Source organism: Streptomyces sp. TLI_053, assembly GCF_900105395.1.
In the GTDB taxonomy this organism is placed as follows: Bacteria; Actinomycetota; Actinomycetes; order Streptomycetales; family Streptomycetaceae; genus Kitasatospora.
In genome coordinates this window covers 4,461,971-5,378,210 of the sequence record NZ_LT629775.1, presented here as the reverse complement: position 1 = coordinate 5,378,210, position 916,240 = coordinate 4,461,971, and the positions used below count along the sequence as shown (strand labels likewise).

Below are 916,240 nucleotides of genomic sequence, written 5' to 3'. Positions count from 1 at the left end.
GAGCCGCCGACCAGCTCGAGGCCGCGCAGGAAGTCCCGCCCGCGGGGCGCCAGCTCGGGGGTGGCCAGCCACTGACCGGCCAGGCCGACCAGCAGCGCCTGGTAGAAGATCCCCCGGGACAGCTCCTCCTCGGTGTCCGGCACCTCCGGCAGCCCCTGGAACAGCGCCGACAGCCCGAGCCGCCCCTCCTTCTGGATCCCGGCGAGCGCCTCCCGCAGCTCGGGCACCCGGTCCGCCTGCAGCATCACCTCGAACTGGGAGGCCCAGAGGCCGCGGTGCTCGGCGATGGTCCCGAGCACACCGTCCCAGACCGCGACGAAGCGCTCCGCCGGATCCTCGGACGCTTCGCTCGCCCGCGCCACCACCGCCGCCAGCACGGCACCCCACTCCCCCGTGGCCTCGATCAGCGCCGCGTTGAGCAGCGCCTCCTTGGAGCCGAAGTGGTAGCCGATCGCCGCCAGGCTGACGCCCGAGGCGGTGGCGATGTCCCGCGCGGTACTGCGCGCGTAGCCCTTCTCGAAGAGGCATTGCTTGGCGCCGGCCATGAGGTCCTCACGATTTCCCATGCCCGCCATGCTACGTCCGATCCAGACGCTTGTCTTGCACGCCCGTCTCGCACACATGTCTAGTACGCCAGTATCGCACGATCGATTCAGACGCTCGTACTAGACAAACGTCTGACACGTCCGTACCGTCTTCCTCATGACCGCCACCACCGGCCGCGCAGGCCGTCGCGAATGGATCGGCCTCGCCGTCCTCCTGCTCCCGACCCTCGTCCTGACCATGGACATGGGCGTCCTCTTCTTCGCCGTCCCCTACATCTCCACCACGCTGGCGCCGAGCGGCACCGAGCAGCTGTGGATCATGGACATGTACTCGTTCCTGCTGGCCGGGCTGCTCATCACGATGGGCGCGCTGGGCGACCGGATCGGCCGCCGTCGGCTGCTGATGACCGGCGCGACCGGCTTCATCGGCGCCTCGCTGCTCGCCGCCTACGCGGACGGTGCCGGCCAGCTGATCGCGGCCCGCGCGGCCCTGGGCATCGCCGGGGCCACCGTGATGCCCTCGACCCTCGCGCTGATCCGCAACATGTTCCACGACCCCAAGCAGCGTCAGATCGCGCTCGGCGCCTGGGGCGGCATCCTCACCACCGGCGCCACCCTCGGCCCGGTCGCGGGCGGCCTGCTGCTCGACCACTTCTGGTGGGGCTCGGTCTTCCTGCTCGCCGTCCCGGTGATGGCCCTGGTCCTGGTCGCCGCCCCGGTCCTGCTCCCCGAGTACCGCTCCCCGCAGCGCGGCGGCTTCGACCTGCTCGGCGCCGTCCTCTCGATGAGCGCCGTGCTGCCCCTGGTCTACGGCGTCAAGACGCTCGCGGTGGAGGGCTGGGACCCGGTCGCCGCGCTCGCCGTCCCGGTCGGCCTGCTCCTGGCCGGCGCGTTCTACTGGCGTCAGCGCACCGCCGCCGACCCGCTGCTCGACCTCTCGCTGTTCCGGATCCGCGCCTTCAGCGGGGCGATCACCGTCAACACCGTGGCGATGTTCGCGATGATGGGCTTCACCCTCTTCACCTCGCAGTACCTGCAGCTGGTCAAGGGCATGAGCCCGCTCACCGCCTCGCTCTGGTCGCTCGTCCCCAGCGTGGGTGTCGGCGCGGCCGTCGGCACCAGCTCGGCGCTCGCCGGGAAGGTCCGTCCGGCGGCGATGATGGCCGGCGGCTTCCTGATCGGCGCGACCGGCTTCGCGATGATGACCCTGGTCGGCGCGGACTCGCCGCTGGCGCTCGTCCTCACCGCGGCCGGGGTGCTGGCCGCCGGCACCGTCGGCACCATGACGCTCACCGCCGAGATGGTCGTCTCCGCCGCCCCGGTCGAGCGGGCCGGCGCCGCCTCCGCCACCTCCGAGACCGCCGTCGAGCTCGGCAGCTCCCTCGGCATCGCGCTGCTGGGCGCGGCCGGCGCCGCGGTCTACCGCTCCCGGCTGGACGGCGCCCTCCCGGCCGGTCTGGACGGCGAGGCCGCCCGCACCGCGCAGGACACCCTGGGCGGCGCCGTCACCGTCGCCGCCCAGCTGCCCGGCCGGCTCGGCAGCGACCTGCTCGTCACCGCCCGGGCCGCCTTCACCGACGGCCTGCACGTCGCCGCCGTGGTCGGCCTGGTGCTGGCGGTCGGCGCCTCCCTCCTCGCCTACCGCCTGATGCGCCACCTCCCCGCCGCCGCCCCGGCGGCCGCCGAGACCCCCGAGCCCGCCACCGTCTGACCCGCCCGCTCCACCCGGTCCCCCGCACGCGCGTCATCGCAGCCCCCGCCCACCCCGGGCGGGGGCTGCCGCGTCCGGCGGCCGGCGGGCCCGTTCGGCCGCGCGGGGACGATCCGCCGCTCACCCGCGCGGGCCCGATCCGCCGTTCGCCCGCGCGGGGACGATCCGCGTGCCAGGCTGCCGGGATGAGCGACGACGGTGTGCACGGGCGGGTGCGGGCGAGCTACGACACGGTGGCGGAGGAGTACCGGAAGCGGATCGGGGGCGAGCTGGCGTTCAAGGTGATGGACCGGGCGCTGCTCGGGGTGGTGCTGGAGGAGGCCGCCGGGGGGACGGTGGCGGACCTCGGGTGCGGTCCCGGGCACATCACCGGCTGGCTGGGCGAGCGGGGGGCGGCGGTCGGGGTGGACCTGTCGCCCGCGATGGTGGCGGTGGCCCGGCGGGAGCACCCCGGGGCGGAGTTCCGGGTCGGCGACCTGCTGGCGCTGCCCGCCGCCGACGGGGAGTTCGCCGCCGCGGTGGCGCTCTACTCGGTGATCCACCTCGAACCGGCCGAACTGCGGCCCGCCTTCGAGGAGATCCGTCGGGTGCTGCGGCCGTCCGGGGTGCTGCTGGTCTCGTTCCACCGGGGCACCGAGGTGAAGACGCTGGACGAGTGGTGGGGCCACCGGGTGGACGTGGACTTCCGCTCCCTGGAGACCGACACCGTCGCCCGGCTGCTGACGGAGGCCGGTTTCACCGTCACGGCCCGGCTGGAGCGCGACCCGTACCCCGAGGAGGCGCCGACCCGCCGCGGCTATCTGCTGGCCCGTCGGACCTGACCGCCAGGGCGTCCGGCGCTGACCGCCCGGGCGTCCGGCGGACCTCCGCGCCCCCGGGCCGTCCGCCCGCGCAGCACCTGGTTTTTGACCAGCGTTTCCCGGCCGGTGTATACGTTCGCCGCCGCGGCCAGGCATACTGGCCAGGACGGGCGCTTTGCCCAACTGTGACGTATCACTCTAGACGAGAAGGGACCGGTGGCCAGGGATGCTGCGTAACGGTCTTGAGCCCTGGCACGTGCTTGTGGTGCTGGCTGTCGTGATCCTGCTGTTCGGGTCGAAGAAGCTGCCGGAGATGGCCCGCGGCCTCGGCAAGTCGATGCGGATCCTGAAGGCGGAGACGAAGGCGATGCGCGAGGACGACACTCCCGCCGCCGACGCCGCGCCGGGCACCGCACAGAGCACCGCCGCCCCGGCCCAGCCGGCCGCCGAGCAGCCCCGCCCGGCCGCCGTCAACCCGACCAACGTGACCAAGGCCACCGAGGCGCCCCGGTCCACCACCGCCTGATCCACGGCGGTCGAAGCCGGCCGAAGCCCCCGCCCCGAACGGCGGGGGCTTCGTCGTGTCCGGACCCGGCCGAACAGCCCCGACCCCACCGGCCCGAACGGCCCCGACCCGCACGGCCCCGGCGCTCGGCCCCGGCCCCGGACCACGCCCGGACGGAGCAGCCCGGGCGGCGGGCCGGGCCGCTCCGGGGCAGGCTGGCCGCGATGTCCGCGAACCAGCAGCCGCCGACGCCCCCGTCCCTGCAGCGTCCCGACCTCCGGGTCTGGGGACTGCTGCTGGGCTCGTTCGCGCTGCTGATGCTCGGCTACTTCACCCTGCCGCTGCGCACCCTGGGCGACGACCACCCGCTGGTGAGCTGGATGGTCTTCGCCGCGGTGCTGACCCTGCTGACCGGGCTGCTGCTGGCCCGGATCGTCGACAGCATGCGCGGCACCGGCCGCCATCCCGGCGTCTGGCTGGCCTTCCTGATCTGCTTCTCGCTGACCGTCTTCGCCGGCACCTACTACGTCCTGGCCGACCGTCCGGGCGAGTTCGACGGGCTGGTGACCCGTCTGGACGCGCTGTACTTCACGGTCGTCACGATGGCGACCATCGGGTACGGCGACATCACCGCGGCGGGTCAGGGGCCGCGGCTGGTGGTGCTCCTGCAGATCACCTACAACTTCGTGTTCCTGGCGGCGGCGGCCGGGGCCCTGAGCCGGACCGTCCGCTCCGGGATGGAGGTCCGCGCGCGCCGCGCCGAGGGCGACGCCGCTCCCGGCCACCGGCTCGGACACGGCCACGGCCACGGCCACGGCGGTGGACCGCGCCCCGGCCCGGGCCAGGGCCGCCGCAGCCGGGGTCTGCTGCGCGGCCGCCGGCACGACGAGGACGACAGCCAGCCCGAGGACGACGGCCGGCCCGGGGACGACGGACGCCGGAACAGCCGGCCCGAGGACGGCTAGGAGCGACCGGTGTCGATCACGCAGAACCGGTTGCCGTCCGGGTCGGCGAGCACCACGAAGTCCGGGTCCTCCGGGTAGAGGTCCCAGTCGACCCGGCTCGCGCCCAGCCCGACCAGCCGCTCCACCTCCGCCGCCTGGTCCCGCGCGTCGGTCGCGTAGAGGTCCAGATGCACCCGCGGGTGCTCCTGCGGCGGCGTCCCGCTCCGGCCGAGCGCCACCTGCACCCCGGGGGCGCCGGCCGCCGGGACGAGCACCACCCAGTCGTCCCCGGCCTCGCCGTCCCGGGGCGTGTACCCCAGGGCCTCGCCCCAGAACGCCGCCGCGCGGCCGACGTCCAGTACTCCGAGCACCACCGAACCGAGTCTCAGCATGCCGCCGATTGTGCCCGACCGGCCGACCGGAGCACCGGTCGGCCGGAACGCGGTCAGGCCGGGACGGGGGCACGGGAGACCTCCTGCAGCGGTTGCGCATCGGTGACACCACGGCCGGCAGTTCCATCGGACGGGGATGGGGATTCCCGTGAACAGCAGGCGACGACTTCGCCCTTTTCCGCTTCCCCGCAACGGAGTTGACCCGGCCACAGCGATCAGGACGGCTGCCGCTACTGACCGGCGCCCGCCGCTCCGCCGCCCTTCCGGCGCAGGGACATCAGGAGCAGGAAGACGGCCGACAGCACCGCCGCCACCCGCAGCACCCCCGGCGCGGCCTCCCACATCGCGTGCGAGCCCTGCTCGCCCGGTGCCGGGGCCGTGCCCCAACGGCCCTGCGCCCGGCCCCAGTAGAAGAGCGAGCTGCCGCTGATGACCATCAGCGGGATCCCGAACACCGCCAGCTTCCGCATGAAGTCGGACAGCTGGCGGGACAGGTAGCCGAGCGCCCAGCCGATCAGCATGGCGATCAGCTGGCCGGTGACGGCGCCGCCGACCAGCACCGCGGCGGAGAGCAGCAGCAGGGGCGAGGGTCGCCGCCCGCCCGGGGCCTTGCCCGGACCGCCCTTGGCGCCGGGGGCGCCCTCGGCGGGGCCCGACCCGGCGGGGCCGTTCTTCCCCCGGGCCGGGGCCTTCCTCCCGCCCGTCCGCTTCCCGGCCGGCTCCTTGCCGCCGCCCTTGGCCCTGCCCTTCCGGTTGCCCTTCCCGGCCGCCCCGCCGTCCGTCGGCGCCGCCGCGTCGCCCTCGGCCGCGCCCGCCGCCGGGTCGCCCTGGGCCGCGTCCTCGCCGGCGCCGGGCGCCGCACCGGCGTCGGTGGCGGTCCGCTGCTCCGGGATCGGACGGTTGGAGGCGACCGGGCCGTCCCCGAAGTCGATGGTGACGTAGTCCCAGTGGCCCGTGCTCACGGCGCGGTAGGCCGGCGGCAGCGCCTCCGGGTCCGCGGGGGCGTCATCGGCCGGCCTCGCCGACCACGGCGATCCGTCGTTCCCGTCGGTGCCCCGGGTCGCGCGCCGGTCGGCGGCCCGGTCCGTGCCCCGGTCCCGGCCGGAACGCGTGGGGGGCGGCAGGAACGCGGCGGGCGCCCCGGGGGCCCCGCCGTCCGGGTCCGATCCGCCGGACGCCCCACCCGGCGCCCCGCCGGACGGCGGCCCGGCCGGACGCGGCGGCTCCTGGGGCCGCGGCGGGACGGCCGGCGCCGGCTCCCCCGCGTACACGCTGTCGCCGTCACCGCTCCCGCCGGAGGCCCCCGCACCCCCCGGCGGCTCGCTCCAGGGTCCCTGCTTGCGCCACCACTCGCCGTCCGACATCCCCACGCACCCCGCCTAGCCCGTACCGATTGCCGCACCGATTGCCGCACCGCACCGGACCCGCCACCCGTCCGCACGCGGCGTCGTCCCCGCCGACCGTGACGCTACCCACCCGCCGCCCCGCCACGCGAGCCGGAACGCCGCCCGGCCGCACCCGGGTTCGCCCCGGCGGCACCCGGCCCGGCTCCGACGTCACCCGTACCCGCCCGGGCCCCGCGACCGCGGCCCCTTCCCCACCGCTCCCCCACCACCCCGCCGTTCCCGTCAACCCCCGTGCGCCCGCCGCCCCCGCGGAACCACGCCGACGCCCCCGGATCCACCGGCGCCGGGGCCCTCCCGCCCCGCCGCCACCCGACTAACCTAGGTCGAATGACCACACAGCAGGGCCCACAGCGCCAGGCCAAGTCCCCCGCGGGCGCCCGCACCCTCGCCGAGGAGCTGCGCGCCCGGCCCGACGACGACCTCGTCGCCCTGCTCCGGTCCCGCCCCGACCTGCTCAACCCCGTGCCCGGCGACCTCACCCAGCTCACCGCCCGGCTCTCCTCCCGTGCCTCCGCCCTGCGTGCGCTGGAACGCCTGGACCGCTTCACCCTGCAGACCGCCGAGGCCCTGGCCGCGCTCCCCGACGCCTCCTCACCGGCCGCCGTGCGCACCCTGCTGGCCGGACCGGCCAAGGTGAAGCCGCACCCCGAGGCCACTCCGCTGAGCACCGCAGACCGCGCCGCCGTCGCCGCCGCGCTGCCCCGCGCCCTGGCCACCCTGCGCGACCGGGCCCTGCTCTGGGGGCCCGACAACGGTCTGCGCCTGGTCATCGCGGCCCGCGAGGCGCTCGCGCCGACCGCCGCCAACCCCGGCCGCACCGGCCTCGGCCCGACCTTCGCCGAGGCGAGCACCGGCATGTCCCCGGCCCGGCTCCAGCAACTGCTCACCTCCGCCGGACAGCCCGCGACGCCCGACCCGGTCACCGCCGTCGCCGCGTTCACCACCCTGCTCGGCGACCGCGCCCGCTGTGAGGCCCTGCTCGCCACCGCCCCCGAGGCCGCGCTGCGACTGCTCGACCGGCTGGTCTGGGGCCCGCCCACCGGCACCGTCCCGGACGCCACCCGCCCGGTCACCGCGCAGGACGCCCAGAGCCCGGTCGAATGGCTGCTGGCCCGCGGCCTGCTGCTGCCCACCAGCCCGGGCAGCGTCGTCCTGCCCCGCGAACTCGCCCTGCACCTGCGCGGCGGACGCTCGCACCGCACCGTCGAACCGCTCCAGCCCGAACCCGCGCCCACCGCCGCACCGCGCGATCCCGCGACGGTGGACGGCGCGGCCGCCGGGCAGGCGCACACCGCCGTCCGGACCGTCGAGGAGCTGCTGGAACTCTGCGGCCTCACCCCGCCGCCCACCCTGCGCGCCGGCGGCCTCGGGGTGCGCGATCTCAAGCGCACCGCCCAGGCCCTGGAGAGCACCGAGCAGATCGCCGCGTTCTGGCTCGAACTCGCCCACACCTCGGGCCTGCTGGCCCCGGACGGCGAGGTCGACGAGCACTGGGCGCCGACCCCCGGGTACGACGAGTGGCTGCGCCTGGACACCGCCGCCCGCTGGGCCGTGCTGGCCCGCGCCTGGCTCGCCGCGACCCGCGTCCCGGCCCTGGCCGGCACCGCCGACAGCAAGGGCAAGCAGCGCGCCGTGCTCGGCCCCGAACTGGACCGCACCCTCGCCCCGCAGGTCCGCCGCGCCGCCCTCGCCCTGCTCGCCGAACTCCCGCCCGGCACCGCGGCCACCCCGGCCGATCTCCTGCCCACCCTGCGCTGGCAGCGCCCGCTGCGCGGCGGGCCGACCGACGCCGACGGCCGCGACCTGCGCGAACACCTGGTCGGCTGGACCCTGGCCGAGGCCGAACTCCTCGGCGTCACCGGCCGCGGCGCCCTCGCCGCCCCCGCCCGCGCGCTGCTCACCGCCGAGGCCGACCCCGCCACCGTGCTCGCCCCGCTGCTGCCGCAGCCGCTCGACCACGTGATCCTCCAGCCGGACCTCACCGCGATCGCGCCCGGCCCGCTGCTCACCCCGCTCGCCCAGGCGCTCGCGCTCTGCGCCGACATCGAGTCCAAGGGCGGCGCGACCGTCTACCGCTTCACCCCGGAGTCGGTCCGGCGCGCCCTCGACGCCGGGCGCAGCGCCGCCGACCTGAGGGCCTTCCTCGACCAGCACTCCCGCACGCCGCTCCCGCAGCCGCTCGGCTACCTGATCGACGACGTGGCCCGCCGGCACGGCCTGCTCCGGGTCGGCGCCGCCTCGTCCTACCTGCGCTGCGACGACCCGTCCCTGCTGAACGAGATCCTGGCCGACCGCCGCTCCGCCGACCTGCGGCTGCGGCTGCTCGCGCCGACCGTGCTGGCCGCCCAGGCCGGGCCGGACGTCCTGCTCGGCACGCTGCGCTCGATGGGGTACGCGCCGGCCGCCGAGTCCGCCGACGGCGATGTGCTGATCACCCGCCCGGACAGCCACCGCACCCCGCCCCGGGCGGCGCCGGTGCCCGTCCCGGACGGCCCGCCGACCCCGGACGACACCCTGCTCGCCGCCGCCGTCAAGGCGATCCGGGCCGGCGACCGGGCCGCCACCGCCGTCCGCCGCGAGCCCGCCGCCGCGTCCGGGCGGCAGCTGCCGCGCACCGCCGCCGCCGAGACCCTGGCGAGCCTGCAGACGGCGGTCCTGCTCGGCGAGCGGATGTGGATCGGCTACCTCAACGCGGAGGGCCTCGCCAGCCAGCGGATCATCGACCCGGTGAAGGTCGAGGGCGGCTACGTCACCGCCTTCGACCACCACGACGGCGAGCTGCGCACCTTCGCGCTGCACCGGATCACCGGGGTCGCCGAACTCGACGAGTGACCCCCGGGCTCAGTGGCCCTGCTGCTGGGCCTGCTGCTGCTGGGCCTCCTCGGCCTGCTTCTGCTTCATCGCCTTGTCGGCCATGGCCGCGAGGTCGCCCTGCCCGACCGGCATCACGGCGTTCGCCCCGGCCAGGTCCGCGAGCAGGAACCCGGGCGCCGCGAGCAGCCCGCCGGGTCCCTCGCCGACCCCCGCGACCGCGTGCGCGGAACCGGCCGAGGAAGCGGTGGCGGCGAAGGCCGTACCGGCGAGGGCGAGAGCGGTGAGGACACGCTTCGACTTGTTCATGCAGGGATCAACGAGCCACTCCCGCCACGGTCACCCCCCGCGTCCCCGGCCGCACGGCCCGTACCGGTGGTTGACGCCCCGCCGCGACCGGCGTAGTCCGGAATCACGGGGGTGACGAAGGGAGTCATCATGCTCGGCGATCTCATCGGCCGGACCGAGAACCGGGACACCGGCCGCCGCGTGCTCGACGCCGGGGACGGCCACGTCGTGGTCGAGGTCTCGTTCGAGTCCAGGGGCAGCTACTACGGCGCCGAGGTCAACGGCTTCGGCACCTACGAGTCCGAGGTGCGCGCCGACGGTGGTCTGCGCGGCGAGGGCCAGGGCGTCGACATGACGGCCGACGGCCAGAGCGTCGTCTGGCACGGCACCGCGCTCGGCCGCTTCACCGAGGGCGGCGGCACCAGCTGGCGCGGCGCGCTCTTCTTCTCCACCGCCTCCTCGGAGCTCGACCGCCTCAACCACGTCGTCGGCCTGTTCGAGTACGAGGTGGCCCCGGACGGCAAGTCCACCGGCGCGTACTACGAGTGGAAGTAGCCGCCCGCCGGGGGCGGTCCCGTCCTCCCGGCCGGATGCGCGACACTGGAGGGTCGGCGTGCCGCAGGACCCGCGGCCGCCACGGACCTGTCAGCCAGTGGAGGGCTTCCCCGCGTGAACGACGGACCGCTCATCGTCCAGAGCGACAAAACTCTTCTCCTGGAGATCGACCACCCCAGGGCCGCCGAGTGCCGGCGTGCCATCGCGCCGTTCGCCGAGCTGGAGCGGGCGCCGGAGCACGTGCACACGTACCGGGTGACGCCGCTCGGGCTGTGGAACGCGCGGGCCGCGGGCCACGACGCCGAGCAGGTCGTCGACGCCCTGGTGACGTACTCCCGCTACCCGGTGCCGCACGCGCTGCTGGTCGACGTGGCCGACACGATGGCCAGGTACGGGCGGCTGCGGCTGACCAAGCACCCCACCCACGGCCTGGTGCTGAGCACCACCGACCGCCCGGTGCTCGAGGAGGTGCTGCGTTCCAAGAAGATCGTGCCGCTGGTCGGCGAGCGGGTCGACCCGGACACCGTGGTCGTGCACCCCTCGGAGCGCGGCCAGATCAAGCAGGTGCTGCTCAAGCTCGGCTGGCCCGCCGAGGACTTCGCCGGCTACGTGGACGGCGAGGCGCACCCGATCGAGCTGGCCGAGGACGGCTGGAGCCTGCGCCCGTACCAGGCGCAGGCGGTCGAGGGCTTCTGGCACGGCGGCTCGGGCGTGGTCGTGCTGCCCTGCGGCGCCGGCAAGACCCTGGTCGGCGCGGCGGCGATGGCGCACGCCAAGTCGACCACGCTGATCCTGGTCACCAACACCGTCTCGGCCCGCCAGTGGAAGCACGAGCTGATCAAGCGGACCTCGCTGACCGAGGACGAGATCGGCGAGTACAGCGGCACCAGGAAGGAGATCCGCCCGGTCACCATCGCGACCTACCAGGTGATGACCACCAAGCGGAAGGGCGTCTACGCCCACCTGGAGCTGTTCGACGCCCGCAACTGGGGCCTGGTCGTCTACGACGAGGTCCACCTGCTGCCGGCCCCGGTGTTCAAGTTCACCGCCGACCTCCAGGCCCGCCGCCGGCTCGGCCTGACCGCCACCCTGGTGCGCGAGGACGGCCGCGAGGGCGACGTGTTCAGCCTCATCGGTCCGAAGCGCTTCGACGCGCCGTGGAAGGAGATCGAGGCGCAGGGCTACATCGCGCCGGCCGACTGCTGCGAGGTCCGGGTCACCCTGACCGACTCCGAGCGGCTCGCCTACGCCACCGCCGAGCCGGAGGAGCGCTACCGGTTCTGCGCCACCACGGCGACCAAGCGCCGGGTGGTGGAGGCGCTGGTCAAGAAGCACGAGAAGGACCAGACGCTGATCATCGGCCAGTACATCGACCAGCTGGACGAGCTCGGCGAGGTCCTGGACGCCCCGGTGATCAAGGGCGAGACCAGCAACGCCCAGCGCGAGAAGCTGTTCGACGCCTTCCGCAACAAGGAGATCGGCGTCCTGGTCGTCTCCAAGGTGGCCAACTTCTCCATCGACCTGCCGGAGGCGACCGTCGCCATCCAGGTCTCCGGGACCTTCGGCTCCCGGCAGGAGGAGGCCCAGCGCCTCGGCCGGGTCCTGCGTCCCAAGGCGGACGGCCACTCCGCCCACTTCTACTCCGTGGTCGCCCGGGACACCGTCGACCAGGACTTCGCGGCCCACCGCCAGCGCTTCCTCGCCGAACAGGGCTACGCCTACCGCATCATCGACGCGGACGACGTGCTGTAGCGGGCCGCCGGCGGGCGCGACGGGGCGGAGGGCTCAGTAGCGGAGGGCTCAGTAGCGGACGCCGTCGCGGCCCAGGAGGATCACGCGCGCGGCGGTGTCCAGGGCGATGCCGACGTTGCGGACGGTGGTGGTGAGGGGGTTGCGGCGGCGGCCGGTGGTGGCGGTGGCGCCGGACGGGGCGGTGCGGGTGCGGTGCGGTGTGCTCATGTGTTCCACGCTAGGCACCCGAACGGCCGTCGCCATCACCCCGAAGGCCGTATCCGGCGGGACGAAGGTCGTCCTCCGGGAGTACGGAGGCCCCGAGTCCGTCGGGGGTGGATCCCCGAGGCCGACGCGGCTAGGATCGTCCGTCTGCCCCCTCCCGAACCGTGGTACCCGCTGAAGTCGCGCGGGCAGCCGGGGGAGGTGCCGACCGCACGGCAACCGGTCGGCTGTATCCACCGTGAGCTCCTACGATCCGCTGCGCCCGGTCCCCGGGGCAGCCGGGAAGGTTCGCTGTGCCCGCCACCCCCACCACCGACCCCCTGCAGCGCGAGCGCGACCACCTCGCCTCGTCCCGGGCCGCGCTGCGCGCGATGCGCGAGGACGTCGAGTCCCTCGACATCAGCGACGTGACCGGCACCTGGGTCACCGCCATCGTGCTGCACAAGCAGATCGAGGCCAGGATCGCCGCCCTGGCCGACCTCTCCCACACCCCGCTGTTCTTCGGCCGGCTCGACTACCTCCACGCGATCGGCGAGGAACTGAGCGAGGGCTCCGGCGGGGACAGCTTCTACATCGGGCGCCGGCACGTGCACGACGCCCACGGCGACCCGATGGTGATCGACTGGCGTGCGCCGGTCTCCCAGCCGTTCTACCGGGCCAGCCGCACCGATCCGATGGACGTCGAGCGCCGCCGCCGCTTCGGCTACACCGGCGGCGAGCTGACCGCGTACGAGGACGAGCACCTCACCGACCCGGCCGAGGGCGACACCGCCTCCGCCCTGCTGGCCGCCGAGATCGAGAAGCCGCGCGTCGGCCCGATGCGCGACATCGTGGCCACCATCCAGCCGGAGCAGGACGAGATCGTCCGCGCCGACATCTCCGGCACCCTCTGCGTGCAGGGCGCGCCCGGCACCGGGAAGACCGCCGTCGGCCTGCACCGGGTGGCGTACCTGCTGTACGCGCACCGGGAGCGGCTGGCCCGTACCGGCACGCTGGTGATCGGCCCCAACAACGCCTTCCTCTCCTACATCGAGCAGGTGCTGCCCGCGCTCGGCGAGCTGGACGTCGCCCAGGCGACCGTGCAGCAGCTGGTCGCGCATGTCGAGGTGCGCGGCGAGGACTCCGCCGAGGCGGCCCGGCTGAAGGGCGACGCCCGGATGGCGGAGGTGCTGCGACGGGCGGTGCGCTCCGGCATCGCGCTGCCCACCGAGCCCTGCGTGGTGGTCCGCGGCTCCCGCCGCTGGCGTGTTCCGGTCCACGAACTGACCGGGATCATCGAGGAGTTGAAGAGCCGGGAGACCCGCTACGGCGCGGCCGCGGAGGCGCTGCCGCAGCGGATCGCGCACGCCGTGCTGCTGAAGATGGAGCAGTCCGGCGAGGCCCCGGACGACCGGGTGCAGGACGCGGTGGCCCGCAACGCCGCCGTGAAGGCGACGGTCAGGCAGTGCTGGCCCGCGGTCGATCCGGCCAAGCTGGTGCTGCGGCTGCTGTCCGACCGGGAGTTCCTGGCCGGGTGCGCGGAGGGCGTGCTGACCGCGGAGGAGCAGGCCGCCGTGCTGTGGCCCAGGCCCGGCCGTTCGGTGAAGACCGCCCGCTGGACCGCCGCCGACGCCGTGCTGGTCGACGAGGCGACGGACCTGGTGCGGCGCACCCCCTCGCTCGGGCACGTGGTGCTGGACGAGGCGCAGGACCTCTCCCCGATGCAGTACCGCGCGGTCGGCCGCCGCTGCAGCACCGGCTCGGCCACCGTGCTCGGCGACCTCGCCCAGGGCACCACCCCCTGGGCGACGGCGAGTTGGCCGGAGGCGCTGCACCACCTGGGCAAGCCGGCCGCGCACATCGAGGAGCTGACCAAGGGCTTCCGGGTGCCGGAGGAGGTCATCGCGTACGCCTCCCGGCTGCTGCCGTCGATCGCCCCCGGTCTGGCGCCGGCCGGTTCGGTCCGCGAGGCCCCGGGCTCGCTGACGGTCCGCCGGGTCGCCCCGGAGGAGCGGACCGACGCCGTGGTCGCCGCCTGTGTGCGGGCGCTCGGCAAGGAGGGCTCGACCGGTCTGATCGCCGCCGACGCGCGGGTGCCGCTGCTGGCCGAGGCGCTCACGGCGGCCGGGCTGCCGCACCTCGCCCCGGGCGCCGAGACCAGCGCGGAGGCCCGGCTGACCCTCGTCCCGGCCTCGCTGGCGAAGGGTCTGGAGTACGACTACGTGGTGCTGGACGAGCCGGCCGCGGTGGTCGCGGGCGAGCCGGACGAGCGGACCGGGCTGCGGCGGCTGTACGTGGCGCTGACCCGTGCGGTCTCCGGCCTGGAGGTGCTGCACGCCGAGCCGCTGCCGGCGCAGCTGGGCTGACCCCGACGGACGGCGGCGGGCGGGGGCACCGGTTCGGGGTGCCCCCGCCCGCCGTCGTACGGCTGCCGCGGTGGGGCCGCCGCGGAGCCGCGGCGGAGCCGACGCCAAGCCGACGCCAAGCCTTCGACCAGCCGTCGATCAGCCGTCGATCAGCGCCCGCCACTCGGCGACCTTGGCGACGTCCACCGGCGACTGCCAGCCGTCGACCCGCACCGCGCCGCCGACGTGGAAGGCGTCGAAGCCGGCCCCCCGCAGCCCCGGCACGTGCTCGGCCCGCAGGCCGCCGCCGATGAGGATCCGCTGGGTGTAACCGGGCTCGCCGGTCCGGGCCAGCTCGGCCAGCAGGACGTCGAGCCCGGCGTCCACGCCGCCGGCCGAGCCGGAGGTGAGGAAGGTGTCCAGCCCGGGCAGCGCGCCCACGGCGGCCCGGACGGCGGCCCGGTCGGCGCTGTGGTCGATCGCCCGGTGGAAGGTCCAGCGGCAGCCGGCGACCGCCTCGGCGACGGCCTCGGTGGCGGCCAGGTCCACCGCGCCGTCGGCGTCGAGGAAACCGAGCACGAACTCGTCGGCGCCCTCGGCCCGGAGCGCGGCGGCGCGGTCGCGCAGCTCGTCCAGGTCACCGGGGGCGAAGCCGTCCCGGATCCGGAGCATCACCCGCAGCGGGAGGTCGACGGCGGCCCGGATCTTGGCGAAGTCCTCCACCCCGGGGGTGAGGCCGTCGGCGGCCATGTCGGTGACCAGTTCGAGCCGGTCGGCGCCGCCCGACTCGGCGGCCTGGGCATCCTGGGGCGTCAGCGCGATGACTTCGAAAATTGGTCTAGACATATTAGACAGAGTGCCACATCGCCCCCGCCCCGGCGAGCCCCGTGCGGCCACTTGGCCGGACAACGCGCATGCCCCGGGAAGCACGGAACGGCACACCACCGGAGAGCGGCACACCCCGGAAAACACGGAACGGCCGGACGCTCCGGGTCCACACCCCGGCCGTCCGGCCGTTCGGAGCGGCGAGGCCCCGGCCGTCCCCGCTCAGGCGAGGCTCCGGTGACCTCCCGCCCCGGCACCGCGGCGCAGCAGCCCGCCGGCCACCACGGTCGCCACCACCACCAGGCCCACCACCGGGAGCAGCCGCCAGACCCCGCCGATCGACTGCCAGATCCGGAACAGGCTGAACGTCAGGGTCAGCGGCAGCACCGCCAGCCCCGCCGCGGCCGGAACCAGCCGGTCGCGCGCCGCGAGGAGCAGCGCCAGCAGCGGGACCAGCACCAGCGCCGCGCCCGCCTTCCAGTCCATCAGCACCCACGAGCTGTAGAAGTCCTCCGCCACCAGGACCAGCCCGCCGCCCACCGTCGCGGCCAGCACCATCGCCCGGTCGCTCCAGGTCTGGCGCCGTCGCAGCAGCTCCTGGGGCGCGAGCGCGAACAGCAGTCCGGCGAACAGCTGCGGGGTCGCCTCGCAGGACTGGTTGAACATCAGCCAGAAGTTGGGCATGGCCAGCACCGCCAGCGCCACGCCCAGCGCCCCCACCGCCGCCACGGCGACGGCCGCCGCCCGGGCGAGCCGCCACCGGCCGGCCAGCACCGCGCCGACCAGCAGCAGTGGCGCCAGCACCGAACCGAAGTACCAGGCGTGGAAGGGGACCTGGACCGCCCGGTCCGGCAGCTCCCACATCCAGCCCGGGGCCCGGCCGGTCGCGTCGTGCAGGACCCGGGTCAGCCCCAGCCCCGCGATCGCTCCGGCGATCAGCGGCGCCGCCAGCGCGAGCAGCCGCCCGGCGGTGGACGAGGAGGTCAGGCCGGTGCGCATCCGCAGCCCGTACGCCCCGAGGTCGAACGCCTCGCGCGCGGTGGCGAGCCGGCCGCCCTCGGCCGTGGAGTCGGCGAAGACGGCGGACAGTTCGTCGCCGCGCTCGCGCCGGTAGCGGGCCGGGTAGAGCCGCAGCGCGGCCCGGAACGCCACCGGCTCCGCCGACCCCGGGAAGAACTGGATCGTCATGAGAATGCCCCCCTGGCCTTGAAGAACGCGAGCTTGCCACCACCGGCCACGGGGCGGACGGCAGCCGGTCGGACGGACGGCTCACGGACGGCGGCCAGCCGCCGCCGGGCCTCCTCGGCGACGGCGCTCAGCCGCTCCGCCTCGGTGGTCAGCGCATCGCGCCCGCCGTCGGTGAGGGCGTAGGTGCGCCGGGCCCGGCCGTCGACGATCTCCTCGGCCGCGACCTCGATCAGCCCCTGCTGCAGCAGCCGGTCCAGCGCGCCGTACAGGGTGCCGGTGCGCATCTTCACCCGGCCGTCGGAGATCGCGGAGATCTCCTGGATCAGCGCGTAGCCGTGCCGCGGGGCGTCGGCCAGCGCGGTGAGCAGGAGCAGCGTCGGCTCTTGCATCGCCCGTTCAGTCATGGAGTTACATATACCTTTCATCGACATATCATGTCCAGCGGAATCTTTGGCGGTCCGGACCGGCCCAGCAGAATGGCGCCATGCCGGAAGCCGACACCCCCGCCACCCGGGCCCCGTCCCCCGCCACCGAGGACCTCCTCGCCGCCTGGACCGCCCTGCTGCGCCGCTGCGGCGCGGCCACCGATCCCGACCCGGCCGGGCGGGAGCTGCTGCGCCGCTGGTCCGAGCCGCAGCGCCGGTACCACACGGTCGACCACCTGCGCGCGGTGCTGGGTCACGTCGACGCGCTCGCCGAGCACGCCGACGACCCGGACGCCGTCCGGCTGGCCGCGTGGTTCCACGACGCCGTGTACCGGCCGGACCGCTCCGAGAACGAGGAGCGCAGCGCCGCCCTGGCCGTCCGGGCGCTCGACGGCAGCGGGCTCCCGGCGGCCCGGGTCGCGGAGGTCGCCCGGCTGGTCCGGCTCACCGTCACCCACCGTCCCGAACCCGGCGACCGCGACGGCGAGGTGCTGTGCGACGCCGACCTCGCGGTGCTGGGCGGCGACCCGGCGGCGTACGCGGCCTACGCGGCGGCCGTCCGGGAGGAGTACGCCTTCGTGCCCGAGCCGGACTTCCGCGCCGGGCGGGCGGCGGTGCTGCGCCAGTTGCTCGCCCTGCCCGCGCTCTACCGCACGACGACGGCGCACGGGCGCTTCGACGCGCCCGCCCGGGCCAACCTCGCGGCCGAGCTCGCCCGGCTCGCCGGACCGGCCGAGCCGGGCGAGCCGGCCCGACCCACCGGTCCCGGGGCGCCGGACGGGACCGGCTGACAGCACGCCCCGGACACCCGCGCGACCCGGACACCCGGTGCCGGCCGTCAGCCCGCCCGTCGCGCCAGCGGCAGCCGGCCCCGGCCGAAGGCGGCCGCCCCCAGCCCCGCCACCACCGGCAGCACCACCACGATCAGCAGCAGGAGCCCCCAGGGCGCGGTGAACGGCACCGCGGGCGCGCCGAGCTGCCCGGACGCGTGCGACCGCAGCAGCCCCAGCGCCGGGACGAACCCGCTCACCGTCCCCAGCACCGCGCCGACGCCGGCGATCAGCGTGCACTGCAGCCCGGCCTGGATCCGGTTCGTCCGCGGCGGCGCACCCACCGCGGCCAGCGTGGCCCGGTCGTTGCGCGAGTCGGCGGCCGCCAGCCCGGTGGCCACGGCCGCCGCACCGAGCACCACCACCACGGCGAACCCGCCGAGCGCCAGGGTGTTCATGTCCCCCTTCGGCCGGTATCCGCGCTCCACCGTCAGCTGGGCGTGCGGCACGAGCCGGGCCACGGCCGCCTCGGCGCGCTGCTGCGCCTTGCGGTCGGGAGCGACCTCGGGGCGCCACACCGAGCCGTTGGGCCTGGGCGTGAGTCCGGCCCGGCGCACCGCCTCCGGGCCCATCAGCACCGCCCCGTACCGGGCCGCGTCGGGGTTCTCCGCCAGGACCGCCTCGACCCGGACCTCGATCCGCTCCGTCCCCGGCACCTGTCCGGGCAGGACCGGTCCGCCGGCGGCGCCCTGCATCGTCAGTGTCGCCCGGCCGTCGTTCAGGAAGGCGCGGTCGAAGACCACCGCCCGACCTGCGGCCAGGGCCTCCTCGGCCGCCCGGTCCCGCACGCCGAACAGGTGGTGCAGGACCGTCGTGTCGCCGGACAGCACCCGGCTCCCGGCGTTGCCGAACTCCGGACGCGCCCCGGCGCCCTTGGCCTGCACCGTGCTGGAGCAGTTGTCGCAGAACACGTAGGTCACGTCCTGGACGTCGGCACGGGTGCCCAGGTCCGGCAGCGCCTGCTCGACGGCCCGGCGCAGCCGGACCGTCTCCGGGCTGCCCGGAGAGGCGGGGGCGTCCAGCACGACGGCGCCCGTCGGAGCCGTCGGCCGGTAGGAGGCGCGCTCCTGGGCCTCGGTGCCGGTGCTGTAGACGCCGACGGCGACGGCTCCGGCGACGGCGGCCATCACGGCGGCCACGGCCGGCGCGGTCCGGCCGCGGTGGCGGGCCGAGTCGCGCAGGGCCAGCCGGGGGCCGAGCGGCAGCCGGCCCGCGAGCCGGCCGAAGAGGGCGATCAGCATCGGGGTGAAGAACAGGATGCCGACCTCGGCGGTGGCCGCACCGGCGAGCACCGAGAGCGCCCGCTTGTTGAGCCCGCCGAGCACCGGCATGGTGCCGCTCTGGTACGTCCCGGCGCCGTACAACGCCAACGCCGCACCGGCGCCGACCAGCAGCAGGCCGACGACCGGCAGCAGGCGGCCGGGCGTGGCGACGGAGTCGCGGCCGGTGAGGCCGGCCACCACGTCCCGGCGGGCCGCCTGCACCGCGGGCAGCACGGCGGCGGCGAGCGCGGTCAGCACGCCCACCGCGGCGATCGCCAGCAGGTCGAGCGGTGCGATCGCGAAGTGTCCGAAGCGGCTGCCGCCCGCCCCCTCCAGCCAGGGCCGCAGCGCGGCGACCAGGCCGGTGCCGAGCGCCACCCCGAGGGCGGCCCCGGCCAGTCCGAGCACCAGTCCGCCGCCGAGCACGATGGCGCGGATGTGACCCCGGTGGCCGCCGGCGGCGCCGACCAGGGCCAGCTGCCGCCGGGAGCGCCGGGCGCCGACCGCGAAGGCCGGGCCGGCCAGCAGGGTGACCTCCAGAAGCGCCATGCCGATCACGGTGACCAGGACGACGGTCCGGTTGTCGCTCCCGGGGGAGACCCACCGGTCGGCGTCGTAGGGGACGGCCGAGGCCGGCGGCGGGTCGAGGGCGACCGCCCGGGAGGTCACGGTGAAGCCGTACCGGTTGAGCTTCTGGACGGCGGTCCAGTCGAGCCCGGCGCCGACGGGCAGCCGGACCAGCCACTGCTCGGCGCGGACGCCCTCGTCCCGGCCCGCGGCGACCGGTCCGCCGGGAGCGTCCGGAGCGGCGGCGGCCGCCGCGGCCAGCGGGGAGATCAGCCGGCCGGGCCGGGCGACCAGTTCCACCTTCCCGAGGTCCCCCGGGTGCTCGACCACACCGGTGAGCCGGAACGGCGTCCGCTCCAGCCCCTTGACCGTGGTGGAGTCGCCGAGGCGCAGTCCGGCCTCGTCGAGGAAGGCCCGGGTGACGGCCGCCTCGTCGGGCGCGGCGGGCGCCCGGCCCTCGACCAGGTCGAGCCGTCCGGACCAGACCCGATCGGCCGGATCGGCCTCGGCGGTGGAGGTGGTGAACAGCCCCTCCCGGGTCGAGGTGCTGACCTCGGGCCCGGGCGTGGCCGGCACCAGCACCGCGGCGGACGGCAGCAGCCCGCCCAGCAGTTCGGCCGAGGTCGCCGCGCCGGCGGCCGCGGGAGCGGACGCGGGGTCGGTCCGGGCCTCCGGCAGCACCCGGACGCCGTCCTCGGCGAACGGCGCCTGCTCGACGGAGCGGCCCGGGCGGTGGGCGGTGACCAGGGCGTCCGCCCCGCCCATCAGCCGCTCGACCCGCTCGGCGGGGGTGAGCGAACCGCTCCGGTGGACGATGTCGGCGCCGGTGACACCGAGCACCGGCAGCGCGACCATGGCGATCACCAGGGCGCTGCGGCCCTTGGACCTGAGGGCGTCGCGGCGGGCGATGCGCAGCGCGACGCGCAGGGCGGAGAGCTTCATCGCCGTCCCCCGTTCCCGCCGGCGAGCAGCGGGTGCGCGGCCTGCCCGACGCCCCCGTCGACGACGGCCCCGTCGTTCAGGACGACCACGCGGTCGGCCCAGACGGCGTGGCGGGGGTCGTGGGTGACCATCATGGCGGCGGCGCCGGCGTCGCAGCGGGCCCGCAGCACGGCGAGCACGGCCTCGCCGGTCGCGGAGTCGAGCGCGCCGGTGGGCTCGTCGGCCAGGACCAGCCGGCGGTCGCCGACCAAGGCCCGGGCGATCGCGACGCGCTGCTGCTGGCCGCCGGAGAGCTGCTCGGGGAAGCGGTCGGCCAGCTCGGGGATGCCCATCTCGCGCAGGGCGGTCAGGGCCTCCCGGCGGGCGGTCCGGGCGGACACCCCGTCGAGTTCGCGCGGCAGCGCGACGTTCTCGGCCGCGGTCAGCGCCGGGACGAGGTTGTAGTCCTGGAAGACGTAGCCGACCGAGCGGCGGCGCACGGCGGCCAGCCGGGTCCGGTTCAGTCCGCCGAGCTCGACGCCCTCGACCAGCACCTGCCCGCCGCTGGGCCGGTCGAGGCCGCCGGCCAGGGTCAGCAGGGTCGACTTGCCGGAGCCGGAGGGCCCCATGACGGCGACGAACTCGCCGGGGCGCACGGCCAGGTCGACGCCGCGCAGGGCATGCACCTCGGCCTCGCCGTGCCCGTGCGTCCGGGTGACGGCGCGCAGTTCGAGGACCGGACGGGCCGGATCTGGCTGGGACATGGGTCTCCCCCACTCATTGCCGAAAGAAGGACTCGGACGGACTATATATGTCGTTGGACTGCATATGCAGTCCAGTGGTTCCCGTCGGCACGAAAAAGCCGCCGCCGCACCCGGAGGTGCGACGGCGGCCCGGAGGAGGAAGGACCGGCGGCTGAGGCCCGGCCGGCAGCCGGGACGCGCCCTACAGCTCGCCCACCGCCGCCACGACGGCGCCGCGCTTGCCGCACACCCAGTGCGGCTCCGGCCCCAGCTCGGGTTCCACGCCCAGCGCGTGCGGGTCGCCGTCGGCCGCGCAGTCCGCGCACAGCGGCCAGCGGCCGTGGCTCTCCAGCAGCGCGTCCTGGACGTCCTGGGCGACCAGGCCCAGGACGTACTCGACGCCGTCCGGCCACTGCTCCAGCCACCAGCGCCGGTGCGTCACGGCCTGCTCGACCAGGGACACCACGGCGGGGTCGGCGGCGTCCCGCGCGGTCAGGTCGGCCAGGATCAGCGCCCGCGCGGTGTGCAGCGCCGTCTCGATGTCGTCTGTCGTAGCCATCCGTCCAGTCTCCCAAGAACGCCCGGAAACCCGGGACCCCCGACCCCCGACCCCGGGAAGGCGCCCCGGGAACGCCCCGGGGAACGACCCCGGGAACGCCGCGAGGGCGGCTCCCCGTCGGGGAACCGCCCTCGCGGACGAAAGACCTGCCGATCCGATCGAAGCGATCAGGATCAGAAGTCCATGTCACCGCCCGGCATGCCGCCGCCGGCGGCCGCGGCGGCCTTCTCCGGCTTGTCGGCGATGACGGCCTCGGTGGTGAGGAACAGCGCCGCGATGGAGGCGGCGTTCTGCAGCGCGGAGCGGGTGACCTTGGCCGGGTCGATGATGCCGGCGGCGACCAGGTCGACGTACTCGTTGGTGGCGGCGTTCAGGCCGTGACCGGCGGGGAGGTTGCGCACCTTCTCCACCACGACGCCGCCCTCGAGGCCGGCGTTGGTCGCGATCTGCTTGATCGGGGCCTCGAGCGCGACCTTGACGATGTTGGCACCGGTGGCCTCGTCGCCGTCCAGCTCCAGCTTGTCGAAGGCGACCGAGGCCTGCAGCAGCGCGACGCCACCACCGGCGACGATGCCCTCCTCGACGGCGGCCTTCGCGTTGCGGACGGCGTCCTCGATGCGGTGCTTGCGCTCCTTGAGCTCCACCTCGGTGGCCGCGCCGGCCTTGATGACGGCCACGCCGCCGGCCAGCTTGGCGAGGCGCTCCTGGAGCTTCTCGCGGTCGTAGTCCGAGTCGCTGTTCTCGATCTCGGCGCGGATCTGGTTCACCCGGCCCGCGACCTGCTCGCTGTCGCCGCCACCGTCGACGATGGTGGTCTCGTCCTTGGTGATGACCACCTTGCGGGCGCTGCCCAGCAGGTCGACGCCGGCGTTCTCCAGCTTCAGGCCGACCTCCTCGGAGATCACGGTGCCGCCGGTGAGGATGGCGATGTCCTGGAGCATGGCCTTGCGGCGGTCGCCGAAGCCCGGGGCCTTGACGGCGACGGACTTGAAGGTGCCGCGGATCTTGTTCACGACCAGGGTCGACAGGGCCTCGCCCTCGACGTCCTCGGCGATGATGACGAGCGGCTTGCCGCTCTGCATGACCTTCTCCAGCAGCGGCAGCAGGTCCTTGACCGAGCCGATCTTGGAGTTGGCGATCAGGATGTAGGGGTCCTCGAACGAGGTCTCCATACGCTCCAGGTCGGTGGCGAAGTAGGCCGAGATGTAGCCCTTGTCGAAGCGCATGCCCTCGGTGAGCTCGAGCTCGAGACCGAAGGTGTTGCTCTCCTCGACGGTGATGACGCCTTCCTTGCCGACCTTGTCCATGGCCTCGGCGATGAGCTCGCCGATCTGGGTGTCGGCGGCCGAGATGGAGGCGGTGGAGGCGATCTGCTCCTTGGTCTCCACGTCCTTGGCCTGGGCCAGGAGCTGGTCGGAGACGGCGGTGACGGCCTTCTCGATGCCACGCTTCAGGGCCATCGGGTTGGCGCCGGCGGCGACGTTGCGCAGACCCTCGCGGACGAGCGCCTGGGCCAGCACGGTGGCGGTGGTGGTGCCGTCACCCGCGACGTCGTCGGTCTTCTTGGCGACCTCCTTGACGAGCTCCGCGCCGATCTTCTCGTACGGGTCCTCGAGCTCGATCTCCTTGGCGATGGAGACACCGTCGTTGGTGATCGTGGGGGCGCCCCACTTCTTCTCCAGAACGACGTTGCGGCCCTTGGGGCCGAGCGTGACCTTCACTGCGTCGGCAAGCTGGTTCATGCCACGCTCAAGGCCGCGGCGAGCTTCCTCATCAAAGGCGATGATCTTGGCCATCAGAAGTGGTCCTCCGGGACACGGTCGACTGCTCGGACCAAGGGGTGCCCGCGACGGACGGCCCTGGTGTGCGGGGGTCCATTCCCCTACCGCTCCCTGGGGCCTCACCGACCCGGTCCGCTGTCACTCTCAAGCTGTGAGTGCTAACGCCAATGATTAGCACTCCGGGTGGGTGAGTGCAAGCCCAATCGGGCAATCCGCGAGCCGCGCCACCCGCGCCGCGCACCCGCCCGGAGCCGTCCCCGACCGCCTCCGACCGGGCCGGATCCGACCGGAACGCCGCGCCCCGCGGCCGGCCCCCGGGAGCCCGGCCCCGGGCCCGACGGCGGACATCACGACGGCCGCGACGGCCGACATGACGGCGGACATGACGGCGGGCCCGTACGACCGAGGTCGCACGGGCCCGCCGTGAGAATCAAGAGGTGCGCCAGCCGATGGGCCGAGCAGAGCTCCCGGGTGTCGGAAAGGTCAGACCGCCGCGCGGACCATGTCCGCCTGCGGACCCTTCTGCCCCTGAGAGATCTCGAACTCGACCCGCTGGCCCTCCTCAAGGGTGCGGTAGCCGTCCATCTGGATCGCGCTGTAGTGGACGAAGACGTCCGCACCACCGTCGACCGCGATGAAGCCGTAACCCTTCTCCGCGTTGAACCACTTGACGGTGCCCTGAGCCATTCCGAACTCCCCTAGTGCTGTGCTGGCCCTTCACGCGCCCGCAGGTCTGCGGGCCCGGGTCTGGTTGGAGGCCGGCCCGGGGAACCCCCCCTGGGCGCAGCCGCGCACGCCACAATCCTCCCGATGACGCCGAACGGCATCCGGCGAACGGGCGATTGCGTCGACCGCGGCTGAATGTATCCGGATCGACGCCCTCTGCAACAGGGTCAATGGCGGGGAATTCACCCGCGGCGCCGTGGGACAGGACGGGCGCAATCGGGATAAAGCCCTGCATTCTCCGCCGGACATAGCGGACGTATTACCAGAAATCCCCGCCAGAATTCTGACACCGGCCTGACATGTATCCAGGTCCCGGGCCCGTCCCGGCTCCCGCCGGACGCGGGCCGGCGGTGGTGGCGGTGCGGTGGATTCGTTCCCGGACCAGGGTGACGGGCGCGCCCTGTTCCCGGTCCAGCGACACTTTACTCCGCCCGGGACCGAAGATATTCCCGCCAAAATGCGCACGGCCGTCCGCGGCACGGAATTCCGTGCCGCGGACGGCCGTCGGCGACGCGCCCGCCCCGGGGGGAACGGACCGCCCGCGGATCACCCGCCGGCGACCGCCGGGATGATCGAAATGTTCGCGCCGTCCTTGATCCCCGTTTCCAGGCCCTCGGCGAACCGCACGTCGTCGTCGTTCACGTAGACATTGACGAAACGGCGCAGCTTGCCGGTGTCGTCGAGGATCCGCGCGGCGATCCCGGCGTGGTTGCGCTCCAGGTCGGCGATCACCTCGGCCAGCGTGGCGCCCTCGGCGGGCACCTCGCTGACGCCGCCGGTGTAGGTGCGCAGGATGGTCGGGATGCGGACGTTGGCGCTCATGGGGGTCTCCTAGCTACTACGGGCGCTGGGTGGGCGGAGGGGTCAGTCGGAAGCGAGGCCGGCGCCCCGGAAGGCGTCCAGGGTCGGCCGGATGACGGCGGTCATGCCGGACTCGGCGACCGCGTCGAGGGTCTTGAGCCCGTCACCGGTGTTGATCGCGACGGTCTCCTTCGACGGGTCCAGCTGCCCGGTCTCGACCAGCTTCTTCAGCACGCCGACGGTCACGCCGCCCGCGGTCTCCGCGAAGATGCCCTCGGTCCGCGCCAGCAGCCGGATCGCCGCCACGACCTCCTCGTCGGTGACGTCCTCCACCGCGCCGCCGGTGCGCCGGGCGATGTCCAGCACGTACGGGCCGTCGGCCGGGTTGCCGATCGCCAGCGACTTGGCGATGGTGTCCGGCTTGACCGGCCGGATCACGTCGTGACCGGCCTTGAAGGCCGCCGAGACCGGCGAGCAGCCCGCCGCCTGGGCGCCGAAGATCCGGTACGGCCGGTCCTCGACCAGGCCCAGCCTGATCAGCTCCTGCAGCCCCTTGTCGATCTTGGTGAGCTGGGAGCCCGAGGCGATCGGGATCACGATCTGCTCCGGCAGCCGCCAGCCGAGCTGCTCGCAGATCTCGAAGGCCAGCGTCTTGGAGCCCTCGCCGTAGTACGGCCGCAGATTGACGTTGACGAAGCCCCAGCCCTCGCCGGCCGGGTCGCCGATCAGCTCCGAGCAGAAGCGGTTCACGTCGTCGTAGTTGCCCTCGATGCCGACCAGCTCGCCGCCGTACACCCCGGCCATCACGACCTTGCCCTGCTCCAGGTCGTGCGGGATGAACACGCAGGACCGGAAGCCCGCCCGGGCCGCCGCCGCGCCGACCGCGCCGGCCAGGTTGCCGGTCGACGAGCAGGAGAGCGTGGTGTAGCCGAACACCCGGGCCGCCTCGATGGCGCAGGCCACCACGCGGTCCTTGAAGGAGTGGGTCGGGTTCCCGGAGTCGTCCTTGATGTGCAGCTGCCCGGTGAAGCCGAGTTCGCGGCCCAGGTTGTCCGCCTTCACCAGCGGGGTCCACCCCGGGTTGAGGTTCGGCTTGGTCGCCACGTCGGCCGGCACGGGCAGCAGCGGCGCGTAGCGCCAGATCGACGCCGGACCGGCCTCGATCCGCTTGCGCAGCTCCTCGGCGCCCTCGCTGCCGAACTCGTAGGCGATCTCCAGCGGACCGAAGCACTCGAGACAGGCGAAGCTGGGACCGAGCGGGAACCGGGTGCCGCACTCGCGACAGGACAGCGCGGTGGCGGGGCCGAGGTCGACGGCGACTGGTGCGGCGGTGTCGATAGCCATGATGGGCGGAGGCCTCTCTCCTCATCTTCCCCGTGACGCGGTCGCGCCACAGGCCGGAATTGGCACCTGTCCCGCCGGGGCTCGAAGCCGACCGTGCGAGAAGGTTGCCGGGACGTCAACGGGCCGTTCCCTCAGTCCCTCTGGATGAGCTCTGTGAAGTTGTGGTTCTGCTCAGCGGCGACCCCGGCGTGCGAAGGTCCGATCGCTGTACGAAGACTGTATCCGAAGGCGTCGGTCCCGAACGGGACCGTCCGCCACGCGAGATGACCCGTCCCAACCGCCCCCGGTCGTCGGCCGGGACCCCATCCGTCGAGGAGAGCACCGTGCCCGCCGAACCGACCCCCGCGCTCCTCCCCGAGACCGCGTCCTGGCTGCGCCGGCGCTCCTGGACCGCGGCCGACCGACCGGTTCACACGCTCCCGGCCGCCAAGCGCGCCCTCGGTGCGGCGGGCACCGTCAGCGTCGTCCTGCCCGCGCTGGACGAGGAGGCCACGGTCGGCGAGATCGTCCGGGTCGTCCGGCGGGAGCTGATGGAACGACTACCGCTGGTGGACGAGGTGGTGGTGATCGACTCCGGCTCGGTCGACGCCACCGCCGAGGTCGCCGCCGAGGCTGGTGCCACCGTCGTCCACCGGGACGCCATCCTGCCCCGGCTGCCCGCCGCCCCCGGGAAGGGCGAGGTGCTGTGGCGTTCGCTGCTGGTCACCCGCGGCGAGATCGTCTGCTTCGTGGACGCCGACCTGCGCGAGTTCGACCCCGCCCTGGTCTCCGGCATCATCGGCCCACTGCTCACCGATCCGGACATCCAGCTGGTCAAGGCGATGTACGACCGGCCGCTGGAGACCGACGGCGCGGTGGTGCCAGCGGGCGGCGGCCGGGTCACCGAACTGGTCGCCCGCCCGCTGCTCAATCTGCACTGGCCGGAACTCGCCGGTTTCGTCCAGCCGCTCGGCGGCGAGTACGCGGCCCGCCGCTCCCTGCTCGAACGGCTGCCCTTCCCCACCGGCTACGGCGTCGAGCTCGGTCTGCTCGTCGACGCCCTGGAGACGGCCGGACCGGACGCGCTCGCCCAGGTGGACGTCGGCATCCGCCACCACCGGCACCAGGACGCCCAGGCACTCGGCCGGATGGCGGCCACCATCTACCGCACCGCGCTGGAGCGGCTGGACCGCACCCACCGGCTGAAGGCCTCCGCCGACCTGGTCCGCCCACTGCTCACCCAGTTCACCCGCGACCCGCTGACCCGCGCCTTCACCGCCCACACCCACCCGGTCACCGCGACCGAACGGCCGCCGATGCACACCGTGCCCGAGTACGCCACCCGGCGCCGATGACCCGTCCCGCGGGTTTGCCGCCCCGGAGCCCCGGCAACGAACCAACCATGGGTGATCTCACGACCGAGCGTTCGAATCCGACCGGCGCCGCTCCCGTCCTGGTGGCGTCCAACCGGGGGCCGGTGTCCTTCGGCACCGCGGACGACGGCACACTGACCCTCCGCAGAGGCGGCGGCGGTCTCGTCTCCGGGCTGTCCGCGATCGACGACCCGGACGCCGTCTGGGTCTGCGCCGCCCTCTCCGACGCCGACCGGCGGGCCGCCCGCGAGGCCCCGGACGGCCGGCTCGACCGGGCCGGCCACGACGTCGGCGGCCAGGCCGTCCGGATGCTGGACATCGACCCGGAGACCTTCGCCCGCGCCTACAACGGCATCGCCAACTCGACCCTCTGGTTCGTCCACCACCTGCTCTGGGACACCCCGACCGCCCCCGCCTTCGACGCCGGCTTCCGCACCGAGTGGGCGGCCTACACCGCGTACAACACGGCCTTCGCCGAGGCCCTCGCCGCCGAGGCCGCCCCCGGGGCCGCCGTCCTGGTGCAGGACTACCACCTGTCGCTCGTCCCGGAGCTGCTCCGCGCCGCCCGCCCCGACCTGCGGATCGGCCACTTCTCGCACACCCCCTGGGCGCCGCCCGAGTACCTGCGGCTGCTGCCCGACGACATCGCCGGGGCCGTCCTCACCGGCATCCTCGGCGCCGACCGGGCGGGCTTCCTGACCCGGCGCTGGGCGCTCGCCTTCGCCGACTGCTGCGAGCGGTTCCTCGGCGCGGAGGTCGACCGCGAGGCGCTCACCGTGACGTTCGCGGGCCGCACCACCGCCCTCGGCGTGCACGGCCTCGGCGCCGACGCCGACTTCCTGCGCGAGCGGGCCCACCGGCCGGACGTCGACGAGCGGCTCGCCACCCTGCGCGCGACCGTCGGCGACCGCCGCACGATCGTCCGGGTCGACCGCACCGAGCTGAGCAAGAACATCGTCCGCGGCTTCCTGGCCTACCGGCACCTGCTGCGCACCCGCCCGGAGTGGCACGACCGGGTGGTCCACATCGCCTTCGCCTACCCGTCCCGCACCGACCTCGCCGAGTACCGGGCCTACACCGACCGGGTCCGGGCACTCGCCGCGGAGATCGAGGAGGAGTTCGGCACCCCGGACTGGCGGCCGCTGGTCCTCCACGTCGACGACGACTTCCCGCGCTCGCTGGCCGCCTACCGGCTGGCCGACGTGGCCCTGGTCAACCCGATCCGGGACGGCATGAACCTCGTCGCCAAGGAGGTCCCGGTGGTCTCCGACCAGGGGTGCGCGCTGGTGCTCTCCCGGGAGGCCGGCGCGCACGCCGAACTCGGCCAGGACGCGCTGAGCGTCAACCCCTACGACGTCGTGGCCACCGCCGAGGCGCTGCACGCCGGGCTCACCATGCCGGCCGACGAGCGGGCCGACCGCTGCAAGCGGCTGGCCGCCGCGGCGACGGCGCTGCCGCCGCAGCAGTGGTTCCTGGACCAGCTCAACGCCCTGCGGCCGGGCGGCTGAGTTCCTCCCCCAGCGCGACCAGCAGGTCCACCACGCCGGCCGGGCCCGGGACCACCAGGTCCGCCCGGTCGGCGAGCTCACGCACCGGCGTGTCCCCCACCGCGCCGCTGCACACCAGCAGACCGGCCAGACCTTCCGGACGCAGCTTCTCCACCGCCGCGAAGGCCGGGACGTCGCCCAGGTCGTCGCCCGCGTAGAGCACCGAACGGGCCCCGCGCTCGCGCAGCAGCCCGGTCAGCGCCGCCCCCTTGTCCACTCCCGGCGGCCGCAGCTCCAGCACCAGCCGGCCCGGCTCCACCACCAGTCCGTGCCCGGCCGCCAGCCGCTCCATCGGCGCCCGCAGCAGTTCGAACGCGGCCGTCGGGTCCGCCGTCCGCCGGGTGTGCACGGCCACCGAGCGGCCCTTGTCCTCCACCCAGGTGCCCTCCGGCGCACCGAGCGCCGCCAGCCGCTCCGCCAGCTCGGCCCGCACCGCGGCCACACCGGGGTGCGGCGGCGGTGCGGTCAGCCGGCCGTCCTCCCAGCGCTCGGCGCCGTAGTGGCCGAGCACCACCACCCCGTCGATCCCGGCCAGCCCGCCGTACTCCACCGCCAGGGCGGCCGGCCGGCCGGTCACCACGGCGACCGCGCCGACCCTCGGCGCCAGCGCGCGCAGCGCGGGTGCCGCGCCCGGGTCCGCCCTGGCCCGGTCCGGGTCGGGGACGATCGGGGCGAGCGTCCCGTCGAAGTCGAGCGCGATCACGGCGTCACGGGGTGCGGCGAGCAGCGCCGCCAGCCCCGCGCGCCCGGCGTCCGTCAGCGGTCGAGTCATCTCGGAAAGGCCCATGCCCGGCACCGTACCCAGCCCGGGCGGGGGCCACCCGTCGGTCCTCGGCGCCGCCTCGGCGCGTCCTCGGCGCCGCCTCAGCGGGCCGCCCGACGGGCGTCGCGGACCCGGCGCAGCCGGTTGACCAGCACCGGGGCGTGCGCGAGTGCCTCCGGCCGGTCCAGCAGCCCGTTCAGCAACTGGTAGTACCGGGTGCTGGAGAGCCCCAGCTCCTCCCGGACGGCCCGCTCCTTGGCACCGGCCGTCCGCCAGCTCCGGGCCTCCAGCGCCAGCACGGCCCGGTCCCTGGCGTCCAGCCCGGTCGGCCCGGCCTGCTGCTCCGGACCGTCCTGCTGCTCCGGACCGTCCGTCCGCTCCGGTTCCGGCCGCTCCGCTTCCTCGTCCGCGCCCATCCGGGGCCACCTCCGCCCATCACTACGGAGTGTCATTCTCCCCCCCGGACCCGACACACCCTGCCCGCTGCGCCGCCCCGGTCCGCCGACTAGCGTCGCCCCCATGACCAGCATCCCGGCCGCCGCCTTCGCCCTGCACGTCCCGACCGCCGAGCTCGAACCCGACCCGCTCGACCCGGCGCAGATCGTCTCCGGCACCCCCGAGGTGTCCGGCCTGGTGCTCTCCGAGTCCGCCTCCGGCGAGTCGGGCATCTGGCAGATCACCCCGGGCGTGGTCACCGACACCGAGGCGGCGGAGGTCTTCGTGGTGCTGAGCGGCCGGGCCACCGTCGTGGTCGACGGCGGCCCGGTGCTGGAGCTCGGCCCGGGTGTCGCCGGGGTGTTCCACGAGGGCGACCGCACCACCTGGACCGTGTCGGAGACGCTCCGCAAGGTCTACGCGATCACCTACTGACACCGACGGCGGTCACCGGCCGGCGGCGGCGACCCGCCGGTCCCGACCGCCGCCGACGCGGCCCGGATCACTTGCGGATCCGGGCCGCCTCCTTCACCGCCGCCTGCTGGAGGTCCTCCAGCACCGGCTTGGGCTCGGCGGTCGCCGCCGCCCCGATACCGGCCTTGATCCGGTTGGAGACCTCGGCCCAGGCCGGGTCCCCGAAGGGGTAGAAGCTCGCGTTGCCGAGCCCGGCGGCGAACTGCTTGAGGTCCGCGTGCTTCGGATCCGCGGTCATCGCATCGAACGCGTCCTGGGTGACCGGCAGCAGGTTGTAGGTCTCGTCGAACTTGAGCTGGTTCTCCTTCGCGTAGGCGAAGGAGAGGAAGCGGCGGATCTCGTTCTTGTGGCCGTTGGCCTTGAACGCCATCATCCAGTCGGCCACCCCGAGGCTGCCGGTCTTCGCCAGGCCGTCCTTCTTGGGGATCGGGGCCGTACCGAAGTCGATCTTGCCGTTGGTGGCCATCCGCAGCAGCGTCGGGTGGCCGTTGAGCATCGCCACCTTGCCGGCCGCGAAGTCGCTGTAGACCGGGGTGCGGTTCATCTTCCCGGGCTCGGGGTACGTCAGACCGGTGGCGACCAGGTTGGTCCGCAGCCAGCTGAAGGTGGCCTGGTTCTTGTCGCTGTCGATGGTGTAGTTGCCGACGTCGTCGGAGAGGCTGCCGCCGCCGCTCAGCGTCCACAGCATCGACTCGGCCGGCGCCTCCTCGGGCCCCAGCGGCAGTCCGTACGGGGTGACGCCCGGGACCTTCGCCTTGATCTTCTCGGCGGCCGCCTTGAGCTCGTTCCAGGTGGCCGGCGGCTGGGCGATGCCCGCCTTCTGGAAGATCGCCTTGTTGTAGAAGAGCACCCGGGAGGAGGAGACGAACGGGATGCCGTACTGCGTGCCGAGCACCTGCCCGGCGTGCGAGAACGACTCCATGATGTTGGCCTGGGTCTCCAGCGAGAGCACCTCCGAGGCGTTGTACAGCCGGTCCGCGGCGGCCTGGTCGGCGAAGCCGCCGGTCTGCAGCAGGTCGGGGGACTTGCCGCTCCTGACCAGCTCGTCGACCCGCTTGCCGATGTCGGTCCAGCTCGCCACCTCGACGTCCACCTTGATGCCCGGGTTGGCGGTCTCGAAGCGGCGGGCGACGTCGTCCCAGTACAGCTTGGAGCTGGTGTCCGCGCTCTCGCCGTAGTCGGCCGCCACCAGCCGGAGGGTGACCGGACCGTTGTCCTGGCCGCCGCAGCCGGTGAGCACGAGGGCTCCGGCCAGGGCGCCGGCCATCGTGACGCCGAACAACCGGGTGGGGACCTGGGCGCGCCTGTCCAACGCGGGTACCGCCTTCGGGGGGATCCTGCTGAGGGGAATCGGACCGGATCGGGGGGAGATCCGGCCGGGGGGAGGCCGCAAGGGTGCCAAACCGGGCATGCTGTGGTCCAGACCTCCGGCCCCCGAACGCCGGGTAGTTATCGAAGTGCGGGATTTGTTGCACACTGCGCAACAAAATCCGCGAATCCGACCTCCCGGACGCCCCCGCCCGCCCGGTCGCACCCTCCCGGCGACCGACCCGGCGGCTCGCGCAAAGTGCCGCACACCGCACACTTCTGCGACAAAGCTCACCCCTTTGGACCAGACCAATGCGACAACTGGACTAGACCTCTTAGACCGGACCGAGGGAAACTGTCCCCCGTGAAGCACGTCATCGCACTCGATGTTGGCGGGACCGGCATGAAAGCCGCGTTGCTCGCCCAGGACGGCTCCGTGCTGTTCGAAGCACGCCGCCCGACCGGGCGGGAACACGGCACGGACGCCGTGGTCGCCGCCATCCTCGACTTCGCCGCCGATCTGGCGGACGAAGGCCGCGCCCGCTTCGGCGTCGCGCCCCTGGCGGCGGGCGTCGCCGTCCCGGGGACGATCGACGAACAGCGGGGCATCGCGGTCTTCTCCGCCAACCTCGGCTGGCGCGACCTGCCCCTGCGCACCCTGCTGGGCGGGCGCCTGGCCGGGCCGGACGGCGCGATGCCGGTCGCCCTCGGCCACGACGTGCGCTCCGGCGGTCTCGCCGAGGGCCGGCTCGGGGCCGGCCGGGGTGTCGACCGCTTCCTCTTCGTCGCCCTCGGCACCGGCATCGCCGGCGCCATCGGCATCGACGGCCGGATCGAGGCCGGCGCCCACGGCTACGGCGGCGAGATCGGCCATGTGGTGGTCCGCCCCGGCGGCCCCGCCTGCGGCTGCGGCGCCCGGGGCTGCCTGGAGACCCTCGCCTCCGCCTCCGCCGTCTCCCGCGCCTGGGCCGAGGCCGTGGGCGACCCCGACGCCGACGCGGCATCCTGCGCCGTCGCGGTGGACGCCGGGGACCCGCGCGCGGTCGCGGTCTGGCAACGCGCGGTGGACGCCCTGGCCGACGGCATCGTGCTCGCCCAGAGCCTGCTCGACCCGTCCCGGGTGATCGTCGGCGGCGGGCTGGCCGAGGCCGGGGACACCCTCTTCAGCCCCCTGCGGGCGGCGGTCACGGAGCGGCTGACGTTCCAGATGCCCCCCGAGGTCGTACCCGCCATGCTCAAAGACACCGCCGCGTCGCTGGGCGCCGGCCTGCTCGCCTGGGATCTGCTCTCCATGGAGGTGACCGCGTGACCGCGGACCGACTCGCACTGTCCGGCGCCCGGCTGGTCCTGCCCGGCGGCGTGGTCGAGGGCGACCGCCTCGCCGTCGAGGGCGAGCGGATCGCCGGCCTGGGCGGCACCGCCACCCCCGGCGACCTCGACCTGACCGGGTACACCGTGGTGCCCGGCTTCGTCGACCTGCACGTCCACGGCGGCGGCGGCGCCTCCTACGCCTCCGGCATCGCCGAGGAGGCCCTGCGCGCCGCCCGCACCCACCTCGAGCACGGCACCACCACCACCGTCGCCTCCACCGTCACCGGCGAGATCGACGACCTGGCCCGCCAGGCCGCCGTCCTCTCCGAACTCGCCGAGGACGGCGTGGTGGCCGGCGTCCACTTCGAGGGCCCGTTCATCTCGCACAACCGCTGCGGCGCCCACCGCCCCGACCTGCTGCGCGACCCCGACCCGGCACTGGTCCGCAAGCTCGTCGACGCCGCCCGCGGCCACGCGAGGATGGTCACCCTCGCCCCCGAACTCCCCGGCGGCCTCGACTCGGTGCGGATGCTCGCCGACCTCGGCGTCATCGCCGCCGTCGGCCACACCGACTCCGACTACGCCCGCACCCTGGAGGCGATCGGCGCCGGCGCCACCGTCGCCACCCACCTCTTCAACGCCATGCCCGGCATCGCCCACCGTGCCCCCGGCCCGATCGTGGCCCTGCTGGAGGACGAGCGGGTCACCGTCGAACTCATCAACGACGGCGTCCACCTCCACCCCTCCGTGCTCGACCTCGCCTACGGCACCGCCGGCGCCTCCCGGGTCGCCCTCATCACCGACGCCATGGGCGCCGCCGGCATGGGCGACGGCCTCTACCCCCTCGGCCCGCTCCAGGTCGAGGTCAAGGACGGCGTGGCCCGGCTGGTCGAGGGCGGCGCGATCGCGGGCTCGACGCTCACCCTGGACGTCGCCTTCAAGCGCTCGGTGACGGTCAACGGCCTCAGCCTGAACCAGGCCGTGGAGTCTCTCTGCACCGTCCCGGCCCGGCTGCTCGGCCTCGCCGACCGGGTCGGCACCCTGGAGACCGGCAAGCTCGCCGACCTCGTCGTCGTCGACTCCAACGGCTACGACCTGGTCGCCGTCATGCGCCGCGGCGAGTGGATCACCGGCGGCGACCGCTTCGCCCCGATCACCACCGCCTGACCTCCCGCCGCACCGCCCGCTCCGGCACGCCGAACGGCCGCCCGCTCCCCCGCGAGGGGAACGGGCGGCCGTTCGCATGCTCCGAAAAGGCTCCGGAAGGGCGCCGACAAGGCTCCCGAGGGGGCCCGGAAGGATCCCGGAAGACCCCCGGCCGGGCCTCAGGAGGCGGCTTCCACCAGCACCTGGTCGACCAGGATCGTGCCGCTGCCCGCCGGCACCGAGATCACCACGGTGTTCGGGCCCGCCACCATCGGCGGCGTTATGTAGGTGTTGAACCAGGACGAGGCCGGGTCCTTGCCGGGGGAGTAGTTCTTGAAGCCCAGTCCGCCCGGCCAGTCCTTGCCGTTGACCGTCGCCGCCGCCCGCACGTCGGCGGCGGCGTTGCTGTAGTGCACGGTGAACTTGTAGGTGCCCGCCGCCGCCAGGTCACCGGTCCAGGTGATGGTCCCGCCGGGGTTGAGCGTCAGGTAGCTGCCGTCCGCCGACTTGGCACCCTTGACGGTGTTGCCGGCCGGCGCGTTCTGCGCCTGCAGCTGGCTCGCGTCCACCGCGCCCAGGCCGCCGGTGCCGGAGGCGGTCGCCGCCGGCGTGGCCGACGCGGAGCCGGTCGGGTTCGCGCTTCCGGTACCGGTGCCCGGGCCCGCCGAGGCCCCGGCCGAGGCACTGGCCCTGGCGTCCTTGTCCTTGCCCTTGTCCCCGTCCGGGTCCCCGCTGGTGAGGGCCACCGCGGCACCGATCGCGATCGCCGCGACCACGGCCACCGCGCCGATGACGGCACCCTTGCCCCGGCCGCCGCCGCTCGGCCGCTCCTCGCCCGGCTGCGGGCGGGAGTGCTCGGCGTAGCGGGTCTGCTGGGTGGGGGCGGCTCCGAAGTCGCCCTGTGCCGGGTACTGCTGCTGCGGCTGGCCCTGCGGGTAGCCGGGCTGCGGCTGGTGGGACTGCTGCGGCGGGTAGGGCTGCTGCGCCCTGGGCGGCTGGCCGTACTGGGCGCGGCCGACCTCCATCGGGCGGCTGTACGGGGTGCGGGGCACGCCCTGCTGCGGTTCGGCCGGCTGCCCGGAGGCGCCGTCGGCCGGACGGTAGAGGTAGCCGAACGGATCGTCGTCCTGAGGGGCGCCGCCCTCCGGGCCCTGGGGCGCCCCGCTGCTGCCGGCGGTGGTCACGGTGGTCAACTCCCCCATCGCGGTCGCGCCGCCGCACTGCCGTGCCGTCGGACGCTGATCGTGGTCGCTCGTACCCCCGGAACACTACCTGTCGTCGGCTACGCCCCGAAAAGACCCCTTGACAACCCGCGAGTAGCCCGAGCCCGCCCCGGAGCCGGATTCAGCCCGCCCGCCGGTGCGAACGTTCGCCGCGCGCGCCGCGCACCGCGCCGCCCCGGGCCCGCTTCTCGTCGTACATCCGCTCGTCGGCGGTGTGCAGGACCTCCTCGATGCTCATCCCGCAGCCGGCCCAGCCGATGCCGAGGCTCACCCCGACCCGCATCGCCCGGCCGTCGATCCGCATCGGCGGGATGATCGCGTTGCGCAGCCGGTGGGCGAGGTCCTTCGCCTCGTCGCGGCCGATCCCGTCGGCCAGCACCACGAACTCGTCGCCACCGAACCGGGCCACCGTGTCGCCGTCCCGGACGGCCCCGCTGAGCCGGCGGGCGACCTCGACCAGAACGGCGTCGCCGGCGTTGTGCCCGAACCGGTCGTTGATCGACTTGAAGCCGTCGAGGTCGCAGAAGAGCACCGCGAGCCCCTTCTCCACGACGGGCGGCGGACTCGACCGGAACGGGCCGGTCCTGATCTCCCCGCCCGGACCGTGGTCGGGCGGCACCACGGCGTGCACATGGTCGCCGTAGCCGTTCGCCCCGTCCGGGGCGCCGGCGGCCGCGGCCGCCGGGTAGCCCTCGGGGAGGCCGTAGCCGTGCGCCGGGTCCGCGCCCTCGTACCCGCCGGGCGTGCGGTGGGAGTCGCCGAACAGGTGCTCCGGGTACCCGCCGAAGCCGTCGTCGGGCCGGAGCGCGGCCGCGTACCCGGCTCCGCCGTGACCGGCGTCCCCGGGCGGGACGGCCTGGTGCCCGGCCGCGACCGCCTGCGGCAGGGCGCAGAGCCGGCGCCCGAGCCGGGCCTTGAGCTCGGCCCCGTTCGGCAGTCCGGTGAGCGCGTCGTGGCTGGCCCGGTGGGCGAGCTGGAGCTCGTGCCGCTTGCGGTCCTCGATGTCCTCGACGTGGGTGAGCAGGAAGCTCGGACCCTCGGCGGCGTCGGCCACGATCGAGTTCCGCAGACAGACCCACTGGTACCCGCCGTCGCGGCGGGAGAGCCGCAGTTCCGCCCGGCCGCTCTCGGCACTGGTGCGCTCCAGCAGCGTCCGGTCGTCGGGGTGCACGAGATCGGCGAAGCTCTGCTGGCGCAGCACCGCCCGGGGGCGCCCGAGCAGGCGACAGAGCGCGTCGTTGACCCTGGTCAGCTGACCCCGCCCGGCGCCGTGGAGTTCGGTGATGGCCATCCCGCTGGGGGCGTACTCGAAGGCCTGGCGGAAGCTCTCCTCACTGGCCCGCAGCGCCTGCTGCTCCTTCTCCAGGCGGGCCAGCGCGCGTTGCATCTCGGCGCGCAGCCGGGCGTTGCCGATCGCGATGGAGGCCTGCAGCGAGAACATCTCCAGCGCCTCGCGGGTCCAGGCCCCGGGGCGTTTGCCGCTGCGCGGCCGGTCCACCGAGAGGACCCCCAGCAGGTCGCCGCCGGCGCTGTACATCGGGGCGAGCAGGCCGTCGGCGGGGTGCCAGTCGTTGGCGTAGACCGGCATGGGGCCGTCCCCGATCCAGCGCGGGATGTCGCTGGCCACGGCCCAGCCGCGGTCGTAGGGGAGGAAGCGCAGGGTGCCCCAGTGGTCGCTGACGCCGAGCAGCCGGTCCCAGGACTCGCGGGAGCCGACCTGGCCGAGCAGTACGGAGGGGCCGCCCATGGCGCTCTCCTCCAGCTCCCAGACGGCCGCCACCACCAGGTCGCCGTCCGGCCGGACCAGGCTGACCGCGGCGGCGTCGAATCCGAGCCCGTGCACGGCGCCCTCGACCACGGCCTGCAGCGTTCCCGCCAGGCTGCGGGCAGCGTTGAGGTCCGCCACGACCCGGTGCAAGGTGCGGAGGGTCGCGAGACGGACATAAGGCTCCGACTCGGCTTCCATGCGGGGGCTCCCCGGCTGCTTCGGATAGGTCTTGATTGGTTATCGTCCGATTGCCAGAAGAACTGAATCACAGGGAGCACAGCGTTCGGCACGCTCGGTCAGCAATAGGTCAGCACTTGTGACTTAAATCACACGACACTAATGCACCCTTAATCGGTTCATCTGCCCCATAACGGGACAAAAAGCCTCATCGGCACATTTCCGGTGGTCGGTCGCAATGGCCCCGCGCTGTAGCCGACTGACCGCCGGGCAGGCCCTCCCCTTCACTCCTGGGGGTGAGGTCGGGCGCGAACCGTAACCTTCCCGGTGCCCGGGCGGACCGAGCCACGCTGCGTCGCTGGTCCTACGACCAGGGCCCGATGTCGTTTCCCCCGGTCGCGGGCTAGCGTGCCTACGTGTACCCGTCCCCGCAGCCCGAAGCTGCCTCCCGCGCGACCCCCGACGAGTTCCGGGCGGCGCTCTCCCAGCTCGCCTCCGGTGTCAGCCTGGTGACCGTCCAGGATCCGGACGACGGCGAGGACGTCGGCATGACCGCGACGTCCTTCCTGTCCGTGTCGCTGGAGCCGCCGCTGGTCCTGATCTCCGTCCGCGAGGACTCCCGGATGGACGAGGTGCTCTCCCGGGCCGACACCTGGGCCGTCTCGCTGCTGTCCGAGGGGCAGAAGGCGCTCGGCTCGCGGTTCGCCATGAAGGGCCGGCTCAGCGACCGGCTGCTGTTCGCCGACGCCCCGCACCACCGCGGCCCCTGCAGCGGGGCCCCGCTGATCAGTGGCGCGCTCGCCACCGTGGAGTGCCGCACCGAGCAGCGGATCCCGGCCGGTGACCACACCCTGCTGCTCGGCCGGGTCCTGGAGGCCAGGGTGCCCGACCCCGGCGGCCGTCCGCTGCTGTACTTCCGCGGCGGCTACCGCTCCCTGGGCTGACCCGGCACCGCCGGTCACCGCCCGGCACACCGGGCACCGCCGGCCGTCGCCGGGTGCCGCCGGCCGGACCTGAACCTGCCGGACGGACCGGACCGGACGCCGCCGCTACTCGCCGCCGCGCGGCGAGCGCCGCCCCTGCTTCAGCTCGGAGCGGTGCCGCTTGTTGGTGAGCCGCCGCTCGACCATGCCCCGGGTGGGCCTGGTCGCCCGGCGCGCCTTCGGCGGCGGGGCGGTCGCCTCGCCGAGCAGCGAGGCCAGCCGGGCCGCGGCGACCTCCCGGTTGCGCCACTGCGAGCGGTGCTCGGAGGCCCGGACCACCAGCACCCGGCCGTCGACCAGCCGGCCGGCCAGCCGCTCCAGGGCGCGCTCCTTCCACACCTCGGGCAGCGCCGCGGAGGCGGCCAGGTCGTAGCGGAGCTCGACCTGGGTGTCGGAGGTGTTGACGTGCTGGCCACCGGGGCCGGAGGAACGGGAGAAGCGCCAGACGAGCTCGGCGTCGGGGACGACCACCGACCCCCGTACGCGAACGGGCTCAGGCATGGGTCCATCATCCCGCGCCCGACCACGCCGGGTCACCCGGTTATCCGGCCGTCCGGCGCCGACCCCGACAATGTCCTTGTGATCGAGCTCGGCTACTCCCTCTCCAACCGCTTCCCCGACCCCCCGCAGACCGACTACCGGTCGGCGGGCGCGCGCGAGCTGCGGTACGACCTGTTCTGCGGCGACGTCCACGTCGAGGACGAGGCGTCCGACCTGTCCACAGCCTGGGGATGGGTCCCGGTGCTGGACTTCGCCTGGGCCCTGTGCGACATCGTCGAGGAACTCGACCGCGACCCGGCCGGCGGCCGGGCCGCCCGGGTGCAGACCGCCGACCTCGACTTCACCCAGAACACCCATCTGCTGCGGTTCGCCCGCCGGTTCAACTGGGTGGAGGTCACCGCCACCTGGCTGCCGGACGAGCCACCGGTCGTGGTCCGCCACGGCGATCTGCGCCGCGAGGCCAGGGATTTCCTCCAGGACACTCTCGCCGACCTCTTCGACATGCACCCGGATCTCGCCGACAATCCGGTTGTCTGGGAACTCCAGGGCAGGTTCCGACGCGTCTGACGGGGAATACCCGGAACCGTGCCGGCGGGCGGAAAAGAAACCGGCCGCGCGGAACCAACCCTCGCGGTTCCCGCGTTATCCCCGGCAACAGCAATCGAAGGGACAGCACACACCATGCCAGTGAGCCTCTCCAAGGGTGGCAACGTCTCGCTGACCAAGGAGGCCCCCGGCCTGACCGCGGTCACCGTCGGCCTCGGCTGGGACGTCCGCACCACGACCGGTGCCGAGTTCGACCTGGACGCCAGCGCCATCGTGCTGAACGCGGACGGAAAGGTGCTGTCCAACAGCCACTTCGTCTTCTTCAACAACACCAGCACCCCGGACAACACCGTCGTCCACACCGGTGACAACCGCACCGGCGAGGGCGCCGGCGACGACGAGGCGATCAACGTCAACCTCGCCACGCTGCCGGCCGAGGCCACCAAGATCACCTTCCCGGTCTCGATCTACGACGCCGTCGCCCGGTCGCAGAACTTCGGCCAGGTCCGCAACGCCTACATCCGCGTGGTGAACGCGGCCGGCGGCGCCGAGATCGCCCGCTACGACCTCTCCGAGGATGCCGCGACCGAGACCGCCATGATCTTCGGCGAGCTCTACCGCAACGGCGCCGAGTGGAAGTTCCGCGCGGTCGGCCAGGGCTACGCCTCCGGCCTGGCCGGCATCGCCCAGGACTTCGGCGTGCAGCTCTGACGCTCCGCCCCGCGGTGCCTTCCGGCGCCCGTCCCGCCACCCGGCGGGGCGGGCGCCGCGTCGTTCCCGGCGCCCCGACCACCCTGCGCCCCGACCGCCCGACCGCCCTGCGCACCCGACCGCCCTGCGTGCCGGAGCCCCGGACCCGCAACGAGGAGCGGCGCGGGCGGACGGTCCTCCGTCCGCCCGCGCCGCTCGGCACCGGCCGCTCGCGCCGCCTCAGCGGGAGGCGCGGAGCTCCGGCACCTCGATCTGCTCGGTCTCGTCGTGCGGGGTGAGGTCGACCACCTCGGGGGCGGCCGTCCGGCCGACCTGGGGCAGGACCTGGGTCCGCTCCTCGGCGGCCTCCGGGGCCCCGGCGGCCGGCACCGTGCCCTGGGCCTCGACCGGTGTCCGGGCCTGGGCCTGGGCCTGGGCCTGCGCCTGGGCGGCCACCACCTCGTCCCCCACCACGTCCGCGAGGTCGGCCCGCTCGCCGAGCTCCGCGACACTGCCCACGACCGGCGTCGGCGCGGCCGGCCGGACCCCGCCCCCGGCCCCCCGCCCGAAGAAGCTGAACCCCTGCGGCCGCGCGGCCGCGGGCACCGCCGGGCGCGGCCGCTGCCGCTCGGCCGGCCGCACCGGCTGCGCGGCGGGCGCCCCGCCGAGCTGCCCCACGGTCGCCGTCAGCACCGGACGGACCGGCGCGGCGGGAACGGGCGTGGCCCCGCCGGACGCGGACGGCGCGGACGGCGCCGTGCCGGGCGCGGGCACGCCGGGAGCGACCGGAGCGGGCACCACCGGCGCCACTCCCCCGGACACCGTCCCGGGCGCCCGCGCGGGCACCGGGGCGTCCGTGGTCGCGGGCGCCGAACCGGCCCTCAGCGCGACCTCCGCACCCGCCGCGCGCTCCCGCGCGGCGGCGCGCTCCGCCTCCTGCCGGGCCTCCCGCTCCCGCTGTGCCTGCGCCTGCGCCGCCTGCCGCTCCAGCTGCCGCAGCACGGCCCCGGCGCGGACGAAGGCGGCCGGGCTGGCCGGGTACTTGGGGCGGCTCGCGGCGAGCGCCCGCTGGGTCGCCTCGGCCTCCTTGAGCGCCTGCTCGGCGACCGCCACGGCCCGCTCCTTGAGCAGCCGGGCGATCTCCGTCTCGGCCTTCGCCAACCGGGACTTCTCGGCGGTCAGCCGCCGGCCGAACCTGGTCGCCCGCTCCTCGGCCACCTCGGCCGCGTACTCCGCCTCGGCGAGCTGCTCCTCGAACCGCTCCTCGGCCCGCAGCCGCTGCGCCGCCGAGACCTCGACCGCCGCCCGGGCGGCCCGGTCGCGCTGCCGCAGCAGCACGGCGAAGCCGAGCGTCGCGAGCACCGCGGCGGCACCCACCGAGCGCACCAGCACGGTGTCCTGACTGAACAGCAGCGCTCCCAGCGCGGCGACGAGGAGCACGCCGGCGGCGGTGGGGGGGAAGACCCGGCCGAGGACGGAGGAATGACGGTGGCGTCCGCGAGACATGCTCAAGAAACTAGCGTGCGAATTGGGGCCGTGTCAGCCCAGGGTCGGCTTCGGGCCTTGACACCGCACCCGACCGACCGGAGGCGTCCGGGAATCCGCCCCGGACCGCCGGAGCGGGACCGGTCAGCGGTGGGTGGCGGCGGGCCCGTGACCACCCGGGTCGTCGTGGTTCTCCGGCAGCCGGCAGACGTGCTGCAGCCAGAGCGCCGCCGCGATCACGGCCACGCCGGCCAGCACCGCGAGCCCGGCGGTGATCGCCTGGTCCTTGCGGGCCGGCACGTCCAGTTCGCCCAGCAGCTGGATCCCGGCGCCCGCGTAGATCCCGGTGACCACCGCCGACACCAGCGCGCTGGCCTGGGCGAGCACCACCGCGCGGGCCGCGCCCAGCGGGTCCACCCGCTTCGCGCCGGGCTGCCGCTCGCGCGCCGCCTTCAGCCGCGCGCGCAGCGAGAACGCGGTCGCCAGCAGGATCGCCGCCACCGCGGCCAGCACCACCGGCGCCGCGCCCGGCACCGCTGGCAGCGTGTCCAGGGAGGCCCAGAGCTTGGCACCGGCCCAGGACAGCGCCGTCGTGACGACGGTGATGCCCACCAGCAGACGGAGGCGAAGCAGCTTCACTCGGACGGGGTCCTTTCCCGGGCGACGGGCGACAGGCGGGACGCGGCAGGCGACGACGGAGCCGCCCGCCCCGGGGGCTCCGGTGCGGCGGCGTCAGGCCACCGTACCGGGCCCGGCCCGGAGGGGTCCCCGGACCGGGGCCGACACCATGGGTACGCCCGACGGCCCCGCCCGAGTTCCCCGGCCGGCCGGGCCGGGGAGCCGCGCCCGCGGCGCGGGCCCGCCGCGGACCTACTCCGGCAGGGTCAGCCGGATGTCCTCGCGGCGCCGGACACCCTGGGCGTCCGGGCCGCCGAGGGCCGCCAGCAGCGCGCCGACCGGCCCGTGCCCGGGCACCTCGGCCTCCGGCTGGGCGTCCAGCCACGGGGCGAGCACGAAGGCGCGCTCGTGCGAGCGCGGGTGCGGGAGCAGCAGCTCCGGGTCCTCGCTGACGACGCCCTCGTAGGCCAGGATGTCGACGTCCAGGGTGCGCGGGCCCCAGTGGACGGTGCGGACCCGGCCGAAGGCGTCCTCGATCGCGTTGCCGCGCTCCAGCAGGTCGCGGGGCGGCAGGGTGGTGCGGAGCACGACCACGGCGTTGTAGTACGCGGGCTGCTCGGAGGGACCGCCCACGGCGTCCGTCTCGTACACCGCGGAGACGGCCTTGACCTTCAGCCCGGGCGTGTCCGCGAGGGCGTCCACGGCCCCCTGGAGGGTGTCCAGACGGTTGCCGAGGTTGGAGCCGAGGGCGATCACGGCGCAGCGCTGGCTGTGCAGGGTGGTGTCGGCCGAGTCGACCCGCTGCTCCAGGTCGAAGGTGCTCGGCGCGGCGGTCGGGTCACTGGTGGTCATCGCACTTCCCCTAGGGCTGAGACGGGCCGCGCTGCGGCGGGCACCGGGCACGCGGTACGGGTCACCCGCGGGCCCGGTGGATGGTCACGGTCACGTCGTCGAACGGCACGGTGATCGGCGCGTCCGGCTTGTGCACGGTCACCTCGACCTCCTGCACCGGCTCGTGCTTCAGGCACTGGTCCGCGATCCGCTGGGCCAGGGTCTCGATCAGCTCGACCGGCTCGCCCGCGATGATCGCGGTGACCTCCTCGGCCACGATGCCGTAGTGCGCCGTGCGGGTCAGGTCGTCGCCGGCGGCGGCGGGACGGGTGTCCAGGAACAGCACCAGGTCGACCACGAAGGTCTGGCCCTCGGCCCGCTCACGCTCGAAAACACCGTGGTGGCCGCGGGCACGCAGGCCCCGCAGAGTGACGCGGTCCAGCAAACGAATCACTGCTCCCAGTCGGACGGGCCCCGCCCGGTCGAGAACGGCGGGCAGGGCGGAGACGGGCGTCGCGCCCGCCGCTGACCTTTTCGAATCTACCCGCGCGCGCCGACAACACCCGACCGTCCTACCCGGCACGAACCGTCGCCACGCACGCCGCATTGGCGATTGACGTGAACGTTCGGTGACCTGCCGGGAATTCCCCGGCCACCGGCCGGGGCCGTTTCCCCGGGATTTCCGGCCCGGGCCCGGAATCAGTCCTCGTCGTCCTCGTCGGCGCTGGTCAGAACGGGTGAACCGTGGTGCGACCACAGTTTCCACCCGGCCGGAGTGCGCCGGAAGAGATTGGTCGACACGACCTTTCCGCCGACCAGCGGGCCGAGCTCGCCCTCCTCCTCCGCCTCGCCGCCGGAAAGGATGTTCTCGGTGCACGTGACAAGGGCCACATCGCCCTGCACCTCCGCCTCCTCGTCGGTGAGGATGAACTGGATGTACTCGGTGTTCGCCATGATCAGCATGTAGGAGCGGGTCACCTGGGCCCGTCCGCGCAGCACCGGCCACCCCGGGTGGACGCAGACGACGCCCCCCTTGTCGTCCGCCTCGCCCGCGCCCAGCCAGGCGTCCTCCACCGCCTCCTGGTCGCCGTTCTCCAGCGCCTCGTAGAGCGCGCGGTTGGCCTCCAGGGCCGCCTCGCGGTCCGCCTCGATGGACCGTCGGCCCGCTGTCTCCCCGCTCAACCTGCCGTCACCTGCCATGACCCTCCCGTCTTCGCCAAGCGCTCACCCCTGCCGGGCCGCGCGCTGCCAGGCCGCGACCACGCGGACGGCATCCGCCGTCCCGGACACGTCGTGCACCCGCACCGCCCAGGCACCGGCCCCCGCCGACAGCACCGACACCGCGGCAGTGGCGTCGTCGCGCTCCCGGGCCGGGCGCAGCTCCCCGGTTTCCGGGTCGGCCAGCAGCGTACCCAGGAACCGCTTGCGCGATGCGGCGACCAGGACGGGACGGCGGAGCGCGGTGAGGGCGTCGAGCCGGCCGAGCAGCGCCCAGTTGTGCTCGGCGGTCTTCGCGAAGCCGAGCCCCGGGTCGAGGATCAGCTGCCGTTCGTCGACCCCGGCGGCGACCAGCGCCTCCACCCGGGCGGTGAGCTCGGCGACCACGTCGGCGACCACGTCGCCGTAGACGGCCAGCCGGTCCATGTCGGCGGACTGCCCGCGCCAGTGCATCACCACGAAGGGCACACCGGTCGCGGCCACCACCCGGGCCATCGCGGGGTCGGCCAGGCCCCCGGAGACGTCGTTGACGAGCAGCGCGCCGGCCTCCACCGCCCGCTCGGCCACCGAGGCCCGCATGGTGTCGACGGAGACCGCGACCCCGGCCGCGGCCAGTTCCCGCACCACCGGGACGACCCGTCGCAGTTCCTCCTCCTCCGGGACCCGCTGCGATCCCGGCCGGGTGGACTCGCCGCCCACGTCGACCAGGTCGGCGCCCCGGGCGCGCAGGGCGAGGCCGTGGGCGATCGCCTTCGCGGGGTCGTGCCACAGTCCGCCGTCCGAGAAGGAGTCGGGGGTCACGTTGACCACGCCCATGACCGCGCAGCGGTCCAGCCGCGGCAGTCCGGCGGGCAGCGAGTAGGGCACCGAATTGCTCATGCCCCCATTATCCGGTGGCCCGGTCCGCGCCACCCGGGCACCCGGCCGCGCCCGTCGCCCCGAGCGGACCGCGCCCCCGGCCGTGCCCGTCGCCCGGACCGCTCCGGTCCCGGACAGCGGGCCGGCCCCCGCCGAGGAACGTCCTCGACGGGGGCCGGCGGCCGTGCGCCCGGCTCAGGCGGCCTCGGTGACCTCCGGCCTGGCCCCCGCCGGCTGCAGCCCCTGGCGGCGCGGCCTGCGGCCGAAGCGCGGCATGCCGAGGGTGATGAAGGCCTCCGCCTGCATCGCCGCGAAGCCGATCCTGGGCAGGTCCCTGGTGTTCGGGAAGACCAGGAAGCGCGGCTCCCACTCCGGCTGGAACTTCGCGTTGAACTTGTACAGCGACTCGATCTGGAACCAGCGCGACAGGAACACCAGCAGCCCGCGCCAGGCGCGCAGCACCGGTCCCGCGCCGATCCGCTCGCCACGCGCGAGCGCCGAACGGAACATCGCGAAGTTCAGCGACACCCGGCGCACCCCCATCGCCGGGACGGCCTGGAGCGCGGCGACGATCAGCAGCTCGTTCAGGCCCGGGTCGGCCGCCCGGTCACGGCGCATCAGCTCCAGCGAGATGCCGTCCTCGCCCCAGGGCACGAAGTGCAGCACCGCCTTGAGGTCGTCGCCGCTCTCGCCCTCCTCCGGCGCCTTGTGGGCGGTGACCACCACGCAGGCGTCGTCGCCCGGCTCGCCGAACCGGCCGAGCGCCATCGAGAAGCCGCGCTCGGTGTCGGTGCCGCGCCAGCGGGCCGCCGCGTCGGCGATCCGCTCCCGCTCCTCCCCGCCGAGCTCGGAGACCCGGCGGACCTGGCAGGAGTAACCGTTGCGCTCGATCCGCTTGACCATCTGACGGACGTTGCGCATGGCCCGCCCGGCGAGCGAGAAGGAGGCGGTGTCGACGATCGCCTCGTCCCCCAGCTCCAGCGCGTCCAGCCCCGCCTCCCGGGTCCAGACCTCGCCGCCGACCTCGCTGCAGCCCATCACGGCCGGCACCCAGGCGTGCTCGCGGGCCTCGGCCATGAACACCTTGATCGCGCCCGGCCAGGCCTCGACGTCGCCGACCGGGTCGCCGGAGGCCAGCATCACGCCGGACACCACCCGGTAGGAGATCGCCGCCTTGCCGGTGGGCGAGAACAGCACGCTCTTGTCCCGGCGCAGCGCGAAGTAGCCCAGCGAGTCCCGCTCGCCGTGCCGCTCCAGCAGCGCCCGGACCCTCACCTCGTCCTCGGCGGTCAGCTCCGGCTTCGGCTTCTCCGGCCGCAGCGCGAGGTAGGTGGTGGTGAAGGCGGTGATCAGACCCATCGCGCCGAGCAGGTAGCCGACCAGGTCCGCCATCCGGTCCGAGTTGTAGTGCACCGGCCCCTCGAAGCCGAACAGCCCGTAGAGGACGTGCTCCAGCCGCTGGTACAGGCCCGGGTGCCCCAGCTCGTACTTGGTCCGGGTACTGACGATCAGCAGGCCGATCAGGACGCTCACGGCGCCCAGGACGACCAGGTTCACCACCGCCCGCCAGCGGGTGCGCGGGTCGGCCTTGGCGTAGAACTCGCGCTGGTGGACCAGCATGACCACGAACAGCACCAGCGAGATGACGGCCGGGCCGAGCTGGTGCCAGCGCAGCAGGTGCAGTGCCGCGCCCACCGGCAGCAGCACGCACACCACCCGCCAGGCGCGCCGCTTGCGCCGGCGCAGCGCGTGCGCGAGCAGCACCAGGAGCAGGCCGACCATCAGGGTGCCGGCCGCGGCCAGCGTGGTGGTGCCGCCCGGCAGCTGCCCGGCGAAGGTGTGCACCTTGGTGTGCCGGAGCTTGGGGAACACCGCGCTGGCGATGTCGACCAGTCCGATCAGCAGACAGGCGTAGCCGACCGCACCCGGGAGCCAGGCCCTCGGAACGGCGGCCGCTTGGGTACGAAGCGTCTGCAGGCCGCGACGGCGCTGCGGCTGCTCGGGGCTCGGCTCAACGGACACGGGAACGCTCATGGGGGTTCAGCGTAGAGGCTGTCGCGGGGTGTCCGGTCACTCCGGGGTGGGAGCCGTGATGGACCTTCATGCGTTTTCCTTCATCTGGCAAGACGCACACCAAGGAACCGGCAACGAAGGGTAAACCGGCGCCCCGGGGGCGCTGCGAATTGAGCCGAGGGGTGGGTCCCGGGGGCCCCTCGCCGCGTGGCGCGACGAGCCCCCGCGTACGTGCTACGTACGGTGGACGCCGCATTTTAGGGCGTCGGTTGCGCGCGAGCGCCACCGGGATCCCGGGCCGTCCCGGCGTCCGGACAGCCTAGCCGCGGTGGCCGGAGCTGACGGTCCGCCAGACGATGAAACCCGCACTGCCAGTGTCCCACCGGAAGGCCGACAGCATGGAACTGACCAGCGACGCGCTGATGAACTCGCTGCTTGCCCTGGGTTCGGCCGCGCTCGTGATCACCCTGTGGCTGTGGCCGCGGCTGGCGAGGCAGCGCCCACTCCCGGTGCTCGGCCGGGTCGGCCTGTTGACGCTGACTCAGATCGTGCTGGTGTCGGTGCTGGCGCTCAGCGTCAACAACTCCTTCGGGTTCTACACCTCCTGGGACGACCTGCTCGGCTCGGGCGGCACCAAGCTCGCCCTCACCAGCAACGAGGCCCGCAAGGGCGGCGCACCGGTCGGCGACGCCCTGGTCCAGCCGACGAACGAGGGCGGCATGGAGACGGTCGGGGACCTGCCCAAGGGGCCGCCCGAGGAGGTCGGCCGGGTGGAGTCGGTCCGGATCACCGGCAAGGAGACCGGACTGTCCGACCAGATGTTCGTCTACCTGCCGCCGGAGTACTTCGACCCCAAGCTCGCCCTGACCCGGTTCCCGGTGATGCTGGCGATCGCCGGCTACCCCGGCATCACGGTCAATCTGATGAAGGAGCTGCCGGTCGTCCAGCAGGCGATCGAGCTCCAGCGGGCCGGGAAGATGCAGCCGACCGTCGTGGTGCTGTCCCGCCCGACCCTGGAACCGCCGCGGAACACCGAGTGCGTGGACGTCGCCGGCGGGCCCCGCACCGAGACCTGGTTCACCAAGGACGTCCCCGAGGCGCTGCACTCCGCCTACCGGATCGGCCGCTCCCCCGCCTCCTGGGCCGTCTTCGGCTACTCGACCGGCGGCAGCTGTGCGTTCCGGCTGGCGATGCGCTCTCCGAACGTGTTCGGCGTCACGGCCGGACTGCACGGCGACGTGAAGGTCGTCGAGGACCAGTTCACCGGCGGCAGCCTGTTCGGCGGGGACCGGACGCTGGCGGAGCAGAGCGACCTCACCTGGCGGCTGCAGAACCTGCCCGCCCCGCCGCTGTCGATGCTGGTGGTCTCCACCCGCAAGGAGGCCGACTACCCGCAGACGGTCCAGTTCGTCGAGCTGGCCCAGCAGGTGGCCGCCTCCAATCCGCAGTTCCAGGTGGAGTCGATGTACCTGGACGACGGCGGCCACAACTTCGACAGCTGGATCCGCGAGCTGCCGGCCACCCTGGAGTGGATCGGCAACCACCTCGGCTAGGGCACCTGAGTGATTACCGGCGGGTCGGGCGCGGCGGGCGCCCCCGCGGGGGGACGTATCGCGACCGCCCCGGCCGACGGCCGGGGCGGTCCCTGACCCGGGCAGGAGGCCCCATGCTCAGCACCCGATCCCTCTTCGAGGAGATCTACCGGAACGACGAGGCCTACCAGTTGTTCTGCAGCATCGCCGCCGGCGGCGAGGACCAGGGCGGCTGGGAGAACGAGCGGATCACCGAACTCACCCGTGACCCGGTCCTCGCCCCGAAGATCGCCCGGCACGGCGCCGACGAGCGCAAGCACGGGCGGATCTTCACCCAGCTGCTGCACAAGCGCGGCCTGCCCAAGGTCGACGTCCCCGCCGAGGCCGACTACTGCATGCTGCTCGAGCGGCAGGGCGTCGGCCTCGCCCACGAGCGCCTGACCACGGACATCCCGCTGACCGACCGCGAGATCATCACCTATCTGGCGCACAGCCGGGTGACCGAGCAGCGTGCGGCCGAGCAGATGCGCCAGCTGGTCAAGGCGTACGGGGACAACCCCGACCTCGGCCGGGCGATGCGGATGATCTCGGCGGACGAGGACAACCACCTCGCCTACTGCCACGAGGAACTGCTGCGGCTCTCGGCGGAGGGCCACGGGCCGTACATCCGGCACGTCCTGGAGACCTGCGCCCGGGGCGAGATCCGCACCCACCGGGACGTCGGGCTGGCGGTGACGTCCCGGATGGCCCGGATCCTCGCCTGGCCGCGCTGGCAGCTGGCCGTGGTCACGGCCGGCCTGCACGCGCTCTACCTCTACGACCTGCTGTACGGCTGGCGGCGGATGGTGCGGCTGCGGATGCCCGCCCGGCGGGACGCGCTGGGCACCCCGGCCCCGCCGCACGCCGGGCCCGAGCCGCTCTGAGCGGCCCCCGGCCGCCCGTCCGCCCGTGCGGGGCCGTCGCGACCCGGTCAGCGCCCGATGATGAGGCTCATCGCCTCGGCCCGGGTGGCCGGGTCGCGCAGCTGTCCGCGCACGCAGGAGGTGATGGTCTTGGCGCCGGGCTTGCGGATGCCGCGCATCGACATGCACATGTGCTCGCACTCGACGACCACGATCGCGCCGCGCGGTTCCAGGATCCGCATCAGCGCGTCGGCGACCTGGCTGGTGAGGCGCTCCTGCACCTGCGGCCGGCGGGCGTAGACGTCGACCAGCCGGGCCAGCTTGGACAGGCCGGTGATCTTGCCGCTGGGGGACGGGATGTACCCGACGTGCGCGACCCCGCGGAACGGCACCAGGTGGTGCTCGCAGACGGAGGTCAGCTCGATGTCCTTGACCAGCACCATCTCGTCGTGGCCGAGGTCGAAGGTGGTGGTCAGGACGTCCTCGGGCTCCTGCCAGAGGCCCGCGAATATCTCCTTGTAGGCCCGCGCCACCCGGGCCGGGGTCTCCAGCAGACCCTCGCGGTCCGGGTCCTCACCGACCGCGAGCAGGAGTTCACGGATCGCGTTCTCGGCCCGCTTCTGGTCGAACGTGCCGACGGCGGGCGGACCGTCGAGCGTCACCGGGTCGATCATGCGGGCCTCGCTAACTCGTTGGCGAACAGGGGTTGAACAGCACGGATGCCGCGCCTCCAGGGTACAAACCCCGGTGACGCGGCATCCATTCCGGCGGGTGCCGGAGGTGGTTCGTCAGCCCTCGGTGGGCGGCTCGACGGGCAGCTGCGGGAGCTTGACCACGTCGGCCGGAGCGGCCTCGGCGGCGCCGGCGCCGTTGGTGAGCGCCAGCTCCTTGGGCGACTGCACCGGCGGGCGGGTGGACGGCGTCCGACGGGCGGAGCCGGTCCAGGCCGGACGGGTCGGGCGCTTGACGATCGGCGCGAAGATCTCGGCGATCTGCTCCTTGTTGAGGGTCTCCTTCTCGAGGAGCTCCAGGACCAGGTTGTCGAGCACGTCGCGGTTCTCGACCAGGATCTCCCAGGCCTCGTTGTGCGCGCTCTCGATGAGCTTCTTGACCTCTTCGTCCACCAGCCCGGCGACCTCTTCCGAGTAGTCGCGCTGGTGGCCCATCTCGCGGCCCAGGAACGGCTCCGAGTTGTCGCTGCCGAACTTGATGGCACCGAGGCGCTCGGTCATGCCGTACTGGGTGACCATGGCCCGCGCGGTGGCGGTGGCCTTCTCGATGTCGTTGGAGGCACCGGTGGTCGGGTCGTGGAAGACCAGCTCCTCCGCCGCGCGCCCGCCCAGCATGTAGGCCAGCTGGTCGAGCATCTCGTTGCGGGTGGTGGAGTACTTGTCCTCCTCCGGCAGCACCATGGTGTAGCCGAGGGCCCGGCCGCGGGACAGGATGGTGATCTTGTGCACCGGGTCGCTGTACTGGCAGGCCGCCGCGACCAGGGCGTGGCCGCCCTCGTGGTACGCGGTGATCTTCTTCTCCTTGTCGGACATGATCCGCGTGCGCTTCTGCGGACCCGCCACGACGCGGTCGATCGCCTCGTCCAGGATGTTGTTGTCGATCAGCTTCTTGTCCGAGCGGGCGGTCAGCAGCGCCGCCTCGTTCAGGACGTTCGACAGATCGGCACCGGTGAAGCCGGGGGTGCGCTTGGCGACGGCCGAGAGGTCGACGTCGGGCGCGATCGGCTTGCCCTTCTGGTGCACCTTGAGGATGTCCAGACGGCCCTGGAGGTCGGGGCGCTCGACCGCGATCTGACGGTCGAAGCGGCCCGGACGCAGCAGCGCCGGGTCCAGGATGTCCGGGCGGTTGGTGGCGGCGATCAGGATGACGCCGCCCTTGACGTCGAAGCCGTCCATCTCGACCAGCAGCTGGTTGAGGGTCTGCTCGCGCTCGTCGTGGCCGCCGCCGAGGCCCGCACCGCGGTGCCGGCCGACGGCGTCGATCTCGTCGACGAAGACGATCGCCGGGGCGTTCGCCTTGGCCTGCTCGAAGAGGTCGCGGACCCGGCTGGCGCCGACACCGACGAACATCTCGACGAAGTCGGAACCGGAGATCGAGTAGAACGGCACCCCGGCCTCGCCCGCGACGGCACGCGCCAGCAGGGTCTTGCCGGTCCCGGGCGGGCCGTAGAGCAGCACACCCTTGGGGATCTTGGCGCCGACGGCCTGGAACTTGGCCGGCTCCTGGAGGAACTCCTTGATCTCGTGGAGCTCCTCGACCGCCTCGTCCGCGCCCGCGACGTCGGAGAAGGTGGTCTTCGGGGTGTCCTTGGTGAGCAGCTTCGCCTTGGACTTGCCGAACTGCATGACGCGCGAGCCGCCGCCCTGCATCTGGTTCATCAGGAAGAGGAAGACCAGCACGATGATCACGATCGGCAGCATCGACAGCAGCAGGCTGACGAGGGTGCTCTGCTTCTCGGGGCTGACGGTGTAGCCCTCGGTCAGCGTGCTCTGGTCGTTGTCGTTGATCTGCGCCTGCAGCTTGTCGGCGATGCCGACGCCCTGGTCCCCGATGTAGGAGGCCTGGAACTTGCTGCCGGACTGCGGCTTGCCGGTGCCCACGGCGGGCAGCTTCGCGCCGTCCTTCAGTTGGATCTTGATCGTGTTCGAGTCACCAGTGGTGATCTGCGCCGACTTGACCTGCTTCGCGTCGATCGCTGCGACGACCTGCCCGGTGTCCACCGTCTTGTAGCCGTTCGAATCCGAAACGACCTGCATCAGCACGATGACGGCGAGGACGGCCAGCACGATCCACATGATCGGCGCACGGAAGTATCGCTTGACGTCCATCCATGCGGGGCGTTGCCGCCCCGTCCCTCCTGCCACTCAACGGCGCCGCGGGGCTGTGGGCCACCGGCGCATATCGGTCAGTCAGTGCTCATGTGAAGAGCGGTTTTATTGGACCGTACCGCAGTACGCCCCCCAGGTGGCGGGAGCACGGCGATACGACGTTCTTCTATGGTCCCCCGACTCAACGGGCGGGAACAGGATCCTGTTCCCGCCCGTCGTCCGAACGGGTTCTCAGCCGCCGTAGACGTGCGGGGCGAGAGTGCCGATGAAGGGGAGGTTGCGGAGCTTCTCCGCGTAGTCGAGACCGTAGCCGACCACGAACTCGTTGGGGATGTCGAAGCCGACGTACTTGACGTCGATCTCGACCTTGGCCGCGTCGGGCTTGCGCAGCAGGGTGCAGACCTCCAGCGAGGCCGGGCCGCGCGAGCCCAGGTTGCCGAGCAGCCAGGACAGCGTCAGACCGGAGTCGATGATGTCCTCGACGATCAGCACGTCCCGGCCGGCGATGTCGGTGTCCAGGTCCTTCAGGATCCGGACCACACCGGAGGACTTGGTGCCCATCCCGTAGGAGGAGACCGCCATCCAGTCCATGGTCACCTGCGAGTGCAGGGCGCGGGCGAGGTCGGCCATGACCATCACGGCCCCCTTGAGGACGCCGACGATCAGCAGGTCCTTGCCTGCGTAGTCCCGGTCGATGCGCTCGGCCAGCTCCAGGAGCTTCGCGTCGATCTCGTCCTTGCTGATGAGCACCTTCGCGAGGTCAGCGCCCATGTCGTTCTGGTCCACCGGGGATACGTCCTCAAACGTGTCGGGGTCTGGATGGCCGGCGGCCGGCTCCCCCGGGCATGCCCGCCCGTCAGTCGCCCTGTCGCCGAAAGACCAGCGTGCCACACCGGCGGGTGGCCTCGACGCCCCCGGGTAGGTGCAGCGGCCCCTGACCACGCCATCCGGTGACCAGCAGGTCGATCGTCTCCAGGTGCCGGGCGAAGAGGTCCCCGGCCGGACAGCCCGCCCGCAGCGCGGCCCGGCGCAGCACCCGGCGGCGCACGGCGGGGGGCAGCTCGGACAGCTTCCCGGCGTCCAGGGCGCCTTCGCCCGTCCGGATGTCGCGTTCGGCGAGCGCGGCCCACTGGTCGAGCGCGTCGGCGTCGTCGCGGAACAGCCGGGCGGTCCGGGCGAGCGCCTCGACCACGCCGCCGCCCAGGTGCTTCTCCAGCACCGGCAGCACCTCGTGCCGGACCCGGGCGCGGGTGTAGGCCGGGTCGCAGTTGTGCGGGTCGTCCCAGACCTGGATCGCCTGGGCGGAGCACGCCTGCCGGGTGGCGGCCCGGTCGAGCTCCAGCAGCGGGCGCCGGTAGCGGCCCTTCTGGGCCGGCATGCCGGCCAGCGAGCGGGCGCCGGACCCCCGGGCCAGGCCCAGCAGCACGGTCTCGGCCTGGTCGTCGCGGGTGTGGCCGAGCAGCACGGCGACCGCGCGGTGCCGCTCGGCGGCCGCGTCCAGGGCCGCGTACCGGGCGTCCCTGGCGGCGGCCTCGGGGCCGCCCTCGCGGCCGACCCGGACGGCGATCGCCTCGACCGGGTCGAGGCCGAGCTCGCGCAGCCGGTCGGCGACCTGGTCGGCCCGCTCGGCGGAGCCGGACTGGAGGCCGTGGTCGACGGTGACGGCGCCGACCCGCAGACCGATCTTGGGGGCCTCGAAGGCGGCGGCGATGGCGAGCGCCATGGAGTCCGCACCGCCGCTGACGGCGACCAGGACCAGCGGCGAGCCGGGCGCGGCGGGGGTGCGGGGCAGCCCGGACGGATGGCGGTGGGCGTTGCCGATCAGCGTGGTGCCGACGGCGGCCGGCAGGGCGGCGGCGGCCACCGGCACGCCGGGGACGCGCTCGCGCGGTTCGCGGGCGGGCGCGGTGAAGGTGGAACCGGCCTCGGCGGCGAGGTCGGCGAGGGTGCGGCGTACGGCCAGGCGTATCGCGGCTACAGCGGGGTGTGGGCCCACGGCGGACGACTCCTCGGCGGAGGGGGGACAGGACTGCGGTGGGCGCGGCGGGGACCGCGCATCCATGAGCACCGTGTTACCGGGCGCTCACAGATGGTGGCAGAAAGGAGGCACCCGCTACGCCACCCGCGCCACCGGTACGACCACCGTCCCACGTTCGGGTGAATGAAGAAACGTATCTTCACCCGCCATGTGCACGACTGGACCACTCGTGCGAACGGATCCGACCGCCACCCGGTCCCGCCCCCGCGGGGCCGTCAGCGGCCCACCCGGGCGACCCAGGCGGCGGGGTCGTGGATCTCGTCCTTGGTCGGCAGGGTGTTCGGCGAGGTCCAGACCCGGTTGAAGCCCTCCATGCCGACCCGCTCGACCACACCCCGGACGAAGACCGCGCCGTCCTGGTACTGCCGGAGCTTGGCGTCCATCCCGAGCAGCCGGCGCAGCACCAGGTCCAGCCGGTTGGCACCGCGGTCCCGGCGCTGCTGGAACTTCTCCCGGATCTCGGCGACGCTCGGCACCACGGCCGGGCCCACCCCGTCCATCACCACGTCCGCGTGCCCCTCCAGCAGGGACATCACGGCGGTCAGCCGGCCGAGGATCTCCCGCTGGGCCGGCGACTGGACGATCTCCAGCAGGCCGGCCGACGGGGCGTCGCCGCCGCGGCCGCCGAGGCCGGGCAGTCCGGCGCCGAGCGAGCCGGCCGCGTCCCGCAGCCGCTCCACCAGCGCACCGGGGTCGACGTCCGTCTCGGCCAGGAAGGACTGCACCTCGGACTGGATGTGGTCGCGCAGCCAGGGCACCGCGGTGAACTGGGTGCGGTGGGTCTCCTCGTGCAGGCAGACCCAGAGCCGGAAGTCGGCCGGGTCGACGTCCAGCTCCCGCTCGACGTGCACGATGTTGGGCGCCACCAGCAGCAGGCGGCCCGGACCGGGGCCCTCGGGGCCCAGCCGGGGCTTGTCGAACAGCGCGGCCGGGCTGTCCGGCGCCTCCAGCGAGGGCTCGGCCGGGGCGAAGGTCTCGTACTGGCCGAGCACCTTGGTGGAGAGGAAGGCCAGCAGCGCGCCGACCTCGATCCCGGTGGCCTTCTCCCCCACCGTGCCGAGCACGGCGGAGGCCGAGCCGCCCGTCCGGCGCGCCTGGAGCTTCTCCACCAGCGGCTGGACGATGGTGCGGAAGCCCGCCACGTTGGCCCGCACCCAGCCGGGTCGGTCCACGATCAGCACCGGGGTCGCGGTGGCCTCGGCCAGGCTGCTGGAGCGCATGCCGGTGAACTCCCGGACGTGCTCCTCCGCCGCCAGGGCGTGCCGGCGCAGTTCGGCGACCACTGCGGCCGCCTCGGCCCGGCTCACCTCCGGCCCCGGCCGCACCAGCCTGGTCGCGGTCGCGACCGCGAGATTCCAGTCGACCATGTCGGCCCCGCCGCTCGCGCTCGTCATGCCCTCACCGTACGTGCTCCCGTGCGCCTGGGGGAGCCGGAACGGCCGGTCAATGGCGGCCCGGTGGCCGACCCGTGGCCACTCAGCGGCAGCCGCAGGCCGCCAGCCTGGCCACCACGCGGTCCATCGCGGCGCGGGCGGTGTCGACCGGGGCGCCGGTCCGGGTCATCAGGGCGAAGGCGAGCAGCCGCCCGTCGGCGTCCACCACGGTGCCCGCCAGGGTGTTGACGCCGCTGAGGCTGCCGGTCTTGGCCCGGACCAGACCGGCCGCGTCGGCCGCCCCGGACCCGGCGCCGAAGCGCTTGCCGAGGGTGCCGGTGAAACCGGCGATCGGCAGGCCCGTCAGCACCGGACGCAGCGTCGGGTGCTGCGCGGAGGCGGCCAGGCCGAGCAGTCCGACCAGGACCGCCGGCGGGATCGCGTTGCCGGGGTGCAGACCGCTGCCGTCGTTGAGCACCACACCGGTCATCGGCACGCCGAGCCGGGCGAGTTCCTGGGTGACGGCGGTGGCGGCGCCCTCGAAGGCGGCCGGCTGGTGGGCCGCGATCGCGGCCTGCCGGGCGATCGCCTCGGCGAGGGTGTTGTCGGAGGTGGTCAGCATCCGCTCGACCAGCCGGGCCATGGTCGGCGAGTCCACCCGGCCGAGCACGGGGGCGTCGGCGGCGGCCGGGGCGGCGGCGGCCTTCGCCTTGCCCTGGACGGTGACTCCCTGGGCCTTCAGCAGGTTGGCGAAGGCCTCGGCGGCCGCGCCGGCCGGGTCGGCGACCCGGGCGGGGGCGTCGGCGAGGCTCTTCGGGTCGGCCTTGCCCTCGTCCACCATCAGCGGCGTCACCGCGGCGATGTTCTCGCCGTCGTGGTTCTTGTGCAGCAGCGGGCCGGTGTAGAGCGAGACGTCGTAGTCGAGCACGACGGTGGTGGTGCCCGCGGCCTTCAGCGCGGCGGCGGTCTGCCGGGCCAGCGCGTCCAGCGAGGCGGGAGCGGTGTCCGGGTCGGCGGGGACACCGGCGATCTGCACCTGGTCGGCGGGGAGCGCGGTCAGTGTCGGGTCACCACCACCCACGAGGGTGATCCCGCCCGTCGCCGCGCTCTTGACGACCCGGGTGACCAGCCGGGTGTCCCCCGGGATCAGCGAGAGGGCCGCGACCGAGGTGGCCAGCTTGGTGGTGGAGGCGGGCGTGGCGGCGGTGTTCTCCCCCTTGCCGTACAGGAGTCGGCCGTCGGCGGCGTCCGCGACGGCGAGGCCGACGGTGCCGAGGTTCTGGTCGGTGAGCACGGTGGCCAGCGCCTGCTGGAGGCCCTGCGCGGTGGGCAGTCCGGCGCCCGGGCCGGCCTCGGCGGCGGCCAGCACGGCACCGGCCGGGGCCGGCCGGGCGACGGCGGAGGGCTTGGCGGAGGCGGTGGCCGAGGTGGGCGCCGAGGCGGTGGCCGAGGCGGACGGCGAGGCCGGTGCGGGCGGGGCGGACGCGGTGGTGGACGGCGGGGCGGTGCCGGGGCGGGCGGAGCTGCTGCCCGGGCTCCCGGGCCGGCCCGACTCCTCGCCCCGGTCGCCCCGATCGCCCTGGTCCCCCCGGTCGCCCTTTTCGCCCCGGTTCTCCTTGTCGCCCCGGTTCTCGCCCCGCCGGCCGTTGCCCTCGTCCTGGCCGCCCCGGGTGTTGCCACCGGCCCCCGGTCCGCCCGGCGAGGCCGATCCGGCCGGCGGCGCGGACGGCAGCGCGGAGGCGCCCCCCGCCCCCAGCACCGTCGCGGCGACCAGCAACGACGCCCCGAACAGCCCCGCGGCCGTACCCCCGTGCCGGCGCCCCGGCCCAGCCCCTGCTCGCACCGACCCGGCCCCTTTCCTGAGCACTCACTCCCGTAGGAGACACTTGGATTCTGTCAGTCCCTACCTTGGAGGAACCGTTGGAGTTCGACGTCCTTATCGAAATCCCTAAGGGCTCTCGTAACAAGTACGAGGTCGACCACGAGACCGGTCGCCTTCGGCTCGACCGGATGCTCTTCACCTCGACCCGCTACCCGGCCGACTACGGCTACGTCGAGGGCACCCTGGCGGACGACGGTGACCCGCTGGACGCCCTGGTCATCCTGGACGAGCCGACCTTCCCCGGTTGCCTGATCAAGTGCCGTGTCATCGGCATGTTCAAGATGACGGACGAGGCCGGCGGCGACGACAAGCTGCTCTGCGTCCCGGCGACGGACCCGCGCTGGGAGCACCTGCAGGACATCCACCACGTGTCGGAGTTCGACCGTCTGGAGATCCAGCACTTCTTCGAGGTCTACAAGGACCTGGAGCCCGGCAAGTCCGTCGAGGGTGCCAACTGGGTCGGCCGCGCCGAGGCCGAGGCCGAGGTCACCGCGTCGATCAAGCGCCTGGCGGAGCAGGGCGGCCACTGAGCCGTCCTGCCCGTCTCGTGCGTCCGGCGGTCCGTCCGCCCGGCGCTTCGAGGTAGGCGAGGCAGTCGAAGGCCGGGGTTCGCGGAGTACTTCCGCGGGCCCCGGCCTTCGCCGTTCCAGGGGCCGGGAGGCGCCAGGTTGCCGACAGGTTGCCGACACCCTGTCGGCATGACCAGGAATTAGGTTAGGCTACCCAAAGCAATCGGGGACGTAGTCGACCACTGGAGGCCCGCATGTCCACGCCCGAGCAGCCCGTCGTCCCGTTCTCCACCGTGCTGCGCACCGCGAGCAGCGCCGAGCACGAGGCCGCCGAACAGTCCTCGTTCATGAGCCGCCTGCTCGGCGGGCACCTCGGGATCGAGGCCTACGCCGACCTCACCGGCCAGCTCTGGTTCGTCTACCGCGCCCTGGAGGAGCGGGCCGAGGAGCTGGCGGAGCACCCGGTGGCCGGGCCGTTCGTGGACAGCACGATCCTGCGCACCGCCGCCATCGAGCGCGACCTCGCCCACCTGCGGGGGCCGGACTGGCGCGAGGGCCTCGTCCCACTGCCGGCCACCGCCGCGTACGTCGCCCGGCTCGAGGAGCTGGCCCGCGAGTGGCCGGCGGGCTGGATAGCGCACCACTACACCCGCTACCTGGGCGACCTGTCGGGCGGCCAGATCATCCGCGGCATCGCCGAGAAGACCTGGGGCTTCGAGCGCAAGGGCGACGGCGTGCGGTTCTACGTCTTCGAGCAGGTCGAGAACCCGGCCGCGTTCAAGCGCGACTACCGGGCCAAGCTGGACGCCGCGGGCCTGGCCCTGGACGAGGTCGAGCTCCGCCGGGTGGTCGAGGAGTGCAAGCGCGCGTTCCAGCTGAACGGCGCGCTCTTCCAGGACCTGGACACCCGGTACCCGCTGAGCGCCTGAACCTCCCGGCGCGGGAAGTCGGACCGGCCGACCTTCCCGTGCCGCGCCCGCTCCGGCCCCACGATGGCCCCCTTGCCGCCGCAAGGGGGCCATCGTGGTGTGCCGGCAGCCACTCACCGTCCGCCCTTCCCGGGGGATATCGAGGATCGAGCGGAGCACTGCCTCTCGGAGTCGGAAGTCGGCGGTTCCGACTTCCCCTCCCGGGCGCCGGGCGCCGGACCACCCCACCTCGTACCGGCTGACCTTCGCTCGGCCCGAGCGAAGGTCAGCCCCCGTACAACCTGCCGCTCCACCCGGCGAGGTCGAGGATCGGGCGGACCGGAAAGTCGATGCCACCGACTTCCTGATCCCGGGTCCCATCCCGATGCGCGGCCGGGATCGGCATGGGAAGTCGGCCTGCCCGACTTCCCGCAGCAGAGGACAACCCGTTCGAGGAGCGGTGGTGCTCGCTCGACCCGAGCGAGCACCACCCGCCAACAACCCGGCAACTCCTCCACGCAGCAGAAACGTTCATCCAAGGCACGCGACTGCGGGCCTTGCGGCTCGGCGCAGGAAGTCGAGGCGGCCGACTTTCCATTCCGCCTGCCGGTCGGCTCCTGGTCGCCCTTCCGGGCGGGAGGAATGGCCGGGGTGTGGGTTCTGCGGCGGGGTCAACGGGTCCGGAGGGTCTTGCTTCCGGTGCCCCCTTGCGGTTCGCAAGGGGGCACCGGCCTGCCGTGGTGGCGACCGGCCCCGAAGTGGGAAGTCGGCCTCACCGACTTCCCACTCCGGACTCTTGCCGCTCGCTCGGCCCGAGCAAGCAGCCCCCTTGACTCGGGTCGGCGCGGAAAGTCGGCCTGCCTGACTTCCCGGTCCAGGGGGGCAACACGTTCGAGCACCGCCGCCAACGACCCGCAACTCCCCCACGCAGCAGAAACGTTCATTCACGGCGACCGACTGTGGGCCTAGCGGCTCGGCACAGGAAGTCGAGGCGGCCGACTTGCTGCGCAGGAACGAGACGTCCGAGGGGTCGGCCTTCCACCCCGGTTGCGGGACTGGAAAGTCGAAGAGGCCGACTCCCCACTCCGCCTGCCGGTCGACTCCTGGTCACCTTCCCGGGCGGGAGGAACGGCCGGGGTGGATTCTGCGGCGGGGGTCCACGGGGCCGACTTCCTGAGGAGGGTTCTGCGTTCGGTACCCCCTTGCGGTTCGCAAGGGGGCACCGGCCTGCTGTGGTGGCGACCGGCCCCGGAGTGGGAAGTCGGTGGGGTCGACTTCCCACTCCACGCTCTGGCGGCGGGGCGTCCCACTCGATGCTTGCTGCCCCGCGCTCGAATCGAGCGAGGGGCAGCAGTCCACAGCCGACCGCTTCTCGGACCAGGTCGAGCGTGGGTCGGCGCAGGAAGTCGACGGGATGGACTTCCTGCGCCTTCCCGATGAGCCCCTTACTGGTCGCAAGGGGCCACCGCTGGGGTGCGGTTTTGGGGCCAGTGTGGCTGCGGGCTGTCGGGGTCGGCTTGGTGGGGGATCCAGGTGTGTTCGGTGGTGCCGTCGGGGTGGGTGTGGGGTTCCCAGTGGCCGTGGCGGGTGATCGGGGGTGGGGGCGGGCCGATCTTCAGGGCGGTGACGACGCCGGTGATCACGGTGGCGATGGCGAGGGCGAGGAGGACGGTGAAGGCGGCGCCGACGAGGAAGGTGCTCATTCCCGGGTCACCTCGCGCAGCAGGGTGAGGAGGTTGAGGAGGGTGGAGACGGGGGCGTCGCCGAAGTCGACGAGCAGGCGGCCGTCGATGGTGGGGTCCGAGACGGCGGCGGAGCCCCAGCGCAGGCCGAGAGGCGCGCCCCGCTCGTGGAGTTCGCGGAGGAGGGCGGTGACCTCGGGCTCGGTGTAGGTGCGCAGGATGCGGTCGTGGGGGTCGATCGGGGCGTTCACGCGGCGAAGTCCAGTTCGAACCAGACGACCTTGCCGGACTTGGTGGAGTCGGCGCCCACCCGGTCGGTGAGGGCGCGCACGAGGTGGAGGCCTCGCCCGGAGACGGCGTAGGGATCGGCGGAGACCCGGGGCGAGGGGAGGTCGGGACAGTCGTCGCACACCGAGACCCGGAGCACGGCGGGCCGGAGGCAGACGAGGACGGGCGGCGCCTGGCAGCCCCCGTGCTGCCAGGCGTTGATGTACAGCTCCTGGAAGGCGAGTTCGGCATCGTCGATGACGTCCGGCGGCCAGCCGGCAGAGGTGAGGGCGGCCCGGAGTTCGGCACGGGCGAGAGAGCAGTCGGGCGGGATGAGGGCACGCATGGCGAACCTCCAGAGGGAGGGGCAGAGAGAGGGAGCAGCGCCACGAACGAGGCCAGCCCGGACCCGGCTGATGCGCGGCGAGAAGCGAGCAGCATGCGCCTACTGCCCGAAGAAAAGGCACTGATGACGATCAGTCATGTGACCGACGCAACACTGACGGTAGGCCATTAGGTTCCACGCGTGCAACACGATCCGGGAAGATGGCCGGGCGAGGGCGAGAGCTCTCACTCTCGCGAGTGGCATCCCGGGCCTTCACAGCGAGAGACTTCCCAGACACGGAAGGACACCCCTTGGCACTCAGGACCCAGATCAGTGAGAGGCAGCGCCGCTTCGGCGCTGAGCTGAGGCGCCTGCGCGAGGGCGCCGGACTGGCGGTCAAAGACGCCGGTGCGCTCGTCGGCATGGGCGGCCCGCAACTCAGCCACATCGAGGCCGGACGCACCGGGCTGGATCCGGACCGACTCACCACCCTGCTGAACGCCTACGGTCACATGGATGAGACCTATGTGACGGCTCTCCAGGAGATGGGGCTCAGCAACGGCAAGGGGTGGTGGAGCGCCTTCAAGGGGTCGGTCAACGCCTCGGCCCTCGATCTGGCCGAGTCCGAATCGACCGCCGCTTCCCTCTCCAGTTACGAGACCCTGCTGATCCCCGGGCTGCTCCAGGTGCCTCGTTACAGCGAGGTCATCCTCAGCAGCGACGAGAAGAAGATGGAGTTCCGCCGTAGCCGCCAGCAGGTCATAGACGGGGACGGAGCCATTCCCTTCCATGCGGTGATCCATGAGGCCGCTCTGCACACCCGGTTCGGCGGCCCGGACGCCATGAGAGATCAGCTGGACCATCTGGTCGAGATCAGCGAACTCGACCACGTGACAATCCAGATCCTTCCCTTCCGTTGCACCGACTACGTCTCCACGGGCACACCGTTCATGATCGTGCATGGCGCGCACCGTGATCTGGACACAGCACTGATGGAACACCCCGGCGGTACCTCGTATTTGAGCGACCAGGCGGAGGTTGCCGCCTACCGTGCGAAGTTTGATGCGCTCAAGGCACTTGCGCTCCCGGCGCTGGACGCATCGCTCCCTCTACGATCTCGTGTCGAACACGACTCATGGGGATTGGTCCAGCACCTCCGTTACACCCTCTGAAGAAGGCGAATATGGCACAGCTCGATTGGCAGAAGTCCAGCTTCAGCGGAGACGACTCCAACTGCGTCGAGATCCGTACCGGGGACGGCCTGGTCGAACTCCGGGAGTCCGACGACGGCGACACCGTCCTCCACACAACCCCGGCCGCCTTCGCCAGCCTCCTCCGAACCATCAAGGCCGACCGACTCGACCACCCCTTCTAGCCACCACGGCGCTTCCATCGCGCAGGAAGTCGGCCGATCCGACTTCCTGCGGGCAGCACTGTGGCCCTCGGGTACCCGACAGTGTGCAGCCCGAACGATTCCTGGTACTGATGGGGCGTGCGCTTCGACACTGTCCCGATACCCCCGTCCATCGATGCCCGGCCCCGCGACGTGCGCGGCTACCCCGTTCCGGCGATCACGCCGTGGGAGGGCGAGCAACCCCAGTTCGCGTTGACGGACTACGGCCGCAGCGCCGACTGCGCGCGGGGGCGGCTCTGTTCGGTCTGCAACAAGCTGATGCCCAAGGGGCCCGTATGGCGGGTGGTCGGTGAGACGGAAAGCGCCGCGATCGCCGAGGCGCTGGCGGCCGGCCGCCCCTACCGCAATCTCTCCCCGACCCTGGAGGGCCCCGGCCACCGCGCGTGCATGCTCTACGCCTCGATGGTCTGCCCCTACCTGGCCCGGCCCAACGCACGGCGCCGGCAGTCGGCCCAGCAGCCCGACGAGATGACCGAGCACGTCGTCCGGGGCGCGGTCCGGGGCACCACCGGCGCCGTGGTGGGATTCGCCGACTACGAGTACGGGATCACCGAGACCCGGGTGCTGTTCCGCTTCGTCGACGTGGTGGAGTTCTTGCCCCACGACAACGCGGACGAGCATCTCCCGGACCTCCAAAAGGAATTGGACCGCCTGGCCGGTAGCTGACCCGGCCGGGCGGTCCAACGGTCCTCGAGCTCGTCGGTGTCAGCCGCGGTAGGCCGGCAGGCCGACCCGGCTGGTCACCACGGTGGGCTTGGCGGCACCGCTGACCGGGAGGGTCACGATGCCCTTCGGCGTGCGGGCGGCGATGGTCCGACCGTCCGGGGAGAAGGTCGGCTGGGTGTAGTCGGTGGTGGCCTTGGGGGTCAGGTCCTTGGCCGTCTTGTCGTGCACGCCCTGCACGAACAGGTGGTCGTGGCCCTGCACCGAGCGGACGAAGACGACGTCCTCACCGTCGGGCGAGAGCGCGGGCTGGGAGCCCTTGGTCAGCACGTCGCTCTGCGAACGCAGGTAGTCGTCGTGGATGTAGACGGTGCCGGTGCCGGGGTTGGCGTAGACGGCGGTGCCCTTCTTGCTGCTCGCGTTCGGCCAGATGTTGCCCGTCTCCGGCAGCTCGGGACCGTCGAAGCCACCCGAGACGGACAGGTCGGTCGGCTGACCCTGGACGGCGTTGGCCGGGATGGTCTCCAGGCGGGAGACGCCGTTCTTCCGGGCGACGAAGACGATGTTGTTCCGGGAGAGCAGGCCGCCCTCGGCGTAGCCCGGGATCGTCTGCCAGGTCGGGTGGTTCCAGTTCTGGCCACCGGGGTTCTTGGCCACGGTGACCCGGTTGCTGCCGTCCGCGTCGGAGATGACGAGGTTGCTCGCACCGTCGATGAAGACGGCCTTGTTGCCGTCCGGGGACCAGGCGAGGTCCCGCACCACGGTGCGGAAGTCGACGGTCTTGCCGTCGATCTGCACGTACCGGGTGCCGTTGCTGACGGTCAGCACGTTGTGCTTCAGCCCCTTCGGACCCGCGGCAGCGGCCGAGGCGGCCTGGGCGGCCGGGCTGACGGCGGCCACGAGGCCGACCGTGATGGCGCCGATGGCGGCGAGCTTGGCGATGCGGGACGAGGACTTGCGGAACGAAAGGGCCTTGCTCATGATCGTGTATCCCCCGAGAACGCTGTGACGGTCCGATGCTGTGCCAGAGCCGCTTCCATCGCCCCCCGGGACTGTCGTCCACTCGTTCGGCCGCTCGCTGCTCTGTGCGATGAGAGAAGCCTGTCAGCCGAGCTTCCTTGATCTGTACGGCAACCGTCACAGGCGTGAAACAGCGTCACACGATCTGCACAAACGGGACATCGAGCTCCGGCGCCGAGCACTGTGGCCCTCGCTCGGACCGAGCGAGGGCCACAGTGCACTTCGGACCGGATGTCAGACGCTGAGCGACTTCCGGTGGCGGGCCAGGGCGGTGGCGCCGCCGCCCAGGAGCAGCAGGCCGGCGGCGGTGGCCAGCAGCGGGACGACCGGGGTGTCCGAGCCGGTGGAGGCCAGCACGCCGGAGCCGCCGAGCGAGGAGGAGCTGCCGCCGGTGGTCAGCGAGGCGCCGCCGACCGTGCCCGCGCCGGAGACGCTGCCCGTTCCGGTGCCGGTGCCGGTGCCACCGACGGAGCCGCCGGCACCGCCCGCACCGCCCGTACCGCCGCCCGCCGTGCCGGTCGGCAGCTGGGCGTTCTTGTCGAAGGCCAGCGAGACGGTGACCGGGTCGAGCGCCTCGCCCGCCTTGTAGTTGGCGAAGGCCGGCACGCCCTCGGCGGTCAGCTTGGCCGGGACGGCGTTCAGCGTCACGACACCGTTGACCGGGGCGAGGCTCGCCTTGGAGAGGTCCAGCTCGGCTATCCGGGCGCCGGACAGCGTGGTGGTCTTCCCGTCCAGCGACTTGGCGTTGACGTCGGCGGTCAGGAAGGCGCCGTCCTTGTCGATGCTCAGGCCCAGCTTGGAGAAGGTGGTGTCCAGCTGGTAGCCGCCGCCCTCGCCCGGGTGGCCGAGGAAGCGCACCGAACCGGCGAAGCCCGCGGAGAGCGCGTGGGTCTTGGTGTTGTACGCGCCCTTGGCACCGCTGAACCGGTAGTCGGCCGCGCCGCCCGCGAACTCGACCTTGCCGTTGGCCACCGGGCTCTGCAGGTACTTGCGGAAGCTCTCCTTGACCTGCCAGTCCAGGGTGCCGTTGACGACGGCGAGCTCACCGTTGCTCGGCGCGGTGGACGGGCTGCCGGTCGCGGTGGGCGAGTTGGTCGCGCTCGGCGAACCGGTGGCGGTGGGCGAGGAGGTGGCGGTCGGGCTGCCGGTCGCGGTGGGCGAGGCGGTCGCCGTCGGCGAGGCCGTGACGGTGGGCGACGCCGTGGCGGTCGAGGAGGCGGTGGCCGTCGGGCTGCCGGTGGCGGTCGGCGTGGCGGTGGCCGTGGGGGTCTGCGTCGGCGTCGGCGTGGCGGTCGGGGACGGCGTGGCCGGGCTCTGCTTGAGCAGCAGCGACAGCGGGTCCATGTCCGACCCGGCGGCGTAGAAGCCGGCGAAGGCCTTGGCGCCCTCCTCGGTCAGCTTCGCCGCCGTCGGCGTGCCGTTGGTGGTGTCCCGGCCGACCGTGAAGGTCACCAGCGGGACGTCGTCGCGGCGGGTCGGCTCGGGGGCGCCCACCGTCTCCTTGGACGCGGTGTCGGCGGTGAGGGTGCCGACCGTGCCGGCGGTGGTGATCTTCAGGTCGCTCAGGCCCACGTCCAGCGCGCCGTGGTGGGCGGTGAACCGCACCCCGCCGGTGAAGGCGGAGGTCAGCACGTGGGTGCCCATGTCGTAGCTGGCGCTCGCCAGCCCGAAGTGGAAGCTGCCGTCGGCGTTGGTGGTCGCGCCGCCGCTCAGCTCCACCGCACCCTGGCCGACCGGCCCGGTGACGTAGCTCCGGAAGCTGGCCTTGACCCCCCAGTCCAGCGAGCCGGTGTCGTAGGTGACACTGCTCGGCGCGCCGGCACCGAAGGCCAGGACCGGAGCGCCGAAGGCGGTCAGGCCGAGGCCGGCGGTGACGGCGGCCAGGGCGGCCATCCGGGTGCGGTTGCGGGACATGGGGGTCTCCGTTCGTGAGCGGGGAAGTGGAAGGGGGGGTCAGGCCGCGTCGGCGGGGGTGGCGCGACGGCGGCGGAGGACGAACAGGCCGGCGGTCACGGCCAGCGCGACGGCGAGCAGGCCGCCGCCGACCAGGGCCGCGGTCGGGACGCCGCCCGAGTCGCCGGCGTCCGCGGCGACCGGCGCCGCGGCGGGCGTGGCCGGCGGGGCGGTGGTGGCCGACGGGGTCGGCGCGACCGCCGGGGCGCTGCCGAGGTCCGGCAGCGGCGGGAGCGCGGCCGCCGGGTCGAGCGCGACGGCGAAGCTCAGCGGGTCCATCGCGGTGCCCGCCGGGTAGAGGCCGCCGAAGGCCTTGCCGCCCGCCTCGGTGAGCGTGAGCGGGAGTTCGACGGCCTTGAGCAGGCCGCCCTCGGTGCTCAGCCCGGCCGGGTCGAAGGTGCCCAGCTCGACACCGGTGAGCTGCTGGGTGCCGCCGTCCGGGGTGCGGCCGGCGACGTCGGCGCGCAGCACGCCCTTGCCGTCGGCCACGGTGACGGCGGTGTTGGCCAGGGTCAGGTCCAGGCCGTAGGCGTCGCCGCTCTTCAGACCGGTGAAGCGGACGCTGCCGGTGAAGGCGGCGGTGAGCGCACCGGTGGCCTGGTCGTAGCTGCCCTTGGCGGGCGTCCAGCGGTAGAACGCGCCGCCGTCGGCCGCGCCGCCGGACAGCTCCCACCGGCCCTGGGCGACCGTGCCGGTGACGTAGTCGCGGAAGGTCCGGCGCACGCCCCAGTCGAGCGCGCCGTTGGCGAACTCGGTGGCCGGGGTGGCGGCCGGGGTGGTCGGAGCTGCGGGGCTGGCCGGAGCAGTCGGCGCGGTCGTGCTCGGCACCGGCACCGCCGGGGCCGACGCGGACGGCGACGCGACGGCGGTCGGCGAAGCGGGAGCCGTCGGCGTCGGCGTGGCCTGCGCCGCCGGGAGGTTGACCGAGAGGCTGACCGGGTCGAGGGCCGTCCCGGCGGTGTAGAAGCCGCCGAAGGCCTTGGCCCCCGCGTCGGTCAGGGTCGCCGGGACGTTGCTGAGCGACAGGGTCCCGGCCGCGCCGCGCAGGTCGACGCCGGCCAGCGAGAGCTCGGCCAGCTTGGCCTGGCTCGCGTTGCTGACCTGCCCGGTCTCCCGGGACTTGCTGCTGACGTCCGCGTAGAGCCCGGCCGCGCCGCCCGCGGCGGCCCGGAAGGTGAGCCGGCCGATGCTCAGGTCGAGCGCGTTCGTGCCGTTCTCCTCGTGCCCGGTGAACCGGACCCCGCCCGAGAACGCGGCCGTCAGCGCGCCGTTCGCCGGGTCGTACGAACCGGTGGCCGAGTGGAACCGGAAGCCGCTGCCCGACACCGTGGCCGCGCCCCCGGTGAGCGCCCAAGTGCCCTTGGCGATGGGGCCGGTGACGTAGGTCAGGAAGGACTGCTTGATCCCCCAGTCCAACCGCCCGCCGGACACCTTGCCCTCGGCCGCCACCGCCTGGCCGGGGAGGACCACAACGGTCAGCAGGGCCGCCAGGGCGGTCACCAGGGCGGCGGCCAAACGGCGGAGCCGATGGGGCAGAGGCACGCGGATCACTCCTCGGCGCGGCGGGAAGGGCAAGTGGGAATTCGGGGTCGGCGCAGCACGGACCCCCTTGCGAGCTTTAGGTAAGGCTAACCTAATATATGAGTCAAGAGCCCCGCCGGGCACCCCCCGCACCCCCGCACCCCGGCGGCGACAACTCCCACCGAAGGGAACGATCTTGAGCGGCAGTACACCCCGAACCAGGGCCGCCCGCCGGCCCGCGATCCTGCTGCTGCTCCTCGGTCTGCTGCTCGCCCTGACCGCCTGCGGCTCGGCCTCCGGCGGCGCCGGAGCGGCCGCCGGGAAGGGCGCCTCGCGCGCCCCGGACGCGGTCGAACCGCTGGCCGACGCACCGGTCCCCGCACTCCCGGCCACCGCGACCTCCGCCGACGGCCGGACCGTCACCGTCGCCAGCGCCGAGCGGATCATCCCGCTCAACGGCAGCCTGGCCGAGATCGTGTTCAGCCTCGGCCTCGGCCCCAAGGCCGTCGCCCGGGACGTCTCCACGACCTTCCAGCAGGCCGCCGCCCTGCCCGTGATCACCCAGGCCCACGACGTCTCCGCCGAGGGCGTGCTCTCGCTGCACCCGACCGTCGTCCTCGCCGACCGCTCCACCGGCCCGGCCGAGGCGATCGCCCAGATCCGCGCGGCGGGCGTCCCGCTCCTCGTCCTCGACGACGCCAAGCGGCTCGAGGACGTCGGCCCGCGCATCGACACCGTCGCCGCCGCACTCGGCGTCCCGGACGCCGGCAAGCGGTTGAAGGAACGCACCGAGCAGCGGATCACCGCCGCCAGGGCCGACCTGCCCGCCGTCGAGCGGCACCCCAAGGTCGCCTTCCTCTACCTGCGCGGCAGCGCCTCGGTCTACCTGCTCGGCGGCCCGGCCTCCGGTGCCGGCTCGCTGATCACCGCGGTCGGCGGCGAGGACGCCGGCACCGCCGCCGGTCTCACCGGCGACTTCACCCCGCTCACCAGCGAGGCCCTGGTCAAGGCCGCCCCCGACGCGATCCTGGTGATGAGCAAGGGACTCGACTCCGTCGGCGGCGTCGACGGCCTGCTCAAGCTCCCCGGCGTCGCCCAGACCCCGGCCGGCCTCGACCGCCGGATCGTCTCGATCGAGGACGGCCAGCTGCTGAGCTACGGCCCGCGCACCCCCCAGGTGATCAACGAGATCGCCGAACAGCTCTACCCCAAGGCCGCCAAGTGACCGCCGCGGCACCCGGGAAGAGCATCCCGCTGACCGCCCGGCGGCCCGGCCGGACCACCCTGCTCACCGTCGGCCTGGCCGTCGCCCTGGTGGTCTTCGCCGTGCTCGCGGCCGGGATCGGCGCCTACCGGATCCCGCTCGGCGACATCCTCGCCTCCTTCGGCCACCGGCTCGGCCTCGGCGGCCACGCCCTCGACCGGGTCCCCGAGTCGGTGCTCTGGAACGTCCGGCTGCCCCGGGTGGTGCTGGCCCTGCTGGTCGGCGGATCGCTCGGCTGCGCGGGCGCCCTGATGCAGGGTGTGTTCGGCAACCCGCTGGCCGAACCGGCCGTCATCGGCGTCTCCTCCGGCGGCGCGGTCGGCGCCGTCGGCTGCATCGTGCTCGGCCTGGACGCGCTCGGCACCTGGACGGTGACCGCCTCCGCCTTCGTCACCGGCCTGCTGACGGTCTTCGCGGTGTACGCGATGTCCCGCTCAGGCGGCCGCTCCGAGGTGGTCACCCTGATCCTCACCGGCGTCGCGGTGAACGCCTTCTGCGGGGCGCTGATCGGCCTGTTCCTGTTCACCGCCGACACCGCCGCGATCAGCCAGGTCACCTTCTGGCAGCTCGGCTCGCTCTCCCAGGCCACCTGGGGCAAGGTCCTCGGCGTGCTCCCGTTCGCCCTCGTCGGCCTCGCCGTCGCCCCCCGCTACGCCCGCTCGCTGGACCTGCTGGCGCTCGGCGAACGGCCCGCCCGGCACCTCGGCGTGGACGTCGAGCGGATGCGGCTGGTACTGATCACCCTCGTCGCCCTGCTCACCGCCGCCGCGGTCGCGGTCAGCGGCATCATCGGCTTCGTCGGCCTGGTCGTCCCGCACCTGCTGCGGATGCTCGCCGGACCGGGCCACCGCTTCCTGCTGCCCGCCTCGGCACTCACGGGCGCGCTGGTCCTGGTCGCCGCCGACCTCGCCGCCCGCACCCTGGCCGAACCGGCCGAACTCCCGCTCGGTGTCCTCACCGCGCTGATCGGCAGCCCGTTCTTCTTCTGGCTGCTGCGCCGCACCCGGACCAAGCAGGGAGGCTGGGCATGAGGCTCGGACTGCGCAACCGCCCCGAGGTGCCCGAACGCCCCTCCCCGGGCACCGAACTGCTCACCGCGAAGGCCGTCCGGCTGAGCCTCGGCGGCCGCGAACTGCTGGCCGGCGCGGACGTCCGGGTCACGGCCGGCGAGGTGGTGGCCCTGCTCGGACCGAACGGCGCCGGCAAGTCCACCCTGCTCTCCGTCCTGGCCGGCGACCTCGTCCCGACCGCGGGCGAAGTCCGGCTGGACGGCCGCCCGCTGACCGACTACCGGCCGCTCGACCTGGCCCGGCGGCGCGCGCTGCTCCCGCAGGCCGCCGCGCTGTCCTTCCCGTTCCCCGCCGACGAGGTGGTCCGGATGGGCCGCGCCCCCTGGGCCGGCACCACCGCCGCCGAGGAGGACGAACGGGTGGTCGCCGAGGCGATGGCCGTCACCGAGTCCGCCGCGTTCACCGGACGGCCGTTCACCGCCCTCTCCGGCGGCGAACGGGCCCGGGTCGCGCTGGCCCGGGTGCTCGCCCAGCGCGCGGCCCTGCTGCTGCTGGACGAACCCACCGCCGCGCTCGACCTGCGGCACCAGGAACTCGTGCTGCGCCTCGCCCGGAGCCGAGCCGCCGCCGGGGACGGCGTGGTCGTCGTCCTGCACGACCTGTCGCTGGCGGCGGCCTACGCCGACCGCGTGGTGCTGCTGGCCGACGGCGCCACCGTCGCCGACGGGCCGGTGGCGGAGGTGCTGCGGGCACCGCTGCTCAGCGAGGTGTACGGGCATCCGGTCGAGGTGCTGCCGCATCCGCGGACCGGTGTGCCGCTGGTGCTGCCGGAGCGCCGGTAGGCCCGGCGGCGCCCCGGCGCCGTCAGCTCTCCTCGTCGAGCCGGAAGCCGATCTTCAGGCCGACCTGGAAGTGCTGGATCCCGCCGTCCGCGAGATGGCCCCGGACCTGCGTGACCTCGAACCAGTCGAGGTTGCGCAGGGTCCGGGAGGCCCGCTCCACGCCGTTGCGGATCGCGGCGTCGATGCTCTCGGTCGAGGACCCGACGATCTCGGTCACCCGGTACACGTGCTCGCTCATGACGGACTCCCTCAGCTGTGCGACGGCCCCCGGTCCACCGTGCACCGGGCCCCGCCCGTCCGCACTCCGGCAACCGCCGGACGGAGAGAGGTGCCTCGGGGCGGGGCGCGACGCCCCGCCCCGGGAACCGTCCGTCAGAAGGTCGCGCGCACCTCGCCCACCGGGATCCCGCCGCCCAGCAGCGGCGCGGCGGCGATCCGGTCGATCGTGCCGTCCCCGGTGGTGACCCCGAGCCGGCGCAGGGCGGCGGCGAGCACCGGGCCGCGGGCCCGCTCCGCACCGTCCTCGATCTTGAAGGCGAGCGCCCGGCCGTCCGGCAGCGCGACCGCCTGGACCGCCTCGGCACCCATCTTGGCGAGCGCGCCCGGCACCGCGCGCATCAGCCGGGTGTCGGCGCGGCGGGTGCCGGCCACGTACTCGGGGTGCGCCCGCATCGCGTCGGCGACCCGGCGCTGCGGGGTGCCGGGCCCGGCCAGCAGCAGGGAGCGGTAGCCGCGGGCCAGGCCGGTCAGGCTGACGGCCAGCAGCGGCGCGCCGCAGCCGTCCACCCCGGCGTGCGCGGAGGTCTCGCCGACGGCCTCCTCCAGGGCCTCCTGGGCCAGCCGCTGGATCGGGTGCGCCGGGTCGAGGTAGCTGTCGGTGGGCCAGTCGTTGGCCACGCAGGCGGCCAGCCAGCCGGCGTGCTTGCCGGAGCAGTCCATCAGCACGGGCTCGTGGTCGCCGCCCCAGCGCAGGTGGAGTTCGGCCTCCGTCTCGTCCAGCGGGAGGTCGGCCGGGGTCCGCAGCGCGGTCTCGTCGAGGCCGGCATCGGCCAGTATCCGCCGCACACCGGCGAGGTGAAACGATTCTGCCGAGTGGCTGGACGCCGCCAGCGCCAGCAGCTCGCCCTCCAGCGCCAGCCCGGCCCGCAGGGTCGCCACCGCCTGGAAGGGCTTGGCGCAGGAGCGGGGGAACACCGGGGCGTCCGGCGTGCCGAGGGCGAACTCGACCGAGCCGTCGGCGGCGAGCAGGACCAGCGAGCCGTGGTGCCGGCCCTCGACGAAGCCCGAGCGGACGACCTCGGCGAGCACGGGCAGGGCGGGGTTGGACATGGCGAAGAGCCTTCCGGAGGTGAGGGTGGGCCGGGGGCGAGCCGGGCCCGTCCCCACCCCGGGTGCCTCGTCCGATCAGAGCGGGCCGCCTGCGAGCAGGTCCTCGACCCGTGCTTCCCCATCACGGTACCTGCGGGTGATTTCGGCGTTGCAGCCGTCCGCCGTCCGCAGCAGCCGCTGCCGCCGCCCGGACACCTCGCGCTCGTGCGCGCGCAGCCGTTCCAGCGCCGCCAGCAGCTCCGCCGCCGGGTGCGCCGCCAGGTCGGCCAGCTGCACGTCCCCCATCAGCGTGTCCGCCTCCAGCTGGGACTGCTGTCCCCGCGGCGGCCCCAGGGTGACATGCCGGGCCGAGCGGCGGACGGTCGGCGCCGCGTCCGTCAGGATCGCCGGCAGCCGTTCCAGCAGGGCGCCGGCCGGCTCCGCCGGGTCGGCCGGACGGGCCGCGCCGCCGTCGGGCCGGCGGTCCAGCTCGGCCAGCAGGATGTCCATCCGGCCGTGCAGCAGCCGCCGCAGGTAGGAGAGGTCCTCCTCCTGCTCCAGGGTCTCCCGGCGCAGGATCCGCAGCTGGTCCAGGCCCAGCCCTTCGAGGTCCGGTCCGGAGCCGGGCTCCTCCGGCGCCCGTCCGTACCGGTCCTGTGCCGTGCCGATCGCGTCCATCAACCAACCCACCTGCCGTCGTCCCGATCCCGCCCGCTCGCGGCACCCCGTCGCCTGCCGCCGGTCCGGCCCGTCACCGCCGCGCGCGCCGTCGGCGCGTTCCCGTCCGGAGGCACGCCCGGACGCCCGCGATGGTTCCCTCCCCCGGCCGTGGCCACCCACCGGGGCGACACGACCAGAACGCCTGACCTACCGGCTCGACCGCCCGGCCGAACCGGGCCCGGCGCGGCGGACCTTCGGCGCCCCGGACCACGGACGTGCCCGGCCTCCCCCCGCATGACGCGGCGGACGGCCGGCTCCGCCCTTGTACGGTCCCCCAGCGTGCCACCCCGCCCGCCGCCGCCGCACCGCCCGTGCACCCGAACGGCCCCCTGGCGAAGAGGGGTGGCTGATACGACCGAAGCTTTTCGCAGCAGGAGCGGCGCCAAGGAGCGCGCAGGCGCACGCTACCCGGCGCACGCCAGGCCGACAGGCGCCCCTGGGGGGCCTGCTCGCGCCCCCACCGCCTCCGGCAGAATGACCGCATGCGAGCAGTGGTGCAGCGAGTGAGCGAGGCCCGGGTGACGGTGGCCGGCGAGACCGTCGGCGCGATCGAGGGGCCCGGGCTCTGCGCCCTGGTCGGCGTCACCCACGACGACACCCCCGCCAAGGCGGCCCAGCTCGCCCGCAAGTTGTGGACCCTGCGGCTGCTGCCCGCCGACGGGGACGGGGTCGAGCGGTCCTGCTCGGACATCGCGGCGCCGCTGCTGGTCATCAGCCAGTTCACGCTCTACGGCGACGCCCGCAAGGGCCGCCGCCCCACCTGGAACGCCGCCGCGCCCGGCCCGGTCGCCGAGCCGCTGGTGGACGAGGTGGTCGCCCAGCTGCGCGCGCTCGGCGCCGAGGTCGAGACCGGCCGCTTCGGCGCCGACATGAAGGTGGCGCTGGTGAACGACGGCCCGTTCACCGTCCTCGTCGAGGTCTGATCCCCGGCCGGGTCCGGTCCCGCCGGACCCCGCCGGACTGCCGCTACTGCCGCTACTGCCGCTACTGCGGGACGATCACGTCCTGCGTCCCCGGCACCGTGCCGGCCAGCAGCACCGCGTCCACCGGCACGTTCCGCTTCACGACGGCCAGCGCGACCGGCCCGAGCTCGTGGTGGCGCGCCGAGGAGGTCACGAAGCCGAGCGACCGCCCCTGCGGGTCCGAGGCGAGCCGCACCTCGGTTCCGTGCGGGGGCAGCACCTCCTCGGTGCCGTCCAGGTGCAGGAAGACCAGCCGGCGCGGCGGCCGCCCCAGGTTGTGCACCCGGGCCACCGTCTCCTGCCCCCGGTAGCAGCCCTTCTGCAGGTGCACGGCGGTGGCCAGCCAGTCCACCTCGTGCGGGATGGTCCGGTGGTCGGTCTCGAAACCGAGCCGCGGCCGGTGGCCCTCGATCCGCAGCGCCTCGTACGCCCACACGCCCGCCGCCGGGCCGTACCCCGCGGTCAGCGCGGCGAGCTCGGCGCGCGGCAGGAAGAGGTCCCGCCCGTACGTCAGTTCGCGGACGGCGGCCGCACCCTCGGCGGAGGCGGTCGAGCCGGCCGGCAGGTGGACCACCGCGAAGTCGGCGGTCGCGTCGGTCACCTCGACCCGGTAGAAGAACTTCATGCTCTCGAGGTAGCCGATCAGCGCCTGCTGGGTGCCCGGCTCGACGTGCGCCCAGGTGGTGGTGCCGTCGTCGACCAGGTAGAGGGCGTGCTCGACGTGCCCGTTGGGCGAGAGCACCAGCGCCTCGGTGGCCTGCCCCGACGGCAGCGCGCTGACGTGCTGGGTGAGCAGCAGGTGCAGCCAGCTCAGCCGGTCGTCGCCGGTGACGGTGAGCACCCCGCGGTGCGAGAGGTCGACGAAGCCGGACCCCCGGGCGAGGCTCCGTTGCTCGCGGAAGAGGTCGCCGTAGTGGGCGGCGACGCCCTCGTCGGCGCCCTCGGCGGGGACGGCTCCGGGCAGCGCAAGCAGCGGGCTCTTCAGACCGGTCATACCGGCAAGCTTACGGCCGCTCGGCGGCGCGCTTCGCGGAGCAGTCGGCGCAGCGGCCGAAGATGGCGAAATGCTTGAGGTCGGTGTCGAAACCGTGCGCGACGCGCAGGCTGTCGATCAGCGGCTGGGCGATCTCGGTGCCGGTCTCGGTGACCTTCTCGCAGTCCCGGCAGACCAGGTGCAGATGGTGGTGGCGGCCGGCCAGGTGGTAGGTCGGGGCGCCGTGGCCGAGGTGGGCGTGCGAGACCAGGCCGAGTTCCTCCAGCAGCTCCAGGGTCCGGTAGACGGTGGAGATGTTGACGCCGCTGGCGGTCTGCCGGACGTGGCAGAGGATGTCGTCCGGGGTGGCGTGGTCGAGCGCGTCGACCGCCTCCAGGACGAGCTGGCGCTGCGGGGTGAGCCGGTAGCCGCGCTCGCGCAGGTCGGCCTTCCAGTCGCCGGAGAGCTGCCAGTCGGTGGTGCCGGTGTCCGCCACGGTCCTGTTCCCTGCCAAACGTCGGGGGTCCTGGAACAAGTGTAGGGACCGGCCGACGGGCCGGTCCCTCCACCTGTGCGCCTCGGCGGACGCCGCGTGCTTCCTACTTGAAGAACGCGATGCCGTCGTCCGGCAGGTCGTTGATGTCCTTGATCAGCTGGGCCGGCGAGAGCACCTTCTTCAGCTGGGCGGACATGTACGGGCGCAGCGGGACGTTGGGGGCGGCCTTCTCGCCGACCCAGAGCAGTTCCTCGTTGACGAAGCCGTAGAGCCGCTTGCCGCCCGAGTACTCCGGGGAGCCCTCGATCCGGGCGACCGCGTCGGTGGAGACGTCGATCTGCGGCTTGCCGTCGGCCAGCTCGCCGTACCAGATCTCCACCGTGCCGTCGTCGCGGACGGAGGAGATCTCGATCCCGCGGGCACCGCTGGCGCCGTGCTGGTTGCTGGTCACGCGCCAGAAGGCGTGCTCGTTCTCCAGCGGACGGACCTTCTCGCCCTCGTTGTCCAGCACCCAGGTGCGGGAGCGGAACTCCAGGAAGGGCCGTCCGTCGTGGCGGATGACGATCTCCTGGCCGAAGTTGCACTTCTCGGTGTCCTGGCCCTCCGAGCCCGGCAGGGGGGCGTAGACGCCCGCGCCCTCCCAGGTGCCGAGGAGGAAGGCCAGCGGGACGACGTCCTTGTGGAGGTCAGAGGGGATCTCGATCATGTTCCTGGTCGCTGTCGTCGGTGCGGGATCACTTCAACCGTACGGCAGTCGCTCAGCGCTGGCCCTGGTACAGCTTCATCACCGAGAAGACGGCGAACCAGGTGATCAGCACGGCCATGAGGGCCAGCAGACCGTCGAAGAAGATTTCCAGACCGGACACGGGGGGCTCCCAGGGCGGCGACAGTGTGTGGATTTTGCTGCCGCTCACTCTATCCGGCGGGCCCGGACGGGTCTCGGTGAGCCCCACCACGTCGGCGATCTAGTGTGTCGGGCATGTCGTCTCAGAAGAAGCTCGTCATCAAGGTCACCGCCGGAGCGGACGCGCCGGAGCGGTGCTCGCAGGCGTTCACGGTGGCGGCGGTCGCCGTCGCCAGCGGGGTCGAGGTCTCGCTCTGGCTGACCGGGGAGTCGTCCTGGTTCGCCCTTCCGGGGCGCGCGGCCGGGTTCGAGCTGCCGCACGCGGCCCCGCTGCCGGACCTGCTGGAGTCGGTCCTGGCGGCCGGCACGGTCACCCTCTGCACCCAGTGCGCGGTGCGGCGCGGGATCGAGCAGAAGGACACCGTCGAGGGCGTCCGGATCGCGGGCGCCCAGGTCTTCGTCAGCGAGATCATGGCCGACGGCGTGCAGGCGCTCGTCTACTGAGGCCGGCGCGGGTCCTCACCGCCCGTCGGGGCGGTCCCGGTCGGGGCGGTCCCGGTCGTGGCCGGGCTCGTCCCACTTCGGGTCCTCCCAGCGCGGGTCGTCCCACCAGTCGTCCTCGGGGTCCCGCCGGTTGGCGAACACCGCCGCGACCGGCGGGATCACCATCGCGACCACGCACATGCCGATCGCGGCCGGGACGGACCAGAACCGCACGACGCCCCAGGCCAGCACGAACAGCCCGAGGCAGACGCCCATCATGGCGAAGTAGTAGCGGTGTCGCCGGCGTGCCTGCACACCTCCACGGTATGCCCGAGGGCCCCCGCACGGCAGGGGCCCTCGGTGACGCCGGTCCGTCGTGGACGGTCAGACCGCGATCGCGACCTCGGTCAGGTTGCCCTGGGAGGCGACCACCTGGCGGTCCACGGTCTGGCCCGGGACGAGCGCCCGCAGGGTCCACTTGCCCGGGCGGGCGAAGAACCGGAACTGGCCGGTCGCCGAGGTGGGCACCTCCGCCGTGAACTCGCCGCCCTCGTCGAGCAGTCGGACGTAGCCGTTGACCGGCTCGCCGTCGCGGGTCACGGAACCCTGGATGATCGTCTCGTTCGCCACGTCAACTCCTGCCAGGTCCGGCCCACCGGCCTTCGCACCGCACATGTCTTGTCTTCCCTTCAGCCTTACGGGTGGAGCGGGCGGCTCAGTTGCCGAGCTCGATCGGCACGCCGACGAGGCTGCCGTACTCGGTCCAGGAACCGTCGTAGTTCTTCACGTTCTCCTGGCCGAGCAGCTCGTGCAGGACGAACCAGGTGAGCGCGGAGCGCTCGCCGATGCGGCAGTAGGCGATGGTGTCCTTCGCCAGGTCGACGCCCTCGGCCTCGTACAGGGCCTTGAGCTCGTCGTCGCTCTTGAAGGTGCCGTCGTCGTTGGCGTTCTTCGCCCACGGGATGTTGCGCGCGGAGGGCACGTGGCCGGGGCGCTGCGACTGCTCCTGCGGGAGGTGGGCCGGGGCGAGCAGCTTGCCGGAGAACTCGTCGGGCGAGCGGACGTCGACCAGGTTGAGGGTGCCGATGGCGGCGATCACGTCGTCGCGGAAGGCGCGGATCGAGGAGTCGACGGCCTGCGCCGTGTACTCGGTCGCGGCGCGCTGCGGCACCTCGGAGACCAGGTCGCGGGAATCGAGCTCCCACTTCTTGCGGCCGCCGTCGAGCAGGCGGACGTCACCGTGGCCGTACAGCTTGAAGTACCAGTAGGCGTACGAGGCGAACCAGTTGTTGTTGCCGCCGTAGAGGACGACGGTGTCGTCGTTGGCGATGCCCTTGGCGCTGAGCAGCGCCTCGAAGCCGGCCTGGTCGATGAAGTCGCGGCGGACCGGGTCCTGGAGGTCGGACTTCCAGTCGATCCGGACGGCGTTGCGGATGTGGTTCTTGTCGTAGGCGGAGGTGTCCTCGTCGACCTCGACGATGACGACCTTCGGGTCGTCCAGGCGGGCCTGGACCCAGTCGGCGTCGACCAGGACGTCGCTGCGGCTCATGGTGATGTTCTCCATCCGGGGGCGGTTTGCGGAAGGTGGTGCTGCTGGTGGCTGCTTCGGGTGCTGCGGCGCAGCGGGGGTGCGGCCGCCCGCCGGACGCCGGTCCGAATTCCTGTCCGAATACTGGGACATGCGGCGGCGTGCGGTGCGAGCGGGCGAGAGGTGCGGAGCAGGGCGGCCGCGCCCGGCCCGAGGGGCCGGCACAGGTCACCGGAGAAATCGGCGGCGGGCGGCAACTGCCCTGCCAGGACGCCGAGTCAGCGCATTCGACACAGACAGGCGGCCACGCGGCACAGGTCTACCGCCCGCCGCTTCGTGAGGTCCGTCTGTCGCTTCATGCCAACGATGCTAGGGACACCCGGCGCCCGCTGTCATCAGCGTATCGAATACCGAGATCAGATCGCTCGAATGCTGGGATTTGACCCTCTCATGGGCGTCCGGAACCGGCCACGGCCCGGACGAGGGGGCCCCGGGGGCCGGTCCCGGGGCGGGAACAGCACCGCTCCGCGACCGGCGCTGGACAGCGCGTCTCGCGGAGCGGAACGGTGGACGGCGGGGTCCGGTCAGCCGATGAGCTTGACGTCCTTGCCGTCGAAGGCCAGCCGGAAGCCCTCCTCCTGCGGTGTCACCGAGGCGAGGTTCAACCCGGCGGGCAGCGCGGAGAGGGTGAAGCTGATCGGGTCGATGGCCTGGTCGGACACCCCGGCGAGCAACGAGGCCATCGCGCTCATCCGGAAGCCGTCCACCGTCACGGTGTTCCCCTTGTTGTGCACCGAGGCCTCGCCGACCGGGAACGGCCCGAGCGAGGCCTTGACCTTGCCCGGCCCGCCGTAGGAGAGGGTCAGCCTGGTGTTGGCGCCGAGCGAGAGCCGGCCCGCGTTCGGCACCAGTTCCGAGGCCGGCGGCAGCAGCCGCGACAGGTCCGCGTAGTCGATCAGCCCCGAACCGGAACCGGTGTCCACGGTGGCGCTGCTCATGTTGTCGCTGACCTCGACACCGGAAAGTCTGGCCGAGAAGGAGTGCAGCGCGACCTTGTCCTTGCCCTCGCCGACGGTCAGCCCGTCCGCGGAGATCCGCACATCGTCCAGCTTCTGCGAGACGACCTGGGTGAGGAACGGGAAGCCCTCGATCGACACGTGCGGCTTCTGGCTCATCCGGCCGCTCTTCAGGATCTGGTCGGCCGCCTCGTCCTCGGCGACCCCCACGGCTATCCGGTCGGCGCCCACCAGCACCCCCGAGAGCACCACCAGGCCGATCGTCGCCTTCAGCCAGCCGCGCATCGCTCTCCCCCGTCGTCGCCGGTCGCCGTCGTTCGCTGTCGTTCGCTGTCGTTCGTTCCGGTGCGCTGTCCGCCACCGTCCCCGCACCGCGGTCGTACTCCGGTCGTGCCGCGGTCGGTGCTCGCGGCGGCGGATCCGGGCACTCCGGTACGACCGCTCCGCACGACCGTACGACGTCCCGCCCCGGAGCATGGTTCCGGAGCGGGACGCCGTGGGGAAGGCCGCCGCGGCGGCCGCGGTCAGCCGAGCAGGTCCGTGGCGATCCACACCAGCGGCGCCGCGACGGCGAGCGGCAGCGCCACGCCGGCCGTCATGTGCACGAACCGGGACGGGAAGTCGTACCCCGCCACCCGGCGACCGATCAGCGCGCCGAGACCGGCCGCCGCGCCCAGCGCCGGCGGGGCGCCGACCGCGAGACCCAGCCCGACCGCCGCGAGCAGCCCCAGCAGGGGTCCCAGCCACTTCGGCCCGGGCAGCGGCGCGGCCGCCAGCAGCGTCGCCAGCGCGACCGCCCCGACCGCGGCCGGCACCCAGTCGGCCAGCAGCAGCGCGGTGCAGAGCACCGTCACCACGGTGGCCGAACCGAGCACCGTGAGCGCGTAGAACCGCTCCTTCGGATCGGCCGGCCGGAACGTCTGCAGCACCAGGACCAGCAGGAAGAACCCGCCGAGCGTGCCGACCACCGCGGCGATGCCGCCGTCCCCGTCGGCCAGCAGCACCGCCGCGTCGGCCACCACGCCGGACAGCGCGGCCAGCGCGATGCCCTGCCGGGCCGGCCACATGCCGTTCAGCCGGAACCAGCCGGCCGCGGTCAGGCCCTGGAGCAGCACCAGGACCAGGGCGAGCGGGATCTGGCCGAGCGCCGCGCCACCGGCCAGCAGGGCGGCGGCGCCGGCCGTGATCAGCGCCGGCTGGAGGCCGGGGTCGTTGATCGGCGAACCGGTCCGGACGGCGGGCGCCGCCGGGGCCGCGGCCCGGACCGGGGCCGGGGCCGGGGCCGGGGCAGGCGCCGGGGCGGTGAACGGCGCGGCCGGCGCCACGGGGGCGCCGGGGCCACCGGGTGCCGCGTGCGGGTTCTGCGCGGCGCGGGCCGCCCTGGCCGCGCGGGCGGCGGCCGGGTCGGTCAGCACCGGGGCCGGCGGCTCCGGGCGCTTCAGGGTCATGGTCGGCTGGTCCAGGCCCTGCCCCTGGTCCGGCACCGGCGCCTGGGCCTGGGCCTGGGCCGGCGCCTGCATCGGGGCCTGGGGGTGGGACGGGGCGCGGTCCCGCGCCGGGCCCTGACCGTACGGGGCACCGGCCGGGGCCTGGCCCTGCGGCCGGCCGTGCCGGGCCCGGGGCTGCGGCCGGGTCTGCGGCTGCGGCTGGGCGTGGCCGGGCGGCACCGCACCGGACACCCGCACGGGCGGGAGCAGCGCCGTCGCGGTGTCGTCCAGCGGCGGCACCGGCGGGAGCAGCGCCGTCGCGGCGTCGTCCAGCGGCGGCACCGGCGGCAGCAACGCCGTCGCGGCGTCGTCCACGGCCGGACCGCCGCCCGGCCCCGCCCCGTACGGCGACTGCGCGTACGGCTGCTGACCGTAGGCCTGCTGACCGTACGGCTGCTGCTGCGGGTACCCCGCCGGCTGCGCCGACGGTCCGCCGTACGACGGTGCGCCCGCCCCGGGGGCGTGCGGCTGCGCCGCGAGCCCCTGCTGCGCATAGGGATCCGGCGCGTACCCCTGCTGGGGGGCGTACGGATACGGCGGCTGCTGCGGGTGGTACCCCTGCGCCCCCGGCTGCTGCGGCCGCGCCTGCCCCGGCCCGGACTGCCCCGGCTGCTGTTGCAGCTGCGGCGGCTGCCCGTACGGGTACTGCGGTTGCTGCGGTTGCTGCGGCGGCTGCTGGGGGTGCTGCCGCGGCCGGCCCTCGGGGGTCCCGTTCGTCCCGGTCATGCCGCTCACCCGCCCGCGAACGGCGGGAGGACCTCGACGGTGCCGCCCTCGCTGAGTGCCACCGTCGTGTGGTCACGGCCGCCCACCGGCGAACCGTCCACCAGGTAGGAGCAGTGGCCGAGCAGCAGGACCAGCTTCGGCCGGTCGGCGTGCCGCGCCTTGGCCTCCGCCAGCGCCTCGGCCAGGGTCGCCGCCAGGTACGGCTCCTCGGCCAGCCCGGCCTCCGACTTCGCCGCCGCCCAGTAGCGGATGGTTCCGCTCACCCGAACGGCGGCCGCCGGGTCGTGCCCGGTGGTCGCGCCCATGGCAACCCCTTCTCGTCGTCCTCGCCCGTTCCCGGGTACCCCGGCCGGGTCCACCACCGGAGGTGTCCGCGCCTCGCCCGAAAGGTGTACGCGCACGGTGCCGCCGATGTGCGTCCCATGATGGCGTGTTCGCCCGCACGAGCGGCAATCGCCCTGGCCCGGTCCCCGGCGGCGCCGTCGCGAAGCTGTGGCGGGACTCACCCGGGGCGGGCCCCGAAAGGGCCGAACCGCCGGGTCGGAGCCCTCCCGGCCCGGGGACCGGTCGGCTATCCTCGACCCCTGAGGGATCCGGGCAGAGTCGCCCCCGGGTCCTTTTGTGCTTTCAGGACGCCAGTACGGACGTTCTTGCGAATCGTCGGCCCACCCCCGGCGGTCCGCGGGAACCGCCCCCGCCACGCACGGCACAACGACGTGCCGGACCCGGCAGGGGCGTCGGACAACCCCGGCTCCGGGCCGCCGCCCGGGACGGGCCAGGACCGGAAGGTTCGCGGGATGAACAGGGCAGAAACGGTGCATCGCGGGTTGCGGGACCCCCGGCACGTGCCCCGTTCCGCCGTCCGCGCCGTCGGGTCCGGCGGTTCCCGCCCGGCGTCCCCCTCCTCCCCCTCACCAGCACGTGCGCCATCCGGCTGTGGCGGCAGCCGGAACGCGACCGCGACGACCCGGAAAGGGGACTACCGGGTATGAGTTCTCTGCTCCTCCTCACCAACGCGCTGCAGCCCTCCGCGGAGGTACTGCCCGCGCTCGGCCTGCTGCTGCACAGCGTCCGGGTGGCGCCCGCCGAGGGTGCCGCCCTGGTCGACACCCCCAGCGCCGACGTCATCCTGGTGGACGGCAGGCGCGACCTGCCGCAGATCCGCAGCCTCTGCCAGCTGCTGCGCTCCACCGGCATCGGCTGCCCGCTCATCCTGGTGGTGACCGAGGGCGGCCTCGCCGCCGTCACCGCGGAGTGGGGCATCGACGACGTCCTGCTCGACACCGCCGGCCCGGCCGAGGTCGAGGCCCGGCTGCGGCTGGCCCTCGGGCGGCTCCAGGTGACCACCGACGACAGCCCGATGGAGATCCGCAACGGCGACCTCTCGGTCGACGAGGCGACCTACTCGGCCAAGCTCAAGGGCCGGGTGCTCGACCTCACCTTCAAGGAGTTCGAGCTGCTCAAGTACCTCGCCCAGCACCCCGGCCGGGTCTTCACCCGGGCGCAGCTGCTGCAGGAGGTCTGGGGCTACGACTACTTCGGCGGCACCCGGACGGTCGACGTGCACGTCCGACGGCTGCGGGCCAAGCTCGGCGTCGAGCACGAGGGCCTGATCGGCACCGTCCGCAACGTCGGCTACCGCTTCGTCGTCCCGGAGAAGCCGGACAAGGGCGAGCGTCCCGACCAGGCCGCCCGGCGCCCCGCGACGGTCCTGGAAGCCTGACCGGCGGGCCGGGCGGGACCACTCCGCGCCGCCCGGCCCGGCCTGTCCGGATTCGCCCCACCCCGTCCGGCGGACGCCGCACGATCGCCCCTGGCCGGGGGCGATCCCCACTGCCCCGCCGCACGCCACACGCGTAGACTCCCCCCGTGGCCAAAGTGACGCGCGACGATGTAGCCCGACTGGCTGGTACCTCGACCGCGGTCGTCAGCTACGTGATCAACAACGGGCCGCGGCCGGTCGCGCCCGCCACCCGGGAGAAGGTGCTCGCCGCGATCGAGCAGCTCGGCTACCGGCCGAACAGCGTCGCGCAGGCGATGGCCTCCCGCCGCACCAACCTCATCGGCATGGTCGTCCCGGACGCCCGCCAGCCGTTCTTCGCCGAGATGGCGCACGCCGTGGAACGGGCCGCCTCCGAACGCGGCAAGCTGGTGCTGATCGGCAACTCCGACTACGTCGACGACCGCGAGGTCCACTACGTCCGCGCCTTCCTCGGCATGCGGGTCTCCGGCCTGATCCTGGTCAGCCAGGGCCCCTCCCAGCGGGCCGCCGAGGAGTTCGCCGCCATGGAGGGGGCCAAGGTCGTGCTGCTGCACCGCCGCCCCGAGGCGATCGACGACGTCGCGGTGGTCACCGACGACGTGGGCGGCGCCGAGACCGTCGTCCGCCACCTGCTGGAGGTGCACGGGCACCCGTACGTGGCCTGCTTCGGCGGCCCGGTCGAGTCCCCCGCCCCCGGCGACCCGGTCATCGACCACGTCGAGGGCTGGCAGCGCGCCATGGACGCGCACGGCCTGCCGACCGAACCGCACCTGATCGACGCGCCCTTCCACCGCTACGGCGCCTACGAGGTCGCCCTCGGCGTGCTGCGCTCCGGGAACCGCCCGCCGGCGATCTTCTGCTCCACCGACGACCAGGCCATCGGCGTGCTGCGGGCCGCCCGCGAGGTGGGCCTGCGGGTGCCGGAGGACCTCGCCGTGGCCGGCTTCGACGACGTGCCGGAGGCCGCGCTCGCCGACCCGCCGCTGACCACCGTCGCCTCCGACCGCGACGCGATGGCCCGGGCCGCGGTGGACCTCGTCCTGGACGACTCGCTGATGGTGCCCGGCTCGGACACCGAGCGGGTCCGCAAGTTCCCGTCGCGCCTGGTCGTACGGCGTTCCTGCGGCTGCTCCCCGGACGGCGACAACCCCTAGGCCGGGCCTGCGCCTGACCAGGCTTTATGAGAAGTCAACGGGCTTCTCGGACCCTTCTGAGCGCACTCTCACCGGATTCTCATCCACCGGGCGGACGTTGGTCGCCATGAGCGATCACCAGCAGTGGCAGCACCGCACCGACGGCCCCCACGACGGACCGTCCGAGCCCCCGGCGGGGCCCTCCCGGGACCGGATCATCCCGGGCACCGTGCTCGGCGGCAGCCGGTACGAGCGCACCGGGGACGCGAGCACCGCGTACGCGAACGCCGGGGAGCCGAGCACCGGGGACCCGAGCACCGCGTACGCGAGCACCGAACACGGCAGCGCCGGGTACGGCAGCGCCGCCCACCCCGCCGCCGGCACCCCGCCCCCTCCCCCGCTCCCGCCGTTCCCGCCCGAGCCGGCCGGCCCGGCCCCGTCCGGGGGCCCCGGCCACCGGGCCCGGCGCGGCCTGCTGCGCGGACGGCTCGCCCTGGTCACCGCCGTCGCCGCGGTCGCCGCCGTGCTCGGCGGCGTCACCGGCGGCGTCGTCGCCGCCCAGGACCACGGCTCCGTGAGCCGCACCGGCACCGTCGCCAGCCCGGTCGCCGCCCGTTCCGACGGCAGCGCCGACGTCGCGGCCGTCGCCGCCGCCGTCTCGCCCAGCGTCGTCCAGATCACCGTGCAGACCGCGAACGGCACCGCCACCGGCACCGGCGTGGTCCTCACCGCCGGCGGCCAGATCCTCACCAACTACCACGTGGTCTCCGGCGCGGCCGACGGCGGCCGGATCACCGTCACCTTCCACGACGGCTCCACCGCCGGCGCCGCCCTCACCGGCACCGACAAGAGCCTGGACGCCGCCGTGATCACCGCGAGCGGCGCCAAGCAGCTCACCCCCGCCGTGCTCGGCGACTCCTCCGCCGTCTCGGTCGGCGACCCGGTCGTCGCCATCGGCAACCCCGAGGGCCTCACCGGCACCGTCACCTCCGGCATCATCAGCGCCGAGCACCGCGAGGTCACCGTCCAGCTCGACGAGGGCACCACCAGCGGCAACGGCGGCTTCGGCCTCCCCAACCTGCCCGGCCTGCGCGGCAACGCCCCGCAGAGCGGCGGCAGCACCGCCACCTACCAGGCCTTCCAGACCGACGCCGCGCTCAACCCGGGCAACTCCGGCGGCCCGCTGATCAACGCCTCGGGGCAGGTCATCGGCATCAACTCGGCCATGTACTCGCCGAGCGGATCGAGCGCCACCGCCGGCGGCACCGGGGCCGGCAGCGTCGGCCTCGGCTTCGCCATCCCGATCGACGACATCAAGCAGGTGCTGCCCCGGCTGCAGTCCGGCCAGAACGTCTGAGCACGTCCGACAATTGACCCGAGCAGGGCCTCCCGCCACCAGAAAGGGCAACCGCCGATGACCCCGTCCGCCGACGACCGCACCCCCGCCGAGCCCGGGCAGCAGAGCACCGCCCGGCTCCTCGTGGTCGACGACGAACCCGCCCTCCGGGACGCCCTGGAGAGCAGCCTCGTCTTCGAGGGCTACGAGGTCGCCACCGCCACCGACGGCTACGAGGCCCTCGAATCCGTCGAACGCGACCGGCCGGACCTCGTCCTGCTCGACATCATGATGCCCCGGATGGACGGCCTCACCGCCGTCCGCCGGATGCGCTCCCGCGGCGACACCGTCCCGGTGCTGATGCTCACCGCCCGCGACGCCGTCGGCGACCGGGTCACCGGCCTCGACGTGGGCGCCGACGACTACCTCGCCAAGCCCTTCGAACTCGACGAGCTGCTCGCCCGGGTGCGCGCCCTGCTGCGGCGCAACGCGCTCGCCAACGAGGCCGCCGCCCGGGCGGCGGCCGTCGAGGAGGAGACCGACGTCCTGGCCTTCGCGGACCTGCGGATGAACACCGCCACCCGCGAGGTCACCCGGTCCGGCCGGCCGGTCGAACTGACCCGCACCGAGTTCATGCTGCTGGAGATGTTCCTCGCCCACCCCCGCCAGGTGCTCACCCGGGAGCAGATCCTCAAGGCGGTCTGGGGCTTCGACTTCGAGCCCTCCTCCAACTCGCTGGACGTGTACGTGATGTACCTGCGCCGCAAGACCGAGCAGGGCGGCCTGCCCCGGGTCATCCAGACCGTCCGCGGGGTCGGCTACGCACTCCGCCCGGCCGCCGGCACCGCGGCGTGAGCCCCACCGTCCCGCCGCCGCCGCTCACCCCGCCGCGCATCCCGCGCCGCGGCCGCCTCACCACCTGGTACCGCGCCCGCTCCCTGCGCAGCCGGCTCACCTTCCTCACCACGGCGGCGGTCGCGGTCGCGATCGCCGCCTCGGCACTGGCCTGCTGGTTCATCGTCGAGCAGCGGATGTACAGCGTGGTCCGCAGCGATCTGGAGGACGTGCGCGGACCGCTGCCCCGTCCCAACCTCAAGGACTGCGCCGCCACACCACAGGCAGCTCTGAAGAACGTCCAGACATCGCCCCAGCTCCCACCCACCAACATCTCGGCGCCCCGCGACACCCAATTCGTCGTCATCGTCGGCCAGTCGTCCCTGGTCTGTCTGCCCCCGATGGCCACCCGGGCCATGGTCCTCGACCCCGGTGACGTCCGCGCGCTGGATCTCGACCCGAACCACTTCCTGATCCGGGACGGCCACTACACCAACGGCGATCCAGCCATGATCAGAATCTCCGGCGCCCGGCTGGACACCGGCCAACCCACACTGGTCATGGTTGCCGCTCCCACCAAGGCCGTCGACGAATCCCTCCGCCAGCTCGCCTTCGTCCTCGGCGGCGTCGCCCTGGGCGGCATCATCCTCGCCGCCGTCGCCGGGCGACTCGTCGCCCGCTCCGCGCTCAAGCCGGTCGACCAGCTCACCGACGCCGTCGAGCACATCGCCCGCACCGAGGAGGTCGGCACCACCATCGCGGTCCAGGGCGACGACGAGATCGCCCGGCTCTCCACCTCGTTCAACTCCATGAGCACCGCGCTCGCCAACTCCCGCGAACGGCAGACCCGGCTGATCGCCGACGCGGGCCACGAGCTGCGCACCCCGCTCACCTCGCTGCGCACCAACGTCGATCTGCTGATCCGCAGCGACGACACGGGCCGGCCGCTGCCGCCCGCCACCCGCACCAAGCTGCTCGGCAACATGAAGGCCCAGATGCAGGAGCTCACCGTGCTGATCGGCGACCTGCTCCAGCTCTCCCGCCCGGACTCCCCCAAGCCGGTCCGCACGCTCTCCGTGGTGGCCCTGCACGAGATCGCCGAACGGGCCGTCGAGCGCGCGAAGCTGCGCGGCCCGGCGCTGGTCTTCGAGACCTCCACCGCGCCCTGGTTCGTGCACGCCGACGCCGCCGGACTGGAGCGGGCGGTGATCAACCTGCTGGACAACGCGGTCAAGTACAGCCCGCCCGGCGGCACCATCGCGGTCCGGCTCGACGGGGGCGTGCTGACCGTCCGCGACCACGGTCCCGGCATCCCGCAGGACGAGCTGCCGTACGTCTTCGACCGGTTCTGGCGCTCCCCGTCCTCGCGCCAGCTCCCCGGCTCCGGCCTCGGCCTGTCGATCGTCGCGCAGACCGTCCGGGAGGCCGGCGGCGAGGTGTCGCTCGGACCGGCGCAGGACGGCGGCCCGGGCGCGCTGGCCACCGTGCGGCTGCCCGGCGGCCCCTCCCCCGAGTGAGACCGGGCGCCGACCGCCGGACCTGGACGCGGGCACGAAGAGGGCACGAAAAAAGGGCGGGGCGCCCCGACAGCGCCCCGCCCCGGCCGGCTCACGGCCAGCGACCCTCGACTAGTCGAGGACGCTGCCCGGGCCGATGACCTTGATGCGGTCCTGCGCCGGCGCCTTCAGCGGCGCGGCGGCCGAGCTGTTGGCACCGAGGTAGGCGGCGAAGACGTCCAGGTCGGAGGCGCCCACGAGCTTGTCGGTACCGGCCGCGAAGGCCGGGAAGCCGTCGCCGCCGCCGGCCAGGAACTCATTGGCCGCGACCCGGTACTTGGCGGCCGGGTCGACCGGCGCGCCGTTCAGGCGGATCGAGTCGACGACGACCCGGTCGGCGCCCTTGTTGCGCATGTCCAGGGTGTAGGTGAGGCCCTTGGACGGCTGCAGGATCTTCGGCGAGGCGTCGTTGGAGCCGCTCACCTGCTGCTGCAGCAGCTGGATCAGCTGGGCCCCGGTCAGCGTCTTGACCTGCATCATGTTGGTGAACGGCTGGACGGTGAACGCCTCGCCGTAGGTCACCACGCCGTCGCCCTCGGCGCCGCTCTGCTTGTAGACCAGGTCGGAGCGGATGCCGCCGGGGTTCATGAAGGCGACCTGCGCGCCGCCCTTGTCGGCGGCCGCGAGACCGGCCTGCTGGGCGTCGGCGATGACGTCGCCGAGCGGCTTCTCCGGGTCGTTGTTGCCACGGCCGTTGATGTCCGAGGCGATGTAGCCCAGCGGACGGTTGGCGATCGGGGCGGCGAGCTTGGAGTAGTGCGAGATCAGCTCCGTCATGTCCGGAGCCTTCTCGACGGTCCGGCGCACGATGTGGTTCTCGGCCTTGACCGACGGGCGGACGATCGCGCCGGTGGTCTTGTCGAGCTTCAGGTCGATCTCGGTGTACAGCCGGCCGAACGAGGCGGCGCTGGTCACCGAACGCGGCACGCCCTGCGGGTCGGGGATGGTGCAGGAGTACGCGTTGTGGGTGTGGCCGGTGACGATGGCGCCGACCGCCGGGTCGATCTTCTTGGCGATGTCGACGATCGGGCCGGAGATGCCCTCGCCGGCCGCGCCGCAGTCGTAGTTGTAGGTGCTGCTGGCCGGCAGACCGCCCTCGTGGATCAGCGCGACGATCGAGTTGACGCCCTTGGCCTTCAGCTCGGCGGCGTACTTGTTGATCGTGCTGACCTCGTTGGCGAACTTGAGGCCCTTGACGCCCTCGGCGGTCACGATGTTCGGCGTGCCCTCCAGGGTGACGCCGATGAAGCCGACCTTCACGCCCTGCGACTTGGTCACCCAGTACGGGGCCAGCAGCGGCTTGCCGGTCTTCTCGTTGGTGACGTTGGCCGAGAGGTAGTTGAAGTTGGCGCCCTTGAACGTGCGCCCCTCCTCGTAGCAGCCGTCGGTCGGGTGGCAGCCGCCGTCCTGGAGCCGGAGCAGCTCGGCGGAGCCCTCGTCGAACTCGTGGTTGCCGACCGAGGTGACGTCCAGGCCGAGCTTGTCCAGCGCCTCGATGGTGGGCTCGTCGTGGAACAGCGCGGAGGTCAGCGGCGAGGCGCCGACCAGGTCGCCGGCGGCGACGGTGATCGAGTCGTCCGCGGGGATGCGGGCCTGGCGCAGCGCGGTGGCCAGGTACTCGATGCCGCCGGCCGGGGTGTTGACCGGCTGGCCGGTGACCGGGTCGATCTCCCGGATGGTGCCGGAGGAACCGGCCGGGGGCTCCAGGTTGCCGTGCAGGTCGTTGATGGCCAGCAACTGGAGGTTGACGGTCTTGGGCTTCTTGGCGGTCGCGGCCTGGGCCGCGGACGGCATGGCCACCGTGCCGACGAGGCCGCCGGCGGCGACGACGGCCAACGCAGACCGTCGGGTTCTGACGGAGAGCATGTAGGGGGTCCCCTGCACCTGTGAGAGCGCCCAGCTGTGGACAGGCCCGGGCGCGCGAGACGAGTGTCGTTGCGCGAGTGCAGCCTAGGGTCAACGCGCGTAGCTGTCAGGCCCCTGGACGTAACGACAGGGTTACCTACTGACGAATCGTCGTTGGATTCCGACCGCCGCGCGGCCGTGCGCACCGCCCGCCGGACCGGCGCGCCGGGGCGCGCGTCCGGGGCCCGGGAGCGCGCCCCGGGCCCGTCGGCCCCGGGCTCAGATCCCCGGCTCGGCCGCCAACTGGTGCTCGGCGCGGGCCCGTTCGGCCACCGCGTCCTCGGTCATCGCCCGGTCGGTGTAGACCAGTGGGCGCTCCGCCTCGGTGATGATGTGCTTCACCACCTGGACGTTGCCGTTGACGTCCCAGACCGCGATGCCCGGCGAAAGTGTGGGGATGATCTCCACCGCCCAGCGGGGCAGACCGAGCACCCGCCCGGTGGCCCGCGCCTCCTCGGCCTTCTGCATGTAGATCGTCCGGGTGGAGGCCATCTTGAGGATCGCCGAGGCCTCCTTGGCCGCCGCCCCGTCCACCACGTCCGACAGGTGGTGCACCACGGCCACGAAGGACAGGCCGAGCCGACGGCCGAACTTCAGCAGCCGCTGGAACAGCTGGGCGACGAAGGGGCTGTTGATGATGTGCCACGCCTCCTCGACCAGGAAGATCCGCTTCTTGCGGTCCGGCCTGATCCAGGTGTGCTCCAGCCAGACGCCGACGATCGCCATCAGGATCGGCATCGCGATCGAGTTGCGGTCGATGTGCGACAGGTCGAAGACGATCAGCGGCGCGTCCAGGTCGATGCCGTCGGTGGTCGACCCGTCGAACATGCCCCGCAGGTCACCGTCGACCAGCCGGTCCAGCACCAGCGCCACGTCCAGGCCCCAGGACTGCACCTCGTCCACGGCCACGCCCAGCGACTCCACCGAGGAGAGGTCGGGGTTGCGCAGGGTGTCGATGATGTCGTCCAGCACCGGCTGGCGGTCCCGGACCGTCGCCACCACGTGCCCGTGCGCGGCCTTCAGCGCGAAGCCGGCCCGCTCCTCCAGACCGCGCCCCATCGCCACCTCGACGATGGTCCGCAGCAGCGACAGCTGCCCGGTCTGGGTGATCGCCGGGTCCAGCGGATTGAGCTTCACCCCGCCGTCCCTGGCCGCCATCGGGTCCAGCCGGATCGACTTTATGCCCAGCGCGTTCGCGATCAGGTTCCACTCGCCGACCCCGTCCTCGCCCTGCGCGTCCAGGACCACCACCTGCCGGTCCCGGAACCGCAGCTGGCGCAGCACATAGGTCTTCTCCAGCGCCGACTTGCCGTTGCCGGACTCCCCCAGCACCAGCCAGTGCGGGGCGGGCAGCTGCTGGCCGTACAGCTGGAACGGGTCGTACACGTACCCCTTGCCGCTGTACACCTCGCGCCCGATGATCACCCCGGAGTCGCCCAGCCCGGGCGCGGCGGTCGGCAGGTACACCGCCTGCGCCTGGCCGGTCGAGGTGCGCACCGGCAGCCGGGTGGTCTCCACCTTGCCGAACGCCAGGCTGGTGAACGCTTCGGTGAGGTTGCCGATCGCCATACGGGGGCCTCCAGATCAGTCGCTCGGCCGGGACCCGCTCAGCGGCGGATACCGGTGGCGAACGGCAGGGTGTTGACGAACGCGCGGTGGTGCTCGCGGTCGCACCACTCCAGCTTCAGATAGCTCTTGCCGGCCGAGGCCCGGATCGTCCGCTTGTCCCGGGCCAGCGCGTCCGGATTGCGCGAGGAGACCGTGATGTACCCGACCAGGTTCACGCCGGCCGCGCCGGACGCCAGGTCGTCGCCCCGCTGGTCCACCCGGCCGGTGTGGGCCAGGTCGCGCGGGTCCACCGTGCGGTTCATCTTGGCGGCGCGGCTGGCCTCCGCCTCGTCGTTGGTCTTCTCGGTGAGCATCCGCTCGATGGCGACATCGGTCGGTTCCAGGTCCATCGTCACCGCCACCGTCCGGATCACGTCCGGGGTGTGCACCAGCAGCGGCGCCAGGAAGTTGACACCGACCGGGGTCAGCGGCCACTCCTTGATCCACGCGGTGGCGTGGCACCACGGCTCCCGGGTCGCCGACTCCCGGGTCTTCGCCTGGAGGAACTGCGGGTGCGTGGCGTCCAGCTCGGCCGGCCAGGCGTTGCGCCTGGACATCGCCTGGATGTGGTCGATCGGGTGGTCCGGGTCGTACATCGAGTGCAGCAGCGAGGAGAGCCGCGCCTGGCCCAGCGGCTGCCGCACCCGGATGTCCGCCTCCGCCAGCCGGGCGCAGATGTCGGTCAGCTCGCGGGCCATCACCGAGGCGAGACCCTCGTCGTCCCGGGCCCGCCGGCCGGTGGCCGTCCGCCCCATCGCGTGCGCCTCGGCGGCGAGGTCCCGGGTGTAGTGCATGCACGCCACCAGGTACGCCCGGTGCTGCTCGGACGAGGTCGACACCATCGACTGCAACTGGTCGTACGAGTCCTTCAGCCAGTTCGGCGCGCCCGGGTCGCCGCGCCGCTCCACGTCCTTGGCGTGCGCGTCCGGGTCGGCCGGCAGGGTCCGGGCCAGGATCTGCAGCCGGGTCACGAAGCCGTCCCCGTTCGCGACGTGCTTCAGCAGCGTCCCGAACCGGTCGACCAGCGCCTCCTGGTCCTCCGAGTCCCGCAGCCCGACGCCCGGGCCCTCGATCTCGATCGCCGCCGTCACCGTGCGCCGCTCCAGGTGCATCAGCACCCCGACCTCGTCCGGCCCGAACGGCGCCGACAGCCAGCGCAGCCGCCCCACCCCGGGCGGCGGGCCGATCTCCACCTCACGGCCGTCCAGGCGGGTCCCGGCGTCGACCGCGTCCGACTTCCACACCGCCCGCCCGCTGCGGACCGTCCGCCGGTAGGTGCGGTTGATCTCCACCCACTTGTAGAACGTCCGGCGCCGGTACGGCACGTACACGGCCGCGATCGCCAGCGCCGGCAGACCCACCAGACCCCCGATGCGCAACGGCAGGACCGGCATCAGCAGACCCCAGAGCATGCCGAGGAACGCGCCGAAGATGATCAGCACGATCTCCCCGGACTCCCGGTTCCGGCCGATCGGCGCGTTCGGGCGGGCCTTGCCGATCAGGTAGGTGCGGCGCTGGTGCACGTACGGCTGGGCGTACTGGGCCCCGTACTGGCCGAGCGGTTCGCTGCTCACTTACCCGTCACCCTCCCTTCGCTGGATTGCTGTCGCGGATCGGACCCGAGGCCTGGGCCGGCGGCCCGGCCTGCGGCGGCGGCGAGGGCGCCCGGGACGCGTGGGCGGCGATGCCCGGGGCGACCGAACCGCCGCCGGCGGCCCCACCGCCCCCGCCGCCCGGCGCGCCGCGCTCGCCGTGGGTGCTGATGCCCTGCCGCATGAAGTTCGCGGTCCCGTTGATCATCGCCGACCCGGCGGACACCGCGCTCGCCCGGGCGTGACGCATGTTCATGATCTCGTCGCCGAAGCCCGGCACGAAGCGGTAGACGGCGGCGCTCGCGAAGATCGACAGGAACAGGATCGCCAGCCCCGACAGCACCCGGGCGAAGTCGTCGCTCGCCCCCGCCCCGGCCGACACCGCCCCGGCCAGTCCGAGGATGATCACGATGATCGGCTTCGCCAGGTCCACCGCCAGCATCACCCCCGCCCAGCGGCGCACGTGCTTCCACAGCTGCTTGTCCACCAGCCCCGCGTACACCGCCGTCCCCAGCAGCGCGCCCACGTACAGCATCGCCGCCCGGATCAGCAGCTCGATCCAGAGCACCGCCGCGGCCAGCACGGCCACCAGCGAGGTGATGATCAGGATCAGTGGCCCGCCGCCGATGTCACCCTTCTCCAGGGTGTCCGCGAACCCGCCCAGGTACGTCCCGGTGTCCGACTTCGTCCCCACCGCGATCGCCTTGGTCAGCCCGTCGGTCGCGCTCACCACCGTGTACAGGATCAACGGCGTGAACGCCGACGCCACCACCGTCAGCCAGAGGAACCCGATCGCCTCCGAGATCGCCGTCGTCAACGGCGCCCCGCGCACCGCCCGCTTGGTCACCGCGAGCAGCCACAGCACCAGCGTGACGACCGTCGACGCGGCGAACACCACCGCGTACTGCTGCAGGAACGACGCGTTGGTGAAGTCCACCTCCGTCGTCCCGTCGATCGCCCCCGACAGCTTCCGCACCACCCACACCGCCGCCTGGGCGCACCCCTTCGCCAGCGCCCCCAACGGGTCCGTCACCGTCCCGACCGTCCCGCTCCCGGGGATCACCACGGCACCGTTCGGGGCACAACCCGCATCGCTCCCGGGGATCGGGAGGTCCACCTTCTGACAGGTGGCCGACGGAGAGGGCGACGGCGTCCCCGTCGGGGACGGCTCGGCGAAGACGCGCTGCGCCGCGAGCAGGGCCGCGAGCTGTACGGTCGCCAGCGCTCCCGCCAGCGTTCCCGCACGGCGGACGGCGGGCCGGACGGCACCGCCGTGCCCCGTTCGGCGGCCGGCCGGCCGGTCGGCGGTCAGGTCAACGGGCATAGCGGAAACCCCCGAGCTGCTGGACGGCGCCGGTGATCTCCTCGGCGGTGGCGGCCTGTTCGTCGCCCGGCATGGGCGCGGGCCCCTGCCGGCTTGCGTAGTCCGTGAGCTTCCAGTCTCCGCCCGTCCAGCGCAGATCGAGGGTGAGCGTGAACCAGCTCGCCACCACCGGCTGCACCGAGCGTTCGCCGGCCAGACCGTTCAGACCGGTGCACCAGACCTCGACCTTGGTCTCGGTGTCGGTGTAGCCGACCGCCCTGGCTCCGACCGGGACGGTGCGACTGACGAAGGTGAGGCCCTTCGGCGCGCGGCCCTGGGCGTCCAGCCCGTAGCGGGCCACCGTGTCGGCACCGAACCCCTGGTCCAGCCGGGACTGCAGGGCCTGGGCGGCGGCCGGGTCGGCGATGGTGCTGACGATGGTGCGGCGGCTGTCCGCGCGAAACATCTCGGCGGAGCCGATGGCCACGGCGTAGTTGGCGGCGGCGGACTGGGCGCCCCCGTCGGTGTGCGGGAAGCCGGTGGCGATGCCGTTGACGGTGGTGCTCACCGGCTGGTCCCCGCTGGGCGCGGGGCCCGCCCCCGACGTGGCGGTGGCCGCGGCGGCCCGGTCGGCGGAGCGTCCGGCGGCGGAACCGCCGGGGTCGGGCTTGCCCCGGTTGGCGATGGAGATCGCCAGCACGAGCAGGGTGACGACCACCAGGACGGTCAGCAGGGTCCGCAGCGGCCGCGCCTGACGGGCGCTCCCCTGCGAGGAGGGCTGTTCGCCGACCGGCAGCCGCGTACGGGTGTGCGGCTGGTCGTCGGACAACGGCACGGCGGCCCTCCTGGTGCGGGGAGCCGGGGGCGGCTCCGGGGGCCCCTCCGACCGTGGGCGGGCGGGAGGGAAGGGGTGGTGGATGGATTCCCGGCGTGACGCCGGACATGCGCGGACGCCCGGCCGGACGGTCCGGCAGTCGGACGGTCAGACGATCGGACAGGTCGACCGGCAAGGATGCCGCGCCGTCCGCCGGCGCGTCACAACGGTCCGCCCGGTGGGCGCCGTCGGCTCCGCCCCGGCTGTCCGCTCCGCCTGTCCGGCCCGCGCTGCCCGATCGTCAGATCGCCATGCCGTACACAATGGTGAACAGAGTGCCAAGTGATCCAATGATGAACACGCCGGTCAGGCCGGCGATGATCAGCCCCTTGCCCTGTTCGGCACCGAAACTGTCACGCATCGCGGTGGCGCCGATCCGCTGCTTGGCGGCACCCCAGACGGCGAGGCCGAGGCAGGCCAGGATCGCCACGGCCATGACGACCTCGACCATCACCCGGGCCTCCGAGCCGAGACTCGCGAACGGACCCCAGTCCGGGGCGATCCCGCCGATGATGGTGTCGATATTCGGCTTCTTTGGAGGGTCCTCGGCCAGGTGGCCGATCGCGATGCTGTGCACGCTGCTCTGGTTCATTTCCATCTCACCGCCCGATCAGGCAAATTCAAGGGCCCAGACCCCGCCCGCGCGAAGGGTCGGTACCTATTCTTGGCCAGATCTGATGTCGACTTGGCTGCTTCTCGCGGATTGGTCGTGAGGCATCGGACATGTACGCGAGGATGTCCACCGCACGAAGGATAGCGCTCACTCTTTGTATCTCTGATGATTGCGGTGAGCAACGCCTTCCGGGACACTTCGACTGACGATTCGTCGGGATGGTGCTGATGGTACTCCGGAAGGGCGCTACGGCCGCCGCTGCCGCAGGAGTTGTCGCGGTCGGCTTCGTCGGGCTGGTGACGTTCGGGACGTATGCGGCGAGCGGGACTCCGCAGCGCCAGGGCAATGCGGCCGGACTCTCCCCGGGAACCGTTCCGGCCGCGTACCAAGGCCCGATCGAACAGTGGGGCCGGCTCTGCCCCGATCTCTCCCCCCCGTTGCTCGCGGCGCAGTTGTACCAGGAAAGCGGTTTCGACCCACGGGCCCGTTCCGGGGTCGGGGCGGAGGGACTGGCGCAGTTCATGCCGGCCACCTGGGCGACGTACGGCACGGACGGCAACAACGACGGCCGGAAGGACCCCTGGGAGCCGCTGGACGCGATCGCCTCGGCCGCCACCTTCGACTGCGCGCTCGCCACCTACGTCGGCAAGGTCCCGGGCGACCGCCAGTCGAACATGCTGGCCGCCTACAACGCCGGGCCGGGCGCGGTGACGAAGTACCAGGGCGTGCCGCCCTACCGGGAGACCCAGGGATACGTGCGGAACATCCTGGCCACCGCCCGCAGCTTCGCCGCCCCGGACGCACCGGTGGAGGTCTCCGCGCAGTCCGCCGGGGCGATCTACTTCGCCCAGGGCAAGCTCGGCACCCCGTACCTGTGGGGCGGGGACGGGCTCGCCTGGCAGAACGGGCGGTTCGACTGCTCCGGGCTCACCAAGGCGGCGTTCGAGAGCGTCGGCATCATCCTGCCCCGGGTCGCCAACGACCAGTGGTACGCCGGCCCGCACCCGTCCCGCGACCAGCTGCGACCGGGTGACCTGGTGTTCTGGGCGACCGATCTGACCGACCCGCGCTCCATCCACCACGTCGGCATCTACGTCGGCGGCGGGTACATGATCAACGCCCCGCACACCGGTGCGGTGATCCGCTACGACAAGATCGACACCAAGGAGTACATCGGCGCCACCCGGGTGACCTCGGACGCCGCCCAGGCCCTGCCGAACCGCAACGCCGAGGGCGGGGTGATCGCCCCCAGCCGCCCCGGCGACCCGGCGGCAACCCCGGCCCCGGCCACGACCCCGGCACCCGGCACTCCGGGGCCGACCGCGCCCGGCAGCCCCGCCCCCGCGGCGCCGGCGGCCCAGGCGGCACAGGCGGCCCCGGCCGCCCGGCCCACCGCGGTCGCCGCCACCGGACCGGCCGGTTCCGGTCAAACCCCCGCAAAGAACTGATCCGCGACCGCCCGGCCGGTGTGCGCGCCGCGTGGACGCTGAGTCAAGTTTCCATAACCGCGCGTTTCCGTGGAACGCTGTCCGTCGGTTATGACGTTGTGTCCGTTGGCCTTCCGTCAGCCGCCCTGACCTGGGCGACGGCGGACGGGCCACGGCCGGAACGATCCAGGTGCAGCGGACCAGAAGGAGGTGCGGCGTGTCGACGCCGCTTGCCGACACGACCAACCCCGACCTCGGCCTGCTCTACGCCGTCAACGGCCTGGCCAAACACGCCCCGGCCCGACTGGACCACCTGGTCTCCTGGATCGGCGAGTACGGCATCCTGATCGGCCTCGCACTGCTGGGCCTGGTCGGCTGGCTGCAGGCCCGGCGGCGTCCGGACGCCCCGGTGGCGGTCGCCGGACTGCTCTGGGCCCCGCTGTCGGTCGCCATCGCCGAGCTCGCCAACCTGCCGATCGCGGCGATCGTGGACCGCCCCCGGCCCTTCGTCGACCACCCCGACCTGGAGGTGCTGGTCGAGGGCAAGGCCGGCACCTACTCCTTCGTCAGCGACCACTCCACGATGTCGATGGGCATCGCGGTGGCACTCTTCCTGGTGAACCGGCGGCTGGGCTGGATCGCCGGCGGCCTGGCCCTGCTGCAGGGCTTCTGCCGGATGTACATGGGCGTCCACTACCCCACCGACGTGATCGGCGGCTTCGCGCTGGCCGTCGCCGTGGTGCTGCTGCTGGCGCCGATCGCGATGGCCGTGCTCGTCCCGCTCTGCCACGCCCTGACCCGCACCCCGCTCGCCCCGCTGGTCCGCGCCCGACGGCGCGGCGAGTCCGGCGGCGGCGGGCGGGGACCCGGGCGCGGTGGACGGGGGCGACGCGGCGGCGGAACGCGCGGCACGGTCCGCGCCGAGGAACCGCGGCCCGAGTCCGACCTGGCCGCGTGATCCGCACGGCCCGCCCTACGCCGGGGCGGCGCCGTGACCGGCCAGGTGGTCGTCGGCCTCGCGGCGGGCGAGGTCGCGCGAGCGCCGGGCCGGGGAGAACCAGCCGCAGCTGCAGGTCGCGAAGCAGAAGGAACCGCGTTCGCTGATCGCGACACGGTGCTCGGGCATCCGGGCAGTGCCGGAAACGTCCGGCAGCTCACTGTGCACGTGGTTCACGGTAACGCGCCGGGCCACCGGCGCGCGACATCCGGAACGCGCCGGGTCCCGCGTAACCCCTCACGCCCCAACTCGTTTGCCCGGAAAGAGCTCTGCCCACCCCCTGGTGGTGGCCGGCGGGGCAGTCGGGCCCGAGGGGGTTTCGCGAGGATGAAGATGACCGACCAGCAGCGCACCGGCCGAACGGTCGGCCGGGCGGAGCGGCGGCCGCGGCCGGCGGCGGGGGCCGTGCTGCTCGCCGCCGTCCTCACCGGCGCGGCCGGACTGGCCGGCTGCTCGCCGGACAGCGCCGGGGGCGCCTCGGCCGACCAGCAGGCCAGCAGCACCCCGGACCAGCTCTCCACCGACCCGCTGACGGCGGTCCGGGGCACCGCGGACATCACCGGCCGGGCCGGTTCGGCGCACGCCGCCACCGAGCTGGTGACCGAGTCCGCCGACAAGAAGGCCGTCTTCACCGGCACCGGCGGCTACGACTACGTGAAGCGGATCGGCCGGCTGGAGGTGCAGGTGCCGCCCGGTGCGGCGACCACCGGCAAGATCGTCGAGGTGCTGCTGCCCGGCACCGTCTACCTCCAGAACAGCGGCGCCAAGGTGCCGGAGGGCAAGTGGGTCAAGCTGGACGTCCGCCAGCTGCCGGACGGCAACCTGGTCAGCGGTGGCGCCACCGACCCGGCCTCCGCCGCGGGCGCGCTGCGCGGGGCGCAGAAGGCCGAGGCGGTGGGCACCGAGACGGTCGACGGGGTGCCGCTGAAGCACTTCCGCGGCACCCTGGACCTCGCCAAGGCGGCCGACGCCACCGGCGGACGGGGTGGGGACGGCCTGCGGATGGGGGCGCAGACCTTCACCGTGAAGGACGTGCCCTACGACGCCTGGCTGGACGACCAGGGCCGGCTGCACAAGGTGGTCGAGGTCTTCACCTTCGCCGGGGTGGCCGGGTCCAAGGAGGCGAAGGACCAGGTGAAGGTGGTCTCGACCACCACACTGACGGACTTCGGCAAGCCGGTGGAGGCCGCCGAGCCCGCCGCCTCGGACATCTTCACCATGAAACCCGGTGAGAGCCCGAAGTAGCTCGGCGTGGGAGGCCGCCGGTCCGGGTGGGCCCGGGAGTCCCGGAGCCCACCCGTTTCGGCGGCGCCGAGATGGCCCGTCCGTGCCATGTGGACGGGCTCCGAAGTGCCTAGGCTGGACGTCGGGTGGCTGCCGCCCGGGCTGGTGAGGCGCTGAAGGGGTGGTGCAGGTGATGGCGTCCACGGGCGACCGCAGCGGCGGCCACGACGACGCGGCCCTCGACGAGATCGAGCTGGCCGGTGAGCTGATGATCGCCGCCACGGCCAGCAGCGGTGACCGGCTGCCGACCGAGCGGATCGACGAGGTGCTGCTCGACCGGCCCGACGTCGGCCCGGTACCCGCATCCGCGCCGGAGCCGGCGGACCCGCGGGAGCTGCCGGACCCGCGGACGTCGTCGGACCCGCAGGCGTCACCGGACCCGCGGGACCCGTAGGCCCTGCGGCACCCGGACCGCCGGCGCCGCCGGCCGCGCCGGGCTCAGCTCCGCAGCAGCCGGGCGATCGCCGCGGTGGCCTCGGCGACCTTGGCGTCCAGCTCGCTCCCGCCCTCCTCGGCGGCGGCCGCGACGCAGTGCCGCAGGTGCTCCTCGAGCAGGGAGAGGGCGAAGGACTGCAGGGCCTTGGTGCTGGCCGAGACCTGGGTCAGCACGTCGATGCAGTAGACGTCCTCGTCGACCATCCGCTGGAGGCCGCGGATCTGGCCCTCGATCCGGCGCAGCCGCTTGAGGTGCGCGTCCTTCTGGGCGCTGTACCCGTGCGGGCCGTGACCGGTGTGTGCGGACCCGGCGGTGTCCGGGGAGACCGCGTGCTCGCCCTGCGGTTCCGCCCCGGGCGCCTGCTCCGGCCCGGTACGCGCTTGCGTGGTGGTCATCGGCCCGCCTTCGTCTGGGTGCCTGGGTGGCTGCGTCGGCCTCCAGTGTCCAACACCCGGGCCCGTCGTGGTGTTCCTCCGGCAGCGTCGGCCCGGAGCCGGCCGACGAAGGCCCGACGAAGGCGCGGCGAAGGCCCGACCGCGGCTCGTCGAGCGGTCGACGCCGGACCCACGCCGGCCCCACGCCGGCCCCACGCCGGGCCGGGAGCGGCAGTGGGCCGGGAACGGCGGCGTCGGTTCCCGGCCGGAGCCGGGTTCCCCCGTCCGGGCAACACCCCGCCGTTCCGCCCGCACGGCAGGGGCAATCCGGGCGAGGTTCCGTCAGACTGGGGGCTCACGCCCGTGCCTGTGGTGCATCGGACCCACCGTTGCGGCAGCCGAACGGAAGGGGAGGTTCCGACTCCTTTTCGGCCACCCCGTTTGCGCGCCCACGCGCGGTTGCACCTAGCATCGTTCAGTCCCCTACCCCGCACATCGGAGATTTCCGTGCGTTTTAGCCTGACCCCGAAGGAGACGAGTTTCTACGACATGTTCGCCGCCGCCGCGGAGAACCTGGTCGTGGGCTCGAAGCTCCTGCTGGAACTGCTGGGATCAGACGTGTCGGCCCGCGCGGAGATCGTCGAGCGCATGCGCGCCGCCGAGCACGCCGGAGACGACACCACCCATGCGATCTTCCACCAGCTGAACTCGTCCTTCATCACGCCCTTCGACCGCGAGGACATCTACAACCTCGCCTCGTCGCTGGACGACATCATGGACTTCATGGAGGAGGCCGTCGACCTGGTCGTCCTCTATGACATCCAGACCCTGCCGAAGGGCATCGAGCAGCAGATCGAGGTCCTGGCCCGCGCCGCCGAGCTGACCGCCGGGGCGATGCCGAACCTGCGGAGCATGTCCAACCTGACCGAGTACTGGATCGAGGTCAACCGGCTGGAGAACCAGGCCGACCAGATCCACCGCAAGCTGCTCGCCCACCTCTTCTCCGGCCAGTACGAGGCGATCGAGGTGCTCAAGCTGAAGCAGGTCGTGGACGTCCTCGAACAGGCCGCGGACGCCTTCGAGCACGTCGCCAACACGGTGGAGACCATCGCGGTCAAGGAGTCCTGACCCCCGTGGACATGGCAGCACTCATCGCCGTCGTCGGCGTTGCGTTCTTCTTCACCTACACCAACGGCTTCCACGACTCGGCCAACGCGATCGCGACCTCGGTCTCCACCCGGGCGCTGACGCCCAGGGCGGCGCTGGCGATGGCCGCGGTGATGAACCTGGCCGGCGCCTTCCTGGGCAGCGGGGTGGCGCACACCGTCTCCCAGGGCATCATCGAGACCCCGACCGGCAACCAGGGGATGGCGATCCTGTTCGCCGCGCTGGTCGGTGCGATCGCCTGGAACCTCGTCACCTGGTACTTCGGCCTCCCCTCCTCCTCCTCGCACGCGCTGTTCGGCGGCATGGTCGGCGCGGCCCTGGCCGGCGGCACCGAGGTGATCTGGAGCGGCGTCGTCGACAAGATCATCATCCCGATGATCGTCTCCCCGGTGGTCGGCCTGGTCGGCGGCTTCCTGGTGATGCTGGCGATCCTCTGGCTGTTCCGCCGGGCCAACCCGCACCGGGCCAAGCGCAACTTCCGGGTCGCGCAGACCGCCTCGGCCGCCGCCATGGCGCTCGCGCACGGTCTGCAGGACGCCCAGAAGACCATGGGCATCGTGGTGATGGCCCTGGTGATCTCGGGTCACGAGAGCCCGGACGACCCGATCCCGGTCTGGGTGAAGATCTCCTGCGCGACCATGCTCTCGCTCGGCACCTACGCCGGCGGCTGGCGGATCATGCGGACCCTGGGCCGGAAGATCATCGAGCTCGACCCGCCGCAGGGCTTCGCCGCCGAGGCCACCGCCTCGACCGTCATGTACATCACCTCGTTCGTCTTCAAGGCGCCGATCTCCACCACCCACGTGATCACCTCGGCGATCATGGGTGCGGGTGCCACCAAGCGGATCCGCGCGGTGCGCTGGGGCGTCGCCAAGAACATCGTGCTCGGCTGGTTCATCACCATGCCGGCCGCCGCCCTGGTGGCGGCGCTGGTGTACTGGTTCGTCCACCTGTTCTGGGGCTGACCGGCCCGCACCCGTCCGGCCCCGGACACCGAAGCGGACACGCGGACACACAGGCACACAGGCACCAGCACGGACAGCGACGCGGACGGCGACGCGACAGGGCCCGCCCCCGGAGACCGGGGGCGGGCCCTTCTCATGCTTCGCGGCGGCACCGCCATGCAGCACCGCGAAGCAGCCTGTGACGCGCTGCCCGCGCGGTCCGGCGGTCTAGCCGAAGCGGCCGGAGATGTAGTCCTCGGTCGCCTGCACGGACGGGTTGGAGAAGATCCGCTGGGTGTCGTCCAGCTCGATCAGCTTGCCCGGCTGGCCGACGCCGGCCAGGTTGAAGAAGGCGGTGCGGTCGCTGACGCGGGCCGCCTGCTGCATGTTGTGCGTCACGATGACGATGGTGAACTGGGACTTCAGCTCGCCGATCAGGTCCTCGATGGCGAGGGTCGAGATCGGGTCGAGGGCCGAGCAGGGCTCGTCCATCAGCAGGACCTGCGGCTCGACCGCGATGGCGCGGGCGATGCAGAGGCGCTGCTGCTGACCGCCGGAGAGGCCGGCGCCCGGCTTGTTCAGCCGGTCCTTGACCTCGTTCCAGAGGTTGGCGCCCTGGAGGGACTTCTCCACCACGCCGTCCAGCACGGACTTCTTGCGGACACCCGCGAGCTTGAGACCGGCGACCACGTTGTCGTAGATCGACATGGTCGGGAACGGGTTCGGACGCTGGAAGACCATGCCGACCGAGCGGCGGACGGCGACCGGGTCGACGCTGGTGCCGTACAGGTTCTCGTCGTCCAGGAGCACCTTGCCCTCGACGCGGGCGCCCGGGATCACCTCGTGCATCCGGTTGAGGGTCCGCAGGAAGGTGGACTTGCCGCAGCCGGAGGGGCCGATGAAGGCCGTCACCGAGCGGGGTTCGATCGCCATCGAGATGTCCTCGATGGCCTTGGTGGAGCCGTAGTAGGCGGACAGTCCGCTGACGTCGATGCGCTTGGCCATGATCGTTCGTCTTCTCTCAGTCTTCGTCGTCGTACGTCAGTCGGTCGCTCAGTGCCCGGCCTTGGGCGAACGCCAGCGGGCGATGCCCCGGGCGATGAGGTTGAGCCCCATCACGAAGGCGATCAGCACGAGCGCGGCACCCCAGGCACGGGCGTAGCCGTACTGGTTGTTCACCTGGGAGTACTGCAGCCAGATGTACATCGGCAGCGACTGCTGCGGCCCGTCGAACGGGTTGTTGTTGATGTAGTCCGCGCCGAAGACCAGCAGCATCACCGGTGCGGTCTCACCCGTGATGCGGGCGACCGCGAGCATCACACCGGTGGTGATGCCGCCGATGGCGGTGGGGATGACGATCCGGAGAATCGTCTTCCACTTCGGCACGCCGAGCGCGTACGACGCCTCGCGCAGCTCGTTCGGAACGAGCTTGAGCATCTCCTCGGTGGATCGGACCACGACCGGCAGCATCAGGATGGCCAGCGCGAGGCTGCCCGAGAAGCCGGAGTAGTTGAAGCCGAGGGCGAGGTTCCAGACGGACAGGATGAACAGACCGGCGACGATCGACGGGACACCCGTCATGACGTCGACGAAGAAGGTGACCGCCTTGGCCAGCTTGCCCCGGCCGTACTCGACCAGGTAGACGGCGGTCAGCAGGCCGATCGGGGCGGCCATCAGGCTGGCCAGGAAGACCTGCTGCAGGGTGCCGATCAGCGCGTGGTAGATACCACCGCCGGGGCCGGAGGCCCGCACACCCCGCATGGAGTGGGACAGGAAGTTCCCGTCCACCACCTTGGCGCCCTGCTGGACGGTGTAGATGGTCAGGGCGAGCAGCGGGATCACGGCCAGGATGAAGGCGACCCAGACCACCGAGGTGGCGAGCCGGTCCTTGGCCTGGCGGCGGCCCTCGACCTGCGCCGAGAGCACGTAGCCGATGACCACGAAGAGGATCGCGGAGATCAGGCCCCACTGGAGCTTGCTCTCCAGACCGCCGACCGCGCCGATGCCGCAGCCGAGGGCGATGGAGCCGGCCGCCGTGGCGGCCGGGGCCCACTTGGGCAGCCGGTTGGCGGTCAGTGGACGGCCCAGCGGACGGGCGTCCGCCGGGACCGACGTCGTTGCGGCGCTCATGCGTTGGCCCCCGAGTACTCCTTGCGGCGGGCCACGATCAGGCGCGCGGCACCGTTCACCAGCAAGGTGATGACGAACAGGACGAGACCGGAGGCCATCAGCGCGTCCCGGCCGAAGGGCTGGGCCTCGCTGAACTTCAGCGCGATGTTCTGCGCGAAGGTGCCGCCGCCCGGGTCGAGCACGTGCAGCGAGAGGACGCTGCTGGAGGAGAGCACGATGGCGACCGCGATGGTCTCGCCGAGCGCGCGGCCGAGGCCGAGCATCGAGGCCGAGATGATGCCCGGGCGGCCGAACGGCAGCACCGCGGTGCGGATCATCTCCCAGCGGGTCGCGCCGAGCGCGAGCGCGGCCTCCTCGTGCATCCGCGGCACCTGCCGGAAGATCTCACGGCTGACCGCGGTGATGATCGGGAGGATCATGATCGCCAGCAGGATGCCGACGGTGAACAGGTTGCGCGGGGTGGTCGCCCGGGACTGGTCGAAGATGTACGTCCAGCCGAGGTAGTCGTCCATCCAGCTGGTCAGGCCCTCCAGGTGCGGAACCAGGAAGAGCGCGCCCCACAGGCCGTAGATGATGCTGGGCACGGCCGCCAGCAGGTCCACCAGGTAGGCGAACGGCTGGGCGATCCGGCGCGGGGCGTAGTGGGAGATGAACAGCGCGATCCCGATCGCCACCGGCACGGCGATCGCCATCGCGATCGTCGCGCTGACGATGGTGCCGAACACCAGGACGGCGATGCCGAAGACCGGCTTCGGGGCGTCCGGCGTCCACTCGAAGGTGGTGAAGAAGTTGCCCTCGTTCTTGCTCAGGGCGATGCCCGAGCGCCAGGTCAGGAAGCCCGCGATGGCGGCCATGACCACCAGCAGCAGGATGCCCGACCCGCGGGACAGGTTCATGAAGATCTTGTCGCCGACCCGGCTGTCGCGCCGGCGGCGCTCCCCGCCGGGCGGGGCGGCAGGGGTGTTTGAAGTCATTGGTCTACTCCGGTCTGGTGGTGCGGCCCCGAGGGGGCGGCACCATGGCGGCGGTGCCCCGGACGTGGTGCGTACGTCGGTACGTTCCGCTGGGGACGGCCCCGGCCCCCCTCGTTCACGGGGCCGCCCCAGCGGAGGGTGCTACTGGATCAGGCGAGGGCCTTGACCGCGGCGGTGACCTTGCCGGTCAGCTCCTTCGGCAGCGGGACGTAGCCCGCGTCGCCGATCGCCTTCTGGCCCGCGTCACTGATGGAGTAGCCCAGGAAGGCCTTCAGGGCGTCCAGCGTGTCGGCCTTGTTGCCCTTGTCGCAGACGATCTCGTAGGTGACCAGGACCAGCGGGTAGGAGCCCTCGTCCTTGGTCGCGTAGTCGAGGGTCAGCGCCAGGTCGCTGCCGGTGCCGGCGATCTGCGCCTTGGCGAAGGTGTTCGCGGCGTTGACCGCGGTGGCCTCGACCGGCTTGGCGGCACCGGTGTTGATGGCGGCGCTCTTCAGGTTGTTGGTCTGGGCGAACGACAGCTCGGCGTAGCTGACCGAGTTCTTGACCTGCTTCACCTGGGCCGAGACACCGGCCGAGCCGCTGGCGCCCTGGCCGCCCTTGCCCGCCCACGCCTTGCTGGCCGGGTAGGACCAGGCGCCGCCCGAGGTCTTGGCGAAGTACTTGGTCAGGTTCTCGGTGGTGCCCGAGTCGTCGGTGCGGTGGAACGCCTGGATGTCGGCGTCCGGCAGCTTGGCACCCGGGTTCAGGGCGACGATGGCCGGGTCGTTCCACTTGGTGATCTGCGAGTCGAAGATCTTCGCGACCGTCGGGCCGTCCAGGACGAGGTTGTCGACGCCCTCGACGTTGTAGACGATCGAGATCAGGCCCGCGACGACCGGCAGGTTGATGCCCTGGCCACCGGTGCAGACGGCCTTGCTGGCGTCGACCTCGGCCGGCTTCAGCGCCGAGTCCGAGCCGGCGAACTGGATCTTGCCCTGGTTGAACTGCTGGACACCGGCACCGGAGCCGCCGCCACCGTAGTTGATGGTGGTGTCCTTGCAGGCCGCGCCGAAGTTGTTCTTCAGGATGTCGATCGCGTTGCCCTGGGCGGTGGAGCCCGCGGCCACCAGGGGGGCCTGCTTCGGGCCGCAGTCGATCGCCGGGGCCGCGGCGGAGGAGCCGCTGGCGCCGGTGGACGCGGTGGTGTTGTTATCGTCCGAGCCGCAGGCCGCGAGCGACAGCGAGCTGACGAGCGCCATGGCACCGATCGCGAGGGCCTTGGAGCGGCCGTTCCGCTGGAGCTTCACAGGTGTCCCTTTCTGTGGCATTGCCCGACGCGCGGGTCGTGGCAAGCACGACGCAGCACGGGTTTTGCTGAGGTCCGGGGCCCGTTCGGCCCGCCGGTGATACCGAAAGTAAGCCGGGCAGGTGACGCGTCAGCCGGTCGTAAGTGAACGCAGAGTGAACCTCGGACGGATGACAGGAAACTAGGCCAGGTAGTAACGGTTGCGTCACGGCAAGAGCGCGGGAAGATCACTTCCACTCTTCCTTCACGACTCCCGGTCCCGCGACCTCACCGGCTTCGCCCCCAGCAACGCCAGCAGCGCGTCCACCAACCGCCGGTCCCGCTCATGGGTCAGCCGCGCCCGCGCCTTCCCGGCCGGCAGCCACTCCAACAGGTCCACCTCCCGGTTCGGCCGGAACGACCCTTCCGTCGGCACCGCCGCCCAGTACCGGACCTCCTTCGGCCGGCCCTGCGCCAGATAGTGCTGGGTCGGCAGCTCCGCCCCCAGCACGCAGGAGAACCCGGTCTCCTCCCGCACCTCGCGCAGCGCCGCCTCGACCACGCTCTCGCCGGGCTCCAGCTTCCCCTTCGGCAGACTCCAGTCGTCGTACTTCGGCCGGTGGATCACCGCCAGCCGCGGCCGGCCCAGCCGCCCGCTCCGCTTCGGCCGCCCCGGCAGCCAGAGCACCGCCCCCGCCGCCAGCACCACCGGCCCACGGCCGACCGGCCACCGGTCCGCCGGCACCGGCCGCCCGCCCACCTCAGGCCGTCCGCGATTCCGGCGCCGACCCCCAGCCCTCGGCCGGTGGCAGCTCCAGCCACGCCTCCGCCCCCGGCGGCAGCTCCGGCCAGCGCCGGCCGAAGGCGTACCGTGCCGCCTCCACCTCCAGCCGCTGATCGGCGTGCACCACGCCCAGCACGTACGCCGTCGCCGGAGTGATCCGCGGCGTGCGCGCCGCCGTCGCCGCCGTCACCGCCGCCTCCGACGCCTCCTGGTGCCGCAGCAGCACCTGGTCCAGGTCGTCCAGCACCGCCGACGGCCGCCCGCACACCTCCAGCGCGTACCGGGCCCGCTTCACCAGCACCCGGGTCCGGTGCCACGGCGCGTCGTCCGCGGCCAGCGCCGCGTCCGCGTCCAGCGCGCCCCGCGCACTGGGCACCGACCCCAGCCGACGCAGCCCGTCCCCGCCGTACGGCGTCGCCGCCCGCTGCAACGGCAGCAGCTGGGTGCTCGCCGCCAGCGCCCCGAACGCCGCCGCCGCCTGCGGCATCAGCACCGCCCCGGCCCGGCCCTCGGCCGGCTTCGCCAGCGGCGTGTCCGCCACCAGCAGCGTCATCCGGTCCGCCAGCGCGTGCAGCCGCGCCGACCGCAGCTCCTGCAGCACCGTCGAGTGCGCCCTCGTCCGGGCCAGGGTCAGCTGCCGGTCCAGCAGCGCCCGCGCCTTGGGCGCCCCCGCGTGACCGGCCAGCATGCCCGGCCCCTCCGTCTCGCTGCCGCTCAGCCCGTCCAGCGCGCCCAGCAGCCGGGCCGACCGCCGCACCAGCCCGGGCTCCAGCGCCAGCAGGTTCAGCAGCCAGGACAACTCGGTGCGCGACTCCTGGACCCAGCCCGGCTCGAAGGCCGCGCCGAAGGTGTGCAGCAGCCCCCCGATCCGCCGCACCGCCCGCAGCAGGTCCCCCGTGCCCGCGGAAGGGACCGGCGCCGCACCCGGTCTCGCGCCGACCTCGCCCACCGCCAGCGGCAGGGCGCGCAGGAACGCGCCCGCCAGGCCGGTGAGATGGCTGGAGAGGATGTCCCCGGCGGTCGCGGTCGAGGCCGCCTGGGCCGTCATCGGCGCTTCGGTCATGGCTAGGTAGATCCCCGTTCCCCCGGGGCCGTCCCCGGGGCTGGTGGCCGACCGCTCAGCGGGTCCCTACCGCTCAGCGGCTCGCGTCGGTGGGTCGCGCGGTCGCGTCGTCGAATCTCGTGCCGTCGTGTCCCCCGGCGGCGTGGCCCGCACCGTTCGGTCCGGTGCGGGCACGCCGCGCGGTGTCGCGGCTCACGTCGTCACGTCCGGCGTCAGCGGGGTCGTGGCGGCGACCGGCACTCATCTGGCCGCGACGGCCCGACGGCGCTGACGCGAGTCGATGAGAAGGTCCTGGACGTGCCGCAGCTGCTTGCCGTCGGCGTCCTGGGCGTGCCGGGTCCAGGACCCGTCCGCCCCGAGGTGCCAGGACTCCGTCTCGTCCGACATCCCGAGGTCCAGCAGCCCGGACAGCTCGGCCCGGTGCGCCGGGTCGGTGATCCGCAGCAGCGCCTCGATCCGGCGGTCCAGGTTGCGGTGCATCATGTCGGCGCTGCCGATCCACACCTCCGGATCGCCGTTGTTGCCGAACACGAAGACCCGCGAGTGCTCCAGGAACCGCCCCAGGATGCTGCGCACCCGGACGTTCTCGCTCAGTCCCGGCACCCCGGGCCGGATCGCGCAGATGCCGCGCACCCACACGTCCACCGGCACCCCGGCCTGCGAGGCCCGGTACAGCGCGTCGATCACGGCCTCGTCGACGATCGAGTTGACCTTGAGCTTCACGTGCGCCGGACGCCCGGCCCGGTGGTTGGCGATCTCGTTGTGGATCCGCCCCACCAGACCGTCCCGCAGCCCCCGCGGCGCGGTCAGCAGCCGGCGGTAGGACTCGCGGCGCGAATAGCCGGAGAGCCGGTTGAAGAGGTCCGAGAGGTCCGCACCGACCTGCGGGTCCGAGGTCAGCAGACCGAGGTCCTCGTAGAGCCGGGCGGTCTTCGGGTGGTAGTTGCCGGTGCCGACGTGCGAGTAGCGGCGCAGGGTGTCACCCTCCTGCCGGACCACCAGCGACAGTTTGCAGTGCGTCTTCAGCCCGACCAGGCCGTAGACCACGTGGCAGCCGGCCTCCTCCAGCTTGCGGGCCCACTTGATGTTGGCCTGCTCGTCGAAGCGCGCCTTGATCTCGACCAGGACCAGCACCTGCTTGCCGGACTCCGCCGCGTCGATCAGCGCGTCGACGATCGGCGAGTCCCCGGAGGTCCGGTACAGCGTCTGCTTGATCGCCAGCACGTCCGGGTCGGCGGCGGCCTGCTCCAGGAAGGCCTGCACCGAGGTGGAGAAGCTGTCGAACGGGTGGTGCAGCAGCACGTCCCGCTCGCGCATCGCGGCGAAGATGTCCGGCTGCGAGGCCGACTCGACATCGGTCAGGCCGCGCGCGGTGCCCGCCACGAACTTCGGGTACTTCAGCTCCTGCCGGTCCAGCCCGGCGATACCGAACAGCCCGGTCAGGTCGAGCGGGCCGGGCAGCGGGAAGACCTCCGCCTCGGTGATGTTCAGCTCCCGCACCAGCAGGTCCAGGATGTAGGGGTCGATCGACTCCTCGACCTCCAGCCGCACCGGCGGGCCGAAGCGCCGCCGCATCAGCTCCTTCTCCAGGGCCTTGAGGATGTTCTCGGTGTCGTCCTCCTCCACCTCCAGGTCCTCGTTGCGAGTGACCCGGAACGCGTGGTGGGCGAGCACCTCCATCCCCGGGAAGAGCTCCTCCAGATGCGCCCCCATGACGTCCTCCAGCGGCACGTACCGCTGCGGGGAGGCCTCCAGGAAGCGGGCGAGCGACTGCGGCACCTTCACCCGGGCGAAGTGCTTGTGCCCGGACACCGGGTTGCGCACGACGACGGCCAGATTGAGGGAGAGCCCCGATATGTAGGGGAAGGGGTGCGCCGGGTCCACCGCCAGCGGGGTGAGCACGGGGAAGATCTTCTGCCGGAACAGCGAGTGCAGCCGCGCCTGCTCCTTCTCCGCCAGCTCCGACCAGCGGACCACCTCGATGCCCTGGGCCGCGAGGTCCGGCAGCACCTCCTGCTGGAACGCGGCGGCATGGCGGGCCATCAGCTCGCGCGACCGGGTCCAGATGAGGTCCAGCACCTCGCGCGGCTGGAGGCCGGAGGCACTGCGCTGGGCCACACCCGTGGCGATCCTGCGCTTGAGGCCGGCCACCCTGACCATGAAGAACTCGTCGAGGTTGCTCGCGAAGATCGCCAGGAACTTGGTGCGTTCCAGCAGCGGGATCTCCGGGTCCTCCGCCAGTTCCAGGACCCGTTCGTTGAACGCGAGCCAGCTGCGCTCACGGTCCAGGAAGCGGCCCTGCGGCAGTTCCTCGACGTCCTGCTCGTCGGCGACGGTCGGCTCCGGCGGTATCCCCAGCGCGCTGGACAACCGCGCGGGTGGGGAGGGCGGGGCAGGGACGGGGCGGGGGATGCTCATGGGCTCCAGCTCCTCCAGCAGGACGGCGTCCGGACACGAAATGCTCTTCGAGCCGTCGCCCTCGCCCGTCACCAGCGCCCACCCACCCGGCGCGGTCGCCACAGCACCGGCCACGTGTCGGCCGACGCTGCACGAGCGAGACACTACGGACTTCATCCTGTGATCTTCGCGGCATTAATTGAATCCACGGTAAACACCGCATGGCCAGGAGGAAAGCTGAGGCGGTCAGTGCCGCGGCACCGGGTGCACAACCGTTGCCGCGGCCTCCTTCTCTCCGCTAGGCGGCGCCGGGGCGCCCTTTTTCGACCGTCACTCTCCGTTACGCGGAAAGGGGCGGCGGAACGGACCCGGACGACCCGACTCCGGCCCGGTACATCAGGTCGATCTCGTGGACGGTGAACCCGAGCCGTTCGTACACCCGCACCGCCGCCGGATTGTCCGCGTCGACGTACAGCAGCACAGTGTCCAGCCCCCGCTCCCCGGCGGCGCGGCCGGTCAGATGACGCAGGCCCGCCGCGGTCAGCGCCCGGCCCAGGCCGCTGCCCTGCTCCGCCGGGTCCACGCCGACCACGTACACCTCGCCGAGCTCGGGCTCTGTGGCGGTGGCCGGGTGCACCTTCGTCCAGTGGAAGCCGACCGGCCTGCCGTCGCGGGTGGCGAGGAAGAAGCCGGCCGGGTCGAACCAGGGCTCGGCCAGCCGGTCGGCGAGGTCCTCCGCGGTCCAGGAGCCCTGCTCCGGGTGGTGGGCGAAGGCGAGCGCGTTCAGCCGGAGCCAGTCGGCGTCGTCCTCGCCGGGGCGGAAGGTCCGCAACTCGATCCCGGCCGGGAGCGCGGCCTCCTCGGTCTGCTGCCCGGTCCGGCGCATCTGCCGCAGTTCGCGGACCAGCTCGGCACCGTAGGCATCGGCCAGGTGCCGGGCCGCCGGGTGGCCACCGTGCACCCAGAAGTCGACATGGTCCCGGCCGGCCTTGCCGGCCTCGGCCAGTACGGCGTCCACCAGCGGACGGCCGAAGCCCCGGCCCCGGTCGGTCGGAGCGACCAGGAGCTCGGCGGCCGGGCTCGCCCCGCCGTTGTCCGGCACCTCCAGCTGGCCGTAGCCGACGACACCCGCCGCGTCCGCGTCCGGGCCGGCGAGCGCGAGGAAGTGTGTCACTCCGGCCCGGGCCGTCTCCGGGGAACGCAGGCGGAGCCGTCCCTGCTCGGACACGGCCGCCCGGCCGTCCACGGCCTGGGCCTCCGCCAGAACCCGGAGGGCCGCGTCCCGCTGGGCCGGCCGCAGTACGTCGGAGGCGATGACCGTGGTCGCGTCGCCCGTTGTTGCCGTTCGCTCGTCCATGCCCTGACGATACGTCAACGGCCAACGCAAAGAACCCCCGCCGGTTTCCCGACGGGGGTTCTTCACAATGATTGTTCGGCGGCGTCCTACTCTCCCACAGGGTCCCCCCTGCAGTACCATCGGCGCTGTGAGGCTTAGCTTCCGGGTTCGGAATGTAACCGGGCGTTTCCCTCACGCTATGACCACCGAAACACTATGAAACTGTCGACCGCACCCGGTTCCTGGCCAGGAACCGGGGGTCGTTGTTTCAGAACAACACAGTGGACGCGAGCAACTGAGGACAAGCCCTCGGCCTATTAGTACCGGTCAACTCCACCCCTCACAGGGCTTCCATATCCGGCCTATCAACCCAGTCGTCTACTGGGAGCCTTACCCTCTCAAGGAGGTGGGAGTGCTCATCTCGAAGCAGGCTTCCCGCTTAGATGCTTTCAGCGGTTATCCCTCCCGAACGTAGCCAACCAGCCATGCCCTTGGCAGGACAACTGGCACACCAGAGGTTCGTCCGTCCCGGTCCTCTCGTACTAGGGACAGCCCTTCTCAACACTCCTACGCGCACAGCGGATAGGGACCGAACTGTCTCACGACGTTCTAAACCCAGCTCGCGTACCGCTTTAATGGGCGAACAGCCCAACCCTTGGGACCTACTCCAGCCCCAGGATGCGACGAGCCGACATCGAGGTGCCAAACCATCCCGTCGATATGGACTCTTGGGGAAGATCAGCCTGTTATCCCCGGGGTACCTTTTATCCGTTGAGCGACGGCGCTTCCACAAGCCACCGCCGGATCACTAGTCCCGACTTTCGTCCCTGCTCGACCCGTCAGTCTCACAGTCAAGCTCCCTTGTGCACTTACACTCAACACCTGATTGCCAACCAGGCTGAGGGAACCTTTGGGCGCCTCCGTTACTCTTTAGGAGGCAACCGCCCCAGTTAAACTACCCACCAGACACTGTCCCTGATCCGGATCACGGACCCAGGTTAGACATCCAGCACGACCAGAGTGGTATTTCAACGACGACTCCACCATGACTGGCGTCACGGCTTCAAAGTCTCCCACCTATCCTACACAAGCCGAACCGAACACCAATATCAAGCTATAGTAAAGGTCCCGGGGTCTTTCCGTCCTGCTGCGCGAAACGAGCATCTTTACTCGTAATGCAATTTCACCGGGCCTATGGTTGAGACAGTCGAGAAGTCGTTACGCCATTCGTGCAGGTCGGAACTTACCCGACAAGGAATTTCGCTACCTTAGGATGGTTATAGTTACCACCGCCGTTTACTGGCGCTTAAGTTCTCAGCTTCGCCCCGACGAATCAGAGCTAACCGGTCCCCTTAACGTTCCAGCACCGGGCAGGCGTCAGTCCGTATACATCGCCTTACGGCTTCGCACGGACCTGTGTTTTTAGTAAACAGTCGCTTCTCGCTGGTCTCTGCGGCCACCCCCAGCTCTGGCAGCAAGTGCCGTCACCAGGAATGGCCCCCCTTCTCCCGAAGTTACGGGGGCATTTTGCCGAGTTCCTTAACCATAGTTCACCCGAACGCCTCGGTATTCTCTACCTGACCACCTGAGTCGGTTTGGGGTACGGGCCGCCATGAAACTCGCTAGAGGCTTTTCTCGACAGCATAGGATCATCCACTTCACCACAATCGGCTCGGCATCAGGTCTCAGGCTATTGTTGTGCGGATTTGCCTACACAACGCCCTACACCCTTACCCCGGGACAACCACCGCCCGGGCTGGACTACCTTCCTGCGTCACCCCATCGCTCACCTAGTACAGACTTGGTTCAGCGGCTCCACCACGTCCCATTGTCCGAAGACTCCGGGCCGGCTTCACGGCTTTAGCATCACCTGGTTCAGCGTTGGCGCTTCAAAGCGGGTACGGGAATATCAACCCGTTGTCCATCGACTACGCCTGTCGGCCTCGCCTTAGGTCCCGACTTACCCTGGGCAGATCAGCTTGACCCAGGAACCCTTGGTCAATCGGCGCAAGAGTTTCCCACTCTTGTATCGCTACTCATGCCTGCATTCTCACTCGTATACCGTCCACGACTGGTTTCCACCGCCGCTTCACCCGGCACACGACGCTCCCCTACCCATCACAGCAGGCGTTGGCCCTTCATGCTGCAATGACACGACTTCGGTGATGTGCTTGAGCCCCGCTACATTGTCGGCGCGGAATCACTTGACCAGTGAGCTATTACGCACTCTTTCAAGGGTGGCTGCTTCTAAGCCAACCTCCTGGTTGTCTCTGCGACTCCACATCCTTTCCCACTTAGCACACGCTTAGGGACCTTAGTCGGTGTTCTGGGCTGTTTCCCTCTCGACCATGGAGCTTATCCCCCACAGTCTCACTGCCACGCTCTCACTTACCGGCATTCGGAGTTTGGCTAAGGTCAGTAACCCGGTGAGGCCCATCGCCTATCCAGTGCTCTACCTCCGGCAAGAAACACGTGACGCTGCACCTAAATGCATTTCGGGGAGAACCAGCTATCACGGAGTTTGATTGGCCTTTCACCCCTAACCACAGGTCATCCCCCAGGTTTTCAACCCTGGTGGGTTCGGTCCTCCACGAAGTCTTACCTCCGCTTCAACCTGCCCATGGCTAGATCACTCCGCTTCGGGTCTTGGGCATGCAACTGTATCGCCCTGTTCGGACTCGCTTTCGCTACGGCTACCCCACACGGGTTAACCTCGCTACACACCGCAAACTCGCAGGCTCATTCTTCAAAAGGCACGCAGTCACGAGACACACAGCAAGCTGCATGTCCGACGCTCCCACGGCTTGTAGGCACACGGTTTCAGGTACTATTTCACTCCGCTCCCGCGGTACTTTTCACCATTCCCTCACGGTACTATCCGCTATCGGTCACCAGGGAATATTTAGGCTTAGCGGGTGGTCCCGCCAGATTCACACGGGATTTCTCGGGCCCCGTGCTACTTGGGAGTTTCTCAAACGAGCCGTACAGATTTCGCCTACGGGGGTCTTACCCTCTACGCCGGACCTTTCGCATGTCCTTCGACTATCCATACGGTTTCTGACTCGCCGACCGGCCGGCAGACCGGTCAAGAAAAATCCCACGACCCCGTGATGGCAACCCCTGCCGGGTCTCACACCATCACGGTTTAGCCTCATCCGGTTTCGCTCGCCACTACTCCCGGAATCACGGTTGTTTTCTCTTCCTGCGGGTACTGAGATGTTTCACTTCCCCGCGTTCCCTCCACATACCCTATGTGTTCAGGTATGGGTGACAGCCCATGACGACTGCCGGGTTTCCCCATTCGGAAACCCCCGGATCAAAGCCTGGTTGACGGCTCCCCGGGGACTATCGTGGCCTCCCACGTCCTTCATCGGTTCCTGGTGCCAAGGCATCCACCGTGCGCCCTTAAAAACTTGGCCACAGATGCTCGCGTCCACTGTGCAGTTCTCAAACAACGACCAGTCCCTCATACCCGACAACCCGCAAGCAGGCTGCCGCACATGAGACCGGCATCTCTGAAGCAACGACCATGACGGCCGTTCCCTCAGGACCCAACAACGTGCCCGACACACACGATCAACAATCCGTCTTCCACGCCGAAGCAGTACTGGCGGATGCCAACCAAGTGTGCCGAATAGTCAACGTTCCACCCATGAGCGACCGTGCAGAACATTCGCCTGCAAGCGGCACATTGCTCCTTAGAAAGGAGGTGATCCAGCCGCACCTTCCGGTACGGCTACCTTGTTACGACTTCGTCCCAATCGCTGGTCCCACCTTCGACGGCTCCTCCCCTTACGGGTTAGGCCACCGGCTTCGGGTGTTACCGACTTTCGTGACGTGACGGGCGGTGTGTACAAGGCCCGGGAACGTATTCACCGCAGCATGCTGATCTGCGATTACTAGCAACTCCAACTTCATGGGGTCGAGTTGCAGACCCCAATCCGAACTGAGGCCGGCTTTTTGGGATTCGCTCCGCCTCGCGGCATCGCAGCCCTTTGTACCGACCATTGTAGCACGTGTGCAGCCCAAGACATAAGGGGCATGATGATTTGACGTCGTCCCCACCTTCCTCCGAGTTGACCCCGGCAGTCTCCTGTGAGTCCCCATCACCCCGAAAGGCATGCTGGCAACACAGAACAAGGGTTGCGCTCGTTGCGGGACTTAACCCAACATCTCACGACACGAGCTGACGACAACCATGCACCACCTGTATACCGACCACAAGGGGGCGCCCATCTCTGGACGTTTCCGGCATATGTCAAGCCTTGGTAAGGTTCTTCGCGTTGCGTCGAATTAAGCCACATGCTCCGCTGCTTGTGCGGGCCCCCGTCAATTCCTTTGAGTTTTAGCCTTGCGGCCGTACTCCCCAGGCGGGGAACTTAATGCGTTAGCTGCGGCACCGACGACGTGGAATGTCGCCAACACCTAGTTCCCAACGTTTACGGCGTGGACTACCAGGGTATCTAATCCTGTTCGCTCCCCACGCTTTCGCTCCTCAGCGTCAGTAATGGCCCAGAGATCCGCCTTCGCCACCGGTGTTCCTCCTGATATCTGCGCATTTCACCGCTACACCAGGAATTCCGATCTCCCCTACCACACTCCAGCCTGCCCGTATCGAATGCAGACCCGGGGTTGAGCCCCGGGCTTTCACATCCGACGCGACAGGCCGCCTACGAGCTCTTTACGCCCAATAATTCCGGACAACGCTCGCACCCTACGTATTACCGCGGCTGCTGGCACGTAGTTAGCCGGTGCTTCTTCTGCAGGTACCGTCACTTGCGCTTCTTCCCTGCTGAAAGAGGTTTACAACCCGAAGGCCGTCGTCCCTCACGCGGCGTCGCTGCATCAGGCTTTCGCCCATTGTGCAATATTCCCCACTGCTGCCTCCCGTAGGAGTCTGGGCCGTGTCTCAGTCCCAGTGTGGCCGGTCGCCCTCTCAGGCCGGCTACCCGTCGTCGCCTTGGTAGGCCATTACCCCACCAACAAGCTGATAGGCCGCGGGCTCATCCTGCACCGCCGGAGCTTTACACCCAGGACCATGCGGTCCCGGGTCATATCCGGTATTAGACCCCGTTTCCAGGGCTTGTCCCAGAGTGCAGGGCAGATTGCCCACGTGTTACTCACCCGTTCGCCACTGATCCACCCCGAAGGGCTTCACCGTTCGACTTGCATGTGTTAAGCACGCCGCCAGCGTTCGTCCTGAGCCAGGATCAAACTCTCCGTGAATGATTACCCGTAATCGGGTCAGCACTCGCGTCGAGCGGCACGGCAACCACCGGAATAGGGCGGCCCCGCGCACTGCGTCCTCGCTAGTGTTTTACTTCAAAAGGAATCTCCAACCCCAGGAAACCCTGAGGCCGGGGATGTCAACATATCTGGCGTTGACTTTTGGCACGCTGTTGAGTTCTCAAGGAGCGGACACTTCCTTCGGGCGGCTTTCACACCGGCCCTCCGGGCGCTTCGTTCTTTCGTGTTCCCAGCTTATCAGATGTTTTCCGTGCCGTTCCCGGCGCTTCCTACATCCAACTCGCTGGTGTCTTCTGCGGCTTGACGCCCCGTCCGACGTTTCAAACTCTAGCCGATCCCCGCTCCGAAAAGCGAATCCGGCCGCAATCCCCGAAAACAGGCACACCGAATAGACCCTGAGCCGGAACGTATCGAAAGAAATAACGACACGCCTCGGCCCGAAACGGGAAGAGGTGGTGTTTCAGAGGATTGGCTGCCCCGGGACCGTCCGCGCCGATGCGTGTCCGGTGCTCCCAGCCAGGCAGCTCGAAGAACACTAGACCTCTTGGGAGACCACGTCAAGCGCCGGTGTCCGTTCGGGGGACTCCTCCTCCGCCGGGAGCTGGAACGCGAGGACCGCGACGTCGTCGTCGTGCTCGGAGGTGACGCCCATGGCCCGGAGCAGCCGGGCGCAGACCACGTCCGGGGCGCCGACCGCGCCGGTGAGGGTGCGGGCGAGCAGGTCGAGGCCCTGGTCGATGTCCTCGTCCCGGCGTTCGACCAGACCGTCCGTATAGAGGACGCCGGTGGTGCCGGGCAGCAGGCGGAGGGTGTGCGAGAGGTGGACCCCGCCACCCGTGCCCAGCGGCGGTCCGTTCTGCTCCTCGCTGCGCAGCACGGTCCCGTCGGGACAGCGCAGCAGCATCGGGAGGTGGCCGGCGGAGGCGTAACCGAGGGTCCGGCGCTGCGGGTCCCAGACGGCGTAGGTGCAGGTGGCGATCTGGTTGGCGTCGATCTCCATGGCGAGTCCGTCGAGCAGGCTCATCACCTTGTGCGGCGGGAGGTCGAGGCGGGCGTAGGCGCGGACGGCGGTGCGCAGCTGTCCCATCACGGCGGCGGCCCGCAGGCCGCGGCCCATGACGTCGCCGATCACGAGGGCGGTGCGGCCGCCGTCGATGGCGATCACGTCGTACCAGTCGCCGCCGACCGCGGCCTCGGCCCCGCCCGGTTGGTAGGTGGCGGCGACCCGGAGGTCCGCGGGCTGGTCGAGCTTCTGCGGGAGGAGGCTGCGCTGGAGGGTGACGGCGGCCTCGCGCTGGCGGCGTTCGGACTCCCGCAGCCGGGCGGCCGCGAGGACCTGGTCGGTGACCTCGGCGGCGAAGATGAGGACGCCGGAGGTGGGGTCGTCACCCTTGGGAGTGGTGTCGACGGGGGTGGGGGCCGGGTCGGGGGCACTCGTGGGGGTGGATCCGGCCGGGTCCGGCGGCGAGGTCGGGGCCGGGTCGCGGGGGTCGCGGGTCAGCGGCACACAGGACACGTTGTAGTAGCGGTTGCCGGTGAGGCCGAGGATGCAGCGGGCCTTGACGCTGCGCGGGCTGCCGCCCCGGATCACCTGGTCCATGAGGGGCAGCACGCCGAGGGTGCCGAGTTCCGGCAGCGCGTCGCAGGCGGGCAGGCCGGTGGGGCGTTCGCCGAAGAGTTCGCGGTAGGCGCGGTTGGCGTAGCCGAGCTGGTGCAGCGGCCCGTAGGTGACGGCGACCGGCGCCGGGATGCGGTTGAGGACCTCGCGCAGGTCCTGGGGCCGGTGGGGGTCGAGCACGCCGGTGGGGTCGAGGGCGTCCGGGATGTCGACCGGGCCGGTGGGGCTGGTGGGGTCGCGGGGGCCGGGCACCACGACGGCGTCGCCGGACGGCGTGCCGCGGTCGGTGCCGGCCCCGGACGGCGGGGTGGCACGCCACGGGACTCCGGTGAGCCGGGCGCTCCAGCGCATGAGGTTCAAACGACGGCCGCTTCCTCGGGTTCCAGGCATATCATCACTTTTCGTGCACTCGTCAGCACACGGGGTAATGACTCGGTCGGGCAGATCCTGTCAGGCGGAGGCCCGATTCCGGAAGTCGTCCGCGCCCGGCGCGGTCGTCGGGTCGGCCTCGGCCCGGTGCCGGTACTCCGGGCGGGCGGCGGCGACGGGGCCGGCGGCCCGGCTCACACCGGCCGTCCGTCGGCCGGCTCCGGCCGGTCCGGCTGCTCGGGACGGCCGATCGGGACGACCTCGCGGGAGAACAGTCCGGCCATCGCCCAGTCCACCAGGATCCGGACCCGGCGCTCGCCGCTCGGCAGCCGGCGCAGATGGCGGGCCCGGTGCAGCCACCAGGCCCGGCGGCCGGTGAGCCGTCCGCCGCCCCGGGTGTGGGCGACCGCGCGGCCCAGCCCCAGCGAGGTGGAGCAGGCCGGCGGGCCCGGCAGGTACTCGGCGATGCCGGACGCGTGCGGGCCGCCGTCCAGCGCCACCAGCACATTGGCGGCCAGCAGCTCGGCCTGGGCGAAGGCGTGCTGGGCGTTCGGCGCGCACGGCGCCCCGTCCGCGTGCGGGTCCGGCACGGCCGCACCGTCCCCCGCGGCCCACGCCCCGGGCAGCGCGCGGCCGTCCGGACCGAGCACCTGAAGAGTGGGCAGGCAGCGGACCCGGCCGGCGGTGTCCAGCGGGAGGTCGGTGTCGCGCAGCAGCGGATTGGGGCGGACCCCGGCCGTCCAGACCAGGGTGCGGGCCGCGAACCGGCTGCCGTCGGAGAGCGCCATCACCCCGCCGGCGGCCGACTCCAGGGTGGTGCGCAGGCGGACGTCCACATTGCGCTCGCGCAGTTGGGCGAGGGTGTGCGCGGCGAGCTCGGGGGACTCCTCGGTGAGGATCCGGTCGGTGGCCTCGACCAGGACCCAGCGCAGGTCCTCGGGGACGGTGTGCTGGTGGCCCCGGACCGCGTACCTGGCCATGTCCTCCAGTTCGGCCAGCGCGCCGACGCCCGCGTAGCCGGCGCCGACGAAGACGAAGGTGAGCGCGGCCTGGCGGAGCGCCGGGTCGCGGGTGGTGGCGGCGAGGTCGAGCTGTTCCAGCACGTGGTTGCGCAGGCCGACGGCCTCGCCGACGGTGGAGAAGCCCCGTCCGTGCTCGGCCAGTCCGGGTACCGGGGCGGTGCGGGAGACCGATCCGGGGGCGAGCACCAGGACGTCGTAGTGGAGCTCGACCGGCGCGGGCGGTTCGCCCCGGCCGGCCGCGTCGGCCCAGGCCCGGCGGGAGGAGTGCTCGATCCGGGTGATCCGGGCGGTGAGCACCTTGCACTCGGTGAGTTCGCGCCGGAGCGGGACGACCACGTGGCGGGGGTCGATGGTGCCGGCCGCGACCTCGGCGAGCAGGGGGTGGTAGGTGAGGTAGGCCTGCGGCTCGACCAGGGTGAGGTGGACCTCGCCGCGGCGGATCCGCTCGCGCAGGCCGCGCTGGAGGTGCAGCGCGGCCGACATGCCCGCGCACCCGCCGCCGACGATCAGAATCCTGATGGCGCACCTCCTGTCGATGGGCTCCGTGGCCCGCCTTCGACCGGGCATGCCCCCATCACGCCCACCAATAAAGGACCGCCGGAGCCCTCTTGTCCACCGTCCGTGCTGTGGCGGACGGGGCGGATGGGGCCCGAAGGGGACAGAAGTACTGCCGGGGTGAGTTTCTGACGCACTTTCGGCCTCGAACGGCGGTGAACTATGGTCGGATTGTGTGGCGGCGCGGCCACTGCCATGTCAACTGGTGGCGACGCACCGTGGATCGGTCATTACGGCCAGTTCTAGTGTTGGCGGGAGAACCCGACTGCGGGACCGTGATCCGGGGAAGGGTAGTTCCCGGACAGGGCCCCGAACGGGCGCCGACGCGCCGGCCCGATCGCAGCGATCGGCCCGGCGGCGCCCTCCGGAGCGGGGTCCGGGTGGACCTGCGCGCGGCCGCACCCGCGGCCGGGCGGCACCCGGGCGGCACCAGCGGCACGAGCGATGGGTCATCGGTCATTTCTTTCAGGCGTAGCTGCACCGGGGGGTGCAGGGGCGGGCGACGACAGGGTCCGGAACCGGATGCCTGCGGGGGAGAGTTGGGATGATGGAACAGGAGCGACTGTTGGGGCGATCGGGTGCGGCACACCCCGGCCAGGGCGTGGTGCCTGAGCAACGCGGCCCGGCCGAGGCCGCCGGGTCCCCGGGGGCGGCGTACGCGGCCGTCCCGTACCGGGGCAACGAGGCGGCACAGGGCGGTGGCCCCTCCCCGGGCACCCGGCTGCGGGTCGACGCGCGGCGGAACCTCGAGAGCGTGCTGCGCGCCGCCCGTGAGGTGTTCGGCGAGTTCGGCTACGGCGCGCCGATGGAGGAGGTGGCGCGACGGGCCGGGGTCGGCGTGGGCACGGTGTACCGGCGCTTCCCCAGCAAGGAGGTGCTGGTCCAGCGGATCGCGGCCGAGGAGGTCGCCTGGCTGACCGCCCAGGCCCGCGAATCGCTGTACGGCGGCGCGGGTGCCTGGGAGGCGCTGGCCGGCTACCTGGCGCGCGCGGTGTCGACCGGTGCCGGGCGGCTGCTGCCGCCGGAGGCGTTCCGGTACGCCGAGGAGCTGGGGCGGGTGCCCGAGCAGCGTTCGCCGGACCCGGTCGGGCCGGGCAGCGCGTTCGGCTCCGCGCGGTACGAGCCGACGGCGACCGGCCTGCCCGGTGCGGCGTACGGCTCGCTGCCCGGGTCGCTCGGCGGTCCGCTGCCGGGCGAGGTGTCCGGTCAGGTGCCGGGCGAGGCGGCCGGAGGGCCCCTCGGGACCGGTACCGGTGTCGGCGCGGCGGCCGAGGGCGAGCTGGCGGCGCTGGTGGCCGACGCGGACCCGCGGCTGCTGCTGCAACTGCTCGCGGCCCTGGTGGCGCGTGCGGGTGCGGCCGGCGAGCTGCGGCCCGGGGTGACCGTCGCGGACGTGGTGCTGGTGCTGACGGCGTCGGTACCGGTGCACGCCTGGCGCGGCGCGCCACCGGCCGGTCCGGTCGTGGTGGGTGCGGCGGGCGCGGCAACCGGCGCGGCGTCGACGGTCCCCGGGGACGCCCCGCAGCCGACGGGTGGCCCGCAGGCGGACGGTCAATCCGCCGAGGGCCCCTCCGACCGGCTGCTCCAGATCCTGCTCGACGGCCTGCGGGCCCGCTGAGCCGTTCCGCACCGGGACCCACCGTCCGGCGCGGGCAAGGAGGTTGGTGAAGGGGGCGGACGGCCGCGGGCCGTTCGCCCGGGGCGGGCGACGCCGCCCGGGGTCCCGCGGGCGGGGCGAACAGATCCGCGACGGCCCCACGGAAGAGTGGGTCGCGGCCGCTCCGGCTACCGCCCAACTCTGCGCTATGCCATCCTTTGCCCGTGGTTGGAGCCAATGTCCCGATGCGCGCCGTTCGCGCGCCCTCGGCGCCGTGCGGCGGAGAATCGTGCGCCCACGCACTCCCGCGCGCCCTGCCACACTACGGGGGCTGTCGTGGAGTCTGGGGTCCGTTGTGAGCGCCGAGGAACAGAACGACTACGGCTACGGCCTCGACTTCGGGCGGTCCGCCGGGGGCGGACCCGACCGGGGTCCTGACGGTCCGGCCGCCGGCCCGGGCACGCCCGGCGGCGGGTCGGGGGCCGCTCCCGGTCCCGTGCCGACGGGCCAGGTGCCGGACCAGGCCGGAATGCCCGGCCGCGAGACCCTCTCCGCCTCCGCCGCCGCGCTCCCCCAGGGCCGGGTCCCCGGACAGGCCGCAGCCGGGCGCGGCGGAGTCATCCCGGAGGCCTTCGTCGGCATCGGGGCACCCGTGCGCCCCACGGTCCCGGCCCCGGCCGATCCCGTCGACGGCGAACGACCGCCCTCCGATGCCGAGTTGACCGCGCTCGTGCGGGCCGGCGACGACACCGCCTACGAGGAGATCTACCGACGGCACGTGGATTCGGTGCGCCGCTACGCCCGGACCTGCTGCCGGGACAGCTTCACCGCCGAGGACCTGGCGGGCGAGGTGTTCGCCCGTACCCTGCAGGCGCTGCGGGCGGGCAAGGGACCGGAGTTCGCCGTCCGCGCCTATCTGCTGACCGCGGTCCGGAACGTCGCGGCGGCCTGGACCCGCAGCGAGCGGCGCGAGCAACTCGTTGACGACTTCAGCGTGTTCGCGCAGACCTCGGCCGCCGTAGTGGACCTCGATCTGGCCGACCCGGGCGCCGACGCCTGGGCGATGGCGCTGGCCGACCAGCGCATGGTGATGCAGGCCTACGCCGAACTCCCCGAGGACGACCGGATGGTGCTCTGGCACACCGAGGTCGAACGGGAGTCCCCCAAGACGGTCGCGGTGATGCTCGGCAAGACCGCCAACGCGACCGCCGTCCAGGCCCACCGGGCCCGCGACCGGCTCGCCGCCGGCTTCCTCCAGGCGCACGTCTCGGGCAGTCAGGACCGGGACTGCGAGGCGTACGCCAACCGGCTCGGCGCGTACGCGCGCGGCTCGCTGCGCAAGCGCGCCTCGGCGGAGGTCGGCCGGCACCTCAAGGAGTGCGACCGGTGCACGGCCGCGTGCCTGGAGCTGTCCGAGATCAACCACGGGCTGCGCGCGCTGCTGCCCGGCGGGGTGCTGGTCTGGATCGGCGCGGGCGGCTTCGGTGCCGCCGCGGCCGCCGTCGGCGGAGTGGCGGCGGTGGGCGGCGCGGCCGCCGGGACCGCGGCCGCCACGGCGGGCGGCACCGCCGGAGGAGCGGCCGGTGCCGCGACCGGAACGACGGGCGGTGCCGGAGCCGCGGCCGGTGCCGGGGCCGCGGGCGGTGCGGGAGCCGGGGCCTCCGGTGGGGGCGGGGGTGCCGCGGGCGCCGCCGCGGAGGGGCTGGGCACCGCCGCGAAGGCCGGGATCGCCGCCGCGGTCGCGGTGGCGGCCGCCGCCGTCGCCGCGTACGCGCTCACCGGCGCACCCGAGCCCAGGCCCCCGGTGGCCGCTCCCCCGGTCTCCGCGCCGGCCGTTCCCGCGCCGCCGTCCGCCGAGCCCGAGCCGCCCGCCCCGGAACCGGCCCCGCCGCCCGCCCCGGAGAGCCCTGCTCCGGTACCGGTGGAGCAACCGGTCCCGGCGCCGCCCGCGCCCCGCTCGCCCGCCGCCGCGCCCCGGCCGGTGCCGACGCCCGCACCGACGCCGACCGCGGCGGCCCCCTCGCCCGCCCCCGCGCCGCCGGAACCCGCACCGACGCCGAAGCCCACGCCCACCCCGACCCCGCCCGCGACCGTCCCGGCCGTGCCGGTGCCGACCCCGCCGCCGACGCCCGAGCTGCCGCTGCCGCCCGTGCCCGAAGTGGTGGTGCCGACGCCCACCGTGACGCCGAGCCTGCCGACCACGCCGCCCACGGCGGTCCCGACCCCGCCGGCGCCGACCGACTTCTGGGCCGACGACCTGCCGGTGGTCAGGTCGTCCCCCCACCGGGTGCCGCCGCCGCGGCCGAGCATCCGGGAGAACGGCAGCGACTGGTTCTGGCAGCGGGAGAGCGTCTCCGTCGCCGGTGCCGAGCACCGCCACGGCCTCAGCGTGCACGCGCCCGCGGCCACGGTGATCGACCTCAACCGCAGCTGCACGTCCTTCGACGCGGTGGCCGGGATGGACGACCTGACCCTCGCCGTCGGCGGGGTGGTCTTCTCGGTGCAGGGCGGTGACGGGCGGACGCTGTGGAGTTCGCGCACGCTGCGGGCGGGCGACCCGGCGGTGCCGGTGCACGTGCCGCTCGGCGGTCAGACCTCGATCCGGCTGGTGGTGCTGCCGGCGCACGGCGTCCGGTCGGCGCTGAACGTCGCCGACTGGGCCGAGGCCCGCTTCAGGTGCGTCTGAAGCGGGCCCCGGGGCCGGTGCTCCGCCCGGCACGGGGCGGACCGCCGGATCAGACGGCGCAGGAGCCGTCCGCACACGCCTCGCCGGCCGGGGCGACCTGCACCGGGGCCGGGCGGCGCTCGCCGATCTCGGTGGCGACCTGCTCCAGCACCTGGCGGAAGGTCTCGGCCTCCTGGCCGCCCTGGACGGCCCACTTGCCCTCGAAGACGAAGGTCGGCACCGCGGTGATGCCGATCTCGCGGGCCTCGGCCAGCTGGGCGCGCACCTCGGCGGCGCCCTCCTCGCCGGCCAGGTAGGCCGTCACCCGGTCGCGGTCCAGGCCCGCGCCGACGGCGACCTCGGTGAGCGCGGTGCGGTCGCCGACGTCCACGCCGTCGCTGAAGTGCGCCTTGAGCAGGGCCTCCTTGAGCCGGCCCTGGGCGGCCGCGCCGTACTCGGTCTCGGCGAGGTGCAGCAGCCGGTGGCCGAGGAAGGTGTTGGCGTGCAGGGCGGCGTCGAAGTCGTAGCCGATGCCCTCCGCCCGGCCCAGCTCGGCGACCCGGGCGTCCATCGCGACGGACTGCGGTCCGTAGCGCTCGGCCAGCCACTCCCGGTGCGGACTCGCCGTGGCCGGGGCGTCCGGCACCAGCTGGTACGGCCGGTAGACCACCTCGACGTTCTCCTTGCCCGCGAAGCCCTCGAGCGCCTGCTCGAAGCGGCGCTTGCCGATGTAGCACCAGGGGCAGGCGATGTCGGAGTAGATCTCGACCTTCATGACGGGGGCTCCAGAGGGGGTGGGGACGGGTCCGAGACGGGTGAACGATGAACCATCTCGGGACATTCCCGGCGCGTGCTCAGCCCTCCGGAGGCGCGGGGACGACCAGGACCGGGCAGGCCGCGTGGTGGACCAGGGCACCACTGACCGAGCCCAGCAGGAGCCGGGCGAAGCCGCCGTTGCCCCGGGTACCGGCCACCACGGTGTGCTGCCGGGCCGAGGCGGCGAGCAGGACCTCGATCACGTTGCCGAGCACCACGTGCAGCGACATCTCGGCGGTACAGGGGTGGGCGCGGGCCCGCTGGACGGCGCCCACCGCCCGGCGCAGGCCGTCCGCCATCGACTCGACCAGGGTCTCCACGCTCTCCTGGACCAGTTCGGCCATCCCCGGCGGGTAGCCGGTGGGCGCCGGGTTGACGACGGCGAGCACGTACAGCGGCAGGTCGTGGGCCTCGGCCTCGGTCATCGCCCGGTCCAGGGCCCAGAGCGAGCCGTCCGAGCCGTCGCAGGCCGCGAGCACCCCGGGCGGACGGTTCGTCGGGAGCCGCCCGAGCACCGAGAGCACGACGGGGACGGACTGGTCGGGACCGGCACTGGTCACCACGGCCTCCGGGCGGGGGAAGGGGAAACGGGGACGGACGGGACGTCCGCCATGATCGCCGCCCGGTGCCGCCCCGTGCCCGAGCCGCGCCGGGGGCCGAGGGAGCACCGGGAGCGGGGCCGGGCGGGCGCGCGGGTCGGGCCGGCGGGCGGAAGCCCGGGCGGGGCGGGCGCGCGGTCAGGAGAAGCGGGGCGGGGACAGCGCGGGGTGTACGGGGTGCGGGAGGCCGGTCCAGCAGGCGCCGTGGCGGCGGGCCCGGACCCGGCGGAGCCAGAGCTCGGTGGCGACCAGGTCGGCGAGGCCGGCCAGGGCGGCCGGCGGCAGCGGGGCCGCGGGGTCGGCGGCGCGGTCCAGCGCGGCCCGGACGGCGGGCAGGTCGATCAGCCCGGCCTCGGCGAGCAGCGGCGCGTCGAAGAGTTCGGCCAGGCCGTCCGCGGCGAGCCGCAGACCCGCCCGGACGGTACCGGCCCGGTCGGGGCGCGGGCCGCGGCCCCAGTCGGGCGGCAGGTCGGTGCGCCCGGCACCGGCCAGCACGGCGTGCAGCAGCGCGTGCCGGGCGCCGGGCTGGAGCCGGACCTCGTCCGGGAGCAGCCGGGCGGCCCGTACCACCTGGTTGTCCAGGAAGGGCGCGTGCAGGCGCTGACCAGGTTGTTCGGTGGCGTGCACCAGCGTGCGGAAGCCGCGTGCGTGCCGGTGCAGGGCGTGCCGTGCCCGGTACGCGCCGGGGTTGTCCCCGGGCGCCGGTTCGCGCGCCGCCAGCCGCAGCCGCAGCGCGACCGCGGAGAGCGCCTCGTCGGACAGCCAGCGGGCCGCGGGCCCGGGGACCACCCAGGCGAGGTCGTCCGCCGAGCGCGCTCCGGCCGTGCCGGCGCCGTCGGGCGTCCGGCGGAGGGTCAGCCGCACGGCGGCGTCGTCGAGCGCGTCCGGGTAGCGGATCCGGGCCAGCCGGTGGGCGGCGCGCAGCACGGTGAGCGGGGTCCGCAGCGCGCCGGTCAGGACGCCGGCGGCCGCCCGGTCGGCGCCCGCCAGTGCGGCCACCGGGGAGAGCAGTTCGCGGGAGCGGCCGGCCCGGACCAGGTCGGCCAGCCGGGCCGGGTGCCCGTCCAGGACCTGCCGGGCGCCGTGGCCGGTGAGGTGGTCGGTGCCGCCCGCCCCGAACCGGGCCTCGGCCCAGGCCGCGGTGACCAGTTCGGGCCCGGGCTCGTCGGTGAGCGGACCGGCGGTCGGGTCGGCGCGCAGGTCCGCGTACGGGAGGGTGTCGGGGCCGGGGGCGAGCACGGTGTGGCGCAGGCGCGGGACGTCCGGGGCGAGCGCCGGGACGGCCGGGGCGGTCCCGGCCCCGGTGGTCTCGCCGAAGGTGACGGCGGCGACGGGTTCGGACGCGGTGCGCGGCCGGGCGGCGGTGCGGGCCCAGGAGCCCTTCACCGCCCCGGTCCGGGCGGGTCCGGCGGGCCCGGGTCCGGGTCCGGACGCGGATCCGGACGGGGGCGGGGCCTCGGGCCCGGTCGGGGCTTCGGGCCGGGACTCCTCGGGCAGCGCTCCCGTCCCCGTCGGTACGGCCCGGTACGGCCCGGACGGGTAGGGCGCCCCCGCTCCGGCCGGCCCGGCGGCGGGCGGCACCGCGGCGGCGAGCAGCGCGACCGTGGCGGAGGCCGTCCCGTAGGAGAGGTCGACCCCGAGCCTGGCCCGCCCGGACGGACCGGCCGGCAGCGCGACCGGACCGGCCGGACTGGTGCGGACCCGGAACCGGATCGACTCCAGCAGCGCCCGGGTCAGCTCCCGGACCGCCGCCGCCTCGCCGCGCCCCGGCACCCCCTCGGCACCCGGCCCGTCGTACCCGGTGAGGTACGGCCGTCCGCCGCGGACCGCGAGCGCGTGCCCGGGCGGCACCCGCCGCACCCCGAGGTACGGGGTCCCGGTGCCGAGCGCCTCGGGCGCCTCCGGGCAGGCGAGCCGGGCGGCCAGGTGGCCGGTGTCCAGCGGCGCCCCGACCAGGTCGGCGAGCGGCAGGGCCGCCGTGGCGTACGCGGTGCCGTCGCCCCACGGGGTGTGGAAAACCGGCCGGGCCCCGGCCAGGTCGGTGAGCAGCACGGTGGAACGGGTGCCGCTGCGCAGTACCGCGGTGTAGCTGCCGGGCCAGCCGGTGAGGTGGCGGACGGCTCCGCCGCGCGCGGCGGCCAGGCCGGCGGCGAGTTCGGCGTCGGTGGCGCCGCAGTGGCCGAGCACGGCGAGCCGGAGGGTGGCGGGGTTCGCCTCGAAGGGGTCGGGGGCGGTCGCTCCGGTGGTGACCACGGCGGCGGCCCCGGGCCGCAGGACGGCCAGCCGGATCTCCTCGGGCCGCCAGTCGCCGACCGCCCAGAGCGGGTCGGGACCGGTCCACAGGACGCGCGCGGCGATCGGGGCCACGGCGCCGGGCGGCTCGTGCGCCGGTGCGCCGGGCCGGGGCGCGCCCGTGCACCAGCCCGTCAGCCACCGCATCGCGCCTCCACCGGACGAGGACCTGCGCCGCTCGGCGGGTCCGGATCCGCGGCCCGCGTCCGGCGCGCCGTCAGAGGACATGGTGCCACCGGTTGTGCGTCCGGTGACCGGAGTTGTCGTTTCCGGTGCGCGCGCGGGGGGCCGTTGCCGCAGGGCCGGTCCGCGCGGGACCACCGCCGGGCGGACGGCGGTGACGGCACGGGGTTTCGAACACCCGGACGAGACCTTCCGCCGGAGCGGCCCGGGCCTTCCCCTCCCCGGCCCGGACCGCTCCGCGGGCGCCCTGTCATGGCCATCGCGAGATGGCCGAAAGGCGTCGCTCGGCCCGGGAGGGCATCCGCATGCCCTCCCGGACGTCGCCGCCGCCCGCGGGGATGAAGGCGGCGGCTTCCCCCGGCCCGCCGGGTCCTCGACGGCGGGCCGACCCACGACCACCAGCGAATCGCCGACCAGCCGGTCGGGCCAGGGGGCACGGCCGGGCGCACATCGACACGGGACCGGAGCACGGCACTCCGGCGCACCGCCGGGAGACCGCCGGGCGGCCGGATCCCGGCGGTCCCGGCCAACTTCGCGGCCGCCCCGCCGCCCGGTTCCGGGCGCGCGATCCCGCCATCCGGAATGCGGCCTCTTAACCCTCGGAACGCGTCCGACTACTCTAGGTACAGCAGCTTCGGCCCGGTGCCGCCCGGGCCCCGCGCACAAGGCCGCAGGAGGTGCCGCCGCCACCATGACCGTCAGCCCACGAGGACCGAACGAACGGCTCGGCACGCTCCTGACCCTGGCGCAGATCAGCAACGCGGGTCTGGCCCGCCGGGTCAACGACCTCGGCGCCCAGCGCGGGTTGACGCTCCGCTACGACAAGACCTCGGTGGCCCGCTGGGTCAGCAAGGGCATGGTGCCGCAGGGCCCCGTGCCGCACCTGATCGCCACCGCGATCGGCGGCAAGCTCGGCCGGCCCGTGCCGCTGGAGGAGATCGGCCTCGGCGACACCGACCCGGCGCCCGAACTCGGCCTGGCCTTCCCGCGCGAGGTCCCCGACGCCGTCCGGTCCGCCACCGACCTCTGGCGGGTCGACCTCGACCTGCGCCGCGGCCCCGGCGGCGGCCGCTGGAGCGACAGCCTGGCCGGCACCTTCTCGGTCGCCGCCTACGCGACCCCGGTCTCGCGCTGGCTGATCAACCCCGCCGACGGCTCGGTGGCCCGCGAACTGCCGCGTGCCCCGGCCGAGTCGGGCTCGTACCGGGTCGGCCACTCGGACGCCGCCAAGCTCCGCGAGGCCGCCCAGGAGGCGCGCCGCTGGGACTCCAAGTACGGCGGCGGGGACTGGCGTTCGTCGATGGTGCCGGAGTGCCTGCGGGTCGAGGCGGCGCCGCTGCTGCTCGCCTCGTACAGCGACGCGGTGGGCCGGGCGCTGTTCGGCGCCACGGCCGAACTCACCCGGCTGGCCGGGTGGATGGCCTTCGACACCGGCCAGCACGAGGCCGCCCAGCGCTACTACATCCAGGCCCTGCGGCTCGCCCGGGCCGCCGCGGACGTCCCGCTCGGGGGCTACGTGCTGGCCTCGATGAGCCTGCAGGCCGGCTACCGGGGCTTCGCCGAGGAGGCCGTCGACCTCGCCCAGGCCGCGCTGGAGCGCAACCGGGGCCTGGCCACCGCCCGGACGATGAGCTTCTTCCACCTGGTCGAGGCCCGGGCCCAGGCCAAGGCCCGGAACGCGGCGGCGTGCGCGACGGCGCTCGGGGCCGCGGAGAGCGCGCTCGAACGCGCGCGCGCCGGGGATCCCGATCCGGCGTGGATCGACTTCTACGCCTACGACCGCCTCGCCGCGGACGCCGCCGAGTGCTTCCGCGACCTCGGGGTGCCCTCCAAGGTCCGCCAGTTCACCCGGGAGGCGCTGGCCCGCCCCACCGAGGGCTTCGTGCGCTCGCACGGTCTGCGGCTGGTGGTCTCCGCGATGGCCGAGGCCGAGGCGGGCAACCTGGACGCGGCGGTCGCGGCCGGCGAGCGCGCCGTCGACGTGGCCGGGCGGATCTCCTCCCAGCGCAGCCGCGAGTACGTGGTGGAGATGCTGCGCCGGCTGGAGCCCTTCCAGGGCGAGCGCCGGGTCCGCGACCTGACCGAACGCGCCCGCGCGGTGATCGTCGCCCCGGCCTGACCGGCGGCCGCCTCCGCCAGGCCCCGGACCGCCGCCGGACCGCTGCCGGACGACTCGCCGGACGGCCCCCGGCGAAGCTCGGACGGGTGCCGCGCGGGCCCGGACGAAACGCCCCCGGCCCCCTCGACCGGCCCCCGCCGTCGTGGCAGCATCGCGGACGGACGGGGGCGGTCGGACGAGGCGAGGAGCGGGCCGTGCGGTACGACGTCGACGTGCTGGTGGTGGGGGGCGGGATCGTCGGGCTGGCCACGGCCCACGCGCTGACCGGGGCCCGCCCCGGACTCCGGCTCACCGTGCTGGAGAAGGAACCCGGCCTGGCTGCCCACCAGACCGGCCGCAACAGCGGGGTGATCCACAGCGGCGTCTACTACCGCCCCGGCTCGCTCAAGGCCCGGTACGCGGTGGCCGGCGCCGCCGAGATGGTGGAGTTCTGCCGCACCCACGGCATCCCGCACGAGGTCACCGGCAAACTGATCGTCGCCACCGGGCCGGCCGAACTCGACCGGCTGCGCGCGCTCGCCGAACGCGGCCGGGCCAACGGCATCCCGGTCACCGAGCTGGACCGCCGGGGCATCGCCGAGTACGAGCCGCAGGTCACCGGTGTCGCCGGCCTGCACATCGGGAGCACCGGCATCTGCGACTTCCCCGCCGTCGCCGCCACGTACGCACGTCTCGCCCGCGAGGCCGGGGCGGACGTCCGCACCGGCACCGAGCTGCGCGCGATCGCCCGCCGGGCCGACGGCGTCACCGTGCAGACCTCGGCCGGGGAGCTCCGCTGCCAGGTCCTGGTGAACTGCGCCGGCCTGCACAGCGACCGGATCGCCCGGCTCGCGGGCGACGACCCCGGCCTGCGGATCGTGCCGTTCCGCGGCGAGTACTACGAACTGGTCAAGGAGCGCCGGGAACTCGTCCGCGGACTGGTCTACCCCGTGCCCGACCCGGCGTTCCCGTTCCTGGGCGTCCACCTGACCCGGGGCGTGCACGGCGACGTGCACGTCGGCCCGAACGCGGTGCCCGCGCTCGCCCGCGAGGGCTACGACTGGCGGACCGTCCGCCCCCGCGACCTGGCCGGCACCGCGGCCTTCCCCGGCACCTGGCGCATCGCCCGGCGGCACTGGCGCTACGAGGTGGGCGAGCTGCACCGCTCGCTGTCCAAGCGGGCCTTCACCTCGGCCGTCCAGCGGCTGCTGCCCGCCGTCGTCCCCGCCGACCTGGTCCGGGCCACCGCCGGGGTCCGCGCCCAGGCGGTCGCCCGGGACGGCTCGCTGCTGGACGACTTCGCCTTCGCCGGCTTCGACCCCGACGACCCGCGCTCCGCCCGCCGCCTGGTGCACGTGCTGAACGCGCCCTCCCCGGCGGCGACGGCCTCGCTGCCGATCGGCCGGGAGGTGGCCCGCCGGGCGCTCGCCGCACTGGACGCGGGCGGACGGTGAGGACGGACCCCGAGGGGCCGGCCGGGGCTGCGACGGGGGCGGACGTGGGGCCCGTCACAGCCCCCTCGGCCCCCGCCCGGCGGCCCCGTAGACTCGGTTGATTGTGACTGCCACCGCCCCGATCCCCCAGCCCTCGCCCTCCGTCCGGCTCTCCGCGGCCCCCGCCGCCTACCCGGCGCCGATGTACCCGCACAAGGCCACCGAGGCCCAGCACAGCGAGCGGCGCATCCGCAGCTTCCAGCCGCGCCGGGGCCGGATGACCAACGCCCAGGCGGGCGCGCTGGACCGGAGCTGGGAGACCTACGGCATCGCGATCGACGGCACCCCGCTCGACCTGCCCGCGCTCTTCGACGGCCTGCCGGTCACCCTGGAGATCGGCTTCGGCATGGGCGAGACCACCGCCGCGATGGCCGCCGCCGACCCCGCCATGGGCATCCTGGCCGCCGACGTCCACACCCCCGGCCACGGCAACCTGCTCGGCCTGCTGGAGCGCGACGGCAGCACCAACGTCCGCCCCGCCGCCGGCGACGCCGTGATCCTGCTGCGCGACATGCTCCAGGACGCCTCGCTGGCCGGTCTGCGGGTCTACTTCGCCGACCCGTGGCCCAAGCCCAAGCACCACAAGCGGCGGCTGGTCCAGCCGTCCTTCCTGGATCTGGTCCTCCCCCGGCTGGCACCCGGCGCACTGGTGCACTGCGCCACCGACTGGGAGCCCTACGCCGAGCAGATGCTCGCCGTGCTCTCCGCCTCCCCGGAACTGGAGAACCTCCACCCCGAGGGTGACGGCACCGGCTGGACCGAACCGGCGGACCACCCGGACGGCTCCGTCCCCGGTTACGCGCCGCGACCGGACTGGCGCCCGGTCACCAAGTTCGAACGGGCCGGCATCGCCAAGGGCCACGTGGTGCACGACCTGCTGTTCCGCCGCCGCTGACGGCACGCCGGGCGTTCGACCCGGCGCGCCCGCACGGGCCCCGGCGCCGCCGCCGGGCGCGGCCGCGGCGGACGGTTCCCCCCGACTCCGCCCGGCCGCCCGGCGCCTTGGCCTACCCTGTGCCGGGTGAGCACCCCGTCCGGCGATGGGTACCACCTCACCGTGCGGGCCGCCGACGACCGAGAGACGCCCACGCCCACCGCCGACCTCCGGACCGTCCCGGGGCAGCGCAGGCGCCGGGCCCGGCTGCTCCTGCCCCGGCCCGGCCGTGCCGGCCCCCGGGACGCCGGCCCGCACCGGAACGGCCCCGCCACGCCCGGACCGGCCCCCGCCGGCCGCCGCGCGCTGCGTCCGGCCGCCTTCTCCGCGGTGACCGCGACGGCCGTGCTGACCCTGGCCGGCTGCGGGGTGCTGATCCTCCACCTGGTCCGCCGCCAGACCGGCACCGCCGGACTGCTGGTCGGCCTCGGGCTGGCGATGGTCCCGCTGCCCTTCGTGCTCGGCGGGCTCGCCTGGCTCAACCAGACCGCCCGGGTGCCGCTGCGGCACACCGTGTTCTGCCTCGGCTGGGGCGCCTGCGCCGCCACCACCGTGGCCATCCTCGCCAACGGCTGGACCAGCACCTATCTCAGCACCCACCAGGGCAGCCTCGGCGAGGCCCTGGGCGCCGACCTGGTCACCCCGGTGATCGAGGAGAGCGCCAAGGGCGCCGCCCTGCTCGTCCTGCTGCTGCCGATCGGCCGGCGGCCGCGCTGCGCCGCCGGACCGGGCGGCCGCCCCTGCGCCGACCTGCTGCGCCGGCTGCCGGGCCCCCGGCAGCCGCGCGGGTACGAGCGCCGCCCGGTCGGGCCGCACGCCCGCGGCCGGCTGCGGCTGCGCCCGCGCCCGTCGGCCGCGGCCGCCTCGGCCCCCGGCGGAAGGCCGCCGCCGGCCGGCCACCGGCGGGCCCGGTCCCGTCCGCGCACCCTGGCCGCCGGGGTGGTCCTCGGCGGGATCACCGCCTGCGGCTTCGCCTTCACCGAGAACGCGCTCTACCTGGGGCGGGCGTTCACCGACGACCAGCAGCAGCGGCTGGACAGCATCGGCCTCGGCGAGTCGCCCAGCCTGCGGGACTTCGACGGCACCGTGCAGACCTTCGTCCTGCGCGGCCTGCTCTCGCCGTTCGCCCATCCGCTGTTCACCGCGCTGACCGGGCTCGGCCTGGCGATCACCCTCACCACCGGGCGCCGCCGGCTGGCCCGGCTCGCGGCGCCGACCGGGCTGCTGCTGTCGATGGCCCTGCACGGGACCTGGAACGCCGCCGCCGACCTCGGCACCCACGGCTTCCTGCTGGTCTACGCGGTGCTGATGGTGCCCTGCTTCGCGGCGCTGGTCTGCTTCTCCGCCTGGGCCAGGGCCCGGGCCGCCCGGCACCCCGGCCGGGCGGGGCCGGCGGCCCCGCCCGGCGTGCCCACCCTCGCCCGGCTCGCGCGGCGCTTGGCGGCCCGGCTCTGCGGGTGGCCCGGGGGGCCGGCCGGGGGCCCGTGAGGAACGGATTTCCCATCCGGGCGATCTCCCCGTATTGTTGTGTTCACCGACGCGGGGTGGAGCAGCTCGGTAGCTCGCTGGGCTCATAACCCAGAGGTCGCAGGTTCAAATCCTGTCCCCGCTACTCAGTAGCACCGAAGGCCCGGAGGACTCGTCCTCCGGGCCTTCGTCGTTCCCCGGCACAGGTGCGTTCCGCCGCCCGGGCGCACGGGCGGCCCGGCGGCGGCCCGGTCCGGAGGGCGGGCGTCCGGTCCGCGCCACGGTCCTGCCACGGGGCGGTAACAGCGCCCGGGACAAGATCGGCCCGTCGGGGCCGACGATCATACTGAGCGGAAAGACGATTCAAGTGGGCGCGGACCGTCGCGCCGAGTTAGGACACACACTCATGCTGTCGAAGCGCCTTGCCAGCACCACCGCGATCGGCCTGCTGCTCGTGGCCGGGGCGACCGCCTGCGGCGACAACGACAAGCCCGCCGCCGACGGCGCCGCTGCCGGCAGGACCGCCGCCGCGCCCGGGCTGGACACCGAGAAGCTCACCGCCGAGGAGATCCAGAAGCAGGCCAAGGACGCCCTGGCCGGCGCCGGCTCGGTCAAGGTCGTGGGCACCGTCAACAAGGACGCCGAGCAGATCTCCGTCGACCTGGCGGTGGACACCAAGGGCCAGTGCAAGGGCACCCTGAGCCTGCCGGGGGCGGGCAAGTTCGAGCTCCTCGGCGACGGCAAGCAGGTCTGGCTGAAGCCCGACACGGCGTTCCTGACCAGCGCCACCGAGGGGAAGAACCCGCAGGCCGTCGAGCTCCTCAAGGGCCGCTGGATCGGCGGCGCGCAGAACGACCCGGAGATGAAGGAGCTCACCACCGCCTGCAACCTGAAGGAGCTCACCAAGACCTTCGGCGCCGGCGACGACAGCAAGGCCACCAACATCACCAAGGGCTCGGCCGGCACCGTCAACGGTGCGAAGACCTTCAGCGTCAAGTCGCAGAACAGCTCCGGCGGCGAGGTCACCCTCCACGTCGCCACCGAGGGCAAGCCGTACCCGCTGCGGATCGAGAAGAGCGGCAAGGGCGGCGGTCAGATGGACTTCACCGACATCGACAAGGCGCTGACCGTCCAGGCCCCGCCGGCCGACCAGGTGATCGACTACTCGCTGTTCAAGGACAAGGTGCAGGCCGCCTGATCCGGCGGCGATAAATCCGTTGCCCTCCCTCCGGGGCGCTGCCTAGAGTGGCGGCACACTGAAAGGAGGTGATCCTGAGTTGAGTTCCATCAGGATGTGTGAGGTGGCTGCTCGCTAGAGCCGCCCTTGCCTGTGCAGGGTGGGACCCACGGTCCCCGGCAGGCGAAATTCCCAGCAGTCACCCGGCCCGCAGGCTCACCGGTACATCCACGGTGCCTCGGCACCAGGCCCCTCGCGGGTCGGGCACCGAGGAGCAGCCTGCGGGCCGTCCGCGTTCCCGGCCCGGGTTTCCGCGACCGTCCGGCGGGCATCCCCGCTAGGAGTCGGCTGGCCCCGGCAGGGAGCCGGCGCCTAGAGTCGGCGCGCGCTCCGCAGGGGCGGGGTTGCGGGCACTGGGGGTGCGGGCGGATGGCGACACGGCGGACCGGCGGTACGGCGGCGGTGCGGACGGCTCGACGGGCCGCGGCGGGAGCGCTCCCGGGCGTGGGCCTGCTGGGGCTGGCACTGTTCTCGCTGGGGCGGCCGCATCCGTGGCAGGCCCTGGGCGGCGGACTGGTGGTGGCCTGCGCGGCGACCCTGGTCGGCGGGGCACTGGGGTTCCTGTTCGGGGTGCCCCGGGTGCGCGCCGGCGCGGCGGGCGCCGAACCGCACGGCTCCTACGCGCCCAACACCAACCTCGAACAGGTCTCGGACTGGCTCACCAAGGTGCTGCTGGGCGTGGGCCTGACCCAGCTCGGCTCGATCGGCGAACGGCTCGACCAGCTCGGCTCGACCCTCGCTCCGGTCCTGGGCGGGGGCGCGGACGCCTCGCCGTTCGCCGCCGCGCTCGTCCTCTACTTCGTGCTGCTCGGCTTCCTGGCCGGCTGGCTGCTGACCCGGCTGGCGCTGCCCCGGGTGCTCTCGGACGCGGACCGGGCGCTGGACCTCTTCCTGGCCGGGCAGGACCGGGACCGCAAGGGCGACCGGGTCGGCGCGGACGACCTGCGGATGCGGGCGATGCAGCACCTGGGCCTGGTGGGCACCAGTACCGGCAAGCCCGACGACCTGCCCGGGTCGATGCTGCCGACCGACCCCGCGGGCGGGCCGGAAGGGGTGGTGGCCGAGGTCCGGTCGACCGCCCGGCGGTCGGCGCTGACGGCCGCGCAGGTACGGGACCTGTTCGCGGACGGCTCGGAGGGGCGGCGGGTCCAGGCGCTGGCGCTGATGCAGGGCGATCCTGCGCTGGGCGACCTGCCGAGCGTGCTGGAAGCGATCGAGCACCCGCGGTCCGGCTTCGAGCAGTACCACGCGCTGCTGGCGGCGCGCGGGCTGCTGTCCCGGCTGCCGGCCGAGGAGACCCCGCGGCTGCGGGAGGCGGTGGCGGGCCGGCTGATGGCGCCGGACGGGATCCCGTACGGCTCGGACCGCAGCTGGCTGGCCGAGAAGATCCTCTCCCGGCTGGAGCCGGTGGTGTTCCTGCCGCAGCAGCAGGGCGGGCCGACCGCGGACGGGGCCGCGGCGGACGGGGCGGTCGGGGCGGTCGGGGCAGTCGGGGCGGACGCCCCTGCCGCGGCCGCTCCTGCCGCAGCCGCCTCGGAGCCCCGGGGCTGACGAGCCCCGGCCGACGGGGCCGGGTCTCAGAGCGCGAAGCGGAGTTCGGGCCGGTCCCATCCGATCGGGGGCCGGGCCGGGAAGGTACCGACCCGCTCGGCGCCCATCCGCAGGTAGAAGGCCTCGGCGGGCGGGTGCGAGACGACCTTGACGCCGCCGGTGAGACCGAGGGCGCGGGCCCGGTCGAGCATGTGGGTGATCAGCAGGCGACCGATGCCCAGGCCCTGCGCCTCGTCGGCGACGAACATCAGGTCGAGGTCCGCCGGCTCGGTGACCAGCGCGTAGAAGCCGAGCAGGTGGTCGTCGGTGGCGCGCACGGCGAGGTGGACCTCGTGCCGGGCGAGGTACTCGGGCGTCACCCGGTACCCGGCGATCATCGGCGCGTACGCCCCCCGGTAGGCGGAGCAGTGCTGGATCAGGGCGGTGAGCCGGTCGGCGTCCGTGGCCGCGGCCGGCATGATCAGGATCTCGGTCACGGGCTCCGAGTATAGGACTGAAAAGCCTTTTCAACCATTACTTAATGCTGGACCGACCGGCCGGCCCGGCGCAGCACGAGCATCCGGCGCGGGCGGGCGCCTTCGGTGGCCGGCGGGAGGATCCGGATCTCGCTGGCGATCCGGCGCTCGCCGAGCAGGTGCCGGACGGTGTCGAGGTGGCCGGTCCGGCGGCCCGTGCCGTCGAACAGCGGATGGACCCGGACCTCGCCGGCGGGCGCGGTGACCCGGACCAGCTCGGTCAGCGCGGCCAGCTGCCGCTCGGGCCCGAAGAGCGCGGGGTAGGCGAAGACCAGGTAGCCGCTGAGGGTGAGGGCGAAGGTGCCGTCCGCGAACGGGAGCCGGGGCAGCGCGGCGGCGACGTACTGCCCGGGGTGGGCCGCGCGGTCGGCCGCGAACAGCCGCCGGGCCCGGTCCCAGCTGCGCAGGTAGCGCTCGGGCGGGCGGTGGCGGCGGGGCGGGTAGAGCTCGGGACGGGCGTCCATCGCGGCGGCCATGGCCGCCCGGGCGGCCAGCGCGCGGGCGGCGATCTCGTCGGCGGGCCGGGCGTACACCGGGTCGGTGGCGATGACCCGGCAGCCGAGCGTGCGGGCCTCGGCGGCCAGGGCGGCGGCGCCGCCGGGGCAGTCGAGCAGCGGGCCCCGGAGGCCGGCGAGCGCGGCCCGGGTGAGGCCGAAGAGGCCGCAGTACTCGTCCAGCGGACGGGAGGTCACCAGGGCGGCGGCCGGGGCGGGGGAGGTTCGGTCGGCCATCGCGGCCATCCGAACACGGCCCGCCGGGGGCCGCATCCGCAGACGGCCGGCCGGGGATCGGCAGGCCGACCGGGGAGGTGTGGCACAGGAAGTCGCTCGGGGGCGCCGGTGCCCCCTTGCTGCGGTGGCGACCGGCCCCGGAGCGGGAAGTCGGCGAGGTCGACTTCCCACTCCCCGCTTCCAGAGCTGCCCCCTCGCTCCGTGCGAGCGATGGGGCAGCAGAAGCACCTGGAACGACTTCGCCCGGCATCCACTTCGGGCCTGATCAGGAACGGTGCTCCGAGACGCGGGAGCGGTTCAGCGGCCGAGCAGGCCGCGGGCGGCGAGGCGGTTGACGTTGGTCAGGCCGCGCACCAGCTGGGGGGTGACGAGGACGAACAGCAGGCCGATCAAGCTCACGCCCGCGATCTGCAGCGGCGACTGGATGTAGTACTCGTAGTGGCCGGACTCGGTGGTGAAGTCGTAGAGCCGGTAACCGGGCCAGTCCGTCCAGCGCGCGAACACCCAGTGGTAGGCGGGGTACAACGCGAGCGTCCAGCCGACACAGAGGAAGACCAGCGACAGCACCATGCTGAGGATCGCCCACGGGAACATCACCACCTGGTACAGCACGGCCTTCCAGCCGGCCCCGTCCGCCAGCCGGGCGGTGATCGCGCCCCAGGCGCCGGGCCGGACCGCCCGCACCGGCTTCGGGCCGGGGACGTCCAGGGCCAGCAGGCCGCGGACCCGGGCCCGCTCCAGCCGCCCGAAGCCCCGGGCCGCGGTGGTCAGACCGGCCAGGACCGGCAGGCCGAGCACCGTCACGAAGGTGCCGAGGCCCAGGCAGAACAGCGTCACGGCGGTGACGAAGCCGACGATCGCCACCGGCAGACCGGTCAGCGTGTAGCCGACCTCCCGGTAGAAGTAGGAGCTGAACGGGGCCCGCCAGGCGTACGGCGGCTCCTCGGTGCGGTGAGCGCCGCCGTGCCCGGTGTCGCCGTCGTACGCGTCGTACTCGCTGCGCTGCATGGTGTGGGTGCTCATGGCCGGGTCACGGTCCCTCGGGTCGGTCGCGGTTCGGGCTCGTCGGGCGTCTCCCGCCGACCTCTGAAGCCTGTCAAAACCCGCGCCCGCCGGACATCCGGCTCCCCGGCGAACCGGGGGTGGGGTTATCCCCCCTGCCCGGCGCTCCCGGCCGGCGGGTCGTCGGCGAGCAGGGCGTACTGCCGGGCGTCCCGCCAGCCGCCCGGGCCCCGGTAGTCGTGCCGGACCCGCCCCTCCAGCCGGAAGCCGGCCCGCTCCAGCACCCGGATCGAGGCGGCGTTGTCGACGTCCACCCGGGCCTCCAGCCGGTGCACGCCGAGCGGGCCGAAGGCGAAGTCGCGCAGCAGGGCGACCAGCTCGCCCGCGTAGCCGGAACCCCAGACGTCGCGGCGCAGCGCGTAGCCGATGGTGGCGGCCCCGAACGGGACGAGACCGAGCGCGGCGTTGCCGATCGGGACGGCGCGGGCCGGGTCGTCGGCGTCGGAAAGGCGGGTGACGGCGAGCCGGTAGACCTCCCGGTGGTCCTTCTCGGCCTCCTCGACGAACTGGGCGACCTGGTCGGCGCAGGTCTCGAGGTCGCGCGGGGCGAACGGGAGGTAGCGGGTGGCCTCCGGGTCGCCGAACACGGCGTGCAGCGCGGCCACGTCCTCGGGGGTGTGGTGGAACTCGCGCACGGCAAGCCGGGCACCGGTGAGTCGAACGGGGACCATGGCTCCCGACCCTACCCGCGACCAGCGGTTACGGTTCGTGGTTATGGAAGACGAAGACCTGCGGCTCGCCCCGCGCACCAAGGCCGCCGAGCTGCTCGCCTGGGCGGAGGCGGAGGGCCGCGAGCCGGTCGCCGAGAGCCCGCTGCGAGCGGTGCTGGCGCTGCTGGAGCTGGGCGAGGGCAGGATGCACGACGGCTGGCCCGAACTCACCTCCGCCGCGGTGGAGCACCTGTTGTACGAGCGCCTGTACCTGTACGTCCAGCCGGAGCCGGGGCAGGACCCGCTGGCGTACGGCGCGGCGGTGCGGCTGCTGATCGACCACCGGCGGGCGGCGAAGCGGCTGAACGCCAAGCGGCAGGAGCGGCTGCACGCGGAGGCCGAGTGGCAGGGCGAGGTGGCGGCCGGACTGCTGCGCCGGGCCGACCTGGTGACCTGGCCCCGGCTGTACACGCTGCTGCTGCGCGCGGCCGGGGTGGACACCGCCGACGGGGAGGCGGTGCGGGCCTGGCTGGAGGGGTTCCGGGAGCTGCCGGAGGAGGAGCGGCTGGCGTCGTTCGCGGCGCTGGAGGCGGACGGCGTGCTGGACCCGGTGGACGACGGGGGCTGGGAGGCCGGCGGCCGGACGCTGGCGGTCGGGATGGCCACGGACGGCGCGCGGCGGCTGCTGGAACAGGGGCTGATGCGGCGCAGCTACCGGAACCTGGCCGAGCTGACGGCCCTGGGCCGGCCGATGCCGGAGGAGCTGGCCGGGGACTTCGGGGCGTTCGAGGAGGCCGCGGCGCTGGCGGCGCTGGAGCTGGCCGGGACCTGGACGGTGCCGGGGCTGCCGGAGCTGCTGGTGGCGGAGTTCCCGGAGCTGGCGCCGGAGCCGGGGCCGGCGGAGATCGACGCCTATCTGGCCGGGCTGGACGCGGCCTGGGCGGAGGAGCGGGCGGACGGCGACGGGTTCACGGAGACGGACGGCGACGAACCGGCGGACGGCTACGCGGACACGGACGGCGACGGGTACGCGGCCCCGGACGCGGACACGGACGGCGACGAGCGGGCGCCGGAGTAGGCGCGGAACACGGCGAGGGGCCCCTGGAGCCGCCGTGCGGCCGGGGCCCCTCGTCGTGCTCGGGGGAGCCGGGTCAGGAAGACGGCGTCAGGGGGTGACGCCGCGCTGCTCGAACCAGGTCTCCGGGTCGACCGGGGCTCCGCCACCGGGGCGGACCTCGACGTGCAGGTGGGCGCCGGTGACGTTGCCGGTGGCGCCGACCTTGCCGATCTGCTGGCCGGGGAGGACCTTGCCGGAGCCCTTGATGATCGAGGAGAGGTGGCAGTACCAGATCTCGGTGCCGTCGGGCAGGGTCTCGACGATCCGGTAGCCGTAGGCGCCGGCCCAGCCGGCCGAGGTGATGGTGCCCTGGCCGACCGCGTAGACGGGTTCGCCCTGGTCGGCGGCGAAGTCGAGGCCGGTGTGCAGGTGCGCCCAGTAGCGCGCGCTCTGGCCGTAGTGGGCGGAGAGCCGGTAGTCGCGGACCGGCAGCTTGATGGCGGCGAGCTTGGCCTTCTCGGCCTCCTCGGCGGTGCGCCGGGCCTGCTCCTGCTGGGCGACCTGGGCGGCGCGCTTGGCCTCGGCCTCCTGGGCGGCCTGGACCCGGGCGGTCTCCTCGGCGGCGGTGCGCTGGCTGTCGGCCTGCTGCTGGATCCGGGCGGCGAGCGCGAGGCCGGGGTCGGCGGACAGCGCGACCGGGGTCTCGTCGGGGGTCTCCACGGCGGGCGCGGCGGCCGGGGTGGCGGAGGCGAAGCCGGTCGCGCCCAGGGTGGCGGCGACGGCGGTGACGCCGAGCAGCGGCGCGGTGCCGCGGGTCTGACGGGGCATCCGGTGCCGGCTGGTGTCGGCGGCCGGCGGGGCGCTCTCGTCGGCGGAGCCGCCGAAGGGACCGTGGCCGGCGAACGGGCCGGGGTGGTCGAGCAGCTGGGTGCCGGTGGAGGACCCGGACGGGTGTGCCTGGGTGTGCGTCGACGCCACGGAGGCGCGCTCCTTTCCTTCCTTCGCGCCTACCGGGTTAGCTGACGGGTTCGGAGCAGGAAGGTCTCCTACGGCTGGGTCCGGGCGATGCCCCGACCCTGCCGATTCACCCCAAGGAACATGGTTCCCCGGCTCCCATGGCCTGCCCGGAGGCCGGCCGGCGGGATTAGGCGACGGCGCACGGTGCCGTCTGGGTACGGCGTTGCGGTCCGCGCTGCGTTATCAAACGTTAATCCGAGAGCCCCCCGATTCCAAGCCATCCGTTGATGACGACCGGACACGGATCGGACGCTGCGCGGTCCGATGGGCGATTTGTGACGTTTGATGACACCTGACACTACCGAACGTGAGAGGACGTCAACGAACGGGCTCCCATCTGAGTACGACTACTCATGTGCGACCGGAGCCGCGCGGCCATTCTGGGCGCCATGAGCGCACCGATGCAGTCACGCACCACGGCCGCCTACTACATCCAGGCCGTCCTGTCCTTCGCCCTCTCCGGCACCGCCCTCGGCGCCGGGATCGCCTACCTGCCGGTCGAGCCGTGGACCAGGGCCTTCCTCGCCGTCGGCCTGCTCTGGACGGTCACCTCGGCGTTCACCCTGGCCAAGGTGGTCCGGGACCGGCAGGAGACCACCGATCTCGTCACCAGGGTCGACCAGGCCCGGCTGGACAAGCTGCTGACCGAGCACGACCCGTTCAAGGTGGAGGGAGTCTGACCGGCCCGGGCGCGGACCGCCGCTCGGGAGGGCTTGACGGCTAAGGCTATTAGCCTTAGCTTTATGGCTATCGGCACTCGCCGACGACCGCCCGAGGAGGCTCCCATGAACGGCACCATCGCCCCCGCCACCCGCTACCTCGACCTCCCCGGTGGCCGGATCGCCTTCGACGACACCGGGCGCGGCGACGGCACCCCCGTCGTCCTGCTCCCGGGGATGCTCGACAGCCGGGCCGCGTACCGGCACCTGCGCCCGCTGCTGACCGCCGCCGGCCGCCGGGTGATCACCATGGACCTGCGCGGCTTCGGCGACTCCTCGATCCACTGGGACGACTACTCCCCCGCCGCGATCGCCGGAGACGTGCTCGCCCTGCTGGACCACCTGGGCATCGACCGGGCCGTCCTGGCGGGCAACTCCTACACCGGCGCCAGCGTGGTCGGAGCCGCCGGGGACGCCCCGGAGCGGGTCGCCGGGATCGTCCTGATCGACGCCTTCGTCGAGAACGTGCCGCCCACCGCCCTGCAGCGGACGGTGGTCCGGGCGATGGGCGCGCTGCTGGTGCGCTCGCCCGCGTTCTGGGGGCTCTACCTGCGCAGGGCCGCCTTCCCCGGCCCCAAGCCCGCCGACCACGAGGAGTACGTGGCCGGGCTGGTCTCCGCGCTGCGCACCCCGGGCCGGCGGGCCGCCACCCGGGGCTATGTGCACGGCGACTCCTCGCCCCTCGGCTGGACCTCGGCCGTGCACTGCCCGGCGCTGGTGGTGATGGGTTCCGAGGACCCCGACTTCGGCGACCCGGAGCTGGTCGCCGACCGGCAGGCCGCCGCGCTCGGGGCACGCAAGGTGATGGTCGAGGGTGCCGGGCACTACCCGATGGCCGACCACCCGGAGGCCACCGCCGACGCCCTGCTGGGCTTCCTCGCCGAGCTCGCCTGACCGCTCGATCACTCGATCGCTCGATCGCCCGATCGCCTGGGACCGCACGCGCCGTCCGCCCGGCCGCCGCCGTCCAGCGCCGCCCCCTCCACCGATCCACCACGCCCACCACGCCCGCCGCGCCCACCAGGAGACCCCCGATGCCCCGAGTCGGACTCACCCCCGAGCAGGTCGTCGACCACGCCCTCGCCCTCATCGACGAGCAGGGTCCCGAGGCCCTCACCCTGGCCGCCGTCGCCGCCCGCGCCAAGGTCGCCACCCCCTCGCTCTACAAGCACGTCAGCGGCGGACTGGCCGAACTGCGCCGACTGGTCGCCGTCCGGGTCACCGAGGAACTGGCCGACCGGCTCGCCGGGGCGGCGCTCGGCCGGAGCGGGGACGAGGCGGTCGCCGCCGTCCTGCGGGCCTACCACGCCTACGCCACCGAGCGCCCGCACCGGTACGCCGCGCTGCCGCAGGCCCCGCGGCCGGACGAGGACCTGTCGAACGCAGCCGCCCGGCTGGTCGGGGTGATCGTCGCGGTGCTCCGCGGGTACGGGCTGGAGGGTTCCGAGGCGATCCACGCGGCGCGCACGTTCCGCTCGCTGGCCCACGGATTCGCGGCGCTGTCGACGGCTGGCGCCTTCCAGCTCGCCGAGGACCTCGGGGAGACCCAGGAGCGGATGATCACCGTACTGACCGCCGGACTGCGCGGCTGGCCCCGCTGAGCCCGGACGGGTCCGGAGCGGGCACGGAGCGACAGGGCGGTGGGGACGGCGAGGCCCCGGGGGGGTGGGGGCCAGGGGCCGTCCGGGCGGGAACGCCGAAGGGCCCGGAGCGCACCGCTCCGGGCCCTTCGGACTGGTGTGGGGCTAACAGGACTTGAACCTGTGGCCTCTTCCTTATCAGGGAAGCGCTCTAACCGTCTGAGCTATAGCCCCGCGCCGTTACGACCCACCGCCCCCAGGGCGGCACGTCGTAGGGAGAAGGGTACCGGACCCGGCGGGGCCCCACGCACACCGGGCGCCCCGGGCTCCCGGGGCACACCGTTCGACTCTCCCCTCACCCGATTAAGAAATAAGGTATTAAGAATTAACTGCCCCATAAGGCACCGGAGAGGCCGGCCATCCCCGTGGACCCGCGCAGCAGCCCCACCGCGCGCAGTGCCATGCGCTGCGTCCGCTTATTGCTGGGCTGCGCGGACGCCGCCGAACTGCTCGGCACCGTGCTCGCCGAGGGCCCGAGCTGGATCACCGGTGAGGGCTCGGCGCTCTACCTGCTGGACTCCACCGGAATGCTCCGGCTCACGGCCTCCCACGGCCTGCCCGACTGGGCCCACGAGCGCTACAGCGTGGTCGACCCGGCCGGGGACCTGCCCGCCGCGATGGCGCTGCGGCTGCGCCGTCCCTATCTGCTGAGCCCCGAACGCACCAGCGCCGACTATCCGAACCGGAACGCCGGGATGGGCACCGGGATGGTCGCCGTCGCCACCCTGCCGATGATCGTCGACGGCCGGCCGCTGGGCGTCCTCGCCCTGGCCCTCGCCCACCGGGGGACGGTCCCCCGGCGCGACCTGGACGTGCTGGAGACCCTCGCGGACGCCTGCGGGCACCGGCTCGGCCACCTGCTGGAGCACGCCAGGGCGGGCACCGGGGCGCTCGGCGGAACGGGCGGGACCGGAGGGCACCCGGGGCACGGCGAGCAGCCGGGACGCGGAGGGCACCCGGGACGCGGAGGGCACCCGGACCGGGGTGCGGCGCACGGGGTGCGCCCCGGCCCGTGCGCAGGCGCCGCCGATCCGGCCGCCGCGACCGCCCACTCGATGCTCTCGCTCGCCGTCCGGGCCTCCGGGCACGGGGCCTTCGAACGGGATCTGGTCACCGGCGAGACCCACTGGGACGCCCAGGCGCTGCGGCTGGTCGGCCGGCCGGCGCCGGAGCGCGGCGGCACCTCCCCCGCCCCCTCCCTGGACCTCGTGGTCCACCCCGAGGACCTCCCGGACGTCCAGGCCGCCATGGCCGAGGCCCTCGCCACCGGCGGCCCGTACCGGATCCGCTACCGGGTGCCGCGCCGGGGCGGCGGGGTGATCCGGATCGAGGAGACCGGCGAGGTGATGCTGGACGTGCACCGCCGCCCGGTGCGGATCGCCGGCCTGATCGCCGATCTCGACCACGGCCGGACCCCCGGCGAACGCCCGCCCGGGGACGGGGCGCCCGGCGGCCGGTCCCCGGCCCCGTCCGGCCCGGGCTCCCCGTCCGGCCCGGGGCAGGAGCCCGCCGGCACCACCGAGGGCACCTCCGCCGCCGGGGCCCGGTCGGCACTGCTGCTGGCTCTCACCCGGGCACTGTCCCGGGCGGTCACCGTCCGGGACGTCACCACGGCCGTCACCGACATCTGCCGGCCCGCCTTCGGGGCGGCCGGCATCGTGCTGGACCTGGTCGACGAGGGGCGGCTGCTGCCCGTCTCGCACACCGTCTACGGGGGCGAGCGGCGTACCGAGCTGACCCGGCTGGCCGACCTGTCGGAGGGCGTGATGCAGCGCGCCCTGGCCCGGTCGGCCCCGCTGTTCAGCGAGCCGGCCCGGCGCGGACGCGGACGCGGGGCCGACCGGACGGCCGGTCCCGCCGGCGGGACCGGCCGCGGCGAGGGCGACGGGACGGGCGGCGGGACCGGCAGCCCGCTCGCCCCGGCCGCGTGGGCGGTGCTGCCGCTGATCGCCTCCGGCCGGCAGGTCGGCTCCTGTCTGATCACCTTCGCCACCGAGCGCGCGTTCGGGCGCGAGGACCGCACCCTCTACTCCTCGTTCGCGGGCATCCTGGCCCAGTCCCTGGAGCGGGCCCGGCTCTACGACACCCACCACCACCGGGCGACCGAACTGCAGCGGGCGATGCTGCCGCGCACCCTGCCCCGGCTGCCCGGGATCGCCAGCGCCGCCCGCTACCTGCCGAGCACCGAGGGCATGCAGATCGGCGGCGACTGGTACGACCTGCTGCGGCTCCCGGACGGCCGGATCGGGCTGGTGATCGGGGACGTCCAGGGGCACAACGCCGAGGCCACGGCGGTGATGGGGCAGTTGCGCAGCGGACTGCGGGCCTACGCGACCGACGGGCACGACCCGGCCGCCACGCTCGCCCGGACCAGCCGGCTGCTGACCGAGCTGGACACCGAGCTGTTCGCCACCTGCCTGTACCTGACCCTCGACCCGGCCGACGGCACCGTGCGGGCGGCCCGCGCCGGACACCCGGCGCCGGTCCGGGTCACCGCGGACGCCAGGGCGGTGGAGCTGAACCTCCCCGGCGGACCTCCGCTGGGCGTGGCTCCCGAGCGGCCGTACCCGCTGGCGGTCGAGTACCTGCCGCCCGGCGAGACGCTGCTCGCCTACACCGACGGCCTGGTGGAGGACCGCGAGGAGGACTACGACGAGTCCGTGCACCGGATGCTCGGCGGGCTGGAGCTGTGGGCGCGCAACACCGGGCCGGTCCGGGTCGAACCGGGGCCGGACCTGGAAAAGCTGGCCGATCTGCTCACCCTGAACGTGACCGAGCGGCGTTCGCGTCCGGACGACGTCGCGTTGCTGCTGTTGCACCGTTTGTCGGCCGTGCACCAGCGGGGCTGACGGGACACCGGTCGACTGCCCACGGACAGACCGATCGCGTTCGAACCAGTGCGAACCGGCGTGGTATTGACGGGATATCGATGAGATCCGGTCACCTGGCGAGATCCGGTCGCACCTTCATAGGATGATCGCCCTAGAATTCGCCGCGTGACGATGACTCAGTGGTGCGCAACGGCAACAGGCGTGCTCGCCGCTCTCGCCCTGGTGGCCGCCGCCCGCTACCGCGCGGTCTCCGCCACCCAGCGGCGTCGGGTCACCCAGCAGCAGCACGAGATCACCCGCCTCCGGGAACAGCTCGCGGCCGAACTCTCCCGCCGCGGAACCGAACTGGCAGCCGCCCAGCAGGACCAGGAACTCAACGCCTCCACCCAGCGGGCCTTCCTCAGCGTCGCCCGCCGGATCCTCGTCATGGCGCACGACCAGCAGGCCCTGCTGGACGAGATGGAGCGCACCCACGACGACCCGACCCTGCTGGAGGGCCTGCTCAAGGCCGACCACGCGGCCGCCCAACAGGCCCGCCTCGCCCAGACCCTGGCCGTGCTCTGCGGCGCCAGGGCCGGCCGCCACTGGCCCGAGCCGGTCTCGCTGGAGGACGTCGTGCGCGGCGCCCAGTCGCGCATCCTGCCGTTCCAGCGGGTGATGATCCGCAGCCGGATCGAGACCGCCGTGGTCGGCGCGGCCGCCGAGGCGCTGATCCACGCCGTCGCCGAACTGCTGGACAACGCCACCCGCTACTCCCCGCCCAGCACCCAGGTGTACGTCACCCTGATGCCGGTCCACAACGGGGCCGTGATCGAGATCGACGACGGCGGCGTCGGGATGCCCGAACCCGCCGTCGAGAAGGCCGCCGACGCCCTCGCCGGCGGATCCACGCTGGAGGTCTCCCGCCTCGGCGAGGTGCCCCAGCTCGGCCTGGCGGCGGTCGGCCGGCTCGCCGAGCAGTACGGCTTCCGGGTCACGATCGGCTCCGCGCCCTCGCCGTACGGCGGTGTGCGGGTCGTGGTGCTGCTGCCGAACGCGCTGCTCACCGAACCGCTGCCGCCGACCGTGCCGGGCCTGGGCCGGGGCGACGCGGTGTTCGGCGGACCGGCGGCGCCCGCGCGGTCCGCGCCCCGCGGTCGGGCCGTCCCCCGGCCCGGCCCGACCTGCCCGGGCCGGCGGCCCACCCGGACGCCCACCCGGACGCCGCGACGGCGTACCCGGACGTCCCGGCCGACCACCCGCACCCGCCCCACGAGCCGCATGCGCCGCACGTGCCGCATGCACCGCACGTGCCGCACGACCCGTACCAGCCCTACCAGCCGTACACGCCGCACTCGTCGTACCCGTCGCACCCGCCCCAGGGCGTCCCGTACGACCTGGACGACCCCGCCCCGTACGACCCCGCGACGGCCACCGGCTACCCGCCCGTGTACCCCCCCGTCACCGGCTACCCGACCGCCGACGCCGCACCGGACACCGCACCGCCGCCGCTGCCCCGCCGGAGCCACCGCCGCGGCCGCGCCGCCACCCGGCACGCCGCCAATGCCGCCCCCACTCCGCCGCCGGCCCCGCCGTACCGCTCGGCGCAGCAGGCCCAGGCGTTCATGTCGATGTTCCAGGCCGGCACCGCCGGCGGCCGCTCGGCCGCCCGGTCCGGCTCCCAGGACCCGCACGAGCCTTCCCTTCCCCCTTCCCCCCAGCTTCCCCAGCGCCCCGGAGAGTTCCATGACCACCACCCCTGACCTCGGCTGGCTGCTCGCCGACATCGTCAACGTCCCGCAGGTCCAGCACGCCGTCGTGGTGTCCAACGACGGCCTGGAGATCGGACGCAGCGAGGGCATCGTGCGCGAGGACGCGGAGCGGCTCGCGGCGGCCTGCTCCGGCCTCCAGTCGCTGGCCCGCGGCGTCGCCCAGGGCTTCGGCGGCCGCGGCAGCGCGACCCGGCAGATCGTCATCGAGTACGGCGGCGGCTACCTCTTCATCGTCGCCGCCGGGGCCGGGGCGCACCTGGCGGTGGTGACCGGCGACGACGTCGACGCCGGCCTGGTGGCCTACCAGATGCAGGTCCTGGTCGAGCGGATCGGCACCCACCTCACGAGCCCGCCGCGCGCCGATCTCGCGGCGGGGGGCCAGCGGTGAGCGGCGGTCCGGTCCGCCCCTACGTCATCACCGGCGGCCGCAGCCGGCCCACCCGCACCGAGCTGGCCTTCGAGAGCCTGGTCGTCGCGTTACCCGACCGGCCCGAACTCCCCGAGCACGCCCTGCTCAACCGCGAGCACCGGCGGACCCTGGACCTCTGCCACAGCCTGCTGTCGATCGCCGAGGTGGCGGCCCACCTGGGGCTGCCGCTCGGAGTCGTCAAGGTCCTGGTCGGCGACCTCTGGGACCTCGGCGCCGTCCAGGTACTCCCGCCCGTTCCGCAGGCCGAACGCCTGCCCACCACTCTTCTGGAAGAGGTACTCGTTGGCCTCCGCCAACTCCGCTGACCCGGTCGCCGGCCCTCCCGCCGCACCGCAGTACCTGCCACCGTCCGTCCAGGGCGCGGTGAAGATCCTCGTCACCGGCCCGTTCGGCGTCGGCAAGACCACCCTGGTCGGCTCGCTGAGCGAGATCTCCCCGCTGCGCACCGAGGAGACCATGACGGCCGCCAGCAGCGGCGTGGACGACCTCACCGGGCGCGGCGGCAAGACCACCACCACGGTGGCGCTGGACTTCGGCCGGATCACCCTCAACCCCCGGCTCGCGCTGTACCTGTTCGGCACACCCGGACAGCAGCGGTTCTGGCCGCTCTGGGACGACCTGTCGCGCGGCGCGCTCGGCGCGATCGCGATGGTCGACCTGCGGCGTCCGGACGAGAGCTTCGACGTGCTCGGGCGGCTGGAGGAGCAGCAGATACCGTTCGCGGTCGCCGTCAACACCTTCCCGGACACGCCCAGTTACCCCGAGGAGGAACTGCGGTCGGCACTGGACCTGCTGCCCGGGGCGCCGATCCTGTACTGCGACGCCCGGGACCGGCGGGCCTCCTACGACCTGCTGATCGACTTCGTCGACCACCTGTACCGCACCGCCGTCCTGGAGCCGCAGCGATGACCGTTCCCGAGCCCGGCACGACGGCCGTCCCGCCGCCCGGGTGCCCCGCGCACGCGACGGGCGGCGGCCTCCCCCCGGCCGCGGCCCACGACGGCGGCCCTCCCGCCGCGGCCACCCACGGCGGCACCCTGCCCGGCGGACTGCCGGTCGGGGTGCCGCTCACCCCGCTCTACGGCTCCGCCGTCGCCGACGACCCGCACGGCCTGTACGCCCGGCTGCGCGCCCAGTACGGGCCGGTGGCACCGATCGAGCTGGAGCCCGGGGTCGAGTCCTGGCTCGTCCTCGGCTACGCCGAACTGCTCGAACTCACCCGCAACGAGGCGCTGTTCTCCAAGGACTCGCGCCGCTGGCGGGTCCCCGCCGAAGGCCGGCTGGCCGCCGACTCCCGGCTCCAGCCGATGACCTCGTGGCGCCCCACCCTGCTCAACCTCGACGGCGCCGAGCACCAGCGGCTGCGCGCCGCCGTCGCCGACACCCTCGCCCGGGTCGACCACCGGCAGCTGCGCGAGACCACCGAGGCCGCCGCCGACGCGCTGATCGACAGCTGGGGCCCCGACGGCACCGCCGACCTGGTCGCCCAGTACGCGCGCCGGCTGCCGCTGCTGGTCTTCACCCAGTTGCTCGGCCTGCCCGACGAGGCGGGCGCGCACCTCATCCGGCTGATCAGCCACATCGCCGACAGCGGCGCCGAATCGGTGCGCGCCAACCAGGAGTTCCAGACCCTCCTGGTCGACCTGGTGCGGCAGCGCCGGACCACGCCCGGCGCCGACCTGACCTCCTGGCTGCTCGCCCACCCGGCCGGGCTGACCGACGAGGAAGCGGTGCACCACCTGGTGGTGCTGATGATCGCCGGGAACGAGACCACCATCTGCTGGACCGGCAACACCCTGCGGCTGCTGCTCACCGACCGGCGCTTCCGGGCCACCCTCACCGGCGGCCGGCTGACCGTCGCCGACGCGCTGGAGGAGGTGCTCTGGCGCGACCCGCCGACGCAGAACTTCCCCGGCCGGTGGGCCACTTCGGACACCGTGCTCGGCGGCCAGTTCATCGCCCGGGGCGACATGCTCGTGCTCGGTCTGGCCGCGGCCAACGCCGACCCGGCCGCCCAGGGCCCCGGCGCCGTCGGGCACCCGTCGATCGGGCACGCCTCGATCGGCGGGAACCGGGCCCACCTCGCCTGGGGCGCGGGCAAGCACGTCTGCCCGGCCCAGCACCCGGCCCGGATCATCGTCGAGACCGCCGTCGAGACCCTGCTGCACCGGCTGCCGGACCTCCAACTCGCCGTCCCCCGCACGAGCTGGCCTGGCGCCCGTCCCCCTGGTCGCGCGCCCTGATCAGCCTGCCGGTGCTCTACAGCGCCTTCACCCCGCCCCGCCCGCCAGCTCCCGAGAGGCCCTCCGCATGGACACCGCCGCAGGTACCGCAGACTCCGCAGACACCGGGGACGGCCCCGGGCGCAGCACCGGGGGCGGCACCGGGGGCGGCCTGGGGGGCGGCCTCGGGAACGACCTCGGGGACGGCCTCGGGGGCGGAAGAGCCGAGCCCGTCGTCCTCGACGCCTTCGGACGCGACCAGCACGGGGAGAACGCCCGGCTCCGGGGAGCCGGGCCGGCGGTCCTGGTGGAACTCCCTGGCGGGGTGGTGGTCTGGGCGATAACCCACCACGACACCCTCCAGGAACTCCTCGCCGACCCCCGCGTCGGCAAGGACCCCCGGCTGTGGACGGTGTTCCGGGAAGGCCGGCTGCCCGAGGGCTGGCCACTGATCAACTTCGTCACCGTCCCCGGCATGATCACCGTCGACGGCGAGGACCACCGGCGGCTGCGCGGACTCGTCACCCAGGCCTTCACCCCGCGCCGGGTGGCCGCCCTGCAGCCCGCCGTCGAGGCCAGGACCACCGCCCTGCTCGACCGGATCTCCGAGCTGGACGGCGCGTTCGACCTGCGCGAGCACTTCGCCTACCCGCTGCCGATGCAGGTGATCGGCGAGCTGCTCGGCCTGCCGCCCAAGCAGCAGGACGAACTGCACGAGCTGTCCGACACCCTGGTCTCCAGCTCCGCCACCCCCGGGGCCGCCGCCGCCGCGCAGCAGTCGCTGTTCGCGCTGCTCGCCTCGGTGGTCGCCGCCAAGCGGGCCGAACCCGGCGACGACCTGACCACCGACCTCATCGCCGCCCGCGAGGAGGACGACCGGCTCGGCGAGCCGGAACTCGTCGGCACCCTGCTGCTGATGCTGGTGGCCGGGCACGAGACCACGCTCAACCTGATCACCAACGCGGTGCGCGCCCTGCTCGCCCACCCCGAGCAGCTGCGGTCGGTGCTGGAGGGCACGGTGCCGTGGTCGGCCGTGGTCGAGGAGACGCTGCGGTACGACTCGCCGGTCGGACAGTTCCCGCTCCGCTACGCCACCGAGGACATCCGGGTCGGCGAGGTGGTGATCCGGCGCGGCGAGGCGCTGCTCGCCTCGTACGCGGCCGCCGGACGGGACGGGGCCCACTACCCCGACGCCGACCGCTTCGACCTCGGCCGGACGCCGAACCGGCACCTGTCCTTCGGGCACGGCCCGCACTTCTGCCTGGGCTCGGGGCTGGCCCGGCTGGAGGCGGAGACGGCGCTGAGGTTCCTGTTCGAGCGCTACCCCGGGCTCGCGCTCGCGGACGGGCCGGAGCCGGAGCCGATCGCCTCGTTCGTCAGCAACAGCGTGCGCACGCTGCGGGTCACGGTCTGACCTGCCGTTCGCCGCGCGGGCCGCGGTGACCTCGGGGCGGCCGGGTCGTTGGGGGGTTCATGAAGAAACTCGCCACCCTGGCCGCCCTGACCGTGGCCGGTCTCGCCGCCGCCGTGCCGTCCGCGTCCGCCGCCACCTCGACCGCGGCGTCCCCGGACGCGCTCGGCGGCCTGTCCAACGGGATGACCCTCTCCCCCGCCGACCTCCTGCTGCACGAGGCGAAGGACCTGCCGGTGGTCGGCGGCACGGCGAGCGAGATCGAGGCCATCGGCACCAACCAGATGAGCCACCCGGGCCTCAGCGGCGAGATCGGGCACGGCCTGTGAGCGGCGTGCGGCGGCCCACCGCGCTCCTGCTGGCCGCGCTGGCGCTGGCCGCCGCACCGACCGCGGCGTTCGCCGCGGACTCCGGCTCCGGTGCCGACCCGGGCCCGGGCTCCGGCTCGGCCTCGGCCTCGGCCTCGGGCTCGGGCTCGGGCTCGGCCTCGGGCTCGGCCTCCGGTGGCGCGGCGACCGGCCCGGACTTCGCGGCCGCCGCGGCCTGTCTGCAGGAGTTCGCGGCCGTCCCCGCCCTGGGCAGCCACGGCGCCGGGCCCACCACCTGCTCCAACGGCAACATCGTCAACCACGCCATGGGCACGCTCGGCACGCTCGGCGCGCTCACCGGCTGACGAACAGCCCCTGCAACTCCCCGTAGTCGAGCCCGCCGTCGAGCGCGGAGTACGTTCCGTCCCCGTACACCTCCTCGGCGGCGCGGCGCACCGCCGCGTACGCCGCCTTCGCCAGGCCGGGTCCCAGACTGATCCTGGCCACCCCCAGTGCCGCCAGCTCCGGCACGGACCGCGCGCCCGGGCCCGCCAGTACATTGAGCGGCGCCGGGACGGCCCCGACCAGTGCGGCGATCACCGCCGGGTCGGACACCCCCGGGGCGAACACGCCGTCCGCGCCCGCCTCGACGTAGGCCCGCAGCCTGGCCACCGCCTCGTCCAGCAGCTCCGCCGGGTCCGCGGTGCCCCCGGCGTGCAGGAAGACATCGGTGCGGCCGTTGACGAACAGCGGCACTCCGGCCGCGTCCGCCGCCGCCCGGGCCGCCGCGATCCGCTCGGCCGCCTCGGCGACCGGTCGGCCCCCGTCCTCCAGGTTGACGCCGACCGCGCCGGTGGCGAGCAGGGCTTCGACCGTCCCGCCGACACCCGCCGCGGTCCCGGCGAACCCGCTCTCCAGGTCCGCCGTGACCGGCAGCGGGCCGGCCGCGCGGACGATCAGCTCCGTCTGTGCCAGCACCCGCGAGCGGTCGGCGCCCTCGCCGTCGGGGCTGCCGAGCGTCCAGCTGACGCTCGCGCTGGCCGTGGCGAGGGCCCGCGCCCCGGCCGCCGCGACCAGCCGGGCGCTCGTCGCGTCCCAGACGTTGGCGAGCACCAACGGATCGCCGGGGCGGTGGAGTTCACGCAGGGAGCGGGCCTTCTCCCGCTGCTCGACCGTCATCCTCCGCCGCCCGCTACTTCGCGGCCGGGCTGAGCCGGGTGCCGACGCCGATCCGGTTCCAAGCGTTGATGGTGATGATCAGCGCGATCAGCTGCGCCAGCTCGGCCTCCTCGAAGTGCGCGGCCGCCTCGTCGTAGACGGCGTCCGGCACATGGCCCTGGGTGAGCAGGGTGAAGGACTCGGTCAGTGCCAGGGCGGCGCGCTCCTTGGCGGTGAACCACGGGGTCTCGCGCCAGGCCGGGAGGGAGAGCAGGCGGTGGTTCTGCTCGCCCTGGCCGAGGGCGTCGGTGCTGTGCATGTCGATGCAGAAGGCGCAGCCGTTGATCATCGAGGCGTGCACCTTGACCAGCTCGGCGAGGGCCGGGTCCACGCCCTGGCGGGCCCGGCGGTCCAGGCTGATCATCGCCTTGTAGAAGTCGGGGGCGAGGTCCGGCAGCGAGATGCGCTGGGCGGGCGCGGGGACCGGGGTGTCGGCGGGGGTGACGGGGGTGTTGTTCGTGGTCGTCATAGCGCTCAGCCTAGGGGCGTGGTGGCCTGGCGGTTCGGTACGTTCGGACACGAAAATCGTGGGCCACTCCAGCGGCGGGTACTTGCCGCCGACCGCCCTCCGCCACTCTCTCCCGTCCCCCTGCTTGCGCGCTCCGCACTTTGCAAAGTGTGACTTTGCAAAGTGTGGAGAAGAGCGGGGAGGGCGGCGAGGGGTGTGAAAGGGTGGAAAATGCCCTAATCAGGGCGGCTCAAGGGGCAGGGCTCGGGTTGCGCGCACTTTGCAAAGTGGACTTTGCAAAGTGCGCGGAGCATGGGGCGCGGAGCATGGGGCGGGTCGGGGCCGGGCGAAGGGCCCGGGAGCATCCCGGGCGCCCCGAGCTTCCTGGGCCTCCTGGGCGTCCGGCGTGTCCGGACGCCCAGGAGGCTCAGGACACCGGGAACGCTCAGGACGCCCGGAGCGCCCGGAGCGCCCGGAACACCGTCGACGCCCGGGCGCCCGGCCCCCTCCCGATCGACGAACAGGCGTGCGAGGATCGCGGGGAGGGCGAGGTCAGGGGGACTGGACGTGTGTACGGCGTTCGTGAGCATCGAGCCGTCCGCGGCGGTGCCGGTACTGCTGCTGTCGGTACGGGACGAGTACACGGGACGGCGCTGGTCGCCGCCCGCCCACCACTGGCCGGCGCAGCCCTCGGCGGTCGGCGGGCTGGACCTGGTCGCGGGCGGGACGTGGCTCGCGGTGGAGCCGGGCAGCACGGACTCCGGCGCCTCCGGACCGGTCGCGGCCTGCCTGCTGAACGGATTCGGCACCTCGGCACCGGAGGCCGCCCGGCTCTCGCGCGGTGAACTGCCCCTGCTCGCCGTCCGCGGCGGCCGGATCGACGCGCTGGACCTCGACCGGTACGACCCGTTCCACCTGGTCGTCGTCCGCCCCGAAGGCGCCCGGGTGCTGAGCTGGGGCGGCGGGACCGGCGGCCGGCTCGTCGAGCTGGAGCTGCCGGCCGGGCTGAGTGTCGTCCTCAACGACGGACCGGAGGGCCTGGCCGAGAACCGCACCGCCTCCGAGCGGATCCGCGCCCTGATGGCCGCCCGCGCCGCCCACTTCCGGGCCCGGTTCGAGGCCGAGCCCCGTCCGCTCCCCCTGCTCGGCACCCCGGACACCGAGCGGGCCTGGGGCAGCTGGCTGCCTGTCGTCACCGGGGACGGTCTGCCCCTCGACGCGCCCGCCGCCCTGGTCCAGCGACGCGACTTCGGGAACGGCCGGATCTGGGGCTCCTCCTCGATCTCCCTGCTCGCCCTCGGGCCGGAGGGTGTCCGCTACGACTTCGCCCCGGCCCCGGTGGGACCGGGCGGCGACGGCTGGCGACGGGTGGAACTGTGAGCGGATCCCAGTGACAGGCGGACGGCGGGCGCCGAGTAGCGTTGACCGCCACTCGGCTCCGTTCACCGTCGCTCACGCCTCGGCGCGGGCCTCACGCCAGCGCCTCGCGACGACATCGCTGACGTAGTACACGAACTCGCTGCCCCGGCCCTCGCCCGCGGGCACCTCGGTCCACCACATGGGCCAGAACTCCCGCTCGTAGTGGGCCTTCAGGACGCGGGTGAAGCCGGACAGGGCTCCGCGCAGCCGGGTGCGGTCGAGCTTCAGCGCCCCGGCCAGGTCGCCGTAGCCGACCCGGGTACCGGGCTGCTCGGCGAGGATGTCGAGGATCGCCACGACCACCTGGACGGAGTCGCGGCGGTCGCTGATCAGCGTGCGGAGGTCCTCGACGGTCCACTCGTCGCGCCGGCGCTGCTGCTCGCCCTGCGGGGACCTGATCGCGAGGTCCCCGGCGGTGGGCGCGGCGGCGGCACCCGCGGTGACGCCGCTGCGCTCGGCGATGAAGGCGTACACGGCCGGGACGAGGTGGGCCGGCACCGGTACCGACACGTACTCCGGGTTCTCCTGGGACATGACTGGGTCCTCCCCTCCTGCGGCCGCCCCCTGCGGTCGGCCGCAGGACGATCCTGGCACATCGTCAGCGCCGACGTCCAGCCCTTAACGCCTACTAGTAGCTACTAATGGCCGCTAGGGGATGCGGAACTCCTGGGACTTGTTGCCAGGGGTGCAGGCGGTCATGGTGAGCTGGGCACCGACACCGTTGTCGGTCAGGCAGTTCTGGCCCATGTAGTCCTTCAGGTAGAAGGCCCCCGGGACGGTGGCGGCCGTGACCGTCCAGTTGGTGAGGAAGCTGAAGCCGTTGGACAGCGCCACCCGGCCGTCCATCTCCTGCACCAGGACGGGGGCGCTCAGCTTGCAGGGGTTGAACTGGTGCCAGCTGCTGGGGACGGTGTGCACCCAGCCGTAGGCGGTCGCACCGCCCATGACCACGGCCTGGCCGCCGGTGAGGCTGTCCTGGGACAGGCCCATGCGGAGACCGTCCCCGACATTGGTGATGTAACCCCAGTTGGTACCGCCGCAGCCGCTCGCCGGAGCACCGCCGGGGGCGGTGGCCGGGGGCGACGCGGTGGCCTGGGGCGCGGTGGCCGGGGCTGCGGACGGTGCGGCAGGGGCGGGCGGTTGGGTCTGGGCGGCTGTCTGCTGAGGTGCTTGCGAAGCACCGGGAGCCGACGACGGGGACCCGCCCGGCCGGGACGCGGAGGTCGACGGCGGGGCGGTGGGCGACGGAGTGGGCTTCCCAGTCGGGGCGACCGGGGCGGCCGCACCGGTCGGCACGCCGGACTGGGCACCCGGGACGGTCGGGACGGCGGGCGACGTCGGGGACGGGGACGGCGCCGGGGGCTGGCCCCCGGTCGGCGACGCACCCGCCGGCCAGGCGGTCATGGTCACCGTGACCGCGGGCGGCGAACCCGGCTCCTGGGCCTGCGAGGTGAACGGCCCGCGGTCGACGAGCAGCGCGGTGGCCGTACCGACCGAGATCACGATCGGCAGGACCACCGGCACCAGGAAGCCCCGCCTGCGCGTCCGCCCGGCCGGTTCCGTGCTCGCCACGGGGGCCACGGCGGCGACCGGTTCCGCGGCCGCCGCCTCCACCGCCGGTGGGTCCGTGGGGACCGGCTCCGCGGCCGCGGGCTCCGCGACCGCGGACGCCGGGAGCACCGGGAGCACCGGCGGACCCTCGCCGCCCGCCGCCGCCCGGGCCGCGTCCGCCATCGCCGCCGCGTCGGCGAACCGCTCGCCCGGGTCCTTCGCCAGCGCCGTCGCGACGAACGCGCGCACCGCCGCCGGGATGTCCCCCGGCAGCTCCGGCGCGGGCTCGCGCAGATGCTTGAGCGCCACCTCCAGCATGCCGCCGCCGGTGAACGGCGGCCTGCCGACGAGCAGTTCGTAGCAGACCACGCCGATCGCGTAGAGGTCGACGGCCGGGGTGACGGCCTTGCCCTCCGCCTGTTCCGGAGCCATGTAGAGCGCGGTGCCGATCACCGCGTGCGAGGCCGTGAGCCTGGTCCCGGCCATGGACCGGGCGATGCCGAAGTCCGTGACCGTCACCCGGCCGTCGGCCCGGAGCATGAGGTTGGACGGCTTGACGTCGCGGTGCACGATGCCGCGCCGGTGGGCGGCGTGCAGGGCGTCCAGGGCCTCGGCGAGCAGTCCGAGCGCCCGGGCGGGCGGGAAGGCGCCGTCCGCGGCGAGGACCCGGTCCAGCGGCCGGCCGTCGACCAGTTCCATCACCAGGTAGGCGAGACGGTCGCCGTCCGCGTCCGGCGGCTCCTCCTCGCCGTAGTCATGCACGTCGACGATGCCCTGGTGGTCCAGCAGGGCGAGCAGACGCGCCTCGCGGCGGAAGCGTTCGGCGAAGGTCACGTCGGCCAGCAGCGCCGGGTGGAGGATCTTCACCGCCACCGGCCGCCCGAGCACCGAGTCCTCGGCCCGCCAGACGGCGCCCATCCCGCCGCCGCCGATGCGCCCGGTCAGCGTGTAGCGCCCGCCGAGCACGGTCCCCCGACCGGTCATGACCGCCCCCGTGTCCTACTCGAACGAACTGTCCGTCGGCCGACCAGTCTGCCACGCGCCACTCGGGCCACGGCACCTCCATCGACCTGCGGTGCCATGGCTGTTGACCAGGCGTCGGCCGCTCCGCCGGATACGATTGCCTGATGAACGACACCATGGTCCTGCCCGTCGACGCCGACCCGTCCGCCCCCGCCCTGCTGCTCCGGCCCTGGCGGAACGAGGACGCGCCCGCGCTCGTCGAGGTGTACCGGGACCCGGTGCTGCGCCACTGGACGACCTCGGTCGTCGACGACGAGGCGGACGCGCTCCGCTGGGTCGGCACCCAGCAGGAGGCCTGGGCGGCGGGACACCGGTTCGCCTTCGCCGTCCTGGAGGCGCTGCCGGGCGCGGAGCCGGGGCCGCCGTTGGGCAACCTCGTGCTCAAGCGGGTCTCGCCCGGCGGGCACACCGCCGAGGTCGGCTACTGGACGTCCGCCCCCGCCCGGGGCCGGGGCATCGCCCCGCGCGCGCTGGAGGCGCTCACCGGCTGGGCCTTCGACACCCTCGGCCCGACCGGACTCCAGCGGCTCGAACTGTTGCACCAGGTGGACAACACCGCCTCCTGCCGGGTCGCGGAGAAGAGCCGGTACGCCTTCGACCGCGTCCTCACCGCGGCCCCGCCCGCCTACCCCCTCCAGGGCCATCTGCACGTCCGGCTGCGATCGACCCCCGAACAGGTCCGGTAGCGCAACGGCTGCCCGGCGCCCTGGGTGGCGCGAGAAGTCGGCGAGGTCGACTTCCCGCACCACCCAGGGGCACCACACCCGCACCCGCCGCGCCTCGGGGCCGGCCGGGACACGGCAGCGAGTAAGCCACACAGAAAGTCGGCGGGCCCGACTTTCCACGCCACCACACCTCACCGCACCGTGAGGAAACCTTTCCGCACGACTCCGCACGACCCGACGGCCCGAGAACCCAACGGCCGGACGGCGGCGGCGCAGGAAGTCGGCGACATCGACTTCCTGCGCCGCCCAGGGGCACCGCACCCGCACCCGCACCCGCACCCGCCGCGCCTCGGGGCCGGCCGGGACACGGCAGCGAGTAAGCCGCACAGGAAGTCGGCGCGCCCGACTTTCCACGCCACCACGACTCACCGCACCGTGAGGAAACCTTTCCGCACGACCCGGCGACCCGGCGACCCGGAGGCCCGAGGACCCAACGGCCGGACGGCGGCTGCGCAGGAAGTCGGCGACGTCGACTTCCCGCACCACCCAGGAGCACCACACCCGCACACGCCACCGCCGCACCCCGGTGCCGGCCGGGACACGGCAGCGAGTAAGCCGCGCACAGAAAGTCGGTGCGCCCGACTTTCCACGCCACCCGCACCCAGAGGAAAGCTTTCTGCACGACGCGGCGGCCCGAGAACGCAGCAACCGGGCGGCGTCCGTGCAGGAAGGCAGCAGCATCCACCTCCCGAACGGAATCGGCGCCGCACCCCCGAGGACCCGGACTCGGAACCCACGCAGGAAGTCGAGCACACCGACTTCCTGCGCCGCCCAGGGGCACCGCACCCGCACCCGTCACCGCCGCGCCCCGGGGCCGACCAAGACACGGCAGCGAGTCGGCCGCACAGAAAGTCGGCGCGCCCGACTTTCTGTGCCACCCGCACCAAGAGGAAAGCTTTCTGCACGACTCCGCACGACCCGGCGACCCGAGGACACAGCGGCCGGACGGCGGTCGCGCAGGAAGTCGAGCGCGCCGACTTCCTGCGCGGCGCGCGCGGGGAGGGCCGGTGGCGGCGGGTCAGCGGCGGGTCAGTGGCGGGGGGCTCCGGCGGCGCAGAAATCCTCGAGCAACTCCGCCAGCGCCTCCGGGCGTTCGAGGTGGAGGTCGTGGGTGGTGCCGGGGACGCTGGCCAGGACGGCGTCGGGGCGGTCGCGGTGCATGCGGTCGAGCTGCTCGGCGTCGATGATGGTGGACTGCGCGAGGACGAGCAGGGTGGGGCAGGCGATCCGGCCCCACTCGGCCCACCAGGAGCGATGGGTGTTGTCGGTCAGGGCCGCCACCATGATGTCGGGGTCGAAGCGCGGGTGCCGGCCGTCGGCGCGTTCCTCCAGCCCGGCCGCCCATGCCTCGCCGACGGGGCCGCCGCCGAGGAATTCCACGGCGGCCGACAGCGTGGCGAACGGGGCGGGCCAGGAGGCGAACCAGGCGCCGATGTCGGCGACGGTCCCGACCGGAGTGGCGGCCGGTCCGGCCTCGACCAGCACCAGGCGCTCCACGAGCTCCGGGTGCGCGGCCGCGGCCAGCATCGCGGCGTGCGCACCGTAGGACTGGCCGAGCAGGGTCACCGGGCCGAGGTCCAGTTGCCCGATCACGGCGGCCACGTCGGCGACGTGGGCCGCCCGGGAGACGTCGGCCGGGCGGCGGGTGCTCGCGCCGTGGCCGCGCTGGTCGACGGTGACCACCCGGAACCGCGTCCCGAGGTGCCGGGCGAGCGGGTCCCACTCGCCCCCGTACCCGGCGAGTCCGTGCAGCAGGAGCAGCGGCGGGCCGTCGCCGCCACGGTCGTGGCAGACGAGGGTGACGTCGTCGCGGATCACGGTGCGTTCGGTCATCGGTGGTCGGTCTCCGGTCGGTGTTCGGTCTCCGGTCGGTGTTCGGTCTCCGGTCGGTGTTCGGTCCCCGAAAGCCCCCCGGCCTCCAGCCGGCGCGCCCGCTCGGTGAGGTGCCGGCGTTCGGGGGCGCTGGTGGTGCGGCGGGCGGCCTCGCGGTAGGCGGTGGCGGCCGCCGGGTCGCCGAGCAGTTCCAGCAGGTGGGCCCGGGTGGCGAGGAGGCGGTGGTGGCGGGCGAACCTCCGGTCCTCCGCCAGCGGGGCGAGCGCGGCCAGGCCGGCCGCCGGCCCGTCCACCAGGGCGAGGGCGACGGCCCGGTTGAGGGTGACGAAGGGGTTCGGCCCGAAGCCCTCGAGCACGTCGTAGAGGGCCAGGATCTGCGGCCAGTCCGTGGAGTCCGCGTCCGGCGCCTCGTCGTGCACGGCGGCGATCGCGGCCTGGACCTGGTACGGGCCGACCGGTCCGCGCGGCAGGGTCCGGCCGATCAGGGCCACGCCCTCCTCCAGCAGGGGCCGGTTCCACCGCGAACGGTCCTGCTCCGCCAGCGGCACCAGGACCCCGCCCGGGCCGGTGCGGGCGGGCCGGCGGGCGTCCGTGAGCAGCATGAGGGCCAGCAGTCCGGCGGTCTCGGGGTCGTCCGGGACCAGCCGGAGCAGCAGCCGGGCCAGCCGGATCGCCTCGGTGGAGAGTTCCGGGGCGGTCAGGTCCTCGCCGTCGCTGGTGGTGTAGCCCTCGTTGAAGATCAGGTACAGGACCTGGCGGACCTCGGCGAGGCGCTCGGCCGGCTGCCGTGCGGGCAGGCCGGAGGAGCGGACGGTCTGCTTCGCGCGGCTGATCCGCTGCGCCATCGTCGCCTCGGGCACCAGGAACGCGGCCGCGATCCGCGCCGTCGTCAGACCGCCGACGGCGCGCAGGGTGAGGGCGATCCGGCTGGGTGCGGACAGGTCGGGGTGGCAGCAGAGGAACAGCAGGTGCAGGGAGTCGTCCCGGTCGGCGTCGGCCGCCGCGTCGGGGGCGGGGCCGAGCAGGGCGGACTGCGGGGTGGCGAGGGCGAGGGCGTCCTCGCGGCGGCGGCGGGCCGCCTCGCTGCGGACGGTGTCGACCAGCCGCCGGGAGGCGACCGTCACCAGCCAGCCGCGGGGGTTGTCCGGCACGCCCTCGGCCGGCCACTGGGTGGCGGCGGCGATCAGCGCCTCCTGCACGGCGTCCTCGCAGGCGTCGAAGAGGCCGCGGCCGTGGCGGCGCACCAGCGCCCCGAGGGCCTGCGGCGCGAGTTCGCGCAGCAGACCCCCGAGGTCGCCCGGTCCGCCCAGGCCGCCCAGGCCGTCCGGTCCGCCCGGTCCGCCCGGTCCGTCCGGCAGCCTCTCGGGGCCGTCCGGTCCGGGGAGTGGGCCGCCGCTCACACGTCCGCCGCGTCGGGGGACGGGGACTCGTGCAGGACCGGCCACAGCTCCACCGGGTCGACGTCGGCGAAGGGCATGTCGGCGGCGATCCGCTGGGCGCGTTCCAGGCTCTCGCAGTCGAGGAGGTAGAAGCTGGCCAGGTACTCCTTGGTCTCCAGGTACGGGCCGTCGGTGACGACGGGCAGGCCCTCGGCGCGGCGGACCAGCTGGGCGGCGGCCGCGTCGGCGAGGCCGTAGGCGCCGAGGAGTTCGCCGGTCTCGCGGTACCTGGTGTTGAACGCCTCCTGCTTGGCGATCGCCGCCGGCCACTCCTCGGCCGGGAACGCGTCCCACTTGGCCTGGTTGCCGTAGATCATCGCGATGTACTTCATCTCGGGTGTCCTCCCGGTCCGTGCGCTCCGTTCGGGGCGCTCTCACCCTTCGGTCGGAGCGGAGCACGCCACCTCGACATCCCGGGAGCAGGATCTTTTCGACATCCTGCCGGACGGAGCGGCGGGGAGGCAGGGGTCCGGCCCCGCGGGGAGGCAGGGGTCCGGCGCGCCGCCCCGCCGCCGGCCGGGCGGGCACCCGGTCGGCGGCGGGGGGCACCGCGTCAGCCGGCCGTCAGGCCGAGCCGCTCCAGACGCTCCGGGTCGGCGAAGATGTGCAGCGCCGTGACCTTGCCACCGCGCACGGTGAACACCGCGAGCGAGACCGGGCGGCCGTCGGTGAAGGTGGCCACCGCCGGTTCGCCGTCGACCAGCAGCAGGCGCGACTGTCCGTCGAAGCGCGAACCGAACGCGCTCGCCCCGGCCGCCACGTTCCGGGCGCCGCGCCGCAGCACCGCCGGGCGCAGCGCGCCGGCGTCGGTCCTGGCCACCACGTCGGGGTCGAGGACGGCGAGCAGCGCCTCGAAGTCCCCGCCGCGGGCGGCGGTCAGGAACGCCTGCACCACCTCGCGCCGCAGCGCCAGGTCGCTGTCCGGCGCCGGTGCGGCGCCCTGGACCCGTCGCCGGGCGCGGCTGGCGAGCTGGCGGGTGGAGGCGGAGGTGCGGTCGAGGATCGGGGCGATCTCGTCGAACGGCACCGAGAACATGTCGTGCAGGACGAAGGCGAGCCGCTCCGCCGGTGCCAGCGTCTCCAGGACGATCATCAGTGCGATGCCGACCGAGTCGGCCGTGAGTATCTCCTGTTCGGGGTCGAGGGCCCGGAGGCCGCCGATGACCGGATCGGGCAGCCTGACCTCCTGGCCGTCCTGGTGCTCCAGCGGGTCCTCGCGGCGGGCCACCCGCGAGCGCAGCAGGTCCAGGCAGACCCGTCCGACCACGGTGGTCAGCCAGCCGGCCAGGTTGGCCACCTCGCTGACGTCGGAGCGGCTCAGTTTGAACCAGGTCTCCTGTACCGCGTCCTCGGCCTCGCTCAGCGAGCCGAGCATCCGGTAGGCCACCGCCCGGAGATGGGGCCGGTGCTCCTCGAAGCGGTCCGCCAGAAAATCTTCCCCGTCCACCTGTCACATCCTCGCATCGGGATCCGTCGGTTCTTTGACGGACGTTAACCGCTCCGCGTGACGAGGACGCGGACGACCCAGACCGAGGAGCCACCGATGACCACCAACGCGACCGCCCGCGCCACCACCCACACCGCCCGTATGAAGAACCCCGCCATGGTCCTGCCGGACGCCATGAAGGGCATCCAGAGCATCTACAAGGCGATGTACCAGGGCGGGGTCCCGCACCGGATCCTGGAGCTGGTGCACCTGCGGGCCAGCCAGATCAACGGGTGCAGCGCCTGCGTGTTCGCCGGCGTCACCGGTGCCAAGAAGGCCGGTGAGACGGACGAGCGGCTGCACGCCGTCGCCGCCTGGCGGGAGGCGCCGTTCTTCGACGAGGAGGAGCGGGCCGCACTCGAACTCACCGAGGCGGCGACCCGGATCGCCGACCGTTCCGGCCAGGCGGTGCCGGACGCGGTCTGGGACGCGGCGGCGGACCACTTCGACGAGGAGCAGCTCTCGGCGATCATCCTGATGATCGGGCTGACGAACTTCTTCAACCGGATCAACGCGACGGTCCAGGAGCCCGCCGGCGCGACCTGGGGCTGATCCGGGTCAGGCGTGGGGGCCGCGGGCGGAGGTCGGGGGGCGGCGCGGGCCGCGGCCGGACGGGCCCGAGCCGCCGACCGGTCCGGTGCCGCCGACCGGACGCGGGCGCGGCGGGCGGGCGGCGCCGAGGGCGGCCTGGCGGCGCTGGATCTCCCGCCAGATCCGCGGCGGGCAGGGGCCCTGCGGGTGGTCGGAGAGGAAGCTGTCGTACGGCACCCGGCGCGGGGCCAGCCCGATCTCCACCCAGGAGGCCTTGCCGGTGCGGTCCCAGCCCTCGTTCTCCATCCGGATGTAGTCGTCCCGGTGGTCCTTGTCCTTGCTCGTGATCTGCAGCACCTCGGCGTAGCCGGACCGGGTGCCGACCACGACGCAGTAGTGCCGGGCGGCCTCCGCCCGGTCCCGGAACGGCACCATCGCCACCCACACCTCCCCCGCCGACGGCCGGGTGACGGTGGTGGTGCGCGTGGCGGAGCGCCCGGTGCCGGTGCGGGCCGGGCGGACCGGCGGCCGTTCCAGCAGGTCGCCGGCCCAGGCGCGGAGCGAGGTCCGCCAGCCCCAGGCGAAGGCGCCGACCGCGAGGCACTGCAGGGCGTAACCGTTCGCCGAGGCCGGGTCCTGGGTGCCGAGGAGCTTCGGCACCGCGTACGCGCCGACCAGGTGGGCGAGCAGCGAACAGGCGCCGGCCAGGACGGCGGCCCGGACGGGCAGCACCCAGGGCGCGACCCGGCGGCGGCGCCGGGACGCCTGCCGGTCGAGCAGCAGCGCGACCGCGTACGCGATGCCGGCCAGGACCGCGTACTGCCCCGGGGTGACGTGCTGCGGCGGGCTCTGGGCCGCCATCAGGGCCGGTATCAGGACCGGTACGGCCAGCGGGTAGCCCAGTGCCCCGCAGCACAGCAGCGCCAGGAAGGCGCCGAGGCAGCCCCCGCGACCGGGCCGGCGCCGCCGCGGCACCGCCGAACTCCCGTACTGGCCAGCCATGTTCGCCACCCCCACCGCGGTCGTGCGTCCGGCGCAATGTATCGGAGATCCGCGGGCCGCGGGGAGCGCGGGGATAATCCCGCCATGAGCCGCCCCCGAACGACCCCCGGCCCCGTGCCGAGCGCCCCCCGGAACGCTCCCGACACCCCCCGGAGCGCCCCCCGGGACAGCTCCGGGGCCTCCGGCGACGCGCCCCGCGGCGGCCGCGGCGGCCGGGTCCGCGACAACGCCCCGTGGACGGCGTTCGGCGGCGACCTGCACCTGGACCTCGGTGAACGCCGGGCCGCCGGGGCCGGGCTGCGGGCCGCCCTGGAGGACGCGCTGCGCGAGGCCGTCCAGGACGGGCGGCTCGCCCCGGGCACCCGGCTGCCGTCCTCCCGGGCGCTGGGCGAGGACCTCGGCATCGCCCGCAACACCGTCGTCGAGGTGTACGGGCAGCTGACCGCCGAGGGCTGGCTCGGTGCCCGCCCGGGTTCCGGCACCACGGTCGCCGAGCGCGCCGCGCCCCGGCCCGCCGGGCGCCCCGTCACCGTCCGCGCCGACCGCCGGCCCACCGGGCGGCACGACCTGCTCGCCGGACGGCCCGACCTCTCGCTGTTCCCGCGCAGCGCCTGGCTGGCCAGCGCCCGGCGGGCGCTGGCCGTCGCCCCGCACGACGCCTTCGACTACGGCTCGCCGCTCGGCCGGATCGAGCTGCGGCGGGCGCTCAGCGACTACCTGGCCCGGGTCCGGGGCGTGCGCACGGATCCGGACCGGCTGCTGGTGTGCGCCGGCTTCGGCCAGGGCCTCGGCCTGCTGGCCGCCGCGCTGCGCGGGCGCGGGGCGGGCCGGATCGCGGTCGAGGGCTACGGGCTGCCCCCGCAGCGCGAGGTCCTGCGGGCGGCCGGGCTCGGCCTCGTCCCGCTGCCGCTGGACCGCGACGGGGCGCGTACCGATCTGCTGGACGGCCCGGGCGGTGGCGCGGAGCCCCCGGAGGCGGTGCTGCTCACCCCGGCCCACCAGTTCCCGACCGGGGCGGCGCTGGCCGCCGACCGGCGGGCGGCGGCCGTCCGCTGGGCCCGGGAGCGGGACGGGTACGTGATCGAGGACGACTACGACGGCGAGTTCCGCTACGACCGGCAGCCGCTGGGCGCGATGCAGGCGCTCGATCCGGACCGCGTGGTATACGGCGGCACCGCCGCCAAGAGCCTGGCCCCCGGTCTGCGGCTGGCCTGGCTGGCCCTCCCGGACGAGCTGGTGGAGCCGGTCGCCCGGCTCAAGTCCCTGGCGGACACCATGAGTCCGGTGACCGACCAGCTCACCTTCGCCGAGCTGATCACCTCGGGCCGCTACGACCGGCACGTGCGGCGCTGCCGGCTGCACTACCGGCGCCGCCGGGACCTGCTGGTCGCGGCGCTCGCCGAGCGGGCGCCGCGGGTGCGGGTGACCGGGATCGCCGCCGGACTGCACGCCGTCCTGCAGCTGCCGCCGGGCTCCCGTCCGGAGGCGGAGCTGCTGGAGCGGGCCCGGGCGGCCGGCCTGGTCCTCAGCGGGCTCGACTGGTACCGGGCCGGGCCGGACGCCGAACGGGCCCCGGAGCCGCCCGCCGCGCCGGAAGCCCGGCCGGACACCGCTCCCGGGACCGCTCCGGACGCCGCCCCGGACTCCGGAGCCCCGGGGGTCGCTCCGGCCCTGGTCGTCGGCTACGCGACGCCGTCCGACCGCGCCTTCCCGGCCGCCCTGGACGCCCTCTGCGGGATCCTCCGCGAGAGCTGAACAGCCCCCGGCGGCGGGCTACTTGTTGCGGTTGCCCAGCTCGAAGAGGAGCAGGATGAAGCCGGCGAAGGCATGGGTGGCGACGGTGTAGATCACCAGGCGGACGCCGATGCGGCGGTTGGCCTGCTTGCCCGCGTCGATGGTCTTGGCCGGCTTCTCGCGCACGGCCGCGACGGCCGGAGGGGCGGGGACTGCGGCGGCGGGCACAGCGGCGGCGGGGGCGGACACGGCCCCGGTCTCGGTGGTGGTGGGATCGGCCATGGGGATCTCCTCCGGATGTCCTGACGTCGGGTCAGTGGTGCGGGGCGGCGGGGCCGCCGCCGAGACAGAGTTCGCCGCCGGGGCTCTGCAGCAGGGTGTGCATGAAGAGCAGCTCGACCCCGGACGAGGAGTCGGCGGCGATGCAGTGCGGCGTGAGCGAGTCGAAGTGCGCCGAGTCGCCCTCGTCGAGCAGGTGGACCCGCTCGCCGAGGGTCAGCCTGAGCCGGCCGCGGAGCACGTACAGCCACTCCTCGCCCGGGTGGACCCGGACCACCGCGTCCTGCACGCTCGGGGGGACGTGCACGCGCAGCGCCTGCATCGCCCGGCCGGGCGCGCCGGCCCGCCGGTAGCCCCAGCCGCCGGCCCGGCCCGGTTCGATCGCACCGCCGCGCACCACCGGGTCGGGCTCGGTGAACGCCTCGCCGAGCAGACCGGAGACGGAGGTGCCGTAGGCGCGGGCGAGGCCGAGCAGGACGGGGAGCGAGGGCTGCCGGCGCCCGGTCTCCAGCCGGGACAAGTAGGCTGGGGAGAGACCGACCCGGGCGGCGGCGACCTCGAGGGTGAGGCGGCTGCCGAGCCGGTGCTCGCGCAGCCTCGCGGCGAGGCCGGCCACCTCCGGCGTCTCGTGCTCGTCCGCGGGGGCGACCGGGACGGTGGCGGCGGGAACGCCGGGTTCGGCGGGCGGACCGGCTGGGCTGGTGGTCATGTGCCCAGTGGACACCTCTTGTGCCGCTCGGGCAAAACTTTTTGCCCATGAGGCAAATCACCCCGTGAGCCCGAACCACCCGGCGCCAGCACCTCCGACGACCGGGGCCTCCGACGACCGGCACCCCCCGACGGCCGCCCCCCGACGACCGGCGGCGGACCCCGCCGCCGGGGCGGGCCCTACGGCCGGGGGATGTTCCGCAGATTGGACCGGGCCAGGTCGATCATGCGCCCCACCCCGCCCGACAGCACCGTACGGCCGGCGGCCAGCGCGAAGCCCTTCAGCTGGGCCGCGGTGATGTGCGGCGGCACGGACAGCGCGTTCGGGTCGGTGACCACGTCCACCAGGGCCGGGCCCGGCCGTTCCAGCGCCTCCGCCAGGACCTCCCGCACCCGCGCCGGCTCGGTGACCCGCTTGGCCGGGATGCCCATCGCCCGGGCGATCCCGGCGTAGTCGACGTCCCCGTTGTCGACCTCCGACTCCGGGTAGCCGGACACCAGCATCTCCAGCTTGATCATGCCGAGCGCGCCGTTGTTGAAGACCACGGTCTTCACCGGCAGCCGGTGCCTGGCCACCGTGAGCAGCTCGCCGAGCAGCATCGACAGCCCGCCGTCGCCCGACATCGCCACCACCTGCCGCCCCGGGAAGGCGAGTTGGGCGCCGATCGCGTGCGGCAGCGCGTTGGCCATCGACCCGTGCAGGAAGGAGCCGATGACCCGGCGGCGCCCGTTGGGCCGAAGGTACCGGGCGGCCCAGACGTTGTTCATCCCGGTGTCGACGGTGAAGACCGCGTCGTCGGCGGCCACCTCGTCCAGCACCGAGGCCACGTACTCCGGGTGGATCGGCAGGTGCTTCGCGATGTCCCGGGTGTAGGCGCCGACCACGTCCTCCAGCGCCCGGCAGTGGCGGCGCAGCATGTCGTCGAGGAAGGTCCGGTCGGTCTTGCGCTCCAGCAGCGGCAGCACCGCCCGCAGGGTGGCCGGGACGTCGCCGTGCACGGCGAGGTCCAGCGCCGTCCTGCGGCCGAGCCGGGTGGCGTCGTGGTCCACCTGGACGGTGCGGGCCTGGGGCAGGAAGGAGTCGTAGGGGAAGTCGGTGCCCAGCAGCAGGACGAGGTCGGCGGAGTGCAGGGCCTCGTGGCAGGCGCCGTAGCCGAGCAGGCCGCTCATCCCGACGTCGTACGGGTTGTCGTACTGGATCCACTCCTTGCCGCGCAGGGAGTGCCCGACCGGCGCGCACAGGGTGGCCGCGAGCTCCATCACCTCGGCGTGCGCGTCGCGGACGCCCGCGCCGCAGAACAGCGCCACCCTGGGCGCGGCGTTGAGCAGCCGGGCCAGCTCCTGCACCTGGGACCAGGGCGGGGCGGCGACGGCCCGTTCGGTGAGGAAGTGGCTGCTGCCGGTCGGGGCGGCGGCGGACAGCGCCGCCACGTCGCCGGGGAAGGCCAGCACCGAGACGTCCCGGGCGCCGAGGGCGTGCTGGATCGCGATCCGCAGCAGCCGGGGCATCTGGGCGGCGGTGGAGAGCATCTCGCACCAGCCGCTGCAGTCGGTGAACACCCGCTCCGGGTGGGTCTCCTGGAAGAAGCCGGTGCCGATCTGGCCGGAGGGGATGTGGGAGGCCAGGGCGAGCACGGGGACGCCGCTGCGCTGCGCGTCGTAGAGGCCCTGGACGAGGTGGGTGTTGCCGGGTCCGCAGGAGCCGGCGCAGACCGCGAGCCGGCCGGTCAGCTCGGCCTCGGCGGCGGCGGCGAAGGCACCGGCCTCCTCGTTGCGGACGTGCACCCAGCCGATGCCCTCCGTCCGGCGGATGGCGTCCACCACGGGATTCAGGCTGTCGCCGACCACGCCGTAGACCCGCTCCACGCCGGCCTGCCGGAGCACCGCCACCATCTGCTCGGCCACACTCACCACGGGGATCTCCTGCTGCCGGGGACGCACGACACCAGCACCCTCCGCCGCCCCGCCGCCCCCCGCACCCGGGGGTGGCCCGTAGGGGTGAAGGGGGGCGGCGGCGGAGGGCGCCCGGAGAGCGCGGTCTACTCGGCGGCGAGGTGGTCCGGGCCGGAGGAGATGCGGCCGCCGGGCACGCCCGCCTGGGGCTGGCGGCGGGCCGGTTCGCGGCCGGGCGGCTGGGCGCAGCGCTCCTGGGAGGGCGGCGAGGTGGTCGGCAGCGAGACCGGTTCGCCGGCCTTCACCTGCACCGGCTCCCCGTCGTGCCGCAGGTGGATCACGTCGCCCCGGCGCAGCGTGTACGTGGTCTCGTCGTGGTCGATCCGCACCGCGAGCAGCTTCCCCCGGATCAGCAGCGAGAAGCCGATCCGGGTCAGCCCGGCCGGCAGCCTGGGCCGGAACCACAGCGCCTCGCCGTGGTCGCGCAGTCCGCCGAAGCCCGCGACCAGCGCGATGCAGGCACCGGCGAGCGAGGCCATGTGCAGGCCGTCCCGGGTGTTGCCGCCGAGGTCGTGGAGGTCCATCAGGGCAGCCTCGGCGGTGTAGTCGTAGGCGAGGTCGAGCTGGCCGACCTCGGCGGCGATCACGGCCTGGGTGCACGCGGAGAGCGAGGAGTCGCGGACGGTCAGCCGCTCGTAGTAGGCGAAGTTGCGGGCCTTCTGCTCGTCGGTGAACGCGTCGCCGCGGACCTGCATGGCGAGCACCAGGTCGGCCTGCTTGACCACCTGCTTCCGGTACAGGTCGAAGTACGGGTAGTGCAGCAGCAGCGGGTAGTTCTCCGCCGGGGTGTTCTCGAAGTCCCAGACCTGGTGGTCGGTGAAGCCGTCGGCCTGCGGGTGGACGCCGAGGTCGGCGTCGTACGGGACGAACATCGCCGCGGCGGCGTCCCGCCAGGCGGCCGTCTCCTCGGTGTCGACGCCGAGCGCGGCGGCCTCGCGCGGGTGCCGGGCGGCCGACTCGGCGGCGGCGAGCAGGTTCGTCTGCGCCATCAGGTTGGTGTAGACGTTGTTGTCGGCGACGGCGCTGTACTCGTCGGGGCCGGTCACGCCCTCGATCCGGAACCGGCCGGCGGCGTCGTGGTGGCCGAGCGAGCGCCACATCCGGGCCGTCTCGACCAGCAGTTCGAGCCCGTACTCGCGCTCGAACTCGACGTCCCCGCTGGTCCGGACGTAGCGGGCGACGGCGACCGCGATGTCCGCGCCGATGTGGAACGCGGCGGTGCCGGCCGGCCAGTAGCCGGAGCACTCCTCGCCGCGGATCGTCCGCCAGGGGAACACCGCCCCGGCCAGGCCGAGCTGGACCGCGCGCTCGCGGGCCATCGGCAGGGTGGTGTGCCGCCAGCGCAGGGCCTGGGTGACGGCGGACGGCAGGCAGTAGGTGAGCACCGGCAGGACGAAGGCCTCGGTGTCCCAGAAGCTGTGCCCGTCGTAGCCGGGGCCGGTCAGGCCCTTGGCCGGGATGGCGCGCTCCTCGCTCCGGGCCCCGGCCTGGAGGACGTGGAAGAGGGCGAACCTGACGGCCTGCTGGAGTTCGACGTCGCCCTCGATCTCGACGTCGCTGGTCTCCCAGAACTCCTCGAGGTAGGCGGCCTGTTCGGCGACCAGGTCGTCCCAGCCGGTGTACCGGGCGGCGGTCAGCGCGGCCTCCACCTGGTCCCGGACGGCGGGCAGCGAGCGGGTCCCGGACCAGCCGTAGGCCATGAACTTCACCAGTCGCAGCCGCTCGCCGGGGCGGAGCACGGTGGTGACGCTGATCCGGCAGTGGTCGTCCTCGGCCTCGGCGACGGTGTCCAGCCGGTCCGGCCCCTCGATCACGTGGTCCATGCCGGCGGCGACCCGGATGCCGCTGTAGCGGGTGCGGTGCACCAGCACCGCCTTCGTCCCGCCGGCGTGGCTGGCCTCGGCGAGCAGCGGGGCCTCGAGCACCGCGGCGGCCCTGGGGTCGCCGTCGGCGCCGCCTGGCAGTTGCTCGTTGGCCACGAGCTCGCTCTGCAGCACGATCCGCACCGGGGCGTCCACCGCCTCCACGGTGTACTCGACCGCGGCGACCGCCCGCTGGGTGAGCGAGACCAGCCGGGTGGAGTCGACCCGGACGGTCCGCCCGGCCGGGGAGGTCCACTCGGCGGAGCGCCGCAGCAGGCCGTCCCGGAAGTCCAGCCAGCGGCGGTGGGAGACCAGTTCGCCGTAGCGGAGGTCGAAGGGCTCGTCGTCGACCAGCAGCCGGACGATCTTGCCGTTGGTGACGTTGATGACGCTCTGGCTGGACTCCGGGTAGCCGTAGCCGCCCTCGCCGTAGGGCATCGGGCGCAGCTCGAAGACACCGTTGAGGTAGGTGCCGGGCAGGCCGTGCGGCTCGCCCTCGTCGAGGTTGGCGCGCAGGCCGATGTGGCCGTTGGAGAGCGCGAACACGGATTCGGCGCGGGCCATCGAGGTGAGGTCGAGGCCCGGTTCGACGACCTGCCACGGGTCGACGACGAAGGGTTGCTCCTGACCGGTCATGCCGGTGTCTCCTCGGGCTTGCCGGGGGCCTGCGGCCCGGGGTCGGGGATCAGTTCGGCGAGGTCCCGGACCACCACGGTGGCGCCGTCGCGGCGCAGTTCGGCGGCCTGGCCGACCCGGTCCACCCCGACCACCGCGCCGAAGCCGCCGGCCCGGCCGGAGGCGACCCCGGCCAGCGCGTCCTCGAACACGGCGGCGTGCGCGGGCTCGACGCCCAGGGTCCGGGCGGCGGCCAGGTAGGTGTCCGGCGCGGGCTTGCCCGGCAGTGCGTCCCGGGCGGCGACGAGACCGTCCACGATCACGTCGAAGTAGCCCTCGATGCCCGCGGCGCGCAGCACGTCCCGGCAGTTGGCGCTGGACGAGACCACGGCGGTGGGCAGGCCGAGCGCGCGCAGCCGGCGCACGTAGTCGACGGAGCCCGGGTACGGGGCGACGCCCTGCTCGCGGATCATCCGCAGCACGGTGTCGTTCTTGGCCCGGCTGACGCCCTGCACGGTGCGGGCGCCCGGCGGGTCGGCGTCGGTGCCCTCGGGCAGCTCGATGCCCCGGCTGCCGAGGAAGGCGCGGGTGCCGTCGAGTCTGGGCCGCCCGTCCACGTAGGCGTCGTAGTCGGCGACGGCGTCGAAGGGGGTGAACGGCCCGCCGGTGCGGGCGGCTTCGGCGCGCAGGAAGGCGTCGAAGGTGTCCTTCCAGGCCGCGGCGTGCACCGTGGCGGTCTGGGTGAGCACCCCGTCGAGGTCGAACAGGAAAGCGCGGATGTCGTCCGGTAGCCCCAGCATGGGTGCAGTCTTACCCGCCGGAGCGCGTTCGACCGCCCATTCCCGGCGGCGCGTCGCGGGAACGGGCGGCGCGGCGGGCCCGGCCGGGCCGCCCGGGGCCCGGGATGCGTCCGGGGCACCACGCTCCCCCCGGGCCCGGGGGGAGCGTGGGGACCGGGGGAAGTCCGGGGCGGAGGTGCGCGCGAGGACCGGGGCCGGGGCGGATCAGCCGCCGGAGCCGTAGGTGGTGTTGTCGCAGATGTTGTCGTCCGCCGAGCGGGCGTCGGCGACGATGCTGCTGGGCAGCGGCTGGGGCACGGCGGGGGCGGACGGGGCCGCCCCCGAGGCGCTGCCGGAGGCGCCCGGGGCGGTGGCGCCGTTGGCCGCCGCGAAGTCCTTGCCGACGATCACGGTGATACCGGCCGAGGTGCCGGGCTCGACCACCGCGCCGGGGAAGACCGCGGCGACCTTCTCCGCGTTCGCCTTCTGCCCGGAGCCGTACTGGACCATCGTGGTCGTGTACTTGAGGTTGTCCGCCCGGCCGACGGCGGTGGCGGTGAACTTGGCCGCCTTCAGCTGCTCGGCCGCCTTGCCGGCCATGCCGGTGGCGCTGGTGCCGGTGTAGACCGACACCTTGATGCTCTTGGTGTCGGCGAGCGGGGAGCCGGCCGCGGCGGCGTGCGCCACGGCCGCCGGGGTGGACGCGGTGGTCGCCGCCACGGCCGGCGGGGCGGTCGGGGAGGGGGCCTCCGCGGGCTGCTCGCCGGTGGCGTTCTGGCCGTCGATGGTCTGGTCGGCCTTGAGGGTGTCCCAGAGCTTCTTGGCGTCCGCCTGGACGATGTCGATGTTGGCGTCCACGGTGCGGTAGCGCCAGGGCAGGGTGACGAACTTGAGGTCGTGCAGGTCGATGTTGCGCAGCGAGAGGCCGAAGGACATCAGCTTGTCGGCGCTGTCGAGGCCGGGGTCGACGGTGAGCGAGCTGGTGGCGGCGTTGGCGAGCGGCAGCAGGGTGGTCGGGTTGAGCCCCTGCTTCTTGATCTTGGACGCCAGTGAGCTGATGAAGGCCTGCTGCCGCTTCATCCGGCCGATGTCGGAGCCGTCGCCGATGCCGTGCCGCAGCCGCACGTAGTCGAGCGCCGGCTGGCCCTCCACCTTCTGCGGGCCCTTCTTCAGGACCACGGCGCCCTTGGCGGGCAGCTTCTCGTTGAGGTCCTTCTCGTAGATGTCCTCGGGCAGGCAGACGTCCACGCCGTCGACCGCCTTGGTCATCGCCGAGAAGCCCTGGAAGTCCACCACCATGGTGTGGTCGACCCGGATCCCGGTGAGCTTCTCCACGGTGTTCTGGGTGCAGGCGGGGTTGCCCTCGTCGGTGCCGCCGGTGGAGAAGGCCGCGTTGAACAGGTCGCTGTTCGAACCCTTGGTCCACTTGCCGTTGGGCAGCTTGCAGGACGGTATGGCCACCATCGCGTTGCGCGGTATCGAAATTCCCACCGCGTGCTTGTGGTCGGCGTAGACGTGCAGCAGGATCGTGGTGTCCGAGCGGGCTCCGCCGTCCTCGCCGCCGCCGAGGTCGGAGTTGTTCTTGCCCCGGCTGTCGGAGCCGATCAGCAGCAGGTTGACGGGCTTGTTGCCGTCCGCGTCGGCCTGCGCCTCCGGCGGGCGGTCCTTGGCGATCGCGTCCGCGTCGAAGGACTTGATGTTGCCGTTCAGCTGGTAGTAGATGAGCCCGCCGGCGCCCGCCAGCAGCACCAGCACACCGGCGGCGGACCAGGCGACGATCTTCTTGACGTCCCGCTTCGGCTTGCGGGCGGCCGCCCTGGCCGCGGCCCGTCCGCCGCCACCGGCCGGGGGCGGCCCGGCCTTGGCCGGACCGGCCTTGGCGGCCTGGCCCTGTTTGCCCTGGGCGGCCCGTCGGGCCTCGGCGCGGCCACCGGCCCGGGGCCCGGGCACCGGGGCACCGGGCATACCGCCGGCGGCACCGTCGGCCGTGAGCGCACCGGGCGCGTCGTCACCGCGAGCCGGACCCTCGCCCCACTGACCTGACATGCCTGAACCTTTCACCGGCGGACGCTGCGCCCACTACGACCGGACGCACTGCACACAGAGAGACGGTCGAGACCGCTCCCGGGTTGCACGTACGACGGTCGCAATAACCGACGAACGCCCCCGGCCGCGCCGTCCACGGCCCTCCGTGCGGGTCCGATGTCCCCCAACGAACCCGGTTTGGATCATACAAACCGATCGTCAGAACGCATCGTTCGCATGCTCTGCGTCACCGGCCGCGCCCTCCGGCACCCTCGGCACCCTTCGGCGCCGGTGGAACGACGGAGGCCCGGGTCGGAGGTCTCCGGCCCGGGCCTTTCGCGTCGGTGGGGCGCCAGGGGCTCGAACCCTGAACCTACGGATTAAAAGTCCGCTGCTCTACCCATTGAGCTAGCACCCCGACACCGTGGACATCATGCCAGACCGGGCCGCCCGGTGCCGCCGAATACCGCCCCGCGTCCGGGGTCCCGGGATCGGCCGCGGGGAGCGTGACCCAGGTCACTTTCCGGGAGCCTTGGCCCCCGGGCGGACCGCGTGTCACTATTTCTGCACGCCCACCCTGCCCAAAACCCGTTCCGGGGGCGGGTGTTGAGTGCCAGAACCGCCGGTCCCCGCAGGTCGGACCAGGTCTTCGGTCGGCACGGCGGTGATTCCCCTCGGTTCGTCCGTCACCCGCGTGTGCCTCGGCGTACGCACCCGCCCCGATCCCGGCACGGGTGCCCGGCCCGCGGCTGACGGCTGTGCGACGTCGCGGCGTGCACGACCCGCGACGAACCCCCCCGCTCCACACAGACGCCACGATTGGACAGGTGGAAGAAGAATGTCGGAAAGCGCCTTCCTGGAGAACTTCTACGCGGCCGTCGAGGGAACCGCCCGCGTGGTGGACGTACCTTTCGAGCGCGAGACGGTGTGGCCGGTCCTGACCGCCTACCAGGACGTGCTGCCGGAGTCGGTGATCTCCTTCCGGGTGCAGAACAGCCCGCTCGGTGCCGATGACCTCGACTGCCGGTTCACCATGCTCCCCCGGGGGCTCGACCCCTACGCCGTCGCGCTGGCGAACGGCCTGACCGAGAAGACCGACCATCCCGTCGGCAAGCTGCTGGCCGAGGTCCACGGCGAGCTCCCGATCGACAGCTGCGGCGTCGACTTCGGCGTCCGGGCCGGGTTCACCAAGACCTGGTCCTTCCCCACCGTCGAGCGGCTGCTGACGGTCCGCGAGGTCGCCGCGCTGCCGTCGGCCCCGGCGGGCATCACCGCCAACCTCGACGTCTTCGACCGCTACGGCCTGTCGGACATCGTCAGCACCGTCGGCATCGACTACGGCAGCCGGACGGTCAACCTCTACTTCGGCGGCGGCGCCTCCGGCCGGGTGCCGCGGGAGACCTTCGCCCCCGCGGGCGTCCGCGCGATGCTCGCCGAACTGGGCCTGCCGGCCCCGAGCGAGGAGCTGCTGACGTTCAACGAGAAGGCGTTCGTCATGTACGCCACGCTGAGCTGGGACTCCCCCAAGATCTCGCGGATCACCTACTCCGTGATGACGCCCGAGCCGCTGGCGCTGCCGGTGACCGTCGCCCCGCAGATCACCCGGCTGGTCCAGGAGGCTCCGTACAGCACCGAGGGCCGCAACTTCGTCTACGGCGTGACGGTCACGCCCAAGGGCGAGTACCACAAGATCCAGTCGTACTACCAGTGGCGGCGGCCGGTCGAGAAGATGCTCGTCGCCGAGTCGTAGGCCGTCGCCGAGTCGCGACCCGCGGCATCCGCACCCCTGCGGCACCCGCACCACCCCGGGCCTGCCGGGGACCCGAACCGGGTCCCCGGCAGGCCCTTTTCGGTCCCGCCACCGGATTCCTTCCTTCCGAGAACTCTGGATGAGCGATCTCCATGCAGAAACGAAACGGGGAGCTGAGTTCGTTGTCCCTACCCGCCGCACCCGAGGGGTTGTCGGAGAACCGCGGCGCCCGGCCGGTCGGCACCGGCCGGGCCCGGGCCAAGGCGATCGTGCTGGGTGAGCACGCGGTCGTCTACGGAGCTCCGGCGCTCGCCCTCCCGCTCCCGCAGCTGGGCGTCACCGCCACCGCCGGGTACTCCGCGCAGTCCCCGGCCGACCCGGACGACTTCTCCCTCACCATGACCGGATCCGAGTCCCGGCCGGGGGCCGCCCAGGCCTCCGGCGGACTGCACCGGCTGACCGCCGAGTTCCGGGCCGCCATGGGCGTGCCCGACCGCCTGCACCTCGATGTGATCATCGACTGCGCGATCCCGGTCGGCCGCGGCCTCGGCTCCAGCGCCGCCTGCGCACGGGCCGTGGTGCACGCGCTGGCCGACCTGTTCGAGCGCGAGGTCACCCCGCAGCAGGCGTTCGACCTGGTGCAGACCGCCGAGAACGTCGCGCACGGCCGGGCCAGCGGCGTCGACGCGATGGCCGTCGGCGCGAGCGCCCCGCTGCTGTTCCGGGCAGGGCGGGCGGAGGAGCTGCCGATCGGCTGCGACGGTCTGTTCATCGTCGCCGACAGCGGCGTGGCGGGCCGCACCAAGGACGCCGTCGAACTGCTCCGCGAGGGCTTCCGGCAGCGGCCGGGGACCCAGGAGGACTTCCTGCGCCGGGCCACCGACCTGACCGCGACGGCCCGGACGGCGCTCGCCGAGGGCCGGCCCGAACAGCTCGGCGCCCAACTCACCGACTACCACGAGCTGCTCCGCGCTGGCGGCCTGAGCACCGACCGGATCGACGGGATGGTGTCGGCCGCGCTGGCCGCCGGCGGGCTCGGCGCCAAGATCACCGGCGGTGGCATGGGCGGCTGCGTGATCGCGCTGGCCACCGAGGAGTCGGCCGCGGAGGTCACCCGCGCGCTGCTCGCCGCCGGCGCCGTCCAGACCTGGTCCGTACCGCTGAGGGAGTACCCCGGCCATGGCCGCTGAGCAGCCGACCGCCACCGACCGACCGCACCCCGGCACCGGAGTCACGGCAAGCACCGGGAGCACCGCCGGGAGCACCGGGAACGCCGCCGGGGACGCCACCGCCGTCGCCCATCCGAACATCGCGCTGGTCAAGTACTGGGGCAAGCGGGACGAGCGGCTCGTCCTGCCCTGGACCGACAGCCTCTCGATGACCCTGGACGTGTTCCCGACCACCACCCGGGTCCGGCTCGACCCCGGGGCCGCCGAGGACACCGTGACGCTCGACGGCGCGCCCCTGGAGGGCGAGCCGCGCCGCCGGGTGACGGCCTTCCTCGACCTGGTCAGGGAACGCGCCGGAAGCCCGCTGCGGGCCGTCGTGGAAACCCGCAACACCGTCCCCACCGGCGCCGGACTGGCCTCCTCCGCGAGCGGCTTCGCCGCACTGGCGACCGCCGCCGGCGCCGCGTACGGACTCGGCCTGGACGCCACCGGGCTGTCCCGGCTGGCCCGGCGCGGCTCCGGATCGGCCTCGCGCTCCGTCTTCGGCGGGTTCGCGGTCTGGCACGCCGGGCAGCCGGACCGCGGCGGCGACCCCGACCTCGGCTCCTACGCCGAGCCGGTCCCGGTGCCGGTGGCCGCGCTGGACCCGGCGCTGGTGGTCGCGGTGGTCGACGCCGGCCCGAAGGCGGTGTCCAGCCGCGAGGCGATGCGGCGCACCGTCGCCACCTCGCCGCTGTACCGGCCGTGGGCCGCCTCCAGCCAGGCCGACCTGGCCGAGATGCGGGAGGCGCTGCGGCGGGCCGACCTGGACGCGGTGGGCGAGGTCGCCGAGCGCAACGCGCTCGGGATGCACGCCACCATGCTGGCGGCCCGCCCGGCGGTGCGCTACCTCTCGGCGGCCACCCTGACCGTGCTGGACGCGGTGCTGGAGCTGCGCCGCGGCGGGGTGTCGGCCTGGGCGACCATGGACGCCGGCCCCAACGTCAAGGTGCTCTGCCGGCGGTCCGAGGCGGAGCGGGTGGCCGGGGTGGTCCGCGAGGCCGTCCGCGGCGGTTCGGTGCACATCGCCGGCCCCGGACCGGGCGCCCGGCTGCGGGACGCGGACGCGTGAGCACCGGCCGCCCTCCGGTGGTCCGGCGCGCGCCGGGCAAGCTGTTCGTCGCGGGCGAGTACGCGGTGGTGGAGCCGGGCAACCCGGCGATCCTGGTGGCGGTCGACCGCCGGGTCACCGCCACCGTCACCGAGCCCGCCGGGGAGGGGACGCTGGTCTCCTCCGACCTCCTCGCGGCGCCGGTGCGCTGGCTCCGCCGGGGCGAGGGGCTCGACCCGGTCGGGGTCGAGGACGCCGACCGGGCCCGCCGGGAGCTGGCCCATGTGCTGGCCGCGCTCCGGACCGTCACCCGGCTGCTGGCCGAACACGGCCGCCCGGCACCGGAGCTGGACATCGCGATCAGCAGCGAGCTGCACCGGGACGGGGTCAAGTTCGGCCTCGGCTCGAGCGGCGCGGTGACCGTGGCGACCGTCACGGCGGTGGCCGCGCACTGCGGGCTGACGCTGTCGGCCGAGGAGCGGTACCGGCTGGCGCTGCTGGCCTCGGCCGAACTCGACCCCAAGGGCTCCGGCGGCGACCTGGCCGCCAGCACCTGGGGCGGCTGGATCGCCTACCGGGCGCCCGACCGGGGCGCCGTGCTCGACCTGGTCCGCCGGCGGGGGGTGGCCGGGGCACTGGCGGAACCCTGGCCGGGCTTCGAGGTGCGCCGGCTGCCGCCGCCCCCGGGGGTGGCGCTGGAGGTCGGCTGGACCGGCACCCCCGCCTCCACCTCGGAACTGGTGTCCGGGCTGCACCGCCGGGCCTGGCGAGGCACCCCGCCGCACCGCCGGTTCGTGGCCGCCAGCGCCGATCTGGTGCGGGCCGCCGCCGACGCGCTCGAGCACGGCGACCGGCCCGCGCTGCTGGACAGCGTCCGGCGCGCCCGCCGGGAGCTGGCCCGGCTCGACGAGGAGGCCGGGCTCGGTGTCTTCACACCCGCCCTGACGGCGCTGTGCGACATCGCCGAGGCCGTCGGCGGGGCGGCCAAGCCCTCCGGCGCGGGGGGCGGCGACTGCGGCATCGCCCTGCTGGAGGTGCCGTCCGCACCGAACACCCACGACGCGCCGAACACCCAGGACGCCCCGGCCACCCGGACCGCCCCGGGTACCGCCGCGTCCCACCACTCCCGGGCCGGGGCCACCGGAGCCCCGCCGGACATCGACCACCTACGGGAACGGTGGGCCGCGGCCGGGGTGCGACCCCTGGACCTGCGTCCCGCCACGGAAGGGAACGAGGAATGATCTCTCAACGCAAGGACGACCACGTCCGGCTCGCGGTCGAGCAGCAGCACGGCCACGTCGGGCGCAACCAGTTCGACGAGGTGTCGTTCGTCCACCACGCCCTGGCCGGGATCGACCGCCCCGAGGTGTCGCTGGCCACGGAGTTCGCCGGCTTCTCCTGGCCGGTCCCGCTGTACATCAACGCGATGACCGGCGGCAGCGAGATGACCGGCAGAATCAACCGGGACCTCGCGATCGCCGCCCGGGAGACCGGGGTGCCGATCGCGTCCGGCTCGATGAGCGCCTACTTCAAGGACGAGTCCTGCGCCGGCACCTTCAGCGTGCTGCGCGAGGAGAACCCGGACGGCTTCGTCCTGGCCAACGTCAACGCCACCGCCTCGGTCGAGAAGGCGCGCCGCGCCGTCGACCTGCTGAAGGCCGACGCGCTGCAGATCCACATCAACACCGTCCAGGAGACGGTGATGCCGGAGGGCGACCGCTCCTTCTCCGCCTGGGTGCCGCAGATCGGCCGGATCGTGGAGGGCGTGGATGTCCCCGTCATCGTCAAGGAGGTCGGCTTCGGCCTCAGCCGGGAGACCGTCCTGGTCCTGCGCGACCTCGGCGTCCGGGTGGCGGACCTCGGCGGCCGGGGCGGCACCGACTTCGCCCGGATCGAGAACGGCCGCCGCGACCTGCGCGACTACACCTTCCTGGAGGGCTGGGGCCTGTCCACCGCCGCGTGCCTGCTGGACAGCCGGGACGTGGACCTGCCGGTGCTGGCCTCCGGCGGTGTGCGCCACCCGCTCGACGTGGCCCGGGCCCTGGCGCTCGGCGCCCACGGTGTCGGGGCGTCCGGCACCTTCCTGCGCACCCTGATGGACGAGGGCGTGGAGGCGCTGGTCGCCCAGCTGTCCAGCTGGCTGGACCAGCTGGCGGCGCTGATGACCATGCTCGGCGCGGCCACCCCGGCCGCGCTGACCGGCCGGGACCTGCTGATCCAGGGCACCCTGCGCGAGTTCTGCGCCGACCGCGGTATCGACACCGCGCAGTTCGCCCGGCGTTCCGCCGCCGGGACCACCACCACCGGAGGCATCCGATGACCGAGGACCACGCCATCGCCGGCGTCCCGATGCGCTGGGTGGGTCCGCTGCGCATCTCGGGCAACGTCACCACCACCGAGACCCATGTCCCGCTGGCCACCTACGAGTCGCCGCTGTGGCCCTCGGTGGGCCGGGGCGCCAAGGTCTCGATGCTCGCCGAGCACGGCATCGTCGCCACCCTGGTGGACGAGCGGATGACCCGCTCGGTGCTGGTCGAGGCGACCGACGCGGGGACGGCGCTGGCCGCCGCCCGGAGCATCCGGGACCGCTTCGAGGAACTGCAGGAGGTGGTGCGCGGCTGCAGCCGGTTCGCCGAACTCGTCGGCGTCCGGCACGAGATCAACGCCAACCTGCTGTTCGTCCGGTTCGAGTTCACCACCGGCGACGCCTCCGGGCACAACATGGCCACCCTGGCCTCCGACGTGCTGCTGCAGCACCTGCTGCGGACCGTCCCCGGCATCTCCTACGGGTCGATCTCCGGCAACTACTGCACCGACAAGAAGGCCACCGCGGTCAACGGCATCCTGGGCCGGGGCAAGAACGTGGTGACCGAGCTGCTGGTGCCGCGCGAGGTCGTCAGCGGGGTGCTGCACACCACCGCGGCGAAGATCGTCCAGCTGAACATCCGCAAGAACATGCTCGGCACCCTGCTCGCCGGCGGCATCCGCTCGGCGAACGCCCACTTCGCGAACATGCTGCTCGGCTTCTACCTGGCGACCGGCCAGGACGCGGCCAACATCGTCGAGGGCTCGCAGGGCGTCGTGATGGCCGAGGACCGCGACGGCGACCTGTACTTCGCCTGCACCCTGCCGAACCTGATCGTCGGCACGGTCGGCAACGGCAAGGGGCTCGCCTTCGTGGAGACCAATCTGGCCCGGCTGGGCTGCCGGGCCGACCGCGGGTCCGGCGAGAACGCCCGCCGGCTCGCCGTGATCGCGGCCGCGACCGTGCTCTGCGGCGAGCTGTCGCTGCTCGCGGCGCAGACCAACCCGGGCGAGCTGATGCGCGCCCACGTCCACCTGGAACGCGGCACCACGGAGAAGGTCGGAGTTTAGGTATGTCCAACGGGGCCACTGTCGGAATCCACGATCTGTCGTTCGCGACCACCGAGTTCGTGCTGCCGCACACCGCGCTCGCGGAGTACAACGGCACCCCGGTCGGCAAGTACCACACGGGCATCGGCCAGCGGTCGATGAGCGTGCCGGCCGCCGACGAGGACATCGTCACCCTGGGCGCGGCGGCCGCCGCCCCGATCGTCGCCCGGCACGGCACGGACGGGATCCGGACCCTGGTGTTCGCCACCGAGTCCTCGATCGACCAGGCGAAGGCCGCCGGCGTGTACGTGCACTCGCTGCTCGGCCTGCCGTCGGCGACCCGGGTGGTCGAGCTCAAGCAGGCCTGCTACGGCGCCACCGCGGCCCTGCAGTTCGCCCTCGGCCTGATCCACCGCGACCCGTCCCAGAAGGTCCTGGTGGTGGCGAGCGACATCTCCAAGTACGAGCTGGACAGCCCCGGCGAGGCGACCCAGGGCGCGGCCGCCGTGGCGATGCTGGTCACCGCGGACCCGGCGCTGGTGCGGATCGAGGAACCCTCGGGCCTGTTCACCGCGGACGTGATGGACTTCTGGCGGCCGAACTACCGCGACGCGGCACTGGTCGACGGCCAGGAGTCGATCGGCGCCTACCTCCAGGCGGTGCAGGGCACCTGGAAGGACTACTCCGAGCAGGGCGGCCGGCCGCTGGAGGACTTCGGCGCCTTCTGCTACCACCAGCCGTTCACGAAGATGGCCTACAAGGCGCACCGGCACCTGCTGAACTCCGCCGGGCACGACACCGACGAGGCCGCCGTCGAGCGGGCCCTCGGGCGCACCACCGGGTACAACGCGGTGATCGGCAACAGCTACACCGCGTCGGTGTACCTGGGCCTGGCCGCGCTGCTCGACGGGGCGGAGGACCTCGACGGGCAGGCGGTGGGCTTCCTCAGCTACGGCTCGGGCAGCGTCGCGGAGTTCTTCGCCGGGACGGTGGTGCCCGGCTACCGGGAGCACCTGCGGACGGAGGCGCACCGGGAGGCGGTCGAGCGCCGGCGGCCGATCGGCTACGACCGCTACCGCGAGCTGCACGAGTGGGGCTTCCCGACCGACGGCGGCGAGCACCCGACCCCGGCCGGGACCACCGGGCCGTTCCGGCTGGCGGGCATCGGCGGGCACAAGCGGATCTACCAGAAGCGCTGACGGCGAAGGGGCCGGGGACTCTCCGTGGAGAGTCCCCGGCCCCCGGCCGGGCGCCCCGGCCGCCGTGCGCGGCCGGTCCCGGAGCACCCGCGGATCCGTTGACGGGCGGTGTTCCCGCCCGCCCGGCAATGGATCCGCGGGGTCGTCGCGCCGGTTCGGCACCCGGTGGCCGGTCAGGACCGGCGGCGCAGCGCGATCTCGGTGAGTTCCTGGATGTCGAACTCCGAGCGGCCCGGTGTGCCGTAGCGGGTGATCTTGCCGCGGCTGACCCACTTGCGGATGGTCGCCTCCGAGACGCCCGCGGCGAGCGCGGCCACGTTCGTCGGCACGAGCCGGTGTCTGGGCGGCCGGCTCAGACGGCCGCCGTCCGCCGTTGGTCCAAGAGGTGCCGTAGCGTGAGCCATTCGCGAATCCCCCATGAATGTCCGGACGAGCAGCCGACGCTGGTCCGTCCCCCGTTGTGGTGCTGCGGTGAGGCGTCGATCGTCCCGGGGCAGCCGTCCACCACGCAGGCCCGGGTGGGCACCGCGCGGTCGCCGGCCTCGGGGTCGATCGCGTCGAGCAGTTCGAGCCGCAGGTCCTCGATCTCGTCGGCGAAGTCGGCGGCCGGCGGCTGTGCGGTGAGCCAGTCCAGGTGGCGGCCGAGGAACCGGGTCAGGTGCGGCACCGAGCGGAGCACCGCGGTGGTGCCGAGCCGCTCGGCGGCGAACCGCGACCAGGACTCCAGGATCGCCACGATGTTGTTGCGGGCGTCGATCGCGGACAGGTTCAGCCGGTCCCGGCGACGGCTCCCGGAGACCCGGGTCGGGTTGCGCCGCCGGGGCTCGGTCTGGATGTGGTGCAGGCACTCCCGGTGCAGCTCCGGGAGGGCCCGCAGGGTGTGTTCCAACTGCCTGATGCACGGGCCGCAGAGGACGGACCCCGCGGCCGCGGGAACCTCCCGTCCGTGGTTCCTGGGACACGAGTGGAACTCCATCGAATCTCCTTCGTGCGCGCGTCCGGCCCCCGGACTCCCTGCCCGACGGGTCAGTCGGTGGGAATCCAGTCCCGCCTGATGTGCGGGGTCTCGATGCCGAGCGACTTCATGTGCTCGATCGGGTTGGTGTACTCGCGGCTGGCGGCGATGAGGCCGTCCCGGAGCGTGAATCCGTGGATGAAGTGGTTGCGGTAGTGGCCCTCGGGGTAGCCGGGGAAGCGGATGGTGCCCTCGCCGTCGCACTCGACCATGACCTGGCCCGGATCCTGGGTCTCGTACACGTGGACGTCGAACCACCGCCAGTCGGGCAGGACTTCGAGCGAGAGCTCGTTGTGCCGCTTGAGCTTCTCCCGGCCGGTGACGACGATCGGCCGGCCGATGTCGGTGTAGAAGAGCGCGGCGGTGCCGTCCTCGGTGTAGAGGGTGTAGCGGCGCAGCCGGGCCTCCGGGCCGGTCTCCAGGTACTGCTCGACGGCCCGGCGGTTGCGGGCGCGCAGGTCGTGGTGGTCGGTGAAGATCTGTGGCGAGGTCATGACATCTCCTCGGGAGTCGGGGCCGGTCGGGGGCCGGTCGGGGTGCGCGGCGGGCCGCGCGGGGGGTCAGGGCTGGAGCCGGCTGATCCCCCAGCCGTCGGCGGTGCGGTCGTAGCGCAGCCGCTCGTGCAGCCGGTCGGTGCCGTCGGCCCAGAACTCCAGGGCGTCGGGCACGAGTTCGAAGGCCACGTAGGACGCGGGGCGGGGCAGCGGCTGCCGCGGCCGGCCCAGTTCCAGCGCCTTCGCCCGCAGTTCCTCGAAGTGCTCGAGGTCCTCCACCGGGCGGCTCTGCCGGGACACCGTGGTCATCGGGTGGGTGAACACCGCCCTGGCCGCCCACAGTTCCTCCGCCGTGGCGTCGGGCAGCCGCCGCACCGGGCCGGCCAGCACGATCTGCTGGCTGGTCTCGCGCCAGTACAGGACACCGGACGCCCAGGGGTTCTCCGCCAGCTCCCGGCCCTTCTGGCTGTCGGCGTGGGTGGCGAAGACGAGCCCGGCCTCGGTGATCCGGTTGATCACCAGGATCCGGGACGAGCTGCGGCCCCGGGCGTCGGCGGTGGCCAGCGCGAGCGCGCGGGGCTCCCGCACGCCGTGCTCGGCCGCGGCCGCCAGCCAGGAGTTCAGCAGGCCCATCGGCTCGGCCGGCGGGGTGCGGAACTCGGGGAACTCGAGCGCGACGGTCCCGGTCAGCGACTCGGACCGCTTCCGGTCGGGCTGGGCGGCCGGCTGGGACCCGCCGGACCCACCGGACCGGACGGACTGGACGGACTGGTCAGACATGCAGCACTCCTTCGATGGTGACGACACCGTGGCCCGAGACCTCGACGCTGTCGACGCGGTCGCCCTCGCCGTGCACCAGCGCGCCCATCGGCGAAGGGCGGCCGATCTCGACGCCCTGGGTGATCTCGATGCGCCGGCCGTAGACGCCCAGGCCGTGCCGGGCCAGGTGGATGGCGATGGGCCCGGCGGCGGAGCCGGTCGCGGCGTCCTCCACGACCCCGTACGCGGGCGAGAACATGCGGTTGCGCCAGCTGGTCCCGGAGCCCGCGATGCAGTTGGTCGCCATGTCCGGGAACCGGGCCAGCGCGCGGTGGTCCGGGTCCACCTTGGACAGCGCCTCGACGCTCTCGAAGCCGACCAGGACGTGCCGCGGGCCGTTGCGGTAGATCTCCACCGGCAGCGTCGAGGAGCTCACCCCGAGCGCCCACAGCAGTTCCTCGGCCCGCTCGAACGGCTCCCAGACCGGCACCGGCTGGCGCATGCTGGTCGCGACGGTCCGACCGTCCACCCGCTCCAGGTCGAACGGGATGACGCCCATCGCGGTCTCGATCCGCAGCGTGTCGGCCTCGGTGTGCCCGCCCAGCGCGATCGCCGTGCCGAGCAGCGGGTGCCCCGCGAAGGGGAGTTCGTTGACCGGAGTGAAGATCCGCACATGGTGGTCCCCGCCCTGCTTGGGGGTGAGGACGAAGGTGCTCTCGGAGAGGTTCATCTCCCGGGCGATGCGCTGCATCTGCTCGCCGGACAGGTCGTCGGCCCCGAAGAAGACCGCCACCGGATTGCCGGTGAGGGGCCGGCGCGCGAACGCGTCGACGACGACGTACTTGTGCATGGGTCCTCCCGCTCTCGTTCTCGTCATGGGGACTGCGGGCCGCGGGCCGGCGGCGGGGGTGCGCGCACCTCCCGCACCTCGGGCGCCGGGCGCGCGGGCGCGCCCCGGGCGGGGCACACGGCTGTGCCCCGCCCGGACAGCGCGGTGCGCCGGGCCGCGCGCCGGAGCGCGACGCGGCCTCGGGCAGAGGGTGCCGGACCGGAACTCACGGGGGGAGAGCGCCGGTCCGGCGGTCCGGGGCGGCCCGGCCGCCCGGCGGCGGTGCCGGGCGGCGGGCGGCTCAGGCGGGGTCGGGGACCCGCGCCGGGCCGAGCAGCCCGGACAGGGCGGTGGCCACGATCCGCGGCCCCTCCCTGGTCAGGACCGACTCGGGGTGGAACTGGAGCGAGGCGAAGCCGGGACCGCGCAGCGCGTGGACCTCCCCGCTCTCCGGGTCCCGGCTGACCAGGACCCGGCCGACACCCTCGGCGGCGAACTCCTCCGCACCGGCGACCAGCGCGAAGGTGTTGTAGAACCCGACCCGCTCGGTCCGGCCGAACAGGTCGACCGCCTTCTGCACGCCCTGGTTGGGCACGGCGCGGCGCCGGATCGGCAGCCCGAGCCGCAGCCCGAGCAGCTGGTGGCTGAGGCACACCGCGAGGAACGGCCGGCGCTCGGCCAGCAGGGTGTCGAGCGCGCCCCGCAGATGCCGCATCTTGGGATGCGCGGCCTCCTGCGGATCGCCCGGCCCCGGCCCCATCACGACCAGGTCGTGGCCCTCGAAGGCGTACTCCTCGTCGAACCGGCGGACCGTGACCCGCAGGCCCAGGGAGCGCAGCTCCTGGTCGATCATCGAGGTGAAGGTGTCCTCGGCGTCGATCACCAGCACGCTCCGCCCGGCCAGTTCGGGCCGGGCGGAGACCCGGGAGGCGGCGTCGGCGAGCCAGAAGTCGGCGATGGAGTCGTTGCGCGACGCCAGGGCCCTGAGCACGCTCGGGTGCCCGGCGAAGCGCCGCTGCTCCCCGCCGTCGAGCGCGGCGACCAGCCCGGCCGCCTTGGCCCGGGTCTCGGCGGCCTCCGACGCCGGGTCGGAGTGCCGCACGATGGTGGAGCCCACGGCGATGCCGATCCGCCCCTGCTCGGAGATGTCCGCGGTGCGGATCAGGATCGCGGTGTCCATCACCCGCTCCCCCGCCGCGTCCCGGCCGATCAGCGCGGCCACCCCGCTGTAGTAGCCGCGGCCGCCCGGCTCGTACCGGTGGATGATCCGGCAGGCGCTCTCCACCGGGCTGCCCGTCACGGTGGGTGCGAACATCGTCTCGCGCAGGATGTCCCGCACGTCGCGATCGGTCCGGCCCTCGATCAGGTACTCGGTGTGCGCGAGGCGGGCCATCTCCTTGAGGTAGGGACCCACCGCCCGGCCGCCGCCCGGGCAGATCCGGGCCATCATCTTGAGTTCCTCGTCGAGCACCATGTAGAGCTCGTCGGTCTCCTTGCGGTCCGCCAGGAACTCCAGCACCCCGCTGAGGGTCGGCCCGGACGGCGGGTAGCGGTAGGTGCCGCTGATCGGGTTCATCACCGCGGTGCCGTCACGGAGGCTGACGTGCCGCTCCGGCGAGGCGCCGACCAGGGTCCGTTCGCCGGTGTGCACCAGGAAGGTCCAGTAGGCGCCGCTCTCGCGCTCGAGCAGCCGGCGGAACAGCGCCGGCGCGCTCAGCGGCCCGAAGTCGGTGATGTCGGCGACGAAGGTGCGCTTGATGACGAAGTTCGCGCCCTCGCCGGTACCGATCATCTCCTTGACGATGCGGCCCACGACCTCGCCGTAGGCCTCGTCGTCGACGTCGAAGGCGCCGCCGGCCAGCGGGGTCGGCACGTCCGGGATCCGGGCCAGCGCCCGCTCCAGCGGCAGCCGCTGCTGGCCGGTGACGGTCATCGCCACCAGCGGGGTCCCGTCGTCGGCGGCCTCGAAGCCGCGCTCGGCGAGCTGCCGGTAGGGGACCACCACGAGCACCTCGTGCCGGTCCCCGACGACGGGCGCCGCGGCGGCGGCCGCCTCCGCGCCGGGCAGCGGGATCCCGGCCAGTGTGGCGGGCAGCGCGACCGAGCCGGTCAGCACCTCCACCACCGGGCCGGTGCCCCCGGCCGCGCCGGGCCGGTGCAGCAGCGCGAAGGCCTCCGGCCGGCCCGCCAGCACCTCGGCGAGCAGGTCGGGACCACTGTCGGAACCGCTGTCGGGCCCGGGGTCACCGGGCAGGTCGCGGGTCATCCGAACAGTCCCTTGACGGTGGTGACCCGGGCACATCGCTCGGCGGCGTACTTCAGCGCGGACCGGTGGTACTCGGCGGAGAAGTCCGCCGTGGCGTCGGCGACGAAGAACACCTGGATGTCGTTGGTGAAGGCCTCGATCGCGGTGGCCAGCACGCCCACGTGGGCGTAGACGCCGCAGAGCACCAGCTGGTCGCGGCGGGTGTCGCGCATCCGCTCCAGCAGGTCGGTCCGGAAGAAGGCGCTGTAGCGCCATTTGGTGAGCAGCCAGTCCTGCGGGGCCGGCGCGAGCGCGTCGACCACCTGGCGGTCCTCCGGGGCCGGGCGCATGCCGGGTCCCCAGAAGTCCTTGAGGAGGCCGCGCTGTTCGTCGGACATGCCGCCCGGCTGGGCGGTGTAGGCGACCGGGACGCCCAGGTCGGCGCAGCGGTCGCGCAACAGCGCCGCGTTGCCGACGAGTTCGTTCCTGGTGCGCTCGGGGATGGACTCGAGGAAGTACCGCTGCATGTCGTGGACGAGGAGGACCGCGCGGTCCGCCTCGGCGGTCCAGGACACGGTGGCCGGAGGCAGTTCGCCCTCGGCCGGTAACGGGTACGACTGGATCGGGGGTATGCCGGTCATGGCTCCGGTTCTTTGCTTGATGCGCGGGCGTGTGGGGCGCGCAGAGCGGTGCGGAGGATGTGCCGCGAGGAGTGCGGCGCGGGGTCGGCCGACCGGTCAGACGGTCCAGGCCGACACCACGGCGACGGCCTGGGCCGGGTTGAGCCGGGGGTCGCAGCACGAGGTGTACCGGTCGCCGACGGAGCCGAGGTCGGCCTCGGTCGAGGCGCACTCGGTCACGTCGTCCGGGGTGGTCTCCAGGTGCAGGCCACCGGCCACGCCGCCCGCGCCGCGCACGGCCTCGACGAACCGCGACACCTCCAGGGCCACCGTCTCCACCAGGCGCGTCTTGTAGCCGCCGGGCGCCGTGACGGTGTTGCCGTGCACCGGGTCGCTGAGCCAGACCACGGGGTGGCCCGCGCCGCGGACCGCGTCGACGAGCTTCGGCAGCCGGTCCGCCACGTTCTCGGCGCCCATCCGCGCGATGAGCGTGAGCCGGCCCGGATCGCGCCACGGGTCGAGCTTCTCGCACAGCGCGAGCAGTTCGTCGGGCTCCATGCCGGGGCCGACCTTGCACGCCACCGGGTTGGCCACCTGCGACAGCAGCGCGACGTGGGCGCCCTCGACCTGGCGGGTGCGCTCGCCGATCCACGGCCAGTGGGTGGAGCCGAGGAACAGCCGCCCCTTGTCGTCGACGCGCAGCATCGGCGTCTCGTAGTCGAGCAGCAGTGCCTCGTGGCTGGTCCACACGAGGGGTTCGACCACGTCGCGGCCGGCCGCGCGGTCGCGCCAGCCGAGGTGCTCGACGATGTCACCGGCCGCCATGTAGCCGGTGAGGATGCGCAGCGGATCGGGCCGGCGGATCTCCGGGTCCGGCTCCGGTCCATTCACCATGTGCCCACGAAAGACCGGAAGTTCGACCCCGTCGATGACTTCGGTGGGCTTGGAACGGGGCTTGGCGAACTGCCCCGCGATACGGCCCGCGCGCAGGACCGGCTTTCCGGTCCGCAGACCGAGGGTCCCCGCGAGCAGGTCGAGCAGCGCGGACTTCCGCGCCACATGTTGACGTGTGCATTCCTGCGGATCCTCGGCGCAGTCCCCGGACTGCAGCACGAGCGCTTCTCCGAGCGCGACTTTTCCCAGCAGGGTTCGCAAGGTCGCAAGGTCGTCCGGCTGGACCAGGGCAGGGCGAGAGGCCAGTGCCTCGCCCACCCGATTGACCTGGGGTAGGTCGCTCCATTCGGGTTGTTGCAACGCCCCGCGGATACGAATCTCCCGTATAACGTCTTCCACGACGTACTCCGATCCGGCGGTCTATTTATTGATTTCTCAGGTGGGAATTCCGGTCCGCTTGATCTCGGGGACCGGAATGCCCAGGGCCCGCAGCTGCTGGAACGGATTCATGAACTCCCGCTGCAGCGTTATCCGCCCGTTCTCCAGTTCGAACGAGTGGATGAAGTGGTTCTCGTACCAGCCTTCGGGATAGTCACCGAAGAGGATCTTCCCGCGGCCGTCGCACTCGACCCAGAAGCGGTTCGGGTCCTGGGTCTCGAAGATCTCGACGTTGTACCACTCCCAGTCCGGGAAGCACTTGAGCGACCAGACGGCGTGCTCGCCGAGACGGTCCCGGCCGTGCGTGGCCACCGGGGAACCGGTGTCGGTGGTCCACAGGCCGCCCACGCCGTCCTCGGTGAAGAGCTCGTGCCGGCGCAGCCGGTCCTGGCCGAGGGTCTTCATGTACCGCTCGACGACGGCCCGGTTGAGGCGCCGCAGCTCGGCCTCGTCGGTGAATCCCTGCGGGCTGACGGATTCAGGCACGGTGGTATCCCCTGTTTGTTATTCGGACGAGTGAATGAGCAAGCAAGCGATCTTGTTTGAATCCTGCCTCACCGGCAGATGTTTCCGCAACAGCGGCTTATGAACTAACTGTGAAGGTTCGGGCCCGGCGGGCCCGCCCCGGGCATGGCCGAAAACCGTCCGGGGATAAAAAAACGGTTGTTCTTCCGCCGCACTTTTGAAAGCAGTGGGGCCAATGTTTTCGGAATCCATTGTTCCGTTGCCGGGCGCCCGCGCCCCGGTGCGGCGGCGCGGGCGCGGCGGCGGCGACGGCCGGGCCCCGCCCGGCGAGTATCGGCCAACCGGACGTCCGGTCAGCCCACGGGCACGGCGGGCTCCCCCCGGTGGCTCGTGAGGTGGCCCCGGAGCGTGAAACCGGGGGCGGCGGCCTCGGCCGGATTCAGCGGGACCCCCCGGTCCAGCAGCTGGCGGGAGGCGAGGTGGTCGGTGGGCCGGTTCACCGACTCCACCGCCTGCAGCTCACCGCCCCGGAACAGCAGCACCGAGAACGCGTCCGGGTCCTCCCCGAGCACCACCTCGGTGTCGTGGCCCTCGTCCAGGCCGGCGATCTGCACGGTCGTCGCGAACTGGTCGCTCCAGAACCACGGCAGCTCGCGGTAGCCCCGGCTGTCGCCGGTCAGCCGCGCGGCCACCAGCTCGGCGTGCCCCACCGCGTTCTGCACGGACTCCAGCCGCAGCCGGTTGCCCGAGCGCACCTGCGGGAACGCCGCACAGTCGCCGATCGCCGAGATGTGCGGATCGCTGGTCAGCAGCCGGGCGTCGACGACGATGCCGCCGCTCACCCGCAGCCCGGCAGCGGCCGCGAGACCGGTGCGCGGGATCACCCCGATCCCCGCCAGCACCAGGTCGGCCGGCAGCCGGGCGCCGTCGGCCAGCTCCACCGCCGCGACCGCGCCCCGCTCGTCGCCGTGCAGGGCGGCGACCCCCTGGCCGAAGACCAGCCGGGAGCCCTCCCGCCGGTGCAGCCGGGTGAAGTGCTCGGCCGTGCGGGCCGAGACCACCCTGGCCAGCGGGCGGTCGAGGGCCTCGACCACGGTCACCTCGCACCCGGCCCGGCGGGCCGCCGCGGCGAACTCCAGGCCGATGAAACCGGCCCCGACCACCACCGCGTGCCGGGCCGACCCGAGCGAGCGGCGCAGGGCGGCGGCGTCCTGCGCGGTGCGCAGGGTGTGCACGCCGCGCAGCCCGGCCCCCGGCACGGCGAGCGTCCGCGGGGTCGCCCCGGTGGCCAGCACCAGGTGGCCGTACTCGTACACCGAGCCGTCGGCCAGCCGGACCGTGCGGGCGGCCGGGTCGACCGCCGTCACCGAACCGGCGACCAGTTCGATCGACTGCCGCGCGTAGTAGCCGACCGGACGCAGCCAGAGCTGCGCCTCGTCCGCCTCCCCCTTGAGGTAGGCCTTGGACAGCGGTGGTTTTTCGTAGGGGAGTTCGTCCTCGGCGTCGATGAGGACGAGCCGTCCGCCGTAGCCGTGCTCACGCAGCGAGGCCGCCGTCTGGTAGCCGCCCTGGCCGGCGCCGACGACGACGACCGAGTCCGGGTGGGATCCCTCGGCCATCACTTCTGCCGCTCGGGCAGGTGCACGATCAGGCCGTCCAGCGCCTCGGTCACCGTGAGCTGGCAGCTGAGGCGGCTGTTGGGGCGGCGCGGGCAGGCGGTGAAGTCCAGCATCTCGTTCTCGTTCGGCTGGATCGGCTCCGGCTTGTCGAGCGTCGACTCGTCGACGTAGACGTGGCAGGTGGCGCACTGCAGATTCCCGCCGCACTGGGCGACGATGCCGTCGATGTCGTTGAAGACGGCCCCGCGCATGACGCTGGTACCGGTCTGGACGTCGATCGTGCGCTCGGCCGCGTCCACGGCGACATACGTGATCTTGGGCATGACGGAACTCCTCGATGGCGCCCGGGCGCGCGCACGGGGGCACGCCGACACACGGCACCGGTCAAGTGGGTGAATGGAGGAAGGACGGCGCCGCCGGTGGTTGCCGCAGGAAACGTCGATCCTGCCAACCCGCCATCTCATACCGGCCATTCGGACACGCGAAGCCCTCGGCCAGGACACGGCAGCGCTTTTGAGCGTAGCAAAGGAGTCCGGGGCACGCCAGGATCGATCTTCGGGGCGCCGACGGGGCTCAGACCGACTCCCGGCCGCTCCTCGGATCCGGCCGACGGTGCGTCATGAGCGGCCTGCTGACGGTGAATTCGCGGAACCGGCGGGCCGCCTCGGACTGGTAGGCGTCCCGGTTCCAGACCAGCGTGAGCACCCGGTAGCAGTTCGGCGCGGCCACGTGCACCCAGGCCACCGGGACGTGCGAGTCGGTGCCCGCCAGCCGGGACATCGCCGGGATCAGGCCGATGCCCAGCCCGGTGCTGATCATGTCCTGGCTGGCCCCCGGCTCGTCGCCCTCGCAGGACAGCCGCGGGGTGAGCCCCTCGGTGGCGAACAGCCGCTCCAGCAGCGCGCGTTGCCAGTTCCCCCGCCGGGTGGTGACGAACGGCTCGTCGGCGATCTCGGCGATCGTCACGCTCTCCCGGCCGTCCAGCCAGTGCCCGCGCGGGACGGCCAGCAGCACCTCCTCCCGGAGCAGCTCGACGGAGTCCAGGTTGGCGGCGGTCAGCGGCTGCGAGGCCACGCAGAAGTCCACCTCACCGGCGCGCAGTTGGCGGTCCATCTCCTCGACGTTCGACTGGAAGAGCCGCACCTCGGCCCCGGGGAAGGCGGCCCGGAAGCTGCCCATCAGATGGGCGACGGTCAGCAGCGTCTCGGAGGCGACGCCGACCCGGCCGAGCCCGGTCTCCCGGGCCTCGCGCAGCGCCCGGCGCCCGTCGTCGAGCTCGCTCAGCGCCCGGTCGACGTGCCGCAGGAACACCACGCCGTACTGGTTGAGCCGGATCCGCCGGCCCTGCCGGTCGAAGAGCGGGGAACCCAGCTCGGCCTCCAGCCGGGCGATGGTGCGGCTGAGCGAGGGCTGGGCGACGCTCAGCTCCTCGGCGGCCCGGCTGATGTGCTCGAAACGGGCGACGGCCTGGAAGTAGCGGAGTTGCAGCAAATCCACGGTTCACCTCTGCTCATGTCCGGCGAGCTATGCGTACATAGCAAAACCGGTCTTGGAAGGCATAAGCAACCCTCGCCTAACGTCATCGGCGGGGTTCGTCGCGCAGGTGGCGGGCAGAGATGCCCGCCACCTGCACACGCGAGCGGGGAACCCTTCCTTCCCCGCGTCCGCTTCCCGCGTCCGCCTCCCCGACTTCCTCATCCGTCCGCCGACCCGGAGGCCAACCGCCCCCCAGGAAGGTCGCATCATGAGCGCTGCGGATCTGGCCCGACTCCAGTTCGCGGCCACCACCAGCGTGCACTGGCTGTTCGTCATCCTCACCATGGGGCTGGTCCCCATCGTGGCGATCATGCACACCCGGGCCGCGTACACCCGCGACCTCGCCAAACGCGCGGTCCGGGAGCGCATGACTCGCTTCTGGGGCCAGCTCTACGTCATCAACTACGCGGTCGGCATCGTGACCGGCCTCGTCATGGAGTTCCAGTTCGGACTCAGCTGGAGCGGCCTGAGCAAGTTCGCGGGCAACGTCTTCGGCGCGCCACTGGCACTGGAGACCCTGATCGCCTTCTTCGCCGAGTCCACCTTCCTCGGCATGTGGATCTTCGGCTGGGGCCGGATGCGGCGCGGCATCCATGTCGCGCTGATCTGGCTGGTCGCGCTGACCGCCTACCTCTCGGCGTTCTGGATCCTGGTCGCCAACGGCTTCCTCCAGCACCCGGTGGGCTACGAGGTTCGCGACGGCGTCGCCTACCTGACCGACTTCTGGGCCCTGGTCACCAACGCCAACGCCCAGGTGGCCCTCGCCCACATCGCGCTCGCAGCGCTCACCACCGGCGGCATCTTCGTGGCCGGCATCAGCGCCTGGCACTTCGCCAAGGGCACCGAGGAGACCGAGCTGTTCCGGAGTTCGCTGCGCCTGGGCGTCTGGGTGAGCATGCTCTCCTCCTTCTTCGTCATCATCGTGGGCAACCTCCAGGTCCCGGTCATCGAGAAGACCCAGCCGGTCAAGGCCGCGATCCTGAACGGCGGCGACCTCGCCGCGGCGCAGGCCCAGGAGGTCGCCGCGCACGGCCCCGGGGACTACCTGCCCTGGACGGCCTGGGTGAAGAACTCGATGGACCTGATGACCATCCTCGGCAACACGGTCTCGACCATCACCTTCATCGCCGTCTTCCTGCTGCTGAAGGACCTGCTGGTGCGCAAGCGCTGGCTCGCCTACCTGATGACCGCGATCGTCCCGCTGCCCTTCATCGCCTCCGTCGGCGGCTGGGTGGTGCGCGAGATCGGCCGCCAGCCGTGGCTCGTCTACGGCCGGTTGACCGTCGACGACGCCGTCTCGAACGTGAGCACGGGCGCCCTGGCCGTGTCCTGCACGGTGTTCGTCGCCATCTTCCTCGCCCTCGCGGTGACCAACTGGACGCTGATCACCCGCTTCGCCCGCCGTGGCCCGGCCGGCGCCCAGCTCGGCGCCGGCGACCCGCTCCCGGACGAGCTGCCCGGTGCGGGCGGCGCCGACGAGAAGCAGCCGGTCCCGGCCTTCTGAGCGGGCCGACCGCTCCCGCACCGCGACGAACTCCTCTGATGTGACGGAAGGTTGGGCTACATGAGCCTGGAGACCCTCTGGCTGGCCCTCCTCGGCCTGCTGCTCGCCGGCTACTTCGTACTGGGCGGCTACGACTACGGCGCCCAGATGCTGTCCCCGTTCCTCGGTTCCGCCGACGCGGGGCCCCGGCCGGCGGCCGGACCGGCCGCCGGAGCACGGGCCGGTGCAGGATCCGGATCCGGCACCGGCACCGGCACCGGCACCGGCCCGGACGACCGGCGGAACGCCGCACTCGACGCGATCGCGCCGTTCTTCCTCGGCAACGAGGTCTGGCTGGTCGCCTTCGCCGGCGTGATGTTCGGCGCGTTCCCGCACCTGGAGGGCAGCCTGCTGTCCGGCCTCTACCCGCTGATCGTGGCGATCCTGGCCGGCCTGGTGCTCGGGAACGCCGCGATCCAGCTGCGCGGCCGCTCCCGCGGCCCGCGGGCGGCCAGGGTGTGGAACGCCCTGGTGGTGCTCGGCGGCGCGCTGCCCGCCGTGTGCTGGGGCATCGTGGTCGGCCTGCTGCTGCACGGCGTGCCGCGCCGGGCCGACGGTTCCTTCCACGTCGGCGCCGGCGAGGTGTTCGGACCGTTCGCGCTGACCTGCGGGGTGGCCACCGCCCTGCTCTTCGCCGGGCACGGCGCGGCCTTCGTCGCGCTCCGCTCGGAGCCCGGCACCGCCGCCGCCGCCCGACGGACGGGTGCCACCCTGCTCGCGGCGGCGGGCGCCGCCGGAGCCCTGGCGCTGCTGCTCTCGCTGTTCGGGGCCGGTGCCTCGATGACCAGGACGGGGACCTCGGTGGTCCTGTTCGCCCTGATCGTGGCCGCCCTCGCGGCCGGGTGGTGGTACCTCGGCCGGGGCCGCGACACCCTCGCCTTCACCGCCACCTGCCTGGCCACCGCGCTGCCGGTGCTGCTGATCGGGGCCGGCCAGTACCCCTACCTGCTGTCGGCCTCCGCCGGTGGCGGCATCACCGTCGACGACGCGGTCGCCGACGGCGCCACGCTGAAGGTGCTGATCGGGTTCGGCGTGGTGGTCGTCCCGCTGATCCTGCTCTACCAGGGCTGGAGCTGGTGGGCGTTCCGCGGCCGCACCGGCCGGCGGCACCCCAGCTACTTCTGACCGACCGCCGTCGGCCGGCAGCCCACCGCGGCTGCCGGCCGGCGGCGTCCGACCGCCTGGCGGACCACGGAGGGACCACGGGATGAAGCCGGCCGAACGCCGTCTGCGGCGCGAGATCCCGGCGCTCCGGCGCCACTTGACCATGTCCACCGTCCTCGCCCTGCTGGGCGCCGGACTGGTGCTCGGCCAGGCCGAACTGCTGGCCGGCCTGCTCGCCGACGGCTTCGCCGGACGCGGCCGGTGGACCGGGCCGCTGGTCGCGCTCGGCACCGTCCTCGCCCTGCGCGCCCTGCTGGCCTGGGCCCGGGGCGCCCTCGCCCAGCGGGCCGCCGCCGCGACCAAGCGGGACCTGCGCGACCGCCTCACCGCCCACCTGCGGGACACCGGTCCCCGGCGGCTGGCCGCCGGTCGGCACGGCGAGACCGCCACCCTGCTCACCCGCGGCCTCGACGCCCTGGACCCCTACCTCACCGGCTACCTGCCCACCATGGCCGCCACCGCTGTCGTCCCGCTGGTGGTGGTCGTCCGGCTCGGCCTCGCCGACTGGACCTCCGCGCTCATCGTGGTGATCACCCTTCCGCTGATCCCGGTGTTCGGCGCGCTCGTCGGCCTGCACACCGCGCAGCGCACCGCCCGGCAGTGGCGGCTGCTGGCCCGGCTGGGCGGCCACTTCCTGGACGTCGTCGCCGGGCTGCCCACCCTGCGCGCGTTCGGCCGCGAGCGGCACCAGACCCGGGTGGTGCGGGAGATGGCCGACGCGCACCGGCGGGCCACCATGCGCACCCTGCGGGTCGCCTTCCTCTCCTCCCTCGTGCTGGAGACGGTGGCCACCCTGTCGGTGGCGCTGGTCGCCGTCCCGGTCGGCCTGCGCCTGCTGGACGGCACGCTCGACCTGCGCACCGCCCTGGTCGTGCTCTTCCTCGCGCCGGAGGCCTACCTGCCGCTGCGCGCGGCGGGCGCGGCCTTCCACGACAGCGCCGAGGGCATCGCGGTGACCGAGCGGGTGTTCACGCTCCTGGACGACGCTGACGACGCCGGCGGCACGGGTGACACGGACGACACGGGCCCCGCCGGCGGGCCGACCGCCCGGCTCCTGGTCGAGGCCCGGACCGGGCCCCCGGCCCCCGTCCCCGACGCCCGCACCGCACGGCTGGTCCTCGACGGCGTCACCGTCCACCACCCCGACCGCGCCGCCCCCGCCCTCGCCGACGTCTCGCTCACCGTCCAGCCCGGCGAGCACCTGGCCCTGGTCGGCCCGAGCGGCGCCGGCAAGTCCACCCTGCTCGCCCTCCTGCTCGGCTTCGTCACCCCCGGCACCGGCCGGGTCCTGGTCGACGGCACCGACCTCGCCGCGCTCGACCCCGACGCCTGGCTGTCCCAGGTGGCGTGGGTCCCGCAGCGCCCGCACCTGTTCGCCACCTCCGTCGCCGACAACATCCGCCTCGGCCGCCCGGACGCCACCGACGCCGAGGTCCGGGCCGCCGCCCGGGCCGCCTGCGCCGACGGCTTCATAGCGGCACTGCCGCACGGGTACGACACCGTCCTCGGCGAGCACGGCGCCGGACTCTCCGCCGGCCAGCGCCAGCGCACCGCCCTGGCCCGCGCCTTCCTCAAGGACGCGCCGGTCCTGCTGCTCGACGAGCCCACCGCCCACCTCGACCCGGAGAGCGAGGCCGCCGTCACCCGGGCCACCGCCGAGCTGATGCGCGGGCGCACCGCGATCGTGGTCGCCCACCGGACCGGCCTGCTGCCGCACGCCGACCGGATCCTCACCGTCCGGGCCGGCACGGTCGAACCTTCCCCCGCCCGCCCGGCTGCCGCCGACCTCACCGGGCTGGTCCGCTCATGACCCGCCCGGCCGCCGCGGCCGCCCTCCCCCCGGGCGCCGCCCCCGCGCCCCGACCGCTCGCCCCCGGAGCTCCGATGCCCGACCGCGCCGCCAGCGGCTCCCACCCCACCCTCCGGCTGCTGAGCCTGCTGCTGCCGCACTGGCGCCGGCTGCTGCCCGCCGTGCTGGCCGCCGCCGGCAGCGAACTCAGCGGCGCCGCGCTGATGGCCACCGCCGCCTGGCTGATCACCCGCGCCGCCGAACAGCCTCCGATCGCCGCCGTCGCCGTCGCGATCGTCGCCGTCCGCGCCCTCGCCCTCGGCCGGGGCACCCTGCGCTACGCCGACCGCCTGCTCGGGCACGACGGCGTGCTGCGCGCCGTCGCCGACTTCCGCGCCCGGGTGTACGAGGCGCTCGTCCCGCTCGCCCCGGCCGGCACCCCCGCCTTCCGCGGCGGCGACCTGCTGACCCGGCTGGTCGACGACGTCGACGCCGCGCAGGACCTGCTGCTGCGGGTGCTGATCCCGGTCACCGCCGCCGTCCTGGTCGCCGCGGCCGCCACCGGTACCGCGCTGGTGCTGCTTCCGCCGGCCGGGCTGCTGCTCGCCCTGCTGCTCGCCCTCGCCGCGCTCGTGGTGCCCGCCCTGGTGCTCGCGCTGTCCCGCCGGGACGGTCGCGCCGAGAAGGCCGCGCGCGCCGAACTCGCCGCGCTCACCGTCGACCTGACCCGGGGTGCGGCCGACCTCGCCGCGTACGGTGCCCGGGGCCGCGCCCACGCCCGGACCGCGGCGGCCACCGCCCGGATCGCCGACCTGGAGGAGCGCCGGGCGCTCACCACCTCGCTCGCCTCCGCCGTGGTCCTGCTGCTCCAGGCGGCGGCCACGGTCGGGGTCACCTGGCTCGGCCTGCGCGCGCACGCCGACGGCCGGCTGCCGGCCGTACAGCTCACCGTCCTCGCGGTGCTCGCCCTGGTCTCCTTCGACGCCCTCGCCGGACTGCCCGCCGCGGCCCGCCGGCTGGCCGACGTCTGGGCCTCCGCCCGCCGCCTCGCCGACCTGATGGACACCCCGGCCCCGGTCACCGATCCGGCCGATCCGGCCCCGCTCCCCCTCGACGGCCCGCTCGGCGTGGAGATCACCGGCCTGCGGGTGCGCCACCGCCCGGACGGCCCGGCCGTCCTGGACGGGGTGAGCCTGCGGCTGCCGCCCGGCCGCCGGGTCGCGCTGGTCGGCGCCAGCGGCTCCGGCAAGTCCACCCTGATCGCGGCGCTGATGCGGTTCCTCCCGTACGAGGGCGGCAGCATCCGGATCGGCGGGCGGGAACTGCGGGACTGCGCGGGTGCCGACGTCCGCCGGGCGATCACCGGCATGACCCAGGACGCCCATGTCTTCCACACCACCGTCCGGGCCAATCTGCGGCTGGCCCGCCCCGAGGCCACCGACGAGGAGCTCCGCGACGCGGCCCGCCGGGCCCGGCTGCTCGACTGGATCGACTCCCTCCCCGAGGGCTGGGAGACGGTGCTCGGCGGGGACGGCGCCACCGTCTCCGGCGGTCAGCGCCGACGGCTGCTGCTGGCCCGCGCCCTGCTCGCGGACCCGCCGGTGCTGGTCCTGGACGAGCCGACCGAGGGCCTCGACCCGGACACCGCCGCCGCCGTCCTCGCCGACGTGCTCGACGCGACCCGCGGCCGGACCACCCTGCTGGTCACCCACGACCACGCCGCCCTGGACGCCGTCGACGAGGTGCTGACCCTCGCCGCCGGCCGGCTCGTGCCGGCCGGCGCACCGGCCGCGTCCTGACCCGCCCCGCCCGCCGGGGGCGGGTGGGGTGCCGCGGGCGGCACCCGGCTCCCGCGCGGACCCGGGCACCGCGCGCACGGGCACCGCGGACCCGGAGCGGTCGCACCCGGGCGGCCCGGGCGGCCCGGCCGGTCGCACCCGGGCCGCTCACAGGCTCCGGGCGGCGATGTCGCCGTAGGAGGTGGTGGCGCGGATGTCGAGGACCGCGGCGCCGTCGTTGCGCAGGCTGTTGCTGATCCGGCCGTGCCCGGTACCGGCGTCCAGGGCCGCGGAGACCCCGGCCGCGGCGGCCACCTCGATGTCGCCGGACTCGGTGCGGAGCACCACCGCGCCGCGAAGCGCCTCGGCGATCCGGACGGAGCCCCGGGAGGTGCTGATGTCGGCCGGGCCGTTGAGCCGGCCGACCTCGACGTCGCCGTCGACCGCGGTCAGCCGCACGCTGTCGGCCTCGTCGATCTTGATCCGGCGGTAGGCACCCTGCACGACGACGTCACCGAGGCGGCCGACGGCCCGGAGCTCGGTGCTCTCGGAGGCCACCTCGATCCGGGAGCCGACGGGCACCTGGAGGGTGATCTCCACGGCACCGGCACCGACCAGCCGGCCGCCGGGCACGGTGTCGACCCGCAGGACGCCGTCCCGGAAACCGACGACGGCCTGCTCGGCGGTGCGGATGTCGCGGGCGCGGCCGGACTCGGCGGGCCGCACCTCGACGGTGACGTCGGCCCGGTCGGCGGCGATCACCTGGACCCGGCCGGCCGGCAGGCCGACGACAGCGGTGACCGGGGCGGTGGTGGCGAACTTCTCCATGGTGCTGCTCTCCTGTTGCTCGTGGTGCTCCTGCTGCTTTCTGACATCACGAACGCTACGTTGCATTCGCATATCCATCAATAGCTTCGTTGCGAAGAACAGCCATAACTGCAGGCCAGATGTCGAATATCGTTGCAACGAATCCTCTTTCAATGCAACGTCGACGCGATCGATCGTTGCATTGACGGTGCATGAACGCTATGCTGCGGAGGTCCGGGCCGCACGAAGGGAGACCGAGGTGCCGGGAGGCCGACTCACCCAGCAGGAACGCCAGCAGATCGCACTCGGGGTGGCCGACGGGCTCGCCTACGCGGAGATCGCCAGGCGCCTCGACCGCCCCACCTCGACGGTCACCCGCGAGGTGATGCGCAACGGCGGCCCCACCGCCTACCGCGCCGACGCGGCCCACCGCGCCACCGAGCGCCGCGCCCACCGGAGCCGGCAGGCCGCCCCCCGCGGACCGCAGCCGCCCGAGCCGGCCGCGCACGGGCGCGACCCGGAGGCCGTGCGCGCGTACGAGGAGGTGTTCACCGCCCTGGTGATGCAGCAGGGCCTGCCCAGGATGATGGCCAGGGTCCTGACCTGCTTGTTCACCACCGACGAGGGGAGCGTCACCGCGGCCGAACTCGTCCGGCGGCTCCAGGTGAGCCCGGCGTCCGTCTCCAAGGCGATCGCGTTCCTGGAGGCCCACGGCCTGGTCCGGCGCGAACGCGACGAGCGCCGCCGCGAGCGCTACGTCGTCGACGGCGACGTCTGGTACCAGTCGATGATCGCCGCCGCCCAGGCCCACGCCCGGTTCGCCGGGACCGCCCGGGAGGGCGTCGGCGTGCTCGGCACCGGCACCCCGGCGGCCGTTCGTCTGGAGAACATCGCGCGGTTCATGGACTTCGTCGGCGAGAGCATCAGCCGCTCCGCCGAACAGGCCCGCGACGTCCTCCACACCGGCGCGAACCCGGCCCCGGTGCCGGCCCCGGGAGCGACGGACTCCGAGGATGGGATTTGACGCTCGTCTGACAAGGTGAAACGCCGTCACCCGCCCTCGCGTCGCCCGGGCGTGTGACGAACGGTCGGATCAACTGTCCGGTATGCGTATTCCCTTCCGGACCGGGCGGATCGCCTCGGTTCTCGCCCTCCTAGGAGGAACCCTCCTGGGCAGCGGCCTGATCGCCCCACCGGCGCAGGCCGCCATCTCCTTCACCAAGAGCGTGGACAAGGCGACCGCCTCCCCGGGGGAGAACGTCACCTACACCCTCCGGTACACGTGCTCGATCAACGAATGCACCGGCGGACACATCCTCGACACCCTGCCGTCGAACATGCAGTTCGTCGGCTGGACCCCCGACCCCTCCTCGGTCGACCAGGCCGGCTCCACCGTGCCCGCGACCGGCGCGATGGGCGGCACGATGGACATCAAGCTGCAGAACCTCAGCCCCGGCACCACCGCCACCATCACGGTGGTCATGAAGTACCCCAACTTCACCACCCCCAACGGCGCCACCTCCACCAACTCGGCCACCATGAGTGCCACCGGTGAGACCTCGCAGAACGCGAGCGCCAACACCAGGGCCGAGGTCCAGCCGCAGTACACGGTGACCAAGGGCATCCAGACCAGCAGCCAGGACGGGCGCACCGTCACCTACCAGTTCAGCCCCTGCGCCACCGACAACGTGCCCAACGTCGACCTGGACAGCAGCCGTCTGTTCGACACCCTGCCGCCGGGCGCGGTGGTGGACACCGGCCGCTCGCCGGGCTGGACCCAGGTGGCCCCCGGTCCCAACACCTGGGGCTACGACATCGGCCCGTTCGTGTCCGGCAACGGCCGCGGCGGCTGCCGCCAGCCGGGTGTCCTGGTCGTGTACTACCCGGAGAGCGACTTCCCCAGCGGCACCACCTCCACCAACAACGTGGACCTGCTGGGCGACCCGCTCGGCACCGACCCCGAGACCACGCTGGACTCCGCCTCCACCACCACCGGCCAGTTCCAGCCCCCGGCCACCGGTGTGGACGTCACCGCCAGCAAGGTGTGGCGCGACACCGTCGTCTCCGGCGACCTCAACAGCTTCAGCCTGTCGGCCACCAACACCTCCGGCCCGGCCACCAGCCTGACCATCACCGACCCCGGTACCGGCACCACCGACGGCCTCTACAACTGGATCTACCCCCAGTCCCTCCAGCTGGAGCCGTGGAACCCCACCAGCATCCAGCTCACCCTCCAGTACCGGCTCAACGGTGACCCGACCTGGCTGACCTTCAGCCCCGGAAGCCCCTTCAACGGCGCCGCCAACCGCCGGGTCACCTTCGCCGAGGGCGCCGGCGACCCGGCCAACGACGTCCTCGGCATCCCCGCCGGCCGCTGGCTCGACGGCCTCCGGTTCACCTGGAACGGCCCCATCCCCACCGGCTGGAGCCCCGGCAACGCGGTGCAGCTGGTCACCCAGGTCGCCACCCCCGGCCACGACGGGCGCGCCGCCCCCGTCCCGCTGACCAACTGTGTCGACACCTCCGCGACCGACGGCACCAACAACGCCAGTGCCAACGCCTGCGCCAGCACCACGATCACTCAGGCCACCAACCTCGGCGCGGCCAAGACCACCGTCTCCGGCGAGCTGTCCGCCCCCGGCGGCATGGCGACCTTCCAGGTCATCCCCTACAACCGCAGCGCCCGTGACCTGGACCGCCCGCTCGTCCTGCTCGACCTGCTGCCGCCCGGCGTCGTCTACATCGACGGCTCCGCCCGGCCGGACCCGAACTACCCGGACGCCAAGGCCCCCGAGTCGATCACCGTCACCCCCGGCCCCGACGGCCGCCAGCTGCTGAGGATGCAGTGGCCGGCCGGCGCGCCCGACTCCACCTACCTGCACGACCCGCTGGCCTACCGGATGCTCTTCGACGTCCAGGTCGCCAGCAGCATCCGCTCCGGTGAACTGACCAACGACGTCTACGTCACCGTCGACCAGCCGACCGACCCGGTCGCCTGCATGTTCTCCGGCTCCGACAGCGGCAGCACCCCGGACGTGCTCGACCTCAACGGCAACGGCAACACCACCGAGCTGCTCTGCCACGCCTCCTCCAAGATCCAGGTGGACGTGCCCAGCGTGCTGCGCTCGTTCAAGGAGGTGAAGGGCGACCTCGACTCCGACTACCTGAGCATCGGCACCGCTACCCCCGGCGGCCACATCTCCTACCGGATGACCGTCCGCAACGACTCGCCGGACCCGGTCACCGACTTCATCGCCTACGACAAGCTGCCCACCCCCGGCGACAACTACGTGCTCACCCAGGACGCGCAGCGCGGCAGCACCTGGACGCCCTCGCTGAGCGAGCCGATCGTCAGCAGCGACCCGACCGTGGTGATCGAGTACACCACCGACGCCAACCCCTGTGTCGAGAGCGCGCTGGTCGACCGGACCGGCTGCAACGCGAACGCGGTCTGGACCACCGCCTTCCCCGCCCCGGGGACGGCGACCTGGTTCCGCGTCCACCGCGCCGGCGCGATGGCCTCCGGGGAGTCCTTCACCCTGACCTGGCCGATGGTCACCCCGTTCGACGCTCCGGACACCGAGTACGCCTGGAACAGCTTCGCCTTCACCGCCACCGACAACGAGGGCCGGCAGCTGCTGCCCGCCGAGCCGGCCAAGGTCGGCGTCGCGGTGAAGCGGGTCACCGAGCCGAACAACGCGCTCGGTGACTTCGTCTGGGTCGACAAGGACGGCTCCGGCGTCCAGAAGCCCGGCGACACCGGCGTCCCCGGCGTCAAGGTCGACCTGCTGGACGAGAACGGCCAGCCGGTGCGCGACAAGGACGGCCGACCCGTCACCACCACCACCGACGCCAACGGCCTGTACCTCTTCGACAACCTCCCCGACGGCACCTACCAGGTGCGGTTCGACCTCACCACCCTCCCGCAGGGCGCCAAGGTCACCGTCCGGGGCGCGGGCACCGACCCCACCAAGGACTCCGACGCCGACCCCACCACCGGCCTGACCCAGACCGTCACCCTCTCCGGCGGCCAGCGCTACCTCGACCTCGACATGGGCATCGTCCAGCCCCCGCCACCGGCCGACAACGCGCTCGGTGACTTCGTCTGGGTCGACAAGGACGGCTCCGGCGTCCAGAAGCCCGGCGACACCGGCGTCCCCGGCGTCAAGGTCGACCTGCTCGACGGCAACGGACAGCCCGTCGTCGACGCCAACGGCCGACCCGTCACCACCACCACCGACGCCAACGGCCTGTACCTCTTCGACAACCTCCCCGACGGCACCTACCAGGTGCGGTTCGACCTCTCCACGCTGCCGCAGGGCGCCAAGGTCACCACCCGCGCCTCCGGCACCGACCCCACCAAGGACTCCGACGCCGACCCCACCACCGGCCTGACCCAGACCGTCACCCTCTCCGGCGGCCGGCGCTACCTCGACCTCGACATGGGCGTCGTGCTCCGGTCCTCGTCCCCGTCCCCGTCCCCGTCGCCCTCGCCGACGTCCTCGCCCTCGCCGACCTCGTCGCCGAGCCCGACGTCCTCGCCGTCGCCCACCGCCTCGCCCAGCCCGACGTCCTCGCCGTCGCCGACCGCTTCGCCCTCGCCGACCGCGTCCCCGACGTCGTCGTCCCCGTCCGCCACGACCACGACCACCGCGTCCACGGTCCCGACCCACCGGCCGACCCACCACCGGCCGACCGGCGAGCCGCTGCCGGACACCGGCAGCTCCGCCGCCGACGGCCTGATCGCGGCCCTCGGAGGCCTCGCCGTCCTCGGCGGTCTGCTCCTGTGCCTGGTCGCCTACCGCCGCCCGGGACGGCACAGCTGATCCACCGGTGAACAACTGAACAGCAAGGCCGGGACCAGTGGCGTCGCCCCCGGGCGACGCCACTGGCGTGTCCGCCCGCGACCGGAAGCGGGTGGCGGGGCACCGATCGGAAGCGGACCGGAAGCGACGGCGCCTTTCCCCGGAAGCGACCGGACTGGTGTGCTGTCACCGGAGGCGGGGCGGACCTCGACCGCACGGGGGACGGCAGGGTCCGCTCCCGCCCACCCACGGCGGGAGGAGCAGCATGCCAAGGCGCGGGCCGCGGAACGCCGCTGTACCGGCCCGGCCGTCAGTCCCGCCCGTACGGGTCCCGCAGGAAGCGCTCCAGCTCCAGCAGGTCCGTGCGGCGCAGGTCGTCCGGGTGCACGACGAGCCTCAGCTCCGGCGCGACCGGGGTGCCGTCCGCGCAGGCCAGGACGAAGGACTCCACGATCATCCTGGCGAGCCGGCCCCGGTCGAGGTCCACGATCCGCGCGAGGCCGGAGCCGAGCATCGGCACCGCGACCGGGCGGTACCGCCCGTGCAGGGCGACCGCCTCCCAGAGCCGGTCCAGGGCCGACGCGAGGTGCTCCGGACGCGACCGGGCCACCATGTCGTTGCCCAGCCGGGAGTACGCGGTCGCGAAGATCTGCCGCCGGCCGTGCGGCACCGCCACCGTCGTCCCGATCGGATAGCGCAGCCGGCGCCCGCGGGGCTTGTCCCGGCTGCGTTCCCGCTCGACCACCGCCACCGGCCGCAGCGCCCGCTCCAGCTCGGCGTCCAGCCGCTCGCTGCGGCCGCCGAACAGCCGTTCCACGAGCTGCCCCTGGATGCTCGACCGGCTGATCACGACGTCCTGGTCGATCTCGGTGTCGAAGGTGTCGGTGAAGCCCGCCACCAGGTTGGCGTCCTCCTGGTCGAAGAGGTCGCCGCAGACGACCACGACCTCGACCGCGCGGTCGGGCAGGGCGGCACGCAGCAGCTCGTCGTCCCAGCGGCCGCGCAGCCTGGTCCGCAGCCGGCCGAGTTCGGAGACCCAGGACGGGTCGTCCGGGCGTTCCCGGACCGCCGCCTCGGCGACCGGCAGCGCGAGCTCCGGCCGGCCGAGCCTGACCCGGCAGGAGATCAGCTCCCGGCGGGCGGTGTCCTGGAGGCCGGTCAGCCGGCGGATCAGCGGTTCGGCGAACTCCTCGCCGGCGGCCTCCGCCAGCGGTCTGCCCCGGACCAGGCCCAGCGCCTCCTCCAGGTGCCAGGCGGCCATCGCCGGTCCGACCCGGAAGGACTCGTTCACCAGCTCGGTGAAGCGGGCGCAGTCGAGCTCCGCGGACGCGAGGCCGAGCCGGTAGGCGGTTTCCGAGCCGCGCGCGGTCGACAGCTGCTCGGTGCGCAGGAGCCGCGCGCCGGACACCGGGTCGCCCGCGCCGAACGCGCGCCGCAGCTCGACCACCCTCTTGTGCACCTCGTTGCGGCCCCGCGCGCCCTGCCCCGGGAGGTCGGCCCGCCGGCCCCAGACGTCCCGGCGCAGCCGGGAGACCGGCACCGCCTCGCCGTCGGCCGCCACCAGCCGGACCAGCAGCCGTCTGGTCAGCGGGGTGAGCCGGACCGGCACCCCGTCGGACTCCACCCGCACCGGCCCCAGCACACTCACCCGGACACCCGTCATCGGAACCCCCACCTGCCTCGGCCCCGGCCGGGAGCGGCCGCCCTCGAAGCACCGAGCAGGATAGCAACCACCGTGCCCGGCAGGCAGGTTGATGATCGGCGTGTCGTATGATCCGCCGACTGCCGGGCACCGGCCGGGTGTCCCGGCGCACCGCGTCCGCGTTCCTGCGCCACACCGCGACCGCCTTCGGCGGGCTGGCGGTGGCGGGCCAGCTCGCCGCACCGCTGTTCCCCCACGGGCTGCCCTCGCCCGGCTGGGTGACCGCGGGCTCGGCCGGGGCCTGCGTGCTCTGGGGCGCGTACCTGAGCCGGCCGGTCCCCGTGGTGCGGCAGGAGTTCCGGCGGCCCGACACCACGGTGGTGGTGGAGGCCGGTGACCTCTTCGCCGCTCCGGGCCATCTCGTGGTCGGCTTCTGCGACACCTTCGACACCGCTCCGGAGGACGGGCGGCTGATCCACCAGGACAGCGTGCAGGCCCAGTTGCTGCGGCGGCGCTACGACGGCGACCTCGACCGGCTGGACGCCGAACTCGCCACCGCCCTGGCCCCGGTCGCCCCGCGGTCCCGCGAGCTCAGGGCGGACAAACCGCTCGGCAAGCTCGACCGCTACCCGCTGGGCACCGTGGCCGTCCTCGGCACCCCGCCCCGGCTGGTCTTCGCCACCGCCTACAGCCGGCTCGGCCGGGACCTGGTGGCCTCCTCCGGGGTGGAGGACCTCTGGTTCGGCCTCAACCGGCTCTGGGACGCCGTCGACCGGCGGGCCCGGACCGACTCCGTGGCGATGCCGCTGGTGGGGTCCGGGCTGGCGAGGATGGACTACCTGGACCAGGACAGCCTGCTGCGGCTGATCCTGATGTCGTTCGTCGCGCGGTCCCGGGAGGGCGCGGTCTGCCGGGAGCTGCGGGTCGTCCTGCGGCCGGCGGACCTGGCGAACGTCTCCGTGCCGGAGGTGCGGGCGTTCCTGCGGAGCATGGCCGAGGGCCTGGCCGGCCGGTGACGGCACCGGTGGCAGGTGGCACCACTGGTGACGGCACCGGCCGACGGCGGTCGGCACCGGTCGGCACCGGTCGGCGACGGCCCGGCCGCGGTGGTGCGCCGCGGCCGGGCCGGACCGTCCCGCGCCGGATCAGCCCGTGCGGCGGTAGGCCCCCAGGTCCAGGAACGGCCCGGTGTCCAGCCAGTCGTTGCCCCGGTCGTCCACCGGACAGCCGGCCACCTCCAGTCGTTGCGCCACCTTCCGCAGCGCGAAGACGTGGTTCCCGTCCGCGGTGAACCGGATCACGTTGCGGCCCGCCAGGTCCGAGGCCGGCCGGACGTCCCCGAACTCGACCATCACGGTCCGCTCCGGATAGGCCATCAGCACCATGCCCAGTTCGATCAGCACGTTCTGGCGCGGCTGGCCGGAGGGTGCCCGCTCGTGCGGCGGCTCGGCGGGCCCCTTCAGGTCGTCGTGGAGCACGGCGACGTCGTCCGGGGTGAGCAGGACGAGCGCGGCCCCGGCCACCGAGGGCGCGTGGGCCACCACCTCGCCGATGAACGGGGAGGGCAGGCCGGTCGCCCCGACCAGGTGCTCCCACTCCAGCGGGTTCAGTCCGAGTCTGCGCAGCAGCCCGAACATCTCCCGCCGGACCTGCTCGTCGCGGCCGTGGACCACGAACACGTTGCGGCTCCGCTCGGGACCGACCGTCGCCCGCGCACCCGTCGTCCGCGCGCCCGTCGACCCCTCGGCCTGGCGGGCACCGCCCCGGTTGACGGTCTTGCCGGTGGAGTTGTCGATGGTCCCGTTGCCGAAGATGTTGCCGTGGACGGCCGCGTCGCGGCCTGTTCCCTGGTCGGTCATGGGTCGGTTGTCCTTGTCCTCGGTGTGTTCGTGCGGCGGCCGTCGTCGCGGCCGGGCCGGTGGCGGTGGTGCGGGGATCAGTTGTGGTTGACCTGCTTGTTGTGCGAGTTGTCGATGGTCCCGTTGCCGAAGACGTTGCCGCTCAGGACGTTGGTCTGGTTGCGCCGGTGGTCCGCCAGGTCGACCTGGTGCTCGCGCAGGAAGCGCTCGACGAGGTGCAGCAGCCGACGCTCCACGATCCGGGTGTACTTGTCGGCGTCCGACTCCTGGAAGTAGTGGTGGTAGGTGTCGCTGCAGGCCAGTTCGCGGATGCTGGTGCGCGCGCCGCGATTCACCGCGAGCGTCGCGTACCGGCCGAGGCCGAACTCGCTGCTGTCGGCGACCGCGACGAGCTCGACCTCGAAGCGCCGGCCCTCCCGGTAGTGCTCGCGCAACCGGGCGTAGCCCGAGCGCAGCGGTCCGAGGGGCAGCAGGACCTGCCAGGACCGGCCCAGCACGTGCCCCAGGGAGTCCAGGGCCGCCCGCAGCAGCAGCCGCCGGTCCAGCCGCTCCGGCAGCCGGTCGACCAGGTGGAACTCGGAGATCACCGGGGTCAGCACATGGCTGTGGAACTCGGTGTGCAGGGTGTTGCCGCGGATGTCGAAGCCCACGAACAGGGAGGTGACCAACTCCTCGTCCCAGGAGCCGATCCGGGCGCACAGGTACTCGCGGGACGCGCCGTATCCCTCCGCCCAGTGCTCGCCGCCCTCCGCGCCGATCGCGGGCAGCGCGGTCCAGCCCGCTCCCACCGACCGGTCGTGCACGGTGACCGCCCGGGCGTAGCTGCGGCGTTCCACGGTGAGCGTCGCGATCCGCTCGGACTCCTTCGCCTCGTCCCGCAGTTCGGCGGCGAGGTGGTGCTGGACGAAGGCCGCCAGGTCCGCGACGTCGAACGGTACGACCGGCCGACGCCTGGTGACCACCGGACCGGCGGGCTCCTTCGGCCCGTCCGGCTCCGTCCGGCCGGCGAGCCGGGCGACCAGCTCCGCCATGTCGTCCCTGTTGTCCGGGGCGCCGAGCAGCAACTGCGCGTTCGACCACCGGCGCAGCCGCGTGCCGGCCCCGACGAACGGCCGGTAGCCGCCGAAGTAGGCGAGGCCGTCCCGGGCCGACTGCTCGCGCTCGATCTTCCCGACGAGCTCGTCGTCGAGGAGGACGGCCGACGGACGGCCGCCGTCGAACCCGCCCGGTCCGCCGCCCGGCCCGCGGTCCTTGAGCCTGGTGACCAGGGTGTGCAGGGTGGCCACCCGCCGGAGGTAGTCGGCCGACCACCACAGCCAGAGCAGGAGCAGGAGGAAGGAGAAGGCACCGATCACGCCGGTGGCGGCGAGGACGAACAGCAGGGCTGCCCCGGCCCCGAAGTACACCCAGGAGTTGCGCTGCAGCGCGCGGGCCGCGAGCGCGTGGGCGAGCACCGGGACGGCGTCGTAGCCGAACGAGGGCGCGACCGCCCGGGCCCGGTTGGTCAGCAGCTCCCTGATCACCGCGCGGCGGTAGTCCGGGGAGAGGTAGGTACCCGCCGCGAGCAGCCGGGTGGCCCGGCTGCGGGCGTCCACCCCCGGAGGTCCGGTGGGCCCGTCCTGGCCCGGGGACGGGGGTGGCGGCGCGGCGAGAGAGGCGCCGTGGATGGTCATCGGTCGTTCAGAGCTCCTGTCGTGGAGGGGTCCGGTCCTGCCGGGGCCCGGGGCGTCCTCGCGCCCGTGCCGACCCACCGTCATCCCGTCCGGGAGACGGTCGCCCTGGCGATGGCACCGTCGGTGACGGTGTAGACGCCGCGGAAGCGCCGGACCGTGCCGTCCGTCTGCCGGGCCTCCAGCGTCGCGGTGACCGCGGCACCGTCGACCGAGAGCACGGTCACCGTGGTGGAGGTGGTCTCGTCGAAGCCGGTGACGAAGGTGTCGTAGTCGCCGGCGAGGTTGCGCCCGCCGAGCTGCCAGGCCGTGCGGAAGTCCCCGGCGTTGATCGCCGCGAAGTAGTCGCTCAGCACCGCGTCGGGTCGGGCGGACCCGGTCGGGGTGGCCGTGGCCGTCGGGGTGGCCGTCTCCGTGGCCATTTCTGTGGCTGTGGCTGTCGCCGTGGTGGTCGCGGTCGCCGAACCGGACCCCGAAGGTGACGGTGACCCGCCGGACCAGGACGAGGACGACGAGGGCGTGGGCGAGAACGAGAACGAGGTTGTCCGGGTGATCGTGGGTGTGGCCGAGGCCGAGGCCGAGGGCGTGCGGGTGCGGGTGGGCGTGGGAACCGTCCGCACGGGCGTCGGCGGCGGCTCGTCCCACCCCCCGGACCCCCTGCCCAGGCCGCCGGCGAGCCCGCTCGTGTCGATGCCGCCCCCGTCGTCCGTCCCGAACGAGATGCCGCCGCCCAGCCCGAGCAGCAGCAGGAGCACCGCCAGCGAACCCCCCACGACGGCCAGCACCCCCGTACGGACGTCCCCGGGCGGGGGCAGCAGCGACGGCGGCGGGTGAACGGGCCGGGCCGCGCCCGGTGGCCGGACCCGTGCGTCCGCCGGGACCGGCGGCTCCGGGATCTTGTCGTTCAACGCGGACCTCCTGTGCGGTCACCGAGGGATCGGGGCGCGGGACCCGGCACGTCCGTCCGTGCGCCCGGCCGTGCTGCCCCGGCCCCGGGCCCGCGGACCCACCGGGGGCCACGGACCCACCGGTCACCGCCCCTCGGGTCGATCCGACCAGGCCCCCTTCTTCCGCGGCCACAACCGGGGCTCTTCCGATCCGCTTCCGATGCGCTGGTGGACCCGGTGACAGGTGCGACGGGTGCGCCGCCGCACTCCCCCGAGCGCTCCGGCGCACGACGAGGGGCCCGCGCCGGCCCGTGCCCGCCCGGGCCCCTCGGAGCGGGCCGATCGCGGTGCTACGCCGCGGAGACCGGTTCGGGTGTCCAGTGGACGGCGCGGACGCGCCGCAGCCAGGCCTCGGCGGGGCGCTCGTCGGGGTGCTCGGGGAGGACCCCGGGACGGTCGAGGCGGTCGGCGGCCGCGGCGAGCAGGCCTTCGGCGTGGGCCGGGTCGTCGGCGATCCGCTCGCCGAGGCCGCGGACCCGCTCCGGATCCGGCAGCCGGACCTGGTTGTGGCCGACCTCGTGCAGGTGAACGGCCTGTTCGAGCAGCCGGACCAGGTGCCGGGCGTGCTTGGCGGCCCGGGCCCGGGTGACCGGGTCGGCGGTGTCGCGGGTCAGCAGCTTGCGGAACTGCTGGGTGGCATAACCGAGATAGGCGTTGCGGACACCCCGGGCGCTCAGGAACGAGCGGCGGATCGCTATCAGCTCCTCGCCCAGCGGGTCCCGCACCTCGTAGAGCTCGTCGGGCAGCCAGACCAGCTCGGTGGCGGTGGGATTGCAGCCGAGCGCGAGGCGGCACCACTTGGCGGCCTCGTGCAGGGTGCGGTCCGGCCTGGTGGAGACGTGCGACTCGGCCGGGCGGTGCAGGCCGTGGAAGCCCTCGGTCGGGGCGGCGAACAGGCCCAGCCGGTCGATGTCGGAACCGGCGTGCGCCAGTCCGTACGCGGTCGAGCCGACGATGCCGGACAGCAGGACGGTGCCGGGCGGGGAACCGGGCTGGGAACTGGGCCGGGTGGTGGGCCGGGTGCTCATCGGGCTCCTCTCGTCGGCCGGTCCGCAGGAGTCTGCCGGGTCGGGCCGCGCCGGGCCATCGAATTCCGCGGCCGCGGGCGCCCGCGGGCCGATACTGGGCCGCATGGCGAGGGCGAACGGCGGTCCGGCGGCGGGGACGGGCATCGGCACGGCGAAGCTCCGGGCCTGGTGGTCGCACCGGCAGTGGCTGGACGGCGCGCACCCGGAGGCGTCGGTCGGCGAGGTGCTGGCGGCCACCGGGTGGGCCAGGTCGGTGGGAGGGGCGGCGCCCTACCTGGGCCTGTTCGCCCGGGCCGGGCTCGGCCGGGCGGCCGTGGACGCCGCGGTGGCCCGGCTGGAGGCGCACGAGCTGCCCGCCGCGCGCGGCTGCACCTACATCGTCCCGGCCGAGGACTACGCGCTCGCCCTGGCGGCCGGCGCGGCCGTGCCGGAGGGCGAGGTGGCGTCCGCCGCGAAGCACCTGGGGGTGACCGCGGGCGAGGTCGAGCGGCTCTGCCTGGCGGTGGACCGCGCGCTCGCCGAAGCACCGGGGCCGCTGGACCCGGCGGCGATCCGGGTGGCCGTCGGCGAGGCCGTCCGGTCGCTGGGCGAGCCGGGGCGCAAGCGCGGGCTGTCCACCACCCTGCCGCTGGCCCTCGGGCTGATGCAGTCGCGCGGACAGCTGCGCCGGGTGCCGGCCAACGGCCGGCTGGACCAGCAGCGGTACGGCTACGCGCGGTGGGACCAGCCGGTCGGCGGCGGCACGGCGGACCTGGCCCGGCGCTATCTGACCTGGGCCGGCCCGGCCTCGCTGAAGCACTTCCGGTGGTTCTCCGGTTTCGGCGCCGCCACCGCCCGGCAGGCGTTCGCGGAGGCGGGCGCGGTGCCGGTGGCCCCCGGTTCGGAGCTGCTGATGCTGCCCGAACTCGTGGACGCCTTCGCCGGGTTCACGGTGCCGACCGAACCGCACTACACGCTGCTGGCCGGGATCGACGGCATCCACCTGCTGCACCGCGAGCTGACCCGGCTGGTCGACCCGGCCGACGCGGTCCGTCCGGTGCCGGCCGGCCGGGCCGGGCGGAGCTTCGGCAGCGAGGCCGACCCGCAGACCCACGTCGTGCTGGACCGGGGCCGGATCGTCGGCTGCTGGGAGTACGACACCGAACGCGCCGAGATCGTCCATCTGTCCTTCGTGCCGTCGAACGCCGGGCTGCGGTCGGCGGTGGCCCGGACGGAGGAGTTCGTCCGGGCGGAGCTGGGGGACGCGCGCGGCTTCAGCCTCGACTCGCCGAAGAGCCGGGCGCCCAGGATCGAGGCCCTGCGGGCGAGTTCGGGCGAATAGGCGCTCCGGCCGACGCCATTTGGGGGTCGGCATAGAGTACGAACCATGTCGACTTCGAACGAGTTCGCCCAGCCGCACGGCTCCGACCCGGCCGGCGTGCTGCTGATCACCGGTGCCGGTCGCGGCATCGGCGCCGCGACCGCCCTGCTGGCCGGACGGCGGGGCTACCGGGTCTGCGTCAACTACCGCTCGGACGAGGCCGCCGCCGCCTCGGTGGTGGACGCCGTCCGGGCCGGGGGCGGGGAGGCGCTCGCCGTCCGCGCCGATGTCACCCGCAGTGCCGAGGTGGCCCGGCTGTTCGCCACCGTCGACGCCGAACTGGGCCCGCTCACCGGGCTGGTGAACAACGCCGGGACGCTGGAGCGGCAGAGCCGGCTGGAGGACATCGACGAGGAGCGGCTCAACCGGATCTGGGCCGCCAACATCACCGGACCGTTCCTGTGCGCCGCGCAGGCCGTCCGCCGGATGTCCACCCGGCACGGCGGGCGGGGCGGCGCGATCGTCAACGTCTCCTCCGCCGCCTCCCGGCTGGGCTCGCCCAACGAGTACGTGGACTACGCGGCGGCGAAGGGGGCCGTCGACTCGATGACCCGGGGGCTGGCCCTGGAGGTCGCCGACGAGGGCGTCCGGGTCAACTGCGTCCGCCCCGGCCTGATCCACACCGGCATCCACGCCCTGGGCGGGGAGCCAGGTCGGGTCGACCGGGTCGCGCCGAACCTGCCGATGCGGCGCGGTGGGCGGCCGGACGAGGTCGCGGAGGCGATCCTCTTCCTGCTGTCGCCGGCCTCCTCGTACACCACCGGCGCCTTCCTGGACGTCGCCGGCGGGCGCTGACGCCGACGGGGCCGGCGGGGGGCGGGGCGCGGTGGCGCGGGCAGGTCGGCGGCGCGGCGCGGGCGGTCGCGGGTCCGGCGGAATGGGGGATTCCTTCCCCTCGCGCGGTCCGCGACCTTACGGTGGGCCCATGACCGACGACCTGCCGGACCGTGAAGCCGACCTGCCGTCCTCTTTCATCGACATCCCCGGAGTGCGCAACTTCCGCGACGCGGGGGGCGTCGGCGCACTCCGCCGGGGCGTGCTGTTCCGCTCCGGCTCCTTCCACACGCTCGCCCCGGAGGGCGCGCTGCGGCTGAAGGCCCTGGGCCTGCGCACCGTGATCGACCTGCGCAGCCCGGTCGAGGCGGAGGTCTGGCCGGACCTGCGGCACGGCCTCGACCACGAGGCGCTCAGCCTTCCCACCCTGCCCGCCGACCGGGAGGACACCGACCGGCCGTGGCCGACGGGCCAGGAGGAGCTCTACCCGTTCATGGCCTCCACGGCCGGCCCGTCGCTGGTCGCCGCGATCCGCCGGCTCGGCACCCCGGGCGCCCTGCCGGCCGTCGTCCACTGCGCCGTCGGCAAGGACCGCACCGGTCTCACCGTCGCGGTCGTCCAGACCCTGCTGGGTGCCTCCGAGGACGACATCACCGCCGACTACCTGCTCTCCAACACCGGCCTGGGCCTGCTGGACGGCCCGGCCCCGTACATCGACGAGACCGGCGCCGAGCGGATCTCCCGCCCGATCTCGGAGGAACTGCTCGCCTCCTCCTTCGCCTGGATCCGGGACCACCACGGCTCCGTGCCCGCCTACCTCCGCGCCCACGGCAGCACCGACGAGGACCTCGCCGCCCTCCGGGCCAACCTCTCCGCGTAGGGCGGGTCCTCCGGCCCCGGACGGCACGCGGCGACGCGGCCGGCCGGGGCCTGCCGGGGTCTGCCGCGGCGGTCCCGACCGGCCGGGGCCGGCCGGGGTGGCCTACTGGCGTTCCAGGTGCCACCACTGGGTCGGGGAGTCGGTGTCCTCCCACTGGTGGACGGGGTCCGACGGGGCGGCCGGGGCGGTGAGGGCCTTGCCGCTGACGAAGCTGGTGAGGGTGCAGGTGCCCGGGGCGTCGAGGTGGTGCTCGACCAGCCACTCCTGCGCGCCGAAGGCGTTGGCGGACCACTGCTGGACGGGCACGCCGTTGTCGGTCGCGGCGCCGGTGACGTCCAGGCGCTTGCCGCCGGCGACGTTCTCGACGTGGAACAGCGCACCGCCCGGGTGGACGGCGGTCAGCCGCCAGAGCTGGGCGTCCGAGCCGTCCTCGGGAGCCAGCAGGACTTTGACGCCGCTGCGGCGGCTGCCGCCGGGGACCTCCAGCAGCAGGCCGGTGGCGACGTTCCGGATCCGGTAGCGGCCGTCGGTGATCTTGTGCTCGGTCACCCGTGGAGTGTCCCACCGGGCACCGACAGTCCCGCCCGCCGCGCCGGGGTCCGCTGCTCCCAGCCGAAGGCCGCGGCCAGGGCCAGCACCACCGCGGCGACCTCCGCCAGGGCCGAGACCGCGGTGCCGAGCAGCGTGCCGGCCGCGACCGCGGCGGCGGCCAGCAGCCGCGGCAGGTTCGGCCCGAGGTCGAAGGTGCGGCGGACCGCGGTGTTGACGACCAGGAAGAGCGCCACTCCCCCGGCCAGGGCGGCCGCCTGGGCGCCGGTGATCGGCGCCCCCGGGTGCGCGACCGCCGACTTCACCCCGGCGGCGAACAGCAGCACCCCGAGCAGCAGCCCGTAGTGGCCCAGGTTGTAGACGCTGACGGCGAGCCGATTGCGCCGGTCGGAGGGCAGCGCGGCCATGCGGTGCTCGGCCCGGGTGTCGTCGTCGTGCCCGAAGTACGCCCACCAGAGCCCCACGCAGACGGCCAGGCTCAGCAGGGCGACCCCGACGAGCGGGGCGCTGAGCTCGGCGGTGCCCGCGCCGACGCCGATCGCGATCACCGACTCGCCGAACGCGATGATCACCACCAGGCCGTGCCGCTCGACGAAGTGGTCCGCACGCAGTTGGAAGCTGGGCAGGTCGACCAGCCGGGGTATCGCGAACTGCAGGGCGAAGGCGGCCGCCCAGAAGGCCAGCTGGACCGAACCGGTGAGGTAACCGCCGGCCACCACCAGCCCGGTGTTGACGAGGTTGAGCCCGCCCATCCGGAGCACCGGGCCGAGCGCCACCCCGGACATCGCGAACATGCCCGTGTGCACGGCCACCACCAGCAGGTACGCCCAGCCGAAGGCGGCGCCACTGCCCTCGAAGGCGTGCGGTACGGAGAGCGAGATCACCAGGAAACCCGCCATCGCGAGCATCAGCAGGCAGCGCCGGCCGTGGGTGCTCGGCGGCATGGCGTTGGTCAGCCAGATGAAGGCGTCGTACATCCACCAGATCACCGCCAGCATCACCAGGACCTGGGCGAAGCCGCCCGGGGTGAGGTGGTGGGCCAGGCTGCCGGTCAGCTGGGTGACGGTGAAGACGAAGACGAGATCGAGGAAGAGCTCCAGCGGCGCCGCCCGGAGCGAGGGCTCGGCGGTGGCGTCGAGGAGAACGGGTGCGGGCGTGGGGGCGGTGGCTCCGCCGGCGGCGGAGGTACTGGTCGCGATCACCCGCGCGAGTATGGGGGACGGCGGACCGCCCCCGCCGGGGTTTCCGCCAGTCGGGCGGCGGCCGACGGCCCACCGACACCGGCCGGACGCCGTCCGGCCATCGGCGGACACCGGAGGGCGGGGCGGCGGGCGGACACCGGCGGGCGGGCCGCCGCAGGTGCCGGGTTATGGTCGGAGCTCCGGGGAGCCCCGGGGCCGGTCGCCCCGGAGTCCCGAGGAGTCCGCCGCGGGTCCGCACCGGATCCGCCTGGAGTCGAGGAGTGGAACCGACGATGGCGAGGATCCCGAACGCGCTCACGGCCACCGCCCCCGCCGCGCTGACGGCGGCGGGCGGTCTGGTCGGCGGCTACGGCGTCGCCCGGTGGAGCGGCAGGCGACAGCTCGGCGGTGCCGTCCTGGCCGTGGCCGGTGCGGGCGCCGCCGCACAGTGGCACCGCCGCTCGGGCGCGCCCGCCGCGGCCGCCCTGACCGGGCTCTACGTGGTGGCCTTCGGCGGCTCGCACCCGCTGGCGAAGCGGATCGGCGCCTGGCCCGCCGTCCTGGCCGTCACCGGGGTGGTCACCGCCGCCTCGGCCGCCACCACGGCGCTCGTCACCCGGAAGAGCTGAGCGGCGCCGCTCTCACGCCCGACCCCTCACGCCCGCCCCTTCACCCCGCTCCCCCGCCGCCGAACCGGGCCTCGAACGCGGCCCGGTTCGGCGACACCGGCGTCCGGTCCCAGACCGCGAAGACCACCCGGTCGAAGGCCGCCCCGTACCGGGCCAGCGCCAGTTCGAACGCCTCCGCCACCTCGGCCGGGTCGTTGCGGAACACCCCGCAGCCCCACGCCCCCAGCACCAGCGCGCGGATCCCGTGCCGGGCCGCCGCCGCGAGCACGCGCTCGGCCCGCTCGGCGAGCACACCACGGACGTCCACCCCGTCGCCCCCGGCCCGCAGGGCGAGCTGGCCGGCGTTCGGCGCGGGCGAGGTCAGGAATGTCACCGGGTACGGCCGCGCCAGCAGCCCGCCGTCCTCGCCCCGGATCACCGGCACCCCGGGCGAGACGATCACCCGGTGGCTGTACCGGAGGTCGCCGGAGGCGCGGTGCGCCGCGTAGTAGTCCGGCGCCTCCACCAGGCTGGTGTAGAGGAGGGCGCTGCGGCAGAGGTCCTCCTCCTGGGCCCGGGCCCCGCGCAGATAGCCGCCGCCCGGGTTCCGCGCGGACGCGAAGTTCAGCACCCCGACCGGGCCCGCCCCCGCCCCGAACAGCCGGCGGGCCGCCTGGACACTGCCCTCGGCCGTGACCTCGACGGTGCCGGCGTCCGCCGTCGGCCCCGGGCCGCCCGCCGAGACCAGCGCGTCGAGAGCGGCCGGGTCGTACGACACCGTCCCGGCCCTGGACGCCGTCAGGCGCTCGGCCAGATCGACGGAGTCGCCCCCGGACGCGCGGTAGCTCCCCCGCTCGGCGATGCCCTCGTTCACCGCCGCCACATCACGCAGTCTGCTGCTCATGCGACCGACCGTAGGTGACCGGGCGGGCGCCGCGCCACTGGTTATTCTCAGCAGCAGAACAACGGCCGTGGGCGACGGCGGCCCCGGGAACGCCGAACGGCCACGGGCCCGCTCCGACGATGCGGAGCGGGCCCGTGGCCGTGGTGCCGTGCGGTGCGCGGGTCAGCGCGGGCCGGCGTCAGTTCTTCCAGCGCGGCTTGCGGTCGTCGCGGTTGAAGCCGGCGTTGTAGCCACCGGAGGAGCGGCCGCCGCGCTCGTCGCCGCGGTCGCGGTTGAAGCCGCCGCCGGCCTGCGGACGGCCGCCGGAGCGGTGGTCGTCACGGCGGGCGAACGGACGGTTGTTGCTGCCGCCGCGCTCGTCGCGGTCACGGCCGAAGGCCGGACGGTCACCGAAGGAACGGGCCGGACGGTCGCCGAAGGAACGGCCGCCGCGGTCGTCACGGTCACGGTTGAAGCCACCGCCCTGGCCGCGGTCACGGTCGCCGAAGGAACGGCCGCCGCGGTCGTCACGGTCACGGTTGAAACCGCCGCCCTGGCCGCGGTCACGGTCGCCGAAGGAACGGGCCGGACGGTCGTCGCGGTTGAAGCCGCCGCCGCGGTTGAAGCCACCGCGCTCGCCGCGGTCACGGTCGCCGAAGGAACGGCCGCCGCGGTCGTCGCGGTCACGGTTGAAACCGCCGCGCTCGCCGCGGTCACGGTCGCCGAAGGAACGGCCACCACGGTCGTCACGGTCACGGTTGAAGCCACCGCGCTCGCCGCGGTCACGATCGCCGAAGGAACGGCCACCACGGTCGTCACGGTCACGGCCGGAACCGCCGCGCTCGCCGCGGTCACGGTCGCGGTTGAACGCCGGACGCTCGTTGCGCGCCTCGCGGTACGACGGCGTGCGCTCCTCGGTCGGCTCGGCGGCGGCCGGCTCGGTCACGGTCGCGACGGAGGTCTCCTCGCCCTCGGCGGCCGGGGCCTCGTCCACGATGCCCAGCTCGGCCCGCTCGCGCGCGGCCCGCGAGGCGAGCCGGTCGGCCTCCTCGCGCAGCTCGGTGGCGCGGCGCTGCGCGCGCTCCAGCTGACGGGTCATGTCGGCGATCTCGCGCTCGGCGGCACCGGCGATGTTCGCCGCGCTCTCCGCCTGGACCTCGACCAGCGAGCGGGCGCCGGTGATCCGGGCCACCTCGGCGTCGAAGGCGTGGTCCAGGATGTGGCGGCCGGCGTCGACGCCCGCGTCCTCCATCAGGCGGAAGACGCTGCGGCGCTGGTGCGGCAGCACCAGGGTGACGACGGTGCCGGAACGGCCGGCCCGGGCGGTGCGGCCGGAGCGGTGCAGGTAGTCCTTGTGGTCACCCGCCGGGTCGACGTTCAGCACCAGGTCGATGCCGTCGACGTGGATGCCGCGGGCGGCGACGTCGGTCGCGACGACAACGTTGACGTAGCCGTCCTTGAAGTCGCCGAGCACCCGGGTGCGGGCGCCCTGGGTCATGCCGCCGTGCAGCGCGTCGGCCTTCACACCGGCCTCGAGCAGCTGCTCGGCGACCCGGTCGGCGCCCATCTGGGTGCGGACGAAGATGATCGTGCGGCCCTTGCGGGCGGCGATCGCGTTGGTGATCGGCGCCTTGTCCTTGGGCTTCACCACGAGGATGTGGTGGGTCATGGTGGTCACGGCGCCGGCCGACGGGTCGACCTCGTGGGTGACCGGGTTGTTCAGGTAGCGCTTGACCAGGGTGTCGATCTCGTTCTCCAGGGTGGCGGAGAACAGCAGGCGCTGGCCGCCGGCCGGGACCTGGTCGAGGATCTCGGTGACCTCGGGCAGGAAGCCCATGTCGGCCATCTGGTCGGCCTCGTCGAGCACGGCGACCTGGACGTCGTCGAGCTTGGCGGAGCCGCGGTTGATCAGGTCGCGCAGACGGCCGGGGGTGGCCACCAGGACGTCGACGCCGCGCTCCAGCGCGTAGATCTGGTTCGACATCGAGGTACCGCCGCAGACGACCTTGAGGCGCAGGCCGAGCACCGAGCCGAAGGGCTCCAGGGCGTCGGCGACCTGCATGGCCAGCTCGCGGGTCGGGACCAGGATCAGACCGCGCGGCGACTTGGCGCGGGTGCGCTCGCCGGCGGCGAGGCGGGTCAGCAGCGGCAGGCCGAAGCTGAGGGTCTTGCCGGAGCCGGTACGGCCGCGGCCCAGCACGTCCTTGCCGGCCAGGGCGTCCGGGATGGTCGCGGCCTGGATCGGGAACGGGGTGGTGACACCGCGCTTGGCGAGGGCGCGAACGACCTCGTCCGGCAGGCCCAGGTCGCCGAAGGTGAGGGTCGGCTCGGCCTCGACGGCCTCGTCGTCGCCCTCGGCGGTGTCGGTGGCGTCGTCGGCCTCGGCGGCGTCGGCGGCGTCGTCCGCGACGGCCTCGGTGGTGTTCTCCTCGACGGCGTCGACGGCGGCGATCAGCTCGGCGTCGGCCTCGGGGGCGGTGGTGGTGACATCGGCGGCGGACTCGCTCGCGGGCATGGCGAAGCGGGCGTCGTCAACGAGAGACATGCAAAACCTTCCGGAAGTGGCACGCGCCAAAGTCCGGGGTTCTGTTTCACAACCGCCTCTATGCGGTCAGCCACGGATCGCCGGAACGCGCCAAGGGCGCCAGATGGGTGTAGGGCGCCAGACAAATGAATCAAACGAACGATCTACCACCATAGACGAGCCTGGGGATCGGAGGCAAATGCCGAGGCCAGGCTGTGATTCAAGTCCCTTCAGTGTGCGGCCGGTCCGGCGCTGGGGGCCGCCGTGGCGCTGGGGGCGACCGTCGGTTCCGGGGCCGGGGTGGCGGTCGGGGCGGGGGTGGTGCGGCCGGGCTCCGGCGAGGCCGGGTGGCCGGAGGGACTGGCCGCCGGGGCGGAGGCCGTGGCACCGCCGGTACGGCCGTCGCCGGTGCCGGTGGTGGCTCCCGTGCCGCCGGGGTGGCCGGTGCCGCCGGCGGCGGCGCCCGTGCCCGCCGTGCCGCCGGCCGCGCCGCCCGTGACGGCTCCGCCCGGACGAGGTGCGGGGCTGGCGCTCGCGCCCCCGGCGGTGCCGCTCGCGCCGGGCGCGGGCTCGCCGGGGGCCGCCGCCGGTACCGGGTCCGCGACCGCGGGCGCGCCGTTGACGCCGCCCGCGCCGTTCCCGCCCCCGGCGCCCGCCGCGCCGTTCGCGCCGACGGCCGGCTCCCCGGGGGCCGCGTTCATACCGCCGGCCGAGGCGCTCTGGGCCTGCGCGCCCCCGGCCCGCTCCGACCGCCCGACCGCGCCGCCCTGGTGTCCGCCGCCGCTGGGCGAGGCCGAGGCGGTCGGCCCCGGCCTGGTCGGCGTCCCGGCCTGGCCGACCGGCACCGTGCGGTGCTTCTCGTCCGCGCCCGGCCCGACCGACATGCACCCCGTCAGCCCCAGTCCGGCCACCGCCAGGGCCGCCACCGCCCGGACCGCCCCGGTCCGCACCGTCCGCGTCCGCTCCGGCCCGTCCCGGTCCACCGCCGTCTCCCGCTCCGCCACCGCACGCATCGCACGCATCGCCGCCACCGAGCTCCCTCTCCCGCCCCGCCCGGGCCGCCCACCACGCGCGCACGGCCACCCTTGCGGGTGCCCAACGCGCGCCCCCGGCGCACGGACACGGGTGGACGCACCGGGAGCACTCGAACGAGCGTCGGCCGGGCCCCCTTCGCCCGGGAGTGCGAACGCCCGGGCGTTCGACGGCGGGCCCGCGGACGAGGGGGTCAGCCCCAGAGGGCCCCGGCCAGCCCGGCGCCCGCGTACACCGCCGCCAGACCCGCCGCGACGCTGCCCAGGACGTTCACCAGCGCGTACCGCCCGGCCCCGCCCTCGGCCAGCCGCAGCGTCTCGTACGAGAACGTCGAGTACGTGGTCAGCGCGCCGCACAGCCCCGTCCCCAGCAGCAGCTGGACCTGCGAGGACGCGGCACCGGCCGCCACCGCCCCGGTCACCAGCCCGAGGACCAGGCAGCCGGCCACGTTCACGGTGAAGGTCCCCCAGGGGAAGACCGAGTCGTGCCGGGACTGCACGGCCCGGTCGGTCAGGTAGCGCAGCGGCGCGCCGACCGCCGCACCGAGCACCACCAGCAGCCAGTTCACGCCCCGCCCTCCCCCGCGCCGCCCGTCGAGCCCGTGCTGTCGGCCCCCGCGTACCGGAGCAGCTCGCAGCGCTCCAGGGTCACCGGCCCGGCCGGCCGCAGCTCCTCCAGCTCGGGCAGGAAGGCCCGCACCCGCTCCTCGCTGTCCACGATCACCACCGCCACCGGCAGGTCCTCGCTCAGCGACAGCAGTCGCGCCGTGTGCACCAGCGAGGACGCGCCGAAGCCCTCGATCCCCCGGAACACGCTCGCCCCGGCCAGCCCGGCGGCCCGCGCCCGGTGCACGATCTCGCTGTACAGCGGGCGGTGGTGCCGGCGGTCGTTCTCGCCGACGAGCACGGTCAGCCGCAGTGCGGGCCCGCCCTGCCGGGCGGCCTCCCCGGCCTCCCCGCGTGCTCCGGCCGTCATGCCCGCACCCCGGCCCGCCGCAGCAGTCCGCGGGTCACCGCGGCCGCCGTCCAGACCGCCGCCAGCGCCGCCAGCAGCGTCAGCGCCAGGTACCCCGCCGCCGGGCCGGGCCGCCCCTCCGCCACCAGCCGGCGGAAGTCCACCGCGTACGTCGAGAAGGTCGTGAACCCTCCCAGCACACCGGTCCCGAAGAACGGCCGCACCAGCGGGTGGACCGGCCGCCCCTCGGTGATCACCACCAGGAAGACCCCGATCACGGCGCATCCCACCACGTTCACCAGCAGCGTCGTCCACGGGAAGGCCGACGGACCGGTCGGCCACAGCAGCCCCGCCCCGTACCTGGCCGTCGCCCCCAGAACCCCGCCGGCCGCGACCACCGCCACCGCCGGCCCCTGCCCGCGCAGCACCGGCGGGCGCCCCCGCGCCGCCGGGCCGGGCCCGGCACCGTCCGCCACCAAGTCCTCCGAAGTCGCCACAGCCCCATCAAACACCGGCGATCGACGGTGCCGACCGCCTGGCACACCGTCACCCCAGACCCGACAATGATCCGGTGGAGATGACCCCGGAAGACTTCGAGGTACTGGTCGCGGACGCGCTCGACCTGATCCCGCCGCGGCTCGCCGCGATGATGGACAACGTCGCCGTCTTCGTCGAGGACGAGCCCGACCCGGCCGACCCGGAACTCCTCGGCCTCTACGAGGGCACCCCGCTCACCGAGCGGGGCGAGTGGTACGCGGGCGTCCTCCCCGACCGGATCACCGTCTACCGGGGCCCGACCCTGCGCCTGTGCGAGGACCGCGAGCAGGTCGTCGAGGAGGTCCGCACCACGGTGATCCACGAGGTCGCCCACCACTTCGGCTTCGACGACCACGAGCTCGACGAACTCGGCTGGTCCTGAGCCCCGCCCCGGAACCGCCCCCACCGGCCGGCCCCACCGCCCGGCCCCGACGACCCACCCGCCCACCTGGCCGAAACCCGTTTTGGCGATCCGCCCGACATCCCATATGCTTCTCGACGTCCCCGAGCGCCGGAAACGGCGGGACAGGCCGCAAGCCCTCATCGTCTAGTGGCCCAGGACGCCGCCCTTTCAAGGCGGTAGCACGGGTTCGAATCCCGTTGGGGGCACGCAGTACCGTAGTACAGTGCAGTGAAGCAAGACCCAGTAAGACCTGGGTGGTTCGCCACCTCGAGGTCCCGTGGAGCAGTTGGTTAGCTCGCCACCCTGTCAAGGTGGAGGTCGCGGGTTCAAGTCCCGTCGGGATCGCTCGTCTCGCAAGAGACGGTGCAGTACGGCCAGGTAGCTCAGTTGGTACGAGCGTCCGCCTGAAAAGCGGAAGGTCGCCGGTTCGACCCCGGCCCTGGCCACAGCCGCCTGAAAAGGCAAAAAGGCCCCGGAGAGGTTCTCTCCGGGGCCTTCTGCATGTTCCTGTACGCCCACCCGGGCTACGGACGGAGATCGACCTGGACGACGGCGTGGCGGCCGCTGGTGCGCCACGGCGTCCCGGCGCTGTCGAGCCGAGCGAGGACGGCCGCGTCGACGCCGACGATCACGTCCGATTTCAGCGTCCGCAGAGCCGTGACGGCCGAGGGGAAGTGGCCGGCCGCCTCGGCGAAGAGCGTCGTGGGCGGCCACAGCTGATCGCCCACCAGCCGGCGGTAGTTGAGGTCGCCCTTGAGCACCGTCATGGCTGCGTCGGCGAACTCGGAGCGAAGGTCGGCGGGCATGTCGTGGAACGGCAGCGGCGCGCAGAAGAACGGGTGCGTGCGGATCACGAGTGCTCCGCTGCTCATCGCTCCCCACAGTCGTTCGCCGATCGTCCTGGCCGCCGGTGCGATCGCGGTGCGCAAACGCTCGACGGTGGCGAGGACATCGGCCGTCGTCGCGTCCGACACGTAGTACGGCTGCGGCTTCACGTGGACGACGACCTGCGCCGCCAGGCCGGACGCCAGGAGATGGTCGACCAGCACGAGGTCCGGCAGGAGCTCACGGCCGGCGTTGTCCGCGACGATGCAGACGCGCCCGCCACGGGCCCGTTCCAGCTCGGCCCAGAGCGACTCGCTGTCGTCGGCCACCAGGTCGGACGCGATCGACGCTCCGGCCTCTGCGGTGATCCGGAAGCTCAGGTCGGCGCGGTTGCCCCAGAGCGCCGAGGAGAGCAGCGCGGCGGCTCGTTCGTGGGTGAGGTCCGAGGGCAGGTCGCCGAGGGCCGCCAGCTCGGCGTCCACGGCCGGGCCGGCGAGTTCGGCGTCCTTGAACGGTGCGAACGGGTCGATGCCCTGCCAGGCCCCCGGCCGGAAGTAGCCGGTGGCTTCGAGCAGTCTGCGGTAGAAGTAGCTCTCGGCCCACAGGAACGGCGCCTCGCCCCACGGTCGTCCGAACAGGCCCTCACCCCACTCCAGCCACTGCTGGTGGTCGTGGGCGCCGGCGCTCAGCGGTTGCAGCACACCGCTGGTGCTCTCGGCGAGGAGGTCCTCGACTGCGGCTCGCTGGCTCGGCCCGTACGGCAGTGCGTCGAGCACCTGCTGAACGAGCTTCGGGTGCCGCTCGTGGAAGACGTCCCGGGCGAACGAACCGGGAGTGCCGCTCAGGATCACACGTGCGCTGGACATGCTTGGATTCGTCCTTCTTCTCGACGGGGGAATCCGGCAGACCCGGGGGCGAGCGGAAGCGGCGCGGGAAAACCGAAGGGCCCGCACCGCGAGTGCGCGGTGCGGGCCCGGGCCGGGCGGCGGAGCCGGACGGCCGGAAGTACTACAGCGGGCGAATGTTCTCCGCCTGCGGGCCCTTCTGGCCCTGCGTGACGTCGAACTCGACCTTCTGGCCCTCGAGCAGCTCGCGGAAGCCGCTGGCGTTGATGTTCGAGTAGTGGGCGAACACGTCGGGGCCGCCACCGTCCTGCTCGATGAAGCCGAAGCCCTTTTCCGCGTTGAACCACTTCACGGTGCCGTTAGCCATGAAAAAATATCCTTCGAATGGGACGTCCGGAACTCACAGGTCGCGAGTTCCGCGTCGCCGTGATGATGACCCACCCGGAGAAATGGCCGGGTAACAAAATACGCCTGCGATCAGAATCAGCAGGCGCACACAAAGTTCATGGGAACCACAACTGCAACTACCACGACTGTAGCAGGGTCCGTACCTCAACGGGGGAGCTCTCCGCGGCCAGTTCTGGGGTGCGGCTCGGACCCGCGGGGGCGCTCGGCGCTCGCCCGGGCCGGCGGTGCCGGTGCCCCCGGCCGCGCACCGCCGTCCGCCCCCCGGCGTCCAAGATCCAAAATATCCGGCGGATCAAGCCACCCACGATGCCGAAATCAAGCGCATACTGGCCGGGATGACGAATTCAGCCGCGCCCCGGCGCCACCTCCCCACCAGCCCCTTCCGTCAGGCGGCTGCCCCGCCGCCGCCCAAGCAATTCGCCGTCGGAGACCGGGTGACGCACGACGAGTACGGTCTCGGCCGCGCCATCGGCGTCGAGGGCGAACTCGCCGTACTGGTCGACTTCGGCTCACGGACCGAGCGGATCACCGCACCCTTCGCCAAGCTCTTCCTGCTCTGACCCCCGGCGCCCGGTCGACGCGGTCGCCGACCGGCGCGAGGGGCACCGCCTCGGCTCCGCCCGTCGGAAGGCCGTCGCGTGCGGCGCCGGTCGACGCCGGTGCCGACGCCGCGCTGCCCGGAGAGCCCGCTCTTCGGGACGTCCGCGTGCGCGGGCGCGGTGGCGGAACACTTTGGGGTCGCCCGGCGACTCAGCAGACCGCGCGCATGAACCCGGAGCACTCCGCCCTTCTCGACGAAGCCTGCCGGAGCCTGCCCGACGGCTTCGAGGTGGGATCTCGGGCGACACCCGCGACTACCCGCTGATGGGCATCCCGCTCTACCTGTTGGTCGACGCCCGGCAGAAGACCGTCACCCTGTTCAGCCGGCCCGACGGGGCGAGGTACCACCGCCGCGAGGACGTCGAGTTCGGCGAGACCCTGCACATCCCCGAGCCGTTCGGCTTCGACCTGGTCACGGGCGACCTGCTGCCGTACTGACCCGAAAAGGTGCCCCTATAGCTTTCGTCAAGCAGTGGCCGTGGCCGGCGGCTGGTAGAGGGTGCCGTCGCGGAGCATGGCGAAGAGGACGTCGATGCGGCGGCGGGCAAGTGCGACGAGGGCCGCGACGTGGTGCTTGCCCTCGCGTCGTTTCCGGTCGTAGTAGGCGCGTGACTCCGGCTGGGACAGCGAGGCGAACGCGGCGAGGTAGAAGGCCCGTTTGAGCTGTTTGTTGCCGCGCCGGGACGGGTGCTCGCCCCGGACGGACGACCCGGAGGCGCGGGTGACGGGCGCCAGGCCGGCGTAGGCGGCGAGGTGGGCGGCGCTCGGGAAGGCGCGGGCGTCACCGACGTCGACGAGGATCCGGGCGGCGGTCCTGACCCCGATGCCGGGCATCGAGGTCAGGACCGGGGAAAGAGGGTGGGCCTCCAGGAGTTCCTCGATCCTCGCGGCGAGGAGTCTGCGCTGGTCGAGGACCGCGGTCAGCGAGGTGGCGAGGCTGGGGACGATCAGCGCGGCGGCCTCGGTGCCGGGCACGACGACGGTCTGCTCGTCGAGGGCTGCGAATATGTCCTCGACCAGGCGCTCGGCCATCCGCGGGGCCTTGGACCGTAGCAGTGCGGTCAGTCGCCGTCGGCCTGCCTTCCTCAACTGGGCCGGGGAACCGTGCCGTTCGAGCAATGACAGGACGGCCGGGTGGTCGAGCCGAGGCCCCAGGACCCGCTCCAAGGAGGGGTGGATCTGGGTGAGCAGGCCGCGCAGGCGGTTCTTGATCCTCGTCGACTCGCCGGCGAGGTCGTCGTCGAATCCGGCGATCATCTCCAGCTCGGCGACGGTCTCGTCGGCTGGCACCAGGTCGCGCAGGGTGTGCGGCATGGCGCGGGCGGCGTCCGCGATGACGTGCGCGTCGCGGGCGTCGGTCTTCGCCTCGCCCGGATAGAGGTCCGCGATCCGGCGCATGGTCAGGCCGGGCAGGTAGGCGGTGCGGCAGCCGGTGTCGCGGGCGACGGCCAGCGGCAGGGCGCCGATGGTGGCCGGCTGGTCGACCACCACGAGCACGGTCCCGTGCTTGGCCTGGAGTTTCGTGAACAGCTCGCGGAGCCTGGGCTCGTTGTTGGGCAGTGCCTTGTCGAAGACCTTCTTGCCGGCCGGGGTGAGCGCGGTCGCGTGGTGCTCGCCCTTGCCGACGTCCAGGCCGAGATAGACGTCAATGCTGTCGGTGCTGGTCAACTGCCCCTCCCCAGGTCTCGCTCTCCCGGCCCTGTGGCATCGGCGTGCCGGCATCCACGTTACGGAGAGCCTGCCTCGCCCGGTGTGGGATCGGCGCTCAAGCCCCTCATCAGCGGTCTGCCAACGCCTCCGAGCCCGGTGACACCACCTTTTCGATCATCCTCGACAGGGGGCGGAAGTCATGCCGGGCCGGGAGGCCGGGAACCCCGTTGCGGGGCCACGAAAACGGTAACGGGTGGGCGGAGGAAGGCGGGGCCCGCGATCATGGCGGGCATGGAGTCCAGTTTTCTCGGGATCGACGAGGTGGCCGGGGTTCCGGCGGTCGCGGTCGTGGTCGATGTCATGCGTGCGTTCACCGTGGCCGCCTGGGCGTTCGAGCGGGGGGCCGAGAGGATCGTGCTCGCCGGGTCGCTCGACGAGGCGCTGGCGCTCAAGGCCCGGCAGTCGGGGTGGGTGGCGCTCAAGGACGGGGCGGCGGCGCCCGGGTTCGACGCCGTCAACTCGCCGGGGCTGCTGCGGGACGTGGACCTCGGCGGACGGACGGTGGTGCAGAAGACCACGGCCGGGACGGTCGGCGCGCTCGCGGTGAAGGACTCCCCGCTGGTGCTGTGCGCCGCCTTCGTGGTGGCGGGGGCGACGGCGCGGCTGCTCCGGGACCGGGGGTGCGGGAGCGTCACCTACGTGGTCACCGGCGAGGACGGGCGGGCCGAGGAGGACCGGGCGTGCGCCGAGTACATCGCCGCGCGGGCCGCCGGGGACGGGACGGGCGCGGCTGCGGGGGCCGGGGCGTACCTCCGCCGGGCCGCCGGGTCGCGGGCCGCCGCCGAGTTGGCGCAGGGGGTGCGCGAGGGGGCCCATCCCGACGACGTCGCGCTCTGCCTCGAACTCGACCGGTTCTCCTTCGCCATGGTGGCGTCCCAGGAGGACTCGCTGACGGTGCTGCGGCCGGTCGCCGTGCCCGCCGTTCCCGCCGGGCTCTGACCGGCGCACCGGCGGGCCCCGGGGAGCGGACTCCCCCGGGGCCCGCCGGGTCGTACCGGGCTCAGCGGGCGGTCAGTTCTCCGCCCAGCCCTTCTTGGTGCCGATCAGGGAACCGTCCGCCGCGTAGAGGCGGAGCTCGGCGGCGATGCCGCGCTTGGCGGCGCCGATCCAGCGGGCCTCGGAGTCGCCGAGGGAGAGGATCGCGGGCTCCGCGGTGACGCCGTCGGCCCACTCGATCACGGCCCGGGCGACGCCCGGCCGCACCAGGCCGATGTCCACCTTGGGGACGGTGTACAGCGGGTCCTCGGTGCCGTTCTTGGCCTGGGCGCCGAACCAGAAGTGGGCGAAGTCGTCCCGCAGCGACGGGTCCGTGTGGAAGAAGCCCACCGGGGTCCCGGGCGGCGCGACGAAGGTCTCGTCGGAGCGCGCGAGCCGCTTGCCGTCCTGGACGTAGTAGAAGACCACGTGGTCGGCGTCCGGCGTCCCGTACTGGTTCAGGTAGTCGTCGGTGGGCGCGGGCCAGAGGTAGCCGGCGTCGGCGTCCTCCTGCCAGATCAGCCGGGCCTGCTCGCGGATCCGCTCCTTGCCGGGGGCCGGCCACAGGGCCGCCCAGACGCTCCAGGGCTTGCCGTCCTTGGTACCGGCGAGCACCTGGATCCGGGTCGGGGAGAGCGGGTCGCGGGGTGCGCCCGGGGTTGCGGCGGGCCCGCCGGCGGCCGGGGTCAGCACGGTGGACACGTCCACGCTCGACGCCACCACCGCCGTCCCGCCGGACGGTCCGCCGATCCCGCCGTTCACCGCCGCCACGCCGCCGAGGGCGGCCACCAGGGTCAGGGCCAGCGCCCCGCCCAGGGACGTGCGCCGCCGGACCAGCCGCCGCCGGCCGCCGGCCAGCACCGCCCCGTACGGCGCCGGACCGGTCTCGAACGTCTCCGCCAGCCCGGCCAGGGCCCGGGCCACCTGCTCGCCGCCCGCCGCCCCGCTCTCCTGCGCCTCGTCGCGGTTCATGCCGCACCTCCGATGCTCGTCATGGTGATGAGTGAGGAGAGCTCCCGCAGCTTGGCGATGCCCTTCGACGCCTGGCTCTTGACCGTGCCCACCGAACAGCCCATGGCGGCGGCGGCCTGGGTCTCGCTCAGGTCCTCCCAGTACCGCAGCACCACCGCCTGCCGCTGGCCCGGCGGCAGGGTGCCGAGCGCCTCCAGCAGGGCGGCCCGCTCGTCCAGGCGGGCGAAGCCGTCCGGACCGGTCCGTTCCGGCACGGCGTTGACCAGCTGCTCCGGGACCCGGCGCCGGAAGCGGCGGGCGTGCTCGTTGACGACGATCCGGCGCACGTAGGCGTACGGCTCGTCGGCCTTGGTGACCCTCCCCCAGGCGGCGTAGGTCCGCTCCAGCGCGGTCTGCACCACGTCCTCCGCCAGGTAGCGGTCCCCGGTCAGCAGGAACGCCGTCCGCATCAGACGTGGCCAGGCACCGGTCACGAACGCGTTGAAATCGGCGTCCCGCTCGGCCTTCTTGGCTCCCATGAGTACCTCCTCGCCCTCCCAGAGCCCGCTCCGGCCGCGAACCGTTGCCGCGGCGGTCCGCGGGGTGGTCCGCGAGGGCAGTCCGAACGGGCAGGGGAGGAGGTCAGCAGGGTAGAGGGCCGAGCGGGCGGGCCGGCCGACGGGTCGGCCGGCGGCCCGGCGGGCGGGTCAGCCGGCGGGCGGGATGTTGAAGTTGAGCCGGAACAGGTTCCCCGGGTCGTGGACCGCCTTGAGCTCGCTGAGCCGCCGGTGCACGGGCTCCGGGTAGGCGGTGCGCACGACGGCCGGGTCGGCGTCGTCCAGGCCGAAGAAGTTGGCGAGCGCGCCGCCGGTGGACCACGGGCGCAGCCGCTCGTGCAGCGCGGCGTGCGCGGTGCGCAGCCCGTCCAGCGGGACCGGTCCGATCATGCTGGTGGAGAAGGCCAGGTAGCCGGCGTCCCGGCCGCCGACGGCGTTCGGGACGGCGGGCTCGCGCGAGTAGGCGCCGCCCTGGAGCCGGAACTCGACGATCAGCGGGCTGTCGGCGTCCGGTCCGGCGAGGTCCAGGACGGCGTCCGCCGTCTCGCCGGTGAACTCGCGCAGGGCGGTGTTGCGGTCGTACGCGGGGTGCGCGAACGGCGGCTCGTGGTGGATCGTGCCGGCCTCGGTGAAGGGCAGTTCGCGGACGGTGTCGAGGAGCGGGGTGCCGAAGGCGCGCAGCGGCCGGACCCAGTCCTCGCCCTGCTCGGCCGGGCCGCTCCAGGCGACCCGCAGGACGACGGCGTAGCGGCCGCGGATCGGCTCCGGCACGGCGTCGATGTCGGGGTAGCGGATGAGCTGGGCGGAGGTGGCGAGCTCCTCGGGGACGGTCCGGCTCCACTCGGCCCAGCCGTGCAGCGCGGCGGCGGCGGATTCGGCGGGGTAGTAGAGGCCGCCGCCGTAGAGGCCGGTGCAGGGGACGAGGTCGATCTCCATCGCGGTGACGATGCCGAAGTTGTCCTTGCCGCCGCGCAGGGCCCAGAACAGGTCGGGTTCGGTGCCGGGGCCGGTCTCGAGCAGTCGGCCGTCGGCGGTGACGACCTCCAGCCGGCGGACGTGGTCGGCGGCGAAGCCGTACCGGCGGCCGAGCAGGCCGATGCCGCCGCCGAGGGTGTAGCCGACCGCGCCGACGTCGGGGTTGGAGCCGCTCAGCGGGGCGAGGCCGTGCGGGGCGGCGGCGTCGAGCACCTGGCGCCAGCGGACGCCGGCGCCGACGGTGGCGGTCCGGGCGGCCGGGTCGACGGTGACCTGGTCGAGCGCGGCGGTGTCGATCACCAGCTGGCCGTCGGTGGGCACGGAGATGCCGTGGCCGGTGGCGCGGACGGCGACGGCGAGTCCGTGCTCGGCGGCGTACCGGACGGCGGCGACCACATCGGCGGTGTCGGCGGCGGACACCACCAGCGCCGGGCGGTGGTCCAGCGCGAGGTTGTAGCCGGTCCGTCGGGCGTCGTACTCGTCGTCTCCCGGCCGGTGCACCGGCCCCTTGGTCTCGATCATGCGGGGAGGCTAACCCGCGCGGGGGCGGAGCAATCCCGTCCGTATCCGATCTCTGTCAGGTTTCCGGCGAACGGGTTCTGACGGACGGTCACCTGCGCGCGGCCCGGCCGCGGCCTCCCCCCGGGACCGCGGCCGGGCGGTCGCGGGCGCTACCGGCTGTCGCCGGAGGCGCGGGTCATGATCTCCAGGTTGTGGCCGTTCGGGTCCTCGAAGTAGGCGCCGCGGCCGCCGAACCAGTCGTTGACGCGGCCGGCGTGGCGGTGGAACGGGTCGGCCCAGTAGGTGATGCCGCGGTCCTGGACCCGGCCGAGGATCTCGTCGAACTCCTCGTCGCCGACCAGGAAGGCGTAGTGCCCGGTGGGGACCGGCCCGTCGATCCGCATCACGTCCATCGCGACGTCGTTGGCCAGCCGTACAACAAGGAAGGGCTCGCTGCGCACGGGGGCGGCCAGACCGAGGATCTCGGTCAGGAAGCGCGCGGTCTCCTCGTCGTCCCGTGCCGGAACGATGGTGTGGTTCAGCTGAACGGCCATGGAACGCTTCCCTCCTGGGACTTCCGGACGTACCGACGAGCGTAGGACTTGAAGTCCGCTTCACGTCAAGCATGTCGTAAACTACACGATGTAGTGCACTGCAAGGAGGTTTTCCCCGTGACCGAACAGACCGCCCCGGCCGCGAGACCCGCCGACCCGGCCGACGGCACGAACGCCGTCGTCCCGGACGCCGACCCGGACGTCACTCCGGCCACCGCGCGCCGCGGCATGCCGGAGAAGCGGGTGGCGATCGCCCGCGCGGCGCGCACCGTGTTCGGCCGCGAGGGCTTCACCCGCACCAGCGTGGACGCCATCGCCGCCGAGGCCGGCGTCTCCAAGCGGACCATCTACAACCACTTCGCCGACAAGGAGCAGCTGTTCCGGTCGGTGATCCTGGAAGGCGCCGGCACGGTGGCCGCCACCCAGGCGAAGATCGCCGACCGCCATCTGCGCAAGATCGTCGACCTGCGCACCGACCTGGTCGACTTCGGTCTGGAGCGGGTCGACTCGCTCACCACCTTCGCCGAGCACTGGGCGCTGGTGCGCACCATCGAGGCCGAGGCGCTGCACATCCGCCCGGCGGTGCTGGAGGCCTGGCAGGACGCCGGCCCCCGGGAGACCCACCGGGTGCTGACGCACTGGATGGCCGACTTCGCCGAGCGCGGGCTGCTGGTGGTGCCCGACCCGGCCGAGGCCGCTCGGATGCTCAACCTGCTGACCTTCCTCGCCGTCGCCCAGCCCACCTTCTACGGCGCGCTGCCGATGCCGGCCGAGCGGATCGCCGAGGTCGTGGAGCACGGCGTGGCGGCGTTCCTCGCGGTGTACGGCGTACCGGACCGGGGCTGATCGGCGCCGGCCGTCCGGCCGGACCGCCGCCGGCCCGCCACCGGCACCAGCACCAGCACCAGCACCAGCACCAGCACCAACCGGACCACCACCACCGACGGGGGCACGGAAAGATGGAACTCCGCTTCGTGGACGTCGGGCCGGACGGGCCCGCCCTGCTGCGGGACGTCGCGCCGCTGCTGCTGGCGCTGCGCCCGGCGCTCGGGGCGGACGGCTTCGCCGCCTTCGCGGCCGAGGCGCACGCCCAGGGCCTGGTGTTCACCGCCGCGTACGACGGCCGGGGCCGCTGCCTGGCGGTGGCCTCGCACCGGGTCCTGGCCACCAGCCGGGGGCGGCTGTTCTTCGTCGACGACCTGGTGACCGCGCCGTCGACCCGATCCGCCGGCGTCGGCGGCCGGCTGTTCGCGGTGCTCCGCGAACGGGCCGCGGCGGCCGGCTGCGTCCGGATCGAACTGGACTCCGGCACGGCCAACCACGGCGCGCACCGGTTCTACCACGCGCACCGGATGGCGGTCACGGCACTGCACTTCGGCCTCGACCTCCGGGACGTGCCGTCCGGGTCACGCCCCGGCGCACCTCTTTAGCATCCGGCCGGTGGCCCCCGAACCGGTTCCGGACGCGATGTGTCAGGTCCACGGCCGGACTTGACGGACCCGTCGGTACGCCTTTGACCCTCCCGCGGGCCGCCGCCCAGGATTCCGGCCATGGGAGAAAACACCGCAGAAAACGCCCCGCTTTTCCGTTCCCGGGCCGAGATCCGGATTTCCGCCACCCCCGACGAGATCTATTCGGTGATCAGCGACCTCCCGCGCTGCGGCGAGTGGAGCCCGGAATGCCAGGGCGGCAGCTGGGTCTCCGGCGCGCCCGCCGAGGTCGGTTCGGTGTTCCGCGGCGAGAACCTGCGCAGCCCGGACGTGGTCGCCTGGGCGCCGGTGGTCCGCGGCACCTGGTACACCCACGCCGAGGTGGTCGCGGCCGAGCCCGGCCGGACCTTCCGCTGGGCCATGCGGGACACCGGCGGCCGCGCCCAGGACAGCGTCTGGGCTTTCGACGTGGCCCCCGGCGCGGACCCGGAGGCGGACCACAGCGTGCTGGTGCACCACTTCCGGATGGGCTCCGCCACCGAGGGGATCCGGGGCATCACCGCCGGGATGGACGAGGACGCGAAGCGCCGCTTCTTCGCCGAGTGGGGCGACAAGGTCGCCGCCGACCTCGGGGTGACCCTGGAGCGGATCAAGCGGGTCGTCGAGAAGGAAAGCTGAACCGCCCCCCCCTGAAAGACATCCGGAAAAGGCTCCTGGCACGAGATCCCGGCGGCACATCCCCGGGACGACACCCCTGAAAGCACAGCGACCCTAATCCCACGAGAGGGCGGAACGGTGCTCCTTCAGCGCATTGCCAACCGGGGAATCCGACTGGGCACGCTCTTCGAGCGGGCCGCCGTCCGGAACGGCGCGAACGTGGTGATCCTCGACCACGACCTCGACATCGCCCCCGAGCTGGGCCGGCGGTCCACCGTCGCCGAGCTCGCCGACCTGGTCGACGACCACGCCTCCCGGCTGTGGGCGGCCGGGGTCCGGCCGGGCCGCCGGGTGGTGGTCCACAAGTCGAACAGCTTCGACATCACCCTGCTCGCCTGCGCCACGGCCCGGATCGGCGCCGTCCCGGTGCTGCTCTCGCCCCAGCTGGACGGGGAGACCGTCGCCGAGCTGGTCCGCCGCACCGACGAACCGTTCCTGGTCACCGACGCGGTCAAGCTCGCCAAGGAGCTGCCGGCCGAGGTCTTCGACCTGGCCGCCACCGTCCTGCTGGCCTCCGGCAGCCACCCCGGCGCGGTCGAGCTCGCCGCACTGGCCGGCTCGCCCCGGGTCGCGCCGGTCACCGCGCCGCCGGACCGCCCGACGCTGATCACCCACACCTCCGGCACCACCGGCACGCCCAAGCTGGCCGTGCACACCGGCCGCACCCTGGAGGCCCGCTACCGCCCGCAGGCGCTCGTGCTGCGCCCGGTGGTCCCGGGCCGGGAGACCATCGCCATCCACGTCTCCTTCGTCCACTCCCGGCTGATCACCGCGCTGGCGATCTCGCTGTTCCGCGGCTTCCCGATCCTGGTGCTGGCCCACTCGGAGGCCGGGCACGTGGCCGAGCTGTTCGCCCGGCTGCGCCCCGGGATCCTGGAGGCCCACCCCAACTCCTTCATGGAGTGGGAGGAACTCGCCGAGGACCCGCGCCGCCCGCTGGCCAACGTCAAGCTGTTCTCCTCCACCTTCGACGCGATCCACCCCCGCACCGTGCGGACCATGCTCGACGCCTCCGCCCGCACCGCGCCGGTCTTCGGCCAGCTGTACGGGCAGAGCGAGGTCGGCCCGGCCGTGGTGCGCTCGTTCTCCCGGCGGCGCGGCGCGGACGCGGACGGCCGCTGCGTGGGCATGCCCTTCCCCGGCTTCACCGACGTCCGGGTGGTGAGCCGCGACGGCCGGCCGCCGTCGGCGGACAACCCCGGCTACATCGAGGTCCGCAGCGACGGCCGGATCGTCACCTACCTCGGCGAGCAGGCCCGGTACGACCGGCAGGTCGAGGACGGCTGGTGGCGGATGGGCGACGTCGGCTACCGCACCCGCTGGGGCTGCGTGCACCTGCTGGACCGCGAGGTCGACCTGATCGAGGGCTTCGGCTCCACCCTGGCCGCCGAGGACGCGCTGTTCGCCCGCCTCCCCCAGCTCGCCGAGGTGGTGATCGTCCCCGGCGCGGACGGCCGGGCGGTGCCGGTGATCTGCACCAAGGACGACCTGCCGGTCGAACCGGCCGCCTGGCGCGCCGCCGCCGCCGGCCTGCCGCCGATGGCCGATCCGGTGCAGTGGCGGCTGGGCGAGCTCCCGGCCACCGCCACCACCAAGATCAAGCGGCTGGAACTGGCCCGCCGGCTGGCGGCCACCGAGGACGACGGGCCGGTCCGGTGACGGCGCGCCACGGCGCACCGGTCACCGTCCTGGTGGCGGGCGGCGGGATCGGCGGGCTGGCCGCCGCGCTGGCCCTCGCCCGGGCCGGCCACCGGGCGGTGGTGCTGGAGCGGGCGCCGGAGTTCGCCGAGATCGGGGCGGGCATCCAGATCGCGCCGAACGGCATCCTCGCGCTGGAGCGGCTCGGCCTCGGCGACGCCGTCCGGGCGGCCGGGGTGCACATGGCCGAACTGCGCTTCATGGACGGGGTCACCGGCGAGCACGTCACCAGCCTGACCCTCACCGAGCGCTACCGGCAGCGGTTCGGCAACCCGTACGTGGTGGTGCACCGGGCCGAGCTGCACGGGCTGCTGCTGCGCGCCTGCCGGGACGAGCCCCGGATCGAGCTGCGCGCCGCGACCGCCGTCACCGGCTACCGGCAGGACGCCGACGGTGCCACCGCGCTGCTGGCGGACGGCGGCGCGGTCCGCGGCGACGTGCTGGTGGGGGCGGACGGCATCCACTCGGCGGTCCGCGCCCGGCTGGTCGGCGACGGCGAGCCGCGGATCTCCGGGATCACCGTCTACCGGGCGGTGATCCCGATGGAGCTGGTCCCCGAGGAGCTGCGACTGACCACCTCGGTGACCTGGTGGACCGGCCCGCACTGCCACTTCGTCCACTACCCGATCGCCGGCGGGGCGTTCCTCAACCTGGCCGCCTCCCGGGACAACGGCGCCACCGAGGCGCTCGCCAACGTCCCGGTCACCGAGGAGGTGGTCGCGGAGCAGCTGGCCGGTCTGACCGCGCCGAACGCCCGGCGGCTGCTGGCGCTCGGCGAGGGCTGGCGCTCCTGGGTGCTGGTGGACCGGGACCCGGTGCGCCGGTGGACGGACGGCCGGGTGGTGCTGCTCGGCGACGCCGCCCATCCGATGCTGCACTACGCGGCCCAGGGCGCCTGTCAGGCGCTGGAGGATGCCGTGCTGCTGGGCGAGTTGATGGTCGAGACCACTGAAGTCACCGGCACACTGGCCCGGTTCGCCGCCGAACGACAGGCGCGGACGGCGGCGGTGCAGCGTGCCGCCCGGGAGTCGATCCGGCTCTGGCACCCGGCGGGCGAGGCGGCGCGGGTCAGGAACCGGCTGCTCGGAGCCCTCTCCGAGGGCGAGTTGCACGAGCGGGTGGCCTGGATGCACGGCGCCAAGACCTTTTCATCATCGGATGATCACAACTACGATTTCGAGCCGTGGGCATGATCGACAGTCACCTCCAGGTCTGTGTCATCGGCGCCGGTCCGCGCGGCCTCTCGGTGCTGGAACGACTCTGCGCGAACGAACGGTCCAGCCCCTCCGGGGCCACCGTCACCGTGCACGTGGTCGACCCGGCACCCCCCGGCGCGGGCCGGGTCTGGCGCACCGACCAGTCCCGCCACCTCCTGATGAACACGGTGGCCTCCCAGATCACCGTGTACACCGACGACAGCGTCCGGATCGACGGCCCCGTCGAACCCGGCCCCAGCCTGTACGAATGGGCGAAGTCGCTTGCCCCCGGGGGCAGTCCCGACCGGGCGCCGGACCGCGGGCTCGGCCCGGCCGGGCACGAACCCGGCCGCCACGAACCGCCCGCGCACGCGCCGGACGGCGCCGGCCGGCAACCGGACGGCCCCGACGGGGCGGCGCTGGCCGAGGCCGCCGCCCTCGGGCCGAACACCTACCCGACCCGAGCCTTCTACGGCCACTACCTGCACGCCGCCTTCCGCGCCGTGGTCGCCGCCGCCCCGCCGACCGTCACCGTCCGGGTGCACCGCTCCCGGGCGGTCGCGATGGCCGACGCGCACGGCTTCCCCGGCGGCCCCCAGGGCGTCCGGCTGGAGGACGGCACCCGGCTCAACCGGCTGGACGCCATCGTGCTCGCCCAGGGCCACCTCCCCGCCCGGCCCACCCCGCGCGAGGCCCGCACCGCCAGCCTGGCCAGGATCCACCACCTCGACTACGTCACCCCCGCCAACCCCGCCGACGTGCACGTCACCGCGCGCCCGGGCCAGACCGTCCTGCTGCGCGGCCTCGGCCTCAACTTCTTCGACCACATGGCCCTGTTCACCCTCGGCCGCGGCGGCCGGTTCGAACCGGCGGACGGCGGCCTGGTGTACCGGCCCTCCGGCGCCGAACCCCGGCTGTACGCCACCTCCCGGCGCGGCATCCCGTACCACGCCCGCGGCGAGAACGAGAAGGGCGCGTACGGGCGCCACCTGCCCCGGCTGCTCACCACCGAGGTGGTCGCCGAGCTGCGGGAACGCACCCGCCGCGGCGGGCCGGTGCGGTTCGCCACCGACCTCTGGCCGCTGGTCTCCCGCGAGGTGGAGGCCGTCTACTACGGCGCGCTGCTCGCCGCCCGGGCCCGCGGCGCCGAGCGCGAGGCGTTCACCGACCGCTACCTGACCGCCGACGACCCGGCCGCCGTCCTCGACGACCACGGCGTCCCCGAGGCCGACCGCTGGAGCTGGGACCGGCTCTCCCGCCCCTACGCCGGACGGGAGTTCACCGACCGCGCGGACTTCCGCGACTGGCTGCTGGACCATCTGCGCCAGGACGTCGCCGAGGCCAGGGCCGGGAACCTCAGCGGCCCGCTCAAGGCCGCCCTGGACGTCCTGCGCGACCTGCGCAACGAGATCCGGATGGCGGTCGACCACAGCGGCATCGCGGGCGACTCCTACCGGGACGACCTCGACGGCTGGTACACCCCGCTGAACGCCTTCCTCTCCATCGGACCGCCGGTGGAGCGGATCGAGCAGCTGATCGCGCTGATCGAGGCCGGGGTGGTGGAACTCCTCGGCCCCGGCACCGAGATCCGGATCGACCCCGTCGACCCCGCCTTCGCCGCGCACTCCACCGCCGTCCCGGGCCCGCCGGTCCGGGCCACCGTCCTGGTCGAGGCCCGGCTGCCGGAACCCGACCTGCGGCGCACCGACGACCCCCTGCTGCGGCACCTGCTGGACACCGAGCAGTGCGCCACCTACCGGATCCCCGGACCCGCCGGAACGGGCTACCCCACCGGCGGCCTCGCCGTCACCGAGCGGCCCTACCGGCTGCTGGACGCCCGCGGCCGGGCGCACCCGCGCCGCTTCGCGTACGGGGTGCCGACCGAGTCGGTGCACTGGGTCACCGCGGCGGGCATCCGGCCCGGCGTCGACTCGGTGACCCTCGGCGACTCCGACGCCATCGCCCGGGCGGTGCTGGCGCTCTCCCCGGCCCCCGAGTGGCCGACCGCCGCCCCGGCCGCGACCGGGGCCACCGTGCCGACCTCGACCGGGGCCACCGCGCCGACCTCGACCGACCGCTCCGTAGAGTCCGACGGGCCGGCAGAGCCGGCAGGGTCCCGACCGAGAGGCGTCGTCGTATGACCGCACACCCCAGCCCGCCGGCCCCGGCGGAGCCCGACACCGGCCTGCTCTCCCCCGTCCGGGCCGGCACCCCGGCCGAGGCGGCCGTCACCGACCGCGCCTGGCTCCAGGCCATGCTGGACGCCGAAGCGGCCCTCGCCCGTGCCCAGGCCGCCCTGGGCACGGTGCCGCCCGCCGCGGCCGCCGCGATCACCCGGGCCGCCCGGACCGAGCTGTTCGACGTCCGGGCGCTGGCCCTCGCCTGCCGCGAGACCGCCAATCCGGTGGTCGGCCTGGTCCAGGCCCTGACCCTGGCGGTGGCCGCCGAGGACCCGTCCGCCGCCGAGTACGTGCACCGCGGCTCGACCAGCCAGGACATCCTGGACACCGGCGCCATGCTGGTCGCCGCCCGGACCCTGGCCCTGATCCGCGCCGACCTCGGCCGCACCGCCCGCGCGCTCGCCGGCCTCGCCGCCGAACACCGGGACACCGTGCTCGCCGGACGCACCCTCGCCCTGCACGCGGTACCCACCACCTTCGGCCTCAAGGCGGCCGGCTGGCGCCGACTGGTGCTGGACGCCGACCGCCGGCTCGCCGCCGTGCTGGCGGACGGGCTGCCGGTCGCCCTGGGCGGCGCCGCCGGCACCCTGGCCGGCTACCTCGAGTACGCCCGGCTGGACGGCCCCGACCCGGAGGTCGACGCCGGCGCCTACCTGGACCGGCTGCTGGACGCCTTCGCCGCCGAGACCGGACTCGCCCGCCCGGCGCTGCCCTGGCACGCGCTGCGCACCCCGATGGCCGACCTGGCCGCCGCGCTGGCCTTCACCGCCGGCGCGCTCGGCAAGATCGCGGTGGACGTGCAGTCGCTGACCCGCACCGAGGTCGGCGAGGTGGTCGAACCCGCGGCGGCCGGCCGCGGCGCCTCCTCCGCGATGCCGCACAAGCGCAACCCGGTGCTCGCCACCCTGCTGCGCAGCGCCGCCCTCCAGGTCCCGGTGCTCGCCGCCGGACTGACCCAGTGCCTGGTCACCGAGGACGAGCGCTCGGGCGGCGCCTGGCACGCCGAGTGGCTGCTGCTGCGCGAGTGCCTGCGGCTGGCCGGCGGCGCCGCGCACACCTCGGTGGAGCTGGCCCAGGGGCTGCTGGTCCGCCCGGAGCGGATGCGGGCCAATCTGGGGCTCACCGGCGGACAGCTGGTCTCCGAGCGGATCGCCGCCCGGCTGGCGCCGAAGCTCGGCAAGGCGGTGGCCCGGCAACTGCTCACCGAGGCCTCGCTGACCGCCGACCGGGAGGGCCGGCCGCTGGCCGAGGTCCTGGCCGAACAGGACGGACTGGAGGGGCACTTCACCTCCGAGGAGATCGCCGGGCTGTGCGACCCGGCCGGGTACACCGGCATGGCCGGCGCCCTGGTCGACCGGGCGCTGCGTGACTGAGCGGACACGACGGGGCCCCGCGGGCGGTACCCGCGGGGCCCCGTCGCCGTCCTTGCGGCTCAGCCCCGGATGACGGTCTTGGTCCGCATCAGGAACTCCCCCAGGTAGCCGTCGTGCGGCACCCCGGGCCGGATCCAGTACGTCGGGTGGTCGCCCCGGTAGACGTTGCTGATGCTCGGCTCCCGGAGCAGCCGGTCGAACAGCGCGTCGTCCCCGGTGAGCGCGGTCAGCACCAGCGAGTTCCGCAGCGGCGCCACCCCCGCCTCCGGCGTCCACGGCGCCACCCAGACGCAGGGGAAGGCGAGTTCGACACCGGTCTGGTCGGCGTCCGGCCGGTCCAGCTGGTGCACGGCCGGGCGCAGCACCGCGCTGCCGTCGCCGAGCTCGGCCACCACGCCGTCCCCGCCGAGCCAGGCCCTGGTGCCGGCCGCCCGGCGCAGCAGGTAGGCCTCGATCGCCCGGGCCTCGGCCACCGGCTGGACCGAGAGCACCGCCTTCTCGTCCTCCGGCGGCAGGCTCGGGATCCCGGCCAGCCGCTCCGCGATCGCCCGGGCCAACGGTGCCGGGTCGCCCTCGACCAGGACGGCGGTGGCGTTGATGCAGGCCACGCCGCCCTGGTGGGCGATCGAGTCGACGATCGTGTCCAAGTGCTCGCGCCAGTCGGTGTCCCGGGTGACCAGGATCTTGGACCGGCCGGGGCCCTGCGGCAGCACGGTGCTGCCCGCGTACTTGCGGACCACCTCGTCGCCGCCGTAGACCATGCCCAGGTCGGCGCCGGCCAGGATCTCGTCCGCGGCCTCGTGGTCGGTGGGCAGCAGCATCACCTGGTCGTCGGCGAAGCCCGCCAGCCGCAGCGCGGTGACCAGCCGGTGCGGGGTGAGCGGTTCGCGGCGGGAGGGGCGGACGGCGACCCGGTAGCCGAGCGCCAGCGCCTCCAGCCAGAGTCCGTGCGGGCCGGGGTGGTTGCCCGCCGCGTGGACGGCGAAGACCTCGCCGCGCCGGGTCCAGACGGCGCTGCCGTCGAGGGTCGCGCCGTCCCGCCAGTCGCTCACCGCGCCGGCCGGCCGGGCCCGGTAGGCGGACCAGCCGGCCTTCTCGGCCGAGTCGGCGATGGCCCGGGTGGCGTCCCGGACGACCGTGATCGGCACCCCGGAGACCCGGGCGACGGCGCGCTCGTAGGACGGGAAGTCCAGGCCGTCGATGGTTTCCGAGGTGAAGATCCGGCCGGCCCGGGCCAGCGCGGCGAAGCGCTCCTCGGCCGGCAGCGACTCGGCCGCGTGCAGGGCGCGCATCGCCCGGGTGACGAACAGCTTGGGGACGAGGCTGAGTTCGGCGAACGGCGCGCCGGTGACCTCGTTCACCTCGGTGCGGCGCCGGGCCCGGAACGGTTCGCCGGGGCCGAGCGCGTCCAGCTGGAGCAGGGGCGGCTGCTGCGGCAGGGCGGGCGCGGTGGGGTCCGTCATCAGTACACCCCCTCGATCACGGTCTCGTTGTCGAACTCCTGGACCGGGGCGATGTCCGCCACCGCGTCGCCGAGGTGTCCGGGCAGCGCCGCGATCCGGGTGCCGTGGTCGCGCTCCAGGTTGTTGGGCATCAGCAGGCTCTTGGACACGTGGTGCATGACCACCTGCCCGCGCTCGCCGTACTCCACCGTCCGCCCGGTCTCCGGGTCGATCACGCCGAAGCTCATGTACGGCGAGTAGGGGTCGTAGACGCAGGGGTCGTCGTCGGTCAGCCCGTGCCGCTCGCTGGCGTTGCCGAGGATCATGGTCGAGCCGTAGCCGCTGTAGAGCACGGCGTCCGGGAAGACCTCGGTGCGGTAGAGGTGGCGGGTGTCCGGGTCCATCTGGGTGCCGACCCAGTTGATCGCCCGGATCTTCTCGCCGACCAGCTTCGCGAGGCCCTCGCGGCGGGCGATCCGCTCCAGCACCGGCGGGGTGCACATCAGCACGCCGATGTCCTGGGTCTCCAGCAGGTACGCGACCTGGTCGACGATGTGCTCGGCGTACGCGCCGGCCTCGGCGGCCTTGCCGTCGGAGATCAGCCGCTTCACCCAGCGCGGGTCGAGGTCCACGGTGAAGGCCAGGCCGCCGCGGTAGGCGGTCTGGGCCTTGATCACGTCGCCGACCATGTGCGGGCCGGTGGGGGCGACCACCAGCCAGTTGACGCCCTGCGGCACGCCGTGGCCGTCGAGCTGGGCGCTGGACCAGCCGAGCAGGCGGTCCAGCCAGTCGCGCAGCAGCACGATCCGCTTGGGCGCGCCGGTGGTGCCGCCGCTCTCGTAGACGCCGACCACCTCGGGACGGTCGCCGTAGCCGCGCGGGACCAGGTCCTCGACCCGGGCGGTGCGCAGTTCGCCGGCGAGGTTGGGGAACTTGGCGAGGTCGGCGTGGGTGCGGACCTCGGTGAGCGGGTCGAAGCCGAGGCCCGCGGCCCGGGCCAGCCAGAACGGCGAGCCGGTCTCCGGCGAGAAGTGCCAGCGCATCGCGGCGCGCAGGTACTCGTCGGGGTCCGGCACGGCGTCGAACGGCAGGTCCAGCAGCGGGTCGGCGGCGGGGTTGGCTGCAGCAGGCACAGCGGTCCTTCCTCGGGTCAGCGGGCGGTGCCGGGCGGGTTGTCGATCGCGTAGCGCCAGCGGCCGTCCGCGCCGCGCCGGGCGACGTCGGTGGCCGTGCCCTCGTCGCGGAGCGGGCCGTCCGGGCCCTCGCCCTCGATCAGGTAGTCCCCGATCAGCAGCGCGAGGTCGCCGGCCACGTAGCACTGCCGGACCTCGATCCGGATCGGCAGGCCGAGGGCGAGGAACCGGCCGGTGGCGGCGCGCCGGTCGTCGCCGGTCACCACGTCGCCGGGCGCGTTGACGAAGACCGCGCCGGGCTCGAACAGCCGCTCCACGGCCTGCGCGTCGCCGGCGTTGAACGCCTCGGCGAAGACCAGGGGCAGCCGGGCCGGGTCGGTGGGCGGGAGGCCGGCGTCCGGCCGGGGTCCGGTGGTGGTCATGTCGGGGCTCATCCCGTCTGGACGGCGGCGGTGACCCCGCCGGCCGGCTGGTCGGGCAGCCGGTCGAGGCTGAACCCGAAGTAGGTCTTGTACGCCTCCAGGACGGCGGCGTCGGTGCCGAACTCCTGGGTGCCGCGCTCGCCGCCGGACACCGTGGAGAGCTGGTTGCCCTTGAGGGTGATCCGGCCGTCCTCGGTCCGCAGCGAGCAGAACACGTCCTGCATGAACGGGGACTCGGGCGCGGTGCGGTACCACCAGAGGGTCGGGCGGAAGTCCTCGATCCGCACCGGGCGGTCCTCCAGCCGGTACAGCGGCTTGCCGTTGAGGAACACGTCGAAGCCGCCGCCCTCGACGTCGGCCAGCCGGTACTCGCCGTCCGGGTCCTGCTGGACCTCGCGCGAGGACAGCCGCAGCGGGTGCCGGCTGTTGCGGCCGAAGCCGGTGTCGACCAGCCACTGCTCGCCGTCGACGGTCACCCGCAGGGCGAGGTGGCACAGGGCCGCGCCGAGGGTGCCGCCGGGGCGGTGGACCCGGCCGGGCAGGATCTCCACTTGGTAGCCGAGGGCGGTGAGCAGGAACGAGAGGGCCGGGTTGACCTCGTAGCAGCCGCCGCCGCGGCGCTGGCGGACGATCTTGTCGAGGACCTGCTCGTCCATGTGGATGGGCTCGTCGAGGTGGTAGCCGAGGTTCTCGAACGGCACGGACAGCACTTGCCGTTCCTGGAGGCGGGTGAGCGCGGCGAGGTCGGGCCGCTCGGGCCGCTCGGCGCCGATCCGGGCGAGGTACGCGTCCACCATGGCGTCGTCCAGCACGGTGATCTCCTCTTGTCGGGTTCCGGTCTTCAGGTCTTCAGGTCTTCAGGCGTTCCGGTGGTTCGCCGGTCGGTGGTTCGCCGGTCGGTGGTTCGCCGGTCGGGTGGTTCGGGTCGGGCTTTTCCGGCTCCGGTAATGCTGTTTCGGATGGAACGGTTGTGGGACGTGTACAACCCGTCAGGAGAATTCGGGAGCCCCGGGAGTCATTCGAACGGGGTCCGGCAATCCGAGCGCGTGAGCGATCAGATCGCCGGTGATCCGTACCCCGCCGAGGGTGAGCACCGACTCGGCGTGGAACTGCACCGAGGCGAAGCCCGGCCCGCGCAACGCGTGCACCTCACCGGTCGCGGCGTCCCCCGCGACCCGGACCGTGCCGCCGCCGGGCGCCTCGAACTCCCCCGGCCCACCCGGGCAGGCGTCCCACACCGCGGCGAAGGTGTTGTAGAAGCCGACCCGCTCGGCGGCGCCGAACAGGTCGACCGGGCGCTGCACCCCCTGATTGGGCACCGCACGGCGGACCAGCGGCAGACCCAGCTCGGCGGAGAGCACCTGGTGACTCAGGCAGACCGCCAGGAACGGCCGTCGCGCGGCCAGCAACTCCCGTGCCGCCGAGCGGAGATGGGCGATCTTCGGATGGGAGGTGTCGCGCGGGTCGCCGGGGCCGGGCCCGAGCACCACCAGGTCGACCCCCTCCCACGAGTACGGCTCGTCGAACCGCCGTACCGCCACCTCCACACCCAGTGCGCGCAGCTGGTGCCCGATCATCGCGGTGAAGGTGTCCTCGGCGTCCACCACCAGCACCCGCAGACCGGCCAGTTCGGGGCGCGGCCGGGCCCGTCCGGACACCTCGGCGAGCCAGAAGCCGGACAGGTCCCGGTTGCGCCCGGCCAGGGCCGCCCGCACCTCGGGGTGCGCGGCGAACCCGCCCCGGCGGCCGTCCGCCGGGGTGAACGGCCCGGCCGGCCCGGCCCCGCTCGCGGCGAGCAGCCCGGCCGCCTTGGCACCCGTCTCGGCCACCTCGGAGCGCGGGTCCGAGTGCCGCACCAGGGTCGCTCCCACCCCGATCCCCAGCCGGCCGGTGGCCGGGTCGATGTCGGCGGTGCGGATCAGGATCCCGGAGTCCAGGGAGCGCCCGCCGGCCGCGTCCCGGCCGATCAGCGCGGCCACGCCGCTGTAGTAACCCCGCCCCCCGGGCTCGTACTTGGCGATCACCCGGGCGGCGGACTCCAGTGGGCTGCCGGTGACCGTGGGCGCGAACAGCGTCTCGCGCAGCACCTCGCGCGGGTCCCGGTGGGTCCGGCCCTCGATGAAGTACTCGGTGTGCGCGAGCCGGGCCATCTCCTTGAGGTAGGGGCCGACCACCCGGCCGCCGCCCGGGCAGATCCGGGCCATCATCTTGAGTTCCTCGTCGAGCACCATGCAGAGCTCGTCGGTCTCCTTGCGGTCCGCCAGGAACTCCAGCACCCCGGCCAGTTCCGGGCCCTGCTCCGGGTAGCGGTAGGTGCCGCTGATCGGGTTCATCACCGCCCGCCCGCCGTGCACGCTGATGTGCCGCTCGGGCGTCGCGCCGACCAGGGTCCGTTCCCCGGTGTGCACCAGGAAGGTCCAGTACGCGCCGGTCTCCCGTTGGAGCAGTCGGCGGAACAGGGTGAGCGCGGCGGCGGCGGTGTCCCCGCCGACGGCGGCGACGAAGGAGCGCCGGAGCACGAAGTTGGCGCCCGTGCCCTCCCCGATCTCCTCGGCGAGCACCCGGCGGACGGTCTGCGCGTAGTCCTCGTCGCCGATGTCGAAGGCGCCGCCGGTCAGGTCGACCGCGCCGTCGGGGAGGCGGTCGAGCAGTTCGGCGAGCGGCAGCTCGCACTGCTCGGTGACACTCAGCGCGAGCAGCGGGGTGCCGTCGTCCGGGGCCTCGAAGCCGCGCTCGGCGATCTGCCGGTAGGGGACCAGGGCGAGCAGTTCGTGCCGCTCGCCACCGGGCCGTACGGTGTCGGGCCGCTCGGCACCGGGCCGCGGGAGACCGGAGGGCGGGTCCGCCGGCGGCGGCTCCGCCGTCGGCAGGTGGACCGGTGGCAGGTCGGCCAGCGGCAGGTCGGCCAGCGTGGCCGGCGCCGACACCTCGCCGATCAGCAGCTCGACCACCCCCGGGCCGGTGGCCTCGGGCCGGTGCAGCAGCGCGAACGCGGGCGGCCGGGCGGCCAGCACCCGGTCCAGCGGGGAAGGGGTCGCGTCACGCACCGAGCCCGGCACCCCCGTCCACCGTGAGGTCGTGCAGGGTGATGTGGCCCGCCTCGTCGGAGAGCAGGAAGGCGACGGCGTACGCGACGTCCTCGGGCCGGGCCAGCTTGCCGAGCGGGATGCCGACCTTGAACGCCGACGGCGCCCCGGCCACGGTGGCGGCCCGGCCGTCGACGCCCTCGGCCCACATCGCGCTGAGCATCGGGGTGTCGGTGGAGCCGGGCGCGACCACGTTGCAGCGGATCCCGTAGCGGGCGACCTCCAGGCCGAGGCTCTTGGTGAAGTGGGTGGCCGCCGCCTTGGAGGCCGCGTAGGCGGCCATCTCGGCGCGCGGGGTGAGGCCCGCGTTGGAGGCGACCGTGACGATCGCGCCCCGCCGGCGCGGGATCATGCGGTGGACCACCGCCCGGGACACCCGGAACACGCCCTCCGCGTTGATCGCGAAGGTGGTCCGCCAGTCCTCGTCGGTGAGGTCGCGGACCTCGCCCATCCGCAGCACACCGGCGTTGTTGACCAGGTGGTCGATCGGGCCGAGCTCGCGCTCGGCGGTGTCGACGGCGGCCTCGACGGAGGCGCTGTCGGTGACGTCGGCGGGGACGGCGGCCACCGTGAGGCCCTCGGCGGCCAGCTTGCCGGTGAGTTCGGCGAGGCGGTCGGCGTCCCGGTCCACGGCCGCGACCAGCGCGCCGCGAACGGCCAGCAGCCGGACCACGGCGGCGCCGATGCCGCCCGCCGCGCCGGTGACCAGTGTCACCTTGTTTCTCATGTGCGGACCTCCCTGGGGGACGCGGACCAACAGCTCGGGCCGCGGGTGGGTTGGGGGTGGTGCACGGCTCGGAACGGGGTGGAGCAGGCGGTGCGGGGAGTACGGGCGGTGCGGGGAGTACGGGGCGGGCGGCGCCCGCCGGGCGTACCGCGCCTGCCGGGCGTGCGTGCCCCGGCCCGCCGGGCGCCCGGCGCTCAGCCGCGCCAGGCGGACACCACCGCGAGCGCCTGCTCCGGGTTGAGCCTCGGGTCGCACAGACTCGTGTACTTGTCACCGACCCGGGCCAGCCCGGCCGCGTCGTCGGCGCACTCGGTCACCTCGTCGGGGGTGGTCTCCAGGTGCAGGCCCCCGGCGGCGGCGCCTTCGGCCCGGACCGCCCGCTGGAACGCCTCGACCTCCCGGACCAGGTCCGGCACCAGCCGGGTCTTCAGCCCGTCCGGCCCGGCGACGGTGTTGCCGTGCATCGGGTCGCTGAGCCAGACCACCGGGTGGCCGGCCGCGTGCACCGCCCTGACCAGGCCCGGGAGGACCTCGGCGGCACGGTCCGCGCCGAGCCGGGCGATCAGGGTCAGCCGGCCGGGCTCCCGGCCGGGGTCGAGCAGGGCGCACAGCCGCAGCAGTTCCGTCGGGGTGGTGGTCGGACCGATCTTGCAGCCGACCGGGTTGACCACCGAGGCCAGCAGGGCGACGTGCGCGCCGTCCGGGTCCCGGGTCCGCTCGCCGATCCACGGGAAGTGCGTGGAGGCCAGCAGCGGCCGGCCCCGCGCGTCCCGGCGCAGCAGCGGCAGCTCGTAGTCCAGCAGCAGCGCCTCGTGGCTGGCCCACACCGGCGGGCAGGCGACGGACGGGTCGCCGGGGGCGAGCCGGGACAGGTGGTCCAGCACCCGGCGGGACGCCTCGTAGCCCACCGCCAGCCGGCGCGGATCGGGGGTGCGGCGGACCGGGTCGGGCTCCGGTCCGTTCACCAGATGCCCCCGGTAGACCGGGAGTTCGACACCGTCGCAGAGCTCGGTGGGGCTGGAGCGGGGCTTGGCGAACTGGCCGGCGATCCGGCCGATCCGGAGCACCGGGCGATGGGTGGTGAGCTTCAGCCGCCCGGCCAGCAGGTCGAGCAGCGCGGCCCTGCGAGCGGTGTCGCCGGCGGTGCACTCCTGCGGGTCCTCGGCGCAGTCGCCGGCCTGGAGGACGTGCGCCTCCCCCCGCGCGACCCGGCCGAGCAGGGCGCGAAGCCGGTGCACGTCGGCGGCCGCGACCAGCGGCGGACGGTCGGCCAGTTCCTTCTTGGCGGCGGCGAGTTCGAACGGATCGGGCCAGTCCGGCTGCTGCCCGGCGGGGCGGTCGGCGAGCTGTCCCAGGAGCAGGTGGTCCACTGACGTCTCCCTCCCGGCCCGGCGGGGCCCTACTGGTCGGCGAGGCCGCCGAGCAGTGCGGCCACCCGGACCACCCGGCGGGCCTGGAACTCCACGGCGGCGATGTTCTCCTCGTGCACCTGGCCCGGCACGTTCCGGGACACCGCGCTGGCCCCGTACGGATTGCCGTTCTCCGGGCGGAACAGCACCGGGTCGGTGGAGCCGGTGGCCAGGATCAGCGAACCCCAGTGGCAGAAGGCGTTGTGCAGCGCCAGGATCGCCGTCTCGTGGCCGCCGTGCGGCGCGGAGCCCGAGGTGAAGGCGGACACCGCCTTGTCCGCCAGCCCGCCGGGGATCGACAGCGGCGCCGTCGCGTCGACGAACCGCAGCACCGGCGCGGCCGGCAGGCCGAACCTGACCGGGGTGCCGATCAGGATGCCGTCCGCCCAGGCCAGGTCGTCGAGCGTGGCCACCGGGACGTCCGCGGTGCGGTCCCGCAGCTCCCGCGCGGCCTCCTCGGTGCCCGGCACGTAGGTGTCGTCCGCGAGGTCGGCGATCCGGCGCAGCCGCACCTCGGCGCCCGCCTTCCCGGCGGCGTCGGCCGCCGCCCCGGCCAGCCTGGCGACATTTCCGGTGGAGGACCAATAGATGACGGCAATGGTGGTCACGGCGGTGAACTCCTCGGTGACGTGGGCGCGTTCCACTGATCGTTGACCGTGGACGGCCGACCGGCCAACGGAGTTCCCGGCACTACGTCAGGTGGGGCCGCACTCCATCAAATACCCGGCGGTCACTTCTCCGGACGCCCCGCATTGACCGTGCCCGGCATTGACCCCCGCCCGGTCCGGCATTGACCCGGGGCCGACCTGACATTGACCGGGGCGCTCACTTTTCCGGGCACGAATTGCTGCCTATCCTCGGCCACGGCACCGTTTTCGGTCCGTCGCAGAGCCGAGGAGCAGTGATCCCGCAGTGAAGAAGCCGCCGGCCGCAGAACCCCGAACCGGAGACCTGCGGCCGCTGATCGCCGAGGGCGTCTCGCCCTGGCTGGACGGGATCGACCGCGGCCTGGTCACCTCGGGCCTGCTCGGCCGGCTGATCGACCGCACCGGTCTGCGCGGCGCCACCACCAACCCCGCCCTGCTGACCGGACCGATGCGGCACGACCCCGTCTACGCCGAGCAGTTGGCCCGGCTGGCGGAGCACCACGTCTCCCCGGAGGGCTCGGTCTGGGCCGCCACCGTGCACGACCTGCGGCTGGTCTGCGAGGAGTTCCGCGGCGTCCACCGCGCCACCCACGGCCACGACGGCCTGGTCTCGGCCGACCTGGACCCCCGGCTGGCGCACGACGCCGCCGCCACCGTCGCGGAGGCCGTAGAACTGGCCCGCGCCGTGGACCGGCCCAACCTGCTGGTCAAGATCCCGGCCACCGCCGCCGGCCTCACCGCGATCCGCGACTGCGTCGGCCGCGGACTCGGCGTGCACGCCACCGGGCTCTACTCGGTGCGGCGCTACGGGCAGGTGGTGGAGGCCTACTTCGACGGACTGGAGCAGGCACTCGCGGCCGGCCTCCCGCTGGCCGCGATCGCCTCGGTGGCCTCGCTCCCGGTCGGCCGGGTGGACCGCGAGATCGACCGGCGGCTGGCCGCGATCGCCGGCCCGGACGCCGCCGCGCTGCGCGGCCTCACCGCCCAGGCGGCGGCCCGGCTGATGTACCGGGCGTACGAGGAGCGGCTCGGCGACGGCCGCTGGCGCACCCTGCGCGCCTCCGGGGCCCGCCCGCAGCGGCTGCTGTGGACCGACTCGGCACTCGGCGGGGCCGCCGCCCAGGCCCGGTACGTGGCCGGGCTGGTCTCCTGGGGCACCGCGCACGCGATGACCGGACCGGTGCTGGACGAGGCGGTCCGCAAGCTCCGGCTGGAGGGCGACACCCTGCTCGGCCGGTACGAGGCGGCCCGGGCGGTGCTCGACCGGCTGGGCCGGCTCGGCATCGACTACGGCACGGTCGCCCGGCGGCTGGAGGAGCAGAGCGTCCCGCTGCTGGTCGACCACTGGTCGCGGCTGCACGCCGCCGTCGAGGGACGCCCGGCCGCCCGGCCCGGCGATCAGGAACCGGCCCGACTTCCGCTCCGCTGAATCATCCTGATGATCCGTCACCGTGGTACCACGAGCCCCGCCCGGACGGCCCGGACCTGTTCTTGACGGGAACAACCGCCCCCGCATACCTTCCGGATTGCAGGCCGTCACGCACTCCTTCCGTCCACGGGGTCCGGGCGCGTCTTGTGGACCAGCCCGGACGAGGCCGCGGCGTCGGGGTGCGTGCACCGCAAGGCGGAGGTAGCGGCACCTCCCGGCCAGCGGGCTGGGGGCGGAGCCGCTGCGACGGGGGCACCTCCCGGCCGACGGGCCGGGGCGCGCGTGCCCCCGGGGGTACCTCCCGGCCGACGGCCGGGGGAGCGTCGCGGACCAGGGCCGATCCACACGACACACCCCAGGGGGAGGGAAGGTCATGACGCGACGGTCCGCCGACTCAATCGCGTTCAACGTCCTGGAACTGCTGGCCAGCGAGGCTCCGGCCGCCCAACTGGCGGAGCTGGTCGAGCAGGCCCGGCGGAGCTGCGAGTCCGCCCCCGAGCGGGAGGCGATCTGCCGGATCGAACAGCTCGGCCTGTCCATCCGCTCCCGGTCCCAGCAGCGGCGCCGCCGTGAGGCCGGACTGGCCGCGCTCGCCGACACCGCCCGCGACCTGGCCCTGCCCTACGAGCTGGACAACCTGCTGCGGGTCATCACCCGCCGGGCCCGGCTGCTGCTGGGCGCCGACGTCTCCTGCCTCACCACCGCCGAACCGGCCGGCGGCGACAGCGCCCCCGGCCCGGTGCGGATCCGCACCACCGACGGCCCCAGCGGCTCGCTGCGGGTCGGCCTGGCCGTCCCCGACGGCTTCGGCCTGGGCGGCGGCGTACCGGCCGACCCGGGGCCGTTCTGGACCCCGGACTTCCTCGTGGACGAGCGGATCCGGCGCAGCCCGGTGGTCGACGGGGCGGTCCGCGCCGAGGGGCTGCGCGCCGTGATGGCCGTCCCGCTCGGCCACCGCGCCCGACCGTTCGGCACCCTGTACGTCGCGGAGCGCGCGGTGCGCTACTTCACCACCGACGAGATCTCCCTGATGGCCGCGCTCGGCGACCTCGCCGGGGTCGCGATCGAGAAGGCCCGGCTGCTGGAGCGCACCGCCCGGACCTCCCCCGCGGCGGCCCCGGCCGGCGCCGCCGACCCGGCCGGCGAACTCGCCGAGGCCCACCGCGCCCTGGTCGACCTGGCGCTCTCCGGCCGCGACCCGCACGCCCTGGTCCGCGACGCCGGCCGCCGGCTCGACCTCGGCCTGCGGGTGTACGCGAGCGACGGCACCGTGCTCGCCTCGACCGGCGAACTGCCCGAGCTCGACGGGCCGACCGTGGTCGCCACCGCCGTCGACACCCACGCGGCCGGCCGCCCGGTCCGGCTGGCCGGACCGCTGTGGGCGGCCCCGGTCCGGGCCGGCTCCACCGACCTGGGCACCCTGCTCGCCCGGCCGACCGGCCGCCGGGCGGACCTGGCCGCGGAGTTCTGCCAGAGCGTCGCCCAGGCGGTCGCGGTCGCCCTGCTGCTGGAGGGCCAGCGCTCGGCCGGCCCGGTCCGCCACGTCGGCGACGAGCTGCTCGACGAACTGCTGAGCAGTCCGCAGCGCCCGCCGCGCCAGCTCGACGTCCGGGCCCGCCGGCTCGGCATCGACCTGTCCGCCGCCCATGTCCTGGTGGTCGCCCGGCCCGAGGGCGAGGCCCAGGGCCGGACCGCGACCTGGGCCGGGCTGTACGCCCACCGGATGAGCGGCCTCAAACGCGTCCACAACGGCCGGGCGGTGCTGCTGCTGCCCGGCAGCGACCCGGGCCGGGCCGCCCGCGCGGTCGCCGAGGAGCTCACCCCGCTGCTCGGCCTGCCGGTGACGGTCGGCGCGGCCGGGCCGGTCAGCGACCCGACCTCGGTCTTCCACGGCTACCAGGAGGCGCTGCGCTGCCTGGACGCGATGACCTCGCTGGGCGCGGTCGGCCGCGCCGCCTCGGCCCGCGAACTCGGCTTCGTGGGCGTCCTGCTGGCCGACAACCACGATGTCGAGGGGTTCATCGAGTCGGCCGTCGGCCCGGTGCTCGACTACGACCGGCAGCGGCTGACCGAGCTGACCCGCACCCTCCAGGCCTGGTTCGACACCGGCAACAGCCCGACCCACGCCGCCCAGCGGCTGCACGTCCACCCCAACACGGTGGCCCGCCGGCTGGAGCGGATCGGCGAACTGCTCGGCCCGGACTGGCTGAAACCCGAGCGCTCGTTCGAGATCCAGCTCGCGCTCAGGCTGAGCCGGGTGCGCCGCACCCTGCTCGACCGGGTCGCCCGCGCCGACCCCGGCCGCCCCGGGGACCCGGCGGCCGACCCGACGGACGACCGGTCGGGCGGTCCGGCCGGCAGCCCGGGCGACCGACCGGACCGGACCGACCGGACCGGCCCCGCCACCTGACCCCGCCACCTCGGTCCAGCCACCTGACCCCGCCACCTCGGTACAACCGCCCGACCCCGCCACCTCGGTACAACCGCCCGACCCCGCCACCTCAGTACAGCCGGTCGTCGCCGCGGGCCAGCACCGCGACCGCGTGCGCCGCCGAGGCCAGGGTGATGTGCCGGTGCCAGCCGCCGAACGAGCGGCCCGCGAAGTCCCGCACCCCGACCCGGTCGGCGGTCCTGGTGAAGTCCAGGTCCACCCGGTCGGACAGCCGGGCCAGCCGCACCAGCGCGGCCACCGGCAGGTCCACCAGGTCGGTGAGCCACAGCTCGGCCGGCCAGCGCCCGCCGACCGCGCCCATCCCGAGCAGCAGCAGCTCCCCGCCGCCGCGCCGGCCCCGGCCCTGGCGGGCGGCCCCCGGCCCGGCCGGACGCACCCGGACGGCCGCGACCAGCCCGCCGCGCAGCTCGCCGGACGGGTCGGACCAGACCACCGGCCGGCGCAGCTCCCGGGCCGCGGTGAGCAGTTGGCAGGCGGGCCCCGGCCCGGCCGGGTGGCCGGGCAGCGGCGCGACCGGCCGCAGCGGGAACGAGCCGGAGATCCGGGCCAGCATCGGCAGCCGCTCGCCCCGCATCCGGCGCACCAGCCGCAGCCCGTCGGCTTCCCTGGCGTCCGCGACCACCGGGCGCACCGGCAGCCCCCAGCGGGCCGGCAGGCCGAGCACCGCCTCCAGGGCGCAGTCGCCGAGGCTCTCCGCGTCGACCTCGTCGGGTATCAGCGCCTGGCTGCGCCGCGGCGCGTCCTCCAGCCAGGTCCGCGGCAGGTGCAGGCGCCAGTTGACCGGGCCGCTGAAGCTCTCCGAGGCGGCCCAGACACCCACCGCCTGCTGGGCGTTGAGCACCTGGCCGAGGGCCGGGATGAAGCGGCGGTCCACTCCCACCGAGTGGTCGCCGGCCTTGGGGACGACCATCGGCCGCAGCACGTAGGCCTGCGGCGGGGCGATCCGGGCGAGGTGCTGGGCCAGCGCCTGGCGGACCGGGCCCCAGTCCCAGGTGGAGCTGGTGATGAAGTGGTGCAGGCTCTGCTCGGCGGCCGGGCCGCCGACCACCGTGGCGATGTTGCGGATCGACTTGCGTCCGTGGGCGCCCAGCAGCCCGCGCAGGTACTGGGCGCCCTTGCGCCGCTGGTCGCTGCGCGGCAGCGAGGCGAACAGCACGCCGCACAGCTCCTTGAGCAGCACCTCGTGCGAGGCGTCGAGCAACTGCGCGTCCTCCGGCGGAGCCTGGGGGCCCGTCGGCAGGGTTCGGGTCATGGCCGGGCCGCTCATCGGTCCCCCTCGAATGGCGGATGACTGCGCCGTGCTCACGCTAGGGTGCGCGCCCCGCTCCGCTAAGGTGCGCGGCCCACCCGTCCGGCGCGGACGGTGGTGGCCCGGCCACCGGAGTACCGCCCGCCGTGGCGGCGGTTCCGGATTCCGGTGTGCCGGGCCGGGTGGCCGGTCAGGCGGTGAAGTCGGCCACGTGGTCGCGGGCCCACTCGGCGAAGGTCCGGGCGGGGCGGCCGGTGAGCTGCTCCACCGTGTCGGACACCTCGGTCGGGACGCCGTCGGAACCCGCCCAGTAGCCGACCACCGCGTCCATCACCCAGATCGGGACGATCGGGGCCAGGGCCTCGCGCGCCTCGGCGTCGGTCAGCTCCTCGAACTCCAGCGGCCGCCCGAGCGCCTCGGCCAGGTCGGCGAGCTGCTCGCGCTGGGTGATCGACCGGGGGCCGCTGATGAAGTACGCCCGGTTCTCGTGGCCCTCGCCGGTGAGCGCCGCCACCGCGACCGCGGCGATGTCCTTCTCGTGGATCGCGTCGCTGTGCGACTCGGGGTACGGGAAGCGGATCCGCCCCTCGGCCCGGATCGACTCCGGCCAGCCCCACATCAGGATGTTGGTGGCGAAGTTGTGCGGCCGCAGGAAGGTGTACGCGATCCCGGAGGCGAGGACGGCGTCCTCGACCGCGCGGTGCATCTCCACGATCGGCTTCTGCACCGGGAAGGCGTCCACCACGGTCTGCGAGGAGAGCACCACGACGTGCCGCACGCCGGCCTCCCGCGCCGCGGCGAGGAAGCCGGCCGTGCCCTGCGGCACCGCGTAGAGGAACACCTTGTCGACCCCGGCCAGGGCCGGGCCGTAGGTGTCCGGGTCGGTGAGGTCGAGCGCCGCGGTGTCGACCGGGGCGGGCGGTGCCAGCTTCTCCGGGGTCCGGGCGCCGGCCCGGACGTCCGCGCCGGCCGCCAGCAGCTGCGCCAGCACCTCGGCGCCGACCTGGCCGGTCGCCCCGGTGACGAGGATCTTGCCCATGGGTACGGCTCCAATTCGGGATGTCAGGGGTCGGGTGGTGGGAGGTGGGGTCAGGAGGTGGGAGCGGGGCCGGCCGGCTTGCGGCGCGGTGAGGAGAACCGCTTGGTGATCGGCGCCTCGACCAGCCGGTACAGGACCCAGGAGAGCAGCACGGTGACCCCGATCGCGAGCAGCAGCAGGCCGATGCCCTCGGGGGTCGAGTACAGCTTGGTGCCGAGCAGGTCGCGCATCTCGGTCAGCACGACGAAGTGCAGCAGGTAGAAGGCGAAGGAGATCTCCCCGAGCCAGGTCATCGCCCGGTTGCGGAAGGGCGTGAACCGGCCGTCCCGGTCGGCGATCGCGGCGGACGCGACCAGCAGCGCGATCGGCACCACGGTGGTCACCCGCTGGGCGTACAGGTAGGGCACCCAGCGGGTGGCCGCGTAACCGGCCACCAGGAGCACGCCGGACCACACCATGCCGATGTCGCGCCAGCGGCCGGAGCGCACCGCGAGGGCGACCAGGATGCCGAGGGCGAAGTCCAGCAGCCGCACCGGCGGGAGCACGTAGGAGAACCAGTACTGCACCACCGAGGACTCGTAGCCGCCGGGGACGCCCGGGGTGTCGGGCAGCACCAGGTAGGCCAGCGCCGGGGTGGCGACGATGGCGGCGACCGTGCCGCCGATCCAGTAGAGGAGCCGCTCCGGGCGGATCGTCCGCAGGAAGCGATGCAGCAGCGGGAAGGAGAGGTAGAAGACCAGCTCGGCGCCGAGCGACCAGCTGGGCGGGTCGACGCTGAAGTAGGTGTTGAAGTCGGGTATCCAGACCTGGAGCATCAGCAGGTTGAGGACCGCCGTGCGCACCGGGGTGTAGGAGCCGGCGAAGAAGATCATGGCCAGCGCCCAGGCGACCACGTAGTTCGGGACGATCTTGACCAGCCGGCGCCGCCAGAACCCGGTGGCGGTGTCGCCCGGGCGGGCCGACCAGGTGAGCACGAAGCCGCTGAGCACGAAGAAGAACGCCACCCCGAGCCCGCCGGCCTGGTCGGCGAGGTCGACGAAGCGGAACTCGGTGCTGTCGTCGGCGAAGAACCGCAGGGTCGGGATCGGCAGGGCGGCGTGGTACGCGAAGACCGCAAGGGCGGCGGGGAAGCGCAGGCCGGTCAGGGACGGCAGACGACTGGCGGAGGGCTGCGTCGTCCGCGCTCCGCTCCCGCCGGCGGGTCTCGGTCCCGGCTGGGCGAGGAGTCGGTCGGTGGCCATGTGGTTCCGTCCTTGGGTGTCGAGCGGTGGGTCGGACCAGTAGCAGGCCGTCCCGACCCGGAGGCCAAGTAAACTACTCCGTGCAGATGAGAGATTGCACCGATCGGTGTAGCATCTATGTCAGGTCGGGGGACACCCCGCCTCCGCCCGGCTTTCCGCCCGAGACCAGGGAGTTGACGAACGATGCCGCGATCCGCCGCCGCCCGTCCGCGCCTCCCGCAGGATCGGCCCCATGCGTGCAGCGTTCATCCCGAGGCTCGGACCGGCGTCGGACATCCGCTACGGCGAGGTGCCCGAGCCGGTCCCCGGGCCCACCGATGTCCTGGTCGACGTGGCCGCCGTCTCGGTCAACCCGGTCGACACCTTCGTCCGCTCGGGGCTCTTCCCGACCCCCCTGCCCTTCCCGTTCGTGATCGGCCGGGACCTCGTGGGCACCGTGGCCCGGGTCGGCCCCGGCGCCCCCCGCTTCGCCCCCGGTGACCGCGTCTGGACCAACAGCCTCGGCCACGACGGCCGGCAGGGCGCGGCCGCCGAACGGGCCGCCGTCCCGGCCGACCGGCTCTACCACCTGCCCCCGGGCGTGGACCCGACGACGGCCGTCGCCGTGGTCCACCCGGCCGCCACCGCCCACCTCGCCCTGTTCACCCACGGCGGGCTGCGCACCGGCGAGACCGTGCTGGTCGCGGGCGGCGGCGGCAACGTCGGCGGCGCCCTGATCGTGCTCGCCGCCGAGGCCGGCGCCCGGGTGGTCACCACCGCGCGCCCCGACGACGCGGAACACTGCCGGGCCCTCGGCGCCACCAAGGTCCTCGACTACCGCTCCCCCGACCTGCCCGACCTGGTCCGCGCCGCCTGCCCCGGCGGCATCGACCTCCACCTCGACACCTCCGGCACCAACGACCTCACCACCGCCGTCGACCTGCTCGCCCCGCGCGGCCGGATCGTGCTGCTCGCCGGCGCCCGCTCCCGCCCCGAACTGCCCGCCGGACAGCTCTACATGAAGGACGGCTCGATCCGCGGGTTCGTCATCTCGCACGCCTCCGGCGCCGAACTCGCGGACGCCGCCGCCACCGTCAACCGGCTGCTCGCGGCCGGCCGGCTGCGGCCCCGGGCCCTGGAGATCCGGCCGCTGAGCGCCGCCGCCGAGACCCACCAGCGGCTGGAGAAGGGCGAACTCAACGGCCGCCGGGTGGTCCTGACGACACCCGGCCCGTAACCACCGAACGCCGCACCGCCCCCTCGTCCCCCGTCCGCTCCCCGACGCCCCCGAAAGGCTCCCCATGTCCCCGTCCGCCGGTGCCGAGCAGCAGGCCGCCGGGCCACGCCGTTCGGGCCTCCTGCTGGCCCTGCTGGCGTTCGCCCAGTTGATCGTCTCGATCGACTACAACATCGTCTACGTGGCGCTCCCGGAGATCGGCAGCGGCCTCGACTTCTCCGCCCAGAACCTCCAGTGGGTGGTCAGCGCCTACGCCGTCGCCTTCGGCGGCTTCCTGCTCTTCGGCGGCCGCGCCTCCGACCTGTTCGGCCGCCGCCGGATGTTCGTCCTCGGCCTGCTGCTGTACGCCGGCTCCTCGCTGCTCGGCGGCCTGGCCAACACACCCGGCCTGCTGATCGCGGCCCGCGCCCTCCAGGGCCTCGGCGGCGCCTTCCTGTTCCCCGCCACCCTCGCCCTGGTGGTGCTCAGCTTCACCGAGGGCCGCGAACGCAACCGGGCGCTCTCGGTCTGGGCCGCCGCCGGCGCCAGCGGCATGATCATCGGCTCGCTGGCCGGCGGGGTGCTCACCCAGGCCTTCGGCTGGGAAGCGGTGTTCTACGTCAACGTGCCGCTCGCGGGCGGCGCCGCCCTGCTCGCCCCCCGGCTGATCGGCGCCGACGGACCGCGCGACGGATCCCGCTCGTTCGACCTGCCGGGCGCGCTGACCGCCACCGCCGGGGCCACCCTGGTGGTCTTCACCCTCGTCCAGGGCCCGGCCTCCGGCTGGACCTCGCCGACCGTGCTCACCACCGCCGTGCTCGGCCTCGGCCTGCTCGCCGCCTTCGTCGCGATCGAGTCCCGCACCGCCGACCCGCTGATGCCGCTGCGGCTGTTCCGCAACCGCAACCTGTCCACCGGCGTGCTGACCACCTTCCTGTTCATGGCCAGCTTCGGCACCCTGCTGTACTTCCTGACCGTCTACTTCCAGACCGTGCACGAGTACAGCGCCCTGCGCACCGGCGTCGCCTTCCTGATCCCGATGGTCTGCGGCTTCGTCGGCTCCATGCTGGGCGGCCGGCTCGCCACCCGGTTCGGCGCCCGGAACACCCTGATCGCCTCCTACCTGCTCGGCGCGCTCGGCACCGCCGCGACCGCGCTGACCATGGCGCCGGACGGCAGCTACGTCGCGCTGCTGCCCGGCCTGGTCGTCCTGAGCCTGTGCCAGGGCGTCATCTTCACCACGATGTTCTCCGCCTCCGCGACCGGCGTGCACCCCTACGAACAGGGCATCGCCTCCGGCATCGTCTCCACCGGCCAGCAGGTCGGCAGCGCGGTCGGCCTCGGCATCCTGGTGGCGATCGCCAACGCCGGCACCGACGGCCTCACCGGCGAGGCCCTCCGCTCCGCCACCACCGACGGGCTGCGCACCGCCGTCCTGGTCGCCACCGGTGGCATCGTCGCACTCGTCCTGGTCGCGCTCGGCTTCGAGCGCGCCCCCCGCCGGGCCGGGGCCACCGCCGAGAACGCCTCCGCCAAGAGCCTCGTCTGACCCCGCGCCTCCCCCCACCCGTCCCGACTCCCGAGGAGAACTCCGTCATGCCCTTCGCCGCCAGCCCCAGCGCCCGCGTCTCCTACACCGTGGAGGGCTCCGGCCACCCGCCCCTGGTCTTCGTGCACGGCACCGGCTTCGGCGCCGGGGGCACCTTCGGCCACCTCACCGGTGACTTCACCGACACCCGGACCGTCCTGCTGCCGGACTTCGCCGGCTGCGGCGACACCGAGGACGACGGCCGCGAGCTGACCCCCGAACTGCTGGCCGAGCAGATCGCCGCCGTGATCGAGGCGGCCGGCGACGGCCCGGCCGACGTGGTCGGCTTCTCGCTCGGCTCGGTGGTCGCCGCGACCCTCGCGGCGCTCCGCCCGGAGCTGGTGCGCAGCCTGGTGCTCACCGCCGGCTGGAGCCGCCCGGACGACGCCTACCTGCGCAACCACATGACCACCTGGCGCGCCATCAGCGGCGACGCCGAGGCGTTCGGCCGGTTCGGCACCCTGACCGCGTTCAGCCGCGACCACCTGAACTCGCTGGAGCCCGACGCGCTCGAGGGCATCATCAAGGGCAACGAGCCCACCGAGGGCGCGCTGCGCCACATCGACCTCAACCTGAGCGCCGACATCCGCCCGCTGCTGCCCCGGATCACCGCCCGCACCCTGGTGATCGGCTGCACCCAGGACGCCACCGTCCCGGTCGGGCTCTCCCGCGAGCTGGCCGACGCCATCGCCGGCAGCACCTACGCGGAGATCGACAGCGGCCATGTGGTCGTCTACGAGCAGGGCGCCGAGTGGTCCCGACTGGTCCGCGAGTTCGTCCTCCAGGAGGGCTAGGGCCCGCGCCCGGTCCCACCCCCTCCCACCCCTCCCACCGCTCGCACCGCGAGCACCGCGAGCACCGCTCCACTCCTCCCTCGGACCACGCCCACCGCTCCCTCGGACCACGCCTGGTGGGCGGCGTGGTCCGAGGGAGCGCCCGTACGGCGACTTTGCAAAGTCCACTCTTTGCAAAGTCCCGTGGCCGGCCGCCCGAGGGCGGCCGGCCACGGGGTCATGCCTGGTGAGCGACCTGCTCCGGGAAGTGGACCCCGGGGTGACTTTGCAAAGTGCTCACTTTGCAAAGTCGCCCCACAACGCTCCGCCGGGGCACGCCGAGCAGGTGGCGTGCCCCGGCGGAGGGTCCCTCGGCGTGGCTCTGCAAAGTCCGGCTCGACTTTGCAAAGCCGGCCCGGGACCACCCTCGGACCCCCGCCCCACCCCGAGCGCCGACCGCCCACCACGCCCGGCGTAGGGTGCCCGCCGTGGACGAACTGATCTTCCGGGGGCGGGACCGCTACCGCCCGTCCTGGTCGCACCTGGCGGTCCTGCTCGTCGTACTGGCCGCCCAGGGCTTCGCCGCCGTGTACCGGATCGGCCTGGTGGGCTTCCTCTGGCTCGCCGGTGGCACGCTCCTGCTCTCCGGCCTGGGCCTGTGGACCACGGTCCGCAGCTGGAGCCGGGTCGGCCCCGGGGGCATCACCATCTGCTGGGGCTTCGGGCGCGGCCGCGCCTACGCCTGGGACCGGATCCACTGGATCGACGTCCGCACGGTCGAGGCCCAGGGCGACAGCACTTCGCAGGTGCGGATGTTCCTGACCGGCGGACGGCGCCGGACGCTGCCCGGACTGCTGCACAGCGACCTGTACCCGTCGCCGGACTTCGACGAGCAGTACCACCGGATCCGCAACTGGTGGGAGCTGAGCACCGAGGCCTCGGCCCGGGTCGAGCCGGGCCGGCGGTTCCGGGACCGGCTCACGGCCACCGCGGCCGGTCTCGTCATCGGGCTGCTGCTCTGCGCCGGGGCCGCCGCGTTCTTCCTCTGGAAGGGGTAGCCCCGCCCCACCCCGCCCCCTCCCCACGCCTTGCCGCCCGTTCCCTCCCACTCCACGCCCGCTCACCTCCCTCTCCCCCGCCACCGCCCCGATCCGGACGGTTCCCACGGCGTGCCGGACCGCCGTTGGCAGCGGACGGGCGTCCCCTGTGACACTGGAGGCGCTCGAAAACCGAGGTGCGCTCCGGTGCCCCTCCTTGCGAACCTAGAGGGATGCCCGCCGTGAGTTCTCCCGCAGTCCAGTCCGCCGCCGAGTCCGCCCGGAGCGAGGCGCCCGGCATCGGCGAGCTGGCCGCGCGCCTGCCCGAGCTGACCCTGCGCGACCAGGTCCGGATCGGCCGTCGGCTGGACGGCGCCCGCCGGGTCCGCAAGGACGAGGCCCGCGCGCAGATCGCCGCCGAGATCGCCGCCGACATCGACAAGGCCGAGCTGCTGGTCGAACGGCGGCGGAACGCGGTGCCGGAGATCCGGTACCCCGCCGAGCTCCCGGTCAGCCAGAAGAAGGACGAGATCCTCGCCGCCGTCCGCGACCACCAGGTGGTGATCGTGGCCGGTGAGACCGGCTCCGGCAAGACCACCCAGATCCCCAAGATCTGCCTGGAGCTGGGCCGCGGCGTACGCGGTCTGATCGGCCACACCCAGCCCCGCCGGATCGCCGCCCGCACGGTGGCCGAGCGGGTCGCCGAGGAACTGGACAGCCCGCTCGGCGAGGCGGTCGGCTGGAAGGTCAGGTTCACCGACCAGGTCGGCCCGGACACCCTGGTCAAGCTGATGACCGACGGCATCCTGCTCGCGGAGGTCCAGACCGACCGCGAGCTGCGCCAGTACGACACCCTGATCATCGACGAGGCGCACGAGCGCAGCCTCAACATCGACTTCCTGCTCGGCTACCTCAAGCAGCTGCTGCCCCGCCGCCCCGACCTCAAGGTGATCATCACCTCGGCGACCATCGACCCCGAGCGGTTCGCCCGGCACTTCGGGGACGCCCCGATCGTCGAGGTCTCCGGCCGCACCTATCCGGTGGAGGTCCGTTACCGCCCGATCGTGGACGAGGACGAGGACGGCGACACCGACGAGGTCGACCGCGACCGCGACCAGATCCAGGCGATCTGCGACGCCGCCGAGGAGCTCCAGGCCGAGGGGCCGGGCGACATCCTGGTCTTCCTCTCCGGCGAGCGCGAGATCCGGGACACCGCGGACGCGCTCGACAAGCTCCGGCTGAAGCACACCGAGGTCCTGCCGCTGTACGCCCGGCTGAGCTCGGCCGAGCAGCACAAGGTGTTCCAGCGCTCCTCCTCCCGCCGGATCGTGCTGGCCACCAACGTCGCCGAGACCAGCCTCACCGTCCCCGGCATCAAGTACGTGATCGACCCGGGCAGCGCCCGGATCTCCCGCTACAGCCACCGCACCAAGGTCCAGCGGCTGCCGATCGAGGCGATCAGCCAGGCCAGCGCCAACCAGCGCAAGGGCCGCTGCGGCCGCACCTCGGACGGCATCTGCATCCGGCTCTACTCGGAGGAGGACTTCCTCTCCCGCCCCGAGTTCACGGACGCCGAGATCCTGCGCACCAACCTGGCCTCGGTCATCCTCCAGATGACCGCCGCCGGCCTCGGCGACATCGCCGCCTTCCCGTTCCTGGACCCGCCGGACTCGCGCAACATCAAGGACGGCATCAGCCTCCTGCACGAGCTGGGCGCGCTCGACCCGGCCGAGAAGGACCTCCGCAAGCGGCTCACCCCGCTCGGCCGCAAACTGGCCCAGCTCCCGGTGGACCCGCGGATGGCCCGGATGGTGCTGGAGGCGGACCGCAACGGCTGTGTCCGGGACGTCATGGTGATCGCCGCCGCGCTCTCCATCCAGGACCCGCGCGAGCGCCCCGCCGAGAAGCGCCAGGCCGCCGACGAGCGGCACCGCCGGTTCAGCTCCGAGAGCTCCGACTTCCTCGCCTTCCTCGCCATGTGGCGCTACGTGCGCGAGCAGCAGCGCGAGCTCTCCTCCTCCGCGTTCCGCCGGATGTGCAAGGCGGAGTTCCTCAACTACCTGCGGATACGGGAGTGGCAGGACATCTACTCCCAGCTGCGCACGGTCGCCAAGCAGCTCGGTGTCACCATCGAGGAGGCCCACGAGGACGCCGAGCCGGACGCGGACCGGATCCACCAGTCCCTGCTGGCCGGCCTGCTCTCGCACATCGGCCTGTTCGACGTGGAGAAGCGGGAGTACGGCGGCGCCCGGGGCGCCCGGTTCGCGGTGTTCCCCGGCTCCGGCCTGTTCAAGAAGCCGCCGCGCTGGGTGATGTCGGCCGAGCTGGTGGAAACCTCCCGGCTGTGGGCCCGGATCAACGCGAAGATCGAACCCGAGTGGGTGGAGCCGCTGGCCGCCCACCTGGTGAAGCGCAACTACAGCGAGCCGCACTGGGAGAAGAAGTCCGGGGCCGTGCTGGCGTTCGAGAAAGTCACCCTCTACGGGGTGCCGATCGTGTCCGCGCGGAAGGTCAACTACGGCCGGATCGACCCGGAGCTCTGCCGCGAGCTGTTCATCCGCAACGCCCTGGTCGAGGGCGACTGGGAGACCCACCACCGGTTCTTCGCGGAGAACCGCAAGCTGCTCGGCGAGGTCGAGGAGCTGGAGAACCGGGCCCGCCGCCGGGACATCATGGTCGACGACCAGACCCTGTTCGAGTTCTACGACGGCCGGCTGCCCGAGGACATCGTCTCCACCCGGCACTTCGACGCCTGGTGGAAGAAGGCCCGGCACGAGCAGCCCGACCTGCTCAACTTCGAGAAGTCGATGCTGATCAACGACGCCGCGGACGGCGTCACCGAGGCCGACTACCCGGACCACTGGGTGCAGGGCAAGCTGCGGTTCGTCCTGACCTACCAGTTCGAGCCGGGCAGCGACGCGGACGGCGTCACCGTCCACATCCCGCTGCCGGTGCTCAACCAGGTCACCGCGGAGGGCTTCGACTGGCAGATCCCGGGCCTGCGCGAGGAGCTGGTGACGGCCTGGATCAAGTCGCTGCCGAAGGCGGTGCGGCGCAACTTCGTCCCCGCCCCGGACTTCGCCCGCGCGGCACTGCGCGAGCTGAGGAACAACCAGGAGCGCCAGGAGCCGCTGCTGCCGGCCCTGGAGCACGTCCTGAAGCGCCTGACGGCGGTCACCGTGCCTCCGGAGGCCTGGGACGAGGAGCGGGTCCCCGAGCACCTCAAGGTGACCTTCCGGGTGGTGGACGGGCGCAAGAAGCTCGCCGAGTCCAAGGACCTGGAGGAGCTGCGGCTGCGGCTGAAGCCCAAGCTGAAGGAGACGCTCTCCTCGGCGGCCTCGGGCCGGGGCATCGAGCAGTCCGGGCTGACCGCCTGGCCGGCCGGGCTGCCGGTGCTCCAGCGGACCTTCGAGCAGCGTTCCCGGGGCCACTCGCTGCGCGCCTACCCGGCGCTGGTGGACGAGGGCGAGTCGGTCGGCGTGAAGCTGTTCGACACCCCGGAGGCGCAGCAGGGCGCGATGTGGGAGGGCACCCGGCGGCTGCTGATGCTGTCGACCACCTCGCCCGCCAAGTCGATCCAGGGCCGGCTGGGCAACCAGGCCAAGCTGGCGCTGTCGTACAACCCGCACGGCTCGGTCCCGGCGCTGTTCGAGGACGTGGTGGCCTGTGCGGCGGACCGGCTGATGGCCCGGGCCGGTGGTCCGGCGTGGGACGAGGCGGCGTTCGCGGCGCTGCGGGACAAGGTGCGGGCGGACCTGTACGACCTGTCGGCGGACACCACGCTGAAGACGGCGACGGCGCTGATCGCCTTCCACAGGGCGACGACCCGGCTGAAGTCGGTGAGCAGTCCGGTGCTGCTGAACGCGGTGAACGACATCCGGCTGCATCTGGCCTCGCTGGTGCACCCGGGCTTCGTGACGGCGACCGGCTGGCAGCGGCTGCCGGACCTCAAGCGCTATCTGCTGGCGGTGGACCGCCGGCTGGAGGCGCTGCCCAACCATCCGCAGCGGGACGCCCAGCAGCTGCTGAAGGTGCAGCAGGTCCAGCAGGCCTACGGGGAGCTGCTGGCGGCGGTGCCGGCCGGGCGGCAGCCCTCGGCGGAGGTGCTGGCGATCCGCTGGATGATCGAGGAGCTGCGGGTGAGCTTCTTCGCCCAGTCGCTGGGCACCCCGTCGCCGGTGTCCGAGAAGCGGATCCTGAAGGCCATGGAGGCGGCCAGGGCCGCGCTCTGACCCCTCGGCCTCCCTCCGGCCCGCCTGAGCTGCGGACGGGCCGGAGGGGGCGGTCGGGAGCCGGTTCGACCTGGGGGCCCCGCATGGGCTACAGTCTGTCTTGTTCGCAGCGCGGCAAGCGGAGCGAACGGGTCAGGAAACACTCTGGTCCTGTGGAGCAGTTGGTTAGCTCGCCACCCTGTCAAGGTGGAGGTCGCGGGTTCAAGTCCCGTCAGGATCGCCGTAGCCGAGAGGCCCGGAACCGTTTGGTTCCGGGCCTCTCGCGTTTCACCGGCCACTCCTCTATCCCGGAGTGGGCACGGACCACAAGTGAACGCCCGCGTGACGGTCGTCACGCACCCCTTCCGGGAACCGACCGTTCGGACACCCTTCCCCGAAGCCTCTAATTTAATATGTAAAATTGTACTGCTATTCACAGTAAATCCCCCCCACCTTCCCATCATCGAATCGTTATCCGGAGTTCAACATTCCGGTGGATCGCGCGAGTACGACAGCCGCTCCCGCGACCGGTGCGGCCGGTACGACAGGACTGTAGAAGAAGTGCGCGGGGACAGAAAAAGGGGCTGCTTACCGGACCCGGCGGAGTCCGGTAAGCAGCCCCTTTCGAAGAGCCTTGAGCGAGGCTCTGTCAGGCCTCGGTTCGCTGGGCCGGAATACCGGCCAGCAGGGCGCGCACCTCCGCCTCACGGTATCGGCGGTGCCCGCCCAGCGTGCGGATGGACGTGAGCTTGCCGGCCTTGGCCCAGCGCGTCACGGTCTTGGGATCCACACGGAACATGGTGGCGACCTCTGCCGGCGTCAGCAGAGGTTCGGCATCGGGGGTACGAGCGGTCATGAGCGGCCTCCTCGGGAGAACCGAACCAGGGCGGTTCTATCCTTCAAATTCTGCACCTTGGCCCGCGATGCCCGAAATGGCATAGACGGGCCGAGTCGGTTATAGGACGAACGGCTTGTCCTGGTGTCTACAACTACACCATCCGTCCAGCCCTATCGACCAAACCGCCAAAATTGACCCCTCACGGGTTCAAGGCCGACGGATGGCGATGGACCACCCCATAACGGGCAGTCACCTTATAGTGACATTCGGTTACGAGCGGACCAGACCCGCCGTTTTCCCGCAAAGCGCGCATCGACTCCAGAACCACCCAAAAGTGGGCACGCTCACGTGAAGTTGGGCTGGTTGTCCCATTTTTGCACATAGGGGTAAGTTCGCGTCAACGGTGAGTAGTGTCACGTTCGGTAGGTATTGACCCGAACCAGGACCTTGGTCATGCGGCTCGGGCCGTAGGACTCTTACAGTCTTACAAGTACCACCGACACCCCCACCGGCCAGCGATGACGCCGCCTCGGCCCGTCCTCCCACCGTCCCCGGACCGGCCCTCCCGCCGCCCCGCCCGGCCCCTCCCACCGGCCCTGCCGCTCAGTTGGCGTGGCGCAGTGCCAGCACCCGCCGCCAGCGCGCGGTCAGCACCTCGTACGCGCGCAGCGCCTCCGTCGCGTCCCCCGCCCGCAGCGCCCGCAGCCCGTCCTCGAGCTCGCCCGCCGAACGGTCCGCCAACAGCCGCTCCGGCCCCAGCAGATGCACCAGCCCCCCGTAGTCCAGTTCCACCAGCGACCGCGGATGGAACTCCTCCAGCCACCGCCCGACCTGCTCCGCCCCCCGCACCAGCTCCCCTTCCGGCACCGCCTCGCGCAGCGCCCGGTACGCCCGGGCCACCCGGCGGCGCGCCTGCGCCATGGGCGTCAGATAGAACAGTGACGCCCCGTCCCCCCGTTCCCCTCCCTCCCCCTTCTCCCCCCTCTCTGCGGGAACGAAGCATCGATCCTCGTCCCCGAACGGGAGGAACCAGCGGACCGGCACCTCCCAGCGGCTGGTGAGGATCCACGGCCGGGCGTCCGGGTGGTCGGCCCGCCAGCGCTCCCGGTCCGCCTCCGCCACCTCCCGGGTGGCCGGCGGCAGGGCGGTGTCCAGCAGCGCCACCGGAGCCCCCGCCCGCAGCTCCTCCAGGGCCTGCCAGGTGCGGAGCCTGGTCGCCCAGGGGCAGACGTACAGCACCCCGTCCACCAGCCGGACGAAGGCCCGCTCGGCCTCCCGGTCCGGCAGCGCCCGCGGGGTCCGGCCGATCAGCTCGGCGAGGGCCGAGCGCTGCTCGGCGAGGGCCGCCGCGGCCACCGAGCGGCCCGCCTCGGGCGCGTCGGGACCGTGCTCCGCCGCGTAGGCCTGCCAGCGCGCCCGCTCGGGCTCCGGGTAGGCGGCCAGCGGCTCGTAGACCCGCAGGTGCGCGGCGTAGGGCGGCAGCACGGAGGTACGGACGACGGTCACGTCCTGCATCGTCCCACGCACCCCCCGCCGACCGGGAGCGGTCGGTCGGACCGGTCCTGCGGCGGCCCGTTCGCGGACGCACCCGAGGTGCGCGAACAGCCTGATGACGGCCCTGCCGTCCCAGTATTCGGACAGTCGTACCGAGCTTCGCCAAGGGGGCGGACCGGCGGGGCCCGCGCGACTACGCTTCGCCTTAGGCGCCCGCACCACCGCAGCGGGCCTCGAATACTGGAGTCACCACAGTGACCGACGTACAGACCGCCGCCACCACGCACTCCGCACCCGGCGTGCTCGGCAGGATCTTCGGCAACTCCCAGGACGGCGCCACCGGCGACGGCCACGAGCAGGTCGTGTTCTGCCACGACCGCTCCTCCGGACTGAAGGCGATCATCGCCGTCCACTCCACCGCCCTCGGCCCGGCCCTCGGCGGCACCCGGTTCTTCCCGTACGCCTCCGAGGAGGCGGCGCTGGAGGACGCGCTCAACCTCTCCCGCGGCATGTCCTACAAGAACGCGCTCGCCGGCCTCGACCTCGGCGGCGGCAAGGCCGTCATCATCGGCGACCCGAACAAGGACAAGAACGAGGCGATGCTCCGCGCCTACGGGCGCTTCGTCGAGTCGCTGCGCGGCCGCTACATCACCGCCTGCGACGTGGGCACCTACGTCCAGGACATGGACGTCGTGGCGCGCGAGACCGAGTTCGTCACCGGTCGCTCGCCCGAGAACGGCGGCGCCGGGGACTCCTCGATCCTGACCGCCTTCGGCGTCTTCCAGGGCATGCGCGCCTCCGCCCAGGCCCGCTGGGGCCAGCCGACCCTGCGCGGCAAGCGCGTGGGCGTCGCCGGCGTCGGCAAGGTCGGCCACTACCTCGTCGGCCACCTGGTCGCGGACGGCGCCGTCGTGGTCGTCACCGACCCCTTCGAGGCCGCCGTCAACCGCGTGCGGGCCGCCCACCCGGAGGTGGAGGTCGTCGCCGACACCGCCGCGCTGCTCCAGGCCAAGCTGGACGTCTACGCCCCCTGCGCGCTCGGGGGCGCCCTGACCGACGACACCGTGGCCGCGCTGGGCGAGTTCGGCACCTCCGTCGTCTGCGGTGCCGCCAACAACCAGCTGGCCCACCCGGGCGTCGAGAAGGACCTCGCCGACCGCGGCCTGCTCTACGCCCCGGACTACCTGGTGAACTCCGGCGGTGTCATCCAGGTCGCCGACGAGATCGACGGCTTCAACTTCGAGCGCGCCAAGAACAAGGCGACGAAGATCTTCGACACCACCCTGGAGATCTTCACCCGGGCCGCCTCCGACGGCGTGCCGCCGGCCGTCGCGGCCGACCGTCTCGCCGAGAAGCGGATGCGCGAGATCAGCGCGCTGCGCTCGGTGCTGCTGCCGACGGCCCGCCGGGGCTGATCCGGACCGGTGCGCGCGGGGGGCGGCCGGGCGCCGTCCCCCGCGCATCACGATGTGGAACCGGATTCTCGATTCTGCCTCCGATCGGGTGATCCGAAGCCCCCCTAGGGGGGATAATCGATCCGGGAACAACGGACCCGAGACACCTCCGGACAGCGTGCAGAAAGCCGCAAAACCTCCCCTGACCTGGGACGACCTGGTCGCGGGTGCGGCCGGTGCGCGCCACGTCACACCGACGACGTACCGTCCAGCGGCAGAAACAGGTACCGTTAATGCTCCAAGGGACGGTCCTCCCCATTCGGGCAGGCCGCTCTTGATCATGAACACGTGTCAGACTCGGGGCCGTGAGCCCCATCGTTGAGGGGGTCGACCCATGGGGCGCGGCCGGGCCAAGGCCAAGCAGACGAAGGTCGCCCGCGAGCTGAAGTACAACAGCGGCGGGTTCGACGCCAATCGTCTCTCCAGCGAGCTGGGCGTATCGCCCTCCACCTCCCCGATCGAGCCGGAGCCGATCGAGGAGGACGAGGAGGACGACGATCCCTACGCGGAGTACGCGGCTCGTTACGCCGATGACGACGAGGACGATGACGCCGAGTCGGGTACCGGGCCCTCCCAGGCCCGCCGTCGCGCGTAGTCTCCCAGTCCGACCCGACCGGCCAGGTGCCCAGCGCACCAGGCCGGTCTTCGGCGTTCCCGCACTCTCGCGGCGGCCCGCCGGAAGGCCCCGCACCCGCCTCGGCGGCGGCCCCGCCCGAAGACCCGCCCGAAGCCCCTTCCCGGGACCCTGCGCGAAGGTCCGCGCGAAGACCCTGCACGAAGGCCCCGCCGGCTCGCTGCCGACGGGGCCTCCTCGTGTTCGCGTTCCCCGTGCTCAGCCGGCCGCGAAGCCCTCGTAGGCGTTGTAGAGGGCCGCGCCGTCCGCGTGCTCGGCGGTGCGGTCGACGATGTCGCCGAGCACCCAGGACTCCACGCCGCGGTCCTCCAGGACCGACAGCACGGTGTCCACCGAGTGCGGCGGGACGACCGCGACCATGCCGACGCCCATGTTCAGCGTCTTCTCGATCTCCAGGGTGGCCACCTTGCCGACCTCCGCGACGGTCCGGAAGACCGGCAGCGGGGTCCAGGTGCCGCGGTCCAGGCGGGCGTGCAGCCCGGCCGGGACCACCCGCGCCAGGTTGGCCGCCAGGCCGCCGCCGGTGACGTGCGAGAAGGCGTGCACCTCGGCGGCCCGGATCAGCGCCAGGCAGTCCAGCGAGTAGATCCGGGTCGGCTCGAGCAGCTCCTCGCCGAGGGTGCGGCCGAACTCCTCGACCTTGCGGTCCAGCTTCCAGCCGGCCTGGTTCAGCAGCACGTGGCGGACCAGCGAGTAGCCGTTGGAGTGCAGACCGGAGGCGGCCATCGCGATCACCACGTCGCCGGCCCGGACCCGCTCGGCGCCCAGCAGCGCGTCCGCCTCGACCACACCGGTACCGGCGCCCGCGACGTCGTACTCGTCCGGCCCGAGCAGGCCCGGGTGCTCGGCGGTCTCGCCGCCGACCAGGGCGCAGCCGGCCAGGGCGCAGCCCTCGGCGATGCCCTTGACGATCGCGGCGACCCGCTCCGGGACGACCTTGCCGACGCAGATGTAGTCGGTCATGAACAGCGGCTCGGCGCCGCAGACCACGATGTCGTCGACGACCATGCCGACCAGGTCGTGGCCGATCGTGTCGTGCTTGTCCATGGCGGCCGCGATGGCCACCTTGGTCCCCACCCCGTCGGTGGCCGAGGCCAGCAGCGGCCGCTCGTAGTTCTTGAGGGCGGAGACGTCGAAGAGGCCGGCGAAGCCGCCGAGACCGCCGACGACCTCGGGGCGGTTGGCCTTCTTCACCCACTGCTTCATGAGCTCGACGGCGCGGTCGCCCGCCTCGATGTCGACGCCGGCGGCGGCGTAGGTGGCACCGTTCTGGTCGGTAGTCACTGCTGTGCGGCCCTTTCGGGTCTGTGGTGGGGGACGGAACAGCGGTGGGGTCCCGGATCGCGGGACCCCACCGAGGGTTCTTACGGGCGGCGCAGCGCGTCGGCCGCGCCCGCCCCGCCGAGCAGCGACTGGACGCCGTCCAGGTCGCTGCCGCTGGTCGGCTTGCCGCGGACCGCGGGGGCCTGCTGGCCGCCCTTGATCTCGGCCTCCAGCAGGAGCTTGCCGAGCAGCGCCGGGTCGGGCAGCTCCATCGGGTACTCGCCGTCGAAGCAGGCCCGGCAGAGCCGGTCCTTCGGCTGCTTGGTGGCCTCGATCATGCCGTCGATCGAGATGTAGGAGAGCGAGTCCGCGCCGAGGGTGCGGCCGATCTCCTCGATGGTCATGCCGTTGGCGATCAGCTCCGCGCGGGTCGCGAAGTCGATGCCGAAGAAGCACGGCCACTTGACCGGCGGGGAGGAGATCCGGATGTGGACCTCGGCCGCGCCCGCCTCGCGGAGCATCTTCACCAGCGCGCGCTGGGTGTTGCCGCGGACGATCGAGTCGTCCACGACGACCAGGCGCTTGCCCTGGATGACCTCGCGCAGCGGGTTCAGCTTCAGCCGGATGCCGAGCTGGCGGATGGTCTGGCTGGGCTGGATGAAGGTGCGGCCGACGTAGGCGTTCTTCACCAGGCCGGAGCCGTACGGGATCCCGCTGGCCTCGGCGTAGCCGATCGCGGCCGGGGTGCCGGACTCGGGGGTCGCTATCACCAGGTCGGCCTCGACCGGGGCCTCCTTCGCCAGGCGGCGGCCCATCTCCACCCGGGAGAGGTGCACGTTGCGGCCGGCGATGGAGGTGTCGGGGCGGGCGAGGTAGACGTACTCGAAGACGCAGCCCTTGGGCTTGGCCTCGGCGAAGCGGGAGGTCCGCATGCCGTTCTCGTCGATGGCGATGAGCTCGCCGGGTTCGACCTCGCGGATGAAGGAGGCGCCGCAGATGTCCAGCGCCGCCGTCTCGGAGGCGACCACCCAGCCGCGCTCCAGCCGGCCCAGGACCAGCGGGCGGATGCCCTGCGGGTCGCGGGCGGCGTAGAGCGTGTTCTCGTCCATGAAGACGAGCGAGAACGCGCCCTTCACCTTGGGCAGGACGACCTTGGCCGTCTCCTCGATGGAGAGGTCCGGGTGGCCGGCGAGCAGCGCGGTCACCAGGTCGGTGTCGTTGGTCGCGGCCGACCGCCCGGAGCGGGAGACGTGCTCCTCGCCGGGGAGTTCGGCGACCATGGCCGCCAGTTCGGCGGTGTTCACCAGGTTTCCGTTGTGACCGAGGGCCAGGGAGCCGTGCACGGTCGCCCGGAAGGTCGGCTGGGCGTTCTCCCAGACCGAGGAACCGGTGGTCGAGTAGCGGGCGTGTCCGACGGCGATATGCCCGTGCAACGACCCCAGGGAGGCCTCGTCGAAGACCTGGGAGACGAGTCCCATGTCCTTGAAGACGAGAATCTGGGAGCCATTGCTCACTGCGATGCCCGCGGATTCCTGACCGCGGTGCTGCAGGGCGTAAAGGCCGAAGAACGTGAGCTTGGCGACCTCCTCGCCGGGAGCCCAGACACCGAAGACGCCGCAAGCGTCCTGGGGGCCTTTCTCGCCGGGAAGAAGATCGTGGTTGAGTCTTCCGTCACCACGTGGCACGCCTTCGAGTCTAGGACAGTCGGCCCGGCCTTCCGGACCCCGGGCGGCCGCTGTCGCGCGGGCCGCTCCGGGTAACGCGCGTAGACAAAACCCCTTACCAGGCCCGGGTTTCGGCGCTCCCGGACCCGGCGGCCGCGCGCTTGCCCTTGTGGTTCGCGCCCGTTGGCGTGTTCCGCGCGCGGCGGGCGCTTCGCCCGGCGTTGGTCCGCCGTTCGCCCAACGTGAGCCTGCTCACCCGGCGCAACGGGCCGCGCCGACGGGGCGGGGAGGGGGCGGGGGCGGCCCGGGTGTGACTCAGGGACAGCTAGGGGGCGTCCTGGGTGACCGGCAGCAGCAGCCCCCAGCAGCCGGCGTGGACCGTCCAGGTGCGGGCCCGCACCGGGCCGACCGGGCGCCCGTCCGCCTCGTAGCCGAAGCCCCGGCCGGCCACCGAGATGCTGGCGGCCCGGGCGCGCAGCAGGGCGCCCGGGGCGCGGACCACGATCTCCATCACGCCCTCGCCGGCGGCCGCGCCGGAGGGCAGGGTCACCTGGACCACCCGGACCGGCCGGTGCACGTCGGCGAGCAGCCGGCCGTCGGCCTCGACCCGCAGCCGGGCGCTGTGCTCGCCCCTGGCCGGCTCGACCCGCTCCGGCCGGCCGGTCGGTCCGCTCCGGCCGGCCCGGGCGCTCCCGCCGGCCTCGTCCGGTCCGGCGCCCGCACCGGTCGGTTCCGGGGTGAGTGCGGTCGCCTGCTCGGCCGCAGCCAGTTTCGCCCATAGCGAACGCCATCCGCCGGGACGGCCCGCCGGGCGCCGCGTCCCGCCGCCCGAGATCCGCACCCCTCCGAGCGCCACCCCGCCGCCGTCGTCCACCAGCAGGTCCAGCTTCCGGGCGGCGCCGGTCAGCACGGCGCGCGCCGCGGCGACCGGCGCGCCCGGCACCCCGAGCACCCGGGCCGCCGCCAGCTCCTCCGGCCGGCCGACCGGCACCAGGCCCACCGGGTCGGCGCCCAGCTCGCGTTGGCGGTACAGCGCTTGGAGCACCCGTTGCAGCGCGAGGTCGGAACCGATCACCACCGGTCGCCTCCGGCCCCGGTGCGAAAGCACCCGATCGAGCTCGGAAGGCGTCTCCGGACAGGCCACCTTGACGTCCGTCCCACCGGAGAGAACGTCCTTCGCGATCCGCACCGACTCCCCGTCGGACTGCCGGGCCGCCGGGTCGAGGAGCAGGAGAAGCGGCTCCGGGCCGCCGGTTGCGGGCGTGGACAGGGACGACACAACCGGTCCTTCCTCAGGTAATCTCTCGGTGCAAGAGCCCCTTGCGCTATTGCGCCAGGGGCTTCGTCTATCTCGGGGCAGACTGCGGCCTACGCAGGATGCCCCAACCGGAAGGGGTGTACGCCTGTGCCGGCACTCGTGCTCGTTGGCGCTCAGTGGGGAGACGAGGGCAAGGGGAAGGCGACCGACCTCCTCGGCGGCTCCGTCGACTACGTCGTCCGCTACCAGGGCGGCAACAACGCCGGTCACACGGTGGTCATCGGCGACCAGAAGTACGCGCTGCACCTCCTGCCTTCCGGCATCCTCAGCCCGAACGTCACGCCGGTCATCGGCAACGGCGTCGTGATCGACCCGGGTGTGCTGCTCTCCGAGCTCAGCGGCCTGGACGAGCGCGGCATCGACACCTCCAAGCTGCTGATCTCGGGCAACGCCCACCTGATCACGCCGTACCACCGCACCCTGGACAAGGTCACCGAGCGCTTCCTCGGCAAGCGCCGGATCGGCACCACCGGCCGCGGCATCGGCCCGACCTACGCGGACAAGATCAACCGCGTCGGCATCCGGGTGCAGGACCTCTTCGACGAGTCGATCCTCCAGCAGAAGATCGAAGCGGCGCTGCACGACAAGAACCAGCTCCTGGTCAAGCTCTACAACCGCCGCGCGATCCCCGCCGAGCTGGTGCTCGAGGAGTACCTCGGCTACGCGGACAAGATCAAGCCGTTCCTGGCCGACACCACCCTGGTCCTGGACGAGGCGCTGAAGGCCGGCAAGGTCGTCCTGCTCGAGGGCGGCCAGGGCACCCTGCTGGACGTCGACCACGGCACGTACCCGTTCGTCACCTCCAGCAACCCGACCTCGGGCGGCGCCTGCACCGGTTCCGGCATCGGCCCCACCAAGATCGACCGGGTCATCGGCATCCTCAAGGCCTACACCACCCGCGTCGGCTCCGGCCCGTTCCCGACCGAGCTGCTGGACGAGGACGGCGAGGCGCTGCGCCGGATCGGCGGCGAGCGCGGTGTCACCACCGGCCGTGACCGCCGCTGCGGCTGGTTCGACGCGGTGATCGCCCGCTACGCGACCCGGGTCAACGGCCTCACCGACTTCTTCCTCACCAAGCTGGACGTGCTGACCGGCTGGGAGCAGATCCCGGTCTGCGTCGCGTACGAGATCGACGGCCGCCGGGTCGAGGAGCTGCCGTACAACCAGTCGGACTTCCACCACGCGAAGCCGATCTACGAGACGCTGCCGGGCTGGACCGAGGACATCAGCGGGGCGAAGACCTTCGCCGAGCTGCCGAAGAACGCCCAGGCGTACGTGAAGGCGCTGGAGGAGATGTCGGGCGCCCCGATCTCCGCCATCGGCGTCGGCCCGGGCCGGTACGAGACGATCCAGATCAACTCGTTCGTCTAGGCCTCACGGCTGCCTCACGGCCGGCCGAGCAGGGCCCCGCGGGTTCTCCCGCGGGGCCTTTCCGCTGGCCGGGGGCTTTTGCACTAAGGCAGCTGTTCGTTGCATCTAGTGCATTCAAGGGTTACCTTTCGATCATGACCGCGAAGCTTCCCTCCCCCACCACCCTCACCGGCCGCCACATCCGTCTGGAGCCGCTGGACCGCCGGCACCTGTCCGACCTGTGGGACACCGTCGGCCCGGACCCCGAGGTGTGGCGCTGGGTCCCGTTCAGCGCGCCCGGGTCGGAGGAGGAGCTGGGCGCGATCCTGGACGTCCGGCTCGGCGAGGTGGCGGCCGGGAACGCCGTGAAGTTCGCCGTGATCGAGCTCGCGAGCGGGCGGGCCGTCGGCGTCACCGGCTACTACGCGTTCGACGCGGAGGACGAGCTGGTCGAGATCGGCGGCACCTGGTACGCGCGGTCGGTGTGGCGCACGGCGGTGAACACCGAGGCCAAGCTGCTGCTGCTCGTCCACGCCTTCGAGGAGCTGGGGATGGGCCGGGTGTTCTGGAAGACCGACGCGCTCAACGACCGCTCGCGCAACGCGATCCAGCGGCTGGGCGCGCAGTTCGAGGGCGTCCACCGGCGCGAGAAGCGGCGTGCCACCGGCGTCTGGCGCGACACCGCGTACTTCTCGATGCTGCGCGAGGAGTGGCCGGCCGCGAAGGACCGGCTGGAGCAGCGGCTCGCCGCGGGCTGAGCGCTACTTGTCGGCGAGGTCCCGCTTGGTCAGGTGTCTCTCGCGCGGCTGACGGGTCGCGATGATCTGCGCCACCACCCCGACGAAGACCACCGAGACCAACAGGCCCGTCAGCAACACCACGGCCATCAGCGATCGACCGCCGCCACGGCCCGGACCGCCTTGCCGCACACCCCGATGAGTTCCACACCCCAGTCATCGGCCAAAGCGGCGACGAGGTCAAGCCCCCGACCGCACGTTCGAGCCATTTCCGGCTCGGGTGCGGCGGGCGCGGCGGGCACGGCGGTGGATCCGTCGGCGACGGGCGATGTGCAGGGCGATGTGCAGGCGGCCGCAACGGAGTTCGAGTGCGACGGACGGCGCTCGGTGGACCCGCCGTCCACGGCACGGCACACTGCACCGAAGGCCCCGGTCGAGGAGGGGCACGCATGCCACCACCCCTGTCGCCCGGCGTGCGCCGACAGCGCCCCGGCTCGAAGGCGTCGAGCGCGGCGGGTCCGACCACTTCACCCACCGCTGACCCCACCCCTGAAGGGACCCGAGCACCATGGACCTGGAGACCTGGCAGAAGGCCGCCCCCGGCGGCGAGGGCGAGGACGCCCTCGAGATCCGCACCGTCAACGGCATGGTCGAGCTCCGCGACCCCAAGAACGACGCCGTCATCGTCCGCACCACCCCCCGCAAGTGGGCCGCCTTCGTCCTCGGCGTGAAGGCCGGGGAGTTCGACCACTTCGTCGCCTAGCACGCTCTCCAGGCGCCCCCTCGCGCCCCGCGAGGGGGCACCGGCACGATGGACACCGCCACCTTCCCCGCCCCCGGTACGGTTCGCCGCCGAGCACCGGTGGGCCGGCACCCACTGTTCGCCGGTCATCGCCGCCCGCGCGGGAAGTCGGAGCGGCCGACCTCCCGCACCGGCGCGGGGAGCTTCCGACCCCGGAAAATGCGGGCGAAGGGGCGGGGGCGGCTTGGATAGGATTGCGCAGCCCACAGTGGAACGTCGCTCTGGCCGGCCGACCGGGAGTCGGCGACTGTGCCCGGTTCCCGCCGCCGCCCCAGAGCCTGCACCCGTCACGGCACTCCGGGACCGGGGTGCGTGCGGGAGAAATCGGAGCATCCGAGGATGGCTCGGCACCTGATCACCAGCGCCCTTCCGTACATCAACGGGATCAAGCACCTGGGCAACATGGTCGGGTCCATGCTGCCCGCGGACGTCTACTCGCGGTACCTGCGCCTGCGCGGCCACGAGGTGCTCTACATCTGCGCGACCGACGAGCACGGCACCCCGGCCGAACTGGCCGCGCAGGAGGCCGGGCTGCCGGTGGCCGAGTTCTGCGCGCGGGCGCACGAGCAGCAGAAGGCGGTGTACGACGGCTTCCGGCTGTCGTTCGACTACTTCGGCCGCAGCTCCTCCCCGCAGAACCGGGAGATCACCCAGGAGATCGCCCGCGAGCTGCACGCCAACGGCTTCATCGAGGAGCGGGCGATCCGCCAGGTGTACTCCAACACCGACGGCCGCTTCCTGCCGGACCGCTACATCGTCGGCACCTGCCCGCACTGCGGCTACGACAAGGCGCGCGGCGACCAGTGCGAGAACTGCACCCGGGTGCTCGACCCGACCGACCTGCTGGAGCCGCGCTCGGCCATCAGCGGCAGCGCCGACCTGGAGGTGCGGGAGACCACGCACCTGTTCCTGCTCCAGTCGAAGCTGACCGGGCAGGTGGAGGACTGGGTCGCCGCGCACGCCGACGAGTGGCCGGTGCTGGCCTCCTCGATCGCCCGCAAGTGGCTGACCGAGGGCCTCCAGGACCGGGCGATCACCCGCGACCTGGAGTGGGGCGTGCCGGTGCCCGCCGATGTGTGGCCGGAACTGGCGGCCTCGGGCAAGGTCTTCTACGTCTGGTTCGACGCCCCGATCGAGTACATCGGCGCGACCAAGGAGTGGTCGGACGCGGCCCCGGCCGGCGAGCTGCGGGACTGGAAGTCCTGGTGGTACGAGGCCGACGACACCGTCCGCTACACCGAGTTCATGGCCAAGGACAACGTCCCGTTCCACACCGTGATGTTCCCGGCGACGATCCTCGGCTCGCGCAAGCCGTGGAAGAAGGTCGACTACGTCAAGGCCTTCAACTGGCTGACGTACTACGGCGGGAAGTTCTCCACCAGCCAGAAGCGGGGCATCTTCACCGACGTCGCGCTGGAGCTGCTGCCGGCCGACTACTGGCGCTGGTTCCTGATGGCGCACGCGCCCGAGTCGGACGACTCCAGCTTCACCTGGGACCTCTTCGCCTCCGTGGTCAACAAGGACCTCGCCGACACCCTCGGCAACTTCGTCAACCGGGTGCTGTCGTTCAGCCGCAAGCGGTTCGGCGACGAGGTGCCCGCCGGGCACGCGGCGGGAGAGGCCGAGGAGCGGCTGGGCGCGCAGATCGCGGAGCTGCTGGCCGACTACGAGACCCAGCTGGAGGCGCTCAACTTCCGCAAGGCGACGCAGAGTCTGCGCGCGCTGTGGAGCGCGGGCAACGCCTACCTGGACGAGAAGGCGCCCTGGCTGCAGGTGAAGACCGACCCGGAGGCGGCGGCGCTGACGCTGCGCACGGCGATGAACCTGATCCACCTGTACGCGGTGGTCTCCGAGCCGTTCGTCCCGACGGCGGCACAGGCGATGCGCGAGGCGTTCGCGCTGCCGGCCGACGCTCCGGCGCGCACCCTCGACTGGGTGGACGCGGCCGGGGCCCGGTCGCTGGACGCGGTCCCGGCGGGGACGCCGTTCACCGTGCCGCCGGTGCTGTTCGCGAAGATCACGGACGAGGACCTGGCCGCCTGGAGCGCCCGCTTCGGCGGCGGCGAGTAGGCGCGCGGCCCGAAAGAGGCAAGAGGTACGACGCAAGAGGCACGACCGCTCGGCCGCCGCTCCCGTTCCCGGGGCGGCGGCCGAGCCGCGTTCCGGGGACGGGCGGTCCACAGGTGACCGGGCCGGGCACGGCGGCCGGGCTCAGCCCAGGACGCCGCGCGCCGCGCCGAGCAGCGGGGCCAGCTCGGGGGCCCCGACGGCGGCCTCGTCGAGGGCACCGGTGAGAGCCTCCTCGTAGGTGGCGCGGGCCTCCCGGTGGCGGGTCCGGCCGGCGTCGGTGAGCACGGTGTAGACGCCGCGCTTGTCGTCCGGGCAGAGGTCCCGGTAGGTGAAGTCGGCGGCGCCGAGCCGGGCGACCAGCCGGGTCACCGAGCTCTGGTTGAGGCCGAGGCCGGTGGCGAGTTCCTGCATCCGCAGCTCGGACTTGGGCGCCTCGGCGAGCAGGCCGAGGGCGCGGTACTCGGAGAGCCCGAGGCCGTGCCGCCGCTGCAGGACGGTGGCGAGCCGGCCCTCGACCTGGGCGTGCAGGGCGGTGAGCCGGTGCCACATACGGGCGTCGGCCGCGCCGTCGGGGGCGTCGGACGGGGTGGCGTCGGGGGCGGTGGGCACGGGGGTTCCTCCCTGTCCGGGCTGGGTGGTTGACATCAGATTACTTGTACATGCATGCTCTTGCCCAGCAGAAAGTGTTTGCACATACATACAACAACTACTTGGGGGGCTCGTCCCATGGCCTGGATCCACCTGCTCGTCGCCGCCGTCTTCGAGGTCGTCTTCGCCCTCGCCACCAACGCCACCCACGGCTTCACCGAACTCGGCCCGTCCCTGCTGACGGCCGCCGCGGCCGCCGGCGGGATCTTCTTCCTCGGCCTCGCGCTGCGCACCCTCGACGTCGGCGTCGGCTACACCGTCTGGACCGGCATCGGCTCGGTCGGCACGGTCGTGCTCGGCACGCTGATCTTCGACGAGGAGATGAACGCCGGGAAGGCCCTCGCCTTCGTCCTCATCATCGGCGGGGTGCTCGGCCTCAAGCTCGCCGACCGGCTGAGCAGCCGCGGTGCTGCCGCGCAGACCACCGCCCCCGGGCCCGCGTCCGCCACCGCCTGAATCCCGACCGACCCTCCGCACCGACCCTCCGCACCGGCACCGGCACCAGCAACCTCACCCGCACCAAGGAGTTGAACCGTCATGGCCTGGGCCTACCTGGCAGTCGCCGTCGTCTTCGAGATCGTCTTCGCACTCGGTACCAACGCCACCAAGGGCTTCACCCGACTCTGGCCCTCCGTGCTCACCCTGACCGCCGCCGCGGGCGGCATCTACACACTGAGCCTCGCCCTGCGCACCCTGGACGTGGGCGTCGGCTACACGATCTGGACGGGCCTCGGCTCGATCGGCACGGTGGTGTTCGGCGCGCTGATCTTCAAGGAGCGGATCACCCTGCCCAAGCTGGTGTCCTTCGCCGCGATCATCGCCGGCGCGGTCACCCTGAAGCTCGCCTCCGGGCTCTGACCTCCGCTCGCCGGAGGCGTTTTCACCCGATCGTGGAATCGCCCGGCCGGGTGCCGATCGGCAAGACTGGCCGTCCCCGACCGACACCCGAGGGAGGCGCGGACGATGGACGCCGAGGAGGGGTCACCGGCCGACCGGCCGCTGGCCGAGTGGTACGCCGAGCGGGCGCGCCGCCGCCGGGCGCCGGGGACCAGGGACGCGATCACCCTCGCTCCCGGCCCCCGACGCGCGGCGCACCTCTTCCAGGACGTGCCACGCCTCGTGGTCGAGTGGGACGGCCACGCCTGGCAGCCGGTCGCGGTGGCCGAGAACTACGCCGAGGCCTACCCGCTGATCGTCCGCCCCGGGGCCGGGTCCGCGCCCGGGTCCGCGCCGGGGCCGGTGTTCCCGCAGGCGGACACTCCGGTGCCGCTGCTGCGGAAGGGCACCGGACGGCACCGCAAGCCCGACCGGTGAGCCCCCGTTCCCACTTCGCCACCGGTCATCGGTCACCGGCCGCCCGGGCGGTGTGGACGGTGACCGCGGTCAGGTAGAAGGCGTCCGGCCGGGCCAGGATGCCGGTGGGCGCCTCCCGGTCCAGCAGGGCGTCCAGGACCGCCAGGTCGTCCGCGTCCAGCCGGGTGTCCAACTGCCCGCGCCGGCGGGAGAGCTGGACGTGCAGGAACTCGCGGGCCGCGGTGTCCAGCGGGGCCGGACGGTCGACCAGGAAGGTCCGGGTGCCGCTCGGCACCAGCCCGGCCGCGGCCAGCATGGCCGGCCAGTCCTCCACCACCGCGACCGCGCCGGGAGTGTCCTCGCGCATCTGCGCGAACGCCTCCTCGTGCGCCGCGTCCAGCCGGGCCTGGAGGCCGGGACGGCCGAGGCCGAGGTCGCGCGGGAGGTAGCGGGCGGGCAGACCGCGCTCGGCCACGGCCAGCAGGCCGCCGGGGCGCAGCGTCCCGGCCAGGGCGGTCAACGCGGCCTGCTGGTCGCCGAGATGGTGGATCGCGTTGCCGGACCAGATCAGCTCGGCACTGCCCAGGGTGCCGAAGTCCCCCGGCAGGTCGGCCTGTCGGGTGCCGACGCGGCCGACCGAACGGATCCGGGCCCGCTCGAGCAGGGCGGCCGACCGGTCGACCGCGACCACCTCGGCGGCCGGGAAGGTCTCCGCGAGCACTCCGGCGATCACCCCGGGCCCGCTGCCCACGTCGAGCACCCGCCGGACGGGGGTGTCCTCGAGCAGTCCGCGCAGCCAGTGCGCGGCCTCGGTGACGGCCGGGGACTGGAGGTCGGCCTCGCGCTCCAGGTGGACGGCGAGGGCGTCCCAGTCGAAGTCGCCGTCGTGGCCGTGGTCGTGGCTGTGGCCGTGGTCGTGGCCGTGCTGCTGAGCGGTCTGCTGCCCGTGCTGGTGGCCGTGCTGGTGGGTGTGCCCGGTCATCGGGTACTCCGTTCCTTCGAGGTGGGTGGTCACCGCGCCGGTGCGGCGACGGCGGCGGTGCTGCTGGTCCTGCTGGTGCTGTCGGCGGTGACGGCGGTGACGGCGGTGACGGCGGTGACGGCGGCGAGCGCCCGCTCGGTGTCCTCCTCGACCAGGTCGTGGTTGAGCGCGACGGCGGCCGCGGACCCGGCTCCGGCGGCGGTGATCACCTGGGCGCGCGGGTCGGTGACATTGCCCACCGCCCACACCCCGGGCACCCCGGTACGGCCCGCCCGGTCGGTGGCGACCCAGCCGCTCGCGTCCCGGTCGCAGTCCAGGCCGAAGAGCGGCGCGTCCCGGGCCACCAGGTGCGGGACGAGGAACAGCGCCTCGCACGGCACGACCGCACCGTCCGCCAGTCCGACGCCCAGCAGCCGGTCGTCCGCGACGACCACCCGCACGGCCTCGGCCTCGACGACCCGCACACCCCGGGCGCCGAGCCGGGCCCGGTCGTCCGCGGAGAGGTCCAGGGTGTGCGCGAGCAGGACGACGTCCGCCGACCACTGGCGCAGCAGCAGCGCCTGCCCGACCGAACCCGGGTCGGTGCCGAGCACCCCGAGCGGCCGGTCGCGCACCTCGTAGCCGTGGCAGTAGGGGCAGTGCAGCACGTCGCGGCCCCAGCGGGCGGCCAGGCCCGGGAGTCCGGGAAGCCCGTCGCGCAGACCGGTGGCGACCACCACCCGGCGGGCCCGCAGGGGTCGGCCGCCGGCCGGGTGGACGTCGAAGGCGGGGGCACCGGCGCCCGGCACCGGGACGATCCGGTCCACCCGACCGTCGAGCAGATCCACCCCGTAGCCCGCCAGCTCGGCCCGGCCCGCCGCCAGCAGCTCTCCCGGCGGCATGCCGTCGCGGGTGAGGTAGCCCCGCAGATGCGCGGCCGGGGCGTTGCGCGGCTGTCCGGCGTCGACCACCGCCACCCGGCGGCAGGCCCGGGCCAGGACCAGGGCCGTGCTCAGCCCGGCGGCGCCACCGCCGACCACCACCACGTCGTAGCCGCCCTCGGCGGCCCGGACGCGCACGTCGCTGTGTGTGTCGCTCATCGCGATCACCTCCACCGCCAGGCTGCGTCGACCACCCTCCGGGAGGCAACTTTCGTTGCTGTTTCGGCAACACTCTCCGGCCCGAGGGGCGAAGCGCCTCTTGCGTTCGAGCGCACTCCAACTCCTAGTGTCGGCACCCGCGACCCCGCACCCCGCACCCCGCACCCCGCACGAGCGACGACCCAGGAGGAACCACCATGCGCTACCGCGTCCTCGGCGGCACCGGCATCGAGGTCAGTACCTACTGCCTCGGCACCATGATGTTCGGCGCCATCGGCAACCCCGACCACGACGACTGCGCCCGGATCGTCCACACCGCGCTCGACGCCGGCATCAACTTCGTCGACACCGCCGACATGTACTCGGGGGGCGAGTCCGAGGAGATCGTCGGCAAGGCCCTGCAGGCCCGCGGCGACCGTGACGACGTCGTGCTCGCCACCAAGGTGCACTTCCCGATGGGCGAGGGCCGCAACCGGAGCGGCAACTCCCGCCGGTGGATCGTCCGCGAGGTCGAGGAGAGCCTGCGGCGGCTGCGCACCGACCGGATCGACCTCTACCAGGTGCACCGGCCCGACCCCGGCACGGACATCGAGGAGACCCTCGCCGTGCTCGGCGACCTGGTGCGGGCCGGCAAGATCCTCGCCTTCGGCTGCTCGACCTTCCCCGCCGAGGACCTCGTCGAGGCCCACCACGTCGCGGAGCGGCGCGGCCTGCCGAGGTTCCGGACCGAGCAGCCGCCGTACTCGCTGCTCGCGCGCGGCATCGAGCGGGACGTGCTGCCGACCGTGCGGCGGCTCGGCATGGGCGCGCTGACCTGGTCGCCGCTCGCCTCCGGCTTCCTCACCGGCCGCTACCGCAAGAACCGGCCGATCGACATGGGCACCGGTCGCGCCGCCCTGATGCCGGCCAGGTTCGACCCGGCGCTGCCGGTGAACCAGGCCAAGCTGGACGCCGTCGAGGAGCTGACCGCCGTCGCCGAGGGCCTCGGCCGCACCCTGCCCGAACTCGCCCTGGCCTTCCCGCTCGCGCACCCGGCGGTGACCTCGGTGATCATCGGCCCGCGCACCCGGGACCAGCTGGAGGCGGCCCTCAAGGGCGCCGACCTCGTCCTGGACGACGCGACCCTGGACCGGATCGACGCGATCGTCCCGCCCGGCACCAACGTCTACCACCCGGACGGGGTCTGGCAGCCCCGGGCCCTCACCGAACCGGCCCTCCGCCGCCGGCCGGAGGCCGACCGCCCGGCGGCCGGCTGAGCACCGGGCGGCCGGACGAGCACCGGGCGGCCGGACGAGCCACCCGGGGCCACCCCGGTCACCCGCGCAGCAGGTCGACCACCCCGGTGAGGTCCTCGGCCCCGTTGCGCGCGTCGGCCTCCAGCCGCCGCCGCATCAGGTCGAAGTAGGGCGTGAGCAGTTCGGCGCTCACACCCTGCTCCTCGGCGGTGCGCAGGAAGGTCGGCACGCCCGCGACCTGCATCGCCAGGTCGGAGACGACACCCCCGGTGTAGTCCCCCGCCGCCAGCTGCCGCGCCGTGGTCGCGACCGAGCCGGTCATCGCGGTGAGCCAGGAGGAGAGCAGCGGCGCCAGCGCGCCCGGGTCGACGGCCTCGTCCCGTACCAGCGCGAAGGCGTGCGCGACCCCCGCGAACATCCCGTACATCGCGCTCAGCAGCGCCACGTCGTGCAGCGCGGCGAAACCGGCGTCCTCGCCGACCCAGCGGGTACCGGCCGGGACGGCGAGGGTCTCCCGGTGCTCCTCGAACAGCTCGCGCGAGCCGCTGTAGAACACGTACGGGCCTGCCTGCGGGACACCGATCATCGGCGGCACGGCCATGATGCCGCCGTCCAGGTAGCGGGCACCCCGGGCGGCCGCCCAGGCGGCCCGGGCACGGGCCGTGCCGGGGGTGCCGGTCACCAGGTTCACGAGGTCCTTGCCGGTCAGGTCGGCCCCGGCCAGGGCCTCCCCGACCGATTCGTCGTCCAGCAGGCAGACCACCACCAGCCGGTTGGCGGCGACCGCCGCGGCCGGGGTCGCCGCAGTCGTGGCACCCTTCGCGGCGAGCGGTTCGGCGCGGGCGGCGGTGCGGTTCCAGACCGTGAGCGGGTGCCCGGCCGAAAGCCAGGCGTCGGCCAGCGCGGTGCCCATCGCACCGAGGCCGAGCAGGGTGAGCGGGGCGGGGGCGGTGGTCGCGGGGCGGGTCTCGGTGTCGTTCGTCGTCATGCCCACCAGGCTCGTCGCCCGCCACCGACCTGCTCAAGTACGCACTTGGGAGTGGGTGGTTACCCTGAGGTGAGCGAGCAGGCCGGCGGAGGGGCGGGGGCAGGGCATGGCGACGACACCGAGGCCCGGCGCGTACGTGTGCGGGATCGACGCCGCGATGGACGTGATCGGCGGCAAGTGGAAGGTGCTGATCCTCTGGGCCCTCGGCGAGCGGCCGAGCCTGCGCTTCGGCGAGCTGCGCCGCCACGTACCCGGGATCACCGAGAAGGTGCTCGCCGCCCATCTGCGCGAGCTGGAGGCGGACGGCGTCGTGCACCGCGCCTCGTTCGACGAGGTGCCGCCGCGGGTCGAGTACTCCCTCACGGCGGCCGGGCGGCGGCTCAACGAGGCGCTGGCCCCGCTGGGCGCCTGGGGCAGGCGGCACGCGCTGGACGGCGCCGAGGAGGCGGCCGCCCCGGCGTAGCGGGCGCCGTCCGGGCGCGTGCTTCCGGCCCCGGGGAGGCGCCCGGCCCCGCGGAAGGTCAGGCGATCGAGGCCGACACGATCGCCGCGACCGCGAGGTTGCAGCTGGCGGTCACCCAGACCGCCGGGTGCGGCTCCGGGTCGACCAGGATCGCGCCCAGCTTGCCCGGCGTCAGCACGTCCACCACCCAGAACGCGACCGCCATCAGCACCAGGCCGAGCACCCCGAAGCAGGCCGTGGAGAGCAGGCCCTTCCCGAAGTCCTCGTAGGTGTAGAGGATCGCGGTGAAGACGATGCCGCCGATGCCCAGCAGCGCCGAGCTGAGCAGCACGGCGGCGTTGCGGTTGCGCTCCACCCAGATCTGGTGGCCCAGCCGCCCCGGCGTGAGGGCGTCCACGAGGAGGATGCCGAGCAGCAGCAGGACGACGCCGACGCCGCCGAAGACCGCCGCCGCGCCGAGTCCGTGCAGGATGTCGTTCATGGGTTGTCCAGCCCCCCGGGTCCGTGTCGCAGGTCGCTCCTCGTCGGGGCGGCCGCCCGCGTGGGGCCCGGTCCCGCGGTCAAGGATCGGCAAAAGATAACGCATCGGGGCCGGATCCGGACCGGGAACCGGGGTCCCTCCCGTACTATCCCGGCCCACGCGTACCATCGGACGCCATGACGCAGCCGCCGCCCGCCAGCCCCGCCCCGAGACCGGACACCACGGAGTCCGACGCCCCCGGCCCCGGCACCCGCCGCCGGTCCGGGTTCGTCGCGCTGGGCATGGTCGGCACCCTCGCGCTCGCGCTCTCCGGCTGCTCTTCCTCCTCCGGCGGCAACCCGCCGAGCCGCTGCGTCGACCCGACCACCCTCAAGGTCCTCGACAGCCACTCCTGCTCCGGCGGCAAGGCCGCCGGAGCCACCGCCGGCCGCTGGTACTACTGCGGCTCCGGCGCCACCGACGCCGTCGGCGGCACCTTCGACAAGGCCGCCACCAAGCGCGGCGGCTTCGGCTGCCCGGCCGGCTCCAGCGGCTCCGGCGGAGGCTGATCCGCCGTGCGCCGCCGTACCGTCGAACCCCGCCCGGACTGGCTGACGACCGTCGAGGGCCAGGGCCTGATCTACGCGATGTGCTCGGACCCGTGCAACCAGGGCGGCCCGCACGCCTACTGGGACGAGTCCGCGTACTACGAGTTCTCGCTGCCCGAGGTGGAGGCGCTGGAGGAGGTGGTCGAGGAGCTGCACGCGATGTCGCTGGCCGCCGCCGGCCACGTGGTGCGCACCGGCCGCTTCGCCGAGTACGGCATCACCGACCCCCGGCTGGTCGCCGCCGTCACCGAGTCATGGCAGCGCCGCGACGAACAGCCCTCCCTCTACGGGCGGTTCGACCTCGCGTACGACGGCACCGGCCCGGCGAAGCTGTTCGAGTACAACGCCGACACCCCGACCTCGCTGATCGAGGCGGCCGGTCCGCAGTGGTTCTGGATGGAGGAGCGGTTCCCGCACGCCGACCAGTGGAACTCGCTGCACGAGCGGCTGGTGGCAGCCTGGGCCCGGCAGAAGCACCTGCTGCCGTCCGGTCCGGTGCACTTCGCGCACTCGCGCGGCGACACCGAGGGCGAGGACTGGATGACCACCCTCTACCTCCAGGAGTGCGCCGAGCAGGCGGGCCTCGAAACGGTCGGCATCGCCGTGGAGGACATCGGCTGGGACGGCCTGTCCGGCCGCTTCGTCGACCTCGAGCACCGCTTCGTCCGCTCCGCCTTCAAGCTCTACCCCTGGGAGTGGCTGGTCTCCGACGAGTTCGGCGAGCAGCTGCTGGACGTCATCGACCTCGGCGGTTCCACCGGCTCCACCCTGTGGATCGAGCCGGCCTGGAAGATGCTGCTCTCCAACAAGGCCCTGCTGGCCGTCCTCTGGGAGCTGTACCCGGGACACCCCAACCTGCTGCCCGCCTATCTGGACGGCCCGCGCGAGCTCGCCGACCCGGACGGCCCCGGCTACGCCGCCAAGCCGCTGCTCGGCCGCGAGGGCGCGGGCGTGCGGATCGTCGAACCCGGCGGCCGGGAGACCAGGCTCGCCGACTGGGCCGGCGACCCGGACCGCTACGGCGCCGAGGGCCACTGCTACCAGCAGCTGCACCCGCTGCCCGACTTCGACGGCAACCGCCCGGTGCTCGGCACCTGGGTCGTCGACGGCGAGGCCGCCGGCCTCGGCATCCGCGAGACCGACGACAGCCCGATCACCCACCAGGGCGCCCGCTTCCTCCCCCACCTCATCGTCTGAATCCTCGGACGCACCGGAATGCGGACGGCGGCGGTGCTGTTTGATTGCCTCATGGCATCCCGTGCACGTGTACGCGCCCCCGAGCTGGTCGGGGCAGGCGGTTGGCTCAACACCGGTGGCAAGGAGCTCACGCTCGCCGACTTCCGGGGCAAGATCACCGTCCTGGACTTCTGGACCTTCTGCTGCATCAACTGTCTGCACGTCCTCGACGAGTTGCGGGAGCTGGAGGAGAAGCACCGCGACACCGTGGTGATCGTCGGCGTGCACTCCCCCAAGTTCGTGCACGAGGCCGACCACCGGGCGGTGGTGGACGCGGTCGAGCGGTACGAGGTGCACCACCCCGTGCTGGACGACCCGGAGCTGGTCACCTGGAAGCAGTACGCGGTGCGGGCCTGGCCGACGCTGGTGGTGATCGACCCCGAGGGGTACGTGGTCACCCAGCACGCCGGCGAGGGGCACGCGCACGCGATCGCCCGGCTGGTCGAGGAGCTGGAGGCGGAGCACGCGGCGAAGGGGACGCTGCGGCGCGGCGACGGCCCGTACGTGGCGCCCGAGCCGACCGCCGGGGACCTGAAGTTCCCGGGCAAGGCGGTCCGGCTGCCGGACGGCCACTTCCTGGTGGCCGACTCCGGGCACCACTCGCTGGTCGAGCTGGAGGCGGACGGCGAGACCGTGGTCCGCCGGATCGGTGACGGCGTGCGCGGCCTGGTGGACGGCACCAGCCCGCGGTTCAGCGAGCCGCAGGGGCTCGCGCTGCTCCCGGCCGGCTCCGAGTACGACGTGATCGTCGCCGACACCGTCAACCACGCGCTGCGCGGCGTCCGGCTGTCGGACGGCGAGGTGACCACTCTGGCCGGCACCGGCCGGCAGTGGTGGCAGGGCTCGGCGACCGAGGGCGCGGCCCGCGAGGTCGACCTCTCCTCGCCCTGGGACGTCGCCTGGTTCGACGGCCGGGTCTGGATCGCGATGGCCGGCGTGCACCAGCTGTGGGCGTACGACCCGGCCGCCGGCACGGTCGGCGTCGCGGCCGGCACCACCAACGAGGGCCTGGTCGACGGCCCCGCCGCCGAGGCCTGGTTCGCCCAGCCCTCCGGTCTGGCGGTGTCGGCGGACGGCGAGCGGCTCTGGGTCGCGGACTCCGAGACCTCCTCGCTGCGCTGGGTTTCACGTGAAACCAAGGAGGTGCACAGCGCCGTCGGCACCGGCCTGTTCGACTTCGGGCACCGGGACGGCGCGGCCGAGCAGGCGCTGCTCCAGCACCCGCTGGGCGTCACCGTGCTGCCGGACGGCTCGGTGGCCGTCAGCGACACCTACAACCACGCGCTGCGCCGCTACGACCCGGCGAGCGGCGAGGTCAGCACGCTGGCCACCGATCTGCGCGAGCCCTCCGGCGCGGTGCTGGTGGACCAGGACATCGTGGTGGTCGAGTCCGCCCGGCACCGGCTGACCCGGCTGCGGCTGCCCGAGGAGGCGGTCCGGGTGGAGGCGGTGGCGCACCGCACCCGGCGGGCCGCGACCGAGGTGGCGCCCGGCGTCCTGCAACTGGACGTGGTGTTCCGGGCGCCGACCGGCCAGAAGCTGGACGAGCGCTACGGCCCGTCCACCCGGCTGCTGGTCAGCGCCACCCCGCCCGAGCTGCTGGTCTCCGGGGCGGGCGCGGACTCCGCGCTCTCCCGTGAGCTGGTGCTCTCCGCCGAGGTGGCCGAGGGCGTGCTGCACGTCTCGGCGATGGCGGCGTCCTGCGACGACGACCCGGCGATCGAGTACCCGGCCTGCCACGTCCACCAGCAGGACTGGGGCGTGCCGGTGCGGCTCACCGCCGACGGCGCGCGCCGGCTGCCGCTGGTCCTGGCGGGCATGGAGTAGTCGCGGACCCCGCCCCGTGCGGAAGGGCCCGGCGAGCGTCCGCTCGCCGGGCCCTTCCGCATGCCGGGGGGGAGGGGCTCAGCCCTCCAGGAACGCCTTGATCGCGCTCGCCAGCAGGTACGGGTCCTCCGCGCCGCACAGCTCGCGGGCCGAGTGCATGGACAGCGCGGCGATGCCGCAGTCCACGGTCTGGATGCCGAGGCGGGCCGCGGTGATCGGGCCGATCGTCGTCCCGCAGGGCATGGCGTTGTTGGAGACGAAGGTCTGCCACGGCACGCCGGCCTTCTCGCAGGCCGCGGTGAACACCGCCCGGCCCACGCCGTCGGTGGCGTACCGGTTGTTGACGTTGACCTTCAGGATCGGCCCGGCGTTCGGCATCGGGTGGTGGCCCGGCTCGTGCCGCTCGCTGTAGTTCGGGTGGACGGCGTGGCCCATGTCGGAGGACAGGCAGACGGTGCCGGCCAGCGCCCGGGCCCGGTCCTCCAGGCCGCCGCCGCGCGCGTACACGCTGCGCTCCAGGACGTTGCCGAGCAGCGGGCTCTGCGCGCCGGTGTCCGACTCGCTGCCGGTCTCCTCGTGGTCGAAGGCGGCCAGCACCGGGATGTACGGCAGGTCCGCGCCCTCCGTCTCGGCCGCGGTGGCCACGGCGGCGAGCGCGGCGGTGGCGGCGTGCACGGAGAGCAGGTTGTCCAGTCGCGGACCGGCCAGCAGCTCGCGGTCCCGGCCCAGGTACGAGGCGGGCTGGACGTCGTGGGTCATGAGGTCCCAGCCGCTCACCTCGGCCGGGTCGACCCCGGCGCGCTCGGCGACGTACTCGATCAGCGCGCCCTCGTCGACCGGCCCGAGGCCCCAGATGGGGGTCAGGTGGCGCTGCTTGTCGAGCTTCATGCCGTCGTTGACCTGGCGGTCCAGGTGGATCGCCAGCTGCGGCACCCGCAGCAGCGGCTCGTCCAGCTGGACCAGCCGCCGGCTGCCGTCGCGCAGGGTGATCCGCCCGGAGAGGCCGAGGTCCCGGTCGAGCCAGGTGTTGAGCGGGACACCGCCGTAGATCTCCACCGCGACCTGCCGCCAGCCCGCCGTCCCGGTGTCGGGGATCGGCTTGACCCTCAGGTTGGGGGAGTCGGTATGGGTGCCCACCACGCGGAACGGTGTCTCCGGGCCCGCGCCGGCCGGCACGTACCAGGCGATCAGCGCGCCACCGCGGACGACGTACCGGCCGCCGGCCACACCGTCCCAGGCGTCCGTTTCCAGTACCTGCCGGAAACCGGCTTTCTCCAGCCGCTCGGCGGCGCTCGCGACCGCGTGGTAGGGCGATGGCGAGGTGCCGAGGAAGGCGATCAGGTCATCGGTGTGCGTCCGGTCGAAGAAGGCCTGGCGGGCGGCGGTCGACATGCTGCTCCTGGGTCGAGGGAGGGCCGAGGCCGAATGGGAATCGGCTTCGCACCTTGAGCATATGCCCGTACACGGACATGACACTCGGAGCATCCCAACGGATGCAGAACGCAGACAGAAACGTGAACTGACGGGATCTGACGGCCCGCCGGGCGCGGGCGGGCGGCCGAAGAACGGCCTCAGGACGGCCGCAGGACGGCCCCGGGACGGCCGCCGGACAGCCGCAGGACGACCGCGGGGACACCGAAGGGCCCGGTCGTGGAACCGGGCCCTTCGGTGTGAGGGTGGGGTCAGGCAGTCGGTGCGGGCGGCGTCAGAACGCCCCCTCCGCCAGGTCCATGATCTCGTTGTCGATGCCCTCGGCGATCAGGCGCTGCGCGGCGACGGTCGGCAGGATGTTCTTGGCGAAGAAGCGGGCGGCCGCGACCTTGCCCTGGTAGAACGGCACGTCCTTCTCCGAGGCGCCGGCCTCCAGCTTGGCCAGCGCCACCGCGGCCTGGCGCAGCAGCAGCCAGCCGACCACGACGTCGCCGGAGATCATCAGCAGGCGGGTGGTGTTGAGGCCCACCTTGTACATGTTCTTGACGTCCTGCTCGACCGAGGAGAGGTCGGCGAGCAGCTTGCCGACGACGGCCTCCAGGTCGCCGGCGGCCTTGGCGAGCAGCTCGCGCTCGGCGGCCAGGGCGTCGCCGCCCTCGGCGGAGCCGAGGAACTTCTGGATCTGCTCGGACAGCGCGGTGAGTGCCTGGCCGCCGTCCTTGACGATCTTGCGGAAGAAGAAGTCCTGGCCCTGGATGGCCGTGGTGCCCTCGTAGAGGGTGTCGATCTTGGCGTCCCGGATGTACTGCTCGATCGGGTACTCCTGCAGGTAGCCGGAGCCGCCGAAGGTCTGCAGGGACTGGGCGAGCTGCTCGTAGGACTTCTCCGAGCCGTAGCCCTTGACGATCGGCAGGAGCAGGTCGTTGAGGCGCTCGGCGGCGCCGTCGTGCTCGCCGCGCAGCTTGGCGGCCATCATGTCGTCCTGGACGGACGCGGTGTAGAGCACCAGGGCGCGCATGCCCTCGGCGTACGCCTTCTGGGTCAGCAGCGAGCGGCGGACGTCCGGGTGGTGGGTGATGGTGACGCGCGGGGCGGTCTTGTCCAGGAACTGCGAGATGTCCGCGCCCTGCACGCGCTCCTTGGCGTACTCCAGCGCGTTCAGGTAGCCGGTGGAGAGCGTGGCGATGGCCTTCGTGCCGACCATCATCCGGGCGAACTCGATGATCTTGAACATCTGGCGGATGCCGTCGACCTTCTCGCCCAGCAGCCAGCCCTTGGCCGGGTGCTTGGCGCCGAAGGTCATCTCGCAGGTGTTCGAGGCCTTGAGGCCCATCTTGTGCTCGACGTTGGTGGCGTAGGCGCCGTTGCGCTCGCCCAGCTCGCCGGTCTCCCAGTCGAAGTCGAACTTGGGGACGATGAACAGGCCCAGGCCCTTGGTGCCCGGCTTGCCGCCCTCGGGGCGGGCCAGCACCAGGTGGATGATGTTCTCGGACATGTCGTGCTCGCCCGAGGTGATGAAGCGCTTCACGCCCTCGATGTGCCAGGAGCCGTCCTCCTGCTTGATCGCCTTGGTGCGGCCGGCGCCGACGTCCGAGCCGGCGTCCGGCTCGGTCAGGACCATGGTGGAGCCCCACAGGCGGTCGGTCATCCGCTGGGCGACCTTCAGCTGCTCCTCGGTGCCCTCCTCGGCGACGACGCCGGCGAAGGCCGGGCCGGAGGAGTACATCCAGACGGCCGGGTTGGAGCCGAGGATCTGCTCCGCGAAGGCCCAGATCAGCGAGCTCGGGGTGACCTGGCCGCCGATCGACTCCGGGATGCCCAGACGCCACCACTCGGCGTCCATGTACGCCTGGTAGCTCTTCCGGAAGGAGGCCGGGACCGGCGCGGTGTTGGTCTCGGGGTCGAACACCGGCGGGTTGCGGTCGGTGTCGGTGAAGGACGCGGCGAGGTCGTTCTCGGCCAGGCGCGCGATCTCGCTCAGGATGTTCTTCGCGGTCTCGACGTCCATGTCCGCGAACGGTCCGGTGCCGTACACCTGCTCGCGGCCGAACACCTCGAAGAGGTTGAACTCCACGTCCCGCAGGTTGGACTTGTAGTGACCCATGGCCGTTTTCTCCGGTTCGTCGCTTCCGGGAGACCGCCGCGTTCGGGCGCCCCGTACCCACCAGTAGGCCTCATGATGCTACCCAGCGGTAACTTGTTTCAAGCCCCAGCCGGTGAATCCCTCGTGGATTCCGCTATGAACGTGGTCACGTCCCACAAGCCGGGGCGGCCACTCCTTGTCAGGATCGACGCCCGCACGGGTGGCCGCGCTCCCGATAGCCTGTCCGTGTGTACGGCTATGACCAGAACGCATACCCGGGCGATCCCTACCAGCAGGCGGGGCCGCAGCCGGGCATGAACGGCATGCCCAACCCCGGCCCGTACGGCGAGCAGCCACCGGGAGCGCAGCAGTCGCTCTACCCGGAGCCCTCGCCGCCGTCCCTGGCGGACGCCGTCCGGGCCTTCACCACCGGCTCGATGGCGGTGGAGGACTTCCAGGCCATCTTCATCACCTCCAAGGTGCACTGCCCGCGCGGCGAACGGCCGGGCTTCCTGGCGCTGCACAACACGCCGACGCCGGTGATCCCGATGTTCAGCTCGCTCAAGGAGCTGCGGCGCTACGCGGGCAAGGAGTCCAAGTACTTCACCGTGACCGGCGCCGAGGTCCTCGACCTGCTGCCGACCGGCTACGGCTTCGCGCTGGACATGGAGGGCGAGCACCGGATGGTGTTCGACGCCAAGGCGGTCGAGCAGATGGTCGACTTCACCATGCGCCGGATGTACGGCTGACCGACGATGGGCCGGGGGCCGCCCGGCCCCGCCGTCCGGCCACCCGCACCCAAATGGTTCAAAATTCAACTTGCTTCTAGTTGAGGATTGAACTAATCTCGTGGACGTAGGCCAGAGGAACATCCCCCGAAGGAGGCCGACATGCCCGCCGTGACCGTCGACAACCCGCTGACCCTCCCGCGCGTCACCACCCCGGACCCCGCCGTCACGAGCGCCCGGCCGGTCCTCACGGTGGCCACCGCCCCCGAGGGCTTCGAGGGCGAGGGCTTCCCGGTCCGCCGCGCCTTCGCCAAGATCAACCAGAAGTACCTGGACCCGTTCATCATGATGGACCAGATGGGCGAGGTGGACTACGCGGCCGGCGAGCCCAAGGGGACCCCCTGGCACCCGCACCGCGGCTTCGAGACGGTCACCTACATCATCGACGGGACGTTCATCCACCGGGACTCGCACGGCGGCGGCGGCACCATCACCGACGGCGACACCCAGTGGATGACGGCGGGCTCCGGCCTGCTGCACATCGAGACCCCGCCGGAGTCCCTGGTGCGGTCCGGCGGCCTCTTCCACGGCCTCCAGCTGTGGGTGAACCTGCCCGCCTCGGACAAGATGATCGCCCCGAAGTACCAGGACATCCGCGGCGGCAGCGTCAAGCTCCTCAGCACCGGGGACGGCGGCGCCCTGCTCCGCGTCATCGCCGGCGAGCTGGACGGCCACCAGGGCCCCGGCGCCACCCACACGCCGATCACCATGATCCACGCCTCGATCAGCCCCGGCGCCGAGCTCACCCTGCCCTGGCGCTCCGACTTCAACGCCCTCGCCTACGGTCTCGCCGGCAACGGCTCGGCCGGCACCGAGCACCGGCCCTTCCACCGCGGCCAGGCCGTCGTCTTCGGCGACGGCGACTCGATCACCGTCCGCGCCGACGAGAAGCAGGACTCCCGCGACCCCAACTTCGAGGTCGTCCTCCTCGGTGGCCTCCCCATCCGCGAACCCGTCGCCCACTACGGCCCGTTCGTGATGAACAGCCACCGCGAGCTCCAGCAGGCCATGGAGGACTTCCAGGCCGGCCGCCTCGGCACCGTCCCCGCCGACGGCCACTGAGCCACCGCGGGCACAGCGGCGAGGGCCCGGACCGGGAACGGTCCGGGCCCTCCCGCGTCCGGGCCCTCCCGTGTCCGGGCCGGTCCGTCGGCAGCAGCCGCACCGCGGCCCCGGCCGGGCCCGGCCGGCCGGCCGTCAGAGCTCCGCCGCGGAACCCTCGACCAGCGCGTCACCCAGCGCGGTGCGCCGGTACAGCACCGCGCGGCCGGAGCGCGCCCGGGCCAGCAGCCCGGACGCCCGCAGGACGGCGAGGTGGTCCCCGACCGCGCCCGGGGCCATGCCGAGGCTGCGGGCGAGCTGACTGGTGCCGGCGGGCGTCCCCAGCTCCGCCAGCAGTCGCGCCCGGGAACGCCCGAGCAGGGCGGCGAGCGCGGCCCGCGCGTCCGGGCCGGGCGCGGGCCGCTCCCGGAGCGCCGAGGTGCCGCGCGCCCGGTACACGAGCGCCTTCGGCCAGGGCTCGTCGTAGAACGCCGCCACGCCCGGACGGACCAGTACCGACGGAACCATCAGCAGCCCCTCCCCCGAGAGGTCGACCACCGCGTCCTCGGAGTGCAACGGCACCAGGAGGCTGTGCCCGCTCCACACCAGTCCCCGGTCCAGGCCCTCGACCGCCTCCCGCCAGCCGCGCTCGCCGATCACACCGACGCGGTGCACCACGTCGCGCTCGCAGATCGCCCGCAACCGCGGCCAGTCGGGCGCCAACAGGTCGTTCCAGGCCCGGTCGAGCGCGTCACCGACCAGGTCGACCACCTCGTCCGAATCCAGCAGCGCGCGCACGCGCGGGTCGCGGACCGGAGCCTGCCGTCCCAACCGGTCGATCTCGTCCCGTGCGACCGGGAGCGGGGTGGCCCGGACGGCCGCCAGGTCGTCGGCCCAGGTCTGGGCGAGACCGCGCGGCGGCGGGGCGACGAAGTTGGCTCCCGCGGAACCGGTCTGCAGCGCCAGCACGGCGTCCAGCGCGGTCTCGCGGCGGAGGCGCGCGAAGGCGGGCGCGAGACGCGCCGCCCACCCGCCCGGCAGCCGGGCGTTCCCGCCGTCGAGGCGGCGCAGCAACCCGCAGAGCTCGAACGCCGGTGAGAGCGCGAAGCGGCTTCGCAGCAGGTCCTCGGCGGTGGCGGTGAAGCGGAGCACGCCTCCACGGTAGACCGCGCCGGGCCGACCTTACGTCCTGGGGCGAATCATTCGCGGAACACCGGCCCCCGACCGGAGGCTCCTCGCATGACGACGGCTCCCCCGAGTTCTCCGGCGCGGTCCGCCGCGCGACGTACGACCTACCGCGAGGTCCTGGCCGAGCCGCGGTTCCGACTGCTCTTCCTGACGCGCGTGGTCGGCATCACGGCCGGCTCGCTGCGGATCACCACCTTCTCCGTGCTGGTCTTCACCGGCACCGGCTCCGCGTTGCTCAGCGCCGTCGCCTTCGGGGCGGGCTTCCTCCCCCAGCTGTTCGGCTCGCTGCTCCTCGGCTCGCTGGCCGACCGCCTGCCGCCCCGGGCGCTGATCGTCGGCGGCTTCGTGCTGGAGGGCGCGGTGGCGGCACTGCTCGCCCTGGGCCGGTTGCCGACCGCGGCCGGCCTGGCCCTGGTCGCCCTCGCCGCCCTCACCGCGCCGGTGTTCAACGGCGCCTCGGCGCGCCTGGTGGCCCACTGGCTGCGCGGTGACGCGTACGTGCTCGGACGCTCCCTCAACACCATGGCCTCCAGCGGAGCCCAGCTGTTCGGCCTGGGACTCGGCGGCGTGGTCGTCGAGGCCCTGGGTCCGCGGCAGGCGCTGGCGCTCGGTGCGGCGCTGAACCTGGTGTGCGCGGCGGCCGTCCGGTTGCGGATGCCGCGCGTTCCGGTCGAGCGGGAGGACCGGGGCGACGCGAGCGCCGGCACGGTGCGGGACAGCCTGCGCGGCTCCGGCGCCCTGCTGCGCGACCGTGCCGTGCGCCGGCTGCTGCTCGCCCAGTGGCTGCCGAGCGCCTTCGTCACGGGCGCGGAGGGGCTGGTCGTCGCCTACACGGGCACCCGCGGATTCCCCCCGGGCTCCTACGCGATCCTGCTGGCCTGCCTGCCGGTCGGCATGCTCCTCGGCGACCTGCTGGTCGGCCGCCTCCTCCGGCCCCTCGCGCGCGAGCGCCTGGTGGTGCCGCTGGTCGCGCTGATGGGCGCGCCCCTGATCGGCTTCGCCACCGAGCCGGACCGCCTGCTCGCAGCGGCACTGCTGCTCTGCACCGGCTGCGGCTTCGCCTACGGCCTCGGCCTGCAGCGGGAGTTCCTGGCGGTCCTCCCGCCGCACGGCCAGGGTCAGGCCTTCGGCCTGCTCGGCTCGGGCAACATGACTCTGCAGGGCATCGGCCCCGTCTGCTTCGGCGCGGTCGCGGCCGCGACCGGCACCGGCGGCGCGATGGCCCTGGCAGGCGTCGGCACTCTGCTCACGGCCGTCTGGCTCCTCTCCTGGCGGCACCCCGGCCACCACGGCGACCCCGCCCTCCTGCCACCCGCGCCTTCGGCCCCGGCAGGCCCCGGAGCCCACCCGTGAGGGCGGCCGCCCCGCGGGTCAGGGGCGGTCGTCCGTGGGGGTGCCCGGCCGGACGCGGGGACTTCCCCCGCAGGATCGGTGACACGGCGGAGCGGGCCCCGGGCATCGGCTGTTCGGGGCCCGCTCCGAGGGACGGCCGGGAGGGGCCGACCACGTGGGAGGGCCTTCCCGCGTCCTCGACCGTCGGACCGCTGCGGCGACGGCCGTCCGACCGCTGCGGCGACGACCGTCCGACCGCTCCGGCCTCGGCAGCCGGGGCGACCCGTACGTGCCCCCGGTGTCAGAGCCGGGCGTAGAGGGCCGAGGCGTCGTCGTGGGCCTTGCCCCGGGGCCAGCGTTCGCAGCCGGCGTCGGCGCGTTCGACCGCGCGGACCTGGGCGATGAGTTCGGCGGGGCCGGACTCGCCGAGCAGGCGCAGGGCGTCGCCCCAGCTGCCGAGGCCGAAGCGGTCGGTGAAGCGGGCCGCGCCGTCGGAGAGGGCGGCCACCGCGCGCAGTCCGGCCAGGGGGACGAAGCCGGTCTCGGCGTGGGCGGCGGCCTTCGGGCTGGCGGCGGCGATCCAGGGGCCGGTGCCGGAGTTCCGGACGGCGCGGACGGCCAGCGTGTACTCCAGGTGCAGGGCGGCCCGTTCGGCGGAGCCGGGCACCGTCGACCAGACCTGCCGGCGCAGTTCCTCCCCGCCGGGGAAGCGCTGGTTGTCGCCGATCACCCGGGGCGGACCGTCGGCCGGTTCCAGCACCAGCAGGGAGTCGCCGAGCACCAGGTACTCCAGCGAGGCGCCGTGCCGACGGGCGGCGACCACCATCGCGGCGGGCGTGTTGGGGTGGGACAGGTCGCAGCGGCCGCCGTGCAGGGCGGCCGTCTCCGCGATGGCGTCGGCCAGGCACTCGGCGATCGAACGGTCCGGGCGGTCGGTGAGCCGGGCCAGCAGGTGGACCCCGAGTCTGCGGACGTACCAGGCGGTGCCGTGGCGGCACCCGGACTCGAGTCCGGTCGGCGAACTCGAGCCGTCGAGGAGGACGAGCGCCTCGGAGGTGGCCGCCGCGAAGTCCTCGCTCTCGCGGTCGGGCCGCCGTGCTTCCCATGCGAGCTGTACCTGCATCCCGACAGTGTGCGCGCCGGGTGCGGCGCGCGCCCAGACCCGTGCACGCGCCGCGCCGCGCGCTCCCGGTGGCAGCGCGGGTGATCCGGCCATACCGTCGGAGCACGAGTGGACATTTCGGCCAATCAGGGCCGTCCGGGTTTGGGACCACCTTCGGGGGATCCCCGCCCCCGGCGCTGACGAGGGCGAGGAGCGAGAGATGTTCTGGCAGTTCATCGTGCTGTTGGCGGCGACGATCGGCTTCCCGACCGCCACCCTGCTGTTCCTGATCGGCGGCCCGCGCTTCCCCGACGAGCGGCGCGACGCCGACCGCTGACGGCTGACCCGGTGACGCGGCCGGCGGTCAGCGTGCGGCCGGCGATCGGCGCGCGGTCAGCGGTCGGCCGCCGACCAGGACGGGTCGCGGCCGAGCAGGGCGAGCACGCGGTCGAACGGCCCGGTCCGGTCCGGCACCGCCCGGACGGGACCGAACGCCTGCCCGGGCCCCCGCGCCCCCGCGCTGGCCGGAACCGCCCCGGCCACCGTGAGCAGCGCCCCGACCAGCGGCGGTTCGGCCTGCACCGCCGCCACCAGCCGGGCCGGCGAGCCCAGCGCGGCCGCCACGTCCCAGGCGTGCACCAGGGTGTCGAGCAGGTGGAAGCCGACCGCCCGGTCGAACGGGAACGGCCCGCCGTCGCCGATCTCCGGCAGGTGCAGCGGAGCGGGTTCCGCCGCCGCGCCGGCGGTGGCGAACGCGGCGGTCAGCCGCTCCGCCGACCGCCGGAACGCGCCCGCCGGGTCGCCGTGGACCGGGACGTCGCGCCAGCGCGCGCGGTCCGCCCCGGCGCCGAGGGCGGCCGCGGCGAAGCCCCGGTGCTGCCCCACCTCGTGCTCCAGCAGCCGCCGCAGCGGCCACCCGGCGCACGGGGTCGCCAGCACCAGCTGCTCCGGTTGCACGGTGCCGACCACAGCGGTCGCCAACTCCAGTGCACGGGCGTGCAGTTCGACGATCCTCATATCGCTCCCACCGCCTCCCCCGGCCCGTCGACGGTCCGGCCGCCGGGGTGCGCCCCGGCCGCCAGGAAGCCCGTCACCTGGTCCAGCACGGTCGGCTCGACGAGGATCCGGCGGTGGCCGAGCCCCCGGGTGGCCACCAGTTCCAGCCGCTCCCCGTACGCCGCCCGGAGCCGGCGGGCGTGCGAGAACGGGACCACGTCGTCGTCCTCGTCGTGCGCGACCAGGATCGGGAGCGCGATCTCCCCGGGCTCGCGGGCCGCGTCGAAGTGGGTGCGGATGTCCGCCACCCCGGGGAACATCGCGCCGCCGGCCTCCCGGCGGCGCAACTCCCGCTCCACGGTGGCGTTCAGCCCCAGCCGGTCGCAGAACGCGGTCGGCAGCCAGGAGAGCTCGGAGGCGCCGGAGAAGGCGACCAGCCGCTCCGCCCGCAGGCCCTCGCGCAGCGCCAGGAAGGCCGCGTTGACGCCCAGCGAGTGGGCGACCACCGCCTCGAAGTCGCCGTACCGCTCCTGGAGCCGCAGGGCGAGGGCCCGGTGGTCCAGCACGGTGGCGGTGCGCCCGCCGGAGTCGCCGTGCCCGGGGGCGTCGTAGCCGACCGCGGTCAGGCCGAGGGCGCGCAGCCGGGGCACCAGGTGCGCGAAGCGGGAGGCCCGGGAGCGCCAGCCGTGCATCAGCAGGACGGGCCGGGCACCGTCGCCCCAGGAGTAGACGGCCACCCGCGCGTCCCCGTGCCGGATCGTCCCGGTGACGGCCCGGTCGTGGACCTCGTGCTCGCCGGGGCGGACCCGGCTGCGGCGGAAGGGGTGGCGGTAGAGCCCGAAGGCGGCCCGGCCGGCGAGCCCGGGGGCGGCCAGCGAGGCGGTGTTCAGGGTGGTGCGGATCAGTGCGACGGCCGGGTCCATGCGGAACTCCTGTGGGTGCCGAGGGGCAAGAGAGCCGAACTCGGCAAGATATTAGCACGATCGTTCGTGCTGTTTTCAGGTCGACGGACGCTCCCCGCTACCCTGGCCACACGACGGAGAGGCCGGGGAACGGCCGGAGGACTGGGGTGAGCGGTGGCCGGATCGACCACGGACGGACGGGTACTGCGCGGCGAGGAGACCCGGCGGACGGTCCTGCGCCGGGCCGTCGCGATCGCCTCGGTCGAAGGGCTGGACGCGCTGTCGATCGGCCGGCTCGCCACCGACCTCGGCCTCAGCAAGAGCGGGGTCTTCGCCGGCTTCGGCTCCAAGGAGGAGCTCCAGCTCGCCACCGTGCGGGCGGCCCGCCGGATCTTCGCCGACGCGGTGCTCGCACCGGTCCGGGACGAGCCTCCCGGCCTGCGCAAGGTCCGGCTGCTCTGCGAGTCCTGGCTGGCCTACTCGCGCGCCCGGGTCTTCCCCGGCGGCTGCTTCTTCTACGAGGTCAACGCCGAGTACGACGCCCGGCCGGGCCCGCTGCGCGACGTGCTCGCCGCCAACTGGCGGGAGTGGCACGCCACCGTGCTCGGCCTGGTCGAGGAGGCCGTCGGCACCGGCGAACTGCGGCCCGACGCCGACCCGGAGGACATCGCCTTCACCCTGATCGCCCTGCTGGAGAACGCCAACCCGCAGGCCCTGCTGTTCGACGACGACACCCCGTACGACCGGGCCCACCGTGCCGTGCTGCGCCGGCTGCGCTCGGACGCCACCGACCCGGACGGGCCCGCCTTCAGCGCCTGAGGCCCGGCGAGGCCGGGCGCGCGAGGCCGGGGCTCTCGCGTTCGCCCGGGCGCTCCCGGCTCAGGAGCCGTCCAGCACCCGCTCCAGGACCGCCGCCAGGGCCAGCAGCCGCTCGTCCGCCCCGGCCTCGCCGACCACCTGGAGGCCGAGCGGCAGGCCCGCCGCCGTCACCCCGGCCGGCAGGCTGAGCGCGGGCAGGCCGGCATAGCTCCAGGGCAGTGACATCACCGCGCTGCCGGTGCTGTCCAGCCCGAGCGGGGCCGGGCCGGTGGCCGAGGGCGCCAGCAGCAGGTCCACCCCGGCCCGGTGCCGCCGCTCGGCGAGCCGCTCCCGGAACACCGTCCGGGCGCGCAGCGCGGCCGCGCGGTCGGCCGGGTCGACGGTCCGCCCGTGCCGGATGCTCGCCACCGTCTCCGGCCGGTACAGCTCACCGAAGCGGGCGAACCAGTCCGTGTGGCTCGCCGCCATCTCGAAGCGGTTGACCGTCTGCGCCTGCCGCTCCAACTCGTCGAAGTCGGGCAGCAGATCGAGCCTGCGTACCGTCAGCCCGCGCGCGGCCAGCAGGGCCAGCTGGCGGTCGAACGCCTGCCGCGCGGCCGGCCCGGCCCGGTCCAGGTACGGGCCCACCGGAACGCCGAGCACCGGCGCGCCGTCCGCCCACGCCCCGCCGTTCGCCGCCCCGCCCGGCCCGGCCGCGTGGTCCCAGTCGTCGCACAGCAGCGGGGCGGCCAGCGCGGCGCCCGCCAGATCGGCGGTGAACAGGCCCACGGTGTCGAAGCTCGGCGCGTTGGGGATCACGCCCGCCGTCGGGATCCGTCCGAAGGTCGGCCGGAAGCCCACCACACCGCAGTAGGCGGCCGGGCGGACCACGGAGCCGATCGTCTGGGTGCCGATCGCCAGCGGCACCAGTCCGGCCGCGACCGCCGCCGCCGAACCGCTGCTGGAACCGCCCGGGGTGTGTTCGGGGCGGTGCGGATTGCGGGTCCGGCCGGGCGCGCTGCCGGCGAACTCGGCGGTCACGGTCTTGCCGGCGACCAGCGCGCCGGCCGCCCGCAGCCGGTCCACCACGGCGGCCTGCGGCCCGGCCAGGACGCCCGGCGGAAGCACCGAACCGCCGTGCGTGGGCAGCCCGTCGACGTGCACGATGTCCTTGATCCCGACCGCCACCCCGTACAGCGGCGGCGCCTGCGCCGGGTCCGGGTGGCGGGCCACCAGCGCCCGGGCCTCGGCCTGCAGTCGGTCGGCGCGGCCGGGTTCGGGGACGAAGGCGTGGATCAGCGGGTCCACCTGCTCGATCCGGGCGCAGAGCCGGTCGACGTGGACGGCCGGGGTCGGCACGCCGGCCCGCAGCGAGGCGGCCTCACGGACGAGCGAGCGCGGCCGCACCAGGGACTTGTCCATGGCGCCCACGGTAGCCCCGGCCCGCCCGCGACCGCGCCGCCGCCCCGGTCAGCCCGTGGGCCAGCCGGCTTCCGGCTGGCCGCCGGGCGGTCCCGGCCGGTGCTCGTCCCCCAGGTAGGGGGACTCCCTCAGGACGTACGCGCCGCAGGTGTGGCAGCAGAGCTCGGGGGTGTGCCCCCAGTCCGTCGCCTCCCGGGCGGGTGCCGCCGCGTCGATCTCCCGGCCGCACATCGCCGCGTCCTCGCCGCCTCGGACCATGTGCCACAGCCGCACCCCGGCGGACGCGCCGCCGGCGCCGAACTCGGCCCGCATCTGGTGCATCATGCCCCCATCGTCCGGCGGGCCGCCGGACCCGGCAAACGGAGCGGGAGCCGCCGGGCGTCCGGCGGCGCCTGATCACCCCGGCCCGCACCGACCGGCCCGGCGGCACCGGATCAGACCAGCCCGCCGTACAGCCGCAGCCGGGCGATCCCGCCGTCCGGGAAGACGTCCAGCCGGACGTGGGTGGCCGGACGCGGCGCGTCGACCACCAGCCGGTGCACGGCGTCCGGCTGGAGCCGGGTGCGCGGCACCAGTTCGAACCACGCCTCGGGATCGGCGCCCTGCTCGTCCCGGCCCGACAGCGCCGCCCAGCCGGCCGCGTTGCCGACGTAGTAGCCGGTGTCGATCTCCACGGCCCGGATCGCGCCCCGCCCGGCCAGCCGCAGCCGGACCCAGTCGTGGCCGTCGTCGCGGCGCCGCCGGTTCTCCCAACCGTCGCCCATCGCACCGGACTTGCCGGGCAGGGCGAGGTTGACCGGGGAGGAGAAGAAGCGGTCCGAGGCGTCTTCGACGGCGCCTCCGTGCTCGACCGCGGCCAGGTCGAAGGTACCGAGCGCGGTCAGCCAGGCCGGATCCGGACGGGCCTCGCCGTGCACCCGGAAGCGCGCGATGCCGCCGTCGGGGAACTGACTGAGCCTCAGATGTGTGAACCGGCGGCCCCCTTCGACGGCGAAGCCGTTGGCGGCGTGGCCGCGCACCGGCGAACGGGGCACCAGCGGGTGCCACTCGGTCTCGGGGGCCAGCAGCTCCTCCGGGCCCGGGGTGCCCGGGAGTTCGGCACCCTCGACGCCGATCTGCAGCGGGAAGTTGCCGCGGAAGTGCGCGGTGTCGACGACCACGCCGTGCACGACTCCCGGCACGCCCAGCCGGATCAGGGCCCAGTCGTGGTCCTCGACGGTCGGGTGCGGGTGTCCGGCGCCGGTGCCGCGCCGCCGCCGGGTCTCCCAACCGTCCATGATCTGGCCCTTGTTGCCGAAGGTGTGCGGGCGGAACTCGGCCGCGCCCGGCAGCAGCAGGTTCTCCCGCTCGGCGAACAGCTCGTCGTTGGCGGCGAGGACCGCGCCGCCGAGCCGGCGGTCGGCGAGGTCCACCAGGCCGGTGAAGGGGAACTCGGCGGTGCGGTAGTCGGCGTAGGGGTTGCCGCCCCCGTACGGCGGGGCGTAGGCGTCGGACAGCTGGTCGGGACGGGGGCCCGAGATCCGTTCGGTGGTCATGCCTCCACCCTCGCCCCGGGTCACCCGTCAGGTCCATCACAAAGAAATGAGCAAACCGTTCAGTCCGACTGAATGGTCCTGGCGACGGCCGTCAGCTCCGCCAGCACCCGGCGCAGCGGGGGCGTCCGCTCCGTGCCCGCCCGGACCGCCGCCACCACCCGGCGGGTCGGCAGGTCCGCCGGCAGCGCCCGGACGACCGCCGAGCCGCCCCGCCCGGCCGAGGCCAGCCGCGGCACCAGCGCCACCCCCAGCCCGGCCGCCACCATCGCCAGGATCGCCGTCCAGTCCGCGGCGGTGTGCGCCCGCTCCGGGGTGAAGCCCGCCCGGGCGCAGGCCGCCGCGGTGATCTCCCGCCAGGGCCCGGCCGCGCCGTAGATCCAGGGCTCCGCCGCGAGGTCCGCGAGCCGCAGCCCCGGTGTCCCGGCCAGCGGGTGGCCCGGTGGCAGCGCGACGTCCAACGGGTCGCTGAGCAGTTCCGTCTCGACGAATCCGGAGCCCCGGCCGACCGGCCCGACCACCGCCAGCGACAGCGCCAGGTCGACGTCCCCCGCCGCCAGCAGCCGGACCGCCTCGGCCGCCTCGGCCTCCACCACCCGCACGGTCAGCCTCGGCGCGGCCTCGCGCAGCCGGGACACCGCCGGGACGAGCAGCCCGGTGATCGCGGTGGCGAAGGCCCCCACCCTGACCTCGCCCGCCTCGCCGTGCAGATAGCCCGCCAGCTCGGCCTCGGCACGTTCCAGCTGTCCGAAGACCACCGCCGCGTGACGCAGCACCAGCCGGGCCGCCGGGGTCAGCCGCACCCGCCGCCCGTAGGGCTCCAGCATCGGCGCGCCCACCTGCCGGGCCAGCGCCGAGACCTGCTGCGAGACCGCCGAGGGCGACAGCCGGAGCCGCTCGGCGGCCGCCGTCACCGTCCCGCACTCGTCGACCGCCCGCAGCACCCGCAGCCGCCTCAGGTCCCACTCGCCCACCGCTCCCATCGCGCCAGGGTAGGGCGTCGCCGACCGCCTCCCGGGCCCCGGCACCGGACGCTTCGCCCACCCTCCGATATGGTGCCGCTCCTGCGACGCGCCGGTGATCAAACCGAGGCGCCAACTCGCCCGTATTCGGACAGATTTACTCAAGCTGGAGCCAAGACCGTGCGCACTTCCCGCCTTCTGGCCGCGTCCACGCTGATAGCGCTCTCCCTCGGCGCGACGGTCGGCACGGCCACCGCCGGCGCCGTCGGCATCTCGCCCACCCCGACGACGACGGCCCCGACGTCCCCCGCCCCGACCACGGCAGCCCCGACGACGGCCCCGAGCGGCTCCCCGAGCGCCACGCCGACCCCGACCGGCACCCCGAGCACCGGCACGCCCTCCGCGAGCACTTCGCCCAGTGCCACCGGCACCCCCGGCAGCACCACCTCGCCGAAGCCGACCAACCGCCCCACGCCCCCGGCACCCACGTTCACGAACCGCTGCCAGGGCGGCGTCCACGGGGGTGACAACCACAACCTCAAGGCCACCGGCACCGGCCTCTGGGGAACCACCCTGGTCAAGGGCGGACCGGCCCAGGAGGTCCAGGTGACCTTCGAGAACACCACCGGCGTGGACCTCGCCAGGTTCTCGTCCAGCATCTACATCACCGACAACTGGAACGAGCGTCCGCTGGACTGGCGGACCGACTTCTTCACCGTCCAGCTCCGGCTGCCCGGATCGGACTGGAAGCCGGCCGAACTGGTCGACCGCGCCATCGACACCGGGACCCACCGGATCGCCAAGGGCGAGAAGCTCACCATCCAGTTCCGGATCGCCGCCAACGCCGCCCCCGTCGGCGACTACGGCGGCACCGTGGGCGGCGGCTCCGAGGTCTTCGACAACACGCCGGACCTCCCCCAGCCCGCTTCCCCCCTGCCGAACAGCTGCACCCAGTACGGCAACTACTACGAGGGCGGCTTCAAGGTGGCCGACAAGTCCTCCACCACCGCCACCACCCCCCTCAAGGCGACCGCCTCGCCGTCCGCGGTGAGCGGCCCGCACCTGGCCGACACCGGCTCCAGCTCCAACACCCTGCCGATCGCCGTCGGCGGCGCCGCCGTGCTCGCGGCCGGTGCCGGGACGCTGCTCGTGCTGCGCCGCCGCAAGGCCGGCGCGCACAGCTGACGCACCACCGCCGGAACGTCCGAAGGGTCCGTACAACCGTGCGGGCCCTTCGAACGTCCCCCATGCGCAAGCGGTTTCGTCCGACCCTCACCGGAGCCCCCCTGTGCGCACTTCCCGTCTGGCGGCCACCGCCACCCTGTTCGTGCTGACCGGCGGCGTCCTGGCCGGCGGAACCAGCCCCGCGACCGCCGCCGACGGCAGCGCGTCGCCCTCGGCGAGCGCGACGGCCGGGCCGACGGCCGGAGCGACGCCCGGAGCGACGGCGACCACCACCACGCCGACTCCCAGCACCGGCGGGCCCACCCCCACCGCCTCCGCCACGGTGACGCCGTCGGCCACCGGCACGCCGTCGGCCACCGCCACCCCGACCGACCCCGCTCCCGGCACCGCGACCGCCACCCCCTCGGCCACCTCGACCCTGCCCGCCGACTGCGAGTCCGAGTACCAGGTCACGATGCCGGTCCACGCCGTGCCGACCGCGGCGACCCTGGTCCGGGGCGGACCGCCGCAGGACCTGGCCTTCTCCTTCTACAACAGCAGCGACACCGTGCTGACCGACTTCCGGATCAGCTACCGGATCGAGGGCCCGCAGGGCGGCGCCCCGTTCAAGCCCCTGGTCAGGATCCAGGGCGGCCCCTTCACCCCGGTCGAGCCGAACGACGGCACCGGGACGACCGCCGTCGGCTCCTTCCGGGTCCCGGCGCACGAGATGGTCACCGCCGAGCTGAGGTTCGCCGACGAGCCGGGCACGGTCTCCGGGGACTACGCCGTCACCGTCGCCGGCTCCTCCGAGGTGCTTCCGTACGGGGTGGGCCCGGTCAACGTGAAGTACCGGTGCAACCGGCTGCTGGGCTCGCTCACCAGCACGCTCACCCGCACCGAGCCGGCCCCGGCCACCACCGCCCCGTCGACGAGCGCCTCGCCGACCGCGACGGAGACGGCGACGCCCACCACGAGCGCCTCCCCGGACGCGTCGCCCTCGGCCCCGGCCACCACCTCCGGCACGCCCGGCACCTCCGGCACCGACAACGGCGACCCGGCCGGACCCCGGCTGGCCGGCACCGGCGCGAGCTCCGGCAACGTCCCGCTCGCCGTCACCGGCGGCATGGCGATCGTCCTCGGCCTCGCCGCCGTCGTGGTCGCCCGCCGCCGCAACCGGGCCGCCGCCGCCTCCACCGCCGCCCCCACCACCCGCGGCTGATCCCGCCGCCCGCTCGGGCCGGCCGCCGGCGGGCGTCAGGGGCGGCGGGCCGGGAGGAAGGAGGCGGGGACCAGCGCCAGGGCGAGGAGGACCGCGGCGACCGCGTACGTACCGCGGAACCCGGCGGGGTCCGTACCGCAGGAGCTCAGCAGCACGGACAGCAGCGCCGTCCCCACCGACGCCCAGACCTGGGAGTTGATGCTCAGGGCGGTACTGGCCGCGGCCAGCCGGTCGTCCGGGAGGTCGCGGGTGGCGGTGGTCATCGTCGGCATCAGGGTCGTGCCCGCTCCGACGCCCATCAGCATCGCCGCGCCGACGACCCGCCAGGCCGGCACGCCCTCGGTGCCCGTCTGCAGGGCGGTCAGGGCCATGCCCAGGGCGCCGACGGCGATGCCGAGGCGGACCAGGTGGCGCGGCGCGACCCTGTCGATGCGGCGCGAGGCGACCTGCATGGTCACGCCGACGGCCAGACCGACCGGTGCGCCGAGGAGTCCGGCCGCCGTGGCGCTCAGGCCGCGTGCCTCCTGCCAGTACATCGGGGCGAGCAGCATCGATCCGAAGTACCCGCCGGTGAAGAGGGCGAGGGTGCCGACACCGGCGGCGAAGGTGCGGTGGCGCAGCAGCCGGAGGTCGAGCAGCGGGTGGTCGGCCGTCAGGGCGCGGCGGACGAAGGCGGCCACGAGCACCGCACCGGCGAGGGCGGGCACGAGGGTGCCGGGGGCGGTGACGTCGCCCTGGTCCCCGCCGCGGGCCAGACCGTAGAGCAGGAGGGCGAGGCCCGGGGAGAGCAGCAGCAGGCCGGGGACGTCGAGCCTCGGCGGCGCGGGGGTCGCCGGGCGCGGCGGATCGGGTCGGAGCAGCCTGGCGGCGAGGACGAGGGCGACCGCTCCGACGGGCAGGTTGACGAGGAAGATCCAGTGCCAGGAAGCGGTGTCGAGCAGCCAGCCGCCGAGAGCGGGGCCGGCCACCGGGCCGGCCAGGACGGGCAGTCCGAGCAGGGCCATCGCCCGCCCGAGGCGGGCCCGGTCGGCGGTGCGCATCACCATGGCCATGCCGACCGGGGTGAGCAGGCCGCCGCCGAGTCCCTGGACGGCCCGGAAGGCGATCAGGCTGCCGACGTCCCAGGCGCACGCGGCCAGGAGGGAGCCCAGGGTGAAGAGGGTGAGGGCGGTCAGGTAGGTGCGCCTGGCACCGTACCGGCCCATCGCCCAGGCGGCGGTGGGGACGACGGCGGCGAGCGCGAGGGTGTAGGCGGTGGCCGTCCACTGGACGGTCGTCAGCGGTGCGTGGAGTTCCTCGGAGAGGCTGCGCAGCGCGACATTGACGATCGTCATGTCGAGCACGGACATGACCGAGCCGGTGATGACGACGGCGAGGGTGCGGTTGAGCGCGGCGGAGGAGCTTCGCGGCGGCTCGGCCGGGGCCCGGACGGCGGGTCCGGCGGTCTGGACGGTGCTCACGGCCCGGTCCCCCTCAGCCCTGGTAGGGGCGGGTGGTGCGGGCGGAGCGCAGGGTCCGGCCCCACCAGGCGAGCTGGCCGAGCATGCCCTTGGCGGCGCCCTCGCTGACGGCGGCGTCGCGCGGGGCGCCGTCCTCGGCGAGGCCGGACCAGGGGCCGTGCAGGCTGACCGAGTCCCGGACCGTGACGGCGTGCAACTCGGCGAAGACCAGCCGCAGTTGCTCGACCGCGCGCAGTCCGCCGCCGAGGCCGCCGTAGGAGACGAAGCCGACCGGCTTGGCCTGCCACTGGGTGTAGTGCCAGTCGATGAGGTTCTTCAGGGCCGCCGGGAAGCTGTGGTTGTACTCGGGGGTGACGACGACGAAGGCGTCGGCGGCGGCCAGGCGGGGCGTCACGTCCGCGAGGGCGGCGGCGGCCTCCGGGGTCGGGGTGCCGCCCCAGCCGGGCATGGCGAGCGGCAGGGGGACGTCGACGAGGTCGATGACGTCCAGGTCCAGGCCGGCGGTGCTCCCGGCGGCGGCGAGGAACCAGTCGGCGACGGCACGGCCCTGGCGGCCCTCGCGGACGCTGCCGACGATGACGGCGACGCGCAGCGGAGCGCCCCCGGCGTCGGTGGCGGCGTCGACGGCGGCGTCCAGGCCCGTGGTCGTGTCCAGGACCGTGGTGGTGGCAGGCATGACGAGATCCCCTCCCGAGGCGGTTCGGCCGCCCCGTGCGACCTCCCTCCGGTAAACTACAACGAGCGTTGCAGAAATTACAACGCCCGTTGTAATCGATGAGGAGGCGGACATGGGGAGCGACAACCGGACCGGAACGGGCACGGCGCCCGAAGAGGTCTCGCCGCGGAAACTGGCGAAGCAGCGGGCCATGGCGAGCGCGGCCTGCTCGGTCTTCGGACGCGAGGGCTACACGCGCGCCTCGGTCGACGCGCTGGCGGCGGCCGCCGACGTCTCGACGCGCACCCTGTACAACCACTTCCCCGGCGGGAAGGCGGAGCTCTTCCGCACCGTCGTCACCTGGACCTCCGGCGTGGTGAGGGACGCCCAGATCGCCCGGATCCGCGCCCTGGTGGACCCCGCCCGTCCGCCCCGCCCGGAGGACCTCGAACGGGATCTCGTCGCCCTCGCCCGCGCCCTCGTCGGCATGATGACCGACTTCCCGGACCACTTCGCCCTCGTCCGGCACATCCACGCCGAGGCCGACCACGTGCCGCCGGAGCTGCTGGCGGCGTGGCGGGAGGCGGGCCCGAGGCCGGCCGGGGAGGCCCTCGCGGAGGCGATGACCGCCCTCGCCGACGCCGGGCTGATCGACGTGCACGGGGACCCGGCCACGACGGCCGGCCACTTCACGGCCCTGATCTCGCACGCGATCGTGCAGCAGTCGCACTACGGGGTCCTGCCGCTGCCGCAGGAGGAGACCGACCGCCTGATCGGCACCGGCGTCGCGGCGTTCCTCCGGGCCTACCGGGCCGGGTGACGGCACGGCCCCCAGGACGGCGCGCTGCTGCGGCCACGCCCCGGCGGCCCGGTCTCCCCGGCCGGTCTCCCCGGCCGGATCCGGGGGGCGGGCCCTACGAGGCGGCGCGCAGCAGCGCCCCGTCCTGCCACTTGAGGATCTTGTCGAAGCTGACGATCGCCCCCCGCAGCGGATGGTTGCGGAGCTGGACGTGGTCGGTGAGGGCGTGGATGAGGAACAGGCCCCGGCCGGACTCGGCGGTGAGGTCGGGCAGCGCGTCCAGGTCCACCGGCCGGAAGACGGGCACCGGGTCGGCGGCGGCCGGGAGGACGTGGGTGTCGTACGGGCGGCCGTCGCGCCGCGGGCGGTGGGTGGTGAGCAGCGGCCCGGGGACGGTGGCGCGGCCGCGCCGGGCGCGGCGCCGGGGCTGCGCCCGGCCCGCCGGCCGGGCGGGCGGGGCCACCGGGACGGCGGCGGGGGCCGGACGGCGGGCCGGGCGGTCGGGCCCGGGCAGGCCGGGGCCCGAGTCGGTCACCTCGATCCGCAGCAGGTCGCCGCTGATCGACGCGGTGACCTGGTAGCCGTCGTCGGGCCGCCCGCACGCGCCGTGCTCGACCGCGTTGGCGCACGCCTCGCTGAGGGCGACGCCGAGATCGTGGGCGATCTGCGGGTCGACGCCCGCGGTCGCCATCGCGCCGAGCAGTATGCGGCGCGCGAGCGGCACGCTGGCCGGGTCGCGCTTGAGGTGCAGAGTCCACCAGATGTCCACGGGAGGTCCCTCCTGGCTGCGGCTCCACATATAACGAGGTATCTCCGGGCGGTGCGGAGGTGAACCGTGCCGAGGCCCCACTACCGCCCGTTCGGCGGATGGACGGGGGGACAGGCATGTGCCGAGCAGCGCACACCGGGGGCCGTGCGCGGGGCCGAACGGGGCATTCGTAGGGATTTCCCACCCTGCCGATCCGGTGGGTGTGCGCGATGAGATGATGTCCCGGCCATGAATGCCCCAGCCGCCGCCCCGCACCCGGGCGCCCCCGCACCGGACGCGCCGGTGGGGGCCGCCGCCTGGGACCTGCGGCTTGCCCGGGCGGTTCCGTTCGCCCTGGTGTGCACGCTGATCGCGGCCGCCGGGCACGCGTTCGCGGCCGGCGGCGAGGTCGCCCCGCCCACGCTCGCGGCCGGGTTCGCCGCCGTGCTGGTGCTCGCCACCGCCCTCGGCGGCCGGGAGCGCTCGCTCGGCGCGATCGCCGGGGCGCTGGGCGCGGGCCAGTTCGGGCTGCACCTCCTCTTCCACTCCTACGGCGGCCAGGCGGCGGCCGGCGGGCACCACCACGGCGGCGCGCTGGGCTCCGGCCCGCTGACGCTGCCGCAGGTGGCCAGCCGGCTGGTCTGCAACGAGGCCCGCCCGGGCACCCTGATCGGTCTGCCCGGGAGTCCCACCGCCGAGCAGGTGGTGGCCGGCGCGGGTCTGGACCCGCAGGCGTACGCGGCCGCGCCCTGGTGGCAGGGCGGCGTGCTCGGGATGACGCCGACGATGCTGGCGGCCCACCTCGGCGCGGCGCTGCTGGCCGGCTGGTGGCTGCGGCGCGGCGAGGCGGCGCTCTGGCGGCTGGTGCGGATCACCGCCTCGGCCGCGCGGACCCGGGCGGCCGAGCCGCTGCGGACGGCGTGCGCGCTGGCCGCGGTGCTGCTGCGCGGCCTGCTCGGTCTGCCCGGTGGACCGGCCCGCCGGTCCGGTGGCCGCGGCGCGGACGACCCGCTGCCGGCCGGTGCCGTGCTGCGGCACAGCGTGGTGCGGCGCGGGCCGCCCCTCGGGCTCCTCGCGTACTGACCCGCCCCCCGTGTCCCCGGTGTCCCCCACCGGTACCGGTCCGGCGGCGGTCGGGAGTACGCGGCGCCGTGCCGTCCCCGCCCGATCCGTGCGGTCCTGCGGCCTCCCCCCACTTCTTCCCCCGCCGCGCGGCCCCGCCGAGGCACGGACCCCTCCGTGCCCGGGAGCGGGCCTGCCGAGCCTCCGAACGGAGACACGAACCCCATGCGTTCCCTTCCCGCCCGTCGTACCGCCGCCGTCGCCCTCGCCGCCGCCGCCTCGGTGGTGGCCCTCGCCGGTCCCGCCTTCGCCCACGTCACCGTGAACCCGGGCAGCGCCGAGCAGGGCGGCTACACCGCCGTCGACTTCCGGGTCCCGAACGAGAACGACGCCGCCGGCACCGTCAAGCTGGAGGTCAACCTCCCGCTGGACCACCCGCTCGCCTCGGTCCGCACCCAGCCGCTGCCGGGCTGGACCTCCACCGTCGAGAAGGCCAAGCTGGACAAGCCGATCAAGGTCCACGGCAACGACGTCAACGAGGCCGTCTCCAAGATCACCTGGACCGCCGACGCCGGCGTGAAGATCGCCCCCGGCCAGTTCCAGGAGTTCCGGGTCTCGCTCGGCCCGCTGCCGACCGACGCCGACGCGATGGTCTTCAAGGCCCTGCAGACCTACGACAACGGCGACGTCGTCCGCTGGATCGACGAGGCCAAGGACGGCCAGCCCGAGCCGGCCAAGCCCGCCCCGGTGCTGAAGCTGACCAAGGCCACCTCGGCCGACGGCCACGGCGTGACCGCCTCCGCCACCCCGTCGGCCGCCGCCGACGGCCACGGCACCGGGCACGGCGACGCGGCCAAGAACGACGCCGCCTCGGACGACAAGGCGAGCGACTCCACCGCCCGCGTGCTCGGCGTGGTCGGCATCGTGGTCGGTGTGATCGGCACCGCCGTCGGCGTCCTCGGCCTGCGCCGCCGCAACGGCGGCTCGGCCTCCTGATCCCAGCACCGGCGGGGCCGCGCCCGGCACCCGTCGCGGCCGCGCCCGCGTCCCGGGCGCGGCCCCGCCGGTGATCCACCGCACACGATCGGACCCTCCCATGCTCCGCTCCGCCCGTACCCCCCGCACCGCCCGCCTGGCCGGGGCCACCGCCGTCGCCCTCGCCGCCGCGCTCGCGCTGACGGCCTGCGGCTCGTCCGGCTCCGACACCGCCGGCCCCGCCAAGGTCGTCCAGCAGAAGAGCGACTCGCCCTACGAGGGCACCGTGCTCGGCAAGCACTTCGACAAGCCCGACCTCCAGCTGACCGACACCTCCGGCCAGCCCTACGACCTGCGGCAGAAGACCGGCGGCCGGACCACGCTGCTGTTCTTCGGCTACACCAGCTGCCCGGACGTCTGCCCGACCACCATGGGCGACATCGGCGTGGCGATGAAGAAGCTCACCCCGGAGGAGCGGCAGAAGGTCGACGTCGTGTTCGTCTCCACCGACCCCCAGCGCGACACCCCGCAGGTGCTGCGCGCCTGGCTGGACTCGATGGGCAGCGACTTCATAGGCCTGACCGGGGACCTGGGCAAGGTGAAGGCGGCCGCCAAGGCGCTCGGCATCCTGATCGAGGACCCGGTGACCAACGCCGACGGGACCGTCACCTCCACCCACGGCGCCCAGGTGCTGGCCTTCCTGCCCTCGGACGACAAGGCGCACGTGCTCTACCTGAGCGGCACCGAGGTGAAGACCTTCGAGCACGACCTGCCGCTGCTCGCCAAGGGGGTCGCCGCATGAAGGGCGCCCTCGGCTTCCGCCGGACGGCGCTGGCAGGGGCGGTGCTGGCGACGGCACTGGGCGGCGGCGCCTTCCTGGTCGCCTGCGGGAGCGGCGGCCAGAACGGCGGAGGTGCCGCGGCCGGCGGCGGAGCGGCCCGACTCAGCGTCGCCGACCCCTACATCCCGATGCCGCCGGCCGGTGGCATGGCGGCCGGCTACCTGACGGTGCGCAACGAGGGCGGCGAGGGCGACGAGCTGGTGAAGGTCTCCAGCCCCGGCGCCTCCTCGGTCACCATGCACCGCTCCACCGCGAGCACGATGGAGCAGGTCGAGAAGCTCGACGTCCCCGCGCACGGCGCGCTGCAGCTCGCCCGGGGCGGCACCCATCTGATGATCATGGGGTGGCAGAAGGCCCCGGTCCTGGGTGACGAACTCGAACTCGACCTGACCTTCACCCGCACCGGCACCATCTCGGTGAAGGTGCCGGTCAAGGAGCTCACCTACCGGCCCGGCCAGCAGTAAGGGATCGCAGGATGCTGATGGGACGGACGCCGAAGGCACGGCCGGCGACGGCAGGGGCGGCGACGACGGTACGGACGACGGCAGTACGGACGAGGACGGCACGGGCAGCGACGGCACGGCTGTCGGCACGGCGGACCGCCGGGCTGCTCGGTGTGCTCGGCGCGGTGCTCGCGCTGCTGCTCGGCGGCGCCGGACCGGCCTCCGCGCACGCCGCCCTGCAGTCCACCGACCCGGCGCAGAACTCCGTTCTGCCCGCCGCGCCGCAGGCCGTCACACTGACCTTCAGCGAGGCCGTCTCGCTCTCCTCGGACTCGGTGCGGGTGCTCGACCCGGCCGGCCGGGCAGTCGACTCGGGCAGCCCCGCGCACGCCGACGGCAAGGACAACACCGCCCGGGTCGGGCTGGGCCCCGGACTCGCCAACGGCACCTACACGGTCGCCTGGCGGGCCGTCTCGGAGGACTCGCACCCGATCGGCGGCGCCTTCACCTTCTCGATCGGCGCGCCCTCGGCCACCACCGTCTCCACCACCGCCCTGCAGAACGCCGAGGCCGACGGCCTGGTCGCCGCGCTCTACGGCACCGGCCGGACGGTCGCCTACGCGGCGTTCGCGCTGCTCGTCGGCGCGGCCGGCTTCGTGCTGCTCTGCTGGCCGGCCGGGGCGTCCCGGCGTCCGGTGCAGCGACTGCTGATGACCGGTTGGGTGGCGCTGCTGGTGTCCACCGTCGCGGTGCTGATGCTGCGCGGACCGTACGAGCGGGGTTCGGGGGTCGGCAAGGCCTTCGACCTGTCGCTGATCCGGACCACGCTGGACGAGCGGATCGGCACCGCTCTGGCGGCCCGGCTGCTGCTGCTCGCGGCGAGCGGGGTGTTCCTCTCCCTGCTGGTCGGTCAGCTCGGGCTGCCGCAGGGCGGCCGGGCGAAGGCCGTGACGAACGGCCCTTCCACTGCCTCCGGCTCCGGTACCACCGGCTCGGACGGCGATCCGGAGGAGGCCGAGCTGCGCGAGCTGGAGCGGCGCGCCGCCGAACGCCCGCAGCGCGAGGCCCGGCTCGGCCTCGGGGTGGCCGGACTGGTGCTGGCCGTCGCGCTCTCGGCGACCTGGGTCGGCGCGGACCACGCCTCGGTGGGCATCCAGGTCTGGCTGGCACTGCCGCTCGGAATGCTCCACCTGGTGGCCATGGCGCTCTGGCTGGGCGGCCTGGCCGCGATGCTGGTCGGGCTGCGCGAGGGGATCGGCGCGGAGGTCGCGGACCGCTTCTCGAAGATCGCGTTCGGCGCCGTCCTGGTGCTGGCCGGCACCGGCGTCTACCAGTCCTGGCGCGGACTCGGCAGCTGGGGCGCGCTGACCGGTACCGACTACGGGCGGCTGCTGCTGGTGAAGACCGGCTGTGTGATCGCCATGCTCGGCGTCGCCTGGATGTCCCGCACCTGGCTCGCCCGGCTGCGCGCCACCCCGGAGGAGGCGGCCGAGGTCGCGCCGGAGCCGGTCGCGGTCCCCGCGTCCGCCACGGCCCGCGTCCCCGACCCCGCCCCGGACGCCGCCTCCGATGCGGGCGCGGGCGCGGACGGCGCGGACAGCGCGGACCCGGTCCGCCGGGCCCAGCTGGCCCGTCAGCGGGCGGCCCGGGCGACCGCCGACCGGGACCGGGGGCTCACTCCGACCCGGGCCGGGCTGCGCCGCTCGGTACTGGTCGAGGCGGTGGTCGCGGTGGCCGTCCTGGTGGTCACCACCCTGCTCACCAACTCCCCGCCCGGACGGGTGGCGGGCGAGGTCGCGGCCGCCGCGGCGAACGGCGCCGCCACGACGTCCGGCGGCACCTCGGCCGGCACGACCGGCGGGGCGCCCGCCCCGCAGACGGTGCCCGGCCGGACCGTGGAGCTCAAGCTCCCGTACGACACCAAGGGCCGGACGCCGAACGCCAAGGGCACCGCGACCGTCACCCTCAACCCGGCCGGCACCGGCTCGAACGAGGTCCACCTGAAGCTGGACGGCGCGGACGGCTCGCCGGTCGAGGTGCCCGAGGTCGAGCTCGCCTTCACCCTGCCGGACCGCGACCTCGGCCCGCTCACCGTCCCGCTCACCGCCGAGGGCACCGGACGCTGGACCGGGACGGCTCAGCTGCCGCTCGCCGGGAACTGGGTGGTGTCGGTGGTGATCAGATCCTCCGACATCGACCAGACCACGGAGATCAAGCAGCTGAAGATCGGATAGGGCGGACCGTCCCCATGGAAACCAGCACCAGCACCAGCCCCGACAGCAACAGCGACAGCACCGCCGGGGACACCGACGCCGGCCGCGCCCCCGGTCCGACCCGGCGGACCCTGCTGGGCACCGCCGGGGCCGGCCTGGTGGTCGGGGTCGGGGCCGGGGTCGCGACGGCCCTGGCCGTGGAACGGCGCGACCGGAGCCCGGCAGCGCCGGCGACCGGAACGGGCCCCGGTCTGGGGCTCGCCGCGGTGGGATTCCACGGCGAGCACCAGGCCGGGATCCTCGAACCCCAGCAGGCCCGGGTCCAGCTGGCCGCCTTCGACCTGTCCGGCGGGGTCGGCCGGGACGGCGTGCGGGCACTGCTCCGGCGCTGGTCGCGCACCGCCGCCCGGATGGCGGCGGGCGAGCCGGCCGACGAGTTCGAGAACCAGATCGCCCTGGACGCCGGTCCCTGTTCGCTCACCGTCACCTTCGGCTTCGGTGCCTCGCTGTTCGACCGGACCGGGCTGGCCGACCGGCGCCCGGCCGGGCTGGAGCCGCTGCCCGCCTTCCCGGCCGACGCGCTGGACCCGGCCCGCGGCGACGGCGACCTGTTCGTGCAGATCGGCGCCGACGACGCGCTGGTCGCGGTGCACGCGCTGCGGGTGCTCCAGCGCCAGGCGGCCGGCACCGCCGCACTGCGCTGGCAGATGTCCGGCTTCGCCCGGACGCCCGGTGCCACCCGCAGCCCCATGACCGGACGCAATCTGATGGGCCAGGTCGACGGGACAAACAACCCCCGGCCGGACGAGGACGGCTTCGCGGCCAAGGTGTTCGTCGCCGCCGGGGGCGATCAGCCGGCCTGGCTGGCGGGCGGCTCGTTCCTGGTGTTCCGGCGGATCCGGATGCTGCTGGACAACTGGGAGGCGCTGCCGGTGGAGCGCCAGGAGCGGGTGATCGGACGGCGCAAGTCGGACGGCGCACCGCTCGGGGCGGCCGCCGACGCGGGCGAGCGCACGCCGGTGGACCTCGCCGCGCAGGCGGCGGACGGGTCGCTGGCCGTGCCCGCGGACGCGCACATCCGGGTCGCGGCGCCGGCCGCCAACGGCGGGGCGGCCATGCTGCGGCGCGGGTTCTCGTACCACGACGGGCTGCTGGCCGACGGGTCGCCGGACGCCGGGCTGCTCTTCCTGGCCTTCCAGTCCGACCCGCGCAAGGGGTTCACCCCGGTGCAGCGCAAGCTGGCCCGGGGCGACGGGCTGTCCCGCTTCCTGCGGCACGAGGCGAGCGGGCTGTACGCCGTCCCGCCGGGGGTGTCGCCGGACGGGTACGTCGGGCAGTCCCTGTTCGACTGACCTGCCCGGACCCGACCGGCCCGGCCCCGGCCCGCCCGGACCCGGCCCGCCCGGACGGCCGGTGCACGGCGGGCCGGACGGTCCGCCTGCCACGGGTGGTCCGGTCCGCCGTCCACGGATCGTCCGCGGTCCTCCCACGGAGCGGAACGCGATCGTGGGCGGCGCCGGGAGTGGCTAAGGTGGCTTCTTTCGGCGGTCCGCCGAACTCCCGTCGGTCCCGTTCCCCTTGGAGGCGTCATGTCGGCCACCCGCTACACGTACCTCGGGCCGGCCGGGACCTTTACCGAGGCGGCCCTGCGCACCCTGCCGGAGGCGGCGACCCGGGAGCTGGTGCCGATGTCCTCGGTCCAGCTGGTGCTGGACGCGGTGCGGGGCGGCGAGGCCTCGGGCGCGTTCGTGCCGATCGAGAACTCGGTCGAGGGCGCCGTCACGGCCACCAACGACGAACTCGCCTCCGGCGTCCCGCTGATGATCTACCGCGAGGTGCTGCTCCCGATCACCTTCGCGCTGCTGGTGCGGCCGGGCACCGGGCTGGCGGACGTCAAGACCGTCACCAGCCACCCGGTGGCGCAGGCCCAGGTCCGCCGCTGGCTCACCGCCAACCTCCCGGACGCGCACTGGGAGTCGGCCGCCTCGAACGCCGACGGCGCCCGGCTGGTCGCCGAGGGCCGGTACGACGGCGCGTTCGCGGGCGAGTTCGCGGCCCCGATCTACGGGCTGGACCCGCTGGTCAAGGACATCGTGGACGTGCAGAGCGCGACCACCCGGTTCGTCCTGGTGGGCCGACCGGGGCGGGTGTCCTCGCCGACCGGGGCGGACAAGACCTCGATGGTGGCCTGGCTGCCGGACGACCACCCGGGCGCCCTGCTGGAGCTGCTCCAGGAGTTCGCGGTGCGCGGGGTCAACCTGATGCGGATCGAGTCCCGCCCGACCGGGGAGGGGCTCGGCAACTACTGCTTCCTGATCGACTGCGAGGGCCACCTCAGCGACCGCCGGGTCGGCGAGGCGCTGATGGGCCTCAAGCGGATCTGCCCGCAGGTGCGGTTCCTCGGCTCCTATCCGCGCGCCGACCGGCAGGTGTCCGGGCACCAGCGGCCCGGCACCTCGGACGCCGATTTCGGCGCGGCCGCGGACTGGCTCTCCCGTTGCCTCGACGGGCGCGGGGACGTCTGACAGCGGCGCGAGGATTCGAGGACATCCGGGCGACATTCGCCGTCCACATGTCCTTTTCGAACCGTTTTCTGCACCGCCGGGCGGTCGTCCACAGGGCGGCCGCCCCGGCCCCCGGCTTGTCCACAGGGGCATCCACTGTCCACAGGTCCGAGTTATCCACAGGCTTGGGGACGAGTCGACAAACCGGTATAGCCACTGCACACATCGGTCGGATCATCGGTTTGCGTCGCAGAGATGACTAATCGGACCAGAGTCACCCGGGTGTCGGCAAATCACCCGTCCGAGTGCTTCAATTCCCTCACTCGGGAAGGTCAAATAAGGTTTCAAACCTGAATTCCCTGGTTGGTTCCGCAGTCCACCGGCACCGACCGACGATCCACAGCCCCGGCCCCGAGCCTGTGGATAACCGGGCCACGGACGGTTTCCCACAAGAGTTATCCACAGGCTGGGGGGAGTTATCCCCAGGGGAAAACCGGTACCGGTGGACGGGCCCCCGCCCGGTAGGCTTGGGCGCGTGATTGACCTTCGCCTGCTCCGTGAGGACCCTGACCGAGTGCGCGCCTCGCAGCGCGTCCGTGGCGAGGACGTCGACCTGGTCGACGCCCTCCTCTCCGCCGACGAACGCCGCCGGTCCTCGGGCACGCGCTTCGACGAACTCCGCGCCGAGCAGAGGTCGCTCGGCAAGCTCGTCGCCAAGGCCCAGGGGGAGGAGAAGGCCGCCCTGCTCCAGCGCACCAAGGAGCTGGCCGCCGAGGTCAAGGCCGCCGACGCCGAACAGAGCGAGGCCAAGAACGAGGCCGAGCGCCTGCTCCGCTCGCTGGCGAACCTCATCGACCCGGCCGCCCCGGTCGGCGGCGAGGAGGACTTCGTCACGCTGGAGGAGATCGGCACCCCGCGCGACTTCGCCGCCGAGGGCTTCGAGCCCCGCGACCACGTCGAGCTGGGCCAGCTGCTGGGCGCGATCGACACCGAGCGCGGCGCCAAGGTCGCCGGTGCCCGGTCCTACTACCTGACCGGTGTCGGCGCGCTGCTGGAGCTCGCCCTGGTCAACATGGCGATCGCCCAGGCCACCGCCGCCGGCTTCGTGCCGATGATCACCCCGGCCCTGGTCCGCGCCGCCGCCATGGACGGCACCGGCTTCCTCGGCCAGGCCGCCGAGAACGTGTACTACCTGGAGGACGACGAGCGCTACCTCGTCGGCACCAGCGAGGTCCCGCTCGCGGCGTACCACATGGACGAGATCCTCGACGCCGACAAGCTGCCGCTGCGCTACGCCGGTTACTCGTCCTGCTTCCGCCGCGAGGCCGGCACCTACGGCAAGGACACCCGCGGCATCATCCGCGTCCACCAGTTCGAGAAGGTGGAGATGTTCGTCTTCACCACCCCCGAGGACGCCGAGAACGAGCACCGCCGCCTGCTCCAGTGGGAGAAGGACTTCCTCAACGCGCTCGAACTGCCCTACCGGGTCATCGACGTCGCCTCCGGCGACCTCGGCGCCTCGGCCGCGCGCAAGTTCGACATCGAGGCCTGGGTCCCCACCCAGGGCAAGTACCGCGAGGTCACCTCGACCTCGAACACCACCGAGTACCAGGCCCGCCGCCTCTCCATCCGGATGCGCGAGGACGGCAAGACCCGCCCGCTGGCCACGCTGAACGGCACCCTGGTCGCCGTCCCGCGCACCATCGTGGCGATCCTGGAGAACCACCAGCAGCCCGACGGCTCGGTCGTGGTCCCCGAGGCGCTCCGCCCCTACCTCGGCGGTCGCACCGTGCTGGAGCCGGTCAAGTAGCACCGGCCCCGCCGGTCCGCAGTGAAGAAGCAACTCCCGGGAGACGCACGGCCCATGAGCACCACCAGCCCCAGCCCCGTCTCCCCCTCGGACGGTGGCGGCCTGCCCTTCAAGCTGGTCGCCACCGACCTCGACGGCACGCTGCTGAACAGCGCCGAGACCGTCACCGCACGCACCCGCGCCGCACTGGCCACGGCCACCGCGGCCGGGGCGCTGCACATCATCGTCACCGGCCGCTCGGCCACCTGGGCCCGCCCGGTCTTCGACGAGATCGGCTACCGCGGCATAGCGGTCTGCGGCCAGGGCGCCCAGGTCTACGACGCCGGTGCGCACAAGCTGCTCACCTCGCTCACCCTGGACCGCCGGGTGGCGGCGCTCGCGATCGAGAAGATCGAGGCCGAGGTCGGCCCGCTGGCGATCGCCGCCAACCAGGACGGCCTGGACGGCGACGTGCTGGCCGGCCCCGGCTACCGGCTGCAGATCGGCTCCGAGCTGCCGGTCGTCGAGGTCCCGCCGTCCGAGCTGCTCGCCTCGCCGATCAGCAAGCTGTACATACAGCACCACGAACTCGACGACGACGCGCTCGCAGAGGCCGCCCGCAACGCGGCCGGCGACCTGGTCGGCGTGGTGATGGCCGGCGCCGGTGTGGTCGAACTGCTGCCGCTCGGCCTCTCCAAGGCCACCGGGCTGGCGGTCGCCGCCCGTCGGCTCGGGGTGACGGCGGCCGACACCGTCGCCTTCGGCGACATGCCCAACGACGTGCCGATGTTCGGCTGGGCCCGGCACGGTGTGGCGATGGCCAACGCGCACCGGGAGCTGCTCGCGGTGGCCGACGAGGTCACCCTGAGCAATGACGAGGACGGCGTCGCCGCCGTGCTGGAGCGCCTCTTCCCGGCGCTCTGATCCCGGCGCTCTGATCCCCGGCCCTGCGACCCGGCCCTCCGACCCCGACCTCTCCGATCCGGGCCCGCCGCCCACGGCGCTCCGCCGAACCCAGGCGCTCCGCCCGACCGGTCCGGCCCGACCCGGACTCCCCGCGACCCCGGTGCCGCAACCGCACCGGGGTCGCGGCACGTCCGCCGCACGCCGGAGTGAACCCGCCCGCGCCGCCCGCCGGTTCAGCCGTTGGAGTGACCGTGCGGCGGAGCGCTGCGGCGAACGCCCGGGTCGGCGGGGGTGCGGCCGGGTTCGGCGGCCGGGCGGCGGCGGAAGAGTTTGTATGCTCCCAGGGTTGCCCGCTTCGGTCACTGAGAGGTGCGCGCCATGTCAGTCCAGTGGGACGGGAGCCCGCCGGATCCGGCGGGGCGCGCCGACGGCGGCGTCCGGACCGACGACGCGGTCCGGCCCGAGGACGGCCCCGGACGGTTCCCGGCGCCGCGCCCCGGCGGCCGGGCCGAGGCCCGCAGGGCCGCCCGCGACCGCGTCGTCCCGGTCCGCCCCGGTCGCGGCGGCACCACCGAGAGCAGTCGGACGGCCGCCCGGGCCGGACGCCGGGAGACCCCCAGGGAGCCCCGCCCCGACGCCCGGGGCGGGAGCGGCGGGAGCGGGCAGCGGACCGCCCGGAGCTCCGGACGGAACGGCCGGAGCGGCGCCCGGCGGCTGATCGCCTGGTCCGTGGCCGGGGTGCTGGTGGTGCTGGCCGGCGCCGGCGGCGCGGTGTACTACAAGCTGAACGGCAATCTCCGGTCCTTCGACGCGGATGCCATCTCCCCCGACCGCCCGCCCGAATCGGCCGCCGACGCGCACGGCCACCGGCCCGTCAACCTGCTGCTGATCGGCTCCGATTCACGCGCCGGGAAGAACAGCGACCTGGGCGGCGGCGACGAGACCGGCGCCCGTTCGGACACCACGATCCTGCTGCACGTGTACGCGGACCACCGGCACGCGGTCGGCATCTCGATCCCGCGCGACGCCCTGGTGACCGTGCCCCGGTGCAAGCTGCCGAACGGCAAGTGGACCCGGGAGCAGCCCGGACAGATGTTCAACTCGGCTTTCTCGGTGGGCAATTCCGAGACCGGGAACCCGGCCTGCACACTCAACACCGTGGAGCGGCTCACCGGCATCCGGGTGGACCACACGATCGAGGTCAACTTCGAGGGCTTCGCCGCGATGACCGGGGCCGTCGGCGGGGTCGACGTCTGCCTGCCGAACGACATCCACGAGGGGAACATCAACCCCAATCTGGGCCGCAAGGGCAAGGTGGTGCTCGCCAAGGGCCGCCAGCGGGTCTCCGGCCAGCAGGCCCTGGACTACGTGCGACTGCGGCACGGCATCGGCGACGACTCGGACGTCGGCCGGATGAAGCGTCAGCAGGCCTTCCTGGCCTCCCTGCTGGCGAAGATCAAGAGCAAGGGTCTGAGCCCCGGCACGCTGCTGCCGCTGGCCGACGCCGCGACCCGTTCGATGACCGTCGACCCCGGCCTCGACTCGGCCGCCAAACTGGTGGACTTCGCGCTGACCCTGAAGGGCATCGACCTGCACGAGGTCAAGTTCCTCACCACGCCCTGGCGTTACTCGGGCGCCCGGATCGATCTGGTGCACCCGGCGGTCGACACCCTGTGGCGGACCCTGCAGGCCGACCGGACCATCGACGGCCAGGACGCCACCGGCCGGCAGGAGGCCGCGGGCGAGCCGACGGCCGAGCCGGCGCCCACCCCCACGCCGAGCGCCGATCCCTCCCCGGCGGTCGGCGCCGACGGCACACCGATCCGGGTGACCGTCTACAACGCCACCAACGCCGCCGGCCTGGCCGCCCGGGCCGCCGAGACCCTGCGTGCGGCGCGGGTCACCGTCGCCGGGACGTCCAGCCGCGGCACCGCGCGGGCGACCACCACGGTCGAGTACGGCACCGGGCAGCGGGCCGCCGCGGAGAAGGTCGCCGCGCTGTTCCCGGGCGCCGCGGTGGCTCCGGGGCAGGCGGCGGGGATCAGCCTGCGGCTCGGCCGGGACTACGCGGCGGGCGGCACCCCCTCGCCGACCGCCACCGGCCCGGCGGGGAGCCCGGCCCCGCTGCCCACCGAGGTGGTCAGCGAGGCCAGGTCGGGCGACGACGACATCTGCAGCAACGTCTCCTACGGCTGACCGGTCCCGGAGCCGGGGCCGCGCCCGCAGGGGAACGGGCCCGCCCCGAGCCGGTCCCGCCCGGGGCCGGGGCCGTAAGGCCTCAGAGCGCGGCGCGGATCCAGCCGTCGACCAGCGCGGTGAGGTCCTCGTCCGCCTGGCCGTGGCCGACCACATGGGTGCGGATCACGTCCCCGCCGCCGCCGAACAGGCCGCCCCGGCGGTCGGCCTCCAGGACCACCTCGACCTTGTCCGGGGTGGTCACGAAGCTGACCTCCAGCGAGTTGCAGGAGTGCGCGTACTGCGGCGCCGCCGAGTACTCGATCTCCTGGTAGAACGGCAGGGTCTGCCCGGTGCCGCGGATGTGCCCGGCCTCCAGGTCCGCCGCGCGGAACCGGAAGCCCAGCTGGAGCAGCGTCTCCAGGATCCGGTGCTGCACCGGCAGCGGCTCGACCTCCAGCGGGTCCGAGTCGCCCTTGTCGAGCGCGCCCGCGATGTCGACCTCGGTGCGCACACCGAGCTGCATGCCGTGCAGGCGCTGCCCGGCGACGGTGGTGACCGGGGTCTCCCACGGCACCTGGACCGCGAACGGGATCGAGCGGTTCTCGCCCGGCGCCAGCTTCAGCGGCGCGGTGACCGAGAACCGGGCGAACGGGTACAGGCCGGTGCTCTCGCCGTCCTCGTGCTCGATCTCCACCCGGGCGACCAGGGTCAGCGTGATCCCCCGGATGTCCGCCTCCACCGTCCCCCCGGTCAGCTCGACCGTGCCGGCCATCGTCCCGCCGGGCCGCACGACCGGCGTGCTCAGGACGGTGTCGACACCGGGACCGCCGACGCCCAGGGCACCGAGCAGCTTCTTGAACACCATGCGGACGTTCTCCTCGCATCAGGGGGTGTGGACCGGGCCCGTCCTTCCGGATCCTTCCGGGGCGGTCCGGAGCGCCGGTCGTCCGGAGGAACGCCAGGCCGCCCCGGACGGTTCCCGGGCTGTTCACCCCCAGTTGTAGGATGACCGGGCAAGCAGTTGTAGGATGACCGACGACCGAGCCTCGAGTCACCGGGAGGAGCCCGCCATGACCAGCGCGCACAGCGGCAACGACACGCTGCAGACCGCCGGGCGGCGCTCCCTGGTGGACACCGCGATCGACCAGCTGCGGGAGCAGCTGAGCAGCGGCGTCTGGCCGGTCGGTTCGCGGATCCCGACCGAGCACGAGCTCGCCGAACGCCTCGGGATCGGACGGAACACCGTCCGCGAGGCGATCCGGGTGCTGGTGCACGCGGGGATGCTGGTCTCCCGGCAGGGCGAGGGCACCTTCGTCCGCTCCACCAGCGACCCGGCCGCCGTACTGCGCGGGGTGCAGCGCTCCGGCGTGCGGGACGTCCTGGAGGTCCGGGCCGCGCTGGAGGCCGAGGCCGCCCGGCTGGCGGCGCTGCGGCACACCCCCGAGGACATCGTCCGGATGCGGGCCGCGCTGGCGCGCGAGGCCGAGGTGATCGCCTCGCACCCCGAGCGGGCCGGCCGCGAGGCCACCGTCGAGCACGACCTGGAGTTCCACACCGCCGTCGTCGAGGCCGCGCACAACCCGGCACTGACCGAGGTGTACCGCTACTTCGGCGCCTCGGTGCGCGAGTCGATGCGGACGGCGTTCGGCGACCACGACATGCCCGAGGTGGTCGTGGCGACCCACGCGGCCCTGGTCGACGCGATCGAGAGCGGCGACCCGGACCGGGCCGAGCGGGCCTGTCGCGAGCTGCTCGCCGAACCCACCGCGGCCGTCGAGCAGCTCCTCGCCGCCATCGCCGCCCGGAAGTGAGCGGGCCGAAGGCCCCCCTTCCGTTCCGTCCGCCTGCCCGGACGTTCTCCGAATCCCACGAAAGAGCAGCACCACCCATGGCCGTCACCCGTGCCCAGCAGCCGGTTGTCACCACCGCCGTCCCGTTCCCCGTCCGCTCCCGGCTCGCGCACCCCGCGCTGCTGCTGACCGGCATCCTGCTGGTCGCCCTGAACATGCGCGCCTGCCTGGCGGCGGTGTCGCCGATGGTGGGCGAGATCCAGCGCTCCTTCGGGCTCTCCGCCACCGCGAGCGGGCTGATCACCACCGTGCCGGTGCTCTTCCAGGGCGTCGGCGCGCCGCTCACCCCCCGGCTGACCCGGCGCTTCGGCACCGAGCGGGTGGTGCTGGGCGCGGTGCTGGTGCTCGGCGCCGGGGTGCTGCTGCGGGTGCTGCCCTCGGTGGCGGCGCTGTACGCCGGGTGCGTGGTGATCGGGGTCGCGATCGCCGTGCTGAACGTCTCGATGCCCGGCCTGGTCAAGCGCGAGTTCCCGGACCGGGCCGCCGCGATGACCGGCGTCTACTCGACCACCATGCTGGTCGGCGCCACCATGGCGGCCGGTCTGTCGGTGCCGCTGGAGCACGCGCTCGGCGGCGGCTGGCAGGCCTCGCTCGGTGCCTGGTCGCTGCTCGCGCTGGTCGCGGCGGTGGCCTGGCTGCCGCAGGTGCTGCGGGCCCGGGCCGCCCGGGACGGCGCCGGTGCCACGGCCTCCGGTGTCACCGCCTCCGGTGCCTCCGCCGCGCCGGCCGCCCCGGTCCGGCCGATCCGGGGGATCTGGCGCTCGCCGCTGGCCTGGCAGATCAGCCTGTTCATGGGCATCTCGTCGCTGCTGGTCTACACGCTGGTCGCGTGGATGCCGACCATCCTGGCCGACCACGGGATGGACCGCGGCGAGGCCGGCCTGGTCTTCGCCTTCTCCAACCTGGTCCAGGTGGCCGGCGCCTTCCTGGTGCCGCTGCTCGCCGGGCGGATGACCAACCAGCGGGCGCTCGCCGTCTCGATGGCCCTGCTCAACGCGGTCGGCATCGCCGTCCTGCTGATCGCCCCGGTGCCCGGTGCCTGGGTGGCGGCCGTCATCCTCGGTGTCGCCCAGGGCGGTTCGCTCGGCCTCGGCCTCGCCTTCATCGTGCTGCGGACCGACAGCGCCGCTGGCGCCGCCCAGCTGGGCGGGATGTCGCAGGCGGTCGGCTATCTGGTCGCGGCGGCCGGACCGGTCGGGGCCGGGGCGCTGCGCCAGGCGACCGGCGGCTGGACCACGCCGCTGGCGCTGATGCTGGTCCTGGTCAGCGTGGTCGCCGTCGCGGGCTGGGGCGCCGGGCGCGACCGCACGCTCTGACGGGCACGGCCCGCACGGCTCGGTGAGCCGTGCGGGCCGTGTCGGTCGTGCGGGCCGTGCCGTCCTCGCGGTCCGGGACGCGTCCTACTCCTCCGAGGCCAGGGTGAGCCCGGCCAGCTTCACCGAGGCGAGCACGGTCGCCGCCACCGCGACCACCACCAGCAGCACCACGGCCGCGCCGAGCGAGACCACCGAGGTGATCGAGCCCTCGGCCGCCACCGACTCGGCCACCGCCATCCCCCACTGCTGGATGCTCAGCTTGCGGGCGCCCTCGACGAAGTTGCCGATCACCGCCTCCCACACCAGCGCGTACGCCAGCCCGGCCACCACCGCGTGCCGGGTCACCACGCCGAGCAGCAGGAACAGCGCGCTGTAGGCGGCGCCGGCGACCATCGCGGCGACCGTGTAGGCGAGCGCCAGGCCCTCCTTGGTGCCGTACATCAGCAGCCCGGACAGCAGCATCGGCACCGCCGAGAAGGCCCAGGTGATGCCGATCGCCACGGTCAGCTTGGTGGTGACGATCTTCCACCGCGGCAGCGGCTTGGCGAGCAGGTAGACGATCGAGCCGTCGTCGATCTCGGTGGCGATGGCACCGGTGCCGACGACCAGTCCGAGGATCGGCAGCAGGGTCCCCAGACCGAGCTTGCCGAGGATGTCGACGACCAGGTCGTGGTGGTTGCCGCTGGACGCGGCGGCGAACGCCGAGACGAGCAGCAGCAGGACGGGGACCACCAGCAGCAGCAGGCCGCGGCGGCGGCCGAGCAGGCCTCGCAGCGTCAGCCTGGCGACGGTCGGGTTCATGGTGGGTCGGCCTTCCTGGGGTTCCTGGTCCTGGTGAGGGGTGCCGGTCGGCGGTCGATGGCCCTCGCGGGGCCGGTGCCGGGACTACGCGGAGACGAGGTAGGAGAACACGCTCTCCAGCGACTCGTCCGCCGGGGCCACGGTGTACAGCCGGATCCCGGCCCGCTGGGCGACCTGCGGCAGCAGGGTGGTGAAGCCCTGGAAGTTCACCGCCTGGATCCGCAGTGCCTTCTCCTGCCAGTCCAGCTCGATGCCGGCCGTGGACGGGTCCGCGATCAGCGCCGACGCGAGCTTCCGGTCGTCGCTGGAGCGGACCAGGTAGCGGTGCGGGCGGTCGGTCATCAGCCGGCGGATCCTGCGGAAGTCCCCGGAGGCCGCGTGCCGGCCGGCCACCACCACCTCGATGTGCCGGGCCAGCTGTTCGACCTCCTCCAGGATGTGCGAGGAGAACAGCACCGTCCGGCCGTCCTCGCCGAACCGCCGCAGCAGGTCCATCAGCTGGAGCCGCTGGCGCGGGTCCATGCCGTTGAACGGCTCGTCGAGCAGCAGCACCGCCGGGTCGTGGACCAGCGCCGAGGCCATCTTGACCCGCTGCTTCATGCCCTTGGAGTAGGTGCCGGTACGGCGCTCCTGGGCGTACTCCATCTCCACCAGCGCGAGCGCCTTACGGGCGGCGGCGCCCGGGTGGGGCAGGCCGTGCAGCTCGGCGTTGGCGAGCACGAACTCCCAGCCGGTCAGGTAGTCGTACATCGACTCCCGCTCGGGGACCAGGCCGATCTGCCGGTACACCTCCTGGTTGCGCCAGATCGGCGCGCCGTCCAGGGTGACCGTGCCGGTGGACGGTGCCAGGAAACCGCTCATCATGTGGATGAGGGTCGACTTCCCGGCGCCGTTCGGACCGAGCAGGCCCGTGATGCCGGGCCCGATCGCCATGCTGACGTCGTTGACGGCGACCACGTTCCCGAACCAGCGGGAGACCTTGTCGATGGTGATGGTGGCCATGACGCCCTCTCTCAAATGCTCCGGTAGCGGCGCAGCAGCAGCCGGTACGAGCCGGCCACCATCGCGACGGCGACCAGGGTGAACACCAACAGACCGAGCCCGCCCGGCGCGTGCATCCGCTCCGGACCGGAGCCGAGGTCGAACAGCTCGTTGGTCAGGCTCTCCACCAGCCCGTCCGGCGACAGCAGCACGACCCACTGCGGGTAGGTCGGCAGCGGCTCGTCGAAGCCGACCGTCGTACTCGCCATCCCCACCACGACCCCGACCACCGCGGTGCTCACCGCCAGGTAGCCCATGATCGCGGCCACCCCGAAGCCCCGCCGCGGTGTGGTGGCGGCGATCACCACGGCGACCGAGGTCGGCACCAGGGCGTACAGCACGGCGGCCGTCAGACCGTAGAAGAAGTGCGCGGTCTGGTCCCCGAACTTCAGCCCGACCAGCAGCGAGCCGATGTAGAGCACCAGCAGCGGCGCGAGCATCAGCAGCAGCTGGGCGCAGGCCATCGCCCCGAACTTGGCCCGGACGTAGTCGGTGCGGGTGATCGGCCGGGAGAAGTACAGCGGCACGGTGTGGTGGCGCAGGTCCCGTGAGAACAGCACCGGCGCCTGCGAGGCGAGGAAGATCGAGACCACCAGCCCGATCGCGCTCAGGTACTGGGCGTAGTCCACCGGCAGCTTGTCGACCCCGGTCACCACGGCGACCGCGACGATGATCAGGGCCGGCACGGTGGCCACGCCCAGCACCAGCATCGGCAGCACCTTGGACTTGCCGGACCGTCCGAGGCCGTACGCGGCGCGCAGGCTCTGGGTGAAGAGCGAGCGGGCGGCGTAACCCCGGCCGAGCCGGGGCCCGGTGTAGCCGCGGTAGCCGATGTCGTGGATGACGCCGGCGTCGGCCGACCGGAACTCAGGAGGAAGCGACATCTGCGGTACTCCCCTCGTTCTCCGTCGTCCGGGTGCGGCCGGCGCCGTCGGCGCCCTCCGTCGTGCCCGTGCCCGTGCCCGTGTCCGTGTCCGTGCTCCCGGTGAACAGCTCCGCGACCCGGTGCCGCCGCTGCTCCAGCCGGACCAGACCGAGCCCGAGCCCCGCGACCGCGTCCCGGATGACGTCGTAGGTCTCGTCGCCCACCAGCCGGACCAGCAGGATCCGCGTCCCCTCCGTCTCCACCGACAGGCCCGCCGCCACCAGCCGCGTGCGCACCGCGGCGCTCGCGTCCAGGCCGTGGTCCTCCGGGTGGTCCGTCACCTCGACCGCCAGGGTGGCCGTCGCGCCGGTGAAGGAGGCGGTCGACGAGGAGCGCAGCAGCTTGCCGCCGTCGATGACCACCAGGTGGTCGCAGGTGCGCTCCAGCTCACCCAGCAGGTGGGTGGTGACCAGCACCGAGATGCCGAAGTCGCTGTACACCCGGCGGATCAGCGCCAGCATGTCGTCCCGGCCGACCGGGTCCAGACCGTTGGTGGGCTCGTCCAGCAGCACCAGCTTCGGGTCGTGCACCAGCGCCTGCGCCAGCTTCACCCGCTGCTTCATACCGGTCGAGTAGCCGCCCATCGGACGGTACCGCTCCTCGTACAGGCCGACGTGCCGCAGCGTGTCCGCCGTCCGCTCCCGGGCGGCGGCGGCCGGCAGCCCGGCCATCCGCGCCATGTGGACCACGAACTCGGTGGCCGAGACGTCCGGCGGCAGGCAGTCGTGCTCCGGCATGTAGCCGACCTGCTCGCGGATCTCCGACCCCTGGGTGGCGATGTCCAGCCCGAGCACCCGCCCGGTCCCGGAGGTCGCCGGCGAGAGTCCGAGCAGGATCTTGATGAGTGTGGACTTGCCCGCGCCGTTCGCTCCCACCAGGCCGACCACCCCGGGCTCGACCTCAACGGTCAGCTGATCGAGGGCGGTCACCCGGGGGAACCTCTTGGTGAGGCCGTCCGTCTTGATGACAGTGGGCACGGGCCCAACGTAGTGGGCGCGCGGCTCCGTGACCATGAGCTGGGATGACGAGCCCGCATGCTGCTGGGGTATGACGCCGCCCCGCCCGTCCCCTAAGGGATCACGGCGCGGGCGGTCCCGGGACCGCCCGCGCACCGCACCCCTCAGCCCAGCTGGGCGAGACCCTCGGTGGCGATCCGCTCGAAGACGGCGAGGTCGTTGGCGAAGATCGAGTCGGGCACCGGCCAGTGCACCACCAGCTCGGTGATGCCCAGCTCCCGGTACGTCCCGGCCCAGTCCACGAAGGCGTCCAGCGACTGCAGCGGCTTCTCCGCCGTCGACCCCTGGAGCAGCAGCTTCTGCAGCTCGCCGACGTCCCGGCCCCTCTCCTCGCAGGCCGCCGTCAGCTTCGCGATCTGCTGCGCGACCACCCCGGGCGCCTGCTCCACCGGCACGTCCGCCGGGCCCTTCGGGTCCCCGTAGGTCACCCAGCCCTGCCCGTGCTCCGCCGCCAGCCGCAGCCCGCGCGGCCCGGTCGCCGCCACGTAGAACGGCACCCGCGGCGACTGCACGCAGCCCGGGACGTTCCGCGCCTCCACCGCCGAGTAGTACGTCCCCTCACGGGTCGTCGCCTCGCTGCGCAGCAGCTCGTCCAGCAGCGGCAGGAACTCGGCGAACCGGTCCGCCCGCTCCTTCGGCGACCAGGCCTCCTGCCCCATCGCCGTCGCGTCGTACCCCGTCCCACCGGCCCCGATGCCCAGCGTCAGCCGCCCGCCGGACACGTCGTCGAGGGTGATCAGGTCCTTCGCCAGCGTCACCGGATGCCGGAAGTTCGGCGAGGTCACCAGCGTCCCCAGCCGGATCCGCCCGGTCGCGGCGGCCGCCGCCGTCAGGGTGGGGACCGCCCCGAACCACGGCTCGTCCCGGAACGACCGCCACGACAGGTGGTCGTAGGTGTAGGCGGCGTGGAACCCGAGGTCCTCGGCCCGCCGCCAGATCTTCTGCCCCTCGCTCCACCGGTGGATGGGGAGGATCACCGTACTCAGACGCATGGCGTCGACCCTACGGGAGCCGTCGTCGGCCGGTGCCCCGCGACGTGACGGCTCGCCCTCACCGCCCCAGCCAGCTCAGCAGGGCCGTCGCCGCGAACACCGCGCCGGAGGCCAGGGCGACCGCGCGCGGGGTCAGCCGGCGGCGGCCTGCCGGGGGCCGGGGCTGCGGGGCCGGGGCCAGCAGCGCGTCCGCGAAGGCCCGGGCGGTCGGCGGCCGCTCCGCCGGGTCGACGGACATCGCGGCCCGCAGCAGCAGGGCGATGTGCGGCGGGAGTTCCGACCCGGCGGGGAGCTCCGGCAGTGTCGAGGCGGTCGGCGCGTCGGTCATCAGGGCCGTGGCGCGCCCGCCCGGGCCGAACGGCTTCTGACCGGTCAGCAGCTCGTAGGCCACGACGGCCAGCGCGTACACGTCGGCCCTGTTGTCGAACCCGCCGGTCTGGAAGGCTTGTTCCGGTGCCATGTACGCGGGCGTGCCGGTGGTCACCGTCAGCCCGGAGGCGTCGGCCAGCTGCTTGGCGCTGCCGAGATCCGCCACCAGCACCGCGCCGGGCGCGGGGTCGGTGGCGAGCAGCAGGTTGGACGGCTTGACGTCGCGGTGCACCACACCGGCCTCGTGCAGGACCTGGACCGCGTGGCCCGCCTCGGCGGCCAGCCGGAGCGCCTCCTGCGGGTCGCACTGCCCGACCCGGTCCGCCAGGGTGCCGCCGCGGACGAGGTCCATGACGAAGTAGGGCCGCTCCTCCTGCACCCCGACGTCGTGCACCCGGACCACGCGCGGGCTGGCGATCCGGCGCAGCAGCCGCGCCTCCGCCAGGAACCGCTCGCGCACGTCGGCGTTGGCGGCCCAGTTCTCGGCCAGCACCTTCACCGCGACCTCGGTGTCGAGCTCCGGGTCGTAGGCCTTCCAGACCGTGGCGAAGGAGCCGGCGCCGAGCCGCTCCAGGAGGAGGTAACGGCCGAGCTTGCGCATGTGGCAGCATTCTGCCGGAGTCGGGCGGAGCGCGGAACTCCCGTTCGGCGGGCGCGATGCCGGGCGTGGTGCCGGGCTGACGGAACGGGGGATCCGGATGTTCGAGGAAGGCGAGCTGGAACGGCTCGTGGCGGCTGCCCGGGCGGGGGATCCGGGGGCGACGGAGTACCTGTTGGCGAAGCTGCGGCCGGTGGTGCTGCGGCGCTGCTCGCGGTTCCTGCCCCACCACGCCGACGCGGAGGAGGCCGCGCAGGACGCGCTGCTGTCCATCAGCAAGCACCTGGGCGGGTACGACGGCCGGGGCTCCTTCCTGGGCTGGGTGACGGTGATCGCCTCGAACGCCGCCCGGTCCACCTACCGTTCGATGCGCCGGCGCGCCGAGGACAGCCACGCCGAGCTGCCCGAGTCGGTCGACCCGCGCACCACCAGCGTCATCGCCGGGACCAGGCTCGACGTGATGGAGGCGCTGGCGGCGCTGGAGCAGCAGCACCCCGCCCTGGTGGAGTCCTTCGTGCTGCGCGACCTCGGCGACCTGACCTACGCCCAGGTGGCCGAGGAGCTGGACACCCCGATGGGCACGGTCAAGGACCGGATCCAGAAGGCCCGCCGCTTCATGCGCGAGCGCCTGGTCACCGGTCCGTGAGCGGCGGTCCCGCGGCCCGCGGGCGCCGCGTCGCCGTCCGACCGCGGTCCGCCGTCGCCGCCCTGGTGGCGGCCGCCGTGCTCGGGCTGGCGACCGGCCGGTTCGTGCTGCCGGCGCCTCCCGGCGACGACGCGCACCCGGCGGGGCGGTCGGCTCCGGCGACGACGCCCGCCTCGGCCTCCACCTCGGCCTCCGCCTCGCCGACCGGTACGCCCGATGCTTCCGGTGCTCCCGGCGCTCCCGGGCCGGTGACGACCGCGAACCTGCTGGACCCCTTGGCGTTCCGCCCGGAGGTCGCCACCAGCCGGATCCACGTCACCGACCGGTACGGCGACGGGGACTACGCCAACCCCGCCTGCACCGGCGAGAAGACCCTCGTGCAGACCCTGGGCGGGCCCGGCGCCCACTTCCGCGGACTGATGACCAGCCCCCGCACCGACCCGAGCGACCCCACGTGGGCCGCCGACCTGGTCGACCAGGTCGCCCGCGAGGTCGCCGCCGAGGCCCCGAGCCCGTCCCTGGCGGAGGGCTTCGCCGAGCGCCTGCTGCAGGAGCAGGTGTCCTGCCAGCAGCAACCGCCCGGTCACTGGGTCTACGGAAGGACCACGACGGTGCGGTTCGCCCCGGACGTCACCGCGAGCTGGATGGGCCTTTTCGAGGGGCTCCTCAACACCACCGGCAGGGCGCCGGAGGTCGAGGAGCCCTGCGGCGGCGTCGCCGTCCTGCGCAGCGGCAGCCACTACGGGGTGCTGGACGTCCACGCCTGCCTGGGCACGGCCGCGATGGACCGTGTCGTCAGGACCGCTCTGTCACGGCTGTGAAACAGCCCGCCCGGGACTCCGACTTTCTCCTCCCGGGCGGCATCTCCCCGGTTGTACGAGGACGCAACGGGCGTCCCGACCAGCAGGGGGACCAGATGACCGAGAACCGCGCCGTCCAGCAGAAGTCCGTCCGCCGCAACCGGGTCGCCGCCGCGGCCTGCTTCGCCGCCGCACTGATCACGGTCGGCGTGGTCGGCACCCAGTCGGCCAACGCCGACGGGGCCGCCCAGCCGGCCGCGCAGCGCACCGCGGCCGCCGCCGGCCAGGCTCCCGCCGCCCACCCGGGCCCGGTCGCGAGCGCCGCGACCACCACCGCCCCCGCGACCGCCACCGCCGGGCTCGGCTCGGCCGGCCTCGTCCAGAGCGAGGACGCCGTCCGGCAGGGCCTGCACCCGGTCGGCGCGACCGTCGTACTGAGCGGCCGCCAGGCGCTGTCCGCCTGCTCCGGCGAGCAGACGATGCGCGACCTGACCAAGAGCGGAGCCACCGCCTACGCGTCCGTGGCCTGGACCCTCGACGCCGCCGGTCTGCTGAACGAGTCGGCCGCGAGCGCCCCCACCGCGGCCGCGGCCACCGCCTGGGAGCAGCAGCTCGTCGCACTGGTCGAGGACTGCCAGGACGAGCCGGCCGGCCACTGGCGCTACGGCGCGGCCCACACCCTGACCGCCGCCGGCGGCACCGCCCGCTGGTACCCGGCCTACAGCGGCGACGGCGTCCCCGGCGGCGGCGTCGCCGTCCTGCGCAGCGGCACCAGGGTCGCCGTCGTCGAGCTGGCCGGCCGGCCCGCCGGCACCCCGGCCGACGTGGAGGGCATCACCACGGCGGCACTGAAGCGCCTGGCCTCCTGAAGGACGGCCCGCTCCCGCCCGCGCCGGCGGGCGGGAGCGGGCCCACCACCGTCCGAAGCTCCGGAGAGACTCGGGCCGTTCGCCGCCTCGGCGTCGGCAGGACCGGAGTCACCAGCATCTCCCTGCGTGCGGAGACCTCCGCGGCGATCCGCGAGCGGGCGGGGACGCAAGGTGTCTCCTCGTCCATCGAGGAAGCCGTCCGGCGGCAGTTCCAGCGCGAGGCCGTCGACGAGTACATCGCGGCCGCCGAGGCCGAGCACGGACCGGTCGGCCCGGCCGAGGTGGCGGCGAGGGCCGACCGGGTCCGTGCGCACCACGCCGCCCTGGACCGCGGCCGTGACCTCGACCGCCCTGCGGTCCACCGCCTGCCGCCACGGCGACCGCCCGAGCCGGTGCGCGCCGGGGCTCGGGGGCGGCCCCGCGCTCAGGGGTGCGGGCCGGACCTCAGGGGTGCGGCCGTTGGGCGGGGAGCCGGAGGGGCTGGGCGGGGGCGGTGCGGCGGGCGAGCTCGGCGAGGGTGTCGAAGAGGATGTCGCCGATCAGGACCGGCTCGCGGGACGGCGGCGGGACGTCCTCGGGGTCGGTCGGGGGGCTCTCGTCTCGGACCTGGCGAGTTGGCATGGCTCTTCCTGCCGACGGGGTGGCCGAGGGGAGTCCTGCCCGGTCGGGGGCGGTGGGACACCCCGGGGGCGGGGTGATCGGCCGGAAACCGGTGCGGCCGGGGCCGAAACGTGCCGCAAAGATCGCTCCGGGACCCGGCCGCCCGCCCCGGTGACCGCCCGCCCGTGCGTGGGCGAAGATGGGTCGGTGACCACACCGCGCACCGCTCCCCCGATCCGGCTGATCGCCTCCGACCTGGACGGCACCCTGCTCTGCTCCGGCGGCACCGTCACCGGGCGCACCGCCGCCGCCCTGGCCGCCGCCGAGGCGGCCGGGATCCAGGTGGTGTTCGTGACCGGCCGTCCGCCGCGCTGGATGCAGCAGGTGAGCGCGCACATCGGCGGCCACGGGGTGGCGATCTGTTCGAACGGCGGCGCCGTGGTGGACGTGCACCGCGGCGAGCTGCTGGAGTCGTTCCCGCTGGGGGAGGCGGAGGCGCTCGCCGTGGTCGGGCGGTTGCGGGCCAAGCTGCCGGGCATCGCGTTCGCCTTCGAGTACCCGGCCGGGTTCGCCCGCGAGCCCGGCTACGAGGTCCGGATGTGGGGGCAGGACGAGAACCACCCGGTCGGTCCGGCGGAGCGGCTGCTCGGCGCCGGCGGGCCGGTGCGCGGGCTGTTCAAGCTGCTCGCCAAGCATCCGGACCTGGACCCGGACAAGCTGCTCGGCGAGGCCAGGGAGGCGGCGGGGGATCTCGCCGAGATCACCCGCTCGGCACCGATCCCGCTGCTGGAGATCAGCGCGCCCGGCGTCACCAAGGCCAGCACGCTGGCCCGTTGGTGCGCCGGGCGGGGGATCGACCGGAACGAGGTGGTGGCCTTCGGCGACATGCCGAACGACCTGGAGATGCTGGCCTGGGCGGGTACCGCGTACGCCGTGGCCAACGCCCACCCGCAGGTGCTGGCGGCGGTGGCGCTGCACACGGTGAGCAACGAGCAGGACGGCGTCGCCGCGGTGCTGGAGGAGATCCTCCGGCACCGCGGCGAGTAGGCGAGCAGTCGGGCAGTCGGGCAGGTCGGGGGCGGCCCGGTCCGGCTACCCGAAGCGGCCGTTGACGTAGTCCGAGGTCCGCTGGTCGCGCGGGTGGTGGAAGACCTGCTCGGTCGGCCCGTGCTCGACGATCCGCCCCGGGGTGTCGTGGGTGGCCAGGAAGAACGCGCAGCTCTGCGAGACGCGCTGGGCCTGCTGCATGTTGTGGGTGACGATCACGATGGTGAGCTGCCCGCGCAGCTCCGCGATGGTCTCCTCGACCCGGCGGGTGGAGGTCGGGTCGAGCGCCGAGCACGGCTCGTCCATCAGCAGGATGTCCGGCGAGACGGCCAGCGACCGCGCGATGCACAGCCGCTGCTGCTGGCCGCCGGAGAGCGAGCCGCCCGGGGCCTCCAGCCGGGTGGCCACCTCGTCCCAGAGGCCGGCCTGGCGCAGGCTGGTCTCCACCAGGTGCTCGCGCTCGTCCTTGCCGACCTTGATGCCGGCGAGCTTGAGCCCGCTGGCGACGTTGTCCTTGATGGACATCGCCGGGAACGGGTTGGGCCGCTGGAACACCATGCCGATCCGGCGGCGCACCTCGGCCGGGCGGCGGCCGGGGCGGTAGACGTCGTCGCCGTCCAGCAGCACCTCGCCGGAGAGCGCGGCGCCGCGGACCATCTCGTGCATCCGGTTGAGGATCCGCAGGTAGGTGGACTTGCCGCAGCCGGACGGCCCGATCAGCGCCGTCACCTCGCCGGCCGGCATGGCGAGCGAGACCCGCTCCAGCACCTTGCGGGCGCCGAACCAGGCGGAGACGTCGCGGGTCTCCAGCCCGGCCAGCCGGGGCTCCTCGGTGTAGCCCTGGTAGTGCGCGTCCTGCGGGTAGAGCAGCTGCCCGTCGGGTCCGGCGTGGCCGCCGTCGACGCCGGCCGGGACGGCGGGCAGGGTGATCGTGGTCTCGGCCGGGTCGCCCGGCCCGTGGCCGGTCGGTACGTGGGTCATCGGTGCATCCGTCATCGGTACGGTCCTCCGGGCGCGCGTCAGTAGAGATTGGGCAGCAGGGCGGCGGCGTTCTCGTAGACCGCCCAGAGCAGCGCGCCGACGACCGGTGCGAGGCTCAGGTAGGCGGCCGAGCGGTGCCAGTACCGGGCCAGCACGACGACGGCGACCACCGCGCCGAGCAGTCCCAGCGTCCACAGCTGCAGCGCGGCCAGCGCGCCCTTGTCGGCGGCGAGCGCCTTGTCGTACGGCACGGTGGCGGGACGCCCGCCCGGGTTGACCACCGGGTCGCCGTCCAGCCGCGCCCCGATCATCACCGTCGACTCCGGGATCCAGTCGGAGTCGCTGGTCACCAGCACCAGCCGGTTGCGGACCGGGTCCACGATCGGGTGGTCCTCGTCGCCGTACACATTGACGGTGTAGGTGAACTTGCCCTGGCCGGTGGTGGCCTCGATCCGGTCCCCGACCCGCAGCTTGTTCAGCTCGCCGAACGGCGCCCCGAAGGTGGCCCCCCGGCCGAACAGCACCGCCACCCCGGTCTGGCCGGGCAGCGCGGTGTCCCGGCGGTGGCCCGGGCCGCGCATGAGGTCCCGGCCGGTGGTGCCCTCCACCACGACCACCTGGTGCAGCCCGATCGCCGGGATGTCCAGCAGCGCGACGGGGGAGCCGTCGGCGGCCTTGCCGGTCGGGGCGACCGCCCGGGCGAGCTGGTCCCGGAAGGACTTGTACGCGGTGGACTGGAAGTGCTTCTGCTGGACGTGCGACAGGGTGAACAAGTAGCCGACGAAGCCCATGGTGATGGCCGCGAGCAGGCTCACCGCCCAGGCCGCCTGCAGGAACCTGACCCGCTTGGCCGTCCGGCCGGAGCCGTCGGACCCGGCCGGAGCGGTCCGCGGCGCCGGGCCGGCGGGCGGGGCCGCGCCCGCCGGGGCGGGCGCGGCCGGCGCCGGACCGGCGGGCTTCTCCAGCGCGGGCGCCGTCATGACCGGCCGCCCGTCTGCGAGCGGCGGCGCAGCAGCCGGCGGCCGAGCAGCGGCGGGACGACGACGACGGCGAGCAGTTCGAGCGCGGTGAGCGTGCTCAGGGTCCAGTCCTCCGGGCGGCCCGCGACCTCGACCACGTCCGCGGTGACCTCGGTGGTGGTGCCGCTGCCGCGGCCGCGTGCGACCACCTGGCCGGTCTGCGGGTCGACGACCTGCTCGGCGGCCTGGTCGTCGGTCCCGTCGACCGCCGCGTTCGGGTCGTCGGCGGCCGGGGCGTTGGGGTCGGCCGCGGCGCCACCGGTGCCGGCGTCACCGCCGGTGCCGCCCGTGCTGCCGGCGCCGCCGGTGGTGGCCGCGCCGCCGGTGGTGCCGGTGCCGGTGGCGCCGGGGGTCTTGGTGGTGGTGGCCTTGCCGGTGCCCCCGGCGCCGCTCGTCGTGGCCGCGCCGCCGGTCGCGCCGCCGGTGGAGCCGGAGCCTCCGGTCGCCGCACCGCCCGCCGCTCCGGCTCCGCCGGTGGCGGCACCGCCCGAGCCGGAACCGCCCGCTGCCGCGCCACCGGTGGTGCCGGAGCCGCCCGAGGTGGTTCCGCCCGTCACCGGCTTGCCGTTCTCGACCTTGCAGTCCAGCGGGGCGCCCTTGGCATCGCAGGGGCTGGGCTGCGGGGCGTTCTTCAGAACGGTGAGCTCTTCACCGGTGAAGGTCGGGTTGGGGCAGTTGGCGAGCGTGTTGGGGTCGACCGTGCTGGCGTTGCCCGGGACGTGCTGGGTCTGCAGGATGCCGCCGCGGACCAGGTTGCGGGGGATCGGCGAGTACCCGAGTTCGTCGGCCTTGCCCTGGCCGGCGCAGAGCACGTACGAGATGAAGCGGCTGAGCGCACTGCCCTTGTCGTCGTTGAAGCGCGGCGGCGGCGGGAGCGCGGCGTCCTTGCGCGGGACGATCAGGTAGCTGTAGCTGGAGACCGGGTAGGACCGCGGGTCGTTGTTGACGTAGACGCCGTCGAGGTTCTGCTGCAGGAAGTTCGGGTCGCTCGGCGAGGTGTTGTCGTCGACGCCGCGGATCTTGGCGGCGGTCAGGGCGACGGCGACGTTGGAGGCGGTGGGCAGGGTGAAGAAGCCACCCGGGTTCAGCACCTTGACGACGGGCCAGTTGCTGCCCTTGGCGAAGGCGTACTCGTCGTAGCCGATGGTGCCCTCGCCCGCGGAGCCCATGATGTAGTTGGCGACGACGTCGGAGCCGTTCAGCGCCTTCGTCTGGGCCGTCTTCGGGAAGAACTCCGTGTAGTCGCCGCAGGGGACGTTGTTGATGCTCCGGCAGTAGTCCTCCCACTCGGCCTGGAAGGTGTGCTGCATCCACCGGGTGAACTGGGCGGTGGCGCCCGAACCGTCCGATCGGACGATCGGGATCATCGGGATCGAGGGCAGCGCCTTGCCGTAGTCGGCGGTGATCCTCGGGTCGTTCCAGTTGGTGATCTTACGGGTGAAGATCTCGACGATGGTCTTGGGCGAGAGCCGCAGGTCGCGGACCTGCTTGCCGGCGACGGTCAGGTTGTACATGAACGCGGTGCCGCCCGCGGTGATCGGGACGTACGAGTACCCGTACACCGGGTTCTCGATATTGCCCGAACCGTTCTCGTGGCCACCCGCGCCGACGCCGCTGTCCGGCTGGGTCCGGAAGGGCACGTCCGAGGCGGTGAAGTCGTTCTGGCCGAGCGCCCACTGGTTGCGACCGGCGGCGGAGCCCGACGGACTGAAGTTGATCTTGATGCCCATCGGATTGACGTCGTTGCGCCACTGGTCGATGGCCGGACCGGCCCAGCTCGACCCGTCGGCGTTCAGCGTGGTGGCCGCGAACGCCGGGACGGCCTGCCCCAGCAGCAGTGCAGCCGCGGTCAGGCACAGGGTGAGCAGCATGGCGGCGGTACGTGCCACGGGTCGGCGAACAGCCTCCCACGACATGGGAACTCCTATGGTTCGGTGGGTGGTTGTTACGGACATCAGCTCGCTCCTGCCACGGTGGTTCCGGAGGTCCGGTGCGCTCCGGCAACAGCGGGTCCGGCGGCCGCGACCGTCCGGCGCTCGTGGGCGGACCGCTCGGCGGCCCGGGCGCCCCGCTCGATCCGGCGGCGCTGGCGACGAGTCAGCTGGCCGGGACGGCGGCCGCCGAGCACGCGCGCGGTGACGAAGAGGATCAGCACCATGAGCATCAGGGCGAGGGCCGCCGCGAAGGCCCGCGCGACCATGTCGGGGTACGGCTGCTTGACGTAGTTCCAGATGTAGAGCGGCAGCGACACCTGGCGGTCGCTGAACGGGTTGGCGTTGAGCTGGGTGGTGAAACCCGCGGTCAGCAGCACCGGCGAGGTCTCGCCGACACCGCGCGCCATGCCGAGCACCACCGCGGTCACCAGACCGGGCCGGGCGGTCGGCAGCACGACGTTCCACACCGTGCGCCACTGGCTGGCGCCGAGGGCGAAGGAGGCTTCCCGCAGCGTGCCCGGCACCAGCCGGATCACCACCTCGGCGGCGCGGGTGACGATCGGCATCATCATCACCGTCAGGGCCAGCGAGGCGGCGAAGCCGCTCTTCTCGAAACCCAGGGTGATGATCACGACGCCGAGGATGAAGAGGCCGGCCACGATGGACGGCAGCGCCGTCATCGCCTCCACCAGGGTCCGCACCGGGCGGGCCATCCGGCCCCCGACCTCGGACATGAAGACCGCCGCCGAGATGCCGAGCGGCACCGCGAACAGGGTGGCCAGGCCCAGCTGTTCGAGCGAGCCGAGGATCGCGTGCACCGCGCCGCCCGAGGTGATCGGCGAGAGCGCGGAGGTCGTCTCCATCGACTCGGTGAAGAAGTTGAGGTGCTGGGCCGCCTCGTAGCCGCGCATCGCGACATAGCCGATCTGGTCGGCGATCAGCGCCACCACCGCGAGGCCCGCGCTCCAGGCGATCACCGCCACCAGTCGTTCGCGCACCAGCAGCGGCCCCCACTGGAGCCGGCCGAGGAGGCCGTAGCCGACGAGGAACAGCAGGTACCAGCAGAGCAGGAAGCCGAACGCACCGCTGAACGGCATGACGCGCTCGTAGAGGATCCAGTCCAGCGCCAGTGATCCGGTCACGGCGCCGAGGACGGTCAGCACGTCCTCACGGGTCACCCCGCCGATCCTGATCCGGCGCTCGGCCGGCGGCGCGGCCTTCGGCGGGGCCGGGGCCGGGGCGGTTTCGGCCGGCAGATCGAGTGTGGTCATCGGGTCGTCCCTTCACGACGGGGCGGCAACGGGCGGGGGCGGGGGATACGTTTCACGGTCAGTCCGCCGTGGCCGCGCCGGAACGGGACCGGTTGATCACGAACCCGGCCGCCATGTTGACCAGCAGGGTGAGCCCGAACAGCACCAGACCGGCCGCCATCAGCGCCGAGAGCGAGAGTGGGTCCGACTCGCCGAAGCGCAGGGCGATCAGCGCGGAGATCGAGTTGGCGCCGCTCTCCAGGACGTGGCTGATCCGCTCGAAGTTGGGCGAGATGATCAGCGCCACGGCGATGGTCTCGCCCATCGCGCGCCCGAAGCCGAGCATCACGGCTCCGATCACACCGCCACGACCGAACGGCAGCACCACGGTCCGCACCATGCCCCAGCGGGTCGAGCCGAGCGCGTAGGCGCCCTCCCGCTCGCCCTGCGGCGCCTGGGAGAACACCTCACGGCTGAGCGAGGTGACGATCGGGATGATCATCAGCGAGACGACGACACCGGCGATGAAGGTCGACGAGGTGTAGGAGCTGGCGATGTCACCGGTGCGCACCTTGAGGAAGGGGATCGTGCCGCCCAGGTGGTCGGACATCCAGCGGACGAAGCCGATGATCCGCGGCTGGAGGAAGAACAGGCCCCAGAGGCCGTAGACGATGCTGGGGATCGCGGCCATCAGGTCGACCAGCGAGATCAGGGTCGCCCGGAGCCGGACCGGCACGTACTCGGAGATGAACACGGCCGAGGTCAGCGCCACCGGGACCGCGATCAGCAGGGCGATGACGGCGATCAGCAGGCCGTTCGGCAGCACCGCGGCGATACCGAAGTTGTGCGCCTGGGTCAGCCACTTCTGCTCGGTGAAGAAGGAGAAGCCGACCGCGCGGAGCGCGTCGGCGCCGCGCAGGAGGAGGAAGAAGGCGATCAGGCCCATGATCGCGAAGACTGAGAGCCCGGCCGCCCGAAGGAAACCGCGGAACACCCGGTCACCGGGCGTGGACGGGGCCGTGATGATGCGGGGTGTGTCGTGGTCCGGCTGGCCTGGAGTCTCGGCGAACGGTGTCGCGGGCTCGGCGGCGGCTGTCATGGTCTGCTCTCCGGCGCGCTCGGTACGGGACAGGTGCGGGGGGACTGTCGGGGACGGGGAAGGCACTCGGCGGGGCCGGGACAGCGGCCCCGCCGAGTCGGAACGTGCGCCGTCAGACGCGGCGGCCCGGACGCAGGCGCGCCCAGACCCCGGACGCCCCGGTGGCGATCCTCGCGCCGGCCGGCGTACCGGCCAGGACGAGCGCCAGCGGGCCTCCCACCAGCAGGACCGCGCCGGCGATCAGCGCGATCGGCAGCAGCAGCCGGGCGCCGCCGGAGCGGTCGGCGGCCGGCGTTCCGGCGGCGACCGGAGCGGCGGCGAGCGGACCGGTGGCTGCCGGAGCGGCGGCCGGGGTCGACTTGGCCGGAGCCGGGGTCGACTTGGCGGGCGCCGCGGCCGCGGGTGCGGTTGCCGCGGGAACCGCGGCGGTGCCGGAGCCCGAACCGGTACCGGCCGCACCGGTCGTGCCCGAGCCGGTGGACGTCCTGCTGCCGGTGGAACCCGAGGTACCGGTGGAGCCCGTCGAACCCGAGGTACCGGTCGAGCCGGTGGAACCCGTCGAACCCGAGGTACCGGTCGAACCTGTGGACCCCGTCGAGCCGCCGGTGGTCCCGCCGTCGCTGCCGCCGGTGGTCCCGCCCGTGGTCCCGCCGGTGCTCCCACCGTCGCTGCCGCCGGTGGTCCCGCCCGTGGTCCCGCCCGTGGTCCCGCCTTCGGTCCCGCCGGTGGTCCCGCCGTCGGTACCACCGGTGGTTCCGCCGTCAGTACCACCGGTGGTCCCGCCGTCGGTCCCGGGGCCGCCGGTCTGGCCGCCGTTCTCGCCCCCGGGCTCGGTCGGCTTCGGGCCCGGCTGGTTGCCGGGGTAGGTGCCGTCCTGCGCCGCGACGTGCGCCGTGGCGGACCGGGCCTGTGCCTGCTGGTCGCCCGTCAGGGCGAGGAAGCCGGCGGTCAGGAAACCGGGCTCGTTCCCGTACCGCTGGCCCTCGGCCGGGTCGGTCACCCGGCGCAGGAAGTCCGAGGCCGCCTTCGCCTTCGCGGCGGAGAGGCCGCCGGTCGGCATCATCGCGTACTGCACGACCGACAGCGGGTACGCCTGCGCCGAACCCGCGAACGCGGTTCCGGCCACGCCGTACGGCAGCGTCTGGGTGCCGGTGGCGGGGTCGACGGGCATGGTCGCGACGGCGGCCCCGAGCGAGTCCTGGGTCGGCTTCACGAACTGCCCGGCCGGGTTGCGGAGCGCCGCCTCCGGCATCCCGTAGGCCTTGGCCTGGCCGCTGTCCATGATCGCGAACAGCCCGCGGCGGCCGGGGTCGACCGCCACGCAGTTGGGGTGCTTGCCGTCCACGTCGACGAACGGGGACTGGCAGGTCGGCTTGGCCATCAGGAGGTTGCGCGCGACCTGGGCCAGACCGCCGTTGAGCGGGTTGATCTCGTACATCTTCCAGTCGTCGGGGCCGGAGTAGTCCCGCACCCTGATGGCGTCCACCGGGTAGCCGGCGAAGTCCGGCTGCCGGTAGAAGGTGTTGATGTGCATGCCGTTCGGGTCCGGCTCGCCCCGCATGAAGGCCGCGGCCTCCGGGTCCGCTGCGATCCACGAGGTCAGCTGGTAGATCAGGTCGGTGGTGCCGCCGAGCACGATCGGCGCCGAGTCGGCCGGCCAGGCCTGCTCGGTGCACTTGGGCCAGCGCTGGCCCATCGCCGGGTCCAGCTGGTTGAGGTCGAGGAAGTCCTTGTCCTCGAAGATGCAGACCGGGTTGTTCGCGACCGAGTCGATCGTGACGCCCTTGGCCATCACATAGGACTGGGTCAGCATCTTCGCCAGCAGTCGCGGGGTCAGGTTCAGCGTCTTGATCTGGCCGGAGTTCGCCGCGTCGTCGACCACGTAGGCGACCGAGATCGCCGTGGTCGCGAGTGGCGCGTAGACGTACGGCCGGTTCGCCGGCTCGCTCTCCGGGAGCGCGGTCAGGGCGACGTCCGGCCCCGACTGCTTCCGGAAGTTCGCCCGGGTCTGCGGCTCGCCCAGGTTCCCGATGTAGTCCACCCCGAGCGGGTTCGAGCCCTGGCACAGGCCGGCGCGCCACTGCTGCATCGCGCGGTTGGCCATCGCCAGGCCGCCGACCAGCAGGTCCTGCGCCACGACGGGACAGTCGTCCGCAGTCGGCGCGAAGGAGAGCGGGATGACGATCCGGTTCGCCCAGGCACAGCTCTCGCCCGGGTTCCAGGTGTCGTTCTCCGCGCCGCCCATGGCGTAGATCGACTCCGAGGCCATCGCGTAGTACTCACTCTCGACCGGGTTGTCGAGCGTGTGGTTCGTGCAGTCGATCTTCTGGTTGTCGGTGGTGAAACCGAGCGCGTCACCCCCGTAGTTGGCCTCGACGACCAGCGAGCACGGGTGGGTGGCGTTGCAGCCGAGGGACGGGCTCTCCTGGGAGGTCCACACCTCGATGTCCGCCTCACCGCGGCCGTCGGGGCCGGTGACCCGGACCGCGCCGTTGAAGGGGAAGTCCGGTGTGGTGGTGCCCGGCGGGGGCGCCGGCTGGAGGAAGCCCTTGGTCGGGTCCTGGTTGTACTTGGTGCTGCCGTAGCAGTCGTGCACGGTCGGGTCGGTACCCCGACACTGGTAGACGCGGACCGGGTAGAGCTCCTGGCCGGTGGGGCTGTTCAGCTTGACGAACTTCACCGGGTTGCCCATCGGGTCCACGGTCGGGGTGAAACCCTCCCAGGAGACGTGGACGACCTCATTGGTCAGGCTGCTGGTGGAGGAAACGGTGATCTTGCCCTTGGGACCGTGATCCTTGGTGGCTGGGCGCCAGATCTCCGGCCCGTCCACGGTCGTCGCGCTGGCCGCGGCCGCCTGCGGAACCGTTCCCGCACCCAGCGGCAGGATCGCCGAGACTCCTACGACCGCCCAGGCCGTCCCCAGTGCCAGCAGTCCCCTCCTCCACCTCCCCAGGGCTCTCGAACCCGGTGGACGGACTCTCATGACGTGCACCTCCAGGACCGCGCTTCGCGCGTAGACGGGGAACCGGCCGGACCCCGGCGCGAGTTGGCCAGATGCCGCCGATGGTCAGTCACCATTCGGCCAGCCGTACATGGACGCCGTGGATCGCCAGGGTGTACGAGGCCACAACTCGCCTGCGAACAACCCTGTTTGATCACTCCGCCGACCGTTCCCCGGAGCGCGGAACAGCGGGGCCCGGACCTCCGGACCCCGCCGCCGTTACCTGGTGCGTGTCAGCTGCCGGCCTTGAAGGTGAGGTTCAGCGAACCCACCGACTGACCCGCGGTGAAGAAGGTGGTGTTCAGCTTCGTGTCGAGGTACTTCGCACCCTCCTCGTCCACCTGGAGGTCGCTGGCAGTCAGCGTGCTGGCGGCGGCGTTGCCGGCGACCGTGGTGTCGCCTGCCGGGTCGAGCAGCGCGACCGAGGTGGTGCCGCCCTGCGGCACACCGGTGATCTGCCAGTTGCCCACGTTGAAGGACAGGTTCTTGAAGACGGCGGTCTTGCCGGTGCGCAGGTTGATGAAGAGCAGCCCGCCGCCCAGCTGGACGTCGCCGTAGTAGCTGGGGAGGTTGGCGGCACCGCCGGTCACCGGGAACGCGGCGGACAGGCCGGTGGCGCTGTCGTAGGAGCCCGTGGCCGTCGGGAGGGCAAAGACCATGACGCCCGCCGAGAGGGAGTTGATCAGGAAGGTGTTGCTCTCGTTCACCACGGCACTGCCGGTGGCCGGGGTGGCGGCGGTGGCCGAGGTGGCCGCGCCAGTGGTGGCGAGCACAACAGCCGTGGCAACGGCGGCGAGACGGGCGCTGGTGCGGGACATACTGCTCTCCTAAGTGTGCAACATGGAACGGTCCGGCCGTGAAGGCCGTGAGTTGGCGCTTCGTGCGGTGGCGCGTTCGTACGGTGCTGTGGCCGTACGGTGGTGCGTTCGTGCGGTGGTGCCGCCGGCCCCGCCCGGGTGCGATCCGGCCGGCCCGGCGTGGCCCGGCGGCCAGGGGCGGAAACCCCTGGCCGCCGGAGGTACAGGGGTGCGATCAGGAGTGGATGGTGCTGCCGCAGGCGCCGGCCGGCAGGGCGCGGAAGCCGTAGCTCTTGATGTCGGCGGCGGCGGTGGCGTTCTTGCAGATCCACCCGTTGGTGCCGAAGATCGCGCGCAGCGCGGTGCCCTGGGTGTCGGTGGCGGTCCAGGCCGTCGCGCGGACCACGTTGTAGACAACGCGGCCGAACGAGGTGTCGGCGAAGGCCTTCGCCAGGCCGTTGGTGGCGTCGATCGGGGAGATGCCGTCGATCGAACGGATGGTCAGGTTGCCCGCAGCGTCAGAGCCGCTGCTGTGGCCGTTGTAGACCTGGCCGATGTAGTGGGCAGCGGAGTAGGGAACGATCGCGTTCGGGTCGTTCAGGACCGGGTCGGTACCCTGGTTCTCCTGGACGAGCGGGTTGACCAGGACGCAGGCGCCACCGTTGGCCAGGCCGAGGGTCCCCAGGAAGAAGGAGCGGGTGCCGGAGCCGACCTGCGGGAGGAAGGGCTTGATGGTGCCGCCCGCGCCCGTGTAGCCCGGGATCTGGTTCCAGTTGGTGTAGGTGCAGTTGTAGATGTTGATCAGGTCGGCCTTGGACAGGTTGGTCGGAGCGTTGCTGCCCGTGGTGGTGGTGGCGACCGAGACCGCGTCCTTGGCGAACGCGACGAACAGGTCGGAGGGCTGGTCGGTGGCCTGCGGGGCGCGGGAGGAGCGGGCGAAGTTCACCGTGGCGTCGGTGCTGTTCTCCAGCGCCTTGATGCCGGCGCTCGAACCGTTCGGGCGGGCGAACGCCGGGCTGGTCTGGGCGCCGGTCTTGGTGACGATCGGCGAGGTGCCCGTCGCGTCCCAGCTGTACAGACGCGGGAGGGTGCTGCTGGCGCCCAGGAACGCGTTGTAGTCGGTCGAGAACTGGTTCAGGACGGCCTGGGTGGTGTCCGAGCCGACACCCACGATGTCCTGCGCGACCGGCAGGGTGGGCAGGGTCGACGGGTCGGCGACGGCGGTGCCGGCGGCGACGGTGGCGACCGAGGTGGCGATGGCGGCGGCGGCGAGCAGCTTGGCAGCGGTCTTGCGCATGTTCCTCTTCCTCCGGTGGGAGAGCAGTACATCGCTGTGCCCGGGTACTGGTGGTCAGTGACCGGGGCCGGTGGCCACGTCCGCGGTGGCCGCTCCGGCAGTGCCGATCCTGTCGGTCGGCCCGGTTCCGTCGGAAGGGCCGAGCCCGGCCGCCGGCGATTGTCGATTTCTCGGTTCGGAGAGGTTTAGCGACAGGTCAGCGCGGCCGCGGAGGGTGGGAAAGTCGCAGGTGGGAGGCCGGTGACGTTCTTCTCCAGGTGGCGACTCGGGGGGTTGCCGGATACCTGGGCTTCACCGGAAGAGGGGGAAGCCGGCCCCTGTGCGGGGCCAGCACGAACAGCCGCCCGAAGGCGGCTGCGGAACTGCGGACGGGCCGTCAGAACGGCCAGGTGTCCTCCCGGCCGGGGCGCCGCGACTCCTGGCCCAGGCGCTGGAGCCCGGACAGGAATCCGGTCACGCCGGCCTGGCACTGGTCGCGCCGGAGGTAGCCCCGGGCGCTGCGGGCCACCGGCCCGGCCGCCTCGGCGGCACCCGGACGGGTGGTGCGGACCGGCAGGTAGGCCGTCCAGACCCAGAGCCGGGCCTCGGACTGGCCGACGGTGCACCGCAGTGCCGTCCGCTCGATGATCAACTCACGGACGGCGTCGGTGAGTTCCTGCTCGTTGCGATAGGTGCGCACGCCCACGCCGAGCTGTCTGCCGTTCGCCGCTCGCAGCGCCCAGGACAGCGAACGGTCGCCGACCGGGACGGAGAGCAGGCGCGGCCCGCGTCGCTCAGTGGACATCGGACGTTCTCAACGACGGCCCCCGCTCCATCGGTTCGGGACGTTCGAGGGCCGGCTGTTTCGCCAGCAGCACCACGAAGCGCCGGAAGGCGTTCTGACAGGTCGCGTACCGCTCGTAGGCACGGCTCGACCGCACCTCCGGGAGGTTGCGGGTGCCCGGGACCACCCAGACCCACCCGATGCCGTCCCGGACGTGCGTGATCCGGGCGGTGAGCCCGTCCGCGACGACCCGTAAGCCGTCGAAGCCGCGCTCCGCCTCCGCAGCCGTCTCGTACCCGGCCGCGGTCACCGCGACAACGCGCCCGTTCGGCGCCTTCAGTTGCCAGCGGTACCGTCCGTCCGGCGCCCGTTCGGCCCGGAATCCCCCTCGACCTGCCCCTGCTGCGGTGTGACCGCGGCCAGACGCGTCCACTGCTCCCCCACGGTCCGGTTTCTCTCCGAGACGGGAGTAAAGCTATGTGTGCACACGAGAGCGCCGGAAGGCCACGAAATGCACAACTTTCTCCGTTGGCCGGGAAGTTCTCTCTCGTTAAACTTTCACCGACTGCACACCTTCCGCGCGCCAAGCACTCCCGCCGGCGCTGCGCGTCGTTCACCAACCGTTCGAGAATGTCCCGAGTCGCCCCGACCATTCCGACGCCCGGCCGGCCCCGCCGACGGTGCGTCGCCCGGCCGCCCGACGGACACTCAGAGACGCGCCGTCCAGCGCACCCTGGTACCCCGGCCGTACGGCCCCGGCTCGTGCCAGGCGTCCCCGCCCAGCGCCTCGGCCCGCCGGGTCAGATTGCGCAGGCCGCTGCGCCGCCCGCCCTCCGGGATGCCGACCCCGTCGTCGGTGACGGTCAGCAGGACCCCGGGGCGCCCGCCCCGGTCGAGCGACTCCGGGTCGCCGCCGACGGGCCGGCCGTCGTCGTCCAGGTGCACGGTCGAGTCGACCTCGACGCCGACCCGGGAGGCCCGGGCGTGCCGGGCCGCGTTGGAGAGCATCTCCCGCAGCGCCGCGAGCAGTTGACGACCGGTCTTCTCGCCGACCAGGCTCTCCACCGGGCCGACGAAGGAGACCGAGGGCTTGAAGCCGAGCGCCGCAGCAGTCTGGCTGCACTCGCGCAGCACCCGGGTCCGCAGGGTGTCCGGCGCGTCGCCGTGGTCGTCGTGCTGGAGCGCGTAGATGGTGGTGCGGACCTCCTGGATGGTGGCGTCCAGTTCGTCGACGGCCTCGCCGATGCGGACCTTCACCTCGGGGACGATGGCCCGCCGGGCGGCGCCCTCCAGCATCATCCCGGTGGCGAACAGCCGCTGGATGACCAGGTCGTGCAGGTCGCGGGCGATCCGGTCGCGGTCCTGGAAGACCGCGAGCCGCTGCTGGTCGCGCTGGCCCTCGGCGAGCCGCAGTGCGAGCGCGGCCTGCGAGGCGAAGGTCTCGGCCAGCTGCTTCTCCCCGTCGGTGAACGGCATCGCGCCCCGCGGACGCCAGACGCACAGCCCGCCGAGCACCCGGCGGGCGGCGACCATCGGCACGGCCAGCGACGGGCCGAAGCTGCGGGCGAGCCGGATCACCACGGTCGGGTCGGTGGACATGTCGTCCAGGTGGACGCTCTCGCCGTCGAGCAGCCGGGCGGCGAAGCTGTCCGGCGGCAGCAGTTCGCCGCGCACGAACTCGGCCGCCTCCCCGGAGGCGTGCGCGACCCGCATCCGCACGGTGCCGGCGTCCTCGTCGGCCACCGGCAGCAGGATCATGCCCAGCGCGGCGTCCGCCAGCTCCCTGACCTGCTCGGCGGCGACGGTGAGGGCGATCTCCGCCTCGTCCCTGGAGAGCAGCGCCGTGGTGACGGCGGCCGCCCCGGCGATCCACCGCTCCCGGCGCCGGCCCTCCTCGTAGAGGCGGGAGTTCTCGATCGCGACCCCGGCCGCGGCGGCCAGCGCGTGCACCACCTGCTCGTCCTCGGGGGTGAAGGCGCCGCCGCCCTTCTTCTCGGTCAGGTAGAGATTGCCGAACACCTCGTCGCGGATCCTGATCGGCTCGCCGAGGAAGGTCCTCATCTCCGGGTGGTGCGGGGGGAAGCCGTACGAGCGGGGATCGGCGCCGAGCTCGCCGAGCCGCAGCGGCTCGGGGCGGTCGATCAGCGCCCCGAGGATGCCCCGGCCGACCGGCAGCTCGCCGATCCGGGCCGCCACCGCGTCGTCCACTCCGACATGGATGAAGTCGGAGAGCCCGTGCCCGTTGGGGGCGATCACCCCGAGGGCGGCGTAGCGGGCGTCGACGAGCTCGGCGGCGCCGGTGGCGATCCGGTGCAGGGTGGCGTGCAGGTCCAGACCCGCGCCGACCGAGACGACCGCCTCCAGCAGCCGCTGCATCCGGTCGGTGACGGCGGCGGCGGACTGCAGCCGTTCGGCCACCTCGGTGACCAGGGTGTCCAGGCCCAGCGAGGCGATCTCGGGGACGCGGTGGGGCACCTGGTCCGCCTCCGGGTCGCCGGGGGCGGAGGGCACCCCGGCCGACCCACCGGCCGCCACCGGCCCGGCCGCCACCGGCCCGGCGGCCTCGCCGGACGCGGCGGCCTCGCCGGACGCGGCGGACGCGGCGGACGGGGTGGGCGAGTCGGTCCCGGCGGGCTCGGGCAGCTCTGGCGTGGGGTCCATGACGATGAGCGTAGTTTGTACGGTTTTCGTCAGAAGTAGCGACGCGACGGACGAGGGCCGGCGACTCCCCTCCGCCCGGGGCCAGGACACCCGGCCCCGGGGCTACCCGACCGCCAGCGGCAGGCCCTCCGCCTCCCGCTCCCGGTCGTGCAGGGCGCGCAGCCGACCCTCCGGCCGGGCCAGCAGTTCCGACCAGCCGCCCCGCTCGACCACCCGGCCCGCCTCCAGGACCAGCACCTCGTCCACCGTGCCGTCGTCCAGTCCGGCCAGCCGGTGGGTGATCAGGACGGTGCTGCGCCCGGCGGTGGCGGCGAGCAGATCGGCGGTGAGCGCGTCGGCGGTGGGCAGGTCGAGGTGCTCGGCCGGCTCGTCCAGGACGAGCACCGGGAAGTCCGCGAGCAGTGCCCGGGCCAGCGCCAGCCGCTGCCGCTGCCCGCCGGAGAGCCGGGCGCCGTGCTCGCCGACCATGGTGTCCAGGCCGTCCGGCAGTGAGTCGGTGAAGTCCAGCAGCCGGGCGGCGGCGAGCGCGGCCCGCAGCTCCTCCTCGTCGGCACCGGGCCGGGCGAGACGCAGGTTCTCCCGGAGCGAGCTGTCGAAGACGTGGGCGTCCTGCGCGCAGAGCCCGACCACCCGGCGGACGTCCTCCCCCGCCAGCGCGCGGCTGTCCACAGCCTGTGGACGGCCGGCGGCGAGGACGACGGCGCCCGCGCGCTGGTCCAGGAAGCGGAGCAGCGTGTGCGCGAGCGTGGTCTTGCCGGAACCGGACGGGCCGACCACGGCGATCCGCCGGCCGGGGGCGAGGTCGAGGTCGACGCCGCTCAGCGCGTCCACGCTCCGGCCGGGGTACCGGGCGGTCAGGCCGCGGACCGTGATCGGCAGCGGCTGCCCGGGCAGCGCGGCCGGCTCGGCGGGTTCGGCCACGGCCTCCGGCGCGTCCAGCACCTCGGCGAGCCGCTCCGAGGCGGCCAGGCCGCGCCGGCGGGCCTGGACGGCGGCGGGCATCCCGGTGACCGCCTCGAAGGCCGCCAGCGGGGTCAGCACGACCACGGCCAGACAGACCGGGGCGAGCGCCCCGGACGCCACGCCGTGCAGCCCCGCCGCCGCGGCGCCGGCCACCGTGAGGCCGGTGAGCAGGGTGATCAGCCCGGTGCCGAGCGCCGCGGTGGCGGCCGAGCGGGCGGCCAGCCCGGTCAGCGTGGCGTCGGCCGCGCGGACGGCGGCCAGCCGTCCCGGCAGGGCGCCGGCCACGGTGAGTTCGGCGGTGCCGCTGAAGGCGTCCAGGACGGCGGTGGCGAGCCGCCCGCGCGCCGGGGCCTGCCGCCGCTCGGCGCCGGCCGACCAGCGGGCGGTCAGCGCGGGCACCACCAGGCCCGCGAGCAGCAGGCCGAGCCCCAGCACCAGCCCGGCGGCGGGCAGGAAGGCGCCCACGGCGAGCGCGGTGGCGGTGGAGACCACCGCCGCCACCGCGGCCGGGAGCCGCCAGCGCAGGTAGTGGTCCTGGACCGCGTCGACGTCGGCGACCAGCCGGGAGAGCAGGTCGCCCCGCCGGAACGCGGGCAGCGCCGCCGGGGCCAGCACGGCGAGCCGGCGGTGGACGGCGACGCGCAGGGTGCCGAGGGTGCGCAGCACCGCGTCGTGCGAGACCAGCCGCTCGGCGTAGCGGAAGACGCTGCGGCCGATGCCGAAGGCGCGCACCGCGGTGACGGCCATCATCAGATGGAGCACGGGCGGCATCTCGGAGGCCCGGGAGATCAGCCAGCCGGAGGTGGCCATCAGCGCCACCGCGCAGCCGAGCGCGAGCGAGCCGAGCAGCACCGAGAGCGCCAGCCGGGGCCGGACGGCGCCCGCGGCGGGGGCCGGGGCGTCCTGGTCGGGTGGCGCCGGTGCCGGGACGGCGGGGACGGCGGCAGCGGGGACGGCGGATGCGGCGGGGAGGGCGGCGGCCGGGACGGGAGGAGCGGCCGGGCCGGTCAGCCGGACCCGCCGGTCGGCGGCGGCCAGCAGCGCGGGCCGGTGCGCGACCACCAGCACCGTGCGCGCCGGGTCGGCGGCCAGTGCCCGGACGGCGTCGACGACGGCCGCCTCGGAGTCGCCGTCCAGGTTGGCGGTGGGCTCGTCGAGCAGGACCAGCGGGCGGTCGTCGGCGAGCAGCACCCGGGCGAGCGCGAGCCGCTGGCGCTGTCCGGCGGAGAGCCCGGCGCCGTCCTCGCCGAGACGGGTGGCGAGACCCTGCGGCAGCCGGTCGACGAAGTCGAGGGCGTGCGCGGAGCGCAGGGCCGCGCGCTGCTGCTGCTCGGTGGCTCCGGGCCGGTGCAGGGTCAGGTTGTCGGCGACGGTCCCGGCGAACAGGTGCGGGTGCTGCGGCACCCAGGCGATCTGCCGCCGCCAGCTGTCCGGCTCCAGCTCGGCCAGGTCGTGGGTCCGCCCGTCGGCGGCGGTGATCCGGACCGTTCCGGCGGTGGGCGCGGTGAGGCCGAGCAGGACGCCGAGCAGGGTGGACTTGCCGGCCCCGGAGGGCCCGGTGAGGGCGACCGTCTCGCCGGGGCGGAGGGTGAGCGAGGCGCCGTCCAGGACGGGCGTGCCGCGGCCGGGGAAGGCCACCACGAGGCCCTCGGCGGTGAGGGCGGCCCCGGCCAGGTCGGGCGCGGGCACGGTGCCGCGCGGCGGCAGCGGGGTCTCCAGCACCTCGAAGATCCGGTCGGCGGCGGTGAGTCCCTCGACGCTGGAGTGGTAGAGCGCGCCGACCTGGCGGATCGGGAAGTAGACCTCGGGGGCGAGGACCAGGATCAGCAGCCCGGTCTCCAGGTCGAGGGTGCCGTCGACCAGCCGGAAACCGACGGTGACGGCGACCAGGGCGACCGAGAGGGTGGAGAGCAGTTCCAGCGCGAAGGAGGAGACGAAGGCGATCCGCAGGGTGCGCAGGGTGGCCCGGCGGTAGTCGGCGGTGATCCGGGCGATGGTGGCGGCCTGGGCGCGGGCCCGGCCGAACACCTTGAGCGTGGGCAGCCCGGCGACCACGTCCAGGAAGTGGTGCGAGAGCCGGGACAGCCCCTCCCACTGACGGTCCATCCGGGCCTGGGTGGCCATCCCGATCAGCACCATGAACAGCGGGATCAGCGGCAGGGTGCCGGCGATGATCGCGGCCGAGGTGACGTCGGCACCGACGATCCGCAGCAGCACGGTGGCCGGGACGACCACGGCGAGCGCCAGCTGCGGCAGGTAGCGGGCGAAGTAGTCGTCGAGCGCGTCGACGCCCCGGGTGGCCAGCGCGGTGAGTTCGCCGGTGCGCCGGCCCGCCAGGTAGGCCGGGCCGAGCGCGGTGGCGTGGTCGAGCAGCCGGCGCCGCAGGGTGGACTTCACCCGGGCGACGGACCGGTGCGCGACCAGTTCGGTGAGCCAGCCGACCAGCCCGCGCCCGACCGCGGTGAGCGCCAGCAGCGCCAGCGGGGTGCCGAGTTCACCGAGCCCGGCCCGCTGCTGGAAGCCGCGGACCACGAGTTCGGCGATCAGGCCCGCCTGGGCCACCACCAGGGCCGCGTTCACCGTCCCCAGCAGGACGGATCCGGCGAGGAAGACCCGGGTGGTGCGGGCGTGGGCGAGGAGTCGGGGGTCGACCGGCTTCATGGCCTCAGCCCTGGTGGAGCGCGGCGGCCGGATCGTGCCCGGGGATGTGCTGGACACCGATCCGCTTGCGGAACACCCAGTACGTCCAGCTCTGGTAGAGCAGCACCAGCGGGGTGAACACGGCGGCCACGATCGTCATCAGCTTGAGCGTGTAGGGCGAGGAGGCCGCGTTGGTCACGGTCAGGCTCCACTCCGGGTTCAGGGTGGACGGCATGACGTCGGGGAAGAGCGCGAGGAAGAGCATCGCGACCGCGGCCACGATCGTCGCCCCGGAGAGGACGAAGGCCCGGCCCTCGCGGCCGGCCCGGTTGGCGAGCAGCGCGCCGAGCAGGGCGAGCACCGCGATCACCAGGGCGGCCAGGCTCCGGCCGTTGCCGTTGTCGGCCTGGGTCCAGACCAGGAAGACCAGCGCCAGCGCCGCGGCCGCCAGTCCGGCCTTCAGGGCCGCGTCCCGGGCCCGGTCGCGGATGTCGCCGACCGTCTTGAGCGCGGCGAACACCGCGCCGTGGAAGGTGAACAGGCTGAGCGTCACCAGGCCGCCGAGCAGCGCGTACGGGTTGAGCAGGTCCCAGAAGCCGCCGACGTAGTTCTTCTGCGCGTCGATGTCGACGCCCCGGACGATGTTGGCGAAGGCGACGCCCCAGAGGAAGGCCGGGACCAGCGAGGTCCAGAAGATCGCCTCCTCCCAGTTCCGCTGCCAGCGCGGTTCGGGCCGCTTGGCCCGGTACTCGAAGGCGACGCCGCGCACGATCAGGCAGACCAGGATCAGCAGCAGCGGGATGTAGAAGCCGCTGAAGAGGGTCGCGTACCAGTCCGGGAAGGCCGCGAAGGTGGCGCCGCCGGCGGTCAGCAGCCAGACCTCGTTGCCGTCCCAGACCGGGCCGATGGTGTTGATCAGCACCCGGCGCTCGGCGGTGTTCCGGGCGAGCGGCTTGGTGAGGATGCCGATGCCGAAGTCGAAGCCCTCCAGGAAGAAGTAGCCGATCCAGAGGACGGCGATCAGGACGAACCAGACGTCGTGAAGTTCCATGGTGTGTCGGTCCTATCGATCCTGGGTGGCCTCAGTAGGCGAAGGCGAGCGGCTTGTCGGCGTCGTCGCCGGAGGCGGGACCGCGCAGCGTCGGGTCCTCGGTGGGCGGCCGCTCGTCGGTGACCGGGCCGGCCTTGGCGTACTTGACCAGCAGCTTCACCTCGACGACGGCGAGGATCGCGTACAGCGTGGTGAAGGTCGCCAGTGCTCCGATCTGGGTGCCGATGCCCACGTTGGGCGAGACGGCACTGGCGGTGGTCATCAGCCCGAACACCGCCCAGGGCTGCCGGCCCATCTCGGTGAAGATCCAGCCGAAGCTGTTGGCGATCAGCGGGAAGCCCATGGTGAGGATCCCGATCCGCCAGCTCCACTTGGTGAGGAAGGGCCCCAGCTCCCGCTTCGGGGTGAGCATCAGCCTGGGCACCTCGGTGTCGCCGGTGCGGAACTCCGGGTGGAGGAAGCGCTTCTTCCTGGTGGTCCAGAGCCCGATCGCCCCGGCCACGAAGGAGGTCATCCCGAAGCCGATCATGAGGCGGAAGCCCCAGTAGGTGACGAAGATGCTCGGGATGTAGTCCTTGGGGTCGCCGCCGTACTTGGCGGCCTCGGCCTCGGCGGTGTCGTTGATGCCGGGGACGGAGGAGCTGAAGTCGCTGTTGGCGAGGAAGGACAGTATCCCGGGGATCTCCAGTTCCACCGAGTTGTGGCCCTTGCCGACGTCGCCGACCGCGAAGACCGAGAACGGCGCCGGCGCCTTGGTGTCCCAGAGCGCCTCGGCGGCGGCCATCTTCATCGGCTGCTGACGGAACATGACCTTGGCGAGCGAGTCGCCGCTGAGCGCGGTGCCCAGGCCGAAGACCACCGCGAGCACCAGACCGAGCCGCAGCGAGGTCCGCATCACGGCGACCTTCTCCGGGGCGGCGGCGGGGCTCTCCGGCTTGCGCTTGGCCTTCCAGAGGTGGAAGGAGGCGATGCCGACCATGAACGCTGCGCCGGTGAGGAAGGCCGCGGTCAGGGTGTGCAGGACGACGGTGACGGTGGTGTCCTGGAACAGCACCTTGGCGATGTCGGTCAGCTGGGCCTTGCCGGTGGCCGGGTCGATCGTGTAGCCGACCGGGTGCTGCATCCAGGAGTTGGCCGCCAGGATGAAGTAGGCCGAGAGCACGGTGCCGAGCGCGACCATCCACATGCAGGCGCAGTGCAGCTTCCGCGGCAGCTTGTCCCAGCCGAAGATCCACAGGCCGATGAAGGTCGACTCGAAGAAGAAGGCGATCAGCGCCTCCATCGCGAGCGGGGCGCCGAAGACGTCACCGACGAAGCGGGAGTAGTCGGACCAGTTCATGCCGAACTGGAACTCCTGCACGATGCCGGTGACCACGCCCATCGCGATGTTGATCAGGAAGAGCTTCCCCCAGAACTTCGTGGCGTGGAAGTACTTCTCCTTGTCCGTCCGCACCCACGCGGTCTCGAGTCCCGCCACGATCGCGGCGAGGCTGATGGTGAGCGGTACGAAGAGGAAGTGGTAGACGGTGGTGATGCCGAATTGCCATCGCGCGATGGTTTCGTGAGCGATTGCCAGTTCCACGTCGCCCTCTCTCCAACCGACCTCGATCGAGGTCACATTTCGGACAAACTTCATCTATAGCCGGGGGCTGCTGCCCAGATGTGCATGCTTGCCCGCTTGTGAACGTGAACACGTTCACAAGCTCAGTATCCACCACCCTTACGCGGAAGGAGCGGGCGGGGTGGGGTTCTACCGGCGGCGATGCCGTGCGCACAGTCTGCGAAGCGGGCCGCCGGGCCACAACGAGCAGCCGGGAAGGTGAGGCGGGAAATCTGGACGGTACGTAGCATTGACAGCTACTGCCCTGACAGAAAGGCATGTTCACCGTGCACGCGATCATCGAAGCGATGGCCGGCCGGCTGGCCGGGGTGCCGGGCGTGGTCGGCGTCGTGCTCGGCGGCAGCGGTCGGGGCCGAGGGCCGTCACGTCCGGCAGCCGTCGGGGCCGGCAGCCGTCGGGGCCCGGCAGCTCTCAGGCCCGGCCGAGCAGCTGGGTGCCCGGGGCCGAGGGGGCCCGGGCGGTGAAGTAGTCCACGAAGCCGCGCAGGAACTCCGCCGAGGTGATCACCCCGTCCCCGTCGGTGTCCAACTTCCGGAACCCGTGCGCGAGTTCGGCCGGGTGGACGCGCCGTCCGCCGAACAGCACCCGGTACTCGGCGAAGTCCAGCAGGCCGTCCCCGTCCGCGTCGGCCGCATCGAACACCGCCCGGAGCGCGGGCAGCAGCCCGCGCTCGAGGTACGCCGGGTCGCGGTCGCAGCCGGCCAGCGTGGCGGCGACGTACTCGGCCCGGGCCACCCGGCCGTCGCCGTCGGTGTCCATGCCCGCCCGCAGCTCCTCCCACCAGCGCTCGAAGGCGTCGTACACCCGGGCCTCCCCCTCCTCGGAGAGCTCCAGCTGCCGGCACACGTCGTGCGCCATCGCCCGGAAGTCGTGGGCGGTGAGGTGGCCGTCCCCGGTCCGGTCCAGCACCTCCCGGAAGAACCGGTCCAGCCGGGGCGGCCTGGTGTCCTGCCGCCCGGTGTCCCGCCGCGCGGGCCGCCGGGGCCGGGACGGGGAGCCCGCCCCGGCGCCCGGTAGCGGTGGCGGTCCGGCAGCCCGGTGACCAGCACCCGGGCGCCGCGGTGCAGCAGCAGCGAGAGCAGCCGTCCGCGCCGGGTGGGCACCAGGCCGAAGCGCTCGCGGAAGACCGCCGGAAGGTCCGCCACGGTCAGTTCGGCGGCCAGCCCGCCGGCCACCGCGCGCACCGCCCGCCAGCCGGCCGGCCCGAGGAAGCGCAGCCGGCGCGGGCACGGCACCTCGCTCAGCAGGTCGTACAGCAGACGGCGCGCCGTCGCGGTGAACTCCAGCTGCTCGGCCACCGCCCGGCGCAACCGGCCGCGCAGCTCGGCCGCGGTGGCGGGCAGCTCCCCCGAGGACAGTCCGAACACCGTCGCGATCCCGGCGAACTCCCGGTACGAGGACTCCAGTTCCTCCGCCGTGTACGGATCGCCGCTCAGCTCCCGCATCGCGACGACGCTCTCGAAGAGCGTGAGCAGCACCCAGGCCCGGGCGTCCGGGTCCCGGGCGTCGTAGCCGCACCCGTCCTCGGCGGCGCCGACGATCCGCCGGTGCGCCCGGTCGAGCCGCTGGACCTCCCGCCACAGCTGCTCCTCGTCGGCCTGGAACAGCCGCCGGCCGCTGGCCATGGTGTGCTCGATCCGGCGCCAGGGGCGGCCCCGGTAGGTGGAGTGCTCGGCCGTCCCTGCCCCGACCACCGGGTGGGCGGCCTGCAGCACCATCAGCCGCCAGGCGACCAGCACGATCCGCCACTCCGAGAGGTCCCGCCCGAAGGTCCCCCCGGAGCCCGCTGCTGACGCTGCCATCCGGACTGCTCCTGGGAGTTGGGGAACCTTCGGGTACGGCCGGGGCTCTTCCCGGCCGGCCGACGGGGAAACCAGGAGCAGGATTCATCGGACAGTCCTACAGCCTCATCTGTCAGGCACCGTCAGACATTTTCGGAGACCGTCAGCTTCTCCAGGTCCGCGAGGTCCTCGGCGTCCAGCCGCAGCGCGGCGGCGGCGACGTTCTCCTCCAGGTGCGCCGGCGAGGAGGTGCCCGGGATCGCCAGCACCGACGGCGAGAGCGCCAGCAGCCAGGCCACCATCACCTGGGCCCGGGTGGCGCCGTGCCGCTCGGCGACCCGGCGCAGGGCCGGGTGCTCCGGCACCCCGGAGCCGCCCAGCGGGTAGAACGGGACGAAGGCGATGCCCCGCTCCGTGCAGTCCGCCAGCAGCCGGTCCTGCTCCGGCGTGCGGTCCAGCACGCTGAACTTGTTCTGCACCGTCACCACCGGCGCGATCGCCTCGGCCTCGGCGAGCTGGGCCGCGTTCACGTTGCTGACGCCCAGGTGCCGGATCAGGCCCTCCTCGCGCAGCTCCGCCAGCGCGGCGAAGGGCTCGGCGATCGAGGACTGACTCGGCATCCGGCGCAGGTGGACCACGTCCAGCCGGTCCACCCCCAGCTCGCGCAGATCGCGGTGGACGGCGGCCCGCAGCGCCTCCCGGTCGGCCGGCTCCAGCCAGCGGCCCTGCGGGTCGCGGCCCGGGCCGACCTTGGTGGCGATCACGAGTCCGTCCCGGTAGGGGTGCAGGGCCCGCCGGATCAGGCCGTGGGCGGAGACCTCCCGGAAGAAGTAGAACCAGGCGGTGTCGATGTGGTCCACGCCCAGCTCGACGGCCCGGCGCAGCACCCGGACGCTCTGCTCGGGGTCGCAGGCAGGCCCCTGCCAGTCGCGGGAGGGCAGCTTCATCGCGCCGAAGCCCATCCGGGACACCGGCAGGTCGCCGCCGAGGAGGAAGGTGCCGGCGGCGCTCGCCGGGGCGGCGTCGTTCGCGGACGGGGCGGTGTCGGCGGAGGAGGCGGCGTTCGCGGAGGGTGCGGGAGTCGTCGTCATGGCCCCAAGCCTCGGCCCGGCTCGCGGCGGCCCCGACCGATCTGGCAGTTTGCTGCCATGACCACCGATCGGATCATCACCCTGCACGGCGAGCAGGAGCTCGTCCAGCGGGCCGGGCACCTCTTCGTCGCCTCCCGCGAGGAGTTCCTGGTCGCCGCCACCGATCTGATGACCTTCTCCGCGGGCGTCAACGCGGCCTTCCGCGAAGGCAAGCGGCCGCACGTCGTCCCCGGCCTCACCATGCGCAAGATGTACAGCCGCCGGGCGCTCGCCGACCCCGAGTCGCTGCGGCGGCTGCGGCGGATCGCCGCCTCCGGCATCGAGATCCGGATCTCCGACGGGCCGATCGCCCGGGAGGCGATCGTCATCGACCGGCGCACCGCGATCCTGGCGGGCGCACCGGTGCGGGGCGTGCGCGCGTACACCGTGGTGCAGGCGCCGGACGTCGTCGACGGCGTGCGCTCGCTGTTCCGCGCCACCTGGGAGACCGCCACCGACCTCGCCGACTGCGCCGCCCCGCCGCCCCCGCTGGACGACCGCTCCCGGCGGATCCTGCGCGCCCTCGCCGCCGGCCACACCGACGAGACCGGCGCCCGCCTGCTCGGCGTCTCGCTGCGCACCTACCGCCGCGGCGTCGCCGACCTGATGACCACCCTCGGCGCCGCCTCCCGCTTCCAGGCCGGCCTGCTCGCCCGGGGCCTGCTCGCGGAGGAGGAGGTCAGCCCCGCCGTTCCCCGGTGATGCCGGGCCCGATCGCGAAGCCCTTCGCGGGCCCCTCCGGGATCACCGCGTCCTCGCCGTAGGGGGTGCGCTCCGAGCGGGCGTAGGCGCCGCGTTCGGGGTCGGGCCCGGAGAGGACGGTGACGGCGCCGCCACCGTAGTCGTAGTCGTCGATGATCACGTAGACGGGGATGCCGGCGGTGGCGTAGGCGCGGGGCTTGTCCACGAGGTCACGATGGCGGTGCTCGCTGTCCGGCGAGACCGTCTCGACCACCAGGGCCACGCCCGAGGCCGGCACCCCGAGATCCTCCGGGCCGGCGATCGCGTCGATGTCCTCGGGCACCACGAGGACATCGGGTGCGGACACCTCGTGCCCGTGGAGAACGTGGCCCGCGTCGGCCGGCCACCAGCCACTGCCGTCGAGGTGCTCGGCCAGTGCGTCGAGGAGCCTCGTACCGATCCTTCGGTGCCGAGGGCCGCCGACGTGGGACACCATGAGGACTCCGTCCTTGATCTCCGTACGGAAGTGCTCGGGTACCTCCAGAGAGGCCCAGGCGTCCCACAGTCGCCGATCGGTGTCCATCACGTCCCACCCTTGAAGGAGATCACCGCCGTACGGTCCCACCGGGACGACGGTCGAGCGGGGTGAACGAAGCAGCTTCACCCGATCGGGCGGTTTCAGCGCTGGTGGGGGAGTTCCAGGCGGAAGGTGGCGCCGGTGCCGGGGGCGGTGTGGAGGGTGAGCGCGCCGCCGTGGGCGTGGGTGAGGGCGGTGGCGATGGCGAGGCCGAGGCCGGCGCCGCCGCGCTGGTCGTGGCGGCTGCGGGAGGCGTCGACGCGGTAGAAGCGGTGGAACACCAGCGCGGCCTGGTCGGCGGTGAGGCCGGGTCCGGAGTCGGCGACCTCCAGCAGGCAGAGGCCGGCCTCGTGGCCCACCCCGATCCGGACCGGGGTGCCGGGCGGGGTGTGCTTGACCGCGTTGCCGACCAGGTTGGTGACCACCTGGCGGAGCCGGGCCTCGTCGCCGAGCACGGGCGCCGGGCCGGGCGGGCCGCTGCCGGCCGGGCCGGTGAGGGCGACCGGGCGGCTCGGGTCGAGGGCGGTGAGGTCGTGCAGGGCGTCCGCGGCGAGGGTGCGCAGGTCCATCGGCGCGAGGTCGAGCGGGCGCTCCTCGTCCAGCCGGGCGAGCACCAGCAGGTCCTCGACCAGGGTGCCCATCCGGATCGCCTCGTTCTCGATCCGGTCCATGGTGCGGCTGACGTCGGCCTCGGCGGGCAGGGCGCCCATCCGGTACAGCTCGGCGAAGCCGCGGATGCCGGCCAGCGGGGTGCGCAGTTCGTGCGAGGCGTCGGCGACGAAGCGCCGCATCCGGCCCTCGGACTCCGCCCGGGCGGCGAAGGCGGCCTCGATCTGCGCCAGCATGCCGTTCAGGGCGATGGAGAGCCGGCCGACCTCGGTGTTCGCCGGGAGCACGGGCATCCGGTGCGAGAGCTCGCCGGCGGCGATCCGCTGGGCGCCCTCCTCGATCCGGCGCAACGGCCGCAGCCCGGTGCGGACGGCGAAGAAGCCGAGGGCCGCGATCACCACGAGGACGGCGCCGCCGATCGCCAGGAAGGCGGTGCGCAGCCGGTTGACGGTGGCGTCGATGTCCTCGCGGGAGACGGCGACCATCACGTAGGCGGCGCTGGACGCGGGCGCCGCGAAGACGCTGGTCGGGACGTTGGGCCGCTGGACCGGCAGCACGATCGCCCGCCAGCTGCCCCGTCCGCGCCGGTCGGGCAGGTCGACGGGGGTGTCGGCGCCGACGGCGGCCGGGTCGAAGCCGTCCAGCTGCGGCGCCGGGTCGTTCTCCGACATCGGCTGGCGCACCACGAACTGCACCCGGCCGTCGGCGGACAGGTACTGGACCAGGTACTGGCTGGGCAGCGCCGCCAGGTACGGGGCGGCCCGCTTGCCGCTGACCGCGGGCTGCTGCTGCTTGGGCTCGGCCCAGCTGTTGCGGGTCGGCGCGCGGCGGGCCAGCGGCTCGCCGAAGCGTTGCAGCTGCTCGTCGAGCCGCTGGACCAGCTGGTGGCGGACGGTGCCGAGGACCACGGTGTCGCTGACCACCAGGCCGGTGGTGACCAGCGCGAGCACGAGCACCAGCAGCCGGGCGCGCAGCGACAGCCGGCCGAGGGGGCGGCCGAGGCGGCGGCCGGGCGGCTGGGCGGAGGGGCGCGCGGAGGCGCGGCGGGGGAGCGGGAGGGGCATCGGGGCGGCGGGGTCCGGGGTCGGCTCGGTGGGGGCGGGGTCAGCTCTGCGGGGGGCGGCGCAGGGCGTAGCCGATGCCGCGCACGGTGTGGATCAGCTTGGGCCCGTGGCTGGGCCCGGAGTCGAGCTTGCGGCGCAGGTAGGAGATGTAGGACTCGACGATGGAGAGGTCGCCGCCGAAGTCGTAGGCCCAGACGTGGTCGAGGATCTGTGCCTTGGAGACCACCCGGCCGACGTTGGCCATCAGGTAGTGCAGCAGCTTGAACTCGGTCGGGGAGAGCGCGACCACCACGCCGCCGCGGGTGACCTCGTGGGCGACCGGGTCGAGCACGAGGTCGGCGACGATCAGCCGGCCATCCTCGGCCGGTCCGCCGGAGCGGCGCAGGATGGCGCGGATCCGGGCGATCAGCTCCTCGAGGCTGAACGGCTTGGTGACGTAGTCGTCGGCGCCCGCGGCGAGGCCCTGGACCTTGTCCCCGACGCCGTCCTTGGCGGTGAGGAAGAGCACCGGCAGGTGGTCGCCGGGGTGGCCGTGGCCGGGGCCGGCGATGAGGCCGCGGCTGGTCTGCTCCCGGAGCCGCTCGACGACGGTGAAGCCGTCGAGGTCGGGGAGCATCACGTCCAGGACGACCAGGTCGGGGCGGTCGACGGCGATCAGTTCCAGCGCCTCGGCGCCGCTCGCGGCGGAGGCCACCCGGAAGCCGGAGAAGCGGAGCGAGGCGGACAGCAGCTCGCGGATGTTCGGTTCGTCGTCGACGACGAGCAGGTAGGCCTCCCCCTGGCCGCCGTTGTTCACCGCCGAAGTTCCTGTCGACACAGTGCCTTGCACGGGGGTTCCGCCTCCCGGTCGGACGATGGCGTTCAGCTCGAGGCTAACTCGGGGAGGCCAAGGGCCATCGATGAATGTTGGATTAACACCTTATCGGGCGGTTTTGGACGGACGGACCCCAGGTGGGGCCCCGATGGTGCGGGTACCGCCCCGACGTCGTTCCGGCACGGGCCCGCAACGGGACGCGGCGCGACGCGGCGGGACGCGGCAGGATCCGGGGGACGCGGGGGATGCGCGGCCCGGCCCCCGGAGGAGGTCGGGCCGGGCCGCGCGGGCGTCCGGCGGCCGGTCAGCCGCCGGACGGGTTCCGGGTGGCGCCGCCGCCGGGGCCGCCGCCGAAGCCGCCCGCGCCTCCCCCGAAGCCACCGGCGGCGCCGCCCTCGACCAGCTGGGTCGCCGCGTAGCCCCCGTCGCTCGGGGTGCCCACCACGGTGACGCTCTGGCCGGGCTGGAGGTCGCCGACCTTCCCCTCCTTGTTGAGCTGCACCTTGGTGGAGTCCCCGGTGGTGACCTTGACGGTGTTGCCGTTGGCGTCGGTCAGGTAGACGGTCGTGCCGTCCACGGCCTTGACCGTGCCCCGGGTGAAACCGCCCTGGCCGCCGCCGGCGCCCTGGCCCCCGCCCTGCCCGCCCTGGCTGCCCTGCCCGTTGCGGCGGTTGCCGTTCTGGCCGGCACCGGTCGCCCCCGGCCGCGGCTGCTGTGCGCCGCCGCCCGCGGCGACCGTCCGGCCGGACGTCCGCTCCGGGGCCCGGTCGCGCTGGTACCAGACGCCGCCGGCGAAGGCCGCCGTGGCGATCACCGCGGCGGACAGCACCAGCGGCACCCAGGGCAGCCGGCGCCGCGGCGGGGCGGCCAGCTCGGCGGTGACGTCCCTGCCGTCCGGCGCGGTCGAGAGCAGGACGACCTGCTCGGCGGGGGTGGACGGCTCGATCTCGTTGCTCATGGTCCGCGGTCCTTGGTCACTCGTGCCGGAGGGCGTCGATCGGGCGCAGCGAGGCGGCCCGGTTGGCGGGGTAGCTGCCGAAGAACAGGCCGATGGCGACGGCGATCCCGAAGGCGCCGAGCACCGACTCGGGGATCACCACCGGTTCGATGCCGACGATCCGGAAGTGCGAGCCGGCGATCCCGGCCAGCACGCCGAGTCCGGCGCCCACCACCGACAGCAGGGTGGCCTCGGTGAGGAACTGCCCGAGGATGACGCCGCGGGGGGCGCCGAGGGCCTTGCGGATGCCGATCTCCCTGGTCCGCTCGGTGACGGTGACCAGCATGATGTTGGTGATGCCGATCCCGCCGACCAGCAGCGAGATCGCGGCCACGGCGCCGAGCAGCACCGTGAAGGTCTTCGTGGTCGACTCCCGGGCGCTGAGCAGCGAGGTCTGGCTGCTGATCCGGAAGTCCGCCCTGCTCGGGTCGGCGATCGCGTGGGTGCCGAGCAGGATCCGGGTGATCTCGGACTGGGCCTGCGCCGTGCTGTCGGCGGAGGCCGCCTGCACCATGATCTGGTTGACCGAGCCGAAGCCGGTGAAGGCGTTCTGCACGGTCGGCAGCGGCGCGATCAGCACGTCGTCCGGGTCGGTGAAGCCGCCGCCGCCCTTGGCCTTGAGCACGCCGACCACGGTGAACGGGGTGCCGCCGACGACGATCGGCTTCCCCACCGGGTCGGCGGTGGCGAACAGCTGCTTGGCGGTGGTCGCCCCGAGCACCGCCACCTTGCGGGAGGCCAGCACGTCGTCCTGGGTGAAGTACTCGCCGTGCTCGACCTTCTGGTTGGCGGTCTCGAAGTACGCCGGGTAGGTGCCGACGATCGAGCCGGGGCTGTAGGAGATGTCCCCGTTCAGCGCGGTGCCACTGGCGGTCACCACCGGCGCCACCGAGCGGACGGCGTGCGGGTCCGCCTCGGTGGCCAGCGCCTTGGCGTCGGCGACGGTCAGCTTCTTGGCGCTGCTCGCGGAGCGCGCGCCGCCGAAGGAGGAGCCGGAGGTGACGGTGAGCGAGTTGGTGCCGAGCGAGGTGATCGACTCCTTGACCGCGACCGAGGAGCCGTTGCCGACCGCCAGCAGCAGGATCACCGAGGCGACGCCGATCAGCACCCCCAGCATGGTGAGCGCGGAGCGGACCTTGTTGGCGACCAGGCCGCCGGCCGCGAAACGGAGGGTCTGCCAGAGGATCACGCGGGCACCCCCGCCCGGTGCGATGCGGGCGGGGGCCCGTCCACCGGGGCCTGCCGGACGTCCGAGACGATCATGCCGTCCACCAGTCGCAGCACCCGCTTGGCGTGCCGGGCGACCTCGTCCTCGTGGGTGATCAGCACGACCGTGCGGCCGGTGGCGTTGAGGCCGTCGATCAGCCCGAGCACCTCCTCGGTGGAGCGGCTGTCCAGATTGCCGGTGGGCTCGTCGGCGAGCAGCATCGCGGGTGCGGTGACCAGGGCCCGGGCCACCGCGACGCGCTGCTGCTGACCGCCGGAGAGCTCGTTGGGCCGGTGCCCGGACCGCTCGGCCAGGCCGACCAGGGAGAGCGCGGCGAGCGCCCGCCGGCGGCGTTCGGCGGCCCGCACGCCCGCGTAGGCGAGCGGCAGCTCCACCTGGGCGAGCGCGGTCGTGCGCGGGACCAGGTTGAAGGACTGGAAGACGAAGCCGATCTTGCGGTTGCGCACCAGGGCGAGCTGCCGCTCGTCCAGGTGGCCGACGTCGATGCCGTCCAGCAGGTAGCGGCCGGCGGTCGGGACGTCGAGGCAGCCGAGGATGTTCATCAGCGTGGACTTGCCGGATCCGGAACTGCCCATCACGGCGACGTAGTCGCCCTGCTCGATGTCCAGGTCCACGCCCAGCGGGGCGCCGGTGGCGGGGTCGTCCGGGCCGCGCAGCGCGTGCACGGTGGCGTCGCCGTGGCCGTAGGACTTGGTGAGGCGGCGGATCCGGATCACGGGCGGCGCCGTCCCCGGGCCGGCCGGACGGACCGGACCGCTGCCCGTACGGGCGGGATCGGTGCCCGGACGGTGGTGGCCGGTGCCCGGACGGGCGGGAAGGAGTCGGCGGGCCATCAGCGGCCACCGCCCCGGCCGGCGCCCGCGCCGCCCGCGGCTCCTCCACCGCCGACCCCGGCCACCCCCGCGCCGACGCCCGCGCCGCCGCCGTTGCGGCCGCCCTGGCCGCCGTTGGCGCCCGGGAAGGAGCCGTTGGGGAAGCCGTTGGACCCGCTGGTGGAGGCCAGTTCGACCTTGTCGCCCTCGTTCAGCCCGGTCAGCACCTGGACCGTGGTGTCGCCCTCGACGCCGACCTCGACGGTCACCCGGTCGGTGCTGCCGTCCTGGTGGACCAGGGTCGCGGTACGGCTCGAGCCGGTGCCGGACAGCGCCGAGGTGGGCAGCGAGAGCGCGTTGTCCGCCTCGCCGGTGACCACCGAGACGGTCGCGCTGAGGCCGGTCCGCAGCTTGCTGGTGTCGCCCGAGATCTGGAGCGTCGCCGAGTACTGCACGGCGGCCGCACCGCCGCCGGAACCGCTCACCGGCAGCGGGCTGACCGACAGCACCGAGGCGTTGAACCTGCTGTCGGACTGCGCGTTCAGGGTGACGGTGGCCGCCTCGCCCTTCTTGAGCTTGAGCGAGTCCAGCTCGGAGAAGTTCGCGGTGACCTGCATGCCGGTCGGATTGGTCAGCACGATGAAGCCGCTGGGAGCGGTGGCGGAGCTCCCGGTCGACTTGGTGCCGCCGCTGGAGGAGGCGCCGCCGGTCGCGCCGACCGTGTCGCCCGCCTTGCCCGCCACCGAGGCGACCGTGCCGTCCACCGAGGCGGTGAGGGTGGTGCCGGCCAGCGCCGTCTGGGCGTTGGAGAGGTTGGTCTGCGCGGTGGCGAGCTGCTGCTCGGCCTGGGCGACCGCCGCCTCGTCCACCTTGGTGGTGGAGATGGTGGTGGTCTGCGGCTCGGGGACGGCGGCCGGCGCCGCCGGGACGGTGGCCTGCGCGGACGGGGCGGTCTGCCCGGACGGGTCGGCCGAGGGGGCGGACGCGCTGCTCCCGCCCGCCCCCCGGCTGCCCGAACCGCCTGTGGCGCCCGTGCCGTTCCCGCCGGACGTGCCGTTCCCGCCGGAAGTGCCCGACGAGCCGTTGGCCTTGGCCGGCAGCTGCTGGACGGTCGTCGTGGTGACGCCCGCCCTGGCCTTGGTCAGATTGACCGAGGCGGTGTTGAGCGCCGCCTGCGCGGCGTCCACCTGCTGCTGGGCGGCCGTGGTGTCGACGGTGGCGAGCACCTGCCCCTTGGTCACCTGGTCGCCGACGGCGACCTTGACCGCGGTCAGCCGCCCACCGGTGGTGAAGTCCTGGGCGGCGTCGGTGGGCGAGGCCAGGGTGCCGGTTCCGGACACCGTGGCCAGGACCGTGCCCTTGGTCACGGTCGCCGTCCGGACGGGGGCCTTGGCGGCCGTGGTGCCGGAGCCGTCGTCCAGCACGGTGTACGCCAGGGCGGCGGCGCCGAGCAGGGCCACGCCGAGCGCGGAGTTGACGAGGACGGCACCTCGCCGTCGCGGGAACACCTTCATGGCGGACAGCTTCCCGGGGCGCTCTTGCACCGTCCTGGGCACCGACTGGGAGAAGGCTGACCGGCCGAACCGGGCATTTGCCGCGCTCCGCCCGCCACCGGGGCCGGCTTGGCCGGTTCCCGACGATCCGTTGACCGTTCTCCCAGCCGTCTCCCAGAAAACCCCAGGCACTCCTGATCGTCCGGAGCCCGTCGCGGTGCCGCCGCCGGCCCCCGCAAGGGACCCGGGAGGGCCCCGGAAAGGACCCGGGAGGGCCCCGGAAGGGCTCCGAGGGCCCCGGAACGCGCCGCGGCGGAGCGGGCGGCCGGTACGGACCGGGCCGCCCCGCTCCGCCGCGGGGCCGGACTGCGCGCGGGGGCTACAGCTCCTTGCGGAACGCCTCCGCCACCGAGAGGAAGATCGAGTTGCCCTCGACCTCGCCGATCGAGATCCGCACGCCCTCCGGGAACGGCCGGACGATCACACCGGCGGCCGCGCACGCGGCCGCGAAGTCCTGCGAACGCTCGCCCAGCTCCAGCCAGACGAAGTTGGCCTGCGAGTCCGGGATCTCCCAGCCCTGGGCCCGCAGCCCGGCCACCACCCGGGTCCGCTCCTCGACCAGCGCGTCCACCCGGACCATCAGCGCGTCCTCGGCCCTCAGCGAGGCGACGGCCGCGTCCTGGGCGATCTGGACGACGCCGAACGGCACCGCGGTCTTGCGCAGCGCGTTCGCGACCGGCTCGTGCGCGACCGCGAAGCCGACCCGCAGACCGGCCAGGCCGTAGGCCTTGGAGAAGGTACGCAGCACGCAGACGTTCGGGCGGTTCCGGTAGAGGTCGAGGCCGTTGGGCACCTCGGGGTCGCGGATGAACTCGATGTACGCCTCGTCGACGACGACCAGCACCTCGGCCGGGACGGCGTCCAGGAAGCGCTCCAGCTCGGCGCGGTGGATCACGTTGCCGGTGGGGTTGTTGGGGTTGCAGACGAAGATCAGCCTGGTCCGCCCGGTGATCGCGGCCAGCATCGCGTCCAGGTCGTGGTCGCCGCCCGCGGTCAGCGGCACCGGGACCGGGGTCGCGCCGGCGACCTGGGTGATGATCGGGTAGGCCTCGAAGGAGCGCCAGGCGAACATCACCTCGTCGCCGGGGCCCGCCGTGGCGAGGATCAGCGACTGGGCCACGCCGACCGAGCCGGTGCCGGTGGCGATGTGCTCGACCGGCACGTCGAAGTGCTTCGCCAGTTCGGCGGTCAGCCCGGTGACGGCCATGTCCGGGTAGCGGTTGAGCTTGCCGGCCGCGGCGACCGCCGCCTCCAGCACGCCCGGGAGCGGCTCGTACGGGTTCTCGTTGGACGACAGCTTGTAGGCGTCGGGGCCTGCCGGCTTGCCGGGCTTGTAGGTGGGAATGCCGTCCAGGCTCGGCCTGAGGCGGGGGCCCTGTGCTGCGGTCACGGTCGGTCTCCTTCTGTCTTTCCGCTGCGTTCGCCCGCCACGGCCGGGGTCGCCGCCGTGCCCGGGCAGTCCGAACGCGTGCGGTTCCACCCCGGTCGGGTGCCCTGAACGATACCGATCGCACTCACCCGTAGGGGTGAGATGCCCGGTCGGGTTACAGACGCGGATCAGCCATTCTGCTGGGTTCCTTTGGCACATGTCAGAGGTAAACCAGCTGGTTTCGTACGGGGATCGAAGGGGCGCACACGGGCTCACTCACGGAGAAACGTATCTCCACAGGCTCCCAATGCGCCGGTCACAGACCCTTGTCAGGAGCCATACGATCGGTCCGCCATGACAGCAGCAGCCAACCAGAGCGGTCGGCGGCCCACCACCTCACGGCGTCTGGAGCGGGCCGGCATCCGGGATGTGGCAGCAGCCGCCGGAGTGTCGATCACCACCGTCTCCGACGCGCTGAACGGGAAGGGCCGCCTGCCCGACGAGACCAGAAGCCGGGTGCGCGAAGTCGCCGAGCGCCTCGGATACCGCCCCTCGGCGGCGGCCCGCACCCTGCGCACCGGACGGTCCGGCCTGATCGGGCTGACCGTCACCACCTACGGCGAAGAGCCGTTCACCTTCACCGAGTTCGCCTACTTCGCCGAGATGGCCCGGGCCGCCACCAGTGCCGCCCTGGGCCGCGGCTACGCCCTGGTGGTGCTGCCCGCCTCGTCCCGGCACGACGTCTGGGGCAACATCGCCCTGGACGGCACCGTGGTGATCGACCCGCCCGACCAGGACCCGCTGGTCAGCGAGCTGTACCGGTCCGGCGTCCCGGTGGTCAGCGACGGCAAGCCGGGGAACTGCCCGGTCACCGCCTGGGTCGACAACGACCACGAGGCCGCCGTGCTCGGCATCCTCGACCACCTCTCCGAGGCCGGCGCCCGCCGGATCGGCCTGCTCACCGGCACCAGCACCGACACCTACACCCGGCTCTCCACCGAGGCCTACCTCGGCTGGTGCGCCAAGGTCGGCCAGGAACCGGTCTACGAGACCTACCCCGCGCACGACCCGGCCGCCGGCGCCGTCGCCGCCGACCGGCTGCTCGCCCGACCGGACCGGCCGGACGCCGTCTACGGCCTGTTCGACCCCAACGGCACCGACCTGCTCGCCGCCGCCCGCCGCTACGGCCTGCGGGTGCCGGACGACCTGCTGCTGGTCTGCTGCAGCGAGAGCGACGTCTACGCGACCACCGAGCCGCCCATCACCACCCTGTCGCTCAAGCCCCGCCGGATCGGCACCACCGTGGTGAACCTCCTGATCGACGCCATCGAGGGCGTGGACTCCGGCACCGGCGTGGACATCGCCCGGCTCTTCCCGCCCCGCTTCCGCACCGCCGGCACCGGTCCGCCGCCCGGCACCCTGATGCCGACCGAGCTCATCGTCCGCGCCTCCTCGCAACGACGGAGCCCGCGCACCACGGTCAGCCCGCCCCGCCCGCCGGGTGAGGTGTGACCCCCGGGACCGCACCCCAGCGGGCTGTGGTCCGGACCATGCCGAGTCGGGACAAATCGGACCTGACGGACCGCCCGGCTGACGCTCCGGAGGATTGGATACCCACCAGGTGACGACGCCGGGAGAGTGGTCTTCCTATGATGGGCGAATGACACCCGAGGACCGCTTCCCCGGGCCTGAACACCCGGACTCAGGCCCACGCCACCAGCCGGACCTCGACGTGCTGCCGTACGGCACCTATTACGAACCGGACCCCAACGGCGGGTACCCGGCGACCGGCTACGAGGCCGAGACCTACAGCGGTTACGGCGGCGCCCGGTACCTCGAACAGCACTGGCCGGCCACCGGCCCCGAACAGGGCCACACCGTGCACGCCCAGAACGGCCCCCACGAGCAGGCCGGTTACGAGCCCACCCTGCCGGACCACCCCTCCCCCGCCCACGGCGGCCACCCCGGCCGGCAGAGCGACGACCCGCCGACCATCGAGCTCGGCCCCCCGCTCCCCGAACCCGGCCAGCCCTACCACCCGTACCCGGCGCCCGGCCCCGGCGAGCCCCCCGGCCCGCTCTACGTCGTCGGCGACGTGCACGGCTACCTCGACGAGCTCCGCACCGAGCTGCGCCACCAGGGCCTGATCGACGCCGACGGCCACTGGTCCGCCGGCCGGTCCCGGATCTGGTTCCTCGGCGACTTCACCGACCGCGGCCCGGACGGCATCGGCGTCATCGACCTGGTCATGCAGCTCGCCGCCGAGTCGGCGGCCGCCGGCGGCTACTGCCGGGCCCTGATGGGCAATCACGAACTGCTCTTCCTCGGCGCCGCCCGGTACGGCGACGAGCCCGTCCAGTCCACCGCCGGCACCGCCTCCTTCCTCGCCGCCTGGCGGCTCAACGGCGGACAGCAGAGCGACCTGGAGCGCCTGGAGGCGCACCACATCAGCTGGCTCTCCCGGCTCCCCGCCATCGCCCTGGAGGACGGCCACCTGCTGCTGCACTCCGACACCACCGCCTACCTCGAGTACGGCGAGTCCATCCCCGAGGTCAACGACGCCGTCCACGACCTGCTCGCGGACGAGGGCGTCGACGAGTGGTGGGACTGCTTCCGCCGGTTCACCAAGCGCTTCGCCTTCCGCGGCGACGCCGGCCCGACCGCCGTCCGCGAACTGCTGGAGACCTACGGCGGCGCGCGCGTCGTGCACGGCCACAGCCCGATCCCGTACCTCACCGGCGCGGTGCACGCCGACGACGGCATGCCGCCGCACGTCCCCGGACCGTACGTCTACGCGGAGGACCTCGCCGTCGCCATGGACGGCGGGGTGACCATGGAGGGCAGGCTGCTGGTCTCCCGCCTGCCGATCTGAGCCGCCGGACACACCCGCGCGAACGCCGGACACACCGGCGGGGGCCGGACCGCACCCGGTCCGGCCCGCCGCCGCTCCGGAGCACCCCCCGCCGCTCCGGCACAGCCCCGCCGCTCCGGCACACCCACGTGCCCCCGGAACACCCTCCGCCAACGGCAGGTGACGGACCGTCGACCGAACGGGCGTTCCCGGCGCCCGGACCGTCGCGCACGCGCATCCAGGGGCGCGAAATTCCGGAAAGCCACTGTCGACCCGGCCGCACCCACCCCTACCATCGGGGGCACACCACACCCGGCCGCCCCCGCGGCGGCCCGACTCCGCGCCGCGCCCCGTGCACGTCGGGACGGAGAGCGCGGGGGTCCGCACGAACGGGGTCCCCATGAACGACGCCCCGCACCTGCTCGCCGAGGACCGCCCGGACTTCGAGCGCCTCCTCGACGAAGCACTGCGCGACGACACCCTCCGCACCGTCCTGCGCGCGCCCGGCGCGCCACCCCCCGACGACCTGCGCGCCCACGCGCTCGCCTCGGCCGACAGCGTCGCCGCCCCGGCGGCCACCGAGTACCAGCACTACCTGCGGCTGCGCGAGAACCTCCGCGCCACCCCGCCCGCGCCCGGCGAACCCGCCGCGCCCGGACTGCTCACCCAGCTGCGCTCGGAGAACGGCGGCGCCGGACTGCTCCCGGTGCTCACCGTCCTCACCCCCATCCTCGCCTGGACGGCCGCCGTGGTCCTGCTGCTGCTCGGCTACGCGCTGCGGGCCGCCGACCCGGACAGCGCCCTGGCCCGCTCGCTGCTCACCGCGGGGTGGCTCGCCCTCGCCGCCGGGGTGGCCGCGATGGCCGTCGGCATCGTCGGGCTGATCCTCACCGCCCTGCGGGACGGCTCGGCCCCGCCCACGGTGCCCTTCCCGCCGGGCACCGACCCCGAGCTCGCGGCCGAGCTCGACGACGCCCGCCGCGACTGGCAGCGCGCCCTGCGCGAGCGGGCGCTCGTCCCGCACCTCACCGCCGCCGCCCGGGCCGGCAGCGCCCCGGCCCTCACCGGGCCCGACGACAGCTGACCGGCGACGGCCGACCGGCGCCTAGTCCGCCGCCGCCCGGTGCGCCGCAGCCGGGTCCGGCGCCGCCGAGTCCGCCGCCGAGTCCGCCGCCGAGTCCGCCGCCGAGTCCGCCGCCGAGTCCGCCGCCGCCCGGACGAACTCGCGGACCCGCTCGGTGGTGTTCCCCTCCCGCCAGACCGGACCGCGCTCGATCAGCGGGGCGTCCTCGATCGGCACATAGGCGAGGTCCGGACGCGGGTGGTACCGCCGCGAGAGCTCGCCCACCGGCAGCACGCCCCGGCCCAGCGCGACCAGCGTCAGCATCTCGGAGAAGGTCGCGCCGACCGGGCCGGGCGGCACCGGCCGCCCCGAGGGGGTCCGGTCCGGGGTGCGGTCCCGCTTGAAGGCCGCCGAGGTCACGGCCGGGTACTGCACCACCGGGTGGTCGCCCAGCACCTCCAGGGACACCGAGGAGGCCCCCGCCAACGGATGCCCGGCCGCCACCGCGAGCACCCGGCGCTCGGTCATCAGCACCGGGCCGTTCGCCATCCCGTCGAACGGGAAGGCGGCGATCAGCACGTCCACCGAGCCGTCCAGCAGGCTGGAGCGGGTGTTCGCCAGCTGGGCCTCGCGGACCTCCACCCGGCAGTCCGGGTGCCGCTCGCCGAACAGCGCCACCGCCCGGAGCAGCACCGGTGCCGTCCCCTCGCCGAGGAACGCCACCCGCAGCTCACCGGCGACACCCCGGTTGGCCTCGGCCGCCCGGCGCACCGCCGCCGCGATGCCGGCCACCAGCGGCGCCAGCTCCTCCGCCAGCCGCAGGCCCACCGGGGTGACCCGCACCGACCGGCTGGTGCGCTCGAACAGCGCTCCCCCGAGCCGCCGTTCGAGCTGTCGCACCACCTGGCTCACCCGGCCGGTGCTGAGCCGCAGGCGTTCGGCGGTACGGCCGAAGTGCAGCTCCTCCGCGAGTGTCAGGAAGACCTCGATCTCCACCCGTTCCAGCACGCTCCACCCCTCCACCGTTTACCGGGGCTCAATGATCGTTGACGGATGCCGTCTTGATGACACCGGCCGCCTGGCGGATCGTGGAACACGTCACCGGCAGCACCCCTCCCGACTGGAGCCACCATGACCGCCATCCGCGTGAAGGCCTTCGACCACCTCGTGCTCAACGTCCGCGACATCGAACGCTCGCTGGAGTTCTACGGCGGACTGCTCGGCCTGGAGCCGGTCCGGGTCGAGGAGTGGCGCGCCGGCAAGGTCTCCTTCCCGTCCCTCCGGGTCACCCCCGAGACGATCATCGACCTGATGTCCCGCCCGCGCGGCGAGTCCAACGTCGACCACATCTGCCTCACCGTCGACCCCCTCGACTGGCAGCAGGTCGTCGACTCCGGGATCTTCAAGGTCCTGGAGGGCCCCGTCCCCCGCTACGGCGCCCGCGGCAACGCCACCTCCATCTACGTCCAGGACCCGGACGGCAACACCGTCGAACTCCGCTGGTACCCCGAGGACGCCGCCTGACCGGCACCGCCCCCGGCCGGACGCCGGGCCGGGACGCCGGCGCACGCGTGCGCCGGGCCGGGAGGCCCCCTCCACCCCCCGGTCCGGCGCGTTCGTGCGGCGTGCTCAGTCCGCCAGCGGCAGGTAGACCCGGTTGCCCTGGGCCGCGAACTCCGCAGACTTCTCGGCCATCCCGGCGAGCGCGTCCTCCCCGTAACCGGACTCGACGGCGCTCGAACCGTCCCCGTGCTCCTCGCGGATCTTCTGGGAGATCTTCATCGAGCAGAACTTCGGACCGCACATGGAACAGAAGTGGGCGGTCTTGGCGGGCTCCGCGGGGAGGGTCTCGTCGTGGAACTCGCGGGCCGTCTCCGGGTCGAGGGCCAGGTTGAACTGGTCCTCCCAGCGGAACTCGAAGCGCGCGTCGGAGAGCGCGTCGTCCCAGTCCTGGGCACCGGGGTGGCCCTTGGCCAGGTCCGCGGCGTGGGCGGCGATCTTGTAGGTGATGACGCCGGTCTTCACGTCGTCCCGGTTGGGCAGGCCCAGGTGCTCCTTGGGCGTGACGTAGCAGAGCATCGCGGTGCCCCACCAGGCGATCATCGCGGCGCCGATGCCCGAGGTGATGTGGTCGTAGCCGGGCGCGACATCGGTGGTGAGCGGGCCCAGGGTGTAGAACGGGGCCTCGTCGCAGATCTCCTTCTGGAGATCCATGTTCTCCTTGATCTTGTGCATCGGGACGTGGCCCGGGCCCTCGATCATCACCTGGACGTCCTTGGCACGGGCGATCCGGCCCAGCTCGCCCAGGGTCTGCAGCTCGGCGAACTGCGCCTCGTCGTTGGCGTCCGCGATCGAGCCCGGGCGCAGGCCGTCACCCAGCGAGAAGGTGACGTCGTAACGCGCCAGGATGTCGCAGAGCTCCTCGAAGTTGGTGTAGAGGAAGTTCTCCCGGTGGTGCGCCAGGCACCAGGCCGCCATGATCGAACCACCGCGGGAGACGATGCCGGTCTTGCGGCGGGCGGTCATCGGCACGTAGCGCAGCAGCACGCCCGCGTGCACGGTCATGTAGTCGACGCCCTGCTCGCACTGCTCGACGACGGTGTCCCGGTAGACCTCCCAGCTGAGGTCCTCGGCCCGGCCGTCGACCTTCTCCAGCGCCTGGTAGAGCGGCACGGTGCCGATCGGCACGGGGGAGTTGCGCAGGATCCACTCGCGGGTGGTGTGGATGTTGCGGCCGGTGGAGAGGTCCATGACGGTGTCGGCGCCCCAGCGGGTGGCCCAGGTCATCTTCTCCACCTCCTCCTCGATCGAGGAGGTGACCGCCGAGTTGCCGATGTTGGCGTTGATCTTCACCAGGAAGTTGGTGCCGATGATCGCCGGCTCGACCTCGGGGTGGTTCACGTTGACCGGGATGACGGCGCGGCCGCGGGCCACCTCGTCCCGCACGTACTCGGGCGCCAGGCCCTCGCGCAGGGCGACGAACTCCATCTCGGGGGTCACGATGCCGCGCTTGGCGTAGCCGAGCTGGGTCACCGCGACGTCGCCGCGCCCGCGCAGCGGACGACGCGGGCGGCCGGGGAACACCGCGTCGAGGTTGCGGAGGTTCCCGCCGCGCGGCGAGGTGTGCTTGATGCCGTCGTCCTCGGGGCGCGCCTCGCGGCCGTCGTACTCCTCGACGTCGCCGCGCTGGCGGATCCAGGCGTCCCGCAGCGCCGGCAGCCCGCGCCGGACGTCGGGCTCGTAGGCCGGGTCGGTGTACGGTCCGGAGGTGTCGTACAGCGGGACGGTCTTCTCGTTGGTCAGCACGACCTCGCGGTACGGCACGCGCAGGTCGGGGCGGGACCCCTCGCGGTAGGCCTTGCGCCAGGCGGGGGTGGGGTAGCCGGTGCCGGCGCTGGTCACGGCGGTGCCGTGCGCGGACGGCGACTGGGCAGACTGCGGCTGTGCCTCAAAGGTGGTCAACGGACCTTCAACTCCCTACGCCGGCATTACCCGGTCAGGTTCCTGCGGTCGACGCAGCCTCCGGTCCGTCGTCCGACGTCCCGTTCAGCGCCCTCTCAGCCCGGTGCTCCGAGCTCCCGCGTCCGCAGGCGGTGTTGCCCGCGCATGACGTCCAACACCGTAGCGAGCCGACCGCCGGAGGTCCAGAGGGGGGTCGGCGCGGGAGAACGGCGAGGTCCGGCGGGTGAAGGGTGGGGCGCGGAGGCCTTCCGGCGGGCAGACTGGCCCAGGGCGTGTCCTCGGACCCCCGCCCCGCAGGCGCGGGTCCGGAGAGGCGCCCCAGGAGCCGACGAGTCGAGGGAGGCCGGCGTGATCGGGAGCACGGGGCGGGTCACCGGAGCGGTGGGTGCGGGGCTGGTCGGCGAGGTGATGGTGCACGTGCCGGAGCGGCGGGGCGCCGAGGCGTTCCTCGCCTACCTGGCCGTTCCCGGGGACCGGCTGGTGGTGGGGACGCCGGTGGTGGTGATCGAGTACCAGCCGCCGCGGACGGTCTATGTGGCGCCGATCGGGCCCTGACGTCCGGCGGACCGGCCGACCGGTGACCGTCCCTGCCGGTCCGCCGGCCGCCCGTGACGATCCACGGACCGTCCCGTGACGACCTTGTGACGGTGCGTCATGTCACTTCCCTTTCCCCGCACCGAGCCCCGACGGACAATCCGTTTCGGCGCATCTCCTGCGCCGGAAGGGGGAGTTGAACCATGGGATTCATCATCGCCGGGGCAGCCGCCGCGGCCGTGCTGGTCATGATCACGCTCTTCAAGCTCATGTGGCGGGTGGCCGAGCCGAACGAGGCACTGATCATCTCCGGTTCCCGCCACCGCACCGAGGGGGTCGGTGACGGGCTGGGCTTCCGGATCGTCACCGGCCGGGGCACCCTCGTCACCCCCGGCCTCCAGGGCGTCCGGCGGCTCTCGCTGGACCTCAACGAGGCCGAACTGAACGTCGAGTGCGTCACCACGCAGGGCATCCCGGTCCGGGTCAAGGGCGTGGTCATCTTCAAGGTCGGCGACGACGACGTCTCCATCGCCAACGCCGCCCGCCGCTTCCTCGACCAGCAGAAACTGATCAGCCAGCGCGTCCACAACGTCTTCGCCGGACACCTGCGGTCGATCGTCGGCGGGCTCACCGTCGAGGACATGATCCGCGACCGGGAACGGCTCACCGGTGAGACCAGGGCCGCCTCCGGACTGGAGATGGAGAAGCTCGGCCTGATCATCGACACCCTGCAGATCCAGGAGATCATCGACCCGACCGGTTACATCAAGAACCTCGCCATCCCGCACGCCGCCGCCGTCCAGCGGGACGCCAGGATCGCCCAGGCGGCGGCGGACCGGGTGGCCACCGAGGCGGAGCAGGAGGCCGCGGCCCGCAAGGCCGAGGCGACCCGCAACAGCGAGATCCAACAGGCCTCCTACCAGGCCGAGATGGACACCGCGACGGCCCGCGCCCGGCAGGCCGGACCGCTCGCCGACGCCGCCTCCCGGCAGGAGGTGGTGGTCCAGGAGACCCGGGTCGCCGAACTGGAGGCGCGGCGCAAGGAGCAGCAGCTCCAGATCGACGTCCGCAAGCCCGCCGACGCCCGCGCGTACGACACCCGCACCACCGCCGAGGCGGCCCGTGACGCCCGGATCTCCGCCGCCCAGGCGCAGGCCCAGGAGACCGAGCTGGCGGCCGCGGCCGAGGCCGGACGGGTGCGGATCGCGGCCGAGGCGGACGCCGACGCCACCCGGGTGCGCGGTCTGGCGCAGGCCGAGGCGACCACCGCCACCGGGCGGGCGGAGGCGGCCTCGGTCGAGGCACGCGGCCTGGCCGACGCCGCCTCCGCCCGGGCGGTCGCCCTGGCCAGGGCCGAGGGCATCAAGGCCCGGGCAGCCGCCCTCGCCGAGAACCAGGAGGCGGTGGTGGCCCAGGAGTTGGCCGAGCAGTGGCCGCAGATCGTGCGGGCGGCGGCCGAGTCCTTCGGCAACGTCGAGCACATGGTGCTGCTCAACGGCGCCGACGGGATGGGGGAGCTGTTCGCCAAGGCGCTCGCGATGGGCGGCACCGGGCTCGGGCTGGCCCGGCAACTGCTGTCCACCGTCGGCGCGGACGGCGGGACGGCAACCGCTGCTCCCGGCGCCGCCGCCCCCGCCCCCGCGGCCGGTGCTCCCGCGACCGCGGCAGCGGTCTCCGTCCCGGTACCGGTCGACGCCGTGCCGCCCGCCTTCCTCCACCGCGACGGCACGGACCGCCGCGAGGACGAGGAGCCCGGGCGGGACTGAACCGGTCCGAGTAGCCCGGCGGCGCCCGCCTGAGTACGAGTACTCAGGCGGGCGCCGCCCGGTCCGCAGCACGATGGGACCATGCACCCAGCAGCCACCGCGCGGATCGGCATCACCGCCGTCGGATCCCAGCTCCCCGCCCGACGACTGACCTCCCGGCAGCTCCAGGACGAGATCACCGCGGGCGGCCGGCTGCGCCTGCCGGAGCGGACCCTCGAGAAGGCCACCGGCATCGTCACCCGGCACTTCGCGGCCGACGGCGAGTACGCCTCCACCCTCGCCCTGGGCGCCGCCCGGCGCGCCCTGGACAGCCGCGGCCTGGACCCGCTGGACATCGACCTGCTGCTGTTCGCCTCGGCCACCCGGGACGTCGCCGAGCCCGCCACCGCGCATCTGGTGCAGTCCGAACTCGGCTCGCGCGCCCACGCCCTGGACGTCAGCAACGCCTGCAACAGCTTCCTCAACGGGATCGACCTGGCCCGCTCGACGATCCTGGCCGGCCGGGCCCGGCGGGCCCTGGTGGTCACCGGCGAGACGCCCAGCCGGGCGATGCGGCGGGACCCCGGCGGGGCGGAGGAGTTCCGGGCGGGCTTCGCCGGCTACACCTTCGGCGACGCGGGCGCCGCCGTCGTGGTGGAGGCGGTGGAGCGCGGCGGCATCCTCGACGTGGAGACCGAGACCGCCTCCGAGCACTGGCGGACCGGCGGCATCCCGGGCGGCGGCTCGCGCCACCCGCGCGGCGACGAGTACAGCTACTTCCGCGGCGGCGGCACGGAGCTGCGGGGCGTCTTCGAGAAGATCGGCCTGGACATCCTGACCCGGGTGGCCGCCCGCACCGGCCTCGGCTGGGAGGACTACGCCCGGGTGCTGGTGCACCAGGTGACCGTGCCCTACCTGGAGCGCTTCGTGGAGGCCACCGGGGTGCCGGAGGAGAAGCTGGTGGTGACGGTGCCCGAGCTCGGCAATGTCGCCAGCGCCACGATCGGGGTCCAACTCGACCGAATACATGAGGAGTTGGAACCGGGCGACCGGGTGCTGATGCTCGGTCTCGGCGGCGGTGTGAGCCTGATGACGATGGTCTGGGAGGCGTCGTGACCGCGCTCTGGGTGATCGTCCCCGCCTACCGGGAGGAGGCCAGGATCACCGCCACCCTGAACGCCCTCGCCGCCCAGCGGGACCGGGAGTTCACCCTGCTGGTCGCGGACAACGGCTCCACCGACGGCACGGTCGGGGCCGTCCGCGCCTTCGCCGCCCGGGCACCCTTCCCGGTCGAGGTGCTGGTGGAGCCGGAGAAGGGCGTCGGCTCGGCGGTCGACACCGCGTTCCGGCACGCCATCGCGAACGGCGCCACCCTGCTCGCCCGCACCGACGCCGACTGCCTGCCCGCCCCCGGCTGGACCGCCGCCGCCCGGGCCGGCCTGCTCGACGGCGGCGGACTGGTCTGCGGCCGGGTCACCGCCCGCCGGGACGAGCACGGACCGGCCGGGCGCGCCGTCTTCCTGGTGCTGGTCGCGCTCGGCGCGTTCTTCGGCCGGATCCGGCCCGCGCACCACCGCCGGCACGGATACCTCACGCCGTACCGGATGCACGCGGGCAACAACATGGCGATCACCGCCGAGCTCTACCTGGCGGTCGGCGGCATGCCGCGCCGGCCCTCGCCCACCGACCGGATGTTCATCAACCGCGTCCGCCGGCACACCACCGCGATCATCCGCCGCCGCGACATGGTGGTGCAGAACTCCACCCGCCGGATCCGCGCCTACGGAGTGGTCGGCACCGCCCGCTGGTACCTCGACCGCGGCCCGGGCGCCCGGGCCGTCGACATCCGCTGAGTGCCGAATCCGCCGACATCGCCTTCCCTTCCGCCACCGCAGAGCACTTTGCAAAGTCCTGGCAGGACTTTGCAAAGTGCTCGGAACCCCCTCGTTCCTGCCCCTGAGCGGACTTTGCAAAGTCTCACCAGACTTTGCAAAGTCCGCCGAACCACCCGCCCCACCGACCCTCCCGCCCCGCCGAACCACCGGACCCACCGCAACCCGAGGACACCCCGTGCTCGACCGGCTCGCCCACGACCTGCGCACCCGGCACCCGGACCGCCCCGCCGTCCTGGCCCACACCCGGTTCGGCGGCACCCGCGTCCGGATCCGCCGAGGTGAACTCGCCGCCCTCGCCGACACCTACGCCGTCGCCCTGAACGCCCGCGGCCTGGGCGAGGACACCACCCTCGGCCTCGCCCTGCGCCCCGGCCCGCGCGCACTCGCCGTCATGCTCGCCGCGCACCGCCTCGGCCTGCGGATCGCCGTCCTCGACCCGACCGCGGGTCCCGACGTCCTGGCCGCCCGGCTCGCACTGGCCCGCCCGGACCTCGTCCTCGCCGACGCCGCCGCCCAGGCCGTGGCCGGCTGGGCCCGGCCGCTGGCCCGCCGCGCCGACCTCGCCCTGCCACCGCTGGAGGTGCTCGGCCCGGTCGCCACCCTCGGCCGACGCCTGCCCGGCTGCGCGCCCCGGCTGCGGGTCGGACGCTTCGGCGCCTCGGTACCGCGCGTCCCCGGGTCGGACGCACCCGCGCGCGACACGGACGCCGTCATCGTCTTCACCTCCGGCACCACCGCCCGTCCGCGCGCCGTGGTGCACTCCCGGGGCGGTCTGGCCGCCGGCCTGCGCACCGTCGGCGAACTGGTCGACCCGCGTCCCGGTTCCGTCGTCCTGGGCGGCACCTTCTTCGTGCTCGTCCCCGCGCTGAGCGCCGGGGCCGCGGTCGCCCTGCCCGCCCGCGAACCGGCCGCGCTGGCCCGCCAGCTCTCCCGGCTCGCCCCCGCCCACACCTACCTCACCCCGCCGCAGCTGCGCGCCGCGCTCGGCGCCGGGGCCCGGTTCACCGGCCGGGTCTGGACCGGCTCGGCACCCGCCGACGCCACCCTGCTCCGCCGGGTGAAGCAGGCCGGGGCGGAACAGGCCTGGGGCGTCTACGCGCTCACCGAGCTGTTCCCGGCGGCCGCCGTCGAGGAGGCCGAGAAGAGCGCCTTCACCGGGCCCGGCGACCTGGTCGGCGCACCGCTGCCGGGCGTGCGCACCGCACTGGCACCGGACGGCGAACTGCTGCTCGGCGGCCCGGGCGCCCGGCACCGCTACCTCGGCGAGGAGCCCGACCCCTGGGTGCGCACCGGCGATCTCGCCACGCTCGACCCGGACGGCCGGATCGTGCTGGGCGGGCGACTCAAGGACATGGTGCTGCGCCGCGCCGAGAACATCTATCCCGGTCTCTACGAACCGTCCCTGCACCTGCCGGGCGTCGAACTCGCGGTGCTGGTCGGCGTCCCGGACGGGGACGGCGACGAACGGCTGGTCGCCCTGGTGCAGCCCTCGCCCGGCACCGACCCGCGACGGCTGCGCGCCGCGCTGGCCGGACCGCTGGCGCGGATGGGCTCGGCCCGCCCGGACGCGGTGCTGTTCGGCCGGGTGCCACTGGCCGGGCGCTCCCGCAAGCCGGACCGCGCCGCGGCGTCCGCCCGGTGCGCCCGGGAGCTCGCCGGATGAGCGGGGACACGTACGTGGGGGAGCGGGCCGGGAGGACGGCGGAGCGCGCGGCGCCGACGCCGGTACCGGCCGCGCACCGGGCCGCCCGCCGCCGGGACCGCCGGGTCTATCTGCGCAGCCACCCCCTGCTGTTCGCGCTGCTCGCCGTCACCCGCCGCCGTCCGGTCGTCCGGCTCGGCCGCACCGTGCTGGTGCACGACGCCGAGGCCTTCCGGACCGCGCTCACCCGGATCCCGCTGGACCGCACCGCGCCCGGCACCACCGGCGGGGCGGCCGCCGAACTCACCTCCGGCGGACTGCTGTTCGACCAGGACGGCGCCGAACACCGGGCCGCCCGGCGCGCTCTGGCGGTCGAACTGGACGCCTCGGCGGTGGACCGGCTCCGCCCGTCCTGGCAGGCGGTGCTCACCGCGCGGATCCCCGGACTCGCCGACGGTGACCTCGAACTGGTCTCCGTCGCCAAGGAGTTGGCGGGCGTCACGGCCGCCGCGCTGACCGGGGCGGCGGCCTGTCCGGCGAGGCTCGCCGGTGCCGCCGCCGCGGCCGCCGCGGCCGCCGCCCGCGACCACCTGCCCGGCCCCCGCCCGCCCGGCACGGCCCGGACGGCCGCCGCCCGGGCCGCCGGGCTCGCCGCGCTGCTGCCCGACCCCCGGGACGCCATGGTCGCGGTCGCCACCGTCAACACCAGCGTCGCCGCGCTCCCCCGGGCCGCCGCGTGGTGCGCGGACGCCGGACTCTGGGCCTCGGCCGACGCGGCCGGCGCGCCCGCGCTGGCCGCCGAACTGCTCCGGCTCACCGCGCCCTCGCCGTTGCTCCCCCGGGTGGCCGCCGCCGATGCCGTGCTGGCCGGGCGGCGGGTCCGGGCCGGTGACCGGCTGGTCCTGGTCGCCCGGCACGCCGCCGGGGCGCACCGGCCCGCGCCCTCCCCCGGGCCCGCCGCCGACCAGGCGGTGTTCGGCGCCGGCCCGCACGCCTGCCCCGGTGCCGGGGTGGCCCGCGCCCTGCTCACGGAACTGCTGCTCGCGCTCGCGCCGTACCGGCCGGTGGTGGTCCGGGCCCGGGCCGACCGGCGGGCCGCGCTGCCCGGCTGGGCCGAACTCACCCTGCGCGCCACCCGAATCCCCACCCCGGCCGGACCGCGTCCCACCGCGGCACACCCGGCCGAGGCACACCCGGCCGGACCGCACCCCGCCGAAGCGCACCCGCCCCGACCGCACCCCGCCGGACCGAGCTGCCCCGAGGAGACCCGATGCGGATAGCCGTCACCGGCGCGAGCGGCTTCTGCGGCTCCCACGTCGTCCGGGCCGCCCTCGCCGCCGGCCACGAGGTGCTCTGCCACGGCCGCCGCCCCGGACCGGCCGGGCGCCACGTGCCCTGGGACGCCACCGCCGGGGAGCCCGACTTCACCGGCGCCGACGTGATCGTGCACTGCGCCGCCGCCGTCGCCGATCTGCCCCGGGGCGCCGGGGCCGAGGCCGCCCAGCACGCCGTCAACGTCGCCGGCACCGAGCGGCTGCTGCGGGCCGCCGGGGACCGCCCGCTGGTCTGGGTCTCCAGCGCCAGCGTCTACGACCCGAGGGCCGACCGCGGCTCCGTCGGGGAGGACCACCCCACCGGGGCCGGCCAGCTCAACGCGTACGGGCGGACCAAGGCCGCCGGGGAGCGGCTCGCCCTCGCCGCGGGCGCCGTGGTGCTGCGCCCGCGCGCGGTGTACGGGCCCGGTGACCCGCATCTGGTGCCCCGGCTGCTGGCGCGGGTCCGGCGGGGACGGCTGCTGCTGCCCGGCGGTGACGTGCGGCTCAGCCTCACCGCGGTGCAGAACCTCGCCGACGCCTGTCTGTCCGCGGTCGGTGCCGGCCGCACCGGCGACCGCCCGTGGACGCCGGTCGCCTACAACATCGCCGACGCCCGCCCCTACCGCCGCGACGAGGTGGTCCGCGCGGTGCTGGCCGCGCACGGCGTGAGCGCCCGGATCCACCATGTGCCGGCCCCGCTGGCCAGGCTGGCGGCCCGCTCCGGACGGCTCCCCGGTCTGACCCCGTACGCGGTGGACCAGCTCTCCCGCCACGTCGTACTGGACCTCACCCGCGCCCGCACCCAGGGCTGGCGGCCGCACCGGGACCTCGACGCCTTCCTCCGCGAGACCGCCACCGGCCCAGCGCCGCGCCCGTGAACGCCCGGCGCCCGCGCCCCCGGGGCGGGGACGCGGGCGCCGGGGCAGGTCCGGGGCGCTAGTTCCTTGCGGCCTTCTTGACCAGGATCACCACGGCGGCGGCTATACCGACCACCACCAGCGCCTTGACGGCGAAGGCCAGCAGCGCGCCGACCACGCCGAAGACGAACATCAGCAGGTTCCACGCCAGGATCAGCACCAGTACCGGAACAACGATGTTCCGCACCCACGAGGGCAGCGACTTCCAGAGCTCAGCCATGTCCGTTCCTTCTCTCCCCTTGGGGTCGGCTGCCGTCCGGTGCCGCATCCCGCTCGCTTTCGTACTTCGATCGTACGGCGGCCCGGGGGACGGATCGAGGGCCAACGGCCCCGAGAGAACCCGGAGATCACCCCGAGCCCGGCCCCCGGGTGAACCCGGCCCCGACCTCGGGGAACGGCCCCGGGGACGACCCCGGCCACGCCCCCGCCGCACCCCGCCGTGCCCTTGCCAGCACCGCCGGTCGCGCCCCCGCCGCACCCCCGGTGGCACCCCTGGGAGCGCCCCCGCCCCGGCCTCAGACCGGCCAGGACTCCCGGCGCCAGGCGGCGTCCCAGAACATCCACTCGTAGCGGGAGGTGGTGACGAAGTGCTCGACCACCCGGCGCCGCTCCGTGGGGGAGATCTCCTCGCCGAGCCGGTCGGTCAGCGCCAGCACCCGCCGCACCACCGACTGGAACGCCTCGTCGCCGTAGGTGGCGATCCACTTCGCGTAGAGCGGGTCGGGGGAGCCCTCGGCGAGCAGTCGCTCGCCGACCCGGGCGTAGATCCAGTAGCAGGGCAGCACGGCGCCGACCGCCTCGGCGAAGGAGCCGCCGTAGACCGTGGCGAGCAGGTAGCTGGTGTACGCGCGGGTGGTCGGCAGCACCGGCTCGGCGGCCGCGGCCTCGGCGGTGTCGCCGAAGGCGTCCAGGAACTCGGCGTGCATGCCCTGCTCGGCGGCCAGCGCGCCGATCGCGTCGTCGGCGAAGGCGCGCACCTCCTCCTCGCCCGGGGCCCTGGCCGCGCAGACGGCCAGCGCGCGGGCGTAGTCGCGCAGGTAGTGCGAGTCCTGCACGACGAAGTGGCGGAACGCCTCCCGCGGCAGGGTGCCGTCGGTGAGGCCGGCGATGAAGGGGTGGTCGAGGATCTCGGCGTAGACCGGCTCGATCGCCGCCCAGAGTTCTTCGGTCAGGCTCAGGCTCATGACCCGACCCTAACCGGCCGTCCGCCGCGCCCGCGGTTCAGTCCTCGGGCGGGGAGAACACCACCAGCACCCGCAGTTCCTCGGTGATGTGGTGGAACCGGTGCGGGGTGCCGGCCGGCACGTAGACGACGGTGCCCCGGCCGACGGTGGCGGTCTCGTTCCCGACCGTCAGCTCGGCCCGGCCGCTGATCACCTGGTAGATCTCGTCCTGGGCGTGCGCGGTCTGGGTGTCGGTGTCGCCGGGGGCGAGCGCGTAGAGACCGGCCGACATCCGCGGCTCCCGCAGGAAGCGCAGGTACGCGCCGTCGTTGGCGGCGCGCTCGGCGTCCAGTCGGTCCAGTCGGAACAGCTTCATCGGGGAGCACCCCTCCTCGTACGGACCTCGAACCACCGGCATTCAACACCACCGCGGCGCCCGGAGCCGCGTCACCCCTTGACCGACCTGGGACGCTGGCCCCATGAAGGGTTTCGTCATCAAGACACTGATCAACGCGGCGGCCATCTGGGTCGCCGCCTGGATCGTCTCCGGGATCACGCTCACCGGGGACGACTGGAAGCACAAGACGCTCACGGTGGTCGCCGTGGCGCTGGTCTTCGGCGTGGTCAACTGGCTGATCAAGCCGGTGGTGCAGCTGTTCTCGCTCCCCCTGTTCATCCTCACGCTGGGCCTGTTCACCTTCGTGGTGAACGCGTTGATGCTCTGGCTCACCTCGTGGGCCTCGGACAAGCTCGACCTCGACTTCCACGTCGACGGCTTCTGGTCCGCGCTGTTCGGCGCACTGATCATCAGCCTGGTCTCCTGGGGCCTGAGCCTCGCCCTCGACGAGGACTGACCGCGAACGCCGACACCGACGCCCCGCACGCCCCGCCCGCACGTCCCGCCCCGGACGCGCCGTCCCGCCCCGGACGGACGCAACCGGGGCGGGGCGCGTTTCGGCCGGTCCGGGCTGCGGGAGACTCCCGCACAACGCTCCAGCCCCGGAGGTCGCATGCGCACCCCGCCCCGCCCCGTCGTCAAGCGCACCGCCCGGGCGATCGTGCTGGAGACGGATCCGGACGACCCGTACGGACCGGCCTCGCTGGTCCTGATCAGGCGCACCCGCCCCGGTGCACCGCACCCGTACTGGATCACGCCCGGCGGGGGTGTCGAGCGGAGCGACCGCACCGTGCTCGAAGCCCTGCACCGCGAGCTGGACGAGGAACTCGGCGGCAAGGTGGTCGACGTGGTCCACGCCTTCGTGGACACCATCAGCCACACCCACCACGACGACGGCAGCCTGCTCCACCCGCACGGGGTCAAGGTGCAGCACTTCTTCGTCTGCCGGCTCGCCTCGATGGACCTCGACCGTCGGCACGGCCCCGAGGTGGACGAGCCCAACGGCGACTACGAGGTGGTGCGGGTGCCGTTCACCCGCGAGGGCGTGACCTCGGTCAATGTGGTGCCGCCGGCCCTGCGGGCCTATCTGGCCGCCAACATCGAGGGTGTCCGCGCCCTGCTCGCCCCCGACCTCGCCTGACGGCTCACGGCTCACGGCCCACGGCCCACGGCCCACGGCGCGAAGGTCCACGGCGCGACCCGACGGCTCACGGCGCGGCCAGGTCACCGACCAGGTCGTGCCGGATCCGCTCGGCCGGCAGCCCGGCCCGCAGCAGTACCCCGCTCGTCCGGCGGACCATCGCGGGCGGGCCGGACAGATAGGCCGTCCGCCCGGTCCAGGGCCCGAACCGGGCCACCGCCTCCGGGAGTTCGCCCGCGAGCAGGCCCGCGGCGGCGGACTCCGCCGTCCCGGCGCCGGGGCCGGACAGCACCGCACGCACGGTCAGCCAGCGGTGCCGTTCCGCCAACTCCCGCAGCGCCGCCAGCTCGTACAGCTCGGCGGAGGTCCGCGCCCCGTGGAACACCTCCACCGAGCGGCCCCCGGAGCCGCGCCCGGCGACCTCCTCGACCAGTGCCCGCAGCGGCGCGATCCCGGTGCCCCCGCCGACCAGCAGCAGGTCGCCGTCGTCGGTGTCGTCCAGGGTCATCCCGCCGACCGCCGGGCCGAGCCGCAGCAGGTCCCCGGGCGCGGCCCGGTGCACCAGGGCGTTGCTCACCCAGCCCGCCTGCACCGCCTTGACGTGGAAGGTCAGCAGCCCGTCGGGGCGGGGCGCGGAGGCGAACGAGAAGTGCCGCCAGACCCGGGGCCACCAGGGCGTCTCCAGGCTGGTGTACTGCCCGGCGCGGTACGGGTAGGCCTGGTCCGGGCGGACGGTGAGCACCGCGACGTCCGGGGTCCGGCGCTCGTGCGCCACCACTTCGCCCTGCCACCAGGGCGGTGAGGTGCGGGCGGCTTCCTCGGCGGCCTCGATCATGATCGAGGAGACCAGCCGGTACACCCGGCGCCAGGCCAGTTCGGTCTCGGCGTTCCACCGGCTGCCCGCGTACTTGGCCAGCGCCGCCACCAGGCACTCGCCGACCGGGCCGTAGTGGCCGGTCAGTGTGCCGTAGCGGCGGTGCCCCCGGCCCAGCGCGCCCAGGTGGGCCCGCAGCCCCTCCGGGTCCCCGGCGCTGCGGGCGGCCGTCAGCAGGGCGCGGAACAGCCGGTCGCGCTGGACGTCCATGGCGGCCGGGAAGAGCGCCCTGATCTCGGGGTGGCTGAGGAAGATCAGCGCGTAGAAGTGCGCGGTGGCCCGGTCCGCGACCGGCTCGACCACCGCCAGGCTGGTCCGGATGAGCTCGATGTCCCTGGCGGTGGGCGGCAGTTCGGCGGCGTCGCGGGCCTCCGGCGCGGCGGGCAGCGGGGCCGCCGGCGCGGCCGCGACCGGTGGAGCGGTCGCCGGAGCGGCCGGTGACGCGGCCCCACCGAGGTCGCGCGGCACCCACGCGCGGGACCACTGGTCGCCGGGTCCGGCCCAGTTGAGCCCGGGCGCGCTGGGGAACAGTGGCTCGATCACGGCGCCACCGGGCGCCACCGCCGCTGCGGGCGGGGCCGGGACGGCGGGCGGTTCGACGGGCCTGGGCGGGACGACCATCGACGCCGGGAGGGCGGGTGGCGCGGACGGCGGCATCGGAACCACCGGCCGGACGGACTGCACCGGCACCACGGACAGCACGGACTCCAGCGGCAGGACCGGCCCGGTCCTGATCGGCCCGTGCGCGATCGGCCCGGACGCGATCGGCCCGGGTGCCACGGGCGCAGGCCCGACCGCACCGGACACCGGCGGCAGGTCGGGCGGAACCGGCGGAACCGGAGGCTCCGCGGCATCGGCAGCGCCGACGTCCGCACCGGCGTCCGGCGCGACGCCCTGCCCGCCGTCCGGCGCGGCGTCCGGTACGCCGCCCGGCGCGGCCTCCGGCAGCCCGGGAACGGCCGAGGCCGCCGCCGAGCCGTGCCCGGTACGGACCAGGAGTGTCCTGCGGGACTTCACCGCAACGTTTCGAGTACCCAAGAGAATCGTTTCGCCTCCGGCCGGCCTACGCCACCACCTGGCTTGTCTCTGTTGACGCCCAGGAAGCGTGGCATGCCCGAAGTGCTCATCCGACAAATAGCGTGAAGCCCGGACACCCGCCCCCCGGACGCGCTACTCTCCCCGCCGCGCTCGCCCTGGGTGTCGGTTCCACCACCCAGGGCGAACACTTCGCCGAACGGAACCCGGGCTCAGAGCCGCCGCAGCAGCACGCCCGGCTGCTCGACACAGTCCGCGACGAACCGCAGGAACCCGCCCGCGGTACCGCCGTCGCAGACCCGGTGGTCGAAGGTGAACGACAGCTGGGTCACCTCGCGAACCGCCAACTCGCCCTGGTGGACCCAGGGTTTGGCGACGATCCGCCCCACCCCGAGCATCGCCGCCTCCGGGTGGTTGAGGATCGGGGTGGAACCGTCCACCCCGAACACCCCGTAGTTGTTCAGGGTGAACGTGCCACCGGTCAGCTCGGCCGGGGCGATCGCCCCGGTCCGCGCCGCCTCGGTCAACCGGGCCAGCTCCGCGCCGAGTTGCTCGGTGGTGAGGCGCTGCGCGTCCCGCACCACCGGGACCACGAGGCCGCGCTCGCCCTGCGCCGCGAAGCCCAGGTGCACCGCCGAGTGCCGCAGGATTCCGGAACCGTCCGCGGTCACACTGGAGTTGAGATCCGGGAAGCGCTCCAGTCCGACCGCGCAGATCCGGGCGAGCAGCGCCAGCACGCTCACCTTCGGCCCCGGAACGGCGTTCAACTGCCTTCGCAGCGACATCAGTTCGGTGGCGTCGGCGTCCACCCAGCAGGTCGCGGCGGGGATCTCCCGGTGACTGCGGCCGAGCTTCTCGGCCACCGCCTTGCGCAGCCCGCGCAGCGGGACGACGGACCCGGCCGCGGCGGGCACCGGCCCGGCCGTCCCCACCGGCTCGACGGCCGGGACGGCGGCGGGCGCCACGGCGACCTTGGCCGCGACCGCCCGTTCGACGTCCGCCCGCATGATCAGGCCGTCCGGCCCGCTGCCGGCGACCGCCGCCAGCTCCACGCCCTGCTCCCGCGCCAGCCGCCGCACCAGCGGCGAGATCACCGCCGGCACGCCCGGCGCCACGGTCGGCGCCGCGGCCACCGGCGCCGGGACCGGTGCGGCCACCACCGGGGCGACCACCGGAACCGAAGGAGCCACCGGAACCGATGCCCCGCCGCCCCCGACCCGGCGCCGCCGTCCGCTCCGGGCCGGCTCGGCGACCCCGTACCCGACCAGCGGCCGTTCCACCGCCGCCGCACGCTCCACCGCCGCCACCGCCGCGAGCGGCCGCTCGCCCTCGCCCGGCGACACCGCGACCGTCACCAGCGGGGCGCCGACCAGGACCTCCTCGCCGACCGCGCCGAACAGCGCGGTCACCACCCCGCCGTAGGGGCAGGGCACCTCGACCACCGCCTTGGCGGTCTCCACCTCCACCACCGGCTGGTCGATCGCGATCACCTCGCCGACCTCGACCAGCCAGCGCACGACCTCCGCCTCGGTGAGTCCCTCACCGAGGTCGGGCAGGGTGAACTCGCGCACGACGGGCATCATCCTCAGTCCTCCCACTGCAGCCGGGCGACCGCGTCCAGGATCCGGTCCACCCCGGGCAGGTGGTGGTGCTCGAGCATCGGCGGCGGGTACGGGATGTCGAAGCCGGTGACCCGCAGCACGGGCGCCGCCAGGTGGTGGAAGCAGCGCTCGGTGACCCGGGCGGCGATCTCCGCGCCGGTGCCGCCGAAGCCGGCCGCCTCGTGCACCACCACGGCCCGGCCGAGCGAGCGCACCACCCGGCAGACCGTCTCGTCGTCGAACGGCACCAGGGTGCGCAGGTCCAGCACCGCGAGGTCCCAGCCCTCGGCCTTCGCCACCTCGGCCGCCTCCAGGCAGACCGGCAGCGAGGGGCCGTAGGTGATCAGCACCGCGGAGGTGCCGGTCCGGCGCAGCGCCGCCCGGCCGATCGGCTCGACCGGGGCGGCCGGGTCGAAGCCGTCCTTGCCCCAGTACATCCGCTTGGGTTCGAGGAAGACCACCGGGTCGTCCGAGGCGATCGAGGCCCGGAGCAGCCCGTACGCGTCGGCCACGGTGGCGGGCGTGACCACGTGCAGACCGGGGGTGGAGGCGTAGTACGCCTCGGAGGCGTCGCTGTGGTGCTCGACGCCGCCGATGCCGCCGCCGTAGGGGATCCGGACGGTGATCGGCATCGGCAGCCGGCCGGAGGTGCGGTTGCGCATCTTGGCGACGTGCGAGAACAGCTGCTCCAGCGCCGGGTAGGCGAAGGCGTCGAACTGCATCTCGACCACCGGCCGCAGTCCGTACATGGCCATGCCGACGGCGGTGCCGAGGATGCCCGCCTCGGCGAGCGGGGTGTCCAGGCAGCGGTCGGGGCCGAACTCGGCGGTCAGGCCGTCGGTGATCCGGAAGACGCCGCCGAGCGCGCCGACGTCCTCGCCGAGCACGTGCACCGCCGGGTCCTCGCGCATGGCGTCGCGCAGCGCCGTGTTGAGCGCCTGCGCCATGCTCGTGGTGCGGGCCCCGGCGGCGGGGGCGGCGGGGGAGACAGCGGTCGTCATCAGGACTGCACCTCGGCCTCGGCGGCCAGTTCCTCGGCCAGCCGCGCCGCCTGCTCGCGCAGCTGCGGGGTCGGCTCGGCGTACACGTGGGCGAACAGGGACATCGGGTCGAGTTCGGGCTCGGCGTGGAACTCGGCGCGCATCCGGGCGGCGAGCGCCTCGGCCTCCTCGGCCGCGTCCCGGACCAGGGCGTCGTCCAGGACCCGGAGCTCGCGCAGCGCGCGCTCCATCAGCAGGATCGGGTCGTGCTCCTGCCAGGCGGCGACCTCGGTCCCGGTCCGGTAGCGGGTGGCGTCGTCGGCGTTGGTGTGCGCCTCGACCCGGTAGGTGAGCGCCTCGACCAGGGTCGGGCCGCCGCCGGTGCGGGCCCGCTCGACCGCCTCGGCAAGGACCGCGTGCACGGCGGGCGCGTCGTTGCCGTCGACCAGCCGGCCGGGCATCCCGTAGCCGACGGCCTTGTGGGCCAGGGTCGGGGCGGCGGACTGCGCGCTGAGCGGGACGGAGATCGCGTACCCGTTGTTCTGGACCAGGAAGACCACCGGTGCCTGCAGCACGGCGGCGAAGTTCAGCGCCTCGTGGAAGTCGCCCTCGCTGGTGCCGCCGTCGCCGAGCATGGCCAGCGCGACCGCCGGTTCGCCGCTCAGCCGGGCGGCGTGCGCCAGCCCGACCGCGTGCGGGCCCTGGGTGCCGAGCGGGGTGCAGAGCGGCGCGGTCCTGGTGGCCCTGGGGTCGTAGCCGGTGTGGGCGTTGCCGCGGAGCAGGGTGAGGGCCTCCAGCGGGTCCACGCCGCGGGAGACCACGGCGAGGGTGTCGCGGTAGCTGGGGAAGAGCCAGTCGCGCTCCTCGAGCACCAGGGCGGCGGCGACCTGGCAGGCCTCCTGCCCGGTCGAGGCGGGGTAGACGGCGAGCCGGCCCTGCTTGGTGAGGGTGGTGGCCTGCTGGTTGTAGCGGCGGCCGACGACCAGGCGTCGGTACAGCTCGCGGAGCAGCTGGGGGTCGTGCTTCTCCAGCGCGGGAGTACCGAGGACGCGGACCGGGGCGGGGTCCGGGAGCAGCGGGGCCGGGTCGGTGCGGGGGGCGGTGGCCCCGGGCAGCCAACCGGGTACGGCCGTGTGGTGTCTGTGGTCGAGAACGGTCATCTCGGGGCACCTCCAGGGGTCGCGGGGGCTCCCTACCGATTGTTCGGTCGTCTGTTCATCTTGACCAGAAGCGTGCGAAGGTGGTGGACAATCGGCCCGGGTGGCGGTCGACTGGTGGCATTGCGTCCAATCGTCGGGGGTGGGGGGTCATGTCGGCTGAACAGATGTCCAGACTCGACCGGGTCGACCGGGCGATCCTGCGGCTCCTGCAGCAGGACGGCCGCGCCTCCATCCGCTCGGTGGCCGAGCGGGTGCACGTGTCCCGGGCGAACGCGTACGCCCGGATCTCCAGGATGGTCGAGGACGGCGTGATTCGCGGCTTCACCGCCAGGGTGGACCACGAACGGGCAGGTCAGGGGGCTTCCGCCTACATCACCCTGAAGATCGTGCAGAACTCCTGGCGGACGGTCCGGGAGCAGCTGCTGGCCCTGCCGGGGGTCGCGCACATCGCCCTGGTCGGCGGTGACTTCGATGTCCTGCTGCTGGTGCACACGGCCGACAACCACGCCCTGCGGGAGCTCGTGCTCAACCGCATCCAGTCGATCCCCCAGGTGCTCGGCACCCGCACCATGCTGGTCTTCGAGGAGACCGACCAGGTGCCGCCGGACTGACGGCGGGACGCGGAGGGGGCGGCGCAGGGGACCGGAGCGGGGCGCGGCGGCCCGGAACACACGGGACCGCCGCCCGCGGGACCGCCCCCACGGGACCACTGCCTGCGGGCGCGGCGCCGCGCCCGCGGAACCGCGCTACCGCGCCCGGAGGCCGTCGAAGGCCAGGTGGACCACCGCGTCGGCGACGCCGTCGGCGGCCTTGAGGCCCGGCCGGTACCACTCCACGATCGAATTGATCATGCCGAAGAGCAGCCGGGTGGCCAGCCGCGGCTCGACGTCCGCCCGCAGCGCGCCGTCCGCGACGGCGGCCCGCAGCAGCTCGGCCACCTGGTGGTCGAAGTCCCGGCGACGCTCCAGCGCCCACTGCTCGGTGGCCGTGTTGCCGCGCACCCGCAGCAGCAGGGTGACGTAGGGCAGCTCGGCGAGCAGCACCTCGGCGGTCCGCCGCACCACGTGCTCCAGCCGCTCCACCGCCGGCCCCCGAACCGCGCCCGGCTCGGCCAGGATCCCGAACAGACCGTCCAGGGCCCGCCCGACGGCCAGCCGGAGCAGCTCCTCCTTGCCGCGCACGTGGTGGTAGATCGAGGACTTGGAGATCCCGGCCGCGCGCGACAGGTCCTCCATCGAGGTGCCGTCGTACCCGCGCTCGTTGAACACGTCGACGGTCACCGCGAGCAGGGACTCCACGGTGTAGGCGGTGCGCGGGGTGTGATCGGCCATTCCCCGAGTATCCCCGCCCGCCCCGCCCCGACCGCGCCCGGGTGCCCTGGTCCACACCAAAGCCCGGAGCCAGACCCTAGACTCGGCGGACGATCCGTCCATGGCCGAGCAGGTGGGGAAGTCGCATGAGCGCAATACCGGCAGTCGAATCCGATCTGCCCGAACAGCGTAGCGGCGTCACCACGACCGAGCCCGCTTCCGACTGGCGCGAGCGCGCCCGGGAGCTCGTGCTGCGCTTCGGCCCGGCCGTGTGGTGCTACGCCGTCCTGAAGCTGGTCGGCTTCACCGTCTTCATGAAGCTGCTCTCCTTCTCCGGCGACTACCTCGAGAAGCACCCCCGGTTCGGCGGCGGCGCCAACCCCTGGGACGTGCTGGCCAGCTGGGACGGCTGGTGGTACCAGCAGGTCGCCCTGTTCGGCTACCACCCGGCACTGGTGAGCGTCCCCAACGGCGTCCCGGGCTTCACGATCGAGCAGAACTCGGCGGCCTTCTTCCCGCTCTACCCGGGCCTGATGCGGCTGGTCTCCGAGGTGAGCCCGTTCGGCCTGTACGGGGCCGGGATGATCGTCTCGGTGGTCGCCTCGCTGTTCGCCGCGGCCGGCATCTACGCCGTGGTGGACCGGATGGCCGGGCCGCGCGCCGGCGTGATCGCGGCCGGTCTGTGGGCGATCGCCCCGGGGTCGGGCGCCGAGTGGGCGCTCTACTCGGACTCGCTGTTCATCGCGCTGGCCGCCTGGTCCTGCTACTGCGTGATGACCAAGCAGTGGGTGGCGGCCGGGGTGCTCACCCTGGTCGCGGGACTCAACCGGCCCACCTCGGCGGCGCTGATCGGCGCGGTCGGCCTGGCCGCCCTGGTGGAGCTGTACCGGCGGGAGAGCGGGGTGGCGCGCCCGCTGACCGCGATGCTGCTGGCCCCGCTGGGGCTGCTCGGCTACGTCGGCTGGGTGGGCTGGCGGATGGGCGAGTGGGGCGGCTACTTCACCCTCCAGCACGACGCCTGGCTGCACTACTTCGACTGGGGCCAGGGCACCTGGGCCGCGATCCGCGGCGTACTGCTGGGCCGCAACGACTACCCGTTCGCGTACCACACGGCCGACATGCTGGCGACGCTGATCGTGCTGAGCCTGCCGGTGCTGATCGTGCTGCTGGTCCGGCTGCGCCCGCCGCTGGTGCTGACCGCGTACACCCTGGCCACCATCGTCTCGGTGCTCGGCAGCCTGGGCATCTTCGGCAACACCTCGCGCTACCTGCTGCCGGCCTTCCCGCTGCTGATCGCGCTCGCGGTGGCGATGCGGAAGCTGAGCTGGCCGGTGCTGGCGGCGGTACTGGGCTTCGGGGCGGTCGCCTCCGGCTGGTACGGCGGGTACGTGATCTTCGAGCTGGGCATCCCGTAACCCCTCCGGTCAGCCGGCCCCGGGGGCGCGTCCGCTGCGGACGCGCCCCCGGCGTTTTCGCCCGCCCCCGGTGCGCTGCGGCACACCGTTCCCGTTCGCCCTCTTGAGCCGACCGATCGTTCGGTTACTCTGTGACGTGTCCCGTCCTCCCCTCTGAGGAGCGCACACCATGTCCGCAGCGGTCACCCACCCCCTCGTCGCCGAACTCGTCGAACGCCACCGGGCCACCCTGGCGGCCGCGGTCGACGCCACCGCCAAGCGCGACTACTGGTCGCCCTACCCCGAGTTCCCGAAGGCGTACGGCGAGAGCGCCGCCGCGGACGGCCGGGCCGCCTTCGAGGCCCTGCTGAACCTGCCGTTCGAGCTCCCCGGCCACCCCGCCGACGGCGACCCGGTGGGCGGTGAGGTCTCCCCGTACGGCCTCGAGCTCGGCATCGGCTACCCGCACGCCGGGCCGGACGCCCTGATCGCCGCGCTGTCCGCCGCCCGCCCGGCCTGGGCCGCCGCCGGCCCGCTCACCCGCGCCGCGGTCTGCCTGGAGATCCTGGCCCGGATCAACGCCCGCTCGCACGAGTTCGCCAACGCGGTCATGCACACCACCGGCCAGGCCTACCCGATGGCCTTCCAGGCCGGCGGCCCGCACGCCCAGGACCGCGGCCTGGAGGCCGTCGCCTACGCGTACGCCGAGCAGACCCGGCTGCCGGAGAGCGCCGGCTGGACCAAGCCGCAGGGCAAGCGGGACCCCCTGGTGATGACCAAGGAGTTCACCGTCGTCCCGCGCGGACTGGCCCTGCTGATCGGCTGCAACACCTTCCCGACCTGGAACGGCTTCCCCGGTCTGTTCGCCTCGCTGGCCACCGGCAACCCGGTGCTGGTCAAGCCGCACCCGCGGGCCGTGCTCCCGCTGGCGCTCACCGTCCGGACCGCCCGCGAGGTGCTGGCCGAGGCCGGCTTCGACCCGAACCTGGTCTGCCTGGCCTCCGAGCACGAGGGCGGCACGGTCGCCCGCACCCTGGCCGTCCGCCCCGAGATCAGGCTGATCGACTACACCGGCTCCACCGCCTTCGGCGACTGGCTGGAGGAGCACGCCAAGCAGGCCGAGGTCTACACCGAGAAGGCCGGCGTGAACACCGTCGTCGTCGACTCCACCGACGACTACAAGGGCATGCTGAACAACCTGGCCTTCTCGCTCTCGCTCTACAGCGGCCAGATGTGCACCACCCCGCAGAACCTGCTGGTCCCGCGCACCGGCATCGACACCGACCAGGGCGCCAAGTCCTACGACGAGGTGGTCCGCGACCTCGCCACCGCCATCGAGGGCCTGCTCTCCGACGACGCCCGCGCCGCGGGCGTGCTCGGCGCCGTGGTCAACCCCGGCGTGCTCCAGCGCTCGGCCGCCGCGGCCGGCGGCGAGTACGGCGAACTCGCCCTCGCCCCGCGGGCCGTGGAGCACCCGGAGTTCCCGGGCGCGACCGTCCGCACCCCGGCGCTGGTCAAGCTGGACGCCGACAAGCCGGACGACCGCGCGGTCCTGCGCGGCGAGTGCTTCGGCCCGGTCTCCTTCGCCGTCGCGGTCGAGAACACCGCCGCCGCCGTCGAGCTGCTGCGCGACACCGTCCGCACCCAGGGCGCGATGACCGCCGCCGCCTACACCACCTCCGCCGAGGTCGAGGCCGCCCTGGTCGAGGCCGCCCTCGACGCCGGCGTCTCGCTCTCCCTCAACCTCACCGGCGGGGTGTACGCCAACCAGACCGCCGCCTTCTCCGACCTGCACGGCACCGGCGCCAACCCGGCCGCCAACTCCGCCTACTGCGACGGCGCCTTCGTCGCCAACCGGTTCCGCACCGTGGAGATCCGCCGCCACAGCTGAGCCGCCGCCACCGGGCCGGTACCGCCCTCCCGGTGGCCCCGCCCTCCGGTCCCCGGCCACGCGCCGGGGACCGGAGATTCACAACGCCACTCCCGGGAAGCGATGATGGGGGCCGGGGAAACGCCACGCACGGCGTCCAGCCGCTGTTCGAGCACCGGGAGCTGACACATGACCGAGAAGCAGACCGTCACCGACGTCATCGTGGTCGGCGCCGGGCCGACCGGCCTGCTGCTGGCCGGAGACCTCGCCGCCGCCGGCCTGGGCGTCACCGTGCTGGAGAAGCGCGCCACCGAGTCCAACCTCACCCGGGCGTTCGCCGTGCACGCCCGCACCCTCGAACTCCTCGACGCCCGCGGCCTCGCCGACGACCTCATCGCCACCGGCCGCCCGGTCGAGGCGCTGACGGCCTTCAACCGGGTCCGGATCGACCTCGGCCACCTGCCGACCCGCTTCCCGTTCGTCCTGCTCACGCCGCAGTACAACACCGAACGGCTGCTGCACGACCGGGCCGTGAAGGCCGGCGCGACCGTGCTGCGCGGCGCCGAGGTGACCGGCCTGCGGCAGGACCCCGACGGCGTCACCGTCGAGACGCTCCAGGGCGGCGCCACCACCACCCACCGGGCCCGCTACGCGGTCGGCACCGACGGCGTCCGCTCCACCGTCCGCGACCTGCTCGGGCTGCCCTTCCCCGGCGAGTCGGTGGTCGACTCCGTCCTGCTCGCGGACGTCCGCCTGGAGCGCGAGCCCGAGGAGGGCACCGCCGCCGGCGCCGCCGAGACCGGCTTCGCGCTGCTGGTGCCGTTCGGCGACGGCTGGTACCGCGTGCTCGCCCACGACAGCACCGAGAAGGTCCCGGACGGCACCGAGCCCGGACCCGACCTGCTCGCCGACATCACCCGCCGCGCCCTCGGCGAGGACTACGGCCTGCACGACGTCCGCTGGAGCTCCACCTTCCACAGCGACGAGCGGCAGGTCCCCGACTACCGCTCCGGACGGGTCTTCCTGGCCGGCGACGCGGCCCACTGCCACTCCCCGGCCGGCGGCATGGGCATGAACACCGGCCTCCAGGACGCCGCCAACCTCTCCTGGAAGCTCGTCGCCGTCCTGCGCGACGGGGTCGCCGACGAACTGCTCGACAGCTACCAGAGCGAGCGGCACCCCGTCGGCCGGACGGTCCTGCGCGCCTCCGGCGCGATGATCCGGGTCGCGATGGCGCACTCCGCCGCCACCCGGGCGCTGCGCGGGGCACTGGTCCAGGTCGCCGGGCGGGTCGACGCCGTGGTGGACCGGGGCGCCCGCACCGTCTCCGGCCTCGGCATCTCCTACCCCGCGCCCAAGGACGCCCACCCGCTGGTCGGCAAGCGGGTCCCGGACCTGCGGCTGACCGGTCTCGAACCGCCCCGCGAGAACGGCCCGGCCGCCCCGGAGCGGCTCTACGAGGCACTGCGGGCCGGCCGGTTCGTGCTGGTCAGCAATGACGAGGTGGCGGCCGCCGACCCGTGGCGGGAGCGCCTGGTCACGGTCGCCCCGGCCGACCCGCACGGCAAGCTGCGCGACACCGTGCTGCTGATCCGACCGGACGGCTACGCCGCCTGGGCCGCCGTCGACCCGGGCGCCGGCGAGCTGCGCGCCGCCCTCACCGAATGGCTCGGCGAGGTCTGAGCCGCCCGCGCGGGCCCGGGGGAGAGGCGCCCTCCCGGGCCCGCCCGTGGCCCGGCACCCGGCCCGCCGGCCCGGTGCCGGGCCACGGACTACGGGGCTACGGGGCTACGGGGCTACGGCCGCACCTTCTCGTAGTGGCGGGCCGCCTTGGCCCGGTTCCCGCACACGGCCATCCGGCACCAGCGGCGCCGGCCGTTCTGCGAGGTGTCGAAGAAGTGCAGGATGCACGCCTCGTGCGCGCACTTCTTGATCCGCGCCGGCCCCTGCGCCAGCAGCCCCAGGAAGTCGTCCACCGCCAGCCAGGCGGCCAGCCACCGCGGCTCGTCCACCTCGACCCGGTCCACCGGCCCGGCCGCCGAGGCCTCCCGCCGGATCCGCCCGTGCCGCAGCACCGCGTCCAGCCCGGCCAGCGACCCGGCCCCGGGCAGCCCGCCCGCGTCCAGCTCCCGGACGGCCGCCCGGAGCGCCTCCCGGGCCTCCCGCAGGGCGGCGAGCCCCGCGTCGTCCGCCGGGCAGCGACCGGCCAGCCCGGCCGTGGAGAGCCAGATCGCGAAGCCGTCCGGCCCGTCGAGCAGATCGTTCACCGGCTCGCCGGCCCACCGCGTGTTCAGCAGGTCGAGCGCGAGCGGCTCGCCGAGCAGCGGGCGCGGGTCCCGCGGGTCTGCTGTCCGCTCGGTCATCGGCGCTCCCTCGCTCTCGGCCGGTTCCCTCGCCCCAGGCCGGTCCCCGAGTCTACGTCGGGCCCCCGCCCCGGGACCCGTGGCCGGAACCTGCCGCCACCGGTCCGGAACGCACCACCCGGCCCGGAGGAGGTCCGTGTGTTTCCGCACTGTTTCAAGATCGCTAACCTGGCGGTGCACCGCCCGTGACCACTGTCATACGCACGACTGATGACGTAGCCTCTCGACCGTGCATAGGGTTCCCCACAGCTCGGCGAGGCCGTTGACGGCGCGTTCCGGCGCCGCTCCGGGTCTGCCGCACCCGCTCGGTGGGGAAGGTAACCACATGGCCTCACAGCATCCCCAGGACGCCCGGCTCAGACTGGTCGGGCCGCACCCTGCCACGGCCGCGCCCGCACCCGGGCCGCCCGCGCCCGCACCCCCGCTGTCGCCCGCGCCGACGCCGGGACGCCCCAGCCCGACCGGCGGCTTCGCCGACACCCTGCACGTCGCGATCGAGGCCAGCGGCCTCAGCCTGGACCGGATCCGCGCCGCCCTGGCCCAACGCGGCGTCAGGGTCAGTGTCACGACGCTGAGTTACTGGCGGCGCGGGCGCAGCCAGCCCGAGCGGGCCAGCTCGCTGCGCGCCGTCCACCTGCTGGAGGAACTCCTCGGCCTGCCGCACTCCACGCTGTCCGCGCTGCTCGGCCCGCCGCGTCCGCGCGGCCGCTGGGCGGCCAGTGCCGGCGCCAGCCACCTGCGGCTGGAGGACGTCTGGCCGGGCGAGCAGCAGATCGCCGACGTCTTCGCCGAACTGGACGCCCCACCGGCCGGCGAGCTGGAGCGGCTCTCGGTCCACGACTCGTACTTCGTGGACGCCGACCGGCGCGGCAACCTGCTGCGGATGCGCCAGGTGGTCCGCGCCACGGTGTCCGGGGTGACCCGCTGCCTGGTGGTGCACAAGGCCGACGAGGAGGCGACCGGCTGTCCGGAGATCACCGGCGTCCGGCACGGCCGGCTCGGCCGGGTGCGCCGCCGCCCGGACACCGGCCTGATCGTCGGCGAGGTGATGCTGGACCGCCCGCTGGGCCTCGGCGACAGCACGGTCTTCGAGTACGAGGTCGAGATCCCCTCCGGCGGCGCCGAGACGACGGAGTACAGCCGCCGCTTCGCCACCCCGGTGCGCGAGTACGTGCTCCAGGTCCACTTCGACCCGGCGACCGTGCCGGTGCACTGCGAGCGCTACGACCGCGACCCGGGCGCCGACGTCGACCGCCGTCGCGAGCAGCTCTGGATCGGCGCCTCGGCCAGTGCCCAGATCCTCGCCCCCGACCAGCAGCCGGGCCACATCGGCGCCCGGTGGGAGTGGGAGTAGCCGCACCCCGGCCCGGCGCCCCCGCGCCCGCTCCTCGACACCCGGTTCTCCCGTATTTGTCATGGCATAGCCATGCCCGGAATTTCTAACCATTGAAACCACCCGAACCGGTTGACCTCTCTCAAGACTAACCCCTATGGTCGCTAATAACGGTTAGACAGCGGCGCCTCGGGGCGCCCTGGCCACGGGAGTGATCAGGCATGTCCGGCACCAGCACCAGCGCCATCACCAGCACCCTGCAGACCGGCCACGTGGGCCTGAACGTCACCGACCTCGACCGCTCCACCGCCTTCTACCGGCGCGTCCTCGGACTGGAGCCGGTCGCGGAGGGCACCGACCCGGAGCACCGCTACACCTTCCTCGGCCGCGACGGCCGCCCGGTGCTCACCCTCTGGCAGCAGAGCGAGGGCACCTTCGCCACCGCCGCCCCCGGGCTGCACCACCTCTCCTTCCAGGTCGACTCGCTCGACGAGGTCCGCGCCGCCGAGGCCCTGCTGCGCGAGCTGGGCGCCTCCTTCGCCTACGACGGCGTCGTCCCGCACCGCGAGGGGGCCGCCTCCGGCGGGATCTTCTTCACCGACCCCGACGGCATCCGGCTGGAGATCTACACCCCGGCGGGCGTCGACGGAACCGGCGCCGAGGCCCCCACCGCCACCGCCCCGACCTGCGGGTTCTTCTAGAAACTTTGCAAAGTGCCACTTTGCAAAGTCCCCACAGGTGTTTGCAAAGTGCCACTTCGCAAAGAGTTCCGCGAACACCGCCAGGCCGTACCGCCCGATCCCGAGGGAGGCACCCGTCATGACCGGCACCGGCACCGACACCCCCTACCACCCCGGCGAACGGGCCGTGCAGGCCCGGGCCGGCCGCACCGACCGGGCCGACCACTCCGGCCGCGCCGTCGGCAGTACCGTCCCCGCCGTCGCCGCCCGCTTCCTGACCGAGCGGCGGATGCTGGTGGTCGGCGCGGCCGACACCGACGGCCGGCTCTGGGCCACCCAGCTCGGCGGACCGGCCGGCTTCCTGCGGGCCCCCGACGAACGGACGGTCACGGTGGCCGCCCACCCGGCCGGGGACGACCCGCTGGCCGCCGCCCTGGCCCGCCCCGCCGAGGTCGGCACCGTGGCCCTGGACCCGGCCGCCCGGCGCCGGATGCGGGTCAACGGCCGCTCCGCGCCGGACGGCCGGGGCGGGCTGGTGATCACCGCCGAGCAGGTCTACGCCAACTGCCCGAAGTACATCCAGCGCCGCCACCCGGTTGACCGCCCCGGGGCCGGCGCCCCGCGCCGGGTGGCGGCCGGTCCGTTGCTGAGCACCGCCCAGCAACTGCTGGTGAGCACCGCCGACACCTTCTTCGTCGCCACCGCCGGCCCGGACGGCCGGACGGACGCCTCGCACCGCGGCGGCAACCCGGGCTTCCTGCGGGTCCTCGGTCCGGACCGGCTGCGCTGGCCCGACTACCCGGGCAACAACATGTTCATGACCCTCGGCAACCTGGAGTTCGACCCGCGGGCCGGACTGCTCGTCCCGGACTGGGAGACCGGCGGCGCCCTGCTGATCACCGGCGAGGCCAGGACGGTCTGGTCCGGCCCCGCCGCCGCCGGCCTGCCGGGCGCCGAACGGGTGGTCGACCTGACCGTCACCGGCGTCGTCGAACTGGCCGACGCCACCCCGCTGAGCTGGAGCGAACCCGAGTACTCGCCCGCCAATCCGCCCGCCTCCGCACGCCCCGTCAGCTGACGGACAGGCGGACCGACGGACCGCCAACCCGGCCCGCCACGACGCCCGGCGGACCACCGGGCCCGCACCCCGCGCCGACAGCACGCCCTCTCCGCGCCACGCCCGGGATCCCCGGCGACCGTCACCCGCGCGGAGCAGCCCACCGCGCCGACCAGGTGTCAGCTTTGGGACTTTTGTCCGGACGACACCCCGTGTCGCCCTGGAAGAGGCTGGAAGAGGACCGTGCTGTCGCGCCGTCAGCGGCCCGACGGACACCTCCCTCCCCAGGAGAAGGAGGCGGAGCATGACCACAACCGGCCGAACGGCCCCGTTGCTCCGGTTCGACGAGGTCGAACCGGACGAGGACTGCATATGCGGGGGCTGCGGCGCCCGCCGGCGCGCCCGGCTGCACGCCGCACCGGTGCACGAGGGCGGCCACGCCGCGGCCCGCAGCGTCCGCCGCCGGGCCGCCGTCCTGCTGGCCGCCGTCGGCACCGCGCTCGGCGGCACGGCCGGGGCCGCCACCGCGGCGCCCGCCCCGGCCCCGACCCCCGGCGGCCCGTCCACCCCCCGCGGCGACACCCCGCAGGGCGAGGTCGGCGGCCTCTACGGTCAGAGCGCCGCCGACGACCGGACCGCCGACGCCCAGCCGGTCACCCGGGCCGCGATCATCGAACGGGCGCAGCGCTGGGTCGACCAGAAGGTCCCGTACAGCATGAGCCGCTACTGGTCGGACGGGTACCGCCAGGACTGCTCCGGCTTCGTCTCGATGGCGTGGGGGCTCGGGAGCAGCCAGACCACCTGGACCCTGACGAACTTCGCCGAGCGGATCACCAAGGCCGAGCTCCAGCCCGGTGACGTCCTGATCCACAACGATCCGGCCAGCCCGCGGAGCGGTTCGCACGTCACCGTCTTCGGCGGCTGGACGGACTCCACCCGCACCCGCTACCTGGCGTACGAGCAGACGTCCCCGGGGGCGACCAGGCGCGCGACCCCGTACGCCTACTGGTCCAACTCGGCCACCTACGTCCCCTACCGCTACAAGGGTCTGACCACGGGCGGGAACAGCAGTGACAGTGCCGGGGCCGCGGCGTTCCCGGGGGCGGACAAGTTCGGGCCGGGAGCGGACAACGCCTATGTCACCAGGCTCGGCGAGATGCTGGTGCGACGCGGCGGGGGCCGGTTCTACACCGAGGGGCCGGGGCCGCGCTGGAGCGAGTCGGACCGGCGGGCCACCGAGGCGTTCCAGCTCGCGCAGGGCTGGCGGGGCGCCGAGGCGGACGGGGTCCCGGGCAAGGACACCTGGGACTACCTGGTGAACGGCAAGGGCCGGAACATCGACGGCGCCGCCCCGCTCCCCCCGCCGCCGCCCGCGCCGCCCGCGCCGCCCGCCTCCTCGCCGGACGGCGTCCCGCCGGCCTTCCCCGGCCTCGGCGCCTTCGGCCCGGGCGCGGTGGGCGAGGAGGTCGAGCGGCTGGGCGCCCGGTTGGTCCGCAGGGGCTTCGGCGACGCCTACGCCGAGGGCCCGGGACCGCGCTGGACGGAGGCCGACCGGAGCGCTGTCCGGGCGTTCCAGGAGTCCCTGGGGTGGAGCGGCGCGGAGGCGGACGGCTACCCCGGGCCGGACACCTGGCGGCTGCTGTTCTCCTGACCCGCCCGGCTCCCGTGCCGGGCGGGGGACGGCCGGTCAGACGCCGCCGGCGCCGGGCGGGCGCCCCGACATCCAGTGGAACAGCCCCATCGCCACGCTGGTCGCCAGGTTGAAGCTGGAGACCCCGGGCCGCATCGGCACCGCGACCAGCCGGTCGGCCCGGGCCCGCAGCTCCGCCGAGACGCCGTGCCGCTCGGTGCCGAAGGCGAGCACCGCGTCGTCCGGGAAGGCCGTCTCCCGGATGTCGGTGCCCTCGGGGTCCAGTACGTGGAGCGGACCGGCCGGCAGTTCCGGCAGGGTCAGCCGCTCGACGGCGGTGGCGAAGTGCAGGCCGGCGCTGCCGCGGAGCACGGCGGGGTGCCACGGGTCGAGTTCGCCGGTGGTGACCACGCCGGCCGCGCCGAAGCCGGCGGCCAGCCGGATGACGGCGCCCACGTTGCCCAGGTTGCGGGGGTTCTCCAGCAGCACGACGGGCGCCGACCGGGGCCGGACGGCCAGCGCGGCGCGGTTGGCCGCGCTGGTGGGGCGCACGGCCAGGGCGACCACCCCGGTGGGGCTCAGCCGGGGTGCGAGGGTGCGCAGCGCGGCCTCCGGTAGTTCGACGGCCAGCGCGTCCAGCGCGGGGGCGACGTCCGGGGCCAGTTCGGCGGCGAGTGCCAGCAGTGCGGCCCGGTCGGCGGTCAGCACCTGCCGGACGGCACCGCCGAACCGCAGTGCGTGCTTCAGCGGGTGGAAGCCGTCCAGCAGGACGGCGCCCGGCTCCTCGGCGCCGGTCCGCCAGGCGCGCAGCTGTTCCTCGTTCATCCCGCCCACTCTGCCACCTCGGGTTCGCCCGGCTGGCCGGCGGCGGTGATGACCTGGTCGAAGGTGAGCGGTTCGCCGCTGTCCTCCTCGGGCGCTCCGGGCCGCAGCCCGGCCAGGGCGAGGTCCAGGTGCCGGTGGACGAGTGTGCCGTCGGCGTCGAGTGCGGCCAGACCGCCCGGGAGCGGGCGGGAGACGCGGACGCAGAGCAGCACCAGGTCGCCCGTGCCGACGTCCGCGCGGAGTCGGCCGGCGTCCTGGGCGGCGCGCAGCAGTTCTCCGGCCGCCGTGACCGCGCGGGAGCGGGCGGTGGCCAGTTCCCCGTCGACGACCAGCCGTTCGAGCAGCACGACGATCGCCGCTCCCATCCGCAGGTCGGCGGCGGCGTGCACGAAGCGGCGCAGCGCGCGGTACGGGTCCGGCTCGTCCTCCCGGGCCCGGTCGGCGGCCGCGGCGAGCCGGGTGAGCAGGTCGGTGACGAGGGCCCGGACGAGGGCCTCCCGGTCGGGGAAGCGCCGGTAGAGGGTGCCGGGGCCGACGCCGGCGCGGCGGACCACCGCGTCCAGCGGGGCGTCGGGGCCGCGTTCCAGGAACACTTCGCAGGCCGCGTCCAGGATCCTGCGTCGACTGCGTTCCGCGTCCGCTCTCATCGCCAGCCCTTAACCGGAGGAATTTTCTCCTCCTATGCTACCGTCCAGCGAGACGGAGAAATTCTCTCCGCTTAGCGGGGCACCCCTTCGAGGAGCGACGCCATGACGACCACCTCACCGCCGGCCATCCACATCGACATCGACGGCACCGGGTACGACCGCCCGGCCGCCCTCGCCTGGGAGCTGGACCGTTCCCGGGCCGCCCTGCGACTGCTCAAGCAGCGCCTCGGCGACGACCGCGTCCGCGAGCTGCTCGCCGCCGACACCGCCGCGACCGGCGCCGCGACGGCCGACTGGCTGCGGCTCTCCGGCGGCCGGTGGCGTGCGGCCGTCACCGAGCTGACCGCCACCGGCATCGACGCCGGGACCTTCCTCGCCTGGTGGCAGGGCCGGCTGCGGGCCGGCGACCGGGCCGCCCTGCTGGCCGCCAACCCGGAGCACTACCTGGCCGACTCCACCGGTGGAACGGTCGAGATCATCGAGACGGTCGGCGCCGGGCCGCTCCGCTTCCACCTCCGTTTCCACCCCACCCCGGCGACCCCGGAGTACCCGGTCCGGATCGGTGGCACCGGCCACCTCGCGGACGGCTCCGAGGTGCTGCGGGTGATGCACGAGTTCGCCGACTCCCCCCGGGGGCTGCGGATCCGGCTCACCGTCGAGTTCCCGGCGGCGGCCCCGGTCGAGCTGTCGACCGGTCATCAGTGGCACTTCGCGTGCGAGTTCGCCAACTGGCTGGAGGCGGCGGCGGCAGCCTCCTGACGGCGGGGCGGCACGGGCCGGCCCCTGGCCGGTCCGGGCCGGGCCCGGTCCGGCCGCCCCGGACCCGGCCCGGACCACGCCGACCGCCCGGCGTCGTCCGGATCCCGGCCTAACGTCCTGTCGGCTCCGGCTCGCGCCGCCCGGCGGCTCCCGCCGTACCGCCGGCCCGCAGCGCCCGTTCCAGGTCCTTCAGCGCCTGCAGCAGCAGTCTGGTCCCGGCCCGCACCACGTCCCGCTGCACCCCGGGCGGCGCGTCGGAGAGCCGCCGCTCCAGCCGCTCCTGGGCCTCCCGGACGGCGCCGAAGTCCACCGGCTGCCCGGTCAGCAGCGCGCCCGCCGAGAGCGCGGTGGCCAGCCGCAGTTCCTCGGCGAACTCGGCCGCCCCCGGCACCGGCTCGGCGTCGGGCCCGGGCAGGTGTGCCTCCAGCAGGACGGCGACCCGTCCGAGGTGGCCGACCGCCGCCCGGGCCCGGTCGAGCTGGCGGCGGCTGACCCCGGGCAGGCCGGAGGCGTGCCGACCGGGTTCGGCGTCGGCCCGCTGCATCGCCTGGAGCAGTTCCGAGCGCGCCTCCCGGGAGTCCAGCAGCGCCCCGCGCACCTCCCGCCCGCGCGGGGCGGCCGGCCGTTCGTAGACGGCGATCACCTCGGCCGTGTACCGACCGGCGGCGGCCAGCCACTCGGCCAGCCGCTCGCCGAGCCTGGCCGTCTGCCAGGTCGGGAAGAGCGCGTAGACGAACAGGGCCAGCGACCCGCCGAGCAGCGTGAGGCCGACCCGTTCGACGGCGGTGACCAGCGGGTTCCCCTCCTGGAGTCCGAGCAGGAAGACGGCGTAGGAGGAGATGCAGGCGGTGACCACGGCGTAGCCGGTGCGGAAGGCCAGATAGGCGCCGCCGATCGAGAGCACGGCGAGTGCGGCCAGCACCCACTCGCCGGGCCGCGCCAGCTGCACCACCAGGGTGGAGACCGCGACCCCGACCGCCGTCCCGGCCAGCCGGGCCACGCCCCGGCTGTAGGTCTGGGCGAAGTCCGGGCGCATCACCATGGCGGCGGTCATCGGCGCCCAGTAGCCGTGTTCGAAACCGACCAGCCGGGCCAGCAGATAGGCCGCGGTGACCACTCCGGCCAGCCGGACGGCGTGCTGGAAGACGGCCGAGTGCGGCCGGAACTGCCGCCGCACCGCGCGCAGCGCCGTCGGCAGCATCCGGATCAGCGGCGGTTTGCGCAGCGTCCCGCCGGGCTGGACGACGGGGGTGTCGATGGTGTCCTCGGCGCCCCGGTCGAGCGCGTCGGCGGCGCCGCGGAGCAGCCCGGCCAGCCGGCGCGCGGCGCGGCGGGCGGCGCCGCGCAGTTCCGGTCCCTCGGTCCGGGCGACGAGGGTGAGGGCCGGGGCGGAGGAGGGCAGCCGGAGCGGGTCGCCGGTGCGGATCGCCCGGGCCAGGGCGTCCATCGCCTCGGCGGCGGCCGCCAGGACCTCGCGGGCCCGGTCGCGTTCGGGGCCCTCCGCGGGGGCGCCGACCTTGGGGTCGGCGATGGCCGCCAGGGTGGGCCTGATGCGTTCGGCGAGGCCGCGCAGGCCGCGCAGCTCGGGCGGGCGGTTGCGGTCCTGCCAGGGGGTGAGCGCGGCGGCGTGCCGGGCCGTCATGAACGGTGCCGGGTCGATGTGCGCGGTCGGGTCCTGGCGCAGCCGCCGGGCGTAGTCGGCGAGTTCGGCGTAGGTGTCGGCGAGCGCCTCGCGCTGGGCGGTCCAGCTGCCGATCGGCCAGACGGTGATGACCAGGGCCTGGACGACGCCGCCGAGCGCGCAGACCAGTCCGTGGCCGAGCGCGGTGAGCGGGCTGACGGGCAGCTGGACCACGATCAGCATCACCGAGAGGGTGTTGGCGGCGACGATTCCGGCGGTCGGTCCGACGGCCCAGGCGAGTCCGGCGCCGAAGGCCCAGACGGCGAGCAGGACGGGGAAGGCCCCGGGCACTCCGACCGCGAGGTAGCCGAGGAAGGTGCTGACGCCGAGTCCGGTACCGGCGGCGACGGCGAGGGTGGCGCGGGGGCGGAAGCTGCGCTGGAAGGTCGCGGTGCCGGCGATGAAGGCGCCCATCGCCGCCGAGGTGGCGAGCCGGGCGCCGCCGAGGGCCAGGGTCGGGAAGAGCACCAGGGCGACGGCGACCGCCCCGCGCACCGCCCGTTTGGGATCGGTGAGCGCCCGGTCGACGGTCAGTCCGGTTCGCGCGGTGTCTCGAAGTGCGGCGAACCAGGACATAACGGTCAGCTTAGTGCTGCCCTCCGCGGCCGGATCCGCGCGACCCGCGCCCCGACCCAGCACAGCGCCGCCGTCGGCAGGAAGACCGCGTCCGCCGCGATCATCGCCAGCGAGAACACCGGCAGCCCGAGCAGGACGGCGATCCCGACGTGCTCGGCCATCATCACCACCAGCAGCGCGTTCTTGACCCTCCGGTCGACCAGCGTGAACGGGAAGCCGACCTGGAGCAGCACCGTCCCGTAGGAGATCAGGAACACCGGCAGCAGCGCCCCGCCGACCAGCCCCGACAGGCCCGGCCAGGGGGTGAAGTAGTCCAGGTGCAGCGGGTAGTACAGCGCGGTGCCGTCCTGCCAGCGCGAGCCCTGCACCTTGTACCAGCCGGCCGTGGCGTAGATCAGCACCACCTCGACGGCGATCACCAGCATCGCGCAGTTGTGCACCATGGTCGCCAGCGCGTCCAGCACCGCCCGGGTCTCGCCCTCCGGCGCCAGCCGGCCGGCCAGCCACCACAGCCCGGCCACCGCCCACAGCCCCCAGAACAGCGGCGCCCAGCCGACGTACGGGAACCCCGGGGTGGTCCAGGCCAGGCTGGTCCCGGCGAAGCCGCCCAGCTGACAGACCAGCAGCAGCACGCCGAGCAGCGTCCAGAGCGGCACCCCGCCGCGCCCGGAGCCGCCCCGGCGGGCGTCCAGCGACCACACCTCGGCGCACCGGGTGAAGACCAGGTAGACCGCCATCAGGTGGACGATGTTGTCGCCGCCGTCGCCCAGGAAGACATTGCGGTTCTGCAGCGACAGCACGGTGACCAGGAACAGCACCGTGCTCGCCCTGGTCCGCCAGCCGAGCAGGACGGCCAGCGCGGCCAGCACCGCCAGGTGGTAGACCAGCTCGAACCAGAGCCGACCGCCGAACCAGGGCAGCACGGTCAGCGCCCCGTTGTCGGCCAGCAGCCGCTGGGCCAGGTCGGCCGACCAGGGCGAGGTGTCGCCGTACAGCAGCCGCCGGTTGGGCCACTCCCGCAGCAGGTACGCCAGCCAGACCAGCCCGAAGCCGATCCGCACCGTCGCCGCCTGGTACCGCCCGAGCACCCGCCCGGTGAACACCGCGACCGCCCGCCCGGCGAGCCCGGCCGGCCCGGCCCGACGGACGCCGGCGGGCGGGCCGGCCGTCTCCGGGCCGGGCTGCCGGGGGATCCCGGCCACCACCGCCGCCGCCACCGCCGCGTCGGCCGCGTCCCCGGCCGCATCGACCGCCCCGGCCGGACCGACGCCCCCGGCCGAACCGGTCGCGTCAACGACCCCGGCCGTACCGGCCACCTCGACGCCCCCGGCCGGGTCGGTCACGCCGGTCGTGTCGCCCGGTCCGCCGGGCACCGCCGCGCTCACCGGAGCCCCCGCAGGTCCCCGGCCTTCACCGGCCACCAGGGCAGCTCCCGCACCTTCGGCGCGCCGGGCGCCGCCTCCCCGCTCCACGCCGGCGGCGCGACCGTCGTACTGGTCACCCGCAGCTCGACCGCCACCACCGGCCGCCCGTCCACGCTCGGGCCGATCCGCTGCACCGCGATCCGCTTCAGGTACTCCTCGGCGAGCGTGCCGCGCGGATTGGTCGCCGACTCGTCCTGGGCGCTGTGCGAACCGTCGTAGAAGTCCCACGCGCGCCGCAGCAGGTTCTGGTCCGCGTGGCTGGGCGCCGGATTGCCCCGGATCGCGGCGATGTCCTGAGCGGTCAGCCCGACCCACTCGTGGATCCGCGCCTCCCCGTCCGGCGATTCGGTCCGCACCCGGGCGTCCACGGCGACGTTCTGCTGCAGCGGATTGGGCGCGAACAGCTTCCAGTTCTGCTCGAACTCCGGATAGATCAGGCCGTCCACCTGCTCCCGGTACTCCCGGGACAGTGAATTGGCGGGCGCCACGTGCAGGAAGACCGCGCCGAGGAAGAGCCCGGTGGCACCGGTCAGCAGGGCTCCGGCCGCGCCCAGGACGACCCGCGCGGGCGCCGACCAGGGCCGGCGGACGGGCGGCGGGTCCGTGCTCTCGGCCATGAACTCCCCCGGGGACGGGTGGGGCCGGCACCGCGCCGGCCCGGTCGCGCGCCCATCCTGCCCTACTCCCCGGGGCGGACGGATCCCCCCGGTCGTCCCTTCCCCGGGACCCGGCCCGGAACCTGGTCCAAGACATGGTTCAAGGCCTGGTCCGAGGCATGGCCCGGGTCCTGGTCCAGGACCCGGCCCGGGTCGTGGCTCCGGATCGTGCTCCGGGACCTGCCTCAGAGGACGAAGGCGTCCTGCCCGCCGGTGCTCACCATCGGGCGCCCGGCACCGTCCCAGGCGTACATGCCGCCGTCCACGTTGACCGCCTCCCGGCCGTTCTGCACCAGGTACTGGACGACCTGCGCGGAGCGCCCGCCGACCCGGCAGAGCACGTAGAGCTTCTCCTCCGGCAGCTCGCCGAGCCGGGCGACGACCTCGCCGATCGGGATGTGCAGGGCGCCCGCCACGTGTCCGGCGTCCCATTCGTCCTGCTCCCGGACGTCCAGCAGGGCGGCGTCGGCGGGCACGGCGGCGGCGTCGATGGTGGGGATCTGCGCGAACATCGTCTGGTTCTCCTGGGCTTCGGGATCGGCGCCGCCATTCTCCCCCACCGGACGGCCGCCGAGCAGCCCTTCCAGCTCGGCCTGCTGCGCGGCGGCCCTGGCCAGCAGCTGCTCGGCCAGCTCGGCCAGCAGCCCGTCCGGGTCCTGCGGGGCCAGGGCCAGCAGCTCGCCCATCGCACTGCGCTCCAGCCGGACCTGCTCCGCGGCCAGCTCGCTGATCCGCCCGGTCAGCCACTCCAGCCGACGGCGCAGCCAGCCGAGCCGGCCGGGGGAGTCGGTCGCGGGCGCGGCCTCGGGCGCGGTGGACCACTCGGCGGACAGCGCCTCCAGGGCGCCGGTGTCGCCGTACGCGTAGGCCTCGTTGACCCGGGCCAGGAACGCCGCCCGGCGTTCCTGCTCGGCCGGGTCGGTGGACAGGTCGGGGTGGGCCCGGCGCACCAGCTCGCGGTAGATCCGCTGGGCGTCCCGGCCGGGACGGACCCGGACCGGCGCGGGCGGCGGCGGGGTGTCCTCCTGGGCCCGGACGCTGTCGAACAGCGCGTCCAGGTCCGGCATGTCGTCCACCCGCTGCCGCGCCTCGTGGGCCCGCCGGAGGTCGTCCGGCAGCCCGGTCCGGGCGGCCACGGCCTCGGCCAGCAGCGCGTCCAGCTCGTCCAGCCGGGCGTAGAGCGGACCGAGCAGCTGGTGGTGGATCAGCGCGAAGTTGTCGATCTCGACGCGCAGTGTCCGCACGTCGACGTCCATGGTCAGCCAGGCGAGTTCGGCGGCCTCGACCCGCTCCTCCAGCTCCCCCTGCTGCGGATCCGTCCAGCGGACGGGGATCTGCGCGGTCACCTCTGGCCTCCGTCTCCTGCTGTCCGGTGCGGGGCCGGCCGGGCCCGTGCTGCGACCCTACCGCCCGGACCCGGCCCGGCCTGCGGGCCGGACGGGGAGTGCGCAGGGGCGCACGGCGTGTGACACGCAACTGATACCGAGGAATCTCCCCGTTTCGCTATCGAGTCCCGGCCGGTCCGTGCTTCGCTGGTATCCGCACAGCATGCCTTCCTCCGGAGAACCGGCCGTCTCCAGGCGTGGCGGCCAGGCGGGAGCAGACCGAATCCATGGTGGACGATCCAAACTCCACACCGCGTCCGACGGGCACCGCTCCGGAGCCCGGCACCGCACCGGGCGACCAGCCGTCGGGGGTGGTCGCCCTGGTCCGGCTCGCCGTCGTGCTGGTCGACCGCGAGGGGCGGATCGCCCAGTGGAGCCGGGCCGCCGAGGAGCTGTTCGGACACCGCGCCGAGGCCGTCCACGACCGGCCGGCCGCCGGCCTGCTGCCCGCCGCCGAGCCGCGCAGCGTGCCGGGCCAGGCCGGGCCCGCCGGCACCGGCCGCCGCCGCGACACCTTCACCACCCTCGCCGAGCTGACCCCGGACGGCACCGCCTGGGCGGGGCAGCTGCCCGTGGTCGACCGCGAGGAGCACCTGCGGGACGTGCTCTGGTGGGCCTACCCGCTGGAGGGCCCGGCCGGCCGGCTGCTGGCCCTGGCCGCCGACGCCCGCCCGCTGCGCACCGCCGGCCCCCGGCTGGCGCTCGGCGAGCGGCTGCTGCCGTTCGCCGCCGCCCCGGGTGCCCTGGGCGGCTTCCACCGGCTCTCCGCCGCGCTGGGCGCCGCCGGCCGGCCGGTCCCCGGAACGCTCGCCGCGGTGCTGCCCGGCGCGGCCGAGCGCCGCGGACCGCTGCTGGCCGCGCTCGCCCGGGGCGGACTGCCCGCCCTGCGGCTGGACCCGAGCACCGTGCTGCCGCTGCACCCGGCCGACCCGGCGGCCGGCACCGCCCACGCGGCGGCCGGGATCGGCCGCCGCTACCCGACCGCCCAGCAGCGCACCGCCCGGCTGGGCCCGCCGGCCCCGCCCGAGCAGTCCGCCCCCGGACGCCGCCCCGCCGCTCCGCTGCCCGCCCAGCGCGAGGCCGCGGCCGCACCGGCCGCCGCGGACCGGGCCGCCCGCTCCGACCGCCCCGGCGGCGAGCTCACGGCCGGCGGCGTCCCGGCCCCGCCGAGAGGAGGCACCACCATCGAGCAGACCACCGTCGGCCCGTCCGCCAACGGACACCGGCCGCACCCGGGCGACCCGGCGCCGCCGACCGCACCGACCCCGCCGACCACCGTCCCCGTCCCCGTCCCCGCCGCCGCGCCCCCGCCCGGACCGCCGGCCGGCCGGTTCGGCCCGTTCCTGACCAACGGCCACGCCGGCGAGCAGCTCGCCCTGCTCAACGAGGTCGGCGGCAAGGTCGGCACCACCCTCGATCTCGGCTTCACCGCCCACGAGCTGTGCCGGGTGCTCGTCCCCCGGGTCGCCGACTTCGCCTGCGTCGACCTCGTGGACGGCCTGATCTCCGACTCCGAGCTGCCCGCGGCCCGCCCCGACGACGACACGATGCTGCGCCGGGTCGCCCTGGCCCGCAACGAGTCCGCCGGCCAGTGGGACCACGTGCTCGCCGAGGGTTCGCTGGTTGCCATGCCCCGGCGCACCCCGCCCGGCATGGCCCTCCAGCTGAACCAGCCGGTCCTGGTCCCGGTGGTCACCCGGGACGTCGCGGTCGAGTACGCCGCCGCGCTCGGCGGCCCCGAGCTCGTCCCGGTGGTGTCCGGCCGCTCGATGCTGGTCGTGCCGCTCTCCGCCCGCGGCACCGTGCTCGGCATCCTCAAACTGCTCCGGCTCCCCGACCGGGCCCCGTTCGACGAGAGCGACGCCGCCACCCTCAAGGAGCTGGCCGCCAGGGCCGCGCTCTCGCTCGACAACGCCCGGCTGCACCGGGCCGAGTCCCGGGTCGCCACCACCCTGCAGCGCTCGATGATCCCGACCCGTCCCCCGCAGATCCCCGGCGTCCAGATCGCCCACCGCTACCTGCCCGGCGACTCCCGGGCCGAGGTCGGCGGCGACTGGTTCGACGCGATCCAGCTCCCCGGCAGCCGGGTCGCGCTGGTGGTCGGCGACGTCATGGGCCACGGCCTCCACTCGGCCGCCGCGATGGGCCGCTTCCGCACCGCGATGCAGACCCTGGCCGCGCTCGACCTGCCTCCCGGCCAGCTGCTGCGCCATCTGGACAACCTGGCCCACAAGCTCGGCGACGACCATCTCGCCACCTGCCTGTACGCGGTCTACGACCCGATCAACCGGACCTGCGAGCTGGCCAGCGCCGGCCACGTGCCCCCGGTCCTGGTCCACCCGGACGGCACCGGCGAGCTGCTGGAGATCCCGGCCGGCGCCCCGATCGGCGTCGGCGGGGTGCCGTTCGTCGCCAAGACCATCGACGTCTCGGACGGCTCGATGCTGGTGCTCTGCACCGACGGCCTGGTCGAGGTCCGGGGCGGTGACATAGGAGCGGGCCTGGCCGCGCTCTGCGGCAATCTGATCGACCCCCGGCAGAGCCCGGAGGAGGCCTGCGACGTGGTGCTGGACCGGCTGCACTCCGACGACCGCAAGGACGACGTGGCGCTGCTGGTGGCCCGCTTCGACGGGGTCGCGCCGAGCGAGGTCGCCACCTGGGACCTCACCGTCGACCAGCGCGAGGTCGGCCGGGCCCGTGCCCTGGTCCGCGAGCAGCTGGCCGCCTGGCACCTGGAGTCGATCGGCGACACCGTCGTCCTGCTGGTCAGCGAGCTGGTCACGAACGCCGTCCGGGTGGCGCGGGACCGGGTCCAGCTCCAGCTGATCCGGGTGGACAAGCTGCTGGTCGAGGTCAGCGACGACAACCACAACCTGCCGTCGCTGGAGCCCGCCGAACAGCTCGGCGAGACCGGCCGCGGCCTCACCCTGGTCACCAAGCTGGCCGAGCGCTGGGGCACCGCCCGCAAGGCGGTCGGCAAGGTCGTCTGGTTCGAACTGCCGCTGTGACGCGGAGGAGCCCGCGGACCGTCCGGTCCGCGGGCTCCCGTGTCCGTCCTGCTCGTCGGCCCCTAGGTCCTTTCTTTTGGATCAGCGAGCGGACCAGATGAAGATGCCTGCGATGTGGAGTCCGGCCCGGTAGACGGTGGCGGTCTTCTCGTAGCGGGTGGCCAGGCCGCGCCAGTTCTTCAGGCGGTTGATGCACCGCTCGACGGTGTTGCGCCGCTTGTAGGCCTCGCGGTCGAAGGCCGGGGGGCGACCGCCTCGGCGGCCCTTGCGTTTGCGGTTGGCGATCTGGTCGGCGGGCTGTGGGATCACCGCGCGGATGCCGCGCCTTCGCAGGTGTTCGCGGATGGCCCTCGACGAGTAGGCCCGGTCCGCCAGGACCACGAGGGGCCGGGTGCGCGGTCGTCCGACCGTCCTGGGCATGCGCAGGGCGGTCATGACGTGCTCGAACGCGGGCGCGTCGCCGGCCTGGCCGGGCGTGAGCACGAAGCACAACGGGCGGCAGCGGCTGTCCGCCGCGAGGTGGATCTTCGTCGTCAGGCCGCCGCGGGAGCGTCCGACGGCGTGGTGGGCGGGTTCGTCGGCCGGGGCCCCTTTTGACGGGCCCCGGCCGCGTTCTGATGCGCGCGCACGATCGTGGAGTCGACCGCCACGACCCAGTCCAGGTCGCCCTCGGCGTCGGCCTGCGCGAGCAGGGCGGTGAAGACCCGCTCCCAGGTTCCGTCGATCGCCCAGTTCCGCAGCCGGGTGTAGGCGCCCTTCCACGAGCCGTACTTCTCAGGCAGGTGCACCCACTGCGAACCGGTCTGGAACTTCCACGCGATCGCGTCGATCACCTCACGGTGATCACGCCACCGCCCGCCCCGCTTCGGCGTCCGGTCCGGCAACAACGGCTCTATCCGCGCCCACTGCGCGTCAGTCAACGGCACGACCAGACCAACGATCCGATGATCGGAAAGAAACGCCCTAGGGCACGGCCGCGCCGGCCGGGGTGCGGCGGCGGACGTCCGCCGCAGCCGCCTCCAGCGAGGCGGTGGCCGTCGCCACCACGGCCGCCGCGCCGACCCCGGCCAGCACCCGCGGCCAGAAGTCCCCGAACACCTCCATCGAGACGGCGATCAGCAGCGCCGCGATCACCGCGACCACGTGCTCCATCCCGGCCAGGTTCGGCAGCACGATCGCCTCGCCGACCATCACCGCCACGACCAGCCCGGCCGTGAACCAGGCCCGGCAGCGGAACGCGATGCAGATCGCCAGCGCCACCACCGCGGCCGAGGGGCCGGTGTCCCGCACGTGGGCGACCCACTTCGGGAAGCCGAAGACGTGGTCCGGTCCGATCGCCACCCCGACCCGGGCGAACAGCGTCCCGGCGAGGGTGCAGGTGTAGGCGACCACCAGGGTGAGCCGCCGGCCGAGCACGATCTCGGCGATGCCGAAGACCACGAAGACCTGTGCCAGCGCCCCCCACACCGGCAGGTCCAGGGCCGGCACGTACAGCGACAGCGGCGTGCGCAGCAGCGAGACGTCCAGCGGCAGCGCCGCCTTGACCACGCCGATCCGGGTGACGAACTGCGCGCCGCCCGGAAGGTGCTGGACGATGCTGAACAGCAGGATCAGACAGGTCGCCGCGGTGGCCAGTGGAACGGCCGCGAACTTCTTCCGCGCGACCTGCTCCCGGACCGTCCCGAACAGCGCTCCCCACTCGGCGACAGCGGCCTCTCTGGCAATAGCCACCGGCCCCTTTCGCACGCCCCCCGCGTGGGTCCTCCGCATCACAACCGGTTCTCCGAATCCCCGTTGGCGCAAGCGCCTTCTCGACTACCTCCACATTAGAAGCCGGTTAACGAATCCACATCGGCAATTGTGCGGATCCGAGTCATCCTCTAGGGGGAGAAACAACCATGAGATCCCCCCGGACGGCTGCCCGGCCCCCTCCGCCCCCCGGCGGAGGGCTACCCCTTCCCGTCCTGTGCCGCCGCCGCCACCCGGGGGGCCGTGCCGGACGGCCCCTGGTGCCGGCGACGGAACAGCGCGGGCAGGCTCGGTGCGGTGATGAAGCCCTCGGCCCGGGCACTGGCGATGCCGATCCGCGGAATCTCGCTGCTCTTCTCGAACAGCAGATAGCGCGGCTCCCAGATCGGCCGGTACTTGGCGTTGGCCCGGTAGAGCGATTCGATCTGCCACCAGCGCGAGAAGAAGCCGAGAACGGAACGCCAGAGCCGCAGCACCGGGCCCGCCCCGAGCTTCGAGCCCCGTTCGAAAACGGAACGGAACATGGCGAAGTTCAGCGAGACCCTGGCCAGGTTCACCTCACGGGCGCGCTGCAGGAGTTCGATCACCATGAACTCCATCAGGCCGTTCTCGGTGTCCCTGGCCCGGCGCATGAGGTCCAGCGAGAGCCCGTCCGCGCCCCACGGCACGAAGCTGAGCAGGGCCTTCAGCTCGCCCTCGGCGTCGTGGCACTCCAGCATCACGCAGCGCCCGTCGCCCGGGTCGCCGAGCCGGCCCAGCGCCATCGAGAAGCCGCGCTCGGTCGCGCCGTCGCGCCACTGGTCGGCCTTGGCCACCAGCTCGGCCATCTCGCACTCGGGGATCTCCTCGTGCCGGCGGATCCGCACCGTGTAGCCGGCCCGCTTGACCCGGTTGTACGCCTGGCGCACCACCCGCATCGCCCGGCCGTCCAGCGAGAACTCGTCGAGCTCGACGATCGCCTCGTCGCCCAGCTCCAGCGCGTCCAGCCCGTGCCGGGCGTAGATCACCCCGGCCTCCTCGGAGGCGCCCATCACGGCCGGCGCCCAGGCGTGCTCGCGGGCCTCGGACAGCCAGGCGTCGATCGCCCCGGGCCAGGCCTCGGGGTCGCCGATCGGGTCGCCGGAGGCCAGCGAGACGCCGCCGACCACCCGGTAGGTGACCGCCGCCTTGCCGCTCGGCGAGAACATCACCGCCTTGTCCCGGCGGAGCGCGAAGTAGCCCAGCGAGTCCCGGTCGCCCTGCTTCTCCAGCAGCCCCCGGATCCGCTCCTCGTCCTCGGCGGTGAGCAGCTCGGTGTTCCGCGGGCTGCGGAAGGCCACGTAGAGGACCAGCAGGAAGAGCACCGCGCCCATGGTGTTGATGACCGCGTTCACCCAGGTCGGCGCGTCGATGACGGAGCGCAGGTGCTGGCTCGGGTCGATGGTGATCATCCGGCCGACCGAGTAGCGGAACATGTCCCAGAAGTCGGCGGCGCCGTGCAGGTTGTTGGTGAGGGCGACCAGGGCCGCGCCGACCACCCCGCCGAGGCCCAGGCCGAGCACGAACGTGGCGGCCGCGGTCTTCGGGTTGGAGCTGTCGCCCTTGGAGGTGAACTCCTTCCGCCCGACCAGCAGTGCCAGGACGAAGCCGCAGGTCAGCACGGTGGAGATGTAGTTCAGCGGGTGCTTGGTGAAGCCTCCGCCGGGCAGCGTCATGGCGAGCAGGTAGAGCACCGCGAACAGGCCGGCCAGCGCCGTGTTGAAGATCCACGCGGCCCGCTTGCGGCGCCGCATCGCGATCGCCAGGAAGACCGAGAGCACCGCGCTGCTCAGTCCGGTGGTCATCAGGTAGGGGGTGAAGTACTCGCCCTCGTTGTGCGTCTCGATCTGGTCCCGGAACGGCACCGAGAGAACGGCCACGAGGTTCAGCAGGGCGATCAGCCGCAGGTACCAGACGGTCGCCGCCGCGGCCCGCGGACGCCAGCGCGCCATGAGGGCACCGGACCCGGATCCGGTGGGGGCGGTGGAGGGCTCCGGCTTCACAGTGGACGACACAGCTCAATTCCAAACGATCAGATGGTGGGCCGCATCCGCACGCGGCCCGGCCGGCCACCCACCCCGGCCGCGGACCGACCGAACGGCAGCCGATTCCATGGTTCCCCACGATCGGTGAGAATCGCGTGAACCAGGCAGCGGATTCACACCCCCGCCGTTCGGCGGGGTTGCTCCGGGAGGCCGGGCCCGGCGAAGCCGCCGGTCAGGCCCTACTCTCGATTCAGTCATGCGGACCGGCCCGGCCCGTCCGCCGAACCGAGGAGGGACCATCACCACCACCCGCGTGCTGATCGTGGACGACGAGATCCTGGTCCGGTCCGGGCTGGGCCTCATCGTCGGCTCCGCCCCCGACCTGGAGGTGGTCGGCGACTGCTCGGGCGCGCAGACCGAGGAGTACGTCCGGCGGCTGCGTCCGCACGTGGTGCTGCTCGACATCCGGATGCCCGACCTGGACGGCATCTCGGTGCTCCGCCGGCTGCGGGCGCTGCCCGATCCGCCGGCCGTGGCGATGCTGACCACCTTCGACACCGAGGAGCACATCGGCACCGCGCTGCGGGCCGGCGCCTCCGGCTTCCTCCTCAAGGACACCGCCCCGGACCAGTTGGTGCACGCCGTCCGGGTGCTCGCGGCCGGCGGCAACATCCTCTCCCCGACCGTGACCCGGACCGTGATCGGCGGCTACGTGGACGGCGGCGGCCCGGACGCCGAGGCGGCGTCCCTGGCCCGCACCCTGACCGGCCGGGAGCTGGACGTCCTGGCGCTGCTGGGCGAGGGGCTGTCCAACGCCGAGATCGCCGACCGGCTGTTCCTCGGCACCGGCACCGTGAAGGACCACATCAGCGCGATCCTCGGCAAGCTCGGCGCCGCCAACCGGGTCCAGGCGGCCGTCGTCGCCCACCGGGCCGGACTGGTCCGGCCGAAGCCGAGCGACGGGGCATGAGCGACCCCTCTCCCGCACGACGCCTTCCGGCCGGGCTCACCGCGCCCTGGCTGATGATCCTGCTGCCCGCCGTCTACTCCCTGATGGACGCCGCCCTGGTGGCCCGCGGCGCCCCGCTCTGGCAGACCCTGCTGTCGGTCCTGGCCGCCGTGGCGCTGCTGTGGCGGCGCCGCTACCCGGTCGCCGTGCTGCTGCTGACCATGCCCGGCAGCTACCTCGACGACATCTGGCTCGCCCCGATCACCGCCGTCTACACGGTGGCGGCCGAACGCCCCCACCCCCGGGTGGTGCTCCCCTGCGCCTCGCTCTTCGCCCTGGTGGAGTTCTTCCACTGGCCGCTCTCCGAGCAGTCCTTCGAGCCCACCCGGGACACCGCGCTGTACGCCATCCAGTCGGTGATGCTCGCGGCGGGCCCGGCCGCCACCGGTCTGCTGTCCCGGACCAGGCGCGAGCTGGCGGGTCGGCTGGACGAGCTCACCCGGGGCCAGGCCCGGGAGAGCCGGCTGCTGGCCGACCGGGTGCTGAGCGAGGAGCGCGGCCGGCTCGCCCGGGAGATGCACGACGTGGTCTCGCACCAGGTCAGTCTGATCAGCATCCAGGCGGGCGCGCTCCAGGTGTCCACCACCGACCCGGCGGCCTCGGGCGCCGCGTCGACCATCCGCGAGCTGTCCGTGCGCACCCTGGAGGAGCTGCGGCAGATGGTCGGTGTACTGCGGGCCGGCGGGCCGAGGACCGGTGCGCCACTGGCCCCGCAGCCCAGGCTGGCCGACCTGCCCCGGCTGATCGAGGAGAGCGGGCTGGCCGCCGACACCGAGCTGGCCCCGGGCGACCGCCCCTGGCCGGAGGCGGTCGAGCGGGCCGCCTACCGGACCGTCCAGGAGGCGCTCACCAACATCACCAAGTACGCGCCGCAGGCCGCGGTGCACGTCCGGATCCGGGCCCGGGGGCGACGGCTGCGGGTGGAGGTGCGCAACGACGCCCCGCCGGTCCGTCCCGACCGGATCCTGCCCGGCGGCGGCCACGGCCTGGTCGGCCTGCGCGAACGCGCCCAGCTGCTCGGCGGCTCGCTGGACGCCGGCCCGACCGCGGACGGCGGCTTCGAGGTCCGCGCCGACCTCCCGGCGCCGTCCTCCTGAGACCGGGAGCGTCCGGCCCGGACCGGGGCCGTCCTCCCCGGACCGCCACCGCCCTGCCGGTGCCGGGAAACAAAAAAGCCCCGCAGATCCGAAGATCTGCGGGGCTTCGCTGTGCGCGAGGGGGGAGTTGAACCCCCACGCCCTTTCGGGCACTGGAACCTGAATCCAGCGCGTCTGCCTATTCCGCCACCCGCGCATGGGTGTTTTCACCGCTTGCCGGTCGATCAGCCGATCCGCTCGGTACCATGTGGTCTTCGCGGTTCTTCGATCGGGCCACCCGGTGGGCGCCCCTTCCGACATGCAAAACAGTAGCACGACCTGCGGGTCACCTCCGAATCCGTTCCCGGGGGAGGCGGAGCGCATCCGAACGGATGCCCGGCGAACAGGCGAGCGAGGGATGCCGGGCCCGCCGGGCGGGTACTCCTGGCATGCTGCCGCCCGCATGCGTCACCCTGTGTGTCCGAGCCCACCCCCGGGCACCACATGGTCCGGGAACCGTACGGATGGCCCCGGCGTGGATACGATCAGTACGGAAGTACCGCAATCAGGCGCGACCGGCTCCCCCCGGAAACCGGTCGGCAGGCAGGCGAACGAACCCTTGGAAGGGGGTGCCCCATGGGAGTGCTGAAGAAGTTCGAGCAGCGGCTCGAGGGTCTCGTCAACGGCACCTTCGCCAAGGTGTTCAAGTCCGAGGTCCAGCCCGTGGAGATCGCCGGAGCGCTGCAGCGCGAGTGCGACAACAACGCGAGCATCTGGAACCGCGACCGGACCGTCGTGCCCAACGACTTCATCGTCGAACTCAGCCCGCACGACCACGAGCGGCTGAGCCCCTACTCCGGGCAGCTGGGCAACGAGCTCGCCGGCATGGTCCGCGAGTACGCGGAGGCCCAGCGCTACACCTTCATGGGCCCGCTGCAGGTGAACCTGGAGAAGGCCGACGACCTCGACACCGGCCTGTACCGGGTGCGCAGCCGCACCCTCGCCGCCGAGGAGCCGCAGCAGCAGGCCCCCGCGCAGCCGACCCAGCCCGGCTACGGCCGCCCGCCGGCCGCACCGGCTCCCGGCGCACCGTGGCAGCAGGGCGGCGCCCAGTACGCCGCGCCCCCGCCGCCACCGGCCGCGCCCCCCGTGACCCCGCCGGCGCCGACCGCGCCGGCCGCCCCCGCCGGCGGCAACGTGCGCCCCTTCCCGGGCGGCGGCCACGGCACCTCGGTGCGCCGCTGGATCGAGGTGAACGGCGCCCGCCACCAGATCTCCGGGAACGGCTGCGTGCTCGGCCGCTCGACCGAGGCGGACGTCCGCATCGACGACCCCGGGGTGTCCCGCAAGCACGCCGAGATCCGCCCCGGCACACCCTCGATGGTGCTGGACCTGGGGTCGACGAACGGCATCGTGGTGGACGGGCAGCACACCCAGCGCGCTACGCTCCGCGACGGCTCTCGAATCGTCGTGGGCTCCACCACCATCGTCTACCGACAGGTCGAAGGGTAGAGCGGGCGCGGTTATGTCAGAACTGACCCTCACGGTCATGCGGCTGGGCTTCCTGGCCGTGCTGTGGCTGTTCGTGATCGTCGCGGTCCAGGTGATCCGCAGCGACCTCTTCGGGACCAGGGTGAACCCCCGGTCCTCCCGCCGGGGCGGCGGCGCCGCGGCGCCCGCGGCCGGTGCGGCCGGGCGGGCCCCGCAGGGCCAGCCGCCGGCCGGCGGTCCGCCGACCCAGGGCGGCGGGCGCCGTCGCGGCGCCCCGACCCAGCTGGTCGTGGTGCAGGGCTCGCTGGCCGGGACCACCGTCGCGCTGCAGGGCCAGACCATCACGCTGGGCCGGGCGCACGACTCCACCATCGTGCTGGACGACGACTACGCGTCCTCCCGGCATGCCAGGATCTATCCCGACCAGACTGGGCAGTGGACGGTGGAGGATCTAGGCTCCACCAACGGCACCTATCTGGACCGTCAGCGCCTGACCGCGCCGACCCCGCTCCAGCCGGGCATGCCGATCCGTATCGGCAGGACCGTCATCGAACTGCGGAAGTAGTAGCGCATGAGGGACAGCATCCCGTCCATGACCCAGAGGGGGGCACAGGTCGCATGACCCTGGTGCTGCGCTTCGCCGCCGGCTCCCACAAGGGACTGATCCGGGAGGGGAACGAGGACTCCGGCTACGCCGGCCCGCGGCTGCTGGCCGTGGCCGACGGCATGGGCGGGGCGGCGGCCGGTGAGGTCGCTTCCTCCGAGGTGCTCGGCTCGATCGTCCGCCTGGACGAGGACGTGCCGGGCGCCGACCTGCTGACCCTGCTCGGCGACGCGGTCCAGGGCGCCAACGACCGGCTCCGGCAGATGGTCGAGGAGGACCCGCAGCTCGAAGGCATGGGCTGCACCCTCACCGCGATGCTCTGGACCGGCCAGCGGATGGGCCTGGTCCACGTCGGAGACTCCCGCGCCTACCTGCTGCGGGACGGCTCGCTGGTGCAGATCACCCAGGACCACACCTGGGTGCAGCGGCTGGTCGACGAGGGCCGGATCACTCCGGAGGAGGCCGAGACCCACCCCCAGCGTTCGCTGCTGATGCGCGCGCTGGACGGCCGGGGCCAGGTCGAACCGGACCTGTCGATCCGCGAGGTGCGGGCCGGCGACCGGTATCTGATCTGCTCCGACGGCCTCTCCGGCCCGGTCAGCCACCAGACCCTCCAGGACACGCTGGGCAGCTACTACTCGCCCGAGCAGACCGTGCAGGAGCTGATCCAGCTCGCGCTGCGCGGCGGCGGCCCGGACAACATCACCTGCATCGTCGCGGACGTCCTCGACGTCGGCGCCACGGACACCCTGAGCGGCCGGTTCAACGACGTGCCGGTGGTGGTCGGCGCGGTCGCCGAGACCCCGCCGTCCTCGACCGCCGCGGACCAGTCGATCCGCGACACCCCGGCCGGCCGCGCGGCCGGGCTCGGCCGCGGCCCGCAGGGCGCCTTCGGCCCCGCCGAGGGCTACGGCGCCGGGGTCCCCGACCCCGGGTTCGGCCCGGCCGGCGGCTACGAGGGCGGTTCCGCCGAGCCCTCGGTGCACGGGACCGAGGACTACGACGACGACGCGCCCCGGCGCCCCAGGCGCAAGAACCGGGCGCTGGCGTTCTCCCTGGTCGGCCTGGTCACCGTGGGCCTGCTGGGCGCGGGCGGCTTCTTCGGCTACCAGTGGACCCAGAGCCAGTACTACGTGGGCGCCGAGGGCGACCACGTCGCGGTCTTCCAGGGCGTGAACCAGAGCCTGGCCGGAGTGAACCTGTCCTCGGTGCACACGCCGTACAAGGACATCGAGCTCAAGTACCTCCCGCAGGACCAGCGCACCCACGTCACCAACACCATCTCGGCGAGCAGCCTGGGCGACGCCGACGACAAGGTGAAGAAGCTGGGCGAGCAGGCCGCGTTCTGCCGCAGGGTCTCCGACGTCCGGGCCACCGCCGGCGGCACGTCCACCACGGGCGGCACGCCGGCGACCGGCCAGCCGACCCAGCAGGCCGCCGCCGGGACCGTGGCGACGCACGCCGGGTTCGTGACGGCGACCACCGCGCCCAGCCCGTCCGCGACCGGACGCGCCCCGGCGGCCGGCGTCCCCACGACCACCCCGAGTCCGAGCACGCCGAGCACGAGTGCCCCGGCCCCCGTCGTACCCGGCCAGGGTGCCGCGGCCCCGGCGGCCCCGCAGAGCGACCTGCCCGGCCTGAGCGACGAGGAGCGGCAGCGCGCCGACTCCTGCCCGAAGCCGTGACGGACGCGACCCGACATAGGCCCGCCCGGCGCGGGTCCGCCGGCCGTCAGGGAGCGGCTACCACGTGAGAGAGCGAAGCGAACAGGCCGACGAGAGGCGCGTGCGGGCGAACGCCCCTGCCGAGCGGAGCGGGGCGGGAGCATGAGTACCTTCGATGTGAGCAGCGACCCGAACAGCCGGTCCGCCGGCGTTCCGGCCGACCGCGCGTCCTCGCGGCGCCGCCGCAACACCACCATCTCGCCGCAGGCGACGCCGAACCGGCGCAACACCGAGCTGGCGATGCTGGCGTTCGCGGTGCTGCTGCCGGTCCTGGCCTACGCCAACGTGGGCCTGGCGATGGACGACAAGCTGCCCGCCGGGATGCTCGGCTACGGCCTGGGCATGGGTGCGCTCGCCCTGATCGCGCACCTGCTGATGCGCAGGTTCGCCCCGTACGCGGACCCGCTGATGCTGCCGATCGCCACCCTGCTGAACGGGCTCGGCGTGGTGATGATCTGGCGGCTGGACAAGGCCGGGCCGCTGCTGCACAACAACTTCCCGGCCGCCTCCAACCAGCTGATGTGGTCGGGCCTGGGCATCGCGTTCTTCATCGTGGTGATGGTCTTCCTGAAGGACCACCGGGTCCTGCAGCGCTACACCTACATCTCGATGGCGGTGGCCCTGGTGCTGCTCGCCGCCCCGGCGTTCTTCCCGGAGCGCAAGGAGGACCTCGGCGCCAAGATCTGGATCCGGATGGGCGCCTTCTCGATCCAGCCCGGTGAGTTCGCCAAGATCATCCTGACGGTGTTCTTCGCCGGCTACCTGATGGTCAAGCGCGACGCCCTGGCGCTGGCCAGCCGCCGCTTCATGGGCCTGTACCTGCCGCGCGGCCGGGACCTCGGCCCGATCATCGTGATCTGGCTGCTCAGCCTGCTGATCCTGATCTTCGAGAACGACCTCGGCTCGTCCTTCCTGTACTTCGGCCTCTTCGTGGTGATGCTCTACGTCGCCACCGAGCGGACCAGCTGGATCGTGGTCGGCCTGCTGATGTCGATCGGCGGCGCGGTCGCGGTGGCCTCCACCGCCAGCCACGTCAAGACCCGCATCGACGCCTGGCTCGACCCGATGGCCGCCTTCGCCCCGAAGCCGCCGCCGGGGTCCACCGAGCAGATCGGCCAGTCGCTGATGGCGCTCGGCTCGGGCGGGGTGACCGGCTCCGGCCTCGGTCAGGGCCGCTCCTGGCTGATCGACTTCGCCGCCAAGAGCGACTTCATCCTCGGCTCCTTCGGCGAGGAGCTCGGCCTCACCGGCATGATGGCGATCTTCGTGCTCTACGCCCTGCTGATCCAGCGCGGTCTGCGCACCGCGGTCGCCGCCCGCGACCCCTTCGGCAAGCTGTTCGCGGTCGGGCTCTCCTCCGCGATGGCGCTGCAGGTGTTCGTGGTCGCCGGCGGTGTCACCGGCCTGATCCCGCTGACCGGTATGACCATGCCGTTCCTCGCCCAGGGCGGATCCTCGGTGGTCGCCAACTGGGCGCTGGTCGCGATCCTGCTGAAGATCAGCGACAACGCCCGCCGCCCCGGGGTGGAACACACCCCCACACCCGAGATCCAGGGGGTCACCGCCTCGTGAACAAGCCGATCCGCCGGGTCTCGATCTTCTGCCTCGTGCTGATCCTGGCCCTCATGGTGCGCACCAACTGGGTCCAGGGCGTGCAGGCCGACGCCTGGGCGAGCAACAAGTACAACAAGCGGCAGGTCTACGACCGCTACGCCTACCCGCGCGGCAACATCATCGTCGACGGCCAGCCGATCACCCAGTCCACCTTCGTGGACGGCCTGCGCTACAAGTACAAGCGGTCCTGGACCGACCCGCAGATGTACGCCCCGGTCACCGGCTACTCCTCGCAGGCCTTCGGGGCCAGCCAGCTGGAGCAGCTCGAGGACGGCGTCCTCTCCGGCAGCGACGACCGGCTGTTCTTCCGCAACACCCTGGACATGCTGACCGGGGAGCAGAAGCGCGGCGGCGACGTCGTCACCACGATCAACTCCAAGGCCCAGAAGGCGGCCTTCGAGGGGCTCGGCAACAAGAAGGGCGCGGTCGTCGCGCTCGACCCGAAGACCGGCGCGATCCTGGCCCTGGTCTCCACCCCGTCCTACGACCCGGCGAGCTTCGCGGGCAACGAGTCCACCGACTCCAAGGCCTGGACCGACCTCAACGCCGACCCCAACAAGCCGATGCTCAACCGGGCGCTGCGCGAGACCTACCCCCCCGGCTCGACGTTCAAGCTGGTCACGGCCTCGGCGGCGTTCGAGAACGGCCTCTACCAGAACATCGACGACCAGACCGCGACCCCGGACCCGTACACCCTGCCCGGCACCAACTTCGTGCTGAAGAACGAGTCCGACCGGGAGCAGTGCGGCAACGCCACCATCAAGTCCGGCATGGACCAGTCCTGCAACACGGTGTTCGCCAAGATCGGCGCCGACCTCGGCAAGGACAAGATGCGGGTGCAGGCCGAGAAGTTCGGCTTCAACAGCACCGTGGACACCCCGGTCCGGTCCGAGAAGAGCGTCTACCCGTCCAACTCCACCCCGGACGGCACCGCCCAGGACTCGATCGGCCAGCACGACACCCAGGCCACCCCGCTGCAGATGGCGATGGTCTCCGCGGCGATCGCCAACAACGGCTCGCTGATGCAGCCGTACCTGGTCGCCGAGGAGCGCTCCGCCTCGCTGACCACCATCTCCAAGCACAGCGAGAAGCAGTTCTCGCAGCCGATCAGCCCGGCCACCGCGCAGAAGATGCAGGACCTGATGGTCTCGGTGGTCGAGAACGGCACCGGCAAGAACGCCAAGATCCCGGGCGTCACGGTCGGCGGCAAGACCGGCACCGCCCAGCACGGCGAGGGCAACGCGGGTCTGCCGTTCGCCTGGTTCACCTCCTACGCCAAGGCCTCCGACGGCCGCACGGTCGCGGTCGCGGTGGTCGTCGAGGACGGCTCCAACAACCGCGACGGCATCAGCGGCGGCCGGCTGGCCGCCCCGATCGCGAAGTCCGTGATGCAGGCCGTCCTCGGCAAGTGACAGGGGCCACCGGGGGAGCCGGCGGCGGGTGAGGGAAATGTCACGATCGGCACCCCCGGTCCGGATACCGGTCTGATATCGGCCTGCGGCCGACTCGGGTCCGGTACGGTCCGACCGGTAGCGTGTCCGCAGCAGCGGGTGTACCCGTTGCCGTCCGTGCGGTGCCGAACCGGTCCTGACCGCAGAACCATCCGGGGCCCGGACGGCGTCACAGGGAGCGTGCGGGGACACCTACGTCACAACCTCACCGGCGGGTGAGGGAGAGGGTCGCAACTATGGAAGAGCCTCGTCGCCTCGGCGGCAGGTACGAGCTCGGCGGCGTCCTCGGGCGCGGCGGCATGGCCGAGGTGTACCTCGGCCATGACACCAGGCTCGGCCGCTCCGTCGCCGTGAAGACGCTCCGGGCCGACATGGCCCGCGATCCGTCCTTCCAAGCCCGGTTCCGCCGCGAGGCACAGTCCGCGGCGTCGCTGAACCACCCCGCGATCGTCGCCGTGTACGACACCGGCGAGGACTACATCGACGGCATCTCCATCCCGTACATCGTGATGGAGTACGTCGAGGGGTCCACGCTGCGGGAGCTGCTGCACTCCGGCCGCCGGCTGCTGCCGGAGCGCGCGCTGGAGATGACCATCGGCATCCTCCAGGCCCTGGAGTACTCCCACCGGGCCGGCATCGTGCACCGCGACATCAAGCCCGCCAACGTCATGCTCACCCGCCAGGGCAACGTCAAGGTGATGGACTTCGGCATCGCCCGGGCGATGGGCGACGCCGGCATGACGATGACGCAGACCTCCGCCGTCATCGGCACCGCCCAGTACCTCTCCCCGGAGCAGGCCAAGGGCGAGCAGGTGGACGCCCGCTCCGACCTCTACTCCACCGGCTGCCTGCTCTACGAGCTGCTCACGGTGCGCCCGCCGTTCGTCGGCGACTCCCCCGTGGCGGTCGCCTACCAGCACGTCCGGGAAGAGGCGCAGCCGCCGTCCGTCTTCGACCCCGAGGTGCGCCCCGAGGTCGACGCGATCGTGCTCAAGGCGCTCGCCAAGGACCGCGACTACCGCTACCAGAGCGCCGACGAGATGCGCGACGACATCGAGCGCTTCCTCGACGGCCTGCCGGTGGCCGCCGCCCAGCAGGCCGCCGCGTACGGCATGGGCGCGGCCGGGTACGGCTACGACCAGAACGGCTACCCGCAGCACGACCCGTACGGCCAGACCAACCTGCTGCCGCAGCAGGTCCCCGGCGGTCCGACCACCGTCCTGCCGCAGGCCGCTCCGGCCGGCTACGCCGCCCAGCCCCAGCCCGGTTACGACGACGGTTACGGCCAGACCTACGCCGGTGCCCCCGGGGCCGGCGGCAACGACGGCTACGACGACGGCTACGGCCGGGGCGGCCGGCGTGCCGAGGAGCCGCCGAAGAAGAGCAACACCTCCTGGATCGTGCTGGCGGTCGCCGCCGTGCTGGTCCTGGTGGGCACCTTCTTCGTCGCCCAGGCGATGTTCGGCAACAAGAAGGGCGACGAGAAGAAGGAGGCCGTGAAGATCGCGGCTCCGGGCCTCGTCGGCAAGACCCTGGCCGAGGCCAAGGCACTCGTCGCCCAGGCCGGTCCGAAGCTGGTGCTCACCGAGGGCGACAAGATCGCCTGCCCGGACACCAACGTGAAGAAGGACCAGGTCTGCACGCAGAACCCGACGGCCGGCAACCAGGTCGCCGAGGCCGCCACGATCACGGTGCAGCTGTCCTCGGGCCCGGCCAAGAGCGCCGTTCCCAGCGTGGTCGGCAAGTCCAAGGAGCAGGCGGTCAAGGCGCTCGCCGACGCCGGCTTCACCAATGTGACGACCGACTACAAGGACGACGACAACGCCCCGCTGGACCAGGTGCTCTCGCAGGACCCGGCCAGCGGCGGCGCCGACCCGACCGCCCCGGTCAAGCTGACCGTGTCGCAGGGCAAGGCCAAGATCAACGTGCCGAGCGTGGTCGGCCAGCAGAAGGAGGCCGCCGAGGCCGCGCTGACCGGCGCCGGCTTCCAGGTGGACTCCTCGAAGACCCAGACGACCAACGAGCCCGCCAAGGTCAACACGGTCGCCTCGCAGAACCCGGCCGGCGGCAAGCAGCCGGCCAACACCAAGATCACGCTGACCATCTTCAAGGCGCCGGACAAGGTCTCCGTCCCGCCGCTGCAGAACGTCCAGCTCAAGGACGCCATCAAGACCCTCCAGGGGATGGGCCTGCAGTACACCGTCGTCCAGGGCCCGCAGGACCCCAACGCCACGGTGATCGCCTCCAACCCGCAGGCCGGGACCCAGGTGGACCCGAACACCTCGGTCGGGCTGATGACCAAGGCGGTGGATCCGCCCAAAGGGGGCGACACACCGACCCTCCCCGGGATCCCCGGCCTCCCCACCCCCAGCAACACCAAAGGGGGACCCAACAACTAAGCCCTGGTTCCCCTGGTTCTGAGCCCCCCGGGGTCGGACCGACCGGCTGAGTTGTTCCCGGCAGAACGCCCGAGGGCCCGTCGACACCGCGTCGACGGGCCCTCGGGCGTACACCGGGGTCTGCGGCCGCGTTCCGGCCCCCTCGAGGCCCTGGCGGGCTCCGGGCGGCTCCCGGGGCCGTACGGGCCCGTACGGGCCCGTACGGGGGCGCCGGAGGGCCGCGGCGGGCCCTGGCGCCCGTCCCCGCCCCCGGACGCCGGTGGCCCGCCGCCGGGCCGCCCGTGCCCCGCCGCCGGGCCCTCGGCGCCCGCTCCCGGACCCGACCGCGGGTGCCGCGGGCCTCAGCGCTGCCGCAGCTCCGCGGGCGGAGTGCGCGCGGCGTCCATGTCGTCCACCCGCACCAGACTCCCCCAGACCGCCATCCGGTAGCGCGAGGTGTAGACCGGCGTGCAGGTGGTCAGCGTGATGTACCGGCCGGGACCGGTGTAGCCGGAGCCCTTCGGCACCGGGGCGACGATGCCGGTGTCGTACTTCGACGTCTCCGGCAGGGTGCTGTCGACCCGGTAGACGTACCACTTGTCGCGGGTCTCGACCACGATCGCGTCGCCCTTGCCGACGGCGTCGAGATCGTGGAACTTCGCCCCGTGCCCGTCCCGGTGCGCGGCCAGCGCGAAGTTGCCGGACTCGTCCCAGGGCATCGCCGAGCGGTACGGCTGCTCGTACACCCCGGCCACGCCCTCGGCCAGGGTCGCCGTGTCGGTGCCCATCCGGATCATCACCTGGTTGTCCCGGCCCATCGCCGGGACGTGCAGGAAGCCGATCCCGTCACCCGCCGCGTAGACCGGCCCGGTGGCGGCGGCCGCGGCCGGCCCGGCCGACGGGCCACCGGACGGGGGAGCGGCCGGGGCACCGGCCGCCCAGGACTCGCGCAGCTGGTCCGAGGCCGCCGAGGCGGAACGGTCCGCCAGCACGTCGGTCCACCACAGCGAGTAGCTGACGAACAGGCCCAGCACCAGCCCCAGGGTGATCAGCAGCTCGCCGACGACACCCAGCACGGCCAGTGCCCGGCCGCCCCGCCCGCGGCGTCGCCGGGGTCCGCCGCCGGGCCCCGGCTCGGACGACGGAGCGGCCTCCTCGGCCGCGGGCTCGGTCCCCTGGGTCACGTCTCTCCCTCTGTCGTCGCCCGCCCGCCCGCGGTCAGCCCCCCGCGAGGGCGGCCGGCTTGCCCTGGCTGCGCGGCCTTTCCTCGATCATCTTGCCAAACACGATCAGGCGCGCCTTGGAGCTGAACTCCGGGGTGCACGTGGTCAGCGTGATGTACCGGCCCGGACCGCTGAACCCGGCGCCGTTCGGGACCGGCTTGATGACGCTCACGTTGGACGGCGGCGTCTCCGGGATGCCCCCGGTGACCTCGTAGGTGTAGTACGCGGTCGCGGTCTCCACCACGATCTTGTCGCCCTTGCCGAGCTGGTTGATCCGGCGGAACGGCTCGCCGTGCGTGTTGCGGTGCGCGGCCAGCGCGAAGTTGCCCGCCTTGTCGGCCGGCATGCCGGTACCGGAGTAGTGCCCCACCAGGCCCTTGTCCAGCACGGGCGCCTTGGCGGTGCCCTCGGCGATCGGGAACTTCTGGCCCAGCTTCGGCAGGTGGATGATCGCGAAGCCCTTGCCGGGCTCGAAGGTCTCCGGTTTGGCCGGGTCCGGCGCCGGCTGTCCGGGCGCCGGGGCGCCTTGGGCGGGCCCGGCGTCGAACTGCTGCTCCAGTCGGTTGCGGGCACCGTCGGCGGCCGCGTCGGCCTGCACGTTGGTCCACCAGAGCTGGTACGAGACGAAGAGCAGCATCACCAGGCCGAGGGTGATGCACAGCTCCCCGAGGAACCGGGCGAAGACCACCGCCGCCGACTCCTTGACCGGGGGACCGGCCGCGGCCCGGCCGCCCGCGCGGCGCCGGCCGCGGCCCTGCGCGGCACGACGGCGCTCGGCCCGGCCGCCCGGGGCGGGCGGCAGCTGTTCACCGGCCACGGCGGCCATGGTGACCGTCTCCGCGGCGGCGAGCACCGCCCCGGCCGGCTCCGGCTCCTGGGGCACCGCCCCGGCCGGCTCCGGCACGACGGGCGGCGCGGGCTCGTAGACGCCCCAGCCGTCCTCGGCCCCGGACTGCGCCGGCCAGGCCGGGTCCGCACCGGCGTTCGCGCCCCGGCCCCGGTGGTCCGGCCCGGCCTGGTACGGGTCGTAGGACTGGTACTGGCCCTGCTGGGGCTGCTGCGCGTACTGGCCCTGCTGCACGTACTGGCCCTGCTGGGAGGGCTGGGGCTGCTGCCGGCCGTACTGGCCGTACTGGTCCTGCTGCGGGTGGGCGCCCTGCTGCGGGTACGCGCCCGCACCGGCCTGCGGGTACTGCTGCGGGGCCTGCTGGTACGGGACCCCCTGGAGGTGCTGCCCGTACGGGTCCTGCTGCTGCCCGTACGGCTCGTGCTGCTGCCCGTACTGCACCCCGGCGCGGTACGCGTCACCGCCCTCCGGGTCCGCCCCCGGCTGGTATCGCCCCTCCGGACGCACCGCGGTCACGCCGCTCAGCCCCGGCCGATCACCGGGGCGAGCCCGGCCGACCGGTCGACGGCCAGGGGGTCACCGCACTCGGCCAGCCAGTTGGCGAGCATCCGGTGACCTCCCTCGGTGAGCACCGACTCCGGGTGGAACTGCACCCCCTCCACCGCGAGGTCCCGGTGGCGCAGCCCCATGACGACACCGCTGCCGGTGCGCGCGGTGACCACCAGTTCGTCCGGCACGGTGGCCGGATCGACCGCCAGCGAGTGGTACCGGGTCGCGGTGAGCGGCGAGGGCAGGCCCGCGAACACGCCGCCGTCCTCGTGCTCGACCAGCGAGGTCTTGCCGTGCAGCAGCTCCGGCGCCCGGCCGACCACCGCGCCGTAGGCCACCGCGATCGACTGGAGCCCCAGGCAGACGCCGAACACCGGCAGACCGGCCCGCGCGCAGTGGTGCACCATCTCGATGCAGACGCCGGCCTCCTCGGGGGCGCCCGGGCCGGGGGAGAGCAGCACCCCGTCGAAGCCCCGGTCGCCGTCGCGGCGCACCGCGTGCTCGACGGTCACCTCGTCGTTGCGGACCACCTCGCAGGTGGCGCCGAGCTGGTAGAGGTACTGGACCAGGTTGAAGACGAAGCTGTCGTAGTTGTCGACGACCAGGATGCGGGGCTGGGTGGGCCGGGAGGTCATGGGCGCGCGTTCTCCGAGGGGTGCGGGGTCCGGAACGGGACGGGGCGGGTCGTCGGGTCAGCCGACGGCGCCGTCGCCGTTCCCGTCCACTGTGACGTCACCGAAGGGGAGCAGCGGTTCCGCCCACGGGAAGACGTAGGTGAAGAGGAGGTAGACCAGTCCCAGCACGAGCAGGACCGAGATCGCGGCCTTGACCAGGACGTTCCCCGGCAGATGACGCCAGATCCAGCCGTACATGGTGCTCCCTCGACGTATTGGACTGGGGTCAAGAGTAGACCCGGCCCACGGGAGCGGTCCGGTGCACCGGACCGCTACTGGCCGGTGGCCGAGCGGAGGTCCGCCGTGCCCGAGTACCCGGGCAGGGCGAGGTCGCCGCTCTCCTGCAGCTTCCAGCCCAGGCCGTAGGCCTGCACGTACTTCTGGTAGGTGCGGATCGACGGGTCCGCGTCGACGGCGGCGCGCAGCGCGTCGGTCCGCCCGACCGCCCTGACCACGTAGGGCGGGGAGTAGACCCGGCCCTGGAGCAGCAGGGTGTTGCCGACGCAGCGGACGGCGCTGGTGGAGATCAGCCGCTGGTCCATCACCTGGACGCCCTCGGCGCCGCCGCGCCAGAGCGCGTTGACGACGGCCTGGATGTCCTGCTGGTGGATGACCAGGTCGTTGACGTCCGGCTCGCGCACCCCGGGGACGCGCGAGGTCGCGTTCGGCGGGGCGTCGTTGAGGGTGACGGTGAGACCGGGGCCCTGGAGCGGCTCCAGCGCGGCGGCCTGTTCCAGGGCGGTCAGCCGGGCGGCGTCGGCCGGGCTGCCGCCCTGCTGCTCGGTGAGCCGCTGGGAGCGGTCCTGGAGGTCGGCGAGCTGGGCCTGGGACTGCTGGTTCTGGGCGCTGCGCTGACGTATCACGTCGGAGAGGCTGAGCAGCGAGTTGTCGGTGCGCAGATCGGTACCGCGGGCGGTCTGCGCGCTGATGTAGAAGAGCAGTCCGGCGAGCGCGAAGACGGCGCAGGTCAGGGCACGTCCGACAATTCGGGTGCCGGAGGCGCGGGTACGGACGGGCCGAGGGGGAATCGACAAATTAGGCACCGTACCCTTATCTCCTTCGGACCCGCTGAGCCACTACGCTAACGGACGCCGCCACACCACCGTGAACCCCTGCGCGGTCACAGCGCATCGACAGGAGAGCTCCTCGTGCCGAAGTCCCGACTCCGCAAGAAGTCCGACTACACGCCGCCGACCACGGCGACGGTGAAGATCAGTTCGGGCCGCGGCTGGGTTGCCCCCTTGATGCTGGCGCTGTTCCTGATCGGTCTGGTCTGGATCGTCACCTACTACGTGACGAGCGGCAGCTGGCCCGTCGAGAGCTGGCGGAACTGGAACATCCTGGTGGGCTTCGGCTTCATCGCGGCGGGCTTCGGCGTCTCCACCCAGTGGAAATGACGTTCGGGCCCCGGCCCTGAGTTCCTCCACCGCCGCCCCGGTACGGTCCGTCCCCGGGGCGGCTTCGTGGTGCGCCCGAACGGCCGGGCGGAGTTCCGGGATCTACGGTTATCCGCTTGTCGTGTTTATCCACATGGTTATCCACACTGGGGAAAAGTCCCGCAGGCCTGTGGATAACTTGCGCCGGGGGCGCTTTCCACACCGCCGCACGCCCCTCCCTGAATGCCCGATCCCTACAGCGGGACGCGCGTAGAGCAGGCGTTCGCACACATCGACCGGCACCGCCTGTGCACAACCCCGCACCCGCTGTGGACAACCGTCCGCTCCCCGCACCCGCGCGCGCACCGTCCGGCTCGGCCGGATCACCCGCCGTAGGCGGCCATCCCGGCCAGCAGCATCACCAGCACCAGGCCGGCCACCCCCGCCAGCGTCAGCCCCTGCACCAGCCCCCGGCGCTCCCGCGGGGCGTACATCAGGCCGGCCGCGGTCAGCATCCCGGCGACCAGCCCGCCGAGATGGGCCCGCCAGTCGATGCCCTGCACCGAGAAGGTGACGATCAGGTTGAACACCAGCAGCGCGACGATCGGCCCGAGCGGGGCCCGGAGCCGGCGGTAGAGCACCACGGTCGCGCCCAGCAGGCCGAAGACCGCGCCCGATGCGCCCAGCGAGCGCATCGAGCCGCCCGCCACCAGGAACGCGAAGGCGCTGCCGGCCAGCCCGGAGAGCAGGTAGAGCGCGAGGAACCGGATCCGCCCCAGGGCGGCCTCCAGCTGCGGACCCAGCACCCAGAGCACCAGCATGTTGGTGGCGATGTGCCAGGGCGCGGTGTGCAGGAACACGGCGGTCAGCAGCCGGTACCACTGGCCCGGCCCCTCGGCGACGCCGTTGGTGAAGGGGTACGACGGGTCGGGGGCGAAGCTGCGCAGCTCGAGGTCGTAGGCCAGCCACGGCGTGAGCACGTAGGCGGCCAGGACGAACACCACCAGGTTGATGCCGATCAGCGCCTTGGTGACCAGGGGGTCGCCGCCCGCCGGGCGCCCGCCGAAGCGGGTGGTCGCCCGCCTGACCTGCCGGCCGCCCTCCTGGACGCACTCGGGGCAGTGGAAGCCCACCGAGGCGTTCACCATGCACTGCGGGCAGATCGGCCGGCCGCACCGCGAACAGCCGACGCCGGTCTCCTGCTCGGGGTGCCGGTAACAACGGGCCGGCCCGTGCCCGCCCCCGGGCCCCGGAGTCGGGTCGATCGGCGGCCTGGGCTCGTCCGGGAGCATCGGCTATCCCCTTCTGCCACGACTTGCTGCGACGACACGTACGCGCTCCCGACGGGAACCCGCCGGAACCGCCAGCCTACTGCGGCCCTGCCCGCGCCCGACCGGCCCACGCACCCCCGGCCCCGCACGGCGTCCGCGTCCGCGGCACGCACGGGCCGGCCGCACCGGCGCCCCGCGTACGGCCCACTCCGGCATGCCGTCGGACAAATACGGATGCATGATCAGCATTCAGGTGGATAAGTGCATATAGGACGCCACCAGGAGGAGAGACTCTCGTGACCCGTTTGGACTCGGCCCGTGAGACGGCCGGCAACTTCGCGGACAACGCCCGGCAGCAGGCCTCCCAGGCCGCCCACACGGCGCGCGTCCAGTACGACCGGCACATCGCCCCCCAGGTCGGTCACGCCTTCGCCAGCCTGCCACCGGAAGCCCAGCAGAACGCCCTCAAGGCGCTGCACCGGGCCCAGGAGAAGGCGCTGGCCGCCCGCCTGTCCGCCGCCCGGGCCGCCGACCAGGCCCGCTCCACCGTCGCCCCCAAGGTCGTGCACGCCGTCGAGGAGGCCCGCGCCGCCGTCGTCCCGGTGGCGCAGGAGGCCCAGATGCGCGGCGCGGCCGCCCTGACGGCGATGCGCGGCAACGTCACCTCGGCCGAGATCGGCGACCTCGCGGCCCGCAACGCCCGGCGGTCCTGCCGGAGCGGCTGGGCCACCGGCCTGGCCGTGGCCGGCGTGGTCGCGATCGGCAGCGGCCTGGTCGCCTGGCAGTGGTGGCGGCACCGCAGCAACCCGGAATGGCTGGTCGAGCCGCCGGGAAGCACCGCCACCGGTCCGGTCGGCGCGCACGCCTCGGGCACCGGCGGCAGCACCGTGAACGGCTCCGCGGACACCCCGGCCGGGGCCGCCGCGGTGGAGGACCGGCCGGGGCCGCCCCCGGCCCAGGAGCACCCCCGGCCCGCCGCGGCCCCCGGCGACGACGACCGCCCCAAGCCGCACGATCCGCGCAAACCGCACTGAAAAAAGCCCGGCGGCCGCCGACCTGATTCCAGGTCGGCGGCCGCCGGGCCGTCCACACGCGGTGGACGGACTGTGGAGCTTAGGAGACTCGAACTCCTGACATCTGCCTTGCAAAGGCAGCGCTCTACCAACTGAGCTAAAGCCCCGAGGTGGCACCGAGCGCACCACCGGGCACAAGAGTACCCGGTTCCGGCGCGAATCCGGCGCCCCGTCCCGACTCTCCTGCCGGACGGGGCCGGGAACGTCCGGTCGGCCCGGTCGACCGACCGGGCCGACCGGCCCTGGAGGCACCGTCCGGCGCCTCCGAAGACTGTCGGTCGTCAGACCGTCCGGGGCTCAGCGACCGGCCGGAACCGGGTCGGTGGCCTCGGTCCACAGGTCCTGCTCGGCGCGGTCCGCCTGGACCTGACGGTAGACAAAGAAGCCGCCGAGGGCGACCAGGGCGACCAGGAGAAGCTTCTTCACCGCGGGACCTCGTCCTTCTTGCGTTGACGGACTCAGCAGCCGTGCGCCGATCGTTGCGATCGGGCCGACGAGTCCATGGTTTGTTACGAGCACGAACGGGCTGTCGGCTGGCCGGACTGCCCTTGCGGCCGATGATACACACCGGTGTCCCAATCGTGACCAGCCACCGCTGCCTCCAACCGACCCGTCCGGTCGGAGGATTGACGCCACACCTCCTGTCGTACGTTCCGCCCGGCGCAGACCCTCCGCAGGGCCGTCACCGTTCCTGCCCGAGCGACCCCGGCACCGGGCCGGAAGCCCGCCCGGGGGCGGCGGCGGACGCCGTCGGCGCCACCACCACCGCCACTCCGCCCGCGAGGTCCACCCTGGTGCGCGGCGGCGCACCCTCGCCCTCCTCGTCGCGCAGCATCAGACTGCTCTGCCGCTCGTCGAGCTGGTGCTGCTTCCCGGCCGCGAACTGCGCGTGCAGCTGCTCGAAGCCGGTCGCGGATATCTGTCCCTCCCGGCCGGTCCCCCGCCAGGGCACCAGCCGCGACCGGCGCGCCCGCAGGGCCAGCTGGTCGACGAAGGACAGCGCCACCAGTACGCAGACCAGTCCCGGAATGGTCATCGCGAAGACCATCGCCATTCGCGCCACCGCCTCGTCCGTCGGATGCCGCCGGGGAGTCCCGGTCCCGCCCGGTACAACCCCCGGCCGGGGCCCGTGGTTCCGGCTCCGGGCCGGGAAAACGCCGAAGGGCCCGGAGCGTTGCTCCGGGCCCTTCGCGGTGGTGGGGCTAACAGGACTTGAACCTGTGGCCTCTTCCTTATCAGGGAAGCGCTCTAACCGTCTGAGCTATAGCCCCTTGCCGCACTGAAAGATTAGCGGACCGATCGCCGATCCCCCAAATCCGATACGCCCGGCCCTCCGCCGGGCCCCTCCGGGACGGGCAGGTCGGAGGCGGTGCCCGGGGCGGCCAGCCAGTCGGCGCGGGTGGCGGGCAACCGGGCCGCGCCGTCCGGGCCGGTGCGGACCGCGAGGATCTGGTTGACCCCGATCCGGTTCTCCTCGAAGGCCAGCGCGGAGGCCGCCATGTAGAGCCGCCAGACCCGGGCCCGGCCGCGGCCGACCAGCCGGACCGCCTCCGTCCAGTGCGCTTCCAGATTGGCCACCCACTCACGCAGGGTCAGCCCGTAGTGCTCGCGGAGCGACTCGACGTCGCGCACCTCGAAGCCCGCCGCCTCCAGCCGGGACACCGTGGAACCGACCGGTGACAGCTCGCCGTCCGGGAAGACGTAGCGGTCGATGAACGGGCTGGGGCGGTACGGCTCGCCGGGCCGGTCCGGCCGGCGGGCGATCTGGTGGTTGAGCAGCCGGCCGCCGGGCGCCAGCAACCGGTACAGGTGCTCCGCGTACACCTGGTACTGGGCCTCGCCGACGTGCTCGGCCATGCCCACGCTGGAGATCGCGTCGAACGGGCCGTCCGGGACCTCCCGGTAGTCCTGGAGCCTGATCTCCACCCGGTCCGCGAGGCCCGCCTCCTCGATCCGCCGGCGGGCCAGCGCCACCTGCTCCGCGGAGATCGAGACCCCGACCGCCGTCACCCCGTAGTGGCGGGCCGCGTGCAGCACCAGCGAGCCCCAGCCGGAGCCGACGTCCAGCAGCCGCATCCCGGGCCGCAGCCCGAGCTTGCGGCAGACGAGGTCCAGCTTGGCCTCCTGGGCCGCCTCCAGACTCCTGGCGGCCGGCTCCCAGTACGCGCAGGAGTAGACCATCGAGGGGCCCAGCACCAGGGCGTAGAAGTCGTTGCCGACGTCGTAGTGGTGGTGGATCGCGGCACGGTCCCGGCTCCGGGTGTGCGCCCGGCCGCGGCCGTCCGGCGCCTCCTCGGCCGGCGGGGCCGGCTCGGGGCCGAACGCACCGGCCCGCAGCAGGGCGCCCACGGCACGGCGGCCCCCGGCCCCCAGCACGTCCCCGGGGCCGAGCCGCAACCCGCGCACCTCCGGGAGTTCGGCGACCCGCGCGACGGTGCGCAGCACCTCGTACAGGTCGCTGCCCGGCGCGACGTCGAGGTCGCCCGCGACATAGGCACGGGCCAGGCCCAGCTCGTTCGGCCGCCAGAGCAGCCGGCGCAGCGCACGGCGGTTGCGCAGCACCAGGGTGGGTGCCCCGGGCGGGCCGGCGACGCTGCCGTCCCAGGTCCGCAGCCGCAGCGGCACCGTGACCCCCAGCAGCCCGTCCAGGGCCTCGACCAGTCGCCTTGCGAGCTCCGCCACCGCGCGCCTCCGTCCAGCTGTGCCTGTGCGGCCGTGCCGGTCGACCGGTGGATCCGGGCGGGACCGGGAGGCCTGCGGCGACCGGGAGACGCGGAACGGGCTGACCAAGCTAAGCCCACCGCCCACCCGAGCCGTCCGGGTGGCGCGCCGCGCGCCGCGGCTGTCACCCGAAATGCCGACGGGCCCCACCGGCTGCAACAGCCGGTGGGGCCCGCTGATTCCGCCCCCGGGCGGAAACGCCCCGTGCGGGGCGGGAACTGAGTCCGGGTCACGCCCGGACGGTCAGTCCTCCTCGGCCAGGGTGAGCTCGATGCCGCCGGTGAAGCCGGCCGCCGCGTTGTAGATGAACGCCGAGAGCGTGGACAGCGCGGTCAGCAGCACCACGTCGACCACGGCGATCAGCGAGGTGAAGGTCATCACCTTGCCGAAGCCCACGTAGTCCATCAGGTTCAGGCCGCCGCCGTTGGTGTCGGAACCGGTGACGTCCTTCAGCGTCTTGGCGAGCGAGTCGAAGACGCCGAGCGAGTCCAGCGTCATCCACAGCACCGCGGCCGCCACGATGATGATGATCCCGACCGCCAGCGACAGCAGGAAGCTGACCTTCATGACCGACCACGGGTCGGCCTTGGTCACCCGCAGCCGGGCCTTCCTGGTCCGCCCCAGGCCGCCGACCGTCGGCGGGGCGGCCGGACGGCGGGTGCCGCCGGCGGGCGTCCCGCCGGGCGGGGTCGGGCCGCCGCCGACCCGGGTGCCCCGGGGCGGGGTCGGCTGCCCCTTGGCGTAGGTGGTCGGCTGCGAGAACCCGCTGCCGCCACCCGCCGGTGCACCCGGCGGCGGGGCCGGCTGGCCGCCGTACCCCGCGCCCTGGCCCGCACCGCCGACCGGGGGCATCAGCGAGGTGGACGCGGCCGGGTGCTCGGCCGGGGGCTGCGGCACGCCGTACGCCCCGCCGCCCTGTGCCGCGCCCGGACGGCCGCCGCCGGCTCCTCCCGCAGCACCCGTGGCTCCACTCACTGGTCCTCCCGCACTTCCCACCAGGACGGCCGCACCGCCCTGCTTCGTCACTCGTCATCCAGCGCCCGGCGGGATTGCCCGGTACTGGTCGTCGGCCGGTACCGGCACGCCGCGCACGTGTGTGCGGACGTGACGGTACCGGCCGGCGCGGTGCGGGATCAGGCCTGGGCGGTCTGCTCGCCCGGCGCCGTTCCCGTACCCTCGGCCGCCTCGGTGGACCCGGCGGCCTCGATGGCCACCTCGTCCTCGACCGACTCCTCGTCCTCGGCCTCCGCGTTGCGGGCCATGCCCACGACCGCATCGCGCTTACCCAGGTTGATCAGTTGGACGCCCATGGTGTCACGTCCGGTTTCACGAACCTCGGAAACCCTCGTGCGGATCACCCCACCGGACAGGGTGATCGCCATGATCTCGTCGCTCTCGTCCACGACGAGGGCGCCGACCAGCGAGCCCCGGCCCTCGACGATCTTCGCCGCCTTGGTGCCGTAGCCGCCGCGTCCCTGGACACGGTACTCGTCCACCCCGGTGCGCTTGGCGTAGCCGCCGTCGGTCGCGGTGAAGACGTAGGTGTCCGGGCGGACCACGTTCATCGAGAGCAGTTCGTCGTCCTCGCGGAAGGACATGCCCTTGACGCCCGAGGTGGCGCGCCCGGTCGGGCGCAGCGCGTCGTCGGTCGCGGTGAAGCGGATCGACTGCGCCTTCTTGGAGACCAGCAGCAGGTCGTCCGCGGCGGAGACCAGCTCGGCGCCGATCAGCTCGTCGTCCCGGCCCTCGTCGTCCTGGCGCAGGTTGATCGCGATCAGGCCGCCGGAGCGCGGGGAGTCGTAGTCCTTGAGCGGGGACTTCTTCACCAGGCCGGCCCGGGTGGCGAGGACGAGGTAGGGCTTGTCCTCGTAGGTGCGCACGGCCATCACCTGGGCGATGTGCTCGTCCGGCTGGAAGGCCAGCAGGTTGGCCACGTGCTGGCCGCGGGCGTCGCGCCCGGCGTCCGGCAGCTCGTAGCCCTTGGCGCGGTAGACCCGGCCCTTGTTGGTGAAGAACAGGATCCAGTTGTGGGTCGTCGTCACGAAGAAGTGGTCGACGATGTCGTCCTGCTTGAGCTGGGCGCCGCGCACGCCCTTGCCGCCGCGCTTCTGCGAGCGGTAGAGGTCGGAGCGGGTGCGCTTGACGTAGCCGCCGCGGGTGATCGTGACGACGATGTCCTCCTCGGCGATGAGGTCCTCGATCGAGAGGTCGCCGTCGGAGGGGATCAGGGTCGAGCGCCGCTCGTCGCCGTACTTCTCGACGATCGCGGTGAGTTCCTCGGAGATGATCTCGCGCTGACGGACCGGCGAGGCGAGGATCGCGTTGTACTCGTCGATCTTGCGCTGCAGCTCGTCGTGCTCGTCCATGATCCGCTGCCGCTCCAGGGCGGCCAGCCGGCGCAGCTGCATCTCCAGGATCGCGTTGGCCTGGAGCTCGTCGATCGAGAGCAACTGCATCAGGCCGCTGCGGGCGGCGTCGGCGCTGGCCGAGGCCCGGATCAGCGCGATGACCTCGTCGATCAGGTCCAGGGCCTTGAGCAGGGCGCGCAGGATGTGGGCCCGCTCCTCCGCCTTGCGCAGGCGGAAGGTGGTGCGCCGGACGATGACCTCGACCTGGTGGTTGACCCAGTGCCGGATGAAGGCGTCGAGCGACAGCGTGCGCGGCACGCCGTCGACCAGGGCCAGCATGTTGGCGCCGAAGTTGGTCTGCAGCTCGGTGTGCTTGTACAGGTTGTTCAGCACGACCTTGGCGACCGCGTCGCGCTTGAGCACGACCACCAGGCGGGTGCCGGTGCGGGACGAGGACTCGTCGCGGACGTCCGCGATGCCGGCGACCCGGCCGTCCTTGACCAGGTCGGCGATCTTCAGCGCGAGGTTGTCCGGGTTGACCTGGTACGGCAGCTCGGTGATCACCAGGCACTGGCGGCCCTGGATCTCCTCGACCTCGACCACGGCGCGCATGGTGACCGAGCCGCGGCCGGTGCGGAAGTAGTCGTTGATGCCGCGGTGGCCGACGATCAGCGCGCCGGTGGGGAAGTCGGGGCCCTTGATCCGCTCGATCAGGGCCTCCAGCAGCTCCTCGTTGGAGGCGTCCGGGTGCTCCAGCGCCCAGAGCGCGCCGGAGGCGACCTCGCGGAGGTTGTGCGGCGGGATGTTGGTGGCCATGCCGACCGCGATCCCGGTGGCGCCGTTGACCAGCAGGTTGGGGATGCGGGCCGGCAGGACGGTGGGCTCCTGCGAGCGGCCGTCGTAGTTGGCGGCGAAGTCGACGGTCTCCTCGTCGATGTCCCGCATCATCTCCATGGCCAGCGGCGCCATCTTGCACTCGGTGTAGCGCATGGCGGCGGCCGGGTCGTTGCCCGGCGAACCGAAGTTGCCGTTGCCGTCGACCAGCGGCATCCGCAGCGACCACGGCTGGGCCAGCCGGACCACGGTGTCGTAGATCGAGGTGTCACCGTGCGGGTGGTAGTTGCCCATCACGTCGCCGACGACGCGGGCGCACTTGTAGTAGCCCTTCTCGGGGCGGTAGCCCCCGTCGTACATCGCGTACAGCACCCGGCGGTGGACCGGCTTCAGGCCGTCGCGCACCTCGGGCAGCGCCCGGCTGACGATCACGCTCATGGCGTAGTCGAGGTACGAGCGCTGCATCTCGGTCTCGAGCTCGACCGGCTCGATGCGCATGGTCGCCGTGACGGCGGCCTCGGGGGTCTCGGGCTGCTCGCCGTCGGGACGGTTGTCGTCGACCACTGGTGGTCAGTTTCCTTTCACGCGGACTGGTACGTGCGGGGCCTGCGGACAGGCGTCACACGTCCAGGAAGCGGACGTCCTTGGCGTTGCGCTGGATGAAGGAGCGGCGGGCCTCGACGTCCTCGCCCATCAGGACCGAGAACAGCTCGTCGGCGCGGGCGGCGTCCTCCAGGGTGACCTGGAGCAGCAGGCGGTGCTCGGTGTCCATGGTGGTGACCCGGAGCTCCTCGGCGTTCATCTCGCCGAGACCCTTGAACCGCTGGATCGCGTCGTCCTTGGGCAGCCGGCGGCCGGCCTCGACGCCCGCCGCGATCACGGCGTCGCGCTCGCGGTCGGAGTAGGCGTACTCGAAGTCGTCCTTGCCCCACTTGATCTTGTACAGCGGCGGCATCGCGAGGTAGACGTAGCCCGACTCGACCAGCGGCCGCATGAAGCGGAACAGCAGGGTCAGCAGCAGGGTGCGGATGTGCTGCCCGTCGACGTCGGCGTCGGCCATCAGCACGATCTTGTGGTAGCGCAGCTTGGACTCGTCGTAGTCCTCCTGGATGCCGCAGCCGAAGGCCGAGATCAGCGCCTGGACCTCGGTGTTCTGCAGCACCTTGTCGATCCGGGCCTTCTCGACGTTCAGGATCTTGCCGCGGATCGGGAGGATGGCCTGGGTGCGCGGGTCGCGGCCCTGCTTGGCCGAGCCGCCGGCGGAGTCACCCTCGACGATGAAGATCTCGCACTCGGACGGGTCCTTGGACTGGCAGTCGCTCAGCTTGCCCGGCAGCGAGGCGGACTCCAGCAGGCCCTTGCGGCGGGTGAGGTCGCGGGCCTTGCGGGCGGCGACGCGCGCGGTGGCGGCCTGGATGGACTTGCGGATGATGTCCGCGGCCTCGTTGGGGTTGCGGTCCAGCCAGTCGTTCAGCTGCTCGTGCACCACCCGCTGGACGAAGGTCTTCGCCTCGGTGTTGCCGAGCTTGTCCTTGGTCTGGCCCTCGAACTGCGGCTCGCCGAGCTTGACCGAGATGATCGCGGTCAGACCCTCGCGGATGTCCTCGCCGGAGAGGTTGTCGTCCTTCTCGCGGAGCAGCTTCTTGTCCCGCGCGTAGCGGTTGACCAGGCCGGTCAGCGCGGCGCGGAAGCCCTCCTCGTGGGTACCGCCGCCGTGGGTGTGGATCGTGTTGGCGAAGGAGTAGACCCCCTCGGTGTACGAGGAGTTCCACTGCATGGCGACCTCGACCGAGATCGCCTTGTCCTTGTCCTCCGCCTCGAAGTCGATCACCGAGGGGTGGACCACGTCGCCCTTGCGGGAGTTGAGGTGGGCGACGAAGTCGGCGATGCCGCCGTCGTACTTGTAGGTGACCGAGAGCGGCTTGCCCTCCTCGTCGACGTGCTCGGGGCGCTCGTCGGTCAGGGCGATGGTCAGGCCCTTGTTGAGGAACGCCATCTCCTGGAAGCGCCGGGAGAGCGTCTCGAAGGAGTAGACCGTCGTCTCGAAGATGTCCGGGTCGGCCCAGAAGGTGACGCTGGTGCCGGTGCGCTCGGTGGCCTCGTGCTGCGACAGCGGGGCGGTCGGCGCGCCGACCTTGTACTCCTGGGTCCAGCGGTGGCCGTCGGTGTGGATCTCCACGGCGAGGCGCGTGGAGAGCGCGTTCACCACCGAGACGCCGACGCCGTGCAGACCGCCGGAGACCGCGTAGCCGCCGTTGCCGAACTTGCCGCCCGCGTGCAGGACCGTCAGCACGACCTCGACGGCGGGCTTGCCCTGGCCCGGCATGATGCCGACCGGGATGCCTCGGCCGTTGTCGACCACACGGACGCCGCCGTCGGCCAGGAGCGAGACGTTGATGGTGTCCGCGTGCCCGGCCATCGCCTCGTCGACGGAGTTGTCCACGATCTCCTGCACCAGGTGGTGCAGGCCGCGCTCGCCGGTGGAGCCGATGTACATGCCGGGGCGCTTGCGGACGGCGTCGAGGCCCTCCAGCACCTGGATGGCGCTGGCGTCGTACGACCTCTCGGCCTGGTCGGTCTGGTCTGGGATCTGGCTGGGGTTGCCGGAATCGGCCACGAAGCGCCCTCTCTGGCACAGCACGGGCCGCATCCCCGCTCCCCTACGGGCGGGCGTGCGACCACGGCGTTTCGACTCGGTTGCCACTAGCAACAGTGTTTGCCCTTCAGTCTACCGGTACGACTGACATCGATGGGCGTTTGGCAGCCTCTGAGGGCAGAAATGCCGCCCTGAATCCCCTCGGGACATGTCCCGATACTCGACCGGGGGGCTCAGAGCGCCTGGAAGGGCCGTCAGGGGTTCCGGAGGATTACGGTCCGCTCCCTCCCGGCACCCTCCGGGGTCACCCCCAGGTGTCACCCGGCCCCTTGCTCCCGGGGGCGCGCAGCCGGCCGTAGCCGCGCACCGGGGCGGCCGGACCGAGCACCTTGATCGTGCGCACCGTGCCGTGCCCCAGTTCGTGGTTCAGACGCGCCACCAACTGCCGGGCCAGCCAGCGCAGTTGGGTCGCCCAGGCGGTGGAGTCGCACTGCACGGTGAGCACCGCGGCCTCGTCGTCGTAGGCGGTCGGGGTGCAGTGCGCGGCGATGTCGGGCCCGACGATCTGCGGCCAGCGGCCCATCACCCCGCCGACCGCCGCCGAGGACTCCCAGCCGCGCTCGGTCAGCAGCCGGTTGAGCGCCGCCCCCAGCGGCACCGGGTCACGGCCGTCCGAGCGGGCCCCGCTGCGCAGACCGGTCCGCTTCGCCTCGCGCTTCTCGCGCACCTGCTCACCGCGCTGGCGGGCCTGCGCCCGGGCCGCCCGCAGCGCCGACCGCGCCAGATCGGCACCGGTCGGCCCGGGGTGCTCCGCCGACTCGCTCACGGCGATCTCCTTATCCCCACCCTGTGGACAACGGTGAGCCGTCCAGCGTACGGGAGCCGGACCGGCCCGGGCGGCGCGGGTGGGTGCGGTACGGGGGCGTCCGGAACCGGCCGGAACCGGCAGGACCCGGTCCGGCGGGGCGGGGGAGAGCCGCCCCGGGGCGGGGGCGCGGCGGGCGGGATCAGGCGGTGACGCGCTGGACCGCGCCGTCGGCGACCGCGTACCGGGCCCCGGCCAGCGCCTTCGGCACGTCCTCGGCGACCGCGGCGGTGACCAGCACCTGCTCGCCGCCGGCCACCAGCTCGGCCAGCCGGTCGCGGCGGGCGGCGTCCAGCTCCGCGAAGACGTCGTCCAGGATCAGCACCGGCTCTCCCCCGTCCGAGCGCAGCAGCTCGTACGAGGCCAGCCGCAGCGCCAGCGCGAACGACCAGGACTCGCCGTGGCTGGCGTAGCCCTTGGCGGGCAGCGGACCGAGCTTGAGCACCAGCTCGTCCCGGTGCGGGCCGACCAGGGTGATCCCCCGGTCGACCTCCTGCTTGTGGACCGTCCGCAGGGCCTGGAGCAGCTGCTCCTCGGCCTCCTCGCGGCTGGTCGGCAGCTCGCCCTCGAAGGAGCTGCGGTACTCCAGCGCCGTGTCGCCGCCCCCCGGCGCGAGCTGCCCGTAGGCGGCCGAGACCAGCGGCTGGAGGGACGCCACCAGCTGCAGGCGGAACGCCGTGAGCTCGGCGCCGGCCCGGGCCAGATGGCCGTCCCACACCTCCAGGGTGGAGAGGTCGGCGCCCTTGCCGCCACCGGCCCTGCGGGCCATCGCGGCGGTCTTCAGCAGGGCGTTGCGCTGCTTGAGCACCCGCTCGTAGTCCTGCCGGACCCCGGCCAGCCGGGGCGCGCGGGCGGTCAGCAGCTCGTCCAGGAAGCGCCGGCGCTCCCCCGGGTCGCCCTTGACCAGGGCGAGGTCCTCGGGGGCGAACAGCACGGTGCGCAGCAGGCCCAGCACGTCGCGCGGACGGACGTTGTCGGAGCGGTTGATCCGGGCCCGGTTGGCCTTGCCCGGAGTGATCTCCAGCTCTACCAGGGTGGAGCGCCCCCGGTCGACCACCGAGGTGCGGACGACCGCGCTCTCGGCGCCCAGCCGGATCAGCGGGGCGTCTGTGGCGACCCGGTGGCTGCCCAGGGTGGCGACGTAGCCGACCGCCTCGACCAGATTGGTCTTGCCCTGGCCGTTGGGGCCGACGAACGCCGTCACGCCCGGGTCGAGGGGAACCTCGGCCCGGGCGTAGGAGCGGAAGTCGGCGAGCGACAGGTGCGCGACGTGCATGGCGGTGGACTGCGCTCGCCTTCTGTGGAGAAGCCTCGGGTGCTGTGGAGAAGCTTCGGGACTACTTCGACTCGACCGCGTGGCCGCCGAACTGGTTGCGCAGCGCGGCGATCATCTTCATCTGCGGCGAGTCGTCCTGACGGGAGGCGAAGCGCGCGAACAGCGAGGCGGTGATCGCCGGCAGCGGGACGGCGTGGTCGATCGCGGCCTCGACGGTCCAGCGGCCCTCGCCGGAGTCGGCGGCCCAGCCCTTGAGCTTGGCCAGGTGCTCGTCGTCGTCCAGGGCGCGGACGGCCAGGTCGAGCAGCCAGGAGCGGATCACGGTGCCCTCCTGCCAGCTGCGGAAGACCTCGCGGACGTCGGTGACCTCGGGGGCGGCCTCCAGCAGCTCCCAGCCCTCGGCGAAGGCCTGCATCATCGCGTACTCGATGCCGTTGTGGACCATCTTGGCGAAGTGGCCGGCGCCGACCGCGCCCGCGTGCACGGAGCCGAAGTCGCCCTCGGGCTTGAGCGCGTCGAAGACCGGCTGGACCAGCGCGACGTGCGCGGCGTCGCCGCCGTACATCAGCGCGTAGCCGTTCTCCAGGCCCCAGACGCCGCCGGAGACGCCGCAGTCGACGAAGCCGATGCCCTTGGCGGCCAGCGCCTCGGCGTGCTTGACGTCGTCGGTCCAGCGGGAGTTCCCGCCGTCGACGACCACGTCACCGGGGGACAGCAGCTCGGCCAGCTCGTCCACGGTGGCCTGGGTGGCGGCACCCGCCGGGACCATGACCCAGACGACGCGCGGGCCCTGCAGCTTGGAGACCAGCTCCTGGAGGCTCTCGACGTCGGAGATGTCGGGGTTGCGGTCGTAGCCGATGACGGTGTGGCCGGCGCGGCGGATCCGCTCGCGCATGTTGCCGCCCATCTTGCCGAGACCGATGAGGCCGAGCTCCATAGCCAAATCCTTACCTGTGGTGACGTCTCTGCGGGCGGCGCCGTTGCCGCGCCTCCTTGAGCCTACGTGCTGGAGCGCGAGCGCCTCCCCGCGATCGGGGCCGACCGGGGGAGGCTTCCACAGGTTGTGCACAGGGCTGTGGGCGAACGGCCCGGCGGGCCGGGAGCCGGCCGGTGCGCGGACCCGGCCGGAGCGTCCGGCCGGGTGTCCCGGGCTCAGCCGGAGAGGCGGACCGGCATGATCAGGTACTGGTAGGCCTCGTCGGCCTCGGCGTCCACCGCGGCCTTGCCGCTGAGCAGCGCGGGCTTGGTCGGCGTGGTGAAGCTCAGCTGGGCGAACGGGGAGTCGATGGCCTTGAGGCCCTCCTCCAGGTAGCCCGGGTTGAAGGCGATCGAGATGGCGTCGCCCTCGAGCGAGGCGTCGATCCGCTCGGTGGCCTGGGCGTCGTCGCCGGAGCCGGCCTCCAGGGTGAGCACGCCCTCCTCGAAGTTCAGCCGGACCGGGGTGTTGCGCTCGGCCACCAGGGAGACGCGCTTGAGCGCCTCCAGGAAGGGCTGGGTCTGGATCGCCGCGATCGCGTTGAACTCGGTCGGGAAGAGGCTGCGGTACTTCGGGAACTCGCCCTCCAGCAGCCGGGTGGTGGTCCGCCGACCGGCGCCCTCGAAGCCGATCAGGCCCTCGCCCGCGCCGCCCGAGGAGAGCGCGATGGAGACGCTGTCGCCGCTGCCCAGGGACTTGGCGATGTCCTGCAGCGTCTTGGCCGGGACCAGCGCGACCGCCGAGATGTCGGACTGCTCGGGCTTCCACATCAGCTCGCGGACGGCGAAGCGGTAGCGGTCGGTGGCGGCCAGGGTGATCCGGTCGCCCTCGATCTCGACCCGGACGCCGGTGAGCACCGGCAGGGTGTCGTCGCGGCCGGCGGCCACGGCGGCCTGGCTGACCGCGGAGGCGAAGACGTCGCCCGGAACGGTGCCGGTCGCGGTCGGCATCGCCGGCAGGGCCGGGTACTCGTCCACCGGGAGGGTCGGCAGGGTGAACCGGGAGCTGCCGCAGACCACGCTGACCCGCTGGCCGTCGGTGGAGATCTCCACCGGGCGGTTGGGCAGGTTGCGCGAGATGTCGTTGAGCAGCCGGCCGGAGACCAGGACGGTGCCGGCCTCCTCGATGTCGGCCTCCAGCCCGACCCGGGCCGAGACCTCGTAGTCGAAGCCGGACAGCGCCAGGCTGCCGTCCTGCGCCGTCAGCAGCAGGCCGGCCAGCACCGGCACCGGCGGCCGTGCCGGGAGGCTGCGAGCAGCCCAGGCCACCGCCTCCGCGAGGACGTCACGCTCCACCCGGAACTTCACCGGTAACCGCCTCCTGGATCGAGCGCTCCCGCTCGCACGTCTGGTTCTTCTGATCTTGGTCTTCGCCGCGGCTGTCCACCGAGCTCCGCCGCTCCGCTTCCAGTCGCCGAGGACAGTCTGACGTACTCCACCGACAGACGGGGCAGACGGGCGGAAGCAACTCGAACGGATGTCGGGGCCCGGTTGTCCACAGATTTCGGGCCCACCTGCTTTTGAGCAAGTCGATGGGTCTATAGGTGTAGTGGTAGTAGTAGGGCCTGTGGAAACCGTGGATAACCCTGTTTTAGCAGGTCAGGCCCGGTTTTTTGTCCACAGGACATGTGGACGGCGGCTGTGGACGAACACGGCCCGCTGTGGACGGCGGAGCGTTACCCACAGGGCACGCTGGGTATCCACAGGTTATCCCCAGCTCCGTCCCCAGATCCGGGCCCGGTTATCCACGGGCCCCGGTCAACTTTTCGTGACGCCTTTCACACCTGGGCATGAACGCCCGCAGAAGGTTGTCGAACTGTGGACACAGCTGTGGACAACCTGGGGACAACCTTCCTCTTCCTGGGGACAACCGGTGGACAACCCGGACGGCCCAGTGACGGGCCGCCAATTGTCCACAGCCTGTGGACAACCGTTGTGCACAAGTCCACAGGCACCTGACCTGCGCGGAAGAGCGTAGCGTCGGCCGCCCTGTGGAGGAATTCTGGATAACTTCCGGCCGCCGGGCCTGTGGACGGTGGAGAACCCGTCCGGCCTGTGGATTTCGGCCTCGCGCACCCCGGGCGTTCGAATCCCTGGTCAGATGTTCGGCGCGGGCCGCGCACTGGCGCGGTGTCCGTCACCGGGATCCCTGCCCCGCCGGCCGCCGACGCACACCTGTGGATATGCCGAAAGGGCGTCAGGATCGCTCCTGACGCCCTTTTCCGGCCACCCGCCGCCGTCTCCGCGGACGGGCCGGGAAGTCAGCTCTTGATGCGGTTGGTGAGCTCGGTGACCTGGTTGTAGATCGAGCGCCGCTCCGCCATCAGCGAGCGGATCTTGCGGTCCGCGTGCATCACCGTGGTGTGGTCGCGGCCGCCGAACTGCGCGCCGATCTTCGGCAGCGAGAGGTCGGTCAGTTCGCGGCAGAGGTACATCGCGATCTGACGGGCCGTCACCAGCACCCGGCTGCGCGAGGATCCGCAGAGGTCGTCCACACCGAGGCCGAAGTAGGCCGCCGTCTGCTGCATGATCACCTGGGCGGTGATCTCCGGCCCGGCGTCCTCGTCGCCGCCGGGGATGAGGTCCTTGAGGACGATCCCGGCCAGCTCCAGGTCGACCGGCGCCCGGTTGAGGTTGGCGAAGGCGGTGACCCGGATCAGGGCCCCCTCCAGCTCGCGGATGTTCCGGGTGATCCGGGACGCGATGAACTCCAGCACGTCGGCCGGGGCGTTGAGTTGCTCCTGGATCGCCTTCTTGCGCAGGATCGCGATCCGGGTCTCCAGCTCCGGCGGGGTGACGTCGGTGATCAGCCCCCACTCGAAGCGGTTGCGCAGCCGGTCCTCCAGCGTGGTCAGCAGCTTCGGCGGCCGGTCGGAGGAGAGCACGATCTGCTTGTTGGCGTTGTGCAGGGTGTTGAAGGTGTGGAAGAACTCCTCCTGCGTGGACTCCTTGCTCGCCAGGAACTGCACGTCGTCCACGAGCAGGATGTCCATGTCCCGGTAGCGCTTGCGGAAGGTGTCCGCCTTGCCGTCCCGGATCGAGTTGATGAACTCGTTGGTGAACTCCTCCGAGGACACGTACCGCACCCGGGTGCCCGGGAACAGGCTGCGCGAGTAGTGCCCGATGGCGTGCAGCAGGTGGGTCTTGCCCAGCCCGGACTCGCCGTAGATGAAGAGCGGGTTGTACGCCTTGGCCGGGGCCTCGGCGACCGCCACCGCCGCCGCGTGCGCGAAGCGGTTGCTGGCGCCGATGACGAAGGTGTCGAAGAGGTACTTGGGGTTGAGCCGGGCGGCCGGCTCGTCCTTGCGGGACCCGCCGGCGGGCGGTGCGCCGGGCGGCGGGGGGACCCCCGGTACCGCCGGCCGGTCGGTGGCGCGCTCGGCCGGGGCCTTGTCGTGGCGCTGGGCGGGGCGGCCGCCCGGACCGCGGCGACCGGAGGCGGTGCGCGGGTGCTCGCCGGGGCCGGGGCCGTAGGCGCCGCCGAAGAGGTCGCCCTGGGTGGTCGAGGACGGGGGCAGGGCCCTCGGCGCGGGCCGGTCCGCCGGCTCGTCGGCCTCGCGGTAGCCGGGCTGCTGCTCCTGGTAACCGGGCCAGACCGGGCCGGCCGCCGGACCGCCGTAGGGCGCGGGGCGCTGCTCGTAGCCGCCGGTGTCGTAGCGGGGCCGGTCGTAGTCCGGCTCGTAGGGGCGCGGGTAGCCCGGGCCGCCGTAGTGGCCCTCGTCCTGCGGGTGCCGGTCGTCCTGGCGCCGGCGCTCGTCCTGCGGGTGCCGGTCGTCCTGCGGGTGGCGGTCGTCCTGGCGCCGGCGCTCGTCCTGCGGGTGGCGATCGTCGGCGTACCGCTGGCGCTCGTCGTGGCCGTGCCGGTCGTCGGGTTCCTCGTGCTCGTCGTGGCCGGACGGGTTCGGGTACGGCTCCGCGGGTGCCTGGCCGGCCACCGGCATGGTGGGCATCGCGTTGGCGTCGACCATCACGGCGATCCGCACCGGGCGGCCCAGCTCGCGGGAGAGCGCCTCGGTCAGCTGCGGCAGCAGCCGCCCCTCCAGCACCTGCTTGGCCCGCTCGTTGGGGGCCGCCAGCAGGGCGGTGTCGTGCATCATCCACATCGGCTGGGTGCGCTGCACCCACTGCTTGTCCATCTCCCCGATGTCCGGGTCGCCGACCAGCCGCTCTACGACTCTCGCCCAGACCGGGACGAGGTCGCTGTTGACATCAGCCACTGGTGCACGCTTTCCAATGAACAAACCAGACAAGTCCTGCAACGGTAGTCAGCGAACAGAGCCGGATCAAGTCGTTGTCCACAGGCTGTGGGCAAACCGCCTCCGGGCGGCTGGTTTGACCCTCGTGCCCCGTCCCGCGTACCGTAACCAGGTCGAGTTGTCGATGGCCGCTGCCGCATGTCCGCGGGTCCACCCGCTCCATAAGGCGCGCAGCACGGGCGCCGTGGATTGCCTCAAACCCCAGCCGAACTGGGGTGATGGGCCGGATTTCCGTAATCGGGGAGATCACGCGGACGCACGGTGACGGCCAAGCGATCACCCGTCATCCTACGATTCACCTCAGGAGCCCCCGAGTGAGCAAGCGCACCTTCCAGCCGAACAACCGTCGTCGCGCGAAGACCCACGGCTTCCGGCTGCGTATGCGTACCCGCGCCGGCCGCGCCATCCTGGCTGCCCGCCGTGGCAAGGGCCGCACCAGCCTGTCCGCCTGATCCGCACCAGAGTCTGCTGTGCTGCCCTCCGAGAATCGGCTGCGGCGGCGCCAGGACTTCGCGACCGCGGTCAAACGCGGTCGTCGGGCCGGTAAGCCCCTGTTGGTCGTCCATCTCGCCAGAGAGGACGGCTCGGGGGAGCACACCGACCGGACCAGCGACATCCGCCCGCACGTCGCCGAGGGGACTCCTTCGGCGCGTGCGGGTTTCGTCGTGAGCAAGGCCGTCGGCCCGGCGGTCACCCGCAACCTGGTCAAGCGCCGGTTGCGGCACCTTGTGCGTGATCGTCTGTCCCGGCTGCCCGCCGGTAGCCTGATAGTGGTGCGTGCGCTGCCTCCGGCCGCGTCCGCCTCGTACCAGGAACTCGAACGTGACCTGGACGCGGCGCTCAAACGGCTGCTCAAGGCCGAGCATGCTGTTTCGGCGCCGACGGGAGCAGGTCGATGAAGTACCTGCTGATGGGTCTGATCAGGGTCTACCAGTGGACCATCAGCCCACTGCTCGGTCCGGTGTGCCGCTACTACCCCTCCTGCTCGCACTACGGCTTCGAGGCCGTGCGGACGCACGGAGCGGTGAAGGGCGGCGCACTGACCGTGTGGCGCATTCTGCGCTGCAATCCATGGACGCCCGGTGGGGTCGACCATGTCCCGCCGCGCAAGCATCCGGTGTGGCACCGCCGGCTGCGGGACCGGCTGAAGGGCCGGTCCGCCGCCGACCAGCCGGTGATCATGCCCCCCGCCGGTCCGGACCCAGAGGGCCCGGCGACCATTGGCCCCGTGGGGCCGATCCCAATGTCCAAGGAGCCTGACCGGTGACCTTCTCCTTCCTCAACCCCTTGTACACAGCGGTGTCCTGGATCATCGTCCAGTTCCACTCGCTGTACAGCCACGTCTTCGATCCGAACGGCGGCTGGGCCTGGGGTCTGGCCATCGCCTCGATGGTGGTCGTCATCCGGATCTGCCTGATCCCGCTCTTCGTGAAGCAGATCAAGGCGACCCGGGCCATGCAGGCGATCCAGCCGAAGATGAAGGCCATCCAGGAGCGGTACAAGAACGACCGCCAGCGCCAGTCCGAAGAGATGATGAAGCTGTACAAGGAGGCGGGTACCAACCCGTTCTCCAGCTGCCTTCCCATCATCGTGCAGGCGCCGTTCTTCACCGCGCTCTACGGCGTGCTCGCCAAGGTCGCCGACGGCAAGCCGATCGGCGTGATCGACGGCACCCTGCTGGACAGCGCCCAGCAGGCCCACATCTTCGGTGCCCCGCTCTCGGCGACCTTCGTCGGCAGCAGCGAGGTCAGCGTCAAGATCGTCGTCGCCGTGATGATCGTCCTGATGTCGCTCTCGCAGTTCGTCACCCAGCGCCAGCTGATGACGAAGAACGTCGACCTCACCGTGAAGACGCCGTTCATGCAGCAGCAGAAGATGCTGATGTACGTCTTCCCGATCATGTTCGCCGTGATGGGCATCAACTTCCCCGTCGGTGTCCTGGTCTACTGGCTGACCACCAACATCTGGTCGATGGGCCAGCAGCTGATCGTCATCCGCAACAACCCGACGCCGGGCAGCAAGGCCTGGGACGAGCGTCAGGAGCGGCTGAAGAAGCAGGGCCGGCTGAACCCGGACGGCTCGGTCGTCCAGGGCCCGCTCTGGGGCCTGCTGCCGGCGAAGAAGTCGGCCGCCACCGCCGAGGCCGTGGTGGAGGAGTCGGTGCAGGTGCGCCGCCAGCAGCCGCGGAAGCAGACCAAGTCGCAGCGCCAGCACGGTGCCGGCCAGCCGGCGAGCTTGACCAAGGACGCCCCGTCCGGCCAGTCCGCCGACGCGGTGCCGGCCGACTCGACGTCCGCGGACCCGACCGACGCCGCGAGTGCCGGTGCGGCCGGTGCGGCCGGAGCGGCCGGTTCCGCCGGTTCCGCCAAGCAGACCGCGGCCCGTCCGGCGGGTGCCAAGCCGGCCCCGACCCGTCAGCAGGGCGGCCGTCAGCAGCCCAAGCGCGGCGGGCAGCGGCCGAAGAAGAAGTGACCGGCCCGGTCCGATCCGCCGCCGCGGCCCCCTGAACCTCGTTACCGGCCCACCAACCGGGCCCATCTCCGAAGGAGTCCATCAGTGACGGAAGGCACCACCTCCGCCGTCGAGGCCGAGGCCGCCCCCGGCGCCGACGAGAACATCGTCGCCCGCCTGGAGCAGGAGGGCGACATCGCGGCGGACTACCTGGAGGGTCTGCTCGACATCGCGGACCTCGACGGTGACATCGACATGGACGTCGAGGGCGACCGTGCCCTGGTCTCCATCGTCAGCGACGGCAACGACCGGGCCCTGCATCGGCTGGTCGGCCAGGACGGCGAGGTGCTGGAGGCGCTGCAGGAGCTGACCCGGTTGGCCGTCCACCGGGAGACCGGCGAGCGCAGCCGCCTCATGCTGGACATCGCCGGGTTCCGGGCCCGCAAGCGCACGGAGCTGGCAACCCTCGGGTCCGAGGCCGCGGAGCAGGTGAAGAGCTCCGGGGAGCAGGTCAAGCTGCGTCCGATGACCCCGTTCGAGCGCAAGGTCGTCCACGACGCGGTGGCCGCGGCCGGTCTGCGCAGTGAGTCGGAGGGCGAGGAGCCCCAGCGTTGCGTGGTCGTGCTGCCGGCCTGACGGCCGGGCGACCGCCGGCCGCCAGGGCGGCCGGCAAGCGACACGAGGACCCGACCCCGTCCGCCACGCGCGGGCGGGGTCGTCGTCCCTTCGCGGGGCGCTGGCCCGGCGAGAGATGTTTCACGTGAAACGGTGCAGGAGCGGGTCGGTGGATCCGGGGAGCGGAGAGGTCGAGATGGACACGGAGAGCGTGCCTGCCGGAGAGCCGGAGTCGGGGGCCGGTGGTCCGGACGCCGGGAGCGCGTCCGCGAGTGGGCGGCCGGCGGTCGAGCCGCCGCCCGCCCCGCCGGCCGTCGCCCGGGAGGTCTTCGGCGAGCGGTTCGACGCCGCCGTCCGCTACACCGAGCTGCTGGCGACCGAAGGCGTGACCCGGGGGCTGATCGGCCCGCGCGAGGTGCCCCGGCTCTGGGACCGCCACGTGCTGAACTGCGCGGTGCTCGCGGAGCTGCTGCCGGCCGGAACCACGCTCTGCGACGTCGGCTCCGGCGCCGGGCTGCCCGGCATCCCGGTGGCGCTGGCCCGCCCGGACGTCTCGGTGACCCTGCTGGAGCCGCTGCTGCGCCGGACCACCTTCCTGGAGGAGGTGGTCCGCGAGCTCGGTCTGGAGAACGTCACCGTGCTCCGCGGCCGGGCCGAGGAGATGGTCGGCAAGGTCGCGGTGGAGGTGGTGACCGCCCGTGCGGTGGCGCCGCTGGAGCGGCTGGCCGGCTGGGGCCTCCCGCTGCTGCGGCCGCACGGCCAGATGCTGGCGCTCAAGGGCGACAGTGCGGAGCAGGAGCTCGCCGACTCGCGGGCCGGGCTGGCGAAGCTCGGCGGGGTGGAGTGGTCGGTGATCTCGGTCGGTGACGGCACCCTGGAGACCTCGACCCGGGTGATCCAGGTCAAGGTGGGCGAGAGCCCGGGCGGCGTGCGGGCGGCGACCCGCCGGGCCAAGGCCGCGGCCAGGGCCGGCCGGGCCGCCGCCGGCGGCGCGACCCGCGGCGGCGACCGCGCCCGCAACCCCCGGCGGCGTCCCCGCTGACCGGCGGAACGGGAGTCGACACGGGCGGGTGGTCCTCGGACCACCCGCCCGTGGTCGTCCGCGGGGGTCGCGGAGCGTATCCGGCCGTCCGGTGACGGGAGGGCGGCGGACAGGCGACCTGGGGTCCACCGGAGTGTCGCATCGTCAGAATTCCGACATTGCGGGCATGGTGTTTCACGTGAAACGTCGCTCTCTGCTCTCGGGAATCCTCGCCCGCAGCCGGGCGGTGACTGTTGCCGCTCCGGTTTCACGTGAAACACTGAGCCCCATGCAGGACTCGGAGACCATCGACCAGATCGATGACACGCCCATCGCGCGTGCCGCCCAGGCTGCGGTCCAGGCCATCGGCCGAGCGGGCGAAGGACTGCCCCGGCCGGCCACCACCCGGGTGATGGTGGTGGCCAACCAGAAGGGCGGGGTGGGCAAGACCACCACCACCGTCAACCTCGCCGCCTCGCTGGCCATGCACGGGCTGCGGGTGCTGGTGGTCGACCTCGACCCGCAGGGCAACGCCTCGACCGCGCTCGGCATCGACCACCACGCCGAGGTTCCCTCGATCTACGACGTACTGGTGGAGGGCAAGCCGCTGGCCGATGTGGTCCAGCCGGTGGTCGAGGTCGAGGGGCTGTTCTGCGTCCCCGCCACCATCGACCTGGCCGGTGCGGAGATCGAGCTGGTCTCGCTGGTGGCCCGGGAGAGCCGGCTGCAGCGCGCCATCGCCGCGTACGAGCAGCCGCTGGACTACATCCTGATCGACTGCCCGCCCTCGCTCGGCCTGCTGACGGTCAACGCCCTGGTCGCCGGCCAGGAGGTGCTGATCCCGATCCAGTGCGAGTACTACGCGCTGGAGGGCCTCGGCCAGCTGCTGCGCAACGTCGAGCTGGTCCGGGCGCACCTCAACCCGGCGCTGCACGTCTCCACCATCCTGCTCACCATGTACGACGCCCGGACCAGGCTGGCCGCCCAGGTGGCGGAGGAGGTCCGGACGCACTTCCCGCAGGAGGTCCTGCACACCGCGATCCCGCGCTCGGTCCGGATCTCGGAGGCGCCCAGCTACGGTCAGACGGTGCTCACCTACGACCCCGGCTCCACCGGTGCGCTCTCCTACCTGGAGGCGGCCCGGGAGCTGGCGCTGCGGGCGGTGCCCGCCGCGGGCGGCGGCTCGTTGGTGGGGCAGCAGCGGGACGGTTCGGGGCAGCAGGGCGCCCCGGTGGCACAGCACGGTACGACGGAGGGCAATCGGTGAGTGGTCGCAGGGGTCTGGGACGAGGACTCGGGGCGCTGATCTCCCCGGTGGCCCCGGCGGGTGGAGGGGCCGGGGGCGCGGCGCAGCCCGCGGTGGCCCCGTCCGGAGCGGCGTCGCCGACGGCGGTGCCGACACTGCCCTCGGGCCGGGGCACGCTGGCGGCCAAGGCCGCCGCGGAGAGTCTGCGGGAGCAGGCCGCCGCCGAGGTGGAGCTCGCCCGGGTGGAGGGCGCCTACTTCGCCGAACTGCCGCTGGACGCGATCACCCCCAACCCGCGCCAGCCGCGCGAGGTGTTCGACGAGGACAAGCTGGCCCAGCTGGTCGCCTCGATCAAGGAGGTGGGACTGCTCCAGCCGGTGGTGGTGCGCCAGTCCGCGCCGGGGCGCTTCGAGCTCATCATGGGCGAGCGGCGCTGGCGGGCCTCCCGGGAGGCCGGGCTCGAGCAGATCCCGGCGATCGTCCGGGCCACCGAGGACGACAAGCTGCTGCTGGACGCCCTGCTGGAGAACCTGCACCGGGCGGAGCTCAACCCGCTGGAGGAGGCGGCCGCCTACGACCAGCTGCTGCGGGACTTCTCCTGCACCCACGACGAACTGGCGGACCGGATCGGGCGCTCGCGTTCGCACGTGTCCAACACCCTGCGGCTGCTGAAGCTGCCGCCGGCGGTCCAGCGGCGGGTGGCCTCGGGGGTGCTCACCGCGGGCCACGCCCGGGCGCTGCTCGGGGCGCCGGACCCGGAGCGGCAGGAGGAGCTTGCCAAGCGGATCGTCGCGGAGGGGCTCTCGGTGCGGACCACCGAGGAGATCGTCGCGCTGATGGACCGGGAGGAGCGGCCCAAGCGCCAGGCGCCCAAGGCTGGGAAGATCCTCTCGCCGGCCTTCAACGATCTGGCGAGCCGGCTCTCCGACCGCTTCGAGACCCGGGTGAAGGTCGAGGTCTCGCAGCGCGCCGGCAAGCTCGGCAAGGGCAAGGTGGTGCTGGAGTTCGGCTCCGTGGAGGACCTCAACCGGATCCTGGACAGCCTCGCGCCCGGTGAGGACGGACTGCGGCTGTCGCAGGGCTGAACCGGGCCGATCGCGGTACGCGATGGGTGCATGTTCCACGTGGGCGCTGTTTCACGTGAAACATGCACCCATCGGCGTTCGGGGGGAATGCTCGGTTGTGGAGTGGACGAGGAGGTGCGGGGCATGGGACGCCGGATCGTTCCGTTGACGCTGGACAACCTCGCGGACCTGCCGTCGACCTGCCGCTCCTGTGTGTTCTGGGAGCTGGACCCGGTCAGCGGCCGGGCGGCGGTGGAGTCCGGCGAGCCGGAGCTGGAGAAGGAGGGGTGGATCTCCGCCGTGCTGCTGGAGTGGGGGTCCTGCGGCCGGGTCGTCTACGTGGACGAGCAGCCGGCCGGGTTCGTGCTCTACGCCCCGCCCGCGTACGTGCCGCGTTCGCAGTCCTTCCCGACCAGCCCGGTGGCCTCGGACGCCGTCCAGCTGATGGTCAGCCGGGTGCTGCCGGGCTTCCAGCGGCAGGGGATCGGCCGGGTGCTGGTGCAGACGGTGGCCAAGGACCTGCTGGGCCGGGGCTTCCGGGCGATCGAGGCGTTCGGGGCGGTGGGGCGGCAGCCGGTCAGCTGTGTGCTGCCGGCCGAGCACCTGCTGGCGGTGGGCTTCAAGACGGTCCGCCCGCACCACCGCTATCCGCGGCTGCGGCTGGAGGCGCGGAACACGCTCTCCTGGCGGGGGGACGTGGAGGGGGCGCTGGAGCGGCTGCTGGGCGGCGGCCGGAAGGAGCCGGCGCTCCGGCCGTTCTGAGTGCTCCGGGCGTTCCGAGCGCTCCGGGCGACCTCCGGGACGGTCTCCCGGAGGGCTGGGGACAACGGACGAGGGCGGGACTCCCGGTGGGGAGTCCCGCCCTCGTGGCGTTCCGGGGGAACGGACCTAGATCAGGCCGTCCAGCTCGCGCAGCAGCGCGGCCTTCGGACGGGCCCCGGTGATCTGCTTCACCGGCTCGCCGTTCTTGTAGAGGATCAGGGTCGGGATGGAAATCACGTTGTACGTCGCGGCGGTCTGCTGGTTCGCGTCGACGTCGAGCTTGGCGATGGTGAGCTTGTCGCCGTGCTCGGCCGCGATCTCCTCCAGGACCGGGGCGACCTGACGGCACGGGCCGCACCATTCGGCCCAGAAGTCGACGAGAACGGGCTTGTCGCTCTTGAGGACGTCCGCATCGAACGTCGCGTCGGTCACGGTGGTGGTGGCGCCGGCCACGGTCACTCCTAGGGGTCAAACGGGCGAGGGGCTGCCAGGGCTACAACACCGCACGGGGCGGATCTGTTTCGTCCCGGCGGGGCGGGTGCGCTCCACGTGGAACGCGCCCGCCCTTACGGTGGATCGCTTCGGGTCAGACCGCGACGGTGGCGGCCTGGGCCTCCAGGTCGGCCAGCGAGGCGAGGTAGCGCTCGGCGTCCAGGGCGGCCGAGCAGCCGGTGCCGGAGGCGGTGATGGCCTGGCGGTAGGTGTGGTCGACCACGTCGCCGGCGGCGAAGACACCCGGGATGTTGGTACGGGTGGAGGGGGCCTCGACCTTGAGGTAGCCCTCGGCGTCGAGCTCCAGCTGGCCCTTGAAGAGCTCGGTGCGCGGGTCGTGGCCGATCGCGATGAAGAGGCCGGTGACCGGGAGCTCGCGCAGCTCGCCGGTGGTGGTGTCGCGCAGGGTGACACCGGTCAGCTTCGGGTCGCCGTGGATGGCCTCGACCGCGCTGTCCCACTCGAAGCTGATCTTCTCGTCCGCGAACGCGCGCTCCTGCATCGCCTTGGAGGCGCGCAGGGTGTCCCGGCGGTGGACGACCTTGACGCTGCGGGCGAAGCGGGAGAGGAAGGTCGCCTCCTCCAGGGCGGTGTCGCCGCCGCCGACCACCGCGATGTCCTGGTCGCGGAAGAAGAAGCCGTCGCAGGTCGCGCACCAGGAGACGCCCCGGCCGGACAGCTTGTCCTCGTTGGGCAGCTCCAGCTTGCGGTGCTGGGAGCCGGTGGTGACGATCACCGCGCGGGCCTTGTGCACATTGCCCTCGGAGTCGGTGACGGTCTTGATGTCACCGGTGAGGTCGACCGAGACGATGTCGTCGGGGATCAGCTCGGCGCCGAAGCGCTCGGCCTGGGCCCGCATGTTGTCCATCAGCTCGGGACCCATGATGCCGTCCCGGAAGCCGGGGAAGTTCTCGACCTCGGTGGTGTTCATCAGCGCGCCACCGGCGGTGACGGCACCCTCGAAGACCAGGGGCTTGAGGGAGGCGCGGGCCGTGTAGAGGGCGGCGGTGTAGCCGGCGGGGCCGGAACCGATGATGATCACGTTACGGACGTCGCTCACTGCATCTCCTGGTTCGCATCGCGACCCGCGTTTGCTGCGGGGAGGGCGGTCCTGCTCCGCCGCCCGGGACAACGACTGACCAGTGTCTCGCATTCCCAGGGGGATCAGTACCAGGCGACCGCACTGTGGGAGTGTCGCGCGGTCCGCGGCATGGATCGCACGGGAACCTCCGGTCAGGGCGCGGGGACGGTCAGATGGTGCAGGACCGGTCCGCAGTCGGGGGCGCGGAGGTAGACGTCGACCAGCTCGGGACGGCCCGGCAGGGTGTACACCAGGAGGTCCGCGGCCGCGCCGGCGTAGCTGCCCCGGTCGGTGGCCAGCAGGGTGGCGGTGCTGGGGGGCGGGCAGGCCGGGGTGGAGCGGTTGCCGCCGGTGAGGCCCTGGCCGCTCTCGGCGGGCGGTACGGCGGTCGCTCCGGAGCCCTCCGAGGGGTCGGTGGCGGCGGGGCCCGAACCGGGGCCGGCGGAGGGCTTGACCGGGCGGGCGGTGCCCGTGGTGGCGAGCAGCTGCGCGACCTGGGCGGCGAGCCGGTCGTCCTGGTAGGCCGTGCCGCCGGTCGAACGGTCGGTCTTGGCCCCGGCGGCGGAGCTCTCCGGGGCGGCGGTGCCGGCGGCGGCACTGCCGGCGGTGGCGCTGAGGTCCTGCCGCCCGGAGGAGGACAGGGAGAGGAAGGCGCCGCCGAGGCCGAGGACGACCAGCGCGGCGGCCGAGCCGAGCAGCAGGGCCCTCCGGCGCCCGCGGCGGGACCGTCCTGGGCCGCCGCCGGCCGCGGGGCGGGACGGCGGGGCCTTGGGCGGTGCGGCGGCCGGGGTGGCGCCGGTGGCGCCGGTGGTGGTCGCGGGCCGGGCGGCCGGCACTGTCGGCGCTGCCGCGGCTGCCGTGGCGGGCACATCGCCGGGCACATCGGCGGACGTGGCCGCCGCGGGCGGTCCGGCGGCGGCGGCCGCGAGGGCGGCGTCGATCCGGGCGGCGACATCGGCCGGCACGGCCGGAGGCTCGACGGCGCCGAGCAGCGCCCGCACCTCGGTGAGCGCGTCGACGGTCTCCCGGCAGTCGGCGCAGCTGGCCAGGTGCTTCCGGAGCGCATCGGCCCCGGCGGGGGCGAGCAGGTCCTCGGCGAGGTCGGCCAGCTCGTCGACCGAGGGGTGCGGTCCGGCGGTGGGGTCGGAGGAGGGGAGCGGTGCTGTCATCGCGTGCTCGCATCTCCTTCCAGAATCGGCCGGGCTGGATCCGGGGCTGTCCCTGTGACGGTGCGGCCGTCCGGTGGGTTCCCGGTCGGTCGGGCGGTGTTGCCCGGGGGCGGTGTTTCACGTGAAACAGCGCTCCCCCGCGGCCCCGGGTCCGGCTCCTCGCGCAGGTGCCGGACGAGCGGCAGCAGCCGGGCCCGGCCCCGGGCGCAGCGGCTCTTCACCGTGCCCACCGGGACGCCCAGCAGTTCGGCCGCCTCGGCGACCGGATAGCCCTGCATGTCGACCAGGACCAGTGCGGCCCGTTGTTCGACCGGAAGCTCGGCGAGCGCGGCGGAGAGCTCGCGGTGCACTTCGGCGCGCACCACCGGGGAGTCGGCCGGTTCGGCCGAGCCGACCAGGGCGTCCAGCCGCTGCGGATCGTCGTCGAGCGGCTTGGTCCGGCGGGTGGCCGCCCGCCGGGCCCGGTCCAGGCAGGCGTTGACCACGATCCGGTGCAGCCAGGTCGTGACGGCGGAACGGCCCTGGAAGGTGTGGGCGGACCGGAAGGCGGAGACCAGGGCGTCCTGGAGGGCGTCGGCGGCCTCCTCGCGGTCGCCGAGGGTGCGCAGGGCGACGGCCCAGAGCCGGTCCCGGTGGCGGTTCACCAGCAGGCCGAAGGCCTCCCGGTCGCCGCCGACGTGCCGGGCGAGGAGCGCCGCGTCCTCGTCGGCCCGCTCCGGTCCGTCCTGCGCCACGTCCACCCCTCGCCGTTCGTGCCCCGCCACCGCGGTGGACGGGTCAGCCGAAGACCTTCACGTCGCCGAGGAAAGCCTGGTACTTGCCCGCGTTCGGACCGCCGTCCGGATTCTTGGACAGGTTGGTCAGCCAGATCAAGAGATAGCGGGTGGTGACCGGGCTGTCCAGGTTGTACTCGACCGCGGTGCCGGCCTTCTTCCCCAGGACGGTGAAATCACCCGGCTTGGCGGTCTGCGCGTTGCCGACGCTCTTGCCGGGCATCCGGAGCTCGGCGGTGGTGGCGGTGCTCCACTTGAGGGTCACCCTGGAGACCGTCTGCACCGAGCCGAGGTCGAGCAGCAGCCCGGTGCCCTCCTTGGTGCCCTTGGACCCGAACGCGTCGTTGTACCAGTTGGTCTGCCACTCGCTGGCCGGGTCGTCGTCGATGGCCTTGGCGAGGCTGGCCGCGCCGTCCGCACGGTCGCCCAGCGGGTTGTAGGACAGCGCCTCCTTGACCGGGACCAGAGCCGGGTCGTGGGTGGCCGCGTGGGCGGTCGGGGTGGCGGAGGAGGAGCTGGGCTGGGGGGAGGCGACGGCCGTGCTCCCGGGGCGCAGGTTGTCCACCAGCTGCCAGGAGGCGACGCCGATGGCGCCGAGCGCCACCGTCCACGCGGTCACCTTGACCACCGTGCGCAGCCGCCGCCCGTTGCGTCGCACCGGGGCGGCCACCGGGACCGGGGCGGTGCCGGGGGCGGCGACCACCCGGGTCGGGTTGGGCGCGGTCGGCAGCGCGTGGGTGTTGTGGCGCGGCGGGCTGGTGAAGGCCGGGAGCTCGGGCTGGGGCTGGCGGATGCGGGGCATCAGGGCGATCGCCCGGGCCAGCCCGTCGGGGGTGGTGATCGGCTCGGCGTGGTGCGGCGGGTGGTCGAGCAGGGCCCGGGCGGCCAGTTCGGACAGGCCCTTGTGGACGCCGGCGCGGACCTGGTCCGGTGCCACCTCGCGGAGGTTCCTGGGCAGGCCCTTGAGGTCGTAGCGGTCCTCGGGGTAGGGCCAGCGGTGGGTGAGGGCGGCGAACAGCAGGGCGCCGATGGCCCGGGTGTCGACGCGCTCGGCGTCCTCCCCGCCGCCCTCGCCGGTGAGGCCGCGCAGTGCGGCGTCCACCGCGATGCCGTTGATCCGGTACTGACCGCTGTCGGTGCGCAGCACGCAGCGCGGGGTGAGCCGCAGATGGGCCTGGCCGCGGCGGTGGGCGGCGGCCACCGCGTCGGTGACCTGGCGGACCATCTGGTAGGCCTCGTGCGGCTCCAGCGGGCCGTCGGAGAGCAGCTTGGCGAGGTCGGAGGCGTGCGGCAGCCACTCCCGCACCACGTAGACCAGCTCGCCCTCCTGGACGGCGTCCAGGACCTGTACGAAGCGCGGGTCGCCGAGCAGGGCGGCGGACTTGGCGGCCGCCAGCACCTTGCGGGCGCGCTGGTGGCCGGAGGCCATCAGGTGGACCCCGACCGCCCGGCGGAGCTTCTCGTCGACCGCCCGCCAGCTGCTGAAGGTCTCGGTGGAGGAGATGCACTCCTCCAGCCGGTAGCGGTGGCCGATCATGTCGCCGCTGCGCCGCTGCGGGGCGGGCAGGGTCTTCGGCAGGGTGGCGGTGTCGCGGGGGTCGTGGGTCGGCTGGGGGTCCCGCGGGGGGCGCTTGGCGGGTGCCGCGGCGGCCGGGCCCGGGTCGGTCCGGCCGGCGGCGTCGGCCGAGGCCAGCTCGGCGGCGATCTCGGAGACCGACAGCGGGGCGGTCGACTCCGCGGTCGGCTCGGCGGGGGCCGGTCCGACCGGGGCGGGCCCGGTGCCGGCGGGTCCGGTCCCGGCGGGTTCGGGCGCTGCGGGCGCGGCCGGAGCCGGGGCGGGTGCGGCCGCGCCGTCGTCGGTGCGGCCGCCGCGGCCGTTCTTCGTGGCGGGGGAGCCGGCCGCGGTGGCCCGGGCCGTGCCGTCGGCGAGTTCGTCGATCGCCGCCGCGAGCGCGGCCTCGTCCGCCGCCCCGTCAGCTGCCGATGTGTCGACGACCGCCTTGGTGCCATCAGCCACCGTGGTCCTGCCTCCCCTTGTGTCGCCCCGGGCCTGAGAGAGAGTCGTTGGAGCGCATCGGCGGGTGACTCCGGTGCTCCAGGACAATTGTGCCCACTGTTCTCCACCGGGTACGACCGCCGAAAGGTCCGGGCGGTTGCCTGTTGGTGGAGAGATGTGGTGCAGATCCGACGCCGGGCCGCCCTGCCGGGCCCGGGACGACCCGGGGCCGGTGGCGGCCCGACCCCGGATCAGCGGCCCAGTCGGCCGCGCACCATACCCAGCATGGCGTTGAGTTCCTCGATCCGCAGCCGCTTCGCGATGAGCACGAAGACGGCCAGCTGGAGTCCGCCGGCCAGGACGACCGTCAGCACCGCGCCGGCCCAGCCGCCGACGACCTCGGTGACCGCCAGGCTGACGCCGAGACCGACCACCGCGGCCGGGACGGAGGCCGTCGTGAGGCGGGAGTAGGTCTTGCCGATGCGCTTGGTGTCCAGCCCGCCGATCTTCTTCTTCAGCTTGGGCACCGCGACCGTCACTCCGACGGCGTACGCGAGTCCGTAGCCGAAGGCCATCCCGGTGACCGTCCACTCCGGGGGCAGGAGCACCCAGCAGAGCAGCGAGAAGCCGGCCTGGCAGGCGGCCACCCACACGGTGTTGGAGAACGGCGTGCGGGTGTCCTCGTAGGCGTAGAAGCCGCGGAGCATCACGTACTGCGCCGAGTACGGGATCAGGCCGAGGGCGAAGGCGGAGAGCATCAGGCCGACGTTGCGCGCGTTCTCCAGGTCGGTGCCGCCGCCGCCCACCGCGTAGATGGACTGGCCGATGGCCGGTCCGAGCGCGAGGAACAGGAACGCGGCCGGGACGACCGCGACGGCGGTGGTGCGCAGTCCGTAGGAGATGTCGTCACGGACGGCGCCGGCGTCCTCGTCGGCGGCCGCGCGGGACAGCCGGGGCAGCACCGCGCTCATGATCGAGACGGTGATGACGGCCTGCGGGAGCTGCCAGATCAGCAGCGCGTTGGAGAAGGCCGCGAGGCCGACACCGCCGTGGCCGCCGGTCGCGGCCTCGGCGCCGGCGGCGGTGGCCAGCTGGGTGATGACCAGGTAGCCGGCCTGGTTGGCGAGGACGAAGAAGAAGGTCCACTTGGCCAGCCGGGCGGCCTTGCCCAGGCCGTGCCCGCGCCAGTCGAACCGCGGCCGGAAGGAGAAGTCGGCCGCCCGGAGGTACGGGATCATCGCCAGGGACTGCACGGCGAGGCCCACCAGGGTGCCGATGCCGAGCAGCCGGACGCCCTCGGGGGTGATCGTCTCCGGCGTGACGTGGGTGCCGTTGAAGCCCCCGTAGACCCAGATGTAGGCGCCGAAGGTGAAGATCACCACGAGGTTGTTCAGGACCGGGGTCCACATCATCGCGCCGAACCGGCCGCGGGCGTTGAGGATCTGGCCCATCACCACATGGATGCCCATGAAGAAGATGGTCGGCAGGCAGTACCGGGCCAGGGCCACGGTGGTGTCCGCGCGGGCCGGGTTCTCCATCATCGGGTGGGCGATCAGCTGGACCAGCAGCGGTGCTCCGAGCACGGCCAGGAAGACCACGCCGGCCAGGCCGACCATCACCAGGGTGAGCAGCCGGTTGGCGTAGGCGGTGCCGCCGTCCGCGTCGTTCTTCATGCTGCGGACCAGCTGCGGCACGAAGACGGCGTTCAGCGCGCCGCCGCCGATCAGGATGTAGAGCAGCGTCGGCAGGGTGTTGGCGGCGTTGTAGGAGTCGCCCATCACGGCGATGCCGATCGCGCCGGCGATCACCATGGTGCGCAGGAAGCCGGTGCCCCGGGAGACCAGGGTGCCGGCCGCCATGATCGCGCTGGAGCTCAGCACCGAGGCGATCCTGCCGCCGCCGGCGGTCTGCTCGGCGGGCGCGGCCGGGGCGGCGTCCGCGGGGCGGGCCTGCTCCTCGGCCGCGAGGTCGGCGAGCGGCTCCACGGCGGGCGGCAGCTGCACCGCGGCCACCTGGAGGGTGGCCTCCTCCTCGGAGAGCGGCGGGTCGAACTCGATCGGCGGGACGAACGGCCTGGGACCGTCCTGGCCGCCGTGGCCGCCGTGGCCGTAGGCGGGCTGAGGCCCGTGCTGCGGCGTGTGCTGTCCCGGGTACGCGCCGGCCGGGGGGAACGGCGCGGGCGGGACGGCCGCGGCCGGCGGATGCCCGCCGGGCTGCTGGACCGGGTGCTGCTGCTGGACCGGGTGCTGCTGCGCGGCGTGCTGCTGGGCCGGGTACGGCCGGCCGGGGGACGCCTGGGCCGGCGGGCGCGGGGCCTCGGCCGTGGTCCGGCCGCCGAAGAGCGAGTCCACCCCGACGTACTCGGTGGACTCGGAGTCCCAGGCGGAGTGCGCCGGTCCGGGCTGCCACTGCTGCTGCCCGCCCCAGCCCTCGGTCGGGGCGGCCGGGGCCGCGGGGGCGGCCGGAACGCCCGGCTGCTGCGGCCGGTCGTCGCGCCAGTCCGCCCGCGCGGGGGTGTCCCAGCCGGGCTGGACCGGGGGCACCGGCGGGCCGAACGGCGTCGGCGGCACCGGCGCCGGGTAGTCGCCGCCCTGCGGCGGCAGCTGCGGGGGAACGTCGTACGCGGCCACCGGCTGTTGCGGCGCGGCGGGCGGGGCGGTCCGCAGACCGTACGGGTCCGGCTCGCCCGGACCGTCGCGGTACGCGTCGGCCGCGTACGGGTCCTGGGCGTAGGTGTCGGCCACGTACCAGTCGCCGGAAGGCGACTCGGCCCCCGGACGGCCCTCTCCGCGGCCCGGAGGCCGCTCCTCGCTGCGCCCGGTCATGTCACCTCTTCGCTGTCGTGGGGAGGCCGCTCCGGAGTCGGGCGGTATCGACGCTGTCAAGGACCAACCTTCTCATCACTGGTGGCCCGATCCCGGCCATCCGCGCTGCTGTCGCGCGGTGTCCGCGCCGCTCCGTCCTGATCCGGCCGTCCCGGACCGGCCGGGCGGTCGGCGTCCGCGGCGTCGGTGGCGGTCCCGGGGCCCTCCCCGCGCTCGCTCCGGCCCGGGCCGTCGGTGTCGTCCGGGCCGGCCCCGCCGTCCTGGGGGGCGAGCGGCGCGTCGCCCTCGTCGCCGTGCGCCACCCGCCGCTTGCGCTGGCGGACGAACCGCAGCGCGGCGAGCAGGAGCAGCAGCACGCCGCCGCCGAAGACGTAGAGCACCCCGTTGGTCACCGAGGTGACCTGGACGGTGAAGGTCACCGGTTCGCCGTACTTCTGCGGGTTCGGCCCGGTGGTGTAGAGCTGGGCGGTCATGCTCACCGGCCCGTTGTTCTTCGCCTCGGCGGGGAAGCGCAGGGTGACGCTCTGCGAGGCGGGCAGCACCAGTTCCTCGGTCGGCAGCTCGACCCGGAGCCGGTTGGGCTGGGCCGGGGTGAGGACCAGCTTGAGGTTGGTCACGGTCTGGGTCAGGTCGTTGCGGACGCTGACCTGGAGCACCCCGGTGTCGCCCGCGAAGGTGATCTCCCGCTTCGGCGGCACCTTCACCGCGCCGGTCAGCTCCTTGAGGTAGCGCTTCACGCCCTCCCGGTAGCCGGCCCCGGCCGAGCCCTCGGTGCGCCACTCGGTGGACAGCGAGCGGACCATGGCCGCGCTGAACGGGCCGCGCACCCGCTGCGGCAGGGTCAGCACCCGCATCAGCGTGTCCAGGTCGGTCTGGATCCGGGTGGTGGTGGTCAGGTCGAACGCCGACAGCTCCGCGTCGCGGGCCCGGGCCGGGTAGTCGGTGGGGGCCGGGACGGTGGTGTTGGCCTTCGGGTCCGGCGGCAGCTGGGCCAGGGTGTCCAGCTTGACCGGCTCGACCCACTTGCCGTCCTGGGCGGCCTGGAGGGCGGTCGCGAGCACCTTGGCGGCGTTGGCGTCGAGTTCGCGCGGCGGCATCACCAGCAGGCCGCGCGGGTTCTGCGGTTCCTGGCGGGAGATCACGAAGGTCTCGGCGAGGAAGCGCTGGACGGCCCGGCTCTGCTCCTCCTGGGTCCCGAGCCCGCCCTCGAACAGGGAGGAGATCAGCTGGTCGGCGACCACCGCGGTCTGTCCGTTGCCGATCGGCCGGGCGGCCGAGGGGGTGTACTTCAGCGCGTCGGACTCGGGCATGCTCGCGCCGTTCACCAGCACCAGGCTGTTGCCGGTGCGCTGGGCGACGGCGGTGATCCGCTGGTCCAGGTAGCCCTCGTAGGGCCAGGCGACATCGGCCCGGGTGTCCACCGACAGCCGGCCCTCGACGGTCAGCCGGCCGGCGGTGGCCGCCTTGCCGAGCGCGGTGTCGATGCCCTCCAGCTCGGGGGCGTTGTGCGCGATCGAGGCGAGGTCGGGATCGGCGTACGGCAGCGCCACCACCTGGCTGCCCGGCTTGGCCACGGCGGCCCGCAGCTTCTCCAGCCAGGCGGTGGCGGCGGCGGTACCAGTGCCGGGGACGGTGTTGTCCTCCTTGGCCGCGTTGCCCTCGGTGCCCGGCTTCTGCACCACGTAGCGCCTGGTCATCGCGAACGCGGTGTCCAGCAGGTCCGGGTCCACCACCCAGGTCAGCCCGGTCAGCGCGGCGCCCGTGTCGACCAGCGCGTACAGCCGGCCGCCGGGGGCGAACTCGGTGGCCAGGCTGTCGTCCCGGAGCACCGGGACGGTCTGGTCGTTCTCGGAGAGGGTCTGCGCGGCCAGCACCGGCGCGTGCACCAGCGGCCAGAGGGTGGTCACCCTGGACGGCTGGGCGTCGGCCGGCGAGGGGTTGTAGGGCAGGAAGCTGCGGGCGATGCCCAGCGGACGGTCGCGCTGGTTGTCGGCGGTCGAGCCCCAGACGTCCACCGCCAGCTCGTACACGCCCTCGCCGGAGAGCTGCAGGTCGGCGACGGCGACGCTGAGGGTGTACGGCTGGGTCTGGCCGGGGCCGAGCTCGTTGAGGGCGTACTGCGGGCTGTCCATCGAGACGCCGTCCGCGTTGAGCGGGACGCTCCGGGAGGACACCGACGCGAGGTCGCTGCGGGTGGTGAGCGGCTTGCTCGGCCAGGGCCGGCGGACGGCCGCGTGCGCGGACTTCAGCACCGACCGGCCGGCGTTGGTGACGTGCCCGGTGATCGTCACGGTGCCGCTCTGCACGGCGACCGGCTTGCTCACCGACTCGATGGTCATGGTCACCGGGAGCTCGGCACTGACCGCCGTGTCGGCCACCGGCCTGGCTCCCCCCGCCGGGGCCGCGCCGGCGGAGCCGCCGGGCAGCGCCGAGGCGAGCACCAGGGCGGCGCCGAGCGCGCCCGCCAGCCGTCGGACGGTTCGTCCCAGGCCCCGTCCGGGGCGCCCGTCCGGCTCCGGACCGGGGTGCCGTGCCGGCTCACTCACGCGGTTCGCCCTCGCTCACGGGTTCGCCCTCGCCGTTCTCGATCGCTGCTGCTGCTGCCGTGCTGCTGCGGATGTTCCGTCGGCCGTGGGATGCCGTGAGGAGCAGCCGTGAAGAAAATGTGGCGGTCCGGTGCCCCGGCGGCCGTGGCGGCGCACGGCACCGTGGCCCGTGCTCGGTGCATCCGGACTCGTTCCACCGGCATGGTAACGATGTGGTGAGGGGTGCGGTGTTGCGGGCCGGGGAGTGAGCCGCCGGAAACACGCGGGCGACCGGGCCGCCGGGCCACGTACCCTTGTGAGCCGTGTCCACTGCCAATGAGCCCACCGCCCACCCGACCGGCACCCATCATTCCAGTTCCGCCGTCCAGGTCGTCCCCGGCCTGAGCGAGGCGCAGACCCTGGGTCTGCAGGAACTGCTGCGGGTCTCCCCGGTCGCCGACGAGATCGCCCGCCGCTTCCAGGCGTCCGGTCACCGGCTCGCGCTGGTCGGCGGCTCGGTCCGGGACGCCCTGCTGGGCCGGCTCGGCAACGACCTCGACTTCACCACCGACGCGCGTCCGCAGCAGGTGCTGAAGCTGGTCAAGGGCTGGGCCGACGCGGTCTGGGACGTCGGCATCGCCTTCGGCACGGTCGGCGCGCGCAAGGACACCCCGGAGGGGTCCTTCCTGATCGAGATCACCACCTACCGCTCCGAGGCGTACGACCGCACCTCCCGCAAGCCCGAGGTGAGCTACGGCGACACCATCGAGCAGGACCTGGTCCGCCGCGACTTCACGGTCAACGCGATGGCCGTCGACCTGCCCGGCCGGGGCTTCGTCGACCCGCACCGCGGCCTGGACGACCTGGAGGCCCGGGTGCTGCGCACCCCGGCCACGCCCGAGGAGTCCTTCTCCGACGATCCGCTGCGGATGATGCGGGCCGCCCGGTTCGCCGCCCAGCTGGACTTCGAGCCGGCCCCCGAGGTGGTCGCGGCGATGACCGCGATGGCCGACCGGATCACCATCGTCTCCGCCGAGCGGGTGCAGGCCGAGCTGAACAAGCTGCTGCTGGCCGCGCACCCGGTCAAGGGCCTGCGGCTGCTGGTCGACACCGGCCTGGCCGACCACGTCCTCCCCGAGCTGCCGGCGCTGCGCCTGGAGCGGGACGAGCACCACCGCCACAAGGACGTCTACGAGCACTCGCTGACCGTTCTGGAGCAGGCGGTCGACCTGGAGCAGGACGGTCCCGACCTCACCCTGCGGCTGGCCGCGCTGCTGCACGACATCGGCAAGCCCCGCACCCGCCGCTTCGAGCAGGACGGCCGGGTCTCCTTCCACCACCACGAGGTGGTGGGCGCCAAGATGACCCGCAAGCGGATGCGCGACCTGAAGTACTCCAAGGAGCTCACCGAGGACGTCTCGCGGCTGGTCGAGCTGCACCTGCGCTTCCACGGCTACGGCGGCGGCGAGTGGACCGACTCGGCGGTGCGCCGCTACGTCACCGACGCCGGCCCGCTGCTGGAGCGGCTGCACAAGCTGACCCGCTCGGACTGCACCACCCGGAACCGGAAGAAGGCGGCCGCGCTCTCCCGCACCTACGACGGTCTGGAGAGCCGGATCGAGGAGCTGAGGCAGCAGGAGGAGCTGGACGCCGTCCGCCCCGCGCTGGACGGCAACCAGATCATGGAACTGCTCGGCCTGAAGCCCGGCCCCGCGGTCGGCAAGGCCTACAAGCACATGCTGGAGCTGCGGCTGGAGCACGGTCCGATGGAGCACGACGCGGCGGTCGCCGCGCTGCGCGACTGGTGGGCCGCCCAGCAGTAGGACGCGGACCGCCGCGAGGGGCGGCCCCGGGATTCTCCCGGGGCCGCCCCTCGTCCGTGCGCGGGCCGGTCGGCGCGGGCCCGCGTCCGGGCCCGGGCGCTGGTTCAGAGCTTCTTCAGGCAGAGCACGTAGCTGAGCGCCTCCGTGCCGGACTCCCGGGTGTAGGTGCTCTCGGCGCCGGTGACGTTCTCGCAGGCCTTGTCGTTGTCGCTGGTCCCGTAGACCTTCTTGATCACCTTGTACTGGGCCTTCGGGTCGCCGCAGGGCAGCATGGTGATCCGCGGGCTGGCGTCGTGGGTGGCGGTGGTGCCGTTCTCGTTGCGCAGGCAGTCGCCGGCCTTGGCGCTGTCGATGTCGCTGGCCACCTTGGTGGGGGTCGGCGTCGGCAGGGTGATCGTCGGCACCGGCACCGGCGCCGCCGGCACCGTCGCGGCCGGGACGGACGGGAAGGTCGGCGACGGGAAGGCCGGCACGGTCACCGAGGGCATCACCAGCGGGCGGTAGGGGTCGTCGTGCTTGGTGGAGGCGAAGAGCGCGCCGGTGGCGATCAGGACGATCCACGAGCCGATCCCGAGCACCGGCAGCAGCAGCATGAAGATGTGCGGCCGCTTGGTGAGCGGCACGCCCGGGTCCAGCTGCGGCCCGTGGGTGCCGGGCGCCGGCGGCGGCAGGTCCTTGATCCGGTTGTGGGCGGCGAGGTTCCGCAGCAGGGTGACCACGGTGAAGATGCCGGAGAGGTAGCTCCACCAGCCCTGCACCAGGGTGCGGGCGGACATGTCGCGGACCACGGCGGTGCCGCAGGTGCGGCAGAACGGTCCCGGCTGCTTCAGGAACCGCATGACGACGATGATGCCCTGGTGGCCGCGGACGGTGGTCTCGACGGCGGGGAAGCCGCCGCAGAACCGGCACACCGGACCGCCGTGCGGGGCGTAGCCGGCCGGTGCGGGGTAGCCCCCGGCCTGCGGCGGGTAGGCGTAGCCCCCGGGCGGGGCCTGGGCGGGCGCGCCGTAGCCGGGTGCGGCCGGCGGCGGCGCGGCCGGGTAGCCGTAGCCGGCCGGCGGCGGTGCGCCCGCCGGCTGCGGGGACGGCGCCCCGGCGTACGGGTTGCCGGTGGCGTACGGGTTGGCGCCGCCGGCTGGGGGCGGCGAGCCGTACGGCATCTGGGGCGGAACGGACAAGGGGATCCCCCGGGGAAGTTCAGGTGGCGGACGGTCAGGACTTCTTGACCGGCGGGACGCCGGCGAGCGGGCCGAGGCAGAGCACGTAGCGCTTCTTGTTCCAGCGACGGCCGCTCTTGCCCGAGACGGTGCTGGTGGTGCCCGCGGCCTCGCGGCACTTGGCGGTGTCGGTGGTGGACTCGAACTTGGCGAGCACCTTGTAGTTCGCCTTGCCGTCGGTGCACTTGACCACCGAGACGTCGCGCGAGCCGGAGGCCTTGACGCAGTCGCCGGCCTTGGCGCTGCTGACGCTGGGGCCGGTGACGAAGTAGCCGACGATCAGGGCGATCACACCCAGGACCAGGCCGGCCGCCTTCAGCCGGGCCTTGCCGCGGCCCTTGGCGGGCGGTCCGGGCTGCGGCGGGGCGGGCGGGTAGCCGTGCGGCGAGGTCTGCCCGTACGGCCCCGGCGCCTGCGGACCCTGCGGGTACGGCGCGGGCGGGTAGGGGCCCTGCGGGTGGACGGGCTGCGGGTACGGCTGGGCCGCCTGCGGCGCGGCGGGGTAGCCGTAGCCGGGCGGGGGCGGCGGTGCGCCGTAGCCCGCGGGGACCGGCTGGGGCGGGCCGTACGGCGGCGGTGCCGGGGGACCGTAGGGCTGCGGCGCCGGCGCGGTGCCGTAACCAGGAGGCGGCCCGTACGGACTGGGTGGTGTGCTCATCAGATTGTCCCCCGAGACAGAGTGCTGCCGCTGCGACAGATCTGACGTACCTTAGCGACTCGGAACGACGCTCCCGGGGCGCAGGGGCCGCCCGGGCCGACGGGCGGCGGTCAGCGGGCCGGGTCGCCGGGGAGCGGGCCGGTGCGGCGGGCCGCGCGGAGGTAGAGCGCGGCCGAGGCCGCGTACACCAGGGAGACGCCGACCACGACCGTGACCGAGCGGCCGGTGAGCGGCAGCACCAGTGCGGTGACCAGTGCGGCGGCCACGAAGGCGACGTTGAAGAGCACGTCGTAGATGGCGAAGATCCGGCCCCGGAACTCGTCCTCCACCGACTCCTGCACCACGGTGTCGGCGCAGATCTTGGTGCCCTGGGTGACCACGCCGAGCAGGAACGCCGCGATCAGGCAGGGCACCAGGGTGAAGCCGAGGCCGAGCGCGGGGACGAAGACCACCGGGGCGGCCAGGCAGAGCGTCATCCAGCCGGCCAGCCCGAGCCGGCGGCTGCACCAGGGGCTGATCACCGCCGCCACGAAGAACCCGGCGGCCGAGAGGCCGACCGCCTGCCCCAGGGTGGCCAGCCCGGCCGCGCTGTCCGCCGGGTCGTTGAAGGTGTAGCGGGCGAGCATCACCACGACGACGATCAGCACGCCGTAGCAGAACCGGGCGGCGGTCACGGCGGCCAGCGCGTGCGCGGCCGGGCGGCGGTCCCGCACCAGGTGGGTGACGGCGGCCCGCAGCTCGCGGGCGGCCTGGGCCAGGGCCTGGCCGAGCGCGGGCCGGCCGGGGTGGACGCCCGGGCCGAGCAGGTCCTTGTCCATCCGCAGCGCGGCCAGCGCGGCGGACAGGTAGAGCAGCGCGGCCAGGCTCACCAGGGCGGCGTCGGCCCGGGGACCCGGCGGCATCACCTGGTGCAGCAGGAAGCCGAGGCCGCCGCCGCAGGCCGCCGCGACGGTGCCCAGGGTGGGGGAGAGCGCGTTGGCGGTCACCAGCTGTTCGGCCCGCACCACCCGGGGCAGCGCGGCGGAGAGTCCGGCCAGGATGAACCGGTTGAGCGCGGTGACCAGCAGCGCGGAGGCGAAGAAGAGCGAGGTCGGCGCCTGGGCCAGGAGCAGCCCGCCGGTGAGCAGGCCGAGCCCGAAGCGGGCCAGGTTGCCCAGGTAGAGCACCTGCCGGCGGCGCCAGCGGTCCAGCAGGACGCCGGCGAAGGGGCCGATCACCGAGAACGGCAGCAGCATCACGGCGAGCACCGAGGCGATGTCGGCGGGCGAGGACTGCTTCTCGGGGGAGAAGACGACGTAGGCGGCGAGCGAGACCTGGAACACGCCGTCGGAGAGCTGCGACAGCACCCGGGCGGTCAGCAGCCGGCGGAAGTCGCGGCCGCGGAGCAGGCCGAAGAGCGTGGCGCGGTGCGCGGCACGGTGGGTACTGCCGTTCTCGGTGATCGCCACCCGCTCAGGGTGCCATGGATCCGGGCGGCGTTTCACGTGAAACATTCGCCGGGAAAAGGTGAACGGGTCCGCGGTCGTGGACCGCGGACCCGTTCGGTGCTCAGGGACTCAGCACGGGGTGGGGCGAGCTCAGCGCTCGACCTCGCCCTTGATGAACTTCTCGACGTTCTCGCGGGCCTCGTCGTCGAAGTACTGGACCGGCGGGGACTTCATGAAGTACGAGGAGGCCGAGAGGATCGGGCCACCGATGCCGCGGTCCTTGGCGATCTTCGCGGCGCGCACGGCGTCGATGATGACACCGGCGGAGTTCGGGGAGTCCCAGACCTCGAGCTTGTACTCCAGGTTCAGCGGGACGTCGCCGAACGCGCGGCCCTCGAGGCGGACGTACGCCCACTTGCGGTCGTCCAGCCAGGCCACGTAGTCCGAGGGACCGATGTGGACGTTGTTGGCGCCCAGCTCGCGGTCGCGGATCTGCGAGGTGACGGCCTGGGTCTTGGAGATCTTCTTGGACTCCAGGCGCTCGCGCTCGAGCATGTTCTTGAAGTCCATGTTGCCGCCGACGTTCAGCTGCATGGTGCGCTCGAGGACGACACCGCGGTCCTCGAACAGCTTGGCCATCACGCGGTGCGTGATGGTGGCGCCGACCTGGGACTTGATGTCGTCACCGACGATCGGCACACCGGCCTCGGTGAACTTGTCCGCCCACTCCTTGGTGCCGGCGATGAACACCGGGAGGGCGTTCACGAAGGCGACCTTGGCGTCGATGGCGCACTGGGCGTAGAACTTGGCGGCGGCCTCGGAGCCCACCGGCAGGTAGCAGACCAGGACGTCGACCTGGGCGTCCTTCAGGGCCTGGACGACGTCGACCGGGGTCTCGTCCGACTCCTCGATGGTCTCCCGGTAGTACTTGCCCAGGCCGTCGAGGGTGTGGCCGCGCTGGACGGTGATCCCGGTCGGGGGCACGTCGCAGATCTTGATGGTGTTGTTCTCGGACGCCGTGATGGCGTGCGCGAGGTCCTGGCCGACCTTCTTGGCGTCGACGTCGAAGGCGGCGACGAACTGCACGTCACTGACGTGGTAGTCACCGAACTGGACGTGCATCAGCCCGGGGACCTTGCCGGCCGGGTCGGCGTCCTTGTAGTACTCGACACCCTGCACCAGCGACGTGGCGCAGTTGCCCACACCCACGATGGCTACGCGAACCGAACCCATTCCCGGTTGCTCCCTGTGATCTCATGAGCGCCGCCGAGGGTCGGCGGTGCTCGTCCTGCTTCTTCGATGACTGCAAACGGGCGCATGACGCGCCCACTCCTGCCGCGCGGCACAGGGCTGACGCGGTCTCAGCGCTCCTGGGCGGAACGCCCCGGGCGGTCGTGCGGTGGCCCGGGCGGGTCGACGGACCCGTCCTCCTGGCCTCGGCCGTCCGAAGTCTGGGGTACTGCGGAGCCGGTCCCGCCGCCGGGCGCCCCGGCCCGGCCGGAGCGGTTGGCCCGCTCGGTCTCGATCAGCTCGTTCAGCCAGCGGACCTCGCGCTCCACCGACTCCAGTCCGTGCCGCTGCAGTTCGACCGTGTAGTCGTCGAACCGCTCGCGGGCCCGGGCCAGCGAGTTGCGCATCCGCTCCAGGCGCTCCTCGAGCCGGCTGCGGCGGCCCTCCAGGACGCGCATCCGCACGGCCCGGTCGGTCTGACCGAAGAAGGCGAAGTGCACTCCGAAGTGCTCGTCCTCCCAGGCGTCCGGACCGGCGTCGGCGAGCAGCTCCTCGAAACGCTGCTTGCCCTCGGCGGACAGCCGGTAGACGATCTTGGACCGCTTGCCGTTGAGCGCGGTGGCCGGCACGTACTCGACGTCCGGGTTGTCCTCGACCAGGAAACCCTGGGCCACCAGGCTCTTCAGACAGGGGTAGAGCGTCCCGTACGAGAAGGCGCGGAACGAGCCGAGCAGGACGTTGAGCCTCTTGCGCAGCTCGTAGCCGTGCATCGGGGCGTCGTGGAGCAGTCCGAGAACGGCGAACTCCAGCACTCCTGAGCGTCTGCCCACTGCCTTCGTCCTCCCCTCTCCGGTCGGTCCGCGATCCGCCTCGACCGGCGTTATGCCGTTCCGATGTATCGGCTCGATATATCGAGAACAGTAAGCCTGGGTCCGCGAACGGGCAAGGGGGACGCGCGTGAATGTGATCACAAGACGACGCGCGGGTGCGGTTGGCAACGGGCATGTAATGATCTGTTGCCGTTTTGCGGTTATTGGCGATTGATGCCCGATTAGTTCGGATTCGGAGCTGCGTACGCTGTCGCGTGTGCACGAGGACCACCTCCGGGGTTAGGGCGGTTACGGGCATCGGACGTGGACCCTGCCTTCAGGCTCGACCGGCCTGGCGAGGAGTAGCTGGAAAATGAGCGAACGACGGCGCAGGTCGCCCGGCGGCGACGGTCGCCCGCCGGGCGACGGCAACGGGCGGTCGGAAGGAGCCGGGCGCGACGAGCTTGGCTCGGAGGGTCTGGGCCGACGGCGCCCGCCGGGAGCGCGGGACACCGCCCAGCAGCCCCGGATGACCCGTGCCGAAATGCGGAAGGCGGCCCAGAAGGGCGGCCGGCGCGGTGCCGAGACGGCCGCCGGTGCCGCGGCCGCCGGCCGGGGCGGCGCCCCCGGCAAGAAGCGGTTCATCGATTACCCGCGCTTCGGCAAGCAGGGCGTCCGCCGCTGGCTGCCCTCCTGGCGGCAGTGGCTGAGCGCCGTGCTGCTCTTCGCCGCGGTCTGCGTGGGGGCGGTCTTCTACGTCTACCAGAGCACGAAGATCCCGCCGCTGAACGCCCTGGTGAACGATCAGAACAACATCTACTTCTGGGCCGACGGCACCGAGATGGTCCGCAAGGGCGAGACCAACCGGCAGATCGTCGAGCTGGCCGACATCTCGCCCAACCTCCAGAACGCGGTCATCGCGGCGGAGAACGAGACCTTCCGCACGGACAGCGGCATCGACCCCAAGGGCATGCTGCGCGCGGTGGTCAACATGGCCAAGGGCGGCCAGACCCAGGGCGCCTCGACCATCACCCAGCAGTACGTCAAGAACGCCTACCTGACCCAGGAGCAGACCCTCAGCCGCAAGATGAAGGAGTTCTTCATCACCCTGAAGGTCAACCAGGAGTACGAGAAGCCCGACATCCTCAAGGGCTACCTCAACACCAGCTGGTTCGGCCGCGGCGCCACCGGCGCCCAGGCCGCCGCCCAGGCGTACTACGGCGTCAACGCCAAGGACCTCGACCTGTGCCAGAGCGCCATGCTGGCCGGCCTGCTCAAGGGCGCGTCGTACTACGACCCGACCATCAAGGCCAACCAGGCCCGCGCCGAGGAACGCTGGAAGTGGATCCTCGACCGGATGGTGGAGACCAAGAACACCACCGCCGAGGAGCGGGCGAAGTGCACCGCCTTCCCCACCCCGATCAAGCAGGTCCCGTCGGCGAATATGAACGGTCAGATCAGCTACATGGTCGAGACCGCCAACAAGTTCGTCATGGCCAAGGACCCGACGATCGACCAGCGGGCGATCGACAAGGGCGGCTTCAAGATCTACACGACCTTCCAGAAGGAGAAGGTCGACGCCCTGAAGAAGGCCGTGGACGACGTCAAGGCGGAGACCCTCAACGTCCAGAAGCGCCCGAACAACGACAACTTCGTCCAGTTCGGCGCCTCCAGCATCGTCCCCGGTGACGGCGCGATCGTCGCCATCTACGGCGGCGAGGGGGTCGAGAACGGGAACTTCGGCAACAACGCCGACGCCCAGGGCGTCCAGGTCGGCTCGACCTTCAAGCCCTTCGTCCTGGCCACCGCCATGCAGACCGGCGTGCTGACCGCGACCGACGACAAGGGCAAGCCCAAGCGGATCAACGCCGACAGCCGCTACCTGTCCGACGACCTCTCGGAGATCCGCAAGCCGGACGGCTCGCTGCTGCTCGGTGACGACGGCAAGCCGTACCGGCAGAAGAACGAGGAGAAGGGCAAGCGCGGCTACGTCTCGCTGCGGATGGCCATGCAGTACTCCTACAACGTGCCGTTCGTGCAGCTGAACCAGGACGTCGGCGGCGCGGCCGTGATGCAGACCGCCGAGGCGCTGGGCATCCGCAAGGAGAGCATCGAGAAGGAGGCGAAGACGGCGACCTTCCCGCTCGGCGTCTCCACCATCAGCCCGATCCGGATGGCGGACGCCTACGCCACCTTCGCCGCCAGCGGCAAGCAGGCCGAGCCCTACTCGGTCACCAAGGTCCTGGTGGACGGCAAGGAGCGGGCCGGCTTCGGCAAGCACGAGACCAAGCAGGCACTGGAGCCGGCCGTCGCCGACAACATCACCGACGTGCTGGTGAACGTGGCGCAGAAGGGTACCGGTACCAAGACCAACGCCCTCGGCCGTCCGGTGGCCGGCAAGACCGGTACCACCGACGAGAACAAGTCGGCCTGGTGGGTCGGCTACACCCCGCAGCTGGCCACCAGCGTGGCGATGTGGCGCGAGGACCCGACCGTGCACGAGCGGCTCTCGCTGAACGGCACCGGCGGCAAGGACTCGGTGCACGGTGGTGACGTCCCCGCGGACGTCTTCACCCGGTACATGAAGGTCGCGCTGGCCAACGAGAAGAAGCTGAACTTCCCGACCCCGCAGCCGGTCGGCTCGCAGGTCGACTCCTCGGGCGCGCCGAGCACGGCGAGCGCCGCGCCGACCCCGACCACCACCGAGACCGTGACCGCTCCCCCGGTCGACCCGAACGCAGGGCAGCCGACCCAGCCGCCGGTCACCCAGGGGCCGGCCTGCGTCCCGGGCGTCGACTGCCCGGGCACGGTGCCCACTCAGCCCGGTCCGACCAAGACCAACCCGAACCCGGGCGGCGGGACGAACGGTGGTGGTGCCAACGGCGGCGGCACGAACGGTGGTGGTGCCAACGGCGGCGGTGCCAACGGCGGCGGGACCACCGGTGGCGGTGCCAACGGTGGCGGTGCCAACGGCGGCGGCGGCACCACGCCCTCGCCGAGCTGCCTGCTCGGTCCGATCGGCTGCACCACGCCGACCCAGCCGACGACCCCGACCCCGGACCCGGGCGGCGGGGCGGGCGGTGCGACCGGCGGCGCGACCAGCAAGCCGCCCAAGCCGTCCACCTCGCCCTCGCCGGGCGGCGGCAGCGCGGTGGCGCCGTAGTACCGGGTGACCGTGACGGCGGTGGGAGCTCCTCGGAGCCTCCCACCGCCGTTTCGCCGTATTCGGAGCGATTCGTGCCGGTAGCCGGGCCCCGAGCCGCCGTCCCGGGGCCGTTCCGGGGCCGCCCCGGCCGTCGCGGCCCTGGGAAAAGGGGCAGGGGCCTCCTCGTACGGGCGGGCGGGGTGCGGCAGGATGTCCGCCATGACGTCCAGCACTCGTGCGGAAGAGGACCGGGTCGCGCCGGCGCCCGGTCCACAGGCCAACACCGTGGTGGTGCCGGCGGACGAGGACCCGGTCGCGGCCGCCGGCAGTGAGGTGATCGGCGGCCCGCCCGGGCGGCGCGCCCTGCTCGGCGTCTCCTGGTGGATCCCGGCCCGCTTCCTGGCGCTGGTGGTGATCGTGGTCTCGGTGCTGGGCATGGCGCAGAAGCTGCCCTGCTACAACGCCGCCTGGTTCCAGCCCGGCTCGCCGCAGTACGTGCACGCCTGCTACAGCGACATCCCGCACCTGTTCTCCGGGCGCGGATTCGCGGCCGGACTGCACCCCTACGTGGACCGCATCCCGGGCACCTCCGGGGACCTGCAGTTCCTCGAGTACCCGGTGCTGACCGGCCTGTTCATGCAGGTCGCGGCCTGGCTGACGCCCGGCGGCGGCGCCCTCCAGGACCAGGAGCGCTGGTTCTGGACCATCAACGCCGGCCTGCTGATGGCCTGCGCGGTGGTCGCCGTGGTCGCGCTCTCCCGCACCCACCGGCGCCGCCCCTGGGACGCGCTGATGTTCGCCCTGGCGCCGGTGCTGCTGCTCAACGCCACCGTGAACTGGGACCTGCTGGCCGTGGCGCTGGCCGCCGTCGCGCTCGCCTGGTGGTCCGGCTCGCGACCGCTCTGGGCCGGCGTGTTCATCGGGCTCGCCACCGCGGCCAAGCTCTACCCGCTGCTGCTGCTCGGCCCCCTGGTGGTGCTCTGCTGGCGGGCCGGGCGCGGCCGCGACCTGCGGGCCCTGCTCGGCGGCGCGGTCGGCGCCTGGCTGCTGGTCAATCTGCCGATCATGATGGCGAACTGGCAGGGCTGGTCGACCTTCTACGTCTTCAGCAAGCACCGCACCGAGGACTACGGCTCGCTCTGGCTGATCCTGATGCAGAACCGCGGCGTCGGACTGGCCAACCTCGACACCTTCATCGCCGTCCTGATGCTGCTGAGCTGCGCGGGGATAGCGTGGCTCGGGCTCGCGGCGCCCCGCCGGCCGAGGGTGGTCCAGCTGGCCTTCCTGGTGGTGGCCGCGTTCGTGCTCCTCAACAAGGTGTACTCGCCGCAGTACGTGCTCTGGCTGCTGCCGCTGGCGGTGCTGGCCCGGCCGCGCTGGCGGGACATCCTGATCTGGCAGGCCTGCGAGGTGCTCTACACCCTGGGCATCTGGTCCCACCTGGGCTTCGTCACCGGTGCCAAGCAGCACGGGATCGGCGAGTCCTGGTACCACTTCGCGATCGTGCTGCACCTGCTGGGCACGCTCTACCTGGTGGGCCTGGTGGTCCGGGACATCCTGCTGCCGGACCGCGACCCGGTCCGCTGGGACGGCAGCGACGACCCGTCCGGCGGGGTGCTCGACGGGGCCCCGGACGTGTTCGTGCTCGGCAGTGCCCGCCGGCTGCGCGAGGAGGAGAGCTACGCCGGGTACGCGCCGGCCGGCCCCGAGGCGTGGCTGGAGGAGCCGCCCGCCGCGGAACCGGCCGAGAAGGTCTGACCGGACCGGCCCCCGCGGGGGCCGGTCCTCGGCGGTCGATCAGCGGTCGGTCGGCGGTCGGCCACGCGGCCGATCCGTGGTCGACCTGCGGTTCTCAGCGCGTCTCAGCGCGTCTCAGCGCTTCTCAGCGGTCGACCACGCGGTCGAAGTGCGTGGTGGTGTGCCGGACCTGGAGGCCCAGCTCGTCGCCGATCGCCGGCGGCTCGCTCTCGCCGTCCAGGAGCAGCAGCGACACCTGCATGTGCGGCGGCTCGGCGAACCAGAGCTGCTTGCCCGCCCAGTGGTACGGCGACTTGGTCTTGTTGACGGTGGCCAGACCGGCCCGGGCGATGCCCTTGGCCCGCGAGGACATGCCCTGGACGTACTTGGGCGCCTCCAGCCCGATGCCGTGCGCGGTGCCGCCGGCGACCACCAGCAGGTGGCCGTCGGCCGGCGCCGGGTGCTGGCGGTAGCCGTAGCGGTCGCCCTTCTTGACCGGGGTCACGTCCAGCACGGTGGCCCTGACCTCCAGCGCGCCGTGGTCGCCCAGCCAGAGCCGGGTGCCGATCCGGGCCCGGAAGACGGTGCCGGGGAAGCGCTGGGTCAGCTGCTCCATGCCCGCCGCGCCGAGGTGGCTGACGAAGACGGTGTGCACCGGGAGGCCGGCGGCCCGGGCGGTCTCCACCCAGTACGCGACCTCCTCGACGGGGCTGGAGCCGTCCGGCCGGTCCATCGGCAGGTGCAGCGCCAGGCCCTCGAAGGCGACGCCCTCCAGCTCGGCGGCGACCGCCGGGAGGTCGGCGGCCGAGACGCCGTGCCGGCGCATGGTGGTCATGCACTCCAGCACGACCCGGGCGCCGTGCAGCGCCCGCAGGCCCTCCACGCTCGCCACCGTCCGGATCACCCGGGCGTGCGGCAGCGGGAGCGCCTCCTCGCCCACCCGGTAGGGGGTGAGGACCAGCAGCTCGCCGCCGTACCAGTCGGCCGCGTCGGCGGCCTCGTAGGCGGTGCCGACGGCCAGTACGCCGGTGCCGAGGAGGGTCGCCTCCTCGGCCAGGCGGTGGTTGCCCAGTCCGTAGCCGTTGCCCTTCGCCACCGGCACCAGGCCGGGGAACTCGGCCAGGACGGAGCGCTGGTGGGTACGCCAGCGTTCGGTGTCGAGATAGAGCGACAGCGTCATCGGGTCATCTCCCAGGGGGTGTTGGGCACGGCGGCTCGGGGGCTCGGCGGGGTGCTGCTCAGCGGCGCGACATGTAGAGGTCGAGGGCCTTGTGCAGCAGCTTGTTGAGCGGGAAGTCCCACTCGCCGAGGTACTCGGCGGCCTGGCCGCCGGTGCCGACCTTGAACTGGATCAGGCCGAACAGGTGGTCGTTCTCGTCCAGGGTGTCGGAGATGCCGCGGAGGTCGTACACACCGCCGCCCAGCGCGTAGGAGTCGCGCATCATCCGCCACTGGATCGCGTTGGACGGCTTGACCTCGCGCTTGTGGTTGGCCGAGGCGCCGTAGGAGTACCAGACGTGCTCGCCGACGACCAGCATCGTGGTCGCCGCCAGCGGCTCGCCCTCGTGGTAGGCGATGTACAGGCGCATCCGGTTCGGGTCCTCGGCGGTGAGGGCGTTCCACATGCGCTGGAAGTACGACAGCGGGCGCGGGGTGAACCTGTCGCGCTCGGCGGTCACCAGGTAGAGCTGGTGGAAGATCGGCAGCTCGTCGTAGCCGCCCTGGACCACCTCGACGCCGCTCTTCTCGGCCTTCTTGATGTTGCGGCGCCAGAGCTGGTTGAAGCCCTTCTGGATGTCGTCCAGCGAGCGGTTGGCCAGCGGCACCTGGAAGACGTAGCGGGGCTGGACGTCGCCGAAGCCGGCGCCGCCGTCCTCGCCCTGGAGCCAGCCGGCCTTGCGCAGCCGGTCGGCGACCTCGAAGGCGCGCGGCTCGTACCAGTCGGCCTCGATGTCGCGCAGGCGCTTCGCCTCCTTGCCGGCGATGGCCTCCTTGATGGTCGGGGCGTTCCAGCGGCGGATGACCACCGGCGGGCCCATCTTCACCGAGAAGGCGCCCTGGGACTTCAGGTGGGCGAGCATCGGCTGCAGCCAGCGGTCGAGGTCACGGTCGAACCAGTCGATCACCGGGCCCTCGGGCAGGTAGGCGAGGTAGCGCTTGACCTTGGGGAGCTGGCGGTAGAGCACCAGGCCGGCGCCGACGAGCTGGTTGTTCTGGTCGAACCAGCCGATCGACTCGGTGCGCCACTCGGCCTTCACGTCGCCCCAGGACGGAACCTGCATGTGGCTGGCCGAGGCGCGGCTCCTGATGAAGGCGAGGTGCTCCTCGCGGGTGATCGTCCTCAGGCGCAGGCTCATGCTCGGTGCTCCTCGTCGGTCGGGCTGCGGTGGGCCCCGTGTTCTCGGGCTGACCCTATCGTCCGGGGTCCGGTCGGCCGCGGGTCCGGTCGGCCGCGGGTTCCGTCGGCCGCGGGTCCCGCCCGCGGTGGAGCCCGGCTGTCGCGGGTCGTCCGTCGCGGGCACGGCGACGCCCCCGCGGCGTACCGGTCCGTCGAAGACAGATACGCCGCGGGGGCGCCGGGGGTTCCTCGCGCGCTGTGGGAGCTAGCCCCACAGCCCGCCGCGGGCGATGCCGAGGTAGAAGCCGATCGCCGAGGCGCCGAGCGTGACCATCAGGACGAAGCGCTCGGCCGTGGTCACCGAGATGTACATCCCGAGCAGGCCGGTGATGATCCCGAACAGGCCGGTCCACGAGGTCAGCAGATGCAGGTTGTGGAAGAACGAGGTGGTGAAGGCGATCACGCCCAGGACGGCGGTGACGCCGACCAGGGTGTTCTCGCGCGGGTGCGGGTGGCCGTCGGTGTTCAGGGTGAGGGCGGGCATGCGGTGGACGGTCTGGGCCATGTGTCCCACCTCCTGGCGTGGAGACGAACGAGCAGGAAACCCGTTCCGTCCAGATTGCGGCGGTTGGGTCGGTCTCACAACCCCTATGCGTTTTGTTCGTCCGTCCGGGTGCGGGTAGGGTGGGTCGTCTGCACTGGTGTAGTTGTGCCCTCCGCTGCCCTCTTTCGGGTGAACGGGGACGGGCTGTCCGACCCGGCCGCTACGGTGGCCGAAGTCGGCACTGCACCGGTGTCGACGCTGCACAACCCTCCTGCCACGGAGAGACCGTGGCCGTTGAGTCCAAAGGAGGTGGGTTACTCATGCGTCACTACGAGGTGATGGTCATCCTCGACCCCTCGGTCGAGGAGCGCGCCGTTTCCCCCCTGATCGAGAGCTTCCTGGCTGTCGTCCGCAACGCGGGCGGCAAGGTCGAGAAGGTCGACACCTGGGGTCGCCGCCGTCTGGCCTACGAGATCAACAAGCAGTCCGAGGGCATCTACTCGGTCATCGACCTCCAGGCCACGCCTGAGGTCGTCAAGGAGCTCGACCGCCAGATGGGCCTGAGCGAGTCGGTTCTGCGGACCAAGGTCCTGCGCCCGGACACCCACTGAGCCACCTCTGAGGCCTTCGGGTCTCGGGTAGCTCGCGTCCGCTGTTTCACGTGAAACAGCGGTGAACGGACATCTTCCCGAGAGGTCATCACCACATGGCAGGCGAGACCGTCATCACCCTCGTCGGCAATCTCGTCGACGACCCCGAGCTGCGCTTCACCCCGTCGGGTGCGGCGGTCGCGAAGTTCCGCATCGCGTCCACCCCCCGCACCTTCGACCGCCAGACGAACGAGTGGAAGGACGGCGAGAGCCTCTTCCTCACGTGCAACGTCTGGCGGCAGCCGGCGGAGAACGTGGCCGAGTCGCTGCAGCGCGGCATGCGCGTCATCGTGCAGGGCCGACTGCGCCAGCGGTCTTACGAGACCAAGGAAGGCGAGAAGCGGACGGTCTTCGAGGTCGAGGTCGACGAGGTCGGTCCGAGCCTGCGCTCGGCGACCGCGAAGGTCACCCGGGCCAACCGGTCCGGTGGTCCCGGCGGCGCCCCCGGTGGCGGCGGCTTCGGCGGCGGCCCTCAGGGCGGCGGCCAGGGCGGCGGCAACTGGGGCGGCGGTGGCGGCCAGCAGGGCGGCGGCTGGGGTGGAAACTCCGGTGGCCAGTCCGGCCCCTCCGACGACCCGTGGGCGTCCAGCGCTCCCTCCGGTGGAAACCAGGGTGGCGGCAGCTGGGGCGCCCCGTCCGGTGGCGGCTTCTCGGAAGAGCCCCCGTTCTAAGAGCTGACAGATTTCGTGCGGCCAGGGGTCCGGCGTCGTGAGACGCCGGCCCGGTCGTGAACCCAATGGAGCACACAATGGCGAAGCCGCCTGCTCGCAAGCCGAAGAAGAAGGTTTGCGTCTTCTGCAAGGACAAGGTCAACTACGTTGACTACAAGGACACGAACCTGCTGCGGAAGTTCATCTCCGACCGTGGCAAGATCCGTGCCCGCCGGGTCACCGGCAACTGCACCCAGCACCAGCGTGACGTCGCCACGGCCGTGAAGAACAGCCGTGAGATGGCGCTGCTGCCCTACACCAGCACCGCGCGCTAAGAGAGGGTGACCGAACAATGAAGATCATCCTCACTCACGAGGTGCCGGGTCTCGGCTCCGCCGGCGAGGTCGTCGAGGTCAAGGACGGCTACGCCCGCAACTACCTGGTCCCGCGTGGCTACGCCATCCGCTGGACCAAGGGTGGCCAGAAGGACGTCGACGCCATCCGTCGCGCCCGCAAGATCCACCAGATCCAGACCCTCGAGGCCGCCAACGAGGTCAAGGGCAAGCTCGAGGGCGTCCAGGTCAAGCTGGCCGTCCGCTCGGGCGACGCCGGCCGTCTGTTCGGCTCGGTGACCCAGGCCGACGTCGTCGAGGCCATCAAGGCCGCCGGCGGCCCGGCGGTCGACAAGCGCGCCGTCGCGATCGCCTCGCCGATCAAGACCGTGGGCACCCACAAGGTCTCGGTCAAGCTGCACTCGGACGTCCAGGCCAACCTGGACATCGCCGTCGTCGCCGCCTGATCAGCGACAACGCGGTAGCAGTGGCCGCAGGGCCGGTCTCCCCCTCGGGGGAGGCCGGCCCTCGGTCGTTCCCGGGCTCCCGACCCGGTGCGCCCCCCCGCAGCGCGTCGGGGCTCAGCTCCGGACGGCGCCGGTGACCAGCCACTTGCCGCCCCGGGCCCGTAGGACCAGGAAGCCCGCGCGGACCAGCATGTAGAGGTTCAGCGCCCACCAGAGCCCGGCCAGCCCGGTGCCACTGGCCGGCACCGCGAGCGCGGCCGGGGCGAACACGACGAGCGTGGCGAGCATCGCCCAGGCCAGGAACGTGCCGTCCCCCGCGCCCATCAGCACCCCGTCCAGGACGTAGACCAGCCCGGAGACCGGCTGGCAGAGCGCGAGCAGCAGCAGGACGGTGTCCAGCTCCTGCTGCACCGCCGGGTCCGGGGTGAACAGCGGGACGTAGAGCGGCCGGGCGACCACGATCAGCAGGCCCAGCACCGTCCCGGCGCCGACGCCCCACTCGATCATCCGCCGGGTGGCCGCCCGGGTGCCGGGAACGTCCGAGGCGCCCAGGTAGCGGCCGATGATCGCCTGGCCGGCGATCGCGACGGAGTCCAGCGCGAAGGCGATGAACAGCAGCACCGTCATGGCGATCTGGTGTGCGGCGATCTCCTTGTCGCCGAGCCCGGCGGCCACCGCGGTGGCGATCATCAGGATCGCGCGCAGGCTCAGGGTGCGGACCATCAGCGGTCCGCCGGCCCGGGCGCTCGCGCGTATCCCGGCGGCGTCCGGCCGGAGCGAGGCCCGTTCCCGGCGGGCACCGCGCACCACCACGAACACGTAGACGGCGGCCATACCGGTCTGGGCGATCACCGTGCCCCAGGCCGAGCCGGCCACCCCCAGCCCGGCGCCGTAGACCAGACCGGCGTTCAGCCCGAGGTTGGCGGCGAACCCGGCGACGGCCACGTACAGCGGGGTCCGGGTGTCCTGGAGGCCGCGCAGCACGCCGGTGGCGGCCATCACCATGAGGACGGCCGGGATGCCGAGGGCGCTGATCCGCAGATAGGTCACCGCGTAGGGGGCGGCGGTCGCCGAGGCGCCGAGGACGTCGGCCGTCCAGGGGGCGAGCAGCAGGGTCAGCGCGACCACGGCGGCGGAGAGCACCAGGGCCAGCCAGATGCCGTCGATGCCCTGCTGGATCGCGGCCCGGCGGTCCCCGGCGCCGATCCGGCGGGCGACCGCGGCGGTGGTGGCGTAGGCGAGGAAGACGAACACCCCGGTCGCGGTGGCGAGGGCGGCCGAGGCGACGCCGACACCGGCCAGCTGGGCCGTGCCGAGGTGGCCCACGATGGCGGAGTCGGCCATCAGGAAGAGCGGCTCGGCGACCAGGGCGCCGAAGGCGGGGACGGCGAGGGCGAGGATCTCCCGGTCGTGGCGGCGGCGGTCGGCGGTGAGGGTCATGGGGTCCAGGCTACTCATCCACAGGTAAGTGTCGCCAGGGGATTGGAGTACTTACTCGTACGCCTGGGCGACCGGGCCGTCCGGGTCTGTGTCCACCGCCACCCGACTGTGTGTGAAGAATTTCTCATGCACAGGCCCTGGAGGAGGGACTCCCAGGTCAGCGGGTTGACGGTGGATCGATGGTCTGGTTATCCACAGGGCTTTCCACAGGGGTGTCCACAGGTTTGCGGTACTTCTCCACAGCCATCGGGCACTCGTCCACACCCCCTGTGGATAACCGCCTTGGCCGAATGGCTCCCGGCGCCTTAGCGTGGGGCCTCCGGCCGACACTCCCACCCGCCCCGGCGTCCGATTTGTCGGTGCGGTGGCGTAGAAATGCGGTGGCGGGGAGTCGGGTTCCGCTCCCTCCCGGCCGCCACCGGCAAGGCCCGCTCCAACTCGCACCACTCGCTGATCGGGGAACACGCGTGACCGGCCCCCAGTACGACGACCACGACGCCCCGCCCCCGCCGGAGGACGACTGGCAGGGTGCCGACGACCCCTTCCCGGTCGGTGCCTTCGCCGACGCCCCCTTCCCGGACGGTCCCGGCGACCGGCTGCCGGTCTCGCGCGCCCGTGACAACGGTCAGGGCAAGGGACAGGGCGGCGGCTTCCAGAAGGGCGGCAAGGGCGGCTCCGGCGGTTCGGGCGGCGGCTTCAAGCGGGACGGTCAGCGGCGCCAGGGCGGCGAGGACGAGCGCTCCGGGGAGGGCGGCCTGGAGGGCTTCGAGCGGGTCCCCCCGCAGGACCTCGCGGCCGAGCAGTCCGTCCTCGGCGGCATGCTGCTGTCCAAGGACGCCATCGCCGACGTGGTCGAGGTGCTCAAGCCCGCGGACTACTACCGTCCCGCGCACGAGCTGGTGCACGGCGCGATCCTCGACCTCTACGCGCGCGGCGAGCCGGCCGACCCGATCACCGTCGCCGGTGAGCTGACCAAGCGCGGCGAGCTCCAGCGGGTCGGCGGCCCCGGCTACCTGCACACCCTGGTCAACTCCGTCCCGACCGCCGCCAACGCCGAGTACTACGCGCAGATCGTGCACGAGCGCGCGGTGCTGCGCCGGCTGGTCGAGGCGGGCACCCGGATCGCGGGCATGGGCTACGCCGCCGAGGGCGACGTCGACGAGATCGTCAACGCGGCCCAGGCGGAGATCTACGCCGTCACCGAGCAGCGCACCAACGAGGACTACGCCCCGCTCGCCGACATCATGGAGGGCGCCCTCGACGAGATCGAGTCCATCGGCTCCCGCAACGGCCAGATGTCCGGGGTCCCGACCGGCTTCGCCGACTTCGACGCGCTCACCAACGGGCTCCACCCCGGCCAGATGATCGTCATCGCGGCCCGTCCCGCGATGGGAAAGTCCACCCTGGCACTGGACTTCGCCCGGGCCTGCTCGATCCACCACAAGCTGCCGAGCGTGATCTTCTCGCTCGAAATGGGCCGCAACGAGATCGCCATGCGTCTGCTCTCCGCCGAGGCGCGGGTGGCGCTGCACCACATGCGCTCCGGCTCGATGACGGACGACGACTGGACCAGGGTCGCCCGCCGGATGCCCGACGTCAGCGAGGCGCCGCTGTTCATCGACGACTCGCCGAACCTGTCGATGATGGAGATCCGCGCCAAGTGCCGCCGGCTCAAGCAGCGCAACGACATCAAACTGGTCGTCATCGACTACCTCCAGCTGATGCAGTCCGGCGGCTCCCGCCGGGCCGAGAACCGTCAGCAGGAGGTCTCCGACATGTCGCGAAACCTGAAGCTGCTGGCCAAGGAGCTGGAGGTGCCGGTGATCGCGCTGTCCCAGCTGAACCGTGGTCCCGAACAGCGCACCGACAAGCGGCCGATGGTCTCCGACCTGCGTGAGTCCGGCTCGATCGAGCAGGACGCGGACATGGTCATCCTGCTGCACCGCGAGGACGCCTACGAGAAGGAGTCCCCCCGCGCCGGCGAGGCCGACCTCATCGTCGCCAAGCACCGTAACGGCCCGACCGCCACCATCACCGTGGCCTTCCAGGGCCACTACTCGCGCTTCGTCGACATGACGCGCGACTGATCGGAGCGTCCCCCGCGAACGACGTCCGCCGGTGACTGCGGGTGATCGCGGGACGGTGTTGCGGGCAGTGCCGCGGGCGGTCCGGACCGTTCTGTCCGGTACGCCCCCGCGCAGGGACCGGGACTGGCGGAAAACCGTTGCTCCGTACGCGGTCCTTCAGTAGCCTGCGCGAGCACCTGTTCGGTGCGTCGTTCGACAACACCCATGGGGGGTACGGTGCCCAGTCACCGTCACATCATCGTCGCCGCCGCCGTGGCGACGAGCCTGGTCGTCGGTCCCGGCCTGGCCGTCGCGGCCGGAACCGGTACCTCGGGGGCTCCGGCCCACCCGGCGGCGGGCGCCGTGCCGGCGCAGCCGGCCACGTCGCTCGCCGACATCGCCTCCGCCGCCTTCGGCACTGTGCGTAGCCCCGCCGGGGCCTCGGTGCGGCAGCCGGGCAAGGCCGCCAAGGCCCAGGGCGCCGCCGCCGCGACCGCCAACGAGAGCCTGGCCCTGGACGTGTCCGTCTACGCCACCAGCGCCTACGACGTCCACGTGGACACCTGGATCAACAGCGACATCGCGCCGCTCGACGTGGTGGTCGACTGGGGCGACGGCTCCTCGGACCGCGTCAGCGGGGCCGGTACCGGCGAGAGCAGCTTCGACCACACCTACGCCGGCCTCGGCCAGTACACGGTCACGGTCACGGTCTCGGACGCCAACGGCGAGACCGCGACCAACAGTGTCACCGTGGCGACCGGCGGCTCGGAGTTCACCCCCTACGGTCCGACCCGGCTGCTCGACACCCGGGACGGCACCGGCGCCCCGGCGGCCCGGGTCCAGCCCTGGGGCGAGACCCGGGTGAAGATCGCCGGCAACGGCGGGATCCCGGAGGGGGTGACCGCGGTGGCGCTCAACCTCACCGTGGTCGACCCGGCCGGCGGCGCGGGCCACCTCATCGCCTACCCCAGTGGGGAGGACCGCCCGGAGACCTCGAACGTCAACTACACCGCGGGCCAGACGGTCCCCAACCTGGCCATCGTCCCGGTCGGCGCCGACGGCTACGTCAACCTGTTCAACCGCGGCGGCGCCGCCGTCGACCTGCTCGCCGATGTCGCGGGCTACTTCAGCCACTCGGAGGCCGGCGGTTACACCTCGGTCGGCCCGACCCGGTTGGTCGACACCCGCGAGGGACTGGGCACCGACCAGGGCCAGGTGCCCGGATGGACCTCCTTCCCGGTCCAGGTCGCGGGTCGGGCGGGCATTCCCGCCGGGGTCGGCGCGGTGGCGCTCAACGTCACGGTGACCGACCCGCAGAGCGACGGCCACCTGACCGTCCACCCCGGTGACCGCCAGGCGCCGAGCGTGTCCAACCTCAACTTCCGCCGCGGCCAGACCATCGCCAACGCGGTGATCGTCCCGGTCGACGCGTCCGGCCGGATCCAGGTGCTCAACGGTGCCCAGGGCTCCTCGGACGTGATCGTGGACGTCGTCGGCTACTACGGGGCCGGCGGGAGCGCCTACGTCCCGGTCACGCCGCTGCGGCTGAGGGACACCCGGGACGTGCCGGACGGCGAGGTCCCCGGCCCGGGGTACTCCTACATGGGTCTGAGCGGGTGGGCCCCGGAGTACACCGACCTCGTGCTCAACAGCACGGTGACCAACACCCGGGCCGACGGCCACCTGACCGTCTTCCCGGACCCGAACACCAGGCAGCAGTACGGCAACGGCACCTGGGCCTGGCCTGCCAAGCCGAACGCCTCCACGCTGAACTGGAAGGCCGGCGACACGGTGCCGAACCTGGTCCAGGTGAAGTTCGGCACGGACGGCCTCATCGACTTCTGGAACGCCAGCGGTGGCAACACCGACCTGGTCGTCGACATGTTCGGCTTCTACATGAACCGCTGACCCCGGCGGGCGACCGAACGCCCGGGAGCGGCCCCGCGAGGCCGCTCCCGGGCGCTTCCCCGCGTTCCGCCCCGGTGGACCGGACCGGGTGGGCCCCGGGAGGGCGGGTTCCGCGGATGGGCTACTGTCCTCGCCGTGGCTCCGCCCCCACCGTCGCCGCCCACCGCTCCGTAGGAATGCCCCCACATGTCTCGAATATCGCGGTTCCGGTCCGCCGTGCTCGGCACCCGGCCCTTGTCCGAAGCGCTGGGCCGGGAGAACGGGTTCGGTCTGCTGCGGCTCCTGCTGGCCCTGTCGGTGATCTTCGCCCATGCCATGCCGCTGGGCGTGCGCAGGGGAAGCATCGGGGCGCACTGGTCGGGCGGGCAGGTGGAGCTGGGTGGTCTCGCGGTGGCCGGCTTCTTCGTGCTCTCCGGTCTCCTGATCACCCGGAGCGGCCTGCGGCTCACCCCGGCCCGCTTCCTGTGGAACAGGGCCATCCGGATCATGCCGGGCCTGTGGGTCTGCCTGCTGGTCACGGCCTTCGTCGTCGCGCCGCTCGTGGCCCGTCGGGAACACCTGCTGGACGGCTTCTGGACGCACCCCCAGGGCCCGTGGCGGTACGTCATGGCGAACTGGTCGATAGGCACCGGTCAGCCGGGGATCTCCGGACTGCTGACCCACAACGCCGACGCCGGGTTCAACGGTTCGCTCTGGTCGCTCGTCTACGAGGTGCTCTGCTACCTGGCGGTGGCGGCCCTCGCCGCGCTGGGCGTCCTGCACCGGGCGCGTTGGGCGGTGCTCGGAACGGTCGTCGCCCTGTACTGCTTCATGGTCTACCTCGCGATCGACGGTCCCGGTCTGCGGTCACCCATCTACATCCCGACGGGGTTCGAGAACTGGCGACTGCCCTTGCTCGGTACGGTCGGCACGGACAAGCTCCTGCCGCTGGGCCTGTTGTTCGGTCTCGGGGCGGTGGCCGAGCTCTACAAGAAGAGCCTGCGGATGAACGGGATCCTGGCGCTGCTGGCGTTCGCCCTCCTGGTGGGGAGCGCCCGGTACGGCGGGTTCTACCTGGTCGGGCTGCCGGCCCTCGCCTACCTGCTGATCTGGCTCGCCTGCTTCATGCCCCGCCCGCTGACGAGGGTCGGCAGCAAGGCCGACCTCTCCTACGGCGTCTACATCTACGCGTTCCCGATCCAGCAGGGCCTCGCCCTCTGGCACGTGCAGCGGCACGGGTACGCCGTCTACACCGGCGCCTCCGTCGTCCTGGCCCTGGCCGCCGCGGTCCTGTCCTGGTACCTGGTGGAGAAGCCCGCGCTGAAGCTCAAGAACATCGGTCTGCCCCGGAAGGGCCTCGGTGGGCCGTCCGGGCAGCCGCAGCCGGCCCGGACGGCCGCCCTGTCGGCCTGACCTGCCCGAGCGGCCGGACCCCGGTGCTCCGGGGACGATGAGTCCGGAACGGATGGGCTACTGTCCATGCCGTGAATCTCATACGACTGCAGCTCCCCGGTCGATTCCGGAGGGCCGACCGCGGAGCGGCGGCGGCCTCCGCCGGTGCCCGCCTCGGCTGGCTGGACGCTCTGCGCGGCATCGCGGCCCTGGTCGTGGCACTGCACCACTTCGGCATCCTGGAGCTGCTGCCGTTCGGTGGGGCGGTCTGGGACCACTTCGACCTGGGACTGTACGGCGTGATGCTGTTCTTCCTGGTCAGCGGCTACATCATCCCCGCCTCACTGGAACGCCGGGGTGACGTCCGGGCGTTCTGGGTGGGCCGGCTGTTCCGGATCTACCCGGCGCTGATCGCCGCCTTCACCGTGTCGATCCTGATGCTGCCCGACGGCGACGGATCGGTGGCGCTCTTCCGCACCGGCCACAACCTGATCTCGCTGGCCGCGAACGCGACGATGCTCCAGGACATGCTGAGCGTCGTCAACGGCATGGGTGTGACCTGGACGCTCACCTACGAGATGGTCTTCTACTTCCTGGTCACCGGCCTGTTCACGCTCGGCTGGCACCGGCGCAGCGGCACCATCGCGGTGACCTTCGCCGCGATCGGCCTGGTGTTCGGCGGATCGCTCGCCAGCGCCACGCTCGCCCAGTCCCTGGACGCGACCCGGCACCTGGTGCTGGCGGCGGTGCTGATCGTGGTGATGGGCTTCCTCTGCATGCTCAGCGGCAACCCGGCGCTGGCCCGGATCGGTGCCCTGCTGGTGGCCGGACTCGCGCTGGTGCTGCTGTTCCTCAACAGCCGCGCCCCCGTCTTCGAGACCCTGCTGATCTTCGCCACGATGTTCGCCGGCACCGTGCTGTACCGCGCCGAGCACGGCCAGATCGACCGGGCCCAGGCCTGGCTGTGCTGCGGGTTCGTGGTGGTCTCCGGGGTCGCGATCGGCTGGATGTACAACCGCAACGGTGTCGAGCTGAACACCTGGAACTCGGGCTGGGTCGCCTGGTCGCTGTCCTTCACCGGCGCCTGGGCCACCTTCCTGGCGGCGATGCTGCTGCGCAAGAAGCGGTTCCCGAAGCCGCTGACCTGGCTCGGCTCGGTCAGCTTCTCGCTGTACCTGCTGCACGTGCCGCTGCTGCACACCATCCGCCCGCACCTGGCGAACCCGATGCCGGAGACCGCCGGTGCCAAGACGCTCTGGACGGTCGAGTACCTGGCGATCTCGCTGGTCGCCGCCTACCTGCTGTACCGGCTGGTGGAGCTGCCGTTCCAGAAGCTGGGGCGCAAGGCACTGAAGGCGCTGGAGCGGAGGTTCCCCGCAGGACCGGCGGACGGCCCGGCCGACGGCCCCTCCGGCGGTCCGGCGGACGGAGCGGCGCGTCCGGCCGCCGTCCCGGCACCGGCCGGGCCGGCCGGCGCCCGGGTGCCCGTGGAGGCGGGAGCCTCGGGGGCTGAGGCCCGGCCCGCCACCGCTCAGTCCCGCCCCGTTCCCGTTCTCCGGTTCCCACCGGGGCACGGGAGCGGGGCGGATCCGTTCAGAGCGTGACGGTGGCCCGGAACACGGTGGCGCCGGTGCCGGCCAGCCGGACCGCGGCGCCGGTGGCCGGGAGGAAGGCGGACTCGCCGCGGGCCAGCTCCAGCGTGCCGCCGTCGGCCGAGGAGAGCCGGGCCGCGCCCGCCGTGCACAGCAGGATCTGCGGCGCGTCGCCGGACAGCGTCCGCTCCCGGCCGTCGAGGACGAACCGGGAGAGCCGGAACTCGTCGATCGGCACCGGGTACAGCTCCTCGCCCGGCATCCCGTCCACCGTGACCGGCAGCAGCGGGACCGGCGCGGTGGCGGCGAACTCGACCACCCTGAGCAGCTCGGGCACGTCGATGTGCTTGGGGGTGAGGCCGGCCCGCAGCACGTTGTCCGAGTTGGCCTGGAGCTCGACGCAGACGCCGTGCAGGTAGGCGTGCGGGACGCCCGCGCCCAGGTAGAGCGCCTCGCCGGCGCGCAGCAGGACGTGGTTGAGCAGCAGTCCGGCGATCAGCCCCCGGTCGCCGGGGAAGTCCCGGGCGATCCGGACGTAGGGCGCGTACGGTCCGGCCGGGTCCTCGGCCGCCGCCTTGCCGACCGCTTCGGCGGTGTCCCGGACCGCGGCCTCGGCGGCCGGGCCCTCCAGGCCCAGCGCGGCCGCCAGGGCGCCGCTGAGCGCCTCGGACTCGCTCCCGGCCCGGAGCGGGGCGATCACCGGCTCCAGCGCGGGCACACCGAGACCGGCCAGCAGCGCGGCCGCGTCGGCGGGCCGGCGGAAGCCGCACAGCCCGTCGAAGTCGCCCAGGGCGCAGATGAGTTCGGGCTTGTGGTTGGCGTCCCGGTAGTTCCGGTGCGGGGCGTCCAGCGGGATCCCCAGGGCGTTCTCGGCGGCGAAACCGGCCCGGGCCTGGTCGAGCGAGGGGTGGGCCTGGATGGAGATCGGGATGCCCGGGGTGAGGACCTTGAGCAGGAACGGCAGGGTGGGCCCGAACCGGGCCACCGAGGCGGCCCCCAACTCGCGCTCCGGATCCGCGGCGATCAGCTCGTCCAGCCGGCGCGGTCCCTCGCCCCGGTCGGCCCGGGAGGGGTCGCCGGGGTGGGCGCCCATCCAGAGCTCGGCCTGCGGTTCGCCGGTCGGCTCCTGCCCGAGCAGCTCGGGGAGCGCGGTGACGGATCCCCAGGCGTACGGGCGGACGGTGTTGACGAGCTTGTCCATGGGCGCGGTCCTGCTCCTTTGCTGCGGTGGGCGGGCGGGCCTCGCCGCCGGGCGGCGCCCCGCGGGCGGTGCCGACGGTGGGCATCCGGGCAAAGGCCGGGCATCGACCCTAGCCGACCGGTGCCTCCGCAGGGGAAACGCCGGAGGCCGGTGGGGAGTGCCGCGGGCGGCGGACCGGTTCCGTGACGCGGTAGTAGGATGCCAGGACCCAGTGTTTTCCACAGTGTCCCCCAGTCGGCGGGTGCCGGCCGGGACTGTGAGTCCTGATGAGTGCGGGCAACGGTGACTGGCACTTCCCGCCACCGGCCGAGAGGTTAGTACGTGACCGTCAACCAGCAGAGTTTTGCTGATCTCGGCCGGGTGCTGGTGATCATCCCCACCTACAACGAGGTGGAGAACGTCGAGCGCATCGTCGGCCGGGTCCGCGCCGCCGTCCCCGAGGTGCACATCCTCGTGGCCGACGACAACAGCCCGGACGGCACCGGTGAGCTCGCCGACAAGCTGGCGGCCGAGGACTCCCACGTGCGCGTCCTGCACCGCAAGGGCAAGGAGGGGCTGGGCGCCGCCTACCTGGCCGGGTTCCGCTGGGGCATCGACGAGGGCTACGACGTGCTCGTCGAGATGGACGCCGACGGGTCCCACCGGCCCGAGGAGCTGGAGCGGCTGCTGACCGCGCTGCGCGGCGCCGACCTGGTGCTCGGCTCGCGCTGGGTGCCCGGCGGCCGGGTGGTGAACTGGCCGAAGTCCCGGCTGCTGCTCTCGCGGGCCGGATCGACCTACTCGCGGCTGATGCTCGGCGTGCCGATCCGGGACGTCACCGGCGGCTACCGGGCGTTCCGCAAGGAGACCCTGCTGGGCCTGGGCATGGACGAGGTCGCCTCGGCCGGCTACTGCTTCCAGGTCGACCTGGCCTGGCGCACCGTGAAGGCCGGCTTCAAGGTGGCCGAGGTGCCGATCACCTTCGTCGAGCGGGAGCTGGGCGCGTCCAAGATGAGCCGGAACATCGTGGTCGAGGCGCTCTGGCGGGTGACCTCCTGGGGCGTCGCCGACCGCTTCGCCCGGCTGACCGGCGGGAAGCGCTGACACCGCCGGACCACCCGGACACATGAGCGGGAAGGCGTGCCCCGTCGGGCGCGCCTTCCGCGTTTTCGGCGTGCCCTGCTCCCATGCTGTAGGGCGCGAGGCCCGGCCGTGCGAGGGGGCCGCCGCACGCGTCCGGACCGCCGTGCACGAACCGCCGTCGCACGGGCGTCGCCGCCCGCCCCGCCGCACACCGCCGCCCCGCCGCACACCTCCACCCGCCCGCACACCGCCGCCCGCCCGCACACCGCCGCACCGACCACCACCACCGCCGCCGAGCCGGACCGGGACCGGGGCCGCCGAACCAGAGGGAGCAACCAGTGACGCCGTCCCCGTCCGAGGAGAACACCGCCGAGGCGTCGGTCCGGCCGCTGGAGGTCGCCGTCTTCACCGGCCCCGAGTCGGCCTTCTTCGCCACCTCCACGCTGATCCTCGGCGAGCACACGGCGATCCTGGTCGACGCCCAGCTGACCCGCAGCGCCGGCCGCGAGCTGGCCGAGTGGGTCGCGGGCAAGGGCCGCCGACTGCTCGCCATCGTGGTCACCCACCACCACCCCGACCACTACTTCGGTGCCGAGGAGGTGCTGCGGCTCTTCCCGGACGCCCGGCTGCTGGCCGCGCCGCCGGTCGTGGACGGCATCCTGCGCACCGCCGCCGCGAAGGTCGCCCAGTGGAAGCCGGTGTTCGGGGACGACATCCCGGACCACCCGCTGGTCCCGGCCCCGCTGCTCCCCCAGCCGCTGATGATCGACCGGCAGGCGATCCCGGTGCTGCTGCTCGGACAGGGCGACTGCGACGGCTCCACCGTGGTGCACGTGCCCAGCATCCGCACCGTGATCGCCGGTGACTTCGTCTACAACGGCACCCACGTCTGGACCGCCGACACCACACCGGAGCTCCGCACCGAGTGGGTCCGCAACCTCGGCCGGATCGCCGGGCTCGGTGCGGAGCGGGTGATCGCCGGACACCGCGCGCCCGACCAGGGCGACGACGCGGCCCGGGTGCTCGCCTTCACCGAGGAGTACCTCCGGGACTTCGACCGGCTGCTGGCCGGGCACCCGGACGACGCGGAGGCGCTGGTCGCGGCCGTGAACGAGCGGTACGGGGAGCTGACCCTGCCGGCGGTGCTGGAGCTGAGCGCGGCCGCCAACACCGCCGCCGCCGGCACCGTCGATGCCGTCGATGCCGATGCCTCGGACGCCTCGGACGCCGGTCCGGCCGCCGACGTGGACACGGAGGCGGACGCGGAGGCGGACGCGGAGACCGACGCCGACGCCGAAGAGGCGGACGGCGGGGAGGCGGACGGCGGGGAGGCGCCCGGCCGGACCGCCGGCTGAGACGGCGGCGGATACTGGCGGCATGACGCCGTACGACGTGATCGTCCCGGCCGGGGGAGCCGCCCGCCGGCTCGGCGGCGCGGACAAGCCGGCCCTGACCGTCGGCGAGACCACCCTGCTGGACCGGGTGCTCGCCGCCTGCGCCGGCGCCGGGACCACCGTGGTGGTCGGCCCGGCCCGCCCCACCACCCGCCCCGGGGTCCGTCCGACCCGCGAGCACCCGCCCGGCGGCGGACCGGTCGCGGCCGTCGCGGCGGGCCTCGCCGAGGTCGGCGCCGAACTGGTCCTGCTGCTCGCCGCCGATCTGCCGTTCCTCGACGAGCGCACCGTCCACCGGCTGGTCACCGCCCTCGACGAGGCCGGGCCGGACACCGAGGCGGCCGTCCTGGTCGACGCCGCCGGCCGCGACCAGCCGCTCGCCGCCGCCTACCGGACCGCCGCCCTGCGCGCCGCGCTCGCCGCCGCCGGGGACCCCGCCGGCCTCCCGCTGCGCCGCCTCACCGGCTCCCTGCGCACCCTGCGGCTGGCCGACACCGACGACGTCACCTACGACTGCGACACCTGGGAGGACCTCGCCCGGGCCCGGGAACGCGACGGCCGGCGGGAGTCCTGACCCCGGTGCCGATCCGGTCCTCGTCCCGGTCCGCAGCCCGTTCTCACCCCGGTCCTCACCCCGGTGTGAGGCGAACGACGCGCGGCGCTCACCGGGCAAACATCCCGGGAAAACCGCCGATCAGGCAGCATGTCCGCATGGAGCGCACGCTGGATGACTGGATCGCCGAGGCCTGTACCGAGCTGGACATCGACCTGGACGTCGATGTCCGGGGTCTGCTCGACCTGGCCCGGGTGGTCGCCCACGGGGTGGACCGGCCCGCCGCCCCGCTGACCACCTTTCTGATCGGGTACGCCGCCGCGTCGCGCGGCGGCGGGCCGGAGGCGGTCGCCGAGGCGTCCCGGCGGGCCGCCGCGCTCGCCGAGCGCTGGGCCGACGCGGCCGCCGACCCGGGACAGCCGTGAGCGCGCCGGAGGACCTCGCCGTGCTCGACCAGCCACCGGCCCCGGCCGCCCCGACGAGCTGGGCGGCCGCCCGGGAGACCGCCCGCCGGGCCGGCCGGCCGGCGTCCGCGCCCCCGCGCGTCCCGCTGACCGAGGCGCTCGGCCGCACCCTGGCCGAGCCGCTGACCGCGCTCACCGACCTGCCCGCCTTCGACACCTCGGCCATGGACGGCTGGGCGGTGGCCGGCCCCGGCCCGTGGCGGGTGTCCGGCCGACTGCTGGCCGGACGGCCCGCGGACGGTCCGCTGGCCGACGGCGACGCCGTCGAGATCGCCACCGGTGCCCAGCTCCCTCCCGGTGCCACCGCCGTGCTCCGCCGCGAACACGGGGAACCGGCCGGCTCGCTGCTGCGCGAGCGCCTCCCCGGTGCGCTGACCACCGGCCAGGACGTCCGGCCGCGCGGCCAGGAGTGCCGGCGCGGCGAGCAACTGCTCCCGGCCGGGACCGGGATCGGCCCGGCCGTGCTCGGCCTGGCCGCGGCCGGCGGCCACGACCGGCTGGCCGTGCACCGCCGCCCGGTGGTGGACCTGCTGGTGCTCGGCGACGAACTGCTCGGCTCCGGCCTGCCCCGGCCCGGCCTGGTCCGGGACGCGCTCGGCCCGCTGCTGCCGCCGTGGCTGCGGGCGGCCGGTGCGGAGACCGGCGAACCGCGCGCCGTCCGGGACGACTTCGGACTGCTCCGGGACGCGCTGCGGCACTCCACCGCCGACGTGGTGGTCACCACCGGGGGGACGGCGGCCGGTCCGGTGGACTTCCTGCACCGGGCGCTCGCCGAGGTCGGTGCCCGGCTGCTGGTGGACGGGGTCGCCGTCCGCCCCGGCCATCCGATGCTGCTGGCCGAACTGCCCGGCGGGCGCCATCTGGTGGGTCTGCCGGGCAATCCGCTGGCCGCGGTCGCGGGGGCGGTCACGCTGGCCCTGCCGCTGCTGCACGCGCTGGCCGGCCGCGGCCCCGGCGAGCCGGTCCGGGCCGTCGCCGTCGCCGCCCTGCCCGGACATCCGCTGGACACCCGGCTGGTACCGGTCCGGCGGACCGTCCACGGGGTGCTCCAACTCCCCTACGACGGACCGGCGATGCTGCGCGGGGTCGCGCTGGCCGAGGCGCTCGCCGTGGTGCCGCCGGGCGGTGCGGCGGCCGGCGCCGCGGTCGAACTGCTGGAGGCACCGTGAGCGGCGGCGCGGGACGGGGTTTCGGCCGCCGCCTCTCCGGCCGGGCCTCGGCCGGGGCGGAGTCCTGGGCGGACGCCGGGATCGTGCTGCCCGCCCGGCGCAGCGCCCCGGCGCTCCGGCAGGTCGGCTTCCGGCTGCTGCTGGCCCTGGCCGTGCTGGTGGCCACCACCCTGATCGTCTGGGTGGACCACGAGGGCTACAACGACAACGCCGGGGGCGGGGTGAGCCTGCTGGACTCCGCCTACTACGCCACGGTGACGCTCTCCACCACGGGCTACGGTGACATCACCCCGTACAGCGACACCGCCCGGCTCACCAACATCTTCGTGATCACTCCGCTGCGGGTGCTGTTCCTGATCATCCTGGTCGGCACCACCCTGGAGGTGCTCACCGAACGCACCCGCCAGCAGTGGCGGTTGAACCGCTGGAGGTCCACCGTGCGCGAGCACACCGTCGTGATCGGCTACGGCACCAAGGGCCGCAGCGCCATCGACACCCTGCTGCTGCAGGGGGTGCGCAAGGAGGAGATCGTGGTGGTCGACCCGCAGCGCAAGGCGGTCGACCAGGCCGCCGAGCACGGTCTGGTGGGCGTGCTCGGCGACGCCACCCGGACCGACACCCTGCTGCGGGCCGGACTCCCCACCGCCGCCCGGGTGGTGGTGGCACCGGAGCGGGACGACACCGCCGCCCTGATCACCCTGACCGCCCGCCAGCTCACCCGCACGGCGACCGTGGTGGCGGCGGTGCGCGAGGACGAGAACGCCCCGCTGCTGCGGCAGAGCGGCGCCGACGTGGTGGTGACCAGCTCCAGCGCGGCCGGCCGACTGCTCGGCATGTCGATGCTCAGCCCGCACACCGGCGCGGTGATGGAGGACCTGCTCACCTACGGCGACGGCCTGGACGTGGTCGAGCGCCCGGTCACCCGGGCCGAGGCCGGGCACAGCCCGCGCGAGTGCGAGGACCTGGTCGTCGCGGTGGTCCGCGGCCGACGGGTGATCAACTACACCGAGCCGGAGGCGCGGACCCTCCAGCTCACGGACCGGGTGATCGTCATCAAGTCGGCCGGTTCGGCGTAGGGTTGCCCGTCATGAGCGATCAACCGCGGCTCCCGTTCGGCGCCTTCGAGTTCCACGCCCCCGCGCTGGAGGCGGCCGACCGGCTGGCGGCCCCGGTGGCCGAGGCGTTGGCGGCCTGGCCGGACCGGGAGGCCGCCCGGTCGGTGCTCTACGTCGAGACCGACCCGGAGAAGGCCGACACCGCCGTCTTCTGCGAGACCTACGACGTGCCGCTGGAGGCCTCGGCGAACTGCGTGGTGGTCGCCGCCCGGCGCGGCGGGGAGACCACCCTGGCCGCCTGTCTGGCGCTGGCCACCACCCGGGTCGACGTCAACCGGGCCGTCCGCAAGCACCTGGAGGCCCGCAAGGCCTCGTTCGCCCCGATGGACGACGCGGTCGGGGCGACCGGCATGGAGTACGGCGGGATCACCCCGGTCGGGCTCCCGGCGGGCTGGCCGCTGCTGGTCGACGCGGCGGTCGCGGCGGCCCCGTTCGTCCTGGTGGGCAGCGGGCGGCGGCGGGGCAAGCTGATCCTGCCGGGCCGGGCGGCGGCCGCGCTGCCCGGAGCGGTGGTGCTCCCGGACCTGGCCGGCTGACAAGCGGGTCGGCCCGCCGTCCGGTGGCCGGGTCGCAGTAGCGTCGGGTCCATGCATGCGATGACGATTCCTGAACCCGGCGGGCCCGAGGCGCTGCGCTGGGCGGAGGTGCCGGACCCGGTGCCCGGGGAGGGCGAGGTCCTGGTCGAGGTGGCGGCCACCGCCGTCAACCGCGCCGACCTGCTCCAGCGGCAGGGCTTCTACGATCCGCCGCCGGGCGGTTCGCGCTATCCGGGACTGGAGTGCGCCGGCCGGATCGCCGCGCTGGGTCCCGGGGTGGCCGGCTGGGCGGTCGGCGACGAGGTGTGCGCGCTGCTGGTCGGCGGCGGCTACGCGGAGCGGGTCGCGGTGCCGGTGGGTCAACTGCTGCCGGTGCCGAAGGGACTGACGCCGGAGCAGGCCGCCGCGCTGCCGGAGGTCGTCTGCACGGTGTGGTCCAACGTCTTCCTCACCGCGCGGCTGCGGCCCGGCGAGACGCTGCTGGTGCACGGCGGCGCGAGCGGCATCGGGACGATGGCGATCCAGCTGGCCAAGGCCGTCGGCGCGCGGGTGGCGGTGACGGCGGGCGGCCCCGAGAAGCTGGCCCGCTGCGCCGAACTGGGCGCCGACGTCCTGATCGACTACCGCGAGCAGGACTTCGCCGAGGTGCTCGCGGAGGCCACCGGCGGGGCCGGGGCGGACGTGATCCTGGACATCATGGGCGCCAAGTACCTGTCGCGGAACGTGGACGCGCTGGCGGTCAACGGGCGGCTGGTGATCATCGGGCTGCAGGGCGGGGTGAAGGGCGAGCTGAACCTCAACACCCTGCTGCGCAAGCGCGCCGCGGTGGTCGCGACCAATCTGCGCGGCCGGCCGCTGGCGGAGAAGGCGGCGATCGTGGCGGCGGTGCGCGAGCACGTCTGGCCGCTGGTCGAGTCCGGGGTGGTCCGGCCGGTGGTCGACCGGGTGCTGCCGCTGACGGAGGCGGCCGAGGCGCACCGGGTGCTGGAGGCCGGGACGCAGGTCGGCAAGGTGGTGCTGCGGGCCTGAGGCTGCTGGGCCGGGGCCCGCGGAGGCCGGTGCCACCGTACGACATGCCCGGAATGTCGGACTGTGTGAGTCTGGACGGGAGCTGTCCCGCCGCCGATCCCGCCCAGCGCGGTCGGCCGTCGCGGAAGGACCTCGACCGTGCCCGCACCTTCGTCTTCGTCCGCGTTCCCCGGGCCGCCGCCCGCGGCACTGCCGCCGCACCCTTCCCCCCGCCGCAACGGCCGGCGGCTGCTGGCGGCGGCGGTGCTCGGGCTCGCCGTACCGCTGATGGCCGGGCCGGCCGCGATCGCACTGCCGAGCGCGCCGGCCGGTGCCGTCGGTTCGGTCCCCGTTCCGGCCGCCGATCCCGGGCCGGCCGTCGACCACGGCCCGGCCGCCGACCCCGGGCCGTCGGAGCAGTCCGGGCCGTCGGCGTCGCCGGGGGCGTCCGGATCCGCGGCGCCTTCGGACGGGACCTCCCCGGTGCCTTCGGCGGAGCCGGAGCCCGAGCCGGCAGCTGAGCCGGAGCAGCCGTCGGCCGGCCCCGAGACCCCCGCCGGGCCGGCCGCGTCCGGGCCGACCACGTCCGAGCCGACCACGTCCGAGCCGTCCCCCGCCGAGCCGTCCCCCGAACCGGTCTCCCCCGCGCCGACCGCCCCGGCGGCGCCGTCCTCGGCCGTACCGGCCGCCACGGCGGTGGCGTGGCAGGCGGTCGGCCGGGTCCGGCCCGGACCGTCCTGGGCCGACCGGGAGCAGCGCCGCGGCCGCCACCGCCCCGCCTCGGCGCCCGAGGCGGCGCCGGACCGGGGCCGGGCGCAGGACGCCGAGCAGGTCCCGGAGCAGCCGGTCGCTCCCGGGGCGGACGCCGCCCCGGGCCCGGCGGCCGGGAGCGCCGGCGCGGTGGAGCCGGCCGCGCCGGACGACGGCTCCGGCGGCGAGACCCTGGCCCTCGGCCGGCCCGGGCCGCAGGCGGTACTGGTCGGCCCGGCCCTGCTGCCCACCCGCTGGGACGACGCGGCCACCCGCCAGCTGCCGCTGGGTGCCGGTCTGGGCCTGATCGGCTGCGGACTGGGCCTGATCGGGCTGCGGCTGCGCCGGCGCTGACCGCCTCCCGTCGGCCGGGCGACCGGGTGTGGGCGACCGGGTGTGGGCGACCGGGTACGGGCGGCCGACGGACCGGGCCGGACGGGGCCTCCCCGCTGCCCCGGACCCGGGCCGGACTGAGTATCCGTACGGATACCGCCGCCCCGCCCCCGGGGCGTAGCGTCGTTCCCGGGCGCAGGCACGCGGCCGGTCGCGGCACCGGCACCGGCGACGGGCGGGCGGGTCGGTCGGGGGCCTCCTCCCGGGCAACCCCAGTGAGGGAGAATGTGGTTCATGACGAATCCGATGAACGAGTACTCGTCGCAGGAGTTCCACCAGGCCATGGGCGGGCAGCCGCAGGACGGCCAGAAGGTGCTGATCGTCGGACCGGACGGGCTGCCGGTGGGTTCGACGGCGGGCCCGATGGGGGACGACGGCGACGGGCCGCGTGAACTGCCGGTGACCGAGATGGTCGAACAGCCCGCCAAGGTCATGCGGATCGGCAGCATGATCAAGCAGTTGCTGGAGGAGGTCCGGGCGGCTCCCCTCGACGAGGCCAGCCGGGCGCGGCTCAAGGACATCCACGCCAGCTCGATCAAGGAGCTGGAGCTGGGCCTGGCCCCCGAGCTGGTGGCGGAGCTGGAGCGGCTGTCGCTCCCGTTCACCGAGGACTCGATCCCGACCGAGGCCGAGCTGCGGATCGCCCAGGCGCAGCTGGTGGGCTGGCTGGAGGGCCTGTTCCACGGCATCCAGACCGCGCTGTTCGCACAGCAGATGGCGGCCCGGGCGCAGCTGGAGCAGATGCGGCGGGCGCTGCCGCCCGGTCTGCACGGCGGGGAGCCGGAGGGGGACGAGCCGGGCGAGGGCCGCGGCATCCGCTCCGGTCCCTACCTCTAGCGGTTCCCCCACGGGTCGGGCGTCCGCCCGCCCGTGGACGTCGGCCGTACCCGTACCGCCACGGCCCCGCCGGGGCGGCACGGCACGGGGCGCGGCGGGCCGCCCCGGCGGCGCGAGCACTACCGACGGGTACCGGGTCGCGACCTGGACACAGTGTCGGCCCTGGGCCGGGCGGTGTCCTCGCGAGCCGATACCCTGACCCCCTGTCGCAGTCCGGGCGAGCGTCGCGACAGGGGTCCGGGCAGGCCGGCGGGCCGGGCCCGGGAACACGCACGGACGAGACCGAATGTCACGGTCGCGGCGGTACGGCCGCGCCGAGGGGGAGCAGAGACCATGAGCGAGCACGGCAACGCGGCGGCCGAGGGCTACTCCCTGGGCAACGGGCGGTACGTGCTGCAGCGGGTGCTGGGCGAGGGCGGCATGGCCTCGGTCCACCTCGCGTACGACAGCGTGCTGGACCGGCAGGTCGCGCTGAAGAGCATGCACGCCGAGCTGGGCCGGGACGACTCGTTCAAGGAGCGGTTCCGCCGCGAGGCCCAGGCGGTGGCCCGGCTGGAGCACCCGAACATCGTCACCGTCTACGACAGCGGCGAGGACATCGCCCAGGACGGCTCCAGCACGCCGTACATCGTGATGCAGCTGATCGACGGCAAGGGTCTGCGGGACGCCATCAACGAGGCGGTCGGCCAGCACGGCGCGATGCCGGTCGAGGAGGCGCTGCGGGTCACCATCGGTGTGCTGAACGCGCTGGAGGCCTCGCACGACATGGGCCTGGTGCACCGTGACATCAAGCCCGGCAACGTCATGTTCGACCGCAAGGGCAACGTCAAGGTCATGGACTTCGGCATCGCCCGCGCGCTGGAGAGCGGGGTCACCTCGATGACCCAGACCGGCATGGTGGTCGGCACCCCGCAGTACCTCTCGCCCGAGCAGGCGCTGGGCAAGCCGGTGGACGCCCGCTCCGACCTCTACTCGGTCGGCGTGATGCTCTTCGAGATGATCACCGGCCAGCTGGTCTTCGACGGCGACTCGGCCTTCTCGATCGCGTACAAGCACGTCCAGGAGGAGCCGCCGGCGCCCTCCACGCTCAACCCGCGGCTCGCCCCGGCGGTCGACGGGTTCGTGGCGACGGCGCTGCGCAAGGACCCGGCGCACCGCTTCCCGAGCGCGGCGGCGATGCGCGACGAGGCCGAGCGGCTGATCGCGGCCGGCAAGGGCGGCGGCAGCCCGCTGGCGGCCAGCAACCCGCTGGTGATCACCGACGGTCCGCGGTCGGTGCACGCCGCTCCGCAGACCCCGCAGCCGCAGCCGTTCCCGAGCATGCAGCCCCAGCCGCAGCCGTTCCAGCCGCACGCGCAGCCGCAGCCGTTCCAGACGCCGCCGCCGGCGTTCCAGGCGCCGCACACGCCGCAGCCGTTCCAGCCGCACGCGCAGCCGTTCCAGACGCCGCCGCCGGCGTTCCAGGCGCCGCACACGCCGCAGCCCTTCCCGCAGCAGGCGCACACCCCGCCGCCGCACCCGATGCCGGCGCCGCCGTTCCAGCCGCAGCCGGTGCCCGCGTCGAACAGCGGTGGCTGCTCGACCGCCCTGGTGATCATCGGCATCATCGTCGGTGTGATCGTGCTGGCGGTCATCATCATCGCGATCGTGGTCAACCGGGCCGAGAAGGACACCGCGGGCGGGTCGACCCGGGGCGTCTCGAGTGCGGCGGTCACGGTGTCGCAGCCGGACGGCCGGGCCGACCGGAATGGCCTGCTCTGACAGGTTCCGCCCGGATCACGCGTGCTCCGGGGGTCGGCCCGAGGCGGTAGCGTTCGGGGACACGAGCGACAGGGCACCGCGATCCGAGCGAAGGCCCGGGGCGAGGAGCGATGGCACAGACGCAGCATCCGGACGACGACGGGGCCTGGGCGACCGGTCCGGGCGGCGGGGCCCCCAGGATGCCCGAGCCCGGTGGCGACGCCGCCACGACCGCGCTCCCGCCGTACGGCGCCCCGCAGACCCCCGGCCGGGGCACCGCCGCGCCGCTGGGCACGGTCGGCGACGGCCGCTACCGGCTGACCCACCGGCTGGGCCGGGGCGGCATGGCCGAGGTGCTCGCCGCCCAGGACGTCCGGCTCGGGCGGACCGTCGCGGTGAAGCTGCTCCGCGGTGAACTGGCCCAGGACGAGATCGCACGGCTCCGCTTCACCAGGGAGGCACACGCCGTCGCGGCGCTCAACCACCACGCGATCGTCGCCGTGTACGACACCGGCGAGGAGTACGTCGGCGAGGAGTCGACGCCGTACATCGTGATGGAGCTGGTCGAGGGCCGGACCGTCCGCGAGCTGCTGGTCGACGAGGAGGAGCCGCCGGTCGACCAGGCGCTGATCATCATCGCCGGGGTGCTGGAGGCGCTCGCCTACAGCCACCGGCACGGCATCGTGCACCGTGACATCAAGCCGGCCAACGTGATCATCACGACCACCGGCGCGGTCAAGGTGATGGACTTCGGCATCGCCCGGGCGCTCACCGGCACGGCCTCGACCATGACCCAGACCGGCATGGTCATGGGCACCCCGCAGTACCTCTCGCCGGAGCAGGCGCTGGGCAAGCCGGTCGACCACCGCTCCGACCTGTACGCGGCCGGCTGCATGCTCTACGAACTGCTGGCCCTGCGGCCGCCGTTCACCGGTGACACCCCGCTGTCGGTGGTCTACCAGCACGTGCAGGACATCCCGGTGCCGCCCTCGCAGGCCAATCCGCGGGTCCCGGCCGGCCTGGACCACCTGGTGCTGCGCTCGCTCGCGAAGAACCCGGACGACCGCTTCCAGGACGCGGACGAGTTCCGCGCGCACATCGAGCACGCGCTGCGCGAGCTCACCGGCGGCACCGGCGGCTGGCCGCTCGGCGCGACGGCCGGGCTGGCCGCGGCCGGCCAGGGCCACGGCGGGATGCCGCCGCGGGGTGCGGACGAGACGGCGGTGCTCGGGGCGGGTGTCCCGGGCGACCCGACGGCGATGCTGCCGTACCAGGTGCCGGGCGGCCCGCACACGCCGTCCTCCGGGTACCCGCCCTACGGCGGCGGCGACGGTCCGGACGACGGGCACGGCGGCGGGCACGGGCGCGGTGGCGGCGGGCGCCGTCCGTGGCGCTGGGTGGCCGGCATCGTGGCGGTGGTCGTCGCGGCCAGTGCGGGCATCGCCATGGCGCTGAGCGGCAACGACAACGGCGGTGGCGGCGGGAAGCCGAGCGACCTCGGTCCGAGCACCGGGGTGGTGTCGACGGCGCCGGAGGCGACCACGCCCAGCTCCGGCGCGACCACGACGACGCCCCCGACCGGGCAGAACTCGCGCCGTCCGACGCAGTCGCAGCAGACCGACACCAACAACAACGGCGGCAACCAGACCCAGGCGCCGAGCCAGCCGACCGGCAAGCACACGACCAGCCCGGCGGCGACGCCGAGCAGCACCAGCAGCAAGGCGCCGACCCCGAGCACGTCCCCGAGCGGGTCGGCCACCGCACCGCCGACCAACACCCCGACCACGGGGACGGGCGGCGGCGCGACGACGCCTCCGGCCACCGCGCCGCCGGCGACCAACCCGCCGCCGACCGGTGGCGGCAGCCAGACGCCGCCGGCCGGGGGCGCTGCCGGGGGCGCTGCCGGCGGCACTGTCCCGAAGCCGACCGGCGGGGCGGCCACCCCGGCCGTTCCCTGACCGGTCGACCCGTCCCGCGGTTCCGGCGGCCGGCCGCTCCCCGACGGGGAACGGCCGGCCGTCGGTTCAGTTGGCGAAGGCGTCCAGGACCTGCTCGTACTCCTCGCACCACCACGCCAGCTGGCCCGCCGAGGCGGGGTAGAGCGGGTCGGCCCGGTGGTCGCCCCGCTGGTAGCGCCACTGGAGCATCCAGAAGTCGTTCAGCCGCTCCCACCAGACCCGGTGGGTCGCGGCGGCCAGGTGCTCGGCGGTGGCGGCCCCGGTGGCCCGGTAGGCCTGCGACCACTGCCGGACCCGGACGAGGTCGAGCACCCCGGTGACCCGGTCGTTGAGGACCAGGGTGGCCGCGCGCACGGCCTCCTCGGCGCGCGGCTGCCGGCCCAGCTTGTCCCAGTCCAGGACGGCCGCGATCCGTCCGTCCCGGTGCAGCAGGTTGAGCCCGTGGAAGTCGCCGTGGGTCCAGCCGGTGGGCGGAGCCGCGCCCGGGGCGGGACGCCGGTGGGCGTGCTCGGCGAGCAGCTCCAGCCGTTCGCCCAGCCGGCGCTCGACCAGCGCGTCCAGTTCGTCGCGGGGGTGGTGCTCGCGGGCCCGTTCGCGCAGGTCGTGGGCGAGTGCGGAGCTGTCGAGCGGATCGGCGCTGCGGTAGCCGGAGGGTTGCGCGACGGGCGCGCAGACCTCGTCGAGGGCGCCGTGCAGCCGGCCGAGCAGCGCTCCCAGTTCGGCGCACTGCGGCAGGGACAATTCGGTTCCGTGGCGGTGCCCGCCGTCCACCCAGGGGAAGAGGGCGAACAGCCGGCCGCCGAACGGGGCGATGGTGCCGGTCCGTTCGGCGAGGGCGAGCGGGGGCTCGACGGGCAGGCCCAGGGCGGCGAGGGCGGCCATCGCCCGGTGGTGGCCGGCGACCGCCTCGCGGCCGGCGGTCGCGGCGTCGACGTAGCACTTCAGGAAGTAGCCGCCGGCCTCGGTGGTGACCCGGTAGCCGCGGTTCAGCAGGCCTTCGGCGACGGGTTCGGCGGTGAGCAGGCGGCCCACCCGGTAGCGGCGCAGGACCTCGGCGAGCGCCGCGTGGGGGACGGGAGGGCTGAGCGTTCCTATCGGGGGTGCGGTGAGGTCGGGACGGGCTGGTGCACAGGCAAGGGTCTGGCTGAAAGTCACAGCCAGAGGTTAGGACCTCTCGGCGGGGGCCCTTGACAGGTCGTCAATTGTGTGCTTCGCCCGTATCAGTGCTGCTGGTCCGCCTGGTGCCGCGCCACGAACGCCGCCGCCTGGGTCCGTCGCTCCATCCCCATCTTGGCGAGCAGACTGGAGACGTAGTTCTTCACCGTCTTTTCGGCGAGGTGCAGTTCATTGCCGATCTGACGGTTGGTCATCCCTTCGCCGATCAGGTCCAGAATGCGGCGCTCCTGTTTGGTGAGCTGGGAGAGCCGTTCGTCCTCCTTCTCGCCGCCGTCCCGCAGCCGGGCCAGCACCCGGCTGGTGGCGACCGGGTCGAGCAGTGACTTGCCGGCCGCGACGTCCCGGACCGCGGTGATCAGGTCGGTGCCGCGGATCGCCTTCAGCACATAGCCGGAGGCGCCCGCCATGATCGAGTCGAACAGGGCCTCGTCGTCCGAGAACGAGGTCAGCATCAGGCACTTGATCTCCGGCATCCGGGAGCGGATCTCCCGGCAGACCTCGACGCCGTTGCCGTCCGGCAGCCGCACGTCGAGCACCGCGACATCGGGGTGCACGGCCGGGATCCTGGTCAGCGCCTCGGCGGCGGTGCCGGCCTCGCCGACCACCTCGATGTCCTCCTCGACGGAGAGGAGTTCATGGACGCCCCGGCGGACCACCTCGTGGTCGTCGAGGAGGAATACCGTGATTTGTCCGTTATCAGTCACGCGCAAAGCCTCCCATATCACCCTACGAAAGACCTCTCGCCCGTACCGCGCCGGGGTCACGATCCGGCCAGAGCGGTCGAAACCGATGCCGGTAACCCCCTTACGCCGGAGGCTCCGCCCGGATAACGTGCGCTGGTGTCCTGAACGCGACCGAATTGAGAGCTGCGCCACACGCGCGGTTTGTAGACCCCGAACAAGTAGGACGTCCTAGCGCAGACGCGTCGAGGACGGACGCTGGGTAACGTTCTCGTGAGGGACGCCGTCGGAAAAGGATCACCACCTGCCCCGCTGCGGGTGCGCACACCCACGCGCGCCCCGCGAGGCGGTGACCGGACCGGTCACCGGCGACCCCGGGCGGCCGGACAGACCGAGGAGTGAACGTGACCGTCAAAAGCACGGCGAGGGCCCGCAAGAAGGCTGCCCCCGGCGTCCGCGCCACGGCCAAGGACGCCCAGCCGGAGCTCGTACAGCTGCTGACCCCGGAAGGCGAGCGGGTCGAGCACCCGGACTTCCCGCTCACCGTGGAGGCGGACGAGCTCCGGGCCCTCTACCGTGACCTGGTGCTGGTGCGGCGCTTCGACGCCGAGGCGACCTCGCTGCAGCGCCAGGGCGAGCTGGGCCTGTGGGCCTCCCTGCTGGGCCAGGAGGCCGCCCAGGTCGGTTCCGGCCGTGCGATGCGGCCGGGCGACTACGCCTTCCCCACCTACCGCGAGCACGGCGTGGCCTGGTGCCGCGACGTCGACCCGCTGAACCTGCTCGGCATGTTCCGCGGGGTGAACCACGGCGGCTGGGACCCGAACGAGAAGAACTTCCACCTGTACACCATCGTGATCGGCGCGCAGACCCTGCACGCCACCGGATACGCGATGGGCATCACCAAGGACGGCGCCGACGACGCGGTGATCGCGTACTTCGGCGACGGCGCCTCCAGCCAGGGCGACGTCAACGAGGCCTTCACCTTCGCCTCGGTCTACAACTCGCCGGTGGTCTTCTTCTGCCAGAACAACCAGTGGGCGATCTCCGAGCCCACCACCACCCAGACCAAGATCCCGCTGTACCGCCGGGCCTCCGGCTTCGGCTTCCCGGGCATCCGGGTCGACGGCAACGACGTGCTGGCCTGCCTCGCGGTGACCCGCTGGGCCCTGGAGCACGCCCGCACCGGCAACGGCCCGGTGCTGATCGAGGCCTTCACCTACCGGATGGGCGCGCACACCACCTCCGACGACCCGACCCGTTACCGGGCGGCCGACGAGACCGAGGCCTGGAAGGCCAAGGACCCGATCACCCGGCTCCGCACCCTCCTGGAGAAGGAGGGCCTGGCCGACGCGGAGTTCTTCGCCTCGATCGAGGCGGAGAGCGAGCAGCTCGGGCTGCGGGTGCGCGAGGGCGTGCGCAGCATGCCGGACCCCGACCCCACCCTGATCTTCGACCACGTCTACGCGGAGCCGCACGCGCTGGTCGATGAGGAACGGGCCGGGTACATCGAGTACGCGGCCTCCTTCGAGGCGGGGGAGAACCACTGATGGCCGGCCAGCTCAGCATCGCCAAGGCGCTCAACGGGGCGCTGCGCAAGTCGCTGGAGAGCGACCCGAAGACCGTCCTGATGGGCGAGGACATCGGCAAGCTCGGCGGCGTCTTCCGGATCACCGACGGCCTGCAGAAGGACTTCGGCGAGGACCGGGTGATCGACACCCCGCTCGCCGAGTCCGGCATCGTCGGCACCGCGATCGGCCTCGCGCTGCGCGGCTACCGCCCGGTCGTGGAGATCCAGTTCGACGGCTTCGTCTACCCGGCCTTCGACCAGATCGTCTCCCAGCTCGCCAAGATGCACGCCCGCGCGCTCGGGCACGTCAAGATGCCGGTCACGGTCCGTATCCCCTACGCGGGTGGTATCGGCGCGGTCGAGCACCACAGCGAGTCGCACGAGGCGTACTTCGCCCACACCGCCGGTCTGCGGGTGGTCAGCCCCTCCAACGCGCACGACGCGCACTGGATGCTGCGCCAGGCCATCGAGTCGGACGACCCGGTGATCTTCCTGGAGCCCAAGCGCCGCTACTGGGACAAGGGCGAGGTCGGCGACTCCGCCGACCTGGGCCTGCACGACGCCCGGATCGTCCGGCCCGGTGCCGACGCCACGCTGATCGCCTACGGGCCGATGGTGAAGGTCTGCCTGGAGGCCGCCGCGGCCGCCGAGGAGGACGGCCGCCGGCTGGAGGTCGTCGACCTCCGCTCGCTCACCCCGGTCGACTTCGCCGCCCTGGAGGAGTCCGTCAAGCGGACCGGACGCGGCATCGTGGTGCACGAGGCCCCGGTGTTCCTGGGCATGGGCGCCGAACTGGCCGCCCGGCTCACCGAGCGCTGCTTCTACCACCTGGAGGCGCCGATCCTGCGGGTCGGCGGCTACTACGCGCCCTACCCGCCGTCCCGGGTCGAGGAGTCCTTCCTCCCCGACCTGGACCGGGTGCTGGACGCCGTCGACCGCGCGTTCGCGTACTGAGACCGGGGAGCGCCGATGACCACCGAAGTTCGCTCGCTCCGCGAGTTCAAGATGCCCGATGTGGGCGAGGGCCTCACCGAGGCCGAGATCCTCAGCTGGTACGTCAAGCCCGGTGACACCGTCACCGACGGGCAGGTCGTCTGCGAGGTGGAGACCGCCAAGGCCGCCGTGGAGCTGCCGATCCCGTTCAACGGGGTCGTCGAGCAGCTGTTCTTCCCGGAGGGCGCGACGGTCGACGTCGGTACCGCGATTATCTCGGTCGCGGTGGCCGGAGCCGCGGGGGCACCCGCCGCCGTCGCCCCGGCCCCGGCCCCCGTCGCCGAGGCCCCCGAGGCGCCCGAGCCCGAGCGGCGCGAGGTGCTGGTCGGCTACGGTCCGCGGACCGGCGGCAGCCAGCGCCGGGCGCGGCGCACCACGGTCACGGCCACCGCCACGGCGGCCGTGCCGGCTCCGGCGCCCGTCGTCGCCCCGGCCCCGGTGCCGGTGGCGGCCGTCGAGGTGTCCGGCGACCGGCCGCTGGCCAAGCCGCCGGTGCGCAAGCTCGCTAAGGACCTCGGGATCGACCTGAGGGTCGTCACCCCGACCGGTCCGGACGGCGTGATCACCCGTGACGACCTGCACGCCCACGCGGCGGCCGCCGCCGCCCCGGCGCCGGCCCCGGCCGCCGAGCCGGCCGCCGCCGCCCCGGTGTCCACCGCCGTGGTGCTGCCCGGCGCGGGCGACGTCCGGGTGCCGATCAAGGGTGTCCGCAGGGCGACCGCGCAGGCGATGGTGGCCTCGGCCTTCACCGCCCCGCACGTCACCGAGTTCGTCCAGGTCGACGTGACCCGGACGATGAAGTTCGTCCGCCGGCTCAAGGAGAGCGGCGAGCTGGGCCGGGACGTCCGGGTCAGCCCGCTGCTGCTGGTCGCCAAGGCGCTGCTGACCGCGGTCAAGCGCCACCCCGGGATCAACGCCCAGTGGGACGAGGCGGCCCAGGAGATCGTCATCAAGGGCCAGGTGAACCTCGGCATCGCCGCGGCCACCCCGCGCGGCCTGATCGTCCCCAACATCAAGGACGCCGGGGCCCGGACCCTGTCCGGTCTTGCGGTCTCGCTCGGCGAGCTGATCGAGACGGCCCGCCAGGGGAAGACGGCGCCCGGCGACATGCAGGGCGGCACGATCACGATCACCAATGTCGGCGTCTTCGGCGTCGACAGCGGCACCCCGATCCTCAACCCCGGCGAGGCGGCCATCCTCGCCTTCGGGGCGGTCCGGGAACTGCCGTGGGTGCACAAGGGCAAGGTCGTCCCGCGTCAGGTCACCACGCTGGCCCTCTCCTTCGACCACCGGCTGGTGGACGGCGAGCTGGGCTCCAAGGTGCTGGCCGACATCGCGGGCATCCTGGAGCACCCGAAGCGCCTGATCACCTGGGGCTGACCCGCCCGGGAGACCCGAAGGGGCCCGGCTCCGCACCGATGTGCGGAGCCGGGCCCCTTCGTTCTCGGTCCCGGTGGTGTTCAGGACCAAGCGGTGTCGTCGTCGGTGCGGTCGACGTCGGTGCGGTGGCGGGTCTGCTCGTGCATGGTGCGGCTCCAGGTTTCGTCCTCTGACGAGTGGGACGTCCGGCTCCGGTCGGGGTTGTCGCGGTTCCGCCGGAACTTCCGGACCTCCCACGGCGCGGGCCCTCCCCCGGTGCCGGTCGCGGCACGGGGGAGGGCCCCGGAGAGGTCCGTCGGTCGAGGACGGCGGCGGTGTCGTCGGCGCCGGCGTCCGCGTCCGGGTCAGCGCCGGGCGCGCAGGCGGCGGACGGTCAGCACCATGCCCGCACCGAGGGCGGCGAGGCCGGCGGCGAGGCCCGCGAGCAGGCCGTTCGGGGTGTCGGCGCCGGTCTGGGCGAGCTCCGGGGTGCCGGCCGGGGCGGTGGTGGCCGGGGCGGCGGCGGGGGTGCTCTTCGGTGCGGCCGGCGCGGCGGGCGCGGTCGCGGCGGGCTTCGCGGGCGCGGCGGCGGGCGCGGTCGGCTTCGCGGTGGCTGCCGGGGTGGCGTCGGAGACGGGCGCGGGCTTGGCGGCCGGCTTCGCGGGCGCGGTCGGCTTCGCGGTGGGCTTGGCAGTGGGCTTCGCGGTGGGCTCGGCCGGCTTGGCCGGGGCGGGCTTCGCGGTCCCGGGAACCTTGACCGTCATCTCCTTCTGCGCCCACTCGCTGCGCGACCCGTCCTCGGCGGTGGCGCCGAGGCCGACGTAGAGGAGGTCCAGGCCGGCCGGGGCACCCGCGGCGACGCTCACGCGGAAGGTGACGTGGTTGGCGTGGCCGTCCGCGACCGGGACCCCCTTGGCCGGGGTGGCGAACAGCGTCGGGTCGCAGCCGCGCCGCAGCGAGAGCTTCTGCCAGCTGCCGTCGGCGTTGTACTCGACGGCCAGGTACTTGGAGTCCAGGTACGAGACGCCGCCCTCGCCGTTGCCGGCCAGGTGGGCGGCGAGCGAGAGGGTCGGCACCACGTTGCGGTAGGCGGCCCCGGTGAAGTTGCCGATCTCGACGGGGACGTCGACCTTCGGCCCGCCCGCGGTGACGGCCAGCGAGGGGGTCATGAAGAAGCCGATCCCGGGGGCTCCGTCGTGGGCGGCCGACGCGGCCTTCCCGGCGTCGGTGCCGGGCTTCGCGGTGCCGGCCTTCGGGGCGGCAGGCGCGGCCGGCTTCGCGGTGGCGGCCGCGGCCGCCCCGTCCGACGCGCCGCAGGCCCAGGAGGACTCGGCGGTCAGGAGCTGGACGGAGCCGGCGAGCAGGACGGTGGCGGCGACGGCCGCGACGCGACGGCGGACGACGGTGCTCTTGGCGGAAGAGGGCATGGTGGACGTGCGCATGACAGGACCCCCGAGGTCTGATGTCGTGGTGACGGTGGTGTGGGTTTCGAAGGTGGCCGGATCGCTCCATCGCGTCGGAAGCGCCCCCCGGTCTGGCCGGTCATGCTCTCTCCCGCGTCCTTCGCTGGTACAGACAGCGATCCCGGGGCGTCAGTTGCAGGACGAACCAAAGATTCTCACGATTATTTTCGGTGGATCGAAGGTCACGGTCGGTGATCGACATCCGCCTGGTTGGACTCATAGGTATGACTGGTCAGATTCTTGTGGTTCGGCCAGTTCGGTGACTTTTTCGCCGTTCGGTGAGGGCGACACGCCGGGGCGGGTACGTCTTCGCGTCCACCACCCGGGCGACGCGGGTGACCGGAACGTCGAGGACGCACCCGTATGCCGCCTGGCAACCCTGGCCGGATCGTCCGGAGTCTGGCCGCGCTCGTGCTGGTGTCCACCGCCGTACTCCCGGCCGCGCTCGAACTGGCCGGGCCCTCACCGTTCGGGGTGATCGGGGCCGGCGCCCCGGCGGACCGCGCGGTCCCGCCGCACACCGCGGTGCAGCACGCCGATCTGCGCACCGCCGGGGACGCGCCGACCGTCGACATACGGCGGACCGGCGACCCGGCCAACCGGATCACCCTGGTCCTGCTCGGCGACGGCTACACCGCCGAGGAGCAGGACGTGTTCCGCGAACAGGCCGACCGGGCCTGGCGGGCGCTGATGGAGATCGAGCCGTTCCGCAGCTACCAGGGGTTCTTCAACATAAGGCGGGTCGAGGTGGTCTCCCCGGTCTCCGGCATCGCCGAGACCGAGAGCCGCGGCCGCAGCCCCGCCACCCCGCTCGGCATGCACTTCTGGTGCGAGGGCACCGCGCGGCTGCTCTGCGCCGACGAGGAGGCGACGGCCCGGTTCGCCGGCCGCGGCGACGGCCCGCAGTACCTGATCGCGCTGGCCAACTCCACCGAGTACGGCGGTGCCGGCGGCACCGGGGTGACCACCCTGGCCGGCGGCAGCCCGGACGCCGGTCGGATCATCCAGCACGAGATCGGGCACACCGTCGGCGACCTCGGCGACGAGTACGACAGCGCGCCCGACGACGCCGACTACCCCAACCTCTCCACCGAGAACGCCGACGACATGCGCCGCAAGCAGTCCAAGTGGTGGCGCTGGCTCGGCGCGGAGTCCCCGGACGGCGCCGGGACCATCGGCGCGTACCGCAGCGCCAACGGCATCTACCGGCCCACCCCGGACTCGGTGATGCGCACCCTCGGCGGGGCCTACAACCTGCCCTCGCGGGAAGCGATCATCGAGGAGATCTACCGCCGGATCCGGCCCACCGACGCCGCCGTACCGGCCCCGGGCGACGTCACCGGCCGGCCCAGGCTGGAGGTCCGGCCGGTCCCGCTGACCGGCGCCCGGCAGCTGCGGGTGGACTGGACGGTGGACGGCGTCCCGGTCGAGCCCCAGGCGGCGGACCGCAGCTGGCTGGACACCGCGTCGCTGCCGCTGGAGCCCGGGCACGCCGCGACCGTCACGGCGACCGTCCGGGACACCACGGACTGGGTGCGCGACGAGGCGTTCCGGGAGCGCTACATGACGCGCGCGGTCTCCTGGACGGTGGCCGGCTGAGGCGGAGCGGGAAGGGGCCGGTGGCGGGCTCCGTGGTGGCCGTCACCCTGGGCATCCAATGATGGGATGACTAATCTGGGGCCACTATGACCGTGGAGCCCGCCCGTTCAGCCCGCCCCCTGTCCGCCTCCGCTCCTCGCGCCACAGCCGACCGCACCGGTGGCACCACCGCCGGTCCGGCCGCCGGTCCGGCCGCCGTTCCGGCCGCCGGTCCCTGGCAGCCGCCCGGGGGCCGGGCCGCCTGGACCGCCTGGTCCATCGGGGCGAGCGTCTACGTCCTGGCCGTCATCCACCGCACCAGCCTCGGGGTCGCCGGTCTGGACGCCGCCGACCGCTTCGGCATCGGCGCCTCGGCGCTCTCCACCTTCTCGATCCTCCAGGTCCTCGTCTACGCGGCCATGCAGATACCCGTCGGCGTGCTGGTCGACCGGTTCGGCCCGCGCAAGGTCCTGCTGCTCGGCGTGGTGCTGCTCAGCACCGGCCAGCTCGCCTTCGCCTTCTCCGATGCCTTCGGCCCCGCGCTGGCCTCCCGGGCCGTGCTCGGCTGCGGCGACGCCATGACGTTCATCAGCGTGCTGCGGATCGCCGCCCGCTGGTTCCCCGCCGCGAAGAACCCGCTCGTCGCCCAGCTGACCGGCCTCGCCGGGATGAGCGGCAACCTGGTGACCACCGTCGTCCTCGCCCAGGCCCTGCACAGCGAGGGCTGGACGCCCACCTTCACCGCCATCGCCCTGCTCGGCATCGCCGTCTTCGCGCTCGTCGCGCTGTTCCTCCGCGAGTCGCCGGAGGGGCCCGCGCCGGCCGTCGCGGCGGCCGGACGGCCCCGCCCCGCCGTCGGCAAGCAGGTCCGGGACGCCTGGCGGGAGCCGGGCACCCGGCTCGGGCTCTGGATCCACTTCACCACGCAGTTCCCCGGCAACGCCTTCGGCCTGCTGTGGGGCCTGCCCTACCTGGTCCAGGCCCAGGGCATGACCCGCACCGGGGCGGGCGGGGTGCTCACCCTGCTGGTGCTCGCCAACATGAGCTTCGGCTTCCTCTTCGGCCGACTGCTCTCCCGGACCTCCCGGGCCCGGATGCCGATCGTGCTCACCACCATCGGCGTCACCGCGCTGCTCTGGGCGGTGACCCTCGCCTGGCCCGCGGGGCACCCGCCGCTCTGGCTGCTGGTCACGGTCGTCCTGGTGATGGGCAGCAACGGCCCGGCGTCCCTGGTCGGCCTCGACTACGCCCGCGCCCGCAACCCCGTCGAGCGCCTCGGCACGGCCTCCGGCATCGTCAACATGGGCGGATTCATCGGCACGATGATCACGCTGTTCGGCATCGGCGTGCTGCTCGACACCCTCACCCCGGACGGCGCGGCCGGGTACTCCGCGAGCGCCTTCCGGTGGGCGTTCTGCTGGCAGTACGTGCCGATGGCGGTGGGCACGGTGATGATCCTGCGGCTGCGCCGGAGGCTGGCGGCGGCTTCCGGCTAAGGTTCCCGACCTGCGGAAACGGGGGAACCCTCGGTCGGACCGAGGGTTCCCCCGTTCGGTCAGTCCGCGCACTCGCGCATGAACTCGGCGAACTGCCGGGGCGTTCCGTGGATCCGGTCGATCCGGCCGCAGTCCACCACCGCGTACATGAGGGCGTGGTCACGCGTCGGCTCGGCCGCCGGCTCGGACCGGGCTTCGTCCCGCATCCGGACCAGGTCCACGATCCGCAGCTTCGGGCAGCCCGGGACCGGCTGGCTCCCCCGGATCCCGACGCTCTCCCCGCCCCGGCACTCGAAGTACGGGCCGAACGGCGGCCCGCTGTCGTCCTGGCCGGGCAGCCGGAGGGACATCTCCCCGTGCCGGCAGTGGACCGTGCCGTCGGAGTGGACGGTCAGGCCCGGCCAGTCCTCGTGTTCGATCCGCGCGACGACGTACACCTGCTGCCCGATCGCCTCGGTGAGCGTCTCCGCCATCCGCCGCTGCTGGGTGGGGATGTCGGTGTCGCCCCGGCGGACGGAGGGGAGGAGTTCCCGGGTGACCCAGTCCTGGAACGGTTTGGCGGTCGGCTTGTTCGAGCGCATGATCAGCTTGTAGAGGCCGGCTTCGCTGATCACGTTCAGCATCGGATTGCCACGCTCGTAGGGTTTTTCACCTGCGGAAACGCGATTAACCTTCCCAAAAGTTAGGTTAATCGCGCGCGAGTTGATCACTCGCGTGTGTTCGATTCCGACGACCTGGCGGACACGACTCGGGTTCATGCGGCCCAACACCGTGCACACGTCCGCCGTGACGAACCACGGCTCGCCGTCGATCATCACGACCCTGATCGGCTGGCCCGTGACCGGGAAGCTCGACCGGACCAGCTCCATCCGCCCCTGCACTGTCTGTTCGTCGTCCATTTCGGACGCCCCTCCTTCTTCCGGGTGATGCTGACCGGAACAACGGCGGCGAACAGGGGGGGTACTGGTTCCAACGTGACGTACGGGAGCACGAGGCGCACCCACCCGGCGCGCGCGGTGCGTGTACGCCGGGCGGGTGACGCGGAGGGCTACGGGGTGACGGAGAAGTTGGCCAGGACGCGGTCGGCGAGCTCCCGGTCGCCCTCGACGATCACCGAGCCGGGCCGGCCGCGGCCGCAGGCGAGGCGGACGTAGGTCTCCCAGTCGAGGGTGAGCTGGACGTCGGGGGCCAGGCTGATGGACTCGTCCACGCTGCCGCGGCCGGAGGAGTCGACCCGGACGGTGCGCAGGAACTCGACCGGGCCGGTGACGTCGACGACCACGGTGCTGCCGGCCGGGGCGCCGGCCCGGTTGGCGACGGCCTTCGGCAGGCCCTGGAGCAGGACGTCGCGGGAGACCAGCGCGGCCGGGGAGTCGAGGTTGCCCGGCGTGCCGAGGGCGCGGCGGAGGTCCTGCTCGTGCACCCAGACGTCGAAGGCACGCAGGCGGAGCAGCTCGTGGTACGGGATGTCGCGGCTCTGCGGGCCGGCCGGCCAGCGGACCGGCTCGTTCGGCAGCTGCTTGGCGTTCCGCAGCGCCCGGGAGCGGCGGATGATCGTGTAGTCCAGCTCGCCGGTCATCTCCAGCGCGGTGTGGCAACGGCGCTTGTCGACGGGCAGTTCGAGGTAGCGGGCGGCCTCGGTGGTGACGTGCAGCAGGTCGCGGGGCAGCGCGTGGATCGGGCGCGGGTCGCCGAGGAGTTCGGACTCGACGGCGATCACGTGCGAGACCACGTCCCGGACCGACCAGCCGGGGCACTCGGTGGCCCGGTTCCAGGAGCCCTCCGGCAGGGGTGCCACCAGTTCGGATATCGCCTCGATGGACTGCGTCCACGCGTCGGTGTACGCCTGCACGGTCTGGTTGTCCGTCACGGGAATCTCCGGCCCTCCGTCAGCTGCCTTGCCACGCGTGTCGCGCGCTCGGGGACCGGTCGGGAAGGTCCGGGTCCCGGGCGCACACGCTAACCGCACGTTACGCTGCCGGGTGAGAGCAGGGCAGCGCTTTCGGGTGACGATCGTAGGACTCTTGCCGTGGACGGTGGTACTGTGCGCGCTTCATTGATCCAACTCGTGGTCTCCGACACGGAGCCCCCGGCCGAACGGCGGGCCCGCGCGGCCGCCCTGGTGCGGGCCCAGCGGGGATCCGATCTGGTGGTCCTGCCCGAGCTGTGGGCCCTCGGCGGCTTCGCCTACGACCTCTGGTCGGACGGCGCCGAGGCGCTGGACGGGCCGACCTCGGACGCGATGTCGTCGGCGGCGAAGGCGGCCGGCGTCTGGCTGCACGCCGGTTCGATCGTCGAGCGCGATCCGGACGGGCCGATCTACAACACCTCGCTGCTGTTCGCCCCGGACGGCGAGCTGGTGCACACCTACCGCAAGATCCACCGCTTCGGTTTCGACAGCGGCGAGGCGGTGGTGATGGGTGCCGGTCAGGAGATCGTCACCGCGGCCACCGACGTCGGCACGCTGGGCCTGGCGACCTGCTACGACCTGCGCTTCCCGGAGCTGTTCCGGGCGCTGCTGGACGCCGGGGCGCAGGTGCTGGTCGTCCCGGCGGCCTGGCCGGCGCGGCGGCGGGAGCACTGGACGCTGCTGAACCGGGCCCGCGCGGTGGAGGAACAGGCGTACGTCCTGGCCTGCAACACGGCGGGCACGCACGGCGGGGTGGAGCAGGCCGGTCACAGCATCGCGGTGGACCCGTGGGGCCGGGTGCTGGGCGAGGCCGGGCCCGGGGAGGAGGTGCTGACCGTGGAGTTCGATCCGGCCGAGGTGGCCAAGGCGCGGGCGGAGTTCCCGGTGCACCGGGACCGGCTGCTCGGCATCCCGGCGCCGGTCCAGCGCTGACGCCCTCCCCGTCCGCGAGCCGGAAGGGCGGTGCGGCTCCGGACCGCGGCCGGGGGCCGGGCCGGGCAGTGGGGAACAGCGCAGAGGAGAAGAGAAGGGGCAGGACGGGGCGGGGACGCGGGCGGGCGCATGTGGGGGGCTTGTACACAGCGGTGTCCTTTTTGAGAAGATGAGCCTTCGTCGTGTTACCAGCCGTTCTTCCGCCGGTCCGTCCCGTCAGGCCGCCGGCCCGCCCGAGGAGGTCGCGCGCATGTTCGGCACCGGTGCGGGCGGCTCCCGTCCCGCGATCCAGCGCAACAGCCTGCGCGAGCAGATCGCGGGCGCGCTGCGCGAGGAGATGATGGCCGGCCGGCTCGCGGCCGGGCGGAACTTCACCGTCAAGGAGATCGCCGAGCTCTACGAGGTCTCGGCGACCCCGGCCCGCGAGGCGCTGGTCGACCTCGCCGGACAGGGGCTGCTCCGGGCCGAGCACCACCGGGGCTTCACCGTTCCCGAGTTCGGCTGGGAGGACTTCCGCGAGATCTTCGAGTCCCGGGTGCTGATCACCGACAGCTACTTCCGTCGGCTGGCCGTGAACCCCGGCCCGCCGGACGACAGTCGGCTGCCCTCGCTGCGCCGCCGGGCCGACGCCGCGGTGCGGGCGGCCCGGGCGGGCAACCTGGACGTGATGGTGGGCTGCGACCGCCGGTTCTGGCAGGAGGTCGCCGGCCTGCTGGGCAACCGCCGGATCGCCGACTACCTGGACTGGCTGCGGGTGCAGTCGTGGATGTTCGCCGCGCGGTACCTGCGGTCGATGCCGCAGCTGGGCGGCGTCTGCTGGGACAGCCACCTCGACCTGGTGGACGCGATCGCGGCACGCGACGTGCCGCGCGCGCACCGGATCGTCTGCGAGTACAACCTCTTCACCGTCGGACTGCTGGCCGAGCTGGCCGGGCAGCAGGTGGAGTCGGTCGGGGTGCTGCCGCTGCTGACCGGCCGCCCGGTCGCCGGACCGGGCGGTCCCGGGGCCGGGGACGGCCCGGTGGCGGCCGTTGCATCCGGGACCGGGGAGGAGGCGGAGACGGACGGCGACCCGCGGCCGCGGTCCCCGGGCGACACCGGGCCGGAGCAGCCGGCGCCGGGTGCCGCGCGCCACCCGGCGGAACCGGGCCGGGAGGCCGACGGCGCCCCGGGCCGGGAGCGCGACCTCGGCCGTGAACTGGGCCGTGAACTGGGTCTGGGCCTCGGTCTGGTGCCGCAGCCGCGGTCGGTCCCGTACGGACGGTTCGGCCGCAGGCTGCCCGAACCGCCGTCCGGCCAACTGCCCGAGGGACGGCCCGATCCGCATCGCGCGCCGGGCCGGTAGGGTGGGCGGTCGTTCGTCCCGGCCGCTCCTCGTACCGACCGTCCGGGTACCGACCCCCGTCCGTCCGCCGTCCGCCCCCGCGCGGCCGGTTCCCGCCGCCCGGAGAGGAAGAGCCGGCCCATGGCCTGCGACCTCTGGCTCGTCCCGCTGGTGGACGTACTGAGCCACAGCCCCGACAACCCGTTCCGGGACGACCTCGCGCTCTACAACCGGGTACTGGCCGGCAACGGCCTGCCCGAGATGCCGGTCTACCGGTACGTGCCCGGGCTCAGCGGGGCGGTCGAGCCGATAGCCGCCTTCGACTACGACTCGCTGCACTTCCTGCGCCGGGCCTACCTGCTGGGCCTCACCGGCCTGGACATCACACCGGTGGACGCGCTGGGCGGGGACTACGAGCAGCTGCTGGAGATGTTCGAGAGCAGCGCCGAGCAGTCGCACCTGGTCTGGCACTTCGACCACGCCGGCGCCTATGTGCCGATCGAGTTCGCCGCCCCGCTGGTGGAGGAGTCGCTGCTGGCCTCGGGCGGGCCGCTCGGCTCCAGCCACGGGCTGCTGCGCGAGCTCCAGGCCGTGGCCCCGGCGCTGGGCATCGACCTCCTCGACCCGCCCGCGCCGACCAGGCCGCTCGGTCCGACCGGCCTGGAGCAGCCGTTCGGCCCGCCGCTGGACGACCTGCACCCGTTCGCCCGCGAGCGGCACGCCTGGGCGGGCCTGTACGCGGCGGCGACCCGGAGCCTGCACCAGGGCTCGATGGTCGTCTTCGCCTGAGCCGCCGGGCGTCGGCCACCGGCGACCGGCCGACCCACGGTCGGCCGACCCGCCGCCCACCGCCCGCCGATCCGCCGCCCCCTGCCCGCCGACGGCCGGCCGGCGCCCTCCCGCGCCCGGACGCCCGCCCCCGCTACCGCAGCGGGCCCTCCGGCGGCCGCTGGCGCGGCATGGTGGGCCTGGCCCCCGGCGGCGGCAGCACCCGGACCTGGGCCCCGACGCCCGGCTCGGTACGCCCGCCCCAGCTGCCGGAGGCCTGGGTGGGCAGCCGGGTCATCCCGGCCCGGAACTCGAGCATCCACTCCGAGGTCTCGGTGCGGACCATGTCCGAGACGTCCTCGCAGAAGCGCCGCAGCACCCCGAGGCACCGCTCGGCGGCCTCGCCCGCCGTCCCCTCGGTGGGGCCGAGCACCTCCCGGACGCACTCCGAGGCCCAGTCGAACTGGAAGGCCTCCAGCCGCCGCTGCAGCGCCTGCGCGGTGGAGACGTCGCGCATCCAGCCGGAGGTCAGCCCGAACGCCCGGTCCGCGCCGTAGCAGGCGCCGGCCAGCGCCAGCCCGACGTAGCCCCACTCGGTGGCGTGGGCGACCGTCCCGGTGAGGTCGACCAGCGGGGCGGTGACCCCGCCGACCGCGAAGCCGGTGGTGCCGAAGCGCAGCAGCCTGGCCCAGCGGCGCTTCCAGATCCGGTCCCGGCGGTACCAGTCGATCGCCTCGACCGCCCGCTCCTCGGACCAGCGGTACAGCTCCTCCAGCCGCTCGGCGGGCTCGCCCCAGTCCCCGAGCGGGAACTGGCGGGCACTCAGGTCGGACCGGCGGCGGGTCGACGCGCGGTGCGCGAGGGTCGCGGCGGGCGGGTCCTCCTCGCCGATCTCCTTGCCCCAGGCACTCTCCTCGGGCTGCATTTCCGGCTGGCTCACCTGTGGGGCTCCCTTGGCGGGCGGACGGCTGGTCTGGCTGGTCCCGACTCTGCGCGGACTGACGTGTCGTCGGCCTGACGGCCGGTGAAACGCCGGACAACGCGCCGAACACGCCGCCGTTCCGGGGCGGGTGCGGGCGTCCCGGGGCGGCACCGCCGACGGCCGCCGGCGGTGGTCCAACAGCACTTCTTACCGCCAAATGGCTGACCATGGGGGCGCTTCACCAATGATCGTTATCGGATTCGGCCACCGGATCCCGAGGTGGGAGGGTTGCGGCGGTCGGCGGGATTTCACCCGTCCGAGGGAGCCGCCGGTGACCCGCTGTCCTGACCCGGGCACCGCGGCGCGACTCCGGCACCCCGGGACTGGACGATCCTCCGAGGCCGTGCGTGTACCCGACCCCCTCGATCGTCTCTTCCTACGGGACCGGAGAGCGGCCGGAACCGGCCACCGACTACCCTTGCCCAGCGTGAAGGTCCTCGTCATCGGCGGCGGCGCCCGCGAACACGCCCTGTGCCGCTCTCTGTCCCAAGATCCCGCCGTGACCGAGCTGCACTGTGCCCCGGGCAACGCCGGGATCGCGCAGGTGGCGACGGTCCACCCGGTCGACCAGCTCGACGGCGCGCAGGTCACCGCGCTCGCCGGGCGGCTCGGCGCCGAACTGGTCGTGGTCGGCCCGGAGGCCCCGCTGGTCGCGGGCGTCGCCGACGCCGTGCGCGCGGCCGGCGTCCCGGTGTTCGGCCCGTCCGCGGAGGCCGCCCTGCTGGAGGGCTCCAAGGCCTTCGCCAAGGACGTGATGGCCGGCGCCGGTGTGCCCACCGCCCGCTCCTACCTCTGCACCACCGCCGCCGAGGCGGCCGAGGCCCTGGACGCCTTCGGCGCGCCCTACGTGGTCAAGGACGACGGCCTGGCCGCCGGCAAGGGCGTCGTGGTCACCTCCGACCGCGCCGAGGCGCTGGCCCACGCCGAGGCCTGCCTGGCGGCGGGTCCCGGACGTCCGGGCGGCGGGAGGGTGGTGATCGAGGAGTACCTGGACGGCCCCGAGGTCTCGCTCTTCGCGATCACCGACGGCACCACCGTCCTCCCGCTCCAGCCCGCCCAGGACTTCAAGCGCGCCCTGGACGGCGACCAGGGTCCCAACACCGGCGGCATGGGTGCCTACTCGCCGCTGCCCTGGGCCCCCGAGGGCCTGGTCGAGGACGTCCTGGCGACCGTGCTGCAGCCGACCGTGGACGAGCTGCGCCGCCGCGGCACCCCGTTCTCCGGCCTGCTCTACGCCGGTCTGGCGCTGACCTCGCGCGGCACCCGGGTGATCGAGTTCAACGCCCGCTTCGGCGACCCGGAGACCCAGGTCGTGCTGGCCCGGCTGCGCACCCCGCTGGCGGGCGTGCTGCACGCCTCGGCCACCGGGACCCTGGACGAGCTGGAGCCGCTGCGCTGGGACGAGGGCGCCGCGGTCACCGTGGTGATCGCCGCCGAGGGCTACCCGGCCGCGCCGCGCACCGGCGACCCGATCGAGGGCCTGGCCGAGGCGGAGTCCGCCGACGGCACCGCCTACGTGCTGCACGCCGGGACGAAGGCGGACGGCGAGGGCCGGGTGCTGAGCGCCGGGGGCCGGGTGCTGTCCGTCACCGCGACCGGCGCGGACCTGGTCGAGGCGCGCGAGCGGGCGTACCGGTCGGTCGGGCTGATCTCACTGGCCGGCGGCCAGCACCGCGGGGACATCGCCCTGAAGGCCGCGCAGTAGCGGCCGCCCGCCCCCGTTCCGTCCCCGGGCCCCCGGCACGCCTCCGCGCGCCGGGGGCCCGGGCGTTCCGGGCCGTGCCCGCCTCGCCAGGGCCGTCGGCGCGGCCCCCGTGGGCACGTCCGGTCCGAGCCCCGGCACCCTCCTCGCGCACCGGGACAACCCCCATGGACGCAGCGCGCCCCGGTGTTTCCGGGCCGGGTGGGACGGGAGCGGCGCCCGGTGCCGCCACACCGTTCGGTCCCCGGAATCCAGCCCATCGAGTGACAGCGACCGCATCCGGCTGACGTAACCCGCTGCCCGGCCTTATGGTGCGCTGGACCACGGCACCACAGGTCGGGCGGCTTCCGGCCGCCGCCGGGTGAGGGCGGTCGTGCGGGGGGATGCTGGACGGCGTCCGGCCGGACCGGACCCGCCGGGCGCTTCCCGGGGGCGGCCGTCCGGTTTTCGGGCGGTGTCACCGGGACGAGTGGAAACCGGGCCGATCCGGAACACCCACCCGGACCCGGGCGTCGAAAATGTCGGAAGCGCCACGCAGCATGTACTACCGGGGCTCGGACACCACCGTTTCCCGGTCGGAACTGATCGTTTCGAATCGGCTCAGGGCCCCGTCACGGGTGTCCCGGGGCTCCGAAGGGGGTGCCGCACCGTATGGCCGCTGTCGACACCGCGCGCGCTCACGCCCAGGCGGTCCTGCGGATCCGGGGTCTCGCCCTGGCCGCCGCCGCGCTGCCCGCCGCCACCGCGGTGGTGCTGCTCGCCGGCCGGTTCACCGGGCGGATCGGTGCCCCCGGCTCCCCCGACGGGGTGGGCTGGGACATCGCCCGCTGGACGGTCTGCGCGGTGGCCGCGCTGACCCTCCTGGTGGCCGGGCTGGCCGCCCGCGCCTACCGCCGGGCCGTTCCGCCGCAGACCCCGGCCGTGCCGCTGGACCGCGCCCAGGCCCCCGAGCTGTACCGGCTGATCGACGAACTCGCGGACCGGCTGGAGGTCCCCGCGCCGTCCGCCGTGGCGCTCACCCCGGACTGCGACAGCTGGCTCGAGGACGTGCCCGCGCCGGGGCCCCGCCGCTCCCGGGCGGCCGGCCACGAACCGACCGCCCCGGTGCTGGTCGTCGGCTCGCCGTTCCTCTGGTGGATGCGCGCCGGTGAGCTGCGGGCCCTGCTCGCCCCGGTGGTGGCCGGCACCGCGGCCGCCGCGGACCCGGAGATCGCCGCCGCCCGGCACTTCCTGCGCGCCCTGGACGCCAGCCTGGACGCGGGTCCCGCCGACGGACCGGCCGGCCTCCCCGGGGGCTGCGCACCGCGCCCGCCCCGCCGGGGCCCGGTCGCCCTGACCGACCGCCTCACCGACCGGATCACCCGCCGGCTGCTGGGCGCCTGCCGCGAGCACGCCGCCGAGCTGGAGCGCTCCGTCGCCGGCTGGGCCTCCGAGCAGGCCCGCGGCGTCGACTACGGCCTGCGGATCGCGGCCCAGGAGCAGGTCGGCCTCGCCTACGCGGGCTGGGACCGGCTGCTCACCCGGGTCGCGCTGCCCGCCTGGCGGCTCGGCCGGCACCCGGCGCACCTGAACGCCGGAGTGGTGGCCGCGCTCACCGAGCTGTCCCGGCGCGACCGGCTGGCCGACGGCTACAGCAGCCGGCTCGGCGACCGCCCGGCCTGCGACCTGCTGGAGGAGCCCGGCGAGGTGGACGCCGCGGTCTCCCGGCTCGCCGCCGAACTGTTCTTCGGGGCGCCCGCCTCCGGCGCCTGGCGCGAGCTGGAGTGGGTCGACTACCCGGCCGAGGTGGTGGACGCCGGCTGGCGGGCCCGCGCCGCCGCCCTGCAGTCCGCGCTGGACCTGCTCGCCCCGCAGGCCCGCCCCGGGGCCCCGACCCTGACCCGGTTGCTGGGCCGGCTGGCCGACGGCGACGGCGAGCGGCTGGCCGCCGCGCTCGCCGCCCAGCTGGCCCGCGCCACCACGCCCGCGCCGCTGCTCGAACCGGTCCGCTCCGGGCGGGACGTCCTGGTCGACCACGTCACCGCGATGGTCTGCTGCGCCGCCGTGGACACCGCGGGCGCCGTCCCCGGGCTCGACTGGCTGGACGGCCCGGTGCTGCTGCTCGGCGGGGTCCGCCGCACCGACCTGGCCGAGCCGGTCGCCCAGGCCGTCGAACAGGGCCAGGACGGGCCGTTGCGGGCCTGGCTGGACGCCGCGGACGTCCGGCTGGAGAAGCCGGTCCGGCTCTGACCCCGCCCCGGCCGGCGGCTCGGGGGCGTGAGCCCCGGTGGTGAGCGCCCCCGGCCGGACCGGCAGCCCCGGGTCTTCGCAGGCCGGAGGCCGTCCTTCCGACGGCCCGGAAGATTCCCGCCACTAGTTGCTACCGTGGGGTGACGCAGCGCCAGCACGGTGTGGTGTATTAGACCGCACGCACATCCGGGAGGCACGTGCCAACCGGCGAAGGTGCACCTGGGAGGGGCGCGCGTGGGGACCGAACTCAACCGCCGCTGGGAGTCCGGGACGCACGCGCACAGCGTCTCCGACCCCTTCGGCCAGGGCCCGCTGCCCTGGCTGCGCAGCCCGGACCAGTACGTCGCCGGTGCCGAGGGCGCCGAGGTGCCCTGGTACGTCTCGGTGGACGCGCCCGGGCAGCGCCCGCTGTCCGCCGGGGTGCGGGGCAGACCGGCGGTCGGCAGCCCGCTCGGCGCCAACGACGAGGAACAGCAGATCAAGGGCTTCGCCTCGGCCGGGGTGGTCCGCCCCGGCGGCTCGGTGGACCTGCGGGTCACCGTCAACCCGCCCCGCGAGTTCACCGTCGACGTCTTCCGGATCGGCCACTACGCGGGCGACGGCGCCCACCACATGACGTCCAGTCCGCTGATCGCCGGCATGTCCCAGCCGGCCCCGATGGTGGTCGGCCGGACCGTCTCCTGCCACCACTGGTGGCACACCTGGCGGCTGCAGGTCCCGCAGCACTGGCGGCCCGGCGCCTACGTCGCCGTGCTCACCACCGCCGACATGCTGCACCGCAGCCACATCCCTTTCACGGTACGGGACTTCGAGGACCAGAACCGCTCCGCCGAGCTGCTGCTGGTGCTGCCCGACGTGACCTGGCAGGCGTACAACCTCTTCCCCGAGGACGGCCGCAGCGGCGCCAGCCTCTACCACGCCTGGGACGGCGGCCGGCTGGTCGGCGAGCCCGAGGCGGCCGTCACCGTCTCCTTCGACCGGCCGCACGCCACGGCCGGGCTGCCGCTGCACGTCGGCCACGCCTACGACTTCATCCGCTGGGCCGAGCGCTACGGCTACGACCTCTCCTACGCCACCGCCACCGACCTGCACGCCGGCCTGGTCGACGCCTCCCGGCACCGGGCGCTGGTCTTCCCCGGCCACGACGAGTACTGGTCCGAGCCGATGCGACGCGCCGCCGAGCGGGCCCGGGACGGCGGCACCTCGCTGGTCTTCCTCTCCGCCAACACCATGTACTGGCGGGTCGAGCTGAGCCCGGGCCCCTCCGGCGAGCCCAACCGGATGCTCAACTGCCGCAAGCGCCAGAAGGTCGGCCCGGGCAGCCCCGCGGCCGGGGTGCCCGGCGCCGCCAGCGCGCTGTGGCGCGACGCGGGCGAGCCCGAGCAGCACCTGCTCGGGCTGCAGTACTCCGGCCGGGTCGCCGCACCCGTCCCGCTGGTCGCCCGGCACACCGCGCACTGGCTCTGGGACGGCACCGGCGTCCAGGAGGGCGAGGAACTGCCCGGGCTGGTGGCCGGCGAGGCGGACCGCTACTACCCCAAGGTCGCGCTGCCCGAGCACAGCGAGCGGGTGCTGCTCGCGCACTCCCCGTACCGGGACCTGGCCGGCCGCGTCCGGCACCAGGAGACCTCGCTCTACCGGGCGCCGAGCGGCGCGTACGTCTTCGCCTCCGGCACCTTCGCCTGGTCGCCCGCGCTGGACCGCCCGGGGCTCACGGACGAGCGGATCCAGCGGGCCACCGCGAACCTGCTGGACCGGCTCTGCAAGAACGGCTGACCGCCGCGGTCCGGGTCCGGCCCCCGGGCCGGGCCGGTGGCCATGACAGACTCGACCCCAGTGACCTCCCCTTTCGCGCCCCACGCCCGCGAACGACCCCTGAGGACTGAGACGATCTTGAGCGGATTTGTCACCAAGCCCGAGCCGGTCCAGGTGCCCGGCCTGGTCCACCTGCACACCGGCAAGGTGCGCGACCTGTACCGCGCCGAGTCGGGCGAGCTGGTGATGGTCGCCAGCGACCGCACCTCGGCCTACGACTGGGTGCTGCCCAACGAGATCCCGGACAAGGGCCGCATCCTCACCCAGCTCTCGCTGTGGTGGTTCGAGCGGATCGCCGACATCGTGCCCAACCACGTGGTCTCCACCGAGGTCCCGGCCGGAGCCCCGGCCGACTGGAAGGGCCGCACCCTGGTCTGCCGCAGCCTGGACATGGTGCCGGTCGAGTGCGTCGCCCGCGGCTACCTGGCCGGCTCCGGCCTGGAGGAGTACCGGGTCTCCCGCACCGTCTGCGGCGTCGCGCTGCCCGAGGGCCTGGAGGACGGGTCCGAGCTGCCCGCCCCGATCTACACCCCCGCCCTGAAGGCCGAGGTCGGCGAGCACGACGAGAACGTCCCCTACGAGGAGACCGCCCGCCGGGTCGGCGCCGAGCTGGCCGACCAGCTCCGCCGGACCACCCTGGACGTCTACTCCCGGGCCCGGGACATCGCCCGTGACCGGGGCATCCTGCTGGCCGACACCAAGTTCGAGTTCGGCCTGCTGGACGGCGAGCTGGTGATCGGCGACGAGGTGCTCACCCCGGACTCCTCGCGCTTCTGGCCGGCCGACGAGTGGGAGCCGGGCCACCCCCAGCCCTCCTTCGACAAGCAGATCGTCCGCGACTGGCTGACCTCCCCGGCCTCCGGCTGGGACCGGAAGAGCGAGCAGCCGCCGCCGGAGCTGCCGGCCGAGGTGGTCGAGCGGGTGCGTGCCAAGTACGTCGAGGCGTACGAGCGGATCACCGGCCTGACCTGGGCCTGACCTGGGCCTGAGCCCCGGCCCGACCCGGGCGGCCCGGCCGGCCCGGGGCCGGGCCGCCCGCGGGTCGGCGGTCAGATCCAGCCGTGCTCGCGGGCGATCCGCACCGCCGCGTGCCGGTTCTCCGCGCCCAGCTTGGCGACGGCCGAGGACAGGTAGTTGCGCACGGTGCCCTGGGAGAGCGAGGCGCGTTCCGCGATCCCGGCGATCGAGGTGCCGTCGGCGGCCAGTTCCAGCACATCGGTCTCGCGCGGGGTCAGCGGTGTCTCCCCGGCGGAGATCGCGTCCGCCGCGAGCTCCGGGTCGACGTACCGGCCGCCGGCCCGGACGGTCCGGATGATCCCGGCCAGGTCCGCCGCGGAGACGGTCTTCGGCAGGAACCCCCGGACGCCGACCTCCAGCGCCCGCTTCAGGTAGCCGGGGCGGCCGTGGCCGGTGACGATCATGCAGCGGCAGTCCGGCAGCAGCGCGCGCAGCCGGGTGGCCACCTCGATGCCGTCCAGGCCGGGCATCTGGAGGTCCAGCACCGCGATGTCCGGCCGGTGCGCCTCGGCCATCGCCAGCGCCTCCGGTCCGGAGGCCGCCTGCGCGACCACGGCGATGTCCTCCTCCAGGGAGAGCAGCGCGGCGAGCGCGCCGCGGATCAGGTGCTCGTCGTCGGCGAGCAGGACGCGGACGGGCGCGGGGTCGGTCATCGGCGGGCCTTCCGTACGGCGGGGGTCAGAGCGGGACGCTGGCGAGCAGCCGGAAGTGTCCCGGCCCGGCGTCCGGGACGGTCAGTTCGCCGTTGTGGGCGGCGAGCCGTTCCCGCAGGCCGCTCAGGCCGGTACCGCCGCCCTGGGAGGGCAGCGGTACGGCCGGCACCCCGTCATTCTCCAGCTCCAGCAGGGCCCGGCCGCCCTCGTGGCGGAGCCTGATCGAGCAGTGGCCCGCCTCGCTGTGCCGGAGCACGTTGGTGGTGGCCTCGCGGATCACCCAGCCGAGCACCGACTGGACCGCCTCCGGCAGTTGCTCGGCGTGCTCGCCGAGGTCGATCTCGCAGGCCACGTCGGCCGAGCGGAGCACCGCGCGGGCGCCGACCGCCTCCGCGTGCAGGGCCGCCGTGCGGTAGCCGCGGACCACGTCGCGGACCTCGCGCTGGGACTCCTGGGCGATCTGCTGCACCTCGGCCATCTGCTCGGCGGCCTCCGGGCGGCCGCGCCGGGCCAGCTGGACGGCCAGCTCGCTCTTGAGCGCGATGGTGGTGAGGTTGCGGCCCATCACGTCGTGCAGGTCGCGGGAGAACCGCAGCCGCTCCTCGGCGACGGCCAGCCGGGCCTGCGCCTCGCGGGCGGTGTCCAGCTCCTGGACCACCGACTGGAGCCAGGCGAAGCTGCGGCAGCTGCAGCCGATGAAGACCATCACCAGGCCGCTGCCGACCAGGATCCCGGCGGTGGTGCCGGGCTCGGCGCCGACCAGCAGCATCGCGGGAGCGACGGCCAGCAGCGCCGCGGCGCCGGCGAGCGCCGCCCGGCGCGGCGGCAGTCCGACCGAGGCCGGGCCGAAGGAGGAGAACAGCATGGTGCTGACGATCGGGAGGGTGAAGACCACCTGCTCCCCGCCGGGGACCGGGTCGACCCGCGGGCCGAGCAGCAGCAGCACCCAGGCGCCGGCCACCGCGACGCCGCCGGTGAGGGCGAGCCAGCGCAGGTGGTCGGTGGGCCGCTTGAGGTAGTGGTCCAGCGAGGTGCGGTAGGCACGCAGGGTGACCAGGGTGAGGGCGAGGCCGAGCACCAGGGCGACCCTGGACGCGGGCTCGGCGCCGGAGTCCGGGTCGGCCGAGTTGATCAGCACGGTGACCGGCAGCGGAGCCAGCGCCATCAGGTAGAGCGACCAGCGGAGGTAGAGCTCGGAGCGCTGGGGCTTGGAACGGCCCCGCCATGCGCGCACCGGATTCACGACATCCATTTCTTCCGCTCCCCGTTCCGTCATGATCGTGCTGCGGCCTTCTTATCAGAGGTCGAACGGGGAGCGGGCCTTCGGATCCGTACCGGGCGGACTGGTGCTCAGCGGCGCGGCTCCCAACGGAAGTACCGGACGGCGCCCCAGACCGCGAGGGCGAGCCAGACGCTCCCGGTGACGAGGTGCGGAGCGGCGGCGGCCCAGCTGCCGGCGAACCCGGTCGGGGCCTCGGAGCCGTCGGTGCCGAACCAGCCGACCCGGACCAGCTGGAAGGCCGGGGTGGTGGGCAGCAGGCGGCAGATGTCGGCCACGCGCTCGGGCATGACCTCCAGCGGGACGAACAGCCCGGAGCCGAACTGGGTGAGCAGCAGGACCGGCATGGTGGTGATGCCGGCGCTCTCCACGGTCCGGGTGAAGGCGCTGGAGACGGCGGCCAGCGCCATCAGGGTCGCGACGACCAGGGCCAGGCCGGCCACCAGCAGCAGCGGGTTGACCGGTGCGGTGAGGTGCAGGGCGGAGGCGCCGACGACACCGATCACCGTGCACATCAGCAGGGCCAGACCGACCGAGGGGACGGCGGTGCCGACCATGATCTCGATGTCCCGGGCCTCCCCGGTGCGCAGCCGCTTGAGCACCAGCTCGCCGCGGCGGGCCACGTAGGCGGCGGTCAGGTTGTAGTAGACGACGAAGGCCAGCACCATGCCGACCGCGCCGTTGACCAGCAGCGAGTCGACGTCCAGGCCGGGGCTGTCCTTGGCCTGCTGGTCGAGCACGTTCTTGAGCCCGCCGATCAGCAGCACCGGCAGCAGGACGGCGGTGAACAGGGCGGTCCGGTTGCGGAGCAGCAGCACTCCCTCGGCCCGGCCGAGGGCGAGCAGCCGGCGGACGACGGTGCTCCGCGGGCCCGCGGCGGAGGAGCGGGCGCGCTGCGGACCGGCGGTGGTGGTGGCGGTGGTCATCGGGCGAGTCCGATCAGCTTGCGGCGGGCGGGGGGAGCGGCGGGGGTGTCGGCCGGGGGCCGGTGGCCCGCCTCGGAGGCGATGGCCAGGAAGGCCTCCTCCAGGGAGGCGCTGCGGGCGTCGAGGGCGCCGAGCGCGATCCCGTGCCGGTCGGCCCAGCCGAGCAGCTCGGTCAGGGTGGCCTGCAGGGCGGGCGTCTTGACGGTGACCTTCCGGCCGTCGACGGTGACGGTGGCGCCGGCCAGCGGCGGGAGGGAGGTGCCGGTGAAGGCGGGCAGTTCGAAGCCGATCCGGGACGGGCGTCCGGCGATCACCTCGGCCACCGTGCCGGCCGCGACGATCTGCCCGCCGTGCATGATCGCCAGCCGGTCGGCGAGTTCCTCGGCCTCCTCGAGGTAGTGCGTGGTGAGCAGCACCGTGGTGCCCTCGGCGCGCAGCTCGCGGACCAGCTGCCAGACGGCGGCGCGGGCCTCGGGGTCGAGGCCGGTGCTCGGCTCGTCCAGGAACAGCACCTCGGGCCGTCCGAGCAGCGCCATCGCCAGGTCGAGACGGCGGCGCTCGCCGCCGGAGAGCTGCTTGACCCGGACCCCGCGGCGGTGGCCGAGGCCGACCAGCTCCAGCGCCTCGTCCAGGGGACGGGCGTGGCTGGTGATGCCGGCCCAGGCCCGGCCGGTCTCGGCGACGGTGAGGTCGCCGGGGAAGCCGCCCTCCTGGAGCATGATGCCGATCCGGGGGCGGACGGCGGCCCGCTCCCGGTGCGGGTCGTGCCCGAGCACCCGGACCCGGCCCCCGGTCGGGGCGGCGAGGCCCTCGACGAGTTCCATGGTGGACGTCTTGCCGGCCCCGTTGGTGCCCAGCAGGGCGAACAGCTCGCCGCGGCCGACGGTCAGATCGACGCCGCGGACCGCGTGGTAGCGGTCACTGCCGGTGCCGTAGTGGCGGTGCAGGTCGGTGACCTCGATCACGTGGTCGCCGGCGGCGTGGGACTGGCTCGTTTCCATGTCCCAAGCCTTCCGCCGGCGGGGCCGCGCGGGCAGTGCGCGGTCTCACCGGAACCCGGTGCGGATCCACGGGTGGGCGGTGACAAATGTCATGGGTGCCTCCGGGATTCCGCCCGGAGCGGGAAACGCCGAAGGGCCCTCTCTTCCGAGAGGGCCCTTCGTACTGGAGCGGACGACGAGATTCGAACTCGCGACCCTCACCTTGGCAAGGTGATGCTCTACCAACTGAGCCACGTCCGCAGGATGGAACTATTGAGTTGTGCTCGCTACTGCGAGCGGACGACGAGATTCGAACTCGCGACCCTCACCTTGGCAAGGTGATGCTCTACCAACTGAGCCACGTCCGCCTGGTGCCTGGGGCACCCGCCGCCTCTCCGGATCTCTCCGTTGCGGCGACGAGGAATACTCTACAGCATCTTTCGGGGTGGTCGCCCCACCCTTCTGCCGAGGGCGGGACGACCGGTGCCGGGGCGGTCAGTTCGCCTCGGCGAAGGCCTCGTAGACGTGCTTCGGGATGCGGCCGCGGGCGGGCAGCTCCATGCCGCGGGACTGGGCCCAGGCGCGCACGGCGGCCGGGTCGGGGGTGAGGGCGGTGCGGCGGAAGGACTTTCCGGTACGGCTCTGGCGGCGGCCGGCCGCGACGAACGGGGCGAGGGCCTCCCGCAGCTTTTCCGCGTTGTCCACGGACAAATCGATCTCGTACGACTTCCCGTCGACGCCGAAGTGGACGGTTTCTGCGGCCGCGCCGCCGTCCAGGTCGTCGGAGAGCGTGACAACTACACGCTGAGCCATGGGTGTCAATCCTCTCGGGCAATTCGGCCGACAAGGACGCGGGTGCGCCCCGGGGCCTGATGTGCACCCTTCGCGCAAGCGCATACGGGCAGGCCGGATGGCCGTGCCGGATACGCAGCACTCGCCGCGGCAGGTGGCCCTATTCTGCACCCGAAGCGGGGAGAAATCGAAGAGTCCGGCTTTCTTTTCCGGATATTCACGTGTCTTCGCCGGGTGCCGGATACCGGTGCACTCGACTGGCCGATCTGTCCGGAGTGCCGGTATTCGGGTGCTCTTCGGTGGTTCTCGCGGGGGCTCCGGAATCCGGCGAAAAGGGGCACCCGGCGGGGGGTGGCGGGCAGGTGGAGCCCTTGTGGCGTAAGGGTCGTCGGTCTACGCGCGTCACCGTCCCCGGCCAGCAAACACGCCCGAAACCCCCGGTAGTCTGGAGTTCCCCCGCCTCACGAAGACACCACCGGGAGTGCCAGTGGCACGCGTCGTAGTCGACGTCATGCTCAAGCCGGAGATCCTCGACCCCCAGGGACAGGCGGTGCAGCGCGCGCTGCCCCGTCTCGGATTCACCGGGATCTCCGACGTCCGCCAGGGCAAGCGTTTCGAGCTGGAGCTGGAGGGCCCGGTCGACGACGCCGCGCTCGCCCGTATCCGCGAAGCCGCCGAGACCTTTCTCGCCAACACCGTGATCGAGGACTTCACCGTCCGCGTCGAGGAGGACGGCAAGTGACCACCCGCGTCGGCGTCGTCACTTTCCCCGGCTCCCTCGACGACCGCGACGCCCGGCGCGCGGTCCGCCTGGCCGGCGCCGAGCCGGTCGCCCTCTGGCACCGTGACAAGGATCTCCACCAGGTCGACGCCGTCGTCCTGCCGGGCGGATTCAGTTACGGCGACTATCTGCGCTGCGGTGCGATCTCCCGGTTCTCGCCGGTGATGGAGACCGTCATCGAGCAGGCCCGGCAGGGAATGCCCGTTCTCGGTATCTGCAACGGCTTCCAGGTGCTGTGCGAATCCCACCTGCTGCCCGGCGCGCTCACCCGCAACGACTCGCTGCACTTCGTCTGCCGCGACCAGAAGCTGCGGATCGAGAACAACGGCACCGCCTGGACCGGGGATTACACCCCCGGGCAGGAAATCGTCGTGCCGCTGAAGAACGGCGAGGGCCGCTTCGTCGCCGACGAGCGGGTCCTGGACGAGCTGGAGGCCGAGGGCCGGGTGGTCGCCCGCTACCTCGACGTCAACCCCAACGGTTCGTACCGTGACATCGCCGGCATCACCAACGCCGCCGGCAATGTCGTCGGTCTGATGCCGCACCCCGAGCACGCCGTGGAGCCGCTCACCGGTCCCACCACCGAGGGCCTGGGCTTCTTCACCTCCGTCCTGAAGCAGCTGGTGAACGCCTGATGAGCCTCGACACCGTCAAGAACGCCGAGCAGACCCCGGACGCCGCCCAGCCCTGGGCCGAGCTCGGCCTCAAGCAGGACGAGTACGCCCGGATCCGGGAGATTCTCGGCCGCCGCCCGACCGGCGCGGAACTCGCCATGTACTCGGTCATGTGGTCGGAGCACTGTTCGTACAAGAGCTCCAAGGTCCACCTGAAGCAGTTCGGCGACAAGAAGCCCGAGACCGACGCCATGCTCGTCGGCATCGGCGAGAACGCCGGTGTGGTCGACGTCGGCCAGGGTTACGCGGTCACCTTCAAGGTCGAGTCGCACAACCACCCGTCGTACATCGAGCCCTACCAGGGCGCGGCCACCGGCATCGGCGGCATCGTCCGCGACATCCTGGCGATGGGCGCCCGCCCGGTCGCCGTGATGGACCCGCTGCGGTTCGGCGCGGCCGACCACCCGGACACCCGGCGCGTGCTGCCCGGGATCGTCGCGGGCATCGGTGGCTACGGCAACTGCCTGGGCCTGCCGAACATCGGCGGCGAGGTCGTCTTCGACTCCTGCTACCAGGGCAACCCGCTGGTCAACGCGCTGTGCGTGGGTGTCATGAAGCACGAGGACATCCACCTCGCGCAGGCCTCCGGTGCCGGCAACAAGGTCGTCCTGTACGGCGCCCGCACCGGTGGCGACGGCATCGGCGGCGTCTCGGTGCTCGCCTCCGAGACCTTCGACGACACCAAGCCGGCCAAGCGTCCGGCGGTCCAGGTCGGCGACCCGTTCCAGGAGAAGCTCCTGATCGAGTGCACCCTGGAGATCTTCCGGGAGAAGCTGGTCAAGGGCATCCAGGACCTCGGCGGCGCCGGGCTGTCCTGCGCCACCTCCGAGCTGGCCTCGGCCGGTTCCGGCGGCATGCGGATCGACCTCGACACGGTGCACCTGCGCGACCACACGCTCTCGCCCGAGGAGATCCTCATGAGCGAGTCGCAGGAGCGCATGTGCGCGATCGTCGAGCCGGACAAGATCGACCGCTTCCTCGAGATCTGCGAGAAGTGGGACGTCATCGCCAACGTCATCGGTGAGGTCACCGACGGCGAGCGGCTGGAGATCTTCTGGCACGGCGAGCTCGTGGTGGACGTGCCGCCGCGCACCGTCGCCCACGAGGGCCCGACCTACCAGCGCCCGTACGCCCGCCCGAGCTGGCAGGACGCGCTGCAGGGCGACGCCCCGACGGCCGAGCGGCTGGCCCGCCCGACCACCGGCGAGGGCCTCAAGGCGGACCTGCTGAAGCTCGCCTCGCACCCGAACCAGGCCTCCAAGTCCTGGATCACGGACCAGTACGACCGGTACGTGCTCGGCAACACCGTGCTCTCGCACGGCGAGGACTCGGGCATGATCCGGATCGACGACGAGACCAACCTCGGCGTCTCGGTCGCCACCGACGGCAACGGCCGCTACACCAAGCTGGACCCGTACACCGGCGCCCAGCTGGCCCTCGCCGAGGCGTACCGCAACGTCGCGGCCGGCGGTGCCAAGCCGCTCGCGGTCTCGGACTGCCTCAACTTCGGTTCCCCCGAGGACCCAGACGTGATGTGGCAGTTCGCCGAGGCCACCCGCGGCCTCGCCGACGCCTGCCTGACCCTGGGCACCCCGGTGACCGGCGGCAACGTCTCGCTGTACAACCAGACCGGCGAGGTCGCCATCCACCCGACCCCCGTGGTCGCGGTGCTCGGCGTCATCGACGACGTCACCCGCCGCACCCCGATGGCGTTCGCCGAGGAGGGGCAGCTGCTCTACCTGCTCGGTGACACCGAGGACGAGCTCGGCGGCTCGGCCTGGTCGCAGGCGGTCCACGACCACCTGGGCGGCCTGCCGCCCAAGGTCGACCTGGAGCGCGAGCGGCTGCTCGCCGAGATCCTGATCGCCGGCTCCCGGGACGGCATGGTCGACGCCGCGCACGACCTCTCCGACGGCGGCCTGGGCCAGGCGCTGGTGGAGAGCTGCCTCAAGGGCGGCCGGGGTGCCCGGATCGTGGTGCCCGAGGGCATGGACCCGTTCGTGTTCCTGTTCTCCGAGTCGGCCGGCCGCGCCGTCGTGGCCGTGCCGCGCAGCGAGGAGCTCCGGTTCAACGACATGTGCACCGCGCGGGGCCTGCCGGCCGTCCGCATCGGTGTGGTGGACGGCGACTCCCTGGACGTCCAGGGGCAGTTCACCGTTCCGCTGACGGAGCTGAAGGACGCCCACACCGGCGTCATCGAGGCCCTGCTGGCCTGATCGGCGACGCTGCCGCCCGAGGGGCGGACGGTCCTTCCAGGACCGTCCGCCCCTCGGCGTATGTTGGGCCCCATGCCTGCCAAGTCCCGTACCTACCGGCCCGAGAAGGTGCGCGCCGCGCTCGCCGGGCAGATCGACGCGCTGAACGAGGCCGTGCGGCTGCTCTGCGCCCGTCCGGACGCCGGGGAGCTGCTCGACCGGCCGACCCGGCTGGGGGAGTGGCGGGTGCGCGAGCTGATCGCGCACCTGGCCGTCCAGATCGACTGGGTGCCGGCGCACGTCGAGGACCCGCCGGAGGGGCGGCCGCCGCTGGACCTGCTGCGGTGGGTCGAGCGGGTCGGCACGGTCGCCCCGCTGCTCGACGAGCAGGCCCGGGCGCGGGCGGCGGACCCGGCGGGCGGGTTCGGGGGCGGGCCGGCGGCGGTGGCGGCGGCCTTCCAGGAGGCCGTGGCGGGGCTCGCCGCGGTCCTGGCCGGGACCGACTACCAGGACCCGGCCCGGCGGTTCGAGATCCGGCTCGGCTCGATGCTGCTCACCGACATGTGGGTGACCCGGCTGGTGGAGACGGTCGTGCACGCCGACGACCTGGCCGATGCGCTCGGGACCGCGGACTTCCCGCACGACAAGCAGGCCGTCGCCGCCGTCACCCGGCTGCTCGCCGACGCCTTCGCCGACCGGGCGCCCGGCGGCGCGGTCGAGCTGCGGGTGCCGCCGTACGCGGTGGTGCAGGCCGTCGAGGGGCCGCGGCACACCCGGGGCACGCCGCCCAACGTGGTCGAGACCGACCCGCTGACCTGGATCCGGCTGGCCACCGGCCGCGTCGGCTGGGCGGACGCGGTGGCCGCCGCCACGGTCTCGGCGAGTGGTGAGCGCAGCGACCTGGGGGCGTACCTGCCGGTGCTGGCCTGACCCGGGACCCGCGGGGCCCCCGGAGGCCCCAGGGCCCTGAAGGACGGCCGGGCCCGGGGGAGAGCGGGTCTCAGGGGACGGCCGGACCGCCCAGGTAGCCGCCGTCGGCGCTGTACGGCCAGGCGTTGGCGGTACAGCCCTTGAGCCCGTAGATCTGCTGCATCATCGCGGGTGCCGGCTTCCCGGGGCCGGGGCAGCCCTCGTGGCCGTGGCCGATCCGGTGGCCGACCTCGTGGTTGATCACCAGCGCCCGGTACTCGTCGATCGGACCGTCGAACTGGGGCGAGCCGATGGTCCAGCGCTTGACGTTGACCACCACCTGGTTGCCGACGTTGCAGTTCACCTCGCCGTGGGTGTCCAGCCCGGCCGCGCCGCAGATCCGGTCCACGGTGGCGGGGGAGGCGATCTTCACGGTGAAGTCGTAGGCACCGGTGGAGACCAGCTGGAAGCCGTTCCGGCGGTCGTTGGTCCAGCCGCGCTTGTCGGCCAGGATGCCCTGGATCCGGGCGGCGGAGGCCGCCGGGTCGATGCCGATGCCGTCCTCGACCTCGACCCGGTAGCGGCGGACGGTGCCCCGGCCGACCGGGTCGGCGGAGCCCTGGGCGACGGTGAAGGTGCCGGCGCCCTTGGCCGCCGGGGTCTCCGGGCCCGTCGGCTGCGGGGTGGCGGCGGGCGCGGGCGGAGCGGCGGGGGCGGCCGGTGCCGGAGCCGCGGCCGCCGGGGGCCCGGACTGCGGGGCCGGGGGCACCGCGGTGGTGGGCACGGCCGGGGCGGTGGCGGTGCCGTCCGGCGGGGCGACCCTGGCCCGGGTGGTCCGGTCGGCGCCGGGCAGCGTGCCGGGGCGGTTCAGGACGAACAGGGTGCCGCCGAGGATCAGCACCGAGGCGAGCAGCGCGGTGAGCATGCCGGGCCCGATCCGGCGCCGGGGCGGCCGACGGCGACGGGAGCCCGCCCCGCCGCGGGGCCGGCCGCCGGATCCGCCCGCGCGGCGCGCGGGGCGCCGCCCGGGGTGTGCGGCGGTACGGGGACGGCGGACGGGACTGCTCGCGGGCACGCTGGGGCTTTCTGTCGACCCGTGGGGCCGCGAAACCTCGAACTGACGTGCGCGCCCCCCTGGCCCGCCCACCCTGGCATGGCGGACCGGTGAATGTCCACGTACGGGGTATGCACAGAACGGACAAAAACCGCCCCCGGTGCCCTGTCGGGCACCGGGGGCGGCGGGTTCGCGGGCGGACCGGGGCACGGCCGTCCGGGTGTCAGCCCAGGGTCGAGGCGGCGGTCGGCGAGCTGTCCCGGAGGAACTGCGCGCAGCGCTCCGCCTCCTCCTTCTCCTCGATCGCGGCGGCGGCCCGGCCGAGCGCGTGCAGCGCCCGCAGGAAGCCGCGGTTCGGCTCGTGCTCCCACGGCACCGGGCCGTGGCCCTTCCAGCCGCTGCGGCGCAGCGCGTCCAGGCCGCGGTGGTAGCCGGTACGGGCGTAGGCGTAGGACTCCACGACCCGGCCGGCCGCGAAGGCGTCGTCGGCGAGCTGGGCCCAAGCCAACGAGGAGGTCGGGAACTTCGCCGCCACCTCGGCCGGGGAGGCGCCGCCGGCCATCAGCTCCAGCGGGCCGGGCTCGGCGGGCAGGTGCGTCGGGGCGGGACCCCCGAGGAGGTTCTCGTGAATGCTCATGCCCCCCAGTGAACCACCGGGGGGCATGGACGCAGGACCACTGGGGGCGGGGGCCCCTACTTCAGGCGGTTGCCCGCCGAACGCAGCTGCTGGGCGGCCTCGAGCACCCGGGCGGCCATGCCGGCCTCGGCCAGCTTGCCCCAGGTGCGGGGGTCGTAGGTGTTCTTCTTGCCGACCTCGCCGTCGACCTTCAGCACACCGTCGTAGTTCGCGAACATGTGGCCCGCGACGGGGCGGGTGAACGCGTACTGGGTGTCGGTGTCCAGGTTCATCTTCACGACGCCGTTCTCCAGCGCGGTGGCGATCTCCTCGGTGGTCGAGCCGGAGCCGCCGTGGAAGACGAAGTCGAACGGGTCGTTCTTGCCGTACTGCTTGCCGATCGCGTCCTGGAGCTCGCGCAGCAGCTCCGGCTTCAGCACGACGTTGCCCGGCTTGTAGACGCCGTGCACGTTGCCGAACGAGGCGGCCAGCAGGTAGCGGCCCTTCTCGCCCAGGCCCAGGGCCTCGGCGGTGCGGACGGCGTCGTTGACGGTGGTGTACAGCTCGTCGTTGATCTCGTGGGTGACGCCGTCCTCCTCGCCACCGGTCGGGGTGATCTCGACCTCGAGGATGATCCTGGCGGCGGCGGCCTGGGCGAGCAGCTCCTCGGCGATGGCCAGGTTGTCGCTCAGGGTCTCGGCGGAGCCGTCCCACATGTGCGACTGGAACAGCGGGTTCTGGCCCTTGGCCACGCGCTCGGCGGAGACCGCCAGCAGCGGGCGGACGTAGCCGTCCAGCTTGTCCTTCGGGCAGTGGTCGGTGTGCAGCGCGACGGTGATGTCGTACTTGGCGGCGACGATGTGCGCGAACTCGGCGAGCGCGACGGCGCCGGTCACCATGTCCTTGTTGTGCTGGCCGCCCAGGAACTCCGCGCCGCCGGTCGAGATCTGGATGATGCCGTCGCTCTCGGCCTCGGCGAAGCCGCGCAGCGCGGCGTGCAGGGTCTGCGAGGAGGTCACGTTGATCGCCGGGTAGGCGAACTTGCCCGCCTTGGCCCGGTCCAGCATCTCGTTGTAGATCTCGGGAGTTGCGATGGGCATGCGAATCCGCTCCTGTCGGTGTGCGGCGTACGGACGGTGCTGTCCGACGCTGTGTACGCCTGGTGACGACTCCGGGGTACCGGGGCCGGTGCGCGGCTCTGCGTGCGGCTTGACCGGTACCGAGGTCAGAGGCAGCGGCCGCGGAGCGGCGATGAGGGTGTTCGCCACCGCGGCCGGTCGCCGGTGCCATCCTCCCAGAATGCCCACCGCCTCCACCATGCGGCCCGCCAGTCGGGACGGCCGCCCCCGGCGGCCCGCCGTTCCCGGGGCCGCGCCCCCGGTACGGCGGTGACGTGCGACGAAAGGATGAGCACCCACCGACCCCCTGGGGCGAGGCCCGGACGAAGACGGGCCCGCTATCCTGCGGCCGTGGACTACAACCAGCTGGCCGTCAATCTGCTCGACGCCAAATCACTGATCTCGTCCCTCGGTGCGATCGGGCTGATCGCGATCATCTTCGCGGAGACCGGCCTGCTGGTCGGGTTCTTCTTCCCGGGTGACTCGCTGCTCATCATCGCGGGTGTCGCCGCCTCGAGTGCCGCCTCGTCGGTCCTCGGCGAGGGCCACCGGCTGCCGATCGCGACCCTGCTGATCGGGGCGCCCATCGCGGCGATCGCCGGAGCCCAGCTCGGGCACCAGATCGGGGTGAAGGTCGGACCGAAGATGTTCGACAAGCCCGAATCGAAGATCTTCAAGCGCGAGTACGTGCAGAAGGCCGAGGAGTACTTCAACCGCTTCGGCCCCGGCAAGGCCGTCGTGCTCGCCCGCTTCATGCCGATCGTCCGGACCTTCCTGAACCCGGTCGCGGGCACCCTGGAGATGCCGGCCAGGACCTTCTTCCTGTGGAACGTCGTCGGCGGCGTGCTGTGGACCGAGTCGATGCTGCTGATCGGCTACTTCTTCGGTGACGCGCTCGCCCCGGTGATCGACAAGTACCTGATCCCGGCCGTGCTGCTGATCGTGCTGCTCTCGATCTCGCCGATGCTGGTCGAGGTGCTCCGCGAGCGCCGCAAGAAGAAGGCCGCCGGTCCCGAGACCGAGAACGCCGACGCCGTCCAGGCCGGCGGCGGCCGGCACCGGCGCGGCTGAGCCGTCCACCGAGGACGTTTTCCACCGAGGACGTTTCCACCGAGCACAACGGCCGGGGCCCGGTGCTGTTTCACGTGAAACAGCACCGGGCCCCGGCCGTTCGGTCGGGCGGGTGTCGGGGCTCAGAGGCCCAGGTCGTCCAGGGTGTACGCGGTGACGTAGGGCAGGCCCTCGGCCTCGACCGCGGCGGCGCCGCCGCGCTCGACGATCACCGCGACGCCGACCACCTCGGCGCCCGCCTCGCGCAGGGCCTCGACGGCGGTCAGCACCGAGCCGCCGGTGGTGGAGGTGTCCTCGACGGCCAGCACCCGGCGGCCCTTGACCTCCGGGCCCTCGATCCGGCGCTGCAGGCCGTGCGCCTTGCCGGCCTTGCGGACCACGAAGGCGTCCAGCTCACGGCCGCGCGCGGCGGCGGCGTGCAGCATCGAGGCGGCGACCGGGTCGGCGCCCAGGGTCAGCCCGCCCACGGCGTCGTACTCCAGGTGCGCGGTCGCGTCCAGCATCACCCGGCCGACCAGCGGAGCGGCCTGGCCGTCCAGCGTGATCCGGCGCAGGTCGACGTAGTAGTCGGCCTCCTTGCCGGAGGAAAGGGTGACCTTGCCGTGGACGACGGCCTTGTTCTTGATCTGTGCCAGCAGGGCGTCGCGGTCGTTGCTCATGGACGTCCAGTCTAGGGCCTGCCTCCGGGGCCCGCCCCGGTCCCGGGCCGGTCAGCGGCGACGGCGCAGCGCCCTGACCAGCACCACGGTGCCGCCCAGCAGGGCCACCCCGCCGCCGATCATCCACGGCACCGTGCTGCGGCCGCCCACTCCGGGCACCACGATGCCGCCGGCGTCGCCGCCCCAGCGGGAGGCGGCCCGGGCGCGGGCGCTGCGGGCCGGCAGGGCGGGGGCGTACGGGCCGCGCGGCGGGGCGTGGTCGACCTCCTCGGCGGAGCGGCCGACGATGCTGCGGCGGACCGGGCCGCCGAGCACCGGCTCCGGCTCGTAGCCGAAGGGCGGCTCGGCGGGGAGTTCGGCGGAGACCTCGCGCTCGATCCCGGCGGCGGGCGTGCCGGTCCCGGCCTCGCCGGCGGCGGGCTCGTCGACGTCGTCGGCCTCGTCCGGGTCGCCGAGCGGGAGGCCGAAGCGCTCCGCGTCGGCGTCGGAGAAGGCGATGAGGTCGGAGAGGTCGTCGTCGAGGTCGTCGCCGGGCTCGTCCTCGCGGTCCTCGTCGAGGGCCTCGTGGCGGTTCTCCAGGAACACCACCGTGGCGGAGTCCTCGGAGTCCTCGGCGTTCTCGGCGTCCTCGGCGTTCTCCGAGTCGCCGGAGTCCTCCGAGTCGTCCGGATCACCGGTGTCGTCGGACCCGTCGGACCCGTCGGACCCGTCGGGCTCCCGGGTGTCCCCGGCGTCCCGGGCCTGCCCGGCGGCGTCCGCGCCCGTCCCGGTGACGGCCTCCGCCTCCGGCCCGGCTCCGCTCCCGGCCTCGGCCCCGCTCTCGGCCCCGCTCTCGTCCTCGGCCTCGCCGTCCGGGCCGGTCCCGGCGGCGCCGTCCGGCGAGGTCAGGGCAGTGGCGAAACGGTCCAGCAGCCGGCGGCCGGCCGCGTCGAGCGTCTCGCCGTCGAACTCGGTCAGCCGCCCGGTGGCGCTCAGGTCACCGGTGAAGCGCACCACCGAGGTGCCCTCCCCGGCGCCCTCGGCGACGCTGATCCGGACGGTGGCGGTCGCCTCGCCGCTGCCGCGTGCCTCCTGGCCCTCGGCGAAAGCCGTCAGCACGCCCTCGCGGCCCTCGATCAGTGAGAGCACGCCCTTGTAGGTGATGGTGGAGCTGCCGATCCGCAGCTTCAGCCGCCCCCCGATCTCCTCCGCCGGGCCACTGCCGACGGCGGCCGGTTCGGTGCTCAGCCCCGGCACGGAACGCGCCAGCAGCGCCGGATCCTGCAGGGCCTGCCGGACCTGCCCGGCCGGCATCGGGACGACAACCTCATGCTCCATGTCACGGAGCCTACCGACCGAACCCGCGCCCGGCGCCGCCCTGTCCCCTACCTGTCGCCGTGGCTCGCCCGCTCGCCGCCGCCCGGCCGCCGGCCCCGACCGGTGGGGCCGGCGGCCGGCGGAGCCGGGTCAGTGCGGGCCGAGCAGGGTGAGGGCGGCGGGCGGGCGCAGCGGCCGCAGCGCGGTGAGCCGGGCGGCGGAGGCGCGCAGGCCGTCCGCGGTCAGGGCCCGGGGCGGCGGGGCGTCGGGGGAGAGGGTGAGCGGCGGCTGGGCGGCCGCGGCGAGCAGGAAGCTCTGGCTGCTCTCCGGCCCGGGGCGGCAACTGGCCGTCGCGCTGCCCGCGACGGCGTACGGGACGGTCCGCAGCCCGGCCGCCCGCAGCCCGGACTCCACCTGCCACAGCCCCTGGCGCCCGTGCTGCTCCTCGCCGCCGCGCACGGCGAGCCGTCCGCCCGGGGCGAGCAGCCGGGTGGTGAGGCCGTAGAACTCCTGGGAGTGGAACTTCACCGGCCCGCCGTCGGCGGGGGCGGGCAGGTCGGCGAGGACCACGTCGAAGGACTGGCCGGGCGAGGGCCGGACGCCGCGCAGCCAGTCCAGCGGGTCGGCCTCGGCGGTGCGCACCCGGGGGTCGTCCAGGGACCGGCCGGAGAGCGCGGCCAGGCCCGGGTCGGTGCGGGCGAGCCGGGGGAGCGCCGGGTCCGGGTCGACCACCAGGACCGAGCGGACGCCGCTGTGCCGCAGCACCTCCCGGAGCGCGAGCCCGTCGCCGCCGCCGAGCAGCAGCACCCGACCGTCCGGTCCGGCGGCCATGGCGGGGTGGACGAGCGCCTCGTCGCCCCGGTAGGCGTCCGGTCCGCAGACCGCGAGCCGGCCGTCGACGTACAGCCGCAGCGGGCCCTCGGCCGGGCCGGTGAGCACGAGCTCCTGGTCCCGGCTCTGGCTGACGGAGCGGATCTGCCCGCCGTACAGGGCCTGCCGCGCCGCCCGCTCGACCGCGCCGGACCACAGCGCGGCCGAGGCGAGCAGGGCGAGGACGAGCGCGCAGCCGCCCCACAGCAGCCGCCGGACCCGGGGGTCCGGTTCCTCGCGGAAGAGCCAGAGCACCAGGGCGCCCCCGGCGACGGCGTTGACGGCGCCGGTCACCAGTGCGCCGCTGCCGGGGCCGAGGAGGGGCAGGATGAGGAACGGGAAGGCGAGGCCGCCGATCAGCGCGCCCACGTAGTCGGCGGCGAAGAGGTCGGCGGCGGCGCGCCCGGCGTCCTCGCGGCGGATCCGCTGGACCAGGGTCATCAGGAGCGGGATCTCGGCTCCGATGAGGACGCCGATGAGGCAGGTCAGGCCGACCATCGCGGCCTGGTAGCGGCCGATCCAGGCCCAGCAGGAGTAGAGCGCCAGTACGGACAGGCCGCCGGTGAGGGCGAGGGCGCACTCGACCAGGGCGAAGGCGGTGGCGGGCCGGCGGGTGAAGCGTTTGGCGAGCAGCGAGCCGAGGCCCATCGCGAACACCATGACGGAGAGCACGACCGAGGTTTGGGTGACCGAGTCCCCGAGCAGATAGTCGCCGAGGGCCACCAGTTCCAGCTCGTAGACGAGTCCGCAGGCCGCGCAGACGAACGCGGCGAGCAGCACCACCAGCCGGGCGAGCTCGGGGCGGGCACGCACGCGGGACCGACGGCGGGCGGGCAGGGAGGTCAGGCTCCGCCCGGGCCGGGGTGGGCTGCCGCCGTCGAGGTCGAGGCCCGGCTGTGCGGGGGGCGGACCGACCGGATGATTGATCACGAACAAACGCTAGGCGACGTTCGGGACGGACGGCTGCGCCCATTCGACGGACAGGGCGGTATCGCAGGTTGACGAATCGTTCCTGCGTACGAATGAAGGCGCGCGGCTGGAGCTATGCACGGCTCGGTGGGGTCGGTGCCGGTCATCGGGAGACCACCAGCGAGGAGCGGGTGCAGACCAGCCGTCCTTCCTGCGGATAGGCGTGCCAGGTGCGCCAGAGCAGGCGGTCCGCCCCGCCCTGGGTGACCAGCGCGGTGAAGGCGCTGGGATCGCCGGGGAACACGCCGGCCAGGCCGCGCGGGTGGCCCTCGACCAGGGCGAGCAACTCCTGCGCCCGGGCGGCGAAGTCGTGCGGCGGGAGGGCCTCGATCCGGGCCGCGAACTCGTACTCCCAGCCGTCGACCTGCTTGGCCACCCGGGCCGGCAGCGGCGTGCGGCGGCCGGGCAGGCAGGCGACGGTCTCCAGGCAGTGGCCGGGGCCGGCGGCGATCGCCACCTGGTGGGAGGCGCCCAGCAGGCGCAGCTGGAGGGTGCCGGACGGGCCGGGGTGGCCGGGGCCGTCGAGTCTCAGGTCGCGGACCGCGAGGGCGGGCAGCGGCTCGCCGCCCAGGCACCAGGCCAGGTCACCCGCGCGGGTGTCCGTGTAGGAGGTCTGCAAAGTGGTGAGCATGCTCGGCTCCGCGTTTCAGCTCCGTGCGCGCCCTCCGAGCAGCAGCGATCGGGCCCGGGTCAAGGCGGGGCTGTTCGTGGCTGTGCGGTCCAGGGCGCGGCCGACCGTGGAAGGAAGGATTCCGGCTGGAGATTCAGCAGCAGAGAAGCACGAATACGCCGGGTCCGTCGGTGATTTACCCAACTTTGTCAAGCATTCACCGTTTCGAGCACATCGGCTTCGCTGCTCTGATCGACCCGGTGTGCGACTGTGCACCGCGCGCGCCTTTCGTCCCGGCCCGCACGCCGTGTACGCGGCTTGCGCGCTGTTCGCACCACGCGTGCGCTCTCGCCCCGGATGTGCCGGGCGCACGGCACCGGGCCCGGGCGAAGCCCTGCCGCGCAGGCACGAGGAATTGCCCGGAAGGCAGCAAGACCGCTGCCCGCCGGGCGAACTGACGAATCGTCAGGACGTGCGAGAGGTCCGGTCGACGGGACGGAGCCGGGTCAGTCGGTCGACCGCCTCCTCCAGCACGTCCACCCGCTTGCAGAAGGTGAAGCGGACCAGCGGGCGGCCGGCGTCGGCGTCGTCGTAGAAGACGGCGTTGGGGATGGCCACCACCCCGCAGCGTTCGGGCAGGGTGCGGCAGAACTCGATGCCGTCCTGCTCGCCCAGCGGGGTGATGTCGGTGGTGACGAAGTAGGTCCCGCCGGGGCGGAAGACCCGGAACCCGGCCGCGTCGAGGCCGTCCGCGAGCAGGTCGCGCTTGTGCAGCAGATCCGCGCGGAAGCCGTCGAAGTAGCTGTCGGGGAGCGCGAGCGCCTCGGCGACGGCGTACTGGAACGGACCGGCGCTGACATAGGTGAGGTACTGCTTGGCGGTGCGGACGGCGGCGACCAGCTCGGGGGTGCCGGTCACCCAGCCGACCTTCCAGCCGGTGAAGGAGAAGGTCTTGCCGGCCGAGGAGATCGAGACCGTGCGCTCGCGCATGCCGGGCAGGGCGGCGATCGGGTGGTGGGCGCCCTCGAACACCAGGTGCTCGTAGACCTCGTCGGTGACCACCAGGAGATCGCGCTCGACGGCGAGTTCGGCGACGGCGGCGAGCTCCTCGGGCGAGAGGACCAGGCCGGTCGGGTTGTGCGGCGAGTTGAGCAGCAGCAGCCGGGTACGGGGGGTGACCAGCGAGCGCAGCCGGTCCAGGTCGGGGCGGAATTCGGGGGCACGCAGGGTGAGCGGCACCCGGACCGCACCGGCCATCGCGATGCAGGCGCTGTAGGAGTCGTAGAACGGTTCGAGGGCGATCACCTCGTCACCGGGCTCCAGCAGGGCGAGCAGGGCGGCGGCGATGGCCTCGGTGGCGCCGGCGGTGACCAGCACCTCGGTGTCCGGGTCGTACGCGAGGCCGTAGCGGCGCCGCTGGTGCTCCGAGATCGCGCTGCGCAGCTCGGGGACGCCCGGGCCGGGCGGGTACTGGTTGCCGCGGCCGTCGCGCAGGGCCCGGACGGCGGCCTCGCGGACCTCCTCGGGGCCGTCGGTGTCCGGGAACCCCTGGCCGAGGTTGATCGAGCCGGTGGCGGTGGCCAGCGCGGACATCTCCGCGAAGATCGTCGTACCGAGCCCGTCCAGACGACGGTTCAGCAGCGGCCTCGCACCCATCACGGCTCCTCGTACCTCGGTGGCGGCGGCGGTCGGGTCCGTTCCGGGGCCCGGTCGGCCCATCCTGGGGCCCGAGGGGGCCCGGGGACAAGGACGGCCCGCCACCGGGTGCGCCGGTGGCGGGCCGTGCCCGGGGTCTCCCGCGGGCTCAGTTCTCGTCGGAGCCGTCGGACGGCTTGTCCTCGCCGCCCTCGCCCTCGATCTCGTCCTGGAGGCCCAGGCGCTCGACGATCCACTGCTCGAAGCCGACCGCGGCCTGGGTCCAGTTGGCCGTGGTGGTGACGAAGTAGTCCAGGTTGACGCCGGTGCCGACGATCATCTGGGCCTCACCGATCAGCCGGACCACGCCGTCCTCGTGGGTGTGGGTGTAGACCTTGGGCCACAGGGTCTCCCGGTTCCACTCGTCGATCAGGTCGAGGATCTCGCCCTTCTTCTCCAGCGGGTACGCGCGGTCGTAGAACGCCCGGACCGCGAAGAGCTCCTTCTGCTCGCCGCGGAACATGTAGTAGACGCGGAAGCCCTCCCAGGGAGCGGTGAGGTCACCCTCCTCGTCGACCACGTGCTTGAGCTGCATCTGGTCGAGCAGCTGGCCCACCAGGGCCTGGTCCGGGACGATGATCGGCGGCGGGCCGGCCGGTCGGCCGCCCTGACCGCCGGGCTGACCGCCCTGCGGCGCGCCGAAGGACGGGATGGACGACGGGTCGATGCTCATGGGGTCCTCTTCCTCAGTGCACGTGGTGGTCGGCAATGAGAGGCCGCCCTTCCGAGTCCATCCTGCCTCATCCGGGGCCCGCCTCACAGGGGTGCCCGGAGGGCCTGTCGCCCGGATTCCCGCCGGGGGTGCGGCGGGCCCGGGCGACCGGTCCCGGAGGGTCATTTCTCCAGTGGTCCGCGGGCACGGACGGTGAGGCGGTCGCCGGTCTCGTCCCGCTCGACCAGCACGGTGTCGCCGTCGTGCACCTGGCCCGCCAGGATCGCCCGGGCCAGCTGGTCGCCGATCGCGGACTGCACCAGCCGGCGCAGCGGCCGGGCGCCGTACGCCGGGTCGTAGCCGGTGAGCGCCAGCCAGTCCCGGGCGGCCGCGGAGACCTCCAGGCCGAGCCGGCGGTCGCGCAGCCGCTCGGCGAGCCGGGCCACCTGGAGGTCGACGATCCGGGTCAGCTCGGCGGTGCCCAGCGGCTCGAAGACCACGATGTCGTCCAGCCGGTTGAGGAACTCCGGCTTGAAGGCGGACCGCACCGACTCCAGGACGAGGTCCTTCTTCCGCTCGTCCGGGGTGGTCGGGTCGACCAGGAACTGACTGCCCAGGTTGGAGGTGAGGATCAGGATCGCGTTGCGGAAGTCCACCGTGCGGCCCTGGCCGTCGGTGAGCCGGCCGTCGTCGAGCACCTGGAGCAGCACGTCGAAGACCTCGGGGTGGGCCTTCTCCACCTCGTCCAGCAGCACCACGCTGTACGGGCGGCGGCGGACCGCCTCGGTGAGCTGGCCGCCCTCCTCGTAGCCGACGTACCCGGGCGGGGCGCCGACCAGCCGGGAGACGGAGTGCTTCTCGCCGTACTCGCTCATGTCGATGCGGACCATCGCCCGCTGGTCGTCGAAGAGGAAGTCGGCCAGGGCCTTGGCGAGTTCGGTCTTGCCGACGCCGGTGGGGCCGAGGAAGAGGAAGGAGCCGGTCGGGCGGTCCGGGTCGGCGATGCCCGAGCGGGTGCGCCGCACGGCGTCCGACACGGCCTGCACGGCCTCCGTCTGGCCGATCAGGCGTCGGCCCAACTCCTCCTCCATGCGCAGGAGTTTGGAGCTCTCGCCCTCCATCAGCCGGCCGGCCGGGATGCCGGTCCAGGACGCCACCACATCGGCCACGTCGTCCGGGCCGACCTCCTCCTTGACCATCGAGGCGGAGGCGTCCTCGCCGGCGGCACGCTCCTGGGCGTCGGCGAGCTCCTTCTCGGCGGTCGGGATCTCGGCGTACATCAGCTTCGACGCGCGCTCGAAGTCGCCGTCCCGCTGGGCGCGTTCGAGCGCGCCGTGCAGGTCCTCCAGTCGCTCCTTGAGCTCGCCGACCCGGTTCAGGCTCTTCTTCTCCTGCTCCCACCGGGCCGTCAGCACGCTCAACTGCTCGTTCTTGTCGGCGAGATCGCGGCGGAGCTTGGCCAGCCGGTCGACCGAGGCCGGGTCCGACTCCTTCTCCAGGGCCAGCTCCTCCATCCGCAGGCGGTCGACGGAGCGCTGGAGTTCGTCGATCTCGACCGGCGAGGAGTCGATCTCCATCCGCAGCCGGGAGGCCGCCTCGTCGACCAGGTCGATCGCCTTGTCCGGCAGGAAGCGGGAGGTGATGTACCGGTGCGAGAGCGTGGCCGCGGCGACCAGTGCGGCGTCCGCGATCTGCACCTTGTGGTGCGCCTCGTACCGGCCCTTGAGGCCGCGCAGGATGGCGATCGAGTCCTCGACGTCCGGTTCGCCGACCAGGACCTGCTGGAAGCGGCGCTCCAGGGCCGGGTCCTTCTCGATCCGCTCGCGGTACTCGTCCAGGGTGGTGGCGCCGACCATCCGCAGCTCGCCGCGGGCCAGCATCGGCTTGAGCATGTTGCCGGCGTCCATCGCGGAGTCCCCGCCGGCGCCCGCGCCGACCATGGTGTGCAGCTCGTCGATGAAGGTGACGACCTGGCCGTCGCTCTGCTTGATGTCGTTGAGGACGGCCTTCAGCCGCTCCTCGAACTCGCCGCGGTACTTGGCGCCGGCCACCATCGCGCCGAGGTCCAGGGCGACCAGCCGCTTGCCGCGCAGCGACTCCGGCACGTCGCCGGCCACGATGCGCTGGGCCAGGCCCTCGACCACGGCCGTCTTGCCGACGCCGGGCTCACCGATCAGCACCGGGTTGTTCTTGGTCCGGCGGGAGAGCACCTGGACCACCCGGCGGATCTCCTGGTCCCGGCCGATCACCGGGTCGAGCTTGCCGTCCCGGGCGGCCCGGGTGAGGTCGGTGCCGTACTTCTCCAGGGCCTTGTAGGTGCCCTCGGGGTCCGGCGAGGTGACCCGGGCGCTGCCGCGGACGTCCTTGAACGCGGCCAGCAGCGCCTTGGCGGTGGCGCCCTGCCGCACCAGCAGCTCGGCCACCGCCCCGCCCTCGGCGGCCAGGCCGACCAGCAGGTGCTCGGTGGAGACGTACTGGTCGTCGAGGTCGTCGGCGCGCTTGCCGGCCTCGGTCAGCACGGCCATCGTGTCGCGGGCCAGCTGCGGCGCGGCGACGGTGGAGCCGGAGGCGCTCGGCAGCGCGGCCAGCTGGCGGCGGGCGTCGGCGCCGGTCGCGGACACGTCCGCGCCGACCGCCTCGAGCAGCGGTGCGGCGATGCCCTCGGGCTGTTCCAGCAGGGCGATCAGGATGTGCACCGGTTTGACGTCCGGGTTGCCGGCCGCGCCGGCCTGCCGGATCGCGGCGGACAGGGCGTCCTGCGTCTTGGTGGTGAACTTGCTGGCGTCCACTGCTGGGGGGTCCTCCCTCGTCGAGCTGATGTCTGCTCTCTACAGCATGCACTAAGTTGAGTCTATTCCGCTCAACTTTTGCGTGAACGGTCGGGGCGGGCCCGCAGAACGGGCCGTTCGCTCCGCGCGGCCGCCCCGGCGGTGCCGGCGGCCGCGCCCGTCCCGGTGGTCGGCCGGGCCGCCGTCCTCGGCGGGAGGGTCCGCGCCTGGGCCATCCTCGCCTGGTGCGTCCCCGCCGTCCGCCGGGTCAGCGCCAGCAGGTCCCGGGCCGGACCGGTCGGCCGCTGCCCGGACGGCCAGACCGCCCGCAGCGGCCGCCGCAGGTCCAGCTCCTCCGCCAGCCGCACCGCCACCAGCCGCCGGGTCGCCAGCTCCTCCACCACCGCCAGCTCGCTCAGGCAGACCGGCCCGGCGCCGGTCATCGCCGCCGCCTTCAGCGCCGTCGACGAGGCCAGCTCCAGCCGCGGCGGCGCGGCGCCGCCGTACGGGGCCAGCGCCATCTCCAGTACCTCCCTGGTCCCCGAACCCGGCTCGCGCAGCACCAGCGGGGTCGCCGAGAGCTCCGCCCCGGACAGCGGCGAGCGCCGTCGTGCCCACGGATGGTCCGGCGCCACCACGACCACCAGCCGGTCCGCCGCCACCACCGCGCCCGCCAGGCCGGCCGGCGGCAGCGGCCCCTCGACGAAGCCCAGGTCGGCGTCCCCGGACAGCACGTGCCCGGCCACGTCCGCCGAGTTGGCGGTGCGCAGCGTCACGGCCGTCCCCGGATTGGTCGCGTGCAGCGCCAGCAGCCAGCCAGGCATCAGGTACTCCGCGACGGTCAGACTGGCCACCACGGTCAGCCGGGCGTCCCGGCGCTCGCGCAGCGCGTCGATCCCGGCGTCCAGCGCCTGCGCCGCCTCCACCACCTGCCGGGCCCACTCGACCACCAGCCGGCCCGCCTCGGTGGGCCGGGAGCCGCGCGGGGAGCGCTCCAGCAGCGGGACGCCGATCTGCCGCTCCATGCCCTTGATCCGGGCACTGGCGGTCGGCTGGCTCACCCCGAGCTCGGCGGCCGCCCGGCCGACACTGCCGAGCCGGGCCACCGCGAGCAGCAGCTCCAGGGCACCGATTTCGGGGACGCGCGGGGAGAGGGGCATAGATTCAGGCTATGCCCTCATAGAGCGGGCGGCGCTACCGGCGGCCGTCCTCCCGGAGCACGGTTGATGCCATGGTCACCCTGCTCAGCGCCGCTCCCCCGTTGTCCGCCCGGGCCCGTCTCGCCGCCCGGGCCCGCCGCCTCGACCTCTCCCAGCTCACCCCGAACTGGTACGCGGTGGTCATGGGGACCGCGATCGTGGCGAACGGCGCGGCGGCCCTCCCGGTCCGGTGGCCCGGCCTGCTGGGGTTCGCCGAGGTGGCCTGGGCGCTCGGACTGGCCGCCCTGCTGGTGCTCGGCGCCGCCCGCGCGGTCCACCTGACCCGGCACCGGGAGGCCGCCCGGGAGCACCTGCTGGAGAACCCGGCCACCGCCGTCTTCTACGGCTGTCCGCCGATGGCGCTGCTCTCGGTCGGCCTCGGCACCCTGACCGTCGGCTCCCGGGTCCTCGGCACCGGCCCGGCCGTCGCGATCGACCTGGTGCTGTGGACGGCGGGCACGCTGTACGCGCTGGCCGTCGCGGTCGGCATCCCCTATCTGATGATCACCCGGCACCGGGTCTCCCCGCTCGGCGCCAACCCGACCTGGCTGCTGCCCGTGGTCGCCCCGCTGGTCGCCTCCGCCGCCGGTCCGGCGCTCGTCCCGCACCTGCCCGCCGGCGGTGCCCGGGAGGCCCTGCTGTACGGCTGCGCGGCGCTGTTCGGGGTCGGCCTGCTGGCCACCCTGGCCCTGCTGCCGGTGGTGCTCACCGGCCTGGTGCACAGCAAGCTGTCCGCCCTGGCGCTCACCCCGACCCTGTTCCTGGTGCTCGGCCCGCTCGGCCAGTCGACCACCGCCGTGCACCAGCTGGCCGACGCCGCCGGCCCGGTCCTCCCCGGGCTCGCCCCGGTCGCGCTTCCGCTCGCCGAGCTGTACGGCGTGGCCGTGCTCGGTGTCGCGATGCTGTGGCTGCTGCTCGCCCTCGCCGCCAATCTGCGCGCCCGGCGGGCCGGGATGGGCTTCGGGATGACCTGGTGGGCGTTCACCTTCCCGGTCGGCACCTGTGTCACCGGGGCGGCCGCGCTGGCCCGGCACACCGGCTTCGCCGGGTTCACCGGGCTCGCCGTCGGCCTGTTCGCGCTGCTGCTGGCGGGCTGGGCGCTCGCGGCCGGCGGCACGGCCGCCGCGCTGGCCGGCGGACGGCTGCTGGCCCGCTGAGGCCCGCCCGGACCGGCGCCGGCGGAGCCGTGGCACCGCCGCGGTGGGCCCCGGCGTCCGGTTTTCCGGATTCCGGGCGTCCGCCACCGACCGGACGGACGGTCGGAAAACTTCCATCGCATCGCCCTGACCTGGTCTTTCGCAGGAACCGGCAGCGGCGCGCGGCGGTCCGGGCCGTCCCGGTGCTGCAGGTTTCTGCAATTGCGAGAACATGCAGCAGGGCGGCACTTGTTCACCGGCCGTCACGCTGTGAGGGTGGAGCCACGCCAGGTCGTCCGGGCAACCGCAGCCCGATGACGGTGACTTGCTCTTCAATACTGGATGCGACCGGCACGTCCGCACGTGCCTGCATATCGGGGGGAAGAGCGCCGGCCGGGACGCCATGTGTGGTGATGGCCCCCGGGACCGGAGCCGGCGAGGCGTTGCTGCTCCGCCTCGCCGGAAGCGCCGGGACCGCGGCGTGGACCGACGGCTCCCCGGACCCGTGTGCGACGGCACCCGGGGTCCGGGGGCCCGTCGGTCCCCAGTACCGTGAGGGCCGCCGGGCACCGTGCGGCGCGCGGAGGCCCCCACACCCCCGAGAGAACCCGGCAGGGAGCGTTCGACGTGACGTTCGGAGCGACGGTGGATCCGGAGCACGCCCCGGGCGGCGTCCCCGACGACGAGGGCGCGACCGCCGCGGCCGTCGGCGAACCCGACGAGACCGCCCGCGGCCTCTACCTCGCGATCCTCGCCGACGGCGGCCGCGTCCGCGTCGCCGACGTCCCCGAGGCCGACCGGGAGGCCGTCCGCCGGCTGGTCTCCATCGGCCTGCTGATGCCCAACCCGATGGACGCCTGCTACACCGCCGTCAGCCCCCGCTCGGTCAGTGACCGGCTCGGCGCCGAACTCCGCAGCGAGGCCACCCGGCTCCTGGTCCGCGCGGAGAACCTCCCCGGCACCCTGGACGCCCTCACCCGCGCCTACGACGCGATGCCCCGCCCGCCCGAGCGCTCCGGCGGCGCCGTCCACATCGAGGGCCACATCCACATCCGGCACCGGATCTCGCAGCTGGTCTCCGACTGCCGCACCGAGGTCCTCACCGTCCAGCCGGGGCCCCGCCCGGCCGACGCGCTCAAGATCGCGATCCAGCAGGACGTCCAACTGCTCCGGCGCGGCTGCTCGCTGCGCACCATCTACCAGCCGGTCGCGATGTCCGAACCGCCCGCCCTCGCCTACGCCGAGGAGGTCACCCGGCGCGGCTCGCTGATCCGGATCCTGGACGAGCCCATCCAGCGGCTGATGATCTTCGACCGCTCGGTCGCCGTGATCTCCGCCTCGGAGGACCACAGCACCGCCGCGTTCATCACCGACCCGGCCGCGATCGCGTTCATCGTGAACGCCTTCGAACGCGACTGGTGCCGCGCCGACGCCATCGGCCGTTCCACCGCGCCCGGCCGGGGCGACGCCCACAGCGCTCCCGAACGCGTCGGCCGCCTCCTCGCCCGCGGCCTCACCCAACGCGCCGTCGCCACCCGCCTCGGCCTCAGCGAGCGGACGGTCGCCGCCCACATCTCCCGACTGCGCGACCGCTACGGGGCCCAGACCCTGTTCCAGCTCGGCTGGCTGATGCGGGGCGGCCGTGACGACGGATGACCCGTCGGCCGCGGCCGTCCCCAGGACCTCGGAGGTGCTGGACGCGGCACTGCCGGACGAGGCCGCCCGGGAGCTCTACCTCGGGGTGCTGGGCCGGGGCGGCCGGATCGGGGCCGCCGAGGTGGCCCCGGCGGACCGGGCCGCGCTGGCGGCGCTGATCCGCCTCGGCCTGCTGGTGCCGCACGCCCTGGACTCGTCGTACGTGGCCGTGAGCCCGCGGGCGCTCGCCGACCAGGTGGCGGCGGACCTGCGGGCGGAGGGGGTCAGGCTGCTCCAGCAGTCCGAGCGGCTGCCGGACCGCCTGGACGAACTCGTCCGGGCCTACGAACGCACCTCGCGCCACCTCGATGTGACGGGTGGTGTGGAGCACGTCGAGGGTGTGCCGGAGATCCGCACGCTGCTGACCTGCCTCGCGCGGGAGTACCCGCACGAGTCCATGACCATGCAGCCGGGAGGCGCCCGTCCGGCCGGCGTCGTCGCGGACATGCTCCACCACACCAGTGCCTACCTGCGCAGGGGTGGCAGCGTCCGGACGATCCACCAGCCGCCGGCCAGGCTCGACCCGGCCATGGTCGACTACGCCGCGGAGGTCACGCGGCTCGGCTGCTCGATCCGGACGCTGGCCGCCGACTTCAGCCGCCTGGTGATCTTCGACCGTTCGGTGGCGGTGCTGCCGAAGGGCGCGGACGGGACGAAGGCCGTGCTGGTGACCGATCCGGCCGTGGTGGCGTTCCTGGTGGACACCTTCGAGCAGCACTGGCACCACGCCGAAGGCGTCAACTGGGCGGCGCTGGCCGCCGGTACGGCCGATTCCGCGGTGCACGAGCAGGTCGGCCGGCTGCTCGCCCAGGGACTGACCCAGCGGACGATCGCCGTACGGCTGGGACTGAGCGAGCGGACCGTGGCCGCCCACATCTCCCGGCTCCGGGAGATGTACGACGCGGAGACGCTGTTCCAGCTCGGCTGGCAGATGCGCGGAGCCCGGGCGGGGGAACCCGGTGGCTGACCCGCGATCAGCCGGTGGCCGCGCCGGTGGGCCAGTAGCCGGTCGGGCCGACGGCCGGGGGCTGCTGCCGGGGGACGGTGAACTGCTCGCCGGGGGCGGTCCAGAAGCCCTCGCGCAGGGAGAGCGCCATGCCGGCCCAGTCGAGGGCGGTCTCCACGGTGTGGTGGAGCGCCTCCTGGGACCAGGTGTCGTCGAAGACCAGCGGCAGGACGGGGGCGACCTGCTCGATGGTGGCGATCAGCGGGTTGTGGGTGATGGCCTCGTCCACCAGCAGGACGATCGGCTTGCGCAGCGCGGACGCCCAGCCCAGCTCCAGGCTGACGCCGGCGGAGAGCGGCGCGCCGACGTAGGCGAAGACCAGGTCCGCGGACTGCAGTGCGCGGAAGTCCGACGGCACCCGCGGCTCGGGGGCGCGCCCGGCGACGGTCCAGGCATCGCTGTGGTGGGCGCTGTAGACGGCGGCGCCACTGCGGAGAAGGGTGGTGCGCAGGGTCGTCAGCCGCGTCCGGCTGGCGAGAGTCACCACACTGTCCGCCGGCCCGGTCAACCGCATCAGCGGCGCGGCCAGGAAGACTCGTGCACGCCGGCCCTCGGGGGCCTGGCTGTCGTGGTGACGCAGGTAGGGCTCAGTCATGATGACTCCGGGGATAGATGCCAACCAGGCCGGATTCGCCCCGTTGGGTGGTGCCTATCGGAATGCTGCTGCGCATTCGTTGCCGTCAAAACTATCTTGTCGTGCTCATGTATAGCTTTGTTGTCCCCACGTTCTTCCTGGTCGCCCCCTCTGGGGAGTGCACTGATCGTCTCTGTCGACCGTCATCACCGTCCACAGAACCGCGGTGTCATCTCGATGACTGGCAGAGAGATGACGCACTGTGCGTTCCGTCCCCCTGGCCTTCGCACGCGTCTGTGCGGCATTATGTGGCACGTTGTTCTAAACAGTGGGCTGGATACCCGGAATTAGCCCTGCCAGGAGAGGGGACATCATGTCTCGTATACGTCGGGTGGTTCGGTTTGTCCTGGTCCCACTTGTCGTCGGCGCGGGGCTTCTTGTCAGTGCTGTCGTCCCGGGGGACGACACGATCTGGAACGTCCGCGTGGGTGACGAGGCCGCGGCGCACAGGACCGTCGCCCTGGCGACGGACACCATCTGGAACTGAGCCGACGGGGTCGGTGACCGGTCACCCGAAGACTTCGGGGAGGACCTCGCCGTTGGTGGTGCGGGCCAGCGCGTAGCCGAGCTGGAAGAGCGACTCGACGTTGTGCTCGTCGCGCATCTCGGCGAGGTGGCGGGCGAGGGTCCGTTCGCTGATCCCCAGCCGCCGGGCGATCACCCGGTGGTTCACGCCCTCCAGCATCAGGTCGATGATCGTCTGCCGCATCCCCGAGACGACCTGCTGCGGGACGGCGCGGGCCCCGTCGAAGTCCAGCGCGTGGCTCCAGTTGCGTTCGAAGACCTCGCTGATCAGGTAGCTGATGACGGCCTGGTCGTGGATGAACGCGGCGAGGTTCAGGTCCTCGGCGACGGGGATCACCGCGATCCGGCGGTCGATCACGATCAGTCGGGTGTAGGGCTCGTCGAGCGTCCGCACCCGGCCGCCGGCGTGGGTGATGGCGGCCACGTACTCCCTGGTCGGGGCGTGGTACCGGGTGCTCGGGTGGTAGATCGTTCTGAGCGTGATGCCCAGTCGCAGGGACACGAGGTCCCGTTCGAGGATGCCCGCCAGGGCCTCGGACGGCCGCGGGCCGCCGGGCTGGGCCGCGAGTATCTCCTCGGTGGCGCTCGAGACGATCTGCTGCACCCGCTGGTTGATCAGGACCTTGCCGCGGACGTACTCGATGGTGCCGCCGGCCTGCTCCGGCGAGTGGTAGGCGGCCGTGAGGTCGTGCAGGTCGGTGTTGAGCGCGGACGCGCGGGTGAGCAGGTCGAGGGCCTGGCGCTGCCACGAGGCGCTGAGGCTCTCGGACAGCTGTTGGGGGTCCACCGCGACGAGCACCCCGGGTTCGTCGGTGTCGGGGACGAGCAGGCCGAGGCCCACCAGTTCGTCCCGGGCCGCGCAGTCGCGGAGGAGTTCCGCGTCCTCCGCGATCCGGCCGTTCTCGCCGATGACGGCCAGGTACAGCGCACGCGCCTCCTTGGAGAGGATGCCCGTACCGCCCGCGGTGGCACTGAGCTGCTCTCGTCCACTCATCTGGGGCTCCTTGCCGTGGCCGTGCTTACCAGTACTGCCAGGTATCCAAGCAGGAAACGTGATGCAGCATGCCAGATCGGGCCGCGCCGGTGGAGCACCGCGGCCCGGTCCTCAGCACCCTCTCACCAACGCCGCGCCGCCGGCACCCCCCGGCCAGGGGGAAACCGGCGGCAGCCGTCGTACGGGCGGACGGCGTCAGCGCTTGGGGCGCCAGACGACCAGGGCGCTGGAGTGCGGGGTGGGCGGCTGGTAGGGGACGAGGTCCCGGCGGTAGGAGGCGTGGATGGTGGCCTCGCGCTGCTGGAGCGCGGTGGCCGCGCCCTCCAGGGAGTCGGCCAGTTCGGCGATGCGGGACTGGAGGGCGGTGACCTGGTTCTCCAGCTCGATGATCCGCTTGATGCCGGCCAGGTTGATGCCCTCGTCCTGGGAGAGCCGCTGGACCTCGCGCAGCTGCTGGATGTCGCGCGCGGAGTAGCGGCGGCCCCGGCCGGCGGTGCGGTCGGGGCAGACCAGGCCGAGCCGGTCGTACTGGCGGAGGGTCTGCGGGTGCAGACCGGAGAGCTCGGCGGCCACCGAGATCACGTAGACCGGGGTCTCCTCGGTGAGCACGTACTGGGGCTGCGGGGCGCTCCGCCGCGTGGTGCGGCGGGCGCCGCCACCGGGCAGGCCGTCACCGAGGCCGGGTCCGATGGGTTCGTCGGGGATCATCTGGTCGTCACGCTCCCTTCGCCGCTCTGAACAGGGCGGCTCGTGGGTCGTCGGAGGCGGTCGCCTCGCGGTACTGCTCCAGTGCGGTCAGCGCGTCGCCGGTGACGGTCTGGGGCACCACGACCTCCACGGTGACCAGCAGGTCGCCGCGGGTGCCGTCCTTGCGGGTGGCGCCCTTGCCGCGGGCCCGCAGGGTCAGGCCGTTGGCACTGCCCGGGGGCAGCTTGAGCTTCACCGACGGGCCGTTCAGGGTCGGCACCTCGATGGTGCCGCCGAGGGCGGCCTCGGGGAAGGTGACCGGGACGGTCACGGTCAGGTTGTCGCCCTTGCGCCCGAAGACGGGGTGCGGGTCGACGTGCACGGTCACGTAGAGGTCGCCCGGCTGTCCGCCGCGCTCGCCCTGGGCGCCCTTGCCCTTGAGCCGGATCCGCTGGGCGTCCTGGACGCCGGCCGGGATCCGGACCTGCATGGTGCGGGCGGAGCTGGCCCGGCCGCTGCCGTGGCAGTCGGTGCACGGGTCGTCGACGATCATGCCGCGGCCGCGGCAGTCGCGGCAGGGCTCGGAGAGCGCGAAGGCGCCCTGGCCCCGGCTCACGGTGCCGGAGCCGACGCAGGTCGGGCAGACCCGCGGGGTGGTGCCGGACTTGGCACCGGTGCCGTTGCAGAGGCGGCAGGGGGCCTGACTGGTCATCCGCAGCGGGACGGTCGCACCGTCGACGGCCTCCTCGAAGGAGAGCGTCACCTCGGTCTCGACGTCGGAGCCGCGCCGCGGCTGGGCCTGCCGGCCGCCCCGGTTGAAGAGCCCGCCGAAGACGTCGCCGATCCCGCCGCTGCCGCCGCCGCCCTGGTTGCCGTTGAACAGGTCGCCGAAGTCGAAGCTGTAGCTGCCGGTGCCACCGGGGCCGCCGGACCGGAAGCCGCCGTTGGCGAAGAGGCTGCGGGCCTCGTCGTACTCCTTGCGGCGCTTCTCGTCGGAGAGGACGTCGTACGCCTCGGAGATGTCCTTGAACCGCTCCTCGGCTTTGGTGTCGCCCTTGTTGGCGTCGGGGTGGAACTCGCGCGCCAGCTTGCGGTAGGTCTTCTTGATCTCTGTGGCGCTGGCGTCCTTCGGCACGCCGAGGACCTTGTAGTAGTCCTTCTCCACGTAGTCCTTGCCGCTCATGGCCGGCGCCACCTCCCGAGGTCCATCGTCACAGTGCTGTCAACGGTCGGAACCCGGCGAGTGGTGCCGGGGAACCTCGACAGCGCGCTGCGGAGCCGTCCGCCGTACTGGCCGGCGTACGACTCCGCAGCGCAAGGGTTGTCAGCTGTCACCGGTGGTCAGCTGTCCGAGCCACCGTCGGCCTGGTCCTTCTTCTCCCCGCCCTCGGCGGTGTCGGCGTCCGGGCCGGGCGCGGTCTGGGTGCCCGGCTGGGGCTCCGCGACCGCGACCATCGCCGGGCGGATGATCCGCTCGCCGATCCGGTAACCGGGCTGGAGGATCTGGACACAGGTGTCCTCGGTGACCTCCGAGGAGTAGCTGTGCATCAGCGCCTCGTGCATGGTCGGGTCGAAGGGCTCGCCCTCCTTGCCGAACTGCTGCAGGCCCAGCTTGGCGACGACCGTCTCCAGCGACTCGGCGACGGACTTGAAGCCGCCCGTCACCTCGCCGTGGTCGCGGGCCCGGCCGATGTCGTCCAGGACCGGGATCAGCGACTCCAGGATGTTGGAGACGGCGATCTCGCGGACCGTCAGCCGGTCGCGCTCGACCCGCTTGCGGTAGTTCTGGTACTCGGCCTGGAGGCGCTGGAGGTCGGCGGTGCGCTCGGCCAGCTCGCGCTTGGCCGTGGCGTCCCCGGGGGTGCCGGCGTCGGTGCTCTCGGCACCGGCCGCGGCGGCCTCCTCGGCGGCCTTGATCACGGCCTCCTCGGCGGCGGAGTCGTCGCCGGGCTCGGCACCCTGCGGCTTCTCCGTCATGCCGCACCGCCCTTGGGCTTCTCGTCGTCCACGATCTCGGCGTCGACGACGTCGTCGTCCTTGGCACCGGCCTCGCCGGCGTCGCCGGCCGCGCCCGCCGCACCGGCGGCGTCGGCGTTGGCGTAGAGCGCCTGGCCGAGCTTCTGGGCGGTGGTGGAGACCTTCTCCGAGGCCTCGCGGATCTTCGCGATGTCCTCGCCCTTCAGGGCCTCCTTGAGCTCGCCGATGGCGGTCTCGACCTCGGTCTTGACGTCGGCCGGGAGCTTGTCGGAGTTGTCGGCGATGAACTTCTCGGTGGAGTAGACGAGCTGCTCGGCCTGGTTGCGGGTCTCCACGGCCTCGCGGCGCTCGTGGTCCTCGGCCGCGTACTGCTCGGCCTCGCGCATCATGCGCTCGATGTCGTCCTTCGGCAGCGCGGAGCCGCCGGTGACGGTCATCTTCTGCTCCTTGCCGGTGCCGAGGTCCTTCGCGCCGACGTGCATGATGCCGTTGGCGTCGATGTCGAAGGTGACCTCGATCTGGGGCAGGCCGCGGGGGGCCGGCGGCAGGCCGGTCAGCTCGAACATGCCGAGCTTCTTGTTGTACGCCGCGATCTCGCGCTCGCCCTGGTAGACCTGGATCTGCACGGACGGCTGGTTGTCCTCGGCCGTGGTGAAGATCTCGGAACGCTTGGTCGGGATCGTGGTGTTGCGCTCGATCAGCTTGGTCATGATGCCGCCCTTGGTCTCGATGCCGAGGGACAGCGGGGTGACGTCGAGCAGCAGGACGTCCTTGACCTCGCCCTTGAGGACACCGGCCTGGAGCGAGGCGCCGATGGCGACGACCTCGTCCGGGTTGACGCCCTTGTTGGCGTCCTTGCCGCCGGTCAGCTCGCGGACGAGCTCGGCGACGGCCGGCATACGGGTCGAGCCGCCGACGAGGACGACGTGGTCGATCTCGGAGAGGGCGATGCCCGCGTCCTTGATGACGTTGTGGAACGGGACCTTGCAGCGCTCCAGCAGGTCCGAGGTGAGCTGCTGGAACTGGGCCCGGGTGAGCTTCTCGTCCAGGTGCAGCGGGCCCTCGGCGGAGGCCGTGATGTAGGGCAGGTTGATCGAGGTCTCGGAGGACGAGGACAGCTCGATCTTGGCCTTCTCGGAGGCCTCGCGCAGACGCTGCAGCGCCATCTTGTCCTTGGACAGGTCGACGCCGTGGCCGGCCTGGAAGACCTTGACCAGGTGGTCGACGACCTTCTGGTCCCAGTCGTCGCCACCGAGGTGGTTGTCACCGTTGGTGGCCTTCACCTCGACGACGCCGTCGCCGATCTCCAGCAGCGAGACGTCGAAGGTGCCGCCGCCGAGGTCGAAGACCAGAATGGTCTGGTCGTCCTTGTCCAGGCCGTAGGCCAGGGCGGCCGCGGTCGGCTCGTTGACGATGCGCAGGACGTTGAGGCCCGCGATCTCACCGGCCTCCTTGGTGGCCTGGCGCTCGGAGTCGGAGAAGTACGCCGGAACGGTGATGACGGCGTCGGTGACCGTCTCGCCCAGGTAGGACTCGGCGTCGCGCTTCAGCTTCTGCAGGATGAAGGCGCTGATCTGCTGCGGGTTGAAGTCCTTGCCGTCCAGCCCGATCTTCCAGCTGGTGCCCATGTGGCGCTTGACCGAGCGAATGGTGCGGTCCACGTTGGTGACCGCCTGGCGCTTGGCCACCTCGCCGACGAGCACCTCGCCGTTCTTGGCGAAGGCGACGACGGACGGCGTGGTCCGCGCGCCCTCGGCGTTCGTGATGACGGTGGGCTCGCCACCCTCCAGAACGCTGACGACCGAGTTCGTCGTGCCGAGGTCGATGCCGACCGCGCGTGCCATCGTAAATACCTCCACGGAAGAGTTGAGCTTTACAGGCTCAAGGATGCATGACAGGCCGGGACGCGTCAACAGCTATGAGTCCTCGGCGCTCAACTTTGGTGAGCGGCGGGGTGCGCGAACGGACTCCGGCGCCCGGCCGGGACGCGGCCGGGGTGCCCCCGGGCGTGCGTTCACGTGACTGCCGCCATACCTTGAGCATCTTCAGGAGAAGTGGTGCCCGGCGGTAATGTCCGGGCCGTCGGCCCAGGAAGTTACCGACGAGTACACTGCCCCGGAGAAACCGCACACCCGTAACAAGCAAGCCGCAGGAGACGGAGAGCCGATGCAGCTAGCAGCGATCGTCATCTCGCTGGTCACGTTCGTGGTCGGCACCGCGCTCGCCGCTCGTGCGGCGCTGTACATCTACCGGGTGGTGCGGACCGGCCAGCCGGACGCCACCCGCTTCGGGCAGCCCGCCCAGCGGGCGAAGACGGTGGCCGTGGAGTTCGTCGGCCACACCAGGATGAACCGCTGGGGGATCGTCGGCGTCGCCCACTGGTTCGTCGCGGTCGGCTTCTTCACCCTGGGCCTGACCCTGCTCACCGCGTTCTTCCAGCTGTTCGACGCCGAGTTCGTGCTGCCGGTGCTCGGCGGCTGGCTGCCGTACGAGCTCTTCACCGAGCTGGTCGGCACCTTCACCACGCTGGGCATCGCCGCCCTGATCGTGATCCGGCTGCTGAGCCTGCCCGGCCGGGCGGGCCGCAAGTCGCGCTTCGCCGGCTCGATCGCCTGGCAGGCCTTCTACGTCGAGTACACGATCCTCGGCATCGGCCTGTGCATCATGATCCTGCGCGGCCTGGAGGGCGCGCTGGAGCACGTCGGCTCCTACGAGGCCAAGTACCTGATCTCCTACCCGCTGGTGGCGGCGTTCCGCGGGCTGTCCCACGGGACCCTGGAGAACCTGGTCTACGTCTTCGCGATGCTGAAGATCTGCACCTCCTTCGCCTGGGCGATCACCATCGGCATCAACCCCTCGATGGGCGTCGCCTGGCACCGCTTCCTGGCCTTCTTCAACATCTACTTCAAGCGCGCGGAGGACGGCTCCACCGCGCTCGGCGAGCTGCGCCCGATGACCAGCGGCGGCGCGCCGATCGACTTCGAGGACCCGGCCGACGACGCCGTCTTCGGCGTCTCCCAGGTCGAGCACTTCTCCTGGAAGGGCATCCTCGACTTCTCCACCTGCACCGAGTGCGGCCGCTGCCAGTCGCAGTGCCCGGCCTGGAACACCGGCAAGCCGCTCTCGCCGAAGCTGCTGATCATGAGCCTGCGCGAGCACGCCTTCGGCAAGGCCCCCTACCTCCTGGCCGGCGGCGGCAAGGACATGGAGGGCGAGGAGAAGGCCACCGCCGAGCAGCTGGCGGACGTCCCGGCGGCCGCCCTGGCCGAGGCCGAGCGCCCGCTGATCGGCACCGCCGAGGAGAACGGCGTCATCGACCCGGACGTGCTGTGGTCCTGCACCACCTGCGGCGCCTGCGTCGAGCAGTGCCCGGTCGACATCGAGCACATCGACCACATCGTCGACATGCGCCGCTACCAGGTCATGATCGAGTCCTCGTTCCCCACCGAGGCCGGCACCATGCTCAAGAACCTGGAGAACAAGGGCAACCCCTGGGGCATGGCCACCAAGGCCCGCCTGGACTGGGTCAAGGAGCTCAAGAAGGAGACCGGCATCGAGGTGCCGGTGATCGGCGAGGACATCGACCCCGCCGAGGTCGAGTACCTGTACTGGGTGGGCTGCGCCGGCGCCCTGGAGGACCGGGCGAAGAAGACCACCAAGGCCTTCGCCGAACTGCTGCACACCGCGGGCGTGAAGTTCGCCATCCTCGGCAAGGAGGAGTCCTGCACCGGTGACTCCGCCCGCCGGCTGGGCAACGAGTTCCTCTTCCAGATGCTCGGCGCGCAGAACGTCGAGACCCTGAACGCCGCGCTGGAGGACGCCCCGGTCAAGCGGATCGTGGCGACCTGCCCGCACTGCTTCAACACCATCGCCAACGAGTACCCGCAGCTGGGCGGCCACTTCGAGGTCATCCACCACACCCAGCTGCTGCAGCACCTCATCGACGAGGGCAAGCTCGTGCCGGTCAACCCGGTCGAGGGCCTGATCACGTACCACGACCCCTGCTACCTGGGCCGCCACAACAAGGTCTACAGCCCGCCGCGCGAGATCATGGACAAGGTCCCCGGTCTGCGCCAGCAGGAGATGCACCGCCACAAGGAGCGCGGCTTCTGCTGCGGCGCCGGCGGCGCGCGGATGTGGATGGAGGAGCGCATCGGCAAGCGGATCAACACCGAGCGCGTGGACGAGGCGCTGTCCCTGAACCCGGACATCGTCTCCACCGCCTGCCCGTTCTGCCTGGTGATGCTCTCCGACTCGGTGAACGGCAAGAAGAACGAGGGCGCGGCCAAGGAGCACCTGAAGGTCGTCGACGTCGCCCAGCTGCTGCTCGACTCGGTCAAGGCGGTCCCGCCGGCCGCGGCCGAGGAGCCGCAGACGGTCGACGCCTGAGCGGCGTCCCGACCGACGGGGCCGTGAACCGGCCCGGTTGTTCGACAGTTCTGCAACAACCGCCCGGCCCGGGGGGTGCCACCGGCATCCGCCCGGGCCGGGCCCTTCCGGTGACCGCCCGGGGATTTTTCCGGTGACCGCCCCGGGCTCTCCGGGCCGCCGCCCGGTTCCGTTCCGGCCGCCGCCCGGCTCCGTCCCGGGTGCCGAGGGCAGGACCACCGCGCGGCGCTCCTGTCGGAAGGAAATACAGTAGGCGCCGGACCGGCCGTGAGCCGGTCGATCCGTTCCGGCCCCCGGAACGGCGTACACCACACCGACGGAGGTATCGGCCCGCCGGGCCGGGCCGCACAGAGCACAAGGGGAACAGCGCAGACCATGACCGAGGCGATCATGCTGGTCGGTGGTAAGGGCACGCGACTGCGTCCGCTGACCACCCACACCCCCAAGCCCATGTTGCCGGTGGCAGGCGTCCCGTTCATCGCGCACCAGCTGGCGCGCGCGGCGGCGGCCGGGGTCACCCGCGTGGTGCTCGCCACCTCCTACCTCGCCGAGGTCTTCGAGGACCACTTCCAGGACGGCACCCCCTACGGCATCGAGCTGGTCTACCTGACCGAGCGCGAGCCGCTCGGCACCGGCGGCGCCATCCGCAACGCGGCCACCGGGCTCACCTGCGGCCCGGACGAGCCGGTCCTGGTGTTCAACGGCGACATCCTCTCCGGCGTCGACATCGCCGCCCTGCGGGACGGCCACGTGGCCGCCGGAGCCGACGTCACCCTGCACCTCACCCGGGTCGAGGACCCGCGCGCGTTCGGCCTCGTGCCGACCGACGAGCACGGCCGGGTGCTGGAGTTCCTGGAGAAGCCGGAGACGCCGGAGCAGATCGTCACCGACCAGATCAACGCCGGCTGCTACGTCTTCACCCGTTCCGTCATCGACCGCATCCCGGCCGGCCGCGAGGTCTCCGTCGAGCGCGAGACCTTCCCCGAGCTGCTGGCCACCGGCGCGCTGCTGCGCGGCGTCGTGGACACCTCGTACTGGCTCGACCTCGGCACCCCGGCCGCCTTCGTCCGCGGCTCGGCCGACCTGGTGCTCGGCAAGGTCGACTCGCCCGCCGTGCCCGGCCCGACCGGCGACGCCCTGCTGCTGCCCGGGTCGACCGTCCGGCACGGCGCGGTGCTCAGCGGCGGCACCGTGGTCGCCGAGGGGGCGGTGGTCGAGGCCGGCGCCATCGTCGAGGGCAGCGTGATCCTGCCCGGTGCCGTGATCGGCGCCGACACCCTGGTCAAGGACTCGATCGTGGGCGCCTTCGCGACCGTCGGCGACCGCACCGCGCTGGACGGCGCGGTGATCGGGGACGGCGCGATCGTGGAGTCCGACAACGAGCTGCCGAACGGCATCCGGATCGCCTGCGGCACCCTGCTGCCGGTCGGTGCCGTCCGCACCTCGGCCGGCCCGGGCGGGTGCCCGGCCGGCACCAGCGCCGCGGCCTCCGTGCACGGGCCGAAGGTGGCCGTGGGGCAGTAGCCGCCTCCGTGCACGGGCCGGAGGTGGCCGTGGGGCGGTAACGCGCCGCCGTGGCCCCGCGGCAGTAACAGGCTCGCTGCAAACCGGACCCGGTCCGGTGCCCGGCCACCGGGGCGCCCGCCGGGCGGGTACCTTCGGAACGTGGCTGGCAATCGATACGACAGCGGTCAGGGCGCCGAACCCCGTGGCGGGTGGTCGGCGCCCCCGCAGCAGCAGGCGGCGCCCGGGGGGTACGGGCCGACGGACGGACCGGAGTACTTCACCGGCCCGCAGCAGGGACCCGGCGGCCCGCAGGGCCCGGCGGACCCGTACGGGCCCGGCCCCCGCTCCCCGTACGCCTCGCAGCAGGACCCGTACGGCGGGCAGCGGGACCCGTACGCGGGGCAGCAGCCCTACCCGGGGCAGCCGGGGCAGCCCTACGGCGGGCCGCAGCGGGACCCGTACGCGGCCGACCAGCCCGGTCACACCCGGGCCTTCCCGGTCGGCGCCGACCCGTACGCGGGCGAGCCGTCCTCCTACGCTCCGGAGCAGCCGCCGTACCCCGACGGCCCCGGTCAGCAGGGCCGGGCCCAGGGTTACGGCGACGACAACGTCGCCGTCTACCGGGCCGGCGGCCAGTCCGCACCGCAGGCCACCGGCCCCAGGCCGAGCTGGCGCGAACTGCTGACCGGACTCTTCCGCACCCCCACCGCGATCTTCGACCGCACCCGCGACCACCAGGTCTGGCTGCCCGCCGTCACGGTCTCCCTGCTCTACGGCGCCCTCGCCGTGCTCGGCCTCGGCATGACCCGCGACGACGTGGTCAACTCCACCTTCACCGTGGCGCTCACCGCGCTGCTGGCGGCGGCGATCGGCTTCACCCTGGCCGGCGCCATGCTCGGCGGGGTCACCTACGCGCTGGCCCGGCAGTTCGGCGGCGACGGCCCGTGGCAGTCCACGGTCGGCCTGGCCGTGCTGATCGGCTGGGTCACGGACGCGCCCCGGCTGCTGCTGGCACTGGTGCTGCCGGCCGACAACCTGCTGGTCCAGGTGGTCGGCTGGGCCACCTGGCTGCTCTGCGCGTTCCTGCTGACCAGCATGGTCCGCCGGGTGCACGACCTCCCCTGGGGCAAGGCGGCCGGTGCGGCGGCGCTGCAGCTGCTGGCGCTGCTGGTGCTGATCAAGCTGCCGACCCTCGGCTGACCCCGTCCCCTTCCCGACCCGCCCCCGGACCTCGGGGACAATGGAGCACGGGCCTCGCCTCGCGGGGCCCGTCGCCGTTTCCCGGGCCGTCCCGTCCGGGCCGCGCCCTTCCCCTGTCCAGTCCACCCTCACCCGCACGGAGCCAGGCATGACCCTCCCCACCACGCACGTCAGCTTCCCGGCCGGGGCGGTGACCGGCGAGTCGACGGTGCTGGCGGTGCACCCGCTGGACGGCGGCCGGTACGCCGTGGTCACCGGGGCGACGCCGTTCCACCCGCTCGACCACACCTGGCCGGACCAGCCCGCCGACCTCGGCACGCTCACCGTGGACGGCGTGGAGCTGGCCGTCGTCGACTGCCTCACCGGTGCGGTCGGCCCGGACGGCGGCCCGGTGCTGGTGGGAGCCGACATCCCGGTCCGCCGCGGCGACGAGGAGTGGTCCTGGCTGGTCCTGCACGTCCTCGCGGCGGACCCGGGCGACATCGTCGGCCGGACTGCCGCCCTCGCCGTCGACGCCGGCCGGCGCGGGGCTCTCAGCGCCTCCCACAGCGGCTGCCACCTGCTCGCCCTCGCCCTCAACGAGGCGCTCGCGCCGCGCTGGCGCAAGGACCCGGGCCGCACCGACGCCTTCGGCCACCCGGACTTCGACAGCCTCGCCATGGCGAGCTCGGTGATGGACACCGAGGCGAGCACCGACACCTACCGGCTCGGCAAGTCGCTGCGCAAGAAGGGCTTCACCGCCGAGGCCACCGAGGAGTTCCCGGCCCTCGCCGACGCCCTCCCCGAGCTGACCGAGGCCGTCAACCGCCGGCTGGCCGGCTGGGTCGCCGCCGACGCCCCGGTGCGCATCGACGTCCCCGGCCCCGAGCTGACCGCCCGCCGCGAGTGGAACTGCGAGCTGCCCGAGGGCGCGGCGCGGATCTTCTGCGGCGGCACCCATCTGCACCACCTGGGCGAGCTGGCCGAGCTCCGCACCGAACTGCGGCTCTCCGAGGACGGCAGCGAGCTGGTCGCCGTCACCCGCCCGAAGCGGGCCTGACACGGCGGCGGGCGGCCACCCCGTCCAGGGTGGCCGCCCGTGTCGTGCCCGCTCGCGCTGCTCGCGGCGCCGCTCAGACCTCGGAGCGGTGGAAGTTCAGGTAGGAACGCGACGGCGTCGGGCCGCGCTGCCCCTGGTAGCGCGAGCCGTACCGCTGCGAGCCGTACGGGTGCTCCGAGGGCGAGGAGAGCCGGAACAGGCAGAGCTGCCCGATCTTCATCCCCGGGTAGAGCTTGATCGGCAGCGTCGCGACGTTCGACAGCTCCAGCGTGACGTGCCCGCTGAACCCGGGGTCGATGAAACCCGCCGTGGAGTGCGTCAGCAGACCGAGCCGGCCCAGGCTGGACTTGCCCTCCAGCCGCGAGGCGACGTCGTCGGGCAGCGTGATGACCTCGAAGGTCGATGCCAGCACGAACTCGCCCGGGTGCAGGATGAACGCGTCGTCGCCCTCCGGCTCGACCAGACGGGTCAGGTCCGGCTGCTCCTCGGAGGGGTCGATGTGCGGGTAGCGGTGGTTCTCGAAGACCCTGAAGAAGCGGTCCAGTCGCACGTCGATGCTCGACGGCTGGACCATCGCGGGGTCGAACGGATCGATCACCACCCGGCCGTTGTCGATCTCGGCCCGGATGTCCTTGTCAGAGAGCAGCACGCTTCGAGGTTACGTGCACGATGCGGCCCCGGACGAATCGCCCGGGGCCGCACCCGTCACATCTCTCCCACGACCGCCCTCGTCAGGCGAGGAACTCCGCGGCCTCCAGCCGCAGTGCCCGGGCCAGTTGCGGCTCGGACAGCTCCCGCACGTCGGCGAGCACCGAACTCCTCAGCCGTCCGCACTGCGGGCACCGGATCAGCCGCCCCGGCCCCAGCCGGCCGGCGCCGAGATTCTGCATCGGGAACGTGGTGGTGCTGAACAGGTGCCCCTCGGCACAACGAACGACGGCGCGCTGCTCCATCGATCCCCTTCCCATCCTTACCCCGGTACTCACCCGTACTCGTCGCCCCGAACGGCGGAGCCCCCGGGACCAGCGTCACATTAGGGGAAGTTCTGGACATTCCACACCAAGGCTCGCCGCCCGCACCCACCCGCCGGGGCAGTCTCGCGCGGCCCACACAGTACGCCCCCGCCCCCACCCCGCGCGGCTCCGCCACGACCTCCGGCCGCCTGTGCGGCGACCGTCACGGATGGGGTACAGTGAGGGCAGATCGAGCGTCTCTGACGACTCGTCAGGCGGGCGTAGTTTAATGGTAGAACATGAGCTTCCCAAGCTTATAGCGCGAGTTCGATTCTCGTCGCCCGCTCCATCGATAAAGCCGCAGGTCAGCGACCTGCGGCTTTTGCGTTCTCCGGACCGGTCCAGCTATTTCCGGCATGGCCCGGGAGCCGGGTGGCGGAGTGCGCCGCAGACGATCCGAGCGAGGCCCGGGCAGGGCACCGGGAGCCGGCGGCGGCGCGTTCGGGGCATCGTCGCAGCGGCTTTGTCGCCAGGTGTTCCCGGTGTCCGGCGCAGACCCTCCGCAGGGCCGTCGCGAATGGCCTGCCCGGTGCGGGCGGGGCCGGTGGACGACGCGGTCGTGCCGGTTCTCCGCAGCGCTGCCGGAACGGTCGACGGATACTGCGGAACCGGGGAGTTGAGGTGGTTCCGCAGCGGTGCCGCGGGGGCCGCGGAGGAGGTCCGGACCGGCTTCGCGGGGGTGCGGGCGAAGGTCCTCCGGCGGTCCGGCCCGGCAGGCTACGGTGGGGCCGGATGCAACAGGTCGGGGCATTGGAGAACCTCTGCCTCACGGAGGACCGGGGGTGGGCGCGGTGGATCCGCTGTCGTTGTCGATGGTGACGGCTTTCCTGGGTGCGGCCGGTGCGGGGATGGCCAACGAGGCGGGGAAGCGGGCCTGGGAGACGATGGGCGGGCTGGTGGCCCGGGTGGTGGGGCGCGAGGTGCCGGCGCCGGTGGGGGCGGCCGAGCGGGAGTCGGTGGCGGGGCTGCTCGTGGCGGAGGCGTCGCGCAGCCCCGAACAGGCGAGGGCGCTGGCCGCCGCGATGAGCGGGAGGGGTACCGGTGGGGCGGCGGTGCACGGGGTGCCGCGGCTGCTGCCGGCCTCCGCGCGCTTCTTCACCGACCGGAAGGGCCCGTTGGCGCTGCTGGACCGGGAGGCGGACCGCAAGCCCGACGGCCTGCCGAAGGTGGCCGTCCTGCACGGTCCGGCGGGGATCGGTACCAGTGCGCTCGCCTTCCACTGGGGCGGACGCGAGGCCGGCCGGTTCCCGGACGGGACCCTGTACACGGACCTCCGGGGCGGTTCGGCGAGCACCGCTCCGACGGCCGCCACCGTCCTGCGGCACTTCCTGCTGCGCCTCGGTGTGCCGGCGGAGTACGTTCCGCCCGCCGTGGAGGACCGGGTGGACCTCTTCCGCTCCCTGTTGTCCGGACGGCGGCTGCTGGTCGTGCTCGACCACGCGCAGTCGGCGGCCCAGGTCGATCCGCTGATCACGGCGGCGCCCGGCGTGTTCACCCTGGTCGTCGCCCGCCGGCCGCTCACCGGGCTGGACGCGGTGGCCGTTCCCGTCGGCCCGCTGTCCGACCGGGACGCCAGGCGGCTGCTGGCCGAGCTGGCGGGACGGTCCGCCGTGGCGACGGCCCGCGCCGCGCTTCCCTCGGTGCTGGAGCGCTGCGCCGGTTCGCCGTTCGCGCTGCGGGCGATGGCTCCGTACCTGGCGACGGGGCCGCTCGGCGGCGACGGCGCGGCGGATTCCCCGAACCCCCTGCCCCCGGTGCGGGCCGTCGCCGAGGAGGCCTACCGGCGGCTCGGGCCGGAGGCGGCGCGGATCTACCGGCTCGGTTCGCTGCGGCCGTGGTCCTCGTTGGACGCGGCCGTGGTGGCGGCGACGGCCGAGGTCGCGGAGGACGCCGCGGGGCGGGTGCTGGCCGAGCTGGCGGAGCTCCGGTTGCTGGAGAGCACCGGGGACGGCCGCTACCGCTACCGGCCGGCGGTGCGTGCGCACGCGGAGGAGGCGGCGGCCCGCGAGGAGGGCCTGGCGGGGTGCGCCGCGGCCGTGGCCCGCGCCGCGGACTGGTACCTGCGGTTCGCCGTCCGCGCCGACTACGCGGCGTTGAAGGAGCGTTGGCACCTCGGCCCGTTGTACGCCGAGCTGGGTCCGGGGCCGTACCAGGACGAGGGCGCGGCGGTCGCCGCGCTGGTCGCCGAGGCGGGCAACCTGGTCGAAGCCGTGCTCGCCGCCGAGGAGTTCGGCCGCTTCGACACCGTCTGCCAGACCGTCGAGGCGCTCTGGGCCGTGCAGTTGAAGGCCGGCTGCCACGATGTGCTGCTGCCCGCGCTGAGGGCCGGCGCCCGGACGGCCGGCCGGCACTGCCCGGGAACCCGGACGGCCGGCCGGATGCACATCCAACTCGCTTTCGCCCTGATGGAGTTGCGTCAGGACGAGGAGGCGGAGGGCGAACTTCTGGCGGCCGCGGCGGACGAGGAGCGGGCCGGGCACGGGCGCGGCCGGGCGACGGCGGTCGAGTCGCTGGGGCTGCTGCGGCTGCGGCAGTGGCGCTTCGGATCGGCCCTGGAGTGCTTCGAGGAGGCGGACGGGCTGCTGGACCGGATCGGCCCGGTCGACGACGGGGCCGCCGATGTGCCGCGGGCCCGGGCGCTGCTGCACCGGCACCGGGGGCGGGCGCTGAGGGGCCTCGGCCGCTTCGACGAGGCGGAGCAACAGCTCTCCGTCGCAAGGGAGTTCTTCCGCGAGAGCGGTGAACGCTACAACACCGCCCGGGTGCTGACGGATCTCGCCGAACTCCACCTCGACGCGGCCGACCGGGCCGGGGCGCTGCCGCTGGTCGACGAGGCCGTCGCGCTGCTCGGGCGGGAGAACGCGACCGTGCACCTCACCTATCTGGCCGGGTTGCGCGCCCGGTGCCTGCCCGATCGATCCTCCGGTCACTCTCCCGGTCACTCTTCCGATCGACCGTGACGCGGACCCGCGTCGTACGGGTGCCGGTCCTGACGGTCAGGGTGGTGGGCGCCGCCACGACCGCGGGGCCGGTGTGCAGCCGTGCGAGCAGCGCCGAGGCGTGTGCGGCCGGGTCGCCGTCACCGTCGGCGGTCAGCCTGAGCCGGAGTCCGCCGCGGTGCAGCACCACGCACTCGCGAGGGCCGGTGACGTAGACGGCGAGCGAGGCGGACCGGTACCGGCCGAGCACCTCGGCCGCCCACGCGTGGGGCGGGCCGAACCGGGGGTCGTCGGGCTCGCCGTACCGGAGGATGACGTCGGCCGATTCCAGCACACCGGGGTCGAGGGTGTCCTCGTGCACGGCGAGGTGTCCCTCGCCCTCGGCGCCGTCGGGTTCGTAGCGGGGCTCGGCGAAGCGCAGGACGGCGATGCTGCCGTCCGCGGCGGTGCGGGTGATGACGCGCAGGGGCGCGGTGCGCAGCGGCGGCTCGTACGGCGGCAGCGGCAGCGGGTCGAGCACGGCCGGTCCGGCCGGTTCGGTGATGCCGATCATCCGGTAGAAGAGGCCGCGCAGCAGGGCCGCGGCCTGTCCCGGGGCCGAACTGGTCAGCCGGTCCGGCCCGTCGAGGGGGCGGTGTTCGGTCAGCAGCTCGTCCAGCTGGGGCGGGAGCGCGCTGTACGGATCGAGTCGGGGTGCGGACCGGACGAACGCCGCGACGGGCGATTCCGTCCCGAGGGCGTCGGGGTCGGCGGCGCCCAGGAGCACGGGGGTGCCGCAGGCGGCGGCGTAGTAGCTGACCGAACCGAAGTCGCCCAGGACCACGTCCGCGGCGATCAGGGCCTGGCGCCAGCCTTCGAGCGGGTCGACGAGGGCGAGCCCGGCCCGACGGGCCCGGTCCAGCCAGAGGCGGATCTGGCCGGGGCCGTGGCCGTGCCAGATGTTCGGGTGGAGGACGGCCGCCACCCGGTACTCGTCGGCGGGGAGTTCGGACGTCAGCCGGGGGAGCAGCAGCGGGAGGACGTCCTCGGGGCCGGAGTCACCGAAGAGCGAGGTCGGGTTCCAGGTGGAGTTCAGCAGGACGAGGCGCTGGCCGGGATGTACTCCCAGGGCACGCCGGTACCGGTCCCGGTGGTGCCGGGCGGCGAGGATGCGGTCGAAGCAGGGGTCGCCGGCCAGTACGGCGGTCGGCAGGGCCTCGGGGCAGGACTCGGCGAGGCGGGCGATCTGCTCCGGGTGGGAGAAGACCATGGCGTCCGCGACCGGGGTGCCTCCGGCGGTGAGGATCCACTCCGGTCCGAGCCCGAACACGGTGTCCGGTGTCCGGTGTCCGGTGTCCGGTGCGGTGAGCGTCTTATTGTATCCGGCGCCGTGCGAGAGGATCGCCAACGCGCCTTTCAGAAGGTCGAGTTGACCTCCGAAGCTTGCCGACACCGCCAGGTCCACGGGAGTCGAGAGGGCCTGCTCCCAGGGCAGCACCGGGACGCCCGTCGAGGCGAGCAGCTCCGCCACGCCCGACTGGAACGGTGACGAGCCGGTGCAGGTCGCCAGTACCTGGAGCCGCAGGTCGTCGCGGAACAGCGGCAGCACATCGATCAGTCGCGTCGCGGCCGTCACGTTGTGGACGACCAGCAGCACCCGTCGGCATCGGCCGCGAGTGGCCCACCGGGCCGCCTCGGGTCCCACCGGCACGCGAACCCAGTGCTTCGGGTCCTCGCCCACGCTGCCTCCCAGCCCTTCCGGTTCGAGACCTCTGCGGCCGCCGTCGCCGATCTTGGAATCGGAACCGCCAACGTATCGCGCCGAGGCCCGACTGCCCGGCGGTCCCGCCGCGCGAGCCGACCGGGGGAGTGTCGGGGCGGCGGGTCGGGGCGGCGGGCCGGGGCGGCGCAAGGATGGCGTCAGGGGCGCGGATAGAGGCGGAGGAAGGCCTGGACTCCGGTGGTGACGGTGCTGTGGAGGGCGGTGTCGGAGATGGGGACGGCGCCGTAGAAGGACTGGTCGGCCGCTCCGCTGAAGGTGAGCAGGGTGAAGTGGGTGGCGGCGAGGTCGGGGTCGTCGAGGGTGAGCAGGTCCTGGGAGGCGAGGCGGACGAGGTGGTCGGCGAGGTCGCGCTGGGAGGCGAGCGGGCCGGCGGCGAGCCAGGCGGCGAGGACGTCGGGCGGGATGTTGCCGGCCTCGGCGCGGATGGTGCGGCCGAGGGCGTAGTGCTCGCCGGCGGCGAGCACGGCCTTGGCGCGGTCGACGGCGAAGGCGGTGAGGTCGGCCTCCAGGTCGACGATCTTGTGCAGATGCCGGTCGGCCAGGCCGGCGATGATCTCGGTGAGTTCGCCGGCGGTCTCCAGGGCGACGGAGAGGAAGAGCTTCTCCTTGTCGCCGAAGTGGTTGTAGATGGTGCGCTTGGACACGCCGGCCTCGGAGGCGATGGCGTCGACGCTGGCCCGGGTGTAGCCCTCGCGGCCGAACACCGTGCTCGCCGCGCGGGCGATGGCCCGGCGCTTCTCGGGCATGCGGCGTGAGCCGGTGGTCGCTGCCGGGTTCGCTGTGCTCATCGGGCGGGTTCCCCTCCTCGGCGTATTGCACTACCCGGTGCAGTTTACCTGGAGGGGCGTGAAGTGCGGACGGTAGTGAGGGCGGGAAAACGGGGCCGGAAAGCAGGGAGGCGCGGAGCGGGTCCCCCCGGACCCGCTCCGCGCCGCGTCGACGCGCGACGTCTACGCCGCTCCCCCCGACCACCCCGGACTCCACCGTCCCCCCTGGCACCGCTCTCCGGCGAGAGCGTTCCGCACAGGCCCGGCGGGCCCCCTTGACCGTGGGGCGTCGTTGATCGTTACGGTAACAAACCGCATGGTTGGTTTGTCAATACCCCTAATCCATGAAACATCCACAATCGGGGATTGCCGTCCGGTTGGCAAGAGGCGGCGAGGGGCGTTGGGGCGCCGGTGGAAGCTGCTGGTGGGATCGTTCGTTCGGGTGCCGGGGGATTCCGGACCGGGATCTCGGGCCGGTGGCTCGGAATCCGATATTCCGAACGGAATGTCGGTATTCGAACGCCGTCAGCGCAGCAGACGGCGTTCCTTGGCGACTGCCACCGCGCCCGATCGGGTGTCGACGCCTAGCTTGTCGTAGATCCGGCCCAGGTGGGTCTTCACCGTCGCCTCGCTGATGAACAGCGCCCGGGCGATCTCCCGGTTGCCGAGCCCCTGGGCGAGCTGGGCGAGGATCTCCGTCTCGCGCTCGGTGAGCTGCGGCGCCGGGGCTCGCATCTGCGCCATCACCCGGGAGGCGACCGGCGGTGAGAGCACCGTGCGGCCCAGGGCGGCGGAGTGCACCGCGGCGAAGAGTTCCTCCGGCCGTTCGGCCTTCAGCAGGTAGCCGGTCGCGCCCGCGCCGATCGCCCGGGTGATGTCGGCGTCGGTGTCGTACGTGGTCAGCACCAGGACGTGCGGCGCCTCCGGCGCGGCGGTGATCCGCCGGGTGGCCTCCACCCCGTCGATGCCGTCGCCGAGCTGGAGGTCCATCAGCACCACCTGCGGGGCCAGCCGGGCCGCCAGGTCGACCGCCTCCTCGCCGCTGCTCGCCTCGCCGACCACCTCGATGTCGCCGGCGCTGGCCAGCAGGGCGAGCAGGCCGGCCCGGACCACCGCGTGGTCGTCGCAGACCAGCAGCCGGACCGGGGACGGGGCGGGGGCGGGGTTCATCGGACGGCTCCTGGGCCCTGGCGACGGTCCGGGGCGGTGGGGGTGGACGGGGTGGAGGAAGTGGTGGGGGTGTCGGGGGCGTCGGGGGTGAGCGGGACCGCGGCGGAGACGACGGTGCCCTCCCCGGGCGCGCTCTCCACGGTCAGGGTCCCACCGAGCTGGCGCAGCCGAGCCCGCATGGCGGGCAGGCCGTGGCCCCGGCTCCCGGTGGGGGCGGTGTCGTCGGGGGAGAAGCCGCGGCCGTCGTCGGCGATGTCCAGGACGGCCTGGTCGCCGAGGAAGGAGAGGGTGAGACCGGCGGCGGTGGCCCCGGCGTGCTCCCGGACGTTGGCGAGCGCGCCCTGGGCAATGCGCAGCAGGGCGGACTGCGCGGCCGCCGGGAGCGGCACGGGTACGCCGTCCAGGTGGAAGCGGACCGGCAGCCCGCTCTCGGCCGACTCCCGTTCGGCGAGCGAGCGCAGCGCCCGGTCGAGGGTGCCGCCGTCGGCGAGCTCGGCCGGCGCGAGGTCGTGGACGAAGCGGCGGGCCTCGGCGAGGTTCCGGGCGGCCACCGCGGCGGCGGTGCGGACGTGGCCCCGGGCGGTCGCCGGGTCGCCGTCCCAGGTGCGGTCGGCGGCCTGGAGCAGCATCTGCTGGCTGGAGAGCCCCTGGGCGAGGGTGTCGTGGATCTCCATGGCGAGCCGTTCGCGCTCGGCCAGCGTGCCCTCCCGCCGCTCGGTGGCGGCGAGTTCGCGCCGGGTGCGGACCAGGTCGGCGATCAGCGCCCGCTGCCGTTCGGCCTGCCGTTCCATGTAGAGGAAGACGCCGGTGGCCAGTGCGGCGACGGCGGGCGGCAGCAGGAGGAGGTTGGCGTCGGTCGCGCCCGGCAGCCGGACCTCACCGACCACCACCAGCAGGGTGAGCGCCGCCACCAGGGGGACGGCCGCGGGCGTGGGCAGCGTGCGCAGGGCCGTGTAGACGAGCGGCACGGCGCACCAGGAGAAGCTCGGCGCGAGCAGCACCAGGACCACCCAGAGCACGGTCACCACGGCCAGCGGCCAGGCGGGGCGGCGTTGCCCGGGGGCGGGCGGGCGGCGGTGGGCGAGCCAGGAGCCGACGGGCTGGACGACGGCCAGCGCGATGCTCAGGCCGAGCACCCACGGGATCCGCGGACTGCCCGGGTGGTGGGTGAGGAAGCGGCTCAGCGAGGTGGCGAGCAGCAGCAGGAACGCGGAGTCGAGCAGGACGGCCAGCCGGCCGGCGTCCGGGTCGAGCGGAGGGCCGGGGTGGTGCACGGGGCCGCTCCTCGCTCGCTCGCTCGCTCGTTCGTTCGCTTCCGACGGCCGGTCGTCGTGGCCGTAGCCGTGCTCGTGGCCGGTCGTCGTGACCAACGCTGCCCCGGCCGGGGCGATCCCTCGGACGATCCCTCGATGGTGACCCGTCCGGCCCGGGGACGCATCAGCCGATCGGCTGACGGGTCCGTCGTCCATCATGCCCGCGGGGAGTGCCCGGACCGCCGATGCGGCGCGGGGGGCGGCCGCCGGAGGATCGATTCCGTTCCCAGCGACACCATCCGACGAGGAGCCGGACCATGAAGAAGATCTCCGTTCGTACCAAGGTGCTGACCGGTACCGTCGCCGCCGCCGCGCTGGCCGCCGCCACCCTCGGCGCCGTCTCGGCCAGTGCCGAGGCCACCGACACCCCGTCCGTCGCCGCCGCCGCGGTCAAGGCCGACACCCGGGACAAGAACCTCGCCCAGACCACCGGCCTGACCATCGCCGCCGCCACCAAGGCCGCCGAGGCCACCCTGGACGCGGCGGCCAAGGCCGGTCAGAAGGTCTCGGTGGCGGTCGTCGACCGTGACGGTGTCACCCGGGTGCTGCTCAAGGGCGACGGCGCCGGGCCGCAGTCGCCCGAGTCGGCCGTGCGGAAGGCCTTCACCGCGGTCTCCTGGAACGCGCCCACCTCCGAGCTGGCCAAGCGGCTCGCCCAGGCGCCGAACCTGAAGGACATCCCGGGCACCCTGTTCCTGGCGGGCGGTGCGCCGGTGCAGTCGAAGGGTGCGCCGGTCGCGGCCATCGGCGTCGCGGGCGCCCCGAGCGGCGACCTGGACGAGCAGTTCGCGCAGGCGGGCGTCGAGGCGCTCGGGAAGTGACACCCGGCCGGTGAAGGGCACGGGGACGGAGCACGCGCCGGAGCGGACCCCCGACCGCTCCGGCGCGCACCGGCCCGCGCCCGCGCCCGCACCCGGTCCCGGTCCCGGTCCCGAGCTCGCGGCCGTCGCCCCGGAACGGCCCTCCGGCCACCGCCCCGAGGGCTCCCCGTACGGGTGAAGGTCACCCGGGTCGTCGCAGAACACGGGCACTTTGGCCGAAAAGCCGCTGCCACTGTCGGTGCCGCGTGGCAGGCTTCCCGCTATGACGGCGTGGACCCTCAACGACATCGAACGTGCGATCCGCTCCTCCTGGGGTGTCGACACCTGCGCGCCCGAGGACCAGGCCCACTGGCGTCCCGACAATCCCGCCCACGGCCAGTGCGGGGCGACCGCCCTGGTGGTGCACGACCTGCTGGGCGGCGAGCTGATGATGGGCGAGGTGTACGTCGGCGGGGTCCGGACGGACCTGCACTGGTGGAACCGGTCCGCCGCCGGCGTCGAGGTCGACATGACCCGTTCCCGCTTCGGTCCGGACGAGGAGGTCGGCCCCGGTCGCCCGGTCGCCCGCCCGCAGCGTCCGGGCCGGCTCCAGGTCCAGTACCAGCTGCTGCGCCACCGGGTGGCCGCGCGGCTGGAGGCGGGGGCGGCGGACGGGCACCGCGCGGCGGCCGCCTGACCGCACCCGCCCCCACCGCCCGTGCACCCACCTCTCCGTGCGCCGACCTCTCCGTGCACCCGTCTCTCCGGGCGCCGGGATCGGGTCGGTCGGCGGCCCGGCGGGCTGACGTACAGTCGGTTGCTCGTGGTCGGACGACCGGTCCGTCCGCCGGGCGACAGCGGGAGCGTGCGATGAGCGGGACGACGGTCGGCTTCGTCGGACTGGGTGCGATGGGCCGGGGCATGGCGGGCAGTCTGCTGCGCGCCGGGTACACCGTCCGGGTGTGGAACCGCTCGCCCGAGCCGGTGGCCGCGATGGTCGCCCTGGGCGCCGAGGCGGCCGAGGGGCCGGCCGACGTCTTCGCGGCCGACACGGTCGTCTCGATGCTCGCCGACGACGACGCCGTCGAACGGCTGCTGCTCGACCCGGCCCTGCTGGCGGGGGCCGTGGCCACCCTGCACATCAACATGGCCACCGTCTCGGTCGACCTGGCCGAGCGGGCCGAGGCCCTGCACGCCGAGCACGGCATCGGGTACGTTGCCGCGCCGGTGCTCGGACGCCCGCCGGTGGCGGCCGCCGGGGAGCTCGACATCCTGGCCGCCGGGACTCCCGGTGCGCTGGCGGCGGCCGAACCGCTGCTCGCCGCGATGGGCCGGCGGGTCTGGCACTTCGGCGAGCGCCCGGCCCAGGCCAACACCGCCAAGATCAGCACCAACTTCCTGCTGGCCTGCGCGATCGAGTCGATGGCGGAGGCGTGCAGCCTGGCCGAGGCGAACGGGGTCCGGCCGACCGACCTGATCGAGATGCTCAGCGGCACGCTGTTCCCCGGGCCGGTCTACTCCGGGTACGGCGCGATGGTCGCCGAACGCCGTTACGAGCCCGCCGGGTTCAAGCTGCCGCTGGGGCTCAAGGACGTCGGCCTCGCGCTCACCGCCGGGGCCTCGGCGCGGGTGCCGCTGCCGTTCGGCAGCGTGCTGCGGGACGCGTTCCTGGACGCGCTCGCGCACGGGGACGGCGAGAAGGACTGGGCCGCCGTCGCGGCGGTCGCGCGACGGCGGGCCGGACTCCCCGCGTAGCGCCCCTGCCCCCACCGTGTACCAAGCAAGCGGCTCCCCCCGACGGCCGGGGGCAAAAAGCCCTTTCACGGGCAGAGTTGGGTCAATCGGACAGAAAACGGCCTGGTGACGTTTCAAACCGGCACCCACCTTCCGGCACAGCGGGGGCCTTCGGTAGTCTCCGTCGGACTTTCAGCCTTCGCGGGGGGATCGCGGCTCGGACAACCACCGGGTCCACCCGCGCTCCCGGGCCGCGCCCGGACACTCCCGTGAGGTTCTCCTTGTCCATCTCCATACCTCGCAGCCTGGCTCTGGCCGGCGCCGCCGCGCTCGCCGCCTCGATGGCCCTCACCGGCGCCCAGGGCGCCGTCGCCGCCGCCACCGGCGCGCCCTCGGCCGCCGCGCCGCAGGCCGACAAGGCCGCGCACCGCCAGCTCGACCTGTCGCTGGACGGGGTGCCGGGCACCTTCGTCGCCGGTGGCGAGTCCAAGCAGTTCAGCTTCACGATCGACAACAACACGAAGACGGACTTCGTCTTCTACCCGCTGCTCAAGTTCAAGAACGCCCAGGACACCCTGAAGGCGAAGGACCTGAAGGTCGAGTACCAGCTGCCCGAGGCGCTGGACAAGACCAAGGCCTGGCACCCGGCCGGAGCCGCGCCCGGCGCCGAGGCCGACGACGACGGCGTGCTGTTCCTGCTCGCCAAGCTCCAGGCCGACGGCAACCCGGACTTCGAGGACTCGCTGCTGGCCGTCACCAAGGGCAGCAGCCTGACGGTCGCCGTCCGCGTCACCGTGGCCAAGGACGCGCCGCGCGGCAACGCCGGCGTGGTTCCGGTGGTCTTCTCCGCCGAGGCCGAGGGCAACACGCCCACCGGCGAGGCCGAGTTCAGCTGCGACGGCATCCGCGGCAAGCGCTTCAAGATCGTGGCCGAGGGCCCGGGCAAGCCGAGCCCGACCGTCACGCCGTCGACGACGAAGCCGACCACCCCCAGCACGAGCCCGACGGTGAAGCCGACCGGCAGCCCGAGCACCAGCACGTCGCCGACCGCCTCGACGACCCCGAGCACGACGGCGACGCCGTCGACCACGCCGTCCACGACCGCGACCCCGTCGACGACGGCCACGCCGTCCACGACCGCGACCCCGTCGACCACGGCCACGCCGTCGACGACCGCCACCCCGTCGACCTCGGCCTCGCCCTCGGCCAGCGCCACCGTGACGCCGAGCGGGAGCACCTCCCCGAGCGCGCCCGCGACCGCCGCCCCGTCGAGCCCCGCGCCGACCCAGGACGACGCCGCCGGTCCGATCGACTTCCCGGTCAGCGTTCCGAAGGTCAAGCCGCTGCCGATCACCCCGGCGGCCGTCGCCAAGGCCAAGTCCAACGCGGACAAGGCGCTCGCCACCACGGGTGGCGGTGACGACAGCACCGGCATCGCGATCGCGGGCGGCGCCGTCCTCGCGGCCGGTGTCGGCACCCTGGTCGTGCTGCGCCGCCGCCGCACCGCGCAGCAGGGCTGAGTCCGGCCCGTCCGGGCCCACGCGCAGCAGGGCCGGTCCCGGCCCGTCCCGGCCCACCGCCGAGGCGCACCGCCCGAAGCGGAACCGCCCGTGCTCCCGAACCCGGGGGCACGGGCGGTTCCGTTCGGTCGCCTAGGATGACCGGCCGAGGGGGCGGCACGGCGGACGAGGTACTGGGGTGCGTGGAACGGGCGCGGGGCGCCGGGAGCGGTCAGGACGGCCGGGACGGGCCTGGACCGACTACGAGGCGGCCACCGGCCGGATCGGCAGCCTGCCGGTACGCAGACACCACGTCCTGCTGCTGGCCTGGACGGTGCTCTGGTTCCTGCTGGTCGAGCCGAGCGGCGGCTTCTCCTGGCACTACCTGCGCCAGGGCGAGGAACTGCTCTTCAGCGGCCGTTCGGACGGCGGTCTCGCCCTCTACGCCCACCACCCCGAGCTGCAGATCGGCCCGGTCAGTCTGGCCGTGGCGCGGCTCTTCGCGCCGTTCCCGGGGCACACCGGCGAGGTGCTGGCCGAGGCGGTGATGTCCGGCCTCGGGCTGGCGATGCTGGTCCTGGTGGGCCGCACGGCCGCGCAGTACCACCTGGGCACCGGCACCAACCACCGCCGGCTCCAGCAGCGGCTGCTGGTCGCCGGACTCGCGTTCATCCCGATGTGGGTCGAGGTGTCGGTCCGCTTCGCGCACCTGGACGACGTGCTGGCGCTGTTCTTCACCACCCTCGCCGCGCACGAGCTCAGCCGGGGCCGGGCCACCGCGGTGGCCGTGTACCTGGCGCTGGCCGTGGACTCCAAACCGTGGGCGCTGGCGTTCGCGCCGCTGATCCTCGCCCTGCCCAGGGCCAGGTGGGTGCGGACGGGGCTCTGGTTCGCCGGGCTGGTGGCGGTCGCCTGGCTGCCGTTCTACCTGGGTGACCTGGACACCGTCGCGGCCGCGAAGTTCACCATCCCCAATCAGACCGCCTCGGCGCTGCGTTGGTTCGGGGTGACCGATCCGACGACGCCCTGGTGGGACCGTCCGGCGCAGTTCGCCCTGGGCCTGGGCCTGGGCACCCTGGCGGTGTGGCGCGGCCGCTGGCCGGCCGTCGTCCTGCTCGGGGCGGACGCCCGGATCCTGCTGGACCCGAGCGTCTACACGTACTACACCGCGTCGATCATGCTCGGCACGCTGCTCTGGGACACGGTCGGACAGCGGCGGCTGGTGCCGTGGTGGAGCTGGATCGCGCTGGTCGCCCTGTACGGGGGCACGCTGTTCCTGCCGTCCGACCCGGCGCGCGGACTGGTGCGGCTCGCCTTCGTGGTGGTCTCGGCCGGGTGCGTGCTGCTCCTGCCCGCCCAGCGGCGGCGCGGCTCCGGCCGCCGTCCCCCCGGCCGGGGCGGCCCGGACGGCGGTCCCGGCGAAGGGCTCCCGCAGCAGCGGTCGGGCCGGCGGCGGAGCGGTCGCCGGCGGACCGCCGCGCCCCCGGTGCCCAGGCAGCCGGCGACGCTCCGGAGCCCCTGAAGCTCGTTCCGGAAGGTCCGGTGCGGGGCGTTCTCCGGCGCGCGGTGCGCGGGAACCACCGTCCTCGCCACGGGTCGGACCACGCACCGTCCTGCCCCCGCCCGGACTTCCGCACCGAGCTTCAGCGGGGCGGCTCCTCGCTGACGGCGGAGCGCGCACGCTGCCGGCCGTCGAACAGCAGCACCGCCAGGCCGGTCCCGGCCACCGCCCCCGCGCACTGGGCGAGCACGAAGCCGGGGACCGATCCGGGCGCGATCCCGGTCCAGCCGTCGGTGAGCGCCCGGCCCAGCGTCACGGCCGGATTGGCGAAGCCGCCCGAGGAGGTCGCCCAGCAGGCCGCGACCACCCAGAGGCCGACCAGTCCCGGGACCAGCCGCCCCCGCCCGGCGGCCGTCGCCCCGGTCACCACCAGCAGCAGGGCTCCGGTGGCCACCGCCTCGCCCAGCCACAGCGTGCCGCTCCCGCGCGGTACCTCCGACAGCCGGAACGCGGGGTGTCCGAACATCGCGTCGGCCAGTCCGGTGCCCGCCACCGCGCCGACGGTCTGCGCGGCGGCGTACCCGACCGCCTCGCGCAGCGGCAGCCCGACGGGGGTGCCCCGGCCGGTCCACCAGGCGCCCGCGGTGATCAGCGGGTTGAGGTGCCCGCCGGAGACCGGGCCGAACAGGGTGATCAGCACCGTCAGGGCCGCCGCCGAGGCGCCGACGTTCGCCAGGAAGCGCAGCCCGGCGTCCGGGGTCAGCGCGTCCGCCTGGTGTCCGGAGCCCACCACGACGACGGCCAGCAGGGCGGTGCCGACCAGCTCCGCCACCAGTCGGTGGCCCGGCGGCGGTGCGACGGTCGGCAGGTCGGCGACCGGCTCGGCCACGGTGGCCGGTCGTGCCCCGGCGGTCCGGCCGGTCGTGGCGGTCGGCCGGGAAGCCGGTGGCGGGGAGTCGGTCGGCGGCGTGGGCTTCGGCAGCGGCGTGCCGGGCGGTACGGGCGTGGTCACGCGCACATGCTGGTGGCCGCCCGGCCGCCCCGGCAATTGGCCGGACCCCACAAACCGGCGCCGGTCCGGCCCGGCCGGGTCGGAGACTTCTCCACCGGACCCCGACACCGGAACCCGACACGGGACTCCGACACCGGACCCCGACACTGGACCCGACGCGCGCGTCCGGCCCGCGAGACCCGGCCGCCACGTCCGGCCCCGCGCTTGACCCTCACGCAACGGGAGGAGGCAGGGTCGTGGTCAGCACGAAGGGAGTACCCCGATGAACAGCGGAGACGAGGACAGCCGCACCGGCCTCACGGTCGGCGCGGTGGCGCGGATCGCCAAGGTGACCGTCCGGACCCTGCACCACTACGACGAGATCGGCCTGCTGTCCCCCCGGGGCCGCACGCCGGCCGGCTACCGCCGGTACGACGAGGCCGACCTCGGCCGACTGCAGCGGATCCTGTTCTACCGCGAACTCGGGTTCCCCCTGGAGGAGATCGCGGCCGTCCTGGACGACGACTCGGTGAGCCCGAGCGAGCACCTGCGGCGCCAGCACCGGCTGCTGACCGACCGCATCGCCCACCTCCAGAAACTGGCCGCGGCCGTCGAACACGCCATGGAGGCAGAGAAGATGGGTATTCAGCTGACCCCGGAGGAGAAGTTCGAGCTCTTCGGCGAGCACTACCGCGAGGAGTGGGAGAGCGAGGCCGAGCAGCGCTGGGGCGACACCCCGGCCTGGGCGGAGTCCCAGCGCCGCACCGGCGGCTACGACAAGGGCGACTGGCAGCGGATCAAGGCCGAGGCGGACGCGCTCAACGCCCGCCTGGTCGAACTGTTCACCGCCGGCGAGCCCGCCGACGGCGACCCGGCGACGGACCTCGCCGAGGCGCACCGGCAGCACATCCGCGACAACTTCTACGACTGCACCTACGAGATCCACCGCGGTCTCGCTGGGATGTACCTCGCCGACCCGCGGTTCACCGCGGTCTACGAGCAGCTCGCGCCGGGCCTGGCCCAGTGGCTGCACGACGCCGTGCTCGCCAACGCGGCCCGCCGCGCGGGCGGGGAGGGCTGACACCGCACCGACCGGGGGTCACGCCCGGTCGGCGTCACGCCGCGCCGCGGCCGAAGGACCGGCGGTACGCCGTCGGGGAGGTGCGCATGACGCGCCCGAAGTGGTGCCGGAAGGTTGCGGCGCTCTCGAACCCCACCGCACCCGCGATCTCCTCGACGGTGCCGTCGGGCGCCTCCAGCAGCGGCAGGCTGGCCGCGACGCGCTGGCTGATCACCCAACGCATCGGGCTGGTGCCGTTGCGGGCGGTGAAGTGACGCAGGTAGGAGCGGTCGGACATCCGGGCGGCCCGGGCCAGCCCGGTGACCGTGAGCGGGTCGGCCAGGTGGTCCAGTGCCCACTGCATCGAGCGGGCGACGCCGTCGTCCTCCTCCTCGACCGGCCGGACGGCGGCCTCGATGAACTGGGCCTGGCCGCCGTCCCGGTGCGGCGGCACGACGAACCGGCGGGCCACGCTGTTGGCCACCTTCGCGCCGTGGTCGCGCCGGACCAGGTGCAGGCAGAGGTCGATCCCGGCCGCGCTGCCCGCGCTGGTCAGCACCGATCCGTTGTCCACGTAGAGCACGTCCGGGTTGACCCGGACGGCCGGGTGGCGCTGCCGCAGCAGTTCGGCGTACCGCCAGTGGGTGGTGGCCTCCTGACCGTCGAGCAGACCGGCGGCGGCCAGGGCGAAGGCCCCGGAGCAGATCGAGACGATCCGGGCGCCGCGCTCGTGCGCGGTGCGCAGCGCCTCGACCAGGGCGGGGGAGACCGTCCCGCCGAACGCGTTCGGTACGCCGGGGACCACCACGGTGTCGGCGGCGGCGAGGTCGTCGAGGCCGTGTTCGGCGGTGAGGGTGAATCCGCCGACCGAGCGGAGCGGGGTACCGGGGCGGTCGGCGCACACCCGCAGCCCGTACCAGGGGGTGGCCAGCAGCCCGCTCAGCTCGGGCCGGGCCAGGCCGAACACCTCGACCACGACACCGAGTTCGAACGGAGTCATGCCGTCGAAGGCGTAGACCGCGACCTCGTGCACCGGCTCCGGCCGCCGCCCGATGCTGACGGCCACCGGGCCGGGGACGGCACCGGTGGCCGTGTCGGTGGTGGCGGCGGTGTCGGTGGTCGCGGCGGTGACGGCAACGGTTGCCGGCCCGGTCGAGTGCTGCTCGGCCATGGGATCCCCTGGTGACGGGCGGTGGCGGAATGCCGGTGAGTGTAGCCGTTCCGGCCAGTTCGAAATTTCCTTCGAACCACCCACAACTCCTGGGGAGTATGGGCGTCTGAAAGGGTGAGGGCCGATTCGGCGCGGACACGACCGCACCGGTGCCGGGTCTCGCTCACCGGCCGAGTCCGACTACCACGGGGAACCCACCATGCGTCCGTCCACAGTCCGGCGTCTCGTCAGGACCGTTCCGCTGGCGGCCGTCGTGGCCGGCGCAGCCGGCTACGCGCTGCTTCCGGCCGAGGCGGGCGCGGACGCCCGGCCGGCCCGGTCCGCGGCTCCGGCACCCTCGGGCGTGGCACTCGTCGCACCGGTGGCCGACGCGCGGTCCGTCCCGGACGGGGCGTCGCCCACGGCCACCGCGGCGGGTACGCCCACCCCGGCCGGGACGCCGGGGACGGCGGGCACCGCGTCGGCCGTACCGACGGGGTCCGCCCCGGCCGTCCCGGCCGCTCCGCCCGCGGCCACCGCGAACGCTCCGGTGCCCGCGGCGGCGAAGCCGGCCGGGACCCCCGGGGGCGCGCCCGCCGGGACCGTCCGCCCCTCGGTCCCCGCCCCGGTCACCTCCCCGGGCGGTGGCCCGGCCCCGGTGACCGGCACCGTCCCGGACCGGCCGGGAGAGACGCCCGCCGCGATCGCCGAGCGGGTGGACGTCGCGATCCGCTCGCTCAGCGGCGACTGGGAGATCCGCGGCGGCGGCAGCTACTTCGAGTTCGAGGTGACCTGGACCAACGCCACCGACCGGCGCTTCGACGAGATCGTCCCGGTGGTCCGGGTGCTCCCGTTCGACTACCCGGCCGCCGTGGCGCGGCTCGGTGCGACGGCCAAGGGCGTGCTGGACCGCAAGGACCTCGACGAGTGGCGAGAGGTCAAGCCGGACCAGAAGGCCCCGGACAACGGACCCCAGCAGGGGGCGTTCGCGCTCGACCCGGGCGAGAGCCGAACCGTCCGCTACCGCCTGACCCTGGGGGCCGACAGCATGTCGGGCCGGCTGCCGATCCAGGCGGACGGTTTTGTCGGCCGCGGTGCCAAGGCGGTTTCGGTCGGCGGCACCCAGGCGCGGATGAACGTGACGACGGGGCAGCCGGTCCGGTTCTCGGCGACGACGGCGACCGACATGACCGTCGGCCGGATCCCCTCCGAGCTGCGGGTGGAGATGGCCAACCTGGACGCCACCGGCAACCACACCGTGTCCCCGGTGGTCAGGGTGACCGACCCGCTCGGCCGGAACACCACGCACGGCCTGGTGCCGGGCGACCTCTCCGCCGAGGTACTGGTGGACGGCGAGTGGCGCCGGCTGTCGGGCGCGCTCGACGCCGACGGTCAGGTCCGGGTGGACACCGCCGGGCTGACCCGGGTGCTGGGGCCGGGCGAGACGGCCGTCTTCCCGTTCCGTTTCAACCTGCCGAAGGGCTGGAGGGCCGGCAGCGGGCTGGAGTTCACGGTCGGCGGGACGGCCGACGGCGGCGCCCTGCCGACCCAGAAGGCCCGGCCGCGGATGACCTGGATGGCGGACGACACGCCGAACGCGACCTCCTAGCCAGGACCTGTCTCCCGGACCCTCGCCGGGCCGCGCACCGGCGGGATCCGGTGCGGTCGGGCGGGATCCGGCGGCACGCCCCCGGTCCGGCACGCCCCCGGTCCGGCACGACCCCGCTCCGGCACGACCTGCCCGGCCGGCCCGATCGCGCGATCGGGGCCCGGCCACCCAATGACGATGTCCTGACGCACCGGCCGGAGCCGGGTCGCGGTCGGGGGGAAAGCGAAGACGGATGTCCATGGCCATCGGGCGGGCCGCCCAAGCCGCCCAGGTCGACCAGGGGCGGGGGGTCGGCCTCCGCCGGCTGCTGGCGCTGCTGTTCGGCGCCCGGGAGCCGCAGGGCGCCGGCGAGGTCCTCGACGTCCCGGTCGCCGCGCAGACGGCCGGCCGGCGCCGGGCCGGGTTCAGGCTGCTGGCCGGTGGCGGCCGGACCCGCGAGGCCGGGCCGACGCTGACCGAGCTCTACCTCACGCACCGGCTGAGCCTGGTCCGGCTCGCGGTCCTGCTGGTCGACCATCAGGACCAGGCGGAGGACGTCGTGCAGGAAGCTTTCGCCAAGCTGTACCAACGGCACGGCGACGAGCTCGACGACCTCGACAACGCGTTGGCCTATCTGCGCACGGCCGTGGTCAACGGCGCGCGCTCGGTGCTCCGGCGGCGCCGCACGGCCCGCGAGTACGTGCCGCCGCACGAGGCGGACGCGCCCTCGGCGGAGGACCACGCCGTCCTCCACGACGAGCACCGGCGGGTGCTGGTGGCCATGCAGGAGCTGACCGCGCGCCAGCGCGAGGTGCTGGTGCTGCGCTACTGGTCCGACCTGTCGGAGTCGGAGATCGCGGAGATCCTCGCGGTGTCGCGCGGCACCGTGAAGTCCACCGCGAGCCGGGCCCTGGACGCCCTGGAACGGAAGCTGGGGGACGCCCGATGAGCGACGACCGGCGGCCCACGTCCGACCACGGGCCGGACGGCGACGCCTCCGGCCCGCGGCGCCCCGACCGGGAGCGCCCCGAGGGGGACGGCCCGAAGCGTCCCGAGGGGGACGGGCCGAAGCGTCCCGAGGGGGACGGGCCGAAGCGCCCCGGCCCGAAGCGCCCCGACCGGGACGACCCGAAGCGCCCCGACCGGGACGGCCCGCGCGGCACCCGGTCCGCGGCGGGCGGCGCCGGCACCGGCGTCACCGCCCCGGTCGGCGGGGAATCGCCGATGGAGCGGCTGCTCCGGGAGGCACTGGCAGCCCGCGCCGCCCGGATCACCGCCCAGGACCTGCGCCCGGCCGATCCGCCGAAGGGGCCCCGCAACCGCAGGCGGCCCGCCTACCTGGTGGGCCTGCCCCTGATGGGGCTCGCCGCGGCCATGATCGTCGGCGTGCTCACCGTCCCCACCGACATGCTCGCCGACAAGGGCGACGACGCGCCGGCGGCGACGATGAGCGACGGCCCGGTGCCCACCCGGGGCACCGACGGGGCCTCCCCGAGCGGCGTCCCCGCCCCGCCCGCCGACGACCCCGCCCACCCGCTCGGGGAAGCGGCCGGGGGGACGGCCCCTGGGCCGTCCGCCGCCGTCCCGGGTGCCGGGACCGCGCCGCCTCCGCCCGGCCAGGAGGGGGAGGACCCCGCACCGCCGGGGGCCGGAGCCGGGGCCTCCGCTCCGTCGCCCGGTGGTCCGGTGGCCGGAGCACAGTCCGCTCGCCCGTCCCCGGTGGCGCCCGCGCCCTCGGGCACGGTCCGCCAGGGCGGCGGCGTCGCGCTGAGCTTCGACGGCCTGACCGGGACGGAGGCGATCGTCGGCGCCGGCCCGACGACCTTCTCGGTGACCTGGCGCAACACCACCCAGCGGTTGTTCGAGGCGGTGGCCCCGGTGGTGTCGGTCCGGACGCTCACCGGAGCCGTCCGCTCCGGCCGGACGGTGCGCGGCCGGCTCCAGCGCGAGGAGGAGGACGGCGGCTGGACGGACGTCCCGCTGACCGTGGGTTCGGGCGCCTATCTGACCTCGGGCGACGCGGCCGCGTTCCCGCTCGCCGCGGGGGCCGCCCGGACGCTCCGCTACCGGCTGGACCCCTCGATCGACAGCGCGGAGGGGACGCTGCTGCTCGAGGCCGTGGCGGTGCTGCCGACCACGCCGGAGCGGTTCGAGGAGGGTTCGGCGCTGGCGCCCCTGCTGCTGACGAGCGCCCCGGCGGCCAGCCGGACGGCGCCCACGCTGACGCTCAGCTACCCGCCGGGCGACGGGGTGATCGCCGGGCGGCCCAGCGGGTTCGCGCTCAGCATCGGCAATCCGGGCGCGGCGCCGCTGGCCTCGGTGGTCCCGACCCTGGTGCTGACGGGCGCGGACGCGGCCAAGGCCGTCGTCGAGGCCAGGTTCGGCGCGGGCAACGGGGTCCGCCGGCTCCCGGTCGCACCGGACGGCAACGGGCAGCTGGTGGTCGACACCTCGCTGCTGGAGCGGCTGATCCGGCCGCACGACTCGAAGTACCTGGAGTTCCAGATCAGCGTCCCGGAGGGCTGGAAGCCCGACGCCGACTTCGCGGTGGTCGTCGGGGCCAGGGGCGACGGCCGGGAGGCGCCGCCGGTGGTGATCCAGCCGAAGTTCAGGGCGGCGGCCGACTCCTGACCACCCCGGTCCGCCGGTCGGCGGCCGCCGTGCCGGGACGGGGCCGCCGGCGGTCCGGCCCCCACTGCTCGGGGGCCGGACCACCGGCGACCGGGTCGCGCCGGACCACCGGCGACCGGGCCGCCCGGGGCGCATCCGCCCCGGGCCGTCGTCCGTCAGCCCCGGTCGAACGAGGCCATCCACGCCTCGACGTCCTCGGCCCGGCGCGGCAGGCCGGCCGAGAGGTTCTCGTTGCCGTCGGCGGTGACCAGGATGTCGTCCTCGATCCGGACGCCGATGCCGCGGTACTCCTCGGGGACGGTCAGGTCGTCCTGCTGGAAGTAGAGGCCGGGCTCCACGGTGAGGACCATGCCCGGCACCAGCAGCGCGTCGACGTGCTCCTCGGTGCGCGAGTGGGCGCAGTCGTGGACGTCCAGGCCGAGCATGTGGCCGGTGCCGTGCAGGGTCCAACGGCGCTGCAGGCCGAGCTCCAGGACCTTCTCGACGTCGTACACCGAGGCGTCCAGCAGGCCCCAGGCGAGCAGCCGCTCGGCGAGCACCCGCTGCGAGGCGTCGTGGAAGTCGCGGAAGCGGGCGCCGGGCTTCACGGCCGCGATACCGGCCTCCTGGGCGTCGTAGACCGCGTCGTAGATCTTCCGCTGCAGCTCGTCGAAGCGCCCGTTGATCGGCAGGGTGCGGGTGACGTCGGCGGTGTAGAGGGTCTCCGTCTCCACGCCGGCGTCCAGCAGCAGCAGCTCGCCGGGGCGGACCTCGCCGTCGTTGCGCACCCAGTGCAGGGTGGTGGCGTGCGCGCCGGCGGCGCAGATCGAGCCGTAGCCGACGTCGTTGCCCTCGACGCGGGCGCGGCGCCAGAAGGTGCCCTCGATCCAGCGCTCGGAGGTGGCGACGGCCTGGCCCAGCTCACGCACGCAGTCGGTGAAGCCGTTGACGGTGGCGGCGCAGGCCGCGCGCAGCTCGCCGATCTCCCACTCGTCCTTGACCAGCCGCAGGCCGCTCAGGAACTCCTTGAACCCGGCGTCCTGCTCGGCGTCCAGCACGTCGGCGAGCGCGGCCTCCAGGCCGGCGTCGTAGCCGCGCACGATCCGGGTCGGCACGCCGTCGGCGGCGCGGTCGGCCAGCTCGTCGGCGGCCTTGCGGACGTCGCGGACCGGCAGGCCGAGCAGCTGCTCCTGCTCGGTGAGGCTGTGCCGGCGGCCGACCCAGAGCTCGCCGTAGCCGTCGAGCCAGAACTCGCCGTTCTCGCGGTCGGAGCGGGGCAGCAGGTAGAGGACGAAGTCGTGGCCGGTGGCACCGGTGGGCTCGGCGACCAGTACGGCGTCCTCGGTGCGGTCACCGGTGAGGTGGACGTACTCGCTGGAAGCGCGGAAGCCGTAGTCGGTGTCGTTGGAACGGATCTTGAGGGTGCCGGCCGGGACGACCAGGCGCACGCCGGGGTGGGCGGCCGAGAGTGCGGCCCGGCGCTCGGCGGCGTAGCGGGCCTGCGGGACCGGGGTCAGGCCGTGCAGCTCGGTGTCGGCCCAGCCGGACTTCATCGACGCGGCGAGTTCGTCGGAGACCTCGGAGTAGAGGCCGTTCTTGCGGCCCTTGAACTGCTGCGGTTCCTCGTCGCCGCCGGCGGCCTCGGGGTTCTCGGCCACCGCCGGGGTGCGGTCCTCGGTCACGTACGTCGCCTCCTTGCGCGTGGTGCCGCCCGGGGCGCGTCGGATCACGACACAGGTGGGCGGCCGTGCGTCCATGGTACGGACGCCCGGCCGCTCACCCGTTCGGGCCTTCACCCGGTCGTGCCGGGCCGTGCTGTACCGGTACCCGGTCGTGCTGTACCGGTACCGGGCCGTGCCGGGCCCTGCTGTGCCGGTACCGCGTCGGCACGGGGCCGCTACCGGTGCCGGAGCGGCGCGGGGCGCGTCCGGCACCGGGCGGTCACTCGAAGCGGGCGGCGAGCAGCATCAGGTCGTCGGTGGCCGGGGCCCGGTCGGTGGAGCGCCGGGGGGCGGCCCCGCCGTCCGGGTCGGCGGAATCACGGCCCGCCGCGCGGCGGTCGGCCCGCTCCCGCCGGTCGGCGTCCCGTTCGGCCGCGGCCGCGAGCAGGTGGGCGCAGAGCCGTTCGGGGTCGGTCCGGACGTCCCGGGGGGCGTCGGCGGCGGCCCGGCGCAGATCGGTCTGTCCGGAGTGCAGGGTCTGGCCGAAGCGGCGGGCCAGTCCCTCGGTGTAGAGGATCAGGGTGTCCCCGCGCTCGACGGTGAACTCGACCCCGGGCGCCTCCCAGCAGGAGAGCATGCCGAGCGGCGCGGAGAGCGAGGTCTCGACGAACTCGGCGCCGTACCTGGTGACCAGTACCGGCGGGCAGTGCCCGGCCCCGGCCAGGGTGACCCGGCGCTCCTCCGGCTCCACCCAGGCGTAGACGGCGGTGGCGCTGCGGGTCGGCTCGGTGGTCTTGAGCAGCAGTTCGAGGTCGCCCAGGACGGACACCGGGTCCTCGCCCTCCAGCACCGCGTACGCGCGCAGCGCGGCCCGGACCCGGCCCATCGCGGCGGCCGCGCCGGGGGCGGAACCGGGGCCGGCCCCGGGGCCGTCGCCGGAGACCGAGCCGACGGTCAGCCCGACGGTGCCGTCCGGCAGCGGGATCGCGTCGTACCAGTCGCTGCCGCAGGAGCGGTCGAGTCCGGCCGGGACGAGCCGGGCGGCCAGCCGGAGCCCGCCGGGCTGCGGGAGGCGGTCGGGCAGCAGGCCCCGGCGCAGGGCCTCGGTGGTGCGCCGGACCTTCTCCGCGTCCAGTTGCTTGGCGAGCAGCGGCGCGGCGACCTCGGAGTAGCGGCGGGCCAGGTCGCGGCGGCGGTCGGTGGGGTCGGCGGGGGCGTCGTAGAACCACAGGGCGGCGGCCAGCGGGCCGTCCTCCTCGGTGGCGAGGGGCAGGCCGTAGCAGCCGCCGAGGCCGAGCTGCCCGGCGAGCTCGCGCAGCCGGGCGCCGATCGCCGGGTCCTCGGCGAGGTCGTGCGACCGCACCTCGGCGGGCCGGTCGTGCTCGCGCAGCAGCCGGGCCAGCAGGCTCTGGTCGGCCGGGACGGTCTCCAGCGCGCCCAGGCTGGCGCGGTCCAGGCCGAGCCCGAGCGGCTGGCTCGGGCCTCCGCCGGGCAGCACGGTGACCAGCAGGGCGCGGTCGGCGCCGAGCAGCGCGGTGCCGGAGGCGAGGACGGCGTCCAGGGTGGCGCCGAGGCCGCGGGCCCGGGCGAGCCGCTCGGTGTGCTCGTGCAGGCTGGCGAAATCGGACAGCCGTCCGGCCAAACGGTCCTGCACGCCGGCCGGTGCGGGGGCCGCGGTGCCGGGTGTGCCGGGGGCCGGGTCCGGGCCCGCGCCGTCCTCGGGGCGGCGGTCCGTGCCCTCGGGTCGTCCGGGGGACGGCTGGCCGCCCGACGCCGGGGCCGGGCCGTGGAAGCCCGGCGGATCGAGGACGGAGAGCCCGCTGGTGCAGCCGGGCTCGACCGGCTCGGAGGACGCCGACGGTGGGGGGGACTCGGTCATGCCGCCACTCCTGACGCGGTGGTACGTGTCACGCGGATCATGCGGAACCCCCCGGGGGACGGCCGTTTGGAGCGAGCACGGCCAAAGGGGCGCGTTTCGCCTCGATTCGCTACTACTCGTCATTGATCGACAGCAATGCCACCACTTCTACACAGGCCATTCGGGGCATGTCCAGAGTCGGGACAAGGCCGGTGGCGGGTTCCGGGCCTGGTGGGCCCGGTCGGGGGCGCGTTCTGCTCCGCGCGCGCCGGTCGCTCGCACCACGGTCCGGCGGGGTGCGAGGGCTCCGCCCGGCGGGCATGGAGCGGCCGGTGAACGGGCAGAACCGAGGGGACGGTTCCGGCGGCCGTCCGGATCGTATGCCTTTACCGCCGGCCGGCCGGGCCGGCCGGAAGCGACTCACTCGTACGGTGGAACCAACCGCGCCCGGGCGGCGTCCATCCGGTCGCATACGGGATTCTCGTTCCAAGGGCTGTTCTATTCCGCGGCCCTTTCACATCGTGCTCCACCGCGTGCTCCAGGCCCGCGCCGCAGTCCGCACCGCCGTCCGCACCGCCGCTCGCCCCGCCCGCCGTTCGGCCCCGGCCCGGCTCCCGGTCCGATCCCTCCGTCCGGTGCGCGGGCCGTCCGGCGTCCCCGGCCGGTGGCGGCGGCCGGCCCGGCGGCCGCGGGCCGGAGCCTTCGAGCGGTCACGGAAAGGAACGGGTGCCAATGCGTGACAACCCACTGCGCGACGACCCGAGGAGCCGGTCGGCGGCCCGGGCGGCCCGGCTGGCCGGGGCCCTGTCGGCAGCCACCGAACACCGCTGGCCCGTGGTTCCCGGAACCGTCCTGCTCGCCGGCGGAGCGTGCTCCTGCGGCGACGAGGACTGCCCGGTGCCCGGGGCCCACCCGCACGACCCGACCCTGCTCGCGGCCACCGCCGACGCCCGGATGGTGCGCTGGTGGTGGGAGCGGCGCTGCCCCGACGCGCCGGTGCTGGTCGCGACCGGCCGGACGGTCTCCGCGGTCAGCCTGCCGGCGGCGGCCGGGGCCCGCGCGCTCGCCTATCTGGCCGCACTCCGGCTGCGGCTCGGCCCGGTGCTGGCCATGCCCGACCGCTACGCGATGCTGGTCGCCCCCTACTCGCTCGACGCGCTCGGCGAGATGCTCGTCCAACTCCCTTGGGTGCCGGGGTCGTTGCGCTACCACGGGAGTGGCGGATTCCTGCCGCTGCCGCCCGGCGGCGGGGCCGGGGACCGGGTGCGCTGGGTGCTGCCGCCCCGTCAGGGCGCCGACGGCGGCGTCTGGCTGCCCCAGGTCGGTCCACTGCTGGGCGAGTTGGTGGACGCGGCGGTCCAGCTGGACAGCGGCCGCTCGGCCTACTGACGGCGCGGCCGGGCCGCTGCCCGCGCGGTACGACCGGGGCGCCCGGCGTATCGATCGGGCACGGCCGACCCGCGTTGGCGTGGGATGTTCGGAAAAACAAAAGATCCGGCCGCTGGCGACGGGGGATGCACCAGCGACCGGACTCTTTAGACAGTAACAAGGATCTGCGCCCGCGCCAATTTCCAAGACGCCGTCGCAGCCCGGAAATTGCGGGTTGCGGGCGACAATGTGACGCGTATCACGTCGAACGGGCGGTCGGCGGCGTTCCTTGCGACCCGCCTTTAGTTCAGGGTGACCTGACGGTTCACCAGGTTCGCCCGGGCCCGCCGCTCGTCCGCGGTCAGCGGAGCCGGGTCGGCGAGGGTCGCCGCGAGGAGCTCGGCGAACTCGGCGGCCGGCTTCTCGCAGTCGGCCGCGGTCATGTCGACCGGCAGGTCCCAGACCGGCACGGTCAGGCCGTGCGCCCGGAACGAGCCGACCAGACGGGTGTCCGGGCCGAGCGAGGACTTCTCGGCGGCGGTCAGCCGGGCCAGCGCGTCCAGCAGCTGCTCCTCCGGCACGGTCATCACCCAGCGCAGGTGGTTCTTGTCCGGGGTGCCGCACCAGTACGCCGAGTCGAGGCCGGCGAGCTTCTCGGTCGGGATCGCCGAGGCGTTGGCGCGCTCCAGCGAGGCGGCCACCTCGCCGGTGGCGGTCTCGGCGTCCTCGAGCCAGAACTCGAAGCCGGTGTGCACGGCCGGCTCGAAGGCGGCGGCGGGGTCCAGCAGGTCCTGCAGGCGGCGGCCGCCCGGCACGGTCCGGCGGGCCGGCACCGGCGAGCCCGGCTCGGCGGCCAGGGCCAGCTCCAGGGCGTCCCCGAGGTCGCGGCTCAGGTCGCCGGAGGAGGACTGGGTCTGCAGGCCCAGCAGGATCGAGCCGTCCTGGCGGCGCAGCGCGGGCCAGGCCAGCGGCAGCACGGTGGCCAGGGTGACCGACGGGACCTCGCCGTTGGCGCCCTCGGCGACCCCGGCGGCCAGCGTCAGCGGCACGGTGGCGGCGGGCACCAGCTCGCGCAGCGCCACCCAGTCCGCCTCGCCGGCCAGGCCCTCGAACGGGCGGTGCACGAGCTCCTGGACCGCGTGCGAGGCCTCGCGGCCGTGGCAGGCCTTGTAGCGGCGGCCCGAGCCGCAGGGGCAGTCCTCGCGGGCCCCGACCACGGGGATGTCGCCCGTGACGGCGGGGGTGGACTGGCTGCGCTGCGGCGCCTTCTTGGCGGCCTTCTTGCCCATGGTGCGGCTCTCCCGGGAACGGTGGTGTTGTGCTCCGGGCAGCCTACTGACGTTCCCCGGGAGTGTGGCGCACACCGGGGCGCGGGCACGGCCCGCCGCCCGGGCGGTGCGGGCCCGGCGGACGGCGGGCGCCCGTGCGGTCCGCCGCCGTGCGCCGGTCCTCGGGGCTCCCGGTGTCAGCCGGCCGTCCGCCGGGCGTGCCGGGCCCGGGCCGGGAGAGCCGCCCAGACCGTCACCTCGCCCGGTGCGTCGCGCACGCCCCAGTCGCTCGCCAGCTGGTCCACGATGCTCAGTCCCCGGCCGCCGTGCGAGGTCAGCGAGGGGCTGGACGGCGCGGGCCGGGTCGGCGAGCCGCCGTCGGTCACCTCCAGGGTGAGCACCCCGTCGGCGTGCATCTGCCAGCGGACCAGTACGCCGCCCGCGTCCTCGTCGGGCTCGCCGGGAGCGGCGGCCGGTGCCGCCGGGCCGACCGCCCGGGGCGGTGCGCCGACCAGCAGCGGTTCCGCCGCCTCGGCGCGGGCGCCCCGGCCGAGGGCCGGCAGCGGCCCGAGCGGCCGGGCGTAGCGACAGGCGTTGCTCAAAAGCTCGGAAAGGATCAGAACAGCATCATCAATGACCGGTTGCGGTATCTCCCGGTCTCCCAGATCTCGACGCAGTCGGCGCCGTGCGACCCCGACACTCGCTGGGCCGTGCGGCACTGCCATGGTCGATGAAGTCGGCACTTCACGCGCCACCATCAACGCCACCCCCGGACCTCCTTCAGCGTATGCCGAGGGATGGATGCCCCTTGGCAATACGTCGGAAACGACCGGGCGGCGATCCCGCGCGGTCATTTCAGGCCGGTCTACCGAGGGTGCGCGACAGGTGATTCCGCGCTCACCCTCCGTCGTGAAACTGTATGAATTGCGCCAGAAATCGTTGCCGAAAGGTTTGAGTCCCTACCAAGACGATCAACTTGTCACAGTGGTTGAACGGTTCACCACGGCTCCACGGTCTGCCCGTGCGGCACGGCACCGCACCGTGCGGGAGAACGCGGCGGATCGCGGCAGATCGCGGCAGAACACGGCACCGCCGCGGGCCGGGCGCCGTCACCGGCCGAGCTGGGCCAGCACCTCCGCCGGGCGGTTGGTGATGATCGCCGACACGCCGAGTTCGAGGCACAGCTCGACGTCGGCCGGCTCGTCGACCGTCCACACGTGCACCTGGTGGCCCAGCTCGCGCAGCCTGGTCACCAGCCCCGGCCGGGCCCGCACCAGGTCCATGCCCGGTCCGGCGATCCGCGCCCCGCCCGGCAGCGGCGCACCGGGGCGCAGCCGCCCGCGCAGCACCAGGCCGCGCTCGAACAGGAACACCCTCGGGTACTGCGGCGCCGCGGCCGCCACCCGGGCCAGCGCGACGGAGGAGAAGCTCATGATCCGGGCGCTGACGCCGTGGTCGGCGCCGGTCGCCGCCGCGTCGGTGCCCCGGCCCGCGCCCGCCCCGCCGACGCCGAACCGGTCCAGCAGCCGCAGCAGCTCGGACTCCACCCGGCCGCGGAACCGCACCGGGTGCTTGGTCTCGATCGCGAGGTCCACCGGGCGCCCGGAGTCCACGGCCAGCTCCAGCAGGCTCTCCAGCCGCAGCACGCCGCGCAGCTCCGGGTCCTCGCTCGGCCTGCCGGTCTTCCAGGCGCCGAAGTCGTGCGACTCCAGCTCGGCCAGGGTCATCGCGGAGACCGTGCCCCGGCCGTCCGAGACCCGGCCGATCCGCCGGTCGTGCACGCAGACCAGCTGTCCGTCGGCGGTCACCCGGACGTCGCACTCCAGCGCGTCGGCCCCCTCGGAGAGCGCCCTGCGGTAGGCGGCGAGGGTGTGTTCGGGCAGGGCGTGCGAGGAACCGCGGTGGGCGATCACCTGGACGCTCCGGTCGGTGCGGGCCGTCACGGGTGAGACATCAGGGCTGGTCACACCCCCCACGATAGGCGGCGGAAGTGACACGGAGGCGACGTCGGCCCCAACCCGGGGGGCCGACTTCGTCACTCCGTCGCGCGGCGGGGGGCGTTCCGACGGGCGCTCCCGTGGTGTTCCGGCGGGTGCTCCCGTGGTGTTCCGCCCGGCTCCCGGCGGTGCTCCGCAGGCGTTCCGAGCAGAGTCGGACCGGTGTTCCGTGGACGTTCCGCGGGAGTTCCGCCGGAATTCCCCGGGCATTCGGCATTCGGCGGACATTTCGGCGGACGACCGCCCGGGGCGTTCCGGGGGCCGCCCCGGGCCGCCCGGTCAGCGCGCGGCGGTGGCGGCCCGGCCGCGGGTGAACGGGGTCAGCGCCCAGGTCGCCAGGGCGGGCACCAGGAAGCCGAACAGCGAGGCCGAGGTCCACTCCTGCGGGGTGAAGTGCAGCAGCTCCTGCGCGGACGTCCAGAAGTCCGTCCACCAGCCGGCCACCGCGGTCGGCGCGATCAGCTGGTAGACCGCGAAGCCCAGCGCCCACGGCAGCAGCATCAGCCAGCGGGACGGCGCCCCGTCCGAGAGGTCCCAGCCGCGCCGCCCGGCGCCGAGGAAGTAGTCGACCGCCAGCACCGCGAACATCGGCACGAAGACCGAGCCGATCAGCCCCAGGAAGGCGTAGTACGAGTCGGTGAACGCGGTGATCTGCAGCGCGAGCACGGTGATCAGCGCGCCGGTGCCGCCGGTGAGCACCCGGCGGTCGACCTTCGGCAGCAGGTTGTGGATCGACATCGCGGTCGAGTAGACGTTCGCGAAGGACTGGTCGGTCTCGCGCAGCACCAGCACCAGCAGGAACAGCCAGCCCGCCCAGACGCCCAGGAAGGAGTCGAAGATCCGGTCGGGGTCGCCGTCCGCCTGGAGCAGCGCCATCAGGCCGAGCACGTAGCACCAGACCTGCGCCACCGTGTAGCCGGAGAAGCTGCCCCAGAACGCCGAGCGCGGGGTGCGCGAGTGCCGGGTGTAGTCGGCGGCGAGCGGGACGAAGGAGATGGACACCGCGATCATCGCGTCCGTCGCCCGCAGGAAGCCGTGCCAGTTGCCCGCGCCCGGGTCGGCGACGCCGTTCCGGCCGAGCTGGACGGTGAAGTACACCATCGCCACCGCCACCGCGACGGCGACGAAGCGGCGCAGCACGGCGATCGCGCCGAGCGGCCAGATGGTCAGCGCGGTGGTGATCGCGCCGGCCAGGACGACGAAGAGCCAGCGGTAGCCCTCGGTGCCGACGACGGTCTGCGCGCCGAGCGCGATCGTCAGCAGCTCGTACACGCCCCAGCCGATGCACTGGACGATGTTGAGCACCGTCGGCACGTAGGACAGCCGGGTGCCGAACAGTCCGCGCAGGGTCGCCATGGCGGGCGCGCCGGTGCGGGCGCCGATCAGCGCGGCGACACCGAGCATCGCCGTGCCGACCGCGGTGCCGGCCACGATCGCGGTCACGGCGGCGGCCAGCGACAGCTCGCTGCCCTTGGCGCCGAGCACGGTCGCGGCGGTGGTGAAGCCGATCAGCGAGACGCCGAGGTTCATCCAGAGCGCGAAGTGGTCGCGGAAGCGGAGGGTGCGGGGCGGCTCGGTGTCGAGCACCAGCGGCGCCTCGACCCGGGTCTGGGGCTCCAGGACGGCGGTCGCCGAGGACGAGGACGAGGAGGACGTCGAGGACGTCGAGGCAGGCGGCACGGCCGATATCTCCCTACGCCGGCATTACCCGGACAGGTTCCGGCGGTCTGCGCCCCCTCGACGGTCCGTCCACGGATCCCGTGGCGTACGGTCGACCGGCGCACTCTCAGCCTGGTGGGTCCAAGCTCCCGCGTGTCAGTTCGGAGCGACAGGCTAGCGGGCACGGGGAAGAACGCCAAGGCCAGGGGGCCGGGCGGGCGGCGTCCGGGGCGTCCGTCTGGTCGGGCTAAGGATTCTTATGAGTTCTTCAGAAGGCTCCTTACGGCAATCGAATCGAGTGTGCGAAAAACTATGGTTGTTGGTCCTGTCAGCGATGGAGGTCGTCCGTGAGCACCGAGCGCGAGGTTGGGTCCACCGGGCCGCAGGGGGAGCAGCCCTCCGGCGGCCAGGGGGTGGTGGGTTCCCCTGCTGACGGTCCGGCGCAGCAGAGTGCGGCCGGCCCGTCCCCCGCGGCGGAGCCGTCGGCTCCGGCCGTCGAGGGGGGTTCCGGCGGGTTCACCCCCACCGTGGCGTTCGGCAAGCTGACGGCCCCCGAGCCGGCGGCCCCGCCGGTGCCGGCGCCCGCCGCGCCCGCCGCACCCCCGGCCGCCGAGCCCGGCTACCTGGACGCCCCGCCGCCGGTCCTGCCGCCTGCCCCGGCTCCGGCGGCGCCCGCCGCCCCGGCCGCCCCGCAGGGCGGCAACCCGTACGCCACCCCGGCCCCCGGCACCCCGGTGCCCCCGGCCCTCGCCGCGCACGACCCGTACGGCGCGCCGTCGGCCCCGCACGACCCCTACGCGGCGCCCGCCGCGGCCCAGCACGACCCGTACGGGACGCCCGCCGCCCCGCCGGCCCCGGGTGCGACCGGGCAGCACCACCACCCGTTCGGCGCAGGCCAGCCGCTCGGCGGCTGGGGCTCCCACGACATCGCCCCCGGCGCGCCCGGGGCCCCCGGCGGTCCGGGCGGCCCGCTCGGCTACCCGGGCGAGTACCCCGGCGCCCCCGGTCCCGGCGGCCCGCGCAAGAAGCGCGGCGGTCTGATCGCCCTGGTCGCGGCGGTGGCCCTGGTGGCCGGTGTGGCCGGCGGCGCGGTCGGAGTGGCCGTCGCCGACCGCGACGACACCTCCGTCAGTGCCAAGGCCGACCGCAGCTCCACCACGGTCCAGGCCAACAACACCCAGAAGAACGAGCCCGCCCCGGGCTCGGTGGCCGGAATCGCGCAGAAGGCGCTGCCCAGCGTCGTCACCATCAAGGCCCAGGGCAACGGCGAGTCCGGTACCGGCACCGGCTTCGTCTTCGACACCGAGGGCCACATCCTCACCAACAACCACGTGGTGGCGCCCGCCTCCACCAGCGGCGGCAAACTGACCGTCAAGTTCGCCGACGGCAGCTCCTACGGCGCCTCGGTGCTCGGCCGCGCCGAGGGCTACGACGTCGCGGTGATCAAGCTCGACACCCCGCCGAAGGGCAAGCTGACGCCGCTTCCGCTGGCCGACTCCGACAAGGTCAACGTCGGCGACTCCACCATCGCCATCGGTGCCCCGTACGGCCTGGAGTCCACCGTCACCACCGGCATCATCAGCGCCAAGGACCGCCCGGTCGCCTCCGGCGACGAGACCGGTGCGCAGGCCTCGTACATGAACGCGCTGCAGACCGACGCCTCGATCAACCCCGGCAACTCCGGTGGTCCGCTGCTGGACTCCTCGGGCGCGGTGATCGGCATCAACTCCGCGATCCAGTCCAACGCCTCCAGCAACGGCCGGGCCGGCTCCATCGGTCTGGGCTTCGCGATCCCGGTCAACCAGGCCAAGTGGGTCGCGGACACCCTGATCAAGACCGGCAAGCCGGTCTACGCCAAGCTCGACGTGCTGCGCAACGACGACTACAAGGGCGACGGCGCGCAGATCCAGACCCGTGACATCCAGGGCCAGCCGGCCGTCACCCCCGGCGGCGCCGCCGACCAGGCCGGCCTCAAGCCGGGCGACGTGATCACCAAGCTCGGCGGCAGCCCGATCGAGAACGGCCCCGCCCTGGTCAGCAAGATCTGGACGCACAAGCCGGGCGAGACCGTCGACGTCGAGTACACCCGCAACGGCCAGACCGCCACCACCAAGGTCACCCTCGGCACCCGCGTCGGCGACTGACCCCCGCCCCACCCCGGAAACCCGGTGCACCGAACCCCACCGGACCCGTTAGGCTGACCTCCGCCTGGAGAGCTGCCCGAGCGGCCTAAGGGAACAGTCTTGAAAACTGTCGTGCGGTGACCCCGTACCGTGGGTTCGAATCCCACGCTCTCCGCCGGTAGGAGAAGAACCACCTGCTCAAGGCGGGTGTCGACCTCAGGGTCGGCACCCGCCTTCGTGCTTTTCGGGGTGGGAAGTGCCCCGTTTTCACCTGAACGGGGGGTTTGTGGGGGATGCGTCGTTCCGGGGAGGGCCGGGTCTCGTGTGTTCGGGCGTAAGGGGCGAAGTGCCCTGGGCCCGGCAAGGAGAGACGGATGGCCTGGTACCCCGGCGCGGAGAAGATGGAGCTCCAGCCAGAGTCGGACGAGCAGCCGGCGATCACGCCGACGCAGGTGGTCTTCCACAGTGTGGCGGCGCCGTGGACGCCGCGGCGGATGTACGAGTACTGGCGGGACTCGACCAACCTGGAGTCGCACTTCGGGGTCGGATACGACGGCGGCGTGGGGCAGTTCGTCGGCACCGAGACGCGTGCCGACGCCAATATGGGCGCCAACCGCAGGGCCGACGGCACCGGCGCGGTCAGCGTGGAGACGGCCAGCGACGACACGAGCAGCGATCCCTGGACGGACGCCCAGGTCGCCGCCCTGGTCGCGCTCGGGGTGTGGCTGCACCAGCGGCACGGCATCCCGGTGCGGATCTGCCCGCAGTGGGACGCGCCCGGCTTCGGGGTGCACCGGATGTTCCCGCAGTGGTCGGACGGCGGTACGGCCTGCCCGGGGGACGTCCGGGCCCGGCAGTTCCGCGAGGTGGTGCTGCCCGGCATCGCCGCGGCGGCCGGCGGTGCGCCGGTGCCCACGCCGCGCGGGGACTCCGGCCCGGCCGGCGATCCCGGGCCGGCCCGGTACCGGGTGACGATCAACGGGCTGGAGTACGGCTACGGAGCGCACGGACCGCAGGTCCGGGAGGTCGGCGAGGCGCTCGTCCGGCAGGGCTTCGGCGGGCACTACGCGGCCGGCCCGGACGAGGACTGGCGGGACGCCGACACGCTCAACTACCGGGACTTCCAGCGCAGTCTGGGGTACTCGGGGCCGGACGCCGACGGTGTGCCGGGGGAGGGGTCGCTGCGCCGGCTGCTCGGCCGGCTGCCCTCGCCGCGCCGGGTGTCGCTCGCCCACGTGGTCGCGGCCGCCCGCACCGACCCGGGCGCCGAGCAGGGGCACCAGACCTACGGGGGCGAGGTGCGGATCGTCGAACAGGCCCTCGCGGACGAGGGCTTCCTGGAGCAGCGCTGGGTGGACGGCTCGCTCGGCACCCGGACGGTACAGGCGTACGCGGCCTTCCAGCGCAGCCTCGGCTACGCGGGGGAGGACGCCAACGGGGTCCCCGGCCAGCGGAGCCTGCGCACGCTGGGGGACCGGCGGGGGTTCGACGTGACCGACTGATCCACCGCGCGCCGCCCGCCGGGGGACGGCGGGCGGGCGGGCGGGGCCCGGGGCTTGACCATGACACCGTGTGAGGTCCTGCAATGGAGGGACCATGTTGAACATCGGAGACTTCGCCAAGCACGGCCGGGTGTCGGTCCGGATGCTGCGTCACTACGACGCCGTCGGACTGCTCCGGCCGGCCCGGGTCGACCCGTCGAGCGGCTACCGCTGCTACGAGGCGTCCCAGCTCGCCCGGCTCAACCGGGTCATCGCCCTCAAGGAACTCGGCTTCACACTGCAGCAGGTGCGGGCCGTCCTGGACGAGGAGGTGGACCCGGCGGAGCTGCGCGGGATGCTGCGGCTGCGGCGGGCCGAGCTCGCCGCAGCCATCGCCGCGGACGTGGAACGGCTGGCCCGGGTGGAGACGAGGCTCCGGACGATCGAGAGCGAGGGGACCATGTCCGCACAGGACGTTGTGGTGAAGCGGCTGCCGTCGGTCCGGGCGGCCGAACTGTCGGGTGTCGCGGCGAGCTACGAGCCGCAGGACATCGGGCCGGTCGTCGGCCCGCTGTTCGAGGAGCTCTGCGGTCGTCTGGCGGCGGCCGGTGTCGCGGCCGCCGGGCCGTCCGTCGCCCGCTACGAGGACACCGGGGACGGCGACGGCTCGGTGCTGATCCGGGTCGCCGTGCCGGTCGCGGCCGGGACCGGCACGGCCACGGGCGAGGAGCACGGCTTCGCGGTGGTCGAGCTGCCGGCCGTCGAGGCGGCGGCGACGGTGGTGCACCGGGGCTCGATGGACGAGGCGCTGGGCTCGTTCCAGGCGCTGGCGCGCTTCGTCGAGGAGAACGGCTACCGCTCGGCGGGCTATGCCCGGGAGCTCTACCTGGAGTGCCCCGAGGACCGGGCGGACTGGGTGACGGAGCTGCAGGAGCCGGTGGTCCGGGCCTGATCCGCGCCCGGCGGTGACCCGCGCCCGGGCGGTCCGGCGGTTGCCCTGAAGCCGGTCGAGGGTCCTAGCGTCGTCGCGCATGACGACCACGGGTTACCGCACGCCCACCGGCGATGCCGCCGCCGTGCCCGCCGCCGGGGACGGCGAGGCCGACGCAGCCGCCTCCGCCGGGGCCCGCCCGGGCCGGGCGGCGCTGCCCGCGCCGTACCTGCGCTGGCTCGCCGGCGCGCAGCTCGGGGCGCTGGGCGACGCCGCCCTCGCCTTCGCCCTGGGCTGGGCCGCCGCCGCGCACGGCGGGGCGGCCGCCGGTCTGGTGCTCACCGTGATCACGACGGCCCGGACGGCGCTGGTCCTGGTCGGCGGCGCGGTGGCGGACCGGCGGGGCGCGCGCCGGGTGATGCTCGCCGGGGACGCGGTGATGCTGGCCGCGACGCTCGCGCTGGCGGCCGCGGCCGGAGTCCTGGGCAGTCCGCTCGGGCTGCTGCTGCTCGCGGCGCTGGTGATCGGCGTGGTGGACGCGTTCTACCTCCCGGCGAGCGGGTCGGTGCCCCGGCTGCTCGTGCCCGCGGCGGACCTGCCGCGGGCCCTGGCGCTGCGCCAGGCGGGCGGTCAGGCGGCCGCCCTGCTGGGGGCACCCCTCGGCGGCGCCCTGGTCGCGGCGGGCGGGCTGCCCGCCGCGGCGCTGGCGGACGCGGCGAGCTTCGCCGTCCTGCTGCTGGTCCTGCTGCTCCTGCCGGTGTCCGACCCGCGCCCGGCCCCGCCGGCCGGGATCGGTAAGGCCAAAAACAGCACGGCCAGGAACAGCACGGCCGGGATCGGTACAGCTGGGAACAGCACGGCCGGGAACAGCACGGCCGGGAACAGCACGGAACGGCCCTCCGGTCCGGTCCGGGAGGCCGTCGCCGGGGTGCGGCTGGTGTCGGGCGACCGGCTGCTGCGCGCGGCGCTGCTGCTGGCCGGCGCCGCGGCCGGGGCGGTGCTGCCGGTGGTCTCGCTGCTCGGGCCGCTGCTGGCCCGGTCCGCCGGGTGGGGCGCGGGAGCGGCCGGTCTGGTGGCGGGCGCCCAGGGCGCGGGCGTCCTGGTGGTGGCGGTCCTGCTCGCCCGCCGGGGCGCCCGGCCCGGCCGGCCCCCGCGCGGGGCGGGAGCGGAGGCGGCGGCCGGGCTCTGCGCCGCCGCCGCGGGCATCGCGCTGCTGGCCGCGGCGCCGGTCCCGGCGGCGGCCGTGACCGGTGGGCTGCTGACGGGCGCGGGGTCGGGGCTGTTCGCCGGCCGGCTCGGGCCGCTGGTGCTGGGAGCCGCGCCGGACACCCATCTCTCCCGGGTGCAGGCGCTGCTGACCCTGGTGCAGAGCGCCGCGCTGGTGCTCTCGACCGGGGTGCTCGGCCTGCTCGCCGACACGGCCGGACCCCGGTTGCCGATCGCCCTCTGCGCGCTGGCCACCGCGGCCGCCGGGGTCCTCGCGCTGGCCTCGCCGGTACTGCGCCGGGCCTGACCGCCCCCTGTGTGCCCGCCCCGGCGTACGTGCCGGCCCGGCGTACGTGCCGCCCCGACGCACTTGCCGGGCGGGCGGACGGCGGGCAGAGTGCGGACGGGGACGGGCGGCGGAGGGCGGAGGCGGCGATGAGTGACCTGACGGACCGGCTGGCGGAGGGCCTCCCGCCCGGGGCGATGGCCGTGGACCCGGACGTGACGGAGGCCTACCGGCACGACATGGCGGACTTCTGCCCGGCCGGCACCCCGGCCGTGGTGGTCTTCCCGGAGACGGTCGAGCAGGTGCAGCACGTGCTGCGCACCGCCACCGCGCTGCGCGTCCCGGTGGTCCCGCAGGGGGCCAGGACCGGGTTGTCCGGCGCGGCCAACGCGGTCGACGGCTGCATCGTGCTGTCGATGCTGCGGATGAACCGGATCCTGGAGATCGACCCGGTGAACCGGATCGCGGTGGTCGAGCCGGGGGTGGTGAACGCCGAGCTCTCCCGGGCGGCGGCCGCCTCGGGGCTCGCCTACCCGCCCGACCCGTCGAGCTGGGAGTCCTGCACCATCGGCGGCAACATCGGGACCGGCGCGGGCGGGCTCTGCTGCGTCAAGTACGGCGTGACCGCCGAGTACGTGCTCGGTCTCGACGTGGTGCTGGCCGACGGACGGCTGCTGTCCACCGGCCGCCGGACGGCCAAGGGCGTGGCCGGCTACGACCTGACCCGGCTGCTGGTCGGCTCCGAGGGCACCCTGGGGGTCGTGGTCCGCGCCGTGCTGGCGCTGCGGCCGGCCCCCGCCCCGCAGCTGGCCCTGGCGGCGGAGTTCCCGAGCACGGCCTCGGCGGGTGCGGCGGTCTGCGAGGTGATGGCGCGCGGCTTCACCCCCTCGCTGATGGAGCTGATGGACCCGGTGAGCGTGCGCGCGGTCAACGAGCTGGGGCGGATGGGCCTGCCGGAGTCGACCCGGGCGCTGCTGCTGGTCGCCTTCGACGGTCCGGACCGGGTGGCCGAGCTGGCCTCGGTCGGCGAGCTGTGCCGGGCGGCCGGGGCGACCGAGGTGGTGCCGGCCGAGGACCAGGCCGAGTCCGAGCTGCTGCTGGAGGCGCGTCGGCTGGCGCTGCCCGCGCTGGACCGGCTGGGCACCACGATGATCGACGACGTGGCGGTGCCGCGCTCACGGCTGGCCGAGATGCTGGAGGGCGTCGCGGCGATCGGGGAGCGGCACGGGCTGACCATCGGGGTGGTGAGTCACGCCGGGGACGGAAACACCCATCCGATCGTCATCTTCGACGCGGCGGACCCGGAGCAGTCCGCCCTGGCGCAGGCATCCTTCGACGAGATCATGGCGCTGGGGCTGGAGCTGGGCGGGACGATCACCGGGGAGCACGGGGTGGGGCTGCTCAAGCGGGAGTGGCTGGCGCGGGAGCTGGGGCCGGTGGCGGTGGAGCTGCAGCGGCAGCTGAAGGCGGTCTTCGATCCGCTGGGGATCCTCAATCCCGGCAAGGCGGTTTGACCGGCCTTTCTGGCGGGGCAACAAAGGTATTGTTCTCAGGATTTTCAGACTGTCGCAGGATGGCCTGAAATATCGACACGGTGGCGTGACCGCACCTGGCGGGGGCGTGTTTGTCTCTTTCGCGCGCCAGGGTCGTGCGCCGGGTTGTCCGTGTGCCCCCTTCGCGCCGCCCCCGATGACTCGGTCGTGTCCGACCGTTCGGGCGAAATGCCAGGTCGGCGGCGGTGTGTCGGCGCGCTTCCAGGATCGTTCGCAGTTATGCGCGGGGCTGCTGGATATCACGCTAAAGGGCGAAAAGGGCACCCGGGGGTGGTGCTTTGTCGATTTGTTGCGGAAGTCTGTGACCCGGCGTCGCAGCCCGCAGGTGTTCGTCTGGCCGGCGAACTCCCGCACCCAATGCACGATTACCGTTTCTTGGAGGCTCCCATGGCTCGCAACCGAATCCGCCGTACCGCCGGTGTGCTGCTCGCGGCCCCGCTCGCGGCCGGCCTGCTGCTCGCCGGTGCCGGTGCCGCCGCCGCCGACAACGGCGCGCTCGCCAACGACGGGTCCAACAGCGGGGTGGTGTCGAACGTCGGGACGGGCAACGTCTTCGGCTCGGTCGACGGCAACTACATCTCCAACCAGCAGACCGCGACCGGCTCCGGGGCCTCGAACCAGTCCAACACCCTGGCGGTGAAGGACAACTCGGGCACCATCCTGGCCGGCCAGTCCAACAAGAACTACAGCATCGTCTTCGCGCCGATCTTCCACTGAGCGCCCGGGCGATCGGGCACCGGGACGTCCCGGGTGCCGGCACCGACCGGGAGCCGTCGACGGCGGGGGCGCCGTCGACGGGGCACCGGGGCCGGCCGGGACGGACGCGGGTGGGCTGAGCACCCGCGACGGGTCCGGAGCGGACCGCGAAGTGGATCGGAAGAACCGCGATCGGAACGGATCGCACAGTGCGCAACCGGGCAGCGGAAAGGGTCACCGCGAACCGGCCCCGTGGGCGGCACCGAGCACCGGTGCCGCCCACGGGCGTGTCCGGGCGTGTCCGGCGTGTCCGGGCGAGCCGGGAGTGTTCCGGCGTGTCCGGGCGCACCGGGTGCGGCCGCCCGTTCCCGGGGGCGGGCACGGGCAGGCGCGGGCGGGCCGGCGCGGGGCCCGCGCCCTGAGCCGTCACCGTGCGGCGGTACGGTTGCGCTCCGACAGTGCACCCCCGAGCCCGGCGCCCCCGGCGGCCCGTCCGGCGAGGGGCTGCGGCGGCGGCAACCGGAAGGAAGGGCGCGATGGCAGCCGAGGACGAGGACCTGAGCGGCCCGGGCGGGACGACGCCCGCACCCGGTCCCGGGTCGGGCCCGGAGCCGCGCCCGGAAGCGCGGTCCGAGCCCCGTTCCGTGCCCGAGCTGATGCTGGGCCGCCCGCCGATGGCCCGCCCGCTGCCGGGCTTCGACACCGGGGCGGCCCCGGCCGAGCCCGGCCCGCTCTTCGTCGACTGGCTCGCCACCGCCGTCGACGCCGGGGTGCTGGACCCGCAGGTGTTCACCCTCTCCACGGTCGACGCCGACGGCCTGCCGGACGCCCGCGTCCTGGTGCTGCGCGACGTGGACGCGGCCGGCACCGGCTGGGTCTTCTCCGCCGCCGCCGACAGTCCCAAGGGCCGCCAGCTGGCCGACCACCCGGCCGCCGCGCTCACCGTCTACTGGCCCCGGCTCGGCCGGCAGGTGCGGGTCCGCGGCACCGTCGAACGGGCCGCCGACCTGGTCGCGGCGGCCGAGTTCGCCACCCGCTCCCCGGATGCCCGGATCGGCGCGCTGGTCGGGCGGCAGAGCGAGCCGCTGGCCTCGCCGGCCGAGTACGAGGAGGCGGTGGCGGTGGCCCGGCGCCGTCTGGAGGCCACCCCGGACGCGGTCGCCGCCGGGCACGCCGTCTACACGCTCTGGGCGCACGAGGTCGAGTTCTGGCAGGGCGAGGCCGAGCGCCACCACGTCCGCCTCCGCTACACCAGAACCGGACCGGTGCTCACCCCGGAGTGGTCGCGCACCCTGCTCTGGCCCTGAAGCACCCGGGTGCCGGAGGCACCCACAGCACCCGGAGCACTTGAAGGACCCGAGGCGCCGGGAGCACCCGCAGCACCCGACGTACCGCGGCGGACGGCCGGGGGCGCGCATCGACCGGATGCTCGCCCCGGCTCGCCCCGGCCCGGCTCAGCGCCGCCCGGTCAGGGTGGCCCCGACGCTCGCCACCACCACACAGCCGATGCCCGCCAGCTGGGACGCGCCCAGCAGCTGTCCGAGCACCACCAGCCCGACCAGCGCGCTGACCGCCGGCTCCAGGCTCACCAGCACGCTGAAGACCCGCTGGGGCATCCGCCGCAGCGCCGTCATCTCCAGCGCGTAGGGGATCACCGGCAGCAGCAGTGACACCCCGGCGACCGCGAGCAGCAGCAACAGCGGCGAGGCGTCCGGCGCGGACAGTCCGTCCCAGGCCTCGCCGAGCCCGAACGGCGCCACCACCAGCGCGCCGACCGTCATCGACACGGCCAGCCCCTGGAAACCCTGGAACGCCGCCCCGACCTTGTCCGTGAACAGGATGTACGCGGCGTAGCAGGCCGCCGCCCCGAAGGCGCAGAGCAGGCCGACCGGGTCCAGTCCGGTGCCGCCCTCCCCGCCCTCGCCGAGCAGCGTCAGCAGGGCGACCCCGCCGGCCGCGAGCAGCGCCCACAGCAGGTGGCTGGCGCGGCGGGCGAAGAACAGCGCCACCGCGAGCGGGCCGAGGAACTCGATGGTGGCGGCGGTGCCCATCGGCAGCCGGTCGATCGCCCCGGCGAACAGCAGGGTCATCCCGGCCGAGGCCATGCCCAGCAGACCCGCGGCGGCCAGGTCGCGCGGCCGGCGCCCGCGCAACCGGGGCCGGGTGACGGCGAGCAGGACGAGCGCCGCGAAGCCCAGCCGGAGGAAGGTGGTGCCGCTGACCCCGAGCGGGCCGAACAGCGGCTTGGAGAACGCGATCCCGGTCTGCACCAGGAACATCGCCGTCAGACAGAGCAGCGGCGCCGGGATCCTCTCCGGGCGCCGCAGGAAGTTCGGGAACCGTCGGCCGGACGGTCGGCCGGGTCGCGGGTCCGGTGGCAGCCCCTCCGCGGGCGCCCCGCCTCGTCGCCAGCCGCCCCGCTCGCCGGCGGGCTCGCCCTTGGGGGCGGGCGGCATGACAAGCGCCTCGGCGACGGCGGAGGCCGTCGTCGGGGCGGAGGTTTCGCTGAGGTGGGGCGTGGGCATGAAGGCGAGTTTGCCGTAAGGAGCCACCGGGCAGCAAGCTCGTTACAAATATCGGGACGGATACGGACGGGTGCGTCCGAAAGGGTGGGCTTTCCCGGCCCGTGCGGCGCGGTTGCCGCGGTTGTCCGACGTTCCGTCAGTATCAAGGCGGCGTGCGCTATCTCCGCCCCGCGGCCATCGCCGCCGCCTCCTTCGTCCTGCTGCTGGCCGCCGGCGGTCCGGGCGCGAGCGCCGACGAGACCGTGCCGGTGGTCGCCGCCGCCCCCCGGATCCGGGTCACCGTCCTCCCCGACCGGTTCGGTCCGCCCGCCGCCCGGGCCCGGGACCTCTTCACCGGCGCGGCCTTCGACGCCTGCACCGCGCCACCGCTGGAGACCATGCGGGCCTGGCGCGACTCCTCGCCGTACGGGGCGGTCGGCATCTACACCAGCGGGAGCCAGCGCGGCTGCGCCCAGCCGAGGCTCGGCGCCGACTGGGTGCGGCAGGCCAGGGCGATGGGGTGGCGCTTCCTGCCCGTCCACGTCGGCCTCCAGGCACCGTGCAGCGAGCTGAGCCGCAAGCCGAAGCGGATCGACCCGGCGCGGGCGGTCCGGCAGGGCCGGGAGGAGGCGCTCGAGGCGGTCGCCGGCCTCAAGGCGGTCGGGCTCGGCAAGGGCAGTCCGGTCTTCCTGGACATCGAGGCCTACCCGTCGCGCGACCCGGCGTGCGGGCAGGCCGTGGTCGACTTCACCCTCGGCTGGACCCAGGCCCTGCACCTGGCGGGCTACGGGTCCGGCTTCTACTCCAGTCTCGATTCCGGCATCGCCGACCTCGCCGCGGCCGCCCGGGCCGGCAGCTCGCCGCTGCCCGACACGCTCTGGTACGCCCGCTGGGACGACCGGGCCGACACGGCGGGCGGCGGGGCGCTCGCCCCGGACCTCTGGACCTCGCACCAGCGCGTCCACCAGTACCGCGGCAACGTCGAGGAGACCTACGGCGGGGCGACGCTCACCGTCGACCGCAACCAGGTCGACGCCCCGCTGGCCGGCTGAGGCGGCGTCACTCCCGCAGGGCGAGCCCCAGGAAGCCCAGGCCGCCGCAGTGGCGGCAGGTCTGCGGGATGTGCCCGGTGCCGGTCCGGCCCCCGCGCAGGCCCATCCGCGCCTCCGTCCGCACGCCCTCCGCGCAGGACGGGCACGGCATCCGGAGCCCGCTCGGCAGCGGTCCCGCCCGTCGTTCGTCACGCCCGTCACCCATGCCCCCAGTATCCCGCCCGTCCCGGCGGCCGTGATCGGGGCAACTGTGCCGGAATGCTGACAGCGGGGGTGAGGCGCGGCACAATCGGGCTCACCTGCCCCGTATTACCGCCCAGTAGCCGGACTCCGGCCGGGCCGGGGGCAGCGCCGCCGCAGTGCCGCCCAGGTCGAGGAGGACCCGTGTTCAGCACGATGCAGGACGTTCCGCTCACCGTCGCCCGAATCCTTGAGCACGGGTCGACCGTCCACGCCCGCTCGACCGTCACCACCTGGGACGGCACCGGACCGGTGGTCCGGACCTACGCGGAGGTCGGGGCGCGGGCCGCCCGGCTGGCCTGGGCCCTGCGGGACGAGCTCGGCGTCACGGCGGACGACCGGGTGGCCACCCTGATGTGGAACAACGGTTCTATCGCACTCGCTGCCTGACCTGCGTAAATGCACCTAGGGCGCTGGCAGGCGAGGCGGAACGCACACAGGAGCTCCTCCCGATCGGGAGGAGCTCCTGTGTGCGTTCCGCCCGCACTGTCGATGAAGGGCGCTGCGGCCTAATCTGGAGGAGAACCCAAAATTCCCCAGCTCGCCAGCTGATTGAGAGGGGGAGAGGAGATGCCACGCGGCGCACATGCGTCCCGTCGCAGTGCGACGGTGAGTGTTCAGTCAGGAACAAACAAGTTCTTAACCTGGGTCCTAGGGGTAGCGGCGCTGTCGTTTGTTGCGGCGATTGGCCCAATCATCATCGGATCTGCCCAGGGAAAATCTGTACCGTTCAACCATGTCTTCGGCGGGGCGGAACTGGTGATCACTGGTGTGGTGATCATGGTTGCGGGCACACTCGAACTGCATGGAACCGTCGTGCGGCCGAAGCACGAATCCCTTAGTGTTTGGACTGAGCGGGGCGCATGGGTCCTCATGCTGGTCGGCGCATTCATTTACGCTGGTCGTGTCACTGCTGATGCGGAGGCGCCTGCCTCGGGCGGCCAAATCGCCGAGGTTCTGATCGTTTTCGTGGTTACGGTTGGATGTGGCACGGCTGCCGCACTCCTTGCTACGGGTTGGTGATCAAATGTCTCAGGCCATCGCGGTAGCGATAGCTGCTGCTGTCGGCGTCGCCTTGTTCGTCGCCTTCGGTCGAGCCTGGTGGCGGGAGCGGTGCGAGCGACGGGATGATCAAGAGATCATGGTCGAGATTCGCCTCAGGGACGATGAGGTATTGATCTCGCGAGGGTCGGACGTTCCCGATTCGGTTCAGCTGTATCTGCCGCGTTGGGAAGCGCGCAGGCTCTTCGAGGGGGCAGCGGCTGCTGCCCGTCGTCACCACCGTCATGGTCCGCCGACCCTGTCGATTCACTAGGTCAGACGCCGGTGGCTTGAGCACGCGGAAGCCCCTCAACTTGGAACCACGCCGCTGTAGTACTCGCCGCCCAACTGCAGAAGCGTGCGGCAGGTAGCTGGGCGGGTCTTGGCCGGACAGGCAAGAGGCCCCCTCCCAGGCGCGGGAGGGGGCCTCTTGGCGTTCTAGCGGGCGGGGGTGTCCATGAGTCGCCGGACAGCGGGGGCGCACGTGGTGCAGGCGGTGATTGGGCGCCCAGGGCCGCTCGCGACCTCGACGGACCCGACGACGGTTACGGGAACGTCGGTCGCGCCGCAGCAGCAGCACGTGCCCACGGCGGTGGGTGTGGTCATGCCTGTGCTCCGGCGAAGTGGTGCGCGCCTGTGTAGGTGTAGCCGGGGTCAGGATGGCCGGCGGAAGCAGCAGCGGCGGCGGCCCGGCGGCGGGCCTGCTGTGCGACTTCGTGCTGAACCTCCATCTCCATGGCGTCGAGCTCGGCGAGCCAGGCGTCCCAGCTGACATAGGGGCGGACCGAAGCGGCCTGCGGCTCGTAGGGGCGCGGGCGGTGGGCCCACGGCCCGCAGGACAGGCCGTTGATCGGCGGGCGTACCGGGCTGGGTGCCGGCGGCGGGGTGATCAACGCGAGGGCGGTTTCGCGTAGGGCGGTGAGGTGCTGAGGGCGACGCGCACGGCGGCCGGGGCCGGGGGCGAGCAGCGTTCGAACGCGGCTGAGCAGCCAGCCGATAATCTGGTGCATGTCTTAGCTCCACGAAGCTAGGGCCGGACCCCCGGCGGTGCCAGCCGTTCGGGGGTCTTTCTTGTGTTTCGACGGTAGTAGGAGCCCGTCTAACTTGTCTAGGTCGTCTTGCTTGTCTGAGTGGATGGCGGATGAGGTGTTGTCTACGCTCGGCGCATGCCTGAGAGTCCGGATGCCCCGTACAAGCCGACCGCCCCGTATATGCGGATCGTCGCCGAGCTGACCGAGGAAATCCGGGCAGGGAAGTACGCGCCGGGCGAGCGCATTCCGTCGGAGCACGAGTTGTGCGCACGGTTCGGTGTGGCGCGCGAGACGGCCCGTCGTGCAGTGGCGGCGTTGCGGGACCGCGGACTCATCGAAACGGAATGGGGTCGTGGATCGCGAGTCGTCGCGCCGCCGGCCGGAGACTGAGAAGCCCCGCCCGACGAGGTCGGGCGGGGCCGTGCGCTAGTACTCTCTCGGCCGATAGGGCTGCCGAGTGCTCCATAGCCTGTCCCTCTTGAGCCCGGGGCAGGTAGGAGATGTCGGGACCGTCACCCACCCGCCGCAGCGGAAACAGAACGCCACCCCGGATTCAGGCTCGGGCGTCGTCGTGTCGCCGCACTGCGGGCAGTGGTCCATGCCACCAGACTAGGCGAGCAGACCCATGCTCTCGGCCTGCTGGGCGACGAGGCCGCGCCAGTCCTCGACGGTGAACGTGGCGACCTGGTCCGGGCGGGCGGAGTCGCGGACCGCGACGGTGCCCGCGACGTTGATCGCGACCTGCGGGCAGTTGCCGATCTTCGGGTCGCGGCAGAACGCCGTCGCGAACTCGAACTCGTTGGCCAGGGACTCGATACGCTCCATGGTGCTGTCCTCTCGTGAGGGAAGCGGGCCCCGGACCCCGGCCGGCTGGAGACCTTCGGGGCTCGGGGCACCCGGCGGGGTGCCGGGAGTCTAGGGATGGTGCGGTGGTGGTCAGTCGTCGTCGGCGACGGGATGGTCCCGACGGCGGAAGCCGCGCCCCTGCAGGGTGCGGGTGTACTCGGCGGCTTCCGGGGTGAGCTCGTCGTAGTACTCGATCGGGTCACCCTTGAACACGGTGTCCTTCGCGCAACCGACGCACCAACCGTTGCCCGTGTCCAAGTCGCGGATGTCCGGCGGGGCGACCTTGCACCAGAAGCAGCGGCCTGCGAGCAGGGTGTGAGTCAGGCAGTCCGTGCACCAGTTTTCGCGGGTCTCGTGGTCGTAGAACCGGGGCGAACTGGCGTTGCACCGGTGGCACTTGCGGCGGTGACGGCCATGGGTGACAGACGAGGGCGAGCCGGTCAGCGTCGGACCCCCAGTACGGCGAGCTGCTGCTGCGTGGAGATCGGATCACCGGCTTTGGCGGGGTCGAGGTCGGCGAGGAACGCGGCGAGTTGCTTCCGGGCGTCGTCGACGATGGCCTCGATGGGGTGCTCGCTCAGCGCGGGGGGCAGGGCGGCGCGGAGCGGGGCGGACTCGGCGGCCTGGTCGAGCAGGTGCTGCAGGACCCAATGCCGGGTCAGCAGTTGTACGCCGAAGGTGATGTGCAGGGAGTGCTCGGCGCCGGTGGCACCGAAGTGCACCCACCCGCGGGGGATGTAGAGCACTTGGCCGGCCGACAAGGTGATCGTCTCGGCATCCTGATGGACGCGATCGAACTGCTCCGGGGTGAAGCCGACGGCGGTCCAGCGGTGGCGGTCGAGGGGATCGTCGACGACGGGCGGGTGAAGCCGCCATGCCTTCTCGCCCTCGACCTGTGCGAGCAGGACGTGATGGGTATCCCAGTGCGGTCCGTAGCCAGCAGAGTTGGGCGGGGTGCGGTACACGTTGGCGGTGACGGGGTGGCCGAGCTCGGCGGCGAGCTGCCGTGCGGCGGCGTTCAGCGGCGGCCACGTGAGGTGCAGACCGTTCAACACGAGTGTCTCGGTGGGATGGTCGGCGTCCGGCTGCGTCGGGGTCGGGGCGCCCTGGCGCACCATGCCGAGCTCGATCGGGCGCACCGCCGGGTCGGTCACGATGCGTCGCGCGTCGCTGTGGTCGAACAGCGTGGCGAGGTAGGCCCGGTTGGCGTCGTGGACGGTGGGGATGTCGGGCCACCCGTCGGTGAACTCGTCGGTGGTGGCTCCGAGCTGACGCAGAACGGACATGCAAGCTCCAGACGTGCGCGCTCTGGGGGAGGGGTTCCCGCGGCTGCGCGCCGCCGCGGGAACCCATGGGAGATGGGTGGATCAGGCGGAGATCAGGTGGTCGAACTCGCCGGCCTTGGCGCCCTCGACGAACGCCTGCAGCTTCGTTCGGGTCGCGATGAGCGGGACCTGCGCCGGGTCGGTCGTGATGCCGATGGCGATCCCGCCGTCTGCGGTCACGGCCAGGCCGATCGAGTCGTCCAACTGCTGCTTGTTCGACCTGCTCGACTTCTCCCAGTGCAGGCCCGGGAGCGACGGCGGGTTGTAGCCGGGGACGGGAACAGCGCCCATTGCTCGTCTCCTATTCGGTGTCAGGGTTCGCTGTGGCGAACCGAAGGGATGGCCCTGCAGTGGATGCAGGGCGGCCCGCTCAGTGAGCGGGAGCTCGTGGGGAGGGAGAGGGGTTACGACGTGGACGCGCCTCGGTGGGTGCCGGTGGGCGCCGTCACGGTCCGGGCGGCGCCAGCCCCCTCCTTGCGCTGGTGACGCAGCAACTGCGCCTCGGATCGGTTCCGGATGTGAACGCCCCACCGCGAAAGCCGTATGCGCAGCCAGGCGTCCGACCGGCCGATCTCCTTGCTCAGCGCGTCCAAGGTTTCGCCGCCCTTATAGCGATTGATCAGCTCTTCGCGCTGGGCGGCCGTCGGCTCGCTGCCCGGTGGGCGTGGCTTCGGCTGGCTGAAAAGGGGGAGTAGGGCCATAGGGGTGGTCCTGGTGTGTGTAGGTGAAAGGGAGGCCCCTCGCCCCGGTCGTCCATGCCGTCCACTGTCATGTCACCAGGGCGAGGGGATGGTGCACCCAACCGGTCGCGCAGGCGGCCGGTGGTTGGTCCCGCCCCGCAGGTGGCCTGTCACGCGACGAACGGGGCGGGTGATCGGGGAGGCGGTGTCCCTGCCGGCCGGTGATTCCCGACGGTGGCCGGCAGGGACGGCGCGCTCGACGGAGGGCCCATGACGAAACTCCGGAGCGCGTTCCAGCGCTGCGCCACCTCCGCGAGGCGCGCGCTGGAGATCTGCCGCCCGCCGGGGGGAACGGGCGGCGGCCGCAGACGTCGGGCAGCGACGAGTGCGGTGTCCGGCCGCAGGTCTGGGCGCCGGGGAGGCTGCCCGGGCCGGACGGTGCCGGCGCCGACCTGAGGGATCGGTGCCGGTGTATTCACTGCGTGACGGCCCGCATCATCACGCGGCGGAAGCGGGGGGCGGGAGGTTGGAGCGGTCGAGCGTGCGCGGGCTCTCGGTGCCGGGGTGCCGCACCGCGTCGACGAGCGGACGGTGCGAGTCCGCCGTCGTGCGCACGGGTAGGCGGTCGATGAACCGGCTGTCCGTCTCCCACTCGCACCCGCCGCCCTCCGGCCGCAGGTGGACCGTGCGACCAACCCGCGCCATGACCACCCCCATGCGGCCGGTCAGCACGTCGTAGACGAGGGCGCCGGTCGGCGCGTCGAAGGGGTTCGCGAGCGGCTTCTGCGTGGTCTTGTGCGGGTCGCCGTTCACGAAACGGGGCGCGATCACGACGGGGTCCGCGGCGGGCGTTCCGGTGCTGCACTCACGGCAGGTGCACGGCGGCATCGTCCGCTCGTCCACCAGCGGTGCGTGTGGCGTCCCGCCAGAGGGAATGATCTGATCATCCGTCATAATCGTTGCTCCGTGGCTGCTGTGGCGCTCCGTGCTTCTCACTGACTGTGCTTCCAGCGTGACGCGTCGGCGGTACGCTGGGAAGCTGCGGCATGTTGCGTGCTGCATTGGCAACATGAGGAGGCGCACGCGATGGTCTTCCAGCCGAACGACTTGCAGCCGGATCGTTCCGCACGTGACTTCTACGGTTCCGAGATTCGGCGGTATCGCTTGCTGGCGGATGACATGTCGCTCGGGACTCTGGCGAAGATCGTCAAGTTCTCCAAGGGCTACCTGTCACGGATCGAGCGTGGCCAGTCCAAGCCGCCGGAGGGGCTCTCAGAACTTCTGGACGCCGCTTTCCTTACGGACGGGCACTTCCTGCGCCTGTTCGGTCTCGCGCGCAGGGATGACGTGCCCGACCAGTACCGTCATTTCATGGAACTCGCCGAGACCGCTCTGGAGCACGAGCAGTACACGGTCACCATTCCGGGCCTGCTGCAGACGGCTGACGTCGCAAGCGCCGTGCTGCATGCGGGCGAGCCCTACGCCACACCACAGGAGATTGCCGAGTGGCTTGACACGCGAATGCGTCGGCAGGAACGTCTGCACTCCAAGAGCCCAGAGTGCCGCTACTGGTTCATCCTTGACGAGGGCGCGTTGCATAGATGCATCGGTGGTCCCGAGGTGATGGTCGTCCAACTGCAGCGACTGCTCGAAGTCAGCCGGCTGCCGCATGTGAGGATTCAGATACTGTCGTACTCCTCCGGCGAGCACTCTGAGATGGGTGGCTCGCTCACCTTGCTCAGTCTCCCCGATGGGGAAGTTGTGGCGTACGAGGAGGGCAGCCGGTCGGGCTACCTCTTCGAAGATCCGGACGAGGTGCGACACCGCCGTGCACTCTACGATCTGCTTAGGGCTCAGGCGCTCTCGCCGCGAGACTCCGAGGCAATGATCAGCGCGGTACTGAAGGAGTTCAACGATGCAGTCCGACGAGTGGCGGAAGAGTAGTTACAGCAACGGCAGCGGTGGTGACTGCATCGAGGTCAACGACGTGGTCCGGGGCCAGGTGCGCGACTCGAAAGACCCCGAGGGGCCAGTGCTGACCTTCTCGCCCTCTGCCTGGCAGTCCTTTGTCGCCGCCGTCCGTGCTGGCGACTTCGGCACTCTCTAATCTCTGCGCCCAACGACGAAAGCGCCCCCTGTACCGGCCGTGGCCGGTGCAGGGGGCGCTGTGCTGTCTACGGGCGGTCGAGGTGGGCGGTGCGCTGGTCGACGCGGTCGACGGCGTCGCGGAGCGAGCTACCGGAGTTGGGGTGCAGCTCGTGCTCGACGGCGGCGAGCTTGTGCTCGATCTTGTCGAGTCGGGCCATGACGCCGGGCCGGCCGGGTACTCCGGGGCGGGAGGGGACGCCGGTCCAGTCGTCGACGAAGTCCTCGACGCGCTGCGCCAGGTGGCGGGTTCCGCGGGTGGCGCGCCAGATGAGTCCGAGCACGGTTGAGAGGGTGACCAGCGCGCCGGCCCACAGCAGGACGTCGTCGAGTCGGTTGGCGCCGGCAGCGGTGATCACTTGGTGTCGTCCCCCTTCGGCGGGGTGCGCAGCCACACGGGCAGCAGCTGCTCGACGACGGGCAGCGCCATCACGCGGGTGACGGCTCCGGCCACGGTGAGTGCGACGGCGATGCCGGGCAGGGTCGAGGGGATGCCGGTGGTGGAGACGAGCAGGGGCAGCGCGGCGAGCAGGCCGAGCAGGGCCTGCAGGCCGGTGCGGATGGTGCGCCGGGTGGCGTCGGTCATGGGCGGGTGCCTCCTGTTGTTGGGGGTGCCCGGGGCCGGTCGGCGCCGGGCAGGTGAGGTCAGCGGACGGTGAAGCCGTGCCGGGCGCCGAGCGCGGAGAGGGAGGCACGGCCGGGAACGCCGTCGGCGCCGTTGCCGGAGTAGCCGAGCTGCTGCTGCCACCGGGCGTAGGCCGAGACGGTGCGGACGCCGAACGAGCCGTCGCCGACCCACTGCGGGTCGAGCAGGCCCTCGGCGGCGAGCGCGGCCTCGACCGGCCGGACGGCATCCGGGTAGGTGGTGCCGCCCTGCGGGAGGCCGGGGTCACGGCGGGCGGCGGCGGCCACCTGGTCGAGGTCGACGACCGTCTGCTCGCCGGGCAGCGCGCCGCCGAGCAGGCGCCGCAGCGACTGCTCGCCCGGGACACCGTCCGCGTCGCTTCCCGAGTAGCCGAGCGACTGCTGCCACTCGGAGTAGTTCAGGGTGTCGGCGTCCCGCCAGTCCTCATCCGGTCCGACGGCGTAGTGCCGGCCGTAGCCGGCGGAGACGAGTGCCTCGCCGACCTGCCGAACGTGTGGGCCGTGCGCACCGAACCCGTACTCCAGTCCGCCGATGGTCGCCCGGTAGCGGGCGGGCCCGGCCGGATGCGGGTCGGGGGCCGGCTGCGGCGGGGCCGGGTCCGGTTCGGTGCCGGTCGCCCGGGCGACGATGCGCGGGAACACGATGTCGTGGAACTGCGCGACCCTGGAGTCGCCGGGGCAAGCCGTGCCGGAGGTGGACCACGACCGGTGGAGCCGGTGGTAGCCGTAGCCGGGGTCGTCCGGGGTGCGGCAGATCCGGAGCGGGATGCCGTGCTCGTGGTGGAGCCAGACGCCGAGCGCGACGAGCTGCTCGATTTGCTGCTCGGTCCACGGGTCGCTGTGCTGGCTGTTGCTCTCCGTCTCGATCGAGACGGCGCCCGTCCCGTCCGGCCGGCGGTTGGCGGCCGCGTTCGCGTCCGCGCGGGTGCCGGTGCCGATGAACTGGCCGAGCTCGCCGCCGTAGCCGAGCCCGAAGTGCGATTCGAGGTTCGAGTCGTCGCGCCAGAACTCGAAGATCCGGCGCGGCCCCCACTCGGCCGCGATCGAGTGGGCGATGAACTGCGTGGGGTTGATGGCCGGCTGCTGGTCGCTCTCGGGCTGCAGCTCGATTCGCTCGGCGGCGGGGTACCACGACATAGGGGTGTCTCCAGACATGGAAAAGCCCCGGGGCCGGCGGGCCGCGGGGAGAACGGTCTTGTGGCGAAGGTGAGTTGGGCTAGCGGGTCTGCGTGCCGATGGCGCCGGCGGCGCATGCGTAGACGTTGCCGGTGCCGCCGGTGCGCCATGCCCGGATCTCCACGCGGGTGATGTCGCCGTACTTGCCGGGGCAGAGCTTCGGGCCGTCGGTGACGTAGATCCAGTCGCCGTTGAGGTCGTGCTGCTGGCCCCAGGGTTGGCCGTCGACGTAGACCTGCGCGGCGCCGGTGGTGCCGACGTCGGCCGCGGCGTAGGCGGCCACGGTGAGCATCGGGTGGTAGCGGACGTGCGGGCCGGTCCACAGCGTGTAGGGGTGGTCGGATTGCGTGCGCGGGTATCGGTCGAGGTCCCCGTCGGGGTAGAACGGCGTGTGCAGGTAGGGCACGGCGAGCCCGCCGTTCACCCGGTCCTCGGTGAAGATGGTGTTGCCGCGGTTGTCGTAGATGTCGAGGCCCTGGGGCTGCGTTCCGCCGGAGAACATGGCGAGCGCGAGGGTGCCGTCTTCGCGGCTGATCAGTACGCCGTACTGCGGGGTGCCGTTCGGCCGGGGCATGTCGAGGTCGCCGATGTAGACCATCGGGGTTCCGTCGGCGTCCTGCACGGTGAGCGTGCCGCCTTCGCCGATGACGACGGGGCCGTGTTGGATCTTGTCGAGTGCGGGCCGGGTCTGCGCGCGGCCGGAGAGCTCGCGCACCTGGCGTTCGAGGGTGCGGATGCGGTCGAGGAGATCCTGCGGGATCGCGGCCAAGGTCTATGCCTCCAGAAGGAGTTGGGCGGACTCGGGGCGGCCGCGCTCCGGTGGCGTCACGGAGATTCCGATGATGCGGTGGCGGGCGGTCATGCCTTCGGACCACCACAGATCGGTGATCTTGACGCGGGCGGTCGCGCCGAGCAGGGCAGGGCTGATCTGTGCGTCGAGCCGCACGGTGATCGAGGGCACGGTCTGCGGGGCAAGGTGGGCGGCGGCGTCCGCGCGCGCGTGCGCGTCGAGCGTCTCCTGCTGCTCGACCGTGCTGTAATCGGCGGACCCGTCGAGCCTCGGCCATCCCGCCGCGATGTCCGCGGAGCTGGTGACGACCGGGGACAGCAACGGGTGCGACTCGGCCGTCTGGTTGCGGTTCACGGTGGCGCCCCGGGCCTGCCACGCGTTCGCCTTCGTGGTGGAGTCGACGGGCCACGTGTACGAGAGGATCGGGCCCGGGCGGGTGAGCACCACCTCGTTCGCGCCGGCTCGGATCACCGGGTGTCCGAGCTGGAGCTGCTTGATCCGGCGGCCGGTATCGGGGTCGCGGGTCGAGGCGATCCGCCACTCGAACCCCCGCTCTACGCGTGAGAGTTGCTCGATCAGGTCGCGGATGTAGGGCTGGTCGTACCGGCTGTAGAAGCGGTCGCGGCGCACCCCCGACAGCTCGGTGTCGAACTCGATCCCAATGTCGCCCCCGGGCTGCGCCGCCGCGTACGAGATGAGGTTGCGCACGATGTCGAACTGATCGACCTGCTCAGCCTGGTGGGAGTCGAACAGGATGCGGTGGGTCAGGTAGCTGTCCCATGTGGCGGCCTGCAGGGCGAGGGAGAGCTCGCCGTGCTCGTCGCTGGCAAGGCTGGTGGTCCAGAGGATGCCGCCCCACCAGATCGCGCCGGCCCGCTCGACCCACAGCGCGGTGCGCCCGGGGACGAGCGCGGCGCGGGCGCGGGCGGCGAGCTCGGCGGTGACCAGGTGCACCGTTGCTCGGAGACTGCCGGTCTTCCCGAGGAACTCGTCGAAGCTGACGCCCCACAGCGGCAGGACGTCGAGCAGCTGGTCGCTGCGCAGGTCGCAGATCAGTACGCGGTACGGGGTGTAGGGGGTAGCGATCGGCCGCAGCCCGACCACCCCCTCGGGGCCCGGGGCCGGCGGCCCTAGGCGGTCTCGTAGCTGAGCTGCACGCGCATCGAGGCGCCGTCCTGGTTCCACCGGTAGCCGAGCTGTCCGGGGTTCATCCACGACCCGTCGGAGGCGGTCGCAAGAACCTGCGCCCCGCCGTCGCCGGCGTCCACGACCGGGAGCAGTTCGCGCCAGTAGGTTTCCGCGTCGACGTGGCGGCCGGTGCCCTGCCATCCGTGGGGCGCTCCGACGTCGGCGGACGCTACCGGGAGCGACACCCGGATGTTCCCGAAGCCGAGCGAGCTGCCGGGGCCCCACTTCAACCACGCGACGACGTCGACGTGCCGGCCGATCTGGCAGTACCGGCCGCCGGCCGTAACGTCGCCGTGGACGTCCAGCCCGGACCAGAACGGGGTGTACGGCACCCACCGGCCCAGCGGCGCCCACTGTGCACCGTCCCAGCGGTCCAGCCCGTTGGCACCGTCGCGCCACTGCCCGACGTAACTACCGATCGAGGGACCGGTGTTGGGCACGATGCCGCCGAGCGCGGCAGGGTACGGCACCCATGCGGCGCCGGACCACCGCTCGACCCGTGTACCGGTGTCGCGCAGTTGTCCGGCGTAGGCGCCCGGTTCGCTGCTGGCGTCGGGGCGGATGCCGCCGGCGGCGACGGTGTAGACGCGCAGGTCGGTGACGGCGGTGTTCCAGGGGATTCCGCCGGTGCCGGCGGACGCGGCGACGGGCACCCGCACCGCCCACAGCGGGAGCGAGCACGCGGGAAGCGGTGCGGGCTTCGGGTCGGCGGCCGGGGTGCCCTTGAGGATCTCGACCGCGGCCAGAGCCTTGCCGCTCTGGTCGTAGAGCCCGTCGTAGACGTGCAGCACGACCAGGTCGACGCGGTCGTACTGCGTGTGGCCGGGCGCGAAGGTCAGCGTCTCGGGCAGGGTGAGCGTCACGGGGTAAGCGCCCTGCAGGGCGGTGCCCTGCACGATGGCCCGGCCGGCGCCGAGCTGCGCCTGCATGGGGGCCGTCGAAGTGAACGAGAGGGGGGTGCCGCCGGGGATCACTCCGGGGGCGGTGGTGGTCGGTCCGGTGGGGGTCATAGTGCCGACGGGGGCGAGTCGGGTGTCGGTGCGGGTCTGCCCGGTGGGCGGGAGCCACGCGGCGCGCACGGGCATGCGGTGTTCCTCCTTACCAGTGGGCGTCACGCCAGTTCATTTGGGCGCGGGCGGCGGGGTGCGGGACGGTACCGGGGGCGCCGGCGAACGCGAAGTCGCAGACGCCCGGGGGACGACGAGGAACTGCTCGGGGGCCGAGCGGTCGGTCACGGTGTGGATGCGGGAGGAGCCGGACAGGGTGACCGTGCCGGCCGCGCCGTCGACGACGAGCTGCTCGCCCGGGCCGAGCGTGATGTCGTACTCCCACCGCCGGCCGGTCCGCAGGTCGACGAGCGAAGGCAGCTCAACCGGCCCGGTGAACACCAGCACCGCGGGTGCGGGGGCCCGACCGGCGTTGGTGGTGGTGATGATGCCGGTGGACCCGCCGGACCCGAAGGTCATCCCGTCCTCGGACGGCGGGACGCCGGGCGGGGTGTCGAGGTGCCAGTCGAGGCCACGCTCGGCCGCCTGGTCGAGGTGCCAGTCGAGGCCCTGCTCGTCGATCGGCAGGCCGGTGTCGGCATGCCGCTCGGTGAGGCCGTAGCGGCGGGGGTCGGTCGCCTCGAACTGCAGCGCGGCGCCGGTGATGGTGCCGACCCGGTACCCGCGGCCGGTGGGCACCGACCACCGCAGGCACCGCGCCCACACCAGCAGCGGCCCGCGTTCGTCGACGCACACGACGAGCGGCAGCTCGTCGTCGATCGACGCCGCGCCCGCCTCGAATGCGCCGACGACCGCGCCGATCCGGGCGGCCGGCGCCCGGATCACGATGTCTTCAACCGTCACCGTGCGCGGCTGCGCCCACAGGGCACCGGGGTAAGCGCCGTGGCCGGCCGGGCGGTTGGTTGTGCCCGAATCCCACGCGGGGGAGTCGGACCAGCCGCTCAGCTTCCGCCACCGGTAGGGGGTGCCGGGGCCGAGCAGGAGCTCACCGAACTGGATGTGCCCCGGCAGGGTGACGCGGTCGCCCGCCACAGCCTCACCCCCTCACCTTGAGCTCCCACCCGAGCGCGGCCGCGAGCTGCTCGGGCGACTGGCCACCGGCGTTGAACTGCTCGATGTGCAGCAGCGGCCCGCCGCCGAGCTGTCCGCCGGCCGGGCCGTAGGCGGCGGCCGGAAGCGGCGCGGCCACCGCGGGGAGCGGCGTGCGCGCGGCCGCCGCGAGCGCGGGAGTGTCCGGCACCTCGACCAGGTCCCGCATCGCGGCGGCGAGTTCGGGCTGCGCGCCCTCAATCCCCGAAACGATGCCGGCGGGAATCCACCGACCGACCTGCCGGGCCATGACCCGACTTGGGCTGTGGATTCCCAGCGCCTTGGCGATCGGGCCCGGAATGAGATTCTTGGCCCAGCCCATCAAGGTGTCCTTGAGCCAGCCGCCCATGGACTGAATTCCGGACCACAGGCCGCGCACGATGTCGCGGCCCTTGTCGACCAGCAGCGAGCCGAGATTTCCGAGCCCTTCGGCGATTCGGCCGGGCAGCGCCTTGACGTCCGAGACGAGCCCGGACGCCTTCTCGGCCACGCCCGAGCGGATCGAATCCCAGTGCTTTATAAGCAGTCCGACGAGAGTCCAGTTCAGGAAAAACTCGACGATGTGCCCGGGAATGCCACGGACGAAATCCACGGTCGCATTCCAGCCTGTGATAGCGCCCGACTTTATGGAATCCCAATGCTTGATCAGGAGTCCGATCAACGTCCAATTCAGGAATACGTCGACGAGCCAGCCGGCCGCCGACTTCACAAAGCCGACGATCCAATTCCACGCGGCGGCCGTCGCGCCGCTGACTGTGTCCCAGTTGCTGACGACCAGGGCGACCAAGCCGACTACGGCGGCGATGATCCACCCGACAGGGCCGAGCGCGATCACCCATGCGGCCGCCATGCGCGCGGCCTGTAGCAGGCTCTGCGCGCCCATGAGCACCCACGCCCCGACCACCCGGGCGCCGGCCGCAACGGCGGCGACGCCCTGCGCTGCCCAACCGGCGAGCATCTCCGCGTTGGTGAGGAGGTAGGTTGCGCCGGTGCGCACCGCGGCCGCGGCCTGCGCCGCCCAACCGGCCACCGTGGTAGCGGTGGTGACGGTGGCCTGCACCCCAAGCGCGATGAGCGTGGGCAGCAGGATGGCGCCGATGATGCCGGCCGCGATGCTGAACGCGAGGCTGTGCTCGCCGACGAACTTGCGGGCGGTGTCGTACTTCTGGCCGAGCGTGCCGACCCAATCCGCGGCCGCCATGAGGGCGGGCACGACCTTGGAGCCGAGCACGTCGACGGCGCCCTGCTGCAGGCCGCGCGTGAACGCCGTCCAACGGGTCGAGGCGTTGTCCCGCATGGTGTCGCCCGCCTTGGCGGCCGCGCCGTCGACGGCGCCGAGCCCTGCGACCGCGCTCGACGGGTCGAGCGAGAAAAGCGCCTTGGAAAGGTCTTCGGCCTGCGTGCCCAGCAGCGAGAACGCGAGCTTGGAACGCTCGGACGGGTCCTTGACCTGCCGCAGCCGATCCATGATCTGATCAAGTGCGGCGTTCGCCTCCGGCCCGCCCTTGTTGAAAGCGGCCGCCATCTTATCGGCGTTCAGGCCGATTGACTTAAGGCCGTCGGCGGCGCTGCCGTCCTTGACTCGGATATTTAGTTCTTTGAAAGCGTCTGCGACGACATCGGCATCGCGCGCGCCAGCTTCCAGGCCCTGATGGATGAGGCCCATGGCCTGCTTTCCATCAATTCCCAAATCCCGAAATTGCGTCGGGTATTCATTAAATGTGTCGAGCAAATCCTCGGCTTTATTTGCGCCGAGCTGAGTTCCCCTTACGAGAATGTCGAACGCTTCGTCGGCATCCTTGGCCATTCCTGTTTTGAGCATTTGCCCAACGGATTTGGCGACGGGGCCGACTTCCTCGCCGAGAATGTCGGCGACCTGCTGCGCGCGGCCGCCGACCTGCTGTAGCTGCTCGGCCGTCGCGTCGGCCGGGACGAGCCCTTGCTGCCAGAGGTGTTGGAGAGCTTCGTTAGCGGCCTCGACGGACTCGGAGTAGCCGCCGGTGAACAGCTTCCCGGCGGCCTTCCCGAGCCGCTCGGACTGCTCCGGGGTGGCGCCGAGCCGCGCTGCAAGGAGGTCGGTCCCCTTGTCCTGCTCGACGGCCTCGGACAGCCCTGCCATGAGGGCGGCGCCGATCGCGCCGCCGATCAAGGCGCCCTTGACGGCCCCGAGTGCGCTGGTGATGCCGGAGCCGGCGCGCTCGGCGCCGCGCTCGGACTCCTCGGCGAGTTGCTCGCCGAGCTCGCGTCCGGCTGCCTGTCCGGCCCGGCCCGCTTCGTCCTCGATGACCTGCGCGGTACGGCGGATGTTCTGTTCGGTGCGACGCAGTCCGGCCTCGGCCGGGGCGTCGTCGACGGTGATGGTGGCGAGCAGTTCGCCGACGGTGAGCGCCAACTCGGCTCACCCCCTCGCCGAGCGCAACCAACCGCGGATGATCCGCTGCCGGAAGGTCGTTGTGTTCGCTCAGGTGCAGCTCGGGCTCAGCCCTCGGCAGGCAGGCCCGTGATCGCTGCGATCTCCGCCGCCGTCGAGACGGTGCGGGGGGTGCGCGCCCAGAGCGCCCGGAAGCGGCTGTGTTCGTCGAGTCCGCCGAGCAGGACGACGAACCGCCGCTCAGTGAGCGCGGCAATCTGCTCGGGGGTGAGGTGGTAGGTGCGTGCGAGGTCCGCCTCGACGGCGGCCCAGTGTGTCAGGACCGCCGACCAGAGCCCGCCCGCCGCCGCCCCGTCTTCCGGCGGGTTGCCCGGTTCGGGGCCGGCGGCGTCGGGGCTTTTCCCGCGGCCGCGTTCTGCTGGTCGTAGAGCTCGGCGGCGCGCTGCAGGGTGATGCTGCCAGGCCGGCGCACGGTCGCGGCTGCGTAGATGAGCACGATGCCGAGCTGCCGGTCGGTCATGCCCTGCTCCGCCCAGTGGTCGAGGGCATCCTCGCCTACCAGGGTCCGCAGCATCGAGCGCACGTCGTCCGGATCGTCGGACGCCTGCAGCCGCTCCATCTGCAGCGTGAACATCAACGGCAGGGCGTCCGGGAGGCGGTACGTCCGGCCGTACAGCTGAAACGTTTCTGCGTGTTCGGTAGTGGCCTGCTCGGCGAAGAACGCATCGAAGTCCGCGCACCTGCCGGCGGGCTGGTCCTGGTGGTCGAGGTCGAGCTCGTCGTCGATCACGAGCCACCCCCGGCCGGCGGCGGGGTCACCGCGGCGGTCGACGGCTTGCCACACCGGGTGATCGTCGCGCTCCAACTGGTCTTCTCCGTGGTCCCGCCGCCCTGCTCACCCGGGCTGACCGTGGCATCCCACACCACCCACGCGGTTTGGGTCCGGTGGCGCCACCGCACGGGGTTGTGCGACTCGGCGCCGAGACGGGGCACCCACTTCTCGTCGACGTACGCCTGCCCGGGGTCGCGCGCGCCGGTCTTGTCCGCGGCGTACTTGGACTCCAGGGAGATGGATGCGCCACGCTGCATGATGTCCTGCGAGTAGTGGCCGTCGTCGTCGAACGTGGTGATGTCCTCCGTCTCCTCGTTCTCGCCCGGCGAGTGCGAGAAGGACGTCAGCAGGCCCACGCGCAGCCATGTCTCAGTGCTGGCCGTCAGGTCCTGCACCTCGAACAGCCAGCCTCGGGCGTCGATCGGGCGAGCGGTTCCGGGGGTCGCCATGGGGTCACCTCCTAGGTAGGTCGGGGATTGAGCGCCTCGACGTCGAGGCGGAAGTTCGTGGTGTGCTCGTGGCGGCCGGCGGCGTCGACGCCGAGCGGGGCGGGGGTTTGCTGCGCGATGCACAGCACGAGCCACAGCCTGCCCGGGAGCTCGACTCCGGCGAGCCCGTGCAGCGTAGAGAAGATCGTTTCCGCGCGGGCGCGGGATACCCGCGGGTCGGCGGTACCGCGGACCCGTACCTGCAGGGACCGCTCGTCCCAGGGATTGAGCGGGTCGGGGGTGCTGGCGCCGTAGAGGGAGAGCTGCACCGCGCGGTCGGGCGCCGGCGGCATGAGCTCGATAAACGTGTCGCCCTTGATCCCGGTGGGGTCGTAGGTGAGCAGGCCGGCGGCCTGCAGGTAGCGGGCGAGGGAGTCGAGCAGGTCGGGCAAGTGCTTCGCCTCCGGACGAGTCTTCGATTCGCCGCGGCACGAGGTAGCGTCGAAGGGCGGGGCAGATGGAAAGGAAAGTGACTGGTGAGTAAGGGAATTGACGATCTGCAGCGTGCCTACGACGCTGCGCTCGCGAGGCTGAACGCTGCTGAGAACGCCGTGAGTAGGCTCGTGAACGGGGCGGCCCTCGGGCCGGGGGACGTGCCCAACCTGACGGAAGCGGCGCACAAGGCGGCCTACAAGGAGCTCGACGACGCTAGGGAGGCGTTCGAGCGTGCGCGTAAGGACCTGGACGACGCGAGCTAGTCGGGCCTGTTGGGGCGGTCTAGCGGAGCGCGCGCCGCACCGCGGCCGCGATGATCTGCTCGACCGCCCCGGCCTCTTGAGCGGCCGGGCGTTCGAGGTACTTCGCTGTCCGGCCCTGGTCGTGGCGGGCGTTGAGATCCTCGTGCACCCTGGTCGCGTAAGGGGTGTCGTAGGAGACTCCGGCGACGAGCTGCTGCTCGTCGACGGACGCGACGCCGGAGCGCGCGAGGGTGCCCTCTTCGATCGGTACTACCTCGCGCGACTTCTGCAGCACGTGCTCGGCGGCGGCGAGCAGGCCGCGCGCGGCGCCGGCGCGTTCGGCCCGCAGGACAGCGTCACCGGTCCACTCGATCCGGGAGCGGGGTCGGCTCATTCGCAGCTCACCTCCTGGTGGGCGGGCGCGGGCAGGCCCGGCGCGTCGACGGTCGAGACGGTGATCGGCACGGTTGTGCGGCCGGTCGGCAGGGTGATCCGGGAGCCGGCCGGCACGTCGGTGTCGAGGTCGAGCACGACCTGCGCCAAGCTGACAACCTGCCGCCCGTCCGGGGCGCGCACGAGCCGCGCCGACTCGGAGACGAGCGCGGGCACGTCGTCGAGGGGCGGGCCGTAGATGGGCCCGTACGCGGACTCTCCGACGTACGGCTCGATGGTGATGCGGTGGCGCAGCAGCCACCGGGGGACGCGGGTCACCATGGGGCGCCCACCCCGTGACCGGTGAGTCCGGCCTGCTGCAGGGCGCGCCGGGCCCGGGGCGCCAGGTCGAGCGCGCCGGGCGGGGCCGAGCTGCTCGCCGAGAGGCTGATCACACCGGCGCTCACGCTCGACCAGCGCGCGGCCGCGCCGGTCCCGTCCTCGCCCGCGGCGAGTTGGTACTCGACTTGCGCGCACGCGGCATCGGCCAGCGCGGCGACGTGCTCGGGGCGGGTAGGGGCGCCGGTGGAGTCGACCGGGTAGCAGGCGGTGAGCAGCGCGGCGTCGACGTCGGCGGACGCGCGGGCGAGCAGCCGCTCGGCGTCCGCCGGCGTGGGCCGGCCCAGCCACGTGGCGAGCTGTTCGGGGGTGGCGTAGGTGAGTGCCACGATGCCCACCCCCGATCACCGGGGCGGCGCGGGCGGCGCCGCCCCTTCCTTGGCGCGGCTGCGCCCCTTGGCGGTGGTGGGCGGGGGCGGGTCGTCGCCCGTCGGGCCCTGCTCGTCGGTGTCGTCGAGCTGCTCGATCTGGTACTCGTGCCGCAGGAAGTACAGTCGGGCCCCGGCGCCGAGTTCGTCGACGGTGGCCCGGCCGGCGGTGAAGTGGACGCCGGCAACCGGGCCGTCATCCCCGTACGGGGAGGCGATCGCGTGCGGCATCACTGCACCTTGACGTTTCGCAGTACCGCGGCCGCCCGGGTCGCCTTGAGTACGACGGCCACCGGCCCGAGCTCGACCTCGCCGACCTTGACCGCGCCGGCCCGGTCGAAGTCGGGCAGCCACTGCCGTACGAGCTTGCCGCTCGTGGTGGTCACGCCGTGGAACCCGTCGATTCCGAGCCGGACGGCGTAGATGTCGGACAGGCCGGTGATTTGCCCGCCGGGGCCGGCGCCGTCGACGTCGCGCGACTCGATCGGGATGACGGGGTTGTTGCTGCCGGCGACGGCGCCCAGGTCGACGAACGGAATCCCGTTGTAGGACTCGACGGTCTGCCCGAACGAGTTCTCGGTGCGGGTGTAGTAGCCGGCTCGGCGGGCGAGCGAGCGCACGCGCGCGATCGTCTTCTTGTTGCCCAGCAGCGCGGACGGAACGCCGTCGAGCAGCCCGAGGAACTCGTCGAGGATGTCGAGCGCGGCGTGCACCTTGGCCGTGTCGGCGCCCAGGGTGGTGCCGGTCCAGTCGAGGGAGGAGCCGGCGCCCATCTCGGTCACGGAGCCGGCGAGCGCGCGGTCGAGGCCGTCGAACCCCTGCTCGGCGCCCGGGGTGTTGACCCGCTTCCCGGTGATCACCTGCTCGGAGAAGAAGGCGTTCGCGGCCTTGATGGTCTGCAGCATCTGGAAGTTGACTTCCGCACTGGCGGCCGGGCCGAGCTCGGCTATCGTGCGGTCGATCTCGAACGCGCCGCCGAGCGGGGACAGGTCGACGCTGTACCGCTGGCGCTTGGCCTGTCCCTTGGCGTACTCGGTGTTCAGCGGGCGGAAGGCTGCGCCGCGCTCGGTAACGAGCCGGGTGTAGCCGTAGCTGAGGGTCGCGCCGCCGCCGGCAGGGTTGACGGCGGTGTCCCAGATCATGTTGTCGAGCAGCCAACTCGACTTGGCGAACTCGTCGATCACCTGCAGGTCGACGGCATCCTGCGTGTTGAGCTTGGCGTCAGCCAGCGTGATAGCCACGGGGCGGCCTCCTTACTTGGCGAGCCGCGCCGAGATCGCTTCGAGCAGCGACGCGGGTTCGGTACGGGTGGTGGGGGCGCCGCGGAACTCGCCGCCGGAGCGGGCCGGCGGGGCGCCGGTGGCGCGGTAGAGCTCGGGGTCGGCCTCGACCGCCGCCGTGATGGCGGCGGTGAGCTTCTCGCTGAACTTCGCGTCGGTCGGGTCGAGGGAGGCGACCGCGGCGGCGAACGAGCGGCTGTTGAGCAGGCGGTCGGGGCGGGCGCCGGCCGCCTCGGCGGCCTGGTGGGCGGCGAGCTCGACCCGCGCGGTGCGAAGCTGCGCGCCGAGCTCGGCGAGCTGCCGGTCGCGGTCCGCGACGGCGGCGGCGAGCTGCGCCGGGTCGGAGTCCGCACCCGTGCCGGCGTCCGGGTTGATGGCCTTGTTGATCGCGTCGAGGGCGGCCTGCAGCTGGTCACGCTGCGCGGCCGCCTCGGTGGCCTGCTGCTGCGCTTCGACGAGCTGCTCGGCGGTCGGGCCGGCCGGTGCCGGCGGCGCGGCGGGGGACGCGACCGGGGCCGGGGCCGGGGTGCCGGTGGGTTCGGTGGGACCCGGGACAGGCGGAGTGGTCGGCTCGCCGGTCGGCGCCCCGCCCGGGCCGGGGTCGCCGGAGCCTCCGAGGATCGGCCAGATCGGGCGACCGTCGCTGCGCAGCCCGACGGCCTGCAGCCCGGTGCGGGGGTGGATCGGAAGTGTGGTGATGGTCATGGTGGTTGGTCCCTCCGGGCCGTGGGCGGACATGGGAACGGCCCGTGCCCCGGGGCGCGGGTACGAGCCGTGATGGAACTTCGGGCGGGGCAGCGAGCAACAGCTATGTGATTGCTCCTCAGGCGAGCCCTACGATGTGGGCGGGACAGTCACACTTCTTCCCGCCGAGATGTCCCCGGCGGACCGCTGTGTCGCTTGGCGGTTGTGAGGTCGCTCCACCTCCCCCTTTCCAGGGGGAGAGGGGGCTACTGAACAGGGGATGATCACTCATGGTCGATGACCTTGACGGAGTTCAGGTTGTCTACTACCTCGTGCGTCTCGCGTTCGAGCTCGCTCGGATCGGGAGACTGCGCATGTCCTTGAAGCGGCAGCAAGCAGGGGCAGAGGCGAAGCGCGAGGACAAGTAAGCCCCCGGGGGTCTGGTCACCGGCCAGGCCCCCGGGCCGCGCTACGGCGGTGCGGTGAGGGGGCGGGCGGCGGCGTAGCCGCGGATCCAGGCGGAGCGCAGCAGGCTGTCGCGCGGGTGGGGGCAGGCAGTGATCGGCTGTCCGGCGCGGGCCGCATCGCGGCCAGCGGCGACGGCGCGCACGACGTCGGCGCGGAATCCCAACGCCTCACCCCCTAGAACTTGTTGGAGATGTCGGAGCCGGTCTTGCGGGCGGTGTCGGCGGCGGCGGACCGTACGCCGGTGAGCTGCTCGGTGTACTCGGCGAGGGTGGTCCGGGGGGACACCTCGGCCCAGTAGCGGCGCAGCTCCTCGGATGCCCGGGCGTAGGCCACGTGCGCCGGCCCAGAGAACAGGCTCAGGGGATCGACGCCGTCGAGTTCGGCCCGCTTGGTGAGCAGCACGCCGCGGCACCACTCTTCGGCGTCGAGCCACTGCGCAAAGACGTACTCGTCGTACATCTGCCGGACCTGCTTGGCGGTGAACGCCTGCCGGTTCCCGGCCTCGGCCCACTCCCGTTCGGCGAGCCACCGCTCGGCCGCCGGAAGGCGGTCCCACGGGTGTTCGTCGGGCGTGGCATCGATCCACGACCAGTCGTCCATCCGGGAGCCCGGGCGCAGCACTTCGTCGACCGCTGCTCGGTCGGCGAGCTGCGCCTCGACTCCGCGGCCGGTGGCGGTCGGCGGTGGGTCGACGGGGTAGCGGCGGTCGAGCTCGGCCGCGATGCGCTCGGCCCCGGCGGGGTCGGTGTAGCGCAGCGCCCACCCAAGGCGGTCGTCGGCCACCTGCGAGAGGTCCGCCAGCAGCCGGCCGCCGGGGAACAGTTCGGCGAGCAGCTGTCGGCGGTCCGCCTCCGCGGCCAGGGCCGCGAGCTCGTCACCGGTGGCGTGCCGGGCCCGCTCGGCGAGCTGCCGCTCGGACAACGCGATCAAGTCGCGCCGGGCGCCGGGCAGGGCGGCGTCGATGTCGCGCCGGTCCAGCTCGGCCGCCACGCGCAGCACGTCGGCGTCGCTGAGTAGCGGCAGCGTGCGGGCGAGCTCGTCGTCGGAGAACTCCGTCAGGTGCTCGGCCATCCGGCCGCCGGGCCGCACGCGGTCGAGCAGGGCCTGCTCGTCCCGCCGGTTCGCTTCGGCCTCGACCTTGGCGCGGTCGCGCTCGTCGAGGGAGCCGTGCTGCAGTGCGGCGCCGAGTTGCTCGTCGCTCATCTCGGCCGGCGTCCGGTGGTCGCCGGCGCGCACCCGGGCGGCCTCGACCGCATCCGGGTTGAGCGGCCGGCGCGGTTCGGGGAGGTTCCCCGCCCCTGGCTGCTCGCGGTACCTGAGCCGCTTCAAGTCGGGGTGGGCGGTGAGGTGGTCGCGCATCCGGGCCTGCCAGTCGCGCACCCGCTGCTCGGCAACCTTCCGCGCTTCGGGAGTCGCGGCCGCCGCGGCGCGGTTCTTGTACTTGCGGATCTGGCGCTCGATCGCGCGCTGCCGTTGGCCTGCCTCGTACCCGGTGCCGTCGGACGGCTCGGGCGGCTCCGCGGTGGTGACACCAGGGGTGTAAGCCGACAGGGCGTGTCGGCAGTTGGGGTGTTGGAGTCCGGCGCGGCGGGCCTGTTCGACGCTGCCGGCCACCCGCACGCGGACGGTGCGGCCGTCGTCGACGGCGTGCTCGATCTCGACCTCGTGCGGGCCCTCCGGGCCGTCGAGCGTCAAGATCCGCCCTTCCCACTTGCGGCAGAGCGGGCACTCGCGTGGGGCGGTGGACACGATCACAAGGTCTCGGCCGGCGGCGCGCAGCCGGTCGGCCTGGCCCTCGATGGCGGCCCGGCCGACGGCGGTCCGCACGGCCATCTCGGCATAGCTCGTCATCTGCCAGGACCGCCCGGACTTGTCGACGAAGCTTCGGAGCCCGCGGTCGGCGAAGCGCTCCATTGCGCGCTGCGTAGCCTGCCGGCGGGTGTCGATGCCGAGCACCGGGGTTGCGGCCACTTCGGAGACGACCTGCCGGTATCCGTCCTCGACGCCGCGCAGGATGCCGCGATGGGTGGCGGTGACGAGCTCGATCGTCTCGGCGGCGAGCCGGTCGACGGCGCGCCCGGCCGGGGTCGACTCCGCGATGCGCGCGGCGTCGACGTCGGCCAGGGCGCCGAGCTCGGCGAGCCCAGTCCGGGCGCCGCGGTTGAACGCCTCGGCGACGACGTCGTGCACTTCGGTCGACATGGCGGTGCCGAGCGCGTCGACGACACCCTGCGCGGCGCGCCGCAGAGGCTGGATGTCGGCGAGCTTGGCGACGGCCCACCCGGGAGCTTCGAAGCCGTCGGCGCTCTGCCGGGCCACGATGCCGAGCAGGCGCTGCTCGGCGTCCTCGTACAGCGCCCGCACGCGCTCGGCGAGATCCTCGGCCATCCAGGGGGAGACCGGCACAGCGCACCCCCCAACCGACCGAAGGCGTTGTCAGCACCGACCGATACCGTCGGCCCATGACGAATGCGCCCGCCGAGTTCAAGCTCGGACAGATCGGTACCCGCCCCGAAATCTGCGCCGTCTACGGGGGAAGCCGCCACAGCGGCGGGATTGTGCCGTCCCGGAAGCCAAAGAACGTGACGCTGTTCTCCGATCACGAGGTCGGCCAGCAGTTCGGGTACCACGACGGCTGGCTCGCTGAAGAGGACGAGATCGGCCCCGTCTTCGAGTACACCGGAGCTGGAAAGAAGGGCGACCAGACGTTCGGTGGTGACTACGGCAAGGGCAACTCTGCCGTACTCCACCACGGCCGGGACGGGCGCACGCTTCGCCTGTTCGTCGCAGTCGGAACCGTGGAGGGTACCGACACCAAGCTGCACCGCTACGTCGGCGCGTTCGAGCTCGACAAGCGCACGCCCTACGTTGTCCGCGAGGGCCTCGACGAAGACGGCCTGCGCCGTCGAGTGATCGTCTTCCGTCTCCGTCCGGTCGGCACGGTCCAGCACGATCCTGAGGACGAGATCCCCCCGGCGGAGACCACCGTTGCCCGCCTGGTGCCGGCCAACACGACCGAGAGCAAGCTCGTCGAACCCGAGAAGAACACGACGAAGGAGACCAAGCGGGCGGCCGTCCCAGAGACGATCGCCAAGCGCCGCGAGGGCGAGCTCAGCGACGCATTCGAGGCCCACCTCACCACACTTGGACACGAGGTCCGCCGCTTTCAGATCCGGATCAAGGGCAAGACGGGAACGCTGCTGTCCGACCTGTACGACGTCACGGACCACGTGCTGTACGAGGTGAAGGGCACCCACCGCCGGGAGGCGGTCCGGATGGCGCTGGGACAGCTGCTCGACTACAGCCGTTACACCCGCACCGACGACCACCCGGAACCTCCGCGGCGCGCCGTCGTCCTTCCCGGGCTTCCCGACGAAGACCTGCGGGAACTGCTTGCCGAGCACGAGATCGTCGTCGTTCGTCCCTCGGGCGACACCTTCCTCGGGGTGCCGTCGTCGCTCAACTGACGAAGTCGGGTGCCGGGTCGGGCACGGCTTGCCCGGTCTCGGCGTGGATGCGGGCGACCTCGGCGGCGACCGCCTCGGCATCCCACTCTGGATTCACGATGCGGACCTTGGTCTCGGTGCTGACGGCCTGCGCCTGGCCGAGCAGGGAGAGCGTCTGCGCCTGCGTCTGGGCGTCCGGGGCGACCGCCGCCCCGAATGCCACGGTCGGCCGCTCAGGGGCGAGTCGGGACCAGCCGAGCGCGCGGTCGAGCTGCAGCAGCGCCTCGACGATGTCGGCAACGGCTGGGGCCGCGTAGCCGATCTTCGCCCTGCGGGTCACCATGCTGTCGTGTCCGCGGGCCAGTGTCTCCGTCGCGGTGACCGGCGGACCGCCGTCGAGCCCGAACGTGCTCGGGCTGTAGCCGGCCGCCTCGACGATCTGCCGCACGAGCGCGTCGGATGTTGACTTGTGCTCGGCTACCCGGATGGCGAACTGGCTCATCGTGATGCCGGCGCCCGTGTCGGTCGGCGGGATGTCGAGAGCCTGCCAAATCTCTTGGTCATCGTCGAAGCTGGCGCCGTTGCCGGGGCCGCGGTTGCGCAGGTAGCCGGCGGGGACGATGAGGCGGGCGCGGGCGAGTCGGATGTCGCGCATCCAGCTCGACCACACCTCGTCGAGCGCGTCGCACATGTCGCGCGCCGGGCCCTGCAGGTCGGATCGGCCGAGCGGCGACCCGCGGTGGGAGCGGTTGGGGCCGATGTTGGGCCAGTAGGCCGCGGTGAGAGCGGGGATGCCGGTCTCGATCGCGCCGGACGGGCCGAGACTGTCGACGACCGCGGCCGTGGTCGGGTGCTCCGTGAGCGGCACGCGGCGGCCGATGTTGTCAGTGGTGCCTTCGTAGAGGGCGTGCTCGATCCGGCCCCGCTCGTGCCTCTCCAGCCGGCGCAGCACGGTCGAGCCGTGCCGCTCCAGTTCCTCCCAGCACGTCAGGGCAACCAGGTGCCCGTATCGGACTTCGGGCAGGGCGGCGTCGTGGTGCACGGTGGTGAGCAGCGGGCGCGGGCCGATCTCGGCGTCCCAAGCGGCCACCAGGTAGACCCCGCCGAGCGCGGCGGACACCTCGGCGGCCTCCAGCAGGGTCCGCTCGGCGCGCGGGCCGAGCAGCTCGTCGAGGCGCGCCTGCAGAGCGGTGTCGGTGACGGTCACCCGCGGGGGCTCGCCCATCAGCAGGCCGGCAGAGCGGCGGGCGACGTCGGCCGGCATGGGGATGTGCAGGCGGGACTCGCGCCGGTCGGCGGTGGACGTTCGGTCGCGTCCCCACAGGCGGCGCCGGCCGTCGCGCCGACGGGTCTGCCCCTGGTAGACGGCGGCGAGCCGCTTCGGGTCGCCGGAGTACCACGCGTCATCGATCGCGATCTCGGCGAGCTCGGGCGCCCAACGGCGCGGCGGCCAAACGGAATTGGGCTCAGGCAGCGGCATCGGCGCTCACCTCCTCCGGGATCAGATCGGGGACCAGGTGGCGCCACTCGGCGGCGGTGGAGTGCACGACGTACCGCAGCGCGTCGCAGCTGTGATCGTTGACCTTGAGGGGGCGGTCTTCGCCGGCGGCGGTCCCGGCCGGGTCCCACACGTAGCCGGGCAGCTCCGCGAGCAGACCCTCACACGAGCGGTGCACGAGCAGCAGGCCGGCCGCGAGCGCGGTTGACGTCGACCGGATGCCGTCGAGTACCTCGTTCCGCGCGCGGGCGGTCCCTTGGTGCCCGTCCTCCCAGAGCTGCGCGAGGAAGGAAGCGGCGGACGGGTCGAGGAACGTCCACTCGGGGTCGACGCCGAGCCCGGCCAGCCAGCCGCGAAGGGCGGCGCTGTACTGGGCATCGGTCATCTGCCGGCGCTTCTGGCGACTGTCGTATCGCCACTCCGCGCACGCGTACAACCGGCCGTCCTCGCCGAGCCCCAGCAAGATTGCAGCGAACGGGTTCGTGGTGCCGTAGTCGATCCCGAGCCAGTGCCGGACCATGGGCGGCAACTCGTCGACGACGTGCTGCTGTTCGTCCCAGCAGTCGTAAATCGACCCCTCGGCGACCACCCACGCGCCATCGATCATGCGCCGGCGCCACAGCCCGGTGTACTCGGCGTTCAGCGACCGGACGTAGGCCGGAGACAACGAGGGGTTGTCGTGCAGGCTGAAATGCCATGCCCGAAGGTCGAGTTCGGCCGCGCGGTCGAGGTATCCGGTCCGCAGCCAGTGCCGCGGGCCGTCGGGGTTGGTGGTGGCCAGCACGCGCGCGCCGTCCACGCTGAGGCGCGCGAGCAACTGCACCCAGAACGGTTCGGGGAGCAGAGTCGCCTCGTCGACGTACGCCAAGTAGGCCGTCAGGCCGCGCAGTCGACCCTCGGCGCGGGAGTCTGCCGCGCCGATCAGGTGGACGGTGCGTCCGAGGATGACGGCGGTGGTGGCGCCGCGGGTGTGCCGGACCTGCCCGGCGGCGACCGGCCCGAACAGGGCCGGATCGGCCAACGCCTCTAGCACGTTGCGTTCGATCGTCTGCAGGCTGCGGCCGCAGATGATGATCAGCCCGGACGGCGGCGCCTCCGCGATGGCCAGCAGGAATGCCAGCAACGAGGCCACGGTCTTGCCGGACCGCACCGCGCCGTGCCAGATGTTGATGCGGGCGGTGGCCCGCGCGACGCTGCGCAACTGCTTGCGGGAGAGCGGGAGATCGAGAGCGGGGGCGGGCACGGCTCACCCCCCGTCGGCGGCCGCCTCGTCCTCGTCGGCGAAGGCGGCCCGCAGGCCCCGGGCAAGATCCGTGAGCATGCTGCGCACCTCGTGCCCGGACGTGCCGGCGTCGATCTCCGCGAGCCGGGCCGCGCTGGTGAGATAGCCGCCGATGGCCTGTGAGTGGTGGCGCTCGTCCTGCGCGGGCGGATCGTCGCTGACCACCTCGGCCGTCTCGCCGGTCGGCAGCAGCTCGACACGCACGTACGTGTCGGCCTCAACCCGGTCGAGGTTCGCCGCGGCCCGCCGGTACAGCCGGGCCGTAAGGTCCCGGCGCAGGGCAGCAAGGTCTTCCTGCCGGGCCACGGTCGCCGACGCCACCCGGGCGCCCCCAACGAACGCCAACCCCAACTCAGCCGCGATCTTGGACACGGTCGAACTGCTGCGCCCGATCTGGGCTGCGATGGCGTTGCGGGACAGGCCGTCGGCATGCAGGCGGCGCACCTGGTCGCGATCCTGGTCGGCGATGGGCTCGCGCATCGAACATCACCCCCGACCTTGGCAGTAGCCGTTAATCAAAGGCCGAATGCAAACCCAGTTGGCCAAGTCAGTTTGCAGAAGTTCTGTATATCTTGCTTTTGATGATCTTTAGCGCGTCCAGCCTTGGATTGGCTAATTGTAGGAGGCCCTGTCCAGGGTGGCCCGGGGGGTAGGCGACGGGATCGGTCTTCGAACCCTTCAACTCCCACACTTTGTGGGGGTCGTCGCCCCTGGCGCACTGTCAGACTGAGGGAGGAGCGGCGCCGCCCATCACTCGACCAGCGAGGAAAGGGTGCTCTGTGGGAAGCGTGGAACAGCGGCGGCGTGCTGCGCCGACAGGGGGAGGCTGGACACCAGCGGAGGTCATCGAGCTGACTCGCTCGGCGTTGGCCGCCGGGGTCATGGTCGTGATTCTCGTGCGGCACCCGCAGCTCGACGCGGCCGCGATGACGCTGTTGGGTACCGGTTTCGCGGCTATCGCAGTCCCAGTGCGACGCGGCGGACGCCGGTAGGAACGACTGCGGCCCGCCACCGGGGGGTGTGGCGGGCCATCAGCCAGATGTTCCGGGCACGCCGGAAGCGCCTCCAACTCTAGGTCACAGATCGATAACGGCGCAAGGGGCTAGGTGGGGCCTGCTCGGGGGCAAGGTGTTCCCCGGTGCTTGTCGGCGGGGGCCTGGTATGCTGCCTACCGTTCAACTCGCCCCAACATCAGTGGTGTTGGGTGCATATCCTCGCATGAGGAACGCCCTGTGACGTGCTCTTGGGGCGGCCCCTTCCTTCCGGAACCCGCACGACGTTGCGGTTGGCCGAGATCTCTCCGCGTATGCGGCATCCCGTTATGTCCGCGTAGGCGGTTCGGCATTCCTAGCATCACCGGGCGTTGCCGGGTGAGTGGAGTTCAGAAGGGGAGCCCCATGGTTAGGGACGTAATCATGCTGGTCGGCAACCTCGTTGGCACTACGGCAACGGCGCTCACGACCTTTATGGCGGCGGATGGGTGGCGGCGAGAGCGCCGGCGCCGGATCGACGCGGCCGATGCCAAGCCGGCGGCGGGGAGCGCGGATACACCTGCCGACATCGACACGGCGGAGACCACCAGCTAGGGGCTAGCGAGGGGCTCGGGCAATAGCCCGGGCCCCTCGTCGCGCTTGCGCCCTCACGTCACGCAGCCCGGCCAGTGGCGGGGCGGTCGAGGGCGGCGAGCAGCTCGACGAGCTCGGCCGCGTGCCACGCGCGGCGGCCGCGGCGGTCGAGGTCGACGGGGGCGGGGCAGGTGCGGCCGGTGGAGCATGTGACGCTCGGGGCGATGCGCGGGTCGGTGTGCAGGGTGAGCTCGCCGGAGCACCATGGGCAGGGTCGGCCCTCGATCACGGTCTCGCTGCGGTCGAGGCCGAGCGCGCCGAGCACGAGGTGCTCGGCCTGTCCGGCGACGCGCACCGCCTCGTGCGCGAGGTGCTCGGGCAGCAGGCCGAACAGGGCCGGTGCGCGGGTGTGCGTGCCGGCGCGCTGCTCGGGTTCGGTGTCCTCGTCGAGCAGGCGCCCCTCGACGTAGAGCGCGGCCCAGTGCAGGCCGTGCCGGCGGCTCCCGGGGTCGGTCGGGCTCGCGTAGTGCCACCGGCGCGGGTCGGCGGCGTCCGCCTCGTCGAGGGCCCACACGACCGGCCGGCCGGGGGTGGAGACGGGCCGGCGCTCGATCGGCCGCTGCACGGCGGCGGCGAGCGTGTCGGCGGCGTCGAACATGAGCCGTTCGACGCGCACCGCGGCGTCGAGGGCGGCGAGGTTGGCGGGGGCGGGGTGCTGGCGCAGGGTGAGCGGCACGCGGTCGTCGACGAGCAGCTCGACGTCGTCGGCGGCCTGCCGGGCGAGGTGGGTGGAGAGCTGGGCGGGCGGCCACACGGGAGCCGGTGCGGTCTCGATCGCGACGAGCAGCGCCCCCCAGTGTGCGCGCACGGTGCGCAGCTGCTCGACCGCGTGACGGATGCGGGTGGACGGGTACACGTTGCGCTCCCAAGTCAGGCTGTGCGGTGGTGGGTTGGTGGGGCCGGGCGCCCCTCTGTCGTGGTACGGGGGCGCCCGGGCCCGGTCTAGGTGGCCGGTCGGCCGGCGGGCGGGGCGGCGGAGCGGGGGCCGGGCGCGGGCTGCAGGCCGGCGGCGGCGAGCTCGGCGGCGGCGCGGCCGCGGGCCAGTGCCCACCCGTCGAGCAGCTCGGCGGCGAGCAGTTCCTCGTAGGCGTGCTGCTCGACGACGGCCGGCTGCGCCGCGGCGTCGAGGCGGGCCTGCAGGTGGGCGAGCTCGGCCTCGACGAGCCGGCCGCGCTGCGCCCGGGCCAGTGCTCGGCGCAGGGCGAGCAGGCGCTGCCGGGCAGTGTGGCGCAGCCGCAGGTGTCGGCGGCTCCACTCGGTGCACCACTCCCGGTAGCGGGCGAGTTCGCCGATCCCCTCGCGCAGCATCTCGGCCTCACCGGGCAGCAAGGCGCCGCGCGCGGCGCGGTCGACCAGGTGCAGCAGCTGCTCGACGTCCGCCCGGTCGGCGGGGGCCGCGCTCACGGGATGTCCCGCGGGTCGAGGACGTAGGCGACGACGAGCCGGCCCTCGACGGGGTCGAGCGACAGTTCGGCGTCCGCGGCGGGACAGCCGGCGGCGCGCAGCTCGGCACGCACCGTGTCGAGCAGCTCGGCGACGACGGGCAGGGACACGGGGACGGGCAGGGCGCGCTCGGCGCGGGTCTCGTGCACGAGGTAGCGGGAGGGCAGGACGGACACGGGTAGTGACCTTTCGGAAGGGGCGGCGCGGACACCCGCGCGCATGGGGGGCGCATCGACCGGTCGCGGCGGCAGGATCATCGAATTCCCCTACCGCGTGCGACAGTTCGGGCCCGGGGGCGGCCGCCGTCGCGAGGGATCGGAGGCTGCACCATGACGGCCTCGACGGCGGCGAGCTCGACGGCCCGCTGCTCGTCGCGGCGCCGCTCGGCGAGCAGCTCGACCTCGGCCCGGCGGGCGGCGAGCTCGGCCTCACGCTGCGCCCGCAGCAGGGCCGGGCCGTCGAGGCGGTCGACCACGCGCCACCGGCCGTACCCGAGGGACTCCTCGCAGAGCACCACGGCGCCGGCCGCGGCGTACTCGCGCGCCACCCGCCGGAACTGGCGGCGGTCGGACGTCTCGAACAGGGCTGGCCGGCGCGCGTGGCCGGGCCACGTGGCGGTGAGCCGGTAGACGGACACGGGGATCGGGTGGCGGGCGCCCGGGCGGTGGCGGGACTTCATGCGGCACTCTCCTGTCGGCGGGCGGCGGCCTTGTCGGTGCGGGTCGGGTGGACGGTCCGGCGCCTCGACCAGGTGCCGGCCTGCGCGCCGGGCGGGAGGGTGCGCCGCCGGCACGGCTCACCGGCCGGCGCGTGGCACCAGTCGCACGCGACGGCCAGCGCATCCGGGCGCCCGGCGGCGGCCGCGGCCTCCCGCGCCGCCCGCACCGGCCGGTACGCGGCGAGCTGCTCGGCGGCCGCCGCGGGCAGCGCCCGGCCGAGCCGGGCGGCCACCGACGCCGCCGGCCCGCCGGTCAGCTGCCGCGTGCTGTTCGGTACGGTCTGCCCCGTCGCCACCGCCGCGCGCTGCGCCCGGATCGCGTCCCGGTAGGCGCGGTCGTCGTCGGGGTCGACGGCCGGGCGCGGGTCGGTGTGCCGGGCGAGCAGGGCCCGGCGGTGCGCGGCCCACGGCCGGGCGACGTCCGCCGCGATGATCGGCCACGGCGACGACGCGATGTGTCGACGGACCACCGCCGCGGCGTCCCACCCCTCGACCGCGACGGCCGGCACGTCCTGCAGCAGCTCGCACCACCGACGAAGCTGGGCGCGGGCCTCTTCCTCGTCGGTGTTGGCGGTGCGGGGGTCGAGCTCACCGGCGTAGGCGAGCAGCGCGGCCACCTCTTCGGGGGTCATCGGGCACCCCTGCGGGCCTGCAGGTCGTCGAGCGCGGCCTGCAGCAGCGCGGCGTTCCGGTTAGCCGGCGGTGAGGGGCGGGAGGCGCCCCCGGGCACGGCCCGCAGCGACGGGCGGTTCGTCGGGCGTTCCCGGCCGATCCACTGCTGCCAGTCGGCGCGCCATTGGGCGGGAGTCCGGGCGGGCGCAGTCGCCCGATGCCGCGCCCATTTCACGGTGGCGTGGTCGAGGCCGTCGGGCCCGAGGCGCTGCAGGTGGCCGGCGACCGCGGTCCAGCCGAGCAGCTCGTCGTCGGGCTGCCAGTCGGCAGGCAGAGGGATCGCAGCAGCACCACCCACAGGCGCAGAGCCCGCGCGCGGGTGCGCGCTCCTCTGGTTCCCTCCCGTTCCACTCTGGTTCTTCTGGTTCTGGGGGGAAGAATCTTCGGGGGCGGCCCCGCAGGAACTGCACCCCCGCCCCGAAGAATCTGCACCCCCCGGGGTGCAGTTCTCGCACCCCTCGGCGGTGGGGGCGGAAGAATCTTCGCCCCCCTCGACGGGCGCGCCGGGGGTCCACCCGACGGCCTTGGGCAGGCGGTAGACGCGCGCACCGTAGGGCCCGCGCCGGCCCTCGACGAGCTCAAGCTCGCCGAGCCGGATCGCGGCCTTGATCGCGTCGCTCACCGCCCGCTCAGAGGAGTTGACGCGCTCGGACAGGGCGCGAGTCGAGCCGAACGCGACGCAGGACTCGCCGGCGCGCTCGGCCAGGGCGAGCAGGACCAAGCGGGCCGTGCCGCGGGCGTCCGAGCACTCCCACACCCACTCACGGGCAAGACGACTCAACGGGGTTCCCTCCCTTGGGTGTTGGGCGTAGACGGTGGATCGGGGCGGCCAGCAACGGTGGCGGGGGAGTGGGCGGCGCACCGCGGCCCGCACGGGTACGGGCGGGCCGGCCTGCCGCACGGGCCCGGGCCGGCGCCGCAGAACGGGCTCACGAGCCGTCGGTGTCGAGCGCGTCGAGCTGCCCGGGCACCGGGTCGACGACGGCCTCGACCACCGGCCGGCGTCGCAGCCGCGGGCGTACCGGCGGCGGGGTAGTCGGGTACGGCTGCGCGCTGCCGTCGAGGGCGAGCTGCACCGGCTGCTCGCCCCGGCCTTCGACGGCCGGCCGCCGGCGGCTCACGAGTCGGCCCTCGACGGCCCGGCGGCGGTCTGCCGGCCGATGCGTGCGATCAGATCGAGGTACCACTGCGGCTCACCCGCCGCCCGCGCCGCGCGCCAGAGGCCGCGCACCTGGTCGACGTCCGGAGCGCTGGTGGCAGCGGCCAACCACCACCGCCAGCTCATCGGTCGTACTCCAGTTCGATTAGGTGTCGACCGGCGACCGTGCGCTCGGCGAGCTGCTGCAGCCGGCGGCCGAGCTTGGCCGCGGCCCGGTAGGACAGGTCGGCGGCGAGCAGGCCGTCGGGCCCCGGAAGCTCGTCGACGAGCGCGGCCCGGCGACGGAGTAGCACTGCGCCCCGGCGGCGCCGGTGGGCCCAGCGCAGCAGTGCGCCGCGCACTCCGGCCCGGGCCCGGGCCCGGGCGGCGTCCAGTGCGGCGCCCGACCAGTCGAGGGCGACGTCGTCGGCGCGCGGGTCGGTCTTCCGGGCGCGGTGGTGGTCGGCGGCCGCGGCGAGCTCGCGCAGCAGCTCGCCGACGAGCTGCTCGTCGGCCGCGTAGGCGAGCGCGACCCGGTCGAGCAGGCGCTCGGCGCCGTCCGTGATGTCGAGGCGGACGGTGTACCCGTCCGGGTGGAGTTCAGCGCGGATCATCGGGCACCCCTTAGGCCGCAATCCGGGCCGGCGGCGTCGAGCCTGCTCGCGCGTGAAGGCGGCGCAGAGTCAGCTCGATCTCGTCGGCGGAGCGGTCGGGAGTGGCTGCAGCCTGGGCGGCGGCCCGGATGGGCAGCGCATCGCGGCGTGCGCGCGCCGTGTCGAGGATGAGCCGAGCCGCGGCGTACGCCTGCTCCCGGCTGATCGGGGCCTCGTTCACGCGGCCTCCGTCCGGAGCAGGACGGCGGCCGTGAGCCCGTAAGCCTGCTCGATCTTGGCGAGGGTCGACGCCCCGGGCGTGGTCCTGCCCGTACGAAGACGCCATGCGGTAACCCGTGCAACCTTCAACCGCTCTGCGATGTCTGAATCGGTGCGGTCACCCGCAGCGCGCGCCGCGGCGACGAGTTGCTCGTGCCTGTACGACATGACGGACCCCCTATCTGCCATAAGCGGTAGATGATCTGCCGCATCTGGAAGCTAACAGGGATCTTTCTGTCATGGAAGGAGGTTTAGGCCACGGTGTGGCGCGCCGCACATAATCGGATGCACGTTCGAGCACAGCGTCTAAGCTGCATGGATGGATCGCGCGCCGTCTGATCAGGAACTTTTCATGCGTGAAAACAGGCCACCGGTTCGCCGCGTACCTGCCGAGCGCGGTAAATTGCACGCATGCAGCAACGCACCAACGCCACCCCCGGGGCGGAAGACCACTTCCCGCAGTGGCTAGACAGGCGCCTTCGCGACCTTGGGTATGACCTCGGCGCCCGCGGTGGCGGGCGGACCAAGTTCGCAGCTGACGCCGGTATCTCCGCCTCATCGGTCTCGCGCCTCTTGGCCGGGCGTGGCAAGTACGAGGCCGCGCTGCTCGCGAAGATCGCTCCCGTACTGCGCGTGGAGCTAAGCGAGCTCATGGTCCGGGCCGGAATCGTCACTGCCGACGCGATCGGTAGAGCCGCCGACCCGCAACCCGACGGCCCACCCATGACCCCGCAGGAAGCCGCCGCACAGCTGGGCATCCAGAGCGATACCGCCGTCGCCCTGTTCGTCTCGATGGTCCGGACGATGCAGGAACAAGAAGCGACGCGCCGCCAGCAGGAGGTGCGCCGCATGGAGCCATAGAAGACAACACAGTTTGAACGAGGGGGAAGGCGTGTTCGAGCGCCAGCGATGGACGGTGGGCGCCGTGGCGGTCCTGGCAGTTAAGGCCGCCGGGATGCTGCTGGTGGGCGTTGCCCTGTGCCTACCGGGCGAGGACCGCGACATTGCATGGGTTGGACTCGGGCTCATGCTGGCCGCACTGCCGGCCGTCGTCATCACTCAACAGAAGCGCGCAGCCGAACTGCGCGAGGACGAGCGGGCCGAGATCCACAACGACGGGTACCGCTTGGCGCTCGAACATGTTGCTCAAGGGCTACTGACCCCACCTCAGCCTTCTGATCCCCGGCCGGGCATGCATGAGCCGGCCGACAACGTCGTGTACCTGCCGCGGGTCACAGACGCACCACCGACCCGCGGCGCCAACCAGGGAGGGAGGGCGGCACGTTGACGCCGCTCGTCGCCGCAGAGACATTCATCGAGAGCGATCTCGAACCGTTCATCGGGTACATCCGCGTCTCGACGTGGAAAGAGGAGAAGATCTCGCCCGAGATCCAGCAGGCCGCAATCCTGGAATGGGCCCGCCGGAGCCGGAAGCGCATCGTTCGGTGGATCACCGACCTTGACGCAACCGGTAGGAACTTCAAGCGCAAGATCATGCAGGGCATCGAAGCCGTAGAGCGCAAGGAGGCCGTAGGCATTGCGGTCTGGAAGTTCTCTCGCTTCGGTCGCAGTCGCGACGGTGTTGCCGTCAATCTCAAGCGAGTTGAGAACACCGGGGGAGAACTCGTCTCCGCCACGGAGCCCATCGACGCACGAACCGCGATCGGTCGGCTTTACCGCGGAATCATCTTCGAGTTCTCTGCCTATGAGAGCGACCGTGCGGGCGAGCAGTGGAGCGAGACGCATGCGCTGCGCCGCGCGGCCGGCCTTCCTGCCACCGGGCGTGATCGCTTCGGGTACATCTGGCACCGGCGCTTCAATCCGCAGACTCGGAAGGTGCAGCAGGAGCGCTACGAGCCAGACGGCGAGGTTGCCCCGACTATCGTCGAGGCGTTCCTGCGGTACGTGGCCGGCGCGACCGGATTCTCGGCGCTCGCCGGATGGCTCAACGGCCTTGGCTACCGGACCACCAGGGGCACGCTGTGGTCGGCAGACACCCTTAAGCGCTTTATGGACTCCGGGTTTGCCGCTGGCCTGCTGCGTATTCATGACCCCGGGTGCCGGTGCAACGGGCGTAAGACCAACGGCAGTTGCCCGAACTACCAGTACATGGAGGGAGCGCATGAGGAGATCATCGGCCCAGAGATTTGGCAGCAGTACATCGAACGGCGAAAGCTCATCAAGGAGAGCGCGCCAAAGTCGCGGAAGGGGATATACGCGCTCACAGGCGCAATGGCGTGCGGTGACTGCCGGCACGGTGCCACGCTGAACGCGGCCGTTCGCAAGCGCGTAACGATCCTCGGATTCGCTTACCGCTGCGGCAACCGGGCCCGAACGGCCGGGCACGCCTGCGGCGGTGTCTACATGAAGCGTAGTGAGGTCGAGGCCGAAGTAATGCAGTTCCTCGCAGCGCACTCGCAGGGCGTCGACGAGTCTCCTGCCGCAGAGGTGCAGCGCGCACGAGAATCAGACGCGGCCCGGAAGCGCGCCACCGAGCAGCGCACGGCCCTCGAAAAGGAATACAAGCGCCTCACTGTCGCTCTGTCTCGGATCGCTGTGGACAAGAACCTGAACCCCGAGAACTACGACGAAGACGTCTACGAGATGGCGGTCGCTGATCTCAAGCGGGACCGAGCCAAGATCGCGCGCGAGTTGGAACAGGCGACCGTCGTGGTTGAGCACCAGACCTTCGGAGACGTGCGCCCGCTGGTCGTTGGCCTTATGGCCGAGTGGGACACCCTCTTGGTCGGGGAACGCAACGCGATCATCCGAAAGCTGATCCGGCGCGTTGCCCTCGTCCGGAAGTCCAAGGATGAAGTTGTTGTCGAGATCCACCCCGTGTGGATGCCGGACCCGTGGCTCAAGGAAGACACCGCCGGCGCCGAGCACGATCTCGCCGCGTAGACCAGATCGAGAAACGGGTCTCATTCGGGCTCGGCCTGCTGACAGCGCAGCCACATCGCGCCAGAATCAGGCGACGAGACTGCTACTAGTCAGTAGTGATCTCGCCGCTCGCCGGCCGGTCAAGGAGGACCCGTGTACAGCACGATGCAAGACGTTCCGCTCACTGTCGCTCGAATCCTGGAGCACGGTTCCACGATCCACGGCCGGTCGACCGTGACCACCTGGGACGGCACGGGTCCGGTAGTTCGGACGTACGCCGAGGTGGGCGCCCGCGCGGCACAGCTCGCCTGGGCCCTGCGCGATGAACTCGGCTGTACCGAGTCGAGTGTTATTGGAACGTTGATGTGGAACAACGCCGAGCACCTGGAGGCCTACCTCGCCGTACCGGCGATGGGCTCGGTGCTGCACACGCTCAACCTACGGCTGCCCGCGAACCAGCTGGCCTTCATCGTCGACCACGCCGCCGACCGCGTGATCATCGTCAACGGCACGGTGCTCCCGCTGCTGGCCGCCGTGCTGCCGCGGCTCGCCCCGACGCTCAAGCACATCGTGGTCAGCGGCCCGGGCGACCGCTCGGTGCTGGCCGGCTTCGCGGGCGGCGTGCACGACTACGAGGAGCTGATCGCCGGCCGGCCGGACGAGTACCCCTGGCTCACCGACATCGACGAGCGCCGGGCCGCCGTGCTCTGCTACACCTCCGGCACCACCGGCGACCCGAAGGGCGTCCTCTACAGCCACCGCTCGGTCTACCTGCACTGCCTCCAGGTCAACACCGGCGACAACTTCGCCTTCACCCCGCGCGACACCGCCCTGCCGGTGGTGCCGATGTTCCACGTCAACGCCTGGGGCATCCCGCACGCCGCGTTCATGTCCGGCGCCAGTCTGCTGATGCCGGACCGCTTCCTGCAGCCCCGGCCGATGGCCGAGATGATCGCCGCCGTGCGGCCCACCGTCAGCGCGGCCGTGCCGACGATCTGGAGCGGGCTGCTGGACGAGCTGGACGCCGGCGACTACGACACCTCCAGCCTGCGGATGGTCGTCATCGGCGGCTCGGCCTGTCCGCCCTCGCTGATGCAGGGGTACGAGGAGCGCCACGGCATCCGGGTCATCCACGCCTGGGGCATGACCGAGACCTCGCCGCTCGGCTCGTTCGCCCAGCCGCCGGGCGGCCTCACCCCGGAGGAGGAGTGGCCCTACCGGGTCAGCCAGGGCGTCTTCCCGGCCTCCGTCGAGGCCAGGCTGATCGGCCCGGGCGGCGAGCGGATGCCCCACGACGGAGCGTCGGCGGGCGAGCTGGAGGTCCGCGGCCCGTGGATCGCGGGGGCGTACTACGGCGGCGCCGGGCAGGACCCGGAGCGCCCGGACGACAAGTTCTCCGAGGACGGCTGGCTGCGCACCGGCGACGTCGGCACGATCACCGCGGACGGCTACCTGACCCTCACCGACCGGGCCAAGGACGTGATCAAGTCCGGCGGCGAGTGGATCTCCTCGGTGGACCTGGAGAACCACCTGATGGCGCACCCCGAGGTGGCCGAGGCCGCGGTGGTGGCCGTACCGGACGAGAAGTGGGGCGAGCGTCCGCTGGCGACCGTCGTGCTGCGGCCGGGCGCCACCGTCGGGCTGCCGGAGCTGCGGGCCTTCCTGGCCGGGCGGATCGCCTCCTGGCAGCTGCCGGAGCGCTGGGCGCTGGTCGAGGCGGTGCCGAAGACCTCGGTCGGGAAGTTCGACAAGAAGGTGATCCGCGCCGACTACGCGGACCGGAAGCTGGACGTCACGCTGCTCGGCAAGGAGTGACACCCGGCGGGACACCCCCGCCGGAACCACCGGGGCCGGCCGCCCCCGCGAAGGGGGTGGCCGGCCCCGGGCGTTCCGCACCCGCGCGCTCAGCCCGCCGCGGCGACGCCCGCCTCGCCCATGGCGCCGATCCGCCCGAGCAGGTCGACGATCCGGGACTGGACGTCCTCGCTGGTCGAGCGCTCGGCGAGGAACAGGATCGTCTCGCCGGTGCGCAGCCGGGGCAGCTCGCGCGGGTCGAGGTCCACCGAGGTGTAGACGACCAGCGGCGTGCGGTGCAGCCGGTCGTTGGCGCGCAGCCAGTCGAGCAGGCCGACCCGGCGGCGGCGGATCTGGAGCAGGTCCATCACCACCAGGTTGGGCTGCACGCTGCTGGCCCGGGCCACGGCGTCGTTCTCGTCCACCGCGTGCTCGACGTGCATGCCGCGCCGCTCCAGGCTGCCGATCATCGCGACCGCGATGTCCGGGTCGCTCTCGACCAGCAGCACGCGCGGGGCGTGGTTCTCGCCGTCGCGCGGGGCGAGGGCGCGCAGCAGCACGGCCGGGTCGGCGCCGTACGCGGCGTCCCGGGTGGCCTGGCCGAGACCGGCGGTGACCACCACCGGGACCCGGCTGTTCAGCGCGGCGGTGCGCAGCGACTGCAGCGCGGTGCGGGTGATCGGGCCGGTCAGCGGGTCGACGAAGAGCGCGGCGGGGAACCCGGAGACCTGTGCGTCCACCTCCTCGCGGGAGCGGACGATCACCGGGCGGTAGCCGCGGTCCTGCAGGGCCTGGCTGGTGGCCGGGTCGGGCTCGGGCCAGACCAGCAGCCGGCGCGGCCCGCCGTCGGGGGCGGGCGCGGGCACCGGGCGCTCGCCGGACTCGGGACGGCCGCCCGCCGGGGCGATCGGCAGGGCCGCCGGAACCGCCGGCGCGGGCGCGGCGGGCAGCTCGGCCATCGCTCTCGGCGCGGGCCGGACCTCGACGGGTGCCGCCGCGGGTACGGGGACGACAGGGGCGACCGGGCCCGCCTGGGCCCCCGGCCCCGAGCCGCCGGGAGCGCCGGTGCCGCCGAGCGGCCGCGGCGGGGTCAGCTCGCCCAGACCGGTGCCGACCGGTCGCGGTCCGCCCTCGTGGCGGTCGCCGGCGGGGCCGCCGGGTGCGGCGCCGTCCGGGAGCGCCGGGGCCGCCGACGGCAGCGCGGGCAGCGCGGTGGGCGCACCCGCCGCGACACCGACGGGCTCGGCCGGGCCGCCGTTCTCACCGCCGGGACCGGGCGGGACGGCGAGCCGGCGGCGGCGGCCGGTCGGCGTCGGACCGGCGGGATCGGCCGGAGCCGGGGCCGGACCGGCCGGCAGGGCGTGCTCCAGTCCGGGGTAGACCGGGGTCTCGGGGACGCCGGGCAGGGCGAAGCCGCCGGAGGAGTCCTCGTTGCCGGGCAGCGCGCGGCGGCGCCGGGACGGCCGGGGCTCGGAACCGGACTCCTCCGGACCGCCCGCCGCGTCCTGACCGCCCTGCCCGGCCGTCGGCTCCTCCGGGGAGGAGGGGCCGGGGCCGAGGGCGATCGGCGTGCGCGGGCCGTCCGCCGGAGCGTCGGCGGTCCGGCGTTCGTCGTCCGCGCCGGTGACCCCGTCGCCGGGGCCCGGGGCCGGGCGGCCGGCGTCGACCGGCACGGCGTAGGCGGTGCCGGAGCGGCCGTCGTCCTTGCCCCACGGGTCGCTCTGCGGGTCGTTCGGGCCGCCGAGGCCCTGCCGCCCGTACGCGGGGTCGTTGCCGGTGCCGTTCCACTGCTCGGGGACGGCGCGCTCGATCCGGGCCGGGGCGTTCGGCCACTGGTCGGCCGGGATGTCCGGACGGTCGCCCGGGCGGGGGGCGTCCTGGGCGGCCTCGGGGCCGTCGGCCGGCTGCTCGACGGCGGGGCGCCCGCGGCGGCCCCGGCGCTGCTCGGCGACCGGCGCCGGGTCGGTGCCCGGCTCGACGGCCGGGGCGGCGGGCGGACCGTCGGGGGCGGCGGCCGCGGCGGCACCGCGCCCGGCCTCCCGGGCGGTGCCGTCCGCCGGGGTGGTCGCGGAGTCGCGATCCGCACCGGGGCCCGGAGTGCCGGGACCGGTGGGCGGGGTCTTCTCGGCGGTCGGCTCCCCGGCGCGCGCGGTGGGCGGCGGCGGGATGCCCGGCAGGTCGGGCAGGACGGCGCTGTCGCTCTCCTTCGGCCGGTCCGAGCGGCCCTCGGCGCCCGCCCGCTCGGCGGCGGCCTTCGCGGCGACCGGGTCCAGCGGCAGTTCGACGACATAGGTGGTGCCGGCGCGTCCCGGCAGCTCGTGCGGCTGGAGCACCCCGCCGTGGCGCTCGACCACGGCGCGGGCTATCGGCAGGTGGACGGGGCTGCCGCCGCGTCCGGGGCCGCGGATCTCCACCCGGGCGACCTCGCCGCGCTGGGCGGCGGCCAGCACCACGGCCGGGGTGTCGCCCCCGCCCGGCGGCAGGGCCGGGGCACCGGGGGCGGCGAGCCCGGGGGAGGGCAGCTCGGGTTCGGCGTCCAGCGACAGGCCGACCCCGCTGACGTCCGCGACCAGGTGGGCCAGCGCCTGGGCGAGCCGCTGCTCGTCGGCGATCACCTCGACGGCGGCCGCGTGCACGGAGAACCGCACCCGTCCGGCGCCGACCAGTTCGCCCGCGTGCTCGACGGCCCGGCGGACCACCTTGTCCAGGGCGACCGGGACCCGCTCGGCGGGCTTCGGCCCGCCCTTGCCGTCCGCGGCCGCGGCGACGGCGGCGCTCTCGCCGGCCTCGGAACGCTGGTGGGCCAGCACACCGTCGATCAGCTTGCCGAACCGGCGGCACTCGTCGGCGAGCCGGCGCAGCGTCCAGTTGGCCTCCGGCCAGAGCTGCCCGGCCGGGTCCGCGGCGAGCGTGTCGATCCGCCGGTGCAGCGCGGTCAGCGCGCCACCGAGCTCGCTCTCCAGGACGGCGGTGAGGTGTTCGTTCCGGGCGACCAGCGCGAGTTCGCGGCTGCGGTCGGTGAAGGTCATCACCGCGCCGACCAGCTGGTCGCCGTCCCGGACCGGGGCGGTGGTGAGGTCGACGGTGACCGGCCGGCCGTCCTTGCGCCACAGCACGGTGCCGCGCACCCGGTGCTTGCGGCCGGAGGTCAGGGTGTCCAGCAGCGCGGACTCCTCCAGCGACAGCGGGGTGCCGTCGGCCCGGGAGTGCTGGATCAGCGGGTGCAGCTCACGGCCGCCCAGCTCGCTGGCCCGGTACTCCAGGATGTGCGCGGCGGCCGGGTTGACCAGCACGCAGCGGCCTTCGAGGTCGACACCGAGCACGCCCTCGGCGGCGGCCCGCAGGATCATCTCGGTCTGCTTGTGCTGGCGGCGCAGCTCGGCCTCGACGCCGAGCCGGCCGGTCAGGTCGCGGACCAGCAGCAGGAGCAGGTCGGAGGAGCGGGAGCCCTCGCGGTACGGGTCGTAGGGGACCAGGGAGGAGACCGCGTATCCGCGGCCCTCGCCCGCGCCGGAGCCGTCGTCGTCGAAGTCGTTGCCGGAGACCTCGACCGGGAAGGTGCTGCCGTCGGTGCGCCGGGCCGTCATCCGGACCGGGCGGTCGAGCGCCTCGTCCTCGCGGGTGGCCGGTCTCATCGAACCGGGGATCCGGCTCGGGTCGAACTCCGGGAGGAGGTCGAGCACACCCATGCCGACCAGCGAGGTGCCGGGCGCCTGGAGCGCCTGTACGGCCGCGGTGTTGGCGTCGACGACCGTGCCGTTGCTGTTGACCAGCAACAACGCATCGGGCAGGGCGTCGAGTATGGCGGCGAGGCGAGCAGCGCCTCGGATCGGCCTGCTGCTCACGTCGACAGGTCTCCTCGGCTTCAGGGCAGCTCTCTCCGGAGAGGGCAGTATCTCATTCTTCTTTGCGGCGAGGACGACCCGCCTAGTAACGTTGTCGGCGGTTGGTGCCGGGCCCCCGGGTTGTGGCATCATCACAGGCACAGGGAACGGCTCCGCGCATGCGGGGTTGGTCCATGTGGAGGAGGCTTCGCCTAGTCCGGTCTATGGCGCCGCACTGCTAATGCGGTTTCGGGGTTATTCCTGATCGAGGGTTCAAATCCCTCAGCCTCCGCAGCCGGAAGAGCCCCGTCGACGATCTTGTCGGCGGGGCTCTTCCCGTGTCCGGGGTCCGGCGGCGCGGACCGCCCGAGGTGCCCGGATCAATCGATTTCGTCCCGCGCCGCAGGTCATGTAATGTTGTTCCCGCACCGCCCCGGTGGCAACGTTCACCAGGGCGAGCGCTCATAGCTCAACGGATAGAGCACTTGACTACGGATCAAGAGGTTGCAGGTTCGAATCCTGCTGAGCGCACCAAACCCCGCAAGGCCGGATCCGTCCGGCACTTGCGCTCATAGCTCAACGGATAGAGCACTTGACTACGGATCAAGAGGTTGCAGGTTCGAATCCTGCTGAGCGCACCAGAAGAGAACCCCCGGCCCTGGCGGCCGGGGGTTCTTTCGTTTCCGGGGCTCCCCGGCCGTGCTCCGGGCGGGCGCGGGCCGTCCGTCCCGCGCGGGGGCCGATGGGTGGACGGCGATCCATTCGGGTACATCCCGTCCTGCCGGGAGCCCGAGGCTGCCAATCGGGTGTCATACGGCCAATAGTGCAAGTGTCGCGGTATGACCGGACCAGGATCGTGATTCCCTTTTGTCACATCTTGTGTCGATACTGCCCGGTCACCCAGGCCGCCCGGCAGCCGATCCGAAGGAGAGCCGGATGAACCGACAGTTCCCGGCTGCGGCCGGTGCAGCCGCGGTGCTGGCGGCCGGGCTGCTGATCGGTTGGAACCCGCCGCCCTCGGCCGCCCAGCAGTCGCCCGGGAGCTGGACCGCCGAACGCGGCGCGGTGCTGCCCTCCGAGCTCTCCGTCCGACTGGACTTCTCCGCCGACCCCGGGATGTCGGTCACCGCCGGCCCGGGGAAGCTGGCGGACCGCGTCGGCGCCGGCCGCTCCCGGGTGCTCTACTCCGACGGACTCCGGCCCGGCGACCCCGCGCAGTCCTTCCGGATCGCCGAGGACCGTCCGCAGACGGACGGTTCCTGGCGCACCGTCGGAACGCTTCGGCTGACGTTCTCCCGGGCGGTCCGCAATCCCCGGCTGCACCTCAGCGGACTCGCCGGAACCACCACCGCGAGATCCGGCTCCACCGGCACCGCGACCAGACTCACCCTGACCGGTGGTTCACCGGCCGCCCCCACCCTGGTCAACCGCACCGACTGGCCCGGCTGGACGGTCGACGGCAACACCCTCGCCCCCGCCCGGGCCGACGGCGGCGCCGACGGCGACCCCGGGTCCGCCGCCGAGGGCAGTCTGGAGCTGGCCGGCACCTTCCGCACGGCGGTCTTCCGGGTCGAGCGGCGTTCGACCGCCCGGGCCGGCTCCACCACCGCCCCGGCCCCGCTCACCCAGGCCTACACCGTCACCCTCGACGAGGGGGTCGGCACCGCGCCGCAGGGTTACGGCAACGCCTCCCACCTGCTCTCCGACCTCTACCTGGGCGGTGACGCCGCCACCCAGGGGGCCAAGGCCGACGGGCGGCCCGGCTGGCTGTTCCGGCGGTCCGACGCCGGGCGGGCGGACGGCGGCACCGGTGACGGGTCCACCGGTGGCGGGTCCACGGGCGGCGGCAGCGGGGAGGACGGCGGGGCCAATCCGCCGCCGCCGCAGCTCCAGCCCGGCCGGGGCGAGTACCAGGGCGCCGACCCGGCCGTCGGTTACCCCGCCGAGGCGGCGATCGGCCACGACTACCGGCTCACCGTCCCGGTCGCCGTCGGCGACTCCGCCGCCACCCTGGTCGGCTGGGTCGACTTCGACCGCAACGGCCGCTTCGACGCCACCGAGCGGGTGCAGACCGAGGTCGCTCCCGGCGAGCACAGCGCCTCGCTGAACTGGACCGTCCCCGCCGGTGCGGCCTCCGGCGAGACCTGGGCCCGGCTGCGGATCGGCCGGGACGCCGCACAGCTGGTGCCGGCCGGCGGCTTCGCCGACTCCGGCCAGGTCTCGGACCAGCGGATCCGGCTGACCGTCGGGGCCGCCCGCCCGGAGATCGCCGAACCGGTCGACGGCACCACCCTCGCCGAGGCGCGTCCCCGGATCTCCGGTGAGGGCGCGGTGGCCGGCGCCACCGTCGAGATCCGTGAGGGCGACACCACGCTCTGCCGGACCAGGGTCGCCCGGGGCGGCGACTGGGCCTGCCGCCCGGACACCGCGCTGGCCCCGGGCCGGCACAGCCTCACCCCGGTGGAGACCACCGGCGGTGGCGTGGTGCTGCGCGGCGAGCCGGTGCTGATCACCGTCAAGACCGCGCCCCCCGGCGCGCCGGTGCTCACCCTGCCCGAGTTCACCAACGACCCGGGACTGCAGCTGGCCGGCACCGGCGAGCCGGGCAGCACCGTGACCGTGGTCGACCGGTCGGCCGCGACGCGCGAGGCGGCCGGCGGGGGCGGCGGCTCCGGCGGTCAGGGGACGGACCTGTGCAGCACCGGGGTCCGGCCCGACGGCGGCTGGTCCTGCCTGCCGGTGGAGAACCTGGCGGACGGCCGGCACCGGCTCACGCCCACCGCCGCCGATCCCGCCGGGAACCGGACCCCGGGTCAGACGGTCGAGCTGGTCGTCGACACCGTGCCGCCGGACCGGCCGGTGCTCACCGCGCCGACCGCGGGGGAGACCCTCCGGGTGGCCCGGCCCCGGCTCGCCGGGAGGGCCGAACCGGGGGCCCAGGTACTGGTCACCGCGCGGTCGGAGCGCGCCGCCGAGACCGCGCGGATCGTCGCCTGCGGGACGACGGCGGCGGTCGACGGCAGCTGGGCGTGCACGGCGAACCGTGATCTGCCGGAGGGCGAGCAGTGGCTGGTCGTCACCGCGACCGACCTGGCGGGGAACGGGACGGCGGCGGAGGCCGTCGCGGTCACGGTCGCTCCGGCGGGTGGAGCGCCGACGCCCACGCCGACGCCCACGCCCGCACCGGTGGTGACGCCGGACGTGACTCCCACGGCGGCGCCTTCGGTGACTCCTTCGGCGACTCCCTCGACGGCTCCGGCTCCGACGGCGAGTGCTGCCCCGACACCGGTGCCGACTCCCACCGTGACTCCCACGGGCACGCCGACGGCGGTGACGGCCGTGCCGTCGTCGTCGCCCCAGGCCGAGCCCACGGCGTCCGCCCGTCCCACGCCCGCGCTCTCCCCGTCCCCGACGGTTTCGCCTTCGGTGCCGGTACCGCCGACGCCTTCCGTCCCGTCCAGCCCTGCTGTTCCGTCGGTGCCGTCCTCTCCGTCGGTGCCGTCCTCGGCCTCGGCCGTCGCGGAGCCGGTTCTCGATCCCGTTCCGCCGGGGCTGCTGCCGATCGCCGTTCCGCCGGTGGGGGCCTCGCCGTCGCCGACCGCGACTCCGGTGGCGCCAGCTCCGGCCACCGGCGGTCCGTCCCCGGCGGTGTCCCCGACCGCCCCCGCCCCGACATCCCCGAGTCCCAGCCCGTCCCCGACGGTTTCGCCTTCGGTGCCGGTGCCGCCGACGCCTTCCGTCCCGTCCAGCTCTTCCGTCCCGTCCAGCCCTGCTGTTCCGTCGGTGCCGTCCTCTCCGTCCGTGCCGTCCTCGGCCTCGGCCGTCGCGGAGCCGGTTCTCGATCCCGTTCCGCCGGGGCTGCTGCCGATCGCCGTTCCGCCGGTGGGGGCCTCGCCGTCGCCGACCGCGACTCCGGTGGCGCCAGCTCCGGCCACCGGCGGTCCGTCCCCGGCGGTGTCCCCGACCGCCCCCGCCCCGACGTCCCCGAGTCCCAGCCAGTCCCCGAGCCCGACCGCGGCCACGACCCCTGCCCACACCTCCACGCCCACTTCCACTTCCACCGCCACCTCCACCCCGAGCCCGACCACGGCGGCGGCCGCCGACCCGACCGGGGCGGACCCGGAACCGGCGGACGTCTCCGCCCCGGACCGGGACCGGGCCGACCGGGTCCGGGGTCCGGCCGCCCCGCCCGAGCGCGGACAGCAGCGGGCGGCCGAGCCGGTGGACCCCTCGTCACCGGTGGCTGCCGACCGGCAGCGGTCGGACGCCTGGCGCGGCGGGTTCGCCGGGATCCTGCTGGTGCTCACCGGGATCGGCCTGATCACCCGTCGGGTGCTCGCCCGGGGAACCGGGACCCGGCGGCGCTGAACCGCTCCCACCATCCGCTCATGTGCCTGCGCGTCAGCTCCGGCTGTGGACGATTCGTCAGGAAATGTCGACACACATGATCTCAAATGTCGCATTTGATGACGTATGAACTTAGCCTGACTCTGGCACTGCCCGTCAGATCCGGGCCGCCCGTTGCGCGACACACTGAACCTGAGGATCCGTGCATGGACGTCACCCGCGACTCTTCGCAGCGACCCGACCACCTGCCCGAAACACTTCCCCCGGCGCTGCCGGAACGTTCCGCCTCCGGCTCCAGCCCGCTCGCCAAGGTGCTGCGGACGTCCGGGGCCGCCGCCGGACGGGCCGACGGCGGTCCGGCGACCACTCCGCTCACGGTCCTCCCCGGGCCGGCCGCTTCCCCCGCGGACTCCCGTGATCCGCGCGATCCGCTGGAGGCGGGGGAGCCGGCGGCCCGGACCGTGCAGCTCGCCCCGCCGCCCCCGGCGCCGGTCGTGGACCCGTTCCCGGCCGCCGTCCCGGAGGCGGCCCCGGCCGGGATTCCGGCCGCCGCCACCTCGCGTCGGCCGCCGCGCGCCGACCAGGCCCTCCGTGAGCGGAACGCGGCCGGCCTGCCCGGCTGGATCGCGCTGATGGCGCTGCTGCTCGGCACGGCCGCCGTCCTGCTGGTGCTGGTGCGCGACGGAGTCGTCCCGCACTGGGACGCGCTGCCCGATCTGCGCGCGGACGCCGTTCGCGCCGGCGGCCGGGCCGAGGTGACCGCGCGTTCGGTGGCCGCCGTCACCGCGGCGGGGCTGCTGGTCGTGCTCGCGCTCGCCGGGCTGCTGGCCAACGCCGGCGGCGAGACCCGGGTGCTCACCCGCTGGGGCCGCTACCGGGGCACCGTCCGCCGCACCGGCCTGGTCTGGGTGAACCCGCTGCTGCGCCGTCGCCGGGTGGACGTCAGGCTGCGGCACTGGCGCAGCGAGCCGGCCAAGGTGGTCGACCGCACCGGTACGCCGATCGTGGTCCGGCTGCTGATCGTGTGGCGGGTCAAGGACACCGCCCGCGCGGTGCTGGCGATCGAGGACCACGAGAGCTATCTGCGGGAACAGGTCCAGGCGGTGCTCACCCGGACCGCCTCCACCCTGCCCTGCGACAGCAACGCGGCACCCGGGCCGGCCCTGCGCGACGGCCAGTGGTTCGCCGACGAGCTGACCCGGGCGCTGGCCGCCGAGGTCGCCCCGGCCGGGCTGGAGGTCTACTCGGCGCAGCCGCTGGCGCTGGACTACGCGCCGGAGGTGGCCGAGTCGATGCGCCGCCGCCGGCTGGCCGATCTGGACGCGGGCCTGCGCACGGTGCTGGTGGACGACGCGGTGGAGGCGGCGGCGCTCGCCGTGCGCCGCCTGGAGCGCGCCACCGCGCACGAGCTGGACGAGGCCGCCCGGAGCGCGCTGATGGAGCACCTGCTGGTCGCCTTCGTCGCCCCGGCCGGAGTGGCCGCCTCGGTACCGCCCCCGGCCGCACGGGCCGGGCGGAAGGAAGGACGACCGGCATGAGGATAGCCAGCGGTACGGACACCGGCCTCGCGTTCGCCGACGGGACCGCCGACGGGCTCGACGGGTTCGACGGGCTCGACGGGCTCGTGGCCTACGAGGGCTTCGACACCCCCGACGGGTTCGAGGGCCTGGAGGGCCTCGACACCCCGGACGGTTTCGAGGAACGCCTCGGCGGCGGTCCCGCGCTCGCGGGCTGCGGGTGCCCGCACTGCGCGGCCCGGCCGCGCACCGCCCGACCGGAGCGACCGGAGCGGCCGTCCGGGGGCGGCCGAATACACCGGGCGGTCCGCACCGCCTGCCTGGCCACCACCGTGCTGGCCGGAGCCGGGGTGGTCGGACTGACCGCCGGTGCCGGGGCCGCGCAGGCGGCGCCGGGCAAGCAGGGCTGGGACGGTTCCCGGTACTGGTTCCAGAACGCCCGCGGCGAGTGGCGCTGGACCGGCCACTACAGCGTGTACACCAAGGCCGTGGGCGGCGCGGGGTCCGCGTCCTCCACCGGCTCCGGGTCCACGGCCGTGGCCCCGACCGGCTCCGGTGCACCGGCGGGCGGCACCGGGTCCACCGCGCAGCCGACCGCTGCCGGGAGCGCCGCCCGGTCGACCGGACCGCGCCAGGGCTGGGACGGTTCCCGGTACTGGTTCCAGAACGCCCGCGGCGAGTGGCGCTGGACCAGCCACTACGACATCTACCTCGACCGCACCGGCGGATCGGGCGGCGGGACGCCGTCCCAGGACCGGACCGCGTCCTCCGACCGCACGGAGACGGCGATCGGCTACGCGCTGGCCCAGCTCGGCAAGCCCTATGTGTGGGGCGGTGACGGTCCCTCCGGCTACGACTGCTCGGGGCTGGTGCAGCAGGCCTTCCGGCGGGCGGGCGTCGAGCTGCCGCGGGTGGCCGACGACCAGTACGCGGCGACCACCCCGATCACGCAGGACCGGCTGCGCCGGGGCGACCTGCTGTTCTGGTCGGACAGCGGCCGGGCCTCCGGGATCCACCATGTGGGGATCTATCTGGGCGGCGGGAAGTTCGTCGAGGCGCCGCGTCCGGGGAAGACCGTCCGGGTGTCGACGATCAGCAGCGGCTTCCGGCCGACCCACTTCGGCCGGCCGTGACGGTCGCGGCCCGCGTCGTCCACAGCCTGTGGACGACGCGGGCCGCGGGTGCGACGGTGCCGGGGTCAGGCGGAGGCGGCGTCCAGCAGCGCGGTCTGCGCCGGGGTGAGTTCCAGCGCGGCGGCGGCCAGCAGCGGCGGGAGCTGGTCGACGGTGCGGGCGCTGGCTATCGGGGCGGCGACGGTCGGCCGGGCGGCGAGCCAGGCCAGCGCCACGGTGGCGGGCTCGACCTCCTGCTCGGCGGCCACGGTGTCGAGCGCCTCCAGGACCTTGGGGCCGCGCGGGCCGTCCAGGTAGCGGCCGGCCCCCTCGGCCCGGGCGCTGGGCACCGAGCTGCCGCCCGGGCGGTACTTGCCGGTGAGGAAGCCCGAGGCCAGCGCGTAGTAGGGGACGGTGGAGAGGCCGTGCGCGGCGACCACCTCGGCCAGCGGGCCCTCGAAGGTGCCGCGGGAGACCAGGTTGTAGTGCGGCTGGACGGCCACGTACTTCGCCAGACCCTCGCGGTCGGCGAAGGCCAGGGCCTCGGCGAGCCGGTCGGCGCCGATGTTGGAGGCGGCGACGGCGCGCACCTTGCCCTCGCGCACCAGCTCGTCGAGGGCGGTGACGAACTCCTCCACCGGGGTGTCGTCGTCCTGGTGGGTGTAGTAGAGGTCGATCCGGTCGACGCCGAGGCGGCGCAGCGAGCCCTCGGCGGAGGACTTGATGTTGGCCGCGCGCAGCCCGCGCGCCTCGGGGTGCAGTCCGACCTTGGTGGCGACCACGACGGAGTCGCGGTTCCCCCGGCTGCGCAGCCAGTTTCCGACGATCGTCTCGGACTCGCCGCCGGTGTTGCCCGGGACCCAGGAGGAGTAGGTGTCGGCGGTGTCCACGAAGTTGCCGCCGGCCGCGGCGTAGGCGTCGAGGACGGCGAAGGACTCGGCCTCGTCGGCGGTCCAGCCGAAGACGTTGCCGCCGAGGGAGAGCGGGAACACCGAGAGCTCGGAGTCGCCGAGCTGCGCGTAACGGGGGGCGTCGCTGCGGGAATCGGTCATGCTCCGAGTCAACCCGATCATCGGGCCGGTCGTTCCGGGGTCGTGGGGTACTTCACATGCTTGTCGCACAGTCGTAGCCCGGAGACCGGGTGTCGGGGCGGTCCGCGGATTCGTTAGAGTCCCTGCCATGGCTGACAACGACTACGACCCCGCCGGCAGCACCCAGATGTTCCGGGCCTTCGTCGACGAGACCCCGGCACCCCAGGCGCCGGGCTCCGTCAACACCTACGGCGCCGGCGGCGGCCGCACCGGCAAGATCGCGGCGATCGCCGTGGCCGCGCTCGTGGTGCTGGGTGCCGTCATCTGGCTGGCGGTCAAGTAACCCTCGTGGCTGATCGCCTGGCGGTCCGGGGGCCGTGCGGCCCCCGTCCCTGCGTCAGCAGGGCTTCCGCCAGGCGTCCAGTTCGAGCTTCTTCTGCATCGAGCTGAACCCCAGGGCCTTGGTCTTGGCGCAGAACCGGTCCGTGCCGAGCTTGTACTCGACATGGAAGACCGCCTTGCCCGCCTGGATGAAGGGCGAGAGCCGGCCGCACTCGTCGAACTGCGCGCACTCCTCGTTCACCGCGAAGTCGAAGTCGCCCAGCAGGGCCGGTATCTGGTCCAGGTCGTTCTTCAGACCGATCGCCAGGCCGCGTTCGTGGGCGAGCGTGGCGAGCATGCGGTTGTAGCGGAGCTGGTCGTCCGCGGTCAGCGGGAAGCCGCTGTTCTGGTTGTAGGCCTCGATGGTGTCGGGTTCGACGGCGTCGAAGCCCTTCTGCCGGCACATGTCGAAGCGGGCCGCCATCAGTGGCTTCAGCTGGTCCAGCTTGCGGATGTCGAACCACTTCTCGCCCTTCCAGCCGTTGCCCGAGCCCTGCAGGGCCTGGGCGAAGGCGGCGGCGTCGGGGCGGAAGTCCTCCCAGGAACCGGCGTTGATGTAGCAGATCACCTTGCGGCCCTTGGCGTGCAGCGCGGCGACCACGGAGGCGTCGGTCTCGAAGCCGTCGATGTCGTAGACCGGGACGTCGACGGACTGGTCCACGCCGCCGCCGAGTTGCCACTGCCAGGCCAGGCCCGGGGCGGGCTGCCAGCGGGCTCCGCCGGGTGCGGCCGGTGTGCCCGGTGCGTTCGGGGTGCCGGGGGCGGCCGGGGTACCGGGAGCGGGGGGTGTGCCGGGGGTGCCGGGTCCGGTCGGGGTGCCCGGACGACCCGGAGTGGCCGGCGTGCCCGGGGCGCTGGGCGTGCCCGGGGTGCCGGGCGGGACCGGCGGAGTACCGGGGGCCGATGTCGTCGGCGGGTCCGGGACGGCCGGGGTGGACGGGGCGTCCGGGGTGCCGGGGGTGCCCGGTACCGGGGCGGCGGTGGCCGCCGGGGGCTGCGCGCCGGTGGCGTCGGCCGAGGGGTCGTCCTCGTCCTCCGAACCCGAACTGCTGCACGAGGTCGCCAGCAGGGCGACGGCGGTGGCGAGGGCGAGGGCGGCGGCCAGGGGCCGGGTGCGGCGGGTCACGATGCTCGAACTCCGAGTGGGGTCAGGTGGGTTCGGTGACGGGCCGACCGACGGTCAGCTCGTGCGGCAGGGTGCGCCAGGGGTTGTCCCCGGTGCCCGGCACGGCGCAGCCGACGCCGGCCCGGCGGGCGGCGATCAGCGCGGCCGCCTCCCCGGAGCGTTCGGCGGGCACGTCGTAGACCAGGTGGCAGAACCGGGCGGCGGCGTGCCGGCCGGTCCACAGCGGCAGGGCCAGGCCCTGGTACGCCGTCCAGTCGCCCTCGAAGGTGACCAGCAGGTCGGCCAGGCCGACCTCGGCGTAGCCGGGGTCCGGATGGTCCCCGTGGCCGAACACCACGGTGGTGCAGCCGGCGGCGCGGGCCGCGGTGGCGAGGCGCCGGTAGTGCGGCAGCGCGCCGGGCGCGGCCGACACCTGGTCGAGGTAGACGCCGGTGATGCCGTGGCGCTGGCGGTAGGTCAGGATGTCGTTCACCACGGCGGCGTGCGGCCGCCGGCCGTAGTCGGTGTCGGCGTAGCCGAGCAGCGGCAGGCCGGCCCGGCGGAGCTCCTCCGCGGCCTCGGCGAACACGTGGTCGGGGTCGCCCGGCCCGTCGGCGAGGTTGAGCACGACGGCGGCGATCCGCCTCGGGTCGGCGGCGGCGACCGCCTGCCAGGCCGCCGGGTCCACCGCGGGGTGGACGTACAGCGGCACCAGCAGGCGGCCGTCGTGGTGGCTCCCGCCCGTCATGCGGTGACCAGCGGTTCGGTGGAGAGCCAGAGGTCGCGCAGGGTCTCGTCGAGCCCGGTCTCCGGCTGCCAGCCGAGTGCCCCGGCGGCGGCCGACACGTCGGCCTGCTGCCAGGAGACGGCGGCCGAGCGCTCGGAGCCGGCGCCGCTCTCGTCGATCCGGCCGGTGAAGCCGGCCGCCGCGACCAGGCCGTCGGCGATCGCCCGGACCGGCCGGGCCCGACCGGAGGCCAGGTTGAGCAGCCGCGGCAGCGGACCCTCGGCGGCCACCGCGAGGGCGACCGCGCGGGCGATGTCCCGGGCGTCGACGAAGTCGCGGTGGGCCGAGAGGTCCCCGACCCGCACCACCCCGTCGGTGCCGTCCGCCGCGGCCCGGCGCAGCTCGGCGGCGAGCCGGCCGGGCAGTGAACCGGCCGGGGCGCCGGGGCCGACCGGGTTGAACACCCGGAGCACCACGGCGTCCAGCGCCGAGCCGGCCACCGCGAGGGAGCCGGCCAGCTTGGTGGCGCCGTAGACGCCGACCGGACGGGCGTCGGCGTCCTCGGCGAGCGAGCTGCCGGGGGCGCAGACGCCGTACTCGCCGGCCGAGCCGATGTGCACCAGCCGGGCCTTCGGGGCGCCCAGCTCGAGCGCCTCGCAGAGCACGGCCGGGCCCCGGGCGTTGACCTCGGCGAGCTTGACGGCGCTGCCCGCCACCGCACCCGCGAAGTTCACCACCGCGTCCGGGGCGTGCGCGGCCAGCTCCTCGCCGAGCGGGCCGGCCTGGGCGGTGGCCAGGTCGAGCCGCAGGTCGTGCTCGGGCCGCCGCCCGGCGGTCAGCACGGTGGCACCCGGCAGGGACCGCAGGGCGGTGGCGGCGTGGCGGCCGAGGAAGCCGTCGGCGCCGAGCAGCAGGATCCTCACGCGGCCCGTCCGTCGTTCTCGGGGCCGGTCGGCACCGCCGCGGCCGGCTGCCCGTCGGCGGCGTCGACGGCCGTGCGAGCGGCGGGGACCGGCCGGTCCTGGCCGTTCGGCACCGCGTACAGGCCCTCTCCCGCGGCGGGGCCGGCGGTGGCCGGCTCGTCCGGGAGCAGCAGCGAGCGGTTGAGCGAGAACTCCGCGTTGGCCCGGTCGTAGTCGTCCGGACGGCCGATGTCGAGCCAGTAGCCGTCGAACTCGTAGGCGGACGGCGGGGTCTTGGCGGCCAGCAGGTCGAGCACCAGCTCGTCGAAGCCCAGCGGCAGACCCGGGGTGTACTTGGCGAGCGCGGTACGGGAGACGCCGTAGACGCCCATCGAGACCCGGTAGTCGATGCTCGGCTTCTCCTGGAAGCCGGTGATGGCACCGTCCTCGGCGGTCAGCACACCGAAGTCGATCTTCACCTGGCGGGCGTAGGTGGCGATGGTGAGCGGAGCCCCGGACGACTCGTGGTGCTTGAGCACCCCGGCGAAGTCCAGGTCGGTGAGGACGTCGCCGTTCATCACCAGGAAGTTGTCCGGCAGCCGGTCCTGCATGGTGAGCAGCGGACCGAGGGTGCCGAGCGGGCTGTCCTCGACCGCGTAGCCGACCCGCAGCCCCCACTGGGAGCCGTTGCCGACGTAGGCGCGGATGATGTGGCCGAGGTGGCCGATGGCCAGGGTGACGCTCTGGAAGCCCGCGGCGGCGAGCTGGCGCATCACGATCTCCAGGATCGCGTGCTGGTCGCCGATCGGGACGAGCGGCTTGGGAAGCGCGGTGGTGTACGGGCGGAGTCGGACGCCCTTACCGCCGGCAAGGATCACTGCATGCATGGTGGTTCCCCCACGGAAGTCGGTGCGACAAGGGACCTTCGGTGCCGGAGCGGCCGGAAGGCGGGACCGGATCAGACGTTGTAGATGTCGGTCTTGTAGCGGGCCAGGTTCGACGGGTCGCGGAAGAACTCGATGGTCTGCTCCAGTCCCTCCTCCAGGGAGTACTGCGGGGCCCAGCCGGTGGCGGTGCGCAGCCGGGTGGCGTCGGCGACCAGGCGCATGACCTCGGAGTTGGTCGGGCGGATGCGCTGCTCGTCCTCCTTGACCGTGACGTCGACGCCCATCAGCTTGCCGACCAGGGTGACCAGGTCGCCGACCGAGATCTCGCCGCCGGTGCCGGCGTTGAAGGTGCGGCCGACGACGGCCTCGGCGGGGGCGGTACCGACGGTGCGGAAGGCCTGCGCGGTGTCCTTGACGAACATGAAGTCACGGGTCGGACGCAGGTCGCCGAGGGTGATCTCGGTCTCGCCGGCCGCGAGCTGGGCGATCACGGTGGAGATGACGGCGCGCATCGACTGGCGCGGGCCGAAGGTGTTGAACGGGCGCAGGGTGACGACCGGGGTCTCGAAGCTGGCGTGGTAGCTGTCGGCCAGCCGGTCCCCGCCGGCCTTGGAGGCGGCGTACGGGGACTGGGTGTTGATCGGGTGGTCCTCGGAGATCGGCACGGTCTGCGCGGTGCCGTAGGTCTCGCTGGTCGAGGTGTGCACCAGGCGCGGGATGTCCAGGTGGCGCACGGCCTCCAGGACGTTCAGGGTGCCGGTGACGTTGGTCTCGATGTACGAGTGCGGGGCCTGGTAGGAGTACGGGATCGCGATCAGGGCGGCCAGGTGGTAGACCGCCTCGGTGCCCTTCACCAGGCCGTTCACGGAGCCGGGGTCGCGGACGTCGCCGAGAACGATCTCGACGGAGTCCAGCACCTCCTTGGAGAGGGTCTCCAGCCAGCCGAAGGACGAGAACGAGTTGTACTGGACCATCGCGCGGACATGGTGCCCGTCGGCGACCAGGGCCTCGACGAGGTGGGAGCCGATGAAACCCTCGGCTCCGGTGACGGCGACGCTGCTCATGGTGATTCGCTTCCTGTGTCTTTCGGGGACGTGTACTGCACGGACCGGCCGGATGGCGTGACGGTGGTGACCCGGCCGGAGGTGGTTCGGTCGGTGCTGGTTCCGTGGTGCGCTGTTCAGCTGTTCAGCGGTGCCGGTTCAGCGGGCGCCGCATCAGCGGTGCTTGGTGGTGCGGCCGAGCACGGGCCCGGCGAGGGCGGTGAGGACGGCCGCCGCGGTCCCGCAGCCGATCAGCTGCAGGACGGTCGGGTCCGCACCGGTCAGCAGTCCGGCGCACTCGGCGCCCGCGGCTGCCAGACAGATGAGGGCGGTGCTCCAGCTGAACCCGAAGGCGTTCAGCAGCAGCGCCAGCCAGAGCGAGCCGCCCAGCAGCAGCAGCGCGCCGAGCTCCGGGACGCCCAGCGCCGGGGCGCCGGGCCAGAGCACGGTGGCGGCGGCGTCGAGGGCGGCCACGGTGGTGAGGTAGATGAAGAGGCAGCCGAGCAGCACGCCACCGGTGCGGCGGGCGAACTCGACCGGGGTGTGACTGGTGCGCAGGGCGGCCACGGCCATCGCCCGGTAGCGGAAGAGCAGCCACTCGGCGAGTCCGAGGCTCAGCGTCAGAGCGATCATGGCCGGCCCCGTCGGGCTGGTCGAGACGCCCTCGGCGCTGCCGGTGCGCACCGCCTGGTGCACGGTGACGCCGAGTCCGGCGATCAGGGTCAGGGTGCCGACCGCGAGGCCGAACAGCAGGTGCGGGACCTCCTTGGACAGCGGCAGCCGCAGCGGGACCGGATCGGCCTCGCCGCGCCGGCAGCGCAGCAGTTCCCGGGCGGCGAGCCAGACCGCCAGCCCGAGCGAGGCCAGCAGCACCGCCGTGCGGACGACCTGCGGCACGTCGACGGCGAGCACGACCCCCGCTCCGACGGCCGACGGCGCCAGCGCGACCAGCAGGAACTTCTCCCGGCCGAGCACCAGCAGCACGGTGGCCGCCGCGAGGTAGCCGGACTGCCCGGCGGCGAAGCACAGCGCGCCCAGCGGGCCGCCGACCACGTAGCCGGCGACGGCCGCGATCAGCGCGCCGAGCGGCGCCCCGATCGCCAGACAGCCCGCGGCCGACCGCCGCCGCCCCCGGCCCAGCCAGGCGTAGGAGCGGTGGGCCAGGGCCTGGTTCCAGGACCAGCTGACCAGGGTCGCGACGGACAGCGCGAGCATGCCCGAGGGCAGTCCGAAGCGCATCCGGTCGGCGGCGAAGAGGTTGGCGCCGAGCAGGTAGCCGAGGCCGGGCAGGGCGAACACCAGGCCGCGCACGACGCACCGCCAGGGGTCGGCCCGCCAGGGGTTGGCGAACTCGGCGCTCGGCCCGGGGTAGCGGCGCTCGACCCGTTCGAACAGCTCCTCGGCGAGCGTGAAGGAGTCGGGGCGGCCGTACAGCAGGGCCGCCTGCTCGTCGGAGAGGCCGTCGGACTCCAGGATCGCCGCGATCTCGTAGGGGTGGACCGCGTCCGCGCAGATGTCGCGCAGCCGCTCGGCGAGCTCGTCCAGCGGGTCGGCGGAGAGGTCGAGCTGGTCCGGCACCGGCGGGCGCTGGGGCGGCAGGGTCGGGCGGCGTCGCTTGAGCGGCAGCACCCGCAGCTGGACGGTCTCGTCGACCGCCTCGCCGGGAACCAGTCGCAGGGGCCCGCTCATGCGGTCACCTCGCTGCGCTCCTGCTCGGCCGCCTGCTCCCAGTCCGGGTCCGGCGGGCCGTCGGTGACGGCGACCATGCCCTCGGGGAGCCAGCGGGCGGTGCCCAGCAGCTCGGTGTAGATGCCGCGGAAGCCGTCGATGTTCTGGCGGAGCGTGAACTGCTCGATCACCCGCAGCCGGGCCTGCTCGCCGAGCCGGGCCCGACGCTCCGCGTCGCGCAGCAGCTCGATCGCGGCCGCGGCCATCGGCTCGGGCTCGCGCGGGGGGACGACCAGGCCGGTGTCCCCGACCGCCTCGCGCACGCCGCCGACATCGGTCGAGACGGTGGCGCGGCCGCAGGACATCGCTTCGATCAGGGTGAACGGGAAGCCCTCGCTGATCGAGGAGAGCATCACCACGTTCCCGGCCGCGTACGCGTCGGTGATGTCCGCGACCCGGCCCTCGAAGACCACCGAGTCCCCGGCGCCGAGCTCGGCGGCCAGCGCCTCGCACTTCTCGCGGTAGGCCTCGCCGCCCTTGGGCGTGCCGCCGAACAGCCGCAGCCGGGCGTCGGGTATCTCGCGTCGGACGATCGCGAACGCGCGTATCAGCGTCTCGAGGTCCTTGATCGGGTCGACCCGGCCGGCCCAGCTGAGGGTGGGGGTCTCCGGCTCGGGCCCGGCGGGCGGGAAGGCCGCGGGGTCGACGCCGTTGTAGACGGTGCGGATGTGCGTGGAGGGCGTGCCGCCGCGCTCCTCCCAGCGCCGGTTGTACCGGTTGCCGGGGGTGACCAGCGCGGCACGGCGGTAGCTCTCCTCGGCGAGCATCCGGTAGAAGCCGAGCAGCAGTGCCTTGACCGGCCAGCGGTACGGGCCGGTGCGGTAGCCGAGGTAGCGCTCGCGCAGGTAGATGCCGTGCTCGGTCAGCAGGAACGGTACGCCGAACTGCTGCGAGGCGATCAGGCCCGGCAGGGTGGCGAGGCCGCCGCTGGCGGCGTGCGCCACGCCGTCGCGCGGCGGCTCGACCGAGAGCGGCCGCAGGGCGTGCTCCAGCAGGTCGGTGGCGTTCAGCGCGTCGTGCATGGTGGGCCGGGAGACCGCGGTGGAGAGGTAGTCACGGGTCCACACGTGCTGCAGCGTGCGCAGGGCACGCTCGCTGCGCAGCGCCGGGCTGAGCAGCCCGCGCCGGGCGAGGTCGGCGAAGCCGTACAGCTCGGTGCCGAAGTGGGTGGTGTAGACCGGGTCCAGGATGGAGTGCAGAAAGCGCTCGTAGGCGTTGAGGAAGCGGCGCATCTCCTTGCCGCGCGGTGCCTTGGCCTCCGAGGCCGGGCCCCACAGCGGGGCCGTGGTGACCGACCGCACGTTGGCGGGCAGCTCCCAGGCCAGTGCTTCGTGTCCGGTACCGGTGACGGCGATGATGTCGAACTCGACGTCCGGCATGCCCTGTACGAGTTGGTCGCACCAGACACTCACGCCGCCGTGCTGGTGCGGGTACGTCCCCTCGGTGAGCAGGGTGACGCGCATTTCTGTCCCCCCTCCTGTTCTTGCTCAAGCTCCCGGCCGAGTCGGCCGGTGGGTGGTGCCGGTGGCGGGCCGGGGAGCCGACCCGCCACCGGGTTCACCTGTCTAGCGGGTGCCGGACGTACCGGCGGTCTTCTTGACGGGTTCGGCCTTCCCCCCGGAGGCCTTGCCGTGCTGTGCGGTGTCGCCCTTGCCGGCGGCCTTCCCGGTGGTACCGGTCGCCTTACCAGCAGTGGTACCAGGAGCGACGTTCTTGCCCGCCACCGGGGCCCCACTACCGGGGACGAGGGTGGGCGCGTCGGTGCGGTCGGTGTCGCCCGGACCGGCCGGGACGGCGTCCGCGGTGCCCTGCGGGACGACCTTGGTGTCGGCCGGCGCCGGGGCCGCGACGGACTTGGCCGCGACCGACGGGCTGACGGCCGCCGGGGCGGCCGGCGCGGCCGGCGCGGCCGGCAGCTGCAGCTGGACCGCGCTCTGCAGCTGGCCGGGCTTGACCCAGCCGGAGAGCGAGCCCGCGTAGGCGGTGCCGAAGCCGGTGGTGCCGATGGCGAGCTGCTGGACCGTGCCGGTCGGCATGGTGGCCTGGACCTGGACGCCGGACGGGGCGCTGACCCGGACCGCGTTGCCGACGCGGTAGGCGGTGACCTGGCCGTTGCTGACGGCGTTGCTCCAGGCCGCGCGCCGCTGGAACTCCAGACCGAGGTCCTTCTGCGCCAGGTTCACGACCGGGGTGTTGTCGGCGTGCAGCGAGCGGTAGGTCGAGAGGACCTTCTCCAGCACCGGGTAGACGATCCGGTCCTCGGACAGGTTCGACTGGTGGATGAAGTGCGGCCGCGGGTCGTTGTTCAGCACGTGGCCGAGGTCGATCCGGGCCTCCAGCGGCACGATGTACGACTGGTAGCCGGTGTTCACGTCGAGCGGGGCCGGCAGGCAGGTGGAGTTGGCGTTGCTCTCGCAGACGCCGCTGCCACCGTTGGCCGCGCTGGTGTAGATCCAGTTGTACTCGTCGGTCTCCTCCTTCGCCGTGGCGGCGTTGTAGAAGACGTTCATCGGGTAGCGCGGGACGGTCAGCGCCGCGCCGACGGCCCGCTGGGCGGGCTCGCGGGAGGCGTCGCTGGCGGTCCACTTGACCCCGTTGGCGGCCAGCGACGGGGCCAGGTACGGGTTGTCGCTGGTCTCCTGCGGGGCGGTCAGCAGACCGGAGTGCTCGCCGGTGACGAGCTCGCTCTTGTCCAGGGTCAGGCCCCGGGCGGCCGCCCAGTCGAGGTTGTTCTTGATCTGGGAGGTGATGGTCGCCTGGTCGACCCAGACGGTGCCGCCCGCGGCGTCCTTGGTGCACTTCCACGGGACCACCGAGACGTCCTGGAGGCAGCCCAGGTACGGGTGGGTGTAGGTGTGGTTGACCCAGCGGTAGCTGCTCTGGTCGGCGATCATCTGGTCGACCACCGGGTCGGCGGTCGTCTCGTGGTCGGCCTTCCAGTCCTCGCTGCCGCCGCCGTTGAACACCATGTCCATGGTGAAGTTGTGGTCGAGCTGCCACTGCTTCGCGTACTGCGCGTCGGCGACCGTCATCCGGATCGGGTTGGCCGTCTCCGGGGTGCCGGGCGGGCAGGTGACGTCACCGGGGGTGCACTTCAGCACGGTGTCCCAGCGGTCGTCGGCCAGGAAGACGTCGTCGACGTGGGCGGCGAAGTAGTTGCGGTCGTAGCCGAGGTGGACACCCTGGGTGATCCAGTCGACGATGCCGCGGGCCAGCAGCCGGTACTGCTGCTGGTACTGGTTGTAGACGAAGGTGACGACCAGTTCCTTGCGGCCGTCGTGGGCGTACTCGCCGACCAGCGAGCCCTTGGCGGTGGTGCCGGGGATCGGCACCTCGACCAGCGGGGTGAAGCTGGAGCCGGCGGGCAGGTCGGTCCTCGGAGTGGACAGGTAGCCGTAGCTCTCCGAGATGGCCGGGTCGTTGTCCTCGAAGGGTATGGTGCCCTTGAGGTACCCGAACGATCCGCCCAGGCCACTGGCGGTGACCTGGCCCTGGAAGCCGTCCAGGGTGCCCATGTACCCGGGGTTGACGGCCCAGTTCAGGCCGACGTCGGGACGGGCGTAGGTGTACGCGTCGACCTGGCGGACGCCGAACGCCGCCTCGTAGGTGGCGATCGCGGCCATCTCGGCGGAGCCGGCCGCGAACGGGTTGTCGTTGGGCAGGACGATGCCCTGGTACTTGCCGCGCGGCTGGCCGTTCAGCGTGTCGCTGAGGAAGGCCGCGTCGATCACCGGTCGGCCGGCGTCGTTGAGGTCGACGAGCTTGTACGGGGTGCCCTGGCTCTTGAGCTCGGCCGCGATCGCGGCCGTGGCCGGACCGCCGTCGCTGATCACGAGCACGGTGAGGTCGATCCGGGGCGTAGTGGTGGCGGCGTGCGCGAGGGACGACTGCAGGCCACCGGCCAGCAGAACGGCTGCCGCGCAGGCGGCAACTCTTCGGGTCGCTCGACCCATGTTGTCTTTCCTCCCCTGGGCAGGGCGCTCCGCTGCTCGCGTTCACCTGCCCTGTAGCTGTTCGAGGGCAGCAGGCTGCCCGGCGCCCATCCTGGTGGAACTTGCGTTCCTGGCGGGACCGAATGGGCAGGAGTGCAGCGAATCTGTTACCAACGTTCATGGTCGGGCCATGAGGGCGCTGATTGTGGCCGAAACCGTACCGGCTGCGCAAATAATCAATTAAAAACAAAAGCCGTGGAACCGAGCGTTACCGCTGCTCACCCATCGTGTGAGCCGACGGATGAACCGGACCCTACACTGGCCGCCTTGCCCGTGACACTCTCGCACATCCTGCCGTTTTGATGGGCAGGTTCATGCAATATCGCTCACGGTTGTGCCATGTCACCGTCCGAATATCCAATGGGGTGCGCAGCGTGACCGATCGGCCGACCGGAGCCGCCGATTTCCCGGCCGCCCGCAGCCTGGGACTGTTCGGAGCCGTGAACGCCCGCGACCTCGGTGGTTACCGCACGGCCGACGGCCTGGTGCTCAGGGCCGGCGTCGCGCTGCGCAGCGACGGCCTCGACCGCCTCACCGACGAGGACCTCGGGCGGCTGGCCGGGCTGGGCCTGCGCCGGATCGTCGACCTGCGCAGCCCGGACGAGGTCCGCGAGGCCGGACCGGATCGGACGGCCGCCGGCATGACTCTTCATCACCTGCCGGTTTTCGCCGTGGACTTCGACATCCGCGCCACCCTGCGCGCGGCGCTGGCCGAACGGGACCCGGCCGGGCAGCGCGCCCTGCTCGGCGACGGCCGGGCCGGGGCGATGATGACCGGCCTCTACCGGTGGTTCGTCACCGATTCCATTGCCCGCGAACAATTCGGCCGGGTGCTGCGGCTCCTGGCCGAACCGGGGGCCTCGCCGCTGCTGTTCCACTGCTCGGCCGGAAAGGACCGGACGGGGTGGGTGGCGGCGGTGCTGCTGACCGCACTGGGGGTGGACCGGGAAACGGTGTTCACGGATTATCTGCTCACCAACGAGCGTTCCGCCGCCGTGGTCCGGACCGTGCTGGAGAGCCTTCGGGCCCGTGGTGCGACGAGCGATCCGGAGCTGCTGCTCCCGGTCTTCCGGGCCGAGCGGCACTACCTGGAGGCGGCCTTCGAGGAGGTCTCGGCCGGCTGGCCGGACTTCGGGGCGTTCTGGGCGGACGGCCTCGGGCTGGACGGGGGCGTGCTGGCCGGACTGCGGGCCAATCTGCTGGGGTCCGGGCCCCTGCCGGACCTCGCGCCCCGGGCGGGCGCGACGGCCGCGCGCACGGTCGCGGAACCGGCGCTGGGCGCCGGCCCGCCGGAGGTCTGAGCCCGCAGGGCTCGCCTCCGTCCCCGGGCTCGCCCCTCGGCTCGCCCCCCCGGCTCACCCCTCGGTGGTCAGGCCCTCGCGCAGCTGGGTGAGGGTCTTGGTGAGCAGCCGGGAGACGTGCATCTGGGAGATGCCGATCTCCTCGCCGATCTGGGACTGCGTCAGATTGCCGAAGAAGCGCAGCATGATGATCCGGCGCTCGCGCGGCGGCAGCTTGGCCAGCAGCGGCTTGAGCGACTCCCGGTACTCCACGCCCTCCAGCGCGAGGTCCTCGTAGCCGAGCCGGTCGGCCAGCGGGCCCTCGCCGTCCTCGTCGCTCGGGCTGGAGTCCAGCGAGCTCGCCGTGTAGGCGTTCCCGACCGCCAGGCCCTCCACCACGTCCTCCTCGCTGACGCCGAGGCAGGCGGCCAGCTCGGCGACGGTCGGGGAGCGGTCGAGCCGCTGGGCGAGCTCGTCGCCGGCCTTGGTGAGCGCCAGCCGCAGCTCCTGGAGCCGCCGGGGCACCCGCACCGACCAACTGGTGTCGCGGAAGAAGCGCTTGATCTCGCCGACCACCGTCGGCATCGCGAAGGTCGGGAACTCGACACCGCGCTCCGGGTCGAAGCGGTCGATCGCCTTGATCAGGCCGATGGTGCCGACCTGGACGATGTCCTCCATCGGCTCGTTGCGGCTGCGGAACCGCGCCGAGGCGTAGCGCACCAGCGGCAGGTTGAGCTCGATGAGGGTGTCGCGGACGTAGGTGTGCTCGGCGCTGCCCGGCGCCAGGGCGCCCAGCCGCACGAACAGCGAGCGGGAGAGCGTCCGGGTGTCGAGCGCGGGACCCGGCGCGGCTCCGGTGTCGGGTGCGGCTCCGGCGTCGGGCGCGGCCCCGGGGCCCGGCGCCGGTCCGGTGTCCGGCGCTGTCGCGGCGTCCGGCGCCGTCCCGGCCCGCTGGAGCGGGATCTGCGCGGCGGAGGCCGCTTCAGCGTGGATCTCCGCAGTGCCCAGGTCTCCGGACATGCACCCACCCCCTCGTGACTGACGGTCCAACGGGTGCCGCCGGGGGAACGTTCCCGTGCTCGCGGCCGGCCCTCTTCCCCCCTCCATACCGGCTCACGATCCCCGGCAAACCCGAACGTCGCAAGATGTCACGCGGCGGTGACGCCCCGTTGTCGGGCCGTGACGCGGCGGGCCGGTCAGTCGTCCCAGGAGTTGCCGGTCCTGAGCCTGGTCAGGATCCGGGACAGCAGCCGGGAGACGTGCATCTGGGACATCCCGAGCTCGGTGCTGATCTGCGACTGCGTCAGATTGGCGAAGAAGCGCAGCATGACGATCCGTCGCTCCCGTTCGGGCAGCTGGACCAGCAGGTGGCGGACCATGTCCCGGTGCTCGACCTCGGCCAGTGCGGAGTCCTCGTAGCCGAGCCGGTCGAGCAGCGCGAGGCCGCCCTCGTGCTCCTGGGCCGCCTCCAGGGAGGCCGCGTTGTAGGCCCGTCCGGCGTCCAGGCAGGCCCGGACGTCCTCCTCGGGGATGCGCAGGCTGGCGGCGATCTCCGGCACCTTGGGAGTCCGCCCGTGGACCACGGTGAGCTCCTCCATCGCCCCGCTGACCTGCACCCAGAGCTCCTGGAGCCGGCGCGGGACGTGCATGGTGCGGACGTTGTCGCGGAAGTATCGCTTGATCTCGCCGAGGATGGTCGGCAGCGCGTAGGTCGGGAACTGCACGCCGCGGCCGGGGTCGAAGCGGTCGATGGCGTTGATCAGCCCGATGGTGCCGACCTGGACGACGTCCTCCATCGGCTCGCTGCGGCTGCGGAAGCGGGTGGCGGCGTACCGGACCAGCGGGATGTTGACCTCGATCAGCGCGGCCCGGACCCGTTCCCGCTCGGGGGCGTCGGGGGGCAGCTCGGCCAGCCGTTCGAAGAGCACCCGGGTGAGGGTCCGGACATCGACGGCGGGGCGTCCGCCGGGGCCGCGCAGGCCGTCCGGGCGGAGCTCTCCGGCCGGACTGATCACGGTGGCGAGCACCTCGTCGTCCGGTGCGCTCCCTGGTGTCCGCACGGACACGTCACCCCTCCCAATGTCGACAACGGTGGGACCTGCGGACCGGGTGCCCTGTCTCGTTCCTCACCTCACCATGTCCGGCAAAACCGGTCATAGCATCACAAGGCGGGCACATGTCGGGCAAGTACCGCGTGGAGGTGTGTTGGTGCGGCGCCCGGTTGCCGGCGGTCCCGCCGGAGGGGCCGGCCGGGGATCGTTCCGGGACAGAGCAAGGCGCCCCGCCCGGGTGCCGGGCGGGGCGCCGCGGGCCGTCCGGGGGACGCGCCGGCCGGGGCCGGGGTGTCCGGAGGGGGCCCGCCGGGGTCAGACCTCGATGTCGGCGATCACCCAGGTGGCGAACTCGCGCCACTGGGCGGCCGCGGCCTGGTGGGCCGGGTGGGTGAGGTACGCCTGGAGGGCCTCGCGGTCCTCGACCAGGCTGTTGATGGCGTAGTCGTGGGCGACGTCGCGGTCGGTGGTGTTCCAGCCGCACTCCCACTCGCGCAGCTCGGGGACGACCGGGCCGAGCTCGGCGAAGGCCTTGGCGCCGGCGAGCGCGCGCTCGTCGTCCTTGCTGACGCCTTCGTTGAGCTTGAACAGGACCAGGTGGCGGATCACGGTGCCGCTCCTCGCGGACGGGGTCGGATGTCGGGCCCACCGTAGCCGGTGGGTCCCGGACTACTTCACCAGGCCGGTCATGAACGTGCCGATCGCCTTGGCGGCGTTGGAGATGCCTTCGAACCCCGACTGCACCAGCTCGGCCGACCGGGCCGGCGAGGTGATGATCGTGTAGAGCACGAAGATGAGCAGGAGAACCATTCCGATCTTCTTCGCCTGCGCCATCCGGTGACCTTCCTCCCTGCTGTGGGCCGCCGCCGTTCGGTCCCCGAGCGGCCCGTGCAACGGGCAGCTTATCCACCCGGACGGTCTATCAAGTGTGCGACGCGTTCACCCGGCGGGACGAAGGTCCCCGCGACAGGGGCCTTTCTCCGGGTGCCGGGGCCCGCCGCGGACGGCAGGATGGTTGATGTACCGAGGATCTGGCAGGAATCACCGGTACATGGATCCGGAGCCCCCGCTGTGGGACCGGGTGCCGCGACTTCCCCCCGACGCGGCCCCCGGTTGTGGGACTCCGCCCGGGGGAGCGGTCAGTCCCCCCGAGCCGCTCCCCCCTTCCAGGCTCCGTACTCGACAGGCGTTGGTGGTCATCGGCCGACGGGTACGGAGCCCTTTTTCGTCTCCGCTCCTCGTCTCCGCACCCGGGTGCCGCCGGTGCCCGCCCGCGCCCCGCCCGCCCGTGGGCGGGAATGCCGAGAGCCCGTCCGGATCTCCGGACGGGCTCTCGGTCTGACTGGCGGTAGCGGTGGGATTCGAACCCACGGTGAAGTTGCCCCCACACACGCTTTCGAGGCGTGCTCCTTTGGCCGCTCGGACACGCTACCGAGGGGAACTCTACCGGACGGGTGGCGCGGGAACGAAATCCTTGTCCGGGGCGGCCGCGGGGGTGGGTCCGCGCTGGGTGTCGAAGAAGGCGCGGAGCTGCTCGCCGCATTCGTCGGCGAGGACGCCCGGGATCACCTCGGGGCGGTGGTTGAGCCGCCGGTCGCGCATCACGTCGAAGAGCGAGCCGGCCGCGCCGGCCTTCTCGTCGAGGGCGCCGTAGACCACGCGGTCGATCCGGGCGAGCACGATCGCGCCCGCGCACATGGTGCACGGCTCCAGGGTGACGACGAGGGTGCAGCCGCTCAGCCGCCATTCGCCGACCCTGCGCGCGGCCTCGCGGACCGCGACCACCTCGGCGTGGCCGGTCGGGTCCCCGACGGCCTCGCGCACGTTGTGGCCCCGGCCGATGATCTCGCCGTCGGGGCCGAGGACGAGCGCCCCGACCGGGACGTCACCGGTGGCCGGCGCCAGGGCGGCCTCGGCGATGGCGAGGCGCATCGGCGCCGCCCAGCGGTCGCGGACCGGATCGGGGCGGACGGGAGCGGGCAGCGGTGGGATCGGGCGGGCGGACTGCATGGCATCCAGTGTCGGGCATGGCGGGGGTCCGGCCGTGCGGGCGGTGGACACGGGGTGTTACCGGACGGCCTCCAGCACCTCGCCGCAGCCGAGCGCCTCGGCGATCTCCTCCAGGGCGTCGCCGGGCACCGCGCCCTCGCCGCTGAGGGAGAGCAGGGCGTCCGCGGCGAGTCCGAACTCGGTCAGCAGGTGCGCGTCGCCGAGCGGGCCGACCGGGACACCGTTGTGGCCCTCGCCCTCCTCGTCGTCCTGCTCCTCGGCCTCGGCCTCCTCCTCCAGCTCGGCGACCAGGTTGTCGAGGTCGCCGAACTCGCTCTCGCCGGCCTGGTCCACCAGTTCGTCGGTGAGGACCGAGCCGTAGGAGCTGCGGGCGGCGGCGGCGCCGTCCGACACGAAGATGCGCGGGTCCTCCTCGCCGTCCACCCGGACGATGGCGAACCAGGCGTCCTCCTGTTCGATGAAGACCAGGACGCTGTCGTCGTCCTGGGCCGCCCCGCGGGCCAGATCGGCCAGGTCGGCGAGGGTTTCGACGGAGTCGAGCTCCGTCTCGCTCACGTCCCACCCGTCCTCGGAGCGAGCAAGCACTGCAGCGAAGTACGCCACCAGGGACACTCCCAAGATCTCGTCTCGGCTGTCGGCGCGCTCGGGCGACGCGGAACTGGCCGCCCCCGCGCCAGAGGCGGCCCGCTGTTCGGACCGTCCCATCGGAATCGTGACAGAAAGCCAGGCTCTGCGGGGGGTGTTCTGCAGCGCGTCTTTGCAGGTCGTGTCGGAAGGGTTGGCCGCCGGACGGTGTACGGCGACCGGGTGGCAGCGGGACTGTGGAGAACCCGTGGAGAGCCCGTCAGATCCGGAAGGTTCGCATCCGCATCGCCTCGCGCATCCGGCGTTCCTTGGTGCGGCGCGGCTGGACCCGCTCACGCAGTTCGCGGGCCTCGGTGAGTTCGCGCAGGAAGACAGCGCGGCGCCTGCGGCGCTCCGCCTCGGTCTCCGGACGGTCCGGGGGCGGGCCCGAGAGGCCGCCCGACGAGGTCGGGGCCCCGTCCGCCGAGCCGTTCCCGTGGTGCGGGTTGCTCGTCATAGGACCTGACTTTCCCAGATCGGCCGGGTTGATACCACAGGAGGCCGTTCCGTCCGGACATTCGCGGTGCGTCACCGCGCGTCACGGCAGAGTGAGGGCCGGTCCGGGCGGCGCGCGGCGCGGTCTGGCACGGCGTGTCGTACGGGCGTCCGGGCGCGGGCTAACCTCGACGCATGCGGATCCACGTCGTCGACCACCCCCTGGTCGCCCACAAGCTCTCCACCCTGCGCGACGAGCGCACCGACTCGCCGACCTTCCGTCGCCTGACCGACGAGCTGGTGACCCTCCTCGCGTACGAGGCCACCCGGGACGTCCGCACCGAGGAGGTGGAGATCACCACCCCGGTGGCCGTCACCACCGGCACCCGGCTGTCCTACCCGCGCCCGCTGGTGGTGCCGATCCTGCGGGCCGGCCTCGGCATGCTGGACGGCATGACCCGGCTGCTGCCGACCGCCGAGGTCGGTTTCCTGGGCATGGTGCGCAACGAGGAGACCCTGGAGGCCTCCACCTACGCCACCCGGATGCCGGACGACCTGTCCGGCCGCCAGGTGTACGTGCTCGACCCGATGCTGGCCACCGGCGGCACGCTGGTCGCGGCGATCCGGATGCTGATCGAGCGCGGCGCCACCGATGTCACCGCCGTGGTGCTGCTGGCCGCCCCGGAGGGCGTCGAGGTGATGGAGCGCGAGCTGTCCGGCCTGCCGGTCACCGTGGTCACCGCGGCCGTCGACGAGCGGCTGAACGAGAACGGCTACATCGTCCCGGGTCTCGGCGACGCGGGCGACCGCCTGTACGGCACCGCGGGCTGAACCCGTCCGGACACGGATGCGACGGAGCCCCCCCGGTGGTGAACCGGGGGGCTCCGTCGCGTTCGGGTCCGGGGCCGGGCCCCGGGCGGGTCAGCAGCTGCCGGTGCTGCTCGGGGCGGGGACCGGCCGGGTGGCCAGCGCCAGTGCGGCGGCGGCCTGGGTGTCGTCGAGCAGCGTGTTGTAGCTGTCGCCGATGACGAAGTCCACGGTGCCGTCGGTCCGGGCGTCGGCGGTGCTGGTGGCTCCGGCGATCACCGAGCCGACCAGGGTGGCCGCTCCGGCGCCGGCCGGGCCGGCGACCACCTGGGCGGTGCCGGGCACCTTCTTGTCCAGCTCCGCCGGGGCGTTGCCGACCTTGCCGATGGTGAAGCCCCGCTTCTTGAGCTCCTCGGCGGTGCGGGCGGCCAGGCCCGCCTTGGCGGTCGCGTTGTAGACGTTCACGGTGACGGCCGCGGGCTGCGGGACCGCCGCCGGGTCGATCGGGGCGGCGGCCGTGCCGGGGACGGTCGGCGCCTCCGGGGTCGGGGCGGCCAGCGGCTTGCCGGAGGGTCCGGCGCAGGCCTGGGCGGAGGCGTTCTTGCCCTTGCCGCTGAAGATGTCCCAGAGCTGGACGCCGCCGAGGCCGATCAGCGCCAGCGCGAGCAGCGCGCCGAGCAGTGCGAACACCTTGCGGCTCTTCTTCGGCGGGCGGCCCAGTCGCGGATAGGCGTTGCCGGTGATCCGGTACTGCTTCCCCTTCAGACCTTGGGGAGTCAACATGCTCACGGTTTGTCTCCCCCTCGTGCCGGGGCGGGGATCGGGTGAAGGTGCGGCGCGGCGTCGCGGGAAGGCGATCGCGGCCGTAGTCAGCAGATTAGTGCCGTACTGCCGCGAAGGTACTAAACGATCATCATCCGGGGTACTCCGGGACCCGAATGGCGGCACCCCGGTACGAACGGACCGCCCCCCGGTACTGACCGGGGGGCGGTCCGACACGTGCGGCCGGGTGAACCGGCCCGGTGGTCATTCCATCTCGAGGACACGGGCGTGCAGCACCTGGCGCTGCTGGAGCGCGGCGCGGACCGCGCGGTGCAGTCCGTCCTCCAGGTACAGGTCCCCGTGCCACTTCACGACGTGCGCGAAGAGGTCCCCGTAGAAGGTGGAGTCCTCCGCCAGGAGGGTCTCCAGATCCAGTTGTCCCTTGGTGGTCACCAGCTGGTCGAGTCGCACCGGGCGCGGGGCGACGTCCGCCCACTGGCGGGTGCTGGTACGGCCGTGATCCGGGTACGGCCGACCATTGCCGATGCGCTTGAAGATCACACGGAAAGCCTACCGTTCGGACGGCGGATGGCCCAGCAGCCGTGGGGTCGCCACGCGCACCGGTGCGAGCTGCGGGCGGTGGATTGCGGCTGTTTCATGGGAAATGTCGTGTAGATCCCTCGCGGGATCTCGCGGGATCGATACCCGTTCCTCCGGCCCGCGGGGCCGCCGCACCGCCCGGGAGGGTGCCCGATGTCCGCTCTCGTTCCGTCCGCCGTCCGGGAGATCGCCGACGGGTACGCCTTCACCGGGCCCGCGCTGGACCTCGGCGCGGTGCTGCTGGACGGCACCGCGTACGCCGGTGCCCCGGTGCGGGTGCCGCTCGCGGTGCTCAACCGGCACGGGCTGGTGGCGGGAGCCACCGGCACCGGCAAGACCAAGACCCTCCAGCTGATCGCCGAGCAGCTGTCCGCCCAGGGCGTGCCGGTGTTCCTCGCCGACATCAAGGGGGACGTCTCCGGGGTGGCCGCCCCCGGCGAGCCGGGGGAGCGGACCGCGGCCCGGGCCGCCGAGGTGGGCCAGGACTGGCGGCCGCACGGCTGCCCGGCCGAGTTCTACGCGCTCGGGGGCCTGGGCAGCGGCATCCCGCTGCGGGCGACCGTGACCAGCTTCGGCCCGCTGCTGCTGGCCAAGGTGCTGGACCTGAACGAGACCCAGGAGGCCTCGCTCGGTCTGGTCTTCCACTACGCCGACCGCAACGGTCTGGAGCTCTACGACCTCAAGGACCTCACGGCGGTCATCGCCTTCCTGACCTCGCCCGAGGGCAAGGAGGAGCTGAAGGGCATCGGCGGGATCTCCGCCGCCACCGCCGGGGTGATCCTGCGCTCGCTCACCCTGCTGGAGAACGAGGGGGCCGGGGCGTTCTTCGGCGAGCCGGAGTTCGACACCGCGGAGCTGCTGCGGACGGCGGACGGCGGCGCGGGCGTGGTCTCGGTGCTGGAGCTGCCGGCGGTGCAGGACCGGCCGCGGCTGTTCTCGACCTTCCTGATGTGGCTGCTCGCCGATCTCTACCAGGAGCTGCCGGAGGTCGGGGACCTCGACCGGCCGAAGCTGGTGTTCTTCTTCGACGAGGCGCACCTGCTGTTCAAGGGCGCCTCCAAGGCCTTCCTGGAGGCGATCACCCAGACCGTCCGGCTGATCCGCTCGAAGGGGGTCGGGATCTTCTTCGTCACCCAGACGCCGAAGGACGTGCCGGCGGACGTGCTGGCGCAGCTGGGCAACCGGGTGCAGCACGCGCTGCGGGCGTTCACCCCGGACGACGCCAAGGCGCTGAAGGCGACCGTCTCGACCTTCCCGAAGTCGCCCGCCTACGACCTGGGGGAGGTGCTGACCTCGCTCGGGACCGGTGAGGCGGTGATCACCGTGCTGTCCGAGAAGGGCGCGCCGACGCCGGTGGCGGCGACCAGGCTGCGGGCGCCGCAGTCGCTGATGGGGCCGATCGGGCCGGCGGCGCTGCAGGCCGCGGTGGACGGGTCGGCGCTGGCCGGGAAGTACCGGGACGCGATCGACCGGGAGTCGGCGTACGAGAAGCTGGCGGCGCGGGCGGCCCGGCCGGAGGCGGAACCGGTGCCGGAGCCCGGGGGCGGTGCGGAGCCCGAGCGGGAGCGGGCGCCGGAACGCCCGTCGGAGCGGGCGCCGGAGCGGGCGCAGGAGAGCGGCGGGCTGCTGGGGTCGCTGATGAACAACCCGGCGCTCAAGTCCTTCGCCCGCTCCGCCGGGACCCAGCTCGGGCGGGAGATCTCCCGGAGCCTGTTCGGGACGTCCCGGCGGCGGCGGTGAAGGGGCGCTCCCGGCTCAGATGCTGTCGGTGAGCCAGACCCGGCCGGCCGAGATCGGGCGCTCGGCGACGGAGCGCGGCACCGTGCTGTTGAGGCTCCACCGGTAGCCGGCGAACAGCTTGGTGTCGGCGTCCGCGTAGAAGACCATGTGGCCGTAGCCGACGCCGTCGTGCTCCCGCCAGGCCGAGGTGCCGCCGGTGGTGGGGACCTCCTCGATCCGGGTGTCGGGGAAGGCCCGGTAGAGGTCGGTCGCGGTGCCGCCGTTCGCCGGGTTGCCGTGCGGGTCGCTGGTGCAGTCGATGATCTCGAAGACGTACGGCACGACCGGACGGCCGAGCTTGGCGTCCACCGCCGCGTCCGACCAGGTGCCCTTGCGCTCGCGGATCATGACGATGTGGCCGGTGTACGGCTTGGAGCCGTCCTCGTCGGGGTGGTAGTCGAGGGCCACCAGGTCGCCGGGGCGCAGGTTCACCGGCTTGGTGACGCGGGTGAAGTGCGGGAGGGCGTCCGGGTCGAGGAAGGCCTGCTGGTACTTCTCGGCGGTCGGGTAGGGGTTGGTGTTGGCCGGGTCCTTGATGAAGTACTGCTGGAAGTACTCCCGGGTCGCCCAGCCGTAGCTGTAGCCGCCCCACGGCATCGGCGTGCCGGCGGGCACGGTGGGCTGGGTGCCGTAGGCGCGCTGGAGGGCCAGGGTGATGAAGGACGAGCACTGGGCCAGGTTGTAGAACTCCTCCGGGTGGCCGGCGGTGCCCCAGCGGACGGTGGTGTGGACGTCCTCGAACTCGCCGGCCGTCTTGTATCGGTTGGCGTTCTGGTCCCAGGGACGCAGGCGCAGGTTGTCGACCAGGGCCTCGGCCTCGATCTGGTGCGGCAGCTTCAGCGTGTACGGGCTGGGCGCCGGGACGGTGGCCGCGGCGGCCCCGGTGGCGCCGACGGTGCCCGCCAGGGCGGCGGCCCCGGCGGTGCCGGCGGCTCCGGCGAGCAGACGGCGGCGGCTGATCGGTGATGCGGTCATGGGTGCTCCCCCTCGTCGGACGATCACGACTGAGGGGGAGCTTAGGGAGCACGTGTCGGCACGGCCAGATTCAGCCGTACGGGTGAGCGATCGGTTCCGGCCGTGGCAGCTTCAGGCCAGGGCGGCGCCGATCCGGTCGAGGGAGGACAGCCGCATCAGGCCGTAGTGGTAGAACTCGACCTCCGGGACGCCCAGCTCGCGCAGCACGGCGATCTTGGCGGCGAGGTTGGCCGGGCCGTCGCAGTCCGAGGCCATCGGGCGCAGGATCACCGCCATGTCCTGCGGACGCACGCCGTGCAGGGCGAAGGCGGCGAGCTTCTCCCGGACCGCCTCGGGCGTGCGGGCGTAGCCCAGCGTCTCGATCTGGTGGGCGGCCTTCGCCAGCCCCGGCAGGTCGATCCCGGACAGCCAGCCGGTGCCCGGGCCGCCGCCGTCCATGAAGCTCAGCCGCATGCCGTGGCGGGCCGCCTCCTCGGTCAGCTCGGCGGCCAGCGAGGTCACGGTCGCGGCCGAGGCGTCCACGTAGGCGGCCACGGCGCCGCCGGCCAGCTCGTCCAGCGCGGCGGGCTCGGCGGCGGCGGTGTCGTCGGCCAGCCGGCGGCGCAGCTCGGTGCGGACCGCCGCGGCGGCCTCCTCGGCGGGGACGCCCGCGCGGACGGCGGCGGCCCGGCAGTGCGCGCAGAAGCAGAGGCCGAGCAGGGCCTCGGCGGCCGCGCCCAGCTCCTCGAAGTAGCGCTCGTGGTGGTAGCCGTGGCGCAAGCCGTGGAAGTGCAGCGACTCGGCCCGGACCGCGTCCACGCCGTACCGGGCCAGCTCGGTGACCAGGGTGCGGGCGTACGCGCGGACCTCGGGGTGGGCCGGGCAGAGCTCGGTGAGGTGGCGGTCCCCGAAGGCGTTGGCGGGCGCGCAGTCCGGGTGTTCGAAGCCGAGCCGGTCGTTGTGGCAGAAAACCGTCCACGCGTGCAGCTTCAGGCCACGCCGGCGGGCCTCCTCGGCGGCCTCGGCGAACGGATCGCGGTCGCCGATCGCGGTGGAGGGCACGGGCCGCAGCCGCTGCCCGGACCAGCGGGCCGGGTCGGGGCGGAAGTAGGCCGCGCCCGGCTCCAGGTAGCGGATCACCCGGCGGGGGTTGTGCGGGAAGACGTCGCGGGCCTCGTGGTAGACCGAGGCGAGGGTGACACCGCCGACCCCGGCCCGGTCGGTGAGGTTGCCGAAGAAGGTGTCGGCGCCCTCGTCGAGGAGGTCGGTGGCGAAGGCGAGGACGGACGACTCCACGGTGCGGCTCCGGAGCAGGGGGCAGGTGCCCGTTCACGCTAACCGCCGGGGCGGGGAATGGTCTATACCTGGCCGGGGTGGCGTGGTCCGGAAGGGACGACCTAGATGCCCAGGTCGTCGAGCTCCTTGAGCAGGGCCGAGGCCGGGCTGCCGGATCCCCGGCCCGGGCCGGCCGCGGTCGCGGCGGGGGTGTCCGGTGCCCGTCGGGGCCGGCGGTCGCGCAGCAGCCAGGCGCCGGCCAGCCCGCCGATCAGCCCGCCGAGGTGGCCCAGCCAGCTGACCCCCTGGGCGCTCGGCAGCACGCCCAGCAGGAGGTAGGAGTAGAGCGCGGCGACGACCACACCGATCACCGTGTCCGCCGGGTTGCGGTCGAAGATCCCGCGCAGCACCACGTAGCCGAAGTACCCGTAGACCACACCGCTGGCGCCCGCCGTGACGGCGTCGGGGCGCTCGAAGCACCAGACCGTCAGTCCGCTGGACACCACGATCAGCGCGGTCGCGAGCAGGAAGCGCCTCATGCCCCGGTACGCGGCCAGGAAGCCGAACGCGAACAGCGGCCAGGAGTTGGCCTCGATGTGGTCCCAACCGAAGTGCAGGAACGGCATGGTGAGCAGGTCGGGCAGCTCGTCGAGCCGTCCCGAGCTCATGCCGTACTCGTAGGAGAGCCGGTAGTCGTCCAGCCAGTTCGCCACCTGGACCGCCCAGATGACGGCCAGCACGCCGACCATCGTGAGGAGTGCGGCGCGGGAGTCACGGAGCAGTCGGGCGAATCTCGGAGCCATGTCCCGACTGTAGGGCCGGGCAGCGCGGTTGGTCACCCCACTAAGGTGAATCCTGTCCCTGGTCCGCGTGTCCGGGCCCGGGCCTCCCCTTTTCCCGCCGTGCCGAGAGGTGACCCTCCATGAGTGTGCGTCCGCCGCTGCCGTACGAGTTCCTGCCGCAGGTGCCGTCCTTCGAGCTGACCAGCCAGGACATCACCGAAGGCGGCACGCTGGCACAGGAGTTCATCCACGCCGGGGGCAACCTCTCGCCGCAGCTGGCCTGGTCGGGCCTGCCGGAGGGCACCCGCTCGATCGCCGTCACCTGCTACGACCCGGACGCGCCGACCGGCTCCGGCTGGTGGCACTGGCTGGCCCTCGGACTGCCCGCCGACACCGCCGGCCTGGCGCGCGGCGCCGGGGCCTCCGACGGCGACCTGCCGGGCGAGCGCTCCTTCCACGGGCGCAACGACTTCCCGGGCAACCAGTACGACGGCGCGGCCCCGCCGCCCGGGCCCGCGCACCGCTACGCATTCGCCGTGCACGCCCTCGACGTGGACGCCCTGGACGTCACGGCCGACACCCCGGCGGCGCAGATCGGCTTCCACATCACCTTCCACACCCTGGCGCGGGCCGTGCTCACCGCCGAGTTCGGGGTCTGAGGACCGTTTCCGACCGCGGCGCCGCCGCCCGTGATCCGCGGGCGACGGCGCCGCCGTCCGTTTCCGGCCCCGGCTCAGGAACCCGGCCCCGGCTCAGGAACCCGGCTCAGGCCGGGTCGGCGGCGCGGTCGGCGCGGTCGGCGAGGGTGCGCAGGAGGGTGCGCAGCTCGGGCGGCGAGTGCACCTCGAAGTCGCAGCCGGCCATCAGCAGGCGCATCGCCAGCCAGTCCAGGGAGTCGGTGCGGGAGCGCACCCGGCAGCTGTGCTCGTCGACCGGTTCCACCTCGGTGTCGCCGTAGCCGCCCAGACGCCGCCGGGCTTCCTCGGCGGACAGCCGCAGGGTGGCGTCCAGGGTGTGGGCGGAGGACTCCCGGCGGAGCTTGCTCGCGACGTACGCGGCCGCGTCCTCGGCCGGGAGCGGGCGAGGGGTGAAGCGGGCACCGGTCGCGAAGGGGTCGCTGACCCGGTCCACCCGGAACAGCCGCCAGTCGTCCCGGTCGAGGTCGAAACCGACCAGGTACCAGCGGCGGCCGGCCGACACCAGGCGTTCCGGCTCGACCTGGCGGTGGGTCTCGGCGCCGTTGCCGGCCCGGTAGCCGAAGCGCAGGCGCTCGTGGTTGGCGACGGCGTTGGCCATCACGGTGAGGTCCTCCGGGTCGACGGTCGGGCCGTCGCCGCCGAGCAGCGGGAGGGTGGCCCGGTCGAGGGTGGAGACCCGGTGGCGCAGCCGGGAGGGCAGCACCTGGAGCAGCTTGCCGAGGGCGCGCACCGAGGCCTCCTCGATGCCGACCACGGCGTGTCCGGCGGCGGCGCGCAGGCCGACCGCGATCGCCACCGCCTCCTCGTCGTCCAGCAGCAGCGGCGGCATCGCGGTGCCCGCGACCAGCCGGTAGCCGCCGATCGGGCCCATCGAGGCCTCGACCGGGTAGCCGAGCTCGCGGAGCCGGTCGATGTCGCGGCGGATGGTGCGAGGGCTGACCCGGAGCCGTTCGGCGAGCTCGCTGCCGGGCCACTCGCGCGGGGTCTGGAGCAGGGAGAGCAGGCTGAGGAGTCGTGCCGGGGTATCGGTCATGGGTTCCAGGGTGCCCGAAGTCGCGGTCAGGATCTGACCTAGATGCTTCCTAATGTGGTCCGCGTGCTGATGACGGACGGCGACGAGGAGCGTGCGGTGCAGAAGGAATCGGGTTCGGGGGCGGGGACCGGGCCGGTGACGGGGCCGGTGTCGGTGACGGGGCCGGTGCCGGGAGCGGCGCCGGTGTCGCTGTCGGACCGGCGGAGGTGGATCGCGCTGGCGATCGTGATGACGGCCTCCTTCATGGACCTGGTGGACGTCACGATCGTGAACATCGCGATCCCGAGCATCCAGGAGTCCACGGGGGCGTCGTTCTCCGCCGTGCAGTGGGTGACCGGCGGGTATGCGCTGGCGTTCGCGATCGGACTGATCACCGGTGGTCGGCTGGGTGACATCCACGGCCGGAAGCGACTGTTCCTGATCGGCATGGCCGGCTTCACGCTGACTTCGGTGCTCTGCGGTCTCGCGAGCGGTCCGGAGGTCCTGGTCGCGATGCGGATCCTCCAGGGCGGGACGGCGGCGCTGATGGTGCCGCAGGTGCTGTCGATCATCCACGCGACCTTCCCGGCGGAGGAGCGCGGCAAGGTGTTCGGCATGTTCGGCGCGGTGGTCGGGCTGGGCGCGGTCAGCGGTCCGCTGATCGGTGCGGTGCTGACCGAGTGGGACGTGCTCGGGCTCGGCTGGCGTCCGATCTTCCTCATCAACCTGCCGGTCGGGATCGCCGGACTGCTGCTCGGCCGGATCTTCATCACCGAGTCCAGGGCCGACCGGGCGCTCAAGCTGGACCTGCCGGGTGTGGTGCTGGCCAGCCTCGGCCTGCTGATGCTGATCTACCCGCTGACCCACGGCCGGGAGGCCGGCTGGCCGCTCTGGGGCCACCTGACGATGGCCGGGAGCCTGCCGGTGTTCGCGCTGTTCGTCGCGTACGAGCGGGTCAAGACCCGGCGGGACGGTTCGCCGCTGGTGGAGCTGTCGCTGTTCCGGACGAAGTCCTTCGCGGCGGGCATCGGTGTCGAGCTGACCTTCGGTGTGGTCTCCGGGATCTTCTTCCTGGTCTGGACCCTCTACATGCAGCTCGGGCTCGGCTGGAGCCCGCTGAAGGCCGGTGCGACGGGCATCCCGTTCTCGATCGCGATCTCCGTGGCGGCCGGTGTCTCGGTGCAGCAACTGGTGCCCCGGTTCGGCCGGAAGGTGCTCCAGGCGGGCGCCCTGGTGATGGCGGCCGGCGTGCTCGTCTACATCGCGGAGGCGCACCGGTACGGCACCGGGATCGCGCCCTGGCAGATGGCGCTGCCGCTGGTGGTGATGGGTGCGGGGATGGGCCTGATCGTCGCGCCGATCACCGACGCGGTGCTGGCGGAGGTCCCGCAGGAGCACGCCGGTTCGGCCTCCGGGCTGATCAACACGGTGAACCAGGTCGGCCTGGCGCTCGGCCTGGGGCTGGTGTCGGTGGCGTTCTTCGACGCGGTGCCGGCCGGGGCGGCCGGGGGCCCGGCGTTCGTGGGCGCGTTCCAGCACGCGATGTGGTGGGTGCTCGGGGTGCTCGCGGTGGTGTTCCTGCTGATGTTCGCGCTGCCGGGGCGGCGGAAGGCGCAGGCCGCTCCGGACGTCGCCGAGGAGACCGAGCGGGAGCCCGCCCTGGTCTAGGGGCCGGGCGTCCCGCCTCCGTTCCGTGCCGGGGGCCGGAGAGGAAAGTCCTCTCCGGCCCCTGCCGCACGTCCGGCGCCCGGCGGGAGCGGCCGGAGGCTCAGGCGCGGACCTTGGACCTCGCCAGGGCGTCCTTCGCGGCCTTCTCCTCCTTGGCGGCGAGCTTCAGTTCCTGCTTGGTGGCCCGCACCCGCTCCAGCGACTCGGGGCCGGTGATGTCCGCGACCGAGCGGAACGCGCCGTCCTCGCCGTACGCCCCGGCCGCCTCGCGCCAGCCCTCCGGCCGCACGCCGTACTGCTTGCCGAGCAGGGCGAGGAAGATCTGCGACTTCTGCTTCCCGAACCCCGGAAGGGCGTTGAGCCGGCTGAGCAGTTCCCGCCCGGTCGCCACGTCCTTCCAGAGCGCGGCGGCGTCCCCGTCGTACTGCGCCACCAGGAACTGGCAGAGCTGCTGCACCCGTTTGGCCATCGCCGCCGGATAGCGGTGCACCGCGGGCTTCTCGCAGAGCAGGGCGACGAACTCCTCCGGGTTGTAGGTGGCGATCTCGTGGGCGTCCAGGTCCTCGTGCCCCAGCCGCCCGGCGATGGTGAGCGGTCCGGTGAACGCCCATTCCATGGGCACCTGCTGGTCCAGCAGCATCCCGACGAGCGCGGCGAGCGGGCTCCGCCCGAGCAGTTCGTCGGCCTCGGGCTGCTGCGCGAGCCGCACGGTGACGTTCATGGGCTGACCTCCTCGGAGCATGGACTCGGGTCGCGCCCAGTCTGCCGGGCGGGCGCCGAAGGGGCCCTGTCAACACGCCATGACCAGCTGATTCCTTGGAGCGGCCGGTTGGTTCGTCGGCGGACTTCTGCGCGCCGGCGGCGCCGTCATTCCAGACCGAGCGTCAGATGGGGGTAGCCGAGGCGGACCCGCTCACCGAGCCCGGCCCCGGCGCCCGGTCCGAGACCGTCGATGAACGCCTCCAGCCGGGCGGTCGCCTCGGCGACGGTGGCCGCTTCCCCCTTGAACTCGAACTCGACGAACTCGCCCAGCCCGGCGACCAGGTCGAAGGCCACCGCGATCCCGTCGACGTGCCACTCCTCGCGGGTCTTGTCCACGACCGTCAGCTCGGTGAAGTCGAGCGAGGCGAGCAGCCGCCGCACCGCCTCCGCGTCGGCCACCGTGCTCTCGTACTCGTCGCAGTGCGTCTTCACCGGCGAGGCGATCGGGTGGAACCGCTTGAAGTTGACCGACGCCGTGCCGTCCTCGACCCGCACCCGCAACCACTCGGAGACCACCTCCTGGTCGAGGAAGTCCCGGTGCGGCGCGTTGTAGTAGGTGTCGACCTGCCGGGACGGAATCCCCGGCCGCGCGCCGAGCGCGGCCAGCCGCTCCTTCAACCCGTCGGCCGGGCCGACGAGTCGGAACTTCTGCTCGACCTCGGTGTACTCCACGAGCTGCGCCCCTGTCGGTTGCCGGATGCCGGATTCGCCGGTGCGGGCGGCGCGGTGACGCCCTCGGCCGGCGCGGTCCGAGCGTAGTGGACCGGTGGGGGCCGGAAGGGTGGGGTGGAGCCGACCAGTCGCACTGATGATCCAATGGCGCGAGGTGAGTTGATCAGGTGTTCGATCGAACTGGTCCATCTCATATGACTGTTCCGGTTCTCCGGCTGAGAGCGGTGGAGTCGGGTAATGCTGTGTCGGCCTTGTCGACGCGCCCAGAAAGGCTCGCCCGGTGTCCCAGCCGTTCGAACTGCCCTCCTTCTACGTGCCGCACCCGGCGCGGCTCAATCCGCACCTCGACCAGGCCCGGGCCCATTCCTCGGTGTGGGCGCGGGAGATGGGCATGCTGGAGGGGTCGGGCATCTGGACCCGGGCGGACCTGGACGCCCACGACTACGGGCTGCTCTGCGCCTACACCCACCCCGACGCGTCGGCCGAGGTGCTGTCGCTGGTCACCGACTGGTACGTGTGGGTGTTCTTCTTCGACGACCACTTCCTGGACGTCTTCAAGCGCACCAACGACCGGGTGGGCGGCAAGGCGTACCTGGACCGGCTGCCGCTGTTCATGCCGGCCGACCCGGCCGCGGAGACGCCCGAGCCCACCAATCCGGTCGAGGCCGGGCTGGCGGACCTCTGGCGGCGGACGGTGCCGGCGATGGGCGAGGACTGGCGGGTGCGGTTCGCCGAGAGCACCCGGAACCTGCTCGACGAGTCGCTGTGGGAGCTCGCGAACATCGACGCGGGCCGGGTCGCCAACCCCGTCGAGTACATCGAGATGCGCCGCAAGGTGGGCGGCGCGCCCTGGTCCGCGGGGCTGATCGAGTACGCGGCCGGGGCCGAGGTGCCGGCCGCGGTGTCGGGGTCGCGACCGCTGCGGGTCCTGATGGACGCCTTCTCGGACGGCGTCCACCTGCGCAACGACCTGTTCTCCTACCAGCGCGAGGTCGAGGACGAGGGCGAGCTCAGCAACGGCGTGCTGGTGCTGGAGAAGTTCCTGGAGTGCACGACGCAGGAGGCCGCGGACGCCGTCAACGGCCTGCTCACCTCGCGCCTCCAGCAGTTCGAGAACACCGTGGTGACGGAGCTGCCGCAGCTGTTCGCCGACACCGGGCTGGACGCGGGGGAGCAGGCCCGGGTGCTGGCGTACGTCAAGGGGCTGCAGGACTGGCAGGCCGGCGGGCACGAGTGGCACATGCGGTCCAGCCGGTACATGAACGGCGGCGGCGCGGCGGCGGACGCGGCCACCTGGTGGGACCCGTTCGCGATCGGCGGGGTCGGGACGTCGGCGCTGGACGTGCTGCGCTCCGGCGGGGCGCTGGGCGATCTGGCCGAGGAGCTGGGCTCGTTGAGCCGGACCGGGCCGGTGACGAAGGACTGGGCGCCGACGGTCGGGGCCTCGCCGGTGGCGACCCTGCTCGACGTCCTGCGGGGGGCCGGCGCGTCCCTGGAGTCGCCCGGGACGGGGCTGGTCGGCGGTTCGCGCGGGGACGTCGATCCGGGGGTCCGGCGGGCGCGCTCGCACGCGCACGTGCCCTTCCAGGCCGTCGGACCGTCCCTGCTGCCGGACTTCCGGCTGCCGTTCACGGTCGAGCCGAACCCCTGCCTGGACGCCGCGCGGCTGCACACGATCGAGTGGGCCGGCCGGATCGGCCTGCTGGAGGCCCGGCCGGAGGACCCGACCGCGGGCGTCTGGAGTGCGGCGGACGCGGCCGACTACGACCTCGCGCTCTGCGCGGCGGGCATCTACCCGGATGCCAGTGCCGGCCAACTCGACCTCGCCACCGACTGGTTGCTGTGGGGAACCTACGCCGACGACTGGTTCCCGAAGGCGTTCGGCCGGCCCGTCGACCTGGCCGGTGCCAAGGCGGTGCGGGCGAGGTACCTGCTGCTGATGCCGGTCGACGGCGAGCCGGGCGCGGAGCCGCTGAACGCGCTGGAGCGCGGGCTGGCCGACCTCTGGGAGCGGACCGCCGGTCCGATGACCGCCGAGGGCCGCTCGACGCTCCGTGCCTCCGTCGACACGATGCTGGAGGGCTGGATCTGGGAGATCGACAACCAGGCCCAGAACCGGATCGCGGACCCGGTCGACTACTTGGAGATGCGCCGCGCCACCTTCGGCTCCGACCTCACCATGAGTCTGTCCCGGCTGGCGCACGGGAAGGTCGTGCCGGACGGGATCTACGCCAGCGGCTCGATGCGCTCGCTGGAGAACGCGGCCTCCGACTACGCGGCGCTGATGAACGACCTCTTCTCGTACCAGAAGGAGGTGGAGTTCGACGGCGAGCTGAACAACGCCGTGCTGGTGGTGCAGAACTTCTTCGACTGCGACTACCCGGCGGCGGTGCGGATCGTCGACGACCTCATGCACTCCCGGCTGGACCAGTTCCGGCACGTGGTGGCCGAGGAGTTCCCGGTCCTGTTCGAGGACTTCGGGCTGGACGGACCGGCCAGGGCGATGCTGGCCGGGTACGTGAAGGAGCTGGAGAACTGGCTCGCCGGGATCCTGGTCTGGCACCGGGACTGCCGCCGGTACCGCGAGGAGGACCTGCTGCGGCACTTCGGGCGGGACGCGGCCGGGGAGGCGGCGGAGCAGGCGGTGGCACCGGCCGGGGCGGGGGAGGAGCCGGCCGCTTCGGCGGTGGGCGCGCTGCTGGTGCGGCCGACCGGTCTCGGTACCTCGGCGGCCGCGGTGGCGGGCGGACCGGGCCGGGTCGCGGTCGGTTCCTGAGCACGTCGGTTCCCCGGCGGGCCGGGGTGTGCGGCGGCCCGCCGGGGTCCGGTTTCCCCGGCGGGCCGCCGGCCTTTTGGCGCGCGCGTCGGCAGGGTACTGACTAGGGTGGCGAACCGGGACAAAACGCCACACGAGAGGCTTTGCCATGCCGGTACTGCCCGAGGGAACGCCCTGCTGGGCCGACGCGATGTTCACCGACCTGGAGGGCGCCAAGGCCTTCTACGGCGACGTACTCGGCTGGACCTTCGGTGAGTCCTCCTCCGAGTACGGCAACTACACCCAGGCCTACTCCGACGGAAAGGCGGTCGCGGCGATCGTCCCGCCGATGCCGGGCCAGGACGGGACCGCGGTGTCGGCCTGGTGCCTCTACCTCGCCTCGCCCGACGCCGCCACCAGCGCCGAGCGGATCCGCGCCGCCGGGGGCGAGGTCCTGATGGGCCCGATGGCGGTCGGCGAGTTCGGCTCGATGGTGATCGCCAAGGACCCGGCCGGGGTCGTCTTCGGCGTCTGGCAGGCCGGTACCCACGAGGGCTTCGAGAAGCAGGGCGCGTCGGGCGCGTACACCTGGGCCGAGGTCATCACCCGGGACGAGGCCGCCGCCGACCGCTTCTTCCCGGCCGTCTTCCCCTACGCGGTGAAGCGGATGGACTCGGAGCAGGTGGACTACAAGATCTTCCACGTCCGGGAGCAGCCGGTGCTCGGCCGGATGCTGGCGGGGCCGACCGACCTTCCGGCCGAGGCGCCGAACTACCTCAGCGTGTACTTCGCCGTGGACGACTGCGACGCCACCGTCGCCAAGGTCACCGGCCACGGCGGAAAGCTGTACTTCGGCCCGACGGACAGCCCGTTCGGGCGGTTCGCGGCGGTCGGCGACCCGCAGGGCGCGGCGTTCGGTGTGATCGACCTCGGCCGGACGGCCGGCGACATGCCGGTCATGGTCGCGGAATGAGCGCGCCGCGGCCTGCCGGGGCGGCCGGGCTCGGCGGCGAGCGGGCCGACCTGCTGCAGACCCTCGACAAGCACCGGGGGTTCCTGCGCTTCACGGTCCGCGACCTCACCGACGAGCAGGCCGCCCGGCGCACCACGGCCAGCGAACTCTGCCTGGGCGGGCTGATCAAGCACGTGGCCGGGACCGAGGCGGGCTGGATGCGGTTCGCGGTCGGTGGCGCGGACGCGATGGCGTCCGAACCCGTCGACTGGGAAGGGCAGTTCAGGATGGCCGAGGGGGAGACCCTGGCCGGGCTGCTCGCCGGGTACGAGCAGGTGGCCGCCGCGACGGACGCGCTGGTGGCGAGCCTGCCGGACCTCGACCTGGCGCATCCGCTGCCCGCCGCGCCGTGGTTCGAGCCCGGCGCCTCCTGGTCGGTGCGGCGGGTGCTGCTGCACCTCATCGCCGAGACGGCGCAGCACGCCGGGCACGCCGACATCATCCGGGAGTCGCTGGACGGGGCGAGGACGATGGGCTGAGGGTTCGGTGGGTCGGTGGGTCGGTGGGTCGGTGGGTCGGTGTGTCAGCGGGTCGGTGGGTCGGTTGACGCCGGGGCGGCGTCGGCTCAGGCGGGCAGGAGCTCCACGCCGAGCAGCTCGCGCAGGGCCAGCTCGCCGTCCGGGGTGACCCGCAGCGCGCGGCCGGAGCCGATCCGCTCCACCCAGCCCCGGTCCAGCGCCGTCCGGCAGAGCAGCGCGCCGAAGGCCCCGCCCAGGTGGTTGCGCCGCTCCGTCCAGTCCAGGCAGGTGCGGACCACCGGGCGGGCGCCGGCGCGTCCGGCCCGGGGCGGCAGCTCCGCACCCAGCTCGGTCAGCCAGGCGCGGCCGCGGGCGGTCAGGGCCGGGCCGTCCTCCTCCGTCACCAGGCCGCGGGCCAGTACGGCGTCGCCGACCGCCACGCCCAGCCGTCCGGCGAGGTGGTCGTAGCAGGTCCGGGCGCGGGCCTCGGCGCTCAGCCGGCTGCTCTCGCGCAGGGAGCGCGGGGCCGGGGAGCGGGTGGCCGCCGGGGAGCGGCGGGCCGGTGTCCCGTCGGGTGTCCCGGCCGGCGGCCCGCCCGGTGTCCCGGTCGGGGGAGTGAAGGCGGACAGGTCCTCGATCAGGGTGGCGACCTCCGGTCCGGCCAGCCGGACGTAGCGGTGCCGGCCCTGCCGTTCCTCGGCCAGCAGGCCGCCGTCGATCAGCCGGGAGAGGTGCTCGCTGGCGGTGGACGGTGCCACGCCCGCGTGCCGGGCGAGTTCGCCGGCGGTCCAGGCGCGGCCGTCGAGCAGGGCCGTGCAGAACGCGGCTCGGGTGGGATCGGCGAGCAGGGCGGCCAGTCGGGCGAGGGACATGGGTCCATGGTGCCCCCGGGACGGTTCGGCGGGTGCCGAAACGTCCCGGTCCTACCGTGGGGGCAGGGCCGGGGCCACCGCTTCCGTCGCCCCGAGCGGCCGGCGACCCGAGCCGGTCCCCGAGTGGCTGGCGACCCGAGCCGGTCCCCGTTCGTACGAGAGGACCGTCCGATGAGCACCGCCCCGCTGGACACCCCGTTCGCCGCCCTCCACCGTCGCCCGGGTGAGCCGCTGCTGCTCCCCAACGCCTGGGACCACGCCTCCGCCGCCGTCCTCGCGGAGCAGGGCTTCGCCGCGATCGGCACCACCAGTCTCGGTGTCGCGGCGGCGGCCGGGCTGCCCGACGGTGCCGCCGCCACCCGGGCCGAGACGCTCCGGCTGGCCCGGCGCCTCGGCCGGTCCGGACGCTACCTGCTCTCGGTCGACGTGGAGCACGGGTTCAGCGACGACCCGTCCGAAGTCGCCGATCTGGCCGTCGAGCTGGCGGAGGCGGGGGTGGCCGGCATCAACCTCGAGGACGGCCGGCCGGAGGGCACGCTGGCCCCCGCGGCCGTGCACACCGCCAAGATCGCCGCGATCAAGGCCGCCGTGCCGCGGCTGTTCGTCAACGCCCGCACCGACACCCACTGGCTCGGCGTGCCGGATCCCGCCGAGGAGACCGACCGTCGGCTCGCCGCCTACGAACGGGCGGGCGCGGACGGCCTGTTCGTCCCCGGGCTGACCGACCCGGCCGCCGTCGCGCGGATCCGCGGCACCGTCACCGCCCCGCTGAACATCCTCTACTCCCCGACCGGCCCCACCCTGGCCGAACTCGCGGCCCTCGGGGTCGCCCGGGTCAGCCTCGGCTCGCTGCTCTACCGGGCCGCGCTCGGGGCCGCCGTCTCGACCGCCCTCGCCGTCCGCGACGGCGCTCCGGCGGCCCCCGCCGGCACCCCCGGGTACGCCGCGGTCCAGGCCCTGCACACCGACGGGCGGTGAGGCGGGTCCCGGCCGGGGGCGTCAGTCGTTCGTGAGGTACCGCCGGCCGGGTATCTGCTCGAAGATCAGATTGGTCCGGGTCTGCGCCACCGCCGGGTGGGTGGTGAGGTGGTCCACGACGAAGTCGCGCAGCTCCTCCGGCCCGGCCACGCCCACGTGCAGCAGGTAGTCGTCGGACCCGGCCATGTGGAACACCGCCAGGACGCCGGGCAGGTCGGGCGCGGTGCCGCGGAAGCTCTCGTTCTGCTCGCGGGTGTGCGCCCGAAGCCGGACCGAGATCATCGCCTGCAGCGGCAGCCCGATCGCCGCCGGGTCGATCTCGGTCCGGAAGGCGCGGACGATGCCGCGTTCGCGCAGGGCGCGCACCCGTGCCAGACAGGTCGAGGGGGCGATGCCCACGGCCTCGGCGAGCGCGTTGTTCGGCGTGCGGGCGTTCTCGGCGAGGACGCGCAGGATCGCGCGGTCGATGTCGTCGACGGGCGCCCGGTGGGCCTGCGGAAAATTCGGCACGTCGCCCAGAGTCGCCGACCCGGCCGCAGATTGGCAAGGCAGAAGTGATCGATTCCGAATCTTGTTCGGAAGACTTTCGCCATGATGCGGAGAAGTTCCATTCTGGCGGGTGAGCGGCTCCGGCCGACCCCGCCCAGCGAACCCGGAGTGCCGCGCCCATGAGCCCCACCACCGTTCCCGCCCCCGGTCTGCCGCTCCGGGCCCGGGCCCTCGCCGCCGCGCCCGCCCCGGCGGACGCCCCGGTGGACACCGCCCCGATGGACACCGCCGACCTCGACGCGGAGCCGGAGCGCGGGGACTTCGCGATACCCGCCGAGGGGCTCACCGACGGCGAGCGGCTGCGCGCGCTCGACCGGATGGACGGCTACCTCACCCGCAAGCGCCGGCACCTGGTCGGCTACCAGGCCACCCAGGAGCTCGCGGGCAGCGCGCTCGACCTCGCCCGCTTCATGCTCAGCAACATCAACAACCTCGGCGACCCGTTCCAGAGCGGCGGCTACAAGCCCAACACCAAGGTCGTCGAGCGCGCGGTGCTCGACTACTACGCGCGGCTCTGGCACGCCGGGCCGTCGTACGACCCGGCCGACCCCGAGTCCTACTGGGGCTACATGCTCTCCATGGGTTCGACCGAGGGCAACATGTACGCGCTCTGGAACGCGCGCGACTACCTGACCAGGCCCGGCGCACCCCGGCCGGTGGCCTTCTACTCCGAGGACACCCACTACTCCTTCGCCAAGGCCGTCCGGGTGCTCGGCGTCGACACCTTCGCCGCCGTGGGTGCGGCGGACTACCCCGGTGAGTGCCCGCTCGGCGGGGACTGGCCCGCCGAGGTGCCCTCGATGCCCGGCCCGTCCGGCCGCTCCTGGGACGGATCCGGGGCCGTCGACGCCGAGGCGCTCGCCGTCCTGGTGGAGTTCTTCGCGGCGAAGGGGCACCCGATTTTCGTCAACTTCAACCTCGGCAGCACCTTCAAGGGCGCCCACGACGACGTCCGGGGCGCGTGCGAGCTGCTGCTGCCGGTCTTCGAGCGGCACGGACTGCTGCCCGGTGCCGGGGACGACGCCCGCCGGGGCTTCTGGATCCACGTGGACGGCGCGCTCGGCGCCGGCTACGCGCCGTTCCTGCGGATGGCCGCGGCGGACCCGGCGTTCGGCTGGACGCCGGAGACCGAGCTGCCGGAGTTCGACTTCGGCCTCACCCTGCCGACCCGGGACGCTCGGGAATCAGGGGAGACCCGGGAGGTCGACATGGTCGCGTCGATCGCGATGAGCGGGCACAAGTGGGCCGGTGTGCCGTGGCCCTGCGGCGTCTTCATGACGAAGACCAAGTACCAGCTCGAACCGCCGACCCAGCCCGAGTACATCGGGGCCCCGGACAGCACTTTCGCCGGCTCCCGCAACGGGTTCTCGCCGCTGGTGCTGTGGGACCACCTGTCCCGCCTCTCCTACCGCGACCAGGTCGACCGGATCCGCCGCTCCCAGGAGCTGGCCGAGTACCTGGAACGCGGGCTCCGCGACCTGGAGCGGGAGACCGGCGCCGAGCTCTGGCCCGCCCGCACCCCCGGCGCGATCACCGTGCGCTTCCGCAAGCCCAGCCCCGCGCTGGTGGCCAAGTGGTCGCTCTCCTCCGAGAACGTCCTGACCACCCCCGGCGACCCGGCCGGCCTGCGCGGCTACGTGCATGTCTTCCTGATGCCCTCGGTCGACCGCTCCAAGCTGGACGCCCTGCTGGCCGACCTCGCCCGGGACCCGGTGGTCCTCGGCACCGCCCGGGCCGTCGGCAACCCCTAGTCCTGCGCCCCGGCCTGGTCGCCGGTGCCCGCGCGGGCGGTGATCAGGCCGGACTCGTAGGCGGCGATGACCGCCTGGGCGCGGTCCCGGACGTCCAGCTTGCCGAAGATGCTGGTGATGTGGTTCTTCACCGTGGAGTGGCTGATGTCCATGGACCGGGCGATCGCGGTGTTGTCGAGGCCGGTGGCCATCAGTCGCCAGACCTCCACCTCGCGCGGTGTGAGCTCGCCCGTCACGGCGGCGGCGGGCGGCGGCGGGACGTCGGCGGGCGCCCGGACGTAGGTGGAGATCAGCCGGGAGAGCAGGCGCGGCGCGACCACCGCCTCACCGGCGTGCACGGTGCGGATCGCGGCGCCGAGGTCCTCCGGCGAGACGTCCTTGGGCAGGAAGCCGTGGGCGCCGGCGCGCAGCGCGGCCACCACGTACTCGTCCATGTCGAAGGTGCTGAGCGCCAGGACCTTGCACTCGGGCAGGGTGCGGGACAGCTCCTCGGTGGCGCCGACGCCGTCCAGGACGGGCATCCGGATGTCCATCACCACGACGTCGGGGCGCAGTCGCCGGGCGAGGGCGACGGCCTGTTCGCCGTCCTCGGCCTCGCCCACGACCTCGACGGTCGGGTCGGGCGACAGGATCAGCGACAGACCGCGCCGCACCAGCGGCTGGTCGTCCACGAGGAGGACCCGGATCGGGGGCGTCGTGGTGGTCATCGGGGCACCTTCCCGTGCTGGACGGCCGCCTCGGCGGTCTCGTCGGCGGCCAGTGGCAGTTCGGCCAGGACGGCGAAGCCGCCCTCCGGCCGGGGACCGGTCTCCAGGGTGCCGCCGTGCAGGGCGACCCGTTCGCGCATGCCGATCAGGCCGTACCCGCCCCGCTCACCGGCGGCCGGACCGGCGTCCGGCGACGCGGGGCCCGTGCCGTCGTCCCGCACCTCGACGGTGATCCCGTCCGGGCGGTAGCCGAGCCGGACGGTCGCGCGGGCCGGTCCGGCGTATTTGCGGGCGTTGGTGAGGCCCTCCTGGACGATCCGGAACACCGTCAGGCCGACCGTCGGCGGCAGCGGCTGGGCGGGTCCGTCGACGACCAGGTCGGTCGGCAGCCCGGCCCGGCGGGACTCCTCGACCAGCCGGTCGAGGTCCTCCGCCCCGGGCTGGGGCGAGGGCGGGGCGGCGTCGGGCTCGTCGCCGGCCCGCAGGACGTTCAGCAGTTGGCGCATCTCGCGCAGGGCCAGCCGGCCGGAGGACTCCAGGGTGACCAGGGCGTCCCGGACCACGTCGGGGTTGTTCAGATTGGCCCGGGCGCCGCCCGCCATCAGCTGCATGGTGGTGATGTGGTGCGCCACGATGTCGTGCAGCTCGCGGGCGATGCGGCGGCGTTCCTCGGCCACCGCGCGGTCGGCCAGCAGTTGCCGGTTGGCCGCGACCTCGCGCTGCCAGCGCGAGATCGCGAGGCCGCCGGCGGTCACCAGCGCGGTGGAGGCGGTGGCGGCGATGAACTGCTCCCCGGAAGGGACGCCGAAGTGGCCCTGGCTCAGCATCGTCGTCACGGCCGTCACCACGCCCGCGACGGCCGTGACGCGGCCGCTGCAGTGCCGGGCGACGGTGTACACGGCCACCGTGATGACGGCGCCGAAGCGGGAGCCCATCGGCGCCAGCACGTTGACCAGGGTCTCCATGACCAGGACGGCGGCGAGCGCCTGGGCGGGGTACCGACGGCGGGCGAGCAGCGGCAGGCCCGACAGCAGGAGGACGAGGAAGCCCGGCACGCTGATGCCGACGGAGCTGTTGACCTGGCTGAAGAGCAGGTAGGCCACCAGGTCGAGCAGGCCGGCGCCGACGGCGACCATCGCGTCGGTGTGGCTCCACGGGGTGCCGTCCGCGAAGCGGGCCAGCAGCGGGGAGCCGGACGGGTCCCCGGGGCCGGGCCCGCCGTCGGGGTCGGCCGCGGCCGCTGCGGGGCGCTGACGCCCGTCCATCTCGGTCCTCCCGGGCTGATCAGCGATGACGCCCCCATTCTGGCACCGGCCCGGCGGGCCGGTCGTGGTCCCCGGGGCCGAGAGCCGGAGGCCGGGCCCAGGACCGTGGTCCCGGGTCCGGGCCGGCCGGGGGAGCAGGACCCCCGGCGCGGATCGTCCGTCGCCCCGACGTCCGGCGCCGCTCGGCCTGATGTTCTGGGAACAGGCCGGGAACCCCCGGTGCCGAAGCCGACGTTCGCGTCCAGCCACCGGAGGGCAGCGTGATCCGCGCACTGACCCGTTTCTCGACCAGGAACGCGTGGAAGGTCATCGCCCTCTGGGCGGTGCTGGGCATCGGGCTGACACTGCTGACCCCGATGCTGATGTCCCGCGTCACCCAGTCGCAGAGCGGCGACTTCCTGCCCGCGAGCTACGACTCGGCGGCGGCCCTGCGGATCGCCGAGAAGAACTTCGGGATCGATCCGGACGCCACCACGGTGACGGTGCTGGTCGCCCGGGCCGACGGCAAGGCCCTCACCCCCGCCGACGAGAAGCGGATCGAGGGCGAGGCGGCGAAGCTGGCCCAGCGCCGGGTGGAGATGCCCCGGGAGAAGGACGAGCCGTCCTTCCTGGTGCCCGACCGCTCGCAGACCCCCAGGGTCGCGCCGGCGATGGTCGCCCCCGACCGGACCTTCGAACTGCTCACCGCGGAACTGACCGGGAACGCCGCGGACGACGGGGTCCGCAAGGTCTACCGGGCCTTCCGGGACGCCACCCGCGCGCAGTTCACCGAGGCCGGGATGCGCACCGGCTTCACCGGCGGCCTGGCGGAGGCGTCCGACACGGACGATGCCAACAGGACCGCCGCCACGGTCGGCGGCGCCCTGCTGATGGGCCTGATCGTGCTGATCAACGTGCTGGTGTTCCGCAGCGTGCTGGCCGCGGTGCTGCCGCTGCTGGCCGTCGCCTTCATCAGCGGCGTGGCCGGCGGGGCGGTGGCCGGTGCCGCGTCGCTGACCGGACTCAAGCTGGACACCACCACCCCGGGCCTGATCGCCGTGGTGCTGCTGGGCATCGGGATCGACTACCTGCTGTTCCTGCTCTTCCGGTTCCGCGAGCACCTGCGGGCCCGGCCCGAGCAGCCCGCCCGGGAGGCGGCGGCCGAGGTGGCCGGCCGGGTCGGCACGGCGATCACCTCCGCCGCGCTGACCATCGTGGCCGCCTTCGCCACCCTGGGCGTCGCCAGCTTCGGCCAGTTCCGCTCGCTCGGCCCGGCCATCGCGGTCGCCGTCCTGGTGATGCTGCTGGGCAGCCTCACCCTGATGCCGGCCCTGCTCGCCGCCTGCGGCCGCAGGATGTTCTGGCCGTCCAGGAGCCTGCGCCGGCAGCCGCGCGAGGGTGTCGCCGCCCGCTTCGGCGCGCTCGTCGCCCGCCGGCCGGCCGCGATGCTGTTCGCCTCCCTCGCGCTGCTCGGCGCCCTGGCCGCCGGGACGGTCGGGATCCGGATGGACTACGGCCAGGGCGGCGGCTCGAAGACCGCGGCCGCGGCCACCGCGACCGAGATCTCCCGCGCGCTGCCGGCCGGAGTGTCCGACCCGACCGGTGTCTACGTCACCGCCGCCGACAAGGGCGCCGTGGACCCGGGCAGGCTGGCCGGCCTCTCCCGCGCCCTCGGCGGGGTCGAGGGGGTCGGCCAGGTCGGCGGCACGGTGCTGAGCCCGGACGGCCGCGCCGCCCGGATCGACCTCTACCTGACCGCCGACCCGCAGAGCGCGAAGGCGCGCGAGCTGGTCTCCGGCCCGGTCCGGGACGCCGTCGCCGCGAACACCCCGGCCGGGACGAGCGCCCATGTGGGCGGCACGGCGGCGATCTTCGCGGACATCTCGGTCGCCGTGGACCACGACCTGGCCGTGGTCTTCCCGGTCGCGGCCGCCCTGATCGCCCTGATCCTGCTGCTGCTCCTGCGCAGTCTGCTGGCCCCGCTGGTGCTGATGCTCGCGGTCGGGCTCGGCTTCGCCGCCACCCTCGGCGCCGCGACGCTGGTGTTCCAGCACGGGCTGGACAAGCCCGGTGTCAGCTTCACCCTGCCGCTGGTGCTGTTCCTCTTCGTGGTGGCGCTGGGCACGGACTACAACATCCTCATCACCGACCGGATCCGGGAGGAGATGGAGCGGCCCGGTCCGGTCCGCGGCGCCGTGGCCCGCGCCGTCCGGCACACCACCCCCGCCATCGCCACGGCCGGCCTGGTCCTGGCCGCGTCCTTCGCCTCCCTCGCCACCACTCCGGGCAGCGAGCAGGTCGCCTTCGCGATGACGCTCGGCATCCTGCTCTCGGCGCTCGTGCTCTCGCTGGTCCTGGTCCCGGCGATGGCCGCGCTGCTCGGCCGCGGTATCTGGTGGCCGCTGCGGCCCACTCCGCGCCACGCGTCGGACGGTGCGGAGGCGGTGGCGCCGCACCGGGAGGCCACCCCCGAGCGGCTGAACGCCTGACGCTCACGACCCCCGGTCCGCCCCCGGTGCCCGGCCTGCCCCCGCAGGCCGGGCACCGGGGGTCACGTCGTCTCCCCCGCGGTCTCCCCCGTCTCCGCCCCCGGCAGCAACCGCCGGTAGGCGAAGCCGAGTTCGGTGATCCCGCGGGCCAGGCCCTCGCACCCGACGGTGGCGTAGCTGAGGACCAGCGCCGGTGGCCGGCCGGTGTCGGCGAGGGTGTGGAAGCGCCCGCCGCGGATCAGCACCGAGCGGCCGCGGGCCGCGCGGATCAGGGCGTCCTCGTCCACGGCGGGCGGGAGTTCGAGGTACGCCTGCAGCCCGCCGTCCCCGCCGAGCACCCGGGTGCCGGGCAGGTGGAGGGCGACCTCCCGCCGGACGACCTCCCGGCGCGCGGCGAACTCCGCGCGCAGGCGCCGCTGGTGGCGGTCGAGCCCGCCGGTGTCGATGAAGCGGGCGAAGGCGAGCTGTTCCAGGCCCGAGCAGCCGATGTCCCAGCCCGCGCGGACGTGCTCCAGCGAGGCCATCAGCTCGGACGGCGCGGCGAGCCAGCCCAGCCGCAGCGCGGGCGCGAGGACCTTGCTCGCGCTTCCCGCGTAGACGACCCGGTCCGGCGCCAGGCTCTGCAGGGCCGACGGCTGGCCGGAACGGCTGCGGTAGGCGTTGTCGTAGTCGTCCTCGATGACGTAGCCGTCGACCGCCCGGGCCCAGGCGATCAGCTGCTCCCGGCGCTCCCGGCTCAGGCACGCACCGGTGGGGAACTGGTGGCCGGGGGTGGTCAGGACGGCGCGGGCGCCGGACCGCTCGAGCAGGTCGACGCGGATGCCCTCGGCGTCGACCGGGATGCCGACCGGCCGGATCCGGGCGCTGGCGATGAACTCCCGTTCACCGGGGTGCCCCGGGTCCTCCACGGCCAGGGTCCGGTGGCCCCGGTCGCCGAGCACGCGGCAGAGCAGGGCGAGTCCCTGGGCGAAGCCCGAGGTGATCATGAGGTCCTCGGACCGGGTGCGCACCCCGCGGACCCGGCCCAGGTAGCCCGCCAGGATGTGACGGGTGAGCGGGACCCCGGCGGGCGGGGAGTAGCTGAGCTCGCGGTGGCCGGCGGCGCCCAGCGCGACGGTGACGCAGCGGATCCACTCCTGGCGCGGGAAGGCGAGCAGGTTGGAGGTGCCGGTCCGCAGGTCCCAGGCGGCCTCGCCGCCGTCGCCGTCCGCCGGGGCGGAGGCGGAGGTGGCGGCCGCGGCGGTGAGCGCGGAGGAGACCGGGGCCAGTCCGCCGCCGTCCTCGGCGACCGAGGTGCCCGAGCCGCGCCGGGTCACGAGGTAGCCCTCGGCGGTGAGTTGTTCGTACGCCTCCACCACCACACTGCGCGAGACGGCCAGGTCGGTGGCGAGCTGACGGCTGGAGGGTAATCGGGTTCCGGCGCGGAGGGTCCCGTCCTCGACCAGGCGGCGTACCGCGTCACGCACTTGCAGGGCCAGTGGGACGCGGGAGCCGCGATCGACGTCGAGGGCCAGATGCCAGGCCAAGTGGCCTCCTGTGCAGAGGGCGAAGTGGTATGGACCGAGCATTGTCACATTTGATGGACTCGTTCCGCACAGGCAACCGCCGCGCGGGAACGCGCGAGGGGCCCGGGGCCCGTCGCGGGGGCGGCAGGGCCGTCGACCGGGCGCCGTCGGGTGGCCGAGTGGACGGAAGTGGCACCAACAGATGTCCGGGAATTGGCCGCAGTCGGACGCGGCCCGGCTCCCTATCGTCGGTCAGGTCATCAACCCAGCTCGGACGCGAAGGACTCACCTCATGGACCGGACCAGCGCCCTGAAGGTCATTCTCGACGAAAGTCTTCTGGCGCGGGTGCCCGGCTACGTCCTCGGACTGATCGCCGTCCCGGTGGTCGACGTCGTGGCGGCGGCGCCGGAGGTCGACGACCTCCTCACCGCCGCCGAGGACGCCGTCCACGGGCTCTCCCTGGGCAAGGCGGAGGTCTCCGCCCTGCCCCCGATCGCCGCCTGGCGGGACGCGTACCGCAGCGTCGACGTCAACCCCAACCGCTTCCCCTGCGCGGCGGAATCGGTGCTGCGGCGGGTGGCCAAGGGCGACCGGCTGCCGCGGATCAACGCCCTGGTGAACCTCTGCAACGCCGTCTCGCTGGACAGTCGGCTGCCGGTCGCCTCCTGCGACGTCGGCGACATCACCGGCGAGCTGGCCGTCCGGCTGGCCCACGGCGGCGAGACGTACCTTCCGCTGGGCGCGCCGGAGGCACCGGAGCGCCCGGAGCCGGGCGAGGTCGTCTACGCGGACACCCAGGACCGGGCGCACTCGCGGCGGTGGAACTGGCGGCAGAGCGAGGTGATCAGGACCGATGTCGGCCGACGCCGGCTGCTGCTCACCGTCGAGGCGGTGCACGAGGGCGGCCGCGCGGACGTGGAGCGGGCGCTCGACCGCCTCGCCGCCGCGCTCGACGCGCTCGGGGCGGTGCGTCAGCGGCCGGTCGTGCTCGACGCCGCCGAGCTCGGGGCCGAACTGTTCGTGCCGGAGCAGAACGTCCAGGAGCAGTCGGCAGCGGAGTCGTCCGTCGTCGCGGGTTGATCGTCGTGGGAGCCGGCCCCGGTGCCGGACCGACCGCTACCTCCAGGAGAACCCGATGAACCCCGCGATTCTGATCGTCTACCGCCCCGCCGCCGGCCGCTACCTCGCACAGTTCCGCAGCGTGGTCGAGGTCGCCACCGAGCTCGGTCACCACCCCGTCGTCCTGGTGCCCACCGGCGAGATCCCGCCCGAGGTCGAGGGCCTGACGGTGCGGGAGGCCGACCTGGACTCCACCCCGGCCTTCCGGTCCGCCGTGGACGCGATCGCCGCCGAGCACCGGCTGGTCCGGATCTTCCCGCTGTTCGAGGGCGACGTGCTGCCCGCGGCCCGGGCCCGCCGGGACCACGGCATCCCCGGGCTGACGCCCGACCAGGCGCTCAACTTCCGCGACAAGAACGTGATGCACCGCCGCGCCGAGGAGCTGGGAGTCCGGGTCGCGCGCTCCTGCCGCCCCGACACCCTGGGCGCGGTCGAGGAGTTCGCCGCACTGACCGGCTACCCGCTGGTGATCAAGCCGTACGCGGGCTGGGCCTGCGGAAGCACCTACCGGGTGGACGGGCCGGAGCGGCTGGCCGAGGTGTGGGAGGAGATGGGCGACGACCGGCACGAGTACCGGGTCGAGGAGTTCGTCCGCGGCACCGAGTTCCATGTGGACGCCCTGCTCCAGGACGGCGAGGTCGTCTTCGAGCAACTGTCCCGCTACACCTACTCGGTGCTGGAGTACCGGGACGAGCCGGGCGGCACCATCTCCCGCAAGCACGACCTCGGCAAGCACGAGCGGCGGATCCTGGAACTCAACGCCACGGTGCTGCGCGGTTTCGGGATGCGCACCGGCGTCGCGCACGTCGAGTTCTTCCTGGACGCGGACGGCGAGGCGGTGTTCGGCGAGGCGGGGGCCCGGGCGGGCGGCGGCTCGATCGTCCCGGCGATCCAGGCCGGGCGCGGCATCAACCTGGCCGGCGAGTGGGCCCGGCTCGAACTCGACCCGGAGCACCGCACCGAGGCCCGGCTCGGCCCGGAGATCGGCACCGAGTACCTGTCCTCCGCCAAGTACGGGCGGATCACCGGGATCAGCTCGCCCGGGGACCTCAACGCGCTCGACGGCGTCCTGGACGCGGACGTCTGGAAGGGGGTCGGCGACGTGCTGGCCCCGCCGGTCGCCTCCAACGACGTGCTCGGCTGGTACGTGTGCGAGGGCAGCGACTACGACGACGTGCTGGCACGGTTCCGCACCGTCCGCCGGGCCTTCCGGGTCGAGACCGAGCCGGCGGTCTGACCGGGATGGCCACGAACACCGGAGAAGGGGCCGCCGCCGCCCCGAAGGCATGGCCGGCCAGGTTCAAGGAGTTACCGCTCCCGCTGCGGGTGCTGTTCGTGACGTCCTTCGTCAACCGCGCGGGCATGTTCGTCTTCCCGCTGCTCGCCGTCTACCTGGTGCGCAGCAAGGGCCTCGGCACGGCCGAGGCGGGCCTGCTGATCTCGGTCGGTTCGACCGGCCTGCTGGTGGGATCGCTGCTCAGCGGGCCGGTGTGCGACCTGCGCGGCCGCCGGGACGCCCTGGTCGCCGCCTTGGTGCTCAACGCGGTCGGCTACCTCGGCCTCGGCACCCTGGACGGCCCGCCCTGGACGTACGCGCTGTACCTGTTCGTCGCCCTGGTGGGGATGGGCATGTTCGGCCCGGCGGCCAACACCCTGATCGCCGACCTGGCGACCCCCGAGCAGCGGCCGTTCTCGTACACGGTCAGCTACATCGGCAACAACCTGGGCATGGGCATCGGCCCGCTGCTGGGCGGGGTCGCGGCCGCCTACTCGTACCACGTGATGTTCGCGGGCAACATCGTCGTCGGGCTGCTGTGCGCGGTCGTGATCCGGATCTGGGTGCCCCGGGACACCCGTACCGGCGCCGCCGCGCCCAAGGCGTCCGGCGGGAAGGTCCGGTTCGGCGGCGTCCACGGCCATGTGCTGTGGATGGTGCTCGCCTCGTTCTTCTACGTGGCCCCGTTGATCGGGCTGGAGTACGCGCTGCCGCTGGCCGTGACCACCGAGCTCAACGCCTCGGCCGGGCTGGTCGGCGTGGTGTACACGGTGAACAGCGTCGTGGTGGTGGGCCTCGGGCTCCAGCTGGAGAAGCGGATCGCCAGCTACCCGATCCGTACCCTGCTGCTGGTGGCCGGGGTGCTGTGGGCGCTGGGCCTGGCCGTGCTCGACTTCGGCTTCTCGCTCGCGGCGGTGCTGGCGTCCACCGTGGTGTGGACGCTCGGCGAGATCATCGCCTCCGTGGTGGTGCCCACCTACATCGCCGACCACGTCGACGAGAACCGGGTCGGCCGCTTCATGGCGCTCAACGGGTTCGTGCTGGGCCTGGCCCGGCTGGTGGTGCCGTTCGGCCTCGGGGTGATCTGGCAGAACCACGGCGCGCGTCCGGTGCTGCACACCATGCTGGTCACGCCTCTGGTCGGCATCGCGGTGTTCGCGGTGCTCCGGATCCGGTCCTCGCCCGCGAGCGCGCCGGCCACCGCGGCCGTCGGCCCAGAGCCCGCCCCGGCTTCCGGTGCCGCCTCACCCTCACCTTCAGCCTCACCCGCTGCCGCTGCCGGTGCCGCTGCCGCTGCCTCCTCTTCCGTCGAAGCCGGACCCGGACCGGCCGATGCCGTCCGCTCCGGCACCTGAACCGTGTGACCGTCCGATCGACCGCCGTATCCATGCATTCCGGGAGGGCCCGATGATCACCAAGTTCTTGCTGCCCGAGGACCGAATCCCCACCACCTGGTACAACGTGCTGGCGGATCTGCCGAAGCCGGTGCCGCCGATGCTGCACCCCGGGACGAGGGAGCCGCTCACCCCGGCCGACCTGGCGCCGCTGTTCCCCGAGTCGCTGATAGCCCAGGAGTTCAGCACCGAGGCCGAGATCGACATCCCCGGCGCGGTGATCGACGTCTACCGCCAGTGGCGTCCCAGCCCGCTGATCCGGGCCCACCGGCTGGAGCGCTCGCTCGACACCCCGGCGCGGATCTACTTCAAGTACGAGGGCGTCAGCCCGGCCGGCAGCCACAAGCCCAACACGGCGGTGCCGCAGGCGTACTACAACAAGCAGGCCGGTGTGGAGAAGCTCACCACCGAGACCGGCGCCGGCCAGTGGGGCAGCTCGCTCGCGATGGCCTCCGCCTACTTCGGCCTCGAGTGCGAGGTCTTCATGGTCAAGGTGAGCCACCAGCAGAAGCCCTACCGCCGGGCCCTGATGGAGACCTTCGGGGCGACGGTGCACGCCAGCCCCAGCGTGCTCACCGACGCGGGGCGGGCCGCGCTCGCCGCCGACCCCGACGCCAGCGGCAGCCTGGGCCTGGCCATCTCCGAGGCCGTGGAGGCCGCGGTCAAGAGCGGCGGCCGGGCCAAGTACGCGCTCGGCTCGGTGCTCAACCACGTGCTGACGCACCAGACGGTGATCGGCCAGGAGGCGCTGCTCCAGATGGAGCTGGCGGAGGACTACCCGGACATCGTGATCGGTGCGGCGGGCGGCGGCTCCAACTTCGGCGGCCTGGTCCTGCCCTTCCTGCGCGAGCAGCTGCGCGGCGGCCGCTCGGTGCGGGCGCTGGCGGTCGAGCCGGCCTCGTGTCCGACCCTCACCCAGGGCCGCTACGAGTACGACTTCGGCGACACCGCGGGCCTCACCCCGCTCACCATGATGCACACCCTCGGCCACGACTTCGTGCCGCCGAGCATCCACGCGGGCGGGCTGCGCTACCACGGCATGGCGCCCATCATCAGCGCCCTGAAGGACCTCGACCTGCTGGAGGCGCGGGCCGTCCCGCAGACCGCCTGCTTCGAGGCCGGCGTCCAGTTCGCCCGCAACGAGGGCATCGTCCCGGCGCCGGAGTCCACCCACGCGGTGCGGGCGGCCATCGACGAGGCGCTGGCCTGCAAGGAGAGCGGCGAGGCCCGCACCATCCTGTTCACGCTGTCCGGCCACGGGCACTTCGACATGCAGGCGTACACCGACTACTTCGCCGGAAAGCTCAAGGACTGACGAGCCGGCTCGAGGACCGACGAGTACTGAGCGGTGACAGGCGGGCGAACAGCCGGACGGGCCCTCGCACCACGGGCCCGTCCGGCCGCCCGCCCCCGTAGGGGCAGACTACGAGGGGGGAACCACGTGCAAGGATCAACTCCGACTCCGATCGTGCTCGGGATCTGCGGCTCCGAGCGACCGGGCGGCAACACCGACCTCGCGTTGGAGTACGCCGGCCGCCTGGTCCGGGAACGGGGCGCCGAGTTCCGGACCGTTCACCTGCGCGAGCACCGGATCTCGCCGTGCAGCCCGTGCGGCGACTGCAACCAGCGGACCAAACCCTGCGAACTCCGCGACGACATGCCCGCGATCGTCGAGCAGATGAAGCAGGCGGACGCCATCGTCTACGCGACCCCGGTGCACGGCTTCGGTCCCGCCCATCTGATGCAGATCTTCATCGAACGGGCCGGCGTGGGCTTCCTGCGCTTCGACCGCCCTCTGGCCAACAAGGTGGGCGGCATCATCGTCGTCTCGCGCCGGTACAGCGACGCCGCGGTGCACAGCCAGCTGGTCGACAACCTGCTGCTCAACCGCATGATCCTGGTCGGCAGCGGCTTCCCGGCGCTGCTGCGCAACACCTCGCCGCAGCCGCAGCTCCAGGACGCCGAGGGCCTGGAGGCACTGGAGCGGATGCTCCACCGCATGATCGACATGTCCCTGCTGCTGCGCCGCCACGCGGCCGACGGCCGGCCCGTGCTGCCGCTCGACGACCGCAACGAGCGCGTGTCCCGCGCCCCGCGCGTCGTCCTGCCGGGGCAGCGGACCTCTTCGGAGAAGCAGGCCAGCTGAACCGGAGAGGCAGGCCGGCCGCACCGGAGAGGCAGGCCGGCCGGAGCGCCGCCGATCCGCCGATCCACCGATACCCCATTTCCGACGTGTTGTTGAGGAGTGCCATGTCCACCGAGACCGAGACCGGCGACCAGCACGGCAGCCAGACCGGGGACCCCGTCCTGGTCGGCGTCGACTTCGACCTGATCCCCTGGGAGAAGTGGCAGAAGCCGGGCGCCGAGGGCCGGGTGAAGATCGCCTACACCCAGGGCCTGCGGGTCCGTCTGATGGAGCTGCCGGCCGGCTTCGACGAGCACGAGTGGTGCCTGCGCGGACACCAGGGCTACGTGCTGCAGGGCGAGTTCACCATCCACTTCGAGGACCGTTCGGTGCCGTGCCGCCCCGGCATGGGCTTCGTGATCCCGGACGACGAGAAGCACCGTTCGCAGGGCGCGGAGGGCGAGCCGACCGTCGTGTACGTCGTCGACAAGGTGGTGCCGACCGCATGAGCGCCGACCTCACGGGGGCGGACGGTACGGCGACCGGTCCGTCGGTGCCCGCGATCGATCCCCGGATCGACGAACTGCGGCTCTCCGTCGACGCGCTGGACCGCCGGATCGTCGCGCTGCTGGCGGAGCGCACCGCCGTGGTGCGGGAACTGACCGGGTTCAAGCGGGACGAGGAGACCGTCCGCTCCCCGGGCCGGGTCGAGCAGGTCGTCGCCAAGGTCCGGGGCCTGGCGGACGAGCACGGCATGCCGCCGGGGATCGCCGAGGCCACCTACCGCACGCTGATCGACGAGCTGACCCGGATGCAGATGGTGCTCCTGGAGGAGCGCCGGGCCGCTTCGGCCGCCGCCGGGGCCGGTTCCGGGGGCGCCGCCGGGGACGGGCCATGAGCCGTCGGCACCCGGCCGACCTGCGGGCGGCGCTGGCCGCGCTGGACCTGATGCCAGGAGAACTGGTCCGGGTCCGGGAGGAGGTCCCGGCCCGCTTCGGGGTCTCCTCCCGCTACGCCCGGTGGGCCGGCGCCCCGGCGGCGCCGCCCACCGGCCCCGGCCCGGCCGTCCTGTTCGAGCAGGTGACGCCCTCGGGCATCGCGCCGCAGGAGGGCGCCGTCACGGCCGAGGACGGTGCGGAACCGGGGCCCGGCGCCGTACTGATGGGCCTGTACGGGACCCGGCGGCGGGCCGCCGCCCTGCTCGGCGCCACCCCCGCCGAGCTGGCCCACCGGCTGCTGGACGCGGTGGCCGCGCCACTGCCCCCGGTGCCCGCCGCCGACCCCGACCGGTGGGCCCGCAGCGACCGCAAGCCGGACCTCACCGCCCTGCCCGTCCCGGTGCTCACCGACGAGGACGCCGGCCCCTACCTGACCCTCGGCGCCGTCCTCGCCACCGATCCGGCCACCGGCGTGCGCAACCTGTCGATCCACCGGATGTGCGTCCAGGGCCCCGACCTGCTCACCATCTGGATGGTGCCGGGGCGGGACCTCGAGCAGGCCCACCGCAACTCGCTCGCCGCCGGGCGGCCGCTGCCGGTGGCGATCCACCTCGGCCTCGGCCCGGCCGTGCTGCTCGCCTCCTGCTGCCCCACCTCGCTCGTCCCGACCGGGACGGACGAACTGGCGGTCGCCGGGGCGCTCGCGGGCGCCCCGGTGGAACTGCTGCCCTGCCGCACGGTGGACGCCGAGTACATCGCCCACGCCGAGTACGTGCTGGAGGGCGAACTCCTGCCGGACACCATGCCGGAGAACCCGAGGGGCAGCGCCGCCACCCCGGAGTTCCTCGGCTACCAGGGCACCGCCCACCCGGCCCTGCCGACCGTCCGGATCACCGGGATCACCGCCCGGCGCGGCCCGATCCTCCAGGCCGTCTCCGGCCCGGGCCACGAGCAGTCCGTGCTGCTCGGCTTCGGGATGGAGGCGGCCGTGCTGGCCGTGCTGCGGCGCCGCGGCGCCCCCGTCCGGGCGGTGCACTGCCACACCGCCGGCGGGGGACAGCTGATGGTCGTGCTCCAGTGGGCGGCCAAACGCTCGGCCGAGGACGACGCGCTGGTGCGGGAGGCCTCCCGGGCCGTCCTGGAGGAGTTCCGGATGGCCAAGCTGGTGCTGTCCGTGGACGAGGACGTGGACCTGGAGTCGGACCAGGACCTGTGGTGGGCGATGGTCACCCGGTGGCAGGCCGACCGGGACCTGCTGGTCCTGCCGGACCGGGAGGGCTTCCCGCTCGACCCGACCCAGTCGGTCGCCTACTCGCCCCTGCTGTCGGCGGACGGCCGTACCGCGAAGGCGGTGTTCGACTGCACCGTCCCCTACGCGCAGCGGCGCCGCTTCCGCCGGGCCCGGTTCACCGACGCGCCCGGAGCCGGTTAGCGGCCGCCGCCGCCCGGAGCCGGTTGGCGGCCGCGGCCGCCCCTGCCCGCCTCCCGGACCGCCGTGGCCTCACGGACCGCTGTGGCCAGCAGCGCCGTGCCCTCGGCGATCCGGGTGCCGGGCAGGGCCGCGTAGCCCATCAGGAAGGTGGGTTCGGCCGGGGGCTCCCGCACGAAGTACCCCGAGGCGGGGTACACCCGGACACCGAGCGCCGCGGCCCGGCGGACGATCTCGTCCTCGCCGACGCCGCGAGCCCCGGTGAGGGCGACCAGGACGTGCAGGCCGGCGGCCGCCCCGGAGATCCGCACCTCGGCGCCGAAGTGCGTGTAGAGGCCGTCCAGCAGCGAGCGGCGGCGCTCCCGGTACAGCCGGGTCATCCGGCTGACGTGCCGGGCGTAGGCGCCGGTGGCGACGAAGTGCGCCAGCGCCTCCTGGGTGACCGTCGGGGTCAGCCGGTCGGTGATCCACTTGATGCCGAGGAAGGGCTGCACCAGCCGCTGGGGCAGGATCGCGTAGCCGATCCGCAGCGCCGGGAAGAGCGTCTTGCTGAAGCTGCCGACGTAGACCACCGTGCCCTGGTGCCGGGCGGCGGCCAGGGCCGGCAGCCGCTCCGCCGCGAAGGTGAACTCGTTGTGGTAGTCGTCCTCCAGCACCGTCGCCCCGCGCCGCGCCGCCCAGGCCAGCAGGGCCCGCCGCCGGGCCTCGGACATGATGAACCCGGTCGGGAACTGGTGCGAGGGCGTCACGTAGACCAGCCGCACCCGGTCCGGGTCCTGGCCGTGCGCCCGGACGCGGGCGTCGATGTCCGCGACCCGCAGCCCCTCCTCGTCCACCGGCACCGGCACCACGGTGCCGGCGGTGGAGCCGAAGACCTGGCGCAGCACGGTGTGGCTCGGGTCCTCGATCACCACCACGTCGCCCGGGCCGACCAGCAGCCGGGCCAGGATGTCCAGCGCCTGGGTGGCCCCGCTGGTCACCAGGATGCTGTCGGGCGAGGCGTCCAGTGCCCGGCTCTGCCGGACCAGGGTGGCGATCTGCGCCCGCAGCGCGGCGGAGCCCTCGGCCGGCCCGTACCCGAGCGCGGCGACGTCCGCCCGCGCGTAGGCCTCGTGCATCGACTGCCGCCAGCGCGACACCGGGAAGTTGGCCAGCGCCGGGGTCCCGTGCCGGAAGTCCAGTCCCGCACCGGCCTGTTGCATCGGCGGGGGTTCCCACGGCTGCCACAGCGCGTCCCCGCCGTCGGTGGCGAGCGGCGGCTGCGGCGCGAGCGCCGTCCGGGTCGGACCGGGCCCGGCCCCCTCCCCGGCGGCCCGCTCGGCCACCCTGGTCCCCGAGCCCCGCCGGGCCGTCAGCAGACCGTTGGCGGTCAGCAGTTCGTATGCCCGAAGGACCACCGTGCGCGACACCCCGAGCTGGGCCGCCAGCTCCCGCGAGGCCGGTACGGCCTCCCCGGCCCGCAGCCGCCCCGACCGGACCAGCCCGGCGATCCCGTCGCACACCTGCTGCTGCAGGGGCGTCGTACTGCCCCGGTCCAGCACGATCAGCAGCTCCGACGATCCCACGCCTCTCCTTCCGGGCTCCGCTCTCCCGAAGTGTCGCATGCACGACACCCCGTCAGCGTGGCCCGGCCGTGGTGGAGTCGGCGCCAGCTAGGACCAGAACTGACCTAGATGGCCTCTACTGTCTGTTCCGAAGGAAGTGACCGGAACGGTGATGGGGAGGGATCCGTCGTGATTCTTGTGATCGGTGCGACCGCGCACTTCGGGCGGCAGACGGTGGAGGTGCTGGCGGGCGCCGGACGGAAGGTGCGGGCGCTGTCGCGCACCCCGGAGCGGGCCGGACTGCCCGAGGGCGTCGAGGTGGTGCCCGGGGACCTCACCCGGCCGGAGACCCTCGGGGCCGCGCTGGACGGCGTCACGGAACTGTTCCTGGTGCTGCCCTACGGCCTGGACGTGCAGCCGCTGCTGGAGGAGGTGCGTCGGTCCGGGGTGCGGCAGATCGTGTTCCTGTCCTCGGGGGCCGTCGTCGACGGCGCGGACCCGCAGCCCGACGTGATCGCCGCCTACCACGCCCGGGTGGAGCGGGAGATCACGGCGACCGGCGTTGACCGGACGTTCCTGCGGCTGTTCTTCCCGGCGATCAACTCGCTCTCCTGGGCGATGCAGTTGCCGGGCGGCGACGTGCTGCGCGGCCCGCACGCCGCAGCCGCCGCCTCGCTGGTGCACGAGCGCGACGTCGCCGAGGCGGCCGCCGCCGTGCTCGGCAGCCCCGAGCACTTCGGCCTGGTCCACCATCTGACGGGCCCACAGTCGCTCACCCAGACCGAACAGGTCGAGGCGCTCGGCCGGGCCCTGGGCCGCGAGCTGAGCTTCGAGGAGGTGCCCGCCCCGGTCGTGCGGGAGCAGCTCGGCCGGTTCATGGACGCCGACTTCGTGGCCGCCCTGCTGGACCTGATGGCCGCCACCGCCGGCCGGCCCGCCCCGGTGAACGACACCGTCGAGCTCCTGACCGGCCACCCGGCCCGCACCTACGGCCAGTGGCTCACCGACAACCTGGCCGCCTTCCGCTGACCGGCCGGACCGCCGCGGGCCCGGGCCGCCTGCGGCGGTCCGGGCCGGGGCCTTCATTCCTACTTCTTTGATAATCTGGGCGTCATGACTGACACGCCCTACAGCATCGGCGAGGGGCCGGCCACCAGGGTCAGCCTCTCCCTGCCCGAAGGTACGGCCGAGGCCATCCGCCGGCGGGTGGGCAAGCGCGAGTTCTCGGCATTCATCACCGCGGCCGTCGAGCGGGAACTGCGGGGTCAGGTTCTGGACGAGTACCTGGCCGACTACGAGCGTCGGAAGGGATCGATCTCGCCGACGGAGCAGGAGCGAGCGCGGCAGGTCTTCGACGAGGTGTTCGCCGAGGAGGACGGATGGCCCGTCGCAAGCTGACTCACGAGGGCACCCTGGTGCTCGACTCCGAGGGTCTTTCCAAGCTGCTCGGCGACCATGAACCGGCCGTCGCGCTGGTCGCGGAGGCGCGGAAGCGGGGCATGGAGGTGGTGATCAGTGCTCTGACCATCATCGAAGCTGTCCACGGCCGAACCGACCAGGCCCGGCTCCGGTGGATCCTGTCCGGCGTGCGGATCGTGCAGGTGGGCGACGAGGAGGCTCGGGCGGCTTCCGCGATGCTCATCGCCGCAGGCCTGCACGGCCACAAGTACGCGATCGACGCGGCGGTGGCCGAGATGGCACTGCGGCAGCCGCGACCGGTCGTCCTGTTGACGTCGGACATCGACGACATGGCCAAGCTCTGTGGTGACCGGGTGCGGCTCGTGGCCGTCTGACGGGTTGCCGTGGGCGTGAGTTCTGGCGGGCCGTGCGCTCGTCGGTCGCGACCGTGGGCACGGCCCGGCGGTCCGGACACGAGGCGCCCGGCAGAACGCCGGGCGCCCCGGCCGTCATGGGGTGCGCTGCAACTCCTGGGCGGGCGCGTCCTCGGTACCAGCGGGAGCGGTGGCCGTGCGCTGCGGTGGGGCGGCGGCGCCCGCGGTGGGGGACCGACGGTCTGCGCCCGCCGCGGCCGGGCGCAGGAGCACGGCGCAGACCAGGGCGGCCAGCAGGGCCAGGGCGGCGGAGACGACCAGGCAGAGCCGGAGGCCGTCGAGGAAGGAGTCGCCCAGCGCGGAGAGAGCCGGTCCGGTCGCGGGACCAAGATCGAGGCCGGCCACGGCACCGAGCCCCTGCTCCCGGGCGACGGCGAGGACGTGGCCGCCGGTCTCCGCCGGTACCGCGGCGTCGGCGAGGCGGCCGGGCAGGGCGTCCAGGGCGCGGGTGGTGAGCAGGGCGCCGAGCACGGCCGGGCCGAGGGCGCCGCCGACCTGGCGGAAGGCGTTGTTCCCGGCGGCCGCCATCCCGGCCAGGTGGTGCGGGACGGCGGAGACGGCGGAGGCCGTCATCGGCGTGAGCACGGTGCCCACGCCCAGGCCGAGCAGGACCAGGCGCCAGGCGAGGGACCCGTAGGAGGTGCCGGCGTCGACACCGGTCAGCGACAGCAGCGAGCCGGCCATCACCACCAGGCCGGTGGTGATCATGACCCGGGCGGAGATCCGGTGCATCAGCCGTCCGACGGGGACGCCGACGACGAGGGACGTCCCGGAGACCAGGACCAGCCGCAGTCCGGCCTCCAGCGTGCTCAGGTGCTGCACGAGGCCGAAGTACAGGCTCAGCACGAAGAAGAAGCCGATCAGCCCCAGGAAGCTGATCATGGCGACCAGCGAGGTGGCGGCGAAGGCGGGGCTGCGGAACAGCGCCAGGTCGAGCATCGGGCTGCTGCTGCGGCGCTCCACCACGACGAACGCGACCGCGCTCACGGCGCCGAGCACCAGCGCCGTCACCACCGGGGGCGTACCGAAGCCGTCGGCGCCGCCCTCGATCACGCCGTAGACGACCGCGGTGACCGCGACGGCCGCGGTGATCTGCCCGGGCCAGTCCAGCCGACGGCCTTGCGGCGCGCGGGAGTCGGGCAGCAGGAAGGCCGCGACGACCAGCACGGCCAGGGACACCGGGATCGGCAGGAGGAAGATCCAGCGCACCCCGACGTGCTCCTGCAGCACCCCGGCGATCAGCGGCCCCACGGCCAGCGAGGCCAGCATGGACATCGCCCACAGGGCGATGAACCTGCCGCGTTCCCGGTGGTCGGGGACGGCATGGCTGATCAGGGTCAGCGTGGTGGGCAGCAGCGCCGCAGCACCCAGGCCGGAGGCCGCCTGCCCGATCCAGAGCGCCTGCACCGAGTCCGAGGCCAGCGAGACGGCCGCGCCCAGCGCGCAGAACGCCATGCCCGCCTGGAACACCCGCTTGCGGCCGTGGACATCGCCCCACACCCCGGTGGTGAGGATCAGCGCGGCCATCGGCAGCACGAAGGCGTCCGACACCCAGGACAGCTGGGAGGTCGAGGCGTTCATCGCCCGCTGGAGCGCCGGCAGGCTCACCGACACGGTGGTCACGGGAAGGTAGGCGACGAAGACGCCCAGGCAGGCCATGACGAGCGTGACGCCTCGTCCGGCCCCGGGGCGTCGCACCGTTGCGGAGTTCACGGAGTGGTTCCTTCGACTGCGGGGTGCCGCGCGGGCACCGGCTGCTGCGGGGGCGCGGACCAGCTTCGTCCAGGCGGCCGACAAATCCGCGTGCGATCCCGCCCGGTGCGGAGAAACCTCCGTTCCACGCCTTCTGTGTGTGACTCTTCCTCCATGTACGACGATCTCGACCGCAGGATCATCCACGGTCTCCACTGCGCCCCGCGTGCCTCGTTCCGCCGCCTCGGCGAGGTGGTCGGCGCGTCCGAACAGACCGTGGCACGCCGCTACGGCGCGCTGCGCCGCGCCGGGGTGATGCGGGTCGTGGGGCTGAGCAGCCCGGCCGCCCACGGAGGCGCGGAGTGGATCGCCCGGCTGCGGTGCCGCCCGGACGCCGCGGGGCCCGTCGCCGACTCCCTCGCCCGCAGGCCCGAGGTCGGCTACGCCAGCGTCGCCTCCGGCGGATCGGAGATCATCTGCACCATCCGCTCGGCCCCCGACACGGGGCGTGACACGGGGCGCGACGTCCTGCTGCGACAACTCCCCAAGGCCGCCTCGATCCTGGACCTGAGCGTGGATCTCCTCCTGCACCCGTTCACTCCCCCCGGCACGGCGGGCTGGGCCGGGGGCAGGCGCGCCCTCACCGACGAACAGGTCCGAGAACTGACCGTGCCGCGCCCCGCACCCGCCGGTCCCCCGCCCGTCCCGACCGGCGAGGACCGCCCCCTCTTCGAGGCCCTGGCCGAGGACGGTCGCGCCTCCCACACCCGCCTGGCGCAGGCCACCGGCTGGTCCGCGACCCGCGTCGCCCGCCGGCTGGAGGCGCTGGAGGCCGCCGGCTTCCTCACCTTCGGCATCGACATCCTGGCCGAACGTCTCGGCTACGACCTCAACGCCATGCTCTGGCTCCAGGTCGACCTGCCCGCACTCCACCGGATCGGCGAGGAACTAGCCCGGCACGACGAGTGCGCCTTCGTCGCCGCCACCAGCGGCAGGCACAACCTCATGGCCGTCGTCATCTGCGAGGACACCCCCGCCTTCTACCGCTACCTCAGCGGCCGCCTGGCCGGCACCGAGGGCATCCGCGGCTACGAGATCAGCGTCCGCGCCCGCCGCCTCAAGCAGTCCGTCTCCCTCATCCAGTACGGCCGCCTGGTCCACCCCGGAGTGGGCTGACCCGGGCCGGCTCCGCCCGGCGCGGGACCGGCCGTCCGGAGGTGGGGACACGGGACCCGGACCGACGGACGAGTGGTCCGCCCCGGCCTCAGCCGCGGCTCGGCTGGATCATCTTCCGGCCGGCGGTGCTTCCGCCGTCCACCGCGACCGAGGCGCCCGTCATGTAGGGGAAGTCGTCCGACGCGAGCCCGAGCACGGCGCGCGCGATCTCCTCGGCCTCGGCCATCCGCTCCAGGCCGTCGATGTTGAGCGGGCCGAACGCCTTCTTGTACGCCGCCCAGGCCTCGTCCGGGATGCCGGGCGGGCGGACGAAGGGGGTGTCGGTGGTGCCGGGCAGCAGGGCGTTGAGCCTGATGCCCCGGGGTCCGTAGGCGAGCGCGGCGGCCTTCACGATGCCCTGCACCGCCCGTTTGCTCGCGGTGTACGCGGCGCTGTTCGGCCGGGCCAGGTCGGCCGCCGAGGAGGAGGTGCAGACGATGACGCCGTGCCCGGCCCGGAGCATGTGCGGGATCTCGTACTTGATGGCGAGGAAGACGCCCCGGGCATTGGTGGCCTGGACGTCGTCCCACTCCTCGACGCTCAGCTCGTGCGGAAGCTTGTTGCTGCCGATCCCCGCGTTGTTGAAGGCCACGTCGATGCCGCCGTACCGGCTCGCGACCCGGTCCGCGAAGGCCTGCATCTGGTCGGCCACCCGCACATCGGCCTGGATGTACGTGGCCTCGCCGCCCGCGTTCCGGATCTCCCGTTCCACCTGCCGCCCCAACTCGGCCCGCCTGCCGCAGAATCCGACCTGGGCACCGGCCGCCGCGAAGGCGTGGGCGGCGGCCCTGCCGATGCCCGAGGTGCCGCCCGTGATGAGCACCGACCTGCCCTGGAACCGCCCGTCCTGGACGCGGGGCCTGCCCTGGGCGGCGCTCGCCGTGCGAGCGCCCGCGCCGAGGGCCGAGCCCGCCACCCCGAGGGCGGCCGCGCCACCGAGCAGGGACCGCCGCCCCAGGGGACCGTTCTTCGTATTCCCGTTCGAGTTCGTGTTCATGGCGACCACGCTCGCAGTCCGGGCCGGGTGCCCGGCTCCACCCGCGGGCCGCTCGTCGCGGCCGGTGGGAGGAGGCGACCTCCTCCCGCGGCAGGACCCGGGCGCACCGGCGCCCGCCTATCGTGAAGCGCGTGAACCGATCAAGGATCGAGGGTCTGTTCGATCAAAGGTCCTCCGCCGCGAGGGCGGTGGTGCTGGTCGGCGTGCTCGTCGGTGATCTCCTGCTGGTGCACCGGCCCTCCGGGGGCCGGGACTGGGGCCTCGCCGCGGCCGGGATCGCGCTGTGCGCGGCCGCGGGCCGGTGGGCGTTCGGCGCGCTGGTGGCACTGTCCGGCCTGCTCGTTGTCGCGCACACGCTCGGCTCGGACATCGTCCCCGCGTTGAAGGTGCTGGCCGCCGTCACCCTCTTCGAGCTGTCCGTGCGGGAGTACGGCCGCCGCCCGGTGGCCGGGGCGGCGGTACTGGCGCTCGCCGTCGCCGTGAACCGCCTCGCCGACCTGCCCGGCGAACTCCCCTCGGTGCTGTACAAGACGGGCATCGTGGCCGGTCTGCCGTTGCTCATGGGCGGATACGTACGAGTCACCCGCGACGCCGCCCGGGCCGCACGCGCGCACGCGGAACAGGAGGAGGCCCGCGCCGGCCAGCGGCTGTTGGCCGCCCGCGCCGCGGAACGCACGACCATCGCACGCGAGTTGCACGACCTGGTGGCCCACCACGTCTCGTCGATGGTGCTGCGCGTCGGTGTCGCCCGGCACGTCGTGCCCGACACCGTCGACGCGCGGGTCATCGAGGTCCTCGACGACCTGCACTCCAGCGGCAGCGAGGCCCTGGCCGATCTGCGCCGCCTGGTGGCCGTACTGCGTGACCCGGACAGCGTCGCGGCAGCCGGGACGGCCTCCGCACTGGTCACGCCCGGGGCGCTGCCGGCCGCGCTGGAGTCGGTGCTGGAGGGCAGCCGCCGCGCCGGTCTGGCCGTCACCGCGGCCGTGGATCCGGTCCTCGCGCGCCTCGACGCGGTACGCGGCCTCGCCGTGCTCCGTCTGGTCCAGGAGGGTCTGGCGAACGCGGCGAAGCACGCCGGCCCGGGCGCACGGGCCGAGTTGACCGTACGAGTGGCCGACGACGCCGCCGTGCACCTGACGCTCCAGGACGACGGCGCGGGTCGTCCCGGGGTGTCGGCCCCGGGCCCGTCGGGGCACGGGCTGATCGGAATGCGTGAACGCGTGGATCTGTTCGGCGGCCGCCTCGACGCGGGCCCGACGCCCCGGGGCTGGCGGCTCACGGCCGAGCTCCCCGCACTGCGCGTCCCATCTGCACTCCCCGCCCCGCCCGCCCCGCCCGCCCCGCTCGCCTCCGTACGAGTCCGGGAGCAGACCCCGTGATCCACATCCTGGTCGCCGACGACCAGCCGCTCGTCCGCATGGGTCTGCGCATGCTCTTCGAGCAGGCCCCGGACATCGACATCCTCGGCGAGGCGGACAACGGCGCGGAGGCGGTGCGGCTGGCCGAGCGCCTCCGTCCGGACGTCGTCCTCATGGACCTGCGAATGCCCCTCATGGACGGCATCACCGCCACCCGCCGCATCCTGGCCGGCTGCCCCGCCACTCGGGTCGTCGCGCTCACCACCTTCGACGACGACGATCACCTCTACCCGGCGCTCGCGGCCGGAGCCTGCGGCTTCCTGGTCAAGGACACCCCGCCGGCCGAGCTGGTCGACGCCGTACGCCGGGCCGCGGACGGCGAGGCCCCGTTCAGCCGGGACGCACTCGACCGGCTCGTCAGCCGCGCCGTCGACGCCCGCGCCGGGGCGTCCCCCGGTACTCGCGCCGACGTCCCGGCGGCGCCCGCCATCACTCCGCGCGAGCGGGAGGTGCTCGGCCTGATCGGCAGCGGCCTGTCCAACAAGGAGATCGCCGACCGTCTGCACATGGGCGTCACCACGGTCAAGACGCATGTGGCGAACCTGATGGCGAAGACGGGCCGGGACAACCGCATCCGCCTCGCCGTCCTCGCCGTCGCCACGGGCATCACCGCGGACCAGGGGCCGTCGACCACCCTCTAGCGTCCTGGGGCGACCGCGGAACGCCGAAGGCCCCGGCCGGTTTCCGCGGGAGCGGCGTGTGCGGCCCCAGGGCGTCGCCCCCTAGGCTCACCAGCACTACGACAAGGGGGGTCTCATGAGAGGCATCGACTCGGCACGACGCCGAGTGGCACTGGTGGGCGCCGCACTGCTGTGTGCGGTCGCCGGATCCGGTTCGTTCGCAGGGACGGCGGTCGCGGCGGCCGGCGAGGTGTGCGGGCAGAACACGCTCACCGTGGCGGGCGACTACGAGGTCGGGCCTGGTGAGTGGAACGCCGACCGCAGGCGGGTGCGGCAGTGCGTCACCACCGACGGCGGCGCGAATTTCACGCTCTCCACCAGCCAGTTGACCCCCGACACCATCTCGAACCCCGGCCTGGGGCCGGGGGCCTACGCGTACATCAAGCCCCTCCGGGGTCTACCGATACCGGTCGCCTCGCTCGGTGACGCGACGAGTACCTGGCACACGACCCAGGGCGTCGCGGGTACCTACGATGCCGCGTACGACCTGTGGTTCAGCAATGACGCGACCAGCTGTGACCCGACCACCAGCGACGAGCTGATGATCTGGCTCAACGGCCAGGGGCCCCAGGCCAAGCCCTACGGTCCGACCGACGTCGGCACGGTCGACATCGGCGGCACCGGCTACCGGGTGAGCGCGGCGACCGTCTCGCCGACCCACCATCTGATCAACTACCAGCTGCCGACCGCGACGAGTGCGGTCGACCGGCTGGACCTCCGGCTGTTCGCGATCGACGCGATCAGCCGGGGCCACCTGCCCCGGGCGCAGTACCTCTGCGGCGTCTCCGCCGGCTTCGAGATCTGGGAGAACGGCACCGGCCTGGCCACCAGCTCCTTCTCCTTCGAGCCCGTGACCGGCCTGCCCACCGGCACGGTCTCCTCGGGCATCCCGGGCCGCTGCCTGGACGACTTCCGCAGCGCGACGACCGACGGAAACCCGGTCGTTCTCTGGGGCTGCAACGGCACCGATGCACAGACCTGGACCTTCGCCAATGACGGGACCCTGCAGGTGCTGGGCAAGTGCCTGCAGCCGACCGGTACGTCGTCCGGGAGCCCGATCGTGGTCGGCTCCTGTGCCGAGGCCGCCGCGAAGTGGCGGCCCGGGGCCTCGCACTCGCTGGTGAACATCGGGACCGGTCTCTGCCTGGACGACCCCGGCTCCTCCGCGGACTGGGGAGTGCAGATGCAGCTCCACCCCTGCAACGGCACCGCCGCGCAGCAGTGGCGGCTGCCGTACAACGGCGTGCCGATCTCCGGCGGACTCACCAACGCGGCAGCCCAGGAGTGCCTGACCGGCGGCTCGGCCGGTGCTCCTGCCGTGCTCTCGGGCTGCACCTACGACGGCTCACAGATCTGGACGCTCGGCAACGACGGCACTCTTCGGGCCCTCGGCCTCTGCCTCCAGCCGGCCGCCGGCTCGGCGGTCACCCTTGCGACCTGTGACGGCAGCCCGGCCCAGCAGTGGGTCGTCCACCCCAGCGGATACCTGAACCACCCCGCCGACGGCCTCTGCCTGGACGGCCCGCAGGGCTCGACCGCCGAAGGCCCGCCGCTCCGGCTCGCGGGTTGCGAACCCGGTCCCAGCCGGACGTGGTACCTGCCGGCCTGACCGGGCAACGGCCCCGTGCGTGCCCGCACGGGGCCGATCACCTCCGCGCGGATCGGCCCGCCCTGCCCCGGAAACGCCGAAGGCCCCGGCCGGTTTCCCGGTCGGGGCCTTCGTGCTGCCATGGCTGGCAGAGGCGGAGGATACGAGATTCGAACTCGTGAGGGGTTGCCCCAAACACGCTTTCCAATTCTCCCGAACGGTGTCCGCCGGGGTCCACACCCGGCCTGACCTGGGGTGGAGCGATCCGCTGGGCGGCGGCTGAACCCGGCTGGACGAGGGTGAATGAGACCTAAACTGAGACTGGGCGACCGGCTGGGGCAGCCTACAGGTGGCCGAGGGGCCTACTTCGGAAGGTCTCCCGCGAGCCACCCTTCCACTACTGAGAGTGCAAGGGCTTCCTGGAGCCAGGGGGTCGTTTTGATGATCGTGGTGAGGAGCTCGTGTGCCTGGTCGGGCGGGAGTAGCTCCGAGATCACATGGCTGCCGTCGCCGAGCTGGCTCCCGCTTGCGCAGTCGATGTAGATGTCGACGAGACCTCGCCTGGTGGGCGCCACCGCGATGAACGCAGTGCCGCTCGCCAGTGACTCGCCGACCTTGATCAAGTTCTGTTGAGGTCCGGACTTGGAGGCGGCGGCCGATCGCGTGCTGGCGGCGGGCAGCGGTCCTCCCCATGCGCGCTCGGTGAGTTCACCCCACACTCCGGCGGCGACGGTGCGGGGATCTACGCCTTCGGATGGGGCGCAGTCCTTGTACACGCCATCTGGCTGCTCTGAGCGGTCATGCTCCTTGATCCAGAAGACGCGACGGGCGAACCGAAAAGGCGCTTCGCCTGCCGGCGCGTCCGGCTTGAGCACCGAGTACCCCACCCGCCGGCCATGCCCGTTCCAACGGACAGGGCCGCGACGGGTGCCAGCCGCCACCTCCAGATATTCGCGCACGTAGTCGAAGTCGCCGATGCTCTCGGTCCAGACAATGCCGTCCTCGTGACGGATGAGATCTGGGTCCCTGTTCACGCACTCTCCTCCCGAGTGGACCGTGGCAGAGCCTGCCCTCAGTCCGCGGGCGTGAACCCTCGGACTACCTGTCTCGTTTCCAGGTCGACTGCTAGGAGCAGGTTCGGGTGAGATATTCAACGAGGCAGGGCCGGGCTAGAATGGGCCATCTTTATGGGCGTTGGAGTGCGATCACAACGGGCGTCGCAATCAAGCGGTGGTGGGTTTAATGAACCTCTGTCCGCTGCGAATGTGAGAAGCGCCATTCTCTACGTCGTCCGGATGGACAATTGAGTCCTGAATGCCCGCCGAGTGCATGAGTGAATTTACCGAAACAACCCTGGTGTTACCGGCCCAAAGGACCCGAAAGGAGAGGGACCCATCCCGGGCCTTCCTTGACGCCTGCGCTTCCGAGAGGCCGAGCACGCTGGCTGCCTTGGTGAAGCCAATGTGCTGCGGCAGAAGATTGGAAATCCGATAGTAAAGATTCTTCCCGTCGACCCAGGATCGTCCGACCTGTGTCGGGGTGATGGGTGGGATGGGCGTCCCGTCGCGGTGCCCGTCCCGAAGCCTACGGTGGAGGCAAGTTGCGTGGTCCATCGCCCCCATTCGCTGCAAAAGGGACCCGATCCGCTCGCCGCGAATCCTCTCGTCGGCGTCCGGATCCCTTACCGTGCCGACGTCAATAATGGAGGATGGTCGCAGTGTGGATGTGCTCTCACGGTCGCCCTCTGGAATGAAACTATCCAAGCTGTCCGTGCATGTTTCCGATGAGCCCGAGTTCACCAGGTTTCGTGCACTCGCAAAGGCGTTGCTCATCATGATTTCTTGCAGCTTCTTGGGTGGTATTCCATCATCTGCGGATGACCATGCTACAAGGAGGCCTTCTATCACTGCAGACCTAATGTCGGAAATTTCATAATTCCAATTTCGGGCCAGCTCTTTTGACCAACCCTTGAAGTATGGGGTCAGTAGATCCAATGCGATCATCAGCCATTTCTCCCGATGCTGTTGCTCTCCTTCTCGGGCCAGGGTTACCACTGATTCCCAGAGTCGTAGACTTGCTGTTGATTTTGAGCGCCCCAGGCGAACCTGGCTGCGCAGTTCCTGGTAGGTTGGATGTTTCTTTATCGTGCAAAATCGAACATCGCCCACGTGTGCACATATGGGCACCCCGCCGCACCTGAGAAGAATTTGATCAGTAATGACAGTGAAGGCATCGGGCATGGCGCTCCCTCCCGAGTCGGAATGGGTCTCAGGGAGATCATGAGGGTGGCGTTCGCTCGGCTAACTCTCGTCGCTCAGATATAACCCGATCGAGTGAACCCTGCATGGTTGCTGGGGGCGCTTCGTCCCTTGTGGCCAGTGAGGATCCTTGAGCGCGTCGAGTTTGCACTTGAGGTGACTGGTTGTCACCTTGGCTCGGGAGATTGTGGCGGGCGCGAGCTCGCGCCAGGTTAACGTGCCCGCCACAACCAGGCCGTATCCACCACGGAGATCAGGGGTTCCCCGGAGTCGGTGGTGAGCTTTCGCGCCGGTGGCTCATGCCCGCGGCTTTGAGCAGCTTGTGCCAGTAGGGGAGTTCGCGCACCTCGGCCCTCCTGTAGACACCGTTCGGCCGCAGCTTCTCGTACGCGCGGACGAGCCGCTCGGCAGTCCGCCGCGTCAACGTGGGCACCTCGGTGTCGAGGATTTCCTCCCACGCCGGTGCCGCGGAGTCGCGCTGGTCGCAGTGCAGCTGGTCGAACGGCAGCTGGCGGGTGACCGCCCAGACCATCAGGTCGGGGGCGTCCTCCAGCAGGTGCCAGTGATGGGCCGACCGCGCCTGGAGCATCTGTTCCAGGACACCGAGGATCGACCGTCGGAACGTGATGGCGATGCGGACGCCGGTCGCTTGGGTGTGGTCGTTGAACAGCGAGCGGTACGCGTGGCTGGACGGGTTCCGCCAGATCTCCTGCCGTCCCTCGTCCTCAAGCGTGCGGTGGGCGAGGTCGGGGTCGGTTTCGTGCGAGAACAGCGCGAGGGCCGTCGTCGCCTCGCCGATGGAGTACCCCTCCCGGCGCGGACCGCGCGGGTCGCCGCGGCGGAGCCTGAAATTGCACTGGTCGTCACTGAACTGCTTGACGAGCCGGAGCATGACGGGGTGACGGACGAGGAGGTCCTGCGGTTCGGTCGGGTTGAAGTAGAGGTGAGCACGGTCGTACTCGCTCCGGGCGAGTTCACGGGCTGACCCGGTGGCGATTCGGACGTCCAGCACCGCCCGGTCCAGGTGCTCGACGGACAGCTCCGCGGCGAGACGGGAGACCAGGGCCATCCGCTGGTACCCGTCGATGCACTCCGGCCCGAGAAGGTCGAGGGTGCCGCTGCTCCGGGTTCCGTCCGGAACCCAGAAGACGTTGTCGGCGCCGAAGACCATCCGGCCCGTCACACCGAAGGCCTCCGGCCGTTCGCGCAGGACCTTCTCCATTTCCCGGTTCTGGGCCGAACCCGCGAGGAACTCGCGCCTGGCGCCCAGCCGTCCTGCCGAGTCGAGCGCTTCGGCCAGACCGACGAGTTCGCCGGCCGATACGCGGGCGTCCCACTGGTCGGTGCCCAGTCGGTTCAGGAGCGTCGTCTGGATTCGGTATCCAGAACACAGGAGTGGCATGCTCGTCGGCTCCTGGTGAGCCGGGAAGGGGTGCGTCACGGCGTAGGGGTTCACGCCCCTACAACGGGCGTCTCCTCGCTCAGGTGACGGGCCCGCCCGGGGACGGGTGTGTTCTCCGTGGAGCCGGCCGTCAACCCGCAGCGAAGTCTTGCAGCCCGGGCTCGGGAATGCGCCAGTCGATTCGGACCTGCTGGTCGAGGGGCAGCGAGGGGCCGCCGACGTAGACGCGGCGGATCAGGTAGAGCACCGCCAACCGGAACGCGTCCGGTTCGAGGTCCTCCACCGTGGCGCGGCTCAGCTTCATCACCTGCCGGACGATATGTGGATCGGCTTCGAGGGGACCGAGTTCCGCCACGATCTCCGGGTCGATCCGGCCGTCCTCGCGCATGGCCGATATAGAGCGGCGAAGGAGGTCCGGCTCGGCTTCGATCCGGGCGAGGACATGGTCGATGACGTACTCGTGGAGTACGTCCGCCGCGATCTTGCCGTGCTCGGCGGGCTCCTCGCCCGTGCACTCCGGGCACCCGTCGCATTCGTCCAGGCCGTCGAGATCCTCCGACTCTTCGTCCGCCTGCCGGGTGGACATGAAACAGGAGGCCACCCACATGATCTCCGGCCGACTCAGCTCCAGCTCCTCGGCAGTCGACAGGTCGGGGTCGTGCCAGAGACGATCCACGGTCTCGTCGTCCGTCCCGAGGTTCGGAGGCGGCATCTCGGAGCGCATCAGGGATGCCAGACTGACGAGATACGGCTCCCAGTCGAGCGCGCTGTGCAGAAGGGTGGCGGCTTCGGCGCCGGGGTGCCTCCAGAAGATGAGGTCCTCGTCGTCGCCATTGACGAAGTGCAGGACGTGGTCCGTCGAGTCGAATTCGACCCCGGACATCTCTCCCAGGTGAGTGAGAACGGCCCGCATGCCCCGGTAGCGCCCGACGTAGCGACGGGCTTGAGCGACGAACGACTCCATCGTCGAGTCGGTAAGCACCGCGTTGGGGCTGACCCCGATGACCTTCGGGCGGTTGAACGGTCCGGACCGCCGGAGCTGCTGTGTTGCGTTCGCCCAGAAGAGCCGCTTGCTGTCCGGGTCGTACACCACGCAGTAGACGGGGATGTTCCCGTCCGCCCAGGTACTGCCGTGGTGGCCGACGGGTACCGCGTAGCCGTTGGCCCGGCGCCACTTCTCCCCACCCTTGACCTGCACCCTGATCACGTCGCTCGTCACGTGCTCGTCCTCGACGAAGGTGACGTAGAGGTCCTCGCCGAAGTCGTTCTGCCCGGAGATCTCCTGGACGATGTGGTCGTGGTCCTCAAGGAGGGCGCGCACCGCGTTCACGGCCGCCTGGCCCACGCGCCGACCCTTTGGGATCTTCGGCATGCTGTCTCCCCGTCCGCCTCGTCCGGGCTCGGGACGGCTGTTGCCCTCGTGATTCTGCCCCGTGTCTCTGACACGGTGCCCGAAGCCGGGAACGACGAAGGCCCGGACCGCTGAGCGGTCCGGGCCTTCTGCCGGCGGAGGATACGAGATTCGAACTCGTGAGGGGTTGCCCCCAACACGCTTTCCAATTCTTACGAACCCCGTCCGCCAGGGTTCACACCCGTCCTGACCTGCATCGGAGCGGGCCTCACTGAGCCGGGTGAACTACGGCGTACGGGCATGAATGAGACCAGAACTGAGACCAGCGGGCCATCGACCTTCGGTCGATACGGTGGTGCCGTGCCGGCTGCGCTCCATCGGAAGGGGCGGCCTTGATTGCCCTCCGCCGGTGGATGTGGATGTTAGTGGATGTTAGTCGCGTGGTTCTCCGGCAGGGACTCCTCCAGACCCCGCCCCACCAGCCTCGCACCAGCCTTCTCCGGTGGGAGTCTGGCCGCTTGGGACGGCCGGTGGGGCCGGTGTCCTTGCGGCGGCGTGCTTCCAGAACACCATCGAGTCGGTGCTCGCCGAAGCCGCCAGCAAGGACCCCAGCGGACTGGTGGGGCTGCTGCCGTCCTCGCCGCCGGCTCCAGCTCCTCGTCCTGGCCGGCGAGCCCGCAGTCACCGGGACGGTGGAACCCGGCGCACCCGCGGCGACACGCGAAGCGCCGTCCTGGTCGGCCACCGCCCACAGCCAGGCCGGACGCGCTATCACGGGCGCAAGATCAACCGCACGCTGCGGTGCAACAACGAGGCTGGACACCACCTCTGTCACCAGCAGGGTCACCGACGCCAGAGTGCATTTAGATCGGCACTACAGCCACTGTGGCTGTGCCGCCGCCGGTACTCTAGCTGCACACTTCGAGACAACGTGATCGCGCCGTGGCGCGGAGGAGAGCAACTGCAATATGGCACCGACCACCAAAGAAGGCCAGCGGACAGAGTTGCATAAGACGATCTGGCGCATTGCGAACGACCTGCGCGGCAGCGTCGACGGTTGGGACTTCAAGAGCTACGTGCTGGGCATGCTCTTCTACCGCTTCGTCTCCGAGAACCTGACGGCGTACATTAACCGCGGGGAACATGAAGCTGGAGATAAGTCGTTCGACTACAAGATGCTTCCCGATCTGCAAGCGGAGTTCGCTCGCGACGAGGTGGTGGCTGAGAAAGGCTTCTACATTCTGCCGTCGGAACTGTTCGCAAACGTCCGCGAGCACGCCGCGCGGGACGAGAACCTTAACGAGACTCTCGCGAGGGTCTTCAAGAACATCGAGGGCTCGGCGCTAGGAACCGACAGTGAGGAAGGCCTGAAGGGGCTGTTTGACGACCTTGACGTCAACAGCAACAAGCTCGGAGGAACGGTCGCCAAACGCAACCAGAAGCTCGTGAAGCTGATTGACGCCATTGGTGATCTGCCTCTAGGGCGGTTCGAGGATAACTCGATCGACCTGTTCGGCGATGCCTACGAATACCTGATGCAGATGTACGCCGCCAACGCGGGCAAGTCCGGTGGCGAGTACTACACGCCTCAGGAGGTCTCGGAACTACTGGCGCGCATCACAGTCGTCGGCAAGAAGCAGGTTAACAAGGTCTATGACCCGGCGGTCGGGTCAGGCTCGCTTTTGCTGAAATTTAGCAAGGTGCTTGGCAAGGAGAATATCCGCCAAGGTTTCTACGGTCAGGAGATCAACCTGACAACATACAACCTTGCTCGGATTAACATGTTCCTACACGATGTTAACTACTCCGACTTCAACCTCGCGCACGGCGACACGCTGATCGACCCAGCACACTGGGACGATGAACCATTCGAGGCGATCGTCTCCAACCCGCCGTACTCGATTAGGTGGGAAGGTGACGCGAACCCGCTGCTGATCAACGATGAGCGGTTTGCGCCGGCGGGCGTACTGGCACCGAAGTCGAAGGCCGACCTGGCCTTCACGATGCACATGCTCAACTGGCTCGCCGTCGACGGCACGGCTGCGATCGTCGAGTTCCCGGGGGTGCTTTACCGTGGAGGGGCGGAAAAGAAGATCCGTAAGTACCTGATTGACAACAACTACGTCGACACGGTCATCCAATTGCCTGCCGACCTGTTTTTCGGGACTGCGATCGCTACGTGCATTCTTGTACTGAAGAAGTCAAAAAACTCCAGCAACGTGCTTTTCGTCGACGCCTCAGCCGAGTTCAAGCGTGTCGGCAACAAGAACAAGCTGCTCGAGGAGCACCAGGCAAAGATCCTCGATGCGTTCACCACGCGTGAGCCGGAAGATCACTTCACCACGCTCGTCAGCATCGAGGACATCGCGGCGAACGACTACAACATCGCTGTTTCCTCTTACATGGAGTCGGAGGAAACGCGCAAGGAGGTCGACATCGTCGAGTTGAACGCCGAGATCGCCCGCATCGTGGCGCGGCAGGCCGCGCTGCGCACGTCGATCGACGCGATCGTTTACGAGCTGGAAGCAGGGGGCAATGCGCCTGTCTAAACTCCTCTCCGACGCTCCCGTTGTGGCAACCATGCAAGTGGATGGCTTTCTTGACGGACACGCACTGAAGTGGGGCAAGCATAAGAGGATCAAAGTAGGGAAGGTCCTCCGAAATTTCCATTGCCGAGCCTGTGACGCTCAGCGAACCTTCATGTCCGGAGATGAGCTGTCATGTTTGGGCCTTGGTGACAATCAGATCAGTATTGACGCTACGCTGCAATGCGTTGAGTGCCGGTCATCCGTGGAAATATGGTTCCTGATTGGCAGCGACAGCGATATCTCCAGTGTTGCACCAGAAGTTTGTATCGAGCGCTACACCGAAAACCTTCGTGACCGTGCCGACAGGGTCGATAGCCATCAGGGTCCGTTCTCGGATTTGGTCAAGCGAGCACAGCTCGCATATGAGAACCAGCTCGGTGCCGGATCGATCATCTATCTTCGTAAAGTCTTTGAGCTCATTACGTTCGAAGTGGCCGGCATCGCCAAGATCGAGACAAAGAGGCAAAACGGACGAAATCTCCCCTTTTTCGAGGTGTTGGAGAAAGTGAATCAAGTTCGCAGCATCATTCCGCGACGTTTCTCAAGTGATGGATATCAGCTATTTCGCGAGCTCAGCGAAATTATCCACGGTGAGTCAAGCGAAGAGGAGGCGCTCAGGAAGTATAATCCCTGCCTCCAGTTGGTCCTAGGCGTTGTTGACGAAGTAAGCCGTGACAACGAATACGCCCGAGCGATCGAAGAGCTAGGCTGGAACGTCGAGAATATTAGTAAGATCACAGGAGGAGGCGTCTCGTGAGTCGTATCGATGAAATGATTCAGGAGCTCCGCCCGGATGGAGTGGTTTTCCAGGAGCTTGGTGATTCAGGTACGGTATTTGGTGGACTGACGGGCAAGTCGAAGGCTGACTTTAGTAATGGCAACGCCCGTTATGTGTCTTATATGAACGTGTTCAGTAACGCTGCAGTCGATGTCGAGGCTAATGACTTCGTGAAGATCGAAAGCGGCGAACGGCAACGGATGCTCAAACACGGCGATGTTATTTTCACTGGCTCGTCGGAGTCTGCTGACGAAGTCGGTATGGTATCTGTAGTGACTGCAAAGGTGAACGAACCTCTCTATCTAAATAGCTTCTGTATTGGATTCAGGCCGAATGATCCAGACCTGCTAGATCCAGAGTTCTCCAAGCACCTGTTCCGATCAAGCCAGATGCGCAGCCAGATCATCAAAACTGCAAACGGCGTGACTCGCTTCAACGTATCGAAAGCGCGCCTCGCGAAGGTGCGAGTACCCATGCCGCCTCTCGAGGTGCAGCGGGAGATCGTGAAAGTATTGGACCAGTTCACTCAGTTGGAGGCGGGGCTGGAGGCGGAGCTGGAGGCGGAGCTGGAGGCGCGCCACGCCCAGCGAGCCTGGTATTGGAAGGCGTTGCTGTCGCCCCGTGAGGATTGGCAAACCGTGACGCTTGGCGACATCGCGGATGTATTTGATGGCCCTCACGCCACACCGAAGAAGACGGCAGATGGCCCCTGGTACTTGAGTATCTCCTCGCTTAAGAATGGCCGATTCGACCTTGCCGAGTCAGCTCACCTAGGGGATGATCAGTATCCAGACTGGACACGAAGGGTGACTCCGCAGTTTGGCGACACGATGTTCTCCTATGAGACGCGACTTGGACAAGCTGCTTTTTGGGATCGAAACGAACCCGCCGCGCTTGGGCGGCGGATGGGCCTGCTTCGCCCGAAGCAGGGGGAATTGGTTCCACGTTTCCTCACGCTTCTCTATCTCGGCCCGCAATTCCAAGATGAGATCAAAAAACGGACAGTTCGAGGATCCACCGTGGACAGGATCCCGATCGCAGCGATGGCGTCTTGGCCTGTGTCGTTGCCTTCCACTGCTGAGCAGCGTCGTATCGTCGCGCTTCTCGATACTTTCGACGTGTTGGCGAATGATCTGGCTATCGGCCTCCCCGCCGAGCTCAGTGCTCGTCGCAAGCAGTACGAGTACTACCGTGATCGGCTCTTGACGTTCAAGGAGGCTGCGGCATGAGGGAAGCGCAGGCGCGCAGGTACGATCCGATCGCCGTCTCGGCTGAAAGCACTGTCGTTGCTGAATACGTCCCCGATGCCTCTGGAGCTGCGGCATACCAATCGGAGGCGGCGCTTGAGCGGGAGATGATCCGTCTGCTGGAGGCGCAGGCGTATGAGTACCTCCCGATCACATCCGAGGCGCAGCTGGTAGCGAACCTTCGGATCCAGCTTGAGGCGCTGAACCACGTGTCATTCTCGGATTCCGAGTGGGAGTCGTTCTTCTCTACCAGGATTTCCGGACAGAACGAGGGAATCGTCGAGAAGACGGTGCGAGTCCAGGAAGACCATGTTCAGATTCTGAAGCGTGACGATGGTTCGACAAAGAACATCACTCTCATCGACAAGAAGAACATCCACAACAATCGGCTGCAGGTCATTAACCAGTATGAGGTTGACCGGGGCGAGGGCCGTGCGAGCTTCGCGAACCGGTACGACGTGACGGTGCTGGTTAACGGTCTACCGATGGTGCATATCGAGCTCAAGCGCCGTGGGGTGGACATCCGTGAGGCGTTCAACCAGATCAACCGGTACCAGCGCGATAGCTTCTGGGCAGGCTCGGGGCTATTCGAGTATGTGCAGTTGTTTGTGATCAGCAACGGAACGCTGACGAAGTACTACTCCAACAGCAACCGCTCGAAGCACTTGAAGGACAACCGGAAGGCTGCCGGCGCGGGCAAGGGCAAGAAGTCAAGCAACTCGTTCGAATTCACGTCGTGGTGGGCGGACGCGCAGAACAAGCCCATCGCGGAGCTGACCGCGTTCGTCAAGACGTTCTTCGCTAAGCACTCGCTGTTGAACGTGCTGACGAAGTATTGCGTGCTGACAGCCGACCGTGACCTGCTAGTGATGCGGCCGTACCAGATCGTGGCGACGGAACGGATCTTGCGGAAGATCGAGTGCTCGACGAACCGCAGGACGCTTGGCACCGTCGAGGCGGGCGGATACGTCTGGCATACGACCGGGTCGGGCAAGACGCTGACGTCGTTCAAGGCTGCGCAGCTGGCATCGAAGCTACCCGATGTCGCGAAAGTCTTGTTCGTCGTCGACCGCAAAGACCTCGACTATCAGACGATGCGCGAGTACGACCGCTTCGAGAAAGGCGCCGCCAACTCGAACGCGTCCACGGCGATCTTGAAGAAGCAGCTGGAGGATCCGAACGCAAGTATCATCATCACGACGATCCAGAAGCTGTCGACCTTCATCAAGGCGAACCGGGGACACGAGATGTTCGCGGGTCACTCCGTGATCATCTTCGACGAGTGTCACCGGTCGCAGTTCGGCGACATGCACACCGACATCACGCGGGCCTTCAAGCGGTACAACCTGTTCGGCTTCACCGGTACTCCGATCTTCCCGGTCAACTCCTCGAGTGGCGGGAACCCGCTGCTGAAGACCACTGAGCAGGCTTTCGGCGACAAGCTACACACGTACACGATCATAGACGCGATCACGGACAGGAATGTCCTGCCGTTCCGAATCGACTACATCAACACGATCAAGGTCGGCAACCCAGATGATAAGCAGGTGCCGGCGATCGATCGGGAGCGCGCTCTGTTGGATGTGCGCCGACTCCGCGAGATCACGACGTACATCCTGGAGCACTTCGATCAGAAGACGAAGCGGCAGACGAGCTATGAGCACGCGGTTGTCGCCAATGTTGCGGAATCGACCCGGACGAGGCGTCAGGTAGAGGCACGTCGTGAGAAGAAGCGAGTCCGCGGCTTCAACGCGCTGCTCGCCACCGCCTCAATTGAGGCAGCGCAGCGCTATTACTTGCAGTTCAAGCATCAGCAGGAGGCGATCACCCCAGATCAGCGGCTGAAGGTGGGCATCATTTTCTCCTACGGCGCGAACGAGGCCACCGATGACGGGATTCTTGACGACGAGGCGTTTGACACCGACGCCCTGAGCAGAGACGTGCGCACGTTCCTGGAAGATGCGATCCGGGACTACAACGCGATGTTCGGCACCAGCTACGACATTAGCGCGGACAAGTTCCAGAACTATTACAAGGACCTGTCGCAGCGAATGAAGAACCGCGAGATCGACTTGGTCATCGTGGTGAACATGTTCCTCACCGGCTTCGACGCGACCACGCTCAACACGCTGTTCGTCGACAAGCACCTGAAGATGCATGGTTTGATCCAGGCATACTCGCGCACCAATCGGATCCTCAACTCCGTCAAACGCCACGGGAATATCGTCGTCTTCCGTGACCTTGAGGAGGAGACGAACGCGGCGCTCGAGCTGTTCGGGAACAAGGACGCCAAGGGCATCGTCATCGTGCCGTCCTTCAGTGAGTACTACAGCGAGTACGTGGAGAAGGCCACTGAGCTGCTACGGACCTTCCCACTTGGCACCCCCATCACCGGGGAGCAGGCCCAGAAGGAATTTATCAACCTTTTCGGGGCCGTACTGCGGCTGCACAACATCCTGACCGAGTTTGACGACTTCGTTGGCCAGGACCTGTTGACAGATCGCCAGCACCAGGACTATCGCAGTGTCTACCTCAACTTGTATGCCGAGTTCCGTGCGGAGACCGCCACGGAGAAGGAACGCATCAACGAGGATGTCGTCTTCGAGATCGAACTGGTCAAGCAGGTCGAGATCAACGTCGACTACATCTTGATGCTTGTTGAGAAGTTGCGGGCCGAGCGTGGGGACGGCGAGGACAAGGAGATTCGTGCCCAGATCTCGCGTGCGGTCGACGCTAGCCCGAGCCTGCGGAGCAAGCGCGACCTTGTTGAAGACTTCGTAAACTCGCTGTCTGTGCAGGGTGCTGTCGATGAACAGTGGCAGGCGTACGTGGAGGCGAAGCGAGATACTGAACTCGCGGCGATCATCGAGGAGCAAAAACTCAAGCCCGAGCAGACCCGGGCGTTCGTCACGACCGCGTTCCGTGACGGGCAGATCCGTACGACTGGTACGGAGATTACTAAGATCCTCCCCCCTGTCTCTCGGTTCAGCCGCGATGGCGGGCACAGCGACAAGAAGAAGCGTGTGATCGAAACATTGACACAGTTCTTCGAGCGGTTCTTTGGGCTGGGCGTTGGAGGAAACGACTACTGAGCGTTTCGGGGTGGTGACGTTCCTTAGATTCTGCGCTATGAACTCGTAACACGATCTTGGCGATCGTTGCTGTTGGGGCGTGACCGATGTGACGATTCGTCCGTTCGTGATGGCGTGAGCAAGAAGCCGTGGATCGTGGATGACGAGCTGTGGGTCCGGATCGAACCCCTGCTGCCGGCCTGGCCGGAGCGGCCGCCGGGCCCTCGCCCGGTGGACGACCGGCTCTGCCTTCAGGGCATCCTGTTCGTGCTGTACACCGGCATCACCTGGCAGCAGTTGCCGCTGGAGCTGGGCTTCGGCTCCGGGCAGACCTGCTGGCGCCGGCTCGGCCGCTGGCAGAAGGCCGGGGTGTTTGAGGCTCTGCACCACATACTCCTGGCCGAGCTGAACGCGGCCGGACTGATCGACTGGACGCGCGCCTGCGTGGACGCCTCCCACGTGCGCGCGAAGAAAGGGGCGAGGCAACCGGCCCGTCGCTGGTCGACCGCCGCAAGAGCGGCAGCAAACACCACCTGATCAGCGACGGTGGCGGCATCCCGTTCCACGTGATCACCACCGCCGCCAACGTCAACGACGTCACCCAGACCCTTGCCCTGGTCGACGGCATCCCGCCGGTCGCCGGCCGGATCGGTCACCCCCGCAAGCGCCCGGACGCCCTGCTCGGTGACAAGGGCTACGACAGCAACCCCAACCGCCGCGAGCTGCGAAAACGCCGGATCCTGCCAGTCATCTCCCGCAAGGGATCTCGGGACATCATCGGTCTCGGCAAGCTCCGCTACGTCGTCGAGCAGACCTTCGCCCAGCTCCACCAGTTCAAGCGCCTCGCCGTCCGCTGGGAACGACGTCTCGACCTCCACAACGCCTTCGTCTCACTCGCCTGCGCGGTCATCTGCTGGCGGCGCCTCAACACCCAAGGCCAGTGATCGTGTTACGAGCTCTATGCCGGTGGTGTGCGGTATGCGCAGAGAGGGGCCTGGCCGCGGAGCGGCACGCGCAACGTGAGCGGATCCGGTTGACGGCCAGCGAGCGGTTCGCCGGGGCGAGCGGACATCCGTGATCGCGCGGGATCTGCGTGTGAGCGAGCGCTCGGTGAAGCGCTGGCGACGGGCCTGGCGGGAAGGTGGCAGCGAGGCCGTGCGCTCGCTCGGCCCGCCGAAGGTGCCGAAGCTGTCGGACGAGCTGGAACCCGAGCACCTGGAGCGCTTCTACAAGAAGATTCAAGACAACGGCAGCAAGCCCGCCACCGCTCACCAAGCTCGCCGCACCATCCGGGTGGCCCTCGGTGAGGCGATGCGCCGCCGCCACCTGGCTATCAACGTCGCCAAGGACGCCAAGGCACCCCGGATCGACGAGGACGAGATCGAGTCCTACTCGGTAGAGGAGACGCAGAAGATCCTCTTGGAGGTCGGCCGCCGCCGGCACACGGCCCGATGGGCGATCGCCCTCACCCTCGGCCTGCGGCAGGGGGAAGCCCTCGGCATGAAGTGGGCCGACGCGGACCTGGAACGCGGAGTCATCCGCCTGCGCCGGGGGGCGACTGCGGCCCAAGTACGCGCGCGGCTGCGGCGGCGACTGCGGACGCAAGGCCGGGCTGCAAGCAGCGAATCCAGGTCCGGCCGCGAGACCAAGGACACCAAGTCCCGCGTCGGCCGCCGCCTCATCGCGCTCCCGGACGAACTGCTGCGGCTATTCCGCAAGCACAAGGAGGACCGGGCGCGGGAGAGGGGACTCGCCCGGCAACTCTGGGCGGAGAAGGACTACGTATTCGCCTCGCCCACGGGGGAGCCGCTCAACCCGAACACCGACTACCACGAGTGGAAGGACATCCTCGTGGCCGCAGGAGTGAGGGAGGCCCGGCTGCACGACGCCCGGCACACGGCCGGGACGGTGCTGCTCCTCCTGAAGGTCCCGGAGCGGATCGTGATGGCCATCATGGGCTGGTCGTCCGCCTCGATGGCCAAGCGCTACCAGCACGTGACGGACCCGATGCTGGAGGAGACGGCAGAGAAGATCGGCGCTCTCCTCTGGGGGCAGCCCGCCACGGTTGCTGGACGGACGCCGGAAACGGCCGACTGATTGGGCGTTTCATCCCTGATCCCGAGGCTCATGTTCCGCGCCAGGTAGGGGTGGTTTCGCCGGTGAGTCGGCGGGTCATGAGGCTGATCATCGCGATATGAATCATGGCTTCGGAGCGGGCCGGGAGGGCTTCGTAGTCGCGGGTGAGGCGGCGGTGGCTCATGAGCCAGCCGAGGGTGCGCTCGACGACCCAGCGGCGGGGCTGGACGACGAATCCCCTGGTCGCGGGGTCGCGGCGGACGATCTCGAGGTCGATGCCCAGGGTGGCGCCGTGTTCGATGACGGTGTTCTTGTAGCCCATGTCGGCCCAGGCCTTGCGGACGGTGGGGTGCTCGGCTGCGACCCGGGTCAGCAACTGCCGTCCGGCGGTGCCGTCCTGGACGCTCGCGGCGGTGACCAAGACCGCAAGCAGCAGCCCGATCGTGTCGGTGACGATGCCGCGTTTCCTTCCCACGATCTTCTTCGCGGCGTCGATGCCCTGGCCCGCGGCGGGGACGTTCGTGGAGGTCTTCACGCTCTGCGAGTCGAGGATGCAGGCCGTCGGCTCCGGGGCTCGGCCCTCCGCGGCGCGGACCAGTCGCCGAAGTAAGCCGTTGAGCTGCTCGAACAGGCCGTCCTTCTGCCAGCGGGCGAAGTAGGCGTAGGCGGTCTCCCAGAGCGGGTAGTCGTGCGGAAGGTAGCGCCAGGGGATGCCGGTGCGGTCGACGTAGAGGATCGCGTCCAGCAGATCGCGCAGGTCGTGCTCGGGCGGTCGGCCGAACGCGAGGGCTCTCGCGGTGCGGGCCTGGCGCCAGGCGGTCAGGGTGGGCTCGACAAGTGCCCAGCGGGCATCGGACAGGTCACTCGGATACGGCCGACGGTCCGTCATGATGACGGCATACTGCAGAACTTGGCTCCTGCCCAGAGGCTGCGGCCGCCGGCAGGAAAAACCGGTACAGCCCGGCGTCCTGGGATGAGACAGGACGAAAAAGGGCTATCCGGGCGGACTCTCGTGCACCCACTCCACTCCCATCACACCAGCCCCTGAGCTGCCACAGGTAACACCCCAGGCAGGCCCCTGAAGGGGGAGCAACTACCTCATCCAGCAGCGAAACACCCAGTGAGACGGAAGCTGAGACGGGGAACGCCAGAGGGCCCGGACCGCGCAAGCGGTCCGGGCCCTCTGGCCTGGCGGAGGATACGAGATTCGAACTCGTGAGGGTTTTATCCCAACACGCTTTCCAAGCGTGCGCCCTAGGCCTCTAGGCGAATCCTCCGTGGGAGAGCTTAGTACATGTTTTGGGGTGGTCGCGACCACGTATCTCGCAGGTAGGGGGTGGGGGTGGCCTGCGGATGGTGGGACGGGGTGGTGGTGGAGGGGTGGGCCCGGGATCCGGTAGTGTTGGGGCCAGCCCCTCGTGTGGCGTTATCTCTCTGAATCCCCCCAGGGCCGGAAGGCAGCAAGGGTAGGAGGGCTCTGGCGGGTGCACGGGGGGTCTTTGCGTTCCCGGGGGCCGGTGGGGCGCGGGGGGCCGAGGGGCGACGCGTTTGTCGGTCCGTCCCGATATCGTCGGGGGTGTGTCCCTAGCCCTGTACCGCCGCTACCGCCCGGAGACCTTCGCGGAGGTCATCGGGCAGGATCACGTGACCGCTCCGCTCCAGCAGGCCCTGCGCAACAACAGGGTCAACCACGCGTACTTGTTCAGCGGCCCGCGCGGCTGCGGCAAGACGACGAGCGCCCGCATCCTGGCCCGCTGTCTGAACTGCGAGCAGGGGCCGACGCCCACGCCGTGCGGTGAGTGCCAGTCCTGCACGGACCTCGCCACGGGCGGGCCCGGGTCGATCGACGTGATCGAGATCGACGCGGCCTCGCACGGTGGTGTGGACGACGCGCGGGACCTCCGCGAGCGGGCGTTCTTCGCGCCGGTGCACAGCCGGTACAAGATCTTCATCCTGGACGAGGCGCACATGGTGACCTCGGCCGGCTTCAACGCGCTGCTGAAGGTGGTGGAGGAGCCGCCGGAGCACCTGAAGTTCATCTTCGCCACCACCGAGCCGGAGAAGGTGATCGGGACGATCCGGTCCCGGACCCACCACTACCCGTTCCGGCTGGTGCCGCCCGGCACACTGCGCGACTATCTGGCGGAGGTGTGCGGCCGGGAGGGGATCCAGGTCGAGGACTCCGTGTTCCCGCTGGTGGTGCGGTCGGGCGCCGGTTCGGTGCGTGACTCGATGTCGGTGATGGACCAGCTGCTGGCCGGCGCCGCCGAGGGTGGTGTGACGTACGGGATGGCCACGTCGCTGCTCGGGTACACGGACTCGGCGCTGCTGGACGAGGTGGTGGACGCGTTCGCCGCGCACGACGGGGCGACGGTCTTCCAGGTGGTCGACCGGGTGGTCGAGGGCGGTCACGACCCGCGCCGGTTCGTCGCGGACCTGCTGGAGCGGCTGCGTGACCTGGTGATCCTCGCCACCGTGCCGGACGCGGGGGAGAAGGGGCTGATCGACGCCCCGGCCGACCGGATCGCGGTGATGCAGGCGCAGGCGGACGCGTTCGGGGCGGCGGAGCTGAGCCGGGCGGCGGACCTCGTCAACACCGGGCTGACGGAGATGCGCGGCAACGCGGCGCCCCGGCTCCAGCTGGAGCTGATCTGTGCCCGGGTGATGCTGCCGGGCGCCTACAGCGACGAGCTGTCGTTGCAGGCGCGGCTGGACAAGCTGGAGCGGCGGGCCGCGAGCGGTGGCTTCGCCGGGGCCGGTGGCTTCGCCGTGCCCGGCGGTGTCGTCCCGGCCGGTGTCGCCCCGGTCGGTGTCGCCCCGGCCGGTGTCGCCCCGGTCGGTGGTCCGGTGGCGGCGGCGGTCGCACCGCCGACGGCACCGGCGGTGCAGGCGCCGGCGGTGGTGCCGACGGTCGCCGAGATGCCGCAGGTCGTGCCGTCGGCGCCGGTGCAGCCGACGCCCGCCCCGGCCCCCGCTCCCGCGCAGCCGGCCGGCCCGGCGCCCGGGGCGTGGCCGATCAAGCGGAGCTTCCCGCCCGCCGGGGAGGCGCCCGCGGCGGCGGCCCCGGCCCCCGTGGCCGCGCCCGCCCCCGTGCAGCCCGCTCCGGTGGCCGCTCCGGCCGCGCCCGCGCCGGCTCCCGTCCCCGCTCCGGCGCCCGGCGGGCAGCCGTCGGCGGCGGCGCAGCAGGGTGCGGGCCAGGTCCGGCAGCTGTGGCCGCAGATCCTGGAGGCGGTGAAGAACCGGCGCCGGTTCACCTGGATCCTGCTCAGCCAGAACGGCCAGGTGGCCGGATTCGACGGCAGCGTGCTCCAGGTCTCGTTCATCAACGCGGGTGCCCGCGACAGCTTCGTGAGCAGCAACAGCGACGACGTGCTGCGGGCCGCGCTGGCCGACGCGCTCGGCGTGGACTGGCGGATCGAGTGCATCGTCGACCCGTCCGGCGGCGCGGGTGGCCCCGGTGGCGGTTCCGGTGGCGCCACGGCCCCGAGCGGCAGTGGTGGCGGTGGGGGCGGCTGGGGTGCCCCACCGGCGCGTCCGGCGGCGCCCGCGCCCCAGACGGCGCCCGTCGTGCCGGCTCCCGTCGCCGCGCCCGCTCCGGCGCCCCGCCCGGTCGCCGCGCCGACCCCGGCGCCCGCCGCTCCGGTGCCGCCGCCCGTCCAGGCACCGCCGCCGTCGTCGTCGGCGTACCCGGCGCAGGGGGTGGCCCCGGAGGACGACGTGCCGGAGGAGGACGACCCCGATCTGAACGAGGACGTGTTCTCCGGCCAGGAGCTGATCATCCGCGAGCTGGGGGCCACGGTGCTGGAGGAGATCCGGCACGGTGGCAACTGAGCAGCACGTAGGCTCGTCGAGGACGATGCAGGAGCGGACCGAACGCAAGGAGTGAGCCGTGTTTCCCGGTGGTGGCCAGCCCAACATGCAGGCGCTGCTCAAGCAGGCGCAGAAGATGCAGCAGGACCTCGCCCAGGCACAGCAGGAGCTGGCCGAGGCCAAGGTGAGCGGATCGGCGGGCGGTGGCCTGGTCGAGGCGACGGTGACCGGTTCCGGCGAGCTGGTGGCGCTGACCATCGCCCCGGCCGCCGTCGACCCGGAGGACACCGAGACGCTGGCCGACCTCGTCCTGGCGGCCGTCCGGGACGCCAATCAGGCCGCGCAGAAGATGCAGGCCGAGCGGATGGGCCCGCTGACCCAGGGCCTCGGCGGCGGGATCCCGGGCCTGCCGTTCTGACGGTGACCCCGCCCGTGGCGGTGACGGCCCGCCTGTGTCGTCCCGCGTGACGGCCCGGCCGTGACAGCGGGTACCGACCGGGGCACCGGAGCGTACGGGGCGGACGGTCGGGTCCGGAGTTCGGACAACGGACCTGTGTGATTAATGCGGGAGTCGGGCGTCGGGCGGTGCGCCCGGCGTCCGATTCGTTGGATGATGGCACCGGAGCACCCCGCGCGGGTGCCACCGGTCCAACCCGAGGGAAGGCGCGACGTTGTACGAGGGCGTGGTTCAGGACCTGATCGACGAACTGGGCAGGCTGCCCGGCGTCGGGCCCAAGAGCGCGCAGCGGATCGCCTTCCACGTCCTGCAGGCCGACCCGGTCGACGTCCGCCGGCTGGCGCACGCGCTGCTGGAGGTCAAGGACAAGGTCCGGTTCTGCGCCGTCTGCGGCAATGTCGCGGAGGCCGAGCAGTGCCGGGTCTGCCTGGACCCGCGTCGCGACCTCGCGGTCATCTGTGTGGTCGAGGAACCCAAGGACGTCGTCGCCATCGAGCGCACCCGGGAGTTCCGCGGCCGCTACCACGTGCTGGGCGGTGCGATCAGCCCGATCGAGGGCGTCGGCCCGGACGATCTGCGGATCAGGGAGCTGCTGGCACGGCTCGCCGACGGCACCGTCACCGAGCTGATCCTGGCCACCGACCCCAATCTGGAGGGGGAGGCGACCGCCACCTACCTGGCCCGGCTCTGCAAGCCGATGGGCCTGAAGGTGACCCGCCTGGCGAGCGGCCTGCCCGTCGGCGGGGATCTGGAGTACGCGGACGAGGTCACACTCGGTCGCGCCTTCGAAGGGAGACGACTGCTCGATGTCTGACCGGACGATCAACCAGCAGCCACACGCGCCCCATCAGGCCGGGCCGGAGGAGGCCAGGGACACCGCGCAGGTGCCGCGTCCTCCGCACACGCACGGCCACGGCTCGGAGCCGGACGACTTCGCGGTGCAGATCGCGGACTCGGTGGAGAGCTTCGTGCTCTCGGTGACCGAGGTCGCCAAGGGCGACGAGCCCGGCAGCGCCGTCTCCCTCCTCCTACTGGAGGTCTCGCAGTTGCTGCTGGCCGGCGGCCGGCTGGGCGCCATCGAGGACGTCGTCCCCGAGGACCGCTTCGAGCCCGACGCCGGTCCGGAGCCGGACGGCGAGCAGCTGCGGGAGCGGCTGGCGGTGCTGCTCGCGCCGATCGACGTCTACCACGAGGTCTTCGACCCGTACGGGCCGCCGGAGAAGCCGAGCGCGTTCCGGATCTCGGACGACCTGGCCGGGGTGGTGAGCGAGCTGCAGCACGGGCTCACCCACTACCGCGAGGGCCGGGTCAGCGAGGCGCTCTGGTGGTGGCAGTTCTCGTACCTGTCCAACTGGGGCACGACCTGCACGGCCGTCCTGCGGGCGCTGCAGTCGCTGATCGCGCACGTCCGGCTGGACAGCCCGATCGGGGCGGCGCCGGACGGGGCGGACACGGACAACGACGGGCTCACCGACGAGCAGCTGGAGCAGCAGGCGGGCGACCTGATGGCGGCCGAGCTCGGCCTGGGCCACTAGGGCTGTCGACCCCTGGCGCGACCGGGGGCGCGAGGAGGCGGAGGGCGGGGACGTCGGCCGCCCGGGGCCCCGGCGGACGGGAGTGTGACGGAAACCTCACTCCCGGCCACCGACGGAAAACCCCGGGGCGGCCGCCCCTTCGTCCGCCGATTCTCCGGAACGGCGCCCGCCCGCCCGCAGACCTGCCGGTGGCGGTATCCACACCCCCGCTCACCTGCCGAAACGTGTGTCTCATCATATGGAAAGCGGAGGTCGGGGCACCCCCGCTCGGTAGACTGGCGCCGACCGCACAGCCCCCGCCACCCGGGGGTGCGGGGGCCGAGGGCCCCCGGAAACGACACAAGTCGAGGAGCGCACGTGGGCCTTGTCGTGCAGAAGTACGGCGGCTCATCCGTTGCGGATGCCGAGGGCATCAAGCGCGTGGCCCGTCGAATCGTTGACGCCAAGAAGGCCGGCCATGAGGTCGTCGTCGTGGTGTCCGCGATGGGCGACACGACGGACGAGCTCATCGAACTCGCGGAGCAGGTGTCACCTCTCCCCGCCGGCCGCGAGTTCGACATGCTGCTGACCGCTGGAGAGCGCATCTCCATGGCACTGCTGGCCATGGCGATCAAATCCCTGGGCCACGAGGCGCAGTCGTTCACAGGAAGCCAGGCCGGCGTCATCACCGACTCCGTCCACAACAAGGCGCGCATCATCGATGTGACGCCGGGCCGCATCCGCACCGCCCTGGACGAGGGCAACATCGCGATCGTGGCCGGTTTCCAGGGCGTCTCGCAGTCGAGCAAGGACATCACCACGCTCGGCCGGGGCGGCTCGGACACCACCGCCGTCGCCCTCGCCGCCGCCCTCAAGGCCGAGGTCTGCGAGATCTACACCGACGTGGACGGCGTGTTCACCGCCGACCCGCGCGTGGTGAAGAAGGCTCGCAAGATCGACTGGATCGCCTACGAGGACATGCTGGAGCTGGCCTCGTCCGGTTCCAAGGTGCTGCTCGACCGCTGTGTGGAGTACGCGCGCCGCTACAACATCCCGATTCACGTACGCTCGTCGTTCTCGGGTCTTCCCGGGACGATCGTCAGCAACGACAACCCGCACCAGCCCGAAGGGGGCGAGATGGAGCAGGCCATCATCTCCGGAGTCGCCCATGACACGTCCGAGGCCAAGGTCACGGTCGTCGGCGTCCCCGACAAGCCGGGCGAGGCGGCACGCATCTTCCGTGCCATCGCCGACGCCGAGGTCAACATCGACATGGTCGTTCAGAACGTCTCGGCGGCGTCGACCGGTCTGACCGACATCTCCTTCACCCTGCCGAAGGCCGAGGGCCAGAAGGCCATCGACGCGCTGGAGCGGGTCCGGGAGGGCATCGGCTACGAGTCTCTCCGCTACGACGACGCGATCGGCAAGATCTCGCTGGTCGGCGCGGGCATGCGCTCCAACCCGGGCGTCACGGCGACCTTCTTCGAGGCGCTCTCCGCGGCCGGCGTCAACATCGAGCTGATCTCCACCTCGGAGATCCGGATCTCGGTGGTCACCCGCGCCGACGACGTCAACGCGGCCGTGCAGGCCGTCCACTCCGCCTTCGGGCTGGACAGTGAGACGGACGAGGCCGTGGTCTACGGGGGCACCGGGCGATGACCCGGCGGCCGAACCTCGCCGTCGTCGGCGCCACCGGCGCGGTCGGCGAGGTGCTGCTCGGCCTGCTCTCCCTCCGCCAGGACATCTGGGGCGAGATCCGTCTCGCCGCCTCCCCGCGCTCGGCCGGCCGCAAGGCGGTCGTGCGCGGGGAGTCCGTCGAGGTCCTCCCGCTGTCCGAGGAGCTCTTCGACGGGGTGGACGTCGCGCTGTTCGACGTCCCCGAGCAGATCGCCGCCCGCTGGGCGCCGATCGCGGCCGCCAAGGGCGTCGTGGTGGTCGACAACTCCGGCGCGTTCCGGCTGGACGACGCCGTCCCGCTGGTGGTGCCCGAGGTCAACGCGGCCGCCGTGCGGATGCGCTCGCGCGGGATCGTGGCGAGCCCGGACTCCACCACCCTGACCATGATCGCGGCGATCGGCGCCCTGCACGCCGAGTACGGCCTGGAGTCGCTGGTGGTCGCCTCCTACCAGGCCGCCTCCGGGCTCGGCCGGGACGGCACGGACGCGCTGCGCGCCCAGCTCGCCCAGGTGGCCGGCACCGAGGTCGGCGAACAGACCGGCGACCTGCGGGCGGTGATCGCCGATCACGGACCGTTCGCCGCCCCCCTCGCGCTCAACGCGGTGCCCTGGGCCGGCGTGCTGACCGACGGCGGCTGGTCCTCGGAGGAGCGCACGGTGCGCGACGAGTCCCGCAAGATCCTCGGTCTGCCCGGGCTCAAGGTCTCGGCCACCTGTGTGCGGATCCCGGTGGTGCGCACCCACGCGCTTGCCGTGCACGCGGTGTTCGAGCGCGAGGTCACCCAGGAGCACGCCCACGAGATCCTCCGCGATGCCCCCGGGGTGCTGCTGTACGACGACCCGGCGGCGGGGGAGTTCCCGACACCGAACGACGTGGTGGGCACGGACCCGGTCTGGGTGGGCCGGCTGCGGCGCGCCCTGGACGACCCGAACGCGCTGGACGTCTTCCTCTGCGGCGACAACCTGCGCCGGGGCGCGGCGCTGAACGCCCTTCAGATCGCCGAGCTGGTGGCGCGGGAGATCGCCGACCGGGCCACGGCGGCGGACGACGCCGAGGCGAACGGCGTCGAGGCGAACGGCGTCGAGAGGTTCCGCGTCGAGGGGTTCGGCGCCGCCGGTGCCGAGGGAGCCGGGACGGGCGCGGACGGTGCCGCGGCGGGCTGATCAGCCCGTCCACCCGGAGTCTGCGCGGTTTGTTCGCGGACTGCTTGACGAATCCTCGCTGAATTCCCTGGAGGGGCGTTCGGACCATGCGCGAGAATATGCGCGGGGGCCGGGCAACCATGACAGGGGATCGAGTGTCCAACGGGCGTGGCGAACGTGATGGTGGGGGCGGGGGCGGGCATCTCGGCGGCAGCCGCGGTGACGTTCCCGTCGCGTGTCCAGTGGCCTGCGGATAGGCCGGAAGATAGCCAGATGACGGCAGTTGCACCCGGTGCCGCGGGTCCTGGCGCCGACACCGCTGCCGGTGCCAGCGAGGACCTCCTCACCGAGACCTATCAGGCGCACTACCGCTCGCTGCTGCGGCTGGCGGCGCTGCTCCTCGACGATCTGTCGAGCTGCGAGGACGTGGTCCAGGAGGCGTTCATCCGGGTGCACGCGGCCAGGCGGCGGGTGCGGGAACCGGAGAAGACCCTCGCCTATCTGAGGCAGACCGTGGTCAACCTGTCCCGCTCGACGCTGCGGCGCAGGATCCTCGGACTGCGGCTGCTGCCGAAGCCGATGCCTGACATGGCCAGTGCAGAAGAAGGCGCCTACGATGCGCTGGAGCGGGACCAGTTGAAGGTCGCGCTACGGGGTCTGCAACGCCGTCAGCGGGAGGTGCTGGTGCTGCGCTACTTCGTGGACATGACGGAGGCGCAGGTCGCCGAGACCCTCGGCATCTCGCTCGGTTCGGTGAAGGCGTACGGCTCACGGGGGCTCGCCGCGCTGAGGGTCCAGATGGAGGCCGGGCATGGCTGAGGACGGTCGGATGGGTGACGGTGCCCGGCGGGGTGACGGTGGCCGGCGGGGTGACGGTGGCCGAACGGGCGACGGCGGTCCGTCGGGTGACGGCCGCCCGTCGGGTGACGGCGGTCGGCCGGGCGGTGCAGGCCGGCCGGATGACGGCGGTCGGCCGTCCGACGGCGGCGGGGCCGGCCACGAGGAGCGGCTGGTGAGGGAGTTGATGCTTCGGGCGGTCGCCGAGGTCCAGCCGGATCCTGCCGGACTCCAGCGCATCCGCCGGGCGGTGCCGCGGCGCAGGGCCGCCCGGCGCGGGGCCTGGACCGGCGCCGCCGCGGTGGCCGTGGTCGCCTCCTTCCTCCTGCCGGCCCTGCACACCACGGACCACCTGGGCCTGTCCGGCGGCCCCGGGTCGTCCGGCGCGGGCAGCGGCAGTGTCTCGCCCAGTCCCGCCGGCACCCTCCCCGGCGGGAGCACCGGCGGTGCCCACCGCCCGCCGGTCCTCGACAGCGGGGCCCCGACCGTTCCCGGCAGCCCGTCCGGCAGCGTCGGCAGTGAGCCGAGCGCCGGCGGCAGCAGCGCCGGCCAGCAGCCCGGCACCTTCGACCCGAGCCCCAGCACCACCGACGGCGGGGCCGACACCCCGGTCCTGGCGCTCTGCACCCGGGCCGATCTGGGACAGGGCACCGCGCAGCTCGGCGCCCCCGACGCGGACGGCCGGATCTACGGATCCTTCACGATGACCAATGTGTCCGGACGCAGCTGTCGGCTCGGCGGGCCAGGATCGGTCACGGTCACCGGCAGGACGGGAGCCACCGGCAGCAGCGGCAGCACGGGGGCGGACAACGGGAGGATCCGGATCGCCTTCCACACCGCGGGCGACCCGGCGACCGGTCTGCCCGCGCCCGGGCCCTCGGCCGGCCCCGCGGCGGGGGCCGATGCCGGGAGCAACGGCCTCGTCCTCGCGCCGCGCGCCGTCTACCGGGTCGACATCGCGTGGATCCCGGACCCGGCGGGCTGTCCCGTCCCCGGTGGGACGACCTCGCCGAGTGCCTCCGCCGGTTCGGGAGGAGCGGGTTCGACCGGTGGCGCGGCGGGCGGTGGTGCGGCGGGCGGGGCGACCGGTGGCGGCGCCACCGGGTCCGCGGTGGGCAACGGCGGGGCGACCGGCGGCACGGGCACGGGCGGGGGCGGGGGCGGCGCGTTGCCCGGGGCCGTCGGTTCCGGCGGGGCGGGCGGCCCGAGCGCCACGGGCCCGGGGCCGGGCTCCGGGGCCGGAGCGGGCCCGAGCACCGGAGGTGGCGCCGGTCCGGGCCCCGTCGGCGTCGCGGTGACCGGCGGCCGGACGGGCGGTCCGGGGACGTCCACCGGTGCTCCCGCCGGGGCGGGCGAGCTGAGCGGGGCGGGCGGGGCCACCGAGGCGGCTCCGGCGGGCGGTCCCACCGGGTCGCCGAGCACGACCCCGCAGCCGAGCGGTTCGACGACCGGGGGGAGCACCGGGACCCCGAGCCCGTCCGCGACCCCGGTGCCCGGGCCGGGCGGGGCCTCGTCGAGCGTCACCCTGGCGTACACGCCGGCCCCGGGCAACCCGGCCTCCGCCCGGGTCGTCCTGGCCGACGCCTGCGCGGGCACGGTCTACCGCACCGCGCCGCGGGTCGTCGTGCCGGACGCCCGGACGCCGGCGCCCGGTACCTCGCCGTCCGCGGGGTGACCGGCGCGGGCGTCCGCCCGGGCGGTTCGGGCAGCCCGGGCGGTTCGAGCAGCCCGCTCACCTCGGCGGGCCCGGCCGGAGCCGCGCGCGGGAAGTCGGCGGGGCCGACTTCCGGCTCCGAGACGGGGGCCTGGGGACGGGCGGAGTGTGAGGAGTGGTTACCGTGGGGGGTGTGTACCGGTTTCTCCTCACCCCGCGCTGGCTGAGCGGCACCGCGCTGGCCGTGGCGGCCGTGGCGGTGTGCGTCTGGCTCGGTTCCTGGCAGCTCGGCCGGTTCGAGGACCGCGTCTCCTCGCACCAGGAGATCAGCCGGGCCGTGAACGACGCCGGCGCGCCCCGTCCGCTCGGTGAACTGCTGGCCGCCGACCGGCCGCAGGTCACCACCGACACCGTCGGCCGCGCCGTGACGGTCACCGGCACCTTCGACCCGGAGCACCAGTTGCTGGTCCCCAACCGGGTGCTGGACGGCCGGCAGGGTTACTACGTGCTTACCCCGCTGCGCACCGCCGACGGCCGGACGGTCGCGGTCGTCCGCGGCTGGGCGCCGGGAACGCCGCCGGCCGGGGCACCGCAGGCCGGAGCGTCCGCGCCCGGGGCGCCGGTGGACGCGCCCACCGGCGAGGTGACCATCGGCGGCCGGCTCCAGGCGGGCGAGACCAGCGGGAGCAACGGCGCCGTGGCCGGCGGCCTCCCGGAGGGGCAGCTCGGCACCATCAACCGTGCCGCCCTCGTCAACAAGCTCGCCCTCGACGGCTGGTACGACGGCTGGGTGTCCGCCGACGTCGCGCCGGACGGGCTCACGCCGGTGCCGACCGTCCAGCCGCAGGGCGGAGACGGCCTCTCGCTGCGGGCGTTCCAGAACCTCGGCTACACGCTGGAGTGGTTCGTCTTCGGCGGTTTCGTGGTGTTCATGTGGTTCCGGCTGCTGCGCCGCGAGGCCGAGGCCGAGCAGGACCGGGCCCTCGGACTGGACCCGGTCCTGGACTGACCGCCCGGCTCCGGCGCCCCCGGAGCCGGGGCCGGGCGGTCACGGGTCAGCGGGTCGGCTTCGCCGGTGGCACGGCCGGGACCGCCGGAACGGCCGGGACCGCCGGCTTGGACGGCAGTACCGGCACCCCTGCCGAGCCCGACGGCATCGGTGGAACCGGAGCGGTCGGTGACGGTGGTGCGGTCGGTGACGCTGACGTGGCCGGCGGCGGGTTGTCGCAGCGGCGGCCGTTGTTGCCGCCGCTGCCGTTGGAATCGTCGTCGGAGTCGTACCGGTCGGTGTGGTGACGCGTCGTGCGGCCGCTCTTCGAGCTCTTGGAGCTCTTCGACCCCTTCGAGCCGGACTTGGCGAGCAGCACCACCCCGCCCTCCTCCCCGACCCCGGCCCCGGCCACCGCCGTGCGGAAGGCGGCCTTCACCACCGTGGAGGTGGCCGTGGGCGGCGCGGTGACGGACGGCGGGGCCGGGGAGGAGGGTGGCGAGGCGGACGGCGCGGCGGAGGACGGCGAGACGGCCGGCGGACAGGCCGCGCTCCCGCCGTCGTCGTCCTGCCCCGAGCAGCCGGTGAGCACCAGTGCCCCGGCCACCCCCGCCCCCAGGATCGTCAGCAGGCGTCTCACCCGTGTCCCCCGTTCACTGCTTCTCGGTGTCCGCCAGATTCTCGCCGACCGGGAGTCCGCCGAGGTGCCGGCGGACGAAGTCGATCTCCAACCGCAACTGCTTGATCCGCTCGTCCACGACCAGCGAGCCGTGCCCGGCGTCGTAGCGGTACACCTCGTGCGGCTTGCCGAGCCGCTCCAGCGCCTCGACGTAGTTGTCGATCTGCTTGATCGGGCAGCGCGGGTCGTTGACCCCGGCGCTGATGTAGACCGGGACCGCGACCCGGTCGATGTACGTCAGCGGGGAGGAGGCGGTCCAGCGCTCGGGCACCTCCTCGGGCGTCCCGCCGAAGAGCGTGCGGTCGATCGCCTTCAGCGCCTCCATCTCGTCGTCGTACGCGGTCAGGTAGTCCGCGACCGGAACGGCGGCGACGCCGAGGCTCCACAGCTCGGGCTGCACGCCGAGCCCGAGCAGGGTGAGGTAGCCGCCCCAGGAGCCACCGGCCAGCACCAGCCGGTCCGGGTCGGCCAGCCCGCTCTCCACCGCCCAGCCGCGCACGGCCGCGATGTCCTCCAGCTCGATCAGGCCGACCCGCTCGCGCAGCGCGTCCGTCCAGGCCTGGCCGTAGCCGGTCGAGCCGCGGTAGTTGACCCGGACCACCGCGAAGCCGTGGTCCAGCCAGGCGGCCGGTCCGGCGGCGAAGGAGTCGCTGTCGTGGTGGGTCGGGCCGCCGTGGACCTCGAAGACGGTCGGGAACGGGCCCTCGCCCGCCCCGGCCGGCCGCTGGACCAGCGCGTGCACCCGGCCGCCCGGCCCGTCCACCCAGACGTCCTCGACCGGCACCGAGCCGGGCGGGACGGCGCCGGGCGCGCGCAGCACGACCGTGCCGGCGGTGGAGCGGACGGCGGACGGGTCGGCGGCGGAGGACCACAGGAACTCCACCGTGCCGTCGGGGCGGGGGGTGGCTCCGCCGACCGTGCCGCGCGGGGTGTCCAGCCGGGTGAGCACGCCCTCGTCCAGGGAGTACGAGAACAGCTCGCTGCGCGCCTCGTACTCGTGCTCGATCAACAGCGCGCGGGCGCCGGGGCGCCACTGGGCGGAGAGGTCGCCGGGCAGTTCGCGGCCCTGCTCGTCGCGGAGCACGAGGGCGGTCTCCTCGCCGGTCGCGACGTCCCAGATCATCGGCTCCCAGCGGCCGGTGCGCTGGTGGGCGACCAGCAGCCGGGTGTCGCCGTCGACGGGCGCGAAGCCGAGGCAGGCGACCCCGCGCGGGTGCTCGTGGCCGGTGACCTCGTCCAGCTCGGCGACGGTGGGGACGGCGGTTGCGGCGTCGGCGTCGGCGGCGGTTTCGTCGGCGGTTCCCGTTCCGGTTCCGGCCGCGGTTCCGTCGCCGACGAGGCGGACCACCCGGATCGCGCCGTGCATGGCGTCGCCGTGCTCGGTGTGGTCGATGGCCAGCAGGGTGCCGTCGTGACTCAGGTCGCCGACACCGCCGTACTCGGCGTGCCGGTAGATCTCGACGGCCTCGGTCGCGCCCGGGCGGCGCAGGTGCAGGGTGGTGCCGTCCTCGTCGGTGGACCGGCCGACCACCACGGTGCCGTCCCGGCCCAGGGCCAGACCCGCCTCGTAGGACGGGGCCAGGCCGGGGACGGCCTCCTCGTCCGGACCGGTGGCGCCCTCGGGACGGCCGGCGAACGGCTGGCGGCGCCAGACGCCGTACTCGTCGCCGTCGCTGTCGTCGAACCACCAGATCCACTCGCCGTCGGGGGACAGCTCGGCATCGGTGGTGCCGTTCGGGCGGTCGGTGGCCCGCCGGTGGGTGTCGGTGGCGCGGTCCCAGGCGTAGACCTCGTAGGTACCGCTGGAGTTGGACACGTACAGCGCCCGGTCGGGGGCGTCCTCGGCCCAGTCCGGCAGGGAGACCCGTGCCGCCCTGAACCGCTGCTCCCACGCCGGAACGGCGCTCTTCTCCTCGCTCATCCACCCACCCAACCAGATCGGGGCGAGGAAACGGAACGGGACGGGGAAACGGGGGAGGGGAGGGCCGGTGCGGCCCTCCCCTCCTGCCTGTTCCTCCGGGCCTCGCGCCCCGGCCGGCCCTCCCGGTCGTCCCGGTCCTGCTGGTCGTCCCGATCGTCCCGGTCGTCCTGGTCCTGCCGGCCCTGTGGGCCAGGTCGACGGTTCCGGCCCTTCCGGCCGGCTCACCCCGCTCGGCGGGGCAGCAGCTGGACCAGGCCCGCCAGCAGCACCTCCAGGACCGCCAGCGCCCCCAGGCAGCGACCGAAGGCGGTGGCCGGGTCGGCGGCGCCGTAGTAGAGGACGCCGATCAGCGCGACCCCGAGTGCCCCCGCGACCTGCTGGACGGTGGCCACCAGGCCCGCGGCCGAGCCGGCCAGCCGGGGTTCGACGCCGGCCAGCACCAGCGAGGTCACCGGGGCGATCACCAGACCCATTCCGAGCCCGTCCACGAACAGGCCCGGCGCAAGCCACCAGACGCTGCCCGTGGTGCCCGCCAGGTGCACGGCCAGCCCGAGCAGACCCAGGCCGGCGGCCATCAGCAGCCCGCCCAGCGCGATCGCCTGCCGGCCGAGCCGGGCGGCCACCCGGTGCGCGGCGGTGGAGGTCAGCAGGTAGCCGAGGCCGATCGCGGTGAAGACCAGGCCCGCCCCGAGCGCGTCCAGCCCGAGGCCCGGCTGCAGATAGAGGGCGAGCACCAGGAAGAACGAGGCCTGGCCGAGCCAGAAGGCCAGCTGGGCGAGCAGACCGGTGGTGAACGCGCGGTCCCGGAACAGCCGGGTGTCGAGCAGCGGCGAGCCGCCCGCGAGCCCGCGCCGGTGCTGGTGGACGGTGAGGAGCACGAGCAGTGCCGCCGCGCCGGCCAGGCAGAGCCCGGTCCACAGCGGCCAGCCGCTCTCGCGGCCCTGGATCAGCGGCAGCACCAGACCGGTCAGGGCGAGGGTGACCAGCACGACGCCCACCGGATCGAGGCCCGGCCGGTGCGGGGCGCGCGACTCGGGCAGGCAGCGTCGGACCAGGGCCAGGGCGGCCAGGCCGACCGGCAGGTTGAGCAGGAAGCAGCTGCGCCAGTCCAGGCCGAACAGGTCGGCGCGGATCAGCACGCCGCCGATCAGCTGGCCGAACACCGCTCCGAGGCCCATCGTCAGGCCGTACATCGCGAACGCCCGGGCCTGCGCCGTGCCGGTGTAGGCGGTCCGCAGGATCGCCAGCACCTGCGGGCCCATCAGTGCGGCCGCCAGCCCTTGGGCGACCCGGGCGCCGACCAGGCTGCCCGCCGTCGGCGCCAGGCCGCAGGCGGCCGAGGCCAGGGTGAACAGGGCCAGGCCGAGACCGAACATCCGGCGGCGGCCGTACCGGTCACCGAGCCGGCCCGCGGTGATCAGTCCGACGGCGAGGGCCAGGCCGAAGCCGGCCACCACCCATTGGACGGCGGCCGGTCCGGCTCTCAGGTCGGTCTGGAGGGAGGGGATGGCGACGTTGACGACGAAGACGTCCAGGGCGGTCATGAAGGTCGCGGTCAGCAGGACCGGCAGCAGGCCGCGCGGTGCGGGGGCGGTAGGGGCGGTGGTGGTCGGTGCGGGGGCGGCGCTGGGGGCGGCGGGGACGGTGGGGGCGGTGCTCCGGGAGGTCAGGGTGCTGGACAACGTCTGCTCCGGTGGGTGCGTGGCGGCGGGGTGTGTGGTGCTGGGGTGCGTGGTGTGGGGTGCGTGGTGTGGGGTGCGTGTGGGCCGGGACCGGGGCGGGCACAGGTGGCGCCCGCCCCGGGGTACGGTCGGCAGTCGGCGGAGGCCGACGGTTCAGGCGCCGGGGACGCGGTCGAGGAAGCCGTACACCGAGGCGATCCGGCCCTCCGCGTCGGCGACCAGCACGTCGAAGCCGATAACCAGCGGCTCCTCCCCGGCCGGGCCGAGGTTCCACGTGAAACGTGCGATGTCGTGGTGGGCGTCGACCGGGCCGAGCGTGAACACCAGGCCGGGGAACTGCCCCTGCGCCGCGCCGATCAGCGCATCGACGCCCTCGCGCCCGGTGACGGCGGCCAGCGGGTCGGTGTAGCGGCCGTCCTCGGCCCACGCCTCGTCGATCAGCTTCCGGCGGGCGGTCGGGTCGGTCTCGTTCCACGCGGCGAGGTAGGTGGCGGCGAGCTGTCCGAGGTCGGTGGGCAGGTTGGCGGTCATGGTCTTCTCCCTTGTCCGGTGAGGTGGTTGGTGCGGTGTCCGGTGGCCCGTTTCCCGCTGGTCGAAAACTTACGGACGACGGGCCGCGGGCGAATCCGTCACGGATAGGTAGGGGGTACCGGGGTGGGCGCCAGTAGGGTCGGACCTGCCGGGCACGGGGGCCCGCGGGGGAGGAGACCGGGATGCTGTACGGGCGGGAACGGGAGCGGGCGGCCGTCGACGCGCTGCTCGACGGGGCGCGTGGCGGTCGCAGTGGCGTCCTGCTGCTGCGCGGCGAGCCGGGGATCGGCAAGACGGCCGTGCTGGAGTACGCGGTGGCGGCGGCCGGTGACGGGTTCCGGGTGATCCGGGCGACCGGCGTCGAGTACGAGGCCGAGCTCCCCTTCGCCGGGCTGAGCCTGCTGCTGGCGTCCGGCCTGGACCGCCTGGACGCCCTGCCCGGGCCGCAACGGCGTTCGCTGGAGAGCGCGTTCGGGCTCGGTGAGGCGACCGGCGGTGCCGACCGGCTGCTCGCCGGACTGGCCACGCTCGGGCTGCTCGCCGAACTCGCTTCCGAACAGCCGCTGTTGTGCGTGGTCGACGATGTGCAGTGGCTCGACCGCTCCTCGCTGGACGCTCTGCTGATCGCCGCGCGGCGGCTCCAGGCCGAGGGCGTCGCCCTGCTGCTCGCCGCCCGGGACACCGGGGCCGGGGCGGACGCCGGGGCCGGGGCGGACGCCGGGGCCGGGGCGGGCATCGGCGGGGCGGGCATCGGGGGGACGGGCATCGGTGGGACGGGCATCGGTGGGGCCGGCGACCCGGCCTCGCCGGTTACGGCCGCCGGACCGCTGGCCGGTCTGCCGGAGCTGCGGCTCACCGGCCTGGCCGAACCGGACGCCGTCCGCCTGCTCGACGACCGTACCGGCACGGCCCTCACCGGCCCGGCCCGCCGCCGACTGCTCGCCGAAGCCGCCGGGAACCCGCTGGCACTCGTCGAACTTCCCTCCACCGAGGCGGACTTGGCGTCGAGTGGGCTCGCGCTCACCAGTCGGCTCCGGATCGCCTTCCACGGCCAGGTCACCGGCCTGCCGCCCGCGACCCAGACCCTGCTGCTGGTCGCGGCGGCCGAGGAGAACGGCGAGCTGGACGTCGTCCTGGCCGCCGCCGCGGCGCTCGGGGCCGGCGCCGACGCGCTGGAGCCAGCGGAGCGGGCCGGACTGGTGACCGTCGGCACCGACCGCCGGTTCGCCTTCCGGCACCCGCTGCTGCGTGCGGCCGTCCTCCAACGGGCCCCGCTCCAGCAGCGGTTGGCCGCCCACCGGGCGCTCGGCGAGGCACTGGAGGAGGGCGACCGGCGGACCTGGCACCTCGCCCTCGCCGCCACCGCGCCGGACGCCGGACTCGCCGACGCGCTGGAGCGGACCGCCGTCCGGGCCGAGGCCCGTGGTGCCCACGGCGGCGCGGCCGCCGCGTACGAGCGCGCCGCCGGGCTCACCCCGGACCGCGACGGCGCCACCCGGCGCCTCGTGCTGGCCGCCGAAGCGGCCACCGAGGAAGGGAAGCTGGAGCTGGCCGAGTCGCTCGCGGACCGGGCCGGCGCGCGCACCGACAGCGTCTTCGCGCACGCGCTGCTGGACCAGGTCCGGGCCGTCGCGCAGTTCTGGCGCGGTTCCTACCCGGCCGCGTACCGGCTGTTGCTGGACGCCGCCGCGACCGACATCGAGCCCGCGCACGCGGCCCGGATGCTGCTCCAGGCCTTCCACGCCGCCTGGTACGTCGGGGAGGAGCCGGTGGCCACCGTGCTCGACCGGCTGGCCGCACTGCCGCTGGGCGCGGACGAACCGCTCGCCCCGCTGGCCCGGCACCTGCCGGCCGCCGTACTGCCCGCGCTGGGCCGTCCCGCCGACCCGCTGCCCGAGGTCCGCGCCACCGTCGCGGAGGCCCGGAGGGCCGGGGCGGAGAGCCCGGTCGACCTGGTGCAGCTTTGCGGCGCGACCCTGGTCCTCGGACGGGACCACGAGACGCTGGAGCTGGCCGCCGAACTCACGGCCGAGGCCCGGGCCAAGGGGACGGTCGGGGTGCTGCCGACGCTGCAGTTCTTCCTCGCCGAGGCCGAACTGTTCCACGGCCGGCACCGTGACGCCGAGGTCACGGCGGCGGAGGGCCTGGCGCTCGCCCGGGACACCGGCCAGGCCCAGTGGACCAGTCAACTCGCCTCGCTGCTGGCCTGCTTGGCGGCTCTGTCGGGGGCCGACGAGCGGTGCGCGGAGCTGGCGGCCGCGGCGCTGGTCCCCGGTTCGGCCGCGCCCGCCGCCGGGGAGCCGTGGGCGCACTGGGCGCTCGCCCTGCTGGACCTCGGCCGGGGCCGCGCGGCGGCGGCCGCCGACCGGCTGCACGCGCTCACCACCGGGCCGTACCGGCACCATGTCGGTGCCACCCGGGCGGTTCCCGACCTGGTCGAGGCCGTCGTCCGGCTGGGCGGACCGGAGCGGGCGGCCGAGCCGTACGAGCGCTTCGCCCGCTGGGCGGCCGCGGCCGGGACGCCCTGGGCGGAGGCCCTGCGGCTGCGCTGCCAGGCACTGCTCGGGCCGGACGAGTTCGCCGAATCCGCGTACCGTGCCGCCCTCGACCTGCACGAGGGCGCCCACCGCCCGTTCGAACACGCCCGGACCGCCCTGCTGTACGGCGAGTGGCTGCGCCGGGAGCGCCGCCGGACGGACGCCCGCCCGCACCTGGGCGCCGCCCTGGAGACCTTCGAGCGACTCGGCGCCGAACCCTGGGCGGACCGCGCCCGCACCGAACTGACCGCCACCGGCACCGCCGCCCCGGCCCCGGCCGCCGCCGGGGGCGCGCTGACGGGGCTCACCCCGCAGGAGTTGCAGATCGCCCGGCTGGCGGCCCGGGGGCTGACCAACCGGGACATCGCCGCGCAGCTCTTCCTCAGCCCGCGGACCGTCGGGCACCACCTCTACAAGGCCTACCCGAAGCTGGGGATCGCCTCGCGGACGGAACTGGCGGCGTTGTTCGCGGCCTGATCGCGAGTCCCGTTCCATTGCAACGGCGATGCGGTCCGGCATTGCCTTTCGACTTCGAGTCCATTGCAACGAATGCCCATGATCCCAGTATCTGCAAGGCTTTCCCTTTGTATGGCGTTGACGGACTTGTGAACGCAATGTAGCTTCCTGAGTGTTCGGAAGTTCATGAACACAACGGGCGGGGAGGGTCACCATGACCAGCAGCAACGGCGGATTCACCGACGAGGGACTGCGCAAGGTGCGCGAGGTGCTGACGCGGCACGTCGAGTCGGGCCGGATCCCGGGCGTCGTCGCCCTGATCGGCCGGGGCGACCGGACGCACGTCGAGGCGATCGGCACCATGCGCCACGACGGCGGCGCGCCGATGGGCCGGGACACGATCTTCCGGATGGCCTCGACCTCCAAGCCGGTCACCATGGCCGCCGCCACGGTCCTGCTCGACGAGTGCCGGCTGCGGCTGGACGACCTCGTGCAGACCTGGCTGCCGGAACTCGCCGACCGCCGTGTTCTCGAGCGGATCGACGGCCCGCTCGACGACACGGTGCCGGCCCGGCGGCCGATCACCGTCCGGGACGTGCTGACCTCCACTTTCGGCCTCGGCATGGACATCACGGCGCTGGGCAGCCCGATCATGGGCGCGATCATCGAGAACGGCCTCACGCCCGACCTGCCGCAGCCGATGCCGGAACCGGACGAGTGGCTGCGCCGCCTCGGCACGCTTCCGCTGATGCACCAGCCCGGTGAGCGCTGGCAGTACCACATCGCCAGCGACCTGCTCGGCGTGCTCGTCGCCCGGGTCACCGGCCAGTCGTTCGAGAGCTTCCTCCGCGAGCGGGTCTTCGGTCCGCTGGGGATGGCGGACACCGGCTTCCACGTGCCCGCCGAGAAGATCGACCGGCTGCCCGCCCTCTACGCCCCCGACCCGCGGACCGGCGAGTTCCACGTCTGGGACGAGCCGGCGGACGGTCGCTGGAGCCGGCCCCCGGCGTTCCCCGGCGGTGGCGGCGGCCTGGTCTCCACCGTCGACGACTACCACGCCTACTTCCGGATGCTGCTCGACGGCGGCCTGCACGGCGGAGGGCTGCACGGCGGCGGGCGCGTCCTCTCCCGCCCCGCGGTCGAGCTGATGACCACCAACCGCCTCACCCCGGAGCAGACCGCCCTGCGCGAGACCCTGGCCAAGGAGAACGTGCACCTGTCGTACGGCCAGGGACAGCACGGCGGCTGGGGCCTCGGCGCCGCGGTGCGGACCTATCGCGGCGACTACGCCCCCGTCGGCCAGTTCGGCTGGGACGGCGGCAGCGGCACCTCCGCCTACGCCGACCCGGAGCACGGGCTGGTCGGCATCGTGCTCACCCAGGTCGGAATGACCGTCCCCGACTCGGCGCGGCTGATCCACGACTTCTGGACCACGGTCTACCAGGCCCTCGACGCCTGACCGGGCCACCGGGCCACCGGGCCGCCGGGCCGCCGGCGCTTGCCCGACCGTGCGGCTAGGCCGAGTTCTGGAGCGCGCCCCCGCCACTCCCGCCGACCCGGACCGCCAGGTCCCGGCCGAGCGCGTACGCGGCCGAGACCAGCGTCATGTGATGGTGCCAGCCGGTGTACGAGCGTCCGGAGAAGTCCAGCAGGCCGAAGTCCGAACCGAGCCGGTCCACGGTGCTCCGCGTGGCCGAGGCGGCGTCCAGCAGTGCGAGCACGCCCGGGGCGTCCTCGGCCAGATCGGTCAGCCAGTACCGCCGCGGTCCGCCGTCGCCGTCGCACCGCGCCCACAGCCGGTGCACCGGCGCCGTCGGCGTTCCGGCCACCGTTCCCGCGGCGCCCGGAGCCGCTCCCGCTCCTGGAGCCGGAGCCGGAGCCGGTCCCGGCGCGGTCACCGGGCCGGGCGGCAGAACGGGCGTGCCGCGCAGCACCGGCTGCGGGTCGGGCGACATCCGCGGCCGGCGCCACGGGAACAGCGACTCGGCGGGCACGGCGCCCTGCTGCACCCGCCCGTGCCGGCCCGTGGTGGCCTGGAGCACCGGCCGGACGGGCTGACCGCCGCGGACCTCCAGCAGGTAGGGGACGGAGCGGCGGGCGAGCGCGGCGGCCAGCCGGACCGGGTCGTCCGTCGCGTCGAGGGCGGCGACCAGCGGTGCCACCGGATGGTGGGCGGCGAGCCGGTCCACCATTCCGGTCAGCAGGTCGCCCGCCGGGTGCGGGGCCACGTCCTCGGGGATCCGGGCCCGGGCGCGCCGCTGCGGGTCGTCCGTCCAGCCCGGGTCGAGCAGCAGCGACCAGTCCACCGGCACGGCGTCCCGGTCGGTGGCGACGAAAAGACCGGTCGCCGCCTGGCATTTGACGGTCCGCCCGGTCGACGGGTCGAACCGCCGGTGGACGCCCACCACCTGGTCGCCGCGCTTGGGGACGACCACGAGCGCGGCGGTCCAGGCCCGCACCGGGCGGGGGCCGGCGGCGAGGTCGGCGAGCACCCGGCGGGCCGGACGCCAGTCCCAGGGGCTGCCGTTGATGAACTGCTGGAGCGAGAGCGAGACGGTGGCCGCCTCCGCCGGTCCGGTGGCGAGACTGGCGGCCATGTTGGCCAGGGACTTGCGGCCGGGAGCCGCCAGCAGGCCCTGCAGATAGGCCCGGGCCCAGCGGCGCTGGTCGGTCCGGCCCAGCTGGGCGAAGACCTGCTCGGCGAACCGGGAGACGGCGGCTTCGCCGACCGGTGAGAGGGGTTGCGAGTCCATGTGATGAGCTCCCCGGGTGGTGTGGTGCTGTGAGGTGCCGTCCTCGGGAGGATAGTGAACGATCGCTTTGTTCCGACTGCCCGTCGGGCCCGGGAGGCGCTTTGGCGAATTCCGGTGTCCCGGTGGCCGACGCTCGCGCCGCGGACACGGTCAGACCGGCGGCGTGGAGGACGGGTCGGGATCCGTCGCCGCCGCGTGCCGCCAGAGCCGCCGGAGCCGCCGCCGGATCTCCTCCGGAGCGGCCGGCCCGCCGCCGCCCAGGGGGACGATCCCCCGCCGCAGCACCGCCGACCCGGCCACCAGGCAGTGCGCCAGCGTCTCCAGATCGACCTCGTCCAGCACCGGCGCGATGCCGGCAGGCACCGCCGACCGCTCACGGGCCAGCCGGTCGCGAAGCTCGGGACCCCAGGCCGTGTACCAGTTGCCCGCCGACTCCGGCCGCTCCCAACTGAGCCGAGCGGCTGCCCGCACGCTCGGCTCCTCGTCCAGCAACCGGGCGAGCAGATCGATCAACCCGCCCGCGCCCGGGTCGGGCGCTCGACCGTCACCCGTGAGCGCGGCCCCCTCGGCCCGGACCGCGTCCGCCAGGGCAGCCTTGGACGCGAAGTGGAACGTGAGCGCCCCCAGCGTCACCCCGGCGCTCCGGCTGATCCGCGCCAGCGAGGTCCCCTCGTACCCGTACAGGTCGAACTCGGTTGCCGCGGCGCACAGTAGAGCACGACGAGTCTGCCGGGCGCGTTCCTGCCGCATCACGCGCCACCACGGACACGACGGGCACGGGGCCGCGCCGCCACGACGGCGGTCGGCGAAAGCGAGTGGCCCAACCACATGGTGGAGATGCCTCCTTCGGGCGATCGGGACGTGCCGGTGCGTACCGGAACGACGACACTCCGACGCTACGCCGCCCCACCCCCCGCCGGCCCGCCAACCGAAGGATTCCCACAGATCCCACCCCCGGCCCGGAGCCGCCCGGCCCGCACCTCGTGCACCGCGTGGTCGTGGAATTCCTATGCGTCGTTGGGCCCGTGCCAGCCCAGACCCGAGTAGTGCTTCCGGTGATACGCGAGATGCTCTCGATCGACCTGATGGCCCGGAGCTTCGCGCAACGGCCCGAGAACCGTTCCCGAGGAACGATCGGTGACGGTCAGGTCGTCCTCGATGACCAGCATGCCGAAATCGAAGAGGGTGTGGTGGTTGGGGCAGAGGCAGAGGACGTTGTCGGCGATGTCAGGTCCGTGGTGCGGGCGACCGAGTCCCCGAATGTGAGCGGCTTCTGCATAGGGATGGGTCGGGGCAGTGAGACGCGTTCCGCACACCTGGCAGTGGAAGTCGTGCACCTTCTTGACGAAATTTGCCACGGCGGTGCTCCGGACGATGCGCTGGGCCATGGCCTCCACGCGTGACGGAGTCTCGTTGCCGGAGGGCATGTTGAGCAGCGCGGCGGATCGGGTCGGCGCCGCAGCGCCGGTCAGCTGAACAAGCCGGAAGCGCCAGACGAGGTGTCCGGAACGGCCCTGTTCGGACCAGTAGTCCTCAACCCGGTAGAGGCCGTCGTAGCGGTAATGCATTGTCGAGGAGCTGCCTTTCCGCTCCTTCTCCGCACGGACGACTCGCACCGGTCCACCGGTGGCGAGACTGGTGACCAGGGCGGCATTGCCAAGAGTGAGCTTCTGGTCGCGGACCTGCTGACCGGAGCCGGGGTCCCGGCCGCCCTGCCCCGTATAGATGAGGGTGTCGCCGTAGTCTTCGTCGTCCTCGTAGCCGCCGGAGACGACTATCGACTCAGCTCCGCCATCCTTCGTGCCGCAGATTCCCGCCTGTAGCGGCCGGTGGACCCGCGCCTCGGCGAGCGCCTTCCGGTTCGGAAAGGTCTGGCCGTCACTGACACCGGGCACTGCTCCGAAACGGTCGAAGACAGCGGCGTCCCGGCGGATCCGCTGCAGGAGCTCGTCAGGCTTGGCGGATTCGAAGAAACGATCCGTCAGTCTGTCGGCGACCTGCTGCCGCGCCGCGGCATCGGTCGCCATGAGGGTGTGGAACGCCTCGGTGAGGCCACCTCGCGGATTCTGATCCAGAAGCCAGTTCTTGACCTGCGAGCCACGAGCCGCCGGGACGTCGCCGGCGACGTCCTCGAGCTCCCAAAGGCTCGATCGACTCAAGGCAACGAACGGGTATTCCGGGGAGGGGTCCGAACCCTGGCGCCCGTAGCGCTTCAGCAACAGACGGAGCTCTCCCTGCACCTCGCTCCAGGGCGCCAGTCGAGGCTGGCCGTCGGCCGCCCGCGCGACGGCCCACAGCAGCGTGATGGGCTGGTGGAGCGCCGGCTCGCCGGAGGATCGATCGACACGGAGGGCATCGATAGCAGCGCAGAACTCGTCCACGGGACGCGCCGGCACCATGGGACTCTCCTGTCAGTAGGCGATCATCGCGTGATGAAACGGATCCGACCGGCCAACGGTTCCACGGGATCCTCACCCCCGGGCCCACGGGGTGGTCGGAGCTGAAGCCACTGATGCTGGCGTTCGACTGCTTCGCAACAGCTGCTGGGCCGGCCCCGGCCCAGCGGACTCGGTGGTGCTGAACGACGAGGGGCTCGATCCCGTGCTTGCAATGCCCCGTACCTTGCCGCTCCCGCTGTGGGCGACCCGCCGCCGGGGTCTTTCGCCCGGGAGCCTGAGGGCCGGTCACCCAGGTCGGCACGCACAACGCCAGAGGGCCTATCGGATTTCTCCGATAGGCCCTCTGGACTGGGTCGGGGTGGCGGGATTTGAACCCACGGCCTCTTCGTCCCGAACGAAGCGCGCTACCAAGCTGCGCCACACCCCGGTCTTTCTGTTTGTCGCTCCGTCTCCTTCGCGACGAGTAGAACTCTACCGGACGCTCGCCGAGAGACGAAATCCGGTTTCTCGGCGAGCGGGGCGGGTGGGTCAGCGGGGGGTCGGGGTGAGGGTGAGGAGGGTGGCTTCCGGGGGGCAGGCGAAGCGGACGGGGGTGTAGCGGTTGGTGCCGCAGCCGGCCGAGACGTGGAGGTAGGAGCGGCGGCCGCCGGCCTGGTGGGTGGAGAGGCCCTTGACCCGCTTGGCGTCGAGGTCGCAGTTGGTGACCAGGGCGCCGTAGAAGGGGACGCAGAGCTGGCCGCCGTGGGTGTGGCCGGCCAGGATCAGGGGGTAGCGGTCGGCGGTGAAGGCGTCGAGGACCCGCAGGTACGGGGCGTGCACGACGGCGAGGGAGAGGTCGGCGTCGGAGGAGGGGCCGCCGGCGACCTCGCTGTAGCGGTCGCGCCGGATGTGGGGGTCGTCCAGGCCGGTGAACTCCAGGTCGAGGCCGGCGACGGTGAGGCGGCCGCGGGTGTTGGTGAGGTCGAGCCAGCCGGCGGCGTCGAAGGAGTCGCGCAGCTTCTCCCAGGGGTTGTGGACGGCGCCGGTGATCCCGCGGCGGGCGGTGCCGTCGGCGTTGTTCATGCCGTGGCTGCCGGTGCGCATCGCCTGGAGGTAGCGGGCGGGGTTCTTGCGGGCGGGGCCGTAGTAGTCGTTGGACCCGAAGACGTAGACGCCGGGGAAGTCCATCAGCGGGCCGAGCGCGTCCAGGGTGGCGGGGACGCCCTCCGGGTCGGAGAGGTTGTCGCCGGTGTTGACCACCAGGTCGGGCCGCAGGCCCGCGAGGCTCTGCAGCCAGCGCTGCTTCCTGCCCTGCCCGCTCACCATGTGGATGTCGGAGACCTGCAGTACCCGGACGGGCCGGGCGCCTCGGGGGAGGACCGGGACCTCGACCCGGCGGAGGCGGAAGGAACGGACCTCGTACCCAACGGAGTAGGCGAGGCAGGCGGCGCCGGTGGCGGCGATTCCGAGGGGAACGGAGTACAGCGGTCGCATCGGTCCATGCTCTCAGACGGCGGATCAGCAGGTGAACTGTCGGGGTGCGCCCGGGGACACGTCAGGTCGTCCCCCCGGGGCGTTCGCGGCGGGCGCGCAGGGCGCGGACCTTGTGGCGGTTGCCGCAGCGTTCCATCGAGCACCAGCGGCGCCGGCCGGGGCGTGAGGTGTCGACGAAGAGCAGTTGGCAGTCGTCGGCGCCGCATTCGCGGATCCGGTCCGCGTGCGGGCCGGTGAGCAGGGCGATGGCGTCGCGGGCGAGGGTGGAGGCGAGCTGGTCGCCGTCGCCGGGCAGGGGCGGCGCCGCGGTGCCGTCGGGGGCGATCTGCGGGGCGAGCGGCGGTCGGGCCGCAGCCCGGTTGAGCACCGCGTGGTCGGCGGGACCGGCGGGCGCGGGGCCGCCGCTCGCGCGGGCCGCGGCGAGGCGCCAGAGGGCGTCCCGCAGGGTGCGGACGGCGGCCAGTTGGCCGTCGCTGATCCGGACGCTGCCGGGCGACAGGCCGAGCCGGGACTGTCCGAGCCACTCGAGCAGGTCGGACGGCCGGTGCAGGATCTCGTACCGGGCGTAGCGGCCCGGGCCGCCGGTGGGCAGGAGCTCCAGGCAGAGCGTGCCGGGGTCGAAGTGGAAGCGCGTTCCGCCGGGGTAGTGCAGGACCAGGCCGGGGCTTCGCTCGTCCGTCATGTAACCAGTTTAAGAGGTTATTACGGGGCGGGGAAGACACGAGGGGAGCGGGGGCGGGAGACGGCGGACGGGTGGGGGCGGATTAATGCTGGGCGCCGGAACGTGGCAGGTGGGAGACTCGGGGCCATGACGACGCTCAAGGAGCAGCTGCACCAGGACCTGACGGCTGCCATCAGGGACCGGGACGAGCTGCGCTCGTCCACCATCCGGCTCACGCTGTCGGCCGTCACCAGCGAGGAGGTGGCGGGGAAGACGAAGCGCGAGCTCTCCGACGCCGAGGTGCTCAAGGTGATCGGCCGGGAGGCGAAGAAGCGCCGGGAGGCCGCGGAGGCGTTCGACAGCGCCGGCCGGGCCGAGCAGGCCGCGCGTGAGGTGGCCGAGGGCGAGGTGCTGGCCGGGTACCTGCCGAAGCAGCTGTCCGACGAGGAGCTGACGGCCATCGTGGCCGCGGCCGTCGCCGAGAGCGGCGCGGTCGGTCCGCAGGGCATGGGCGCCGTGATGAAGCTGGTGCGGCCGAAGGTCGACGGCCTGGCCGAGGGCGGCCGGGTGGCCGCCGCGGTGAAGTCCGCCCTCGCCGGCTGATCGGTCCGCGGAGCGGAGCCGGGTCGAGCGGCAGCGGGGGAGCGGCAGGCCCGGCCGCACGCGGAGTCGGACGCAGGCCCGGCCGCACATGCCCGGACGCAGGCCCGGCCGCACGCGCCCGGACGCAGGCCCGGGAAGCACGCCGAGGGCAGGAAACAGGGGCGCCCCCCGAGCGAGATGCTCGGGGGGCGCCCCTCGTCCGTCCTGCCGGAGGCCCTGCGGGCCGTCCGCTCAGTGGTGGCCGCGCCCGTTCCCGCCGCCGTCGTTGCCGCCGATGACCCCCGGCGGGAAGGTGAACCCGCCGCCGATCAGGCCGCCCGCGTTGGTGCCGGGGTTCGGGTTGGCCGCCGGCGGCGGCGGGTTGCCGCCCGCGTTCGGGTCGCCGCCCGGGGCGGGCGAGGCCGGGGGGGTCGCACCCGGGGTGGCGTTCGGGTCCGGCTTGGGGGCCGGGTCCGGGATGTCGATGGTCTGGAAGGTCTCCTTCGGGGAGCCCTTGAGCGCGCCGTCCATGGCCATCTTCCAGATCGGACCGGGGCCGGTGGCACCGAAGACGCCGTCGGCACCGTAGTAGGTGTCGCCGATCTTCATGTTCTTCATCTCGACGCCGCCGGTGGGCCCGCCGATCCAGACCGCGGTGGCGAGCTGCGGGGTGTAGCCGCTGAACCAGGCGGCCTTCTTCTTGTCGGTGGTACCGGTCTTGCCGGCGATCTGGCGGCCGTCCTCCAGACCGAGGGTGGCGCCGGTGCCCTTCTCGGTCACGTTGAGCAGGACGGTGTTCAGCGCGTCGGCGGTCTGCTCGGAGAAGGCCTGGGTGCAGGTGGTCTGCGGGACCTTGACCTCCTTGCCGTCGACCGTGCTGATCTTGTTGATCGCGATCGGCGTGCAGTGCTTGCCGCGCGCGGCGAAGGTCGCGTAGACGTTCGCCATGGTCAGCGGCGACATCTCCTTGGTGCCCAGGGTGATCGAGGGCACGACGTCCAGCTTGGCGCCGGAGGCGGTGGTGGTGATGTTGAGCTTGTCGAGCATCTGCTTGACGGGGCAGAGCCCCATGTCCTGCTCCATCTGGACGAAGTAGGTGTTGACCGAGAGGGCCATCGCCTGCTTCAGCTCGTAGGGGCCGACCTCGCTCTTGCTCTCGTTCGGGACGTAGCGCTCGTTGCCCTTGTAGGTGTTCTTCCAGGTGCCTTCGCAGGTCTTCATCGTCGGCCACTCGATGCGGTTCTCGGACGGGTACGGCTTGGTGGGCGCCATACCGTTCTCGAGCGCGGCCGCGGCGATGATCGGCTTGAAGGTCGAGCCGGGCTGGAAGCCGTTGCCGCCGCCCATCGCCGCGTCGACGTTGAGGTTGACGACGGTCTGGTTCTTCGACGGCTCCAGGCCGTACGGGCGGGTCTGGGCCATCGCCAGGATCTTGCCGGTGCCCGGCTCCATCATGGTCGCGGCGGCCGACACCGGGTCGGTGACCTTGACCTTGCCGGTGACGGCGGCCTGGGCGGCGGCCTGCTTGTCCGGGTCGAGCGTGGTGTAGATGTTCAGACCGCCCTGGTCCCAGAACTTCTTCCGCTCGGCGGCGTTCTTGCCGAAGGCCGGGTCCTGCTTGACCACGTGCCGGACGTAGTCGCAGAAGAAGCCCATGCCCGCCTGGGCGGTGATGCAGCCGTTCTGCGGGTCCTTGTACTTCAGACCCAGCGGGGCGGCCTTGGCCTCCTTGGCCTGCTCCGGGGTGACGTGCTTGTTCTCGACCATCTTGTCGATCACGACGTTGCGCCGCTTCACCGCGTTGTCGGGGAAGCGCACCGGGTCGTACTGCGAGGGGTTCTGCACCAGGCCGGCCAGGGTGGCGGCCTCGGCGACGGTGAGGTCCTTGTTGGACTTGCTGAAGTACCGCTGCGAGGCGGCCTCGATCCCGTACGCCTGGTGACCGTAGAAGGTGATGTTGAGGTAGTTGGTGAGGATCTGGTCCTTGGTCAGATCCTCCTCCAGCTTGATCGCGACCTTCAGCTCCTGGATCTTGCGGCCCAGGGTCTTGCGCTGGGCCTCCAGGACGGCGGCCTGGTCGTCGCCGGCCTTCTCGACGTTGACGTTCTTCACGTACTGCTGGGTCAGCGTCGAGGCGCCCTGGGACGCGGTGCCGCTCTCCGCGTTCTTGCTGATCGCGCGGAGCACGCCCTTGAGGTCGACGGCGCCGTGGTCGTAGAAGCGGGCGTCCTCGATGTCGACCTGCGCCTGCCGCATGTACGGGGACATCTGGTCGGCGGTGAGGACGGTGCGGTCGCGCTCGTAGACCTTGGCGATCAGGCCGCCCTTGGCGTCGAAGATCTGGGTCGCCTGGGTGAGCGGCGGCGTCTTGAAGTCGTCCGGGATGTTGGAGAAGCCCTCCGCCGTGTTCTTGGCGGTCAGGCCGAGCGCGCCGACGGCGGGCAGGGCCATGCCCGCCAGCAGTACTCCGGACAGCACGCTGACCCCCAGGAACTTCACTCCGTGTCCCGCGTAGTCGAGCGGTGACCCGCGGCGCTTGCCGCGCGGAGCTCCGGTGTTGCCTGGGGGCTGGGGTGCCTGGGGGCGCTTCGGTGCCATGGGGAGAACCCTACGTTGCCGAATGCCGCACACCGGGGCAGGTGTTCGCCTAGGCTTGTCACAAGCTTGCGACAGCTTCGCTGCGTCAGCATCGATCACTCTTGTGAGTGATGAGAATTGCCCGAATTGCCTTCCTTTGGCGCGTTTTTGAGGCAGCTGTTGGTGGCTGCACACCTGTGTCCGGTAGCACTGTGTGACGGCCCGCGTGGCGAGAGTACTGAACGCGATCCTGGCAATGCTTGCGACCTGCGATCACTCCAACGAGTGAGCTGATCGCCACCCATAGTCCAATCGGGTCATTCGAGATTGAGCCCGAAGGGGCTGTTGCAAGCTGTCGTTCTTCCGTAACGTCCTCAACTGGCAACGGTGAATATGCCGTTGCCGCCGTGGGGGAGCCTCGATTCGGGAGAGGACGGCGCCGGCATGGGCTGGGTAGACGACTGGAGTGCGCAGGCCGCCTGCCGCACGAGTGATCCGGACGAACTGTTCGTCCAGGGGGCGGCGCAGAATCGCGCCAAGGCGGTGTGCAGCGGGTGCCCGGTGCGCACGGAGTGCCTGGCGGACGCGCTGGACAACCGGGTGGAGTTCGGGGTCTGGGGCGGGATGACCGAACGCGAGCGGCGAGCGCTGCTGCGTCGGCGGCCGACCGTGATCTCGTGGCGGCGGTTGCTGGAGACGGCCCGCACCGAGTACGAGACTTCGCTGGCCACCGGCGTGATACTGACGGACTACGCCCAGGCGGGCTGAGCCACCGCCGCACGGGCTTCGGCCGTGCGGAGCGGAGTCGGCGCGCACCACCCGGGTCGGGGGGCTCGGGTCCGGAGGTCCGGGTCGACGGCCCGGACCGCGCCGGTGGGTCCGGCCGGACGGGTCCGGTCCGCCGAGCCACCGGGTGTCAGTCCGCGGACCCGCCGAGCCGTTCGCCGATCGTCCGCAGTCCCTCCAGGTCGTGGACGTCCCCGGGAAGCGCGGCGACCTCGATGATCGGCACGTCGGGGTACACCGAGACGAAGCGGTCACGGGTCCGCCGCTCGCGCACCATCACCTGCATCCGTTCGGCGTGCAGCCGCAGCAGTCCGGCCGCCAGCAGCTCGGCGTCCGGCGAGACCTGCTCGGAACCGTTCTCCTCCAGCGCCTCGGCCGCGGCCAGCGCCCGCTCGGCGGTGAGCTGCGGGGCGCCGGTCCCGTGCACCCGGTTGAGCACCAGCCCGGCCAGCGGCATCCGGTCGGCGGCCAGCCGGTCCACGAAGTACGCCGCCTCGCGCAGCGCGTCCCGCTCCGGGGCGGCCACCACCAGGAACGCCGTGCCCGGCGCCTGGAGCAGCTGGTACGTGCGGTCCGCCCGCTCCCGGAAGCCGCCGAACATCGAGTCCGTCGCGCTGACGAAGGTCTGGACGTCGGTCAGCAGCTGGGCGCCGAAGATCTTCCCGAGGGTGCCGGTGATCAGGCCCATCCCGACGTTCAGGAACTTCATCGCGGACCGCCCGCCGACCTTGGCCGGGGCGGTCAGGATCCGGATCACCTTGCCGTCGAGGAACGAGCCGAGCCGGTTCGGCGCGTCCAGGAAGTCCAGCGCGGACCGGGACGGCGGGGTGTCGACGACGATCAGGTCCCACTCCTCGGCCGCCCGCAGCTGGCCGAGCTTCTCCATCGCCATGTACTCCTGGGTGCCCGCGAAGCCGGCCGACAGGGACTGGTAGAAGGGGTTCTCCATGATCGCGCGGGCCCGCTCGGGGTCGGCGTGGGCCAGCACGACCTCGTCGAAGGTCCGCTTCATGTCGAGCATCATGGCCTGGAGCTCGCCGTCGCCGGTCACGCCCTTGACGACCCGGGGGGTGTTGTCGAGCTCGGTCAGACCCATCGACTGCGCCAGCCGCCGGGCCGGGTCGATGGTCAGGACGACGACCTTGCGGCCGCGCTCGGCGGCCCGCAGACCGATCGCCGCCGCGGTCGTGGTCTTTCCTACGCCGCCGGAGCCGCAGCAGACGATGATCCGGGTCTTCGGGTTGTCGATCAGCTCGTCCACGGCGAGCCGGCTGCCGCCGACGCCCGCTCCGCCCTGTCCGGTGGTGTCCTGTCCGTCGGTGCCGGTCCGCCCGCTCACGCTGCCCCCTGACGCTTCAGTTCGCCCGCCAGCCGGTAGAGCGTGCCGAGGTCCACACCCTCGCCCAGCAGTGGAAGTTCGTAGGTCGGGAGCTTCAGGTGCTGCAGGTCGGCGCGCCGGGCGCGCTCCAGTTCCACCCGCTCGGCGTGCTCCCTGGCCTGTGCCAGCAGTGGATCGAGCAGCGGTTCGACCGCCGCCCGGACGGTGTCCGGCTTGCGCGAGCGGCCGCCGAGACCCGCCTCGCCGAGCGCCAGCGCGACCTCCTCGCGGTGGTCGCCGTCGACCGCGGCCACCGCGGCCGCGTCCAGCAGCGGCGGCCGGACCATGTTGACCAGCACCCCGCCCACCGGCAGACCGGCCTCGCGCAGCTCGGCGATGCCGTCCACGGTCTCCTGGACCGGCATCTCCTCCAGCAGGGTGACCAGGTGCACGGCGGTCTCCGGTGACTTCAGCACCCGCATCACGGCCTGCGCCTGGCTGTGGATCGGCCCTATCCGGGCCAGCCCGGCCACCTCGGAGTTGACGTTCAGGAACCGGGTGATCCGGCCGGTCGGCGGCGCGTCCATCACCACCGCGTCGTAGGTCCGCCGTCCGTCCGGGCCCTTGCGGCGGGCCGCCTCGCAGGCCTTGCCGGTCAGCAGCACGTCCCGGACGCCGGGGGCGATGGTGGTCGCGAAGTCGACGAACCCGACCTTCTGCAGCGCCTTCCCGGCCCGGCCGAGCTTGTAGAACATGTCGAGGTACTCGAGCAGGGCCTGCTCGGTGTCGATGGCGAGCGCGTGCAGCTCCCCGCTCACCGGGCCGCCCGGCGATCCGCTCGCGCCGCCGCCCGGCGACCCCTTCGCCGCGCCGCTCGCCGGCAGGCCCAGCTGGGCCGGGGTGACCGTGGCGATCCGGCGCTCCTCGTAGGGGAGCGCCGCTATGCCGAACAGTTCGGCGATGCCCTGCCGGCCCTCCACCTCGATCAGCAGGGTCCGGCGTCCCTCCGCCGCGAGCGCCAGTGCCAGCGCCGCTGCCACGGTGGTCTTCCCGGTCCCGCCCTTGCCGCTGACCACGTGCAGCCGTACGCCCTCCCAGTCGGGATCGCGCCGGGCCGCCTGGCCGGGGGTGCGTGCCACGCTCCGTCTCCGTCCGTCTCCGAGGGCCGGCACCACGCAGGTGCCCTCCCGCGAGGGTAACCAGGGACCGCACCGGATGCCGGGACTACCCGGGGCGCCGGACTCGAATCATGCCCGCTTTGTGGGCCACCTCACACGCACGAGCGCGCCCGGGCGCGGACCGGGGCCGATCGCCGGGACGGAACGTCTAGAGTCTGGCCATGACCAAGTGGGAATACATGACGGCACCTCTGCTGGTGCACGCCACCAAGCAGATCCTGGACAACTTCGGCCACGACGGCTGGGAGCTCGTCCAGGTCGTACCGGGTCCGAACCCGGAGCAGCTGGTGGCCTACTTCAAGCGGGAGAAGCAGGCATGAGCAAGGTCGAGGAGAAGCTGGCCGAACTGGGCCTGACCCTGCCGCCGGTGGCCGCCCCGGTCGCCGCCTACGTGCCCGCGCTGCGTACCGGTGACTTCGTCTTCACCTCGGGCCAGCTGCCGATGGTGGCGGGCAAGCTCCCGAGCACCGGCAAGGTCGGTGCCGAGGTCACCCCGGAGGAGGCCAAGGAGCTCGCGCAGATCTGCGCGCTGAACGCCCTGGCCGCCGTCAAGTCGGTGATCGGTGACCTCGACCTGGTCGAGCAGGTCGTCAAGGTCGTCGGCTTCGTCGCCTCCGCCCCCGACTTCACCGGCCAGCCGGGCGTGATCAACGGCACGAGCGAGCTGCTCGGCAAGGTGCTCGGCGACGCGGGCGTGCACGCCCGCAGCGCGGTGGGCGTCACCGTGCTGCCGCTGGACGCCCCGGTCGAGGTCGAGATCCAGGTCCGGGTCCGCGCCGGAGCCTGACCGACCGCACCCGCGACCGGACGACTCTCGGCGCGCTCGACGCCCTCGAGTGCGCCGGACACCCTCGACGCGACGGACACCCCCGACGCGACGGACACCTCGACGCCCCGTCCGCCCCGGCCCCGTACGGAGTCCGGGGCGGACGTGCGTCCGGGGTGGACGGCCCTCGGGACGGGCGTGTGCCCGGGCGAGCGCACGCGGGCCCGCGGAGGGACGGTCCGTCGGAGACGGTCCGCACGAACGGATCACCCCTGTCCAAGCCCGCCCCCGGGCGCTTAGCATCCGGGCATGGACCAGCGAGCAACGACGCTCCCGATGCCCCCCGGCTGGCCCGCCCGGATCAGGGCGGCGGACGCCGGGGAGCTGACCCCGCCCGTGCCCAGGCAGTCCGCCACCGTGGTGCTGCTCCGGGACACCGGGACGGACGCCAGCCCGGAGGCGTACCTGCTGCGACGGCGGACGTCGATGGCGTTCGCGGCCGGGATGTACGCCTACCCGGGCGGCGGGGTCGACCGGCGGGACGCGGAGGCCGAGCTCGGCTGGGCCGGTCCCGGCCCGCAGGAGTGGGCCGAACGGCTCGGCGTGGACGCCCGGACCGCGCAGGCCGTGGTCTGTGCTGCCGTCCGCGAGACCTTCGAGGAGGCCGGCGTCCTGCTGGCAGGTCCGGATGCCGACAGCGTCGCCGAGCCCCGGGACTGGACCGCCGAGCGCGCCGCCCTGGAGGCCCACGAGCTCTCCTTCGCCGACTTCCTGCGCGACCACGGGCTGCTGCTCCGCAGCGACCTGCTGGGCGGCTGGGCCCGGTGGATCACCCCGGCCTTCGAGGAGCGCCGGTACGACACCTGGTTCTTCGTCGCCGCCCTGCCGGCCGGGCAGCGTGCCGCCCTCGAGGTCGGCGAGGCGGACCGGGTCGCCTGGCTCACCCCGGCCGAGGCCGTCCGGGGCTACGAGGAGGGCCGGTTCGGGATGCTGCCGCCGACCGTCACCGTGCTGCGCGAGCTGACGCCGGTGCGCAGTGCCGCCGAGGCGCTGGGGGCGGCGGCGGACCGCTCGCTGGAGCCGGTGCTCGGCCGGGCCGAGGTGCGGGGGGAGCGGCTGACCGTCCGCTGGCCGGGGTACGACGAGCTGACGATCGACGGTACGTTCCCCGAGGAACGCGTCGGCTGACCGCGCCCCACCGACCCACCGCTCCGCCCGTCCCCGCCACCGCTTCCTGCCCCACCGCTTCCCGATCCGCCCCGATCCGCCCCCGCACCGCTCCCGAGTGATCCGTACGAGAAAGGACCGACCCGATGACCCACAACGACGTGGCTCGCCGGACGGCGCCCGAGATGCCCGCCCGCCGCCTGAACCCGCGCCGCCCGGCCTGTGAGAGCGACTCGGTCAGCTTCACCGAGATGGCCCAGCGCGCCCTCACCCGGGCACTGCCGCTCCGGGCGCTGCACCGCGACACCGGGGACCGCCGGTGAGCGGACTCCTGCCGGGTGACCCCGCCGCCGGGATCGGCGGCGAGGCCACTCCCCGTGCGCTCTGCGTGCTGGCGCCGAACCCGTCCCCGATGACCCTGGACGGCACCAACACCTGGCTGCTGTCCGAGCCGGACTCGGACCTCGCGGTGGTGATCGACCCGGGCCCGCTGCACGAGGGCCACCTGCGCAGGGTGATCGAGACCGCCGAGCAGCGGGGCAAGCGGGTGGTGCTCACCCTGCTCACCCACGGGCACGCCGACCACTCCGAGGGGGCGGCCCGGTTCGCCGAACTGACCGGCAGCGAGGTCCGCGCGCTGGACCCGGCCCACCGGCTCGGTCCGGAGGGACTCACGGACGGCCAGCGCCTCGACGTCGGGGGCCTCGACCTGCGGGTGATCGGTACCCCCGGCCACACCTCGGACTCGCTCACCTTCCACCTGCCCGCCGACGGTGCGATCCTCACCGGCGACACCGTCCTCGGACGGGGCACCACGATGGTCGCCCACCCGGACGGCAGGCTCGGCGACTACCTGGACTCGCTGCGGCACCTGCACGGAATGGCGGCCGAGCACGGCGTCCGGACGGTGCTGCCGGGGCACGGGCCGGTGCTCGCGGACGCGCTCGGCGCGGTGGACTACTACCTGGCCCACCGGGCCGGCCGGCTGGCCCAGGTCGAGACCGCGGTCGAGGCCGGCTGCCGGACGTCGGCCGAGGTGGTGGCGCGGGTCTACGCGGACGTGGACCGCGCGCTGTGGCCGGCGGCCGAGCTGTCCGTGCTCGCGCAGCTCCAGTACCTCAGGGACCACGGACTCATCCCGGACTGACCGGGCGCCGGACGCCGCCCGCCGCACCGGATGCCGCCCGCCGCACCGTCCGCTGCGCCGGACCCACCGGACCCGGGAAGGACCCGCCGGACCGGCGAAGGGCCCGTACGCCGGAGCGTACGGGCCCTTCGCGCGGGCTCGGGGATCGCGGACTACCGCGAGCGGCGGGAGAGCCGCTCGACGTCCATCAGCACGACCGCACGGGCCTCCAGCTTCAGCCAGCCGCGGCCGGCGAAGTCGGCGAGCGCCTTGTTGACCGTCTCGCGGGAGGCACCGACCAGCTGGGCCAGCTCCTCCTGGGTGAGGTCGTGGGCGACGTGGATGCCCTCGTCGGACTGCACGCCGAAGCGGCGGGAGAGGTCCAGCAGAGCCTTGGCGACGCGCCCGGGCACGTCGGAGAAGACCAGGTCGGACATCACGTCGTTGGTCCGGCGCAGGCGGCGGGCGATGGCGCGCAGCAGTGCGATCGAGACCTCGGGGCGCGCGTGCAGCCAGGGCTGGAGGTCGCCGTGGCCGAGGCCCAGCAGCTTGACCTCGGTCAGCGCGCTCGCGGTGGCGGTGCGCGGGCCCGGGTCGAACAGCGACAGCTCGCCGATCATCTCGCTGGGGCCGAGGACGGCGAGCATGTTCTCGCGGCCGTCCGGCGAGGCCCGGTGCAGCTTGACCTTGCCCTCGGCGACGACGTACAGCCGGTCGCCGGGGTCGCCCTCGTGGAACAGCGACTCGCCGCGGGCGAGCGTCACCTCGGTCATGGAAGCGCGCAGCTCGCCGGCCTGTTCGTCGTCGAGTGCCGCGAAGAGTGCGGCGCGCCGCAGAACGTCGTCCACGTGCTTCCTCCTTCTCGGCCGGCCGGCCGTCAAGCCCTCCGGCACAAGTTCGTACAGTGCTCTGCATCACCAAGCATGGCGCATGTCGCTCCGATCATATGAGGAGGGGGTGTGCCGAGGTGTGCTGCGCGGGGCCATTCGTACCGTCGGAACCGCCCCGGCCCCCGGCCCCGGGCGGCTCGGGGAGCCGCGCCGGACCGGCTCGGGAGCCGTCCGACGGCTACCGGAGGCTCACTCGGCGGCGGCGCCGGCCCGGTCCGCCGCGAGCAGGGCGTCGGCGACGGCGGTGCGCGCGTGCAGGACGGCGTGCCCGGCCCGTTGCGCGCTGGTCAGCCCGGCCGCGCGCAGGGCGGTGAGGTGCTGGGAGGTCCCGGCGGTGGAGAGCCCGGTTCGGCGGGCCAGCTCGGTGGTGGAGGCCGGTGCGTCCAGTTCGGCGAGCAGCCGGGCCCGGGAGCGGCCGAGGACGGCGGCGAGTGCCTCGGCCGGTTCCGCGACCGGCCCGGACTCCCACAGGGTGGCGACGCCGCGGGCCGGGTAGGCGAGCTGCGGCGGGTCCGGCGGCAGGGTCCGGGTCAGCACCCGGGGCCAGGCGAACACCGACGGCACCAGGACCAGCCCGGCCCCGGCATCCAGCCGCTGGACCGCGCAGTGCCGCTGCTCCAGCCGCAGCGCGCCGCCGTCCCAGCGGACCGTTTCGTGGAGGTCGTCGAGGACCTGGGCGCTGCCGAGCCCGGCGGACTGCCGGGCGCGGTGCAGCACGTCCGCGTCCAGCAGCGCGCGGATCCGGGCCCAGTGCGGTCGCAGCGCGAACCCCCAGTACTCCTCGATGTCGGCGACCAGGAGGGGCAGCAGGCCGGCCGGATCGCGGTCCAGGGGTTCGAGGACGGCCGGCAGCCGGCCGCCGCGTTCGCCGGCCAGGAGGGCGAGATCGGCCCGCACCTGCTCGGGCGGGGTCGCGGCGACGGAGGCCAGTTCCTCGGCGAGCGTGGCGGCGGCGCCGACGGGTACCGGGGTGAGGAAGTCCGGCAGGTGGCCGACGGCCGGGACCAGCGCGGCCAGCCGCCGGACGGCCGGCCCGGTGGCCTCCGCGGCCCGGCGGACCTGCGCGGCCCAGGGCCGGTGCAGGGCGGGGACGGCCCGGTGGGCCAGGACCCGGAGGCTGGTCACCACCTCCCACATGGGGGAGACGGCGAACCTGGTGCGTGCCAGGTCGTCCGTCGAGAACGCGAGTTCGGTCCGCATCGGTGCCCGCCCACTCTCCCGCTCCGGCCCAGGGTTCGGTCCAGGATTCGGTCCCAGCTTAATCACTGGAGGGTGCCCGCCGACCGGTCGCAGGATGGCGGCGGCGCGCGACCCCCACCGCCGCCCGGGCGGCTCCCGGGCGGCTCGCGGAGTCCCTCGCGCCGCCCGTGATCCCTCCCGTGATCCCTCCCAGGACTTCTCCCGGGACCTCTCCCGGGATCCCTCCCGAACCGAAAGCCGGTGACCAGCATGTCCACCTCCTCCTCGCTCCAGCCGTCCACCCTCCGCGCGCGGGCCGAGCGGCTGAGGGCGCTGGTCGCGGACGGCGTGCTCGTCCTGCCGAACGCCTGGGACGCCGGGAGCGCCGCCGTGATCGCCGCGGCCGGGGCGGCCGCGATCGCCACCACCAGCGGCGGCGTCTCCTGGTCGCTGGGCCGGGGCGACGGCCAGCGCCTCGACCGCGCGACGGCGGTCGAGGCCGCCCGCCGGGTCGCCGCCGCCGTCGACCTGCCGGTCACGGTGGACGCCGAGGGCGGCTACGGGCCCTCGGCGGACGATGTCGCCGAGACGGTCCGGGCCCTGGTGGGGGCGGGCGCGGCCGGGGTCAACCTGGAGGACTCCGCAGCGCCCGGCGGCCCGCTGTTCACGGTGGAGGAGCAGGCCGGACGGCTGCGTGCCGCACGGTCGGCGGCGGAGGCGGCGGGTCTGCCGGAGCTGCTGGTCAACGCCCGGACGGACGTCCTCCTGTTCGGCCTGGGCGGACTCGACGAGGTGCTAGTCCGCGCCGAGGCGTACGCGGCGGCGGGTGCGGACGGCCTGTTCGTCCCCGGCCTGCTGGACCTCGAGGCGCTGGCCGAGCTCTGCGCCCGGACGCCGCTGCCGGTCAACGCGATGGCCGTGGCCGGCGGGCCGGGCGTCGCCGAACTCGCCGCCGCCGGGGTGCGCAGGATCAGCGTGGGTACCGCGCTGGCCCAGTTCGCCTACACGGCCGCCCGCCGGGCGGCCGCCGAACTGCTCGGCCCCGGCACCCTGACGGAGCCGGTCGGCGCGCTCGGCTACGGCGACGTCGACGCCCTCTTCCGGGGCTGACGGGCCGGCGGGCCTTCCCCCGGGCGGTCCCCGTCCTTCCTCTCCCTTCACAGCCCTTCCGCGCCCGGTCCTGGCCGATCCGCCGCAGGAGCACGGCCGTGCGGCGTAGCCTTCACGCATGGCAGAGAGCAAGGTCCGGACGACCGCGTCTGCGGGGAAGCCGGTGGGGAAGGTAGGCGGGGCGCCCAAGCCCGAATCGCGGCTGGCGATGGTGCGGCGGGCGCGGAGGATCAACCGGGAGCTGGCGGAGCTGTACCCGTACGCGCACCCGGAGCTGGACTTCGACAACCCGTTCCAACTGCTGGTGGCCACCGTGCTGTCGGCGCAGACCACCGACCTCCGGGTGAACCAGACGACGCCGGCGCTGTTCGCCGAGTACCCCTCGCCGGAGGACATGGCGGCGGCGAACCCGGCCGAGCTGGAGGAGATCATCCGTCCGACCGGGTTCTTCCGGAACAAGGCGAAGTCCCTGATCGGCCTCTCGATCGCGTTGCGCGACGAGTTCGACGGCGAGGTCCCCGGTCGGCTGGCGGACCTGGTCACCCTCCCCGGGGTCGGTCGGAAGACCGCCAACGTCGTCCTCGGCAACGCCTTCGGCGTCCCCGGGATCACCGTGGACACCCACTTCGGACGCCTCGCCCGCCGGTTCGGGTGGACGACCGACGAGGACCCGGTGAAGGTCGAGGCGGCGGTGGCGGAGATCTTCCCGAAGTCCGAGTGGACGATGCTCTCGCACCGCGTGGTCTTCCACGGCCGGCGGATCTGCCACTCCCGGAAGCCGGCCTGCGGAGCCTGCCCGATCGCACCGCTCTGCCCCTCCTACGGCGAGGGCGAGACCGATCCGGAGAAGGCGAAGAAGCTGCTCAAGTACGAGATGGGCGGACAGCCGGGCCAGCGGCTGCGCCCGCCCGCGGACTTCCCGGGCGAGGCCGGCGCCCGCGCCGACGCCGCCGCCCACCACGGCGAGGTCGCCGACCTGGCGGTGGCCGAGTGAGCGACCGGGGGATCGTGCGGGGGGTGGAGCGGGACGGGCTGCCGACCTGGCTGGAGCCGGTCAGGGACGCCGCGGAGCGGGTGCTGCCCGAGCAGCTCAGCCGCTTCCTGCCACCGGACGACGGCGGCCGCGCGGCCGCCGTGCTGATGCTCTTCGGCGAGGGCGCGTCCGGTCCCGACCTGCTGCTGATCGAACGGGCCCGCTCGCTGCGCTCGCACGCCGGCCAGCCCTCCTTCCCCGGCGGTGCGCTGGACCCGGAGGACGGTGACCCGGCCGGTCCCGGCCCGGTGGCGGCGGCGCTGCGCGAGGCCTGGGAGGAGACCGGCCTGGACCCGGACGGGGTGCAGGTGTTCGCCACGCTGCCCGCGCTGTACATCCCGGTCAGCCGGTTCGTGGTGACGCCGGTGCTCGGCTGGTGGCGCGAGGAGTCACCGGTCCGTCCGGTGGACCTGGGGGAGACCGGCGCGGTGTTCCGGGTGCCGATCGACGAGTTGACCGATCCGGTGAACCGGGCCAGGCTGCGGCACCCGTCCGGCCACATGGGACCGGCCTTCGCCGTCGGGGGCCGACTGGTCTGGGGCTTCACCGCCGGGGTGATCGACCGGGTGCTGCACCACAGCGGGCTGGAGCGGCCGTGGGACGCCGGCCGGATCGTCGAGCTCTCGGACGAGGCGCTGGAGCTGGTGCAGGGCGACCGCGAGCGGTCCCGGGCGCTGCTCGGCCGCGACGCCGGGCCGCAGTGAACCGGACGGCGGGCGGATTCGACCATCGCCCGCCCGTCGGGGTGGTCCGTCGTGGGAGGGTGTCCGGGTGAATGTCCTGGATGTGCTGTTGATCGCCGCCGCGATCGGATTCGCCGTGTCGGGCTACCGGCAGGGCTTCGTGGTCGGCGTGCTGTCGGTCCTCGGCTTCCTGGGCGGCGGACTGCTCGCCGTCCAGCTGCTGCCGCTGCTGCTCGACCATCTCAGCCCCGGGACGACCGCCTCGGTGATCGCGGTCGTGGTGGTGATCGTGCTGGCGGCGATCGGCCAGGCGATCACCACCCACTTCGGCTGGAAGCTGCGCGGCCACATCGACCGCCGCCCGGCCCGGACCCTGGACGCCGCGGGCGGCGCCGTGGTCAACGTGATCTCGATGCTGCTGGTGGCCTGGCTGATCGGCTCCGCACTGGCAGGGACGTCCCTGCCGACCGTCTCCAAGCAGGTCCGCACCTCGGCGATCCTGGGCGGGGTCCAGGACACCCTGCCCTCCGACGCCCCCAACTGGTTCTCGGACTTCTCCAAGGTGCTCGCCCGCAACGGCTTCCCGCAGGTGTTCAACCCCTTCGAGCACGAGCCGATCACCCAGGTCGACATCCCCGATCCGACGCTGGCGGGCAGCCCCGCGGTGGCGAGGGCGCGGCAGAGTCTGGTCAAGGTCGTCGGCACCGCCACCTCCTGCGGCAAGACCCTGGAGGGCAGCGGCTTCGTCTACGCCCCGCACCGGGTGATGACCAACGCGCACGTGGTCGGAGGGGTCAACGAGCCGACCGTGCAGATCGGCGGGGTCGGCCAGCTGTACGACGCGACGGTGGTCCGTTACGACTGGCAGCGCGACATCGCGATCCTCGACGTGCCCAAGCTGAACGCGCCGGCCCTCACCTTCGCCGGCGAGGCGAAGACCAACGACAACGCGATCGTGGCGGGCTTCCCGGAGAACGGCGCCTTCAACGTCCAGCCGGCCCGCATCCGCGGCCGGATCCAGGCGAACGGGCCGGACATCTACCACCGCGGCCAGGTGGTCCGCGACGTCTACTCGGTGCGCTCACTGGTGCGCCAGGGCAACAGCGGCGGGCCGCTGCTCACCCCGGACGGCCAGGTGTACGGGATGGTGTTCGCCAAGTCGCTGGACAGCGCGGACACCGGGTACGTGCTGACCGCGGCCGAGGTGCGCGAGGACGCCGAGCTGGGCAGTGTGGCCTCGGGACGGGCGGACACCCAGGGCTGCGCCCTCTGACGCGCGGGCCCGCGGGCCTTTCGACGCGCGGGCCCGCAGGTCTTCCGACGCGCGGGTCCGCGGTTCCGGGGGCGGGGGTCGATCAGGTGTCGCGACGGAGCCGGGCACCCACCCAGCGGGCGCGTCGGCCGAGGATGCGCGGGATACCGAGCCGGTCCTGCGCCGTACGGGGGTGGCCGTCGGTACCGTCGAACCCGCCGTCGTACCCGCTGTCGTACCGGCGGTCGTAGCCGGTGTCGTATCCGCGGTCGTGACCGCGGTTCTCCGCCCACTCGGAACGGTGGGCGGAACGCTGCGAGCTGTCGCTGTGCTGTCGGCCGCGCGGGGCGCTGCCGCGATCGGGCATCCAGGTCATACCGCAATGGATGCCCCTGGGCCGACGGGGGTAACCGCCCGGCCGGCCATCAACGTGGCCTATGCGCTTGTCATATGTGCGTCACCCGAGGGGAGTTGGGACCTCGGTCCCGGTTCCCCCGATCGGGTGCGGGACCTTCTGCCCCGGTCCGGGGGCCCCGCACCACCTCAGTCCTTGTGCCGGCCGATCCAGTCCAGCAGCTCGGCCGTGAACTGCTCCGGCGCCTCCTCGTGCGGGAAGTGCCCGATGCCCGGCAGCAGCCGCCAGCGGTACGGCGCGGCCACGTACTCGCCGCCTCCCAGGGCGGTGTGCGACAGCAGCACCGGATCCGCCGCCCCCTGGACGTGCAGGGTGGGTGCGGTGATCGGCTTCTTCATCCGGCGGGCGAACTGGATGCCGTCGGGGCGGGCCATCGAGCGCAGCAGCCACCGGTACGGCTCGATCGAGCAGTGCGCGGTGCTGGGGATCCGGATCGCCTCCCGGTACGCGGCCACCGCCGCGCGGTCCAGCTGGTTGCGCCCGGTCCAGGCGTCCAGGTAGCGGCCGACCAGCGCGGCGTCGTCGGCGACCAGGCGGCGCTCCGGTATCCACGGCCGCTGGAAGCCCAGGATGTGCTCGAAGGCGGCCATCTGCCGCCGGTCGGTCAGCAGCGCCCGGCGGAGGTCCCGGGGGTGCGCGGCGGAGACGACGGTGAGGCTCTGGATCACCGAGGGCCGCATCACGGCCGCCACCCAGGACAGCGTGCCGCCGGAGGCGTGGCCGACCAGGTGTGCCCGGTTCTCGCCGAGGGAGCGGATCACCCCGGTGATGTCCAGGGCGAGGTTGCCCGGGTCGTAGCCGCGGGGGGTGCGGTCGCTGCCGCCGATGCCGCGCAGGTCCAGGGCGACGGCCCGGTAGCCGGCCTCGGCGAGTGCGGTGAGCTGGTGGCGCCAGGCCCACCAGTACTGCGGCCAGCCGTGCACCAGGAGGACCAGCGGGCCCTCGCCGAGTTCGGCGATGTGGAAGCGGGCTCCGTTGGCGGCGAGGTCGCGGTGGGTCCACGGTCCGGCCTGCCGGACGTCCCAGGCGGCCGCGGTCGCGCCCTGGGCGTCGCCGCCGCGGTCGGCGGGCGCCGCGACGCCGCCGGGGACGGTGCCGCCGGAACCGGAGGCGGTTCCGCCGTCATCGGTGACGGTGCCGTCGGAACCGGACGCGGTGTCGCCGGAACCGGCGGGCGGCTGTGCGGGCACGGGCTTCTGGTCGAGCGACATACCGAGAGCGTGTCACATCCGCGCGCCGGACACGCGCCCGGCACTCGCACTCGGACCGTTCGGGCCCTCGGAGCGCCGGCCGCGTGTTCTCACGCCGCGGGGCCGGGCCTACGGGATGCGGCCCAGGGCGCGGTCGATCTCCTCCTTGGTGGCGGGACGCGGCCGCGCGTTCTTCAGGACGTCGGCGGTCTTCTGCGCGCCCTCGATGGTGCGGACCGGCTTCTCGATCTTCTTGAACGAACGCAGCGCCAGCAGGCCCAGCAGCACGGCCAGCAGCAGGTACGCGCCGGCCACGACCAGGAACGACCAGCCGAGCGAGAGGCCCAGCGCGTGGATGCCGAACGCCGCGGCGGCGCTGAGCATCGGGACGGCGGCCAGGGCCACCACACCGGCGACGGCCAGCGAGACGCCGCCGGAGACACCGCGCTTGACGTCGGCGCGGATCTCGGCCTTGGCGAGCGCGATCTCGTCGTGGACCAGGGCGGACAGGTCGGCGGTGGCCGCGGCGAACAGCTGCCCCACCGAACGCTCACCCTCATAGGGCGCCCGGCCGTTGCTGGACGGGTCTGCGGCTCCTGCGGGCATCAGCGGTTCTCCTCTTCGGCCGTGCGGCGAGTGACGCCGCCGCACGGTGCGGCTCCCCGGTGGTTCCGGGTACCGGGGCGGGCCCGGTGGCGTCGGTGGACTGTCGACAGTTCAGAATCATGCCCCTACCGGACGAGCGGACACCACTCCGGGGGGCCCGGCGAGGGACGTGTTCCGGGCGGGTCCGGTCCGGGACCGGCTCAATGCGGGCGGTGCGGGCCCTCGTCGGCCGGGTGCGTGCCCTGCCGCGGCCGGTCCGGAAGGTCCTGCTGTCCGGCCGGTCGGTCCTGGTGTCCGCCCGGTCGGTCCTGCTGTTCGGCTGCGCGGTTCTGCTCTTCGGCCGCGCGGTTCTGCCGCTCCGCCACGCGTGCCTGCCAGGCCGGGTCGTCCAGCTGGTAGACGTCGGGGATGCCGTCGCCGTCGAGGTCGCGGTCCTCCTCCTCGCACAGCTCGCGGTAGTGCCGGTTGCGCAGCTTCAGCAGCACGGTGGCGATCAGCGCGCAGAGCAGCGAACCCACCAGGACGGCCGCCTTGGCCCGGCCGGCGAGCGCCGGGTCGTCGGGGAAGGCCAGTTCGCTGATCAGCAGCGAGACCGTGAAGCCGATGCCGGCCAGCACCGAGACGGCGAACATGTCCGCCCACTTGAGCTGCGGGTTCAGTTCGGCGCGGGTGAAGCGGGCGGCCAGACGGGTGCCGCCGAAGATGCCCACGGTCTTGCCGACCAGCAGGCCGAGCACGATGCCGAGCGGGGCCGCCTGGGTGAACACCTCGCGCAACGCCGGTCCGGAGACCGTCACCCCGGCGGCGAACAGGGCGAAGACCGGTACGGCGATCCCGGCCGAGACCGGGCGGACCAGGTGCTCGATGTGCTCGCCGGGGGAGGTCTTCTCGTCGCCCTCTCGGTGGCAGCGGAGCAGCAGGCCCATCGCGACGCCCGCCACCGTGGCGTGCACGCCGCTCTCGTGCATCAGCGCCCAGATCACGAAGGCGAGCGGTACGAACAGGTACCAGCCGTGGACCCCGCGCCGGTGCAGGAACCAGAACAGCACCAGCCCGGCGAAGGCCAGCCCGAGCGCCCAGAACTTGATGCCGGAGCTGTAGAAGATCGCGATGATCAGGATCGCGATCAGGTCGTCCACCACCGCGAGGGTGAGCAGGAAGGCGCGCAGTGCCGAGGGCAGGTGGCTGCCGACCACGGCCAGTACGCCGAGCGCGAAGGCGATGTCGGTGGCGGTCGGGACGGCCCAGCCGTTCGGATGGCCGCCGGGGCCGGAGTTGGCCACCGTGAACACGATCGCGGGCAGCGCGACGCCGCAGACGGCGGCTATCACGGGGAGGATCGCGGCACTGGGGCTGCGGAGTTCGCCCGCCACGAACTCGCGCTTGAGCTCGATCCCGGCCACGAAGAAGAAGATCGTCAGCAGGCCGTCCTTCGCCCACGCGTCCAGGCTGAGGTCCAGGTGGAGCGGCGTGGAAGGGCCGACGGTGTAGTCCAGGACGGCCTGGTAGGCGGCCGGCCAGACATTGGCCCAGATCAGTGCGACCACCGAGGCGAGCAGCAGCAGCACGCCGCCGACGGTCTCGGTGCGCAGCGCGTCCGTGATGTAGGTGCGCTCGGGAAGGGACAGCCTGCCGAGGAGCTGGCGGCGTCGGGTCGTCGGCTCGTGGACGGGCGGCTGGCTGGCCACGCGCGGCCTCCTGGGGGCGGGGACGGTGTACGGAGATGCACCGGTGGTGCATTGCCGACCAGACTTCCCGGCTCGCCCTGTGACGCGAATCTTGATGCGTCGTTGACAGTCTAACGGAAACAACAAGGCGACATCCGGATTGTCATACTTCAGGACCTAAGCCTGGGTGGCCCGTTGTGCACCCGTCCGTACGGCCGATCGGCACCCGAACGGAGGCGGCGGCGTGCAGACGGGTGAACGGCTCTCTATCGTCGACCGCAGGGCCCGGCCGAGGTCGGAGCCCCGGTCCAGGGGTTTTCCCCCGGGCTCCCGACCTTTGCGCTGTGGAGGCGCCGCCATGCCCAGACCGCCCCTCTTATCCTTCCGTTCGTATACGTCTCGTGAGTCTCGTCCGTCCTGCCCGCCCCGCACGGTCCGGTCCGGCCGCCGGAGCGCCCTCCGATGAATGCCCCGCTGTACGGCCCGCCCGACCCCGAACTCGACCGCCTGCTCCGCCCGCTGTTCCGCGCCGCCGCACCGGCCGGCGGCGCCGCCGTCGTGGTGATCCGCGGCGACCAGCGGACCGTCGCCTGCCGAGGCCACGCCGTCCGCTCCACCGAACGCCCGGTCCGCGCCGACACCCGCTTCGAACTCGGCTCCGTCACCAAGACGTTCACCGGCCTGCTGCTCGCGGAGATGGCCGCCCGCGGCGAGGTCGGCTACGACGATCCGATCGACCGCTACCTGCCCGCCGACGCGGCCCCCGGCTACCCGCAGGAGCGCCCGATCACCCTGCTCCACCTGGCCACCCACACGTCCGGCCTGCCCCGGCTGCCGGACGGCGTGCTGCCCGGGCAGGTCCCGCGCTGGTTCACCCGCCCGTACGCCACCTTCGGACCGGCCCACCTGCTGCGGGCGCTGCCGAGGACGGCGGTGCGCGGCACGCCCGGCACCCAGGTCCGGTACTCCAATCTCGGCTGCGGACTACTCGGCCTGCTGCTCGCCAACGCGGCCGGGCAGCGGTACGACGATCTGCTCGCCGCCCGGGTCTGCGGGCCGCTCGGTCTGATGGACACCTCCTGCGGTCCCGGCCGGGAGGAGGACGCCGGATACCGGCGCGGGCGGAGGGTGCCGTCCTTCCGGCTGCCCGCACTGCCGGCCGCCGCCGCGCTCCGCTCCACGGCGGACGACATGCTCCGCTACCTCCAGGCGCACCTCGCGCTGGACGCCGTCCCGCTTCCCGAGCGGGCGGACGCGGCGGTGCTGCGGACGGCGCTGAACGAGGTGCGCCGCCCGCGCACCGACGGGCGGCGCGGTGGGCCGCGGATCTGTCTGGGGTGGAACCACCGGGCGCTTCCGGCGGGGGCGGCGGAACCGCGGGCGGCCGCGAGGCCGGCGGGGGCCTCCGTGGCCGCGGTGGGGGCCTCCGTGGCCGGGGCGGGGGCCTCCGTGGCCGGGGCGTTCGGGCGGTCCGGGGCTGCCGGGCGTGCCGGGGTCGCGGGGCGTCCGGGGGCTGCCGGGCGTGCCGAGGCTGCGGGGTGGGCCGTGCTCCCGGTGCCGGTGGCGTCCGACGGGGCGGGTCCGGTCGAGGCCGGCGAGGTGGTCTACCACGTGGGTGCCGACCGGGGGTCCACCGCCTTCGTCGGGTTCAGTCCCCGGGTCCCGGTGGGTCTGGCGGTCCTGGCCGGCGGACAGCCGCTGCGCAGCCGGGCCCTGGTGCAGAGCGCGCACGAGACCCTGCGCGTGCTGATCGCCGAGTTCGGCGAGGGCTGACCGCCTGACCTGTGCCGGAGCCGACGGTGCCCCGGGCGGTTTCCACCGCCCGGGGCACCGTGGCGTCGGCTGCCCGCCCCGCCGCCCGAAGGTGGCGTGGCGGGCAGCCGACGCGAGGTCGGACCTCCCGGATCAGCCCTCGGAACCGGCCGGCGGGAGCTGGGCCTGGATGAGGTTCATCACGGTGGAGTCGGCGAGGGTGGTGGTGTCGCCGATCTCGCGGCCCTCGGCGATGTCGCGCAGCAGGCGGCGCATGATCTTGCCGGAGCGGGTCTTCGGCAGTTCGCCGACCACCTTGATCTGCTTCGGCTTGGCGATCGGGCCGAGGGTGCGGCCGACGTGCGAGCGCAGCTCCTCGACCAGCTCCGGGCTGTCGGTGGCGGTGCCGCGCAGGATGACGAAGGCGACGATCGCCTGGCCGGTGGTGGCGTCGGTGGCGCCGACGACCGCGGACTCGGCCACCGAGGGGTGCCCGACCAGCGCCGACTCGACCTCGGTGGTCGAGATGTTGTGGCCGGAGACCAGCATGACGTCGTCGACCCGGCCGAGCAGCCAGATGTCGCCGTCCTCGTCCTTCTTGGCACCGTCGCCCGCGAAGTAGCGCCACTCGGGGTCGGCCGCGTTGTGTCCGGCGCCGAAGCGCGACCAGTAGGTGTCGATGTAGCGCTGGTCGTCGCCCCAGATGGTGCGCAGCATGGAGGGCCACGGCTCGGTGAGGACGAGGTAACCGCCGGAGCCGTTGGCGACCTCGACACCGTTGTCGTCGACGACGGTGGCGGCGATGCCGGGAAGGGCACGCTGGGCGGAGCCCGGCTTGGTCTCGGTGACGCCGGGCAGCGGGCTGATCATGATGGCGCCGGTCTCGGTCTGCCACCAGGTGTCCACGATCGGGGCGGTGGAGGCGCCGATGTGCTCGCGGTACCAGATCCAGGCCTCGGGGTTGATCGGCTCGCCGACGCTGCCCAGCACCCGCAGGGAGGACAGGTCGAACTTCGCCGGGATGTCGTCGCCCCACTTCATGAAGGTGCGGATCGCGGTGGGCGCCGTGTAGAGGAGGGTGACGCCGTACTTCTGCACGATCTCCCAGAACCGGCCCTGGTGGGGGGTGTCCGGGGTGCCTTCGTAGATGACCTGGGTGGCGCCGTTGGAGAGCGGGCCGTAGACGATGTAGGAGTGTCCGGTGACCCAGCCGATGTCGGCGGTGCACCAGTAGACGTCGGTCTCCGGCTTGAGGTCGAAGACGGCGTGGTGGGTGTAGCTGGCCTGGGTGAGGTAGCCGCCGGTGGTGTGCAGGATGCCCTTGGGCTTCCCGGTGGTGCCGGAGGTGTAGAGGATGAACAGCGGGTGCTCGGCGTCGTGCGCCTCGGGGGTGTGCTCGGTGGACTGGCGGGCGGTGAGCTCGTGCCACCACACGTCCCGGCCCTCGGTCCAGGCGGTGTCCTGGCCGGTGCGGCGCACGACGAGGACGTGCTCGACGCCCTCGGCCTTGGTGAGGGCCTCGTCGATGGCGGGCTTGAGGGCGGAGGGCTTGCCGCGCCGGTAGCCGCCGTCGGCGGTGATGACGAGCTTGGCCCGGGCGTCCTGGATGCGGGAGGCGACGGCGTCGGCCGAGAAGCCGCCGAAGACGACGGAGTGGGTGGCGCCGATGCGGGCGCAGGCGAGCATCGAGACGACGGCCTCGGGGATCATCGGCAGGTAGATGGCGACGCGGTCGCCCTTGGTGACGCCGAGTTCCAGCAGGGCGTTGGCGGCCTGGGAGACCTCGTCCTTGAGCTGGGCGTAGGTGATGGAGCGACCGTCGCCGGGCTCGCCCTCGAAGTGGATGGCGACGCGGTCGCCGTGGCCGGCCTCGACGTGGCGGTCCACGCAGTTGTACGCGATGTTGAGCTTGCCGTCGGCGAACCACTTCGCGAACGGCGGGTTCGACCAGTCGAGGGTCTGCGTGGGCTCGACGGCCCAGGTGAGGCGGCGGGCCTGCTCGGCCCAGAAGCCGAGGCGGTCCTCGGATGCCTGAGCGTACGCGGCCGCGGTGACGTTGGCGGCTTCGGCGAGCTCTGCCGGCGGGGCGAAACGCCGCTCCTCCTTGAGCAGGTTGGCCAGGCTCTCGTTGCTCAACGCGCACTCCTCATGAGTCATGATCGGGGTCGTTTCCCGTGCGTGGGGATTGTCCCGTGTGTCCCAGCGCACAGCTCACCAGGCGAAGAGGTCAGTTGACAAGAGGCTCTGGCTAATTGGTGTAGACCTTTGATCGCTCGTCGAACGGCCGCCCGAGGTCGGAGGCGTCTCGGGCGGCCGGAGGAGGTGGGCCCGCGTCCTTGGCCCGCCCGGCCGGACGCGGGCCCGGCTCTCAGGCGGCCAGGCCGGGGCCTCCGCCGTCCCTGGCCGGATCCGCGGCGACGGTACCGGTGGTCGGAACCTGTTCGAATTCATTCACTCGTTCGGGCGTGTCGTGCTCCCCGCGCGGGGTGGACGACAGCGTCGCGGGGGCGGACACCGGCATCGCGGGGGCGGGCGTCACTGCGGAGGCGGCGGTGTCGGCGAAGGTGGGGGTGTCGGTGAAGGTGTAGGTGGCAGCGGCGGAGGTGGCAGCGGCGGCCGGCGCCGGTGCCAGCGCCTCGACCGGGCCGAACCGGCCGCTGCCCGGGTCGAGCATGTAGGCCTGCGCGGTGGCGAAGTCGAAGTACATGCCGACCAGCCGCAGGGTGCCCTCGGCGACCCGCCGCTCCACGGCCGGGTTGGCCATCAGCTGGTCCAGCTGCTGGACCACGTTCGTGATGCAGAGCTGCTCGGTCACATCGACCACCGCGCGGTCGGTGAACTCCGCCGGGACCCGGCGCAGCCGGTCCAGCGAGCCCCGGCCGTTGCGCAGCCAGCGGGCCAGGGGAGTGGGTCGGCCGGGCTGCTCGTGCACCCCGTCCAGCAGCGCCTTCATCGCCCCGCAGCCCGAGTGCCCGCAGACGGTGATCGACCGTACCTCCAGCACCTCCACCGCGTACTGCACCGCCGCCGCCACCGAATCGTCGGCCGCGCCCGGCTCGTGCGGGGCCGGCACCAGGTTGCCGACGTTGCGCACGGTGAAGAGGTCGCCGGGGCCGCTGTTGGTGATCATGCTGGTGACCATCCGGGAGTCGGCGCAGGTCAGGAACAGCTGCGAGGGCGTCTGTCCCTCCCGGGCCAGCCGGGCCAGCTCCGGCCGGATCAGCGGGGCGGTGTGCAGTTGGAACACCCGCACCCCGTCGAGCAGCCGGACGTGCGGGTCCTCCTGCTGTTCGATGCAGTGATGGCCGACCCAGGGCGTCCACGCGCGGCAGCGGTGCGGGCCGGGGGAGCTTCCGGTGCGGACGGTGCCGTCCGGGTCGAGCACCTCGTCGTCCTGGCGGCGGGTCACCATCGACACCTGTCCGCCGCCCGCCTGGTGGCCGGTGCGCCAGCTGTGCAGTGTCTCGTAGGCGGCGTGGTCCAGGAAGGAGCCGTCGTGCACGACGGCGACCTCGGCGCCGGCCGGGATGCCGGCCAGGGCCCGGCTCAGCCGGGGCACCGCGGCGAAGGTCAGCGGGCCGTGCGTCTCCACGGTGAACGCGCCGTCGGGGCCGGCCAGCACGTCCACGTGCGCGCGGGTCAGCCGGTAGAGCGCGAGCAGCGCGGCCGTGGCGGCGCCCAGCGCCACACCCGGCAGTACGCCGAACAGCACCACGGAGACCACGGTGACCAGGTAGACCGGGAACTCCCGGTGCCGGTGGACCTTGCGGATGTGCGCGAAGCTCACCATCTGCAGGCCGACGACCAGGACCAGGGCGGCGAGGGCGGCCAGCGGGATCCGGCGCAGCCCGCCGGTGAGGGCCATCGCGGCCGCCAGCACCCACACCCCGTGCAGCACCGAGGACCAGCGACTGCGGGCTCCGGCCCGGACATTGGCGGTGCTGCGTACCGCGCCGCCGGCGATCGGCAGTCCGCCGACCAGTCCGCTGATCATGTTGGCCAGCCCCTGGCCGCGCAGCTCGCGGTCGAGGTCCCCGGTGCGGTGCGACATCCGGTCGACCGCGACGGCGGAGAGCAGTGATTCGACGCTCGCCACGGCGGTGACGGTCAGCACGGCGGCGAGCACGGCGAGGGGCGCTCCGTGGGGCAGGTCGGGGACGAGGTCGTGCGGCTCCCAGGCGGGCAGGTCGACCCGGGCGAGCCGCAGGTCCAGCGTTACCGCGAGCGTGGTGGCGGCGGCGACGGCCGCCAGCGGGCCGGGGACCTTGGCCAGTCGGGTGCCGAACTCGCCGTACCGGCCGGGGAGTCGGCCCAGTCGGGGCCAGCCGAGCAGCACCGCCGCAGTGACCGCGCCGACGGCCAGGGCGGACGGGTGCGGGGCCGCCAGCTGGCTCGGCAGGGCGAGCAGATTGGCCAGGGCGGAGCTCTGCGGGGAGCCGCCGAGGACGACGTGCAACTGGGCGATCGCGATGGCGAGGCCGACGCCGGCCAGCATGCCGTGCACGATGGCGGGCGAGACGGCCAGTGCCGTCCGGGCCACCCGCCTTACCCCCAGGAGGAGTTGGAGCAGGCCGGCGGCGAGGGTGATGGCGCAGGTCGCTTGCCAGCCGTACTGGGCGATGAGTCCGGCCGTGATCACGGTGAGCGCGGCCGAGGGTCCGCTGACCTGCAACGGAGTGCCACCGAACAGTCCGACCACGATGCCGCCGACGGCCGCGGCGGCGAGGCCCGCGGTGAGCGGGGCGCCGGTGGCCAGGGCGATGCCGAGGGAGAACGGCACGGCGATGAGGAAGACCACCAGGGAGGCCGAGAGGTCCTGCGCCCAGGTGGCGCGGGGACGTCGGCCCGGCGGGGCGTGGTCGGTGGTGTCGGAGGCGATGGGTGCGCTGGAGATGTCGAGGGTCATGGGTCTTCCCGTCTGTCCGGGGGAACGAACGCAGTCAGGTCCGGCGGTGAGTCCGGTCATGGGCTCGGTGGAGCGGATCGGCTGTCGTGGGTCGCGACGGTGTGGCGGGATGGTGCGGACGGGCCGGGAGTGCGGGTGTCACCGGCCGGGCCTTGGACCATCGGGGGCTCCGGTGGTCACTCGGTGGGCGCTGGGAGGAGCCAGGCCACGTCGAGGAGCACCGGAACGGATGCTGAACATCAAGACTCGGTACATCAAGACTCGGTAAACCGAGGGTAATGAGAGCTTTGCACAGCGTCATCCGGAGCGACAGGCAATATCCGCCTGGTTCACCCCAATGGGTGGTGGCCGAACGGATGCGAATCTGCTGGTGGGGGCGCCGCGGCCGTGGCGGTGACCGTTGTCGGCGGCAGCGCCGCGGGCCGCGGTGGGCCGGGGCGAGGCGGGGCGGGGCGGGTCAAGTCGGGTCGGGGCGGGGCGGGGCGGACACAGGAGGGCCGCGGCCCCGTTCCGGGGTCGCGGCCCGTGTCCGCCGCGGTCGTGCCGCGCGGTGGTGCTCCGTGTCGGCGCTGCGCGGTGCCGATTCGGTCAGACGGTCGCGCCGGCCGCCGCCGGTTCGTCGCCGAGCGCGAAGTCCGGGTCGACCTGGGTGGCGAGGTCGATCCCGACCTTGGCGTTCGCCCAGCTCTCGGCGTTGCGCAGGTGGAACAGGACGGCCTGCTCGGTGTAGCGGCGCGGGTCCCGCAGGTCGTACGCGGCGTCCGCCGCCGTCCTCAGCTCGTCCAGCACTACGCGGTTGGCGGCTTCGAGGGCGCGCAGCGACGGCCGGCCGCCCTGCTCCAGCCGGCGCACCCAGTCGGAGTGCCCGAAGGAGGTCAGCAGGTCCTCGCCGACCTCCCGGTGGAGGAAGTCCAGGTCGTCCTGGCTCTGCACCTTGTTGCCGACCACCCGCAGCCGGACGCCGAAGTCCTGTGCGTAGTCCCGGTACTGGCGGTACACCGAGACGCCCTTGCGGGTGGGCTCGGCCACCAGGAAGGTGAGGTCGAAACGGGTGAACAGGCCCGAGGCGAAGGAGTCGGAGCCGGCGGTCATGTCCGTCACCACGTACTCGTCCCGGCCGTCGACCAGGTGGTTGAGCAGCAGCTCGACCGCGCCGACCTTGGAGTGGTAGCAGGCGACGCCGAGGTCCTCCTCGGTGAAGGCGCCGGTCGCCAGCAGCCGCACCGAGCCCTCGTCGAGTGCGACCGGGCGGGCGCAGGCCGCGTAGACCGGGTTCTCCTCGACGATCCGGAGCAGTCGCGAACCGCGCCCGGGCGGGGTGGTCTTGATCATTTCCTCGGCGGAGCGGATCAGCGGGTTGTCGCCGCGCAGGTACTCCTTGATGTCGGGCAGGTGGGCCCCGAGCGAGGGCAGGGCGGCGGACTGGTCGTCCGTCAGGCCGAGTGCGGGGCCGAGGTGCTGGTTGATGTCGGCGTCGACGGCGAGGACCGGACGGCCCGCGGCGGCCAGGTGGCGGATGAACAGCGCGGACAGCGTGGTCTTGCCACTGCCGCCCTTGCCGACGAAGGCGATCTTCATCTTGGGACTCCGGCTCTCGCTCCAGGACCCGCCGCGTCCGCGGTCCGCGCCGCGGCGAGGTCGACGATCTCCCGAGTTGGAAATCGTTATCGTCTTCGACAGCCATGCTATCCGGGGTTTCGGGCCGTTTGCGGGAGGGAAGTGAGGATTGCCTCGAACGGGTGATGCGTGGTTGCTGTTCCGGCAGAGGCGTCCGGGTCATTACTCTCGGGTAGGTGAGCACTGGAACAGATCCCCTCGCCCCGCTGGCCCAGCTCCCCGGGGTGCCCGACGCGGTGGCCGAGGTGCGCAAGGCCGTCGACCGCCTCTACGGCCACCGGGTGATGCGCCGCCGCGCGGCCGAGGTCACCTCCGAGTCGGCCCTGCGCGGCGCCCGCGCCTCCGCGGCGCTGGCGGGCTCGGACTGGCCGCTGGAGGAGGTCCGCCGACGCAGCGACTTCGGCGCCGACCCCGAGACCCGGACGGTGGGCGCCGCCCTGCGGATCGCCGCCGAGGCGGGGCAGCTGCTGAGCATCTGGCGGCACTCGCCGCTCCAGGTGCTGGCCCGGCTGCACCTGCTGGCGGTCGGCGACGCCGACCCCGCGGCGGGTCGGCCGCGGCAGGAAGGGGAGGGCGTCGAGGACCTGTTCCCGGCGGAGCTGAAGCCGGCCGAAGGCGTCGCGGCGGAGGTGGCCCCGGCTGCCGTGGCGGCCGCTCCGGCGGGCCCTGTGCCGGCCCTCCCGGCGGCGCCCGGTCCGGAGGAGGTCGCCGCCCGGCTGGACCAGCTCTCCCGGCTGCTGGTGGCCCGCGCCGAGGGCCAGGGCGTCGGGACGCCGGCCCTGGTGGTCTCCTCGGTCGTGCACGGCGAACTGCTGGCGCTGCGGCCGTTCGGCGCGTACAACGGCCTGATCGCCCGCGCCGCCGCGCGGATCGTGCTGATCGCGGAGGGCCTCGACCCGAAGTCGATCTGCCCGGCCGAGGTGGGGCTCGTGGAGCTGGGGACGGACGCCTACCGGCGGGCGCTCGCCGGTTACCTGGCGGGGACGCCGGAGGGGCTGGCGGCCTGGATCGGCCACTGCGGGCGGGCCCTGCGGCTCGGGGTCCGGGAGAGCACGGCGGTCTGCGAGGCGATGCAGCGCGGGATGGTCTGAGCGGCGCGGTGCGGACGGCCCCGGTCCGGCGGGCGGGCCGGGGGCGGGGCCCGGACGGCCCCCCGGGGTCCCGGGCGAGATCCGGGCACAAGGATGCGGCGGCACCCGAACCTGCCGGGTGCCGCCGCTGGCACAGATGCCGGGTGACCATGCATGCACCGGAAAGTGCCGATCAGACGGGGATCCTGCCCGTTCGTCTGGTGCGGCGGCCCGACAGCGGGTCGGCTGCATGTGGGTGCCCGGTTATCCGTGCACACGGTCCGTGGGGCCTGAACTGCGTTGTCGGTTTGACCTCTTGGGTCCTGACCGGGTCTCGCGGGCCGTGACTCCTTTGTATCGCGTTTCGGGCGAAAGGGGAACCCGAAATGAGAATTCTTCGACTTTTGCCCGTTTTGTCCAAGAGGTGCCGGGCGAGCCGGCCCACGCCGGACTCCCCGCCCGGTCAGGCCGTGGGGCGGCGCCGCCGGCGGGCCGCGTACCAGACGGCGCCGGCCGTCAGGACCGCGGCGCCGACCGCCACCGCCGTCAGCACCGAGCGGCTCGGCGCCGAGAACTCCGGGAGCCGTCGCCGGAGTTCCACCGGCCGGTCGAAGACCAGCACCGGCCACTCCCGTGCCAGCGCCTCCTTCCGCAGTGCCCGGTCGGGGTTGACCGCCGACGGGTGGCCGACGGCCTCCAGCAGGGGCAGGTCCGTCGAGGAGTCGCTGTAGGCGTAGCACTCGGCCAGGTCGTAGCCCTCGACCTCGGCCAACTCCCGGATGGAGGTGGCCTTGTTCTCGGCGTAGGCGTAGTACTCGATCTCGCCGGTGTAGCAGCCGTCCTCGATCTGCAGCCGGGTGGCGATCACGTGGTCCGCGCCGAGCAGTGCGCCGATCGGCTCGACCACCTCGGAGCCGGAGCTGCTGACGATGACCACGTCCCGGCCGGCCGCGTGATGCTGCTCGATGAGCGAGGCAGCCTCGTCGTAGATGATCGGATCGATCAGGTTGTGCAGGGTCTCGGCGACGATCTCGCGGACCTGCTGGACGTTCCAGCCCCGGGTCAGCGCGGAGAGGTACTGCCGCATCTTCTCCATCTGGTCGTGGTCCGCGCCGCCCACCAGAAAGACGAACTGGGCGTACGCACTTCGCAGGACGGCCCGACGGTTGATCAGGCCGCCCTGGTAGAACGGACGGCTGAACGCCAGGGCGCTCGACTTGGCGATGATCGTCTTGTCCAGGTCGAAGAAGGCGGCGGTGCGCGGGCCGCTCGGGCGCGGGCGCACGGCCGCCGGACGGGTCGCGGAGGGGCCGGAGCCGGCCGCTCCGGGCCGCGCGCCGGTCACGGCCGTCCCGTCGGCACCGGAGGCCCCGGGGGTCCCGTCGGGTCCGGCGGCGGCTGCGGCGGTGGAGTCCGGGGACTCGTCGGCGTACTCGTCGGCGTTCTCGGTGGTGTCCACGGGAACCGAGGATAGAGGGCTCCGCAAAACTGCCCGCCATTCGGCGTACTCGCGGGCGTGCGGGTTTGTGTTTCTGGCCGCTCGGGTACACCATGGAAGTCACGGATCGTTCGCGACCGTGCTAACCCGGTCCGGCTCCTCCCCCCCGAGTCGGGCCGTGGATAGACGACCCCCGCTCTCCCCCCCGGCGGGGGTCGTCGCACGTCCGGAGCCGTTTTCGGGGCTCGGGCGGCCCGCCCGGCGGATCCGCCGGTTGATCCGGGCGATCTCTACGGGGGGTGTCGGTCCGTCCGGCTGTCTCAGCGTTTTCGTCACTCTCCGTAGAGCTTTGGTCATGTCCGGCTCCGGATCCACCATGCCTGGAATGAGGCTCGGGCCTGCTCCCGGCAGCACCCGGTACGTGTGGCACTATCCCGCCCCGCCGGGTATGGCGGTTCATCTCCGCGAGCCCGATTAGTCAATTCTTTGTCCAATAGCCCCCCGTCCGGGTGAACGTTTTCCTCCACAGCCCCGAGTTGTCCACAGGGAATCGGAACCCGGAGGACGGAATCGGGATCACCGTCCAACGTGATGCCCGGCAGCGGTTGCCGGGCCCGGTTCCCACGGGCTCCCGGCCGACTGCCGGACCTTTCGTAGGTGTGCCCGGCCGCCGTGCGCGGCCCGGCACCGGGACAGGGGAGCCGCCATGTCGAAGCCCATCACCGACCACGCCGCCACCGGCGGGCCCGAGCCCGCCCGGCCGCTCGTTCTCACCGGGGACGACGCCCTGGCCGAGCACCTGCTGCGGATCTGCGCGGCGGCCGGCACCGATCCGCGGCTGGTCCGGGGCGCGCCGCCGCGCGAACTCTGGGAGGAGGCCTCGCTGGTCCTGGTCGGCGACGACCGGGCGGGGCACTGCGCCGCGATGCCCCGCAGACCCGGGGTGCTCCTGCTCGGGCTGGACCTCGACGACGCGGGCGTCTGGGTCAGGGCCGTCCAACTCGGCGCGGAGCACGTGCTGTTCCTGCCGGACGCGGAGACCTGGCTGCTCGACCGGATCGCCGACGCCGTCGAGGGCGTCGGCCCGCCCGCCCGCACCGTCGCCGTCCTCGGCGGCCGGGGCGGCGCGGGTGCCTCCACCCTGGCCTGCGCGCTCGCGGTCACCGCCGCGCGCCGGGGCCTGCGCACCGTCCTCGTCGACGGCGACCCGCTCGGCGGCGGGCTCGACATCCTGCTCGGCGGCGAGACGGCGGCTGGCCTGCGCTGGCCGGACCTCGCCGGCTCCCGGGGCCGGGTCAGTGGCGCCGAGCTGACCCGGGCGCTGCCCGCGCTCAGGCGGCTCGGCACGCTGGCCTGCCTGTCCTGGGACCGCGGAGACACCCCGACGGTGCCGCCCGAGGCCATGCGCAGCGTCCTCGCCGCCGCGCGCCGCGGCGGCGGCCTGGTGGTGGTCGACGTGCCCCGGCGGTTGGACGCGGCGGCCGGGCAGGCGCTGGAGCAGTCCGACACGGCGCTGCTGGTGGTGCCGGCCGAACTGAGGGCGGTGGCGGCCGCCGACCGGGTGGCCGCGTCCGTGCGGATGCGGATCGACGACGTGCGGGTGGTGGTGCGTCCGCCGGGGCCGTTCGGGCTCCCCGCGCACCGGATCGCCCGGGGGTTGCGGATGCAGCTCGCCGGGATGCTGGACCCGGAGCCGGGACTGGCCCTCGACCTCGAACAGGGGGTGCCGCCCGGCATCCGCGAGGGCGGGCCGCTCGCCAGGTTCTGCGGGGCCTTCCTCGACGAGGTGCTGCCGACGGTGCCGGCGGTCGAGGGGGGTGTGTACTGATGGTGCGACTGCGGAGGGCGGGCGGGGCCGAGGATCCCGGCGCCGGCCGGCCGGGTGCCGACGGGGCCGGTGGAGCGGCCCCGGAGGGCGGGTACCGGTCGGGGCACGGGGGTGACGGTCCGGGCGAGCGGCGGGTGCTGCGGGGCCTGCCCGGCCCCGGGAGCGGTCCGGCGGCGCGGCCGGGGCCGGAGCCGAACCCCTACGGGCGGACGGCGCGGGAGGAGCGCGCCGCCGCGCTGGTGGACGCCGTCCGGCTGCGGCTGGCCGAGTCCGGGGCGGTTCCCACCGCCGGTTCGGTGGCGAACGCCCTGCGGGCGGCCCGGCCGTCGCTCGGCGGGGACGACGTCCTCGACACCGTGCGCTCGCTGTGCGCCGAACTGGTGGGTGCGGGCCCGCTGGAGCGGTTGCTGGCGGCGCCCGACGTCACGGACGTCCTGGTCAACGGGCCGGACGAGATCTGGTTCGACCGGGGCGGCGGCCTGCGCCGGGCCACCGGCGTCCGGTTCGCCGATGCCGAGGCGGTGCGGCGGCTGGCCCACCGCCTCGCCACGGCGGCCGGGCGGCGGCTCGACGACGCGCGGCCCTGGGTCGACGCCCGGCTTCCGGACGGCACGCGGCTGCACGCCGTCCTGCCGCCGATCGCCGCCGGATGCACCCACATCTCGCTGCGGGTGTGCCGCTCCCGGCCCTTCACCGTGGACGAGTTGGTGGCGGGCGGGGCACTCCCGCCGCGGGGCGGCGAACTGCTGGCCGCCGTCGTGCGGGCCCGGCTCTCGCTGCTGGTGAGCGGGGGCACCGGCACCGGGAAGACGACACTGCTCGCGGCGTTGCTCGGCCTGGTCGGTCCGGACGAGCGGATCGTGGTCGTCGAGGACTCCGCCGAACTCTCGCCCGACCACCCGCACGTGGTGCGGCTCCAGGCCAGGCCGCCCAACCAGGAGGGGCTGGGTGAGCTGACCCTGCGGGACCTCGTCCGTCAGGCGCTGCGGATGCGGCCCGACCGGCTGGTGATCGGTGAGGTGCGCGGGGCCGAGGTGGCCGACCTGCTGGCCGCCCTCAACACCGGCCACGAGGGCGGCACGGGGACGGTCCACGCCAACACGGCGGCGGACGTGCCGGTCCGGCTGGAGGCGCTCGGCTCGCTGGCCGGGATGGACCGGCCGGCGCTGCACAGCCAGCTCCGGGCGGCCCTCGACCTGGTGGTGCACCTGGTGCGGGAGCCGGGCACCGGGAGGCGCAGGGTCGCCGAGATCCACACCGTGGGCGGCGACCGGCACGGGCTGGCCGTCACCACGCCCGCCGTGACGTTCACGGCGGACGGCGGCACGGTGCCGGGGCCCGGGTGGTCCAGGCTCGGCCGGCTGCTCGCCGCCCGTGGGGTCGTCGTCGCGGACGGTCCGCCGTGACGGCGGGCCCGGCGGAGGGGGTGTTCCTGCTGACGCTGTGCGGGTGCGCGGGCGGCGCGGTGCTGCTCCTCCGGTCGGGGAGCGGCCGGAGGAGCCGACGGGGGACGGCCGGTGGTCGGGGTAGCCGGGGCGGTCGGGGAGGTTGCGGTGGTGGTCGCGGTCCGTCCTGGTGCCGGTGTCGCGGCCGGCCCGGCCGGCCTGTCGGTGGACGTGGTGGCCGGCGAGGTGGTGGATGCGGTGATCGGGACGAGGAGGTGGGCGAAGACCGTGGAGCTGTACGGGACTGTGCTGGGGTGGTGGCTGCTGCTGGCCGTCGGCGCGGTGGCGGGGTGGTGCCGGCTGCAGCGGCAGTGGGCGGGTGTTCGTCGGGCCGGCGCGGTGCTGACCGGGGCCCCGGGCGGCTCCGGCGGGAGAGGCGCGAGCGGGAGAGGGCGGCGTGCCGACGACGGCGAGCGCCGTGCGGTGGCGCGACCGGTGGCGGCGGCCCTGCGGTGGTCGGGCGGTCCCTGGCGGGCTGTTCGGCGGGCGCCGGAACTCCTGCTCCTGCCCGGCGGGTCGGCGGTGGGGTGGGCGACGGCCTCGCCCGTCCCGGTGCTGGCGGCGCTCGCGGCCGTCCTGCCGGTCCGAAGGTGGCGCTCGCGCCGTGCCGCGGCGGCCGAGGCGAGGTACCGGTCGGCCGCCGTGGTGGAGCTGTGTGCCGGGCTGGCGGGCGAGTTGCGCGGCGGGGCGACACCCGAGCAGGCGCTCCACCTGGTGACCACGAGGATCGCGGCCGACCGGTCGGTGCTGGAGCGGATCGGTGCCGAGCCGGTCGCACGGCTCGCGGCCGGCCGGTACGGCGCGGACGTCCCGGCGGCGTTCCGGCTGCTCGCCGAACGGCCGGGCGGGAGCGGGGCGGCGGCGGTGGCCGCCTGCTGGGAGGTCGCCTCCGCCGGTGGTTCGGGTCTGGCGGCCGGGCTGGACGGGGTGGCCGAGGCGCTGCGCGTCGAGCGGGTGCTGGCGGAGGAGATCGCCGGCGAACTCGCCGCGCCGCGCACCACGATCGCGGTCCTGGCCGCCCTCCCGCTGGCGGGGCTGCTGCTCGGCGCGGCACTCGGCGCCCGGCCGCTGGAGGTGTTGCTCCACACACCGGCCGGGCTGGCCTCCTTGGTGGTGGGCGCGGTCCTGGAGGGGCTGGGCCTGGTGTGGACGACCCGGATCGTCGGGGCTGCCGCCGCCGGGGCGCCGGTGGCCGCCCAAGGCCATGAGTCGGGCGACGAGTCGGGTCACGGGTCGGGCCACGGGTCGGGCCACGGGTCGAGTCATGAGCCGAGAAGGGGCGGCGTCGACGGATGCGAGGAGTGGCGGTGCGGGATCACCCGGATCCGGGCCCGCACCCGGTCCGGCCCCGCGCGGCCGAGCGGGGCGTTCCGGCGGGAGGTACTGCCGTGGTGACCCGTGCGGTGGGTCGGGCGTCCGTGGTGCCGCCGGAGCCGGGACCGGCCTGTGCGGGCGGCCGCAGCGGTGGGCGCGCAGGAGGGAGCCGAGCAGGAGAGGCACGGATGGAGTGGGTGACCGAGCACGTGGCGGCCGCGATGTGCGCCGCGGCGGTGCTGGTGGGAGCGACGGCCGGAGGCCGGGCCCGGCGCCGGTGGCGTGCGCGCCGGAGGGCGGCCGCCCTGCTGGGCGGGGAGGAGCGGTCGCGCCGACAGCGGGCCCGTCGGAGGGCGCGGCGGCGGACGGCACAGGGGAGTCCTGCCCTGCCGGGGCAGGTCCGACGGGCAGCGATGGCGCTGGGCGCCGGCTTCGGAGCGGCGGTCTTCCTGGGCGGCGCCGCGGGTCTGGTGACAGGCGGACTGCTGGCGGCCGGGGTGCACCGGTGGCTGCCCCGGGCGAGGTCGCCGGCGGAGCGGCGGGCCGAACTGGACGAGGCACGGCTGCTGCGGCAGCTGCCGCTCACCGCCGAACTTCTGGCGGCCTGCCTCGGTTCGGCCGCCTCGCCGGCGGCGGCCGTCGCGGCGGTGGGCGCGAGCGTGGGTGCCCCGATGGGGCCCCGGCTGCTGTCCACGGCCGCCGAACTGGCCCTGGGGGCGCCCCCGGAGCTCTGCTGGCACCGGCTCGGGGAGGAGCATCCGCCGCTCGCGCCGCTGGCCCGCTGCCTGGTCCGGACGAGCCTGAGCGGCGCCCCGGCGGCAACGGCGCTCGCCGGGTTGGCGAGCGGCCAACGGGCGGAGGCCGTCCGGGCGGCGCACGCCCGGGTCAGACGGGCGGGAGTGCTGGCGACGGCGCCGCTCGGGCTGTGCTTCCTGCCGGCGTTCGTCCTGATCGGCGTTGTCCCGGTGGTGGTGGGGCTCAGCACGCGTTTCTCGCAGTCGATGTGACACATCGACCGTTTGCGGGACCGCCCGCCGATCGATCGGCGCCGGTCGTCGGTGCGGCGGTCTCTTGTCGGATTCGAAGCTTCGAACAAAGGAGGAAACTCATGAACCTGGCGATCGGTCCCGTGGCGGGTGCGGGTGCGGGTGCGGGTGCGGGTGCGGGTGCGGGTCCGGGGCTGGGGCGCCCGGCAGGGAGGCCGGTGGTCCGGAGCCGGTACTCGGCCCGGTTCCCGGCCCCGTTCCCGGTCCGGCTCGTGGTTCGACGTGCGGTTCGGCGGCGCGGCCGGATCGGGCTCGGCGGTCCGGACGCGGGAATGACCACGTCGGAGTACGCGGTCGGCACGCTCGCGGCGTGTGCCGTGGCGGCCGCGCTCTACAAGGTGGCGACCAGTGCGGCGGTGATGGAGGCGCTGCAGGCCGCCCTGGACCGGGCGCTCCATGCGACCTGACCCGTCGTCGGGATCGTCCCCGGGATCGTCCCCGGGGGCGATGCCGCCGATTCCGCCGATTCCGACGGTGCCGCCGATTCCGCCGAGGTGGCGGCGGCGCGGCGACGCCGGGTTCGTCACCGCCGAGACCGCCGTCGCGCTGCCGGCGCTGGTGCTGCTGGCCGCGCTGCTGGTCTGGGCCGTCCTCGCGGCAGCCGCCCAACTCCGCTGTGTCGACGCGGCACGCGCGGGAGCCAGGGCGGCCGCGCGTGGGGAGGTCGATGCCGCCGGGGTGGCGCGGGCGGTGGCTCCGCCCGGGGCGGCGGTCCTGGTCGACCTGGCGCCCGACACCGTCCGGGTCACCGTGGACGCGCCGTACGGGGCGCCGGGCCGCTTCGCGGAGGTGCTCGCGGTGCGGGTGAGCGCCACGGCGGTCGCGGCCAGGGAGGACACCCTGCGAGGAGCGGAGGGAGGCGGTGGTGCGTGGGCGGGGTGAGGCTTCGTGCGCAGCGGTCGGACACCGGCTCGGCGACGGTCTGGCTGCTGGCCGGTGTGCTGCTCGGCGGTGTGGCGTTCACCGCCGCGCTGTCCTTGGGCGTGGTGGTCGGCGCCCGCCACCGCGCGGAGTCCGCCGCCGACCTGGCCGCGCTGGCGGCGGCCGACCGGATCCTGGTGGACACGGACGGTGGCTGCGCCCGGGCGAGGGCCGTGGCAGCGGCGCAGTCGGCCGCGGTGGTCTTCTGCGCGGCCGACCTCCCGGCGGACGCCGTGGAGGTGGTGGCGGAGGTGCCGGTCACGGGGCTGCCGGTGCGGCTGCCGGTCGGTCCTGCCCGGGCCCGGTCCCGCGCCGGACCGCTCCGGGCCGCGGTCCTGCCTGCGGACGAGGAGGCGCGGGTCGCCCTGGGCGAGGCCGGTCCGGCCGGAGCCGGCCGGTGAGCCCCGGGCGGTCATTCGGCCGGTCGCTCGGTTGACCCGGTGGATCCGTCGGCCGCCTCGGCTTCCGCCGCTTCCGTCGCCGCTTCGACCTCTGCTGCCGCGTCCGCCGCCTCCGCCGTCCTGGCGTCCTCGGCGTCCTCCGCGCCCTCCGCGCCCTCTGCATCGTCCGCCGCTGCCCCGGGCGTTCCGGGAGCGCCGGTGAGCAGGACGTCCAGCAGCCGGACGGCGGCGGCCTTGTCCAGCGGGTCGTTCCCGTTGCCGCACTTGGGCGACTGGACGCAGGACGGGCAGCCGCGCTCGCACTCGCAGGCGGCGATCGCCTCCCGGGTGGCGGTCAGCCACTGCACGGCCCGGCGGAAGCCTCGTTCGGCGAAGCCGGCCCCGCCGGGGTGGCCGTCGTAGACGAACACGGTGGGCAGCCCGGTGTCGGGGTGCAGTGGCACCGAGACACCACCGATGTCCCAGCGGTCACAGGTGGCGAAGAGCGGGAGCAGGCCGATCGAGGCGTGCTCGGCGGCGTGGGCGGCGCCGGGCAGTCGGTCGGGCGGGATGTCCGCGTCGATCAGCTGGTCCTCGGTGACGGACCACCAGACGGCCCGGGTGCGCAGGGTGCGGGGCGGCAGGTCGAGCTTGCTCTCGCCCATGATCTCCCCGGTGGAGATCCGCTTGCGGAGGTAGCCGACCACCTGGTTGACCACCTCCACCGAACCGAAGCAGAGCCGGCCCTCGCCCCAGTCGACGGTGGTGTCGGTGGAGAGGACGGAGATGGAGGTGATGTCCCTGGCGGAGGTCGTGTAGGGCGGGTCGGCGGGCTCGACCAGGGCGACCGAGTTCTCCAGGTCGAAGTCCCGGACGAGGTAGGTCCGGCCGCGGTGGAGGTGGACGGCCCCGGTGTGCACGGTGGTGTGGGCGGCCGAGGCGTCCACGGTGCCGAGCAGTCGGCCGGTCGGCGCCTCGACGATCTGCACCGGGCTGCCGCCGCTGCCCCGCAGGTCGACGGCGTCGGCGGCCCGCTCGCGGCGGGTCCAGTACCAGGCCTCGCCGCGCCGGCGGAGCAGCCCGCGCCGCTCCAGCACCGGCAGCAGCGGAGCGGCCGACGGACCGAACAGCTCCAGATCGGTGTCGGTGAGCGGCAGCTCGGCGGCGGCGGCGCACAGGTGCGGCGCCAGTACGTGCGGGTTGTCCGGGTCGAGCACGGTCGCCTCGACCGGGGTGGCGAACAGCGCCTCCGGGTGGTGCACGAGGTAGGTGTCCAGCGGGTCGTCCCGGGCGATCAGGACGGCGAGCGCGCCCTGGGCCTCCCGCCCGGCCCGGCCGGCCTGCTGCCAGAGCGAGGCCCTGGTGCCCGGGTAGCCGGCCATCAGGACGGCGTCCAGGCCGGAGATGTCGACCCCGAGTTCGAGGGCGGAGGTGGAGGCGAGGCCGAGCAGTCGGCCGGAGTGGAGTTCGCGCTCCAGGGTCCGGCGCTCGTCGGCGAGGTAGCCGCCGCGGTACGCGGCGACCCGGTCGGCGAGCGGGCGGCCCAGCTGGTCCTGGGTCTGGAGCGCGACGAGTTCGGCGGCCCGCCGGGAGCGCACGAAGACGACGGTGCGGGTCTCCCGCTCGACCAGGTCGGTCAGCAGGTGGGCGGCCTCGGCGGTGGCGGTCCGGCGGACCGGCGCACCCTGCTCGCCGACGTTCTCGGTGAGGGGTGGTTCCCACAGTCCGAAGACCATCGGGCCGCGCGGGGAGGCGTCGTCGGTGACCGCGGCGGCGGGCAGACCGGTCAGCCGGCGGGCGGTGACGGCGGGGTCGGCGGTGGTGGCGGAGGCGAGCAGGAAGACCGGGGAGGAGCCGTAACGGGCACAGATCCGTCGCAGCCGGCGCAGCACCTGGGCCACGTGCGAGCCGAACACACCGCGGTAGCTGTGGCACTCGTCGATCACGACATAGCGGAGCGTCTTGAGGAAGGAGGACCAGCGGGCGTGCGCGGGCAGGACGCCCCGGTGCAGCATGTCGGGATTGGTGAGGACGTAGGAGGCGTACTGGCGGACCCACTCGCGTTCCTCGGGCGGGGTGTCGCCGTCGTAGAGGGCGGCCCGGACGCGGGGCGGGGCGAGTTCCGCGGCCCGGCGGCGCTGGTCGGCGGCGAGTGCCTTGGTGGGGGCGAGGTAGAGCGCGGTCGCGCCCCGGCCGTTGCGTGCCTCGGTGCCGTCCAACAGGTCGGACAGCACCGGCGCCAGGTATCCGAGCGACTTGCCCGAGGCGGTTCCTGTGGCGATCACCACAGATTGACCGGATTTGGCCAGATTCATCGCCTCCGCCTGGTGGGCCCAGGGCTGCTGGACCCCCGTCTCCCGGGCGGCCGAGGCGATCTCGGGCCGGATCCAGTCGGGCCACGGCGCATAACGGGCGGGCCGGGCGGGAAGGTGCTCCGTATGGGTGAGCCGGTCCGACCGCCCCCGGGCGGTGGACAGGGTCATGAGCAGTGCCTCGGGCAGGCTGTGACGCGGCGGCATGAGGACCCAGTGTGTCACCGGCGTGACGGAGAATCGTCCTAAGCCATCGTGCGGTCATGGTCACAGGTGGTTGAATGTGGCCGTGACGGCCGTACGGCCGGGGGTCGCAGCGCCGAGGCTTGCCACGCATTCGCTGGGTGTGCCCGGGGTTCGCGACCATGCGGTGACGGCCGTCCGGCCGAGGATCGCAATGACGTAGCAAGGCAAGGTGCTGGAGGTTCCGTGGACCTGTCCCTGTCGACCCGTACAGTCGGCGACCGCACGGTCGTCGAGGTTGGCGGCGAGATCGATGTGTACACCGCCCCCAAGCTGCGCGAGCAGCTGGTCGAGCTCGTCAACGACGGCAGCTACCACCTCGTCGTCGACATGGAGGGCGTGGACTTCCTGGACTCCACCGGCCTCGGTGTGCTGGTGGGCGGGCTGAAGCGGGTGCGTGCTCACGAGGGCTCGCTGCGCCTGGTGTGCAACCAGGAGCGCATTCTGAAGATCTTCCGGATCACCGGTCTGACCAAGGTGTTCCCGATCCACACCTCGGTCGAGGACGCGGTCCAGGCGACCGACTGATCAGTCGACCCGATCGACCGGACCGGGCCGGTCCTCCGTGGCCGGCCCGTCCGATCCTCATGCGTCCGGACGCCCGGGGCCGCACGGCCCCGGCTCGTCCGGCCGTCCTCGGACCGGCCGTTGCCGGCCCGCAGCGACCGGGGCCGTGTGTCCGGCCTCGGTCGGAACACCCCGAGGGGGAAGAGATGGCAACCGTCGAACTTCGATTCAGCGCGCTCCCCGAGCACGTGCGGACGGCCCGGCTGGTGGCCGCGGCAGTGGCCAGACGGGCGGGGGTCGACGAGTCGGTGCTCGACGAGGTGCGCCTCGCCGTCGGCGAGGCGTGCTCGCGCGCGGTCGGTCTGCACCGCCGCGGTGGGGTGACCGGCGCGGTGCGCGTCGCGTTGGTCGACCAGGAGAAGCGTTTCCTCATCGAGGTCGAGGACGAAGCGGGCCTCGACACCGTCCCGGCCACGGCGGCGGACGGCGCCGACCCGGACGAGGACACCCTGGGCCTCGCCGTGCTCACCGGTCTGGTCGAGGACCTGGAGGTCACCACCGGGGCCGGCGGCGGTCTGATCCGGATGAGCTGGCCGGTCTCGGCGGACGTACTCGCCGTCTGAGCGCACCGGTCGGCGCACGGCGCCGCACAGCGGGTGCGTCGACCGACGGGTGCGCGAACCGTCGGATGCGTGGACCGGACGCCGGACAGGTGGGCGGGCCGGAGCGGAAGAGCGGGTCCGAACGGGAAGCGGGGGTCGAGCGGCGGCCGTGTAGGTTCGCAGTTCGACGACCGAAACCGAAAGGGCTCTCCCGGTGAACAAGCGACTGCTGGCCGTACCCGCGCTCGGGGCGCTGCTCGCGTTCGGCGCCGTCGGCTGCGGCGACGACAACAGCAAGCAGCTGGAGTCCTGGGCGGCGAACGTCTGCGGCGCGGCCAAGGACCCGATCGCGCAGGCGCAGACCGCGCTGGCGGACACCGGGCAGGTGAAGACCGGCGAGGCCCCGGCCGACCTCCAGAAGCGCCTCTCGGCGGACATCGGCCGGCTGGCGAAGACCAACCAGGACATCGCCGCCGCCATCGACGGCGCCGGTGCGCCCAAGGTCGACGACGGCGCGAGCCTGCAGAAGGACACCGTCACCGAGCTCACCAAGGCGGCCGACGGCTACCTGGAGGTCCAGAAGAAGCTGGACGCGCTCCCCAACGCCGACCAGGCGAAGTTCGCCGACGGGCTGCGCAGCGTGGCCGACCAGGTGCAGCAGCTGGCCTCGCTCTCCACACAGGCACAGGGCAAGCTCCAGCGCGGCGACCTGGGATCGGCGATGGCCAAGCAGGAGGGGTGCAAGCCGGGTTCGGCCGCGGCCGCTCCGACGTCCCCGGCCACCGGCGGCCCGTCCGACGGCTCCACGGGCGCGCCCGCGGACGGGGCGGCTGGCGGCGCGAGTCCGACGGCGACCGATGCCCCCGGTGCCCGGACGCCGTCGACTCCGGCCCCGACCGCCCCGGCGAGCTGATCCCGCTCCGACCCGGGCCCACCGGCCCCGCGCGGCCTCCCCGTTGCAAGGGACCCGCCAGAGGCACGCCCCCCCGCGTACACCCCCGCACATCCCGGCACACACCCACGCACACCCCCCCTCGGCCATCGGCCGAGGGGGCGGCGGTGTTGGGGACGGGACAGCCGGGCGGGCGGGGGAGAATGGCGGGGTGATCAGTAGCCCCGTTCTCGACCCGACCCGCCTCGCCAGACTGCGCGAGGCGCTGCTCGCCGCCTCGTACACCGCCGACGGCTGCCTGGACCTGCTCGGGCCCACCGGGTACGCGGCGCTGGCCCGCAGCGAGGCGGTGCCCGCGCTGCGGGCGACCCGTGGCGGCAGCCCGCTGGAGACGCTGGTGCGGCTCTTCCTGCTGCAGCAGCCCGTGCCCTACCCGGCGGCCGCCGCCGCGCTGCCGGTGGAGGACTGCCTGGCCGACGGCTGGCTGCGCCCGGACGGCGACTCGGTGCGCGCCACGGTGGACGTCCGGCCCTATGCGAACGAGGTGTCCGGGCTGCCGAGTTCGGACGCCTGGGTGGTCTCCGACCTGGGCTGCGCGGTCGGCGGCGCGGGCGGCATCGGCTCCGGGGAGACCGCGCACGGGGTGGCCCGCAAGGACCTCGTGCTCGGGGTGGGCGGCGCGTCCACCACGCTGGCCAACATCACGGTGCGCCGGCCGGTCCGCTCGGTGCTGGACCTCGGTTCGGGCTCGGGCGTGCAGGCGCTGCACGCCGCCCGGCACGCCCAGCGGGTGACCGCCACCGACCTCAACGGGCGGGCGCTGCGCTTCACCGAGCTGACCCTGGCGCTGTCCGGTTTCGACAACACGGAGACCGCCGCCGGCAGCCTCTTCGAGCCGGTGGGGGAGCGGCGGTTCGACCTGATCGTCTCCAATCCGCCCTTCGTGATCTCGCCGGGCGGGCGGTTCACCTACCGGGACGGCGGGATGGCCGGCGACGACCTGTGCCGCAGCCTGGTCCGCTCGGCCGCCGACCACCTGGAGCCGGGCGGGCACTGCCAGCTGCTGGCCAACTGGCAGCACGTCAAGGGCGAGGACTGGCAGGACCGGCTGGCCGGCTGGGTGGCCGGGACCGGGCTGGACGCCTGGATCGTCCAGCGCGAGGTGCAGGACGTGGCCCAGTACGCGGAGCTGTGGCTCCGCGACGGCGGAGACCACCGCGGTGCCGGCGACGACTACCAGGCCCGGTACGGGGAGTGGTTGGACGCCTTCGAGGCCGGCCGGGTCGAGGGCATCGGATTCGGCTGGATCACCCTGCGTGCGAGCGGCGCCGAGCGTCCGACGGTCCGGGTGGAGGAGTGGCCGCACCCGGTGGAGCAGCCGTTGGGCCCGCACATCGAGGAGTGGTTCGACCGGCAGGACTTCCTGCGCACCCACGACGACGCGGGCCTGCTGGCGGCGCGGTACGTGCTGGCCGACGAGGTGGTCCAGGAGCAGGTGGGCGCCCCGGGGGCGGAGGACCCGGAGCACGTGGTGCTGCGCCACAACCGCGGGATGCGGCGGGCCACCAAGGTGGACACGGTGGGTGCGGGCTTCGTCGGGGTCTGCGACGGGACGCTGTCGGCGGGCGAGATCGTCGACGCGATCGCTCGGCTGCTGGGCGAGGACCGGGTGGTGCTGCGCGACCGGGTGCCGGAGTCGCTGCGGCTGCTCACCGAGCAGGGGTTCATCCGGCCCGCGCCCTGACCGCCTCCTGACCGCCTCCTGACCGTCTCCTGGCCGTCTCCTGGCCGGGGCCGGGGCCGGGGCCGGGGCCGGGCCGGGCGCCGCAACGCGCCCGTGTCCGGGCCCGGCCGTCGGCGTACCCCGGTGCCCGCCGCCCCGGTGCTCCGCCGCTCCGCCGCCCCGCCGCCCGGGTGCTCCGGCCTCCCGGCGCCACGGCACGGGCGCTCGCCGACGGCACCCGGTTCACCTCACTGTTTCCCCTGGTTCGCCGGGCAGCCGCCGAACATCTCCCCCTTGTTGGTCCTGGACTGTGAGGCTCTGTCCACAGGCTGTGGACAGAACTGGGGGCGGCCGGGGTGGAAACGACGACGGCGACGGCGGGTGGAGCGATACTCGCCCTCTTCGGCGGCGCACTCCTGCTCTGGTGCGCCGCCGAAGCGCGCTTGCGCCACCGGATCCGGCGCCGCGGGCTCCCGGCGGTCGCCACCGTGCTCCCGGAGTCCGACGTCCACGGGGCGCTCGACAGCGCACCGCTGCTCTCCTTCGCCACCCGCCCGGTCCCCGGCGGTCGCACCGGGGGCGCGCCGGGTGCCGAGGCGGCCGGTGAGCTGGTGCTGACCCGGCCCCGGGGCCACACCCCGCTGCGCCGCCCGGCCCATCTCGTACCGGGCGGTTCGGTACGGATCGCCTACGATCCGCACCGTCCCGCTCGAGCGGTGCTGCTGGCGGAGGAAGCCGGCCCCCGGCCACTGGTGGCCGACCTGCTGTGGACGGCGCTCGGCCTCGGCTGCCTGGCCGCCGGAGCCGTCCTGCTCCTCGCCGCCGCCTAGCCCCGCGGCCCCCGCTTGCGCCCCGTCCGCTCCCCGTCCGCTCCCTGTCCGCTCCCTGTCCGCTCCCCGCAGCCCGGTGACGCAACCCGCGGGGCGGCCGGTGCGGTGACCTGCGGGGCGACCGGTGACGCCGCCCACCGCCTACCATCCACGGCGCCCGGGCGCACCAGTATTCCGTTGACAGATTTTGAAATCCGTCATTCCATCCTTCGAAACCCGCCGAAGCCCCCCTCCGCAGGGCGCGATCCGTCGTCGTCGGGTTACCGTTCGAGTGGCGTCGGTCGGCCTTGCCGGTGAAATCGCGGGAACCGTCCGTTTGACAAGGGTGGCCGGGGTACGGTCACACTCCGCTGGTGGGGTCGTCGTACAGCGGCAGCCCCGGGTCGGTGGAGGGGTCGGGCGGAGCGCAGCCCGTGCTGCCAGCGCCGACCAGCTCATATAACGACCGGGAGAGAAGAGCGAAGGTGTCCCCGAGCAGCGAGACCGCGCACGGACAGCGACTCGTCATTGTCGAGTCGCCGGCCAAGGCGAAGACGATCAAGGGCTACCTTGGCCCCGGCTACATCGTCGAGGCGAGCGTCGGACACATTCGCGACCTCCCGAGCACGGCCGCCGAGGTCCCGGACAAGTACACCGGCGAGGTGCGCCGCCTCGGGGTGGACGTGGACCACGACTTCGCCCCGATCTACGTGGTCAACGCGGACAAGAAGTCCCAGGTCAGCAAGTTGAAGTCGCTCCTCGCGGAGTCCGACGAGCTCTTCCTCGCCACCGATGAGGACCGCGAGGGCGAGGCCATCGCGTGGCACCTCCAGCAGGTGCTCAAGCCCAAGGTGCCGGTGCACCGCATGGTGTTCCACGAGATCACCAAGGCCGCCATCCAGGAGGCCGTGGCCAACCCGCGCGAGCTGAACCAGCGCCTGGTCGACGCCCAGGAGACCCGCCGCATCCTCGACCGCCTGTACGGCTTCGAGGTCTCGCCGGTGCTCTGGAAGAAGGTCATGCCGAAGCTTTCGGCGGGCCGGGTGCAGTCCGTGGCGACCCGGCTGGTGGTCGAGCGCGAGCGGGAGCGGATGGCGTTCCGCTCGGCCTCGTACTGGGACCTGGTCGGCACCTTCGGCACCGGCCGCACCGCGGCCGACGCCGCCAACCCGGAGAACTTCGGCGCCCGGTTGTCCTCCGTCGACGGCAAGCGGATCGCCAGCGGCCGCGACTTCGGCCAGGACGGCCGGCTCAAGGCGGGCAGCGCCAACACCCTGCACCTGGACGAGCAGGCCGCCCGCGCGCTGGCCGCCGCCCTGGAGCAGACCGCGTTCTCGGTGCGCGGGGTCGAGTCCAAGCCGTACCGCCGCTCCCCGTACGCGCCGTTCCGCACCACCACGCTCCAGCAGGAGGCCAGCCGCAAGCTGGGCTTCGGCGCCAAGCGGACCATGCAGGTGGCCCAGAAGCTGTACGAGAACGGCTTCATCACCTACATGCGTACCGACTCCACCACGCTGTCGGAGACGGCGATCAACGCCGCCCGGGCGCAGGTCACCCAGCTGTACGGCGCCGACTACCTGCCGGACGCGCCCCGCACCTACGCCTCCAAGGTGAAGAACGCCCAGGAGGCGCACGAGGCCGTCCGCCCGTCCGGCGACCGCTTCCGCACCCCGGCCGAGACCGGCCTGGCCGGCGACGACTTCAGGCTCTACGAGCTGATCTGGATGCGCACCGTCGCCTCCCAGATGAAGGACGCGGTCGGCCAGTCGGTCACCGTGAAGGTGGGCGGCCGGGCCGCCGACGGCCGGGACGCCGAGTTCTCCGCCTCCGGCAAGATCATCACCTTCCACGGCTTCCTCAAGGCCTACGTCGAGGGCGCCGACGACCCGAACGCCGAGCTGGACGACCGCGAGCGCCGGCTGCCGCAGGTCACCGAGGGCGACCCGCTGGCCGCCGAGCAGCTCACCCCCGAGGGCCACGCGACCAAGCCCCCGGCCCGCTACACCGAGGCCTCGCTGGTCAAGGAGCTGGAGGACCGGGAGATCGGCCGCCCCTCCACCTACGCCTCGATCATCGACACCATCATCGGCCGCCGGTACGTCTTCAAGAAGGGGACGGCGCTGGTGCCGTCGTTCCTCTCCTTCGCCGTGGTCAACCTGCTGGAGAAGCACTTCGGCCGACTGGTCGACTACGACTTCACCGCGAAGATGGAGGACGACCTCGACCGGATCGCCGCCGGCGAGGCGAAGTCCGTGCCGTGGCTGAAGCGCTTCTACTTCGGCGAGGGCACCGGCGAGGGCCTGATCGCGGGCGGCGCCGCCGAGGCCGGCAACGGCGACGGCGACCACCTCGGCGGTCTGAAGGAACTCGTCACCGACCTCGGCGCGATCGACGCCCGGGAGATCAGCTCGTTCCGGATCAGCGACGACATCACCCTCCGGGTCGGCCGCTACGGCCCCTACGTGGAGCGCGCCTCCGCCGTCGAGGGCGAGCCCGGCCAGCGTGCCGACATCCCGGACGAGCTGCCGCCGGACGAGCTGACCGTCGAACTCGCCGAGGAGCTGCTGGCCCGGCCCAGCGGTGACTTCGAGCTCGGCCCGGACCCGGTCTCCGGCAACATGCTGGTCGCCAAGGACGGCCGCTACGGCCCGTACGTCACCGAGATCCTGCCCGAGGGCACGCCCAAGACCGGCAAGAACGCGGTCAAGCCGCGGACCGCCTCGCTGTTCAAGACGATGTCGCCGGACACCGTCACCCTGGACGAGGCGCTGAAGCTGCTCTCGCTGCCGCGGGTGGTCGGTGTCGACCAGGACGGCGTGGAGATCACCGCGCAGAACGGCCGCTACGGTCCGTACCTCAAGCGCGGCACCGACTCCCGCTCGCTCACCGGCGAGGAGCAGCTGTTCACGGTCACGCTGGAGGAGGCGCTGGCGATCTACGCCCAGCCCAAGCAGCGCGGCCGGGCTGCCGCCGCCCCGCCGCTCAAGGAGCTGGGCACCGACCCGGTCAGCGAGCGCCCGGTGGTGGTCAAGGACGGCCGGTTCGGCCCGTACGTGACGGACGGCGAGACCAACGCCACGCTCCGCAAGGACGACGAGGTCGAGACCATCACGCCCGAGCGCGGCTACGAGCTGCTCGCCGAGAAGCGGGCGCGCGGGCCGGTGAAGAAGACCGCGAAGAAGGCCCCGGCGAAGAAGGCGGCGGCCAAGAAGACCGCGACGAAGACCGCGGCCAAGAAGACCACCGCGGCGGCCAAGACGGCGGCGAAGAAGACCACTACCGTGAAGAAGGCCGCCACCAAGACGGCGGCGGCCAAGACGGCCGCGAGCAAGTCCACCGCCACCGACGAGGGCTGATCCCAGGTCGAAGGCGTCCGGGCCCGCGTCCGCTCCGGCGGCGCGGGCCCGTCCCGTTCGCGGCCGGGGCGTGACAGGGGCGTACGCGGTCTGTCACAACCCGGTGGCGGCGCCCGTCCGGAGCCGTGCTCCCCTCTTTTGCGCCATGCCCCGACCGCTACGCTGACCGTATGACGAGCGAGGAGCAGCCCACCCCCAGCGCCGCGGCGGCCGGACCGGGCGGCACGCCCGACCTGCCCGAGGTCGCGCCTGCCGGGACCGCTGGCGAGCGGATCCGGGCGCTGCTGCGGCTGCGCCCCTACCGGCGCCTGTGGACCACCCAGCTGATCGGCGGCACCGCCGACCGGCTCGGCCTGCTGGTGCTGCTGATGCTCACGGTGATCGCCGCCGTGCTCGGCGGGCAGTTCGGCGACCTGCCGCGCAGCCTCGCCTTCGCGGTCGCCGCCGTGCTCGCCACCCGGTTGGCCGCCACCGGGCTGGTCGGCGCCGCCCTGCTCGGCCCGGTGCACGGACTGCTCACCGGCCGGCTCGACCGGCGCTGGACGCTGTTCGGCGCCGATGTGCTGCGCGTCGTGCTGATCGGCGTCGCCCCGTGGTGGATCGTCTGGCTGGGCTCCGGCCCCGAGCCCTCCGGCGCCGCGACCTGGGTCCTGCTCGCCACCGTCTTCCTGACCGGCGCCGCCGAACGGGTCTGGGCGATCGCCAAGGCCGCCGCCGTCCCGGCCCTGCTCCCGCCCGTCGACCCGTACGCGCCGGCCGGCGAACGCCGGCCGTCCGCCGCCAACCTGGCCACCGTCCGGACCCTGGACCACCGCACCGGGTGGGCCGCGCTGCCGCTCGGCGCCGGCGCGCTCGTGCTGCTCACCCTGCTGAACAACGTCTTCGCGGCGCTCGGATCGGACTGGCTGCGCGCCCACCAGACCACCTTCGCCGCCCTGGGTGCGGCCGCCCTGTTCGCCGTCTCGGCCACCCGGGTGTACCTCCAGGAGCTGCCCGGCGGTCCCGTCAGGGTGCCGCCGGCCTCGCCGCTGCGCGGGCTGCGCGCCCCGACCGACGCCACCCCCGGGCCCGCCCTGGCCAAGGGCCGCACCGGTGCCGCCCCGTACTTCACCTTCGCGGTCTCCGCCGGGTACGCGACGATGGCCGGCGTCGCCGCGCTGGCCCTGCTGACCGCCGTCGAGCACCGCGCCGGGCCGATCGGCTACGGCATGCTGGTGCTGGCCGCGACCGGCGTCCCCGCGCTGGGCATCCGGATCACCCGGGCCGTGCTGCCCACGCTCTCCCGCCGCCGACTGCTCGTGCTGGCGCTGCTCACCGAGGGCGTCGCACTGGTCCTGGCCGGTCTGGTGCTGGACTTCGTGCTCCTGCTGCTGCTCACCGTGCTGGCCGCGCTGGCCGCCGGCGTGGTGATCTCCACCGGCCGCAGCCTGCTCGCCCTGGAGGTCGAGGAGGCCCGGCTGCCCAAGGTCACCGAGCACCTCTACGCGGTGCTGCGGGTCGTCGTCGGCACCGCGCTGGTCGGCCTGCCGCTGATCGCCGCCGCCTACGGGGACGTCCAGTACGGCGCCCTCGAGCCCGGCTCGTTCACCTTCGTCCACGGCGGCGCGGCCCTCGCCGTCGGCACCGCCGGACTGCTCACCCTCGTGCTGGCCGCCGTCGTGCTGCTGCGCACCGACGACCGGCGCGGCACCGTGCCGTTCGGCCGGGACCTGGTCGACTCGGTGCGCGGCGCCACCGGTCCGGCCCCGCACCGGGCGGGCACCGGCTTCTTCATCGCCCTGGAGGGCGGCGACGGCGCCGGCAAGTCCACCCAGGCCCAGGCGCTCGCCGAGTGGATCCGGGGCAAGGGCCACGAGGTCGTGCTCACCCGTGAGCCCGGCGGCAGCCCGATCGGGCAGCGGCTGCGCAGCCTCGTCCTGGACGTCGGCAACACCGGCCTCTCGCACCGCGCCGAGGCGCTGATCTACGCGGCCGACCGGGCCGAGCACGTCGAGAACGTGATCCGCCCGGCGCTGGCCCGCGGCGCGGTGGTCATCACCGACCGCTACATGGACTCCTCGATCGCCTACCAGGGCGCCGGCCGCGACCTGGCCGCCACCGAGGTGGCCCGGATCTCCCGCTGGGCGACCGGCGGGCTGCTGCCCGACCTGACCGTCGTCCTGGACGTCGACCCGACCCGGGCCCGGGAGCGGTTCACCGAGGCGCTGGACCGGCTGGAGTCCGAGCCGACGGAGTTCCACCAGCGGGTGCGCTCCGGCTTCCTGGCGCTCGCCGCCGCCGATCCGGCGCGCTACCTGGTCGTCGACGGCAGCCAGGCCCCGGGCATCGTCACCACCTCCGTCCGCCACCGGCTCGACCGCGAGCTGCCGCTCTCCGAGCAGGAGAAGGCCGCCCGCGCCGAGCAGGAGCGCAAGGCCGCCGAGGAGGCCCGGCGCCGGGCCGAGGAGGAGGCCCGCAGGCGCGCCGAGGAGGAGGCCGCCGAGCGCAAGCGCCAGGAGGTGCTGGCGCAGCTCCGGGCCGAGCAGGCGGAGAAGGAGCGGCTGGCCGAGGAGGAGGCCGAGCGGGTCGCCGCCGAGGCCGCGCGCAAGGCCGCCGAGGAGGCGCGCCTGCGGGCGGAGGAGGAGGCCCGCAAGCGGGCCGAGGAAGAGGCGAAGCGGCGGGCCGAGGAAGAGGCGCGCCGGGCCGTCGAGGAGGCCGAGCGCAAGCGGCTCGCCGAGGAGGCGGCCGCCCGGGCGGAGCTCCAGCGTCAGCGGGAGCTGGCCCGGGAGGAGCAGCGGCGCCGGGCGGAGGAGGCGCTGCAGCGGGCCGAGGAGGCCCGGCTGGCGCAGGCCGCCGCGCTGGCGGCTGCCGCGGCGGCCGCCGCCGAGGCGGCGCAGCGTGCGGAGCGCGCGGGCCCGGGCGGGGACGTCCGGGGTGCCGCCGGGGCGGGCCCGGACGACGCGGTGACCACCGAGCTGCGGGTCGTGAAGGACTCCGGGCCTTCGGACCGGCGGGACGGCGGGGACGCGACCAGGGAGCTTCCGCTGCTGGGCGGGGGCGCCGCCGGGCGGTCCGGCGGGGCCGCGGGCGGCGTGGCGGACGTGGCGGAGACGGCGGTGCTGCCGGTGGTTCCGGCGGACGAGACGGCGGTGCTGCCGCGGATCCCGGCCGACGAGACGGCGGTGCTGCCGCGGGTCCCGGCGGAGGACGCCGACCGGACCGCGGTGCTGCCGAAGGTCGAGCCGGGTCGTGCCGGGGACCGGGTCGCGCCGGGCCAGGTGCCGCCGGGAGCGGCGCCGTCCGGTCAGGTTCCGCCGGGCCTCTGGCGGGACGACCGTCCGGGCGGCGGTACCCGTCCGGCGCCGGCGGAGCGTCCGGTGGACAGCACCCGCGAGCTGCCGGTGGTCGACCCGCAGCAGGAGCAGCCCGCCGCCGACCCGAGGCCCCGGCCGGACTGGGCGGAGGAGACCCCGCTCGACGATCTGCCGAGCCTCACCGACACCCTGCTCGGCACCCGCGAGGAGTGGGCCAGCTGGGGCCAGGGCGGCCAGGGCGGTCAGTCCGCCCCGTCCGGTCCGACGGGGCACGTGGGTCCGGCGGGCCCGGGCGCCGGTGACGGGAGGCGTGACGCCGGCCAGGACGACGGCAAGGGCAAGGGCCGGCGCTGGGGCCGCCGGAGCTGACCGGCCGGAACGGCGGCGGCGACGCGAACAGCGGGACCGGCTGCACGTCCGCACGGCTCCACGTCCGCACGGCCGTGCGGACAGCCCGGGGCCGGTGCCGGTGGGTCCGGTCCGGTACCGGCAGGCCCGGTCCGGAGCCACCGGGCGACGTCGTACCGGGCACGTATGCTCGACGGCGGGAAGCGGGAGACGAAGGCCGGACGGGTCCGTCCGGCGCCCTCCGGCTCCCGCCGTCGCCGGTGTCGGGCGGGGGCGGCAGGTCCGTACCGAGCGTGGGAGCAGCAGTGGCCGTCTGGGACGACCTGGTGGGCCAGGAGCGGGTGGTCGAGCAGCTGACCGGCGCCGCCCGGGCGGCCGGGGCGATCGTCGATGCCGGGCGCGGCACCGAGCCGGTGTCCGGCGCGAACGCCTCGCTGATGACGCACGCCTGGCTGTTCACCGGACCTCCCGGGGCCGGCCAGATCACCGCCGCGCGGGCCTTCGCCGCCGCGCTTCAGTGCACCAGCCCCGACCTCGCGCTCGGCGGCACCCCCGGCTGCGGCTTCTGCGACGGCTGCCACACCGTGCTCGCGGGCAGCCACGCCGACGTGAAGTACGTCCGCACCGACGGCCTGTCCATCGGCGTCGGCGACATGCGCGACCTCGTCCTGCGCGCCTCCAGCTACCCCACCGGCGGCCGCTGGTCGGTGATCCTGGTCGACGCCGCCCACCGGCTCACCGAGGCCGCCGCCAACGCGCTGCTCAAGGGCGTCGAGGAGCCCTCCCCGCGCACCGTCTGGCTGCTCTGCGCCCCCTCCGTCCAGGACGTGCTGCCGACCATCCGCTCCCGCTGCCGGCTGCTGGTGCTGCGCACCCCGGCCGCCGAGGCGGTCGCCGACATGCTGGTGCGGCGCGACGGCGTCGATCCGAACACCGCCCGGCTGGCCGCGCTGGCCGGGCAGGGCGACATCGAGCGTTCGCGTCGGCTGGCCGTCGACGAGCAGGCCCGGTCGCGGCGCACCGAGGTGCTGCGGATCCCGCTGGAGGTCGGCGACATCGGCGGCTGCCTGGCCGCCGCCCAGCGCCTGGTCGACACCGCCAAGGCCGACGCCGAGGCGCTCGCCGACACCCGGGACAGCAAGGAGACCGACGACCTCAGGGCCGTGTACGGCGCGGCCGAGGGCGGCAAGGCGCCGCGCGGTATGGCCGGCGCGGTCAAGGAACTCGAGAAGCGGCAGAAGAGCCGGGCCACCCGCACCCGCCGCGAGACCCTCGGTGTCGCCCTGCTGGACCTGCTCGGCTTCTACCGGGACGTGCTGGCGATCCAGCTCGGTTCGACCGGCGCGCTCGCCAACGAGGACCAGCGGCAGGCGCTCGACCGGATCGCCCAGGCCGGTCCGCCGGAGTCGACCCTGCGCCGGATCGAGGCGATCCTCGCCTGCCGGGTGGCCCTGGACCGCAACGTCGATCCGCTGCTGGCCGTCGAGGCGATGACGGTGGCACTGCGCGCGGGCTGACCGCCGGGCCGGGGCGACGCGCCGGTACGGGGTCCGGGTTCCCGCGGAGGTGTGCACGTTCCGGCTCGGGCCGGGTGCCCGCGACGAGGTCCGCCGGGCCACCCGCGACGACGTCGGCCGGGCCAACCGCGACGGGCCCGGTACGGCTTCCCGCCCCAGTGCCGCGTCCCACCTTCGAGTGAACGAGCGATACGCGCCGGGCGCACCGTCGTAGGACGTCCCGCTCGCGCTGCACGCTGGGGGCCGACTGCGCCCCGCCGCCGGGGCCGTCGCGTCCCGTACGGTGCCGGGCCCGACCGCCCGTCCGGCCCTCCCCGAGGTGGTGCGTCCCATGGTCCGTTCGCTTCTGCTCGTTCCCCTGCTCGCCGTCGCCGGGGGAGGGGTCTGGTTGGCCCGCGGTGCGCTGGTGCGGTGGCGGGACCTACGGGTCGCCGAGACGTACGAACTGAGCGGGGACCAGTGGCCGATGCTGGTGCGGGCGGCCGGCGCGATGGTCTGCGGGATCTGCGTCACCGTGCTGACGCTGCTGACGGCGGTGGGCGCGTTCGGGAACCTCGAGGGCGGGGCCACCGGGCGGACCGGTTCGGCCGCCGATCGGTTCGACGGGACCGGGGCCGGCAACGGGTTCGGCGGCGGGGCCGACGGCCCGGGCGCCGGCCGGCCGGCCGCTCCGCCGGTCGAAGCCGTCGACGCCGCGGCCGCCGCCACCTCGGCGAGTACGCCGACGCCCTCCCCGCTGCCGGTGGTCAGCCGGTTCGACAGCGTCGGCCACCCGGGCGGCGGCGAACTGCTCCAGTCGGCCGTGCCCGGCCCCGACGGCCACCCGCGCAACGTCCGGGTCTGGCTGCCCGCCCAGTACGCGAAGGACCCGAACGCCCGCTTCCCGGTCGTCGTGATGCACGCCGCCACCCCCCGGAAGACCGCGGACACCGAAGTCCCGGACGTCTTCGAGGGCCTCGCCTCTGCCGTGCAGAGCGCCAGGTCCAAGCCGTTCATCCTGGTCGCCCCCGAGGCGCCGAACGGCACCGCGCACCCCTGCGAGCTGGTCGCCGCCGCCCCGATGGCGGTCGCCGACGACGCGGCGCTGCGCACCACCGTCGCGGCCACCTTCCGCACCCTGCCGCCCGGCCCGGCCGGCTGGGGCACGCTCGGCGTCGACGACGGCGCGCCCTGCGCGGCCGCGGCAGGACTGGCCCGCCCCGACCTGTACGGCGCGGCGGCCGCCGTCTCCGGCCGGTACGACCCGGCCGCGCTCGCCCGGACCGGCGCCGAGGCGCCCGCGGCCGGGACCCCGAGGCTGCTGCTCGCCGCCGGGAAGGCGGACACCGCCGGGCTGGACGCCGCCCGCAAGCTGCAGTCGGCGCTCCACGGCGGCACCGGCGCCGCCGCCCGCGCCGAGGTGCGGATCTCCGACAACGCGACCGACTACTCCGCGGACCGGGTCCGGCTGCGGTTGGTGCGGCAGGCGGCCCAGTACCTCGGCGAGACGCTCGGCAAGGCGTCCTGAGCAGGCCCGGTGCGGGCACTACGCTTCCGGTACTCCCCGGTGGCGGCGCGGCCGCCGGCGGGCGTGGACGGCTGAGGGGATCCCAGATGCGGGCCGACGGGCGGCAGGACGTGTCAGCGCGGGTTCGGGCGCGCGAGCGTCGTACCGGCACCGCCGCCGCGGTGGCCCTGGTGACGGCGGCCGGTCTGCTGGCGAGCGGCTGCTCGGCCGGCGGCGCGGGGACGCCCGACGCCTCCCGGTCCCCCACCGCGGCCTCTTCCGCCTCTTCTCCCTCCTCCTCCGGTGCCGCTCCGGCGGGCCTCTCCGGGCCGGCCGGGGGCGCGTCGGCCGTCACGCCGTTGGAGCCGCTGCCCGCCGCCGTGCCGCCCGCCCTGGCCCCCTACTACGCGCAGCGGCTCAGCTGGACACCCTGCGACGACGGCTACGAGTGCACCACCTTCCGGGTACCGCTGGACTACGACCGCCCCGACGGCGGCGACCTCACGCTGGCCGCCGTCCGCGCCCCCGCCGTACCGGCCGGGGCCGGCGGCGCGGCCGCCCCCGGCGAACGGCTCGGCTCACTGCTGCTCAACCCGGGCGGGCCCGGCGGATCGGCCGTCGAGTACGTCGAGGGCGTGGCCCCCACCTACGACGCCGGGGTCCGCGCCCGCTACGACCTCGTGGGCCTCGACCCGCGCGGGGTCGGCCGCAGCTCGCCCGTCACCTGCCTCGACGGGGAACGGATGGACGCCTACACCGCCGCCGACATCACCCCCGACGACCAGGCCGAGATCGACGCCCTGGTGGCCGCCGCCAAGGAGTTCGCCGAGGGCTGCCGGCAGCGGTCCGGCGACCGGCTCGGACACCTGAGCACCGTCGAGGCCGCCCGCGACACGGACGTGCTGCGCGCGCTGCTCGGCGACGAACGGCTGCACTACGTCGGCAAGTCCTACGGCACCTTCCTCGGCGCCACCTACGCGGGCCTGTTCCCCGGCCGCACCGGCCGGATGGTGCTCGACGGCGCGATGGACCCCTCGCTCGACTCCCTCACCGGCAACCGCACCCAGGCGGGCGGCTTCGAGACCGCCTGGACGGCCTTCGCCCGGGACTGCGCCGCACGCGAGGACTGCCCGCTCGGCCGGACCGAGCAGCAGACCGGCGAACGGCTCGCCGCCCTGTTCGCCGCGGTCGACGAGCACCCGCTGACGACCACCGACGGCGCCCGCCGCCTCAGCGAGGCCCAGGCGACCACCGGCGTCGTCCAGGCCATGTACGCGGACTTCCTCTGGCCCCGGCTGCGCACCGCGCTCGCCGACGCGGTGGCCGGCGACGGCACCGGCCTGCTCAAGCTCTCCGACGCCTACTACGGGCGGGAGGCGGACGGCTCGTACCCCAACCTGATGTTCGCCAACATGGCGGTGAACTGCCTCGACCTGCCCGCGCCGTTCGCCGGCCCGGACGACGCCGCCCGCGCGGTGCCGGACTTCGAGCGGACCTCGCCGAGGTTCGGCCGCGACATGGCCTGGATGGCGCTCACCTGCACCTACTGGCCGGTCCGGCCGACCGGCGCACCGCACACCGTCCGGGCCGCCGGAGCCGCCCCGATCGTGGTCGTCGGCACCACCCGGGACCCGGCCACCCCCTACGCCTGGGCGCAGGCGCTGGCCGGCCAGCTGGAGTCCGGACGGCTGCTCACCTACGACGGCGACGGCCACACCGCGTACGGCCGGCACGACGCCTGCCTCGACGGCGCGGTCAACCGCTTCCTGCTGGGCGGCGAGCCGCCGGAGAACGGCAAGACCTGCGGGCGTTGAGGGCGTGCCCGTTACGATGGGCGCCCCCTCCCCTCCTCGTTCCTCCCGGAGCCCATCGTGCTCGGAGTCAACGACCTGACGACCTACGTCCTCGGCGCCCTCGTCATCGTCCTCCTCCCCGGCCCCAACTCCCTCTACGTGCTCTCGGTCGCCGCCCGCAAGGGCGTCCGCACCGGGTACCGGGCCGCCGCCGGCGTCTTCGTCGGCGACTTCACCCTCATCAGCCTGACCTCGCTCGGCGCCGCCTCCCTGCTGAAGGCCAACCCGGCCGTCTTCGCCGTGGTGAAGTACGGCGGCGCCGCCTACCTGCTCTGGATAGGCGTCGGCATGCTGCGCGCCGCCCGCGGCCTCTGGCGCGAGCACCGGTCCCCCGACGGGGCCGCCGACGGCACCACCGAGACCACCGGTCCCGGCGAGCGGCCGTTCCGCCGCGCCCTGGTGATCAGCCTGCTGAACCCCAAGGCCATCCTCTTCCTGCTCTCCTTCTTCACCCAGTTCGTCGACCCCTCCTACGGCAGCCCGGTACTCTCCTTCACCCTCCTCGGCGGGATCCTGCAGGGCTTCAGCGTCCTCTACCTCTCCGTGCTGATCTTCGCGGGCACCTCGCTCGCCTCCGCCTTCCGCCGCCGCAAGCGCCTCTCCGCCACCCTCACCGGCAGCGTCGCCGCCCTCTTCGCCGGCTTCGCCGCCAAGCTCGCCGTCTCCTCCGCCTGACCCTCCACCCCCGGGCCACCGCGTTACGGATCACCCGCGAACCTGTGTAGACTGGCCCGCGTTGCCGACACTTCGGCAGCGGTGCCGCCTTAGCTCAGTTGGCCAGAGCAACGCACTCGTAATGCGTAGGTCGCGGGTTCGAATCCCGCAGGCGGCTCTGTAGAAGCCCCAGGACTCACTCGCCGTGACCTGGGGCTTTTGCGTTTTCCGCGTGCGGTCGCTGCGGCTGCGGCTGCGGGGGTGTGGGCGGTTGGGGGGCGGAGGGCCCGGTCGGTTTTCCGGCCGGGCCCTTGCGGTGTTCGTGGTGGGGGTGGGGCGGGGGTCAGAGGAGGGGGGTGGGGACGGGGGCGGCGGCGCCGACGAGGAGGACGAGTTCGTGGCCGCCGGGGTTGGTGCGGAAGGGGACGGTGCGCCAGTTGTTGGCGAGCCAGACGTTGCCGGAGGGGTCGATGCGGATGCCGGTGTTGCGGTCGAGTCCGTCGCTGGGGTAGCCGGTGTCGGGCGGGGAGAGCGGCTGGCCGGTGCGGTAGCCGGGCGGGCAGGCGGTGAGGTCGGTGCCGCAGAGGCGGGCGACGCGGTGGCCGCCGAAGTTGGCGACCCAGACGGTGTCGTCGCCGTCGACGGCGATGCCCCAGGGGAGGAAGAGGCCGCCGTTGGTGAAGGGGGCGGGGGCGGGGGTGCCGTCGGGGTGGATCAGGGTGACCGAGGCGCCGGGGCGGGTGGCGGGGTCGTCGGTGGCGGAGGTGGCCGCGGCGGCGAGGTCGTCGGCGGTGCTGCCGGCGCAGGGGACGGGGAGGATGCCGCTGTTGCCGACCCAGGCGTTGCCGCGGCTGTCGGTCGCGACGGCGAGCGGGCGGCGCAGGCCGCCGCCGGTCACGGTTCGGCGGGGGGTGCCGTCGGGGTCGAGGAGTTGGACGCTGTCGTTGCCGTTGCCGGTGACCCAGAGGCGGTCGGTGGGGTCGACGGCGGCGCCGAAGGGCTTCTGCAGACCGGGGAGGGGGATCTCGCGGGCGCGGGAGGCGTCGCCGTCGGGGATCCGGGTGACGCCGGTGCCGCCGCAGTTGGCGGTCCAGACGGTGCCGCTGCGGTCGGCGGCCATGCCTTGGGGCTGGGCGATGCCGCCCTGCTGGAAGCCCTCGGGCGGGGAGAGCGGGGTGCCGTCGGCGGTGAAACGGGACAGGCTGCGTTCGAGCGGGGTCGGGTCGATCGGGCAGCCGTCGCCCTGGAAGCCGAAGTTGCCGGCCCAGGCGGTGCCGGCGGCGTCGACGGTGATGCCGAAGCCGGCCCCGTAGAGGCCGCCGCCGCGGTAGGGGGCGCCGGGGGCGTCCTGGCCGGTGGGGGTGATCCTGAGGAGGGCGCGGCCGCCGCAGACCGGGACGGTGGGGTCGGCGTCGTAGCGGTAGTTGTTGGTGACCCAGGCGTTGCCGTCGGCGTCGAAGGCGATGTTGCCGGGGCCGTCGATCTCGTGGCCGTTGCCGTCGTAGCGCAGGGCGACGGTCCAGGCGGCGGGGGCGGCGGACAGGGCAGGGAGGTAGCTCGGGCTGGTCCGCGCGAGGTCGAAGAGCTCGGCGGCGTTGTGGCCGGGGTCGTGGGCGATGTCGACGGCGGCGCGCAGGGTGTCGTGGGGCCGTTCGTGCCCGGGGCGGCGGGCCAGGTCGAACAGCCGGTCGCAGGAGTCGCCGGTGACGCAGGCGGCGAGCAGGTTGGCGAGGGTGTTGAACTCGGCCACGGTCGAGGTGAGGTGGCCGTTGGGCGGGGCGGCGAGGGTGGCGGCGATGTCGCCGGTGCCGGTGTCGGCGAGGTTGTGGGCGATCGCGGCGGCGTTCTGCAGGCCCGGGTGGGTGCCGGAGACGCCGGCCGGGCCGGTGAAGCGGGCCAGGGCGTAGGCGACGGCGACGGTGGTGCGCTCGTTGACGACGAGTTCCGGCGGGGCGGCGGCGCCGGTGAGCACGGCGGCGAGGGTGGCCGGGCCGTGCAGGTCGGCCAGGACGTAGAGGACGGCGCGGGGGTCCTCGGGGCGGCGGTAGTCGAGGGTGAACCGTCCGTCCTCGGTGCTGCGGGTGCGGGCCAGGACCCGGGGCTCGTCGTGCCCGCCGTCACCGGCCTGGTAGAGCGTCACCTCGGCTTCGCCGAGCGGGGTTTCGCCGCTGCGGACCACTCCGCACTGGACCGTCGGTTCCGGGCGGTCGGGGGCGGTGGCCACCGCGGGCACGGGGCCGGCGGCGAGTTGGGCGAGGAGGGCGGTGGTCAGCAGGACGCCGTGGCGTCGGCGCATGGGGGCTCCGTCGGATCGTGGGGAAGGAGTGGGAAGGAGCGGAGAAGGAGGGGGGAACGAGGTGTCCGCTTCCTGCCTGCCACATCGCGTGGCCGGCCGCGCGCGACCGGCCGGGGAAGGCGGGGGAAATTGCCCGGGACGGCGGAGGCGGGCCGGTGCGGGGCCGCCCGCGGGGAGGCGGGGCGCCGTGGCGCCGGCGGGGGCGTGGGAGGTGGGCGCACGAACCGGCGCGGGGGCGCATGGGCCGAGAGGTCTTGTGCGTCGATTTCGGGGGCGGTTCGGGAAGGTGGTCCGAGGGTTCGGGAACCGCTTCCGGAAGTACCGGCAGAAGCGTTTCTGTTTCGCGCTGTTTCGTGGCGCACAACTTGACATGGCCTGGCGAAATGGGGGTTGTGACGAAGTCGGCACGGGACTTCGTCGCAGGTCAGGAATGTTACCGACGGGTCGCGAAAGAAAGTACTTGACTTGCCGTCAGGGCCATTCCTAGGGTGAAACGAGTATGAGCCGGTGTGCTTCGGCACGCAGCGGTACGGGGGACGATGGACTTGAATATGGCAGTGGCTGACAATTGTAGAACCGAAGTCGGCCATTCCACTTGTTCGACTGGTGGGCAACGGCAGGGGTGGTGACGACCGCCTGACGTCGCACGGTGTCGACGGATGGCAACGACGTTCTGTTGCAGGCCAGTTGCTCGGCTGTTTCGCGCGCTGTGGGAGTGCGCCGCCGAGCCGGACCTCCTGATGCATTTCCGGACAATGGCATCCCTGATGTCCAGTCCGAAGGCATTGAATTCGCCTGTGATCGCGTTCTCGAGTTAACCGAAGATTAACCGGAACCGCCTCTCCCGAGTGTGGAGGCGTGAATACGGTCTCATCGGTCAAGAAAATGCGGCGCGATCCGCCGGTGCAGCTGATCACGCAAATGAGTATGGGGGAAGTGTGCGTCATGCCTGAAACTTCGATTGCCGTCCTCTTTCCGGGCCAGGGTGCGTTCTACGGCCGTGCCCTCGCCGACCTCCGGGACGAGTTCCCCGAGGTCGGACCGGTCCTCGCCGAGATCGGTGACGCCGCCCGTCCGCTGCTCGGCGACCGTGCGGTGGACCAGCTGTTCGCGACGCGGACGCCGGACACCGAGCAGCTGCTCCGGGAGGCCCCGGAGGCGCTCCAGCTGGCCATCTACGCGGTTTCCACCGCGACCTACGCCGTGCTGAAGGCCCGCGGTCTGCGCCCGAACGTTCTGATCGGCCACAGCCTCGGCGAGATCGCCGCGCTGGTCGCCGCGGGCGCGTTCACGCCCGCCGAGGGTGCCGAGATCGTCTGCCACCGGAGCATCGCCCTGCGCGAGGCCGGGCTGGGCGACGCCTACATGGCCGCCATCGGCACCGACGCGGGCCGGGCGCAGCGCCTCGTCGACCTGGTCGGCGACCCGCTGACCGGTATCGCGGTGGAGAACCACGCGGGTCAGACCGTGCTGTCCGGCCGGGCCGAGACGCTGGACACGATCGGCCGGCTGGCCGCCGTGCTGAAGATCGACTTCGCCCGGCTGAAGTCGCCGTACGCCTTCCACAGCCCGCTGCTCGGCCCGGCGGCGGAGAAGTTCGCCGCGCGGATCGCGGACATCCGCCAGCGTCCGCTGGAGACCACCGTCCACTCGCCGATCACCGGCCGCGCCTACGAGGACGGGGACCGGCTGACCGAGCTGCTGGCCGGTCACTTCACCGCCCGGGTGCGCTTCGGCGACACCGTCCGCGAGCTGGCGGGCACCGGTGTGTCGGTGTTCGTCGAGAGCGGTGCGCTGGACGCGCTGAGCCGGATCACCGGCCGCATCGTGGAGTCGCCGGTCACCACCGTGCCGACCCTGCTGCCGGAGGCGGGGGGCGCCGCCGTGCTGCGGCAGGCGCTCGACCGGCTGGCCTCGGTGGGTGCGGTCGCGGCGGGTGCGGGCGGCGGCTCCCCGGCGGACCAGCTGCGGGCGGCGCTGCTGTCCGACGTGCCGGCCGAGGACTTCGAGGCGTTCTGGAACGGTCGGGGCGTGGAGGTCCGGGCGTTCGCCCGCGAGGCCTACCTGACCTACCTGGGCGCGAAGGAGGAGGAGCCGAGCGTCGACGCGGCGAACGGCAGCCTGAACGGCAGTCTGAACGGCAGCCTGAACGGCGGTGTCGCGGCCGGGCCGGCGGCGGCCGTGGACCGGGACACCCTGGTCCGCCAGCTCGCCGACATCTACGCCGAGGCGCTGGAGTACCCGGCCGAGGTCTTCGAGGAGGCCACCGACCTGGAGGCCGAGCTGGGCGTCGACTCGGTGAAGCAGACGGAGCTGCTGGTGCGCGTCGGCAACCGCTACGAGCTGCCGCCCCGGCCGTCCGACGTGCGTCCGGCCGCCTACAACACCCTGGGCAAGATCGCCGACCTGATCATCGCCTCGGGCGGATCGGTGTGAGCGGGGTGTCCCAGGAACTTCAGGGAAAGATCGCCCTGGTCACCGGCGGGGCGCGGAACGTCGGCAAGGTCATCGCCAAGCGTCTCGCCGCCGACGGCGCGCTCGTCGTCATCAACCACCTCCACTCGCCCGGCCCCGCCCGGGAGACCGCCGAGGAGATCGAGCGGGCCGGCGGCCAGGCGCACGTCATCCGGGCGTCGGTCGCCGTCCGGGGCCAGGTCGACCGGATGTTCGACGAGATCGAGGAGCGCTTCGGCGGCCTCGACATCCTGGTCAACAACGCCGCCAACGGTGCCCTGGTGCCGGGCGGCGAGGTCACCGACCAGCTGATCGACCGGGCCCTCAACACCAACCTCAAGGGCGGCCTCGCGTGCGCCCAGCGCGCCGCCGCGCTGATGGCGCGGCGGGGCGGGGGCAGCATCGTCAACCTCTCCACGCTGGGCGGCGGCCAGTTCGTGATGGCCAACTACCTGGCCTGCGGGCCGGCCAAGGCCGCGGTGGAGGCGATGACCCGCTACCTGGCCGTCGACTACGCCCGGGACGGGATCCGGGTCAACACCGCCGCCGCCGGCATGCTGTACAGCGAGGTCGTGGACCTCTTCCCGGACGCCGAGCGAATGCAGCGGGCGACGATCGAGGCCACCCCGATGGGCCGGCTCGGCCACCCGGAGGAACTGGCCGAGGTGGTGGCCTTCCTGGCCTCGCCGCGGTCGAGCTGGATCACCGGCCAGGTGATCCTGGCGGACGGCGGACTGTCCACCGGGCAGGCGCTGCTCTCGCCGCCGCGCGCGCTGGTGGAGCCGGTGCCGCCGACCGTCCCGGTCGGGGAGCCGGCGGACGGACGGGCGGAGGCGGTGAGCACCCCGGCGAACGCGCCGGCGGTCGCCGCCGCCGTCACCGCACCCGTCACGCCCGCCGTCACCGTACCCGTCACCGCACCTGTCACGACCCCCGTCACCGCCGCCGTGCAGGCCGCGGTGACCCCGCGTCAGGCGCCCACCGTCGCGGCGGCCCCGGCCGCCGCCCCCGCCCCCGCTCCGGCTGCGGTCGCCCCGGTGACCGCGCAGAAGCCGGTCGAGGAGGAGGCGTTCGACGAGGACGACGAGATCGCCATCGTCGGCATGGGCATCGTGGTGCCCGGCGCCAACGACCTCGACGAGTACTGGCACGAGCTCATGCACGGCGCCGAGCGCTTCGTCGAGATCCCCGCCGACCGGTGGGACAACGACAAGTTCCACTCGGCCGACAAGCGCGACGAGGACAAGACCTACTCCAAGCGCTCGGCCTTCATCACCGACTTCGTGCCGCACCCGCAGCTGGCCCGCGAACTGGCCGAGGCGGGGACCGACCCGAACGCGGTGGAGTCCACCACGCTCTGGCTGCGCCACTCGCTGCTCCAGGCGATGGAGGGCGTCCGGCACGACCCCGAGGACCGCTGCTCCTTCCTGGTCGGCTACACCGCCGACGGCAGCCAGCACCTGGAGGAGGCGACCGTCCGGGCCGGTGTGCTCGGCCGGATCGCGCCCATCCTGGACGGCCTCGGCCTGTCCGGGGCGGACCGCGCCGCCGCGCTGGCCACCGTCGAACGACGGCTGGCCGGGCACTACCCGCGCAGCGGCCCCGAGCCGCTGCACTTCTTCCCGCACCGGGTCGGGCTCAACGCGATGCGCGACGTGCTGCCGGACTCCGCCGAGCTGCTGCTCGTGGACACCGCCTGCTCCTCCTCGCTCTACGCGGTGGACCTGGGCCTCAAGGGCCTGCTGGAGGGCCGGCACGACATCGCGGTCTGCAGCGGCTCGTTCGCCGTGGGCCCGCGCGGGTCGATCCTGTTCGCCAAGCTCAACGGCCTGTCGGTGAGCGGCGAGGTCCGCTCGCTCGACAAGGACAGCGACGGGGTGCTGTTCTCGGACGGCGCCGCGACCGTCGTGCTCAAGCGGCTCAGCCGGGCCCGCCGGGACGGCGACCGGGTGCTCGCCACCCTGCGCGCCTTCGGCTCGTCCTCGGACGGCAAGGGCAAGGCGATCTACGCGCCCAGCGCGGCCGGCCAGAAGCTGGCGATCCGCCGCGCCCTGGACCGGCCGGGCATGGACGACGTGCGGCCGGACTGGATCGTCGCGCACGCCACCGGCACCCCGGCCGGCGACCTGGCGGAGTTCACCACCCTGCGCGAGACGCTGGGCGGTCACGAGCCGGGCCGCGCCCCGGTGGTCGTCACCTCCAACAAGTCGGTGATCGGGCACACCGGTTGGGCCGCGGGCGTGGCCTCGCTGATCGAGGTCGTGCTGGGCTTCCGGCACGACGTGATCCCGCCGCAGCACCGGTTCACCGAGACCCCGGCGGACTTCGCGATCGGCGGCTCCAACCTGGTCGTGCCGACCGAGGCGGTGCCCTGGCCGCGCGGCGCCCGCCGCCGGACGGCCGCCGTCTCCGGCTTCGGCTTCGGCGGCACCAACGCCCACCTGGTCGTCCAGGAGCCGCCCGCTGCGCCGACGACGGCGCCCGGGAGCCCGGTGCCGGCGCCGACCCGGCAGACGGAGCCGCAGCGGATCGCGATCGTGGCCCGGACCGCGCACGTGCCGGGCACCGAGACCGCCGACGAACTGGCCTCCTGGCTGGGCCGGACCGGACCGGAGGACGTGTCCTTCGGCGACACCTACCCGCTGCCGTCGTTCAAGCAGGTGCGGATGCCCCCCGGCATGATGCGGGGCATCGACCGCTGTCAGCTGATGATCCTCAAGTGCGCCCACCGGCTGCGCGACAGCCTGGGCGCGTTCTGGGAGGACAACAGCGAGACGACCGGTGTGGTGCTCGGCCACCTCGGGGCGACCCGCAACGCGACGCTCTACGCGCTGCGCTGCTACCTGGACGACCTGACCATCGCGCTGGAGGCCGACGACTCGCTGGCCTCGGCGCCGTGGCTGCCGCAGGCGCTGGAGCTGCTCCGGACCGAGGTGCGGCGGCTGGTCCCGCCGTCCAACGAGGACTCCTTCCCCGGCATGATGCCGAACGTGATCCCGGCCCGGGTCGCCAACTACTTCGACCTCAAGGGCCTCAACATGACGGTCGACACGGGGTTCACCTCGACCCTGAGCGCGATCGACGTCGCCATCCGCTACCTGCGGCAGGGCGAGCTGACGATGGCGCTGGTCGGCGGCATCAACGGCAACAGCACCGACGAGGTGCGCCAGCTGCTGGACGAGGCCCTCGACGGCGGCAGCGTGCTGGCCGAGGGTGCCTTCCTGTTCGCCCTGGTGACGGAGGAGACCGCCGCCGCGGCCGGGCTGGAGGTGCTCGGTTACCTGGACACCCCGCTCGCCGAGGCGGAGGCGGAGGCGGCCGCGGACGCGGCGGCCGGGCCGGTGCCGACCGTCGAGTGCGGCGCCGTCCGCCCCGGCCGGGAGGCCTGCTACCTGGGCGCCGAGGGCGCGATCGGCATCCTGCAGGTGCTGGCCGAGGAGCCGGCCCGGCGCGACGCGCTGGTGGTCTGCCGCGGCGAGAACGGCGCGCCCGACCTCGGCGTCCGGGTCTCGGCCCCGCTGTCGGCGGCCGTGCCGGCGCCCGAGGCCGACCTCCACGTGCCGTCCGCGTTCTACGACGAGCGGCAGTACGACGACCGGCACCCGCTGGTGGTGAGCCGGCACGTGCCCGGGCTGACCGAGACGCCCGGCGAGCCGGTCCGCGCCGAGCTGCCGTTCTGGCCCGCGGAGCCCACCGTCGTCCTGACCGACCGGCCGGAGACGGTGACGGCGGCCGGGGCACCGGCCGGCACCCTGGTGCTGTCCACCGTGCCCGGCGGCCCCGGGGTCCGGCACGTGCCGGACGCCGAGGCGCTGGCGGGGCTGCTGGACGAGGCGGACCCGCGGCGGCTGGTCCGGCACATCCGGGTGGTCACCGACCTGTCCGGCGCGGACACCGCCGGCCCGGCCGAGGCGGAGGCGCTGAGCGCCCTGCACGAGCTGGTCTTCCTGACGGTGCAGCAGCGGCACGAGGCGCTGGCCGACGAGGCCGGCGGCGCGAGCTGCGTCGGGCTGTTCCTCGGGGCGATGACCGACCGCACCCCGCACCCGTTCACGGGCATGTTCACCGGCCTGTTCAAGGTGATCCACCTGGAGTACGCGCCGCACTGCCTGACCTACGCGCTGATCACCGGGACGCGGGAGGCCGCCACCGGGGTCGCGCAGGCGGAGCGGGAGTCCGCGTTCCGGCGCGGCGTCCCCTCGGCCTTCCACGACGGCGGGCGGCGGCTGACCGTCACCCTCGCCGAGGAGCCCGGCGAGCTGCTGCCGCCGGGAGAGGCGACGCTCGGTCCGGACAGCGTCGTGGTCGCGGTCGGCGGCGGGCGGGGCATCACCGCCGAGCTGCTGGCCGAGGTCGCCCGGCACTTCCGGCCCCGGGTGTACGTGCTCGGCAGCAACCCGGTGGACTCCCACCCTGCCGAGTACCTGGAGCTGGACGACGAGGCCTTCGCCAAGGGCCGCGCCGACTACATCCGCAAGCAGCTGGCGCTGCGGACCGGCCGCAACCCCGCGCAGCTCAACCGCGCGTACGAGCGGATCGGCCAGGCCCGGGTGATCCGGGCCAACCTGCGCCGGATCGCCGAGCACAGCGGCGCGGGCGCGGTGCACTACGTGCCCTGCGACGTGACCGACCGCGAGCAGGTCATGGCCGCGATGGACCGGATCCACGCCGAGGCCGGGCGGATCGACCTGCTGGTCAACGCGGCAGGGCTGAACCGTTCGGCGCCGATCGCGACCAAGAGCCTGGCGGAGTTCCGGCAGGTCCGCGACCTGAAGGTGCTGGGCTACTTCAACCTCAAGCACGCCCTGCGGGGCCGGCTGCCGCGCGCCTGGTGCAACTTCGGTTCGCTGCTGGGGATGACCGGCCAGGTCGGCGAGGCCGACTACGCCTCGGGCAACGACTTCCTCGGGGCCGCGGCGACGTACCACCAGCAGGTGCTGGGCATCCACGAGTTCACCGTGGGCTGGACCCTGTGGGGCGAGGTCGGCCTGGGCGCCAACGAGTTGACCAAGGCGTACTTCGAGAAGAGCGGGCTGTACTCCGCGATGAGCACCGCGGAGGGCGTGCACCACTTCGTCCGCGAGCTCAACCTCGCCAAGCCGTCGCCGTACACCGTGCACCTCGGTGACGCGGAGCGGCGGGCGGTCGACCGGCTGCTGCCCGGCTTCCTCAACCCGGGCGCGCAGCGCGGTGGTTCGGACTCGGTGGCGCCGTCGGAGCCGGTGCGCCCGGAGCGGCCGGCCGCGGCGGCGGAGAAGCTGCCGTTCTACCTCGGTGAGGTGGTCGAGCGCGGCACGGACACGGTCACCTTCGAGCGGGTCTTCGACCTCGAGCGGGACGACTACCTGCGTCACCACAAGGTCGGCGACGCACCCACCCTGCCGGGGACGTTCGTCACCGAGATCGCCTTCGAGGCGGCCTCGTGGCTGGTGCCGGACCTCAAGGTGTACGCGTTCGAGGACCTGCGCTTCCACCACTTCCTCAAGGTCCGCGAGTCGGACCGGGCCGGGCTGCGGAAGCGGATCCGGGCCGAACTGGTGGAGCGCCGGGCCGACCTCGGCCAGGCCGTGGTGGCGGTGCGGATCACCCACGACGTGGTGGCGCCCAACGGCACCGTGCTGGTCAAGGACCGGCTGCACTTCGAGGTGCGGGTGCTGCTGGCGGGCGACCTGCCGGACGCGCCGCACTGGAAGGCCTGGCACCCCGCCGCGGAGACGCCGGTGCCGGACCCGTACCACAGCCCGGGCTCCCCGGTGCTGCTGACCGACCTGTTCGTGTCGACCACCGACACCCGGCTGCACCCGGACGGCAAGCGCGCCACCTACAACCTCGAACTGCCCCTGGACCACCGGGTCTTCGGGAGCTTCGGGATCCCCGTGGTGCTGCTCGACGGGCTGGCCAGGACCGGGGTGCTGGCCCTGGTCGACGGTGACCTGGTCCCGCTCGCGGCCCCGCTGGGCATCGGCCGGATCGACGTCTACGAACACGGCGGCGACAGCCAGGTCGCGGCCCGGTACGGCCGGGTCGACCTGTACGCGGTGCTGCCCGGCGCGGAGGCCGACGGGCGGAACGCGGGCAGCGGCAACCGGTTCGTCGCCGTCCGTCCGGACGGGCGGATCCTGATCCAGATGAAGGACCTGGACTGGACGCTGATGGGCTATCTCGACCGGAGCACCGGGAAGTTCGTGACCCCCGAGGAGGTGGCCGAGGCGGCCGCCGCCCGGGCGGTCGGACCCGAGGCGGTCGAGCCCGAGGCGGTCGATCCGGGGGTGCTCGAAGCCGGGGTGGTCGAGCCCGAGGCGGTCGAGCCCGAGGAGGTCGAACCCGGAGCGGTCGAACCCGGGGTGGCCCCCGCCGAGGCCGGCGAGGTGGTGACGGCGATGGGAAAAGCTGAGGCCGGCGCGGCTGGTGGGCCGACGCCGGCGGCCACGGACCCCCAGTACGCCACGAGCAGGAAGGCGGGCACCGACGTGACCGCGAGCAAGGACAACGGCCGGGAGCCGGCCCCGGAGCCGGGCACGGCGGTGGCCACGGTCGTCGCCGCGCCCGAGCGCCGCCCGGCACGTCGCCCCGCGTCCGCCGTCGCACGGCTCGCCCGCCCCGCCCCGGGGCCGCGCGGACTGCGGACCGTCCCCGGCAACCTGCGCAAGTTCCAGCGCAACGCCCCGGCCCTGTTCACCGAACTGAGCCGCGCCTACGGGGACATGGTCCGGCTGCCGCTGGGCTACTTCACCGTCCACCTCAACTACCACCCGGACAACATCAAGTACGTCCTCCAGGACAACAACCAGAACTACATCCGCGGCAAGGGCTACGACGCTTTCAAGATCTTCATGGGGATGGGCCTGCTCACCCTCGACGGGGACGAGTGGAAGCAGCACCGCCGGGTGGTGAACCCGCTGTTCCACAAGACCGCCATCGACAACATGGCGACCACCATGACCGACTCCACCGCCCTGGTGCTCGACCGCTGGGAGCGGGCCGGGTCGGACAAGGCCGGCATCGACGTGGTGCCGGAGATGATGGACCTCACCCTGGGGGCCCTCGGCAAGGTCATGTTCGACACCGACCTCCACCCGCTCAGCGACCGGGTGGGGCCGGCGATGGTCACCTCCATCGAGGCCATGGTCTTCCGCGGCACCCTCAACCAGCTGACCCCCGAGTTCGTCCCGATCCCGTACAACCGGCGCATCCGCCAGGCGCGCAAGGTGATGTACGACGTGGTGGACGGCATCGTCGAGGCGCACCGGGACGGCCGGCACGAGGGGCTGACCGACCTGGTCAGCCTGCTCCTCCAGGCCCGGGACGAGAGCGGCGGCGAGTGGACCCGGCAGCAGGTCCGGGACGAGATCATGACGGTCTTCATGGCCGGCCACGAGACCACCGGCACCGGCCTGGCCTGGGCGCTCTACGAGCTGGCCAAGGACCCGGAGGCGCAGGAGCGGCTGCACGAGGAGGTCGAGCAGGTGCTCGGCGGGCGCACGCCCACCATCGAGGACCTGCCGAAGCTCCCGTACGCGAAGATGGTCACCGACGAGACCCTGCGGCTGCACCCGCCGATCTGGGTGTACCCGCGCGACGCCGTCGCGGAGGACGACGTCAACGGCTGGCACGTCCCGGCCGGCGGCAGCGTCTTCATGGTCCCGTACGTCACCCACCGGCACCCGGACTACTGGGTCGACCCGGAGCGCTTCGACCCGGAGCGCTTCACCGAGCAGAACCGCGCCCAGCAGCCCCGCTACGCCTACTTCCCGTTCGGCGGGGGCCAGCGCAAGTGCATCGGCAACCAGATGGCGCTGGTGCAGACCCACCTGACACTGGCCATGGTCGCCCAGCGGTTCCGGCTGCGGCTGGTCCCCGACCACCCGCTGACGCTGGGCACGCTGGTGTCCTTCCGCCCCGTGGACGGCATCCGCCTCGTCGTCGAGCCCAGGAAGCGATGACACGCCGATGACACTCAAGGAACCGATCACCCTCGCGGAGGCCCTCGCCCCGCCGGTGGTGGACTACCCGCAGGACGGATCGGTGCGCCCGGTGCGGCGCCACGTGTGGGAGCCGGTGGAGACCGCCGCCCTCCCGCCGGGCGCCGCCCCCGGGCTGCGCGGGCGCTCGATCGCGGTGGTCGGTGGCCGGGAGGCCACCGCCGCCGCGGTCGCCGCGGCGCTCACCGCGGCCGGGGCGGCGGTGCACCGGCTCGCGCCGCCCGCCGAGGGGCAGCGCGGCGGCTTCGCCGAGGCCGCGGCGGCCCTGTTCGCCGCGGCCGGGCGGATCGACGGGATCGTCGACCTCAACCTCGAGGAGCCCTTCGACCGCAGCGGCCCGGACGGCTGGGAGGCACCGTTCCGGCAGACGGTCGCGATGCTCCAGGCCTGCTTCGCGGACTGGATCACCGAGACCGACGCGGTGCGGCTGTTCTACCTCCCGGTCACCTGGCTGGGCGGTCGGATGGGCTTCGGCGCGGACCGGGTCGAACAGCCGCTCGGCGGTCTGTGGGCGGGGCTCGCCAAGGGCCTGCCCCGGGAGGTCCCGAACTGCAACATCAGGATCCTCGACCTCACCGCCGAGCACTCCGCGGAGGAGATCGGCGAGCTGGTGAGCCGGGAGCTCTACCGCTGGGGCGCGTTCGAGATCGGCCACCACGGCGGCCGCCGCTACAGCCTGCGGGCCCGCCACGCCCAGCCCGCCCCGCCGGTCCGCGCGCTGCGGCCCGGCGACACGGTGGTGATGTCCGGCGGCGGGCGCGGCATCGGCTACGCGCTGGCCCGTTCGCTCGCCGAGGAGTTCGGCGCGCGGGTGGTGGTGAGCGGTCGCGGCGCGGTGCCCGACGCGGCGGCCGTCCCGGCACTGGCCCTCGACGAGCGGGAGTTCCGGCGGTACCGGGACGAGCGGCTGCGGGAGGCCGTGGCCGCACGCCGGGTGCCGCAGGTCCGCGGCGAGCTGGAGAAGCTGGCCCAGGAGCGGGAGCTGTGGGCCAACCTCGCGCGGGCCCGCGAGGACGGTCTGCGGATCGACTACGTGCAGTGCGACATCACCGACCCCGAGCAGGTCGCCCGGCTGGTCGACGAGGCCGGCGACCGGCTGGCGGGCGTCGTCCACAACGCGGGCGTGGACGTACCGGTGCGGCTGCCGGGCAAGACCGAGCAGATCGTCTCGCTGGTCGTCCGGGTCAAGGTCGGGGGCTTCCTCAACCTGCTGCGCGCGGTGGCGGACCGGCCGCCGCTGGCGTTCTTCTGCAGCGTCGGCTCGCTGACCGGCCGCTGGGGCGGCATGGTCGGCCAGCTCGACTACGGTGCCGCCAACGAGGCGCTGAGCCGGCTCGGGCTGTGGGCCTCGCAGGACGGCGAGCAGTCCGGCCGGGTCCGGCGGACGCCGGTCTCCACGGTCTGCTGGCCGACCTGGGAACGCCTCGGGATGATCACCAACTACGAGGCCACGCTGCGCTACATGTCGGCGGTGGACGTCCGCGAGGGCCTGTACCACTGGAAGCGGGAACTGTTCTCCGGCGGCAGCGGCGAGTCGACGTTCATCGGCGACGTCGGTCCGGCGATGCTGCCGTCCGTGCTGCGCGGCTACCAGCAGGACACCGGGCTGCCCGGGATCGAGCGGCTCGCCGCGAGCCGCTACTACCTGGGCGAGCCGCTGGACTTCCGGCCGTACGCCGCGCTGACCACGGAGCACCTGCTGACGGCCGGGGAACTGCCGTGCTGCGACGACTTCCGGGTCGGCGGCGAGCCGGCGCTTCCGGTCTCGCTCTGCCTGGAGTACCTGCGGGCGGCCGGCGACTGGGTGCTGCCGGAGAACGGGGACCAGCTGCGGTTCGCCGAACTCCGGGACCTGGAGGTGGACCTGGCGGAGTTGACGGTCGGCCCCGGGCGGCGGACGGCGGTGCTGACCCGGCACGCCGAGGGCCGCTGGTCGCCGGACGGCGACTGGCGGGTCGCGGTCACCCTGGAGCGGGAGGGCCGGCGGCTGGCCGGCGCCGAACTGGTCTACCGGGCCGGTGAGGTGCCGTCGGAGCGGGCGGTGCTGCCGCCGACCGGGGCACTGGGCGCGGAGGACGTGGCCCCGCCCGCGCCGGGCGGCGCGCTCGCCTGGAGCGGGCACGCCTTCCGGCTGGCCGCCTGGCAGCGGGACGCGGTGGGCGGCCGGCTGTACGGGCGCGCGGAGCCGGGGCGGACGGCCGATCTGCTGCTGGCCTCGCCGGCGCCGGGTTCGGCCCTTCCGCTCCACCAGTTGGAGAACCTGCTGCGGGCCGCGTGGCTCGCCCGGGCCGACACCTCCTCGGCCGGGCCGGTCCGCCGCCTCACAGTGGAGCGGCTGTCCGTCGCGCCGTCGGCCGGGGAGGGCACCGTCCTGCTGGTCGGCACCCCGGACGGCCGCGACTGGACCGGCTACCACCCGGTCGAACTCTTCGAACCGTGCCCGGTGGTGCTCCGGGTGACCGGCCTGCGCCACCACTGACACCGGACGGTCCGAGGCCGGCCGTCCGGTACCCGACCAATCCACCGTGCCCCGGGGCACGGCACGACACCACCAGGGGGATCCGTTGACCACGATCGTTGACCGGTCGAAGGCCTATTGCGTCGTGGGCGCCGGGGCAGGTGGGCTGTCCGCCGGAAAGAACCTGCGGGAGTTCGGCATCGAGTTCGACGTGATCGAGCGAGCCGACGACGTGGGCGGCAACTGGTACGGCGGCAACACCTACAGCGCCGCCTACGACTCGGTGCACCTGATCACGTCCAAGCCCTACATCCAGTACGACGACTTCCCGATCCCGGCGCACTTCCCGACCTACCTCGGCCGGGAGCACGCGCACGCCTATCTGCGCTCCTACGCCGAGCACTTCGGGGTGTACGAACACGTCGAGTTCAACCGCACCGTCGAGTCGATCGAGCGCCGGGACGGCTCGCCGGACTGGTTCGTCACCCTCGACGGCGGCGAAGTCCGCCGCTACGCCGGGGTGGTAATCGCCAACGGCCACAACTGGAGCCCCCGGTACCCGGAATACCCGGGCACCTTCGACGGGAAGATCCTGCACTCCTGCGAGTACCGCGACCCCGAGCCGCTGCGCGGCAAGCGGGTGCTGGTGGTCGGCGGCGGCACCTCCGGCTGCGACATCGCGGTGGAGTCCTCCCAGAACGCCGCGTCCACCTCGCTGAGCATCCGCCGGGGCTGCTACTACTGGCCGAAGTACCTGTTCGGGATGCCCACCGACGTGCTCTACGAGAACGTCCTGAAATGGCGCATGCCCCGGCCGGTGGTGCGCTTCTTCGGTAGTCTCTTCCTGCGGCTGAACAGTGCCGGACGGCCGGAGCAGTACGGACTGCCGAAGCCGTCGCACAAGCTGCTGGAGGAGCATTTCGTCATCAATTCGACGCTCCTCTACCACTTGGGGCACGGTGATATCGGGGCGAAGCCGGACATCGCCGAACTGCGCGGGGACCGGGTGAAGTTCAGCGACGGGAGCGAGGAGGCGTACGACGTGATCGTCTACGCCACCGGCTACCGGATGACCGAGTTCCCGTTCATCGACCGCAAGTACTTGAACTGGAACGGGCGCACTCCGCAATTGCATCTCAGCGCCTTCCACCCCGAGTACGACAACCTTTTTGTCATCGGTTACTTCCAGACTTCCACCGGCAACTGGCCGATCATGGATTACCAGTCCCAGCTCATGGCCCGCTACCTGCACCTGCTGCGCACCGACCCGCGGCGGGCGTCCTGGTTCAAGCAGGCCAAGGCCACGCCGATGGCGGCGGCCGAGCTGAACGGCGGCATCCAGTACTACGACTCCGAGCGGCACTGGCTCCAGGTCGAGCACTTCTCCTACCGGGCCCTGCTGCGCAAGCTGGTCCGCCGGATGAACGCCGACCCGTCGCCCGCCGCGCGGAACCGGGGCACCGCGGGCGGGGCGGGCGGTTCCGGCACCGGTTCCGGTTCCGGCTCTGCGGAGCAGGCCGACCTGCCGGCGGCGACCCGGCTGAGGAGCCACGCATGATGGACCTGATCGCACGGTTGGCGAACCGGCACGCCCGGGTGATGGTGCTGTGCGCCGTGCTGGTGGCCGCGGTGGCGGCCTTCATCGGCGCGCCCGTCGTCACATCGCTGACCGGCGGCAACCCGGACTTCGTCACCCCGGGGTCGGGCAGCGTCCGGGCGGACGACCGGATCGGCGCGGCCACCGGCATCCAGAGCGACGGCGGCATCATCGCCCTCGTCGACACCGGTGCCCCGGTGGACGACCCCCGTACCCGGGAGGAGGTCGACAAGGTCGCCGGGCTGATGGCCGGGGACCCGACCTTCGCGGACGTCCTGACGTACTACCGGACCCAGGACAGGAACCTGGTCTCCCGGGACGGCCAGCGGACGATCGTGGTCGGCCGGCTCAAGGACAGTGCGGAGGACCAGTACCAGGACGCCGTCGACCGGCTGTCCGACCGGCTCGACGGCGACGCGGCGGTCAAGCTCGGCGGCAGCGAGGTGGTCGGCAACCAGGTCGTCAGCACCGTCCAGCACGACCTGGAGCGGGCCGAACTGCTGGCCTTCCCGGTGCTGTTCCTGCTCTCGCTGTGGATCTTCCGCAGCCTGGTGGCCTCCGCGCTGCCGCTGGTCATCGGTGGCCTGAACGTCGTGCTGACCCTGTTCGGGCTGCGGGTGGTCGACCAGTTCACCCCGATGTCGATCTTCTCGCTCAACCTGGTCACCGCGCTCGGCCTCGGCCTCGCGATCGACTACAGCCTGCTGATCGTCTCCCGCTTCCGCAGCGAGATGACGGTCGAGCCCGACATCGACCGGGCGATCCGGGTCACCCTGCACACCGCGGGCCGCACCATCCTGTTCAGCTCGCTCACCGTGAGTGCCGCGATGGCCTCGCTGTTCGTCTTCCGCCAGCGCTTCCTCTACTCGATGGCGGTCGGCGGCCTGCTGGTCTCCGCCTCGGCGCTGCTGGTCGCGCTGCTGGTGCTGCCCGCGATGCTGCGACTGCTCGGCCGGCACATCGACTTCCTGGCCCCGGCCCGGTTCCGCCGCTCGCTGGAGGCGCCGGAGAACACCGACGGCGGCTGGTTCGCGCTGGCCCGGGGGGTGATGCGACGGGCCCCGCTGGTCGCGATCGGCGCCGGCGCGCTGCTGGTGCTGCTCGGACTGCCGTTCCTGAAGGTCGCCTTCACCACCGTCGGTCCGGCCTCGCTGCCCACCAGCACGAGCAGCCGCTCGGTCGCCGACACCCTGCGCGCCGAGTTCCCGGCCGACCCGCTGGAGTCCGTGCAGGTCGTGGTCGCGGCCGGCGGCGACACGGCGGGCGCACAGCCCCGGATGGACGCGCTCCGCGACCGGATCGCGGCGCTGCCCGGCGCGGCCGCCGCCACCCCGGCGGTGGCGCTGAACGCGGACACCTGGCTGGTCCAGGTCACCCCCCGGGAGCCCGGCCTCAGCGGGGAGAGCCAGACCCTGGTCAAGGACGTCCGGGCGCTCTCCGGCCCGGACGAGGTCCTGGTCGGCGGCCAGACCGCCACCTTCGTCGACCTGGAGGACAGCCTCACCGGACGGCTCCCGGCCGCCGCGCTGATCGTCTTCCTCACCAGCATGCTGGTGCTGCTGCTGATGACCGGCTCGCTGGTGCTGCCGCTCAAGGCCGTGCTGATGAACCTGCTCACCCTCGCCGCGACCTTCGGCATCCTGGTCTTCGTCTTCCAGTGGGGCCACGGGGCCGGGCTGTTCGGCACCGAGGCGCAGAACGCGCTGGACGCCACCCAGCCGGTGCTGCTGTTCGCGATGGTCTTCGGACTCTCCACCGACTACGGCGTGTTCCTGCTCGCCCGGATCAAGGAGGCCAGGGACGCCGGGGTCGGCGAGGCCGAGTCCGTCGCCCAGGGCCTGGGCCGCACCGGCCGGGTCGTCACCGCGGCGGCGGTGCTGTTCTGCGTCGCCCTGGGTGCGCTCGCCACCTCCGAGATCGTGTTCATCAAGGAACTCGGGCTCGGCACCGCGCTGGGCGTGCTGTTGGACGCCACCATCGTCCGGGCGCTGCTGGTGCCCTCGTTGATGCGTCTGCTCGGCCAGTGGAACTGGTGGGCCCCGGCTCCGCTCCGGTGGCTGTACGAACGATTCGGGCTCCGTGAGGGCGGGGCACCGCCGCTGGCCGTCGAGAAGTCGTAAGGTTTTGACGCACCGTCACCACTATCGACCGGCCTTGCTACGACCAGAGGTGGAAACGTGTACCACGCCATTGTCCGGCGCAATCTCCGCAATTCGTTCGCCGACGTCAACCGCGGCAACTATGCAGCCATCGTGCGGCAGTTCACTCCCGACGCGGAGCACTGGTTCTCCGGTGCGCACGCGTTGTCGGGCGGCCGCGACACCGCCGAGCAGATCCAGCGGTGGTACGACCGGCTGGCCGAGGTCATGCCCGACCTGCGCTTCGAGCTGAAGAAGGTCGTCGCCAAGGGCTGGCCCTGGGACACCGTCGCCTTCGCCGAGTGGGTCGACCACCTGACCGACCGCGAGGGCAACAAGTACTCCAACCAGGGTGTGCACGTGGTGCGGATCAAGTGGGGCAAGATCACCGAGCTGCACATCTACTGCGACACCGAGCTGCTGGAGTCGGTGCTGGACAAGCTGGGCGAGCAGGGCGTCGGCGAGGCCGTCGCCACGCCGGTCGGCAGCCCCGGCCCGTTCCGCGAGGCGCGCGTCGGCAGGTGACGCGCGCGGGTACACCGACGCGGGCGGTCCGGTGCTACCGGGCCGCCCGCGTCGGCGTTCGGTGAGCGTTCGGCCGGTGTTCGGTCGGCATGCGGCGCGGGTGGGTGCGGGGCGGGTGCGGGCGAGTGCACTTTGCAAAGTCCACGGGCTTTGCAAAGTGCACGCACGTACGAGGCCCGCGCCGGAGCGGGAAGCGGCCGGCCGGGCTCCGGCCGGGGGTCAGCGCGCCGACCGGGGGTCGGTGCAGGGGGGAGTGGGGACGATGAACGTGCAGGATCCGGGAGTGGTCGAGCTGTGGCTGCTCGAGGCCGCCACCGTGCCGGTGGGACCGGCCGAGCTGGACGGCCTCGACGAGGAGGAGCACCGGCGGGCCGGGCGCTTCGTCCGGGATGCCGACCGGGCCGTCTACCTGGCCGCGCACGTCGCGCTGCGGCACGTCCTCGGCCGGCGACTCGGGCTCGCCCCGGCGGAGCTGGCCTTCGGTCGGGAGCCGTGCCCCGGCTGCGGCGAACCGCACGGGCGGCCGCGGCTGGCCGGAGTCCCGGCCGGAGCCCCGCACTTCTCGCTCTCCCACGGCGGCGGCCGGGTGCTGATCGGCCTCGCCGGTGCCCCCGTCGGGGTGGACGTGGAGCCGTTGCCCGCGGCCGACAGCGTGGAGGTGCTCGCCACGACACTGCACCCGGCCGAGCGGGCCGAACTGGCGGACGTCCGTCCGGCGGACCGCCCCGGTGCGTTCGCCCGGCTGTGGACCCGCAAGGAGGCCTATCTCAAGGGCCTCGGCATCGGGCTCGGGCGCCCGCCCGCCGCCGACTACCTCGGCACCGCCGATCCGGCCCGGCGCCCGGCCGGCTGGGCCGTCAGCGACGTGCCGGCGGGGCCCCGGCACGCCGCCGCGGTGGCGCTGGCCGGGGGCGGTACGGCCGTGGGCCACCGGCTGCGGCACAGCCTGGGCTGACGCCCGCCGTGCTGCGGCGGCCGGCAGTGGGCGGTCGGTGCTCGGCGGCAGCGGCCAGCGGTCGGTGCTCGTCGGCCGGGGGTCAGCGCTCGGCACTCGGCGGCCGGCGGCCGGACCTGTGGCCGTCCGGGTCGAGGAGCAGTCCCTCGGTGCCCGGGGCGACCGAGGCGCTGAGGCCGGCCGGACGGGCGCCGGGGTGGTGGACGCGCAGGCAGGTGTTGCAGAGGGCGCAGGCGGTCGACTCGGACTCGGCGAGGGTGCGGGCGGGTGAGTGCGTGGGTGCTCGCTTCGAGCCGCGATCCTGACACGGGGACTTGCTCCACTTCGGAGGTGGTGGGGGGCGGTGGGGTGCGCGTCAGTTCGCGGCGGCGGAAGTGTTGGTGTCCATGTGCCTGCGCAGGCTCAGTGGGCGCATGTCGGTCCACACCTCGCCGATCCGGGCGAGGCACTGCTCCTGGGTGCCGGCCGTGCCCTCCCGGCGCCAGCCCGCGGGCAGGGGGCGGTCGGCCCACCAGATCGAGTACTGCTCCTCGTCGTTGAGGACGACCAGGTGGGTCTGCGACTGCGGGTCGACGTTCAGCTCGGCCATGGCCGGTTCCCCGATCATTTGAGGCTGGTGGGCGCGGGTGCGGGCACGTCGCGGTCCGGCCGCGTCCCCGCACGGGAGGAGCGGCGGAAGGGAAGGCCCCGGATGCGCGGAGGCGAGGCGGGCGGCCCGCACGCTCGCACGTGAGGTGTGCAAGGAGTCTCCGGGGGCCCGCTATAGGGGCTCTATACGGAGGGAACGGACCGTCGGCGCAGGAAGTCGACCCGGTCGACTTCCTGCGTGGGAGTCACCGGGTGATCGGAGTTCGCGGGAGTGGGGACGGCGGGCTGTCGGGCGGAGTAAGGAGTCGGCCGGTCCGACTTCCCACTCCGGGTGCTCAGCGGGATTCACCGGCGGGGATCGTGGTGGCCGGGGGAGAATCGGGCGCATGCGTGCTCTGATCATCACCGCCGGTTCACGGGGAGACGTCGCGCCCTTCACGGGGCTGGGGCGGAGGCTGCAGGAGGCGGGGCACGAGGTCGTGGTGGCCGCGCATGCGGGGTTCGCGGGGCTTGTCGGGGGGTGCGGGCTGGGGTTCCGGGCGGTGCCGGGGGATCCGCAGGGGCTGATCCGGGACTGGGCCCGGGCGGGGTCGCGGGAGGAGGTCCGGGCGCTGACGCGGGCGTACGCGGACGGGGTCGGCGACGGGGTGGCGGAGGCGGTGGAGGGCGGCGGGGTCGATGTGCTGCTCACGGCGTTCGGCCCGGCGCCGCTCGCCCGGGCGGCGGGGGAGGCGCTCGGCATCCCCGTGATCGGTACCTACCTCGTACCGTCCGTCCCGACGGGGGAGTTCTCGTTGCCGAACGCGCGCGGTGAGGCGGGCGCGGACCGGGAGGGCAATCTCGCCGTGGGCCGGGAGGTGGTGCGGCGGGCGGAGGCGGTCTTCGAGGGTGCCGCCACCCGCTTGCGGGCGCGGTTCGGGCTCCCTGCCGAGGCGCCCTCGGCGGGGAGCGGTGTCCGGCCGGTGTTCCACGGCTTCAGCCCGTCGGTGCTGCCGCGCCCCGCGGACTGGCCGTCCTGGGTCGGCGCGGCCGGCTACTGGTGGCCCGCCCGGCCGGACGGCTGGCAGCCCCCGGCGGAGCTGGTCGACTTCCTCCGGGCGGGCCCGCCGCCGGTGTTCATCGGCTTCGGCAGCATGGCGGTGGGGGAGGGCGAGCGGCTCGGCGAACTGGTGGCCGGAGCCGTGGAGCGGGCCGGTGTGCGGGCGGTGGTGCAGGCCGGCTGGGCCGACCTGGACGCCTTCGGTACCGACATCCTGGCCGTCGGCGACGTGCCGCACGACTGGCTGTTCCCGCGCACCGCCGCCGTCGTCCACCACGCCGGGGCGGGCACCACGGCCGCCGCACTGCGGGCCGGCGTGCCCGCCGTGCCCGTCCCCGTCATGGCCGACCAGCCGTTCTGGGCGGCCCGGCTGTGCGAGCTGGGCGTCGCGCCCCGGGCGCTGCCCTTCGCGGACCTCACCGCCGAGGCCCTCGCCACCGCGATCACGGACAGCCTCACCGACCCCTCCTACGGCCGCCGCGCCGCCGACCTCGCCCGCGCCATCGCCACCGAGGACGGCGCGGCACCGTTGCTCGCCCACCTCGGCCCGGTCACGGCGGGCTGACCGGCGGCTGTGTCAGAACGAGGTGAGCAGGCTTCGATCAAGATCCTTAGTCCGCGACGGGAATTCTTCGAAGTTCAGGTGGACGGGTGCTTTCCCGACTCCCTAGCTTTTTAGCTGCCGGTCCGATCGGCCGGCTCTTGAGGAGGCGATCACCATGGCCGAACGCGCCAATTTGACGCGTCTGACCGGTAAGTTCGACGGTCCCGTCTGCGATGACGACGACTGTCCGAACATCTATGCCACCGATCGAGGAACCTTCGTGGTGCAGGGCGATCGGTTCGGTGCCCTCGCCGTTCCGGCAGGTGAGGCAGCGGTGGAGATTCCCCGTCACATCCTGGAGGAGGCAGTCCGTGCTCTTGGATGGTGACCAGTGGCGCAGGCACTTCGACGGGTACCGGCACAGCGCGTTCCGTCTCGAAGCGCAGCCCCTCTACACGATGCCGCGCGAGGCCGAGAACGTCGCGCGATTCCTGCGGGGAGAGCCGAAGCCGGTCGAGCACAACGCGGCGTGGCACACGCGAGTGCGGGGCTTCGTCTCCTCCGGTCGGACGATCGGGCGGGTGCGAGTAGTGCGGCAGCCGTTGACCGACTACCAGTGCTACCAGTTCGCCTGGGGCATCCCTGGCAACATCGCCGCAGGCGAGGACATCCGGATCCTGGACGTCACCGAACGGGACTTCGGCATCCCGCTCCAGGACTGGTGGATGTTCGACGAATCCTCGGTGGTGCGGCTGAACTTTCGTGCCGACGGCACGCAGATCAACCGGGAGTTGGCCGACGACCGTGCGGAGGAGTGCCGGGAAATGAGGCGAACCGCACTCGCTCATGCGGTGCCCTTCGCAGAGTATGTGAAAGCCCACGAATGACGCTGGAGCCGGATCGGCTCGGCCGCTCAAAACGGGACCTGGCCGGGATGCTCCGAGAACTGCGACTGCAAGCCGGTCTCACAGGAGACCGGCTTGCAGTGCGTTGCGGAATCAGCCAGAGCAAGATCAGCAAGATCGAGACGGGCAGGGTGATACCCGGTGTCGTCGATGTTGAACGCATCCTGTGGGCGCTCAAGGTGCCCGAAGAACTCGCTCGCGACATCACTGCGCTCGCCAGAATCGCGAACACCGAGTGGCAGGACAAGCGCATCTCCTGGCGGCGCGGGACGGCGAGGCGGCAAGCGGAGCTGAAGGCCCTGGAATCCGACGCTACCGAGTTGCGCTACTTCCTCCCTGCGATGATCACGGGGCTGCTTGCGACTCCTGAATACATGGAAGCCAGTCTTGGGTACTCGGCCGGTGATCGTGCGGCCGTCGTCCTCCGCAAGATCGAACGTCAGGCAGTCCTCTACGACGAGTCCAAGACGTTCACCTTCGTCCTGACCGAGCAGGCGGTCAGGTGGGCTCTGCTTCCGCCGCTGGCCATGGGAGTGCAGATCGACCGATTGGTCTCGCTGTCCCGCTTGCCGGGCGTTCGCCTCGGCGTGCTGCCGATCGGACGGTTTTTGCCCCGTGGGCCGATGAACACATTCACGATCTACGACAATCGCCTGGTCACCGTGGAGACCTTCACCGGCCGGATCGTTTTCCGCGACCCCAAGGATGTCGGCCGGCACCGAGAGATTTTCGACCTGTTCGAGGAGGCAGCGGTGTTCGGCTCTGCGGCTCGGGGCGTGCTCGCCGATTGGGCCGAGGCGTCCCGTCGGTGAGGCTCTCCCGGGAGGAGGGTTCATGCATGTACGGGAATGCTCTTGCGAGGGCAGAATTTGACTCCTTACGGTGAGATTGCAATTGCGGACAGTTGTTTCCGTCTGTGATGCGCACTGACCCGAGGAGGACGCAGATGACGAAGACGCCTGCAGCGCCGTGGGGTACGACGAGAATGAGCCCGTTCGAGCCGGCCGCTCCCATCCCCATGACCCCGCCGATGGTCGACCCCGAGACCCAGATCGCCGTAATCGTCGACGAGGGCGGTCGAGTGGTCGAACTGGGAACGCACGGCACCAGTACGAACGGCCTCACGCCCACCAGCACCGGTCTGGGCGACGGGGCGAGTCCTGGCGGTGCGACGGATGTCGACAGTGCCGAGTCCTACGACCAGGACCAGAGCTCGGACTGATGGCCGACACAAATGGGTCGGTGCTCGTGCTGACCAATGCGCAGGACGTGACGGCGGACCTCGTTCTGCGAGTCCTGGCAGAGCGGGCTGTTCCGGCAGTCCGGGTCGACCCCGGCCTCGATCTGCACACCGGATCCTCTTGTCGACTCGTATTTCTCTGCGATCCCGGAGAGCATGCCGACCGCCTATCGGACGGTCCGCCGGGGCGACCCGGGATGGCTGGAGGGGATCTATGCCGATCAGACCCTCATCACGCAACTGGACGGCACGATCTCGCCAGGATCGGGCAGCGATGGCGACGGCAGAGTGATCGGATCACCGACGTCCTCTTCGACTTTGCCCTCGTTGGTGCTGGCCATGTGGCAGCAGTTGGGTGTCGAGCCCGGGCACCAAGTGCTGGAGATCGGTACCGGAACCGGGTACTCCACCGCGCTCGGTGCGTATCGGCTCGGGGACGCCGCCGTGACGAGCATCGAGTTCGACCCGGTAGTAGCAGAGCGGGCGGCGGCTGCGCTCAAGGCGGCGGGTTCTGCACCCAGGCTGGTTGTCGGAGACGGTCTGCGCGGTGATCCGCACGGTGGTTCCTACGATCGGCTGATCGCCACCTGCTCGGTCCGCCACCTCCCGATTCCCTGGCTCTTCCAGGTGAAGCCTGGGGGGCGGATCCTGGTCACCCTCTGCGGATGGAGTTATGCGTCAGGGCTGGTACTGCTCAATGTCACCGAGCCGGGGCGGGCCACTGGACGCTTTCTGCCCGGCTGCACGAGCTTCATGATCGCTCGCGCGCACGAGCGGCCCGCGAGATCCGGGCTCACGCTGCTCTCGGGAGAGCAGCGGGCCTCCCGGATCAATCCATCGATCATCGGCACGTGGACCGGCAGTTGGGTGGCTCAACTCGCTGCCCCGTCCGCTGAACGAATGGGCGGGGGCGATGAGCAGACACTCGTGGACGTGGCCACCGGTTCGTACGCCCGGACCGCACCGGACCCGGACGGTGGCTGGACCGTCCGGCAGCGCGGGCCGTTGAGACTCTGGGACCAGGTGGAGCGAGGTGTCGAAGCCTGGCAAGCCGTCGGTGAACCGCACCAGGAGGGATTCGGGATCACTGTGTCGGAGATCGGTCAGCGGGTCTGGATCGGCGCGGAGGACGGTCCCGGCTGGGATCTGCCGATCTGACAATGCGGTTGTGGCGGCCGCCTCGCTCAAGGTCGAGCGAGGCGGCCGTTGCGGTACGGATCAGAAGAGGTCGGCGAGGCGTTGCCACCAGGGGGTGGGGCGAGGGGTGCGGGGGCGGTGGCCACGGGGACGGAGGTGCTCTCGATGGGGGTGTCCCATTCGAGCAGGGTGGCTGGGAACCAGGTGACCGGCTTGGTGTCGTCGCGGGCGTTGGCCCAGGTGGCGACGCGTTCGGCGGTCGCACGGTCGGGGAGCAGCCCGCGGTCGTTGGTGGTGATGCCGAGCCGGCGGACGGCGTCGTCGTGGAGGTCGTTGCAGAGCCAGGTGTGCAGGATGCCCCAGTCGTAGCCGAGCACCTCCCAGCCCAGGGTGCGGCCGCCCTCGGCGGGCTCGGGGGTGGGGTCGGGGCCGTCGAGGTGGGCGAGCAGGACGGGTTCGTCGGTCTCCGCCTCGCGGATGTCGGTGACGAACGCGTGGACGTGGTCACCGGGGACGAGCAGGGCGAAGAGCCGGGCCTCGGCGGGGACGGCGACGGTCGCGCAGGCGGTCAGGGCCTCGGTCGGGGTGGCGAACCAGCAGTCGTCCTGCGGGAGCCAGTCGATCAGGCAGTTGGAGGCGGTGGTCAGCAGCTCGGTGCGGGGAATCCCGGAGCCGCTCAGGGGCTCGGGCACGCCGACGAAGTAGCCCGCGAGCAGGGGCTCGGTGGTGTGGGGCGTGGCGGGCCGGCGGGGCCGGAGCAGTTCGGGGAGGGCTTCGCCGGGGAGTGGCGAACGGCCCTCCGCGAGGTGGAAGAGGTAGTTGCGGAGGTACTTGTTCAGCCCGCCGTCGAGGTGGGTGAGGTAGTCGCGCAGCCCCTGCGCGGCGTCCCGGTAGTGCGCCCGGTGCTCGCCGCGGACCCGGGACCAGCGGGCGGAGGTCGTGACCGCCCACTCGCGGACCCGACCGCGCTCGTGCCACCACTCGCGCACGGTGGCGTCGGTCCAGTACTCGTCGCCGTCCATGGCGAAGCCGCCGTGGCCGGCGAAGCAGCCGTTGAGGAGGTCGTGGGTCTGCGCGGCGTCGGCCGGCTGGCGGTAGACGAACTCCCGCCCGTCCAGCGGTCCGAACTCGTCGTCGTACGCGATGTGGAACGGCGCGTCCTGCCGTCCCGTCTGCATGCTGTCGGTGTCCGCCCCGTAGAACGGCCCGGGCACGTTGCGCCAGTTGCGGTCCGCCCAGAGTCCGCCGAACTGGTCCAGGTGCGGATGCTCGACGAGCAGGCGCCGGGCGGTGGGCAGCGGGTCCCAGTAGCCGCCGGGTGTGCGGGTGGTCCCGTCGTCCATGGGAGCGGTCCGTTCTGTGGTGCTGAGCAGGGGGCCGGTGGCAGGCTCCCAGTGATATCAGAGCGGAGAAATCCCTGGTGGGGGCGGGTGGACACGGGTGTGCCCCTCGCTCCGGGGGAGCGAGGGGCACGGGTGCGGAGGGCGGCGGTCAGGCCTTGCGGATGTAGTAGCCGGTGCCGCTGCCGTAGCAGGCGTTGGTGCTGTAGGAGCTGGTGACGATCCAGCCCGCGGGGAGAGGGGAGAAGGAGCACACGGAGGCGGTGGTCTGGGTGGTGATCTTGGCGATGCTGTAGCCGACGCCGGTGCCGGCGCAGGCGTTGGTGCTGTACGACCAGGTCACGACCCAGTTCGGCGGCATCGGGGTGAACGAGCACACGGAGGCGCTGGTGGAGTTGGTGACGTTGGCGATGCTGTAGCCGACGCCCGTGCCGGCGCAGGCGTTGGTGCTGTACGACCAGGTCACGACCCAGTTCGGCGGGATGGGCGTCATGGAGCAGACGCTGGCGCTGGTCGCGTTGGTGACGTTGGCGATGTTGTAGCCGACGCCCGTGCCGATGCAGTTGTTGGTGCTGTAGGACCAGGTGATGACCCAGTTCGGCGGGATCGGCGACATGGAGCACACGCTGAGGCCGGTCATACCGTTCGAATCAGTGATGTTGTAGCCGACGCCGGTGCCCGGACAGGCGTTGGTGCTGTACGAGGAGGTGATGACCCACCCGGCCGGGACGGTGCCGTTGGAGCAGATGCTCGCACCGGCCGTGACCCGCTGCGTGGCGGCCTGGGCCGGCGCGGTCGCGGCGGTCATCAGGCCGAGGAGCATCAGGACGGCGGTTATCAGGTGCGGGACGTGCTTCCGTGCGGTCTTCATGTCGGGCTGGGATCCTCTCGACGTTCCACGGCTGCGCTCATGCAACCGAGACGAACCATTTGCTCACTGCCTGTTCGTCGCGGCTGAGATGGTGTCAGAGATGATGAAGTGACACCAGGGTGCAGTGTGACCGCCTCGCGAGGGCCCGTCAGAGCCTGCGAATGGTGTAGGCGATGTTGCTGCCCGCGCAGGTGCCGGTGCTGTACGAGCCCGTCACGACCCAGCCGGCGGGGAGGGGCGAGAAGGAGCAGACCGTGGTGGTGGTCTGGGTGGTGATTTTGGCGAGGGTGTAGGCGTAGCCGAACCCCTCGCAGGTGCTGGTGGCGTAGGAGCCCGTGATCACCCAGTTGGTGGGGATGGGGGAGTTGGAGCAGACCGTCACGTTGGTCAGGTTGCTGGTGTCGAGGATCGTGTAGATGTAACCGGCACCCGCGCAACCGTTGTTGCGGTAGGAGCCCGTGACGACCCACCCCGCCGGAATGGGCGAGTTGGAGCATATGGTCGTGCCGGCGGTGAGCCGCTGGGGGGTGGCCTGCGCCTGGGCGGATGCGGCGGTCATCAGCCCCAGGAGCAGCAGTACGGCCGTGATCAGGTGCGGGACGCGGGTCCGGAAGGTCGTCAAGGTCGGCCTCGGATTCTCTGGGTGGTCCCCGACTGCGCGGATGCAGCCGCGGCGAACCATTCGTTCACTGCCTGCCTGTCGCGGCTGAGATGGTGTCAGAAGTGTGAATACGGCACCAGGGTGCGGTGGCCGCGCTCTCCTCCCTCGGAGGTGCAAAGGGCGGCCCCCGCGCTCGGGTCGAGCGCGGGGGCAATCCAGGCAGGGGCGGTCGTCAGGCCTTGCTGATGGTGTAGGCGTAGCCGCTGCCTGCGCAGTTGCTGGTACTGAAGGAACTGGTCACGACCCAGCCGGCGGGGATCGGGGAGAACGAGCACACCGTGGCGTAGCTGATTCCGGTGGTGCTGGCGATGGAGTAGGCGTAGCCGCTGCCTGCGCAGTTGCTGGTGCTGTACGAGCTGGTGACGACCCAGCCGGTGGGAATGCGGGAGAAGGAGCAGACGGTGGCGTAGCTGATTCCGGTGGTGCTGGCGATGCTGTAGGCGTAGCCGGTGCCCGGGCAGTTGCTGGTGCTGTACGAGCTGGTGACGACCCAGCCGGTGGGAATGGGCGAGAAGGAGCAGACGGTGGCGTAGCTGATTCCGGTGGTGCTGGCGATGCTGTAGGCGTAGCCGGTGCCCGGGCAGTTGCTGGTGCTGTACGAGCTGGTGACGACCCAGCCGGTGGGAATGGGCGAGAAGGAGCAGACGGTGGCGTAGCTGATTCCGGTGGTGCTGGCGATGCTGTAGGCGTAGCCGGTGCCCGGGCAGTTGCTGGTGCTGTACGAGCTGGTGACGACCCAGCCGGTGGGAATGGGCGAGAACGAGCACACGGTGGCGTAGCTGATCCCGGTCGTATCGGTGATGCTGTAGGCGTAGCCGGTACCCGGGCAGTTGCTGCTGCTGTACGAGCTGGTGACGACCCAGCCGGCCGGGATCGGCGAGTTGGAGCAGATGGTCGCGCTACCGGTGAGCTGCTGCGAAGCGGCCTGTGCCTGGGTGGTTGCGGCGGTCATCAGCCCCAGGAGCAGAAGTACGGCTGTCAGCAGGTGCGGGATGCGGTTCCGTAAGGCCTTGATGGTCATTCTGGGATCCCCTCGGTGCTCTGTGACCACATTGATGTAGTCGCAGTGAACGATTCGCGCACTTCCTGTGCGCGGTGGTTGTGATGCTCTCAGGGCTGTTGCGGGTGCACCAGGGTGCCTGAGGGGTACGGATGCCGGGCCCGATCGGCGTGGTTGTGCCCCCGCGCTCGGGTCGAGCGCGGGGGCACGCGGGGCGAGGGGTGTCAGGCCCTGCGGATGTTGTAGCCGAGGTTGTTGCCCGCGCAGTTGCTGGTGCTGAAGGAGCTGGTGATGACCCAGCCGGCGGGGATGGGGGAGAAGGAGCACACCGTGGTGTAGCTGATGTTGGCGGTGCTGCTGATGTTGTAGATGTAGGTGTTGCCCGCACAGTTGCTGGTGGTGGAGGCGCTGTTGATCACCCAGCCGGTGGGAATGGGGGAGAACGAGCAGGCGGTGGTGTAGCTGATGTTGGCGGTGCTGCTGATGTTGTTGGCGTAGGTGGCGCCGCCGCAGTTGCTGGTGGTGGAGGCGCTGTTGATCACCCAGCCGGCGGGGACGGGGGAGAACGAGCAGACGGTGGTGTAGCTGATGTAGGCGCTGTTGGTGATGTTGTAGCTGTAGGTGGCGCCCGCGCAGTAACTGGTGGTGGAGGCGCTGTTGATCACCCAGCCGGTGGGGATGGGGGAGAAGGAGCACACCGTGGTGTAGCTCACGCCGGTGGTGTCGCTGATGTTGTAGACGCGGCCGCTGCCGCAGCTGCTGCTGGTGGAGGCGCTGTTGACGACCCAGCCGGTCGGTATCGGAGAGTTGGAACACACGGTCGCGCTGCCGCCCAGCGGCTGCGGTGCGGCCTGGGCCTGGGTGCTTGCGGCGGTCATCAGCCCCAGGAGCAGAAGTACGGCGGTCAGCAGGTGCGGGATGCGGTTCCGTAAGGTCTTGATTGCCATTTCGGGATCCCCTCGGCGTTCTGTGACCACACTGATGTGGCCACTGTGAACGATTCGCGCACTTTCTGTGCGCGCCGATGGCGATGCTGGCAGGGCCGTCGCGGGGTGCGCCAGGGCGGCGCGATCGCCGTGGAGGGGGAGCGAGCGGATCAGGCCGCCCTGCAAGGTGTCCGGCCCGTAGTTCACATTCCGGCTACGGCGGCGATAAAGGCAGGCCGAAGAGCCTCGAACCGGATGTCGTCGTCGCGCGGGCGATGGAGACGTTCCAGGGCAAGGGCTGCGCCGGCACCTCGCCCACCGATCTTGCCGAGGCGACAGGGGACGCCGAGGTGGCCTTTGCCGCTCCTTTGGCTCCAAGCGTGAGGGTGTTCACCAGGGAGCTGGGCCGCTACGGCCGGACCGGTACGGAATTGGCCGAGGGATCCCTCTTGGGGCCGGGTACCGCCAAGGAGTGCATCCGTGCGCACTTGCTGCTGCTCGTGGACATGAACGGTCCGGTGCGGTGCAGATGCTGCGGCCCCTCGCTCGGGCGGAGCGAGGGGCCGCAGGGGGTCAGGCGTGGTGGTCGAGTTCGCTGGCCTTGATGGTGCGGAGGAGGGTGGCGAAGGTGTCGGGGGCGGTGCGGAGTATGAGTTCGCCGTCATCGGACTCCCGGAGTTCGACCAGCCCACTCACAGCACGTACTTCGACACAGTTGTCGTTTGCTGCGGAGTAGCTGGACTTTTGCCAGGTCTGGCTAGCCATGCTTGCGTTCACTTTCCTTCATGATGGACTGGATTAGGTCTCGCGACCTTTCCTCGGACAACGCTGTGGATCCCATCTGCGCGATGAGCGCACGGAATCTCGCCAGGTGTGCGGGTGCGTCGAAGAGCTGACCGCCATGGCCTGTGTCCATCTGTGCAGCGTCCAAATCGACGACGGGTCCCTCCGCATAGGTGAAATTCTCGCTCGGGCTCGGGACGGAATCGACTCCGAACGGAACGATGCGGAGCGAGACATTCGGGAGCTCTGATTCGGCAAGAAGTGCTTCGAGCTGTTCGGCGAGGTCCCTCGGCCCACTGAACTGCATGCGAAGGGCTGCTTCGTGTATGAAAGCGCAGAACGGCGTGGCACCGGATTTCACCATGAGCTGCCTTCTCATGCGGAAGGACGTTCTGAGTTCGACCTCGTGGGGAGGCAGGGGTGGGTATGTCTGGGAGAACAGGGCTGAGGCATAGGCAGTCGTCTGAAGCAGCCCAGGAATGAAGGTTGTTGTGTAGGTGACGAGTCTCCGCGCATCAGATTCCAGCTCCGCTACGTCCAGGAAGTCTGTGGCGAGCTCTCCGCGATACTCCTCCCACCACCCATTCTTCCCTCGCGCTGTGATGATTTCAGCGAGAGCGTCGATCAACGGTTGATTGACACACATGCACAGTGCGGCGACGGTGCGCAGTCGCTCGACACTGATGCCGGTCTTCCCTGCTTCCATCTGCGTCACGTGAGCGGGGTTGATGCCAAGGTCGCGAGCGAGCTGGCTGCCTCCAAAGCCGGCCTGCTCCCGCATCCGCCGCAGTTCTGTGCCGAGCCTGCGTTGACGGAGAGTTGGGTTGGAGCGAAGGGCCATGGCGTCCTCTCTGGATAGCGCAGGGCCAGTGTGCCGCGCCCACAGCGAGCGGGTCCATCCGGGCCGGATGCCACGGTAGGGGGAACTTCCCGATTGGCGCCACAAATCTGTGGCGACGTGGGCTATGGTCTGTCTCACAGCGATCCGACGGATCGTCAGTAACGCCTGTTTCCTGCGGCGGTAGGCGCCTGCTGCCCGTTTTCGGCGTACGTTCCTCCCCCCTCCCTGCCCCTCCCTCTGGAGGTTCGCCATGCGTGCCTGCAACCCGCCCGACTGCTCCGCCGTCCGGGCCGAACTCCGCTCCCTCCTCCGCACCGCCGGGTGGCCGCCGGACAGCATCGCCGACGCCGAACTCGCCTTCCAGGAACTGTTCGTCAACGCCTGGCAGCACGGCCGCTGCCCCGCCCCGGCCGTCCTGGTCTGCCTGCGGCCCGCCACGCTCCGCGTCGCCGTCTGCGACGACTGCCCCGAGCTGCCCGAACCCCGGATCTCCGCCGACCCCTACGCCGTCTCCGGGCGCGGACTCCACCTCGTGCGCGCCCTCACCCACCGGGTCGGCGCGGACCCCACCAAGACCGGCAAGGTCGTCTGGTTCGAACTGGACTTCGCCGCGTGAACACCCCGATCGACCCTCACGACCGGATCCTGCGCACCTACACCGAGCCCGAGGTCACCGCCCTCCTGCGAGAGCTCCACGAACGCGGCAGACCCCTCGGCCTGCGCTGGGGCTCCGCCGCCGTCTCGGAGCGCACCATCGACGGCCGCCTGCTCGTCGACTTCGGGGACGCCCCCGTCTCCACCCTCCTCAACCTCCTCGAACTGATGCGGGAGGCGGACCGGGAATGAGCGCCTTCCTCGTCGGCGCGGCCTTCGTCGTCCTCCTGGCGCTGGCGATCGCCACGGTCGTCACCGGCGTCGTCACCGCCCTCAGGATCGGCCCGCCCCCGCCGCCCATCACCCGCCACGGCCACTGGGAACCTCACACCCACCCCGACGGCACCACCGAACACACCTGGACCCCCCACCAGACCGACCCCGACAACCCCCAGCCCCACTGACCGCCGAAGCCGCACCCCACCGGTGGGCCCCTTGCGACCAACAAGGGGCCCACCGGAAAAGCGCAGGAAGTCCATCCCGTCGACTTCCTGCGCCGACCCGCGACCTCCGAGCCTCAAGGCGTCGAGGGGGTGCCGCTCGCTCGGCCAGAGCGAGGGGCAGCCCGGAACGAAGGTGGATCGTGGTGGGAAGTCGACGGATCCGACTTCCCGCTTCTGGCTTCCCCAGAACGAAGGTCTCGCGGACCCGCAGGTGCGGCGGCTCCGAGCCGGACACGAAGAGCCGCAACGGCTGGATCCCGTACTCGGCGTCCAGCCGCAGGGCCACCTCGTGCGCGACGACCGAGCCCATGCTGTGCCCGAACAGCGCCAGCGGCACGTCCGCCAGCTGCCGCAGCGCGTCGGCGATCTCGTCGGCCATGGTGTGCACGGAGGGCCGCGAAGGGTTCGCCGATCCGGTCCTGCCGGCCCGGGTAGCAGGCCGCCAGCACCTCGATGTCGGCGGGCAGCGAGCGGGCCCAGTCCCGGTAGGCGGTCGGGGCGCCACCGGCGTGCGGGAAGCACACCAGGCGGCAGCTCGGGGCGGCGGTCGCGCGGTAGGAGCGGAACCACCGGGCTGCGGAGTCGGTCATGGGCGTCCTTCGGGACCGAGGGAGCGGGCGTCCCGACCACGGTTCCGCCCGCGCCTATATCCCCGCCATATCGGTCCGGCGCGGCGGTCGTGCCGCAGGGTGTCGCGGGGCTGTGACGTCCGTGGGGTGGCGCCCGTCGCCGCCGGGTGGCGAGACTGCCGTCGAAGGGGGGAGGTCGCATGGGGGAACGGACCGAGTGGACCGCCCGGGACGGGCGAACGGTGGAGGTCGACTACCCGGCCCCGGCCCGGACGGTGGTGCTGACCGTGACGGCGGACCGGCAGGCGGAGATCACCGTGCTCGCGGGCGGGGCGGACGGCACCGAGCTGTACCGGGGCAAGGGCGCCTGGACCGTGCTGGTCCCCCCGGAGCGGCAGCGGGAGCTGCGCCGGATCACCGTGGAGGGCGTGAAGGGGTGGCAGTTGCGGCTGCACGATCCGGCGGCTGCGGCCGAGCTGACCGGCGAGGTCACCGGCACCGGTCCCCGGGTGCTGCTCCACCCGGGCGGCACCGCGGTCGTGGACGTCACGCACTGGTCCTCGGCGCGCGACATCCGGGTGTTCCGGCTGGTGCGGCCCACGGCGGACGGCGACCGGGAGGTGCTGGCGACCAGCGAGCGGGCCGGGCACAGGTACCGGTCGGACAACTGGACCCTGCTGCTGGAGGGCCGGCAGCTGCTGGTGGTCGAGCAGGGCGAGGACTGGTCCCTGACCGTCCGCCCGGCGGACCTGCCGCCGTCGACGGAGACGGTGCGGTACGGCATCGGGGACCGCCGCGAGGTCTTCGCCTGGCCCGAGGGGACGGGGCCGGCCCTGTTGGAGGTCGACACCGCGGACGGAGTCCTGGTGGGACTGGAGGACCACGGCGGCCGGAGGCTGGACTTCGTCCATGTGATGGCGACGAACGGTGTCCAGCGGCTGCTGGTGCGGGCCGACCCGGCCCGGCGCGCGCTCGGCCCGTTCCGGTGCGAGGTGTCCCGCGGCCGGGGCGGTTGGCGGGTGGAACTGCGGCCGGTCGGGGACGTCCGGGAGCTGGTCGGGCGGGCGGACGGCACCGGCCACGACGTCCTGGCCTACACCGGGCCCCCGGCGGTGCTGCGGGCCTGGTCGCTCGCGGACGAGGACTCCTCGGTCGCGGTCGCGGTCGAGGTCGGCGGCCGGCGGATCGCGACCCGGTACGGCCCGGAGGAGTGGGCCGGGGCCATGCCGGTCGGCGGCCCGCCGGAGCCGGGCGAGCCGGAGCAGGTCCGGGTGGCGGGCCGGGGCCGGTGGCGGCTGGAGGTGGTCCCGCTCGCGGAAGTGCCCGCCTTCGACCGTCGCCTCGTCGGCCGGGGTGCCGAGGTGGTCCGCTGGGCCGGGCCGCCGGGGCGGCTGACCGTGCGGACCGCACGGCGGCACGGAGGGATCGTGGAGGCGACCGTGCTGGACGAGCAACTGAACCCGCTCGGGGTCACCAGCACGTCCGGTCGGCGGCGGCACGAGCCGGTGGAGCTGCCGTCCGGCCGTCTGGTGGCGGTCCGGACCTGGGGCGGCGACAGCCGTTGGCGGCTGGTCGTGCGGTGAACCCGCGGCTCCGCCGCTCCGGAGCATCGAACGTGCCGGGATGATGATGCCGTCATCGAATAATCCGCGAAAAGCCCGCCGCTGGCCGGATTTTCGCGGCTTCTGGCCGTTTATTTGTCTACAGATCATCGGACAAATCGAGAATTCCATGATTCCCCTCGAAAATACCTCGCCACGACTTCGGGGCGCCCTTAGTATCTGAACGAACACTTTTGGTTGGCGTTCGACCGCGGACAGCGAAGGGGGTCGTCATGGGCGAGCGGCTCCGAACCGTGCTGCGCCACGTCGCCTACCCGTTCCTGCTGGTCACGATGGTGGGGATAGCCGCCGCGGCCCTGCGCCTGCGCTGGGACCTCGACCGGGTGAACCAGCTGTTCCTGCTCGGCGTGATCGCTTTCATGTCCCTGCTCGAACGTTTGATTCCGTACGAACCGGAATGGTCTCCGAGTGTGCGCGAGTGGGGCTGGTACGGCGTCTACTTCCTGCTGACGATGATCGGTGGGGCACTTTCCCAGGTGCCCGTGGCCGCCCTCGTCGGCTGGTTGGCCCCGCCCCGTTCCGCGCTGCCGCCCTGGCTGGAGATCCCGGCCGCCCTGCTGCTCGGATCGCTGGCCAACTACCTGGTCCACCGCTGGTGCCACACCAGCCCGCGGCTCTGGCGGCTGCACGGCGTCCACCACGTGCCCGACAAGGTGAACGTCGGCAACAACGGGGTCAACCACCTGCTGGACGTGCTGCTCACCCAGGGCGCCGTCCAGCTCGCACTGGCCGCGGCCGGGTTCTCGGTGCCGACGGTGTTCGTGGTCGGCCTGTTCGTCGTCGCCCAGGGCTACTTCGTGCACGCCAACATCGACGTCCGGATCGGCCCGCTCAACCATGTGCTGGCCGGTCCCGAGCAGCACCGTCTGCACCACAGCACCGATCTGGCGGAGGCCGGGCACTACGGCTCCGACCTGTCGGTGTGGGACCACGTGTTCGGCAGCTTCACCTGGCGGCCCGGCCGCCGGCCGCTCGCGGTGGGGCTGGCCGACCCGGCCGGCTTCCCCGCCACCGGCCGGGTGGTCGCCAGCCACCTCCAGGCCTGGCGCCGCCCCGCCCGGGCCGAGCCGTCCCCGACCGGTACCACCTGAGCCGCGCCCGCCGTCCCGCCCGCCGTCCCGCCCCCGTCCCGCCGTCCCGCCCCCGGCCCTGTCCACCGTCCCGCCCCCACCGTCCCGCCCCCACCGCTCCTCCCGACCGGCTCGCCCCTTCGGCCGACCCGGCTTCCGGCCTGCCCGGAACCGGCGCGCGGCCGCTGTCCCCCGGCGCGCGCGGCGCTCCCGCAGCCCGCCCGCGCGCGCGAACGCAGCGACCCAAGGACTCGACTCGTATGACGGATTCCCGCTTCGTCAGCTCCCCGGACCTCTCCGAACCCTCCGAACGCCCCGTCCCCGGCGGCCCGTCCACCGCCCCGGGCGCCGGGCGGGAGAAGATCGCGATCATCGGGATCGGCTGCCGCCTGCCAGGCGGGGCCAGCGACCACCGCACCTACTGGCAGAACCTCCTCGACGGCAAGGACTGCATCACCCCGACCCCGCGCAGCCGCTACGACGTCGCCACCCTCGGCAGCCGGGACAAGGCCAAGCCCGGCCGGCTGGTCGGCGGCCGGGGCGGCTACATCGACGGCTTCGACGAGTTCGACCCGGCGTTCTTCGGCATCAGTGGCCGCGAGGCCGACCACATGGACCCGCAGCAGCGGAAGCTGCTGGAGGTGGCCTGGGAGGCGCTGGAGGACGGCGGACAGAAGCCGGCCGAACTGGCGGGCCGCGAGGTCGGGGTCTACGTCGGCGCGTTCACCCTGGACTACAAGATCGTCCAGTTCTCGGACCTCTCCTTCGACACCCTCGCCGCGCACACCGCCACCGGCACCATGATGACGATGGTGTCGAACCGCATCTCGCACTGCTTCGACTTCCGCGGCCCCAGCGTCTCCATCGACACCGCCTGCTCGTCCTCCCTGGTCGCCGTCCACCTCGCGGTGCAGAGCCTGCAGCGCGGCGAGACCGACCTCGCCCTGGCCGGCGGCACCCTGCTGCACATCGCCCCGCAGTACACGATCGCGGAGACCAAGGGCGGCTTCCTCTCCCCGCAGGGCCGCTCCCGCACCTTCGACGCGGCGGCCGACGGCTACGTCCGGGCCGAGGGCGTCGCGGTGGTCGCGCTCAAACGGCTCTCCGACGCGCTGCGCGACGGGGACCCGGTCCACGCCGTCGTCATCGGCAGCGGCGTCAACCAGGACGGCCGCACCAACGGCATCACCGTGCCCAACCCGGACGCCCAGGTCACCCTGATCGAGCGGGTCTGCGCCGAGGCCGGGATCCTCCCCGGCAGCCTCCAGTACGTCGAGGCGCACGGCACCTCCACCCCGGTCGGCGACCCGATCGAGGCGGGCGCCCTGGCCCGGGCCCTCGCCGTCGGGCGCCGCCCGGGGGACAAGTGCTACGTCGGCTCGGTCAAGACCAACATCGGGCACACCGAGTCGGCCTCCGGGCTGGCCGGGCTGATCAAGTCCGCGCTCGCCCTCGAGCACCGGACCGTGCCGCCGCACATCAATCTGGAACGGCTCAACCCGGCGATCGACCAGGCCGCCCTGCCGTACGAGATCCCCACCGAGGTCACCCCCTGGCCGGCCCACGAGGGCCCGGCCCGGGCGGGGGTCAACTCCTTCGGCTTCGGCGGCACCAACGCCCACGTCCTGCTGGAGGCCGCGCCGGAGCCGGCACCGGCGCCCGTGCCCGCCCCCGCCTCCGGGGCCACCGTTCGCACCGGGGACGCCGACCGCCCGCTCTGGACGGTGCTGCCGCTGACCGCCGGGGAGGCCGCCGCCCTGCCCGAACTGGCCGCCGGCGTCCAGGCCGAACTGGCCGGCGTGCGCGGCGGCAGCCCGGCCCGCCCGGCCGACCTCGGCCACACCCTCGCCCACCGCCGCCAGCACCACGACGCCCGGCTTTCGGTCGTCTACGACGCCCGCGAGCACGCCGCCCGCGCCTCGCTCGACGAGGCGCTCACCGCCCATCTGCGCGGCGAACCGCACCCCCGGGTCCTCACCGGCCACCGCCGCGAAGCCCGGCACCGCCGACTCGCCTGGGTCTTCACCGGGATGGGCCCGCAGTGGTGGGCGATGGGCCGCCGCCTCCTGGCCGCCGAACCGGTCTACCGGGAGGCCGTCGAGTCCTGCGCCGAGCACCTCGCCGAGCTGGCCGGCTGGTCGCTGATCGACGAGCTCACCGCCGACGAGGCGGACTCCCGGATGGCCGGGACCTGGCTGTCCCAGCCCGCCAACTTCGCCGTCCAGATCGGCCTGGCCGCGCTCTGGCGCAGCCGGGGCGTGCGGCCGGACGCGATCGTCGGTCACTCCACCGGCGAGGTCGCCGCCTTCTACGAGGCCGGGGTCTACGACCTCGCCGACGCGGTCAAGGTGGTGTTCCACCGCAGCCGGCTCCAGCAGCGGCTGGCCGGCACCGGCGGCATGCTCGCGGTCTCGCTCACCGAGGCCGAGGCGCTGCGCCGGATCCGCCCGTACGGGGGCGCGGTCTCGGTCGCCGCCGTGAACAGCCCCGGCGCGCTCACCCTGGCCGGGGACGCACCCGCCCTCGCCGAACTGGCCGCCGCGCTCACCGCCGAGCAGGTCTTCGCCCGCCCGCTGACGGTCGAAGTCCCCTACCACAGCGCCCGGATGGAGCTGATCAAGGACGAGCTGCTGGAGTCGCTCGCCGACATCAAGGCCCGCCCGGCGCAGACCCCGCTCTACCTCACCGGCCGCGAGGGCACCGCGCGCGGCACCGAGCTGGACGCCGGGTACTGGTGGCACAACGTCCGTGACAGCGTCCGCTTCCGGCAGGCCGTGGAGCGGCTCGCCGACGACGGCTACGGCCTGTTCCTGGAGATCGGCCCGCACCCGGTGCTGGGCCGCTCGATCCAGGAGACCCTCGAGGCCCACCCGGGCACGGCCGACCGGCCAGAGCCGCGGACCCTGCCCTCGATCCGCCGCCAGGAGGACGAACAGGCCACCTTCACCGCCTCGCTGGCCGCACTGCACAACCTCGGCGTCGAGGTCGACTGGTCGGTGCTCCAGCCCGCCGGGCGGATCGTCCCGCTGCCCCGCTACCCGTTCCGGCGCGACCGGCACTGGGTCGAGCCGAAGGCGGTCGCCGAGGTCCGGCAGGGGCGGGTCGACCACCCGCTGCTCGGCCGCCGGCTGCCCGGCGCCGAACCGGCCTGGGAGGCCCGGCCGGACGCCGAGGCGCTGCCCTACCTGGAGGACCACCGGATCCAGGGCGACGTGGTGTTCCCGGCCGCGGGCTATCTGGAGATGGCCGTCCAGGCGGTCCGCGCCCTCACCGGCGGGACGGACGCCGCCCTGGCCGACCTCGAGTTCCGCAAGGCGCTGCTGCTGCCGGACGACGTGAGCCGCGCCGTCCGGCTGACCCTCTGCGCCGAGCAGGGCACCTTCACCGTCGCCACCGGCGAGGGCCGCGAGCGCACCGTGCACGCCGTCGGCACCGTCCGCCCCGGTCAGCGCCGCCGGCCCGGCCGCCCGCTGGACGCGGAGGCGGTCCGCGGGCGGGCGCTGCGCCGGCTCGCCGGGCCGGACTGCTACACCGCACTCGCCGCGCTCGGCTACCACTACGGCCCCGCCTTCCAGGGCATCGAGGAGGTCTGGATCGGCCCCGGCGAGGCCCTCGCCCGGATCCGCCCGCCCGCCGGGCAGGGCGAGCACCACCAGGTGCACCCGGTGGTGATGGACGCCTTCTTCCAGACGCTGCTGACGCCCCAGCTGCTGACGCCCCGACCGCCGGCGGACCGGTCGGCGGACGGCCGGGGGATCCGGTTGCCGGTGGCGATCGGGGAGGTCCGGCTGGACGCGGTCGGCGACCGCCCGCTCTGGGTGCACGCCACCGTCACCCGGGACGCCGACGCCGAGCTCGTCGGCGACCTCGCGGTGTACGAGGAGCAGGGCGCCCCGCTCGGCGGGGTCACCGGCTTCCGCGCCGCCGATGTCGAGCGGGCCGCGACCGCGGTCGGCCTCGGCACCATCGACGGCTGGCTCGCCGAACCGGTCTGGACGGAGCTGCCGGCCGCCGGCGACACCCCGGACCTGCTGGCCGAGCACCCCGACCACTGGCTGCTGTTCGCCGACGGCGGCGGGGTCGCGGACGCGCTGGCCGAGCGGATCGCCGCGCGCGGCGGCAGCTGCCTGCGGGTCCGCCCAGGCACCGGCTACCGGGCCGGCGCCGACGGCCGCCCGGCCACCGTCGAGCCGGGCTCGGCCGACGACCTGGCCCGGCTGCTCGCCGACCGGCGGGCCGGGGGCGCCCCCGACCCGGCCGCCGTGGTCCACCTGTGGAACCTCGACCGCCCCGGGCTCGCCAGCGCCGACCCCGCCACCGCGGCCGGCCACACCGCCCCCGGTGCCTACAGCCTGGTCACGCTCGCCGCCATGCTGGCGGCCGAACTCCCCGACTGCCGCCTCCATGTGGTCACCCGGGCCGCACAGGCCACGGCACCCGGCGAACCGGTCGAACCCCTCGCCGCCCCGGCCTGGGGCATCACCCGGGTCCTGCGGCACCAGGAACTCCCCACCCATCAGGGCAAACTCGTCGACCTCCCGGCCACGGGCACCGCCACCGCCACCGCCACGGGCACCGCCACGGGCACGGACGCCGAGGCCGAGGCGCTGCTGCGCGAGTTCGCGCTGGCCGACGAGGACGAGATCGCGCTGCGCGGCGGCCGACGGCTGACCAGCAGGCTCCGGACCGCGGCGGGGCTCAGCCGCCCGCTGGCGCCGCGGCTGCGGGCGGACGGCGCCTACCTGGTGACCGGGGCGTTCGGGGCGCTCGGGCAACTGCTCTGCCGCACGCTGGTGAAGCGCGGCGCCCGCCGGCTGATCCTGGTCGGCCGCAGCACGCCGCCGCCGCGCGAGCGGTGGCGGACCCTCGACCCGGAGAGCCGGGACGGCCGGCGGGCGGCCTTCCTGCGCGAGCTGGAGGAGCTCGGGGCCGAGGTCGTCCCGGCCGCGCTGGACGTCACCGACGAGCCCGCGCTGGCCGCCTGGCTGGCCGAGTACCGCCGGCTGGACCGGCCACCGGTCCGTGGCGTCTTCCACCTCGCCGGGCAGGTCAGGGACACCCTGGTCGGCGAACTGGACCGGTCGGCCTTCGACACCGTGTACGGCCCCAAGGTGCTCGGCGCCCTCGCCCTGCACCGGCAGCTGGCCGGGGAGCCGCTCGACCACTTCGTGCTGTTCGCCTCGATCGCCTCCCTGCTGACCACCGCCGGCCAGACCAACTACGCCGCCGGGAACGCCTTCCTGGACGCCCTCGCCCATCACCGCCGCGCACTCGGCCTGCCCGCGCTGAGCCTGGACTGGGGCCCCTGGGCCACCGGGATGATCGAGGAACTCGGCCTGGTCGACCACTACCGGCACAGCCGGGGCATGAGCTCGCTCGCCCCGGAGACCGGCATGGCGGTGCTGGAGCGGGTGCTCGGCCAGGACCGGGCCCAGCTGCTGGTCGCCACCGTGGTCGACTGGCCGGTCTTCCTCTCCTGGTACCCGGCCCCGCCGCCGCTGGTGACCGAACTCGCGGCGGCCGCCCGGGAGTCCGCGCCGGCCGTCGAACGGACCGGGCTGCTGGACACCCTGCGGACGGCCGGCGAGGAGGAGCGCCGCGCCCTGCTCACCGAACTGTTCGGCGCGCTGGCCGCCACCGTGCTGCGGGTGCCGGCCGAGCGGATCGACCCGGCCGCGGGCCTCGGCGGCCTCGGCCTGGACTCGCTGCTGGCGATGGAGCTGCGGGCCCGGCTGAGCGGCGAGCTCGGGGTCACCCTCCCGGTGGTGGCGCTGCTCGGGAACGCCCCGGTGGCCGAGCTGGTGGCCCGGCTGCACGAGTCGCTGACCGAGCTGCTCGACGAGGAGCCGACCGGTCCGGGCGCGGCCGGGGTGGAGCGCTACGAGGACGAGTCGGCCCACCCGCTGACCCACAACCAGAAGGCGCTCTGGTTCCTCAAGCAGCTCAACCCGGACGGCTTCGCCTACAACATCGGCGGCGCGGTCGAGGTGCGGGTGGAGCTGGAGCCCGAGCTGATGGCGAGGGCCTTCCGGGCGATGGTCGAGCGTCATCCGAGCCTGCGGGCGAACTTCGCGCTGGACGGCGGCCGGGCGGTGCAGCGGACCTCCGCCGAGGTGGAGCCGGACTTCGACGTCTTCGACGTCGAGCACCTGGCCTGGGACGACATCCACGCGATGATCGTCCGCGAGTACCGCCGGCCGTACGACCTGGAGCGGGACCCGCTGGTGCGGTTCCGGCTGTTCCGGCGCGGCCCCGCCCGCTGGGTGATCATGAAGGCCGTCCACCACATCATCTCGGACGCGATCTCCACCTTCACCTTCATCGAGGAACTGCTGGCCGTCTACGAGGGGCTGCGCCGGGGCCGGGCGCCCGAGCTGCCCCCGGTCGCCGCCCGATACCTGGACTTCCTCAACCGGCAGAACGCCTTCCTGGCCGGCCGCGAGGCGCCGAGGATGCTGGAGTACTGGCGCTCGCACCTGCCGGCCGAGGTGCCGCTGCTCAACCTGCCGACCGACAAGCCCCGTCCGGCGGTGCAGACCCACAACGGCGCCTCCGAGTTCTTCGTCCTGGACGAGGAACTCAGCGCCCGGGTCCACGCGCTGGCCCGCGCGCACAACGTCACCGTCTTCATGGTGCTGCTCAGCGCCTACTACCTGCTGCTGCACGCCTACGCGGGCCAGGAGGACATCGTCGTCGGCAGCCCGGTGACGGGCCGCACCGACGAGGAGTTCGCCGGCGTCTACGGCTACTTCGTCAACCCGCTGCCGCTGCACGTCTCGCTGGCCGGCGGGCCGACCGTGGCCGAGCTGCTGGAACGGGTGCGGACCACCGTGCTCGGCGGGCTGGACCACCAGGAGTACCCGTTCGTGCTGCTGGTGGAGCAGCTCGGACTGCAGCACGACCCGAGCCGCTCGGCGGTCTTCCAGGCGATGTTCATCCTGCTGCACCACAAGGTGGCCACCGAGAAGTACGGCTACCACCTGGAGTACATCGAACTCCCGGAGGAGGAGGGTCAGTTCGACCTCACCCTGTCCGCCTACGAGGACGAGGCCGAGCATCGCTTCCACTGCGTCCTCAAGTACAACACCGACCTCTTCCTGCCCGCGACGACGGAGCGGATGGCCCGTCACTACGTCAACCTGCTCCGGGCACTGACCACGGCGGGGCCGGATCGGGCGGCCACCGGTCTGGAACTGCTCGGCGAGCGGGAGCGGGCCGTGACGCTCCGCCGGTGGAGCGGCGCCGACCGGCGGGTGCCGTTCGCCGAGCCGGTGCACGAGCTGGTGCTGCGGGCGGCGGCGGCCGACCCGGCGGCGCCCGCGGTGGCGGTGCCGGCCGAGTCGGGCCCGACGGCCCGGCTGACCTACGGCGAGCTGGCCGGGCGCTCCCGGCGGGCCGCCGTCCGGCTGCGGGCGCTGGGTGCCGGACCGGGCACGGTGGTCGCGCTCTGCCTGGAGAAGTCGCCGGAACTGATCGTGGCACTGCTCGCGGTGCTCCGCGCCGGCGCGGCCTACCTGCCGCTGGACCCCGGCCACCCGGTGGAGCGGCTGGCGCACCTGGTCGGCCACACCGGTGCCGTGCTGGTGGTCGGCGACGACCGCGAGCGGCTCGGCGGACTGCCGGCCCGGCTGGTCACCACCGCGGAACTCGGCGCCGACGGGTCCACCGGGGCCGACGGCCTCAGAAGGCACGACGGCTCCACCGAGCACGACGGCCTCGCCGAGCACGACGGCCTCGACGGCGACGACGGCTTCGCCGACGTGCCGGTGGGCCTCGACGATCCGGCCTACGTCATCCACACCTCCGGCTCCACCGGCCGACCGAAGGCGGTGCGGGTCTCCCACGGCAACCTCGCCTCGGCCTACCGGGCCTGGCAGGCCGAGTACCGCTTGGACACCGACGCCCGGACCCACCTCCAGATGGCCGGCCCCGCCTTCGACGTCTTCACCGGCGACGTGGTCCGCGCGCTGTGCTCCGGCGGCACCCTGGTCCTGGTCGGCCGGGAGCTGCTGTTCAACACCGCCCGGCTGTACGAGGTGATGCGCACCGAGCGGGTGGACGCCGCGGAGTTCGTCCCGGCGGTGGTCCGCACCGTGCTGGACCACTGCGAACGCACCGGGCGGGACCTCTCGTTCATGCGGCTGCTGGTGGTCGGTTCGGACGTCTGGAAGGTCGAGGAGTACCGGCGGCTGGGCGCCCTGTGCGGCCCGCGGACCAGGCTGGTCAACTCCTACGGGCTCACCGAGACCACCATCGACAGCGCGTACTTCGAGGGATCGACGGACGGGCTGGAGCCCAGCCGGATGGTCCCGATCGGGCGGCCCTTCCCGAACAGCGCCTTCCACCTGCTCGACGCCCAGGGCCGCCCGGTCCCGCCCGGGGTGACCGGTGAGCTGTGGATCGGCGGCTCCGGCGTGGCGCTCGGCTACCTCGGCGACGAGGAGCAGACCGCGCGCCGCTTCGCCACCCTGCCGCTCGGCGGTGCCGACGGCACCCGACCGGTCCGGCTCTACCGCACCGGGGACCTCGCCCGCTGGGACGCCGACGGCGGGGTGCACCTGCTCGGCCGGGCCGATTCCCAGATCAAGGTGCGCGGCCACCGGATCGAGCTGGGCGAGATCGAGACCCGGCTGGCCGAATGGCCGGAGCTGGCCGGGGCGGTGGTCACCGTCCGGCCGGACCGCGGCGGCGAGCACGTGCTCTGCGCGTACTGCGTGCCGGCGCCGGGCCGGACCTTCGACCACCGGGCGCTGCGCCGCCACCTGGCCGGGCAGCTGCCGACCTTCATGATCCCGACCCGCTTCACCGAGCTGCCCGCGCTGCCGCTCACCGCCAACGGCAAGGTGGACCTGGCGGCGCTGCCCGAGCCCGGCGCGGAGGCCCTCGAGGCGGCCGAGCCGCCGGTCACCCTCTACGAGGTCCGGATGGCCGAGCACTGGCGCACACTGCTCGGCATCGAGGATCCCGGACTCCAGCACGACTTCTTCGAGTCGGGCGGCTCCTCGATCAGACTGATCGAGCTGATCCACGGGCTCCAGTCGGAGTTCAACATCAGCATCCCGGTCAGCCGGCTGTTCAAGGTCACCACCCTGCACGGGATGGCGAAGACCGTGGAGCACATCGTCACCGGCCGGATCGAGGGCGCCCAGCCCTACCTGGGCTTCAACCAGGAGCAGCGGCAGACGCTGTTCTGCTTCCCGCCGGCCGGCGGCCACGGGCTGGTGTACCGGCAGTTCGCGGCGCACCTGCCGGAGTACCGCACGATCGCCTTCAACTACGTCTCCGGGGACGACAAGGTCGACCAGTACGCCGACCTGGTCGAGGCGCTCCAGCCGGAGGGCCCGTGCGCGCTGCTCGGGTACTCGCTCGGGGGCAACCTCGCCTTCGAGGTCGCCAAGGAGCTGGAGCGGCGCGGCCGCGCGGTGCCCAATGTGGTGATCATGGACTCGCACCGGATCCTGGAGTCCTTCGACCTCGCCGACGAGCACCTCCAGGCCTTCGAGACCGAGCTGGCCGAGCACCTCCACCGGCACACCGGCTCCGCCGTCGTCGCCCGGGAGACCCGCGAACAGGCCCGGGACTACCTGCGGTTCTGCAGCCGCACCCCGAACCACGGCGTGGTCGCCGCCGCGCTCAGCGTGATCTCCGACGACGAGAAGGTGGCGCTGTACGAGGCCGGCCGGGACGGCGCCTGGCACGGCAGCTCGGCCACCCGGACGGCGGTCTTCAAGGGCTTCGGCACCCACGCCGAGATGCTCGACCGCGAGTTCATCGCCCACAACGCCGGGCTCGCCCGGTCGATCCTCACCGGAGCCGCCACCCATGCGTCCTGAGACGGCCACCGGGCGGGTGCCGAGCCCGCCCGCCCCCGCACGAGAGCCCGCCCCCGCAGGAGGGACGGCGCCCGCAGGAGAGACGGCCCCCGCACGAGAGACGGATCCGACCATGCTCCGGCAGCACCCGCCGCTGACCTATCCGTTCGAGCCCAACGGTCTCGAACTCGACCCCCGCTACGCCGAGTTGCGCGAGCAGCCGCTCGCCCGGATCCGGATGCCGTACGGCGACGGCGCCTGGCTGGCCACCCGGTACGAGGACGTCCGGTCGGTGCTCGCCGACCCGAGGTTCAGCCTGGCCGCCGCGATGGGCGAGGACCAGCCCCGGATGCGCCCGGTGTCCCGCACCGGCGCGGGCCTGTTCTCCACCGAACCGCCCGAGCACACCCGGCTGCGCTCGCTGGTGGCCAAGGAGTTCAGCGCCCGCCGGGTGGAGCGGCTGCGGGTCCGGGCCGGGGAGCTGGCCGACGAACTGCTCGACGGCATCCTCGCCGCGGGCGGCCCGGCCGATCTGGTCGAGGACTTCGCGATCCCGATGCCGACCACCATCATCTGCGAGGTCCTCGGCATCCCCGCCGAGGACCACCGGATGCTCTGGCGGTGGGCGGAGACGGTGCTCTCCGCCGTCACCCCGGGCGAGGTGCTCGCGGTCGAGGGGCGGGCGTTCATCGACTACATGGCCGGGGTGCTGGAGCTGCGCGGCCGCGAGCCCGGCGAGGACCTCCTCACCACGCTGGTCCGGGCCTGCCGCGAGCAGCGGCTGATCGGCGAGGAGGAGCTCCTCTCCATCGCCTGCGACCTGCTGATCGCCGGCTTCGTCTCCACCACCAACCAGATCGGCAACTTCTTCCACCAGCTGCTGGTCAACCCCCGCGACCTGGCCCGGCTGCGGGAGCACCCCGAGCTGATCCCGAAGGCCGTCGAGGAGCTGATGCGCTACGTGCCGCTGCTCACCGGCTTCAGCCTGCCCCGGTACGCCACCGCGGACGTCGAGCTGGGCGGGGTGGTGATCCGCGCCGGAGAGGCGGTGATGATCGCGACCGCCGCCGCCAACCGGGACCCGGAGGTGTTCGAGGAGCCGGAGCGGCTGGTCCTGGACCGGCCGGGCAACCCGCACATCGGCTTCGGCCACGGCGTGCACTACTGCGTCGGCGCACACCTCGCCCGGCTGGAGCTCCAGGTGGCGATCGAGCGGGTGCTGACCCGTCTGCCCGGACTGCGGCTGGCCGTCCCCGAGCACGAACTGCGCTGGAAGGAGGCCTCGATGGTGAACGGTCTGCAGGCGCTCCCGATCGTCTGGTGACCGCCGCCGGCGGCAGGACCAGGCAGCTCCAGTCAAGGCAAGGACCACGAGGAAGGCCAGAGATGGCACGGCAGAAAGACCCCGCACCCCGGCGGGAGTCGATGATCGTCATCGGCGGCGGTCTCGGCGGCCTGTCCACCGGGTGCTACGCCCGGATGAACGGCTACCGCACCAGGATCTTCGAGATGCACGAGATCCCCGGCGGCTCCTGCACCGGCTGGGACCGCAGCGACTTCACCTTCGACTGGTGCATCAGCTGGCTGCTCGGCAACGGCCCGGGCAACGAGATGTACCAGATCTGGCTCGAACTGGGCGCGCTCCAGGGCAAGGAGATGCGGCACTTCGACGTCTTCAACATCGTCCGGGGCCGGGACGGCCGGGAGGTGCGCTTCTACTCCGACCCGGACCGGCTGGAGGCGCACCTGCTCGGTCTCTCACCGGCCGACGCCGCCCCGATCCGGGAGTTCTGCGCCGGGATCCGGACCTTCCGCAAGGCGCTCGCCGCCTATCCGTTCCTCAAGCCGGTCGGGCTGATGGGCCGGTTCGAGCGCTGGCGGATGCTGGCCTCCTTCGCCCCCCACTTCAACACCATCCGCAAGTCGATCACGTTGCTGATGACGGACTTCTCGCAGCGGTTCCGCGACCCGCTGCTGCGCGAGGCGTTCAACTTCATCCTCTACGAGAAGCACCCGGCCTTCCCGGTGCTGCCGTTCTACTTCCAGCTCGCCTCGCACGCCAACCACGCCGCCGGGGTGCCGGAGGGCGGTTCGCTCGCGCTGGCCCGGTCGATCGAGGAGCGCTACCTCGGGCTCGGCGGCGAGATCACCTACAACGCCAAGGTCGAGGAGATCCTGGTCGAGCGGGACCGCGCCGTGGGCGTTCGGCTCAGCGACGGCCGGGAGTTCCGCGCCGACATCGTGGTGTCCGCCGCGGACGGCCACACCACCGTGATGAAGCTGCTCAAGGGCCAGTACCTCAACGACACCTACCGGCGGCTCTACACCTCACTGATCGACGAGCCGGGCCAGCTGTCGCCCGGCTACGTGTCGCTGTTCCTCGGGCTGCGCAAGCCCTTCCCCGAGGGCGACCCGTGCACCACCCACCTGCTGGGCGAGCGGGAGACGGCCGAGCTGACCGGGATCCGCTGCCCCTCGCTGAACGTGCAGTTCCGCACCCGGCACTACCCGGAACTGGCGCCGGAGAACTCCACCGTGGTGTTCGCGACGTACTTCTCCGACATCGCCCCCTGGCGGGCGCTGCACGAGGGCCCCGAGCAGTCCTCCCGGGTGCGGCGCGGCGAGGAACTGCACACCCTGCCGGTCAAGCACGGCCGGGAGTACATGGCGGCCAAGCGGCGGGTCCGCAACGGCATCGTCGGTTTCCTGGACGAGCGGTATCCGGGCTTCAAGGCCGCGGTGGCCGTCGCCGACGTGTCCACCCCGCTGACCCAGGTCCGCTACACGGGCGTCTACGACGGTACCTTCCCCGGCTGGAACCCCTTCGTGGAGGGAGCCGAGACGGTGGAGGAGGAGATCAAGAAGAGCGGTCCGGTGCTGCCCGGGCTGTCGAACTTCTACCTCTCCGGGGTCTGGGCGACCATCGGCGGGCTGATCCGGGCGGCCGCCGCCGGGCGGCACGTCATGCAGTTCGTCTGCCGGGACGACGGGGTGGAGTTCACCGCCGGGATCGACCCGGGCGCCCCGATGCCGACCCACCTGGTCATCCCGGTGGGCCGGCCCGCGGAGCCGGGCCGGCGGACGGTGCCGCCCGCCGCGAAGGCCGCCGGCGAGGCCGGCGAGGCCGGCGAGGCCGCCGAGGGCGACGCGGGCAGCGAGGACAACGAGAACGTGCAGACGGGAGCCCTGGCATGAGGATCGAGAAGTGGGTGGTCCGGGAGCACCTGGACGGTGTGCCCGACGTCAACCGCGTCTACGAGAAGGTCGTGGAGGACGTCCGGATCGACCTGCGGCCGGACGAGATGCTCCTCCGGACCAGGTACGTCTCGGTGGACCCGTACCAGAACGGCCTGGCGCTGGAGACGCCGATCGGCCACCACATGGGCGCCGACTCGATCATGGAGGTGGTCGAGGCCGGTCCGGCGGCGGCGTTCGCGGTCGGCGACCTGGTGCAGGGCTTCGGCGGCTGGCGCACCCACGTCGTCCACAACGGCGCCGAGGAGCTGTGGACGACCGGCACCTTCCCGATGGTGTTCCCGGCCTACCGCCGGCTCGACCCGTCCTGGTACGACGAGCGGCTGCCGGTGTCCAGCGCGCTCGGCATCATGGGCGCGCCCGGGATGACGGCCTGGGGCACGCTCACCCGCTTCCTGGAGGTCCGGCCCGGGGACACCGTGGTGGTCAGCGGCGCCTCCGGCTCGATCGGCACCCTGGTGGGCCAGTTGGCGAAGCGGGCCGGGGCCGGCCGGCTGGTCGGCACCACCGGCTCGGCGGGCAAGGCCGAGTACCTGCGCGAGCTGGGCTTCGACGAGGTGGTGCTCTACACCCAGGGCGACGACGCGGAGAAGGCCCGGCAGGCGCTGCAACTCGCGGCGCCGGACGGCGTCGACCGGTACTTCGACAATCTGGGCGGCACGATCACCGACGCGGTGTTCACGATGCTGAACGTGGACAGCCGGGTGGCGGTCTGCTGGCAGTGGGCGACCACGGTGAACGGTGAGCTGACCGGGCCGAGGCTGCTGCCGTACATCATGTTCCCGCGCACCACGATCCGCGGCATCTTCGCCCAGGAGTGGTTCACCGAGCCGCTGCTGACGCTGATGCACCGGGAACTCGGCGGGCTGGTCCGGAGCGGGGAGATCCGCTACCACCAGACCGTGCACAAGGGCTTCGACGGGATCCCGGCGGCCTACCGCAGCCTCTACCTGGACCGCGAGCGCAACCGGGGCAAGGTCCTGGTCGAGGTCTGATCCCCGCCGGGGCCCGACCGGGTCCGGTCCGCCGGCGGGAGGGTGCGCCCCTCCCGCCGGCGGCGGATCACTCGTCGTCGAGGTCGATGTCGAAGCCGCCGGCGTCCGAACCGTCCGGGGTGCCGCTGATCGCGTACCCCTGGCGGCGCGCCTCGTAGCAGGCCACCGTGGCGGCGGCGGAGACGTTCAGCGAGCCGACCCGGCCCAGCTGGGGCACGAACACCACCTGGTCGCAGAGGGCGAGCGCGTCCGGGGTGATCCCCCGGTCCTCGTGGCCCAGCACGAAGGCGACGGCCGGGGTCAGCTCGGCGGCGAACATCGGCACCGCCTCGTCGGCCAGTTCGAGGCCGACCACCTTGAAGCCGTCGGCCTTCGCCGCCGCCACCGCCTCGGCGACGGTGGGGAAGTGCTCCACCTTCAGGTACTTGTCGGTGCCCATCGCGGCCTTCTGCGCGCCGGACGAGCGCACCGACGGGGTGTCACCGGTGAGGTAGAGCTTCTCCGCGCCCATCGCGGCGCCGGTCCGGACCACCGAGCCGACGTTGAACGGCGACTGGAGGTTCTCCAGGATCATCGCGAGCCGGAACTCGTTGCCACGCCGCCAGGAGCGGTGCAGCCGCTTCAGTTCGGTCCCGCGGAGCTGCTTCACGACGTCGTCCCTCGTCCACTCTCGGGGCCCTCGCCCGCCGTCGGGCGGGGCCGCGCTTCCAGAATCCGGAACCCGTTGACCGAGGTCAGCCGGGTGGTCGGCCAGCCGTGCTCGTTCAGCCACTTCTGCAGCGAGTCCGAGCCGAGGTGCTTCTGCACCACCAGGAAGGCCGAGCCGTCCGGGGTGAGCCGGTCCAGCCACTGCTCCAGCAGCCGCCGCAGCGCCGTCTTGCCGATCCGGATCGGCGGGTTGGAGTAGATCGCCGCGAACCGCAGTTCGGCCGGGACCTCCTCCGGCAGCGCGGCGTGCACGTTGCCGAGCCCCAGCGACCCGGCGTTGTCCCGGACCAGGTCCAGCGCGCGGCCGTTGACGTCCACCGCCCAGACCGGGAGCCGCTTGCGGCGGCTCGCCCAGGTCAGCGCGATCGGGCCGTAGCCGCAGCCGATGTCCAGGATCGGGCCGCGCACCCGGGGCGGCGGCGCCTGCTCCAGCAGGATCCGGGTGCCCGGGTCCAGCCGGTTGCGGGAGAAGACGCCCGCGTCGGTGCTGAGTTCCAGGGTGAGGTCCGGCAGGGTGACCGTGATCGGCCGGCGCTCGCTGGCGACCTCGGGTGCACCGGAGAAGTAGTGCGAGCCGGACATGCGTTTCCCCGTCGTTCGTAAGGGCCTCGGGGCCACCGGGAGGTGTGGGTAAGCCCTGCTGGTACGGCTCCGATCGTACCCCGGTGCCCGGCCGGGACCGTGTCCCGCGCGGTGGGGGCGGGCCGTCCCGGGGGTCGGGGCGTCCCGGGGTCAGGCCGTCCCGGGGGTCTTGCGGGTGGCCACGTTGATCCGGTTCCAGGCGTTGATGGTGAAGCAGAGCGAGATCAGTCGGGCCAGCTCCGGCTCGGGGAAGAGTTCGGCGGCCCGCTCGTACACCGCGTCGGAGACGCCGTCGCCGATGCGGGTGATCTGCTCGGCGAGCGCGAGGGCGGCCCGTTCGCGCTCGCTGTAGACGCCCTCGGGGGCCTCGCGCCAGACCGGGAGCAGATAGATCCGCTCGTCGCTCTCGCCGGCCTTGCGGGCGTCCTTGACGTGCATGTCCAGGCAGTAGGCGCAGCCGTTGAGCTGGGAGGAGCGGACCTGCACCAGCTCGACCAGCGCCGGGTCGAGGCCCTCGCGGGCGGCGGCGTCCAGGGCGATCATCGCCCGGAACACCTTGGGGGCGGTGCGGGCGAAGTCGAGCCGGGCGGCGGGAAGGGGGGTGGTGGTGTTCGTCATGGGTACGAGCCTAGGAACGGGATGCACCCCGGGCGGGGTGCATTCCGGGACCGTTCCCCCGGGTCAATTCCCCGGGCGGGCAACACGCCGGGGCGCCGGTGGCGCGTCGCGTCCGGCCGGTGGCGGACGGATACTGCGAGTACCCCGCCGAGCGGGACCGACGGGCCGGGGGAAGCCTCCGAGGAACCTTCGAGGAACGAGGACGGACACCATGCCGCAGAACCACGAGGACTACCTGGACGAGGTCGACGAGGCCGTGGAGCCGGAGAACGGGGCGGCGGAGGACGAGTACGACGAGCTGGCCGAGCGCCGCGCACTCGGAGCGGACCCGGCCACCGAGGTCGCGGACGTCGCCGAGCAGAGCCGGACCGTCCCGCTGGACGAGGACGAGTACCGCGAGTAGCCGGCGGACCGGCCCCGGGAACGAGGGCGGCTACAGCGCCCCGCGGCGCTGGAGCCAGGTGAACGCCGCCCAGCCGGGGAGCACCGGCAGGACGAAGGTGAGCAGCCGGAAGAGCGCGACGGCGGCCAGCGCCCCGCCGCCGTCCGTGTACACCTGCAGGAGGCTCGCCAGCGCGGTGTCCACGAAGCCCGCCCCGCCGGGGGTGGGGGCGGCGTTCCCGGCCGCGTTGCCGATCAGGAACACCACCCCGACCGAGGCGAAGGACGGTTCCCGCCCGACCGCGCGGGCGCAGCAGTACAGACAGGCGATCAGGGTCAGCGACACCAGCAGCTGCCCGGTGAAGCCGACCGCCAGCCGCCCCGGGTTGCGCAGCAGCTCGACCAGCCGGGGCAGCACCTCGGCGGTCAGCGGGCGCAGCCGGGCGGCCAGCCAGCGCCTGGCCGGCGGCACCGCGGACACCGCGGCGAGCAGGGCGCCCGCCGCCGCGAGGCCGCCGGCCACGGCCGGCAGGGCGTCCAGTTCGGAGCCGCCGGGCTCGACCCCGGTCAGGTAGACGAACGCGCCGAGCTGGAGCAGGTGCAGGACCAGGCCGAGCAGCTGGCCCACGCCGACGCTGGACAGCGCCTGCGCGGTCGGGATGCCGGCCCGCTGGAGGAAGCGGGTGTTCAGGGCCACGCCGCCGACCCCGCCGGGGGAGACCAGCTTGACGAAGGACCCGGCCAGCTGGGCGAGCACGGCGTTGCGGAAGTCCAGCCGCTCCGGGACGAAGCCGACGAAGCCCATCGCCCCCGCGACATGACCGGCGGCCGCGGCCAGGACGGCGAGGGCGAGCCAGAACGGGTCGGCGTCGGCGATGGTCGCGATCGGGTTCTGCTCGGTGGCGAACAGCTGCGGCAGCAGCAGCCATCCGGCCGCCACGCCGCCGACGACGGCGAGCAGGGTGCGGGGCCGCAGCCGCTCCAGCCGGACCGGCCGGACCGGCGCCTGCGGGCGGCCGCGGAGCACCTCGGCGCGGATCCGGTCCAGCAGGTCGGGGCCGGTGGCGGGGGCCGGGTCCGCCGCGGGCGCGGGGTCGGCGGCGGGCGCCTCCGGACCGGTGCGCTGCGGGGGCACCCGGGGCGCGGCCGTCGCGGCATCGCGCCGGGCGGCCTGCTTGAGCGCCGCCCGGGTGCCGCGGGCCAGCGCGATGGGCTGGAGCAGCGGGAGGGCGGCGGCGACCGCGTCCGGGCCGAGCACCGACACCGCCGCGCGCACCGAGCGCTCGGCCCCGGTGCGCAGCGCGAGCGTGGTGAGCAGCTGGGCGACGTCGCTGAGCAGCACCAGCTCCCCGGCCGCGATGTCCCCGTCCGCGAGGCCCACCAGGTGCACCGCCCCCGCCGGGTCGACCAGCAGCGCGGCGGGCACCAGCGCGCGGTGCGCGATGGCGCGCCGCTGGAGCAGCGCCAGCTGGCCCCAGACGTCGGCGAGCAGCGCGTCGGTGACCTCCTCGTCGGCCAGCTCGTCCAGGGTGCGGCCGGGCAGCCTCAGGTAGGCGACCAGCGCGGCGTCCCGGCCGAGTTCGGCGGTGGCGGCGACCGGGCGGGTGCGGACCCCGGCGGCGACGGCCGCGTAGGAGACCAGGGCCTCGTGCTCCAGGCCGGTGCGCAGGGAGCGCAGGGCGCGCGGGTGCGGGGCGGTGCGCAGTCGCAGCCGGCGCCAGACCCGCTGCACCAGGGCGGCGGTGACCGCCTGCCGGTCGAGCAGCTGGACGTCCAGGTCGGGGCGGTCGCCGTGCTGGCGGACCAGAGAGCGGTCGGGGCCGTCCGGGGTGACGGAGACCGGGTGCAGGCCGGCCTCGCGCAGGCTGTGCAGGAGCTGTCCGCGCCGGGGCCGGGGGTCCGGGGTGCCGACGGCCCAGCGGGTGCCGTGGGCGGCCGTCCAGCCGATCAGCACGCCGAGCAGCAGCGCGGTCGGGGTGGCCGCCCCGGCGGCGATGCCGGCCAGTGCGGACAGGGTGAGGACGGTCCACGGGACCCGGCGTTCGCGGGACGCGGAGGCGGTGAGGAAGGCCAGGACGGGGGCCAGGTAGCCGTAGACCGGCTCGGTGTGGGCGAGCGGGGCGCCGGGCAGCGGCCGGGTCAGCGCGGAGACCAGGGAGAACGGCGCGGGGCCGTCGATCCACAGCGCGAGGAGGAGCGTGACGCCGTACGCCAGGACGGCGGCCAGCACGCCGTCCGCGAGCTGCTGGAGGACGTGCCGCCGGTCCGTCCCGGGGGCGAGCAGCCGGCGGGCGGCCGAGCAGCCGGGCAGGAGCAGTACGGCGGCCGTGGTGAGGCCGGTGGCGACGCCGCCCAGCGGGTGCGGGACCAGGGCGGCGGCACCGCCGACGTCCTCGGCGAGGCCGTTGGTGGTGGCGCGGGCGTAGTCGGCGGACAGCAGCGTCAGGGCGATCGCGCAGAGGCCCGCGAGCAGCCGGATCAGCGCGGCCGGCTGCCGGAGCCGGCCGGTGGCGGCTATGCCCGGGGGGCCGGGCGGGGGCGGGGCCCCGCCGGACGGGCCGCCCGCCGCGCCGTCCGCCGTCCCGCTCACCGCGCCGTCCGCCGCGCTGCCCGACCTGCCGCCCCCCGTGCTGTCGTCCGTGCCCTCGACCGTGCCGCCGGTCCTGCCGTTCGTCGCGTTCCCCGCCACATCCGCCACGGACGGCATGCTCCCACGAGCCCCCGGCAGCGTGTCTCGGGGCGCGGGGCGGGCCCGCCGTCACTACCCTGCGTCCCATGAGCGCCTGCGAAGACCTCGCCGCCGCACCCCGGGACCTCGCGCCCCTGCCACCCGTGGACGGCTGCGCCGACTGCCTGGCGCAGGGGCGCCGGGACTGGGTGCACCTGCGGCTCTGCCTGGACTGCGGCCGCATCGGCTGCTGCGACTTCTCGCCGCAGCGGCATGCCACCGCGCACTTCCACAACAGTTCCCATCCGGTGATCCGCTCCTACGAGCAGGGGGAGGACTGGCGCTGGTGCTACGTCCACGAGCTCATGGGGTGACGGCCCGGCCGGCGTTCCGGCCGGGTTGACGTCCGGGTGCCCGTGGGTCGAGGTGTAACTCCTGGCAGATCTGGACATAACGCCCGTACGGTCCTCGGTCGGCGCCTGTCCGGCCGGCGGCCGCCGAAGGGAGCCGAGATGACCAGGCAAACAGCGGGAAGCCCGCACAAGCTCCGCCGCGGCACCCAGGAGCTGCTGGAGCGCCGGGGGATGGCCACGATGCCGATCGCGCTCCCGCCCCGTCCGGCCGGCACCGCGCGGGCCGCCGCCGGAACCGCGAGCGCCGCCTTCCGGCACGGCGGCCGGGACTCCGCGACCGCCGTCCCGCACTCCGTGCCCGCGCACCACGCCGAACTCAAGGGCCATCGCCACCGCGGGGCCGAGAAGCACAGCGCGCACTGAACCGCCGGTGCGCCCCGGTCTCCGGCCTGACGTGCGGTCAGGGCCGGCCGGGGCGCGGGGCGGCGCTGCCGGTGGCGCTGTCGGTGGCCTGCGGTACGTTCGGGGTGATCGAGGTCGGCGGGCGAGCGGGGGGCGAGGGCGATGGCCGAGCTGATGACGGAGGAGCCGGTCGAGCTCCAGCTGGAGCGGTACCGGACGGAGCTGACCGGGTACTGCTACCGCATGCTCGGCTCGGTGTTCGAGGCCGAGGACGCCGTGCAGGACACCATGGTCCGGGCCTGGCGCGGGCACCGCGGCTTCGAGGGCCGGGCCGCGTTGCGCTCCTGGCTCTACCGGATCGCCACCAACGTCTGTCTGGACGCGCTGAACGGCCGCAACGCCCGGGCCCGGCCGATGGATCTGGCCGGCCCGTCCACCGTGGCCACCGCGACCGACGCCCGACTGCCCGAGATCGCCTGGCTCGGCCCGGCGCCGGACGGCCGGGTGCTGGCCGAGACGGCCGACCCGGCGGAGGTGGCGGCGCAGCGCGAGTCGGTGCGGCTGGCCTTCGTCGCCGCGCTCCAGCGGCTGGCGCCCCGGCAGCGGGCGGTGCTGATCCTCCGGGAGGTGCTCGGCTGGCGGGCCAACGAGGTCGCCGAACTGCTCGGTGTCACCGTCGCCTCGGTGAACAGCGCGCTGCAGCGGGCCCGGGCCGCGCTCGCCGCCGACCCCGCCGCGACCCGCCCGGCCCCGACCCTGGACGAGGACCACCGGGCCCTGCTGGCCCGGTACGTCGCCGCGTTCGAGGCGTACGACATGGACGGTCTGGCGGCGCTGCTGCACGAGGACGTCACGCTCAACATGCCGCCGTTCGCGCTCTGGCTGACCGGGCACGCGGACATCCGGGAGTGGATGCTCGGCCCCGGGAGCGGCTGCCGGGGCTCCCGGCTGGTGCCGGTGGTGGCCAACGGCAGCCAGGCGTTCGGGCAGTACCGGCCGAGCCCGGCGGGCGGGCACGAGCCGTGGTCGCTGATCGTGCTGGAGGTGTCAGCGGGCCGGATCACCGGGGTCACCAACTTCCTCGACACCGAGGTGCTCTTCCCGCTGTTCGGTCTGCCCCCTCGGCTGGAGGCCGGGGAGTAGCCCGGGGTCCTCGCCGTGCTCCTCGTCCGGTTCGGCGAGGAGCACGGCGGCCAGCCCGCTGAACGCGAGCAGTTCGCGCAGCGGGCCGTTGGCGTTGCGCAGGACGAGCCGCACGCCGTGCCGGGCCGCGGCGCGCCGCAGCCGGGCCAGGGCGTCGACCACGGCGAGGTCGGGGGCGGCCAGCGCGCCCAGGTCGCAGATCAACGGAGGGGTGGCGGATGTCCGGGTTTCGGTCTTCACCCAGGGGAGACCGCTCCGGCGCCCGGGGCTCATCGGCCCGCCGGAAAGTTCTCGGGAAAGTCCTCCGGAAGAACTTCGCCGGGGAGCGATGAGTTTCGCCCGGCCGCCCGGTCTACCCCTCCGAAAGCGCGGCACCGGGCCGCGCGCACCGAACAGAGGGAACCGCCACGATGACCGAGAACCTCGGCACCCTGTCCGTCGTCCGCGAGCTGCCCGCCACCCCCGCCGAGGTGTTCCGCGCGTATGTCGAGCCGGAGCAGTTCGTCCGCTTCTGGGGCCCGGTCGGCACCAGTGTCCCGCTGGAGACCGTGACCATCGAGCCGGAGGTGGGCGGGCGTTTCGACAGCACGATGGTGCTGGAGGCCACCGGCGACCGCTACCCGGTGCGCGGCCGGTTCACCGCGGTCCGCGAGGGCGAGCTGCTGGAGTTCCTGGAGGAGGGTGTCGGCCTCACCGGCCGGATCACCCTCACCGACCTCGGCGACGGCCGGACCGAGGTGCGGATGGAGCAGGAGAACGTCCCGGCGATGTACCTGGGCCCGGAGGCGGAGGCCGGCCACAACTCCAGCTTCGACCGGCTGGTCGAGCACCTCGCGGCCCGTCGCTGAGGCCGGCCGGCCCCGGCTGGCAGAGTGGGGCGCACATCGTCCCCGAGCCCGAGGAGGGCCCGCCGTGCCGGTCGAGCCGTTGAAGTCCCGTGAAGAGTGGTTGGCCTCGTTGCCGCGGATCTACGCGGCCGCGGGGTGCGTCCTGCGCGACGCGTCCGGGCGGATCCTGCTGGTGAAGGCCGGCTACCGGGAGCACTGGCAGTTCCCGGGCGGGACGATCGACCTCGGGGAGGGGCCGGCCGAGTGCGCGGCCAGGGAACTGCTGGAGGAGACCGGCATCGTGCGCGAGGCCGGTGAACTGCTGGCCGTCTCCTGGACCCACCCCTCGGGCGAACTCGACCATCCGGCCGGGCACTTCCTGTTCGACTTCGGCAGCGTCCCGGACGGCACCCCCGTGACCGTCCCGGCCGGAGAGCTCGACGACCACCGCTGGGTCGAGGACCACGAGGCGCTCGAACTCCTCGGCCCGGCGCGCTCGTTGCGGCTCCGTGCGGCGCTGGAGGCGAAGGCCGACGGCGGGGTGCGGATCGTCACCACCCACGTGTCGGGCTTCTGACCGCGACCGGTGTCCCGGGGGCGCGCCCGTCCCGCGGCCCCCGGAACGGTCCCGGTCAGCCCTGCTCGGTGCCGGTGGCGGTGCCGTCGCCGCCCGGCTGGAGGAACGCGGCGAGGATCTCGACGACGAACCGCTCGATCCCCTCCTTCCGCACACCGAGGTCGTCCAGCACTCCGGCGCCGTTCTCCAGCTCCAGCAGCGCGAGCAGGATGTGTTCGGTGCCGACGTAGTTGTGACCGAGCTTCAGCGCCTCCCGGAAGGTCAGTTCCAGCGCCTTCTTGCCCCGGGCGTCGTACGGGATCAGCGCCGGCACCTCGGCGGCCGGGGCGGGCAGCACCGCCGTCGCGGCGGTGCGCAGTGCCTCCGGGGTGACGCCCTGGTCGACGAGCGCCCGCGCGGCCAGGCCGTCGGGTTCGACCAGCAGGCCGAGCAGCAGGTGCTCGGCCCCGATCTCGGCGTTCCCGGCCCGGCGGGCCTCCTCCTGGGAGGCCATCACCACGTGCCGGGCCCGGTCGGTGAACCGGCCGAAGCCCTGGCTGGGGTCGAGGTCGTTGGGTGTGGCCGGGTCCTTGGGCACGAAGCGCTTCTGGGCGGCCTGCTTGCTGACGCCCATGCTGTGGCCGATGTCGGTCCAGGAGGCGCCGGAGCGGCGGGCCTGGTCGACGAAGTGGCCGATCAGGTGGTCCGCGAGTTCGCCGAGGTGGTCGGCCGCGATGACGGCGTCCGAGAGCTGGTCGAGCGCGTCCGGGTGGAGCTTCTTGATCGCGTCGATCAGGTCGTCGAGGCGCAGCGGAGTGCTCTTGGGAACGATCGGATTCTCCATGCCGTCAACCGTAGGTTGTCGATGCCGCATCGTCAACCATCGGTTGACGATTGGGCGAGTTGGAGTATCAGGGGGCCAGCAGCCGGCCGCGGACGGCGGCGAGGTCGGCGGCGGAGACGCCGGCGGCCGTCAGTCGGGCGACCGGGTCGAGGCCGGCGAGGGCGGCGTGCACGGCGGCTTCGGCGGTGGTGCCGGCCTCGGCGAGGACGGCGTCGATCCGCCGGTACTGGTCCGGGAGGCCGAGCATGCCGTAGAGGGGGCGGACATTGGGGGCGCTCAGCAGGTAGTCGGCGACGATCTCGGCGGGCTCGACCTCGGCGAGGGCGAGCAGCAGCAGCGCGGCGAGGCCGGTCCGGTCCCGGCCGGCGCCGCAGTGCACGACCAGTCCGCCGGGGCGGGCGCCGGCGATCGTCGCGATCAACTCGGCGGCGGCGTGCGGGCAGTGGTCCAGATAGGGGCGCAGGGCGAGCGGCGTGCCGTCGAGCCGGCCGTAGGTCTGCCACCAGTCGGGGCCGGCGAGCTCGTCCAGCGGGACCCGGACCAGTTCGACGTCCCCGGGGAGCGGGAGGAGCGGCTTGTACTCCTCGATGTTGCGCAGGTCGACGACGGTGCGCACGCCGTGGTCGAGCAGGGCGTCCCAGCCCTCGGCGGTGAGGCGGTCGAGGTTGTCGGCCCGGGCGATCGCGCGGCGGGTGGTGCGGGCGCCGCCGGTGGTGGGCAGTCCGCCCAGGTCGCGGACGTTGAGGCAGCCGTCCCAGACGAGCGTGCGGTCCTCGGTGGCGGTGGTGCGCGCTTCTGCCCGGTTCATCAGGTCCCCGTTTTCCTCGGCGAGGGGGTCCCGTTACCCCCTCGTGATGTGGACTACCGGTGGGGCGGGATGGTTCCTCGGATCGTCCGATGATCAGAGCGTGACGGTCCGACAGCGGTCAGGCAGTGGTCCGACTGTGGCCGGGCAGTGGTCCGACCGTGGACCGATCGTGGCCGGGCAGCGGTCCGACCGTGGCGGGTCGGCGTCCGGGCGCCGCTCAGGCGGCGGCGGCCTCGGTGCGGACCAGCTTCTCCATCGGCTGCGCGGCGGCCTGGCCGAGCAGCGACCCCGCCGCGATCGCGCCGACCAGCAGCACCGTGGACAGCCACGCCATGGTCGCCACCGGCAGGGTGAAGGCCCCGGCCACCCGGGCCACGCACTCGGCGAGCAGCGCGGAGCCCCAGACCACGGAGAACAGCCGCTCGTAGCGCCGGAACGGCCGCGAGCCGGCGGCGAGCCGGTCCCAGGCGGCCTCCCTGGCGGTCTCGCCCTTGGTGAGGAAGGGCCGCAGCGCGGCGGACATCAGCGGTCGCGCGGTCAGCGCGGAGCCCAGGATCGCCAGGGCCGTGAAGCCGCTGAGCACGGCCTCCTTGGCGAGCATCAGCCGGGCGTCGCCGCTGACGGCGGTGAGCAGCAGGCCGACCAGGTTCACCCCGAGCATCAGGGCGGCGAAGCGGTTCAGCGTCCGGTCCTTGACCAGGCCCAGGACGGTCCGGGCGACCGGGAACACGCTGCTCCAGGCGAGGGCGGCGAACTCGCTCGCCCCGAGGCCGGAGTGGAGGAGGTAGTAGGCGGCGAGCGGGCCGGCGATGTCGACGGCGAGCGGGCGGAGGGCCTTGACGAGCGGCTGCGGAGCCTTGGCGGTACCGGTCGCGGCGGCGCTGGCGGCGCTGGCGGCGCTGGTGGCGGTGATCTGGCTCATGGTGGGTCCTCCCCGGACTGGCTGCTCGGTCGGCGGGCCGTTGCCCGCTCCGTCGTGCCTCCAGTGTTCCGATCGGGGCCCGTTGCCCAGCAGTGCCGTCCGTTGCGGGATCCGCATGACAGTTGTCACGGCGCGCGCCGTGACGGTGCCGCTGTGCTGCCGACTCCTCTGTCCGGTGGCCGAGTTGACCTTGCGTCGGCCTGACGTCCGGTCAGTCGCGCTCGAACTCCCAGAGTGCCCGGCCCAGGGTGTCCGCGCAGTGCACGGCGGTGAAGCGCTCGTCCTCGGCCGACAGGAACCCCTGGGCGACGCCGCGCAGCACCGTGCGCGCGGCCGTGTCCGCCCGGGTCCAGGCACCGGTCAGCACCAGCGCCGTGCCGACCAGCTCCGCACGCTGGATCCGGGCCACCGGGACGGCCAGCAGCATCGTGTTGACCTGCTCCAGCTCGGCGGCGGACAGATAGGTCTCGCCGGTGCCGCCGTCGCGCTCCCGGTCGAGCCGGCGGCGCAGCTCGGGCAGCCCGTAGTGGCGGACGGCGGCCACCGAGTCGTCCAGCGCGACCTGCCAGCGCGGCCCGGGCAGGACCTCCCACCAGACGTCCTCCCGCACCGGCAGCAGCTCGCCGATCCGGGACCGCCAGGACTCGATGCCGTAGACGGCGCGCGGGTCCGGGCGCGGTCCGGGGAGGGCCGCGGCGGACCAGTCGGCGCGGCGGACCAGGCTCAGGTCGAAGGTGTAGCGGACCCGGTCACCGGCCTGCCGTTCGACCACGCCGACCATGGCCCAGTGGGTCGGGTCGGGGAGGGCGAAGGTCCGCCGCCCGCCGGTGAGGCCCAGGAGCCGGAGCGCGGGCGCGAGGTGGTCGCGCAGGCCGCGTTCGTGGAACTCGCGGGCGGTGGTCATGACGGTTCCTGGGGGTCGGAGCAGGCAGTTCTCGGCGGCACCCGGGGCCCGGGAGGGGCGGGGCGCGGGCGGCGGCGGCCGGAACGGGTCGTTCACCTCCAACGTAGGCGGGCGGTGTCCGCGCGGCCGTGGGCGAAGGCCAGCAGGCCCCGGGACCTTCGCCCCGCGCCCGGGCCGCCCAAGGGCCCGGCGGGCGCGCGCCGCCGGGCGCGGTGCCGCCCGCACGCCGCGCCGGTGCCGCCCGCCGACCGCCCCCGCGCCGTCGGCTCCCCGCCCCGGTGCCGCCCGCCGACCGAGCCGGTGCCGGAGCGGGTAACGGTCGGGTCCACCGGGCCGGGGCGTTCGCCCGGATGGCGCATGATGTGGCGGGTGCAGAGTGCAGAACGCCCCGGAGCGGGCACCGACAGCCCCGTCGGCCGGTCCGGACCGGTCACGACGTCAGGCCCGCCCCCCGGCCCGCCCGCGCGCGAGGCCCCCGCCCCCGTCGATCTGACCGAGGCCGTCCGGGCCGCCCAGCGCGGGGACGAGGAGGCCTTCCGGCTCCTCTTCCGCAGCGTGCAGCCGGGTCTGCTCCGCTACCTGCGGGTGCTGGTCGGCGGCCGGCCCGAGGACGCCCAGGACGCCGAGGACATCGCCTCCGAGGCCTGGCTCCAGATCGCCCGCGACCTGGGCACCTTCGCCGGGGACGGCGACGGCTTCCGCGGCTGGGCCGCCACGGTCGCCCGCAACCGGGCCCTGGACCACCTGCGGGCCCGGCGCCGCCGTCCGGTCGCGGACCTGCCGTTCGACCACCTCGCCGAGCTGGCCGGCGGGGATGACACGGCCGGGGCGGCGCTCGCCTCCGTCGGGACCTCGGACGCGCTGGCGCTGATCTCCCGGCTGCCCCGGGACCAGGCCGAGGCGGTGCTGCTGCGGGTGGTGATGGAGCTGGACGCGAACAGCGCCGCCCAGGTGCTCGGCAAGCGCTCCGGCAGTGTCCGGATGGCCGCGCACCGGGGGCTGAAGCGGCTCGCCGAACTGCTGGAGCAGTCCTTCCCGACGGGTGGGGGCGGTGGTGCGGCCGGTGCCGGGATCCCGGCCTCGCGGTCGGTCCCCGACAACGGTCCGGCGGGCAGCGGGACCGTGCGGCAGGGCCGTGGAAGATCCGCGAGAAAAAGTTCTCCCCAGGGTGTGACAGAACGCCGGGCCGCGACGCTGAAGGACATGAGATGAGCACCAACCGACCACGTCGGATCGACCGTGACACCGCCGAGCAGCTGCTCGCCGGTGCCGTGGGCGGCCCGCCGGCCGGGCAGGAAGCCTCGCTCACCGGCCCGGACGGCAGCACCGGGCGCACGGGGTCCCCCCGGTCCGAGGCCGGACCGGGAGACCAGGTCGCCCGTGTGCTCGCCGCCGCCGCGGCGCCGGCGACGGGGGGCGAACTGGCCGGGGAGGAGGCGGCCCTGGCCGCGTTCCGGGAGGCTCGTCTCGCGTCCGCCGCAGCAGTACCCGCCGCACCCGCACCCGTCCGGAGACGTTCGATGGCCACCGCCACGCTGACCAGGGCCTTCAGTACGAAGGCCGCTGCCGTCGTGCTCGGTGCCACGGCGCTGGGCGGGGTCGCGGTCGCGGCCGGCACGGGCAATCTGCCGGTCCCCCTGGGCGGCGGTTCGGACCAGCCGCACCGGGGCGTGGTCGCCCCGGACAGCTCCGCCGCGTCGGCGGGCCCGACGGGCAGGTCCGAGGCACCGGCCGCCCGGCCGGCGAACCCGCCGTCGACCCCCGGCCCGACCGCCGGCGCGAGCGGCGGCGCGTCGTCCGCCGGTCCGTCCCGGCCCGCCACCGCCTCGGGCGGTCCGGCCGCCGCGGATCCGACCGCGGTCGATCCGTCCGGGCCGGAGAAGCGGGCCAAGGAGCCGCCCGCCCGCACCCCGGAGGAGGGCCGGGGCTCCTCGGCCCCCGTTGCCCATGCCGCCCTGTGCAAGGCGTTCGCCGACCGGGCGGGCAAGGGCGAACGCCCGAGGCTGCTGGTCGCCGACCCGCAGTTCGGCGTGCTGGTCGCGGCGGCCGGCGGGCCGGACAAGGTGGCGGAGTACTGCGCGCGGGCGCTCCTGCGCCCGGGCGACGACGACCACCAGGACACCTCCGGCCAGGGCTCCGGCTCCGGGGCCACCCGACCGGGCTCCGGTTCCGGCTCGGGCTCGGGAAGATCCGGCGGCGGCTCCGGCCCGGGTGGCGACGGCCAGGGCGGTGACAGCCAGGGCGGCACCGGTCAGGGCGGCACCGGTCAGGGCGGCGACAGCCAGGGCGGCAGGAACAAGGACGGCGGCTCCGCGGCCGTGGCTGGTGGCGTCGGTCCGGGTTTCGGTCCGGGCAGCACGGGCAACACGGCCGGCGGCAACGGCGGCGGCAACGGTGACGGCGGCAACGGCCGCACACCCAGGACCGCCACCGTCCCACCCGCGGCGGACCCGCCCGGAGGGCCGGGACCGGGGCCGGGCGCGGACCGCACGGCACGACCCGACAGCACCCCGGGCAACCGGAGGTGACCCAGAACTCCGGATGAGCGGCGGGCGAATCCCCCCGGGCCCGTCGTTCATCCGGACCGCTCCACCCCGCTCCATCGCAGTGCCCGCTCCACCGCAGTGACCGCACCACCGCAGTACCCGCTCCACCCGGACCCCGGGCGGACGGTCGGCCCCCCCGTGCCCACCGTCCACCCGGCCGGTCCGCCCGGACCGGCCGGCGCACCCCGGAACGCGCCGCCGGTCCGGACGGTCCGGACCCCCGCCGGCCCGCCCGCCCGCAGTCAGGGCGGGCCGGCACCCGCTCGACCTGCCGCACCGCACCGATCGTGACCCTCCACCGGGCACGACCACGAGCCGGCGGTCGGGGATCCGCTGCCCGGTTCCCCGGCCGCCACCCCTTCCCGCGGCGGGCCGTCGGCGGACCGGCCGGTCGCCCCCGGGGGCTATCGTGCACACGTGCACGAGGCGGTCCGGGACCCCGGACAGGGCCTCCGAGGGGAGCGGTGCCAGGTGATCGGACGCGCGCTGAACGGGCGCTACGAACTCGTCGAGATACTCGGCGTCGGCGGCATGGCCACCGTCTGGCGCGGGGTGGACCACGTGCTGGGCCGCCAGGTGGCCGTCAAGGTCCTCAACGGGGGGCTCGCCGACGACCCGAGGTTCGCCGAGCGTTTCGGCCGCGAGGCGCAGCACGCCGCGATGCTGGTCCACCCGAGGATCGCCATGGTCTTCGACTCCGGCCTGGACCAGGGCTCGCCGTACATCGTGATGGAGCTGGTGCAGGGCCGGTCGCTGGCCGTGCTGCTGGCGCAGCGCCCGGGGCTGCCGGTCGAGCAGGCGGTCGGGATCGCGGCGGCGGTCTGCGAGGGGCTGGCCCACGCGCACGCGGCGGGTCTGGTGCACCGGGACATCAAGCCCGGCAACATCATGATCACCCACGACGGCGGAGTGAAGGTGGTGGACTTCGGCATCGCCCGCGCGGGCTCCTCGCACAACCTCACCCAGACCGCCTCGGTGCTCGGCACCGCCGCCTATCTGTCGCCGGAACAGGCCACCGCGAGCGCGCTGGACGGCCGCACCGACCTGTACGCGGTCGGCTGCGTGCTCACCGAGATGCTCACCGGCGCACCGCCGTTCGCGGCCGAGACCCCGGTGGGCATCGCCTACAAGCACGTCGGTGAGCTGCCGCTGCCGCCCTCCGTCCGGCGGCCCGGCCTGCCGCCCGCCCTGGACGCGGCGGTGCTGCGGCTGCTCGCCAAGCAGCCGGCCGACCGCCCCGCCGACGCGGCCGCCGCGCGGGCCGAACTGCTGGCCTGCGTCCCGGGGCTGGTGCCCTCCGACCCGACCACCGAGCTGCTCGCCGCGGCCTTCCCGCAGGCCGCGCCGCCGCCGGCCGACCAGCGGCACACCACCCTGCTGCCGCCGCAGCCGGCGCCGCCGGCGCCCACCTCGGTGATGGCGCCGATCCCGGCCGCCGACCCGTTCCCGCAGGCCGAGCCGGTACGGGAGAGCCGCCGCCGGCCGATCGTGTTCGGGGCCCTGGGCCTGGCCGGTGCGGCCGGGGCGGCGATGCTCGCCCTCACCGCCTTCGACGACCCGTCCACGCCCGACGCGACCGCGCCGTCCGCCAGGCCCACCGCGACCGCGCCGGTCACCCCGGCCGCCACGCCCACGCCCACGCCCACGCAGGCTCCGGTCCCGGCCCCGACGGCCACCACCCCGTCCGCGCCGCCCCCGGCCGTGCCGACCACCCAGCCGCCGCACAACCAGGCCCCGCTGGTGCAGATCAACGCCCTTCGCCAGAGCATCGCGCAGACCCAGGTGGAGAAGGACCGGGCCCGCCAGATCGAGCTGCTGCGCACCCTCGACGAGGCCACCGCCCGGCTCAACGAGGGTCACCCCGACGACGCCGCGAACAAGCTGAAGAGCGCCCAGCGCACCGTCCGCGACCTCGCCAAGCGGCACGCGATCGAGGGCCAGACCTACCAGAACTGGAACTCCCGGCTCTCGTCCCTCATCACCTCGCTCAACGCCACCGCCGACCGGGACGACTGACCCGCGCCCGGAGGACGGCGGGCGTGCCCCGCGGGCCGGACGGTTCGGGCGGGCGGATCAGGCGCCGAGGAAGCGCTGGAGCTCGTCGAGGAGGTAGTTGGCGCCGGTGCAGCCGATGCCCTGGAACCACAGCTGGTCGTCGACGGGGAAGGCGCGGTGGGCCCGGACGGCCTCCAGGGCCTGCCAGCCGGGACTCGCGAGGGTCGCGGTGAGGCCGTTGCGCTCCGGGTCGCCGTAGCCGGCGTACAGGAGCAGGTCGCCGTCGGCCCTGGCGAGCTGGTCCGGCGGGAGTTCGAGGTCGGGCCGGTCGACGTTCTGGGAGTCGGGCCGGGGGACGCCGGCATCGGCGAGGACGGAGCCGGGGAAGGTCTGCCGGGCGTGGAGCCGGATCCCGCCGCCCTCGACGAAGCGGACCAGGCTGACCTTCCGGCCGCCCGCCCTGGCGTTCGCCAGCGCGGCGGTCACCTGGTTGACGTGCCGCTGGTACGAGGCCATGAACGCCGCCGCGGCGTCCTGCCGGCCGAGCGCCTCGGCGTGGGTCTGCAGATCGGCCTTCCAGGTGGCGCCGGTGGTGGCGGTGAGGACGGTCGGCGCGATCGCCCGCAGCTCGTCGTAGCGGCCGCCGTCCCGGGCCTGGTTGGACAGGATGAGGTCGGGCCGCAGCGCGCGGACGGCGGCGAGGTCCGGGGCGCCGATCGGCCCGACGTACGCGATCGGGGCGAGCCGGGAGGCGGGCCAGTAGTCGGGGAGGGCCGCGTCGGCCGCCGCCCGGGCCGCGCCGACCGGGGTGATGCCGAGGGTGAGCGCGGAGTCCAGTTCGGCGGTGTCCAGGACGACGACCCGCGCGGGCGCCCCGGGCACGGTGACCGGGCCGGTGACGGTGGCCACGGTGACGCTCGGCGGCGGGGTGGGGGAGGGGGTCTCGGCGACGGCCGCGAGGTCCATCGGCGGGGGTGCGGCGGACCGCTCGGTGCAGCCGCTGAGCGCGCTGCCCCCGAGCCCGCCGAGCAGCGCGGTCAGCAGGGTGCGGCGGGTGATCGGGGACATCGGCACCTCGGGCGGCTCGGACAGCGCAGACGGGCGGAAGGACACGGCAGCGCGTCGATTATGTCCGAATTGGTGCGTAAAACGTCGCTATGCGTCCACGGTGGCCGCCCATGGCGCGCCCGGCACCACCAGCGGAGTGCCGGTCACCGGGTCCGGCACCACCACCGACTCCAGCCCGAACACCTCGCGCACCAGCTCCGCCGTGACCACCTCGGCCGGCGGGCCCTGGGCGACGATCCGCCCGTCCTTCATCGCCACCAGGTGGTCGGCGTACCGGGCCGCCTGGTTGAGGTCGTGCAGCACCGCGACGACCGTCCGGCCGCGTTCCGCGTTCAGCCGGCGGACCAGGTCCAGCACCTCCACCTGGTGCGCGATGTCCAGGAAGGTGGTCGGCTCGTCCAGCAGCAGGATGTCGGTGCCCTGGGCGAGCGCCATGGCGATCCAGACCCGCTGCCGCTGCCCGCCGGACAGCTCGTCCACGCCGCGTTCGGCCAGCTCCGCGGTGGAGGTGCGCTCCAGCGCCTCGGCGACCGCGGCCTCGTCCTCCGCGGACCACTGCTGCCACCAGCTCTGGTGCGGCTGGCGGCCGCGCGACACCAGGTCGGCGACCGCGATGCCCTCGGGGGCGGACGGCGACTGCGGCAGCAGCCCGAGCCGCCGGGCGATCCGCTTGGTGGGGACGCGGGCCAGCTCCTCGCCGTCCAGCAGCACCGCGCCGCGGACCGGCTTCAGCAGGCGCCCCAGCGCGCGCAGCAGGGTGGACTTGCCGCAGGCGTTCGGGCCGACGATCACGGTCACCCGGCCGTCCGGGATCCGCAGGTCGAGCCCCTCGGCGACGGTGCGGGACTCGTAGGCGAGCGTCAGGTCCCGCGCCTCCAGGCGGTGGGAGACCCGCTTCACGGGATCGGCCGACTCGGTGTCGGGCAGCATCGGGACCTCCACGACTCAGGAACCTCCACGGCGGGAGCGGATCAGCAGCCACATCAGGTACGGCGCGCCGACCAGGCCGGTCACCACACCGACCGGCAGTTCGACGGGTGCCAGCAGCCGGCGGGCCAGCAGGTCGGCGAGCACCACGACCAGCGCGCCGGTGAGGGCCGAGCAGAACAGCGGGATCTGCGCCGACCGGGCCAGCCGCACGGCGATCTGCGGGGCCATCAGCGCGACGAAGTCCACCGGCCCGGCCGCGCCCGCCGCGCAGGAGGCGAGCACCACGCCGAGCAGGGCCATGCCGAGCCGGATCCGGTCCAGCCGCAGCCCCAGGCCGACGGCGGTGGCGTCGTCGAAGGAGATCGAGCGCTGGGCCCGCGCCGCCCACAGCGCCACCGGGGTGGCGGCCAGCAGCACCCAGGCGAGCCAGCCGGCCTGGTCGTACCCGGAGCCGTTCAGGCTGCCGGTCATCCACACCTTGGCGGCCTGCGCCTGGAAGCCGTCGCCCTTGGTCAGGAACAGCGAGGTCAGGGAGGAGAGCGCGACGGAGACGCCGATGCCGATCAGCACGAAGCGCTGGGCGTGCAGCCCGCGCCGCCAGGCCAGCAGGTACACCAGCAGACCGGCCGCCAGTCCGCCCGCGACGGCCGCGTACGGCACCTGGCCGGTGGAGCCGACCACGCCGTAGGCCAGCAGGCCGACCACGGTGGCGGTGGCGCCCCAGGAGACGCCGACCACGTCCGGGCTGGCCAGCGGATTGCGGGCGACGGTCTGGACCAGCGCCCCGGCCAGCCCGAGCGCGGTGCCGGCCAGCAGGCCGACCACCACCCGGGGCAGCCGGAACTCGCCGACCACCAGCTCGTGCGGGCTCGGCTGCCCGAACACCACCTTCAGCACCTCGCCGGGCGCCACGGTGGACTCGCCCAGGCAGAGCGAGGCGACGACGGTGGCGGCCAGCGCGAGCAGCAGGCCGAGCGCGGCGAACGCCGAGCGCCGGTGCAGCAGGAAGGAGGCCGGCCCGGCCCGCAGCACGGTGTAGCCGCGCAGGGCGACGGTGCTCATGCCGCCACCACCTTCCGCCGCCGGACCAGCGCGACCAGCACCGGGACGCCGACCAGGGCGGTCATCACCCCGGCCGGCACCTCGGAGGGCGGGAACAGCACCCGGCCGAGGGTGTCGGCGAGCAGCAGCAGCGCGGGGCCGAGCACGGCCGAGAGGGCCAGCACCCAGCGGTGGTCCGCCCCGGCCACCGCGCGTGCGGCGTGCGGCACGGCCAGGCCGACGAAGGCGACCGGCCCGGCCGCCGCGACCGCCGACCCGGTCAGCACGGTGGCTCCGAGCGCGCCGACCGCGCGGACCGGACCGGTCCGCGCGCCGAGGCCCTTGGCGGTGTCGTCGCCGAGCGCCAGCGCGTCCAGCCCGCGTGCCACGGACAGGACCAGCACCGTGCCGACGGCCAGGAACGGCAGCAGCTGCCGGGCGACGTCCGCGTCCCGTCCGGAGAGCGAGCCGACGTGCCAGAACCGGAACTGGTCCATGGCGGCCGCGTCGGTGGTGAGCACCAGGGTGTTGAGGGAGGCGATGAACGCGGAGATCGCCGCGCCGGCCAGCGCCAGCTTGACCGGCGCGGTGCCGCCCCGGCCGCGTCCGGCGAGCCCGTACACCAGCGCGGTGGCGAGCACCGCACCGGCGAAGCCGAACCAGACGTACCCGGTGAGCGTGGAGATCCCGAACACGGAGATCGCCACCACCACGCCGGCCGCCGCGCCCTGACTGACGCCGAGGATGCCGGGGTCGGCGATCGGGTTGCGGGTGATGCCCTGCATGACGGTGCCGGCGAGGCCGAGCGCCGCGCCCACCGCGAGGCCGACGACCGTGCGCGGCAGCCGCAGCTCGCGGACCACCACGGCGTTGGTGCTGTCCCCGCCGTGCAGCAGGGCGTCGACGGTGTCGCCGAACGGGACGGTGCGGCTGCCGACCGCCAGGCTCAGCAGCACGGCGCCGGCCAGCAGGGCCAGCGCGGCGGCGAGCCACAGTATTCGGCGGCGCAGCAGCCGGGCTCTTCCGGGTGCGGTGGTGTCGGTCATGGCTCTCTCTCGCAGATAGCTCAGGCAAACCTAAGTTCCGCGTCGAAGCCTGGGCAAATCCCCCCGGCCCGCTCCCGCCCGGCACCGGCCCGACCGGGCCGGTTGGATAGCCTGGCGGCATGCCTGTGACCTCGGACGCCCCGCTGACCGTGGGTTTCGACCTCGACATGACGCTGCTCGACACCCGTCCCGGGATCCGGGCCACCTATCTGGCGCTGTCCGCCGAGACCGGTACCGCCATCGACGCCGACCTGGTGGTCACCCGGCTCGGGCCGCCGCTCCTCGACGAGCTGCGCAACTGGTTCCCGGCGGAGGAGCTGGACGCGGTCGCCCACCGCTACCGCACGCTCTACCGGGACCACGCCTTCGCGCCGACGGTCGCCCTGCCGGGCGCGCACGCCGCGCTGGAAGCGGTCCGCGCGCACGGTGGCCGGGTCGCGGTCATCACCGGCAAGTACGAACCGAACGCCCGGCTCCACCTGGAGCACGCGGGTCTGCGCGCGGACGCGCTGGTCGGCGACCTGTGGGCGGAGACCAAGGGCGTGGCCCTGCGCGAGCACGGCGCGACCGTCTACGTCGGCGACCACCTCGGCGACATCCGGGGCGCCAAGCACGCGGACGCGGTGGCGGTGGCCGTGGCGACCGGCCCGTACGGCGCGGAGGAGCTGCTGGCGGCCGGCGCGGACGCGGTACTGCCCGACCTCACCGCCTTCCCGGCCTGGCTCGACGCGCACCTGGCCGCCCGCTGAGGCAGCCGCCGACGCCCGCGGCCGCGCGCCGTCAGGCTCCGGCGCGGACCCGGCGCCGCTGGGCGCGCGCGGAGAGCAGCAGACCGGTCAGGGCGAGCAGGAAGCCGAGCGGCATCAGCATGCTCAGCCAGTAGGCGGCCGACGGCAGCGGCGTCAGGTGCAGGAACAGCGGGACGAAGGTCACCAGGGTGGCGAGCGCGCCGAGGCCGAACACGACCGTGCCGGCCTTGACGAAGGCGTCGCCTCGGTCGGCGCTCTGGCTGCTGACGCTGCTCGCGCTGCTCACGGGGCTTGCTCCTCTGCGGCGGGGTCCGGCCGCGGCGGCGGGTCCGGCGGCCGTCCCAGTCTCGCAGAGCCGGCCGGGACGCGGGTCGCCGCGGTACCGCCGGGCCGGCTCCGCAACCGCTTCGCGGGCGAGCGGTCCCGTCACGTTGCGCAGTTTTCCGGGCGCTGGGAGTTTTGATCCCTGCTGGGCGGGGGTATGCAGGCTGTGCCGAGGGGTGCGATCAGTGCGCCCCGTTCTCTCCGACCGGAGGTGTGAGCCAGTGGACTGCGTCGAGTCGCGCCCGGGTCATGCCGGTTCCGGGTCGCGTGTGGCCGCCGGGGCTCCGTACGGAACTTTCGCGGAACGCGGATGAGACAGTGACGGACCGTTAGTCTGCTCCTTACAGTGTGCTGACCGTGCGCGCCCCGCAGGGCGCGTCCCCGGGGTCGGCCCGCTCTCCCACCACCCAGTGATCCCCGGCCAGGGCCGGGATCCCTCATACCCACATCGAGGACTGTTCGAGATGCCCACCGGCCAGGTCAAGTGGTTCAACGAGACGAAGGGCTTCGGCTTCCTGTCGCGCGACGACGGCGGCGATGTCTTCGTCCACACCAAGGCGCTGCCCGCCGGAATCACGTCGCTGAAGCCGGGGCAGCGGGTCGAGTTCGGCGTGGTCGCCGGACACCGCGGCGACCAGGCGATGCAGGTCCAGCTGCTGGAGGCGCTGCCCTCGGTGGCCGCCGCCCAGCGCAAGAGCCCGGACGACATGGCGGCGCTGGTCCAGGACCTCATCACGATGATGGACGCCGTGCTGCCCGGGCTCCAGCACGGCCGCTACCCGGCCAAGCCGGCCGGGCAGAAGCTCGCCGTCCTGCTGCGCGCGGTCGCCGAGCAGTTCGACGTGTGAGCCGACCGCCCGACCGGTGACGGCCGGGCGGGCGCTCGCTCAGAAGTCCAGCGCGCCCGGGCCGAGTGGGGGGACCAGGCCCTCCGCGGCGGCCCGGGTGAGCAGGGCGCGGACGGCCGCGTGGCCCTCCTCGCCGAGCTCCGCGGTGAACTCGTTGACGTAGAGCGCGATGTGCTGGTCGGCGACGTCCGGGTCCATCTCCTGGGCGTGCTCCAGCACGTACCGGCGGCTTGCCTCCGGGGCGTCCCACGCCTGCCGGACGGAGGCGCGGATCGCCTCGGTGAGCGCGCGCAGCCGCTCCGCGCCGAGCGAGCGCCGGGCGATGATGGCGCCGAGCGGGATCGGCAGGCCGGTCTCCCGCTCCCAGGCCTCGCCCATGTCGGCCAGGCTGCGCAGACCGTAGTTCCGGTAGGTGAACCGGGCCTCGTGGATGACCAGGCCGGCGTCCACCCGGCCGTCCCGCACCGCGGGCATGATCTCGTGGAACGGCAGCACCACGATCCGGCCCAGGCCGCCCGGTACCGCCTTCGCCGCCCACAGCCGGAACAGCAGGTAGGCGGTGGACCGCTCGGAGGGGACGGCGACGGTCTTCCCGCTCAGGTCGTCCCCGCTGTCCGGGCGGGTGAGCACCAGTGGGCCGCAGCCGCGCCCGAGCGCCCCGCCGCAGGGCAGCAGGGTGTACTCGTCCAGCACCCAGGGCAGGGCGGCGTAGCTGACCTTGAGCACGTCCAGCTCGCCGCGCTCGGCCAGGCCGTTGGTGACGTCGATGTCGGCGAAGGTGACCTCGGGGGCGTCCGCGCCCGGGACCAGGCCGTGCGACCAGGCGTGGAAGACGAAGGTGTCGTTGGGGCAGGGCGAGTAGGCGATGCTCAGCCGTTCAGCCACGGCCGGCCTCCTTGGGCGTTCGGCGCGGTCCGGGCGGGTCGGCCCGGTGGGACTGCGGTCCGTCGGCGGTCCGCGGCTCCGCCGCCGGGGCCGGCCGGGCCGGGTTCGGGGCCGCCAGGGCTGCCAGGGGCAGGGCGGCGAAGGCCCGTTCCAGTGCGCCGAGGGCCTCGCCGATCCGCCAGGCGGTCCGGTCGCGCGGGCCCACCGGATTGGAGACCGTGCGCAGCTCGAACGCCGGCACCCCGTGCCGCGCGGCGGCCTCGGCGACCCCGAAGCCCTCCATCGCCTCGGCCACCGCGTCCGGGTGGCGGGCGCTCAGGGCGGCGGCGCGCCCGGCGCTGCCGGTCACGGTGGAGACGGTCAGCACGGCGCCGGTGGCCAGGGTGCGCACCCCGGCGGCCCGCAGCGCCCCGGCGACCAGTGCCGCGGTGGCCGGCGCCGGGGTGTGCCGGACGGTCCCGAAACCCAGCTCGGTGACGTCGGCGAAGCCGTCCGGCGTCTCGGCACCCAGGTCGGCGGCGACGATCGCGTCGGCGACCACGGTGGTGCCGATCGGCGCCCGGGGGGCGAAGCCCCCGGCGATCCCGGCGGAGACCACCAGGCGGTACCGGTCGCCGGTGGACGCGGAGAGTGCCGTGAGCGCGGTGGCGGCGGCCGCCGCCGCGGCGCCCGGGCCGACCCCGCCGGCCAGCACGTCCACCGTCGCGCCGGAGGGGTGCGCGACCCGGTCCAGCGCGCCGCCGGGCAGCGGCACCCGCCGGGCCGTGCCGCCGAGGCCGCGCAGCACGGCCCCGGCCTCGGCCGGCACCGCGACGACGACGAGCAGCCGGGCCCGCGCGGGGCCCGACTGCTCGTCGGGAAGTCGTACCGTCACCGGTCGACCGTCAGCTGTCCTGGGTGTTCAGCTGGAAGTACCACACGCCGTAGATCGCGTCCGGCTGCTTCGGGTCGCTCTCGACGACGGTGATCAGGGTCTTGCCGGAGGCGTTGAGGGCCTTGCTGGCCGCCACCGAGCCGGAGTAGGTGGCGTCCTTGGCCGCCGTGGCCAGGATGAACCGGCCGCCCTGCGCCTGTCCGCCGCCGTTGGTGTTGGCCCACCAGCCGCGGTCGGCCACGTCGGGGCTCACACCGACGCCGATCCGGTCGCTCATGGTGACGTCGGACTTGGGGAGGGTGCCCTCGTCCAGAGCCTTGCCGGCCTTGTCCTGGCACTCCTCCTGCTGCTGCTCGGTCAGCGGCTTGCCCTCGTTGAAGCAGAAGGGGTCCTTGACCGTCGAGGAGTTCCCGACGACCAGCGTGACGCGGTGGTCGCTGATCTCGTGCTGGTCGGACGCGAAGGCGATGGACCCGCCGACCGTGCCGGCGGCGATGACGACGACGGCGCCGAGGCCGGCGATGACGCGGGTGCTGAGGCTCATGCGTCAGAGGCTACCGGGCTTTGGCGATCACGCTACGCGGGGGTCGGCAACCGCGTGTTGTGCCCGGGCACGGGCCGCCCGCGACCGGCCGGGGCGGCCGCTCACGCCACCCGGGGAGCGGCGCGCCGGTGGCGCACACCCACCCGCAGGAGCGAGCGGAGCGTCCACAGCAGCACCGCGCCGAGCACGGCGGCGGCCACCGACAGGCCCAGCGCGCCGTTCAGCGGCAGCAGGATGCCGACCGCCCCGCCCGCCACCCAGGACATCTGGAGCAGGGTCTCCGAGCGGGCGAAGGCCGAGGTCCGCACCGACTCGGGCACGTCCCGCTGGATCAGCGCGTCCAGCGACAGCTTGCCCAGCGAGGCCGCCGTCCCGGCGGTCGCGGCCACCGTCACCACGGTGACGGTGCCGTACCAGAGCGCGGCGGCGGCGGTGGCGGAGCCGGCCAGCAGCAGCATCGCGGTGACCGTCATCTCCGGGCTGCGGGGGCGCAGCCAGGAACCGAGCGCCGAACCGATCGCGTTGCCCGTCCCGGCGGCCAGCGCCACCAGCGCGAGCGCCAGGGTCGGCTGCAGGCCGCCGACCGGTTCCTCGCGGAGCAGGAACGCCAGGAACATCACCAGGAAGCCGACCAGCCAGCGCATCGCCGCCATCGCCCGCAGCGCCAGGATCACCGAGGGCCCGACGGTGCGCAGCGAGGCCTTGGGCCGCTGCCCGGCGGCGGGCTCCGGCGCGGGGGCGCCGCGGCCGTGCAGGACGCCGTGGTGGCCCGGCGGGTGTTCCTCGGCGTGCAGCACGGCCCGCTGCTCGCCCTTGGCCGAGTCCACCGTGTGCGGCAGGTGGAAGGCCATCAGGGTGCCGGCCACGAAGACCAGGAAGGCGCCGCGCAGCGGCCAGCCGGGACCGATCAGGTGCAGCAGCCCGCCCACCCCGGCCGCGACCATGGTGGCCAGCAGCCCGGCCAGGGTGACCCGGGAGTTCGCCTTCACCAGCGACAGCCGGCTGGGCAGCAGCCGGGGCACCACGACGCTGCGCACCACCCCGTACGCCTTGGACGCGACCAGGACGCCGAGTGCCTCCGGGTAGAGCGCCAGCCCGCCGCCGGTCACCACACCGGCCATGGTCCAGGCGAGCACCGCGCGGGCCAGCATCGACATCGCCATGGCGGCCCGGCGGCCGTGCGGCAGCCGGTCCAGCAGCGGGCCGATCACCGGGGCCAGCAGGGCGAACGGCGCCATGGTGACGAGGAGGTAGAGCGCCACCCGGCCGCGGGCCTCGCCGGTCGGCACCGAGAAGAAGATCGTGGAGGCGAGCGCCACGGTGATGAGCATGTCCCCGAACGCGTTCAGGGCGTGCAGCTCGATCAGTTTGGCCAGGCCGGACTCGCCGGCGCCCTCGGCGGCGGTGGCCCGGCGGATCCGGCGGCCGGTGCCGTGCACGACCTTGCCGGTCCGGGAGCCGGCGGCGGAGGCGGTGCGGACCAGGAAGTGCCGGCGCGGCTCCTCGCCGTCACCGTCGCCGTCGTCCTGCTCGTGGTGCCCGTCCGGCCCGTCCCGGTCGTCCGGCGGCTCCTGGCCACCGCCCGCCGCCGTGCCCACGGGTGCCGGGGCGGGGCCGTCCGGTCCGTCCGCGGGGGCACCGGCCGGGTCCGCGGCGGGCAGTGAGGAGGGGTCCACCGACCGCGGTTCCCCCGCGGCGTGGACCGGAGACTGCTGTCGCGGCACGGCGTTCGCTTCGTCGGGGCTGCCGGTCTGCGAGGCGCGCAGTGCGTGCTGCGACGGTTTCTCGTCCGCCACATGCCCATCCTGCCCCAGAATCGGGAGGACGACGCGGGATTCCGCTCCGCGCCGCGCGAGCGAGGGCCGCCGTTCCCGTCCCGGACGCCCCGGATCCACTCCGGAACGCCCCGGACTGTGCCCGGCGGCCGACCGGCGGGTAGCCTGCCCAGAGTCCGCCCGAGTGCCCACCGGCGCCGGCGGACCGGACCAGCGGCGCGGCCGGTATCCGCGGCAGGCCGCAGTCGCGCAGAATGGACGAGGGAATCCGAGCCGCGACGGAAAAGGCAACTCGCCGTGGGCGACAGAAGAAATGGGAGAGAATCGACGCCGTGAGTGCAGCGATGCGAAGCCGTACCCCTGATCGGCTCTGTGCCGAGGCCGTCGAACTCGCCCGCCAGGCCGCCGAGGACGCCGTCGGAGCCGAGACCGTCGGGGGGCACCTGGGTGTCCAGGCCGAGACCGACCGTGTCGTGACCCACACCTTCGAGTGCCTGGACGCCGCCTACCGCGGCTGGCACTGGGCGGTCACGGTGGCGCGCGCGCCGCGGGCCAAGAACGTGACGCTGGACGAGGTCGTACTGCTGCCCGGCCCCGACGCCGTCCTGGCCCCGCAGTGGGTGCCGTGGAGCGAGCGGCTGCGCCCGGGCGACATGGGCCCCGGCGACCTGCTCCCCACCGACGCCGACGACGTGCGGCTGGAGCCGGGCTGGACCGGCGAGGACGAGCCCGCGCCGAACTCCGCGGTGGCCCAGGCCGCCCAGGAGGACGTGCTGGTCAGCGACGACCCGGAGGTCCAGCCGGCCCCGGTCCGGGCGCAGATCCGCGCCGTCGCCGACGAGCTGGGCATGGGCCGCAGCCGGGTGCTGTCCCGGCTCGGCCTGCACCTGGCCGCCGACCGCTGGGAGAAGGCGCACGGCGCGCAGACGCCGATGGCGCAGTCCGCCCCGGCCGGCTGTGTCACCTGCGGCTTCCTGATCCCCATCGGCGGCTCGCTGGGCCAGGCCTTCGGGGTCTGCGGCAACGAGTTCGGTCCGGCCGACGGCCAGATCGTCTCCTTCGCCTACGGCTGCGGCGGGCACTCCGAGGCGGCCGTCATCCCGGCCCCGCCGGCGCCGGCCGCGCTGATCCTGGACGAGCTGGTGGTCGAGCCGCTGACGCTGCACCCCGACCGGCTCGCCGGTTCGGTCGAGCCCGACGCCCCCGCCGAGGAGCTCGGCCACTCCTGACTCCCGGAGATCGTCACGTCCGGCGGCCCGTCCCACCCCGGTGGGGCGGGCCGTCGTCGTTCCCGCCCGCGGCCCGGCCGCGCGACCGGCCCCGGGGGTGTGTCCGGCGCTGTCCCCGCGGCAGGGAAGAATGCCCCCGTAGGGCACAACAGGGCGGCGGAAGGCGGCAGGTCCAGTGGAACCTCGGATTCTCGGCAGCGGCACGGACGAGCGCCTCGCGGACCCCTTCGGCAGCGCCGAACTGCGCCGCCGGGTGCTGGACGCCTGGGCCGCCTCCCCGGCCAGGTTCCGGGAGGACGCCAACGCCGAGGAGGAGCTGGCCCTCGGCGGCTACCGCGACCGGCTGGTCGTCGAGCTGGCGCAGAACGCCGCCGACGCCGCGGTCCGGGCCGGGCACGGCCCCGGCCGGCTCCGGCTCACCCTGGCCGACGGCGTGCTGGCCGCCGCGAACACCGGTGCGCCGCTGGACGCGGCGGCCGTCGAATCGCTCTCCACCCTGCGCGCCTCCTCCAAGCGCGGCGACCGGGACAGCACCGTCGGCCGGTTCGGGGTCGGCTTCGCCGCCGTGCTCGCGGTCACCGACGAGCCCGCCGTGCTCGGCGCGGCCGGCGGGGTGCGCTGGTCGCTCGGCGAGGCCAGGTCGCTGGCCGAGGCGCAGCCCGTGCTCGACGAGGAGCTGCGCCGCCGGGACGGCCATGTGCCGCTGCTGCGGCTGCCGTTCGCCGCCGAGGGCCCCGCACCCGACGGGTACGACACGGTGGTGGTGCTGCCGCTGCGCGACGCGGCCGCCGAGGACCTCACCCGCCGACTGCTGGCCGGCATCGACGACGCGCTGCTGCTCACCCTGCCCGGCCTGGCCGAGGTCGTGGTGGAGACCTCGGAGGGCACCCGCACGCTGACCCGCTCGGCCGCCGGGCCGCGTCCGGACGCGGCCCTCCCGGCGCCGGGAGGCTCGGCCGCCGGGGCGGAGATCAGCGAGGTCACCATCACCGACGACGCCGACGGGCAGCTGCGGCGCACCGTCTGGCAGACCGTCGGGGCGGCCGGACCGCTCGACGCCGGGCTGCTCGCCGACCGGCCCACCGAGGAGCGCACCCGCCCGTACTGGACCGTGACCTGGGCGGTGCCGGTCTCCGACGACGGCGACCCGCAGCGGCCGGCGATCGCCCCGGTGCTGCACGCGCCCACCCCGAGCGACGAGCCGCTCGACCTGCCCGCGCTGCTGATCGCC

General features: G+C 73.5%; 786 protein-coding genes, 21 tRNA genes, 3 rRNA genes, 1 other RNA gene, 9 pseudogenes and 2 riboswitches (2 of these 822 cut by a window edge). Of the genes and pseudogenes, 385 read left to right on the top strand and 435 right to left on the bottom strand.

All coding sequences use genetic code 11. The features are described from left to right. A protein-coding gene (locus BLU95_RS21895) for a TetR/AcrR family transcriptional regulator (RefSeq protein WP_093865039.1) crosses the window boundary here: on the bottom strand, positions 1-566 show its 5' portion. 85 nt of this gene lie to the left of the window's left edge; the window shows 566 of its 651 coding nt (coding positions 1-566); its start codon is at positions 564-566; its stop codon lies beyond the left edge, outside the window. Positions 567-702: 136 nt separating this feature from the next. On the opposite strand from BLU95_RS21895, the gene BLU95_RS21890 reads away from it, so the two are divergent. The 4 genes from BLU95_RS21890 (at position 703) to BLU95_RS21875 (ending at position 4,526) form a co-directional block, all read left to right on the top strand. Beyond that, complete coding sequence (locus BLU95_RS21890) at positions 703-2,256, top strand: MFS transporter (RefSeq protein ID WP_093861522.1); 1,554 nt, start codon at positions 703-705, stop codon at positions 2,254-2,256. A gap of 185 nt (positions 2,257-2,441) precedes the next feature. Next, entirely contained in the window at positions 2,442-3,077 is a 636-nt protein-coding gene (locus tag BLU95_RS21885) for a class I SAM-dependent DNA methyltransferase (RefSeq protein WP_093861521.1), read from the top strand. Positions 3,078-3,282: 205 nt separating this feature from the next. Further along, the gene (tatA, locus tag BLU95_RS21880) at positions 3,283-3,582 is read left to right on the top strand and encodes a Sec-independent protein translocase subunit TatA (protein ID WP_030393690.1); all 300 of its coding nucleotides are present in this window, start codon (positions 3,283-3,285) and stop codon (positions 3,580-3,582) included. Between the two features lie 203 nt (positions 3,583-3,785). Continuing rightward, entirely contained in the window at positions 3,786-4,526 is a 741-nt protein-coding gene (locus BLU95_RS21875; RefSeq protein ID WP_093861520.1) for a potassium channel family protein, read from the top strand. Here BLU95_RS21875 and BLU95_RS21870 read toward each other — a convergent pair. Further along, positions 4,523-4,897, bottom strand: coding sequence for a VOC family protein (locus BLU95_RS21870; RefSeq protein WP_093861519.1), 375 nt, complete (start codon positions 4,895-4,897; stop codon positions 4,523-4,525). The two genes, BLU95_RS21875 and BLU95_RS21870, sit on opposite strands and share 4 nt — an antisense overlap. A gap of 230 nt (positions 4,898-5,127) precedes the next feature. After that, on the bottom strand, positions 5,128-6,261 hold the full coding sequence (locus tag BLU95_RS21865; RefSeq protein ID WP_093861518.1) for a hypothetical protein: 1,134 nt from the start codon (positions 6,259-6,261) through the stop codon (positions 5,128-5,130). Positions 6,262-6,630: 369 nt separating this feature from the next. On the opposite strand from BLU95_RS21865, the gene BLU95_RS21860 reads away from it, so the two are divergent. Continuing rightward, on the top strand, positions 6,631-9,135 hold the full coding sequence (locus BLU95_RS21860; RefSeq protein WP_093861517.1) for a helicase C-terminal domain-containing protein: 2,505 nt from the start codon (positions 6,631-6,633) through the stop codon (positions 9,133-9,135). Positions 9,136-9,144: 9 nt separating this feature from the next. On the opposite strand, the gene BLU95_RS21855 is transcribed toward BLU95_RS21860, so the two are convergent. Next, positions 9,145-9,423: a hypothetical protein gene (locus BLU95_RS21855; RefSeq protein ID WP_093861516.1), complete on the bottom strand. Its 279-nt coding sequence runs from the start codon at positions 9,421-9,423 to the stop codon at positions 9,145-9,147. A gap of 129 nt (positions 9,424-9,552) precedes the next feature. On the opposite strand from BLU95_RS21855, the gene BLU95_RS21850 reads away from it, so the two are divergent. Next, positions 9,553-9,957: a hypothetical protein gene (locus tag BLU95_RS21850; RefSeq protein WP_093861515.1), complete on the top strand. Its 405-nt coding sequence runs from the start codon at positions 9,553-9,555 to the stop codon at positions 9,955-9,957. Positions 9,958-10,071: 114 nt separating this feature from the next. Next, a complete protein-coding gene (locus BLU95_RS21845) occupies positions 10,072-11,709 on the top strand; it encodes a DNA repair helicase XPB (RefSeq protein WP_093861514.1) in 1,638 nt (545 codons plus the stop codon). A gap of 48 nt (positions 11,710-11,757) precedes the next feature. Here BLU95_RS21845 and BLU95_RS42400 read toward each other — a convergent pair whose 3' ends face one another. Then, on the bottom strand, positions 11,758-11,916 hold the full coding sequence (locus tag BLU95_RS42400; protein ID WP_159424969.1) for a hypothetical protein: 159 nt from the start codon (positions 11,914-11,916) through the stop codon (positions 11,758-11,760). A gap of 290 nt (positions 11,917-12,206) precedes the next feature. Here BLU95_RS42400 and BLU95_RS21840 point away from each other — a divergent pair, with 290 nt between their 5' ends. After that, complete coding sequence (locus BLU95_RS21840) at positions 12,207-14,258, top strand: HelD family protein (RefSeq protein WP_231977728.1); 2,052 nt, start codon at positions 12,207-12,209, stop codon at positions 14,256-14,258. Positions 14,259-14,396: 138 nt separating this feature from the next. Here BLU95_RS21840 and BLU95_RS21835 read toward each other — a convergent pair whose 3' ends face one another. From BLU95_RS21835 to BLU95_RS21825, 3 genes are all read right to left on the bottom strand, one after another. Beyond that, positions 14,397-15,083: a copper homeostasis protein CutC gene (locus BLU95_RS21835; RefSeq protein WP_093861513.1), complete on the bottom strand. Its 687-nt coding sequence runs from the start codon at positions 15,081-15,083 to the stop codon at positions 14,397-14,399. A 201-nt stretch (positions 15,084-15,284) separates the two neighbouring features. After that, complete coding sequence (locus tag BLU95_RS21830; protein WP_093861512.1) at positions 15,285-16,250, bottom strand: hypothetical protein; 966 nt, start codon at positions 16,248-16,250, stop codon at positions 15,285-15,287. Beyond that, positions 16,247-16,654, bottom strand: a complete 408-nt coding sequence (locus BLU95_RS21825; protein WP_093861511.1) for a PadR family transcriptional regulator — start codon at positions 16,652-16,654, stop codon at positions 16,247-16,249. The genes BLU95_RS21830 and BLU95_RS21825 overlap by 4 nt, the downstream gene beginning before the upstream one ends. 80 nt (positions 16,655-16,734) lie before the next feature. Here BLU95_RS21825 and BLU95_RS21820 point away from each other — a divergent pair, with 80 nt between their 5' ends. Next, positions 16,735-17,466, top strand: coding sequence for an HD domain-containing protein (locus BLU95_RS21820; RefSeq protein ID WP_093861510.1), 732 nt, complete (start codon positions 16,735-16,737; stop codon positions 17,464-17,466). Positions 17,467-17,513: 47 nt separating this feature from the next. Here BLU95_RS21820 and BLU95_RS21815 read toward each other — a convergent pair whose 3' ends face one another. From BLU95_RS21815 to thrC, 7 genes are all read right to left on the bottom strand, one after another. Beyond that, positions 17,514-20,276: an FtsX-like permease family protein gene (locus BLU95_RS21815; RefSeq protein ID WP_093861509.1), complete on the bottom strand. Its 2,763-nt coding sequence runs from the start codon at positions 20,274-20,276 to the stop codon at positions 17,514-17,516. Then, entirely contained in the window at positions 20,273-21,019 is a 747-nt protein-coding gene (locus tag BLU95_RS21810; RefSeq protein WP_093861508.1) for an ABC transporter ATP-binding protein, read from the bottom strand. Before BLU95_RS21810 ends, BLU95_RS21815 begins: the two co-directional genes overlap by 4 nt. A gap of 181 nt (positions 21,020-21,200) precedes the next feature. Then, positions 21,201-21,557, bottom strand: coding sequence for a DUF8819 family protein (locus BLU95_RS21805; protein ID WP_093861507.1), 357 nt, complete (start codon positions 21,555-21,557; stop codon positions 21,201-21,203). 173 nt (positions 21,558-21,730) lie between these two features. Next, positions 21,731-23,353, bottom strand: a complete 1,623-nt coding sequence (gene groL / locus BLU95_RS21800) for a chaperonin GroEL (protein WP_093861506.1) — start codon at positions 23,351-23,353, stop codon at positions 21,731-21,733. 468 nt (positions 23,354-23,821) lie between these two features. Continuing rightward, entirely contained in the window at positions 23,822-24,025 is a 204-nt protein-coding gene (locus tag BLU95_RS21795; RefSeq protein ID WP_030289665.1) for a cold-shock protein, read from the bottom strand. Positions 24,026-24,610: 585 nt separating this feature from the next. Then, positions 24,611-24,886 (bottom strand): MoaD/ThiS family protein, encoded by a 276-nt coding sequence (locus BLU95_RS21790; protein ID WP_093861505.1) that lies wholly within the window; start codon positions 24,884-24,886, stop codon positions 24,611-24,613. 42 nt (positions 24,887-24,928) lie between these two features. Beyond that, positions 24,929-26,209, bottom strand: coding sequence for a threonine synthase (gene thrC, locus BLU95_RS21785; RefSeq protein WP_093861504.1), 1,281 nt, complete (start codon positions 26,207-26,209; stop codon positions 24,929-24,931). Between the two features lie 18 nt (positions 26,210-26,227). Continuing rightward, a riboswitch (SAM riboswitch) is annotated at positions 26,228-26,360 on the bottom strand. A gap of 172 nt (positions 26,361-26,532) precedes the next feature. On the opposite strand from thrC, the gene BLU95_RS21780 reads away from it, so the two are divergent. Next, on the top strand, positions 26,533-27,543 hold the full coding sequence (locus tag BLU95_RS21780; protein ID WP_231977727.1) for a glucosyl-3-phosphoglycerate synthase: 1,011 nt from the start codon (positions 26,533-26,535) through the stop codon (positions 27,541-27,543). Positions 27,544-27,590: 47 nt separating this feature from the next. Further along, complete coding sequence (locus BLU95_RS21775; protein ID WP_093861502.1) at positions 27,591-29,069, top strand: alpha,alpha-trehalose-phosphate synthase (UDP-forming); 1,479 nt, start codon at positions 27,591-27,593, stop codon at positions 29,067-29,069. Here BLU95_RS21775 and otsB read toward each other — a convergent pair. Both otsB and BLU95_RS21765 read right to left on the bottom strand, forming a co-directional pair. Continuing rightward, positions 29,044-29,895 (bottom strand): trehalose-phosphatase, encoded by an 852-nt coding sequence (gene otsB, locus BLU95_RS21770; protein ID WP_093861501.1) that lies wholly within the window; start codon positions 29,893-29,895, stop codon positions 29,044-29,046. The genes BLU95_RS21775 and otsB overlap by 26 nt on opposite strands. Before the next feature lie 77 nt (positions 29,896-29,972). After that, complete coding sequence (locus tag BLU95_RS21765) at positions 29,973-30,287, bottom strand: DUF3263 domain-containing protein (RefSeq protein ID WP_093861500.1); 315 nt, start codon at positions 30,285-30,287, stop codon at positions 29,973-29,975. Between the two features lie 103 nt (positions 30,288-30,390). Between BLU95_RS21765 and BLU95_RS21760 the strand changes: the two genes are divergently transcribed. After that, positions 30,391-30,741 (top strand): cupin domain-containing protein, encoded by a 351-nt coding sequence (locus tag BLU95_RS21760; protein ID WP_093861499.1) that lies wholly within the window; start codon positions 30,391-30,393, stop codon positions 30,739-30,741. A gap of 67 nt (positions 30,742-30,808) precedes the next feature. On the opposite strand, the gene BLU95_RS21755 is transcribed toward BLU95_RS21760, so the two are convergent. Continuing rightward, entirely contained in the window at positions 30,809-32,092 is a 1,284-nt protein-coding gene (locus BLU95_RS21755) for an extracellular solute-binding protein (RefSeq protein ID WP_231977726.1), read from the bottom strand. Between the two features lie 360 nt (positions 32,093-32,452). On the opposite strand from BLU95_RS21755, the gene BLU95_RS21750 reads away from it, so the two are divergent. Together BLU95_RS21750 and nagA are read left to right on the top strand one after the other, a co-directional pair. After that, the gene (locus BLU95_RS21750) at positions 32,453-33,397 is read left to right on the top strand and encodes an ROK family protein (RefSeq protein ID WP_093861498.1); all 945 of its coding nucleotides are present in this window, start codon (positions 32,453-32,455) and stop codon (positions 33,395-33,397) included. Beyond that, positions 33,394-34,566: an N-acetylglucosamine-6-phosphate deacetylase gene (gene nagA / locus BLU95_RS21745; RefSeq protein ID WP_093861497.1), complete on the top strand. Its 1,173-nt coding sequence runs from the start codon at positions 33,394-33,396 to the stop codon at positions 34,564-34,566. The genes BLU95_RS21750 and nagA overlap by 4 nt, the downstream gene beginning before the upstream one ends. Positions 34,567-34,724: 158 nt before the next feature. Here the strand turns inward: nagA and BLU95_RS21740 are convergent, their stop codons facing one another. Then, positions 34,725-35,729: a putative Ig domain-containing protein gene (locus BLU95_RS21740; protein ID WP_159424968.1), complete on the bottom strand. Its 1,005-nt coding sequence runs from the start codon at positions 35,727-35,729 to the stop codon at positions 34,725-34,727. Between the two features lie 160 nt (positions 35,730-35,889). Next, positions 35,890-37,734 (bottom strand): GGDEF domain-containing protein, encoded by a 1,845-nt coding sequence (locus tag BLU95_RS21735; protein WP_093861495.1) that lies wholly within the window; start codon positions 37,732-37,734, stop codon positions 35,890-35,892. 395 nt (positions 37,735-38,129) lie between these two features. Here BLU95_RS21735 and BLU95_RS21730 point away from each other — a divergent pair, with 395 nt between their 5' ends. Further along, positions 38,130-38,657, top strand: coding sequence for a flavin reductase family protein (locus BLU95_RS21730; RefSeq protein WP_093861494.1), 528 nt, complete (start codon positions 38,130-38,132; stop codon positions 38,655-38,657). Positions 38,658-38,762: 105 nt separating this feature from the next. Here BLU95_RS21730 and arfB read toward each other — a convergent pair whose 3' ends face one another. Continuing rightward, complete coding sequence (arfB, locus tag BLU95_RS21725) at positions 38,763-39,197, bottom strand: alternative ribosome rescue aminoacyl-tRNA hydrolase ArfB (RefSeq protein ID WP_093861493.1); 435 nt, start codon at positions 39,195-39,197, stop codon at positions 38,763-38,765. A gap of 78 nt (positions 39,198-39,275) precedes the next feature. On the opposite strand from arfB, the gene BLU95_RS21720 reads away from it, so the two are divergent. Then, positions 39,276-39,764, top strand: a complete 489-nt coding sequence (locus tag BLU95_RS21720; protein ID WP_093861492.1) for a hypothetical protein — start codon at positions 39,276-39,278, stop codon at positions 39,762-39,764. A 114-nt stretch (positions 39,765-39,878) separates the two neighbouring features. Beyond that, a complete protein-coding gene (locus BLU95_RS21715) occupies positions 39,879-40,454 on the top strand; it encodes a TerD family protein (RefSeq protein ID WP_093861491.1) in 576 nt (191 codons plus the stop codon). Between the two features lie 219 nt (positions 40,455-40,673). Here the strand turns inward: BLU95_RS21715 and BLU95_RS42395 are convergent, their stop codons facing one another. The 7 genes from BLU95_RS42395 to BLU95_RS21675 form a co-directional block, all read right to left on the bottom strand. Further along, entirely contained in the window at positions 40,674-41,939 is a 1,266-nt protein-coding gene (locus tag BLU95_RS42395) for a hypothetical protein (RefSeq protein WP_093861490.1), read from the bottom strand. A 123-nt stretch (positions 41,940-42,062) separates the two neighbouring features. Further along, positions 42,063-42,557, bottom strand: coding sequence for a DUF3180 domain-containing protein (locus BLU95_RS21705; RefSeq protein ID WP_093861489.1), 495 nt, complete (start codon positions 42,555-42,557; stop codon positions 42,063-42,065). Between the two features lie 231 nt (positions 42,558-42,788). Next, positions 42,789-43,388 carry a 2-amino-4-hydroxy-6-hydroxymethyldihydropteridine diphosphokinase gene (gene folK / locus BLU95_RS21700; protein ID WP_093861488.1) on the bottom strand — a complete coding sequence of 200 codons (600 nt, stop codon included), beginning with the start codon at positions 43,386-43,388 and terminating at the stop codon, positions 42,789-42,791. A gap of 61 nt (positions 43,389-43,449) precedes the next feature. Next, a complete protein-coding gene (gene folB / locus BLU95_RS21695; RefSeq protein WP_045939025.1) occupies positions 43,450-43,809 on the bottom strand; it encodes a dihydroneopterin aldolase in 360 nt (119 codons plus the stop codon). Between the two features lie 257 nt (positions 43,810-44,066). Beyond that, positions 44,067-44,549, bottom strand: a complete 483-nt coding sequence (locus BLU95_RS21690; protein ID WP_231977725.1) for a nuclear transport factor 2 family protein — start codon at positions 44,547-44,549, stop codon at positions 44,067-44,069. Between the two features lie 42 nt (positions 44,550-44,591). Further along, positions 44,592-45,464 carry a dihydropteroate synthase gene (folP, locus tag BLU95_RS21685; protein WP_173862099.1) on the bottom strand — a complete coding sequence of 291 codons (873 nt, stop codon included), beginning with the start codon at positions 45,462-45,464 and terminating at the stop codon, positions 44,592-44,594. Between the two features lie 174 nt (positions 45,465-45,638). Next, entirely contained in the window at positions 45,639-47,477 is a 1,839-nt protein-coding gene (locus BLU95_RS21675) for a phosphatidylglycerol lysyltransferase domain-containing protein (protein ID WP_093861486.1), read from the bottom strand. Between the two features lie 377 nt (positions 47,478-47,854). Here BLU95_RS21675 and BLU95_RS21670 point away from each other — a divergent pair, with 377 nt between their 5' ends. Together BLU95_RS21670 and BLU95_RS21665 are read left to right on the top strand one after the other, a co-directional pair. Continuing rightward, complete coding sequence (locus BLU95_RS21670; protein WP_093861485.1) at positions 47,855-49,009, top strand: alpha/beta hydrolase; 1,155 nt, start codon at positions 47,855-47,857, stop codon at positions 49,007-49,009. A gap of 113 nt (positions 49,010-49,122) precedes the next feature. After that, complete coding sequence (locus BLU95_RS21665) at positions 49,123-49,911, top strand: ferritin-like domain-containing protein (protein ID WP_093861484.1); 789 nt, start codon at positions 49,123-49,125, stop codon at positions 49,909-49,911. Between the two features lie 47 nt (positions 49,912-49,958). On the opposite strand, the gene folE is transcribed toward BLU95_RS21665, so the two are convergent. The 6 genes from folE to dacB form a co-directional block, all read right to left on the bottom strand. Beyond that, on the bottom strand, positions 49,959-50,564 hold the full coding sequence (gene folE / locus BLU95_RS21660; RefSeq protein ID WP_093861483.1) for a GTP cyclohydrolase I FolE: 606 nt from the start codon (positions 50,562-50,564) through the stop codon (positions 49,959-49,961). 114 nt (positions 50,565-50,678) lie between these two features. Beyond that, on the bottom strand, positions 50,679-52,730 hold the full coding sequence (gene ftsH / locus BLU95_RS21655) for an ATP-dependent zinc metalloprotease FtsH (RefSeq protein ID WP_093861482.1): 2,052 nt from the start codon (positions 52,728-52,730) through the stop codon (positions 50,679-50,681). A 231-nt stretch (positions 52,731-52,961) separates the two neighbouring features. Next, complete coding sequence (gene hpt, locus BLU95_RS21650) at positions 52,962-53,516, bottom strand: hypoxanthine phosphoribosyltransferase (RefSeq protein ID WP_030059589.1); 555 nt, start codon at positions 53,514-53,516, stop codon at positions 52,962-52,964. 70 nt (positions 53,517-53,586) lie between these two features. Next, positions 53,587-54,726, bottom strand: a complete 1,140-nt coding sequence (gene tilS / locus BLU95_RS21645; protein WP_093861481.1) for a tRNA lysidine(34) synthetase TilS — start codon at positions 54,724-54,726, stop codon at positions 53,587-53,589. Positions 54,727-54,983: 257 nt separating this feature from the next. Then, positions 54,984-56,162 carry an Rv3626c family coenzyme F420 biosynthesis-associated protein gene (locus tag BLU95_RS21640; RefSeq protein ID WP_093861480.1) on the bottom strand — a complete coding sequence of 393 codons (1,179 nt, stop codon included), beginning with the start codon at positions 56,160-56,162 and terminating at the stop codon, positions 54,984-54,986. An 82-nt stretch (positions 56,163-56,244) separates the two neighbouring features. Continuing rightward, the gene (gene dacB, locus BLU95_RS21635; RefSeq protein ID WP_159424967.1) at positions 56,245-57,984 is read right to left on the bottom strand and encodes a D-alanyl-D-alanine carboxypeptidase/D-alanyl-D-alanine endopeptidase; all 1,740 of its coding nucleotides are present in this window, start codon (positions 57,982-57,984) and stop codon (positions 56,245-56,247) included. A 77-nt stretch (positions 57,985-58,061) separates the two neighbouring features. Here dacB and BLU95_RS21630 point away from each other — a divergent pair, with 77 nt between their 5' ends. Beyond that, a complete protein-coding gene (locus BLU95_RS21630; protein WP_030397564.1) occupies positions 58,062-58,553 on the top strand; it encodes an inorganic diphosphatase in 492 nt (163 codons plus the stop codon). Between the two features lie 233 nt (positions 58,554-58,786). Beyond that, positions 58,787-59,461, top strand: coding sequence for a biliverdin-producing heme oxygenase (locus BLU95_RS21625; protein ID WP_093861478.1), 675 nt, complete (start codon positions 58,787-58,789; stop codon positions 59,459-59,461). 1,424 nt (positions 59,462-60,885) lie between these two features. Here the strand turns inward: BLU95_RS21625 and BLU95_RS21620 are convergent. Genes BLU95_RS21620 through BLU95_RS21610 form a run of 3 tightly spaced genes read right to left on the bottom strand, consistent with a single transcriptional unit; the run spans position 60,886 to position 61,735 of the window. Beyond that, complete coding sequence (locus BLU95_RS21620) at positions 60,886-61,143, bottom strand: hypothetical protein (RefSeq protein WP_093861477.1); 258 nt, start codon at positions 61,141-61,143, stop codon at positions 60,886-60,888. Further along, positions 61,140-61,373, bottom strand: coding sequence for a hypothetical protein (locus tag BLU95_RS21615; RefSeq protein WP_093861476.1), 234 nt, complete (start codon positions 61,371-61,373; stop codon positions 61,140-61,142). Before BLU95_RS21615 ends, BLU95_RS21620 begins: the two co-directional genes overlap by 4 nt. Continuing rightward, positions 61,370-61,735, bottom strand: coding sequence for an ATP-binding protein (locus tag BLU95_RS21610; protein ID WP_093861475.1), 366 nt, complete (start codon positions 61,733-61,735; stop codon positions 61,370-61,372). Before BLU95_RS21610 ends, BLU95_RS21615 begins: the two co-directional genes overlap by 4 nt. 290 nt (positions 61,736-62,025) lie before the next feature. On the opposite strand from BLU95_RS21610, the gene BLU95_RS21605 reads away from it, so the two are divergent. From BLU95_RS21605 to BLU95_RS21595, 3 genes are all read left to right on the top strand, one after another. After that, a complete protein-coding gene (locus BLU95_RS21605) occupies positions 62,026-62,886 on the top strand; it encodes a helix-turn-helix domain-containing protein (RefSeq protein ID WP_231977724.1) in 861 nt (286 codons plus the stop codon). Positions 62,887-62,897: 11 nt separating this feature from the next. Beyond that, entirely contained in the window at positions 62,898-63,089 is a 192-nt protein-coding gene (locus BLU95_RS21600) for a DUF397 domain-containing protein (protein WP_093861473.1), read from the top strand. Between the two features lie 117 nt (positions 63,090-63,206). Then, positions 63,207-63,794: a hypothetical protein gene (locus BLU95_RS21595; RefSeq protein WP_093861472.1), complete on the top strand. Its 588-nt coding sequence runs from the start codon at positions 63,207-63,209 to the stop codon at positions 63,792-63,794. A gap of 39 nt (positions 63,795-63,833) precedes the next feature. Here BLU95_RS21595 and BLU95_RS21590 read toward each other — a convergent pair whose 3' ends face one another. From BLU95_RS21590 to BLU95_RS21580, 3 genes are all read right to left on the bottom strand, one after another. Then, positions 63,834-64,772 (bottom strand): TolB family protein, encoded by a 939-nt coding sequence (locus tag BLU95_RS21590; protein WP_093861471.1) that lies wholly within the window; start codon positions 64,770-64,772, stop codon positions 63,834-63,836. Positions 64,773-65,045: 273 nt separating this feature from the next. Beyond that, positions 65,046-66,725, bottom strand: a complete 1,680-nt coding sequence (locus BLU95_RS45175) for an HtaA domain-containing protein (protein ID WP_093861470.1) — start codon at positions 66,723-66,725, stop codon at positions 65,046-65,048. Between the two features lie 39 nt (positions 66,726-66,764). Beyond that, positions 66,765-68,306, bottom strand: coding sequence for an HtaA domain-containing protein (locus BLU95_RS21580; protein WP_231977723.1), 1,542 nt, complete (start codon positions 68,304-68,306; stop codon positions 66,765-66,767). A 175-nt stretch (positions 68,307-68,481) separates the two neighbouring features. Between BLU95_RS21580 and BLU95_RS21575 the strand changes: the two genes are divergently transcribed. From BLU95_RS21575 to BLU95_RS21565, 3 genes are read left to right on the top strand one after another with little or no spacing between them, the layout of a single operon-like run. Continuing rightward, positions 68,482-69,510 carry a heme/hemin ABC transporter substrate-binding protein gene (locus BLU95_RS21575; protein WP_173862097.1) on the top strand — a complete coding sequence of 343 codons (1,029 nt, stop codon included), beginning with the start codon at positions 68,482-68,484 and terminating at the stop codon, positions 69,508-69,510. Further along, positions 69,507-70,580, top strand: coding sequence for a FecCD family ABC transporter permease (locus tag BLU95_RS21570; RefSeq protein WP_093861468.1), 1,074 nt, complete (start codon positions 69,507-69,509; stop codon positions 70,578-70,580). Before BLU95_RS21575 ends, BLU95_RS21570 begins: the two co-directional genes overlap by 4 nt. After that, positions 70,577-71,401 (top strand): heme ABC transporter ATP-binding protein, encoded by an 825-nt coding sequence (locus tag BLU95_RS21565; RefSeq protein WP_093861467.1) that lies wholly within the window; start codon positions 70,577-70,579, stop codon positions 71,399-71,401. Before BLU95_RS21570 ends, BLU95_RS21565 begins: the two co-directional genes overlap by 4 nt. 22 nt (positions 71,402-71,423) lie before the next feature. Here the strand turns inward: BLU95_RS21565 and BLU95_RS21560 are convergent, their stop codons facing one another. From BLU95_RS21560 to BLU95_RS21550, 3 genes are all read right to left on the bottom strand, one after another. Then, the gene (locus BLU95_RS21560) at positions 71,424-71,639 is read right to left on the bottom strand and encodes a dodecin (RefSeq protein ID WP_093861466.1); all 216 of its coding nucleotides are present in this window, start codon (positions 71,637-71,639) and stop codon (positions 71,424-71,426) included. Between the two features lie 134 nt (positions 71,640-71,773). Continuing rightward, positions 71,774-72,730, bottom strand: a complete 957-nt coding sequence (locus BLU95_RS21555; protein WP_093861465.1) for an asparaginase — start codon at positions 72,728-72,730, stop codon at positions 71,774-71,776. A 75-nt stretch (positions 72,731-72,805) separates the two neighbouring features. Further along, a complete protein-coding gene (locus BLU95_RS21550; protein WP_231977722.1) occupies positions 72,806-73,387 on the bottom strand; it encodes an RsiG family protein in 582 nt (193 codons plus the stop codon). 524 nt (positions 73,388-73,911) lie between these two features. Between BLU95_RS21550 and dtd the strand changes: the two genes are divergently transcribed. Continuing rightward, on the top strand, positions 73,912-74,352 hold the full coding sequence (gene dtd, locus BLU95_RS21545; protein WP_030397548.1) for a D-aminoacyl-tRNA deacylase: 441 nt from the start codon (positions 73,912-73,914) through the stop codon (positions 74,350-74,352). A gap of 61 nt (positions 74,353-74,413) precedes the next feature. On the opposite strand, the gene ygfZ is transcribed toward dtd, so the two are convergent. The 3 genes from ygfZ to BLU95_RS21530 form a co-directional block, all read right to left on the bottom strand. After that, positions 74,414-75,376: a CAF17-like 4Fe-4S cluster assembly/insertion protein YgfZ gene (ygfZ, locus tag BLU95_RS21540; RefSeq protein WP_093865033.1), complete on the bottom strand. Its 963-nt coding sequence runs from the start codon at positions 75,374-75,376 to the stop codon at positions 74,414-74,416. A 19-nt stretch (positions 75,377-75,395) separates the two neighbouring features. Next, on the bottom strand, positions 75,396-75,860 hold the full coding sequence (locus BLU95_RS21535; RefSeq protein ID WP_093861464.1) for a Fur family transcriptional regulator: 465 nt from the start codon (positions 75,858-75,860) through the stop codon (positions 75,396-75,398). Positions 75,861-75,963: 103 nt separating this feature from the next. After that, positions 75,964-76,566: a heme-binding beta-barrel domain-containing protein gene (locus tag BLU95_RS21530; protein ID WP_093861463.1), complete on the bottom strand. Its 603-nt coding sequence runs from the start codon at positions 76,564-76,566 to the stop codon at positions 75,964-75,966. 273 nt (positions 76,567-76,839) lie between these two features. On the opposite strand from BLU95_RS21530, the gene BLU95_RS21525 reads away from it, so the two are divergent. After that, positions 76,840-77,208, top strand: coding sequence for a DsrE family protein (locus BLU95_RS21525; protein WP_093861462.1), 369 nt, complete (start codon positions 76,840-76,842; stop codon positions 77,206-77,208). A gap of 15 nt (positions 77,209-77,223) precedes the next feature. Here the strand turns inward: BLU95_RS21525 and BLU95_RS21520 are convergent, their stop codons facing one another. The 7 genes from BLU95_RS21520 to BLU95_RS21495 form a co-directional block, all read right to left on the bottom strand. After that, a complete protein-coding gene (locus BLU95_RS21520; RefSeq protein WP_093861461.1) occupies positions 77,224-77,502 on the bottom strand; it encodes a DUF3099 domain-containing protein in 279 nt (92 codons plus the stop codon). A gap of 69 nt (positions 77,503-77,571) precedes the next feature. Then, on the bottom strand, positions 77,572-77,862 hold the full coding sequence (locus tag BLU95_RS21515; protein ID WP_093861460.1) for a DUF1416 domain-containing protein: 291 nt from the start codon (positions 77,860-77,862) through the stop codon (positions 77,572-77,574). 40 nt (positions 77,863-77,902) lie between these two features. Next, the gene (locus tag BLU95_RS21510) at positions 77,903-78,736 is read right to left on the bottom strand and encodes a sulfurtransferase (RefSeq protein WP_093861459.1); all 834 of its coding nucleotides are present in this window, start codon (positions 78,734-78,736) and stop codon (positions 77,903-77,905) included. Between the two features lie 257 nt (positions 78,737-78,993). Further along, a complete protein-coding gene (locus BLU95_RS45585) occupies positions 78,994-79,074 on the bottom strand; it encodes an Ms5788A family Cys-rich leader peptide (protein WP_350517234.1) in 81 nt (26 codons plus the stop codon). A 225-nt stretch (positions 79,075-79,299) separates the two neighbouring features. Then, positions 79,300-80,016, bottom strand: a complete 717-nt coding sequence (locus BLU95_RS21505) for an LmeA family phospholipid-binding protein (RefSeq protein ID WP_159424966.1) — start codon at positions 80,014-80,016, stop codon at positions 79,300-79,302. A gap of 239 nt (positions 80,017-80,255) precedes the next feature. Next, complete coding sequence (locus BLU95_RS21500; RefSeq protein ID WP_093861457.1) at positions 80,256-81,944, bottom strand: hypothetical protein; 1,689 nt, start codon at positions 81,942-81,944, stop codon at positions 80,256-80,258. A gap of 5 nt (positions 81,945-81,949) precedes the next feature. Continuing rightward, positions 81,950-82,249, bottom strand: a complete 300-nt coding sequence (locus BLU95_RS21495) for a MoaD/ThiS family protein (RefSeq protein ID WP_093861456.1) — start codon at positions 82,247-82,249, stop codon at positions 81,950-81,952. A gap of 683 nt (positions 82,250-82,932) precedes the next feature. Between BLU95_RS21495 and BLU95_RS21490 the strand changes: the two genes are divergently transcribed. The 5 genes from BLU95_RS21490 to BLU95_RS21470 all read left to right on the top strand — a co-directional run bounded on the left by BLU95_RS21490 (position 82,933) and on the right by BLU95_RS21470 (position 88,526). Further along, positions 82,933-83,667 (top strand): response regulator transcription factor, encoded by a 735-nt coding sequence (locus BLU95_RS21490; protein WP_093861455.1) that lies wholly within the window; start codon positions 82,933-82,935, stop codon positions 83,665-83,667. Positions 83,668-83,813: 146 nt separating this feature from the next. Further along, the gene (locus BLU95_RS21485) at positions 83,814-84,860 is read left to right on the top strand and encodes a LacI family DNA-binding transcriptional regulator (protein ID WP_093861454.1); all 1,047 of its coding nucleotides are present in this window, start codon (positions 83,814-83,816) and stop codon (positions 84,858-84,860) included. Positions 84,861-84,966: 106 nt separating this feature from the next. Next, positions 84,967-86,196 (top strand): S1C family serine protease, encoded by a 1,230-nt coding sequence (locus BLU95_RS21480; RefSeq protein WP_093861453.1) that lies wholly within the window; start codon positions 84,967-84,969, stop codon positions 86,194-86,196. 57 nt (positions 86,197-86,253) lie between these two features. Continuing rightward, positions 86,254-87,030, top strand: a complete 777-nt coding sequence (locus tag BLU95_RS21475) for a response regulator transcription factor (RefSeq protein ID WP_093861452.1) — start codon at positions 86,254-86,256, stop codon at positions 87,028-87,030. Next, positions 87,027-88,526: a sensor histidine kinase gene (locus BLU95_RS21470; RefSeq protein WP_502689737.1), complete on the top strand. Its 1,500-nt coding sequence runs from the start codon at positions 87,027-87,029 to the stop codon at positions 88,524-88,526. Before BLU95_RS21475 ends, BLU95_RS21470 begins: the two co-directional genes overlap by 4 nt. Positions 88,527-88,637: 111 nt before the next feature. Here the strand turns inward: BLU95_RS21470 and BLU95_RS21465 are convergent, their stop codons facing one another. From BLU95_RS21465 to BLU95_RS21440, 6 genes are all read right to left on the bottom strand, one after another. Beyond that, positions 88,638-90,431 carry a bifunctional metallophosphatase/5'-nucleotidase gene (locus BLU95_RS21465; RefSeq protein WP_093861451.1) on the bottom strand — a complete coding sequence of 598 codons (1,794 nt, stop codon included), beginning with the start codon at positions 90,429-90,431 and terminating at the stop codon, positions 88,638-88,640. Between the two features lie 258 nt (positions 90,432-90,689). Next, positions 90,690-92,039, bottom strand: a complete 1,350-nt coding sequence (locus tag BLU95_RS21460) for an ATP-binding protein (RefSeq protein WP_093861450.1) — start codon at positions 92,037-92,039, stop codon at positions 90,690-90,692. Positions 92,040-92,077: 38 nt separating this feature from the next. Further along, the gene (locus BLU95_RS21455) at positions 92,078-93,652 is read right to left on the bottom strand and encodes an SCO6880 family protein (RefSeq protein WP_231977721.1); all 1,575 of its coding nucleotides are present in this window, start codon (positions 93,650-93,652) and stop codon (positions 92,078-92,080) included. A 7-nt stretch (positions 93,653-93,659) separates the two neighbouring features. Continuing rightward, positions 93,660-94,994, bottom strand: coding sequence for a hypothetical protein (locus BLU95_RS21450; RefSeq protein ID WP_231977720.1), 1,335 nt, complete (start codon positions 94,992-94,994; stop codon positions 93,660-93,662). Then, on the bottom strand, positions 94,984-95,808 hold the full coding sequence (locus tag BLU95_RS21445; protein WP_231977719.1) for a DUF8175 domain-containg protein: 825 nt from the start codon (positions 95,806-95,808) through the stop codon (positions 94,984-94,986). The genes BLU95_RS21450 and BLU95_RS21445 overlap by 11 nt, the downstream gene beginning before the upstream one ends. Before the next feature lie 280 nt (positions 95,809-96,088). Further along, positions 96,089-96,439 (bottom strand): DUF8827 family protein, encoded by a 351-nt coding sequence (locus tag BLU95_RS21440; protein WP_045941228.1) that lies wholly within the window; start codon positions 96,437-96,439, stop codon positions 96,089-96,091. A 239-nt stretch (positions 96,440-96,678) separates the two neighbouring features. On the opposite strand from BLU95_RS21440, the gene BLU95_RS21435 reads away from it, so the two are divergent. Both BLU95_RS21435 and BLU95_RS21430 read left to right on the top strand, forming a co-directional pair. Then, complete coding sequence (locus BLU95_RS21435) at positions 96,679-97,908, top strand: C40 family peptidase (protein ID WP_400754062.1); 1,230 nt, start codon at positions 96,679-96,681, stop codon at positions 97,906-97,908. A gap of 196 nt (positions 97,909-98,104) precedes the next feature. Beyond that, complete coding sequence (locus tag BLU95_RS21430; RefSeq protein ID WP_231977718.1) at positions 98,105-98,845, top strand: phosphatase PAP2 family protein; 741 nt, start codon at positions 98,105-98,107, stop codon at positions 98,843-98,845. A 15-nt stretch (positions 98,846-98,860) separates the two neighbouring features. On the opposite strand, the gene BLU95_RS21425 is transcribed toward BLU95_RS21430, so the two are convergent. Further along, entirely contained in the window at positions 98,861-99,013 is a 153-nt protein-coding gene (locus tag BLU95_RS21425; protein ID WP_173862094.1) for a hypothetical protein, read from the bottom strand. A 204-nt stretch (positions 99,014-99,217) separates the two neighbouring features. Here BLU95_RS21425 and BLU95_RS21420 point away from each other — a divergent pair, with 204 nt between their 5' ends. Together BLU95_RS21420 and BLU95_RS21415 are read left to right on the top strand one after the other, a co-directional pair. Beyond that, positions 99,218-100,129, top strand: coding sequence for an SCO4651 family lipoprotein (locus tag BLU95_RS21420; RefSeq protein ID WP_093861447.1), 912 nt, complete (start codon positions 99,218-99,220; stop codon positions 100,127-100,129). Positions 100,130-100,301: 172 nt separating this feature from the next. Further along, positions 100,302-100,562, top strand: a complete 261-nt coding sequence (locus BLU95_RS21415) for a hypothetical protein (RefSeq protein WP_107452684.1) — start codon at positions 100,302-100,304, stop codon at positions 100,560-100,562. Positions 100,563-100,606: 44 nt separating this feature from the next. On the opposite strand, the gene BLU95_RS44235 is transcribed toward BLU95_RS21415, so the two are convergent. Beyond that, entirely contained in the window at positions 100,607-100,999 is a 393-nt protein-coding gene (locus BLU95_RS44235; protein WP_231977717.1) for a metal-sensitive transcriptional regulator, read from the bottom strand. A 486-nt stretch (positions 101,000-101,485) separates the two neighbouring features. On the opposite strand from BLU95_RS44235, the gene BLU95_RS21405 reads away from it, so the two are divergent. After that, entirely contained in the window at positions 101,486-102,106 is a 621-nt protein-coding gene (locus BLU95_RS21405) for a DUF47 domain-containing protein (RefSeq protein ID WP_093861445.1), read from the top strand. Between the two features lie 5 nt (positions 102,107-102,111). After that, the gene (locus BLU95_RS21400) at positions 102,112-103,110 is read left to right on the top strand and encodes an inorganic phosphate transporter (protein ID WP_093861444.1); all 999 of its coding nucleotides are present in this window, start codon (positions 102,112-102,114) and stop codon (positions 103,108-103,110) included. Positions 103,111-103,317: 207 nt separating this feature from the next. On the opposite strand, the gene pstB is transcribed toward BLU95_RS21400, so the two are convergent. From pstB to BLU95_RS21330, 13 genes and pseudogenes are all read right to left on the bottom strand, one after another. After that, positions 103,318-104,094 carry a phosphate ABC transporter ATP-binding protein PstB gene (gene pstB, locus BLU95_RS21395; protein ID WP_093861443.1) on the bottom strand — a complete coding sequence of 259 codons (777 nt, stop codon included), beginning with the start codon at positions 104,092-104,094 and terminating at the stop codon, positions 103,318-103,320. 48 nt (positions 104,095-104,142) lie between these two features. Beyond that, on the bottom strand, positions 104,143-105,219 hold the full coding sequence (gene pstA, locus BLU95_RS21390; protein ID WP_093861442.1) for a phosphate ABC transporter permease PstA: 1,077 nt from the start codon (positions 105,217-105,219) through the stop codon (positions 104,143-104,145). Then, positions 105,216-106,193 (bottom strand): phosphate ABC transporter permease subunit PstC, encoded by a 978-nt coding sequence (pstC, locus tag BLU95_RS21385; RefSeq protein WP_093861441.1) that lies wholly within the window; start codon positions 106,191-106,193, stop codon positions 105,216-105,218. The genes pstA (BLU95_RS21390) and pstC (BLU95_RS21385) overlap by 4 nt, the downstream gene beginning before the upstream one ends. Before the next feature lie 149 nt (positions 106,194-106,342). Further along, entirely contained in the window at positions 106,343-107,479 is a 1,137-nt protein-coding gene (gene pstS, locus BLU95_RS21380; protein WP_093861440.1) for a phosphate ABC transporter substrate-binding protein PstS, read from the bottom strand. A 243-nt stretch (positions 107,480-107,722) separates the two neighbouring features. Further along, a complete protein-coding gene (locus BLU95_RS21375; protein ID WP_093865027.1) occupies positions 107,723-108,202 on the bottom strand; it encodes an NUDIX hydrolase in 480 nt (159 codons plus the stop codon). Between the two features lie 16 nt (positions 108,203-108,218). After that, a complete protein-coding gene (locus tag BLU95_RS21370) occupies positions 108,219-109,304 on the bottom strand; it encodes a CHAD domain-containing protein (protein WP_093861439.1) in 1,086 nt (361 codons plus the stop codon). A gap of 240 nt (positions 109,305-109,544) precedes the next feature. Beyond that, the gene (locus BLU95_RS21365; protein WP_231977716.1) at positions 109,545-111,722 is read right to left on the bottom strand and encodes an RNA degradosome polyphosphate kinase; all 2,178 of its coding nucleotides are present in this window, start codon (positions 111,720-111,722) and stop codon (positions 109,545-109,547) included. Positions 111,723-112,041: 319 nt separating this feature from the next. Next, positions 112,042-113,058, bottom strand: a complete 1,017-nt coding sequence (mshD, locus tag BLU95_RS21360) for a mycothiol synthase (protein WP_093861438.1) — start codon at positions 113,056-113,058, stop codon at positions 112,042-112,044. Between the two features lie 73 nt (positions 113,059-113,131). Beyond that, positions 113,132-113,248: ribosomal RNA gene (rrf, locus tag BLU95_RS21355) — 5S ribosomal RNA — on the bottom strand. Positions 113,249-113,334: 86 nt separating this feature from the next. Continuing rightward, positions 113,335-116,456, bottom strand: a 23S ribosomal RNA gene (locus tag BLU95_RS21350). A 283-nt stretch (positions 116,457-116,739) separates the two neighbouring features. Then, positions 116,740-118,263, bottom strand: a 16S ribosomal RNA gene (locus BLU95_RS21345). Together the 16S, 23S and 5S rRNA genes form the textbook arrangement of a ribosomal RNA operon. 571 nt (positions 118,264-118,834) lie before the next feature. Beyond that, positions 118,835-120,292: pseudogene (locus tag BLU95_RS21335) on the bottom strand (SpoIIE family protein phosphatase); the annotation flags it as partial. A gap of 173 nt (positions 120,293-120,465) precedes the next feature. Then, positions 120,466-121,860 (bottom strand): NAD(P)/FAD-dependent oxidoreductase, encoded by a 1,395-nt coding sequence (locus BLU95_RS21330; protein WP_093861435.1) that lies wholly within the window; start codon positions 121,858-121,860, stop codon positions 120,466-120,468. Positions 121,861-122,392: 532 nt separating this feature from the next. On the opposite strand from BLU95_RS21330, the gene BLU95_RS21325 reads away from it, so the two are divergent. Both BLU95_RS21325 and BLU95_RS21320 read left to right on the top strand, forming a co-directional pair. Further along, positions 122,393-123,466, top strand: coding sequence for a TetR/AcrR family transcriptional regulator (locus BLU95_RS21325; protein ID WP_093861434.1), 1,074 nt, complete (start codon positions 122,393-122,395; stop codon positions 123,464-123,466). 334 nt (positions 123,467-123,800) lie between these two features. After that, positions 123,801-126,131 (top strand): sigma-70 family RNA polymerase sigma factor, encoded by a 2,331-nt coding sequence (locus BLU95_RS21320; protein WP_231977714.1) that lies wholly within the window; start codon positions 123,801-123,803, stop codon positions 126,129-126,131. Between the two features lie 49 nt (positions 126,132-126,180). Here the strand turns inward: BLU95_RS21320 and BLU95_RS21315 are convergent, their stop codons facing one another. The 3 genes from BLU95_RS21315 to BLU95_RS45170 form a co-directional block, all read right to left on the bottom strand. Further along, on the bottom strand, positions 126,181-126,885 hold the full coding sequence (locus tag BLU95_RS21315; RefSeq protein ID WP_043467278.1) for a DsbA family oxidoreductase: 705 nt from the start codon (positions 126,883-126,885) through the stop codon (positions 126,181-126,183). Positions 126,886-126,964: 79 nt separating this feature from the next. Continuing rightward, positions 126,965-127,486 carry a universal stress protein gene (locus BLU95_RS21310; protein ID WP_159424965.1) on the bottom strand — a complete coding sequence of 174 codons (522 nt, stop codon included), beginning with the start codon at positions 127,484-127,486 and terminating at the stop codon, positions 126,965-126,967. Positions 127,487-127,663: 177 nt separating this feature from the next. Continuing rightward, positions 127,664-129,964, bottom strand: coding sequence for an asparagine synthase-related protein (locus BLU95_RS45170; protein ID WP_093861432.1), 2,301 nt, complete (start codon positions 129,962-129,964; stop codon positions 127,664-127,666). A gap of 727 nt (positions 129,965-130,691) precedes the next feature. Here BLU95_RS45170 and BLU95_RS21300 point away from each other — a divergent pair. The 7 genes from BLU95_RS21300 (at position 130,692) to BLU95_RS21270 (ending at position 138,780) form a co-directional block, all read left to right on the top strand. Then, positions 130,692-132,119: an NsdA family TPR-like regulatory protein gene (locus tag BLU95_RS21300; RefSeq protein ID WP_030398588.1), complete on the top strand. Its 1,428-nt coding sequence runs from the start codon at positions 130,692-130,694 to the stop codon at positions 132,117-132,119. A gap of 194 nt (positions 132,120-132,313) precedes the next feature. Continuing rightward, positions 132,314-133,552, top strand: coding sequence for an L-2-hydroxyglutarate dehydrogenase (gene lhgD, locus BLU95_RS21295; RefSeq protein WP_093861431.1), 1,239 nt, complete (start codon positions 132,314-132,316; stop codon positions 133,550-133,552). Positions 133,553-133,655: 103 nt separating this feature from the next. After that, positions 133,656-134,486 (top strand): tRNA (guanosine(46)-N7)-methyltransferase TrmB, encoded by an 831-nt coding sequence (trmB, locus tag BLU95_RS21290; RefSeq protein ID WP_231977713.1) that lies wholly within the window; start codon positions 133,656-133,658, stop codon positions 134,484-134,486. A gap of 126 nt (positions 134,487-134,612) precedes the next feature. Then, a complete protein-coding gene (locus BLU95_RS21285; protein ID WP_093861430.1) occupies positions 134,613-136,013 on the top strand; it encodes a PrsW family intramembrane metalloprotease in 1,401 nt (466 codons plus the stop codon). A 50-nt stretch (positions 136,014-136,063) separates the two neighbouring features. Beyond that, positions 136,064-136,137, top strand: a tRNA-Met gene (locus tag BLU95_RS21280). Positions 136,138-136,398: 261 nt separating this feature from the next. Beyond that, the gene (locus BLU95_RS21275; RefSeq protein WP_093861429.1) at positions 136,399-137,190 is read left to right on the top strand and encodes a hypothetical protein; all 792 of its coding nucleotides are present in this window, start codon (positions 136,399-136,401) and stop codon (positions 137,188-137,190) included. Between the two features lie 408 nt (positions 137,191-137,598). Further along, complete coding sequence (locus BLU95_RS21270) at positions 137,599-138,780, top strand: hypothetical protein (RefSeq protein WP_159424964.1); 1,182 nt, start codon at positions 137,599-137,601, stop codon at positions 138,778-138,780. Positions 138,781-138,806: 26 nt separating this feature from the next. On the opposite strand, the gene BLU95_RS21265 is transcribed toward BLU95_RS21270, so the two are convergent. The 4 genes from BLU95_RS21265 to BLU95_RS21250 all read right to left on the bottom strand — a co-directional run bounded on the left by BLU95_RS21265 (position 138,807) and on the right by BLU95_RS21250 (position 141,759). Beyond that, positions 138,807-139,256: a GNAT family N-acetyltransferase gene (locus tag BLU95_RS21265; protein WP_353653500.1), complete on the bottom strand. Its 450-nt coding sequence runs from the start codon at positions 139,254-139,256 to the stop codon at positions 138,807-138,809. A 41-nt stretch (positions 139,257-139,297) separates the two neighbouring features. Continuing rightward, positions 139,298-140,026 carry a hypothetical protein gene (locus BLU95_RS21260; RefSeq protein ID WP_159424963.1) on the bottom strand — a complete coding sequence of 243 codons (729 nt, stop codon included), beginning with the start codon at positions 140,024-140,026 and terminating at the stop codon, positions 139,298-139,300. 297 nt (positions 140,027-140,323) lie between these two features. After that, the gene (locus tag BLU95_RS21255; RefSeq protein WP_231977712.1) at positions 140,324-141,049 is read right to left on the bottom strand and encodes a sensor domain-containing protein; all 726 of its coding nucleotides are present in this window, start codon (positions 141,047-141,049) and stop codon (positions 140,324-140,326) included. A gap of 125 nt (positions 141,050-141,174) precedes the next feature. Further along, a complete protein-coding gene (locus BLU95_RS21250) occupies positions 141,175-141,759 on the bottom strand; it encodes a GNAT family N-acetyltransferase (protein ID WP_093861426.1) in 585 nt (194 codons plus the stop codon). 43 nt (positions 141,760-141,802) lie between these two features. Between BLU95_RS21250 and BLU95_RS21245 the strand changes: the two genes are divergently transcribed. Continuing rightward, positions 141,803-142,816: a hypothetical protein gene (locus BLU95_RS21245; RefSeq protein WP_093861425.1), complete on the top strand. Its 1,014-nt coding sequence runs from the start codon at positions 141,803-141,805 to the stop codon at positions 142,814-142,816. Positions 142,817-142,903: 87 nt separating this feature from the next. On the opposite strand, the gene BLU95_RS21240 is transcribed toward BLU95_RS21245, so the two are convergent. Beyond that, on the bottom strand, positions 142,904-143,773 hold the full coding sequence (locus BLU95_RS21240; RefSeq protein WP_231977711.1) for a M23 family metallopeptidase: 870 nt from the start codon (positions 143,771-143,773) through the stop codon (positions 142,904-142,906). A 12-nt stretch (positions 143,774-143,785) separates the two neighbouring features. Then, a riboswitch (cyclic di-AMP (ydaO/yuaA leader) is annotated at positions 143,786-143,956 on the bottom strand. Between the two features lie 245 nt (positions 143,957-144,201). Here BLU95_RS21240 and BLU95_RS21235 point away from each other — a divergent pair. From BLU95_RS21235 to BLU95_RS21225, 3 genes are all read left to right on the top strand, one after another. Beyond that, positions 144,202-144,492 (top strand): YiaA/YiaB family inner membrane protein, encoded by a 291-nt coding sequence (locus BLU95_RS21235; RefSeq protein WP_173862092.1) that lies wholly within the window; start codon positions 144,202-144,204, stop codon positions 144,490-144,492. Between the two features lie 105 nt (positions 144,493-144,597). Next, a complete protein-coding gene (locus BLU95_RS21230; protein ID WP_093861424.1) occupies positions 144,598-145,425 on the top strand; it encodes an alpha/beta fold hydrolase in 828 nt (275 codons plus the stop codon). Positions 145,426-145,565: 140 nt separating this feature from the next. After that, positions 145,566-146,132, top strand: a complete 567-nt coding sequence (locus tag BLU95_RS21225; RefSeq protein WP_093861423.1) for a TetR/AcrR family transcriptional regulator — start codon at positions 145,566-145,568, stop codon at positions 146,130-146,132. A 139-nt stretch (positions 146,133-146,271) separates the two neighbouring features. On the opposite strand, the gene BLU95_RS21220 is transcribed toward BLU95_RS21225, so the two are convergent. Continuing rightward, a tRNA-Ile gene (locus BLU95_RS21220) sits at positions 146,272-146,345 on the bottom strand. A gap of 191 nt (positions 146,346-146,536) precedes the next feature. Here BLU95_RS21220 and BLU95_RS21215 point away from each other — a divergent pair. The 8 genes from BLU95_RS21215 (at position 146,537) to BLU95_RS21180 (ending at position 155,489) form a co-directional block, all read left to right on the top strand. Then, positions 146,537-149,020 carry a SpoIIE family protein phosphatase gene (locus BLU95_RS21215; protein ID WP_093861422.1) on the top strand — a complete coding sequence of 828 codons (2,484 nt, stop codon included), beginning with the start codon at positions 146,537-146,539 and terminating at the stop codon, positions 149,018-149,020. A gap of 153 nt (positions 149,021-149,173) precedes the next feature. Continuing rightward, a complete protein-coding gene (locus BLU95_RS21210) occupies positions 149,174-151,141 on the top strand; it encodes a roadblock/LC7 domain-containing protein (protein ID WP_231978808.1) in 1,968 nt (655 codons plus the stop codon). Beyond that, on the top strand, positions 151,138-151,488 hold the full coding sequence (locus tag BLU95_RS21205) for a DUF742 domain-containing protein (RefSeq protein WP_093861420.1): 351 nt from the start codon (positions 151,138-151,140) through the stop codon (positions 151,486-151,488). The genes BLU95_RS21210 and BLU95_RS21205 overlap by 4 nt, the downstream gene beginning before the upstream one ends. Beyond that, entirely contained in the window at positions 151,466-152,092 is a 627-nt protein-coding gene (locus tag BLU95_RS21200) for a GTP-binding protein (protein ID WP_093861419.1), read from the top strand. Before BLU95_RS21205 ends, BLU95_RS21200 begins: the two co-directional genes overlap by 23 nt. Further along, a complete protein-coding gene (locus BLU95_RS21195; RefSeq protein WP_197698608.1) occupies positions 152,089-153,426 on the top strand; it encodes a cytochrome P450 family protein in 1,338 nt (445 codons plus the stop codon). Before BLU95_RS21200 ends, BLU95_RS21195 begins: the two co-directional genes overlap by 4 nt. A 67-nt stretch (positions 153,427-153,493) precedes the next feature. Continuing rightward, on the top strand, positions 153,494-154,819 hold the full coding sequence (locus tag BLU95_RS21190) for a cytochrome P450 family protein (RefSeq protein ID WP_093861418.1): 1,326 nt from the start codon (positions 153,494-153,496) through the stop codon (positions 154,817-154,819). Between the two features lie 59 nt (positions 154,820-154,878). After that, the gene (locus tag BLU95_RS21185) at positions 154,879-155,145 is read left to right on the top strand and encodes a hypothetical protein (RefSeq protein WP_093861417.1); all 267 of its coding nucleotides are present in this window, start codon (positions 154,879-154,881) and stop codon (positions 155,143-155,145) included. A 5-nt stretch (positions 155,146-155,150) separates the two neighbouring features. Then, positions 155,151-155,489 (top strand): hypothetical protein, encoded by a 339-nt coding sequence (locus BLU95_RS21180; RefSeq protein WP_159424961.1) that lies wholly within the window; start codon positions 155,151-155,153, stop codon positions 155,487-155,489. Here the strand turns inward: BLU95_RS21180 and BLU95_RS21175 are convergent. Then, positions 155,479-156,303: an isocitrate lyase/PEP mutase family protein gene (locus BLU95_RS21175; RefSeq protein WP_093861415.1), complete on the bottom strand. Its 825-nt coding sequence runs from the start codon at positions 156,301-156,303 to the stop codon at positions 155,479-155,481. The genes BLU95_RS21180 and BLU95_RS21175 overlap by 11 nt on opposite strands. A gap of 13 nt (positions 156,304-156,316) precedes the next feature. Next, positions 156,317-156,811, bottom strand: a complete 495-nt coding sequence (locus tag BLU95_RS21170) for a carboxymuconolactone decarboxylase family protein (RefSeq protein ID WP_093861414.1) — start codon at positions 156,809-156,811, stop codon at positions 156,317-156,319. A 561-nt stretch (positions 156,812-157,372) separates the two neighbouring features. Between BLU95_RS21170 and BLU95_RS21165 the strand changes: the two genes are divergently transcribed. Beyond that, a complete protein-coding gene (locus BLU95_RS21165; RefSeq protein ID WP_197698607.1) occupies positions 157,373-158,170 on the top strand; it encodes an NRDE family protein in 798 nt (265 codons plus the stop codon). A gap of 72 nt (positions 158,171-158,242) precedes the next feature. On the opposite strand, the gene BLU95_RS21160 is transcribed toward BLU95_RS21165, so the two are convergent. Together BLU95_RS21160 and BLU95_RS21155 are read right to left on the bottom strand one after the other, a co-directional pair. After that, positions 158,243-158,743 carry a hypothetical protein gene (locus BLU95_RS21160; RefSeq protein ID WP_093861412.1) on the bottom strand — a complete coding sequence of 167 codons (501 nt, stop codon included), beginning with the start codon at positions 158,741-158,743 and terminating at the stop codon, positions 158,243-158,245. Positions 158,744-158,857: 114 nt separating this feature from the next. Next, positions 158,858-160,744 (bottom strand): protein kinase domain-containing protein, encoded by a 1,887-nt coding sequence (locus BLU95_RS21155; RefSeq protein ID WP_093861411.1) that lies wholly within the window; start codon positions 160,742-160,744, stop codon positions 158,858-158,860. Positions 160,745-160,887: 143 nt separating this feature from the next. Here BLU95_RS21155 and BLU95_RS21150 point away from each other — a divergent pair, with 143 nt between their 5' ends. After that, a complete protein-coding gene (locus tag BLU95_RS21150) occupies positions 160,888-161,469 on the top strand; it encodes a GNAT family N-acetyltransferase (protein ID WP_093861410.1) in 582 nt (193 codons plus the stop codon). A gap of 1,068 nt (positions 161,470-162,537) precedes the next feature. Here BLU95_RS21150 and BLU95_RS21145 read toward each other — a convergent pair. The 4 genes from BLU95_RS21145 to BLU95_RS21130 form a co-directional block, all read right to left on the bottom strand. Further along, a complete protein-coding gene (locus tag BLU95_RS21145; RefSeq protein WP_093861409.1) occupies positions 162,538-163,341 on the bottom strand; it encodes an alpha/beta fold hydrolase in 804 nt (267 codons plus the stop codon). Beyond that, positions 163,338-164,651, bottom strand: coding sequence for an RNA polymerase sigma factor (locus BLU95_RS21140; protein WP_093865021.1), 1,314 nt, complete (start codon positions 164,649-164,651; stop codon positions 163,338-163,340). The genes BLU95_RS21145 and BLU95_RS21140 overlap by 4 nt, the downstream gene beginning before the upstream one ends. Before the next feature lie 86 nt (positions 164,652-164,737). Next, positions 164,738-165,112, bottom strand: a complete 375-nt coding sequence (locus tag BLU95_RS21135; RefSeq protein WP_093861408.1) for a YciI family protein — start codon at positions 165,110-165,112, stop codon at positions 164,738-164,740. 221 nt (positions 165,113-165,333) lie between these two features. Further along, a complete protein-coding gene (locus tag BLU95_RS21130; protein ID WP_093861407.1) occupies positions 165,334-166,227 on the bottom strand; it encodes a sigma-70 family RNA polymerase sigma factor in 894 nt (297 codons plus the stop codon). 96 nt (positions 166,228-166,323) lie between these two features. Between BLU95_RS21130 and BLU95_RS21125 the strand changes: the two genes are divergently transcribed. Beyond that, positions 166,324-166,818 carry a carboxymuconolactone decarboxylase family protein gene (locus tag BLU95_RS21125; RefSeq protein ID WP_231977710.1) on the top strand — a complete coding sequence of 165 codons (495 nt, stop codon included), beginning with the start codon at positions 166,324-166,326 and terminating at the stop codon, positions 166,816-166,818. 6 nt (positions 166,819-166,824) lie between these two features. Here the strand turns inward: BLU95_RS21125 and BLU95_RS21120 are convergent, their stop codons facing one another. Beyond that, positions 166,825-167,799: a hypothetical protein gene (locus BLU95_RS21120; protein ID WP_159424960.1), complete on the bottom strand. Its 975-nt coding sequence runs from the start codon at positions 167,797-167,799 to the stop codon at positions 166,825-166,827. Positions 167,800-167,883: 84 nt separating this feature from the next. Here BLU95_RS21120 and pdxR (BLU95_RS21115) point away from each other — a divergent pair, with 84 nt between their 5' ends. Next, positions 167,884-169,554, top strand: a complete 1,671-nt coding sequence (pdxR, locus tag BLU95_RS21115; RefSeq protein ID WP_093861405.1) for a MocR-like pyridoxine biosynthesis transcription factor PdxR — start codon at positions 167,884-167,886, stop codon at positions 169,552-169,554. A gap of 18 nt (positions 169,555-169,572) precedes the next feature. On the opposite strand, the gene BLU95_RS44225 is transcribed toward pdxR (BLU95_RS21115), so the two are convergent. The 7 genes from BLU95_RS44225 to BLU95_RS21080 all read right to left on the bottom strand — a co-directional run bounded on the left by BLU95_RS44225 (position 169,573) and on the right by BLU95_RS21080 (position 178,172). Further along, entirely contained in the window at positions 169,573-169,815 is a 243-nt protein-coding gene (locus BLU95_RS44225) for a DUF6126 family protein (protein ID WP_093861404.1), read from the bottom strand. Positions 169,816-169,846: 31 nt separating this feature from the next. Further along, on the bottom strand, positions 169,847-170,521 hold the full coding sequence (locus BLU95_RS21105; protein WP_093861403.1) for a helix-turn-helix domain-containing protein: 675 nt from the start codon (positions 170,519-170,521) through the stop codon (positions 169,847-169,849). Positions 170,522-170,700: 179 nt separating this feature from the next. Beyond that, positions 170,701-172,440 (bottom strand): pyruvate dehydrogenase, encoded by a 1,740-nt coding sequence (locus BLU95_RS21100; RefSeq protein ID WP_093865019.1) that lies wholly within the window; start codon positions 172,438-172,440, stop codon positions 170,701-170,703. 119 nt (positions 172,441-172,559) lie between these two features. Next, positions 172,560-174,971 (bottom strand): glycoside hydrolase family 65 protein, encoded by a 2,412-nt coding sequence (locus BLU95_RS21095; RefSeq protein WP_093861402.1) that lies wholly within the window; start codon positions 174,969-174,971, stop codon positions 172,560-172,562. After that, the gene (locus BLU95_RS21090) at positions 174,968-175,750 is read right to left on the bottom strand and encodes an HAD family hydrolase (protein ID WP_173862091.1); all 783 of its coding nucleotides are present in this window, start codon (positions 175,748-175,750) and stop codon (positions 174,968-174,970) included. The genes BLU95_RS21095 and BLU95_RS21090 overlap by 4 nt, the downstream gene beginning before the upstream one ends. A 204-nt stretch (positions 175,751-175,954) precedes the next feature. Then, entirely contained in the window at positions 175,955-177,775 is a 1,821-nt protein-coding gene (locus BLU95_RS21085) for an LCP family protein (protein WP_231977709.1), read from the bottom strand. 324 nt (positions 177,776-178,099) lie between these two features. Then, positions 178,100-178,172: transfer RNA gene (locus BLU95_RS21080), tRNA-Lys, on the bottom strand. Positions 178,173-178,592: 420 nt separating this feature from the next. Between BLU95_RS21080 and BLU95_RS21075 the strand changes: the two genes are divergently transcribed. The 7 genes from BLU95_RS21075 to BLU95_RS21045 all read left to right on the top strand — a co-directional run bounded on the left by BLU95_RS21075 (position 178,593) and on the right by BLU95_RS21045 (position 186,316). Beyond that, a complete protein-coding gene (locus tag BLU95_RS21075) occupies positions 178,593-179,504 on the top strand; it encodes an aromatic prenyltransferase (protein WP_093861400.1) in 912 nt (303 codons plus the stop codon). A 152-nt stretch (positions 179,505-179,656) separates the two neighbouring features. Beyond that, positions 179,657-180,694 carry a mevalonate kinase gene (gene mvk / locus BLU95_RS21070; RefSeq protein WP_093861399.1) on the top strand — a complete coding sequence of 346 codons (1,038 nt, stop codon included), beginning with the start codon at positions 179,657-179,659 and terminating at the stop codon, positions 180,692-180,694. Beyond that, positions 180,684-181,784, top strand: a complete 1,101-nt coding sequence (mvaD, locus tag BLU95_RS21065; RefSeq protein ID WP_093861398.1) for a diphosphomevalonate decarboxylase — start codon at positions 180,684-180,686, stop codon at positions 181,782-181,784. The genes mvk and mvaD overlap by 11 nt, the downstream gene beginning before the upstream one ends. Next, positions 181,781-183,004 carry a phosphomevalonate kinase gene (locus tag BLU95_RS21060; protein ID WP_231977708.1) on the top strand — a complete coding sequence of 408 codons (1,224 nt, stop codon included), beginning with the start codon at positions 181,781-181,783 and terminating at the stop codon, positions 183,002-183,004. The genes mvaD and BLU95_RS21060 overlap by 4 nt, the downstream gene beginning before the upstream one ends. Beyond that, positions 183,001-184,083, top strand: coding sequence for a type 2 isopentenyl-diphosphate Delta-isomerase (fni, locus tag BLU95_RS21055; RefSeq protein ID WP_093861397.1), 1,083 nt, complete (start codon positions 183,001-183,003; stop codon positions 184,081-184,083). The genes BLU95_RS21060 and fni overlap by 4 nt, the downstream gene beginning before the upstream one ends. Continuing rightward, positions 184,080-185,138, top strand: coding sequence for a hydroxymethylglutaryl-coenzyme A reductase family protein (locus tag BLU95_RS21050; protein WP_159424959.1), 1,059 nt, complete (start codon positions 184,080-184,082; stop codon positions 185,136-185,138). Before fni ends, BLU95_RS21050 begins: the two co-directional genes overlap by 4 nt. Before the next feature lie 2 nt (positions 185,139-185,140). Further along, positions 185,141-186,316 (top strand): hydroxymethylglutaryl-CoA synthase, encoded by a 1,176-nt coding sequence (locus BLU95_RS21045; protein ID WP_093861396.1) that lies wholly within the window; start codon positions 185,141-185,143, stop codon positions 186,314-186,316. A 173-nt stretch (positions 186,317-186,489) separates the two neighbouring features. On the opposite strand, the gene BLU95_RS42390 is transcribed toward BLU95_RS21045, so the two are convergent. The 12 genes from BLU95_RS42390 to BLU95_RS20990 form a co-directional block, all read right to left on the bottom strand. After that, complete coding sequence (locus BLU95_RS42390) at positions 186,490-186,645, bottom strand: hypothetical protein (RefSeq protein WP_157855447.1); 156 nt, start codon at positions 186,643-186,645, stop codon at positions 186,490-186,492. A gap of 23 nt (positions 186,646-186,668) precedes the next feature. After that, on the bottom strand, positions 186,669-187,205 hold the full coding sequence (locus tag BLU95_RS21040; RefSeq protein ID WP_231977707.1) for a hypothetical protein: 537 nt from the start codon (positions 187,203-187,205) through the stop codon (positions 186,669-186,671). A gap of 137 nt (positions 187,206-187,342) precedes the next feature. Beyond that, positions 187,343-187,825 carry a PhzA/PhzB family protein gene (locus BLU95_RS21035; RefSeq protein ID WP_030397798.1) on the bottom strand — a complete coding sequence of 161 codons (483 nt, stop codon included), beginning with the start codon at positions 187,823-187,825 and terminating at the stop codon, positions 187,343-187,345. A gap of 66 nt (positions 187,826-187,891) precedes the next feature. Continuing rightward, positions 187,892-188,605 (bottom strand): phenazine biosynthesis FMN-dependent oxidase PhzG, encoded by a 714-nt coding sequence (phzG, locus tag BLU95_RS21030; protein WP_093861394.1) that lies wholly within the window; start codon positions 188,603-188,605, stop codon positions 187,892-187,894. After that, the gene (locus BLU95_RS21025) at positions 188,598-189,434 is read right to left on the bottom strand and encodes a PhzF family phenazine biosynthesis protein (protein WP_093861393.1); all 837 of its coding nucleotides are present in this window, start codon (positions 189,432-189,434) and stop codon (positions 188,598-188,600) included. Before BLU95_RS21025 ends, phzG begins: the two co-directional genes overlap by 8 nt. A gap of 280 nt (positions 189,435-189,714) precedes the next feature. Beyond that, positions 189,715-191,679, bottom strand: a complete 1,965-nt coding sequence (locus tag BLU95_RS21020) for an anthranilate synthase family protein (RefSeq protein WP_093861392.1) — start codon at positions 191,677-191,679, stop codon at positions 189,715-189,717. Beyond that, the gene (locus BLU95_RS21015; RefSeq protein WP_093861391.1) at positions 191,676-192,299 is read right to left on the bottom strand and encodes an isochorismatase family protein; all 624 of its coding nucleotides are present in this window, start codon (positions 192,297-192,299) and stop codon (positions 191,676-191,678) included. The genes BLU95_RS21020 and BLU95_RS21015 overlap by 4 nt, the downstream gene beginning before the upstream one ends. A gap of 96 nt (positions 192,300-192,395) precedes the next feature. Beyond that, the gene (locus tag BLU95_RS21010) at positions 192,396-193,571 is read right to left on the bottom strand and encodes a 3-deoxy-7-phosphoheptulonate synthase (protein WP_053649613.1); all 1,176 of its coding nucleotides are present in this window, start codon (positions 193,569-193,571) and stop codon (positions 192,396-192,398) included. Between the two features lie 36 nt (positions 193,572-193,607). Further along, positions 193,608-194,096, bottom strand: a complete 489-nt coding sequence (locus BLU95_RS21005) for a PhzA/PhzB family protein (RefSeq protein WP_045940585.1) — start codon at positions 194,094-194,096, stop codon at positions 193,608-193,610. Positions 194,097-194,428: 332 nt separating this feature from the next. Then, on the bottom strand, positions 194,429-195,694 hold the full coding sequence (locus BLU95_RS21000; protein ID WP_093861390.1) for an NAD(P)/FAD-dependent oxidoreductase: 1,266 nt from the start codon (positions 195,692-195,694) through the stop codon (positions 194,429-194,431). After that, entirely contained in the window at positions 195,694-196,017 is a 324-nt protein-coding gene (locus BLU95_RS20995; RefSeq protein ID WP_093861389.1) for a 2Fe-2S iron-sulfur cluster-binding protein, read from the bottom strand. The genes BLU95_RS21000 and BLU95_RS20995 overlap by 1 nt, the downstream gene beginning before the upstream one ends. A gap of 250 nt (positions 196,018-196,267) precedes the next feature. After that, positions 196,268-197,191, bottom strand: coding sequence for a LysR family transcriptional regulator (locus BLU95_RS20990; protein ID WP_093861388.1), 924 nt, complete (start codon positions 197,189-197,191; stop codon positions 196,268-196,270). Positions 197,192-197,438: 247 nt separating this feature from the next. Here BLU95_RS20990 and BLU95_RS20985 point away from each other — a divergent pair, with 247 nt between their 5' ends. The 4 genes from BLU95_RS20985 (at position 197,439) to cydC (ending at position 203,525) form a co-directional block, all read left to right on the top strand. Beyond that, positions 197,439-198,734, top strand: coding sequence for a cytochrome ubiquinol oxidase subunit I (locus BLU95_RS20985; RefSeq protein ID WP_093861387.1), 1,296 nt, complete (start codon positions 197,439-197,441; stop codon positions 198,732-198,734). Positions 198,735-198,794: 60 nt separating this feature from the next. Then, entirely contained in the window at positions 198,795-199,898 is a 1,104-nt protein-coding gene (locus BLU95_RS20980; RefSeq protein ID WP_093861386.1) for a cytochrome d ubiquinol oxidase subunit II, read from the top strand. Positions 199,899-199,980: 82 nt separating this feature from the next. Continuing rightward, positions 199,981-201,747, top strand: a complete 1,767-nt coding sequence (gene cydD / locus BLU95_RS20975) for a thiol reductant ABC exporter subunit CydD (RefSeq protein WP_093861385.1) — start codon at positions 199,981-199,983, stop codon at positions 201,745-201,747. 74 nt (positions 201,748-201,821) lie between these two features. Then, positions 201,822-203,525 carry a thiol reductant ABC exporter subunit CydC gene (gene cydC / locus BLU95_RS20970; protein WP_093861384.1) on the top strand — a complete coding sequence of 568 codons (1,704 nt, stop codon included), beginning with the start codon at positions 201,822-201,824 and terminating at the stop codon, positions 203,523-203,525. A gap of 147 nt (positions 203,526-203,672) precedes the next feature. Here the strand turns inward: cydC and BLU95_RS20965 are convergent, their stop codons facing one another. Beyond that, the gene (locus tag BLU95_RS20965; RefSeq protein WP_093861383.1) at positions 203,673-204,332 is read right to left on the bottom strand and encodes a DUF4097 family beta strand repeat-containing protein; all 660 of its coding nucleotides are present in this window, start codon (positions 204,330-204,332) and stop codon (positions 203,673-203,675) included. Between the two features lie 238 nt (positions 204,333-204,570). Here BLU95_RS20965 and BLU95_RS20960 point away from each other — a divergent pair, with 238 nt between their 5' ends. After that, the gene (locus BLU95_RS20960; protein WP_093861382.1) at positions 204,571-205,335 is read left to right on the top strand and encodes a MarR family transcriptional regulator; all 765 of its coding nucleotides are present in this window, start codon (positions 204,571-204,573) and stop codon (positions 205,333-205,335) included. A gap of 82 nt (positions 205,336-205,417) precedes the next feature. Next, a complete protein-coding gene (locus BLU95_RS45165) occupies positions 205,418-209,137 on the top strand; it encodes an SdrD B-like domain-containing protein (RefSeq protein ID WP_093861381.1) in 3,720 nt (1,239 codons plus the stop codon). Between the two features lie 289 nt (positions 209,138-209,426). Here BLU95_RS45165 and BLU95_RS20950 read toward each other — a convergent pair whose 3' ends face one another. Further along, positions 209,427-210,779 carry an AfsR/SARP family transcriptional regulator gene (locus BLU95_RS20950; protein ID WP_093861380.1) on the bottom strand — a complete coding sequence of 451 codons (1,353 nt, stop codon included), beginning with the start codon at positions 210,777-210,779 and terminating at the stop codon, positions 209,427-209,429. Between the two features lie 107 nt (positions 210,780-210,886). On the opposite strand from BLU95_RS20950, the gene BLU95_RS20945 reads away from it, so the two are divergent. Continuing rightward, the gene (locus tag BLU95_RS20945; protein WP_231977706.1) at positions 210,887-211,774 is read left to right on the top strand and encodes a macro domain-containing protein; all 888 of its coding nucleotides are present in this window, start codon (positions 210,887-210,889) and stop codon (positions 211,772-211,774) included. Between the two features lie 129 nt (positions 211,775-211,903). Here BLU95_RS20945 and BLU95_RS20940 read toward each other — a convergent pair whose 3' ends face one another. The 3 genes from BLU95_RS20940 to BLU95_RS20930 all read right to left on the bottom strand — a co-directional run bounded on the left by BLU95_RS20940 (position 211,904) and on the right by BLU95_RS20930 (position 214,709). Next, the gene (locus BLU95_RS20940) at positions 211,904-212,617 is read right to left on the bottom strand and encodes a TIR domain-containing protein (RefSeq protein WP_093861379.1); all 714 of its coding nucleotides are present in this window, start codon (positions 212,615-212,617) and stop codon (positions 211,904-211,906) included. A gap of 77 nt (positions 212,618-212,694) precedes the next feature. Continuing rightward, positions 212,695-214,290, bottom strand: a complete 1,596-nt coding sequence (locus tag BLU95_RS20935; protein ID WP_159424958.1) for an AbeC-like domain-containing protein — start codon at positions 214,288-214,290, stop codon at positions 212,695-212,697. An 80-nt stretch (positions 214,291-214,370) separates the two neighbouring features. Further along, positions 214,371-214,709 carry a hypothetical protein gene (locus tag BLU95_RS20930; RefSeq protein WP_093861377.1) on the bottom strand — a complete coding sequence of 113 codons (339 nt, stop codon included), beginning with the start codon at positions 214,707-214,709 and terminating at the stop codon, positions 214,371-214,373. On the opposite strand from BLU95_RS20930, the gene BLU95_RS42385 reads away from it, so the two are divergent. Beyond that, on the top strand, positions 214,702-215,121 hold the full coding sequence (locus BLU95_RS42385; RefSeq protein WP_159424957.1) for a hypothetical protein: 420 nt from the start codon (positions 214,702-214,704) through the stop codon (positions 215,119-215,121). The genes BLU95_RS20930 and BLU95_RS42385 overlap by 8 nt on opposite strands. A gap of 403 nt (positions 215,122-215,524) precedes the next feature. On the opposite strand, the gene BLU95_RS20920 is transcribed toward BLU95_RS42385, so the two are convergent. Further along, a complete protein-coding gene (locus BLU95_RS20920) occupies positions 215,525-216,262 on the bottom strand; it encodes a nucleotidyltransferase domain-containing protein (protein ID WP_093861376.1) in 738 nt (245 codons plus the stop codon). Positions 216,263-216,365: 103 nt separating this feature from the next. On the opposite strand from BLU95_RS20920, the gene BLU95_RS20915 reads away from it, so the two are divergent. The 3 genes from BLU95_RS20915 (at position 216,366) to BLU95_RS20905 (ending at position 219,276) form a co-directional block, all read left to right on the top strand. Next, the gene (locus BLU95_RS20915) at positions 216,366-217,583 is read left to right on the top strand and encodes a DNA glycosylase AlkZ-like family protein (RefSeq protein WP_093861375.1); all 1,218 of its coding nucleotides are present in this window, start codon (positions 216,366-216,368) and stop codon (positions 217,581-217,583) included. A gap of 45 nt (positions 217,584-217,628) precedes the next feature. Then, entirely contained in the window at positions 217,629-218,417 is a 789-nt protein-coding gene (locus tag BLU95_RS20910; protein ID WP_093861374.1) for an SDR family oxidoreductase, read from the top strand. 130 nt (positions 218,418-218,547) lie between these two features. Then, positions 218,548-219,276, top strand: a complete 729-nt coding sequence (locus tag BLU95_RS20905; protein WP_093861373.1) for a tyrosine-protein phosphatase — start codon at positions 218,548-218,550, stop codon at positions 219,274-219,276. A gap of 102 nt (positions 219,277-219,378) precedes the next feature. Here the strand turns inward: BLU95_RS20905 and BLU95_RS20900 are convergent, their stop codons facing one another. Together BLU95_RS20900 and BLU95_RS20895 are read right to left on the bottom strand one after the other, a co-directional pair. Beyond that, positions 219,379-219,825, bottom strand: a complete 447-nt coding sequence (locus BLU95_RS20900; protein ID WP_093861372.1) for an RICIN domain-containing protein — start codon at positions 219,823-219,825, stop codon at positions 219,379-219,381. Beyond that, complete coding sequence (locus BLU95_RS20895) at positions 219,822-221,027, bottom strand: low temperature requirement protein A (RefSeq protein ID WP_159424956.1); 1,206 nt, start codon at positions 221,025-221,027, stop codon at positions 219,822-219,824. Before BLU95_RS20895 ends, BLU95_RS20900 begins: the two co-directional genes overlap by 4 nt. A 272-nt stretch (positions 221,028-221,299) precedes the next feature. Between BLU95_RS20895 and BLU95_RS20890 the strand changes: the two genes are divergently transcribed. Beyond that, positions 221,300-221,635, top strand: a complete 336-nt coding sequence (locus BLU95_RS20890; RefSeq protein WP_093861370.1) for a hypothetical protein — start codon at positions 221,300-221,302, stop codon at positions 221,633-221,635. 40 nt (positions 221,636-221,675) lie between these two features. Here BLU95_RS20890 and BLU95_RS20885 read toward each other — a convergent pair whose 3' ends face one another. From BLU95_RS20885 to BLU95_RS20860, 6 genes are all read right to left on the bottom strand, one after another. Next, positions 221,676-222,518: a TIGR02452 family protein gene (locus tag BLU95_RS20885; protein WP_093861369.1), complete on the bottom strand. Its 843-nt coding sequence runs from the start codon at positions 222,516-222,518 to the stop codon at positions 221,676-221,678. Between the two features lie 178 nt (positions 222,519-222,696). Then, entirely contained in the window at positions 222,697-225,042 is a 2,346-nt protein-coding gene (locus BLU95_RS20880) for a DEAD/DEAH box helicase (protein ID WP_093861368.1), read from the bottom strand. A gap of 209 nt (positions 225,043-225,251) precedes the next feature. Continuing rightward, positions 225,252-226,043, bottom strand: coding sequence for a hypothetical protein (locus BLU95_RS20875; protein WP_093861367.1), 792 nt, complete (start codon positions 226,041-226,043; stop codon positions 225,252-225,254). A 203-nt stretch (positions 226,044-226,246) separates the two neighbouring features. Continuing rightward, complete coding sequence (gene crcB / locus BLU95_RS20870) at positions 226,247-226,621, bottom strand: fluoride efflux transporter CrcB (protein ID WP_093861366.1); 375 nt, start codon at positions 226,619-226,621, stop codon at positions 226,247-226,249. After that, complete coding sequence (locus BLU95_RS20865; protein ID WP_093861365.1) at positions 226,618-227,028, bottom strand: DUF190 domain-containing protein; 411 nt, start codon at positions 227,026-227,028, stop codon at positions 226,618-226,620. The genes crcB and BLU95_RS20865 overlap by 4 nt, the downstream gene beginning before the upstream one ends. Further along, positions 227,025-227,504 carry a fluoride efflux transporter FluC gene (locus BLU95_RS20860; RefSeq protein ID WP_173862089.1) on the bottom strand — a complete coding sequence of 160 codons (480 nt, stop codon included), beginning with the start codon at positions 227,502-227,504 and terminating at the stop codon, positions 227,025-227,027. Before BLU95_RS20860 ends, BLU95_RS20865 begins: the two co-directional genes overlap by 4 nt. Positions 227,505-227,584: 80 nt before the next feature. On the opposite strand from BLU95_RS20860, the gene BLU95_RS20855 reads away from it, so the two are divergent. The 4 genes from BLU95_RS20855 to BLU95_RS20840 all read left to right on the top strand — a co-directional run bounded on the left by BLU95_RS20855 (position 227,585) and on the right by BLU95_RS20840 (position 228,393). Then, positions 227,585-227,926, top strand: coding sequence for a metallopeptidase family protein (locus BLU95_RS20855; protein WP_173862274.1), 342 nt, complete (start codon positions 227,585-227,587; stop codon positions 227,924-227,926). A 154-nt stretch (positions 227,927-228,080) separates the two neighbouring features. Next, positions 228,081-228,153 (top strand) — tRNA-Glu (locus tag BLU95_RS20850). Positions 228,154-228,218: 65 nt separating this feature from the next. Beyond that, a tRNA-Asp gene (locus tag BLU95_RS20845) sits at positions 228,219-228,292 on the top strand. Positions 228,293-228,319: 27 nt separating this feature from the next. Then, positions 228,320-228,393 (top strand) — tRNA-Phe (locus tag BLU95_RS20840). A gap of 78 nt (positions 228,394-228,471) precedes the next feature. On the opposite strand, the gene BLU95_RS20835 is transcribed toward BLU95_RS20840, so the two are convergent. Further along, positions 228,472-229,638, bottom strand: a complete 1,167-nt coding sequence (locus tag BLU95_RS20835) for a damage-control phosphatase ARMT1 family protein (RefSeq protein ID WP_093861362.1) — start codon at positions 229,636-229,638, stop codon at positions 228,472-228,474. A gap of 142 nt (positions 229,639-229,780) precedes the next feature. Continuing rightward, on the bottom strand, positions 229,781-229,984 hold the full coding sequence (locus BLU95_RS20830; protein ID WP_014136787.1) for a cold-shock protein: 204 nt from the start codon (positions 229,982-229,984) through the stop codon (positions 229,781-229,783). Between the two features lie 376 nt (positions 229,985-230,360). Between BLU95_RS20830 and BLU95_RS20825 the strand changes: the two genes are divergently transcribed. Both BLU95_RS20825 and BLU95_RS20820 read left to right on the top strand, forming a co-directional pair. Then, positions 230,361-230,585, top strand: a complete 225-nt coding sequence (locus BLU95_RS20825; protein ID WP_093861361.1) for a hypothetical protein — start codon at positions 230,361-230,363, stop codon at positions 230,583-230,585. A 304-nt stretch (positions 230,586-230,889) separates the two neighbouring features. Then, the gene (locus tag BLU95_RS20820) at positions 230,890-231,063 is read left to right on the top strand and encodes a Uma2 family endonuclease (protein WP_093861360.1); all 174 of its coding nucleotides are present in this window, start codon (positions 230,890-230,892) and stop codon (positions 231,061-231,063) included. A gap of 27 nt (positions 231,064-231,090) precedes the next feature. Here the strand turns inward: BLU95_RS20820 and BLU95_RS20815 are convergent, their stop codons facing one another. Then, entirely contained in the window at positions 231,091-232,293 is a 1,203-nt protein-coding gene (locus BLU95_RS20815) for an IS110 family RNA-guided transposase (RefSeq protein ID WP_093858221.1), read from the bottom strand. A 273-nt stretch (positions 232,294-232,566) separates the two neighbouring features. Here BLU95_RS20815 and BLU95_RS20810 point away from each other — a divergent pair, with 273 nt between their 5' ends. Next, positions 232,567-233,274 carry a 2-phosphosulfolactate phosphatase gene (locus tag BLU95_RS20810; RefSeq protein WP_093865014.1) on the top strand — a complete coding sequence of 236 codons (708 nt, stop codon included), beginning with the start codon at positions 232,567-232,569 and terminating at the stop codon, positions 233,272-233,274. 72 nt (positions 233,275-233,346) lie between these two features. Here the strand turns inward: BLU95_RS20810 and BLU95_RS20805 are convergent, their stop codons facing one another. The 4 genes from BLU95_RS20805 to BLU95_RS20790 all read right to left on the bottom strand — a co-directional run bounded on the left by BLU95_RS20805 (position 233,347) and on the right by BLU95_RS20790 (position 236,848). Continuing rightward, positions 233,347-234,282 carry a hypothetical protein gene (locus BLU95_RS20805; RefSeq protein ID WP_093861359.1) on the bottom strand — a complete coding sequence of 312 codons (936 nt, stop codon included), beginning with the start codon at positions 234,280-234,282 and terminating at the stop codon, positions 233,347-233,349. Next, entirely contained in the window at positions 234,279-234,800 is a 522-nt protein-coding gene (locus BLU95_RS20800) for a SigE family RNA polymerase sigma factor (protein ID WP_093861358.1), read from the bottom strand. Before BLU95_RS20800 ends, BLU95_RS20805 begins: the two co-directional genes overlap by 4 nt. A gap of 168 nt (positions 234,801-234,968) precedes the next feature. Further along, the gene (locus BLU95_RS20795) at positions 234,969-236,315 is read right to left on the bottom strand and encodes an FAD-binding oxidoreductase (RefSeq protein WP_093861357.1); all 1,347 of its coding nucleotides are present in this window, start codon (positions 236,313-236,315) and stop codon (positions 234,969-234,971) included. Between the two features lie 149 nt (positions 236,316-236,464). Continuing rightward, the gene (locus BLU95_RS20790; protein ID WP_043467156.1) at positions 236,465-236,848 is read right to left on the bottom strand and encodes a VOC family protein; all 384 of its coding nucleotides are present in this window, start codon (positions 236,846-236,848) and stop codon (positions 236,465-236,467) included. Positions 236,849-236,965: 117 nt separating this feature from the next. Here BLU95_RS20790 and BLU95_RS20785 point away from each other — a divergent pair, with 117 nt between their 5' ends. The 7 genes from BLU95_RS20785 to BLU95_RS20755 all read left to right on the top strand — a co-directional run bounded on the left by BLU95_RS20785 (position 236,966) and on the right by BLU95_RS20755 (position 245,442). Next, positions 236,966-237,694 (top strand): TetR/AcrR family transcriptional regulator, encoded by a 729-nt coding sequence (locus tag BLU95_RS20785; RefSeq protein ID WP_231977705.1) that lies wholly within the window; start codon positions 236,966-236,968, stop codon positions 237,692-237,694. A 113-nt stretch (positions 237,695-237,807) separates the two neighbouring features. Continuing rightward, positions 237,808-238,278, top strand: coding sequence for a GNAT family N-acetyltransferase (locus BLU95_RS20780; protein ID WP_093861356.1), 471 nt, complete (start codon positions 237,808-237,810; stop codon positions 238,276-238,278). A gap of 120 nt (positions 238,279-238,398) precedes the next feature. Further along, the gene (locus BLU95_RS20775) at positions 238,399-238,956 is read left to right on the top strand and encodes an SRPBCC family protein (protein ID WP_093861355.1); all 558 of its coding nucleotides are present in this window, start codon (positions 238,399-238,401) and stop codon (positions 238,954-238,956) included. Between the two features lie 117 nt (positions 238,957-239,073). Then, positions 239,074-240,654: a class I adenylate-forming enzyme family protein gene (locus BLU95_RS20770; RefSeq protein ID WP_093861354.1), complete on the top strand. Its 1,581-nt coding sequence runs from the start codon at positions 239,074-239,076 to the stop codon at positions 240,652-240,654. Continuing rightward, positions 240,651-241,886 carry an FAD-dependent monooxygenase gene (locus tag BLU95_RS20765; protein WP_093861353.1) on the top strand — a complete coding sequence of 412 codons (1,236 nt, stop codon included), beginning with the start codon at positions 240,651-240,653 and terminating at the stop codon, positions 241,884-241,886. Before BLU95_RS20770 ends, BLU95_RS20765 begins: the two co-directional genes overlap by 4 nt. After that, a complete protein-coding gene (locus BLU95_RS20760; RefSeq protein WP_173862088.1) occupies positions 241,883-244,030 on the top strand; it encodes an FAD/NAD(P)-binding protein in 2,148 nt (715 codons plus the stop codon). The genes BLU95_RS20765 and BLU95_RS20760 overlap by 4 nt, the downstream gene beginning before the upstream one ends. Then, positions 244,027-245,442 (top strand): nitrosuccinate lyase, encoded by a 1,416-nt coding sequence (locus BLU95_RS20755; protein WP_093861352.1) that lies wholly within the window; start codon positions 244,027-244,029, stop codon positions 245,440-245,442. Before BLU95_RS20760 ends, BLU95_RS20755 begins: the two co-directional genes overlap by 4 nt. 59 nt (positions 245,443-245,501) lie before the next feature. Here the strand turns inward: BLU95_RS20755 and BLU95_RS20750 are convergent, their stop codons facing one another. The 8 genes from BLU95_RS20750 to BLU95_RS20715 form a co-directional block, all read right to left on the bottom strand. Next, the gene (locus tag BLU95_RS20750; RefSeq protein WP_093861351.1) at positions 245,502-246,905 is read right to left on the bottom strand and encodes an aldehyde dehydrogenase family protein; all 1,404 of its coding nucleotides are present in this window, start codon (positions 246,903-246,905) and stop codon (positions 245,502-245,504) included. Beyond that, the gene (locus tag BLU95_RS20745) at positions 246,905-248,017 is read right to left on the bottom strand and encodes a phenylacetate--CoA ligase family protein (protein ID WP_093861350.1); all 1,113 of its coding nucleotides are present in this window, start codon (positions 248,015-248,017) and stop codon (positions 246,905-246,907) included. The genes BLU95_RS20750 and BLU95_RS20745 overlap by 1 nt, the downstream gene beginning before the upstream one ends. A 17-nt stretch (positions 248,018-248,034) precedes the next feature. Next, positions 248,035-248,439, bottom strand: coding sequence for a YybH family protein (locus tag BLU95_RS20740; RefSeq protein WP_093861349.1), 405 nt, complete (start codon positions 248,437-248,439; stop codon positions 248,035-248,037). An 8-nt stretch (positions 248,440-248,447) separates the two neighbouring features. After that, the gene (locus BLU95_RS20735) at positions 248,448-249,251 is read right to left on the bottom strand and encodes an arylamine N-acetyltransferase family protein (protein ID WP_093861348.1); all 804 of its coding nucleotides are present in this window, start codon (positions 249,249-249,251) and stop codon (positions 248,448-248,450) included. 177 nt (positions 249,252-249,428) lie between these two features. Further along, the gene (locus BLU95_RS20730; protein ID WP_173862086.1) at positions 249,429-251,486 is read right to left on the bottom strand and encodes an anthranilate synthase family protein; all 2,058 of its coding nucleotides are present in this window, start codon (positions 251,484-251,486) and stop codon (positions 249,429-249,431) included. Then, the gene (locus tag BLU95_RS20725) at positions 251,479-252,252 is read right to left on the bottom strand and encodes a 2,3-dihydro-2,3-dihydroxybenzoate dehydrogenase (RefSeq protein WP_093861347.1); all 774 of its coding nucleotides are present in this window, start codon (positions 252,250-252,252) and stop codon (positions 251,479-251,481) included. The genes BLU95_RS20730 and BLU95_RS20725 overlap by 8 nt, the downstream gene beginning before the upstream one ends. Before the next feature lie 194 nt (positions 252,253-252,446). Further along, a complete protein-coding gene (locus tag BLU95_RS20720) occupies positions 252,447-253,622 on the bottom strand; it encodes a 3-deoxy-7-phosphoheptulonate synthase (RefSeq protein ID WP_093861346.1) in 1,176 nt (391 codons plus the stop codon). Positions 253,623-253,651: 29 nt separating this feature from the next. After that, entirely contained in the window at positions 253,652-254,269 is a 618-nt protein-coding gene (locus BLU95_RS20715) for an NAD(P)H-dependent oxidoreductase (protein WP_093865010.1), read from the bottom strand. Between the two features lie 304 nt (positions 254,270-254,573). Between BLU95_RS20715 and BLU95_RS20710 the strand changes: the two genes are divergently transcribed. Further along, on the top strand, positions 254,574-255,737 hold the full coding sequence (locus BLU95_RS20710) for a transaldolase family protein (RefSeq protein WP_159424955.1): 1,164 nt from the start codon (positions 254,574-254,576) through the stop codon (positions 255,735-255,737). A 373-nt stretch (positions 255,738-256,110) separates the two neighbouring features. Then, positions 256,111-258,147, top strand: coding sequence for a helix-turn-helix domain-containing protein (locus BLU95_RS20705; RefSeq protein ID WP_093861344.1), 2,037 nt, complete (start codon positions 256,111-256,113; stop codon positions 258,145-258,147). A 91-nt stretch (positions 258,148-258,238) separates the two neighbouring features. On the opposite strand, the gene BLU95_RS20700 is transcribed toward BLU95_RS20705, so the two are convergent. The 3 genes from BLU95_RS20700 to BLU95_RS20690 all read right to left on the bottom strand — a co-directional run bounded on the left by BLU95_RS20700 (position 258,239) and on the right by BLU95_RS20690 (position 261,718). Continuing rightward, on the bottom strand, positions 258,239-259,441 hold the full coding sequence (locus BLU95_RS20700) for an IS701 family transposase (RefSeq protein WP_231977704.1): 1,203 nt from the start codon (positions 259,439-259,441) through the stop codon (positions 258,239-258,241). 187 nt (positions 259,442-259,628) lie between these two features. After that, positions 259,629-260,477, bottom strand: coding sequence for an NAD(P)H-binding protein (locus tag BLU95_RS20695; RefSeq protein WP_093861343.1), 849 nt, complete (start codon positions 260,475-260,477; stop codon positions 259,629-259,631). A 50-nt stretch (positions 260,478-260,527) separates the two neighbouring features. Next, positions 260,528-261,718, bottom strand: coding sequence for an acyltransferase family protein (locus BLU95_RS20690; RefSeq protein ID WP_093861342.1), 1,191 nt, complete (start codon positions 261,716-261,718; stop codon positions 260,528-260,530). Positions 261,719-261,950: 232 nt separating this feature from the next. Between BLU95_RS20690 and BLU95_RS20685 the strand changes: the two genes are divergently transcribed. From BLU95_RS20685 to BLU95_RS20660, 6 genes are all read left to right on the top strand, one after another. Next, a complete protein-coding gene (locus BLU95_RS20685) occupies positions 261,951-262,934 on the top strand; it encodes an NADPH:quinone reductase (RefSeq protein ID WP_093861341.1) in 984 nt (327 codons plus the stop codon). Between the two features lie 64 nt (positions 262,935-262,998). Beyond that, positions 262,999-264,462, top strand: a complete 1,464-nt coding sequence (locus BLU95_RS20680; RefSeq protein ID WP_093861340.1) for an MFS transporter — start codon at positions 262,999-263,001, stop codon at positions 264,460-264,462. Between the two features lie 47 nt (positions 264,463-264,509). Next, entirely contained in the window at positions 264,510-265,295 is a 786-nt protein-coding gene (locus tag BLU95_RS20675; protein ID WP_093861339.1) for an alpha/beta fold hydrolase, read from the top strand. A gap of 467 nt (positions 265,296-265,762) precedes the next feature. Continuing rightward, entirely contained in the window at positions 265,763-266,332 is a 570-nt protein-coding gene (locus tag BLU95_RS20670; protein WP_159424954.1) for a hypothetical protein, read from the top strand. Positions 266,333-266,544: 212 nt separating this feature from the next. Further along, entirely contained in the window at positions 266,545-270,543 is a 3,999-nt protein-coding gene (gene hrpA / locus BLU95_RS20665) for an ATP-dependent RNA helicase HrpA (protein WP_093861337.1), read from the top strand. Positions 270,544-270,689: 146 nt separating this feature from the next. Beyond that, positions 270,690-270,763 (top strand) — tRNA-Asp (locus BLU95_RS20660). 408 nt (positions 270,764-271,171) lie between these two features. On the opposite strand, the gene bldC is transcribed toward BLU95_RS20660, so the two are convergent. Both bldC and BLU95_RS20650 read right to left on the bottom strand, forming a co-directional pair. Then, positions 271,172-271,378, bottom strand: coding sequence for a developmental transcriptional regulator BldC (gene bldC / locus BLU95_RS20655; RefSeq protein WP_014137253.1), 207 nt, complete (start codon positions 271,376-271,378; stop codon positions 271,172-271,174). 585 nt (positions 271,379-271,963) lie between these two features. Further along, entirely contained in the window at positions 271,964-272,866 is a 903-nt protein-coding gene (locus tag BLU95_RS20650) for a DUF8083 family protein (protein WP_231977703.1), read from the bottom strand. Between the two features lie 287 nt (positions 272,867-273,153). Here BLU95_RS20650 and BLU95_RS20645 point away from each other — a divergent pair, with 287 nt between their 5' ends. Both BLU95_RS20645 and BLU95_RS20640 read left to right on the top strand, forming a co-directional pair. Continuing rightward, positions 273,154-274,269 carry a Glu/Leu/Phe/Val dehydrogenase dimerization domain-containing protein gene (locus tag BLU95_RS20645; protein ID WP_231978804.1) on the top strand — a complete coding sequence of 372 codons (1,116 nt, stop codon included), beginning with the start codon at positions 273,154-273,156 and terminating at the stop codon, positions 274,267-274,269. 373 nt (positions 274,270-274,642) lie between these two features. Continuing rightward, positions 274,643-274,903, top strand: coding sequence for a DUF3073 domain-containing protein (locus BLU95_RS20640; RefSeq protein ID WP_030392262.1), 261 nt, complete (start codon positions 274,643-274,645; stop codon positions 274,901-274,903). A 237-nt stretch (positions 274,904-275,140) separates the two neighbouring features. Here BLU95_RS20640 and purM read toward each other — a convergent pair whose 3' ends face one another. From purM to BLU95_RS20625, 3 genes are all read right to left on the bottom strand, one after another. Then, positions 275,141-276,226: a phosphoribosylformylglycinamidine cyclo-ligase gene (gene purM / locus BLU95_RS20635; protein WP_093861334.1), complete on the bottom strand. Its 1,086-nt coding sequence runs from the start codon at positions 276,224-276,226 to the stop codon at positions 275,141-275,143. Between the two features lie 80 nt (positions 276,227-276,306). Continuing rightward, positions 276,307-277,890, bottom strand: coding sequence for an amidophosphoribosyltransferase (purF, locus tag BLU95_RS20630; protein WP_030306023.1), 1,584 nt, complete (start codon positions 277,888-277,890; stop codon positions 276,307-276,309). A 304-nt stretch (positions 277,891-278,194) separates the two neighbouring features. Then, positions 278,195-279,148, bottom strand: coding sequence for a diacylglycerol kinase (locus BLU95_RS20625; protein ID WP_231977702.1), 954 nt, complete (start codon positions 279,146-279,148; stop codon positions 278,195-278,197). Positions 279,149-279,274: 126 nt separating this feature from the next. On the opposite strand from BLU95_RS20625, the gene BLU95_RS20620 reads away from it, so the two are divergent. Then, positions 279,275-280,558 (top strand): adenylosuccinate synthase, encoded by a 1,284-nt coding sequence (locus tag BLU95_RS20620; protein WP_093861333.1) that lies wholly within the window; start codon positions 279,275-279,277, stop codon positions 280,556-280,558. 134 nt (positions 280,559-280,692) lie between these two features. Further along, positions 280,693-281,295, top strand: a complete 603-nt coding sequence (locus tag BLU95_RS20615; protein WP_093861332.1) for a GNAT family N-acetyltransferase — start codon at positions 280,693-280,695, stop codon at positions 281,293-281,295. 3 nt (positions 281,296-281,298) lie between these two features. Here the strand turns inward: BLU95_RS20615 and BLU95_RS45160 are convergent, their stop codons facing one another. Continuing rightward, entirely contained in the window at positions 281,299-281,424 is a 126-nt protein-coding gene (locus BLU95_RS45160; protein ID WP_286158570.1) for a hypothetical protein, read from the bottom strand. 418 nt (positions 281,425-281,842) lie between these two features. Here BLU95_RS45160 and BLU95_RS20610 point away from each other — a divergent pair, with 418 nt between their 5' ends. Both BLU95_RS20610 and metG read left to right on the top strand, forming a co-directional pair. Further along, positions 281,843-282,037 carry a DUF397 domain-containing protein gene (locus BLU95_RS20610; RefSeq protein ID WP_093861331.1) on the top strand — a complete coding sequence of 65 codons (195 nt, stop codon included), beginning with the start codon at positions 281,843-281,845 and terminating at the stop codon, positions 282,035-282,037. A gap of 378 nt (positions 282,038-282,415) precedes the next feature. Then, positions 282,416-284,146, top strand: a complete 1,731-nt coding sequence (gene metG / locus BLU95_RS20605; RefSeq protein ID WP_093861330.1) for a methionine--tRNA ligase — start codon at positions 282,416-282,418, stop codon at positions 284,144-284,146. A gap of 141 nt (positions 284,147-284,287) precedes the next feature. Here the strand turns inward: metG and BLU95_RS20600 are convergent, their stop codons facing one another. After that, positions 284,288-284,755 carry a MarR family winged helix-turn-helix transcriptional regulator gene (locus BLU95_RS20600; protein WP_502689736.1) on the bottom strand — a complete coding sequence of 156 codons (468 nt, stop codon included), beginning with the start codon at positions 284,753-284,755 and terminating at the stop codon, positions 284,288-284,290. A 117-nt stretch (positions 284,756-284,872) separates the two neighbouring features. Between BLU95_RS20600 and BLU95_RS20595 the strand changes: the two genes are divergently transcribed. The 3 genes from BLU95_RS20595 to BLU95_RS20585 all read left to right on the top strand — a co-directional run bounded on the left by BLU95_RS20595 (position 284,873) and on the right by BLU95_RS20585 (position 286,108). Next, positions 284,873-285,250, top strand: a complete 378-nt coding sequence (locus BLU95_RS20595; protein WP_093861329.1) for a DMT family transporter — start codon at positions 284,873-284,875, stop codon at positions 285,248-285,250. Positions 285,251-285,331: 81 nt separating this feature from the next. Then, positions 285,332-285,652, top strand: a complete 321-nt coding sequence (locus tag BLU95_RS20590) for a DMT family transporter (RefSeq protein WP_093861328.1) — start codon at positions 285,332-285,334, stop codon at positions 285,650-285,652. A gap of 105 nt (positions 285,653-285,757) precedes the next feature. Continuing rightward, positions 285,758-286,108 carry a DUF6087 family protein gene (locus tag BLU95_RS20585; RefSeq protein WP_093861327.1) on the top strand — a complete coding sequence of 117 codons (351 nt, stop codon included), beginning with the start codon at positions 285,758-285,760 and terminating at the stop codon, positions 286,106-286,108. 25 nt (positions 286,109-286,133) lie between these two features. On the opposite strand, the gene BLU95_RS20580 is transcribed toward BLU95_RS20585, so the two are convergent. Together BLU95_RS20580 and BLU95_RS20575 are read right to left on the bottom strand one after the other, a co-directional pair. Continuing rightward, on the bottom strand, positions 286,134-287,069 hold the full coding sequence (locus BLU95_RS20580) for a class I SAM-dependent methyltransferase (RefSeq protein WP_093865006.1): 936 nt from the start codon (positions 287,067-287,069) through the stop codon (positions 286,134-286,136). A gap of 29 nt (positions 287,070-287,098) precedes the next feature. Next, complete coding sequence (locus BLU95_RS20575) at positions 287,099-288,148, bottom strand: NAD(P)/FAD-dependent oxidoreductase (RefSeq protein WP_093865005.1); 1,050 nt, start codon at positions 288,146-288,148, stop codon at positions 287,099-287,101. 197 nt (positions 288,149-288,345) lie between these two features. On the opposite strand from BLU95_RS20575, the gene BLU95_RS20570 reads away from it, so the two are divergent. Beyond that, the gene (locus tag BLU95_RS20570; protein ID WP_093861326.1) at positions 288,346-289,404 is read left to right on the top strand and encodes an aldo/keto reductase; all 1,059 of its coding nucleotides are present in this window, start codon (positions 288,346-288,348) and stop codon (positions 289,402-289,404) included. 58 nt (positions 289,405-289,462) lie between these two features. On the opposite strand, the gene BLU95_RS20565 is transcribed toward BLU95_RS20570, so the two are convergent. After that, entirely contained in the window at positions 289,463-290,371 is a 909-nt protein-coding gene (locus tag BLU95_RS20565; protein ID WP_093861325.1) for an NAD(P)-dependent oxidoreductase, read from the bottom strand. Between the two features lie 106 nt (positions 290,372-290,477). Between BLU95_RS20565 and BLU95_RS20560 the strand changes: the two genes are divergently transcribed. After that, positions 290,478-290,834: a winged helix-turn-helix transcriptional regulator gene (locus BLU95_RS20560; protein ID WP_093861324.1), complete on the top strand. Its 357-nt coding sequence runs from the start codon at positions 290,478-290,480 to the stop codon at positions 290,832-290,834. A 58-nt stretch (positions 290,835-290,892) separates the two neighbouring features. Here the strand turns inward: BLU95_RS20560 and BLU95_RS20555 are convergent, their stop codons facing one another. Continuing rightward, complete coding sequence (locus BLU95_RS20555; protein ID WP_093861323.1) at positions 290,893-291,315, bottom strand: DUF350 domain-containing protein; 423 nt, start codon at positions 291,313-291,315, stop codon at positions 290,893-290,895. Positions 291,316-291,491: 176 nt separating this feature from the next. Between BLU95_RS20555 and BLU95_RS20550 the strand changes: the two genes are divergently transcribed. Genes BLU95_RS20550 through BLU95_RS20540 form a run of 3 tightly spaced genes read left to right on the top strand, consistent with a single transcriptional unit; the run spans position 291,492 to position 294,965 of the window. Then, a complete protein-coding gene (locus tag BLU95_RS20550; RefSeq protein WP_353653499.1) occupies positions 291,492-291,863 on the top strand; it encodes a hypothetical protein in 372 nt (123 codons plus the stop codon). 6 nt (positions 291,864-291,869) lie between these two features. Beyond that, positions 291,870-293,099: a glutathionylspermidine synthase family protein gene (locus tag BLU95_RS20545; protein ID WP_093861322.1), complete on the top strand. Its 1,230-nt coding sequence runs from the start codon at positions 291,870-291,872 to the stop codon at positions 293,097-293,099. 51 nt (positions 293,100-293,150) lie between these two features. Beyond that, a complete protein-coding gene (locus tag BLU95_RS20540; RefSeq protein WP_093861321.1) occupies positions 293,151-294,965 on the top strand; it encodes an NHL domain-containing thioredoxin family protein in 1,815 nt (604 codons plus the stop codon). 78 nt (positions 294,966-295,043) lie between these two features. Here the strand turns inward: BLU95_RS20540 and BLU95_RS20535 are convergent, their stop codons facing one another. Together BLU95_RS20535 and BLU95_RS20530 are read right to left on the bottom strand one after the other, a co-directional pair. Beyond that, a complete protein-coding gene (locus tag BLU95_RS20535) occupies positions 295,044-296,357 on the bottom strand; it encodes a M18 family aminopeptidase (protein ID WP_093861320.1) in 1,314 nt (437 codons plus the stop codon). A gap of 313 nt (positions 296,358-296,670) precedes the next feature. After that, on the bottom strand, positions 296,671-298,500 hold the full coding sequence (locus BLU95_RS20530) for an acyl-CoA dehydrogenase (RefSeq protein WP_093861319.1): 1,830 nt from the start codon (positions 298,498-298,500) through the stop codon (positions 296,671-296,673). 227 nt (positions 298,501-298,727) lie between these two features. Here BLU95_RS20530 and BLU95_RS20525 point away from each other — a divergent pair, with 227 nt between their 5' ends. Together BLU95_RS20525 and BLU95_RS20520 are read left to right on the top strand one after the other, a co-directional pair. Further along, complete coding sequence (locus BLU95_RS20525; protein ID WP_400748947.1) at positions 298,728-299,228, top strand: SseB family protein; 501 nt, start codon at positions 298,728-298,730, stop codon at positions 299,226-299,228. A 141-nt stretch (positions 299,229-299,369) separates the two neighbouring features. Continuing rightward, positions 299,370-300,329: a pirin family protein gene (locus BLU95_RS20520; RefSeq protein ID WP_093861318.1), complete on the top strand. Its 960-nt coding sequence runs from the start codon at positions 299,370-299,372 to the stop codon at positions 300,327-300,329. Between the two features lie 135 nt (positions 300,330-300,464). Here BLU95_RS20520 and BLU95_RS20515 read toward each other — a convergent pair whose 3' ends face one another. Continuing rightward, complete coding sequence (locus BLU95_RS20515) at positions 300,465-301,460, bottom strand: ArsR/SmtB family transcription factor (protein WP_093861317.1); 996 nt, start codon at positions 301,458-301,460, stop codon at positions 300,465-300,467. 87 nt (positions 301,461-301,547) lie between these two features. Here BLU95_RS20515 and BLU95_RS20510 point away from each other — a divergent pair, with 87 nt between their 5' ends. Continuing rightward, on the top strand, positions 301,548-302,849 hold the full coding sequence (locus tag BLU95_RS20510) for an MFS transporter (RefSeq protein WP_093861316.1): 1,302 nt from the start codon (positions 301,548-301,550) through the stop codon (positions 302,847-302,849). A gap of 280 nt (positions 302,850-303,129) precedes the next feature. Here BLU95_RS20510 and BLU95_RS20505 read toward each other — a convergent pair whose 3' ends face one another. From BLU95_RS20505 to BLU95_RS20495, 3 genes are all read right to left on the bottom strand, one after another. Beyond that, a complete protein-coding gene (locus BLU95_RS20505) occupies positions 303,130-303,951 on the bottom strand; it encodes a protein phosphatase 2C domain-containing protein (RefSeq protein ID WP_093861315.1) in 822 nt (273 codons plus the stop codon). 372 nt (positions 303,952-304,323) lie between these two features. Further along, on the bottom strand, positions 304,324-304,947 hold the full coding sequence (locus tag BLU95_RS20500) for a TIGR03086 family metal-binding protein (RefSeq protein WP_093861314.1): 624 nt from the start codon (positions 304,945-304,947) through the stop codon (positions 304,324-304,326). Next, positions 304,944-305,849: an alpha/beta hydrolase gene (locus BLU95_RS20495; protein ID WP_093861313.1), complete on the bottom strand. Its 906-nt coding sequence runs from the start codon at positions 305,847-305,849 to the stop codon at positions 304,944-304,946. The genes BLU95_RS20500 and BLU95_RS20495 overlap by 4 nt, the downstream gene beginning before the upstream one ends. A gap of 153 nt (positions 305,850-306,002) precedes the next feature. Here BLU95_RS20495 and BLU95_RS20490 point away from each other — a divergent pair, with 153 nt between their 5' ends. Continuing rightward, positions 306,003-306,647 (top strand): TetR/AcrR family transcriptional regulator, encoded by a 645-nt coding sequence (locus tag BLU95_RS20490; protein ID WP_093861312.1) that lies wholly within the window; start codon positions 306,003-306,005, stop codon positions 306,645-306,647. A 60-nt stretch (positions 306,648-306,707) separates the two neighbouring features. Here BLU95_RS20490 and BLU95_RS20485 read toward each other — a convergent pair whose 3' ends face one another. The 4 genes from BLU95_RS20485 to BLU95_RS20470 form a co-directional block, all read right to left on the bottom strand. Next, positions 306,708-308,048 (bottom strand): amidase, encoded by a 1,341-nt coding sequence (locus tag BLU95_RS20485; protein WP_093861311.1) that lies wholly within the window; start codon positions 308,046-308,048, stop codon positions 306,708-306,710. 48 nt (positions 308,049-308,096) lie between these two features. Further along, complete coding sequence (locus tag BLU95_RS20480; protein ID WP_093861310.1) at positions 308,097-308,372, bottom strand: hypothetical protein; 276 nt, start codon at positions 308,370-308,372, stop codon at positions 308,097-308,099. Between the two features lie 110 nt (positions 308,373-308,482). Continuing rightward, positions 308,483-309,583 (bottom strand): allantoicase, encoded by a 1,101-nt coding sequence (gene alc / locus BLU95_RS20475; RefSeq protein ID WP_093861309.1) that lies wholly within the window; start codon positions 309,581-309,583, stop codon positions 308,483-308,485. Positions 309,584-309,642: 59 nt separating this feature from the next. Then, positions 309,643-310,554 (bottom strand): LysR family transcriptional regulator, encoded by a 912-nt coding sequence (locus tag BLU95_RS20470; protein ID WP_093865002.1) that lies wholly within the window; start codon positions 310,552-310,554, stop codon positions 309,643-309,645. 168 nt (positions 310,555-310,722) lie between these two features. On the opposite strand from BLU95_RS20470, the gene BLU95_RS44210 reads away from it, so the two are divergent. Both BLU95_RS44210 and BLU95_RS20460 read left to right on the top strand, forming a co-directional pair. Further along, complete coding sequence (locus BLU95_RS44210; RefSeq protein ID WP_093861308.1) at positions 310,723-311,727, top strand: LAETG motif-containing sortase-dependent surface protein; 1,005 nt, start codon at positions 310,723-310,725, stop codon at positions 311,725-311,727. A gap of 103 nt (positions 311,728-311,830) precedes the next feature. After that, a complete protein-coding gene (locus BLU95_RS20460) occupies positions 311,831-312,928 on the top strand; it encodes a hypothetical protein (RefSeq protein WP_093861307.1) in 1,098 nt (365 codons plus the stop codon). 35 nt (positions 312,929-312,963) lie between these two features. On the opposite strand, the gene BLU95_RS20455 is transcribed toward BLU95_RS20460, so the two are convergent. Next, the gene (locus tag BLU95_RS20455) at positions 312,964-314,388 is read right to left on the bottom strand and encodes a DHA2 family efflux MFS transporter permease subunit (protein WP_231977701.1); all 1,425 of its coding nucleotides are present in this window, start codon (positions 314,386-314,388) and stop codon (positions 312,964-312,966) included. Positions 314,389-314,401: 13 nt separating this feature from the next. Further along, positions 314,402-315,064, bottom strand: coding sequence for an NADPH-dependent FMN reductase (locus BLU95_RS20450; RefSeq protein WP_093861306.1), 663 nt, complete (start codon positions 315,062-315,064; stop codon positions 314,402-314,404). Positions 315,065-315,176: 112 nt separating this feature from the next. Here BLU95_RS20450 and BLU95_RS20445 point away from each other — a divergent pair, with 112 nt between their 5' ends. Continuing rightward, on the top strand, positions 315,177-315,863 hold the full coding sequence (locus BLU95_RS20445) for a TetR/AcrR family transcriptional regulator (RefSeq protein ID WP_093861305.1): 687 nt from the start codon (positions 315,177-315,179) through the stop codon (positions 315,861-315,863). A 94-nt stretch (positions 315,864-315,957) separates the two neighbouring features. Here BLU95_RS20445 and BLU95_RS20440 read toward each other — a convergent pair whose 3' ends face one another. Continuing rightward, a complete protein-coding gene (locus tag BLU95_RS20440; RefSeq protein WP_093861304.1) occupies positions 315,958-316,611 on the bottom strand; it encodes an ATP-binding protein in 654 nt (217 codons plus the stop codon). 228 nt (positions 316,612-316,839) lie between these two features. Between BLU95_RS20440 and BLU95_RS20435 the strand changes: the two genes are divergently transcribed. The 10 genes from BLU95_RS20435 (at position 316,840) to BLU95_RS20390 (ending at position 329,519) form a co-directional block, all read left to right on the top strand. Then, positions 316,840-317,673, top strand: coding sequence for a hypothetical protein (locus BLU95_RS20435; protein ID WP_231977700.1), 834 nt, complete (start codon positions 316,840-316,842; stop codon positions 317,671-317,673). Between the two features lie 204 nt (positions 317,674-317,877). Then, complete coding sequence (locus BLU95_RS20430; protein ID WP_093861302.1) at positions 317,878-318,648, top strand: YcnI family copper-binding membrane protein; 771 nt, start codon at positions 317,878-317,880, stop codon at positions 318,646-318,648. Positions 318,649-318,748: 100 nt separating this feature from the next. Then, positions 318,749-319,429: an SCO family protein gene (locus BLU95_RS20425; RefSeq protein ID WP_093861301.1), complete on the top strand. Its 681-nt coding sequence runs from the start codon at positions 318,749-318,751 to the stop codon at positions 319,427-319,429. Beyond that, positions 319,426-319,932 (top strand): copper chaperone PCu(A)C, encoded by a 507-nt coding sequence (locus tag BLU95_RS20420; protein ID WP_093861300.1) that lies wholly within the window; start codon positions 319,426-319,428, stop codon positions 319,930-319,932. The genes BLU95_RS20425 and BLU95_RS20420 overlap by 4 nt, the downstream gene beginning before the upstream one ends. An 11-nt stretch (positions 319,933-319,943) precedes the next feature. Then, complete coding sequence (locus tag BLU95_RS20415) at positions 319,944-322,145, top strand: FixH family protein (protein ID WP_231977699.1); 2,202 nt, start codon at positions 319,944-319,946, stop codon at positions 322,143-322,145. Positions 322,146-322,159: 14 nt separating this feature from the next. Next, positions 322,160-323,476 (top strand): iron uptake transporter deferrochelatase/peroxidase subunit, encoded by a 1,317-nt coding sequence (gene efeB / locus BLU95_RS20410; RefSeq protein ID WP_093861299.1) that lies wholly within the window; start codon positions 322,160-322,162, stop codon positions 323,474-323,476. Between the two features lie 237 nt (positions 323,477-323,713). Further along, the gene (gene pheA, locus BLU95_RS20405) at positions 323,714-324,649 is read left to right on the top strand and encodes a prephenate dehydratase (RefSeq protein WP_093861298.1); all 936 of its coding nucleotides are present in this window, start codon (positions 323,714-323,716) and stop codon (positions 324,647-324,649) included. 514 nt (positions 324,650-325,163) lie between these two features. Further along, positions 325,164-326,438 carry a serine--tRNA ligase gene (serS, locus tag BLU95_RS20400; protein WP_093861297.1) on the top strand — a complete coding sequence of 425 codons (1,275 nt, stop codon included), beginning with the start codon at positions 325,164-325,166 and terminating at the stop codon, positions 326,436-326,438. Between the two features lie 54 nt (positions 326,439-326,492). Beyond that, on the top strand, positions 326,493-327,341 hold the full coding sequence (locus tag BLU95_RS20395; protein ID WP_093861296.1) for an HAD family hydrolase: 849 nt from the start codon (positions 326,493-326,495) through the stop codon (positions 327,339-327,341). A gap of 360 nt (positions 327,342-327,701) precedes the next feature. Then, positions 327,702-329,519 (top strand): LCP family protein, encoded by a 1,818-nt coding sequence (locus BLU95_RS20390; RefSeq protein WP_093861295.1) that lies wholly within the window; start codon positions 327,702-327,704, stop codon positions 329,517-329,519. An 82-nt stretch (positions 329,520-329,601) separates the two neighbouring features. Here BLU95_RS20390 and BLU95_RS20385 read toward each other — a convergent pair whose 3' ends face one another. Next, complete coding sequence (locus tag BLU95_RS20385) at positions 329,602-330,366, bottom strand: sporulation protein (RefSeq protein ID WP_093861294.1); 765 nt, start codon at positions 330,364-330,366, stop codon at positions 329,602-329,604. Positions 330,367-330,571: 205 nt separating this feature from the next. Between BLU95_RS20385 and BLU95_RS20380 the strand changes: the two genes are divergently transcribed. Both BLU95_RS20380 and BLU95_RS20375 read left to right on the top strand, forming a co-directional pair. Beyond that, the gene (locus tag BLU95_RS20380; RefSeq protein WP_093861293.1) at positions 330,572-331,312 is read left to right on the top strand and encodes a FadR/GntR family transcriptional regulator; all 741 of its coding nucleotides are present in this window, start codon (positions 330,572-330,574) and stop codon (positions 331,310-331,312) included. A gap of 77 nt (positions 331,313-331,389) precedes the next feature. Then, the gene (locus BLU95_RS20375; protein WP_093861292.1) at positions 331,390-332,667 is read left to right on the top strand and encodes a CynX/NimT family MFS transporter; all 1,278 of its coding nucleotides are present in this window, start codon (positions 331,390-331,392) and stop codon (positions 332,665-332,667) included. 84 nt (positions 332,668-332,751) lie between these two features. Here the strand turns inward: BLU95_RS20375 and BLU95_RS20370 are convergent, their stop codons facing one another. From BLU95_RS20370 to BLU95_RS20345, 6 genes are all read right to left on the bottom strand, one after another. Continuing rightward, positions 332,752-333,468 carry an ABC transporter permease gene (locus BLU95_RS20370; RefSeq protein ID WP_093861291.1) on the bottom strand — a complete coding sequence of 239 codons (717 nt, stop codon included), beginning with the start codon at positions 333,466-333,468 and terminating at the stop codon, positions 332,752-332,754. Between the two features lie 84 nt (positions 333,469-333,552). Beyond that, positions 333,553-334,470: an ABC transporter ATP-binding protein gene (locus BLU95_RS20365; protein WP_093861290.1), complete on the bottom strand. Its 918-nt coding sequence runs from the start codon at positions 334,468-334,470 to the stop codon at positions 333,553-333,555. A gap of 11 nt (positions 334,471-334,481) precedes the next feature. After that, positions 334,482-335,393: an ABC transporter permease subunit gene (locus BLU95_RS20360; RefSeq protein WP_093861289.1), complete on the bottom strand. Its 912-nt coding sequence runs from the start codon at positions 335,391-335,393 to the stop codon at positions 334,482-334,484. Then, on the bottom strand, positions 335,377-336,447 hold the full coding sequence (locus BLU95_RS20355) for an ABC transporter ATP-binding protein (RefSeq protein WP_093861288.1): 1,071 nt from the start codon (positions 336,445-336,447) through the stop codon (positions 335,377-335,379). Before BLU95_RS20355 ends, BLU95_RS20360 begins: the two co-directional genes overlap by 17 nt. Positions 336,448-336,554: 107 nt before the next feature. Then, a complete protein-coding gene (locus BLU95_RS20350) occupies positions 336,555-337,442 on the bottom strand; it encodes an LLM class flavin-dependent oxidoreductase (RefSeq protein ID WP_093861287.1) in 888 nt (295 codons plus the stop codon). 58 nt (positions 337,443-337,500) lie between these two features. Beyond that, a complete protein-coding gene (locus BLU95_RS20345) occupies positions 337,501-338,412 on the bottom strand; it encodes a serine/threonine-protein kinase (protein WP_093861286.1) in 912 nt (303 codons plus the stop codon). A gap of 97 nt (positions 338,413-338,509) precedes the next feature. Here BLU95_RS20345 and BLU95_RS20340 point away from each other — a divergent pair, with 97 nt between their 5' ends. The 3 genes from BLU95_RS20340 (at position 338,510) to BLU95_RS20330 (ending at position 340,724) form a co-directional block, all read left to right on the top strand. Beyond that, positions 338,510-339,055 carry an RNA polymerase sigma factor gene (locus tag BLU95_RS20340; RefSeq protein WP_093861285.1) on the top strand — a complete coding sequence of 182 codons (546 nt, stop codon included), beginning with the start codon at positions 338,510-338,512 and terminating at the stop codon, positions 339,053-339,055. Continuing rightward, positions 339,052-339,876 carry a hypothetical protein gene (locus BLU95_RS20335; RefSeq protein WP_093861284.1) on the top strand — a complete coding sequence of 275 codons (825 nt, stop codon included), beginning with the start codon at positions 339,052-339,054 and terminating at the stop codon, positions 339,874-339,876. Before BLU95_RS20340 ends, BLU95_RS20335 begins: the two co-directional genes overlap by 4 nt. A gap of 95 nt (positions 339,877-339,971) precedes the next feature. Continuing rightward, complete coding sequence (locus BLU95_RS20330) at positions 339,972-340,724, top strand: hypothetical protein (RefSeq protein ID WP_093861283.1); 753 nt, start codon at positions 339,972-339,974, stop codon at positions 340,722-340,724. Between the two features lie 444 nt (positions 340,725-341,168). Here BLU95_RS20330 and BLU95_RS42380 read toward each other — a convergent pair whose 3' ends face one another. Further along, complete coding sequence (locus BLU95_RS42380; RefSeq protein ID WP_159424953.1) at positions 341,169-341,345, bottom strand: hypothetical protein; 177 nt, start codon at positions 341,343-341,345, stop codon at positions 341,169-341,171. A 186-nt stretch (positions 341,346-341,531) separates the two neighbouring features. Here BLU95_RS42380 and BLU95_RS20320 point away from each other — a divergent pair, with 186 nt between their 5' ends. Then, the gene (locus tag BLU95_RS20320) at positions 341,532-342,371 is read left to right on the top strand and encodes an HAD family hydrolase (RefSeq protein ID WP_231977698.1); all 840 of its coding nucleotides are present in this window, start codon (positions 341,532-341,534) and stop codon (positions 342,369-342,371) included. A 45-nt stretch (positions 342,372-342,416) separates the two neighbouring features. Here the strand turns inward: BLU95_RS20320 and BLU95_RS20315 are convergent, their stop codons facing one another. The 17 genes and pseudogenes from BLU95_RS20315 to BLU95_RS20240 form a co-directional block, all read right to left on the bottom strand. Then, positions 342,417-343,367, bottom strand: coding sequence for a phosphate ABC transporter ATP-binding protein (locus BLU95_RS20315; protein ID WP_231977697.1), 951 nt, complete (start codon positions 343,365-343,367; stop codon positions 342,417-342,419). A 23-nt stretch (positions 343,368-343,390) separates the two neighbouring features. Continuing rightward, a complete protein-coding gene (locus BLU95_RS20310) occupies positions 343,391-344,332 on the bottom strand; it encodes a class E sortase (RefSeq protein WP_093861280.1) in 942 nt (313 codons plus the stop codon). Beyond that, the gene (locus tag BLU95_RS20305; protein WP_231977696.1) at positions 344,329-346,260 is read right to left on the bottom strand and encodes a substrate-binding domain-containing protein; all 1,932 of its coding nucleotides are present in this window, start codon (positions 346,258-346,260) and stop codon (positions 344,329-344,331) included. The genes BLU95_RS20310 and BLU95_RS20305 overlap by 4 nt, the downstream gene beginning before the upstream one ends. 65 nt (positions 346,261-346,325) lie before the next feature. Then, complete coding sequence (gene pstA, locus BLU95_RS20300) at positions 346,326-347,576, bottom strand: phosphate ABC transporter permease PstA (protein ID WP_093861279.1); 1,251 nt, start codon at positions 347,574-347,576, stop codon at positions 346,326-346,328. 58 nt (positions 347,577-347,634) lie between these two features. Continuing rightward, positions 347,635-348,654 (bottom strand): phosphate ABC transporter permease subunit PstC, encoded by a 1,020-nt coding sequence (pstC, locus tag BLU95_RS20295; protein WP_093861278.1) that lies wholly within the window; start codon positions 348,652-348,654, stop codon positions 347,635-347,637. Between the two features lie 112 nt (positions 348,655-348,766). Continuing rightward, on the bottom strand, positions 348,767-351,637 hold the full coding sequence (locus BLU95_RS43340) for a hypothetical protein (protein WP_197698606.1): 2,871 nt from the start codon (positions 351,635-351,637) through the stop codon (positions 348,767-348,769). A 251-nt stretch (positions 351,638-351,888) separates the two neighbouring features. Further along, positions 351,889-352,473 (bottom strand): hypothetical protein, encoded by a 585-nt coding sequence (locus BLU95_RS20285; protein WP_093861277.1) that lies wholly within the window; start codon positions 352,471-352,473, stop codon positions 351,889-351,891. A 214-nt stretch (positions 352,474-352,687) separates the two neighbouring features. Further along, on the bottom strand, positions 352,688-353,749 hold the full coding sequence (locus BLU95_RS20280; protein ID WP_093861276.1) for a substrate-binding domain-containing protein: 1,062 nt from the start codon (positions 353,747-353,749) through the stop codon (positions 352,688-352,690). Between the two features lie 376 nt (positions 353,750-354,125). After that, the gene (locus BLU95_RS20275; protein ID WP_093861275.1) at positions 354,126-354,533 is read right to left on the bottom strand and encodes a hypothetical protein; all 408 of its coding nucleotides are present in this window, start codon (positions 354,531-354,533) and stop codon (positions 354,126-354,128) included. Beyond that, positions 354,523-354,945: a DUF1508 domain-containing protein gene (locus tag BLU95_RS20270; protein WP_093861274.1), complete on the bottom strand. Its 423-nt coding sequence runs from the start codon at positions 354,943-354,945 to the stop codon at positions 354,523-354,525. The genes BLU95_RS20275 and BLU95_RS20270 overlap by 11 nt, the downstream gene beginning before the upstream one ends. A gap of 275 nt (positions 354,946-355,220) precedes the next feature. Continuing rightward, complete coding sequence (locus tag BLU95_RS20265) at positions 355,221-357,173, bottom strand: sensor histidine kinase (protein WP_231977695.1); 1,953 nt, start codon at positions 357,171-357,173, stop codon at positions 355,221-355,223. 102 nt (positions 357,174-357,275) lie between these two features. After that, on the bottom strand, positions 357,276-360,797 hold the full coding sequence (gene cydD / locus BLU95_RS20260) for a thiol reductant ABC exporter subunit CydD (RefSeq protein WP_093861273.1): 3,522 nt from the start codon (positions 360,795-360,797) through the stop codon (positions 357,276-357,278). A gap of 4 nt (positions 360,798-360,801) precedes the next feature. Beyond that, positions 360,802-361,827, bottom strand: coding sequence for a cytochrome d ubiquinol oxidase subunit II (cydB, locus tag BLU95_RS20255; RefSeq protein ID WP_093861272.1), 1,026 nt, complete (start codon positions 361,825-361,827; stop codon positions 360,802-360,804). A 31-nt stretch (positions 361,828-361,858) separates the two neighbouring features. Continuing rightward, entirely contained in the window at positions 361,859-363,409 is a 1,551-nt protein-coding gene (locus tag BLU95_RS20250; protein WP_093861271.1) for a cytochrome ubiquinol oxidase subunit I, read from the bottom strand. A 450-nt stretch (positions 363,410-363,859) separates the two neighbouring features. Then, on the bottom strand, positions 363,860-364,357 hold the full coding sequence (locus tag BLU95_RS44205; protein ID WP_231977694.1) for an EF-hand domain-containing protein: 498 nt from the start codon (positions 364,355-364,357) through the stop codon (positions 363,860-363,862). 197 nt (positions 364,358-364,554) lie between these two features. Continuing rightward, positions 364,555-365,166, bottom strand: a pseudogene (locus tag BLU95_RS44200) (oxygenase MpaB family protein); the annotation flags it as partial. Between the two features lie 206 nt (positions 365,167-365,372). Further along, on the bottom strand, positions 365,373-366,320 hold the full coding sequence (locus BLU95_RS20240) for an oxidoreductase (protein ID WP_093861270.1): 948 nt from the start codon (positions 366,318-366,320) through the stop codon (positions 365,373-365,375). 57 nt (positions 366,321-366,377) lie between these two features. Here BLU95_RS20240 and BLU95_RS20235 point away from each other — a divergent pair, with 57 nt between their 5' ends. Then, positions 366,378-367,061 (top strand): helix-turn-helix domain-containing protein, encoded by a 684-nt coding sequence (locus BLU95_RS20235; RefSeq protein ID WP_093861269.1) that lies wholly within the window; start codon positions 366,378-366,380, stop codon positions 367,059-367,061. On the opposite strand, the gene BLU95_RS20230 is transcribed toward BLU95_RS20235, so the two are convergent. The 8 genes from BLU95_RS20230 to hisC all read right to left on the bottom strand — a co-directional run bounded on the left by BLU95_RS20230 (position 367,039) and on the right by hisC (position 376,084). Further along, on the bottom strand, positions 367,039-367,623 hold the full coding sequence (locus tag BLU95_RS20230; RefSeq protein WP_093861268.1) for a Uma2 family endonuclease: 585 nt from the start codon (positions 367,621-367,623) through the stop codon (positions 367,039-367,041). The genes BLU95_RS20235 and BLU95_RS20230 overlap by 23 nt on opposite strands. 95 nt (positions 367,624-367,718) lie before the next feature. Next, positions 367,719-369,290, bottom strand: a complete 1,572-nt coding sequence (locus BLU95_RS20225) for a sensor histidine kinase (RefSeq protein WP_093861267.1) — start codon at positions 369,288-369,290, stop codon at positions 367,719-367,721. 40 nt (positions 369,291-369,330) lie between these two features. Further along, on the bottom strand, positions 369,331-370,086 hold the full coding sequence (locus BLU95_RS20220; RefSeq protein ID WP_093861266.1) for a response regulator transcription factor: 756 nt from the start codon (positions 370,084-370,086) through the stop codon (positions 369,331-369,333). 322 nt (positions 370,087-370,408) lie between these two features. After that, on the bottom strand, positions 370,409-371,062 hold the full coding sequence (locus BLU95_RS20215) for a hypothetical protein (protein ID WP_197698605.1): 654 nt from the start codon (positions 371,060-371,062) through the stop codon (positions 370,409-370,411). A gap of 16 nt (positions 371,063-371,078) precedes the next feature. Next, on the bottom strand, positions 371,079-372,290 hold the full coding sequence (locus BLU95_RS20210; protein ID WP_093861265.1) for an ABC transporter permease: 1,212 nt from the start codon (positions 372,288-372,290) through the stop codon (positions 371,079-371,081). Beyond that, on the bottom strand, positions 372,287-373,162 hold the full coding sequence (locus BLU95_RS20205) for an ABC transporter ATP-binding protein (RefSeq protein WP_093861264.1): 876 nt from the start codon (positions 373,160-373,162) through the stop codon (positions 372,287-372,289). Before BLU95_RS20205 ends, BLU95_RS20210 begins: the two co-directional genes overlap by 4 nt. Further along, positions 373,162-374,655: an efflux RND transporter periplasmic adaptor subunit gene (locus BLU95_RS20200; protein WP_093861263.1), complete on the bottom strand. Its 1,494-nt coding sequence runs from the start codon at positions 374,653-374,655 to the stop codon at positions 373,162-373,164. Before BLU95_RS20200 ends, BLU95_RS20205 begins: the two co-directional genes overlap by 1 nt. 358 nt (positions 374,656-375,013) lie before the next feature. After that, positions 375,014-376,084 carry a histidinol-phosphate transaminase gene (gene hisC, locus BLU95_RS20195; protein WP_093861262.1) on the bottom strand — a complete coding sequence of 357 codons (1,071 nt, stop codon included), beginning with the start codon at positions 376,082-376,084 and terminating at the stop codon, positions 375,014-375,016. Between the two features lie 333 nt (positions 376,085-376,417). Between hisC and BLU95_RS20190 the strand changes: the two genes are divergently transcribed. The 3 genes from BLU95_RS20190 (at position 376,418) to BLU95_RS20180 (ending at position 379,998) form a co-directional block, all read left to right on the top strand. Continuing rightward, positions 376,418-377,575, top strand: a complete 1,158-nt coding sequence (locus BLU95_RS20190) for a LacI family DNA-binding transcriptional regulator (protein ID WP_078879728.1) — start codon at positions 376,418-376,420, stop codon at positions 377,573-377,575. 148 nt (positions 377,576-377,723) lie between these two features. Next, a complete protein-coding gene (locus tag BLU95_RS20185) occupies positions 377,724-378,935 on the top strand; it encodes a metallophosphoesterase (protein ID WP_093861261.1) in 1,212 nt (403 codons plus the stop codon). 379 nt (positions 378,936-379,314) lie between these two features. Continuing rightward, positions 379,315-379,998 (top strand): hypothetical protein, encoded by a 684-nt coding sequence (locus BLU95_RS20180; RefSeq protein WP_093861260.1) that lies wholly within the window; start codon positions 379,315-379,317, stop codon positions 379,996-379,998. A gap of 21 nt (positions 379,999-380,019) precedes the next feature. Here BLU95_RS20180 and BLU95_RS20175 read toward each other — a convergent pair whose 3' ends face one another. Then, the gene (locus BLU95_RS20175; RefSeq protein WP_093861259.1) at positions 380,020-380,985 is read right to left on the bottom strand and encodes a LysR family transcriptional regulator; all 966 of its coding nucleotides are present in this window, start codon (positions 380,983-380,985) and stop codon (positions 380,020-380,022) included. 123 nt (positions 380,986-381,108) lie between these two features. Here BLU95_RS20175 and BLU95_RS20170 point away from each other — a divergent pair, with 123 nt between their 5' ends. Next, the gene (locus tag BLU95_RS20170) at positions 381,109-381,501 is read left to right on the top strand and encodes a VOC family protein (protein WP_093861258.1); all 393 of its coding nucleotides are present in this window, start codon (positions 381,109-381,111) and stop codon (positions 381,499-381,501) included. A gap of 105 nt (positions 381,502-381,606) precedes the next feature. Here the strand turns inward: BLU95_RS20170 and thiC are convergent, their stop codons facing one another. Then, on the bottom strand, positions 381,607-383,379 hold the full coding sequence (gene thiC / locus BLU95_RS20165; RefSeq protein WP_093864997.1) for a phosphomethylpyrimidine synthase ThiC: 1,773 nt from the start codon (positions 383,377-383,379) through the stop codon (positions 381,607-381,609). A 408-nt stretch (positions 383,380-383,787) separates the two neighbouring features. Here thiC and BLU95_RS20160 point away from each other — a divergent pair, with 408 nt between their 5' ends. From BLU95_RS20160 to BLU95_RS20130, 7 genes are all read left to right on the top strand, one after another. Further along, positions 383,788-383,994: an NfeD C-terminal domain-containing protein gene (locus tag BLU95_RS20160; protein WP_030392359.1), complete on the top strand. Its 207-nt coding sequence runs from the start codon at positions 383,788-383,790 to the stop codon at positions 383,992-383,994. A 182-nt stretch (positions 383,995-384,176) separates the two neighbouring features. Next, the gene (locus BLU95_RS20155; protein WP_093861257.1) at positions 384,177-385,739 is read left to right on the top strand and encodes an SPFH domain-containing protein; all 1,563 of its coding nucleotides are present in this window, start codon (positions 384,177-384,179) and stop codon (positions 385,737-385,739) included. Between the two features lie 81 nt (positions 385,740-385,820). After that, positions 385,821-386,834 carry a 3-oxoacyl-ACP synthase III family protein gene (locus tag BLU95_RS20150; protein WP_093861256.1) on the top strand — a complete coding sequence of 338 codons (1,014 nt, stop codon included), beginning with the start codon at positions 385,821-385,823 and terminating at the stop codon, positions 386,832-386,834. Beyond that, a complete protein-coding gene (locus BLU95_RS20145; RefSeq protein WP_093861255.1) occupies positions 386,831-387,571 on the top strand; it encodes a glycosyltransferase family A protein in 741 nt (246 codons plus the stop codon). The genes BLU95_RS20150 and BLU95_RS20145 overlap by 4 nt, the downstream gene beginning before the upstream one ends. A gap of 217 nt (positions 387,572-387,788) precedes the next feature. Further along, entirely contained in the window at positions 387,789-389,276 is a 1,488-nt protein-coding gene (locus BLU95_RS20140) for a class I adenylate-forming enzyme family protein (RefSeq protein ID WP_093861254.1), read from the top strand. Next, positions 389,273-390,535 (top strand): cytochrome P450 family protein, encoded by a 1,263-nt coding sequence (locus BLU95_RS20135; RefSeq protein WP_197698604.1) that lies wholly within the window; start codon positions 389,273-389,275, stop codon positions 390,533-390,535. The genes BLU95_RS20140 and BLU95_RS20135 overlap by 4 nt, the downstream gene beginning before the upstream one ends. Beyond that, on the top strand, positions 390,526-391,449 hold the full coding sequence (locus tag BLU95_RS20130; RefSeq protein WP_093861253.1) for an NAD-dependent epimerase/dehydratase family protein: 924 nt from the start codon (positions 390,526-390,528) through the stop codon (positions 391,447-391,449). The genes BLU95_RS20135 and BLU95_RS20130 overlap by 10 nt, the downstream gene beginning before the upstream one ends. A gap of 58 nt (positions 391,450-391,507) precedes the next feature. On the opposite strand, the gene BLU95_RS20125 is transcribed toward BLU95_RS20130, so the two are convergent. From BLU95_RS20125 to BLU95_RS20115, 3 genes are all read right to left on the bottom strand, one after another. Continuing rightward, positions 391,508-391,708, bottom strand: a complete 201-nt coding sequence (locus BLU95_RS20125; protein ID WP_030305494.1) for a DUF5326 family protein — start codon at positions 391,706-391,708, stop codon at positions 391,508-391,510. Positions 391,709-392,003: 295 nt separating this feature from the next. Beyond that, positions 392,004-392,672, bottom strand: a complete 669-nt coding sequence (gene tenA / locus BLU95_RS20120; protein WP_093861252.1) for a thiaminase II — start codon at positions 392,670-392,672, stop codon at positions 392,004-392,006. 37 nt (positions 392,673-392,709) lie between these two features. Beyond that, complete coding sequence (locus tag BLU95_RS20115; RefSeq protein WP_093861251.1) at positions 392,710-393,027, bottom strand: cupin domain-containing protein; 318 nt, start codon at positions 393,025-393,027, stop codon at positions 392,710-392,712. Between the two features lie 103 nt (positions 393,028-393,130). On the opposite strand from BLU95_RS20115, the gene BLU95_RS20110 reads away from it, so the two are divergent. Both BLU95_RS20110 and BLU95_RS20105 read left to right on the top strand, forming a co-directional pair. Further along, complete coding sequence (locus tag BLU95_RS20110) at positions 393,131-393,505, top strand: phage holin family protein (RefSeq protein ID WP_093861250.1); 375 nt, start codon at positions 393,131-393,133, stop codon at positions 393,503-393,505. A gap of 156 nt (positions 393,506-393,661) precedes the next feature. Further along, the gene (locus BLU95_RS20105) at positions 393,662-394,189 is read left to right on the top strand and encodes an NUDIX domain-containing protein (protein WP_093861249.1); all 528 of its coding nucleotides are present in this window, start codon (positions 393,662-393,664) and stop codon (positions 394,187-394,189) included. A gap of 67 nt (positions 394,190-394,256) precedes the next feature. On the opposite strand, the gene BLU95_RS45155 is transcribed toward BLU95_RS20105, so the two are convergent. The 4 genes from BLU95_RS45155 to pdhA (BLU95_RS20085) all read right to left on the bottom strand — a co-directional run bounded on the left by BLU95_RS45155 (position 394,257) and on the right by pdhA (BLU95_RS20085) (position 399,839). Beyond that, positions 394,257-396,080 (bottom strand): globin domain-containing protein, encoded by a 1,824-nt coding sequence (locus BLU95_RS45155; RefSeq protein ID WP_286158569.1) that lies wholly within the window; start codon positions 396,078-396,080, stop codon positions 394,257-394,259. 230 nt (positions 396,081-396,310) lie between these two features. Next, positions 396,311-397,678 (bottom strand): dihydrolipoamide acetyltransferase family protein, encoded by a 1,368-nt coding sequence (locus BLU95_RS20095; RefSeq protein ID WP_093864995.1) that lies wholly within the window; start codon positions 397,676-397,678, stop codon positions 396,311-396,313. A gap of 5 nt (positions 397,679-397,683) precedes the next feature. Next, positions 397,684-398,703 carry an alpha-ketoacid dehydrogenase subunit beta gene (locus BLU95_RS20090; RefSeq protein ID WP_400749066.1) on the bottom strand — a complete coding sequence of 340 codons (1,020 nt, stop codon included), beginning with the start codon at positions 398,701-398,703 and terminating at the stop codon, positions 397,684-397,686. Further along, on the bottom strand, positions 398,700-399,839 hold the full coding sequence (gene pdhA / locus BLU95_RS20085) for a pyruvate dehydrogenase (acetyl-transferring) E1 component subunit alpha (RefSeq protein WP_093861247.1): 1,140 nt from the start codon (positions 399,837-399,839) through the stop codon (positions 398,700-398,702). The genes BLU95_RS20090 and pdhA (BLU95_RS20085) overlap by 4 nt, the downstream gene beginning before the upstream one ends. Positions 399,840-400,003: 164 nt before the next feature. Between pdhA (BLU95_RS20085) and BLU95_RS20080 the strand changes: the two genes are divergently transcribed. Continuing rightward, positions 400,004-400,450, top strand: coding sequence for an Lrp/AsnC family transcriptional regulator (locus tag BLU95_RS20080; protein ID WP_078879731.1), 447 nt, complete (start codon positions 400,004-400,006; stop codon positions 400,448-400,450). 135 nt (positions 400,451-400,585) lie between these two features. On the opposite strand, the gene BLU95_RS20075 is transcribed toward BLU95_RS20080, so the two are convergent. Further along, a complete protein-coding gene (locus BLU95_RS20075; RefSeq protein WP_093861246.1) occupies positions 400,586-401,170 on the bottom strand; it encodes a TetR/AcrR family transcriptional regulator in 585 nt (194 codons plus the stop codon). A gap of 125 nt (positions 401,171-401,295) precedes the next feature. On the opposite strand from BLU95_RS20075, the gene BLU95_RS20070 reads away from it, so the two are divergent. From BLU95_RS20070 to BLU95_RS20060, 3 genes are all read left to right on the top strand, one after another. Continuing rightward, positions 401,296-402,564, top strand: a complete 1,269-nt coding sequence (locus BLU95_RS20070) for a putative hexosyltransferase (protein WP_093861245.1) — start codon at positions 401,296-401,298, stop codon at positions 402,562-402,564. Positions 402,565-402,733: 169 nt separating this feature from the next. Next, positions 402,734-404,434: a phenylacetic acid degradation protein PaaN gene (gene paaN / locus BLU95_RS20065; protein WP_093861244.1), complete on the top strand. Its 1,701-nt coding sequence runs from the start codon at positions 402,734-402,736 to the stop codon at positions 404,432-404,434. A gap of 168 nt (positions 404,435-404,602) precedes the next feature. Further along, positions 404,603-406,096: an FAD-dependent monooxygenase gene (locus tag BLU95_RS20060; protein ID WP_093861243.1), complete on the top strand. Its 1,494-nt coding sequence runs from the start codon at positions 404,603-404,605 to the stop codon at positions 406,094-406,096. Between the two features lie 113 nt (positions 406,097-406,209). Here BLU95_RS20060 and BLU95_RS20055 read toward each other — a convergent pair whose 3' ends face one another. Then, on the bottom strand, positions 406,210-406,776 hold the full coding sequence (locus tag BLU95_RS20055) for a CGNR zinc finger domain-containing protein (RefSeq protein ID WP_093861242.1): 567 nt from the start codon (positions 406,774-406,776) through the stop codon (positions 406,210-406,212). A 325-nt stretch (positions 406,777-407,101) separates the two neighbouring features. Here BLU95_RS20055 and BLU95_RS20050 point away from each other — a divergent pair, with 325 nt between their 5' ends. From BLU95_RS20050 to BLU95_RS20035, 4 genes are all read left to right on the top strand, one after another. Next, a complete protein-coding gene (locus BLU95_RS20050) occupies positions 407,102-408,130 on the top strand; it encodes a hypothetical protein (RefSeq protein ID WP_093861241.1) in 1,029 nt (342 codons plus the stop codon). A 200-nt stretch (positions 408,131-408,330) separates the two neighbouring features. After that, positions 408,331-408,810, top strand: a complete 480-nt coding sequence (locus BLU95_RS20045; protein ID WP_093861240.1) for a VOC family protein — start codon at positions 408,331-408,333, stop codon at positions 408,808-408,810. 118 nt (positions 408,811-408,928) lie between these two features. Then, a complete protein-coding gene (locus BLU95_RS20040) occupies positions 408,929-409,867 on the top strand; it encodes a pyridoxamine 5'-phosphate oxidase family protein (RefSeq protein ID WP_093861239.1) in 939 nt (312 codons plus the stop codon). A 283-nt stretch (positions 409,868-410,150) separates the two neighbouring features. Beyond that, complete coding sequence (locus BLU95_RS20035; protein WP_093861238.1) at positions 410,151-411,497, top strand: peptidoglycan-binding protein; 1,347 nt, start codon at positions 410,151-410,153, stop codon at positions 411,495-411,497. A gap of 36 nt (positions 411,498-411,533) precedes the next feature. On the opposite strand, the gene BLU95_RS20030 is transcribed toward BLU95_RS20035, so the two are convergent. Beyond that, positions 411,534-412,301, bottom strand: coding sequence for a TrmH family RNA methyltransferase (locus BLU95_RS20030; protein ID WP_093864994.1), 768 nt, complete (start codon positions 412,299-412,301; stop codon positions 411,534-411,536). Beyond that, a complete protein-coding gene (locus tag BLU95_RS20025; RefSeq protein WP_093861237.1) occupies positions 412,298-412,948 on the bottom strand; it encodes a TetR/AcrR family transcriptional regulator in 651 nt (216 codons plus the stop codon). The genes BLU95_RS20030 and BLU95_RS20025 overlap by 4 nt, the downstream gene beginning before the upstream one ends. A 102-nt stretch (positions 412,949-413,050) precedes the next feature. Here BLU95_RS20025 and BLU95_RS20020 point away from each other — a divergent pair, with 102 nt between their 5' ends. Then, positions 413,051-413,707 carry a hypothetical protein gene (locus BLU95_RS20020; protein WP_093861236.1) on the top strand — a complete coding sequence of 219 codons (657 nt, stop codon included), beginning with the start codon at positions 413,051-413,053 and terminating at the stop codon, positions 413,705-413,707. Positions 413,708-413,816: 109 nt separating this feature from the next. On the opposite strand, the gene BLU95_RS20015 is transcribed toward BLU95_RS20020, so the two are convergent. The 4 genes from BLU95_RS20015 to BLU95_RS19995 form a co-directional block, all read right to left on the bottom strand. Continuing rightward, entirely contained in the window at positions 413,817-415,964 is a 2,148-nt protein-coding gene (locus tag BLU95_RS20015) for an FUSC family protein (RefSeq protein WP_093861235.1), read from the bottom strand. Positions 415,965-415,969: 5 nt separating this feature from the next. Next, positions 415,970-417,349, bottom strand: coding sequence for an HTTM domain-containing protein (locus BLU95_RS42375; RefSeq protein ID WP_093861234.1), 1,380 nt, complete (start codon positions 417,347-417,349; stop codon positions 415,970-415,972). Continuing rightward, positions 417,346-418,005 (bottom strand): DUF5819 family protein, encoded by a 660-nt coding sequence (locus BLU95_RS20005; RefSeq protein WP_093861233.1) that lies wholly within the window; start codon positions 418,003-418,005, stop codon positions 417,346-417,348. Before BLU95_RS20005 ends, BLU95_RS42375 begins: the two co-directional genes overlap by 4 nt. Before the next feature lie 224 nt (positions 418,006-418,229). Then, a complete protein-coding gene (locus BLU95_RS19995; protein WP_159424952.1) occupies positions 418,230-419,390 on the bottom strand; it encodes a rhodanese-like domain-containing protein in 1,161 nt (386 codons plus the stop codon). Positions 419,391-419,656: 266 nt separating this feature from the next. On the opposite strand from BLU95_RS19995, the gene BLU95_RS19990 reads away from it, so the two are divergent. Beyond that, positions 419,657-422,437: an ATP-binding SpoIIE family protein phosphatase gene (locus tag BLU95_RS19990; protein WP_093861232.1), complete on the top strand. Its 2,781-nt coding sequence runs from the start codon at positions 419,657-419,659 to the stop codon at positions 422,435-422,437. Positions 422,438-422,518: 81 nt separating this feature from the next. On the opposite strand, the gene BLU95_RS19985 is transcribed toward BLU95_RS19990, so the two are convergent. The 3 genes from BLU95_RS19985 to BLU95_RS19975 all read right to left on the bottom strand — a co-directional run bounded on the left by BLU95_RS19985 (position 422,519) and on the right by BLU95_RS19975 (position 426,156). Next, positions 422,519-423,369 (bottom strand): IS5 family transposase gene (locus BLU95_RS19985; protein WP_502689868.1). Its coding sequence is split into 2 segments (ribosomal slippage): positions 422,519-423,033 and positions 423,033-423,369, totalling 852 coding nucleotides; the frame shifts between segments, so codons are not numbered across the junction. A 31-nt stretch (positions 423,370-423,400) separates the two neighbouring features. After that, entirely contained in the window at positions 423,401-424,168 is a 768-nt protein-coding gene (locus BLU95_RS42370) for a hypothetical protein (protein WP_159424951.1), read from the bottom strand. Between the two features lie 218 nt (positions 424,169-424,386). Continuing rightward, positions 424,387-426,156: a phosphatidylglycerol lysyltransferase domain-containing protein gene (locus BLU95_RS19975; RefSeq protein WP_093864993.1), complete on the bottom strand. Its 1,770-nt coding sequence runs from the start codon at positions 426,154-426,156 to the stop codon at positions 424,387-424,389. Positions 426,157-426,445: 289 nt separating this feature from the next. On the opposite strand from BLU95_RS19975, the gene BLU95_RS19970 reads away from it, so the two are divergent. Both BLU95_RS19970 and BLU95_RS19965 read left to right on the top strand, forming a co-directional pair. Next, positions 426,446-427,159 carry a response regulator gene (locus tag BLU95_RS19970; RefSeq protein ID WP_173862083.1) on the top strand — a complete coding sequence of 238 codons (714 nt, stop codon included), beginning with the start codon at positions 426,446-426,448 and terminating at the stop codon, positions 427,157-427,159. Further along, positions 427,156-428,295: a sensor histidine kinase gene (locus BLU95_RS19965; protein WP_093861231.1), complete on the top strand. Its 1,140-nt coding sequence runs from the start codon at positions 427,156-427,158 to the stop codon at positions 428,293-428,295. The genes BLU95_RS19970 and BLU95_RS19965 overlap by 4 nt, the downstream gene beginning before the upstream one ends. A gap of 112 nt (positions 428,296-428,407) precedes the next feature. Here the strand turns inward: BLU95_RS19965 and BLU95_RS19960 are convergent. Next, a tRNA-Leu gene (locus BLU95_RS19960) sits at positions 428,408-428,491 on the bottom strand. A 419-nt stretch (positions 428,492-428,910) separates the two neighbouring features. On the opposite strand from BLU95_RS19960, the gene BLU95_RS19955 reads away from it, so the two are divergent. The 6 genes from BLU95_RS19955 (at position 428,911) to pknB (ending at position 437,557) form a co-directional block, all read left to right on the top strand. Continuing rightward, positions 428,911-429,786 (top strand): FHA domain-containing protein, encoded by an 876-nt coding sequence (locus tag BLU95_RS19955; RefSeq protein ID WP_093861230.1) that lies wholly within the window; start codon positions 428,911-428,913, stop codon positions 429,784-429,786. 13 nt (positions 429,787-429,799) lie between these two features. Then, positions 429,800-430,330 (top strand): FHA domain-containing protein FhaB/FipA, encoded by a 531-nt coding sequence (locus BLU95_RS19950; protein WP_093861229.1) that lies wholly within the window; start codon positions 429,800-429,802, stop codon positions 430,328-430,330. A 53-nt stretch (positions 430,331-430,383) separates the two neighbouring features. After that, the gene (locus BLU95_RS19945) at positions 430,384-432,054 is read left to right on the top strand and encodes a PP2C family protein-serine/threonine phosphatase (protein ID WP_093861228.1); all 1,671 of its coding nucleotides are present in this window, start codon (positions 430,384-430,386) and stop codon (positions 432,052-432,054) included. A gap of 141 nt (positions 432,055-432,195) precedes the next feature. Continuing rightward, entirely contained in the window at positions 432,196-433,665 is a 1,470-nt protein-coding gene (locus BLU95_RS19940; RefSeq protein ID WP_093861227.1) for an FtsW/RodA/SpoVE family cell cycle protein, read from the top strand. After that, on the top strand, positions 433,662-435,119 hold the full coding sequence (locus BLU95_RS19935; protein WP_093861226.1) for a peptidoglycan D,D-transpeptidase FtsI family protein: 1,458 nt from the start codon (positions 433,662-433,664) through the stop codon (positions 435,117-435,119). The genes BLU95_RS19940 and BLU95_RS19935 overlap by 4 nt, the downstream gene beginning before the upstream one ends. A 275-nt stretch (positions 435,120-435,394) precedes the next feature. Next, a complete protein-coding gene (gene pknB, locus BLU95_RS19930) occupies positions 435,395-437,557 on the top strand; it encodes a Stk1 family PASTA domain-containing Ser/Thr kinase (RefSeq protein WP_093861225.1) in 2,163 nt (720 codons plus the stop codon). A gap of 341 nt (positions 437,558-437,898) precedes the next feature. On the opposite strand, the gene BLU95_RS19925 is transcribed toward pknB, so the two are convergent. The 5 genes from BLU95_RS19925 to BLU95_RS19905 all read right to left on the bottom strand — a co-directional run bounded on the left by BLU95_RS19925 (position 437,899) and on the right by BLU95_RS19905 (position 441,857). Further along, positions 437,899-438,720, bottom strand: a complete 822-nt coding sequence (locus BLU95_RS19925) for a class E sortase (protein WP_093861224.1) — start codon at positions 438,718-438,720, stop codon at positions 437,899-437,901. Positions 438,721-438,754: 34 nt separating this feature from the next. Continuing rightward, positions 438,755-440,122: a class E sortase gene (locus BLU95_RS44190; RefSeq protein WP_231978658.1), complete on the bottom strand. Its 1,368-nt coding sequence runs from the start codon at positions 440,120-440,122 to the stop codon at positions 438,755-438,757. A gap of 5 nt (positions 440,123-440,127) precedes the next feature. Then, positions 440,128-440,790, bottom strand: a complete 663-nt coding sequence (locus BLU95_RS19915; RefSeq protein WP_093861223.1) for an aminodeoxychorismate/anthranilate synthase component II — start codon at positions 440,788-440,790, stop codon at positions 440,128-440,130. Between the two features lie 57 nt (positions 440,791-440,847). Next, complete coding sequence (locus BLU95_RS19910) at positions 440,848-441,027, bottom strand: hypothetical protein (protein WP_093861222.1); 180 nt, start codon at positions 441,025-441,027, stop codon at positions 440,848-440,850. Between the two features lie 74 nt (positions 441,028-441,101). Continuing rightward, the gene (locus tag BLU95_RS19905) at positions 441,102-441,857 is read right to left on the bottom strand and encodes a DUF881 domain-containing protein (protein WP_093864990.1); all 756 of its coding nucleotides are present in this window, start codon (positions 441,855-441,857) and stop codon (positions 441,102-441,104) included. A 120-nt stretch (positions 441,858-441,977) separates the two neighbouring features. Between BLU95_RS19905 and crgA the strand changes: the two genes are divergently transcribed. Beyond that, complete coding sequence (gene crgA / locus BLU95_RS19900; protein ID WP_030392407.1) at positions 441,978-442,226, top strand: cell division protein CrgA; 249 nt, start codon at positions 441,978-441,980, stop codon at positions 442,224-442,226. A gap of 362 nt (positions 442,227-442,588) precedes the next feature. On the opposite strand, the gene BLU95_RS19895 is transcribed toward crgA, so the two are convergent. Beyond that, positions 442,589-443,497 carry a rhomboid family intramembrane serine protease gene (locus BLU95_RS19895; RefSeq protein ID WP_093861221.1) on the bottom strand — a complete coding sequence of 303 codons (909 nt, stop codon included), beginning with the start codon at positions 443,495-443,497 and terminating at the stop codon, positions 442,589-442,591. A 275-nt stretch (positions 443,498-443,772) separates the two neighbouring features. On the opposite strand from BLU95_RS19895, the gene BLU95_RS19890 reads away from it, so the two are divergent. Then, positions 443,773-444,510 (top strand): DUF5324 family protein, encoded by a 738-nt coding sequence (locus BLU95_RS19890; protein ID WP_159424950.1) that lies wholly within the window; start codon positions 443,773-443,775, stop codon positions 444,508-444,510. A gap of 73 nt (positions 444,511-444,583) precedes the next feature. Here BLU95_RS19890 and BLU95_RS19885 read toward each other — a convergent pair. The 13 genes and pseudogenes from BLU95_RS19885 to dnaA form a co-directional block, all read right to left on the bottom strand. Further along, positions 444,584-444,656, bottom strand: a tRNA-Ala gene (locus tag BLU95_RS19885). Between the two features lie 190 nt (positions 444,657-444,846). Then, positions 444,847-444,975, bottom strand: coding sequence for a DLW-39 family protein (locus BLU95_RS41575; RefSeq protein WP_014137031.1), 129 nt, complete (start codon positions 444,973-444,975; stop codon positions 444,847-444,849). A gap of 256 nt (positions 444,976-445,231) precedes the next feature. Next, complete coding sequence (locus BLU95_RS19880; RefSeq protein ID WP_353653577.1) at positions 445,232-445,585, bottom strand: DUF6191 domain-containing protein; 354 nt, start codon at positions 445,583-445,585, stop codon at positions 445,232-445,234. A gap of 158 nt (positions 445,586-445,743) precedes the next feature. After that, positions 445,744-445,820: transfer RNA gene (locus BLU95_RS19875), tRNA-Ile, on the bottom strand. Positions 445,821-445,836: 16 nt separating this feature from the next. Further along, positions 445,837-447,231: an SAM-dependent methyltransferase gene (locus tag BLU95_RS19870; protein ID WP_093861218.1), complete on the bottom strand. Its 1,395-nt coding sequence runs from the start codon at positions 447,229-447,231 to the stop codon at positions 445,837-445,839. 282 nt (positions 447,232-447,513) lie between these two features. Continuing rightward, the gene (locus BLU95_RS19865; RefSeq protein ID WP_231978656.1) at positions 447,514-448,245 is read right to left on the bottom strand and encodes a DUF3566 domain-containing protein; all 732 of its coding nucleotides are present in this window, start codon (positions 448,243-448,245) and stop codon (positions 447,514-447,516) included. Between the two features lie 158 nt (positions 448,246-448,403). After that, a complete protein-coding gene (gene gyrA, locus BLU95_RS19860; protein ID WP_093864988.1) occupies positions 448,404-450,950 on the bottom strand; it encodes a DNA gyrase subunit A in 2,547 nt (848 codons plus the stop codon). Positions 450,951-451,071: 121 nt separating this feature from the next. Then, positions 451,072-453,093 (bottom strand): DNA topoisomerase (ATP-hydrolyzing) subunit B, encoded by a 2,022-nt coding sequence (gene gyrB, locus BLU95_RS19855; RefSeq protein WP_093864987.1) that lies wholly within the window; start codon positions 453,091-453,093, stop codon positions 451,072-451,074. A gap of 259 nt (positions 453,094-453,352) precedes the next feature. Then, entirely contained in the window at positions 453,353-453,874 is a 522-nt protein-coding gene (locus BLU95_RS19850) for a DciA family protein (RefSeq protein WP_030392415.1), read from the bottom strand. 181 nt (positions 453,875-454,055) lie between these two features. After that, complete coding sequence (gene recF, locus BLU95_RS19845; protein WP_093861217.1) at positions 454,056-455,189, bottom strand: DNA replication/repair protein RecF; 1,134 nt, start codon at positions 455,187-455,189, stop codon at positions 454,056-454,058. 61 nt (positions 455,190-455,250) lie between these two features. Continuing rightward, positions 455,251-456,147 (bottom strand): annotated as a pseudogene (gene gnd / locus BLU95_RS19840) (phosphogluconate dehydrogenase (NAD(+)-dependent, decarboxylating)); the annotation flags it as partial. Positions 456,148-456,341: 194 nt separating this feature from the next. Next, entirely contained in the window at positions 456,342-457,472 is a 1,131-nt protein-coding gene (gene dnaN, locus BLU95_RS19835; protein ID WP_093861215.1) for a DNA polymerase III subunit beta, read from the bottom strand. Positions 457,473-458,425: 953 nt separating this feature from the next. Further along, complete coding sequence (dnaA, locus tag BLU95_RS19830; RefSeq protein ID WP_093861214.1) at positions 458,426-460,381, bottom strand: chromosomal replication initiator protein DnaA; 1,956 nt, start codon at positions 460,379-460,381, stop codon at positions 458,426-458,428. A 353-nt stretch (positions 460,382-460,734) separates the two neighbouring features. Here dnaA and rpmH point away from each other — a divergent pair, with 353 nt between their 5' ends. The 9 genes from rpmH to BLU95_RS19785 all read left to right on the top strand — a co-directional run bounded on the left by rpmH (position 460,735) and on the right by BLU95_RS19785 (position 467,579). Beyond that, positions 460,735-460,872, top strand: coding sequence for a 50S ribosomal protein L34 (rpmH, locus tag BLU95_RS19825; RefSeq protein WP_030392420.1), 138 nt, complete (start codon positions 460,735-460,737; stop codon positions 460,870-460,872). Positions 460,873-460,890: 18 nt separating this feature from the next. Then, positions 460,891-461,319, top strand: a complete 429-nt coding sequence (gene rnpA, locus BLU95_RS19820; protein WP_093861213.1) for a ribonuclease P protein component — start codon at positions 460,891-460,893, stop codon at positions 461,317-461,319. Next, a complete protein-coding gene (yidD, locus tag BLU95_RS19815; protein WP_045938903.1) occupies positions 461,316-461,687 on the top strand; it encodes a membrane protein insertion efficiency factor YidD in 372 nt (123 codons plus the stop codon). Before rnpA ends, yidD begins: the two co-directional genes overlap by 4 nt. After that, entirely contained in the window at positions 461,684-462,892 is a 1,209-nt protein-coding gene (gene yidC, locus BLU95_RS19810) for a membrane protein insertase YidC (RefSeq protein ID WP_093861212.1), read from the top strand. Before yidD ends, yidC begins: the two co-directional genes overlap by 4 nt. 84 nt (positions 462,893-462,976) lie before the next feature. Beyond that, positions 462,977-463,507, top strand: a complete 531-nt coding sequence (locus BLU95_RS19805; RefSeq protein ID WP_093861211.1) for a Jag family protein — start codon at positions 462,977-462,979, stop codon at positions 463,505-463,507. 175 nt (positions 463,508-463,682) lie between these two features. Continuing rightward, entirely contained in the window at positions 463,683-464,528 is an 846-nt protein-coding gene (gene rsmG, locus BLU95_RS19800; protein ID WP_093861210.1) for a 16S rRNA (guanine(527)-N(7))-methyltransferase RsmG, read from the top strand. A 268-nt stretch (positions 464,529-464,796) separates the two neighbouring features. Continuing rightward, positions 464,797-465,774, top strand: a complete 978-nt coding sequence (locus BLU95_RS19795; RefSeq protein WP_093861209.1) for a ParA family protein — start codon at positions 464,797-464,799, stop codon at positions 465,772-465,774. Next, entirely contained in the window at positions 465,771-466,838 is a 1,068-nt protein-coding gene (locus BLU95_RS19790; RefSeq protein ID WP_093861208.1) for a ParB/RepB/Spo0J family partition protein, read from the top strand. Before BLU95_RS19795 ends, BLU95_RS19790 begins: the two co-directional genes overlap by 4 nt. A 123-nt stretch (positions 466,839-466,961) precedes the next feature. Further along, positions 466,962-467,579 (top strand): GNAT family N-acetyltransferase, encoded by a 618-nt coding sequence (locus tag BLU95_RS19785; protein ID WP_093861207.1) that lies wholly within the window; start codon positions 466,962-466,964, stop codon positions 467,577-467,579. A gap of 126 nt (positions 467,580-467,705) precedes the next feature. On the opposite strand, the gene trxA is transcribed toward BLU95_RS19785, so the two are convergent. The 7 genes from trxA to BLU95_RS19750 all read right to left on the bottom strand — a co-directional run bounded on the left by trxA (position 467,706) and on the right by BLU95_RS19750 (position 478,461). Further along, positions 467,706-468,032, bottom strand: coding sequence for a thioredoxin (gene trxA, locus BLU95_RS19780; RefSeq protein ID WP_045938899.1), 327 nt, complete (start codon positions 468,030-468,032; stop codon positions 467,706-467,708). A gap of 133 nt (positions 468,033-468,165) precedes the next feature. After that, the gene (trxB, locus tag BLU95_RS19775) at positions 468,166-469,131 is read right to left on the bottom strand and encodes a thioredoxin-disulfide reductase (RefSeq protein ID WP_093861206.1); all 966 of its coding nucleotides are present in this window, start codon (positions 469,129-469,131) and stop codon (positions 468,166-468,168) included. A gap of 173 nt (positions 469,132-469,304) precedes the next feature. Next, positions 469,305-470,321 carry an anti-sigma factor family protein gene (locus BLU95_RS19770; RefSeq protein WP_093861205.1) on the bottom strand — a complete coding sequence of 339 codons (1,017 nt, stop codon included), beginning with the start codon at positions 470,319-470,321 and terminating at the stop codon, positions 469,305-469,307. Next, the gene (gene sigM, locus BLU95_RS19765; protein ID WP_502689852.1) at positions 470,318-471,061 is read right to left on the bottom strand and encodes an RNA polymerase sigma factor SigM; all 744 of its coding nucleotides are present in this window, start codon (positions 471,059-471,061) and stop codon (positions 470,318-470,320) included. Before sigM ends, BLU95_RS19770 begins: the two co-directional genes overlap by 4 nt. A 37-nt stretch (positions 471,062-471,098) precedes the next feature. Next, the gene (locus tag BLU95_RS19760) at positions 471,099-473,111 is read right to left on the bottom strand and encodes a protein kinase family protein (RefSeq protein WP_093861204.1); all 2,013 of its coding nucleotides are present in this window, start codon (positions 473,109-473,111) and stop codon (positions 471,099-471,101) included. A 230-nt stretch (positions 473,112-473,341) separates the two neighbouring features. Continuing rightward, complete coding sequence (murJ, locus tag BLU95_RS19755; RefSeq protein WP_093861203.1) at positions 473,342-475,915, bottom strand: murein biosynthesis integral membrane protein MurJ; 2,574 nt, start codon at positions 475,913-475,915, stop codon at positions 473,342-473,344. Positions 475,916-475,971: 56 nt separating this feature from the next. After that, the gene (locus tag BLU95_RS19750; protein ID WP_093861202.1) at positions 475,972-478,461 is read right to left on the bottom strand and encodes a DUF6049 family protein; all 2,490 of its coding nucleotides are present in this window, start codon (positions 478,459-478,461) and stop codon (positions 475,972-475,974) included. Positions 478,462-478,841: 380 nt separating this feature from the next. Here BLU95_RS19750 and BLU95_RS19745 point away from each other — a divergent pair, with 380 nt between their 5' ends. Then, positions 478,842-480,263 carry a CCA tRNA nucleotidyltransferase gene (locus tag BLU95_RS19745; protein ID WP_093864985.1) on the top strand — a complete coding sequence of 474 codons (1,422 nt, stop codon included), beginning with the start codon at positions 478,842-478,844 and terminating at the stop codon, positions 480,261-480,263. A 104-nt stretch (positions 480,264-480,367) separates the two neighbouring features. Here the strand turns inward: BLU95_RS19745 and BLU95_RS45150 are convergent, their stop codons facing one another. From BLU95_RS45150 to BLU95_RS19720, 5 genes are all read right to left on the bottom strand, one after another. Beyond that, entirely contained in the window at positions 480,368-481,441 is a 1,074-nt protein-coding gene (locus BLU95_RS45150) for an LppU/SCO3897 family protein (protein ID WP_159424949.1), read from the bottom strand. Positions 481,442-481,475: 34 nt separating this feature from the next. Further along, on the bottom strand, positions 481,476-482,138 hold the full coding sequence (locus tag BLU95_RS19735) for an LppU/SCO3897 family protein (RefSeq protein ID WP_093861200.1): 663 nt from the start codon (positions 482,136-482,138) through the stop codon (positions 481,476-481,478). Between the two features lie 110 nt (positions 482,139-482,248). Continuing rightward, positions 482,249-483,586 carry an MFS transporter gene (locus BLU95_RS19730; RefSeq protein WP_231978655.1) on the bottom strand — a complete coding sequence of 446 codons (1,338 nt, stop codon included), beginning with the start codon at positions 483,584-483,586 and terminating at the stop codon, positions 482,249-482,251. A gap of 129 nt (positions 483,587-483,715) precedes the next feature. Continuing rightward, positions 483,716-484,798 (bottom strand): inositol-3-phosphate synthase, encoded by a 1,083-nt coding sequence (locus BLU95_RS19725; RefSeq protein WP_093861198.1) that lies wholly within the window; start codon positions 484,796-484,798, stop codon positions 483,716-483,718. Between the two features lie 128 nt (positions 484,799-484,926). After that, on the bottom strand, positions 484,927-485,625 hold the full coding sequence (locus tag BLU95_RS19720; RefSeq protein WP_093861197.1) for a PadR family transcriptional regulator: 699 nt from the start codon (positions 485,623-485,625) through the stop codon (positions 484,927-484,929). 508 nt (positions 485,626-486,133) lie between these two features. Between BLU95_RS19720 and BLU95_RS45145 the strand changes: the two genes are divergently transcribed. Further along, on the top strand, positions 486,134-488,767 hold the full coding sequence (locus tag BLU95_RS45145) for a transglycosylase domain-containing protein (RefSeq protein ID WP_159424948.1): 2,634 nt from the start codon (positions 486,134-486,136) through the stop codon (positions 488,765-488,767). Between the two features lie 201 nt (positions 488,768-488,968). Beyond that, positions 488,969-490,507: a glycosyltransferase family 87 protein gene (locus tag BLU95_RS19710; protein WP_093861195.1), complete on the top strand. Its 1,539-nt coding sequence runs from the start codon at positions 488,969-488,971 to the stop codon at positions 490,505-490,507. Positions 490,508-490,631: 124 nt separating this feature from the next. Here the strand turns inward: BLU95_RS19710 and BLU95_RS19705 are convergent, their stop codons facing one another. From BLU95_RS19705 to BLU95_RS19695, 3 genes are all read right to left on the bottom strand, one after another. Then, the gene (locus BLU95_RS19705) at positions 490,632-491,666 is read right to left on the bottom strand and encodes an alanine racemase (RefSeq protein ID WP_093861194.1); all 1,035 of its coding nucleotides are present in this window, start codon (positions 491,664-491,666) and stop codon (positions 490,632-490,634) included. 58 nt (positions 491,667-491,724) lie between these two features. Further along, the gene (locus tag BLU95_RS19700; protein ID WP_093861193.1) at positions 491,725-492,843 is read right to left on the bottom strand and encodes a lipid II:glycine glycyltransferase FemX; all 1,119 of its coding nucleotides are present in this window, start codon (positions 492,841-492,843) and stop codon (positions 491,725-491,727) included. Positions 492,844-493,089: 246 nt separating this feature from the next. After that, complete coding sequence (locus tag BLU95_RS19695) at positions 493,090-493,389, bottom strand: hypothetical protein (protein ID WP_093861192.1); 300 nt, start codon at positions 493,387-493,389, stop codon at positions 493,090-493,092. Positions 493,390-493,688: 299 nt separating this feature from the next. Between BLU95_RS19695 and rpsF the strand changes: the two genes are divergently transcribed. The 4 genes from rpsF to rplI all read left to right on the top strand — a co-directional run bounded on the left by rpsF (position 493,689) and on the right by rplI (position 495,467). Next, positions 493,689-493,979: a 30S ribosomal protein S6 gene (gene rpsF, locus BLU95_RS19690; RefSeq protein WP_030304539.1), complete on the top strand. Its 291-nt coding sequence runs from the start codon at positions 493,689-493,691 to the stop codon at positions 493,977-493,979. 95 nt (positions 493,980-494,074) lie between these two features. Beyond that, positions 494,075-494,689: a single-stranded DNA-binding protein gene (locus BLU95_RS19685; RefSeq protein WP_030392447.1), complete on the top strand. Its 615-nt coding sequence runs from the start codon at positions 494,075-494,077 to the stop codon at positions 494,687-494,689. A 77-nt stretch (positions 494,690-494,766) separates the two neighbouring features. Further along, the gene (gene rpsR / locus BLU95_RS19680) at positions 494,767-495,003 is read left to right on the top strand and encodes a 30S ribosomal protein S18 (protein WP_030304537.1); all 237 of its coding nucleotides are present in this window, start codon (positions 494,767-494,769) and stop codon (positions 495,001-495,003) included. A 17-nt stretch (positions 495,004-495,020) separates the two neighbouring features. Further along, positions 495,021-495,467, top strand: coding sequence for a 50S ribosomal protein L9 (rplI, locus tag BLU95_RS19675; RefSeq protein ID WP_030392448.1), 447 nt, complete (start codon positions 495,021-495,023; stop codon positions 495,465-495,467). 114 nt (positions 495,468-495,581) lie between these two features. Here rplI and BLU95_RS19670 read toward each other — a convergent pair whose 3' ends face one another. Further along, the gene (locus BLU95_RS19670; RefSeq protein ID WP_093861191.1) at positions 495,582-496,907 is read right to left on the bottom strand and encodes an MATE family efflux transporter; all 1,326 of its coding nucleotides are present in this window, start codon (positions 496,905-496,907) and stop codon (positions 495,582-495,584) included. 596 nt (positions 496,908-497,503) lie between these two features. Here BLU95_RS19670 and dnaB point away from each other — a divergent pair. From dnaB to BLU95_RS19650, 4 genes are all read left to right on the top strand, one after another. Beyond that, positions 497,504-498,994, top strand: a complete 1,491-nt coding sequence (gene dnaB, locus BLU95_RS19665; RefSeq protein ID WP_093864984.1) for a replicative DNA helicase — start codon at positions 497,504-497,506, stop codon at positions 498,992-498,994. Positions 498,995-499,210: 216 nt separating this feature from the next. Further along, positions 499,211-500,881 carry a PKD domain-containing protein gene (locus tag BLU95_RS19660; RefSeq protein ID WP_159424947.1) on the top strand — a complete coding sequence of 557 codons (1,671 nt, stop codon included), beginning with the start codon at positions 499,211-499,213 and terminating at the stop codon, positions 500,879-500,881. Positions 500,882-501,067: 186 nt separating this feature from the next. Next, positions 501,068-502,273, top strand: coding sequence for an acyltransferase family protein (locus BLU95_RS19655; protein ID WP_093861189.1), 1,206 nt, complete (start codon positions 501,068-501,070; stop codon positions 502,271-502,273). A 71-nt stretch (positions 502,274-502,344) separates the two neighbouring features. Further along, a complete protein-coding gene (locus tag BLU95_RS19650) occupies positions 502,345-503,856 on the top strand; it encodes an acyltransferase family protein (protein WP_093861188.1) in 1,512 nt (503 codons plus the stop codon). On the opposite strand, the gene manA is transcribed toward BLU95_RS19650, so the two are convergent. Next, entirely contained in the window at positions 503,846-505,045 is a 1,200-nt protein-coding gene (gene manA / locus BLU95_RS19645) for a mannose-6-phosphate isomerase, class I (protein ID WP_093861187.1), read from the bottom strand. The two genes, BLU95_RS19650 and manA, sit on opposite strands and share 11 nt — an antisense overlap. A 321-nt stretch (positions 505,046-505,366) precedes the next feature. Here manA and BLU95_RS19640 point away from each other — a divergent pair, with 321 nt between their 5' ends. The 11 genes and pseudogenes from BLU95_RS19640 to BLU95_RS19585 all read left to right on the top strand — a co-directional run bounded on the left by BLU95_RS19640 (position 505,367) and on the right by BLU95_RS19585 (position 518,024). Continuing rightward, entirely contained in the window at positions 505,367-506,128 is a 762-nt protein-coding gene (locus tag BLU95_RS19640; protein ID WP_030392455.1) for a polyprenol monophosphomannose synthase, read from the top strand. 317 nt (positions 506,129-506,445) lie between these two features. After that, on the top strand, positions 506,446-507,462 hold the full coding sequence (locus BLU95_RS19630; RefSeq protein ID WP_093861185.1) for an MBL fold metallo-hydrolase: 1,017 nt from the start codon (positions 506,446-506,448) through the stop codon (positions 507,460-507,462). Positions 507,463-507,484: 22 nt separating this feature from the next. After that, positions 507,485-508,479: pseudogene (locus BLU95_RS45855) on the top strand (NTP transferase domain-containing protein). Next, on the top strand, positions 508,476-509,687 hold the full coding sequence (locus BLU95_RS19620) for a molybdopterin molybdotransferase MoeA (RefSeq protein WP_231978654.1): 1,212 nt from the start codon (positions 508,476-508,478) through the stop codon (positions 509,685-509,687). The pseudogene BLU95_RS45855 and the gene BLU95_RS19620 overlap by 4 nt, the downstream one beginning before the upstream one ends. Further along, positions 509,684-510,763, top strand: coding sequence for a potassium channel family protein (locus tag BLU95_RS19615; protein ID WP_093861182.1), 1,080 nt, complete (start codon positions 509,684-509,686; stop codon positions 510,761-510,763). Before BLU95_RS19620 ends, BLU95_RS19615 begins: the two co-directional genes overlap by 4 nt. Positions 510,764-510,774: 11 nt before the next feature. After that, positions 510,775-511,338, top strand: a complete 564-nt coding sequence (locus BLU95_RS19610; RefSeq protein ID WP_093861181.1) for a YbaK/EbsC family protein — start codon at positions 510,775-510,777, stop codon at positions 511,336-511,338. A gap of 51 nt (positions 511,339-511,389) precedes the next feature. Further along, positions 511,390-512,367, top strand: a complete 978-nt coding sequence (locus BLU95_RS19605) for an NAD(P)H-quinone oxidoreductase (protein WP_093861180.1) — start codon at positions 511,390-511,392, stop codon at positions 512,365-512,367. 138 nt (positions 512,368-512,505) lie between these two features. Beyond that, the gene (locus BLU95_RS19600; RefSeq protein ID WP_093861179.1) at positions 512,506-513,450 is read left to right on the top strand and encodes a hypothetical protein; all 945 of its coding nucleotides are present in this window, start codon (positions 512,506-512,508) and stop codon (positions 513,448-513,450) included. Positions 513,451-513,771: 321 nt separating this feature from the next. Continuing rightward, positions 513,772-514,326, top strand: coding sequence for a bacterial proteasome activator family protein (locus tag BLU95_RS19595; RefSeq protein ID WP_093864983.1), 555 nt, complete (start codon positions 513,772-513,774; stop codon positions 514,324-514,326). A 333-nt stretch (positions 514,327-514,659) separates the two neighbouring features. Next, positions 514,660-516,087 (top strand): protein kinase domain-containing protein, encoded by a 1,428-nt coding sequence (locus tag BLU95_RS19590; protein WP_093861178.1) that lies wholly within the window; start codon positions 514,660-514,662, stop codon positions 516,085-516,087. A 110-nt stretch (positions 516,088-516,197) separates the two neighbouring features. Then, on the top strand, positions 516,198-518,024 hold the full coding sequence (locus BLU95_RS19585) for a protein kinase domain-containing protein (RefSeq protein WP_093861177.1): 1,827 nt from the start codon (positions 516,198-516,200) through the stop codon (positions 518,022-518,024). Between the two features lie 66 nt (positions 518,025-518,090). Here the strand turns inward: BLU95_RS19585 and BLU95_RS19580 are convergent, their stop codons facing one another. Together BLU95_RS19580 and BLU95_RS19575 are read right to left on the bottom strand one after the other, a co-directional pair. Next, positions 518,091-519,179, bottom strand: a complete 1,089-nt coding sequence (locus BLU95_RS19580) for a phosphotransferase enzyme family protein (protein ID WP_093861176.1) — start codon at positions 519,177-519,179, stop codon at positions 518,091-518,093. A 65-nt stretch (positions 519,180-519,244) separates the two neighbouring features. Continuing rightward, the gene (locus BLU95_RS19575; RefSeq protein ID WP_030392468.1) at positions 519,245-519,904 is read right to left on the bottom strand and encodes a response regulator; all 660 of its coding nucleotides are present in this window, start codon (positions 519,902-519,904) and stop codon (positions 519,245-519,247) included. 380 nt (positions 519,905-520,284) lie between these two features. On the opposite strand from BLU95_RS19575, the gene pdhA (BLU95_RS19570) reads away from it, so the two are divergent. Genes pdhA (BLU95_RS19570) through BLU95_RS19560 form a run of 3 tightly spaced genes read left to right on the top strand, consistent with a single transcriptional unit; the run spans position 520,285 to position 523,820 of the window. Next, positions 520,285-521,427: a pyruvate dehydrogenase (acetyl-transferring) E1 component subunit alpha gene (pdhA, locus tag BLU95_RS19570; protein ID WP_093861175.1), complete on the top strand. Its 1,143-nt coding sequence runs from the start codon at positions 520,285-520,287 to the stop codon at positions 521,425-521,427. Next, complete coding sequence (locus BLU95_RS19565; RefSeq protein WP_400752255.1) at positions 521,427-522,401, top strand: alpha-ketoacid dehydrogenase subunit beta; 975 nt, start codon at positions 521,427-521,429, stop codon at positions 522,399-522,401. The genes pdhA (BLU95_RS19570) and BLU95_RS19565 overlap by 1 nt, the downstream gene beginning before the upstream one ends. A 15-nt stretch (positions 522,402-522,416) precedes the next feature. After that, a complete protein-coding gene (locus BLU95_RS19560) occupies positions 522,417-523,820 on the top strand; it encodes a dihydrolipoamide acetyltransferase family protein (RefSeq protein WP_093861173.1) in 1,404 nt (467 codons plus the stop codon). Positions 523,821-524,164: 344 nt separating this feature from the next. On the opposite strand, the gene BLU95_RS43335 is transcribed toward BLU95_RS19560, so the two are convergent. After that, on the bottom strand, positions 524,165-525,241 hold the full coding sequence (locus BLU95_RS43335) for a hypothetical protein (protein ID WP_093861172.1): 1,077 nt from the start codon (positions 525,239-525,241) through the stop codon (positions 524,165-524,167). A 384-nt stretch (positions 525,242-525,625) separates the two neighbouring features. Between BLU95_RS43335 and BLU95_RS19550 the strand changes: the two genes are divergently transcribed. Continuing rightward, the gene (locus BLU95_RS19550) at positions 525,626-526,861 is read left to right on the top strand and encodes a M64 family metallopeptidase (RefSeq protein ID WP_093861171.1); all 1,236 of its coding nucleotides are present in this window, start codon (positions 525,626-525,628) and stop codon (positions 526,859-526,861) included. A gap of 86 nt (positions 526,862-526,947) precedes the next feature. Beyond that, a complete protein-coding gene (locus BLU95_RS19545; RefSeq protein ID WP_093861170.1) occupies positions 526,948-528,336 on the top strand; it encodes an MFS transporter in 1,389 nt (462 codons plus the stop codon). Positions 528,337-528,395: 59 nt separating this feature from the next. Here the strand turns inward: BLU95_RS19545 and BLU95_RS19540 are convergent, their stop codons facing one another. Both BLU95_RS19540 and BLU95_RS19535 read right to left on the bottom strand, forming a co-directional pair. Next, the gene (locus BLU95_RS19540; RefSeq protein ID WP_093861169.1) at positions 528,396-529,235 is read right to left on the bottom strand and encodes a BRO-N domain-containing protein; all 840 of its coding nucleotides are present in this window, start codon (positions 529,233-529,235) and stop codon (positions 528,396-528,398) included. 149 nt (positions 529,236-529,384) lie between these two features. Then, positions 529,385-530,206 carry a maleylpyruvate isomerase family mycothiol-dependent enzyme gene (locus BLU95_RS19535; protein ID WP_093861168.1) on the bottom strand — a complete coding sequence of 274 codons (822 nt, stop codon included), beginning with the start codon at positions 530,204-530,206 and terminating at the stop codon, positions 529,385-529,387. A 174-nt stretch (positions 530,207-530,380) separates the two neighbouring features. On the opposite strand from BLU95_RS19535, the gene BLU95_RS19530 reads away from it, so the two are divergent. The 3 genes from BLU95_RS19530 (at position 530,381) to BLU95_RS19520 (ending at position 533,291) form a co-directional block, all read left to right on the top strand. Beyond that, positions 530,381-531,178 carry a carbon-nitrogen family hydrolase gene (locus tag BLU95_RS19530; RefSeq protein ID WP_093861167.1) on the top strand — a complete coding sequence of 266 codons (798 nt, stop codon included), beginning with the start codon at positions 530,381-530,383 and terminating at the stop codon, positions 531,176-531,178. A 250-nt stretch (positions 531,179-531,428) separates the two neighbouring features. Beyond that, entirely contained in the window at positions 531,429-532,523 is a 1,095-nt protein-coding gene (locus tag BLU95_RS45580) for a GntR family transcriptional regulator (RefSeq protein ID WP_093861166.1), read from the top strand. A 120-nt stretch (positions 532,524-532,643) separates the two neighbouring features. Next, the gene (locus tag BLU95_RS19520; protein ID WP_093861165.1) at positions 532,644-533,291 is read left to right on the top strand and encodes a putative DNA-mimic protein; all 648 of its coding nucleotides are present in this window, start codon (positions 532,644-532,646) and stop codon (positions 533,289-533,291) included. Positions 533,292-533,424: 133 nt separating this feature from the next. Here BLU95_RS19520 and BLU95_RS19515 read toward each other — a convergent pair whose 3' ends face one another. Then, entirely contained in the window at positions 533,425-534,210 is a 786-nt protein-coding gene (locus tag BLU95_RS19515; RefSeq protein ID WP_400752275.1) for an SLATT domain-containing protein, read from the bottom strand. A gap of 469 nt (positions 534,211-534,679) precedes the next feature. On the opposite strand from BLU95_RS19515, the gene purD reads away from it, so the two are divergent. The 4 genes from purD to BLU95_RS19495 all read left to right on the top strand — a co-directional run bounded on the left by purD (position 534,680) and on the right by BLU95_RS19495 (position 540,976). Further along, the gene (gene purD, locus BLU95_RS19510) at positions 534,680-535,957 is read left to right on the top strand and encodes a phosphoribosylamine--glycine ligase (protein WP_093861163.1); all 1,278 of its coding nucleotides are present in this window, start codon (positions 534,680-534,682) and stop codon (positions 535,955-535,957) included. 648 nt (positions 535,958-536,605) lie between these two features. Beyond that, positions 536,606-538,183, top strand: coding sequence for a M48 family metalloprotease (locus BLU95_RS19505; protein ID WP_093861162.1), 1,578 nt, complete (start codon positions 536,606-536,608; stop codon positions 538,181-538,183). A gap of 234 nt (positions 538,184-538,417) precedes the next feature. Next, on the top strand, positions 538,418-539,959 hold the full coding sequence (locus BLU95_RS19500) for a N,N-dimethylformamidase beta subunit family domain-containing protein (protein WP_093861161.1): 1,542 nt from the start codon (positions 538,418-538,420) through the stop codon (positions 539,957-539,959). Positions 539,960-540,076: 117 nt separating this feature from the next. Beyond that, positions 540,077-540,976, top strand: a complete 900-nt coding sequence (locus BLU95_RS19495) for a phosphoribosylaminoimidazolesuccinocarboxamide synthase (protein ID WP_093861160.1) — start codon at positions 540,077-540,079, stop codon at positions 540,974-540,976. Between the two features lie 71 nt (positions 540,977-541,047). Here the strand turns inward: BLU95_RS19495 and BLU95_RS19490 are convergent, their stop codons facing one another. From BLU95_RS19490 to BLU95_RS19460, 7 genes are all read right to left on the bottom strand, one after another. Beyond that, the gene (locus BLU95_RS19490) at positions 541,048-541,668 is read right to left on the bottom strand and encodes a response regulator transcription factor (protein ID WP_030392485.1); all 621 of its coding nucleotides are present in this window, start codon (positions 541,666-541,668) and stop codon (positions 541,048-541,050) included. A 25-nt stretch (positions 541,669-541,693) separates the two neighbouring features. Continuing rightward, on the bottom strand, positions 541,694-542,920 hold the full coding sequence (locus tag BLU95_RS19485; RefSeq protein ID WP_093861159.1) for a sensor histidine kinase: 1,227 nt from the start codon (positions 542,918-542,920) through the stop codon (positions 541,694-541,696). 98 nt (positions 542,921-543,018) lie between these two features. Then, entirely contained in the window at positions 543,019-543,873 is an 855-nt protein-coding gene (locus tag BLU95_RS19480; RefSeq protein ID WP_093861158.1) for an ABC transporter permease, read from the bottom strand. Continuing rightward, a complete protein-coding gene (locus tag BLU95_RS19475) occupies positions 543,870-544,874 on the bottom strand; it encodes an ABC transporter ATP-binding protein (RefSeq protein WP_093861157.1) in 1,005 nt (334 codons plus the stop codon). The genes BLU95_RS19480 and BLU95_RS19475 overlap by 4 nt, the downstream gene beginning before the upstream one ends. Positions 544,875-545,038: 164 nt before the next feature. Continuing rightward, a tRNA-Gly gene (locus BLU95_RS19470) sits at positions 545,039-545,114 on the bottom strand. 34 nt (positions 545,115-545,148) lie between these two features. Further along, a tRNA-Gly gene (locus BLU95_RS19465) sits at positions 545,149-545,221 on the bottom strand. A 127-nt stretch (positions 545,222-545,348) separates the two neighbouring features. Beyond that, positions 545,349-545,666 carry a histone-like nucleoid-structuring protein Lsr2 gene (locus BLU95_RS19460; RefSeq protein ID WP_030304494.1) on the bottom strand — a complete coding sequence of 106 codons (318 nt, stop codon included), beginning with the start codon at positions 545,664-545,666 and terminating at the stop codon, positions 545,349-545,351. A gap of 460 nt (positions 545,667-546,126) precedes the next feature. On the opposite strand from BLU95_RS19460, the gene purS reads away from it, so the two are divergent. The 4 genes from purS to BLU95_RS19440 all read left to right on the top strand — a co-directional run bounded on the left by purS (position 546,127) and on the right by BLU95_RS19440 (position 550,225). Beyond that, entirely contained in the window at positions 546,127-546,387 is a 261-nt protein-coding gene (gene purS / locus BLU95_RS19455; RefSeq protein WP_078879748.1) for a phosphoribosylformylglycinamidine synthase subunit PurS, read from the top strand. Next, the gene (purQ, locus tag BLU95_RS19450) at positions 546,384-547,061 is read left to right on the top strand and encodes a phosphoribosylformylglycinamidine synthase subunit PurQ (RefSeq protein WP_093861156.1); all 678 of its coding nucleotides are present in this window, start codon (positions 546,384-546,386) and stop codon (positions 547,059-547,061) included. Before purS ends, purQ begins: the two co-directional genes overlap by 4 nt. Beyond that, on the top strand, positions 547,061-549,316 hold the full coding sequence (purL, locus tag BLU95_RS19445) for a phosphoribosylformylglycinamidine synthase subunit PurL (protein WP_093861155.1): 2,256 nt from the start codon (positions 547,061-547,063) through the stop codon (positions 549,314-549,316). Before purQ ends, purL begins: the two co-directional genes overlap by 1 nt. 72 nt (positions 549,317-549,388) lie before the next feature. Then, positions 549,389-550,225, top strand: coding sequence for a sterol carrier family protein (locus BLU95_RS19440; RefSeq protein WP_093861154.1), 837 nt, complete (start codon positions 549,389-549,391; stop codon positions 550,223-550,225). 70 nt (positions 550,226-550,295) lie between these two features. On the opposite strand, the gene BLU95_RS19435 is transcribed toward BLU95_RS19440, so the two are convergent. From BLU95_RS19435 to fbaA, 3 genes are all read right to left on the bottom strand, one after another. Then, positions 550,296-551,129: a DUF3152 domain-containing protein gene (locus BLU95_RS19435; RefSeq protein ID WP_093861153.1), complete on the bottom strand. Its 834-nt coding sequence runs from the start codon at positions 551,127-551,129 to the stop codon at positions 550,296-550,298. Between the two features lie 352 nt (positions 551,130-551,481). Beyond that, positions 551,482-551,895, bottom strand: coding sequence for a DUF3151 domain-containing protein (locus BLU95_RS19430; RefSeq protein WP_093861152.1), 414 nt, complete (start codon positions 551,893-551,895; stop codon positions 551,482-551,484). A gap of 56 nt (positions 551,896-551,951) precedes the next feature. Next, entirely contained in the window at positions 551,952-553,193 is a 1,242-nt protein-coding gene (fbaA, locus tag BLU95_RS19425; protein WP_286158640.1) for a class II fructose-bisphosphate aldolase, read from the bottom strand. 150 nt (positions 553,194-553,343) lie between these two features. Here fbaA and BLU95_RS19420 point away from each other — a divergent pair, with 150 nt between their 5' ends. Further along, the gene (locus BLU95_RS19420) at positions 553,344-554,063 is read left to right on the top strand and encodes a DedA family protein (RefSeq protein WP_197698774.1); all 720 of its coding nucleotides are present in this window, start codon (positions 553,344-553,346) and stop codon (positions 554,061-554,063) included. Between the two features lie 122 nt (positions 554,064-554,185). Here the strand turns inward: BLU95_RS19420 and pyrE are convergent, their stop codons facing one another. The 8 genes from pyrE to BLU95_RS19380 form a co-directional block, all read right to left on the bottom strand. Beyond that, complete coding sequence (pyrE, locus tag BLU95_RS19415) at positions 554,186-554,722, bottom strand: orotate phosphoribosyltransferase (RefSeq protein WP_093861149.1); 537 nt, start codon at positions 554,720-554,722, stop codon at positions 554,186-554,188. Between the two features lie 51 nt (positions 554,723-554,773). Next, positions 554,774-556,039: a hypothetical protein gene (locus BLU95_RS19410; protein ID WP_107452584.1), complete on the bottom strand. Its 1,266-nt coding sequence runs from the start codon at positions 556,037-556,039 to the stop codon at positions 554,774-554,776. A gap of 129 nt (positions 556,040-556,168) precedes the next feature. Further along, positions 556,169-557,818: a spermine/spermidine synthase domain-containing protein gene (locus BLU95_RS19405; protein WP_353653575.1), complete on the bottom strand. Its 1,650-nt coding sequence runs from the start codon at positions 557,816-557,818 to the stop codon at positions 556,169-556,171. A 142-nt stretch (positions 557,819-557,960) separates the two neighbouring features. After that, the gene (locus BLU95_RS19400; RefSeq protein ID WP_093861147.1) at positions 557,961-558,488 is read right to left on the bottom strand and encodes a DUF2617 family protein; all 528 of its coding nucleotides are present in this window, start codon (positions 558,486-558,488) and stop codon (positions 557,961-557,963) included. Positions 558,489-558,932: 444 nt separating this feature from the next. Continuing rightward, on the bottom strand, positions 558,933-560,123 hold the full coding sequence (locus BLU95_RS19395) for a pyridoxal phosphate-dependent aminotransferase (RefSeq protein ID WP_093861146.1): 1,191 nt from the start codon (positions 560,121-560,123) through the stop codon (positions 558,933-558,935). 148 nt (positions 560,124-560,271) lie between these two features. Beyond that, entirely contained in the window at positions 560,272-560,835 is a 564-nt protein-coding gene (locus BLU95_RS19390) for a type III secretion system chaperone family protein (RefSeq protein ID WP_093861145.1), read from the bottom strand. A gap of 161 nt (positions 560,836-560,996) precedes the next feature. Next, positions 560,997-563,603 (bottom strand): ATP-dependent chaperone ClpB, encoded by a 2,607-nt coding sequence (gene clpB / locus BLU95_RS19385; RefSeq protein ID WP_093861144.1) that lies wholly within the window; start codon positions 563,601-563,603, stop codon positions 560,997-560,999. Positions 563,604-563,674: 71 nt separating this feature from the next. Continuing rightward, entirely contained in the window at positions 563,675-564,742 is a 1,068-nt protein-coding gene (locus BLU95_RS19380) for a LysR family transcriptional regulator (RefSeq protein ID WP_093861143.1), read from the bottom strand. Between the two features lie 71 nt (positions 564,743-564,813). On the opposite strand from BLU95_RS19380, the gene BLU95_RS19375 reads away from it, so the two are divergent. From BLU95_RS19375 to BLU95_RS19365, 3 genes are all read left to right on the top strand, one after another. Next, complete coding sequence (locus BLU95_RS19375) at positions 564,814-565,938, top strand: SLAC1 family transporter (RefSeq protein WP_093861142.1); 1,125 nt, start codon at positions 564,814-564,816, stop codon at positions 565,936-565,938. 606 nt (positions 565,939-566,544) lie between these two features. Next, on the top strand, positions 566,545-567,573 hold the full coding sequence (locus tag BLU95_RS19370) for a LuxR C-terminal-related transcriptional regulator (protein ID WP_093861141.1): 1,029 nt from the start codon (positions 566,545-566,547) through the stop codon (positions 567,571-567,573). Beyond that, a complete protein-coding gene (locus BLU95_RS19365) occupies positions 567,560-568,579 on the top strand; it encodes a LuxR C-terminal-related transcriptional regulator (RefSeq protein WP_231978653.1) in 1,020 nt (339 codons plus the stop codon). Before BLU95_RS19370 ends, BLU95_RS19365 begins: the two co-directional genes overlap by 14 nt. Before the next feature lie 7 nt (positions 568,580-568,586). On the opposite strand, the gene BLU95_RS19360 is transcribed toward BLU95_RS19365, so the two are convergent. The 6 genes from BLU95_RS19360 to dnaK all read right to left on the bottom strand — a co-directional run bounded on the left by BLU95_RS19360 (position 568,587) and on the right by dnaK (position 575,279). Further along, positions 568,587-569,213 carry a TIR domain-containing protein gene (locus BLU95_RS19360; protein WP_093861139.1) on the bottom strand — a complete coding sequence of 209 codons (627 nt, stop codon included), beginning with the start codon at positions 569,211-569,213 and terminating at the stop codon, positions 568,587-568,589. A 547-nt stretch (positions 569,214-569,760) separates the two neighbouring features. Then, on the bottom strand, positions 569,761-570,771 hold the full coding sequence (locus BLU95_RS19355; RefSeq protein WP_093861138.1) for a helix-turn-helix domain-containing protein: 1,011 nt from the start codon (positions 570,769-570,771) through the stop codon (positions 569,761-569,763). 195 nt (positions 570,772-570,966) lie between these two features. Further along, positions 570,967-571,437 carry a heat shock protein transcriptional repressor HspR gene (locus BLU95_RS19350; protein ID WP_375969123.1) on the bottom strand — a complete coding sequence of 157 codons (471 nt, stop codon included), beginning with the start codon at positions 571,435-571,437 and terminating at the stop codon, positions 570,967-570,969. Positions 571,438-571,486: 49 nt separating this feature from the next. After that, positions 571,487-572,641 carry a molecular chaperone DnaJ gene (dnaJ, locus tag BLU95_RS19345; protein WP_093861136.1) on the bottom strand — a complete coding sequence of 385 codons (1,155 nt, stop codon included), beginning with the start codon at positions 572,639-572,641 and terminating at the stop codon, positions 571,487-571,489. 158 nt (positions 572,642-572,799) lie between these two features. Then, positions 572,800-573,435 (bottom strand): nucleotide exchange factor GrpE, encoded by a 636-nt coding sequence (gene grpE / locus BLU95_RS19340; protein WP_093861135.1) that lies wholly within the window; start codon positions 573,433-573,435, stop codon positions 572,800-572,802. Then, a complete protein-coding gene (dnaK, locus tag BLU95_RS19335; protein ID WP_093861134.1) occupies positions 573,432-575,279 on the bottom strand; it encodes a molecular chaperone DnaK in 1,848 nt (615 codons plus the stop codon). Before dnaK ends, grpE begins: the two co-directional genes overlap by 4 nt. Positions 575,280-575,601: 322 nt before the next feature. On the opposite strand from dnaK, the gene BLU95_RS19330 reads away from it, so the two are divergent. The 4 genes and pseudogenes from BLU95_RS19330 to BLU95_RS19315 all read left to right on the top strand — a co-directional run bounded on the left by BLU95_RS19330 (position 575,602) and on the right by BLU95_RS19315 (position 581,569). After that, complete coding sequence (locus BLU95_RS19330) at positions 575,602-577,824, top strand: (Fe-S)-binding protein (RefSeq protein ID WP_093861133.1); 2,223 nt, start codon at positions 575,602-575,604, stop codon at positions 577,822-577,824. 375 nt (positions 577,825-578,199) lie between these two features. Beyond that, positions 578,200-579,273, top strand: a pseudogene (manB, locus tag BLU95_RS19325) (mannose-1-phosphate guanylyltransferase); the annotation flags it as partial. Between the two features lie 216 nt (positions 579,274-579,489). Next, positions 579,490-580,530, top strand: coding sequence for a Yip1 family protein (locus tag BLU95_RS19320; protein ID WP_093861131.1), 1,041 nt, complete (start codon positions 579,490-579,492; stop codon positions 580,528-580,530). A gap of 148 nt (positions 580,531-580,678) precedes the next feature. Beyond that, positions 580,679-581,569 carry an alanyl-tRNA editing protein gene (locus BLU95_RS19315; protein ID WP_093861130.1) on the top strand — a complete coding sequence of 297 codons (891 nt, stop codon included), beginning with the start codon at positions 580,679-580,681 and terminating at the stop codon, positions 581,567-581,569. Positions 581,570-581,642: 73 nt separating this feature from the next. On the opposite strand, the gene dcd is transcribed toward BLU95_RS19315, so the two are convergent. Both dcd and BLU95_RS19305 read right to left on the bottom strand, forming a co-directional pair. Further along, positions 581,643-582,218, bottom strand: coding sequence for a dCTP deaminase (gene dcd / locus BLU95_RS19310; protein ID WP_093861129.1), 576 nt, complete (start codon positions 582,216-582,218; stop codon positions 581,643-581,645). An 82-nt stretch (positions 582,219-582,300) separates the two neighbouring features. Next, entirely contained in the window at positions 582,301-582,522 is a 222-nt protein-coding gene (locus BLU95_RS19305) for a hypothetical protein (RefSeq protein ID WP_030392517.1), read from the bottom strand. Positions 582,523-582,797: 275 nt separating this feature from the next. Between BLU95_RS19305 and BLU95_RS19300 the strand changes: the two genes are divergently transcribed. Then, positions 582,798-582,871, top strand: a tRNA-Gly gene (locus BLU95_RS19300). A gap of 493 nt (positions 582,872-583,364) precedes the next feature. Continuing rightward, positions 583,365-585,542, top strand: a complete 2,178-nt coding sequence (locus tag BLU95_RS19295) for a tetratricopeptide repeat protein (RefSeq protein WP_353653574.1) — start codon at positions 583,365-583,367, stop codon at positions 585,540-585,542. Here BLU95_RS19295 and BLU95_RS19290 read toward each other — a convergent pair. From BLU95_RS19290 to BLU95_RS19275, 4 genes are all read right to left on the bottom strand, one after another. Next, positions 585,457-587,157 (bottom strand): hypothetical protein, encoded by a 1,701-nt coding sequence (locus BLU95_RS19290; RefSeq protein ID WP_197698773.1) that lies wholly within the window; start codon positions 587,155-587,157, stop codon positions 585,457-585,459. The genes BLU95_RS19295 and BLU95_RS19290 overlap by 86 nt on opposite strands. Positions 587,158-587,420: 263 nt before the next feature. Next, positions 587,421-588,071 carry a TetR/AcrR family transcriptional regulator gene (locus tag BLU95_RS19285; RefSeq protein WP_231978651.1) on the bottom strand — a complete coding sequence of 217 codons (651 nt, stop codon included), beginning with the start codon at positions 588,069-588,071 and terminating at the stop codon, positions 587,421-587,423. A 504-nt stretch (positions 588,072-588,575) separates the two neighbouring features. After that, positions 588,576-589,220: a response regulator gene (locus BLU95_RS19280; RefSeq protein WP_093861128.1), complete on the bottom strand. Its 645-nt coding sequence runs from the start codon at positions 589,218-589,220 to the stop codon at positions 588,576-588,578. Continuing rightward, positions 589,217-590,494 (bottom strand): sensor histidine kinase, encoded by a 1,278-nt coding sequence (locus tag BLU95_RS19275; protein ID WP_231978650.1) that lies wholly within the window; start codon positions 590,492-590,494, stop codon positions 589,217-589,219. Before BLU95_RS19275 ends, BLU95_RS19280 begins: the two co-directional genes overlap by 4 nt. 296 nt (positions 590,495-590,790) lie before the next feature. Between BLU95_RS19275 and BLU95_RS19270 the strand changes: the two genes are divergently transcribed. From BLU95_RS19270 to BLU95_RS19250, 5 genes are all read left to right on the top strand, one after another. Next, entirely contained in the window at positions 590,791-591,354 is a 564-nt protein-coding gene (locus BLU95_RS19270; protein ID WP_093861127.1) for a GlcG/HbpS family heme-binding protein, read from the top strand. Between the two features lie 262 nt (positions 591,355-591,616). Further along, positions 591,617-592,030 carry a YunG family protein gene (locus BLU95_RS19265; protein ID WP_093861126.1) on the top strand — a complete coding sequence of 138 codons (414 nt, stop codon included), beginning with the start codon at positions 591,617-591,619 and terminating at the stop codon, positions 592,028-592,030. Between the two features lie 53 nt (positions 592,031-592,083). Continuing rightward, positions 592,084-593,088 (top strand): NAD(P)-dependent oxidoreductase, encoded by a 1,005-nt coding sequence (locus BLU95_RS19260; protein ID WP_286158639.1) that lies wholly within the window; start codon positions 592,084-592,086, stop codon positions 593,086-593,088. A gap of 260 nt (positions 593,089-593,348) precedes the next feature. Beyond that, positions 593,349-594,587, top strand: a complete 1,239-nt coding sequence (locus BLU95_RS42365; RefSeq protein WP_093861124.1) for an LPXTG cell wall anchor domain-containing protein — start codon at positions 593,349-593,351, stop codon at positions 594,585-594,587. Positions 594,588-594,858: 271 nt separating this feature from the next. Next, on the top strand, positions 594,859-596,088 hold the full coding sequence (locus tag BLU95_RS19250; protein WP_231978796.1) for a hypothetical protein: 1,230 nt from the start codon (positions 594,859-594,861) through the stop codon (positions 596,086-596,088). Positions 596,089-596,209: 121 nt separating this feature from the next. Here BLU95_RS19250 and BLU95_RS19245 read toward each other — a convergent pair whose 3' ends face one another. Continuing rightward, entirely contained in the window at positions 596,210-597,079 is an 870-nt protein-coding gene (locus BLU95_RS19245; RefSeq protein WP_231978649.1) for an aquaporin, read from the bottom strand. A gap of 262 nt (positions 597,080-597,341) precedes the next feature. Here BLU95_RS19245 and BLU95_RS19240 point away from each other — a divergent pair, with 262 nt between their 5' ends. Further along, entirely contained in the window at positions 597,342-598,139 is a 798-nt protein-coding gene (locus BLU95_RS19240; RefSeq protein WP_093861123.1) for a MerR family transcriptional regulator, read from the top strand. A 34-nt stretch (positions 598,140-598,173) separates the two neighbouring features. Here the strand turns inward: BLU95_RS19240 and BLU95_RS19235 are convergent, their stop codons facing one another. After that, positions 598,174-599,151, bottom strand: coding sequence for a helix-turn-helix domain-containing protein (locus BLU95_RS19235; protein WP_502689867.1), 978 nt, complete (start codon positions 599,149-599,151; stop codon positions 598,174-598,176). Between the two features lie 337 nt (positions 599,152-599,488). Between BLU95_RS19235 and BLU95_RS19225 the strand changes: the two genes are divergently transcribed. From BLU95_RS19225 to BLU95_RS19215, 3 genes are all read left to right on the top strand, one after another. Continuing rightward, positions 599,489-600,877 (top strand): hypothetical protein, encoded by a 1,389-nt coding sequence (locus tag BLU95_RS19225; protein WP_159424946.1) that lies wholly within the window; start codon positions 599,489-599,491, stop codon positions 600,875-600,877. 232 nt (positions 600,878-601,109) lie between these two features. Next, complete coding sequence (locus BLU95_RS19220) at positions 601,110-601,805, top strand: RNA polymerase sigma factor (protein ID WP_231978648.1); 696 nt, start codon at positions 601,110-601,112, stop codon at positions 601,803-601,805. Then, the gene (locus BLU95_RS19215; RefSeq protein WP_093861118.1) at positions 601,802-603,487 is read left to right on the top strand and encodes a hypothetical protein; all 1,686 of its coding nucleotides are present in this window, start codon (positions 601,802-601,804) and stop codon (positions 603,485-603,487) included. The genes BLU95_RS19220 and BLU95_RS19215 overlap by 4 nt, the downstream gene beginning before the upstream one ends. Positions 603,488-603,642: 155 nt before the next feature. Here the strand turns inward: BLU95_RS19215 and BLU95_RS19210 are convergent, their stop codons facing one another. Together BLU95_RS19210 and BLU95_RS19205 are read right to left on the bottom strand one after the other, a co-directional pair. Further along, positions 603,643-605,148, bottom strand: coding sequence for an aminopeptidase P family protein (locus BLU95_RS19210; RefSeq protein ID WP_231978647.1), 1,506 nt, complete (start codon positions 605,146-605,148; stop codon positions 603,643-603,645). A 259-nt stretch (positions 605,149-605,407) separates the two neighbouring features. Beyond that, on the bottom strand, positions 605,408-607,006 hold the full coding sequence (locus tag BLU95_RS19205) for a PP2C family protein-serine/threonine phosphatase (RefSeq protein WP_093861116.1): 1,599 nt from the start codon (positions 607,004-607,006) through the stop codon (positions 605,408-605,410). Positions 607,007-607,717: 711 nt separating this feature from the next. On the opposite strand from BLU95_RS19205, the gene BLU95_RS19200 reads away from it, so the two are divergent. Next, positions 607,718-608,374 (top strand): bifunctional DNA primase/polymerase, encoded by a 657-nt coding sequence (locus BLU95_RS19200; RefSeq protein ID WP_093861115.1) that lies wholly within the window; start codon positions 607,718-607,720, stop codon positions 608,372-608,374. A 281-nt stretch (positions 608,375-608,655) separates the two neighbouring features. Here BLU95_RS19200 and BLU95_RS19195 read toward each other — a convergent pair whose 3' ends face one another. The 4 genes from BLU95_RS19195 to BLU95_RS19180 form a co-directional block, all read right to left on the bottom strand. Next, positions 608,656-609,642 carry a DUF5926 family protein gene (locus BLU95_RS19195; RefSeq protein ID WP_093861114.1) on the bottom strand — a complete coding sequence of 329 codons (987 nt, stop codon included), beginning with the start codon at positions 609,640-609,642 and terminating at the stop codon, positions 608,656-608,658. Between the two features lie 176 nt (positions 609,643-609,818). Beyond that, positions 609,819-610,223, bottom strand: a complete 405-nt coding sequence (locus BLU95_RS19190; protein ID WP_353653573.1) for an ATP-binding protein — start codon at positions 610,221-610,223, stop codon at positions 609,819-609,821. Between the two features lie 507 nt (positions 610,224-610,730). After that, the gene (locus tag BLU95_RS19185; RefSeq protein WP_231978645.1) at positions 610,731-611,588 is read right to left on the bottom strand and encodes a glycerophosphodiester phosphodiesterase; all 858 of its coding nucleotides are present in this window, start codon (positions 611,586-611,588) and stop codon (positions 610,731-610,733) included. 309 nt (positions 611,589-611,897) lie between these two features. Next, entirely contained in the window at positions 611,898-613,298 is a 1,401-nt protein-coding gene (locus BLU95_RS19180; protein ID WP_231978644.1) for a purine-cytosine permease family protein, read from the bottom strand. A gap of 326 nt (positions 613,299-613,624) precedes the next feature. On the opposite strand from BLU95_RS19180, the gene BLU95_RS19175 reads away from it, so the two are divergent. From BLU95_RS19175 to BLU95_RS19140, 8 genes are all read left to right on the top strand, one after another. Then, on the top strand, positions 613,625-615,421 hold the full coding sequence (locus tag BLU95_RS19175; RefSeq protein WP_231978643.1) for a S1C family serine protease: 1,797 nt from the start codon (positions 613,625-613,627) through the stop codon (positions 615,419-615,421). A gap of 66 nt (positions 615,422-615,487) precedes the next feature. Further along, a tRNA-Ser gene (locus BLU95_RS19170) sits at positions 615,488-615,575 on the top strand. A gap of 199 nt (positions 615,576-615,774) precedes the next feature. Further along, positions 615,775-616,902: a peptidoglycan-binding protein gene (locus BLU95_RS43330; protein ID WP_197698772.1), complete on the top strand. Its 1,128-nt coding sequence runs from the start codon at positions 615,775-615,777 to the stop codon at positions 616,900-616,902. A gap of 94 nt (positions 616,903-616,996) precedes the next feature. Then, complete coding sequence (locus BLU95_RS19160; protein WP_093861112.1) at positions 616,997-617,833, top strand: MerR family transcriptional regulator; 837 nt, start codon at positions 616,997-616,999, stop codon at positions 617,831-617,833. 79 nt (positions 617,834-617,912) lie between these two features. Next, positions 617,913-619,325: an MFS transporter gene (locus tag BLU95_RS19155; RefSeq protein WP_093861111.1), complete on the top strand. Its 1,413-nt coding sequence runs from the start codon at positions 617,913-617,915 to the stop codon at positions 619,323-619,325. 128 nt (positions 619,326-619,453) lie between these two features. Next, positions 619,454-620,818 carry an FAD-binding oxidoreductase gene (locus BLU95_RS19150; protein WP_093861110.1) on the top strand — a complete coding sequence of 455 codons (1,365 nt, stop codon included), beginning with the start codon at positions 619,454-619,456 and terminating at the stop codon, positions 620,816-620,818. A 426-nt stretch (positions 620,819-621,244) separates the two neighbouring features. Next, positions 621,245-621,574: a hypothetical protein gene (locus BLU95_RS19145; protein ID WP_093861109.1), complete on the top strand. Its 330-nt coding sequence runs from the start codon at positions 621,245-621,247 to the stop codon at positions 621,572-621,574. Positions 621,575-622,089: 515 nt separating this feature from the next. Next, entirely contained in the window at positions 622,090-622,860 is a 771-nt protein-coding gene (locus tag BLU95_RS19140; protein WP_231978642.1) for a pyridoxine/pyridoxamine 5'-phosphate oxidase, read from the top strand. Between the two features lie 147 nt (positions 622,861-623,007). Here BLU95_RS19140 and BLU95_RS19135 read toward each other — a convergent pair whose 3' ends face one another. Further along, entirely contained in the window at positions 623,008-624,078 is a 1,071-nt protein-coding gene (locus BLU95_RS19135; RefSeq protein ID WP_231978641.1) for an EamA family transporter, read from the bottom strand. Positions 624,079-624,230: 152 nt separating this feature from the next. Here BLU95_RS19135 and BLU95_RS19130 point away from each other — a divergent pair, with 152 nt between their 5' ends. Then, a complete protein-coding gene (locus BLU95_RS19130) occupies positions 624,231-625,109 on the top strand; it encodes a DUF1906 domain-containing protein (RefSeq protein ID WP_093861108.1) in 879 nt (292 codons plus the stop codon). A 7-nt stretch (positions 625,110-625,116) separates the two neighbouring features. Here BLU95_RS19130 and BLU95_RS42360 read toward each other — a convergent pair whose 3' ends face one another. Then, a complete protein-coding gene (locus BLU95_RS42360) occupies positions 625,117-625,314 on the bottom strand; it encodes a hypothetical protein (RefSeq protein WP_159424945.1) in 198 nt (65 codons plus the stop codon). 179 nt (positions 625,315-625,493) lie between these two features. Between BLU95_RS42360 and BLU95_RS19125 the strand changes: the two are divergent. Then, positions 625,494-625,715: pseudogene (locus tag BLU95_RS19125) on the top strand (fatty acid--CoA ligase); the annotation flags it as partial. 204 nt (positions 625,716-625,919) lie between these two features. Beyond that, positions 625,920-626,372, top strand: a complete 453-nt coding sequence (locus tag BLU95_RS42355) for a hypothetical protein (protein ID WP_159424944.1) — start codon at positions 625,920-625,922, stop codon at positions 626,370-626,372. Here BLU95_RS42355 and BLU95_RS42350 read toward each other — a convergent pair. Both BLU95_RS42350 and BLU95_RS19120 read right to left on the bottom strand, forming a co-directional pair. Further along, complete coding sequence (locus tag BLU95_RS42350; RefSeq protein WP_159424943.1) at positions 626,359-626,637, bottom strand: hypothetical protein; 279 nt, start codon at positions 626,635-626,637, stop codon at positions 626,359-626,361. The two genes, BLU95_RS42355 and BLU95_RS42350, sit on opposite strands and share 14 nt — an antisense overlap. 355 nt (positions 626,638-626,992) lie before the next feature. Then, positions 626,993-627,400: a hypothetical protein gene (locus BLU95_RS19120; protein ID WP_093861107.1), complete on the bottom strand. Its 408-nt coding sequence runs from the start codon at positions 627,398-627,400 to the stop codon at positions 626,993-626,995. A 156-nt stretch (positions 627,401-627,556) separates the two neighbouring features. On the opposite strand from BLU95_RS19120, the gene BLU95_RS19115 reads away from it, so the two are divergent. Next, a complete protein-coding gene (locus BLU95_RS19115; RefSeq protein WP_231978640.1) occupies positions 627,557-627,811 on the top strand; it encodes a GntR family transcriptional regulator in 255 nt (84 codons plus the stop codon). Positions 627,812-628,030: 219 nt separating this feature from the next. On the opposite strand, the gene BLU95_RS19110 is transcribed toward BLU95_RS19115, so the two are convergent. From BLU95_RS19110 to BLU95_RS19090, 5 genes are all read right to left on the bottom strand, one after another. After that, positions 628,031-628,246 carry a DUF397 domain-containing protein gene (locus BLU95_RS19110; protein WP_093861105.1) on the bottom strand — a complete coding sequence of 72 codons (216 nt, stop codon included), beginning with the start codon at positions 628,244-628,246 and terminating at the stop codon, positions 628,031-628,033. Positions 628,247-628,357: 111 nt separating this feature from the next. Then, entirely contained in the window at positions 628,358-628,480 is a 123-nt protein-coding gene (locus BLU95_RS45140; protein WP_286158638.1) for a hypothetical protein, read from the bottom strand. A 227-nt stretch (positions 628,481-628,707) separates the two neighbouring features. Further along, complete coding sequence (locus tag BLU95_RS19105) at positions 628,708-629,553, bottom strand: JmjC domain-containing protein (RefSeq protein WP_093861104.1); 846 nt, start codon at positions 629,551-629,553, stop codon at positions 628,708-628,710. A gap of 81 nt (positions 629,554-629,634) precedes the next feature. Continuing rightward, positions 629,635-629,883 carry a DUF397 domain-containing protein gene (locus BLU95_RS19100; protein ID WP_093861103.1) on the bottom strand — a complete coding sequence of 83 codons (249 nt, stop codon included), beginning with the start codon at positions 629,881-629,883 and terminating at the stop codon, positions 629,635-629,637. An 887-nt stretch (positions 629,884-630,770) separates the two neighbouring features. Next, a complete protein-coding gene (locus BLU95_RS19090) occupies positions 630,771-631,103 on the bottom strand; it encodes a hypothetical protein (RefSeq protein ID WP_159424942.1) in 333 nt (110 codons plus the stop codon). A 255-nt stretch (positions 631,104-631,358) separates the two neighbouring features. On the opposite strand from BLU95_RS19090, the gene BLU95_RS19085 reads away from it, so the two are divergent. Together BLU95_RS19085 and BLU95_RS19080 are read left to right on the top strand one after the other, a co-directional pair. Next, positions 631,359-632,216 (top strand): helix-turn-helix domain-containing protein, encoded by an 858-nt coding sequence (locus tag BLU95_RS19085; protein WP_093861100.1) that lies wholly within the window; start codon positions 631,359-631,361, stop codon positions 632,214-632,216. Further along, entirely contained in the window at positions 632,188-632,379 is a 192-nt protein-coding gene (locus tag BLU95_RS19080; protein ID WP_093861099.1) for a DUF397 domain-containing protein, read from the top strand. The genes BLU95_RS19085 and BLU95_RS19080 overlap by 29 nt, the downstream gene beginning before the upstream one ends. Positions 632,380-632,446: 67 nt before the next feature. Here BLU95_RS19080 and BLU95_RS19075 read toward each other — a convergent pair whose 3' ends face one another. From BLU95_RS19075 to BLU95_RS19025, 11 genes are all read right to left on the bottom strand, one after another. Next, positions 632,447-632,776, bottom strand: coding sequence for a hypothetical protein (locus tag BLU95_RS19075; RefSeq protein ID WP_093861098.1), 330 nt, complete (start codon positions 632,774-632,776; stop codon positions 632,447-632,449). Then, complete coding sequence (locus BLU95_RS19070; protein WP_093861097.1) at positions 632,773-633,003, bottom strand: hypothetical protein; 231 nt, start codon at positions 633,001-633,003, stop codon at positions 632,773-632,775. Before BLU95_RS19070 ends, BLU95_RS19075 begins: the two co-directional genes overlap by 4 nt. A gap of 59 nt (positions 633,004-633,062) precedes the next feature. Continuing rightward, positions 633,063-634,199, bottom strand: a complete 1,137-nt coding sequence (locus tag BLU95_RS44165) for a peptidoglycan-binding protein (RefSeq protein WP_093861096.1) — start codon at positions 634,197-634,199, stop codon at positions 633,063-633,065. Positions 634,200-634,278: 79 nt separating this feature from the next. Further along, the gene (locus BLU95_RS19060) at positions 634,279-635,007 is read right to left on the bottom strand and encodes a hypothetical protein (protein WP_093861095.1); all 729 of its coding nucleotides are present in this window, start codon (positions 635,005-635,007) and stop codon (positions 634,279-634,281) included. 3 nt (positions 635,008-635,010) lie between these two features. Then, positions 635,011-636,132 carry a hypothetical protein gene (locus BLU95_RS19055; RefSeq protein ID WP_093861094.1) on the bottom strand — a complete coding sequence of 374 codons (1,122 nt, stop codon included), beginning with the start codon at positions 636,130-636,132 and terminating at the stop codon, positions 635,011-635,013. A gap of 26 nt (positions 636,133-636,158) precedes the next feature. After that, positions 636,159-637,301: a hypothetical protein gene (locus tag BLU95_RS19050; protein WP_093861093.1), complete on the bottom strand. Its 1,143-nt coding sequence runs from the start codon at positions 637,299-637,301 to the stop codon at positions 636,159-636,161. A gap of 36 nt (positions 637,302-637,337) precedes the next feature. After that, a complete protein-coding gene (locus BLU95_RS19045) occupies positions 637,338-638,255 on the bottom strand; it encodes a phage tail family protein (RefSeq protein ID WP_093861092.1) in 918 nt (305 codons plus the stop codon). A 4-nt stretch (positions 638,256-638,259) separates the two neighbouring features. Beyond that, entirely contained in the window at positions 638,260-640,704 is a 2,445-nt protein-coding gene (locus BLU95_RS19040) for a phage tail tape measure protein (protein WP_093861091.1), read from the bottom strand. Positions 640,705-640,999: 295 nt separating this feature from the next. After that, complete coding sequence (locus tag BLU95_RS19035; RefSeq protein WP_093861090.1) at positions 641,000-641,473, bottom strand: hypothetical protein; 474 nt, start codon at positions 641,471-641,473, stop codon at positions 641,000-641,002. Further along, positions 641,470-641,964 carry a phage tail tube protein gene (locus BLU95_RS19030; protein ID WP_093861089.1) on the bottom strand — a complete coding sequence of 165 codons (495 nt, stop codon included), beginning with the start codon at positions 641,962-641,964 and terminating at the stop codon, positions 641,470-641,472. The genes BLU95_RS19035 and BLU95_RS19030 overlap by 4 nt, the downstream gene beginning before the upstream one ends. Before the next feature lie 11 nt (positions 641,965-641,975). Next, positions 641,976-642,395 (bottom strand): minor capsid protein, encoded by a 420-nt coding sequence (locus BLU95_RS19025; RefSeq protein ID WP_093861088.1) that lies wholly within the window; start codon positions 642,393-642,395, stop codon positions 641,976-641,978. 84 nt (positions 642,396-642,479) lie between these two features. Between BLU95_RS19025 and BLU95_RS19020 the strand changes: the two genes are divergently transcribed. Continuing rightward, positions 642,480-642,701 carry a hypothetical protein gene (locus BLU95_RS19020; protein WP_093861087.1) on the top strand — a complete coding sequence of 74 codons (222 nt, stop codon included), beginning with the start codon at positions 642,480-642,482 and terminating at the stop codon, positions 642,699-642,701. 19 nt (positions 642,702-642,720) lie between these two features. On the opposite strand, the gene BLU95_RS19015 is transcribed toward BLU95_RS19020, so the two are convergent. From BLU95_RS19015 to BLU95_RS18985, 8 genes are all read right to left on the bottom strand, one after another. Further along, positions 642,721-643,074, bottom strand: coding sequence for a minor capsid protein (locus tag BLU95_RS19015; RefSeq protein WP_093861086.1), 354 nt, complete (start codon positions 643,072-643,074; stop codon positions 642,721-642,723). Then, positions 643,071-643,394, bottom strand: coding sequence for a hypothetical protein (locus tag BLU95_RS19010; protein ID WP_353653572.1), 324 nt, complete (start codon positions 643,392-643,394; stop codon positions 643,071-643,073). The genes BLU95_RS19015 and BLU95_RS19010 overlap by 4 nt, the downstream gene beginning before the upstream one ends. Beyond that, the gene (locus BLU95_RS19005) at positions 643,388-643,780 is read right to left on the bottom strand and encodes a hypothetical protein (RefSeq protein ID WP_093864972.1); all 393 of its coding nucleotides are present in this window, start codon (positions 643,778-643,780) and stop codon (positions 643,388-643,390) included. The genes BLU95_RS19010 and BLU95_RS19005 overlap by 7 nt, the downstream gene beginning before the upstream one ends. Before the next feature lie 15 nt (positions 643,781-643,795). Next, entirely contained in the window at positions 643,796-644,050 is a 255-nt protein-coding gene (locus BLU95_RS19000; RefSeq protein WP_093861085.1) for a hypothetical protein, read from the bottom strand. After that, positions 644,050-645,060, bottom strand: a complete 1,011-nt coding sequence (locus BLU95_RS18995) for a major capsid protein (protein WP_093861084.1) — start codon at positions 645,058-645,060, stop codon at positions 644,050-644,052. The genes BLU95_RS19000 and BLU95_RS18995 overlap by 1 nt, the downstream gene beginning before the upstream one ends. Positions 645,061-645,072: 12 nt before the next feature. Further along, a complete protein-coding gene (locus tag BLU95_RS18990; protein WP_093861083.1) occupies positions 645,073-645,804 on the bottom strand; it encodes a hypothetical protein in 732 nt (243 codons plus the stop codon). A gap of 448 nt (positions 645,805-646,252) precedes the next feature. Continuing rightward, on the bottom strand, positions 646,253-646,414 hold the full coding sequence (locus BLU95_RS43035; RefSeq protein WP_173862078.1) for an Rmf/CrpP fold protein: 162 nt from the start codon (positions 646,412-646,414) through the stop codon (positions 646,253-646,255). A gap of 11 nt (positions 646,415-646,425) precedes the next feature. Beyond that, the gene (locus tag BLU95_RS18985) at positions 646,426-648,657 is read right to left on the bottom strand and encodes a phage minor capsid protein (RefSeq protein ID WP_231978639.1); all 2,232 of its coding nucleotides are present in this window, start codon (positions 648,655-648,657) and stop codon (positions 646,426-646,428) included. 56 nt (positions 648,658-648,713) lie between these two features. Between BLU95_RS18985 and BLU95_RS18980 the strand changes: the two genes are divergently transcribed. Continuing rightward, positions 648,714-649,718, top strand: coding sequence for an SRA domain-containing endonuclease (locus tag BLU95_RS18980; RefSeq protein WP_159424941.1), 1,005 nt, complete (start codon positions 648,714-648,716; stop codon positions 649,716-649,718). Here BLU95_RS18980 and BLU95_RS18975 read toward each other — a convergent pair. The 3 genes from BLU95_RS18975 to BLU95_RS18965 are packed head-to-tail and all read right to left on the bottom strand — an operon-like array spanning position 649,711 to position 652,957. Next, positions 649,711-651,177, bottom strand: coding sequence for a phage portal protein (locus BLU95_RS18975; RefSeq protein WP_159424940.1), 1,467 nt, complete (start codon positions 651,175-651,177; stop codon positions 649,711-649,713). The genes BLU95_RS18980 and BLU95_RS18975 overlap by 8 nt on opposite strands. Continuing rightward, positions 651,164-652,438, bottom strand: coding sequence for a PBSX family phage terminase large subunit (locus tag BLU95_RS18970; protein ID WP_093861081.1), 1,275 nt, complete (start codon positions 652,436-652,438; stop codon positions 651,164-651,166). The genes BLU95_RS18975 and BLU95_RS18970 overlap by 14 nt, the downstream gene beginning before the upstream one ends. A 3-nt stretch (positions 652,439-652,441) precedes the next feature. Beyond that, on the bottom strand, positions 652,442-652,957 hold the full coding sequence (locus BLU95_RS18965) for a helix-turn-helix domain-containing protein (RefSeq protein WP_093861080.1): 516 nt from the start codon (positions 652,955-652,957) through the stop codon (positions 652,442-652,444). A 935-nt stretch (positions 652,958-653,892) separates the two neighbouring features. On the opposite strand from BLU95_RS18965, the gene BLU95_RS18960 reads away from it, so the two are divergent. Beyond that, the gene (locus BLU95_RS18960) at positions 653,893-654,063 is read left to right on the top strand and encodes a hypothetical protein (protein WP_159424939.1); all 171 of its coding nucleotides are present in this window, start codon (positions 653,893-653,895) and stop codon (positions 654,061-654,063) included. A gap of 58 nt (positions 654,064-654,121) precedes the next feature. Here the strand turns inward: BLU95_RS18960 and BLU95_RS18955 are convergent, their stop codons facing one another. The 11 genes from BLU95_RS18955 to BLU95_RS45575 all read right to left on the bottom strand — a co-directional run bounded on the left by BLU95_RS18955 (position 654,122) and on the right by BLU95_RS45575 (position 659,113). Continuing rightward, a complete protein-coding gene (locus BLU95_RS18955; RefSeq protein WP_093861078.1) occupies positions 654,122-654,958 on the bottom strand; it encodes a hypothetical protein in 837 nt (278 codons plus the stop codon). 86 nt (positions 654,959-655,044) lie between these two features. Then, entirely contained in the window at positions 655,045-655,506 is a 462-nt protein-coding gene (locus BLU95_RS18950; protein ID WP_093861077.1) for a hypothetical protein, read from the bottom strand. After that, complete coding sequence (locus BLU95_RS18945; RefSeq protein ID WP_093861076.1) at positions 655,503-655,721, bottom strand: hypothetical protein; 219 nt, start codon at positions 655,719-655,721, stop codon at positions 655,503-655,505. The genes BLU95_RS18950 and BLU95_RS18945 overlap by 4 nt, the downstream gene beginning before the upstream one ends. A 77-nt stretch (positions 655,722-655,798) precedes the next feature. Continuing rightward, on the bottom strand, positions 655,799-656,224 hold the full coding sequence (locus BLU95_RS18940) for a hypothetical protein (protein WP_093861075.1): 426 nt from the start codon (positions 656,222-656,224) through the stop codon (positions 655,799-655,801). Beyond that, positions 656,221-656,895, bottom strand: coding sequence for a zinc finger domain-containing protein (locus BLU95_RS18935; protein WP_093861074.1), 675 nt, complete (start codon positions 656,893-656,895; stop codon positions 656,221-656,223). Before BLU95_RS18935 ends, BLU95_RS18940 begins: the two co-directional genes overlap by 4 nt. After that, positions 656,892-657,716: a helix-turn-helix domain-containing protein gene (locus BLU95_RS18930; protein ID WP_159424938.1), complete on the bottom strand. Its 825-nt coding sequence runs from the start codon at positions 657,714-657,716 to the stop codon at positions 656,892-656,894. The genes BLU95_RS18935 and BLU95_RS18930 overlap by 4 nt, the downstream gene beginning before the upstream one ends. A gap of 148 nt (positions 657,717-657,864) precedes the next feature. After that, positions 657,865-658,056 (bottom strand): hypothetical protein, encoded by a 192-nt coding sequence (locus tag BLU95_RS18925; protein ID WP_093861072.1) that lies wholly within the window; start codon positions 658,054-658,056, stop codon positions 657,865-657,867. After that, entirely contained in the window at positions 658,053-658,220 is a 168-nt protein-coding gene (locus BLU95_RS42345; RefSeq protein ID WP_159424937.1) for a hypothetical protein, read from the bottom strand. Before BLU95_RS42345 ends, BLU95_RS18925 begins: the two co-directional genes overlap by 4 nt. Continuing rightward, entirely contained in the window at positions 658,217-658,687 is a 471-nt protein-coding gene (locus BLU95_RS18920; RefSeq protein ID WP_093861071.1) for a hypothetical protein, read from the bottom strand. The genes BLU95_RS42345 and BLU95_RS18920 overlap by 4 nt, the downstream gene beginning before the upstream one ends. A 10-nt stretch (positions 658,688-658,697) precedes the next feature. Continuing rightward, entirely contained in the window at positions 658,698-658,907 is a 210-nt protein-coding gene (locus BLU95_RS18915; protein WP_093861070.1) for a hypothetical protein, read from the bottom strand. Further along, positions 658,904-659,113: a helix-turn-helix domain-containing protein gene (locus tag BLU95_RS45575; RefSeq protein ID WP_093861069.1), complete on the bottom strand. Its 210-nt coding sequence runs from the start codon at positions 659,111-659,113 to the stop codon at positions 658,904-658,906. Before BLU95_RS45575 ends, BLU95_RS18915 begins: the two co-directional genes overlap by 4 nt. 243 nt (positions 659,114-659,356) lie before the next feature. On the opposite strand from BLU95_RS45575, the gene BLU95_RS18905 reads away from it, so the two are divergent. The 4 genes from BLU95_RS18905 (at position 659,357) to BLU95_RS18890 (ending at position 663,643) form a co-directional block, all read left to right on the top strand. Further along, on the top strand, positions 659,357-659,806 hold the full coding sequence (locus tag BLU95_RS18905) for a helix-turn-helix domain-containing protein (protein WP_093861068.1): 450 nt from the start codon (positions 659,357-659,359) through the stop codon (positions 659,804-659,806). A 31-nt stretch (positions 659,807-659,837) separates the two neighbouring features. Continuing rightward, positions 659,838-660,233: a hypothetical protein gene (locus BLU95_RS18900; RefSeq protein ID WP_093861067.1), complete on the top strand. Its 396-nt coding sequence runs from the start codon at positions 659,838-659,840 to the stop codon at positions 660,231-660,233. Further along, positions 660,230-661,849: a recombinase family protein gene (locus BLU95_RS18895; RefSeq protein WP_093861066.1), complete on the top strand. Its 1,620-nt coding sequence runs from the start codon at positions 660,230-660,232 to the stop codon at positions 661,847-661,849. Before BLU95_RS18900 ends, BLU95_RS18895 begins: the two co-directional genes overlap by 4 nt. A gap of 132 nt (positions 661,850-661,981) precedes the next feature. Continuing rightward, positions 661,982-663,643, top strand: coding sequence for a long-chain fatty acid--CoA ligase (locus tag BLU95_RS18890; protein ID WP_093861065.1), 1,662 nt, complete (start codon positions 661,982-661,984; stop codon positions 663,641-663,643). Between the two features lie 89 nt (positions 663,644-663,732). On the opposite strand, the gene BLU95_RS18885 is transcribed toward BLU95_RS18890, so the two are convergent. Beyond that, on the bottom strand, positions 663,733-667,467 hold the full coding sequence (locus tag BLU95_RS18885) for a hybrid sensor histidine kinase/response regulator (RefSeq protein ID WP_093861064.1): 3,735 nt from the start codon (positions 667,465-667,467) through the stop codon (positions 663,733-663,735). Between the two features lie 180 nt (positions 667,468-667,647). On the opposite strand from BLU95_RS18885, the gene BLU95_RS18880 reads away from it, so the two are divergent. From BLU95_RS18880 to BLU95_RS18855, 6 genes are all read left to right on the top strand, one after another. Continuing rightward, a tRNA-Ser gene (locus BLU95_RS18880) sits at positions 667,648-667,738 on the top strand. 166 nt (positions 667,739-667,904) lie between these two features. Beyond that, a tRNA-Arg gene (locus BLU95_RS18875) sits at positions 667,905-667,980 on the top strand. Positions 667,981-668,011: 31 nt separating this feature from the next. Further along, a tRNA-Arg gene (locus BLU95_RS18870) sits at positions 668,012-668,087 on the top strand. Positions 668,088-668,382: 295 nt separating this feature from the next. Then, a complete protein-coding gene (locus BLU95_RS18865; RefSeq protein ID WP_093861063.1) occupies positions 668,383-671,814 on the top strand; it encodes an Ig-like domain-containing protein in 3,432 nt (1,143 codons plus the stop codon). Between the two features lie 185 nt (positions 671,815-671,999). Continuing rightward, complete coding sequence (locus BLU95_RS18860; RefSeq protein WP_093861062.1) at positions 672,000-673,331, top strand: SPFH domain-containing protein; 1,332 nt, start codon at positions 672,000-672,002, stop codon at positions 673,329-673,331. Beyond that, positions 673,328-674,443, top strand: a complete 1,116-nt coding sequence (locus BLU95_RS18855; RefSeq protein ID WP_093861061.1) for a C40 family peptidase — start codon at positions 673,328-673,330, stop codon at positions 674,441-674,443. The genes BLU95_RS18860 and BLU95_RS18855 overlap by 4 nt, the downstream gene beginning before the upstream one ends. 65 nt (positions 674,444-674,508) lie before the next feature. On the opposite strand, the gene BLU95_RS18850 is transcribed toward BLU95_RS18855, so the two are convergent. After that, complete coding sequence (locus BLU95_RS18850) at positions 674,509-675,474, bottom strand: aldo/keto reductase (RefSeq protein WP_093861060.1); 966 nt, start codon at positions 675,472-675,474, stop codon at positions 674,509-674,511. 127 nt (positions 675,475-675,601) lie between these two features. On the opposite strand from BLU95_RS18850, the gene BLU95_RS18845 reads away from it, so the two are divergent. After that, entirely contained in the window at positions 675,602-675,796 is a 195-nt protein-coding gene (locus BLU95_RS18845; RefSeq protein WP_093861059.1) for a hypothetical protein, read from the top strand. A gap of 54 nt (positions 675,797-675,850) precedes the next feature. Here the strand turns inward: BLU95_RS18845 and BLU95_RS18840 are convergent, their stop codons facing one another. The 8 genes and pseudogenes from BLU95_RS18840 to BLU95_RS18805 form a co-directional block, all read right to left on the bottom strand. Beyond that, positions 675,851-676,960 carry an endo alpha-1,4 polygalactosaminidase gene (locus BLU95_RS18840; protein ID WP_231978638.1) on the bottom strand — a complete coding sequence of 370 codons (1,110 nt, stop codon included), beginning with the start codon at positions 676,958-676,960 and terminating at the stop codon, positions 675,851-675,853. Between the two features lie 22 nt (positions 676,961-676,982). Then, the gene (locus BLU95_RS18835) at positions 676,983-677,687 is read right to left on the bottom strand and encodes a spherulation-specific family 4 protein (protein WP_093861058.1); all 705 of its coding nucleotides are present in this window, start codon (positions 677,685-677,687) and stop codon (positions 676,983-676,985) included. Next, on the bottom strand, positions 677,684-678,589 hold the full coding sequence (locus tag BLU95_RS18830; RefSeq protein WP_093861057.1) for an NAD-dependent epimerase/dehydratase family protein: 906 nt from the start codon (positions 678,587-678,589) through the stop codon (positions 677,684-677,686). The genes BLU95_RS18835 and BLU95_RS18830 overlap by 4 nt, the downstream gene beginning before the upstream one ends. 164 nt (positions 678,590-678,753) lie before the next feature. Further along, positions 678,754-679,455, bottom strand: a pseudogene (locus tag BLU95_RS18825) (nucleotidyltransferase family protein); the annotation flags it as partial. Positions 679,456-679,526: 71 nt separating this feature from the next. Continuing rightward, positions 679,527-680,519, bottom strand: a complete 993-nt coding sequence (locus tag BLU95_RS18820) for an SDR family NAD(P)-dependent oxidoreductase (protein WP_093861055.1) — start codon at positions 680,517-680,519, stop codon at positions 679,527-679,529. Between the two features lie 153 nt (positions 680,520-680,672). Further along, on the bottom strand, positions 680,673-682,187 hold the full coding sequence (locus BLU95_RS18815; protein WP_093861054.1) for a hypothetical protein: 1,515 nt from the start codon (positions 682,185-682,187) through the stop codon (positions 680,673-680,675). Next, positions 682,184-683,689, bottom strand: coding sequence for a GT4 family glycosyltransferase PelF (gene pelF / locus BLU95_RS18810; protein ID WP_093861053.1), 1,506 nt, complete (start codon positions 683,687-683,689; stop codon positions 682,184-682,186). The genes BLU95_RS18815 and pelF overlap by 4 nt, the downstream gene beginning before the upstream one ends. A 102-nt stretch (positions 683,690-683,791) precedes the next feature. Continuing rightward, positions 683,792-686,179 (bottom strand): type IV pilus biogenesis protein PilM, encoded by a 2,388-nt coding sequence (locus BLU95_RS18805; protein ID WP_231978637.1) that lies wholly within the window; start codon positions 686,177-686,179, stop codon positions 683,792-683,794. A gap of 413 nt (positions 686,180-686,592) precedes the next feature. On the opposite strand from BLU95_RS18805, the gene BLU95_RS18800 reads away from it, so the two are divergent. Then, a complete protein-coding gene (locus tag BLU95_RS18800; RefSeq protein ID WP_159424936.1) occupies positions 686,593-687,519 on the top strand; it encodes a tyrosine-protein phosphatase in 927 nt (308 codons plus the stop codon). A 54-nt stretch (positions 687,520-687,573) separates the two neighbouring features. On the opposite strand, the gene BLU95_RS18795 is transcribed toward BLU95_RS18800, so the two are convergent. The 8 genes from BLU95_RS18795 to BLU95_RS18765 form a co-directional block, all read right to left on the bottom strand. Beyond that, positions 687,574-688,518 carry an RNA polymerase sigma factor SigF gene (locus BLU95_RS18795; RefSeq protein WP_400752440.1) on the bottom strand — a complete coding sequence of 315 codons (945 nt, stop codon included), beginning with the start codon at positions 688,516-688,518 and terminating at the stop codon, positions 687,574-687,576. Between the two features lie 176 nt (positions 688,519-688,694). Continuing rightward, entirely contained in the window at positions 688,695-689,564 is an 870-nt protein-coding gene (locus BLU95_RS18790) for an RNA polymerase sigma factor SigF (protein WP_093861051.1), read from the bottom strand. 300 nt (positions 689,565-689,864) lie between these two features. Continuing rightward, entirely contained in the window at positions 689,865-690,158 is a 294-nt protein-coding gene (locus BLU95_RS18785; protein ID WP_093861050.1) for a Dabb family protein, read from the bottom strand. Between the two features lie 60 nt (positions 690,159-690,218). Next, positions 690,219-690,359, bottom strand: a complete 141-nt coding sequence (locus tag BLU95_RS42905; protein ID WP_162497185.1) for a hypothetical protein — start codon at positions 690,357-690,359, stop codon at positions 690,219-690,221. A gap of 533 nt (positions 690,360-690,892) precedes the next feature. Beyond that, positions 690,893-690,982, bottom strand: a tRNA-Ser gene (locus BLU95_RS18780). A gap of 10 nt (positions 690,983-690,992) precedes the next feature. Then, positions 690,993-691,559, bottom strand: a complete 567-nt coding sequence (gene tadA, locus BLU95_RS18775) for a tRNA adenosine(34) deaminase TadA (protein ID WP_231978636.1) — start codon at positions 691,557-691,559, stop codon at positions 690,993-690,995. A gap of 57 nt (positions 691,560-691,616) precedes the next feature. Continuing rightward, entirely contained in the window at positions 691,617-692,114 is a 498-nt protein-coding gene (locus tag BLU95_RS18770) for a tRNA adenosine deaminase-associated protein (RefSeq protein ID WP_231978635.1), read from the bottom strand. A 289-nt stretch (positions 692,115-692,403) separates the two neighbouring features. Further along, positions 692,404-692,640, bottom strand: coding sequence for a hypothetical protein (locus BLU95_RS18765; protein WP_093861049.1), 237 nt, complete (start codon positions 692,638-692,640; stop codon positions 692,404-692,406). A gap of 173 nt (positions 692,641-692,813) precedes the next feature. Between BLU95_RS18765 and upp the strand changes: the two genes are divergently transcribed. After that, entirely contained in the window at positions 692,814-693,449 is a 636-nt protein-coding gene (gene upp / locus BLU95_RS18760; protein ID WP_093861048.1) for a uracil phosphoribosyltransferase, read from the top strand. Positions 693,450-693,539: 90 nt separating this feature from the next. Here upp and BLU95_RS18755 read toward each other — a convergent pair whose 3' ends face one another. Further along, entirely contained in the window at positions 693,540-694,208 is a 669-nt protein-coding gene (locus BLU95_RS18755) for a LytR C-terminal domain-containing protein (RefSeq protein ID WP_231978794.1), read from the bottom strand. 243 nt (positions 694,209-694,451) lie between these two features. Next, positions 694,452-694,748 (bottom strand): type II toxin-antitoxin system VapB family antitoxin, encoded by a 297-nt coding sequence (locus tag BLU95_RS18750; RefSeq protein WP_030061387.1) that lies wholly within the window; start codon positions 694,746-694,748, stop codon positions 694,452-694,454. A gap of 192 nt (positions 694,749-694,940) precedes the next feature. Here BLU95_RS18750 and BLU95_RS18745 point away from each other — a divergent pair, with 192 nt between their 5' ends. Next, positions 694,941-696,527, top strand: coding sequence for a helicase HerA-like domain-containing protein (locus tag BLU95_RS18745; RefSeq protein WP_093861046.1), 1,587 nt, complete (start codon positions 694,941-694,943; stop codon positions 696,525-696,527). Between the two features lie 15 nt (positions 696,528-696,542). On the opposite strand, the gene BLU95_RS18740 is transcribed toward BLU95_RS18745, so the two are convergent. The 3 genes from BLU95_RS18740 to BLU95_RS18730 all read right to left on the bottom strand — a co-directional run bounded on the left by BLU95_RS18740 (position 696,543) and on the right by BLU95_RS18730 (position 699,598). Continuing rightward, positions 696,543-697,541 (bottom strand): hypothetical protein, encoded by a 999-nt coding sequence (locus tag BLU95_RS18740; protein WP_093861045.1) that lies wholly within the window; start codon positions 697,539-697,541, stop codon positions 696,543-696,545. 111 nt (positions 697,542-697,652) lie between these two features. Further along, complete coding sequence (locus BLU95_RS18735) at positions 697,653-698,816, bottom strand: hypothetical protein (RefSeq protein ID WP_093861044.1); 1,164 nt, start codon at positions 698,814-698,816, stop codon at positions 697,653-697,655. A 101-nt stretch (positions 698,817-698,917) separates the two neighbouring features. Further along, positions 698,918-699,598, bottom strand: coding sequence for a rhomboid family intramembrane serine protease (locus BLU95_RS18730; protein ID WP_093864966.1), 681 nt, complete (start codon positions 699,596-699,598; stop codon positions 698,918-698,920). Positions 699,599-699,717: 119 nt separating this feature from the next. On the opposite strand from BLU95_RS18730, the gene BLU95_RS18725 reads away from it, so the two are divergent. Continuing rightward, positions 699,718-700,236 carry a YbhB/YbcL family Raf kinase inhibitor-like protein gene (locus tag BLU95_RS18725; RefSeq protein WP_093861043.1) on the top strand — a complete coding sequence of 173 codons (519 nt, stop codon included), beginning with the start codon at positions 699,718-699,720 and terminating at the stop codon, positions 700,234-700,236. Between the two features lie 106 nt (positions 700,237-700,342). Here BLU95_RS18725 and BLU95_RS18720 read toward each other — a convergent pair whose 3' ends face one another. Continuing rightward, positions 700,343-701,308, bottom strand: coding sequence for a helix-turn-helix transcriptional regulator (locus tag BLU95_RS18720; RefSeq protein WP_093861042.1), 966 nt, complete (start codon positions 701,306-701,308; stop codon positions 700,343-700,345). A 228-nt stretch (positions 701,309-701,536) separates the two neighbouring features. Here BLU95_RS18720 and BLU95_RS18715 point away from each other — a divergent pair, with 228 nt between their 5' ends. Beyond that, complete coding sequence (locus BLU95_RS18715; RefSeq protein WP_231978793.1) at positions 701,537-702,955, top strand: MFS transporter; 1,419 nt, start codon at positions 701,537-701,539, stop codon at positions 702,953-702,955. A 100-nt stretch (positions 702,956-703,055) separates the two neighbouring features. On the opposite strand, the gene BLU95_RS18710 is transcribed toward BLU95_RS18715, so the two are convergent. Together BLU95_RS18710 and cyaB are read right to left on the bottom strand one after the other, a co-directional pair. Continuing rightward, entirely contained in the window at positions 703,056-703,676 is a 621-nt protein-coding gene (locus BLU95_RS18710) for an HhH-GPD-type base excision DNA repair protein (RefSeq protein ID WP_093861041.1), read from the bottom strand. A gap of 146 nt (positions 703,677-703,822) precedes the next feature. Then, positions 703,823-704,389: a class IV adenylate cyclase gene (gene cyaB, locus BLU95_RS18705; protein ID WP_159424935.1), complete on the bottom strand. Its 567-nt coding sequence runs from the start codon at positions 704,387-704,389 to the stop codon at positions 703,823-703,825. 280 nt (positions 704,390-704,669) lie between these two features. Here cyaB and BLU95_RS44160 point away from each other — a divergent pair, with 280 nt between their 5' ends. The 3 genes from BLU95_RS44160 (at position 704,670) to BLU95_RS18690 (ending at position 708,635) form a co-directional block, all read left to right on the top strand. Continuing rightward, on the top strand, positions 704,670-707,165 hold the full coding sequence (locus BLU95_RS44160; RefSeq protein WP_231978634.1) for a terpene synthase family protein: 2,496 nt from the start codon (positions 704,670-704,672) through the stop codon (positions 707,163-707,165). 148 nt (positions 707,166-707,313) lie between these two features. Further along, entirely contained in the window at positions 707,314-708,117 is an 804-nt protein-coding gene (locus BLU95_RS18695) for a VOC family protein (RefSeq protein ID WP_093861039.1), read from the top strand. Further along, positions 708,114-708,635: a DinB family protein gene (locus tag BLU95_RS18690; protein WP_093861038.1), complete on the top strand. Its 522-nt coding sequence runs from the start codon at positions 708,114-708,116 to the stop codon at positions 708,633-708,635. Before BLU95_RS18695 ends, BLU95_RS18690 begins: the two co-directional genes overlap by 4 nt. A gap of 86 nt (positions 708,636-708,721) precedes the next feature. Here BLU95_RS18690 and BLU95_RS18685 read toward each other — a convergent pair whose 3' ends face one another. Further along, complete coding sequence (locus tag BLU95_RS18685; protein WP_093861037.1) at positions 708,722-709,486, bottom strand: ArsR/SmtB family transcription factor; 765 nt, start codon at positions 709,484-709,486, stop codon at positions 708,722-708,724. 171 nt (positions 709,487-709,657) lie between these two features. Here BLU95_RS18685 and BLU95_RS18680 point away from each other — a divergent pair, with 171 nt between their 5' ends. After that, positions 709,658-710,464: an isocitrate lyase/PEP mutase family protein gene (locus tag BLU95_RS18680; protein ID WP_231978633.1), complete on the top strand. Its 807-nt coding sequence runs from the start codon at positions 709,658-709,660 to the stop codon at positions 710,462-710,464. Between the two features lie 21 nt (positions 710,465-710,485). Here the strand turns inward: BLU95_RS18680 and BLU95_RS18675 are convergent, their stop codons facing one another. Then, the gene (locus tag BLU95_RS18675; protein WP_231978632.1) at positions 710,486-710,974 is read right to left on the bottom strand and encodes an Lrp/AsnC family transcriptional regulator; all 489 of its coding nucleotides are present in this window, start codon (positions 710,972-710,974) and stop codon (positions 710,486-710,488) included. A 158-nt stretch (positions 710,975-711,132) separates the two neighbouring features. Here BLU95_RS18675 and BLU95_RS18670 point away from each other — a divergent pair, with 158 nt between their 5' ends. After that, positions 711,133-712,764, top strand: coding sequence for a PLP-dependent aminotransferase family protein (locus BLU95_RS18670; protein WP_093861034.1), 1,632 nt, complete (start codon positions 711,133-711,135; stop codon positions 712,762-712,764). Here BLU95_RS18670 and BLU95_RS18665 read toward each other — a convergent pair. Beyond that, on the bottom strand, positions 712,761-713,471 hold the full coding sequence (locus BLU95_RS18665; protein WP_093861033.1) for a response regulator: 711 nt from the start codon (positions 713,469-713,471) through the stop codon (positions 712,761-712,763). The two genes, BLU95_RS18670 and BLU95_RS18665, sit on opposite strands and share 4 nt — an antisense overlap. Beyond that, entirely contained in the window at positions 713,468-714,736 is a 1,269-nt protein-coding gene (locus tag BLU95_RS18660; protein ID WP_093861032.1) for a sensor histidine kinase, read from the bottom strand. Before BLU95_RS18660 ends, BLU95_RS18665 begins: the two co-directional genes overlap by 4 nt. 260 nt (positions 714,737-714,996) lie before the next feature. Between BLU95_RS18660 and BLU95_RS18655 the strand changes: the two genes are divergently transcribed. Then, positions 714,997-717,204, top strand: a complete 2,208-nt coding sequence (locus BLU95_RS18655; RefSeq protein WP_093861031.1) for an MMPL family transporter — start codon at positions 714,997-714,999, stop codon at positions 717,202-717,204. Positions 717,205-717,266: 62 nt separating this feature from the next. Here the strand turns inward: BLU95_RS18655 and pdxR (BLU95_RS18650) are convergent, their stop codons facing one another. Further along, entirely contained in the window at positions 717,267-718,730 is a 1,464-nt protein-coding gene (gene pdxR / locus BLU95_RS18650) for a MocR-like pyridoxine biosynthesis transcription factor PdxR (RefSeq protein ID WP_093861030.1), read from the bottom strand. A gap of 271 nt (positions 718,731-719,001) precedes the next feature. On the opposite strand from pdxR (BLU95_RS18650), the gene BLU95_RS18645 reads away from it, so the two are divergent. The 8 genes from BLU95_RS18645 to BLU95_RS18610 all read left to right on the top strand — a co-directional run bounded on the left by BLU95_RS18645 (position 719,002) and on the right by BLU95_RS18610 (position 726,994). Then, on the top strand, positions 719,002-719,790 hold the full coding sequence (locus BLU95_RS18645; protein ID WP_093861029.1) for a B3/B4 domain-containing protein: 789 nt from the start codon (positions 719,002-719,004) through the stop codon (positions 719,788-719,790). Between the two features lie 55 nt (positions 719,791-719,845). Continuing rightward, complete coding sequence (locus tag BLU95_RS18640) at positions 719,846-721,066, top strand: ATP-grasp domain-containing protein (RefSeq protein WP_093861028.1); 1,221 nt, start codon at positions 719,846-719,848, stop codon at positions 721,064-721,066. A 5-nt stretch (positions 721,067-721,071) separates the two neighbouring features. Further along, positions 721,072-722,460: an MFS transporter gene (locus BLU95_RS18635; RefSeq protein WP_093861027.1), complete on the top strand. Its 1,389-nt coding sequence runs from the start codon at positions 721,072-721,074 to the stop codon at positions 722,458-722,460. Positions 722,461-722,512: 52 nt separating this feature from the next. Beyond that, on the top strand, positions 722,513-723,814 hold the full coding sequence (locus tag BLU95_RS18630; RefSeq protein WP_093861026.1) for a TrpB-like pyridoxal phosphate-dependent enzyme: 1,302 nt from the start codon (positions 722,513-722,515) through the stop codon (positions 723,812-723,814). Positions 723,815-723,967: 153 nt separating this feature from the next. Next, positions 723,968-724,645, top strand: coding sequence for a flavodoxin family protein (locus BLU95_RS18625; protein ID WP_231978631.1), 678 nt, complete (start codon positions 723,968-723,970; stop codon positions 724,643-724,645). A 104-nt stretch (positions 724,646-724,749) separates the two neighbouring features. Further along, positions 724,750-725,133: an AraC family ligand binding domain-containing protein gene (locus tag BLU95_RS18620; RefSeq protein WP_093861024.1), complete on the top strand. Its 384-nt coding sequence runs from the start codon at positions 724,750-724,752 to the stop codon at positions 725,131-725,133. Continuing rightward, positions 725,130-725,522 carry a chorismate mutase gene (locus BLU95_RS18615; protein WP_093861023.1) on the top strand — a complete coding sequence of 131 codons (393 nt, stop codon included), beginning with the start codon at positions 725,130-725,132 and terminating at the stop codon, positions 725,520-725,522. The genes BLU95_RS18620 and BLU95_RS18615 overlap by 4 nt, the downstream gene beginning before the upstream one ends. Beyond that, the gene (locus tag BLU95_RS18610) at positions 725,519-726,994 is read left to right on the top strand and encodes a UbiD family decarboxylase (RefSeq protein ID WP_093861022.1); all 1,476 of its coding nucleotides are present in this window, start codon (positions 725,519-725,521) and stop codon (positions 726,992-726,994) included. Before BLU95_RS18615 ends, BLU95_RS18610 begins: the two co-directional genes overlap by 4 nt. On the opposite strand, the gene pdxR (BLU95_RS18605) is transcribed toward BLU95_RS18610, so the two are convergent. After that, on the bottom strand, positions 726,991-728,556 hold the full coding sequence (gene pdxR, locus BLU95_RS18605) for a MocR-like pyridoxine biosynthesis transcription factor PdxR (protein ID WP_093861021.1): 1,566 nt from the start codon (positions 728,554-728,556) through the stop codon (positions 726,991-726,993). The genes BLU95_RS18610 and pdxR (BLU95_RS18605) overlap by 4 nt on opposite strands. A 168-nt stretch (positions 728,557-728,724) precedes the next feature. On the opposite strand from pdxR (BLU95_RS18605), the gene BLU95_RS18600 reads away from it, so the two are divergent. The 3 genes from BLU95_RS18600 to BLU95_RS18590 all read left to right on the top strand — a co-directional run bounded on the left by BLU95_RS18600 (position 728,725) and on the right by BLU95_RS18590 (position 730,328). After that, positions 728,725-729,564 (top strand): NmrA family NAD(P)-binding protein, encoded by an 840-nt coding sequence (locus BLU95_RS18600; RefSeq protein ID WP_093861020.1) that lies wholly within the window; start codon positions 728,725-728,727, stop codon positions 729,562-729,564. Between the two features lie 84 nt (positions 729,565-729,648). After that, on the top strand, positions 729,649-729,933 hold the full coding sequence (locus BLU95_RS18595) for a hypothetical protein (protein ID WP_093861019.1): 285 nt from the start codon (positions 729,649-729,651) through the stop codon (positions 729,931-729,933). After that, the gene (locus BLU95_RS18590) at positions 729,915-730,328 is read left to right on the top strand and encodes a PIN domain-containing protein (RefSeq protein ID WP_093861018.1); all 414 of its coding nucleotides are present in this window, start codon (positions 729,915-729,917) and stop codon (positions 730,326-730,328) included. The genes BLU95_RS18595 and BLU95_RS18590 overlap by 19 nt, the downstream gene beginning before the upstream one ends. Before the next feature lie 114 nt (positions 730,329-730,442). Here the strand turns inward: BLU95_RS18590 and BLU95_RS18585 are convergent, their stop codons facing one another. Further along, complete coding sequence (locus BLU95_RS18585; RefSeq protein WP_093861017.1) at positions 730,443-732,026, bottom strand: MFS transporter; 1,584 nt, start codon at positions 732,024-732,026, stop codon at positions 730,443-730,445. Positions 732,027-732,233: 207 nt separating this feature from the next. Here BLU95_RS18585 and BLU95_RS18580 point away from each other — a divergent pair, with 207 nt between their 5' ends. Beyond that, on the top strand, positions 732,234-733,235 hold the full coding sequence (locus BLU95_RS18580; RefSeq protein WP_093861016.1) for an Lrp/AsnC family transcriptional regulator: 1,002 nt from the start codon (positions 732,234-732,236) through the stop codon (positions 733,233-733,235). Positions 733,236-733,323: 88 nt separating this feature from the next. Here the strand turns inward: BLU95_RS18580 and BLU95_RS18575 are convergent, their stop codons facing one another. After that, positions 733,324-734,271, bottom strand: a complete 948-nt coding sequence (locus BLU95_RS18575) for an SDR family NAD(P)-dependent oxidoreductase (RefSeq protein ID WP_093864964.1) — start codon at positions 734,269-734,271, stop codon at positions 733,324-733,326. 131 nt (positions 734,272-734,402) lie between these two features. Here BLU95_RS18575 and BLU95_RS18570 point away from each other — a divergent pair, with 131 nt between their 5' ends. From BLU95_RS18570 to BLU95_RS18560, 3 genes are all read left to right on the top strand, one after another. Then, positions 734,403-735,653: a sensor histidine kinase gene (locus BLU95_RS18570; RefSeq protein WP_231978630.1), complete on the top strand. Its 1,251-nt coding sequence runs from the start codon at positions 734,403-734,405 to the stop codon at positions 735,651-735,653. After that, the gene (locus BLU95_RS18565; protein ID WP_093861014.1) at positions 735,650-736,333 is read left to right on the top strand and encodes a response regulator transcription factor; all 684 of its coding nucleotides are present in this window, start codon (positions 735,650-735,652) and stop codon (positions 736,331-736,333) included. The genes BLU95_RS18570 and BLU95_RS18565 overlap by 4 nt, the downstream gene beginning before the upstream one ends. A 115-nt stretch (positions 736,334-736,448) precedes the next feature. Next, positions 736,449-737,981, top strand: a complete 1,533-nt coding sequence (locus BLU95_RS18560) for a ricin-type beta-trefoil lectin domain protein (RefSeq protein WP_093861013.1) — start codon at positions 736,449-736,451, stop codon at positions 737,979-737,981. Positions 737,982-738,322: 341 nt separating this feature from the next. Here BLU95_RS18560 and BLU95_RS43320 read toward each other — a convergent pair whose 3' ends face one another. The 4 genes from BLU95_RS43320 to BLU95_RS18545 all read right to left on the bottom strand — a co-directional run bounded on the left by BLU95_RS43320 (position 738,323) and on the right by BLU95_RS18545 (position 742,992). Further along, on the bottom strand, positions 738,323-738,994 hold the full coding sequence (locus BLU95_RS43320) for a DUF6009 family protein (protein ID WP_197698771.1): 672 nt from the start codon (positions 738,992-738,994) through the stop codon (positions 738,323-738,325). 189 nt (positions 738,995-739,183) lie between these two features. Next, positions 739,184-740,200 (bottom strand): hypothetical protein, encoded by a 1,017-nt coding sequence (locus BLU95_RS42340; protein WP_159424934.1) that lies wholly within the window; start codon positions 740,198-740,200, stop codon positions 739,184-739,186. Between the two features lie 271 nt (positions 740,201-740,471). Beyond that, entirely contained in the window at positions 740,472-741,620 is a 1,149-nt protein-coding gene (locus BLU95_RS18550) for a hypothetical protein (RefSeq protein WP_093861012.1), read from the bottom strand. Between the two features lie 130 nt (positions 741,621-741,750). Then, complete coding sequence (locus tag BLU95_RS18545) at positions 741,751-742,992, bottom strand: DUF4365 domain-containing protein (RefSeq protein ID WP_093861011.1); 1,242 nt, start codon at positions 742,990-742,992, stop codon at positions 741,751-741,753. Between the two features lie 947 nt (positions 742,993-743,939). Here BLU95_RS18545 and BLU95_RS18540 point away from each other — a divergent pair. The 7 genes and pseudogenes from BLU95_RS18540 (at position 743,940) to BLU95_RS18520 (ending at position 752,752) form a co-directional block, all read left to right on the top strand. Then, positions 743,940-745,520: a type I restriction-modification system subunit M gene (locus tag BLU95_RS18540; RefSeq protein WP_093861010.1), complete on the top strand. Its 1,581-nt coding sequence runs from the start codon at positions 743,940-743,942 to the stop codon at positions 745,518-745,520. Positions 745,521-745,542: 22 nt separating this feature from the next. Then, on the top strand, positions 745,543-746,316 hold the full coding sequence (locus BLU95_RS42335; RefSeq protein ID WP_159424933.1) for a hypothetical protein: 774 nt from the start codon (positions 745,543-745,545) through the stop codon (positions 746,314-746,316). Beyond that, positions 746,313-747,566, top strand: a complete 1,254-nt coding sequence (locus BLU95_RS42330; protein ID WP_159424932.1) for a restriction endonuclease subunit S — start codon at positions 746,313-746,315, stop codon at positions 747,564-747,566. Before BLU95_RS42335 ends, BLU95_RS42330 begins: the two co-directional genes overlap by 4 nt. Continuing rightward, positions 747,563-750,676 carry a type I restriction endonuclease subunit R gene (locus BLU95_RS18530; RefSeq protein WP_093861009.1) on the top strand — a complete coding sequence of 1,038 codons (3,114 nt, stop codon included), beginning with the start codon at positions 747,563-747,565 and terminating at the stop codon, positions 750,674-750,676. The genes BLU95_RS42330 and BLU95_RS18530 overlap by 4 nt, the downstream gene beginning before the upstream one ends. Positions 750,677-750,808: 132 nt before the next feature. Then, positions 750,809-751,599 (top strand): IS5 family transposase gene (locus BLU95_RS18525; RefSeq protein ID WP_502689866.1). Its coding sequence is split into 2 segments (ribosomal slippage): positions 750,809-751,124 and positions 751,124-751,599, totalling 792 coding nucleotides; the frame shifts between segments, so codons are not numbered across the junction. Positions 751,600-751,711: 112 nt separating this feature from the next. After that, positions 751,712-751,843, top strand: a pseudogene (locus BLU95_RS45135) (helix-turn-helix domain-containing protein); the annotation flags it as partial. A 123-nt stretch (positions 751,844-751,966) separates the two neighbouring features. Next, the gene (locus BLU95_RS18520; protein ID WP_286158653.1) at positions 751,967-752,752 is read left to right on the top strand and encodes a tyrosine-type recombinase/integrase; all 786 of its coding nucleotides are present in this window, start codon (positions 751,967-751,969) and stop codon (positions 752,750-752,752) included. A gap of 28 nt (positions 752,753-752,780) precedes the next feature. On the opposite strand, the gene BLU95_RS18515 is transcribed toward BLU95_RS18520, so the two are convergent. Then, complete coding sequence (locus BLU95_RS18515; protein ID WP_107452578.1) at positions 752,781-753,620, bottom strand: IS5 family transposase; 840 nt, start codon at positions 753,618-753,620, stop codon at positions 752,781-752,783. A 300-nt stretch (positions 753,621-753,920) separates the two neighbouring features. After that, positions 753,921-754,008 (bottom strand) — tRNA-Ser (locus tag BLU95_RS18510). Between the two features lie 133 nt (positions 754,009-754,141). Between BLU95_RS18510 and ffs the strand changes: the two genes are divergently transcribed. The 11 genes from ffs to BLU95_RS18455 all read left to right on the top strand — a co-directional run bounded on the left by ffs (position 754,142) and on the right by BLU95_RS18455 (position 764,831). After that, positions 754,142-754,232: signal recognition particle sRNA small type (gene ffs / locus BLU95_RS18505), an RNA gene on the top strand. A 77-nt stretch (positions 754,233-754,309) separates the two neighbouring features. Then, complete coding sequence (locus BLU95_RS18500; protein WP_093861005.1) at positions 754,310-756,562, top strand: DNA polymerase III subunit gamma and tau; 2,253 nt, start codon at positions 754,310-754,312, stop codon at positions 756,560-756,562. Between the two features lie 58 nt (positions 756,563-756,620). Next, positions 756,621-756,959 (top strand): YbaB/EbfC family nucleoid-associated protein, encoded by a 339-nt coding sequence (locus BLU95_RS18495; protein ID WP_078879765.1) that lies wholly within the window; start codon positions 756,621-756,623, stop codon positions 756,957-756,959. Positions 756,960-757,212: 253 nt separating this feature from the next. Continuing rightward, positions 757,213-757,812, top strand: a complete 600-nt coding sequence (recR, locus tag BLU95_RS18490; RefSeq protein WP_030392621.1) for a recombination mediator RecR — start codon at positions 757,213-757,215, stop codon at positions 757,810-757,812. Then, positions 757,805-758,533 carry a DUF5063 domain-containing protein gene (locus BLU95_RS18485; protein ID WP_231978627.1) on the top strand — a complete coding sequence of 243 codons (729 nt, stop codon included), beginning with the start codon at positions 757,805-757,807 and terminating at the stop codon, positions 758,531-758,533. Before recR ends, BLU95_RS18485 begins: the two co-directional genes overlap by 8 nt. A 357-nt stretch (positions 758,534-758,890) precedes the next feature. Then, positions 758,891-760,171, top strand: coding sequence for an aspartate kinase (locus BLU95_RS18480; protein WP_093861004.1), 1,281 nt, complete (start codon positions 758,891-758,893; stop codon positions 760,169-760,171). Continuing rightward, entirely contained in the window at positions 760,168-761,352 is a 1,185-nt protein-coding gene (locus tag BLU95_RS18475; protein WP_093861003.1) for an aspartate-semialdehyde dehydrogenase, read from the top strand. Before BLU95_RS18480 ends, BLU95_RS18475 begins: the two co-directional genes overlap by 4 nt. 252 nt (positions 761,353-761,604) lie before the next feature. Continuing rightward, on the top strand, positions 761,605-762,150 hold the full coding sequence (locus tag BLU95_RS18470; protein WP_093864961.1) for a SigE family RNA polymerase sigma factor: 546 nt from the start codon (positions 761,605-761,607) through the stop codon (positions 762,148-762,150). A gap of 14 nt (positions 762,151-762,164) precedes the next feature. Beyond that, a complete protein-coding gene (locus BLU95_RS18465; protein WP_093861002.1) occupies positions 762,165-762,347 on the top strand; it encodes a hypothetical protein in 183 nt (60 codons plus the stop codon). Further along, positions 762,344-763,843, top strand: a complete 1,500-nt coding sequence (locus tag BLU95_RS45130) for a hypothetical protein (protein ID WP_159424931.1) — start codon at positions 762,344-762,346, stop codon at positions 763,841-763,843. The genes BLU95_RS18465 and BLU95_RS45130 overlap by 4 nt, the downstream gene beginning before the upstream one ends. 172 nt (positions 763,844-764,015) lie before the next feature. Then, positions 764,016-764,831, top strand: coding sequence for an SURF1 family protein (locus BLU95_RS18455; RefSeq protein ID WP_093861000.1), 816 nt, complete (start codon positions 764,016-764,018; stop codon positions 764,829-764,831). Positions 764,832-764,877: 46 nt separating this feature from the next. On the opposite strand, the gene BLU95_RS42900 is transcribed toward BLU95_RS18455, so the two are convergent. From BLU95_RS42900 to BLU95_RS18435, 4 genes are all read right to left on the bottom strand, one after another. After that, entirely contained in the window at positions 764,878-765,450 is a 573-nt protein-coding gene (locus BLU95_RS42900; RefSeq protein ID WP_093860999.1) for a hypothetical protein, read from the bottom strand. A 13-nt stretch (positions 765,451-765,463) separates the two neighbouring features. Beyond that, positions 765,464-767,410 (bottom strand): S9 family peptidase, encoded by a 1,947-nt coding sequence (locus BLU95_RS18445; RefSeq protein WP_093860998.1) that lies wholly within the window; start codon positions 767,408-767,410, stop codon positions 765,464-765,466. 221 nt (positions 767,411-767,631) lie between these two features. Then, entirely contained in the window at positions 767,632-769,092 is a 1,461-nt protein-coding gene (locus BLU95_RS18440; protein WP_093860997.1) for an MFS transporter, read from the bottom strand. A gap of 153 nt (positions 769,093-769,245) precedes the next feature. Beyond that, positions 769,246-769,623 carry a nuclear transport factor 2 family protein gene (locus BLU95_RS18435; RefSeq protein ID WP_093860996.1) on the bottom strand — a complete coding sequence of 126 codons (378 nt, stop codon included), beginning with the start codon at positions 769,621-769,623 and terminating at the stop codon, positions 769,246-769,248. Positions 769,624-769,805: 182 nt separating this feature from the next. Between BLU95_RS18435 and BLU95_RS45125 the strand changes: the two genes are divergently transcribed. Both BLU95_RS45125 and BLU95_RS18425 read left to right on the top strand, forming a co-directional pair. After that, positions 769,806-772,637, top strand: coding sequence for a helix-turn-helix transcriptional regulator (locus BLU95_RS45125; protein WP_093860995.1), 2,832 nt, complete (start codon positions 769,806-769,808; stop codon positions 772,635-772,637). 193 nt (positions 772,638-772,830) lie between these two features. Further along, positions 772,831-774,075 carry a serine hydrolase domain-containing protein gene (locus BLU95_RS18425; RefSeq protein ID WP_093860994.1) on the top strand — a complete coding sequence of 415 codons (1,245 nt, stop codon included), beginning with the start codon at positions 772,831-772,833 and terminating at the stop codon, positions 774,073-774,075. A 55-nt stretch (positions 774,076-774,130) separates the two neighbouring features. Here BLU95_RS18425 and BLU95_RS18420 read toward each other — a convergent pair whose 3' ends face one another. The 6 genes from BLU95_RS18420 to BLU95_RS18395 all read right to left on the bottom strand — a co-directional run bounded on the left by BLU95_RS18420 (position 774,131) and on the right by BLU95_RS18395 (position 779,923). Next, positions 774,131-775,369, bottom strand: coding sequence for an IS701 family transposase (locus tag BLU95_RS18420; RefSeq protein WP_093860993.1), 1,239 nt, complete (start codon positions 775,367-775,369; stop codon positions 774,131-774,133). 150 nt (positions 775,370-775,519) lie between these two features. Further along, positions 775,520-776,119: a TetR family transcriptional regulator gene (locus BLU95_RS18415; RefSeq protein WP_231978625.1), complete on the bottom strand. Its 600-nt coding sequence runs from the start codon at positions 776,117-776,119 to the stop codon at positions 775,520-775,522. A 257-nt stretch (positions 776,120-776,376) separates the two neighbouring features. Continuing rightward, entirely contained in the window at positions 776,377-777,768 is a 1,392-nt protein-coding gene (locus BLU95_RS18410; RefSeq protein WP_231978624.1) for a YDG/SRA domain-containing protein, read from the bottom strand. Between the two features lie 353 nt (positions 777,769-778,121). Continuing rightward, positions 778,122-778,195, bottom strand: a tRNA-Pro gene (locus tag BLU95_RS18405). Positions 778,196-778,296: 101 nt separating this feature from the next. Further along, positions 778,297-779,241 (bottom strand): metallophosphoesterase, encoded by a 945-nt coding sequence (locus tag BLU95_RS18400; RefSeq protein ID WP_093860991.1) that lies wholly within the window; start codon positions 779,239-779,241, stop codon positions 778,297-778,299. Positions 779,242-779,302: 61 nt separating this feature from the next. Then, positions 779,303-779,923: a CGNR zinc finger domain-containing protein gene (locus BLU95_RS18395; protein ID WP_093860990.1), complete on the bottom strand. Its 621-nt coding sequence runs from the start codon at positions 779,921-779,923 to the stop codon at positions 779,303-779,305. Between the two features lie 126 nt (positions 779,924-780,049). On the opposite strand from BLU95_RS18395, the gene BLU95_RS18390 reads away from it, so the two are divergent. Further along, a complete protein-coding gene (locus tag BLU95_RS18390; protein WP_093860989.1) occupies positions 780,050-780,505 on the top strand; it encodes a GatB/YqeY domain-containing protein in 456 nt (151 codons plus the stop codon). Positions 780,506-780,736: 231 nt separating this feature from the next. On the opposite strand, the gene BLU95_RS18385 is transcribed toward BLU95_RS18390, so the two are convergent. Next, entirely contained in the window at positions 780,737-783,082 is a 2,346-nt protein-coding gene (locus BLU95_RS18385) for a transglycosylase domain-containing protein (RefSeq protein WP_093860988.1), read from the bottom strand. A gap of 423 nt (positions 783,083-783,505) precedes the next feature. On the opposite strand from BLU95_RS18385, the gene BLU95_RS18380 reads away from it, so the two are divergent. After that, positions 783,506-783,829, top strand: coding sequence for a WhiB family transcriptional regulator (locus tag BLU95_RS18380; RefSeq protein ID WP_037779213.1), 324 nt, complete (start codon positions 783,506-783,508; stop codon positions 783,827-783,829). Positions 783,830-783,977: 148 nt separating this feature from the next. Here BLU95_RS18380 and bagB read toward each other — a convergent pair whose 3' ends face one another. Both bagB and bagA read right to left on the bottom strand, forming a co-directional pair. Beyond that, complete coding sequence (gene bagB / locus BLU95_RS18375; protein ID WP_231978791.1) at positions 783,978-785,108, bottom strand: ATPase BagB; 1,131 nt, start codon at positions 785,106-785,108, stop codon at positions 783,978-783,980. A 74-nt stretch (positions 785,109-785,182) separates the two neighbouring features. Continuing rightward, entirely contained in the window at positions 785,183-786,304 is a 1,122-nt protein-coding gene (gene bagA / locus BLU95_RS18370; protein ID WP_093860986.1) for an ATPase BagA, read from the bottom strand. A 200-nt stretch (positions 786,305-786,504) separates the two neighbouring features. Between bagA and sp36 the strand changes: the two genes are divergently transcribed. From sp36 to BLU95_RS18350, 5 genes are all read left to right on the top strand, one after another. Next, positions 786,505-786,663, top strand: coding sequence for a Sp36 family protein (gene sp36 / locus BLU95_RS43030; RefSeq protein WP_093860985.1), 159 nt, complete (start codon positions 786,505-786,507; stop codon positions 786,661-786,663). After that, positions 786,660-787,130 carry a RidA family protein gene (locus BLU95_RS18360; protein ID WP_030392643.1) on the top strand — a complete coding sequence of 157 codons (471 nt, stop codon included), beginning with the start codon at positions 786,660-786,662 and terminating at the stop codon, positions 787,128-787,130. Before sp36 ends, BLU95_RS18360 begins: the two co-directional genes overlap by 4 nt. 288 nt (positions 787,131-787,418) lie before the next feature. Next, positions 787,419-788,297 carry an NUDIX hydrolase gene (locus tag BLU95_RS18355; protein WP_231978623.1) on the top strand — a complete coding sequence of 293 codons (879 nt, stop codon included), beginning with the start codon at positions 787,419-787,421 and terminating at the stop codon, positions 788,295-788,297. 125 nt (positions 788,298-788,422) lie between these two features. Further along, positions 788,423-788,599: a hypothetical protein gene (locus tag BLU95_RS42325; protein WP_159424929.1), complete on the top strand. Its 177-nt coding sequence runs from the start codon at positions 788,423-788,425 to the stop codon at positions 788,597-788,599. Continuing rightward, positions 788,596-789,423 (top strand): MBL fold metallo-hydrolase, encoded by an 828-nt coding sequence (locus BLU95_RS18350; protein ID WP_093860983.1) that lies wholly within the window; start codon positions 788,596-788,598, stop codon positions 789,421-789,423. The genes BLU95_RS42325 and BLU95_RS18350 overlap by 4 nt, the downstream gene beginning before the upstream one ends. A gap of 152 nt (positions 789,424-789,575) precedes the next feature. Here the strand turns inward: BLU95_RS18350 and BLU95_RS18345 are convergent, their stop codons facing one another. Both BLU95_RS18345 and BLU95_RS18340 read right to left on the bottom strand, forming a co-directional pair. Next, complete coding sequence (locus BLU95_RS18345; RefSeq protein WP_030392646.1) at positions 789,576-790,250, bottom strand: Crp/Fnr family transcriptional regulator; 675 nt, start codon at positions 790,248-790,250, stop codon at positions 789,576-789,578. 231 nt (positions 790,251-790,481) lie between these two features. After that, positions 790,482-791,492, bottom strand: a complete 1,011-nt coding sequence (locus tag BLU95_RS18340) for an ArsR/SmtB family transcription factor (protein WP_093860982.1) — start codon at positions 791,490-791,492, stop codon at positions 790,482-790,484. A gap of 249 nt (positions 791,493-791,741) precedes the next feature. Here BLU95_RS18340 and BLU95_RS18335 point away from each other — a divergent pair, with 249 nt between their 5' ends. From BLU95_RS18335 to BLU95_RS18320, 4 genes are all read left to right on the top strand, one after another. Then, positions 791,742-792,581: an isocitrate lyase/PEP mutase family protein gene (locus tag BLU95_RS18335; protein ID WP_093860981.1), complete on the top strand. Its 840-nt coding sequence runs from the start codon at positions 791,742-791,744 to the stop codon at positions 792,579-792,581. Positions 792,582-792,699: 118 nt separating this feature from the next. After that, a complete protein-coding gene (gene nth, locus BLU95_RS18330) occupies positions 792,700-793,575 on the top strand; it encodes an endonuclease III (RefSeq protein WP_093860980.1) in 876 nt (291 codons plus the stop codon). Then, a complete protein-coding gene (locus BLU95_RS18325; protein ID WP_093860979.1) occupies positions 793,572-794,318 on the top strand; it encodes an NUDIX hydrolase in 747 nt (248 codons plus the stop codon). Before nth ends, BLU95_RS18325 begins: the two co-directional genes overlap by 4 nt. A 67-nt stretch (positions 794,319-794,385) precedes the next feature. Beyond that, positions 794,386-795,570: a MarP family serine protease gene (locus BLU95_RS18320; protein ID WP_093860978.1), complete on the top strand. Its 1,185-nt coding sequence runs from the start codon at positions 794,386-794,388 to the stop codon at positions 795,568-795,570. A gap of 82 nt (positions 795,571-795,652) precedes the next feature. Here BLU95_RS18320 and BLU95_RS18315 read toward each other — a convergent pair whose 3' ends face one another. From BLU95_RS18315 to nhaA, 4 genes are all read right to left on the bottom strand, one after another. Further along, complete coding sequence (locus BLU95_RS18315) at positions 795,653-795,925, bottom strand: hypothetical protein (RefSeq protein WP_093860977.1); 273 nt, start codon at positions 795,923-795,925, stop codon at positions 795,653-795,655. A gap of 167 nt (positions 795,926-796,092) precedes the next feature. After that, positions 796,093-797,175, bottom strand: a complete 1,083-nt coding sequence (locus BLU95_RS18310; protein WP_231978622.1) for an alpha/beta fold hydrolase — start codon at positions 797,173-797,175, stop codon at positions 796,093-796,095. 108 nt (positions 797,176-797,283) lie between these two features. Then, on the bottom strand, positions 797,284-797,760 hold the full coding sequence (locus BLU95_RS18305; RefSeq protein WP_030392654.1) for a phage holin family protein: 477 nt from the start codon (positions 797,758-797,760) through the stop codon (positions 797,284-797,286). A gap of 200 nt (positions 797,761-797,960) precedes the next feature. Next, complete coding sequence (gene nhaA, locus BLU95_RS18300; RefSeq protein ID WP_093860976.1) at positions 797,961-799,448, bottom strand: Na+/H+ antiporter NhaA; 1,488 nt, start codon at positions 799,446-799,448, stop codon at positions 797,961-797,963. 441 nt (positions 799,449-799,889) lie between these two features. On the opposite strand from nhaA, the gene BLU95_RS18295 reads away from it, so the two are divergent. Then, a complete protein-coding gene (locus BLU95_RS18295; RefSeq protein ID WP_093860975.1) occupies positions 799,890-801,200 on the top strand; it encodes a serine hydrolase domain-containing protein in 1,311 nt (436 codons plus the stop codon). 132 nt (positions 801,201-801,332) lie between these two features. On the opposite strand, the gene acs is transcribed toward BLU95_RS18295, so the two are convergent. The 3 genes from acs to BLU95_RS18280 all read right to left on the bottom strand — a co-directional run bounded on the left by acs (position 801,333) and on the right by BLU95_RS18280 (position 807,663). Further along, on the bottom strand, positions 801,333-803,336 hold the full coding sequence (acs, locus tag BLU95_RS18290; RefSeq protein WP_173862076.1) for an acetate--CoA ligase: 2,004 nt from the start codon (positions 803,334-803,336) through the stop codon (positions 801,333-801,335). Between the two features lie 211 nt (positions 803,337-803,547). Continuing rightward, entirely contained in the window at positions 803,548-806,085 is a 2,538-nt protein-coding gene (locus tag BLU95_RS18285) for a SulP family inorganic anion transporter (protein WP_093860973.1), read from the bottom strand. A 588-nt stretch (positions 806,086-806,673) separates the two neighbouring features. Beyond that, positions 806,674-807,663: an ATP-binding protein gene (locus BLU95_RS18280; protein ID WP_093860972.1), complete on the bottom strand. Its 990-nt coding sequence runs from the start codon at positions 807,661-807,663 to the stop codon at positions 806,674-806,676. A 215-nt stretch (positions 807,664-807,878) separates the two neighbouring features. On the opposite strand from BLU95_RS18280, the gene BLU95_RS18275 reads away from it, so the two are divergent. Next, on the top strand, positions 807,879-808,793 hold the full coding sequence (locus tag BLU95_RS18275) for a Fic family protein (protein ID WP_093860971.1): 915 nt from the start codon (positions 807,879-807,881) through the stop codon (positions 808,791-808,793). Between the two features lie 442 nt (positions 808,794-809,235). Here BLU95_RS18275 and BLU95_RS18270 read toward each other — a convergent pair whose 3' ends face one another. Next, positions 809,236-810,057 carry an HAD family hydrolase gene (locus tag BLU95_RS18270; RefSeq protein ID WP_093864958.1) on the bottom strand — a complete coding sequence of 274 codons (822 nt, stop codon included), beginning with the start codon at positions 810,055-810,057 and terminating at the stop codon, positions 809,236-809,238. Between the two features lie 859 nt (positions 810,058-810,916). Here BLU95_RS18270 and ssd point away from each other — a divergent pair. The 7 genes from ssd (at position 810,917) to BLU95_RS18235 (ending at position 817,165) form a co-directional block, all read left to right on the top strand. Next, positions 810,917-812,038 (top strand): septum site-determining protein Ssd, encoded by a 1,122-nt coding sequence (gene ssd / locus BLU95_RS18265; RefSeq protein WP_093860970.1) that lies wholly within the window; start codon positions 810,917-810,919, stop codon positions 812,036-812,038. Then, entirely contained in the window at positions 812,038-813,444 is a 1,407-nt protein-coding gene (locus tag BLU95_RS18260) for a TadA family conjugal transfer-associated ATPase (RefSeq protein ID WP_093860969.1), read from the top strand. Before ssd ends, BLU95_RS18260 begins: the two co-directional genes overlap by 1 nt. A 147-nt stretch (positions 813,445-813,591) precedes the next feature. Continuing rightward, entirely contained in the window at positions 813,592-814,878 is a 1,287-nt protein-coding gene (locus tag BLU95_RS18255; protein ID WP_093860968.1) for a type II secretion system F family protein, read from the top strand. 107 nt (positions 814,879-814,985) lie between these two features. Beyond that, positions 814,986-815,804, top strand: coding sequence for a type II secretion system F family protein (locus tag BLU95_RS18250; protein WP_093860967.1), 819 nt, complete (start codon positions 814,986-814,988; stop codon positions 815,802-815,804). A gap of 101 nt (positions 815,805-815,905) precedes the next feature. After that, the gene (locus BLU95_RS45120) at positions 815,906-816,250 is read left to right on the top strand and encodes a DUF4244 domain-containing protein (protein WP_093860966.1); all 345 of its coding nucleotides are present in this window, start codon (positions 815,906-815,908) and stop codon (positions 816,248-816,250) included. 67 nt (positions 816,251-816,317) lie between these two features. Beyond that, positions 816,318-816,725, top strand: a complete 408-nt coding sequence (locus BLU95_RS18240; protein ID WP_231978621.1) for a TadE family type IV pilus minor pilin — start codon at positions 816,318-816,320, stop codon at positions 816,723-816,725. Then, positions 816,722-817,165 (top strand): Rv3654c family TadE-like protein, encoded by a 444-nt coding sequence (locus BLU95_RS18235; protein WP_093864956.1) that lies wholly within the window; start codon positions 816,722-816,724, stop codon positions 817,163-817,165. Before BLU95_RS18240 ends, BLU95_RS18235 begins: the two co-directional genes overlap by 4 nt. Before the next feature lie 11 nt (positions 817,166-817,176). On the opposite strand, the gene BLU95_RS18230 is transcribed toward BLU95_RS18235, so the two are convergent. Next, on the bottom strand, positions 817,177-819,663 hold the full coding sequence (locus BLU95_RS18230) for a DEAD/DEAH box helicase (protein WP_093860965.1): 2,487 nt from the start codon (positions 819,661-819,663) through the stop codon (positions 817,177-817,179). A 222-nt stretch (positions 819,664-819,885) separates the two neighbouring features. On the opposite strand from BLU95_RS18230, the gene bldG reads away from it, so the two are divergent. The 12 genes from bldG to BLU95_RS18170 all read left to right on the top strand — a co-directional run bounded on the left by bldG (position 819,886) and on the right by BLU95_RS18170 (position 836,917). Beyond that, entirely contained in the window at positions 819,886-820,227 is a 342-nt protein-coding gene (gene bldG / locus BLU95_RS18225; RefSeq protein WP_030392670.1) for an anti-sigma factor antagonist BldG, read from the top strand. Between the two features lie 185 nt (positions 820,228-820,412). After that, positions 820,413-820,829 carry an ATP-binding protein gene (locus tag BLU95_RS18220; protein WP_093860964.1) on the top strand — a complete coding sequence of 139 codons (417 nt, stop codon included), beginning with the start codon at positions 820,413-820,415 and terminating at the stop codon, positions 820,827-820,829. A 193-nt stretch (positions 820,830-821,022) separates the two neighbouring features. After that, on the top strand, positions 821,023-821,721 hold the full coding sequence (locus tag BLU95_RS18215) for a hypothetical protein (RefSeq protein ID WP_093860963.1): 699 nt from the start codon (positions 821,023-821,025) through the stop codon (positions 821,719-821,721). 190 nt (positions 821,722-821,911) lie between these two features. Then, the gene (locus BLU95_RS18210; protein WP_093860962.1) at positions 821,912-823,444 is read left to right on the top strand and encodes a DUF7059 domain-containing protein; all 1,533 of its coding nucleotides are present in this window, start codon (positions 821,912-821,914) and stop codon (positions 823,442-823,444) included. A gap of 335 nt (positions 823,445-823,779) precedes the next feature. Beyond that, positions 823,780-824,253, top strand: coding sequence for a DUF3592 domain-containing protein (locus BLU95_RS18205; RefSeq protein ID WP_159424928.1), 474 nt, complete (start codon positions 823,780-823,782; stop codon positions 824,251-824,253). A 464-nt stretch (positions 824,254-824,717) separates the two neighbouring features. Further along, the gene (topA, locus tag BLU95_RS18200) at positions 824,718-827,588 is read left to right on the top strand and encodes a type I DNA topoisomerase (RefSeq protein ID WP_093860960.1); all 2,871 of its coding nucleotides are present in this window, start codon (positions 824,718-824,720) and stop codon (positions 827,586-827,588) included. Between the two features lie 170 nt (positions 827,589-827,758). Continuing rightward, positions 827,759-831,250, top strand: coding sequence for a dTMP kinase (tmk, locus tag BLU95_RS18195; protein WP_093860959.1), 3,492 nt, complete (start codon positions 827,759-827,761; stop codon positions 831,248-831,250). 284 nt (positions 831,251-831,534) lie between these two features. Next, a complete protein-coding gene (locus BLU95_RS18190) occupies positions 831,535-832,746 on the top strand; it encodes a DNA polymerase III subunit delta' (protein WP_093860958.1) in 1,212 nt (403 codons plus the stop codon). A 331-nt stretch (positions 832,747-833,077) separates the two neighbouring features. Beyond that, positions 833,078-834,253 (top strand): alpha/beta hydrolase, encoded by a 1,176-nt coding sequence (locus BLU95_RS18185; protein ID WP_093860957.1) that lies wholly within the window; start codon positions 833,078-833,080, stop codon positions 834,251-834,253. A gap of 110 nt (positions 834,254-834,363) precedes the next feature. After that, entirely contained in the window at positions 834,364-836,046 is a 1,683-nt protein-coding gene (locus tag BLU95_RS18180; RefSeq protein WP_231978620.1) for an alpha/beta hydrolase, read from the top strand. A gap of 57 nt (positions 836,047-836,103) precedes the next feature. Continuing rightward, the gene (gene leuE, locus BLU95_RS18175) at positions 836,104-836,760 is read left to right on the top strand and encodes a leucine efflux protein LeuE (RefSeq protein ID WP_093860955.1); all 657 of its coding nucleotides are present in this window, start codon (positions 836,104-836,106) and stop codon (positions 836,758-836,760) included. An 83-nt stretch (positions 836,761-836,843) separates the two neighbouring features. Next, a tRNA-Thr gene (locus BLU95_RS18170) sits at positions 836,844-836,917 on the top strand. Positions 836,918-837,082: 165 nt separating this feature from the next. Here the strand turns inward: BLU95_RS18170 and BLU95_RS45115 are convergent. Continuing rightward, positions 837,083-839,035, bottom strand: a complete 1,953-nt coding sequence (locus BLU95_RS45115) for an NHL repeat-containing protein (protein WP_107452575.1) — start codon at positions 839,033-839,035, stop codon at positions 837,083-837,085. A gap of 945 nt (positions 839,036-839,980) precedes the next feature. On the opposite strand from BLU95_RS45115, the gene BLU95_RS18160 reads away from it, so the two are divergent. From BLU95_RS18160 to BLU95_RS18130, 7 genes are all read left to right on the top strand, one after another. Beyond that, positions 839,981-841,471, top strand: coding sequence for an acyltransferase domain-containing protein (locus tag BLU95_RS18160; RefSeq protein ID WP_159424927.1), 1,491 nt, complete (start codon positions 839,981-839,983; stop codon positions 841,469-841,471). 5 nt (positions 841,472-841,476) lie between these two features. Beyond that, positions 841,477-849,432: a cytochrome P450 gene (locus BLU95_RS18155; RefSeq protein WP_159424926.1), complete on the top strand. Its 7,956-nt coding sequence runs from the start codon at positions 841,477-841,479 to the stop codon at positions 849,430-849,432. Positions 849,433-849,439: 7 nt separating this feature from the next. Further along, a complete protein-coding gene (locus tag BLU95_RS18150) occupies positions 849,440-851,950 on the top strand; it encodes a KR domain-containing protein (RefSeq protein ID WP_093860952.1) in 2,511 nt (836 codons plus the stop codon). A gap of 85 nt (positions 851,951-852,035) precedes the next feature. Next, positions 852,036-853,487: a flavin-containing monooxygenase gene (locus BLU95_RS18145; RefSeq protein WP_159424925.1), complete on the top strand. Its 1,452-nt coding sequence runs from the start codon at positions 852,036-852,038 to the stop codon at positions 853,485-853,487. Next, on the top strand, positions 853,484-855,646 hold the full coding sequence (locus tag BLU95_RS18140; RefSeq protein WP_093860950.1) for an MMPL family transporter: 2,163 nt from the start codon (positions 853,484-853,486) through the stop codon (positions 855,644-855,646). The genes BLU95_RS18145 and BLU95_RS18140 overlap by 4 nt, the downstream gene beginning before the upstream one ends. Positions 855,647-855,703: 57 nt before the next feature. Further along, a complete protein-coding gene (locus BLU95_RS18135; RefSeq protein ID WP_093860949.1) occupies positions 855,704-856,189 on the top strand; it encodes a nuclear transport factor 2 family protein in 486 nt (161 codons plus the stop codon). Between the two features lie 262 nt (positions 856,190-856,451). Next, positions 856,452-857,144 carry a 4'-phosphopantetheinyl transferase family protein gene (locus BLU95_RS18130; RefSeq protein ID WP_093860948.1) on the top strand — a complete coding sequence of 231 codons (693 nt, stop codon included), beginning with the start codon at positions 856,452-856,454 and terminating at the stop codon, positions 857,142-857,144. 355 nt (positions 857,145-857,499) lie between these two features. Here BLU95_RS18130 and BLU95_RS18125 read toward each other — a convergent pair whose 3' ends face one another. Next, the gene (locus tag BLU95_RS18125) at positions 857,500-857,733 is read right to left on the bottom strand and encodes an MbtH family protein (protein ID WP_093860947.1); all 234 of its coding nucleotides are present in this window, start codon (positions 857,731-857,733) and stop codon (positions 857,500-857,502) included. Positions 857,734-858,118: 385 nt separating this feature from the next. On the opposite strand from BLU95_RS18125, the gene BLU95_RS18120 reads away from it, so the two are divergent. From BLU95_RS18120 to tgmC, 6 genes are all read left to right on the top strand, one after another. Continuing rightward, positions 858,119-859,336 carry a glycosyltransferase gene (locus BLU95_RS18120; RefSeq protein WP_107452574.1) on the top strand — a complete coding sequence of 406 codons (1,218 nt, stop codon included), beginning with the start codon at positions 858,119-858,121 and terminating at the stop codon, positions 859,334-859,336. Between the two features lie 154 nt (positions 859,337-859,490). Beyond that, a complete protein-coding gene (locus BLU95_RS18115) occupies positions 859,491-859,703 on the top strand; it encodes a hypothetical protein (protein ID WP_093860946.1) in 213 nt (70 codons plus the stop codon). Beyond that, entirely contained in the window at positions 859,687-860,202 is a 516-nt protein-coding gene (locus BLU95_RS18110; protein WP_093860945.1) for a DUF6879 family protein, read from the top strand. The genes BLU95_RS18115 and BLU95_RS18110 overlap by 17 nt, the downstream gene beginning before the upstream one ends. Then, positions 860,199-861,032: a helix-turn-helix domain-containing protein gene (locus BLU95_RS18105; RefSeq protein ID WP_093860944.1), complete on the top strand. Its 834-nt coding sequence runs from the start codon at positions 860,199-860,201 to the stop codon at positions 861,030-861,032. Before BLU95_RS18110 ends, BLU95_RS18105 begins: the two co-directional genes overlap by 4 nt. 134 nt (positions 861,033-861,166) lie before the next feature. Next, on the top strand, positions 861,167-861,442 hold the full coding sequence (gene tgmA, locus BLU95_RS18100; RefSeq protein ID WP_093860943.1) for a putative ATP-grasp-modified RiPP: 276 nt from the start codon (positions 861,167-861,169) through the stop codon (positions 861,440-861,442). Positions 861,443-861,529: 87 nt separating this feature from the next. Next, positions 861,530-862,618 carry an ATP-grasp peptide maturase system methyltransferase gene (gene tgmC, locus BLU95_RS18095; RefSeq protein ID WP_353653582.1) on the top strand — a complete coding sequence of 363 codons (1,089 nt, stop codon included), beginning with the start codon at positions 861,530-861,532 and terminating at the stop codon, positions 862,616-862,618. Positions 862,619-862,644: 26 nt separating this feature from the next. Here the strand turns inward: tgmC and BLU95_RS43315 are convergent, their stop codons facing one another. The 7 genes from BLU95_RS43315 to BLU95_RS18060 all read right to left on the bottom strand — a co-directional run bounded on the left by BLU95_RS43315 (position 862,645) and on the right by BLU95_RS18060 (position 869,019). After that, positions 862,645-863,940 (bottom strand): hypothetical protein, encoded by a 1,296-nt coding sequence (locus BLU95_RS43315; RefSeq protein ID WP_197698769.1) that lies wholly within the window; start codon positions 863,938-863,940, stop codon positions 862,645-862,647. 148 nt (positions 863,941-864,088) lie between these two features. Continuing rightward, positions 864,089-864,808: a hypothetical protein gene (locus tag BLU95_RS18085; RefSeq protein WP_093860941.1), complete on the bottom strand. Its 720-nt coding sequence runs from the start codon at positions 864,806-864,808 to the stop codon at positions 864,089-864,091. Positions 864,809-864,956: 148 nt separating this feature from the next. After that, complete coding sequence (locus BLU95_RS18080; RefSeq protein WP_093860940.1) at positions 864,957-865,430, bottom strand: hypothetical protein; 474 nt, start codon at positions 865,428-865,430, stop codon at positions 864,957-864,959. Positions 865,431-865,641: 211 nt separating this feature from the next. Further along, complete coding sequence (locus tag BLU95_RS18075; RefSeq protein WP_093860939.1) at positions 865,642-866,490, bottom strand: hypothetical protein; 849 nt, start codon at positions 866,488-866,490, stop codon at positions 865,642-865,644. Positions 866,491-866,693: 203 nt separating this feature from the next. After that, positions 866,694-867,416, bottom strand: a complete 723-nt coding sequence (locus BLU95_RS18070; protein ID WP_093860938.1) for a hypothetical protein — start codon at positions 867,414-867,416, stop codon at positions 866,694-866,696. A gap of 552 nt (positions 867,417-867,968) precedes the next feature. Continuing rightward, on the bottom strand, positions 867,969-868,160 hold the full coding sequence (locus BLU95_RS45110; RefSeq protein WP_093860937.1) for a DUF397 domain-containing protein: 192 nt from the start codon (positions 868,158-868,160) through the stop codon (positions 867,969-867,971). Beyond that, the gene (locus tag BLU95_RS18060; RefSeq protein WP_159424924.1) at positions 868,153-869,019 is read right to left on the bottom strand and encodes a helix-turn-helix domain-containing protein; all 867 of its coding nucleotides are present in this window, start codon (positions 869,017-869,019) and stop codon (positions 868,153-868,155) included. The genes BLU95_RS45110 and BLU95_RS18060 overlap by 8 nt, the downstream gene beginning before the upstream one ends. Positions 869,020-869,269: 250 nt before the next feature. Here BLU95_RS18060 and BLU95_RS18055 point away from each other — a divergent pair, with 250 nt between their 5' ends. Genes BLU95_RS18055 through BLU95_RS18045 form a run of 3 tightly spaced genes read left to right on the top strand, consistent with a single transcriptional unit; the run spans position 869,270 to position 870,077 of the window. Continuing rightward, on the top strand, positions 869,270-869,635 hold the full coding sequence (locus BLU95_RS18055; RefSeq protein WP_093860936.1) for an ATP-binding protein: 366 nt from the start codon (positions 869,270-869,272) through the stop codon (positions 869,633-869,635). Next, positions 869,632-869,865, top strand: coding sequence for a hypothetical protein (locus BLU95_RS18050; protein ID WP_093860935.1), 234 nt, complete (start codon positions 869,632-869,634; stop codon positions 869,863-869,865). The genes BLU95_RS18055 and BLU95_RS18050 overlap by 4 nt, the downstream gene beginning before the upstream one ends. Further along, entirely contained in the window at positions 869,862-870,077 is a 216-nt protein-coding gene (locus BLU95_RS18045; protein ID WP_093860934.1) for a hypothetical protein, read from the top strand. Before BLU95_RS18050 ends, BLU95_RS18045 begins: the two co-directional genes overlap by 4 nt. On the opposite strand, the pseudogene BLU95_RS45570 reads toward BLU95_RS18045, so the two are convergent. Continuing rightward, positions 869,974-870,706, bottom strand: a pseudogene (locus tag BLU95_RS45570) (thioesterase II family protein). The gene BLU95_RS18045 and the pseudogene BLU95_RS45570 sit on opposite strands and share 104 nt — an antisense overlap. A 179-nt stretch (positions 870,707-870,885) precedes the next feature. Here BLU95_RS45570 and BLU95_RS18035 point away from each other — a divergent pair. From BLU95_RS18035 to BLU95_RS18010, 6 genes are all read left to right on the top strand, one after another. Beyond that, positions 870,886-872,268: a hypothetical protein gene (locus BLU95_RS18035; protein ID WP_093860932.1), complete on the top strand. Its 1,383-nt coding sequence runs from the start codon at positions 870,886-870,888 to the stop codon at positions 872,266-872,268. 251 nt (positions 872,269-872,519) lie between these two features. Continuing rightward, positions 872,520-873,398: a sterol desaturase family protein gene (locus BLU95_RS18030; protein ID WP_093860931.1), complete on the top strand. Its 879-nt coding sequence runs from the start codon at positions 872,520-872,522 to the stop codon at positions 873,396-873,398. Between the two features lie 239 nt (positions 873,399-873,637). Then, positions 873,638-883,210, top strand: coding sequence for a non-ribosomal peptide synthetase/type I polyketide synthase (locus BLU95_RS18025; protein ID WP_093860930.1), 9,573 nt, complete (start codon positions 873,638-873,640; stop codon positions 883,208-883,210). Positions 883,211-883,322: 112 nt separating this feature from the next. Next, a complete protein-coding gene (locus BLU95_RS18020) occupies positions 883,323-884,513 on the top strand; it encodes a cytochrome P450 (RefSeq protein ID WP_093860929.1) in 1,191 nt (396 codons plus the stop codon). A 62-nt stretch (positions 884,514-884,575) separates the two neighbouring features. After that, on the top strand, positions 884,576-886,384 hold the full coding sequence (locus BLU95_RS18015) for a phytoene desaturase family protein (RefSeq protein WP_231978618.1): 1,809 nt from the start codon (positions 884,576-884,578) through the stop codon (positions 886,382-886,384). Continuing rightward, on the top strand, positions 886,381-887,439 hold the full coding sequence (locus BLU95_RS18010; RefSeq protein WP_093860927.1) for an MDR family NADP-dependent oxidoreductase: 1,059 nt from the start codon (positions 886,381-886,383) through the stop codon (positions 887,437-887,439). Before BLU95_RS18015 ends, BLU95_RS18010 begins: the two co-directional genes overlap by 4 nt. Positions 887,440-887,506: 67 nt before the next feature. Here the strand turns inward: BLU95_RS18010 and BLU95_RS18005 are convergent, their stop codons facing one another. The 3 genes from BLU95_RS18005 to BLU95_RS17995 form a co-directional block, all read right to left on the bottom strand. Further along, positions 887,507-888,088 (bottom strand): TrmH family RNA methyltransferase, encoded by a 582-nt coding sequence (locus tag BLU95_RS18005; protein ID WP_093860926.1) that lies wholly within the window; start codon positions 888,086-888,088, stop codon positions 887,507-887,509. Beyond that, entirely contained in the window at positions 888,085-888,729 is a 645-nt protein-coding gene (locus BLU95_RS18000) for a class I SAM-dependent methyltransferase (RefSeq protein ID WP_093860925.1), read from the bottom strand. Before BLU95_RS18000 ends, BLU95_RS18005 begins: the two co-directional genes overlap by 4 nt. Positions 888,730-888,879: 150 nt before the next feature. Then, on the bottom strand, positions 888,880-889,347 hold the full coding sequence (locus BLU95_RS17995; protein WP_093860924.1) for a carboxymuconolactone decarboxylase family protein: 468 nt from the start codon (positions 889,345-889,347) through the stop codon (positions 888,880-888,882). A 211-nt stretch (positions 889,348-889,558) separates the two neighbouring features. Between BLU95_RS17995 and BLU95_RS17990 the strand changes: the two genes are divergently transcribed. Continuing rightward, on the top strand, positions 889,559-889,750 hold the full coding sequence (locus tag BLU95_RS17990; protein ID WP_093860923.1) for a hypothetical protein: 192 nt from the start codon (positions 889,559-889,561) through the stop codon (positions 889,748-889,750). 30 nt (positions 889,751-889,780) lie between these two features. Here BLU95_RS17990 and BLU95_RS17985 read toward each other — a convergent pair whose 3' ends face one another. Further along, entirely contained in the window at positions 889,781-892,426 is a 2,646-nt protein-coding gene (locus tag BLU95_RS17985) for a lysylphosphatidylglycerol synthase transmembrane domain-containing protein (protein WP_159424923.1), read from the bottom strand. Between the two features lie 77 nt (positions 892,427-892,503). Here BLU95_RS17985 and BLU95_RS17980 point away from each other — a divergent pair, with 77 nt between their 5' ends. The 3 genes from BLU95_RS17980 to BLU95_RS17970 all read left to right on the top strand — a co-directional run bounded on the left by BLU95_RS17980 (position 892,504) and on the right by BLU95_RS17970 (position 894,294). Next, on the top strand, positions 892,504-892,770 hold the full coding sequence (locus BLU95_RS17980) for a UBP-type zinc finger domain-containing protein (protein WP_093860921.1): 267 nt from the start codon (positions 892,504-892,506) through the stop codon (positions 892,768-892,770). 138 nt (positions 892,771-892,908) lie between these two features. After that, positions 892,909-893,172 (top strand): hypothetical protein, encoded by a 264-nt coding sequence (locus BLU95_RS17975; protein ID WP_159424922.1) that lies wholly within the window; start codon positions 892,909-892,911, stop codon positions 893,170-893,172. Between the two features lie 141 nt (positions 893,173-893,313). After that, positions 893,314-894,294 (top strand): sigma-70 family RNA polymerase sigma factor, encoded by a 981-nt coding sequence (locus BLU95_RS17970; RefSeq protein ID WP_093860919.1) that lies wholly within the window; start codon positions 893,314-893,316, stop codon positions 894,292-894,294. On the opposite strand, the gene BLU95_RS17965 is transcribed toward BLU95_RS17970, so the two are convergent. Beyond that, a complete protein-coding gene (locus tag BLU95_RS17965) occupies positions 894,199-894,534 on the bottom strand; it encodes an STAS domain-containing protein (RefSeq protein WP_159424921.1) in 336 nt (111 codons plus the stop codon). The two genes, BLU95_RS17970 and BLU95_RS17965, sit on opposite strands and share 96 nt — an antisense overlap. Before the next feature lie 170 nt (positions 894,535-894,704). On the opposite strand from BLU95_RS17965, the gene BLU95_RS17960 reads away from it, so the two are divergent. Together BLU95_RS17960 and BLU95_RS17955 are read left to right on the top strand one after the other, a co-directional pair. Continuing rightward, positions 894,705-895,142 carry an SRPBCC family protein gene (locus BLU95_RS17960; protein WP_093860917.1) on the top strand — a complete coding sequence of 146 codons (438 nt, stop codon included), beginning with the start codon at positions 894,705-894,707 and terminating at the stop codon, positions 895,140-895,142. Between the two features lie 64 nt (positions 895,143-895,206). Further along, entirely contained in the window at positions 895,207-895,698 is a 492-nt protein-coding gene (locus tag BLU95_RS17955) for an NUDIX domain-containing protein (protein ID WP_159424920.1), read from the top strand. Between the two features lie 55 nt (positions 895,699-895,753). Here BLU95_RS17955 and BLU95_RS17950 read toward each other — a convergent pair whose 3' ends face one another. The 4 genes from BLU95_RS17950 to BLU95_RS17935 form a co-directional block, all read right to left on the bottom strand. After that, positions 895,754-896,521, bottom strand: a complete 768-nt coding sequence (locus BLU95_RS17950; protein WP_093860915.1) for a Clp protease N-terminal domain-containing protein — start codon at positions 896,519-896,521, stop codon at positions 895,754-895,756. A gap of 67 nt (positions 896,522-896,588) precedes the next feature. Beyond that, positions 896,589-897,329 carry a tyrosine-protein phosphatase gene (locus BLU95_RS17945; RefSeq protein WP_093860914.1) on the bottom strand — a complete coding sequence of 247 codons (741 nt, stop codon included), beginning with the start codon at positions 897,327-897,329 and terminating at the stop codon, positions 896,589-896,591. A 217-nt stretch (positions 897,330-897,546) separates the two neighbouring features. Continuing rightward, the gene (locus BLU95_RS17940; protein ID WP_093860913.1) at positions 897,547-898,251 is read right to left on the bottom strand and encodes a VC0807 family protein; all 705 of its coding nucleotides are present in this window, start codon (positions 898,249-898,251) and stop codon (positions 897,547-897,549) included. Between the two features lie 211 nt (positions 898,252-898,462). Next, entirely contained in the window at positions 898,463-899,155 is a 693-nt protein-coding gene (locus BLU95_RS17935) for a hypothetical protein (protein ID WP_093860912.1), read from the bottom strand. A gap of 360 nt (positions 899,156-899,515) precedes the next feature. Here BLU95_RS17935 and BLU95_RS17930 point away from each other — a divergent pair, with 360 nt between their 5' ends. From BLU95_RS17930 to BLU95_RS17920, 3 genes are all read left to right on the top strand, one after another. Further along, positions 899,516-900,367: an RNA polymerase sigma factor gene (locus BLU95_RS17930; RefSeq protein ID WP_231978789.1), complete on the top strand. Its 852-nt coding sequence runs from the start codon at positions 899,516-899,518 to the stop codon at positions 900,365-900,367. Further along, entirely contained in the window at positions 900,364-901,683 is a 1,320-nt protein-coding gene (locus BLU95_RS17925) for a hypothetical protein (protein ID WP_093860910.1), read from the top strand. The genes BLU95_RS17930 and BLU95_RS17925 overlap by 4 nt, the downstream gene beginning before the upstream one ends. 489 nt (positions 901,684-902,172) lie before the next feature. Next, positions 902,173-903,717: a protein kinase domain-containing protein gene (locus BLU95_RS17920; protein ID WP_093860909.1), complete on the top strand. Its 1,545-nt coding sequence runs from the start codon at positions 902,173-902,175 to the stop codon at positions 903,715-903,717. A gap of 57 nt (positions 903,718-903,774) precedes the next feature. Here BLU95_RS17920 and BLU95_RS17915 read toward each other — a convergent pair whose 3' ends face one another. The 4 genes from BLU95_RS17915 to BLU95_RS17900 all read right to left on the bottom strand — a co-directional run bounded on the left by BLU95_RS17915 (position 903,775) and on the right by BLU95_RS17900 (position 907,781). Then, the gene (locus BLU95_RS17915; RefSeq protein ID WP_093860908.1) at positions 903,775-904,764 is read right to left on the bottom strand and encodes an ABC transporter substrate-binding protein; all 990 of its coding nucleotides are present in this window, start codon (positions 904,762-904,764) and stop codon (positions 903,775-903,777) included. 87 nt (positions 904,765-904,851) lie between these two features. Next, positions 904,852-905,694, bottom strand: coding sequence for an ABC transporter ATP-binding protein (locus BLU95_RS17910; RefSeq protein WP_173862073.1), 843 nt, complete (start codon positions 905,692-905,694; stop codon positions 904,852-904,854). Between the two features lie 15 nt (positions 905,695-905,709). Next, positions 905,710-906,756: a FecCD family ABC transporter permease gene (locus tag BLU95_RS17905; RefSeq protein WP_093860907.1), complete on the bottom strand. Its 1,047-nt coding sequence runs from the start codon at positions 906,754-906,756 to the stop codon at positions 905,710-905,712. Further along, a complete protein-coding gene (locus tag BLU95_RS17900) occupies positions 906,753-907,781 on the bottom strand; it encodes a FecCD family ABC transporter permease (RefSeq protein WP_093860906.1) in 1,029 nt (342 codons plus the stop codon). Before BLU95_RS17900 ends, BLU95_RS17905 begins: the two co-directional genes overlap by 4 nt. Before the next feature lie 119 nt (positions 907,782-907,900). Between BLU95_RS17900 and BLU95_RS17895 the strand changes: the two genes are divergently transcribed. Further along, positions 907,901-908,530 carry an HAD family hydrolase gene (locus BLU95_RS17895; RefSeq protein ID WP_093860905.1) on the top strand — a complete coding sequence of 210 codons (630 nt, stop codon included), beginning with the start codon at positions 907,901-907,903 and terminating at the stop codon, positions 908,528-908,530. A gap of 31 nt (positions 908,531-908,561) precedes the next feature. On the opposite strand, the gene BLU95_RS17890 is transcribed toward BLU95_RS17895, so the two are convergent. Further along, positions 908,562-908,816 carry a hypothetical protein gene (locus BLU95_RS17890; RefSeq protein WP_093860904.1) on the bottom strand — a complete coding sequence of 85 codons (255 nt, stop codon included), beginning with the start codon at positions 908,814-908,816 and terminating at the stop codon, positions 908,562-908,564. A 502-nt stretch (positions 908,817-909,318) separates the two neighbouring features. Here BLU95_RS17890 and BLU95_RS45105 point away from each other — a divergent pair. Then, entirely contained in the window at positions 909,319-909,702 is a 384-nt protein-coding gene (locus BLU95_RS45105) for a cold-shock protein (RefSeq protein WP_030393600.1), read from the top strand. 39 nt (positions 909,703-909,741) lie between these two features. Here BLU95_RS45105 and BLU95_RS17880 read toward each other — a convergent pair whose 3' ends face one another. From BLU95_RS17880 to BLU95_RS17865, 4 genes are all read right to left on the bottom strand, one after another. Beyond that, a complete protein-coding gene (locus tag BLU95_RS17880) occupies positions 909,742-910,587 on the bottom strand; it encodes a 1,4-dihydroxy-6-naphtoate synthase (protein WP_173862071.1) in 846 nt (281 codons plus the stop codon). Then, complete coding sequence (locus BLU95_RS17875; RefSeq protein WP_231978617.1) at positions 910,580-911,461, bottom strand: futalosine hydrolase; 882 nt, start codon at positions 911,459-911,461, stop codon at positions 910,580-910,582. Before BLU95_RS17875 ends, BLU95_RS17880 begins: the two co-directional genes overlap by 8 nt. Before the next feature lie 10 nt (positions 911,462-911,471). After that, positions 911,472-912,005 carry a hypothetical protein gene (locus BLU95_RS17870; protein WP_093860903.1) on the bottom strand — a complete coding sequence of 178 codons (534 nt, stop codon included), beginning with the start codon at positions 912,003-912,005 and terminating at the stop codon, positions 911,472-911,474. A 101-nt stretch (positions 912,006-912,106) separates the two neighbouring features. Then, positions 912,107-913,489, bottom strand: a complete 1,383-nt coding sequence (locus tag BLU95_RS17865) for an MFS transporter (protein WP_400745864.1) — start codon at positions 913,487-913,489, stop codon at positions 912,107-912,109. A gap of 635 nt (positions 913,490-914,124) precedes the next feature. Between BLU95_RS17865 and BLU95_RS17860 the strand changes: the two genes are divergently transcribed. Together BLU95_RS17860 and BLU95_RS17855 are read left to right on the top strand one after the other, a co-directional pair. Next, positions 914,125-915,009 carry a DUF3027 domain-containing protein gene (locus BLU95_RS17860; protein ID WP_093860902.1) on the top strand — a complete coding sequence of 295 codons (885 nt, stop codon included), beginning with the start codon at positions 914,125-914,127 and terminating at the stop codon, positions 915,007-915,009. A 175-nt stretch (positions 915,010-915,184) separates the two neighbouring features. Continuing rightward, positions 915,185-916,240, top strand: partial view of a sacsin N-terminal ATP-binding-like domain-containing protein gene (locus tag BLU95_RS17855; RefSeq protein ID WP_231978616.1) — the 5' end (the start) only. Its footprint extends 2,289 nt past the window's final position; the window shows 1,056 of its 3,345 coding nt (coding positions 1-1,056); it begins with the start codon at positions 915,185-915,187; its stop codon lies beyond the right edge, outside the window.

What these genes read in the sequence shown, in the direction of transcription:
- BLU95_RS21260 (WP_159424963.1), bottom strand. Translation starts at nt 140,026, where the DNA reads ATGGCCGACCGAACCTCCCCCGCCCCGGCCGCCGCCCTGGTGACCTCC.
- BLU95_RS45160 (WP_286158570.1), bottom strand. Translation starts at nt 281,424, where the DNA reads ATGGCCGTGGTGTTGCTGACGGGCCTGTTGGTCTCGGTGGTCTTCGTC.
- rpsR (WP_030304537.1), top strand. Translation starts at nt 494,767, where the DNA reads ATGGCGAAGCCGCCTGCTCGCAAGCCGAAGAAGAAGGTTTGCGTCTTC.
- BLU95_RS17930 (WP_231978789.1), top strand. Translation starts at nt 899,516, where the DNA reads ATGTGGCGGGTGCAGAGTGCAGAACGCCCCGGAGCGGGCACCGACAGC.
- BLU95_RS18000 (WP_093860925.1), bottom strand. Translation starts at nt 888,729, where the DNA reads ATGTCCGGCTCGCACTACTTCTCCGGTGCACCCGAGGTCGCCAGCGAG.
- BLU95_RS21210 (WP_231978808.1), top strand. Translation starts at nt 149,174, where the DNA reads ATGACTCAGTGGTGCGCAACGGCAACAGGCGTGCTCGCCGCTCTCGCC.
- pheA (WP_093861298.1), top strand. Translation starts at nt 323,714, where the DNA reads ATGTCGGCCACCCGCTACACGTACCTCGGGCCGGCCGGGACCTTTACC.
- BLU95_RS19390 (WP_093861145.1), bottom strand. Translation starts at nt 560,835, where the DNA reads ATGAGCATCGACCCGTCGTCCATCCCGTCCTTCGGCGCGCCGCAGGGC.
- gyrA (WP_093864988.1), bottom strand. Translation starts at nt 450,950, where the DNA reads ATGCGCATCGAGCCGGTCGAGCTCGAGACCGAGATGCAGCGCTCGTAC.
- BLU95_RS20685 (WP_093861341.1), top strand. Translation starts at nt 261,951, where the DNA reads ATGCGTGCAGCGTTCATCCCGAGGCTCGGACCGGCGTCGGACATCCGC.
- pstA (WP_093861442.1), bottom strand. Translation starts at nt 105,219, where the DNA reads ATGAGCGCCGCAACGACGTCGGTCCCGGCGGACGCCCGTCCGCTGGGC.
- paaN (WP_093861244.1), top strand. Translation starts at nt 402,734, where the DNA reads ATGTCCGCAGCGGTCACCCACCCCCTCGTCGCCGAACTCGTCGAACGC.
- BLU95_RS19975 (WP_093864993.1), bottom strand. Translation starts at nt 426,156, where the DNA reads ATGGCGCGCTGGCGTCCGCGGGCCGCGGCGGCGACCGTCTGGTACCTG.
- BLU95_RS20375 (WP_093861292.1), top strand. Translation starts at nt 331,390, where the DNA reads ATGGCCGTCACCCGTGCCCAGCAGCCGGTTGTCACCACCGCCGTCCCG.
- BLU95_RS44225 (WP_093861404.1), bottom strand. Translation starts at nt 169,815, where the DNA reads ATGGCCGATCCCACCACCACCGAGACCGGGGCCGTGTCCGCCCCCGCC.
- BLU95_RS21610 (WP_093861475.1), bottom strand. Translation starts at nt 61,735, where the DNA reads ATGCGTGCCCTCATCCCGCCCGACTGCTCTCTCGCCCGTGCCGAACTC.
- BLU95_RS17940 (WP_093860913.1), bottom strand. Translation starts at nt 898,251, where the DNA reads ATGAGCCAGATCACCGCCACCAGCGCCGCCAGCGCCGCCAGCGCCGCC.
- BLU95_RS19610 (WP_093861181.1), top strand. Translation starts at nt 510,775, where the DNA reads ATGAGCGATCAACCGCGGCTCCCGTTCGGCGCCTTCGAGTTCCACGCC.
- grpE (WP_093861135.1), bottom strand. Translation starts at nt 573,435, where the DNA reads ATGACGGAGAAGCCGCAGGGTGCCGAGCCCGGCGACGACTCCGCCGCC.
- BLU95_RS18120 (WP_107452574.1), top strand. Translation starts at nt 858,119, where the DNA reads ATGCGTGCTCTGATCATCACCGCCGGTTCACGGGGAGACGTCGCGCCC.
- BLU95_RS18695 (WP_093861039.1), top strand. Translation starts at nt 707,314, where the DNA reads ATGCCGGTACTGCCCGAGGGAACGCCCTGCTGGGCCGACGCGATGTTC.
- BLU95_RS20945 (WP_231977706.1), top strand. Translation starts at nt 210,887, where the DNA reads ATGATCCGCCGACTGCCGGGCACCGGCCGGGTGTCCCGGCGCACCGCG.
- BLU95_RS20370 (WP_093861291.1), bottom strand. Translation starts at nt 333,468, where the DNA reads ATGAACCCGACCGTCGCCAGGCTGACGCTGCGAGGCCTGCTCGGCCGC.
- BLU95_RS18395 (WP_093860990.1), bottom strand. Translation starts at nt 779,923, where the DNA reads ATGACGGACGAGCGAAGCCCCGGCCTGGTCCTGCACTACCCCGGCGGA.
- BLU95_RS21500 (WP_093861457.1), bottom strand. Translation starts at nt 81,944, where the DNA reads ATGACCGGGACGAACGGGACCCCCGAGGGCCGGCCGCGGCAGCACCCC.
- BLU95_RS18560 (WP_093861013.1), top strand. Translation starts at nt 736,449, where the DNA reads ATGAGAGGCATCGACTCGGCACGACGCCGAGTGGCACTGGTGGGCGCC.
- BLU95_RS20910 (WP_093861374.1), top strand. Translation starts at nt 217,629, where the DNA reads ATGTCGACTTCGAACGAGTTCGCCCAGCCGCACGGCTCCGACCCGGCC.
- BLU95_RS20005 (WP_093861233.1), bottom strand. Translation starts at nt 418,005, where the DNA reads ATGGCCGAGAGCACGGACCCGCCGCCCGTCCGCCGGCCCTGGTCGGCG.
- BLU95_RS19400 (WP_093861147.1), bottom strand. Translation starts at nt 558,488, where the DNA reads ATGCTCACCACTTTGCAGACCTCCTACACGGACACCCGCGCGGGTGAC.
- fbaA (WP_286158640.1), bottom strand. Translation starts at nt 553,193, where the DNA reads ATGGTGGAGGCGGTGGGCATTCTGGGAGGATGGCACCGGCGACCGGCC.
- BLU95_RS21045 (WP_093861396.1), top strand. Translation starts at nt 185,141, where the DNA reads ATGTCCAACGGGGCCACTGTCGGAATCCACGATCTGTCGTTCGCGACC.
- BLU95_RS42340 (WP_159424934.1), bottom strand. Translation starts at nt 740,200, where the DNA reads ATGCCCGATGCCTTCACTGTCATTACTGATCAAATTCTTCTCAGGTGC.
- BLU95_RS18550 (WP_093861012.1), bottom strand. Translation starts at nt 741,620, where the DNA reads ATGCCACTCCTGTGTTCTGGATACCGAATCCAGACGACGCTCCTGAAC.
- BLU95_RS20615 (WP_093861332.1), top strand. Translation starts at nt 280,693, where the DNA reads ATGACCGCGAAGCTTCCCTCCCCCACCACCCTCACCGGCCGCCACATC.
- cydB (WP_093861272.1), bottom strand. Translation starts at nt 361,827, where the DNA reads ATGGAACTTCACGACGTCTGGTTCGTCCTGATCGCCGTCCTCTGGATC.
- BLU95_RS20280 (WP_093861276.1), bottom strand. Translation starts at nt 353,749, where the DNA reads ATGCGCAAGACCGCTGCCAAGCTGCTCGCCGCCGCCGCCATCGCCACC.
- BLU95_RS19355 (WP_093861138.1), bottom strand. Translation starts at nt 570,771, where the DNA reads ATGAGTGGACGAGAGCAGCTCAGTGCCACCGCGGGCGGTACGGGCATC.
- BLU95_RS20750 (WP_093861351.1), bottom strand. Translation starts at nt 246,905, where the DNA reads ATGACGGACCCCACCGCGCCCGCCCTGCCGCAGCAGCCGCCCCTGCTC.
- BLU95_RS18620 (WP_093861024.1), top strand. Translation starts at nt 724,750, where the DNA reads ATGTCCACCGAGACCGAGACCGGCGACCAGCACGGCAGCCAGACCGGG.
- BLU95_RS18720 (WP_093861042.1), bottom strand. Translation starts at nt 701,308, where the DNA reads ATGACCGATACCCCGGCACGACTCCTCAGCCTGCTCTCCCTGCTCCAG.
- BLU95_RS18520 (WP_286158653.1), top strand. Translation starts at nt 751,967, where the DNA reads ATGCGCCGCCGCCACCTGGCTATCAACGTCGCCAAGGACGCCAAGGCA.
- BLU95_RS20275 (WP_093861275.1), bottom strand. Translation starts at nt 354,533, where the DNA reads ATGTCCACTGAGCGACGCGGGCCGCGCCTGCTCTCCGTCCCGGTCGGC.
- BLU95_RS18580 (WP_093861016.1), top strand. Translation starts at nt 732,234, where the DNA reads ATGTACGACGATCTCGACCGCAGGATCATCCACGGTCTCCACTGCGCC.
- BLU95_RS20045 (WP_093861240.1), top strand. Translation starts at nt 408,331, where the DNA reads ATGTCCGGCACCAGCACCAGCGCCATCACCAGCACCCTGCAGACCGGC.
- BLU95_RS18310 (WP_231978622.1), bottom strand. Translation starts at nt 797,175, where the DNA reads ATGTCGCTCGACCAGAAGCCCGTGCCCGCACAGCCGCCCGCCGGTTCC.
- BLU95_RS20500 (WP_093861314.1), bottom strand. Translation starts at nt 304,947, where the DNA reads ATGAGGATCGTCGAACTGCACGCCCGTGCACTGGAGTTGGCGACCGCT.
- BLU95_RS20555 (WP_093861323.1), bottom strand. Translation starts at nt 291,315, where the DNA reads ATGAACGACATCCTGCACGGACTCGGCGCGGCGGCGGTCTTCGGCGGC.
- BLU95_RS18035 (WP_093860932.1), top strand. Translation starts at nt 870,886, where the DNA reads ATGGGGGAACGGACCGAGTGGACCGCCCGGGACGGGCGAACGGTGGAG.
- murJ (WP_093861203.1), bottom strand. Translation starts at nt 475,915, where the DNA reads ATGACCGGGCGCAGCGAGGAGCGGCCTCCGGGCCGCGGAGAGGGCCGT.
- BLU95_RS18630 (WP_093861026.1), top strand. Translation starts at nt 722,513, where the DNA reads ATGATCACCAAGTTCTTGCTGCCCGAGGACCGAATCCCCACCACCTGG.
- BLU95_RS18645 (WP_093861029.1), top strand. Translation starts at nt 719,002, where the DNA reads ATGGACCGGACCAGCGCCCTGAAGGTCATTCTCGACGAAAGTCTTCTG.
- pstB (WP_093861443.1), bottom strand. Translation starts at nt 104,094, where the DNA reads ATGGCCAAGCGCATCGACGTCAGCGGACTGTCCGCCTACTACGGCTCC.
- BLU95_RS18420 (WP_093860993.1), bottom strand. Translation starts at nt 775,369, where the DNA reads ATGGACTCGCAACCCCTCTCACCGGTCGGCGAAGCCGCCGTCTCCCGG.
- BLU95_RS19695 (WP_093861192.1), bottom strand. Translation starts at nt 493,389, where the DNA reads ATGGCCCAGACCGTCCACCGCATGCCCGCCCTCACCCTGAACACCGAC.
- BLU95_RS19710 (WP_093861195.1), top strand. Translation starts at nt 488,969, where the DNA reads ATGACGTCCAGCACTCGTGCGGAAGAGGACCGGGTCGCGCCGGCGCCC.
- BLU95_RS18015 (WP_231978618.1), top strand. Translation starts at nt 884,576, where the DNA reads ATGGCACGGCAGAAAGACCCCGCACCCCGGCGGGAGTCGATGATCGTC.
- BLU95_RS45165 (WP_093861381.1), top strand. Translation starts at nt 205,418, where the DNA reads ATGCGTATTCCCTTCCGGACCGGGCGGATCGCCTCGGTTCTCGCCCTC.
- BLU95_RS19000 (WP_093861085.1), bottom strand. Translation starts at nt 644,050, where the DNA reads ATGCCGCACGCGATCGCCTCCCCGTACGGGGATGACGGCCCGGTTGCC.
- BLU95_RS20050 (WP_093861241.1), top strand. Translation starts at nt 407,102, where the DNA reads ATGGCCTCACAGCATCCCCAGGACGCCCGGCTCAGACTGGTCGGGCCG.
- BLU95_RS19565 (WP_400752255.1), top strand. Translation starts at nt 521,427, where the DNA reads ATGGCCGGCCAGCTCAGCATCGCCAAGGCGCTCAACGGGGCGCTGCGC.
- BLU95_RS20760 (WP_173862088.1), top strand. Translation starts at nt 241,883, where the DNA reads ATGATCGACAGTCACCTCCAGGTCTGTGTCATCGGCGCCGGTCCGCGC.
- BLU95_RS19140 (WP_231978642.1), top strand. Translation starts at nt 622,090, where the DNA reads ATGGCAGCCGAGGACGAGGACCTGAGCGGCCCGGGCGGGACGACGCCC.
- BLU95_RS45575 (WP_093861069.1), bottom strand. Translation starts at nt 659,113, where the DNA reads ATGTCGTACAGGCACGAGCAACTCGTCGCCGCGGCGCGCGCTGCGGGT.
- BLU95_RS18130 (WP_093860948.1), top strand. Translation starts at nt 856,452, where the DNA reads ATGAACGTGCAGGATCCGGGAGTGGTCGAGCTGTGGCTGCTCGAGGCC.
- BLU95_RS20380 (WP_093861293.1), top strand. Translation starts at nt 330,572, where the DNA reads ATGACCAGCGCGCACAGCGGCAACGACACGCTGCAGACCGCCGGGCGG.
- BLU95_RS21000 (WP_093861390.1), bottom strand. Translation starts at nt 195,694, where the DNA reads ATGGCCGAGGGATCCCACCCGGACTCGGTCGTCGTCGTCGGCGCCGGC.
- BLU95_RS18335 (WP_093860981.1), top strand. Translation starts at nt 791,742, where the DNA reads ATGTCCACCTCCTCCTCGCTCCAGCCGTCCACCCTCCGCGCGCGGGCC.
- BLU95_RS19990 (WP_093861232.1), top strand. Translation starts at nt 419,657, where the DNA reads ATGGTGGACGATCCAAACTCCACACCGCGTCCGACGGGCACCGCTCCG.
- BLU95_RS17915 (WP_093860908.1), bottom strand. Translation starts at nt 904,764, where the DNA reads ATGTCCCCGATCACCCGCCGCACCCTGCTGACCGCGCTGCTCGGCGGG.
- BLU95_RS19550 (WP_093861171.1), top strand. Translation starts at nt 525,626, where the DNA reads ATGCCGCCTGGCAACCCTGGCCGGATCGTCCGGAGTCTGGCCGCGCTC.
- pdhA (WP_093861247.1), bottom strand. Translation starts at nt 399,839, where the DNA reads ATGACCGTTCTCGACCACAGACACCACACGGCCGTACCCGGTTGGCTG.
- BLU95_RS19585 (WP_093861177.1), top strand. Translation starts at nt 516,198, where the DNA reads ATGGCACAGACGCAGCATCCGGACGACGACGGGGCCTGGGCGACCGGT.
- BLU95_RS19705 (WP_093861194.1), bottom strand. Translation starts at nt 491,666, where the DNA reads ATGACGCTGTCGCTCTATCTCGACACCGAACGCTGGCGTACCCACCAG.
- BLU95_RS21370 (WP_093861439.1), bottom strand. Translation starts at nt 109,304, where the DNA reads ATGACCGAAGCGCCGATGACGGCCCAGGCGGCCTCGACCGCGACCGCC.
- metG (WP_093861330.1), top strand. Translation starts at nt 282,416, where the DNA reads ATGGCTCGGCACCTGATCACCAGCGCCCTTCCGTACATCAACGGGATC.
- BLU95_RS45125 (WP_093860995.1), top strand. Translation starts at nt 769,806, where the DNA reads ATGCTGTACGGGCGGGAACGGGAGCGGGCGGCCGTCGACGCGCTGCTC.
- BLU95_RS20345 (WP_093861286.1), bottom strand. Translation starts at nt 338,412, where the DNA reads ATGCGCAAGCTCGGCCGTTACCTCCTCCTGGAGCGGCTCGGCGCCGGC.
- BLU95_RS18470 (WP_093864961.1), top strand. Translation starts at nt 761,605, where the DNA reads ATGACGGCAGTTGCACCCGGTGCCGCGGGTCCTGGCGCCGACACCGCT.
- BLU95_RS18315 (WP_093860977.1), bottom strand. Translation starts at nt 795,925, where the DNA reads ATGACCTGGATGCCCGATCGCGGCAGCGCCCCGCGCGGCCGACAGCAC.
- BLU95_RS19655 (WP_093861189.1), top strand. Translation starts at nt 501,068, where the DNA reads ATGTCTCGAATATCGCGGTTCCGGTCCGCCGTGCTCGGCACCCGGCCC.
- BLU95_RS21155 (WP_093861411.1), bottom strand. Translation starts at nt 160,744, where the DNA reads ATGACCGGTCGGGGGACCGTGCTCGGCGGGCGCTACACGCTGACCGGG.
- BLU95_RS19480 (WP_093861158.1), bottom strand. Translation starts at nt 543,873, where the DNA reads ATGACCACCGCCACCACCACCGCCGGTCCGCAGCGCGCCCGCTCCTCC.
- BLU95_RS18055 (WP_093860936.1), top strand. Translation starts at nt 869,270, where the DNA reads ATGCGTGCCTGCAACCCGCCCGACTGCTCCGCCGTCCGGGCCGAACTC.
- BLU95_RS20565 (WP_093861325.1), bottom strand. Translation starts at nt 290,371, where the DNA reads ATGACGACGAACGACACCGAGACCCGCCCCGCGACCACCGCCCCCGCC.
- BLU95_RS18850 (WP_093861060.1), bottom strand. Translation starts at nt 675,474, where the DNA reads ATGACCGATTCCCGCAGCGACGCCCCCCGTTACGCGCAGCTCGGCGAC.
- BLU95_RS18070 (WP_093860938.1), bottom strand. Translation starts at nt 867,416, where the DNA reads ATGGCAATCAAGACCTTACGGAACCGCATCCCGCACCTGCTGACCGCC.
- BLU95_RS19965 (WP_093861231.1), top strand. Translation starts at nt 427,156, where the DNA reads ATGAGCGACCCCTCTCCCGCACGACGCCTTCCGGCCGGGCTCACCGCG.
- BLU95_RS21315 (WP_043467278.1), bottom strand. Translation starts at nt 126,885, where the DNA reads ATGAAGGTCGAGATCTACTCCGACATCGCCTGCCCCTGGTGCTACATC.
- phzG (WP_093861394.1), bottom strand. Translation starts at nt 188,605, where the DNA reads ATGTCTGACCAGTCCGTCCAGTCCGTCCGGTCCGGTGGGTCCGGCGGG.
- BLU95_RS20865 (WP_093861365.1), bottom strand. Translation starts at nt 227,028, where the DNA reads ATGACGGCCGGAGCACGCGGGGAGGCCGGGGAGGCCGCCCGGCAGGGC.
- BLU95_RS17860 (WP_093860902.1), top strand. Translation starts at nt 914,125, where the DNA reads ATGCGAAGCCGTACCCCTGATCGGCTCTGTGCCGAGGCCGTCGAACTC.
- cydD (WP_093861273.1), bottom strand. Translation starts at nt 360,797, where the DNA reads ATGAAGCCGGTCGACCCCCGACTCCTCGCCCACGCCCGCACCACCCGG.
- BLU95_RS21120 (WP_159424960.1), bottom strand. Translation starts at nt 167,799, where the DNA reads ATGGCTGGCCAGTACGGGAGTTCGGCGGTGCCGCGGCGGCGCCGGCCC.
- BLU95_RS18150 (WP_093860952.1), top strand. Translation starts at nt 849,440, where the DNA reads ATGACACTCAAGGAACCGATCACCCTCGCGGAGGCCCTCGCCCCGCCG.
- BLU95_RS18445 (WP_093860998.1), bottom strand. Translation starts at nt 767,410, where the DNA reads ATGAGCGAGGAGAAGAGCGCCGTTCCGGCGTGGGAGCAGCGGTTCAGG.
- BLU95_RS19595 (WP_093864983.1), top strand. Translation starts at nt 513,772, where the DNA reads ATGGGCGGGCAGCCGCAGGACGGCCAGAAGGTGCTGATCGTCGGACCG.
- BLU95_RS21415 (WP_107452684.1), top strand. Translation starts at nt 100,302, where the DNA reads ATGGCGTCCACGGGCGACCGCAGCGGCGGCCACGACGACGCGGCCCTC.
- BLU95_RS18280 (WP_093860972.1), bottom strand. Translation starts at nt 807,663, where the DNA reads ATGAAGATCGCCTTCGTCGGCAAGGGCGGCAGTGGCAAGACCACGCTG.
- BLU95_RS17990 (WP_093860923.1), top strand. Translation starts at nt 889,559, where the DNA reads ATGCCGCAGAACCACGAGGACTACCTGGACGAGGTCGACGAGGCCGTG.
- BLU95_RS20825 (WP_093861361.1), top strand. Translation starts at nt 230,361, where the DNA reads ATGACGAATTCAGCCGCGCCCCGGCGCCACCTCCCCACCAGCCCCTTC.
- BLU95_RS20980 (WP_093861386.1), top strand. Translation starts at nt 198,795, where the DNA reads ATGAGCCTGGAGACCCTCTGGCTGGCCCTCCTCGGCCTGCTGCTCGCC.
- BLU95_RS44165 (WP_093861096.1), bottom strand. Translation starts at nt 634,199, where the DNA reads ATGTCGTGGTACCCCGCCGCCGAGCGAATCGAGCTGCAGCCCGAGAGC.
- BLU95_RS20135 (WP_197698604.1), top strand. Translation starts at nt 389,273, where the DNA reads ATGAGCGGGGACACGTACGTGGGGGAGCGGGCCGGGAGGACGGCGGAG.
- BLU95_RS44235 (WP_231977717.1), bottom strand. Translation starts at nt 100,999, where the DNA reads ATGACCACCACGCAAGCGCGTACCGGGCCGGAGCAGGCGCCCGGGGCG.
- BLU95_RS20060 (WP_093861243.1), top strand. Translation starts at nt 404,603, where the DNA reads ATGACCGAGAAGCAGACCGTCACCGACGTCATCGTGGTCGGCGCCGGG.
- BLU95_RS21665 (WP_093861484.1), top strand. Translation starts at nt 49,123, where the DNA reads ATGCTCAGCACCCGATCCCTCTTCGAGGAGATCTACCGGAACGACGAG.
- BLU95_RS20105 (WP_093861249.1), top strand. Translation starts at nt 393,662, where the DNA reads ATGCGCACCCCGCCCCGCCCCGTCGTCAAGCGCACCGCCCGGGCGATC.
- BLU95_RS21435 (WP_400754062.1), top strand. Translation starts at nt 96,679, where the DNA reads ATGGTGCTGATGGTACTCCGGAAGGGCGCTACGGCCGCCGCTGCCGCA.
- BLU95_RS18725 (WP_093861043.1), top strand. Translation starts at nt 699,718, where the DNA reads ATGAGTGTGCGTCCGCCGCTGCCGTACGAGTTCCTGCCGCAGGTGCCG.
- BLU95_RS20950 (WP_093861380.1), bottom strand. Translation starts at nt 210,779, where the DNA reads ATGACGGGTGTCCGGGTGAGTGTGCTGGGGCCGGTGCGGGTGGAGTCC.
- BLU95_RS19330 (WP_093861133.1), top strand. Translation starts at nt 575,602, where the DNA reads ATGCAGCTAGCAGCGATCGTCATCTCGCTGGTCACGTTCGTGGTCGGC.
- pelF (WP_093861053.1), bottom strand. Translation starts at nt 683,689, where the DNA reads ATGCGCGTCACCCTGCTCACCGAGGGGACGTACCCGCACCAGCACGGC.
- BLU95_RS18595 (WP_093861019.1), top strand. Translation starts at nt 729,649, where the DNA reads ATGACTGACACGCCCTACAGCATCGGCGAGGGGCCGGCCACCAGGGTC.
- yidD (WP_045938903.1), top strand. Translation starts at nt 461,316, where the DNA reads ATGAAGTACCTGCTGATGGGTCTGATCAGGGTCTACCAGTGGACCATC.
- BLU95_RS19115 (WP_231978640.1), top strand. Translation starts at nt 627,557, where the DNA reads ATGCCTGAGAGTCCGGATGCCCCGTACAAGCCGACCGCCCCGTATATG.
- BLU95_RS18865 (WP_093861063.1), top strand. Translation starts at nt 668,383, where the DNA reads ATGAACCGACAGTTCCCGGCTGCGGCCGGTGCAGCCGCGGTGCTGGCG.
- BLU95_RS21230 (WP_093861424.1), top strand. Translation starts at nt 144,598, where the DNA reads ATGAACGGCACCATCGCCCCCGCCACCCGCTACCTCGACCTCCCCGGT.
- BLU95_RS18355 (WP_231978623.1), top strand. Translation starts at nt 787,419, where the DNA reads ATGGACCAGCGAGCAACGACGCTCCCGATGCCCCCCGGCTGGCCCGCC.
- BLU95_RS18855 (WP_093861061.1), top strand. Translation starts at nt 673,328, where the DNA reads ATGAGGATAGCCAGCGGTACGGACACCGGCCTCGCGTTCGCCGACGGG.
- BLU95_RS18765 (WP_093861049.1), bottom strand. Translation starts at nt 692,640, where the DNA reads ATGACGAGCAACCCGCACCACGGGAACGGCTCGGCGGACGGGGCCCCG.
- BLU95_RS20095 (WP_093864995.1), bottom strand. Translation starts at nt 397,678, where the DNA reads ATGCCCGTCGTGCGCGAGTTCACCCTGCCCGACCTCGGTGAGGGACTC.
- BLU95_RS18285 (WP_093860973.1), bottom strand. Translation starts at nt 806,085, where the DNA reads ATGACCCTCGACATCTCCAGCGCACCCATCGCCTCCGACACCACCGAC.
- BLU95_RS17975 (WP_159424922.1), top strand. Translation starts at nt 892,909, where the DNA reads ATGACCAGGCAAACAGCGGGAAGCCCGCACAAGCTCCGCCGCGGCACC.
- mvaD (WP_093861398.1), top strand. Translation starts at nt 180,684, where the DNA reads ATGGCCGCTGAGCAGCCGACCGCCACCGACCGACCGCACCCCGGCACC.
- BLU95_RS18025 (WP_093860930.1), top strand. Translation starts at nt 873,638, where the DNA reads ATGACGGATTCCCGCTTCGTCAGCTCCCCGGACCTCTCCGAACCCTCC.
- BLU95_RS20905 (WP_093861373.1), top strand. Translation starts at nt 218,548, where the DNA reads ATGACCGACGACCTGCCGGACCGTGAAGCCGACCTGCCGTCCTCTTTC.
- BLU95_RS18940 (WP_093861075.1), bottom strand. Translation starts at nt 656,224, where the DNA reads ATGAAGTCCCGCCACCGCCCGGGCGCCCGCCACCCGATCCCCGTGTCC.
- BLU95_RS18475 (WP_093861003.1), top strand. Translation starts at nt 760,168, where the DNA reads ATGACCCGGCGGCCGAACCTCGCCGTCGTCGGCGCCACCGGCGCGGTC.
- BLU95_RS18435 (WP_093860996.1), bottom strand. Translation starts at nt 769,623, where the DNA reads ATGACCGCCAACCTGCCCACCGACCTCGGACAGCTCGCCGCCACCTAC.
- BLU95_RS20560 (WP_093861324.1), top strand. Translation starts at nt 290,478, where the DNA reads ATGGCGACGACACCGAGGCCCGGCGCGTACGTGTGCGGGATCGACGCC.
- BLU95_RS19945 (WP_093861228.1), top strand. Translation starts at nt 430,384, where the DNA reads ATGACCCTGGTGCTGCGCTTCGCCGCCGGCTCCCACAAGGGACTGATC.
- otsB (WP_093861501.1), bottom strand. Translation starts at nt 29,895, where the DNA reads ATGGGCCTTTCCGAGATGACTCGACCGCTGACGGACGCCGGGCGCGCG.
- BLU95_RS19430 (WP_093861152.1), bottom strand. Translation starts at nt 551,895, where the DNA reads ATGAGCATTCACGAGAACCTCCTCGGGGGTCCCGCCCCGACGCACCTG.
- BLU95_RS21875 (WP_093861520.1), top strand. Translation starts at nt 3,786, where the DNA reads ATGTCCGCGAACCAGCAGCCGCCGACGCCCCCGTCCCTGCAGCGTCCC.
- BLU95_RS19560 (WP_093861173.1), top strand. Translation starts at nt 522,417, where the DNA reads ATGACCACCGAAGTTCGCTCGCTCCGCGAGTTCAAGATGCCCGATGTG.
- BLU95_RS21330 (WP_093861435.1), bottom strand. Translation starts at nt 121,860, where the DNA reads ATGCCCGGTCGAAGGCGGGCCACGGAGCCCATCGACAGGAGGTGCGCC.
- tenA (WP_093861252.1), bottom strand. Translation starts at nt 392,672, where the DNA reads ATGAGCCTGAGCCTGACCGAAGAACTCTGGGCGGCGATCGAGCCGGTC.
- BLU95_RS18640 (WP_093861028.1), top strand. Translation starts at nt 719,846, where the DNA reads ATGAACCCCGCGATTCTGATCGTCTACCGCCCCGCCGCCGGCCGCTAC.
- BLU95_RS18665 (WP_093861033.1), bottom strand. Translation starts at nt 713,471, where the DNA reads ATGACCACCACGACGCCCCCGATCCGGGTCCTCCTCGTGGACGACCAG.
- BLU95_RS19590 (WP_093861178.1), top strand. Translation starts at nt 514,660, where the DNA reads ATGAGCGAGCACGGCAACGCGGCGGCCGAGGGCTACTCCCTGGGCAAC.
- BLU95_RS21860 (WP_093861517.1), top strand. Translation starts at nt 6,631, where the DNA reads ATGACCACACAGCAGGGCCCACAGCGCCAGGCCAAGTCCCCCGCGGGC.
- BLU95_RS18390 (WP_093860989.1), top strand. Translation starts at nt 780,050, where the DNA reads ATGACGACGCTCAAGGAGCAGCTGCACCAGGACCTGACGGCTGCCATC.
- BLU95_RS18585 (WP_093861017.1), bottom strand. Translation starts at nt 732,026, where the DNA reads ATGGCCTGCCTGGGCGTCTTCGTCGCCTACCTTCCCGTGACCACCGTG.
- BLU95_RS20920 (WP_093861376.1), bottom strand. Translation starts at nt 216,262, where the DNA reads ATGAGCACCCGGCCCACCACCCGGCCCAGTTCCCAGCCCGGTTCCCCG.
- BLU95_RS21175 (WP_093861415.1), bottom strand. Translation starts at nt 156,303, where the DNA reads ATGACGGTCGAGCAGCGGGAGAAGGCCCGCTCCCTGCGTGAACTCCAC.
- BLU95_RS19135 (WP_231978641.1), bottom strand. Translation starts at nt 624,078, where the DNA reads ATGCCCACGCCCCACCTCAGCGAAACCTCCGCCCCGACGACGGCCTCC.
- BLU95_RS20570 (WP_093861326.1), top strand. Translation starts at nt 288,346, where the DNA reads ATGCGCTACCGCGTCCTCGGCGGCACCGGCATCGAGGTCAGTACCTAC.
- BLU95_RS17870 (WP_093860903.1), bottom strand. Translation starts at nt 912,005, where the DNA reads ATGAGCCTCAGCACCCGCGTCATCGCCGGCCTCGGCGCCGTCGTCGTC.
- BLU95_RS19270 (WP_093861127.1), top strand. Translation starts at nt 590,791, where the DNA reads ATGAAGAAGATCTCCGTTCGTACCAAGGTGCTGACCGGTACCGTCGCC.
- BLU95_RS19490 (WP_030392485.1), bottom strand. Translation starts at nt 541,668, where the DNA reads ATGACCGACCCCGCGCCCGTCCGCGTCCTGCTCGCCGACGACGAGCAC.
- BLU95_RS21620 (WP_093861477.1), bottom strand. Translation starts at nt 61,143, where the DNA reads ATGAGCACCTTCCTCGTCGGCGCCGCCTTCACCGTCCTCCTCGCCCTC.
- BLU95_RS20075 (WP_093861246.1), bottom strand. Translation starts at nt 401,170, where the DNA reads ATGGCCGATCACACCCCGCGCACCGCCTACACCGTGGAGTCCCTGCTC.
- BLU95_RS20775 (WP_093861355.1), top strand. Translation starts at nt 238,399, where the DNA reads ATGGGAGAAAACACCGCAGAAAACGCCCCGCTTTTCCGTTCCCGGGCC.
- BLU95_RS20395 (WP_093861296.1), top strand. Translation starts at nt 326,493, where the DNA reads ATGAGCACCACCAGCCCCAGCCCCGTCTCCCCCTCGGACGGTGGCGGC.
- BLU95_RS19950 (WP_093861229.1), top strand. Translation starts at nt 429,800, where the DNA reads ATGTCAGAACTGACCCTCACGGTCATGCGGCTGGGCTTCCTGGCCGTG.
- BLU95_RS21450 (WP_231977720.1), bottom strand. Translation starts at nt 94,994, where the DNA reads ATGCCCGTTGACCTGACCGCCGACCGGCCGGCCGGCCGCCGAACGGGG.
- BLU95_RS20415 (WP_231977699.1), top strand. Translation starts at nt 319,944, where the DNA reads ATGCTGATGGGACGGACGCCGAAGGCACGGCCGGCGACGGCAGGGGCG.
- BLU95_RS21225 (WP_093861423.1), top strand. Translation starts at nt 145,566, where the DNA reads ATGCCCCGAGTCGGACTCACCCCCGAGCAGGTCGTCGACCACGCCCTC.
- BLU95_RS20445 (WP_093861305.1), top strand. Translation starts at nt 315,177, where the DNA reads ATGGGGAGCGACAACCGGACCGGAACGGGCACGGCGCCCGAAGAGGTC.
- BLU95_RS19205 (WP_093861116.1), bottom strand. Translation starts at nt 607,006, where the DNA reads ATGACCGAGTCCCCCCCACCGTCGGCGTCCTCCGAGCCGGTCGAGCCC.
- BLU95_RS18635 (WP_093861027.1), top strand. Translation starts at nt 721,072, where the DNA reads ATGGCCACGAACACCGGAGAAGGGGCCGCCGCCGCCCCGAAGGCATGG.
- BLU95_RS20215 (WP_197698605.1), bottom strand. Translation starts at nt 371,062, where the DNA reads ATGAGCAACGAGATCGAGCCGTCCACCCCCGCCGAGCAGGTCGTCCTG.
- BLU95_RS21820 (WP_093861510.1), top strand. Translation starts at nt 16,735, where the DNA reads ATGCCGGAAGCCGACACCCCCGCCACCCGGGCCCCGTCCCCCGCCACC.
- BLU95_RS20740 (WP_093861349.1), bottom strand. Translation starts at nt 248,439, where the DNA reads ATGACCACCACCGGACCCCGGCCGGACGCCGGCCTCCCGCCCACCGAC.
- BLU95_RS18685 (WP_093861037.1), bottom strand. Translation starts at nt 709,486, where the DNA reads ATGTCCCTCGCCCGACTGGCCGCCCTGCTCGCCGATCCCACCCGAGCC.
- BLU95_RS19240 (WP_093861123.1), top strand. Translation starts at nt 597,342, where the DNA reads ATGAACAGCGGAGACGAGGACAGCCGCACCGGCCTCACGGTCGGCGCG.
- pyrE (WP_093861149.1), bottom strand. Translation starts at nt 554,722, where the DNA reads ATGAGCAACGACCGCGACGCCCTGCTGGCACAGATCAAGAACAAGGCC.
- BLU95_RS21555 (WP_093861465.1), bottom strand. Translation starts at nt 72,730, where the DNA reads ATGTCCAACCCCGCCCTGCCCGTGCTCGCCGAGGTCGTCCGCTCGGGC.
- BLU95_RS21760 (WP_093861499.1), top strand. Translation starts at nt 30,391, where the DNA reads ATGACCAGCATCCCGGCCGCCGCCTTCGCCCTGCACGTCCCGACCGCC.
- BLU95_RS21530 (WP_093861463.1), bottom strand. Translation starts at nt 76,566, where the DNA reads ATGATCGAGATCCCCTCTGACCTCCACAAGGACGTCGTCCCGCTGGCC.
- BLU95_RS20890 (WP_093861370.1), top strand. Translation starts at nt 221,300, where the DNA reads ATGGCGAGGATCCCGAACGCGCTCACGGCCACCGCCCCCGCCGCGCTG.
- BLU95_RS20365 (WP_093861290.1), bottom strand. Translation starts at nt 334,470, where the DNA reads ATGGCCACCATCACCATCGACAAGGTCTCCCGCTGGTTCGGGAACGTG.
- BLU95_RS20390 (WP_093861295.1), top strand. Translation starts at nt 327,702, where the DNA reads ATGTCAGTCCAGTGGGACGGGAGCCCGCCGGATCCGGCGGGGCGCGCC.
- BLU95_RS45105 (WP_030393600.1), top strand. Translation starts at nt 909,319, where the DNA reads ATGCCCACCGGCCAGGTCAAGTGGTTCAACGAGACGAAGGGCTTCGGC.
- BLU95_RS20805 (WP_093861359.1), bottom strand. Translation starts at nt 234,282, where the DNA reads ATGAACCGCGACGAGGCGCAGGAGAGCGGGGCGGCGGGCGGCGAGCAG.
- BLU95_RS20340 (WP_093861285.1), top strand. Translation starts at nt 338,510, where the DNA reads ATGTTCGAGGAAGGCGAGCTGGAACGGCTCGTGGCGGCTGCCCGGGCG.
- BLU95_RS21425 (WP_173862094.1), bottom strand. Translation starts at nt 99,013, where the DNA reads ATGCCCGAGCACCGTGTCGCGATCAGCGAACGCGGTTCCTTCTGCTTC.
- BLU95_RS18380 (WP_037779213.1), top strand. Translation starts at nt 783,506, where the DNA reads ATGGGCTGGGTAGACGACTGGAGTGCGCAGGCCGCCTGCCGCACGAGT.
- BLU95_RS21885 (WP_093861521.1), top strand. Translation starts at nt 2,442, where the DNA reads ATGAGCGACGACGGTGTGCACGGGCGGGTGCGGGCGAGCTACGACACG.
- BLU95_RS18115 (WP_093860946.1), top strand. Translation starts at nt 859,491, where the DNA reads ATGGCCGAACGCGCCAATTTGACGCGTCTGACCGGTAAGTTCGACGGT.
- BLU95_RS18105 (WP_093860944.1), top strand. Translation starts at nt 860,199, where the DNA reads ATGACGCTGGAGCCGGATCGGCTCGGCCGCTCAAAACGGGACCTGGCC.
- BLU95_RS18615 (WP_093861023.1), top strand. Translation starts at nt 725,130, where the DNA reads ATGAGCGCCGACCTCACGGGGGCGGACGGTACGGCGACCGGTCCGTCG.
- BLU95_RS20430 (WP_093861302.1), top strand. Translation starts at nt 317,878, where the DNA reads ATGCGTTCCCTTCCCGCCCGTCGTACCGCCGCCGTCGCCCTCGCCGCC.
- BLU95_RS18590 (WP_093861018.1), top strand. Translation starts at nt 729,915, where the DNA reads ATGGCCCGTCGCAAGCTGACTCACGAGGGCACCCTGGTGCTCGACTCC.
- BLU95_RS17895 (WP_093860905.1), top strand. Translation starts at nt 907,901, where the DNA reads ATGCCTGTGACCTCGGACGCCCCGCTGACCGTGGGTTTCGACCTCGAC.
- BLU95_RS18185 (WP_093860957.1), top strand. Translation starts at nt 833,078, where the DNA reads ATGGTCCGTTCGCTTCTGCTCGTTCCCCTGCTCGCCGTCGCCGGGGGA.
- BLU95_RS42380 (WP_159424953.1), bottom strand. Translation starts at nt 341,345, where the DNA reads ATGCCAACTCGCCAGGTCCGAGACGAGAGCCCCCCGACCGACCCCGAG.
- BLU95_RS19670 (WP_093861191.1), bottom strand. Translation starts at nt 496,907, where the DNA reads ATGACCCTCACCGCCGACCGCCGCCGCCACGACCGGGAGATCCTCGCC.
- BLU95_RS20055 (WP_093861242.1), bottom strand. Translation starts at nt 406,776, where the DNA reads ATGACCGAGCGGACAGCAGACCCGCGGGACCCGCGCCCGCTGCTCGGC.
- BLU95_RS20115 (WP_093861251.1), bottom strand. Translation starts at nt 393,027, where the DNA reads ATGAAGCTGTTCCGACTGGACCGACTGGACGCCGAGCGCGCCGCCAAC.
- BLU95_RS18385 (WP_093860988.1), bottom strand. Translation starts at nt 783,082, where the DNA reads ATGGCACCGAAGCGCCCCCAGGCACCCCAGCCCCCAGGCAACACCGGA.
- BLU95_RS19915 (WP_093861223.1), bottom strand. Translation starts at nt 440,790, where the DNA reads ATGACCTCCCGGCCCACCCAGCCCCGCATCCTGGTCGTCGACAACTAC.
- BLU95_RS18990 (WP_093861083.1), bottom strand. Translation starts at nt 645,804, where the DNA reads ATGACCATCACCACACTTCCGATCCACCCCCGCACCGGGCTGCAGGCC.
- BLU95_RS18965 (WP_093861080.1), bottom strand. Translation starts at nt 652,957, where the DNA reads ATGCGCGAGCCCATCGCCGACCAGGATCGCGACCAGGTGCGCCGCCTG.
- BLU95_RS19315 (WP_093861130.1), top strand. Translation starts at nt 580,679, where the DNA reads ATGACCCTCCCCACCACGCACGTCAGCTTCCCGGCCGGGGCGGTGACC.
- BLU95_RS18820 (WP_093861055.1), bottom strand. Translation starts at nt 680,519, where the DNA reads ATGAGCAGCGTCGCCGTCACCGGAGCCGAGGGTTTCATCGGCTCCCAC.
- BLU95_RS21150 (WP_093861410.1), top strand. Translation starts at nt 160,888, where the DNA reads ATGAACGACACCATGGTCCTGCCCGTCGACGCCGACCCGTCCGCCCCC.
- BLU95_RS20810 (WP_093865014.1), top strand. Translation starts at nt 232,567, where the DNA reads ATGGAGTCCAGTTTTCTCGGGATCGACGAGGTGGCCGGGGTTCCGGCG.
- BLU95_RS19685 (WP_030392447.1), top strand. Translation starts at nt 494,075, where the DNA reads ATGGCAGGCGAGACCGTCATCACCCTCGTCGGCAATCTCGTCGACGAC.
- BLU95_RS20485 (WP_093861311.1), bottom strand. Translation starts at nt 308,048, where the DNA reads ATGGACAAGTCCCTGGTGCGGCCGCGCTCGCTCGTCCGTGAGGCCGCC.
- BLU95_RS20355 (WP_093861288.1), bottom strand. Translation starts at nt 336,447, where the DNA reads ATGGTCACGGAGCCGCGCGCCCACTACGTTGGGCCCGTGCCCACTGTC.
- BLU95_RS17980 (WP_093860921.1), top strand. Translation starts at nt 892,504, where the DNA reads ATGAGCGCCTGCGAAGACCTCGCCGCCGCACCCCGGGACCTCGCGCCC.
- mvk (WP_093861399.1), top strand. Translation starts at nt 179,657, where the DNA reads ATGCAGAAACGAAACGGGGAGCTGAGTTCGTTGTCCCTACCCGCCGCA.
- BLU95_RS21460 (WP_093861450.1), bottom strand. Translation starts at nt 92,039, where the DNA reads ATGGCGATCGGCAACCTCACCGAAGCGTTCACCAGCCTGGCGTTCGGC.
- BLU95_RS21170 (WP_093861414.1), bottom strand. Translation starts at nt 156,811, where the DNA reads ATGACGACCACGAACAACACCCCCGTCACCCCCGCCGACACCCCGGTC.
- BLU95_RS21490 (WP_093861455.1), top strand. Translation starts at nt 82,933, where the DNA reads ATGAGTTCTCTGCTCCTCCTCACCAACGCGCTGCAGCCCTCCGCGGAG.
- BLU95_RS20110 (WP_093861250.1), top strand. Translation starts at nt 393,131, where the DNA reads ATGAAGGGTTTCGTCATCAAGACACTGATCAACGCGGCGGCCATCTGG.
- BLU95_RS18250 (WP_093860967.1), top strand. Translation starts at nt 814,986, where the DNA reads ATGGAGTGGGTGACCGAGCACGTGGCGGCCGCGATGTGCGCCGCGGCG.
- BLU95_RS19200 (WP_093861115.1), top strand. Translation starts at nt 607,718, where the DNA reads ATGCGTGACAACCCACTGCGCGACGACCCGAGGAGCCGGTCGGCGGCC.
- BLU95_RS18845 (WP_093861059.1), top strand. Translation starts at nt 675,602, where the DNA reads ATGGCTGACAACGACTACGACCCCGCCGGCAGCACCCAGATGTTCCGG.
- BLU95_RS19970 (WP_173862083.1), top strand. Translation starts at nt 426,446, where the DNA reads ATGCGGACCGGCCCGGCCCGTCCGCCGAACCGAGGAGGGACCATCACC.
- BLU95_RS19410 (WP_107452584.1), bottom strand. Translation starts at nt 556,039, where the DNA reads ATGGAGCATGAGGTTGTCGTCCCGATGCCGGCCGGGCAGGTCCGGCAG.
- BLU95_RS20690 (WP_093861342.1), bottom strand. Translation starts at nt 261,718, where the DNA reads ATGGCCACCGACCGACTCCTCGCCCAGCCGGGACCGAGACCCGCCGGC.
- BLU95_RS19160 (WP_093861112.1), top strand. Translation starts at nt 616,997, where the DNA reads ATGTTGAACATCGGAGACTTCGCCAAGCACGGCCGGGTGTCGGTCCGG.
- dnaJ (WP_093861136.1), bottom strand. Translation starts at nt 572,641, where the DNA reads ATGAGCGGCAAGGACTACGTGGAGAAGGACTACTACAAGGTCCTCGGC.
- BLU95_RS20015 (WP_093861235.1), bottom strand. Translation starts at nt 415,964, where the DNA reads ATGTCCTGGTTCGCCGCACTTCGAGACACCGCGCGAACCGGACTGACC.
- BLU95_RS17970 (WP_093860919.1), top strand. Translation starts at nt 893,314, where the DNA reads ATGGCCGAGCTGATGACGGAGGAGCCGGTCGAGCTCCAGCTGGAGCGG.
- BLU95_RS18125 (WP_093860947.1), bottom strand. Translation starts at nt 857,733, where the DNA reads ATGGCCGAGCTGAACGTCGACCCGCAGTCGCAGACCCACCTGGTCGTC.
- BLU95_RS18260 (WP_093860969.1), top strand. Translation starts at nt 812,038, where the DNA reads ATGGTGCGACTGCGGAGGGCGGGCGGGGCCGAGGATCCCGGCGCCGGC.
- BLU95_RS20350 (WP_093861287.1), bottom strand. Translation starts at nt 337,442, where the DNA reads ATGCGTCTGAGTACGGTGATCCTCCCCATCCACCGGTGGAGCGAGGGG.
- BLU95_RS18740 (WP_093861045.1), bottom strand. Translation starts at nt 697,541, where the DNA reads ATGACCGCATCACCGATCAGCCGCCGCCGTCTGCTCGCCGGAGCCGCC.
- BLU95_RS19435 (WP_093861153.1), bottom strand. Translation starts at nt 551,129, where the DNA reads ATGCTCACCGCGCTGCTCGCCTCGGTGCTGATCCTCGGCGGCACCCTG.
- BLU95_RS21625 (WP_093861478.1), top strand. Translation starts at nt 58,787, where the DNA reads ATGTCCACGCCCGAGCAGCCCGTCGTCCCGTTCTCCACCGTGCTGCGC.
- thrC (WP_093861504.1), bottom strand. Translation starts at nt 26,209, where the DNA reads ATGGCTATCGACACCGCCGCACCAGTCGCCGTCGACCTCGGCCCCGCC.
- BLU95_RS19070 (WP_093861097.1), bottom strand. Translation starts at nt 633,003, where the DNA reads ATGACCGACGCCACCCGGCGCACCATCCGCACCGGCCTGCAGGCCCTG.
- BLU95_RS20185 (WP_093861261.1), top strand. Translation starts at nt 377,724, where the DNA reads ATGACACCCGAGGACCGCTTCCCCGGGCCTGAACACCCGGACTCAGGC.
- BLU95_RS19475 (WP_093861157.1), bottom strand. Translation starts at nt 544,874, where the DNA reads ATGGAAACGAGCCAGTCCCACGCCGCCGGCGACCACGTGATCGAGGTC.
- BLU95_RS21775 (WP_093861502.1), top strand. Translation starts at nt 27,591, where the DNA reads ATGGGTGATCTCACGACCGAGCGTTCGAATCCGACCGGCGCCGCTCCC.
- BLU95_RS19785 (WP_093861207.1), top strand. Translation starts at nt 466,962, where the DNA reads ATGGGACGCCGGATCGTTCCGTTGACGCTGGACAACCTCGCGGACCTG.
- BLU95_RS21245 (WP_093861425.1), top strand. Translation starts at nt 141,803, where the DNA reads ATGGAAGACGAAGACCTGCGGCTCGCCCCGCGCACCAAGGCCGCCGAG.
- BLU95_RS19085 (WP_093861100.1), top strand. Translation starts at nt 631,359, where the DNA reads ATGGTCTTCCAGCCGAACGACTTGCAGCCGGATCGTTCCGCACGTGAC.
- BLU95_RS45120 (WP_093860966.1), top strand. Translation starts at nt 815,906, where the DNA reads ATGAACCTGGCGATCGGTCCCGTGGCGGGTGCGGGTGCGGGTGCGGGT.
- BLU95_RS20590 (WP_093861328.1), top strand. Translation starts at nt 285,332, where the DNA reads ATGGCCTGGGCCTACCTGGCAGTCGCCGTCGTCTTCGAGATCGTCTTC.
- BLU95_RS18485 (WP_231978627.1), top strand. Translation starts at nt 757,805, where the DNA reads ATGTCTGACCGGACGATCAACCAGCAGCCACACGCGCCCCATCAGGCC.
- BLU95_RS19725 (WP_093861198.1), bottom strand. Translation starts at nt 484,798, where the DNA reads ATGGGTTCGGTTCGCGTAGCCATCGTGGGTGTGGGCAACTGCGCCACG.
- BLU95_RS17960 (WP_093860917.1), top strand. Translation starts at nt 894,705, where the DNA reads ATGACCGAGAACCTCGGCACCCTGTCCGTCGTCCGCGAGCTGCCCGCC.
- pknB (WP_093861225.1), top strand. Translation starts at nt 435,395, where the DNA reads ATGGAAGAGCCTCGTCGCCTCGGCGGCAGGTACGAGCTCGGCGGCGTC.
- BLU95_RS21160 (WP_093861412.1), bottom strand. Translation starts at nt 158,743, where the DNA reads ATGTCCCAGGAGAACCCGGAGTACGTGTCGGTACCGGTGCCGGCCCAC.
- rpsF (WP_030304539.1), top strand. Translation starts at nt 493,689, where the DNA reads ATGCGTCACTACGAGGTGATGGTCATCCTCGACCCCTCGGTCGAGGAG.
- BLU95_RS19155 (WP_093861111.1), top strand. Translation starts at nt 617,913, where the DNA reads ATGACGACCACGGGTTACCGCACGCCCACCGGCGATGCCGCCGCCGTG.
- BLU95_RS20080 (WP_078879731.1), top strand. Translation starts at nt 400,004, where the DNA reads ATGTCCAGACTCGACCGGGTCGACCGGGCGATCCTGCGGCTCCTGCAG.
- BLU95_RS21190 (WP_093861418.1), top strand. Translation starts at nt 153,494, where the DNA reads ATGGACACCGCCGCAGGTACCGCAGACTCCGCAGACACCGGGGACGGC.
- BLU95_RS20230 (WP_093861268.1), bottom strand. Translation starts at nt 367,623, where the DNA reads ATGGACACCGATCGGCGACTGTGGGACGCCTGGGCCTCTCTGGAGGTA.
- BLU95_RS21035 (WP_030397798.1), bottom strand. Translation starts at nt 187,825, where the DNA reads ATGACCTCGCCACAGATCTTCACCGACCACCACGACCTGCGCGCCCGC.
- BLU95_RS20505 (WP_093861315.1), bottom strand. Translation starts at nt 303,951, where the DNA reads ATGCAGGTACAGCTCGCATGGGAAGCACGGCGGCCCGACCGCGAGAGC.
- BLU95_RS18540 (WP_093861010.1), top strand. Translation starts at nt 743,940, where the DNA reads ATGGCACCGACCACCAAAGAAGGCCAGCGGACAGAGTTGCATAAGACG.
- folP (WP_173862099.1), bottom strand. Translation starts at nt 45,464, where the DNA reads ATGAGCAATTCGGTGCCCTACTCGCTGCCCGCCGGACTGCCGCGGCTG.
- BLU95_RS18295 (WP_093860975.1), top strand. Translation starts at nt 799,890, where the DNA reads ATGAATGCCCCGCTGTACGGCCCGCCCGACCCCGAACTCGACCGCCTG.
- BLU95_RS20235 (WP_093861269.1), top strand. Translation starts at nt 366,378, where the DNA reads ATGACCACCGATCGGATCATCACCCTGCACGGCGAGCAGGAGCTCGTC.
- folE (WP_093861483.1), bottom strand. Translation starts at nt 50,564, where the DNA reads ATGATCGACCCGGTGACGCTCGACGGTCCGCCCGCCGTCGGCACGTTC.
- BLU95_RS21870 (WP_093861519.1), bottom strand. Translation starts at nt 4,897, where the DNA reads ATGCTGAGACTCGGTTCGGTGGTGCTCGGAGTACTGGACGTCGGCCGC.
- BLU95_RS20790 (WP_043467156.1), bottom strand. Translation starts at nt 236,848, where the DNA reads ATGGCCGTTCAGCTGAACCACACCATCGTTCCGGCACGGGACGACGAG.
- BLU95_RS20420 (WP_093861300.1), top strand. Translation starts at nt 319,426, where the DNA reads ATGAAGGGCGCCCTCGGCTTCCGCCGGACGGCGCTGGCAGGGGCGGTG.
- BLU95_RS21135 (WP_093861408.1), bottom strand. Translation starts at nt 165,112, where the DNA reads ATGAAGTACATCGCGATGATCTACGGCAACCAGGCCAAGTGGGACGCG.
- BLU95_RS19380 (WP_093861143.1), bottom strand. Translation starts at nt 564,742, where the DNA reads ATGCCCCTCTCCCCGCGCGTCCCCGAAATCGGTGCCCTGGAGCTGCTG.
- BLU95_RS18415 (WP_231978625.1), bottom strand. Translation starts at nt 776,119, where the DNA reads ATGCGGCAGGAACGCGCCCGGCAGACTCGTCGTGCTCTACTGTGCGCC.
- BLU95_RS18060 (WP_159424924.1), bottom strand. Translation starts at nt 869,019, where the DNA reads ATGGCCCTTCGCTCCAACCCAACTCTCCGTCAACGCAGGCTCGGCACA.
- BLU95_RS19105 (WP_093861104.1), bottom strand. Translation starts at nt 629,553, where the DNA reads ATGTCCGTTCTGCGTCAGCTCGGAGCCACCACCGACGAGTTCACCGAC.
- BLU95_RS18010 (WP_093860927.1), top strand. Translation starts at nt 886,381, where the DNA reads ATGAGGATCGAGAAGTGGGTGGTCCGGGAGCACCTGGACGGTGTGCCC.
- BLU95_RS45175 (WP_093861470.1), bottom strand. Translation starts at nt 66,725, where the DNA reads ATGTCCCGCAACCGCACCCGGATGGCCGCCCTGGCCGCCGTCACCGCC.
- BLU95_RS21715 (WP_093861491.1), top strand. Translation starts at nt 39,879, where the DNA reads ATGCCAGTGAGCCTCTCCAAGGGTGGCAACGTCTCGCTGACCAAGGAG.
- BLU95_RS18805 (WP_231978637.1), bottom strand. Translation starts at nt 686,179, where the DNA reads ATGGGTCGAGCGACCCGAAGAGTTGCCGCCTGCGCGGCAGCCGTTCTG.
- purL (WP_093861155.1), top strand. Translation starts at nt 547,061, where the DNA reads ATGAGCCTCGACACCGTCAAGAACGCCGAGCAGACCCCGGACGCCGCC.
- BLU95_RS20780 (WP_093861356.1), top strand. Translation starts at nt 237,808, where the DNA reads ATGGAACTCCGCTTCGTGGACGTCGGGCCGGACGGGCCCGCCCTGCTG.
- BLU95_RS21015 (WP_093861391.1), bottom strand. Translation starts at nt 192,299, where the DNA reads ATGACCGGCATACCCCCGATCCAGTCGTACCCGTTACCGGCCGAGGGC.
- BLU95_RS19700 (WP_093861193.1), bottom strand. Translation starts at nt 492,843, where the DNA reads ATGAGCCTGCGCCTGAGGACGATCACCCGCGAGGAGCACCTCGCCTTC.
- sp36 (WP_093860985.1), top strand. Translation starts at nt 786,505, where the DNA reads ATGACCAAGTGGGAATACATGACGGCACCTCTGCTGGTGCACGCCACC.
- ssd (WP_093860970.1), top strand. Translation starts at nt 810,917, where the DNA reads ATGTCGAAGCCCATCACCGACCACGCCGCCACCGGCGGGCCCGAGCCC.
- BLU95_RS21670 (WP_093861485.1), top strand. Translation starts at nt 47,855, where the DNA reads ATGGAACTGACCAGCGACGCGCTGATGAACTCGCTGCTTGCCCTGGGT.
- BLU95_RS19375 (WP_093861142.1), top strand. Translation starts at nt 564,814, where the DNA reads ATGGTCACCCTGCTCAGCGCCGCTCCCCCGTTGTCCGCCCGGGCCCGT.
- rsmG (WP_093861210.1), top strand. Translation starts at nt 463,683, where the DNA reads ATGGACACGGAGAGCGTGCCTGCCGGAGAGCCGGAGTCGGGGGCCGGT.
- BLU95_RS20020 (WP_093861236.1), top strand. Translation starts at nt 413,051, where the DNA reads ATGACGACCACCTCACCGCCGGCCATCCACATCGACATCGACGGCACC.
- BLU95_RS21765 (WP_093861500.1), bottom strand. Translation starts at nt 30,287, where the DNA reads ATGGGCGCGGACGAGGAAGCGGAGCGGCCGGAACCGGAGCGGACGGAC.
- BLU95_RS18835 (WP_093861058.1), bottom strand. Translation starts at nt 677,687, where the DNA reads ATGACGGGCGGGAGCCACCACGACGGCCGCCTGCTGGTGCCGCTGTAC.
- BLU95_RS21790 (WP_093861505.1), bottom strand. Translation starts at nt 24,886, where the DNA reads ATGAGCGCCAACGTCCGCATCCCGACCATCCTGCGCACCTACACCGGC.
- BLU95_RS21810 (WP_093861508.1), bottom strand. Translation starts at nt 21,019, where the DNA reads ATGTCCCAGCCAGATCCGGCCCGTCCGGTCCTCGAACTGCGCGCCGTC.
- BLU95_RS45170 (WP_093861432.1), bottom strand. Translation starts at nt 129,964, where the DNA reads ATGCGGTGGCTGACGGGCTGGTGCACGGGCGCGCCCCGGCCCGGCGCA.
- BLU95_RS20030 (WP_093864994.1), bottom strand. Translation starts at nt 412,301, where the DNA reads ATGAACGAGGAACAGCTGCGCGCCTGGCGGACCGGCGCCGAGGAGCCG.
- BLU95_RS21145 (WP_093861409.1), bottom strand. Translation starts at nt 163,341, where the DNA reads ATGACCGAACGCACCGTGATCCGCGACGACGTCACCCTCGTCTGCCAC.
- BLU95_RS18085 (WP_093860941.1), bottom strand. Translation starts at nt 864,808, where the DNA reads ATGAAGACCGCACGGAAGCACGTCCCGCACCTGATAACCGCCGTCCTG.
- BLU95_RS21440 (WP_045941228.1), bottom strand. Translation starts at nt 96,439, where the DNA reads ATGAACCAGAGCAGCGTGCACAGCATCGCGATCGGCCACCTGGCCGAG.
- BLU95_RS21550 (WP_231977722.1), bottom strand. Translation starts at nt 73,387, where the DNA reads ATGGACGCGATCGGCACGGCACAGGACCGGTACGGACGGGCGCCGGAG.
- BLU95_RS20705 (WP_093861344.1), top strand. Translation starts at nt 256,111, where the DNA reads ATGACGCGACGGTCCGCCGACTCAATCGCGTTCAACGTCCTGGAACTG.
- BLU95_RS21805 (WP_093861507.1), bottom strand. Translation starts at nt 21,557, where the DNA reads ATGGCTACGACAGACGACATCGAGACGGCGCTGCACACCGCGCGGGCG.
- pdxR (WP_093861405.1), top strand. Translation starts at nt 167,884, where the DNA reads ATGAGCCGCCCCCGAACGACCCCCGGCCCCGTGCCGAGCGCCCCCCGG.
- BLU95_RS19545 (WP_093861170.1), top strand. Translation starts at nt 526,948, where the DNA reads ATGACCGTGGAGCCCGCCCGTTCAGCCCGCCCCCTGTCCGCCTCCGCT.
- BLU95_RS20875 (WP_093861367.1), bottom strand. Translation starts at nt 226,043, where the DNA reads ATGCGTGCGATGCGTGCGGTGGCGGAGCGGGAGACGGCGGTGGACCGG.
- BLU95_RS20640 (WP_030392262.1), top strand. Translation starts at nt 274,643, where the DNA reads ATGGGGCGCGGCCGGGCCAAGGCCAAGCAGACGAAGGTCGCCCGCGAG.
- BLU95_RS18690 (WP_093861038.1), top strand. Translation starts at nt 708,114, where the DNA reads ATGAGCGCGCCGCGGCCTGCCGGGGCGGCCGGGCTCGGCGGCGAGCGG.
- BLU95_RS19770 (WP_093861205.1), bottom strand. Translation starts at nt 470,321, where the DNA reads ATGACAGCACCGCTCCCCTCCTCCGACCCCACCGCCGGACCGCACCCC.
- BLU95_RS18680 (WP_231978633.1), top strand. Translation starts at nt 709,658, where the DNA reads ATGAGCACCGCCCCGCTGGACACCCCGTTCGCCGCCCTCCACCGTCGC.
- BLU95_RS21560 (WP_093861466.1), bottom strand. Translation starts at nt 71,639, where the DNA reads ATGAGCGAGCACGTGTACCGGGTGACCGAGATCGTCGGGTCCTCGACC.
- BLU95_RS20155 (WP_093861257.1), top strand. Translation starts at nt 384,177, where the DNA reads ATGGGATTCATCATCGCCGGGGCAGCCGCCGCGGCCGTGCTGGTCATG.
- BLU95_RS43340 (WP_197698606.1), bottom strand. Translation starts at nt 351,637, where the DNA reads ATGAGAGTCCGTCCACCGGGTTCGAGAGCCCTGGGGAGGTGGAGGAGG.
- BLU95_RS20130 (WP_093861253.1), top strand. Translation starts at nt 390,526, where the DNA reads ATGCGGATAGCCGTCACCGGCGCGAGCGGCTTCTGCGGCTCCCACGTC.
- BLU95_RS21255 (WP_231977712.1), bottom strand. Translation starts at nt 141,049, where the DNA reads ATGAGCACCCACACCATGCAGCGCAGCGAGTACGACGCGTACGACGGC.
- BLU95_RS42360 (WP_159424945.1), bottom strand. Translation starts at nt 625,314, where the DNA reads ATGGGTGACGGGCGTGACGAACGACGGGCGGGACCGCTGCCGAGCGGG.
- acs (WP_173862076.1), bottom strand. Translation starts at nt 803,336, where the DNA reads ATGACTCATGAGGAGTGCGCGTTGAGCAACGAGAGCCTGGCCAACCTG.
- BLU95_RS21735 (WP_093861495.1), bottom strand. Translation starts at nt 37,734, where the DNA reads ATGGAAGCCGAGTCGGAGCCTTATGTCCGTCTCGCGACCCTCCGCACC.
- BLU95_RS21565 (WP_093861467.1), top strand. Translation starts at nt 70,577, where the DNA reads ATGAGGCTCGGACTGCGCAACCGCCCCGAGGTGCCCGAACGCCCCTCC.
- BLU95_RS20435 (WP_231977700.1), top strand. Translation starts at nt 316,840, where the DNA reads ATGAATGCCCCAGCCGCCGCCCCGCACCCGGGCGCCCCCGCACCGGAC.
- BLU95_RS18575 (WP_093864964.1), bottom strand. Translation starts at nt 734,271, where the DNA reads ATGAACACGAACTCGAACGGGAATACGAAGAACGGTCCCCTGGGGCGG.
- BLU95_RS20480 (WP_093861310.1), bottom strand. Translation starts at nt 308,372, where the DNA reads ATGATGCACCAGATGCGGGCCGAGTTCGGCGCCGGCGGCGCGTCCGCC.
- BLU95_RS18905 (WP_093861068.1), top strand. Translation starts at nt 659,357, where the DNA reads ATGCAGCAACGCACCAACGCCACCCCCGGGGCGGAAGACCACTTCCCG.
- BLU95_RS19280 (WP_093861128.1), bottom strand. Translation starts at nt 589,220, where the DNA reads ATGAACCCCGCCCCCGCCCCGTCCCCGGTCCGGCTGCTGGTCTGCGAC.
- dnaK (WP_093861134.1), bottom strand. Translation starts at nt 575,279, where the DNA reads ATGGCACGCGCGGTCGGCATCGACCTCGGCACGACGAACTCGGTCGTC.
- BLU95_RS20915 (WP_093861375.1), top strand. Translation starts at nt 216,366, where the DNA reads ATGGCGAGGGCGAACGGCGGTCCGGCGGCGGGGACGGGCATCGGCACG.
- BLU95_RS19050 (WP_093861093.1), bottom strand. Translation starts at nt 637,301, where the DNA reads ATGCCCGTGCGCGCCGCGTGGCTCCCGCCCACCGGGCAGACCCGCACC.
- BLU95_RS19220 (WP_231978648.1), top strand. Translation starts at nt 601,110, where the DNA reads ATGTCCATGGCCATCGGGCGGGCCGCCCAAGCCGCCCAGGTCGACCAG.
- BLU95_RS17905 (WP_093860907.1), bottom strand. Translation starts at nt 906,756, where the DNA reads ATGAGCACCGTCGCCCTGCGCGGCTACACCGTGCTGCGGGCCGGGCCG.
- BLU95_RS19880 (WP_353653577.1), bottom strand. Translation starts at nt 445,585, where the DNA reads ATGACCATTCCGGGACTGGTCTGCGTACTGGTGGCGCTGTCCTTCGTC.
- BLU95_RS20530 (WP_093861319.1), bottom strand. Translation starts at nt 298,500, where the DNA reads ATGGGTCACTACAAGTCCAACCTGCGGGACGTGGAGTTCAACCTCTTC.
- mshD (WP_093861438.1), bottom strand. Translation starts at nt 113,058, where the DNA reads ATGGACGAGCGAACGGCAACAACGGGCGACGCGACCACGGTCATCGCC.
- groL (WP_093861506.1), bottom strand. Translation starts at nt 23,353, where the DNA reads ATGGCCAAGATCATCGCCTTTGATGAGGAAGCTCGCCGCGGCCTTGAG.
- BLU95_RS20580 (WP_093865006.1), bottom strand. Translation starts at nt 287,069, where the DNA reads ATGACCGGGCACACCCACCAGCACGGCCACCAGCACGGGCAGCAGACC.
- BLU95_RS19225 (WP_159424946.1), top strand. Translation starts at nt 599,489, where the DNA reads ATGCGTCCGTCCACAGTCCGGCGTCTCGTCAGGACCGTTCCGCTGGCG.
- BLU95_RS19215 (WP_093861118.1), top strand. Translation starts at nt 601,802, where the DNA reads ATGAGCGACGACCGGCGGCCCACGTCCGACCACGGGCCGGACGGCGAC.
- tatA (WP_030393690.1), top strand. Translation starts at nt 3,283, where the DNA reads ATGCTGCGTAACGGTCTTGAGCCCTGGCACGTGCTTGTGGTGCTGGCT.
- BLU95_RS17910 (WP_173862073.1), bottom strand. Translation starts at nt 905,694, where the DNA reads ATGCTGCCCGACACCGAGTCGGCCGATCCCGTGAAGCGGGTCTCCCAC.
- BLU95_RS21795 (WP_030289665.1), bottom strand. Translation starts at nt 24,025, where the DNA reads ATGGCTCAGGGCACCGTCAAGTGGTTCAACGCGGAGAAGGGTTACGGC.
- BLU95_RS18305 (WP_030392654.1), bottom strand. Translation starts at nt 797,760, where the DNA reads ATGCCCGCAGGAGCCGCAGACCCGTCCAGCAACGGCCGGGCGCCCTAT.
- BLU95_RS20150 (WP_093861256.1), top strand. Translation starts at nt 385,821, where the DNA reads ATGCACCCAGCAGCCACCGCGCGGATCGGCATCACCGCCGTCGGATCC.
- BLU95_RS45110 (WP_093860937.1), bottom strand. Translation starts at nt 868,160, where the DNA reads ATGGCTAGCCAGACCTGGCAAAAGTCCAGCTACTCCGCAGCAAACGAC.
- BLU95_RS19895 (WP_093861221.1), bottom strand. Translation starts at nt 443,497, where the DNA reads ATGCTCCCGGACGAGCCCAGGCCGCCGATCGACCCGACTCCGGGGCCC.
- BLU95_RS21095 (WP_093861402.1), bottom strand. Translation starts at nt 174,971, where the DNA reads ATGACCGGTCAGGAGCAACCCTTCGTCGTCGACCCGTGGCAGGTCGTC.
- BLU95_RS20855 (WP_173862274.1), top strand. Translation starts at nt 227,585, where the DNA reads ATGACCCCGGAAGACTTCGAGGTACTGGTCGCGGACGCGCTCGACCTG.
- BLU95_RS21125 (WP_231977710.1), top strand. Translation starts at nt 166,324, where the DNA reads ATGACCACCAACGCGACCGCCCGCGCCACCACCCACACCGCCCGTATG.
- BLU95_RS18980 (WP_159424941.1), top strand. Translation starts at nt 648,714, where the DNA reads ATGACGAATGCGCCCGCCGAGTTCAAGCTCGGACAGATCGGTACCCGC.
- BLU95_RS43335 (WP_093861172.1), bottom strand. Translation starts at nt 525,241, where the DNA reads ATGCGCACGTCCACCATGCCCTCTTCCGCCAAGAGCACCGTCGTCCGC.
- BLU95_RS18710 (WP_093861041.1), bottom strand. Translation starts at nt 703,676, where the DNA reads ATGAACGTCACCGTGCGGCTCGCGCAGCAGCCCGAGGCCGACGAACTG.
- BLU95_RS20800 (WP_093861358.1), bottom strand. Translation starts at nt 234,800, where the DNA reads ATGGGAGCCAAGAAGGCCGAGCGGGACGCCGATTTCAACGCGTTCGTG.
- folK (WP_093861488.1), bottom strand. Translation starts at nt 43,388, where the DNA reads ATGACCACCAGTGACCCGACCGCCGCGCCGAGCACCTTCGACCTGGAG.
- BLU95_RS20835 (WP_093861362.1), bottom strand. Translation starts at nt 229,638, where the DNA reads ATGTCCAGCGCACGTGTGATCCTGAGCGGCACTCCCGGTTCGTTCGCC.
- BLU95_RS19735 (WP_093861200.1), bottom strand. Translation starts at nt 482,138, where the DNA reads ATGAGCACACCACCCAGTCCGTACGGGCCGCCTCCTGGTTACGGCACC.
- BLU95_RS19195 (WP_093861114.1), bottom strand. Translation starts at nt 609,642, where the DNA reads ATGGGCAAGAAGGCCGCCAAGAAGGCGCCGCAGCGCAGCCAGTCCACC.
- BLU95_RS18860 (WP_093861062.1), top strand. Translation starts at nt 672,000, where the DNA reads ATGGACGTCACCCGCGACTCTTCGCAGCGACCCGACCACCTGCCCGAA.
- BLU95_RS20595 (WP_093861329.1), top strand. Translation starts at nt 284,873, where the DNA reads ATGGCCTGGATCCACCTGCTCGTCGCCGCCGTCTTCGAGGTCGTCTTC.
- BLU95_RS20025 (WP_093861237.1), bottom strand. Translation starts at nt 412,948, where the DNA reads ATGAGAGCGGACGCGGAACGCAGTCGACGCAGGATCCTGGACGCGGCC.
- bldC (WP_014137253.1), bottom strand. Translation starts at nt 271,378, where the DNA reads ATGACCGCTCGTACCCCCGATGCCGAACCTCTGCTGACGCCGGCAGAG.
- BLU95_RS20695 (WP_093861343.1), bottom strand. Translation starts at nt 260,477, where the DNA reads ATGGGCAAGATCCTCGTCACCGGGGCGACCGGCCAGGTCGGCGCCGAG.
- BLU95_RS19080 (WP_093861099.1), top strand. Translation starts at nt 632,188, where the DNA reads ATGCAGTCCGACGAGTGGCGGAAGAGTAGTTACAGCAACGGCAGCGGT.
- BLU95_RS21890 (WP_093861522.1), top strand. Translation starts at nt 703, where the DNA reads ATGACCGCCACCACCGGCCGCGCAGGCCGTCGCGAATGGATCGGCCTC.
- BLU95_RS19605 (WP_093861180.1), top strand. Translation starts at nt 511,390, where the DNA reads ATGCATGCGATGACGATTCCTGAACCCGGCGGGCCCGAGGCGCTGCGC.
- BLU95_RS20510 (WP_093861316.1), top strand. Translation starts at nt 301,548, where the DNA reads ATGACGACGGCTCCCCCGAGTTCTCCGGCGCGGTCCGCCGCGCGACGT.
- BLU95_RS18030 (WP_093860931.1), top strand. Translation starts at nt 872,520, where the DNA reads ATGGGCGAGCGGCTCCGAACCGTGCTGCGCCACGTCGCCTACCCGTTC.
- BLU95_RS20540 (WP_093861321.1), top strand. Translation starts at nt 293,151, where the DNA reads ATGGCATCCCGTGCACGTGTACGCGCCCCCGAGCTGGTCGGGGCAGGC.
- BLU95_RS17935 (WP_093860912.1), bottom strand. Translation starts at nt 899,155, where the DNA reads ATGACCACCGCCCGCGAGTTCCACGAACGCGGCCTGCGCGACCACCTC.
- BLU95_RS20495 (WP_093861313.1), bottom strand. Translation starts at nt 305,849, where the DNA reads ATGGACCCGGCCGTCGCACTGATCCGCACCACCCTGAACACCGCCTCG.
- BLU95_RS42350 (WP_159424943.1), bottom strand. Translation starts at nt 626,637, where the DNA reads ATGACGGTGGTGACGACGGGCAGCAGCCGCTGCCCCCTCGAAGAGCCT.
- BLU95_RS20330 (WP_093861283.1), top strand. Translation starts at nt 339,972, where the DNA reads ATGACCGAGAACCGCGCCGTCCAGCAGAAGTCCGTCCGCCGCAACCGG.
- BLU95_RS21465 (WP_093861451.1), bottom strand. Translation starts at nt 90,431, where the DNA reads ATGCTCTCCGTCAGAACCCGACGGTCTGCGTTGGCCGTCGTCGCCGCC.
- pstC (WP_093861441.1), bottom strand. Translation starts at nt 106,193, where the DNA reads ATGACTTCAAACACCCCTGCCGCCCCGCCCGGCGGGGAGCGCCGCCGG.
- BLU95_RS21865 (WP_093861518.1), bottom strand. Translation starts at nt 6,261, where the DNA reads ATGTCGGACGGCGAGTGGTGGCGCAAGCAGGGACCCTGGAGCGAGCCG.
- BLU95_RS21275 (WP_093861429.1), top strand. Translation starts at nt 136,399, where the DNA reads ATGCTGTCGAAGCGCCTTGCCAGCACCACCGCGATCGGCCTGCTGCTC.
- BLU95_RS18410 (WP_231978624.1), bottom strand. Translation starts at nt 777,768, where the DNA reads ATGGTGCCGGCGCGTCCCGTGGACGAGTTCTGCGCTGCTATCGATGCC.
- BLU95_RS21105 (WP_093861403.1), bottom strand. Translation starts at nt 170,521, where the DNA reads ATGACCACCAGCCCAGCCGGTCCGCCCGCCGAACCCGGCGTTCCCGCC.
- BLU95_RS21195 (WP_197698608.1), top strand. Translation starts at nt 152,089, where the DNA reads ATGACCGTTCCCGAGCCCGGCACGACGGCCGTCCCGCCGCCCGGGTGC.
- BLU95_RS20940 (WP_093861379.1), bottom strand. Translation starts at nt 212,617, where the DNA reads ATGACCGACCAGGGAACAGGCCGCGACGCGGCCGTCCACGGCAACATC.
- BLU95_RS21085 (WP_231977709.1), bottom strand. Translation starts at nt 177,775, where the DNA reads ATGTCAGGTCAGTGGGGCGAGGGTCCGGCTCGCGGTGACGACGCGCCC.
- BLU95_RS20125 (WP_030305494.1), bottom strand. Translation starts at nt 391,708, where the DNA reads ATGGCTGAGCTCTGGAAGTCGCTGCCCTCGTGGGTGCGGAACATCGTT.
- hrpA (WP_093861337.1), top strand. Translation starts at nt 266,545, where the DNA reads ATGCCCGCCGTGAGTTCTCCCGCAGTCCAGTCCGCCGCCGAGTCCGCC.
- BLU95_RS18755 (WP_231978794.1), bottom strand. Translation starts at nt 694,208, where the DNA reads ATGTTGACTCCCCAAGGTCTGAAGGGGAAGCAGTACCGGATCACCGGC.
- BLU95_RS19440 (WP_093861154.1), top strand. Translation starts at nt 549,389, where the DNA reads ATGCCTGCCAAGTCCCGTACCTACCGGCCCGAGAAGGTGCGCGCCGCG.
- dtd (WP_030397548.1), top strand. Translation starts at nt 73,912, where the DNA reads ATGCGAGCAGTGGTGCAGCGAGTGAGCGAGGCCCGGGTGACGGTGGCC.
- BLU95_RS18140 (WP_093860950.1), top strand. Translation starts at nt 853,484, where the DNA reads ATGATGGACCTGATCGCACGGTTGGCGAACCGGCACGCCCGGGTGATG.
- BLU95_RS18935 (WP_093861074.1), bottom strand. Translation starts at nt 656,895, where the DNA reads ATGACCCCCGAAGAGGTGGCCGCGCTGCTCGCCTACGCCGGTGAGCTC.
- BLU95_RS17945 (WP_093860914.1), bottom strand. Translation starts at nt 897,329, where the DNA reads ATGAACCGGGCAGAAGCGCGCACCACCGCCACCGAGGACCGCACGCTC.
- BLU95_RS20755 (WP_093861352.1), top strand. Translation starts at nt 244,027, where the DNA reads ATGACCGCACACCCCAGCCCGCCGGCCCCGGCGGAGCCCGACACCGGC.
- recF (WP_093861217.1), bottom strand. Translation starts at nt 455,189, where the DNA reads ATGCACGTCGCGCACCTGTCGCTCGCCGACTTCCGCTCCTACGCCCGG.
- BLU95_RS42325 (WP_159424929.1), top strand. Translation starts at nt 788,423, where the DNA reads ATGACCCACAACGACGTGGCTCGCCGGACGGCGCCCGAGATGCCCGCC.
- BLU95_RS19520 (WP_093861165.1), top strand. Translation starts at nt 532,644, where the DNA reads ATGGCCTGCGACCTCTGGCTCGTCCCGCTGGTGGACGTACTGAGCCAC.
- BLU95_RS18360 (WP_030392643.1), top strand. Translation starts at nt 786,660, where the DNA reads ATGAGCAAGGTCGAGGAGAAGCTGGCCGAACTGGGCCTGACCCTGCCG.
- cydD (WP_093861385.1), top strand. Translation starts at nt 199,981, where the DNA reads ATGAAGCCGGCCGAACGCCGTCTGCGGCGCGAGATCCCGGCGCTCCGG.
- BLU95_RS21600 (WP_093861473.1), top strand. Translation starts at nt 62,898, where the DNA reads ATGGCACAGCTCGATTGGCAGAAGTCCAGCTTCAGCGGAGACGACTCC.
- BLU95_RS18730 (WP_093864966.1), bottom strand. Translation starts at nt 699,598, where the DNA reads ATGGCTCCGAGATTCGCCCGACTGCTCCGTGACTCCCGCGCCGCACTC.
- BLU95_RS20995 (WP_093861389.1), bottom strand. Translation starts at nt 196,017, where the DNA reads ATGCCCAAGATCACGTATGTCGCCGTGGACGCGGCCGAGCGCACGATC.
- BLU95_RS20610 (WP_093861331.1), top strand. Translation starts at nt 281,843, where the DNA reads ATGGACCTGGAGACCTGGCAGAAGGCCGCCCCCGGCGGCGAGGGCGAG.
- BLU95_RS19395 (WP_093861146.1), bottom strand. Translation starts at nt 560,123, where the DNA reads ATGGGTGCGAGGCCGCTGCTGAACCGTCGTCTGGACGGGCTCGGTACG.
- BLU95_RS45145 (WP_159424948.1), top strand. Translation starts at nt 486,134, where the DNA reads ATGACCCGTGCCGAAATGCGGAAGGCGGCCCAGAAGGGCGGCCGGCGC.
- BLU95_RS21850 (WP_093861515.1), top strand. Translation starts at nt 9,553, where the DNA reads ATGCTCGGCGATCTCATCGGCCGGACCGAGAACCGGGACACCGGCCGC.
- BLU95_RS45115 (WP_107452575.1), bottom strand. Translation starts at nt 839,035, where the DNA reads ATGCGCCGACGCCACGGCGTCCTGCTGACCACCGCCCTCCTCGCCCAA.
- BLU95_RS18515 (WP_107452578.1), bottom strand. Translation starts at nt 753,620, where the DNA reads ATGACGGACCGTCGGCCGTATCCGAGTGACCTGTCCGATGCCCGCTGG.
- pstC (WP_093861278.1), bottom strand. Translation starts at nt 348,654, where the DNA reads ATGACAGCCGCCGCCGAGCCCGCGACACCGTTCGCCGAGACTCCAGGC.
- BLU95_RS20205 (WP_093861264.1), bottom strand. Translation starts at nt 373,162, where the DNA reads ATGGCCCGCCGACTCCTTCCCGCCCGTCCGGGCACCGGCCACCACCGT.
- BLU95_RS43315 (WP_197698769.1), bottom strand. Translation starts at nt 863,940, where the DNA reads ATGGACGACGGGACCACCCGCACACCCGGCGGCTACTGGGACCCGCTG.
- BLU95_RS21495 (WP_093861456.1), bottom strand. Translation starts at nt 82,249, where the DNA reads ATGGGCGCGACCACCGGGCACGACCCGGCGGCCGCCGTTCGGGTGAGC.
- BLU95_RS20035 (WP_093861238.1), top strand. Translation starts at nt 410,151, where the DNA reads ATGACCACAACCGGCCGAACGGCCCCGTTGCTCCGGTTCGACGAGGTC.
- BLU95_RS20880 (WP_093861368.1), bottom strand. Translation starts at nt 225,042, where the DNA reads ATGTCTCTCGTTGACGACGCCCGCTTCGCCATGCCCGCGAGCGAGTCC.
- BLU95_RS20675 (WP_093861339.1), top strand. Translation starts at nt 264,510, where the DNA reads ATGCCCTTCGCCGCCAGCCCCAGCGCCCGCGTCTCCTACACCGTGGAG.
- BLU95_RS18670 (WP_093861034.1), top strand. Translation starts at nt 711,133, where the DNA reads ATGAGCCCCACCACCGTTCCCGCCCCCGGTCTGCCGCTCCGGGCCCGG.
- BLU95_RS20575 (WP_093865005.1), bottom strand. Translation starts at nt 288,148, where the DNA reads ATGAGCGACACACACAGCGACGTGCGCGTCCGGGCCGCCGAGGGCGGC.
- BLU95_RS19120 (WP_093861107.1), bottom strand. Translation starts at nt 627,400, where the DNA reads ATGCACCAGATTATCGGCTGGCTGCTCAGCCGCGTTCGAACGCTGCTC.
- BLU95_RS21505 (WP_159424966.1), bottom strand. Translation starts at nt 80,016, where the DNA reads ATGCGCGGCTGGCTGAAGGCGACGATCGGCCTGGTGGTGCTCTCGGGG.
- BLU95_RS18400 (WP_093860991.1), bottom strand. Translation starts at nt 779,241, where the DNA reads ATGCGACCGCTGTACTCCGTTCCCCTCGGAATCGCCGCCACCGGCGCC.
- ftsH (WP_093861482.1), bottom strand. Translation starts at nt 52,730, where the DNA reads ATGGACGTCAAGCGATACTTCCGTGCGCCGATCATGTGGATCGTGCTG.
- BLU95_RS21090 (WP_173862091.1), bottom strand. Translation starts at nt 175,750, where the DNA reads ATGCTGGGGCTACCGGACGACATCCGCGCTTTCCTGTTCGACCTCGAC.
- BLU95_RS21675 (WP_093861486.1), bottom strand. Translation starts at nt 47,477, where the DNA reads ATGAGCGTTCCCGTGTCCGTTGAGCCGAGCCCCGAGCAGCCGCAGCGC.
- BLU95_RS20985 (WP_093861387.1), top strand. Translation starts at nt 197,439, where the DNA reads ATGAGCGCTGCGGATCTGGCCCGACTCCAGTTCGCGGCCACCACCAGC.
- BLU95_RS21420 (WP_093861447.1), top strand. Translation starts at nt 99,218, where the DNA reads ATGACCGACCAGCAGCGCACCGGCCGAACGGTCGGCCGGGCGGAGCGG.
- BLU95_RS21270 (WP_159424964.1), top strand. Translation starts at nt 137,599, where the DNA reads ATGGCGACACGGCGGACCGGCGGTACGGCGGCGGTGCGGACGGCTCGA.
- manA (WP_093861187.1), bottom strand. Translation starts at nt 505,045, where the DNA reads ATGGACAAGCTCGTCAACACCGTCCGCCCGTACGCCTGGGGATCCGTC.
- BLU95_RS18220 (WP_093860964.1), top strand. Translation starts at nt 820,413, where the DNA reads ATGGCAACCGTCGAACTTCGATTCAGCGCGCTCCCCGAGCACGTGCGG.
- BLU95_RS19110 (WP_093861105.1), bottom strand. Translation starts at nt 628,246, where the DNA reads ATGGAGCGTATCGAGTCCCTGGCCAACGAGTTCGAGTTCGCGACGGCG.
- BLU95_RS19265 (WP_093861126.1), top strand. Translation starts at nt 591,617, where the DNA reads ATGACGGCGTGGACCCTCAACGACATCGAACGTGCGATCCGCTCCTCC.
- BLU95_RS21525 (WP_093861462.1), top strand. Translation starts at nt 76,840, where the DNA reads ATGTCGTCTCAGAAGAAGCTCGTCATCAAGGTCACCGCCGGAGCGGAC.
- BLU95_RS20385 (WP_093861294.1), bottom strand. Translation starts at nt 330,366, where the DNA reads ATGGTGTTCAAGAAGCTGCTCGGTGCCCTGGGCGTCGGCGGTCCCGGT.
- BLU95_RS20830 (WP_014136787.1), bottom strand. Translation starts at nt 229,984, where the DNA reads ATGGCTAACGGCACCGTGAAGTGGTTCAACGCGGAAAAGGGCTTCGGC.
- BLU95_RS20700 (WP_231977704.1), bottom strand. Translation starts at nt 259,441, where the DNA reads ATGACCCGAACCCTGCCGACGGGCCCCCAGGCTCCGCCGGAGGACGCG.
- BLU95_RS21515 (WP_093861460.1), bottom strand. Translation starts at nt 77,862, where the DNA reads ATGTGCGGTGCGAAGGCCGGTGGGCCGGACCTGGCAGGAGTTGACGTG.
- BLU95_RS20190 (WP_078879728.1), top strand. Translation starts at nt 376,418, where the DNA reads ATGACAGCAGCAGCCAACCAGAGCGGTCGGCGGCCCACCACCTCACGG.
- BLU95_RS18610 (WP_093861022.1), top strand. Translation starts at nt 725,519, where the DNA reads ATGAGCCGTCGGCACCCGGCCGACCTGCGGGCGGCGCTGGCCGCGCTG.
- BLU95_RS18020 (WP_093860929.1), top strand. Translation starts at nt 883,323, where the DNA reads ATGCTCCGGCAGCACCCGCCGCTGACCTATCCGTTCGAGCCCAACGGT.
- BLU95_RS20360 (WP_093861289.1), bottom strand. Translation starts at nt 335,393, where the DNA reads ATGTCGCTTCCTCCTGAGTTCCGGTCGGCCGACGCCGGCGTCATCCAC.
- BLU95_RS20885 (WP_093861369.1), bottom strand. Translation starts at nt 222,518, where the DNA reads ATGAGCAGCAGACTGCGTGATGTGGCGGCGGTGAACGAGGGCATCGCC.
- BLU95_RS19460 (WP_030304494.1), bottom strand. Translation starts at nt 545,666, where the DNA reads ATGGCTCAGCGTGTAGTTGTCACGCTCTCCGACGACCTGGACGGCGGC.
- BLU95_RS42905 (WP_162497185.1), bottom strand. Translation starts at nt 690,359, where the DNA reads ATGGTTCTCCTGCTCATCTTCGTGCTCTACACGATCATCACCTCGCCG.
- BLU95_RS42400 (WP_159424969.1), bottom strand. Translation starts at nt 11,916, where the DNA reads ATGAGCACACCGCACCGCACCCGCACCGCCCCGTCCGGCGCCACCGCC.
- BLU95_RS42355 (WP_159424944.1), top strand. Translation starts at nt 625,920, where the DNA reads ATGCCACGCGGCGCACATGCGTCCCGTCGCAGTGCGACGGTGAGTGTT.
- BLU95_RS20170 (WP_093861258.1), top strand. Translation starts at nt 381,109, where the DNA reads ATGACCGCCATCCGCGTGAAGGCCTTCGACCACCTCGTGCTCAACGTC.
- BLU95_RS18425 (WP_093860994.1), top strand. Translation starts at nt 772,831, where the DNA reads ATGACCAGCAGCAACGGCGGATTCACCGACGAGGGACTGCGCAAGGTG.
- BLU95_RS17950 (WP_093860915.1), bottom strand. Translation starts at nt 896,521, where the DNA reads ATGGAGAATCCGATCGTTCCCAAGAGCACTCCGCTGCGCCTCGACGAC.
- BLU95_RS18075 (WP_093860939.1), bottom strand. Translation starts at nt 866,490, where the DNA reads ATGACCATCAAGGCCTTACGGAACCGCATCCCGCACCTGCTGACAGCC.
- BLU95_RS20425 (WP_093861301.1), top strand. Translation starts at nt 318,749, where the DNA reads ATGCTCCGCTCCGCCCGTACCCCCCGCACCGCCCGCCTGGCCGGGGCC.
- nth (WP_093860980.1), top strand. Translation starts at nt 792,700, where the DNA reads ATGGCAGAGAGCAAGGTCCGGACGACCGCGTCTGCGGGGAAGCCGGTG.
- BLU95_RS21025 (WP_093861393.1), bottom strand. Translation starts at nt 189,434, where the DNA reads ATGCACAAGTACGTCGTCGTCGACGCGTTCGCGCGCCGGCCCCTCACC.
- BLU95_RS21590 (WP_093861471.1), bottom strand. Translation starts at nt 64,772, where the DNA reads ATGAGCAAGGCCCTTTCGTTCCGCAAGTCCTCGTCCCGCATCGCCAAG.
- BLU95_RS19145 (WP_093861109.1), top strand. Translation starts at nt 621,245, where the DNA reads ATGGCTCGCAACCGAATCCGCCGTACCGCCGGTGTGCTGCTCGCGGCC.
- BLU95_RS20585 (WP_093861327.1), top strand. Translation starts at nt 285,758, where the DNA reads ATGGACGCCGAGGAGGGGTCACCGGCCGACCGGCCGCTGGCCGAGTGG.
- BLU95_RS45585 (WP_350517234.1), bottom strand. Translation starts at nt 79,074, where the DNA reads ATGAAGCGACAGACGGACCTCACGAAGCGGCGGGCGGTAGACCTGTGC.
- BLU95_RS21640 (WP_093861480.1), bottom strand. Translation starts at nt 56,162, where the DNA reads ATGACGAGCGCGAGCGGCGGGGCCGACATGGTCGACTGGAATCTCGCG.
- BLU95_RS19910 (WP_093861222.1), bottom strand. Translation starts at nt 441,027, where the DNA reads ATGTACGGCTGGATCTGGCGTCATCTGCCGGGGAACGTCCTGGTCAAG.
- BLU95_RS19795 (WP_093861209.1), top strand. Translation starts at nt 464,797, where the DNA reads ATGCAGGACTCGGAGACCATCGACCAGATCGATGACACGCCCATCGCG.
- BLU95_RS21235 (WP_173862092.1), top strand. Translation starts at nt 144,202, where the DNA reads ATGAGCGCACCGATGCAGTCACGCACCACGGCCGCCTACTACATCCAG.
- BLU95_RS19150 (WP_093861110.1), top strand. Translation starts at nt 619,454, where the DNA reads ATGAGTGACCTGACGGACCGGCTGGCGGAGGGCCTCCCGCCCGGGGCG.
- BLU95_RS19540 (WP_093861169.1), bottom strand. Translation starts at nt 529,235, where the DNA reads ATGGACGACGAACAGACAGTGCAGGGGCGGATGGAGCTGGTCCGGTCG.
- BLU95_RS18230 (WP_093860965.1), bottom strand. Translation starts at nt 819,663, where the DNA reads ATGCCGCCGCGTCACAGCCTGCCCGAGGCACTGCTCATGACCCTGTCC.
- BLU95_RS20930 (WP_093861377.1), bottom strand. Translation starts at nt 214,709, where the DNA reads ATGGCCACGGAGACGGCCACCCCGACGGCCACGGCCACCCCGACCGGG.
- BLU95_RS18530 (WP_093861009.1), top strand. Translation starts at nt 747,563, where the DNA reads ATGAGGGAAGCGCAGGCGCGCAGGTACGATCCGATCGCCGTCTCGGCT.
- BLU95_RS18960 (WP_159424939.1), top strand. Translation starts at nt 653,893, where the DNA reads ATGCTGGTCGGCAACCTCGTTGGCACTACGGCAACGGCGCTCACGACC.
- BLU95_RS20315 (WP_231977697.1), bottom strand. Translation starts at nt 343,367, where the DNA reads ATGACGGATGCACCGATGACCCACGTACCGACCGGCCACGGGCCGGGC.
- BLU95_RS20535 (WP_093861320.1), bottom strand. Translation starts at nt 296,357, where the DNA reads ATGTCGACCGCCGCCCGCCAGGCCTTCTTCGACCGGACGCACACCGAT.
- tgmA (WP_093860943.1), top strand. Translation starts at nt 861,167, where the DNA reads ATGACGAAGACGCCTGCAGCGCCGTGGGGTACGACGAGAATGAGCCCG.
- tmk (WP_093860959.1), top strand. Translation starts at nt 827,759, where the DNA reads ATGACGAGCGAGGAGCAGCCCACCCCCAGCGCCGCGGCGGCCGGACCG.
- pstA (WP_093861279.1), bottom strand. Translation starts at nt 347,576, where the DNA reads ATGACCACACTCGATCTGCCGGCCGAAACCGCCCCGGCCCCGGCCCCG.
- BLU95_RS19360 (WP_093861139.1), bottom strand. Translation starts at nt 569,213, where the DNA reads ATGACTGAGCCCTACCTGCGTCACCACGACAGCCAGGCCCCCGAGGGC.
- BLU95_RS18745 (WP_093861046.1), top strand. Translation starts at nt 694,941, where the DNA reads ATGTCCGCTCTCGTTCCGTCCGCCGTCCGGGAGATCGCCGACGGGTAC.
- BLU95_RS20285 (WP_093861277.1), bottom strand. Translation starts at nt 352,473, where the DNA reads ATGTCCCGCACCAGCGCCCGTCTCGCCGCCGTTGCCACGGCTGTTGTG.
- BLU95_RS21835 (WP_093861513.1), bottom strand. Translation starts at nt 15,083, where the DNA reads ATGTCTAGACCAATTTTCGAAGTCATCGCGCTGACGCCCCAGGATGCC.
- BLU95_RS19030 (WP_093861089.1), bottom strand. Translation starts at nt 641,964, where the DNA reads ATGGCGACCCCCGGAACCGCTCGCCCGATCGACGCCCGAGGCTGGCTG.
- BLU95_RS21185 (WP_093861417.1), top strand. Translation starts at nt 154,879, where the DNA reads ATGAAGAAACTCGCCACCCTGGCCGCCCTGACCGTGGCCGGTCTCGCC.
- BLU95_RS20265 (WP_231977695.1), bottom strand. Translation starts at nt 357,173, where the DNA reads ATGGACCCCACGCCAGAGCTGCCCGAGCCCGCCGGGACCGACTCGCCC.
- BLU95_RS20725 (WP_093861347.1), bottom strand. Translation starts at nt 252,252, where the DNA reads ATGAGAAACAAGGTGACACTGGTCACCGGCGCGGCGGGCGGCATCGGC.
- BLU95_RS20310 (WP_093861280.1), bottom strand. Translation starts at nt 344,332, where the DNA reads ATGACGGCGCCCGCGCTGGAGAAGCCCGCCGGTCCGGCGCCGGCCGCG.
- BLU95_RS21050 (WP_159424959.1), top strand. Translation starts at nt 184,080, where the DNA reads ATGACCGAGGACCACGCCATCGCCGGCGTCCCGATGCGCTGGGTGGGT.
- BLU95_RS18545 (WP_093861011.1), bottom strand. Translation starts at nt 742,992, where the DNA reads ATGCCGAAGATCCCAAAGGGTCGGCGCGTGGGCCAGGCGGCCGTGAAC.
- cydC (WP_093861384.1), top strand. Translation starts at nt 201,822, where the DNA reads ATGCCCGACCGCGCCGCCAGCGGCTCCCACCCCACCCTCCGGCTGCTG.
- BLU95_RS20680 (WP_093861340.1), top strand. Translation starts at nt 262,999, where the DNA reads ATGTCCCCGTCCGCCGGTGCCGAGCAGCAGGCCGCCGGGCCACGCCGT.
- BLU95_RS20040 (WP_093861239.1), top strand. Translation starts at nt 408,929, where the DNA reads ATGACCGGCACCGGCACCGACACCCCCTACCACCCCGGCGAACGGGCC.
- BLU95_RS17900 (WP_093860906.1), bottom strand. Translation starts at nt 907,781, where the DNA reads ATGACCGACACCACCGCACCCGGAAGAGCCCGGCTGCTGCGCCGCCGA.
- BLU95_RS18160 (WP_159424927.1), top strand. Translation starts at nt 839,981, where the DNA reads ATGCCTGAAACTTCGATTGCCGTCCTCTTTCCGGGCCAGGGTGCGTTC.
- BLU95_RS21830 (WP_093861512.1), bottom strand. Translation starts at nt 16,250, where the DNA reads ATGACGATCCAGTTCTTCCCGGGGTCGGCGGAGCCGGTGGCGTTCCGG.
- BLU95_RS18920 (WP_093861071.1), bottom strand. Translation starts at nt 658,687, where the DNA reads ATGATCCGCGCTGAACTCCACCCGGACGGGTACACCGTCCGCCTCGAC.
- BLU95_RS21325 (WP_093861434.1), top strand. Translation starts at nt 122,393, where the DNA reads ATGATGGAACAGGAGCGACTGTTGGGGCGATCGGGTGCGGCACACCCC.
- BLU95_RS19505 (WP_093861162.1), top strand. Translation starts at nt 536,606, where the DNA reads ATGGCCGCTGTCGACACCGCGCGCGCTCACGCCCAGGCGGTCCTGCGG.
- BLU95_RS17995 (WP_093860924.1), bottom strand. Translation starts at nt 889,347, where the DNA reads ATGACGAACACCACCACCCCCCTTCCCGCCGCCCGGCTCGACTTCGCC.
- BLU95_RS19285 (WP_231978651.1), bottom strand. Translation starts at nt 588,071, where the DNA reads ATGAGCACAGCGAACCCGGCAGCGACCACCGGCTCACGCCGCATGCCC.
- BLU95_RS20240 (WP_093861270.1), bottom strand. Translation starts at nt 366,320, where the DNA reads ATGACGACGACTCCCGCACCCTCCGCGAACGCCGCCTCCTCCGCCGAC.
- BLU95_RS45580 (WP_093861166.1), top strand. Translation starts at nt 531,429, where the DNA reads ATGTTCGGCACCGGTGCGGGCGGCTCCCGTCCCGCGATCCAGCGCAAC.
- BLU95_RS21480 (WP_093861453.1), top strand. Translation starts at nt 84,967, where the DNA reads ATGAGCGATCACCAGCAGTGGCAGCACCGCACCGACGGCCCCCACGAC.
- BLU95_RS20070 (WP_093861245.1), top strand. Translation starts at nt 401,296, where the DNA reads ATGAGCGCAATACCGGCAGTCGAATCCGATCTGCCCGAACAGCGTAGC.
- BLU95_RS21250 (WP_093861426.1), bottom strand. Translation starts at nt 141,759, where the DNA reads ATGGTCCCCGTTCGACTCACCGGTGCCCGGCTTGCCGTGCGCGAGTTC.
- BLU95_RS20180 (WP_093861260.1), top strand. Translation starts at nt 379,315, where the DNA reads ATGAACGACGCCCCGCACCTGCTCGCCGAGGACCGCCCGGACTTCGAG.
- BLU95_RS19015 (WP_093861086.1), bottom strand. Translation starts at nt 643,074, where the DNA reads ATGAGCCGACCCCGCTCCCGGATCGAGTGGACCGGTGACGCTGTCCTG.
- BLU95_RS20935 (WP_159424958.1), bottom strand. Translation starts at nt 214,290, where the DNA reads ATGACCATCCACGGCGCCTCTCTCGCCGCGCCGCCACCCCCGTCCCCG.
- BLU95_RS21300 (WP_030398588.1), top strand. Translation starts at nt 130,692, where the DNA reads ATGACCGTCAGCCCACGAGGACCGAACGAACGGCTCGGCACGCTCCTG.
- BLU95_RS21365 (WP_231977716.1), bottom strand. Translation starts at nt 111,722, where the DNA reads ATGAGCATCCCCCGCCCCGTCCCTGCCCCGCCCTCCCCACCCGCGCGG.
- BLU95_RS20225 (WP_093861267.1), bottom strand. Translation starts at nt 369,290, where the DNA reads ATGCCCCTCCCGCTCCCCCGCCGCGCCTCCGCGCGCCCCTCCGCCCAG.
- BLU95_RS19100 (WP_093861103.1), bottom strand. Translation starts at nt 629,883, where the DNA reads ATGGGCGCTGTTCCCGTCCCCGGCTACAACCCGCCGTCGCTCCCGGGC.
- BLU95_RS19485 (WP_093861159.1), bottom strand. Translation starts at nt 542,920, where the DNA reads ATGGATGTCGTGAATCCGGTGCGCGCATGGCGGGGCCGTTCCAAGCCC.
- BLU95_RS21075 (WP_093861400.1), top strand. Translation starts at nt 178,593, where the DNA reads ATGTCGGAAAGCGCCTTCCTGGAGAACTTCTACGCGGCCGTCGAGGGA.
- BLU95_RS18815 (WP_093861054.1), bottom strand. Translation starts at nt 682,187, where the DNA reads ATGAGCGGGCCCCTGCGACTGGTTCCCGGCGAGGCGGTCGACGAGACC.
- BLU95_RS21020 (WP_093861392.1), bottom strand. Translation starts at nt 191,679, where the DNA reads ATGACCCGCGACCTGCCCGGTGACCCCGGGCCCGACAGCGGTTCCGAC.
- BLU95_RS20200 (WP_093861263.1), bottom strand. Translation starts at nt 374,655, where the DNA reads ATGAAGGTGTTCCCGCGACGGCGAGGTGCCGTCCTCGTCAACTCCGCG.
- BLU95_RS19305 (WP_030392517.1), bottom strand. Translation starts at nt 582,522, where the DNA reads ATGGAGCAGCGCGCCGTCGTTCGTTGTGCCGAGGGGCACCTGTTCAGC.
- BLU95_RS43330 (WP_197698772.1), top strand. Translation starts at nt 615,775, where the DNA reads ATGGCCTGGTACCCCGGCGCGGAGAAGATGGAGCTCCAGCCAGAGTCG.
- rplI (WP_030392448.1), top strand. Translation starts at nt 495,021, where the DNA reads ATGAAGATCATCCTCACTCACGAGGTGCCGGGTCTCGGCTCCGCCGGC.
- BLU95_RS19010 (WP_353653572.1), bottom strand. Translation starts at nt 643,394, where the DNA reads ATGGTGACCCGCGTCCCCCGGTGGCTGCTGCGCCACCGCATCACCATC.
- tadA (WP_231978636.1), bottom strand. Translation starts at nt 691,559, where the DNA reads ATGCAGTCCGCCCGCCCGATCCCACCGCTGCCCGCTCCCGTCCGCCCC.
- fni (WP_093861397.1), top strand. Translation starts at nt 183,001, where the DNA reads ATGATCTCTCAACGCAAGGACGACCACGTCCGGCTCGCGGTCGAGCAG.
- BLU95_RS17925 (WP_093860910.1), top strand. Translation starts at nt 900,364, where the DNA reads ATGAGCACCAACCGACCACGTCGGATCGACCGTGACACCGCCGAGCAG.
- BLU95_RS21855 (WP_093861516.1), bottom strand. Translation starts at nt 9,423, where the DNA reads ATGAACAAGTCGAAGCGTGTCCTCACCGCTCTCGCCCTCGCCGGTACG.
- BLU95_RS20550 (WP_353653499.1), top strand. Translation starts at nt 291,492, where the DNA reads ATGACGCAGCCGCCGCCCGCCAGCCCCGCCCCGAGACCGGACACCACG.
- BLU95_RS42345 (WP_159424937.1), bottom strand. Translation starts at nt 658,220, where the DNA reads ATGAGCTGGCGGTGGTGGTTGGCCGCTGCCACCAGCGCTCCGGACGTC.
- BLU95_RS18715 (WP_231978793.1), top strand. Translation starts at nt 701,537, where the DNA reads ATGACGGCCTCCTTCATGGACCTGGTGGACGTCACGATCGTGAACATC.
- BLU95_RS20450 (WP_093861306.1), bottom strand. Translation starts at nt 315,064, where the DNA reads ATGCCTGCCACCACCACGGTCCTGGACACGACCACGGGCCTGGACGCC.
- BLU95_RS21815 (WP_093861509.1), bottom strand. Translation starts at nt 20,276, where the DNA reads ATGAAGCTCTCCGCCCTGCGCGTCGCGCTGCGCATCGCCCGCCGCGAC.
- BLU95_RS21825 (WP_093861511.1), bottom strand. Translation starts at nt 16,654, where the DNA reads ATGACTGAACGGGCGATGCAAGAGCCGACGCTGCTCCTGCTCACCGCG.
- BLU95_RS42395 (WP_093861490.1), bottom strand. Translation starts at nt 41,939, where the DNA reads ATGTCTCGCGGACGCCACCGTCATTCCTCCGTCCTCGGCCGGGTCTTC.
- efeB (WP_093861299.1), top strand. Translation starts at nt 322,160, where the DNA reads ATGGAAACCAGCACCAGCACCAGCCCCGACAGCAACAGCGACAGCACC.
- BLU95_RS20965 (WP_093861383.1), bottom strand. Translation starts at nt 204,332, where the DNA reads ATGGAGAAGTTCGCCACCACCGCCCCGGTCACCGCTGTCGTCGGCCTG.
- BLU95_RS21510 (WP_093861459.1), bottom strand. Translation starts at nt 78,736, where the DNA reads ATGAGCCGCAGCGACGTCCTGGTCGACGCCGACTGGGTCCAGGCCCGC.
- BLU95_RS18045 (WP_093860934.1), top strand. Translation starts at nt 869,862, where the DNA reads ATGAGCGCCTTCCTCGTCGGCGCGGCCTTCGTCGTCCTCCTGGCGCTG.
- BLU95_RS18660 (WP_093861032.1), bottom strand. Translation starts at nt 714,736, where the DNA reads ATGGACGGGCGTCAGCGCCCCGCAGCGGCCGCGGCCGACCCCGACGGC.
- BLU95_RS20520 (WP_093861318.1), top strand. Translation starts at nt 299,370, where the DNA reads ATGCCCGCCGTGACCGTCGACAACCCGCTGACCCTCCCGCGCGTCACC.
- BLU95_RS18340 (WP_093860982.1), bottom strand. Translation starts at nt 791,492, where the DNA reads ATGCGGACCGAACTCGCGTTCTCGACGGACGACCTGGCACGCACCAGG.
- upp (WP_093861048.1), top strand. Translation starts at nt 692,814, where the DNA reads ATGCGGATCCACGTCGTCGACCACCCCCTGGTCGCCCACAAGCTCTCC.
- arfB (WP_093861493.1), bottom strand. Translation starts at nt 39,197, where the DNA reads ATGCCTGAGCCCGTTCGCGTACGGGGGTCGGTGGTCGTCCCCGACGCC.
- BLU95_RS19955 (WP_093861230.1), top strand. Translation starts at nt 428,911, where the DNA reads ATGGGAGTGCTGAAGAAGTTCGAGCAGCGGCTCGAGGGTCTCGTCAAC.
- BLU95_RS18795 (WP_400752440.1), bottom strand. Translation starts at nt 688,518, where the DNA reads ATGTCCGGAGACCTGGGCACTGCGGAGATCCACGCTGAAGCGGCCTCC.
- BLU95_RS20795 (WP_093861357.1), bottom strand. Translation starts at nt 236,315, where the DNA reads ATGATCGAGACCAAGGGGCCGGTGCACCGGCCGGGAGACGACGAGTAC.
- BLU95_RS21475 (WP_093861452.1), top strand. Translation starts at nt 86,254, where the DNA reads ATGACCCCGTCCGCCGACGACCGCACCCCCGCCGAGCCCGGGCAGCAG.
- BLU95_RS18975 (WP_159424940.1), bottom strand. Translation starts at nt 651,177, where the DNA reads ATGCCGCTGCCTGAGCCCAATTCCGTTTGGCCGCCGCGCCGTTGGGCG.
- BLU95_RS19940 (WP_093861227.1), top strand. Translation starts at nt 432,196, where the DNA reads ATGAGTACCTTCGATGTGAGCAGCGACCCGAACAGCCGGTCCGCCGGC.
- BLU95_RS20820 (WP_093861360.1), top strand. Translation starts at nt 230,890, where the DNA reads ATGGGCATCCCGCTCTACCTGTTGGTCGACGCCCGGCAGAAGACCGTC.
- alc (WP_093861309.1), bottom strand. Translation starts at nt 309,583, where the DNA reads ATGACCACCGAACGGATCTCGGGCCCCCGTCCCGACCAGCTGTCCGAC.